Origin of the sequence: Qipengyuania seohaensis, from assembly GCF_002795865.1 — a bacterium.
In the GTDB taxonomy this organism is placed as follows: Bacteria; Pseudomonadota; Alphaproteobacteria; order Sphingomonadales; family Sphingomonadaceae; genus Qipengyuania; species Qipengyuania seohaensis.
The window spans coordinates 1077707-1981127 of record NZ_CP024920.1 but is presented as its reverse complement, the minus strand read 5'-3'; the positions used below and the strand labels follow the sequence as shown (position 1 = coordinate 1981127).

Sequence of the window (903421 nt, the reverse complement as noted above, 5' to 3'; positions counted from 1 at the left end):
TGTCCTCGTCGGTGGTGGTTTCGGTGACGGCGACCAGCAGGCCATCGGCAAGCTCGGCATTGTTCGGGAACAGCCGGCCGAGCGATACGCCGGCGAGGATGTCCCGCTCTGCCAGAGTACGCACAACTGCGCGCGCATCGGTGCCGAGCCGGATCGTGAATTCGTTGAAGAAACTGTCGTTGAGGACGCTCACGCCCGGTACCTTCGAGAGGCGCTCTACCGCGTGGCAGGCGAGGCGGTGGTTCTCCATCGCGAGGCGGCGGAGGCCCTTCTCGCCCAGCAGCGTCATGTGCACGCTGAATGCCAGCGCACAGAGACCTGAGTTGGTGCAGATATTCGACGTCGCCTTCTCGCGGCGGATATGCTGCTCGCGGGTGGAAAGCGTCAGGACGAACCCGCGCTTGCTTTCTGCGTCGACGGTCTCGCCGCACAGACGGCCCGGCATCTGGCGCACGTGCTTCGGGCTGGTGACGGCGAAGAGGCCGAGATACGGGCCGCCGAACTGGAGGCCGACGCCAAGCGACTGCCCTTCACCGACGACAATATCCGCGCCCATTTCGCCGGGCGACTTGATCGCACCCAGAGCCACGGGCTCCGTGTTGACGACGATCAGCAGCGCGCCCTTTTCATGCGCCGCATCGGCGATGGGCTGCAGGTCGGTCACGCGGCCGAGGATGTCGGGATACTGGACGACCACGCAGCTGGTGTCGTCGTCGATCCGCGCGATCAGCCCGTCATTGTCGGGCTGGGCCTGCAAGGCGGGGCTGGCGTGCGCGATCTCGTCTTCGGTGAACTTCGCCATGGTCTTCACGACCTCGGCATAGTGGGGGTGCAATGCGCCCGACAGCACGACCTTGCGCTTCTTGCCGCGGGCGATCCGGCTGGCCATGGCGACCGCTTCCCAGCAGGCCGTCGAGCCGTCGTACATCGAGGCATTGGCCACGTGGCAGCCATAGAGCCGCGCCACCTGCGTCTGGAATTCGAACAGCATCTGCAGCGTGCCCTGCGCGATTTCCGGCTGGTAGGGCGTGTAGGCGGTTAGGAATTCGCCGCGCTGGATAATGTGATCGACGCTGGCCGGGACGTGGTGCTTGTATGCCCCTGCCCCCAAGAAGAACGCCGCATCGGACGCCGCGAGGTTCTTTTTCGAGAGCCGCCGCATGTGCTTCTCGACCGCCATTTCGCTGGCATGCATGGGCAGGCCCTCGATCGGACCGGTCAGCCGCGCCTCCTCGGGCACGTCGGAAAACAGCGCGTCCACATCGGGCGCACCGATCGTCTCAAGCATCGCCGAACGATCGGCTTCGGTAAGCGGCAGATAACGCATTGAATAACCCCTGGCGCCCGGTCGGGCGTTTAGATCAAAGCTCGTCGCAGAAGTTCTTGTAGGCCTTGTCGTCCATCAGCCCTTCGAGCTGGGACTTGTCGGAAACGGTCATGCGGAAGAACCACCCGTCTTCCTCGGGAGAGGTGTTGACGAGCGCCGGATCGTCTTCGAGCGCGGAATTGGCTTCCGTCACTTCGCCGCTGATCGGTGCGTAGACGTCGCTCGCGGCCTTGACGCTTTCGACCACGGCAGCGTCCTTGCCCTTTTCCAGCATGGTGCCGCTTTCAGGCAGTTCGACGAACACGATATCGCCAAGCTGACCCTGCGCGTAATCGGTAATCCCGACCGTGGCAGTGTCGCCTTCCAGGTCGATCCATTCATGTTCTTCGGTGAAATAACGAGCCATCAGTCTCACTTCCCTCTGTGATAGCGGTGGGGGACGAAGGGCATGGTCGTGACCTTCGCGGGCAGTCTCTTGTTACGAACCTCGACCTCGACCTCGGTTCCCGGTTCGATGTGGCTTTTTTCAAGATAGCCCATCGCGATCGGGTGACCGAGCGATGGCGAGAAGCCGCCGCTGGTAATGCGGCCGATCTCCGTATCGCCGTCGAAAACCTTGGCGCCTTCGCGGGCGGGCAAGCGCCCTTCGAAGGTCAGGCCGACGCGCTTGCGTGCGGGGCCGGCGTTGAAGACGTCCATCACTTTTTCATGGCCCATCCAGCCGCCTTCCTCGCGGCGGCGCTTGGTCAGCGCGAAGCCGAGGTCGGCCGACACGGGATCGGTTTCGGTCGTGATGTCGTGGCCATAGAGCGGCAGGCCGGCTTCGAGGCGCAGGCTGTCGCGTGCGCCCAGGCCGCAAGGGCGAACCTCGATTTCGGCGCAGAGGCGATCGCACAGGCTCTCTGCGAATTCGGCAGGGACCGAAATTTCGAAGCCGTCTTCGCCGGTATAGCCCGCGCGCGTGATGCGTAGTGGCCATTCGCCGAAGTCGTGAACGACGCTTTCCATGAAAATCATGTCGTCGATAGTGTTACGCATCACGCGGTTGAGGGCCGTGGCAGCATTCGGACCCTGCAGGGCAACCAAGGCCTGTTCGTCCAGGTGCGTCAGGGTAATTTCGTCGGGCAAATGTTCACGAAGGTGGGCGATATCGTCCCATTTCATCGCGCCGTTGACGACGATGTAATACGCCGGGTCGCCCCAATGCCCTTCGGTGCCCGCCTCTTCGTCGGCCTCGATCCACGGCGTGGCGTTGGTGACCATGAGGTCATCCAGGATGCCGCCGTCTTCGTCGATAAGGAGCGAATAGCGCACCTTGCCGGGCTTCAGTGTGGTGATCGCACCGGGCAGCAGCTTTTCCAGCTCCGCGGCGACGTTTTCGCCGGTCAGCATCAGCTGGCCCATGTGGCTCACATCGAACAGACCCGCCTGGCTGCGCGTCCATTCGTGTTCGGCGACGATGCCGCCACCCGATTCAGCCGAATACTGGATCGGCATTTCATAGCCCGCGAACGGGACCATGCGCGCGCCCTTGCGGCGATGCCATGCATCCAGCGGCAGCTGTTCGATTTCCTGCGGTGTGTCGGTAGTATCGCTCAAGACGCATCCCTTGGTGGCAAGCATGGAAGCGCCGCGAACGGCGCTGAAACAACCCATGCCCCCTCTGTCGGGAAACCTGAGAGACTGGCGCGCAAATGAGCACGCGTACCCCTTCGGTGGTCCGCCGCGGCTGCGACAAACGCTTTCCAGAGTGTCGATGGCAGCGCACGGTCCCTTGGCCTGAGAGTTTCCGGGGCGGTTGCTCCTTCGGCGCCGGGCGGGTGTCCCCCGCACAGGCTCTCCCATGCGCGCCTGCCGCAGAATCGCTCCTGCAGCCGACGGTTCAGCCCTGCGCGATCACGACGCTGCGGTCAATCCAGATTGGGCCTCAACCAGCGCTCTGCGGTGGCAATATCCACACCGCGGCGCGCGGCGTAATCTTCCAGCTGGTCGCGGCCGATGCGGGCGACGCCGAAATACTGGCTTTCCGGGTGTCCGAAATAGAACCCGCTGACCGCTGCCGTGGGATACATGGCGAAGTTTTCCGTCAGGGTCAGGCCGGTGTACTTTTCCGCATCGAGCAGGTCGAAGAGGATGGGTTTGAGGCTGTGGTCGGGGCACGCGGGATAACCCGGTGCAGGGCGAATACCGCGGTACTCCTCCTTGATCAGCGCCGTATTGGTCAGCTGTTCATGCGGCGCGTAGCCCCACAGTTCGGTGCGCGTGAACTGGTGAAGACGCTCGGCAAACGCTTCCGCAAAGCGGTCGGCCAGTGCTTTCAGGAGGATGTCGGAGTAGTCGTCCTTGTCGTCGAGGAAGCGCTTGGAATGCGGCTCGATCCCGTGGATGCCGACGGCGAACCCGCCGATCCAGTCACCTGCCGGGTCGATGAAGTCGGCAAGGCACATATTTGCGCGGTCGCGCGATTTCTTCACCTGCTGGCGCAGGAAAGGCAGGACCACGTGTTCTTCGCGATCGACGCGGTGGATCGTGACATCGTCCCCGTCCCGCGCGCAGGGCCAGAACCCTGCCACGCCCTTCGCGGTCAGCCACTTCTCCTCCACGATGCGGTCGAGCATGGCGTTGGCATCGTCGAACAATTGCTGTGCGGTCTCGCCCACCACCTCGTCCGTCAGGATCGCCGGATAGTTTCCGTGCAATTCCCAGGCCCGGAAGAACGGCGTCCAGTCGATATATTCGCGCAGATCCGCCAGATCCCAGTCCTCGAAGGCGTGGATACCGGGCTTCAACGGCGGCGCTGCTTTGTCGGAAAGGAAGGCGTCGTAATAATTCGCCCGTGCCTCCTCGATCGGCAGCAGGACGCTCTGCCCCTTGCCGGCACGTGCGTCGCGCACCTTCTGGTATTCGGCAGCTGTGGTCTCGACGAACTCGTCCCGCTGGGTGTCGGATAGCAGGCGGCTGGCGACGCCCACCGCTCGGCTGGCGTCGAGTACGTGGATCACCGGCCCGTCATAGGCGGGATCGATCCGCAGGGCGGTGTGGACCTTGCTCGTGGTGGCCCCGCCGATCAGCAGCGGCATGGTGAGCCCGTCGCGCTGCATTTCTTCCGCCACAGTGACCATCTCGTCCAGCGATGGTGTGATAAGACCGGACAGTCCGATCATGTCGGCATTTCGATCCTTGGCGGTCTGGATGATCGTAGACCACGGCACCATGACGCCGAGATCGATCACCTCGTAGCCGTTACACTGCAGCACCACGCCCACGATATTCTTGCCTATATCGTGTACATCGCCCTTTACGGTGGCCATCACGATCTTGCCCTTGGACTGGTCGGCGAGGCCGGATGCCTTCTTCTCCGCCTCGATGAAGGGAATGAGGTGTGCGACCGCCTTCTTCATGACCCGCGCCGACTTGACCACTTGCGGCAGGAACATCTTTCCGCTGCCGAACAGGTCGCCGACCACGTTCATGCCGTCCATCAGCGGGCCTTCGATCACCTCGATCGGGCGGTCGAACTGCTGGCGCGCCTCCTCGGTATCGCCCACGACATAGGCATCGATACCCTTGACGAGCGCGTGTTCGAGACGGCGTGCAACATTCCAGCCGCGCCATTCCTCGGCGGCCTTTTCGTCGGCTGCGGACTTGCCCTTGTAGCTCTCGGCTAGGTCGATCAGTCGCTCTGTCGCGTCTTTGCGGCGCATGAGGATGACGTCCTCGCACGCTTCGCGCAATTCGGGGTCGATCTGGTCGTAGACGTCAAGCTGGCCCGCGTTAACGATGGCCATGTCGAGCCCGGCGGGGATCGCGTGATAGAGAAATACCGAGTGCATCGCGCGGCGCACGGTCTCGTTGCCGCGGAAGCTGAAGGAGAGATTGGAAAGCCCGCCGCTGGTCTTGGCATTCGGGCATCGTTGTTTGATCTCGCGCACAGCCTCAATGAAATCGAGCCCGTAGCGGTCATGCTCCTCGATCCCGGTCGCCACGGCGAAAATGTTCGGATCAAAAATGATGTCTTCGGAAGGAAAACCCATTCCCGTCAGCAGGTTGTATGCGCGCGCGCAAATCTCGACCTTGCGCTCTTTCGTATCGGCCTGACCGGTCTCGTCGAAGGCCATTACGACCACCGCCGCGCCGTAATCCATGCAGATACGTGCGTGTTCGAGGAAAACTCCCTCGCCTTCCTTCATGCTGATCGAATTGACGATCGGCTTGCCCGAAACGCATTTCAGCCCCGCCTCGATCACTTCGAATTTCGAGCTGTCGATCATCACCGGGACCCGAGCGATGTCGGGCTCGGCGGCGATCAGCTTGAGGAAGGTCGTCATCGCCTTCTCGGCGTCGAGCAAGCCTTCGTCCATGTTGACGTCGATTATCTGCGCGCCGTTCTCGACCTGCTGGCGCGCAACCTCGACTGCGGCGTCGTAATCGTCCGCCATGATGAGCTTCTTGAACCGGGCCGATCCCGTCACATTGGTGCGTTCGCCGATATTGACGAAGCGGGCGGTTGTGAGGTCACTCATCAGGCGGCAATCGTGAAGGGTTCGAGACCTGCGAGACGCATTTCCGACTCGCGCGACGGGACTGTGCGCGGTGTCAGCCCTTCGACAGCGCGTGCCATCGCGGCGATATGATCCGGCGTGGACCCGCAGCATCCGCCCAGCGCATTTATGCGGCGATTTTCCGCCCACACGCGGGTCAGCGCGGCGGTCGTATCCGGCACTTCGTCATATTCGCCGAGATCGTTCGGCAGGCCTGCATTGGGGTAGGCCATCAAATAGGTGTCCGCGATATCGGACAGGATCTGGACGTGGGGTCGCAATTGTTCCGCACCGAAGCTGCAATTGAGACCGATGGTCAAAGGCTTGGCATGGCGCACCGTGTACCAGAAGGCTTCCACCGTGTGTCCCGACAGATTACGACCCGAAAGATCGGTCAGCGTCAGCGAGATCATCAGGGGGATGTCCTGCCCGAGCTCACGCTCCAACTGCTTCACCGCCATGATCGCCGCCTTGCAATTCAGCGTATCGAATACGGTTTCGACGAGGATGAAATCGGCCCCGCCTTCGATCAGCGCCGCACATTGTTCACGGTAGACATCGACGATCTCTTCAAAGCTCACCTCGCGGTAGCCCGGATCCTCGACGTCGGGCGAAAGCGACAGGGTCTTGTTCGTCGGCCCCACCGCCCCTGCAACGAATCGCGCGATGCCATCGTCCCGAGCATCCACAGCTTCGCGAATGATACGCGCGGCGGAAACGTTGATGTCGCGCACCAGCTCTTCGGCACCGTAATCTGCCTGGCTGATCCGGTTGGCGTTGAAGGTGTTTGTTGCAAGGATATGCGCACCTGCATCAATGTAGCTGTCGCAAATCTTGCGGATCACCTGCGGCTGGGTGAGATTGACCAGGTCGTTGTTACCCTTCTGGTCCTGCGTCAGGTCTGCGCCCTCCGCATAGTCCTCGGGAGCGAGATTGGCGCGCTGGATTTCGGTGCCATAGGGCCCGTCCTTGATAAGGATGCGCTGCGCGGCAGCGGCGATGAAGTCGTCTCTCTTTGACATGGTCAGGCCTTCGGTCGCAGGCCGAGCATATGGCAAATCGCATAGCTCAGCTCGGCGCGGTTGAGGGTGTAGAAATGAAACTGGCGCACGCCGCCGGCATAGAGGCGGCGGCACATTTCGGCCGCGATGGTGGCTGATACGAGCTGGCGCGCATCGGGTTTCTCGTCGAGACCTGCGAACAGGCCTTCCATCCAGCCCGGAATGCCGGTGCCGCAAAGACCGCTCATGCGCTGGACCGCACCGAAGCTCAGCACCGGCATGATACCGGGCACGATCTCGCCATCGATCCCTGCGGCAACGGCTTTGTCGCGAAAATCGAAGAAGCACTCCGGCTCGAAAAAGAATTGGGTGATTGCGCGCGTAGCGCCCGCATCGAATTTGCGCTTCAGATTGTCGAGATCGGCCTGGCGATCGGGCGAGTCGGGATGAACTTCGGGATATGCGGCGACCGAAATCTCGAAATCGGCCACGCGTTTCAAGCCCGCAATCAGCTCGACTGCATTGGCATAGCCCCCGGGATGCGGGGCGTAGTCTGTTCCGCCCTCGGGGGGATCACCCCTGAGCGCCACGATATGGCGGACGCCCTCTTCCCAGTATTCGCGTGCGACCGCATCGACCTCTTCGCGGGTCGCATTGACGCAGGTCAGGTGGGCCGCGGCCGGCATCGAGGTTTCATTGACGATCCTGCGAACCGCCGCATGGGTGCGTTCGCGTGTGGAGCCACCGGCACCGTAAGTGACCGAGACGAAGCGCGGCGAGAGCGGCGCAAGTGTCTCGACGCTTTCCCAAAGGGTCTGCGCCATCTTGTCGCTCTTGGGCGGAAAGAATTCGAAGCTGACCTCGATGTCACCGGGAAGACCGGAGAACAAAGGCGTCTCGAGGGCGCGCTGCGCTTCTCGCATCTGGTCGAGTGTCGGGCTCACAATACTTTCCTTGCTTGGGCCGCGATGCGGCGTGCGACCCATATTTTTACTGCCAGTTCGCCATCCTCGAGCGATGCCGGCTGGTCCGGCTGATAACCCGCCTCTGCCAGGAGGCCTGCCATGTGATCATCGGTAAAACCAAGGCGGGCATGTGCATGGCGCTCGCGAAGTTCCTCGCGGTGATGGGCGGCAAAATCGACGATCGCTATACGGCCACCTTCCCGGGTGACGCGCGCAGCTTCTGCCAGCACAAGGCTTGGATCGTTGGCAAAATGCAGAACCTGATGGAACATCACGGTATCGAAACTGTCCTCCGGGAATGGAAGCGACGCGAAATCACCCTGCATCAGCTCCACCCTGTCGGCAGGCAGATGCTGGAGTTTGGCTCTCGCCACACGAAGCATGGCCAGGCTCTTGTCCAGTGCGACGATATTGTCGGCTTTCTTGGCAAAGAGTTCCGCCATGCGGCCCGTGCCGGTACCGATATCGAGCAACCGCCCGAGCGGGCCATCGCCAAGCGCCGAGCGGAGGGCGCTTTCCACCTCGTCGTCCGACGAATGCAGGCGGCGCAATTCGTCCCAATCGTGGGCATGATCGGCGAAATATTGTTCTGCCTGCTGCTCTCTCGCGGAACGAATTTCCGACAGCTTGCGGCGATCGGCCCCGCACAGAGCCGCGAACCCCTCGTCGGTCCGCTCCGCCTCGCGAAGCAATTCCAGAATACCGGCGGCCATCGGGGCATCTCCGCGAGCCCTGAGAAATATCCAGCTTCCCTCGCGCCTGCGCTCCGCAAGGCTGGCATCGCACAGGATCCCGATGTGCCGCGATACGCGCGGCTGGCTCTGGCCAAGCACCTGCGCCACTTCGCCTACGGCAAGTTCCATCGAACCCAGCAAACGCAGGATACGCATCCTGGTTGGGTCGGAGAGTGCACGGAAGATTGCTTCGGTCCGCATTGCGGTAACATATAAAGATATTTTTATATGTGTAAATCACCCACGCCGTTTTTGACGAACCGAATGATTGGAGCCGACGAAACGCGTGTTCCGCTAACCGTTAATTTACCACTGATCGCCACAATCCCTCCTGAATTTCCTGCGCCGCCGTCTCTTCGGCAGCCGCACCTTCGGGAGGATCGATGCCCAAGCGTTTTCAGCCCTGGCTGCGGCCGGTGCGACAGCCCCTCGCGGGCTGGACTGAAGGCGCAGCCTCATGATCCATTCAATGCCGGATCCCGATGGCGAACGCGTGGTCTCGGATCTCCTCGCCTACATGACGACGGAGGAAAAGGCCGGGCAACTGGCCATAGTTTCGGCACCTGACCCGCAGGATCGCGCAGAAGTCGAACGCTTCACACACGCATTGCGCAGTGGCCGGGTGACGGCAGTCGAGGGAACGAGTTCCAAGATACAGGCCGAAGCTTTCCAGCAAATCGCGATCGAGGAATCGCGGCTTGGCATCCCGCTGCTTTTCCCCATGGAAACGGGTACGGGCATCGAAACGATTTTCCCCTCCCCGCTGGCGGCGGCCGCAAGCTGGGACATGGATGCGATCTCCGACGCCGAAGCGGTGATCGCGCAGGAAGCCCATGCGCTGGGCTGCAATTGGGCCTTGGCGCCGGACGCGGGATACTTGCCTTCCACCATGCAGGCCGACGAGGCAACAGACGATCAGGTCGATCTTGTCGCGGCCATAGCTGCTGCGCGGGTTCGAGGGCTGCAGGGCCTCGGCGCCCCCTCGCACGAAGGGATCCTGGCCTGCCTCGATCTCGCCTCGATCGTCGGCCGGGCTGCTGCTGGCGGTTCTCACGAAAGGGACATCGCGGAAGCCATGCGCATCGCGGCAAGTGTCGCGGAACAGGGCTATCTCGGCTCGATTTCCGTGGGCGGTGGCAACGTCCAGCAACGCCGCGCAGCACGCAAGGCCTTCTCGTTTCTCCAGGGAGCAGGAGCATTCGAGGGGATTATCCTGTCCGAATGGAAAGCCCTGGCCGCGGCTGCACGCGACAGCGAACCTATCGAGAGTGGCGACTCCATGCCTGTGGATGCGCTGGTTGCGGCAATCGAAAAAGGCAAACTTCCGCTCGCCAGGCTGGATGATGCCGTGTCGCGCGTGCTGCGCGCCAAATATGCGCTGGGCCTGTTCACCCTCCCACTCGGCAAGGAAGCAGTCCGGAGCCGGGGTAGCCTCCCGACACCGATCCAGAACCGGGAAACCGCCCTCACCCTGGCCAAGCATTCGATCGTGTTGCTGCGAAACGAACCGGCCATGCTTCCGCTCGGCTTCGATTCCGGCGACATTCTTGTCATCGGTGCTGCGGCCACCGATCGCAGCGCGCCGCTGGCAGGCCGCGCCGGGCATGCCGCCAGCCTTATCGATGGCCTCGAACAACTCGGTATACCGCACAAGTTCGCGCCCGGCCTCGCGCTGCGCCACGACGCGACCGGCATCGGTCGGATGATCGAAGCGGATAGCATGGCCATCGGCATGGCCTGCGAAGCGGCCAAACGCGCCCGGACGGTCATCGTCACCTTGGGCGGCCGCGAAGGGAACGACCTGGCCGAAGCGGAAAGGCAGCTCATCGCATCGCTGCGCACGGTTACCGAGCGTATCGTGCTCGTGACACTCGGCGCCGCTCCGATCGATCCGGTGATTGGCAACGAACCCCTGGCATGCGTCCTTCACGCCGGACAGCTTGGCACGATGAGCGGCCATGCGATCGCGGAAATCCTGACCGGAGAAGCGACTCCGAGCGGGAAGCTTCCCGTGGCTATCAGGGCCTCCGCAGGAAACCGCGGCCTGCCATTCGGCCACGGCCTGCATTATGCGGATTTCGCATTGACCGACTTCACTCTCGATCTTGCATCCGATCGCCTGATTGCGAGCGTCAGCATCCGCAATCTGGCAGATGTCGCCGGCGTGGAGACGGTCCAGCTGTACTTGCGGCGGTATCGCGGAAACCACTTGCCTAGCCGCCTGAACCTGCGCGGCTTTCAACGGATCTCGCTTGCTCCCGGAGAACGCAGGGCGGTGACTTTCGAGATCGGTCGCGAACAGATCGGACAGCATCGCGAAGACGGGCGGTATTTCACCGAAGGCGGACTTTACGACGTACGGATCGGACTATCGTCCAAGCGCGTGCTCGGCGGTGAAATCGAGGTTCCCGACGCAATCGCCCGGGCCATGAACAGCGCCTACGCCGGCGGCGGTCACGCCGTGCCTATTGGACAGCGCAGGGCTTGAGGCGAGGCACCGCGCGTAACGCCGTGCCTCCCCTGCAAAGCTGACTTTAGACGGCAGCGTCGCGCTTTACCGTGATGACCTGCGGATTGGTGAATTCCTTAAGGCCATCGAGACCGTATTCCGCGCCGATGCCCGATTGCTTGTGTCCGCCAAACGGCGTGAAGGGCGACAGCTGCATGAATTCGTTGACCCAGACCGTACCGGTTTCGAGCTGCTCGGCAATCTCGACACCCTTCTCCGTATCCTTGGTCCAGACCGCGCCGGCGAGACCGTATTCGGAGTTGTTGGCCCTCTCGATCGCTTCCTCCACGGTCGCGAACTTCATCAGGGGCATGACCGGTCCGAACTGTTCCTCTGCCACGATGCGGGCATCTTCCGGCGGATTGTCGAGGATCGTGATCGGCACGTAGTATCCCGTGCCCGAAGGATCGGTGTCGCCGCCCGTCAGGAAATGGTAGCCATTATCCTTGGCGTCCTGGATCAGCTCGCAGACGCGTTCGAATTGCTTCTTGTTCTGGATCGGCCCGACCCCGGTGCCCTGCTGAGAACCGTCGCCGACGACGACGCCCTTCGCATATTCGGCAATCGCCTTGCTGAGATCGTCGTAGATGTCTTCGTGGATGTAGATTCGCTTGGCCGCGATGCAGACCTGGCCGGCGTTGGAGAAGCTCGACCAGAACAGCTGCTCGGCGACCTTTTCGACATCGGCGTCCGGCAGGACGATGGAGGCGTCGTTGCCGCCAAGTTCCAGGGTGATCCGCTTCAGGTCGCGCGATGCGCCTTCCATGATCTTCTTGCCGGTAGCAGTCGAGCCGGTGAAGGTGATCTTGTCGATGCCCGGATGTTCGGTGATCATCGGTCCGAGTTCATCGGGCCCAGTGATGATGTTGACCGTACCGGCAGGGACGACATCCTTGATCAGCTCTGCGATGCGCAGGGTCGTCAGCGGGGTGAAGGGCGACGGCTTGAGAACGATGGTGCAGCCCGCCACCAGCGCAGGCACGATCTTCTGGATCGCCATCATGATGGGAAAGTTCCACGGCACAATGCCGCCGACCACGCCAACCGGGACGCGGCGGGTCCGCGAAAGGCGGGTGTCGTCATCCTGGTTGATCACATCGTCGAGCGTAAGGGTCGATTGCGCTGCCGCGAGACCCGCAGCGCCGTAAATTTCCTGCTGAGCCTGTGCATGGGGCTTGCCCTGCTCGCTGGTTAGCAGGCGGTAGAGTTCTTCAGCATTGTCCTTGATCGCGGCAGCAATGGCCTGGACCACTTTCTGGCGCTCTTCAGAGCTGGTCTTTTTCCAGGTCTTGAAGGCGCGCCGGGCGGCATCGACGGCCCGGTCGAGTTCGTCCTTGGTGCACGACGGGACGACGCCGATGACCTGCTCGTTGGCGGGATTGACGACTTCGATGGTGTCGGCGGTGGTGACCATTTCTCCGTCGATCAGGTTGGCATAGGCTTTGGTCATCGTCTCTCTCCTCAAGCGCAAGAATCGGTTGCTTATCGAGACCCTATAGGTCGCAGGCCCGCCCGACAATCCGACTCAACCGAAGGATACCTGCGCGGTCGGATAGTCGAAGGTGAAAAGGGTGGTTCCGCACGTGCGGCGCCGTATCCCCCTGGGCAGTCGTTCGTGTGGCAGGCCGGCATCGCGCGCCGCCCTTTCAATCACCTGGTCGAACATGCTTCCTTCGGGCCATACGCATGAAAGCCTGACGTTGCGGTGGCGATAACTGCAAACTTCTCCCGACGACGAAACGAACTCGGGTTCAGCCGCGCCTTCGTAGTGATCGAGCCACCCCTTCGCTGTCCATCCGTCTCCGGTGATCTGCAGCCTGTCCGACAAACTTTCGCTGCGGACGATTTTCCCGCCCACCAGATTTGCGAAGCCTGCATCGACGAGGCCGCTGGGTATCGCGAACTCGGCATCGCGTGTGGCCGTTCTCGGTCCGATGACGATCTGGCCCTCAAACCTGCCGAGGGCGTCCGCAAGTCCGTCTGCCATCACCGGTAGGCAGGGGATCACAACCAGATTGTAGCCCTCGAGGTCTGTTCCGGGCGGCAGGATATCCACGTTCAGCCCCAGGCTTCGCAATGACGAATAGGCGGAGAAAGCGGCCCATAGGGCCGACCGACCTTCCCCCTGCGGCTGGATCTGGGTGATCCATTCGCTGTCATAGGAGAAGATCAGCGCAGCGTGTTTCGGCGCATCGGTGCAGGCGCCTATCGCCGCGATCTCCTGTGCTGACAGCGATGCTTCAGCAAATGCTGGCGCAGGGTCTCCATCGGGTCTCAGGAGACCTGCGTGCATCTGTTCCTGCGCCTTGGGAAACTGCCGCCAGCGAAAATAGCTGACCATCTCGGCCCCATGCGCGAAGGCTTCTATTGTCCAGAGCCGGACCATACCGGGCAGAGGCGCAGGATTGTGGCGCGCCCAATTGACCGGACCGGGTTGCTGTTCGAGCACGTTCCAGCGCCCATCTCTTGCGCACCCACGATAAAGATCGTGGTGAAATGCCGCGATGTCGGGATGCCCCTGCCGCGCGAAATCGCGCTTCTCCTCTTCGGTGAAGCGGAACATCTCGAGGAAACCGAGAGGATAGCTGTCCCAGCCCAGAACATCGAGGTCCTGCGCAAGGTCGTGGTGGTCGTATCCGGTATAGAAACCCATCGCGTTGTGCATGATGTCGCGACCTGGCGAAAGCTCGCGCAGGATGTCGACCTGCGCACGATTAAACCGGATGACCTGATCGGAAGAGAAACGACGGAAAGCCAGCCAATGTGCCGGATTGGCTTCCGTGACGGTCAGGTTTGGAAGGTCGACTTGTTCGAAGGAGCGGTACTCCATCGACCAGAACACATTGCCCCATGCCTCGTTGAGGTTCGCGACGGTCCCATAACGATCCGCAAGCCACCCGCGGAAGGCATTGCGCGCCGCAGCAGAGAAGCTCTGCGCCGTGTCATGGCAGCCATATTCGTTGTCGGTCTGCCAGGCGACCACGCCAGGATGCTGCCCGTAACGCTGTGCGACGGCGCGCGTGATGCGCCGCGCTTCTTCGCCGTAGCCTTCATGGCTGAAACAGTAGTGCCGCCGCGAACCGAAGCCTCGCGGCTTTCCGTCGCGGTCTAGGGCGACCATGTCGGGCAATTTGTCGACCAGCCACCTCGGGGGTGTCGCGGTGGGCGTACCGATAATGATGCCAAGCCCGGCCGCGTGAAGCGTCTCGACAGCGCGATCTAACCAGCGCCATTCGAACTGTCCGGGCTCGGGTTCGATGCGGCTCCACGCGAATTCCCCGATCCGGACACGTGTGAGCCCGGCTTCGCGCATCTGTCGCGCATCCTGGGGCCACCTCGTCTCGGGCCAATGTTCGGGATAATAGCAAACGCCCAGGTGCATCAGTGTCTCTCCATGCGCTTGCGTCTATCGCCGAATATGCGATGGATGCCAGCCTATTCGGGAGGGAATGGTGTTCGGCGATACATCGGATTTCGCAAATGCGGGGCAGCTCGCGGTCTTTGCAGGCCTGACAGCGCTCGTGGCAGTGCTGACATGGTGGAAGGTCAGGAGCGCCAAGCACGACGGATCCGAGAAGGATGTCTTCCTCGCTGGCAAGGGCCTGAGCTGGGTATTCGTTGCTGGTGCGATTACGCTGACAAACTTGTCCACCGACCAGCTTGTCGGGATGAACGGCAACCAGATGTTGCTGCTGGCCTGGTGGGAGATAGCAGGCTTCGTCGGCCTCATGACGCTCGCCTTCGTCTTCGTGCCGCTTTACTATCGTTATAACTGCACCACTGTCACCGAACTGCTGGAAAGACGTTATGACGGGCGCTCGATCCGAACGCTTATTTCGGCGATCTTCATCGTCGGAAATCTGCTGATCTATCTGCCGGCCGCGCTCTATTCGGGCGGGCTTTTCCTGCAATCGTTGTTCGGCGCGAATGTGCCGCTGCTGGCGTTCTCCTTCGGCCTGGCGGTGATCGGGGCGGCCTACACGATTTTCGGCGGGCTAAGGGCTGTCGCGGTAATGGACACCTTCTCCGGCATCGGCATCCTGTTTCTGGCCCTCGTCATCGTATTCCTCGCGCTGGCTGCGGTGGATTTCGACATAGTCACGGGCGTTCCGCCGGAAAGGCTGAGCATGGTGGGCAGCGCCGACAGCCCGATCCCGTTCCACACGCTCTTCACCGGCATGGCATTCATCCAGATATTCTACTGGTCGACCAACCAGAACATCACGCAAAAGGCGATGGCAGCCCCCACCGTGAAAGAGGCGCAGAAGGGTGTCTTTGCAGCGGCCGCGGTGCGCATTCTCGTGGTCCCTCCGATCGTAGTGATACCGGGCGTGGTCGCCTACAAACTGTTCGGGGACGTTGGCGATGCCGCCTATGGCCGCCTTGTTGCCGAGGTCCTGCCGAGCTGGCTTTCCGGTGCATTCGCAGCGATGGTCGCGGCCGCAGTCATCACCACTTTCAGCGCCGTCCTCAACTCCACCGTCGCGCTCTATTCGGTCGATTTCCACGAGCGTTTCGTTGGCGAGGTGAAGAACCACTGGAAGCTTGGCGCAGCGATGAGCATGGTCGCGACCGTCCTTGCCATGATCATGGTTCCGCTGTTCCAGAATGCGGAAAGCATCATCAACCTCCTCCAGCAGTTGAATGGCCTCTCTTCCATGCCGATCCTGTCGGCCTTCATTGTCGGGCTGCTGTTCCGCAACGTAGCTGCGCGCTCCGCGATCGCCGGCGTGGTCTGGGGCATTTCGCTGTACGGTCTGTTCACGTTCAACGCCGGCTTTTCCGAGGCGGTTGGTATCCACTACATCGACTTCATGGTGGTCACCCTGTTAACGTCGGTTCTCGCGGCGCTCGGTTTCAACAGGTTCGTTCTGGGACGGAGGGCGGAATGGCTTGGCCTTTCCCTTTTCCGCGGCAAGAGCGAAGTTTCCGCACAGGCATGAACGACGCAGACCTCCTGGACCTTCACGGCGATGAATGGAGCCTGGTGATCGAACGCCTGCCGAAGGGCGGCTTCGCATGGCGTCATTTTGGCGAGCGGCTGGATCCGGGCAGCCTGCCGCCTGCGCGCGACCTTCTTGGCGCAACGACCTTTTCGATGGACGAACCGCTTGCGCTCCCGGTCCTGCCAGTCGGCGGACCCGGATGGTTCGGACCTTCCGCTGTGAGGCTTGTTCGACAGGACTTGCGGGGCGTGGATCTGGCTTTCAGCAAGTTTGAAGCGACAGTCGCAAGCGACCGCATCGAGCTCGCTTGTACCGACGAAGTCGAAGAAGTGACCTGCCTGCTGCGTTTTTCGAAGCTGGCGACCGGCATCACTATAGAAACCGAGGTCGCGAACAACGGAACCAATCCTCTCATCGTCTCCTCGCTGGCCAGTGCAATCCTGCCTCTCCCGCCCAGCGCCGAGCGCATCGTCTCCTGGCGTGGCCGACATGCGGCCGAGTTCGATGAATGCATCGAGCCGATGCCCTCGCATGGCTGTCAGCGGGAGACGCGCGAGGGGCTGACCGGTCACGGGGGACCGCCAGCGTGCCAGATACTTTGCGATGCGTCCGGCTGGCATTCGGGCCTGGCAATTTCTGCGCAACTCGCGTGGTCGGGGGACACCCGCATCGCCATCGAGCGACATGATGACGGCGTGTGGCTGCTATCAGCCGAAGCGATAAATGCGCCGGGCGAAATCACGTTGGCCCCGGGCGACAGCCATCGCACACCCAGGCTGATGGTCGCGATTTCCCGGTCGGGCCGCAATGGAACCGCTGCCCAGCAACACGCGATGGTCCGTTCCATTCTCGAATGGCCAGGCGGCACGATGCGGCCGCGACCGGTTCACCTGAATAGCTGGGAAGCCTGCTATTTCGCGCATGACGAAGCGCGGATGAAGGATTTGGCGCGTGCGGCTGCCAGCATCGGTGTCGAACGCTTCGTCCTCGACGATGGGTGGTTCAAGGGGCGAAACGACGACCGGGCAGGTCTGGGCGACTGGACACCGGATGCGAACAAGTACCCCCGAGGCCTGGCACCCCTGGCCGAATATGTTCGGAATCTCGGCATGGAATTCGGCCTCTGGGTGGAACCGGAAATGGTCAGCCCGAACAGCGACCTGTTCCGCGCCCATCCCGACTGGGCGCTGGGAAGGCGCAAAGATCCGGGTCCGACCGCGCGTCATCAACTCGTGCTGGACATGCGACTGCCAGAGGTTCGCGACTACCTTTTCGAGGCGCTCGACCGGCTTTTGTCATCCACCCCGATTTCCTATCTCAAATGGGATCACAACAGAGCCCACGCGCCAGCAGGTGGCTCCGCACAGACGCTTGGCACTTACGACCTTCTGACGCGGATCAGGAACGCTCATCCCGATGTCGAGATCGAAAGTTGCGCGGCCGGAGGTGGACGGATCGATGCGGACATCGCAGAATTTACCCACCGGTTCTGGACAAGCGACAATATCGACGCCCTGGCGCGCATCCCGATGCAGCGTGCGTTCACTGCCTTCATGCCGCCGGAACTGATGGGCGCGCACATCGGCGCGTCGCCAAGCCATGCGACGGGGCGCTCGCAATCACTCGATTTCCGCGCCGCAATAGCTTTGCAGGGCCATTTCGGCGTCGAACTCGATCCGGATGCCCTCGGTACGTCTGATCGCAAGGAAATTGCTGCCTGGATCGACTTCTACAAACGGTGGCGAGGCATCACCCATGGGGGAGAAACGTTGCTCGGCGAAGGGCCTCACGGCGTTCTGTGGCAAGCGCAGGGCGACGGCCGCGAGTACATCCTCTGGATTGCACGCACGCAGATGTCCCACGAACGGCGCGATGCCCCCCTTGTACTTCCGTTCACTGCGGGGCGCGACTGGCGGGTAAGACTGCTCGAACAGGTTGGGAGAAAACATGTTCTGGCTGCACGAAATGGCAAGGCAATCGATGCGATGAAACAGACCGCGCGCACGTTTAGCGGTTCCTGGCTGGCCGGCGCCGGACTGCCCCTCCCCGCACTGACCGTTGAAAGCGCGGCAATCTTCCACTTGGAGGCGGCATGACCGAGACACAGCCCCATCGGCGGATGAACCTGCTGACCGGCGAGTATGTTCTTGTGTCCCCGCAGCGCATGGCGCGCCCATGGCAGGGAGAGCGCAAGAATGATGGCATCCACAACCGCCCCGCGCATGAGCCCGATTGCTACCTGTGTCCCGGAAACGAGCGAAGCGGTGGCACGGCCAATCCTGACTATGGCGATACATACGTCTTTCCCAACGACTTTCCTGCCCTTCTCGACGAAAGTAGCGAAAGGGCGGGAGATCAGCTTTTCGTGGAAGAGCCGGCGCGCGGCGAAGCACGGGTTATCTGTTATTCGCCCGACCACTCGGCCACGCTTGCCCGCATGACTGGCGAGGGTCGGCGCGCGGTTGTCGATACCTGGTGCGATCTGTCGGACGACCTCGGATCGCGCTGGGCAAACGTCCAGATATTCGAAAACAAGGGCGCCATGATGGGCGCTTCTTCTCCGCATCCGCACGGACAGGTTTGGGCCAGCGATTTCTTGCCCACGATCGTTCAGCGCGAAAACGAACGTCAGCGCAATTATTACGAGAATTGCGGCGATACTCTTCTCGGCGAAGTCGCACGGCGTGAATTGGGTGATGGAAAGCGCCTGATCGCTCACAACGAGCACTGGATCGCAATTGTCCCTCATTGGGCGGCATGGCCCTTCGAGACCTTGCTGGTCGCGCGCGGTGATTTCCGCCGGCTAGAAGATATCCGCGAAGAGGGTCGGTCGGCCCTGGCCGATATTCTCGGCACGCTTCTGCCTGCCTACGACAGGCTTTTCGACACCGATTTCCCCTACTCGATGGGGTGGCACGGCGCACCCCATGGACTGGGTGCCGATTGTGCACACTGGCGTCTGCACGCGCACTTCTATCCGCCACTTCTGCGGTCGGCAGATATTCGCAAGCACATGGTCGGGTTCGAGCTGCTTGGCGAGACACAGCGCGATCTGACGCCGGAAGCTGCAGCCGAGCGGATCAGGGCCGAATTGCGATGAGCGATACCTTGATGCAAGAGACAGCACGGGAGTTCGCGGCAAGCTTCGGCAATGCTGCCGAAGGTACTGTTTTCGTACCGGGCCGGGTGAACCTTATCGGAGAGCACGTCGACTATAACGACGGGCTGGTCCTGCCCATGCCCGTGCGAGAGGGAACAGCTGTTGCATGGGCGCGCGCCGATCACGGCGAGATCGTCATTCGCGCTGCGGACCTTGACGAAAGCGACCGGTTCGCTGCCCCGCGACCACCGAGGCCGCCTGTCCTCGACTGGCGATCCTACGTCCGGGGGATGGCTGCCGAATTATCCCCTCCACCCGGCACCGGGATTGACTTGCTCGTGCACGGCAATCTGCCGCGCGGTTCCGGCCTCTCCTCCTCTGCATCCTTCTGCGTGGCTCTCGGCCGCGCCTTGGGTGATGCGCTTGGCCGCCAATACGATCCCGCCTCGCTCGCCAAGGCAGCCCAGCGGACCGAGCACGAATGGGCAGGCGTTGCTTGCGGCATCATGGACCAGATGGCAGTGGCAGCTGGGGAAACGGGAAAGGCCCTTCTCCTCGATTGCCGCGACCTGGCGTGCCAACAATTCGAACTGCCTTCGCACTGGTCGGTCGCGATAGTCGACAGCGGCGTAACGAGGGGCTTGGTCGACGGAGAATACAACTTACGGCGCGAGCAATGCGAGACGGCCGCACGCAAGCTTGGCATCGCGAGCCTTCGCGATGCCGACCGTGCCTCGCTGGACGGCGCGGCACTGAACGAGATGGAATTCAAGCGCGCCCTTCACGTCGTCGAGGAAATCTCGCGCGTCAGGCGTGCGACACAAGCCATCGCCGAATCAGATCTTGACGCCATGACTTCGATCCTGCGCGAGGGCCATGCGTCCCTGCGAGACCTTTTCGAAGTCAGCGTTCCAGAGGTTGACCGGCTTGTCGATGCTGTCGACGCCATTTTGGACGGACGCGGAGCTGCCAGAATGACCGGCGCGGGTTTCGGTGGTTCGGTAGTTATCGTTCTGGACCGCGCCGCCCTTCCCGATCTTGAAAAGGCATTGGATCGTCCGGTCCGGCCGGTGTTCTAGCTAAGGCTTCGCACCTCTATAGACATCGAGACGGTCCATACCTCACCCGGCATCAGGGCTCGCATCGCAGGCTGCCCGGCCTGCCCATGAATGGCATCGGTCGCATGGCTGACCGGTTCGACACAGAAGAAGTCTTCGCCTGCCGGTACGTATATGGTGGTGCATCCCAGATCGTCATCAGGGGAAATGACTGCCGCAATATCACTCTCGGGCCATTGGATCTGCAAAGGTCCACTACGACCCGCGTAAACGGTATCGACCAAACGCGTGCCGACCGGTTTCCCGGCCCACCAATCACAAGGCTTTTCACGCTTAGACAAGGCGCGCGGAAGGCAAGCGTCGTCTACTTGCCATTCGCCGCTATGGTAACCGCGATAAACAGTCTGCGAAGTGCGTGGGAAATACGGGTGAAAGCCCAATCCCGCAGGCATGGGACTGTCGCCCTCATTCGTGACCGTGAGTGATGCCTTTAGGCCGTTTCCATCGAGCTCGTACGCGGCGTTCGCAGTGAAAGGCCATGGCCAGTCGGCTCCTGGGTAACGGAACCCGATAAGCGCCCGATGCGAGCTAGCTTCGAGGACGCTCCAGCCCGAGGTCCAGCCATAACCGTGCAGTACCGGTTCATGCGGCGCGCTGGGGTGGTTGGGTTCGAGTAGTATGTCCTTCCCGCCAAACTCGAACCGCGATCCTGCGATACGATTTGAAAACGGTACGAGCGGGAAGCAGGAGCTATCGAGGACGCTCGTGCCCTCGGCAGGTCGCATGACATCCAGACCGCGCCACCGGAAAGCAGACAAGCTGCCGCCCACTTCCGGGTTGATCGAGAGCGCATAGTCGCCGAACGCAAGGTCGATCATCACCGCTTTCCCAATCAGCCTGCCAATCCGCCCAGCGCGGATTTCAGCTCGCCCAACCATGGCTCGAATGGTTTCCACGCGTCCTGACCGCTGCGGTTGATCGGCCTACGCACCTGTTCGCTGCTTGCCGTACGCACCGCTCTCTCTGTTTCGTGGAAGGTCAGGCACGTCTCCTCGAACGGCAGTTCGAGATAGTCCAGCATCCGTCGGACCTCACCTTCGAGGTCGTCCAGGACATCCTCGTGCTGTACCCGCAGGACCTTTCCCGGAAGGACTTCGTCCCAATGATCCATCAAGCGAACATAGTCGGCATAATACTGACCGATCTCCTTGAGACCGTACGTAAATTCCTGCCCTTCTGCGAACAGCTGCTTGAAACCGGAAAAGCAGCAATCCATCGGTGCCCGCCGTGCGTCGATGATTTTCGCATTGGGCAGCATCAGATGGATGAGCCCGATATGGCGGAAATTGTTCGGCATCTTGTCGATGAAGAACGGCGCGCCCTGACGGTGCACACGCGTATCCTCGATGAATGCTTCGCCGAAATCGCTCAATTGTTCGGGGGTCAGATCGTGCAGGATAGCCGGATACAGCGACTCTCCGGCTTTGCGGCCCCGCAAGCGGTGAGCGAGCGAGAGGATGTTGGGAAGCTCGAGAGTGCCGTCGACTTGCGAATGGCTTGCCAAAATCTGCTCGAGCAGTGTCGATCCCGCTCGCGGCAGGCCGAGGATGAAGATGGGGTCGGGCGCTGAAAAGCCCTGTCCCTCATTCTTGGCGAAGAGTTCGGCAGTGCAAACCTCGCGTTGCCTGGCGAGCTCCTCGCTCATGGCATCGGCGCTGTAACGGGTCTGCGCGCGCTTCAGGTCGTTGCCCCGCTCATAGTAGACGAAGGCATCGGCATGTTCCTTGCGATCTTCCAACGCCTTCCCAAGGGAAAAGCACAGGTGAACCCGGTCCATGAACGCAAGCCCGCCTTGGTTCAACTGCGCACGCATCGCCTCCACTTCTTCGTCTGCGAAGCGATAGGTCTTGAGATTTGCAAGGGCATACCAGGCGTCGCCATGATCGGGTTTGGCAGCGATAGCCTTGCGATAGCTGGCGACGGCATCATCGCTAGCACCGGTCGTCTTGAGTGCGTGCCCCTTGCTTGTCAGGGTTGCGACATCATTCGGCAGCTTTTCGAGAACCTCGTCGAATAGTTCGAATGCGCGTTCGTAATTGCCGGTCTGCATGCTCTCGATGGCGAGATGCGACTGGAACAGCGGGTTGTCCGGATCCCGGCTGTGCAGGGCCTCTGCTTCCTCGCGCGCGCGGTCGAATTTCTGGCGACGTCGCAGCGCATCGATATGATCCAGCCGCAACTGGATACTCTCCGGATCGAAGGCCACTGCGCTCTCGAGCAGGAACTCGGCATCGTCGAGCACCCCGAGCTTTATCCCGATCTGGGCTAGCAAGCGCATGCCTTCGACATCGCGCGGATTCCTGCGCAGGTAATGACGGCAGATTTCCTCTGCACGCAGCAGCCGACCTTCGTGTAAATGGTGAGTTACGGCAACCAGTTCGCGTGGAAGTTCGGAGATCCTTCGCGCCTGCATCGCTGCAATTCGCGCATCGCTCTCGTTTCCATTGGTCACCAGCAATTCAGCCAGCGCCCGCCAGCTTGCCTCCAGCGCGGGGTTGTACCTTGTAGCCTTGCGATAAGCGGCAATCGCCACAGGCAGGTCGCCCGCTTTACGGGCCAGGTGCCCCTCTTCCTGCCAGGCGCGGCCATACTCCGGCATCGCCTCGTGCAGTCGGGACAGATAGTCCGCCGCATCTGTATCATGGTCGAGATAGCGGGAAGCCACCGCTGCCATGTACAAGGCTTCGCCATCGCCGGCTTGATCGGCAATCGCGGCCTGTGCCAATTCCAGACCACGCCGGAAATCGCCAGCCTGCATAGCCGACTGGGCCAGTGCCAGCTGTTCTTCGCGAGAGCTCATGGTGATTCCCTAACAAAGAAGAACGGCGGAGGCGAACCCAAGCTCGCCCCCGCCGTTCGATCTTTCAGATCAAGGTTCGATCAGTAATCGAAAGAGACCCGCAGCCCGATCGTACGGGGACGATTGGTCGAGATACGCGGACGGTCGTTGACGTAATTACCCGAAATCTGGGCCCTCTCGTCATTGAGGTTGTCGGCGAACACTTCGAAATTCCAGCCGCTCTGCGTACGGATACCCGCAGCAAGATCGACGATGGTATAGCTGTCGAGTTCAAGCTTGTTGATCTCGATCACATCGGTGAACTTGTTCGCCGAATGCGAGACCTGCGGCTGGATATAGGCTTCCAGACTGTCACCGAGATCCCATTCGTAGCGTACGCGCAGATTGCCCTGGAAGGACGGGGCGAACGCAAGATCGGAACCGACAACGACGTCATTGGTCGGGATGAGCACTTCGGTAATCTCGGTGTCGAGGACCGAGAAAGCGCCGGCAACAGTCAGACCCGGCACGCTGTAAGGCGCCACGGTGAAATCGGCTTCGACACCGCGAATCTCTGCGTTGGCCGCATTGGCCGAGAAGAACAGATTGGTGATCGAGGGATCGAAGATCGTGGTCTGCAGATTGCTGATGTCCACGTAGAAGGCGCTGCCGTTGAAGCGCAGCTGACCCTCCAGCAGATCCATCTTCCATCCGAGCTCGTAGTTCGCAACTTCGTCGGTCTGCAGTTCGAATGGCACTGTGAAACCTGCGCCGTTCGTTGCCCCACCGGGACGGTTCAGCAGGCCCGGACGGAAGCCCTCGGAATAGGTGGCGTAGAACAGGAGGTCTTCGGACGGTGTTACATTGACCGTCCCCTTGTAGATCACCCCTTCGGCCTTCGCTTCGTCCGGAGCGCGGACTGCGTTGAAGACCTGCTGGGCCTGCGTCGCGCTCAGCCCTGCAGCCTGGATATCTGCGATACTATCGCTGAGCGTGAAAGTCTGTCGCAGGTCCGCGCTGCACGAACCGATGAAGGTGAAGCTTCCGTCACCGTCGTACAGATCTGAGATGTTCGTGCCGAAGGCGTTCTGGTCTTCCGCGCTGAAACTGTTGCAGAAGGACGCATTGGCGCTGCCTTCGAAGTCCACGCGGACGTTGTAATAGCGAATGCCGCCGGTGACCGAGAGAAGGTCCGGTACGATATCGACCGTGGTTTCGCCGAAGATGCCGAACTGCTTGTCGGTGCGACGAATGTCGTTCCGGAAGATCGTATCGGCCGGGAAAGGTCCCGGATCGGTGTTGAAGCCCGGGAACGGGAAGTTCGGCTTGAAATCACCGAACGGTGCGGCTGCGACATTGCCCGGGTAGGCGAAGTCGTTGCGCTCTTCCAGTTCGAGATCCGAGAAGAACAGGCCCCCAGTGGTACGCACGGGCGCGTCGGCATCCGTGCTGAAGCGGAACTCGTTGGTGAACACCTTGGTGCTGCTGACCGAACTTACATAAAGGTTCGGCGGCTGACACACGCCGCTGGGATCGCTGTCGCCGGGATAGGTGACCGAACCGTCGCAAATGTAATAGGGCAGGTACTGGCCGACGAAGAGATAGTCGGTGTAGTCCACGCGCTGGTCGGTCGAACGGTCAGTATAGGCCCCGGTGTAAACAAGATCGAGCGTCGCGAGGCGGCCTTCGATCGTCCAGCTGGTGTTTGAGAAATCGTCTTCGAGGCGATCTTCCTCGAAACGCTGGATTTCGAGATCGTCCAGGCCGTCGAGGTCGGGATCGGCGAAGAACACGCCGTCGCTGTCGAGGCTCTGGCGCGAATGTGCGAGAGTGAGCTTCCAATCGGGCGTCACTTCCCACAGTGCCGTCGCGCGGAAACCGGAATAGCGCGTGTCGTTGAAGTTTTCTTCGATCAGCGCGGCATTGTCGGCCTTCAGAAAAGTCACATCGTCGAGGTTCGCACCGGCCTGGAAGCCTTCGCGAAGATCGCTGACCGGGACGCCATTTGAACGCACCGTGCCTGCTTCGCGGAACCGAGCGCTTTCGCTCAGGTCGCGAATGCCGATCACATTGTCGATATAGCCGCCTTGGTCGTCGTAGAACGCCACACCACGTACGGCGATCGTGTCGGTCAACGGGACGTTGAGCATCACTTCGGCCTTGTGGCTCATCTCCCCACCCTTGGTGAAGGACACGCCACCCGCTGCACGGGCAGAGAAACCTGCAAGATCGGGCTTCGCCGTAATCAGACGCACCACGCCAGCCTGCGAACTTGCACCGAAGAGCGAACCTTGAGGCCCGGACAAAACCTCGATCCGCTCGAGGTCGGCGGCGTAGACATCGAGGTTACGGCCGGGCTGTGCCAGCGGCTGTTCGTCGAGGTAAAGCGCCACGTTCGGAGCGAGGCCTGCAACGCCGGCAGTGGTCAGGTTCGGCGTGGTCGATGCGAGACCACGAATGTAGATTGTGCTCTGGCCGGGTCCGCTGCCACCTGCCGTCACTGTCGGAAGCTGTTCGAGATAGTCTTCGAACGTGTCGATATTCAGTTCATTGAGCGCCTCAGCGCCTATGGCCGAGACGGACACCGGAACGTCCTGCAGGTCCTCGCTGCGCTTTTGCGCCGTGACGATGATGACATCCACACCGCCTGTACGCGCCTTGGGCGCCGGCTGCGTGTCCTGCGCCATTGCAGGCGCGGCCATGGCAATCGCCATCGCACCGGCAGAAACGCCGCTTGCAAGTTTTTTCATGTCGGAATTGCCCCCTAGTTTCAATGCGAACCGAGACGCGACCAGTCCAAAATCGGGGTCGCGTTGAAATTCCTGCGCATCCGTTGAATGAAACACGCAACAGATTGCGGTTAGCAACCTAATATTGGCCCGGCCACCGTCAAACCTCGGGAATCTCGGAATGAATAAAGGGGTGTTGCAATTACCTCACACCCATCACTCGGAGTCAAATACTACGCAAATGTAGGTCAAGTAAATATCAATCACTCAAGTCATAGCGATATTTTCACTTGAAATGTGGAAAAATTACCAAATTATGGACAAGTATACTTATTTTTCGACTGCGGGTCGGCCCCAAAAGTGCCGTTCGCTTCTTTTCCCTATTCTGCAGACGGCAAGGCCGCGCACCCTTCGCTTGTCGTCGGCACGCCGTGATGTTTGCGGATCAGGTCGAAAATTATCGCCTTCACAATCGCGATCGCCATCAGTGCGACCACGAACGAGAACGGCAATGCCCCGATGATCATCGTGATGCGAATGGCGTCGATACCGCCAAGGATGAGCATGCTGCCGACGACAAATGCCAATGCGGCACCCCAGAAAATAATATGGTGACGCCGCTCGCCGTCGGTTTCGCCAGCGCCATTGATCGTGTTTACGATCAGGATCGCACTGTCCGCCGAAGTCACGAGGTAGGTCATCAGGAGAATGACCACGAGGCCCGATACAATACCTGCGATCGCCGGATCCAGCAGGACCGCCAGCGTCGCGTAAAGCTGGTCCGAAATGCCGGTTTCCAGAATGCGTCCCCCGGCCTCCCCGCTCAGTTCGAGGTCGATCGCCGTGCCGCCGACCAGCGTCATCCAGACGAAACACATGAGCGATGGAACCAGGACGACGCCGAACACATACTCCCGCACCGTCCGTCCCCGCGAGATCCGGGCGATGAACATTCCCACGAAGGGCGCGAATGCGATCCACCATGCCCAGTAGAAGACGGACCAGTCGAGCTGCCACTGCACCAGAGCTTGGCCGACTTCTGTGTCACCGCCTGGGTATAGCGTCAGCGAGGCGGGAATAAGCGTGCGCAGGTAATCGTAGAGTCCCACACCGAGCAATTCGAGACCGAACAGGCCCGATCCCACTACCACGAACAGCGCAAGCAGCATGAAGGATAGCGCCATGTTAAGGTTCGAGAGCCATTTGATCCCGCGCCCCACACCGGACAGGGCGCTTATCGTGGAAGCGCCGACAAGTATCAGCAACGCCACGATGACCGCTAAGGCAGACGACGAACCGTCGGCATCGAGCAACCAGTCACCCATACCGAGCCGCGCCAAGCCGGCGACAAATTGCTCGACCCCCAACCCCATGGTGACGGCAACGCCAAGGATGGTCGCGACAACCGCCACGATATCCACCACATGCCCCGCCGCGCCGGAGAGGACCCGCCCAAACAGCGGGACCAGGGCGGATCGTATCGTGAGCGGCAGTCCGCGGCGATAGGACACATAGGCAATGGCGAGACCCACAAGAGCGTAGCTTCCCCAGGCGGCAAAGCCCCAGTGGAGGAAGGTATAGAGATACGCCGAGCGCACGGCCTCGGCCGTCTGCCCTTGGATGGCTCCGCGAATTATCTCCGGATTGTTGGAAAAATGCGCCAGCGGTTCGCCGGTGGAATAGGTGAGCATGCCGATCCCGATCCCTGCCCCGAACAGCATGGCGAACCAGGAGAACCTGCCGAATTCCGGCTTTTCGTCCGCAGCCCCGATCCGCAAGCGCCCCGATTGGGGAACTACCGCAACTACAAAGCAGACCACGACCAGTGCCGCGACAAGGTAGACATACCAGCCGGCAAACGCCGCGATGATGGTGGAGTTTGCCGCCGTCAGCGTCTCGTTGGCGCTAACCGGAAAGAAAATCGCCCACATGATCAAAAGCGATACGATGATCTTGGAAGGGATCGTTACAGCACGACTGAAACCATCGTAGAATCCCTTTTTTGCAGTCCTGATGGGTAGCTCGACAATAGGGGGCGCGATGGGTGCGTCGCTTGGTTGATCCATGATCCTGGGGGTGGCTCGCTAGATTGGCGCAGTGCGCTTATTTGCAGTCAGTTCGCCCAGCAATAGGGCGCTCTCAGATCCGGCTGCAGCATAGGCAGACAGCGCGACAATGCAAATTCGGCCCCCGAATGGTGGTGTGGCTGGCTCAAATGAAAAGCGGCGGCAGCACAGTGAAGTGCCGCCGCCGCATCACGTTCATTCCGCCAATTATCAGGCCAGCGCGATGTGACGTTTCATGTGGTGATCGACATCGCCAAATTCAGCATTCAGTATCGTCAAACGCTTGAAATAGCTGCCGATAGCCAGTTCATCGGTCATACCCATGCCGCCGTGAATCTGGATGGCTTCCTGCCCGACGAAACGCGCTGCCTGGCCAATGCGCACTTTCGCGGCAGAGGCAGTACGCTTGCGTTCTTTCTCCGGCGCATCGAGCTTGAGCGTCGCCAGATAGGTCATGGAAACCGACTGCTCATACTCGGTGAACATGTCCACCATGCGGTGCTGCAAGACCTGGAACTTGCCGATAGGAACGCCGAACTGCTTGCGCTGGCGCGAATAGTCGACGGTCATGGCATGGGCCACCTTCATCGCGCCGCATGCCTCGGCGCACAGGGCTGCGACAGCTTCGTCCGCTACCCGTTCGACCAAAGGCAGCGCGCCGCCTTCTTCTCCGATCAGTGCGTCGGCGGGAACCGAAACGTTCTCGAAATAGACTTCCGAAGCGCGACGTCCGTCGACGGTCGGGTAATCGCGCCTGACAACGCCCTTTGCATCGTTCGCGACGACGAATACCGAGACACCGTCGCGGTCGCGATGTTCGCCCGAGGTGCGCGCGGTCACCACCAGGTGCGACGCCCAGGGGGCACCGACCACGACCGCCTTGTGACCGTTCAGGACATAGCCGTCGCCGTCCTTTTTCGCCGTGGTCTGCAGATCGGCAAGATCATAGCGACCGCGCGGTTCGGCATAGGCAAAAGCATAGACCCGGCTGCCATCGACAATGCCGCCGATATGCTCTTCCTTCTGCGCATCCGTGCCTGCATGCTTGAGGAAGCCGCCGGCGCAAACGACCGTCGGCAGGAACGGCTCGACAACCAGACCTTTGCCGAACTCTTCCATCACGATCATCGCATCGACGGCGCCGCCACCAAAGCCGCCGTCTTCTTCGGAAAACGGCATCCCCAGAATACCCAGCTCGGCCAGCTGCGCCCAGATCTCGGGACGCCAGCCAGCGTCGCTTTCGACCGCGCCGCGCCGCGTGTCCCAATCGTATTGCTCGCGCACCAGCCTCGACAGCCCGTCGCGCACCATTTCTTGTTCTTCGGTGAAATTGAAGTCCACTGTGTCTCTCCGCGTGACGCCGCCAGCCTTAAAGGCCGAGGATCATTTTCGTGATGATGTTGCGCTGGATTTCGTTCGACCCGCCATAGATCGAGGTCTTGCGCATGTTGAAATAGGTCGCGGCGGAATGCTGCGCGTATTCCGGTCCGATCGGATACTGGTTCGAGCCCGCATCGTCGATCTGGCCGTACATCGGCGCGCCGTAGTTGCCGACGGCTTCCAGCGTCAGTTCGGTAAGGCGCTGCTGGATTTCGGTCCCCTTGATCTTGAGGATCGAGCTTTCCGGCCCCGGACCCTTGCCCGCCTGCTCACCTGCGAGGGTGCGCAGTTCGGTGATTTCTAGCGCGGCGAGGTCGATTTCGAGCTGGCTCACCTTGCGAGCGAAATCGAGGTCTTCGATCAGCGGCTCGCCGTCCAGCAGTTCCTTGCCGGCAATCTCGCGAAGCTTTTCGACAGCACGCTTGGAGCGCGCCACACCGGCAATTCCGCTGCGTTCGTGCGCAAGAAGGAACTTGGCGTAGGTCCAGCCCTTGTTTTCTTCCCCGACCAGGTTTTCGACCGGCACTCGGACGTCCGTCAACCAGGTCTCGTTGACCTCGTATCCGCCGTCGATCAGCTTGATCGGGCGGACTTCGACACCAGGCGTCTTCATGTCGATCAGGATGAAGCTGATGCCTTCCTGAGGCTTCGCCGCGTCGGGATCGGTCCGGCAGAGGAAGAAGCCCCAGTCCGCATATTGCGCCAGCGTGGTCCAGGTCTTCTGCCCGTTGATGACATAATGATCGCCGTCACGCACGGCCGTGGTCTTGAGCGAGGCGAGGTCGGAACCTGCACCCGGTTCGCTGTAACCCTGGCACCACCACACGTCCCCGCTGCGAATGCCGGGCAGGTGGCGTTCCTTCTGTTCCTCGCTGCCGAAAGTGTAGATCACCGGGCCGACCATGGAAACGCCGAAGGGAAGCGGCATGAAAGCATTCACGCGCGCGTTTTCTTCCAGCCAGATATACCGCTGCGTAGGCGTCCAATTGGTGCCTCCGTGTTGTTCAGGCCACGACGGAACCGACCAGCCCTTCTCGCCCAGGATCTTGTGCCACGCGACCATGTCTTCGGGCGACATGTCCTCGCGCATTCCGGCATCGCCCAGATGCTTGGGATAGTTTTCTTCGATGAAGGATCGCACCTCATCTCGAAACGCCAGTTCTTCGGCGGTGAACTCTAGATTCATCGGACCAGTCTCCACGGGGATCATTGCACGCATGGCTACCTGCCACGCGTAGCGCCTGGCCGAAAGCCCCAAGCGCAAAAATCCGCGCGTGCATGACAAAGCTGAACTTGCAGGTAGAAGTGGTGACCGGCGGTGCTGTCAGTCTAATCGCAACTTGTCTTCGATGGGCGCAGCGATCCCCTCCGCATGCTGAGGTCAGGTCGTGAGGGTTTGCCACCCGGCCAGTGCGGACGAACGGCAAGCCTCATAGCTGCCTTGCGGCCTGGCCTTGCCCAATGACTGGAATGGGGCCGTTTGCCGCCGGTCTGGTCTTGGCCGAAAAACCTACGGAAGCTGACAACGCGCAGCGCTGAACCGAGCGCGCTTAGATCGTTCGACCAATTACCACTATATAACCGCAGTAATGCTTTCACGCTGGCCGATCAGCTGACGAAGAAGAGCCGGGCACTGAGCTCTGCTATGATGCCAAACTTTACCTCTGGATAGGTGTTGACGCTTGCCGCTGCGCCATGTCCGATCAGGAAATGCAACAGTCCTTCCGGTCAAGCAGTACCCCGAGCGATAAGCGTGGGCGGCATGACGATGCTTTCGGTTTCTTCGCCTGCAATTCGCCTCAATAGCAGTTGGACGATGGCGTGGGCGCCGCCCGCGATATCCTGCCGTATCGTGGTCAACGGTGGCGCCGTTTGCTGGGCGATCGGCAGATCGTCGAAGCCGACCAGCTTCATGTCGCCCGGAACGTCTCGGCCAAGCTTGCGCAGTTCGCCGAGGCACGCCAGCGCAAGCAGGTCGGTCGCGGCGAAAAGACCATCGAACTTGCCAGCTGCCTCTTCCATCAGAGCGGCGATCTCGCTTGTCATACCCGAAGTCGCAAGATGGGCCGGCAGCTCGGCAAGATCCAGCCCGAAGGATCGCGCCACCTGTCTTGCCCCGGAAAAACGAGCCGCGAATTCCGGCGCGTTGGCGTCGCCGACGAATGCCAGTCGTTTCGCGCCCGCAGCCACCAGCCTTTGCATTGCAAGCTTTCCGCCGAGCAAATTGTCCGATCCGACGACGCAATGGCGCTGTCCTTCGCGGTGCTGGCCCCAGACCACCATCGGCCGGTACCCGTCGGCCACTTCTTCGAGGTGATCGAACTGGTCCGACTGGCCCACCACGATGACTCCGTCGATCATGCCCGATCCGATGAAGGGATCGAGCCAGTCCTCGTCGCTTGCCGGCACCACACGGCGCAGCATGAGGTCGTAGCCCTTTTCGGTCAGCTCGTCGGCGAGATGACCGAGCAGGGTAAGGAAGAAGGTGTCGGAGACCTGCTGCTTCTGCTCGTGGCCGAGCGGAATGATGACGCCGATGACGCCGGTTTTCTGGCGCCGCAAACGGCTGGCCATCTGGTTTGGGCGGAAGCCGTGCTCGCGCGCGATGGCCTCGATCTTCTCGCGCGTCTTCGCGTTGACCAGGCTGTTGCCGGAAAGGGCGCGGGAGACGGTGCCCGGCGACACACCGGCCAGTTTCGCGAGATCGGTGATCGTGCGAACGGGGCGGTCGTCGGGCTTGCGATCTACGGGCATGACTGCCTCCTAGCTCAACCTGCCTTCGGCTGCATCACCTTTGGCACCGGACGTCCCGCATCGACGAACATGGTGGCGATCGCCCCCAGGATCATGAGGCCTCCGCCAAGCAGCAGCACATTGCGCGGATCGCCGCCCAGCAGCGGTCCGTAGAACAGCGGCATGGTCAGTGTCTGGATCAGCATCGGGATCACGATGAACATGTTGAAGATGCCCATGTAAATCCCGTTGCGTTCGGGCGGGATCGCGTCGGCAAGCATGACGTAGGTGTTGCCCATCATGCCGGCCCAACCGATCCCGATGCCGAGCATGAGGACAAACAGCGAGGCCGGAGTCTCGATGCCCGGGATCAGCAGCATGGCTATGCCCGAGGCTGTAAGGCAGAAGGCGTGGGTCAGCCGCGCGCCCAGTTTCCTGACGACCGGAATGAGGAGCAGCGCCCCCAGGAAAGCGATGAAGTTATACAGCGCCCCGGCCTGCTGCGTCGTAAGTGTCGCATCGCGGAACGCCGCGCTGGACGGGTCGGAGGTATCGTAAAGCGAGCGTCCGACGGCGAAGGTGATATACTGCCAATAAGCGAACATGGCGTACCATTGGCACAGCATGGCGAGCGAGAGCTGGCGCATCGCCTTGGGCATTTCGCGGATCGCCGCGGCGATATCGGACAGCGTCGCCGCAGGGGTCAGCGGCTTGTCGGCCAGGCTGGCTTTCTCTTCGTCGGTCATCGGCAGTTCGGGCACGCGCCAGACCGACCACGCAATCGTGCTGATCGACAGGATCGCGCCGATGATGAAGGCGATCTTCACCACCACTGGAATGCCGTTGGCATCCAGCACGTCGCGCGCAACAAAACTCGTGAGCAAGGTGGGGGCGAGATAGGACAGGGTCTGCGCCAGTCCGGTGAAGGCGCTTTGGGTCAGGAAGCCGACCGAACGCTGGCCGGGCACGAGGCGGTCGGCGACGTAGGCGCGGTAAGGCTCCATCGTGATGTTGTTGCCCGCATCGAGGATCCACAGCAGGCTGGCCGCCATCCAGAGCGTGCTGGAATAGGGCATCAGGAACAGGCTGATCGAACAGATGATCGCGCCGATCAGGAAGTAAGGAGTGCGCCTGCCAAAACGCGAGGAAGTGCGGTCGCTCATCGCGCCGATAATTGGCTGCACCAGCAAACCGGTCATCGGTCCCGCCAGCCAGAGCAAGGGCATGGTCGCCTCTTCTGCGCCAAGGAAGCCATAAATTGGTCCCATGTTCGCCTGCTGCAGCCCGAAACTGAACTGCAGGCCGAAAAAGCCGATGTTCATTTCGATGATTCGCAACAGCGAAAGCCGCGGTTTTGCGATGCTTTGCATACCTTCCAATCCTCTTTCCCGGCAAATCTGAAGCCAGCTCCCTTCCATCGACTGACACGAATCCCGGCTTTTTGCAAACGTTTGCAAAAATCTATTGCAAACGTTTGCAGTCGCCTTATGCCTTATAGCGAATCGTGGGCCGACAGAGCTTCACGATCTTGGGATAAGGAGTGGATGCCATGAAGTTTCGTGCAGTTCTGGCCGTGGGCGTTGCCCTTTCGGCCCTATCGACCAACGCCTATGCGCAAGACGCGGCACCTGCCGCGGATGGCGATCCGGTTCTGGAAGATGAAGTAATCATCGTGACCGGGGTGGCGCGCGCGCAAAATCGCCTCGAAAGTTCGGTTTCACTGAGCGTGCTGGACGCCGAATCCATTGCAGATGTGAACCCGCGCTCGGCCGCCGACCTCGTTCGCCAGATTCCTGGCATCCGCTCCGAAGCGTCGGGCGGTGAAGGCAACGCCAATATCGCGGTGCGCGGCATCCCCGTGTCGACCGGCGGTGCGCGATATATCCAGCTGCAGGAGGACGGACTTCCGGTTCTCGAGTTCGGCGACATCATATTCGGCAACTCGGACAACTTCGTTCGTGCCGATCGCAATGTTGGCCGCGTCGAAGCTGTCCGCGGCGGTTCGGCCTCGACCTTCGCTTCCAATTCGCCTGGCGGCATCATCAACTTCGTGTCGAAGACCGGTCAGCAGCAGGGCGGCGCGGTCGTCGGCTCGATCGGGCTCGACCATGAAACCTATCGGCTCGACTTCGATTACGGTGCCCCGCTTGGCGACGACACCTATTTCCATGTAGGCGGGTTCTATCGCACGGGTGAAGGCCCGCGCGACATCGGATACAACGGCAGCAACGGCGGCCAGATCCGGGCGAACCTGACGCAGGAATTCGATGGCGGCTACATCCGCTTCTTCGGCAAATATTTGGACGACAAGACGCCCACGATCCTGCCGCAGCCCGTCTTCGTCGGTGGCAGCAACTCTGATCCCGACTATCAGGCGATCGCCAATTTCGATCCGCGCGACGATGCTCTCTACAGCCGCTACATCAACAATGTGGCGACGCTCGATGGCAGCAACAATCCGGCGGTCTACGACTTCCACGACGGACTTGCGGTGAAGTCGAAAGCCTTCGGGGTCGAGGCGGAAATCGAATTCGCGCCCGGATGGACGGCCACAAACCGCTTCCGTTACTCGGATAATTCCGGTGCTTTCCTCTCGCCGTTCCCGGCCAGTGCAGGCGACGCGCAGGAGGTTGCCGACGCCATCGGCGGGGCAGGCTCGACGATCGTCTTCGCGACGGGTCCCAATGCCGGGGAGACCGCTACGGCGTCCTCCATCGGCGGCAACGGATTGCTGACGAACATCGTCAACTTCAACACTCGCCTGAACGATCTCGGCCTGATCGCAAACGATCTTCGCATTGCCCGCGATTTCGACGTAGGTGGCGGATCTCTGACCTTCACCGGCGGTTTCTATGCCAGCCGTCAGAATGTCGACACCGACTGGTTGTGGACCTCGCACGTGCAGACGGTCGAGGGTGACGGTAATTCGGTGCTGGTGGATATCGTCGATGCAAGCGGCGACACCGTCACGCAGAATGGTGTCGTAGGCTACAGCGCCAGCTTCTTCGGCAATTGCTGCCGCCGCAATTACGATGTTCGTTACGACACCTATGCGCCCTTTGCTTCGCTGTCGTTCGAAAGCGGTGCCCTGACCCTGGATGCCAGCATCCGCTATGATTACGGCAGCGCTGATGGCTCGATCACCGGTTCGGACAGCGGTTACGGCAACGGCATTACCAGCTTCGATTTCGACAATGATGGCACGATCAGCCCGGCAGAAGCTTCGACCGCGGCACTGCCGCTCGGCAATTCGCGCCCGGTCAATTACGACTTCGATTACTTCAGCTTCTCGCTCGGCGCGAACTACCTTGTGACCGATGATCTTTCGGTCTTCGCCCGCTACAGCCAGGGTGGCCGCCACACGGCTGACCGCAGCCTGTTCTCGCCAGCCGTAAGCACGCTGGACGGCAGCCTTCCCGGCGGCGACGACAGCGGCGTGATAGCCGAAGTCGACCAGCTCGAAGGAGGCGTGAAGTATCAGGCCGGCGGCCTCAGGCTCTACGGCACGGCGTTCTTTGCGAAAACTGCTGAAACCAATGTCGAGATCGCGCCGCTTCAGCTGACCGACAACAAGTACGAGGCGATAGGCCTCGAACTGGAAGGCAGCTATTCCTTCGGTCCGTTCTCGGTTTCCGGCGGTGCTACCTACACCGACTCCGAAATCGTGGACGCGCTCAACGCGGCGGTTATCGGGAACACGCCGCGCAGGCAGGCCGACTTCGTTTATCAGGGCACCGCTCAATACGAGAATGATTTCATGACTGCCGGTTTCAACCTGATCGGCACGACCGAGAGCTTTACGCAGGACAGCAACGAGCTTGTTCTTCCAGCCTATACGCAAGTCAACGCTTTCCTGGCATTCCGCCCGCTCGAGCGTCTGGAAGTGTCGCTGAACGCTAACAATCTGTTCGACCAATTCGGCTACACCGAAGCCGAAGAAGGTTCGATCCCTGGCAACGGCATCGTGCGCGCAAGGTCGATTGCGGGCCGGACGCTGACGGCCTCGGTTCGCATCGATTTCTGATCTTCCCTTCGATCAGATAGACTGGCCGGCGAACCGATCCTTCCTGGTTCGCCGGCCAAATGCTTCCGATGCAAGACTTTGGGTGAACTTGTGACAACTGCCTGGACCAGCACACACGTCGAAGCCATCGCCAGCCAGCAGGCGGCGCGCCTGCCGAAGTTTGCCGCGACCGATGTCGTCCGCCCCCGGCCCGAGCTCTATTACTGGGATATGTGGCCAGTGCAGGACCGGGATGGAAACATCGCCGATATTTCGGGCCGCGAGTTCTGGATGATCCTGACCGCGCCCGACGACGGCGATCCAGCGGGACGCCATTTCAAGGCCAAGATCCACCTGCTCGAACGAAAACATGCGAACTGGATCGATCTCGGCCCTCTCCTGCCCGACTTCGGTGGCCCATACGAGCGCGAATGGTCAGGCTCCTCGATCTGGAGCGAGGGAAAATTTACGCTCTGGTTCACCGGCGCCGGACTGTTGGCGTCGCCGGGCGGCTACCAACAGGCCTTGTTCGAAACCACTGCGGATACGGACCAGGACGGATTTCCCGTGGGCTGGAGCGTTCCGCGACCCATCCTGACCGAGCTGACATCGGATTATATTGCCGCCGATGCCCATGAGGGCGAAGCGGGGCGTATCAAGGCCTATCGCGATCCTGCCTATTTCAGGGACCCGGTCGACGGGCGCGAATATCTCGTCTTCTCCGCATCGCGGCCCTCCGGCGAAAGCGAATACACCGGTGCGATCGGACTTGCCGAAAACATCGATCATACGTGGACCCTGTTGCCGCCCATCATCCATTCCGGCGGCGTGAACAACGAGCTGGAACGCGCGCACATCGTCTTTCACGAAGGAAACTATCTGGCCTTCTGGGCGACCCAGTCGAGCACCTTCACGCCCGAATTGCAGCATGCCCCCACCGGGCTCTACGGAATGTCCGCCAAGGCGCTTCGCGGACCGTACGAGCCGCTCAACGGGTCGGGACTGGTGCTTGCCAATCCTGAAGACCGCCCCGCGCAGGCGTACAGCTGGTCGGTGACGCGCGAACTTCTCGTCTCGAGTTTTGTCGAATGCGCTGACGATGATTGCAGCGAATTTGCGGGCGCTCCCGCTCCTCTCGCCAGGCTGGACATTGGCAACGAGGCAAGAGATGCCAGACCGGTTGGTATGGAGACGATGCGATGAGCGAAGGCCTGCTCGGCGGGATCGAAGCTGGCGGGACCAAATTCGTCCTGACAGTCGGCGAAAGCCCCACGCGAGTGCGTGCCACGCACACGATCCCCACACGTGAACCGTCGCAGACCCTCGCGGAGGCACGCGGGTGGTTCGAGGAGCAGGGTCGGTTGAGTGCGATCGGGATCGCCAGCTTCGGGCCTGTCGAACTCGCCCCCGCGTCACCCAAATGGGGCCATATCCTCAAGACGCCGAAGCCGCACTGGTCCGATTGCGACCTGGCGGGATACTTCCAGCAGGCGTTTTCGGTGCCCGTCGGATTTGAAACCGATGTCAACGGAGCCGCCCTTTCCGAGTATCACCTTGGCGCCGGAAAGGGAGCCTCCTCGCTCACCTATGTGACGGTAGGAACGGGAATAGGCGGAGGGACGGTCATAGATGGCCGGCTGGTCCACGGCGCAGGGCATCCCGAACTGGGTCACATCTACCCGCGACGCGTTCCCGGCGATGATGCCTTCCCCGGCTTCTGTCCTTTCCACGGCGACTGCCTCGAAGGCCTGGCGTGCGGCCCGGCGATACACGCTCGCTGGGGAACGACGCTTTCCGACCTGCCTGGCGATCACGAGGCCCATGAGCTGGTAGCCGGCTATCTCGCCCAAATGTGCCACAGCATCTACGCTTCCATGGCAACCGAGATAATCGTGCTGGGCGGAGGGGTCATCAAGACACCGGGCCTTCTGAAGCGTGTCGCAGAGCTGGCGGAGAAACTCGGCGCAGGGTATTTCCCCAGCCGGCAAAACCACAAGATCCTACCTCCCGCGCTTGGAGATAAGGCTGGCTTGACTGGAACTTTGCTCTTGGCGGAAGAAGCGCTCCGTGGAGAACAGGGCTAGCCTCGGCCTCACAACAGGTCCTCCCCTTCAGGTGTTTTTGCAGAATGGCGGCTTTCAGGAAGCTATCGTGATGGAGCGAATGGCTGAATTGGAGACTGAAAGCAGACAGACCGCTAGCGGCCCAAGGTAAGTCGGCAAACTGACTTTGCCGAACGTCCGCTTTCCACCCACTTCGTGACTGAATTGCCGAGTTGGCGATGTGCCAAGAGCGGTCAGTCCCCTAACGACCTGGTTGCGGACATTGCTGCAAGGCGTCAGACAGCGAGGAATGAGGTTGCTCCTTCTATTGTCAATGGCGCTCGCCGCTGCTTGCTCGGACGGGCAGGCAGCAAGTCAGCCCAACTCCAGCGACACACATCGGGTTTCAGCACCAGTCGATTCCGCAGTTCCGCTCGCGGGGCGCGTTACCGATGCCGCCAATATTCTCGATGAAGAGTTCGAACTGGCGCTCTCGGAACGTCTGGATCGTTTTGAAGAAGTGACGAAGCATCAGATGGTCGTCGTGACGGTGAGTTCACTAGAAGGTCGCGATGTCACCGATTTTACTCGCGATTTGGCAAACGGATGGGGGATCGGTCGGAAAGACCATAATGACGGCGTGGTCGTCCTCGTCGCGCCGAACGAGCGCAAAACAAGGATTGCGGTCGGTTCCGGATTGGAAGCGGCGATTCCTGATTCTGCATGCCAAGCGATTATTGAGAATAGGATGTTGCCGCGCTTCCGCAAAGGTGAGTTTGCAGAAGGGATCGAGGCGGGTGTAGATGCTCTGATCGATGAGTTGGGCCGCCACAGCTGAATTTCCGCTTTCCACCCATTTTCAGACTTCGGTGCCTTTGGTGGGCTTCCTATTAGCGGACGTAAGGGGGTGGACGATATTCTCAGCGCATTAGCCGATCTGGCGGTGCTGATCCATCGAAGAGCCGCTGATACAGCTTCTCGCTCGCGCGAAGTTTCTAGAATAGAGAATTATAGAGTGAGCCGCGCGGTGATCATACGCCGAGCGGATACCGACGTCCTTTGAAACGCAATCAAGAATTATCAAGCGCCGCGCGTCTCTATGGGCACGCCACCAGCGCACCCTTCAGCGCATCCAAAACCGAATCGGCTCGCCAGCCCCCCCTATTTTCGGGAAGTAGTGGCGGAGAGGGTGGGATTCGAACCCACGATACGGTTGCCCGTATACCGCATTTCGAGTGCGGCGCATTCGACCTCTCTGCCACCTCTCCGCATGTCGGGTGTGCCTGAAGGGCCCATCGGGCCTCGGTCGAAGCGAGGGGGCCATTAGCCGTGCGCGTTCGGCTTGCCAAGTCCTTTCGCACGAGAAAACCGGGGACGGCACGGCCGCAAGCCTTGTTACGTGAGGCCCGCTTCCCATATCATTCCGTGACATGGACAGGACTTTGTTTTTCTCCGCCCAGGCAGGTCGCACTCTCGAGGCGCCCCGCCGCATCAAGACACGCTTTGCAATAGGCGATGTCGTCAAACACAAGACCTTCGATTTCCGCGGCGTGATCTTCGACATCGACCCCGTCTTCGCCAACAGCGAGGAATGGTATTCGTCGATCCCCGAGGAAATCCGTCCGGACCGCAACCAGCCTTTCTATCACCTGCTGGCAGAGAGCGACGAGAGCGATTACGTCGCCTACGTCAGCCAGCAGAACCTCGTTGGCGACGCGCTCACCGGTCCGGTTTCGCATCCCGATGTGCACCAGTATTTCGAGCAGTTCGAGAACGGGCGCTACCGCATGCGCCGCAAACTCACGCACTGATCGCGCAAAGGGACCAAGGGTGGGCGTTTGCCTGCTTGCGCCCCGCTGCCAAGACCGCTAGAGGCGCGCCTTCTTGACGCGGCTCCCCTCGCCATGCGCGGGTTGGGTTACACGATCGAGAACGCGGAGCAGTGGCCGAGTGGTCGAAGGCGCACGCCTGGAAAGTGTGTATACGGTAACCCCGTATCGAGGGTTCGAATCCCTCCTGCTCCGCCACTTCGCATTTCCCTGAAATAGCGATCGCGACTTCGCTTAAGGATGGGCGGCCGCCGCACTTATTAAGCCGCCGCCGCGTCAATGCGTTTAGAAAGTCCTGAATCACGGCCTCTTCACTTGCGCGACCTGACGCTGTTTGCTGATTAAGGCAGCGCTGCCAATCGCGCGACGCGCTCAGAGTGAGAAGGAATGCACCATGGCCGGCAAGGCAGACACGCTTCCCGTGATTATCGGCGTTGGCCAGGCGGTCGACCATTGGGACGGAAAGGACCCGTCATCGGCTCCGCATCCGGTAGAGATGATGCGCACCGCCATTGGGCGGGCGATAGATGACACGCGCGGCGACGGGATCGCCGATGCCGTTGATCTCGCCCTGTTCATCCGCACCTTCCCCGATTCCCTGCGCGAGCCTGTCACGCCGTTCGGCACGATCGAGAACCTTCCCCGGGCGGTCCTGGACGGCACAGATCTTTCACCCGACAGAGCGATCTATTCCGTCGTCGGCGGTGACCAGCCGCAAGCATTGGTGAACGAACTTTCAGCGAAGCTTGCAGATGGCGAATACGAAGTCGCGCTCATCGCCGGCGGGGAAGTAACCGGCGCAATGAAGGCGGCGATAAAAGCTGGCCATGCCCTCGACTGGAGCGATGACACAGACGGGCCCGTAGAGGACAGGGGCAAGGGAGACCCGCTTCTTTCGCGCTATGAAATTACCAATGGCCTCGGCATGCCGCCTCAGAACTATGCCGCGCAGGAACAGGCATGGCGCGCGCGCATGGGCCTTTCGACACAGGAATGGCGCGAGAATGCGAGCAAGCTTTTCGCGCGGTTCTCCGAGGTTGCCGCAACCAATCCTTACGCGCAATTCCCGCAGGCGTTGGGCGAGGAATTCCTGGCGAGACCCTCGAAAGCCAATTACCCGATGTGCGATCCGTTGCTCAAATGGCATGTCGCACAGGATGCTGTGAACCAGTCGGCCGCATTGGTCCTGACGACCGCAGGAAAGGCACGCGAGCTGGGCGTGCCCGAAGAGAAGTGGGTCTACTTGCACGGCCATGCCGACGTGAAAGACGCGCTGATGTCGCAGCGTCCCGACCTCTCGCATTCGGACGCCATCAGGCTGGCGCTCGATACGGCCCTGCGTGCGTCAGAGATTTCCGCTGCGGAAGTCGCCCATTTCGATCTGTACAGCTGTTTTCCCATCGTGCCGATGCTGGCGGCCGAATACCTCGGCCTCGACCCGTTCTCCGACGATCTGACGGTGACAGGAGGGTTGCCGTTTTTTGGCGGTCCCGGAAACAATTACTCCACGCACGCCATCGCCAGCATGGTCGAACGACTGCGCACAGATCGCGGCAGCTACGGTCTTGTACTCGCCAATGGCGGCTTCATGAGCAAGGAGTCGGTGGGCATCTATTCCACCCGACCGCCCGAGGCCTGGACGCCCGTGTCGAGCGATGCAGACCGCAGTGAAACCGCCAGCAGGCCGGAAATCACCCTGCTAGACGAGGATTGCGAAGCTGAAGTCGAAGCCTTCACCGTCATTCACGGCAAGGATGGACCGACTAGCGCTTTCGTCATCGCCCGAAACGCGGAAGGCCGGGCAATCGCCCGCGTCGAGTTGGGCGAGGTTGCCCGGGAGAAGATTGCAGCGATTTCCGAGGAACTCGTTGGGCGTACGATCTCGATCGCGCACCGCGATGGCAGGAATTTCACGACCCTGTAGGGCGACAACTCGCACCTCTTTTCAGAGGAGCGAGATGGCATCGCTGCCGCGCCGGTGCCGCGGCATATGCCGGGAAACAGCCAGCTCGAATTTTTCGACGAACCGTTGGAACCCGAGCGCAGCAACGTCGTTCCTACAATACCACCCCCCAAGTCGCGATGGTGCGCGGAATTGCATTCCCTGCGACCATCGCTTCAGAGCCCCTTTTCGCCCCTAAAAACGTGCGAAAAGGGGCTTTTTGTTTGCCCGTTTGCGTGGCAGGCTTCCACGCCATGACCAAACCCTTGATTTCGCTCGCCGCAGCGCTCGCTCTTTCGGCTCCTTCGTCCGCCCCCCTCGCAGCGCAAGATGCGCCTGTCGGAGCGCCTTCGCCGAATGAAATTGTCGAAGGCGCGGCGGCCGAAGAGTGGATTGCTATTCCCGCCGAAGATCTGCTTGTGATGACCCTCGCTCCCGCCACCAACGGGTCCGAGCGAAAGGTCGTTATCCAGCTGATGCCTGCGCCCTTCAGCCAGGGCTGGGTCGAGAACATTCGCACCCTCGCCCGCGCGCAATGGTACGATGACATCACCGTGAACCGTGTGCAGGACAATTACGTCGTGCAGTGGGGCGACCTCAATTACGACAATCCCGAAGCCGATGGCGAACCCAAGCTGCTTCCCGAGGGCGTCAAGGTCATGGACGAGAGCGACTATGTCCAAAGAGTGCCGGAAGCCGAGGAAGAACAGGCCGGACGTTACCGGCTCATCGATTCTTACGCAGAAGCGACCGACGTAAAGGGTGGCTTTCCGGTCGCACAGGTTGGCGACTTTTGGTGGCCCGTCCATTGTTACGGCATGATCGGCGTTGGCCGGAACTATTCGCCCGACACGGGATCGGGAGCCGAGCTTTATACGGTGATCGGACACGCCCCCCGCCATCTCGACCGAAATATCGCGCTCGTTGGCCGTATCATCGAAGGCATGGAGCACCTCTCCTCGCTCCCGCGCGGCTCAGGAGCGCTGGGTTTCTACACCGATGAGGAAGCGGACAAGCGCACCCCGATCCTGACCGTGCGCGTTGCCAGCGACCTACCCGCCGCCGAACAGCCGCACTTCGAATTCCTCTCCACCGCAGGCGAGACCTTCCCCCGCTATGCCGACGCGCGAGCCAATCGCCGCGACCCGTTCTTCATCGTGCCGGCGGGGGGCGCGGATATCTGCAACATTCCCGTGCCCATCCGCCGCGCAGGCGAGTGAGCGAGACCCTCATCTGCACCCTCCTCTTGCGGCAATGGCGGGGAGAACGCGGGACGTATCATCTCGTGACGATTGCGGGCGAGAGCGCAGATACACTCGCGATGCACGAGCGGATGACGCGGCTGGAACTTGGCAGCCGGCGCGGCTTCAGCTCGGTCAAGGTCATGGCCAGCATCGGGGGCACGCGCTGGAAGACCTCGGTCTTTCCTCAAAAGGGCAGGACCGAATGGGTGTTGCTGGTTTCAAAAAAAGTGATGAGGGCCGAAGATCTCTCAGAAGGCGATATGCTCACTGCCGAACTGGAATTGCTTTAGAGCTTTTCCATCAACTCGATGCGATTGCCGAAGGGATCGTCCACGTCTCCGCGGCGATAGCCTTCCAATTCCTTGCCCGGCTTGAACTTGATGCCCGCGGCCTGAAGCTTGGCAACGAGTGCGCCCAGATTTTCGACCAGCAATGCGGGATGAGCACGCCGTGCGGGCAAGAATGCATCTTCCACGCCGCAGTGGATCGAGATGCCATCTCCTTCGAACCAGCAGCCGCCATTGACCGCCAGGTGGCCCGGTTTCGCCACTTCTTCCAGCCCCATCAGTTCGCCCCAGAATTTCCGGGCGTGGACTTCGCCCCCGTGCGGCATGGCAAGCTGGACGTGATCGATACCGGTCAGCAGGCTCATGCGCGCTCTGCCTGTGCGACGGAGTCACTGGCGCGCAGTGCGCTCAGTATGCGGGTGAGGTGGGCGAGATCCTGCACCTCCAGATCGACTTCGTAAGTCGTGAACGGATGGTCGAGCTGCACCTGCTCGAGGCTCTTCACGTTGACTACGTTCTTCGCAAATATACCCGCCATCTCTGCCAATGTACCCGGACGGTCGTACAAAGTAACCCTGAGACGACCCACTGCGCCTATCGAGCGCTTGCCCCACGAGAGGTCGAGCCAATCGGTGTCGATCCCGCTGGCTAGCTCGTGACAATCGATGGCGTGAACCTCGACGCCTTCGTTCGGTTTGCGAATTCCGACGATGCGATCGCCGGGAACAGGGTGACAGCATTCGGCAAGCTTGTATCCGACGCCCGGAGTTAGGCCGCGGATGGACAGCGACTTGCCGCTGCGCAGCCACTCGGCATCGTCATCGGCCAGCCCCTCGGTGCAGCCTGGAACAAGCGCTTCCATAACTTCGCGGTCGGCGATCTTGGCCGATCCGATTGCGTAATAGAGGTCGTCCTCCTCCTCCATATCGAGACGCGTGAGCGCCGCGCGCAAGGCTTTCTTCCCGACTTTGGCCGGCACGCGCGAGGCGATCTCGTCGTAGAGTTTCTGGCCGATTTCTGCGACTTCGGCGCGTTCCTTGAGGCGAACGGCACGGCGGATCGCAGCGCGGGCCTTGCCGGTGACCACGAAGCCGAGCCAACTCATCTGCGGCTCTGCGTTCCTGCCCTTGAGGATTTCGACCACGTCGCCATTGTTGAGCTGTGTGCGCAGCGGCATGTGACGGCCGTTTATCTTCGCACCCACCGTCTGCGCGCCCAGATCGGTGTGCACTGCAAAGGCGAAATCGACCGCCGTCGAACCCTTGGGAAGCTGGAACAATGCCCCCTTCGGCGTGAAGGCGAAGATGCGATCCTGGTAGATCGCCATGCGCGTGTGCTCGAGCAGCTCTTCCGGATCGTGGCTGGCATCGACGATCTCGATCAGGTCGCGCAGCCAGCCGACCTGGCCATCGGGCTTGTCACCCTGCTTGTAGGCCCAGTGGGCGGCCAATCCGAACTCATTGGTCTGGTGCATCTCCCTGGTCCGGATCTGCACTTCGACGCGCATCGACTTGCCGTAGATCAGTGAGGTATGGAGACTGCGATAGCCGTTGGTTTTCGGCGTCGAGATATAGTCCTTGAAGCGCCCCGGCAGGAACTGCCAGGTCGTGTGCAGCACTCCCATCGCGCGGTAGCAATCGGTGACGTTGTCCGTGATGATGCGGAACGCCATAATGTCGGTGACCTGTTCGAAGGACACGTGCCGTTCGGCCATCTTTCGCCAGATCGAATAGGGATGTTTCTCGCGGCCCGAAACCTCGACCGTCAGCCCAGCTTCCGCCAGCGCATGCTTCATGTCGAGCGCGATGGCATCGACCTGCCCGCCGTCTTCCTGCCTGATCTGGTCGAGCCGCTGGGTGATGGTTTCGAATGCTTCCGGCTCGAGCTGTTCAAACGCCAGCATCTGCATCTCGCGCATGTATTCGTACATGCCCACCCGCTCTGCCAGCGGGGCGTAGATATCCATCGTTTCGCGCGCGATCCGCTGCCGCTTTTCCGGCTTCTTGATAAAATGCAGCGTGCGCATGTTGTGCAGCCGGTCGCCCAGCTTGACCAGCAGGACGCGAATATCCTCGCTCATGGCGAGCAGGAACTTGCGCAGGTTTTCGGCGGCCCGCTCGTTTTCGGGCATCTGCTCGATCTTGGAAAGCTTGGTCACGCCATCGACCAGCCGCGCGACATCGGTGCCGAAATTGGCCTCGATGTCGTCGATCGTCGCGAGCGTATCCTCGACCGTATCGTGCAGCAGCGCGGTGGCGATGGTTTCCTGGTCGAGCTGCAGGTCGGTCATCAGACCGGCAACTTCGACCGGATGGCTGAAGTACGGGTCCCCGCTCGCGCGCGTCTGTGTACCGTGCTTCTGCACGGTGTAGACATAGGCGCGGTTGAGCATCGCCTCGTCGGCGTCGGGGTCATATTCCTTGACCCGTTCAACAAGTTCGTACTGTCGCAGCATCTCGGCTCGCACGATGTGGCCAAAGCGTGCTGCAATGCAACGCAAAAATCCTACAGACGGGCTTCGAGTGCCTCGATGAAGGGTGCAGGCTGGTCGAGCCGGAAAGCTATCCAGCGCACCTCACGTGGCTTCCCGAAGACGCCGGCATGCCGGATGGGCGTTCTCAGGCGCAGGATAATATTGGGGTGCGAAACCATCGCCGCGTTGAGGACATCTGCACGATCCGCTTCGGCCTTGGTAATCGAAGGCTCCAATTTTTCGATGGCGTCGATCGGAACACTCAGGTCGATCAGCAATCCGGCGCGCACGCTCACACACTTCCCGTCCAGCAGGATCGGATAGAGCCGGAAGCCTTTCATCAGCGCGATCAGGAACAGGGCGCCCCAGATACCAAGCGCCAGCAGGACGAGCGCCGCAAGACGGCTCCAGTGGCTGACAAGAAGATCGACGACGACGATCTCGATCAGTTGGAGCACGAGGAAAGCCGCGATCATCGGGTTGATCACGCGATGATAGGCGAAGCCTTGCGCGCCCTCGGGCACATGCGGCCGCGCGCCCCATTTGAAGAGTGCCAGGCGCATCATGCTGCTTTCGAACACTGCGAAGCGCACAAGATTGGATGGCAACACCTCGCATGCCGCCATCTCGGCGGATCCGGTGCGACGATAGGTGCGCAGCGCATCGGCAGCGCTCCAGCCGAGATAAGCGATAACCGTCAGCGCCATCGCGACCACGACTGCCCGCATGTCGAGCAATGCCACGCGTACGGGCGCTGCAGCAGCCACGGTCGCGACGATGCAGCCGGCTGCGATCGTGCCCAACAGGACCCTAACCCCGGGGCGGTTCCTAGGGGCCTTGGCAATCGCGGCCAGGGTCAGCGCATCGGCAGCAATCCAGAGAAACAACAGTGCTGCGGTGCGCGGATGGCGCGTTGCCAGATCGCTATGGGTAGCAAGGCGCGCAGCGAGAATGGCCAGCAGCGGAGCGAGCAGGATCGCGATCGGGGCAAGACGGGCGGAAAGGCTTGAGGTCATTGCGCTGCTCCCTGTTACCTGCTGCCTAATCCTTGTTCATGGTCCGCTCAATGGCGTTGGCTGCACCGGCGCGTGCGCCGTATGCAATCACTCCGCTGTCATCACCCGGTCCACTCCCGCACGTGTTACCGCGTGGTAGCTGTCACGGGTCTTTGCATAGATGCGCTGCGCAATGGGCCGCCCCCAATCGCCTTGGTCCCAGAGAACACCGAACAGCGGGCGAACGAACTTGGCGCGTCCGACCCGGGCAAGGAATTCCTCGGCCAGGGGCACGGCGGGCGCATAACGATTTTCCAGCGCCATCTCGAGCCAGAGGAACAGGATCTCGTTGTTGCCCGTGCCCGACAGGCCAAGGCTTGCGTCCAGTTGCGCCAGCTGGTCCGCCGAAAGCGTGGCGGGCAAATTGTCGAGAAAACGCATCTGCTCAGCAGCGGTCCATGATGCATAGGCGGCGGGAATGGCCTGGGTGGCAACGTAAGCTGCGACAGCCGCGTCGACCTCGGCAAAGGCGGCCGGATCGGGCTTGGCCACATTCGAGGGCAGGCCCGGCGCAAAAATCCAGTCGCGCAGCATCAGGGCCTGCGCTTCCTGTTCTGAAGCGATGAGGTTCTGCATCATATCGTCGTAGAACATTTCGCTGGTGGCGGGCTGGAAGGCGTGATTATCGAACCACTGCCGCAGCCACGCATCGAAGCGTTCGCGCCCGACGATGCGTTCGACCGTCCGCAGGAAGAAAGCGCCCTTGTCATAGGCGATCGCGCTGCCGAGTTCGTAACCGCCATCGGTGCTGAGAGCCGTGCCAGGAGCGTCATTGCCGACCTCTGCCAGGACTTCCTGGATGTTGGCATACATCAGCGCAGCCTCCTGCTCGGCCCGCTTCTTCCCATACACCGCCTCGACGATGCGGTTCTCGAAATAGGTGGTGACGCCTTCGTTGAGCCAACTGTCGCCCCAGACCGCATTGGTCACGAGATTGCCCGACCAGCTATGCGCCAATTCGTGTGCGACCAGACCGTTGTTCGAGCGGTCGCCGGCAATGAAGGTGGGAGTGAGGAAGGTCATGACAGGATTTTCCATGCCCCCGTACGGGAAAGCGGGTGGCAGCACGATCATGTCGTAGCGGCCCCAGCGATACGCGCCGTAAAGCTCTTCCGCAGCGACGACCATTTCCTCGGTGTCCCCGACTTCTGCATAAGCGCGCGGGAGAACCGAAGGCTCTGCCCAGACGCCTGTGCGCGGACCGATCCCGCGGAAATCGATGTCACCCGCTGCAATCGCGATCAGGTAGGGTGGCACCGGCTTGTCCATCACGAAGCGGAATGCACGGCGGCCATCGCCCAAATCTTCCGGCTCGCCCTGCGCGACGCCGCTCATGACCACGTCGAGCGGCTTGGGCGCGGTGATCCGGGCCTCCCATGTCTGGCGGATGCCGGGGCTGTCCTGCGTCGGGATCCAGGTGCGGTTGAGGATCGCCTGGCCCTGACTGAAAAGGAAAGGATATTCACCGCCGGCTGTTTGTTCGGGCGAAAGCCATTGGAGCGCCTCGGCATCCGCAGAAGCGGCGTACTCGATGCGGACATTGCGCGCGCCATTCAACATGATGGTGAGCGGGGCGCCCTTCCCGCCCTCTTCGACGGCGGTGCCGATTTCGTAAGACAAGGTTGCACCCGAGCCGTCGGTTACCTGAGCGATTTCCAGGCCGTTGCTGTCGAGCACCAGCCGTTCCTTGCCGGGCGCGGCCAGTATGCGCAGATCGGCTGCGCCGCGTACCCGCTTCGCCTCGAAATCGAGATCGAGGTCCAGCGCAACATGTGTCACGCGCGCGATCTGCGGTTCGGCATAGGTGAGAGTATCTAGCGCTTCGGGGCCGGACAGGATCGGCGAGACCATCGGTTCCGGGATCGCGGTCGAAAGCTCCGGTTGGGCGCCAGTTGACGTGCAGGCCGCAGTGGCGAGAAGGACGGCGATGCCGGAAACAAGGCGGTACATGATAGTCTCTCCGAAAAGGATGCGCCCGGTCGGTTTGGACGCATAATTCAAACTCTTGCGCCCTATCCACGATCCCGGCACAGCTTTCCACCCTGCGCGTTGAATTCGTAACCACGGACTCGCAAAAGACGCTCTTTCGCGTATTGTGAACGTTATCAACGATCTTGGAGAGGCATCAATGACCCGCCACTGGACCTTGGCACTCGCAATCGCCCTTGCGCTTGGAACGGCCCCTGCGGCCTATGCGCACAACCATGATGCAGGCGTGGCACTGGCCGATGCGCTGACGCCGGAGCGCGAGCTGATCTTCGCAGACGAGTTCGATGCAGGAACTCTCGACCGCGACAAGTGGATCGTCATCGGCCCCGATTTCTGGGTTAATTACGAACAGCAGGCCTATATCGACGATCCTTCGGTCATCGCCTTCACCGATGATGCAGCAGGTGCCGAAGGCGGCGCGCTGATCCTTCGTCCGGTCTTCAAGCCCGGCGCCGACACCAAGGCGGATCGCAACGCGCCTTTTGTTTCGGGCCGGATCGAGAGCCAGGGCAAGTTCGATTTCATGCACGGTCGCGCCGAAGCGCGGATCAAGCTGCCCGCCAATGTCGGCGTCTGGCCCGCCTTCTGGCTTCTTGGCAACGACAAATGGCCTGACACGGGCGAGATCGACATCATGGAATATGTCGGAGAGAAGGACTGGATCGGCGTCGCTCTCCACGGCCCCGGGTACTCAGGCGAAACGCCCATCGTGAACAAATTTTTCTTCCCCGAAGGCGTCGATGTCACGCAGTGGCACACCTATGCGGTCGAGTGGACCGACACGCAGATCGATTTCCTGATCGACGACCACGTCCTTTACCGCGTGACCAGGCCGATGGTCGAGAATTACGGCGAATGGCGCTTCGATAACGAGAAGTACCTGATCCTGAACTTTGCGATGGGCGGCGCCTATCCGTTCAAGACGAACCGCATCGAAAAGCCCTATCCCGGCATTCCTTCCGAAACGGTAGAAGCCGTGAAGCGCGGCGAAGTGGCAATGCTCGTCGACTGGGTTCGCGTTTACGCGCCTGCAGACTAAAGGCCAATCAGTCCGCGTGTATGGCGGCGAAGGCTTCGATGTTGTCGATCCGTCCGGAGACGACCAGCACATCGCCCGGCATTATCACGGTGTCCGGCACGGCATGAATAAAGTCTTCTCCTTCGCGCTTCACGCCGATGACCGTAACGTCATGCTTCTTTCGACACTCGCTTGTGACGAGCGGGATGCCAATGATCGGCTCCGGTGCGGCGAGCTTGGCGATGGCGAATTCGTCACCGAAGTTGATGAAATCGAGCAGCCGCTCGTTGAGCAGCCGCGCAACGCGTTCGCCCATCTTCTCTTCCGGGAAGACGATGTGATGCGCGCCTGTCCGTTGGAGGATCCGGCCATGCTTCTCATTGGTCGCCTTCGCCCAGATGTTCGGGACACCCAGATCGGATAAGGCCAATACGGCAAGCACACTTGCCTCTATATCACCGCCTATTCCGACTACAGCAGAGGTAAAGCTTCTCGCGCCCAGCTTCTCGAGGCAGGTAAAATCGGTGCAGTCCGCCTCCACGACCTGAGTGAGATCGCGCGCATATTCCTGCACCAGCAGCGGGTCGGTATCGGCACCCAGGACTTCGTGCCCCATGCGTTCAAGTGTTCGCGCGACGGAGCCGCCGAAACGACCGAGGCCAATGACCAGGACAGGATTGCGTGTATCAGCCGACAATCGGGTTCTCCTCGGGGTAGCGATAGGGTCGCGGTTCTCCGCCCAATGCGAGGGCTGTGGCAACGGTGATCGTGCCGACACGGCCAATGAACATCAGGCAAATAATGACAATCTGGCCTGCGGGAGGTAATTCGCCGGTAACTCCCGTTGAAAGGCCCACGGTAGAGAACGCCGATACCGCCTCGAACAACAAATCCTCAAACGCGAGTGGCGTGATGATCGAAAGGTAGGTTGTCGCTCCGAAGATAAGCGTTCCTGCAAGCACGATCACGGTGAGCGCCTGCCGCTCTATCGCGTGACTGAAACGGCGGCCAAAAACGCCGGCATCGCGCCGCCGCATAACTTCCGATAGAACGACAGCCAAGAGCACCGCGAAAGTCGTGATCTTTATCCCGCCGGCGGTCCCTGCGCTTCCTCCGCCGATGAACATCAGGAAGTAATTGGTCATCAGCGTCTCGTCGCGAAAGGCTCCGACATCGAGACTGTTGAACCCCGCAGTACGAGGCATGACCGAATGGAAAGCAGCGTTGAGCAGCTTGCTGCCCAGTCCCATCGGGCCGAGCGTATCGGGATTGTCCCACTCCATGGCCAGGTGTGCAAGAAATCCGGCGCCGAGCAAGAGCACTGTTCCGGCCACGGTTATCTTGGTGTGCAGAGTCCAACTCTTCCAGCGCAGCCCGTGATAGCGCAAGTCCTCCATCACGGGGAATCCTAGCGCGGTCAGCACAACTGCCAGCATGATAGGGACGAGTATCACGCCATCTTTTTGGAAGCCCATGACGCTGTCGGAGTAACTCGAGAACCCGGCATTGTTGAAAGCGCTGACCGCGTGGAACGTGCCATGCCAGAGCGCCTCGCCGAATGCATGATCATAGACCGTCATTAGCCGCAGGGTCAGGATCGCCGCGACAATCGCCTCTACGGTCAAGGTGATTATCAGCACGAGCTTCAGAACCGAACGGGCATCCCCGACATCCAGCCGATTTCTTTCGACCTCTGTCGCCATTCGATCTCGCAACCCGAAACCGCGCCCCGCCATCAGGCCAAAGAGGGTCGCTGCAGTCATTATTCCGAAGCCGCCGATCTGGAACAGGGCCAAGATGACGAACTGTCCGAAGGCTGACCAGTAGGTGGCCGTATCGACGACGATAAGTCCGGTCACCGCCACTGCAGAAGTAGAAGTGAATAGCGCAGTGAGAAGATCGGTCTGAGTGCCGTCCGCTGTGGCGATGGGGAGCCACAGCAGAAGAGTTCCGGCCACAATCGCAGCAAGAAACAGGACCGGGATCAGCCGGATGGGATCGCGCAGGGCAGCCACGCGGCCTATACCCCTCGCGGGCTCGTCAGTTCCACGTCGCCTCTGGCGGCAGGCTCATCAGGATTGCGTCGATGTTGCCGCCGGTCTTGAGGCCGAAGAGCGTCCCACGGTCATAGACGAGGTTGAACTCGGCATATCGCCCGCGCCACTCGAGCTGTTGCTGCTTGTCGGCCTCGTCGAATTCGCTGCCCATGCGGCGGCGAACCAGCTGCGGGAAAATGTCGAGGAAGGCTTCACCGACATCCTTCGTGAAAGCCAGATTGCGCTCGAATGCGGCGTCGTCCTCGCATTCCAGATGGTCGTAGAAGATGCCCCCTACCCCGCGATGCACGCCGCGATGGGGAATGTAGAAATAATCGTCCGCCCACTTCCTGAACCGATCGTAATAGGTGGGGTTGTGCCCTGCGCAGGCGGCGCGGAAGCGAGCGTGGAAGTCCTCGGTGTCCTCTTCGTAAGGCAGCGGCGGATTGAGATCCGCTCCGCCACCGAACCACGCCTTGCTCGTCGTCAGGAAACGCGTGTTCATGTGGACTGCGGGCACGTGGGGATTGGCCATGTGCGCGACGAGACTGATGCCGGTCGCAGAGAAACCAGGATTTTCCGCTGTCGCCCCGTTGATCGAACCGGCGAACTCGGGCGCGAAATTGCCTCGTACGGTAGAGACGTTCACGCCGACTTTCTCGAAGATCTTGCCCTTCATCAGGCCGCGCGTGCCGCCGCCGGGATCGGGATTGCCGTCTTCCTCGCGCTGCCAGCTGTCGTACTGGAATTGCGCATCCGATCCCGCTTCGCGCTCGATGCTTTCGAATTCGGCGCAAATGCGGTCGCGCAGGGTCTCGAACCAGGTTCGTGCGGCTTGGGTATTCTCGGTCCAGTCGGTCATGCGAGAGGCCTTGCCATTCGCAGGCAGCTACGGCAATAGCCGGTCATGGTTCCCCTTTCGTTCGCTGGCGATGAATGGCTCCTCACAGAGGGCCGTGCGCTCTACTGGCCGCGTGAGCGCGCGTTGCTGGTTGCCGACCTGCACCTTGAAAAGGGCAGTTTCTTCGCGGGGCACGGCCAGATGATCCCGCCCTACGACAGCCGCGAAACACTGGAACGCGTGGCGCTGGCCATCCGCGAGACCGGGGCGCGCCGTGTCATTACGCTGGGCGACAACTTCCACGATTCGCAAGGGTCCGCGCGGCTGGAGCCGCACGCCTGCGGAATGTTGGAAGCTCTGACCAAGGCAGTCGACTGGGTCTGGATCACAGGCAACCACGATCCCGACATGGAGGCTCGGTGTGGCGGCACGCTTGCCGAAGAGCTGGAGATTGGCGGCACCATCCTGCGCCACCGCGCCAAGAAGGGCGAAACCCGTCCCGAATTGTCCGGCCATTACCACCCGCGCCTGCAGGTGAGGATCCGCCAACGCATGATCCGCCGCCCTTGCGCAGTGGTCAGCGCCAACGAAGGAGCGGACGGTCGGCCGAGCGGACGGATGATCCTGCCCGCTTTCGGCGCCTATACCGGCGGCATGAATGCCGCAGACCCGGCAATTCTCAAGGCTTTGCAGCCCGCCGAACGCATCGATGCAGTGGTTCCGGCAAAGGGCAAACTTGCCCGTTTCCCGCTTTGGAAAGCCGCTTAGTTATCTTCACTAGCGGTTTGCAGTGTTTCTCCCTACATAGCCACCACAAGAACTGGCAGAATCAGGAGAATGCCCCATAGCCCGTCCACCCCGGCGCAGCATGCAAATGCCCGTAAAAAGCGGCCCGCGCTACGATAACATGATCAATGTCCCCAAGGTCCGCGTGATCGATCACGAAGGAGAGAACCTGGGGGTGATGTACACCCGCGAAGCGACCGAGCAGGCCAACGAACTGGGCCTCAACCTCGTCGAAGTGAGCCCAAATGCGGACCCGCCGGTGTGCAAGTTCCTCGATGTGGGCAAATTTCGGTACGAGGCGCAGAAAAAGGCAAACCTAGCGCGCAAGACGCAGAAGACCCAGGATATCAAAGAGGTCAAGATGCGCCCGAACATCGACACCCACGACTATGAGGTGAAGATGCGCAACGTCGTGAAGTTCATCGAGAACGGCGACAAGGTGAAGTGCACGCTGCGCTTCCGCGGCCGCGAAATGGCTCACCAGCAACTGGGCATGGACCTGTTGAATCGCGTGCGCGACGACGTGGAGGAAATCGCCAAGGTGGAGAGCTTCCCGCGTCTTGAAGGACGCCAGATGCTGATGGTGCTTGCTCCCAAGTAAGCCTGTCTGACTTACCAAATCAACGAGGCGGGGCGTCACTTGGTGATTGCTCCGCCTTTTGCTTGGAAATAGCGCGCCGACCACGAACGCCGCCTCTGCATCGACGAAAGGCATCGGTTCATCGGCAAGCCACATGGCTTTGCTATCGCAGAAGCATGTAATGTCTCAGGCACATTAAGTGCATTGCTACGTATAAATCGCAGCCATTGCTATTTTGACAGGGATTGACCGTGAAAAACCGCCTTATTGCTTCTGCCGCCCTGCTTGCGGCTTGCGCGACTTCCGCCCCGGCACTGGCTCAGGAGGTTGCGGCAAGTGCGGCGTCAAACGCGGCGACCAACGCTGCTGATTTCGACAAATTCGTACCCCGCCCCGCCAAGCAGACAGCGCTCGACTACGCCATCTGGCAGGACGCGCTGCAATACATGGTGCTTCGCATGGGCCTGTCGACCCGTGATGGCGCGACGCGTCCCGACCCGACTATCGGCAGCCGCCGTGTCTGGGGTCACGATTCCCGCGTCAGGCTGGAAGGCAACCGCATTCCCTTCTCATTGATGGATGAAGCAGCGATCGCGACATTCACCGAATACCGCCAAGATCTGGAGCAGATCGGGGCGCAGGTGGATATCGCCAGCCTGCCCCGCTCAGAACAGCTCGCCTACTGGATCAACCTGCACAATGTTGCGGTTATCGAACAGATCGCACTCAACTACCCGGTCAAGGCGCCATCGCGTTTGCTGCTGGGTGAAAATGAAACGCCGCTCGATGTCACCCCGTTCATAACGGTGGGCGGCGTCGCGATGAGCCCCAAGGACATCCGCACACGCATCGTTTACCCGAACTGGAAAGACCCCAAGGTCATCTACGGTTTCTTCCGCGGCGATGTCGGCAGCCCGTCGATCCAGCGAGAAGCTCACACCGCAGATAACGTCGACCGTCTCCTCCTCGAAGGAGCAAACGAGTTCGTGAACTCGCTTCGCGGCGTCGAAGGCTATGGCAAGAACCTGCTCGTTTCCGCCATCTACGAGGAAGCGGCCCCGTTCTACTTCCCGCAGATGGGTGACGATTTGAAGGCGCACCTGTCGCGCTACGCCGAAGAAGAGGTGAAGGAACTCCTCGCCTCCAAACCGGAAGTAAAGGTCAATCAGTACGAAGAGACCGTCGCCGATCTGGCAGGCGGCCAGCGCGAGCCGACATACAACACCGTATACAGCGATGGGCAGGCCAACAGCTTCCGCATTCCGTCATCGGTGGCACGTTACCTGGGCGAGCGTGCCCAGAAGTACGAAAAGCTGCGCAAGGAAGGTCGCACAGGACGCGTCTTCATCATGCCCGGCGACGGCACCGACCTGATCGGCGCAGAGGATGAGGAAACGCAGGAAGACCAACCTGCCATCGAAACCGCCGAGTCACCCTCGGCCGGCTGACACAAGCCGCACATCAAAGTCCTTGGCCCGGTGCCCCGCTCCCGTTAGCACGGAGAGCGGAGGGATAAATTGAACGCAAAACAGATCGGACTGATCGTCGGGGCCTTGGGCCTCCTGACGGGCATTCTTGCGCCGATGCCAACCGGCATGTCGCGCGAGGCCGGTGTCGTCGCGGGGCTGGTCGTGCTGATGGCAGCATGGTGGATGACGGAGGCGATGCCCCTCACCGCCACCGCGCTGATGCCCTTCCTCGTGTTACCCTTTGCCGGGGTGATGGACGCGAAGGCTACCGCCGGTTCCTATTATTCGCCAATCCTGTTCCTGATCCTGGGCGGGGCGTTCATCGCACTGGCGATCGAGCGGACGGGGTTGCATCGCCGCCTTGCCCTCGCTCTCCTGCGTGCGGTCGGGAGCGGCAGCCAGACGGGCGTGCTGCTGGCCTTCATGATAACCGCCGCCATACTTTCCATGTTGATTTCCAACACTTCGACTGCGCTGATCATGATGCCCATGGCAGTAGCGGTGCTTGCGGGCGGCGGACTTGCGGACAGCGAACAGGATGGGCTGGCAGGTGCACTTCCAATGGGCATCGCATTTGCGGCCAGCATCGGCGGATTGGGCACGCTGGTGGGATCGCCCACAAACGCGATTGCTGTCGGTCTGCTGGATAGCTTGACCGGCACACGCATCACCTTTGCGGACTGGGCATTCTATGGCCTTCCCGTGGTCGCCATCGGCATTCCTGTCGCTGCCTGGCTGATTGCCCGCGTGCAGCGCGTGTCCGCCCATCCGTTCGACGCCAAAGCCGCCAGAGCAGCTATCGATACGCAAAGCGCGTGGTCCAACGCGGAGCGACGCCTGGTGCCGCTGATCGCCGTCACCTTCCTGCTCTGGATGGGCCAGCGCTGGATCGCACCCTACCTGCCAGCAGGTTCGCTGACCGACGGGACCATTGCCATCGGCATGAGCCTGCTGCTGTTCCTGCTGCCAGACGGGACCGGTCGTCCGATGCTGAAGTGGGACGAAGCGGACAAGGCGCCATGGGGCGTGATCATGATGTTCGGTGGCGGCCTGGCGCTTGCTGCCGGAATGTCTGCCAGCGGCCTGGCCGACTGGCTCGGCAATGCTTTGCTGCCGCTCGAAAATTGGCCCCTCATCCTGGTCGCGCTGGCAATCGTGGCAATGGTCGTCCTGATTACCGAGTTTGCGAGCAATGTTGCGACCGCGAGCGGGATTATCCCGGTGGTTGCAAGCCTGGTGGTGGCGCTGGGCGCCGATCCCATCCTGCTCGCCATGCCGGCCGCACTCGCAGCCAGCTGGGGCTTCATGCTGCCGGCTGGAACAGGCCCCAATGCAATTGCCTGGGCAACCGGGCGGATCAGGATCGAACGGATGGTGAAGGCCGGCATCCTTCTCGACCTAGTCGGCATAATCGTGATCGTCTTCGTGGTTTGGGGAATGGCCACCCTTGCCGCTTGAAAAGGCGCCTGACGCTCCGTAATCCACGCCGCATTGCTACGGCGTGCGGAGAGGCGTTCCTGCGGAGGTTAGGAGCGGGTGCCGCATGGCCCGAAATCAGCTCCCGCCTTCCTGGGAGCGCCGTTGCAGGAAGGATGCTCACCCATGAGCGACAACGACATCGACCCCACCAGCCCCCGCATGGCGCCCAAGCGCAAGATTCCCGAAGTCGGCGGACGCCCCCTCAAGCCCAGCACTCTGATGATGGGTCATGGATTTGACCCCACTCTTTCGGAAGGCAGCCTCAAGGCTCCCATCTTCCTTACCTCGACCTTCGCGTTCCCGAGTGCAGCAGACGGCAAGAGGCATTTCGAGGGCATCACCGGCAAGCGTCCCGGCGGAGCCGACGGCCTCGTCTATTCGCGCTTCAACGCACCCAACCAGGAAATCCTCGAGGATCGTCTGGCTGTCTGGGACGGCGCTGAAGAAGCGCTGTCCTTCTCCAGCGGCATGACCGCCATCGCCGTTCTTCTCCTGGCTGCCTGCAAGGCAGGCGACGTAATTGTCCACTCAGGTCCTTTGTACGCTGCCTCGGAAGGCTTCATCGCGAAGACGATGGCGAAATACGGCGTGACCTTCATCGACTTCCCTGCTGGCGCCAGCCGCGAACAGCTCGATGATGTCATGACCCGCGCAAAGGCGATGGCGGACGAACAGGGCGGCGAGGTGCCGATGATCTACCTCGAAAGCCCCGGCAACCCGACCAATGCGCTCGTGGATATCGAAGCGGTCAAGGAAGCGCGCGATGCGCATTTCGATCCTGATCGCTGCTCTATCGCGATCGACAACACTTTCCTTGGCCCCTTGTGGCAGCGCCCGCTCGACCATGGCGCAGATCTCGTGGTGTACTCGCTGACCAAATACGTCGGCGGTCATTCGGATCTCGTCGCGGGCAGCGTGGTCGGCAAGAAGCGCTTCATCGACGCTATCCGCATGCTCCGCAACACGATGGGGGGCATTTGCGATCCCAACACCGCGTGGATGCTCTGCCGCAGCCTCGAAACGGTCGAACTGCGGATGCAGCGCGCCGGTGAAAATGCGGAGAAGGTGTGTGAATATCTCGCTAAGCACCCCAAGGTCGAAGGCCTCGGTTATCTCGGCATGATCAAGGACGAGCGCCAGCAGGACATCTACAACCGACACTGCCTCGGTGCAGGCTCGACCTTCTCGCTCCTGCTCAAGGGCGGCGAAGCGGAATGCTTCCGTTTCCTCGACGCGCTGAAGATCGCCAAGCTTGCGGTCAGCCTCGGCGGTACCGAAACACTTGCCAGCCACCCGGCCAGCATGACGCATCTATCGGTCCCCGAAGGGCGCCGCGCGGAATTGGGAATATCGGACAATCTCGTGCGCATCTCCATCGGGATCGAGGACGCGGACGACCTGATTGCCGATTTCGAACAGGCACTGGACGCAGTCTAGAATGACGACACGCATCGGCTTTCTTGCCTGTGCGCAAACGCTGCCTGGCGCGGGAGACCGTCGCGGCGACGCATTCGAGCACGATCTCGTGACCGCTGCACTGCGTCCGGCATTCGAGGAGGCGGGGCTGGAACTCGTCGAAATCGACTGGCGCGCGCCAGTAGACGATTTCGCCGGCATTCCCCTCGTCCTCCTCGGCACCGCCTGGGATTACCAGGATCATCCCGAGGAATTTTTGGCAAAGCTCGATCAGCTGGAGGACGCGGGGATCGCTGTCCACAACCCTGCCAGGATCGTGCGCTGGAATGCCGACAAGGGATATTTGAGAGACCTTTCCGCCAAAGGTGCAGTCACCGTCCCGACGCTGTGGCACGACGATCTCGACGCCGGAGACGTTGAGAATGCGATGGATCACTTCGGGGTCGACCGGGTGGTGGTCAAGCGCCAGGTCGGAGCAGGCGGATTGGGCCAGTTCAGTTTCTCTCGCTCTGCCCTTCCCTCGGCCGATTGGACGATGGGGCGGCCCTGCATGGTGCAGCCGTTCCTTCCGAGCGTTGTAGGGGAGGGAGAATACACCCTGTTCTTCGTCGACGGCGAATTTTCCCATGGCGTGCTCAAGCGTGCCGCTGAAGGCGAATATCGTATCCAGTCGCTCTACGGCGGTTACGAGTGCGATTACGCGCCATCTCCCGAGGATCTGGCAACGGCAAGCAACGTTGTAGCCGCCTTGCCGTTCGAACGTCCGCTCTATTGCCGGGTAGACATGGCGCGGCTTCCCAATGGAATGCTTGCGGTCATGGAAGCGGAGATGATCGAGCCCTATTACTACCCCGAACAGGGGCCGGAGCTCGGAAAGCGCATGTCAGCAGCCATTCTTTCGCGGCTTCGCTGAGAACACGCTTACATTTCCAGGGCGGACATGACTTTCGCCGGGAGCGGCCGGGTAAATTGCACACCGGCTTCGACACCCCTCGTCCAGACGACCTGGCCCGCAAAGGCCAATCTATCGTCGAGCTCGAAAATGATGGTGGCACCGAGTTGCGCAGCCCCGTCGAACAGCTCTAACCGGCACCCGCTCTGCGACAAATCGCACAGGATCGCCCGCTCGCGCTTGCGAAGCACGATGCAGTCGATGACGAGGTTGCTCGCCGCGCGGTCGAAGATGCGTTCCTGCATGGTCATGGCTATTCCCACGACCTTGTATTTAACAAAAAGCAATAAAGGGTAAACGCGGGCTTCACCATCGAAAGCCGCGATTACAAGCGGTTACCGGGATTCAGCCTTTCCACTCACGCCGTTCCTCAGCGGATTTCAGGATTTCATAGGCGAGGGAGTATTTCTGGAACTCCGCCGCGGCATCCTCGTCGCCGGGTTTCACGTCCGGGTGCACTTCCTTTGCCTTGGCCCTGAAGGCCTTCTTCACAGCCGGGAAGTCGGCATCTGCCTCGAGTTCGAGAACATCGAGCGCGCGCATTTCATCAGCCGATCTCGACCCGTCTCCGCTCCCGCTCCAGCCATAATGCTGAGCTTCCGCGTAACCGGCGTTTTCCGATTTCTCGGCTTTAGCTCGAGCCTCTTTCTCGGCCTTGTCGAGACCTTCGAAGTAATCCCATCCGCGGTTGTATTCGGCCGCATGGGCCTGGCAAAACATCCATCGTTCGGGACTGTTAGGTGCCTTGGGCGCGGGGCAATCGCCCACTTCCTCGCAGCCGTGGCGATCGCACAGGCGAACAGTGGCGGTTTCGCGACTGGCTTCGTATCCGCGCCATCGGGGAAATCCCCAGTCATTGGATCGCCTTGCCTTAGGCATCGACAATGGGCGCAAGTGAAGGTGAGCGGGCAATCATGTGGGTCAATCTAGGTGAGATGGCCGGTTTCGCAACGGCTTACGGAAAACCATTTCGCGATGGGTTCTTCCTGCAAGGCGCTGGCGGGCTCGGGAGAGGATGCTCCAAGCCCGCCGCTACCTGCGTATCAGTTGATAGTCACAGTCGCTGCACGGCGGTTCTGTGCCCATGCAGATTCGTTCGAGCCAAGGGCAACGGGGCGCTCCTTGCCATAGCTGACCGTGCGGATGCGGCTGGCGGGAATGCCGACGCTGACGAGATAGTTCTTCGCTGCATTGGCGCGGCGCTCGCCCAGAGCGAGGTTGTAGTCGCGCGTGCCGCGTTCGTCGGTGTGCCCTTCGATGGTGAAGGTAACGCTCGGGTACTGACTGAAATACTGCGCCTGGCGCTGCAGCTTCGCGGAGTCCTCGGCATCGATGTTGTAGCGATCGGTATCGAAGTACACGACCGTGTTCATCTGGCCGACCGCAGCGAGGAAATGTTCCATGCTACCGACGGTAGGACCGGTGGACGCGGTGGGAGTGGGCGTCGTCGTCGTCACATCTTCAGGCGGCGGCGGCAGTTCTTCCGGTGCTTTCTTCTGGCAGGCGGCGAGGGCCAGTGCAGAACTCAACACGGCGGCAGTGGCAATACGTGTATTCATTGGCTGTCCCCTTTTATAAAACAGCTTGTTGCAATCGGTTTGCCCCCGATTGAATGGCGCCCCCACGCTTACTCAAATGCATTTATGGCAGGATCGGTCCCCACGCCGGATCCGAAGCATCGGCGGGAGTGGGAAGCTTGCGCTCGTTTTCGCCCGTCAGGTCCACCTGCCACAGCGAAGTGCGACCGCTGTTGCGTTCGGTGCGGAAGAACTGGACGATCCGTCCGTTCGGAGCCCATGTCGGTGCTTCGTCCTGCCAGCCGCGCGTCAGCTTGCGGAAGCCGCGCCCGCTCGGGTTCATGACCGCCACGTTGAAGTCACCCGCGATGTGCGTGAACGCGATCTGGTCCCCGCGCGGGCTCCATTCCGGGGTCGCGGACCGGCCACCGAAGAAGGACAGGCGTCGCTGGTTCGAACCGTCGGCGTCCATTACGTAAATCTGCTGGCTGCCCGAACGATCACTCTCGAATACGATCTTGCTGCCATCGGGCGAGAACGATCCGCCGATATCGATGCCCGGCGCATCGGTCAGCCGCTCGCTGCGGCCGCCATTAGCCGACACGCGATAGATGTCCGTGTTGCCGCCGACAGCCATGGAATAGAGGATATAGCGTCCATCCGGGCTCCAGCGCGGGGCAAACGTCGGATTGTCGCTTTGCGTGACCAGCGTCTGGCGACCGGTGCCGATGTCGTAAACGTAGATACGCGGGTTACCGTCGATATAGCTGAGATAAACCAGCTGGCGATAATCCGGCGAATAGCGAGGCGTCAGCGCGGTCGAACGGCCGGTCGTGATGAAGCGGTGGTTGGCCCCGTCGCTATCCATGATGGCGAGACGCTTGGTGCGATTATCCTTGGGTCCCGTCTCGGCGATATAGGCGATACGGCTGTCGAAGAACGGGCTCTCGCCGGTCAGGCGCGCATATACGAGGTCGGCGCATTTGTGCGCAGCGCGGCGCCAGTCGGCGGGCGCGACCACCCAACCTTCAGCGACCAGCCGGTCCTGCAGGGCCATGTCATAAAGATAGCAGCCGACGGTCAGGCGATTGTCGCTGCGCGCACGAACGTAGCCGTGTACCAGCATCTCCGCGCCGCGCGTCGACCAGGTCGCCCAGTTCGGAGAAGTGATGTTTGCAAATGCGGGGGTCGGAAGCGAATCCGGACCTGTCGGCTTGAAGAGGCCATTGTTGCGCAGGTTGGAGGTGATGACCCGTGCAAGCTCCACACCGAGTGCCGCCGTACCGTTCGCATTTGCTGGGGTCGCGACGTCCCTATCGGTCGCGAACGCGGGAATCGCGATACCGAGGTCGTCGAGATTGCCTTCGAAACTGACCGATCCGGTGAGCCCACCTTCTTCTGCGATAGTTTCGACAGCCTGGCCTTCCTGCATCGGTTCGCCGAGGTCCTGGTCCTGCGCCGCGAGCGGAGCGGCGAAGAGTGCGAGCGGGATCAGAGCTAGGTATTTCATTGGGCAAGTCTCCAGTCGAAGCCGAAGGGTCCAACCACCTTCCAGGCCTCATAGAATTCTTTCGGCAATTCGAATGGCGCAGCCAGTTGTACGGCGCGAATGGCTTGCTCACCATGGCGACCAGCCTGCGCACGATTGGTGTCGTTGACCCCAGTCTGGCGGACGACGGTGGGCCTGCCGGCAAGGCTACCGTCGGGATTGAGCTGGAACCTCAGGAAGGTCGTAATCTGTTCGACTTCGGGACCGCTGGGAGGCTGCCAGTGAGGCTTGATTTCCCGCGAGATGCGCTGGACTAGCGATGCCTTGGCGCTTGCGCCGATCTGCGATGCGGGAACGCGGGTCTCGTTGGTGGCCGTGCTGTCCCCCGCACCGGCGAGGAAGTTGTCGCCGACGCGTGATCCGCCGGAGCGTTCCGTGCGGCGAGGCTGCGCCTGCTCGCGCGGCTGCTCTCGCCGTGGCTGCAGCCGCGTTTCGCGCGCCGGGGCAGGATTGGGCTGGACACGCGGGGTCGGCCGGTCGACTTGCGGCGTGTCCGGTGCCTCCAGCATTTCGGGCGCAGGGGCGGGGCTGTCCGAAAGTTCCGGCGCGATAGCGGCACGGCTTTCGGCCACGGGCTCGGGTGCCGTAGCCTCGAGGCCGACATCTTCGGCGAGACTTACCGTCATGCGTTGCGTGCGAGGGATTTCGGCGGCGGGCATCAACGCCTGCACGAGCAGCGCGGCCAGCAGGGCAAGGTGCAGCCCGACCGCGATCAGCAGCCCGGTGCGCTCCTCAGTCCTGATACCCGTCCTCTCCATAAGCGCTGGCTATTCCTCGCTCGATGAACCGGGATTGACCGGAGCACTGGCCTGGCCACCATTTGTGATCAGCGAAATGCGATTGAGGCCCGCACGGTTCAATTCTCCCATCACGGCCATGACCCTCCCGTAGTCGAGCGAACGGTCTGCGCGCAGAGTGATATCGGGGCCCTCTCCCTGGCGCGGGATGTTTTCGAGCGCGTCGGGCAAGCCGCCGACGGCGATCTGCGTGTCGTCGATATAGACATAGCCGTCGGAATCTATGCTGATCGAAACTTGCTGCGCTTCCTGTGGCAGAGCGTTTGCGCGGCTGTCGGGCAGTTCGATCGGGACACCTGCGGTGAGCAGCGGCGCGGTGACCATGAAGATGATGAGCAGCACCAGCATGACGTCGACGAAAGGCGTCACGTTGATTTCAGACATGGGGCGCCGCGAACGCCCTCTTCCGCGCCGCGTTCCCTTTGAGGAGGCGAGGCTCATCGCCATGTCAACGCTGCTCCAGCTGGCGGCTGAAAGTGGCGTAGAGGCGGTCGGAGAAGCGATGCAGACCGGCCTCGAAACGCTCGACCGAATGGCTGAAACGGTTGTACGCAATCACGGCAGGAATGGCCGCGAACAGGCCGATAGCCGTGGCGAAAAGCGCTTCGGAGATACCCGGAGCGACCACCGCGAGCGAGGAGCTCTCCTGCGCACCGATCTGGAAGAAGCTGTTCATGATGCCCCAAACCGTGCCGAACAGGCCGACGAAAGGTGCGACGGCCCCGACCGTGGCAAGGAAGTTCAGCCGTTCGGCGATGTCGTCCGCTTCCAGCGCAACCTGGCTTTCCATGGCCGTGGCAATGCGGCTGCGCAGTCCTTCCCGGTCGCGGATCTCGCCCTTGGTAGACTTGCGCCATTCACCGACCGCCGCCTGGGCGACGCGCGCGGACGGGACATCCTTGTTACCGCGATCCGACATGAACCGGTCGAAATTCTCGGCCTGCCAGAAATCGTCCTCGTATTTGCGGGTGCGGCGGCGCAGCGTCTTCATTCGCAGCGAAAACGAAACGATAATCGTCCACACCCAGATGCTGGCCAGGATCAAGCCCAGCATGACAAGCTGCACCACGATGTCGGCATCGAGGAAAAGCTGGATGGGGTCGAGCCGTGTAGGGGCAGCCGCAGCAAGCGTATCGAGTGTGGTCATCGGTCCTCTAATGATCCTGTAAAGCGCGCGAATGCCGCCCGCCATTCTTCGGGCTGGCGTTTCGGCCGCCCTTCCAATGAAATGAAGCCGACGCGCAAATGTGCCTCGGCAAGAAGTTCGTCACCCCGAAAGGCTTTCTGGTGCATTCGGCACGAGGCGGCTTTCAGATCGGTACAGCGCGTCTCAATGAGAACGTCGTCGTCCAGCTTTGCCGGGCGAAGATATTTGAGATTCACCTCGGACAGAGCGTAGGCGCCCTCGCCATTTTCGATCGCGGCACGCTGGTCGATGTCGAGGCGGCGGAGCAAATCGGAACGCGCACGTTCGAACCAGCGCAGGTAATTTGCGTGATATACGATACCCGAGAGGTCCGTATCCTCGTAATAGGCACGCACGGCGTAAAGATGCCGGTCGCCTTGTATTACACCGTCGGGAAAATTGGGCAGTGACATTTAAGACGGCGCTCTAGCGCAGCGAGGATTCGCGGCAAAGCGGCAATTCGTCTGTTTTGCATGAACGGGGGTGAAACGAGATTCACACGCGACGAAATCTATCGCGCGATCATCGGTCCAAGCGGCTGTCCACCGAAGATATGGACGTGGAGATGCGGGACTTCCTGCCCGCCATGCGCGCCGATATTGGCCATCATTCGGTAGCCGGGCTCCACCAGACCCTTGTCACGGGCGACCTTGCCGACTGCGCGAACGAAACCACCGATTTCTTCATCGCTGGCCCGCGCACTAAAGTCGTCCCAGCTCACGTAGCGCCCCTTGGGGATGACGAGCGTGTGCACCTCGGCTTGAGGGTTGATGTCTTCAAAGGCAAATGCCCACTCGTCTTCATAGACCTTGGTCGACGGAATTTCGCCGCGCAGGATCTTCGCGAAGATGTTGTCGTCGTGATAGGGCAGGGTCGGGTCAATCGGCATGTGTCTCTCCGCCTTTCGGACCCCAGAATACAACCCAGGTTTGAAAATCATCCGAAAAATTCACGAAACGGTGGTCCATGCCAGCCGGGACGAAAAGGACGTCTCCCTCGGCCACCTGGACGCTTTCGCCATCGCGCTTAAAACCGCTTGTTCCGGAACGGATGATGTAGAGTTCGTCCTGAGCATGCGGCTGCTGGGTATCGACGCCTACCGGCTTGAACAACTCTACCGTCATCGACCCTTGCGCCATGCCCAGAAAGAACGGTGTGCCCGAACTGCTCAGGCCCTCCTCGAATTCCTGAAAGGGTGTGTGCCAGGCGGTCGGGTTGGTCACGACATGCGGCTCGCTTTTTCGACGAGCCCGGACGTCCCTTCGCGCCGGTCGAGTTCCGCCGTCACATCGGCAAGCGTGATGCCTTTGACCTGCAGCAGCACGATCAGGTGCATCAACAGGTCGGCGCTTTCGCCGATCAGGCCTTCGCGGTCGTCGCTCATTGCGGCAATCACGGCCTCGACAGCCTCCTCACCCACCTTCTGGGCGATCTTCGCGAGGCCCTTCTGGTTGAGCCTGGCGACATAGCTTTCATCCGGCGATGCGTTGAGGCGCTGGGCAATCGTTGCTTCCAGGTGGGTCAGTGTGTCCATGGGTTCAGCCTTGCACCGATCAACCGCGTGCAGGCAAGCCCGCTGCGCGCAAGGCGCGGTGTGCTTCCCCGATCGAATGCTGACCGAAATGGAAGATCGAGGCAGCCAGGACAGCGCTGGCATGACCTTCCGTTACGCCTTCGACGAGGTGGTCGAGCGTACCGACGCCGCCGCTGGCGATCACGGGCACTGACACGCTGTCGGCAATCGTGCGGGTCAGCTCGAGGTCATAGCCCTGTTTGGTGCCATCGCCGTCCATGGAGGTAACGAGCAATTCGCCCGCACCCAATTCAGCAAGTTTCTGCGCGTGTTCGACCGCGTCGATTCCAGTCGGCTTGCGCCCGCCGTGCGTATAGATTTCCCAGCCGCGAAAGCCCTCTCCCTCGGTCTTTGCTCGGGCATCGACCGATGCGACCACGCACTGGCTACCGAACTTCTCGGCAATTTCGCGCACGAGTTCGGGACGGGAGACAGCGGCGGAATTGACAGCCACCTTGTCGGCACCGGCGAGCAGGAGCGCGCGCGCGTCTTCGACACTGCGAACGCCGCCGCCTACGGTCAGCGGCATGAAACACACAGCGGCCGTGCGCCGGACCATGTCGAGAAGCGTTCCGCGCCCTTCATGGCTGGCGGAAATGTCGAGGAAGCACAGTTCGTCCGCACCGGCGCGGTCATAGGCCTGCGCCTGCTCGACCGGATCGCCTGCGTCCTTCAGATCGACGAAGTTGACCCCCTTCACCACGCGGCCATCGCGAACGTCAAGGCAGGGGATGACGCGGACACGAACGGTCATAGGCTAACCAACGCGCTTATTCCAATTGCCAGCATTACCACCGCCATCAATATGCCCCCGAGAGTCGATACGACGCAAAACCAGTAAAGCGTAGGCTGTGCTTCCGCCGAAAAGGGCTTGAGCGCTGGAATCGATATCTGCTTCTCACGAAATGTGCCGAGTAGCTTTGGGATCGAATATACTAAGGTGATAATTGCTATGATGATCGCAAAGATCACAGTTTGTTCACTCATGCCCTGCCCGCCTTCGCAAGCGCCTCGGCCAGATCGAGCCGCCCATCATAGAGCGCGCGGCCGGTGATGACGCCTTCGATGCCTTCGTGAGCGGCCTCGGCAAGCGCCTCGATATCCTCGATCCCCGCGACGCCGCCGCTCGCGATGACGGGGATGTCGACCTGCCGCGCGAGGTCCACGGTCGCCTCGAGGTTCACGCCCTTCAAGAGGCCATCGCGGCCGATGTCGGTGAACAGCAGCGCAGCGACGCCTGCATCCTCGAAGCGGCGGGCGAGATCGACCACGGGCACGTCGGAAACTTCCGCCCAGCCCTCGGTCGCTACCATGCCGTCTTTCGCGTCGACCGCGACCACGATGCCGTTCTCGAATTCGCGCGCCATATCCTTGACGAACTCGGGGTCCTTCAGCGCCGCCGAACCCATCACGATGCGCGAGACCCCGGCGTCGAACCAGCCCTCGACATCCTCGCGCCGCCTGATGCCGCCGCCCAGCTGGACGTGGCCCGGGAAGGCCGCGACGATGCTTTCCACCGCCTCGCGGTTCTGCGCCGAGCCGGCAAAACTGCCGTCGAGGTCGACCACGTGAAGATGTCCAGCGCCAGCTTCGGCGAAGATTGCGGCCTGTGCAGCGGGATCGTCACCATAAATCGTGGCGCGGTCCATGTCGCCTTCGGCAAGGCGCACGACCTTGCCCGCTTTGAGGTCGATGGCGGGAAATACGATCATGGTTTCCACTCGAGAAAACGGGTGAGGAGGCCGAGCCCGAAGCTCTGGCTCTTTTCCGGATGAAATTGCACGCCGAGCAAGTTGTCCCGGCCCACCGCCGCGACCAGCCCGCCGCCGTGGTCAGTCATTGCGAGGACGTCCCGGCCCCGGTCGGCATGGAAGTGGTAGGAATGGAGGAAATAGGCCTCGCCTTCTTCCACGACCGCGTGATCCTCGGCGTGATGGGTCAGCGCAACGTCGTTCCAGCCCATATGCGGTACTTTCACGGTTTCGTCGCGCGGCTGGATCAGGCGGACTTCTCCGGAAATCCAGTCAAGTCCTGGTGTTTCGCCATGCTCCAGCCCGCGCGTCGCCAGCAATTGCATGCCGACACAAATCCCGAGAAAGGGCGCTCCGCCGACGAAAACCCGCTCGTGCATCGCTTCGATAACGCCGCCTTCGGCGCGCAGACCGGCCGCACAGGCGCCGAAACTACCGACGCCCGGCAAGACGATCCGGTCGGCCGCACGCAGTACGTCGGGGTCGGCGGTCACCGTGACCTGCGCGCCCACCTTGCGCAGTGCGTTCTCGACCGAATGCAAGTTACCCGCGCCGTAATCGACGAGGGCGATCACCTCAGCCACCCAACTGCCCCTTCGTGCTCGGGATAGCCCCGCCCTTGCGGGGGTCGATTTCGCAGGCGATCCGCATGGCGCGGGCAAAGCCCTTATAAATGCTCTCGCAGATATGGTGGTTGTTGGTGCCGTAGAGCAGTTCGATATGGAGCGTCAGGCCGCATGTTTGCGCGACCGAGTGGAACCAGTGCTCGATCAGCTCGGTATCCCATTCACCCAGCTTTTCCTGGCTGAAACCGGCTTTCCAAATGAAATAGGGACGCCCCGAAATATCGAGAGCAACGCGCGCCAGCGTTTCGTCCATCGGCGAAAAGGCGCTGCCGTATCGTGCGATCCCACCCTTGTCGCCAAGCGCTTGCGCAAGGGCCTGCCCCAGCGCCAGCGCGCTGTCTTCCGTAGTGTGATGCTGATCGACGTGCAGGTCGCCATCGACCTTCATCGTGACGTCGATGAGCGAGTGTTTGGAAAACTGTTCGACCATATGGTCGAGGAACCCGATCCCGGTCGAGATATCGTAGGAGCCTGTCCCGTCGAGGTCGACCTCGACAAGGATTTTCGTTTCGGCGGTGTTTCGTTCGATACGGCCTGTTCGCATGGCCCGCGCTATAGGCGAGCCAACGCTGCGCGCAAGAAAATGCAGCTACGCGACCGGCAAACTCAGGCTTAAACCGCTTGACCCAAGGCCTTCGGAGTATCACCTAGGGGCGCATGAGCGACGACACGCCAGACAGCCTAATTCCCTACGACACGATCGTGCAGGAAGCCTTGCGCGCCGTGGTTGGCCGTGTTCTCGGTGAAATCGAAGCGGGCGGCAGCGAATTGCCGGGCGCCCATCACTTCTACATCACCTTCAAGACCCACGCGCCGGGCGTGTCGATCCCCGACAGCCTGCGCGAACGCTTCCCGGACGAAATGACCATCGTCCTGCAAAACAAGTTCTGGGACCTGAATGTACGCGAAGACGGCTTCAGCGTCGGCCTGTCCTTCAACCAGATCCCGGCTGCCCTCGACATTCCCTATTCCGCGATCACGCAATTCGTTGATCCCGCGGTCGACTTCGGCCTCCAGTTTCAGGCGACCGTGGCAGACATGGCACCTGCCCCGACCGATCCGGCCGGAAACGATGAGGAACAGGCCGAGGGTGCGCCCGTTGAAGGAGCAGAAGACGGCTCGAACGTCGTTACGGTCGATTTCGGCCGCAAGAAATAGACGCGCGGCCTTAATCCGCGCCACCAAGGGGCAAGGACATGGGCTTTTCCAGCAAGAAAAAACCGAACCACATCACCGATCGAGCGGCAGATGCGCTTGAGAAGGCAACCGATAGCAATCCAGCGAAGGATGACCCGGTACCGGGACCAAGCACCAATCCATCGACCAATCTCATCATCAACGACATCCTGCTTCGCAGCGTCGGACGCCTCTCGCGGCTGACGGTCGAAAAGATGGTTCTCGGGCGTCAGTACGGCAGCCAGTTCGCCAAGGACGCGGTCGAAAACCGGTCCATCGTCCACACGCTCGCAGCCTATGGCGTGACCAAGGTCGCGACAAAGTCCGTGCCCGGCGCGATTGCAGTTTCTTCGGCGCTTGCCCTCAAGATTCTCTTCGACCGCAGCCAGTCGCGCCGCAAGGCACGCAGGTCGGGCCAGAAGGTGCTGCGCAAGCAAGCGGACTCAGACAGCGCCGTGTGATTTCTTGCCCATGGGCTTGATCATTGGCCGTGAGATGCGCCAACAGCGCGCATGGCCGATTCCACACCTGCGCAGGAAGCGCTCGCTCGACGCGGGCTGATGTTCATCCTCTCCTCCCCGAGCGGGGCGGGAAAGACGACGATTTCCCGCATGCTGCTGGAGGCCGACGACGAGATCAAACTGTCGGTCAGTGTCACCACCCGCCCTCCTCGCCCCGGCGAGAAGGATGGCGTGCATTATTACTTCGTGGACGATGCCGAGTTTGACCGCATGGTCGAGGAAGACGATTTCTACGAATGGGCGACCGTCTTCGGCCATCGCTACGGCACGCCGAAGGGCCGCATTCGTGCTGCACTGAAAGACGGGCAGGACTTCCTCTTCGACATCGACTGGCAGGGCACGCAGCAGCTTTACCAGAAAGACCAGCAAGACGTAGTTCGAGTCTTCATCCTGCCGCCCAGTATCGATGAATTGCGCCGCCGCCTCGAAACGCGTGCGCAGGACGAAGAAGAGGTTATCGACGCCCGTATGGAGCGCGCGAGAGCCGAAATAAGCCACTGGGACGCTTACGACTACGTGGTCATCAATGAAGACGTGAACGCGTGCTTTGCGAAAGTTCGCGAGATTCTCGACGCAGAGCGCATGAAGCGCCAGCGCCAGACCGGCCTCATCCCCTTCGTGCGTGAATTGATGAGTTGATCATGGCGAGCGGAGTGGCAAGCCTCACCGATCGCGAACGCGAAGTCCTCCGCTTGCTGCTCGCCGGCCACACGGCCAAGACCATTGCCATCGAGCTCGATCTATCGGTGCATACCGTCAATGACTACCTGCGCGAGGCCCGCAAGAAACTGGGGGTCTCGACGAGCCGTGAGGCCGCCAGAATCTTGGGGGATACGGAAGCGCAGCCCCCCTCCAGACTTGGGGCCGAAGAAATAGGGATGCAACGAAGGTCTGCGGACGTGGATACTTCACCTCCATCGCAACACCGGGGAGAAAGGTCATACCTCCCCTGGATCATCGGAGGTATTCTCATGTTCGCAGCAGCCATCGCAGCCGCACTTTTCCTATCTTCCGCCGGTTCGACCGAGGCCGAGCAACCCGCAACCGAAACGAGTGCTCAGGACGCAGTCATCGAAACAGCTGCGCGCAATTGGGTGCGCCTGATCGACAATGGCGACTATGCGGAAAGCTGGGCGCAGGCCGGACCCACATTCAAGTCGGCGGTGACCGCCGAGACCTGGACAGCGAAAGCCGCACCCGTTCGTGAACCGTTAGGCGCGCTGGTCTCGCGCACGGTCGAGACTGTCTCTGCCCATTCCGCTCTGCCGGGAGCGCCCGACGGCCAACTCATGATCATCACATTCGCTACGGACTTCGCCGAGGCAAGCGGCACAAAAGAGACTGTCGTCTTGAGCCTGGAAGAAGGCAGTTGGGGCGTGGTCGGGTACTTCATCAAGTAAGCCGGCGGCCAGCGGACCAGGAAACCCTGCCAAAAGGATACTGCCAATTCCGACGCTTCTTCCCTCCCCGAGTATTGGCGCGGGGCAGGGAAGAAGCTAAGGTTAAGGCGAATGGATCTCCAAAGATCATACGACGTTTTCGGGCGCCTGACGGACAAGCAGCGCGAGGCGCTGGACCTTGCCGCGCAAGGTTTCACCTCGAAAGAAATTGCGCGCCAGCTCGAAATCTCTCCCCACTCGGTAGACAAGCGTATCGACGCCGTGCGCACGCAGCTCGATGCGATGCCTCGCCAGAGGCTCGTGCGAGAGTTTCGCGAGTGGGACGAAAGGTGTCATTCAATCACCGGTGGGCAGATCACCGTCGAAAACAATCCGGATCCGGGGTCAGAAGAAAGCACGCAGTCGACAGGTGAAACGCTTGTCTTTGGCGATGCTCTGGTCCTCGGGTCGCATGAAACAAGAGAGAGCCAGGCTCGCCGGCTGCGGTCGGGGATCAGACCGTCTGATCTGAGCGTGGGCTGGCGACTTCTGCTGGTCCTGATGGCCGCTTTCCTTGCCGCGGCAGCCTTCGTGCTGGTGGTGGCAGCAGGCAATGTCCTGGGGGACCTGCTCAGCTGACGGTCGTCGATCCCCGGCATTCAAATGCCAAGACGAGGATCGCAATGCTTGACCGTAACTCCGCCACCGCCCGGCTCACACGCCAGATGCAATCCACAGAGAGCGCCGTTTCCGACGCCCTCATTCAGTCGCTATCCCTGATGCACACCGCAGCCATGGCACAGCGCGATATCGATTCAAATGTGCACGATAGCCAGGCCGCCCTCTTGCGTATGGGCAAGCTGATCGACGGACTTCTTTCCGCCCAATCCGCCGCGCTGCGGGTTCATGGCCACCTCGCGGACATCGCCCGCGAGGTGAACGGACCGGACGAGCCGACCTGTCCCGATCGCGAATTCTTTACAACGGGCCTGGCCGCAAATGCCGGCTGATTGCTTTTTGGATCGAGATCGGTCAGCGCGCATGGATGACCCGGTTCCTCCTGCAAGTGGCGCTCGTAATTCTCGTCGTACTTTTCGCCATGCGAAAGGGCGGGAAACCGGAGCGGCAAATCGCGCTGATCCTCTTCGGGATGCTGGCTGCGAACACGCTTTATGGCGTTCTTGTCGGTTGGTGGTCGGACTATGACCAGATACCCTGGTATCGGGTCGTACTCGACTGCATCGGTTTCGGCCTCATCCTCACAGTCGCATTGCGTGCCGACCGTTGGTGGCCGCTATGGGTAAGTGGGGTCCAGCTACTCTCCGTCCTCGCGCATCTGTTGCGCGCGCTGGACGCCGATCTTCATCCCTTGGTGTACGCCGTCATGGAGCGCTGGCCATACTGGATGGCAATCGGCCTGACTGGCCTGGGAACGTACTTGTACGCGAGCCGAGTGAGAACCGCCTCGAACGGCTGACGAATATGCTGGAAGGTCGCCATCCCGATCCGGGAAAGGCGGCGGAACAGCTACTGAGCCAGTTCAGCCCGGTTGTGTCGCTGCACGGGCTGCAAGTCAGTGATCGCGAAGCGGTCGGCCCAGTATGCCCTCAGCGTTGGACGCTCGGAATGGTCCTCGCCCGCTGGTTGGTCCGACTGGGCCTGACACAGGAAGACCCTGTCCCTAGCGAACCGCTGACCGAGACGCGGAGCGAGCTGCGCCAGAAGCTCTTCGATTCAATGAGCCGCCTGGAAACCGAACGCATGGTGGCAATCTTCGCCGATTCCGCGGGGCGGATAATCTCTCAGGAACTGGTTGCAGAAGGCGACAAGGGGCAACTGCGCCTGTCCTTGCGGCAACTCTTCACCAAGGCTCTCAAAAGAGACGCCAAGCGCATGATTATCGCCCACAACCACCCTTCGGGTTGTGCCACGCCCAGCGAAAACGATATTTCGAGCACCAGGCGACTGAACGATTATGCCCGTAGCCTTGGCATTACGCTCGAAGATCATCTCATTATCGGCGCGGCGGATATCACCAGCATGCGTACGCTGGGGCTGCTCACTTGAGGCCCACCGCGGCGTCGAAATAAGTCGGGGGCGATCGAACCGCTTCGATCGCCCCCGATTTCATTCCTACGAAAGGAAAGTTTTCACCGACCGCCCGCCGGATCGGCAAAGTGCGTCGGCAGGTGTGCATTCACGATGCCTCCATCGACTGCAATCGTTTCACCGACCGTGTAATCGCCGGCACGGCTGGCGAGGTAGACGCAGCTGCCGCCCATATCGAACTTGTCGCCCACACGCTTGTTGGGGATGCCCGCAGCGCTCGCCTCGGCATGATCGCGCGCGACCTTGTTCATGTTCGACGGGAATGCACCCGGAGCGATACCGGTCACGTATACATGGTCCTTGACCAACCGCGCGGCCATGCGGCGCGTCAGGTGGATCAGCGCAGCCTTCGATGCCTGATAGGAATAGGTCTCCCAAGGATTTATCCTGAGGCCGTCGATGCTGGCGATATTGATGACCTTGCCAGGCTTGTCCTGGCTGGCCTCTGCAGTCAGCAGTTTATGCAGGCGCTGGGTCAGGAAGAACGGTGTCTTCACATTGAGGTCCATGACCTTGTCCCAGCCTTCTTCGGGGAATTCGAGGTAGTCGGCGCCCCATGCAGCCCCTGCATTATTGACCAGGATGTCGAGTTTGCTTTCCCGACCGGAAATTTCCGCCACCAGTTCGTCAATGCCTTCGAGCGTCGAGATGTCGCCCTGAATGGGAACGACGCGCTCGCCCAGTTCTTCGGCAGTTTCGTGCAGTTCGCCGCCCTTGCGCGCCGTGATGTAGACCCGCTCGCAACCGGCTGCGAGGAAGCCTTCGACGATCATGCGGCCGATGCCGCGGCTGCCGCCGGTGACCAGCGCGTTGCGGCCCTCGAGGCTGAACATATCTTCGAGTGTCATTGTCTCTCTCCCGCTCAATAGCCGCTAAGTTCGGCCACGCGGCCTGCGTGGTAATACATGTCGCCGAGGAATTCCTGCAGCGCGCGATCACGCTTCATGTAGAGGCCGATGTCATATTCGTCGGTCATGCCGATACCGCCATGCATTTGGACGCCTTCCTTCACGGCAAGGCCTGCCGCCTTGGCGACCTTGGCCTTGGCTACCGATATCATCAGGTCGGCTTTTTCACTGCCGCCGTCGAGTAGTTGCGCCGCCTTCATCGTGACTGCTCGGGCGATCTCGACTTCCGAGTAGAGATGCGCTGCACGGTGCTGCAGCGCCTGGAATTCGCCGATCAGCTTGCCGAACTGCTTGCGCTGCTTGAGGTAATCGACGGTCATGTCCATCGCCCCGCTGGCGACACCGACGCCTTCTGCAGCGGCCCCGATACGGCCCGCGGCAAGCATCGCGTTGAGGATCTCGCGCCCGCCGTCAACTTCACCGATCACGGCATCGCCGTCGAGCTCGGTTCCATCGAATTTCGTGTGGGTGGCCATCGAGCTGTCGACGAGGCGCACCGCATCGTGGCTCATGTTGGCCGCGTCCTTCGGAACCGCGAACAGCGTGATCCCGTCCACATCGTCGTCGCTGCCCGAAGTGCGCGCAGCCACGACGAGCATGTCGGAGCTTGCACCATGGAGAACGAAGTCCTTCTGGCCGGTCAGCTTGAAACCGTTGCCCGACTTTTCAGCCTTGGTCCTGATGGTCTCGGGGCGATGCTTCGCACCCTCGTCGATGGCGACCGTGTAGACATGGTCGCCGGAAACAAGGCCGGGAAGCCAACGCTCACGCGCATTGTTGTCAGCGTGCTTGAGCGCAGTCGCCGCCAGCACCGAGCTGGCAAGGAAAGGGGATGGCGTGAGATTGCGGCCGATTTCCTCGAGCACGATCCCAGCTTCGTAGCTGCCCATGCCAAGCCCGCCGTCGTCTTCGCTCACCAGCATGCCGGTGAAGCCCATTTCGGCAAACTGCTTCCACAAGCCGTGGCCGAAGCCGTCCTTGCAGTCGCGGTCGCGCCAGTGGCGCAGCTGTTTGGCGATGGCACCTTCTTCGGCCATGAACTGGCTTGCGGTTTCGGCCAGCATCGCCTGGTCGTCGTCGTGATAAAGCGGCATGGATCAGGCTCCCGGCAGGTCGAGAATGCGTTTGGAAATGACGTTGAGCATGACTTCGCTCGTGCCGCCTTCGATGGAATTGGCCTTGGTACGCAGCCAGTTGCGCGCCGGCTTGCCGCCCCGCGTTTCCTCGCTGTCCCATTCCAGGGCACGACTTCCGCCGGCGGCCATCATCAATTCGTGGCGCGTCTTGTTCAGCTCCGTCCCGACATATTTCATCATGTTGGGCTGTGCGGGATGGCCCTTGCCGGCCTTCATCTCGTCGAGGAATTTCTCGCCCATCGCCGAATAGGCCAGCGCGTCGACGTCGAACATGGCCAGCTCTGCCCGCAGGACCGCGTCGAGTTCACCGCTCATGCGCTTCATCGCCGCACCGATCGCCGCAGTGCGATCGCCGCCGCCGGCACCCGAGATCATCTCGCGTTCGTGACCGAGCAGGTACTTCGCCACATCCCAGCCGCGATTGATCTCACCGACATAGCCGGGGATGTCCTCGCCATAGGATTTGGGAACCTTCACATCGTCCATGAAGGTTTCGCAGAACGGACTGTTGCCGCTGATCAGCTTGATCGGCTTGGTCGAGACACCATCGCTGGTCATGTCGAACAGCATGAAGGTGATGCCCTGGTACTTGTTTTCCTTGTCCGTGCGGACGAGGCAGAAAATCCAGTCGGCTTCGTCGGCATAGGAGGTCCAGATCTTCTGGCCATTAACGATCCAGTGATCCCCCTTGTCCTCGCCGAAGGTCTGCATCGAGACGAGATCCGAACCCGAACCCGGCTCCGAATACCCCTGGCACCAGCGAATTTCGCCGCGAGCGATTTCGTTGAGGAACTTCTGCTTCTGCCCTTCGGTGCCGAATTTCAGCAGCGCCGGGCCGAGCATCCAGATACCGAAGCTCGACAGCGGGGGACGAGCACCGATCCGCGACATTTCCTGGCGCAGGATCTTTCCTTCGGCCGGCGTCAGACCGGCACCGCCATAGGCTTCCGGCCATTCGGCCACGGTGTAGCCCTTGTCGCGGCAGGCCTCGAACCAGGCTTTCTGCGCATCGTTCTTGAATGTGGCATTGCGGCCACCCCAGTAGACGTCGTCTTCGTCCTTCACAGGTTGGCGCATTTCGGGCGGACAATTGGCTTCGAGCCATTCGCGCACTTCGGCGCGGAACGCTTCGTGATCCGACATATCGGGGCTCCTCTCTGGTTCTCTCTCGTCTTGCGACTTGACGTTTACGTTAGGGTGATTCGGCGGCGCGCCGCAAGGGCGATCACGGTGAAGCGCCATGCCGTAGCGTCAGCCGGATTACGTTGACGGCAGGCATGGCTCGCCTAAGCTGAAAGGCGAGGAAAACGAGGAGAGAGAGCATGGCCGAGTCCCGTCGATTCTCGGGTAAGACCGTTGTGATTACCGGCGCCGCATCGGGCATCGGGGCTGACGCTGCGCGCCTGTTCGCCAGCGAAGGTGCGATCGTTTTCGCGTCGGATATCGACGAGGACGGCGGAGCGGAGCTCGTCTCCGGCAGCCCCGACGACATCCGCTTCGTGCGCTGCGATGTGTGCGATCCTTCCGACATAAAGGCTCTGATGGATCACGCCGCAGCCGAGACAGGCGGGATCGATGTCGTTTTCAACAACGCAGGCGCTGGCGGCGCACGCGCACCGATCGACGAGATCGAGCCCGATGAATGGGACCGCACCTTCGATCTCCTGATGCGATCGGTCGCCATGGGCATCCGCTATGCAGTCCCTCACATGAAGGGCCGCAAGGGCGCCAACATCGTCAATGTGTCGAGCGTTGCGGCAGTGGGCCCGGGCTATTCGCCCACTGCCTATGCTGTTGCAAAGGCAGGCGTGCTCCACCTTACGAAGTGCGCGGCCACAGATCTGGCCCAATTCGGCATCAGGGTGAACGCTGTCCAGCCCGGCTTCATCAACACCAATATCTTTACCAGCTCGCTCGAATTTACCGGCGAGGCGGAGCGTATGGCCAAGCAGGTCATCGCCCAGATGTCCTCCAATGCTCAGCCAGTCGCGCGCGGCGGCCAGCCGCGCGATATCGCAGGCACCGTGGCATTCCTGGCGAGCGAGGCGGCAGAGTTCATCACCGGCGCGTCCATCGTCGTGGATGGCGGGATAACGCTCGGCCCGCGGCATAGCTGGGACCCGGAAACGCCGGGCATGTTCGAAGCGCTCGAAGCCATAGAAGCGGAGGGGCGCACGAACTGATGGCGTTCGTCGACGGCCCCCTGCCCCAACGGCTGAAATTCATTCACGGCTTCGGTGCCGTCGCATTCGGCGTGAAGGACAGCGGGTTCAGCTTTTTCCTGCTGATTTTCTACAATCAGGTTCTCGGCATGGACGCCGGCATGGTCAGCCTGGCCCTCGGCGCTGCGCTGCTGTTCGACGCCGTGATCGACCCGATCCTCGGGAACCTGTCCGACCGTACCTATACTCGTTGGGGCAGGAGGCTACCCTGGCTCTATACCGCCGCACTTCCATTGGCGCTGGCGTGGGCTGTGCTGTGGAACCCCGTCATCGACGGCACGCCCAGCTTCTGGGAATTGCTCGGTATCGCGGTCGTCGTGCGCGTGCTCTTGTCGGCCTGCGAGGTCCCCTCGGTCAGTCTCGTGCCGGAGATCACCGCCGATTACGACGAGCGCACCACGCTTTTCCGCTATCGTTACCTTTCGGGATGGATCGGCGGCATTATCATGATGCTACTCGCCTACACGGTCTTCATGCCGGGGCAGGACGGAATGTTGCAGGCAGGCGGATACAGCATGTTCGGCCTGTTCGGGGCCGGGCTGATGTTCGTTTCGGTTGTCGGCTCTGCCCTCGGCCAGCACTATCTCGTCGCCAAGCTGCCGGAAAAGCGCCCCGAGCCATTCAGCATCAAGGGCAGTTTCGACGAGATCCGAGATGCTTTCTCCGAGCGCGCTTTCCTCATCTTCGTCGCCGGAGGTCTGGCCGCCTACGTCAGCCAGGGCATGACCTTTTCGATCACGAACTACGTCAACCTGTTTGTCTGGCAGTTCGACCGGGTCGAGTTGATCATCTACCCCATCGTGTTATTCGTCAGCGTCGTGATGATGTTCTTCGTCGTCGGCCCCATGCACCGCGACTGGGGCAAGCCGAAAAGCGCCGTCATCGGCTCGATCACCTCGATGGTTCTCGGCCTCACGCCTTACACGCTGTTTCTGCTCGGCTTCTGGCCGGAGCCGGGCACGGTCCTGTCGACCACACTGGTCTTCGCCTTCCTGGTCTTCGCGAACCTGTTCGGCATCGTCGTGATGATTTCGGGATCCTCGATGATCGCCGAAATCGTGGAAGCGTACGAAGAGCGGACCGGGCGCCGTGCGGAAGGCAGCTTTTACGCAGGCAACTGGTTCGTCCAGAAATGCGCGACCGGCGTCGGCATCCTGCTTACCGGCCAGATCATCAGCGCCGCGCAAATGCCCGAAAACGCGCGCCCGGGCTCGGTTTCGTTCGAAGTGCTAAGCGAAATGCTGCTGCTCTACGGAGGCGCAATGATCGTGCTGGCGCTCGTCGCCGCCTATTGGCTCGGCCGCTTCCCGATTGACCGTGCCCAGCACGAAGCGCGCATCGCCGCATTGGATGCCGTGGCGCGCGGAGATATCGACGCGGGCACTTCGGTTCCGTGAATTACCCCCTTGGCGCGGCTGGCTCGCTCTGCCAGTTTCGCAACGCAACTTATTTGATGAGAGGACATTACGATGGATTTCGAACCCACTGAGAGGCAAGTTTACTGGCGCGACCGGGTGAGGAACTTCATCGAGGACCATGTCCGCCCGGCTGTCCCCACCTACAAGGCGCAGGACGCGGAAGGCGATCGCTGGAAAGTCATCCAGGTGGTCGAGGACCTGAAAGCCAAGGCCAAGGACCAGGGCATCTGGAACCTGTTCATGCCGCCGCGCAATGACAGCCACCACCATGTCGATGAAACCTTCGATTTCGAAGGCCCTGGCCTCACCAACCTCGAATATGCGCTTTGCGCCGAGGAAATGGGCCGCATCGGTTTCGCTTCGGAAGTGTTCAACTGCTCGGCGCCCGATACTGGCAACATGGAAGTGTTCTTTCGCTATGGCACGCGCGAACAGAAGGAAGAATGGCTTGAGCCGCTGATGAACGGTCGCATCCGTTCGGCCTTCCTCATGACGGAACCGTTCACCGCCAGCTCCGACGCGACGAACATCGAGACCCGCATCGAGCGTGATGGCGACGAATATGTCATCAACGGGCGCAAGTGGTGGTCCTCGGGCGTGGGCGATCCGCGTTGCAAGGTCGCCATCGTAATGGGCAAGACCGATTTCGAAGCAAAGCGCCACGCGCAGCAATCGATGATCCTGATGCCGATGGACGCACCGGGTGTGAAGATCCTGCGCCACCTTCCGGTTTTCGGTTATGACGACGCCCCGCACGGCCACATGGAAGTCGAACTCAAGGATGTGCGCGTACCGGTCACGAACATGCTGCTGGGCGAAGGCCGCGGCTTCGAGATCGCGCAGGGCCGCCTCGGCCCGGGCCGCATCCACCACTGCATGCGCACCATCGGCGTTGCCGAGGAAGCGCTGGCCAAGATGTGCCAGCGCCTTCAGGAGCGTGAGGCTTTCGGCAAGCCGATCTACAAACATTCGGTCTGGGAAGAGCGTGTCGCGCGTGCCCGTATCGACATCGACATGACCCGCCTGCTCTGTCTCAAGGCCGCCGACATGATGGACAAGGTCGGCAACAAGTCAGCCAAGCAGGAAATCGCCATGATCAAGGTGCAGGCTCCGAACATGGCGCTCAAGATCATCGACGATGCGATCCAGGCCCATGGTGGCGGCGGTGTGTCCGACGATTACGGCCTCGCCAACGCTTATGCCCACCAACGCACCCTGCGTCTGGCAGACGGGCCGGACGAGGTTCACGCACGCTCGATCGCGCGCATGGAATTCGCCAAGCACATGCCGAAGGAAGGCCCCACTTCCAACGCGCTTCGTGGCGGCAATGCGCATTCGGCAAGCGCCGGCAGCGCCGCTGCAGGCTTCAGCTCGGGCGACGTAGGAGCGACGCGGTAATGGCAAAGGCGGCAATTCTCGAACAGGTCGGCGGCCTGACGATCGGCGAGGTAGAACTCGCCGATCCGGCCCCGCATGAAGTGCTGATCGACACCAAGGCGTGCGGCCTGTGCCATTCGGACCTGCACTTCATCGAAGGCTCCTACCCGCACCCGCTGCCGGCCATTCCCGGCCACGAGGCAGCCGGCGTGGTGCGCGCGGTCGGAAGCGAAGTGAAGACCGTCAAACCGGGCGATCACGTCGTGTCTTGCCTGTCGGCATTCTGCGGTCACTGCGAGTTCTGCGTGACCGGCCGCATGGCGCTGTGCATGGGCGCCGACACGCGTCGCAGCCAGACCGCAGCGCCGCGCATCATGCGCGCTGACGGCAGTGGGCCAGTGGCGCAGATGCTCAACCTGTCCGCATTCTGCGAACAGATGCTGATCCACGAGAATGCATGCGTCGCGATCGACAAGGACATGCCGCTGGACCGCGCTGCCATTATCGGCTGCGCGGTGACGACGGGTGCCGGTGCGATCTTCAACGCCTGTTCGGTCGTACCCGGCGAAGCGGTCGCTGTCGTTGGCTGCGGCGGGGTCGGCCTGGCGACGATCAATGCTGCGAAAATCGCAGGCGCCGGCAAGGTCATCGCGCTCGATCCCATTCCGGAAAAACGCGAACTGGCCAAGGTGCTCGGCGCGACCCACGCAATCGATGCCATGGCGGACGATGCCGTCGAACAGGTCATGAAACTGACCGGCGGCGGCGTGCATCACGCGATCGAGGCGGTAGGCAGGCAAGCTTCCGCCGACCTCGCGGTAAAGCTGCTGCGCCGCGGCGGTACGGCGACGATTCTTGGCATGATGCCGCTCGATTGCAAAGTCGGGCTCGGGGCCATGGATCTGCTGTCGGGCAAGAAGCTGCAGGGCGCGATCATGGGCATGAACCACTTCCCGGTCGACCTGCCGCGCCTCGTCGATTTTTACATGCGCGGCCTGCTCGATCTCGACACGATCATCGCCGAGCGAATTCCTCTGGAGAAGATTAACGACGGGTTCGAAAAGATGAAGGCCGGACATTCGGCGCGCAGCGTGGTGGTGTTCGACTGATGAGCGAAACCGGCATGCCAGAAATCGATTTCGACAAGGAAATGGTCGGCACTATCGAAGTGCCCGAACGCGACCAGTTGGACATGGACAAGCTGACTGCGTGGTTCGACGCCAATGTCGAAGGCTTCGAGGGGCCGATCTCCTATTCGAAGTTCAAGGGCGGCCAGTCAAACCCGACCTACCGGATCGACACGCCCTCTCGATCCTACGTCCTGCGCCGCCAGCCCTTCGGCAAACTGCTGCCGAGCGCGCATGCCGTGGACCGCGAATACAAGGCCATGCACGCTCTCGGTCCGACCGGATTTCCGGTGCCGAAAACTTATGGCCTTTGCGAAGACCCGGATGTGATCGGATCGAAGTTCTTCGTCATGGGCCTCGCCGACGGTCGGTCCTTGTGGAACGGCGCCCTGCCCGACGTCGATCCTGCCGACAGGCGCGCGATCTACAACGCCATGATCGATACGATGGCGGAAATCCACCTGCGCAAGCCCGATGAAATCGGCCTTGGCGATTACGGCAAGCCGACCGACTATTGCGCGCGCCAGATCGCCCGCTGGTCGAAGCAGTACAAGCTGTCCGAAACCGAACACATGCCCAAGATGGAGCGGCTGATTGAATGGCTGCCGCAGACCATCCCTCCGCAGCACGAGAGCAGCGTGGTCCATGGCGACTACCGGCTCGACAACCTCATTTTCGAGAAAGACGAGAACAAGGTTCTTGCCGTGCTCGACTGGGAGTTGTCGACGCTGGGCGATCCCATCGCGGACTTCAGCTATCTGATGCTCAACTGGCATAACCCCGCAGACGGGCGCGCGGGTGTCCTGGGCCTCGACCTCGAGGAACTCGGCATCCCCACGCAGCAGGAAGCGGTAGATCGCTATGTCGCGCGGACCGGTTATCCTGTCCCGCCGATGGACTGGTATTTCGCCTACAATTTGTTCCGGCTCGCCGGGATCATGCAGGGCATCAAGAAGCGGGTCATCGACGGCACCGCATCCAGTGCCCACGCCAAGGCGATGAGCGAGAGGGTCGGACCGCTGGTCGACCGTGCCTATGACTTCGCCGTGGCCGCAGGGATGGACTAGCGCGGGAACGCTGCTAACGACCTCTCCGAAATCTATACGGAGACCAGCATGAGCGCCGACCTCGAAAGACGCATCGAAGCCGCGTGGGAAGACCGCGCCAACGTCACCCCGCAGAGTGCCGACGTTCGCGAAGCGGTGGAGGCCGGTCTGGCCCTGCTCGACAGCGGTGAAGGCCGCGTGGCCGAACCCGACGGGAAAGGTGGCTGGACGGTCAACCAGTGGCTCAAGAAGGCGGTTCTTTTGTCCTTCCGCCTGAACGACAATGTCGTGATGGAAGGCGGCAGCGCGGGTCATCCGGCGTTCGACAAGGTCCCCAGCAAGTTCGCCGGTTGGGACGAGGCCAGTTTCCGCGAGGCTGGCTTCCGCGTCGTGCCCGGCGCCATCGCCCGTGAAGGCTCCTATATCGCGCCGGGCTGCGTGCTCATGCCCAGCTTCGTCAATATCGGTGCCTATGTCGGAAAAGGCACGATGGTCGACACCTGGGCCAGCATCGGCAGCTGCGCGCAGATCGGCGAGAACTGTCATATCTCGGCAGGTGCAGGCATCGGCGGCGTGCTTGAGCCCATGCAGGCGAACCCCACGATCATCGGCGACAATTGCTTCATCGGCGCGCGTAGCGAAATCGTGGAAGGCGTGATCGTGGGCGAAGGCAGCGTCGTGGCCATGGGCGTTTTCATCACCCAGTCCACCAAGATCGTCTATCGCGACACGGGCGAGGTTATTCGCGGCCACATTCCGCCCTACTCGGTCGTCGTCCCCGGTTCGATGCCCGGCAAGGACGGCGGCCCGGGCCTCGCCTGCGCAGTCATCGTCAAGACGGTGGATGCCCAGACGCGCGAGAAAACGGGGATCAACGACCTCCTGCGCGACTGATCCGGGCGGAACATAAGCCCGCTTTGACCGTAGAAAGCCCTGAAACGCGGGATCGCGCAAAACAGGGAGTATTCGCGTGCACAAAGAAGGTGACGAAGTCCACATCGACGAAGAAGAAGTAAGCGGCGGCTCCAAAGAGGGCGTCGTGCGCTGGGTTTTGGCCGGTGGCCTCATCCTTGCCATCCTCCTGATGTCGATCGTCTGGATTGTCCCGGCGATGACGCAGGGCGACATTGAAGAAGAAGCGACCGTCAGCGGCGAGATTTCCTCGATGGAAGGTGGTGACAGCACCGACAGCATCGTTGGCGTGCCAAGTAAAACCGATCTGGGTGACGATCAGGTCGCCTCGGAACCATACGACGACCAGACGACCAATGATGACGGTATCGAAGTCATTGAAAACTAAGAAGCCGAGGTGACCTCATGAGCAATTCGAACAGTTTCCAGACCGATCAGTACGTCAAGTGGGATTGGGGCAATGGCACCGGCAAGGGCCAGATCAAGGACCGGTTCGAACGTGAGGTCACCCGCACTCTTAAAGGCAGCGAAGTCACGCGCGATGGCAGCGAAGACAATCCCGCCTACCTGATCAAGCAGGAAGACGGCGACGAAGTCCTGAAGCTCGGTTCAGAGCTCGAAGCTCAGGACTGATCCCATGCCCAAGGCCAAATCCAAGGCGCAGCAACAAGCTGCGGGCGCCGCCCTTGCGGCCAAGCGCGGCGAGACCGACAAGTCCGATCTGCAAGGCGCATCGATAGGAATGTATGAAAGCATGTCCGAAAGCGAGCTGGAGGAAATGGCTTCTACCGATCGTTCCGACTTGCCGGAAACCGCCGACGACAATTGATGGCGGAGACAAGCAGGACGATCTGTCCAGCATTATCAATCGCAGCGACTGGCGCTAATCGCCCAAGAACCGTGGCCGCTAGCCCTGCAAATAGCCGTCAGTCTTCCGCCGCCCGCGGCGCACCGGCCGCATACTCGATAGGGGCCGCACCCGAGCGAGTGCCCGCATGGGCTTCTGCTTCGCGCATCACCCGCATCATGTTGCGGCTGGAGATCTTTTCCAGATCCGCCTGCGAATAGCCGCGCCGCGCCAGTTCGGCGAACAGCGCGGGATACCCGGTGACGTCTTCCATTCCGACAGGACCGGTGGGCATTCCGTCATAATCGCCTCCAATGCCGATATGGCCGATCCCGGCGACTTCGCGCACATGATCGATATGGTCGGCCATGTCGGAAATCGTCGAAACGGGCTGCCGGTTGTTGGCTTCCCATCGCGCCAGCTCTGCAGCAACCGTGTCCGGGAGGCCCGGATAGAGCGCTTCTAGCCGGGCACGTTCGGCGGCGCGATTGGCAGCGTACTGGCGCAAGTCCTCGGTAATGAACCAGGGCAGGGCGACGACCATTACGATCCCGCCGTTTTGCGGCAGCCGAGCCAGTACGCTGTCCGGAACATTGCGCAGATGGCCCGTCACCGCGCGTGCGCCAGAATGGCTGAAGATCACCGGCGCCCCGGCTACGTCCAGAGCGTCGTGCATTGCCTCTTCGCTGACGTGGCTGAGGTCGACGAGCATGCCGATCCGGTTCATTTCGCGCACTACGTCCATGCCGAATTCATTCAGCCCGCCATGACGCGGTGCGTCGGTTGCGCTGTCGGCCCAGTCGAGCGTGCGTCCGTGCGTCAGCGTCATGTAGCGCGCGCCCATCGCGTACATCTGACGCAGCACAGCCAGGCTGTTGCCGATCGAATGCCCGCCTTCCATCCCCATCAGAGAAGCGATCTTGCCCTCGGCCATGGCGGCTTCGACATCGTCCGCCGTCAGTGCGAGCGCCATGGCATCGGAATTGGCCGCGATAAGGCGCTTGGTCACGTCAATCTGCTCGATCGTTGCCTGCACTGCTTCGGGTTCGGGCAAGGATGCGCTGACGTAGACGGACCACCACTGCGCACCGACCTTGCCGCGGCGAAGTCGCACAAGGTCGCTATGCATGGCAGCACGCCCATCCGTGGCGGTGTCCAGCGTGTCATTGAAATCGAAATCGTTGATCCGATTACCGAACCGGGCTCGCAGCTGGATCGGCACGTCGTTGTGCCCGTCCCAAACCGGCGCCGCCTCAAGCGCGGCAGCCGCCACTGCATCGGCCTTGTCCTGTGCCATGACCGGACTGGTCGCGAGACACGAAGTCAGAAAGAATGCTGCGGCGATACGGATCATTTAATATCTCTCCTCGGAACGGGGCGTGTCCGGCGGCTGTTGTAGCGATACGACACGCGAATGAAAGGATCTAGGGATGACTGTGACGGCACGCTGGAATGGCGAGGAAATCGCGCGAAGTGACAAGACGCTTATCGTGGAAGGAAATCATTATTTCCCGCCGTCTTCCGTCGCTCGAAGCGCACTCGTGCCAAGCCAAAAGACGACAGTCTGCTCGTGGAAGGGCGTGGCGCAGTATCATTCGGTGAACGCTGGCGGTGACATCAACACCGATGCCGCGTGGTATTATCCCAGCCCCAAGGATGCGGCTGCCGAGATCAAGGACCACATTGCCTTCGGCGGCGGCGTAGAGGTGACCGAAGAGTGATCCGCGCCGCGCTGCGCTGGCTTCTCGCCGCTTTCTATGCCTTGGCAGGATGGGCGCATATTGCTGACCCGGCCCCGTTCCTGGCAATCATGCCGCAAGGCGTCCCTGCCCCCGAGGCGGTGGTTTTCTGGACCGGTATCGCTGAAATTCTGGGTGCGACCGCCCTTCTGCAACCGTGGTCGCAAGACCTCAGGCGATGGGGTGGGATAGGACTGGCGCTTTACGCGCTTTGCGTGTTCCCGGCCAACATCAATCACTTCGTGATGGACATGGCGCGCGAAGATAACGGCCTGGGGCTTGCCTATCATGTGCCCCGCATGGTGGCCCAGCCGATCCTGATCTGGCTGGCCTTGTGGGTTGGCGGCGTCACGGACTGGCCGCGACGCCGCCGAACCGGATAATCAGCTCATGTGCTTGGAAACGGCACCGGTCATCTTGAACATCGAGATCTGTTCCTTGCCGATGACGGCCCCGAGCTTGTCGTCGGGATTGATCATGCGGCGATCCTTCGAGTCCTGCAGGTCGTTCGCCTTGATGTGATCCCACACCTTGGACGTGACCTGCGCGCGGGTCATCGGACCCTTGCCGACTACATTCTCAAGCTCGGGCGAGAGATTCACCGGCTTTTGCAGTGCGTTGTTCTTGCCAGCCATTTCAGGTTCCTTTCAGTTGGCTTTTCTCAGTATTGTCAGATGTCGAGTTCGTCTTCGGCATCCCATTCTTCGACCTCATGGCCTTCGAAACTGGCCGTGAGGATCGCGACCGCGGTGACGTGGTTCGCCATGGTCTTGATCAGGTCTTCGCGCTTTGCGCCGGGCATCAGGGTCAGCGGCAGGTCCAAGGCGAAAAGCTGGAAAGCATAACGGTGCTGGACGCCCAACGGCGGGTCGGGCAGCAGCCATTCGGAATTGCCCTTGGCGTTCTTGCCGGTGCGCGGCGGCACCTCGCCTTCGAACAAAGCACCCTTCTGGGCTTTCAATCCCCAGACGAGCCAATGCGCATCGCCCCGCTCGATATCTTCGACGACGAGCACCAGTTCCTGCGATCCGGGAGGCGGCGCAGTCCATTCAAGAGGCGGCGCCACGGCATCATCCTCGCAAGCCGTGAAGCTCGGGTCGAGTTCGCCGCCATGCTTGAAAGCAGGGCTCGTCAGGGAAAAGCCCGAGCGTCCGAGCGTCTTCTCTTCGGCAACCCTGGCCGCCGTCAGCTCGGCTTTGACCTCGCCTTCTCCGACAGCTCTCTGGATCCATTCTGGGACCACCGTACTCACCACTCAAACTCCGTAATCTCGGGCGCAATGCGCAAATCAATGGCCAAGACTAGGCACAGCACCGGAGGAAAGACCACCACAGCAGGGGGAATTTGCACCATTTTAAGGCGAAAACGGCCCTCTTTTCCACGGAAAGACGATAACTGGCACCGCGCTCTTGCTCACAAGGGGTTAATTGCGCATTCCATACGCAAGCATGCGGCGATGTTCGCCGGGGTCCTGGAGGGAATTTCTATGTCGATGGGTCGCACCATTTTGTCCGCCACTCTTGCCATCTCGCTCGCGGCCTGCGGCGGCGGCGATGGTACCACCAGCCCGATCGGTGGCGGTGGTAGCAGCAGCGGTGGCGGCGGGGGAGGCAGTGCAACCTGCTCCCTTTCTGCCCGACAGGACTGGGCCCGCGATGTACTGAACGAGTGGTATCTCTTCCCCGATCTCCTGAACATCAACGTCAACAAGTCGCAATATACGGATGTCCAAAGCTACATCGATGCACTGGTCGCGCAGGCGGCAGCGCAGAACAAGGACCGGGGTTTCACCTACCTCACGTCTATCCAGGAAGAGAACGAGGCGCTCCAGGGATCGCGCGCAGGCCTCGGCATCCGTTTGACTAGCGACGGTGTCAGCAGGCTTTTCGCAGCAGAAGTCTACGAGACTGGCCCTGCCTTCGACGCCGGTTTCGACCGTGGCACCGAAATTCTTTCCATCAACGGCCAGTCGGTAGAGGCCCTGTTCCAGAGCGGTGGCACCAACGCGGTGCTCAATGCCCTGGGACCGAGCGACCCCGGTGTCAGGCGCGACTTCTCCATCCGCGATACCAGCGGTGTGACGCGCAATGTCAGCGTGACCAAGGCCGACTACACGCTCGACCCGATTTCCGACCGCTACGGCGTCGTTATCCTCAACGACGGTACCGACAACGTCGGCTACATCAACTTGCGCACCTTCTTCTCCCAAGACGCGGACCCGCAATTGCGTGCCGCATTCCAGCAATTGAAAGCGCAGGGTATCACCAAGATCATCCTGGACCTGCGCTACAACGGCGGGGGCCTGGTAGATGTCGCCAACACGCTGGGCGATCTGATGGCCGAAGGGCTTGAGGGGCAGGTCTTCTCGAAAACCGTCCTGCGTCCGTCCAAGAGCGCCGAGAATTCGACCGAGCTATTCCAGAACATCCCGGAGCAGGTCGCTGTCACCAAGCTGGCTGTGATCGGCACGAGAAGCACCGCATCCGCCAGCGAGCTGGTGACCAATTCCTTCATTCCCTATCTTGGTGAAAACCTCGCGCTGGTCGGCTCCAATACCTTCGGCAAGCCCGTGGGCCAGTTCGCGTTCGACAGGTCGGCCTGCGACGATCGCCTGCGCGCCGTTACCTTCAAGACAGTGAACGCCAACGACCAGGGCGAATACTTCGACGGCCTGGCCAGCGTGGTCCGGAAGACCTGTGCAGCATCGGACAATATCTTCGAGCCGCTGGGTGATCCCGCAGAATCGTCGATCAGCGCCGCGCTGGATTTCATGGCGGGACGGTCCTGCACTTCGATCACCGGCGTGCAAAGCGCGCAGTCGAGCACTCCAAAACGCCGGCTTCTCATGAAAGACCGCCCGAGCGAGTTCGAAAGGAACAACCCCGGGGTCTACTGATCGCGGGGGTCTACGCCAGCGCCGTCGCGATTGTAGCCGAGCCGAGCAGGACGGACAGCGGCACACGCAGTCGCATCCACCACGGCGGTGCTAGCTGCCCCAGTCTCGCGTCCACGCCGAGGCTGATCAGCAAGGCAGCGCCCAGCATGACGAGGGTCGCCTCCAGCGGTCCGGTGCCGAAAGCAAGGGGCACGAGGCAAGCCAGCGCGACAAGGCTAGGCGTCACGGCTGCGACCCAGAGCCATCCCAGCGCGCTGCGTCGCTCTGCAGCGGGTGCCCCGGCAGCAATTCCCCACCACATTCCACCAAGGAAACTGAGGATCAAACCAGCATAGATGGCCGCCAGGCGCTGGGAGCCATCATACCATTCCTGCGGTCCGAACCAGACAATCGCCGCGCAGGCCAGTTGAGGCAGCAAGCCGGCAAGGCCGAGCCATCTTGGGAGTTTTGGGATTTCACGCATGCCGCACCATCTTCGGAAAATTGATTGAGGTCGGTCGCGGGCTAGGGTTGGTCCGGGCCGCTAAACGGCTGCCTGTCAGTATGTCCGCACCCGTTCAATTGTTCCGCGCCCAAGGTAATCGTCACCGTGTAGGGATAGGTTCGATCGCTCATCCCGTCGGAGCAATCGCCGGGCGTCACCATCGCATCGAAGCTGGCGCCGTCCATCCGGCCTGAAAAACTGACACCATTGAGACCGGCAAAACGCTCCACCGCGAAGCTGGTGCCCTCAAGGTTTTCCGGACTGCTGAAGACGGCCCGGTTGCCGCTGATCTTGACGTTCCAGAATGGTTCTGTGCCGGAAAGGCTCACGGTCTCGTCATATTCGATCCCGCTGAATTTCTCTGCGCCTTCGGCCTCGTTCGGGCCGGCGCTGCAAGCCGCAAGGAAGGCTAGCGGCAAAGTAAAGGCAATCGATTTCATGTCGCGGTTCCTGCATGGGCGCTCTTGATAAAGGTGGCTGCGTCTCGAAGCGCCGCCTTCCCTTCCGGTATCGGCAATATCATCCACACGTGCTGCATGCGGTCTGCTTCGCGATAGAGTTCAGGTGGGCTCCCGGCTGCCCCCATCCTCTCGCGGAGCCGGCGCGCATCGACAAGCAGTATGTCGCGGGTCCCCACGAAAACCGACGTTGGCGGCAGGTTGGCGAGATCACCGAACAGGGGGCTCAATCGCGTATCCTGCAGCTCTAGCCCTCCGGCATACCGAAGCCCGCAAGCCTCCAACCCTTGTGGCGACAGCATCTTGTCGTAGGGGTCGATATCAGACATTCCCTCGCCCGACGCACTGGCATCGACCCAGGGCGAGAACAAGGTGAGGCTGCCGGGCATGGCAATGCCGTCCCTGGCCAGATCCTGCGCGAGAGCGAGCGCCATCCCGCCGCCGGCGCTGTCACCAGCGATAGCGATATTCTCCGCGCCATGCTGCTGCGCAAGTTCGTCGTAAAGGGCGCGCATGGCCGGTAGCGTGGTTTGGACAGTCACTTCCGGAGCTAGGGGATAGATCGGGACACTGGCCGACATCCCTGCCTGCCGACAAAGCTCGACGATCGCTTCCCAGTGCAAGGCAGCAATGTCCATCACATAGCCGCCGCCATGGAAATACAGCAGGTGGATACCGGACACATCGCCTCTTTCGAGCGGCTCCAGCGTCACGAGCGAGTATCCCCTGCTGCTATCCTCTCTAATGGCGAATTCGCGATGCGCGCTCTTTCCCGGGCGCGGCGACTTTGCCCGGCGCATCTTCGCAATTCTCTGGTCCATCCGGTCGGGCTGGGAGAAGAAGCGTTTTATCCCGAGCAGCGGCAGGACAAATTCGAACATCCGCGCACGCACACTCACCATTTCCCATCTCCCCCGCATTGTCGGGGCAGATGTTAGCGAAGAGCACCGCACGGCGCTACCGGCCTTGCCTATTCGTTCTATCGGGAACTCTCACGGGGCGAACCATGTTGTATTTGCATGAAGATCACACCCCAACTCCTCGCCGCCGTAGCGGTAGTGGCCATTGGCGGCGCGGTCAGCGGCGCGGCGATCGGTGACAGTCCGGTGTTGCCCCGTTCATCGCAGGAGACCTTGCCGCAAGCGCAGGTAGCCTTTGTGCCAAGCTCACCGCGATCGTCCTCCGAGCGTCCACCCAATCATTATCCGCTCAAGACACAAGAAGGCACCGTCCCCGTGGCGGAGCTCGCGCTGCATGGCCGTTATCGCGATACCGCCCATGCCCGCTCGATGATGCGGGCCAGGGAAGCCGAGCTTCGGCCTGCCGAATACGCGGGGAATTACTATGACGAGGCTGAAGTAGAGCGTCTTGCCTATGCTGACGCTTATGCTCAACGCGCTGACCAGGCCCAATCGATGAACTCCCGGTATCCCGATCCGCAACAGGCGGATGCCGCGCGGGTTCAACAGACGCCTGCAGAAGCGGTCGCTACGGCTCCCGCCGATACCGTCGAAATACGCGTCGGAAACGCGAAATCGATCGACGTTGCCGCCGCGCTGGAGAACAGCCGGCGCTGAGCGCTCGACCCAACTGAGAACACAAAAAAAGGCGGCCCCGCGAAGGGCCGCCTTTCTTTTAAATCAGATGCTATCCGATTACTGGGGTATCAGGACCGTATCGATGACGTGGATCACGCCATTCGACGCTGCGACGTCGGTCGCGGTCACGGTCGAGGTGCCGCCTGCGGCATCTGTAAGCACGACGTTGCCATCGACGACATTCGCAGTGAGCGTGCCGCCATTAACGGTGTTGATCGTGTAACCGCCTTCGCCCGCATCGGTGATTGCCTGCGTCAGCGTAGCAGCATCGACGTTACCTTCGACGACGTGGTACGTCAGGATGTTACCAAGCGTTTCGGTGTCATTGGTGGTGAGTTCGGTGAGCGTCGCTTCCGGGATCTTGGCAAACGCGTCATTCGTCGGCGCGAATACCGTGAACGGACCTTCGCCCGAAAGCGTTTCGCCGAGGTTAGCAGCCGTTACGGCGCTCACGAGGGTCGAAAAGGTCTCGTCACCCTGTGCGACTTCGACGATCGAGCCCGGGGCCATGTCGTCGTTGGTCATCTGGTCGGCGGCGGCGTTGTCGTCATAACCGGCATTTTCGGCCGGTTCTTCGGCGCACGCGGCGATCGCGAGCGATGCGGCAGATGCGAGTGCAATTGTCAGCTTTTTCATTTGTGTACCCTTTGAATGTTTTGCAGCGCAAATACAGCCGGCCCACCCGACTGGCGCTTCGCAAACACAACGATAGAGAGAGGGCAAACGTTCCGAATTTGTCGGGAATATGGCAGTCCGGGCCGCTCCAGCGGCGGAGTGTTGCCGGCTCCGTCGTAACGACCGACTGTCAGTGATCGGGGTGCAGTTGGAGTTCGAGCCCTACGGCTTCAGAACAGTCCCGAAAAAGCAGGCTGGGGGATTGCGATCGATTGGGCGATGTACGCAGAGAAATCGCAATTCCAGAGCGGTACGCAATTCTCGTCGCAGAGGCAGGCCACTGTCCGCTATCGCAAAGGAGATGCGAATCCTTTGTGACCGTGCCTCGAGATCAGAGGTCGGTCAGGGTGCTACGAAGCAGCGGCCGCTTCGCGTTCGGCGGCCTTTTCGGATTCGATTTTCTCGCGGCGCTTGGCCACGGCACGCGCTTGTTTGGCCAATCCCAGCCATGTTGCTTCGGAGCGCAGTGCCCGCTCGCGGACATTGTCGAGTGTAGCCTTTTTAGCCTCTGCTGCAGCTTCGCTGGCTCGCGCGGCATAGAATTCGTAAGTCTGGCTCATCCCGTGGCTCCGTCAAAAGGTGCGAGTAAATCGCGCGCCGCGGGGTCCGAAGACACCCGCGACGCGCGAAATGTTTGCTGGCTTAGTCAGCCGACGACAGGTTCACGGCGCTTTCTTTGCCGTTGCGGCCCTGCTCAACGTCGAAGTTAAGACGCTGGTCCTTGTCGAGGCTCTGCATGCCGGCAGCCTGAACGGCCGTGATGTGCACGAAGCTGTCGGGCGAGCCGTCGTCGGGCTGGATGAAACCATAGCCTTTGTCGGCATTGAAGAATTTTACGGTGCCAGTCTTGGCCATGTGGTGTTCCTTTCAAGAACGTAATTGCCCGCGCAGCAGCGTGCCGCATGGGTCGTGCGTCAAATCGTCCGATGAAAGGAAAACGTAGTCTGGTTTACGCCGGGGCCCTTCGGGAAGGGCAGGCGGCGGTCGTCAAAATCCGAAGTCCGTCGCAAATTTCGACGTCAGCGAGGGCGCACTACCACGCCCTCGCCGAAACGCCTAATTTTATTACAAGACCTTGTCGGGACGCGCATCGTGACTGTGACGCTCCGCCTTGCCGAACTGCCGTTCGAGCCGCTGGACGAGCGTTCGCGCAGCCTTGCTGGCCGCATCGTCTACCTTCGCCGCGTGCTCGGTTACACCGATGGGCTTGCCACCGCGCGGCCGCGCTTCGATCATGCAAGCCTTGTCGTCAGCCCCGTGCTTTGGACCGTTTTCGTCGCGCACGTGGATTTCCACCCGGGTCAGCCGGTCCGCGAATCGTGCCAGCTTGTCCCGCACGCTGGCCTCGATGCGTTCTGCGACGTTTTCCGTGCCCATTACCGAACTGTCGGAATTGAACTGGACCTGCATGGGTATGCTCCTTTGTGTTCTCTCTTACCCGTCCCACTTCTCGATATGGGGGTTGGCACAGCGCTTTCCAGCACAATCGCAACCGGTGCGCCAATAGGCTTTCCCCGAGGCGGGTCCCGACAGAGTGGAACGGATGGAACACTGTCCCGGAAGAAAAACCTCCGGAGACGCGCCAAGACCTCGAGCACCGATTCGAGAGGGGGTTCGGGGGCATGCGCATAGCCGGACAAAGAGGCAGATTCCGCCTTCGTAGGAAAGACTTACGCGCGCGTCGCCGGGCACCGATGGACGCCCAGCCCGTTGTCTTCGCACCACCCTCACTCACTTGGAGACGCCCATGCCCGACCGTTCGCTTGCCCAGATCGCCGAAAAGCTCAAATCAATCGATGTCGCCATGCTCGTCACCAAGACCGGCAAGGAAAGTGCGATTGCCGCGCGTCCCATGTCGAACAACCAGGACGTGAGCGAAAGCGACGGCACCACCTACCACTTCGCGACCGATGACGGCCGGATCGACGATGATCTGAAAAGCTCCGGCCAATGCGGCGCCACCTACACCAGCGGCGAATTCTATTGCGCGGTGCAAGGCACAGGCAAACTCCACCGCGATCGCACCACGCTGGAAAAGCACTGGGTCAAGGACCTGGAAAAGTGGTTCGAGAACGGCCTCGATACGGACGGCCTCGTCCTGATTGAAGTCAGCCCGAAACGCATCGCCTGGTGGGAGGGTCGTGAACAGGGCGAACTGACGCCCTGATCCGCCAATGCCCGCCGCGTATCCCGGCGAGCGTCAGCCCTTCTGCTTCGCCTTGTGGGCCGCAATCGCCTCGTCGATGGCGGCGATCCGCTGACGTTCGGGAGTGTCCTTCGCAAGTCCGTGCAGGCGGCACTTCGCCCACAGCTGGCGGCGTTCTGATTCGAGGTTCTTGAGATATAGGTCGGCCATGCGCCCCTATGGCGGCAATCGGGGAACCTGACCAGCTTGGTCGCGGTTTGGCTGACATGAACACCTTTCGCGCCCTCATCCTCGCCCCTGTACTCGCTCTTGCCGCCGCCTGTGTCGGCACGCCCGGCCCGGTCGGCAATGCCAGTGTCCCGCAACCGGCCAAGCCGGTGGAAACGCAGGCCTATCTGGGCAAGTGGTACGAGTACGCACGGTACGAAGCGCCGTTCCAGGAAGGCTGCGAAGGCGTGACGGCGGAATATTCGCTGCGCGACGACGGCAAGATCAAGGTCGTCAATTCCTGCTACAAGGACAGCCTCGACGGCGAATTCGACCAGTCGACCGGCAAGGCCAAGATCGTCGAGGACAGCGCGGGCGCGAAACTCAAGGTCAGCTTCTTCGGCCCCTTCTATGGCGATTACTGGGTGCTCGACCGCGGCGAACAAGGCGCGGACGGCCTCTACCCCTGGTCCATCGTAGGCGAGCCGAGCGGGCGCTATCTCTGGATGCTCACTCGCAAGGCGCAGCCAGATGCGGATACGCGCGTCCTGCTGGAACGGCGGGTGAAAGAGCTGGGCTACGACTGGAGCCTGGTCCGCAAGACCGAGCAACCGGCAAATCTGCCCTAGGGATCAGCCCAATTTCACCAATCGTATCTCGCCTTCGATATCGAGGGCCTCGACATCTCCATCGGGACCGAGCTCGATAGTGAAGTTCAAGCCCGACGGGATGAAGAACTCGGTTCGCGAGGTGGCATAGAAGGGTGAACGCTCGGCGATCTCGCCCTCGATCCACAGCTTGCCGTCATCGACCTCGATCTCGACGATCGGGGAAGCCGCTTCTTGATTGAAGGCATATCCACCCGAAACCGCGTCTTGCCACTTTGCCGGCAGGGCGACCGTTTCCCGTTCCTCGAACGCATCCTGTTTCCAGCCGTAGACGTGGCCGATCGCGCTCGCCACCTCCCGGATCAGGTCTCCTCCGGTATCGGAGTTGGTGAGGATCGCCACGCTCGCCCTGCCATCGGCATAGTTGAACCAGCGGGCGCTGTATCCGGGATTATGCCCGTTGTGGACGAAGACGATCCCGTCGCCGGGTGCGTTGAGCCCGAAGCCGAGGCCCGCATCATCCGCGCTGTCCGGGACCAGCTGCTTGGCCAACTTGCTGGAGACAAGCCCTGCGGAATTGTTGCGCGCATCGGCCACTTTGCTGCCGAGCAGCACCAACTCGCTCGGTGTCGTCCACAGCCCGGCCGCCGCCATTTCGGGATAGGCGTAATAGCCGTGCCCCGCCATTGCCTGTGATGCCTTGCCCCTGTGGCCCAGCGCCAAATTGCTGCCACGCTGGAGGTAAGCGTAATTGCTGAGCAACAATCCGGCGGGTTCAAGGACGTGGGATGTTACGTAATCCGCAAAAGGGGTAGTCGCGACATCCTCGATCAGGAGCTGCACGATCTGGTACCCGCCACCCGAATAGCGGCGGCCCTCCCCCGGGACCTTGTCGACCACGATGGGCTGGGTGTTGGCAGGCGCCTCGCCGGTGAGGACCTGTTCGCTCGACGGATAGACCTCGGCAATATCGTAGCCCCTGAACCCGTGAACGGTCGTCCCTGCGCGATGCGACAGCAGATGGCGCAAGGTGACGGGACGCTGCGCGGTGAAGGCGTTCTGCGGAATTTTCCAGGAGGAGAGGTAGTCGTTCACAGGCGCATCGAGATCGACCCTGCCCTCGTCGACCAGCGTCAGCGCCGCGAGCGCAGCGACCGGTTTCGAGAGGGAAGCGGCTTGGAACAGCGTGTCGGTGTCGACCGCCTCGCTGCCCCCCGCTTGCGCCACCCCGTAAGCCCTCGCCCAGGCCAGTTCGCCGTCGATCGCCACCGCTATGCTGATTGCGGGCACGCGGTGGTGCGCCATCCTTTCCGCAAGCGTCCAGACCGGCCCCGGCTCGCCCTTCGCTCCGAGTGCGGGACGCAGGCCCTGCTCTATCGCCGCGATCTTCTCGTCATGGGCCCCGCCCGCTTCGACCGAGCGGGTAGCAGCGCCAGTTGCCGGCCGGGCCGATGCCGCATCGGGAAGTGCGACCGCGAGCGCTGCGTGTGCCAGCAACGCGCTGGCCAATATTGTTTTCGGCACTTCTCAAACCCCTCGCAAGCAATCGAATCTGCCCACGGGGTAACGGCTCCCATCCGCCATGTCTACAGTTGTAAACGAAAGCCGCGCTTACGCCGAACCCAGCGCCGCGTCCGCCAGGATCGTGTCCATATACTCGCGCACTTCGACGATCTTGCCGCCTGCCATCCGAAAGACGAAGCAATAGTCGTTGTCGTAGCGGCCTCCGTCGACCGTGGCGGCATCCCCCCTGGCGATCACGGCCACGCGGTCGCCGTCGGCTAGGATCAGTTCGGCCTTGGTGAGATAGGGCCCGTCGATCCGCGCGAAGAGCGGGCCGACGAGGTCGCGCTCCACCGCCTCCAGGCCCTTCAAATGTTTCGACCAGGCGGACGATCCCATGACACGCCATTCGATATTCTCGTCGAACAGGGCGGTGAAATGCGTCGGGTCACCCTTCGCAAGTCCGTCGTAAGCCTTGGTGATGAGCGCGCGGTTGGTTTCGGTCTGGGTCATGGCACGAGTTTCCCCCTCCGCCCCCGTCCCGTCAAGCTGCGCGCTGGTGCGCGGCCCGATGGCCCGCTAGGCACGCCGCCATGCCGACCCCTGTCACCATCCTCGTCGACGCCGATGCCTGCCCCGTGAAAGAGGAAATCTACCGCGTGGCCGCGCGCCACAAGGCGCACGTGCGCGTGGTGAGCAACAGCCCCTTCCGCGTGCCCGTGAGTGACCGGGTCAAGCGCGTGGTGGTGGACGACGGCTTCGATGCCGCCGACGACTGGATCGCGGACCACGCCACCCCGCGCAGCGTGGTCGTCACCGCCGACATCCTGCTCGGCGAGCGCTGCCTGAAAACGGGCGCCACCGTGCTGCGCCACGACGGCAAGCCCTTCGACGCCGCCAGCATCGGCAGCGCCATCGCCACCCGAGCCATCATGGAAGACCTGCGCGCCGGGATGGACGGCCCCCTCGGTTCTGCCGGAGGCGGCCCGCCGCCATTCAGCAAGGCGGACCGGTCGAACTTCCTGCAGTCGCTGGACCGGGTGCTGGTGAAGCTGGGGCGCGGCTGAGCCTGACGAGACAGCTGCGCCCGCCGGTTTCGCTATCTATTCCCTGCAATCGGCCCATAGTGGACCCGGGGCATTCCGCCCCGATTGGAAAAGACCATGGCCAAAGGCCAACAAAAGAAGAGCCGCGAAGCGCGCAAGCCCAAGAAGGAAAAGGTCAAGACCAACGCCTCCAACCCCAGCACCAAGCCCGGTGCGATTGCGGGTCTGGAGAATATGCGTAACAGCTAAGGGCTCCGCCCCCCCCGCGTTCGACCGGCGGCAGATTGCCCCGGATCGAGCGCCCTCCCGATCACCCGTCACGAGCACCTGCGAAAGAGGAGACCCCGGATCGTATCGACCCGGGACGTCTTCCGCAGAGGCGACGGGCGAAGTTGACATAGGCGACACCGTGTCACCCGGCATTCTCTGCCGAAAACCCGCATGATCGCGTGGTTCTGGGGCTCTCGCGCGAAGTTGACACTTGGCGCGGGCAAATCGCCCCCGCGGCGAAGGTGGGGAGATTACGGGCAGTGCTTTGCCGAGTGCTCATCCGCAAGGATAAGGCAGGTTTTGGCGAAGTAGGAAAACCGAAAGGCCTCCCGCGTTTTCCGAAGGCACTGGCGGGTTTGGGTCGAGTGGGTTCATCATTGCGGCGTGAAAAGCAGCGCTGGCCGATTTACGCTTTGCAAACCGGCAGCGGGCTAAAGTCCCTGAATGGAAACGGTAAACTTCCTTCTCGATCGTCCGGTTGCACTGCTTCTCGTGCTGCTTGCCGGCGCGCTGATCGGGATTGGCTTCGAGCGGACGATGGCCAAGGCCGATGCGGCCAGGCGCAAGGCCTATTGGCAAGGCCGCAATGCAAGGAAATTCGGCAAGAAGGGCCCCACTCTGAGGACCATCGAAAAAGCGGAGCGCAAGCAGGTTGCCAGCGCCGATTTTGCCGCAGAACAATTGAAGCTGGTGAGCCGCGCCACGTTCAACTCACGTTCGCTACTCAACAAGTCTGAAGCGAAGGTGTTCGACGCGCTCGACAAGGCGGTGATCGGTCGCAATTCCGGCTGGCAGGTGATGGCTCAGGTGAGCCTCGGCGAATTCCTCGCCAGCCCTGACAAGGACGCCTATTTCGCGGTCAATTCAAAGCGCGTCGATTTCGCGCTGATGGACGAACAGTGCCAGGTCGTGCACGCGCTCGAATACCAGGGCAGCGGCCACCACACAGGCTCCAGCGCCGCCGCGCGCGATGCGGTGAAGAAGGAAGCGCTTCGCAAGGCAGGCATCGGCTATCACGAGATCGTCGCCGGCCACACCACGCCGAGCGAACTCAGGGCGCTGGTTGAGAAGCTGGTTCCGGCGTGTTGAGTATACTTTCCCCGGAACTTCTCGGTGCTCATCCTCGAGGATAAGGCAGATTTTGGCGGACTAGGAAAACGGAAAGGCTTCGCCCGAACGCGTTCAGCAGGCGCTCGCGGGGTTGAGCGAGGCATCCACGATGAAAAGGTCAGAATTCAAGTCGATTTCGGATATAACTATTCGCGATCCTATTGCCGAGATTCCACGACTTCTATACGAGAAAGGCAGAAGCAATGGAGGATCGTGGTGTCAGAGTTTTCCGCCATGAGAGAAAGCGCTGGCATCGAAATCTTCGATATCGTTCAGGAATATTCCGCTTCCTATGACGATGTTGTCGCATGGGAGACTGGGCGAAAAACCGCTCCGAAAAAGATCATCGACGAACTTCGTGCGCGTGAACCCGCCATTTTGCGTGAAGATCAATATCTGAATACGCTTTTCGAAGGCGACTGCCTCGATCTTCTTCCCAAACTACCCGAAGATTCAGTCGACCTCATCCTTTGCGACCTCCCATACGGGACCACGCAGAACAAATGGGACTCTGTTATCGATCTCGATCGATTGTGGCACGAATATCGCCGCATTCTGAAACCGAACGGGGCTGTGGTGCTATCTGCCCAAGGGGTTTTTACTGCCAAGCTGATTTTATCGAATGAGTCATGGTTCAAATACAAGATTGTCTGGGAGAAATCTAAGCCGACAAACTTCCTAAACGCGAAGAAGCAGCCACTTCGGAAACACGAAGATATTTGCGTGTTTTACCAGAAACCGCCGACTTACAACCCTCAGATGAAATCTGGTAAGCCCTACGACAAGGGTATTCGCAAAAATCAGCTTTCCGGTTCGTACGGTGATTTTTCTCCAGTGCACGTTAAAAGCACAGGACAGCGATATCCTTCCGACATTATCTATTTCAAAACCGCGGAAAGCGAACCAGGTCGCAACGTTTGGCACCCAACCCAAAAGCCCGTTGATTTGGGACGCTATCTGGTCCGGACCTTCACAAATGAGGGTGATGTGGTGCTCGACAATGCATTTGGCAGCGGCAGCTTCCTTCTAGCTGCCGCTCTGGAGAAGCGGCGCTTCGTCGGAATGGAGAGAAACCAAGAAGCCGTTCAATTCAAGAACGATCCAGCGGATTTCATTGAAATTGCAAATGTTAGACTACAGAAAGCGGATGTCACTCCGCAAGTGGTTCGCTCTCTCTAGAATACGCCGTAGTTCCGACCGCTGTCGCCCTCTTTTGTGCGATCAAAGAGCTTCCCAGCCTTAGAATGTGCGACCAATTTCTTGTACTCCTCACCGTCAAGCTCAACAAAGCTGACTACGAATGTGGCTCTAGCCGTCATATCGTCGGTCAACAGAAGCGCTTTGGTAGAGGGCTGCAGCTTTCCTTGAGCTTTTAAGCGCAGATCATCCGAGCCCGGTATCTCCTTTGGGATGTGAATTCTCCACATCCCATTTTTTTCGCGAAACTTGAATGTCGCACTGACGACATCTCCAGCTTCACCCCGCAAAGTTACGTCGACAGGAGATTTGCCACTAGCAGGCAACCCAAGGGATGCTGTCATCGCCTTGGGAAACTCAATCTCCCTCCCATTGGCCATCGCTGAGCGAATATCTATCCAACGAACGCCTGACTGTGCGATTAGCTCGCCCCTCTTGGACTCGAGTTCGCCATCCGCCAAAATGGCAAGATCGGAATTTTTTGCGACTTTAGTACGCGCTTTCTTGGCTCGCTTATATTCCGTTTCATAATCGGCGAGCCGTTCCAAACTGAGGGTTTCGCCAAATGAGACGAGGGACTTCCAAGCCGTCAGATGCTGTTCCACCTCGCTCTTGTTCTCCGCGATTAGCAATGCTCCGGCCTCGGCGTTTCGCTGAAGTCCGTGGTTAGTGAGGTTTCCACTGCCAATCAGCAGGGTCGATCTCTTCGAGTTTTGACTAGACCAAAACCGGAACACCTTTGGATGAAAACGGCGACCCGGCCCAAGAGAACAAACTTTTAAGACGCTGCCTTTCTTATTTCGCAGATCCTTGAGCACCTTCGGCTGAGTTATCGCGTCATCAAGACCGAACACCCAACGTAGCTGAAAATCACGTCCTTCTACTGCGTCTAGAATAATTTTCACGCCGCCAGTCGTCGCATACGCAACAGCGACGTCTAAACGATCAAAGATCCCCTCTTGAACGATTTCCCTGATTGTATCGGCAAAGTTTGAACCTCCGGGATCACCCTGCACGTAAAGTCGGGTTTGCATCAGTTCTGCTCCTCCGGCAAATACAACTTCTCGCCCTTCTCGCGATACACCTCGCTCATCTCTTCCATGCCCTTCTCCGCTTCCTCGGCCTCTTCGGCTGATGTCTCGCGCTTGATGTTCTCGCTCGCAAGATAGCTGTCCGAGTTCTGCTTCGCGGCGAAATCGCGCACTTCCTGCGTGATCTTCATCGAGCAGAATTTCGGTCCGCACATGGAGCAGAAGTGAGCCGTCTTGGCGCCTTCTGCGGGGAGGGTCTGGTCGTGGTATTGCTCGGCCGTGTCGGGGTCGAGGCTGAGGTTGAACTGGTCGCGCCAGCGGAATTCGAAGCGGGCCTTGGAAAGCGCGTCGTCGCGGACCTTGGCGGCCGGGTGGCCCTTGGCAAGATCGGCGGCGTGGGCGGCGAGCTTGTAGGTCACCACGCCCACTTTCACATCGTCGCGGTCGGGCAGGCCGAGGTGTTCCTTGGGCGTGACGTAGCAGAGCATGGCGGTGCCGTACCAGCCGATCTGCGCCGCGCCGATGCCGCTGGTGATGTGGTCGTAACCCGGCGCGATGTCGGTAACGAGGGGGCCGAGCGTGTAGAAGGGCGCTTCACCGCAGGCTTCCAGCTGCTTGTCCATGTTCTCCTTGATCTTGTGCATCGGCACGTGGCCGGGGCCTTCGATCATCACCTGCACGTCCTGCTGCCAGGCGCGCTTGGTGAGTTCGCCCAGCGTGTAGAGCTCGGCGAACTGGGCTTCGTCGTTCGCGTCGGCGATGCTGCCGGGGCGCAGGCCGTCGCCCAGCGAATAGGCGATGTCGTAGGCCTTCATGATCTCGGTGATCTCGTCGAAGCGCTCGTAGAGGAAGCTCTCCTTGTGATGCGCGAGGCACCATTTCGCCATGATCGAGCCGCCGCGCGACACGATGCCGGTGACGCGCTTTGCGGTCATGGGGACATAGGGCAGGCGCACGCCGGCGTGGATGGTGAAATAGTCGACGCCCTGTTCGGCCTGTTCGATCAGCGTGTCGCGGAATATCTCCCAGGTGAGGTCCTCGGCAATACCGCCGACCTTTTCCAGCGCCTGGTAGATCGGCACGGTGCCGATGGGGACGGGCGAGTTGCGGATAATCCATTCGCGCGTGTCGTGGATGTTGCGGCCCGTGGACAAGTCCATGACCGTGTCCGCACCCCAGCGGATCGACCAGACCATCTTGTCGACCTCTGCCGCCACGTCGGATGCCACGGCGGAGTTGCCGATATTGGCGTTGATCTTGACGAGGAAGTTGCGCCCGATCGCCATCGGCTCGGTTTCGGGGTGGTTGATGTTGTTGGGAATGATCGCGCGGCCGCGTGCCACCTCGTCGCGTACGAATTCGGGAGTGACGTAATCGGGCAGCTCGGCGCCCCAGGGCTGGCCATCGTTGCGCGCGGTGAGGCGCGCGGCTTCCTCGCGCAGCATTTCGCGGCCCAAATTCTCGCGCTCCGCGACATATTCCATCTCGGGCGTGATGATGCCGCGGCGGGCGTAATGCATCTGGCTGACGTTCATGCCGGGCTTGGCGCGCAGGACCTTCTTCGCCACGTTCGGGAAAGCCGGGACGCCGCCCGAACGGTCGGGGCCAAGCTGGCCGTTGTCTTCGGGCTTCACTTCGCGCGCGTCATATTCCTCGACATCGCCGCGCGCGAGAATCCACTCGCGGCGCTTCTGTTCGAGGCCTTGCCGGATGTCGATGGTGGCATCGGGATCGGTGTAAGGGCCGGAGGTGTCGTAGACGCGCACGCTGGGCTCGCCGCCCTCGAGGTCGATCTCGCGCATGGCGACCTGCACGCCGCTGCCGGACTTCGCGCCGACATGGACCTTGCGGCTGCCTCGAATGGGTCCGGTGGTGACGCCGATGTCGAATTTGCTGTTGATGTCGGCCATGCGAATGCTCTCTCCATAAGGCGAAGGAAGAGCGGTATTGTGGCGCCGCTCCACTCCCTCCGCCGATGCTAATCGGTTCAGGTTCGACGGGTCGGGCGGTGCTACGCGCCCCTCTCAGCCAAGCGGCTCCCCGGGGATGACTGCCCGTTTACGACCGAAGCGCTCGCTCCGCAAGGCGGCCTTTCCCCAGCCGCTCCGCCAACCCGGTTTAACTTTTGTTACTAATTCTATTAGTAGGACGAGTGAATAACGGGGGATGTTCATGACCAATACTGCATCAATTCGCCCTTACAAGTTCGCGGGCGCCGAATGTCACAGCACGGCGGAACTGGCGGCCAGCATGGTCGCCAACGAGGACGTGGCAAAGGAGCACATCAACGAAGGATACGTCCAGAAATGGCTCGAGGACGAGGCCAGGGACTATGACGCGAAGCTCATGCTCGACAAGTTACTGGACGAGCATGAAGGAAGCCGCGCCCTGTTCGAATTCGCCATGGCGAACTGTCCGGACTGGACTCCCGAAACCATGGGCGTGCCGCTGAACGAAGAGACGGTGCGCGACTACTTCAAGCAACACCTCCATGACGATTACGTAAACTCTACCGCCTTTTCGGTTCGCCTCGCGGGCCGGCTTTACGAGTGGCATTTGCTGACCGACGAAAGGGTCTTCGGCAAGAGCGCCGAACTGGCGCAAATCGATGCGATATGGCGCGAGGAGCTGCAGCGGGCCCTGACCGCGCGCGGCGATATGCTGCTTTACGAAAGCCTTTATTCGGTGCCAGGCTTCGACCTGGGCAACAGCCTGTTTGCAAACCGCGATCTGGAATTAGATTTTGCCACGCAGGCCCTGTCGGGATCGGACACACCGAGCCGAGAGTTTATCGACGCCACCGAGTATGTTTCCACCTCGGCTCATAGCGAAATCCTTTCCGAACTTTTCGGCACGGATAAATGCGAACGGGATGCCTCCTCCCGCTATCCGGTCGAAAAAGCATTCCGCTACGAGCGTGCGTGCGAGCGCGAGTGGTTCAAGGACCTGATAGCGAGGCAGGGCCGTCGGACGATCGGACCAGAAGCCTTTCTGAGAACCGCCGCCCTTATTGCCGCCGACCAAGCCGACGCCCTCGAGCGCGTGCGCGAGGATGCTGCAGAGAAGGTAGCTGCCGAACCGGACACCCTTGAAGACAAGATCACAGGATTTATCGACAAGCTCGACCGCAAGAAACAGGCAATCCTGTTTGCCGCGCCAGTATTCGTGCTGCTGCTCTTCTACATGAGCTCCGCCCGCTACATCGACGATCTGAGCTTCAGCTGGCTGAACCTGGCCGCATATATCGCGGTCGGATTGACGATCGGCTTGGCACCGCTGCGATTGTTCGATTTCAGCGGGAAGGATTCCGACGCTCGGAGAAAGCTGAAAGTGCCTATACTGGGGGTTCTGGCTGCGGGTATCGGGTTTGTCCTTGTGCTCAGTTTCCAGCGCGAACTGTACAATTCGACAGTCGTGTACGAGGCCCTGTTCGCGATCGCCGCAGGTCTGGCGGGCTATTTCCGCGAGCCTATGCTGGCATTTCGCCGCAAGCGGATGCGCGCAACCGCCAGCAAGACCGCAGAGCGCGGGGACAAGAACAACACCAAGCGGATGAATATCAGGAGGCTCCAGGTCACCTTCTTCCCCGAGCTGGTCATGAAACTGCCGCGTAACGAGTGGACCTGGCGCGATCACCAGGTTGCCGCCGCAATGCGCAACGGGAGCGAACCCAATCCCGTCACGGTCCAGCATGCCGACAGGCGCAGCCCGGTCGCGCCCAACAATCCCGGCGGGCTGTCGGTCAATAGCGGGGGTGCCAATTATGCCGGCGACCGTGCCACATTCGAAGTGATGGACGGGGTTTCCATGGATACGGAAGGAAACTGGAACATGCGCGCCATGGATGGCGTGACCCTGCACAGCGACGGCAAGCACACCGTGAGCATGGGCGGGATCGATGTGCGCAGCGATGGCCAGATGAGCACCGAAATCGCCGGCATCCGGATCTCCTCCAAAGGCAAGGATGAGAAGGCCAAAGACAACTGGCTGGCCCCGAAAGAGGAAACCGACTGGTTCGGCAACAAGAAGAAAAAGGGCTGGTTCGACTAGGCTTACTGCTCCACAACCTTTCGGTCCGGCAACTGCGCCCGGTGGCAGAAGATCAAAGCCAACAGACTATTCAAGCTTGAGGAAGCGAAACCGCTTGTCGAGCGCGACATAGAGCGCCGCAGCCGCCAGGGAGAAACCCACTGCAATTGCCGGATGCAGTCCGGATATCGCGCAGTAAAAAACGATGGGATGATGCACGGCATATAGTGGAAAGGACAATGTCCCGAGTCCGGAAAGGCGCGTGTCCCAGCCAAGACCTCCCGCGATTACGAGGGGTACCACGGCCAACACGAAGGACAGCTGTGCCATGTACCCATCGAAGGGACCGCGGCCGATGAGAGCAAGCGATCCGAGCAGGATTGCCGCCGGCCACAGGATTTTCACCGGCGGCTTGTCCTGCCATACCCGATAAAGAAGCACCCCGAGCCCGTAGGAAAAGGTGACCCTAACAAAGTCCGCAGCAAAAGTATCTGGCGCGGTACCGAAGCTCAGCCCGCCATAGGAATGCCCCATGAAGAGCATTCCGATCGCGCAAGCGATAACCAGCACGACCAGTTTGCGCGTATCGAGCCGCGACAGCAGGAAGGCATGGGCGACATTGGCCACAAATTCATAAAACAATGACCAGTAGGGGCCGTTGAGCGGGAAAATATCCTCGCCCTTGAAGTACGGGATCAGCAGGACGTTGAGCGCAACAATTGCGATTGCATCTATCGGACCATTGGATGCCAGTATCCAGGGCGCACCGATCACACCGCCGAAAAGCACTACGGGCCAGAACCGGAAGAAACGCTTCTTGGAAAATTGCCACAACCCGATCGACTGGCGGAGCCTACCCTCATAAGTCCTTGCCAGGACATATCCCGACAATGCGAAAAAGAAATCGACGGCCAGCCAGCCGTTGGGGAAAATCGGCTCCAATCCGTAGATGAGCCCAATATGGAACGCGAGCACCACCAGTGCCGCCATTCCCCGCAGAGCATCCAATCCGTGAAGCCTTTCCATGCCTCGACTTACCCAAAGGTGGGCGATTCGCTTACCCCAGCGGCCCATTTCATGACCGATGCCCCAACAAGGGACATGAGAGATAGAGCCGACATACGATCGACTGGCGCCGGTGCGTGGGAAGAAAACTGGATGCCCCGTGAGGATTCGAACCTCAATTGACGGAGTCAGAGTCCGTAGTCTTACCATTAGACGACGGGGCATCATCATCACCGGCCAAGCGCGAGAATCGCAAGCGATGCCGGGAGAGGACGCGCACTTAGTTTCGCGCATTCGCAAGGTCAACCCTTGTGCTTGCCCCCAAGGCCTCTCGTCGCTAGCATCATGGCCAAGTCCCCGTGCGCGTTGGTTCGTGCGGGAGGATAGAAAGAAGATACCCCATGGCGGATCAATCTCCGCCGGACAGTAAAAGGGGGCATGGGAAAAACAGGGGCGGCACGTCCGGCAAGGTAGCCGATTTCCGCTACAAGCGCCCTTCCCGGCCCGATGGCAAGAAAGGCCGTAAACCGGCCTCTCGCGCGGCGCATCCGCGCGTCGGCGAAAAGCCGCAAAACCCGTTCGAAAAATCCCAGCAGCAATCGCAGGCTCGCCCACCCCAGCGTCGGCAGGCCTATGCCGCGCTCGACCTCGGCACCAATAACTGCCGCCTGCTGATCGCCCGGCCTTCGGGCGAGAATTTCACTGTTATCGATGCCTTCAGCCGCGTCGTGCGCCTCGGCGAAGGGCTGGCGGCGAGCGGCAAACTGTCCGACGCCTCGATGGAACGCACACTGGCCGCATTACACGTCTGTGCGGAGAAGCTGCGCCGCCGCCACGTCCATCTCGCAAGATCGGTCGCCACCGAGGCCTGCCGCCGCGCGTCGAACGGGGAAGCTTTCATCGAGCGGGTGCGCGAGGAAACCGGCATCGTGCTCGACATAATCTCCGCACAGGAAGAGGCGCGCCTCGCTGTGCTGGGCTGCCATATCCTGCTTGAAGACGGCCCCGGCCCCGCTGTGATTTTCGACATTGGCGGCGGCTCCACCGAGCTCGTCCTGGTCGAGCCGAGCGGCGCGGTCCCCCGCATCATCGACTGGATGAGCGTGCCGTGGGGCGTCGTCTCGCTGACCGACACGGTAACCGGGTCGGATGAAAGCCTCGAGACCCGGCTCGACCGGTATAACCGGATGCGCCGCACGGTCATGGACAGCTTTGCCGACTTTGCGAAGCGTATCGAAGGTCACATAAAGGGTGCCCACCCCATCCGCCTCCTGGGCACGAGCGGCACGGTAACTACCTTGGCGAGCCTCCATCTCGAGCTGCCGCAATACGACCGGCGAGCGGTGGACGGGCTGATCCTGGAATCGGAGGCCATGCGCACAATCTCGACCCGCCTTTCCCGCATGAGCGGGCAGGAACGGCAACAATTGCCGTGCATCGGCGACGATCGCGCCAATCTGGTTGTGGCAGGTTGCGCGATCCTGGAATCGATCCTCGACATCTGGCCGTCCGAAACGCTGGGCGTTGCCGATCGCGGTATTCGCGAAGGCATCCTGCGCAGCCTGATGGCCGCCGATGCCGACGGGGAACGCAGCCGCGTCGCCCTGCAACGCATGAGGGAGCAGGACGTATGAGCCGTTCGGGCAAGGACCGCGACACACGGGTACGCACCGCCAAGAAACGCAGCGAATCGTCGACACGCTGGCTGCAACGCCAGCTCAACGATCCCTATGTAAAGCAGGCCAAGGCCGACGGCTATCGCAGTCGCGCCGCCTACAAGCTGATCGAGATGGACGAGAAATTCGGCATCCTGAGAGGCGCGAAACGGATCGTCGATCTCGGCATCGCTCCGGGCGGGTGGAGCCAGGTCGCGCGCAAGGTCGTGCCCAAGGCCGATATCGTCGGCATCGACCTGCTGGAGGTGGAGCCGATCGAAGGGGTCACTATCTTCCAGATGGATTTCATGGACGACGACGCGCCCCGCGTGCTGGAAGAGGCGATGGGCGGCAAGGCCGATCTAGTGATGAGCGACATGGCTGCCAATACCGTCGGTCACAAGCAAACCGACCACTTGCGCACCATGGGTCTCGTCGAAGCGGGCGCCTGGTTCGCGGTCGAAAACCTGGAAAAAGGCGGCACCTTCCTCGCCAAGGTTCTTGCGGGCGGAACGGACAAGGACCTGCTCGACCTGCTCAAGAAGCATTTCAAGACCGTCAAACACGCCAAGCCCCCTGCGAGCCGCAAGGGCTCGAGCGAGTGGTACGTGATTGCCCAAGGCTTCAAAGGCAACTGACGCAGCGCCTGCGCCAGGTACGAAAAACCCCGCCGGAGCGGGGCTTTCTTTAAAATCGTGGGAGCGAAGGCCTAGTCGACCTTGGTCGCGCCTTCGTTGTCGCCCGCTGCATTGGCTGCGGGGACCGGCTGGTCCGCGCTCATGGCACCTGCAGCTTCGACTGCGCCAGCTTCGGCGCCTTCGACCGGTCCCGGACCTGCGCCGGGAGCGTCTTCACCCTCGGCCGGAGCAGCATCGACCGCAGCCGGTTCTGGCTTGGCCGGTGCGCCGCCATAGGTCGACATGAATTCCATGACGTTCGCGCGGTCTTCCGGCTTGGAAAGGCCGGCGAAGCTCATTTTCGTGCCGGCAGCGAAACCGCGCGGGCTCTTGAGCCATTCGTTCATGTTTTCCCAGGTCCACTGGCCGCCCTTGTCGGCAAGTGCCGAGCTGTAGGCGAAACCGGCGGCGTGCGAACCGATAGCCGTGCCGAAGACACCGTAAAGGTTCGGACCGATGCCGTTTGCGCCTCCCTGGTCGATGGTGTGGCATGCCGTGCACTTGGCGAAAACCTTTTCGCCGGCTGCAGCATCCGCGCTGGCGAGCAGCGTGCCGAGATCGGGTCCGGCTTCTGCCGGACCGGCTTCCTCGCCCTTGACGAAATAGCCGAAGTCTTCCCCTTCGGGATAGCTGTTGTCATCGGCGTGGAAGTACATTCCCGATGCAATCGACGCCCCGAGAGCGACGATACCGGCGAAGAGCACCCAACCGGAAGCGGTATTGAAACGATCGTCCATTGCTTGAAAGCCTGCAAGAATCCGAAAGGTCTATGGTTGGGCGCCGCTCTAGTGCCCTCGCCGCGCTCGCGCAAGTGCAGGCTGCGCAATAGCGCTTGCGATAGGAACAGTCGCGGCTTAGCAGCACGGCCCCATGCGTAATTTCGCCAAGCCCGCACTCGCCATGGTCGATTCCATGCGCCAAGCCGCCGCCGCCGATCCGGAGCGCGCGATCGCTTTCGGCGGTGCGCCGGGATCGAACTCGCACCAGGCCGCCATGCAATTCGCGCCCGAAGCACTGCCCCTGCCTTTCCTCGGCTTCCAGGATGCCCTCGATGCGGTGAAGACCGGCGCTGCGGGCTGCGCGATGATCCCGATCGAAAACAGCCAGCACGGACGGGTTGCCGACATCCATTTCCTGCTTCCCGAAAGCGGGCTGTCCATCGTGGCAGAGCATTTCATGCCGATCACCCATGCGCTGATGGCCATCGGCGACGGACCATTCGAGGCGGCCTACAGCCATCCCCAGGCGCTGGGCCAGTCGAGGATCTACCTGCGCGAACGCGGCATCGTACCCATGAGCCATGCCGATACCGCAGGGGCTGCGGCCTTCGTCGCCGAGGAAAAGGATCCGACCATTGCCGCGCTGGCCCCGCCGATGGCGGCGGAATTGTACGGCCTCAGGATCGTGGAAAGCGCGGTCGAGGATGCTCAGGACAACACCACGCGCTTCGTGGTTCTCGCCAAGGACGCGCGCTCGGCAGACGAGCTGGCCGACGAAGAGGCAATGACCACTTTCATCTTCGAGGTGAAGAACGTGCCCGCCGCGCTGTATAAGGCGCTGGGCTGTTTCGCGACGAATGGCGTGAACATGACCAAGCTGGAAAGCTACCAGAAGGGTGCGAGTTTTGCCGCGACGATGTTCTATTGCGACATTGAGGGCGCGCCGGGAAATCCGCGCGTCGATGCAGCCCTGGAGGAGCTGTCCTTCCAGTGCAATTCGGTTCGCCTGCTCGGCAGTTACCAGCGCGCACGCAAGCGCGGCTGATCCGGTGAAAGGGCGGGCCGCATCAAGGCCGCCCGCCCTCCCGGGGGGATTAGCGCATCAGTCGCGCCACACGAGACGCTTGATCAGCAGGTCGCCCATGACGGTGCGATACTTCGCCCGATCGCCGCTTTCGGCCTGCAATTGCTGGATGTTCCGCTGCATGAAGGAGCGCATCTGGCGATTGCGCGCTTCCCACTCTTCGTTGGACTGGAAATTTTCGAAGCGGGTGATGAGCCACATGTCCGGCTCCCCTTCGCGTGCGTGGCTGTTGGACCATATCTCGTAGCTTTCGATCCAGCCTTGCTCGACAGCGTAATCCATCCGCGTCCGCCATTCGCCGGCCAGCCAGGTGGCGTATTTGAGCCCGCCGCCATCTTCGAGGCTGACGCCCGTCACTTCGACCCATTCCGCACCCTTCAGCGGATATTCGTCTTGCGCATGCGCCGCCTGCGGGACGGCAAAGGCCAGTGTGGTTGCCAATACTGCGGTCTTGATGAGGTGCTTCATACCTGACTCCTTCTCTAACGAGTGCTGCGACCCGTGAGTGGCGTCAGGACCATGCGGCCCTACAGATTTTGGATGTCCCCCAACGCTGGAGGCAAGGTGCGCTTCAACCAGCGACGAGTCAAAAGCGAGTGCTAACTGGCTGATTAGTCGGCCCGTGGCCGCTGGCCCGGTCGTGCCGCTTCCGTCTGCGACTCGGCGCTATTCGTCGCCGTAGATCGCGACTTCGTTCACGCCATCGCTGGTCGCACGGCCGCGATACATGCCTGCAGTGTTGAAACTGAAAAGCGCGTGGCCCTCGGGTGTGACCAAGATGATCCCGCCATCGCCGCCGAGCTTTTCGACGTCGTCCATGACATCGTCGGACACCTTCTGAGCAATTTCCGGCTCCAAATCGAGTTCAGACGCGTGGACGACAGTTTCAGGCCACCCGTTATCATCTTTCGGCACACCCAACTGGGCCGTCAAAGCCTCTAGCCGATGCTGCGTCCTGAGCCGTACGCAAATCTCGTGCGCCACGCCGACACGGATGAAATATTCGCCCCAGCCGGTCGCCGAGACGGCGCAGGAGCGGTTGTCCGCATAAGTGCCTGCACCGATTATCGGCGCATCGCCCACACGGCCCCATCGCTTTCCGGTCATCCCGCCGGTCGACGTGCCCGCCGCCATGTTGCCATTGCGGTCGAGCGCCGCCGCGCCGACCGTGCCGAACTTCAAATCCACATCGAGCGAGGACAATTGGCGCGCTTTCATCCGCTCCAGCGCCTCGCGCCGCCGTTCGGTGTCGAAATAGCTGGGCGGGACGATCTCGATGCCCTGCTCTACCGCGAAGTCCTCAGCCCCCTTGCCCGCGAGCATGACATGCGGGCTGTCGGTCATGACCTTGCGCGCCAGCAGGATCGGATTGCGGATATTGGTGACGCCCGCCACCGCGCCCGCGTCGCGCGTCGCCCCGTCCATGATCGAGGCGTCGAGTTCATGGCTGCCTTCCCAGGTATAGACCGCTCCGCGTCCGGCATTGAAGCGCGGCTCGTCCTCAAGCAGCAGGATCGCGGCCTCGACCGCATCCATCGCCGTGCCGCCTTCCTCCAGCACCTTCGACCCCGCATCGAGTGCGGCCTGCAAGGCGGCGCGATGGGCCGCATCTTCTTGCGGCGTCATGTCTTCGCGCGAAATCGTGCCAGCCCCGCCATGGATAGCGAAGGACCAGCGGGTATCTGCAGGGTCCGCATCCTGGGCGGTCGCAGGCACCTGTCCGGCCAGCGCGACAACCGAGAAAACGAGGGCGAAGCGGGTGAAAAATCCTCTCATGCGAGGGTGATAGCAGGCAAAGTTATCCACTCCAGCCCCAAGACGCTTTTTGTATGAATGCGTCATCGTGTTAGAGCGCGACGTTACGGAAACCATAAGGGGAGAGGTTTCGTGATTTTCGACAGATACAAATTCGACCAACAGGTCGCGATGGAGCTGGGTGAGAAGCTGCTTTACGCGGTCATCGCCCTTGTCATCACATGGCTGGCCGCACGCGCGGCAAAATGGGCTTTCGCCAAGCTCGTCGACAATGTCGCATTCTTCAATCGCGGGACCGGCAATGGTGCCAGCCTCGGCGAATCCCTCGGCAAGATCGTGGGACTGCTGATCTGGCTGTTCGGCCTCCTGATCATTCTCAACATCCTCGAGCTTGGCGGCGTCGCCGGCCCGATCGACAGCCTGCTCGAAAACGTGGTCGACTTTGTGCCGAACCTGCTGTGGGCCGGCCTGATCTTCTTCATCGGCATGATGGTGGCGCGGATCGTTCGCGATCTGGTCGTCACCACCCTGCAGACGGTGGATTTCGACAAATGGGCCAATCGCGGCGGCGTGGACAACGTCACCGGCAATACCGCCATCAGCAAGACCATCGGCACGATCGTCTATGTCCTGATCGCTATCCCTGTCGCCATCGCGGCGCTGGAACAGCTGGAAATCCAGTCGATCAGCGATCCGGCTTCGGACATGCTGCGGATGATATTCGCCGCGATTCCGAACATCATCGCTGCCGCGATTCTTCTCGGCATCGGTTATCTTATCAGCCGGTTCGTGGTCCAGATCGTGAAGGAAGTCCTGCCCGGTCTCGGCGTCGACAGGGCGCTGGCTGAAAGCGGACTGGTGGGCGAAGGCACCACGGCGAGCGGCATTATCGCCCGCGTCGTGCAGGCGGCGATCATCCTGTTCTTCGCTATCGCGGCAACCCGCCTGCTCGGCTTTCCCGAACTGACCCGTATCCTCGATACGGTGCTCGAGACGGGTAGCAAGGTCATAGTAGGCGCCGTCGTGATCGCTGTCGGCTTCCTGATCGCGAATTTGCTGGCCCGCCTGATCGCGGGCGATGACAGCAATTCCACGGCAGCCACTATCGTGCGCTGGGCGACCATCATCCTGTTCGTCTTCATGGGCCTGTCCTTCACCGAACTCGGTGGCGGCATTCCCGAAGACATTGTCACGATCATCGTGGCGGGATTTGCGGTGGCTGGTGCGCTTGCCTTCGGCCTCGGTGGCCGGGAATGGGCGGCGCGCAAGCTCGACCAGATGGACAATGATCTGGGCGGCGGAAGTGCTTCGGCACCAACGCCCAAGCGCCGCAAGGCGGCTGCTCCCAAGAGCGACGATCCGCTGCCTCCGGGCGCATAGGCAAAGCTATAACGAGACCCCAAGGGGACGCAGGATCGGGGCGCGAGGCGAAAGCTCTCGCGCCCCTTTTCGTTTCTGCTACGCTGGCCTTCACCAAGGGAGAAGACAGCGATGAGCGAATTCGGTTTCGAAAGCACGGCGGACGATGTTCTTGAAGGCAAGGACCTGTCGGGCCGCACAGCCCTCGTGACTGGCGGCTATTCCGGCCTGGGCCAGGAAACCGCGCGTGCAATGGCCGCCAAGGGCGCACACATCATCCTGTCCGGCCGCGATGCGACCAAGCTGTCCGCCGCCGCAGATGCCATCGCGGAACAGACCGGCGCGAAGGTGGACACGCTCAAGTGCGACCTCGCCTCGCTCGACAGCATCCGCAAGGCAGCAGCCGAGGCGAACGAGCGCTTCGAGAAGATCGACCTCCTGATCAACAATGCCGGTGTCATGGCCTGCGACCAGGCGAAGACGGCCGACGGTTTCGAAATGCAGTTCGGCACCAATCATGTTGGCCATTTCCTGTTGACCAATCTGCTCGTTCCGCTCCTGGAAAAGGGCGATCGCCCGCGCATCGTCAACCTTTCGAGCCGCGGTCACCACATCGCTCCGGTCGACTTCGACGATCTCCATTTCGAGAAGCGCGAATACGACAAGTGGGTCAGCTACGGCCAGTCGAAGACCGCCAACGTCCTGTTTGCAGTGGGCCTCGAAAAGCGTCTCGGCGACAAGGGCATCCACGCCTATTCTCTGCACCCCGGCGGGATCATGACCAACCTCGGCCGCCATATGAGCGACCAGGACATGGCCGACCTCATGGAACGCATCCGCAAGAACGCCGAACAGAGCGGCGAAACGCCGGAACCGTTCAAGACCATCCCACAAGGCGCCGCGACCACCTGTTGGGCCGCCACGGCGGACGAACTGGAAGGAAACGGCGGTCTCTATTGCGAAAATTGCCATGTCGCCGACCAGGACGACGAGAGCACTGGTGGCGGCGTGCGCAGCTATGCGATCGATCCCGAGAAGGCCGACCGCCTCTGGTCGATGAGCGAAGAAATGGTCGGCGAAAGCTTCGCTTACTAGGCGAGGCCAGCGACGAGGCCTTCGCCGAGCCAGCGGCCCAGCATCGCGCCAGCGGTCTCGACGGCGCGATCCTGGCCGATCGCCGAGACCATCTTCTGACAAGCGTCTCCATAGGGTGCTCCGGCCAGCATGGCCGAGAGCGCGTCACCCTCCACTTCGGGAACGAGGAGGAAAACGGGGCGCTCGCCCTCGCGCCAGACGATGGCGGTCGAAGCTTTTTCGAGCAGGACAATCTCGGCTTGCCCCTCGGTGGCTTCCAGCGAGGACCATAGCGCCTTGAGGTCGTGGCGCACGGTGCGCACGTCGATGCCCGGCACGAAGTGGAAGACCATTCGCTCCCAATCGATGTCGGTGAAATCCGCCGCCGCTTGCGCAAAGTCCGTCATGTCCAGCGCGGTGGAATTGGCCGCGACGAAACTCGTGTGCATTGCCCATTCCAGCCAAGCGAGTTCCGCGACCTCGGGATCGTGCGCGAAGAGATCGGCACAGGTCTCGCAAAATCCCCGGCCGGCCAGGTCGAGTGTCCAGCCCGAAGGCGGCGCGGTGATGAGATGATGCGCCGCTGCGCGCGCGAAGCTGGCTTCACCAACCAGCCGCTCGGTCCGCTCGAAGGTCGACCGCAGCGCCTCCACCAGGGAGGTTCGGTAATTGTTGCGATAGATCTCCAGTCCGGCAGCCTGACTGGACGTCCAGTCGGCGGGAACGGATCGCTCCTCGTCGAGCAGGCAGTCCATCATTTCGGCCTGCCGTTCTGCAAGCGAGATCATGCCACCCTCGCGCGGCCACTCTCGGACGATATCGCCCTCGCCCGATCGAGTTCGGACAATAGATTGCAGAGTGGCGGGATGCCGTCGTCGCGCTCGATCATGGTGGCGACCGGTCCGGTCCTTGCCACCGCGTCTTCATAAAGCGACCAGACTTCGTCGCAGACTTCACGGTCGTGCGTGTCGATCACGATGGGGCGATCCTCGGTTGCCGGGGTGTGACCCGCCAAGTGGATCTGCCTGACACGGTCCAGCGGAAGCCCGGCAATATACTCGGCGGCGGAATAGCCATGGTTCTGCGCGCTGACATAGACGTTGTTGACGTCCAGCAGCAGGTAACAGCCGGTCCGGCGCGTCATCCGGGAAAGGAACTCCCATTCGCTCATCTCGTCCTCGGGGAAGGTGAGATAGCTCGAAGGGTTTTCGAACAGCATCGCCCGACCTAGCTTCTCCTGCGCGCGATCGATGTTCTGGCACACGACGTCCAGCGCCTCGCCTGTCAGGGGCAGCGGCAGGAGATCGTGTGAGTTGTGGGCGCTCGTCCTGGTCCAGCACAGGTGATCGGAGACCCAGAGCGGGTCGATCCTTTTTGCCAGCGCCGCGAGCCGATCCAGATATTCCCCATCAAGCCCATGCGCGGATCCGACCGACATCGAGACGCCGTGCAGAAGCACCGGATAGCGCTCGCGGATGTCCCCAAGGATACGCAGCGGCTTGCCGCCTTCCACCATGTAGTTTTCCGAGATCACCTCGACGAAATCGACCGGCACCTGGGTTTCAAGAAAGTCGGCATAATGCGTGCGCCGCAGGCCCAGGCCGAAACCGTGAAATGGCTCGATATCGCTCATGAGGGAGCCTCCGTGAGGGGGATGGCGGCCCGGCGAGGGACGTGGGCGGAAGAAGGGGCCGGTTTCCGCCGCTGCCGGGCCGCCAAACAGGTTGGACGTCAGCCGATGTCGCCGATAGTGCCGCCCTTGGTCAGGCATTCACCGGCTTTCATTGCCTTGAAGCCGTGGCCCTTGCATTCGTTCTGGCCCTTGCAGGCGTTTTCGCTGGTCGCGCAGTCGGCCTGGCCTTTGCAGCTATGCACGCCATAACAATGGACCACATCGTCCGAATTGATGGCTGCGCCGCTGCTGCCTGCGGGGGCGGGCGCGGCAAATGCGCTCATCGAACTGAGAGCGAAAGCAGCCGCTGCAGCGGCGGTTGCAGTCTTGCGGGTTGCGATTGTCATGGCATCCATTCCTTGTGATCCTGATCGTGCATCGGTGCACACTGGATCGTTCGCGCCGGACATGGCGGCGGTTACAGCCGAAAAAATTTTCGCAATTCCGTAACCGCGCGGCGATCGCTCCCGAATGACAGGCCAGTTCCGGCGACAATCGCCCGGACGCATCATTCGAGAGAGACTTGCCATGAACAGCCAATCGATCGCCCGCCTTGCCGGGCTCGCCCTGACCGCCGGTATAGCCACCACCATGGTCGCCACCCCTGCTGCCGCGCAGAAGCGCCCCGCGATGGAAAAGTGTTACGGCGTCGCCAAGGCTGGCGAAAACGACTGCGCCGCCGGACCAGGCACCAGCTGCGCCGGTACATCGACCCGCGATTACCAGGGCAATGCATGGAAGCTGGTCAAGAAGGGCACCTGCGAAACGATCAAGACCGCCAAGGGCAAGGGTTCGCTGACCGCGATCAAGCGCTGAGCCCTACTTCCCGTCCTTCCCCTACCGGCCAGCCGACAGGTGACGCATGCAGAGAGTGTTGACCCCCTACGACCGCTTGACCGACTGGCTGGCCTCGCGCCTGCCGGAAAGCCTGGCGCTGCTGCTTACCCGAGTCGCGCTGGCCGGGATTTTCTGGAGATCAGGACGGACCAAGGTGGAGGAAGGCAGCGCGCTGTCGATTACTGACAACGCCTATTTCCTGTTCGAGTACGAATACACCGGCCTGCCCATTCCCGCCGATATCGCGGCGCCCATGGCGACCTATGCCGAGCACCTGTTTCCCATCTTGCTGGTGCTCGGCCTGCTCACCCGCTTCGCCGCCTTATCCCTGCTGGTCATGACGCTGGTGATCCAGTTCTTCGTCTATCCCGACGCATGGTGGACGACGCACATCGTGTGGGTCGCCCTGGCAGCCGTCCTGATTTCACGCGGCGCCGGCGCCATCTCGCTCGATGCGCCGCTCGCCTCGCGGCGGGCCAAATGATAGCAGGATCGGGGGAGGACGCGCGATGATCGCCGATGAAGCCACGATGGCGCAGATGATGGCCGCCTCGCAGAACGGCGACCGCGAAATGTACCGCGCGCTGCTGTCCGAAATCCACCTGTGGCTCGAACGCTATTTCAGGAAGCGCGTGGCCCCCGCGCAGCTCGACGATCTGGTGCAGGAAGTCATGATGGCAGTGCATACCAAGCGCGCCACCTGGGACCCGACGCGGGCCTTCTACCCCTGGCTCGCCGCGATCGCGCGGTATCGCTGGATCGATCACTTGCGCAAAGTCTATCGCAGCGCGGAAGACGAGCTTGGCGATCACGACGCGCCAGAGGACAGCGAGGAAGAAGCCGTCATGGCCCGCATGAGCCTCGAGCGGCTGTTCGTCCACCTCCCCGACAAGCAGGCCGAGGTTATCGAGTTGGTCAAGATCGAAGGGCTGACCATCTCCGAAGCTTCCGCCAAGACCGGCCAGAGCGAAAGCCTGGTCAAAGTGAATATCCATCGCGGACTGAAGAAACTGTCCGCGCTCGTAGAAAAGGCCGAATGACAATGAATCGGGTCCCTAATTCCCTGATCGACGATCTGGCGGGCGATCTTGCCCCCGTGACGCCGATCCGGCTTTCGCACGGCATCGCCCTGGTGGCGTTGTCGGCCATCGCCACCGTGATACTCGTCGAATTGGTCGACGGTCTTTGGCGCGGCATCGTTTCCGGCCAAGCGTCGGGGGTTTTCTTCATCGCCAACGGAATGCTCGGCATGGTCGGAGCGGCAGCGGCCCTGGCTGTCTTGCGCATGGCCAGCCCGCGCGTCGGCAACACGCATGAAGGTGCGCGCTGGTCGTCCGCCATGCTGGTTCTCCTGCCGCTGACTGCATTGGCCATGCTGGGCGCTGGCGGTCTGTTTTCCGCACTGTCCAGCGATCCCTACGGGTTCCACTGCTTCTTGGCAGGTGCCGCATCCGGGTTGGTTACGGCAGGGACCCTGACACTGTGGCTGCGCCGCGGCGCACCGGTCTCACTGAACGCAGCGGGTACCTACACCGGCATCGCAGCCGGCGCGATCGGCAGCTTCGCCTATGGTCTCGCGTGCCCTATCGATACGATCGACCACCTCGGCATCTGGCACATCGCCCCCGTCGCACTGATGGCGATGGCCGGACGATTGGCGATACCGCCGCTGGTCCGCTGGTAAGGGTCTTTCGTCTAGCTGCAGCTTGCCAAGCGGCGTGCGCCTCGGCAGTCCTCCTGCCAACAGGAGGGAATACCCATGAAGACATTCGCCGCCGCCATCGCCCTTGCCGCTGCATCGGCCCTGCCCGCAGCCCCGCTGCTAGCGCAAGACGCTGCCGAGACACCCGCCACCCCCGACTGGGTCGAGACCAGCAATGCCTACACCCAGAAGGCAATCGCGCTGCAGGCGAGTTTCTTTCCCACCGGCGCGTCGTCGGCTGGCTACGAACAGTATGACGGACTGGTCAACGACATGTCGCTCGACCGGGACGAACGCTATGTCGCCGCCTCGCGCGCGCTGATCGCGGAATACGAAGCGGCCAAGCAGGTCGAAACCAATCCTTACGTGCTGCAGGACCTCCAGATCCTGATCAACTCGCTCGAAATGGACAATGAGCGCATCGAGCTGAGCAATCGCGAAATGCTCGAGTTTGCCGAGGTCGGGCAGGGTATGTTCGGCAATATCGGCCAGCTATTGTCCGACCAGACCGCAGAGCATCGCCGCGCCAAGGCACTGGAACTCCTGCAGCGCTACACGGGAATTTGGCCCGACACCCAGCCGATGACCGAACTGGCCAAGGCCCGCTTCGAAGCGAGCCGCGGCGATGGCAAGATGGGGCCCTACCGCGTCGAGGTGGAGGAATCGGTCGGCAAGATTCCGACATTCGTCGCCGGTATTCGCGACCTCTTCGCCAAGTACGAGATCGAAGGCGCGGACGAGGCCCTCGATGCGATGGAAGCCCAGCTGACCGATTATGGAACGTGGACCACCAAAACCGTGGTCCCCGCCGCACGCACCGATCCGCGCCTGCCGGAAGAACTCTATGCCCTGCGCCTGCGCGAGGTCGGGATCGACATGGACCCGCGCGAAGCGATGAGCCAGGCCCGCCGGGGCTTCTACGAAGTGCGTGCGCAGATGGAAGCGCTCGCCCCGCAAATCGCTGCGAAATACGGCTGGGAAGATACCGACATGGCCTCGGTCATGGCCGGCCTCAAGGCGATGACCATCCCCAATGACGAGATCGAGGACTTCTACCGCGAAGTGAACGCCAAGCTGGAAGCCCAGATCCGCGCCCACGCCATCGTCTCCCTGCCCGAATACGAGATGAACATGCGCGTGGCGAGCGAGGCGGAAAGCGCTGCGCAGCCCGCCCCGCACATGCGCCCGCCGCGCCTGATCGGGAATACGGGCGAACAGGGCACCTTCGTCCTCACCGTCGGCAATCCGACTGCAAGCGCGGAAGATGCCTATGACGATTTCAACTTCCCCGCCGCCAGCTGGACGCTCAGCGCCCACGAAGCGCGCCCCGGTCACGAAATGCAGTTCGCGGCCCTCGTCGCACAGGGCGTCAGCCTCGCGCGGATGCTCTACGCCTTCAACAGCGTGAACGTGGAAGGCTGGGCGCTTTATGCCGAAGCGGAAATGATGCCGCACGAACCGATCGAAGGGCAGTTCATCGCGCAGCAGTTCCGCCTGTTGCGCGCGGCCCGCGCCTTCCTCGACCCGGCGCTCAACCTTGGCCTGATGTCGCGCGACGAGGCAGAGCGTGTGCTGCGCGAGGAAGCACTGTTCTCGTCCGGAATGACCAAGCAGGAGCTGGACCGCTACCAGTTCCGCATGCCCGGCCAGGCAGGGTCGTATTATTACGGCTATCGCAAGCTGATCGACCTGCGCGTGGAAACCGAGCTGGCGCTGGGTGCGGCCTTCAACGAACGCGCTTTCAACGACTTCCTGCTCAGCCAGGGCATCATCCCGCTCGAACTGATCGCGAAAGCCGTGCGCGAGGAATTCATCCCCTCGCAGAGGGCTGGAGGCTAAGCCTCACAACCAACGCAGGCGCCTGAAGACGACAATCAGCGCGATAAACAGGAAGAGGCACAGCGCGACCACGGCCCAGAATGCGTTGGGATCGTCCATACCGGGCATCCCACCGACATTGATGCCGAGCAGGCCGGTGAGGAACCCCAGCGGCAGGAAGATGCCCGCCACGATGGTGAGCATGTAGGTCGCGTGCTCGCTACTGGCGAGGCTGCGGGCGCGCAATTCGTCCTGCAGGACCAGCGCGCTTTCCTTGCTGATATCGATATCGTCGAGATAACGGCGCAAGCGCGCAATGGATTCGGCAATCTCGCGCCGGTCGTGTTCCTCGAACCAGTAAGGCGCCTCGCGGCTGATCTGCTCCAGTGCCTCGTGCTGCGGGGCCATGTGCCGTTTGAGGCCGAGGCAATTGCGGCGGATAGTGGAAATGCGGCTGAGCATGGCTTCGGCATGTTCTTCCGGATCGTCGTCTTCCAACTCGTCGAGCACGTAATTCATATCGACGATGGACTGGCTCATGCGCGCGATCATGAGTTCCGCCAGCATGGTTATGGTGGCGCCGGCGTCCGGCGGTCCAACTCCGCGATCAAGCATCGCCATGACCTCGCGCGGGGTCTGGAGCGGGTGGCGCCGCAGGGTAATGAGGCGGCGGCCGTCGCACCAGAGCTGCATCGAGATCATGTCCTCCGGCTGCGCTCCGGGATTGAAGTTGATCCCGCGTAGGGTTCCGACAAGCGTTTCGCCCTCGGCAAAGGCGCGGGGACGGTTCTGGTCGCTGGTGAGCAGTTCTGCCGTCGGTTCGGGTACGCCGAGCTGGTCCTGAAGCCACTGCTGAACCCCCGGCCGGTTGCGGCAGATATGGAGCCAGAGGACTTCACCCGGTGCGCGCGGTTGCCAGTCGATCGCTTCCTCCCAGCTGATCGGGCGTGCCCCGCCCTGCCCGTCGAGCACGCGCCCGAAAAGGAGCGCGTTGTCGGTCATTGCGTCATCTGTTGCTTCGCTCATTTGCGTCTCATGCCGCAAGACGCGCTGCCTGTCATTGCTCCTTCATCGAAGGGTCTCTATATCGCCCTCCATGTCTTCCGTACGCCCATGGCGCGATATAGAGCGCCGCAAGTCCCGCCAGATCATGGTCGGTAACGTCGCCGTCGGCGGCGATGCCCCGATTACGGTCCAGACCATGACCAACACCCCGACAGAGGATGTGGCCGCGACCATCGACCAGATCCGCCGCTGCGAGGACGCGGGCGCAGACATTATCCGCGTGTCTTGCCCGACCGAGGAATCGACCGCGAATTTCGACAAGATCACGCGCGCGGCAAACGTGCCGATCGTCGCGGACATCCACTTTCATTACAAACGTGCGCTGGAAGCCGCGGATAAGGGCGCGGCCTGCCTGCGCATCAATCCGGGCAATATCGGCTCTTCCGAACGCGTGGCCGAAGTCGTGCGTGCGGCAAAGGCCAATGGCTGCGCCATCCGCATCGGCGTGAACGCAGGGTCACTCGAAAAGGACTTGCTCGAAAAATACGGCGAGCCTTGCCCCGAAGCGCTGATCGAAAGCGCGCTCGACCACATAAAGCTGCTCCAGGACCATGATTTCCACGAATACAAAGTCGCGGTGAAGGCCAGCGACGTATTCCTCGCGGTCGCGGCCTATCACGGGCTGGCAGAGGCCGTGGACTGCCCGCTCCACCTCGGCATTACCGAGGCAGGCGGCCTGATCGGCGGCACGGTCAAGAGTTCCATCGGTATCGGCAGCCTGCTGTGGGCCGGCATCGGCGACACCATCCGCGTCTCGCTCTCCGCAGAGCCGGAGCAGGAAGTGAAAGTCGGCTTCGAAATGCTCAAGGCATTGGGCCTGCGCACTCGCGGCGTTCGCGTCGTCTCTTGCCCCAGCTGTTCGCGCCAGGGCTTCGATGTGATCCGCACCGTCGAAACGCTCGAAAAGCGTCTCGAACACATCAAGACGCCGATGAGCCTTTCGGTCCTCGGCTGCGTGGTCAATGGCCCCGGCGAAGCGCGCGAAACCGACATCGGCCTCACCGGCGGCGGTTCGGGCAAGCACATGGTCTACCTCTCGGGCGTGAAGAATCACCATATCGAGAGCGAGGACATGCTCGACCACATTGTCCGCCTCGTCGAGGAAAAGGCCGCGAAGATCGAGGCTGGCGAAGCCGAAGCATTCGACCCGCACAAGGTCGCTGCCGAGTGATCCGCACCGGCCTTGCCGTCACGGCGCTGCTCGCCCTTTCGGCTTGCGCGACCGCTTCGGCTGAAACGGCACTGGATCATCCCGAGGCGCGTTCCTTCGCGGTAACGCAGGACCCCGCGGCGCAGGTCGATGCGGCGCTCGCCAGCGCTGCGGCGAATGATACCCACGTCCTAATCGTCATGGGTGCCAACTGGTGCCACGACAGCCGCGCGCTGGCAGGATGGCTGGAAACACCGCGTTTCCGGGAATTGATCGATGCCGAGTACGAACTAGTGTTCGTCAATATCGGAATGCCGCAGACAGGTGACGGGCATAATCTCGAAATCGCGCGGCGCTTCGGGTTGGACGAATTGCCGGGCACTCCCAATGTGCTGGTTATCGATGGGTCCGGCAGGCTGATCAATGCGGAGACCGCGACGGGTTGGCGCAACGCCGCCAGCCGTAGTGAAGACGAAATCTACGACGAGCTAGCCCGCCTCGCCAGCTGACCAAACGCAAAGGAATTCGCCAATGACCCTCGAAACCGACTACCTGGTCATTGGCGCTGGTGCGACCGCACTGTCCTTCGTCGACACGCTGCTGGCGCAGGACGCCGATTGCGATGTCGTCATGGTCGACAAGCATTCAGCGCCCGGCGGTCACTGGAACGACGCCTATTCCTTCGTCGCCCTGCACCAGCCGAGCGCTTTATATGGGGTCGAAGGCGTGCCGCTGGGCACAGACCGGATCGATGAAAGCGGGCCCAACAAGGGCTTTTTCGAGCAGGCGAGCGGTCCCGAAGTCGTCGCCTACTTCCAGTCGGTCATGCGCGATCACCTGCTGCCGACCGGGCGCCTCCGCTATTTTCCCAATTGCGAGTACATTGGCGATCACCGTTTCCGGAATGTGCTTTCGGGGGAAGAGACCGGAGTGACGGTCAACCGCAGGCTGGTCGACACCACCTATTTCGCCACGTCGGTGCCCACCACGCACAAGCGAAAGTTCGAGGTAAAAGAGGGCGTGCGGGTCGAAGTGCCCGGCAAGCTGCCGGACCTATGGCGCGAACCCGAAAGTGTCCCGCATCATTTCGTCATCCTGGGTGCGGGAAAAACCGCGATGGATGCCGGCATCTGGCTGCTCGAAGCGGGCATCGCACCCGATCGTATCACTTGGGTGAAGCCGCGCGAAAGCTGGCTGATCAACCGGACGATCACCCAGCCGGGCGAACAGTTCTTCGAAAGCACTGTGAGCGGCCAGATCAAGCTGATGAAGGCGGCCGCGACAGCCGAAAGCGTGGCTGCGCTCTTCCACCAGCTGGAAAGGGACGGGGCCATGCTGCGCATCGACACCGATGTCGAGCCGGAGATGTTCCACTACGCCACGATATCCGAAGGTGAGGTCGAGCGGCTGCGACTGATCAAGAACGTAGTGCGCAAGGGTCGGGTCCACGAGATCGAACCCGGCAGGATGGTTCTTGCCGAGGGCGAGGAAGCGGTCCCCGAAAATACGCTGTTCATCGACTGCACGGCGTCTGCCGTCAGTCCCAAGCCGGTCCACCCGCAGTGGGAGGAAGGCAAGATCACGCTCCAACTGCTCCATGTCCCGCTGGTGACGCTCAACGCCGCGGTTTCGGCTTTCGTCGAGGCCAATTTCGAAACCGACGAAGAAAAGAACGCGCTGTGCAAGCCGGTCAGCTTCGTCGACAATATCGATGGCTATGCCGGAACGCTGCTCGGCACGGGCATGAATCGCTTCCTCTGGGCGAGCAATCCCAAGGTCTCTGCCTTCCTCGCGCAATCGCGGCTCGATCCGGGCGCGCCGACCGTGCGCTGGCTGAAAGAAAATGCGCCCCAACGGCTCGCAGTCGCTGCCGAGATGCCTGCCGCGACGATGGCCGCCATGCCCAACCTGCGGCGCCTGGCTGCGAGAGGTTAGGCGCGTTCCCTATGACGCTGGGATCGGTCCGGGAGGCTCGTCGGCACGCAACCAACCCGTAATCGAAAAGCGTAGGCCCGGCGCGTAAGGTGTAACGCAACTCACGGAATGGGGCTGGGGGACGGTAAAGATATTCAGCGCGTTGAAACTGGGACGAAAGGCATGCTCGACATCGCCGTTTTCCGCCCAGAACTGCAACAACCCGCCCCAGTCAGTATCCCAGGTCTCGGTGAAATTCAGGACATAGGCTGCCCTGCGTTTCTCGCTGCTTTGTGCATCCGTATGATATTTAAGGAATTGTGTAGGACGGAAAAGGGTAGCCTGTGCATCCGCCCACTTGATGTCCTCACAGCCGGTCAGAGTGCGCGCGAAGTCAAGGAACGCCTGGCTATTTATGAATTCGTACACGGGAAAAAGCGGCATTGGCGGGATCTTGGGAGAAAAGTACGCCGCCAATAGCGGATAATAGTTGTAGATGAACTGATAGCTGGTGCGTGCTCTCTGGTATACACCCTGCTGGATATGGGCGGCCTCTTCCTGCCTAAGCTGGCGTAGCCGCGTCGGGTGCAGCTGGTGAACATCGCCCCCCTCGTTGAACGTCAGCCACCAATCCAGCTCCGCGAGCCGTCGATGAATCTCTTTGGCGGTTGCGTCTGTAAAAATGCGGGGAACATGCAGACGATTGGCTCGCGAATAGTCTGACGCGAGAGCCGATGGATCGTTGTCCGGATTCAACTGGAATTTCATATTGGTAACCCATCGCAGAAAGCTGGCAGTCGGAGCATGTTGTTCGCCAGGCGCCAATCTGGCATCTGTCAGCGTGTAATGCACAATATCGACGATGTCCTCTCCGATCCCCTCTGGCTTCCTCATAATTATGACCCGCAGTCGGATCGCATTCAATTCTTGCTGATCCCGATCGCGGCCCGCGAGAAACTCACGTTCCTCGCAGATTTCAAGCCTGAGAGTGACATGTCAACCTGCTGGATTTCCGGCGAGACATTGCGTGCGGCATCTATCGACAGCGTCCCTGTCCATTTCATTTTTCACAGTGCCTTTTGCCGGTCTACATTGCTCGTAAAGGCACTCGGCGAATTCGAAAACTCGAGCGGATTGAGCGAACCGATGATCGTCAATGCGCTCCAATCTCAGGCGAAAAACGACAAGGCTTTGTCCCTGATTCCGTCAGTCATCGCCTTGCTAGGGCGTCCGGTACACGGCGAGAAGACCGTAATCGTGAAACCATCGAATTTCGCCAACGGGGTCATACCTGCCTTGCTCGAAGCGGACCCAAGCTCCAAGGCGGTGATCATTTACGGATCATTACGCGAGTTCCTTCAATCCGTCGCCAAAAAGGGACTGGAAGGCCGACTGTGGGCGCGAAAACAGTTGGCACACAATCGCAATATCATTCCGGTATCCCTTGGATTGGACGAGCGCGCGTTCTACGAATTGAGTGATTTGCAGGCGGCTGCACTAACCTGGCTGTTTCATATCCGACAATTCCACTCGCTGGTCCAAGCTCAATCGTCACGTTTCCGTACTTTGCCTTCCAGCGAATTCTCCGAGCGCAAGGTTGATAGCCTGAACGCAGCGGCCGATTTCTTCGAGATACCGGACGCGGCTGGTAATGCGATGCGCGTTGCTGGCGGCAGCTTGTTTGCGTCTCACGCCAAGCTTGGCGGAGACTATGAAGCCATCATGGCCAAGCAAGATGCCGAAGCCCGTAGCAAGGTAACCGAGGAGGAAATCGATATTATTGCGGGTTGGATCGATCTCATCCTTGGCCAATTAGGCGTGAGCCTACCGCTTCGAGCCAAGCTAATCTGAAAAGGCCTGGCTGTATTCTCCACGTCGTTCATCACGCAGACTACATGGCACCCGCGCCCACACGCGGGACGTTCCGCTTCGACAAATACATGGCGGTGATGGAAGCCTTGCGGACGAGCGGCTATCCGCTCACCGAACACGCACCCCCGCCGATGCCCCGCCGCTGGCTGGAAGCGATCCACTGTCCCGACTATGTCGAGGAAGTCTTCACCGCTAGCGTGCCGCAAGTGAAGGAACGCCGCATCGGCTTTCCCGTCACGCCGCATATCTCCCAGCGCGTGCAGCATACCAACGGCGGCACATGGCTCGCCGCCCAACTGGCGAAGAAGCACGGATATGCGGCGAACTCGGCTGCGGGGAGCCACCACGCGCTCTACGACACCGGGGCGGGCTATTGCGTGTTCAACGACCTAGCCGTGGCCGCGAACCGGTTGATCGCGGAAGGCGATGCGGAGCGGGTGCTGGTCATTGACCTCGACGTCCACCAGGGCGACGGGACTGCCAGCCTCACCGCACTGCGCGACGACATCTTCACCCTCTCGGTCCATGCGGAAAAGAACTTCCCGGTGCGCAAGGCCCGCTCCAGCCTCGACGTGCCGCTTGCCGACGGGATCGACGATGATGGCTTCCTCGAAGCGCTCGACAGGCATTTGCCCCGGGTTTTCGAGAGTTTTGCGCCCGACATGGTGCTCTACCAGGCAGGCGTGGACGTGCATGACGACGACCGGCTCGGTCGGCTGGCGCTTACCGACACAGGGATCGAAAGGCGCGACCGCTTCGTGGTCGGGGAGGCGCGGCGACGCGGCCTGCCGATCGCCAGCGCACTCGGCGGCGGATACGGCAAGGATCCGCGTGAGGTCGGGCAGCGCCACGCCCGCTCGATGATCACCTGCGCCGACACCAATGCGCGATTCGAACGTTCATTTCCCGTAAGCCTCGGCTGTGATATGGATGGAGCAGGATGAAACGCCGCGATCTTCTCAAGGGCACTCTTGCCGCCGGCGCCGCAGTGGCGCTGCCGACACGCCTGTTTGCCCAGGTCAATCCGACGGCCTCGCGCGACCGGCAGCTGATCGCCATCGCGCGCGACCAGCTGGGCCGTGTCGGTGCAGGCATCTGGAAGAAGGATATCGTCGGCATTGCCGATTTCGGCCTCCATTCTGCCAACCAGCGCTTCCATTTCGTCGATCTCGACAACGAACGCGTCGAAAGCTTTTTCGTGACGCACGGCACAGGGTCGGACGGCGAACACGACGGCTGGCTCAAACGGTATTCGAATATCGAAGGTAGCGAGGCGACCAGTCGCGGCGCCTACATGACGCGCAGCTGGTATCGCGGGCGCTACGGCACCTCGATCAGGCTCGACGGGCTCGATCCGACCAATTCGAACGCACTCCCGCGCGCCATCGTCATGCACCCGGCCGAATACGCTCGTCCGGAGCATATCGCACGCTGGGGCAGGCTCGGCCGCTCGAACGGCTGCTTCGCCCTTGGCCCCGATCAGTTCGCCAAGGTCCTGCTGAGCCTGAGCGGCGGACGCCTGCTCTATGCGGAAAGTCTCGGCATCCAGGCCGACGGCAGTCGCCGCACCCCGCCGATCGCGCAGACCGACCTGATCCGCAGGCCGGGCGGCGGCACTTTCGAACGCGCCAACCCCGGCCTGTTCTGATCCGAATTAGCTGATTTGCATGTCGTCGATGATCTCGACGGCTTCTTCACTCGTCTTGCGCGCACGATCCGACTGGCGCGGGGCGTCCAGCGCTGCCAGCACCGGCGCATCGCGATCGTAGAGGTCCTTGAAGGTCTTGAGATTGCCGTCGACGTCGGTCGCCATCGTGAAATAGGTGATGTAGACCGGCCACTGCTTCTTCATGGCATAGCGCGTGTATTCCCCGCTGCCGGTGATTTCCGAAACTTCCTCGATGATCGCCGGGAATTCGTCCTTCGAACTCGCATTGCCAAGCAGCGACATGGTCATGGCCAGTTCGCGGGCACCCTGCACACGGATGCAGCCATGGCTGAGCGCGCGGTTTTCATTGGCGAACAGGTGACGGCTCGGCGTGTCGTGCAGGAAGATCGCGTGCTCGTTGGGCATGTCGAGCTTCATCAGGCCGAGCGCGTTCTGCGGGCCAGGCTGCTGCACCACGGTGACCCAGCCATTCGAGCCCTTGGTCGCCTTGTAACCTGCGCTGCGGGCCCAGCCGGGATTGTTCAGAACCTTGGCGCCAAGGCCTTCGCCCTTCACAATCGACTGCGGCACGGTCCAGGTCGGATTGTAGATCACCGCCTCTACCATTTCCGCAAGCTGCGGGGTTGCCGTGCGGCCGGGCTTGCCGACCACGGTGCGATAGCTCTTGATGATGCGTCCGTTGACCGTGAGGCGGAGCATGAATTCGGGCACATTGGTGACCAGATACTGCTTGCCGAGGTCCTGCGGCAGCCAGCGCCAGCGATCCATATTCGCCCGGATCAGCTTGATCCGTCCGGCATCCGTTTCCGAAGCCAGTTCGTCACGCAAACGCGCGTAGTCGGGATGCACCGGGTTGAGGCCGTCGAGAGTGCCGGCGATGTCGCCGCTCGCCAGAGCATCTTCGAGGAGCTTCCACGTGGGCATGCGGTCGGCGTCGGGATCGACGACGAACCACTGGCGGCGCGATTCCATCGGCGTGCGGCCATCGCGCAGGTCTTCGACCAGCCAGACAAAGATTTGACTGGCCAGCGCATTCACTTCGGCACCGGGACCATTCGCAGTAAGCAGCGCGCTCAATTCATCGGCGCGATAATCGGCGGGGTTGAGGCCTTCGGCTGCGATGTTCGGGATGTAGGCCAGCAGGGTTTCGACCTGCTCGAGCGTCCATTCGCCTTCGAGCGAGGGTACTTCCTGCACCACTTCGCCACCCTGCATGCGGATATCGCCGAAGGCTTCTTCGACGCTCTGCGCGTTTGCGGGCGCGTCCTGGGCGGCCGGCTGCGTGCGTTCGGCAGGCAGCAGGCTTTCCGGAGCACCGTTCTGCGCCTGTGCAGTGCCGGAAAGAAGAAGCGCACTACTCGCGCCAGTCAGAAGAAGAGTACGAAGTGTCATTAATCCCACCATTTGGCGATTGCAGTCACGCGCTGCATCCGCCGTGTTTCTAGCAAATGTTTGCATCCTTATCCACGCCATCTGCTTGCCTTATGCTGAACCATGATGACGTGCAGGCCGCAGGCGCATATGCGTGGAGCGATGACCCGCCACCATGCCTTCCTGCCCATCCTGGCGGCCATGCTTGCCGTGGCAAGCCTGTCCCTGATGGATGCGTACATGAAGAGCGCCGCGCTTGCTCTGGGAGCGTTAACGGCTGCGTGGCTACGCTCGGCCCTCGGGACGGCGATCGCGCTGCCGTTGTGGCTTGGCCGCGGTGGGAAACGGCCTCGGCCGGAAGTCCTGCGCCTTCATATCCGGCGCGGCGTCATTTCCACCTTCATGGCGCTCACATTCTTCTATTCTCTGACCAAGTTGCCGATTGCCGAGGCCATTGCGATCAGCTTCATCGCGCCTTTGATCGCGCTTTATCTGGCGCGGCTATTGCTCGGCGAGGTCATCCGTAAATCGGCCATCGTCGCTTCGGCGTTCGGCTTCGCAGGGACGCTGGTGATCGTCGGCGGAAAGGTGGGTCGCAACGATTTCGATAGCGATGCGGCGCTTGGGCTGGCGGCGATCCTCGTGTCCGCCCTGCTCTATGCCTACAATTTCATCCTGATCAGGCGGCAATCGCAAATGGCCGGTCCGGCCGAGATCGCGGTCTTCCACTCGGGAGTTTCGGTAGTGCTGCTGGGATTGGCGATGCCTTTCGCCTTCAATCTGCCCGACGCACGGATCTGGTTCGACCTGGCCATGGCAGCACTCCTGACCGTTGCAGGCGCGATGGGAATGGCGTGGGCCTATGCCCGCGAAGAGGCGCAAACGCTCGTACCGCTGGAATATTCGGGGTTTCTGTGGGCCTCGTTATTCGGCTGGCTGTTTTTCCAGGAAGAGGTGACCGCAACGACCCTGCTCGGCACGGCCATCATCGTCGTAGCCTGCCTGATAGCGGCGCGGCGCAAGCCCAAGCAGCCGGCCCAGGCGGCGCTTTAGCGCACGGCGACGACCGGGGTTTCCGCCTGTTCGGTGGCCTGTGCGTCGGTCCCGGCAAACGAGAACGCAGCCGTGAAGCATCCTGCCACGCCGAGCGCGGCGACCATGACCGCTAGCTTGAGAGTACGGCGCGAAGCTGGTTGCGTCTTGTCGAGGGCTTTCATTTCAGACTCCATTTCGGGCTTCGCGCTCCTGCCTTGCTGCCGAGCAGCGACTTTGCCCTAATTTTGCCTTAATAAGCCCCGAAGCGCCGTTTTTGTTCCCGATCAGACGTTTTGACGAGGCTCTGGGCCTTGATTTTTTGCCGTCTTCGGCGCAGGTGCGCGGCACATTGTGCCCGTCCGTCCATTGGTCGGGAAAGGCCCATTTCTAATACAAGGAAGAATGCCCGCATGACTCAGGTCGGCCAGGACACGCTCGGAACTCGCTCAACCCTCACGGTAAACGGCAAGGACTATGCCTATTATTCCTTCGCCAAGGCTGCCGAGAAAATCGGCGATGTCTCGAAGCTCCCGTTCAGCCTCAAAGTCCTGCTGGAGAACATGCTCCGCTTCGAAGACGGCGGCTTCACCGTTTCGACCGACGATGTGCAGGCGATTGCCGACTGGCAGAAGAACCCGGCTACCGGCAAGGAAATCCAGTATCGCCCGGCGCGCGTCCTGCTGCAGGATTTCACCGGCGTTCCATGCGTGGTCGATCTCGCCGCAATGCGCGATGCGATCAGCAAGCTTGGCGGCGACACTGCGAAGATCAATCCGCAGGTCCCGGTGAACCTCGTGATCGACCACTCGGTCATGGTCGACGAGTTCGGCCACCCCAAGGCATTCGAGCAGAACGTCGAACTCGAATACGCTCGCAATGCGGAACGCTACGACTTCCTCAAGTGGGGTTCGAAGAGCTTCAAGAACTTCACCGCAGTGCCTCCCGGCACCGGCATCTGCCACCAGGTGAACCTCGAATACCTCGGCAAGGGCGTATGGAACAGCGAAGGCACTGACGGACAGCTGGTCGCCTATCCCGACACCTGCGTCGGCACCGACAGCCACACCACCATGATCAACGGCCTCGGCGTGCTGGGCTGGGGCGTCGGCGGCATCGAAGCCGAAGCCGCCATGCTCGGCCAGCCGATCTCGATGCTGATCCCCGAAGTCGTCGGCTTCAAGCTGACCGGCGCAATGGCGGAAGGCGTGACCGCAACCGACCTCGTGCTGACCTGCGTCCAGATGCTGCGCGAAGTCGGCGTGGTCGGCCGCTTCGTCGAATTCTACGGCGAAGGCGTTGCCAACCTCACCCTCGCCGACCGCGCGACCATCGCCAACATGGCCCCCGAATATGGCGCGACCTGCGGCTTCTTCGGCATCGACGACAAGACGCTCGAATACATGCGCCTCACCGGCCGCGACGAGGAAACCATCGCGCTGGTGGAAGCCTATTCGAAAGAACAGGGCATGTGGTTCACGCCCGAGAACGAGCCGGTCTTCACCAAGACGCTCGACCTCGACATCTCCAAGGTCGTCCCCAGCCTCGCCGGCCCCAAGCGCCCGCAGGACCGCGTCGCGCTTCCCGATGTGGACGAGCTGTTCAACACCGATCTCAAGACGATCTACAAGAAGGATGCGCCGGTCCGCGTCGCTGTCGATGGCAAGGACCATGACATCGGTGACGGCGACGTGGTCATCGCGGCTATCACCAGCTGCACCAACACCTCCAACCCCGACGTGCTGATTGCCGCCGGTCTCGTCGCCAAGAAGGCGCGCGAGAAGGGCCTCCAGCCCAAGCCGTGGGTGAAGACCAGCCTTGCACCCGGTTCGCAGGTGGTCACCGACTACCTCGTGAAGTCCGGCCTGCAGGACGATCTCGACGCCATGGGCTTCGACCTCGTCGGCTATGGCTGCACGACCTGCATCGGCAACTCGGGCCCGCTCGCGCCGCCGATTTCCAAGGCGATCAACGGCAACGATATCGTCGCCGCATCGGTCCTTTCGGGTAACCGCAACTTCGAAGGCCGCGTATCGCCCGATGTGCGCGCCAACTTCCTCGCTTCGCCGCCGCTGGTGGTCGCCTATTCGATCCTCGGCACGGTCACGACCGACATCACCGAAACCCCGCTGGGCCAAGACCAGGACGGCAACGACGTGATGCTGGCCGATGTCTGGCCGTCGAACGAAGAAGTGCGCGAACACCGTGCCGCCAACATCGACCGTCAGATGTTCCTCACCCGCTATGCCGACGTCTACAAGGGCGACGAGCACTGGCAGGCGATCAAGGTCGATGCTTCGGACACCTACACCTGGAACCCGACCAGCACCTATGTCGCCAGCCCGCCCTATTTCGAAGGCATGGGCATGGAGCCGGCTCCGCTGACTGACATCACCGATGCGAAGCCGCTTGCCATCCTCGGCGATTCGACCACTACCGACCACATTTCGCCGGCCGGTTCGATCAAGGAAGATTCGCCCGCAGGCGAATACCTCAAGAGCCACCAGGTCTCGAAGTCGGACTTCAACTCCTACGGCTCGCGCCGCGGCAACCACGAAGTCATGATGCGCGGCACATTCGCCAACATCCGCATCAAGAACGAAATGGTCCCGGGCGTGGAAGGCGGCATCACCACCTACAAGGGTGAGCAGATGCCGATTTACGACGCGGCGATGAAGCACAAGGCCGACGGCACGCCGCTGGTTGTCATCGCGGGCAAGGAATACGGCACCGGTTCCAGCCGCGACTGGGCGGCCAAGGGTACAATCCTGCTGGGTGTGCGCGCCGTCATCGTCGAAAGCTACGAGCGTATTCACCGCTCGAACCTCATCGGCATGGGCGTGCTGCCGCTGCAGTTCAAGGATGGCGACACCCGCCAGAGCCTTGGCCTCGGCTCGAACGACACCTTCACGATTCTGGGCCTTGCCGACCTCACGCCGGGCCAGGACGTCGAAGTCGAAGTGACGCATGAAGACGGTTCGAAGGCCACCTTCACTGCGCTGTGCCGCATCGATACGGCGAACGAGATGGAGTATTACCGCAACGGCGGCATCCTCCACTACGTGCTGCGCAAGCTCGCCGCATCGTAAGCCGGTTATCGCAGGGGCGCGGATAGGAGATTGCTCGCTCCGTGCCCCTGCTGACCCGCCTCTCCCGGCTTTTCCAGGCCAAGCAACCGGACCCCAAGGCCGATCCCGCGACCCTTGCGGCGATCGGCGACAACGTCCGCCAGCGCCTGTCGCAAGATGCGCGAGCGGTGGCGAGAGGCGGGGACAAGGCGGATCTCTATCTGCTCCCGGGTTTCCTGACGGCGCAGGAATGTGCGCAGCTGATCGCCACGATCGAAAGCCGCATCCAGCCCTCGAAGCTGTTTTCCGATCGCAAGACGATGGGCGCGCGGACGAGCTCGACCCATTTCTTTTCCAACGAAGCGCCGGAGACAATCGCGCTCGGGCGCAAGATCGACGAGGCGCTCGGCATTAATCGCGCCCATGCGGAGACGATCCAGGGCCAGCGCTATCATGTGGGCGAGCAGTATCTGCATCACCGCGACTACTTCCGCGAGGAACGCCCGCACTGGCAGGACGAGCGGCGTCGTGGCGGGCAGCGCAGCTGGACCGCGATGGTCTATCTCAACAGCGTCGAAGCAGGCGGTGAGACCGAATTTCCCGAGCTCGACCTTCTAGTGACACCTGAGCCGGGGCTGCTGATCGCGTGGGACAATATGACCCGCAAGGGGCGCCCCAATCGCAATACCCGCCATGCCGCCCTGCCTGTCGAGGCGGGTGAAAAATACGTGATTACGCAGTGGTACCGGCAGGAAGAGTGGAGCCGCAACTACCGCTGAGTGCGGAGTGGCTCAGGCCTGCGCGCCCTTCGCGCCGCGCCTCACACGGAAACGGCGGCGACCGAATATGGCCGCTGCGGCCATTCCGAACAGGATCATCATCGGCGGTGCCGGAACTTCGGTGCCGCTGCTGGTGCTGCTCGAGGTGCTGGAGCTGGAACTGGTCGAGCTGCTCGAGGAGGTCGAGCTCGAGGTGCTCGAGCTGGTCGACGAGCTGCTCGAACTGCTGGTGCTCGACGACACGTCCCCACTGGAGGAGCTGGACGTGCTGGTGACATCCCCGCTCGAACTGGAGCTGGAGGAGGACGAGGAAGAGCTGGAGCTCGACGAAGAGCTAGAGCTTGAACTGGAAACATCACCCGAAGTCGAAGTCGAGCTGCTGACATCGCCCGAGGAGGAGGAGGTCGACGTCGAACTCACCTGCCCGGTCGAGGTCGATACCTCTCCGGTGCTGGTCGATGTCGAAGTGGACGTGCTGACCTGGCCGGTCGAGGTAGAAACCTCGCCCGTGGAGCTGCTGACTTCACCGGTCGATGTCGTCGAGGTCACCGAGCCGGTTGACGAGCTGGACGAACTGCCGCCGTTGCTGGTGCTGGTGCTGGTCGACACGTCGATGTCGATGTCGGGGATTTCACCGCCGGTTGTCGTGGTGGAATTGACGACGACATTGCCCCCGCTCGACCCGCCGCCGAAGAAACCTCCGAAAAAGCCGCCGCCGAAGCCGCCGCCATATCCACCGCCGTACCCGCCGCTCGGGATCGAGCGCGATCCGCCACCTACGACAGGCGCGGCCTGCGGAAGCGGTGGAACGGGAACAGGGGCCATGACCACCCGCCGGATGGGAGGGCAGACATTTTCCGGATCGGCAACTGCCGCTTCAGGAGAATCGTAGGGCACGCATTCGATAACGCGTTTCGGGATGACCCGTGCTGCCCGAACCGGCGGCTTGGGCTTGGCTCGCTTGATCGGCGTCGCCTTGATCTGCTTGACCGCCTGGCTCTTGTAGCTGGGAGAATCGGTAACGGGACGCTCGGCGACATGAACTGAGCCGCCCGCGACGAGCGCACCGCCCGCGGCGGTGGCCGACAATTTCGCGAGCGCTCCTTTAACCGACATGTTTGCACTTCCTGTTGCGCGGGTTGGTCCCGCATCGACCGGAAACGCGCGTTATGCGAATCCCCCGATCATCGAATTTACACTCTGCTGTTACCTCTACAAAACTAAATTTTCTGCAATCCTGCGAGGGCGGTGAGAGTGGTGTCCCGCTTTGGAACTGTAAATGCGGCATGCGTTACGCCGGGATTCACTCTTTTAGTCAAACATGTCCGACTGGCTGGCAGGCCCGGGAGGCGTCATGCCAAGGTGGGTCCAGCCGCCATCGTTGAGCATCCGCCCGCGTGCAGTGCGCGCGATCAGGCCGAGCTGGATGAGGTAGGGCTCGATCACCTCTTCCACCGTATCGCGCGGTTCGCTGAGGCCTGCCGCCAGCGTCTCCACGCCCACCGGGCCGCCCTTGTAGGTGGTGGCGATCATGGTGAGATAACGGCGGTCCATTGCATCGAGACCTAGCCGATCGACCTCGAGCCGGGTCAGCGCCTCGTCGGCGACCTTGGTCGTAACTACAGGTTCGCCGAGCACGCTGGCGAAGTCGCGCACGCGGCGCATCAGGCGGCCTGCGACACGCGGCGTTCCGCGCGATCGTCGGGCAATCTCGCGCGCGCCGCCTTCGTCGATGCCCATGCCGAGAAGCCCTGCCCCTCGCGTGACGACCTTGAGAAGCTCGTCCTCGGTGTAGAAATTGAGGCGCACCGGTATGCCGAAGCGGTCGCGCAGCGGCGTGGTCAGCAGGCCCTGACGGGTGGTAGCTCCCACCAGCGTGAAAGGTGGCAAGTCGATCCGCACGCTGCGCGCCGAGGGCCCCTCGCCGATGATGATGTCGAGCGCGCGGTCCTCCATCGCGGGATAGAGCACCTCCTCGACCACCGGATTGAGCCGGTGGATCTCGTCGATGAAGAGGACATCGTTGGGTTCCAAATTGGTGAGCAGCGCGGCCAGATCGCCCGCCTTGGCGATCACCGGTCCGCTGGTGGCACGGAAACCGACGCCCAGTTCCTTCGACACGATTTGCGCCAGTGTCGTCTTGCCCAACCCCGGCGGGCCGAAAAACAACACATGGTCCATCGCCTCACCGCGCCCCTTGGCGGCCTCGATGAAGACGCGCAAATTCTCACGCGCCGCCTTTTGCCCGACGAACTCCTCGAGGCTCTTGGGCCGCAGCGCCGCATCCGGGTCTTCCGGCTGCCGGTCCGGCGAATGGAGGGGGACGGGTTCAGTCAAGCCCTACCTACTTCCTTCAGAACTGCGACGACGCCTAAGAATGCCCATTGAATCATTGGCAGGAAAATCAATCCTAGGGCCGTCGTGCTGCTCTTCGATACAAACCCCATCATGTAGATTTCATAGGCACCGAAAAGCAGCGACGGCAAAAGTGCGATCAGCCAAACTCTCGATTGCAGGCCTTTGTGGGCAACGAAAGCAACGGGAGACATAGCTAGAGCGAAAAAAAACAGCGTAGACAAGCTGAACAGCGACGTCCCAGCCGCCATTTTTTCCATGACGTAAAGCAGGAACAGACCGTAAACTCCTGTTGCTACGATCCCGATTTTGCCAATCAGTGTCAAAACGGGTTCACCGTGTACCCGCGCTGTTGCAGCAGGGCGTGGGCGGTCATGGCGGAGAGCGCCATTTCGACGCCCGGCAGCAGCTCATCCTGCGTCACGCCATAGGCCACCGCGCTCTGGCCGCAGACGATGAAGCGCACGCCTTGTCCGAGCATCACCTGCACCATGTCGGCAGAGGTGTTGTCCGGGCTAGCAAGCAAATCGTTCACTGCCTTGCCATGCACGACCACCGCGATACGGATATTGTCTTCGGGCACGCCGTGGGCGACGTGCATGTTGATGAAACGCGCGGCGCTTTCGAACCCGCGATTGCGCGCGCCCTCGTCGGCCGGCTTGGCGACATCGAAGGCAATCGAGAACTCTGTATCCCCGGGCACTTCGCCGATACCTTCGACCGGCGCGTGCGGACCGAATTGCGCGATTACCGGCCCGGTCTTGAACGCGCTCATATCCTGTGCTGCAACGGGCGCGGCGCATGCGAGCGCAGCAAGTGACGCTGCGCGAAACAGTCTAGTTTCCATTTTCTGTCCCTTCCCAATCCCTGCGACGATACTGGCGGGCCACCAGCGTGGTCGGCGAATACTCCCTCGGCACTCCGACGACCAGCGCGCCCTCTTCAGGCAGGTGGACCCGCGAGCAGCTGGTGAAGAGGCCGTAGTCGATCCACGCCGTGTCACGTGGCCACTCCCCCCTCAGAACCTCGGCCACGGAAACCTGAATCCCGTTGTTCGTTGCCGTTACCGATCGCTGCGGCTTCACTCGCAGCACAATGGCATCCGGCGCAATGTCGTCCGGAAGCTGCGGAAGGAACACGTAGGTTTCGGAAAACACGCCGCGACACGCCGCCGCTGGGGAGGCTGCCGCGAAGGAAGCCGCCATGCCGAGACAGAGCCAGGCCGCTTTCACGAGGCCGCCTTCTTCAATGCGACACGGATGAGGTCCCCCTCGCTCGCGCCTTCGCCCAGTTCGCCTTGCGCCGCAGCCACCGCCCGCGCGGCGATCGCGGGCTTGAAGCCGAGGTTTTCCAGCGCGCTTACCGCATCGGCGCTGGCTCCACCCGCCGGGATCGCCGCCATCGCCGCGCCGCCGCCAGAGGAGGGGAGCGCACCCGCCTTGTCCTTAAGCTCGTTGACGATACGCCCGGCAAGCTTCGGTCCAACGCCCTGCGCCCGCGCGATCGTGGCGGCGTCGCCGTTGGCACAGGCCTGCTGCACCTCGCCGGTCGAGAGCGCCGAGAGGATCGCAAGGCCCACCTTGCTCCCCACACCCTGCACCTGCGTCAAGAGGCGGAACCAGTCACGCTCCGCAGCTTCGGCAAAACCGAGCAGGCGCATGTCGTTCTCTGACACCTGGAGATCGGTGTAGACAGTGCAGGCTTCGCCCTTCTCGCCGAGCTGGCTGAGTGTGCGAGCCGAGCAATGGACCAGATATCCGACGCCCGAGACGTCGATTACCGCCCAGTCGGAACCGGTTTCGTCGAGCAGGCCTTTAAGCTTCGCAATCATGGTTTGTTCTTGCGCTACAAGAATGGCTTGGTCCAGCCCTAGTGGACTTGGCCCCACAGTTGAGACAGGAAGGCAGGCATGAGCTGGAACACTTTCGGACGCGTGCTGCGCTTCACAACCTGGGGGGAAAGCCATGGCCCTGCCATCGGCGCAGTCGTCGACGGGTGCCCTCCGGGGCTGGAACTGAGCGAGGCGGATATCCAGCCGTTCCTCGACGCGAGGAAGCCCGGGCAGAACAAGTTCACCACCCAGCGCCAGGAACCGGACGAGGTCCGCATCCTGTCCGGCGTATTCGAAGGGAAGACCACCGGTACCTCGCTCTCGCTGCTGATCGAAAACAAGGACCAGCGGTCCAAGGATTATTCCGAAATCGCGAATACCTACCGCCCGGGCCATGCCGATTTTGCCTATGACGCAAAGTACGGGTTTCGCGACTATCGCGGCGGAGGGCGCAGCAGTGCCCGTGAAACGGCGATGCGGGTTGCGGCAGGCGCGGTGGCGAGGAAGGCCATCCCGGAGGTAGAGATACTCGCTTATGTCGCGGAGATCGGCGGCGACCGGATCGACCCTGTTAATTTCGACCGCGAGGAAATCGCCCGCAACCCTTTCTGGTGCCCGGATGCCGAGGCCGCAAAGCGATGGGAGGCACTGGTCGACGATGCGCGCAAGGCAGGCTCCTCGCTCGGCGCGGTCGTCGAATGCTTGGCTACGGGCGTGCCAGCAGGATGGGGCGCGCCGGTCTATGCCAAGCTCGACAGCGACCTTGCCGCAGGCATGATGAGCATCAACGCGGTCAAGGGCGTGGAGATCGGCGACGGTTTCGATGCCGCGCGCCTTACCGGCGAGCAGAACGCCGACGCCATGTCACCCGGCGAAAACGGGCCGGAGTTTGCGGCCAACCATGCAGGCGGGATCGCTGGAGGGATTTCAACCGGCCAGCCGGTCGTCTGCCGCGTGGCTTTCAAACCGACGAGTTCGATCCTCACCCCCGTTGCCAGTATCGACCGGCAGGGCGAGGCGACCGAGGTGAGAACCAAGGGGCGGCACGACCCCTGTGTCGGTATCCGCGGCACGCCGGTTGTCGAGGCGATGATGGCGCTGGTGCTGGCGGATCATAAGATGCTGCACCGGGCGCAGTGTGGGTAGCGTTTAGACAATCGCTTGCACCTTCGCTATGCCGCCTGCAGAGACGTGGCAGAGCGGCTGATTGCGGGCGCCACCCGGACGTTGTCTCGGGAGCGCTCAGGGGTCTAAAGGCCCCTCGCGGGTTCGAATCCCGTCGTCTCGCAAAACCCTTCAAACCCTAAGTATTGCGCCCAACACTACGAAACTAGGCCGCGCTCGTCCGGAAGCCTTCCCCAAGTGAAAACCCTCGCAAATTCGCGACCTTTGCTGTGGCTCGTGCTTGCCCTGCCCGGGCTCTGGATGAGCTGGCGCTGGATCGCGACGCCCGATGTTTATGGTTACGGCCATGCGATCGCCGATAGCGGAGACTGGGCAGCGTGGCTTTTATTGCTGACGCTGGCAGTGACGCCGATCCGGCTCGCATTCCGCAAGCAGAAGTGGGCCGTCTGGCTGATGCGGCGGAGGCGGGACATTGGCGTGGCGAGCTTTGGCTATGCTGCGTTCCACACCGCGATCTATCTATGGAAGAAGGCCTCGCTTTCCGCGGTGCTGGCGGAAATGGGCGACGCTTACCTGCTCACCGGCTGGCTGGCCTTCGCGCTGTTCGCACCACTCGCCGCGACATCGAACGACATCGCGACGAGGGCACTCAAGCGGTCATGGAAGACGCTGCACCGCCTCGTCTATCCGGCAGCTGTCCTGGTCTTCCTGCACTGGGTCCTGTCCGCCTTCGATCCGACCACCGCGTGGATCCACGTCGGGATCCTGGTGGCGATCGAGGGGATCAGGATCGTGCTGCAAATGCGTCAGAGAGTGACGTAATTGCGGAAACGGGCGACTTCGGCCTCGTCGACATATTTGCCGATTTCGCGGTCGAATTCGCCCATGTCGGCGTAGGGACGATATTCTTCGAATTCGTGGACCATCTTATCGGTCATTCCGGGGATCAGGCGGATCTGCTCTTCGGTGGCATCGTTGAGATTGACCGGGACGAACACGGTTTCGAGCACGGCGGCGGCTTCTTCGGCCGACAGAGTTTCAAGGAGCTTCGCGTTGAACGCCGTCACGTCGGCATAGGGCTGGCCTGCGACGATGGTGGCAGCCAGTTCGTCGGACACGCCGTCAATGGCAGCAAGCTGCTCGGCAGTCGCGGTGCTGGCGTCGAGGACGCCGGCGGTTTCGGCTTCCGCTTCGACAGTGTCGGTGGCCGCAGTCTCATCGGCAGCAGGTGCGCTGTCTTCGGCGCCCGAGCAGGCGGCAAGAGCAAGGGTGCTGGCGGTGAAGGCAGCGGCGATAGCAAACTTACGCATTTCTAATCCTCTTATTGCGAGGAATTCGCATTAGCAGAAAAGACTTGTCAGCGAAGCGATTTCTGCAACTTTTTCAGCAGGCGCCGCAGTGCGGGTGATCCGTTGCGACTGACCGCCGGCCGAAAGGCTTCGGCCTGCTGCGTCGGAACCCAATCTCTGGTTCAGGTTTTCTGACCTCGAAACAACAGTTTGAAAAGGAAGACACTGCATGCCGCATTTCGCCACACGCGACGGGACCAATATTCGTTATAAGGAACTGGGCGAAGGTCGTCCCGTAATCCTGATCCACGGCTGGCCGCTTTCAGGCGACAGCTGGGATCCGGTTATGATGCATCTCGCCGACAAGGGCATGCGCGCCATTGCCTATGACCGGCGCGGCTTCGGACGCTCGGACCACGCGGCGAGCGGTTACGATTACGACACCTTCAGCGACGATCTGGCAGACCTCATCGCTCATCTGGGCCTCACGGAGAATATCGGTCTCGCCGGGTTTTCCATGGGTGGGGGCGAGATCGCCCGTTATATGAGCCGTCATGGCGGCAAGGGTGTCAGCGCAGCGGCCCTGGTGAGCTCGGTCGTTCCCTATATGCTCAAGACCGACGACAATCCCGACGGCGTGCCGGACGAGACCTTTAAGGAAATGACCAAGGGCATGAAGGATGACTTCCGGGCGTTCTTCATCGATTTCTTCAAGGATTTCTATGGCGTCGGCGGCCCGGGAACTCAGGTCAGCGACGAAGAGCGTCACTGGGCCTGGCTGACCACGATGAAGAGCGCGCAATATGCCACGCTCCAATCGGCCGCGGCCTTCGCCTATACCGATTTTCGGCCGGATCTTCCGCACTTCAAGGTGCCGACGCTGGTCATCCACGGCACCGAAGACAAGACCGTGCCAATCGATGCCACCGGCCGTCAGGTGGCCGAGAAGGTCGAGGGCGCGACGCTGATCGAATACGAAGACGAACCCCACGCTGTCTTCGCCACGGTGACCGACCGGTTGGCTAGCGATCTGGGCGAATTCTTCTCCGCCAACTGATAAGGCTGACAGCCGGAAAAAGGGCTGGCCCGCACTTGCGCGCCAGCCCTTTATTGCGTGAAACGCACGCTAATTGCGTTTATGTTGCACTTTAAGAAAGTTCCATCGAATTGATCGATAATTTCGATGCTCGCAATCGCAACATATCGCTTTTGTGCATCGCAGCACTCCCTATCTGACACTCACGAGTTTCAACCCGAATAACGGAGAAAACCATGGGTATCATCGGAAGCGAAATCAAACCGTTCAACGCCACCGCCTTCCAGGCCGGCAAGGACTTTTTCCAGGTCACCGACGAAGATGTGAAGGGCAAGTGGGCCGTCTTCTTCTTCTATCCGGCCGACTTCACCTTCGTCTGCCCGACCGAACTGGAGAACCTCGGCGAGCAGTACGCCATGCTCCAGAAGATGGACGTCGAAGTCTACGCCGTGTCGACCGACACCCACTTCAGCCACAAGGCATGGCACGACACCTCCGACAAGATCGGCAAGCTGCAGTTCCCGTTCCTGGGCGACCAGAACCACGTCCTCGCACGCAACTTCGACGTGCTGCGTGAAGGCGTCGGCCTCGCCGATCGTGCGACCTTTGTTGTCGATCCCGACGGCGTGATCCAGATCATGGAACAGACCTGCGAAGGCGTGGGCCGCAATGCCAACGAACTGGCCCGCAAGATCAAGGCTGCCCAGTACGTTCGCGCCAACCCCGGCCAGGTCTGCCCGGCCGCCTGGGAAGAAGGCAGCGAAACGCTGGCTCCCTCGCTCGACCTCGTCGGCAAGATCTAAGTCAACACTTCAGGCGGCGCACCTTTCCCCGGCGCGCCGCCCAAGAGCCCGAGTGAACCTCGGGTCGCTGGAAGGTCCGGGGCAATTGCCTCCCCCCCCCGCCCCGGACCTTTTCCATTTCCCATCACCACCGGAGACCGTGCATGCTCGACACCGCAATGAAGCAACAGCTTTCGACCTATCTCGCCAATTTGCGCGAGCCGATCGAACTCGTCGCCTCGCTGGCTGACGACGCCAAGAGCACGCAGACCCGCGAACTGCTGGAAGAGATTGCCGCGCTCCACGATCTGGTCACCGCCAGCTTCGATGGCACCGACGACCGCAAGCCCAGCTTCATCATCCGCCGCGCCAGCGATGCGGAAAAGTGGGTGCGTTTCGCAGGCCTTCCGATGGGGCATGAATTTACCTCGCTCGTCCTCGCCCTGCTGTGGGCCGGGGGACACCCGCCCAAGGTCGATGCAGACCTGATCGAACAGGTTCGCGGCATCGAAGGCGATTTCAATTTCGAGATGTATTTCTCCTTGAGCTGCCACAACTGCCCCGACGTGGTGCAGGCGCTGACGCTGATGGCGCTCGAAAACCCGCGCATCACCGCGACGCTGATCGAAGGCGGAACCTACCAGGACGAAGTCGACGCGCGCGACATCATGGCCGTGCCCGCAACGTTCCTGAATGGCGAGCCCTTCTACAATGGCAAGATGGAGCTGGCCGAAATCCTCGCCAAGATCGATACCGGCGCAGATGCCAAGGCAGCGGAAAAGCTCGCCGCCAAGGACCCGTTCGAAGTCCTCGTTATCGGCGGCGGTCCGGCTGGCGCTGCAACGGCCATCTACACCGCGCGCAAGGGTTTCCGCACCGGCATCGCGGCCGAACGCTTCGGCGGGCAGCTGCACGACACGCTGGGTATCGAGAACCTGCCGGGCACGGCCTATACCGAAGGCCCGAAGCTTGCAGGCGAGCTGGAGCGTCATGTCGGCGAATACGACATCGACCTCATGAACCTCGCCAAGGCGGTAAAGCTCGTGCCTGCCAAGCAGGAGGGCGGTCTCCACACGGTCGAACTGGGCAATGGGGCGAGCCTCAAGGCACGCAGCCTGATCCTGGCAACCGGCGCTCGCTGGAGGAACCTGGGCGTTCCGGGCGAGGCGGAATATCGCAACAAGGGCGTGGCCTATTGTCCGCACTGCGACGGTCCGCTGTTCAAGGGCAAGCGCATCGCGGTGATCGGCGGCGGCAATTCGGGCGTCGAAGCGGCAATCGACCTCGCCAAGATCGTCGGCCAAGTCACGCTCGTCGAATATGACGAGAAGCTGCGTGCGGACGAGGTCTTGCAGGCCAAGCTTCGCAGCATGGACAACGTCGAAATCGTCACCAGTGGGCAGACGACCGAGATCACCGGCAGGGACGGCAAGGTCGACGGCCTCGTGCTGAAAGACCGCAAGAGCGGTGACGAGCGCCGCATCGAACTGGAGGGCGTGTTCGTCCAGATCGGTCTCGTGCCCAATACCGAATGGCTGAAAGACAGCGGCCTTGCGCTCACCAGGTTCGGCGAGATCGAAACCGACGAGGAAGGCCGCACGAACCTTCCCGGCATTTTCGGCGCGGGCGACGTGACCGACGTGCCCTACAAGCAGATCGTAGTCGCGATGGGCGAAGGTTCGAAAGCGGGACTTTCGGCTTTCGATTACCTCATCCGGACCGAGGCAGTTGACGAGATCGCGCAAGCCGCCTGATTTTGCTCTATATCAAAACGACAAAGCGCCGCCATTCCAACCGGATGGCGGCGTTTTTCGTATGCACGCCACGTTTCGCCGCTCAATCGCTTGCGACAATCAATTTGAACCGTTTAATCGATTGGACGAATAACCGGACGAGGTTCATCGTCGTGCCTTTCTCGGGCGGGAGACCGAGTCTTTTTTAGAGGAGAGGTAATTCATGGACGCCAAAACCGGAGATATCAGCGGTTGTCCCTTCCACGGCGACGGGGGCGTACGTTCGCTTCTCGGCCGCACCAATCGCGACTGGTGGCCAGATCAGCTCGACCTTGAAATCCTAACCGAGGGCGGCCGCGCTGCCGACCCGATGGGCGAAGATTTCGATTATTGCGAAGCCTTCAACGCGCTGGACTACAATGCGCTGAAGCGGGACCTCACCGACCTGATGACCGACAGCCAGGAATGGTGGCCGGCCGATTATGGCCACTACGGCCCCTTCTTCATCCGCATGGCCTGGCACGCAGCCGGCACCTATCGCACGGGCGACGGTCGCGGCGGCGCCGGTAGCGGCCAGCAGCGGTTTGCCCCGCTCAACAGCTGGCCCGACAACGGCAACCTCGACAAGGCGCGCCGCCTGCTGTGGCCGATCAAGCAGAAGTACGGCAAGCACATCAGCTGGGCCGACCTCTTCATCCTCACCGGCAATGTCGCGATCGAAAGCATGGGTGGTCCCACCTTCGGCTTCGGCGGCGGCCGCAAGGACGTGTACGATCCCGAAACCGTCTATTGGGGCACGGAAGAAAAGTGGGTCGATACCGGTGCCGAAACGCGCATCCAGCCGGATGCGGGCAAGGCGCTGGAAAACCCGCTCGCTGCGATCCAGATGGGCCTCATCTACGTCAATCCCGAAGGTCCGGGCGGCAATCCGCACGATGCCGAAGGCATGGCGCGCGACATGCGTGAAACTTTCGCCCGCATGGCCATGAACGACGAGGAAACCGTCGCGCTGACAGCCGGCGGCCACGCATTCGGCAAGGCGCATGGCGCGAAGCCCTCGGACACTTTCTCGGGCGCTCCGGAAAGCGAAACCCTGCACCGCATGGGCTTCGGCTGGCTGACCGACCCCGAAGAAATCGGCAAGGGTCACATCACCACCTCGGGTATCGAGGGCGCATGGTCGAACAACCCCACCAAGTGGGGCGGCGACTACTTCCGCCTGCTGTTCAAATACGACTACGAGCTCGTCCAGAGCCCGGCAGGCGCCAACCAGTGGCAGCCGATCAATCAGTCCGAAGAGGACATGGCACCCGACGCGCGGGACCCGAACAAGAAGGTCCCGACCATGATGACCACCGCCGACATGGCGCTGAAGCGCGACCCGGAATATCGCAAGATCTCCGAACGCTTCCGCGACGATCAGGCGGCGCTCGACGATGCCTTCGCACGCGCATGGTTCAAGCTGTGCCACCGCGACATGGGCCCCAAGATCCGCTACCTCGGCCCCGAAGTGCCGAGCGAGGACCTGATCTGGCAGGATCCCGTCCCCGCCGGCACGCAGGTGTCCGACAGCGACCTGTCGTCCTTCAAGTCACAGGTGCTGGGCAGCGGCCTTTCCGTTTCGGAACTGGTGAAGGCGGCTTGGGCCTCTGCCTCGACCTACCGCAACTCCGACCATCGCGGCGGCGCCAACGGTGCGCACATCCGCTTCGACGAGATCAAGAACTGGGCGGTCAACGATCCCGAAGAACTGGGCAAGGTCCTTGCCAAGCTCGACGAGATCCGTGGCTCGATCTCGATGGCCGACGCCATCGTCATCGCTGGTTCGGCTGCGGTCGAAAAGGCTGCGAAGGATGCAGGCTTCGATATCTCCGTTCCGGTGACCACCGGCCGCGGCGATGCGAAACGCGAAGACTTCGATGCCGAGAGCTGGGAGCCGCTGGAGCCGTTCGCAGACGGTTTCCGCAACTACCTGAAGACCAAGGCTTCGGTGAAAACCGAGGACATGCTGGTCGACCGCGCCCATCTCTTGGGCCTCTCGATCCCCGAAATGACTGCACTGGTCGGCGGACTTCGCGTGCTGGGCGCTGTCAGCAAGCATGCCAAGCACGGGAACAGCATCGGTGTCCTTACCGAAACCCCCGGCAAGCTCGACAACAGCTGGTTCGTGAACCTGCTGGGCATGGGCGTGATCTGGGAAGAAGTCGACGACAGCGGTGACGAGGAATTCGTCGGCACCTGCCGCAAGACCGGCAAGGAACTTTGGCGCGCAACGCGCACCGACCTCGTTTTCGGTTCCAACTCGCGCCTGCGCGCAGTGGCGGAAGTCTATGCCGAAAACGGAAACGAGCAGAAGTTCGTGAACGACTTCGTCAAGGCCTGGACCAAGGTCATGGACGCGGACCGTTTCGACCTCACCTACGCAAAGTACCACAAGTAAAAAAACAGAACTGAGCCCCTGGGCCGCAGAAGGAGCCCCCGGCAGGATTGTCGGGGGCTTTTTCGTGCTTGCTGCAAGGATCGGCCAAATACCAGGCATGCAGGAACGCTTTCGCGCGCCGGTTCGTATCTCCGGCATCCCCCTGAGAGAAAAGGCGTTCGCCATGGCCGACAGAAAAGTTTCCCCCACCACCACCGATGCCGGTATCCGCGTCCAGAGCGACGAACACTCCCTGACGCTGGGCCGGGATGGCCCGATCGTCCTGAACGATCACTACCTCATCGAGCAGATGGCGAACTTCAACCGCGAGCGGATTCCGGAGCGGCAACCTCATGCAAAGGGCTCCGGCGCGTTCGGCTATTTCGAAACGACCGCCGATGTCTCGCAATACACGAAGGCGATCCTCTTCCAGAAGGGTGCGAAAACCGATGTCGCGATGCGTTTCTCGACCGTGGCTGGCGAACGGGGTAGCCCCGACACCTGGCGCGATCCACGCGGCTTCTCGGTCAAGTTCTATACCGAGGACGGCAATTTCGACATGGTCGGCAACAACACGCCGATCTTCTTCATCCGCGATCCGCTCAAGTTCCAGCATTTCATCCGCAGCCAGAAGCGTCGCGCCGACAACGGCCTGCGCGATCACGACATGATGTGGGACTTCTGGACGCTAAGCCCGGAAAGCGCACATCAGGTGACTTATCTGATGGGCGATCGCGGCGTGCCGAAGAACTGGCGCGAAATGAACGGCTATTCGAGCCACACCTACATGCTGATCAATGAGGACGGCGAGAAGTTCTGGGTGAAGTTCCACTTCCATACCGATGTCGGGGAAATGAGCGGCAATGCCCACCTGACGCAGGAAGAAGCGGTGAAGAAGGCAGGCGAAGACAGCGACTATCACCGCCGCGACCTGTTCGACGCGATCCACAAGGGCAATTTCCCGAGCTGGACGCTGAAATGGCAGATCATGCCGTACGAAGATGCCAAAACCTATCGCATCAACCCGTTCGATCTCACCAAGACCTGGCCGCATAGCGACTATCCGCTGATCGAAGTCGGCAAGCTGGTGCTCAACGAAAATCCGGTCGACTGGGACACCCAGATTGAACAGCTGGCGTTCGAGCCGAACAATATTATCCCGGGTATCGGCCTGTCGCCCGACAAGATGCTGCTCGCCCGCGGCTTCTCCTATGCCGACGCGCATCGTCACCGTCTCGGGGTCAATTACAAGCAGATCCCCGTAAATTCGCCGAAGAACGCCAGCGAAGTGAATTCCTATTCCCGCGCCGGCGCCATGCGGGTAAAGAATGCTCTCGATCCGGTCTACGCTCCCAATTCCTATGGCGGTGCTGCTGCGCAGCCCGAAGTGGGCGGTGAAGCAACTTGGTACGCGGATGGCGACATGGTCCGCCAGGCGTATACCCTGCGCGAAGATGACGACGACTGGAGCCAGGCAAGAGCGCTGGTGAACGACGTTATGGACGACGAACAGCGCGAGCGCTTCGTATCGAACGTCGCCGGTCACCTTGCCGACGGGGTCAGCGAGAAAATTCTCCTGCGGGCCTTCGAATACTGGAAGAATGTAGACCAGGCGATCGGCGAGCGGATCGAGAATGCCGTTCGCGAGAAGCTTGGCGGCAAGTCCTCTGCGCCCGGAATGGGATCTGCCAAGTCAACGACCGACGAGGCGACCCTCGGACCGGTTGCGGTGGATGAAAAATCGCGCGAGGCCGAGCCCGCCGAATAGGCTTTATCGCTCGCGCCTGAGCACGATGTAGAGCGCACCGTCACCGCCATGCCGCTGGTGCGCGCGGCGTACGGCCGCGATGGCCGAATGGTGGCTGGAGGCCGCCAGCCAGTCCAGCACCTTGGCCCGGATGGCCCCGCGCCTGTGCCCGCGATCCGCCGGATCGACGGGACGCGGCTTGCCGGTGATCAGCAGGATCGTGCGCGCGCCCATCGAGCGTGCCTGCGCTACACCGCTGATAAGACGGTTATAAGCTGCGTCCAGACCGTGATCGTGGAGGTCGAGAGTGAAGTCCGGCTGGACCGTGCCGGACTTGAGCCTGCGATCCCAATGCGAATCGAGGGAGTTTGAGGGCTTGGCAGAAGCGGCGGCGGGCAGGGGTGCCGATACGGGCGCAGGCCTTCTGGGCGGCGGCTTTGAAACGGCGATCTTCGGTGCAATCGGCTCGGCTACTTTCCGTGCAGGCGCGCGCGGGCGAAGCGGCTCGACCGTCGCAGCGACCTTTTCCCAGGCTTCCGCTTCCTTTGCGCTGAGGCCGCGCGGCGCGCTCATCGGTTCAGGCGGGCGAGCGTGCCCTTGGGCAGGAAGAGATAGGCCGTTCCGCGGCTGCTCATGCTGCCGGCAATTTCGCGCGCCTGCGCGCCATTTCCCCAGAAAGTGTCGAACCGGTTGGCGCCCTTGATGGCGCCGCCCGTGTCCTGCGCGACCCAGAGGCCGTCCGCCACGTCGCTTTCCATGTCGAGCCAGACGGGCGCGCCGTAGGGCACGAACCTGGGATCGACGGCGACGCTGTCACGCCCGTAGACCGGCACTTCGAGCGAGCCAAGCGGACCGTCGGTGTCCAGTTCGCGGAAGAAGATCCAGCTCTTGTTGAGGTTCATGATCTCGTCCGCCCGATCCGGATTATCGCGCAGCCACGCCATCAGGCCCTGCATCGAGGTCGGGTACTGCGTCCCGTCGCCGATCAGCCCCTGCTCGCGCATGGGCCTGCCGATGGCGACATATTCGCGCCCGTTCTGCCCCGCATAGCCGATGCGCATCACGCTGCCGTCGGGCTGGCGCAGCAGGCCGCTGCCCTGGATCTGGAGGAAGAAGAACTCGACTGGATCGGCGGCCCAGGCGATGGTCGGGACCTTGCCGTCTAGCGCGCCTGCCACGATCTCGGACCGCTCGTAATAGCGGACGAACTCGCCATCTTCGTTGTAGCGGCCAAGCGGCGGGCGCCCCGTGCGCTCGCTCTCGGCTATTTCGGCAGGCCAGCCGCGCTCGAGGTCGGACGGCAGGGCATATACCGGCACTTCATAGCCGGGCGCCTTCTCGCGACTACCGAGTATTTCTGGCTCGAAATATCCCGTGGCAAAAGCTGCGCCCTCGCCGACAATGGCGGTTTCGAACTGGCTGGTGAAAAACAGGGCCGGATCGCTCGACCAATTGCTGGCCGCAAGACATGGGCCCTGCCAGTCCAGCCGGGTGGTCAGCCCGCTGGTATCGTCGCGGAAAAGGATCTTGTCGCAAGAGCGCCGGAATGCATCCAGCGCGCCTTCCGCGTCAGCCTGCAGGAACGGGAATGTTTCGATCGGAGGGCCCGGACGAACCCCTGCCGATGCGGCATTGTCGGCTACTTCGACGGGCGGTTGCTCGACGGCTCCCGTGTCCATCGGCGGTCGCGCTTCGGGCACGATGGCGCAGGCGGAAAGCAGCGAAGCCGCCGCGAGTGTAAGCGCGCTTCGCATGGAGCCTACTCCTGTAAGGATGGGAATTAGTCCTGGTCGGTTTCGTCGAGGACCCAGTTAGGGTCCATGGAATCCAGCGAGCGGCTGAAGGTCCAGATGTCGCGGCTCTCGACGGCGTCGTCGAGCGATCCTGCAACTACGGTTCCGTCCTTGTCGCGGGTCACGGCGGCGATGTCAGCCACGAAGCGCACTGCGATACGCGCAATGCGCCCGTCCAGATCGGCGGAATGGACCGTCGCGTCCTCGATCCTGATAAGACGGTTGTCGAGCGTTTCACCTGATGCCTCGCGGGCATCGATGGCACCAGCAAAACTGGCATAGACGTCATCGTCGGTAAGGTCGCGCAGCGTGTCCTTGTCGCCTGCCCAGAAAGCCTCGAGTATCATTGCGTAAGCCGCCTTCGCGCCTTCGAGGAACGACAGCAGGTCGAAGCGCGAATCGGCATTGGCGATCGAGCGGATCGCGGCTTCGTTGGCATTCGTCGCATTGTCGACGCTACGAAGGGTAACGGCAGGCCGCGCGGCGGCTGGCGCGTCCGGCGATCCGCCGGTTGTTGCGGGCGGAGTCGGATTCTGTTCGCGCGGACCGTAGCTGCGACGGATCGGATCCTCTTCATGCTCGGACCGCTGGCCCAGCACCGAATAAAGGCGCAGACCAAGAAATGCGGCGATGGCAGCAAGGATGACGATCTCGTAGATCACTGGCGGAATTCCGTTCGTTTCAATTCTGGCACTTAGCGGTAGAACCATGCCTTCCGGTACGGTTCCCTTTGTGCCCTAGATAGGGATCAATTACAAACGCACAATGGGCGCATAAGGGTCCTTTCAGCGTGCTTTTCCTTCGAACAACCCGCTCCACTCGCGGATTGCCCCGCGCCTTGGGGGGTGCTAGGCGCGCGCCCTGACCGGTTGGGCCGCAATACGACGAGCCCTGCCCTTTCAAACGGAAATACGAAAGAAAGCTTGCCCGATGGCCGATGAAAACGACGTTCTGACCGATCTCAATGCCGATCCGGCTGCTGGTGCCAACGGTGCCGACAATCGTCCCACTATCGGCGTGTTGAACCAGTATGTGAAAGACCTGTCGGTCGAAAATCCGAACGCACCGGCTTCCTACCAGTGGCAGGAACAGCCGCGCGTCGACGTGCAGCTCAACATCGCCTCGAACAAGGTGACGGACGAGATCAGCGAAGTCGAACTCAAGATCACGGTTCGCGCCGATACCGACCAGGGCGCGCAGTATATCGTCGAACTCGCCTATTGCGGTCTCGTCGGCATTCGCAATGTGCCCGAAGAGCACGCCCACGCTTTCCTCTTCGCGGAAGCTCCGCGTCTGCTCTTCCCCTTTGCGCGCGCCATCATCTCCGATGCCGTTCGTGATCTCGGCTACGCGCCTATGATGCTCGAGCCGATGGATTTCGCCGGCCTTTACCAGCAGCAGCTCCAGGCCCGCGCCGCCCAGCAGGGCGAAGGCGCCCCGGCTCCGACCGGGAACGCCTGAGGCACCGGGACCGGGACGGAGGCTCCGCGATGAGCCTGCTCAAGAACGTCGGCACGATCGGCTCGCTCACCATGGTGAGCCGTATCGCCGGCATGGCCCGCGAAATGATCTTCAGCCGCGTGCTGGGCGCCAATGCGGTCACCGACGCCTGGTTCCAGGCCTTCATCATTCCCAACGTCTTCCGCCGCCTGTTTGCGGAAGGCGCGTTTTCAGCCGCCTTCGTGCCGATGTTCTCCAAGCGGTTGAGCGGCGAAGGCGGGTTAGATGATGCGCGCAGTTTCTCGGCGGACGTGCTGAGCGTTTTCCTGCCGGTTCTCATCGCCCTGTGCATCGTCTTCGAACTGGCAATGCCGGGCGTTATCTGGATCTTGGCGGAAAAGCCGGTCGAACCCGGCCAGTTCGACCTTGCAGTCGACTTCGCCCGGATCATGTTCCCCTACATCTTGCTGGTCAGCCTGGTGACCTTGTTCACCGGCATGCTGAATTCGGTCTCGCGCTTTGCGCCGGGGGCCAGCTTTCCGATCATCCTCAACCTCGTGCTCATCGCCGCGTTGCTGACGGGCGAATATTTCATGAATGCCACGGGAGCGAGCATCGAGCAGGTCGCCTACGGCGTCGCTTGGGCCGTGACAGCTGGCGGCGTGATGCAGCTCGGCTGGCTGTGTTACTGGACAAGAGTCGAGGGTTTTCGGCCAAAGCTCCTCTGGCCGCGCATCACGCCGGAGGTAAAACGCCTGTCGATTATCGCGCTGCCCGCGGCGATCGGCGGCGGCGCTTACCAGATCAACACTCTGGTCCAGCTCTACTTCCTCAACCAGCTGGAAAGCGGGTCGGTCAGCTACATGAATTACGCCGACCGGCTGAACCAGCTGCCGCTGGGCATTATCGGCATTGCCCTGTCGACCGCGATCCTGCCGACGCTGTCGAAGTTCGTCGGTAGCAAGAACAAGGAAGGTGCGGATCGCATCCAATCCGATGCTATCGAACTGTCGATGCTGCTCACTATTCCGGCCGCTGTTGCGCTGGCGATCTGCGCCACGCCATTCATGACCATGATCTTCCAAGGCGGACGTTTCAGTGTGGAAGATGCCGCGATCGCAGGAAACGTTCTTGCGATCCTGGTCCTCGGCCTGCCGGCCTATGTCATGGTGAAGGTGCTGGTGCCCAATTTTTATGCCCGGTCGGACACGAAAACCCCAGTCTATGCGGCCTTCATCTCACTGGCCGTTTTCGTCGCCTTCAATGTTGCCTTCCTGCGGCGCTTCGGGGTGGAAGGCGTAGCGCTGGCCAGCGTGATCGGAGCGTGGATCAACGTGGCATTTCTCTACATCGTCCTGCTGCGTCGAGGTTATTATACTGTCCCGCTCGCTCTTGTCGGTCGCATCGCGCGCCAACTCTTGGCGGCCGCTGCGATGGGCGCTGCCTTGTGGTTCACGCGCGATTTGCTAACCGGCTGGTACTCTGCCGGGATGTTCGCTCGACTGGCGGCTCTCCTGGGGCTCGTCCTGTGCTCGGGGATTGTTTATTTCGGCGTCGCTTTCGCAGTCGGCGCCATTGACCGGCGGCGCATCGCTGCCCTGACCAAGAAGAAAGCACCGTAACTCATCATGCGTGTTGTTTCCGGCATCCAGCCAACCGGCAATCTCCATCTCGGCAATTACCTTGGGGCGATCCGCAACTGGGTGCGGATGCAGGACGCGATGGGTGAAGGAGAACAATGTCTGTTCTTCCTTGCCGATCTCCACGCGATTTCCATGCCGCACCAGCCAAGTGACTTGCACCGCGCGACGCTGGAAATGGCGGCCGCGCTGGTCGCTTGCGGGATCGATCCTGCGCGTTCGGTACTGTTCAACCAGGCGCAAGTGCCCGCGCACCCCGAAATGCAATGGCTTCTGAACGGGACCGCGCGCATGGGATGGCTGAATCGCATGACGCAATTCAAGGACAAGAGCGGCAAGAACCGCGAAGGTGCCAGCGTTGCGCTGTTCACCTATCCCGTGCTGCAGGCCGCCGACGTGCTGCTCTACCAGGCGACCCACGTGCCCGTGGGCGAGGACCAGAAGCAGCACCTGGAGCTGGCGCGCGACATTGCGCAGAAGTTCAATAACGACTTCGCGACCGAGGACGCGCCGGTCTTCACCCTGCCCGAACCGATCAGCCCTCCTCAGGCCGCGCGGATCATGAGCCTGCGTGACGGGTCGAAGAAGATGAGCAAGTCCGACCCGTCGGAAATGAGCCGCATCGAACTGGCCGACGATCCCGACACAGTGATGAAGAAGGTGAAGAAGGCAAAGACCGACCCCGAGCCCCTGCCCAGCGAGGAAAAGGGTCTGGTGGGTCGCCCGGAGGCACTCAATCTGGTGACCATCTACGCCGCGCTCACCGACAAGAGCGCCGACGAGGTTCTTGCGGATTTCGGCGGCGAAGGGTTCGGCAAGTTCAAGCCCGCGTTGGGCGAGGTGCTCGTCGAGACACTGCGTCCGATCTCGGAACGCTTCACCGGCCTTCTCGAAGACCGCGAGGCGCTGGACGCGATCCTCGCCCGCGGTGCCGCCCAGGCGCGCCAGATCGCGGTGCCGACGCTGGATGCGACTTACAAGGCACTGGGCCTTGTCAGGGGCTGACGCCCACCCGGCTGCAACTTCCGGTAACAGCGCCGCCGACACACTGCGGCAGCTGCTGGCCTTCGCAAAGGCACCGACCCCGCCCGGCGGACCGATGCTGCGAGGCCGCGAGAGACGCCGCGTATTTTCGGTCGTGCTGGCCGTGGACATTACCGTGGCCGCGCTCATGGTTGCGGTCGTGGCAATCGCCGAATGGTTCGGAGCCACCTTTCCGCAGGTCGAGGATCTCGATCTCGATCCGGTGCCCTTGGCCATTTTCGCGGTCGCCGTGGCGCCGGTCATGGAAGAGGTCATATTCCGGGGATGGCTACGCGGAAGACGCGCCGATCTCGAATTCGCCGCAACCTTCGTCGCATTGATTTTGGCCACAACCGGGCTCTCCTACCTCGATGCGGTCGGAGAAGTGGCCATCGGCGGCGTGTTCGTCTTGGGGGTGATGGTCGCCTGGCTACGATGGCTTGCCACGCGCAAGGCCCACAGTGCGGTGCCCGCGTGGTTTTCCCGCCACTATGGCAAGATCATCTACGCAAGCTCTCTCGCGTTCGGGCTGATCCACCTGACGAATTACGCGGAACTGCAATTCATCACGGTGTTCCTGGTGCTGCCGCAGACGATCGGCGGCCTCATCCTCGCTTTCACACGCACGCGGCTGGGCCTGGGCGCCGCGATATTGCAGCACGCGCTGTTCAACGCGCTGTTTACGGCATTGGACCCGTGGCTTTAGATCAGATCTTTACGGCGGTGCCGCTGGCGGACACCATCAGCATCGAGCCGGTATCGCCGATCACCTCGTAGTCGAGGTCGACGCCCACTACTGCATTGCCGCCGCGCGTGGCGCATTCGGCCTGCAGTTCCTCGATCGCCTGGTTGCGCGCATCGGCAAGGATGCGCTCGTAGCTGCCCGAACGACCGCCGACGATGTCGCGGATATTGGCGAACAGATCGCGGAACAGGTTCGCGCCGACGATCACCTCGCCGGTCACGATGCCGAGATAATCCTGGATCGGTTTGCCTTCGATTGTCGGCGTCGTCGTTACGGTAATACCGCGCGCATCTTTCCAAGGTCCGGGCATCGCGAAATCCTCCTGTCTCGATAAGTGTGTTACCAAGATAGGACGGTTTCGCGTGCGATCAACCCATGCCGAGCGCGGCCTTGTAGGTGTCGAGGATCGTTTCCTGTTCGCTGCGCTCGTCAGGCTTCATCTTACGCAGGCGGATGACCTGGCGCATGATCTTGGTGTCGTAACCCACGGCCTTGGCCTCTGCGTAAACGTCGCGGATGTCGTCGGCGATGCCCTTCTTCTCTTCTTCAAGGCGCTCGATGCGCTCGATGAGAAGGCGCAGGCGGTCGTCGGTGGCTTCGGCCATTGGGTATCAGCTCCAGTGTCATTGAGAATCGGTTGGCTGCTGCGGATAGCCACCTCCCGCGCCGGGGTGAAGGTGCCGACTCGCTACTCCACGCGATTTTTCGCAACGCTGGCTTCCATGCGCGCCAATTGCTCTTCGGTGGCGGGCGTCTGGTGGGCGGCTTTCCACTCCTCCGTCGGCATGCCGTGAATCAGTTCGCGGGCCGCAGCCTTGTCACCTTCGAAACCGGCATCGCGAATCCAGTCGGCCAAGCAATTGCGACAGAAGCCGGACAGACCCATCAGGTCGATATTCTGCGCATCGTGGCGACGGCGCAGGTGACGGACCAGCCGCCGGAAAGCGGCTGCCGCTACGTCATCGGGAAGTGCGTCGAGCGGGTCGGGTGCATTCGTAACCATGTCATCGTCCTTGAATTGTCGCACCGCCGTGCCATAGCGATGCCTCATGGCAAAGCCCCTCAAAGAGCGCGACGGCGCGCCCAAGCTCGATCCGCGTGGCCGCAAGGTCAAGATTCTTGCGACCGTAGGCCCAGCAAGCCGGTCTCCGGAAATGCTGGCCCGCCTGTTCCGCGCAGGGGTCGACGCCTTTCGCGTCAATATGAGCCATGGCGAGCATGACACCCATGCCGAAACGATCAAGGCGATCCGCGCGATGGAGAAGGAATTCCATCGCCCCATCGCAATCCTCGCCGACCTGCAAGGCCCCAAGCTGCGCGTCGGCAAGTTCAAGAACGGTGAGGCGGTCATTCGCCACTCGGGCCATTTCACGCTCGATCGCAATCCCGAGCCGGGCGATCACACCCGCGTCGAATTGCCGCATCCCGAACTCTTCGGCCTGCTGGAAAAGGGCCAGCGCCTGCTGATCAACGACGGCAAGATCCGCCTCAAGGTAATCCGCGCGGACGAGAACGAGATTCTGTGTTCGGCAGAGGTCGGCGGCGTGATCTCGGATCGCAAGGGCGTCAACGTGCCCGATGCCGAAGTGCCCATTCCCGCACTTACCGAGAAGGACCGCCGCGACCTCGCGTTCGCGGTCCAGCAGGGCGTCGACTGGATCGGCCTCTCCTTCGTCCAGCGCCCCGAAGACCTTGCCGAAGCGCGCAAGCTGATGGGCGGGTATGGTGCGCTGTGCGCCAAGATCGAAAAGCCGATGGCAGTGCGGCGCCTCGACGAGATCATCGAACTGTCCGATGGCATCATGGTCGCCCGCGGCGACCTCGGCGTGGAATTGGAGCCGCAGGAAGTCCCGCCGCTCCAGAAGCAGATCGTCAACAAGACGCGCACCGCGGGCAAGCCGGTGATCGTGGCGACGCAAATGCTCGAGAGTATGATCGAGAGCCCCGCCCCGACCCGGGCCGAAGTGTCAGACGTGGCAAACGCGGTCTATGACGGCGCCGATGCGGTGATGCTCTCGGCGGAAACCGCGGCAGGTGAATGGCCCGAGGAAGCCGTCACCATCATGCACCGCATCGCCCGGCAGGTTGAGAACGACGAAGCGTATCTGCCTCGCGTTCGTTTCCTCGATACCCCGCCCGACCGGACCACGGCCGACGCCTTGGCCCATGCCTGCATGACCGTGGCCGACACTGTGTCGATCTCGGCAATCACGGTCTTTACCGGCTCGGGCAGCACGGCCCGCCGCGTTGCGCGCGAGCGGCCCAGTGTCCCGATGCTGGTCCTTACACCAAGCATGAAGACGGCGCGCCGCCTCGCCTTGCTGTGGGGTGCGCACGCCGTCGCCACAAAGGATATCGGCAGCTTCGAAGAGATGATCGCCAAGGGGAAGCGCATGGCCTTGCGTCATCGTTTCGCTGCAGCCGGTAGCAAGCTGATCGCGCTGGCAGGGGTCCCTTTCGGCACCCCGGGATCGACCAATTTGATGCACGTCGTGTCCGTCGCTGGCGACGAACTGGAAAAGCACGAGCGCTAGTCCAGCGATCCTTCGGGATCGTAGGCCCCCCAACCCTTTCTCAGGCTCACGACCTGATAAGGTTCACCCGGGCATTTCGATAGATCGGGCGGATCACCGACAGGTGCGGAGGGTGGATCGGGCTGCGGCCAGGGACCGCCTTCGCCAAGCACCAGGTCGCCGTCGGTAAGGAATTCACCGTCCGGCGTTGTGATCTCGAACTGGCCCTCGGCGGCTGCGACATCGAAAGTGTCGATAAAGAGCGGGATCGCAGCGTCTTCGATGGAAACCTCTGCCTCCCGGTCGAGCGCAGCGGGTCCGGTCACGAGCACGATGCACCCGTCGATGACGCGCAGCCGCGCCCCGAAGGTAGAGGCGTATCGAAGCTGTGGTTCAGGGGAGCGATACCAAGCCGGATCGCCCTGCGGCCCGTCGCAAGCGAGGAGGCCCGCGCAGGCCCCCGAAGCGAGAAGCAGCCTTATCCCGCGGCCCTGCACAAGCGCGCTCTCGCTTCTTCCTCGCCGATCAGCGGGAGCAGTTCTCCCATGTCGGGTCCGTGGTCCATTCCGGTCAACGCCTGACGCAGCGGCAGGAACAGCGGCTTTCCCTTCCGGCCCGTTGCGTCCTTCAACGCAGTCGTCAGGGATCGCCAGGGATCATCGCCCCAGTCGAGCATTTCGGAAGCCTTGCCGAGGAAGGTTCGATCTTCCTCCGAGAATTTCGGCTGCTCGATCGGCCCGGTCACGAGCTTCCACCAGTTTGCAGCCTCGCTTACGTGCACAAGGTTCGGCCGGACCGCGTGCCAGCCGGCTTCGTCCATGCCTTCGGGCAGACGGTGGCTTACGGCGTCGTAATCCATCTGGTGAACGATCGCTGCATTCAGGCGGTCGAGCTCGGTGTCATCGAACTTCGCCGGAGCGCGACCGAACGTCGAAAGGTCGAAAGTTTCGACAAGCAATGCACGGTCCGCAATCGGTTCTACCGGTTGAGACGTGCCCAGCCGGGCCAGCAAGGCGATGATCGCCTCCGGCTCGATATCGCGTTCGCGAAAACTGTCGCAGCCCAGGGATCCGAGGCGTTTGGACAGTTTCCCTTCCTTGCCGACGAGCAAGGCTTCATGCGCGAAGGCAGGCATTTTTGCTGCAGGAAATTGTGCAGCAATAAGTGCGGTAAACATCTGAATTTGAACAGCTGTATTGCTGACATGGTCTTCGCCGCGCAGCACCTGCGTCACCCCCATGTCGAGATCGTCGACCGCGCTCGGAAGCATATAGAGCCAGCTACCGTCTGCCCTGCGGATCACCGGGTCGGAAAGCTGCGCCGGATCGAATTTCTGCGTTCCGCGCACGCCGTCATCCCACGTGATCGGCTCTTCGTGATCGAGTTTGAAGCGCCAGTGCGGGGCGATGCCCTCAGCCTCTTTCGCGGCGCGTTCGGCATCGCTTAGCCGAAGAGCGCCGCGGTCGTAGATCGGAGGCAAGCCGCGCCCCAGCTGGATCTTCCGCTTGAGTTCGAGTTCCTGCGCGGTTTCATAGGCAGGATAGATACGGCCTGCAGCCGCCAGTGCGTCGAAAGCGGACTGGTAAAGCGCGAGCCGGTCCGATTGCCGCTCTTCGCCGTCCGCTTCCAGGCCGAGCCATGAGAGATCCTCGCGGATCGCCTCGACATATTCCTCGCGGCTGCGCGCCGCATCGGTATCGTCGATCCGCAGGACGAACCGCCCACCCGCTTTGCGGGCAAGCATCCAGTTGTGCAATGCAGTCCGGATATTTCCGACATGCAGGTTCCCGGTCGGCGACGGGGCGAAGCGCGTAATAGTGGTCATGACACGCGCCGATAGCGCAGCCTTTCACCTAATGCGAGAGAACAAGGGCTGACCTGCTGCCCTTTGGCCATCCGCGAGCTAGGCGGCTTGTCCGCCCCGGCGTTTCAGCGCCGCCTTGCGCGCCTGACGGTAGTCGATGACCGCCTTTTCAACCGGTGCTTCGGCCGCCTGCGCCGGTTCGATCGTAACGGAGGAGATCTTCTCTGCCAGCAAGGGCTTGCTGATCAGGAAACCTTGCGCTTCCTTCACCCCAAGCTTGCGAAGCAGGTCCAGTTGCCGGCGGTCTTCGACGCCTTCGGCAGTGGTCTCCATGTCCATCGCTTCGGCCAATCGGGTGATCGTCGACACAATTGCCTGGCTGCTGATATCGGAATTCAGATCACGGACGAAAGCCCGGTCGATCTTGATGCGGTCGAAAGGAAAACGCCGGAGGTAGGCCAGCGAAGAATATCCCGTGCCGAAATCATCCAGCGCGATCTTCAGACCCATTTCGCGAAGGCGCAGCAGCGTATCGCGATTCGCATCGCTCTGGTCCATCAGCACGTGTTCGGTGATTTCGAGTTCGACGCGGTTTGGCGGGAAGTCGGATTCGCGCAGGGCCTGGGCCAGTGTGGCGACGATCTTGGGATCGGCTACCTGCGTGGTCGAAAGGTTGATCGCAACGCGGAATTCACCCGCCCAGTCTGCTGTTTCTGCCAGTGCCGTGCGGATCACCCAATCGCCGATCGGCATGATGAGGCCGGTTTCTTCAGCGATCGAGAGGAATTCGCTCGGACCCAGGACGCCGCGCTGGGGGTGATACCAGCGAAGAAGCGCCTCGTACCCCGTCGCCTGCCCGGTTTCCAATTCGATTATCGGCTGGAAGTGAAGGCGGAGCTGGTCGCGTGCAAGGGCCTCTCCAAGGTCAGCCTCGAGCGAGCGCCGTTCCCGGGCCTGCTCGTCGAGCGAGCGTTCGAAGATCGCGAGATTGTCGCGTCCCTTGTTCTTGGCGGCATACAGCGCCAGGTCGGCGCGCCGCATCAGTTCTTCTGCATCGCAGTCGCCATCGTGGCACCGCGCTACCCCCACACTGGTCGAGACGCGGTAAGTCTGCCCATCGATCTCGTAGGGAGCGCGGACTACCGAAAGGAAGCGGTGGGCACGCTCTATCAATAGGCCATCACCGGCGCGCGTTTCGATGAGCACGGCGAATTCGTCGCCGCCAAGGCGCGCTACGGTGTCTTCGTCGCGCACTTCGCAGGCCAGCCGTTCGGCCACTTCCCGCAGCAACCGATCGCCGACAAGGTGGCCGCGCGTGTCATTGATCGCCTTGAAGTCGTCGAGGTCGAGGTAAAATAGCGCGACATTGGCGCCACTCGACCGATTTTCGCCGAGCAATTCCCGAAGGCGCTCGTTGAAAAGGTAGCGGTTGGCGAGATTGGTCAGATTGTCATAGTGCGCCATCAAGGTGACGCGCTGCTCGATCAGCCGGTCGGCGGTCACGTCCCGGGCAACGCCGCTCAGGCTGCCATCGCTGCGCGGGCGGGCGGACAACTGCCAGTAGCGAGGCTCGCCGCCGATCGGCACGGTCACCTCGATATCGCGGAATGCGCTGTTGCTGGCGATATGCCTCGCCACCAGATCACGTCCTTCGCCCGGGTCGAACAGGTCGAGCAGCGGTGTGCCTTCCAGATCCTCGACCGACCGATCGCACGCCTTGGCGAAGCGATCGCTTACTTCGCCCAGCCTGCCCTCGGGATCGGCACTCCACAGCCAGTCGGTCGAATGCTCTTCGTAATCGTTGAGCAGCATCGCGACCGTATCGCTGGCTTCCTTCCTCTCCACGTCAGCCAGGACAGCAGCCTGGAATGCAGTGTCCATGCGGCCCACTGCGGTCCACAGCGCGAAGGAATAGATCAGGAGTACAAATGCGACCGGCAGGGCGGGCGCACCCACGCTCAGCGAGCCAGCTGCGATGAGCGCCGAAACCAGCAGGGCTATGTGGGCGTATCCCGCGAGCGGAACGGCGCGGTGGATAAGGAGGACACCGACGAGCATGGCGGTGCCGACGACTGCCAGCAAAGCGATCTCCAGCCCCTGCGCAATCGTCGCAAACATCACGAACCCCACGGCCCAGGCCAGGCTCGTCAATATCATCCAGACGATAACCTTGCGGTAATCGCGCGCCAGGATTTGTCCGTCGAGTTCCTCGGGGTCGAGAGTCGCAATGAAGTAAGCCCTGATCGTGAACATCACGGCAGTCACGATTGCCCAGGTCAGCAGCGGCACACGCAGCGGCGCCTCATCGAAACCGACGATCAATACTGCGGTGGAGGCCAGGGCCGATACGGTCGCGAGCGTATTGCCCGCAATGACCGCACGCAGCCTGCGCGCCAGAAGCAGCCGGCGTACCTCTTCGCTATTCGCGGTCGGTCTTCCCATTTGGCCCCCGGTTATCGCGCAATAACGCGCGTATCCCTCTGCATTGTAACCGAAACCGGGATGAAATGTATAGCGGCAACGCGCCAGCGTCTTCCTGACCCATGAAAAAACCCCGCCGGATCGCTCCGGCGGGGTCAATTCGGATCAGGTCCGAAAGAAGGGCTTATTCGCCGTCTTTCGCCTCTTCGTTGAGGTAGTCACCCGCATCGGCATCGGTGCCGTGGGTTTCACCTTCCATGCTCGCCAAGGGATCGTCGCCGATGGCAGCTTCGGGGCCCTGGGCGAGTTCCGCCTCGTGCTCTTCTTCTGCGGTATTGGCGGCGATGATCGCTTCCTGGGCCTTCTTCCACGAGGCGCGCAGGGCGGCATCGCGGCTGGAGGCGGTCACGCGCATCCGGTTCATGCCCGCGCCGGTACCGGCAGGGATGAGACGGCCCACGATGACGTTTTCCTTGAGACCGACCAGCGTGTCCTTCTTGCCCTCGACCGAAGCCTGGGTGAGCACGCGGGTGGTTTCCTGGAACGACGCCGCCGAGATGAACGAACGCGTCTGGAGCGAAGCCTTGGTGATGCCGAGCAGGATCGGATTGCCGGTGGCGTGCTCCTTGTTCCGGCCAAGCTTCGCATTGGTCTCGTTCAGTTCTTCCAGATCGACCTGTTCGCCCGGCAGAAGCACGGTGTCGCCGCCGTTGGTGATCTCGACCTTCTGCAGCATCTGGCGAACGATCACCTCGATGTGCTTGTCGTTGATCTTAACGCCCTGCAGTCGGTAGACTTCCTGGATTTCGGTGCACAGGTATTCCGCCAGCGCTTCGATCCCGAGGACATCGAGGATGTCGTGCGGGTTCGGCGAGCCGGAGATGAGCGTGTCGCCCTTCTTGACGAAGTCGCCTTCCTGCACGTCGATCACCTTGGTCTTGGGGATCAGGTATTCGACTGCATCACCTTCCTCGGGAACGATCGCGATCTTGCGCTTGGCCTTGTATTCGCGGACGAATTCGATCTTGCCCGAAATCTTGGCGATGATCGCATTGTCCTTCGGCACGCGGGCCTCGAACAGTTCGGCAACACGCGGCAGACCACCGGTGATGTCGCGGGTCTTGGCAGCTTCACGCGAAGCACGCGCAAGGATGTCACCTGCTTCGACCTGCTGGCCGTCTTCGACCGACAGCGCAGTACCCGGAGCCAGCATGTAGCGTGCAGCTTCGTTCTCGTCGCCCGCATCGTTGAAGAGAGTCAGGCGCGGACGCAGGTCTTCCTTCTTCGCGCGGCCGCCGGTGCGGATGTCGGTGACGACACGCTGGGCGATACCGGTGGCATCGTCGACGCGTTCTTCCATCGAAGTACCGTCGATCAGGTCCTGGAATTTCACCACGCCCGAGGTCTCGGTGATGATCGGCAGCGAGAACGGATCCCATTCCGCCAGGCGATCGCCTTCCTTCACCTTGCCGCCATCCTTGTGCATCAGCACGGTACCGTAAGGCACCTTGTGGATTTCGCGCTCACGGCCTTCGGCGTCGATGACTGCCAGTTCACCGTTGCGGGCGAGCGACAGGATGCGACCCTTCTTGTCGACGATGGTCGGCATGTCGCGATAAACGACCTTGCCGTCCGAGATCGATTCAAGGTGGCTCGTTTCGTTGAGCTGTGCGGCCCCGCCGATGTGGAAGGTACGCATGGTCAGCTGCGTGCCCGGCTCACCGATCGACTGCGCGGCGATAACGCCGACAGCTTCACCGATGTTGACCGGTGTACCGCGAGCGAGGTCACGGCCGTAGCACGTGGCACAAACGCCCTGCTTGGCTTCGCAGACCAGCGGGCTGCGGATCTTGGCGACCTGCACTTCGGCATCCTCGATGGCCTTGACCATCGGTTCGTCGACGAGCGTGCCGGCCTTGACGATGACTTCGTCGGTGGCGGCGTTGACGATGTCTTCGGCAACCGTACGGCCCAGGATACGCTCGCCGATCGAGGCGATAACGCTACCGCCCTGGACGATGGCGCGCATTTCGAGCGCATTGTCGGTCTTGCAGTCCTCTTCCACGATGACGCAGTCCTGCGACACGTCGACCAGACGGCGGGTCAGGTAACCCGAGTTCGCCGTCTTGAGCGCCGTATCCGCGAGACCCTTACGGGCACCGTGGGTCGAGTTGAAGTACTCGAGGACGTTCAGGCCTTCCTTGAAGTTCGAGATGATCGGGTTCTCGATGATCTCGCCCGAAGGTTTCGCCATCAGGCCGCGCATACCGGCGAGCTGCTTCATCTGCGCGGGGCTACCACGCGCACCGGAGTGGCTCATCATGTAGATCGAGTTGATCTGCGCTTCCTTGCCGTCCTTGTCGATCGGCTGCGACTTGATCTCTTCCATCATGGCGTCGGCTACGCGGTCACCACACTGGCTCCACGCGTCGATGACCTTGTTGTACTTTTCCTGCTGGGTGATCAGGCCGTCCTGGTACTGCTGCTCGTAATCGGCAACCAGCGCCTTGGTCTCTTCGACCATGCCCACCTTGCTTTCCGGAATGATCATGTCGTCCTTGCCGAACGAGATGCCGGCCTTGAACGCGTGGCGGAAGCCCAGCGACATGATCGCGTCGGCGAACAGCACGGTGTCCTTCTGGCCGGTGTGACGATAGACCTCGTCGATCACGTCGGCGATGTCCTTCTTCGTCAGCAGGCGGTTGACGATGTCGAAAGGAACCTTGTGGTTCTTCGGCAGGCATTCGCCAATCAGCATACGACCCGGGGTCGTGACGAAACGCTTCATCTCGACCTTGCCCTTTTCGTCCGCTTGCGGGACGCGGGCCATGATCTTCGAGTGCAGGGTCACGTCCTTGTTTTCCAGGGCATGGTGCACTTCGGCCATGTCGCTGAACAGCGGCAGCTGCTCGTGCTTCTCGCCGTCGTCGCCTTCGATGAATTCAGGCGTCTTTTCCTGACGTTCCATCGACAGGTAATAGAGGCCGAGGACCATGTCCTGCGAAGGCACGATGATCGGCTTGCCGTTGGCGGGCGAGAGGATGTTGTTGGTCGACATCATCAGGACGCGCGCTTCCAGCTGGGCCTCGAGGCTCAGCGGGACGTGCACGGCCATCTGGTCGCCGTCGAAGTCGGCGTTGAAGGCGGCGCAGACCAGCGGGTGAAGCTGGATTGCCTTGCCTTCGATCAGGACCGGCTCGAACGCCTGGATACCAAGACGGTGAAGCGTGGGCGCACGGTTCAGAAGAACCGGGTGCTCGCGGATCACTTCGTCGAGGATGTCCCAGACTTCCTTGCGTTCCTTCTCGACCCACTTCTTCGCCTGCTTGAGGGTCATGGACAGACCCTTGGCGTCGAGGCGGGCGTAGATGAACGGCTTGAACAGTTCGAGCGCCATCTTCTTGGGCAGGCCGCACTGGTGCAGCTTGAGTTCGGGGCCGGTCACGATGACCGAACGGCCCGAATAGTCGACGCGCTTACCGAGCAGGTTCTGGCGGAAGCGGCCCTGCTTGCCCTTCAGCATGTCGGACAGCGATTTCAGCGGACGCTTGTTGGCACCCGTGATTACGCGGCCGCGGCGGCCGTTGTCGAACAGCGCATCGACCGATTCCTGCAGCATGCGCTTTTCGTTGCGCACGATGATGTCGGGCGCACGCAGCTCCATGAGGCGCTTCAGGCGGTTGTTGCGGTTGATGACGCGGCGATAGAGGTCGTTGAGGTCGGACGTTGCGAAACGGCCACCGTCCAGCGGGACGAGCGGGCGCAGTTCCGGCGGAATGACCGGCACGACTTCCAGGATCATCCATTCCGGACGGTTGCCGGATTCGATGAAGCTTTCGACGACCTTGAGGCGCTTGATGATCTTGGCGGGCTTGAGCTTCGACTTGGTGGTCGCGAGCTCTTCCAGCAGATCTTCCTTTTCCTGCTCCAGATCGAGATCCATGAGCATGGTCTTCACGGCTTCGGCGCCGATCGATGCGGAGAAGGCGTCTTCGCCGTACTCGTCCTGCGCTTCGAGCATTTCGTCTTCGGTCAGCAGCTGGAACTTCTCCAGCGGCGTGAGGCCGGGTTCGACGACGATGTAGCTTTCGAAGTAGAGCACGCGCTCAAGCTGCTTGAGCTGCATGTCGAGCAGCAGGCCGATACGCGACGGCAGCGACTTGAGGAACCAGATGTGCGCGACCGGAGCGGCGAGCTCGATGTGGCCCATGCGCTCGCGGCGGACCTTGGTCACGGTGACTTCGACGCCGCACTTTTCGCAGACGACGCCCTTGTACTTCATGCGCTTGTACTTGCCGCACAGGCATTCGTAATCCTTCACCGGACCGAAGATGCGCGCGCAGAACAGGCCGTCACGTTCGGGCTTGAACGTACGGTAGTTGATCGTTTCCGGCTTCTTGATTTCGCCGAAGGACCACGAGCGAATGCGCTCGGGGCTGGCGATGCCGATCTGGATCTCGTCGAAGGTTTCGGGCTTCGCGAGCTGGTTGGTGAATTTGGTCAGTTCGTTCATGACTTAATTTCCCAAGGGGTATTTCTAATGGGCGGAGGAGCGGTGGGGAGCTTTCGCTCCCCTATTCCGCCGCGATCGCGAGGCCGTCGTCGTCTTCGTCGTCGGCAAGCGACTTCAATTCGACGTTGAGACCCAGGCTGCGCATTTCCTTGACGAGCACGTTGAAGCTCTCCGGAATGCCGGCCTCGAAGGTGTCGTCACCCTTGACGATGGCTTCGTAGACCTTGGTACGGCCGATCACGTCGTCCGACTTAACGGTGAGGATTTCCTGCAGCGTGTAAGCTGCACCGTAGGCCTGGAGTGCCCAGACCTCCATCTCACCGAAGCGCTGGCCACCGAACTGCGCCTTACCGCCCAGCGGCTGCTGGGTGACGAGGCTGTAGGGGCCGATCGAACGGGCATGGATCTTGTCGTCGACGAGGTGGTGCAGCTTGAGCATGTAAATGATGCCCACAGTGACCTTGCGGTCGAACGCTTCACCGGTGCGGCCGTCGTAAAGAACCGACTGGCCGTCTGCGTCGAGGCCTGCCTTTTCCAGTTCCACGGTCACATCGCCTTCGCGCGCACCGTCGAAGACCGGCGTACCCATCGGCACACCTGTACGCAGGTTGCCGGCGAGTTCGACGATTTCCTCGGTCGAACGGCTGTCGATCGCTTCGTGATACTGGTCGCCGTAAGTTTCCTTCAGGCGATCGACCACGGCTGCCGGCGGCTTGACCTTGGAATAATCCTCGGCGGCGTTCGGGTTGGCGGCCTTCCACTCTTCGAGCTGACGACCGATCTCCATGCCCATGTTGCGGGCAGCCATGCCGAGGTGCGTTTCGAAGATCTGCCCGACGTTCATGCGCGAAGGCACGCCCAGCGGGTTCAGCACGATATCGACCGGCGTACCGTCTTCGAGGAACGGCATGTCCTCGACCGGCAGGATGCGCGAGATGACACCCTTGTTACCGTGACGTCCGGCCATCTTGTCGCCCGGCTGGAGCTTGCGCTTCACGGCGACGAAGACCTTCACCATCTTGAGCACGCCCGGAGCGAGTTCGTCACCACGCTCGAGCTTTTCCTTACGGTCTTCGAACTTTTCGTCGATGACCTTCACGCTCTCGTCGTACTGGGTCTTCACCGCTTCGAGCTGCTGCTGGCGGTTGTCGTCCGCAACGGCGAACTTGAACCACTCGTGCCTGTCGATGCCTTCGAGGACGTCGAGAGTGATCTCGCTGCCCTTCTTGACGCCCTTCGGCGCTGCCGAAGCGGTCTGGCCTTCGAGCATGTCGCGCAGGCGGTTGTAGGTCGCACGGTTGAGGATCGCACGTTCGTCGGCGGCATCCTTGCGGAGGCGTTCGATTTCCTCGTTCTGGATGGCACGCGTACGGTCGTCGATCTCGATACCGTGGCGGTTGAAGACGCGGACTTCCACGACGGTACCGGCAACGCCCGGCGGCAGGCGGAGCGAGGTGTCGCGCACGTCGCTGGCCTTTTCGCCGAAGATGGCGCGCAGGAGCTTTTCTTCCGGCGTCATCGGGCTTTCGCCCTTGGGCGTGATCTTGCCGCACAGGATATCGCCCGGGTGCACTTCTGCACCGATGTAGACGATGCCCGCTTCGTCGAGGTTGCGCAGGGCTTCCTCGCCGACGTTCGGGATGTCGCGGGTGATGTCTTCCGGCCCGAGCTTGGTGTCGCGCGCCATGACTTCGAATTCCTCGATGTGGATCGAGGTGAAGACGTCGTCCTTCACGATACGCTCGGAGATCAGGATACTGTCTTCGTAGTTGTAGCCGTTCCAGGGCATGAAGGCGACGAGGCTGTTGCGGCCAAGCGCCAGTTCGCCGAGGTCGGTCGAGGGGCCGTCGGCAATGACGTCGCCCGGCGCAACCGTTTCGCCCACCTTCACCAGCGGACGCTGGTTGATGCAGGTGTTCTGGTTCGAACGCTGGAACTTCTGGAGCGTGTAGATGTCGACGCCCGACTGGCCAGGTTCGACATCGCCGATGGCGCGGATGACGATACGCGTCGCGTCGACCTGGTCGACGATGCCGCCGCGCTTGGCGGTGATCGCCGCGCCGGAATCCCGCGCCACGGTTTCTTCCATGCCGGTGCCGACCCAGGGCGCTTCCGCCTTCACGAGCGGCACAGCCTGACGCTGCATGTTGGCGCCCATCAGTGCGCGGTTGGCGTCATCGTTTTCCAGGAACGGAATGAGCGATGCACCGACCGAGACGAGCTGCTTGGGGCTGACGTCCATCAGCGTGATGTTTTCACGCGGAGCCATGAGGTTGTCGCCGGCCTGACGTGCCGAGACCAGCTCTTCCACGAAGCCGCCCTTGGCGTCGAGATCGGCCGAAGCCTGCGCCACGGTGTGCTTCTGTTCTTCCATGGCGGACAGGTAGATCACCTCGTCGGTGACCTTGTTGTCCTTCACCACGCGATACGGCGTTTCGATGAAGCCGTACTTGTTGACGCGTGCGAAGGTCGAGAGCGAGTTGATCAGACCGATGTTCGGGCCTTCCGGCGTTTCGATCGGGCAGATACGGCCATAGTGCGTCGGGTGAACGTCGCGGACTTCGAAGCCTGCGCGCTCACGCGTGAGGCCGCCCGGGCCAAGCGCCGAAACGCGGCGCTTGTGGGTGACTTCCGACAGCGGGTTGGTCTGGTCCATGAACTGCGAGAGCTGGCTGGAGCCGAAGAACTCGCGCACGGCAGCCACGGCGGGCTTCGCGTTGATCAGGTCGTTCGGCATGACCGTCGACACGTCGACGCTGCTCATGCGTTCCTTGACCGCGCGTTCCATGCGCAGCAGGCCGACGCGGTACTGGTTTTCCAGCAGTTCGCCGACCGAGCGGACACGGCGGTTGCCGAGGTTGTCGATGTCGTCGACTTCGCCCTTGCCGTCCTTCAGGTCGACAAGTTCCTTGACCACGGCGAGGATGTCTTCCTTGCGAAGCGTGGTGACGGTGTCTTCGGCATCGAGGTCGAGACGCATGTTGAGCTTGACGCGGCCGACGGCCGACAGGTCGTAACGCTCGGCGTCGAAGAACAGGCCTTCGAACAGCGCTTCTGCGGTTTCCTTGGTCGGCGGTTCGCCGGGACGCATGACCTTGTAGATCGCCTCCAGGCCCTCATCACGGTTTTCGGCCTTGTCGACCTTCATCGTGTTGCGGATCCAGGGACCGGTGGTGATGTGGTCGATGTCAAGCAGGTCGAGGCTGTCGACGCCGGCAGCGTCGAGCACTTCGAGGTTCTCTGCCGAGACTTCGTCGCCCGCTTCGATGTAGATGCGGCCGGTGCTTTCGTCGATCAGGTCTTCGCTGGCGTAACGGCCGAAGACTTCTTCGGTCGGCAGCAGCAGGGTTTCCAGACCGTCCTTGGCAGCCTTGTTGGCGGCACGCGGGCTGATCTTCTGGCCTGCCGGGAAGACTTCTTCACCGGTCTTGGCATCGACCAGCGGGAAAGCCGGCTTCTGGCCGCGCCAGTTTTCAGCCACGAACGGCAGTTCCCAGCCATCCTTGGCGCGCTTCCAGGTGACCTTGTCGTAGAAGTGGTCGAGAATGCCTTCGCTATCGAGGCCGAGGGCATAAAGCAGTGCGGTGACCGGCAGCTTGCGCTTGCGGTCGATACGCACGTTGACCACGTCCTTGGCGTCGAATTCGAAATCGAGCCACGAACCGCGGTACGGAATGATGCGGGCAGCGAACAGCAGCTTGCCCGAGGAGTGGGTCTTGCCGCGGTCATGGTCGAACAGCACACCCGGCGAACGGTGCATCTGCGATACGATAACGCGCTCGGTGCCGTTGATGATGAAGGTACCGTTGTCCGTCATCAGGGGCATGTCGCCCATGTAGACGTCCTGCTCCTTGATATCGAGGACGGAGCGGGTTTCGGTTTCCTGGTCGACTTCGAAGACGATCAGGCGCAGCGTGACCTTCATCGGCGCGGCGTAGGTGATGCCGCGCTGGCGGCATTCGACGATGTCGTATTTCGGCTGTTCGAGCTCGTAATGCACGAAGTCGAGTTCGGCGGTGCCGGCAAAGTCGCGGATCGGGAAAACCGAACGCAGCGTCTTTTCGAGGCCGGAGACGTAATCGATCTCCTTGTTCGAACGCAGGAACTGTTCGTAGCTCTCGCGCTGAACCTCGATCAGGTTCGGCATGTCGACGACTTCGTGGATGTCGCCGAAAATCTTGCGGATACGCCGCTTCGCGGTGCCCGACGATGTGTTGCGGGGTGCCTTCGCCTTGGTAGCCATAAAGGAGCTCGTGCCTCTTTTAGTGTGCCTGCAACCCCGCGCGGACAGGGCTGCCAAATAGATGTCTCATGCGCGTGAGAGCCGTATCGCGAGACGCAGAAAGGCCGCAGGACAAGCACACCCGGTCGGGCGGCGGCTGCAGCTCTTATAGAACGTCGCGATATGGAAACGCCGCTTCCATCCTGGTTCCGATCCCCGCGCATGAATCGGACTCGCTCGAAGCGTGCGGTCGGGGGAGCATGTAGGAAGCGCGCAGGGGAAAGTCAAACGCCTGTTTGAAGGCGGCGGAGGCGCTTCGACGATGAGGCTTTCCTACCGCCCTGTCGGCGCGCCAGACATGGTCGGCACCAACCGTCGACCACCCCTTCCCGGGAGCCTTTATGCCCTACCTTCCAAACGTCGTTCGTCGATGTGTCAACCAGACCAGATCGTCTTAACAACCTGAAACAGAGCCATTTTCTCGGATTGTCCGAAGGCGACAGGGTGTCGCCTTCGTCACTCGCAAGACGTGCCCGGCTGCGCGGCATATCGTTTTTCGATATTATCGATTGACAATAAATGCGTCTCGCCTTATTGATTATCGATATTGAAGATCAAGGAGTTCGATAAATGACCCGTTTCACCAACCACCTCGCCGCGGTGTCCGCCGCCATCGTGATCACGGTGCTTTCCCTGCAGGCAGTCACCGCCGTCCCGCTTGCCGAAACGACCGTACTGGTCGCCCCCGCAATCGCCTGAGCCTTCTTTTCAGGAGACAGACATGACCCAGACGCTTCCCAACGACGGCCTGCTCAAGGCAGCGCGCATCGTCACGCTGATCGCCCAGTTTTTGCTCGGCGTGGCATTCCTGGCCTTACTGGTTGCCATCCCGATCGTCCTGATGAGCCAGGCGCATATCGTCGACGAGATGCTTCCGACCGCCACCGTGGCTGCAGGTACGGTTGCCGCCACTATCGCCGTGGTCCTGTTCATGGGCGCGGTCATGGTCGCCATCGGCTTCTTCTTCCTGCGTATTCTTCGCCGGATCATAGGCTCTGTCGGGGAGGGTGATCCCTTCATTCTCGAAAACGCCGATCGCCTGCGGACCATGGGCTGGCTGGCCGTCTCGATCGAACTGCTCAAGCTGCCCGCCAGCGCGCTGGCCGTCTTCATCGCGCAGCAGGTGAAGGAGGACACCTTCACGGTCGATGTCGAACTTTCGATCACCGGTCTCCTGATTGCGCTGGTGCTCTTCATCCTTGCCCGCGTATTCCGCCACGGCGCCGCGATGCGCGAAGATCTCGAAGGGACCGTGTGATGCCAGCCGAAGACGAAGGAGCCACCATCATGGTCAAACTCGACGACCTCCTGCACGAACGCCGCATGACGCTGACCGAACTGGCCGAACGCGTCGGCCTGACCCTCGCCAACCTGTCGATCCTCAAGACCGGCAAGGCCAAGGCGATCCGGTTTTCGACCCTGGCTGCCATCTGCAGGGAACTGGATTGCCAGCCGGGAGACCTGCTTTCGTACGAGAATGCTTGACTCGTGCACACAAATCCTTAGAGGCCCGCCGCGAAGGCGGGTCTCTTTGTATTCGCCCTCATCCGTCCGAGACAGTTGGTGACCGGGATTTGCCGGTCTTAATTTCCAGCCTAGACGGGGACAGAGAATTTCCGGCGGGACCCCGCAATTCGGGCAGCTCGTCGTTTCGCGCCATTAGGCGCACTCCTTCCCCCTCAACGGACTCGCCCGTGTCGTCTTTTCGGCATGGACAAACGTAGCCGATCCCGGCGGAGCCATCCGGCGGGGTCATAGTGAAGGAGTATGGCATGGATCGTTCGCAGAAAGCCGATGCGGTCGCCCAGCTCAACGAAGTCTTCAACCAGGCTGGCGTGGTCGTCGTGACCCGCAACCTGGGCCTTACGGTCGCCCAGTCGACCGAATTGCGTACGAAGATGCGTGAAGCCGGTGCGTCCTACCAGGTTGCGAAGAACCGTCTCGCCAAGCTCGCTCTCGACGGTACCGATTACACCGGTATCGCCGACCACCTGACCGGCCCGACCGCCCTCGCCTACAGCGAAGACCCGGTTGCAGCTGCCAAGGTGGCAGTGGATTTCGCCAAGACGAACGACAAGCTCGAAATCGTCGGCGGTTCCATGGGAGCGGTTGCGCTCGACGAAGCTGGGGTCAAGGCACTTGCCTCGATGCCGAGCCTCGACGAACTGCGTGGCACGATCGTGGGCCTCCTCAACGCGCCGGCAACCAAGGTTGTCCGCACGATCAAGGAACCCGTTTCGATGCTCGCACGTGTCTTCGGTGCCTATGGCGCCAAGGAAGCGGCGTAAGAGACCTCTCGCAAACGCGATTTATTCATCGGGGCAAACCAATCATCCGCCCCGGCCTATTTATTGGAGTGAAACATCATGGCTGATATCGCCAAGCTTGTTGAAGAACTGTCGAAGCTGACCGTCATGGAAGCCGCTGAGCTTGCCAAGGCACTTGAAGAAGAGTGGGGCGTAAGCGCCGCTGCTGCTGTTGCTGTTGCTGGCCCCGCCGGCGGCGGTGCAGGCGAAGCTGCTGCTGAAGAAAAGGACGAATTCGACGTCGTCCTCACCGGCGACGGTGGCAAGAAGATCCAGGTCATCAAGGAAGTCCGTGCCATCACCGGTCTCGGCCTCACCGAAGCCAAGGCTCTTGTCGAAGGCGCTCCCAAGGCGCTCAAGGAAGGCGTCAACAAGGCTGAAGCCGAAGAAATCAAGGGCAAGATCGAAGCAGCCGGCGGTACCGTCGAGCTCAAGTAAGCTTTTTGCTTACGCTTCGGTCTCTCACCCGAGAGATCACGAGAGGGCGGTACCGCAAGGTGCCGCCCTTTTTGTTGCCATGTCCATTGTCCGCTAACGACGCGATTGCGGACATTCGGGATGGCGTTAAGATGCAGTGATGATTGACGTTCCTCCTGCACCTTTGCCGACACAAGAACAGGTCATCGAGCAGCGATTGCTCGATTGTGGCCTCGAACCGGGTGGGTTCACAGTCCGATACGAAGGGTATCTGCAGAGCATCGAGATTGTCATCGCCTCAAACGCTGGAGCGGATGCAGAAAATTTCGCATGTATCAAAGAGGCAGCTGGCTACGAAATCGTTACGTTCCAGGATGGTGAAATGTCAGCCGCCTATATGGACTACGCTTCGGAGTTGGCCCGGCCTGAAATGATGGTCATGTACGAGAACCGTCTGAAGGAAACTGGATTGTGGAACGGCTTCCCAAGTCGAGAAGACTTTGGTTCGCTAAGAGAGTTTGCTGAAGCGCTTGAAGCGCATGCTGGCATTGAGCCGGCTTCGGCGCTGCGGGTTTCAGGTGACGGCATCCTTTTCGACCCACCGGGAGATTCCTCGGACTTTGTAGATTTTGTCGAGCGATACTCAAACCTTCTAGCGGTAGTTGCCTATGCGACGACCAAAGATCGATTGAACTTTGGCTTCATCGGAAACGAGAAGATCGCAGACTAGCGAAAGATGGCGATTGCCTTGCGTCCGCTCTCCACCCATCTCGTGATGGTTGCACCGAGCTGGCGATGTGCCGGTAGCGGACGGGCAGCGAACGACCCGAAAGCGGAACTGCCCGATCATCTATCATGACACCGTTGATGCACGCATTGGTGGACTTTGGATACAAAGATACCTCTCGGTAGAAGACGCCCATTCAACTCGAAAATGCGCAGTTGGCACCGGTGGTAACCATGCAATCTCCGATGATCGCATCTTGACCCATCGCGGTTTGAGGCATTGACCTCATTGCTCGTCCACGTTGGTCGATCCATTCTGTCACTTCCAATCTGGAATGGAGGTTTGGGAATTCGCAATGGCGTTCTGGGAATTCAGCGAGCCAAGGACATCAGTCTGTTCTTCCGCCGATCAATCCCTCGCGCAGGGCAAAGGCTATCAATTCCGCGGCCGAGTGAGAGCCTGTCTTTCCCATTACACCCGTACGGTGCCGATCAACGGTTTTCGCACTTATGCCGAGCGTGGCGGCAATTTCCTTGTTGGTGCGCCCTGCGACCACAAGGTTCAGCACCTGACGCTCACGGTCGGTCAGCGGCTCCAAACCCGCGGCCTCTTCCAGCAGATTGGTAAAACGTTCACACACGATGCGCGCGCCCTGGAGAATGCGGGGGATGGAGTCGGTCACCACGGAAAGGTCGTCGGATTTGCAAAAGACTCCGTCAGCACCAGTCTCGACCAACTCGGCAATCTTGCCGCCGGATTCGATCCCGGTGAAGATGACTATCTTGCTAGCTGCCGACCAGCGCCGCGCCTCGATAAGAACCTCGGTACCACCCGCGTGCGGCATCGAGACATCCAGCATGACCAGGTCGGGACGATGCTTGCGGATAGCGGCAATAGCGTCGATCCCGTTCTCGACGGTCTCGACAATTTCGATGGTGTGGCCATCCATCATCGCCGGGTCGGTCAGGGCGGCGATCAGAGCGCCGCGCACAATAGCGTGATCGTCGGCGATCACCGCCGAATGTGCGTTGCCGAAAGCCACTACGCCCAATCCCCTTCGTTCTTTGGCGACGCCAATCTATACAAACTCTCATGAGGGGGAAGTGCTGAATGCGGGCAACAGCTGCCATACTCCTAGCATTCTTGTCGGTGTTTGTGGCGCAATCGGCGTTTGCGCGTGAAGTTGTCCTCGAGCCAGGGCAATCGCTCGAGAATGTTGAGCAGTTTGCCAGTTTTCTCGTCACACCCGGGGAACGTGAAATCTCCTATGATGACGCGCTCAGGGCTTACCGTGAGGGGGAATATGCTGATCATCTGCAGACTTCTCGATCGAGCAGCATGCATGACTGGCGAACCTGGATCGCCCTGTCATTTACCGGAGGAGCAGAGTTCGAAGAGGGCTCAGTGCGTCGGGTCATCGGGTTGGGTGGGATCTTTGTCGAGTTGCCGCGTGTCTATCTTGCTTGCGATGGAGCCTCGCCGAGAGAGATTCTCGCAGAGCGGTCGGGTGACGACGGGCCCCTGCGCGCACGATACTTCACATATGTGAGAACGCAGACTTTCGACGTTTCGCCAGGTCAGAACTGCCTTGCGCTGATCAATGTGTCGAGTTCGGACAACCCCAATATCGGGATCTTCCGCGAGGGGGAGCTGGGTTCCAATCAGGTTGTCGCCGTGCTGCTTAAGGGCGGATTCACCGCGACTTTGCTCATTATCGGCGTCATCCTCGCTGTGGTTTCATACCTCACAGATCGCCCTTTGGGCATGATCATCGGCATCACATATTCGATTACTATGCTGCAGAACGAAGCATCGCTCTTTACGACGACATTCGTTCAATCGTCGCTCGATGCGCGGTCGATTTGGGAGGCGCTGACGATATTGGCCACCTTCATGATGACCTACACTTTCATCTTTGGGTTCATGAAGGAACTGCGTCTTACAAACCGAAAAAAGCGCCGGTTGTTCGCGCTTGCGCTTTTCGCCCCGCTGGTCGTGATCGCCTATTTTTCGAACTCGACCACCGACATTATCTGGGCATTCTACCTCAGCCTGTTTCTCTTCGCTGTGACCGCATCGCTGAGGTTCGACATTGCGCGGCGGCTGCGATTGACAGCCGGCGCCATTCTGATCCTAAGCGCCGTTCTGGCTCTTTTCGTGGAGCCCTACTACCTTGGGCGTTACCTGCCCGACCTTGCGATCGAGTTCGTGCGTGACGCGATCAGGCTCGCAGCCGGCGCAGGGATGTTGTTTCTCTTGCTGGTCGATGTCCTCCAGTCGAGGAGGGCGAGGGCTCGGTTGATCGAGGAGCGAATCGCGGCGTTTGAAACGCAAAGCGAAACGGACAGGATTTTGCTCCAAACCGAGCGGAAATATGCAAGGGCTCTTGAATCAGCCTCCCGTAGAAAAGCCCAACTCGCCGCCGCAAGTCACGATATTCGCCAACCCTTGACCGGCTTACGTGCTGCGGTGCGGAGCGAAGAAGATCGACTTTCACCGATGCTGCGAACTCGCCTGACCAAGGCGTTCGATTACCTTGAGAGCCTGACGAACGAGTATTCGACCAAAGAACCCGGCGAAGGTCACAGTTCCAATGACATTGATGAGGCATATTCGCTCAACCTCATCACGAGGGCAGTCGGCGAAATGTTCGGAGGAGAGGCCAAAGAAGCAGGGGTCGAGCTGCAAATCAAAAGTGCCGATTGCCGCACAAATGTGCCTGCGCTTGCCCTAATTCGAGCGGCCAGCAATCTGGTTGCCAATGCCCTGCGCCATGCAGATGCTGACAAGATCGTTGTTGAGGTTAGCTGCGACGAGCAATGTCGCATTGTCGTTCAGGATGATGGCAAGGGCATGGACCCTGCGACCTTGGAAGAAGCACTCAAACTCGGCGGCAAATCCTCAGAGTCCGATGGCGAGGGTCTGGGCTTGGCAATCGTGCGCGATCTTGCGCAACGGCACAGCTTCGATTTCACTTTCGAATCCAATCTCGGCAAGGGAACTCGGGCCATCCTGGAGTTGCCGGTGCGTTAAGTCTGTTACACGCACGATTGGGGTCTCCCCCCCATTCACCGAGATATCTGCCAAGCGTATCCCTTTTATCCAATGAGGACAGGCAGTCATTCCGAGCTGCCAAATTGGAAGGATACCTACAGTGGCAAACATTCGCTCAGGTCTTACTCTCGCGCTCTGCGCCAGCCTCGCGCTTGTTGCGCCTCAAGCCGCATCGGCCCAGGTCCCCGCGGCTCTACCTGACATGGATAGCGTGGCCCCGGGCGAAGCTACTGATGCAGATGGGACGTATGTAGTTTCGACCATCAACAAGCGGATCACGATCGAGAATGGTCGAGCCTACGTCATCGATCCGTGGAATACGGCGCTTATCTTCACGGTAAAAGCCGGAATGGTCACCTTGCAAAACTTTCGGCAAACCGGCCCTGATACTTTTGAAGCCGACGACCTTCCGATGATGGGTAAGGTGGTATTCAACCGCCAACCCAACGGCACGCTCCAGGGTGTTGTCCAGGGTACCATGGGTGAGGCGAAATACGCGCTTGTCCCGACTGATTACGCCACTGTCGGAGATGGCATCATTGATGACGGCAACGAGGTTATCGACCCGACACCTTCCATGCACACCTATCGCTTGCATGTTAGCCGTGGGCATTGCTCGGGCGAGAAGCTCACCCGAAAAAAGTACGACGGCACAGTCAAGGTCTCGATCCTGGACAAGGCAAAAGATCGACTGATCTCGAAGCATCGCAATTTCAGGGTGGAGTGCAAGGATGACGGTGATCGGACACAGAACTACAATTTCTACAACAATGGGCCGGGCGCGCTCACTTTCACCTCTGCCCCCGACCTCGCAAACTTCAGCGCATTGCGTGTCGAGGGCAAGGCCAATGGCGGTATCGGTGGCCTCATCTTCAACAAGGAGAGCCAGCTGCTTCCCAATGCGCGAGCCAAGGGCCGCCCGCTGAATGTCGGCGAGAAGGTCAATGACACCGTTACTGTCCTGTCAAACAAGACCAAGCTGCAGTTCCGGGTCACTCTTGAGAGGATCAAGTAATGCTCAAGAAGGGACTGATCGCGATCGCAGCTGCCACCATGATGGCCGGGACCGCGCTCACTCCCGTCGAGCCGGTCCACGCCCAGATCCCTGCGTTCCTGCCCGACAAAGCCGCCGTGCCAGCAGGAGAACCAATGGAGATCGACGGCGACTGGCGGGTCGATACGATCGGCAAGGTGATCCGGATCGATCGCGGCAGGGCCTACGCGGTGGAAGGCTGGACACACGCCTTCGTCCTCCAAGTCCAGCCGGACATGGTCACGATACGCAATATCCAGCAGACAAATGACGATGAGTATGTCGGAGACGATCTTCCGATGATGGGCAGGGTAACGCTCCGCCACGTTTCGCATGATCGTATCGAGGCTTCAGTTCCGGGCTTGCTAGGCCCCGCGCGTTATACGCTGAGCCGGGTTGCCGACAGCCAATTCAGCACTTCGGAAGGTTTGCCCGCGTTCGCTGAACCCCTTGGTTCCGGCGAAGGTCCAAGCTCTCCGACCAGACGCTATTCGTCGCTCGAAGAGGCTTTTGGTCAGCCGCGCCCGGTTGCCGAAACATTTCGCGGTTGCCCGATACCGAAGCAACCACGCCAACAGCAATTGTCGGCCGAAACCCCGCCTTCCACGCCTCGCGACCGCATAACCGGCCGCCAGTTCGCTCCGGTCGCGAGCGAAGATGATTCCCCAGTTTTAGCGGATGGCGACACAGCCTGCTGGACGAGGCTCGATGGTGTCTGGACCGAGAACCGCGAACCAGTATTCGATACTTCCCAGAATGACGGCACCGAATGGGACGTCCGCGGCCTCGACATAGCTGGCCTGCTGCACGGGAATTACACGACACCCGAAACCCTGTTTGTCGCACCGGGAGACGATCCGGGGAACGAAATCTGGATCATGTCGGGAACGAACGATGTACGGTACTGGCGCTATGTATCCAGCGATGGTTCAAGTATCGCCGATATTATTGCGCAGCCTGGCCTGACCAAGACCTTCGAAGCGGACGGCAACTCCCCTTACGGCTCTCAGATCGCGGTCGATATGACGGCCGGTGACGAGCTGCGCCTTCGGATTGGCCGGCGCCAATTCGTGCGCCCGGACACGGCAGCCAATAGCGAGGTCCCGATCGACGATGTCTTCGCAATCGACAAGCAAACGGACAATTTTGCCGCCAGCCTGAGGGGGTACAATGTTCTCACCCAGAACCCGTTTCTTCTGATCAACAATGACCTGGGCGAAATCTTCGCCAGACGCGGACCCGACGAATATCGTTTCCAAGAGAAGTATTCGGTTCCGTTTGGATTTACCCTCAAAAACGAGGTCATCCAGGGCAGCGTTTATCGCCAGACACTCGCCGCCAGCGAAAGCGAGATGCAGAGCACTTTCTCCACCGGGTTTGGCGTCAATGCCAAGATCAGTGCATCCGGCGCGGTCAATTCTGTGCTCGCATTCGTACCGGGTACTGGCACCGTAGCGGACACCGGTTTCAGCGCAGGGTTCCAGAGCACGAACGAGACCATGACTGCCATGCGGCAAAGCAAAAGTGTCGGCCAGGTGGTCGGATACTCTCGTGCGAAGAGCTACGCCATCGTGCTGGACCATGCCAATGCCAAGCTATCTGGCGACTTCATTACGGCCATTACCGACGCCCAGCGCGAAGGCGATTACCGCTACCTTATCCAGCGTTTTGGCACGCACTACCCCTATGCCGTCACCTATGGCTCATCGGCAAAGATGTGGAAGGATATCTCCCAGGAAGCGTTTTCCTCAGCGCTGGGGACGAGCGAGGGCAATCGCGCCGAGGCGGAGATCCAAGTTGTCGGCAGTGGCATCAGCGGCTTTCAGGAAAGCAAGAGCGAGGTACGCGACAGCACGGGCGGCCAGCTCAGTAATGACAATGGCCGGTTCATTGCTGTCGGGGGCAACGGTTCATTCGACTCAGGAGGGTTCTCCCGCGGTGATCGTGTGGCACCCATTCTTCTTGACCTTCGGCCGCTCGACGAGCTGCTCAACCCGATCAACTTTCCCGACCAGCCGGACATCTACACGCGGGTGCGGTCTGAACTCGGACAGGCGATCAATGGCTACCTCGCCGGGCAAGCACGTCCGCTCAGCAACGAACGCCTGATATCGAACGTAGCCTGGTCGCCGCCGCCTCCCGACGATGAGCCCGAGGCAGTCGAGCCGATTGAAGAATGGCATGTCTATGTCCGCCACATGAAATGCAACAAGACGCACATCGGTACGACGGTCGAGGCAGAAGGCACAATCCGCATCCTCGCGACGGGTCCTCGTTCGAATTTCGCGAAAGAGAAGACGCTCAAGGTTCGCTGCGAGTTAAAGAAAAAGCACAGCGAGACATATGACTACCGCGTTGCGGAGAACGAACCGGGGTTGCTGATCCTGCGCGGCACGCGTGCCGAGATCCAGCAATACCGACTGAAGTTCGACTTCAACTGGAGCTACAATGCCAAGCGGATCGACGGCAAGCCGCGGCTGGAGTCACGGGAACTGAACAACACTCCGATGCAGAGGAGTGGACTGCCGGTCGACGAGTCCCACACCACCAACTGGACATTCCGCAATGGCAAACAGCCTGAAGTGACGCTGTCGCTCAGGGTGAAGCACTATTCCGACACGATACCGAGCGATTAAGATTCGAGGGAGATGGTCAATGATCAAAAGTATAACCGTCGCGTGCGCCGCGCTGACCTTGGCGTTCGCGCCAGTACAGCTTGTCGCGCAAGAATATACGCCCGACATCATCGAACTTGGTGAGACTGGCCCCTTCGCTTTCGAGCCCGCGCCGCAGCTTGACCTGTCTGCTGGTGGCGCAGTCGAGTTCTGGATTGCTCCCGCATGGTCGGCTGACCCGGGCTATGACCCGCCGGTACTTCTCAATATCGGCCCGGAGGGCATCTCCTATCTGGTCTCGGTAATGAGGGATCGCGATGGACTGGTGTTTGCAAATGACGACGATGAAGACGTGTTCCTCGTCGATTTGACCGACGGCAATCTGCACCATGTTGCGATCAATGTGATGGACGACGGACTTGAAGTTTACGTCGATGGAACGGTGGTTGGGACCAGCGATCTGAGGCCTTCATCGCTGCCATCCTCCGGGCTCTATGTTGGCGGGTTGGGGATCGAAAATTCGGGTCGTTTCGAGGGGGCGATCGGCCAGCTGCGTTTCTGGAATGAACCGCTCTACGAAGAAGATATCGTTGCTTACCGCATGCGCGACGTACTCGATGCGCAAGGCGAGGATCATCCTGACGCCGCAAACCTTGCAGCAATGAGCGATCTGACCACAGGACAGATGCTGCTCGTGGACTCGATTGGAGAAGTCGAATGAAAGCTGCCAAACTGATAGCGAGTGCAGCCATTCTTGCTCTTTGCTCCACCGGCATCGCACCAACGGCGCTTTTCACCAGCGAGGTACAGGCCAGCGGACGCAAAGCCCCTGCGAAAGGGCAAAGCGGTAAGAACCGCAAACCACGAGAAAAGAGCAAGCAGGCCGCTTCGGGAAAGGTCGCTCCTTCGAAAAAGCGAGAAAAATCTTCCAAAAAGCAGGCGCGCAAGGCGAGCGGCAAATCGGCAAAGCAGGGCGTGCCTGCGACAGCCGCAGCTCCAGTCGTTGGCCCCGCTCCGCTCAAAGGCATCCTCAAGAACGGCAAGGCTTCACGGGCTAGCATTACTGCAGTGAACGGGGTTCCACTTGCCACGCCGCCGACGTCGACTGCCTCCGGCCCTGCGCGTCGAGCCAGCCTGGACGTCAACACGACCTCGCGCTCGCCACGCTCGAGAAACGTGAAGAACCGTTCTTCGGGCAAGCGAGCCGCCAATGGCCGGAAGAAATCGACCAGAGCGGGTCGCGGTCGCAATGCGAAGACGGCCGTGGCGACAACGAGCAATGCCAATGGAGCGAAGGTGACCTTCAATGGCTATACGCAGGTCGTCGCTTTCGACGGCTCAAAGCCCGCTACACGAGTTGAAGGCGCGCCGCGCCTTGTGCCATTGAATGACACCAGGGGGCGTCCTTCGACAGTGTCCGAGGTGCTGCCTCGCCTGCCCATGGGCGCACGTAGCAAAGGGAAAGTGCGACGGTTCATAGGCAAGGTCGTGAACGCAGTGAGATACGGCGTCCTGATCTAGGTCGTCAGCTGGCAGGAGGCTGCTTCAGCTCGACATTGTGCCCTCGTCTCTTCGACTCCGCTATCGTCGTTTGCCGGCGCCCTCTATCGTTGCTCGCCAGAAAGCAACGGCACTTTCTGCGCCTTGATCGACTAAGACAAGAAGGTAACCCTCCGGCCCGGTTGCGGATGTTACCTTCGCTTGTTCTTCGCATTATGCAAATACAGCCAAGGCGCTGCGGCGATTGAGAGCATAATCGCAGAATGAAGGGGTGAATCAAAACTCAGGACTCCGCTAACGGCGTGCCATCCCAACATCAGAATTGCGGAGCCCCAAATTAAGATCGCACCTAAGGCAAGACACAGGAAGGTAACTCTCATTTCTGAGGCGTTATCATCAGCAGCCATTTCTGTCAGCTTTCCACCCCATTCCAGACATTCTCACTTCCGGTAATTCACCCGCAATCCAATCATGTCGATGCCGGGGTTCTGTTCGGAATTGAACAGGCGCGCATTGCTGATGTGGACCCAGCTGGCCTCGATCGACCAGCGCGGGTTGAGGTCCACACCGATCGCAAGCTCCGGTTCGAACAGGACGCGGCTGCCGAGATCGGTCCTCATCTTGGTTGCAGGATCGACCCGGACATCGGGTGCGTCATGGATCACCAGCCCCACGCCGGGGCGCAGGTAAAGCTTGCCGATCTCCGCCTTCCAGCTGACGCCCACGCCTGCAAAATTTGTATCGCCGTCGGAATTGACCGAGCCGAATACGTAGGGCTGCGGTCCGCCCAGGGCCTCCAGCCCGGCGATCGGATCGAAGCGGTAACCGACCTGCAGGTCCGCGCCGCCCTCACCCGTGTCGAAGGTGAACGGCGTATCGACGCCATGCGCATAGACGCCGCCATACGCCTCGTCGGCATGGGCGGTCGCAGGCAGGCCGAAAGCCAGGGTCGCGGCCAGCAGGGCCGTTGGTCGAAGGCGCATCGCAAATCCTCAATGGTCAGGAATTGCACGACGCTAGTAGTTGAACCCTTTCCGCTGGCTGAAGCGCCCGAAACGTTTGCGCGGCGTTAACCAGACTGCGAAACCTCGTCTTGACGGCAACGCTTTAGCTGGGAGGGCATGGTCAATGCGCCCGCCCTGCCCCGCCGTTCACGATCCGGCATAACTCTCGCTCTTGCTGGCGCAGGGCTGGCGGCAGTGATTGCGGCGCCCGCACAGGCCGCCAGCTCCCAAGTCCTTTTCGCTGCCGCTCCGGGCATCGCCGGCACAACCGATTGCAACGCGGTAGAGCCGGGTGCAGCCGCCCAATCCGGCGCAGCGCTGTCCCGCCAGAGCAAGACGACTGCCATTCTCGGGCAGGCCAGCGCGCTCGATGCCATTCGCGCACAGCAGGAAGGCCAGGACGACCATCCGCTATTTGCCGGATCGCCGGCGAAGCCGCTCGAACCTGCGGCTGCCCCCGTTCCTGCAAGGCAGGCGGGCTGCAGCGTATCGAGCCCCTTTGCCGCGCGCGCCGTTTTCGACCCCGTAAAGCCCCTATCCTTCGTGCCGCGTCTCAAGGCACAGCCGCCCATGGCAGCGGTTCCAGCAGTTCAAGGCGGCGCTGATCGCATACTTGGCAGCAAGCTGGTGGCGGTCGGTTCAACGAGCTTCGACAGTGCCTTCGCCCGCGTCAGCCGCACGCGCACGAACCTGGGGCCGACCCTAGCTGCCATCGGTGCGCCTCGTGTCGACCAGAACGCGCTGGTCGCCTCGGTCAATCGGTGGGTCAATCGCAGCATTACCCATGCCGAAGACCGCGACCTGTACGGCCGCGCCGATTATTGGGCCGATGCCGGCACCACGCTGCGTCTTGGCAAGGGCGATTGCGAGGACTTCGCCCTCCTCAAGATGGAATTGCTGGCTGCTGCCGGAATTTCGCGGGACGACATGATCCTCACACTGGCGCGCGACCTCATTCGTCGCCGCGACCACGCAGTGCTGCTCGTCAAGACCGACGAAGGTTACTTGATGCTCGACAATGTCGGAGACGCGCCGCTCGATGCCCGCGCAGACCACGGCTATCGCCCGGTCATGAGCCTCGGTGCCAAGCAGAGCTGGCTACACGGATACTGAGATCATGGCGGAGCGCGCTCAGCGCTCGGTCATCGCCCTGTCGAAAGCGCGGTTCACCGGCTTGAAGAGATAGGACAATACGCTGCGGCGTGCCGTCAGGATTTCGACGTCGCAGATCATGCCCGGTACGATCGGCAGGCGAACGCCGCCCTTCTCGATAAAGGCACGATCGGTCTCGATCACGACCGCATAATAAGCTTCGCGCTCGACTTCGTCGAAAATGCTGTCTGCGCTCACTTGCGCAACGCGACCCTTGATCCCGCCATAGATCGAGAAATCATACGCCGTGACCTTCACATTCGCATTGTCGCCCACCTTCACGAACGCACGGTCGCTGGGCGAGATTCGCGCTTCGATAAGCAGCCTGTCACCGACCGGTACGATTTGCATGATCTGCTCACCCGCGCCGACGAACCCGCCTTGGGTGCTGATCTGCAGGTCGTTGACAATTCCGTCCGACGGGGCGCGCAATTCATTGCGATCACGGCGCGCGGAAGCTCCGCGAATGCTCTCTTCATTGACGGCCATGCGCGTGGTGATCTCGCTGCGTTCGGCCAGGGCCTGTTGGCGAAAGTCCGCGCGCGCCTGGTTGAGATCGGCCTGCGCCTGGCTGATGGCCGCCGCAGAGCGTCCTGCCGCCTGCCGAGCCGCTGCCAGCCTGCCCTGCAAATCGATCACTTCGCGCTGCGCGGTCAACAAATCCGTCTGCGGAACGATGTTCTGAGCCGCCAGCGGGCGCAGCATCTCGACCTGCTCGCGCGCAAGGCGAAGACTGCTTTCGAGGCTCTGCGCAGTCGCCTGGGCTTCCGACAAATCGCGGCGACGTTGTTCGACTGCCGAGGCGAGCGAACTCTCGCGTGCACGAGCCGTGGCCCGCCGTGCCTGTGCGAGTTGTGCCTCTTCCGCACATGCCATGCCCGGCTCGCATCCGATCTGCCCGCCTGAAGCCTCCGAACTGAGCCGCCTTGCGCGAGCAGCCAAGCGTTCGTTCTCGGTCTGCAGTTCACCAAGGGCAGCAGAAGATTGCGTGTCGTCGAGGCGGACCAGGAGGTCCCCCTTCTTAACGCTCTGACCATTCCGGACCAGAATTTCAGCGACTACGGCAGGCTCTGCCGGCTGGACCAGCTGCGCCTTGCTCGATGGAATGACCTTGCCCGTACCGCGCGTGATCTGATCGACCTGCGCAAATGCCGCCCAGGCGAACAGGAGAGCTATTCCCACGGTGGCGATGACGATCAAACGTTGCGCGGCCGGCATGGTGCGCCAGCTTGTTCCGATCCTCATCACGGTGTCTCGATATTCTCTGCGGAAGTTTGGATTGGCTCACCCTGCTCGGTGAGCGTGGAGCGATATCCCGAACTTGCGGTGACAGGATCGGGAATGGAAAGGCGCCAAGTCTTCGTGGTGTCGATCCGGCCTCCGACATCGGCGGCGGCATGGCGGTCCTTCACGTCGGGTGCGACAGTCAGCCCCGGGGTAAAGGTCTCTTCGATCACGGTCTGCTGTTCAGCCTGGGCTGCAAGCCGGAAGCGGTCGAAATCGACATGCGGGAGGTACTCGCTGCCGCCCCAGCCGCGATAAAAGCTGGCAGCCCGGCCGGGCGAGCCCGGGAAGCGGTAGAAGATGTGGCGTCCGATCTGTGTGATCTTGCCCAGCGTATAGGCCCATTTCGGCACTACATAATCGGCATGGTAGTGGGTCGCTGTGCCGACATCGGCCACGACGTGTCCCGCGATTGCATCGCGGGCAACCGCCTTGGCCTGCTTCCAAAGGTTTGCCTGGGGCGTGCGCGTCAGGGCGCCATCGCAGGTGAAGCTGAATTGGCAGACGGGCCGGTTGTAGCCCTGGTAGACGACGCCGCAGACCGTGTTGGGGTACGCGGGATGCCGCACCCGGTTCAAGACGACCTGAGCAACTGCGCGCTGGCCCTTTTCCGGCTCGAGCGCAGCCTCGTAGTAGACGGCCTGCGCAAGGCACTGGCTGGCCGTTTTGTAGGATCCCGAACTCAGCGGAATGCCGGCGAATCGACCCGCAGTTTCCAGCCGTCCTTTCATCATCGGGATGGCGAGGTTGCGACTTTGGGCATCGACGATCTGCGCGGCGCCCAACTCGTCGATCTCGACCGCTCCGGTGGTCATGTCAGCAATGTCGCGCTGGAGCGAGGGAGCCAGCTTCGCCATTGCCTGGGCCGAATTGGCTGGCGCAAGCAGGGACGAAGTGCCGACGAGAAGGCTGGCCAGGGCGAGGAAGGCGAGAGCACCGAAACGGCGCGCCCGGGTTACGGTTGCCGCAGTCATGACGGTGCGCCCTTCGCTGCGCCAGCCTTTGCCAGGACTTCGGCGACCGGACCATCTGCGGCCACACGCCCGCGATCGAGCACGATCAAGCGGTCGCATATGGAGAACAGCGCCGGGCGGTGGGTGGCGATGATAAGCGTCTGCTTGGCGTCGAGCGAATTGCCGAGACGATCGACGAACATCTTCTCCGTATCGCTATCCATCGCGCCGGTCGGCTCGTCGAGGAACAGGAGTTCGCGCGGCTCGACCATGGCGCGGGTCAGGGCAAGGAAACTGCGCTGGCCGCCCGACAGCTGCCTGCCGTCTTCGCCGACGGCGCGATCGAAACCACCGCTATCGCGGGACAGGAAGAAATCCGCTCCGGTGGCGCGCATTGCAGCCTGCAGGTCTTCCTCGGAAATTCCCATGCGCCCGAGCGTGAGGTTATCGCGGACCGAACCCGAGAAGAGTGCAGCATCCTGGCCGACGAAGCCGAGCGCGTCGCGCAACTGTTGCGGACGGTACTGGTGCACGTCGATACCGTTCACCAGCATGGCGCCACCGGTCGGTCGGTAAAGGCCGCATAGCAGGCGGCCGAGGGTGGATTTGCCCGATGCAACCCGACCGACCAGCGCCACCCGCTCGCCGGGTTCGATGGTCAGGTTGAGCCCTGAAAGCGCGGGCTGCGCGCTCTCGCCATACGCGAATTCGGCATTGACGAACTCGATGCGCGGATTGCGAATGGCTGCTGGGGCGACGCTGGCACCGAGACGGCGCTCGTCCTCGCCCTCGAAGAGGCGCTCGATACTGCCAAGCGTTTCCTGCGCCTGCCGTCCCCGCGTCAGCAGGAAGGCGATTTGCCCGGCGGGCGCGAGTGAACGTGATGCCAGCATCACGATGGCAATAATGGCGCCCATGGTGATCTGCCCGGAGGCGAACAGGTAATACCCGCCGATAATCAGGGAAACGGTCGAAACCTGCTGAAACACCTGGGCGAGCCCCACCGCCAGCGAATTGATCGACCGCAGGCGTAGTTGCGAGTGGCCGCCAATTTCGGCCAACTGGTGCCAGCGCGAGAGCATGCCGCCCTCTCCGCCCATGGCCTTGAGCGTTTCCGCACCGGTCAGGGACTCCACCAGCAACGTCTGCTGCAGTCCGTAATCGGCTTGTGCGTCCTGAGAGGCTTCAACCACCTTCTTCTGAAGGATGTAGCCCGCGATCATCATGGCGAAGATGATCGTCAGCGGCACCAGTGCGAGCCAGCCTGCGATGACTGCGATGACGCCCACGAACACCAGTAGAAACGCGACATCGACGACGAGCACGACCGAAGTCGACGCGAAGAAGTCGCGCACCACCGCATATTCCGCCACACGCGCTGCAAGCGAGCCAGTGTGACCTTTCCGCTCCGACAACGGAACGGCGAGCAGGCGGGAGAATATCTTCTGGCTGAGCTTCAGATCCAGTCGCTGGGCAATTTCATCGACGATCGAGGTGCGCGCGCGGCGCAGGGCGAATTCTAGGACGAAGGCCAAGACCACGCCCGTCCCTAGCACCCACAGCGTTTCCTGCGCCTGGTTCGGGATCACGCGGTCGTAGACGTTCATCGTGAAGATCGGTAGCGCGATCGCAAGAAGATTGATCAGAAGTGAGGCAAGCAGGACCGGCATGAACGACCGGCGTTCGCGGCGCAGTTCGCCCCAGAACCAATGCTGGCGGGCCTTAGCGTACCACGGCGCTTCGTCGGTGCGCATCTTGTCCGGATCGCCGTGGATCGGGATCAGCGCACCTGAGAACGCCTCCGCAATGCTGTCACGCGCTTCCCAGATTTCACTACCGGATTCAGGGCGCCAGACGAGCAATTCGTCGTCCTGCATGTCGAGCAGGAGGACGTATTGCCGCTCGCCAAGCGCGACGATGGCAGGCAGGTCCTTGGAGGTGGAAGGCAGCTTGCGCCGCTTCTCGATTTCGTAGTTCAGCCCTGCAAGTTCGAGCGCGGCAGGAGCCTGGTGGAGGGGAAGCAGACCGTCACGGTTGCGCGGTAGCTGTGCCAACAGGTCGCGTGCGAAGGGAAGCCCGTAACGACGGGACCCTTCTGCAACGCACTCGACGAGCGGATCAAGGATCCGCCCGTCGATCTGTTCTGAAACCGTTTGTTCCATGGCCTCCACGAGCCTTTAGCGTGTCAATCTCCGTCGACGCGCCTTTGCAGCTCGGCCTCTACCGGCGGACCATAATCGAACCGCTGGCGTTCCTGCTCCATCGCACCGGCACCCGGTGCAATGCTCAACGCGTCTAGGAACTGGTTTGTAGCAGCTAACGTCTGGTACTGCGCAAACAATTGCGAGAAGCGTGCCGTTTCGAGACGTACCTGGGTGTTAAACCTAGTATTCTGCGCATCGAGCACATCGAGCAGCGAACGGCGGCCGATGTTGAACTGGCTGCGATACGACAGCAGCAGGTCATCGCTTACCTGACTCTGACGGGCGAGCTGTTCGGTCACGCGCCGCTGCGTGTAGAGCTGCTGCCATGCAAGGCGGACGTCTTCTTCGGCTTCACGCTGGCGGTCATGCAGGGCGTAGCGGGCAAGGCTTGCCTGACGGACGTTTTCCTGCAGCTTGGCACGATTGATCCCGCCATCGAAGACATCCCAGCGCAGCACGACGCGGGCCTGGATGTCGTTCGTTTCGCCGCGGAATCCGTCGATGTCTTCACCGACCCGGCCACGGGCTTCGAGACCGATGGTCGGCCACAAGTCACCCTCTGCCGAATCGACGAGGGCGTTAGCGGCATCCACGTCGGCCTGGGCTTCACGCACAAGCGGATTGTTGATCCGCGCTAGTCCGATCGCACTGGGCAGGTCCGGCGGCATCGCACTGGCGAGGTTCGGCGGCAACGTCGCCGACGAGACATCGAGACCGGTGAGGCGACGCAGCGAGATGTACGCGTTCTCGAGCTCCAGGCTCGCTTCTTCGCTACGGACCAGGGCCGACTGAAGACGCTCTTCAGCCTGCTGCTGGTCGGCAATCGAGATCGAACCTTCGTCTACCCCACGCGACAGGTCGGTCACCAGCGACTGGTGGAACGACGCATTGTCACGCGCCGCAGCAACGACGCGTTGCTGGAGCAAGACGTCGAGATATTGCCGGGCGATCTGCAGGGCGATGAACTCGGAGCGTTCGAGCACGCGCAGCGAAGCACCGTCCACGCGTGCGGCCTGGCGCAGAAGCTCTCCGCGACGGCGTCCGAAGTCGAACACAGTCCATTCGCCGGTGATCCCGGCTTCGAGCGGATAAAGCTCTTCATCGGCAATGCCCAAGGTGCGGCGGGTGTTATTCTCCAGACGGCGGATCCCCGCGCTCGCTTCAATGTTCACACGCGGCAGGAACAGGCCCTGCGCTTGGCGGCGCTCGAACTCGATCGCTTCCTTGTTGTATTGCGCCTGCAGGATCTGCGGGTTCGACTGCATCGCAATCGTGATCGCCTCCTGCATGGTGACGGCTTCGGTCGCAGCATCCTGCGCCATGGCTGCCGGAGCTGCGCCTGCAAGCAGGAGCGCTGCGGTCATTGCTAGGGTTGTCGTACGCATTATTCGTCCCCCCTCTTATTCGCTGACCTGGATTTCGACGCGGCGGTTCTGCAACTCGCGCACGCCATCGGCAGTTGGCACACGCGGCGATTCTTCGCCTTGTGCCTGGGTAGTGATGCTGGAAGCCGGGATACCGCGGCTTGCCATCAGGTTCGCCACCGCTTCGGCGCGGCGCTGCGAAAGACCTTCGTTGTAGGCATTGCTACCGGCGCGATCGGTATGGCCGATCACGGTGAAGCTGTTCCAGTCGCAGGCGGGTGCATTCTCGACGACGTACTGGACGGTCTCGACGGCATCCTGCTGCGGTGTGGCTGAATCGAACTCGAAGAAGATCAGGCCCGGTGCTTCGCGGTTGCAGACATCCGGCGCCGGCTGCGGTGTCGGCAGCGGTGCCGGCTCGACACGCGGACGCGGAGCGCGCTGCATCATGTCGTAAGCGAGAGCGCAGCGCGAAAGGCTGACCTCATCCCGAGTGCTCGATTTGAGATAACCGAGCGCAATGCCGCACTGGGCCTTGGTTTCGCTGGCCCACAAATAGCGCGGGTCATTGGCCGCGATGACCGAAGAGTCATTGGTCATCGCAAGGCCCGCATCGTAGCGCCGCTGCACTTCGGAGCGGAGCTCGTCCATGCCCAACGCCATCAGGTCATCCTGCGCGAAAGCCGCGGAGGGCGTTAGCCCGGCCGCAGCTCCTGCCAGCGTGAATACCGCTGTTATTTTCTTCATTGCAAGTTCCCCTGTTGCAGAGTTTCCTGAGTTATCATGCTGCCGTCCCTGCCAGGGCGGCATCGTCAAGCTGGTCGACGGTCAGGCCGTTTGCCAGCGATTGAGCGAGGCCCGGTTGGACCATCGTGTCGAGCAGGCTTTCGGTCGGTGCGATCGAATGCCATCCGTCGTTTGCAGCACCGTTACCGCCTGCAAAATGCGAGACGAGAGCATCGACGCCCGCTTCGGCGGTAAGGTCGGAAATCGCCTCACCGATGGCGGCCTTGGCGTCGAGTTCGGCAATAGCGCCTTCCGGTAGCGGCGCTTCCATGAGAAGCAGCGCCTCCATCGAAGCTGCGGCACCGCCAGCAGCCATATCCAGACCGTCGAAAGCATCGTTCGAGGCAAAAGCACCAACTTCCGGAGCGTCGAAGGCAGCATAGTCGATGCCCATCTCCGGAGCGTCGAAGCCGAATGCCGGCGTGCTGTCGCCGATTGCGAAGCCGCCTTCGAGAATATTGGCTTCGTAGGGTGCCATCTGTGCGGAGGCGAGGTCGAAATCCGCTTCCTGGACGAATTCCTGCGTGAAGCCGCTTTCAACACCGGACAGCTTGAGCGACCCGTCCATTTCCATGAAGGAATAGGTCGTGGTCGAGCCATCCCCCGGGCTGTCGGGCGAGAACGCGTCGGTTCCACCGGTATCACCCATCATGAAGGCGGATGCGGCCGCTGCGATCATGGTCGTTTCCATGGTGCGAGCGCTGCTGGTCGTCGTGGTGGCAGAAGCGGAGCCAACCGGATCGATGTTTACCTGGATGGCATCGGAAATGACCACCTCGTCCAGGTCTTCGTCGATGACTTTCAGGTCGAAGGAAGTCGAAACCTGATTGCCTTCCTCGGTTTCCGTGATCCGCAGGTCGGACAGCGAGAACTTCCCGTCCGTGCCCGAACCGGCGTTGGTGATCAGGATGTTGTTATAGCCGTCATCGGTAAACGCCACGATGCTGAATTGTGCATTCACATCCTGAACGAGCGCCGTGTTGGTTTCCCACACGATATCGAGGCCGGTCCCGTTGAAGTTGGTTACGTCGCCGTCTGCCCGGTCGAACGAACCGACGAGGTTGCCCGAAGCGTCGTAAACATCGACCCGGGTGATCTCGTCGATCGAGTCCCCGCCGTCATAGGTGGGCTCGGTCTGGTTGGCCCCTCCGTCGGTATCCGCATCATAGGCCGTGAGCCTGATGTCGGCTGTCGTGCCGTTCGAAATCTGGTCCAGCGTGAAGCGGAAACCATTCACATTCGACAGTGAATCCATCGTGTAAGCTTCGGGGGCCGGGCCCCCGCTCAGATCCACGGGGGTAAACTGGCCGAAGTGAATGTTGAGACCCGCATCCGGATTCTGGATATTGATGAACTGGCCATCCACGCCGACGTCATCGGTGTCGCTGTTGACCGATCCTGCGTTGATCGGAGTGAACAGCAGTTCGATGCTGCCGGTCTCGGCACTGTCGATGATCTTGAACGGCGGGTTGCCTGCCTGCCCACCGGAAAGATCGCTGAACTTGGTGCCGGAGCCGTTGTCAACAGGTTCGAGCAAAGTGAACGTATAGTTCGCATCGCCCTGATTGAGATCGACCGTGAACACCAGCGTCCCGCCCGTTCCGTCAGCTGCTGCGCCGGCGCGACCTTCGATCGTGGTCCCGTCGGACGACACGTAGATCAGCACGTCCGTACCCTGGTAATCGACACCGGAGTCGTCGCCATTGCTGTGGTTGAAGACGATGTCGCCCGGCTGGTCCGCACCGATATTGTTGACCACTTCGCCGTCGAGATCGAGGTCGCGCGTCGCGGATTGCGGCGAGTTGGTGAAGCCGGTGAGGATGTCGACAGGATCGATCGCCACTGGCACGTCATCAACGATGGAGATGACGATGGAACCCGGGGTTGCGTCGCTATCGCCGGTGGCGTCGGTGACGCTCATGGTGACTGTGTCGAGGATCGGTGTACCTTCGCCCTGGCCCGTATGGGTCAGCGGCGCCGAGAGCGTGTACTCGTAGCCGTAGGTAAAGGTGCCATTGCCGTCATCGGTGATCGAGGTGATCTCGATCACACCTTTGGTCGTCGTCAGCGTGTCGCCGATGGCCGGATCGGTCAGCGTGTTGCCGTTGTCCGCAGTCAGCGTGAAGGTGACGTCTTCGCCATTGGTCACGACATCGAAGCTGCCTGCAGCCGTCTCGCTGTCGGCGCCATACTGGCTGCCGGCAGCAAGACCGTCTTCAAAGACCGTCAGCGCATCGCCGGTGATGTCGGGAGCGTTGGGATCTTGGTTCAGCGTGATGACCAGCTCCGCCAGGTCCGTATCGCCGTCAGCGTCGGTGATCTGGTAGGTGAACGTATCGCTCGTGACGCCCGAGGGGATCGAGGCGGTCGTCAGCGTATAGGTATAGCTGCCGTCCGGATTGATCGTCAGGTCGCCATAGGCGCTCGAGACCGTCACTGCACCGCCGACTGCCGTCAGCGCGCCTGCATCGCCCTCTTCGCCGGTGCGCACACCGGTTACCTCGACACCCGCAGTGCCATCGGTATCCGCGCCAAGCTCGTCCGGATTGTCGCCCACGCCTGCGCCGTCATAGACGTTGCCGGTCGTGAAGTTGCCGAGACCTTCGACGACGCTGTTCGTGTCGTCTTCTGCAACAGGCACGTCATCGACGATGGAGATGACGATGGAGCCCGGGGTCGCGTCGCTGTCGCCGGTCGCGTCGGTGACGCTCATGGTGACTGTGTCGAGGATCGGTGCTCCTTCGCCCTGGCCCGTATGGGTCAGCGGCGCCGAGAGCGTGTAGGTGTATTCGTAGGTGAAGTTGCCTCCGCCATTGTCGACGATGTTCGTGATCTCGATCACGCCCTTGGTCGTCGTCAGCGTCTCGCCGATGGCCGGATCGGTCAGCGTGTTGCCGTTGTCCGCAGTCAGCGTGAAGGTGACGTCTTCGCCATTGGTGGAGACATCGAAGCTGCCTGCAGCCGTCTCGCTGTCGGCGCCATACTGGACGCCGTCCGCAAGGCCGTCTTCATAGACCGTCAGCGCATCTCCGGTGATGTCGGGAGCGTTGGGATCCTGGTTCAGCGTGATGACCAGCTCTGCCAGGTCCGTATCGCCGTCGGCATCGGTGATCTGGTAGGTGAAGGTCTCGCTCGTGACACTGGGCGGGATCGACGCGGTCGTCAGCGTATAGGTGTAGCTGCCGTCCGGATTGATCGTCAGGTCGCCATAGGTGCCCGAGACAGTCACCGCACCGCCGACAACCGTCAGCGCGCCTGCATCGCCTTCTTCGCCAGTGCGCACGCCGGTAACTTCGACACCCGCAGTGCCATCGGTATCCGCGCCAAGCTCGTCCGGATTGTCGCCCACACCTGCGCCATCATAGACGTTGCCGGTCGTGAAGTTGCCAAGACCTTCGACGACGCTGTTCGTGTCGTCTTCTGCAGTGGGAACATCGTCCGAAACGCTGACATCGACCCTGCCGAACGCCTTGTCACCGTCCGTGTCCGTGGCAACCACGTTCACGAAGCCGAGATCGTCGAGATCGTCGCCTGCAAGATCGTGGCCAAGGTAATTGTCGTTCAGGGTTGCCGTAACCGTAGCGTCATTACCGTTCACCACGAGGGTCAGGGTAACGACCGGGCCATTGCCGTCCGAACCTACGATTTCAAAATCGCCGGTCCGCACCCAATCGAGGTCGCCACCGAGGTCCAAGACATCGCCGAAGACGATCGTCGCGAAGGGATCCGAACCGGGAACGAAGTTGATCGTGCCCTGGTCGAAATCGTCTCCACCCGGAGTGCTGCCGTCGGCAAGATTCTGATCGTCCAGCGCTAGGTCCAGGCCGTCAGGATTGCCCGGAGCCTGACCATCTTCGATGCGGATCGGCTGGGTAGCCGTATCCAGATCGCCGTCGCCGTCAGTCAGCGTATAGGTGAAGTCGGCAACGATCGGTCCGCCGGTCTGGTCCAGACTGTCAGTCGGATTGAACGTCCAGTTGCCGTCCATGTCGATAGTGTAAGTGCCATTCGCATTGCTCAGCGTCGCGTCGCTGCCGTCCTGCGGAACCGCGACGGTATCGGCGCCGACCGTGATCGAGGTGACGGTTGCGCCGTCCGCTCCTTCGGTGTCGGCCACGCCGTCGGTCATGACATTGCCACCAATGTCGGCCGCATCTTCGGCAACCGTGATCAGCGTCTGATCTGTAGCAGTCGGGACATCATCGACGATGCTGACCTGGATTTCGCCAGTGCCGATGACGTTGTTGTCCTGGTCGACCACCTGGTAGGTGAAGGTCTCGAAACCAGTAACAACGGTTGCGTTGATGGTATTATCGTCATTGTCGCCGCCCTGGTCAGGCGACAGCGTGTCGCCGTCTACCGGCGTGGTGAGCGTATAGGTATATTCGCCCGTCACCGGATCAAGAGTCAGCGTGCCGTAACTTCCGGTCGCGCTGGAGGTCAGCGAATAGGTGAGCGTTCCGCTCGCACCAGTAACGGTGATCTGACCGTTCGCATCGATTTCGCTGTCCGAACCCGCATCGCTGCCAATGCCGTCGAGGCCAGCTTCGAAAACCAGCGCATCGTTGTCGGAGACATTACCCGCAACGTTGTTGATCGTGATGACCAGCTGAGCTTCGGAGATATCCCCGTCGGCATCGATGATCTGATAAGTGAAGGTGTCGGTCGTGTTGGCGTTCGTCGAGTTGGCGAAGCTGTCGTACGTGTAGTCCCCGTTGGCCTGCACCGTCAGCGTGCCGAGCGAAGAAGTGACCGTGAAGGGTCCCGTCGCATCGCTGTCGCCACTGTCGTCGCTGGTGACGCCGAGGATACCTGCAAGGCCATCTGCTCCGGCCACGTCGACCCCGAAACCGTCATCGTCGGTCAGGATGTTTCCGGCGGTGCTTGCGCCTTCCGAAACGGTGTTGGTGTTGTCTTCGGCGACCGGAACATCGTCAACGATGGAGATCACGATGGAGCCCGGGGTCGCGTCGCTGTCTCCGGTGGCGTCGGTGACGCTCATGGTGACTGTGTCGAGGATCGGTGTACCTTCGCCCTGGCCCGTATGGGTCAGCGGCGCCGAGAGCGTGTACTCGTAGCCGTAGGTAAAGGTGCCATTGCCGTCATCGGTGATCGAGGTGATCTCGATCACACCTTTGGTCGTCGTCAGCGTGTCGCCGATGGCCGGATCGGTCAGCGTGTTGCCGTTGTCCGCAGTCAGCGTGAAGGTGACGTCTTCGCCATTGGTGGAGACATCGAAGCTGCCTGCAGCCGTCTCGCTGTCGGCGCCATACTGGACGCCGTCCGCAAGGCCGTCTTCATAGACCGTCAGCGCATCTCCGGTGATGTCGGGAGCGTTGGGATCCTGGTTCAGCGTGATGACCAGCTCTGCCAGGTCCGTATCGCCGTCGGCATCGGTGATCTGGTAGGTGAAGGTCTCGCTCGTGACACTGGGCGGGATCAAGGCGGTCGTCAGCGTATAGGTATAGCTGCCGTCGTCTTCGATCGTGAGGTCGCCATAGGTGCCCGAGATCGTGACCTGCGTGCCGACTGTCGTCAGCGCGCCTGCATCGCCCTCTTCGCCGGTGCGCACACCGGTAACCTCGACACCCGCAGTACCATCGGTATCCGCGCCAAGCTCGTCCGGATTGTCGCCCAAGCCTGCGCCGTCATAGACGTTGCCGGTCGTGAAGTTGCCGAGACCTTCGACGACGCTGTTCGTGTCGTCTTCGGCAGTGGGAACATCGTCGATGACCTGGATATCGAGGGATGCACTGTCCTGCGAACCATCGGTATCGGTAGCCACCACTTCGAAACTGTCGGTGACGTCGTCTTCGCCGGCAGCGTCATGCTCAAGAGTGTTGTCGCTCAGCTCGTATTCGTAGGACACGGTCGCCGAGACCACATCGCCATTGGCGTCGGTGGTTACCGTCACATCGGTGATCCGGGCCGTGCCGAAGTCGCCGGTGATCGAGACCGGATAGGTCTCGCCATTGCCCCAGACCGCGGTGCCGCCGACCGTCAGGACGCTCAGCCCGTCGGGGCTGTCGACCGTGAAGCTGCCATCCTGCACGAGCGCATTGGCATCGGGCGAAGAACCTTCCGGCAGGTCGTCTTCATCGACCACCTCTTCGGGCGTCTGGAGATCGAGGCCGTTGATGGTCACGATGTCGTCCGCGCCATTGATCGTGATCGTCAGCGTGGTCGAGCGGGCGTCACCATCGCCGTCGGTGAGCGTGTATTTGAAGACTTCCGTGAGGATGTCGTTGGAGTCGAGGCCCTGAACCAGCGGGTTCGTGTTATCGAGCTCGTAGATGTATTCGCCATCCGCATCGAGCGTCAGCGTGCCGTACATACCGGCAAGTGGTTCGCCGAGAGTGCCGGGGTCGGTACCAAACGAGAAAGCCGACACTTCGGCGCCATCGGCACCCTGGGTGTCTTCGCCGTCATCCCCATTGGCTTCCGCATCGCTGATGACATTGCCGCTCGCGCTGAGCGGACCATCTTCGGTCACGCTGTCGGAATCCGGGCGCGCCGTAGGCACGTCGTCGATGATATCGATGTCGAGATCGCCAGCGACCGTGTCGCCATCCTGGTCGGTGACCGTCACTTCGAAGCTGTCGAACGTGTCGTCGCCATCAGTGTTCGTAGTCAGTTCGTAAGTGTAACCGATCGCGCCATCGGCGATCGAGGTCACCGTAAGCGTGCCGAAGCTACCCGTGAAGGTCTGGCCGACAGCGGTCACTGCCGTGCCGCCGATGGTGATCACCGCCGGGCCATCTGGCGCGGTGTAGGTGAACGTGCCGCTCGTGAACTCGCCGTCGGTCGCCGCAGCGGAACCCGCCGGTAGGCCCGCTTCGTCGACTTCGGTACCGGCTTCGCCGGCAACCGGAAGGTCCAGCGTTACCGGGCTGTCCGCGATCGAAATCACCAACGTAGCCGTTGCTGTGTCGCCATCGCCGTCCGTGATTACGTAGTCGAAGCTGTCCTCGACATCGCCAGGCGTGCCCGGATCGCGGGTATAGCTGTAAGTGCCGTCGGCGCCGATGGTCAGTGTGCCGTAAGCGCCCTGTACCGTCTCTCCTGCAGCACCCGAACCGCCCGATCCCGTGAAGGACGTGACGCTTGCATCGTCTGCACCGACTGTGTCGTTGGCAAGTACGTTGCCGCCAACCGGGCCATATTCGCCCGCAGCAATCGCATTGCTGTCATCCTCGGCACTCGGCGCGTCGTCGATGATCGCGATGACCAGAGTGGTCGAAGCCGTATCGCCGTCGCTGTCGGTAACAGTGAGCGAGAAGGTCTCGCTGTCCGGATCGGAAAGCGTGTTGTCGAGAAGTTCGAAACTGTAGCTGTAAGCGCCATTGCTTTCGGTGATCGTAAGAACGCCGCTGTCGGTCGCAACCTGGCCGCCGCCGGTCACATTGACGCCGTTGATGACGAGCGACGCAACGGTATCGCCGCCGGTCGTGATCGAGATGACACCGGTTGCGATTTCACCGTCGCTTGCCGAGTTCGAACCGGCCGGTTCGCCATCGCGAGCGCCCAAGGCCGCTTCATCGACGTCGTTGTCGCCCTCGACCGAGATTTCAGGAGTAGAATCGGGCGAGAGGGTAAGAGTTACGGTCGCGGTAGAGACGTCACCGTCGCCATCGGTAATTGTGTACTGGAACGTGACAGTTCCGGTCTCACCCGCACCCGGGGTGTAAGTGAAACTTCCGTCGTCATTGTAGGCTAGGCTGCCTGTACCGCTGAGCGAACCGTCTACGGCTTCTACGCCCGTCGCAAGGTCGACGCCATCTGCGCCAACCGTATCGTTGGCCAGGACATCGATCGAAATCGAAGCGTTTTCGCCAGCCTGCGAGGCGGTGTCGTCGACCGCCTCCGGCACGTCATCGACGATCGTGATATCCAGATCGTCTTCGGCCTGGTCGCCATCAAGATCGGTGATGACGATCGGAAAGGTAACGGTCGTGCCGTCGGTATCGCCAGTGTTGTCGGTCAGTTCGTAATCATAGGTGATCGTGCCGACGCCGGTTTCCGGATCGTAAGTGTAGCCCGTGACCGTGAGCGTGCCGGTATCGTCTGAAACGACGACCTGCGGCAGGTTGTTCGGATCGATGACGGTCCCACCGATAGTAACCGTGTCGACGCCATCGGGCGATGTGAAAGTGATCGTACCGGTCGCGGTTTCGTCGTCGCCGTCGAAATTCGAACCTTCGGGTTCGTCGTCACGGGTGTCGGTCGTCGGAGGGAGCTGGCCTTCTTCGACCACTGTCGCATCTTCGCCATCAGGGACATTGGTGATCACGTTCGGCGCATCACCGATATTGATTGTCAGCGTAGCAGTGCTGGTGCTGCCGTCCGTATCCGTAATCGTATAGGTGAATTCCTCGCTGACGCCGCCGGGCGTGTTGACGAAGCGATCATAGGAATAGCTTCCGTCGGCATTGAGGGTGAGTTCACCATAGGTGCCGACCAGGGTGTTGCCCGGCTCAGCCGAACCACCGGAGTTGGCAAACCCCGTCACTGCGCCGGTGTCAGGATAGCTGTCCGCACCGGATTCGTCATTGTCGGTGACGTTTCCGAAGATCGTATCGTGAGATCCGCCCGGGACATCGTTGCTGTCGTCGCGCGCAATCGGTGCGTCGTCCACCACGTTGATCTGCAACGTTGCGGTCGCGCTATCGCCGTCGGTGTCGGTGACCGTCATCGAGAACGAGCCATCGACGGTTTCGCCGACAAGGTTGTCCGTCAGAGTGAAAGAGAACCCGATCTCGCCACCCTCGATATCGATGCTCGTGATCGTAAGGATGCCCTTGTCGCCGACGAAGGTCTGGCCGACCTCGGTGATCGCCACGCCATTGATCGCAACCGATGCAACGCCATCGGGCGAATTGAATACGATCGTACCGGTCGATGTTTCGAGGTTGGTTTCGTCCTGCGTACCTTCGCTCTCGTCGGTCCCGTCGATGGTGCGGGCCGGCAGGCCCGATTCGTCGACAGTCGCAATCGCGTTGATGACACCTGCCGGATTGTCAGGCGTTTCGACCACGATTTCCGGATCCTGGTCGACCAAGTACGGAATGATCTCGCGCTCTTCGGGTTCGGGGAACTGGAGCTGCGTATAAGGAAGCAGGTCGCCGATGTCGTAAGCGGCCTGGATGTTGCCGGGGTCGACTTCGAAATTGCCGCCCGAACTTTGCGGGTCGCCAGCCGCGGGCTGCGGTTCGTTACCGGTCAGAAGTGCTGCAAGGTTGGCGGCAGGTACCGTAACACCGTCGACGACGATCTGCGGCACGATGATTGCGCCTTCGGGAATAAGGATGCGCGTACCGTCGTCGAGAACGATGACGAGATCGCGGCCTGCCGATGTCAGGTTCTCTAGCGACGCACCGTCGGGCAGGATAACCACGCCATCTTCATTGGGAACGAGAATGATGTCCGCATTGGCACGAGTGGCCGCTGCGGAGGACTGGCTGTTGCCGGTGTCCATGTCCTGGCTGTCCTGTGCGTCGGCGAATTCGCCATTCTGCTCGAAACTGTCCATCATCTCGGTCCTCTTCTCAGCCGGAAGGAGGAGCGAAATCTCCTCCGTAACGCGAGAATTGCCGAACATGATGCGAGCCGGAAAAGACCGGGAGACCACCCCCCAAGATCGTTTCGAGCAAGATACGGGCACAAGCCCATCCAGCAATTTTCGCGGCCCGACTTTTCATCTCAAAACGGCGAATCGAATTGCCAGTGAGATGTGTCGTTGCATTATGTGAAACAGTTCCGAGCCAATCTTTCAATGTTGTTAACTACTTGGCCGGCGGGGAAAATCGCTCTTTCCAGAGCGAGTGAGGCCGAAAATCAGCCGTAAGTTTCTGTTTTTCGCAGATACATTGTCACTGTCCGGATTTGGGACGAGAAACGAAGAATTAAATCATCTGCCTGCGGTGACGGACACTCGTTGCCGGAAGGTAACGTTCACACGCTCGGAGAGGAGAAGATAAGGCATCCAGATGGCGATGCTCACCATGACTGTGTTGATGTTTGCGACAAGCAAGGTCGACAGTGGGGTGGCCACTTCCTGCGGCAACCCCACCCCCGCCAGCGACCATGCGATCGCAATCTGGGACAGGATATCGAGGAGCCAGGCGTAGGCCAGCATCTTGGGAAAGAGTGGAACGCGGCGCAACGCGAGGACGAAGCAAACCATATAGAAGAAGTTCATCATCGCCAGCTCGGCAGCCATGGCGAGGTAGAGGATATGACTCCACGCGGGCGCGTGCGCGTAGAGCGCGGGCTGGATCATGAAAAACTCCCCGGTGCGCAGGACGACGCCGAACAACAGGCCGACGATCAGCGAGGTCAGGAAGCCGGTGGTTCCGTAAAGAGGGTGACTCTTCGCCTCGCGTTTGCGCACGCGCCGCCATCGTCCGAACAACGCCAGCCTCAGTCGCGGGTTGCCTTCTACCGATTGAAATGCGTCGCGCGCGATTCGAAAGCCAAGTAGCGGCGCAGCGATAATCGCCAGATAAGGAATTGCGGCAAGGGCAAGCCAGTCGATGCTCGCTCCGATCCAGGCAACCTTGGCCAGTTTTGCACTGGAGAGCAGCGCCGTCACGATGACCCAGCTCAGAGCAAGATGAAATAGATGGGACTCGATCCAGCGGGTTATCGCAATGCTGCGAAGCGCGAGCTTTCCGGAATACGTTCGAAACGCGGCTGACAGTGGTCGCAGGGCTTGAGCCCCTTCCTGAGATACCACCCCCAGGAAGTTCCGAATCATTTCAAACTCCTAGCCGAATCATAATCGTGCGGCGCAGACGGGATTCGGGCAAAAATGCACCACTCTTAGCTTTTGTTAACCTACCATCTTTACTTTTGCTTGAATTAAGTTACTAAAAAGTAGACATAATGCAAAAGCGTTGCACCGAAGTTGACCGTAAGCAGCGTTTGAGTGAACTTAATTGAGCTCCGAGGGAGCCAGCGTGAAACGAGCCGGTGCATCCGGTTACATAACAATAACAGGTCGCGCCGGTTCCAACACGTTACCCCCCTCGGGCGGACCAATCCGGAAATAGATGCCGGAGGTCCTGTATATGAAATGACAGACCGTCTCTCCTGGCGGATGTCTTCAAGACTTGGGGTAATACTATGTTCAAGAACTACATCACTGAAGAAGCCGGTGCATCGGCAGCTGAATACGCTCTGATCCTCGCCATCGTCGGCGCCGTGATCGCTACGGCAACCCTCGCACTTCGCGGCGAAATCGTCACCGCGATCAACAATGCGAAGAACAACGTTGCTACGGCGAACGCGAACAACGCTTCGATCTAAGCAAAAATTAAGGTCCCGCCGGCATTATCGGCGGGACCTTTTCTCGTTTTTCAACTCGGGGGGGTAAATATCATGCGTGGCAGGAATCTGCTCATTGCCGGTATCGCCGTATTTCTCGGTCTCATGGCCGTGTACCTGGCGAATGCCTATTTTACCGGAATGGAAGAGCGGCAGGAAGCGATTGCCGAAGAGCAGCAGCTCGCCCGCATCGTGGTTGCCACCCAGCCCATGGCTTTCGGACAGCCGTTGACCGAAACCACGGTCCGGCTCGCCAACTGGCCTGCGGAATCGGTGCCGGAAGGCGCTTTCACCTCTCTCGAACAAGCCATGATGGGCGGGCGCGTCGCACTTCGCCCGATCGTGCCCGGTGAGCCGATCCTGGCCACAAAGGTCAGTGGCGACAACGGCCGTGCAAGCCTGGCCTCCAACCTTCCCGAAGACATGCGGGCCGTCTCCATCCCGGTAAACGCAGTTGCCGGCGTCGGCGGCTTTGTTCGCCCGGGCGACGTGGTCGACGTGATGTTGACCCGCATGATCCCTGGCCAGAACCAGCAACAGCAAGACAAGATGACAACGGTCGTCCTCGAGAACGTACTGGTGCTCGGCATGGATCAGGTTGCAGACGAAAATGCGACCGAGCCTGTGGTTACTACCACTGCCACCCTGCAGGTCGACATGTTCGGCGCCCAGAAACTGACGCTTGCCCGCGAAGTCGGCAATCTCAGCCTGGCGCTGCGCAATGTCGAAAACCAGGAGGTCGGCACGACAGAAACGGTCGTTGCAAACGATCTCGGTGGCGGCGGTCGATACATCAATCGCGGCACCGGTGCTCCGGCTCCCATGCTGGCGGCTCCGTCCTATTCTCCTCCTCCGCGGGGCGCTAGTTCTGCGCCGAGGCAAGCAAGTGCACCGGCCCGCCCGCGCGGTCCGACCATGAGCGTGGTGCGCGGCACCAATGCTGAAACCTATTCCGTGGAGACGCTCCGTGGCAATTAAGCACACAGCCCTTTCGGCTCTCGCCCTGGCAACCGCGTTGGGAGCGGCAATTGCTCCCCACGCAGCAGCAGCCCAGTCGGGTTATGCCAGCGAATCCATGCATGCGGGCACCGTGGAAATCCCGGTCAACAAGAGCCAGGTCGTAACGGCCGACGTTCCGATCGACCGCGCGATGATCGGAAACGACTCGATCGCAGACATTCTTCCGGTATCCGATCGTTCGGTCTACGTGCTCGGCAAGGAGATCGGCACGACGTCGCTGACGCTCTACGATCGTTCGAACCGCGTCATCGCAGTGATGGACATCGCCGTCGGTCCCGACGTTTTGAGCCTGCGTGAGCAGATGGCCGACCTGATGCCCGGTGAAACCGTCGATGCTCGCATGACCGGCGACTCGATCGTTCTTTCGGGCACCGTCAGCGACGCTGGCGTCGCCGATCGTGCGGTCCAACTGGCCTCGGCCTATGCCGGCGCAGAGAAAGTCGTCAATCTCATGACGCTTGGCGGAAGCCAGCAGGTCATGCTTGAAGTCCGTTTCGCCGAAGTTTCTCGCAGCATCGGCAAGGACCTGGGTGTTCGCACTTTCTTTAATGGGGACAGGGTTTCGGGCGCAACGGGACCCGGCTCCGAACTTACCCCCGGGGTTGGCTCAAGCAATTTCGGGAACGGCGACCTAGGAGTTTCCGATGTAACGAATGCATTTGGCGTCATCACCCGTAGCTTCACGGATATCCTTGGGCTCGATGTCGACATCGCTCTCGACGCTCTTGAAGAGAAAGGCCTTGCCAAGACACTCGCAGAGCCGACGCTGGTCGCGCTTTCCGGGCAGCGAGCCTCCTTTTTGGCAGGTGGCGAATTCCCCGTTCCCATCGTTCAGAGCGGCGGTGTGGGTGGCGGTCAGGCTGGCATCACCGTCGAATTCAAGTCGTTCGGCGTCGGACTGGGCTTCACGCCCACCGTCCTGTCGAACAAGGTTATCAACCTGATCGTCGAGCCGGAAGTCAGCTCGATCGACCAAAGCGCGTCGATCACGCTCAACGGCATTCGGATCCCGGGCCTCCAGACCCGGCGAGCCAGCACTGTTCTCGAACTGCGCGATGGCGAAAGCTTTGCGATTGCCGGGCTTCTGCAACGCGATTTCCAGACCACGGTCAACCAGGTGCCCTTGCTTGGTTCGATCCCGCTTATCGGTTCGCTGTTCCGTTCGACCAGCTTCCAGAAAGGCGAGACCGAGCTGCTGATCATCGTGACGCCGCGTCTCGTTGCGCCGCTCCGGCCCGAGCAGGTCCAGCTTCCGACGGACCGCGTCAGGGACCCGATCCAAGCCGATGTTTTGCTGAACGGCAATTCGCATCGCACGAATGATTTGCCGCCGATTGCCGGTGATACCCCGGCCAACACGCAGCAAGGCACCGAAACCAACGCGCAGGAGGCAGCCGATGGCTACGAATACTAAGGCTCTTCGCACCGTGCTGCTGACCGCAGGCGTTATCGCCACGGCAGGCTGCGCGACGGGGAGCGGTAATGACTTCATGGCGGATACCAGCTGGGGCGAGGCCAATCGCCGCACGATGGCTGCCCAGGTCATCGACCCGAACCCCGTTTACGAAACCGCGATCCCGCCCACGACTGCCCAGAATGCAGTCGCTGCTATCGATCGCTATTACGACGATGCCGTCAAGGAGCCCGACGAGGTCTCCACGACTGAATCGCCGGAATAAACCGGACATGGAACAATGGTTAGCGCAAAAGACCTCATAAACAGGTTCCGTAAGGATGAACGCGGCGCAGTCGCCGCGACCTATGCGCTAGCCATCATTCCGCTCGTCGCCATGGCTGGCCTGGGCTTTGACTATGCCCGCATGGCCGGGATGGATTCCGAACTTCAGAATTCGGCCGACCAGGCGGCCCTGGCGGCGGCCACCCAGCTGGACGGAAAAGCCGGAGCTTGCGCACGCGCAGGAAACGCAGCCATCGGCCTGGTCCAGAACCAGACCATTCTTGCGGACGGCAACAATGCGATCGATGTCGATACGGCCATCGCCGTAGCCAACGACCAATGCAGTGCTTTCGCCAATATCAGGTTCTTCCGGGTCTACAATGACCCGGGCAGCTTCACGCTCGCCACCACCGATAAAGACGCCAACTTTGTCGAAGTCACGATCGATGGGCGCGAGGTCACCTACTCGCTAGTGGCGGCAGCTGGTGCTGACGGTGCAGACGGGCTCGCACTGGCCGTAGCCGGGCTGGGTTCCGCCCTGTGCAAGGTGCCGCCGGTCATGATGTGCAATCCGAACGAGACCAGCGATCCGGATTTCACTATCGCAAATTATGTCGGCAAGGGCATCAGGCTCGTTGCCAATGTCAATGGCCAGAATGGCGCAAGCGAAGTTGCCGACGAAGTCGCCGGTAGTTATGGCCCGGGCGTTTTCGGCTATCTCGAAACCGGAGCCGGGAATGGTGCGATCGCCACAGCACGGACCCTCGGCCGATCGTCGCTGCCGGGCGATTGCGTTTCCATCGACGGTGCAGATGTCAAGCCGGGTCAGCAAGTTAGCGTTCTCGATGCCCTAAACGTGCGCTTCGGTATCTACGCCAACGGCCTCAACAATGTGTGCGATTCGGACAACGGCGCGTGCCCGCCATCGGCCAACAGCCGCATCGACCTGGTTCGGGAGGTTCCCCCAGGTGGAAGCAGCGGCTCGTGCTCCATTGGCCCCGGCGGCTGGGAAGTTGGTCCCCGACCGTACCGCGCGGTCGACGCGGTGAACAATATAGACCCCAGCAACACCCAGCCCATGGGCTATCCGCGCGACAAATGCCACGCGACCAGTCTGGCAGGAAATTGCACGGGGAACGGCAACGCGCGTATCGGGGACGGCAACTGGGATCGGGCTGCCTACTACTTCACCAATGGGCTCGGCAGCATCCCGATGACCTGGTCGTCCTACGGCTATCCCGAGCTTGCGGGACGAACCACCCCCACCCGCTATCAGCAGTTCCGTTATGAGTACGAAAACGCGACGTTGCTAGCTCGGAAGACCTTTCAACACACCACTGCCGGTCCGGGAAAGAGTTCGAAAACGATCGATTACGAACATCAGGGGTCGCCTCTGTGCGAAGGGCCGGGCATCGCTCCGGGTACAACCCCAGACCGGCGCGTGCTAAGCATCGCCGTAATCAATTGCTCGACGGCAGACAATGGTGGGCCGGTTTCGGCCAGCACGACAGACGCGGATATCGGCAAGTTCGTCGACGTCTTCCTCGTCGAACCTGTTGCTCGGCGCGTAGCACCCGATGGAACGCGCTATACGAACAACAGCGATGTCTACGTTGAAGTTATCGGCGCCACGACCGTTGGGGGCGGCGGCACGCAAGGGCAGGAAATCCGCAAGGATGTTCCTTACCTGATCGAATGACGGACTGCCGCGCCTTTTGCCATCGTGAAGAAGGGGCTGCCGCGTCCGAAATGGCGCTGATGCTGCCGCTCTTGCTGGCAATGATGTTCGTGGTCTTCGAGGCAGGCCACTATTTTTACACCGAACAAAAGGTGGTCCAAGCCGTTCGCGAAGGGGCTCGCTATGCCGGACGTCGGCCTTTCGCCGATTTTCCTTGTGGCGGCGCTGCCAGCGCAACTGCAATCAGCGAAATCAAGAACGTCACACGCACTGGTGTGCTCACTGGTGGGACACCGCGCATTTCGAACTGGGACGCGAACCTCATCAACGTCAGCTACACGTGCAACGCAGGTTACGCGACCTCTGGCATTTTCAAGGGTAACAGCGGCGGCGCTCCAATTGTTACGGTCAGTGCCGCTGCAGGGTATCCTTCGCTCTTCGAGAGCCTTGGCCTTATCGACAGCAACACTCAGGTCTTTGCATCGGCTCAAGCAGTGGTGAACGGCATATGATGCGTTTCACTCACCAATTCTCGGCGTTCTTAAAGGACACACGCGGATCCGCAGCGGAATTCGCCCTCGTCCTTCCGATCCTGATCATTTTCCTGCTCGGAATTTTCGATGTCGGCTATTACGCTTGGCAGATAAACCGTGCTGAAAAAGCCGTGCAGATCGGCGCTCGGTGGGCCGTGGCCACGGACATGGTTCCTTCTGGCTTGGCGAGCTACAGTTTTGCGACGAGCGGCGGAATTGAACAGGGCACAATTGTACCGCAATCGGCTTTTCCAGGGCTGGCATGCACCAGCAGCGGTTGCACTTGCAAAGGAAGCTGCAGCTTTCCAACGACCGCTAACTCCTCCGCATTCACGAGTATCGTAGATCGAATGCAGGAGATAAAATCGGAAATTCAGGCCAGCAACGTACGCATCGAGTACGACTGGTCCGGCCTCGGATTTTCGGGAGACCCCAACGGCCCCGATGTCGCACCAATTGTGACGGTGAAGCTGATCAACATGCAGCACACACCGATTTATAGCCTGTTTACGGGTACTATTGCGCTGCCCGAGTTCGCCTATTCGCTGACCGCCGAAGATGGCGCTGGCAGCTATTCAAATTGAGAGCGCCATGACCGATTTTTCCGACACATATGAAACGGACAATGGAATGACCCTTCCGGAAGGCGTGCACGTGTTCGCGCGCAAAGAGGCGCTCGGCAATATCGCCATTCTCGAAGATTCCGTAACCTTGCACCGCCTGGGCACAGCCGAGGACTTCCCCGTTGCAGCGGTGGAACAGGCTGCGATCGCAGTTGTGGAAATCGACTCCGAAGATCCGGACTCGCTTGCTCGTTTGGAACGGCTGCGGGCCAAGCGCCCCGGTCTCCCGGTCATCGCCGGATTGCAGGTTGCACCGGTGAGAACCGTACGCTCGTTGCTGCGCAAAGGCGTCGTGGACGTGCTGGAGCTGCCGTTCTCGAGCGAGGAGCTCATCGCTGCAATCGTCGATGTTGCGCGCGCTGCCAAGCCGGTCCGACCCGAAACGCCGGTCACTCTGGCTCCGGTTATCGCAGTTCTCGGTGCGGCAGGCGGCGTGGGCGCCAGCACTGTCGCCACGCAACTGGCCACGATGATGAGTTCGCGGCTGGGCGAAGGGGCCCGCACCGCTCTCATCGACCTTTCGCTGCAAAGCGGCGATGCCGGCGCTTATCTCGACAAGAGCCCGCGCATGACGATCAGCCACCTGTTCGAAGCGATCGACAGGATCGACGACGAGCTGATGCGCTCGGTGGCCATCGATTGCGGGGATGACCTCGACCTGTTTGCCGCGCCCGACGATATCGAGCCGATCGAAAGCGCATCGGCGGATGAAATCGGCCGGATGCTGCGCGAAACCCGCAAGCGTTACAGTGCAGTCGTGCTCGACATGCCTTCGACGCTGCCCAATTGGGCGATGCCGATCCTGCTATCGGCAGACGAGGTTGTCGTGGTGGGCGTAGGCCGGATTTCCGCGCTGCGTCACGTAAAGCGTAAATTGTCGCTCCTCCAGATGCTGGGCCGCGAACGCCAGAACATTTCGGTCGTGCTCAATCGTTTGTCCGGGGGTCTCTTCAAGCGTTCCGACGTGTCGCAGATGGAAGAACTTCTGGGATACGACGTCGTCCAAACTCTCGAAGAAGATACGCAGCTGGTGGAAGAAGCCCAGTTGCAGGGCGTGAGTGTCGCAGCGCTCCAGAAGCGCGCACGCCTCTCTCGCCAGATCGGCGACCTGGCCACTTCGATCAGTGCGAAGATCGGGAAGGATTACTGACATGTGGAAGACCAAACTCGACGAGACGTCGCACGAGACGCCGGTCACGCAGCATGGCGATGCCGACCTGATTTCGGCAGAGGACGAAGAGCGGATCCTCTTCGGCAAGAAGGACGAGCATACGGAAAAGATGCTCAGGCTGAAGCTGTCGATCCACCACAGCCTGCTCGACCGTCTCAATCTGGCCATGCTGGAGCAGACCCCGACCGAACAGATCAAGGCTCAGATCTCCAGCATTCTTCCTGAGTTGCTCGCCGATTTCGACGAACCGCTCAATCGAGAGGAACGCGAGAAACTGGTTCAGGAGCTGGTTGACGAACTTATGGGCCTCGGTCCGCTCGAACCTCTTCTTGCCGACGAAACGATTACCGATATTCTGGTAAACGGTCCGGACACGGTGTTCGTCGAAAAGCGCGGCATGCTTCAGCCGGTGCCGACCAGGTTCCAGGACGAAAAGCACCTGATGCGCGTGATCCAGAAGATCGTTAGCGCAGTCGGGCGCCGGGTCGATGAAAGCTCGCCCTTCGTCGACGCGCGCCTTGCAGACGGTTCGCGTGTGAACGCCATTGTCGCACCGCTCGCGCTCGACGGATCGCTGGTATCCATTCGTAAGTTCGCCAAGAGCCCGATCAGCATCGCCAAGATGATCGATCTGGGCAGTGTTCCCGAACAGATGGCACCGGTATTCGAGGCGATCGTGAAGTCCCGCCGCAACGTGCTCATCTCGGGGGGTACCGGCTCGGGTAAAACGACGCTGCTCAATGCCATGTCTTCGTACATTGACGAGGCAGAGCGCATCGTTACGATCGAAGACTCGGCCGAACTCCAGCTACAGCAGGCGCACGTCGCCCGGCTCGAGACACGTCCGGCCAATATCGAAGGCAAGGGCGAAGTCACGCAGCGAGATCTCGTCAAGAACGCCCTGCGTATGCGTCCCGATCGCATCATCGTGGGCGAGGTCCGCGCCGGTGAAGCCTTCGACATGTTGCAAGCAATGAATACCGGCCACGACGGCTCGATGACCACAGTCCACGCCAACACGCCTCGCGACGCTTTGAGCCGCGTCGAACAGATGATCGGCATGAGCGGCATCGACATTACGTCGAAGAGTGCCCGGGCCCAGATCGCATCGGCTATCAACGTCGTCGTCCAGGTCGGACGCCTTTCCGACGGTCGTCGCAAGATCAAGAGCCTGTCGGAGATCACCGGCATGGAAGGGGAAACGATCACCATGCAGGAGATTTTCCGCTTCCGTATGACCGGACGTGCCGACGACGGTTCGGTCCTCGGCCACTTCGAGGCCACCGGCATCCGGCCCAAGTTCCTCGACGAGGCTGAAACCCACGGCATGCACCTTTCGCCCGAACTGTTCCGTCCGGACATGAAGCTGGGCTGATGACGACCGAGATCATCCGCATCGTATTCCTGCTTGCGATCTTCGCAGCGGCGTTCCTGTTATTCCAGACGGTCGGCCGTGCGATCGCCGCCCGCCGCGCCCATACGGTGGCAACCAATCGCCGCATGTCGCTCATCCAGAAGGGCACGACGCGCGAGGACCTTTACGGCGAACTGCTGAAGAACCGTCCGCGCGAACACGAAGCGTTGCCACCGCTCTTGCGGCGCATGGCGATCAGTTTCGAGCACATGATCTACACCTCTGGCGTCACTTTCAGCATCTCGCAGGTCATTATCGCGATGGCGATCGGCATTGGCCTGCTTTTCATTATCGCTCTGGGAATTGCTGTCGGTGCAGGTGCCGAAATCGGTTTCGGCGCGGTGCAGTTGTGTCTTCTCTTCGCCGTCGCTGCTGGCGCAGGCATACCATATTTCATCCTGGCGCAAGTTGCGAACAGCCGGCGCAAGACGATGGAAAAACAATTCCCGGTTGCGCTGGATATCTTCGTACGTGCCTTGCGTTCGGGCCACCCGGTTGCTTCGGCCATCGAATTGCTGACACAGGAGATGGAGGATCCGATCGGTTCTGAATTCGGCCTCGTCAGCGATGAAATCACCTACGGTGCAGATCTGACCACCGCGCTCGATTCCATGGCCGACCGCTGGAAACTCGAGGACATGCGCATGTTCGTGGTTTCGCTTTCGGTGCAAAGTGAAACCGGCGGCAACCTGGCGGAAATTCTAGAGAACCTTGCCGGGGTCATCCGTGACCGTGCGTCCATGTACATGAAAGTCCGCGCCTTGAGCTCCGAAGGCCGAATGACGGGCTGGATGCTCAGCATCCTACCTATCTTCGCGTTCGTAACAACGTTCCTCGGCGCCCCGGAATTCTACCTCGACGTTGCGGATGACCCGATCTTCATATTCGGCTCGATTTTCCTGATCGTTCTGTACTTCATCGGTGTCTTCACCATTCGCAAGCTAATCGATCTGAAGGTCTGACATGCTCGAACTCGCTGCCACCAGTCTTGTCGTACGCCTCTTGGTACTTGCGCTGATTTTCGCGCTGGTTACCGGGGTGATCCTGATCGTTGTAAACGGCGTCGAGGCACGCCGCAGGGCCAGCCAACAGATTGCGCGGCTGGATTCCCACGCTGCCGCGAATGAGAAAACCAACCTCGTACGCACAGAATCCGACAGCCGTTGGGCGAAAATCGCCGACAGTATTGAACGAACTGGCCTCAGCCTGACCGACCCGAAGAACCACAAGCTCGAGAAACAGCTGAAGATGGCTGGATATTCCAGCCCCAGCGCGCCGCGCGTGTACACTATGGCGCGGATCGGCATGGTGTTTCTGCTGCCTGGACTTTTCCTGCTGCTGATTTCGTTCAGCACCGAGCCGCCAGGCCTGCTTTCGATCTACCTTTATTGCTCGATCCTAGCAGCCTTGGGTCTCTACATTCCGAACCTTTTCATTCGCGCGAAAGCCGATCGCCGCAGGTCCGAAATAATCAACGGCTTCCCTGACGCGCTCGACCTCGTGCTGGTGTGCGTGGAAGCGGGCCTGGGCCTTGAGTCCGCGCTTGACCGGGTTGGCCGGGAAATGACCCGTTCGCACCCCCTCATCGCGCACTTGCTGATCGAAACCGTCCTCATGACGCGTGCCGGTGCATCGCGCGAAACCGCGCTGCGCCAGCTTGCAGATGCCTCGGGCGTCGATGAAATCCGTTCGTTTGCCACGCTGCTGATCCAGTCGGACAAGCTGGGAACGAGCATCGCCAATACCTTGCGCGTCTACGCGAATGAAATGCGTGAGGCGCGCAGGATGCGAGCCGAGGAAAAAGCCCACCGCATCCCTGTGCTGATTTCCATCCCGCTTGTCGCATGCATGTTGCCGACGATGATCGGTGTGCTGGTCCTGCCGGCTGTCATCATGTTCGTGCGCGACATCGGTCCCGCTATGTCTGGAGGAGGATAATATGAAGAAAGTTCCTGCAACGCTGGCCGCGCTGGCGGTAGTTATGCCGTTGTCCGGCTGCCAAAGCTTCATCAACGCCTTCAACTTCGGCGACCACACCCGTTCCACCCAGCCCCTGTTCGGCGAGGCGGATCTCGAAGAAGGACGGCGCCTGCTTGCGGATGGCCAGTACGGCAATGCGATCCCGGCCCTGCAGCGCGCGGCTTTGAACCGCCAGACCGCTCCTGATGCCGCCAACGCATTGGGCGTTGCCTATGCCCGGATCGGGCGCGGTGATTTGGCGGAACGCTACTTTCGTGCGGCAGTGACACTTTCACCGCAGGACGCGAAGTTCGCTGCGAATCTCGAGCGGTTTTACGCCAGCGACCTTGCGCAGGACATGCGCACGCTTCACGCTCAGCAAGAAGAAGCGCGCAAGGCCTTTACCGAATTTGCGCAATCGGAATCCGGCCTTTCGGAAGAGCCGGTAAACGAAGAGCGTCTCGTCACCAGTGGTGGGGAACAACGCAAGATCACGCTTGAGCGGGGGATGGCAACCGCGCGGATCGCGCTCGACGGGGCCGAGCCGCAAAAAGCGCGCGTGCGGGTCCGCACCGCAGAAGCCGGCGAAGCTCCTGTCACCCAGACACCCTCTGTAAGAATTCGGGTCAGCGGGCAGCCGGTCCGACCGCGTGTGTCGGCGCGTCCGACCGAGGTACGCATCCAGTCCTCCGCGAATTACCCGATGCGCGTGCGGATCGGTGCGAAGAGCGAAACTGAAGGTTCGGTCGCTAGCGGATATCCCATGCGGGTAAGTCTTCGGGCAGCGAAATCCGGCGACAGCAAGGATTAAGCAGCAGTAATGGCCCTCGCGACAATCTCGTTCGGCGTTCTCGCCGCGCTTTCGTCTGTCGGTGCAATTACGGATATCGTGTGGCGTAAGCTGCCGAATATCGTGTCAGTGCTCCTTGCCTTGGCCGGCCTCGGCCTGGCGCTGGCCATGGACGGATGGGCGGCTTTGGGCTGGCATGCCGTTCACGTGGCTGTTGCGTTCTTGATCGGTTATTTGATGTTCGTCTGGAACATCTTCGGTGCGGGCGACGGGAAATTCTACGCAGGGTCCGCCGCGTTTTTCCCGATCATGGACGCGCCTGCCCTGGCACTGGCCATCGTCCTGTCGGGGGGTATTCTCGCACTCTTCTGGTTCACTCTCAAACGCTTCATCAAGGGGATGAAGCGCCGCAAGGATGACTTTGCAAAATTGCCCTACGGTGTCGCAATCGCAGTAGGTACTGTCGGATACGCCGCCCTGACCATGCCAGGTTGAGCATGGTCGGCGGATTGACGATAAATAAGTCCGGGGGGGCACGGCAAAAAGCCACCCTTTTCGGTATCGTCCTGGCACTTGCCCTGATCGGGCTAGCGGGTGTCGGCGCAAATTCGCATGCCGACCGACAGGCAAGAGAGGGCGGCATCTTGCGGGTCGCGCTCCAGCCCAATCAGACGAAGACCAAACTGCCAGCGATCCAACCCCTGGTCCGGGACGCGGATTCCGAAGAGACAGCGTCCAGTGCCCCAACTCCAGAGGCCGCGGCACCTTTGGACGTGGTCCTGCCGCCAGCCGCCAAGGGACCCGAAAGCCTCGATCACGGTGGAGAGGTCCTGAAGCTGTCCTATCGCCTGGAACCCGCCTTCGACGGCGGGCCTGACGGCGTCGAAGTTCGCAAGCGTCTCGTGCGGGACGGAGCAGGCGAAACGAGCCTGCCGATCTTCCTGATGGGAGGCACGCGCATCGAGGTCGAGCGTGATACACTTGCAAGCGCCCTTGCCGACCTCAACCTTGACCGGCAGGTCGCAGACTTGCCAGATCAAAAGCGACTGACGCTCGAGAATGTCCGTAGCTCGGGTGTCGACCTGACCTACGACGCTATTCGGGACCGGCTCGTGCTCAAAGCCGCACCGGATCCAGCACGCCCCTAACTCGACCTAGTCTTCTTCGCCCCAATCGATGCGGACATCGACACGGCTCTCGTCGACCCCTGCTGCATCGGCAATGCGACGTCGGGCATCGCGGACGATGTCCGCTAGCGATCCCGATTCCAGCTCTTCGTTCGTACGGGCCGCAGGCGCGCCGTAGACGAGTTCGAGTTCCGAAATCCCCAGTTCAACGGCAAGACGTTGCATCGTGGTGTGGCGCGGCCGAACCCGATCGCTTTCCCATTTCCACAAGGTCGGCTTGCTGACGCCGGCAAGACCCGCAAGGGCCCGCATGGACAATCCCCGGTTCTTGCGCAGGCGCTTTATCCGGGAGCCGAGCGTTTCATTGTCGACCCCGTGGGTCTCGTCGGTATCGCCGGATACGACATTGGCCGCCTCGACTTCTTCGTCGGTCAGCTGGTTCGCGAAGCTGCATCCATAAAGCTGGTCGTCGAACCAGACCACCTTCGCAATCACCGGTCCCACTTTCGGCAAGACAACTTCGAGCGGATCGTCGAGCGAAAGACTTGCGCTTGTCTTGACCAACATGCCGCTGGGCGAAAGGTTCAGCACTTCCGCATCGAACGCGCGTCCTGCCTGCCCCACTCCGGTGCGGAGGCGCAGCACCAGGCGATTGGATCGACGCCGAGGATCGTCACTCGTCGCTGCTGCTTCTGAAAAGTTTGCTTCCTCGGCCACTCTGTATTCTCGATAATCTCGTTCGTCTCATGGATCCGGTCCATGGTTGGCCCAGCGCCCTACTGTGGCAAAGCGGTGCCAGTTTGTCACCGCGTAATCGCGGAAGGGCGACCGGCATTGGTTCGGACCTGCTCATGTCATAACACGCGGCGATGCAGGATGCGCAGCAAGGTGCGCCCACGTCTTTGGACGTCGATGGTTGGCGCCGCGAATTTCGCGCGACCCTAAGGCTTGGCTGGCCGCTGGCGGCAGCCAACCTGCTCCAGATGCTGACCTATGCTGTCGACGTGATCTTCATCGCGCGGTTGGGTGAGGCGCAACTGGCGGCATCCGCTCTGGCGATCGCGCTGTTCGGTCTCGTCCTGTGGGCGTTTTCCGGCCTGACCGGTGCGGTGGCCCCAGTCGCCGCAGCCGAACTTGGCGCCCGAGCGCCAGCGCTGAGGCCGGTCCGGCGTAGCGTGCGGATGGCCATGTGGCTCGCACTTTTCGCCGGAACGATAGGCATGGGACTGTGCCTGTCGCTTGGTCCGATAATGCGGATCACGGGCCAGGATGCCGCGATCATCGATCTCGCGATCGAATACAACTCGATCCTCGTGCTCTCTCTCATACCCATGCTGTTCAACAACGTCCTGCGCAGTTTCGTGTCGACGCTTGACCGGCCCATTCTCGCGACTGCGATCACGGCTGCCGGCATCTTCGTGAATGCGCTGGCCAATTACGCGTTCATTTTTGGCAATCTGGGCGCACCCGAGCTTGGTCTGCGCGGTGCCGCGGTCGCCACGATCATCACCACGATTACCACTCTTACGGCGTATGTTCTGGTCATCCGCCTCGATCCGCGCCTTCACCGGTATCGCATTTTCGGCCGCTGGTGGTCGCCGGATTGGCCGCGCTTCATGCATATCGTCCGCATCGGAGCGCCCATCGCGCTGACCATCACCGCGGAGGCCGGCATCTTCGGAGCAGCCGCATTCCTCATGGGAAATATCGGCGCAAGCCAGCTCGCTGCCCATACGGTGGCGCTGCAAATTGCCGCCCTCGCCTTCCAGGTGCCTTTCGGCATCGGGCAGGCCGCAACGATCCGGGTCGGCTATTTTTATGGAGCGCGCGATCCGGAAGGTATCAAGCGCGCCGGTTGGATGGCCATCGGGGTCGGCACGGGCTTCATGGCGATCACTGCGCTGGCGATGATCCTGATCCCCAAGCCGCTGATCGCTATCTACGTCGATCCTTGGGATCCGCAGAACGCGGTCCTGGTCGGCTTTGCTCTCAAATATATCGTCATCGCCGCCGCGTTCCAGCTGTTCGACGGTATGCAGGCGGTCGCTGCGGGTGCCTTGCGCGGCCTGCAGGATACGCGCGCGCCCATGTGGATCGCGGCGTTCTCCTATTGGGTTCCCGGCATCGGGACAGCCATCATCCTCGGTTTCTATACGCCACTCGAGGGGATCGGCGTTTGGATTGGCCTCGCGACCGGCCTGACCTTCGCGGCGATCCTGCTGGGTTGGCGCTGGCATCGCCGCGATGGGCTTGGCCTGACACCAACAGCCAATTAGCGCTTTCCTCCAAAGCGTTTGCCGGACAACATCGGGCTACTCCGGTAGGAACTGCTTCCGGGCGATCCTATTTCGAAAAAATTCCGTTGCCGAAGCTGTTGACTCAGCCATGCCTCATCCCCATTTGCGCCTCGCTGGCACTCTCTATGTGGGAGTGCCAATTCAGGTATTCACTCTCAGTAGAAAGGTCATCACTATGGCATTTCGTCCGTTGCACGACCGAGTTCTCGTGCGCCGCATCGAAGCAGAAGAAAAGACCGCCGGCGGGATCATCATTCCCGACAGCGCCAAGGAAAAGCCCAGCGAAGGCGAAGTCGTCGCTGTCGGCCCGGGCACCCGCGAAGATGGCGCTTTCGTCGCTCTCGACGTGAAGCCCGGCGACCGTATCCTGTTCGGCAAGTGGTCCGGCACCGAGATCAAGCTCGACGGCGAAGACCTGCTGATCATGAAGGAAAGCGACATCATGGGGATCATGGGCTGAGCCCTGACCACCTGACGCTTTCAATCTTTCAATAGAATTCCAGGAGAAACACCAATGGCAGCCAAGGACGTAAAGTTCGGCCGCGACGCGCGCGAAGGCATCCTGCGCGGCGTCGACATTCTCGCCAACGCAGTGAAGGTCACGCTCGGCCCCAAGGGCCGCAATGTCGTGATCGACAAGAGCTTCGGCGCACCCCGCATCACCAAGGACGGCGTTTCCGTCGCCAAGGAAATCGAACTGAAGGACAAGTTCGAGAACATGGGCGCGCAGATGATCAAGGAAGTCGCATCGAAGGCGAACGACGCCGCCGGTGACGGCACCACCACTGCAACCGTTCTCGCCCAGTCGATCGTGACCGAAGGCATGAAGTCGGTTGCAGCTGGCATGAACCCCATGGACCTGAAGCGCGGCATCGACCTCGCTGTTACCAAGGTCGTTGCAGACCTCGCCGGTCGTTCGAAGGAAGTGTCGGGCAGCGAAGAAATCGCGCAGGTCGGCATCATCTCGGCCAATGGCGACCGTGAAGTCGGCGAAAAGATCGCCGAAGCCATGGAAAAGGTCGGCAAGGAAGGCGTGATCACCGTCGACGAGAGCAAGGGTCTCGAATTCGAACTCGAAACCGTCGAAGGCATGCAGTTCGACCGCGGCTACCTGTCGCCCTACTTCATCACCAACCCGGAAAAGATGACGGTCGAACTCGAAAACCCGTACATCCTGATCCACGAGAAGAAGCTCTCGAACCTGCAGGCGATGCTTCCGGTTCTCGAAGCTGCTGTCCAGTCGGGCCGTCCGCTCCTGATCATCGCGGAAGACATCGAAGGCGAAGCGCTGGCGACCCTCGTGGTCAACAAGCTGCGCGGCGGCCTCAAGGTTGCTGCGGTCAAGGCTCCGGGCTTCGGCGATCGTCGTAAGGCGATGCTGCAGGACATCTCGATCCTGACCAAGGGCGAAATGATCAGCGAAGATCTCGGCATCAAGCTCGAGAACGTCACGCTCGGTATGCTCGGCGAAGCCAAGCGCGTCACCATCGACAAGGACAACACGACCATCGTCGACGGTGCCGGCAGCGAAGACGACATCAAGGCCCGCGTTTCGGAAATCCGCACGCAGATCGACAACACTTCGTCGGACTACGACCGTGAGAAGCTGCAGGAACGCCTGGCGAAGCTCGCTGGCGGTGTTGCCGTCATCAAGGTCGGCGGTGCTACCGAAGTCGAAGTGAAGGAACGCAAGGACCGCGTCGACGACGCGCTGCATGCAACCCGCGCAGCCGTTGAAGAAGGCATCGTCCCGGGCGGTGGTACCGCTCTCCTTTACGCCACCAAGGCTCTCGACGGCCTCGAAGGCGAAAACGACGACCAGACCCGCGGCATCGACATCATCCGTCGCGCGCTGCAGGCTCCGGTTCGCCAGATCGCGGCCAACGCCGGTCACGACGGCGCGGTTGTCGCCGGCAAGCTGGTCGACGCCAACGACGACAAGCTCGGCTTCAACGCCGCGACCGACGCCTACGAGAACCTCGTGGCAGCGGGCGTCATCGACCCGACCAAGGTTGTCCGCACCGCGCTGCAGGATGCAGCTTCGGTTGCTGGCCTCCTGATCACCACGGAAGCCGCGATCGTCGACCAGCCGGAAGACAAGAGCGGCGCGCCCGCAATGCCCGACATGGGCGGCATGGGAGGGATGGGCGGCATGGGCTTCTAAGCTCAACCGACCAGCCGACAGGCTAAGAAGAGGCCCGGCGGGAGCGATCCTGCCGGGCCTTTTTCTTGGGCTTGCATCCTGAACAACGCGCCTGCGTAAACAGTTAGCCTGCGTCGGTATCAGTCAGGTCCGCACCGTCGATATCGGCATTGGGCGAATTCGGATCCACGCAAACCTTCGCGATCAGTGGCAGGTGGTCAGAACCCACATCCTGGCCGATCTCCAGTTCCTCGACCCTCACGCCGTTCTTGACGAAGATCTGGTCTAGGGGCCAGCCGGCAAAGGAATAGTCGGCCGGGAATGTCGGAAAACTGCCACGTCCGGCGCGCGGGTCGAAATATTCGCCCTCGCGTGCAAAGCGCGACGTCGTTCTTGACCACGGGACGTCGTTGAAATCCCCGATGGCCAGCACATTGTCGAGACTATCCGGGGTTCTTGCGCCAGCCTTCGCGATATTCGCATCGCGCATCGCGGTCGATTCGCCCGGCAGCGGAGGCCTCGGGTGCAGGCCTATTACCTCGAAGCGCGCACCGTCGCCCATGCGAAGCGTCGCATAAAGGGTCGGCGTGTTGGAGCTGGTGTTCGCCACCATTTCGGCCCGGTCGGTGCGGAGTCTCGTCGCGAACGCCATTCCGTACTTATTCTCCAGCGGCATATCCAGGCGATAGGAATAGCGGGAAAGTTGCGGGGCCAGTTGCTCGACCCATTTTGCGTTCGTTTCCATGAGCAGCAGAATGTCGGGGTCGACGCTATCGATCAGTTGCGCCGTGCGGTCATACTGATCGTTCGATTGCAGCACGTTGAAAGCGAGCAAGCGGGCACAGCTCATTCCGTCTACCTCATCCGGCAGAGCGACCTGCGGAGAGGCGAGGAATGTGTAGGGCCACAGACGCCACAGATTGATCCCGATGGTCACGAAAGCCAGCAGCAAGGCCGTAATCCATCGGGGCCGCGCAAGGAATATCGCCGCGATCCCGAAGATCCCGGCGAGGATCATCATCGGCTCGCGCAGAAAGTCGAGCATGCGGACAGCGCCGCGGTTGGTATCGTAAAGCGACACCAGCGAGAGGATCAGTAACAGTGCGAGGATTGCGAAAATCGCTTTCCCGACAAGGCTCAGATTTTTCAAAGATATTCCCCCACAGCCTCAAAAATGGCTCGGGGTCTATACCTCGGCGCTCCGTGATTGTTCCACTTCGGGGGGCGATCAGCCTCCCTTGCGGCTTTCTTCTACGGCTCTGACCACCTCGTCGGGCCAGGTGACCTGCGTCTGCGTTTGCGGATTGAACAGCTCACCCTCGAACTGCGCCGCTTCCGCCGCCGCGATCTCTTCTGCGGTGAGGAAGTCACTCGGCTCGAGCGCGAAGATGTCGAGCCCGCGGGTAATTTCGGTCGCGTAGATACGTCCGTTATACCAATAGGCCGACCAGTAGCCGCCGGTGACCAGCTGGTCTTCATCGATAGGTCCGCGATCGAAATAGGCGATCTCGAACGGGTTTGCCGGGTCTGTGAAGTCGATCACCGATATGCCGCCCTGATACCATGCCTGCACGAAGATATCGCGGCCCGGGACCGGGATGATCGAGCCGTTGTGCGCGACGCAGTTTTCCTTGTCGCTCTGCGGTGCGGGAAGCTTGTAAGTGCCGCGATATTCGAGCTTGCCGCCTTCGAGTGCATAGAAAGCGTTGGCGCCCCAATCCATCGGATCGCCTGCCTGGCAGCGCGGACGGCCGCCCCCGCCCCATTCATCGGTGAAGAGGACCGTGGAGCCGTCATTGCTGAAAGTGGCGGAGTGCCAATAGGCAAACCCCTTGTCGGTGACGTCGGCGATCCGGACCGGTTTGCGCGGATCGGAAATGTCCATGATGATGCCATTGCCCGAGCAGGCACCGGCAGCGAGGTTCTTGGCCGGGAACACCGTGATGTCGTGACACTGGTTGGTCACATTCGTTTCCTGCGTGCCCTCGCCGTGATTGCCGCCGCGCCACAGGCCGGCAATTTGCCCATCGGACGCGAAAACGCGCGGGCTATCGACGATGCGGGCCGCCGAAGGATTGGCGACGGGGATCTCGATCACGTCGATACTGAACAGCGCGGTCTCGTCACCGGCGGTATCGAAACATCCGGCCAATTCCTCGTCGTCACGAACATAGGATGTGCCCGAATTGTAGAGGACGATTGTATCGTCGTCTGCCGATACGATCGAATGGGTATGACTGCCGCGACAGGTCTGGACCAGCCCGACCTGTCGCGGCCGCGTGATGTCCGAAATGTCGAAGATGCGGATACCGCGGAAACGGTCTGCGCTGACCTTGCCGTCTACGCCCTGCAAGCCGCAATCGATGCGGGCGCGGCTGTCCTGCACGCTCATGACCAAGAGATCGCCGACGATGGATACGTCGCCCTGTCCGCCCGGGCAGACCGTGGAACTTACCAGCTGGGGCACGCCGTCATCGCCGAGGCGGTATGCGTTGAAGCCGTGATAGCTGCCTGCCACCAGCAGATCCCCCGAAAAGGCCATGTCGGTATTGGCGAAGTCCAGCAGCGAGCCGCGCTTGCCGAACTGGGGCTCATCCTCTTCTTCGTCGCCGTCCTTCTTGGCCTTCTTCTCGTCCTCGTCCTTTTCGATCAGCGGCTGCAACTGCGCCGGGTTCTTGGGGTCGAAGAAGCCTGCCGGCTTGGGCTGGGCCGCTACCAGGCGCAAGCCGGAAATCGCCTCGCCCGCATCGCGCAGGCCGGCAGTCAGGGTGGCTCTCGGATCGGCCGACAGCTGGGCGAGGATCGCGTTCATGCGGTCGATCTCGGCCTGCTGGTCGCTAACGACATCGTTGGTGAACTCGAACATCACCGGCTCGTACGCGCTGCCCGGCGCCTCGTGGAGCGTCTTGACCATGGCGAGCGCACCCTTGTGGTGCTCGATCATCAAGCGCAGGAACTGGCGGTCGAAATCCGTCCCGCTTGATGCTGTCAGTTCGGCCATCTGGGCAGGGGTCGCCATGCCTTTCATGGTCGAATGATCAGAGTGACCGGCATGCATGGAATGATCCATCGCAACAGCCTCACCGCGCGCTTCAAGCCACTCGGTCATGAAGGCGATTTCGTCTTTCTGCGTGGCGAGGATGCCTGCTGCAATCTTGCTCACCGCATCGTTGCTGGTGCGATCCTGTGCAAGTTCCGACATCTGGACCGCTTGACGGTGGTGGGTGATCATGCCTTGCATGAAGGCGACATCGCCAGGCGAGTAGGAAGTGTCTGCAAGCGCAATCGCTTCTTCACGGTCGATCACGCGCGGAGCTTCGCCCGGCGCTCCGGGCAGAACGATCGGCACTTCCTGTGCCAGCGCTGCGTGCGAAGTCGTGAGCAGCATGCCCGCAACCATGGTGCGAAGTGTCGTTTTCATGTCAGTCCTCTGCGATTCCCAAACCCTTGGCGCGCATAGTCCCGACCGCGCCGGGCGGGTCAAGCGCAAAGGCCGCGGGCACAAGTCGCTGGTCGATCATCGTCGGCAGTCCGGCGAAGTGCGCAAATGATTGGCGCTTGGCGGACCAAATCGGACGCTGGCTCGTTGGTAGGAAGAGACCCTAAAAGCATCCGAGGAGAAACCGATGAAAGTGCCACATAAGGCGCATGTCGCAATCGTAGACGGCGAGAGCTTCACGATCATGAGGAACAACGGAAAGCCGTTCGAACCCAAGCTTGGCGACGCAACCAAACCGGACCTCAGTCCCAGCAACTTCAGCGCCGGAGTGCGTCACCAGGACGATCTGGGTCAGCGCACCGGTGCAACCGACCTCAATGAACTGGCCCATGGTGCCGCTGCTGCCGAATGGCTCAATGCCAAGGCGATCTCGGGGGAGATCACCGACGTGCTGGTGATTGCGGATCCCAAGACGCTCGGCGAGATGCGACGGCACTATCATAGCGAGCTGGAAAAGCGCCTGGTCGGCGAGATCAACAAGACCGTGACCGGCGAAACCACCGAGCAGATCGAGAAGGTTATTGCCGCATCCTGATAGCAGAGACCCCCCGTCAGAAAGCATCGAGCGCCCGGGCGACACATTCTGTCGCTCGGGCGCTTGCCTTTCCGCACCCGGTTTCGTTAAGCAAGGCCTAACCAAGGGCTTGCTAGACATATGGACATGAGGATGAGGAAACTAGGCAAGATACTTGTTGCGGCGGCCTTTGCCGTTGGCGCGTCCACCGGCGCAAATGCGCAGACCGCAAACTACCAGGCGCAGTTCGACAGGGCCCTGGGCACCGAGGAACGCGCGCCCCAGAGCTTCGAGGCTATCTACGAAAACGCTCTCGAACAGACCATCGCCGAACTGGCCGACGGGTCCAACGGGCGCATCGGCGTTGCCGCAGTCGACCTGTCGACCGGCAAGACGGTTTCGGTTCTTGGCGACCAGCTCTTCCCGATGGCCAGTACCAGCAAGATCGCCGTCGCCGCCACCTTCCTTGAGGGTGTGGAAAAGGGCAAGTGGAGCCTGACGAGCGAATTCCCGCTGCTTCTTCCGCGCAGGTCGGCGAAGTTCTCCAGCCCGCGCGCGCCTGTTTACGAGGGCGAGTACATGAAGGCGATCGACCTGATCGAAATCATGATCACCCGGTCGAGCAACCCGGCGACCGATGCGCTGCTGCGCGTTGTCGGCGGGCCGGAAGCGGTAAACGACTGGATGCGCAGGCAGGGCATCGAAGAGTTCAGCATTGATCGCGATATCGCGACCTTGGTCAGAGATGACGGCGAATACGACCCCGCACAGCATATCGATCGGCGCGATGCCGCTACCCCCAATGCAATTCTCGAGCTGCTTTCGGGGCTTTACCAGGGCAAGTACCTGTCGGCGGAAAGCCGCCGCGTACTGCTGGGCGCGATGAGCCGGACAAGGACCGGCAAACGTCGCATTCCAGCTCTCATGCCGGCCAGCGTGAAGGTTAGCCACAAGACCGGATCGCTCAACAACACTTCGAGTGACGTTGGCATTCTGGAAACTTCCGATGGCCGCGCTGTGGCAGTCGCCATCTATGTCACGGGCCAGGGATCGCGCCTGAATCGTGAAGCAAAGATCGCCCAGATCGCCCGCGCGCTTCATGATGGCTATTCGGCGCAGAACGGACAGCGCAAGCGCGTCTGGACCAACGCAGAGCACACCGGCGGCTAATCCCGCCGTCTCCGATCAAGATCAGACGGACACGAAAAAGGGCGGCGCCTTGCGGCACCGCCCTTCTTGTTTCGTCGGTTAACCGGCGAAGCGTGCTGGATTAGTCAGCAGCTGCTTCGGCTTCGGTTTCGCCTTCGACTTCAGCTTCGACTTCAGCAGCAGCTGCGTCAGCTTCAGCAGCAACATCTTCGCCAGCAGCTTCCATGGATTCGCCAGCGGCTTCCATGTTTGCTTCTGCGTCTGCAGCAGCCGAGTCAGCGGTGTCAGCAGCTGCGTCTTCGGTAGCTTCCGAGCAAGCAGCGAGCGAGAGAGCAGCAGCCGAAGCGGCAGCGAAAAGAGCGATCTTACGCATAAAGAAAATTCCTTGAACAGCGAGTTTATGGGCCGGAGAGCCGGAATTCCGTTCTCCGACGCAAGGTCCGAAATCGGGCCTCACGATGTCTAAATAATGGCGGGATTGTGGCGCTGCAAGCAAATTCGCCATATTCATGCCCCATTTGCCATCGAATTGCCGGATTTCCGCCATTTCCCGGCCATATTTTTTCATGGCCTTTGCGCTCCCCAAACCGGCGACTCACTGCTAATCACCCCTACGATGGCTGATAAAAACCACCTCTATCTTGTCGACGGATCCGCCTACATATTCAGGGCGTACCACCGCTTGCCGCCGCTAACCGATCCCGAAGGGACACCGGTCGGCGCGGTCTACGGCTATACGACCATGCTCTGGAAGCTGGCCGAGGATCTCGACAAGGCAGACGGCCCCACCCACCTTGCGGTGGTGCTCGACAAGTCGAGCCATTCTTTTCGCAACGAAATTTACGACCAGTACAAGGCCAACCGGCCCGATCCGCCAGAGGACCTCGTTCCGCAGTTCCCGCTCATTCGTGATGCGACCCGCGCTTTTTCGCTCCCGTGTATCGAAGAGCCCGATGTCGAAGCCGACGACATGATCGCTTCCTATGCCCGCGCCGCGCAGGCCGAGGGCTGGGACGTGACGATCGTTTCTTCCGACAAGGACCTTATGCAGCTGGTCGGCGAAAAGAACGGCGCGCGCATCGACATGCTCGATACGATGAAGAACGCCCGCATCTATATCGAGGAAGTCGAGGAGAAATTCGGCGTTCGCCCCGAGAAGGTCGGCGATGTCCTCGCTCTGATGGGGGACTCGGTCGACAATATTCCTGGCATCTTCGGGGTCGGCCCCAAGACCGCCAGCAAGCTGATCGCCGAACACGGCGACCTGACCTCTGCGCTCGACGCAGCCGAGGACATGAAGAAAAGCAAGCTCAAGGAACGCCTGATCGAGCGCCGCGCGGATGCCGAACTCAGCCGCGTCCTCGTCACTTTGAAGGAAGACTGCGGTCTTCCCGTCGATCTCGACGACATGAAACTGGACGGCGTGCCGAGCGAACCGCTTGCCGCGTTTCTCGAAAGGCACGGCTTCACCAGCCTGTTGCGCCGCCTCGAGGCGGGTAGCGGAAGTCCCGGCAAGTCGAACGATCTCAACCCGGCCAAGCAGGAAAACGCCGGAGCCGCTTCGGCTCCCGAAGGTTCCGTCCAGCCGCTGCCCGAGATGCCCGCAATCGACCGGTCGGCATATGAGTGCGTCCAGACGCTCGACCGGCTCGAGGACTGGATCGCCCGCGCTCAGAAGGCTCGCCTGCTGGCAGTCGATACCGAAACTAGCGCCCTCGACAGCATGGCCGCCGATCTGGTCGGCATCAGCCTCGCGATCGGGCCGAACGACGCGTGCTATATTCCGCTTGCCCATGGCGGAACGGACATGTTCGCCGAGAAGCCGGACCAGATCGGCCTGGACGAAGCTCTGGATGCCCTGCGCCCGCTGCTCGCTTCAGACGCAGTCATCAAGGTCCTGCATAACGGCAAATACGACCTCAACGTCCTGTCGCGATACGGTGTCGCTGTTTCGCCGGTCGAGGACACGATGGTTATCAGCTTCGATCTCGATGCAGGCCGCGGCCTTGACGGGATCGGTGGCGGCCATGGCATGGACGAGCTGGCGGACCGCCACCTTTCCCATACATGCCTCACCTTCAAGGAAGTATGCGGCACGGGCAAGAAGGCGATACCGTTCGGGGAAGTGCCGCTCGACAAGGCGACCGAATATGCGGCCGAGGATGCCGATGTGACATGGCGGCTCTACAGGCACCTCAAGCGCCGCCTGCCCCTGGAGGGCGGAACCGCGATCTACGAGAGGGTCGATCGGCCGCTCGTGCCGGTGGTGGCACGCATGGAACAGCGCGGCATCAAGGTCGACCGCGCCCGGCTCGCCGGACTATCGCAGGAATTCGCGACCGAAACGGGTCGGCTCGAAGCCGAGATCCACAAGCTCGCCGGCAAGGAGTTCACTGTCGGCAGCCCCAAGCAGCTCGGCGACGTGTTGTTCGATACGCTCGGGTACAAGGGCGGCAAGAAGGGCAAGAGCGGACAGTATTCCACCGATCAATCGATCCTGGAGCGCTTGTCAGGCGAAGGCGCCGAAATCGCGGATAAGGTCCTTGAATGGCGCCAGCTCACCAAGCTGAAGTCCACCTATACCGATGCGCTGCAGGAAGCGATCAATCCGAAAACGGGCCGGGTACATACCAGCTACAGCCTCGTAGGGGCGCAGACCGGACGCCTGTCATCGACCGACCCGAACCTGCAGAACATTCCGATTCGCACGGCCATCGGCCGCCAGATCCGCGAGGCCTTCGTGGCCGACGAAGGCAATGTGCTGCTCGCCGCAGACTATTCGCAGATCGAATTGCGTCTTGCCGCGCACATGGCCGATGTCGGCCCGCTCAAGGATGCTTTCGCCAATGGGGAGGACATCCATTCGCGCACGGCGACCGAAATGTTCGGCGAGGTGACGCGCGATACCCGCGCCCGTGCAAAGACGATCAATTTCGCGATCCTATACGGCATTTCCCGCTGGGGACTGGCCGGCCGCCTCGGGGTCGAACCCGACGAGGCACAGGACATGATCGATACCTATTTCCAGCGCTTCCCGGGCATCCAGCGTTACATTCTGGAAACGCTCGAGACGGTGCGGGAGCGCGGCTATTCCGAAACGCTGTTTGGCCGCAAGACGTGGTTCCCGCGCATAGGCTCCAAGAACCAGGCGGAGCGCCAAGGAAGCGAGCGCGCGGCGATCAACGCCCCCATCCAGGGGACCAGCGCCGATATCATCAAGCGCGCCATGGTCCGGATGGAAGATGCCTTGGCCGAGGCCGGGCTGCACGAGGTAAGAATGCTGCTGCAAGTGCATGACGAACTCGTTTTCGAATTGCCCGAAGGCGATGTCGCCAAGGCCTCCGAAGTGATCGAAGAGGTGATGGCTGGAGCAGCGCAGCCGGCGGTCTCGCTCGACGTGCCGCTGGGTGTCGAAATCGGCACCGGCACAAGCTGGGACGCGGCACATTGAACGACCTTGCAGCCCTAGTGCGCCGGGGGCAGCGCTGGCCCAATGCGGTCCTGTCGCTGATCATTTTCGGCGCTATGTTCGCCCTGATTTTCCTCGTCTACCAGACGCTGGAAGGCGAGCGTCTCGAACGCGAGCAATCGCGCCTGACAGCCAGCGTCCTGGCCGAATTGCAGGAAGTCGAGTTTGCTGCGCTCAATGCGGAGACGGGACAGCGTGGATATCTGATCACGCTCGATCGCCGCTACCTGACATCCTACGCTCAGGGTAGCGAACAGATCGAACCCGCCCTCCGGCGTCTGCGCGGCCTGCTCGGCGATGAGACCACGGTCCGCCAGGCCGAATTGCTCGACCAGATCGACGCGCTCGCCCGGGCGAAATTTTCCGAAATGGAACAGTCCGTCATGCTGATCGATGACGGACGCCTGCTCGATGCAAGGCGCGCAGTCCTTTCCGATGAAGGGCAGGAAGCGATGGAGCGCCTGCGCCGGGCCGTCGATGAAATGCGCGTGATCGAGCGGGAGATACTTGGACGCCAGGCCGCCGACACGGCCCGCCTCGAAGCGCGCATTCTGCCGCTGCTCGGGGGACTTATCATCCTCATCCTCGTGGCGATCCTGCTCGGCGTTCGGCTCGTTTCCCGGGCTGCGCGTGCGGAAGTGGAAGCGGCGCAGGCCGCTGCGGTTGGCGAGGCACGCGATCGCGCGGACCTTCTCGCTCGCGAGCTCAATCACCGCGTCAAGAACTTGTTCGCGGTGGTGCTCGCCATCGTGCAGATGAGCGCACGCGACAAACCCGAAGCGAAGCCCGTAACCGACAGCATTGCCGAACGTATTCGCGCACTCCTCACTGCGCACGAGGTAAGCCAAGGAGCGCTGGATACCCAATTGGCTTCGCTGGAGGCGCTGATCGATACTTCGCTCGCGCCTTACAGGTCGTCGACGCAGACGGCGACGATCGATGGGCCCGAAGTCCTGTTGCCTGCCAAGCGGATCACACCGCTCGGCCTGGTCTTCCACGAACTGACGACCAATGCGGTCAAATATGGCGCCTGGGCGCATGGCGGGACGATCGACGTCAGCTGGACCCGCAAGAACGACAGGGTCCGCCTTGTGTGGCGCGAAACGGGTGTGCCCCTCGACGGAGAGCCGGACAGGAAGGGTTTCGGCAGCCTGCTGATGAACAGTGCAGCGCGGCAATTCGGCGGGACGGTCGAGCGCGACTTCACCGAAGACGGACTGATCGTGACGATCGACCTGCCGATCGAGCAGGCTGCGACTTCGCTTGCAAGCGATCCGGAGGCTCCCTAGTTGCAACCCTAGATGTTTGAGCGTTACGATCCGCGAAACTGGCCCGTTTCCTACGAGGGTCTCCTCCATACAGCTATCGTTCTTACGAGTGCGATCGTGCTGGCCGTGTTGCTGCACTATGTCATCTTTGCCGCGCTGCGTAAGTTCACGAAGACTTCGAACAGTCAGATCGACGACGTCATCGTCGAACGGGTTCGCAAACCGTTGCGCTGGGCGATTATCGGTTTTGCGATTTCCATTGCTGCCGAAAACAACCATCTGGTCGGCGATGGCTGGGATGTCTTCAGCTCGTTCCTGACGCCCTTCGTTCTCGGATGGGTGGCCTACTCGCTGGTGAAGGGTTTTGCGGCCGGTTACTCGAAACAGGTCGAACTCGCCGGCGATGAAGTCGCCACGCGGTCCTTGCGCACACGCATATCGATCCTGTCGCGTACTGCGACGTTCGCAATCGTCATCATTACCGTATCGCTTGTCATGCTCAGCATTCCCGGCGTCGCCAAGGTGGGGACCACGCTGCTCGCATCAGCGGGTCTTGCGGCACTTGCTATCGGCGCCGCCGCACAGCCCGCTCTCAAATCGCTGATCTCCGGCCTGCAGATGGCGCTCACCCAACCCCTGCGGATCGGCGATCTGGTGAAGGTCGAAGGCCAGGCCGGCAGGGTAGAGGAAATCCGCATGAGCTTCGTGACCGTGCGGACCTGGGATGAACGGGTGCTGGTGGTACCCACCACCGTGTTCCTGGAGAACGCCTTCGAAAACTGGTCCCGCGTGAGCGAGAAGCTGACCGGACCGGTCATGCTGCACCTCGATCCCGCAACCACGGTCGAGCCGATCCGCGAGGAATTCGAGCGTTTCGTGAAAGCGCATCCGTTGTGGGACGGGCGCAATGTGGCTCTTCTGATGACCGAAGCCTATCCGGAGAGCATCGAGCTGCGCCTTTCGATGAGCGCGGAGACGATCGGCGACCTCTTCAACCTGCGCTGCGCTGTGCGCGAACACATGGTTGAATGGCTCCGCGAGAACCAGCCGGACGCGCTCATCCGCCACCGGCTGGAAGTCGAGGCGGCGAACCTGCGGGCGACGGGCGCCTGATCGACGCCCACCGCCGCGTGGTTTAGTGCTTTTGCTCGCGGGTGCTTTCGACCATGCCTTCGTGAATGAAGCCGATCGGCTGCACTTCGGCTGCACGCTTCTTCAGCTCGCCCCGCATCTTGCGGTACTCCGCTTCCATTTTCGAGGTCACGGTCGCGCGGCTGTCCTTCAGCGCTTCGGTGAAATCCACGCCCGTGACTTCCTGCACGTCGCCGCCCGCACGCTGGAGAGCGTTGAGGCCGGCACGGCGAACCACATCCTCAAGGTCTGCACCGGTGAAGCGTTCCGTCTTGGCGGCCACGTCCGCCAGTGAGACATCCTTGGCAAGCGGCATATTGGCCGTGTGAATGCCGAGGATCTGTTCGCGGCCCGGCTTGTCGGGCGTGCCGACATAGACCAGCTCGTCGAACCGACCCGGCCTGAGCAACGCAGGGTCGACCAGCGTCGGCCGGTTCGTGGCGCCGATGACGACGACCGACTGGAGCTCCTCCAGCCCATCCATCTCCGCGAGGATGGTGTTCACCACGCGGCCTGTGACCTGCGGTTCGCCCTGTCCGCTTCCGCGCGCCGGAACGAGGCTGTCGATCTCGTCGATGAAAATCACGCACGGCGCGACGGATCGGGCGCGCTTGAACATGCGCGCGATCTGTTGCTCACTTTCGCCGTACCATTTCGACAGCAGGTCAGAGCTCTTCATCGAGATGAAGTTGGCCTTGGCTTCCTTGGCCACGGCCTTCGCCAGCAAGGTCTTGCCAGTGCCCGGAGGGCCATAGAGCAGGAAGCCCTTGGCAGGCCTGATCCCGAGCCGATGGAAGGCGTCGGGATTCTTCATCGGCAGTTCGATGCCTTCTTTCAGCTTTTCGATGGCATCGCCGACGCCGCCGATGTCGCTCCAGCCGACATTGGGCATCTGCACCATGACTTCGCGCATGGCCGAGGGCTGGATACGCTTGAGGGCTTCGAGGAAATCCTCGCGCGTCACGCATAATTCGTCGAGCACCTCGGGCGGAATTGTCCGTTCGTCGAGGTCGATCTTGGGCATGATGCGGCGCACGGCATCGATGGCCGCTTCGCGTGCCAGCGCCGCGATGTCCGCACCAACGAAACCGTAGGTAGCCTTCGCCAGTTCCTGCAGGTCGACCCTGTCGCCAAGCGGCATGCCGCGCGTGTGGATGCCGAGGATTTCGCGGCGCCCCTTCTCGTCGGGCACACCGATCACGATCTCGCGATCGAAGCGGCCCGGACGGCGCAGCGCCTCGTCGATGGCGTCCGGACGGTTTGTCGCTGCGATCACCACGAGGTTCGAACGCGCTTCCAGACCGTCCATCAGCGTGAGGAGCTGAGCAACGAGCCGCTTCTCTGCCTCGCCCGGCACCCGGTCGCGCTTCGGGGCAATGGAATCGATCTCGTCGATGAAGATGATGGCGGGCGCCGACTTGGTGGCTTCTTCGAAAACCTGCCGCAGCGCCTTTTCGCTTTCGCCATAGCCCGACCCCATGATTTCGGGTCCGTTGATGGTGAAGAAGTTGGCATCGCTTTCATTGGCGACGGCCTGAGCAAGGCGGGTCTTACCAGTGCCGGGCGGACCATGGAGCAGGACGCCCTTGGGCGGATCGACGCCCAGCCGGGTGAAGAGTTCGGGGTAGCGAAGGGGCAGTTCGACCATCTCGCGCAGTTGCTGGATGGTTTCGCCCATGCCGCCGACATCGTCGTAATTGATGATTGCGCGTGCATCGCGCGGCTCTTCGAATTCGGCGCGCAGTTCGACCTCGGTGTTCTCGTCGATATGGACGATACCCTTGGGGCTGGTCGACACGACCGACAGCCTGATCTGCGTAAGCGCATAGGCGGGCGCGTTGAACATGCGGCGCACTTCTGGCGGCATGTTCTGAACCGGCTGCTGGCCAGTCGTCGCAACGAGATCGCCGGCCATGATCGGCTTCTGGAAGAAATTGCGTTTCAGCGCCTGAGCCGGACCTTGCAGCCGCATCTCGCGGTTGGCCGGAGCGAAGATCACCCGCGTGGCAGGCCGCGATTCGGCCGCCACGACCTTCACATGTTCGCCGGAGCCGACCTCCGCATTGCCACGCTGCAAACCGTCGAGGCGGATGACGTCGAGCGACTGGTCTTCATCGTAGGCGGCCATGGCGATTGCGACAGTGTCGCGCTTGCCGGTAATCTGGACGGTGTCGCCTTCGGTAATGCCCAGTGTCTGGAAAGCGGAGCGCGGCATGCGCGCAATTCCCTGGCCGCTTTCTTCCTGGCGCGCAGCGGCAACCTGAAGTCTTACCGTCTTCTCATCCACCGCAGTCGCTGCATCGGCATCGGCCATCCGGGTACTCTCCCTTGCTTCAATTCGAATTCGTCATGCCAGAAATGGGCACAGGACACGAAGTTGCAATGAGCGAGGCGCCCGAGAGGTCCGAAAACGAGCCTGCGGCGGGCAAGAAAAAACCCGGCTGGTATTCCGAGGAATGACCAACCGGGTCTGAAAGTCTTGGGAGAGGATGCCTGAAAGGCAGATGCACATATGCGGGGGGAACGAAAATTGTGCAAATGCGAAAAGAACAAGGTTTGTTGCGTCAAACGCATCATAGGTGCGTTAAGTCGCTGAAATGCAATCCGGTAACCATTTCGCTACTGCAGCACGGTCATTCGCCGGCAGCCGCAGCGCCAGGATTTGTCCCGACCGGGTACAGGTACGGCGGCGATGCCCGCGATCGCTTTCCCCTGCGATAGTCCTGTGCGATGGACCTGCATGGTCTCCAGAACAGACAGCATCCGGATCAACCTGCTTCGTACGATCCTGATCTTCGGGATCGTGGTCGTGCACATTCCCCCGGCAATGGTCGAAGCGCCGCCGCACTCGGACATCTTCGGAATGGTGAAGTACAGCTTCTCCAGGGCGCTTTTCCGCGCCGCAGTCCCCGTCCTCACCGTCATTTCAGGCTACTTGCTCTTCCTGCAGCCCGAGCGTCTCGATTACCGGTCGGTCGTGATCCAGAAGTCGCAGCGGCTCCTGTGGCCCTTCCTGCTCTGGAACATCCCATTCGTAGCGCTGCTCTATGTGATCCAGTCGCAGGGCATGTTGTCTCACGATTTTCGGTTCCAGCTATACCCGGCGGACCTCTCCGTGATCCTCGATGCAGCCTTCGCCTGGCGGGAAGGCCCGCTGAATTACCCCCTCAACTTCCTGCGCGACCTCTTCCTGCTGATGCTCGCCTACCCGCTTTTCCTGTGGGTGGCGCGCAAGGCCGGGTGGTGGGCGCTGCCCGTAGTATGGCTGTTCTTCGTCTTCGACCTCGATGGGCCGGTGATCAATCGCGCACTCATGCCGGCATGCTTTTACCTCGGTGCCCTGCTCGCGCTGCACAAGGTGGACCTTGGCAGGCTGGACAGGTTCTGGCCCGCTGCCATAGCCCTGCTTGTGATCGCGAGTGTCGCCGTCGCGTGGTTCGACATCCGCAACCTGACCTATTTCAAAACGATTGCCGTGCCGCTGATCTGGGTTGCCGTCGCCCCGCTTGCAGCTACCCGTATCGGCAAAAGGCTGGCGGGCCTTGCCGGCTACAGCTTCTTCGTATTCCTGACCCATGGCTTTGCAGTTCTGGCATTGTGGCTAGTCTGGAGCCGTATCGCCCCGCCAAGCGCCTATGCGATATTCTGGCTGATTGCGCCGTTCCTCGTCTTTGCCGGGGGTGCGATCGGCTTTGCTCTGCTGCGCAAGTTCTTCCCGCATTTCGCCAACGCCCTGATCGGCAAGTTCGGCAAGTCGAAGCCGAGGGCGGCCAGAGAATTGCCCGAGGGGATCGCTGGCGATTGACCCACCCCCGCCCCTGCCGATAGGAGCCACGCGAAACCCACGGAGATTGCGTTGAACAAGCTTTACCCAGATGCCGCTTCCGCCCTCGAGGGCCTGCTCAGGGACGACATGCTGATTGCCAGCGGTGGTTTCGGCCTGTGCGGCATACCCGAGCGCCTACTCGAAGCGATCCGCGAGAGCGGCGTGAAGGGCCTCACTTTTGCCAGCAACAATGCCGGGATCGACAACGAAGGGATCGGGATGCTGCTGCGCACCCAGCAGGTCAAGAAGATGATCTCTTCCTACGTGGGCGAGAACAAGGAATTCGAGCGGCAATTCCTTTCCGGGGAACTTGAAGTGGAATTCTGCCCTCAGGGAACCCTCGCCGAACGCATGCGCGCCGGCGGCGCTGGCATCCCGGGTTTCTACACCAAGACAGGCGTCGGGACGCAGGTGGCCGAGGGCAAGGAAGTGAAGAGTTTCGGCGGGGAAGATTACATCCTCGAACGCGGAATCTTCGCCGATCTCGCCATCGTCAAGGCATGGAAGGCGGACGAAACGGGCAACCTCGTTTTCCGCAAGACTGCGCGCAATTTCAACCAGCCCGCCGCGACCTGCGGCAAGGCCTGCGTGGTCGAGGTGGAAGAGATTGTGCCGACCGGCAGCCTCGACCCCGACTGCATCCACCTGCCGGGCGTCTACGTCCAGCGCATGATCGTGGGAGCACCATACGACAAGAAGATCGAATTCGTGACGACGCGTGAGAGGGCCGAAGCATGATGCGCACAATCATGACCTCGATTGCAGCGCTTGCGCTGGCCGGTTGCGTCACGACCCCTGCTCCCGAAGCGCCGGTCGCTTCCGCCGATGCGCCCGATACGATGCAGTGGCTCTATGGCTCGGGCGAAGCGGCCGGTGCCTCGATCCAGTCCTGGCGCAATATCGCGGATTACGCGATCGCCCGCTCGCGCGAGCGCCGGGTCCCGCAATCGGTTGCCATGGGTGTCGGCGGCGCGATCGCCGAACCGGCAAGCTGTGCGCGAGGAGACAGCTGGAAACCGCTCGCCGTCGTGTTCGATGTCGACGAGACGGTCATCCTCAACCAGGGTTATGAATACTGGACCACGTCCACCGGAAATTCCTTTTCCAAGGAGACGTGGGAAAAATGGGAAAAGACGGGTGCCAGCTACATCCGACCCGTTCCCGGCGCAGTGACCGGCATCCGCCGCCTTCGCGAAGCGGGCATCACCCCGGTCTTCAACACCAATCGTGAATTCAGCCCCGAAGGCGCCGCACGCGCGATCGCGGCCGCAGGCCTTGGCGAGGCGGTCCACCGCGACACGCTGTTCCTGCGCGGCGACGACGGCGTGAACAGCGGCGACAAGGACGGCCGCCGCGCCCTTATCGCGGAGCGTTACTGCGTCGTCGCGCTCGCCGGAGACAACCTTGGAGACTTCGCCGACATCTTCAACGACGATGCGCTCGCTCCGCTCGAACGGCGCGAACTGGCCGCGCGCGGCGATCTCGCCCAGCTCTGGGGCAACGGCTGGTTCGTCCTGCCCAACCCCGTTTACGGATATTCGCTGAAAGGCACGGTGGAGCAGGTTTTTCCTGAAGGCACCCGCTGGTCTCCGGAAACCGCACCCTCCGACGCCCCGGCAATCATGAATGAAGGCAATTGACATGAGCGAGACAGCAGAAAAGATCGGCTGGGACCGCGACCAGATGGCTGCCCGCGCCGCGCAGGAGCTGGAAGACGGCTATTACGTGAACCTCGGCATCGGCATTCCGACGCTGGTGGCAAACCACATCCCCGATGGTATGCACGTCACCCTGCAAAGCGAGAACGGGATGCTCGGCATCGGTCCTTTCCCATATGCGGGCGAGGAAGATGCAGACCTGATCAACGCGGGCAAGCAGACCATCAGCGAACTGCCGCACAGCGCCTATTTCGACAGCGCGGCCAGCTTTGCAATGATCCGCGGCGGACATATCGACCTGACCGTGCTTGGCGCGATGGAAGTGGCCGAGAATGGCGACATCGCCAACTGGATGATCCCGGGCAAGATGATCAAGGGTATGGGCGGCGCGATGGATCTCGTCGCGGGCGTCAAGAAGATCATCGTGGTCATGGACCACAACAGCAAGGCGGGCGACCCCAAGTTCATCCCGGAATGCACCTTACCGCTAACCGGCCAGAACGTGGTCGATATGATCATCACGAACCTCGGCGTCTTCAAGCGATCCGACCATGAGAGCCCGTTCCGGCTGATCGAGCTGGCATCTGGCGTGAGCGAGGAAGATATCGCGGCCAAGACGACTGCCCGTTACGAGGTTGCCTTGGGCTGACGCCGCGATGGCCGACTGGCTCGACAAACCACGCAACGAGAATGCCCCGCTCGCGGGGTTAAAAGTGCTCGAGCTGGCGCGTGTGCTTGCGGGACCGTGGGCTGGACAGATCCTTGCCGACCTCGGGGCAGACGTCGTCAAGGTCGAAAGCCCCGAAGGTGACAACACACGCATCTGGGGCCCGCCCTGGATCGAGCACGGCGGCGAGAAGACCGCCGCCTATTACCACGGCTGCAATCGCGGCAAGCGCGGGATCGAGGCCGATTTCCGCGACGCGGAGGATCTCGCCGCAGTAAAGGCTTTGGCGGCTGGCGCGGATGTCGTGCTCGAGAACTTCAAGCCCGGTGCGCTCGCCAAGTTCGGTCTGGACTATGCTTCGCTCGCCGAGACGAACCCCGCGCTGGTCTATTGCTCCATCACCGGCTTCGGCCAGGATGGTCCGCGCCGTGACGAGCCGGGATATGATTTCGTCATCCAGGCGATGAGCGGGTTCATGTCCCTTACCGGCGAACCGGATGGCGATCCGATGAAACACGGAGTCTCGATCAGCGACCTTGCTTGCGGGCTTTGGTCTGCCAACGCCGTACAATCTGCGCTCTTGATGCGGCATCGTACCGGCAAGGGTCAGTGGATCGACATGAGCTTGCTGGATTGCTCGGTAGGCCTGCTGGCGAACCAGGCGATGAGCTATTTCGCGACCGGCCAGAACCCGCCCCGCATGGGCAATGCCCATGCGCAGGTCAGTGCCTATGGGGTCTTTCCGACGAAGGACGGACCCGTCGTGCTGGCTCCCGCCAATGACGCGCTTTTCCGCAAGCTGCTGGCGCTGCTTGATCGGCCCGACCTGCTGGAGGACTCGCGTTTCGCGACCAATGAAGGACGGGTCGCAAATCGCACGGAAATCGATGGCCTGATCGCGGGCGAGACGGCCAAGTGGTCGCGCACAGACCTGCTTGCCGCTTGTGCCGACAAGGGCGTGCCCGCAGGCCCCATCAATACACTCGACCAAGTGTTCGCAGACCCCCAGGTCGAGGCGCGCGGAATGCGTATTTCGCCCGAAGGCGTACCCGGCCTCCGCAGTCCGTTCTCCTTCTCGGATGCCGAGATGACGCTCGATCGTGCCTCCCCTGCAAAGGGCGAACACAACGCCAGTTGATCGGAAAACACAGCACTCCTTATTGACGTCTCCCGTAATTTCTGTAATTTCAGAAATCACAAAAGGGAGCCGAGTCGTGGCCGAGATCATCGAAATCCCCGAAGCGCGCGCATTCATCCTGCACTGGGGTGAGATGGGCAGCGAATGGGGCGTCAACCGCTCGGTCGCGCAGATCCACGCCCTGCTCTATCTGTCGGATCGCCCGCGCCACGCGGAGGACATCTGTGACAAGCTGGGCCTCGCCCGCTCCAACGTTTCGAACGGTCTGAAGGAGCTCCAGTCCTACCAGATCGTGCGCCGCGTCCATGTCGAGGGCGACCGGCGCGACCACTTCATCGCGGAGAGCGATCTGTGGGACATGCTCATGAAGATCACCGCCGAGCGCAAGCGCCGCGAGATCGATCCGACGATCCAGCTTCTGGGTGAGCTGTCCGAAAGCCTGGCCAAGCGAGACGATGTGCCCGAGCACCTTCGCGAGCGCGTGGGGCGGATGCACGAGTTCATCGGTAATCTTGCGGGCTGGTATGCCGACGTTCGGCGGCTGCCCAAGTCGACCCTCGTGACCTTGATGAAGCTCGGCAGCCGCGTCGCGCGTCTCCTGCCGGGCGGCAAGACGAAGACCTGATCCCAACAGACAGGAAAGGAGCCAGATCGAAGTGTTCTAACTACCTATTTCTCAAATTTCAGAAATTAGAGGAGAAGTCTCATGTACCTCGTTCCAGCATATTTCGCCTATCTCGTGATCAGCATCGGGCTCACGATCTGGGTCGCGCGCACGCTTTCGAAGAACGGGATCGTGTTCCTGAAAGAATGCTTCGGACATGACGACAATCTCGCCCACTCGACGAACCATTTGCTCGTCGTCGGCTTTTACCTCGTCAACCTGGGGTGGATCCTGCTGACGCTGCGGTTCGGCAGCGAGCCCCAAGGCCCTGCCGAGGTGCTCGAGTTCCTCTCGACGAAGATCGGCCTTGTCGTTGTCGCTCTCGGCTTCATGCACTTCTTCAACATGAATGCCGTCGCCAAGTTCGGTCGCAAGGTCGGCCAGTGGCTGCGCGAAGACGATTACGGCAACCAGCGCGAACCCCGGCCGGAAGGCGTGAAGCTCAGGTGATCCGGATCTATTGCAAGAAAAGGGGCGGTCCGGTTCGGGCCGCCCTTTCTCGTATGTGGGTCAGGCCAGCGCCGCCTTCAGGTCGTCGATGAGGTCGGTGCGCTCCCACGGGAATGCCTCGCCATCCGCCTGCCGGCCGAAGTGCCCATAGGCAGCGCTCTGGCGATAGATCGGCTTGTTGAGTCCGAGATGGGTGCGGATACCGCGCGGGGTCAGTCCGCCGAGTTTTGCGATCGAGGCAATCGCGCTTTCCAGCGCCTCGTCGGTAACGCCGTCCGCGCTGGTGCCATGCGTATCGACGTAGAGCGACAGCGGTTTCGAAACACCGATCGCATAGGCGAGCTGGATCGTGCAGCGACGCGCCAAACCGGCAGCGACGATATTCTTGGCAAGATAGCGCGCGATGTAGGCGGCGGACCGGTCGACCTTGGTCGGGTCCTTGCCGCTGAAGGCACCACCGCCATGCGGAGCCGCACCGCCATAGGTGTCGACGATAATCTTGCGACCGGTGAGGCCCGCGTCACCATCGGGGCCGCCGATCTCGAAGGCTCCCGTCGGATTGATGTGCCATTCGGTGCTGTCGGACAGCCAGCCTTCCGGGAGGATGTCGGAAACGACACCGCGGACGTAGGCCTTCAGTTCGGCTTCCTTGTCGCCTTCGTGATAACCCTTTGCATGCTGGGTCGAAACCACGACCGCGGTGCATTCCTTGGGAACGCCGCTTTCGTAGCGGAGCGTAACCTGGCTCTTCGCATCGGGTTCCAGGAACGGTGCCGCCCCGCTCTTGCGGTCTGCCGCCAACCGCTCGAGAATCTTGTGGCTGTAGTCGAGTGTCGCCGGCATCAGGTCCGGCGTCTCGTTGCAGGCGAAGCCGAACATGATGCCCTGGTCGCCCGCACCTTCGTCCTTGTTGCCGCTGGCATCGACGCCTTGCGCGATTTCCGAAGATTGGCCGTGAAGGTGGTTTTCGAAAGTCAGGGTCTTCCAGTGGAAGCCTTCCTGTTCATATCCGATTTCACGGACCGTGCGACGCACGGCCTTTTCGATCTCTTCCTTCGCGCCCGGTGCCCAGCCGCCGTTTTCCGCCCATTCGGGGTTCCCCGCATCGTACATAGGTGCGCAGCGGATTTCGCCGGAAAGGATCACGCGCTGCGTCGTAGTCATGGTTTCACATGCCACGCGCGCCTCGGGATCCTTGGCCAGCATCAGGTCGACGATGGCGTCGGAAATCTGATCGGACACCTTGTCCGGATGACCTTCGGAAACGCTCTCGGACGTGAACAGGAAACTTGCGCGCATCGGGACCCCGGAAATTAGGAGATATAAAGAAATCTTTATGTGTGCTTCGACTCGTAACGGCCTTGCATCCGCATGGCAACAAGTGATCCGGCCAGCAGCAGCACGGTCCAGATGAGTGTCAGCCAGTGACCAAGCAAGGAGAAAAGCGTCGCACCGGCCGGCGGCGGGACGATCGCGTCGATCCGGTCGGCCTCTCCCCTGCCGATATGGCTGCGCACCACACCGCGTGCATCGATGACACCGCTGATGCCGGTCGTGGTGGAACGAAGTACCGGCAGCCCTTCCTCTATCGCCCTCATCCGCGCCTGTGCGAGGTGCTGCGGCGGACCCCAGCTTCCGAACCAGCCATCGTTCGATGGATTGAAGATGTAGTCGGGCCGGTCGCTGCGATCCGCGACTTCACCGGAAAAGACGATCTCGTAGCATATCTGCATGCCCGCCTTGCCGTACTGCTTCAGGTCCACCGTCTGCGGACCGGGTCCCGGGATGAAATCGATCGTGCCCGCCACCAGCCGATTTAGGCCGAGCGGCTCCAGCAGCGCCCGCATCGGGAGATACTCACCATAAGGAACGAGATGCGCCTTGGCGTATCGCGGTCCGATCAGCCCGTCTGCACTAATCGGCGTGATCGCGTTGTAGGCGCCGGTGGCCTTTCGATATCCCTCGACTTCGCCAACCTCCAGATCGACCGCGCCTGTCAAAAGCAGGCCGCCATCGCCGATCGCCTGCCCGATGCGGAAGCGGGCAAATGCCGGATCACCGCCCGCGGTCATGCGGTCGTAGTAACGCTGCGGATAACCTTCGCGAAGATAGTCGGGCACGCCGCTTTCGGGCCACAGGACCAGCCGCCGATTGACCTCGCGCCGTTTCTGGCTGAGGAAAGCGATCTGCTGGAACTGATCTTCGAACTTGGTCGGATCGTCGATCTCTTCCTGCTTCAGGTTGGGCTGCACCAATGTAAGAGCGAGCGTGCCTTCGCGGGCAGTGCCCGCTGGCCACAACATGCCAAGAATGAGCAGCACACCGGCAATGCCAAGCGCGGTACGGCGCTTTCCGGCGACAAACCAGGCAACCACTCCGGCAAGCGCGACCAGCATACCCGAAAGTGCATATGTGCCTGTGACAGGGAGCAGCCGTGCCAGCCCGGGGCGGGTCCAGTCGCCCAGGAAAGCCATCGAAAACGGCCCCCATGCATATCCGGTGAAGACCCAGCTCTTGAACCATTCCGCCGCAATCCACAGCGCCCCGAAAGCGAGCGAGAACACGGACAGGTTGTGCCTGCGCGCAAGCAGCCATGCCCCCCAGCTTGCGAGGGCAGGCCAGACTGCGAGGTAGAGCGACAGGAGCGGGACGGCCAGCCAGCCGAGCCAGGCGGGCATTTCAGCCTGGTAGGTGAAGGCGGTCGCGATCCAATTGTTGGTCAGCGTGAAGTGCGCGACACCGAAAACCCATCCGGCGAAGAACGCGCTCTTGGCGCCTCGCTGTCGATGAATGAGCCAGACGAAGGCGGCCATGCCGACAAGCGCCAGCGGCCACAGGCCAAGCGGCGGATAGCCGAGCGCCGACACGAGACCGAGCGCGAGGGCGCTCCAGTACGGATGCCGATCGAGGAATTCGGAAATGCGATCCATTGCCACGCCTGTTAACAACGGGCGCGGCAATGGCAATCGAAAGCGTCAGCCGCGATGGCCAAGCTCAGCCGACGGCGCTTTCCGCGTCGGTATCTTCGGTCTTGCGACGGCGGCGACGCGGTGCAGGCTTGTCCTCGCCGTCATCATCATTCGAGCCGATTGCAGGCGGCAAGGCCGCAGCGTCGATCTCGCCCTCGACACCCTGCTCGCCCTCGATGCTCTTCGGGGCCTTGCGCGGAGCGCGACGCTTCTTCGGCTTGTCTTCGCCATCGTCGCTGCGGGGGGAAGAGTTGTCGGACCTGTCGTCGTCATCGCCGTAATTGTCGCGTTGCTTGCGCTGGCGGCCACCGGACTGATCCTGCTTGTCGTCGCGGCGCGGGCGCTGGCGGCGGTTCTGGCGGCGGTCGTCGCCGTCATCGTCCTCATCGTCATCGGAAGAATTGCCGCCGCGCTCATCGTTGCGCTTCGACTTGGCTTCTTCCTGGCGTGCCTTGTTATCGGCAATCACGCGGAAATAGTGATCGGCGAACTGCAGGTAGTATTCCGCCTGCACGCGGTCGCCATTGTGCTGGGCGTCCTGAGCAAGCTTCTTATACTTGTCGAGCAGCTGCGGAGCGTTGCCGCGTGCGCGGCTGTCGATCCGGTTAGCCGAATTGGCACCGCCTTGACTGCGATTAGTGCGACCGCGACGGCGGTTATTACGATTATTGTTCAAGGATACTCGTCCTCATCAATGGCGCGGCACAGGCAAAGCCCTCAAATGCCGCGAATCCCCTTGCGCACAAGACGCCTCCTGACGTCGTGCGTGCTCCTTCTCGTGCATGGTATACGGGGCCGATTGCCTCGCACCAAAACTGCAATGTCGGAGCTAGAACCGGTGGGACGAAATGAACCGCGCACCACTGGCCTATGGCCAGATTTAGAGCCTCGAATCGGCTTTGCCAAGCCTTATCTCAGGATCAATGCCCGATCACGGCCTGCAAGGTCCTTGCGAAGCCCAGTTTCGAAGCCCGAGTCGCGTGCGATGGCCGAAACCTGCTCGGCCTGATTCACGCCGATTTCGAGCACTGCGGCCCCACCCTGCAGAATAAGCTTGCCTAGTTGCGGGATGATCGCGCGATAGTCGTCAAGTCCTTCCGCACCGGCAAACAGGGCGCTCCCCGGTTCGAAGTCGCGCACGTCGGGATCGAGTGCTGCATCCTGCTCGACATAAGGCGGGTTGCAAAGGACGAGATCGAATTGTCCCAGCCCGTCGCGCCAATCACTGTCGAGCCAGCTGCGGGTGAGGAACCCCGCGCGCGCGGAGAGGCCGAGACGCTCGCCATTCTCCTGCGCGACAGCCACTGCCGCGTCCGAAGCGTCGATACCGACACCGCTCGCATCAGGCAGCTCGTCGAGGACGGCGAGCAATAGCGCGCCCGTTCCGGTGCCCATATCGAGCACGCGCTGCGCGCCGGGGGCGACTTCCAAGGCCGCTTCGACGATGGTTTCACTATCGCCGCGCGGGATTAGCGTATCCGGCGTGACGCGGAAATCCAGACCGCGGAACTCCTGCACTCCCGTAATGTAGGCCACGGGTTCGTGAGCGGCGCGCCTCGCGACAAGGCCCTCGAAAGCAGGCGGCTCGTCTTCGCGCATCAAGGTCACCAGCATGCGCGAGCGCGAGACGCCGAGCGCATGAGCCATCAGCAACTCGGCATCGAGACGTGCGGTATCGCTGGTCGCGGACAAACGGTCCGCCGCCTGGCGGATCGCATCGGCGACCGTCATCGGAATGGCCTATTCATTGAGGGCGGCGAGCCGCTTGGCTTCGTCTTCCGCGATCAGCGCATCGATCAGTTCGCCAAGGCCCGGCCCGGCGATGATCTGCGGCAGCTTTTGCAAGGTCAGGCCGATGCGGTGGTCGGTCACGCGGCCTTGCGGGAAGTTGTAGGTGCGGATGCGTTCGGACCGGTCGCCGCTGCCGACCATGGCCTTGCGCGCTTCCGCCTCGGCACCCTGCGTCGCCTCGCGCTGTGCGTCGTAGAGACGCGTGCGCAGTACCTGCAGCGCCTTTTCCTTGTTCTTGTGTTGGCTGCGCCCATCCTGGCAGGTGACGACCGTTCCGGTCGGCAAGTGCGTGATGCGGATCGCGCTGTCGGTAGTGTTGACGTGCTGGCCGCCTGCACCGCTGGCGCGGTAGGTGTCGATCTTGAGTTCGGTCGGGTCGATCTGCACGTCGACCTCGTCGGGTTCGGGCAGCACGGCCACGGTGGCAGCGGAGGTATGGATGCGCCCGCCGCTTTCGGTCTCGGGCACGCGCTGGACGCGGTGGACCCCGCTTTCGAATTTCAGTTTCGCGAAGACACCGGTGCCGGTGACATTGGCGACGACTTCCTTGAAACCGCCGACTTCGGACGCGCTGAGGCTGACTGGTTCGACCTTCCAGCCCTGCTCGGCCGCAAAGCGCTCGTACATCCGGTAGAGATCGCCTGCGAACAGCGCCGCCTCGTCGCCGCCCGTCCCGGCCCGGATTTCCAGCATGGCGGGCTTGTTGTCGGCACTGTCGCGCGGCAGCATGGCGATAGCGAGCTGGCGTTCGGCCTCGGGGAGGCGTTCGCGCAGCGCGGCGAGCTCTTCCTCGGCCATGGCCTTCATTTCCGGATCGGAGAGCATTTCCTCCAGCTCGGCGATCTCGGCACGCGCCGCTTTCACTTCCGCCGCGACCTTGGCAACCGGCTCCAGCTCGGCATAGTCGCGGCTCGCCCGGACGAACTCGTCGCCTTCCAGCTGGCCCGACGCCATGCGCGCCTCGAGCTCGGCGAAGCGATTGGCGATCTGGTCAAGACGTTCGGCGGGGACTTTCATTCGTAGTGATCGTCTTCAGGCAATTCCCAACGGGCCGAGAATGCGTTCAGCGCTTTCTGCTCTGGATCGACATCTGGGTAGGTCCCAAGCCAATTCTGAAACGGCTTACCATCTCGAATATCCATAGAAATCAAAATTCCCGGCTCGGCCTTCCGAGCTTTATCGTAACGCTTGCGCGGGCTGCCCGTCGCAAACAGTTCCGCTTGGAATCCTAGCCGTCGGAAGAGAATTACAGCCTCTGCAGCGTCAGCTTCACGCTCTCGACTTTCCGCGGCCACCGCGATTTCAAGCCTATCTTGCTTGGCATCACCAACTAGCATCGCCAGCCGCTCGATCCCTGCAGCCCAGCCTACGGCAGGCGTCGGCGCGCCACCCAGGCTTTCCATCAGCCCGTCATAGCGCCCGCCGCCGAGGATGGTACTCTGGCTACCCAGCTTGCCGGCGGCCTCGCTGCCTTCGTCGGGAATGAATTCGAAGGCGGTGTGGCGGTAATAATCGAGGCCGCGCACGAGGCTTTCGGCGCGCTGCCATTTCACGCCTGCCGCATCTAGGCCGCTGGTGACGGCTTCGAAAAAGGCCTTCGCCTCTTCGGTCAGGAAATCGTCGATCTTGGGCGCATCGGCGACGAAGCGCTGGTCGCGGCGATCCTTGCTGTCGAGGATGCGCAGCGGGTTCTTCTCCAGCCGCTCCTGCGAATCTTCGCTCAATTCGTCCTTCACGGCGCGGAAGTATTCGACGAGCGCGGCACGCCAGGCTTCGCGGCTGTCGCCATCGCCCAGCGTGTTGAGGTGCAGCGTCACACCCTCGATGCCGAGTTCCTTGAGCAGCTGGTCGGCCATCGCCAGCAGTTCCACGTCCGCCTGCGGTTCGGCTGCGCCGATGATTTCCGCGTCGATCTGGTGGAACTGGCGATAGCGCCCCTTCTGCGGCCGTTCGTAACGGAACAAGGGCCCGTGCGTCGCCACCTTGAGCGGGGCGTGCTGCTGCCAGCCGTTGGAGAGGTAAGCGCGCGCGATTCCGGCAGTAAATTCCGGGCGCAATGTCAGCGAATCGCCGCCGCGGTCCTCGAAGGAATACATTTCCTTCGACACCACATCGGTGGTCTCGCCGATGGCCCGGCTGAAAACCTCGGTCTTCTCGTAGACCGGCATTTCCACGCGGCGGAAGCGATAAAGCCTGCGCACGCGTTCGAAAGTCTCGACCACGAAGGCGAAGGCTTCTGCATCGGCGCCGAAAATGTCCTGCGTGCCACGGATAGCTTGGGGTGTTTTTGCCATGGGAGGCGCGATTAGGACTATCGTCCCCCTTCCGCAATGCTTCGCAAGCCGCTATCGGCCCCGCGAAGTCTTTCTGGGGAGAGGGGCGAACAGAAAAATCGGAAGAAGAGTATCCATGCGCATCGACATGATCCCCGTTGGCGACAATCCGCCCGAAAGCCTCAATGTCATCATCGAAGTGCCCACCGGCGGCGAACCGGTGAAGTACGAATTCGACAAGGAAAGCGGCGCGCTATTCGTCGACCGCATCCTGCACACGCCGATGCGCTATCCGGCGAACTACGGCTTCGTGCCGCACACGCTCAGCCCCGATGGCGACCCGCTCGACGCGCTTGTCATCGCGCGTTCGCCCTTCATCGCAGGCTGCGTCGTGCGCGCGCGCCCGATCGGCGTGCTGAACCTCGAAGACGAGCATGGCGGCGATGAGAAGCTGATCTGCGTGCCGGTCGACACCACGTTCCCCTATTATTCGGACGTGGGCGAAACCAAGGACCTGCCGAGCATCATCTTCCAGCAGATCGAGCACTTCTTCACCCACTATAAGGATCTCGAAGCCGAAAAGTGGGTTCGCGTGGGCGCTTGGGGCGATGCCGCCGAAGCGCGCAAGATCGTGGAAGAAGCGATCGAACGCTACGAAGCGAACAAGTAAGTCACTCTACAGGCCGCGCGCGGTCGAGCAGGTCCTTCTGCTGCTCGCCGCCGGTCTGGCGCCGTTCTTCCTCGACCATCTCCACGATCTCGTCGACAGGCCGCACGTCCTCGTCGGCTTCGGTAACGGTGATCTGCGGCGCCTTTTGCGCCACGGCCTCCTGCTCTTTCTCGCGCGTTCCTTCGGCACGGTTCTCGAACGGGAGGGTGGCTGAACGCGGATCGAAGCGCAGGCGATAGATCGGCTCGGGCAGTCCGAAGCCAGCCTCTTCCAGCGCTTCCTTCACCGCCGGGATGGCCTGGCTCTGCGCCTTCCACCAATCGGTCTCGTTCTGGTCGATCCAGCCGAGGAAGCGGATCACTACGTTCGAATCGCCAACCTCGATGATGCGTGCCTCGGGCGCTGGTTCGGGCAGGATGAAATCCAGCCCTTCGAGCACTTCGCGTCCAAGTTTGCGGGCGGCGCGCGCATCGTCATCCGCATCTACGCCCAATTCGAACTGGAAGCGGCGCTGCGGATTGCGCGTAAAATTGGTGATGACCGCCTTGAAAACCTGGCTGTTGGGAATGCGCAGGTGGTTGCCATCGAGCGTCATCAGGATCGTCGCGCGACTGGTCAGGCGGATTACGCGCCCTTCCAGGTCGCCGATCAGGACCCAGTCGTTGGCGCGAAAGGGTTGCCGCAAGCTCAGCATGAGCGAGGCGACGTAATTCTCGATCGTGTCGCGTAGCGCGAAACCGAGAGCGAGACCGATAAGACCTGCACCGCCCAGCACGGCACCGAGAAGGGCCGCCGCGCCGATCATGTCCAGCGCCACGACCAGGCCCCCGACGACGAAGACGAAGCGGATGGCGCTGGCAATAAGTTCGGCAAGGAAGCTGTTCGGCGCGATCCTGTGCCACAGCGCCCCGAGGCCAGCGATCAGGTAGCCGACCAGGGCAATGCCCGCCCAAACGCCGAGCGCCAGCCCGATGAGCGGCAGCATGGCGAGAAATTGCGACCAGCGATCGGCCAGCGCGTTCAGGCCTTCGCCCTGCGCCGCGATCGAGACATCGCGTTCAAGGTCGTTCTCGACGGTGACGACGCCGCTTACGCGCCCGGCAATGGCCTCGGCGCGCGAGATGGCATCCTGGTCGGGCACAACTCCGGAAAGGGTCACCACGCCCGAGCTCACACCTACTTCCACCTGCCGGAAGGCAGGAAGCTCGGCGAAGATTCCCTCGATACGCTCCGCAATGCGTTCATCCGCCCCTTCATCGACGGTGGCGTCGATTTCCTGTGCAGGCGCTTCAGGCGGCGCTTCCTCGGCGACCGGTTCGGGAGCGGACGGAAGGATCGCGAGCGCAGGCGTGGCGAATGCCAGCGAAAGGGCGGCAAGCCAGCGCATCACTCGCCAGCCACCGTCATGCCGTCGACGCGAATGGTCGGAACGTTGATCGATTTGTGCATTTCGAGGTCGTTGGCAGGCGTCATGGCGCGGAACATCTCCAGTAGATTTCCGGCAATGGTGATTTCCGCCACGGGGCTGGTGATCTCGCCATTGCGGATGCGGAAGCCGGTTGCGCCGCGGCTGTAATCGCCGGTGACCATGTTGACTCCCTGACCGAATAGCCCAGTGACATATAGGCCATCGGCAATGTCGGCCATCAGCTCTTCGGGCGTTGCCTCGCCCGCTTCGAGGTGGCCGTTGCTGGCGCTGACGCCTGGCGATCCGCCACCCGAACGAGCCGCATGGCCGGTCAGGCCGAGGTCGAGCTGCCGGGCCGAAGCGACATTGCTCAGCCAGCCGAAAATCCGTCCGTTCTCAACGAGGGCGCGCGGCTTGCTGGCAACGCCTTCGCCATCGAACGGGCGCGAGCGCATCCCGCGAACGCGCAGCGGATCCTCGACAATACGGATACCGCTGTCAAACAGCTCGTTATCCTCATGTCCGAGCAGGAAGCTGGCCTTGCGCGCGATCGCAGGCGCACCCATCGCGCCGATCAGGTGGCCGAGCAGGCCCGCGCCGATACGCGGATCGAAGATGACCGGCATCTTGCCGCTGGGCACGGATCCTGGATTGACCTTGGCCACGGTGCGATCCCCGGCCTTCGTCCCGATTTCCTCGGGCGACGGCAGGTCCGAATAATGACGCGCGCTACGCGAGGCGTAGTCGGTCTGCATGTCGCTGCCCTCGCCCGCTATGACATTGGCTGACAGCGAAAAACCTGTCCCCGAATAGCCGCGTGCGAAGCCTTCCGACGTTACCAGCGCGACCACCGCCTGGCCGGCGCTGGCCGATCCGCCATTGCTGTTGGTGACGCCCTCGACTGCCCGCGCCGCTTCTTCGGTGGCGCGCGCCGCTTCGCGCAAGGCAGCAGGTTCGACCTGCGTATCGTCGAACAGGTCGAGATCGGGCATTTCGCCGCTGAAAAGGTCCTTCGCGTCGGCCAGCCCGGCATAGGGGTCTTCGGGTGCATGACGAGCCATTTCGACCGCGCGCTTGGCGAGCGCCTTCAATCCCTCGGGCGCGAAGTCGCTGGTGTGGATCGAGGCGGAGCGCTTGCCCACGAATACGCGCAGGCCGATCTCTTCGCTTTCGGTACGCTCTACCTCTTCCAGTTCGCCCAGCCGGACGGTCACGCTTTCAGAGGAATCCGCACGCGCCACGGCGTCCGCCGCATCCGCTCCGAGGGAACGGGCCAGCGCCACGAGGTCCTCGCAGCGCGCCAGCGCGGTGTCGGTATCGATCATGTAGAAGTAACTCCGCTGAACCCAGTTGGGGTCCGGCTAGAGGGCCAAGGCTGCGCCTGCAAGCTCAGGCAAAGGCCAGCTTGAATGCCGCGGTGAGCAATACGGGCAAGCCGATGGCCAGGGCCCAGAGCATGACCTGGTCGCGGCGGAAAGCACCCATCATATTCGGATCGGCCGCTTCGGCGTCCGACAGATTGATCCAGCGCTTCTCGAACCAGCGGCAGGCGGGAATGATACCGGCCACGAGCACAACGAGCGCGAGATAAGGAAGGATGGAGGACACGCCCTGCTTCATCGCGTGGACGGTCATGAAAATCTGCAAGGCGGTGTAAACGATCAGCGCGTAGGCGACATTGTCGCTCATCGCCCGTCGCAGGTCGCGGTGGTGTCCCGTGTCGTGCGTTTCGGCTGCGGCTGCGTCGTCGATTGCCTTGCCCATCAGGCGTCTCCCCGTATTTTCTCTCCGACTCGCATTGTTTCAAAATTGCCAAACTCTGGCAAGCGGCTTCCGATATATTACCCACGCGCCTCGCGAGAGGGCTTCCATGACGTCCATGCATAAATCCTGCCAGTTCGTCGATTCCTCACCTGTGCGGGGTTTCCAGAGACGTCACGCGTGCTATGGCCACGCCTATGGCAGATCTCACCATGAGCCCTGAAAACGTTGCGGTGCACGATGCCGCCCCGCCCATCCCGCAAGGTGGTTTGGAAGTCATTTCCATCGCCAAGAGCTATGACAAGCGCGCAGTCCTTACCGACATTTCTCTGTCGGTCGGCAAGGGCGAAGTGCTCGGCCTTCTGGGTCCCAACGGTGCCGGAAAGACGACCTGCTTCTATTCGATCATGGGCCTCGTTCGCCCCGATGCGGGCCGCATCCTGATGGACGGCGAAGACGTTACCAAGCTGCCGATGTATCGCCGGGCGATCCTTGGCCTTGGCTACCTGCCGCAGGAAACCAGCATATTCCGCGGCATGACGGTAGAGCAGAACATCAACTGCGTGCTCGAAATGGTAGAGCCTGACGCCGCGACGCGCGAAGCGGAGCTGGAGCGCCTGCTCGGCGAATTCGGCTTGACCCGCCTGCGCTCCAGCCCCGCGATGGCGCTGTCCGGCGGTGAACGCCGCCGCGCGGAAATCGCGCGCGCGCTGGCGGCCAAGCCGTCGATCATGCTGCTGGACGAACCCTTCGCAGGCATCGACCCGCTCTCGATCAGCGACATCCGCGACCTCGTGAAGGATCTGAAGACCCGCGGCATCGGCGTGCTCATCACCGACCATAACGTGCGCGAAACGCTGGAGATCGTGGACCGCGCCTGCATCATATATGGCGGACAGGTCCTGTTTGCCGGAACGCCGGAGGCGTTGGTGGCGGACGAAAACGTCAAGCGCCTCTACCTCGGCGAAAACTTCACGCTGTGACGACGGCGCGCGTCCGGAGCTGACCTATGGCGCTCGGTCCGAGGCTAGACCTACGGCAGACGCAATCGCTCGTCATGACGCCGCAATTGCAGCAGGCGATCAAGCTGCTGGCGCTATCCAATCTGGAAATCGAAACTTTCGTTGCCGAAGCGTTGGACAGCAATCCGCTGCTCGAAATCGGGGAAACGCGGCGCGAGGCCGGAGAGGACGCGCCCGAGACATCACCCGACGAACATGACAGCGCCCCGGGCCCCGACGGCGAGGCCGCGCTCGACATCGCGCAGCACGCGCTCGATCCCGAAGCCGCCCCCGGCGACATGGGCGACTGGGGGCAGGCAGCGAGTGGTGGCGGTCTTGGCGATGACATGCCCGACCTCGAAAATCGCGGCTCGGACGGGGTCACCTTGGCAGAGCACCTGATGGAGCAGGTCGGCGCGCAGGCGCACGACGGACGCGAAGCCCTGATCGCAACGCGCATCATCCATGAACTCGACGAGGCCGGATACCTCCAGGCGGAACTCCGCCACCTGTCGGACGAGCTTGGCGCACCGCTGGCGGAAATCGAGCGCGCGCTGGAGCTGGTCCAGTCGCTCGATCCCACCGGCGTCGGCGCACGGTCGATCAGCGAATGCCTGGCCCTGCAGGCCAAGGAAGCGGACCGTTACGATCCCTGCATGGCGCGGCTGATCGACAATCTCGACCTCTTGGCCAATGGCGATATCGCCCGGCTGAAGCGCCTGTGCGATGTCGACGACGAAGATTTCGCCGACATGCTGGCCGAATTGAAAGGCTACGATCCCAAGCCCGGCTGCCAGTACGGCGGCGCGAGCGAGGCGGCAGTGGTGCCCGACGTTCTCGTCACTCCCAAAGGCAAGACCGGATGGTCGATCCGGATCAACGAGGCGAGCTTGCCGCGCCTGGTGGTGAACCGCGAGTATTACACGGAACTGGAATCGGGCGCGCGGGACAAGGCGTCACGCAAATGGCTCAACGAACAGCTGGGCGAGGCCGACTGGCTGATCCGCGCGCTCGACCAGCGGCAGAAGACCATCCTCAAGACCGCCAGCGAAATCGTGAAGCGGCAGGAGGGTTTCTTCCGCGAAGGCGTATCGGCCATGCGCCCGCTGACCCTGCGCGAGGTGGCAGAAGAAATCGAAATGCACGAAAGCACGGTCAGCCGCGTGACAAGCAACAAGTACCTCCACTGCCCGCGCGGCACCTTCGAGATGAAGTACTTCTTCTCCAGCGGCGTCGGGGCCGCAGATGGCGAAGGCGCCAGTAGCGAAGCGATCAAGGCACGTATCCGCACGCTGTGCGACGGCGAGGACCCGAAGAAGGTCCTGTCCGACCAGAAACTGGCCGACCTACTCAATGAAGAGGGTTTCGACCTCGCCCGGCGCACCGTGGCAAAGTACCGCGAGGCCATCGGCATCGGCTCTTCCGCGCAGCGTCGGCGCGAGAAGAAGCTGAAATCATTGTGAGTCCCATCTGCAACACTGAAAAATGTTAACCCTTTTTACTCCACGTTAACCTTTTCCGTTCAGACCTGCTGTGGTTAACAACGGGCAACACCTCTTTACAGGGGGTTACCGCAAACAGGGGCAAGGGGGGACCAGACCCATGCGTGTACTGCTGATCGAAGACGAGCCGACAACCGCCAAGGCTATCGAGCTCATGCTGACTACCGAAGGGTTCAACGTCTATTCGACCGATCTGGGCGAAGAGGGTTTGGATCTCGGCAAGCTGTATGATTACGATATCATCCTGCTCGACCTCAACCTGCCGGACATGCACGGCTACGACGTGCTCAAGAAGCTGCGCGTCGCCAAGGTGCAGACCCCGGTCCTGATCCTTTCGGGCATTGCCGAAATGGACAGCAAGATCCGCAGCTTCGGTTTCGGCGCCGACGATTACGTCACCAAGCCGTTCCATCGCGAAGAACTGATCGCCCGCATCCACGCCGTGGTGCGCCGTTCGAAGGGCCACAGCCAGTCGATCATCCGTACCGGCAAGCTGGCCGTGAACCTCGATGCGAAGACCGTCGAAGTCGACGGCGCCCGCGTCCACCTGACCGGCAAGGAATACGCCATGCTGGAGCTGCTTTCGCTCCGCAAGGGTACCACGCTGACGAAGGAAATGTTCCTCAACCACCTCTATGGCGGCATGGACGAACCCGAACTCAAGATCATCGACGTCTTCATCTGCAAGCTGCGCAAGAAATTGAGCCATGCTTGCGGCGGAGAGAACTACATCGAAACCGTCTGGGGCCGCGGCTATGTCCTGCGCGACCCGAACGAAGAGGCGGAAGCCGCCTGATCCGATCAACCGCTTGGACAGCGAGTGAAGGCCCGGCCCCGAGCAAGGGATGCCGGGCCTTTTCGCTATCTGCGGGGCTTGTCCAGCAGGATACGGGCATAGGGCGAAAGACGATGGCCCAACCGGGTGAGCGGCGATGGGCTGTATCTCGCCACGAAGCGCCGCCAGTCCCGCCCGTGGATTGCACCGGCCTCACGCCAGCGCTCGCGCAGTCTCGCGAACTTGGATAGCGCAGGATCGAGCGAAGTGCCCGCTACCGAATTGGCCTCGCAAAAGCCGACCGGCTTGCCCGCAAGTACGCAAGGGATGCCGGCAGCCCCGGCACGCAGGCCATAATCGAGGTCGCCGTAGATATGCTCGAACATCGGATCGAGCGAGCCGAGGCGCTCGAAGGCGGACTTCGACACCAGCATCGCATTGCCGCTGATCGTATCGACCCTTTGCGGCTCGCCATTCGGCAGGGCCAGCCTCATCCTCAGCGGACGGCGTCCAGGGTTCGGCCTGAGATGTCCGCCATAAGTGACCTCACGCTCCGGCCCGCGCGAAATCGTCGCGCCTGCGCAGATCACCGCGCCGTGCTGATCCCGTGATCGGTCGGCATCGCTCAGCATGTTTTCCAGCGCGCCGGGCAAAAGCTCGACATCGTCGTTCAGCCAGAAGAACCAGTCGTATTGCATTTCGGCCGCCCTCGCCTGCTCCCACGCCAGCCGCATGCCGCCGTTCCAGAACAGCGTGCCGTCGCCCTCGATGACATGGGCTTGCGGCATCAGCGCGAGCACAGCCCCATCTGTGCCGTCCTGCGACCCGTCATCGACAAGGTAGAGATCCTCTTCGCGAAACCCCTGCTGGCGGGCCAGCGCGGTCAGGCACTGAAGTGTCGTCGCCCGCCGGTTATGGCAGGTCATCAGCACCGCAATGCGCAAGCCGCGCGTTTGATGAGAGGCAGTGTCGGCCATTTCGTTTCCACGCCTAGCCCTCGTTTCGCGCCAGCCACAAGCGGCAAGCCCTCGCCAGCCTCTGGACAAGTCGGGCGCAATCGGCTTAGCGCCGCGCCCCATGTCAGCATTCAAGGAAGGCGATCCGACTACACTCAACCGGCTGTATGGCCGCAGCCAGGGCAAGCCCTTGCGCGCCGCCCAGCAGGAACTGGTCGAAAAGCTGCTGCCCCAGATCGCAGTGCCCACCGAAGGCCCCGTCACGGCGGAGCGCCTGTTCGGTTTTGACCGCCCGCTGCATTTCGAGATCGGCTTCGGCGCGGGCGAACACCTGGCTTATCGCGCCGACCTGTTGCCCGACCACGGTTTCATCGGGGCCGAGCCCTTCCTCAATGGCGTGGCGCAGGCGCTGACCCATATCCGGGACGGCGGCCTCGCCAATGTGCGCATCCAGCACGGCGATGCCCTGCAGGCGCTCGCGCGGGTGCCCGACGGCGCCCTGACCATGCTCTACCTCCTCCATCCCGACCCCTGGCCCAAGGCCAAGCACGCCAAGCGCCGGATGATGAACGACGGGCCGGTCCGCATGATCGCGGACAAATTGAAGCCCGGCGGCGAGTTCCGCTTCGGCACCGACCACCCGGTTTACCTGCGCCACGCGCTGATGGTCATGCGCCGTTTTAACAATGATTTCGAGTGGCTGGTCGATGGCCGCCAGAGTTGGGAGAACCGCCCCTCTGGCTGGTGCGAGACGCGTTACGAGCACAAGGCGCGCAACACCTATGGCCACGAGGTCTGGTACTTCCGCTTCCGCCGAAAATAAGCGCGGAACGCATGGCAGGGCGCGGCGATTGAACGGGTATACGCCCAAAGGAGCGCCCGCTTGATTACCACGACCAACCCCGCCACTGGCGAAAGCATCGCCACTTACGAAACGCTCGACGACAACGGGATCGACGCGAAGCTTGAGACGGCTACGCGCGCCTATCGCGATTGGCGCACCAGCCCGATCGAGAGAAGGGTGGAATTGCTCTCCGCGCTCGGCGACCTTTACCAAAGCGACAAGGAAGAACTGGCCCGCCTCGCGGTGACCGAAATGGGCAAGCCGATCACGCAGGCGCGCGGCGAGGTCGAGAAGTGCGCCAGCCTCTTCCGCCATTTCGCCGAGGCCGGTCCGCCGATGCTGGAATCGGAATTCTGGGACCTGTCGGACGGCGGCCGCGCCGAGGGGCGCTGGCTGCCGCAAGGCCCTGTGCTCGCGGTGATGCCGTGGAACTTTCCCTTCTGGCAGGTCGTGCGCTTCCTTGCCCCGACCATCCTTGCAGGCAATGTCGGTGTGCTGAAACACGCCAGCATCGTGCAGGGCGTGGCGCACCGCATGGAAGAGCTGGTCCTCGAGGCAGGCGGGCCGGAAGGCCTGTTCCAGAACCTGTGCGTTTCCTCCGATCCCATCGGCGACGTGGTTGCCGACACGCGTATCGTCGCCGCCACGCTCACCGGCAGCGAAGGCGCGGGCAGCGCGGTGGCTCAGCAGGCGGGCAAACACTTGAAGAAGGTCGTACTGGAACTCGGCGGCAGCGATCCCTTCATCGTCATGCCATCCGCCGATCTCGACGAGGCGGTGGAGGACGCGGTCTTCGCGCGCATCCAGAACAACGGCCAGTCCTGTATCTGCGGCAAGCGCACCATCGTCCATGCCGACATCCACGACGCCTTCGCCGAGAAATTCATCGCGGCGCTGAAGGACGTGAATCTCGGCGATCCGATGGATGACGATACCGAGCTCGGCCCGCTGTCGAGCGAAGCGCAGCGCGATACCGTGCTCGACCAGGTCGCCAAGGCGAAGGAAGAAGGCTGCACCCTCCTGTTCGGGGGCGAAAAGCTGGACCGCGACGGTGCGTGGATGACCGCCGGATTGCTGACCGACGTACCCCTCGCCAGCGAGACCGGGACGGACGAAATCTTCGGCCCCGTCGGCCAGATCTACAAAGCGGCAGATATCGAAGAGGCGATCACCATTGCCAATGCCATCCCCTTCGGACTTGGTTCGGCAGTCTGGACCAAGGACGAGGAGGAACGCGAGGCGTTCGCCAACCGCATCGAGGCGGGGATGACGACATTCAATGCCGTCAACGGCTCCAAGATCGAAGCGCCCTTCGGTGGCATCAAGAAATCGGGCTTCGGGCGCGAATTGTCGCACCACGGCCTGCATGAATTCATGAACCTGAAAACGCTGGTCTATCCGGCGAAAGGATAAATCCAATGAGCAAGACAATCCTCATCGTCGGCGCGTCGCGCGGCATCGGCCTTGGCCTCGCCAGGGAATTCAAGAGCCGCGGCTGGGACGTCATCGCGACCGAACGATCCACAAGCGACGAGCTTCACGCGCTCGACGACGTGCGCATCGAGACCATGGACGTGACCAAGTCCGAAACCTTCGAAGGCTTCGATACCAAGGTCGATGCGGTGATCGTGAATGCCGGAATCACCGGGGCCAAGCACCAGTCGGCCGTCGAAGCGACTGCTGACGAGGTGGCCGAGGTGATGATGACCAACGCCTTCGGCCCGGTGCATCTCGCCAAGACCGTGCTGCCGCATATTTCGGACGGCGGCACGCTTGCCTTCATGACCTCGCTCATGGGTTCGATCGAAGACAGCTCTGGCGGGTTCGAACTCTACCGCACCAGCAAGGCGGCGCTCAATATGCTGGCGAAGGGCGTTTCGGAGCAGGACGCGGGCCCGCGCGCCATCGCCACGCTCGCGCTCCATCCGGGGTGGGTCCAGACCGACATGGGCGGGCCCAACGCCAAGATCACCGTCGATGAAAGCGTGAAAGGCCTTGCCGATGTGGTCGAGGGCGCCGCGGGTAAGAGCGGCTTCCGCTATGTCGACTACACCGGCAAGGACCTGCCTTACTAAGGCTTAGAAGCGCACGCCGAGGCCGGCGACGACCTGGTCGGTCGTGGCATCGCCCTGGTCGATATCGGCCAGGTTGTTGTAGTTGGAGCGGCGATATTCGAGGCGTGCCTCGAACGGTCCGGGAAGCTGGACCTGCAGGCCGCCACCGAAGCGGAAACCGTCGGCATTTTCATCGAGATCGGACAGCGATCCGCTCTCGGTGAAGGCGGTAGTGTCGAGCGCGGTGTAGCCGGCCTTGCCGTAAGCGGTGATGCCCGGCGTCACGGCGAAACCGGCGCGCGCGCCGATGTAATACTGGCCGTTCGTTTCCAGACCCTCCCGCGCACCGCCGAAGCTGTCGGGGAAGCTGGTCGTACCGTCGCTGGTCGAGATTTCGCCTTCCACACCGACGAAGGCGCTGCCGAGCGAAAGGTCGTAACCGGCAGTGATGCCGTAGACCGCATTGTCGGCGCTGGCGGTGGCGCTGCCGTCTTCGGCATCGACATCGAGACCTTCGTAACCGCCGATGACGCCGATGTGCAGGCCGCCGGGAGCAGCGTTCTGCGCCTGCGCAACCGACGGGACGGCGATCATGCCTGCGCCAAGCGCAGCCATTGCGAATATCTTCTTCATGGGAATTTCCTTGTTCTGCGAACCCTGTTGCTGCGCCCCCTGTCGCCGCGTGGCTTGCGCGCGCGTGAACCGCGATGTCAGGATTGCAGATCGCTCGACGAACGGTGCTCGCAGCTAGCCGAGGACCTTGCGCAGGGTCGCCAGGAGCGCCTCTTCGTCGGCCTCGGTATTGTAGAGGTGCGGCGTCACACGCAGCGACTGGCCGCGAGCGGAGACGAAGACCTTCGCTTCGCCCAGTTTTTCGGTGAGGCCGTCCGGCAACCCGTCTGGAAACTCCAGCGACAGGAAGTGGGGCGCTCGTTTGCCGACAGGGGCGGAGGTAAGACCCAGTTGCGCTGCCTTTTCGGCAAGGCGTGTGGTCTTGAAAGCCAAAGTCTCCGCAATCTGCCCGACGCCATGATCCAGCAGGAAATCGAGGGCGGCGCCTGCCCCCATCATCGAGGGCGCGTTGGACTTCTCGCCCATATCGAAACGGCGCGCACCCGGCTGGTAATCGTCCCGATAGTCGACGAGCCGGGTGAAATCCTGCGATCCGGCGCGATTGATCCAGTTCTGTTCGATCGGCCGTCCGCCGTGGTGCTTTGGATCGACGTAGAGAATGCCGAGTCCATAGGGGCCCATCAGCCATTTGTAGCAGGCCGCCACCGCGAAATCGGGCTTCACGGCATCGAAATCGATCGGCATTGCGCCAAGCGACTGGGTGAGGTCGAGGACCAGCGCCGCGCCGACACTGCGGCATTTCTCGCCCACCGCGACCAAGTCGACCACGCGCCCGTCGGCCCAGTGGCAATGCGGCAGGGCGACGATAGCGGTATCCGCGTCGATCGCGTCCAGCACGGCTTGGGTCCAGCAGGCATCGGCCTCGCGCCGGACGGCGATCACCTCGCCTCCCTCGCGCTGGGCCAGTTCCTGCCAGGGATAGACATTCGACGGGAATTGCTCGCCCAGCGTCACCACGCGCCGCCCCTGCCGGACCGACAGGTTCGCGGCTGCGACGGCGAGGCCATAGCTGACCGAAGGCACGACGGCGAGGTTGTCGGGCGCTGTGCCCACCAACCGCCCCGCCTTTTCGCGGAACGTCTCGACCAGCGAGAAGAAGTCCTGCGGGTAGAAATTCCACGGCTGCTCTTTCAGCCGGGCACCCTCCACCATCGCCGCGCTGACCGCGTGGGACAACGGCGCCATGTAGGCGCAGTTGAGGTAGTGGACGTCCTCCGGAATCGAGAACAGGTGCCGCTGCGAAGCGATCACCGGATCAGCCCAGCACGCCCGCGCTCGCCAGCACCGCCAGCGTGAGAATGTCCGGCGCGATGGCCGTCATGGGCGCGATCTGGACCGGCTTTTCCATGCCGATCATCATCGGGCCGACGGTCGTTTCCCCGCCCAGCTCGCGCAGCAGCTTGGCCGACAGGTTCGCCGATTGCAGGCCGGGCATGATGAGCACGTTGGCCGGCCCGGACAGGCGGTTGAAGGGATAAAGCTCCATCACCTTGGGGTTGAGCGCGGCATCGGGCGCCATCTCGCCTTCATATTCGAAGTTCACCGTATCGTCGGCATCGAGGATCGCTACCGCATCGCGGATATTGCCGAGCCACTGGCCCGACGGATTGCCGAAGGTGGAATAGGACATGAAGCCGACGCGCGGCTCGTGGCCCATACGGCGTGCGACCGCAGCGGTCTCGCGCGCGATATGCGCAAGCTGTTCTGCCGTGGGGCGTTCATTGATGGTGGTGTCGGCGAGGAAAGTCGTGTGGTTCTTGCCGATCATCATGTGGATGCCGAAGGGCACCGCACCGGGCTTTTCGTCCAGCACCCGTCCCACTTCGCGCGCGGTCTGGGCGAAGGTGCGGGTGAGGCCCGAAATCATTCCGTCACCATGCCCCAACGCCACCAGCAGGGCGGCGAAGACGTTGCGTTCCTGGTTGACCATGCGGGCGACGTCACGCTGGGTATAGCCGCGGCGTTGCAGGCGCTTGTAGAGATAGTCCACCATGGGCGGGACCTTGTCCGACACCTTGGAGTTTTCGATGATCCAGTCGTCGGGATCTTCCACCGCCAGCTCGACCAGCTTTTCGCGGACCTTGTCGGTCCGGCCCACCAGGATCGGCTCTCCGTATCCGAAATCGCGGAACTGGATCGCGGCGCGCAGGGCCACTTCCTCTTCCGCTTCGGCAAAGACCATGCGCTTGGGATTGGCCTTGGCAAGGTCGTAGATATTGGTGAGCGCAGCCGTGGTCGGGTTGAGGCGCGCTTTCAGCTTGTGGCGGTATTCGTCCATGTCCTCGATCGGGGCCTGGGCGACGCCGGAATCCATCGCCGCCTGTGCCACCGCGCTGGAGACGACTTCCATGAGGCGCGGATCGAAGGGGGCGGGAATGATGTATTCCTCGCCGAATTGGTGCGTGACGCCGTAAGCGGCGGCGACTTCTTCGGGCACGCGTTCGCGGGCGAGTTTTGCAATGGCGCGCGCGGCGGCGACCTTCATTTCCTCGTTGATCGCGGTCGCCTGCACGTCGAGCGCGCCGCGGAAGATGAATGGGAAGCCGAGGACATTGTTGACCTGGTTGGGATAATCGCTGCGCCCGGTCGCGATGATGGCATCGGGGCGGACCGCCTTGGCATCCTCCGGCATGATTTCGGGTACCGGGTTGGCCATGGCGAAGATGATCGGCTTGGGGGCCATCTTTTCCACCCATTCCGGCTTCAGCGCACCGGCGGCCGACAGGCCGAGGAAAATATCCGCCCCGTCGAGCGCTTCTTCGAGGCTGGTCGCCGAAGTCGCGACGGCATGCGCACTCTTCCACTGGTCGACGCCTTCGCGACCCGGAGTGATCGGGCCCGAACGGTCGCATACGATCACGTTTTCGTGCGGGATGCCGATCGCCTTGATGAGCGCGGTGCACGCGAGCGCGGAGGCGCCCGCGCCGTTGACCACCATCTTGCAGTCCTTGAGCTCGCGCCCGCTCAGATGGCAGGCGTTGATCAGGCCAGCGGCCGCGATAATCGCGGTGCCGTGCTGGTCGTCATGCATGACCGGAATGTTCATGCGTTCGCGCAGGGCCTGCTCGATGATGAAGCACTCGGGCGCGGCGATGTCTTCGAGGTTGATGCCACCGAACGTCGGTTCCATCAGCGCGACCGCCTCGATGAACTTGTCGGGGTCTTCCGTGTCGAGTTCGATATCGATCGAATCCACGTCGGCAAAGCGTTTGAACAGGACTGCCTTGCCTTCCATCACCGGCTTCGACGCGAGCGCGCCGAGGTTGCCGAGGCCGAGGATCGCAGTGCCGTTGGAAATGACCGCGACGAGGTTGGAACGCGCCGTATACTTCGCCGCATCCTGCGGGTTTGCCGCAATCGCTTCGACCGGCGCAGCCACGCCCGGCGAATAGGCCAGGCTGAGATCGCGCTGGCTGGCCATGGGCTTCGACGCGATGATCTCGATCTTACCGGGACGGATCGTCTCGTGATAGAACAGCGCCTCGCGCGTGGTGAATGCGGTCGGTTTTTCGTCGGCCATGAATGTCCCTGTGTCCTTTATTGCCCTCGCCCTAAGGGCATTTGGTCACAAGTCATAGGGGGAAAGACGCTTTGCGCCGCTTCCCGAATCGCGCGCCGCCCCGCTACGGCGTAGAGGATGTCCGGCAAACCCACCCCGATGATGGAACAATACCTCGCGCTCAAACGCGAAGCGGGCGATGCGCTCTTGTTCTATCGCATGGGCGATTTCTTCGAACTGTTCTTCGACGATGCGCGGGTTGCGGCCGGCGTGCTCGACATCGCGCTGACCAGCCGCGGCGAACACGGCGGAGAGCCGGTGCCGATGTGCGGCGTGCCGGTCCATGCGGCGGAAGGCTATCTTGCGCGCCTGATCAAGGGCGGGTGCCGGGTCGCCATTGCCGAGCAGACGGAAACGCCCGACGAGGCGAAGGAGCGCGCGAGGCGCGAAGGCAAGCCGGTTTCGAAAACGCTGGTAGCGCGCGACATCGTGCGCTTCGTCACGGCCGGGACGCTGACCGAAGAGGCGCTGCTGGAACCGCGCCGCGCGAACCTCCTGGTCGCGATCGCCCCGGTGCGCGACGCGGTCGGGCTCGCCTCCTGCGACATTTCGACCGGCCGTATGGAACTGGAAGAATGCGCGCCCGACCGGCTCGATGCCGCACTGGCGCGTCTTGGAGCGAGCGAAATTGTCGCTCCGGACGATTGGGACGACGGCACTGACGAGGTGATCGCCCGGCCCCGCGCAGACTTCCGCAGCGAAGACGGCGAGGCACGCCTCAAGCAGCTCCACGGCGTCGCGACGCTGGACGGCCTCGGAGACTTTACGCGCCCCATGCTGGCGGCGGCGGGCGGTCTAATCGCCTATCTCGACCATGCGGGGCGCGGCCAGCTGCCGTTCCTCCTGCCGCCGGTCGCGCGCGGATCGGGCGCGCACTTGGCAATGGATGCGGCGACGAGGACCAGCCTCGAAATCCTCGCCGCGCAGAACGGCGGGCGGGAAGGCAGCCTCATCGCCTGCGTCGATCGCTGCGCCACCGGCGCCGGTGCGCGGCAACTGGCCGAGGACCTGTCCGCCCCTCTGGCCGATCTCGGCGCGGTCGAGGAACGGCTCGCCGCCGTCCATCACTTCCACGTCGACCCGCTGCTGCGCGCGGACCTGCGCGCAATCCTGCGGCAGGCACCCGATATCGGGCGCGCCCTGGGCCGCATCGGGGCAGGCCGCGGCAGCCCGCGCGATCTGGGCCAGATCCGCGACGGACTGTCGGAGGCGCGCCGCGTGCGCGACATGCTTTCGCAAAGCGCGGACCTGCCCCCGCTGCTCGACCGAATGGCCGGCGCGCTCGGCGGGCACGGGGCACTGGTCGACCATCTGTCGCGCGCGCTCGTTCCCTCCCCGCCGACCGAACGCAGCCAGGGCGGTTTTATCGCCGAAGGCTACGATCACGCGCTCGACGCGCTGCGCGAAACCAGCGGCAATGCGCGGCGCGCGATTGCGGCGCTGGAGGCGAAGTATCGCGACGAGACCGAAACCGCCTCGCTCAAGATCAAGCACAACAAGGTGCTCGGCTATTTCATCGAAGTGCCCGCCAAGCACGGCGACAAGCTGATGGCGCCCGACAGCGGTTTTGCGCACCGCCAGACGATGGCCGGCGCGGTCCGCTTCAATTCGGTCGGCCTGCACGAAGAAGCCAGCCGCATCGCCGAAGCCGGTGCGCACGCCCTTGCCGCCGAGGAAGAGCATTTCGAACAGCTCGTGGGCGAGGTGTGCACCGACCGCGAAGCCATCGCCGCAACCGCTGCCGCGCTTGCCCGGATCGACGTGTCCGCAGCGCTTGCGGAACGCGCCGTCGAAGGCGACTGGTCGCGACCCGAAATGCTGGATGAGCCCTGCCTCGACGTCACCGGCGGGCGGCATCCGGTGGTGGAGCAGGCGCTGGCGAAGGCGGGCGAACGTTTCGTCGCCAATGACTGCGCGCTGGGACCGGACGACCGGCTGTGGCTGATCGGTGGCCCCAACATGGGCGGCAAGTCGACCTTCCTGCGCCAGAACGCGCTCATCATGCTGCTGGCACAGGCGGGCAGCTTCGTCCCAGCCACCTCCGCGAAGATAGGCCTAGCGGACCGGCTGTTCAGCCGTGTCGGGGCGAGCGACAACCTCGCGCGCGGACGCTCCACTTTTATGGTCGAAATGGTCGAGACGGCGGCGATCCTGAGCCAGGCGACGGACCGCAGCTTCGTCATCCTCGATGAGGTCGGGCGCGGCACGTCGACCTATGACGGCATGGCATTGGCATGGGCGGTGGTTGAGGCGGTGCACGAACAGCTTGCCTGCCGCTGCCTGTTCGCAACGCATTATCACGAGTTGTCGCGCCTTGCCGACACCTGCGAGGCTCTCAGCCTGCACCATGTCCGCGCGCGTGAATGGAAGGGCGATCTCGTTCTCCTACACGAACTGGCCAAGGGCGCGGCGGATCGCAGTTACGGTCTATCCGTGGCGAAGCTGGCGGGTGTTCCTGCCCCTGTCATCAAGCGGGCGAAAGCCGTGCTCGACAAGTTGGAAAAGGGCCGCGCCGAAACCGGCGGGCTTGCTGCCGGGCTTGGCGACCTGCCCCTCTTCGCCGCGAGCGTGGAAGCTGCCGAAGAGCAGGACGATGGCCTCGGCGCGCTGATCGATGCCATCGACGTCGACGCGCTCAGCCCGCGCGAAGCTCTTGAAAAGCTGTACGAGCTGAAGGCGCAAGCGGCGGAAAGAAAGGTTTAACCCAGGCGGCGCTATAGTTGCTGCCCATGGAAACCAGCGTCTTTACCAAACAGCGCAAGAAGCTCATCATGATCGGGCTGTTCCTGCTGTCCGTCGTTTTCATGGTCGGCCGCGAGGAAGACCCCGGAATGCTCCAGCAGATCGCCGAGCAGACGGGCGAACAGACGCAAGGCCCGCCGGTCGCACAGCCCGGCGCGCCCGTGCAGCAGCAGGCCGCCGCTCCGCGTCCGCAGGTCCGCCAGGACCCCGCGCTGGACGAATGGTATTCGCAGGCGGGCACGCTGAATGCGCCGATGGAACCCTCGCCCCAGGACAACAGCTGGTTGATCAACGACACCGAGCCATTGGTATCGACCGAACCGGTCGGGTGACGGCTTGCGGAACCACCGCTTGCCCCATACGCTGAAGGGGCATGGCGCAAGACGATCCCCGAAAAGGTAAAGACAAGAGCACCGAGTGGGCTGAGTTCCGCACGGACCTTGCCGAAGACCGCAACATCATGGCGATGGAGCGGACATTTGCGGGCTGGATGCGCACTGCTTTCGCTGCAATCGGTATCGGGCTGGGTTTCCGCGCCGTGTTCGGGGAATTTCAGCCGCCCTGGCTAGCCAAGGCGATCGCCACCATGTTCATCGTGGGCGGCGCATGGCTCGCCGTCACGGCGGAAAGACGGGCGTGCAAGACGCTCGCGCGGCTCGATCCGCACGAGTTCGAAGCGATCAGCACGCCGAATTTCAAGGTGATGGCTTATGCCGTCGCCACAGGCTCCGCGATCTTGGTCGCGGGCCTGTGGATTCTCAACGACGGCGATCTGGCAGGTTAGGTGCCGTCGCCGCGCAGGCCGTCGGGCTTGTGCCCCTTGCCGTATTTGTCGACATTGTCGTCATGGTTCGGCTCGCCGCGATAGGCGTCCATGTCGATCCGGCCCGAACTTTCCATGTCGCGCATGTGATCGATGGTGTCCTGCGTGGAATCGCCCATCAGGCCCGACTGGTTATCGTCTTTTGTGCTTTCGGTCGGCGAGGTGGTTTCCGTCGTCACCTGCTGCGCCTGTTCGGCCACTTCCTGGGCCTGGCTGCGGTGATCGTCCTGCTCGTCGTTATGCGTTTCGGGCGCGAGGCCCGACTGGCGCATTTCCTGGCTCTCCGGCTTGGTATCGGTCATGCAAAATCTCCTTTGCACAACCAACGGGCGGCGAGGCCGGGAAGTTCCTAGCGCGTGGGGACCGGAGCCTCGCCCGAATAGTCGTAGAAGCCCCGGCCGGTCTTGCGGCCGAGCCAGCCGGCTTCGACATATTTCACCAGCAGCGGGGCGGGACGATACTTGCTGTCGCGCGTGGTGCGATAGAGCACCATCAGGATGTCAAGACAGGTGTCGAGGCCCACGAAATCTGCCAGCTGCAACGGGCCCATCGGGTGGTTGAGGCCGAGACGGCAGCCCTTGTCGATGTCCTCGATGCCTGCAGTCGACTGGCCGAGGACGAAGATCGCCTCGTTGATCATCGGCAAGAGGATGCGGTTGACGACGAAGCCGGGCTCGTCCTGGCTCAGCACCACTTCCTTGCCCAGCGCTTCTGCGAAGCCGCGGGTGCGCGCGGTGGTTTCCTCGCTGGTGGCAAGGCCGGGAATGACCTCGATCAGGCCCATCACGGGGACGGGATTGAAGAAGTGCAGGCCGATGAAACGAGCCGGGTCGGGCGAATAATTCGCCATGCGCGTGATCGGGATCGAGCTGGTGTTCGACGCCATGATCGCGTCGGCGCGCAGTTTCTGGCCCGCCTTTTCGAAGATCGCCTGCTTAATCTCTTCCTTCTCGGTCGCCGCTTCGATGATCATCTCCGCTTCGTCCATGCGCGCATAGTCGCCCACTGGCGTGATCCGGCCCATGGTCGCTTCTGCATCCGCGATCTCGATCTTGCCGCGCCCGACCAGCTTGCCGAGGGCCTTGTCGATCTTGCCGACGGCGGCCTCCGCCACATCCAGGTTCACATCGGCGAGGAGCACCTGCATACCGTGCTGCGCAATGGTTTGCGCAATGCCGGAGCCCATCTGGCCCGCACCGATGATGGCGATCGTCTTGCTCACGTGATTTTCCCTTCGCAGATGCAGCAAAGGCGCTGCACTAGCGAGTAGGAACGCCGCTGGCTAGCGCGGCTTCAGCGATTTGCGCCGGGAACCCACTTCACGTCGTCGGCGCCGTTCGAATTGGCGGCCCGCGCAAGTACGAAGAGATAGTCGGAGAGGCGGTTGATATAGGCCAGCGCCTGCGGATTGACCGGTTCATTGGATGCCAGTTCGACGCAGGCGCGCTCTGCCCGGCGCACCGCCGCACGTGCCACGTGGAGGCGCGCCGCAGCCTCGCTCCCACCCGGCAGGATGAAACTGGTCAGCGGTTCGAGATGCTCGTTCGCCGCGTCGATCGCATCTTCCAGCCACGCCACCTGCGCCGCGACGATCCGCAGCACCATTTCGGAAGGCGCAAAATCGTCACCGTCAGCGGCAGGCGTCGCAAGGTCGGCGCCCAGATCGAACATGTCGTTCTGGATGCGGAACAGCGCCTGTGCGTGCTCGCTATCCGTCAAGGCGACGGCGGCATGGCCGAGCGCGCTGTTCGCCTCGTCCACCACCCCGATCGCATCCATGCGCGGCGCGTGCTTTGCCACGCGGGACCCGTCGACGAGGCCGGTTGAGCCGTCATCGCCGGTGCGCGTATAAATCTTGTTGAGCTTTACCACCCCTTCGCCCGCCAGATCGGATCAGGCGGCAACGGCGAGCATGATCGCCATGATCACGACGGCCACCGCCTGCCATTTGACACGCGCCATCATCGCCTTGTTCTGCTTCAGCTGCATTTCGGTGGCATCCACCTGCTCGCCGCTCTGCAAATCAATCTTGGTCGATTGGAGGAACGCCACCACGCCGCGCACGAGGGACACGACGACCATGACCATGGCCGCGAGGATGAGGATTACGAAGACTGTGTTCATAGGACCTACCTAGGTACTGACGAGCGAAATTCCAGCTGGAAGTTGTTCAGCGCGCAGCGCGTCGGCAAGTTCCCGCCCGTCCTCTCCGCCAAGCCTGCGATCGGCAAGGCTCGGCGATCCGCGCCGCTTGGCCAGCTTCTGCCCGGTCTCGTCGACCAGGATCGGATGATGGTGCCAATCGGGCACCGGCAGATCGAGCAGCGCCTGCAGAACCCGGTGCACATGGGTAGCCGCGAACAGGTCCTGCCCGCGCGTGACCAGCGTGACCCCGTCGGCCGCATCGTCGAGCGTGGCGGCAAGGTGATAGCTGGCGGGCGCGTCCTTGCGCACAAGCACCACGTCGCCGAGCGGGCGCGGGTCCGCCATGATAAGGCCGGCAAGCTCGTCCTCCCAGAATATCTCGCCCACCTCGGCCATGGCGCGGTCCGCATCCAGCCGCAGGGCAGCGGGCTTTTCGGGATCGAGCAGGCGGCCCTTGCAGGTGCCGGGATAGATCGCGCCTTCCGGGCCAAGGCGCGGCTCGGCGGCCTGGATGTCGGCACGCGTGCAGGTGCACGGGTAGAGCAGGCCGCGATGCAGCAGCTCGAGCGCAGTCTCTTCGTAGCGCTCCAGCCGGGTCGATTGCGCGGGCACTTCTTCCCATTCCAGCCCCAGCCACTCGAGGTCGGCGCGGAATTCGTCGGCCAGTTCGGGGCGCGATCGTTCGCCGTCGATATCCTCGATCCGCAGCAGGAAACGTCCGCCCCGCTCGCGCACCAGATCGTGCGCTACGATCGCCGCATAGGCATGGCCGAGATGCAGCGAACCATTGGGGCTGGGGGCGAAGCGGGAAACGATCAAGTGACGGGACTCGCTGGATAAGCTTGTGGATAGCCTGTCTGTAACAGTCTTGACCCTTTTGTTTGCAAGTGCATTCTCAATCTCATCGGGGAGGGACGCGCACGTGTCTACGACTGATGTTCAAGGCTGAGTTACTCGAACGCGCGGCTCGCTTCCGCAGCGCCGACGAGGATCCGACACGAAATCTGGAATCGTGTCCCTCGCTCGTGCTCAACGCGGATTACACGCCGCTGTCCTATTATCCGCTAAGCCTGTGGCCCTGGCAGACCGCGATCAAGGCGATCTTCCTCGACCGGGTGGACGTGATCGAGACCTATGAGCGCGAGGTCCATTCGCCCAATCTCGACATGAAGATCCCCAGCGTGATCGCGCTGAAGCAATATGTGAAACCGTCCGAATTCCCGGCCTTCACGCGCTTCAACCTGTTCCTGCGCGACCGCTTCTCCTGCCAGTTCTGCGGCGACATGAACAATCTCACCTTCGACCATGTCGTGCCGCGCCGCCTGGGCGGCAAGACGACGTGGGAGAACATCGCCACCGCCTGCGCGCCTTGCAACATGAAGAAGGGCGGCCGCACGCCGAAACAGGCCGGGATGACGCTCTACCACGAACCGATCCGCCCGACGCACTGGCAGTTGCAACAGCATGGCAAGATGTTCCCGCCCAACTACCTGCACGAAACCTGGCGGGACTGGCTCTACTGGGACATCGAGCTGGAGGCTTAGGTCGGCGCGGTTACCGCCGCCACGCAGCTGTTGGGTTTCGAATGTCCGCTAACGACCCGATAGCAGTCCTGGCTGCAGCTAGAAAAAGAACGCAGATCGCAGATCAGTGAGTGTTGATCATGGCTGCCAGCGCTTCGACCGCGTGCCAGTGGCCTTCCACCGGTGTCTCTGCGGGATAGACTTCGAGCGGTACTTGGGGGGCTATCCCGCTCTCCTCATAAACCCTGCCGTCGGGCGCCGCGAAGACCTCGTTGGAAAGTTCGAGCAGCCAGCCATTGGGAAGCCGCTTGGCCAGCGGGGTTGAGAAAGAACCGCGTGTCACGCCTCCGGCATGGATTACCCGGGGGTTTTGCCTCAGTGCCAGCGTGGCGAGTTCGCCTCCGCTAACCGTTACATCGCTGGTCAACAGGTAGACCGGACCGGTAAAGCGCGGGCCGGATTCAGGTTCGATCATGTGCGGAAACGGGGAGAGGCCCGATCCGCGGGTAACGGTCGTGAAACCGACATAGGGCTCGTCCGTGAAACGGGCAGGAATTGCCTTGGCAATCTTGTCCCAGCCTCCTCGATTGTTCGAAAGATCAAGGATCACGCTTTCGATTTCGCGCTCTGCGAAGGCGGTCATGGCCTCGTCCATTATGCGATCGAACTCGTTCATTTCGGCTGCGGCCCAAGCTTCGGTGCCAAAGTCCTTCCTGTCCGTGAAGCCGCCCATCTGGAAGATCTGAATATAGCCGATGCGTCCGTCGATCAGGCCCCAGACGACCCGGTCGTTGCCGGTGTGTTGCGCTGTATCGCCCAGCTTTTCCATGGTGGTGTCGATCAAGCCGACGAGCCATGCAGTCTCTCCGCCCTCAGCCGCCCGCATTCGTGGCAGGGTCGTGCCCTGTCCGTCTTGCACCCGACGACGTTCTCCCCCGACATTGCCGATGAGCTTGGTGTGACTGTCCGAAAGGGAGTGCATGTAGCCCGCAAGAGCATCCCATAATTCCGCCTCGCTCATGTCGGGCCTGATTGCTGCGCGGACGCGCGCGGCGCGGGTCGCATGACCAGGTGGGCGACGGTCGAAAAAGGCATAGTGCCGATCGAAGGCATCGAGAAAGGCATCTGCAACCGCCGGCGGCGTGGAAACCGGATCTTCGGTGCATCCTTCGGGAAGCGCCTCGAGCCTGTCGAACACCACATTGGTATCGCCGCTCAGCAACTGGAAGATCGCGCTGTCGCCGCCCGGCAGCGTGCGAAAGTAGCGGTAGGAAACGGAATCCATCGCGCTCAGCGCCTCGCCGGAATATACCGGACTGTAGCAGCTCGCACCGATTTCGAACTGGGTTACCCCCGCCTCGTCGATCCGCAACACTCGGCCATAACCGCGGCTTTGCCAAACACCGCGGATCGCCGGATTGGTTTCACTTTGAGCGGTCTCGATGGGCTGGATCGGTCCGGCGGAGCGCCATGGCTGAGCCATCTCGGAAGGGGTGGAGGTCGACGTACACGCCGCAAGTACGGGGAGCAGGAAAACGGCGATGGGCTTTATCGAACAGGTCATGCTCGGCGGGCTGCATCTTGCGCCGCGCAAAGACAAGGCTGCCACCCCGAACCGTAAACGAAACTCGACCGATGTCGGGAATGGGGTCGGAAGCTGGCGGTCCGCTATTGGCCCCTTCTGTCGAAAAGCTGCCAGTCCGCTAACCACCCAAAAGCAGACCTCAGGTAACTGCCGCGCGCTCTTGAAATTCGGCGCGCTGCCATTCGCCGCTGCCCAGCACTTCCGAAAGGTGTCGTGCCGCTTCGGCCATGTCCTCGAAGCGCAGATAAGCCGGTGCGAAGCCGAAGCGGAGGATGTCGGGATCGCGGAAGTCGCCGATCACACCGCGCGCGATAAGGGCCTGGCAGATGGCGTAGGCCTCTTCGTGCCGGAAGGAGAGCTGGCTGCCCCGCTGTGACGGGTCGAACGGGCTGACGAGTTCCAGCTCCACCCCACTTTCGGCGAGGCACTGGCGGAAGAACTCCGACAGCTTTTGCGACTTTGCGTAAAGCGCCTTGATGCCGATCTCGGCGATGAGGTCCACACCGACTTCCAGCGCTGCGAGGCCGAGGATTCCGGGGGTGCCGCACAGCAGGCTGTCGACTCCGGCGGCAGGAGTGTAGTCGTCGCTGAACGCAAATGGCCTTGCATGCCCCATCCAGCCCGAGAGTGGCTGGCGAAGTGCAATGTCGTCTACGCCATGGGCTACATGGTGTTTAGTTGCGACGAAGGCGTATGCAGGCGCTCCAGGCCCGCCGTTGAGATACTTATATCCGCAGCCGACGGCGAAATCCGCTTTGCAATCAGCAAGATGCACGGGCAGCGCGCCGCCCGAATGCGACAGGTCCCACAGCACAAGCGCGCCCTTCTCATGCGCCGCGCGGGTGAGAGCCTCCATATCGAATAGCTCGCCGGTCTTGTAATGTGCATGGGTAAGCAGCAGCAGGGCTACGTCCTCGTCCAGAGCGTCCAGAAGCTGGCCGCGCTCGACCAGTCGGCGCTCTGCAAGCCCCTGTTTTTCAAGGCCTTCGATCATGTAAACGTCGGTCGGGAAATTGCCCGGCTCGCTCAATACGACTTTGCGTCCGGGCCGCCCATTTACGTTCTGGAGGGCCAGCGCCGCCGAAATCAGTTTGTACAGGTTCACCGAAACGCTGTCGCAGGCGATGACCTCGTGCGGCTGCGCGCCGATCAGCGGTGCTATCTTGCCGCCGACACGCTGCGGGAGATGGATCCAGTCGGCGCTGTTCCAACTGCGGATAAGGTCGCGGCCCCATTCCTCTCGCACCACCTGCTCCAGCCGGGCTGGCGTGGCGCGCGGCAGGCAGCCGAGGGAATTGCCGTCGAGATAGACAACACCCTCGGGTACGTCGAACCGCTCGCGAAACTGCGCCAGCGGATCGGCCGCATCGAGACTGCGTGCACGCTCAAGCATCTGGTATTTCCCGCAGAATTGCGCGGGTCAGGCCGGCATCCCCGCCCCCGATCTTCAGCGGCAGGGCGATGAGTTCGTACCGTCCCTCCTCCACCTCGTCGAGGACGAGTCCTTCGAGAATCCGCATGGCATTTTTCGCCACCGCCTTGTGGGCATCCATCGTCTTGGAATCCTGCGGATCGACGCTCGGCGCGTCGGTGCCGATCAGCTTGACGCCCTGCAGCGCCAGCCACTCGACCGCCTCGGCCGAAATCGGCGTCCAGTCGCTGCGCCAGTCGTCATGCGGGAAGCTGTCCCAGGTACGGAAAAGGACGCGGTCCACGCTGTCGAGGTGCGAAAGGTCGGCGACGTCGATTTCGCCGGAAACGCCGCGGGCATCCACAACAAGGCACTCTCCGATGAAGGGGTCGAGCTCCATGCTCGCGGCATCCATTCCGTTGGCGGAATAGTGCAGCGGGGCATCGGCATGGGTGCCGGAATGCGTGGTCATCGTCATCTTGCCGACATTGACCGGCGAGCCGTCCTCCATCCGCCATGTCCGCTCGAAGCCGAACTCGGTATCGCCCGGCCAGACCGGCAGTCCGGGGCGCAGGACCTGGCTGATATCCCAGATGCGGAGCGATCTGCGCCAAGAGCTCATATTGCCGTCCTTACGCTCAGCAATTCCGGGAAAAACGCCGCTTTCAGCACGCCTGCGAGATAGGGCACGCCCGGGGTCCCGCCGGTGCCGCGCTTGAAGCCGATGATCCGCTCGACCGTCTTGAGATGGCCGAACCGCCAGCGCTGGAAGTGGTACTCCAGGTCGACGAGCTTCTCGGCCAGTTCGTAAAGGTCCCAGTGTTCCTTGGGCGAGCGGTAGATTTCCGCCCATGCCGCCTCGACTTCGGAGGAATGCTCCCATGCGGCTCCGACATCGCGATCGAGCACCGCATCCGGTATGGCGAATCCGCGCCGGGCGAGCAGTGCGACGACTTCGGCATAGATGCTCTTGCGCTCCATCTCGGCGCGCAAATCCGCCGCCACATCCGGGGTGGCTTCGTGCATGGTGATCATATCCGGATTGCGCCCGCCGAGAAGGAATTCCATCATACGGTATTGCGCGCTCTGGAACCCGCTCGACCCGCCCAGATGAGGGCGGATGGTCGAATAATCGTGCGGCGTCATGGTGCTGAGCACGTCCCAGCTCTGGATCAGCTGGCCCTGCGCCCGCGCCACCCGGGCCAGCATCTTGAACGAAGGCCTCAGGCGATCCTCGACGATGCAATCGCGCGCAGCGAACAGCTCGTGCAGGCACAGCTTGAGCCACAATTCGCTGGCCTGGTGGACGATGATGAACAGCATCTCGTCATGGGCATCCGAGGAGGGATGCTGAGCGGCAAGTATCCGATCTAGGTCGAGATAGCTGGAATACGTTACGTCCTGCGTCATGCGCCCTGCCTTATGGCTGGGACGCACAAGGCGCAATGGTCGCAACCGAAACTACTGATCGATGACCCGCGTTTCGGGATGGTGCTTATCGAGGTGCTTGCGGATCGTGCGCAGGTTTTTCGTATTGGACCGGTAAAGCACGTCGAACGCGTCACCCACCAGCGGCACTGCGCCGACAACCGTGTCGAACCCGACCCGGCCGAGCATATGCCACAGCCTCCATTTCGGCAGGCCGAGATTGCGCGCTTCCCACACGATATAGCTACCCATGGCGGCGGTAATGATATCACCCACGACCGGCACCAAGCCGACAATCGTGTCGAGGCCGATGCGGTAATTCGTGCCCGGCAGGACCATACTACGTTCGAGGATCATCTCGAGCGCTTCGACACGGCGGCGGATCGATTGCGGGTCGGTGCCGGTGGGCAATTCGAAGCCGAAGCCCTGCGCATAAGCGCGATTTTCGGTGCGATCCTGGCCGCCCTGATAGGGCTCTATCGGAGTGAGGCGATTGTCTTCCATTGCCCCTAGATGGGCGCGCGGGTGAGCGGGAACAAGGGATGGAAGGCCCACGGGTTTTCCGCAAAGCCTTCCACTTCCGACCTCACCTGGGCCCAGCGGATCGGCGCGCCGAGCGGGATATAGTAATTCAGCGAGGTCAGGCTCTGCTCAGCCTCGGCAAGATAGGACGCTTCTTCACCTGGGTCCTGGGCATCGACGGACAGCGAAACGAGGAAGTCGACATCTTCGGAGCAAACGCGCGGCGATACCCTGCAATTGAACTGGTTCAGGAACCACCGCGCGCCGGCGAAACGCGCGACCCGGTCCCGCAGCACGAGGTCAGCCGAGCGCCTGCTTTCGGCCCGTTGAGCCACAATCCCGACCTGCGAAAGATCTGCGCTCAGGCGCTCGAACAGGATATCCGAGCCCGGCCCCTGTGGCAGGGAAATCGACACGCTTGGAGCGCGGCCATTGGCGCTGTTCCACGCCGCCGCCCGCTGCGCGGCGCGGTTGCGGCGCTGGTCGAGCGATAGCCCATCCCACCGGCCGGGTACCTGGTCCGTCGCTCCGGGCAGGTCGTCTGGCACGATGCGGTCCGCCGCATTCCAGCCCTCGATACTAAGGGCACTGGCGATCGCGCCGCGGTCGATGGCAAGGGCAATCGCCTCGCGGTTTTCGCTCGATGCCAGGAAACCATCGCGGCGCACCACGTCCAGACCAAGCAGGCCTATTGCCGAATCCAGCCGGACGCTGGCCCGAGTGAAGGTGCTGGTGGATGCACGGGGCAGGTCCTGCATGCGTCCGCCGAGCATGAGGTCGTACTTGTTCTGCGCGAAACCTTGTGCGGCCTCTTCGGCTCCGACCGATTGGAAACGGATCGAGCGCAGCCCTTCTTCCCAGTCCTGTTGCGGGGGAAGACCGCGTTGTTCGGGCGGCATCACTTCCAGAGTGACCGCATCATCCGATCTTGCCGCCCGCAACGGTCCGGTACGCGCAAATTCGCCCGCGATGCCGAGTTCCGGCTGGGCGAGCAGCTGCAGTAGTCCCGGCATGGCGCTTTTCAGGCGGATTTCGACCACTCTTCCGGTCATCGCGCGCACGTCGTCGATCTTGGCAAGATCCAGCCCCAGGCTCGTCCCGTCGAGACGAGAAAGGGTGCGCACCAGCGAATCCCGTACGCTGTTCGCGGTGAGGCGCGATCCATCCGGCAGATCGAACTCGGTAATCCGGAAGATATAGCTCCTGCCGTCGTCGGTAACGATCCAGCGCTCGGCAATCGCGGGCACCACCTGCCCGTCGGAATTCAGTGTCACCAATCCCTGGTGCGTAGCGCCGCGGATATGCTGCGCGGCAGGCCCGATCCTCAGACCCTGTTCGAAGGCATCTTGAGGTTCGCCGATGAATGCGACATCGACAATCCCATCATCTGCGCGATTGTCGCAGGCGGCCAATGCCACGATCGCGATGAGGGCTGCAGGAAAACGCATGAGGCTGGGTTAGCAGCGACACGGTTTCACGCAAGCGGATCAGATCTTGCGAAGTCCGGTGCCGTAGTGTGCGAACCGCCCGACAGGCCGGGTGTGGCGCGGCGCTTCAGATTGCGTAGGTGTCGGTGTCGCCCGGGCGGCTTTCGAATCGATATCTTCCTCAAAAGCGATGCCCATGCGGTTGCCCTGAACCCACGCGACGGTTCCGCGCACGGGACGGACATTACGTAATTCCACGACGACACGGTCGCCGCGCGACAGCATTAGCATGCCTTCCGCCATCATGCCGCCATCCGACAGGTTACGCACCTTTACACGCGCAAGTTCATTGGCGCTTTCCAGACGGATTTCAGCCGTCAGGAAAAGGCTATCCCGGTTGAGATGTCGCGTGTCGATCGAAGACAAGGCCAATCGCTCCAAGGCTGCTCGTTACAGGCATGGCGCAATGCCATGCGTGGCAAGATCGCAAGCTAGCGATCGCCCGTGAAGAAATGGTTACCTGAAGCGCAAGATTTGCGCGGCGATCAATTGTCGCGCGAGATCTTTTCGCGTCGCTCGTGCGCGGTCTGCGCTTCGACGGTCATGGTGGCAACCGGCCGGGCAATGAGGCGACGCAACCCGATGGGGTCGCCGGTCTTTTCGCAGTAGCCGTATTCGCCCGCGTCGATGCGGCGCAGCGCCGAATCTATCTTGGAGATAAGCTTGCGCTGACGATCACGTGTGCGCAGCTCGATGCCCCAATCGGTCTCCGACGAAGCGCGGTCGTTGAGATCCGGTTCGCGGATCGGGCCGTCTTGAAGCGATTGCAGCGTCTGTCCTGCCGCGTCGTGGATGGACTTTTTCCAGTCGAGCAAAAGCACGCGAAAGAAATCCAGCTGCCGTTCGCTCATGTACTCTTCGTCATCGGACGGGACATAATCGTCGTCGACGGCGGCTTTCGCCTTTGCAAGTTTTTCGGAGACACTCGAAGCCGAAGTGGCCATTGATCTCGTATTCCTTCTACCCAAGGTACTCGAAGCTGCTCCTACCCGCCGGGCCGAATTTTTCCGGTCCCGTGCTGCTTCCTAGATGGCGCGGCCTATAGGTCGCAGCATTGCGCCGCACAAGGAGCAATCCGGAGACTTCCAGAGCCCTGTGGCAAATTCGACGCATCGAGCGGCCCTGTGCAGGAATCCGCGTTAACCTTTTATTGACCATAAAGGCCGAGGACTGTCCTCACCCGGCGGGGGGCCGGGGCAATGGGGGAAGTTCGAAATGACCGTACTCACGAGCATCGAAGGCGGCGCAGGCCGTATCGACCAGACCAATGAAGGCGCAGCAACGATCGCCGAATGCCTTGCGCAGTATGCCAAGGGCAGCATCGACGCGCTTTACGATCTGGGTGTCGCTTTCTCGACCGGAAGCCACGGTGTCGTCTGCGACATGATCGAAGCGCACAAATGGTTCAACATCGCCGCATCCAAGGGCCACGAAGAGGCCGCCTGGTGCCGTGCGGACGTGTCCGACGAAATGACGGCTCGTGAAATTTCCGAAGCCCAGCGCCGCGCCCGCCAGTGGCTCAGCGAAGGACAGCGCAAGGTCGCCTGAACGCCGGTCAGCCGCGCTTGAACGGAGTGCGGCGTTCGAGGTAATTGCGATCCGCGGCCACACCTTTGCGCTCGCGCTCAAGGAAATCCGCGATGGCTTCGCGAAAGCCGGGGTCCGCGATCCAGTGAGCGGAATTGGTTTCCACCGGCTCATAACCGCGGGCCAGCTTGTGACCGCCCTGCGCACCCGCCTCTACCCGTGACAGGCCAAGCTCGATTGCGGCATCGATCGCCTGGTAATAACAAAGCTCGAAGTGCAGAAAGCGCACGTCCTTCGTGCATCCCCAATACCGGCCGTACAGCGCCTCGCCGCCGATAAAATTGAGCGCACCGGCAATCGGATTGCCGTCTTCCAGCGCCAGAACCAGGATCAATTGTTCGCCCATCCGCTCGCCGAACAGGTCGAAGGCATCGCGGGTGAGATAAGGCCGCCCCCATTTCCGTGCCCCGGTATCCTGGTAAAACACCCAGAAAGCATCCCAATGCTCGGGCCGGATATCGTCCCCCGTCAGGCGGACGATATCGAGACCGGCTTGCGCGGCTGCCCGTTCCTTGCGCAGATCCTTGCGCTTGCGCGAGGTTAGCGAGGCGAGAAAATCGTCGAAACTTGCGTAGTCGCGGTTCATCCAGTGGAACTGGATGTCCTTGCGCAGCAACCATCCGGCAGCTTCGAAGAACCGGATCTGGTCCGGCTCGATAAAAGTCGCATGAGCACCCGAAAAACCGTTCTGCAGGCACAATTGCTCAGCAGCTTTCAGGAGCGGAGCGGCAAGGCTGTCGTCGGACAGCAGGAGCCGCGGACCCGTGGCGGGCGTGAAAGGCGCGGTGATCTGTAGCTTGGGATAATATTCGCCCCCGGCGCGCTCGTATGCATCGGCCCAGGCATGATCGAATACGAATTCGCCTTGGCTATGGCCTTTCAGATAGGCCGGCAGGGCCGCCAGCGGCGGTCCATTGTCGGAGGAAATGATCAGCGGCGCGCTCTGCCAACCGGTCCCGGCGCCCACGCTGCCCGAATCCTCCAGTGCCGTCAGGAATTCGTGCCGCATGAACGGGTTGTCACCCGCCAGCGCATTCCAGGCATCCTTGTCGATCGAGCCGACCGAGCCTGCGACCCTTGCGGCAAGTTCGCCGTCGCTCACGCCAGGCCGTTCCCTTCGGCAATCAGGGCATCTGCATACTGCTGGCCCGTTGCACGCGTCGCGGCGGAGTTTACGGTCCACGTCAGGACCGGGAAGCCCCGCCCCCGTAGCGCGGCGACCATGGAATTCGGGAGCGCCGCCACGTGATAGGCGATGAATTCCGGCTTTGCGACCCACAAAGCCAGATGCCTCCGCCAGACCTGCTGCGTCATGCCGTACTCGTCCTCGCGCATGACGAGACCGCGCACGGTTTGCGGCGAATGTTCGGCGAACCAGCGGCTGACCCGCGGATCGAAACTCATGACGGCGTGGGGCCCATCATAAGTCGCCAGCACGTCGCGCACCGCGCGGCAGCTTTCCTCGATATCGTAGCGGCGGCGGGACTTGATCTCGACCAGGATCGGGACACGTGTGTCGACCAGTTCCAGCAAATCGCCCAGCCGAGCAAGCTTGTGCTCGCTGTCGAGGAAGGCGATCTGCGCCAGCTCGTCGGCACTGTAGTCGGATAGGGGGCCGGAAATGCCGGTTAGCCTGTCCAGCTCCCAATCATGGACCAGCATGGGTGCATTATCGCGGCTGCGCTGGATGTCGCATTCGATGCCCAGCCCTGCTTCGGCCGCGAGCTCGAACGCGGCAAGCGAATTTTCCGGCACGCCGTCTCGGTGCATGCCCCTGTGAGCATAGGTCCAGTCGCGCAGCCAGCCGACCCGCGCCGGGTCCGGCGCCGGAACGATCAGGCGATCAAGCGGGGTGAAGAGCGACAATCGCGTCGACCTCTACTGCTGCATCGAGCGGGAGAACCGGCACGCCGACAGCGCTGCGCGCATGACGACCCGCGTCTCCGAATACTTCGAACATGAGGTCGCTGGTGCCATTCACGACCTTGGGCTGGTCGGTGAAATCGGGAGTACTGGCGACGAAGCCACCAAGCTTTACGATCTGTTCGACCCGCTCAAGCAAGCCTGCAGCCTTGAGCTGTGCCATGATCATCAGGCCGCAGGCGCGGGCCGCTGCCTGACCCTGTTCGAGCGACACATTCGCGCCCAACTTGCCGGTCGCAAGCTTGCCCTCGACGAAGGGCAGCTGTCCGGAGATGTAAGCGGTCTGGCCGGACACAACGAGCGGCTGGTAGCTGGCTACCGGTGCGGCCGCCTGGGGCAAGGTAATGCCCAGTTCGATCAGCCGGGATTCGATGGTCATGCGGTTTCCTTTTCCAGTTCGTCCTTCAGCCACGGAAGGGCGTGTTCCCACGTGTCGATCCGTGCATCGGCATGACCCGAGGTATGGGCGCAATCGATATGAGGCGCCAGCATCGGCTCGCCGCACAGGTGCAGCGTCGTAATCTGTCCGATCGTTTCACGCGCAGAACGGTGATGCTGGGCAAGGTCGTCGATGAAGATCGCCTTGGTCGGATTGTATTCGTCCAGAATGCGCTGGAGCGCCGGCCCCTTGGGGCCCTGGTTTGTGAAGACCCGCGCATTGAGACCGTGGTCGGCCAGCTGTTCGGTGCGCATCTGCTGGCGCTTGTCCACGAGGTTGGTCAGGATGACGACGTCTGCCCGCTCGCCAAGCTCGTTGATGCCCTCGATCGCACCGGGGATCGGCGACTGGCGATGCATCTCGGTGTCGAAGAACTTGCCGAGCATCCGCCAGATTTCGTCGGGCGCAAGGACCTCGCCGCTTTCCTGCCACCGAAGGGCTTGGGCAAAGTCGTTGCCGTTCATGCGAAACTCGACACCCTGCGTCTCGTCCAGCCAGTCGCGGAAGGGCGACACCATGTAGAGCAGGACTTCATCGCAATCGGAGATAATCAGGGGGCGGCTCATGCAGAAAGGCTCCTGTGGGCAGCGACAAGCGCTTCGGGCGTCGTGCCCAGCGCATCGGCTGCCGAGATAAGATCGGGTTCGTGATTTGCGAGGAATTCCAGCACGGCGGCTTGCACGTCCCGCTCGCCGATACCGTGGCGCAGGCGCTCGGGCGTCAGGCCGGTCAGCGACAGCAGGCGTTCCGCGCGCCGTTCGTCGACCAGCGCCCAGCCGAGCGCTTCGAGGGCCAGAACCTCGGGTGCGCGGGTTTCTCCGGATTTGTCGTTGGATTGAATTGTCAGCCCTTTCGCTTGTCCCTATGCCTCGGCGCCTGATCGCAGGAGACCGCAAGCACGTGGCAAAGAGAATACTCGTTGTCGAGGATAACGACCTCAACCGGAAATTGTTCTGTGACGTGCTGAAAGCGAACGGCCACGAGGTCGTGCCTGTCGCCGATGGCAACAACGTCATTGCCACTGCGCGCAAGTTCGCGCCGGATCTCGTCATAATGGATATCCAGTTGCCCGGCGTGAGCGGGGTCGACCTGATCGCCGAGCTCAAGGACAATGGCGATCTGGCCAAGGTCCCCGTCCTTGCCGTCACCGCTTATGCGGGCAAGGGCGACGAAGAGCGCATCCGCGGCGCAGGCGCGGAGGATTACCTCGCCAAACCGGTTTCCATCGGCCCCTTCATGGCCGCCGTGCGGCGCCTTGTCGGCGAGTGAGATAGCGTCCCCACGCTTGACAAGCGGTGCAGGAAACCGCTTTGCCGCCCATTGATTATCTATTGCAAGCGCCGCGGGTCGCCCCTGCCGCTGTAACATTACAAGGACTGGACCCTTCATGGACCGTGCCGAAGTCGACGCCAAGATTCGCGAAATCGCTGAACCCTTCAACAAGAAGGGCGTCACCATCACCGAAGACACCAGTTTCCAGAACGACCTGGAATTCGACAGCCTGACCGTCATGGATTTCGTCGCCGAAATCGAAGACGAATTCGACATTATCATCACCATGAACCAGCAGGCCGAAATCGAAAAATACGGCCAGCTCGTCGACGCCGTGACCAAGATGCAGGCCGACTGATGAGCGAAGGTATCTCCCAGCCGGACCAGCCGCAGACGCTCGAGGGACACAAGGGCGACAAGGATCTCTTCTCCAAGTTCGACGACATCATCGCGATGCGCCAGGGCCTGCTCGACAGCGGCGTCGAGGACCCATTCAACCTCGTCATGGAAAAAGTCCTCTCGCCGACCCGCGCCATCTGCAACGGGCGCGAGACGATCCTGCTCGGCACCTACAATTACATGGGAATGACCTTCGACCCCGACGTGGTCGAGGCGGGCAAGCAGGCGCTGGCCGATTTCGGTTCGGGCACGACCGGCAGCCGCGTGCTCAATGGCACCTACCAGGGTCACAAGGACGTCGAGGAGGCCTTGAAGGACTTCTATGACATGGACCACGCGATGGTCTTCTCCACCGGCTACCAGGCCAATCTGGGGATCATCAGCACCATCGCGGGCAAGGGCGATTACATCATCCTCGATATCGATAGCCATGCCAGCATCTGGGACGGCTGCGCGATGGGCAATGCCGAGGTCGTACCGTTCAAGCACAACGACATAGAAGCCATGGAAAAGCGCCTCAGGCGCATTCCCGAGGATGCCGGCAAGCTGGTCATCCTCGAAGGTGTCTACTCGATGCTGGGCGATGTCGCTCCGCTCAAGGAAATGGTCGCCGTCGCGAAGAAGTACGGCGCGATGGTTCTGGTCGACGAAGCGCACTCCATGGGCTTCATCGGTGAGCACGGACGCGGCGTGGTAGAAAGCGCCGATGTCATCGACGATGTCGATTTCATCATCGGCACCTTCTCCAAGAGCGTCGGCACGGTCGGCGGTTTCTGCGTTTCCAACCATCCGAAGTTCGAAATCATGCGGCTGGTATGCCGTCCTTACGTGTTCACCGCTTCGCTCCCGCCGAGCGTGGTGGCGACCGCCTGCACCTCGATCCGCAAGCTCATGCACGGTTCGAACAAGCGCGCGCATCTCTGGGAAAATTCCAAGAACCTGCACAAGGGCCTGAAGGACCTGGGCTTCCAGCTCGGTACCGACGAACCGCAGAGCGCGATCATCGCGGTAATCATGCCCGACCTCCAGCAGGGTGCGGCCATGTGGGAAGCGCTCATAAAGAACGGCCTTTACGTCAATCTGGCTCGACCCCCGGCAACGCCTGCGAACATGACCTTGCTGCGCTGTTCGCTTTGCGCCGAACACAGCGAAGAGGAAGTGGGCGAAATTCTCGAAATCTTCGAGAAATCGGGCAAGGCCGTCGGGATAATCTGACCCGGCGGGAACGCGCATCCCCGCCTGCTCGTCTCCTTCAATGAAGGAGAACGATCAGATGAAAACGACCAATAGCGGCAGCGCCACCTACGAAGGCCTGGGAAAAGACGGCAAGGGCCATGTCTCGACCGGCTCGGGCGCGCTTGCGGCACAGCCCTATGGCTTCAACACCCGGTTCGAAGATGCGCCCGGCACCAATCCCGAAGAGCTGGTAGCAGCCGCGCACGCAAGCTGCTTCACCATGGCCCTGTCATTCAAGCTGGCCGAAGCCGGCTTCACCGATGGGCAAGTCGTCACGAGCGCAGAAGTGACTTTGGAGAAGCAGGACGGCGGCTTCACCGTCACGAAATCGGCTCTGTCCACCAAGGGCAAGGTCGAGGGAATGGACCAGGCCAAGTTCGAAGAACTGGCCGCCGATGCGAAGGCCAATTGCCCGATTTCCCGCCTGCTAAATTGCGAAATCACGCTCCAAACTGATTTCGAAGGCTGAGTCCAGCGCTTCGCGAGAAAGGCCGGCCGGGGGTTGCGAACCGGCCGGCCTTTCCCGTCAGGCGACCTTGGCGGCCGCCTCCTCTCCATCCGAAGGTTCCATTTCCCGGTTCTCGGGGAAGATCGGCCACATGAGCTGCTGGCCGAGAGTTGCAGGTGCGAGATTTTCCACGCCGTAGCTCGTGGGGAAACTGCGTGTGATCTTAGCGGTGCCGAACAGGACATCCCAGAAGAACAGCAGATTTCCATAATTGCCCTTGTACTGCACCGCCGGATCGTCGGCATGGCGTCCATGGTGGGCATGGTGCGTGGCGGGCGTCGAAATGGTCCGCTCGACCGCCCACATGACGGGAGAGAGCCACTTGATCTTGTAGAGGGGCTTGTCCCAGGCGACGTCGGAATGCGCACCGGTGATGACCAGTAGCTTCACCACGATATAGCCGGCATAGACCCAGCCAAGGCCGAGGTAAATCAGCAGCCCCGACAGCCAGATGCCCGGCATCATGGCGTAGTAGAATATGTTGTTCCGGTACACGAGCCTCACGCTCATGTATTTCGCGTTATGGTGCGCGCGATGAAGGTTGTAGAGCCAGTGGAAACTGTGGCTCGCACGGTGCCACCAATACTGCATCATGTCGTCCAGGATCAGGAAGAGGCCGATCGCGAGAAAGATATTGATGCCTGACAAGGCGCCTTCCCATTGCGGTGCGATGATGCCTGCCAGTGTGGCCGAGGTGAACAGGACGGCGGGCTGGGTCAGGCCGAGCAACATGACCATGCTGACCGCTTCCACGATTCCGTCGTCGCGGGTCTGTTCGGATTTGCGGAACAGGTTGGTCCGCCACAACTCCAGCAGGGCGAAGCCGAGGTAGATGCAGATGATGGCAATGGTCGAAGCAGGCATGGGTCTCTCCCTTGTCGAATCCGGGCCTAATGTTTACCGAAGCGAAATAATGTCAAATGTTTTACATTCTGACCCGACTCGACGCTCGCTGGTGTCGCCCATGCTGTTCTCCACCTTGGATCCGGCGTTGCAGGCCCACCTCCTGCGCGGCGCGGCAGAGCGGCGTTACGAGGACGGGCAGATCATCCAGCAGCGCGGGGAAACGGCCGACGGCTTCTGGTTGATCGAAGCCGGCGAGGTCATGGTCGGCCAGTTCCTGCGCGAAGGAGATTTCCGTGCCGTGGCGCTTCTCGGCAAAGGCGATTCATACGGCGAACTCGCCGTGTTTTCGCGTCGTCCCCGCATCGTCGATGCCGTATCGCGGGGGAAGAGCAGCCTGCGACATATATCGGCCCACCGGTTTCTGGATGCACTGGGAAATTATCCCGCTTCGATGAGAGCTCTGCTCGGTGCCCTTTCGCACCAGTTGCAGGATACGCTCTCGCTGCTCGCCGGAATGCGGCGCGGGACCAATCCGGCGAGAATGGCGGAGCTGCTTGTCAATCTGGCGGGGGAGGTGCGGCGCGAAGCACGGGTCGAGATCACGCAGCAGGAGCTTGCCGAACTGCTCGGGATCACGCGGGCCACTGCCAATGCCGCGCTCCGCATCCTGCAGCAGGCCAGGCTGATCGAACGTGGCTACGGAACGATAATCGTACGCGACCGTGACCGCTTGATGCAATTCGCGCTGGACTAGTTCAGCGCGCCTCGATGGCGGGCGGGTTGCTGCACACGCCGCCTTCTTCGTCGTCGTTTCCGCCAAGCTGCGTGAGGACCAGCACGCCGCCGACCACCAAGACGACGAAGGCCGTGGTGACGAGGCCCAGGTACTTATCGATGACCTGCTTGATCGGCGCGCCGAAGGCACGGAACAGGATACCGACTGTCATGAAGATCAGGGCGCGGGCGAACAGGCTCGACAGCACGAAGGTGACGAGGTTCATGCCGACGAAACCGGCGGTGATCGTCAGCAGCTTGAACGGGACCGGCGTGGCTCCGGCGATCAGGATCGCTTCGAAGTCGTATTCGCGCAGGTGACAAGCTGCGACCGGGAAAGCCTCGGTCAGGCCGAGCGCGCCGATAAGCCAGACGCCGACCGTATCGTAGAGACCCCAGCCGATCGCATAGCCGAGCAAGGCGCCTGCAACCGACGAAAGGGTAGCGACGATCGCGAACTTCACCGCGTTCTTGGGTTCCGCAAGGCACATAAGGCCGAGCAGCGGATGCGGCGGGATCGGGAAGAAGGACGATTCCACGAAGCAAAAGAATGCCAGCCACCAGACCGCATGCGGGTGCGCGGCCTTGTCCATCGTCCAGTTGTAGAGGCTGCGCAGCATGTCCGTGTGACCCTCGAAATCGAAGCCAGCGACCTAAGCCAGACAGACTGCGTAGGCAAGCGCCACAGCATAACCTATTTGGTTCTTTTTTCTTGACATCGTGACGCTATTTGGCTAGACAAATGAAACATCGCGATAGTGTGATTCACTCGAAAGGGGCGGCCGACAGGTCGCCCTTTTGCGTTTCGTGCTTTCGCCGGATCGGGAGGGAGCCATGGGAAAATCACGATCTTCTGCCCGTCACGCATGGGAAGCCGCGTTCCTCAAGGCATTGCGTGAATACGGAAAGGTCAATGCAGCTGCGCACGCCGCCGGGATAACCACCGGGCCGCCCTATAATCGTCGCAAGGTAAGTGCATCGTTCGATGCGCAATGGAAAGAAGCGCTCGCCGCCTACAACAGAGGGAAATGCAAGCGGGTCCGCAACAGCGAGGACCGCCCCGCCCCGCGCCAGTGGAAACGCGTTTTCCTCGATGCGCTTGCGGAAACGTCCAATGTTGCAGGCTCGGCGAGACAGGCGGGCATCGCCCCGCGCGTGGCCTATCGCACCCGTCGCAGCTGCGACGAGTTCGCCGCCGAATGGCGTGTCGCGCTGTTCGAAGGATATACCAACCTGGAAATGGAAGTGCTGGGATACCTTCGCGATCCGGCGCCTGCCCACAAGATGGATGTCACCGCAGCGCTCCGCCTGCTCGCAGCCCACAAGGAGACAATCGCACAGGAACGCGCAACGCGCGCAAATGTCAGTGCCGCAGAGGTCCGCGCCTCTATCGAACGCAAAGTTGATGAACTGCGCAAGAAGGTCGCCGGGCGCGACATCCAGCCGGAGCGCCCGCACCCATGAGCCGCCCACTGTCGCGCCCCGAAGTCTGGGCGAGGCTCGAGGACGAAGAGCTGGCAGAGCATGTGGACGGCATGAGCGAGGGAGAGCTCGGCGAGTTTGCCCATGATTTCCGCAACCACGCGCATGATGGCCAATTGCCCCCACCCGACGACTGGTACATTTGGCTCGTCATGGCGGGCCGCGGTTTCGGCAAGACGCGCGCCGGGTCCGAATGGGTGCGCAGTATTGCCGACCGCGATCCACAGGCGAGGATTGCGCTGGTCGCGGCCAGTCTCGGTGAAGCGCGCGCCGTCATGGTCGAGGGCGAGAGCGGGATCATCGCCTGCTGTGCGCCCGACAAGAGGCCGACCTTCGAACCCTCGCTGCGGCGGATCAGCTGGCCCAACGGAGCTATGGCCACGCTCTATTCGGCTGCGGAACCCGAAGCCTTGCGCGGCCCGCAACATAGCCACGCCTGGTGCGACGAGGTGGCCAAGTGGTCGAACGGTCACGAGCGTGCGACGCGCAGCTGGGACAACCTTCTGCTCGGGCTGAGGCTCGGTCGGGACCAGCGTATCATGGCGACGACCACACCGCGCGCCGTGCCGCTCTTGCGCCGCCTGCTCGATGAAAAGCGCACGCAGGGGCTGGTGCTGACCAGTGGCACCACGAGAGACAATGCGGCCAATCTGCCGACCAAGTTCCTTGCCGCGATGGATGCCGAATTCGGCAATAGCGCGCTGGGCCTGCAGGAGCTCGACGGGATGCTCCTCGATGATATCGAAGGCGCTTTGTGGAGCCGCGCGCTGCTCGAGCGTTGCCGGAACGACGCGCTGGGCGATCCGCCGCTGCGCATCGTGATCGGCGTAGACCCGCCCGCTACTTCGCGCGGCGATGAATGCGGGATCGTGGTTTGCGGGCTTGGGGCTGGCGGGACCGCACAGGTGTTGGCCGACTGCTCGGTCGAGAAGCCCTCACCAGAACGCTGGGCACGGGCCGTCGCACAGGCTGCGCTGGTCTGGAATGCCGACCGCATCGTGGCCGAAGCCAACCAGGGCGGCGACATGGTGGCGAGCGTATTGCGCGCCGCCGACTTGGCGCTGCCGCTGAAGCTCGTTCACGCCAGCCGCGGCAAGTCTGCCCGCGCGGAGCCTGTCGCCGCGCTCTACGAAAGCGGGCGCGTGGTGCACGCCGGGATGTTCGCAAGACTCGAAGACCAGCTGTGCGGGATCATGGCCGGCGGCACCTACGAAGGCCCCGGCAACAGCCCCGACCGCGCCGATGCACTGGTATGGGCGCTCAGCGAACTGATGCTGGGCAAGAATACTCGACCCCGAATTCGAAACATCTGACCCAAGGAAAACCCATGTCCTTCCTCACCAGTCTCGCCTCCGCCTTCAAGGGCGGGGGACAAACCGCCGTGCCGATCGCGCGCAGCATCGTCTCGCCCTGGGCGACAGCCTTCGACGGCGGCGGCGCTACAGCGTTCGATTACCGGCAAGCGGTGGCCGACGCCTATCTGGCCAATCCGGTCGCCCAGCGCGCGGTGCGGATCGTGGCCGAAAGCGTGGGCCACGCGCCGATCGTGTGCGCGGACGAAAGGTTGGCGAAACTCTTCGCCTGCTCCTGCGCATCGCAGCCCTTGTTCGAAGTGCTGGCGGCCCAGCTTGCGCTTCACGGCAATGCCTATGTGCAGGTCCTGAAGGACGGTGCAGGCGTGCCCGTCGAACTGTTCCCGCTACGCCCCGAGCGGGTGCAGGTGGTTGCGGGAGAGGACGGGTGGCCGGCCGCCTATCGCTATATCCTCGCCGACCGCACGATCACGCTGCCGCGCGAGGACGTGAACGGATGGTCCAATGTCATCCACCTCAAGGGCTTTCACCCGACCGACGATCACTATGGTGCGGGATGCCTTGCCGCCGCGGCACCGGCCGTCGCGATCCACAATGCGGCGAGCGAGTGGAATCGCATGCTGCTCGCCAACGCGGCGCGGCCTTCGGGCGCGCTGGTCTACGATGGCGGGGATGCTGCCGGCCTGACTGCGGAGCAATTCGACAGGCTGAAGACGGAATTGCAGGCGGCGTTTCAGGGGCAGGCCAATGCGGGGCGGCCGATGCTGCTCGAGGGCGGGCTCGACTGGAAGGCGATGAGCCTGTCGCCCGCCGACATGGATTTTGCGACGCTCAAGTCGGCGGCTGCGCGCGATATCGCCCTTGCCTTCGGCGTGCCGCCCATGCTGCTCGGCCTGCCGGGAGACAACACCTATTCCAATTACCGCGAGGCCAATCGCGCGCTCTGGCGCCTCACGTTGCTGCCACTCGCGAACATGATCTGCGCCGGATTGCACAGCGGCCTTTCCGACTGGTTCGACGAGGCTGCGCGGGTCGATCTCGACCGCGTGCCCGCACTTTCCGAAGACCGCGAGAAGCTGTGGGCTCAGGTCAGCGGAGCCGATTTCCTCAGCCAGGCCGAAAAGCGCGAAATGCTCGGCCTGCCAGCCATGGAGGGCGAATAATGACCCGTGAAGACATGCTAGCGCGCCTGATCGCGCAGGCCAGCACCGAGGGCAGCGAGCTGGTGACCCTGCGCGCGATCGTCGAGGAATCGAGCGAACTGGGTGCCAAGCGGGTGCTCGACCGCCTCGGTCTCGGCGATCCCGGCGCGCAGGACGACCTCGACGAGCTGCGCGAACTGCTCTCCGCCTGGCGAGATGCCAAGGCGAGCGCGTGGAAGGCGGCAATCGAATGGCTGGTGCGGGGTATCCTCGCACTGTTGCTGGTCGGTATCGCCGTGCGCCTCGGCGCGGGCGAAATGCTGACGTGAGCGCGCTCAAGATCGCAGGCTATGCCGCCCTGTTCGACAAGCCCGACGGAATCAGCGACACGATCCTGCCCGGCGCCTTTCGGGACACGTTGCGCCAGCGCCGCGACCCGCTTCCGCTCTATTGGCAGCACCGCCCCGACCAGCGCATCGGCTGGGTCGAGCAGGCCGGCGAGGACGAGCATGGCCTGCGCATCATCGCCACAATCGACAATCCCGGCAGCCGCGCCGCGAAGATGCTGCGCGAGCGTGCGGTGAGCGGGCTCAGCTTCGGATACCGTGCGAGGGCCTATCGCCGCACGGATCAGGGGCGCGAACTGGCCCTTGTCGATTTGTTCGAAGTGAGTGTCGTGACCCACCCCCTCCAGCCCGAAGCCCGCATCCACCTCACCACCTGACCCCTGCCAGACCAACACCCCCCTCGCCGCCTTCCGGGCGGCTTTTTTGTGCCCCGTGAAGAAAGAGGAATTTCAATGGATACTCCCACCACTCCCACCGACATCGCCAGCGACCAGGCCGAAGCCAGCTTCGACATCGTCGCCCGCCAGGACAAGACCGAGACCGACGTGGCCGCGCTGCGCAGCGATGTCGACGAAGTCAAAGCACGCGTCGACAAGATCGGCCGCGCCGCCGCCCGCCCTGCCCTTGCCGGAAACACCGACCACGCTCCCGAGGTGAAAGGCTTCGTCGATGGCTATCTGCGCCGCGGCTCGACCAGCGAAGTGAAGTCGATCAGCGGCGCAATCGCCAGCGACGGCGGCTATGCCGTTCCGCGCCAGATCGATGCGATGATCGCCCGCGAATTGCAGGAGATCAGCCCGATCCGTGCCATCGCGCAGGTCGTGCAGACCGGAAGCGCGGGTTATCGCAAGCTCGTTTCCACCGGCGGCACCGCGTCCGGCTGGGTCAGCGAAACGACCGCCCGCCCGGAAACCGACACGCCGAGTTTCAGCGAAATCGCCCCGCCGACGGGTGAGCTTTATGCCAATCCGGCAGCCAGCCAGGCGATGCTCGACGATGCAGGCTTCGACCTTGAAAGCTGGCTTGCCAGCGAGATCGCGATGGAATTCGCCCGGGCGGAAGGCGCTGCATTCGTGAACGGTACAGGCTCGGACCAGCCCAAGGGTTTCCTTTCGGCGCCGGTGTCGACGGCCGAAGACGGCGTGCGTGCTTTCGGCTCGCTGCAATATGTCGGTTCGGGCGATGCAGACGGGTTCGACACCAATCCCGACGCGAAGCTCATCGATCTCGTCCACACGATGAAAGCCGGCCATCGCCAGGGCGCAAGCTTCGTGATGAATTCGGCGACGCTCGCAGAAGTCCGCAAGCTCAAGACCGCCGATGGTGCATTCCTGTGGCAGCCGGGCCTGGTCGAAGGCCAGCCCGATCGCCTGCTCGGCTATCCGGTGGTCGAAGCGGAAGACATGCCGGACATCGCCGCCGGCACCTTCCCGATCGCTTTCGGCAACTTCCGCCACGGCTACCTGATCGCCGAACGCAGCGCGACGCAGGTCCTGCGCGATCCGTTCACCAACAAGCCCTTCGTCCACTTCTACGCCACCAAGCGCGTGGGCGGCCAGGTGCTGGATTCGAACGCCATCAAGCTCCTCAAGATCGAGCTTTAACCGGAGCGCGCGGGGCTACCCCTTCCCCGTCACTCCTGCCCGCGCCGCTTCCCCCTGGCGGCGCGGGCACCCCTCGCTTCTTGCACCAGGACACCAATAATGCAGACCGACCTGTCAGGTCAGCCGCTCGACGAGCTCAAGCAGTGGCTGGCGATCAGCACAAATGAAGACGATGCGCTGCTCATCCGCTTGCTGGAGGCTGCATGGCAGGTCTGCCGGCAGTTTACGGGCATGACCGCGACCAGTTGGGACGAGGCGGAAGACGGCCTGCGTCATGGCATCGTGCGTCACGCCGCCCACCAGTATCGCGAGCGCGATGCGGGTCTCGACGGTGGCAGTTATCCACCTGCGGCGGTCGCTGCGCTGTGGCGTCCGTGGCGCACACTGCGCCTGTCGTGACCGGCTTCGAGGCATTCGCAGCGAAGTTGGAGCGTTACGCAAGAACACTCGTCCATCGGCGGCACAGGACAAGCCGCGACGACGCTGGCGCTGACTGGCGCGACCCGCGCGCGCTCTGGCCGAATTTCACTCGGAGTAATCGATAATGGAAAGCGCCCTCAGGATCGCGCTGGTGGAAGCCCTGCGCGCCGATGCGCAACTCGCCCCGTTGATCAACGCTGTAGTCGAGGAAGGGCCCTCTGCAGCACCGCCGCCCACGCTTGCGATCGTCGCCAGCGCAGCCGCCGACTGGTCGAGCAAGACCTCGTCCGGCCGCGAAATCCGCATTGCCATCGAACTGACGACACGGGGCAGTGATCCTGCCCCGGCAGCCACCATCGCAGAGCGGATCGAACAGTGCATCGCCACCCTCGCACCGCAGCAACGCGGCTTCCGGCTCGTGACAACCCGCTTCCTTCACAGCCGGACGGAACGCCGTGCCCGCGCAATCCGCGCCATCCTTCTCGAATACGCTTTCCGCGTAATCGCTGAGTAAACTCTTGTCGGAGACAACCCAATGACTGCCCAGAAAGGCTCCGCCTTCCTCCTCAAGATCGGCGATGGAGGAAATCCCGTCGCCTACGAAACCGTGGCCGGTCTGCGGACTACGCAGATGACCATCAACGGCGACAGCGTCGTTGTTACCCACAAGGACAGCGGTGGCTGGCGCGAATTCCTGTCCGGCGCAGGCGTTCGCTCTGTGTCGGTCAGCGCGTCGGGGATTTTCCTCGGCTCCGGTGCCGAGGCGACCGTCCGAGCGAATGCGCTGGATGGAACACTCGACGACTACGAGCTGTCGTTCGAAGACGGCGAGAGAATGCGTGGTCGCTTCCTTGTCCAGCGCCTCGATTATGCCGGGGATTTCAATGGCGAGCGCACTTACACGCTCCAGCTCGAAAGCTCGGGCGAGGTGGTGAGTGCATGAGCAATCATGCCCGCGGCGAAGCTTCGATCCATGTGAATGGACGCGAAATCGTCCTCAGGCCGACCTTCGATGCCCTGGTGAAGGCGGAAGCGGAAATCGGATCTCTCTTTGCGCTTGTGGAACGGGCCGGCGAAGGACGCCTGACGCTGACCGAAATCGCCGCCCTTTTCTGGTTCTGCAGTGCCCGACCGGGCTCCGTCACGCGTGACGAGGTGGGCGAGGCCGTGGTGGGAATGGGTCTGTCCGGGGCGGCGGTGCCCCTAAAGATTCTGCTCGGCCAGGTGCTGCGCGGTCGCTGACGTGTTTGACAGCTTTGCCGATGGAGCCTTGCTGCTGGCGGGCCACGCGGCGCGTGCCCTCGGCTGGCCCCCCGACATTTTCTGGAATGCCACGCCAGCGGAACTCGCGGCCTGCCTCGCTTCGAACGATGATGCCCGAACACCCCCAAGCCGCGACGAGATCGCGGCGCTGATCGAAAGGGATCGCAATGGATGACGATTTTGAGGACCTGGTGGTGGCTGTCCGCGCCGACACATCGGCTTTTGCCCGGGATGTCGCGCAGATGAAGCGCGATTTCGACAGCACGCTTGTCGACGGGTTCGACAGCGCCGGCAAGGTCCTCGAGCGCGGCCTGATGCGTGCGCTTCGCAGTGGCAAGCTTGGCTTCGAGGATCTCGGCAGGATGGCCTTGCAGGTCATGGACCAGATCGCAAGCAAGGCTCTTGGCGCAGGGATGGACGCCCTGTTTGCAGGCCTCGGGGGCGGCAATGGCACGGGTGGTGGTGCAGGCCTGCTATCCGGCCTGCTGGGCAGTCTCGGCCTGCCAGGACGCGCGACCGGCGGCAGCGTGTCGCCCGCTCGCCCTTATCTGGTCGGCGAACGGGGACCGGAACTGTTCGTGCCGACGAGCGCCGGGAACGTCGAGCCCAATCACCGTCTCGGCAGCGCCCAAACCAATGTGCGCGTTGCAATTAATCTCGCCCAGCCGCGTGGATCCAGCACGCCGGCTGCGCTGCAGCGATCTTCGCGACAGGTCGCCAGCGCCGTTCGGCGTGCTCTGCAGAACTGAAGGAGGCGACAATGGCATTCTGGCTCGCCAAGGAACGAACCGACCAGCACAAAGACTGGATCCAACGGTTCGACCCACGCTTCTGGACCATCAACTTCCCGCGCCCAATGATGGCCAGCGTGGTCAGGACCGCTCCCGATGCATTGCGCGTCGATTGCGAGTTCCTGCATGAAGGTGAACTTGCAGGGCTGATCTGGGAAAGCGAGGATCTGCTCGACCATCCCCTCCTCGCCTACAAGACAGAGCGCGATTACTCCCATTGTGTCCTGCGATTTCGATGGCAGGGCGCAGGCGTACTACCCCTCGATGCGCCTCATGGCCCGACCCTCACCATCGAGGGCCGTGATGCTTCCGGGCAGGCGCGGAGCTGGTACGTGCGCTTGTGGAACTATGCCACCGGGACGCCGCAAGACGCGCGGATCGAGCTGAGGTTCTCCGATTTGCAGGCAGGCTGGTCGCTTCCCGGCGAGATCGTGTGGCCCAAGGACATCGACCTGATGTTCATCTCCCTGGCACCGATCGGTTACGTGCAGGGCAGTAGCCAGCCGCTCGCGGAGAAAATTGCCGGCTCCGTTTCGATCAGCGAGCTGATGGCAGAGGGCGAGCGCGCAGTCATCGAGATCGGCGACATTATCGCCCCTCCGCATGAAGAACAGATCGCGACGGCCTATGACGACAGTTACCACCAGACCCCCTCGCGCATCCTGCGTACTGCCGAGAACCTCGGCTATCGGGGAAGGATCGTTCACTATGTCGGAATGAGCCATTTCATGTCGCTGGTCGCGTCGGGAAATTCCCAGCTGGCGGACCCGGCAGGAGAACTGGCAGTTCCTGCAAGGCGCTGGCACGAATCCTTTTTCGCCGAGGCGATAGCCATGGATTTCGCGCCGATCGTTTCGCTCAGCTTCGAACTATTCGATGCTTATTGCCCGCCGGAATGGAAGCAGCGCGCTCATGACGGAGGCGAGGCCCTGACTGGCTGGGAGCCTCCTTCGACGCTCCTGTCTCCGGCCAATCCGGAGGCCATGCAGTTCCTGCAGGGCGTGGCGACACGCTTCGTTGCCATGCTTAGCTCTGCAGGAGGCGATGCCCTGTTCCAGATCGGCGAACCATGGTGGTGGGTGCGACCCTCCGACAGGGCTCCATGCCTCTACGATCCGCTTGCCCTCGCTTCGCTGCCGTCCGGTGCGGACGCCATCACGGATATGCGCGACCCGATGAATAGCGCCCAGACGAGCTATCTCGATGCGGCAGGTGCCCTGCTTGCGCAAGCTACCACGGACCTTGCCCAGGCAGTCAGGGACGCTGGGCCCTCTTCGGCCGAGATATTGCTGCTTACGTTCACGCCTACCGTCCTAGATCCGGAAATGCCGGAACTGCACCGCGCGTGTCTGCCGACCGGCTGGGCGGCTCCGGCGTTCGACCGGTTGCAGCTCGAAGATTACGACTGGTTGACGAGCGGCCGCGATGCCTTGCGCCGGTCGGCTTACGCATTCGTCGACCAGAAGCTCGCCTACCCCCAAACCGCTACGGATTACCTATCCGGCTTCGTGCTCGACCCGGCCGATGCCGAGCGCGCCTGGCCCGCTATCGATGCCTGCCTCGATGAAGCACGCGAGCGCGGGGTCGAACAGCGTTTCGTGTGGGCGCTGCCACAGATCGCGCGCGACGGTTACGTTCGCCTTCCAAATCACGAGGACACTGACATGCAAGCCTTCGACGATGTCCATTTCCCGCTCGCCCTGGGGCGCGAGACCCGGATCAGCCCGGAATTCTCCACTACGGTTGCGGTCACGTCCTCGGGCCATGAACGCCGCAATGCCCTGTGGTCCGACGCCCGCATGCAATATGATGTCGGCCCGGGCGTTCGCTCGCAGAAGGAGCTCGCCACCCTGATCAATTTCTTCCGCGCGAGATACGGCCCTGCTCGCGGTTTTCGGCTGCGCGATCCCTATGATTTCAGCTCGCGCGACGGCGATGGCGAGCCGACAATGACCGACGAACTCCTGGGCGTCGGCGACGGTATCCAGGCGTCATTCCAATTGAAGCGCAATTATGACGGCCAAGAGCGGCCCATTACCAGGCCGGTAGATGGCTCTATCCTAGTCAGCGTCGACAACAGTCCCGCCAGCGGCTGGAGCCACGTGGGCATGGGCGAAATCCGCTTCGAGACTCCGCCCGCCGATGGTGCCCAAGTGAGGGCCGGGTTTCAGTTCGACGTCCCTGTCCGGTTCGCGGAAGATCGCATCGACATTTCCGGCGCCACATTCGCAGCAGGCGAGGCGCCTTCCGTGCCGCTCATCGAGATACGGGAGGGGGCATGACCCGCGTATTTTTCGATCGCGAGCTCGATACCGTCGCCGCGTACTGGCGCATTTACCGCAAGGACGGCGCTGCCCTGGCTTTCACCACCCACGATCGCGACCTGTATTTCTCGGGAATCCGGCACCGCAGCGCTCCGGCACTGCTACCTTCTTCCGTGCGGCGGACCATCGATCTGTCGGACGACGAAGCAGAAGTCCACGGTGCGTTGAGCCACGATACGATCCGGACCGAAGACATCGCCACGGGCCGCTTCGACGGTGCGCGAATCGAAACCGGAGTGGTTGATTGGGAAACGCTCGAAAATGCGCGTCTCTACATCGGTTCGATAGACGCCCTTGCAAGGGAAGACGGCCAGTTCAAAGCCCAGTTGAGTTCGATCAAACGCCAGCTCGATAAGGACCCGGTCCCCCGCTCCAGCCCCACTTGCAGGGCGCGGTTTTGCGGGCACGGATGCACGTTGCCGTCATCACGCTTCGAGGTTCGACGGGTCGCAACAGCTATCGACTACACATCGGACGCCGTCCGGTTCGATCTGGCCGAACCGTCGAATTACCTGGCGGGAAAACTGCGCTGGCTGGACGGACCTCAAGCCGGAATAGAAGCGACTATCATCGATTACTCGGGGCAAGACCTGGTTCTGGACCGACCGATCGCCGAGGGTCAGCAAGCCGGTCACCGGGCGATCCTGAGAGAAGGCTGCAACGGAACGATCGCTGCGTGTGCGGACAGGTTCGGCAATGCAATCAACTTCCAGGGCGAACCATTCCTGCCCGGAAATGATCACCTGACCCAATATCCGCAGCCGCGATGAACCGCTTGTCTGCACGCTTCGCTTGCGAAGTACAGGCGCTGGTCGGTGTACCTTTCCGCCTTTTCGGTAGGGACCCTGAAACCGGTGTCGACTGCATCGGGCTGGAACTCCCTCACTCGTATCGCCTTAGAAACGCGGACATATCCCCTTTCGTGGCCTTCGCCGACCGGCTGGGGCTCGAGCGGGCGCAAGGGCGCCCAATCGGAGGCGATATCCAGCTTGTCGAAATTGGGCCCACCCAGTTTCACGTAGTTACGCTCAACCCCATGCGACAATTCGTCCACGCCCACGCGGGTTTGCGCCGCGTCGTTTGTCAGAGCGCGGTGCCGCAATGGCCTAGGCGTGCGCATTGGCGCATTCCAGATACCTTGGAGGAAATATGGCCACTCTCGTCCTGACCGCCGCAGGCAGCGTATTCGGTCCTATCGGGGGAGCGATCGGTGCCGTTGTCGGCCGAACCATCGATGGACAGCTTTTCAAGCCAGGATCCAAGGAAGGACCTCGGCTGAAGGAGCTTTCGGTATCGGCATCCAGCTATGGCACACCGATTGCCGGCCAATATGGTGCGACCCGATCGGCAGGAACCATCTTCTGGTCGACCGACCTGCAGGAAAATTCCTCAATCCAAGGCGGAGGCAAGGGGAAACCGGAAAGCACCAGTTACAGCTATTCGGTCAGCCTCGCCATCGCCCTCTCCAGTCTGCCGATCGATGGCGTCGGCCGCATCTGGGCCGACGGCAATTTGCTGAGAGGTTCTGCAGGCGATCTGAAGTCCGGGGGAACGCTGCGCATTCACAAGGGACACGGGGATCAGGACAAAGACCCGCTTCTCGAGGCAGTCCTGGGATCGAAGTGCCCGGCCCATCGCGGCCTCGCTTATGTTGTGTTCGAAGATCTCGACCTGACCGATTTCGGCAACCGCATCCCTGCGCTCAGCTTTGAAGTCTTCGCGGGCGAAGGAGGCCGTTTCCTTTGGCAGTTGCTCCGCGACAGTGCCGCCGAAGTCGATGGCGATACCGAATTTCCCGAGCTTCTCGGTTTCAGCCACGAACAGGGCAGTTATCGCGATATTATCTCGCTGGTCGATCGGTTGAAGCCCATACACCCCGTGATTGGGGACGCTACTTTCGAAATTCGTTCGTCCGCGATTTCCGAGGCTCAGATCCCGAAACTCCCGGCTCCATCGGCGTGGGACGATGCGGAATTCGCACCCCGCTCGGGCAATGCATCAGCGCGGCAAGACACGCGCCAAGCCGGCTTTTCGGCTTTACGATACTATGACGCAAACCGAGACTACCAACCCGGGCTTCAGCAAACCGACGCATCGCAGAGCGACTGGAATGTTTTCGAGTTTCCGGGCGTCATGGCTGCTGAGAAGGCAAAGCAGGTCGCGATTACCGCGAATAGACTGTCGGGGTTCATGGCCGAGACCTTGGCATATCGGATCGCCGAGCTCGACCCGAAGATTGCGCCTGGAACGATCGTCAGTGTGCCTGGGCGTTCCGGACTCTGGCTGGTCACGAGCTGGGAGTGGCGCGAACGGGGCGTGGAGTTGCAGCTGGCACGATATCGAAGCGGTGCGGCAGGAGCGCAGCCAGCAGACTCGGGCGATCCATGGCGCCCGCTCGATCGCCTTGGTGCAGAGACGTCGCTGCGTGTTTTCGAGCTGCCTTGGGACGGGACCGGATCCGCTTCCGAGCGCGTGGCGTTTGCGGCAATCGGGGCATCATCGGGTCGGTGGTCGGGTGCAAGGCTTTTCACCCAGATCGCTGGCGGTCTCGACGACACGGGTCTTTCGGCCACCCGGCGTGCCGCAAATGGCAAGTTGCATACACCGTTGCCGCCTTCATCCGGACTGCGTTTCGAATCCGCTTCGCAGTGCGAGGTGGTGCTCGAAGACGCGGCGCAAAGATTGCGCGATACGGATATCGAGGGGATAGCCTCGGGGGCCAACCGCATCCTGATCGGGACGGAGATAATCCAGTTTCTGTCTTCGGTGTCCCTCGGAGGAGGCCGGTGGAGGCTTACCGGCCTCTTGCGTGGCCGGGGTGGAACCGAACTCGATGCATCAGCAGGTCACCAGCCCGGCTCCGACGTGACCCTCTTGGACGACAAGCTCATCAGGCTGACCTCTGCAGTTCTCTCGGCAGCCGGTTCGACTTTCTACGCTTTTGGGATCACCGACGATCAACCCGCTCGCGCTCAGATCGAGGGCGCCAACGCGTCGCTCAGGCCACTTTCACCTGTTCACGGCATAAGCGGGACTGATGCTTTCGGATCTGTCGAACTCGAATGGACCCGCCGAGCAAGGGGCGGCTGGACCTGGCTCGATGAAGTCGAACAACCACTTGTCGAACAAACCGAAGCATACGAGGTCGGGCTTGGGCCAGAACAGTCCCCCTATGTCATCTGGACTACGGGTCAGCCACGTTACGCAATTCCGGCCGAAGAGGTCGACGACCTTCGCCTCCAGTTCCCCGAAGAGCCGATTTGGGTGCGGCAATGCGGCAGCCATGCCAAGTCGCGCGCCCTCCGGCTGCGGGATGCCCTTTAGTCCGAACCAACAAGGAATGACCCATGAGCCAATCGACCGGCTTTTCGAGCAGTACCCCTCGTCACCAGCTTCCCTTCCTATACTCGGGCCAGGCACAGAGAGAATTTTTCGTCAACGAAGCGCTGTCGCGGATCGACATGCTGCTTAACCCGGTTGTCGAACAAGTTTTGTCGACACCACCTGAAACGCCGGTTTCCGGGTCGTGTTATATTGTTGGTGAGCAGCCGACAGACGACTGGATCGGGCATACCGATTCACTCGCGGGGTGGATCGACAGTCAATGGACCTTCGCGTCGCCTACTGCCGGGCTTGTTGTTCATGAGCGGTCGAGCGCGTCTTCCCTGGTTTACCGGGACGGCTGGCAACGCCTTGAAGCGCCAACTATTCCCGCTGATGGCGACTTTATCGACGTACAGGCGCGAACAGCGATCGAGGATTTGATCGCGCTACTAAGGCAATACGGCTTATTCGCTTGATAGTTTGGAACCGTATTCCAAAGACGTCGTTTGAGTGATGTCCGAGAGTGAGATATCGCTCGGACAGCTTTGTATTTCGACGGGAATCGCGACATTCTTGCAACAGTTCCCGTCCAATGCCTGCTTGCCACGTGTGAGCGGGAAAGTTAGATAACCACCACTCGGTGGCTCCAATTCGCAAAAAGGGGAAATAAATAATGCGGAATTTCGTCCTAGGAATGGCGATGGCCTCTACGGCCCTTGCGTCGCCTGCCCTCGCACGAGATAATTCGTGGTACATCGGCGCCGAATTCGGCCCGATGATCGCTGAAGATCTCGACCTCAATCTCAACGATGAAGACGGCGCAACGCTTGATACGCTCAGCGTCGACCTCGAAACCGGCTATGACGGTGGCGGCTATGTGGGCTACGACTTCGGCGCTTTCCGCCTGGAAGCAGAAGTCAGCTATCGTGACGCCAATCTAGATACTGTCGATGTTGGCACGACCGGCTTGGCAGTCGGTTCGGGTTTGAACGCTACGGCTGGTGAGTCATTCGGCACCGGCAGCGTCAACTCGCTCAGCTTCATGCTGAACGGCCTGTTTGACTTCGGTCCCGACGACGGCCTCCAGCTCTACGCCGGTGGTGGTATCGGTGTTGCTCGTACGAGCGTCGAAACCCGCATCTTCGACACGGGCAGCCCGTCGATTGATGACTCGAGCAGCGATATCGCATGGCAGCTTCTCGCTGGCATCAACGCTCCGCTGACCGACAATGTCGACGTTGGCCTGCGTTATCGCATGTTCACCGCTGAAGACGTACAGGTTGTCGATCTCGGCGGCCGTGAACTCGACGGCAAGCTGCGTACGCACTCGCTGATGGGCACGCTCACCTACAACTTTGGTGCGCCTACCCCTCCGCCGCCGCCGCCGCCCCCGCCGCCGCCGCCTCCTCCGCCCCCGCCGCCTCCGCCGCCTCCGCCTCCGCCGCCGGCTCCGGTCTGCCAGCAGGGCCCGTACATCGTCTTCTTCAACTGGGACGAGTCGGACATCACTCCGGAAGCGGCAACGATCCTCGACAACGCAGTTTCGGCTTACGCCAACTGCGGCATGGCTTCGGTCATGCTGGCGGGTCACACCGACACGTCGGGTTCGGCACAGTACAACATGGGTCTGGCTGAGCGTCGCAACTCGTCGGTCCGTGATTACCTGAGCGCACGCGGCATTCCCGATGGTCGCATCAGCAGCGAAGCCTTCGGCGAATCGCAGCTGCGCGTTCCGACCGCCGACGGCGTTCGCGAACTCCAGAACCGTCGTGTGGAAGTCACCTACGGTCCGGGTTCGGGCATGTAATTTCACTCACCGAGTGAAAACAGGATTAGGGGCCGGAGCAATCCGGCCCCTTTTTCGTTGGTGCCTTGTAATCCAAACCAACAGGGGACCCTAACGATGAAGTACGCAAAAGCACTCGTCGCGATTTCCGCAGCACTCCAGCTTGGGGCGTGCTCAACTTACGGCAACCTCCCTACCGAGCGCGTCGGTAGCGCCACCCTCGCTTTCGCCAACGGGCTGCCTGCCGGAACCGTACAGCTTCTTTCGGACGGTAGCACCGTCACGATGGGAGTAGCAGTTACCGGCTTAGAGCCTGGGCCTCATGGCTTCCATCTGCACACTACCGGCAAGTGCGAAAGCCCCGGCTTCCAAAGCGCAGGAGGCCATCTCAATCCTGCGGGCCGCGAACACGGTAGTGAAAATCCTGCCGGCAAACATCTGGGTGATCTCGCGAACCTAGTCGCCAACGAGTCAGGTCGCGCAACCGCCCAGTACGACCTCTCCGGTTCCGCCGATGACATACTCGGCGATATATTCGACGCAGACGGAACCGCGGTCATGATCCACGCCGGACCGGACGATTATCGCAGCGATCCGGCAGGCGATGCCGGCTCTCGCATCGCCTGCGGCGTACTCAAAGCCGCAAGCTAACCAAGCTTTCAGACTGGCTCGCCAGCTGCACGGGCGCGCTCCAGCACGGATTCGCCCGCAGCTGGTACCAGTTTGAGAGCGGCAAGTAGCAGGACGAAGCCGAAGGGTGCAGCCACAAGGGTTGTCAGCATCCCGGTGCTCAGGCCCCCGGGGCTGACAGCGGAAACATACCCCGCAAGGAACGGTCCGATTCCCAGACCGATCAGGGTGGTCGACAGGAAGAAAATTGCCGTCGCCATTCCGCGCATCCGCGGTAGCACCAGCGCCTGGCTGCTGGCCGCAGCCGCACCAAGCGCCGAAGCTCCGGTCATTTGCGCAATGAAGCTCGCGACATAGAATACCGTAAGGCTGTCGGTCGTGTAGGCGACTACGATTGGCGGAAGCGACGCCAGCAGCCCGAACAAGATGACCATTACGCGACCGTTCTGGAACTTTTCGAGCAAATAATCCGCCATACGACCGCCCAGGATCACCCCGAGGAATCCGGCGACGGCCGAGGGCGCTCCCAGAAACCAGCCGAGGTCTGTCTTGGCCGCTCCAAGGACACGCTCTGCATAGGGCGCCCCCCAATAGGACGCAGCATAGGCCATGAAGGCCACCGTGCCATATCCAAGGACAACACTAAGGAACGCTGGCGAACCCCAGGTCAGTCGGAAAGTTGGCAGGTCACGGGTGTATAGAGCAGTCGCCCAGCTGAAGACGGCGTAATAGCCGACACCCAGGAAAAGCCATTGATCACTGACCGGCACGCCCGCTGCGGTCAGCCCAACAGCTTCGGAAAGATATGCCGAGGCCCCTGGCGTGATCGACGTGAGGAAAATCGCGGTCGCGGCGAAGGCTGCAAGCCCCGCAACATTGATGGCGAAGGCTCCGATGCCGCGCTGAAACGCTCCGATGAGGGTAAAAGGCGGGATGACCTGAAACAGCTCCTGGAAAAAGCCGCGAAATGGACGCGGATTCTCCGGGGTGGGCAGTCCATCGATCTCTCCGCGCACCGGCTCGCGCAGGGTCAGTACCCAAAGCGCAAGCAGCAGGCCGGGAATTCCGACCGACAGGAACGCCGCCTGCCAACCGACCAGGCCGAGCGGTCCACCATCGGGATAGGCCTCGTTCCAGTTCTCGACGACAAGGCCGCCAATCAGCAGCGAGATGCCGCCACCGATGTAGAGGCCGCTCGAATAGATCGCGAGCGCAGTCGCGCGCAGTCGCGCCGGAAACCAATCCGAAATCAAGGAATACGCCGAAGGACTTGCAGTCGCCTCGCCGACGCCCACGCCCACGCGCGCAGCTGTGAGCGCGCCCGCGTTCTTGGCGAAACCCGACAGCGCAGTCATCGTCGACCACAATGCCAGACCGATCGCCATCAGCCGGATGCGCTTCCAGCTATCGGCCAATTTGCCGAGGGGGATGCCGAAGAGCGCGTAAAAGACTGCGAAGGCAGTACCGTAGAGAAAGCCGAGGTAGTCGTCTTCGACCCCGAGATCGGCCTTGATGTCGTTAGCAAGGATCGAGAGGATCTGGCGGTCGATGAAATTGAGGACGTAGACGAGGACGAGGACGCCCAGCGCATACCAGCTATATGGCGGGACTTTGGCATCTGATTGAGGCGACGCTTCGATTGGTGTCTCGCTTGTCACGTCGCTCTGGCTCAAAATCCTACTCCCTCAAATCAGGCGCTCCTGGCGCGTAAACTGTCGTATCGACTAGCCCCGCTTCGTCAAAGCCCTTTCGACGAAGTCGGCAGGAATCGCATGCGCCGCAGGCGGTACCTTCTGCCGTCGGATCGTAACAGGACCAGCTCCATGACGGATCGAGATCAAGGCGGTAGCATTCGCGCGCAATGTCGGCCTTGCTCATGTGCTGGAGCGGCGCGTGAATCGAGAACGGCTCTCCCTCGACGCCCTGTTTGGTCCCCAGCCGCGCGGTTTCGGCAAAGCTGGCGATAAATTCAGGTCGGCAGTCGGGGTAACCGGAATAGTCGAGTGCATTGACGCCGATGAAGATATCCCGCGAGTGCACGCTTTCCGCAAAGGCCGTCGTGAGTGCGAGAAAAACGAGATTTCGCGCAGGAACGTATGTGACCGGGATATCGTCACCTACGCCCTCCTTCGGCACGTCGATATCATCGGTCAACGCCGAGCCACCGAACCTGCGTAGGTCGAGAGGCAGTTCGACATGCCGCGACACATCGAGAAGCCGCGCGATGTTTCTCGCTGACTCAAGCTCGCGGATATGACGCTGGCCGTAATCGATTGTCAGGGCGTGGACCGCATATCCCGCTTCTCGCGCGAGAGCTGCGCTGACCATCGAGTCCAAACCGCCCGACAGCAAGACGACTGCCGGCGGCGAATCCGCTGTATTCACTTTGCTCATGGAATGGCAGCTAGTGCCTTCACCCTTCGCGGGCAATGCTCACCGGCAAGAACCGATGCGGCGCGCCTCGGCAGAGAACTGGAAGGGACGTCCGCCGACAATTCCCTGGCTGTCGATCTGTACCAGCGCAGGGCCTTCTTTCCGCACATTGGTTCGGCCATAGCCGTCGCCAGGGCAGGTATACTGGACGGTCACTTCATTGCGGCCGTCTTCGACCACAAAGCGATTGCATCCGTTGGCCGTGTGGCGCAGCTGGATCAGTTCACGACCGGAACGCACACAGACCTTGCGCGCCGGAGACCCGTCGCGAAAACGAAGCTGCCATTCTCCCTTTTCGAGCGAATCGAGCATGGCGAGAGAAGACTGGGCAAGTGTCGGCGACGCGACGGTTCCCACGCATAGCAGTGCCAATGCGCCTCCGATCACGCCAAGTTTCTGTTTTCCGGTCACTTTTACCAAATACCTCGATCTACGTGCCTGATATCTCGTATCTAGGGCAAGATAATGAATATTCTGCGCTGAACCGCTGCAGAACGACCTAGTTCCCGTTCTCGCCAGACGCCTACAATAACAGGCTAGGCCTCGATCGGGAACTGGCGCGAACAGAACGCGCAATCGACTTTGATTATTCCGTCCTCATCACGCATTTCGGCCCGTTCGGATTCTGCAAACTTCGCAAGCACGCTTTCGTAGTGTTCGATCGAACACCTGCAGCCCTTCTCGATTGTATGGCCGCTGCTAATCCTGATCTCGTCTTCCTCATGAAAAAGGCGCCAGACGATTGCTTCGAGCGACAGGTCCGTGTCGAGCAATTCTTCGTGTCGCAGGGAACCCGCGAGGATCGAGACGTGCTCCCATTCAGGATGGTCGAGCCTCGCGTGAAGACGCTCGCGCCCTTCCTCTCCGTCAGGCAAATGCTGAACCAGCATTCCCGCAGCCAGGCACTTTCCCCCGGTTGCGCGAACTGCGGTACGGATCAGGGTCGGGACCTGTTCGGATTGGAAGAAATACGCTTCGCACGCTTCGGCGAGGGAATCGCCCTCCAGTGGCACGATACCCTGATAACGGCCACGTCCACCGGTCATATCAAAAGTGATGGCGAGGTACCCTTTGCCGAACAGCGCAAAGAGCGACGGGTTAGCGCCAAGTTCGACGAGCCTTTCCTCGTCGAAATCGACATATCCGCGTAGCGCCCCGTCCTTATAATCGCATACGAGCAAATTGATGGCACCGGCTTCGGTCTGAGCCTGCATCGTGACTTGTGAGCCCTCGCCCTTCAGCAGCCCGCCCATTAGAGACGTCAGCACGAGCGCCTCGGCAAGCAAGTGCGTTATCGGCGCGGGGTAATCGTGCGCCGAGAGAATTTCGTCGAGGGCAGTATCCAGCCGCACGATGCGACCGCGAGCATCCCGCGTCGGGATGGCGAATGATAGGGTCTTTCCGGCGAAAGTTTCGTCCAGGGCGGGCTGATTATCGGTCATTCGGCGCAATATGGTGCGGCGCACCCGAATTTACAGACCCCAAGGCCTAACCGAGCAAGCCGTGACACCAGAGCAGAATGGATTTCTGCGCGTGAATGCGGTTTTCGGCCTCGTCGAAGACGACCGACTGGGCACCTTCGAAAACTGCTTCGCTCACTTCTTCGCCGACATGGGCGGGCAGGCAGTGCAGGAATTTCGCATCCGCTTTTGCCAGCGCCATCAAGTCTTCGTCGACCTGGAAAGGCGCCATCGCTGCAAGCTTGGCTTCAGCGTGGTCCTGCCCCATCGAAACCCATGTATCCGTCACGACCACATCCGCGCCGCGCGCCGCTTCGACGGCATCGTTGGTCAGCGTCACTTCGCAACCGGCGGACCGCGCCATATCGACGAATTCGGCGTCCGGCTCATAGCCACCGGGGGTTCCTACGCGAACGTTGAACTTGAACAGCGCGGCTGCCTCCAGAATGGAATGCAGCACATTGTTGCCATCCCCTAGCCACGCAAGCTCAAGGCCGGGCAACGCCTTGCCATGCTCGACCAGTGTCAGAAGATCGGCCACGATCTGACAGGGGTGAGAGCGGTCCGTGAGGCCGTTTATCACCGGCACGCTGGCGTGACGGGCGAGCTCTTGTGCCTTGGCATGGTCGTCTGTGCGGATCATGATCGCATCGACCATCCGGCTGAGTACGCGGGCGGTGTCGGCGATGCTCTCACCGCGGCCAAGCTGGCTGGTGCCAGCATCGAGGATCAGGCTGGTGCCACCGAGTTGGCGCATCGCCATGTCGAAGCTCACGCGGGTACGCGTCGAGTTCTTCTCGAAGATCATTCCAAGGACCAGACCGGCAAGCGGCAGGTCCGCGTCAGGCTTGCCTTTCGGCCAGTCCGTGCGTGCCGCCTTCCGGTCCTGCGCGTCGGCGAGCATGGCGGCGATAGCATCCCCACCCGCATCCGACAGGTCGAGAAAATGCTTCACTGCCGCCCTCCTCAGCTTTCCGGATCGAAGCTTGCCGCGCCGGCGGAAAGCTTGTCGAGGAATTCGTCGAACTCTGCATCGCCTGCCACCAACGGGGGCAGGACGCGCAGCGTCTGATCACCTGCAGCCACGCACAGCAGCTGGTGGTTGTCGCGCAGGTGGACGAAGAACGGCCGGCTTTCCACCTTCATGCGGATACCCAGCATCAGTCCCTTGCCGCGGACGAGATCGAAGAGGTCGGGATAATTCCCGATGAACTGTTCGAGGCGGCTGCGCAGGCGCTCGCCCTTTTCGGTGACTTCCGCGAGGAACTCGTCATTCGCGACAGCGTCCATCACGGCCATGCCTGCGGCCATCGCCAAGGGATTGCCGCCATAGGTGGATCCGTGCGTGCCGAAGCCCATTCCGCGCGCAGCCTTTTCGGTCGCGAGGCAGGCGCCGAGCGGGAAGCCGCCGCCGATGCCCTTGGCGCTGGCCATCACATCGGGTTCGACGCCGTAGTGTTCGTACGCATAGAGCTTGCCGGTTCGGGCGACGCCGCACTGCACTTCGTCGAATACGAGCATGAGATCGTGCTCGTCGCACATGGCCTTGAGACCGTGGATGAATTCATCCGACGCCGGACGGATCCCGCCTTCGCCCTGGATGGGTTCGACGAGGAAGCCCGCCGTCTTGTCGCTGACCAGCGCCTTGGCGCTCTCCAGATTGTCGAACTCGGCATACTGGAAGCCTGCGAGCAAGGGGTGGAAGCCCTTGTGCATCTTTTCCTGATTGGAGGCGCTGATGGTCGCCATCGTGCGGCCATGGAAGGCGTTGGTGAAGGTGATAAGTTCGGTACGGTTGGAATCGCCGTCTTCGTGCTGGTGGTAAGCGCGCGCGGTCTTGATTGCAGTCTCGACCGCCTCAGCGCCGGAGTTCGTGAAGAAGACGGTGTCTGCGAAAGTTTTGTCGACCAGCCGCTGGGCAAGCTCTTCGCCCTGCGGACTGCCGTAAAGGTTCGACACGTGCATCAGCTTTTCGGCTTGGCGCTGGATCGCACCAATCAGGCCCTTGTGGCTGTGGCCGAGCAGGTTGACGGCAATACCGCTGGCGAAGTCGAGATAGCGCGTGCCATCTTCGTCGATCAGGTGGCAGTGGTCACCTTCAACGGGGCGTACGCCGCAACGCGGGTAGACGGGCATCAACGGGGTAATCGACATCGGACCTCCGGTATTCACGAAAAGCGAAACGACAAATGGCGGCCCCGAACGGGAACCGCCATCTGCGTAATGATCGACGATCTATTGCTTCTGTATCGCCGGGTCAAACCGGCGCTACGGAAACCGGCGGAAATTATTCCGCAGGAACGAGATTGACCGCCGAGTACTTGCCGCGGCGATCGACTTCGAGGTCAAACTCGTAGCGTTCTCCCTCGTTGATGGCCGAAAGGCCCGAACGCTCGACGGCACTGATGTGCACGAATGCGTCGGGCTGGCCGTCGTCGCGGGTGAGGAAGCCGAAGCCCTTCATGGAATTGAAGAACTTGACGGTTCCGCTCGCCTTTTCGCCGGTCAGTTCGCGACGCGGAGTTTCAGCGCGCGTTTCGACGGCAATGACATCGCCGACGACCTGCAGGTCCTGCGCCGACACCTTGCCGCCGCGGTCCACGAGGTTGAATTCCAGTTCCTGTCCCTCCGCGAGGCCTTCGAGGCCAGCACGTTCGACAGCACTGATGTGAACGAAGATGTCTTCGCCGCCGGTGTCCTGCTGGATGAACCCGAAGCCCTTTTGCGTATTGAAGAACTTCACCTTGCCCTTGCCGGTGCCGACAACCTGGGCAGGCATGCGGTTACCACCGCCGCCGCCAGCGCCGCCGCCGCGTGGTCCGCCGCCGAAGCCGCCACCGCCGCCGCCGCCGCGATTGCCGCCGCCGAAGCGGTCACCGCCGCCACCGCCGCCGCCACCGCCGAAACGATCGTTGCCGCCGCCAAAGCGGTCACCACCGCCACCGAAGCCGCCGCCCTGCGATTCGAAACCACCGCCCGGACCACCGAACGGATCGTAACTGTCTTCCCCGAAACCGTCCCGCTTGTCCCGACCGCGACGGCGCCCTCTATCGTAACCCATAACCCTGCAAATACCTTGTCGTTCAGCTCGAAACTCACTGCGACGGCGCGGGAGCTGAAACGCGCCGGACGCGGGCAGGCACGAGCGTGAAGCGCGAGACCTACCCCTCAAACCATTACGCATAGCGCGAAACCGCGCGTCAAGCGAATGATTTAGCATTTACACCAAGTGTCGCGAGCAATTGTGACATTTTCGCATGAGATTGCGCAGGTTTCTTCTCTTGCAAGCACCATCGTGTTTCGGCATCGGATCGACATGGAAATTCTGCAGCTTCTCAGCGACCCGGCAGCCTGGCTCGCGCTGCTCACTCTGATTGCCCTCGAGGTCGTCCTTGGGATCGACAATCTCATCTTTATCGCGATCCTTTCCAACAAGCTCCCGGAACACCAGCAACAGCGCGCCCGGCGTATCGGCCTGGCGCTGGCGCTGATCATGAGAATTGGCATGCTGTTGCTGATCGGCTGGCTCGTCACCTTGCAGACTCCACTGTTCGATCTCGGGATCGTGGGCCCTCCTGTCGAGGGAACCAACAAAGCCAGCTTCGAAACGGCCTTCTCCGGGCGCGACCTGATTTTGCTCGCAGGCGGCCTCTTCCTGCTGTGGAAAGCTACGAAGGAAATCCATCACTCGATGGAGCCAGAAGACGATTCGGGCGATCTGCTGGACAAGACGCCGGGAATCGCTTCGGCTGCCACCGCCACTTTCGGTGCGGTGATTGCGCAGATCGTCGCCATCGACCTCGTTTTCTCGGTCGATTCGATCCTCACAGCAGTTGGTATGACGGATGACATACCGATCATGGTGACCGCCGTCGTGATCACCGTCGGCATCATGATGGTCGCGGCGGACCCGCTTGCAAAGTTCATCGAGAAGAACCCGACCCTGGTCATGCTGGCCCTCGCATTCCTCGTCATGATCGGCCTCGTGCTGATCGCTGACGGCTTCGGTTTCCATGTTCCGAAGGGCTACATCTACGCAGCCATGGGCTTTTCCGTCGGGGTCGAAATCCTCAACATCGTCCAGCGCCAACGCCGGGCGAAAATCGCTGCCCTCGCCAAGGAAGATGCCGCATGAGCGAGTTTCGCAAGATCACCGACGATTTCTATGTCAGCCCCCAGATCGATCCGGCGCAAGTGGCCGACGCCAAGGTGCAGGGCTTCTCGCTGATCGTAAACAATCGTCCCGATGGCGAAGAAGCGGACCAGCCGGAAGGCGCGGCGATCGAATCTGCCGCGCGCGAAGCCGGCCTCGACTATGTCGCTATCCCGGTAGGCTCGGCGGGCTTCAGCCAGCCGCAAGTCGAAGCGCTGCGCGATGCGCTGAGCAAGACCGACGGCAAGGTGCTGGGCTTTTGCCGCTCGGGCACACGATCGACCTTCCTGTGGTCGCTGGCACAGGCGGCAAGCGGCGCAGACCCCGACACCATTGCCGCGGCTGCACGCAGCGGCGGCTACGATATCTCGCCCATTCGTCCGGCCATGGATGCGCTCTCCGCTAACGCCCGCGGCTGATTACTGGCGGTAGTCGAGCGGAGGATCGCGGTCTCCCAGCAGCGAGACATATTCGTAGTCTTCGCCCCGGGCAGCGTCGAATTCCGCGCGCGCCGCCTTTCGCATTTCCTGATTGGTGAAAAGCTCGGCTGCCATCAGGGTAAGTGCCTTGGCGGCCAGCTGTGCACCCTTGTGGCCGATCGAATGTCCGCTTGCCGCCACTGCCTGCCAGCTGTGCGCGCTGGTGCCCGGCACCCAGGTCGCCGTCCGAACACCGACGGTCGGGGTCGCCCAGGACACGTCGCCGACGTCGGTAGATCCATAACCCAGCGTCTTGGCATAGGGCTGGACCTTGGCCGCTTCTTCGAGCGGTTCAGCATTCTCCCCGAAGCTCTTCGAGATTTCCTCGGCCCACGCACGCTCTTCCGCAGTGTACTCGATCCCGCCGAGGCTACGCAGCTTGCGATCCATCGCACGAGCGAGCGTTTCGTTGACGAGCAACGGATTGTTGCCATGGATCACTTCCCACTCGACCTCTGTGCCGGTGCCCATGGCAGCGCCTTTTGCCGTCGCTTCCAGGCGCGTCCATAGTGCCTGCACCTCTGCGGCGTCAGAATGGCGCACGTAGTAGAAGACTTCGGCAAAGTCGGGGATCACATTGGGGGCCGATCCACCCTCGGTGATGACGTAGTGGATGCGCGTGTCCATGCTGGTGTGCTCGCGCATCATGTTGACCATCATGTTCATGGCTTCGACCCCGTCCAGCGCACTGCGTCCGCGTTCGGGGGCACCGGCTGCATGGGCTGAGATCCCGCGGAACCTGAACTTGGCGGACCGGTTGGCGAGGCTGGTCCGGGCCGCAGCGCTGTTTTCGTCGGCCGCGTGCCAGTGCAGTGCGACGTCGACATCGTCGAACAGCCCGGCGCGGGTCATGTAGACCTTGCCCGATCCACCCTCTTCGGCCGGCGTGCCATAAAGGCGGATACGCCCCGGCGTTCCTGTCTTTTCGAGCCAGCGCTTCACCGCGATCGCAGCCGTCAGCGAGCCGCCTGCAAACAGGTTGTGCCCACAGGCGTGACCGGCACCGTGTTCCGACTGTTGACGCGTGGGCGCAGCGGTCTGGCTGATACCGGGCAAGGCATCGTATTCGGCGAGGATAGCGATGATCGGCCCGCCCTCGCCCCATTCGGCGAGGAACGCGGTTGGAATGTCCGCAATGCCTGCCTCGACCTTGAATCCCTCGCTTTGCAGTTCGTCCTGCAACAGGCCGCTAGACCGGTTCTCGAGAAAACCGAGTTCCGCCCAGTCCCAGATCTGCTGCGATACGCGCGCAGTCCGATCGCCTTGCGCTTCGACCTCCGCCACCGGATCCGCAGTTTGTGCAGCAAGTGGCATGGAAAGGCAGGCGGCGACCAGAGGTATCAGGGCCAGTTTTTTCATTGTGCATCTCTCCGTTTGGCCAAGCTTGCCGCAAAGCGAAGCGCGTGCCAATCGGTATCGCAATGGACATCCCACCCGCCCTTCTCCAGTTTCTCGGATCGCTGGTCGCCATCCTTGCGCTCGCAGGCCTGGCCTTCGCCTTGCGGCTGGGGCCGCCTCCGCGCCTCCAGAATGAGCAAGCGGCACGCACGGCGGCGGACGAAGCGGTCAGCGGTTTCCAACCAGTCGCGATCGCTCTCGACCGGGACGGTGCTGGCGCACTCATGCGCGATACGGAAGGACGCATCCTCCTGCTCCGGCAGCACGGGAGTCATTTCGCAGGACGTTTGCTGACAAACGCTGCGGTAGTCACCCGCGACGGCGACGCCCTACTGATCGACACGGCAGAGAAACGGTATGGCGCGGCGCGCCTTCAGGTCCCCGATCCTTCAGCTTGGATGCAGGCGATCGAGGCGATACAGTAGCGCAGAGCCATGCCCGATTTTTCACCCACCGAACTCGCCGTCCCCGGCTTTGTCGCCCTCGTCCTGATCGAGATGATCTGGGCCTGGCGCAAGCGACCCGAAAGCTACGAGCCGAAGGATACGCTCACCAGCCTTGCCTTCGGCCTTGGCAGCACGGTCGCAGGACTGCTTTTCGGGGGCCTGTTTTTCGCCCTGTTCCAGTGGGTCTGGCAGTTCCGCCTGTTCGACATCGAATGGAGCTGGTGGGCCTTTGCGCTGTGCTTCGTGCTCGACGACCTCAAATATTACTGGGTTCATCGCTTCGGCCACCGGGTCAGGTGGTTCTGGGCGAGCCATGTGAACCACCATTCGAGCCAGCATTACAACCTCTCCACCGCGCTCCGCCAGACCTGGACCGGATTCCTGACGCTGGGTTTCGCTTTCGCGCTGCCGCTGGTGCTGATCGGCTTCCACCCCGGCATGATCGCGCTCGCGGGAGGGTTCAACCTCATCTACCAGTTCTGGATCCACACCGAGGCGATCGACAAGATGCCCCGCTGGTTCGAGGCGGTGATGAACACGCCCAGCCACCACCGCGTCCACCACGCCACCAACCCGCGCTATCTCGACCGCAACTATGCCGGTGTCTTCATTGTATGGGACAAGATGTTCGGGACCTTCGAGCCGGAGGTGAAGGATGAGAAAATTCGCTACGGGATCGTCAAGCAGCTCGGCAGTTTCAACCTGCTGTGGGCAGTGTTCCATGAATGGATCGGCATAGCGCAGGACATGTGGCGCGCGCCTTGGGGCAGCAAGCTCGGCTATCTGTTGCGCGAGCCCGGCTGGACGCATGACGGCAGCCGCGAGACGAGCGACCAGATCCGCGCCGCATGGCTCGAACGGCAGGGGACGGCACCAAAACAGGTTTCAAGTGAAAACCCGATTGCAGGCGACGCCGAGGCTGCCTAACCTCTCGAATCGAGAGGAGTTATCATGGATGAATTCGATGTAGTCGTTGTCGGTGGCGGCAGCGGGGGCAGTGCAGTTGCGGGGCGGCTGGCAGAAGCGGGCAAGCGCGTCTGCCTGCTCGAGGCAGGCCCGCGCAACAATGGCATGCTGATCCGCACGCCGGGCTTCATGCCCTTCCTGCGCAACGCATCGAACTACCGCTATGACACGGTCCCGCAGAAGGGCCTCAACGGGCGCATCGGATACCAGCCCCGCGGGAGAGGCTTGGGCGGATCATCGGCCATCAACGCGATGGTCTACATCCGCGGCAATTCCTTCGATTACGACCAGTGGGCAAGCCTCGGCTGTACCGGCTGGTCCTATGACGATGTGCTGCCTTATTTCAAACGGGCCGAACACAATGTGCGCGGCGAAAACGAATTCCATGGCGACGACGGCCCTCTTTGGGTGAGCGACCAGAAATGGCCGAACCCGGGCAGCCTCGCCTTTGTGGAAGCCGCTGCGCAGTTGCAGCTGCCGCGCAATGCCGATTTCAACGGCGCGAAGCAGGAAGGCTTCGGCCTCTACCAGGTTACCCAGAAAGATGGTGAGCGCTGGTCAGCGGCCCGCGCCTATGTCGAACCCAAGAGGGGATCGAAAAACCTCGACATCAGGATCGGGGTAACGGTGCAGAAGCTGGAAATCGCGGAAGGCCGCGTGACCGGCGTGACCTATTCGGCAGGCAAGCGCAGCCGCACCGTTACCGCCAGAGGCGGGGTCGTGCTTTGTGCAGGCGCTTTCAATTCGCCGCAGGTCCTGATGCTGTCCGGGATCGGTCCGGGCGAACACCTGAAGGAACACGGCATCGACGTCGTCATCGACAAGCCCGCCGTCGGGTCAGACCTGCAGGATCACATCGACTATGTTTCCAGCTGGGAAACCGAGAGCAAGGACTTCATCGGCAGCAGCCTCGCGGGCACGGCCCGAATGGCCAAGGCCATCATCGAGCATCGGCGCAAGCGGACCGGGATCATGACCACGCCCTATGCCGAGGCAGGCGGCTTCTGGAAGGTCATGGACGATGCCCCCGCCCCCGATATCCAGTGGCACTTCGTGCCGGCAATGCTGGAAGATCACGGCCGCGAGAACGTGAAGGGTCACGGGTTCTCGCTCCATGCCTGTGTGCTGCGGCCCGAAAGCCGCGGGACGGTGAGGCTAGCCAGCCGCGAGGCGAGCGACGCCCCGGTTATCGATCCGAACTTCCTCGACGACGATCGCGACATCGAGGTGCTGCGCAAGGGTGTACGGCTGTCGCACCGCATTGCGGAATCGCCTAGCCTTGCGAAATACGATCCGCAGGACCGCTATCCCATCGATCTCGACGATGACGCCCAGCTCGACGAGCTGATCCGCAGCCGTGCCGACACGGTCTACCATCCGGTCGGAACCTGCCGCATGGGTGCGGACGAGAGCGATGTCGTCGATCCGACGCTCAAGGCGCGCGGGGTCGATGGGCTATGGATCGCCGATGCATCGATCATGCCGCGCCTCGTCAGCGGCAACACCAATGCGCCAAGCATCATGATCGGCGAACGGTGCGCCGATTTCGTGAAGGCGGAACTGGCCGCTTAGCGCGCGAGCCGTTTCGTCATCGTGGCAAGGGGGACGGGCACCGCGCCATTGGTGTCCTCCCACTCGCTTTCCACCCGGTAGCCGCAGCGCTCGTAGAACGGCTTGCCGGCCATGGTGGCCGCCATCTCGATTTCGGTGAAGCCTTCCTTCGCAGCAGCGGCTTCGGCTGTCTTCAGGATGAGGCGCCCTATACCTTTCTTGGTGTGATCGGGGTGGGTGTACATTGCCCTGATACGGGCGCGCTCAGTGGCGGGATCGAGGAGGCGCGGATCGCGTCCCGCCGAATGATTGCCGCCGTATAGCGTAGCCCGGCGTGACCATCCCCCGCACCCGACGACGATGCCGTCCTCGACGACACAGAAATAGGTCCCGTCTTCGATCAGCAAGCGGTCCAGGCCCATTCCGGCCTTCGACGCCTCGATCTGCTCCTCTGTCAGATATCCGACCTGCAATCGCTCGATCGCGAGGTCCATGAGCTTGCGGATGTCCTCTTCGTCTTGATCGGTCGCAATTCTGATTTCGAGCATCATCAGGTCCTCAAACAAAAAGGGGCGACCATCCAGGCCGCCCCTTTCAATCGATGTATCTACCCGTGGCTTACCACTGGAATCGGGCGCGCAGGTAATAGCTGCCGCCGTTGAAGCCGAAGGGCGAACGTTCGCCGTACTTCGCGCCCACGATGCCCGAATAGGGGTTCAGCGTCGGGTAGTTGTCGAACATATTCTGCGCACCGACTGCCAGTTCGAGGCCGTCGATCACTTCGTAGCCAAGTTCCGCATCGAAGGTCAGCTCTGCCGATGCATCGATCGGCAGGGTCGAATCCTCGAGGTGGGCTTCGTAGTAGCTACCGAAGTAGTTGGCGCGCAGGAGCCCGCGGAAACGGCCCTGTTCATGCGTGACGTTCAGGAAGCCCTTCCACTTGGGCAGGCTTTCTTCCAGCTGGCGAACGCGGGTGGCAGAGATGGTCTGGCCAACATCGGTCACTTCCGTTTCGGTGTAGTTGATCGCCAGCGTGGCGCGCGTGGTGCCACCTTCGATCGGGTAGAACCTTGCGTTCGCCACGAAGTCGAGACCCTGCGTGCGGGTGTCGAAGTCGTTGTTGAAGAAGGTGAAGGCCACGAGGTCTTCGAACCCGGTGAAGTTGTTGCGGTCGATCACCCCTGCGGCATCGAGCTGCGTGAGCAATTCTGCCGGAGCCGGCGTGAAGGTCGCGGTGCAATTGTTCGCAACGCCTTCACGATCGGCGAGATAGCAGAGCGCTGCCGGGAAATCGATCGTCGACGAACGCGAGATGCGATCCTTCAGCTTGATGTTGAAGTAATCGAGCGTGACCGAGAAATCGCCCAGGTCGCCAGCGACACCGAGGGTGAAGCTGTCGGCTTTTTCGGGCCCGAGCGTCGGACGGTCGAGGCCGAGGCCGCCGTTGGCGACGCTATCCGCGATGTAGTCCGAAGCGATCAGGCCGGCGGGGCTGAACAGCGGGAAGGTGCCTTCGTCCTGCAGTTCGCCATTGGAGAACTGCGTGGTGACGTTGATCACGTTCGCCTGGCCTGCGGTAGGGACGTGGAAGCCGGTCGAATAGGTACCGCGAAGGCGCCATGCATCCGACAGCTTGAACAGGCCGCCCAATTTCCAGGTCACGGTATCGCCGAAGCTCTTGGTGTCTTCGTAGCGGACCGCACCCTGCAGGGTGAGCGCGTCGATCAGGTCGGCTTCGATATCGATGTAAGCCGCCTTGTTGTCTTCCTTGCTCGTACCGGCCGAATTGGTGGCGAAACCGGGGAAGCCGTTCGAACTGGTCGAGAAACCCTGTCCGGTCGGGTAGGCGGTGCTCGGCTGCGCAAGCGGGCCGAGCTCGAAGGACGCCGGATCACCTGCGGTGATGCCGAATTCCTCGTCGCGATATTCGGCGCCGGCCGCGATGTAAACGCTGCCTTCACCCACGGCGAGATTGTAGCCGAGGTCGAGATTGACCACGTTCTCGGTCTGCGAATAGCCGCCCGGGTTGAAGTCGGTCGGGGTGTTCGGGCCAAGCGACGCGTTGACCGTGTTGCGGATCGAGAAGCTCGATTTGTTGCGACCGTGGCGATAGCTGAGGTCGAAATCGAGCGCGTTGAACAGCTGTCCGCGAATGCCGACGGCTGCCGAGTAATCCTTGATGTCGCCGCCGAAACGCGGGGTGAAGCCGCCCGGGAACAACTCGACGAACGAGAAGCAGTTCGCGTCCGCGCTCACCTGCGCCAGGATGGTCGGATCGGGGATCAGTCCGCCTTGGGTGAGCGGAATACCGGCGGGGCAATCGCCCGCAGTATCGAGCGAAAGGTCGCCCACCAGCACCGAAGCGACACCGCCGTCTGCCTCGGCAAGCGGGGCACCGGTAGCCGGATCGACGAACGGTCCTGCATAGACGCCGCCACGGTTGGTCGGGTTACGGAAGAAGAAGCCGCCATCGACATTGCGCTCGGCGTAGTTGCCGAAAGCGTAGAGCTCGATCGCGGGCGAGAGTTCGAGGCCGAAGTTGGCGAAGAACTTCATGTCGTCGTTGACGTTCGGCTGGCCCCAGATCTGGGCGGGGTCGGCGACGGCGGTGTTGCCTGCAGCGATCAGTGCGGCTGCGTCGTCGCGCTGGACCGAACGGACGGTCGCATCGGATTCGCCATACTCCGCCGACAGGTTGAGGAAGCCAGCTGCCGTTACCGGAATGCCGACATTGGCTGCGATGGTGTACTTGTCGCCGTCGCCTTCATAAGTCTCGCCCCATTGTGCGGACACGGATCCGCCGTCGGGGCTGTCCTTCAGGATGAAGTTGAGAACGCCGGCGATGGCGTCCGATCCGTATTGCGAGGATGCACCGTCGCGCAGCACTTCGAGCTGCTTGATCGCAATGGACGGAATGACTGAAATATCGGGGCCCTGCGAACCGTCGGAAATACCACCGCCGAGAAAGGCGATGACCGCAGCACGGTGCTGGCGCTTGCCGTTGACGAGGACCAGCGTGTTATCGGGCGAAAGCCCGCGCAGGTTGGCGGGGCGCACCAGCGTGGCAGCGTCCGAAATTGGCTGCGTGCCCACGTTGAACGAAGGGACGGAAACGCGAAGAACATTGCCGATATCGCTATCGGCCTGGTTGCTCAGCTCGGCAGCGGAAACGATATCGACCGGTGCGACGGTGTCTGCAGCCGAGCGGTCGGCCTGGCGGGTACCGGTCACGATGATGGCGCGATCGGCCTGTTCGGCTGCGACCGCGTCGGTCTCGATCCGTGTCTGAGAATCCTGCGCCATTGCAGGCGCGGAAGCGACAAGCGCTGCTGCACTGCACAGAAGCGCCGCACGCGTCGCAAGAACACTGTTCTGATTATTAGTCATTACTCTCTCCTCCCGAGAACAAAGCCCAGTGATTGAATCTGACGCTTCGGGAGGCGCTTGCGCAATAGTATTTCGTGAGACGGAGAATGAAGCGAAAAATAGTGTGACAGCTTTGCAACAAAAAAAGGGCCGGCCCCTGGAGGGAACCGGCCCGTTAAAGTCTTATGTTCGCAGGAGGAACATGGGTGGGCGGGGCCGCCCGTGAGGAGAGAGGAGAGAGAGGGCGGCCCCGCCGAGTTGGTGATCAGTTGTAGGCGCGTTCTCCGTGTTCGGAGATGTCGAGGCCTTCGACTTCGGCGTCTTCGGGGACCCGCAGTCCGATCAGAGCCTTGACGACAAGACCCGCGATCAAAGTCCCGATACCGGCCCAGGCGATTGTCACGAGAACGCTGTAGGTCTGGATCCAGAGCTGTGCGCCGAGAGCGGTCGAACCGTCTCCGGGTCCGCCGAGGAACGGCTGGTAGACGACTGCCGTACCGATAGCACCGACGATGCCGCCCACGCCGTGGATGCCGAAAGCATCGAGGCTGTCGTCATAGCCGAACTTCATCTTCACCTTGGCGACGAAGACGTAGCAGACGGCCGAGCTCAGGATGCCGAGCAGGATCGCGCCGAACGGGCCGCTGTTGCCTGCGGCTGGGGTGACGGCGACGAGGCCGGCGATAACGCCAGAGCAGAAGCCCAGCGCGCTGCCCTTATGGCCCGCTGCCCGCTCGATCACCATCCAGGTCAGCGCACCGGCTGCAGTGGCGACGAAGGTGTTGATCATCGCAAGACCGGCCGAACCGTCGGCTTCCAGAGCCGAACCGGCATTGAAGCCGAACCAGCCCACCCACAGGAGGCCCGTGCCGACCATGGTCAGCGTGAGGCTGTGCGGCATCATCGGCTCCTGCGGCCAGCCACGGCGCTTGCCGAGGAGGTACGCAAGGACGAGGCCCGAGATACCGGCGTTGATGTGCACCACGGTGCCGCCAGCGAAGTCGAGCGCGCCGTCTTCGAACAAGAGGCCACCGCCAGCCCACACCATGTGCGCGATGGGGAAATAGACGATCGTCAGCCAGATCGGCACGAACAGCATGACCGCATTGAATTTCATGCGCTCTGCCGTCGCACCCAGGATCAGCGCTGCGGTGATCGCGGCGAAAGTCATCTGGAAGCTGATGAAGACGTATTTGCTGATGACCTCGTCGGTGAACGTCGCGGCAGTGCTGCTCGCGTCGGTACCGGACAGGAAATAGCTGCCACCGCTGATGAAGAGGCCGATAGCGCCCTCATAAGTGGTGTCGCCGAAAGCGAGGCTGTAGCCCCACATTACCCAGATAAGCATGGCCAGCGCCGCGGTGGCGCCGATTTGCGTCATCGTCGACAGCATATTCTTCGAGCGGGCCAGGCCGCCATAGAAGAGGGCGAGGCCCGGAAGGATCATCAGCATCACCAGGACGGTGGCCGTCATCATCCAGGCGTTGTTGCCGGGGTTTGGTACAGCGGCAACCGCTTCGGCCGCCTCCTGTGCGAAAGCTGCCGTGGCAGTGGTGAACGAGGCGGCAAGGACGCCGGCCCCGGTAAGAATCTTACGCATGGTCATGGTGCTCTCCTTGCGGCTCACAGCGCGGTTTCGCCGGTTTCGCCGGTACGGATGCGGGTGGCGTCGGCGAGATCGAAGACGAAGATCTTCCCGTCGCCGATCGCTTCGGTGCTGGCGGTCTGCTGGATCGTCTCGATGACTTGCGGGGCGAGGCCGCTTGCCACGGCGATTTCCAGCTTCACCTTGGGAAGCATATTGGTCGAATATTCGGCACCGCGATAAATCTCGGTCTGCCCCTTTTGGCGTCCGAAGCCTTTGACTTCGGACACGGTCATTCCGGCCACACCAATACTCCCGAGCGCTTCGCGCACTTCGTCGAGCTTGAATGGCTTGATGACAGCGATGATGTATTTCACGCCTTCACCCCTCTGGCTGCGCACCGGCCAAGCACCGGCTTTCGCACCTGCAGCACGAAGCGTGCCAAACACGGATCGGGGGTGTTTTCGGGCTAATCCGAGTGTGATTTCACCAATCGATGCCTAATAATTAGGCCGCTGCCTATTTTTCGATCAACTCAAGCGTTGCGACGACGGGCAAATGATCGGAGGCTATGGCGGAAAGCGCAGTGTGGTGGACGTGTGCAGAATGGCAGGACCAATGCCGGCTCGCCACGATCCGGTCGAGCGTGGCGACCGGCTGGCGGCTCGGATAGCTCTTGCCGGGTGTCACCACGGTCCAGTCGCTGGCAAATTCGCGCATGGCTCCCGTCGCGCGGCCCCATTGGTTGAAATCACCCATGATCACCGTCGGCACCGGCTTGGTGGCTGACGCGACGAAATCCAGCAGCGAGCGGATCTGGTCGCGTCGGCGCAGGCCGGACAGGTCGAGATGCGTGCCGATAACCCGCATCATCTGACCCTCGACCATGAGATCGCCGCAAGCCGCACCGCGCGGTTCGAGAGTGGGCAGGTCCAGCGCCTCCCCGGCGCGCACGTCCATGTCCCGCCGGACCAGGATCGCATTGCCATGCCAGCCGATACTGCGCGGACGCTTGGCCACTTCGACCAGCCGCCAGTGGGTATCGTCGAGTTCCGCGCGCGGAATGGTCGTCGCCCGGTCGCCGATCCTGCGATCGACTTCCTGAAGGGCGATTACGTCGGCATCGATTTCGTGAATGACGGAAAGGATGCGCTCGGGATCGCGCTTGCGGTCCAGCCCGACTGCCTTGTGAATATTGTAGCTGGCGAAAGTGAGCTTCACGCGCTCTCTATTCACCCCCGATATAGCGGTCGGTCGTGCGCACCGGTATGCCATCGATGCTCTTGTCGCGGCCCTGCTGCTTGGCCAGCCATTGCTCGGGATCGGACTGCTTGTGCGCCTTCTGCAGGGTCGCGCGATCGTCGCGATACTCCATAAAAGGCACGCCCCAGCCGCAGCTGGTCTGGACGCTCTCGACGGTAATATCGAAAATCTGCCGCGTCCCGGGCAGCAGGTCGAAATGTGCGCTCAGTTCCGCCCAATCTGCGTCCTGCGGCAGCACCGCGCGCCCGGTCCCGTAAATGCGCAGGATCAACGCCGGCCGGTCGAAATTGCAGAACATCAGCGTGATGCGCCCGTCGCGCGAAAGATGCGCGTGGGTTTCATTGCCCGATCCGGCAAGGTCCAGATAGGCGACCCGGTCCGGCCCGAGAACGCGAAATGCATCATAGCCCTTCGGGCTGAGATTGATGCGGGCATCTTCGGCGGCTGTTGCGACAAAGAAGACCGGCTGCTTGCCGATCATCGCGATATGCTTGTCATCCAGCGCGTCGAAGAATTCTGCCATTAGAGGAAATCCCTGATCGTCTTCATGAACCGGTCGAACTGGTCATGATGGAGCCAGTGTCCGGCCTTTTCGAACTCGACCACCTTGGCATTGTCGAAATGATCTAGCCTGCCGTCTCCTTCGGGATTGGAGGCCCAGCTGTCCGCCCCATAGAGCAGGAGGGTGGGCGCAGTGATCGCAGCCCATGTCTGGTGGAGGAACTCATCGGCGATGTCCTCGACCGCCCAGACGTTGAGGTGCGGATCGAATTTCCAGCTGTAGGTCCCATCCTCGTTGCGATTCACGCCATGGATGGTGAGGTGCCGCGCCTGCTCTTCCGTCAGGTAGCTGTTTTCCTCGATCATGCGCGCAAAGGCGGATTCGATGCTGTCGTACTTGCGCGGCATGCGGCCCGATGCACCGCGCTTCTTCTCGATCCATTCCTTCATGCGGACGGGATAAGGATCCTCGCGCATTTCGGCCTGCCGTTTCGGGCTGGGGCCGAGGCCCTCGATGGCGACGATCTTGCTGACCATCTCGGGGAACGTACCCGCATAGCGCAGCGAAACATTGCCGCCCATCGAATGGCTGACGATGGTGACCGGACCGACGCCCAGCTGGTGGACCAGCTGCGCAAGGTCATAGACCATGTCGTTGACTTGATAATTGCCGTCCGAAACCCAGTCGCTGTCGCCGTGGCCGCGGTGATCCATCGCCACGACATGCCAGTCGTCACGCAATTCTTCGGCCACCCAGTCCCAGCTGCGCGCATGGTCGCGCCCGCCGTGAACCAGTACGAGTGGCGGCTTTCCGCGGTTGCCCCAATCGAGGTAATTGAGGCGCAGGCGTTGGGAAATGAAGGTCTGGGAGGTCGGGCCGGTAAGCGTCATGGCGTTCCCATGCCGCGAAGCAGCGCCGCTCGCAAGCCTACCGCTCCTTGGTGGCCGAGAAGGTCAGGTCGGGGTTCTTTTCCTGCTGGTAAGAAACGTCCCACGGGCTCTTCGCCATGAAGACCATGTCGCCGTCGCGGTCGCGCGCGAGGTTGGCGCGATTGTATTTCTCGAATTCGTCGAGCGCCTTCTCGTCGCCCTTGAGCCAGCGCGCGGTCGCGAAGGGCGAGGCTTCGAGGCCCGCCTCGACCTTGTATTCGGCCGAAAGGCGGCTGATCAGCACCTCGAGCTGGAGCTGGCCGACCACGCCCACGATGTGCTGCGCGCCAAGCTCGGGATAGAAGACCTGGATCACGCCCTCTTCCGACAGATCGTCCAGCGCCTTGCGCAATTGCTTGGTCTTGGTCGGATCCTTCAGCTGGACGCGGCGCAGGATTTCCGGGGCGAAGTTCGGCAGGCCGGTGAACCGGATGTCGTTCTTTTCCGACAGCGTGTCGCCGACGCGCAGCGTGCCGTGGTTGGGGATGCCGATGATGTCGCCCGGCTCGGCGCTGTCGGCCACTTCGCGATCCTGTGCGAAAAACAGGATGGGCGAATGGATAGAGATCGGCTTGCCGAGACCCGACGGCGTCAGCTTCATGCCGCGTTTGAAGGTGCCCGAGACCTGCCGCATGAAGGCGATGCGGTCGCGGTGGTTGGGGTCCATGTTTGCCTGGACCTTGAAGATGAAGCCGGTAACTTCGTCACGATCAGGGCTGATCTGTTCGTCGCCAGCCGGCTGGGGGCGCGGCGGCGGGGCGTATTTCGCGATCGCCTCGATCAGTTCGGTGACGCCGAAATTCTTCAGGGCCGATCCGAAATAGACCGGGGTGAGGTCTCCATTGCGATAGGCCTCCAGATCGAATTCGGGATAGCCGATCTGCGCCAGTTCGATGTCTTCGGCGAACATCTCGGGAAGCTCGGGATTGGCATCCCGCTTGCCCTTGAATTCCTTGGACGGACCTTCGGGTCGCGCGACTTCGCCGGTTTCGAAATCGAGGATGCCTTCGAACTGGCCGCCCATGCCCACCGGATAGGCCTGCGGGCTGACGTCGAGCGCCAGCATGTCGGCGATCTCGTCGAGCAGTTCGAATACCGGCCGGCCTTCGCGGTCGACCTTGTTGACGAAAGTAATGATGGGCACGCTGCGCAGGCGGCAGACTTCGAACAGCTTGCGCGTCTGCGGCTCGATACCCTTCGCGGCGTCGATCACCATGATGGCGGAATCGACGGCGGTCAGCGTGCGATAGGTGTCTTCGGAGAAGTCTTCGTGCCCCGGCGTGTCGAGCAGGTTGAAGGTAATGCCGTCGCGCTCGAAGGTCATGACAGAGCTGGTCACCGAGATCCCGCGCTGCTGTTCGATCTTCATCCAGTCCGAACGCGCACGACGGGCAGCGCCGCGCGCTTTCACTTCGCCTGCAAGGTGGATCGCGCCGCCGGTCAGCAGCAGCTTCTCGGTCAGCGTCGTCTTACCCGCGTCGGGATGCGAAATGATCGCGAAGGTGCGGCGGGACTGGGTGGTATCGGAATTCGCTTGCGCCATGCGCCGCGCGCTAGACCGACAGCGCCCCCACGTCCACCGCTAAGCGTGTTGGACAGGCCCTGTCGCCTTAAGCGAATGGAAACACTCGCTATTTAGGTTGAGGCCACGAATTGGGGGGCATCATGTCTATAGTACGCAGCATAATGACTATATTTGGCGCTATTTTCTTGGCATCGTGCGGGAATTCCGGCGAATATTACGAGAAAACGCCTGAACAGGTGACGCATGCTATCAAGAGTGCGCACCTTCCTACACATGTGCTCGGCAAGCAGATCAAGCGCAGCCGCGTCACCCAGCCGGCACCTGATACGGTCATTACGACCCTTCTTGGAGAAGGTGGCCGCGAGATGATGCACTTCGTCACCACCGTGACGCCCGATGGAACTGGCTCGCGCGTCGCTACCGAGATCGCGATCCCGGAAGGCGTGAAGGAAAGGCTGGACGAAGCCGTGGCTAAGGACCCGATGGCGAATTACGCAATGAACCTGATGCACGTCGTCGCCCGCGAGCACGTGGTCGCGGCGATCGAAGGCCGCCCGTTCGACATGACGCTCGGTAACCCGAATGCGCAGGCAGCAATGGAAATGAACCCGGAAATGCGCGCTCAGTTCGAACAGGCTAACAAGGCCGCGTCGGATATGGCCAAATACGAGCAGCAGCTCGACTTCGAGCAGAATTACGGCAGCGACTGGGGCGACAGCGCGTCCGGCACAGGCGACGGCTGGGGCAACTGAGGGACGGCGTCAGCCCTCGCCGCGGGCGACCCGGAAGCCGCCGAAACTCTGGCTGACCGGCATCAACTCCAGCGTATTGATGTTGAGGTGCGGCGGTAGCTCGGCGACCCAGCGCACGGTCTCGGCGATATCGTCTGCGGTCATCGGATCGGCGCCGCCGTAAAGCGTCTCGTGCGCTTCCTCATTGCCGCCAGTGCGCACGAGAGTGAATTCGGTTTCCACCATGCCCGGCTCGATCGAGCACACGCGCACGCCCGTTCCATGCAGGTCGGCGCGCAAGCCGAGGCTGAACTGGCGCACGAAGGCCTTCGTCCCGCCGTAGGCATTGCCGCCCGGATAGGGATAATGGGCCGCCACGCTGGAGATATTGATGATCGCTCCCTTGCGCTCGATCAGCGCAGGCAAGAGCTTGTGCGTGATCGAAGCCAGAGCCGTGACATTGGTCTCGATCATCGTCTTCCAATGGTCGAGATCGGCCTCCTGCGCAGGTGCCGTGCCAAGCGCGAGGCCGGCGTTGTTCACCAGCAGGTCGATATCCGAAAACGCATCCGGCAAGCTTCCCAGCGCCGCATCGCGCGCCGCTTCGTCGCGGACGTCGAAGCTGGCCGCATGGACCTTATCCGCACCCAGATCCGCGACCAGTGCGTCCAGCCGCTCCTTGCGCCGCCCCGTCGCCACACAGCGCCAGCCGCTCGCGACCAGTGCGCGAACCGTCGCCTCGCCGATCCCCGAAGTTGCGCCAGTGACGAGGGCAGTCTTCATCCGCGCAGCTCCGCACCCTGCTTGGCCGCATTTGCGACGATCCTGTCCGAGATCGCCTTGATCTCTTCGTCGGTGAAAGTCTTCTCGCCGGGGCGCAGCACGACTTCAACCGCGACCGACTTGTGTCCCTCGGGCACTCCCTGGCCGGCGAAGACATCGAAGACGCGAGCGCCGACGATCGACTTCTTGTCGGCTCCGCGCACTGCCTTCACCAGTTCGCCAGCAGGCAGCTCCGCCGGGACGAGGAATGCGAAGTCGCGCGTCACATCCTGCAACGCCGGTGGCGCATAGGTCGCGCGCGCAAATCCGCCTCCGCCTTTCTTCGCCGGGATCGCGTCGAGGAAGATCTCGACTGCAACGACCGGTCCATCGATGTCGAAAGCCTTGAGCGTGTTGGGATGAAGCGCACCGAAACGGGCGAGCACATTCTTCGGGCCGAGACGCAAGGTGGCGGACTGGCCGGGGTGGAACTGCTCGCCAGCCTCGCCCATCACCATGAGATTACCGACCGGGGCACCGGCTGCTTCGAGCAGCGCCATGGCCTCTGCCTTGGCGTCATAGGCATCGAACTTGGCGCCCTTGCCATTGGACCAGCCGCGAGCGGTCTTTTCTCCGGAAAGCACGACGCCGAGCGTCGGCTTTTCGTCACTCGCGCCGTTCTGCCCACGGAAATAGCGGCGGCCGATTTCGAACAGGCGCGCACCGTCCGATCCGCGATCGGCATTGCGCTTGGCTGCCGAAAGCAGGCCCGGAATAAGCGAGGGGCGCATGGCCTTCATGTCCTCGCTGATCGGATTTTCGAGCACCCAGAGCTCAGCCCCGTCGGCGAAATGTTCGGCGTCTGCCGTGGGCAGGAAGGACCAGGTGATTGCCTCGTTCAATCCCCGCGCAGCGGCGGCACGGCGCAGCTTGCGCTCGGCCTGCTGGAGCGGAGTGGCGGTCGGCAGCGCGACGCCGGGGCGGCGCGGAAGGGCCACGCTCTCCACATTGTCGATGCCGTGGATGCGGACAACTTCCTCGACGAGATCGGCGGGGCCTTCGATATCGTGGCGACGCGGGGGTATAGCGACCTCCCGCAGATTGCTATCGATGACCTTGCGATTGCGGAACCCGAGGCGATCAAGGATGCGCGACTGCTCATACTCATCCACATCGACACCGCCGAGACGCCGCGTAAGGGAAGGGTCAAACTCCACCATTCTTGGCTTGGCCGGAGGTTCGCCTGCGCGAACAACGTCGGTCGGTGTGCCGCCGCAGGTCTTGAGGATAAGGTCGGTCAGCAGCGTGAGGCCATCGTCGAGGAAGGCCGGATCGACACCGCGTTCGAAGCGCGTGCGCGCGTCCGAGGCGAGGCCGAGCTTGCGGCCCGTCACGCCGATGCGTTCGGGATCGAAATAGGCGATCTCGAGCAGGACGTCGGTCGTCGCCTCGGTCGCGCCCGAATGTTCGCCGCCCATGATGCCGGCGATATCGTGCACGCCCGCATCGTCGGCGATCACGGTCATCGTGTCGTCGAGCGTGTAGGTCTTCTCGTTCAGCGCCTCCATCGTCTCGCCGTTCGACGCGCGGCGAGCGATTACTGCACCCGAAAGCTTGGCAAGGTCATAGACATGTGCCGGACGACCGCAGGCGAGCATCAAGTAATTGGTGCAATCGACCAGTGCGGAGATCGGGCGCTGACCCGCCGCGATCAGGCGGCGCTGCATCCAGTCGGGCGACGGCTTGCTGTTGTCGACCCCGCGAATGACGCGGCCGTAGAACGCCGGACAGCCTTCGGCATCGTCGGTGCGGATTTCGACCGGGCAGGCGCCCTCGCCTTCGATACTCGGCACTTCAACCGGCTTGAAGGTCCCGAGGCCCGCCGCCGCGAGATCGCGCGCAATGCCCATCACGCCCATGCAATCGGGCCGGTTGGGGGTGATCGCCACGTCAAAGACCGGTGAGGCATCGTGATATTCGGCGAAGTTCTGTCCAACCAGTGCATCCTCGGGCAATTCGATGATGCCGTCATGCTCCTCGCCCAGTTCGAGCTCGCGCACCGAGCACATCATGCCGTTGCTCTCGACGCCGCGGATCGCGCTCTTGCGCAGCTCCATTCCATTGGCCGGAACCACCGCGCCGGGAAGGCCGAGCACGCCCTTCATCCCCGCGCGCGCATTGGGCGCACCGCATACGACCTGCAGCGGATCGCCTTCACCGGTATCGACAGTGAGGACCTGCAGCTTGTCGGCATCGGGGTGCGGGTTCGCCGTGAGCACCTTGGCCACGCGGAAGCCGGTGAGCTTGTCAGCCGGATCCTCGATCCCTTCGACCTCGTGGCCGATGCGATTGAGCGCAGCCGCGATGTCCGCCACCGAGGCATCGGTGTCGAGGAAGTGCTTCAGCCATTCGAGCGAGAACTTCATGCGCCTGCTCCCACACCTGCGGAAAGGGTCGGCTGGTCGAAAGGCGAGAAGCCGTAGTGGTCGAGCCAGCGCTGGTCGCCGTCGAAGAATGCGCGCAAATCATCCATCCCGTATTTGAGCATGGCGAGGCGGTCGACACCCACGCCGAATGCAAAGCCCTGCCATTCCTTGGGGTCGAGCCCGGCGAATTCGATCACGCGGGCATTGACCATGCCGCTGCCGAGCAATTCCATCCAGCCATGGCCCGGCGCATCGCCGTCCCCGCCGAGCACGCGGCGGCCGTTCACGTCCTGCCAGCCCACATCGACCTCGACCGAAGGTTCGGTGAAGGGGAAGTAAGAAGGGCGCAGGCGCAGCACGATGTCGTCGCGCTCGAAGAAAGCTTTTAGGAAAGTCTCGAGCGTCCATTTCAGGTGGCCGAGATTGATGTCCTTGTCGATCACCAGACCTTCGACCTGGTGGAACATCGGTGTGTGCGTCGCGTCGCTGTCGCTGCGATAGACACGGCCCGGCGCAATGATGCGGATCGGCGCGCCCTGCTTCATCATGCTGCGGATCTGCACCGGCGAGGTATGCGTACGCAGCAGCATGCGGTTCCCGTCGGCGTCGTGGTCAGGGAAATAGAAAGTGTCGTGCATGGCGCGCGCGGGGTGCGTTTCGGCCATGTTGAGCGCGGTGAAATTGTGCCAGTCGTCTTCGATTTCGGGACCGGTGGCGACCGAGAATCCGAGGTCGGCGAAAATTTCGGCCAGCTCGTCCATCACCTGGCTGACCGGGTGGACGCTGCCTTTCGGCGCGTGCGGTTCGGGCAGGGTCAGGTCGAGCGTTTCGGATGCGAGGCGACGCTCCAGCTCGGCATTATCCAGTGCCTCTTTCTTGGCGGCGATCGCATCGGCGACATCGCTGCGCAGGCCCTGAATCTTGGGGGCTTCGGTCTGGCGTTCTTCCGGGCTCATCTTGCCCAGCGTTTTCATCAGTCCGGAGATCGAACCCTGCTTGCCGAGCAGTTCGACACGCAAGTTCTCCAGAACGGTGGCATCCTGTGCCTCGTCGATGCGCGTCAGCGCGCTCTCACGCATTGTAGCCAGATCGGTCATCTAATCCTCGGGAATCCTGTAGGGGGACGCCTCTAGCGGCATAGGCGCCAATGCTAAAGCCCAGTTTCAATGCCGATGCACGTTGGGGCCCGAGATACGGGTTTCGGCTTCAGCCTGGAGGCTTGGCAGGTCGATGGAGTACCTGGACCGCTTCGCCTGCCACGGCTTGGCGCGCCTTGGCCGCAGCACCGAGGACCGGGTGAGGCAGTTTCGCATATTCGCGAGGACCCATACCCATGAAACGTTTGAAATCGCGCGTGAACTGCGCCTGGTCGTAATACTGCGGATCGAGCGCCTCGATCCAGTGCATCGACGGGTCCAGCATGAATTGCGCAAGGCTGCGCAAAAAGCGTTGGCGACGGATGAGGAGTTGCGGCGCAAAACCGAAAACATCGAGCGAGAACCGCTCCAGCGTGCGAGTGGTCATCGCGAGTTTCTCTGCCAAGTCGGCAACGGTTGCGCAATTCGGGTCGAGCAAGGCACGCTGCGCCTCGACGATTTCCGCCTCCCTCTTGGCTGGTTTGGCCAGCAATTTCGCCAGAAGCGTGAAAATGGCTTCATTCTGGGCGACGATGCTGTTGCTCCGCGATATTCCAGTGAGCGGCGACAATTGCATCAGGTCCGGGTCGGCTTCCACGTCGCACATCCGGTCCGCGTAATCGGCTGCACTCTTACCGACCAACCGCGCCCAGCCGGCCGGAAGAATGCCCACTCCCCACGTCCGGCACGGCGGAGCGACAAATTCGGCAGCATGGCTGGTGGGGCCAGTCATCACCAGCCGCGGCACCGCCTCCGGTTTGCCCGGTCCGATACTGGCGGACAGGTTCCCTTCCAGCACGATGCGCAGGTTGAACCATTCCGGGTGCAGCCAGTCCCGTATGGGATCGGCGGCCCCACCTAGCTTATTTTCGACCACATCGAAGCGATAGACCGTGGTGATGAACGGCCTCAGCTGTTCAGGCGGCAGGAAGAATTCCAGCTCGACCGCGAGCGCCGCACTCGCAGGTTCCATCAACGCGGCCTTCCGCTGTCGAGATCCTGTCGTGGCTTGTCGAGCGTCTGGACAGGAGAGCCCCAGATACGCTGGCGTTCGGTCATGAAGGCGTCGAGTATGGGATGGTCCATTGTCACATACTCTGTCGGGCTCATGCCCATGAATTCGTGAAACTCGCGCACGAAATGGGGCTGGTCATGGTAGTGCCGATCAATTGTTCGCGACCAGCTTTCGCCTTCCGAAAGCATGAATGCGGCAAGGCTGCGCATCATCCGCTGTCGTCGCAAGAGGAACCGCGGCGAGAAGCCGAAGTGCCGGTTGCAAAGCCGCTCCAGGGTGCGCTTGTGCATTGCTGCCGCATCGGCGAAATCATCGATACTGGTCAGATAGGGATCCACCATCGCTTCATGGATTGCAATGATCCTTGCCTCGTCACGAGTCGGTTTCAACTGCTGGCGCAAGGCCTCTACCAGTTTCGCATATTGGGCCTCATTATCCTCTGACGGCTGGCACAGCAGATCGCACAGGCCAGCCAAATGACGGAAAGTCGGGTGATTCTTTCCGTCGGTGATAATGTTTGCAGACTCGTTGGCCGGACGGGCGATCAGTTGTGCCCAGCCAAGCGGTTTGAGCCCGATACCCCACATCCTCGTTTCGCCCATTTCGAAGTAGACTGGCTTGGAACTGGGGCCGGTCGCCTGGAACAGCGCGCCATCCACATAAGACGGCTCGGACGCTTCGGGGTCCACTACGCGAGCATAGGGAGCGTTGTCGCAGAAGAACCGTAGATTACCCCACTCCGGCTGCAGGTAATCAGTCACTTTCGCACCGCCACCGATCCTTGTTTCGAGAAGATAGATCGTCGTCAGGCAGGGGGCGAGGTCTTCGGGCGGCGGGAAGAAGCGCACCGAAAGATCGAAATCCGTCTCTGGCTGCTGGTCCTGGACCATGGGAGGTAGGATATCGGACGTAGCCGATTTCGCAAATCCGTTGGCACAAAAAGAAAGGGCGCCTCCCAAAAGGAGACGCCCTTGCCTGATTTCGAGCTTGAAGCTTCGAGCCGTTTAGGCCGGAAGAGCCTTCTTCGCCTGGTCGATAATCGCCTTGAAAGCCGCAGCTTCGTTCATGGCGAGATCGGCCATGACCTTCCGGTCGAGCTCGATGCCGGCAAGCTTGGTGCCGTGCATGAACTGCGAATAGGTCAGACCTTCTGCGCGAACCGCAGCATTGATGCGCTGGATCCAGAGAGCGCGGAAGTTGCGCTTCTTAACCTTGCGGTCGCGGTATGCGTACTGGCCGGCCTTTTCGACGGCCTGGCGCGCGACGCGGATGGTGTTCTTGCGGCGACCGCGATAGCCCTTGGCCTGGTCTAGGAGCCGCTTGTGCTTCTGGCGCGTGGTAACGCCGCGTTTAATGCGAGGCATATCAGTTTCTCCTTATTTCGCGATCAGTCGAGGCCGTACGGCGCCCAACTCTTCACTGCTTTCCAGTCCGCTTCGGACAGGACAGACGTGCCGCGGTTCTGGCGGATATACTTCGCATTGTGACTGGACAGACGGTGGCGCTTTCCGGCGACACCATGCTTGACCTTGCCGGTGGCGGTGATCTTGAAGCGTTTCTTCACACCGCTTTTGGTCTTCAGCTTGGGCATTTTCATCTCCTTTGCAGAGACACGTCGAACCAGCCCTGGCAGCCCTTGTCGCCAGGCCGGCACATGAATCACGTGTCGGTGAAGGCGCGCGAGATAGCGATTCTGCCCGCGAATGCAAGTCAGAAGTGGCTGAGGTATCCGCCGTCGACCGCTAACGTCTGCCCGGTGATGTAGCTTGCCTCATCCGATGCAAGGAACGCCACTGCCCCCGCGATTTCGTCTGGTTGCCCCCACCGTCCGAGTGAAGTCCGACGCGCAAGGTGGGCGGCGGTATCGGCGTCGACGACCATGTCGCTGTTCGCTTCGGTGGCAAAATAGCCGGGAGCGACCGAGTTGACCGTGATCCCGGCAGGCCCGAGTTCGGCAGCGAGCGCGCGGGTGAGGGCATCGAGTCCGCCCTTGCTGGCCGTGTAGAGGACGTCCCCCCGGGCGATTTGCGCCGCAATCGAAGTGATATTGACGATGCGGCCATGGCCCTTGCGCGTCATATGCCGTGCCGCTCTGCGCGCAAGATCGAAAGGCGCGACGAGATTGACGTCGAGCATGCGCACCATATCGGATCGGTCTACCTCGTGCAGGTCGCGCCGGTCCCGTTGACCTACATTGTTTACGAGGATGTCGATCCCGCTGACGGCTGCCATGCTGTCGATAGCTGCCTGCGTCGCATCGTCATCGCAGATGTCGAAGGGCAGTATGCGGCAATCGCCGGCAATCCTCGACCGGGCATCTTCGAGCGCCGACGCGTCACGGCCATTTAGCCAGACCTGCGCTCCTCGTCCTGCGAGGCGTTGGGCGATTGCGAAACCAAGCCCTCTCGAAGCGCCGGTTACGAGGGCAGCGCGGCCCTCGAGAGAAACGGCGGTATCCATGTCAGGCGCTCGTTCCCGGAACACACGTCAAAGCGCGAGATCCATCGCTTCCAGCACGTCTTCGAGCCGCGCGGCATCACCGATAGCCAGCACATTCCCGTCGCTACCGGAATGCAGCGGGCCACCGCTCCAGTCGCACATCAAGCCTCCGGCCCCCTCCACGACCGGGGCCAGCGCCGCGAAATCATGGAGCTTGAGGCCCGCTTCGCAAACGATGTCGACATGGCCGCTCGCAACGAGCCCGTAATTGTAGCAATCGCCGCCGTAGATGATCTTGCGCTCCGCTACCGCCTTGGCGAGGCCCATGAAGTGATCGGCCTCGTGATCGTTGAACTGGTGCGGCGTGGTGGTGGCAAGGACCGCATCCGACAACGAACGACACGGCGCGGAACGGACGGGCTTGCCGTTGAAAGTCGTCTCTTTACCGGAGAACCCGGCCCAGCGTTCGCGCCCGATCGGCTGGTCGATAATGCCCAGAACCGGAAAGCCGTCCTGCAACAGCGCGATGAGGGTTCCGAAAATCGGCCTGCCGGCGATGAAACTGGTCGTACCGTCGATCGGATCGAGCACCCACTGCCGCCCCGCCCCTTCGTTGCGCGTGCCGTATTCCTCTCCGACGATGCCGTCGGCTGGATACTCGGCCTCGATCAGGGCGCGCATCGCGGCCTCCGCAGCGCGGTCGGCTTCGGTGACGAAGCTGGAGTCGGATTTCTTCTCCTGTTCCCAGTTGCCGCGAAACAGGGGACGAATGGCCTCGCCAGCCGCATCGGCGAGGCGGTTGGCGAATGTAAGGTCGGAACTTGTTGGCATGCGCCTGCATTTGCTGTCTTGTGGTCCGCGGTCAAGCTTGCTTGATCGCGCCTCCGCCTTCGGGTCGTACTGAAGGGGAAAATCGTGACGGCGTCGAAAGACGATCAGGAGATGCCGGCCACCGGTAAGGCCGATGCGGACGTGCCGTCGATTCAGTCACACACTGGATCCACGCGGCAGGGCATGCCGCTTGCCTTGAATCGCGCACCCGGCGAGGATCTGGGCGACTGGATCATGCGGATCGGTGTTACGTCGGTCGATATGCCTGAGGGCGCGTCGATCGAATGCATGTCGCTGTGCGAGCACCCCGTGATCCGGATGATCTACGGCGCCAAGTGGACGGCATGGACTGGTGACGGGAAGATGGAATACGAACCCGGCGATAAAGGCCTCGCGCTCTATTTCGGACCCGAAACGAAGGCGATGAACCTGAGGGTCGACGGCTCGTTTCGCGTCGTCTCGATCAATTGCACCTCGGCATTCGCGACGAATTTCGGACTGCCGGACCCGCGCGATACTCTCGACCGCATTCTTCCCTTTGACCCTCTCAGCGGCCTCCAGAAAGTTTCCCCTGGGCACCACCCGCAAGACGATCCACATGCCTGGCTCGACGCGAGCGAGGCCGCATTGCGCGATTCCTTGCAAGCAGCAGCTCCGGACAGGCCACATGACCTGCTGGACGAATTCGAGCGGCTGACGCTGACCAACCCCACGGCCAGCCTTTCGGACTTTGCATGCGACCACGAAGTCACACCGCGGACGCTTGAGCGGACCATCTCGCGAAACTGGGGGGTGACCCCGAAATTCGCCCTTCGCCGGGCCCGCGCGCTCGATATGGCTGCAGCGCTGCTCGGAGTTGCCGATGCTACCGAGGAATCGGAGCTACGACTGCGCTACTTCGACCAATCCCACATGACGCGGGAAATGCGCCATTTCTTCGACCATACGCCCGGTGCCATGCTGACGGGCGAATGCCCGCTGCTGCGGATCACGATGGAGATACGCCAGTCGCGCAGGCTTGAAGCCATTGCCAAGCTTGCAGGATCGGAAAGGCCATCGTGGCGCGATCCATCCGCCGAGCCGGGCTCCGACTAGGCGTCAGTCGAACAGCGAGCTGACCGAGCTTTCGTCCGCGATGCGCCGCACCGCTTCGCCGATCAACGGGGCGATGGTCAGGATACGGATGCGTTCGGAATCCGATGCTGCGTCCGTCGGCTTGATGGAATCGGTGATCACCAGTTCCTTCAGCGCCGATCCATCGACGCGCGCGACCGCGCCACCGGAAAGGACGCCGTGCGTGATATAGGCCGCCACCGAAGCGGCCCCTTGGTCGAGCAGCGCCTGGGCTGCGTTGCACAGCGTGCCGCCCGAATCGATGATATCGTCGATCAGGATACAGTGGCGGCCCGACACATCGCCGATGATGTTCATCACTTCGCTTTCGCCAGGACGATCGCGGCGCTTGTCCACGATCGCGAGCGGGGCGTTGTCGAGGCGCTTGGCCAGCGCACGTGCGCGAACGACACCGCCGACGTCGGGCGAAACGACCATGAGATCCTGATCGCCGTACCGCGCCTGGATGTCGGCAGCCATGACCGGCGCCGCATAGAGGTTGTCGGTCGGGATATCGAAGAAGCCCTGAATCTGGCCGGCGTGCAGGTCGACTGAAAGAACGCGGTCGGCACCCGCTTCGGTGATGAGGTTCGCCACCAGCTTGGCCGAGATCGGCGTACGCGGCCCCGGCTTCCGGTCCTGACGAGCATAGCCGAAATAAGGGACTACGGCCGTGATACGCCGCGCCGAGGCACGCTTGAGCGCATCGATGCAGATCAGCAATTCCATGAGATTGTCGTTCGCTGGATAGCTGGTCGACTGGACGACGAAGACATCCTCGCCGCGCACGTTCTCGTGGATTTCCACGAAGATTTCTTCGTCGGCGAAGCGGCGCACCTGCGCATCGACGAGAGGCATTTCGAGATAGCCTGCGATCGCGCGGGCGAGCGGCAGGTTCGAATTGGCGGCCATGATCTTCATGTGAGCGAATCCCGTATCGGCTGGCAGTCACTCCCGCCTAGCGACACGTCATGGGATTGCAACACGACAAGCGGGGCATTCCCCGCTTCGCTGGTTATTTCGTGCGATGTTCGCCCTTGATCCAGCGAACCGTGCCGCTCGACGCACGCATGACGACGCTTTCGGTCGTCATCTTGCCGCCGCGCAGGTACTTCACGCCTTCGAGCAAGCTGCCCGAGGTCACGCCGGTCGCCGCGAAGATGCAGTCGCCCTTCACCAGATCGTCGCGCGTGTAGATGCGGTCGAGGTCGGTAATGCCCCACTTGGCAGCGCGGGCCTTCTCGTCGTCGTTACGGAACACCAGCCGTCCGTTGAACTGGCCGCCGACACAGCGCAGCGCGGCCGCAGCCAGCACGCCCTCTGGCGCGCCGCCCTGCCCCATGTACATGTCGATCGTGGTTTCCTCATCCGTCACCGCGATCACGCCTGCCACATCTCCATCGCCGATCAGGACCACGCCGCAGCCGAGCGAGCGCAGCTCCGCGATCAGGTCGGCATGGCGGGGACGGTCGAGCACGCAGACGATGATGTCGCCCGGCTCCACGCCCTTGGCTTCGGCCACGGCTTTCACATTCTCGGTCGGTGATTTGGCAAGGTCGATGATGCCATCGGGATAGCCCGGGCCGACCGCCAGCTTGTCCATGTAGACATCAGGCGCGTTGAGCAGGCAGCCTTCCTCTGCTGCCGCAAGTACTGCCAGCGAATTGGGCCCTGCCTTCGCGGTAATGGTGGTGCCTTCCAGCGGATCCAGCGCGATGTCGATCTTCGGGCCCTTGCCCGGAGCGCCGCCGACCTTTTCACCGATGAACAGCATCGGTGCCTCGTCGCGCTCGCCCTCGCCGATGACCACGGTGCCATCCATATAAAGGGTGTCGAAAGCCTTGCGCATCGCCTCCACTGCTGCAGCGTCCGCAGCCTTCTCGTCACCGCGCCCGATCAGTTTCGAAGCCGCGACCGCCGCCGCTTCGGTCACGCGAACCATTTCAAGGACGAGAACGCGGTCGAGGGAATTTTCAGCAGGCGAGTTCATGGGGTGTTCAGTCCTTGAAGCGAGTTTGGGCCCTCAGGTGGATGGGCCGCGAAATCGTATGCGCGGGCCGATATACGCAGGAGCATCATCTTGTCGAGACTTGGCGGGGCAGCCCTCTGCATTCTTATTGCCTCGCATTCGCAACCGGCACTGGCGCAGAAGGCGCTGGAGGCCCAGTCGGCCACGCCGCCGGAGCGGATCGACCTGCTCGTGCCGGACGACGTTAGCGTCGACGACGCGCAGCGCCTCGAGGATTGCAGCGAGGAGCAGGATGCGGCGGAAATCTCCCGCGAGATCATCGTCTGCCGCCGTCGCAATACCGAGAATTCGAAATATTACGATAAGGACAAGGTCGAAAGGCGGATTGCTGAGGAAACCGCCTTCAAGAAGGACCCCAAGACGCCGGATTTCATTCTCGATTGCCATGACCAGGGTTGGCCCGTCGGCTGCATCAGGATGGGGAGCGTCCCACCACCGGTCTACATGATCGACTTCGATAGCCTGCCCGATACCCCACCGGGCTCCGATGCCGATCGCGCGGCCCAAGGGCTCGCCCCGCGTGGCAATTCCTACTCATCCGATGGTTCTGTGGTCATCGCGGGCGAAGCCCGGGTCCAGTCGAATGCCGACGAGCTAGGCTTGCCGCCGCCCCTTGAACCCGACGAAGAAATCAGTCCTTCAGGATCGGCATCACCAGGGGCGCAGCCGTCAGGCTAGGCGAGCCCTCCAGGAGTGACATGGCTTCTGTCACGCAGCGTTCTAGCCCTTCGTGCGTTACCATGGCAACCTGCACCTCCCCACCATCGTGATCGCGGCTGCGCTGGATCATGCTTTCAATCGAAACGCCCGCATCGCGCATGGCAGCCGTAATCTCGGCAAGCACACCGGGCCGATCGGCCACCGTAAAGCGCAGGTAATCGCGTCCGTTGCGGTCGCCCGGATCAGCCGCGACACAGCTTTGCAGCGCAGTGACAGGAACCGAGAACGGCGCGCCGCACTGGCCGCGGGCGATCTCGATCAGGTCGGCGACCACGGCACTCGCCGTCGGCTTGTCGCCTGCGCCTGCACCTTGGAAGAGCAGCCTGCCGGAAAAATCGCCTTCTGCGACCACGGCATTGGTCGGACCGGTCACCGCCGCGAGCGGGTGGCGGAACGGCACCAGACATGGACGCACTCGCTGAAGCAGGCGCGGCCCGTCGCCGCCGTCCTCCAAAGTGGCGATGCCGACCAGCCGCACCACGTAACCGAGCGCGTCCGCCTGGGCGATATCGCTCGCCCGGACCTGCGTGATCCCTTCGGTCTGGACGGCATCGAAATCGATCCGCGTCCCGAAACCGATGGCCGCAAGAATCGCCAGCTTGTGCGCGGCATCGACCCCTTCGATATCGAAGGCCGGATCGGCCTCGGCGTAGCCCTTTTCCTGGGCGGCCTGAAGCATCTCGTCGAAGTCGGCGCCCGTGCGCTCCATCTCCGACAACACGTAATTGCAGGTGCCGTTGAGAATGCCGTAAATGCGGTTGAGCGCGTTGGCGGCCGTTCCTTCGCGCAATCCCTTTACGACCGGGATACCGCCCGCCACCGCGGCTTCGAAAGCGAACGGGGCCTTCGCGATTGCGGCCAGTTCGGCGAGTTCCAGCCCGTGATGTGCCACCATGGCCTTGTTTGCGGTGACCAGCCCCTTGCCCGCATCGAGCGCCGAGCGCGCAAGCGTGAGTGCTGGTCCATCGGAGCCCCCGACGAGTTCGACCACCACATCGACGTCGGCACGCGTCGCCATAGCCAGCATGTCGTCGACCCAGGCGTAGGGAGAGAGGTCGACACCCCTGTCCTTTCCCCGCTCCCGAGCGGTCACCGCAACGATCTCGATCGGCCGACCTGCGCGTGCAGCAATCATCTCGCGATTGGTTTCGATCAGGCGGATGACCCCAGTGCCGACAGTGCCGAGCCCGGCCAGCGCGATACGCAGCGAATCAGACATTGGCGCCCTCCCGTGCCGGGAAGCCAAAGGCAGTTCGCACCGTGTCAGGCACAGGCGTCGGTCGGCCCTTAGGGAGGTCGACATGGACATTGTACAAGCGGATTTCAGCGCGAAGATCGCCCTCTTTCGCGCCATGGAGGGTGATGAGAGTCTCCATACTCGAATTGCCGATCCGGACCACCGTGAGGCGGCCCTCGATCAGTTCCTCGAGGCGAATTGGCGCAAGGTAATCCACTTCTGCCCGGCGCACGTGGAATTCGACATCGCTTGGCATGCCGCGCTCTCGCGCTTCGCGGAAAAACTCGCTCACCAAGACATCGGCGTATTCGAGATAGCGTGAATTGAAGACGACGCTCTGCGGGTCGACCTCCGCGTAGCGCACGCGGAATGTATGACGATAGGGATCCATAGAGAACCGCCTAGCGCAGCATGTGCACCCGCGTGAACCAGTTTGTCTTTGCTGGCCCTAAGCGGTCGTTCAGTCGGTTGTGCGCTCGCACGGGCCGAGCTGGTCGATCACGAAGGCATAATCGCGCGCCGCCAGATCGCGGGCCCGCCGGTCCTGCGCGAGGTTTGCCGTACCGGGCAGGTCCTGCGGCAAGGCGCAGGCAAGGCGGTACCACTCCAGCGTTCCGGCCTGAGGTGGGCGCGCGGCCTGATCGACGATCTCCGTCCACGACACGCCCCAGCGCGGAGCCTGTCCCGGGCGGCGAACGATGGTCACGGACACCGGCCCGTCCTTCTCAGTATCGAGGAAAAGCTGGGTTTCCGATTCGCCGACAAGAGTCCCTTCCACGGCCAAGACATCGGACACGCCGGTAATCTTCGGCGGGGCCTCGGAAGAGACGAGATCGGCAAGTATCGGCCGCAGCCGGTTTTCCAACTCGACCGAATAGCTCAGTTGCGCGTCGGCGCCGACCAGCTGGATCTCTCCCGGACGGCCCGTCACCGGCTTTGCAAAGAGAATTACCTCCTGCTTTTTCAGCTTCGGAACCTTGCCCCTCTCATCGAGCGGGACATCGACCAGATATTTCAGCGCCTCGCCCACCGGGACCGTCCCGGCAATCAGCGAGTCGGTGCGCGCTTCGACATAAAGGCGCGCAAATCCGGGCGCGAGTCCCGGCGCGCGTTCGGAGGAAACCTGCGCCTGCTTGCGGATTTCGGCTTTGATGACGAGCGGAGTTCCATCGGAAAGCTGGACCAGATCGGCATAGGTGAGGCGCGGCGCATTTTCCTGTGCCATCGTGGGGACGGCCAGTGTCAACGCCGCCGATATTGCGAAGAAAGTCTTTGAAAACATGAGCGCAATAAGCCTTCTCGTATGCTGCGGCCACCAGGTTACGGCCCCGTCGTAGGTCAACCGTTCTGCTGAAACCATGGTTCCTTTCACCGCAGCCGTGAATTGCCCCTTAACCGGAAAAGGGTTTGCCCCTGTAAAGCATCGCAGCTAAGGGATGGGCCTGAGCCGGGCGAATGATACAATATTGCCTGAAACTCCTGATTTATGGAGTTTTCGGGAACAGCCCTTGGTTCGCAGCGCTCTATCCCTCAAGGGATATTGCTTGCACAGTATGGAATTCGGCGTCGGGACTGCGGTCAGAAAAACCTCCCCCACGGCGCCAAAAACGGCCCGGTGCGAATCGGGCAGACACGATGGAGTGATGCAACCGAATGGCTTATGCTGACCAAGAGATGAGTGGCAATCGCATCGTTGCGATCATCATCGTTGCCCTCATCCACATAGGACTCGGTTACGCCCTGATTACCGGACTTGCCCTCGATGTGGCGAAGTCGGTCGTCGAACGCGTGACCACAATCGACGTGGAAGAGCCACCGCCGCCGGAGCCTGAGGACGAACCTCCGCCCCCGCCGGAGGACATCCCGGAGACGGCACCGCCGCCGCCGGTGGCCCCGCAGCCGCCGATCAGTATCGCGCCGGCCCCGCCGCAATTCCAAACGCAGGTGAATATTCCGCCGCCGGCACCGCCCGCGGTCCGGATCCCGCCGCCTGCTCCGCCCGCCCCGCCGGCACCGCCCCCCGCGCCTTCCAAGGCTCGTGGCGCAAGCCCCAAGGGTCAGAGCAGCTGGGCCAGCCGGATCCAGCGTAACTATCCGCGCCGCGCAGAACGCGACGGTGTCGAGGGTAACGTTGGCGTGAGTGTGACTGTTGGTACCGATGGCCGCGTGGCTGGCTGTACTGTCACCAGTTCCAGTGGTTCGAGCGACCTGGATGCCGCTGCTTGCGATGGCATGACCCGCTATGCGCGGTTCGATCCGGCCCTCAATACGGCAGGCGATCCGATCACGGATACCTACCGGACCACGATTGTTTACCGTCTCAACTAAGCTTTTCCCGCCATTGAGGCGGAACTAATTCTCGAGAGGACTACTCGCTATGACCTTTGAACTTCTTGCTGCTGCCGCCGATGCAGCTCCGCAGACTTCCTTCGGTTTCTGGGAAGCAATGGAACAGGGCGGCTTCGTCGCTTGGTTCATTCTCTCCGTCATGATCATCATGTCGGTCGGCTCCTTCTACATTCTCTTCACCAAGCTGTTCGAACAGCAGAAGGTGATGAACCAGTACAAGGGCGTGAAGACCTCGTTCTGGCGTTCCAACACGCTCGACGAAGGTGCGAAGAAGCTCGACAAGAACAGTGCATGGCGCCAGCTCGTCGACGACGCCGTCAAGGCACGCGACAGCCACCACCAGATGGGTGACAGCCTGGAAGCGCATGACTGGCTGCACGGCTCGCTCGATCGTTCGGAAGCGACGATCAACGCCAAGCTCGCAGGCGGCTTGCCGTTCCTCGCGACCGTCGGTGCAACCGCACCGTTCGTCGGTCTGCTCGGTACGGTTATCGGTATCTACCGCGCACTGATCAACATTGGTGCAGCCGGTTCGGCTTCGATCGACAAGGTCGCTGGCCCGGTCGGTGAAGCACTGATCATGACCGCCATCGGCCTCCTGGTCGCTGTTCCGGCCGTGTTCGCCTACAACTGGCTGCAGAGCCGTAACCGTCGCATCGCCGAACTGATGAGCGGTTTCACCACCGACCTGCTCGCCAACATCAGCTCGGACGGCAAGATCCGCCCGGCTGCGATGACGGCGACGTCGACCCAGCAGGCAGGCAAGGTAGCTGCCAAGCCCGCAACCGGCACTGCGACCGGCGCGGTCAAGAAGTAAGACGGATAGGCGGGGGCCCCTGGCCTCCGCCTCCTCCGACACATTGATTTCTTTTAGCTACGGACAGGACACAAGATGGCGGTTCAGGTAGGCGGCGGCGCAGAAACGCCCATGTCGGACATCAACACCACCCCCCTCGTGGACGTGATGCTGGTGCTTCTGATCATCTTCCTCATCGCGGTCCCGGTCGCGATCCAGACGATCGAGAAGCTCGAGATCCCGATCTTCGAGTCCCTGGAATCCAAGGACAAGGTCGAGAACCTTCTCCTTACGGTCAGCACCACCGACGAATCGGGCCGTGCTGCTGGTGAACCTGGTTTCGAGGGCGCATCGCGCAACGGCGAATGCCGGGTGTATTTCAACAACACCACTCCGGTTTCTTCGGAAGAACTCTATGACCAAGCCTTCGAGCGACTGGACCAGATCGTTCAGCGCTACGGCGGGCCCGAAGCGATCATGGAAGACCCCGAAGCAATTCCGCAGGTCCACATCCGCGGTGACGTGAACGCACCGTGGTCGTGTGTCGCGGGGGCGATCTACAACGTGCAGGCGGCCGGTTATCCGACTGTCGGCTTCATCTCGAACCCGGTCGATCCGAACGGCTGATCGGCTTCGAGCCAGAATTTCTAGGGAGATACCCTCATGGCAATGTCAGGCGGCAAGGATGATGGCGCCCCGATGATGGAAATGAACATGACGCCGTTGATCGACGTCCTGCTCGTCCTCCTCATCATGTTCATCATCACGATCCCGGTAGCGACCCACTCGGTCGATATCGACCTTCCGCAACCTAACCCGAATCCGCCTCCCGTGACGGTGGAGCCGGACAAGAACAAGCTGGTCATCACGCCGCAGGACGAACTGCTGTGGAACGGCGAAGTCATCCAGGAAGGCGATCTCGTCAACCTGCTGGCACAGTCGCTGACGATCAATCCGGAACCCGAACTTCAGTTCGAGCCGGAAGCGACTGCCAGCTACGAAGCTTCGGCCCGCGTGCTCCAGATCATCAAGGCGAGCGGTGTGACCAAGTTCGGCTTTGTGGGCAACGAACGGTACCGCAGTTTCAGCAAGTAAAAGCCGAAACGAAAGTTGAGAAAGGGGCGGAGCGATCCGCCCCTTTTTTTGCGCCCAGCCCGATCGACACACCCGCGGACCAGCCTGTATTGCATAACTCTAGTGTGATGTTATGCTGTTACATTCAAGAGAGGGAGAAAGTCATGCCGTACCCCGCTAGAGCACGTCAGAATGTCGGACGCCCGATGAGCGATCTGAACATCACGCCTTTGATCGATGTGATGCTGGTCCTGCTGATCATGTTCATTCTCGCTATCCCGATCGCCACGCACGCACTGCAAATTCCACTGCCAAACGGAAGTCCGTCCAACCCGATCGAAGAGACGAATGTCGTCCATATCGACGCGTCCGACCGCCTGTTCTGGAATGGCGCCGAGATGGATCGGCAGGGTCTTCTCAACCAGCTGGCAGGCGTGGCGAACATGGAAAGCCAGCCCGTTGTCCGGTTCGACCCGGATGGGAGGGCCAGCTACGCGACCTCCGCCAGAACAATTGCCCTCATCAAGGATGCAGGTGTCGAGAATTTCGCATTCGTCGGCAATGACCGGTACCGCGCCTTCGACCGCGTGCAGTAACGCTCAATCGCTTTCAGGAATCTCGTCGATGCGCATGGCAGCACCGGCGAGGCTTTCCGCCTCGAGCAGCAATTCGTCATCGACCGAGCCTTGCGGCGTCGCTTCCCGGCCGATCATCACCATAACCGGGACGGCAAGCGGACTGACCCGATCGAGTTCGACGTGGACCAGCTCCTCCGCCGCCCGGTCGAGTAGGCTGCCCAATCGCCCCACATCGGTCATCCGCGTCCTTGCATCGGCCCATGCCGCTTCGAGCAAGACGTGGTCGGGTTCGTATTTGCGGAGTACGTCGTAAATAAGGTCGGTCGAAAACGTGACCTGCTTGCCTGTCTTGCGCTTCCCGGGATGCTGCCGCTCTACCAGGCCGCCAATAACCGCCACTTCGCGGAATGCACGCCTCAGGAGGTGCGAGTTCTGCACCCACTCGATGAATTCGTCCTGCAGGATGTCCGGTGACAGGAGCGGAGCGTGATCTTCCACGGGCTTCAGTCCCCAGACCGCCAGGGAATAATCGTTGGCAACGAACCCTCCCGGCATCAGGCCGCGATCCTCCATCCGGCGGGTGATCAGCATGCCCAGGCTCTGGTTCGCGTTCCAGCCTTCGAAGGTATAGTAGACGCTGTAATGGCGCTTCGCGTGGGGGAAGCTTTCGACCAGCAACTGGCCGGGTCCCGGCATTTGCGAGCGCCAATCCTGCACCTCCAGCCATTCGCGCACATCGTCCGGGAACCGCGCCCAGCCCGCCCGGTCGACCAGCATTGCTCGCACACGCTCGGCCAGATGTGTGGTCAGCGGCATTCGCGCCCCGCCATAGCTCGGGATCATCGCGCTCGCCTTGGCGGCCTTGACGAGCACCTCCATGTCCTGCAGCTTGACGACCTCCAGGCTCATCCCCGCAAACGCGAAAGTGTCTCCCGGGCTGAGCGAAGCCGCAAATCGCTCCTCGATCTTGCCAAGGCTGCGGCCACCACGCCCGCGCCCGGAATTGATCCTCACTTCCAGCATCTCGCTGTCGATGATGATTCCGGCATTCATCCGGTGCCGCTGCGCCTGCTCGGGGTGGCTCAAACGCCATACACCGTCGCCGTCGCGTACGATGCGCTTGAACTTGTCATAGGCCTCGAGGGCATACCCTCCGGTCGCGACGAAGGTCAGGACGCGCCGCCAGATCTCTTCGTCTACCCAGGCGTACGAAAGGCTCGACCGGACCTGCGCCAGGAGGTCGGCCTCGTCGAACGGCGCAGCGCACGCACAGGCCATGACGTGTTGTGCAAGAACGTCGAGCCCGCCGGGACGGAAATCCTCCCCATCGCGGCGCCCCTCGTCGACGGCCTCCTTCGCAGCCGTGGCCTCAAGGAACTCGAACCGGTTTCCCGGCACGAGCAGCGCCCTGCTCGACTGGTCAAGCCTGTGGTTCGCGCGCCCGATGCGCTGCAACAGGCGGCTCGATCCCTTCGGAGCGCCCATCTGGACGACAAGATCGATATCGCCCCAGTCGACGCCTAGGTCGAGGCTTGCCGTCGCCACGAGAGCGCGCAGCTCGCCGCGCGCCATCGCGCCTTCAACCTTGCGGCGTGCCTCCCGGCTCAGAGAGCCATGGTGGATGCCGATCGGCAGGTTCTCTTCATTCACGTCCCAAAGGTGCTGGAAGATGTATTCCGCTAGAAAGCGCGTGTTCGTGAATACCAGCGTCGTACGGTTCTTACTGATGCGCTCGTATAATTGCGGAATGGCCCAGGTCGCCGCATGACCACCCCAGGGAACCCTCTCCTCGTCGGGCAGCAGTATCTCGACTTCGGACGGCGCGCCTTGCTCGCCCTCGACCAGTTCCACCGTGTCGAGATCGCCCCACGGGGCGAGCCACTCGCGGAAGGCTTCGGGACTGGCAACCGTCGCCGACAAGGCCGCGCGCTGCATGTCCGGCGCAATCGCCTGCAGGCGCGACAGGGCAAGTGCCAGGAGATCGCCCCGCTTGCCGGTTGCAAAGGCGTGCACCTCGTCGATGACAATGCGCTTTAGCCCGGAAAACAATTCGAGGCTGTCGGGGAATGACAGCAGCAGCGACAGGCTTTCCGGTGTGGTCAGCAGGACATGCGGCGGTTTCTGCCGCTGGCGGCGCTTGCGGTCCGACGGTGTATCGCCGCTGCGCGTCTCGACCGTGATCGGCAGGCCCATCTCCTCGATCGGGGTGAGGAGGTTGCGCTGGACGTCATGCGCCAGCGCCTTCAGCGGCGACACATATAGCGTGTGCAGTCCTTCGGGCGGGGCTTTCCCATCAAGCCGCTCCTGCGTGAAGTCCGCAAGGGTAGGAAGGAAGCCCGCCAGGGTCTTGCCCGCGCCGGTATCGGCCACGAGCAAGGCATGGCGCGAGGCGTCGCTTGCCTCCAGCATCTCGAGCTGGTGCCGGCGGATGCGCCAACCGCGACTGTCGAACCAGTCGCCGATCAGGGATGGTACCGCTTGCTCGCTCACCTCATCAAAGCGCGCCGGGCGGTCCGTCGTTCCCGGCCAGGCCCGGTCAGAAAGGCGCCTCTTCGGCAGCGGATTCCGCCGCGACCTGCATGCCGATTTCGAGCTCTTCCTCGCTCAGCCCGGTGAGTGCAAGCAAGCGCGCCTTCTGGTCTGCGGAAAGCGTCGCGTAGGTGCGGCGTTCCGGCAGGTCGGCCAATGCGGTCTTCATCTTCTCTTCCATGGTGGCGAACTGTTCCATCATCAGCGGCATGCTGCTCATCGCCGCGCTCATGATCCTCGGATCGTTGGCCAGTTCGAATGACTTCGCGGCAAAGGTCGATCCCGAAGGCGTCGTGAAGAACGCATCGAGATCCGTGAGTTCGGTCGCGGTGAATGCGACGGCATAGGCCTCGCTCATGCCCTTGCGCATAGCAGGTTCCATCGCTGCCATGACTTCGCCCATGGCCTCCTGGATGTACGCCATTTCGCGGCGTTTGCGCTCCTGCCAGTTCGGATCGACGAGCGCGGCGATTTCCTTGGCCTGCTCCTCGGTCACCTCCAGCTCGGACTCGTCGTAGCCGATGGTTTGGGACAGGTTGGGCCCCGCTTCGGCAGCGAGGTCCATGAATGGGCCGAGCATCCCGCCGAATGTCGAGTCGATCACTTTCTGCATCGAACCTTCGGGCATCATCTTGTCGATGACCTTCCGCGCAAGCGGGAGGCGCGCTTCCTGCTCAGTCGTGAGCGGCTCCACCGCGAAAGCCTCGGTCAGGGCGGCCATGACCTCGGCCTCCTCGGCAGCGGTATTCGCGTCCGCATCCTGCGCCAGCAAGGGCTGCGCGAACAATACGAGCGGCGCGCCAAGCGCCATGATCCAGTTCTTCATTTTCTTACCCTCCCTCAGGGAAGTCAGTGCCCGACGCTTTCGCCGCGTTTGAGACCGGACAGGCGCAGTTGCTCGTCGATCTGGTCCATGAGCCGAGCGAGCCCCTCCTGGGTATCGCTCTCTGCCCGCGCGACGAGCACGTCCTGCGTGTTCGATGCGCGCAGGAGCCACCAGCCGTCATCCGTATTCACCCGAACACCATCGGTCCCGTTCACTTGTGCATCGCTATTAGCGAGGCGGTCCTTAACTTCTTCGATCGCCGCAAACTTGCGGCTCTCGTCGACCTGGAACCGCATTTCGGGCGTGTTGATCATGTTGGGCATGGCGCTGCGCAATTCGGTCACAGACCTGCCCAGGCGCGCAGATGCGGCCAGCAAACGCACGCCAGCATAAAGCGCGTCGTCGAACCCGTAGTATTCGTCGGCGAAGAAAACGTGTCCGCTCATTTCCCCGGCCAGGGGGGAGCCCGTTTCCTTCATTTTGGACTTTATCAGCGAGTGGCCCGTCTTCCACATCAGCGGTTGGCCGCCGCACTTCTCCACATGGTCGAATAGCGCGGTACTGGCCTTCACATCGGCGATAATCGTGGCGCCAGACATGGTTGCGAGGAGGTCTTCGGCATAGATCATCAGCAGCTGATCGCCCCAGATCACGCGGCCTACGCCGTCGATCGCCCCGATCCGGTCGCCATCACCATCGAAAGCCACTCCGAAATCGAGGGACTTTGCGGAGACGAGCTTTTTCAAATCGGCAAGGTTTTCCTCGACAGTAGGGTCGGGATGATGATTGGGAAATTCGCCGTCCACATCGGTGTAGAGAAGATGATGCTCTCCGGGCAGCCGCGCGACCAGCTTTTCGAGAGCCGGTCCGGCAGAGCCATTGCCGGCGTCCCACCCCACGCGGATTCCCTCGAGCGCCTCGGCGTCGATCCCGTCGAGCGCGGTAATCATGCGCGAAACGTATTCGTCGACGATATCGCGATCTTCGACATTGCCCGCGCCATCGCTCCATTCACCGGCCTCCGAACGCCGACCCAATTCCTGGATGTCCTTCCCGAAAAACGGTCGGCCCTGAAAGACCATCTTGAAGCCGTTGTAATTGGGGGGATTGTGGCTGCCGGTTATCTGAATGCCGCCATCGATATCGTGGTCGCTTGCCTCCGCGTAATATAACATCGGTGTCGGTCCGAGGCCCACGCGCACGGCATCGCATCCGGCGGCGTTGATACCTTCGACCAAGGCGTGTTCCAGCATCGGCGAACTGACCCGGCCGTCATAGCCCACCGCCACACGCTTGCCACCGGACTCACGCAGCATCGAACCGAACGTGCGACCGATCGCCCGCGCATCGTCCGCTCCCAGCGTTTCGCCGATAACCCCGCGGATATCGTATTCGCGAAGGATGGTAGGATCGAAGGTATGGCTCATCGGGGAGGCTCCGGAGATTCGTAAGGTAATTCGTTGATCAACAGGTCGCGCGCGGCGTTCAGTTCCTGCATCTGCGTCTTGTCGCCGCCCTTGTCCGGATGGAGCATGCTGGCCATCCGGCGATGCGCCTCGCGAATTTCGCGATGATCCGCGCGTGCCGAAACATTAAGCAGCCTGCGCGCCCTGAATAACGCTTGCTCGCGCGTCGGTGTGGCTCGCAAGTAATCCCACGGCCACTTCCCCAGTGCCCAGCGACACAGGACGGAGATCAGCGCGGCAATAATGAGGAATCGGATCATTCGGCTGCCTCCTCGACAGGCGGAAACGCGCTTCCCGGCAATCGCAGCGCAGCGACGAGACCGCGCAGCTCCTGCCGGGCGACCAGGTGGCTGGTGCCCAGATCACCCAGATGCCCCTTGTCGAGAAGGGTGAGGCCGGATGGAAAAAGCTCGCGGTAGATCACGCGTTCCGAAAGGCCTTTCGCAGTGCGGAAGCCGACGCGCTTGGACATTTCCGCCAGAGCCTGCTCGATACGGGCCATGTTACGCGCCTCGGTGTGGCCGGTACGGTTGCGCACGACGACCCAGTCCATCTGAGCGCGCTGCTGGTCGATCTGCTGACGACCGCGTTTGATCCGTGCTTCCCAGATGAGTTCTGCATAGAAAGAGAGCTTCTTGACCTTGAACGTCTCCCCCTCGACCTGGCCGATGAGGTCGAAATCGACGAAACTGTCGTTCATTGGCGTCACGAGAGTGTCCGCCTGCGTCGCGGCGAACCGGGCAAGCGGATCGTCGCGCCCGGGAGTGTCCACGATGATGAAATCGGCACCTGCGCTCTGCTCGTCCACGAAGGCGGCGAACTCTTCCGGCCCGAGATCCTCGATCGTGTGGCAGCGTACCGTGGGAAGTTCGATCCCCCGGCGCTGCGCCGTGTCGGCCCGATTCTCGAAATAGCGGCACATGGTGCGCTGGCGATGGTCGAGATCGAAGGCGACCACGTCCGCTCCGCGAAACGCCAGGGCGACTGCGACATGGACAGCCGTGGTCGACTTGCCGGTTCCGCCTTTTTCATTGGCGAAGGTAATCCAGTGGGGAGCGGTCTGGGACACGGTAAGTAAAGATACTCGCAAATTGTTGCTGCAAACCCGCGCTCGGCGCTAGGGCGTCTGAATTGATCCTTATCCAAGGGGATAGACTGGTGCAAACGGCCCGTGAACTGGAAGTGTTGAGGAAGGCGGTCGAAACGCTGCGCGGCGATGGCGCGACCATTGCCCTGGTGCCGACGATGGGTGCGCTGCACGAGGGGCATCTTACCCTCATGCGCGAGGCCAGGAACGCGGCCGATCACGTCGTCGCATCGATTTTCGTCAACCCGCGCCAGTTCGGAGAGGGCGAGGATCTCGACGCTTACCCTCGCCAGCTGGCCCGCGATGCCGAGCTGCTTGAGAAGGAAGGCGTGGCACTGTTGTGGGCGCCGCTGCCGCAAGAGGTTTACCCGCCAGGCTATACCACCAACATCTCTGTTGCAGGCGTCAGCGAAGGATTGTGCGGCGGCGACCGGCCCGGTCATTTCGACGGCGTCGCCACAGTCGTATGCAAGCTCTTCAACCAAGTCCGGCCGGATATCGCCTTCTTCGGCGAGAAGGATTGGCAGCAACTCGCCGTCATCCGCCGCATGGCCCGCGATCTCGATCTGACCCAGCCCCATGTCGATGCGATTCGCGGGGTTGCGATCGTACGCGAGGATGACGGCCTCGCGATGAGCAGCCGGAACGCTTACCTTTCGCCGGACCAGCGCAAACAGGCCGCCGCCCTGCCCCGCGCGATGCGCGATGCGATTGCAGTCCTGTCCGAAGGCGGCGAAGCCGAACGGCCGCTCGGCAATCTTCGCGAAGTGCTCCAGGTAAGCGGGTTCGACAGCGTCGATTATGCCGAAGTGCGCGATGCAGACAGCCTGGAACGCCTGCAAAAGGACAATGGCAATGCACGCCTGTTCGTGGCTGCGCGTATCGGCGGCACGCGGCTGATCGACAATATGGCGGTGGGCTAGCGCTAAATACGCTCGTCAGAGCAGAGGTTGGAGCGGGTAAGGGGAATCGAACCCCTCTAGCCAGCTTGGAAGGCTGGAGCATTACCACTATGCTATACCCGCCCACACCTGCTTGGGCGGGTGCGCAAATGCCACCGGGAGTGGCCCCGCGTCAACAGGTCATTCGCTGTTCGCGCTGCTTTCTTCGGCGCCCGCCTCATCACCCTGCGTGATCGATTCGATCAAGGTGGGTGCGCGGGTTTCTTCGGTGTCGATAATCGCGGTTTCGATCGTCACCTCGACCCTGCGGTTCGCTGCGCGTCCCTCTTCATTGGATGCGCCATCGGGGAGGGCATTAGGCTCGACCGGATTCTGTTCTCCGAAAGCGATGATCTCGATTCGCTCTTCGTCGACACCGTTTTCGATGAGGAAGTCGCGCACGGCTTCTGCGCGTTCGCGAGACGCTGTCTCGTTCGCCTGATCACTGCCATCGCTGTCGGAATGTCCGCCAAGGACGATGCGACCACCCGCACCCATCTGGGCGGACTTGAGGATGGTAGCCAGCTCCGCGCGGGCCGCCTCCGTCAATTCGCTCGTCCCGTCGGGAAAGCCCAGCGTCGTTTCCAGCGGAGGCAGGACGGCTGCGGGAGGCCCGCCGGCGGGGCCTGTCCCTTCCTTCTCGAAGATGGAGCGCGGGCCATCGCTCTCGGTCGGTGCGGGATCAGGAGCTTCTTCGCGCCCGCAGGCCTGCAGCCCCATCGCCGCGATCGTCAGGCAGGCCATTCCCGCCCAGTTTGTCCTCGTCCGGGTCATGCCGGTTCTATCCCCTGCTTACGTCCAGATTTCTTGCGGGCCGCATTTTCCTCGGCCGTGCGGCGTTGGGGCGGCAAGTAACTCAAGATCGTGTCGCCTGCGCGCGGTTCGGGCCGCGATGCGTGCGTGAAGAAGCGAATAATCCCGCCCCTGCGGATCAGCAGCAGCATGTTGGCTGCATCGGGCAAACGCTCTTGAGCATCCTCGAAGTCGAATTCGTCGGACAGCTTCGTTTTGCGGAAGACCCAGCCCTGACGCTGGCGTTCCGAGACGTCCTCCACCCCGAAGCCCGACTCAAACAGCGCACGACCGCGAAGGCTTTCGGGCAAAGAATGCTTGTTGTCCGATTGCGCGGCCTCGCCCAGCTGGAATACCGCGTCGCGTCCGATCTCATGCGCGAATTCATTGCAGACGAGCGCGTTGTAAGCCTCGTTCTCCGTCGCCGCGACGAGGTTCTGGTAGGGCGCCAGTTCCAGATTGTGCTCGGTCGCCTCGTTGAGGATTTCGCCGTGATAGAAAGGTATGCCTTTCTGGCGGGCCAGGGCGAGGCGTTGCCAGCTGGAGTCCACGATGAGGACCGGAGCCTTCATCTCCTGTACCTGTTCCGCCAGGGCGATGGTCCACGGCGTGCTGCCGACGATCAGGATGCCAGGACGGGTCGCGCCCTTCACCTTGAGCAACTTGGCAACCCAGTCGACGGTGAAGCCATGGGCCACGATGGTAACCACGACTACCGCGAAGCTCAGGCCGATCAGCAAATTGCCATCGGTGAACCCGAGGTCCGACAGGCGTAGCGCAAACAAGCCGGAAATTGCGACCAGGACGATACCGCGCGGGGCGATCCAAGCGAGAAACAAGCGCTCGTTCCAGGGGATGTTCGTGCCCAGCAGGCTGATCAGGATCGTCGCGGGGCGGACGAGGAACAGCAGCGCAAGCAGGAACAGGGCAATGGGCCAGTTGATGTAGCGAATGTCCTCGATACTGAGCGATGCCGAGAGCAAAATAAAGATGCCCGAGACCAGCAGGACCGCGATGTTCTCCTTGAACGGATGGATGGAGCGCAGGCTCGACACATTCATGTTCGCCAGGGCTACACCCATGACCGTTACGGCTACAAGACCGGCTTCATGCTCTATCAGGTTCGATAGTACGAACACGCCCACCACGGCGGTCAGCAGGACGGGCACTTTTAGGTATTCAGGAACCGCGCCGCGCGGAAACGCCCAGGCTATTGCCAGCGCGGCGATGTAGCCGATCAGGCCGGCAATGATCGCGGCGATAATCAGGGGCGGCACGACCTCGAAAAGTGTCGCATTGGGCTGCTCGGCGATCTTGCGGAAATATTCGTAGGCGATCACGGCGCACAGCGCGCCGGTGGGATCGTTCACGATCGCCTCCCACTTCAGGATCGAAGCGGGGCGCGACTTGATCGAGCTCTGCCGGAGCAGCGGGATGACCACAGTAGGGCCGGTAACCACGAGGATCCCGCCGAACAGGATCGCCACTTCCGGAGCCAGACCCGCGATGTAGATGCCAGCTAGCGCGCCCAAGAGCCAACCGATCGCGACCCCAACGGTTGCGAGGCGCATGACCGCGCTGCCGGTATGACGCAGCTCGCGGAAATCGAGGCTCAGTCCGCCTTCGAAAAGGATCAGTGCGACCCCGATCGCCACCATCGGTTCAAGCAATTCGCCGAAAGCATGCTCGGGATCGAAGATGCCGAGCACCGGCCCCGCCAGAAAACCGGCAGCAAGCATGAGGACGATGGCGGGCCAACCGGTCCGCCACGCAATCCATTGCGCGCCGATACCCAGAATGCCCACCAAGGCTATGACAAGTGTCTGTTCCATGCCCCTCGCAAAGTCGGTCGGCCTTCATTGAAAGGCCTTCCCGCCCTCAATGCCCGAAAGCCCTACTATTTCCAAATTATGCTGAAATTCGAAGCTAGTCGCCGTCAAATTGCATGAGAGACGACACTGCGACGCTACATTCGCGAAGCTTCTTCGCCCCGCCGAGGTCGGGCAGGTCGATTATGAAGCTCGCCGCCGTGACCTGAGCGCCAGCTTTGCGAAGCAGCTCCGTTGCCGCGCAGGCGGTGCCGCCGGTGGCCAGCAGATCGTCGACGATGGCCACATAGGACCCATTTGCAACCGCTTCAGGATCCATCTCCAGCCGGTCGCTGCCGTATTCCAGCGCGTAGTCGACGCCGATGGTGTCGATGGGCAACTTGCCAGGCTTGCGGATGGGAATGAACGGCTTGCCGAGGGCCGCTGCGACCGCGGCTCCGAATATGAAGCCACGCGCCTCCATGCCCGCGATCGCATCGACGGGCGCCCTGGAAACCTGCGCCGCGAGCCAGTCGACGCTTGCGCGGAAGCCTTCGCCATGTCCGATCAGGGTCGTGATGTCGCGGAACTGGATACCGGACTTCGGGAAATCGGGAATCGTTCGCACAAGCGACTTCAGTTCTTCAGGTGACATGGTGCGCCTTTGCAATGGAGAGGGACACAAATGAAAACGCCCCCGCCATCGTTGTGACGGCGGGGGCGTTCAAAAGGAGCGAGAAGAGCTCGATCAGTCTTTCTTGGGCTTCACTGCCGCCCAGATCTGTTGCTTCGACATGTAAGCGAGGATCGTCGCGAACAGGAGGAAGATGAGCACCGGCCAACCGGTCTGCTTGCGCTTCACGAGGGTCGGCTCGGCCGTCCAAGTGAGGAAAGCGGCGACGTCTTTCGACATCTGCTCGATCGTCGCTTCGGTCCCGTCGTCGTAGGTCACCTGGCCGTCGGTCGTGAGCGGCGGTGCCATCGCGAGGTTGAGGTTCGGGAAGTACGGATTGTGGTGCAGGCCCGGCCCCGGAGCTGCTTCGGGATGTTCTGCAAGGAGCTCTTCCGAAGGCGCCTGGTAGCCCATCAGCAGCGAGGCAACGTAGTTCGTGCCGTCACCGCGTGCCTTCGTGATCAGCGAAAGGTCCGGCGGGATCGCATTGTTGTTGGCAGCGGCAGCGGCCACGGCGTTGGGATAAGGCGACGGGAAGTAATCGGTCGGCAGCCCCGGACGCATCGCAGCTTCACCCGTGTTAGGGTCGATCCCCGGCACCTGCTTGGAGGCTGCGTAGGCTTTCACCTGACCTTCGTCGTAGCCGAGTTCTTCGAGGTTGCGGAAAGCCACGAACTTGAGGCTGTGACATGCCGAGCAGACTTCGTCGTAGACCTTGAGGCCGCGCTGGAGCTGCGCCTTGTCCCACTTGCCGAAAGGCCCGTCGAACGAGAACGCGATGTCCTGCGGCTTTTCGTAAGGCACGTGGCCGGCGGCCTCTTCCGTTGCGGCGTTATAGGCGCCGATGACGAAAGCGAAGAGGGCAACAAATGCGAAGCCGAGGCCAACCAGGATGGCTACGAGGCGGACGCTGAGAAGTTTGGTCATGACCTGAAGATCTTTCTCGTATCGCTTAGACGGCCGGCGTCGTGTTTTCGCCGAGCACGGCCTTCTTGTCCGAACCGAGCACCGCCTCGGTGATCGAATAAGGCAAGGGTTCGGGCTTTTCGACACTGCTGATGATCGGCAGAATCACCAGGAAGTGCAGGAAGTAGTACGCCGTGGCGATCTGGCTGAGCATCACATAAGGCTCCTCGGCCGGAGCGCCGCCGCAGATGAACAGGACGATCATCGTCGGGATCAGGCCGAACCAGAAGAACTTGCGGAACAGCGGACGGTAGTGGCCGCTGCGAACCGGCGACTTGTCCAGCCAGGGCAGGAAGAACCACAGCAGGATCGATGCGAACATCGCGATCACACCCCACAGCTTTGCCGGAAGGATGAAGTCGACAGTGAAGGCACGCAGGATCGCGTAGAACGGCCAGAAATACCATTCCGGAACGATGTGCGCCGGCGTCGAAAGCGGGTTGGCTTCGATGTAGTTGTCCGGGTGACCGAGCGCGTTGGGCAGGAAGAAGACCATCGCGAAGTAAGCCAGCAGCACGACGCCGAGGCCGAAACCATCCTTCGCCGTGTAATACGGGTGGAACGGAACCGTGTCGCTTTCGCTCTTCACCTCGACGCCCGTCGGGTTCGAGGAACCCGGGATGTGCAGCGCCCAGATGTGGAGGATGACCACACCGGCGATGACGAAGGGCAGCAGGAAATGCAGCGAGAAGAAGCGGTTCAGAGCGGCGTTGTCGGGAGCGAAACCGCCGAGTAGCCAGATCTGGATCGGTTCACCGACCAGCGGGATTGCGCCGAACAGACCGGTAATGACCTTGGCACCCCAGAAGCTCATCTGGCCCCAGGGAAGGACGTAACCCATGAAGGCGGTAGCCATCATGAGCAGGAAGATGACGACGCCGAGCAGCCAGATCATCTCGCGCGGAGCCTTGTAGCTCGAATAGAACAGGCCGCGGAAGATGTGCATGTAGACGACGATGAAGAAGAAGCTCGCCCCGTTTGCGTGGGCGTAGCGCATCATCCAGCCCCAATTGACGTTGCGCATGATGTGCTCGGTCGTCGCGAAAGCGACCTGGGCGTTTGCAGCATAGTGCATCGCCAGCACGACGCCGGTGACGATCTGCAGCACGAGGAAGAACCCGGCGAGAACGCCGAAATTCCAGAAATAGGAAAGGTTGCGCGGGACCGGATAACCGGCACCGACGGCATTATAGACGAGGCGCGGAAGCGGCAGCTTCTCGTCGAGGAAGCGGGTGAAGCCGTTGCTCGGCTGATATTCGCGTGCCCAGGGAAAGCTCATGTCTGTGTCTCTCGTCTTCTAGCTCAACCGACCTGGATTACCGTGTCCGAGGTAAACTCGTACTCCGGCACTTCGAGGTTCGTCGGGGCCGGACCCTTCCTGATACGGCCGGCAGTATCGTAGTGCGAACCGTGGCAGGGGCAGAAATAGCCGCCGTATTCACCTTTCACTTCGCCTTCCGCAGCGCCCAACGGCACACAGCCGAGGTGGGTGCAGACGCCCATTGTGACCAGAATGTCGCGGTGACCTTCCTTGGTGCGGTCCTCAAGGCTTTGGGGATCACGAAGCGAACCCGCAGGCGTGGCATTTGCCGCGGCGATTTCCGCATCGGTGAGGCGCTTCACGAACAGCGGCTGCTTGCGGAAGACCGCCTTGATGGCTTGGCCCGGCTCGATGCTGGAAACGTCTACTTCGGTCGAGCTGGCTGCCAGGACATCCTTGGACGGAGCCATTTGGGTAACCAGCGGATAAACCACGGCGAGACCGCCGACGCCGGCAGCGCCGATCGCGGCGATGTCGAGGAAGTCGCGACGACGGATTCCGTCATCGGTCTGTGCTACGGTTTCAGTGGAAGCGGTTGCAGTTGTGTCTGCCATCAGCGCGTTGCCTTGCCTGCCTTGCGGGTCGAGTGCCCGACTTGGCAAACGACGTGAAAGAATTGCGATCCGTTGCCCGGAAACCCGGTGCGGGCAATGCCCGAGGCGAAAAAGCCTGTGCGAAAGCCCCCGGTGTCCCGGTTTGGTCCGGGCCTCTAGCCTTATTGCGCCCCCTTGCCAACCGCCATTTTGGCCAGACGAGTTCGGCTTTGCGCAACTATTCGGTCAGGCAGATTGCGCTGAACTGGCGACCCTCGGTTGGCTCCCTGCGGTGCGTGGCCCGTCGGTAGGAGTAAAACTCCGATTCGTTCGCATAGGTATCGAGCGATAGGCGATCGATATCCTCCACCCCTGCGAGCGACAAACGCCACGCCGCATAGCCCTCCAAATCGAACTGCCAGTGACCTTCACGACCGGCCTCGAAAAAGCGGTGCTCGCCCCTTTCGAACTTCGCCCGGAAAGCGTCGTCTACCTCATAATTGGCCTGTGCGATGCACGGACCGATCACGGCGGCAATGCGAGCTGGCCGGGCGCCGAGTGCCTCCATCGCCGCGACGGTGTTCTCGAGGACACCGCCATGCGCACCGCGCCAGCCGGCGTGGGCCGCACCGATCACCCCCGCGTCGGCATCTTGAAGCAAAACCGGCGCACAGTCGGCGGTAACGATCGCCAGGCGAATCTGCGGCACTTTGGTCACCATCGCATCCGCCTCGGGCCGGCTCTCGAAATCGAAATCGATTCCCACGACTATGCAGTCTGCAGAATGCACCTGCTTGAGCAACGCTGTCGGCGCATCGCCCCCTATCCGGTCCAGCTCTCGCCTGTCCGATTGGGGACCGGTCAGGAACCCATGGGCAATCTCGAGTCGATCCGATTGCACCAAGTCATGTGCTTGCGGCACGCGCATTTCCTCAATCAGCCAAGCTTCTGGAAACCTGCTCATAAGTATCGCGCGACAGCTTCTCGGCCTTTGCGATCCTCTCAAGCTGCTCGCGCATTAGAGCCGCCCGTTGCGGTTCGATCTTGCGCCACCGCCCGAGCGGCGGCACGAAGCGCGCAGCCGTCTGTGCGTTGATCGGATCGAGCTCGAGAATGAGATCGCCGATCATCCGGTAGCCCTCGCCGCTGGCCGCATGGAAGCCTTGCGGGTTGCCAGCAAATGCCATGTAGAGCGACCGCACGCGGTTGGGATTGCGCAGGGTAAAATCGGGATGGTCGGCAAGGGCCTTCACATGCTCGACCACCTTGGGATGGAGCGAGGAGGCCTGCAGCGCGAACCACTTATCGATTACGAGGGCATTGCCCTCGTAGCGGTTGTAGAAGTCGAGCAGCTTGTTCGTACGCTCCACACCTTCAAGTCCTGTGAGCACCATCAGCGCCCCCTGCCGGTCGGTCATGTTGTCGGCCCGGCCGTACTGGTATGCCGCCAATTCGGCGGCCTTCTCGGGATCGCTGGCTGCAGCATAGGCAAGGACCAAAGTTTTCAGCTTGCGAGCGCCCTTGGCTTCAGCGTCGAGCGAGAACGGGACCTTTTCGGCCCTCTCGTAGAGGCGATGCATGTGCTCGGAGAGCTGACTACCCATCAATGCCTTCAGCGCTTCGCGCTCGGCATGGATGAGGCCCGGATCGGCCAGCTCCATCTGTTCGGCAATATAGGTCTGACCCGGCATGCTCATCAGCTCGCCGCGCATGAGGTCGTCGATGTCGGGATCGGCAAGGATGGCGCCCATCGCTTCAGCGATACTTTCGCCTCCATGTCGCCGCTCTTCTTCGGACAGCTTGCCGCCAACGGCCGCCACGAGATGTCGGACCATCAGGTCCTGCATCGCTTCGTAACGCGCGAACGGATCATCGTCTCTCGCCGCAAGAAAGACGAGCTCTTCGCGGTCGATCGAGCGGTCGATGGTAACCGGGGCGGAAAAGCCGCGATTGATCGACAGGAGGGGTTTGCTCTCGAAGCCGCCGAACCGGTGCTCGGCCGACTCGGTATCGAGTACGACCAGCTTTTCGCCCCGGTGCGACGCACCCTCACGGTCGAACAATGCCAGCTTCAAGGGTATCGGCATCGGCTTTTTCTCGGGTTGACCCGGCGTCGGCGGAACTGCCTGGCTAAGTCTCAGGACCGCCTCGTCGCCCTCGTGGGTTAAGTCTACCGAGACTTTCGGCGTGCCGGCTTGCGAGTACCACAGGCGGAATTGCTCAAGGTCGAGACCCGCGCCATCTTCGATAGACCGGACGAAATCCTCGCAGGTAGCCGCTTCGCCATCGTGGCGATCGAAATAGAGATCAGTGCCTTTGCGAAAAGCCTCTTCTCCGGCCATCGTTCGCATCATGCGAATGACCTCGGCGCCCTTGTTGTAGACTGTCGCCGTGTAGAAATTGCTGATTTCGCGATAGCTGTCCGGACGGATCGGATGCGCCAGCGGGCCCGAGTCCTCGGGGAACTGGGCAAGGCGCAGGATGCGGACATCCTCGATCCGCTTCACCGGCTCGCTGCCCATGTCCTGGCTGAAGAGCTGGTCGCGCAGAACAGTAAAGCCTTCCTTCAGCGAGAGCTGGAACCAGTCTCGGCAGGTGATGCGGTTGCCCGACCAGTTGTGGAAGTATTCGTGGCCGATAACGCCCTCGACAGCATCGAAGTCGCCGTCGGTCGCGGTTTCCGTGTCAGCCAGCACGTATTTCGTATTGAAGACGTTGAGGCCCTTGTTCTCCATGGCGCCCATGTTGAAGTCCGAGACCGCGACGATGTTGAACAGGTCGAGATCGTATTCGCGCCCGAAAGCTTCCTCGTCCCATTTCATCGAGCGCTTGAGGCTTTCCATCGCGTGCTCTGTCCGGGGCAGGTCGCCGTCGCGAACCCACACGTTCAATTCGACTTCGCGGCCGTTCATGGTGGTAAAGCTGTCGCTGCGGGCGACGAGGTCGCCAGCCACCAGCGCAAAGAGGTAGGAAGGTTTGGGCCAGGGGTCGTGCCACTCTGCCCAGTGGGTGTCGCCGTCCTCTCCTTCGTCGGTCCGGTTGCCGTTGCACAGCAGGATCGGGAACTGGCTCCTCGCACCGCTCATCCGAACGCTGAAGGTGCTGAGCACATCGGGTCGGTCTGGGAAGAAGGTTATCCGCCGGAACCCTTCCGATTCGCACTGCGTGCAGAGCATCCCGTTCGAGGCATAGAGCCCCATCAGCTGCGTGTTGGAGGAAGGGTCGATTTCTGTTTCGATCGCGATCTCGTGCGCTTCGCCGGGAAGCGTGAGGACGAGATCGTCACCATCCATGGTGTAGGCTTGTGTCGGCTTGCCGTCGATCTTCACACTTGTCGGGACGAGGCCGTCGCCATTCAGCCGGATTGTAGGCGAGGCATCGGCCTTGGCATTGCGCGCGACCGTCAGCCGCGATCTGACGCGCGTGCTCTCTAGGCCGAGGTCAAACTCGAGACGGGTCTCAGGCACCATCCACGGGAAGGGACGATAATCTTCGCGCCTGATCTCGGGCGGATCGTGCGGCTGCAAAGCCGCGTCTGCCATTTCGATATTGCCGTCGGGGCTCGAAGGGGTGCGCGCTATATCCATGTTCATCCTGTGATTTTGAAGCCTTTACGCTAGAACGCGCCGATGGCTCGATTGTTCATCTTCGGTCTCGGCTACACGGCAGGGCGAATTGCGCAAGCGGTGCGCAGTTCAGGCTGGCACGTCGATGCCACCGGAAGCTCAGGAAATATCTCCTTCGAGGACACGGAATCGGTGGTCCGCGCTTTGGGCTCGGCCAGCCATGTGCTGAGTTCCGTGCCTCCCGCCGATGGCACCGATCCGGTCCTGGATCGATATCGCAGCGAGTTGGAGGGCAAGTGGCTCGGCTACCTCTCTTCCACCGGCGTCTATGGAGATGCCAAGGGCGCATGGGTCGACGAAAGCACGCCCACGGGCAGTGGTCGCCGCACGGTGCGCGCAGAATGCGATGCGCGATGGCTGGAATTCGGTGCTCGAGCATTTCGTCTGCCCGGTATCTACGGTCCGGGCCGCAGCGCTTTCGAAAGAGTGCGCGATGGCAAGGCGCACCGCATCGACCTGCCCCAGCAGGTCTTCAGCCGAATCCACGTCGACGACATCGTCTCGGGCGTCGTCGCGGCAATCGAAACGAATGCTCCAGGCGGTGCCTACAATCTCGCAGACGACCTGCCCACCAGCCAGAATGCAGTGATCGAGGAAGCGTGCCGCCTCTTGGGGAAGGAGCCGCCACCGCTGATGTCGGTTGAGGAAGCCGACCTGTCGCCCATGGCTCGCGGTTTCTATGCCGAGAACCGCCGAGTCGCTAACGGCAAGGCCAAGCGGTTGCTCGGCTGGACGCCGCGCTACCCGACCTATCGCGAAGGCCTAGGCAGCCTGCTTTAATGCCGGCGCAGGCGTCTGGCGGGCACGCAGGGCAATGACGAGACCGATCAGCGCCAGCACCGCGCCAATCACGGTCTGTGTGGTCCACCGGTAATCTTCGAAAAGCGTCGACAAGAGCATGGCGACGATGACGGTCACGATACCGTTATAGGCCGCCCTTCCGGCTCCGATTTCACGCACGAGCGTATAATGAAGGGGGAAGGTCACGACGCTTCCTGCCAGTGCCAGCCAGCCGATCCCGATCCAGAAGCTTTGCCGGTCCGGGAGCTGTGGCGGCCCGGCCGTGAACCAGGCCAAGGCAAAGTCGGCGATAGTCCCGTAAAGCATCGCCCACGCCAGCAGCGAGACCATCGGCAGCGAGCGACCGGTTTCATTGGCTTGGACGACATTCGCGATGCTGGCCGCAAGGATGCCGAACGCAGCCCAGAATATCCCGAGTGGAATGCTGCCACCCAAAGGATTGAGTCCTGCCTCGTGGATGAGCAGCAACGCGATGCCAGACAAAGCGACCAAGGTTCCGATAACGAAGCCGCGTGTGATCTTCTGCCCGAGCAGCCACCAACCGAATGCGGCATTGCTGACGATCAGCATCGTAAACATCACTGCCACGATCCCGGAGGTGAGGTGAAGTTCGGCTCGATAGACGAAGTTGAAGTTGGCGCAGAATTGCGCGATCCCGACCGCAATCGCGAGAATGTGCCCCTGGCGACCGATCGCCAGCGAACGCCCCATCACGCGTGCCAGCAGGAACATCGCCGGCGTGGCCACGGCGAAACGGATGGCAACCGACCAGCTCGGGGCGGTTCCGTCGATCTGGTCGGTGATTACCCACCAGGTCGAACCCCAGATCATTCCGGTGAGGAGGAAAGGGATAACGATGCGCCAGCGCAGCAGCGTTGCCTCGCCCGCCGAAGCGCTCATAAGCCGGAGATCGCGGAAGCAAGCGCTCGCGCATCGACGTCGCTCGTGTTCCAGGCGGTTACGAAGCGCGCTGCGTCGTCACCCCAGTCGTAGAAGCCGAACCCTCTGGCCCTCAAAGCCTCGCGCTCTTCGGCGGTGCAGCGCACGAATACCTCGTTGGCCTCGACCGCATGAATCAATCGATCGCCGCAGGCACCGGCAATTTCCTGCGCGGCGGCATTCGCGGAGCGTGCATTGTGAAGCCATACATCGCCATCGAGCATGGCGTGGAGCTGGGCCGCGAGATACCGCCCCTTGCTCTGCAAATGACCCGCCCGCTTGCGCCGATACCGTGCGACATCCGCCAGTCCGCGATCGAAGAACACGATCGCCTCGGCAATCATCCCGCCGTTCTTCACGAAACCGAAGCTTAGCGCATCGACATCGCCAGCCACCTCGCCCGCCGAGACGCCGAGGTGAGCCACGGCATTGGCGAACCGCGCACCATCCATGTGCAGGCCAACCCCGCGTTCCTTCGCGAGAGCAGAGATCGCAGCGACTTCATCGGGCCGGTAGACGCGCCCGTACTCGCTCGCCTGGGTGATCGAGATCGCGTGCGGCTGGACCTGGTGCACATCGTCGCGGATTGGATCCATCACTGCGCGAATGCCATCCGGCGACAGCTTGGCTCCATCGCCTTGGGCCAGCAGCAACTTGGCGCCATGCAGGTAGAAGCCGGGCGCACCGCCTTCGTCCACCTCGATATGCGCCTCCTCGTGACACACGACGCCGCCGTGCGGTTGGACCATCGTAGCCAGGGCGAGACAGTTGGCGGCAGTCCCCGTTGCAACCCACAGGACTTCGCATTCGCGGCCGAACAACGTCGAAAACTTGTCGTCGAGCGCCGCGCTGTGCGCATCGCCATCATAGGGCGCATCGCTCGCATCGGCCGCGCGCAACGCGTCCCACACGGCTGGATGGACGCTGGCTGCATTGTCGGAAAGGAACTGGGCCTGGCTCGTCATAGGGGAACGCCTCTAGCGCGCACGGCGTTGCTTGCACAGAAAGGAAATCTGCGTGAGCGATACGATTGAAATCCAGCACGAAGGCAGCGACACCGAGGGGCGGTATTTCACGCCCGTTGAAGGATCCTCTCGAGAAGCGGAACTGACCTGGCGCGCAAGAGGCGAGGTGCGCCACGCCACGCACACCTTCGTTCCCCCCGAAGCGCGGGGCCAGGGTCTGGCTGCCAGACTGGTCAAGGCGATGATCGAGGACGCCAGGGACCAGGACTTTCGCATCGCACCGGATTGTTCATACGTTGAAGGATATTTCAAAAGGCATCCGGAGCTATCGGACTTGCGCGCCTAGGCCGGTTCGACCCGCGCTTCGAGCAAGTCGGAAAAGTCCGTCTTCCCGATGCTTTCCAGAATGGCGGTGCGCCACTTGTACGCTTCGCTTAACGGCATTCCGTGAACCCGCAGATTGCCTCCTGCCAACCCCAGGAGCAGGCTGGCATAGCCGCGCCGCCTGGCGATCGGTCCCTGCAAGATCTCGACCGATTGCAGCTTCGTGCGCGATCCGATTGCGAGGCTTGGCGCGAACCAGCCGTGCCTCGAATAGAGCTGTGTGGCATCGAGCGCATGGCAGTCGTGTCGCCAGCGCCACCAATGATGAGCGATGATCCATGCGAGCGAGATTGCAGGGATAAGCCACTGCCACGATGGCGTGATGAATATCGCAGCGATCGTTACCGGTAGGAGCACCGCGCTGGCGAGCAGCATCTTGTCGAGACGGTATCTATCCATCGCCCGGTGCCAGGTGATTTCTTTTCCGGGCAGCGCAAACCCGGTTTCCGCAACGATAGGTGCGATTTCATCCATTTGCGCGAAGGGCGCGGCCTCGTGATTGGCTGCCCCGCTATCGCTCGCAAGGCTGATCACCTTCAGGCCATGCCACCCGAACAGCTTGCGCAGGAGGCCCGTCTCCAGCCTCAACGCCTGGACCCGGTGAACTGGCATCACGAGATCGGTGCGCGTCAACAGTCCCCGACGGCGTCGGAGCCCCTTCGGTGTGCGATCCAGCCGGAAATCCCATTCGCGCAGTCCCGTCCGCACGACCCCGGTTGCGAAACCGAGCACCGCGAGAGTTGCCAAGGCAACGAAGAGCCCGATGATTTGTGCAAGCGGCCCAAGGCCTGCGAGCTGCTGCCCAGGCCCTGCCAGCCTTTCCTGCCAGCCGTCGAGATCCCACAGATCGAATGGGAGCAGGAATTCGAACTGCTGCGCCAGGCCGCCGATAACCGCAACGACAGCCAGCGAGAACTCGAACATGCCGAATGTCAGGACGCGCTTGGGCCCCATTTCGAACAGCGGTGCGGTGACCTGTTCCGAATTGTCTTGCACAATCCCGGGTGCTGCTTGCAGCACCTCCTCGTCACGCCGTTCTTTGACGACTTCGCGAAGCCGCTCCCCCTCCGCTTCGGTCAGGAAAGCGAGCGACAGGTCTTCCTTTCCGCCAGCCCCCGTCTCGAACTTGACCTCGACGAGCCCGAACAAGCGGGGAAGCAGCTTTTGTTCGATGCTGACGTCCTGGATACGCTCATAAGGTACCGACCGGGCAGCGCGGGAGAGGAGGCCTTTCTCCACTCTGATGTCGGCATCTCCAGTCGCGTAAGTGAGCCTGGTCCACTGCAAATACTGCACGACGAGATTGCCGACGAACACGAAGCCCAGAAGCGGCATGAGATAGGACAATTGGCCAAGTTCGTCGCGCATGACGACAAAGAGGGCCAGCGCTGCGGGAATGAACCGAATGACGTAACTTACCGACTGCACCAGGAAAGTGCGCGGATCGGTCCGCTTCGGTTCGCGCAGATCGCCCGTCATTGCGTGTCGCGGCGAATGGCAGCGCGGATTTCTTCCCGCATCGCCATGGCGTCCTCGTGGGCCAGCCCAGGCAGCGAGACTGATGAATTATGGCTGCCCGCGGTGTGGACCGTCAGGGTCGCAAGATGGAAAGCCCGTTCGAGCGGTCCCTGATCGACATCAATGTGTTGGACCCGGCCGAAAGGCACGACGGTGTCCGAACGGAATAGTACGCCGCGCACCACGCGCAGCCGCTCCTCCGCCAGGGAATAGCCGCGCGTCGCATACCGGCGCATTGGCAGCCAGACGACGAGATACAGCACGATCAACAGGACCGGCCCCCAGGCCACACCGGTCCAGCCGGGAATGGCGAACTCCGCGATGCTGGCCCCGGCTATCAGGGCGATTGCGAAGATGCCCGCCACGAGGCGCATCATCGTCTTGTAGCGCGGATCGAGTTCGGTCAGCCCGGTCGTGTCTTCCATGCCGTCATACCTAGGCAATACAGCCCTCGCTATCAACGTCTTTGATCGAAGCGCCGACCGACGATGGCTGCAGCAATATTGGTTTTCTGCACGTCTGTCGTGCCGCCAGCTATGCCCCAGGCAAAGCCGTCGCGCACCCGCTGCTCCATCCCGTATTCCTTGTGGTAGCCATAACCGCCCATGACCTGCATCCCGTTGGCAGTGACACTGCGGACGATATCGTTGGCAAAGCACTTCGCGGTCGAGCTTTCGTAGACGCTCGGCAGCCCGTCCGCATTATGCTCGGCATTCGCAGCCGCGCGATAGATCAGCAGGCGCGATGCTTCGACCTGCATTGCCATCTCGGCAAGGCGCATCTGGACCGCCTGGAAATCGACGATGGGCTTCCCGAAGGCCTCACGTTCCTGCACATACTCAGTCGCCTGCTCCAGGGCGGCAGCAGCGAGCCCGAGAGATTGGGTGGCATTGCCGCATCTTTCGAGCCCGAAAGCGCTCATCAGCTTGCCGAAACCACCGGCAGGGACGATCTCGTTTTCCTTCGGAACCTTCACTCTATCGAAAGTGATGTCGCGCGTCTCGATGCCCCGGAACCCCATCAGCTGCTCGCGCTTGCCGAAACTGACGCCATCCATTTCCTTGTCGACCAGTAGGGCGCCGATACCCTTCGCCCCCGGCGCATCGGAAAGCCGTGTGTAAACCACGTAATAGCGCGCATGGCCTGCACCGCTTGTCCAACGCTTGTTGCCGTCGAGGATGTAATGGTCACCCGCGTCCCGGGCGCGGGTGCTCAGATCGGTCAGTGCCGTTCCGGCATCGGGTTCCGACATGGAAACGGCGACAGTCGCCTCGCCCGATACGACTTGAGGAATGACCTTGGCCTTGATCGCATCGGCACCGAATCGCTCCAGCGTGCGAACGGGCCCCACCAGGGCTTCGAACACAGGAAAGGCGACGGCGTTGGATATCATCGCAAACTGTTCGAGAACGAGGAGCGCCTCCAGGTGCCCCAGACCCAGGCCGCCATATTCTTCCGGCAAATTCACGCCCAAGAAGCCCATCTCTCCGTACCGGCGCATCATGTCGGCCGGGACTGAGAAATCTTTCTCCTCCATCTCGCGCGCAAGGTCGGGCAATTCCCTGCGTGCGAAAGTGCGCGCTGCATCCTGAAGCTCGCGCTGTTCTTCTGTGAGGCGGAAATCCATCTATCTCTCCCTTGCCGGGAGGAGTGCCGCGCTAAACGCCCCTACGCAACCCGCCACGCGCATTGAGGCGACGCTGCGCGCCGCGCCAGGCGCTCGAAGTTCCGAAGAAAAGGGAAAATGGTGCTGCTGGGGAGGATTGAACTCCCGGCCTCACCCTTACCAAGGGTGCGCTCTACCACTGAGCTACAGCAGCACGGATCCTCCGCAAGAACGCTTGCGGGGTGGAGGCGCGCGCTATTGGCAGACACGGAGGATAAGTCAACCTTAGCTTGCGACCCGAGCCGAATTTCGCAAAAGGATTGCGCGATGACCCAACCGAACGACAAGATGAGCCGCGAAGAGCGGCTCGCTGCGAAACTTCGCGAGAATTTGCGTCGCCGCAAGGGACAGGCGCGTGAAATCCGCGAATCGGATGCGGACGGGGTTTCCAAGCCCGACACAGACCGCTAACGCGCAGTGCTCCTAGGGAAACAGGGAGCGCCCATGTCCAAGCTGATCCTCGTCCGTCACGGCCAGAGCGAGTGGAACCTCGCCAACCGGTTCACCGGCTGGTGGGATGTCGACCTCACCGAAAAGGGCGAAACCGAAGCGCGCGAAGCCGGTGAGCTGATGAAAGCGAAGGGCGTTCTGCCCACCACCGCGTTCACATCCGTCCAGAAGCGCGCGATCAAGACGCTCAATATCGCGCTCGAAGCGTGCGACCGCCTCTGGATCCCGGTGACGCGCGACTGGCACCTCAACGAGCGTCACTATGGCGGGCTGACAGGCCTCAACAAGCAGGAAACGCGCGACAAGCACGGTGACGAACAGGTTCACATCTGGCGCCGCAGCTTCGACGTTCCGCCTCCCGAACTCGAGCCGGGCAGCAAGTTCGATCTGTCGGACGACCCCCGCTACGCCGGTATCGAAGTGCCGCGCACCGAAAGCCTCAAGCTGACGATCGAGCGTGTGCTCCCTTACTGGGAAAAAGCCATTCTCCCGCAGCTGGGCAAGGGCGAGACGGTCATCATCTCGGCTCACGGCAACAGCTTGCGCGCATTGGTCAAGCACCTGTCCGGTATTTCCGACGACGAGATCACCGGCTTGGAAATTCCGACTGGCCAGCCAATCATCTACGAATTCGACGGGACGCAGGTGTCGGGCGAACGCTATTATCTGAAGGACAGTTGATCATGGGGGCAAAGGTCGCAATCGTCATGGGTAGCCAGTCGGACTGGAAGACCATGACCTGCGCCGCCGAGGTGCTGGATGAACTCGGCGTCGAAACGGATGTGCGGATCGTCTCCGCACATCGCACACCGGATCGGATGTATGATTTTGCCAAGGGCGCTGACGCAGCCGGCTTTCAGGTCATTATCGCGGGGGCGGGAGGCGCTGCCCACTTGCCCGGAATGATTGCGGCACTGACCCACGTCCCCGTACTTGGCGTTCCGGTTCAGTCGAGGGCGCTTTCGGGCGAGGACAGCCTGCTCTCGATCGTCCAGATGCCGGCCGGCATTCCGGTGGGCACCCTTGCCATCGGCGAAGCGGGGGCCACCAACGCCGGCCTGTTCGCAGCAGCAATTCTCGCGAACACGGACGCAGACCTCGGCGAACGGCTCAAGGCCTGGCGGCAGGCGCGCAGCGATGCGGTAACCGAGCGGCCGCACGACTGATGCTGGAGAGGGGCTCCACCATCGGCATCCTGGGAGGGGGGCAGCTCGGCCGGATGATGGCGGTCGCCGCAACCCAGCTTGGATATCGCTGCATCGGCTATTCGCCGGAAGGCGACAATGTGGCCGCCGAAGTGTGCGAGGAATTTTTCACCAACTGCTGGGACGACCAAGCTGCTCTGGCGGCATTCGCCGCACGTTGCGACCTCGTCACTTGGGAATTCGAGAACGTGCCGGTCGAGACTGCCCGCACGTTCGCGCCCGGCACAATCTTTCCCGACCCCAAGGCGCTTGAAACTGCGCAGGACCGGCTCAATGAAAAGCGTTTCGTCGAGGGGCTTGGCGGCAGGCCAGCGGCCTATGCGAAGATCGATTCCCAGAGCGATCTCGAAGCGGCGACCGACCGGCTTGGCGCGCCCGGCATCGTGAAGACCCGTCGCGACGGCTATGACGGCAAGGGCCAGTGGCGTATCATGTCGGGCCGCGATGCCGCCGCGCTCAAGCTTCCCGATGTCCCCGGGATCTACGAGGGCTTCGTCGAATTCGATGCCGAATTTTCGGTCATCCTCGTGCGCGCCCGAGATGGTGAAATTCGCTTCTGGGACAGCTCGCGAAACGTCCACGAAGGCGGTGTCCTTTCCGCCTCCTACCTACCGGCCGGAGACGCGGTCGAACCACAGGTGGACGCAGCGCGGAAGCTGGCCGGTCACGTTGCCGATGCCCTGGGCTATGTCGGCGTGCTGACGCTGGAATTTTTCGCTACTCACGAAGGCCCGATCTTCAACGAAATGGCCCCGCGCGTGCACAATTCTGGTCATTGGACAATCGAGGGCGCGGCCACCAGCCAGTTCGAGAACCATATCAGGGCAGTAGCAGGGCTACCTCTCGGCGACACACGCACCACGGCCGAGGCGGTCGAGATGCGCAACATCCTCGGCAGTGATATCGCGGGTGCGCACGCGTTTCTTGCAGAAGCCGATGCCCACCTGCACGACTATGGCAAATCGGAAATTCGCGAGGGGCGCAAGATGGGTCACCTGACCCGCCTGTCCCGCGCATGAGCCTGTTTTGCATCTATGCGCGCGCCGCCAATGGCGCGATCGGCAAGGACGGCACCTTGCCCTGGCACCTGCCAGCCGATCTTAAGCGGTTCAAGGCGCTCACCATGGGGCGGCCGATGATCATGGGCCGCAAGACGTTCGAAAGCCTACCCGGTCTCTTGCCCGGCCGCCGCCACATCGTTCTGACTCGAAAGGAACGTTGGGATTCTACGGGTGCAGAAGTAGTGCGCTCCGTTGAAGAGGCGATTGCGACCGCGGGCGATGGCGCTGCCGTCATCGGCGGAGCAGCGATTTTCGACGTTTTCCTGCCCCTTTCGCACAGGGTGGAATTGACGCAGATACATCAGGATTTCGATGGCGATGTCTTCATGCCCCCGCTCGGCCCGGAATGGGAGATCGCGGGGCGTGAGGATTTCTCTGCCGAAGAAGAGACGCCTGCCTATTCCTTCCTGACCTACGAGCATTGCGAATGAAGCGGCGCATCCTCATCGGTCTCGTCGTCGTCGTGCTGCTGGCGATCGCAGGGTTCTTCGCATTCGCACCAGCAATGCTCGAGCGGGACATGAACAAGGTCGATGGCCAGCCCTTGATCGCGGTGTCCGACGAAGCGCGAGCGCTTCACGAAAGCCTCACTATTGTCGACCTGCATTCCGACACGCTCTTGTGGGACCGCGATCTGCTGGATCGCAGCGACCGGGGGCATGTCGACCTTCCGCGCCTGCAGCAAGGCAACGTCGCATTGCAGATTTTCTCCAGCGTCACCAAGACACCGCGCGGGCAGAATTACGACGCCAATGGCGCGGATAGCGACAACATCACGCCACTCGTGATCGCGCAGCTCCAGCCGGTGAGGACCTGGGGAAGCTTGCTCGAACGATCCCTGTACCATGCGCAAAAGCTGGACCGGGCGGTCGAAGGTTCCGGCAACCAGCTCGTGTCGATCCGCCGCCGAGATGACGTCGCCGGGCTGCTCGGACGCCGCGCGATCAAGAACAATGGCATCGGCGTCCTGTTCAGTGCCGAAGGCCTGCAAAGCCTCGAGGGCGACATCGGCAATCTTGAAGTATTATACGCCGCAGGAATGCGCATGGCGGGGCTCACGCATTTCTTCGACAATGAACTGGCCGGTTCGATGCATGGTCTCGAAAAAGGCGGCCTGACCGAGATGGGCCGCGAAACCGTGAAGCGGATGGAGGCGATGGGAATGATCGTCGATATTGCGCATTGCAGCCATCAGTGCGTTTCGGAAATTCTTGCCATGGCGACCCGCCCCGTCGTCTCGAGCCATGGCGGCGTGCAGGCAACCTGTGACGTCAACCGCAACCTGACGGACGAGGAAATTCGCGGTGTCGCTGCGACCGGCGGAATAATCGGCGTCGGCTATTGGGAGGGCGCCGTCTGCTACACCTCTCCTCGCGCCGCAGCCAAGGCCATGAAGCATATCCGCGACATCGTCGGCATCGAACACGTGGCGCTGGGCAGCGATTATGATGGCGCAGTCACCGTGCGCTTCGACACGTCTGAGCTGACGCAGGTCACGCAGGCCCTGCTCGATGAAGGTTTTTCCGAAGAGGAAATCCGCGCGGCAATGGGCGGAAACGCGTTGCGCGTCATCGCCGAAGGGTTGGTGCCGCGGTGAGATTTCTCGACCACAGAGACCCGCTGCCCGAGAGCCTTCGCGGCGCAATCATTGCGCTGGGCAATTTCGACGGTTTCCACCTCGGCCACCAGGCTGTCGCTAAGCAAGCGATCGACTGGGCTCGCGCAGAGGGGCGCCCCTCGATCATCGCCACCTTCGACCCGCACCCGGTCCGCCATTTCAAGCCGGACGCCCCGCCCTTTCGCCTGACCACGCTTGAGCAGCGGCAGGAGCTCTATCTCGCCGCAGGTGCCACCGCGATGCTGGTGTTCCATTTCGACGGCGAGCTGGCCGGGACGACTGCAGAAGATTTCGTGACGGTCCTGCTGGCCGATCATCTCGGCGTCGCAGGTGTCGTCACCGGCGAGGATTTCACCTTCGGCAAGGCACGTGGCGGCAATTTCGACAAGCTCGTCTCGCTCGGCAAGGAAGTCGGGATCGAGGCGCGCGCCGCCCAACCCATTCTCGACGGCGGGAAGCCGGTTTCTTCCAGCCGCGTACGCGACGCGCTGCGTGACGGCGACCCGCAGGAGGCCGCGCGCCTGCTCACCCGCCCCTTCGCGATCCGCGGGATCGTGGAGCATGGCGACAAACGCGGACGAACCATCGGTTATCCCACCGCGAACCTGTCGATCGAGCACTACCTGCGCCCGAAATACGGGATTTACGCGGTAACCGGCCGCCTCCTTTCGACCGGGCAGGAGCTTCTCGGCGCAGCAAATATCGGGGTGCGTCCGCAGTTCGAACCGCCCAAGGAATTGCTCGAACCCTATTTCTTCGATTTTTCCGGCGACCTTTATGGCCAGGAAATCGAAGTGGCCTTCCATCACTTTTTGCGCGGCGAGGCGAAGTTCGATTCGATCGAGGCGCTCACCTCACAGATGGAGAAAGATTGCTTGGAAGCGCGCCATCTACTAAGCGCGCGCGGCAATGACTGAACAGCGCGACTATAAAGACACGGTCTTCCTGCCGAAGACCGATTTTCCCATGAAGGCCGGCCTCCCCCAGAAGGAGCCGAAAATCCTTGCGCGCTGGCAGGACGAAAACCTCTACCAGCAGCTGCGCAAAGCCCGCGAAGGCCGCGAGAAGTTCATCCTCCATGACGGCCCGCCCTACGCCAATGGCGACATGCATATCGGCCATGCGCTGAACCGTATCCTCAAGGACATGGTCGTGCGCAGCCAGACGCTGCTCGGCAAGGACGCGCCCTTCGTGCCCGGCTGGGACTGCCATGGCCTGCCGATCGAGTGGAAGGTCGAGGAACAGTTCCGCAAGAAGAAGCGCGACAAGAACGCTATTCCGGCCAGCGAATTCCGCGCCGAATGCCGCGCCTATGCGCAGAAATGGGTCGATGTTCAGCGCGAACAATTGAAGCGCCTCGGCCTGATGGCGGATTTCGACAATCCCTATCTCACCATGCAGTTCGAAAGCGAGGCGACCATTGTTGCCGAGCTGATGAAATTCGCCGAGGCCGGAAACCTCTATCGCGGATCGAAGCCGGTGATGTGGTCGCCGGTTGAGGAAACCGCGCTGGCCGAGGCCGAGGTCGAGTACGAGGACATCACCTCGACCCAGATCGACGTGGCGTTCGAGATCGTGGAATCGCCGATCGAGGAACTGGTCGGCGCGCATGCGGTGATCTGGACCACCACGCCGTGGACCATCCCGGTGAACCAGGCTTTGGCCTATGGGCCGGAGGTCGAGTACGGGATTTTCTCGCTCGCACTCGCCGCATCGTCGATTGGTGATGATGAAACGATCAAGGCCCAGCAAGAGGCGAAGTTCGCCACCCATCCATTTGCTGATCGCATTGGCGACAAATTTTTGATCGCTACTGCTCTGAAAGGGGAATTGGAGAGGCGTTTGGCTAAAGCCTGCGGGGAAGACCGCGAGGTGTATCTTCTTCCTTTGACCACGATCAAAGGCGCAGACCTAGCTGGAATGCTCGCGCGTCACCCGATGCACCACCTTGGCGGGTTCTACGCCAACCCCCGCCCCCTGCTCGCGGGCGATTTCGTCACCACCGACAGCGGTACGGGCCTCGTCCATATGTCGCCCGACCATGGCGAGGACGACTTCCTGCTCTGCCGCGAACACGGCATCGAGCCGGTCTTCGCGGTCATGGGCGACGGGCGCTATCGCGACGACTGGGAATGGCTCGGCGCATCCGACGAGCGCCGCCGCGCGGTCATCAACAAGGCCTTCAACGCGCCTGACGGGCCGATCTGTTCGGACCTGCGCGAAGCAGGCGCGCTGCTTTCGGCGAGCGACGATTACGCGCACTCCTATCCGCATTCGTGGCGTTCGAAGGCCAAGGTCATCTATCGCTGCACGCCGCAATGGTTCGTGCCGATGGACAAGCCGCTCGACACGGGCGACTTCGACGTCGCTGTGCCCGAAGGCTTCGGCGCGGCCATCGCCATGGCCACGAGCAAGGACCACTCCACCTTGCGCGAAATTGCCATGCGCGAAATCGAGCGGGTGAAATTCTACCCCGAGAAAGGCCGTCGCCGGATCGGATCGATGGTCGAGGGCCGTCCCGACTGGGTGCTCTCCCGCCAGCGCGCATGGGGCGTGCCGATCACGCTCTTCGTTAGGGCCGACGGAACCTATCTGCAGGACCCGGCGGTCAACGCCCGCGTGGTCGAGGCGATCAAGCAGCAGGGCGTCGATGCCTGGGACGAAAGCCGCAAGGCGGAATTCCTCGGGGCGGACCACGATCCGAACGAATTCGAGATGGTCACCGACATTCTCGACGTCTGGTTCGATTCGGGCTGCACCCACGCCTTCACGCTGGAAAGCGGTCGCTGGCCCGACTTGCGCTGGCCCGCCGATCTTTATCTGGAAGGCAGCGACCAGCATCGCGGCTGGTTCCAGTCGAGCCTGCTCGAAAGCTCTGCCACCCGCGGCCGCGCGCCCTATGACGCGGTGCTCACCCACGGCTTCACCATGGCGAGCGACGGCAAGAAGATGTCGAAGAGCCTCGGCAACACCATCGACCCACTGAAGGTCATGGAGCAGTACGGCGCGGACATCATCCGCCTCTGGGCGCTTTCGGTCGATTTCACCGAAGACCACCGCATCGGCGATGAGATCCTGAAAGGCGTGGGCGACCAGTACCGCCGCCTGCGGAACACCTTCCGTTACCTCCTCGGCGCGCTCGACGGTTTCGTCGGCGACATGGGCGATGCGGGAGAAATCCCAGAGCTGGAAGTCTACGTCCTTGCGCTGCTGGCCGATCTGGACGGCAAGCTGAAGGCGGCGCTCGAAAGCTACGACTACAATACCTATACGCGCCTGCTGGTCGATTTCTGCAACGAGGACCTGTCGGCGTTCTATTTCGATATCCGCAAGGACGTGCTCTATTGCGACGGGCCGGACAGCACGAAGCGCAATGCCTATCGCACCGTGCTCGACCTCCTGTTCCATTCGCTGGTTCGCTACGCCGCGCCGGTGCTGGTGTTCACGGCGGAAGAGGCCTGGACCACGCGCTACCCCGATGGCGGCAGCATACACCTTCTCGACTGGCCTGCAGTACCCGGCGTAACTGCCGATGGCGCACGCTGGGGCAAACTGCGCGAGCTGCGCGAGCGTGTGACCGAAGCGATCGAACCGCTGCGCCGCGACAAGACGATCCGCTCCAGCCTCGAAGCCGACGTCGTCGTGCCTGCCGGTGCAGTTCCCGAAGGCTTCAGCGACGAAGACCTCGCCGAACTGTTCATCACCGCGTCAGTGACGCGCGGCGATAGCGACACGGTGACTGTCACTCGAACCGGCGAATCCAAATGCGGCCGCTGCTGGCGCCTGCTGCCCTCGGTTTCCGAGGACGGCGCGCTGTGCGATCGCTGTGACGACGTAATCGAACAGATGGACGCCGCAGGGAGTGCGGGCGAATGACCCCGGCTCTGCGCAATCGCCTGATCGGCGTGGCAATCGCCTTTGCGATCTATGCGGCTGACCAGGTCGTGAAGTGGTGGGTCGACGGCCCGCTCGGCCTGAAAAGCCAGCATGACAAGATGGATCTGCTGCCGTTCTTCGACTTTTACCGCATACACAATTATGGTGTGTCTCTCGGCATGTTCGAGGCGACCAGTCCGGAAACGCGTTGGCTCCTCGTTGGCGTGACCGCGCTGATTGCGCTGCTCGTCACGGTCTGGATGTTCCGTGAAAAGCTGCTTGGCGACATCCTTGGCCTGTCGCTGATCCTTGGTGGCGCGCTGGGGAACATCAAGGATCGCTACCAACTCGGTTACGTCCTCGATTATGCCGATTTCCATATCGGGGATTTTCGCCCCTTCCTTATTTTCAACATCGCAGATGCCGCTATCACCATCGGCGTCGTAATCATCCTTGCCCGCGCGTTCTTCATGAGCGACAAGGAAGTCGACGACATGATGGACGGCAAGACGGCAGACGCCGCGGAGAGCAATACATGAATACCTTCACTCGCATCGCCCTGGTGAGCGCCGCCGCAAGCACGCTCGCAGCCTGTGGCAGCGGCGGTTTCCTCAATCGCGAACGTCCCGACGAATTTGCCGTGCAGCGCCAGGCTCCGCTGGTCGTTCCGCCGGACTTCAATCTCGTCCCGCCGGCACCCGGCGCCCCGCGCCCGGCTGAAGGCACCGCTGCAGAGCAAGCTCTCGAAGCCCTGTTCGGTGGTCCGGCTGCACGTAGCTCGGTCGAAACTTCGGTCCTCGACCGTGCCGGTTCTGCGGAGCCGGGCATTCGCAGCCTCGTCGGCAGCGAAGGCACCAATACGGTCGCCAAGGGCAGTGTCACTCGCGATATCGTGGCTGCACCCGAAGGCGACGGCGCGACCGCACAGGCCGTAATCCCGGGCTAATCAGGCTTCCCGGTTAGGGATGCTTCAGCCGTCGTCCTCCTCCGAGGGCTTAGCGGCGCTGAGTGCGCTGACCAGGAGCTTGTCGATCCGGCGTTCGTCGAGGTCGACGACTTCGAAGCGCCAGCCCTGTTCTTCGAACCACTCGCCCTCGGCGGGGAGCTTTTTCAGCACCGCAAGGACATAGCCCGCTACGGTCGCGAATTCCCGACCCTCACCGTATTCGAGGCCCAGCCTGTCAGCGAGCGCATCGGCGCTGAGCGAGCCCGACACCAGAAGCGAGCCATCCGCACGCTCCACGATGCCCGGCGAATCGCCCGGATCCTGGTCGCTGGCAAAATCGCCGACGATGGCCGTCAACAGGTCGACGGGTGTCACTATCCCGTCGAGATGACCATATTCGTCATGGACCATCGCCATGGCGATATCGGCTTGCTGCAACACACGCAGGGCGTCCACCGCGTCGAGCTGATCGGGAACGACCTCCGCTTTACGAAGAAGATCATGCAGGACTACCGGCCCACCTGCCACCTGCGCCGCCAGGATCTCCCGCACCCTCACGAGGCCCAGAACCTTGTCCGGCGAACCGTCGGCGACCGGCAATACCGAATGCGGGCTTTCCGCCAGCAAAGCCGTAATCGCTTCTTCGTCGGCACCAATATCGATCCAGTCGATTTCTGTTCGCGGCGTCATCACCTCGCGGACGGGCCGCTCCGCCAGACGGACCACTCCGGATAGCATCTGGTGCTGCTCATGTTCGATCACGCCGCTACGCGTGGCCTCGGCGAAAAGCATGTGCAGCTCTTCCGCCGTCACCGCGCTTTGGCCCGCAGGGCGCACGCCGAGCAGGCGGATGATGAGGCTGGAAGAGGTATCGAGCAGCCAGACCAGCGGCGCGGCGACCTTTGCGACGAACGCCATTGGCAACGCCATCGCAGTCGCGATCGGCACGGCGGCGCGCAGCGCAATCTGTTTGGGTACCAGTTCGCCGATAACGAGGCTGAAATAGGTCGTGAGCGCAATGACCAGCGCGAACCCGACTTCGGGCGCCCAATCCGCCGGCAGCCCTATCGCTGCGAGACGCTCGCCGACAGGCCCGCCCAGGCTGGCACCGGAATATGCGCCGGCGATGATGCCGACCAGGGTGATGCCGATCTGCACGGTAGAGAGGAACTTGCCGGGATCTGCCGCCAGCGCGATGGCGGACTTTGCGCCGGCGCTGCCTTGCTGAGCTGCGCTCTGCAACCGTCCGGTGCGCGCAGAAACAATGGCGAGTTCGCTCATGGCGAAAACGCCATTGAGCAAAATGAGCCCGGCGATGATGAGCAGGTCTGTCCAGGGAAAGGGTGTCACATTCCTGCGCTAGCACAAATTATCGCGCATGCCAGTGCTTCGCGGAACACTAGGCCGTTTCACTTGTTTGGAACTTTCAGAGGCGCTGGTGGGCGCGTCCCACATGGCGTGTCGGCAACGGCTCGTAAGGAGCCGCTGGCCGTCATAACTCTAGAAGGGGATATTTTTTATGCAAAAATCACGGATTTTCCTCGCAGGTTTCTCGGCAGTCGCCCTCATGGGTACCTCCGCCTGCGTCACAGACCCGAACACGGGTGAGAAGAAGATTTCGCGCACCGTACTCGGCGGTGTCGGCGGCGCAGTTGCCGGCGGCCTGCTCGGCGGCGTTATCGGCGGCAAGACCGGTCGTATCATCGGCGCGGCCGGCGGCGCAGCAGCCGGCGGCTATGTCGGCTACAAGATGGATCAGCAGATCAAGGAGCTCGAAGAGCAGACTGCCGGTTCTGGCGTCGATGTCAGCGAAGTCGACGGCGGCGAGGCTATCCTCGTGAACCTGCCGGACGGTGTCACCTTCGCCACGGGCAGCGCGACGATCAATTCCGCATTCCGCCAGACGCTCGACAGTGTCGCTGCGAATCTCGTGCAATATCCGAACAGCCTGATCGACGTCTACGGCTACACCGACACAGTCGGTGCCTCCGACTTCAACCAGCGCCTTTCGGAACAGCGCGCCCAGGCAGTCGCGAACTACCTGACCAGCCGCGGCGTGAGCTCCTCGCGCATCCGCTGGATGGGCTTCGGCGAAACCAACCTCGCGGTGCAGACAGCGGACGGTGTTGCCGAACCGCTCAACCGCCGTGTGGAAATCAAGATTATCCCGTTCGACCAAGACGATGTCGAAGCAGCCCAGCAGGGCAACTAATCCGAGCCTTTCGGAAAAGTCGCAGGAGAGGGACCGGGCCAACGTCCGGTCCCTTTTTTGTTGGGTAGCTATTTCGAAGCTAGGCTGGACGCGCGGTCGGCCAGGTGTGCCACCGTCGCGGAATGGATGCCGGGTGCGCTCACCACCATCCCGAACTCGCGGGGATCCCTCTTGTTATAGTTGAGCTTCCGGCCGAAAGCGTCCGAAACCGCCGCGCCGGCTTCGCGGGCAATGAGCGCCGCCGCCGCGATGTCCCATTCGAAACCCCAGCGCAATGTCGCGACCAGGTCGGCCTCGTCCGACGCGACCATGGCCATGCGAAGCGCGATCGAGTTGGGTTGGTAGACCTTCTCCAGCATCTGGTCCTGCTTCATCAGGTCCGCTGCCGGCACGCGGGCACCGGAAAATTCCTCGCGTTTGGAAGAGGTGAGTTTCTTGCCGTTCCTCCAGGAGCCCTGACCTGCCGTAGCCTGCCACACTTCATTTCGCGCGGGTGCGCAGAGCGAGCCGATCAGGGGCCTTCCCGCGCTGATCAGGGCTACGGACACCGCCCAGCCGGGTCGACCGCGAATGAAGTCGCGCGTTCCGTCGATAGGATCCACGAGCCAGATAAGGTCGCGATCGAGGCGTGCGGGATCGTCGACTGTCTCTTCCGAAAGCCAGCCCGCAGCCGGCAACAGGGCACCCAGCTCGCGCTTGAGGAAGGCGTCGACGGCAAGATCGGCTTCGCACACCGGACTGCCCGGGGTCTTCTCCCAGGTGCGCACGTCATTGCCCGCGCCGGGCCAGAGGTCCAGCGCGATGCGCCCTGCTTCGGAGACGATCGATTCGAGTCGCTTTGCGTCGATCATGGATGCGAAGCGCCCCTGCACCCGAAAGTCGCACTTTTCAAGCGGGGCCAGACATGCTTATGCGACCCGCGCAACACGATTCCCTCCAGCCGCGCCAAACGCGAAGGACGAAAGCCCGAAATGAACATCCACGAATACCAGGCCAAGGAACTGCTCGCGAAATACGGCATCGCCGTTCCTGCGGGCCATGCAGCACTCACCGTCGAAGAGGCGGTCGCAGGCGCCAAGCAGCTCCCGGGCCCGCTTTACGTGGTGAAGGCGCAGATACACGCTGGTGGCCGCGGCAAGGGCAAGTTCAAGGAACTCGGCCCCGACGCGAAGGGCGGCGTGCGCCTTTCGAAAAGCATCGAGGATGTCGAAGCGAACGCGAAGGAAATGCTCGGCAACACGCTGGTCACGATCCAGACCGGTGACGAAGGCAAGCAGGTCAATCGCCTCTACGTGACCGATGGCGTCGACATTGCGCACGAATACTATCTCTCGATGCTCGTCGACCGCGCCAGCGGCCAGGTCGCCATGATCGCATCGACCGAAGGCGGCATGGACATCGAGGATGTCGCGCATGAGACGCCCGAGAAGATCACCACGATCACCATCGACCCGGCCCAGGGCTTCATGCCCCACCACGGCCGCGCGGTGGCCTTCGCCCTGAAGCTGACGGGCGACACCAACAAGCAGTGCCAGAAGCTCGCCAAGCAGCTCTACACCGCATTCATGGACCTCGACATGGAAATGCTCGAGATCAATCCGCTGGTCGAAGACAAGGACGGCAACCTGCTCGTCCTCGACACCAAGATGAGCTTCGACGGCAACGCCCTCTATCGTCACAAGGACGTTGAGGCCATGCGAGACGAGACCGAGGAAGACCCGGCCGAAGTCGAAGCCAGCGAATACGACCTCGCCTATATCAAGCTCGACGGTAACATCGGCTGCATGGTCAACGGCGCAGGCCTCGCCATGGCAACGATGGATATCATCAAGCTCAACGGCGCCTTCCCGGCGAACTTCCTCGACGTAGGCGGCGGCGCGACGACCGAGAAGGTCACCGCAGCGTTCAAGATCATCCTCAAGGACCCGGCGGTCGAGGGTATCCTCGTCAACATCTTCGGCGGCATCATGCGCTGCGACACCATCGCAGAAGGCATCGTGGTTGCGGCCAAGGAAGTCGAACTGGACGTTCCGCTGGTGGTCCGCCTCGAAGGCACCAATGTCGAGAAGGGCAAGGAAATCCTCGCCAACTCGGGCCTGCCGATCGTTCCGGCAGACGATCTGGGCGATGCCGCCCGCAAGATCGTGGCAGAGGTGAAGAAGGCGGCTTAAATCGCTGCCCTGGGGCTAGGGCACCAACCAGTTTGCGCGAAGCGACCGGTTTCGGTCACGTGTGAGCTGGTACTGACACAGCAGGCTTTCGGCATCTGCCCCCTCGCCGCATTCGGCCAGGAGGTAGGCGTCGAAGGCCTGTTCGCTTTTGTCGAAGGCGCTGGTCGCCGCCCGGCCATCTGCCAATTCGGTGCGATAGGCATCGGCCAGCTCCTGCCGAGTGCCTTGCTCTTGGTCGAGAGCCAGCGCGAAACATGTCGAATAGGACGTGGTCTCGTATTTCGCACAATCGGGAATCGCCGTGTCGCCCGCGCGCCGGAAGCGAAAGACGAGTTCGGAGAGCTTCTCGCCTGCGCTTTTCATGCGCACGGCCGCAAGTAGGCCTTGTTCGCCATCGCAGCGCAAGGTGAGCCCATGGAAATAGGCCGCGCAGTCCTCCACCGCGATCAGGCGGAAGGTCAGCATGCCGTCTTTCTCTTCCCAGCCGGTGAGGTCGGCGTTGAAGTGCTTCAGGCGCAGGACCAGCGTCCCCTCTTCTTCCATCAGGTAGAGATGCTCGGTGAAGCGGATCGCGCCCTCGTCGGTTTCCTGCACGAAGCTGCCGATCATGGTGCCACCGCTCGGGGGCAGCCAGCTCTCCATGGCAGGCGCCCCGCCAATACCTGTGCCAATCCACTGACCGACCAGCCAGTCCATCTTTTCCAGCGTGGCGGGAGGCGGCGCATGATCTTCCGGCGCGACGCGCGTTTCCTGCGCGGCAACAGGTGATGCCAGCAATGCCAGGGCCCCTGCAATCATCGTCCAGCCGCGCATCGCAAACCTCCTGTCTGACACGCGAAACTATTCGCCCCGCCAACCATAGTAAAGAAGACTGCTGCGGCGCGCTTGACCTGCGCATTCCTGCGGGCGAGGGAGCCGGAGAGGCCAGCCAGATTACGGCCTCACCCAACTTGACGTTTACGTAAACGCAAGCTAGGTGGGCGCCACAGTTTCTATCGAGAGGAAGGTAACTCGCATGAAAATCCTCGTCCCCGTCAAGCGGGTGATCGATTACAACGTCAAACCCCGCGTGAAGGCCGATGGCTCGGGCGTGGACCTGGCGAACGTAAAGATGAGCATGAACCCCTTCGACGAAATCGCCGTCGAAGAGGCGATCCGCCTCAAGGAAGCCGGCAAGGCAGAAGAAATCGTCGCCGTTTCGATCGGCCCGGCTAAGGCGCAGGAAACGCTTCGTACTGCGCTCGCCATGGGTGCGGACCGCGCGATCCTCGTCGAAACCGACGATGAAGTCGAACCGCTCGCCGTCGCCAAGATCCTCAAGGCGATTGCCGAGGAAGAAACCCCGGGGATCGTGATGCTTGGCAAGCAGGCGATCGACGACGATTCGAACCAGACCGGCCAGATGCTCGCAGCCCTCATGGGCCGTCCGCAGGGCACCTTCGCCAACACCGTTGAAGTCGATGGCGACAGCGTCGTTGTGAAGCGCGAAGTCGATGGCGGTCTCGAAACCGTGAAGCTCACGCTTCCGGCCATCGTCACAACCGACCTCCGCCTGAACGAGCCGCGTTATGCCTCGCTGCCTAACATCATGAAGGCGAAGAAGAAGCCGCTCGATACCAAGAGCCCGTCCGATTACGGCGTCGACACCGCGCCGCGCCTCAAGACCACCAATGTCTCCGAACCGCCGGTTCGCCAGGCTGGTGAAAAGGTCGAGGACGTCGATGCGCTGGTCGCCAAGATCAAAGCGCTCGGCATCGCGTAAGACCCCGGACTTCGAAAGGAATAGACTTATGAAAACTCTCGTCTGGGTCGAACACGACAATGCCGAGATGAAGGACGCAACGCTGGCTGCGGTCACTGCCGCCAGCAAGCTGGGCGAAGTCCACCTGCTGGTCGCAGGTTCGGGCTGCCGCGCAGTGGCCGAACAGGCTGCAAAGGTCGCTGGTGTGGGCAAGGTCCACCTCGCCGACGATGCGGCTTACGAGCACGCCCTTCCCGAAAACGTCGCCCCGCTGATCGCCGATCAGATGGGCCACCACGACGCTTTCGTCGCGCCCGCCACCACCACCGGCAAGAACATCGCACCGCGCGTCGCAGCCCTGCTCGACGTGATGCAGATTTCGGACATCCTGTCGGTAGAAGGCGACAAGACCTTCACCCGCCCGATCTATGCCGGCAATGCGATTGCGACAGTCGAATCTTCCGATGCGAAGCTCGTCATCACCGTTCGCGGCACCGCCTTCGACAAGGCGGCGACCGAAGGTGGCAGCGGCACGATCGAGGAAATTTCCGGCCCTGCCGATGCTGGCCTGTCCAGCTTTGTGAGCGCCGAGATCGCCGAAAGCGATCGCCCCGAACTGACCAGCGCAAAGGTTATCGTTTCGGGCGGCCGCGCGCTCAAGGATGGCGAGACTTTCGAACAGATCATCACCCCCCTCGCCGACAAGCTCGGCGCGGGCATCGGTGCATCGCGTGCCGCGGTCGACGCGGGCTACGTTCCGAACGACTACCAGGTCGGCCAAACCGGCAAGATCGTCGCTCCGGAAGTCTACATCGCGATTGGCATCTCGGGCGCGATCCAGCACCTAGCGGGTATGAAGGATTCCAAGACCATCATCGCCATCAACAAGGATGAGGACGCACCGATCTTCCAGGTCGCCGACATCGGGCTCGTGGCGGATTTGTTCAAGGCAGTCCCTGAACTGACCGACAAGCTCTAAGTATAGTAGTTACTTGTATTCTTGACCCCTTCGCTACATGATCGTGGCGAAGGGGTTTTCTATGCTTGGTCGCATATCGATATTAGTGCTTGTCGTAATTGCGTCGACAATGGGGCTTCCCAGTCCCGCCATGGCGAAGGAGTCCGAGGCGGAATTGCTCCTGCCACTGGGTCCGTGGCAGCTCGACATGGGCGAACACAAATGCCGCCTAGCCCGCCTGTTCGGCGCTGACGCGGGGAAGACGGTATTCATTCTCGACCAATGGAACCCTTCGGTCTCCGCTCACTGGGCAGTCGCCGGACCTGACGTACGGAAGATCCGGACCAACCAGGAAACATCGTTTGCCTTCGGACCTGATGGCGATGCGGACGAGTTTCGTTTCACCGGCGGGACGCTCGGCGACTATGGGGCTGTCGTCACCGGCAAGAGCACGGTTGCCGCTCACGCCCACCCCCTCCCCGGAGAAGAGGGTTATGACTGGGCAGCCAATCCGCGCGCAATCCACGCGATGGATTCGGCAAAGAGTGCCGAGATCGAAACTCTGACCATTTCGCAGAGGGGATCTCAGACCCTTGCCCTTCGCCTGGGTTCCATGGAAAAGCCCTTGGCGGCTCTGAACTACTGCATGGAAAATCTGGTCGAATCCTGGGGTTTCGATTTGGAAGAGCAGCGGACGATCGCCACTCCACCAACCATTATCAATCTTGCGGAAGTCGCGGCGCGGATCCAGCGGGAGTATCCGCGCGAAGCCCTGCGCAAGGGTGCACAAGCCGACTTTCACATGCGGCTGACCGTTGGCGTGGATGGCGATGTAAAGGAATGCGCCCTCATTGACCAAACGCTGGCGAAAGGCTTCGACATGAGGCGCCACCCCTGCACGATCTTTAAATCGGATGCGGAGATAGAGCCGGCCCGAAAACTCGACGGTACTCCTGTAGAAACCTATTACACGACGCGTGTCATCTATCGCATGCGCGGGAACGCGCCTTGACGGTCAACCGTCCCGGCTTTTCAACACCGATACGGATATAATGATGCGATCATCGATTTACGGAATACTTGCGGTCGCTTTGGCGGCATCGGCTACCAACACTTCAGCGCAAGATAATGCGAAAATCTATCAGCCGTCGACCGAGTGGTCGGTTGAGCGACAAACCGACAGATGCGTAGCGCGAAGACAATTCACGCATGAAGACGATACTGCCAAGCTCGTTTTTGAGCATGGTGGTAGCGACGACGCCTTCAACATGACGATTATCGGCAACGCGGTACGAAACACTCTTGGGCCTTTGGTAAGCATTCAGTTCGGGCCGGAAGAAAAGCCAAGTGGGCGCAATTACATCTCTGCAAAGACACGTGCTGGGGAAGCCGCGCTGGTTCTTTACGGCGTGCGGTTCGCCCCGGCGGAAAGAGCTGCCGATGGCAGCTTCATCGTGGAAACACTGGACGCCGAGCGCTTGGCCGCCATCGAATTTCTACAGATCGAACGCGCCGGTCTGAAACGATTTCGCCTCGAGACGGGTGGGCTTTCTGAGCTGAGCGAAGCTATCGACCAGTGTGCGGAAGCACTGGAAAAGACCTTCCTTTCCACGGAGAAGGGGGGAAGAGTTGCCCAAGGAGCGGTGCCCCTGGATCAGGGCAGCTGGGTACAGTCCAGCGATTACCCCGGCCTGATGCAGAAGTACGGCATGGGCGCCCGGATCGCCGTAAGACTGACAGTGGGCACAGCAGGGCGAGCCACGTTCTGCCAGATCAAGGATTCGACGGTGCCCCAGATGTTCGAGGATGCCCTATGCCTTGCTCTGATGAGACGGGCCAGATTCGAGCCTGCACTCAATGACCAAGGCGATAGAGTGCCCTCATACTGGAACCTGACGGTAGACTTCAAGGCAGGCTGAGGCGCTCACATCCACCTTAGCAGTTGGCTCCCGGCATGGAGGGTAACGCCCACCAATCCGCCCACCAGCGTCCCGTTGATGCGAATAAATTGGAGGTCACGGCCGACTGCGCCTTCCACGCGTTCGGTGAGGGTCGTTGCATCCCAGCGCCGCACCGTTTCGGATACCAATTGCACGATCTGGTCGCCGTAGCGCGTCGCAATGCCGACCGCTGTTCGGCGAGCGAAGCGATTGATCTGCATTTGCAGCCGCTCGTCGTCGCGCAGGGCAGCGCCGAGCTCGCCGAGAGTCTCCCCCAGGTACGACGGTCCGGCCCCACCCGATTCCTTGATCGAACGAATAAGGCGAGCACGAATTCTTTCCCAGACACCCTGCCACCAGTCCGCAATCGCGGGATTGGTGAGGAGCTCGCTCTTCAACCGCTCGACCCGTTCCTGCATTTCCGGATCCTCGCGCAGGCCCTTGGCGAGTTCTTCAAGCCCTTCCTCGATCTTGTCGCGAAGCGGGTGCTCCGGATCGACGAGCACTTCTGCAAGGAGCTTATAAAGGCCATCGATGACCGAATTCGCGAGCCGCTCATCCAGGCCGGTAAAGCGCAGGACGGCGTTGGCGCGCTTGTGCACCATGTCCCGAACAAGCGTCTCGTTGTCTTCGAGGACAAGTCCCGCCCAGCGGATGATCTTGTCGATCAGCGGCTTGTGGCGTCCGTCGGCAATCATCGCATCTAGCATTCCGCCCAACAGCGGCGCGATCTCGAGCTTCTCGATCTGCGCAGCAATCCCGCTTCGCACCTGCGTTCCCAACCGGTCCGGGTCGAGCGACTCAAGGACTTCGACGGCAAGGTCCCCTGCCCCAGCGCGAATGCGCGTGTCCTGGGCGGCCTTCGGGTCCGCCAGATACGATCCGACGGCACCTGCAAGGTTCATGGTGCCCATCCGCCGCGCCACCACCTGCGCGGTAAGGAAGTTGCTGCGCAGGAAGTCCGCCATTGTGTCGGCGATACGATCCTTGTTTTCGGGGATGATTGCGGTGTGCGGGATCGGCAGCCCGAGCGGGCGGCGGAACAGCGCAGTGACGGCGAACCAGTCGGCCAGGCCGCCGACCATTGCCGCTTCGGCAAAGGCGTGGAGATACCCCCATGCCGGATGGGCCGAAAGATAGCGCCCCGACAAGACGAATATCGCAGCCATCAAGACGAGCATGCCGGTTGCCGCACGCCGCATCACACGCGCACGATCGGGCGGAATCTGTCCCGCTCTTGCTCCGGAAAGGGAAGTCAATCCATCCGCCATATTCAGGCGACGATCACTCGGCCGGATCGATCCCGGCTTCTCCGTGTGCACCACCGGAAACCGGCTTGCCATCATCGCCGGGGCGATAGGTCAGGAAACGCCTGCGCATCCAGGGCCCTGCTCGCTTTTCGAAGCCGTCAGCCAGGCTGAATCCCGCCGGAACGATCAGCAGCGTCAGTACGGTCGACAGGATGAGGCCCCCGATGACCATCGTACCCATGGGCGCACGCCATGCTCCGTCGCCAGAGCCTAGCACGCCTGACAGAGCGGTCGGGACCATGCCTGCGGTCATCGCAACTGTTGTCATCACGATGGGCTGTGCGCGCTTGTGACCGGCATCGATGATCGCGTGCAGCTTGCGTGTGCCGCGATCCATCTCCTCGATAGCGAAGTCGATCAACAGGATGGAGTTCTTGGAGACGATACCCAGCAAAAGCAGGATACCGATATAGACCGGCATGGATTGCGGCTGACCGAACATCCAGACAAGCAGGATGCCTCCAAGCGGAGCCAGGGCCAGCGAGGTCATGTTGACCAGCGGGCTCATCAAGCGCTTGTAGAGAAGCACAAGCACGGCGAACACCAGCAATACACCCGACAGGATCGCGATCATGAGGCTTGAGATCAGCTCCTGCTGCCATTCGTCTTCACCAACAACGTCACGGATCACTCCCTGGGGCAGGTTCTGGAGAATCGGCAGCTGGTCGATTTCCTGCTGCGCTTCGCCTTTCACCACACCTTGGGCGAGGTCCGCACCCACCAGGACGCGGCGGTTCTGATTGTAACGCTGGATAGCCGTGGGGCCTGAGCCGAACGAAACATCGGCAACGCGTGACAGGGGCACAGAACCGCCCGAGGCCGTCTGTACGGGAAGGTTCTTGATCGTGTCGAGGTTCTCGCGCGATTGCTCCGGCAGCTTCACCGTAATCGGGATCTGGCGATCGGAGAGCGAGAACTTCGCCGCGTTCTGTTCGATCTCGCCCATCGTGGCGATGCGGATCGTCTGGCTAAGCGCGATTGTGGAAACGCCCAATTCGGCAGCGATGTTGTCACGCGGCGTGATCAGGATTTCAGGGCGGTTGATATCGGCACTGATGCGCGGCGCGACCAGCATGTCGATGCCCTTCATCTGCTCCACGAGGGTAGCCGCGGTCTCGTTCAGAAGTTCCGGGTCCGAGCCAGCGAGCATGACGGTCATATCGCGGCCGGAACCGAAGCCACCGGATTGCGACGCGAACCGTACGCGCGCATCGGGGATCTGTGCGAAGATCGGCGCAATTGCGCGCTCGAACTCGATCGAGGTGCGCTCGCGGTCAGGTCGCAGGGTTATATAGAGCGTCGCCTGTCCTTCACGCACACGCTCAAGAGCAAGTTCGACTTCCTGCTGCTCGTAGAGAATGTCGGCAACCTGGTCGACGACGCGTTCGGTCGTCTCGAGCGTGGTGCCGGGCACCATCTCGATTTCGACGCGGCTGTTTTCATCGTCGATGACTGGCTGGAACTGGGCCGGGGTAATGGAGAAGAGCAGGATGGTCAGAAGAAGGGAGAAATAGCCGACCCCAAGCATCCAGATGCGGTGATCGAGGAAGCGGGCGCGCATATATTGCCAGCCGTCGCGTATATTCTGGCCGCAGAAGCGCACGACCAGGCCGAGCAGAGCAAACAAGGCAAGGATCGCCAGGAAACCAGCGCCGAGCGATGCAATCAACTGCACGAACTCGATCAAGCGCGAAACCAGACCGGCAAAGAAGCCGTCGTCCGCGCCGACAACGGCGTCAACCAGCTCAAGCCCGGAAAGCATGCCCGACACCGTGAAGGTCGCAAAGGCGGAGAATGTCAGGGTAAGCAGAACGACGCACAGGAGGCCGATCGCATAAAGCCACCGGCGCCGGGGGCTCTCAACGCCTTCGCGCGCCGCGTACATCTTGCCCCGGTCAAGCGACCAGCGCAGGACGCCCATGTACCGGTCCATCATCGGGCCTTCGCCATGCGACTGCTGGCCCTTGGCCTTGAGGAAATACGCCGCAAGCATCGGTGTGATCATGCGCGCCACAGCCAGCGACATAAGCACGGCTACAACCACGGTGAAGCCAAAATTCTTGAAGAACTGCCCCGAAATGCCGGGCATCGCGCCGACCGGGAAGAAGACTGCGACGATGCAGAAACTGGTCGCCACAACCGGCAGCCCGATTTCGTCTGCCGCATCGATCGACGCCTGATAGGCACTCTTGCCCATGCGCATATGCCGCACGATATTCTCGATCTCGACGATTGCGTCGTCGACCAGAACCCCTGCCACAAGCGCAAGCGCAAGCAGCGATAATTGGTTCAGGTTGAACCCGAGCAGGTCCATGAACCAGAACGTGGGGATGGCGGAGAGCGGGATCGCAACAGCCGAAATCGCCGTCGCGCGCCAGTCACGCAAGAAGAAGAATACGACCACCACTGCCAGGATCGCGCCTTCGATCATGGCAGCCATAGCGCTGTCGTACTGGTTCTTTGTGTATTTGACGGTGTTGAAGAGAGGAATGAATTTCACGCCCGGGTTGGCGGCTTCGATCTCTTCGATTTTCACCAGGGCTTCTTCGAACACTGTGACGTCGGAAGCACCCTTGGCGCGGGACATCGCGAAGTTGACGACTTCCTTCTCGCGCACCTTGCTGATCGAAGTGCGTTCGGAAAAGCCGTCGCGCACTGTAGCCACATCGGAAAGCTTGACCGTGCGTCCGCCACCGAGCTGGATTTGCCGCTCGCCCAGCTCGAAAGCGCTGGCATTGCTGCCAAGGACACGAACCGACTGACGCGTGCCGCCGACTTCAGCCATCCCGCCAGCCGCATCGAGATTGTTCTGCCTGAGCACGCCGTTGATCTGGCTGGCAGTTACGCCAAGCGCCTGCATGCGTGGAAGGTCGAGTATGACCTCGATCTCGCGATTGACGCCGCCGAAGCGATTGACCTCCGCCATGCCTTCGATGCCGAGCAGCTGCTTCGCGACGGTATCGTCGATGAACCAGCTAAGACCCTCGATCGTCATATCGTCCGCTTCGACAGCGTAGATCGCGAGGAAACCGCCGGAAATTTCTTCCTTGGTGATCCTCGGCTCGAGGATGCCGTCAGGCAGGCTACCGCGGACCTGGTCGACCGCGTTCTTTACTTCCGCGACCGCATCGTTCGGATCAGTTCCGATCTCGAATTCGATGAAGGTATTCGAGCTACCCTCGCGCGCCGTCGAATTGAGCGATGCCACACCATTGATGGAGCGCACTGCGGATTCAACGCGCTGCGTGATCTGGTTCTCGATCTCCGTCGGCGCAGCGCCGGGCTGCGAGATCGTGACGTTGACCGCAGGAAATTCGATATCCGGATTGTTCACGACATCCATGAACCTGAAGCTGATCAGGCCAGCCAGCAGGAGAGCCGTGAATGCAACCAGGGGGATGACCGGGTTACGGATCGACCACGCCGAGATGTTGCGGAAATTCACGCGCTTACTCTCCGCCCTGCTTGACCAGCTCCGGCACGACGGTTTCGCCTTCGGTCAGGAAGCCGCCGGCCCTCAGTACGACTTTCTCGGATCCGGTCAGGCCTTCTGCGATCACGATGCCCTTCGAGGTTACCTCACCGGTCGTCACGCTGCGCCGAACAGCCTTGTTCTCGTTGTCGATGATGTAGACGTAATCACCTTCGCTATCGGAGAGCACCGCGCTTTCCGGAAGGATCGGAGCCACCAGCGTGCCGCTAGAAATAGTTGCAGTAGCGAAGCCGCCTGGTCGCAGTTCGGGCGCATAGGGAAGCGCAATGCGCGCCGTTCCCTGGCGATCCTGCGCGTCGATGGTCGGAGCAAGCTGCCAGATCTGGCCCGAGAACGTCTTGGCGGACCCCGCGGGCGTCACTTCTGCGGACTCGCCCGGTGACAGGCGCGCAAGATCGGTCTCGCTAAGGCGTGCCAGCATTTCCATTTCGCCGCCCTTGGCGATCAGGAAAAGCGGCGGAGAGCCGCCGCTGACGGTCTGGCCTGGCTCAACATTGCGTTCGAGGATCAGGCCGGCACTGGGTGCGACGATGTTGAGGCGCGCATTGCGGGCCTGCAGTTCGCGCAGCGAGGCCTGTGCCACGCGAACCCGGGCCACGGCCGCATCGCGAGTGGCGGTCAGGCGATCGACATCGGCCTTGGAAACAAACCCGCGCTCCACCAGTTGCAATGCGCGGTCCAGATTGGCCTGCGCCAGATTGGCATCGGCTTGGGCGACCTGGATCTGTGCTGCGGCGCTCTGTGCCTGCTGCGTCTGGACCGAGCGATCGATTACCGCCAGCACTTGGCCCTGGCGCACCCAGCTGCCCTGCTCGACAGGTACCGAAACGACACGACCGCCTTCGCCGACAACGCCAACCGGCATGGAACGGCGCGCGGCAAGCGTGCCGGTGGCCGTGATTTCGCCAGTGACAGTCGTACGACCCGGAGCGATGACGCTAATCGACGGCGCCTGCGCATCGCGGTCGTCGTCGGCAGCCGTTTCACCGCCCGACATCAGCATATACCCGCCGATGATTGCCGCTAGTGCGAGAACAACAGCAATGACCCAGCGGGCCTTGCCGGTCGTGAGGCGCGCGAAACCGCCCTGCTCTGCGAACTTTACGTTCGAGGCATCACCAAGGTCGGATTTGATTTCGGTCTCGTAATTCATTCGTTCGCCCCGGTCGGTCACAACCTGTTTACTCGGCCACTGTATTAGTCGAGTAAATCACAATGCGCAAGACTGCGCGTTTCCGCCCTACGAGCGTGCTTCGATGAGAGCAATGGCGCACTCTATGAATAGGCGACCCTGCCTGACGAACGGGCACGAAAAAGGGCGGCAGGTTTCCCCGCCGCCCCGTTTTAAGCTCTTAATGTAGTCGGTTTTACCGGACCCGGCCACGCTGGACGAGGTTGGCAATGCCGAGCAGTACGACTGCGCCGACGACTGCAATGATGAGACCGGTCACCGAAAATTCCTGGACGCTGCCCGAAACGCCGAGCAGCGGGCCGGCGATCAGGTTACCGAGGACCGAACCCACGCAGCCGACTACGATGTTCCAGAAAATGCCCATCGAGGCATCACGGTTCATGACGAGGCTTGCGAGCCAGCCGGCAATACCACCGACGATAAGTGCGATAATCCAACCCATTGTATTTCCTCCTGCTATTTGCCGTCGCCCTCCCCTCGAAAGAGGCAAAATGACGGAAGAACCCCACGCCGCATTGCGGAGCGGGGATAGTCGGAAAGCGAATGGATTCGGGATTGGTTCCCGCAGTCGGAACCGCTCAGTACTTGAACTGGCGCTCGTATAGATCGCGGTAGTGCTGGATCCGCGTGACCCGCAGGCCCTGCATGCCGGACCGATCGACTGCCCGCTGCCAGGAAGCGAACTCTTCCAGCGTGAGCCCATAGCGTTCGAGAACTTCGTCGATGGTCAGCAGCCCGCCATTGACGGCAGCCACCACCTCGGCCTTGCGGCGCACGACCCAGCGCTTCGTCTTGGGCGACGGAAGGTCCTTCAAGGTGAGCGGCTCGCCAAGCGGGCCGATTACCTGTGCAGGGCGGATGTCCTGGTTCTCGATCATCTATTTCTCTTTGTCGCCATGCACCGCACCATTTGCGGCTCGAGCAGGGTTTAGCCCAGCTACTTTGCCATGCACTAAATCAGCGTGGTTAATGGCGCTTTTACCATTTTCGCAATTTTCACGCCGAACTTCGCCGAAGGCTTCGAACCCGCCGACCGAACCCTTGGCGAGTTCGGCCCGCAGTTCGCGAGTCGCCTCTAGGCGCGCGACGAGCTCGGTCCAGCGAAACCGCTGCAAAACCTCGCTTTCGCGTCCGTCGACGAAAGACTTCCTGTTGATGTGCCCCTCAAACATGCCATCCTGAATAGCGCGCTATGGTAAAGAGACTGTGAAGCATCCACTCAGGCGCAAATCCGTAAATGGTGGAGATGCAGCGCAAGGGCGTGTATGGGGCGCGCCATGCCCGAATCCCGCCTCCTCGAACCGGCCGCTGCGGCCGACCTTTTCGACCTGCCTCGTCCGGCAAGCGAATGCCGCATCGTCGTGGCGATGTCGGGTGGCGTGGACTCGTCCGTTGTAGCCGCACTCGCCGCAAAGAGCGGGGCCGAAGTCATTGGTATCACGCTCCAGCTGTATGACTATGGCGCAGCCACAGGCCGCAAGGGCGCCTGCTGCGCGGGCGACGATATCGCCGACGCACGTGCCGTCGCCGACCGGCTGGGCATTGCCCATTATGTCTACGACCACGAAAGCGCCTTTCGCGAAGATGTGGTCGAGGCGTTTGCGGACGAATATCTGGCCGGGCGCACGCCTGTGCCCTGTATCCGCTGCAACATGGGGCCCAAGTTCACCGACCTGTTCGCCATGGCGCGCGAACTTGGCGCTGACTGCCTCGCCACCGGGCACTATGTCCGGCGGGTCATGGGGCCGGCAGGCAGCGAGTTGCACCGCGCGGTGGATCCGGCCCGTGACCAGTCGTACTTCCTGTATGCGACCACACAGGACCAGCTGGACTACCTGCGTTTCCCGCTCGGCGGCTTGCCGAAGGCGGAAGTGCGCGAACTGGCCGAAGCGGCGGGCCTGCGCAATGCCGCCAAGCCCGACAGCCAGGACATCTGCTTCGTGCCGGATGGCGACTATGCCAAGATCGTCAAGAAGATGCGGCCAGAAGGCGCGGCTGCCGGAGAGATCGTGCACGCTGCAACAGGCGAAGTGCTCGGCAAGCATCAGGGCGTCATTCATTACACCGTCGGCCAGCGGCGCGGCCTCGATATCGGCGGCCAGCCGGAGCCGCTCTACGTAGTGGGTATCGATGCCGGAGCGGCTCGCGTCCTCGTCGGGCCGAAGCGAATGCTGGCCGTGTCGAGCGCGACCGTCATCGAGACCAATCGCATCGGCCCGGTGCCGGATGCAGGTCTGACGGCGAAGGTGCGCAGCATGGCCAAGCCGGTTCCGGTGACGATCGAAGGACCTTTCGGAGAAGGGGCGACAACGAGGATCCGCTTCGCGCAACCCGAGTTTGGTGTTGCGCCTGGTCAGGCAGCCGTCATTTATGCCGGCGAGCGGGTCATCGGCGGCGGCTGGATCGACGAAACCGAGCGTCTGACGGCCTGATCAGCGGTCCCATTCCTTGAGGATGCAGCCGTAGCCTTCACGGTACGTCGCCGTATCGGAAGCGATCAAGGGGACGCTGGCGGTCACGGTCATCGAGTCCGTATTTTCGCTCAGCATCACGAATTCCATGCCTTCCAGCTTGTCCTTCGCGCAGTCCGAGAGGCTGCGTCCCGCAACGAACCGGCATGAACACGCCACGCGTGCGCCATAGGCAGTGCCAGCTTCGGCCGTACGCCTCACGCTGTCGCCCCAGGCGAGCCATAGCGCGCCAGCCAGCAGAGCAACGAGGATCAGGAGCCATAGCCAGCGGCTGGATAGAAGTGAGCGATTTTTCGCCATTGCGAGAGTGGTTTCCCCGTGCGAGTGCGTGCGTATGATTCTGCGGTCGCGCTCCCTTATCGCCCTTGTCCTTGCCACTACAAGCCTCGCGTCCTGCGGCGACCCCGGACCTGCAGAAGAGCCGCCGCTAAGCGAGGAAGCGCTTGAGGCCGTGACGGACAACGCAGGTGCGCCGCGCAAGGCGCTGGCCCGTGAAATCGACGATTTGTTCGAAATGGAAGGACTTGGCGATACCCGCGCGCTCATCGTGATGCACGACGGGAAGATCGCGGCGGAACGCTATGGCGAGGACTACGATGCGGATACACGTTTCGTCAGCTGGTCCATGGCGAAGACCGTGACCGCGATGCTGATCGGACAATTGGTCGGTGACGGGCTGCTGCGCCTCGACGCGCCCGCACCGGTGCCACGCTGGCAAAGGAGCGGCGACCCGCGCGCCGACATCACGCTGCGTCACCTGCTCCAGATGCGCTCGGGCCTCGAGCATACAGAGGCCGGCGACCCGCCCTATGAGAGCAGCGAAGTGCGCATGCTATTTCTCGAAGAGCGCGACGACATGGCCGGTTTCGCGACGGCCCAGCCGCCGGAAGCGGAGCCGGGCGAGAGGTTCGAATATTCCTCGAATACCACTGTCATCCTTGCCGACATTGCCGCTCGTGCACTCACGGAGAGTAGCGATCCCGACGAGCGCCGACGCGCAGTGAGCGATTATCTCCACGCCCGCCTGTTCGATCCGCTCGGAATGGATTCCATGGTCCTAGAGTTCGACCGAGCCGGGACGCTCATCGGAGGAAGCCTGATGCATGCCGACGCCCGCGACTGGGCGAAGCTGGGCGAGCTGCTGCGCCGCAAGGGCTCGCATCGCGGCGAGCAACTGGTGCCGCGCAGCTGGGTGGAAGAGATGGTGAAATCCAGCCCCGCGTCACCGCATTACGGACTGCAGACCTGGCTCAACCGGCCCAATGGCGAGGATGAACACCCGCTCTTCCCCAACCGCGCACCGCAAAGCGCCTTCGCAATGATCGGCCATATGGGGCAGTATGTTTTCGTCTCGCCCGAGCAGGGGTTGACGGTGGTGCGTCTTGGCCACTCCAATGCCGCCGAACGCAAGGCCATGCTGCAGCAACTGGCCGATATTATCGAACTCTACCCCTCTGAAGGCAGGTAGAACTCGCCTTTCACCACGGTAACGCAGTCGCCCGACAGCCAGGCCTGGCCGCCTTCGCGTCGACAGGTCGCATGACCACCGCGCTGCGAGGCCTGGAAGGCAGTGAACTGGTCGCGGCCGAGCTTCTCGGTCCAGAACCACGTCAGGGCGGCATGGGCCGAGCCGGTGAAGCTGTCCTCGTCGACGCCGCCGCCAGGAACGAAGACCCGGCTGACCACATCGGTATCGCTTCCGCGCGCCGTGCAGATAAACTGGTCGTTCCCGAGAGCCTTGAGCCCGCGCATATCCGGCTCGATCGCACGCACTGCCGCTTCGCTCTCGTAAAGATAGACGCCGTAGCCTTCGGGATTGAGCCAGACTTCCTGCGGTTCTGCACCGAGTAGAGCCGCCGCTTCATCCCACGACCCACGTTGTGTCGGGATCAGCGGAAGACCTAGTTCATAACCCGCTTGCGCCTTCCTGACCTCCAGTATTCCGGCCTTGCGCGTACGGAAGGTAACGCGGTCTGCGCCACCAGCCGAAAGCAGGACGTGACCGCTCGCCAGCGTCGCGTGGCCGCACAGGCGCACTTCCTCCGTCGGCGTGAACCAGCGTAACTCGTAATCCGCCTGCCCGCTGCCGTCAGGAATTACGAACGCGGTCTCGGCGAAGTTGTTCTCTTCTCCGATGGCCTGGAGGACATCATCGTCCAGCCACACTTCCAGAGGCATTACAGCGGCCTGATTACCTTTGAACGGCGCGTCCGCGAAAGCGTCGACATGCCAGTATTGGAGTACGGTCACTTGTCGCCTCCCAGACGATCGAATTCGTTTTCCTCGACCAGCGGGTTGTCCGGTTCGTCGACATGGCCTTCGGGATCGATGTGGATCAGCAATTCCATGTCGGGGAACTGGCCGCACAGGTCCTCCTCGACGCGCTCGATGATGTCGTGCGCCTCTTCGACCGTCATGGTGCCGGGCAGGTCCACATGGAACTGCACGAAGTCACGGTGCCCGCTGGTACGCGTGCGCAGGTCGTGCAGGTTCGACAGTTCTGGGTGCTTGGCCGCCGCTTCGACGAAAGCGAGGCGCTTATCTTCCGGCCATTCGCGATCCATCAGATCATCCACCGCATCGCGCGCGGCGTTGAAGGCGCCCCAGGCCAGCCATGCTGCGATTGCGAGGCCGAACGCCGGGTCAGCGCCTCTCAGTCCCGCGAACTGGTCGAGGACGAGGGCGGCGATTACGGCGAGATTGAGCAAGAGATCCGACTTGTAATGCAAATGGTCGGTCTTGATCGCCAGACTGCGCGTCCGGTTCATGACGTAGCGCTGCCACCCTAACAGCGCGAAGGTGAGCACGATGGCGACAACCGATACGCCGATCCCCTCCGCCGCGGCCTGTGTCTGCTGACCTTCGGCGAGCTGAAGGATTGCGCGGGTCGCGATGCCGAAAGCCGACAGGGATATGAGCATGACCTGGAAGATCGCAGCCAGCGCCTCTGCCTTGCCATGGCCAAAGCGATGGTCTTCGTCTGCCGGCTGCGAGGCGATCCACACGCCGGTAAGTGTGGCGAGGCTGGCGATGAGATCGAGCGCGGAATCGGCAAGACTGCCGAGCATGGCAGTCGAACCGGTTTTCCAGGTCGCCCAGGTCTTGAGCGAAACGAGGATGACGGCAACGCTGATCGAAGCCAGAGCGGCGGAGCGTGCGAGGCGGGCGCGATCGGTGCTCATGGATAGAGCAACGTGTTCGACCAGCCATCGGTCGCCGCTGTTCGCGTGAAGCGACGGCGGTCATGCAGGCGGTACTGGCGGTCCTGCCAGAATTCGATCGCGGTCGGCGTCAGCAGGAAGCCGGTCCAATGCGGCGGGCGCGGGATGTCACCTTCCGGATAGCGTTCTTCAAGCGCCGCCACACGGTCGAGATAGACCTGCCGGTCCGGCAGCGGGCGTGACTGGTCGGACGCAGCAGAGCCGATTTGCGAGACACGCGGTCGCGAGTGGAAGTAGGCGTCCGCCTGTTCGCTGCTGACTTCCTGCAACGGTCCTTCGATACGGATTTGGCGGCGCAGGCTCTTCCAGTGGAATAGGAGTGACGCCTGCATGTTGGCGCGGATTTCCTCGCCCTTGCGGCTTTGGGCATTGGTGTAGAACACAAAGCCGCCGCCCTCGCCCCAATGCGTGCCACGCCCCTTCAGCAGCACCATGCGTACCGAGGGCAAGCCGCTTTCGCTGGCCGTGGCGAGCGCCATGGCATTGGGATCGTTCGGCTCGCTCGCCTTCGCCTCTCCGAACCATTCTTCGAACAGGGTGAACGGATCGGTGACGGGAATCGCGCTTTCGCTATCGCTCATCGGGCAGTCCTACAGAGTGGAACGGGTGGAACACAGTCCTGGCGCAAAAAACCCTGCCCGTACGATTGCGCGCGGAATGGCGGAACTTCGCGGGCGGCAGGTTGGTTGAGGCAGTGCATGACGCGTTCCCTATATCCCGCTTCGTCCGTAGGAAAGCCTCTCCGCTTGCGCGGACAACGTGTTGCACCTAGCTAACACGCTATGGCCGATCCCTATTCCACCCTTGGCGTCCCGCGCTCTGCATCCGAAAAGGATATCAAGAGCGCATACCGCACGCTCGCCAAGGAGCTTCATCCCGATCGCAACAAGGACAACCCCAAGGCGGCCGAACGCTTCAGCGAAGTGACGAACGCCTACGACCTGTTGTCGGACAAGGACAAGCGCGCCCGGTTCGACCGGGGCGAGATCGATGCCGAGGGCAATCCGACCAATCCGTTCGGCGGCATGGGCGGCGGGTTCGGCGGCGGCGGTCATCCCGGCGGCCAGCGCGGCTTCAGGGCAGAGGATTTCCAGGGCTTCAGCCAGGAGAACGTCGACCTGGGCGACATTTTCGAAGGCTTGTTCGGTGGCGGGCGGACCAGCTCGCGCGGACGCGGCGATCCGTTCGGCGGGCGCCGCGCACCGCCACCCAAGGGCGCGGATATCGCCTATACCCTGCGCGTCCCCTTTACCGATGCGGCGTCGCTAAGGGACCAGCGCATTACGTTGGCGGACGGCAAGACCATCGATCTCAAGCTGCCCAAGGGCCTTGAGGACGGCACGCAGATGCGCCTCAAGGGCAAGGGCGAACAGGGTCCCGGCGGCGCAGGCGACGGGCTCGTTACGATCCGCATCGACCGGCACAAACTCTACAAGCGCGACGGGGACGATGTGCGCTTCGACCTGCCGATCACGCTCGACGAAGCGGTGAACGGCGCGAAGGTCCGCGTGCCCACAGTCGATGGCCCGGTGATGATGACCATCAAGGCCGGCACCAGCGGCGGCTCGGTCCTGCGCCTCAAGGGCAAGGGTTTTTCCAAGAAGGACGGTAACCGCGGCGACCAGCTCGTGACGCTTGAAATCCAGCTCCCCGCCGATCTCGGCGAACTTGCCAAGCGGCTCGATGGGTGGAAGGACGAAAGCGACCCACGGAGCAAACTCGGGGTATAAGGCCTTTGGTACATCATCCGCTTCCGCAGCCTGAAGAGCGCGAGGTCCGGTCGCTCTCTCCGGAAGCGCGGCGGCAGGAGGCGGTCACCTTGCGTGGCCGCGTGGCCAAGCGGGTCGGTCCCGGCACCCAGTTCTTCCAGGTATTGAAGCGAACTGCTGTCGGCACGTTCAACGACGGTTTCATTCATGCCGGCAACCTCGCCTATCTGGCGATGCTGTCGATATTCCCGTTTTTCATCCTTGGCGCGGCGATCTTCTCGCTATTCGGCGAGGAGGCGGAGCGGGCAGCGATGATCAATGCCGTCCTCGTCGCACTCCCCCCGATGGTCGGAAACGTGATCGAACCCGTCGCGCGCGACGTGATCGAGGCACGCAGCGGCTGGCTCTTGTGGGCAGGCGCACTCGTCGCGTTATGGACCGTGGGCAGCCTCGTCGAGACGATCCGCGATATCCTGCGCCGCGCCTACGGGACCAAGATGACCAAGGCGTTCTGGAAATACCGGATATTCTCGTCAGGCGTGATCATCGGGGCGGTGCTGTTGCTTATGCTTTCGCTGCTGGCACAGGTTGTGATCGGCGCGGCGCAGCAAGTCATCGAGGCCTATTTCCCGCAGCTTGTCAGTTACATTTCCGATCTCAGGATCTCACGCATCCTGCCCGCGATCGGCTTGTTCGGCTCGCTCTACATGATCTTCTATTCGCTCACCCCCTCGCATTACCGCCACCGTCGCTATCCGAAATGGCCCGGCGTGCTGTTCACGACGCTGTGGTGGATCCTGGTGACGTCGCTGATGCCCATCGTCCTGCGCAGCTTCTTCACCTACAACCTCACCTACGGCAGCCTTGCCGGGATCATGGTAGCGCTGTTCTTTTTCTGGCTTGTCGGGCTCGGGGTGGTTATCGGCGCGGAATTGAATGCGGCGCTTGCCGAAACGCCCGAGGAAGAGGAATTGGGCCAGAACGGCGAAGCCGGAGCGGTCGCGCAAACGGATTGAAGATCGAAGGAAGGAATGCAGCTATGGGCTCACTGATGCAGGGCAAACGCGGGCTGATCATGGGTCTCGCCAACGACAAGTCACTGGCATGGGGCATCGCCAAGAAGCTGCACGAAGAGGGTGCGGAACTGGCCTTTTCCTACCAGGGCGAGGCGCTGAAGAAACGCGTCGGTCCGCTCGCCGAACAACTCGGCAGCGATTTCACCTTCGAATGCGACGTGTCCGACATGGACGCGCTCGATAGCGCCTTCGACACACTGAAAAAGCGGTGGGACACCATCGATTTCGTCGTCCATGCCATCGGGTTTTCGGACAAGAGCGAGCTTCGCGGCAAATATGTCGACACCAGCCTCGACAACTTCCTGATGACGATGAACATCTCTGCCTATTCGCTGGTCGCCGTGGCGAAGCGCGCGCGCGAGATGATGCCGAACGGCGGCAGCATACTGACGCTGACCTATTACGGCGCGGAAAAGGTCATCCCGCATTACAACGTCATGGGTGTGGCCAAGGCGGCGCTCGAAACCAGCGTGCAGTACCTCGCCAACGACCTCGGACCGGAGAACATCCGCGTCAACGCGATCAGCGCGGGACCGATCAAGACGCTGGCGGCCAGCGGCATCGGCGACTTCCGCTACATCCTGAAGTGGAACGAGTACAATTCGCCCTTGCGTCGCAACGTGACGATCGAGGATGTGGGCGGATCGGGCCTTTATTTCCTGTCCGACCTGTCATCGGGTGTCACCGGCGAGACGCACCATGTGGATGCAGGCTATCACGTCGTTGGAATGAAGCAGGAAGACGCGCCGGACATCGCTCTCGACAAGTAGGTCAGACCACGTCGGGCCAGATACCGCGCGTGTCGTAGACGGCCTTGTTCTGGCGCTCTTCGGGCGGGATCACCTTGAAGACATCGTGATCGACCAGCGTGATAAGGACATCGCTTTCCTCAAGCGCCGTGTCGATGTCGACGAGCTCGGCACCGGTACCGTCGAATTCGCGCGGTAGCTCGCCCGCATAGGGTTCGACTACCTGGACCCGCTCGCCGAATTGCCGCGCTAGGCTGGCCGCGACGTAGCGCGCAGGGCTTTCGCGAAAGTCGTCGATGTTAGCCTTGAATGCGAGGCCAAGGCAGGCAACTTTCGCGCCCGGATTGGCTTCTACCAGTGACTTCGCGCGGGCGAGGACGTGGTGCATTTTGGCATCGTTGGTCTCGCGCGCCTGGCGGATGATCCTCGCTTCTTCGGGCGCGCCGTGGACGATGAACCACGGGTCGACCGCGATGCAGTGCCCGCCCACACCGGGGCCGGGGGTGAGGATGTTCACGCGCGGGTGCCGGTTGGCGAGGCGGATCACCTCCCACACGTCCAGGCCCTGCTTGTCCGCGATCATCGATAGCTCGTTGGCAAAGGCGATATTCACGTCGCGGAAGCTGTTTTCGACCAGCTTGGTCATTTCGGCGCTACGCGCATCGGTAGTGACGCACTCGCCCTTCACGAAGCGTTTGTAGAAGGCCAGCGCCTTGCGGGCACAACGCGGCGTGATGCCGCCGATCGAGCGATCGTTATGCGTGAGCTCTTCGAGGATCTTGCCCGGCAACACTCGCTCCGGACAATAGGCCAGGCTGACGTCGGGTTGTCCGTCCGAAAGGCCGGGCATTGCGAGATCGGGGCGCTCTTGCGCCATTGCATCGCGCATCGCCTCCGTCGTGCCGACCGGCGAGGTGGATTCGAGGATCACAACGTCGCCCTTCTTGAGGACCTTCGCCACGTTCTTCGCAGCAGCCATGACATAGGACGTATCCGGCGTATGGTTGCCGTCCTTGGCGAAGGGAGTGGGAACGGCGATCACGAATACATCGGCCGGGGCTACTTCTGTGGAGGCCTTGAGCAGGCCGCGCTGCACCACCGCCTGGACGAGACCGTCCAGATCGACTTCCTCGATATGGATTTCGCCGCGGTTGATCGTGTCGACCACAGTCTGCGTTACATCCACGCCATGGACGGGGCACCCAGCCCTCGCAATGATCGCTGCCGTGGGCAGGCCGATATAGCCTAGTCCGATGACACAGACTTCGGGTTTGATGTCGCCGCGCATTTTTAATGTGATTCCCGTCCCAAATTCCCCGCCTGCCTAGCCGACGAGGGTAAATTTACCAGTAACGCTAACTCAGGCTTCGGCCAGAAGGTCGCAGATGCGCTGTGAAGACTGGCCATCCCCGAAAGGATTGTGCGCTCTTGCCATGGCCGCATAGGCGACTTCGTCGTCCAGAAGGCGCAAAGTTTCGCGCACAATTGTGTCGGCATCAGTGCCCACGAGCTTTGCCGTGCCCGCCTCCACGCCCTCGGGGCGTTCGGTAGTCTCCCGCATGACCAGCACCGGTTTCCCGAGCGCGGGCGCTTCTTCCTGCACGCCGCCGCTATCGGTGAGCATGAGGTGGCTGATATCGAGCAGCCGCGCGAAATGCGGATAATCCAGCGGCTCGATCAGCGCGACATTGTCGAGCCCTGCGAGCTGCTCGTTCATCACCGCCCGCACATTCGGGTTGAGATGAACGGGGAAAATAACCGCAATATCATCACGTGATGCAATACGCTTAACCGCATTGGCGATATTCTGCATCCCGTCGCCGAAGTTTTCGCGCCGGTGGCTGGTCATCCCGATGATGCGCTTGCCCGCGAAACGTGCCTCGAGATCGGCGAGGCCCGAGGCAAGCGAAGGTTCCTGCTCGATGCGCGCAGTCACCCATTTGAGCGCGTCGATCACCGTATTTCCCGTGACATGGACGCTGGCGGAATCGACGTTCTCCCTCAGCAGCGCAGCCGCGCTGGTTTCGGTCGGCGCGCAGTGGAGCGCGGCGAAAGTGCCCACGACCCTGCGATTGACCTCTTCGGGCCACGGATGATGGATATTCCCGCTCCGGAGGCCCGCCTCGACATGGCAGACAGGGATCTTGCGGTAATAGGCAGCGATCGCCCCGGCCATGACGGTCGTCGTATCGCCTTGTACCACCACCCAGTCGGGCTGTTCTTCGTCGAGCACCTTGCCGATCCCGGTCAGAGCCCGCGCCGTCAGCTCGTCGAGCGTCTGTCCAGGCGTCATAAGGTCGAGATCGTGGTCGGGCGAAACCCCTGCGATATCGAGCACCTGGTCGAGCATCCCGCGGTGCTGCGCAGAGACGCAGACGCGGCTTTCAAAGCGCTCGTCCTCTTGCAGGGCGTGGACAAGGGGGAAAAGCTTGATCGCTTCGGGCCTTGTGCCGAAAACGGTGAGGATCTTGGGTCGCGCAGTCATGGGCGTGCGCTGTACCCGCAATTGGTTAACGGGCCATAGACCTTATTCGGGCTGCGGGTCCGCATCGGCATCGCCTGCAACCACGGTTGGGTCCGGCTGGGGCAGCGCCTCTTCATCGCCCGGCAGCGGCTCGCCGCGTTCGCGGGCCAGGCGCTCCATATATTCGCGCTCGATCATCTCGACATCGCGCTGCTGCAATTCGGCATCTTCATCGATGGTCGAAAGCCGTTCCGCACGCTGGGCCGCAATGATCTCCGAAAAACGGACAGCGGAGCCCTCGCGCTTTTCTTCATAGGCCTTGTCGATGAATTGCTCGGTACAGCCGGTGAAGTTTGCCGGTCCGGTCGGGGTGCACGACATGATGCCCGAGGCACCGACCATTTCGAAGCTTTCTACGCGGTCGGCCCAGCTCTGGTTTGCCGGACTCTTCGAATAGCGCAGCGCTTCAGGGATGCGGTAGCGTTCCGCCTCGGCCTTGCGCGCGCAGACGACGATCACATCGCCTTCGCTCGGCGGACATTCGTCTTCGCCGTAGACGATGACCATGTTGTAGCGGTCGTCGCCCGTATCCACCGGCACCTGCGCGATGGCCGGAGCGCCGAGCGTTGCGCCAGCGATTGCGACAAAGGCGAGAAGCGGCTTGGACATGGTCAACCTCGTGATTTGTGTGCGCGGACGAGTAAGCGCGTCCACGCGTGAACTGTCAATGAAGCGAACGGACGCGCGGCCCGGTTCCCTCTAGATGCGCTCGGAAATGCGGATCGCGGCGCGGCAGCCCAGGCGGATCAGTCCCGACAGCACGGGATAGGCGGGCGCGCGCTCTGCACCTGCGGCCAGCGCGGCATCGCGATGCTCGCGCTCGTCCTCGCGGAACTGCTCGATCATCGCGGCAAGCTCCGGATCCTCTCCCGTTTCTTCCAGCTGGTCGAGTTGGTCGGAATAGTGCTTGTCGATCTCGGTTTCGACCGCAGCTGTGCAAGCCATGGCCGCTTCCGGCCCGATCATCGCCGTGACTGCGCCCAAGGCGAACCCGGCTCGATCCCAGAACGGCTGCAACGCCGTCGGGCGAACGCCCCGGCGCGCCATAAGCGCATCGAACTTGGCCCGGTGGTCGGCTTCCTGCTCGGCCATCCCGGCGATTTCAGCCGAATGCGGTCCGCGATCTCCCATGACGGCAAGCTGTCCGGCGTAAATCCGCGTCGCGCCGAATTCTCCGGCCTGGTCGACGCGGATCATGCGGGCGATGTGGTCGGGGGTCTTGGTCATACTGCCTTGTCCTTTGCCAACAGGCGCAAGATGGTGAGCCCGCCCAGGGTGGACAAGAGGAAGTTGAAGCCCGCCAGGCTGATGCCGAACAGCGTCCAGGGCGCTTCGTCGCAGCGCACAAGCGGAGCGTTCATGATGGCATCGAGCGCGCTCTGCCCGTCATCGGGCAGCGGGGCAGCGGCGCAGGAGGTGATTCCCTCCCACAGTCTATATTCCACGCCTGCGTGGAAGAACCCGATGGCGCCAGATGTGAGGATGCCGCCGGCCGCCAGCGCGACGAGCAGCTTCTTGTTCGGCACAAAGAACGACAGCAGCGCGAAAGCGAGGGCGGCGAAATGGGGCCAGCGTTGCCACCAGCACATTTCGCAGGGGTAGAGGCCGAAGCCGTATTGCGAAATATACGCCCCTGCAAGTAGGGCGGCAGGGAGCGCAAGGGCCAGCCGCTGGGCCAGCTGCATCGAGAGCGTCTCGGTCATAGCGGGCGGGTGCTAGCCCTACTTGCGGCGCGCGGCAACCGAGCTCGGAGACGTGCGGCTGAGCGTTTGCAGTGCATAGTGGAGCTGGAAATCCTCGATGCCCTGCTCCTCCAGCTCTGCTGCCGTCATCTGGAAGCGCGGATCCTGGCGCTTGTCCGCCTCCATGTCCTCGTCCTTGAGGCCAAGCTCGTTGACGAGATGGCCGCGCAGATCGCTCTCGCGCATCAGGAAGCGGTTGCGCTTGGCAAGATCCGGATCGGACAGCTGCGGCACGGTGATGTCGGGCTTGATTCCGCCCTCCTGCACCGAATGGCCCGAAGGCGTGTAATAGCGCGCCGTCGTTAGTTTGAGAGCGGCATCGCGGCCCAGCGGGAGAAGCGACTGGACGCTGCCCTTGCCGAAGCTGCGCTCACCCATGACCACCGCACGGCGATGGTCCTGCAGCGCGCCAGCCACGATCTCGCTGGCCGAAGCAGACCCGGCGTCTATCAGGACGACGATCGGCAGGCCTTCGGCGATATCGCCCCGGAAGACCGTCTCGGCCTCGTAACTGATCGATTCGCCGCGTGCCCGGCCGCGCTGCGACACGATCTGGCCGTCGGTCAGGAAGAGGTCGGACAACGCCACTGCCTCGTCGAGCGATCCGCCAGGGTTGGAACGCAGGTCGAGCACGAGACCGGTCAGGCGGCCCGTTGCCTGCTTCTGCAGGTCCTTCCACGCGGCGAAGACATCGCTGCCGACATCGCGGGAGAATTCGTTGATCATGATATGGCCGATTGAGCCGTTCTCGATCTTCCAGGTAACTGGTTCGAGTTCGATCAGGCCGCGCGTCACATCGAGGTCGAAGGGTTCGTCGCGGCCGGGACGAAACACGGTGAGGCGGATCGAGGTGCCGGCCTTGCCGCGCATGCGGGCGACGGCTTCGTCAAGTTCGAGGCCGTAGATCAATTCGCCATCGAGATGGGTAATGTAGTCGCCCGCCTTGACGCCGGCTTCGTCGGCCGGGCTGCCGCGGAAGGGCGAGATGACCTTAACCGCGCCATCTTCGCCGACCACCGACAGGCCGAGACCGGAATAATTGCCGTCGATCATCGTTTCGAGCCGCTGGAGGTCCGATCCATCGAGATAGCCGGAATGCGGGTCCAGCGCGGCCAGCATACCGTCGATCGCGCCGTTGATCAGGACATCGTCCTCGACCGGCTCGACATAACTTGCCTTGATGCGCTGGTAGACCGCGAACAGCTTGCCGAATTCGGGCCCTGCGCTGCCTTCGACGCGCGCAAGCCCGGCGGTCGTTGCGGGGATCAGCGCAACGGCGGTCACAAGTGCAGCTGAACGGGCCAGTACGGCGAATTTCATCGGCAATATCCTTCGAACGAATGCGCATTGTATAGCGCTCGCGGCGTGAATGAAAGATGAGCCGCATACCGTACGTTAAAGGAACGGTTTTTCGACCGACCGCCTAGCGCAAGTGGTCGAGCGGATTGACCGGTTCGCCATCCCTGCGCAGTTCCAGCGCAATCAGCGATTCCGTCACGCCGCCCTGCCCGAGCGGTGAACCGGCAGTAACCTCCTGACCGACCGCTACCGTCACACGCGAAAGACCGGTGACCAGGCTGGTCCAGCCGTTCTCGTGTTCGATGATCGCGATTGCGCCGAACCCGCGATAAGGCCCTGCAAATACGACGCGTCCCGCACCCGGGGCCACTGCCTGCGCCCGCGAGCGAGACGCCATGACCAGGCCGGAGCTGCGCTCGCCGGTCGCATTCGCATCCCCGAAACCGGTGACGATCCGCCCTGCGACAGGCAGGAGATAGCGATCGGGCGCCGCGGTCGCGCTTGGCTTAGGCCTCGGTAGGGCCGACGGCCCCGCGCTTGCGGCAGGGGCGCTGCCGGGACGTAATACGGGTCCGGGAAGAGCGGCCAGTCGGCTTCGCACCGAGGCATTGGCTTCGAGGCCGCCGACCAAGGCATCGAGATCGCGGGCCTCTTCGGCGAGGAACAGGGCTCGCTCAGCCTCTCGCGAAGCCCCGCCAGCAGCGCGCTGCGCGGCGAGACGTTCCTTTTCCGCCAGCGCGGCCATATTGCGCCTGCGCGTTTCGAGGCTGGCTTCGGCGGAGCGCAAGCTGCCGAGCGTTTCCAGCTGCCGCTTTTCCAGATCGCGCGCGAGATCGAGTTCGGTGCGCAGGCTGGCTGTCCGCTCGCGCACCACCGGCATGGCGGCGGACAGGGCTGCCCTCGTATGGACGACGTCTTCGAGCGAGCCAGGTTGCAGCGCGGCCAGCGCCAGAGGGCGCCGCGCCATCGTCTGGAGCGCGGCGGTCAGGCGCATCAGAGGCTGGCGTTTGCGGGCGAGCTGGCGATCGAGGCCGTCGCTCTGGACCTTTAACAGGGCCAGTTCCGCCTGCGCGGCGGTGATTGCGGCCTCGGATTGCTGGACGCGTGCAGCAAGGGCTGCCGCCTCGCTCTGGGCCTTCCCGGCGCTGACCTGCGACTGGGCGGCCTGCCGCTCCAGCCGCTCGGCACGGGCGCGGGCGTTGCGCTGTTGCTGGCGTGCAGTCTCGAGTGCAACGCGCGCTCCGGCCGCATCGAGGCTTGCTGTGCCAATGGTGCCACCGGGCGCCGCAAGGCCCGGCAAGGCGAGAGCGAGCGGGACCAGCAGGGCAAAGGAGATGGCTGCGACACGGATCATGACGCCATTACTGCCGCATCAACCGCTGCGATGATAGGGGTGACCCGCGATGATCGTCGTTGCGCGGTACAATTGTTCGGCGAGCATGGCGCGCGCCAGCAGGTGCGGCCAGGTTGCCTTGCCAAAGGCGAGCAGCAAGTCAGCGTCACGCCGCTCTTCTTCTGCATGGCCATCTGCTGCGCCGAGAACGAAGCGACACTCGCGCATACCGTCATCGCGCCAGCGCTCGAGGAACGCCGCGAGCTTTTCGGAGGAAAGATCCTTGCCCCGTTCGTCGAGGAGTACGGTCTTGTAAGGAGTTTGCGGATCGGGGATGCGGCCGCCCGTTTCCGGCAGCTCGGTGAATTTGACCGGCCAGGTCATCCGCTTCTCGTAGCGCGCCACGAGCTCCGCCTCCGGGGAACGTGCAATCTTTCCGCGAGCGATGACATGAAGAAGCAAGGCAATACCTCTGGGTTGGCACCCCTTCTTGGCCACGGCAATCAGAGGGCGACTGCCCGCCCGAAGGTGCCCGCAGCGAAGCGGAGGAATGGCACCGAGGACGCTCGCGCGGATGCGCGAGCGCAAGACCGTTACGCCATGCCGGCTACCGGTGGTGCGTCACCGAATGCCCACATACGCTCCAGATTGTAGAAGCTGCGGACTTCGGGGCGGAATAGGTGCACCACGACGTCACCGGCGTCGATCAGGACCCAGTCTGCGGCCGGAAGGCCTTCGAGCTTCACCGGGCCGAAGCCTTCTTTCTTGACCGCCTCGGCAAGCTTTTGAGCCATCGAAGCAACCTGCCGGGTCGAACGGCCCGAAGCGATTACCATGTAATCGGCAATCGAGGTCTTCCCCTCGAGATCGATGGTCACGATCTCCTGGGCTTGGTCGTCGTCGAGGTGCTTGAGCACGAGCGAAAGCAGCGGATCGTCCTTGGCCTCAGCCATGCGAACCACTTTCGCCGTGTCGGTTCCGGAACTGGCCGGGTTGGTATGCGCCTGTGTCATAGGCGTGCATCGTACTCCTGAATGCGGGGGTCGAAGAGACCGTGGGTATCATGGGAAAGACAACGCGCATCATGGCGCAGTTGTTTCCTCCCGTGACGGGATCGGACGATGAGTCACCTGGTCTCGAAGGGTTTTACCGGCGTGGCGCGATGCCCAGTCGGGATCGGCGCGGCGAATAGCCGTGGCCGAACGCGGGTCGGGATCGAAACGTAATGTCACCAGTGCCGGTGAGCTCCATTCGCCCCCATTTGCAAAGCTGGCGAGAGGAACACGAAAGTGCCTCAGCCAGGCCATCGCGGGGCTTGCGATAGCGGCACCATCATAGCCGGGCCGCGCGATGACCGCAATCGGCATCATTCTTGCGATCCCCCGCCAGTCGCGCCAGCGGTGGAACTGGGCGAGATTGTCCGATCCCATGAGCCACAGGAAGTCATGCTTGGGATAACGCCGCTTGATCGCGCCTAGCGTATCGACCGTATATCGCGTCCCCAGCTCGCGCTCGATCGCGGTGGCGCGAATCGGCGCGCGGCGCGCTTGCTCCATCGCCGAGGACAGGCGCGCGGCAAGCGGTGCCATTCCTTCCTTTGGTTTCAGCGGATTACCGGGCGATACAAGCCACCAGATTTCATCGAGCCCCAACGCCTCTCGCGCGAACAGGGAAATGCGCCTGTGACCGCCATGCGCGGGATTGAAGCTCCCGCCCAACAGGCCGATTCGGCGTCCATTCGCGCGGTTCGTCATTCCCATCGCCTAGCAGCCCCGCAAATGCTTGTCAGCGCGCCAGAATCGGACCGAATCGTTCGGCACGTGGTAAACGCCGACTTAATCTTTGGTTCCCTCGTTTGATCGGAAATTTCGCGTCATTGAAACGACTCGTCCCGTCAAATCATCGACTCGTGGATTCGGGTAAGGGATTATTCGATTTTCCCGGGAACCTTTGTTAGCGATCACAAACAAGGGTCAAAGACCAAGGGACGGGTCGTTTTGGATATAGACAACGCAAGCGGCGGGCGCATTGCCCGTATCAAGAGCTGGTTTCCGGATCGCGAATTCTTCATGCGCTCCGAAGGCCAGGTACGCTTCATCACCATCTCATCGCGCGTACAGATCACCGCAGCGGCGATTGCCGTATCGGTCCTTCTGGTGTGGGCGCTGTCGATGGCGGTCGCCGGATGGGCGCAGTATCGCGCCTCCGCAGATCGCGATCTCCTGCTCGATCGCGAAGCCAAGGTCGCCACCCAGGAAGAACGTTTCGCCGCCTATAGCGAAGACCTCGACGCGGTGAGCGACGATCTCGACCGTCGGATGGGGTTTATCGAGGGCGTGACCGAACTGCTTCCGGCAGACCTCAAGGTGGACACGGCCGTATCCGATTCGACTGGTGAAGCCGCTGCTACGGTCGAAAAGGTTTCCGCCGCGTTCCCCGAAGCCGCCAAGCTGGCACGTATCGAGGCACGCCAGCTTGCCGTGGTCGAAGGACTGACCCGCTACGCCGACTGGCGCGCCGAGCGCGCCGCAGAAGCGCTCAAGAAACTCGACCTCAATCCCGCCCAGGTGATCCGCACCAGCCGCAACCAGGCGATGGGTGGTCCGCTCGACGGGCTGGCGACTGCCGCCGACGGCTCGATCGACCCGCGTTTCGAGCGCCTCGGTCTCTCGATGGAGCGCATGGCTGCTCTCGAGCAGGCTCTCGAAGGCGTTCCGCAGTTCGCCCCGGCTCGCAAGGACCTTATCTCGTCGGGCTTCGGATATCGCCGCGATCCCTTCAATGGCCGCGCCGCGATGCACAATGGTCTCGACTTCAGGGGCGCGACCGGAACGCCGATCTATGCCGCCGCCAAGGGCCGCGTCACCTTCGTCGGTCGCAAGGGCGGTTACGGCAACACGGTCGAAATCACTCACGGCAACGGCCTGATGACGCGCTATGCGCACATGTCGCGCTTCAGTGCCAAGGTCGGCCAGCAGGTCGGCGCAGGCGACACCATCGGCGCGATCGGCAGCACGGGTCGCTCCACCGGTCCCCACCTCCACTTCGAGGTCCGGATCAACAATCGAGCGGTCAACCCGCGCACCTTCCTGGAGACAGCCCCCCATGTTCTCGAAGAAATCCGCCGAGCACCCGAGCTCGCCCACGCCCATTAATTCCGGACGCAGCGCACCCATGGCCAGCAAGAGCAATTCCACGTTTTCGGTCCTCGGTTCGGACCTCGCCATCAAGGGCGACATCAAGGCTTCGGCCGACCTTCATATCGACGGCAGCGTCGAGGGCGACATTTCCTGCTCCAGCCTGGTGCAGGGCGAAACCAGCACTGTCACCGGCGCGATCAAGGCGGAAAGTGCGCGGCTGGCCGGTACGGTCAACGGATCGATCACGGCCCGCGAACTGGTCATCCTGAAGACCGCCAAGATCAATGGCGATGTGTTCTACGATGCGCTGACTATCGAACAGGGCGCTCAGGTCGAAGGCCGCTTCGCGCACCGCGATGCAAAGTCGACCGCCGCCGCTCCGCAGCAGCAGGCAAGCAAGCCGGACCTCCAGGTAGCCAGCTGAAGCCAGTTAAAGTTTGGAGGGGATGAAGGCCGCCCTGCGCACGACGCAGGACGGCCTTCTTCTTTTCGGGAACGGCTTTTCTTCAGAAACGGGCGGGATGCCGCTAGTCGAGTACTTCGGCGCGCAGGGCTTTGCGGTCGAGTTTGCCGATCATCGTTTTGGGCAGTTCCTCGCGGACTTCGACCGCGCACACGCGCTCGTGCTTGCCGATGCGGGCGTTGAGCCATTCGCGGAGGGCATCTCCGTCCGTCTCGGCATCGCCGTTCAGCGTCACATAGGCTTTCGGACATTCGCCAAGGTAATCGTCCGGAATACCGATCACGAGTGCTTCCTTCACCGCGTCGTTTTCGAGCAGGACGTCTTCGACCTGGCTCGGGAATACCTTGAACCCGCCCACGGCAATCATGTCCTTGATGCGATCGACGATTTCGAGGAATCCGTCTTCGTCCATCGTCGCGACATCACCCGTGCGAAGATAGCGTTTGCCGTCGCGCTCGACGAAGGTGTCGGCATCGGTATCCGGACGGTTCCAGTAACCGCGCATGATCTGCGGTCCATGGACTGCCAGTTCGCCGGGTTCGCCTTCGGGCGCAAGCATCGTGGGAGCTTCCTTGTCGAGAAAAATCACCTCGGTGCCCATTACCACTTGGCCGATCGTGCCTTTCTTGCGCACTCCCTCATAGGGATTGGCCGACACCACGCCCGAACTTTCCGTAAGTCCGTAGCCTTCGACGATGCGAACTCCGGTCGTCTCCTCGAACTTGGTGTGCACCGGCGCAGGCATGGGCGCGCCCCCGGAAATGCACACCTTGATCGAAGAGACATCGGTCGAAGAGAGCTTGGGGTGGTCGAGAAGTGCCTGGAACATGGTGGGGACGCCTGGAAACCCGGTCGTCTTGTACCTTGCGATGGTATCCAACACCTGCCCCGCCTCGAAGCGCGGAACCATGGCAATCGAAGCACCTGTAACCATGGCGTGGTTCAAGAGCGCGGTATTTGCGAACACGTGGAAGAACGGCAAAGCGCCCATGAAAACTTCGCTCGAAGGATCGCCGTAAGGGTTGAGGCCGGCGACCTGCTGCGCGTTCACCGCAAGCTGAGAATGACCGAGCATGGCGCCCTTGGGCCGCCCCGTGGTGCCCCCGGTATACTGGAGCAAAGCGATATCGTTCTCGATATCGATATTGGGCAGTTGGGGCGGTCGTCCATCCAGCCAGTTGGCCCAGGCGAGGTCGCCCTGGACATCCGACCAGCGCCGAACCGAAGCAGTCAAGTTCCCCTTGGGCAATTTGGCGATCTGGCTGCGCTTGAACAGCTTGTAGGCAACGCCTTTCAGCGACGGGAGCATATCCGCCAGCGATCCGACCACCAGCCTTTCGAGGCTGGATTCCTCAAGAACCTGTTCTGCGGTCCCGTACAGTTCCGGCACATCGACGGTCACGAGGGCGCGGGTGCCGGAATCTTCGACTTGCCAGCTCAGTTCCTCGACCGTGTAGAGCGGCGAGAAGTTTACGACGATCGCACCCGCCATCATCGCACCATAATATGCCGAGGCGTAGATCGGGACATTGGGCAGGAACAGTCCGACCCTGTCGCCCTTGGCGATCCCCATTTCGATCAGTCCCGCAGCGAAGCGCTGCGCATCGGCGAAAATCTCTTCGTAGGTATAGGTCCGTCCCAGAAAATGGAGGAACGGCGCCTGCGGATTCTTCGCGGTCGTCTTGGCCAGCAGATCGGGCAGGCTGGCCACTTCGAACTTCGTGTCCCACGGCGTCGGATGGTGATAGGTATAATTGCTTACATCCATGTCAATAACATGGCCTATCTCGCACTAAACGCAAGCAAAAAGGGCGGGCGAAGCCGTTTGCCCCGCCCGCCCTTTGCGTCTCGTATGTGGCCTGAATTTCAGCCTTCGTCGGCAGGGGCAGCCGGTGCTTCGCCCTCTTCTTCGGCGGCGCGCTTGGCACGCAGCCATTCTTCGGCTTCGGCTTCCTGTGCAGCTTCGGCTGCGGCCTTCTCGTTGGCGTCGCGTTCTGCGCGCAGTTCTTCGATCAGCTTTTCGCGATCGCTGACGCCGCTGGGCGCAGGCGCTGATTCTTCACCCTCTGCGGGGGCAGGCTTGTTCTTGGCTGCCTTGGCAACGACCGCGTCGAGTTCGCGCTGCGAACACAAGCCCAGAGTAACCGGATCCTTCGGCTGGATGTTCTGGATGTTCCAGTGGCTGCGCTCGCGGATCGCGGTGATCGTGTTGCGCGTGGTGCCGATAAGCTTGGAAATCTGCGCGTCCGACACTTCCGGGTGGCTACGCAGCAGCCAGGCGATGCCGTCGGGCTTGTCCTGGCGCTTAGAGACCGGCGTATAGCGCGGACCCTTGGTCCGGCTTACGGCCACGGGCGCACGCTGCATCTTCAGGCGGTATTCCGGATCGGCCTGACCCTTTTCGATTTCGCCCTGCGTCAGCTCGCCCGAGTGGAGCGGGTCGCGACCGGTGTACTTGCTGCTGGCGAGATCGTCGGCCATGGCCTGGACTTCCAGGATGTGGAGGCCGCAGAATTCGGCGATCTGCTCGAACGAAAGACCGGTGTTGTCGACCAGCCAGGTGGCGGTCGCATGCGGCATCAGCGGAGTCGGTTGGTCGGCCATGAATATGCCTTTTCTCAAGTCTGAAAATAGAAGGGCCGCCCCTCGCGGAGCGGCCGTTGCCCTTCGCATGTAGGCGACAGGTGCGGATTCGGCAAGCGCGATCAGCCCGCCGCCCGCTCAGGCGCCGATTGGTTCCCGGTGCGAGAGCGGCGCAAGGCCATCGAGGAATTGCGCGCTGGCCGCTTCCCACGAATACCGCCGCGCAAAACGGGCGCAGGCCTTGCGGTCGCAATAAAGTGCGGCATCGATCGCCCTCTCGAGCTGAAACGAAAGCGCCCCGACCTCGTCGGATACGATGTCGCGCGGTCCTGCAACAGGAAAGGCGGCCACCGGCGTCCCGCAAGCCAATGCCTCTATCATGACGAGGCCGAAAGTGTCGGTGAGGCTGGGAAAGACAAAGACGTCCGCGCCGGCATAACAACCGGCAAGCTCGCTTCCGGTCCTGCGGCCAAGGAAGAGGGCATCGGGATAAGCCCTGCGCAGATGTTCGAGCGCCGGACCGTCGCCGACCACCACCTTGCTGCCGGGACGCGAGGAGTCGAGGAAAGCTTCGAGATTCTTCTCTACCGCAACTCTCCCGACATAAAGCTGGATCGGCCGCTGGAGGGTCTCGAACTCCGGTGGCGGCGCCGCGTCAGGGGTAAAGCAGTCGAGGTCGACGCCCCTGCTCCAGTGATGGAGGCGGTCCAGGCCATGCTCCCTCAGTTCCGTGCGGATGCTCGGCGTTGCCACCAGGATCCGGCTTGCCGGTCGATGGAACCAGCCGATGTAGCGCCAGAACCAGTCGCTTGGCAGGCGGGTGCGCTTGGCCAGATATTCGGGAAACTGGGTGTGGTAGGCGGTGGTGAATTCTATGCCATGCTTCACGCAGTGATGGCGCGCCGCCAGCCCCAGCGGACCTTCGGTCGCTATATGGATGGCATCGGGGGTGAAAGCACGCAGGCGCGCGGAGATCGTCGCCGGGCTCGTCAGTGCGAGCCTGATTTCGGGATATGTCGGGCACGGCACGCTGCGAAAGGCATCGGGCGAGATGACCACCACATCATGGCCCAGCCTGCGCAGATGGTCGCACGTCGTGGTAAGCGTACGGACCACTCCGTTAACCTGCGGCAACCACGCATCAGTGACGATGGCGATCCGCTGGGGGGAGATGGCAGGCCCCTCGAATTCGAGCGCCAATCGCTGCGCGTTCATGCGGCCTGCATGGCCGGTGCCGCCTGCGCGGCCTTCTCGGCCTCGCGCTTGGCGATTTCATCGGGCCAGTGGAGGATTTCCATGGTGCCGTCGAAATGCTCGACCAGCGCGGTGCAGCCTTCGACCCAGTCGCCGTCATTGTAATAGGCGACCTCGCCCTCGCCATGCTTGAAAGCGCGCATTTCCGCGGTGTGGATGTGACCGCAGACCACGCCGTCCACACCGCGTTCGCCCGCGGCCCGCGCGACTACCGATTCGTACTTCGAGATGAACTCGACGGCATTCTTCACCTTGTGCTTGGCCGCTTTCGAAATCGACCAGTACGGCAGCCCCAGCAACTTGCGTACCGAGGCGACCCAGCCGTTCAGCTTCATCATGGCGTGGTAAAGCGCATCGCCTACGAAGGCGAGCCAGCGATGGGCGAGCATGACGGTATCGAACTCGTCGCCGTGCAGCACCATCAGCCGGCGGCCGTCGGCGGTATCGTGGAAAGCCGCGCGAGCGATCTCCACCCCGCCGAAATTCATGCCAGAGAAGGGCCGCACCATCTCGTCGTGATTGCCGGGAATGTAGACGATGCGCGTACCGCGATGTGCGCGCTTGAGGATGCGCCAGACAATGTCGTTGTGTTCGGCTGGCCAGTAGAATTTCTTCTTCAGCCGCCAGCCGTCGATGATGTCGCCAACCAGATACATCGTGTCGCTGTCGGTGTGGTCGAGGAAGTCGATCAGCAGTTCGGCGTTGCAACCCTTGGTGCCGAGATGGATATCGCTGATCCAGATTGTGCGGAAGCGGCGGCGCTCCTCGAGGCTGGTGCGTTCGGGCACCTTTGGCTTGACCGGCAGGAAGCTGGAAACATTGGCGAAAGCGGTAAGGTCGGGCGTGAGATTGGTCATGCACATTCCCCCTGAATCTGGGACGTGCATGGCAGGCAATTGTTACGTCAGCATCGCAGGTGCGTTACACAAGCGCGTCTTTGCTACGGTTCGGAGTCAGTCCTCGCCGGACACCTTGAGCACGATTTTTCCGATGTGATCGCCCGCTTCCATGCGGGCATGGGCGGCGCCGACTTCGGTCAGCGGGAACACTTTGTCCATAACCGGAGCGACCGTGCCATCCTCGAACAGAGGCCACGCGTGGTTGTAGATTTCGTCCGCGAGCAGTGCCTTGAACTCGTCCGAGCGCGGGCGCAGCGTCGAGCCGGTCATCGTCTGGCGCTTGCTCATCAGCTTGGCCATGTTGATTTCCGCCTTCATCCCGCCAAGCACGGCAATGGTCACATGGCGCCCGTCCACAGCGAGACAATCGAGATTGCGCTGCACGTAATCTCCCGAAACCATGTCGAGGATCACGTCCGCACCCTGGCCCGCGGTGAATTCGTTCACCTTCTCGACGAAGTCCTCGGTCTTGTAATTGATTGCGAGGTCTGCCCCGACACCGCGCGCGGCTTCGCACTTTTCGTCGCTTCCGGCCGTGGTCACGACCTTGAGGCCGAATTCCTTGGCAAGCTGGATCGCCATGGTGCCGATCCCGCTCGTGCCGCCGTGAACGAGGAAGGTCTCTCCGTCGCGCGCCCAACCCCTCTCGAAGACATTGTGCCACACGGTGAACAGGGTCTCGGGAATTGCGGCAGCTGTCGCCATGTCCATGTCGCGCGGGACGGCAAGGCAGTGTTCGGCATGGGCGAGGCAGTATTCCGCATAGCCACCGCCCGAAACCAGGGCACAGACCGGGCGATTGAGCATTTCGGGTGCGGCTTCGTCACCGATCGCCACGATCGTGCCCGACACTTCGAGCCCGGGAATGTGCGATGCGCCCGGGGGAGGCGGATAGAAGCCCTGGCGCTGGATCACATCGGGCCGGTTCACGCCGGCGTGATCAACCTTGATGAGGACCTGTTTGCCGGAAGGGACCGGAACGAGCTGGGTCTCGGCACGAAAAACCTCCGGACCGCCCGGGGCATCAAAGCCCATCGCGGTCATCGCTTCCGGCAGATTGCTGGCCAAACCTTCCCCCCTTCTTCCCTATGCAGCCCGGCGGCCACGAAGCGGTGCATTAACGCGCAGCCGTGTTGACAGCAACCGCTCAAAGGCAGAGCATGGCCGCCATGGATGACGACGCCCGTCCACGCCCCAAAGGCGATGCCGCCAGCCTCCTCGCTGGAGAGGATCTGGCACCCTATTCCATAGACGAACTGGCCGACCGTATCCGTCTCCTGGAAGACGAGATCGCGCGGGTTGAAAAACATCGCCTGATGGCCGCCGCGCATCGCGATGCGGCCGATTCCCTGTTCGGGCGAAAGGATTAGGCGATGGTCGGGGGGCTGAAATCTCGCCGCCCGCTTCCCATATGCACGAAACACGCCGCAGCGCGGTCAGCTTTCGTCAAGCTTGATCCCCTAGGCTCTCCCTGTCTCGCCGTTTTGCGAGTCCCTCGAAAGTAGGATCCGAATGCCAAGTTTCGCCGCGAACCTCGAAAAGACCCTTCACGCAGCCCTCACCGATGCGGGCGAGCGTCGTCATGAATATGCGACGCTGGAGCATTTACTGCTCGCGCTTATCGGCGACGAGGATGCCGCCCAGGTCATGACCGCCTGCGGCGTCGATCTCGGCGAACTGACCACTGTCGTGACCCAGTATCTGGAACAGGAATACCAGTCGCTCAAATCCGACGACGGGGCCGATCCGCAGCCTACTGCCGGCTTCCAGCGGGTAATCCAGCGCGCGATCCTGCATGTCCAGTCTTCGGGCAAGGACACGGTGACCGGCGCGAACGTGCTGGTCGCACTGTTCTCCGAGCGAGACAGCTACGCCGTTTATTTCCTGCAACAGCAGGACATGAGCCGTCTCGATGCGGTCAGCTTCATCAGCCACGGGATCGGCAAGGGCGGAAAGCAGGTCGAAGGCCGTTCGCCACAGGGCGCGGAAGAGGCGCCAAACACCGACGCGCCGGAACAGGCGAAAGGCGCCGACAAGAAGGAAACCGCGCTCGACCAGTTCACCGTCAACCTCAACAAGAAGGCGGAAGACGGACGGATCGACCCGCTTATCGGACGCGGACCGGAGGTCGACCGTACGGTGCAGATCTTGTGCCGCCGGTCGAAGAACAACCCGCTCTATGTGGGCGATCCGGGCGTCGGCAAGACCGCCATCGCCGAAGGTCTTGCCCGCAAGATCGTCGAGGGCGACGTGCCCGAAGTACTGCAGGATGCGGTCATATATTCGCTCGACATGGGCGCACTGTTGGCAGGCACCCGCTATCGCGGCGACTTCGAAGAGCGGCTGAAGCAGGTCGTGAACGAGCTCGAGAGCATGCCCGAGGCCGTTCTTTTCATCGACGAAATCCACACGGTGATCGGCGCCGGCGCAACCAGCGGCGGCGCGATGGATGCGTCCAACCTGCTGAAGCCTGCGCTTTCCAGCGGTTCGATCCGCTGCATCGGTTCGACCACCTACAAGGAATTCCGCAATCACTTCGAAAAGGACCGCGCGCTGCTGCGCCGGTTCCAGAAGATCGACGTGAACGAGCCGACGATCGAGGATACGATCAAGATCCTCAAGGGCCTGCGCAGCGCCTTCGAAGAGCATCACAAGGTCAAGTACACGCCCGATGCCCTCAAGACCGCCGTGGAACTGTCGGCGCGCTACATCAACGACCGCAAGCTGCCCGACAAGGCGATCGACGTGATCGACGAAGTGGGGGCGATGCAGATGCTGGTGCCGCCCAGCCGCCGCAAGAAGAAGATCACCGCGCGCGAGATCGAGGCCGTCATCGCGACCATGGCCCGCATCCCGCCGAAATCGGTGTCTAGCGACGACAAGAAGGCTCTCGAGAATCTCGAGCGCGACTTGAAGCACGTCGTCTTCGGGCAGGACCCGGCAGTCGAGAAGCTGTCGACGGCCATGAAGCTGTCGCGTGCAGGCCTGCGCGATCCGGACAAGCCGATCGGCTCGTTCCTGTTCAGCGGCCCCACCGGCGTGGGCAAGACCGAAGTCGCGCGCCAGCTCGCCTCGATCATGGGTATCGAACTCAAGCGCTTCGACATGTCCGAATACATGGAACGCCATTCGATCAGCCGCCTGATCGGTGCGCCTCCGGGCTATGTCGGTTACGATCAGGGTGGCCTCTTAACCGATGCGGTTGATCAAAATCCGCACTGCGTGCTCCTGCTCGACGAAATCGAGAAGGCTCACCCGGACCTATTCAACATCCTGTTGCAGGTGATGGATAACGGTCGCCTGACCGATCATCACGGCAAGACGGTCGATTTCCGCAACGTGGTTCTCATCATGACCACCAATGCGGGCGCATCGGACATGGCCAAGCAGGGTATCGGTTTCGGCGACGTGTCCAAGGAAGACGCGAGCGAAGAGGCGGTGAAGCGGATGTTCACCCCGGAATTCCGCAACCGTCTCGATGCGATCGTGCCGTTCGGTTACCTCAACAAGGCAACCGTCGCACGCGTGGTCGACAAGTTCATCCTCCAGCTCGAACTTCAGCTGGCCGAACAGAACGTCGATATCCAGTTCGATGCTGAATCGCGCGCCTGGATGGCGAATAAGGGCTACGACAAGCTCTATGGTGCGCGGCCGATGAGCCGCCTGATCCAGGAAAAAATCAAGCAGCCGCTCGCCGAAGAGCTGTTGTTCGGCAAGCTGGCCGATGGCGGCGAGGTCGCGGTGACGATGAAGGATGGCAAGCCGTCATTCGAACTCACGCCGGCTCCGCCCAAGACCAAGCCGAAGCGCAAGCCCGCGGCGAAGAAGAAGGCGGCGCCCAAGAAAAAGCCCGACGCAGATGCCAGCGAAGGCGGCAGCAAGGGTGATAAAGGTAAGGACTGACATCCTGCCATAAGCAATCGAAGGGGCGCGGATCGGGAACGGTTCGCGCCCCTTTCGTTTGAGTCGGCGATGGCCGCGCCTTTTTCCTGGATCAAACCCGAACCGCACGGGATCTACATCGAGCCGGCGGATTGCTGGGTCGATCCTTCAAGGGCCGTCGACAAGGCTCTTGTGACGCACGGCCACGCCGACCACGCACGCGGCGGCCATGGCCAGACCGTTGCCACGCCCGAAACGCTAGCGATTATGAAGTTGCGCTACGCAACTTCCGATGGTGCCACGCCTGCCGAATATGGCGAGACCATCCGCCTGCCGGGCGGTGTCGATGCTACCTATATTCCTGCAGGCCATGTGCTCGGCAGCTCGCAGATCCTGCTCGAACATGCGGGGGAACGGGTGATCGTGACTGGCGACTACAAGCGCCGGGCCGACCCCACCTGCCCTCCGTTCAAAGTCACGGCCTGCGATATCTTCATCACCGAAGCGACCTTCGGCCTGCCAGTGTTCTGCCACCCCCCGATCGAAGAAGAGCTGGGAAAGCTTATTGACCGCCTGGCCGCCCACCCGGAGCGTTGCGTGCTCGTAGGCGCTTATGCGCTGGGCAAGGCGCAGCGGGTCATCGCCGAATTGCGCCAAGCGGGACATAAGAATCCGATCTACCTGCATGGCGCGATGGAAAAGATGTGCCGCCTCTACGAGGAGCACGGCGTCGATCTGGGCGAGCTGCGGCTGGTCGCCGACCACACGAAGGAGGACATGCGCGGGGCCATCGTTGTGTGCCCGCCATCTGCGCTGAACGATCGCTGGAGCCGCCGCCTGCCCGATCCGATCACTGCCATGGCAAGCGGCTGGATGCGTGTGCGCCAGCGTGCTCGTCAGCGAAACGTCGAATTGCCGCTGGTGATCTCGGACCACGCGGACTGGGGCGAGCTCACCCGCACGATACGGGAAGTCGATGCGCAGGAAAACTGGATTACCCACGGACGCGAGGATGCGCTGCTGCGATGGTGCCAGCTCCACCAACGCCGCGCGCGGGCGCTCGCCCTCGTCGGTTACGAAGACGAGGACGATTGAGCGTGGAGGAATTTGCCGCCCTCGTCGATGCGCTGGTCTACACGCGTTCGCGCAATGAGAAATTGCGGCTGATCGCGGAATATCTGAGGGCCACACCCGATCCCGACCGTGGCTGGGCCTTGGCTGCGCTGGCCGACGGGCTGGATTTCCCGGCGGTGAAAAGCTCGACGATCCGCAACCTCATGAAGGATCGGGTCGATCCGGTACTGTGGACGCTCAGCCGCGATTTCGTCGGTGATACGGCGGAGACCGCCAGCCTCCTCTGGCCGGCACCGGAAGAACCGCCCTCCCCGCCGACGGTCAGCGAAGCGGTCGAACTCCTTTCCTCTATGAACCGCAAGAGCGTCGTCACCGAGTTGCCGCGCCTGCTCGACAGGCTCGACGCATCGGGCCGCTACGCCTTGTTGAAGCTCGCAACAGGCGGGATGCGCATCGGCGTCTCGAGCCGGCTGGCGAAGACTGCGCTGGCGCAGGCTTTCGACGTGTCGGTCGACGAGGTTGAGGAGTACTGGCACGGCCTCGCTGCGCCCTACCCCGAGCTGTTCGACTGGGCCGCTCATGGCAAGGACCCGCCGGACATCGAGAACCTGCCGACCTTCCGGCCGTTCATGCTCGCCCATCCGCTGGAAGACACGGTCGTCGACCTGGCGGAATATGCCGCGGAGTGGAAATGGGACGGCATCCGCGTCCAATTGGTTCGGGCTGGTGGTGAAACGCGCCTGTATTCGCGTAGTGGCGACGATATTTCGGCTACATTCCCCGAGCTGCTTCATGCGCTTCCCTTCAATGCCGTGCTCGACGGTGAATTGCTGGTGCGCGGAAGTGTTCAGGGCGGCGAAGCGGGCGGCGCGGCCAGTTTCAACGCGCTCCAGCAGCGGCTGGGACGCAAGACCGTAAGCAAGAAAATGCTCACCGAAGCGCCTGCTTTCGTGCGCCTCTATGACGTCCTCATCGCCGAGGGTGACGACCTGCGCGAGAAGGACTGGACCAGTCGCCGCGCGGCGCTGGAAGGACTGATGGTGCGCTTGCCGGAAAGTCATTTCGACCTTTCCAGCCTGGTGGAAGCGCGCGATTTCGAGCATCTGGCAGAAATCCGCGAAGGCAGCCGCGACGATGCGATCGAAGGCCTTATGCTGAAGCGCAAGGACAGCCCCTATATCGCGGGACGACGCGTGGGCTACTGGTACAAGTGGAAACGCGATCCGCTGCTGGTCGACTGCGTATTGATGTATGCCCAGCGCGGCAGCGGCAAGCGATCCAGCTTCTTTTCCGACTACACCTTCGGGTGCTGGGACGGGGATCCCGACAAGGGGGCCGACCTGCTACCCGTCGGGAAGGCATATTCCGGCTTCACCGACGAAGAACTGAAGAAGCTCGACCGGCATGTGCGCAGCAATACCGTCAACCGCTTCGGGCCGGTGCGCGAAACGGATAAGAGCCTGGTCTTCGAGGTGGCGTTCGACAGCGTGCACGAGAGCAAGCGGCACAAGTCCGGCCTCGCCATGCGCTTTCCACGCATCCACCGCATCCGCTGGGACAAGCCGCCGCACGAAGCGGACCGTATAGAGGCGCTGCGCTCGCTCGTGAGGGATTGACGCCGCGGCTGCTCCGGCTAGGCCAAGTGCCTGTCCGGGAGAATTCGATGACACCTCACGACCTGCTGATACCGACCTGGCGCAACATGCTGCGCGCGCTTTCGGGAATGACCGACAAGGCCTCCACCCACGACAAGGGCGATGCGCTGCTCGCTGAAAAGCTGGCAGACGACATGCTTCCGCTATCTACCCAGTATCGGTTCGTGACCAACCTTCCGGGCGAGGGACTGGCCCGCCTTGCCGGGCTCGATTTCACCTCCAGGGACGAGGATCCGGCAACGTTCGCCGAGGCCAAGGCGCGGATCGGCGAATCCCTGGAGATGCTCGAAAAGGTCCAGCCGGATGACTTCCTCGACGCAGGGGCGAAATTCGACATGACGCTCCCCATCGGCATGACGTTCCACCTCTCGGCGCAGGAGTATGCGCGCGACTGGGCGCTACCGAATTTCTATTTCCACACCAGCACGGCCTACGCGATCATGCGCATGAACGGTGTCAATCTCGGCAAGGCGGATCTTGTCCCGCACATGGGCGCCTACGTCAAACCGGCAGGGTAATAGCAAAGAGCTTTTCGCGAGAAGTTGCGCCGCGCAACAAATGCACATGCGAGGGCGCAATCTGCAGGGCCTCGGCCAGAAGCTCGCGCACTGCCTCGGTGGCCGCGCCATCCTGAGGCTTGGCGCGAACTTTGACGGACACCTTGCCGTTCTCGATCAGGATTGCCTGGGTACGCGCTCCCGGTGTGACGCGTACCGGCAGCCGGCCCTTCGGGTCGATCAATGCAAGTAGCGCAGCCGCTTCCGGCAGGTCAGCTCTTGAGCGCTTCATCCACTGCCACTGAATGGTGACGGGCGTTCTCGGCATAATGCGCGGTGCCCATGCGCATGCCCATGACTGCCGCTTCGTCGAGATCGCGCATCTTCCGGGCAGGTCGGCCGCCCCATAGCTCCCGCTCTCCCATGACCTTGCCTTCCGTCAGCATGGCGCCGGCAGCGAGCATGGCATCGCTGCCGATCACGGCCTTGTTCATCGCGATTGCGCCAAGCCCGACGAACCCGCGGTTTTCGATTACGCAGCCGTGGATCATCGCCATGTGGCCGATAAGAACGTCATCGCCGATGATGAGCGGTGAGCCATCGGGATCGCCGGGGCGCGGCGGGTCGCAGTGGAGCACGCTGCCGTCCTGCACATTCGTTCGCTCCCCGATCACGATGCGGCTTACGTCCGCACGCAGCACGCAATTGTACCAGATCGAGCTTTGCGCGCCGATCGTGACATCCCCGATGATCGTGCATCCGGGCGCGATGAATGCGCTGTCGTCGATCTTCGGGGTCTTGCCGTGGATCGGCACGATGTTCACGCCGGGGCGGTCCATTTTTTCTTCTCCCATTCTTCGCGGGTCAGGCTGTACTGGATGACGTGGCGGTCTTCGGGCGGGTAGTCGGGATCGTCGAAGTCCAGGTCCACCCGCCGCGTCATGCCGAGCCTTTCCATCAGTTTCCAGCTTCCCACGTTCGCTTCGCTCGTCAAGGCGACGACGTGGGGCGCATCGACACGGCCGAATGCCCAATCGAGTACCGCCTCCATCGCCTCGCGCGCATAACCCCGCCTCCAGCGGTCTTCGCGGACCAGCCAGCCAACCTCGTGATCACCCTGGTTCGGAGCAAGCGAGCTGTCGACCTGCTTGATGCCGCAATGGCCCACGAGGTCGCCGCTACTTTTCTCGATCATCATCAGGAAGCTGAAACCGTGACGGGCATATAGCGCCTGGGCCTTGGCATGCTTGGCCTCGATTTCGTGCATCTCCTTCACGCCGCCCAGCCTAGCCATCACGGTGGGAGTGTTGAGCACGCGCATCTGCTCCGCCGCATCGCTTTCTTCGATGGTCCGCAGGATCAGGCGATCGGTTTCGGCGATTATGTCAGCCACGCCAGCTGTCCGCATCGATGGAGTAGACGATGATGACCGGGTTTTCCTTGTCGAACTCGTCATTGGCAAAGTCCAGATCTTCGCGCCGCCGCATGCCGAGCCGGTCCATCAGGCCCCAGCTGGGAGAATTGCCCGCGACGGTGAGCGCAATAACCTCTTCGGCCCCGAAGCGGCTGAAAGCCATATCCAGAGAGGCAATGGCAGCCTCTTTCGCGTAACCCTTGCCCCAGGCATCTTCGCGCAGGCGCCAACCGACTTCCATCATGCCAACCGGACCACCCGCCTGATTGCAGCGCTTCAATCCGCAGAAGCCGAGGATTGCGCCGTCGCTCTTGCGCTCGATCACCCAGAAGGTGTGTCCATGTTCCCGTTCGTAGGAAATCAGACGGTTTTGCGCAGCCGCACGCTTGTCTGCATCGCACACACCGCCAAGCCAGCGCATGACCGAGGGAGTGTTGGTCGCCTCCCAGAAGAGGGGCCAGTCTTCGTCATTCCAGTCGCGTAGGACCAGCCGTTCCGTTTCGCACCGGAAGGGCCCGTCGATCATTCGATGATGTCCGCCTTGAGGTGGGGCAAGACCGAAGCATAGTCGTCCGTCCAAAGCCGTTCGGCAGGCTCGCCCAATGGCTCCCAACCTTCTTGCTCGGTTATCTGGTCGACTTTCGAAGAATCGGAGCTGAGCGCGATCCAGCCGGAGGTAAATGTCCGCGCCTCCTTGTTTTCGGGATCGTTGCGGATGGTCGCGGTAAGCCCGGCATCGCGAGCCAGGGCTTCGATCACCGGCTCCAGCTTTATGAAGCGATTGCTGATATGGATGAGCAGCACGCCGTCTGGCTGCATGACCCGCCGATACACCGCGATTGCCTCGCGCGTCAGCAGGTGGAGCGGGATGGAATCGGACGAGAAGGCATCGATGACGAGCACATCGAAAGTGTTGTCGGGCAAGGCCGCCAGTTCGAGGCGGGCATCCCCGATGATGGTCCGCGCCTCGGGCGTGCATTCCGACAGGTAGGTGAACTGGCCGCGTGTCGAATAGTCGAGGACCGCGGGGTCGATTTCAAAATAGGTCCATTCCTGGCCGGGCTGGCGATAACAGGCGAGCGTACCAACTCCGAGGCCGACCACACCGATATGCGCTTCTTCACCGAACAGCCCGGGCGTCTTCGCCAGCACCCTGCCGACACCTGAATTGCGCCCATAATAGGTCGTCGGCTGCGTGCTTCCGTCCAGCTGCATTCCGTGCGTGGTGGTGCCATGGATCAGCCAGCGCGTTCCGTCGTTCGGTTCTGCGACCGTGTAGATACCGAAGTAACTGCGCGTCCTGTCGCCCACGGTGCTTAGAGCGATCTGGGTCGTCAGGCCGGTGATCATCATCACGCCGAAAACCGCCACGACCAGCCCGACCCGAATGAAATTCTCTCGGACCTGGATTCGCGCAAGCAGCGGCTTCCAGTCATCAAGTGGCAGAAGCGCCACCAGCGCGATGATCAGGATGGGATGCTCCCAGGTCCAGTCGAACAGGACTGGCGCGAACAGGGCGGTGAAAGCGCCGCCAATCACCCCGCCGAGCGACATGAAAAGGTAGAAGCGCGTAAGATCGCTCGCGGGTGGGCGCAGCGAATAGAGGCGGGCGTGTAGCGCAACCGCTCCGATGAAGAGCAAGGCAATCGTGGCAATCCCGGCCGTTACGCCCAGGTCCGCTTTCTCGCCGATCGAGAGTGCAGCGCAGATCGGCACCAGGATCGGCGCGGATCGCACGAACAAACTTGCCAGCTTGCGATTTTCAGCAAAGGCGATCGAGAAGGAGAGCAGGTAAAGGCCAAGCGGGATCACCCACAACAGCGGCATCGCCATGATGTCGGTTGTGAGGAACGTGGTGGTCGACAGCATCAAGCCCGATGGCACGGCGGACAAGATCAACCAGAATGCAATCGTGGAGCCCTTGATCTTGGTACGAGCTTCTTCGGCGGCATGTGTAACAGCAACCGCCCTGCGCCGCGCGAAGGCGACGCTTGCGACGAGCAGGACCAAGGCGCCGTAACCGATCGTCCAGAGCTGGCTTTGCTCGCCAAGCGGAAGGATGGGCTCGACCAGCAGCGGATAGGCGAGCAAGCCCCCGAAACTTCCGAGGTTGCTAGCCGCATACAGCGGATAAGGATCGCCTGCCCCTTCTCCGGCGGCATACCAGCTTTGCATGAGCGGCGCCTGTGCGGACACGGCGAAGAAAACCGGGCCGACGGTCAAAAGGAAAAGCCACGGTACCCAGACGACTTCCCAACCGGGGGACGCGGCTCCACCCGCCTTAAGGGCAAGCGGCAAGGTAAGGCCGGCCAGCAGGAGCAGTGCGATATGGATGGTCGCCTGGCGCTTGATCGTGAAGCGGCCGATGAAATGGGCGTAGGTATAACCGCCCAGAAGCAGCGCCTGGTAAACCAGCATGGCGCTGTTCCAGACGTTCGGGGCCCCGCCAAGGCGCGGCAGGGCCATCCGTGCGACCATCGGCTGCACCATGAACAGCAGGAAGCTGCCCACGAAGATTGTGAGAGTGAAAAGCCAGCGGCGCGAAGTTGCGCTGCCCGTGTCAGTCATTGAGCAACCGTGCCGCCACAGGCGCATGATAGGTTAGTACGCCGGAGCAACCAGCGCGCTTGAAGGCGACGAGCTTCTCCATCAGCAGTGCGTCGCGGTCCCCGATGCCGGCTGCCGCGCCCGCCTCTATCAACGCATACTCGCCGCTCACCTGGTAAGCATAGACCGGAATTCCGAATTCCTGTTTCGCGCGCCAGATAACATCGAGATAGGCGAGACCCGGTTTCACCATGACACTGTCGGCGCCCTCGGCGATATCGAGCGCGATTTCGCGCAAGGCCTCATCGCCATTGGCCGGATCCATCTGGTAGCTCTTCTTGTCGCCCTTCAGCAGACCGCCAGACCCCACGGCGTCACGGAATGGCCCGTAGAATGCGGAGGCGTATTTCGCGGCGTAGCTCATGATCTGGACATTGGGGTGCCCGTTCATCTCGAGCGCCATGCGGATCGCTTTGACGCGGCCGTCCATCATATCCGACGGAGCGACGATATCCGCCCCCGCTTCGGCCTGGACCAGCGCCTGGTCCACGAGCACCGCGACTGTATCGTCATTCAGGACATAGCCCGTCCCATCGACGAGACCGTCCTGTCCGTGGCTGGTATAAGGATCTAGGGCGACGTCGGTCAGGATACCGATGTCCGTCCCACAAGCATCGCGGACCGCCTTGATCGCACGACACATCAGATTATCCGGATTGAGCGCTTCCGCACCGTCCTCGCTTCGCTTTTCGGAAGGGGTGTTCGGAAACAGGGCTATGCACGGTATCCCGAGCTCGACAGCCTCCTTGGCGCGCTTCGCGATACCGTCGATAGACCAGCGCGACACACCGGGCAGGCTTGCGACCGGGTCCTCAACACCTTTACCTTCGGTCACGAAGAGCGGCCAGATGAGGTCGGACGCAGTCAGCACGGTTTCGCGCTGCATTCGGCGACTCCAGTCATGGGCTCGCGTGCGGCGCATGCGGGTGGCTGGGTAGGATGCGTTGCTCGTCATGTGACCCCTGTGTCGCAATCGCTAAGGCGGTTCAATCTCAGGATACCTGCTTGGGCATGTTGAGCTTGTCGATTTCGCGCTTTGGCCCCTCGTCCGCTACCTCGTCGGCGGTCGGCGCAAGATCTTCCAGTGCAGCACCTGCCTCGACTGTCCTTATCTTACGCAGTGCGTCGCGGAATTTCTGGAGGTCATCGCCCGAAAGCTGGGCGCGCGTGACGAACTGGACCGAGGCCGGATTCACGGCGCGACCACCGCGATACATTTCGTAGTGGAGGTGCGGGCCGGTAGAAAGGCCGGTCGATCCTACGTAACCAATGACCTGTCCGCGCTTGACCGATTGCCCACCGCGCACCGCAATGCGGCTCATGTGGCAGTAGCGCGTGTCGATGCCGTTGCCATGACGCAGGCGCACCGCATTGCCGCAGCCGCCCATGCGTCCTGCACCGGTAACCCGGCCATCGGTGACAGCGACGATCGGCGTTCCGTGGCGAGCCTTGAAGTCGACCCCCGAGTGCATCCTTCGATACCCAAGGATCGGGTGGCGTCGCATACCGAAACTCGAACTCATCCGGCCCGGCACCGGTGCCACCAGGCCGCCCCGTTCCTCGCCGACGCCCGATGCCTCGTAGAATTGCCCGTCTTTACCCCAGCGCATGAGCTGGATCGGTTGGCGCGAGCCGCGCTCCAGACCCGCGAAAAGGAGCTGTCCCGCCTGACGTTCTCCCGTCGCCGCGCGGCGGTGCGAGATGATCATGTCGAACGTGTCGGTTTCGCGAACCTCACTGTCCAGACTAACCTGTGCGGAAAGAGCCTTGAGATAGGCCTGAATGGCGCTCGCAGGCGCTCCGGCAGCGCGGGCGGAGCGATACAGGCTGTCACCGACGGTCCCGCGGATCCGCAGCGGGGTTTCGTCGACCCGGATGATCTTGCGCGACAACGTAAGATCAGCGCCAGGATCGAGCCGGGTCACGGCCAGTTCCAGATCGAAGCGTGCGCGGAATTTGAGCCCTTCCAGGGGTCGTGAGGCGCCCGGAGCAGGGCGCCGGCCCAGTGTGATGTCGATCTGGGTTCCAGGCTCAAGTTCGCTGGTCGGCATGGCGCGCTCTACGAGCGACAGCACATCCTGCGCTTCAGCGCGGCCGACACCGGCTCTCAGAAGGGTGCGTTCGAAGCTGCCACCCGAACCAAGGGTGGCCAGCATCTGCAATTGAGGGCGTTCGGGCGCCTCTGTCAGCGGGCGGACGAGATTGCTCGGCCCCATGCGTCGGCCCGTATCCGCCCCCAAGGCCAGCGGCAGGATCGCCTGGCTGTGATATTCGTCGAGTATTCCGCTGTCATCGGGCAGCGGCGAAGCGGCTTCGAGCGGCGCGAAATCCGGCCAGAACGCCAGCGCTAAAACAGAGAGCCCCACGAAAGTGCCCAAGCCTCTGAACCAGCGCTTCGATCCGATGTCGGCTCCCAGGTCAGGGGCGATGTCGAAGCTCTCGATATGCGCGAAGACCTGCGATTTCAGGGTGGCGAGCGAAAACTTCCCTGCCTTCGAGGCCTGACCCTGCCCCTCGACTACAGGAGCGGCGGTCTGAGCGCTTTCCCGCGCCGCACCATCCGCCGTTACCTGCTCCGGATCGTCCGATGTGGACACCTGCACCTGAAACCCTCCATCACGACAAGTGGCGCGATCCCGCGCGCCCGCCGTTCAATTCATTCGGATTAGTCTATGCCGGATTCAAGGTAAAGGCGCGCTTAACTTCGCCCCCCTTGCGGCGCAATTAGGGGCGAACTGCGGGTATTGCGAGACAGGCGGTTGCACAGCGTTCGGTGCACTGCCACCTAGGGCGGGTGAAAGACGCCTCGATCAAGGCGGTCCTCGGGCCCACCAATACCGGCAAGACGCACCTCGCCATCGAAAGGATGTGCGCGCATTCGAGCGGTGTGATCGGGTTCCCGCTGCGGTTGCTCGCACGCGAGGTCTACGACCGCCTGGTCGCAATCAAGGGCGAAAAGGCGGTGGCGCTGATTACCGGCGAACAGCGCATCGAACCGGCAGGCGCCCGATTTCTCTGCTGCACGGTGGAAGCCATGCCCCGCTCTCCCGATGCGGCCTTCGTCGCCCTCGACGAAGCACAACTGTCTGCCGACCGCGAACGCGGGCACGTCTTCACCGACCGCATGCTCAATGCGCGCGGACGCGAGGAGACAATGCTGCTCGGTGCGGCAACGCTGGAGCCGATGGTCAAGGCGCTGATCCCCGAAGCCGAAATATCCGACCGGCCGCGATTTTCGACACTTACCCATATCGGGCCGCGAAAATTGTCGCGCCTGCCCCCTCGCAGCGCAATCGTCGCCTTCAGTTCCGAGGCGGTCTATGCCGTGGCCGAGATGCTTCGCCGGTTTCGCGGTGGCGCAGCGGTCGTCATGGGGGCGCTCTCACCGGAAACGCGCAACAAGCAGGTCGAATTGTTCCAGAATGGTGAGGTCGATTACATTGTCGCGACCGATGCCATCGGAATGGGCCTCAATCTCGATGTGAACCATGTGGCCTTCGCGGGCCTGACGAAATTCGACGGCGTGCGAATGCGCAGGCTTCATCCGGCGGAGATGGCGCAAATCGCTGGACGCGCGGGGCGTCACCAGCGTGACGGGACGTTCGGTACGCTTGCAGGCGCGGGAAGCAAAATGGGATCCGCACCCGAGTTTACCGAAGAAGAGGTTTACGCCATCGAGGAGCACCGCTTCGCTCCGATCACGAAGCTATTCTGGAGAGAGGCCGAGCCGCGCTTCGACAGCATCGCAACGCTGATCGGAGACCTGGAGACACCACCGCAGCACGAGGCCCTTCGTCTAGCCCCCGAAGCGATCGACCTCGCAACCCTCAAGCGCCTCGCCGACGAACCGTTCGCTGCAACGATCCAGGGGCACGGGCAAGTTCGAAGGTTCTGGGAGGCCTGCTCGCTTCCCGACTTCCGCCAGCGCGGGCCCGACGTCCACGCCCGGTTCGTGGCGCGGCTGTGGCAGGATCTCCAGCAAGGCTATATCGGTGCGGATTTCGTAGCCGCCCGGATCTCGGAACTCGACAATACGGGTGGCGACATCGATACGCTGCAAGGGCGGATCGCGGCGATTCGCAGTTGGGCATATATCTGCCAACGCCCGGACTGGGTTCTTGCACGTGACGAAATGGCGTCGCGCGCCCGCGCGGTCGAGGCAAAATTATCGGACGCGCTGCATGCGCGACTGACCGAAAGATTCGTAAACCGAAGGACAGCTATCCTGATGAAATCGCTGGGACAGGACGCATCCATGCTCCCCATCACCCTGACTGAAGACGGCATCCTGAAGGTCGAGGACGAACCCCTGGGCCATGTCGAAGGGTTCCGCTTCGTAGTCGATGCGGCCGCCAACCATGCAGACCGCAAGATGTTGCTTGCAGCAGCCGAGAAAGCGCTGCCCCGCCTGCTCGGGGAACGTGCCGATGCCCTGGCGGCGTCCGATTTGCAGGACATCGAGTTGGGTCGGGGAGCACTTCGATGGAAGGGCCATATGCTGGCGAAATTGCGCACCCGCGATGGACAGGTGAAGCCCGATCTCGAACCTGCGCGCGAACTGGCAAGCCTGTCGGACGCATCGCGGGCCAATTTGATGGCCGCTCTGGACAAGTGGCTCGACAAGCAGCTCGAACCGCTCGAACCGCTGCGCAAGATGCATATCGCTGCGACCAATCCGGATGCCGGATCGCAGGCCCGCGCCCTGCTACTCAACCTGATCTCGGGCCACGGCTTCGTCACTCGTGAAAAAGCAGGGATCGAGCATTTGCCCAAGGAGATGCGGCCTTTCCTGCGCAAGATCGGTGTCACGTTCGGCGCGCTGGACATCTATTCGCCGATGCTCCTCAAGCCTGCGCCGCGCCAGCTGCTCCATGCACTCGGCATCGATCGGCGTCCGCTGCAGGAGGCCATGCTGCCGGTCATTCCGGACGCGAAGAAGCTCCCGTCGGGCTATCGCCACGCCGGATCGCAAGCCATCCGGCTCGACCTAGCAGAGAAGATCTTCCGCTCCGCTCACGAAGCGCGCGCCAAGGCGGACAAGACCCGCAAGTTTCGCCTCAATCTCGCCCTGCCGATCTCAATCGGGCTCGAGGAAAAGAATGCCGAGCGCCTGCTCGGACAGGCCGGTTTTCGCGTCCAGCGCGCAAGACCAATGGCAGAGAACGCGTTCGGACCTCAGCGGCCGGACATCTGGGAGTGGCGCCCGTCCCGCCGCAAGCAGCAACGCAGCGCGCCCGCCCCGAGCAAGCCTCGTGAAGGCAGCGCATTCGCCGGGCTGGCGGATCTCATGAAGCAAGGCTGAGCGTGCGGATCGATCGTTTGCTATTTTTGCTGCGTTTCGTTCGAACCCGCAGCGCGGCAAACAAGCTGGTCGGCAAGGGGCACATTCGCCAGAATGGTGAGCGCGTCACCCGCTCCAGCAGGGACATCCAGCCAGGGGACGTACTAACCCTCCCACTCGGGAACACAGTGCGGCTGATCGAAGTTCTGTCACTGCCCGATCGTCGCGGACCCCCAAGAGAAGCGCAGGCTTGCTACCGCGAGCTTGACCCGGGCGGACAAAATGGAAATAGCAGCGGAACGACCACTGCGAGACAGGGAAATATCGCACCATGACCTATGTCGTCACCGACGCCTGTATCAAATGCAAATACACCGATTGCGTCGAGGTCTGCCCCGTCGACTGCTTCTACGAGGGCGAGAACATGCTCGTCATCAACCCGTCGGAATGCATCGATTGCGGCGTGTGCGAACCGGAATGTCCGGCCGAAGCGATCTTGCCCGATACCGAAGATAATCTGGAGAAGTGGCTCGAGCTGAACACGAAGTTCTCCGCCGAATGGCCGAACATCACCGGTCAGAAAGAACCGCCTGCGGACGCCGACGAACACAAGGGCGAAGAAGGCAAGTTCGACAAGTACTTCTCGCCCGAGCCTGGCGAAGGCGACTGATCCAGCCATCGGTTTGCTTGACGACCTGAAAACCGCCTGGGCCAAGGGCGGCGAAGACAACATCGGCATCGTTGCTGCGGGAGTGGCGCATTACGCGCTGCTCGCGCTCGTGCCTGCGCTCGGGGCAATCGTGCTTGGCTACGGCCTTTTCGCCGATCCGGCGACGGTTGCAGGTCATATCTCTTCACTTTCACGGAGCCTGCCGCCCTCGGCCGCTGAACTCATCGGTGACCAGTTGAGGAATGTGAGCGAAGGGGCCGCCGGCGCGAAGGGCTTCGGCCTGCTGTTGTCGCTCGCTATCGCGCTCTTCGGTGCTCGAAACGGTGCGCGCGCCTTGATGACGGGGCTCAATATCGCCTTGGGTGCGGACGAAGAGCGCGGGTTCGTCAAAGCCAATTTGGTCGCGCTCTCGATCACCATTGCAGGGGTTGTGGGACTGGTCGCGGCTGGCGGCGCAGTGACCGCAATTGCCGCCTTGTCGGGCCCGGTAGGAGATATTGCAGGCTTCGCGAGCCTCCTGATCGTGGCGAGCGGGGCTGCAGCATTGCTCTACCGCTTTGCTCCGAACACGCCTTCGCCGGATTGGGAGGCCATTTGGCCCGGTGCAATCCTGTTTGCGATCAGCTGGCTCGCAGCGACCGCAGCCTTCGCTTATTATGCCACCAATTTCGGTAACTATAATGCCACCTACGGCTCGTTGGGTGCGGTCATCGTCTTGATCACGTGGTTCTATGCCAGCGGCTTCTTCCTCCTCCTCGGCGCCGAATTGGTGGCTCAGCGCACGCAGGGTGGGCTGTCCGGATCGACCGAAAGCGTCTCGGACTCGCAATAATCCACTTTCCGTGCTATATAATGCAGCAACTGCGCCGGTGTGCTCCCGGCCAGATGTGAGAATCGAAAGGGCCGGAAGAGCATTCTCTCTGCAATTCGACTGTTTGGCCGCGCTCCTCCGAGGAATGCGGACAGGGTCCTTCGCAGCGCGGAAATCTCGGTCGGCCCGTTGAAAGGATTGATGCATGGCGAGCAAGGCTGATGCCTTCGACGTTGGCGATTACGTCGTTTACCCCAAGCACGGCGTGGGCCGTGTGATCGAACTGCAGAGCGAAGAAATCGCGGGAATGCAACTCGAACTCTATGTTCTGCGTTTCGAAAAAGAACGGATGACCCTCCGCGTTCCGGTCAACAAGGTCGAATCGATCGGCATGCGTAAGCTGTCCTCGGACAAGACCCTCAAGGAAGCGATGGAAACCCTGAAGGGCAAGCCCAAGGTCAAGCGCACCATGTGGTCGCGCCGCGCACAGGAATACGAAGCCAAGATCAACTCGGGCGAAATCGTCCTGATCGCCGAAGTTACGCGCGATCTCTTCCGCCCGGATGACCAGCCGGAACAGAGCTATTCCGAACGTCAGATCTTCGAAGCGGCATCAAGCCGCCTCGCCCGCGAACTTGCGGCGATGGAAGAAACCGACGAAGCGACGGCCCTGGAAAAGATTCTCGACGTCCTGCGCGAACACGCGCCCCAGTATTACGAGAACACCGAAGAAGCCTGATCGGCAAACACCATCGGGAAATCGACGAAAGGGCCGCTCCGCAAGGGGCGGCCCTTTTCGTTTGGCTTGAACTGACGGCCTTGGTGTATTACGTAAGCAATACGGAAACGCGGGCAATAGAGGGAAACCGCCAATGCTGACCAGAATTCTCAAGGGCCTTGCGCCCGTCGCCGCCTTGGCCGCCAGCACTCTTGTCGTGGGGTGCGACGGCGTGAATGTCACCATCGGAGATACGGAGGGCGTGCCGTTGGCAGAAGTCGACATGGCCGATGCAAATCCCTCCGAAATCGTCCTGGCCTCGCCCGACACGATCATCGTCAATCGCGGCGATGCCCTCGATATCGAGGTCTCCGGAGACCAGGCGGCGGTCGATGCCCTGCGCTTCCATCTCGACAATGACTCACTTGCCGTGAGCCGTGAGAAGGACAGCGGCAAGAATTTGGGAACGGCCACCGTCCGCGTCACGATGCCGAGCCTGACAGCAATGGTTCTGGCCGGATCCGGTACTATCGAAGCGGACGAAATGAGCGGCCCCGCCGAAGCCACCATCGCGGGCTCCGGTTCGGCAAAGGTTGGCAAAATCGATGCCGAAAAACTCGAAGTGACTATTGCGGGCTCCGGCGACTTCGAGGCGTCCGGCAACGCGAAGAGCCTGGAAATGACGATCGCGGGCACCGGCAAGGGCGCAATGGCCGATCTTCAGGTCGACACGGCCGAAGTCACCGTAGCCGGTTCCGGCGATGCAGAGTTTTCGTCCGACGGCACCGTCGAAGCGAACATCGTCGGATCGGGCACGGTAACGGTGAACGGCAGCGCGACCTGCGAAGTTTCGTCAATGGGATCGGGCAAGCTCGTCTGCCGCGGCGGCGCCAAACCGGCACAGGATGCAAGAACGGAAGATTCCGAAGCCTAAGTCATCGCCCGGCAAGGGAATATGAGCTAGGTGGCGCAGCGAAAGGAATTTGCATGCGCCGCCTAGCTACTGCTGCCCTACCCTTGGTCTCCCTGACTCTCGGCGGTTGTGTCAGCACGCTCGTCGATGTTGCGACCGCTCCGGTAAAAGTCGTAAGTAAGGGCGTAGACCTCGCGACCACCAGCCAGTCGGAAGCCGACGAGAAACGCGGGCGAGAAATTCGTCGCCGCGAGGAGCGTTTGGCCAAGCTGGAGCGGGAATACGAAAAGCAACTGGACGAATGCGAGGAAGGCAATCGCCGTGCCTGCAGCGAGGCGCGCGATACCTACTCACAGATGCAGCAGATCCTGCCAACCATCCCCGTCGAACCTGACGAGGATTAATCCGGCGGTGTCGCAGCGCGGCGCAACCTGTCATTGATTGCTATGCCGATATCGCGATCCGGAATAGGGGCGACGGCTATGCGCGGTTTCGCGGAGGCCGCGCCAAGGTGCAAGCAAGCGTAGAGACGTGAAGCGGCCTCTTCGAGATTGCCAGCCCCAGACAGTGTGCAATCGCCGGCGATGCCGGCAAATCCGATCATGAATTCGTCTCCTGCATGATCGCTCGCATCGAGACGCAAGGGTTTGCCTGGGGCGTAGTGGCTCGCGAGCTGGCCAGGCGCTTCAATCGCGTCGTACTGCCGAGCGGAGTCGCGCGGCGCAACTTTGATCGGACCCGGCCGTAGCTCTTCCACCGTACCGTCGTCGCGCACTGCGAGGATCGTGGATTCCAGCCCCGCCCGCGAGACCCCTCCATCGATCACGGCATCGATACGGCCATCCAATGATGCCAGAACGTGCTTCGCGCTCGTGGGGCTGATGAAACCGCTCGGATTAGCGGAAGGCGCCGCCAAGGGAAAATCGACCGCGCCCAGCAGCGCAGACATCACGGGGTGATCGGGCACGCGCAGGGCCAGTGTCGGCAATCCGGCTGTGGCCTTTGCTGCCAGTTCCGCTTCTTCGCGCTTCGGCAGGACGAGGGTCAGCGGGCCAGGCCAATAGCCAAGCGCCAGTTCTGTCGCTTCTTCGCCAAACACCGCCAGGCGCTTTGCCCGCTCGATCGAGGGCACGTGAACGATGAGGGGATTGAAGCTCGGTCTTCCCTTCGCTTCGTAAATGCGGGTGACCGCCTCTTCGCTGTCAGCCCTTCCCGCCAGGCCGTATACCGTTTCGGTCGGCACCGCGACCACCCCGCCCGCGCGCAAGATTTCTGCGGCACGCGCTATGCCACTTTCGTTCGCCTGAAGCGTTTCCGTAGCGTATTTGCCGACCATGCCTGCGCGCTATATCTGACGCTCAAGAAAGCCAAGAGGAATGCATTCGTGACCTACACTCCCGCCACCCAGGATCAGTTGCTCGCTATTCGGGTAAATGCCGGAATCGAAGAGCTTGCGGCCAGCGAGAAATTTGCTGCCGCCGAGCCTGACATGGTCGAAGCCATTGTCGAAGGTGTGGGCCAGTTCGCAGCAGGCGAGTTTGCGCCGCTTAATCGGATCGGCGATCTTGAGGGAGCGAAGCTGGAAAATGGTGTAGTCCGCCTGCCGGACGGCTTCGACACCGCCTATCACGCCTATGTCGAGCAGGGTTGGAATGCGATCGCGTCCCCGGCCGAATTCGGTGGCCAGGGACTGCCCTTCACTCTTGCATGCAATGTGCTGGAGAACCTCGGTACCGCAAACATGGCCTTCAACCTGTTGCCGATGCTGAGTGTGGGCGCAATCGAGGCGCTCGAAAACCACGGTTCTGGTGAATTGCAGCAAAAGTATCTTCCCAAATTGGTTAGCGGTGAATGGTCGGGAACGATGAACCTGACCGAGCCGCAAGCCGGGAGCGACGTCGGCGCCCTGCGGGCGACCGCCATACCGATCGAAGATGGCGAGCATGCCGGCAAGTACCGGATCAAGGGCCAGAAAATCTACATCACCTGGGGTGAGCACGAGCTTTCCAGGAATATCATCCATCTCGTTCTCGCGCGCCTTCCGGATGCGCCGGAAGGAAGCCGGGGAATTTCGCTCTTCGTCGTGCCCAAATACCACGTCGAAGCGGATGGCACACTTGGTTCGCGCAACGATGTTCGCTGCGTCAGCCTCGAGCACAAGCTCGGCATCAATGCGTCGCCGACCTGTGTGATGAGTTACGGCGATAACGACGAATGCATCGGGGAACTGGTCGGGGCCCCGCATCGCGGACTGATGGCCATGTTCACGATGATGAACAACGCCCGCATCAATGTCGGCAATCAGGGCGTGCAGATTGGTGAGCGGGCGACCCAGCAAGCACTTGATTATGCCAAGGAGCGGGTACAGTCGGCGCGCGCCGGCTCTCCGGATCGCAATCCTGTTTCGATAATCGAGCATCCCGATGTGCGTCGAATGCTCCTCAGGATGAAGGCGCTCACCGAAGGCGCCCGTGCACTGCTCTACTACACCGCCGGCCAAGTCGATCGCGGGACTCTAGGCAATGAGGACGCGCGGGCGCGCGGCGAAGTCCTGACGCCGCTGATCAAAGCCTGGGGAACCGACATCGGCATCGAAGTCGCGAGCCTGGGCATCCAGGTCCACGGAGGTATGGGGTTCGTCGAGGAAACCGGTGCAGCCCAGCATTGGCGCGATTCGCGTATCGCTCCGATCTACGAGGGCACAAACGGCATTCAGGCAGCCGACCTCGTTACCCGAAAACTGGGCATGGACGACGGCCAGGCGCTGATCTCGCTCACCGAAGATATCGCACGCGACTGCGCCGACGAACCGGCCCTGTTTGCGCTCGCCGGGGATTGCGCAGCAGTCGCCAAATGGATGCGCGAGGAAGCCAGTCTGGACGACCGCCTCTCTGGCAGCGTTCCGTTCACGACGATGCTGTCGGTGGCTGTCGCCGGATGGCAGCTGGTGCGCCAGCTTCGCGCGGTAGAGTCTGGAAGTGCTCCGGTATTGGCCAAGACCAAGCCGGCAAGCGTCCGTTTCTTTCTGGACCGTATCGTCCCGGAAGCTGCGGGCCTGCGCGCCGCAGCGACCGCAGGTTCTAGCGGCCTCTACGCAGTCGATTCCGAAGCGCTTCTCGGCTGATCCCAAGTTGCGCCGCGCAACTTAGTCCACCGTCACTTCCCGGGCGAAATCTTCACCGGAAAAGGTTGCGGCCTGCCCTCTCAGTTCGCGCTGCGGCGGCAGGCTGCGGCCGGTCACCCTTTCGATCGGCCCCTGCGGCGTCGCGCCGGGGGCACTCACGCGCCAGATTATCCCGGCCGTATCATCACTGACGAGAAGTGAGCCGTCGCCAGCCAGTTCTACCCAGGTTGGGCGGCCGCGGGTCTTTCCGTCGCCGGTAAGAAAACCGCCCAGCACCTCGATCGGCTGCCCCATCGGATTGCCGCGTTCGTCGAAAGGAACATAGACAACGTCATAACCCGAGGGCGGCTTACGGTTCCACGAACCATGACGCGCGATGAAGGCGCCGCTCGAGAAGCTTTCGCCCAGAGCGGCCCCCTCCCGGCTGAAGACCAGTCCGAGCGCGGCAACGTGCGGGCCCAGCGCATATTCCGGCGTGCGGATGTAGTTTATATACGAGGGATAGGGATATTTGACGCGGCGGTCGAAATTGTCGCCCCAATATACCCACGGCCAGCCGTATTGCGCGCCGACAGGAACATTGGTGAGGTAGTCCGGCACGAGGTCCGACCCGAGCATGTCGCGCTCGTTCACGGTCGTCCATAGTTCGCCCGACCATGGGCTGAAGTCGAGCCCGTTCGCATTTCGCAGACCGCCTGCGAACATACGCTGAGAGCCCGACTCAAGGTTGACCTCCCAGATCAGGGCGCGGCCCTCTTCGGCTTCCATGCCCTTGTCACCGATATTGGTGTCGGAACCCACTGCAACGTACAGCCTGTCGCCATCGGGATGCAGCGCCAGGTTGCGCATCCAATGGCCGCCTGCAGGGGCGAGATCGATCAACTTCGTTCCGGCCCCCGAAACCGTGTCGGCGCCGAGTTCGTAAGGGAACGCAAGCACTTCGTCGTGATTTGCGACATAGAGCGTCCCGTCGTTCCATGCGAGACCGGAGGGGGAATCCAGATCATCCAGAAGGACCAGGCGCAATTCCGCGGCGCCGTCACCATCCTCGTCGCGAAGCAGGACCACCTGATTGGGGGATTCCCCGCCAGCACCGGCCCGGCTCATCAGCAAGTCGGCAATCCACGCCGTAAGGCCGCCTCCGTCCTTCGCAGGTGCACGCGTCAAGGAAACGAGGATATCGCCATTGGGCAAGGCCTGCAGGGTCCGCGGGTGCTCCAATCCGTCAGCAAAGCGCTGGACCTGCAGTCCCTCGGCAGCCGTCGGGACTTCACCCGCCTGCCACCCAATCGGCTCGGCGATGGCAACGGTCGGGAAGGTTTCTGCATCCGGCTCGTCGAGACGCGGTTCGGTTCCGACGACTTCGTCGAAGGGGATGTCCGCGGTATCGCCGCGCGAGACGAAGTAGAAAACGATCGCCAGGACGGCGATGACGATCAGGAGGGCAATTCCCAGCTTTTTGACAATGCTCATGCGGTGAAGCGTTACGCCAGCAAATCACGGGCCGCAACGCCCCTTGCATCCCGCGCCGCGTGGCCTAGATCGCACCGATGTACGATTTTCGCCCCGCAGATGACTGCCCGAAACCCGAAGCCTATCGTCAATTGCGTGATGCAGCGGACGCATTGACGTCCGGAGAGCCGGATCCGGTCGCCAATATGGCGAATATCGCGGCATTGCTCTGGGACTTCCTGCCCGATTTGAACTGGGCTGGATTTTACCGCGTGATCGAGGACGAACTGGTCCTTGGGCCCTTCATGGGAAGGCCTGCGTGCATTCGCATCCCCATGGGCACGGGCGTATGTGGGGCTGCCGCTGAAACCGGCGAGACGCAGTTGGTCGAAGACGTTCACTCCTTCCCGGGCCACATTGCCTGTGACGCCGTGACGAATTCGGAACTGGTGGTGCCTGTCCATCGCGATGGGCGGGTAATTGCCGTTATCGACCTCGACAGCCCGACCACGGCCCGTTTCGACGGGGAAGATCGCGCAGGTATCGAAGAGTTGGCTTCGGTCCTCGCCGACAGGATCTGAAACTGCCCCGCGATAAGACGGGTCCGCTCCACCGCTTTGCGATACGCGGTCTTAGTTGATAGCTTGATGGGAATCCCTGAGTATCCTGCGGAGCCAACCTCATGAATCGCATCTCCCTAGTCATCGCAAGCGTTGCCACCTGCGCAGCGACGTCCGTCAGTGCGCAAGAATCCGAGACTATGCAGGCCAGCCCGACCGAGAGTCAGGCTGATCGGGAAATACAGGAAGAGGTGGTAGAGACCGTTTTCCCGGCCGAGCGTGTCATCCCCGCGCGGCCAGCCCCGGTAATTATCGAACGTGTGGAGATCGACGAGGTCCCGGCGTACGCAGGAGCGGAATTTGCCCGGCCCGTAACGGGTAATGACCGCATAACGGCGTACCGAATGCAGCGGGCCTATATCCAGCAGGATGACGGCTCACGCACCGAAATAGTCGGACTACCCGCAGGGGCTCGCGTCGTGCGCTTCGACCGCGAGGCCTGGCTGGCGGAATGCCGCAATCGCCTGGCGACGCACGACGAAAGCGATCGCAGCAAGGTAATCGGCGCCATCGCCGGGGCTGCAATCGGGGGTGTCGCTGGAAATCGCATTGCGGGAAGCGGGGATCGTTTGGCCGGGACCGCTGCGGGGGCGGCCATAGGCGCTCTTGCGGGCGGCGCTATCGGTGACTCGATTGACGACGGACAGGCTACTCCCGCCTCTGCATACGGTGAATGCGAGGCGTATCTGGATGACTATATGCAAAGCGCGATGAACGGGGAATTCCGGGATCGGCCAAGCCATTATGGCCAGGAGTATATGCTGGTCCCGGTGACAATTTCCGAACCTCGCAAGGCCGTCTACCGAGAGGTATCCCCGACCGAATAACCCGGTCCCTGCCGGTCAACGCACTGACTAATGAGGCATTTTCGCCTCGCTAAATATCGCCACCTGTGAGACGCTGGCAAATCAGATCGAGCTGGTCGAGCGTGTGGTAACGAATGGTGACCGTACCCGTGCTCGGCGTTTCGTCGGTCCGAATCTTCACCGGCAGCCCCAGGAACTCTTCCAGATGACCTTGGACTGCCGCAATATCGGCATCCGTTTCCGCTTCAGGTACAGTCGGCTTTGTCCCGCGTGTGCGTACCGGGGCCTTGCCCTTGCGCACGAGCTTCTCAACTTCGCGTACCGATAGCCCCTCCTTGGCGGCGCGCGATGCAATCTCTGACGCATCTTCATTGCCAATCAGCGCCCGCGCATGGCCCATGGACAGCTTTGAGGCTGCCAAAAGCTCAAGAACATCGTTCGGCAGGGCAAGCAGGCGCTGCAAATTGGCAATGTGACTGCGGGATTTGTCGACCAGCCCGGCAATCTCGGCCTGCGTCATTCCCTCGTCTTCGGCGAGCTTCTGGTATGCTCTCGCTTCTTCCAGCGGATTGAGGTCTTCCCGCTGTAGGTTCTCGATGAGAGCGAGTGCGAGAACTTCGCGTTCCTCAAGATCGCGAACGATCGCTGGAATCTGATGCAATCTGGCTCGCTGTGCGGCGCGCCAACGGCGTTCGCCGGCCACCAGCCGGTATTTTCCAGCACCCTTCGACGTAACGATAACGGGCTGGATAACCCCGCGCTGCGCAATCGAGGCAGCCAACTCGTCCAACGCTTCATCGTTGAAATGTGTACGCGGCTGGCCAGGAAGTGGCTCGATGTCGGCGACAGAAATCAGAGTAAGGCCCGAAGTCGTCTTGCCTGTCGGCGCCCCCGTCAAGTCGTTGCTTTCGTTACCAGAATTGACCAGCGGCTCTTCGCGCTGCACTTCTCCGAGCAACGCACCAAGCCCACGGCCGAGCTTCTTCTTACGATCGACTGCTTGGCTCACGCGGCTTTCCTCCTCTCGGGTAGTCTTCCGATCAATTCTCGCGCCAGTCCGATGTAGGCGCGGCTTCCTGGACAATTGTGGTCGTAAACGAGCGCCGGCATTCCGTGGCTCGGCGCTTCGGACAACCGGACATTGCGCGGGATTACGTTTTCGAAGACCAGATTACCGAGGCAATCGCGGACATCGTCCGCAACCTGATCCGTCAGGCGGTTGCGGCGGTCGAACATCGTCAGGGCAATGCCCACGATGCCAAGGTCGGGGTTGAAGCGTTGCTGGACGCGCTCCACCGTCTGCAGGAGCTGGCTCAGCCCTTCGAGAGCGAAGAACTCGCATTGAAGAGGCACCAGGAGCGTATCTGCCGCCCCCAACGCATTCAATGTGAGCAGTCCCAGCGACGGCGGACAATCAATGAAACAAATGTCGTAACTTGCGAAACCATTCTGACCCGACTGCGCAAGCGCCTTGGACAGTCGCGACGTGCGATCATCAACCGCCACCAACTCGACCTCTGCCCCGGAGAGATCTTGCGTCGCAGGGACGATGTCGAGCCCGGGTATTTCGGTTGGCTGGGCGCATTGGGCAAGGTCGCCCTGCTCCAGCAGTAGATCATAACTCGAGTTTTCACGGAGGGAACTATCGATGCCCATGCCGGTGGACGCGTTGCCCTGCGGATCGAGATCGATCAGAAGCGTTTTCCAGCCGGTTGCAGCCATCGCAGTGGCAATGTTGATCGCCGTGGTGGTCTTTCCCACCCCGCCCTTCTGATTGGCAATTGCGACGGTAATCAAGTTTTGTCCCTCACCTTGCCTCGGCCGACGATGATCCCCGCCTCCGGATCCGTGACAGAATGTTCCACGTGGAACATTTCCGACTCTCGTTTTGGAAGCTCTCGCACTTCTTGGGCTGCGGACCGCCCTTTCGGCAACACCCAATATGTGTCGCCTGTGGAGAAGCGTGCGGATAAACGCAGCAACTTCGCTAGCGGTGCGAACGCTCGTGCCGAAATTGCGGCCGCACCGAGCGTCTCCACCAGCTCCAATCGGGCGCCCTCGATGCAGCAATTTTCGAGCTGAAGTTCGGCCTTCATTCTCTCCAGCCAGTCGACCCTCAACTTTCGCGATTCGATAAGGGCGAAGTCCATCTCCGGTCGCAGTATCGCCAGCACCAACCCAGGAAAGCCAGCACCACTGCCAAGGTCGAGCCAAGTGCCTTTTGTTTCACGTGGAACAAAGTGGAGCAGCTGCGCCGAATCGGCGAAATGCCGGACCCACATTTCCTCGAGCGATCCGCTGGCGACCAAATTCTGGCGGCCGTTTTCCTCTTTGAGCCGCGCTCCAAGCAATTCAAGCCGATCCAATGACGCTGCCCCACCAATTTCGGCGATATATTCACGGGCCGCTTCTTCACTGGCAATCGTCATGCCTTTGCACCTTGATCGCGCTTCACATGGACCATTAAGGCTGCGAGCGCCGATGGCGTAATACCGGGCACTCGACCGGCTGCCGCCAATGTCGCTGGTTTCGCCCTACCGAGACGCTCCACCATCTCATTCGAAAGCCCGGGCACGCGCTCGAATGCGAAATCATCGGCGATCTTGAGATGCTCGCCAGCGCTTAATTCCCTAAGCTCAGCGTCCTGACGTTCAAGGTAAGGAGCGTAGAAAGCATCCTCTGCGAGCTCGATCGCCAGGGCCTCGTCGCCATCCAATTGTTCCACGTGAAAAGCGAGATCAGCCAAGGAGACGTGCCCGCCTCGGAGCCAGTCCTTGGCGCTGCGAGGCCCTGCATCGACCTTCACGTTGTGCCCCGAAGAATGGAGTGTCTTACCGGATATGGGCTGGGATAAGAGGCTATCGATTACCTCACGGCGCTTTTCCCGAGCCTCAAACCAATCTCTACGCGCTTTTCCGACGATGCCGACTTTCATCCCCAAAGGTGTAAGCCTCGTGTCTGCGTTCGCAGCGCGGAGACGCAATCGATACTCTGCACGCGAGGTCAGCATGCGGTAAGGTTCCGTAACGCCTTGCAGCGTCAAATCGTCCACCATGACAGCCATGTACGAGTTTGCGCGATTTAGCTCTGCAGCCTCCTTGGAATGGCTCTTCGCCGCAGCACTCATTCCCGCAATAAGGCCCTGTGCCGCAGCCTCCTCGTACCCGGTGGTGCCGTTTATCTGTCCTGCGCAATAAAGGCCCGGAAGATCCCGAACTTCCAAGGTCGAGCGCAGAGCCCTCGGGTCGATATGGTCGTACTCGACAGCGTAACCCGGTACTTCCATGGCGACCCTCTCGAGACCGTCCATCGCCCTGAGCATGTCGAGTTGGACGTCTACGGGCAATGAGGTGCTGATCCCGTTCGGATAAACCAGGTGTGTCGACAGACCTTCCGGCTCCAGAAATATCTGATGTCCATCGCGATCACCGAACCGATGAATCTTGTCCTCGATAGAAGGACAGTATCGCGGTCCCGCAGCTCCGATCGCGCCGGAAAACAGCGGCGAGCGATCCAAGTTGGCTCGGATGATATCGTGTGAACGCTCGTTCGTTCGCGTTATTGCGCAATAGACTTGGGGATTTGCCCTGCCCTCGCTCAACGACGACATCGTCCAGCTCTCATCATCCGAGGGCTGTTCTTCCAATCGACCCCAATCGATAGTCCGGCCATCCAGCCGTGGCGGGGTACCGGTCTTGAGGCGAGCCATCGGCAGATTTGCCTCGCGCAACTGCTCCGCGAGGCGATGTGCAGCGTTCTCGCCGACGCGGCCGCCTACAAACTTCTCCTCCCCTCGAAACAGCGTTCCGCCGAGGAACGTCCCCGTACAAAGTATCACTGCACTCGCGCTGACGGGTACGCCATCTGCGAGCTCGATGCCCGAGACCTTCCCGGCTGAAAATCTCAAGCCCGCCGCCTCGCCTTCCACGAGGGTCAGGTTGGGGTAGCTGGCAACGATCTTCTGCACGGCCTGATGGAAAAGCGCACGATCGGCCTGGACACGCGGCCCCCACACCGCACTCCCCTTCGAACGGTTCAGCATGCGATAGTGGATTGCTGCAGCATCCGCGGCACGGCCGAGCACACCATCCAAAGCATCCACCTCGCGGACCAGATGCCCTTTGCCGAGCCCCCCGATCGCCGGGTTGCAGCTCATGGCACCGATCTTCGAAAGGTCGAAACTTACAAGAGCCGTGCGCGCGCCCATGCGAGCAGACGCACATGCCGCCTCCACGCCGGCGTGACCGCCGCCGATAACAATGGTGTCAAAGCTCTGCATATGGACGCCGATAAATGGGTTTCGTTACCGGGTCAAAGCTTGAGGTGTTCCACGTGAAACAATCCTACTTCCCGATGCAAAAGCGCCCAAACAAGGCATCGAGCACTTCTTCGGTGGATTGTCGTCCCAATAGGCGATCGAATGCCCTCCTGGCGAGGCGCAGTCGTTCACCGACAATAAGAAGGTCAACGTCAGGGGTGACCTCTTTCAGCGCATCGAGGGCCTCCGCCAAGGCTTGCGACTGACGAAGGTTGAACGCCGCCTCGCCAGGCTTCGGGATCAATCCCTTCGCCATGTCGACGAGGTCGCCAACCAGCTCTTCGAGCCCTGTGCCGTCAAGCGAGGAAACGGTGTGCTTCGGGTTCAATTTCTCACGCGGTGCCAAATCGGCTTTGGCCGAGACTTCTATCGCGCCTTCAGGCCCTTCGCCTTCGGGGCCAAGCCAAAGAACCATATCGGCTCTCTCCAGTTCCTTGCGAGCGCGGTCTATTCCCATTGCTTCGATCTTGGCAGCACCTTCGTTTCTCAGGCCCGCGGTATCTACAAGCACGAAGGGAACTCCGCCAAAGGCGATCGGGCGTTCGATCACGTCCCGGGTAGTTCCCGCTTCGTCGGCAACGATAGCCGCGCCCTCATCCAGCAACGCATTGAATAGCGATGACTTCCCCGCATTAGGAGGGCCTGCCAGTACAACTCGCAGTCCATCCCGTAGGCGCTCTGCCCGCGGGGCGTTCAACGCATCGCGGATCTCACCGACAACCTTTGCCAGGCCAGCATCGAAAGCTTCAGGCAGGCCGCCAACATCGTCTTCATCGGCGAAATCGAGTGCAGCCTCGACATAGGCAGAAAGTGTCAGCACCTGGGAGCGCCAGCAGTCTACCTTGGCTGACAACACACCCCCTGCCGAGGCCTGCGCTGCGACCCTTTGCAACTCCGTTTCCGCTGCAAGAAGATCCGCCAGACCTTCAGCCTCTGCCAGATCCATCACGCCGTTCGCGAACGCTCGTCTGGTAAATTCACCAGGTTCGGCGCGACGAAGGCCACTCATTGCCTCAAGGGCCTTCTCTATGGCGGCAACGACCGCCCTGCCACCATGACAATGGATTTCAGCCAAATCCTCGCCCGTGGCGGTTCTCGGCCCGTCAAACCACAGCACGAGAGCCCGATCCAGCGCATTGCCTTGTGCGTCCTTGATCGAACGCAATGCCGCTTGCCGGGCATCGGGAAGCCTGCCGGCGAGTGTTTCCAGGGCGCTCTTGGCGCTGTTTCCGCTGATCCTGATGACGCCAATGGCGGCGGGCGGCGATCCGCTCGACAGAGCGAATATCGTATCACTCATGGTAAGTGGGGGACCCTAGTCGTCCGAAGATTTTTCGGGCTTCGATGATCCACGAGCCGCATTCGCGCCCTCCATGAAGCTCTGGAACAGCTTGAAACCGGCCTGGCCCATGGGCGCGAGTTGGCGCGCATATTCCTGCAATTGATCCGGGCTCGAAACACCCTTCATCGCCTTCGACATCATGTCGACATACACGGCATTCGCCTGGCCGACGTCCGGCAACCCCATGAAGGTCCGCGCTTCTTCCGGCGTACAATCAATTTCGACATGGACCTTCATCGCGTTTCCTCCGTTGAACCTCCAGAAGACATCTGGGTCTTTTGTTATCTGGGTTTGCCAGCCCTGCAGCGCAAGCGCTAGGCCTGCAAACGATAAAGGGAGAATACACGCATGAGCGAACTGGTCACCATCTCCACACTCGACGGCAAGAACACCTTCAATGCCTACGTCGCCCGCCCGGCAGGAAAGGCGAAGGCGGCAATCGTGGTGATTCAAGAAATCTTCGGCATCAATACCGGCATCCGTCGCAAATGCGACAAGCTCGCCGAAGAAGGTTACCTGGCAGTCGCTCCGGACCTGTTCTGGCAATTCGAAGACGGAATCGAACTCGATCCGGATATCGAGCCGGAGATGAACAAAGCTTTGGATTTATTCGGAAAGTTTGACCAGGACCAAGGCATCCGGGATATCGAGGCGGCCATCAAATATGCACGCGCGGAAGGATGTGCCAAGGTCGGCGCCGTGGGGTACTGCCTCGGCGGTCGGCTAGCCTACATGACGGCCGCGCGCACCGACAGCGACGCCACTGTTGGCTATTACGCGGTGGGCGTCGACAACCTCCTCAACGAAAAGCACGCGATCGCGAATCCGCTGATGCTGCACATCCCCACAGAAGATGGTTTCGTCGACAAGGATACCCAAGCCGCTATGCACGCTGGACTTGACGACCACCCCAAAGTGACACTTCACGATTATAAAGGCCTCGACCACGGCTTTGCCACCGAGTTTGGAAATCGGCGTAGTGAAGAGGCCGCAAACCTCGCCGATAGCCGCACCAGCGAATTCTTCCAAAAACACCTAGGCTGAAGGCATCGATCTCGATGGAAAAAATTCCCTTCCGGTACATCATCCCGGTCCTCCTCTACCTGTTGGTGGCCATTGCCGGACTTTGGGAACCTGCGAGGTGGTTGCTGTGGATCTTGGTTCCTGCCCTGCTGTTAGCTGTCTGGGATTTTTCGCAAGAAAAACACACACTTAGAAGAAACTACCCGCTCGTCGCCAGAATTCGCTGGATCATGGAGGACCTGAGGCCCTTTGCTCAATCCTATGTCGTCGAAGGGGATCTGGAGGGCCGACCATTCAGTCATCAGGCTCGTGCACTCGTCTACGCCCGGGCCAAAGGCGATCTTGATTCACACCCAATGGGTACCGAACTCGACGTGTATTCCGACGAGTACGAGTGGGTCGGGCATTCAATCGCGCCCTCATCTAATGCGCCAGAGGAGTGGCGCGTCACGGTTGGCGAGAAGACTTGCGCCAAGCCGTATTCGTCATCGCTGCTCAATATTTCGGCTATGAGCTTTGGTTCGCTTTCGGGACGCGCGATCGAGGCGCTAAACGCAGGCGCGAAGGAGGGCAATTTCGCGCACAACACAGGCGAAGGCTCGATCAGCAAATATCATCGCAAGCCTGGCGGAGACCTCATCTGGGAGCTTGGTAGCGGCTACTTCGGAGCCAGGGCCAAGGATGGTCGCTTCGATCCCGAGCAGTTTAAAGAAAATGCCGGCTCCGACCAGGTCAAGATGATCGAACTCAAGTTGAGCCAGGGCGCTAAACCGGGTCACGGCGGCGTCCTGCCGGGCGCTAAGGTGACGAAGGAAATTGCGGAAGCTCGCGGAGTGCCGGTGGGTGAGACTGTGACTTCCCCGGCGGCGCATCCGGAATTCGACACGCCGATCGAATTGCTCGAGTTCGTCACAAGACTGAGGGAGCTGTCGGGGGGCAAACCCGTCGGTATCAAGCTTTGCGTCGGCCTTCCGCACGAAATCTTCGCGATAGGAAAAGCGATGCTCGAGACAGGGATGCACCCGGACTTCATCACCGTGGATGGTGCGGAAGGGGGAACGGGAGCTGCGCCTCTGGAATTGTCGAATTCGGTTGGCATGCCGCTACGCGAGGGGCAGATTTTCGTCCGCAACATGCTTGTGGGTACAGGGCTCCGAGACAAGGTGAAGATCGCGACGTCCGGCAAGATTCATTCTGGCGCGCAGATGGCCAAGAGTTTCGCGCTTGGTGCCGACTGGTGCAATGCGGCGCGTCCTTTCATGTTCTCGCTCGGATGCGTTCAGTCGATGAACTGTCACAAGGGCACCTGCCCGACCGGCATCGCGACTCAGGAAGAGTGGCGCCAGCGCGGCCTCATAGTCGAAGACAAGGCCCCGCGCGTGGCCCGCTTCCAGCGGCAGACCCTTCATTCCTTACGCGAGATTACCATCGCTATGGGCCTCGATAGCCCTTGGGATATGAAACCACTCGACATGCGCGAGAGGATCAACGGGGCGCGATCCGATGCATTCGACAAGATTTATTATTTTGCGGAACCCGGTGTCCTGCTCGACAAGCCTTCATCCACTCCCCTCGCTCGCCATTGGGATGCTGCGAGGTCCGACAGTTTCCGGAGGCATGCATGAGTGCAGAGATCGGTTTGAAGCGGTGGCACGAGGTCATCGACGCAGGTTCCAAGCCTGCCGATCTGGCCGCCATAATCCGTGAAGACGCGGAGTTTCATTCGCCTGTCGTCCACACTCCGCAAAAAGGACGCGATCTGGTGATTGGATATCTCGCTGCAGCAGGCAAAACCCTTGGAAATGACAGTTTTACTTATGTCCGCGAGCTGGTCGACGGCCAGAATGCGATGCTGGAATTTACTACTGAGATGGGCGGCATCCACATCAATGGCATCGACCTCATCCAATTCGATGATGTTGGCATGATCAAGGATTTCAAGGTGATGGTCAGGCCGCTCAAGGCAGTCAACAAGGTCTGGGAAGAGATGGCTGCCATGCTGGACAAGCAGGCAAGTTAAGCCGGCGCCCGGCGCGCTCGATCGGGCTCACTCTCGCAGAAAATCATCCACTATGGCGAATATCTCAGCCCCGCCAGGCTTGGTGGCAAGAGTGTGCCTGAGTTGTTCGAGGGCTGGTTCGGCAGAGAACGAAATGAGCTGCTTCATTTCCCAATCGGGAAACCAGCGCTCGTCTGTCGCACTGCGGTGCAGCACCTCGATAGAGTGGTGCCTCGGATCCGCTTCCAGGTCTTCCAGCAAGGCTTGCAGAGCCAGCGCCGGCCCTTCGATCATCTGCAGGAACCTGTCGGCATCGTACAGCAGGAAACCGGTCACGGAACGCTGCGGATTATTGCGCGCCGAGACATCCACGATCTCGAACACGTCCGGCGTGTTGGTGCCTTTGGAGGCGATGCTGCTGTAGACGATCCGATGCACTCAAGTCCTGCGCGGCGGGGTGCGCCCGCCGCGCACCGTTCCTCTATTGGTTCATATTGGCGAAGAAGTCCTCGTTGGTCTTCGAATCCTTCATCTTGTCGAGAAGGAATTCCATCGCATCGACAGTGCCCATCTGCATGAGGATGCGCCGCAGGACCCACATCTTCGAGAGCTTGTCCTTCTCGACCAGCAGTTCTTCCTTACGCGTACCAGACTTGCCGACATCGAGAGCCGGGAAGATGCGCTTGTCGGCAACCTTGCGGTCGAGGACGATTTCGCTGTTACCGGTGCCCTTGAATTCTTCGAAGATGACTTCGTCCATGCGGCTGCCCGTGTCGATCAGCGCCGTAGCAATAATCGAAAGCGAACCGCCTTCCTCGATGTTACGAGCCGCGCCGAAGAAGCGCTTGGGACGCTGGAGCGCATTGGCGTCGACACCGCCGGTAAGTACCTTGCCCGAGCTCGGGACCACTGTGTTGTAGGCGCGGCCGAGGCGCGTGATCGAATCGAGGAGGATAACGACGTCACGCTTGTGTTCGACAAGGCGTTTGGCCTTCTCGATCACCATTTCGGCGACCTGCACGTGGCGGTTGGCAGGTTCGTCGAAGGTCGAGGAGATCACCTCGCCCTTAACGCTGCGCTGCATGTCGGTGACTTCTTCCGGACGCTCGTCGACGAGCAGGACCAGGAGGAAGACTTCCGGATGATTATCCGTGATCGCCTTCGCAATGTTCTGCAGCAGGACGGTCTTACCCGTGCGCGGCGGCGCGACGATAAGGGCGCGCTGGCCCTTACCCTGAGGCGAGATGATATCGATGACGCGCGCCGACTTGTCCTTGACCGTCGGATCGAGAGTATCGAGCGACAGCTTCTGTTCCGGATAAAGCGGAGTCAAATTGTCGAAATTGGTGCGGTGGCGAACCTGGTCGGGGTCTTCGAAATTGACGCTGGTCAGCTTCGTCAGCGCGAAATACCGCTCCCCTTCCCTGGGTGCGCGAATTTCACCTTCGACGGTGTCGCCGGTACGCAGGCCCCATTTGCGGACCTGGTTCGGCGAAACGTAGATATCGTCGGGGCCGGCGAGATAATTGGCCTCGGGGCTGCGAAGGAAGCCGAAGCCGTCCTGCAACACTTCGATCGTACCGATGCCCATGATCTTTTCGTCGTATTCTTCATCTTCGGCCAGTTCGCGAAGGATGCAGAACATCAGGTCCTGACGGCGCATGGTCGATGCGCCTTCGACGCCCAGCTCCTCGGCCATTGCCACGAGGTCTGCGGGCGCTTTTGCTTTTAAATCTTTGAGATGCATGTGTTTTTACTCAGATATATGGAATGGCCGGCGGGTCGGTATGGGCTTGGAGAAAGCAGACCCGGCACCCGTTGGATCGCGGTGCCACTTGCCGGTTGTTGATGTGCAGATAAATGTCGTCCCGCCTGCCGTCAATCGGCAAACAGGGCACCCGACCTGCCTTAGAACGGTTTTACGATGACCAGAACGACGATCACCGCGAGCAGGATTCCGGGCACTTCGCCAAACAGGCGCAACTGCTTTTCGCTGAGCGGGCGATGACCGGTCGCCATTGCCTTGGACTTGGCGACCATGAATCCGTGAAAACCGGTCAGAAGCAGCACGAACAGCAATTTGGCATGAAACCAGCCTTGGTCGAATGCCCCGATACTCATCGCCAGAGCGAGCCCGAGTATCCATACGACGATCAGGCTCGGCGTGAGGATTATCCTGCGCAGCAGGCCCATGCGCTTGGCCCATGTCGCTTCCTCGTCGGATCCCGCCGCGGCTTCGTGGCAATAGATCATCTGGCGCGGGAGCATGAACAGTCCAGCCATCCAGAACACCATGAAGATGATGTGGCCGGCCTTGAGCCAGAGATAGGTCATCGCAAGTACGTCCTGCATGCAAGCGATGTAGGGATAGCTGCCGGTTTCGTCACCCCTGCCAACCCCTGACAGTGGCGATCAATCGCTCGACATTGGCGATCGGTGTGCGGCGATCGATCCCGTGACCGAGATTGAACACGTGCGGCCGATCGGAAAAAGCCTCGAGGATTGTCTTGATGCGTCCTTCGAGGGCCTCGCTACCTGAAAGTAGCAGAAGCGGGTCCAGATTGCCTTGTACGGCCATCCCAGCGGGTAATTCGCGTGCGACCCACACCGGATCGAGCGTTTCATCTACGCCAACCGCCTTCACGCCTGTTTCGCGAGCATAGGCCGGAAGCTTTTCTCCAGCTCCCTTGGGAAAGCCAATAATCGGAGTTGCAGGATGCCGCTGCGATAAGGCCGCGACGATCTTCGCGTTCGGAGCGATAACCCAGCGTTCGAACTCGTCGGGCGCCAGGCTGCCGGCCCAGCTGTCGAAGAGCTGCACGGCCTCTGCACCGGCCTCGATCTGGCCGGAAAGATACTCGATCGTTTCATGGGCAATCGCATCGATGATCGCCTGCAATTTGCCTGGGTCGCGATAAGCCATGGCCCGCGCATCGTGCTGGTCACGGCTACCCTCGCCAGCGACCATGTAGGTCGCAACTGTCCACGGACTGCCTGCAAAGCCGAGCATCGTCACATCGTCCGAGAGGCGCTGGCGACAAAGGCGTACCGTTTCGTAAATCGGATCGTAGCGGGAGCGCTCCGGACTTAATCCGCCGAGTTCGGCGTCGACCAGCGGAGGAGAAAGCTTGGGGCCCTCGCCCGCCAGAAATTCCAGGTGCTGCCCAAGGGCATGCGGCACGATCAGGATATCCGAAAACAGGATCGCCCCATCGAAACCGAAACGGTCGATAGGCTGCAGCGTAATCTCGCAAGCGGCCTCGCTGTCATAGGCCATAGCGAGAAAACCACCCTTCTCCGCGCGCAATTCGCGATACTCGGGAAGATACCGACCAGCCTGGCGCATGAGCCAGAGCGGCACCTTGTCAGCGCGCTTACCGTTCAGAGTGTCGAGCAGAATGCCGGGCATCGAGAGAGAGTCCAATCCAATAAATAAGAAATATTATAAGAGTTGATGGAGTCTGTTGGCCCTGTGGATATCGGGCATAGCCGTCCCCTGCCCCATTTCTCCCGCAAGGAAAAGGCCGGATGCGGGTTTGCGACTCGTGGTCGGCATTGAGTCGAGTCAAACTTATCCCGCTTCTCCCCAGCCTGCGCACAAGTTCCATTTGCTGTGCGGGAATCAACCCCGAACAGGACTCGTAATGGGGAGCGAATTGATCCCCGAACTTGTCGCCAGACTTGTGCCGTGGTTTATCCGGTGCTTCTCCACAGGCCGAAAGTGACGATCATCGCCGACCGTATCCATCTCCATCTCCTGTCCGATTCCACCGGCGAAACGCTGGAAATGCTGGCGAAGGCCGCGCTCGCGCAGTTCGACGATGCCGACGTGGTGCGGCATTTCTGGCCCATGGTCCGATCGCGCCAGCATCTAGACCGGATCGTGCCGGAGCTGAAGGCCAATCCCGGCCTCGTCCTCTTCACTCTCGTAAACCCCGAGGCGCGGGCGCGCCTGGAGGAGGTTTGCGCCCAGAACGGGCTGCCTGCCGTTCCGATTCTCGATCGCGTGACCGAAGCCCTGGAAAAGGCGCTGGGACAGGAGGCCCATGGCCGACCGGGGCGCCAACACCAGATGGACAAGGCCTATTTCGAGCGCGTCGAGGCGATCCAGTTCACGATCGCTCACGACGATGGAATAGGGTGGGAGAACTGGGAAGAGGCGGACATCATCCTCGCCGGCGTATCGCGAAGCTCGAAGACCCCGACGAGCATCTATCTTGCCAACCGCGGGTACAAGGTCGCGAATATTCCGCTCGTGGTGGAAAGCCCCCCACCGACCAAACTTTTCGAATTGCATAAACCCTTGGTCGTAGGTCTCACCACTGCGCCCGAGCGGTTGGTACAGATTCGGCGCAATCGCCTGCTCACGCTCAACGAACAGTCGCAAACCGCCTATATCGATAACGAGCGCGTGAAATCGGAAGTGGCGTTCGCGCGCCGGATGTTCGCGGACAACGGATGGCCCGTCATCGATGTTACGCGCCGCTCGATCGAAGAGACTGCAGCTGCGATCATCCGGCTATGTAGCGAGCGCAGTCACAAATCGGGTGGCGATTTCGAAGGGGTGAAGGCGATATGACGGGCATTAGCGGCACCGGGATCGTGCTCGCCTCCAATTCCGCTTCGCGCAAGGCGATGCTCGATGCGGCAGGTGTATCCTATGTCGCTTCGCCGGGCGAAGTAGACGAGCGTGCGCTGGAAGCGGAAATGGAGGGCGCGGATCCAGCCGAGATCGCGCAGGCCCTGGCCGCGGCAAAGGCGGCTTCGGTCTCATCGGACAAGCTCGTGCTGGGAAGCGATTCCCTGGTCGAGGTAGATGGGCGCAGGTTCGACAAGCCGACAAGCAGGGACCAGGCCGCCGAACACCTGCGCTTCTTCTCCGGCAAGGTCATGACGCTGCATAGCGCGGCCGCCCTAGCCCGCGATGGCCGGATCGTCTGGATGGGCTCGGACTTCGCGCGCCTCAGGGTGCGTGAATTGTCCGAGGAATTTATCGAGGCCTATCTACAGGCGGAATGGCCGGAAGTGTCCTATTGCGTCGGCGTTTTCAGGATCGAGGGTCCGGGCGTGCAGCTCTTCGAAAGTATCATGGGTGACCAGTTCACCGTGCTGGGCATGCCTTTGCTGCAGGTGCTCGGCGCGCTACGCGATGAAGGCGCGCTCCCTTCGTGATCCCATACGCAGAAGTCATCGGCGATCCGATCGCTCAATCCAAATCGCCTGCGATTCACGGCTTCTGGATCGACAAGCTCGGGATCGAGGCGGAATACCGCGCCCGTCACGTCATTCCAGCCGAATTGGAAAGCTATCTCGCTGAACGGCGGGGGGACACGGATTGGCGCGGTTGCAACGCGACGATGCCGCACAAGCAAGCCATCATACCCTTCCTCGACCGGATGGAGCCCTTGGCGAAGCGCGTTGGTGCGGTGAATACAGTCGTCAGGGCCCGAGATGGCGCGTTGGTGGGACGCAACACCGACGTCGCAGGCTTCCTCGAGCCTTTGCGCGGCGAGCTGTCTGGCACCCATTACTTCCGCATGGCTCGCATCCTTGGCACCGGAGGTGCGGCGCGTGCGATTGTGACAGGTCTATCGAAAGAAGGGTTTACCGTGGTCCTTGCAGGTCGCGATACGGACAAGGCGCGCGCACTCTTGGACGAACTGGCAGAGGGCGATCATCATGTCGCACCGCTTTCGCATTTCGCGGCGGCCACGGATTTCGACTTTGACGATCGCGAAGGGTGCTGCGACCTCGTGATCAATGCCAGCCCCTTGGGTATGCGTGGTCAACCTCCGTTGCCTTTCGACTGGAGCCACGCCCCGCCCGGCTCGATTGCCTATGATATCGTCACCGATCCGGCCGAAACCGACTTCTTGAATGCGGCACGCGATGCGGGACTCAAGACGATCGACGGGCTTTCCATGCTGATCGGGCAGGCCGCCGTCGCTTTCGAATATTTTTTCGGCATCGAAGCTCCGCGCGAATTCGATAGCGAATTGCGTGAAAGGCTGATGACTTGACCCGTCCGATCATTATCGGCCTCACCGGCTCTATTGGGATGGGCAAATCCACGGTGGCAGAGATGTTCCAGCGTGCGGGCGTTCCGGTTTTCGATGCCGACAAGGAAGTGCGCGCGATGCAGGGTCCTTCGGGGAGACTCGTCGCAGCCATTGAGGCGGAATTCCCCGGCAGCACCGATGATAGCGGAGTTCTGCGGGACAAGCTCGGCAAGCAGGTGTTCGGAGACAAGGCCGCCCTCGCCCGCCTCGAATCTATCGTTCACCCTGCGGTTGCCGAAGAGCGGGGAGCCTTCCTGATCGAGCATGCTGGTCAGGACATGGTCGTTTTCGACATTCCCCTGCTGTTCGAAAAAGGCGGCCACGAGGCGGTCGATGTGGTCGTGGTCGTGTCCGCACCAGCCGAAGTGCAGCGCAAACGGGTTCTTGCCCGTCCCGACATGACGCCCGAGAAATTCGCGCATATCCTGTCGCTACAGGTGCCTGACGTCGAGAAGCGCGCCCGAGCCGATCACGTCATCGACACCGGAACGACGCTTTCGCAAACCGAGCAGGCCGTGCGCACCCTCATCGAGCGGTTGCGCAGCCAGTCGCGACTCTAAAATCCTTGTAATCCGGAAGCACGAGTCCGATAGTCCCTGCAATGCGCGAGATCGTTTTCGATACTGAGACCACCGGCCTTGATCCCAAGACAGGCGACCGGATGGTCGAAATCGGTTGCGTGGAAATGGTCAATCTCGTCCCCACGGGCGAAGTATTCCACGCTTACTATAACCCGGAACGCGATATGCCCGCCGGCGCGGAAGCCGTGCACGGCTTGTCTGCGTCGTTCCTGTCCGACAAGCCGCCCTTCCGCGATACGGCCCACGAATTGCTCGATTTCATCGGCGATGCGCCGCTGATTGCGCACAATGCCGGGTTCGACTTCGCCTTCCTCAATGCCGAACTGACCCTGTGCGAGCGCGAGGTCATCTGCATGAGCAGGATGGTGGACACCGTGGCCATGGCCAAAAAACGCCACCCGGGCGCCAAGCTTTCGCTGGATGCATTGTGCTCACGTTACGGGATCGATCGCAGCCACCGGGTGAAGCACGGCGCCCTGCTCGATGCGGAATTGCTTGCGCAGGTCTATGTAGAGCTCAAGGGCGGCCGCCAGATCGGACTGGAACTCGCCGCCGAGCGGGTGCAGGTCATCGAGCGGGAAGTAATCGCCGTGCGCCAGGCGCCGGACCGCCCGCGCCGCGAACCGCGAGCCCATGCTCCCAGCGAAGAAGAGCTTGCGCGCCACAGAAAGTTCATGAGCGGTATCGAAAACCCGCTTTGGGGTTGAATTCGCCCAATGACGCGGCGCAGGCCGCCGGGTCCGGAAACGACATGCTGCAGTAAAGGAGAGAATTATGGATATTCGCGTCTCGGGTCACCAGATCGATACCGGCGCTGCGCTGCAGACCCATGTCGAAGACCGTATGCAGGGCATCGTCGACAAGCATTTCAACCGTGCGATTTCCTCCCACGTCACCTTCGGGAAGGCGGCAGGGGGCGCGTTCTCCTCGGACATCGTTACACACGTAATGCAGGGTCTTATCCTGAAGGGTCATGCGGAAGCCCACGACATCCACCAGGCATTCGACAAGGCGGCTGCAAAAATCGAGAAGCAGCTGCGCCGGTACAAGAGGCGTATCCAGAACCGGCACGAGCAAGCACAGTACGCGATGCGCGAGGAAGAGGCGGCCTACACTATCTTCGCCGCACCCGAGCCCGAGAACGACGATGAAATCACGTCGGACAGTCCGCCGATCGTTGCGGAGACAAGTGCCATGATCCCCGAATGCTCTGTTGCCGACGCGGTCATGATGCTCGACCTGCAGAACACCAACGCGCTGTTGTTCAAGAACGGGGCGACGGAAGCGCACAACATGGTCTATCGCCGGCCAGACGGTTCGATCGGCTGGGTCGAACCGCGCTGACGGAAAGGTTCGATGGCAATGTCTGGCAATAGCGGGGCGGAGGGCCATTGGCGCGCCCTGGAGGGGTTGTACGCCTCTGCCCCGATCAACCACCTGTTCGATTCGAAGCTCGATATCACCGGTGAGGGCCGCGCGCGCATTACGTTCGATGTAACGGAAGCGGCCTATCACGCTGCCGGTGCGGCGCATGGCACCATCTATTTCAAGATGCTCGACGATGCCGCTTTCTACGCTGCGAACACACTCGTCACCGATCGCTTCCTGTTGACGACTTCCTTCAACCTCCACTTCACCAAACCGGTTCGCGAAGGACGGGTTGTCGCAGAAGGCCGCTGGGTCAGCGGCAAGCGCAGGGTCTTCGTGGCCGAATCGCGGCTCGTCGATGCAGAAGGCGATGAAATAGGGCGCGGAACGGGGACGTTCATGAAGTCCCGCATCTCTCTTTCTAGCCTGCCGGGATACGCCGCTTGAGCCACGGCTTCGAAGACGCGCGGCTGCCGACACATATCGAAGTCAGTGGCCTTATCCGCAGTGCGCAAGCCGCCGGAGGATTCGCCATGGTGCTGCAGGCAGGCGAGCGCGATGCGGGAACGCTGGCCATATTAACCACTCACAGTGGCAAAAATACAATGCTTTGGGAGCGTATGCCCCTAATGGACGGCAGGCGTCGTTTTCAGGTCACTAAGTCGCAAGACGCTGAAAAAACAGAAGAATTTGATGATTATATCCGTCGCCGCATGACGCAGGATCCCGATCTTTGGATTCTGGAACTGGATGGCCCCGAAATGGAACGGCTCGTCGATTCCGACCCCCGTTAACTTGACACGGTTTCAATTGTGACTATTTGGCTGCCCAGCTTCGATGCGTAGGCGGCTTTGGACGACAATGGGGTCGGAAAGCTAGCACGCAGACGGGGAACGAGCGGCAGGCTCGAAAAACGGATCTGACCACTTTGGCGCAATTGGCGCGCCTCTGATCCCGGCCTGCGACTGTGAGTTCACCGCTTAGTCACTCGGAATAATGCGAAAGACTTACCTAGCCCTCGCGGCGAGCGCGGTTACGCTCGTTGCAAGTTTTGCCGGTGCAGAAGAAACCGGCTCCATCGCCTTCGCTGCAGAAGCGGAAGGCGAAACGATCGTCTCCGAAGCCGAACTGACCGACGAGGTCGTGCCGGTTTTCGTCGAAGGCGAAGTCGTCCAGGAGCTTCCTGAAGAAACGGAAGCCACCCCCGAAGTTCCCACCGAAGCGCCGAAGGCCGAAAGCCTGCGCGCTCTGGTTTCTGCTATGCCGCCGGTCGGACAGCTGTCGGAAGAAATGCGCTGCCTCGCCGGCGCCGTATATTTCGAATCGCGCGGTGAGCCGCTCGAAGGCCAGCTGGCTGTCGCGCAGGTCGTCATCAATCGTAGCGAATCGCGTCAGTTCCCCTCCAGCTACTGCGGAGTCGTGTACCAGCGAGCCCAGTTCAGCTTTGTCCGCGGCGGAAAGATGCCGCGCATCAAGCAGGGCTCTGCCGCCTGGAAGCGCGCCAAGGCCGTTGCGCGTATTGCGCACCAGGGCCTGTGGGACAGCGAAGCCGACGATTCGCTGTATTTCCATGCGCATTACGTCCGTCCCAGCTGGGCGAAGCGCAAAGTCGCTCGCGCCACCATCAAGACGCACATCTTCTACCGTTAAATTTCCTTGGACGGGAACAAGAGGCCGCTGCGCTCAGGCGTGGCGGCCTTTTGTTTTTTTGGGGTCAGTCGGCGATCTCGACCCAGACAGGCGTGTGATCGCTGGACTTTTCGCGCCCGCGATATTCCTTGTCGACGCCTGCAGCCGTCATGCGGTCGGCAAGTTCGGGCGAGAGAAGCAGGTGGTCGATCCTGAAGCCGTGATCGCGCTGCCACGCACCCGCCTGGTAATCCCAATAGGTCCAAATCCCGCCACGCGGATTGAGCGTGTCGATCGCATCGGTCCAACCGTCACCGAGCAGCCTGAAATAGGCATCGCGTGATTCGGGCTGCATCAGGGCGTCGGAAGCCATCGCCTTCGGTGACCACACGTCCTTGTCTTCCGGAATGACATTGAAGTCGCCCAGCACCACGGCAGGCACTTCTTCCGCCCACACGGATTTCATCCGCGCGCGAAGTTTCTCCATCCACGCCAGCTTGTAATCGAATTTCGGCCCGGGATGCGGATTTCCGTTCGGCAGGTACAGGTTGCAGATGCGAACTCCGTTCACCTCCGCCTCCAGGTAACGAGCCTGCTCGCCCTCCCCGTCCTTTGGCCCGTCGATGCCGAGGCCGCGCTGGATTTCGATCGGCTTCACGCCATCGGCCAGGATTGCGACGCCATTGAAGCTCTTCTGCCCATGCCAGATCGCGTGATAGCCGATGGCTTCGAATTCCTCGGCCGGAAAGCCTTCGTCCATCGTCTTGATTTCCTGCAGGCAGGCGACAGAGGGGCGCGTTTCTTCCAGCCATTCCTTGAGGCGTGGCAGGCGGGCCTTGATCCCGTTGATGTTGAAGGTCGCAATACGCATGGGCGATCTGATGCCCGAAAGCGACGCGCGGGTCTAACCTAAATCCCGAAGCTCGAACCGCAGCCGCATCCCGCCGCCGCCTGGGGGTTTTCAACCTTGAATGCAGCCCCGCCGAGGGATTCGACGAAGTCCACCGTGCTTCCCGCGACCAGGTCGAGGCTGACAGGGTCAACTACGAGGCGAACGCCATCGGTCTCGCTCACGCTGTCGTCCGCATCGGGGCCGTCGGAAAGATCGAACTTGTACTGGAAGCCGGAGCACCCGCCGCCTTCCACGGAAAGGCGCAGGATAGCAGGTTTTGCCTGCTTTTCGGCAATGGCCGCGACTCGCGCAGCCGCCGAAGGGGTAAGGGTGAGCATATCAGCCATGCCGCTTATGTAGGGAGCCGGCGGGCGCCGCTCAAGCGTGCGTTATGTAGTCCCGCAAAGCTTCCGCTTCGTGATGGACCTCATCGAAGCGGGACTTCACGAGATCTCCGATCGAGATGAAGCCGCACATCGCCTCGCTCTCGATGACCGGAAGGTGACGGATTCGACGCCGGGTCATCAAGGCGAGAGCGTCATCGATGAGCGTCACCCGTTCCACGGTAATGGCGGGCGAGGTCATCACATCACCGACACGCTGATCGAGGCAGCTTTGCCCCTCTTCGGCCAAGCGGTGAATTACATCGCGTTCGGAGAAAATCCCCGCGACACGGCCCTGCTCGAGCACGGGGAGGGCGCCGATCCGCTTTTCTGCCAGGATGCGAACGGCATCGCGCACGGTCTGACCCACTTCCACCGAGATAATGTCCGAACTTGCCCGACCCTCGATAAGTGTGCCGATATTCATGCGCGCCTCCGTGTTCTGCCTGACGGAAGAATGCCATTTTTTGCCTGCCTTGGCGAGTCGGGCGCATCACGCTTGTTGAAGAGCCGTGCTGCAATCGCCATGAGAAGGGCCATGACAAGACACTCGCCGCTCGATGATCCGGAACAGGCTGCGTATGCCTGGGCGCGTTTTCGCCGCCTCATGCGGTTCCTGTTCCTGCTGACCGTCGGCATCGTCGCGATCGCCATGGCCCTGCTGTACAAGCAGGGCAGCGCGGCCTCCGTCCATTATTACATCGCGATCGCGCTCGGCATCGGCTTCACGATGTTGCTGACAGGCGCCTTGATGGGCCTGATGTTCCTCTCTTCCGGCACCGGCCACGACGAATCCGTCGAAGATCCGACGCGAGACAGCTGGCAGGACAAGGACCAAGACTAGGGCGGGTGCCTACTCGGGCGCCTGCAATCGGTATTCGTCGACCGGAACGCCGCCGATCAGGTGGCGCTGGATTATCGCTTCGAGCACTTCCTCGTTGCAGGAATGGTACCAGACATTCTCCGGCCACACGACGGCGATGGGGCCTTTCGCGCAAATCTGCAAGCAATCCGCCTTGCTGCGCTGGACCTTGGCCTCGCGCCCCACGAGGCCGAGATCTTTCATCCTCTTCTTGAGGTAGTTCCAGGCCGCCTTGCCGTCCTCGCGTGAGCAGCATTTCTGCTTTTCGCTCACTGCGCACAGGAAAATCTGCCGCTCAACCGTGCCTGCTCCAATCTTGGCAAAGGCGCGCTGGGCCTTCTCCAGCGACTTACTCACCGTCGCTTTCCGGTTTCAGCCAGCGGTCGAGCCATGCGAACACGGTGTTGTGCCATTGCAGCGAATTTTTCGCTCCTAGGACCCAGTGGTTCTCGTTGGGAAATACCAGCAACTGGCTCGGGATCTTGCGTTCCTGCAGGGCCGTAAAGCTCGCGAGCCCCTGTGTGTAGGGGACGCGGAAGTCCTGCTCTCCGGCAATGACGAGCATCGGGGTCTGCCAGTTGTCGACGTAATTCACGGGGTTCCAGCGCTCGTAAGCTGCGCTGTTCTCCGCGTAGGAACCACCGAATTCCCACTTGGGAAACCACAGTTCTTCCGTCGTGTAATAGAAGCTGCGCATGTCGAAGAGCCCGTCGTGCTGGACGAGGCAGTCGAACCGGTCGGGCCATTGTCCGGCGATCCAGTTCATCATGTAACCGCCGTAGCTTGCACCCATTGCGCAAGCGCGGGTGCCGTCGATCTGGCTGTCTTTCTCCAGCGCTGCGGCGAGGCCCAGTTGCAGGTCTTCGAGGGGCTTTCCGCCCCAATCATTGCGGATGCTATCGGTGAAGGCCTGCCCGTAGCCCGTCGATCCATGGAAGTCGACAGAGATGACGGCGTAACCTTGGCTGGCGACCACGCGGGGGTTCCACCGGCTCGACCAGCCGTCGTTGAACGATCCTTGGGGGCCGCCGTGCACATACAGGATGGCGGGCATGGGCCCTTCGTGACCGTCGAGCTTGGTAATCTGGCCCCACACGGTATCGCCACCGGCGCCAGTGAAACTGAAGCGTTCGACCACGACAGGAGCGAGCCGTTCCATCACGTCGGCCGCGACCTGCGTCATCGGCTTGGCCTGACCCCAGTCACGCGACAGGTACATTTCGGACGGCGCACCGATCGAATTGCGCGTGAACACCAGATCACCGCCGTGAAGCGGCGTGATGTCGGAAATCCGGGCCTCGTTTCCGGCCATCAGATCGAGCCGCTCGACCGATCCGTTGCGCGGATCGATGCGGTATGCCGGGGTATCCAGCACGTCCTGTGCGCCAGCCACAAGCCAGCGCGAATCCGGGGTCCAGGCAAGGCTTTGAAAGCTGCGATCGAATGCCTCGGTAAGAGCGGTCGTCACACCGGTCTTTAGGTCGCGCAGCATGACGACCTGGCGGTCGGCTTCATAGGTCGGGCGCGCCATGGCGACATAGGCGAGGTATTGCCCGTCCGGAGAAGGTGTGGGCAGTGCGTCGAGGGCTTCGTTCTCAGCGGTGAGATTGACGGGCGCATTACCCGACAGGTCGGAGAACCAGATGTCGAGATTGGTGGAGTAGGGCTCGCCCGCGCCCGTTTCGCGGGCGGTGAAGAAAACTCCCTCGCCATTGCTCGACCACGCTACGTCTTCTCCGCCACCAAAGGGCATGGTGGGTGTGTCGCCGTTCGGGCCGCCAGCGCCCAAGGGACCGTCGACGGCAATCCCTGTTCCCACGGCCATTCCGTTCTCGAGCGGAAAAGTGAACACACGACTGTGCGTTCCGGGCGTTTCCCAAGTGTCCCAGTGGCGGAAGAAACCGCCGTCGCCTTCGTAAAGACGCCCGTCGCCGGGGCCCGGAAGGTGAGCTTTGGCGCTGTCGTCGCAATCGATCGCAACGCAAGTGCGGGCGATATCTGTCCAGATCGCAATTCGCTCGCCATCGGGTGATATGCTGTAACCGTGAACCGCGCGGGGCAGGGCGGTCACCTGAGCCTTGTCCGAAACCGTTCCGTCTGCAGCGATACGTGCGCGCCAAACCTGGCTCGTCGGGTCCTCACCTTCGCCATCGGCGATGAAATAGAGCCAGTTGTCGTCGCCGAAGGAGGCCGAACCGCCGTCGATATCGAGTTTGACGGGGGCCGTGTTTGGCTCGGAGAGGGAGCGCAGGAAGAGCGCGCTGCTGCGCTTGTAGCTTTCCGGATCGGTCGTTGTAACCGCATAGACGGCATGCGTGCCTTCGGGATTGACCGTAGGGCTTCCAAGCCGGGGCATGGTCACAAGGTCCTGCGCGCTCATCGGTGCGGCAGCGTCCTGCGCAGCAAGAGGCGTGGCGAGGAGCGCAAATGCGCTAGCGAGCGGGAGTGCGGCCCGAATGTTCTTCGTCATGGCGCGCGGTGTAGCGCGCACGAGGGACCAAGGGTAGGGGGATTAGCTCTTCTTGCCGGCGATGCGGGCAATCTCTGCTTTCACGAGTTCTTCGACCATCCCGGGCAGGTTCTTTTCCAGCCAGTCGGCCAGCATCGGGCGTAGCATGTCGCGCGCGAGGCCTTCGAGCGAAGTTTCGCCCTGGCGAACGATCTGCGGTTGCTTTCCGGGCTGGGAGAGCATGGCCAATGCTGCAAAGTTGTCCCGCATCGCCTGACGCGTATCGCCGCGGGTCAGGGCATCTGCATCGTCGTCATCGGCCGCAACGTGGTCGTCGTCATCGACATCGATCTCTTGGACGAGGTCGTTGCCAAGTTCGAGCACGTCTTCCGCTTCCTGTTCATCGACCGGTTCGCTGGCTTCGGCTTGCGGCATGCGGCGGCTTCGACGCTCGGCGATCATCTCGCTGCGCTCTTCGCTGTCGCGCGCAATGACTTTCTTGATCGAGTCGAGGATCTCTTCGACCGAAGGTTCGCCTTGCTGTGCCATACCTATCCCTGCTGCTTCCAACGAATCCCGAATCGGGACGTGCGGTATAGACCAGCCTAGTCGGCCGAGTCAGCAGTTTCAGGAATTTCTGCAGTCGCAGCAGGCACATCCACGGTTCGCGGGGACTTCGCCACGGGGTCGGGATCCCTCGCCCAGTCGAAGACATTGCCGCGCACGCGGTCATAATTGACGACGGGGTCGTAGAGGACGCCCTCGTCCGCCAGGCCGAGATCGCGCGCTTCGGCGCGGCCCATGGCGGCAAGGAGGCTGAAGCCCGCGACATAGGCATTGCGCCGTGCCGTCACCAGCTGGACGCGGCTTTGCAGCAATTCCTGTTCTGCATTGAGTACGTCGAGGATCGTCCGATTGCCGATCGAATTTTCCGCGCGCACGCCTTCGAGGCTCAATTCGGCAGCAGAGACGGCCAATTGCGAGCTTTCGATAATGGCGAGACTGGCCTGCCAGCTCGACCACGATGCCCGCACCTGCGAGATAACGTCGCGCTCTGCGGCGATGACGTTCTCGAGCGCGGCGGAGGCGCGGGCCTGTGCCTGGCGCTGGAGTGCTGCCGTTCGACCGCCCTGGAAAATCGGGAGACGAAGCGAAACGCCCATCGAGGCGCCTGCTGCGGTCTGGTCGCTCGGTACGATGGGGCTATCGGGATCGGTGGGATCGAGGCGCCCATCCGCGACGCTGCCGAGGAAGTTCTGGTAATCGTATCCGGCGAATACGGAAACCCGCGGCAAGCGACCGGAACCAGCGACGTCGATGTCGTAACCTGCAGCAGCCGCGCGTTCACGCGCAGCGATCAGGTCGGGATTGGATTCGAGCGCGATATCGACCGCCGTGGCCACGTCATCCGGGAAGCCCGGAAGCGGGGGAGGCGGCGCAAGGTCGGTGGGTGCATCGCCCACAAGAGCGATATAGGTTTCCCGAGCGGCGATAAGGTTGGCTTGCGCACTGCGCAGATCGCTCTGGGCGACAGCAAGGCGCGCCTCCGACTGGGCGACGTCGGTACGTGTCAGGTCGCCTATCTCGAAGCGGTCGCTTGTGGCGTCGACATTGACCGACAGAACATCGACCTGGTTGGCCGAGAGGGAGACGAGAGCCTGTCCGCGCAGCACATCCATATATGCTGCAACGACCCGGCTGAAGATTGCGCTTTCGGTGGCGCGCAAGTCGGCGCGACCGGCCTCGACGCGCTGTTCGGCCGAACGGACGGCGTTCTTGACCGCGCCGCCAGAATAGATCGGTACGCCCAGATCCACCCCGGCGTTCAGCGACCGGCCAGGGGCGAAGAAGCTGGTCGAGTTCTGTTTGAGAACTTCGGTATATGTCGCAGTGCCATCAAGCGATGGCAGGCCAGCGGCGCGCTCCAAAGGGACGCCGGCGTCGGTCGCCCGCAATTGGGCGCGTGCAGCTTCCAGTGTCGGATTGTTCAGGTAGGCGTCGGTTAGGGCCTCCTGAAGCGTATCAGCTTGTGCAGCGCCCTGCGGAACAGCGAGCGCTCCGGCAGCTGCCGAAAGTGCCAGAATTGTGCGGACCCCTCCCGAAATCATTCAAAAACTCCAGCTTTCCGGTTTGTCGAATGCCCCGAGGCGCGGAACGCCCATTTCGGCGAGCGGCAACAGTGCAAGCGCCTTGCCGGACCTTTGTCCCGTCGCGAGGCGGGTGACGCCGCGCTCGACGAGGCCGGTAACGATGCGCCCCTTTTCGGCCACCAGCTTGGCCACATTGGCGGGCACATGCTCTACGGCGCCGTCGATCAGGACGAGCGTATAGTCGCCCTTCTTTTTCGTCGCCGCAGCCTTGTCAGCGCTCAACACTTCGACCGAGGAGACCAGGGGCTCGACCAGGGCGGGCAGGTATCCGCTGCCGCCGTCGATCACGAGGACCCTGTCTTCGCTCGAGGGGCGTGCTTCGGCCAGCATTGCACCGTGAAAAAGCGGCGCGGGCAGGAAGCCGCCATCGGCAAGCCGGATTGCGCGGTCCATATAGGCCGTGCCCTTGGCATTGTCGGGGACGAAGTCTTCGCGCGGGACGGTTCCCATGCGCTCGATGACGAAAGCCTCGTTGACACCGCTGGTGCGCAATTGGCTGTCGATCATCGCCTTGCGGGCGACGGAGAAATCGGGGCGAGTGGTCGTTGTAGTGTTCATGGCTATCCGCGAGCTGTATTACAGTAATAACACGCTTATGCAAGCTCCCGTTGCCTTAGGCGCAAGACCCGTTGCTTCCAAGCGCTTTGACCGATGGCCTCAATCGCGCCTATCGGGGAGCGCAAATCTGCAACATGGGAACGCGCGGCGATGAGCGACATGACAACCATCAAGGAACAGGACCTGATCGAGAGCGTCGCCGACGCTCTGCAATATATATCCTACTACCATCCGATGGATTATATCCGCGCCCTCGGCGAGGCCTATGAAGCGGAGAAAGGCCCGGCGGCCAAGGATGCGATTGCGCAGATCCTCACGAACAGCCGCATGTGCGCGGAAGGCCATCGACCGATCTGCCAGGACACGGGCATCGTAAATGTCTTCGTGAAATGGGGCATGAGCTGCCGCCTCGATTCGAAACGCTCGCTTCAGGAGGTCGTCGACGAGGGCGTTCGCCAGGCGTACAACCATCCCGACAACAAGTTGCGCGCCTCGATCCTCGCCGACCCCGCATTCACTCGCCGCAATACGCGAGACAATACGCCCAGCGTGCTCTCGGTTGAGATGGTCCCGGGCAACTCTGTCGAAATCGACGTCGCGGCGAAGGGCGGCGGGAGCGAGAACAAATCCAAGTTCAAGATGATGAACCCGTCCGACAATATCGTCGACTGGGTGGTCGAGCAGCTGCCGTCCATGGGCGCCGGCTGGTGCCCTCCCGGAATGCTCGGCATCGGGATTGGCGGCACGGCCGAGCATTGCATGAAGCTGGCCAAGCTTAGCCTCATGGACCCGATCGACATGGGCCAGCTCAAGCAGCGCGGTGCGCAGACGGACCTCGAACAGCTGCGGATTGATATCTTCGACGCGGTCAATGCGCAGGGTATCGGTGCGCAGGGGCTGGGCGGCCTGTCGACCGTGCTCGATGTGAAAATCATGGATGCGCCCTGCCATGCAGCCGGAAAGCCGGTGGCGATGATTCCCAATTGCGCCGCGACGCGTCATGCGCATTTCACGCTCGACGGATCGGGCCCCGCCTATCTCGATCCGCCGAATATCGACGAATATCCGCAGGTCACGTGGAAGCCGGATTCGGCGGCGCGGCGCGTGGACCTCAACTCGCTGACGCAGGAGGAGGTCGCTAGCTGGAAACACGGCGATCGCCTGCTCCTGTCCGGCAAGATGCTTACTGGGCGCGATGCCGCGCACAAGCGTATCAATGACATGCTCGAGGCCGGTGAAGAGCTTCCCGTCGAATTCAAGGGCAGGGCGATCTATTATGTCGGCCCGGTCGATCCGGTCATGGGCGAGGTCGTCGGCCCCGCGGGGCCGACCACTGCCACGCGCATGGACAAGTTCACCGAGATGATGCTCGATCTCGGCCTTCTCGCCATGATCGGCAAAGCCGAGCGCGGCCATGACGCGGTCGAGGTCATCAGCAGGTTCAAGGTGGCCTACCTCATGGCTACGGGCGGCGCAGCCTACCTCGTCAGCCGCGCGATCAAGGGTGCCGAGGTCGTCGCTTTCGAGGATCTCGGCATGGAAGCGATCTACGAGTTCGAAGTTCAGGACATGCCGGTCACTGTCGCCGTCGATAGCGAGGGCAAGAACGTCCACACCCTGGCACCGGCCGAATGGCGCCGACGCATTGCGGAAAACGACCTCGAACCCGCCGAATAGCATTCATCATCGACCAACGGCGTGAGCCGTTCGACCGCCGGACTTTCAATGTCGGTGACAGACGGGCACATAGAGCCTGTTTTGAACGCTGAACGCCAGATGAATTCGGAAGTCGCAAATGTTCCCGTCGGGACGATCCTCGTCTCGATCGCGGGCCTGTGGCTGGCCTACTTCCTCCTGATCACGGCACGCGGTGCCGTGGTCGGGCTCGAGATGCAGGATGCGCTGCTCTGGCGGCGCTTCCTCGTCTGCGTTGCCGGGGCCGGAGTGACCGTGCTCCTGTGGCTCTGTATCCGGCTCTTCATGCGCCACACGCTCGCGGTCAAGATGTGGGTGGCTATCGTCATGGCTGCGCCCGCCTCGCTCCTGATCGCGCAGATCAACACCATGGTGTTTTCTCCGATCGAGGATCAGGTGCGGCAGGAAATCGGGGCGAAGCGCGGGCTCAATATCCGCCGCGACGAATCCGGTAACCTCCTTCTCGACGTTCCCGCCCCCATTCCAGATAGCGGGGCGGCCGGTGACGGGTCCGACGATCCGGAAAGCCAGCCCGTGACCGCCTCAATCGTTATCGAGCCAGCGCCGACGGCGGCGGATACGTGGCGCCGACTGACCGATCTCGCGCTCAGCCGGTACTTCCTGCTGCTCGCGTGGGCCGCGCTCTATCTCGCGATGTTCGCAGGTGTCCAGGCGAGGGCGGCCGAGCGACGGGGTGAGCGGTTCAGGAGCGCAGCGAAGGCTGCCGAACTGCGTAGCCTGCGCTACCAGGTGAACCCGCACTTCCTGTTCAACACGCTCAATTCTCTCTCGGCACTGGTGATGACCGGCAAGGAAGATCGGGCGGAGCAGATGATCCAGTCGATCTCGCGTTTCTACCGCCATTCGCTCGCCGACGATTCGACCGGCGACGTGACACTCGAAGACGAGATCGATTTGCAGGAACACTATCTGGAAATCGAATCGGTGCGTTTTCCCGATCGCTTGAAGGTCGACATCGATCTTCCGCGTGAATTGTCGCAGCTCAAGGTCCCCGGCATGATCCTTCAGCCACTGGTCGAGAATTCCGTCAAATACGGAGTTTCCGCCAGCAACAAGCCCGTGACGATCAGGATCGTTGCGCGCGAGGAATACGGGCGCCTTGTCCTGCGCGTGAGCGACGATGGGCCGGGACAGCCTGCCGGTCACAAGGGCGGCTTCGGGATCGGCCTTGCCAATGTACGCGATCGTATCGAGGCCCGCTTCGGGCAAGAAGCGTCAATCAGCTCGGGCGCGTCACTCGACGGCTACGAAACCGAACTCCGACTACCGATGGTGAAGCATGGCTGAGGAAACAGGCGAGAAACTGAAGACGCTGATCGTCGATGACGAACCGCTCGCAGTAGAGCGTATGCAGGTGATCTGCTCAAAGATGGATGCCCTGTCCGTGGTCGGCACCGCGAGCGACGGCGCACAAGCGCTCAGGTTGATCGATGCCCTCGGGCCGGATCTGATCCTGCTGGACATGACCATGCCTGAAGTGGACGGCCTGTCGGTCGCCCGCGAATTGGCCGGACAGGAAGAGCGCCCGGCCGTTGTCTTCGTCACCGCGCATGACAATTATGCGGTGGAAGCCTTCGATCTCGACGCGGTCGATTACGTTTTGAAGCCGGTGAAGCCGGAACGACTGGAGCGCGCAATCCAGCGCGCCCTTTCCCGCCGCAGCGATGCCGAGCGCAGCGATAGCAAATGGCTCGAGGAGCTTTGGATTCCGCATCGCAGCGAACTGATCAGGATAGAGACCGACGAGGTTAGCCGGATCGATGCCGAGCGCGATTATGTTCGCCTGCACGTTGGCGACCGGTCATATCTACTGCTTCAAACGATTGCCGGCCTGGAAAAGCGGCTGGACCCTGAAAAGTTCATCCGCATCCATCGTTCGACCATCCTCAAGAAAGAACACATCAAGGGTCTTCGCCATGATGGCCTGGGCGTGTGGTCGGTAGAAATGGATGATGGCGAAGCGCTGCGGATCGGCAGGACCTACCTGCCCAAGGTCAAGGCGATGGCGGGCCGCTAGACGGCCTCTCGCCTGTTCGCAAAAAAGGGAGGACCCCGACCGGGGGACTGCATTCCGATCGGGGTCCAGAGGATTAGACGGACTGGGGGTATCAGCCGCCTCTTGCATGCCGTTCTACGACGACAGCAAACTGGGCATCGATTGTTTCCTTCGTTTCGTCATAGCACCGCTGGGCATCGCGACTGCGGATACGCGATCCGAGGCGCGCTTCGTCGAGGCCACACACCTTTCGCGCCGCTGCTTCGATGCGGTATCCGAGGCGTTCCAGGCCTTCGGGCGAGGATAGGTTGAGGTCGCGATATTCGATCGAAATCGTTTCTTCCTGTGCCTTTGCTGCCGACGCGGCGGCGGGCACTGCAATGGCAAGGGCGGTGAGCACAATCAGGGGGGTCTTCATAGCATCTCTCCAGTTTGCGGCAGGCCCGGCGTGTCTAGGGGGACTGTTGGGGTAGGGCCTGCCGCTGCACACCGTATTACTCAGCTACAACTGTAGTCGCACGTCCATATCGACCGGCGGCGAGGCCCATTGGACGATGAGCGTTCAATTCCCGACGAAGCGCGATTCGCAATCTGCGAACGACAGGACTATTCTTTGGCCCCTATGCTTTTGGTTGTTCTTTTCGTTCTCGGGGTTGCAAATTTTGCCGTTCATCGGGCCGTGCTCGACAGTGGACACCCCATGCTCGATGCGCTCCCCGGCTTTTATCGCAGCGCCGGAGGTCGCATGTCGCTCGGCTTCGAGTTTCTTGTGCTGCTGGCCGCGATGCTTCTGGCGGGTAACGGATGGCCCGGCGCTGTCACTGCGTATGGCGTTTATAGCGTGCTGAACCTCGGGACGGCATGGCTGGTTCTATCGGGCCGGATATAGCCGCGGGGAACCGCCACGGAGTTGGCGCGCTAAACCCCTATGCTGACCGAGGAAACCATCTGGCTTCTGTGCAACGCCGAAAGCGGCAGCAATAGCGATGCAGCGCTTGAAGCGCTCGACACCTATTGCTGCGATCACGGCTTCAACATCTCGCGGCGAATCCGCTTCCCGGACGAAGAACTGCCGAACGCCAAAGATCTCGAGGATGCCGGGATCGAACGCCTCGCTATCTTCACGGGGGACGGCACGTTGAATGCGGCCATTACAAATCTCTACGGTTGGTCAGGTGAAATCCTCGTACTGCCGGGAGGCACTATGAATCTCCTGTGCAAGAGGTTGCACGGTGAAGACGCCGATCTCGAAACGATCGTGACGCGTGTAGCCAAGGGCGCGGGACGCAGGGTCCGGCCCAATGTCGCACGCTGCCAGGCGGGCGACGCGCTCGCGGGATTGCTTGTGGGCCCCGCGACGGCATGGGGTGATGTGCGCGAAGCCATGCGCGACGTGGACGTCGCCGCGCTCTCTGAAGGAACCGGCGACGCGGTTGCCCAGACCGCGGGAGGTGACAAGATTCATTGCCTCTCGCCCGCGCTCGGGCGGAAGGACGGTTATCCCTTGGTCGAAATCACCCCATCCCATCGCGGCATGCAGCTCGACGGTTATTACGCCGACACCACGACGGATTATTTGCGTCACGGCTTCTCACTCTTGCGCCGCAGGTTCCGCGATGGCCCGCACGAACGTCTCGGCCTCGTCGACGAGATGGTGTTCGAAAGCCAACAGAAGCAGGATATTCCCGTCTTAGTCGATGGAGAGAAGGGCAAAGTGAGCGCCGGATCCGCATTCACAGTGGCAGCATGCGAGGTCGATCTGCTAGCGACGCACCATGGCTACTGACGCACGGCGCATCTTTCATCTGTCGGACATTCATTTCGGGCTCGAGAACAATCGCGCACTCGACTGGGTGAAGCAGGAAATTTCCGAGAAACGTCCCGATGCCGTGGCGATTACCGGCGACTTGACCATGCGGGCGAGGCACCGTGAATTCTCGGCGGCCACAAGCTGGATCAATTCGCTGGACGCACCGGTGACTGTGGAGGTCGGCAATCACGACATGCCGTACTTCAACCCGATCGAGCGGTTCTTCGCTCCCTATCGCCGCTTTCGCGGCATGAGCGAGAAGGTCGAACGCGAAATCGACCTCGGCTGCCTCGCCATCATTCCCCTAAAGACAGCGGTTCGGGCGCAGCCGCGCCTTAACTGGTCCAAGGGATGGGTCACCGATGCCGCGCTCGAAAAATGCCTGCGGATGATCGACAAGCTGCCAGCGGGCGAGCAGGCTCTTGTCACGGTGCATCACCCCCTTCGCGAGGTTGGCACGCAAGGGACTGCGCTGACCAAGAATGGCGACAAGGCCTTGCGCGAACTGGCCAAGCGGCCCGTTGCAGCCGTCCTGTCGGGTCATGTGCATGACGCCTTCGACATTCTCGAAGACACCGTAGAGGGCCCGGTCCGGATGATCGGCGCCGGTACGCTGTCGAAGAGAACGCGGTCGACGCCGCCAAGCTTCAACGAGATTGCGTGGGACGGCGAGTGGCTCTCTGTCACAGTACGCAATCTGGAGGACGTGCAGACCGACGACATGCAGATCGATGATGTACCCGAAAATGCATTGCCTCCCCGCGGCCCGGGAGAACCGGTGGCGCCTGTCCGGCAAATCCCTCGCGTAGACCCGCCGGTTCACTGACCGTCGCCTAAGCAGATTTTAACCAGTTTCTGCGATGCCGGTTTTCTACAAAGGGAAACTGGCGATGGAATTTGTCAAAGCTGTGCCCCTTGGGGGCATCCTGACCTTCGTGGTCGCACTGATCATCGGATCGCAGGGGTCGCGCGGCGGCTTCCTGTCGATCTTTCGTGCCGACATGATGCAGTACGAATTCTGGTGGAGCTGGCCGCTCTTTTTCGCAGGCACCGGCCTCGCCTGGATGATCATGATGATCCAGCGCTGACAGCCAGGCGACCGGCTCCGCAGCAATCCTCGGAAGTACAAACGAAAAGGGCGGCCCCAACCGGAGCCGCCCTTCCTCGGTGTTCGTGAAGAACCTTTGGAAGCGAATTAACGCTTCGAGAACTGGAAGCTACGACGTGCCTTGGCGCGGCCGTACTTCTTACGCTCGACCACGCGGCTGTCGCGGGTGAGGAAGCCGGCGGCCTTGACCGTCGAACGCAGGGCCGGCTCGTACTTGGCGAGAGCCTGCGAGATACCGTGCTTTACGGCGCCTGCCTGGCCCGAAAGACCGCCGCCCTTGACGGTAGCGATCACATCGTACTGGCCCTGACGCTCGGTGATGGCAAACGGCTGGTCGATCACGAGGCGCAGCGTCGGACGTGCGAAATACACTTCCTGGTCGCGGCCGTTGACGGTGACCTTGCCGCTGCCCGGAACGAGCCAGACGCGTGCGGTGGCGTCCTTACGACGACCGGTTGCATAGGCGCGGCCCTGGGCGTCGAGTTCCTGCTCGCGCAGGGGAACGTCGGCCTTGGCAGCGATCTCTGCCGAATCACCCTCGGGTGCGTCGCCGGCGATGTCCTTCAGATCTGCGAGATCCGAGACGGTTTCGTTCTTGGTTTCGTCAGCCATTATGCAACAGCCTTGTTCTTGCGGTTCATCGAAGCGACGTCGAGCGTCTTGGGCTTCTGGCCCTCATGCGGATGCTCGGTGCCGTTGTAGAGGTGGAGCGCCTTCATCTGCGCACGGCCGAGCGGGCCGCGCGGGATCATGCGCTGCACGGCCTTTTCCAGGACGCGCTCGGGGAAACGGCCTTCCAGCACCTTGGCCGGGGTCGTTTCCTTGATGCCGCCCGGGTGCCCGGTGTGCTTGTAGTAGATCTTGTCGGTCATCTTCTTGCCGGTGAACGTCACCTTGTCGGCATTGATGACAATAACGTGATCGCCGCAGTCGACGTGCGGAGTGTAGCTCGGCTTGTGCTTGCCGCGCAGGATGTTGGCGATGATCGCCGCGAGACGGCCGACGACGAGGTTTTCCCCGTCGATAATGTGCCATTCCTTTTCGACCTCTGCCGGCTTGGCCGACTGGGTCACCTTGGTGAGAGCCTTCATGGCTTGATGTCCGTTTTCTCGAGTTCAACGTGCCGTCAGCCGACACGAAATCACATCGCAGGCCTTGAAACAGACCTGCTGAGCGCGCGCCAATTGGCGCTTGAACCTCGATTCGTCAAGCTTTTCCGCGTGTCTTGAGGGAGGTAAAATAGTACGCAGGGATAAGTCAGGCGATTTCCCACGTCTCGCTGGACAGGCGCGAACTATCCCCGACCTTCGTGGTCACGCGTCGTTCGAATGTGCGTAAAAGGCCGGTAGCCGGGTCGACCTGTGTTGCGATCGCTACCTCGTAAGACCCGACCAGGCCCTCGGCGAGCTCGACCGGGCGCGCCTCGACCTGGCGTCCGGGCGTCGGAAAAAGGAGGTCGCGCGGGATTTGGCTGACCATTTCAGCCGCCGTCTTTCCGACGCTCATGACGAATTCGCTTGAGGTCTGCTTGCCGCCCGTGTCGCCGACCGCGCTTTCCAGCATGGCGATTGCCTGCCTGACAGCGGTGCCTACACCCGGACTTGCTTCGTGCGACCAATCCACGATCAAACCTGTCCGATCCAATTCGAGGGGTAGGAATCCGCTGGCGTTGCGCCCCTGCTCGATGGCGGCCATCGCCTCGAGTTGAGGCGGCGCTTCTACCGAGACGGCAATCTGGTGGCCATGCATCCGCGCACCGGCACCCAGTTTTTCGAACCGGCAGGACCATTCGCGGACCACCTCGATGGTCGCCCCGTCCTTCAGGCTTCTGACGAGCTTGCGCCTCAACCGGAAGGGGACTTGCGGAAAGGAAACCATTACCCTCGGCGCTGCGATGGCTTGCGTCCAGCCCAATGGCAGAAGCGCCAGCGCGCCCATTGCGCGAAGGACTCTGCGCCTATTGCTGTCACTCATTCGCTCCGCTCCCCAATTGCCCCAGCCAATCGGTCGTCGCCGATCCGGCTACGCAGGGCCATCCGAGTATTGCCGGAGTGTCGTATGGGTGCAAGATCTCCAGCCGGGAAATTGCCCGCTGAAGCAATGACTTGTCCGTCTTCAGAAGGGCCGGGGTTTCTTCACTCTCCCCGATCTTGGAATTCCTGACGAAAAGCGAATGGATCGATGGCCCGACATTGATGCAACCTATCAACCCTTCCTCGATCAGGGCGCGACCGATTTCCTTCGCGCTATCCTCGTTGGGGAATGGACAATAGATCAGGGCGGTCACGCGCGGCGGCCAAGTAGGTGGGCCGCCCAGGCGAAGGCTGCGACCAGCAGCGCACCGACAACCTGATGGGAGACGGCAATCCACAAGGACACGCCGGTCATCACGGTAGCGATACCCAAGACGATTTGCGTCCCGAATGCCGAATGAATCGCAACCGAAGCCTTCCTCTCGATTGCGCGCACCTTCCGCGCCATCACGATCAGTGCGGCGACAGCCACCCACGCCCACCAGCGGTGCATCCAGTGGATGAGGTAGGGATCATGCGTCATCGCGTAGAGCAAACCCCGCGAACTATCGTATTCCGGAATGAAGCGCCCTTGCATCAGCGGCCAGCTGTCACTGGCGAGGCCTGCATTGAGCCCCGCCACCCACGCAGCCAGAAGCAGCTGGATAAACAGCACGGCTCCGACCCAGCTCGCCGTAACGGTCCAGTGAGCCATGCGCTTGTTGCCCCGCGCGAATTGCCTGAGATCGAGCGCGACCCACACCAGCGCGCCAAGCGTCAGCATGGCGGTGAGGAAATGCAGCGACAGCATGAAGTGGCTGACGTCGGTCATCGTCTCGTTGAGGCCGCTCTTCACCATGAACCAGCCGAAGACGCCTTGCAGGCCGCCAAGAGCCAGCAGTGCAGCCAGGCGAAGCTTGTAGCCTTCGGGGATTGCCTTGCGAACCCAGAACCACGCGAGGGGCAAGGCGAAGGCAAGACCGATCAGCCGGCCCCAGAGCCGGTGGAACCACTCCCAGAAATAAATGAACTTGAATGCCGCCAGATCCATCCCGGCGGGTCCGGTCACGTTCTTGTATTCGCCGGTGGCCTTGTAGAGGTCGAACTCCGCCTGCCAGGCCGCCTCGCTGAGGGGCGGGATCGCGCCCGTGATCGGCTTCCATTCGGTAATCGAAAGGCCGCTTTCGGTGAGGCGCGTGATGCCGCCCACGGCGACCATCACGATAACCATGGCGGCGACGAAGAAGAGCCAGTTTGCAAGGGCAATCGGGCGAAGCTGCGCAGGATGGGAAATCATGACGCGCCTGTTTGCCGCCGCAGGACGCGAGCGCAAGTGAGAATCGCTCAACGGCAGGTTCGCCGCCTGCAAGTCCGGAAAAAGAAAGGTTTTAACGCGAGACCCTTGTATCACGTGATACTATCACATATCTCGCATGACATGTTGCAACGCGCCATTTCTCCGATTCGTCGGCGTCTCGACCGTGTCGGGATCGGTCTTTCGGGCCTGTGCGCGCTTCATTGCCTTCTTTCGATCGTTCTTGTTTCCGGCCTGGGAATTGGCGGGGAGCTCTTCCTTGCCCCCGAACTCCACCGCTGGGGACTCGTGGTCGCCACGCTGATTGCCGCAGTCGCGATCGGGTGGGGCGCCCTGCGTCACCGTATGGCGGCACCCTTCGTAATCGCCATGACCGGCCTGACATTCATGGGCGGCGCGCTGGCCGTGCCACACGGCGTCAAGGAAGCCGTGCTGACGATCATCGGGGTCGCGCTGGTTTCGCTCGGCCACATACTGAATATGCGCCATTGCCACTCCGCCGCTTGCAAGGAGCGCTGCGGAGACTAAGTCGGGCGCATGATTGCGCTGACCGTAAATGGCGAAACCCGCCGCACCACTGCCTCGACCATCGCTCAACTCGTGCGTGAGCTTGAACTCGATCCGGCCAAGGTCGCCGTCGAGCACAATGGCGTGATCGCGCCTCGCAGCGAACTCGAATCGCATCCCATTGCGGATGGCGACACCCTCGAGATCGTCCATTTCGTGGGCGGCGGACAGGGCGATGACAGCTGGAGCGTTGCGGGCCGTACCTTCAAGAGCCGCCTCATCGTCGGCACGGGCAAGTACAAGGATTTCGAACAGAATGCCGCCGCGCTGGAAGCGAGCGGTGCGGAGATCGTCACCGTGGCGGTGCGCCGGGTCAATGTCAGCGACCCCAAGGCGCCCATGCTGACCGACTATATCGACCCGAAGAAAGTGACCTACCTGCCGAACACGGCGGGATGCTTCACGTCAGAGGATGCGATCCGAACCTTGCGGCTAGCCCGCGAAGCTGGCGGCTGGGATCTCGTCAAGCTGGAGGTGCTGGGCGAGGCACGCACGCTGTATCCGAATATGCGCGAAACCCTGACCGCGACGGAAACGCTGGCCAAGGAAGGCTTCCTGCCCATGGTCTATTGCGTCGACGATCCCATTGCAGCCAGGCAGCTCGAGGACGCAGGCGCCGTCGCGGTCATGCCGCTTGGTGCGCCGATCGGGTCGGGTCTCGGTATCCAGAATCGCGTGACGATCCGGCTGATCAAGGAAGGGGCGAACGTCCCCGTGCTCGTCGACGCAGGTGTCGGAACGGCGAGCGATGCCGCAGTGGCCATGGAACTGGGGTGTGACGGCGTGTTGATGAACACCGCGATCGCCGAAGCGAAGGACCCGATCCGTATGGCCCGCGCGATGAAGCGGGCGGTAGAGGCGGGGCGCGATGCCTATCTCGCTGGGCGTATGGCGACGCGTAAATACGCCGATCCGTCGAGCCCACTCGCAGGGCTGATCTGACGCCGCTCGGGGCGCTTACCGGACGTTAACCATATTCGCGGACACTCTGCCTGTAACAGGGGGGTGCCGATTATGGCCGTTGCAAATACAGCTTCGATGACCATCGCGGAGATGCGCGAGTTCGCCAGCTTTACCGCGGCGGAACAGCGATACATCCGCCGTAGTCTCGATATCGGCCTTGGCCGGTGCGATGCGTTCCGAATCTGGGGGCGCAATGCGGGCGAGAACGCAGCCATCCGCAGCCAGTATGTAACCTACCAAGAGCTCAAGGCCCTGCGCGGCTCCATTCCCGTGGATTCGAGCCTCGATCGGATCGAGGGTTTCGTCGGGAAGCTTACCCGCGTTGCCGCCTTCGACCTTGCGCAGGAGCGGATCGACAGCTTCTCCGCTTTCCGGTTCCTTTACGAACGCCTGCTCGGTGCCGACGCGCGGCCTTGGCTGCCGAGCGCCTTCTGCGCCGCGGCCGCCCTGCCGCAAATCAGGCCCGGCCGGCGCAAGATGCTGCTGCAGTCGCTCAGCGAAGCCGCCGCGACCGCGCCCGGCTGGTCCGACCGCGCGCCCAGCTTCTATCCCGAATTCATCGAGGAAGCGGCTGCCTAGAGTCGGTTAGGCAAGCCGTGATGCTGCGTCGCCCTGAAAAGGATCAGCTTCTATAAAGCCCGTCCAGCCGATCACCGTAGCGCTCTTTGATCTTATGGCGGCGGATTTTCATCGAGGGGGTCATTTCCTCGTTCTCGATGCCGAAGGCCTCGTCCGCGAAGGTGAATTGCCGGACCTTCTCGATGACCGACAGGTCCTTGTTCACGCGGTCGACCGCCTTGCGCAAGGCGCTGCGGAATTCAGGATCATCCTGCAGCGCCTTGAGATCGAACTTCTTGCCGTTGGCCCGCGACCAATCGACAGCCCACTCGGCGTCCGGCACCAGCAGGCCGACGACGTAGGGGCGCTTGTCGCCCGCGACCATGGCTTGGCCGATTTCGGGCTGCAGGGTGAGCATGCCTTCGATTTTCTGGGGTGCGACATTGTCGCCCTTGTCGTTGACGATCATGTCCTTCTTGCGATCGGTGATCACGATCCGGTCTTTTTCATCCAGATGGCCGATGTCGCCCGTGTGCAGCCATCCGTCCTTGATCGTGCGCTCGGTCTCCGATTCGTTCTGCCAATAGCCGTGCATGACAAGTTCGCCGCGGCACAGGATTTCGCCATCCTCGGCGATCTTCACATCGACGCCGCGCATGGCCGGACCGACGGAATGCATTGCGATGCCCGCCTTGGGGCGATTACACGCGATCACAGGGCCCGCCTCTGTCTGGCCATAGCCTTGCAGCATGGTGAGGCCCATCGAATCGAAGAAGATGCCGACTTCGGGATTGAGCGGCGCTCCGCCCGATACCATCGCCTTCATCCGGCCGCCGAAGCGCTGGCGGATCTTCGGCTTCAATAGCCGCCCGACCACGGCATCCTTCACGCCATCGCCGAACTGGCGCTTGCCCTCTGCCCGGCGCGCGCCGACTTCCAGCGCAGTGTTCATCAGCTTTTCGGCAAGGCCGCCCTGCTTCTGGACCTGCTTCATGATCCGCGTGCGCAGCACTTCGAAAAGGCGCGGAACGACGACCATGATGGTGGGCCGCGTTTCCTCGATATTGCTGGCGAGCTTTTCGAGCCCTTCGGAATAGAAGATCTGCGCGCCAACGCTTATCGGCAGGAACTGGCCGCCCGTGTGCTCATAAGCATGGGACAGCGGGAGGAAGGAGAGGAAGCGTTCCTCGTCCCCAAGTCCGAAATCCTCGATCAGGATTTCCGCCGCGCCCGCAGAATTGCACAGGATCGCGCCATGATGCTGCTTCACGCCGCGCGGGGCACCGCCGGTGCCGCTGGTGTAGATGATGCAGGCCGTGTCGCCCCGACCGATATCGGCAATGCGTTTCTCGACAGCAGCGCGAGCGGCAACGGCGTCTCCTTCGATCAGCGCCGACCAGTCGTGGTAGGTGAAGCTGCCCGATTGTTGGCGATGGAGGTCTTCGATCCCGATCACGTGTTCGGCAATGCCCGTCGATTGCAATGCGCCGTGCAGCGGCTTGAGCAGTTTCTCCGTCGAAACGACAACTGCGCGCGAACCCGAATTGTCGAGGATGTGGGCGTGATCACGCTCGGTATTGGTGACGTAAGCCGGGACCGTGATGCATCCTGCGGCCATGATCGCGAGGTCGGCGATGCACCATTCCGGGCGGTTTTCGGAGACGAGGCATACTCGGTCGCCGTCTTTCAGGCCAAGCCCACGCAAGGATTCGGCTAGCAAGCAAACGCGGTTTGCCGCTTCGCCCCATGTCATGGTCTGCCAGCTGCCATCCTCTTTCCAGCCGAGGAACGGCTGGTCCGACTTGGCGTCGGCGCGCTTCAGGAAAAGTTCGACCAGATTGTTCGCGGAATCGATATCCGACAGCACAGGCAGGCTCCTCGACAAACGTATGTTCTGTTCTGTTCTGGTGCGGAAATTCCGCAAGGCAGGGGCTTAGGCTCCCGCCGCTTCTACGGCAAGAGAGGCGCGAACTGCGCTTCACGGCATGTCGACATAGCCTTCGAGACGCGGATCGCGCGCGCTTTGCCAGCCATTCCCCTGGTACAGCAGCGCCCCGGCCTTGATCGGCGCCTGGCGCGCGACCAGATCGTCGTGACCCAGCGCGCGGAACGCGTCGGCACTCGTCTCGAGCCAGGTGCCTTCCTCTATCAGGACGCGTTCGCCGAATGCCATGAGGAACGGCAAGCGCAGAGCATCTTCGACCGACAAGCCGAAATCGATGGCGCCGATGATCGCGCGCGCGGTTGTCACGGGGATCGTACTGCCCCCTGCCGCGCCCACTGCCATGAAAGGGCGTCCTTGCGGATCGTATATCACGGTCGGCGACATGGAGGAGCGCGGACGCTTCCCGCCCTCGACCCGGTTGGCCACGTCGCGGCCGTCCACCACGGGCGAGCGGCTGAAATCGGTCAGCTCGTTATTCAGATAGAAACCGCCGACCATAAGGCCCGATCCAAATGCGCCCTCGATGGTCGAGGTATAGCTGACCATGGTATTGGCGCTGTCGACCACGGCGAAGTGGGAAGTGCCGTGTTCTTCCGGCTCATCGCCGTCGGCCATGGCGGTCGTCACCCCGGGCGGAGTGCCGGGCATGGCCTTTTCCATGGAAGTCTGCGGCGATATCAGTGCGCTTCGCCGCGCGAGGTAAGCACGGTCGAGCAGGCCTTCTACGGGCACGCTCACGAAGTCGGCGTCGGCAAGGTAGAGTTCGCGATCTGCATAGGCGAGCCGCTGCGATTCAAGGAACAGGTGCCAGGTGACCGGATTTTCCGCACCCAGGGCAGCCAGGTCGAACCGCTCAAGCTGAAGAAGCATCTGCTGGACTGCGACACCGCCCGATGTCGGTGGCCCCATCGAACAGATGCGATATTCCCGATAGCTGCTGCAGACGGCATCGCGCTCTTTGGCTTCGTAGCCGGCGATGTCGTTATAGGACATCGCGCCAGGCTTGGGCGTGTCCGCTGCCACGGCGGTTGCGATCGCCAGCGCGCGGGTGCCCGAATAGAAAGCGTCCCGACCACCTTCTGCGAGAGATTCGAAAGTCCTGGCGAGCGCCTCGTTTTGAACCACCGTGCCCACCGGTAGCGGGTCGCCCGATGCATCGTAGAACATGGCGCGCGCTTCGGCGCTGAACGCGGCGCGGTCCTTGGAGCGTCCAAGCGCGTCATGCATGCGCGGATTGATCTGGAAACCTTCGCGGGCGAGCGCGATGGCCGGATCGAACAGCTGCGCCCAGTCGAGCTTGCCATGCGCGGCGTGGGCCTTGGCAGCGAGCGCAATGTTGCCCGGCACGCCTACGCTCAACCCGCTGCGGACCGATTGCATGAACGGCGGGACTTCTCCGTTCGCGTCAAGGAACCAGTCGGGCTTGGCGCCTGCAGGGGCGGTTTCGCGGCCGTCGAATGTCGTGACATCGCCGCCAGGCTCGCCTCGGACGAGAAAGCCGCCGCCACCGATGCCCGAGCTTTGCGGTTCCACCACGGTAAGGGCCAGCATGACGGCAATCGCCGCATCCGTTGCGCTGCCGCCCTTGGCAAGGATTGCTTCGCCGGCTTCTTGCGCACGCGGATCGGCTGCGCTCACCGCTCCCCCTCGGGTATAGTCGACCGGATCGGAGGCGATCGGCGAAGAGTAGGTTGCGCAGCCTGCGAGGGAGAGCGACGCGAGCGATGTGATGAAGAGCTTTTTCATGGACCGCGACGCTATGCGGTTCCGACGGCCTCTGCAATCGAGGAAAAGCCGTCGCGCTTCATCAGTCGTTCCAGCCCGCGGGTGATGGTACGCGGAAGGCCCGGACCTTCGAACACCATCGCGCTGTAGAGCTGGACCAGGCTCGCGCCTGCACGGATGCGCGCCCATGCGTCTTCCGCAGTCGCGATCCCGCCGACCCCGACCAGCGGGATCGCGCCGCCCGTCGCCGCCCTGAAATCGGCAAGGCGCTGCTGGGCAAGCTCGCGCAAGGGTGCGCCGGAGAGGCCTCCCGCTTCGCCTGCATGTCGCGACGCAAGTTCCGGCCGCGTGATCGTGGTGTTGGAAACGATCAGCGCACCCAGCCGCTTGTCGATCGCGATGCGGGCGATTGCATCGATGTCCGCAGGTTGGAGGTCCGGAGCGACCTTGAGAAATACGGGCGGTCCGTTCTTCCCGCGCGCTTCGAGGACAGCATCGAGCAATCCGGTCAGTGCGGCTTCGTCCTGCAACGCCCTGAGGCCGGGTGTGTTGGGACTGGAGATATTGACCGCCAGATAGCTCGCCAGAGGGGCCATCATGCGGGTCATGTCGGCGTAATCGGCGACGCGGTCTTCGCTGTCCTTGTTGGCGCCGATGTTGACCCCGACGATACCGCCGCCATTCGAACGCGCCTCGAGGCGGCGCTTCGCTGCGGCTCCCCCACCATTGTTGAAACCCATGCGATTGATGACAGCGCGGTCTTCGACGAGCCGGAAGAGGCGGGGCTTGGGATTACCGGTTTGCGGGCGCGGGGTGATCGAGCCAACCTCGGTAAATCCGAAGCCGAGCCCGAGCAGTTGGTCGGGAACTTCCGCGTCCTTGTCGAATCCGGCGGCCATGCCGACAGGGTTGGGAAACTCAAGCCCGGCGAGCTTCACTGCAAGTTTTCCGGAGCGCGCCGGATTGCCGCGGGGCACCGCCTTCAATCCGGCGATCGTGAGTCGGTGGGCGCGCTCCGGATCGAGCGCAAAGAGGGCGGGACGAGCGAGATGGAACAGCATTGCGAGGCGCTATGGCGGAGCGGAATTGGGCTGTCGAGCGGATGCCACAAGTCATTGTAAAATTCCGCCAAAGTTGCCTGAATTGAAACGAGTGTCGCATGCATACAATCAAAATTTGGCCGACTCGTTCTATTCAGCACTTGCGACCCGAAGGGCTCGGAGCAGCTTTGCAACGAGTTCTCGACTTTAGAGGGCGGCTCTCAACGGGCCGCCCTTTTTTTGTCCGGCATGAACGCGCCACTTCAACGCCTGGCCACAATCCGGACATAAACATAGGACAATTGCCTGTTCCGCCGCGCATCGCTAGTTACGGCTCACGCTTGAGTGCTCGGGTCGCAGGGGACAGAGCTTGGAAAATCCGAACGGGGCAGAAGGCCTTCCGTACAGCTTTGAATTCATCGAAGCGCCGGCGGACCTGAAACCTTATTGCAATTCGCTTTATGTTTTCCGGGCGCAAGCTCCCGGGTTTCAGGATTGGCTGCCTGCCTACTCCGGCCAGCTAGCCGTGGTTCCGCAGGGCACGGCGGACATATTCTTCGACAAGGGCAAACCCTCGCGCACCGGCGATGTCGTGATGCAGGGCGCTCTGCTGAAAGCGCGCGAATTTCATATCCACGGTCCCATGCTGATGCTGGGCTTTTCGCTCAACTTTCGCGGCTGGGCTGCACTGACGGGCCTGCCCGTAAACGAGTATCACGATTGTTTCGTGCCTCTCGAGAAAGCATTTGCGCCGGATTTGCAGGATAGGCTGAGGGCACTACCGCTTGCTCTGCGCAAGGGCGAGATGGATGAGAGGGCCGGTCTGGACGAACTTGCCGATATCGTGCGCTGCGGCCTCGGCGAACTGTCGGAACGCCATGTCCAGGTCATCGACACGACGCTCCAGTGGCTGTCTTCCTCCTTCAAGCCCGACATCGAGGAACTGCAGGACAGGCTGCCCTATTCGGAGCGGCAGATGCAGCGCCTCGTCACCCGCTTCTTCGGCCAGCCTCCGGTTCGCCTGATCCGCCGGTATCGCGCGGTGCGCGCCGCCACGATCCTGTCGCTGCCCCAGCTTGCTCCCGAACTCGAAGCCGAAATCCGCGACGCGTTTTACGATCAGGCACACATGATCAAGGAAATCCGAGAGTTTACCGGGCGCACTCCGCGCCGTCTCGAGGTAAACAAGGAAACTCCGGTGCGCGACATGCTCGGGCCGGACGGGTATTCCTCGGTCGACCTGTTCGGCGGCAGCCAGGATCGCCAGCTCGGTCGCACTCCGGGCTAGGTGGAAACTGCTAACGACTCGCAACAAGCGGAAATGCGTTGAAACCGCGGGTTTGCGACCATAGGTGGCTAATCGGATCAGATTCGTCCGATTTAAGATTATGCGCCTTTCGAACCTTGCAGATTACGCTGTCGTCACGATGAGCCAGGCAGCCCGCCATTGCGGCGGGGGCAGAGTGAGTGCGTCCGAACTTGCAGCGGAAACGGGCCTGCCGGCACCCACCGTGCAGAAACTGGTCAGCAAGCTGGTGGGCGCAGGACTGCTCCGCTCGGTGCGAGGCGCGGGCGGCGGCTTGCAGCTGGCGCGTCCGGCGGCAGCTATCAGCCTTGCCGATATCGTCGAGGCCGTCGAAGGCCCCATTGCCCTGACCGCCTGTGTCGAGGGAACCGATTGTTCGGTCGATCATGAATGCCGGGTCAGGCCGCACTGGCCGTTGGTGAACGAAACTTTGCGCAAGGCGCTGGCTGACATCAGCCTGGTGCAACTGGCGCAGGAAAAGGAACTCGCGTGAGCGAAGACATGGACATCCAGGACCGCGCGGAAATGGACAAGGATGCGCGTGAAGCTGCCGAAAAGGCGGCCGAGTACGAGCACGGGTGGTCCTCCGACATCGAGACCGAATTTGCCGAAAAGGGTTTGAGCGAAGACACGGTCCGTTTCATTTCGGCCAAGAAGAGCGAGCCTGAGTGGATGCTCGACTGGCGCCTGAAGGCCTTCCGACTGTGGCAGGAAATGGAAGAGCCGAACTGGGCGAAGCTCGGCTATCCGGAAATCGATTACCAGGACGCCTATTATTACGCTGCGCCCAAGAAGAAGGTCGAACTCGACTCGCTCGACGACCTCGATCCCGAGATCAAGCGCGTCTACGACAAGCTCGGCATTCCGCTGGGCGAGCAGGAAGTGCTCGCCGGGGTGAAGGGGGCCAAGAAGGTCGCAGTCGATGCGGTCTTCGACAGCGTCAGCGTGGCGACGAGCTTCCGCGAAGAGCTGAAGCGCGCCGGCGTCATCTTCATGTCCATCAGCGAGGCGATCCGCGAATATCCCGAGATGGTGAAGAAGTGGCTCGGCAAGGTCGTGCCCGTGAAGGACAATTACTTCGCGACACTGAATTGCGCGGTCTTTTCCGACGGCACCTTCGTCTACGTGCCCGAAGGGGTGCGCTGCCCGATGGAGCTCAGCACCTATTTCCGCATCAATGCGGAGAATACCGGCCAGTTCGAACGCACGCTGATCGTTGCCGAAAAGGGCAGCTACGTCAGCTATCTCGAAGGCTGCACCGCGCCGATGCGCGATGAAAACCAGCTTCATGCCGCCGTGGTCGAACTGGTCGCGATGGAAGATGCCGAGATCAAGTACTCGACCGTCCAGAACTGGTATCCGGGCAATTCCGAAGGCGTCGGCGGGATCTACAATTTCGTCACCAAGCGCGGCCTTTGCCAGGGCGCGCGGTCGAAGATCAGCTGGACGCAGGTCGAAACCGGCAGCGCGGTGACGTGGAAGTATCCGTCCTGCGTGCTCAACGGAGAAGACAGCGTGGGCGAGTTCTACTCGGTCGCGGTGACCAACAATTTCCAGCAGGCCGACACCGGCACCAAGATGATCCACAACGGCAAGGGCAGCCGCTCGACGATCATCTCCAAGGGCATTTCGGCGGGCAAGTCGAACAACACCTATCGCGGGCGCGTGGCCGTGGCGGCCAATGCCGACAACGTGCGCAATTTCACCCAGTGCGACAGCCTGCTTTTGGGCGACAAATGCGGCGCGCACACCGTGCCCTATATCGAGGTGAAGAACCCCTCGGCCACGATCGAACACGAAGCGACGACGTCCAAGATTTCGGACGACCAGCTGTTCTACGCCATGCAGCGCGGGCTGGACGAAGAAGAGGCCGTGGCGCTGATCGTCAACGGCTTCGCCAAGGACGTTTTGAAAGAGCTGCCGATGGAATTCGCCGTAGAAGCGCAAAAGCTGCTGGCGATCTCGCTTGAGGGGAGCGTCGGGTGATGCGGCGCGAATGGATTTTAGGTTGTGCCCTATTCGCTGCTGCGTGCGGGCAGAGTGCGGAGAAGAACGCGTCGCTCGAGGATGTCTCCACTGCGACCCTCACCTATGCAAATTGCATCAATGACGAGGCTGCTGGGTCTGCCCGGAACGCAGGCTCGCAGGATGAGGTCGTGGCAGTTATTCTCCAGGCCTGTGATGCTCAGCGATCGACCGCTCTTGAGAGCGGGGCGGTGCCGACCATGGCGGCATCCCAAGCCGAGTTCGATGAAATACACGAAGGGTTGGCGCGTAGCCTACTCATGGACGCGCAAGAAAAGGCTGAAGCCCAGTGACAGACCGCAAGACCCTCCAGCTCCGCGATCCGTCGGAAACCGGTGACGAGGCTCCTTCAATCAAGAAGAAGGGCCGTGGCTGGGAGATTTCCGAGAAGCGCCTCGATGCGCTGCATGAACAGGCGCGCGAGATGCGGCGGCACTCGTCCGAGGCGCACAAGGCGTTGGCCGACAGGTTTGCCAAGGCCAACCTCGGCCCCTTCACCTTCAAGCGCCACGCTGTGGTCGGCAGCGCGATCGTCGATTTCAACTGTCACAAGCTCGGCATGGCCATAGCCATCGACGAGGAAGGACAGAACGACACACTCGCGAAGCGCCGTGACAAGAGCCTCGAGACGGTCGGCATCCGCGTAATGCGTATTGCCGCCAAGGACATCCTCGAAGACATGGATGCCGTCCTAGAACGCATCACGCTCGGCATGCGCAGCCGTATCGCCGACAAGCGCCAGCGCCGCGCCGATCACCAGGGAGCCAACCGATGATCCTTGCTACTGCCGCCTCCCTCCTGCTTGTCAGCTCTCAAGCAGGCGAAGCCGTTACAGCCGAGTATCCGGAAGATACCGAAACCTGGGCGCTCGAATATCCGAGCCTCATCGGCGCTTTCGTCGACGACTATTACAGCTGCCTCAAGAGCGGGAACTACATCGTCGGCGACGGCAGCGGGTTCGCCGACCAGTATCGCGGCGATATCCAGCGCTGCGCCAAGCAGGCAGACAAGCTGGAGAAGGGCGCTAACGACCGCTTGTCCGAGCGCGGGCGTACCGATGAAGCCAGCCCCGAACAGGTCGCCGAGATTTTCGAGACGATCCGCCGGATACATGTCGCGCGCGGCGCCGATCTCGACGGCCTGATCGCGGCCGGTCTTTCCAATCACCGCAGGTATCGAGCGGAACAGGAAACGACGGTCGACACCGCCTGCGTGACGCGCGTCACCGAGCTTCGCAACCAGCGCGAGGACTTCGCAGCCACGGAAGGCCCGAAGCTGGAGCACATCCACGACAAGGACGAATACAGCGACGAAGATCGCCTAGCCCTCATGAATTATTCGACCGAGCTGCTGCGCCTCACGCGCATGATGCAGTTCGAGATGCGCCGCTGTCCCGGATCGGAGATCGCGGACAATGCGGCGCAGGACCAGGTGCCGAGCAGCTAAGCGGCACGAACAGGACATACCGATGCTGAAAATTGAAAACCTAACCGCCGAAATCGACGGCAAAACCATCCTCAACGGCCTCAGCCTGGAAGTGGCGGCGGGTGAAATCCACGCCATTATGGGGCCCAACGGGGCGGGCAAGTCCACGCTGTCATATGTGCTCGGCGGTCGCCCCGGCTACGAAGTCACGGGCGGCTCCGTCACGTTCCGCGGCCAGGACCTTCTCGACATGGAACCGCACGAACGCGCTGCGGCGGGGCTGTTCCTCGGCTTCCAGTATCCGGTCGAGATTCCCGGCGTGTCGAACGTGCAGTTCCTGCGCGAGGCGCTCAACGCACAGCGCAAGGGCCGCGGCGAAGAACCGCTTACGGGTGGCGAATTCCTGAAGCTGGCAAAAGAAAAGGCCGCCTTGCTCAAGCTCGACATGGACATGCTCAAGCGCAACGTGAATGTCGGCTTTTCCGGCGGCGAGAAAAAGCGCGCCGAGATGGTCCAGATGGGCATCCTCGATCCGGCATTCGCCGTGCTCGATGAAACCGACAGCGGCCTCGACATCGATGCGCTGCGCGTCGTGGGCGACGGCATCAATGCGATCATGCGCGACAGCGGCAAGGGTGTCCTGCTGATCACGCATTACCAGCGCCTGCTCGACGTGGTGAAGCCCGACAAGGTCTCGATCCTCAGCAAGGGCCGCATCGTCAAGACCGGCGGGCCGGAGCTTGCGCTGCGCCTCGAGAACGAAGGCTATGACGCGGTCATGGCGGAGGCTGCATGACCCAGGACGTCGCTTTCCCCACACGCAAGGACGAAGCCTGGCGCTATTCCGACACGGATGCGCTGGCTGGCATGGACCTCGGCGAATTCGACCGCTGGCAGGACATCGAAGTCGCTGCCGGAGAAACGGTGCGCGAAACGCTGGTTATCTCCGATGAGAATTCCGATCCCGACGGCGTCGAACTGCGCCGCCTGCGGGTGAAGATCGGCAAGGGCGCGCGCTTCGAACTGTTCGGCGTCATCGCCGGTGCGCAGCTGGGCCGTATAGAGGTCGTCCTGACCCTCGCCGAAGGTGCGCACTTCGAAATGGGCGGCATCACGGTGGGCGGTCGCTCGACCGTGCGCGAATTCGTCAGCCATGTTATCCATTCGGAACCCGAAGCCACGAGCAACCAGATCGTGCGCAGCGTCCACTGGGGCAAAGGCACGGGCAATTTCCTCGGCCGCATCGACGTGGTTCGCGACGCGCAGAAGACCGATGCCGCGCAAAGCTTCAAGGGCTTGCTGCTGGAAAAGGGCGCGAGCGTGAATGCCGTGCCGCAGCTCGAAATCTTTGCCGATGACGTGAAGTGCGAACACGGCGCCAGCGTCGGCCAGATGGACGAGAACGCGCGCTTTTACATGGCTGCGCGCGGCCTTTCCCCCGAAGCATCGCGCCGCCTGCTCGTGCAGGCATTCATCGGCGATGCGCTGGTGGAAGTTGGCGACGAAGACGAACAGGAACGCCTGCTGCGCATCGTGCTCGACAAGCTGGACAAGCACCTGTGAGCGATACGGCCACCCTCATCCGCAAGGCCGATTTCCCGGGCCTCGTGACGCCCGAGGGTGCGCCCTGGCATTACCTCGACACGGCTGCCACGGCGCAGAAGCCGCAGGAGGTGATCGACGCGATGTCGCGCGCGATGGGCAAGGATTATGCGACCGTTCACCGCGGCGTCTATTCGCGCAGCGCGATGATGACGCAGGGCTATGAAGCCGCTCGCAGGCGCGTTGCGGACTTCATCGGCGCCCAATCGGAAAACGAGATCGTGTTCGTGCGCGGTGCGACAGAAGCGATCAACCTCGTCGCCGCAAGCTGGGGCATGACCCGGCTGAGCGACGGCGACCGCATCGTGCTGTCGACCCTCGAACACCACTCCAATATCGTGCCCTGGCAAATGGTGGCCGAACGCACGGGCGCGCAGATCGACGTCTGCCCACTGACCGAAGACGGCTGCATCGATCTCGGCGCGCTGGAGGCAATGATCGGGCCGCGCACAAAGCTGGTGGCGCTGGCCCATGTCTCGAACGTCCTCGGCAGTGTGCTGGACGCGCGCAAGGCCGCCGACCTTGCCCATTCGGTCGGAGCGAAAATTCTCCTCGACGGCTGCCAGGCGGCGCCGCGCATGACGCTCGACATGAAGGCGCTGGATTGCGACTTCTATGCCTTTTCGGGCCACAAGCTTTACGGTCCGACCGGTATCGGCGTGCTGTGGGCGCGTGAGGAAATCCTCGACGCGATGCCCCCTTGGCAGGGTGGTGGCGCGATGATCGACAAGGTCTCCTTCGAAGGCACTACCTACGCCCCGCCGCCGCAGCGTTTCGAAGCAGGAACGCCGATGATTACCGAGGCGATCGCGCTCCATGCAGCGATCGATTACGTGGCCGCGCATGATCCCGCCAAACTCTACGAACACGAGAACGGCCTTGCGCGAAAGCTGCGCGAGGAATTGCGTCGCACCAATGCCGTGACCCTGTTCGGTCCCGAAGACAGCGCGGGAATCGTCTCCTTCGCGCTCGAAGGGGTTCATCCGCACGATCTCGGCACCATATTGGATGAAGAGAACGTGGCGATCCGTGCAGGCCATCACTGCGCACAGCCCCTGATGGAGCATCTCGGCGTGCCCGCAACCGCGCGCGCCAGTTTCGGTCTCTACAGCGATGAAAACGATATTTCCGCCCTCATGCGGGGCATCGAAAGGACCCGGAGGATCTTCGGATGAACAAGCCGTCTGACGACAAGGATTTCATTGCCGCACCATCGCCGGCGGACACGGTGGTCGGAAAGCCTCCGCGTGCCCGCGTTTCGGACGCGATCGACCCCGACGAGACCGCGGGCGAGAAGCTGGAGCGCAAGCGCGATTACCTCGAAGGCTTCCTGCAGAAGAAGCCCGAAGCCGAAAGCGTGACGGGCACCGGCGGCAAGTTGCAGCAGGCCGTGGTCGATGCGCTCAAGGAAATCTACGATCCGGAAATCCCTGTGAACATCTACGACCTCGGCCTGATCTACGGCGTCGAGGTGTCCGACGAGGCCGACGTGATCGTCACCATGACGCTGACGACGCCGCATTGCCCGGTTGCCGAAACCATGCCGGGCGAAGTCGAATTGCGCGCCGCCAGCGTCCCCGGCGTGCGCGATGCCGAGGTGAACCTAGTCTGGGATCCGCCCTGGGGTCCGGACAAGATGACGGACGAGGCACGGCTCGAACTGGGCATGCTCTGATGACTGAAATCACCACCCGGATCGCCGATTATGGCGACGAAAGCGATGCGAACGCGGTGGTCGAATTGCTCGACTGCTATGCGCGCGATCCTATGGGTGGTGGCGAAGCGCTGAGCGACGAGGTTCGTGCAAACCTCATCCCGGGCCTTGCGAAAACGCCCGGCGCCTTCTCGATTCTCGCCTTCGATGGCGATGAGGCGGTCGGCCTGTCCAATTGCCTCACCGGCTATTCGACCTTCGCCGCAAAGCCGTTGGTCAACATCCACGACATGGTGGTTCGCGATGGCCAGCGGGGCAAGGGCGTGGGCAAGGCGATGTTCGATGCCATCCACGAAGAGGCCCGCCGCATCGGCGCCTGCAAGGTGACGCTCGAAGTCCTCAGCGGCAACCACCCCGCCAAGGGGCTCTACACCGCCCAGGGCTATGGCGATTACGAGCTGGACCCGGACAAGGGCCACGCGCTATTCTGGCAGAAGAGACTGTAATGACCGAGACAAGCACCCGCCCCGCACCCAAGGCCGCCGTCAACCTGACGCCGCGTGCCGAGCAGCGCGTTGCCGATCTCATGGCCAAGGCGCCAGACGATGCCATTGGTGTGAAGCTGTCGACCCCGCGTCGCGGCTGTTCGGGCCTCGCCTATTCGGTCGATTACGTGACCGAAGAGGCCAAGTTCGACGAGAAGATCGAAACCCCCGGCGGCGTTTTCTACATCGACGGTGCCAGCGTGCTCTACCTCGTGGGCAGCACGATGGACTGGGTGGAGGATGATTTCTCCGCCGGTTTCGTGTTCGACAACCCCAACGCCAAGGGCGCGTGCGGCTGCGGCGAGAGCTTCATGGTCTGAGCCGGTCCGGACGACCGGACCCGATCACCCCTCCGCGAGGAAATCCAGCAAGGCTTGTTCGTACTCGTCGACTTCGCCGTCGGCGTGGATCTTGCCGTCCAGCCAGGCCTGCTCGGTCGTGGTGACCTTCTCGGCTTCGACGATTCGATCTTCCATTGACGGGGCAGTGCCGCGCTTGCCGAAGACCTGTCCGAAGACATTGGGCGAAGCCTTGGCCATCCGACCGACGAACCGCCCGACACTTCGCGAGGTATCGGCCATGAAAATGTCCAGTTCGGCAGCGCGTTCGCGGCTGATCTGGGCGTTGGGGAGATGGAATCCCTGCAAGTAGCTGGCGATCCCCTGCACGAAGAGGCGCTTCCATTCCGGGTCGTTGTCGGCGTGGAGGGTGGCGTCCTTCAGGCGGAAAAGGAGGTCGGCTTCCGATCGTCCCACCGCGCCCGGTCGCGCGCTGGACGGGGCGAAGATCGCGCGGCGCAGGATCTGCGCTTCGGCGGCGGTGACGTTGCCCTTTTCCATCTGTCCCCCGCGATGGGTCGGCCCGGTGCCGTTGAGCACGGCGTCTTCCATGCGCTCGATCACCCAGTCTTTCAGGCTTTGCGGGACATTCTTCGCTCGCTCGAAAATCTTCACCACGAGTTCGCATTCGGCCATCGAACCGAATTCGCCGTCATGGTCGATCCTGCTTACCAGCCAATCGGCATTTTCCTGGCTGACATAGCCCTTGGGCTCGAGCTGCATGACCGCGAAAACGCTCAGCGCCTCGACGAAGAACTCGGTCCATTCGGGCCCGCGCTCGGTCAGCTTGTCGTTGAGCGCGAATATCGCATCGGCCTCTGCCTTGGTGATAATTCCGTCGGGCCAGCATTCGCGGCGCAGCTGCAGAACTTCTTCTGGCGTGACCTTGCCGTCAGCCGCAGCATGCTCGGCGATTTGGTCGAATTGCGTACTCATTGTTCCAAGTCCCCCTGAATGGACCCGATTTCCCTAGTATTACGCTATTAATTTCATCTTACCGACGCAGCGCCGAGACGCAAGCTGCGCGGTCTACATCGAGGGAATCGCTGGACCTGCGCGCCGATACGTAAGTCGCGCTGGGCTGTGCTCCGGGGGAAAGGGGGTAGAGATAGATATCGAGCACGCAGGCCGATCCTGTGAACTGCAGCTTCAGCGCGTCGCCCTCTTTCACCTCGAGCCGCGGGGGGCCGAATATGTTGGCGAGCGCGGTCGCATTCTTGCCGATCACGCCTTCGAGGCCGGGGACATTCATGACCCGCGGAGCGATGAAACCACCCGAAGACGGGGCGACCTCGACCGGTTGCTGGGGCGGCGGCGCCGTGACCGGCGCGCGCGGTGGCGGTGCCGATGGCGCGGGCGGTGCGCTGACGCAGGCCGATAACCCGGTGGCGAAAAGCAGTAGCGCAGCGAAATTACGCATCGGTTTGTCTCCCGCGATGCACCATGTGGGTTGCGCTCGCCGCGCCGATAACGGGGGCGAGCAAATTGGCGAAGGGCACGAGAAGGATCGCCGCCACCGTACCGCCGAGGAGAAACCTTTGCGCAGGCGTAATCGGCGCGATCTCCTGCGCATGGCCGCGATGACGCAGCCACACCATGTCCTGCAGCTCGCGGCCGAGCAGCCAGCCGTTGACCGCCCAGAACAGGATTGCCGTTCCCACGCCGGTCACGAGCAGGATCAGGGCGAAGGGTAGGGCGGCAAGGTTCACCAGCAGCGCGCGCATTGTCGATCGCAGGCTGCCTGCCAGCTCCTGCCGGAACGGGAGGTTGGCGACAGCGGCCGCATGGGGATAGTGCCGTGCCTCGACCGCGCGAACGATCTCGTCGGCGAAAAACTGCAGGACAAAAAGCGCCACGAAGCGAAACAGCAGCCAGCCGGCAACGACCGTAAGCAGGACTGCGGCAACAGCGCTGATCTCTGCACTCAAGCCTACGCCATAAGCTACGAGTGCTCTGTAAAGCGCCGTCAGTATTACAGAACCTGTTGCGAGAAATATCAGAATCGTGACCGCGATGCTCTTCACCAGCACCTTCACGATCGCAGGATCGCCCAACTGGCCGAGCGACAGGGTAAGGGCGCGGGGAAGCGATATCATCTCCTGCCAGCGATTGCGCACAAGGGCGGCCCAAGTCAACGCTGCCCTTGGCCAATGCCCGACGAAGCGCTAACGGCGCCCGACACACCGTTTATTGATCCTCCCGGAGTAGAAATGTCCCAGCCCCGTTACGACGTCATCGCCATCGGCAACGCCATCGTCGATGTCATGGCCCCCTGCAAAGACGATCTCATCGACGAATTGGGATTGGCCAAGGGCGGAATGACCCTCGTCGATACCTCGCGCGCCAAAGAACTCTACGACGCGATGGGCCGCGCTACCGAGATCTCCGGCGGCTCGGCAGCCAATACGCTGGCGGGCATGTCCTCGCTCGGCGCGCAATGTGCTTTCGTCGGCCAGGTCGCCAACGACCAGCTGGGTGAAATCTTCAGCCACGACATCCGGGCTGTCGGCATCGATTTCGACACCGCGCCCCGCGACGGCGATCCGCCGACTGCGCGCTGCCTCATTTTCGTGACGCCCGATGGCGAGCGCACGATGAACACCTTCCTCGGTGCCAGCCAGTTCCTGCCCCCGACGGCTCTCGACGACGAGCTCATTGCCAGCGCCGGCATCCTTTATCTCGAAGGCTATCTCTGGGATCCGGAAGAGCCGCGCAGCGCCATGCGCCGTGCGATCGACGTTGCCCGCGAGGCTGGCCGCAAGGTCGCTTTCACCGCCAGCGAAAGCTTCGTGATCGAACGCCACGGCGACGATTTCCGCGCCCTGATCGAAGAAGGCAAGATCGACATCCTCTTCGTCAACGAGCACGAACTGGCGACGCTGACCGGCGAAGACGACTTCGATGCCGGCCTCGCCGCGCTGACCGACAAGGTCCCCGTCCTCGTCGCGACCCGCAGCGCCAAGGGCGCCGTCGGCATCGCGAACGGAGAGCGAGTCGCTATCGAAGCCGAACCGATCGAGCAGGTCGTCGATACGACAGGTGCCGGCGATCTATTCGCGGCGGGCTTCCTCACCGGCCATGCACGCGAGGAAAACCTTGAAACCTGCCTCCGCATGGGCGCCATCTGCGCAGCCGAGATCATCAGCCACATCGGTGCGCGCAGCGAGAAGGACCTGAAGGCCCTCGTTGCAGAAAAGCTCGGCTAAGGTCCGGTCAGGACGGGGGCGTGTGGTAGTCCTCGTCCTTCAGGCCGAGAATGTAGTGAGCAAGCTCTGCCGCCTGCTCGGCGTCGAGATCGAAATCCATCACCAGCGGGTAATTGTGCGCGTCGGTGAGGTAGGTCTGAAGGGTCGCTTCGGTGACGCCTTCCCGATTGGCAATTTCGGCGAATGTCGGCGCAGCGGGGTTAGGCGATAGCCACGGTTTCTCGACCGCGTGACATCCGCCGCAGGCGCCCTGTGCGAAGGCGAGCGGATTGTCGTGCGCCATATTCGAGGGCGCAGGGCCGGCACTAGCTTCCTGTTCATCGACATAAGCTGTCTGGCAGCCGCCAAGGGCAAGGGCGCCGATGGCGGGAAAGACGAGACGTGCGAGCGATCCGGTTTTTTCCATGCTCTGAGTTTGCCGCTCCGATTGATGAAAAGGCAAGTGCAAAGCGTCGGGTCGCATTTCAGAGGCAGTCGCCGCGCGCGAGGTAACGCCCTTCGAAACGGATCGGCACCGGGACAAGGCGTCCATCGGTGCTTTCTTCCTGCGCGTGGATATGCAGGTGCGGTTCTTCCGTATTGCCGGAATTGCCGACCAGGCCGAGCACACTTCCCGCTGCGACGGTATCGCCCTCCGAAACCCTCACGGAACCCTGCTTGAAATGGGCCATAAGCACTTCGCGCCCTTCGCACCTCAGCAGGACGAAGTTCGCCCCGTCGCGAGAGCGGGACTTGTGCCCCGCAAGAACATCCGGCTTGTCATTCTCCGTCTCGACAACCTGTCCGGTGCACGGTGCGGTTACCGGGGTTCCGAACACCGCGTAATATTCCGGCGAAAGCGGCTTGGGATGATGGGATAGTCCGGGCTTCGTTCTGAACCCCTGTGCGTTGGTCGCTATCAGGTCGACGGAATGCTTTTCGAAGTCCGCCGCCGTGCTTGCGCTCACGACGTAATGCAGGTTGAGGCCGACGGAGGCTCCTCCCGACAGGACGCAATATCCGGCACCCTCAGGCAGCGGGCTGGCCAGTGACAGATAAGGTTCGTCGGGGGCGATCCGCCCCGTAACCCCTTGCCAGATCATGGCTGCCCCCAAGGTGGCCAAACCTGCTGCCGCAAAGAGGCTCGCGCGACTTGCGGCGTTTTCGGGAGCGGGCTGACGGAGCCATCTAATGCAAGCCGCTACAAACAGGGTGAGATAGATAGCCGCTCCCAGCGGGGGCGGGTATACCCACACACCCAGCAAGAGGACCCCGGCTACGAAAGCGGATGCCCCGCCGATCACCCACAACTTCCGTCCAAATGGCGCAGGTTGCGCGAAAAACAGGCCAAGGATCAGCGCAATCAGCGCCAGGTTCTGGAAGGCCAGCCCGTAAAGCAGCATGGAACTGCCTTAGCCCCGCTCGCGCCTGACCTCTCGCTGGCCGATGTCGCGGCGACAGAAACCTTCTGCGAAGTCGATGGCATCGACTGCCGCATAGGCATTGCGCTGGGCCTCGGTCGCGCTCGCGCCTTTTGCAGTCACGTTGAGCACCCTGCCGCCGTTCGCTACGAGTTGGCCGCTGTCCATCTTCGTGCCTGCATGGAAGACCTTGGCGCCGTCCGCTTCCGCACTGCCGAGATGGATGGCGCCGCCCTTCTTGGGCGTATCGGGATAGCCTTGAGCGGCCATGACCACCGTGAGGGCAAACTTGTCCGCCATGCGCGGCGCCTTGATCTGGCCGAGACGACCCTCGGCGCAGGCGTGCATGATTTCGACGAGATCGCTTTCCAGCCGCATCATCAGCACCTGGCATTCCGGATCGCCGAAGCGCACATTGTATTCGATCAGCTGCGGCCCCGTCTTGGTAAGCATGAGACCCGCGTATAGGACGCCCGAATAGGGGTGCCCCTCTTCGCGCATGGTCCGAACTGTCGGCTCGATGATCTCGCGCATGACCTGCTCTTTGAGAGCATCGGTCAGCACTGGCGCAGGAGAGTAGGCGCCCATGCCGCCGGTATTGGGTCCGGTGTCGCCTTCACCCACGCGCTTGTGGTCCTGGGCGCTGCCGATCGGGACGATGGTTTCACCGTCAGTCAGGGCGAAATAGCTTGCCTCCTCACCCTGCAGGAATTCCTCGATGACGACTTCACTGCCGGCGCTGCCGAACTTGCCGTCGAACATTTCCGAAAGCGCGTGCTGCGCACCTTCGCGGGTTTCGGCGATGACGACACCCTTGCCTGCCGCGAGACCGTCCGCCTTGAGGACGAAGGGCGGGTCGAATTTCTTCAGCGCACCCCAAGCCGCCTCGAGCGAGGTGCAGCGTTCGAACCGGGCGGTCGGGATGCGGGCTCGCTGGCACAGTTCCTTGGTGAAGCTCTTGCTGCCTTCCAGCTGCGCGGCGGCCCTGGAGGGTCCGAAAACTGCAATGCCCGCTGCACGCAGATCGTCTGCCAATCCGTCTACCAAGGGGGCTTCGGGACCGATCACGACCAGTCCGATGGACTTGTCGCGGCAAAACTGCTCCACCGCGCCGTGATCACTCGCATCGAGCTCGATGCATTCCGAGCATTCGGCCATTCCAGGGTTGCCGGGACTAGCCCACAGCTTGTCGCATTGCGGCGATTGCGCCAGTTTCCAGCCAAGCGCATGTTCGCGACCACCGCCGCCCAGCAAAAGGATATTCATGCCCGCCGATTTCCCGTCAGATTCCCAAGATGACAATCTGGTAGCGAAGGGTCGCGCCGGGGACAACGCTGCCCCGCTCTCGATCAGCGAGATTTCGGGCCTGCTCAAGCGAACGGTGGAGGAGAGCTTCGGCTTTGTGCGTCTGCGCGGCGAGCTTTCCGGCGTCAAACGCGCGACCAGCGGGCACATGTATTGCGCGCTCAAGGACGAGAAGGCGGTCATCGACGGGGTGATGTGGCGCGGTAATACCCAGCGCCTGGCATTCCAGCCCGAAGACGGCCTCGAGGTCGTGGCCAGCGGCAAGCTGACGACCTATCCTGGCCGATCGAAATACCAGATCGTGATCGAGCGGATGGAGCTGGCAGGCGAAGGGGCCTTGCTAGCGCTGCTCGAAAAGACGCGCGCGCGCCTTGCTGCGGAGGGATTGTTCGACGAGGGGCGCAAGCGGGCGCTTCCTTTCCTGCCCCGCACCATCGGCGTGGTGACCTCGCCCACCGGGGCGGTCATCCGCGATATTCTCCACCGGCTTGCCGACCGCTTCCCCAGCCGGGTGATCGTGTGGCCCGTCCTCGTTCAGGGGCAGGGTGCAGCGGACCAGGTGGCAGGCGCGGTGCGCGGTTTTTCGGCGTTGCCCGAAGGTCATCCGGACCGCCCGGACCTCGTTATCGTCGCTCGTGGGGGCGGTTCGATCGAGGACTTGTGGAGCTTCAACGAAGAAGTGGTCGTGCGCGCGATCGCCGAAAGCTCCATCCCGACGATAAGCGCGGTCGGCCACGAAACAGACACCACACTGGCGGATCATGCTGCCGACAGGCGCGCCCCGACACCTACCGCTGCTGCCGAGATGGCCGTGCCAGTCCGCCAGGAACTTGCCGCGGCGCTTTCCGATTTCGGTGCGCGCCAACAACGCGCGATACTGCGCCCCGTCCAATTGGGCCGCGAGCGCCTGGAAGCTCGGGTCCAGCGCATTCCCAAGCTCGAGGTCCTGCTCCAGCCACAGGCGCAGCGGTTGGACGATGCAGTGACTCGGCTCGGCAATGGGCTGCGGGATCGCGCGGCCCGGGCAAGGGACCGGCTGCAGTCCGACCGGGCGCGCCTCAATGCGCCGCTACTGAAGAGCCGCGTAGAGCAGGCACAGCAGCGACTGACCGCGGTATCTCGCCTGATGGTCTCGCTTGATCCGGACAATGTTGTGAAGCGTGGTTACGTGCGGGTCATTGGACCGGACGGCAAAACCGTGACCACTCATGCGGCCGCTTCGGAAGAAGCGGCTCTGACACTGAAATTCCGCGATGGAGACCTGGCCGTCACGACTGGCAAAACGCCGCCGGTTTCCAAGCCGCCCAAACCACGCGCAAAGCCGCCCGGGAAGGGAACACCGCCGGCGCAGGATGATTTGTTCGGATAGGCGCGAAGTGCTAGGACGCGGACCATGCTGATGAACAAGAATTCCGGCCCCGCTTCGGGCGAGGCGAAACTGCAATATGGCCCCAACGGCTTTCGCGTGCTGCGCGCAGGCCAGCACGTCTTCTGTGCCGCTTCGGGCGAACCCATTCCGCTCGACGAATTGCGCTATTGGTCGGTCGAATATCAAGAGGCCTATGCGTCGCCCCAACTCGCGACGGAGCGCCTCAAGCCGTGATGCGCGAAAGGGTCGCGCCGCTTCTCCTTATCCTCACTGCTGCTTGTGTCGCTCCTGCGCAGGGCACGCCCGTGCCCGTACCCGAGGAGGTGGTCGTGAGCGAGCCTGCTCCGGCACCCGCGCCGACTGTTGTCGAAGAACCAAAGTCCGAACCCGCAAAACCCGTCGATTTCACCTTCACAGGCGAACTGACGCAAGGCGGATGGATGCGCGGCAATCTTGGCCCAGGCCAATGGACAGCGCAGCTAGGTGAAGAAGAAATCGAAGTCGACGCTGACGGCCGGTTCTTCGCCGCATTCGACCGGGACAGCCCCGGCTCGCTGGTGTTCAAGGCGACCAGCGGCAATCTTGTTTACGCTAAGGAGGTGATCACGGTCGCCCCGCGGGACTGGAATATCGAGTATGTCGACGTCGCTCTACGCCCGCGTTCGTCGTCGGTAAGTTTCATGCAGAGGCGTAAGCCGGAACTCGACGCGATATGGGACGCGCGCCTCCGGAAAACCGGGGCCGAGGGTTGGCAACAGAGCTTCATCTGGCCCGCAACCGGCCGAATATCCGGCCGTTTCGGATCCCAGCGTATCTATCGCGGGGAGCCGGGGAGCTATCATTCGGGCCTCGATATCGCAGGGGGTAGTGGAACGACCTACGTCGCACCGGCCGACGGAACCGTCGTACTGGCAGAACGCGACTTCAGTCTTGAAGGGCAATTGCTGATCATTGACCACGGTAAGGGACTGAACAGCGCATTCCTCCACTCGTCCGAGCTTTTCGTCCGCGAAGGCGACGAAGTTGTACAGGGACAGCCGCTAGGCCGCATTGGTTCTTCCGGCAGGGCGACCGGGCCGCATCTGCACTGGAGTCTCAAATGGCGCAATTTCAGGCTCGACCCTCTGCTTTTTCTGCCGCCCATGCCGTGAAGTGACGTTGCGGCCCACCGCCGCAACGTAAGCGGTATCTCCATTATGCGAACCAGGCGCCTATTTCTGATCGCGATCGTCGCACTTGGGCTTGCCCCCGGACACCTGATTCGCAGCGATGTCCCGCCCCCGGACCTGAGCGCTGCCGTGACGCTTGAGGCTCTCGCATATTCCGAAGCAGCGGATGGCCCGCTGAAGCTCGCGGGACTCTGGCAACTGACGAGCGAGAACGACGGGTTTGGCGGTTACTCGGCCATGGTGACGCTCGACGAGCTGACTTTCCTGGCGGGAAGCGATGCCGGGCGCGTCCTGCTCCTGACGCGGCCCGACAGGGACGGCCCGGATCCGGTAGTGGCCGGCTTCAAGGGGTTCTCCAACGATGACTGGATTCGCATCGACCTAGAGGCCCTCACGCGCGATCCCGAGACCGGCGAATTCTGGGCCGGTATCGAAGGGTCCAACCATCTCGTCCGCTTCAATTCGGATCGCACCTGGGAGGCCGCGATAAAGCAACCGGCCATGAAGGATTGGGCCCACAATTTGGGCGCCGAATCGATCGTGCGCCTGGGCGATGGGCGACTCGTCATTATAGCGGAAGAAGATCGGGGCGGCGGCACTCACGAAGCGCTGGTTTTCAGCGGGGATCCGGTCAGCGGTGCCGAACCGATCCAGTTCACCGTCGCGGGCCAGGCAGGTTACAATCCTTCGGAAGCGACGCTTTTGCCTGATGGAAGAGTGCTGGTCGTGCTGCGCGCATTCGAACTCGGCCTGCCACCCTACTTCACGGCGAAGCTGGCAGTCTTTGAACCGCAGGAAATTGAGTCAGAGGCGACAGTCTCGCTCGACGAAATAGCCGATCTGGCGAGCCCATTTCCTCAAGAGAACTTCGAAGGTGCCGTGGTCACCGAGGAGGCGGGCGGAGATTGGGCCATATGGCTCATTTCAGATGACAACTTCAGCCAGTTCCAGCGTACGCTGATCCTGCGGCTGGACTGGTCGCAGGCGGCCAGGAGCCAGGCCGATGCACGGCAAAAGGCGCGCAGGTAAGAACCCGCGCGCCTTTCAAAATCCTAGAGTCGAAGCGGCGCAGAAGCGCCAGCGCCTTAAGCGGCTTCGGCAGCAGCCTTCTTCAGCTCGCGCTTGACCTTGAGCGCGTTGGCCGAAAGCTTCTCGTCCTTGGTCTTGAGCAACCAGTTATCGAGACCGCCATTGTGTTCGACCGAACGCAGGCCCTGGGTCGAAACGCGGAACTTGAAGCTGCGGTCGAGCTTTTCGCTCAGCAGCGTGACGTTCTGCAGGTTCGGCAGGAAGACGCGCTTGGTCTTGTTGTTGGCGTGGCTCACATTGTTGCCGACCTGGCGGCCCTTGCCGGTGAGTTCGCAAATACGCGACATGGTTCAGTCTCTTCGTTCGAATGGACGGGCGAGTTCCCTTGGCCGCTTTTGCGGGTGAGGGGCTCATAAATCCCGGAAAGCGGCGCGCATAGCGGCGAGGGTGCGAATCGTCAAGCACGTTGCGCCCTGCCACGCCGGGGGCTAGCGAGGTCTTACCTATGACCGGCTGGACCCTTCCGCAACCCATGAAGCGCGCGTTAGAGCTTGCAGAGGCTTCCTCGGCAATGGGCGAGGTGCCGGTAGGCGCGGTGATTACTCACGCTGGCGAGATCATAGCGGAAGCGCACAATATGCCGCGCGAGACCCATGACCCTACCGCCCACGCGGAAATCCTCGCCATTCGCCGTGCAGCCAATGCGCTCGGGCAGGCACGCCTTTCCGACTGCGAATTATGGGTCACGCTGGAACCGTGTGCCATGTGCGCAGGTGCGATCGTGCACGCAAGGCTGGGCAAGGTTTACTACGGCGCGAGCGACCCCAAGGGCGGCGCGGTCGAACACGGAGCGCGCGTCTTCGAGCAAGAGCAATGCCTCCACCGGCCTGAGATTTATGCAGGGATTGGGGAAGCCAAGGCCGCCCAGATGCTGCGCGAATTCTTCAAGGCCCGCCGTTGAGAAGGCACCCGTCCTCTTTAGTCTATGCTCCGCTCCTTTACGGCGCAGCGCTGGTCGGTTGCCTGGATCAATCGCAGGGCGATCCGGCTCCGGTTGTAGAGGAACTGATCCGTCCGGTTCCGTCGGTCGAACTGCTTGGGCCGGTTTCGGACCATGCCGATCTTCTTGCGCCGGCCGCAGAGCAGGCAATCGGTCAGAAACTCGTCGAGCTGGAGCAGGCCACCGGGCACCAGATGGTGGTCGTTACGGTCGGCAGTCTCGAGGGTCGAGAGATTGCAGACTATACGACCGATCTCGGCAATGCCTGGGGTATTGGCCGCGAAGGTATCGATGATGGCGTCATACTTTTGGTCGCTCCAAACGAGCGCAAGGTAAGGATAGCCGTCGGCAACGGTCTTGAAGAGGCGTTGTCGGACGATTTCTGCTCAGCGGTGATCCAGAACGCGATCCTTCCGGATTTCAGGCTAGACGATTACTTTTCGGGAATCGTGGCAGGCACCGATGCGCTGATTGAAAGGCTGAAGGAGCAGGGCTGACCGGGCGCGTTCTGCGTGCTCCTTACAGACCCCGCCAAATCTTTGCAGCCTGCTTGTCCTTGGCGCCGTAACGCCGCTCATCGCAGGCTTCGGGCATGAAGCGCCTGTCGTAACAAAGCCGCAACTCCTCGAGCCATCCCTTGCGATCGAGATGCACTCCCACAGCCTCGGGGAACCAGCCCGCATTGGCATCTGCAAAGCGGGTGCGGATCGTCCCGGCGGTCAAATTGTCTTCGCGGCTTATCCGCACGAAATCTGGCCAGCGCAGGCCATTGTAGAGAATGCGTGTGACCTTGAAATAGGTCGCCGGGCGGCGCGTCATGCAGCTGCCGTGCTTTTGCCACTGGCGCGCGAGCAGGGAGGCGTCCGGGCTCATGCAGAGATTGGGCTTGAACACATCGGTGCTCACCGGCGTTCGCTCGCACCATTGCGGCCAGGTGCGCCCGCTGTTGGGCCACAGGCCGTGAACGGTGAAGCCGAACCGACCCTGCCTGCCCGAACATTGTCGTGAATGGCGCCGATCGTCTTCGCGGAAACGGCAGAATTCCGGACTCCAGCTCAACGCGAGGGTGTAGCCCGTCACGGGAAGATTGCGCGCGCGCCCCTCCGTGCGAAGCTGCGGCGCATCGACATTGGCGGGTATGCGGCACTGGTAGGCCTGCGCCTGGGCGACACTGGATATCGCCAGCGTTCCGATACCCAGCGCGGCCAGAAGAGCGGCCTTAATCGCCCGAACCTCGCTTCTCGGCGAACCAGGCCTTCGCTTCTGGAGTGAACAGGAAATAGACGGCACCGACCGTCAGGATCGTACTGATCCAGCTGATGATCACGCTGACCATTGGCGCCTCGCCCTCGCTTCCCATCGCCGCCGCGTAGATGCCGTAGGCGGCAAAGAGCGCGAGCACGTATTTGACGAATTCGATCCGCAATTTGGACACCAGGAACCACAGTGCCAGAGCGATGAAGTACCAGAACGCCAGGCCGACAATCAGGACCCCTTGTCCCATCGGTGCGATACCCTGGGCGGCCAGCTCGTCGTTGGAAATCTCGACCATGGTGTCGAAGACCAGCAACACCCCGACCAAGGACACGGCCACCGAGCCAAGATAAAGCAAATCGAATTTCTTGATCGCTGCAGGCTTCATTGCATTCCCCTCACATTCCGGAAGGGAATGCACCCGAATTACAGCGGGGTAAAGTCCAGACCGATATCGGCCGCAGGGGCACTCTGGGTAAGCCTGCCGACGGAAACGTAGTCGACACCGGTGGCAGCCTTTGCCTTGATCGTGGCGAGGTTGATGCCGCCGCTCGCTTCCGTCGGGACGCGTCCAGCCACCTGCTCGACGGCTTCGCGCAGGGTTGGCGGCTCCATATTGTCGAGCAGCAGCCTTGTGGCTCCGGCCTCGAGCGCGGGTTCGATCTGGTCGATGCGATCGACTTCGCAGATGATGTCCTTCACGCCCGCCTCGACTGCGCGCCTCACGGCTTCGCCCACGCTGCCCGCGACGAGGACGTGGTTGTCCTTGATCATTGCCGCGTCCCACAGGCCCATGCGGTGGTTGGCCCCGCCGCCCATGCGCACCGCGTATTTTTCGAGATGACGCAGGCCGGGGATGGTCTTGCGGGTGTCGAGCAGGGTGCAGTCGGGATTGTCCATAGCGGCAACGTATTCGGCGACCATGGTCGCGATCCCCGACAGGTGCTGGACCGTATTGAGTGCTGCGCGCTCGCCAGTCAGCATGGCGCGTGCGTTACCTTCCAGGCGCATGAGATCGCTTCCGGCGGGGACCTGCGCACCTTCTTCGACAAGGATCTCGATTCCCATTTCCGGATCGAGTTCGCGGAAGAATGCCTCGGCGACCGGCAATCCGGCGACGTGGATCGCATCGCGCGTATCCATGACACCTGAGAACCGAGCACCGGCGGGGATCACGCTTTCGCTGGTGACATCATGCCCGCCACCGGGAAGCCCTTCACCAAGATCCTCGGCGAGCGTTTCGCGCACGAATGCAGCGAGGTCGAAGCCTTCGAGAGAAAAGCCCATCAGTGGACGAAGCGCGCCACGACATCGCGGTACGAGCGGCTCACCTTCACTTCGGCGCCACTGTCGAGCACGAGGAAGCATTCGCCATTGGTGTGCGGTTTCACCTGGCGGACCTGGTCGAGATTGACGATAGTGGACCGGTGGACGCGCTGGAATTTGCGCGGATCGAGCCGGCGTTCGAGGTCCTTCATGGTCTCGCGCAAGATAAGCGAATTATCGCCCGTGTAGATACACATATAGTCGCCGGCAGCCTCGATATGCTCGATCGTGCCTACTTCGACTCTGAATATCTGTCCGCGATCCTTGACGTTGATCAGCTTCTCGTAACGACCGGCGGCCTCGGCATCATCCTCGCTCGTTTCGACCGCTTCGGGCGCGACTTCGGAAAGGACGCCGCGCAGGCGGTCGGCTTCGTCGGAAGACTTCTTTTCGGCCAGGCGCTGGCGGACGCGTTCGATCGTGTCGGCGAGCTTGTCCTCATCCACCGGCTTCATCAGGTAGTTGACTGCATTCGCCTCGAACGCGCGGATTGCGTGTTCCTGGAATGCGGTGACGAATACGAACAGCGGGGGTTCGATTTCCATGACGCCCTGGACGACGGAAAACCCGTCGAAGCCCGGCATCTGGATGTCGAGGAAAACGAGGTCGGGTTTCAGCGTCTTGATCGCCCGGATGGCTTCGCGGCCGTTCTGGCAGGTCTCGATGATTTCGACATCGTCGAACGGTTCGAGGCGCAGTTGCAGCCCCTGAATGGCGAGCTTCTCATCGTCGACGAGGATCGTGCGAATGGTCATGGCTTGGTACTTACCTTCTGGGGGGCAGACGGGGGATTAACGGTCAAGGCACTGGCTTGTTTCGCAGCCAAAGTCCCCTTCGGTGCGGCAGGCGGCTCCTCATCGTCGGCGAGTTCGTGCGGAATCTCGATCAGCACGGTGAAACCGCCCGTTTCCGGAGAGCGGATTTCGAAGCGGTGGTCGTCGCCATAGGCCTGCGCCAGGCGATCGCGGATATTGGCGAGGCCGACGCCGGTCGAGTCGCGGCGCTTATGGGTTGCCATAACGGCAGGCAGGTCTTCCGCCAGTCCGCCGACATCCACGCCGGGGCCGGTGTCGGAAACGGTGATGCGCAGTCGCGGCCCGACGATCTGGGCAAGGAGCGAAATTTCGGCGCCCTCTTCCTGCGGGCTCACGCCGTACTTGATCGCATTCTCGATCAGCGGCTGCAGCAACATCGAGGGGATTTGCGCCTTGGCCGCGCGATCCTCGATCCGGAAATCGGTGCGGAGGCGGTCCTCGAAACGCATCTTCTCGATGCTGAGATAGAGCTGCAAGGTCTCCGCTTCCTGCGCCACGCTCACCTTGCCGCCCGGCTGGGTGACAAGCGTGTGCCTGAGGAAGCTGGAAAGGCGGGTCAGCATCGCATTCGCCGGTTCGGTCTGTTTCAGCAGCACCAGCGTGCTGATCGAATTAAGCGTGTTGAACAGGAAATGAGGATTGAGCTGGTAACGCAGCATCGCCAGCTGGGCGCTGGTGGCCTGTGCTTCCAGCCGTTCGAGCCGGTCCGATTGCTCTTCCACCTGGAGGAAGAAATTGATCGCGTAGTACAGCGCGGACCACGCCCCCAGCAGGGTAAGATCGAAAAAGTAGATGCCGACGAACAGGCTTACGAAACTGCCGCTCGACGATGTCCCCGCGACCTCCAGGACCCAGCTGTCGATGAAGGCATATATGCCGGTCGCAAATCCGAGGACCACGGCCGTGCTGGACCAGGTCACGATCGGCTTCTGTGCGATGAGGTAGTTGTAGACGACCGAGAGGATCAGGCTGAGCGAGAACCCGGTTATCGTCGCGATCAGGATGATGACGAGCCGTTCGGCCGGCTGGTCGTTCGCCACCGCCGACATGACGCGCAGCATGGTCGCCCCGCCCCAGCCCAGCAGCTGGAGGTTCCAGAACGCCTGATTCTTGTTCGCGAAGAACGGCGTAGGGCGAAAGGGCAGCACGGCCATCGTGAGGCTTCCCTAGCGCAATTGCCGCGCACTGCGCCAGTCGCTAGGATATATGGCAAGAAAGCACTTGGGAGAGATCCGATGAACAAGCCCGAAAACCTGACCCACTCGATGGAAGAGCGCGCCAAGTTCCGTGAAATGAAGGAAGGCACGCAGGAAGACTGGGCGATCATCGGCGCGGAATACATGGCTTTTGCCAAGGACTTGCCGGACCGTGTGCTCGATCACCTCAAGCTGCTCGACGGCGATTTCGGCGGATTTCCAGTATGTCGCCTCGAACATTCGCTGCAAACCGCGACTCGCGCGCACCGCGACGGGCGCGACGAACAATATGTCGTGATGGCGTTGCTGCACGATATCGGAGACACGCTGGGCAGCTATAACCACCCGGAAGTTGCAGCTTCCATCATCAAGCCTTTCGTGACCGAGGAAATCCACTGGATCTGCCAGAATCACGGCGCTTTCCAGGGCTATTACTATTTCCACCACCTTGGCATGGACCGCAACGTGCGGGACAAGTTCCAGGACAGTCCGCATTACCAGGCCTGCGCGGAATTCTGCGAGAAGTACGACCAGGCGGCCTTCGATCCCGATTACGAGAGCGAGCCGCTGGAATTCTTCGAACCGATGGTGCGCCGGGTCATGGCGAAGCCTCTCGCCTCGATGTATGCCAAGGCGCTAGAGGAATAGGGTTTAGCTGCCGATCGCCTTTGCCAGCTGGTCGTAGCCGACCGCGCCTTCGAAAGCCTTGTCGCCGGCCACCCAGCTTGGCGTTCCGGAAAATCCAAGCTGCTGGGCGAGTGCCTGGTTGCGCGCAAGTTCTGCCGTGACTTCTTCGGAACCGCCATATTCCTGCGCAGCCTCGAGATCGAGACCCGCCGCGCGGGCTGCCGCCATCACATTTTCAGGCGCGGTCGATTCCATCGCAAACATCGCGTGATAAAATTCATCGAACTTGCCCTGCTTCGCAGCGGCCAGTGCCATGCGCGCAGGAACGTCGCTGCCCTGGAAGAGCGGAAGCTCGCGGATGACCACGCGTAGCTCCGGATCGTCGGCGACGAGGCGGTCGATATCTCCGGTGCTGATCCTGCAGTAGCCACAGGCATAGTCGGTGAACTTCACCAGCGTGCGCGAACCTTCGGGATTGCCGAGGACTGCGCCGGGGAAGGGCGCGTTCACCTCGCTCGCTATGGATGCGAGCGAATCGCGCGATTGCTGCTCCTGGAAGGCGTTGGCCATCTCGGGCAGGATTTCGGGGTTGGCGACAAGGTAATTGCGGGTCTGCGAATTACCCAATCCGCTGAATGAGAAGAGAGCCGCGCCTGCAAACCCGAACACCAGCGCGATCAGCGCTGTCACAAAATGCCGTGCCATTTTCGTATTCCCCGTTCCTGCTGCCCTATCGCCGCCTGCGGCAGCTGCGGTCCCTGCTCATTTCGCACTGCTGTTCGAGCAGCGCGCGTGCCTGCATCCCGATGTCCTGTGCACGAAGCCAGTCGGGCGATCCGACCGGCAGCCCTGCCTCGGCGGCCTGCGCGCTGCGCATGGCAAGGGCGTATTCGCGCTTCATGACCTGCTGTTCCGCGCTGGCCAGCCGTGCACGCGGCATGTCTCCGCGAGCGGCGTAGACCACGCCCAGCTGGTACCAGGCGAAGGGATTGTAACGGTCGCGCCCGACCGAGGCGCGCAAGACCCGCTCGGCCTCTTCGAAATTGCTTTCGTCCTCGGTGGCGATCAGCGCATGGCCGAAGAGCGATGCGATAAGCGGCTCCGACCGGCTCAGATCGGTTGCCTCGCGCAGGTAGTCCAGCGCCTCTGCCGGGCGGCCCGATTCCAGCAGCACCTGGCCCTTGAGTTCGAGGAAATAAGGGTCGGCGGGTTCACGCTCGATCAGCTTGTCGGCCGTATCGAGCGCAAGGTCCATCTTGGCCTGTTTGTGATAGGCATAGGCGCGCGCGACGAGTGCTGGGGTTGATGCGTCGGTTTCCGGATAATCGCGCAAGGTGTGTACGGGATCGGCGACATACCCTTTGAGCTTTGCCTTGATCCGCTGGAAGCGCGCCTCGATCGCGGGATCGCTCGGCGTGTTCCAGGCGGGGTCCTTCTCATAGGTCCCGCGCAGGGTGGAGATACGATCGCCCGACAGCGGGTGGGTGCGCCAGAAGCCCGCTTCCTCGTCCTGGCTGAAGCCGCGGCGCATTTCCATGTTCAGCAGCTTGCCGAAAAATGTGAGAGAACCGCGCCCGGTGATCCCTGCTCGTGAAAGGTATTCCGCACCGGCAGCATCAGCGCTGGCTTCCTGCGTGCGGGTGAAAGACAGGACGGAGCTGATTGCAGCACTTTGCCCGGCCATCATCAGCCCCATCGCGGCATCGGTCGATCCTGCCAGCGCTGCACCGATGCCGGCGAGCATGGACAGTAGCGAGATGTTGCCTGCCTTTGCATAGCCTTCGCCGATGCGGTTGATGTGGCCACCGGTGATGTGCCCAAGCTCGTGCGCGATCACGCCCTGGACCTCGTTGGCGCTGTCGGCTGCATCGATCAGGCCGCTGTGCAGGTAGATCGCCTGCCCGCCTGCAACAAACGCGTTGAGGCTGGGGTCGTTGATGAGCACCATCTCGACATTGCCCGGCTCCAGACCGGCGGCTTCTACCAGCGGGGCGGAAATTTCATCCAGGAATGCTTCGGTCTCGGCGTCGCGCAGGACCGATTGCGCCGCCAGCGGCTGGGCTGCCAGCACAAGTAGCGCCAGAAGGGCGAAGAGGTGGGATAGCAGGCGCATTGGCCCCCTCTTACGGTGTTTCGGCCTGAACCGGAACTGAAAGCGCTGTGTGCTGGCCAAGGAATCGGGCGACCGCATCGAAGACGCGCGGATCGCGTCGCCAGGGATGGGCGAGAGCGAGGAGCGGGTCGTTATGGGTCATTTCAGGCAGAAACAGGGTCTCGACTTGCGCTCCGCCGTTGTCCAGCGCGGCGGCCAGGGCGCGGGTATTGCGCGGTTTGACGAGTGTATCCTGCTCCCCGTGAACCAGCAGCATGGGCGGCGCATCGCTGCGGACATGGTTCACCGGCTGGCTCTCTGCGCCGGCTCCGACAGAACCGAAAGCAGCGCGGGTCGAATCGCTGTCGTAGGGGTAGAAGTCGTATGGCCCAGCCAGTCCGACCACGCCGCGGATCGCCTGTGCCGGGACGCCCGCTTGCTCGAGCCAGCGCTGTTCCAGCGCGACTTGTGCCACATTGTATGCTCCGGCCGAATGCCCGGCGAGAACGATGCGGTCGGGATCGCCGCCGTAATTGGCTATATTGGCGTGGACCCACGCGGTGACTGTCGCAGTGTCTTCCAGCATCGCGGGGTAGCGGCCATTGTCGCGCAGGCGATATCCACCCAGCACCACGATATAGCCCTCGGGCGCAATATTGCGGCCAATAAAGCCGTAATCGTCCGGGTTGCCGTTGCGCCAGCTTCCGCCGTGAACGAAAATGAATACGGGCAAAGCTTCGCTTGCGGACGGATCGCCATAGACCAGCAGTTTCTGGCGAGGATCGCTGCCGAGGCTCTGCTTGTGCAGAAGCTCGGTGCCGTTCTTGCCGCCTGCAATCCGGTCGACCGTATCCAGGACCGCCGGGCCGTTGCGATTGATCGCGATCAGCACCGCGCCGCCGGCAATCAGGCAAAGGCCGACCGCTACGGCCACTATAAGCATCACTGTTTTCACGCTGCCTCCGTTTCGCCTTTGCCGACCGACTTGACGATATTCTTCGCCTCCTCGTCTTCGAGAAGCCCGATCGAGGCGAGGAATTTGCGCCCTTCCTCGTAGCCTTCGCCGAGCCACAGCGGGATGTTTGCCGCCTTGAGCCCCTGCTTGGCGGCTAGTTCTTCCGGGCTCATCGCTTCGCCGACCTTGCGGATGAAGACGGCCCTCACCCTGCCGGGATTGCTGGCGGCCACATCGGCGAATGCTGTCAGGTCGCCCTGGCTGTCGTCGCCGATCAGCGCGAATTTCATATCGGGATAGGTGGCAAGGATCCCGTCGATAGCCGCGCGCTTGTGAGCGCCATGGCTGGAGGACCCGAAGGTCGCGCGATTGAGGCCCCAGTCGCGCAGCATGATCGGACCCAGCGGCAATCCGCGGACCTTCATATAGGCGACGAGATAGGAGTACAGATTCCACGGGCTTGACGATACGTAGAAGAATGGCCGCCTGGATGCGTGCTGGTGGTCGCCCGCATGGCCTTTCTCGCCATGATGGTCTTGCCCCCCACCCAGCGCATTGTAGAACACGTCCGCGCCGGGAACGAGGATTCGCTCTTCCGGCATCTGCATCAGCACGCGTCGCCAGTTGCGCATGACCGCACGGAAATTCCCGGTAATGCCCGTCTCGATGATCGTGTCGTCGATGTCCGAGATGAAGCCTAGCGATGTGCCCTTGCCGGGTGCCAGCACGTGGCCGTCGAGGCAGTGTTCGCCTTCGCCATTCGACCAGTGAAAGCTGACGGTTTCCCATTCGGGATTATCGGCAAAGGGCCATTCGCCTTCCAGCCTGATGTCGAAATGGACGAAACCTTCCTTGTCGGTCACGCCCTGGTGGCGCTGTGAAGGCTGGCCGGGCGCGGCGATTTCGAGTTCGACCGGCAGGCCCGCCACCTCGTGGCTGGCAAACTGGCCCATCATGGTGCGCATCGCACGCCATTTTCCCGACTTCACGAAAGTGCTGTCACGCGAACGCAGGGCGCGGGCAGTGATGAACAGCCGCTCTTCATTGCGATAGCCGAAATAAGGCTGGATGCGGACAGGAGCGTTGGGGAGAAACGGCATGGGCCGCAGCGCTAGCGCGTGCGGGCCATGCATCTCAAGCACTTATTGGAAAGACGTCACTTGGCGAGCAGTTTGCGCGCCGCCTTTTCGAGCAGCGGCCGGTCTTCTTCCAGCTCGCCCACGACGACCAGTTCGCCTGTCTCGGTACGGCGCACCATCACGAGTGCGAATTCCGGACCGTCTTCTGGAATGTCTTCGACCTGTGAGGGTTCGATAGCGCGCAGTTTCTTCGCCAGTGCTTCGCGAATGCCCTTTCCGTCGTCCTCGACCGGCTTGCCCTGCTCTTCCTTGCGAGCGCGGCGTTCTGCCTGGACGACTCCTTTGAGGCCGCCTTCCGCTTCGCGCAGGAAATCCGCGAGGTGACCGCGTTCGATTCCGACGCGATGTGCGTGGGTCAGCACGGCTGCGTATTCGGTCAGGCGCGTCTTGTCGTAATCGGCGCCGAATACCAGCTTCACGATCGGCGTCATCGGCGCGCGATCCTGGATCGTCAGGCCGTTGTCGGCGATGATCTCGCTAAAGTCGTCGGGGGAATTCTGCGCTTCGAGGCTGAAATCGTAGGCGAGGCCGACGGCTGAATAGAGTGCCTTGCGGCTGCGGTCTTCGGTGTTTTGCGCCGCCTGCGCCAGTTCGCGTGCTGCGGCCAGGCAATCGTAAAGGCCATCGGGTGCGACATCTTTTGCCGCCGCGATTACCGCTGCGTCTTCTGCCGCCTCGGCGACGATCGGATCGTCGGCGGTCGGAACAGGCAATTCCGATATCTCTTCGCCCGCGACTGTCGTCGGCGCAACTTCGGCCTCGTCTTCGAGCTCGAACGGCTCCGCCTCGTCCTCGAACGTATCGACGGCAGCTTCGACCGATTCTGCAACCCCTTCGTCCGCTTCGGCACTTTCCGGAACGCTGACGGCTGCAATCTCGAACGGCTCGGCAGGTTCTTCCGGCTCGTATGCCTGCGGGATGGGCGAGGCATCCGATGTGCGGGATGTGGTAATCCCGGTCAGGTCGACCGTCTTCTTTTCGCGTTCGCCGCGGCTGACCAGCGACATCAGGCTGCTGCCCGCCTCTTCGTCGGCCAACGGATCGACGAGGTCGTCGACGTCGTCTTCCTCTGTATCTTCATCGTCCCATTCGGGCAGGCCATAGTCGGCGGCGGTTTTCATGCCGCTGTCGAAATCCCCTTCGTCCATGTCCGGGTCTTCGCTGCCGGGATCGGGTGCCAGGCTGCCAAGCGGGTTGCCGAGCGCATCCACGCCGCGTTCCTTGCGGGCGGGTGTGTCGTCGTCCCGGTCACCGAAAGTGGGTGCCGGAAGTGAACCTTCGAGAGGTTCATCGACGATCTCGGCGCTGCCGAGGTCGAATACCTCGTCTTCACCCCAATCGCCTTCGTCTTCGGCCGACAGGTTTTCTTCGGGCTGGGTCAGGTCAAGGACATCGTCGAAGTCGCTTTCGTCACCGTCGTCCTGGTCGTCTTCGCCCGCCAGTGCCTGGTCGATCTGCAGCAGCAGCTCGTCCGCGGTCTTGGCGTCGGCCAGTTCTTTCCAGTTGATCACGCCGAAGATGAAATCGATGGTCTCGTCATTGCTGGAATAGGGCAACAGGATGCCGCGATAAAGGATGGTCAGGCCGCGCTGGTTCACGAATTCCGCTTCGAAGCCGATCGGCGCCTCATTGGCGATGATCTGCATATAGTGGTCGGTAATCCGGCTAAGAAGCGAACGCGGCGGAACGTCTTCGAGGTGCGTCAGTTCGCCATCGACGTCGCATTCCTGGCGCAATTCGTCACCGACGAAGCGCACGGCGGGATTCTCGACCCCGCTCGTGAAGTCGAGCAGGACCGAATAGGGTCCGAAATCGTCGAGCAATTCCGGTTCGAGATCTTCGATATCGGGATAGTTGGCGTCACCGAGCAGGCTCGCCCAGTGATTGTACGCGCGCACCTGCATGCGGCGCTCGTCCTGGCCGACGGGAGACGGAGGCGGATCGAGATCGGCAGCGTCCTCCTCGACGAAATCGTCGAGATGGTCCTGCGCGTCCTGCGCGTCAAATGCGCCGCCAAACCTGTCCATCGCTTAAAAGCCCCCGAATGCGAGTTACGGTATTCGAGACAGGCTATGAGGCAGGTGTAGTAAAAATAGGGTTAAGGTTAATGCCGGTTAGGCCGGCGAGCCGTCAGAGCATGTAGCGCATCCTGATGGTCAGTTCGCGATCGCTCGTTCCCATGTCGAAGGCCGCATCGCTGAACTTGGGCGGGCCCATACGGACCGGTGCATCGCGCGAAAATCCGAACCCTTCCTTGGGCATCATGCCCAGCACGCGGTCGGCCTTGCCGTTCGAATTCTCGTCGTGGAGCAGGGCGATCGCGTAACGTCCCGGTTTCACTCCATCGAAAGTGAAGGTCACACCACCCTCTCGCGCGGTGACGCTGGTGGCGTGGATGCTGGCGGTTTTCTTGCAATCGGGAAAGTCGCTCTGCACCGTGGTCATGCAGGCGCGCAGGAGACCCTTGGCGTTACGCAGGTCGGTGACCTTGACGGTGATGCTCACGCCAGCGTCCTTCGCTGGCGGAGGCGCACCCGCAGCCAGCGCCAAAGCGCAAAGCGGCAGCAGGACGAGCCGGGTTTTCATACGCGCTCGCTCAGACCGCGATCGGTCTTGCAAAGCCGGTCCCAGAACCGGAAATAGAGGCCGTAATTGCATCGATACTCTTCATGATGACGCTGATGGTGACTGGCGGTTATCAACCAGCCCCCCAACCGCGAATGAACGAGACGGCGCGGAAACATCTCCCACCCCATGTGATTGGTCACGCCCATGATCGTCATCACGGCCAGAACCAGGCCCAGCATGGCGATATGGATCGGAATGACGAAGACCAGCGCGGGGATGACCACCGCGCCGGTTAGCGCCTCCCACGGATGGAAGCTCATCGCAGCCCAGGCGGTGGGAGGGCGGCTGGCGTGATGCACCGCATGCATGACGCGAAACGGGCGAGGGCGATGCATCCAGCGGTGCGTCCAGTAGAACCAGGTGTCGTGAAGTGCGAGATAGGCCAGAGGTGCGATGGGCAGGTACCACAGAGGCATCGCATCCCACTGCGTATAAATCTGCGTCCACCCGCGCTCCTGCCAGCCCCAGGCAACTATTCCCGCCGGGATGCCATAGATTGCCGCCGAAACCAGCGACCAGGAAATTTCGCGCCTGATCTGGGGGCCGAGACGATCGTGGTAGCCCGGCCGCCTGAATCGCGTGGCGAGCGCGAAGGCTCCGCTCGACGCGAAGTACCGCAGGGCAATAATGGCCGTCATGGCCAATGCCGAAAAGAGAATGGCGTCCAACATGATCCCGCGCGCATTATGCCCCAGGATAGGTTAAAAAGAAGCCGCGAACTTACTCTGCGTTGCCCCAGGGCGCGCAGTGTGGATCGCCGGCAACGGTCATGCGCCGCATTGCGGCCCGGGCCAGGCGCTCGACTTCCACTTTGCGACGAGCGGCTGCGAGCGGATGGAGCGGGGCCGGCCGAACAATTTCACCGTCATAACCGTCGGCCACGATGATGCCGCAGCAATCCGGGCGATAGTCTTCGCCTTCCAGCACGGACCGGTCGAGGGCGGGCGGCAGGCCCCAATAAAACCGGTCGCAATAATCGAGGTAATCGGGCCACTTGCCATCGCCGAGCAAGTCGCCGCGTTGCACCTTAATCTCAACGATGACGATGCGGCCCTTGTTGTCGAGTCCCATGAGATCGGCCCTGCGCCCGTTGCGCAGCGGCACTTCGGGGATCAGCCAGACATCGTTTCGCGCAAACAGGCGGGCAATGCCGCGCGCCACGTCGACTGCGGTTTCTACGTCGGTTACTCGTCCGGCAGGTTCGATGACGGGGGAATCACTCATGCCCACGAAATGGAACAGAATGGGAACGCGGTCAAGCGCTGGTAGGGGTCAGTTTTCAGGTGCCAGCGCTATGATCGCATCGCGCGAGGCATGGAATTCCCGCCACAGGGTGAGCGCCGCGCTGGTCGTGTCCTGACCAGAGGCGCTCAGCGACAGAAGTGCCCTCAGGCCCGGTTGCATGACGGCAGCAAGATCGTCGACGCCGCGCAGCACCATCTCGTACTCATAGCCGCCATTCGCGGCAGCGCGTGCAGGCAGCCCGGTGACGGATTCGCTTTCTTCGGGGCGTCCCAGCTGGGCCAGCACGCCAATGGCGGCGGCAGCTTCGTGAACCGCATCCCATTGAGCCGCGAGATTGGCCTGGTCGCGCGCATTGGGCGCACGCCGATCCAGCGGCGGAAGGATGGTCGCGTTCGACAGGTCGAATTCGTGGCGTAGCGCGTTCATGGAGGGGATGTGTAAGGCGCGGGCAATTGCCAAATCGCTAACGCGCCGCGACTCGCTCGCCGAAATTTCTCTGGCAGGGCGCCAGCGGCCTTGCTAAGCGCCCGCTTCGCCCAGGCGGCAAGGCCAGGCACCCGTAGCTCAGCTGGATAGAGCGCTGCCCTCCGAAGGCAGAGGCCACAGGTTCGAATCCTGTCGGGTGCGCCACTTGCCATGGGCGTTTCTCCCACCCTCGGATTGCAGGCTGGACGGCGCTGCACTATCGAGGGCACTCCTATTTCACGGCGAACCGCGATGGAGCGCACCATTCACAACCAACGGACAGCGCGCGAGGCAGGGACGCAGTTGCCCGGCAGCGAGCCGCCGTTCGTGGCCGCGAGCCCGCGCATCGCGATGATCCACAACCCCCGTTCGCACCGCAACAAAGGCAGGCAAGCGGAACGGGTGGACGGCGTCGATATTACCGTCGTCCAGCCGCGCACCCAGGGCGAGTTGTCCGACGCTCTGACTCAGCTTCGCGACGAGGGTGTCGAGTTCCTCATCATCAACGGCGGCGACGGCACCATTCGAGATGTCCTCACCATGGGGCAGGCCGTTTTCGGGGAGGACTGGCCGGCCCTGGCCGTTCTGCCGCGCGGCAAGACGAATGCGCTCAATGTCGACCTTGGCGCCCCCTCGGACTGGAGCCTGGCGGCGGCAGTCGAAGCGTTCCGTTCGGGAAGGCGATTGCAACGACGCGCGCTGACTATTGCAGACGAGGGCGCTGCCGAGCTTCCGATGCTCGGCTTCATCTTCGGCGCGGGCGCATTCACGCTCGGCATCGAGGCGGGGCAGGATGCCCATAAGATCGGCTTCTTCGATTCGCTCGCAGTGGGGGCAACCACTGCCTGGGGCGTGCTGCAGGTCCTTTTCGGCAGCAATGCCAATCGCTGGCGGCGGGGCACTGCCATGCAGCTTGCCTACCAGCCGTCGGGAGAAGGAATGCCGCATTCGCGACACGGCGAGCCCGGCCGCAGGCATATCGTTCTCGCCTCCACGCTCGAGCGCATGCCGATGGGTATCCAATTGTTCGGCAAGGGACAGGCGCCGATTCGCCTCGCAGTGCTCGATCGGCCCAGGAGGCGGATTTTCCTTTCGCTTCCAGCAATCCTTTCGGGCTGGCACCCTGACTGGCTGGCGTCGGCTGGTTTGCACCAGATCAGCGCAGAAGCATTTTCCATCGAACTGGATGCTCCGTTCATTCTCGATGGCGAACATTTTCCTGCAGGCCGATACCATATCGGCCAGGGCCCAGAACTGACCTTCGTGACGGCGTGAGCGAAACGCTGAAACAGCGCATCAAATCCTCGCTTGAAGCCGAGGTGCGCGCTGAAGTGTCGGCATTCGCCGCCATGCTTGCCGAAGAGGCGGGTGCGCGCGCGGTGCTCTTCTACGGGTCGAACCTGCGCACGGGATCGCTTGAGGGAGTGCTGGATTTTTACGTCCTGCTCCCCGGCCCGCAAGCTGAGCGCATATGGCCGCGCGTAAGCTACCGTGAATGGCAGCACGGAGGCGAAACGTTGCGTGCCAAGATCGCGACCATGTCGCTTCGGCAGTTCGCTTCAGCCGCGACGGGCGAGAGCCGCGACACCACTATCTGGACGCGGTTCGTCCAGCCGAGTGCGCTGGTCTTCGCGCAGGATAACGATGCGCGCGGCAAGGTGCTGGAGGCGACCGGGGCTGCGGCAGAAACCGCTGCACGCTTTGCGGCGGCGCTGGGGCCTAAAGAAGGAAAGGCTGAAGACTTCTGGCGAGCGCTGTTCCAGGCGACCTATCGGGCGGAGTTCCGCGTCGAAAAGCCGGGCCGCGAGGATTCGATCCTGTCGGTGAACGCGGCACATTTCGACGGCTTGCTGCCCTTGGCTTGGTCCGCCCAAGGAATTGGGTTCGAGCGAAGGGGTGAGACGCTTGCGCCGGAGTTGAAGGATCAATTGCGTCGAGAGATCCTGCGAATGTGGCGATCACGCGAGCGGATCGGAAAAGCGCTCAACATCCTCCGCCTCGCCAAGGCAACAACCACCTTCGATGGCGCTGCTCGCTATGGTGCCTGGAAGCTCGAACGCCACACCGGCATCGCGCTTGAAGTCACGCCATTCCGCGAAAAACACCCTCTGTTGGCCATGCCCGGCGCAGCTTGGGAGCTGTGGCGGGCACGACGCGATCAACGATAGCGCATCCTGATCGCAATCGATTCAACGCCCTGGCCGACGGTAAAGCCGACTTTCTTGTAGCTCGGCTTGCCGAGGTTGAAGATATTGAGGCTGGGATTGTTCGACATCGCACCGCCGTCGGCGAAAATGTCCGTCTTGCCATTACCGTTGATGTCGTGGCGAACGGCAATTCCATAGGTCCCGGGCACCGCGATGGGGATGCAGAACCGCATCGTACCGGCCTTTGCCGGGACTTCCATGCGGGTCAGCCAGCGACCCTTTTCGAGCCAATCGGCCTCGGTGGCGCGATATGACTGGATGCGCAGTGTTCCCTTGCTTTCCTTGATGCCGGTGACGCTTACCCAAACGCCCGGCTTGCCGCTCTGGCAGCGGGCCGGATCGTGCGGGATTTCCTGCCCATAGCCACCTTGGGCCACTGCAGCAGGAGCAATCGCAGCCAATGCGATCGCGGCTGAGCCTGCGAGGGCAAATGGTTTGAAGGTCATGAAGGAGCCCCAGTCGTTGCGAATTTGAGTCGAGGATGCTGCGCTTATGCAGCAACCGAAAGTATGGCGCTTGTTTACCATCTGGCTCTGAATTGCGCCTGAATTGCTGCAGGTGACGCCGTTAAGGCACGGCAATACGGCCGCGATCCAGCCAGACCACCTTATCGGCCAGGTCGGGCAAGATGCCGCGATGGGCGATGGCCAGAACCGTCCTGTCGGCAGTCATCCCACGCAGTGCCTCGGCAATAGCGTTCTCGCTCTCCGGGTCGAGCGCACTGGTCGCTTCATCGAGTATGATGAGATCGGGCGATCTAAGGAGGGCACGCGCCAGCGCAATCCTTTGCCTTTCACCGCCCGAAAGCTCTCTTCCCAGTGCGCCGACCGGGCAGTCGAGCCCGCCCGGAAGCCGTGCGACGAAGTTTGCATTGGTCCTTTCCAGCGCGCTCCACAACCGATCGTCTTCGGCTTCGGGTGCGGCGAACAGGAGGTTTTCCCTGACTGTCCGGCCCAAAAGGACGGTTTCTTGCTGGACGTAGGCCGTGCGACTGCGCCAGCTGCGACGGGCGGGCTCGTCAAGTGGCTGCCCGTCCACCGCGATCGTCCCCGTGTCCGGTCCCGTCAGGCCCGAACAGAGATCGGCAAGGGTACTCTTGCCGGATCCCGAAGGCCCGCAAACGGCAGTGAGGGAGTAGGCCGGTATCTCCACATCGATTCCGGTCAGCGCCCCCTCTCTCCCAGCGAAACTGACGCCCACATTGCGCAAAGTCAGCGACGTTCTGAGCTGCGGGGCGGTCGTCTCAGCGGCCGGTTCTGCATGGGCATCGGCCACCTCGATCAATCGTCTCGCATTCTCGAACGCGGGCGCAGCGTGTGCCCAGCCTTGCGCGCTGGCCTGCAATTGTCCGACGAGGGGCAGGGCGCGCACGAAAATCGCTGCCAGGGCAAGTACGGTCGGTAGCGGCATGGAAAGTCGGCTGACCGCTGCCCAGATTGCGATCGCAGCAAGAACTGCACCGGCAATTAGCAGGACCGCCTGCGCCTGCGCGCTCGAGCGGACGTAGGCGCGCTCGGTCGTGCGCAGCGAACTGAAACCCTCTTCGAGCAGCGCGGCCTCTTGAGCCTCCTTTTCGAAACTCTTGATGACGCGAAATCCGCGTGTCGTTCTCGAAAGGCGCGCATGGATAGCGTCGTGACGGATCGAAAGGTCCTCGCCGAGCAAGCGCGCCTTGCGGCGGACGGGGGCGAACAGGAGATAGGCCAGCAGGCCCCCTGCGATTGCAACGAGCGCGGCCGGCAGCGACACCACCAGCGCGGCTGCCATCAAGGCGATCAGCGCCAGCGCCAGCCTGGTCAGACGGGCGAGCATTTCGACGGCATAGGCGCAGCGATCGATATCGGTGGCCAGCAGAGCCTCGGCCTGTCCTTCGCGCATGCCCGAGAGCCACTGCCAGCGGGCGCCTAGGAGACTGCGGACCGCCTTCATGCGCAAACCGTCCACCAGCGCGCGGGCAAGGTCCTGCACACTGATCGCGCGCCAGACTTCCGCTGCGGCGCGTACTGCGATCAGCACAACGAAAAACGCCAGCAGGACCGGAAGCTCGAGGCCAGCTGCGAAAGGCGGCATCGCACCCTGCATAGCTTCCGGCTCGAGCGAAGAAAGGAGCGGGACGAGCAAGACGAAACCGACACCTTCCGATGCGGCGGCGACCAGCGATGCGAGCAGCAGCCTGACGGTGCCCCCGTGCATCTCGGGTTGCGCTAATTCGCCCAGGGCCTGACGCAATGTCATCCTGGAAGCTCTATCCGCCTGCAGGAGCGAAGGTCAAAACCTTCGTTCACAGGTCGTTGCGATTCTCGACATGCCCCACAAAACGCGCCAGCAACATCGCGCGCGGCAAGGCGAGCATTCGGGGCCAATCTTCGTCGACATCATGGCCGGGGCGGTCCGGCCAATCGTCGATGAGGCCCAGCAGCCTGTCGATGTCCAGCATTTCACCGAGTACCGGGTGCCCGCGCGCTGTATCGAGGACGCGGCGCATCTCCTCCCGCTCGCCGGTCATGCGCGCATGCCAGTCGACATTGTGCAGCCCGTGTTTTCGATTGGTGCGGATTGCTTCGGTCAGCCTGCCGATGCCCATGAGGCGCGCCAGTCTGCGTTCCTCGCCGTCCCATGCGAAAGCTTCAGCCGGGAGAGAGAGGCAGAACTCGATCAGCGGGCGATAGGCTGTAACGTCGCGTTTGCGCACGCCGTACAATTGCTCGAAAGCCAGGTCGACATCGAAGCCAAGGCCGTCGGCATCGCGGAATTCACGCTGCACCGCGTCCTTGCGGCTGCGGTCGAAGGTGAGGTCGCTCCATGCCGAGCCTGTGCCGCGCCCTCCGGCCCTGGCCGCTTGCTGCTCGCGCGCGGCCTTCGACAGCGGTGTGAGCAGGGCGACCATGTCCGCGCGGCGCGGATGGACCAAGGATCGAAGCGCGCGCCGAACAGATCGGGGGAGGCGCGGCAAGATGGTGAGCGCGATGAACTTGCGCCACAGGCTACGGCTGTCGCCGGGGCGGTTTTTCAGCAAGCGCATCAGCTGCTTCCATTTTCCGGGCGATGCATATTCGCAATAGGCATAGCGGCCATCGTCGCTGATTGTCGGATTGCCCATGTCTGACGTCAGGAGGCTGTCACATCCCAGCTCGCGCGCCTTGCGGTAAACCCCGTGGTACATCCCGACATTCGCCAATCCAGGAGCAAAAACTTCGGATGCGGCGAACACTTCCCGGGCATGGCGATCGGGCGGGCCGATGTCGTTGTCGGCAAGGTGCCAATCGATTTGCGGGTTTGTCTCGACCAATTCGCGGACCAGCGCGCTTTCGTCGCCCATCGTCCCTTCGGGGGCGTGTCCATTCCAGCGTGCATCCGGCACGAATGTAATGGCTGGCAGGCTTTTGTCGTGCGGTATTTCTGCCAAAAGCGATGTGGCGACGAGGGGCGAATCCAGGCCTCCGGAAAGCGTGATTGCGGGCCTTTCTGCCCACTCGAGCGCCTTTCTCGCTGCTTCGTCGAGCAGTTCCCGCGCTCGCTCGACAGACGCATCTTCGTCGTAGGGCATGTCGAGTGCGGGCGTTGGTGGCGAATACCAGCGGCGGGTGCGATGCTCACTTCCCTCGACACGCACGGCGGCGCCCAGCGGCACCATCCGGATGCCCCGGTACCAAGCATCTTCCTCCCCCGAGCGCCAATCATAGGCGAGCTCGTCGACAATCCTTTCGTAGTCGGGTTCTCGCGGAGCGTCTGCGGCGAACACCGCGCGCAGCAAGGGCGATGCCACGCAACGTTCCGATGTGGCGTGATAATAAAGCGGCGGCGCGCTCCAAGGCGAGCGTCCCAAGTACACAGTGCCATCGGGCAGGCGTGAAATTGCCGCGTAGCACCCGATTATTGCCTCATCGGCCCCTTCGCCCAATTCGGCCAGTGCAGCAGAATATAGCGCGGCGGGATTGGCAGCATTAGCTGCGAACCGAAGCGCCAATTCTGCCGCATTGTCGATCCATCCGGTAAACGCGGTGTCGATGTCATGCGCGCCGCCGATCGAGTCCCGGCTGGACGACGCGAAAAGCAGGCCTTCTGCGCGAAGGGAATTTGTCCTGCCGCTCTCGTAGAGGGAAACCGCATCCAATACGGGACGGGCGTGACGCGGTTGCGCCCCGGACCAATCAACGATTCCCGCGATCATCTCGATCGTCCGGCGTAGCCTTCAGGAACGCTTGTTTCCGGCAGCCTGGGCAATGGGAACGGGAGGACCGGCGATATCGCGGATCGTGCCAAGGCGAATCAATTCAGGTCGGCGCCACTGGGCCTTGCCGGTCTTGTCGTCATTCTTCTGAGTCATGCTGGTAGGCCTTTCGAGATCGAACATACCATCCCATCGCCAAGCGTCAAAAGCCCGTTTTCAATTGAGTTCTTCCACAAACCCTGCCTTGGCCAGGGCCGCTACCAATGCGATCGCATCGCGTTCGATCACCTCTACCGTTTCATCGAATAAGGGCGCGAGGGCCGCTGCAATTGCTGGCACGCCGCGTTTTCCGTCGATCGCGTCCCAGATTGCGCGGGCAGTGCCGCTCAGTGAAAACATTTCGCCGCCGTCGAGATCGATGAGTAGGGTCTCGTCCCCGACTTCTGTAGCGATGAAATTCTCGGTGAGCTTGCGGATCGCTGCCATGCCCTGGACCTAATCGGGAAAGTGCGCCCGTTCCACCCCGCACCGTGGAAAAGCGTCTGGCTGCGGCTTGTGAGAAGGTGGCTCGCGCGCGTAGGCGAGAGGCAGGCTCATCGCGAACCGCCGGAAAGCGCCCATGACTGCCCCGTTGATTTCCCCATCTATCCTGTCCGCCGATTTTGCCCGGCTGGGCGAGGAAGTCCGTGCGGTCGACGAAGCCGGTGCCGACTGGATCCATATCGACGTGATGGACGGACATTATGTCCCGAATATCACTATCGGTCCGGCCGTCGTGAAGGCATTGCGCCCTCATTCCGACAAGCCCTTCGACGTCCATCTGATGATCGCACCGATCGATCCGTACTTGGAGGCATTTGCCGAAGCAGGCGCGGACATCATCACGGTCCATCCCGAAGCGGGTCCGCATATCCACCGCACGCTGCAAGCCATCAAGGGTCTGGGCAAGAAGGCCGGCGTGGTGCTCAACCCGGGCACGAGCGTCGAAGCGCTCGACTACCTGCTCGAAGATGTGGACCTCGTCCTGGTGATGAGCGTCAATCCCGGTTTCGGCGGGCAGAGCTTCATCCATTCCCAGCTGCGCAAGATCGAAGCCATCCGCAAGCGGATCGACGCCTTGGGCAAAGACATCAGACTCGAAGTCGATGGCGGCGTCGATCCCAACACCGCACCGCTCTGCGTCGATGCAGGTGCTGACGTGCTTGTCGCAGGCTCTGCCACCTTCAGGGGCGGTCCGGACAAATACGCATCGAATATCGCGGCCCTGAAAGGGCTTGGATGATGGAAGGGCATGCCGACCTGCTGACCGTCGCGCGCGAGGATGCTTCGGACGAAGAGCAGGTGGCACTGCCTCTGGGCGATACGCCCGAGCCGTTCGTCACTGCAGCTCCTGCCCACGAGCCGGAAACGGAAATCGAACCTTCGCGGGCCCTGGTGCTCGCGGATTTCCAGCCGCCTCGAAGCGGGCCGCTCCATTCCGCGCTTCGACTGGCTTTCAAGCTTGGGGTCCCCGGGCAGATCCTGTCCTCTCCCCTGCGCAAGCCTGCAAAGCCCCGACTTCTCGGGACCGTCGATAGCCCGCTCGCAGGAAACCGGACTGCCGGCGTCGCCCTGCGCGCCGGTCAGTTTTTTGCCGGCGGCCTGAAGCATCCGCTCGCGAAGGTTGATTATCGCTCGCCTTCGAAGATGACGCCGCCATTCGTCCGCGCAGTTCACGGCTTCACTTGGATGCGCGATCTCGCTTCCAGCGCGCCGCGTGCGCAATGTGCTGGCACGGCGGGCGACATGTTTGCTGCTTGGCTCAAGGCGAACCCGCAGCCGGGAAAGGGCCCTGCCTGGACTGTCGAGCTTGCCGGCATGCGACTGCTCAACTGGCTGGTCCATGCGCCCATCGTGCTGACCGGCGAGGGTGAGAAGCTCAAACCCAGGTTCCTCGAAGCGATTGAGGCAACGGCTCGCTGGCTAGATCGCAATGTGACACGCGAAGACGACCGCCTGGCGCAGGCGTCCGGGTGGTCGGGAATGCTCGCTGCAGGCCTGCTCCTGCCCGATGGCAAGGCGCGGAAACTCTACGCGGAAGCGGGCCTCTTGCGCACCCTGGGTGAGATGGTCAGCGACGATGGTGGTGTCTTGTCGCGCTGTCCTTCGGCTCAGGCCGATGCAATCGCCCTGCTTGTCGAAGTCCGCGCCTGCTATGCTGCCGTCGGCGAAGAAGCGCCGGCAGCCCTCGACACGATGCTTGCGCTGCTCGTTCCCGCCTTGCTCGGCGTCCGCATGGGCGATCGCGGCCTCGGCAGTTGGCAGGGCGGGGCGGCCTTGAGCGAGAGTGATCTGGAAGCCCTTGTTGCGGCGAGCGGGGTTCGGACCCGCCCTCTGGCAGAAGCCGGTCAGTGGGGCTTCCAAAGGGTGAAGGCCAAGGAGGCGGTGCTTGTATTGGACGCCGCCCCGCCGCCAAAGCCTCGCCATGCGCGCCATGCCTGCGCGTCGACGCTGGCGTTCGAATTTTCGCACGGGCCGCAGCGGATCATCGTCAATTGCGGCGGGGCGGCGCTTGCGGGCGCCTTGGTCCCGGCGCGGATAGAACAGGGATTGCGCGGCACCTCGGCGCATTCGACCATGGTTCTGGACGATGCGAATTCGACTGCCATTCTATTGCATGGCCAGATCGGCAAAGGAGTCGAAGAGGTCGACTTCACCCGTGAAACCCTTTCGCAGGGGAAGAAGTCTGGCACCAAGCTGGAGGCTGCACACAATGGCTACGCAGCGCGCTTCGGGCTAGTTCATCGCCGCATCCTGATCCTGTCGGACGGAGGCGAGGAGTTGCGCGGCGAAGATGTTCTCGAACCGTCGGGACGCAAGGGCAAGCGCGGCAAGATCGGCTATGCCATGCGCTTCCATCTCGGGCGCGGAATAGAGGCCAAGCCGACAGAGGACGGGCGCGGCGTGCACCTCGTCATGCCCGATGCAAGCTACTGGCAATTCCGCCTCGGTGGCGATAGCGGCGAGGCCGGTTGCAGCGTCGAGGATTCGCTCTGGGTCGATGGCCACGGACGTCCGCATGCAACGAAGCAGATCGTAGTCGAAGGGCTGACCGCCCGCAGCGGGGGACGCTTCCCTTGGCTGCTCAAACGAATGGGGTAATTTACTTGGCTGACGTGGCAATCAAGCGGGCACTGCTGTCGGTGTCCGACAAGAGCGGATTGGTGGAACTGGGCACTGCGCTGGCTGGCAAGGGCGTGGAACTGGTTTCGACCGGCGGCACGGCGCGCGCTCTGCGCGAAGCGGGCCTCGACGTGAGGGACGTCTCCGACCTTACCGGCTTTCCGGAAATGATGGATGGCCGGGTCAAGACTCTGCATCCCATGGTCCATGGCGGCCTGCTCGCCGTGCGGGACAACCCAGAACACGCCGCTGCTATGGAAGAGCACGCTTTCGGCGCGATCGATCTTGTCGTGGTCAATCTCTATCCCTTCGAAGCCACCGTGGCCAAAGGAGCGGAGCGTGACGAGATCATCGAGAACATCGATATCGGTGGTCCGTCGATGGTGCGCAGCGCCGCCAAGAACCACCAGTATGTGACGATCGTCACCGATCCCGCCGACTACGCAACGCTGATCGGCGAGCTTGAACAAGGTGGCAGTACCTCGCTCGAATTCCGCCGGAAATGCGCCGCCAAGGCCTTCGCCGCGACTGCAGCTTACGACAGCATGATCAGCCAGTGGTTCGCCTTCGCCGACCAGGGAGAAACCTTCCCCGGCATGCTGGCCGTCAACGGCAAGGCCCCGGTCGAATTGCGATATGGCGAAAATCCGCACCAGAAGGCGGCGCTGTACACCCCCGTCGGACCGCATGCGAAAGGCATCGCCCAGGCCGAGCAGCTGCAGGGCAAGGAACTCAGCTACAACAACTATAACGACGCCGACGCCGCGCTCGAACTTTGCGCGGAATTCGCTGGCGGCGACCCGGCGGTCGTCATCGTCAAGCACGCCAACCCTTGCGGAGTAGCGCAGGCATCGACCCTGATCGAGGCGTGGCAAGATGCGCTTGCCTGCGACAGTGTGTCGGCCTTCGGCGGCATCGTTGCGGTCAATACCGAGCTCGACGGAGAAACGGCTACGGCAATTTGCGAGATATTCACCGAGGTCGTCATTGCGCCTTCCGTCAGCGACGAGGCGCGCGAGGCTTTTTCGAAGAAGAAGAACCTTCGCCTGCTCGTAACCGGCGATTTGCCCGATCCGCGGCGCGGCGGACTGATGGTCAAGCCGATCACCGGCGGCCTCCTGGTCCAGACCCGCGACAACGGTGCGATCAGCGAAGCCGATCTGAAAGTCGTGACCCAGCGCGCGCCTACGGAGCAGGAATTGAAGGACTGTTTCTTCGCCTGGACCGTCGCGCGGCACGTCAAATCCAATGCCATCGTCTATGCCAAGGACGGCGCCACGGCCGGTATCGGTGCGGGTCAGATGAACCGTCGGGATTCCTCGCGCATTGCCGCGATGAAAGCTGCGGAGGCCGCAGAAAAATACGAATGGGCCCAGCCGCGCACGGTCGGAAGCGCTGTTGCATCGGACGCCTTCTTCCCCTTCGCTGACGGACTGCTGGCCGCGGCGGAAGCGGGCGCCACGGCGATCATCCAGCCCGGTGGGTCGATCCGCGACGACGAGGTCATCGCAGCCGCCGACGAAAAGGGACTTGCAATGGTCTTCACCGGGATGCGCCACTTCCGACACTGAGCCTGGCGCCTGATCGCCTGAACGAATTACAACCATCGCATTAACTGTGTTGAAATCGGTGTGCCTGTAACCAGATGGCCTGGCACACCGAAAGACATCGCATGAACCTGTTTTCTTCAGACCTCTATCGCAATTTCGGCATCGGCTTTATTGCCGGTGCGCTTGTCATCGCCGCTTCGAATGGAGAAGCGCTGCTCGCCGCTATTCCGGCGCTGTTCTGATGCGCAAATTCGGCGCCCTCTTTGCTGCAGCCGCCCTCTTCGGGGCGAGCGCGTGCCAGCAACCGGCCTTCGCTGCCGAACGCGTGGTCGAAGCTCCCGCTGCCTCCCGTGTCGCGAAAGAGGGTGCGGGTTTGAAAACCGCGATCTTCGCAGGCGGATGTTTCTGGGGCGTGGAAGCGGTCTTCAGCCACACCAAGGGCGTGACAAGCGCGGTGTCGGGCTATCACGGCGGCACCAGGCGCCAGGCGGATTACAAGCTGGTATCGTCCGGCGTCACCGATCATGTCGAAGCGGTCAAGGTCACCTACGACCCGCGTGTGGTGCGCTACGACGAGCTGCTGCGGATCTTCTTCTCGGTCATCGCCGACCCGACGCTCAAGGACGGCCAAGGTCCGGATCGCGGCGCGCATTACAATGCGGAACTCGTCCCCCTTTCGGCAGAGCAACGCGCAGTTGCCTCGGCCTATCTCGCCAAGCTGAAGAAAAGCGGTCTCTGGTCGCGGCCGATCGTCACCACGATCGAGCCTGCCAAGACCTTCTATGCCGCAGAAACATATCATCAGGATTTCGCGGCCAAGAACCCGCGCCACCCTTATATCATGCGGTGGGATGCGCCCAAGGTATCCGCGCTGAAGAGGCTCTACCCCTCGCTTTACCGCGCAGAGTTCAGGCGCAACTAGCTTGCACCTTGGCGGGTGGGAGCTTACCTCTTGCCCATGGCCCAGCACGCACATTCTCACAAAGAACATTCCGGCGAAGCCTTGATCGACGCCGCCCGCCACACGCTCACCGATGCGGGCGAGCAGTGGACGGGTATGCGGCAGTCGGTGTTCGAGGAACTCAGCCGCCACGAAAAACCGGCGAGTGCCTATGACATCGCCGATAACCTCTCGGCCGCGCGGGGCAAGCGGGTAGCACCCAACAGCGTGTATCGCATCCTCGACCTGTTCGTGCGTAACAACCTCGCCAACCGGATCGAGAGCGCCAACGCTTACCTCGTGAACACCCATCCGGGTTGCCGGCACGACTGCATTTTCCTGATCTGCGACGATTGCGGCAAGGCCCTCCACATCGACGATGACCGGGTGACCGGGGCGCTTCGCGACGCAGGCAAGGATGCAGGTTTCATCGACGTGCGACCGGTCGTCGAGCTGCGCGGCCTCTGCGACGAGTGCGGGGCCTGAGCGCTACCGCCGCCCAGCCGTGCATGGCTTGCGACAAGCCGTTCATCGACAGTTGTGAAAACGCGGTGTAAGGCACTCGCTATGACGACGCGCCCCGATACGCCGCTGCTGGATATGGTCGATACTCCGGCCGATCTCCGCAAACTTGAAAAGTCCCAGCTTCGCCAGCTTTCAGACGAGCTGCGCGCAGAAATGATCGATGCCGTGGGCACGACAGGGGGACATCTCGGCTCCGGCCTCGGCGTGGTCGAACTCACGGCTGCGATCCATTACGTTTTCGATACCCCGACCGACAAGCTAGTCTGGGACGTGGGTCATCAGTGTTACCCGCACAAGATCCTGACCGGTCGGCGCGACAGGATTCGCACCCTGCGTCAGGGCGGCGGCCTTTCGGGCTTCACCAAGCGCGCGGAAAGCGAATACGACCCGTTCGGCGCGGCGCACTCCTCGACCTCGATCAGTGCGGCACTTGGCTTCGCCATGGCCAACAAGATGCAGGGCCGTGACGGTCGCGGCATCGCGGTAATCGGTGACGGCGCGATGAGCGCCGGCATGGCCTATGAAGCGATGAACAACGCCGAGCAGGCAGGCAACCGCCTGGTGGTTATCCTCAACGACAACGACATGTCGATCGCACCGCCGGTGGGTGGCCTGTCCGCCTATCTCGCACGCATGGTGTCGAGCAGCGAATATCTCGGCCTCCGCTCGATGGCTTCCAAGATCGCCCGCAAGATGGGCCGCCGTGTGTGGGGTGGGCTCGAAAAGGCGGAAGAATATGCTCGCGGCATGGTGACCGGCGGGACGATGTTCGAAGAACTCGGCTTCTATTACGTAGGACCGATCGACGGTCACAATCTCGACCACTTGATCCCGGTGCTCGAGAATGTGCGCGATAGTGAGCAGGGCCCTGTCCTGATCCATGTCGTAACCCAAAAGGGCAAGGGCTACGCGCCTGCCGAGAACAGCGCCGACAAATACCACGGCGTCGCCAAGTTCGATGTCGTGACCGGCGAGCAGAAGAAGTCTTCCGGCGGTCCGCCCGCATACCAGAACGTCTTCGGGGAAACGCTGGCCAAGCTGGCCGATAGCGATCCGCGCATTTGCGCGATCACCGCTGCCATGCCCAGCGGCACGGGTGTCGACAAATTCGCCAAGGCGCATCCCGACAAGGCTTTCGATGTCGGCATTGCTGAACAGCACGGTGTCACTTTTGCGGCAGGTCTCGCGGCGGAAGGCATGCGTCCTTTCGCGGCGATCTACTCTACCTTCCTCCAGCGTGCGTATGACCAGGTCGTGCATGACGTGGCGATCCAGAACCTTCCTGTGCGCTTCGCTATCGACCGCGCCGGACTGGTGGGCGCAGATGGTTGTACCCACGCCGGCTCCTTCGACATTACCTATCTCGCCACGCTGCCCAACATGGTCGTCATGGCCGCCGCCGATGAGGCGGAGCTGGCGCATATGACATACACGGCCGCAGAGTATGACGAGGGCCCGATAGCTTTCCGCTATCCGCGTGGTAGCGGCACCGGCGTCGAAATTCCCGAACAGCTGCAGAAGCTGGAAATCGGCAAGGGGCGCATCGTGCGTGAAGGCACGAAGGTCGCAATCCTTTCGCTCGGCGCGCGTCTTGAAGAGGCCAAGAAGGCTGCCGACCAGCTGGAGGCCAAGGGCCTTTCGACCACGGTTGCCGACATGCGTTTCGCCAAGCCGCTCGACACCGAGCTGATCGAAAAACTGATGCGCAGCCACGAAGTCGTAATAACGGTCGAAGAAGGCGCAATAGGCGGCCTCGGCGCGCATGTGCTGACCTTCGCTTCGGACGAAGGGCTGACGGACACCGGCCTTAAGGTTCGCACAATGCGTCTGCCTGATATTTTCCAGGACCATGACGATCCGGCCAAGCAGTATGACGAGGCTGGCCTCAACGCTCCACAGATTGTCGATACCGTGCTCAGTGCGCTCCGGCACAACTCTGCGGGCGTTGAAGAGGCACGGGCTTAGGTCGTTTCTTTCGATGTCACGATGCCGGTAGGTACGACAGTGGCCTGAGCGATTGCTACCAACACCGGGTCGGCATCGTCGCTTTCCGACCAGACATCGGCGCGAACGACGACTTGGCGTCTTCCGGCCTTGACCACGCTTCCCTTGGAGCGCAGGCGCTGCCCTGTTGCGGCTGCGAGAAAATTGATCGTGTAGTTGCCGGTAACAACGTCGCCAATCGCGGAGCTTGCCGCCCACGCACAGGCGTTGTCGGCCATAAGCCCGACGATAGCACCATGCGCATAACCATGATGCTGGGTCATCTCGGGCCGGATATCCATGAGAATCTCTGCCTCGCCGTCCCAGCAGCGGACCGGTTGGAGCTGGAGGAAATTGGAGAAACCGGACCGGCCGACCGCGATCCGCCTCATGTATTCGAGCACCTGCTCCTCGTTTTCAAATCCCGGACGCGCCATGCAATCCTCCTATAGTCTGATTTCCAGACTTACCGATCAACCTTGCTTCCGGTGAGGTCAAGTCTAAAAAGCAGACTGTGAATGAATTGCATAACCGCTTTCGTCCTTCCCGCTCGCCCTGTCCGATCGGGCGTGCCTCTCGCCTCCTTGGTGATCGTTGGGTCCTGCTAATTCTGCGCGAGTCGTTTCTCGGTGCAACGCGATTCGAAGAGTTCTTGCCGAATACGGGCATCAATCGAGCCGCGCTCACTTCGCGGCTGTCGGCCATGATCGAACACGGTGTCCTCGAGCGAGACCCGCCGACCGGACGCCGGGCCGAATATCGTTTGACCGAGGCAGGTCGGGCTCTCGCGCCTGTGATGGCAGCGATGCGCAATTGGGGAGATGAATGGCTAGTCGACCGCGACGCCCAGTCGTTCTAGCATGCCACTATGACCCTGCTCACCATCGATACCGCCGATCACGTCACCACGCTCACGCTCAACCGGCCGGACAGCATGAACCCGCTTGGGGCTGCTGGTGACGGCGATGCTTTCGCCGCCGCTTGCGAAGCGATCAACTCCGACATGGATGTGCGGTGCGTGATCCTGACCGGAGCGGGGCGGGCGTCCAGCGCGGGCGGCGACATCAAAGCAATGAAGGAGAAGACCGGCAATTTCGGCGGCACCGCTCCCGAGATTGCCGATGGCTATCGCAACAACATCCACAAGATCCTGCGCGCGCTGTACTCCCTACGCCTACCGTTGATAGCAGCCGTCAATGGGCCCGCCATCGGTCTCGGCTGCGATCTCGCCTGCCTCGCCGACATGCGGATCGCGAGCGAGAAGGCGAAGTTCGGCGTGACCTTCCTCAAGCTCGGCATCATTCCCGGAGATGGCGGCACGTGGATCCTGCCGCGTATCATCGGCGAGGCGCGCGCGGCGGAGCTGTTCTACACGGGCGACGTGATCGACGCCGCCACCGCGCAGGACTGGGGGCTGGTCAGCCGAGTGGTCGACCACGACGCGTTCCTGGATGAGACACACGCGCTTGCCGCCAAGGTCGCAGCCATGCCGCCGCATGCACTTCGCCAGGCAAAGAACCTGATGCGGCAGGGGCGATCAACGACGTACGACGCGGCGCTCGAGATGGCGGCGAATGCGCAGGCGCTCATGCATTCGACGCGCGATCACATGGAGGGGGTCGAAGCATTAATCGAAAAGCGTGCGCCGAAGTTCACCGGAGACTAGGTCAACCGGTCCAGCGCCATACCCCGGCTGGAATACCGCCAGCGTGAATGTGGCTCCAGCTGATGAGCAGCCATGCGGCGATCCCTGCAAGCCACAGACCCCCGCCAGCCTTCGACAGTTTGGTCCAGCGCGGCCAGTAGCTCGTTCCTGCTTCCCAGTGCTGCCAGGCCTCGCCCATCAGCATTTCCTTCTTGCGGTCCTGCATCCTCGCGCCGACGAGGGCCAGGACGAAGATGGACAAGGCGACGATATTGGTGCGCCAGCTCCACCACAGGACGATGTGGCTGAGAGCCCAGAGCGCAAACCCCCACATCATCGGATGACGGGTAACGAGATAGACCCCGTTCGGGTCTTTTTCGGCGAGCTTTTCCGCCCCCGGGGCCGGAGCGGCCGGATTGCCTCTGAGGGAACCGAGAAACAAGACCAACGCGGGTAGGGTTAGTGCCGTCGCGATCACCCAGCCGATCTCGCCGCTACCGCCCAAGCCACCGGAAGTAACGCTGGTGAAGGCGAAATACATCCAGGCCATGCACGCCGCAGCGACCAGGCTGTAGAGCGCCATGAAGCCGCCCACACCAAGCAAGCGCACGAGCGTGCCACGCAACGGGTGTGACAATGCGAAATGCGTGCCGACGAAAGCGGTCGATGCGGCGATAAGCGAAACGAGAGCGGTATCCATGGCTATCTCCCCAGCCGGAGCCAGGTAGGTAGCAAATAAAAACCTATGTGACAATCATTGGCTTTCGATGCCTAGCAACTCGACCTTGAAGACGAGTGTCGCGCCGCCGGGGATCGGGCCCTTGCCCTTGGCTCCATAGGCCAGGTCGGCGGGGGCCGCGATCTCGATCGCATCGCCTACGCGCATCTCGGGGATGGCCATTTGCCATGCCTTGATAAGGCGCCCGAGGGGGAAGGTGACAGGCTCTCCCCGGTCATAGCTGGAATCGAAGGTTTCCCCGTCGATGAACATCCCCGCATAGTGGACGGTGACCCGGTCGGCGACGGTCGGCTTGGCGCCGCTGCCCGCAAATTCGAGATAGCGCCAGTAGAGACCACCATCCATGTATCGCCAGCCATCTTCCGGTGCGAGCTTGGCAAGATAGGCCTGCTGCGCATTCATCCAGGCGATGTCCTGCGAACGGTCGGGCGGGCTGTCCTGCGCGACCGCCGTGTATGTTCCGACTGCGGCGAAGGCGGCAGCCACGGCAAAGACCATGCCGCGCATTTCCTTGGGGATGCTCACCAGTCGTAGGCCTCCGGCAGGGTGCTTTCATCGAGTTCGCGATATCGATCGCGCAGGCGGCTCTGATGATTTTCGAGCGGCTGTTCGATCCCGTCGATATAGACCCGCACAGGTGTAGAACCGACCTCCAGCGGGTCGCCGTCCCAGACGACCAGATCGCCGTTGGCACCCGGTGCAAGAACGCCGGCCTTGCCGCCCATTCCGCTGATTTCGGCAGGGACGGAGCTTATGGCGGCAAAAGCCTGGCCCCAGCTAAGTCCATCGGCACCCGGGATACGGGTCAGGGCGACGAGATTGCCCGCGTATTGGTTGAGATTGCGCGGGTTCTCCATCGCGGAAGCGTTTATCGCGACCTTCACGCCCGCCTTCACCATGCGGCCGATATTGGACTGGGTGCTGGCGAGTTGATCGAAGCCTTGCGGCAGATCGTCGAGCCCGTCGGCGATCACCGGAACGCCGGATGCCGCGATCTCAGCCGAGACGAGCCACCCCTCGCTTGCGCCGACCAGCACCATGTCGAGGCGCGGAAATTCCTTCTTCAGGGCCAATGCGCTGCGGATATCGGCGGCGCGTTCGACCATGACGTAAAGCGGTTGTTCGCCGCGCGCGACGGGCACCAGTGCTGCTGCATCGAAACGCGTGAGGAGAACGTCCGAGGCGCGGTCACGCGAGGTGCGCGCCAATCGGCTATCGATCCCGATGTCGTCACCTTGTTGCGACGAACCTCCACCTCCTGTGCTGCGGATCGTGCCGCCGCGTTCGAACTCGTCCGCTTCGAGCAAGGCATTGCGGAACAGGGCTTGTGCCGAGGTCCGGCTTCCCCCCGAGAGGCGTGCGCCTCCTTCTCCGAGCTCGACCACTTGGAATGCGCGCGGCTTTGTAACCGCATTCGCGTCCGAGCCCAGATCGATGATGGCGCCCTGGCCTGCGAAGATCGACCCGCTGGCCGACCCGACGACGGCGGCGCGGGTGATGCCGGCCGCGCGATGGATAAGGATGTGCTGGGACGCAGGGTTGATCACCGGTGCCACGTCGAGTGCGGCGCTGAAGGGCGAGCTGCCAGCGCGAATATCGTTGGATTCGCTAACCGCCCCAACGTCCCACAACCCGAGGTTGGTGACTGTCGCGAAGAGACCCGGTGTAACCCAGCGACCTTCCCCGTCGATAGTCGTCGACTGCGGCGCGGCAGGCATATTCTCGGCGCTCCCAGCGTAAACGACCTTCCCGCCTTGCAGGATCACAGCGCCATTCTCGACCGGCTCGGAGCCGTCACCGGTCGCAACTGTCACGCCGGTGATGGTAAGGTCCTGTGCTCCCACCGGAAGAGCGAAAGCGAGCGTTGCGAAGCTCGCTGCGAATGTCAGCGCGCGCTTCATTTCACGTCTCCTTCACCGGGCTGGCCAAGCTCGAAATCACTCACCGGCCGGCGCTTGCGGTCCATTGCATCGAACAGGAGAGCGCCGTCCACCCAGACCTTTTCCGGCCGCGAATAGACGCTGAGGGGATCCCCGTTCCACAGGACAACATCGGCCATTTTGCCCGGCTCGAGGCTGCCGGTCATTGCGTCGATGCCCATGGCCTTGGCCGGGTTGAGGGTGATCCAGCGGATTACCTGCGCATCGGAGATATCGATGCCCACCCGGGCGCCTGCCGCCTGGGCTTTCGCCGCTTCCTGGTTCAAGCGCTGGATGCCGTTCGCATCATCGGAGTGGATCACAACGCAGGCATCTTCGCGCTGGAGGTAGGCCGCGTTCTCGAGAATGCCGTCATAGGCTTCCATCTTGAAGCCGTACCAGTCGGCCCAAATCGCGCTGCACACGTCGTTTTCGCGAAGGAGATCGCCGATCTTGTACGCTTCGACCGCGTGGTGGAAGGCGCTCACCTTGTAGCCCATCTCCTTGGCCATATCCATGACGAGTGCCATTTCGTCGGCACGATAGCAGTGGTTGTGGACGAGGATTTCACCGTCGAGAACGCCTTTGAGCGTTTCCTTCGCAAGATCGCGTTTCTTGCCGTCATATGCTTTCGCATCGAGCCATGTCTGGCGATTGACCGCGAAATTGCCCATGCGGGTCGAGGGCATCCGGCCACGATTGCCATAGACCCGCTTCGGGTTCTCGCCGCAGGCCATCTTGAAGCCGTAGGGCGCGCCGGGGAACTTCATGCCCTGCACGGTGCGCGATGGCACATTCTTCAGCGTTGCGCTGCGTCCGCCCATGAGATTGGCCGAGCCGGGCAGGACCTGGAGACTGGTGACGCCGCCGTTCGCCAGGGCGCGGGCAAAGCCCGGATCCTGCGGCCATACGGAATGCTCTGCCCAGACTTCGGGGGTGGTCGGGCTGGTCGCTTCGTTCCCGTCGGAATGCGCATCGACGCTGGGCGTCGGATAGTCGCCGAGGTGGGAGTGAATGTCGATAATCCCGGGCGTCACGAACTTGCCCGTTCCGTCGAACACCGCGATGTCGGCCGGGACCGGCGTATCCGGCCCGCCGATCGAGACGACCTTGCCGCCGCTGAAGAACACCGTGCCGTTGTCGATCCGGCCACCCTTGCCGTCGTAGATCGTCGCACCGACCAGCGCCGTCGGTGCGCCAGGGTAGGGGGCGTACGTCGACGGAAATGGTGTGTCGGTGGTGGCCTGCGACGCGCTGGCGCTTTCGGCTTCTGCTGTTCCGGTGGTCGAACAGGCGGCGAGCGCAATGCCAAGCGCGCCTGCGGCGATGGTCTGGAGCTTTGTTTTCATGGGTGCCTTCATGCCGTGAGACTTCGGATTTGCAAATATGGCGCGCAAAGAAAAAGGGCGCGGATTGCGCCGCGCCCTTTTCGTTAGTGTTGCAAGTGGACGATCAAGCGTCGTTGCGGGTCGTCGGGTGGACGCCAGCAGCTTGCGGCTCGGCCGGGAATTCCGACTGGCCTTCCAGATCGTCGCCGATGGCATCGTCCTTGATCGAATCGAGGTGCATCAGCTTCTTGATGAGCGGGCTGACGACCATGACACCGACACCGATCGCGACAGCAACCCAGCCGACGGTCGAGTAGACGTCGAGGACGACCTGCTTGCCGGCTTCTTCGCCCACGCCTTCGCCGCCGGTAGCAGCGGCGATAAGGCCGGCTGCAAAGTTGCCGGTGGCGGAAGCGAAGAACCAGGTGCCCATGATGAGCGAAGCCATATGGGCAGGGCTCAGGCGGTTCATTGCCGAAAGGCCAACCGGCGACAGGCAGAGCTCGCCCGTGGTGTGCAGCAGGTAGATGAGGAAGATGAAGATGACCGGCGTCGGGACATTGATCCCGGCGCTTTCCGCGCCCCAGACGAGGACGAGGAAGCCAAGGCCGACCTGGATCACGGCGAGGCCGAACTTCATCGGTGTGCTGGGTTCCGCGCCCTTGCGAGCGAGACCTTGCCACAACATCGCGAAGAACGGTGCGAGCAGCACGATGTAGATTGCATTGATCGACTGGAACATCGACGCGTTGACGCCCTGCGTATCGACATGGCGATCGGTGAACACGTTGAGCGAGGAACCTGCCTGCTCGAACAGCGCCCAGAATACGATCGAGGTCAGGATGAGGAACATTGCCGCGAAGATGCGATCACGTTCCTCGGGTGCCAGCTTGGTCACTGCGGTAAACAGGACGTAGGCCACCAAGCCGCCGCCGAACACACCGAGCACGGTGCCGACGAGTTCCTGGTACTGGATGGCAGCCCAGCACAGCGCGACCATGGCAAGGCCTGCGCCATAGATGGCGAATTCCTTGCCGCCCTTGATCTTGGCCGGATCCTTGGGTTCGCCTTGGCCAAGCAGGAGCGGCTTGCCGAGCACGAAGAAAACGAGGCCGATAAGCATGCCGATGCCGGCGAGACCGAAGCCATACTGCCAGCCATAGGTCTGGCCGAGATAGCCGCAGATGATCGATGCGGTCGCCGCACCGACGTTAATGCCCATGTAGAAGATGGTGTATGCCGGATCGCGGCGCACGTCGGTGCGCGGATAGAGCTGACCGACAATGACCGAGATGTTTGCCTTGAGGAAGCCCGAGCCAACGATGATGAGGGCCAGAGCCAGCCAGAAGACGTTGATCATCGGATCGGCCTGTCCGCCCGAACCTTCGAAGGCCATGAAGAAGTGGCCGAAGGTGAGCAGGACTGCGCCGAAAAGCACGGCCTTGCGCTGGCCGATATACTGGTCGGCAAGATAGCCGCCGACAACCGGGGCGATGTAGACCAGCGCGGTATAGGCACCGTAAATGACGTAGGCCTTTTCTTCCGCGAACATCCAGTGCTGGATGAGGTAGAAGATCAGCAGGGCGCGCATGCCGTAGTAGGAAAAGCGTTCCCACATCTCGGCCATGAACAGCAGGAACAGACCCTTGGGGTGTCCCAGAACTTCTGCCTGAGGGCGCGTAATCAGCACGCTGCCCCCGATGAGGAACGCGGCCAATGCGATGACGGCGATCCAGAAAGCCCACATTTCGAACATGGAGTCGAAAGTGAAGAAGAGACCTTCGATCATTAGTGTGAAATCCTTATTGTCCCTGAGGGACGCGCAGTTGCGCCGGCCCCTCCCCGAAGAAGCGCGCACACTAGCGCCATCTGCGCTCATGTGAAGCCTTAGTTACAAACGCTACCAGCTTGCCGCGGCATGAACGCGCGAAACCCGGGAACCTTGCGCGCCGCGCTGTATTATGGCACTGAAGCACTATTCGCGAACCGGGGACCGGCCATGAGCAACCAGAGCAAGCCCGTATATCTCAAGCTGCGTGACCAGATCGCGGCTGCCATCATCGATGGGCGTTACCAGGAAGAGCAAATGCTGCCTTCCGTCCGCGCTCTCGCTGCCGAACAGGGCGCGAATCCACTTACGGTCGCAAAGGCGTATCAGCAGTTCCAGGCAGACGGGCTGGTCGAGGTGCAGCGCGGTGTGGGTATGTATGTCGCACGCGGTGCCGCCGAAACGCTGCGCAAGCGCGAGAAAGAGGCCTTCCTTTCGGAAGAGTGGCCCGAAATCACTGCGCGCATCAAACGCCTCGGCCTGAAACCGGACGAGTTATTGGCTGCCGTCTGACGGCCGGATGTCCCGCTAAGCCACGGGCGGGTATTAACAATTGCTATCTTATCAGGGTTCTGGCAGGGTTTCCCGTGTTGTGCAGGGGTCAGGCATGACGCGAGGGCGCACATGACAAATTACATCGCGCGGGGACGCGATTGAGGGAGCCTGAGACATGATTCGATCCGAACTGCTTGCCGCGCTGGCAGACGACAATCCGGACCTGCGCCCAGAAGAGGTCGAACAGGTGGTAGATATCTTCTTCGAAGAGCTGGCGCAGCGCCTTTCCGAAGGCGGGCGTGTCGAGTTGCGGGGCTTCGGTGCTTTTTCGACGCGTGAACGCCAAGCGCGGCAGGGACGCAATCCTCGAACCGGCGAAATGGTCGATGTTCCCGCCAAGCGGGTGCCCTATTTCAAGCCGGGCAAGGACATCCGCGAAAAGCTCAACAAGAACTAACCGGGGCTCGCTGCGCCTTCGCGATTGCGAGGGCCCACGCTTCGTTCTAGGCACCCACGCCAGACGTGCGGGTGTGGCGGAATGGTAGACGCCGGGGACTTAAAATCCCCTGTCCTTTGGACGTGTGGGTTCGAGTCCCACCACCCGCACCAAGCTTTTCCGCCATTTTTGGCGTATCAATAGGTGTGTTCGGTTCCGTCGATAGGGGCAGCGGTGTAATTTCGGGGTAATCCACGTTAGCCCGCCTTTCTCGATCTAAGCGAGCGATCGAGAGCGGAGACTGTCTCATCGACAGTGCGGTCTGCGATATGAGTGTAGCGCATCAGCATGGTTAGGGTCTTGTGCCCCGTCACTCTCTGGACAGCAGGAAGCGACATTCCCGCAGCCACCATCATTGTTGCTGCGGTGTGCCGCATGACATGAGGGGTGATCAAATCCGCGCGCAACCCTGCCGCCTTTACTGCGCGCTTGAAGGGACCGTTGAACTCATTCACGTGTCCTGTTGCCGTTAAAGAGGACGGAAATATCCACCCGTCTGGGTCGGGTCGGCTTTCCCTCTCGGCGCGTAGCATCTCGACAAGCGAGTTTGTAAGCGGCTGGGTCCGGTCCCCGGCCTTCGCTCTCGGAAGGTAAAGGCGACGATTGTCCCAGTCGATATGGTCGAAGCGCGCCGAGACTATCTCTGCTGACCGCATAGCGGTGTTTAATCCGAACTCGACAAAGAGCCAAAGATAGGGGTGACTGTCGCGCTTTGCGGCTTCGATCAGCGCGTCACATTGTTCGTCAGAGAGTACAACGGTTCGACCTTCCGGCTCCACGAGTTTGGGTATGGCACAAGGCGCTCGTCTGAGCTTACGCCTGCGGACCGCTGTACTCCAAACGTGCCGCAAGGTAGCAAGGTCGCGGTTCACGGTTGCGGGAGCTAAGCCGCTTTCAATCAGATCCTGCTTGTACCGTCCGATATGCTCTTCTGTGATCCCGTCCACGATGAGGTCACCGAGATGGGGTACGAGGCGGCGCTCGATCTGCAACTTCTTGCGTCGAAGATTTTTGCCGCCCGATGCTTCCATCTCGGCCAAATACCATGAGGCCAGTTCAGAAAGCTGCATCGGCACTCTGCGGCCCTTCGGCTGGGTGTCTAGTCCCTCCCGGATGTCGGACCTAGCCTGATCTCGCGCCTCGACGGCTTTCGTGCCGTTCCAACCCTCGCTTTTTCGACCGAGCAAAGTCTTTTTGCGCTTGCCCAGGTACATGAACTCTAGCGACCAACGCTCGTCACCGTTTTCGAGCTTGGTAACGATGATGCCGCCCTCTCTAATGCACTCTCCGGGTTTGAGTTCTCTGCGTCGCGACGGGGTGATCTTCTGCAATTTCATTCAGAAGGCCTCACACTTCCAAGCTGCGCTTGTAGGTGCGTCGCTTCGCAGGCTTCTTCGTATCCGGTTTTTCGCCAGTAGCTTGGACCTCGGCGGTCGGCGACATGCCCTCGATGTAAGCGCCGAAATCGTGGATGGCCTGATCAAGGTCGTTCGCCATCCCCTTGAGCAAGGTGCTCGCAGTTCGCGTCCACAACGCAACATCGGCAGTACCGTCATGTGGAGGCATCAGGGGGAGCATCGCGTCCTCGAAGGCGCGCAACTTCGGCGCGAAGTACCGACGAAAATCGTCTTCCAAGTCCAAGCCTCGAATAAGAGCGGCCTCACCCTTCTGGCTGATCGACATCTCCGACGCTTTGGCAGAAGCGGTAAGGCGCTCCAGCGTGCTGTCAGTGATCTTCGTTGTGAAGGTCGTTTTGCTCCCCGAGAAAGGCCCACGCCGCGCCCCTCCCCTCTTTGGTATCGTGCTCTTAGCCATAACAAGCTCCTATGTTTACTTGAATTGCAGTAAAGGTATTGACGGCTCCGTCAACCCCCGTTAGAGGCCCGCCGCCACCCACAGGAGAAGGAGCCAAAACCATGATGCAGCGGCGCGTCAGAGAGCGACAAATGATCATCACCCCAGATGGGCGGCTGACACGTTCCCATGCCGCGCGGTATCTGGGGGTTGCACCACAAACACTTGCGAATTGGCACACGCAGGGGCGTGGTCCGAAGTCATTCAAGATCGGAGGGAGAGCCTTCTATCGGCGCGATGACATCGACGCTTACATTGCCGAGACGATCAGCGGTCAATGATGCAACCCGTTGCAACTCGCGGATCATCTCGCGCTCGCATAATTCAACCGGCTTGCCCGCATTGCTCTGCAAGAGCGCGAGATGGGGAGGAACTCACATTCCACGCCCTTCTCCAAGTGATCGTCAGCAACCCGAACGCGGCAGCGCGCCTATGCAGGGCGTCTGAAAGGGGCCTCCGGCGGTGGTGCCGCTTGCGCACCAGAGCTTCATCTACCGCAATCCAGAAGCTGCACGACGCCAAGCATTACAAGAACGCGCGAAGGGCGCGGGCAGAACACCTCGCCAGACTTGAGGTTCAGGTTGATGCGCTCTTCATGGCAGCGCGGAAGCGATGGCGCACGCGCCAAAGCCAGTCAGAAGTTGAGCGCGAAGTTATACGCCAGAAGCGGCTAAGGGCGGTCTTTGACAAACTGCCAGAGGTAGGCCGATTGACCCGGCCCGCGCGAGCGCGCCAGTTCCTGATCAAGAAGGATAACAACAGAGGCACGCGCCTCATCACCTCGTTTTATTGGGTGGATCGAGCACGCCAAATCATGCTCCGATCCGCTCTCTCACCCTTTGCGGACCTCCATGACGCACAGTACATGCTCGCGCGTGATGCTAACCGTCGTGGACCAGCGGCGGTCCGCGAAGCTCTCCTAACGGCCCTCGAACGTTGCGATGCGAACTGGGAGTTCATCCATCTTGATGTGGTAGACTTCTATGGCTCCATCTCGCAGGGCTGGCTGGAGAGGCACTTGGGCCTGGACCCGGCAATCATACAGCATCAGGTTCATTTGGGCCGAATGATGTTGGATGCTCCAAGGGAAATGGCCACCGTTCTTGCCACGCAAGAAGCAATCAGAGAGGGGGGCCAGCGGGGCATCCCGCAAGGCTCGGCACTATCTAGCCTCATCGCAGAGCAGGTGATGGCGGCAGTGATCCGAAGCGCCGTTGTCTTCGAGGAACTGCCGACATTCATATGGTCTGACAATGTCGGGGTGCTTGCTCCGCGACATAGAGTGAGGGAAGTCGTCGAGCTTGCCCGTACCGCATTCGCGGACCACGGCGCTGGCCCCTTCAAACTGACCGTGACGACCTGGCCTGTCAGCAAGCCATTCAAGTTCCTCGGCGTCTGGTACATTCGACGTGAGGACAAACCGGACGCCCTAGTGCCTTGGGAGGTCTTGAACGCATGGCAGGCATCAATCGCATCGCGCCTCCAGCTTTGCTGGGGCCACGAGATCGACGCCATCGAACATGCAGTGGACAAGAAGTTGGCTCGTTGGCGTTGGTGTCCCGATGCTCGCAGAACAGTTCGGGCCGTTCGTCGCCTAATCGCTTCTCGGCGTTCGCAATTCAGTGAGCGAGAACCGACCTGCATGGCACGGGCGGAGGATGGCGGGATGCCGTTGCTGGCATAACGCCTTTTACCGACCTGCCGAGGTGGCGCAGTACCGATCCACTGTTGCCTTCGATATGGAAAATTGGGCCATCGTTTCGCGGATCGTCGCGCCATTTTCTGCGCGCCAGCGCCGAACCTCAATAGGGTCGGCGGCCAAAGGTCTGCCAAGGCTTGCTTTGCCTCTATGGGTCTTGCCCGTCTCGCGGATCGACTTTCGCGCAGCGGCGCGGCCTGCTTCACACCGTTCCCGGATGCGATCCCGCTCCATGTCTGCGATCTGGGCGAGTACTGCGACAATAAGTTCACCTACGCCTTTGCCGATAGGCCCCAGCCCACGCACGTCGAGCGTGATGCCTTCTTCAAGCAGGCGACGCACAGTTGACTGCACGTCCAGAGCGTCGCGGCCAAGGCGATCAAGGGCGTAAACACACAGCGTATCGCCCTCGCGGATGTACGACAGAAGCTTGGAAAATGCGGGGCGCGATGCTGCCAAGCTGGCACCGCTTACCCCCTCGTCGGCGAACTCGCGATCAAACGGCCCCGCCAACGCTTCGCGCTGGGCTTCGATGCTCTGCCCCCCAGTGGAAACCCGGTAATATGCGATACGGCTCATAGTGTCTCCGATGCCTCAAAAGGTACCATAACATTATGAAATTGCATCAGAATTAGCAATCCGTATCTTTCGACGCAGGCGGGCGTGCCCGATCGCGCTGCATCAAAACCTACAATTTTTGATGCAACGGTCATCACCAACTACCTTGGTCGAATGCTTTCAACATCCGTACGATTAGTCTAGGCTTTCTTGCGCAGATAGCGCACGGGGGAGGCGCATGGAAAAATTCGATGACTTGCCGCTCACGTTCGCAGATGGGAGTGGGATCGAAGATCAGAACGAGGACATGGCTCGTAGCCGAAAGAAAGTAGTGAGTGATCGCAAGGCCAAATACTTTGTTAAAGCCGCCTCGGCCCCTACCGCTGGAAGTGGCTCGATGCTGGCCGGTGCTGAGGAAGATTTGAAGGCCGGCTCAACGCCCAAACCGCGGTCGCGGCGACTTTCTCAGACTTTGGCGTCGCGCGAGGGATTTGGTGACCTAGTTGAAGTAACTCACCCGTCGCGACCCGCGAGCGATATCATCCTTAGTCGTGACAGCGCCTATACACTTCTAGGTGTAGCTAATGAGTTTCGTCGGGGCGATGAGATCAGGCGCCATGGCTTAAACGTGCGATCCAAGATGCTGTTTTGTGGGCCTCCAGGATGTGGAAAGTCGATGTGTGCCGAGGTCGTGGCATCGGAACTGCACATGCCATTGGTCGTCGCACGCCTTGATGCCATCATCGCTTCGCATCTGGGGCAAACTGCCAGCAATCTCCGCAAACTCTTTGAGGCGGCAAAAAGCAGGTCCATGGTCCTGTTTTTGGATGAGTTCGACGCGATCGCACGAGCCAGGAGTGATGCAACTGAGCACAGCGAGATCAGGCGAGTTGTAAATAGTTTGCTTATGATGATTGATCGCTTCGAGGGTCGAAGTCTTCTCATCGCAGCAACGAACTTGGAAGAGCATGTGGACAGAGCGATCTGGCGTCGCTTTGATGAGGTAGTTGTGTTTGAGAAGCCAAGCAAAGCTCAAATACGCAGGCTGCTCAAGATCAAGACGAGAAATTTCCGTGCTGATTTTGATATCTCAAGATTTGCCGAACGGTTTGAAGGAATGTCGTACGCGCAAGTGGAACGCACTTGCTTGAGTGCCATTCGAACCTCTATTCTTGCTCGTGAATCGTCTATTTCAGAACAGGCATTCGTGGCCGCTCTCGAGCACGAGTCCCGACGCTCTAGAATAGAGAATACGATTTTAGATTGATTGAGGGCTTCGGGGGTCGTCGAAAATGGCAGAGCATGCGCATCTCGCGCTTAAACGTCTCGAAGGCGAGATGGAACGGCGCAAGCCCCAAGGGTTCGGCGGCAACCCGCAGCGTGATCGCGGCACGCATGGACCGCGAATAGAAGGGCAAATCGAGCAAGTCCTTGAGGATCACAAGAGCGCGCCGAGCACGGAGGGCGTTGATCCTTCTCTGATCCTGAGAATTGAGCTTGCTGGCTACGTGGACGAAGGCGAGTGGGAGCGCTTGGGCCTCATTGTCCTCTCCGAGGATGCCGATAAGACGCTTTTGCTGTTCGCAACAGATCAGGAGTTGAACGAGTTCCGTAGGCGAGTTGAGGCGTATCAAGGAGATTTACCCCCTGGTCAAAAGAACCCGAGCTATGCTGGCCTTATTGAGGCAATTGAAGCGATCGGCACGGCGAAGGCGGATGACCGTATTGGGAATAGCCTTAAGGCGATGGGCTTACTTCAAGCCGCTGATTTCGCTGATGATCAAACCTACCTAGTTGATGTTGAACTGTTTCATCCAGCGGACGACATGCAGGCCGAAATTTTTGTCATGCGTCTTGAAAAGAGTTTAGGTGCTCATGGAGGAGTAATTCTCAATACATACATGGGGGATCACCTGCTTCTATGCAGGGTGGAAGCGAATGGTGCTGCCATCAAATCCGCCCTCGAAATGCCTGAGGTAGCATCTGTAGAACTTCCGCCACGTCCCGATCTTCAAGTTGGTGATATTGGCGATGTAACCGCCGATGATATTGATGCGGGAGAACCTCCACCCGATAACGCGCTTGCAATCGGCGTGATTGATAGCGGCGTAAACTTCGGCCATCCACTTCTAGCTTATGCCATGAAGGGTACATTCTCCTCCCACGATCAATGGTCGGACGCCGACGAGGCTGGGCATGGGACATCGGTCGCGTCAATGGCCGCATATGGCGATGTTTCTGCACGACAAGAGGCGGGAGATTTTAGCGCGCCTTTTTGGCTAGCGAGTGCGCGAGTAGTGGACGCGAGAGGGGAGTTCCCGAAAGAGATCACTGTTCCAGAAATTATGGAGAAATCCATAAGGCGACTGCATGACGAGCACGGCTGCCGGATTTTTAACGTTTCGCTTGGTGATCCAAAGCTTGAATACGACGGTGGTAAGGCTGGAATATGGGCCGAAACCCTTGATCTTCTTGCGCGAGAGCTGGACATTCTCTTCGTCATTTCTACGGGCAATCGCACCGACCTGACGGTGTCGTTCGGTGAAAAAATAATCGACGAGTATCCGAACTACTTGCTTGAACCCGGCTCTCGCCTCCTTGATCCTGCCACAGCCGCTCTGGCATTAACTGTTGGCTCTGTTGCCCACTGCAATGCGCTCGAAGAGGAGGATGCCGACTTTGTCGGTGTTCTGCCAGTGTGCGGTCTAGATCAACCGAGCCCTTTCACGAGGTCAGGTCCGGGCATAAGGGGCATGGTGAAACCCGATCTAGTGGATTACGGTGGTAGTGCGGTTTGGGACGGCCCTACCAAGTCGTTAGTTAATGGTGGCTCGAAGTCAGCGGCTGGGGTTTGGACGTTTCACCATGAGCCGGTCACGCAGCTTTTTCGCGCTCGATCGGGCACTTCATTCTCAACCCCTGTTGTCGCGCACAAAGCGGCTCTGGTCCTCAGTCAATTCCCTGGCGCATCCGCGAACTTCCTTCGGGCAATGCTCGCGTTAACTGGCGAAATGCCGCCCGCAACTGTCGATCTACTAAGCCCGGCAAGTAAGTCTGCGCCGTTGATGGTCTGCGGTCACGGCATTGCCAATGTCGATCACGCACTGGCATCCGATGACAGCCGTGTAATCTTTCATACGGACGACGAATTGCCGCTTGATCGGTTTGCGGTTTATGAGCTGCCCATTCCGCCAGTCTTCCAGACGACGAAGGGAATGAGAGAGATTAGAGTTTCCTTGGCATTCGATCCGCCTGTGCGTCGAACGAGAGCAGATTACCTCGGGGTAACCATGGGCTGGCGACTATTGCGTGGGACGAATGAGCAGGAAGTTTTCGATAAATTTCGCAGGTGGGAAAAGGCAGAGGGCGATCCACCCGAACTTCCCAAACGCTATGTTTGTGACACGTTCCCAGGCCCGCAACTTCGCGAGAAAGGCGCGCTGCAATGTGCATCCTTTATCGCTCAAAGGGATATGTCGTCGTATGGCAGCAAGTACTACGTGGCTGTTTGGTGTCGTCGTCGTTGGGCACCGAAGGATATAGAAAAGCAGCGGTTCTCGCTCGCTGTCCAGCTGCGTCACAGTGCGGAAATCGAGCTTTATCAAAGCCTCACTTTGCCGCTGGAAATTCAGGTTTAAGGGAGTTCGCCTACAAAAGCGATGTGCTCCATCCGGACATCGTTAAGCTGGACAGTGGGATCGGCCAGTAGTCTGTTTGCTCGACCGACACGCAACGGTATCGTGGATCGTCAATCCGCGCCGAGTGGAGATGTCCATGAACATTTATCGTAGCTCCACGAAGCTGGCTGGCATGCACGGGTATGTGCGTGAGCAATGCACCGGGTAACCACTTGGCGACCGTTACGCTTCGGAACAGGTGAGAAGCGATAAGACCGGCGAGACGGTCACAGTTCCCCGCCACGAGGTGCTTTTCGCCCGAAAGCTCCCGCAGGATCGCGAGGCTGCCAAGATGGCCGACATCGCCTAGCACATAGATTACGTCTTTCGGCTGCACGACAGCATTCCAGCGGTAGGCGATCACCTCTTCCATCTCTCGCAGGGTAGCGAACTGCGTGCGCGCCCTAGCGCAGAGGCGATCATCTCCCAGATGGAGGTCAGCGACGACGAAAACGGTCACTGCGCGCTCGTTGCAACTGGTTGCAATTTGTGGCGAAACGCACCCCCCATTGGCAGGGTAGGCTCGGGGTAATTTTGGGGTAACGAGATGTGGGAATGAGCGAGAAGTGTAGGTAGCAGCCGGTAATAATCCGTCCCTAACTTACCCCATTTCTGCCGCGTTTTCAGGGGCTTTTTCACGCGTTGAGGATTACCCGGTAAAAGCCGGTAATCAGACGCGGAGCGACTTAAAATCCCCTGTCCTCTGGGCGTGTGGGTTCGAGTCCCACCACCCGCACCACCACCAGGCCATCGCGCCGTCCTGCTTACAACTGCTCTCCGGGCAACCGCCCTTATCCAGGTGTTAATACCTAGCTGCTTACTAGAGTGCCTCAAAGGGGCGCTATGCCAAGACTCGTTCCGGCTAACAGGGGACTGCCGGATTCTTGGGAGAATTTGTGAGCATGGATTATTCATCGGGCCTCGGGGCGGAACCCGGAAGCGGCTATGTCGATAGCGAACAGCGTGGTGCGCCGCGTTATACTTCGCTGATCCGATCGGCAAAACTCGTCTGCGGACAGGGGGAGTTCCTGTGTGTGGTCCGGGACGTTTCTTCGACCGGCATATCTATCCGTGCTTTTCACAATCTACCGACAGATCCTACGCTCGCTCTCGAACTTCAGAACGGCGAATCCTTCGAGATCAAGCAGGTGCGTTCAAACGGTCTGGAGGGAAGTTATCGCTTCGACAGGCCAGTTGTCGTGGAGCGCCTGGTTCACGAGACATGGAATTATCCCAAGCGCCAATTGCGTTTGAATATCATGATCCCCCTGACGATCTCCACCCTCACGCAGAAAGCGAACGCGGTTACCCTGAACATCTCGCAGCAGGGCGCCCGCATCGAATGCGACAGCGTCTTCGCACTCGACCAGACCGTCAGGGTAGAGGGACCGGGTTTTCCGGAAACGCAGGCAAAAGTGCGCTGGCGCAGGGATTCGAACTATGGCCTCGTGTTCGAGAACACCTTCTCCCTACGGGAATTCGCTCTGATGGCGGCAGCGGTCCAATGCCCGTCGATGCTGGAGCCACAATAGCCAGCCTCGATCGCGCACTACACCTGCGATCCAGAACGATTTTAACGAATAGCTAACCATTTTCCTTCACTTCCGGCTATAGAGATGCCGGGGGTTTCAATGGATAGTGTCAATTCGCCGCTCAAAGTCGATGTTGCGATCATCGGTGCCGGACCTGCCGGTCTGACGGCTGCCTATTTGCTGACCAAGCAGGGCAAGTCCGTCGCAATCGTCGAGAAAGACCCGACCTACGTCGGCGGCATCAGCCGGACCGTGAAGCATGATGGGTACCGCTTCGACATCGGCGGACACCGGTTCTTCTCGAAGAGTTCGCAAGTCGTCGACATGTGGAACGAGATTCTCGGAGAGGACGATTTCATCCAGCGCCCCCGCATGAGCCGGATCTATTACGAGGGCAAGTTCTACAGCTATCCGCTGCGGGCCTTCGAGGCTCTTTCGAACCTGGGCATCCTGCGATCGACAGCCTGCATGGTCTCTTACCTTCGCTACAAGCTCTTCCCTATCAAGCGGGTTAAAAGCTTCGAGGACTGGACAACCAATCAGTTCGGCAAGCGCCTCTATTCGATCTTTTTCAAAACCTACACCGAGAAGGTCTGGGGGATGCCCTGCGACGAAATGAGCGCGGACTGGGCTGCGCAGCGCATCAAGGGCCTATCGCTATGGAGCGCAGTGATCGATGGCCTCAAACGCAGTCTGGGCCTCAACAAGAGGCCCAATGACGGTATGGCGACCAAGACGCTGCTGGAAACGTTCCGGTACCCGCGCCTCGGTCCCGGGATGATGTGGGAAGCTGCACGCGACAAGGTTCTGGCGAGCGGCCACGGCCACCTTTTCATGGGGCATGAGTTGTCTCAGCTTGCCGCCGACGGCAATGGAGGTTGGCGCATGAGTGCGCGCGGCGAGGGAGGCGATGTCGTCATCGAAGCCGACCATGCAATCAGTTCCGCCCCGATGCGCCAGCTTGCAAAGCGTCTCCATCCCCTGCCGGAAAGCACGATCCAGGCAAACGACCTCAAATACCGCGACTTCCTTACCGTCGCTCTGATGGTGGAAGGTGAAGACCTCTTCCCTGACAACTGGATTTATATCCATGACAGCAAGGTGCAGGTCGGGCGCGTCCAGAACTTCCGCAGCTGGTCTCCGGAGATGATCCCCGATCCCGATATGGCGTGCGTTGGGCTGGAGTATTTCTGCTTCGAAGGCGATGGTCTCTGGTCGATGAATGACGCCGATCTCATTGCTCTTGCTACCGATGAAATGGAAGTTCTCGGGCTCGTCGATCGTCGCAAGGTGAAGAGCGGAGCTGTCGTGCGACAGGAGAAGGCCTATCCTGTCTATGACGAGGATTACGCGGCCAATGTCGACGCAATGCGCGCGGAACTGGAAGCCAGGCATCCGACCCTCCATCTCGTCGGGCGCAACGGGATGCACCGTTACAACAACCAGGACCACGCGATGATGACGGCCATGCTCACGGTCGAGAACATCCTGGCGGGCGAGCGGATTTACGACACCTGGTGTGTGAACGAGGATGCGGAATATCACGAGGCGGGCGACGAGGGCGCTGAAAAATCCCTGCCGAACCGCGCACTAAGCGCCGATCAGGCCGCCGCACTCTCATCGGTCCGCGATGTCCCCGAGCGCGTGAAGAAATCCGCCTGACGACCCGTTGACCGAGTTCCTAAAGCGCATTTTCCGGTGGCGGCTCGCCCGGTACATGGTGGCGAGCTTCGCCGGCACGATAATCGATCTTGGCGGCTTTCTTCTCCTATACAGGCAGGGGATTGCACCGGTGTTTGCCGCCGTATCGAGTTACATCATGGGGGTGGCCGTCCATTGGCTGGTTTCGAGCCGCTTCGTGTTTGCGGACCGTCTCGCGAGCAAGGGCCTGGCGCGGGGCACGCAGCAACTCCTGTTTCTGATGTCGGCCTTCGCCGGGCTTGCAATTACGGCAGGCATTGTCTGGTTCGCCGGCCAAGCCGATGTCGATCCGCGCATCGGCAAGCTGGTGGCAATGGGAGTAAGCTTTCTGGCCGTCTGGACCTTGAGATTGGTGTTCGTATTTCGACCCGGATGAACACGGCGAAAAGGTAAATGGCTGGCGCCCGGGCCGATTTTGCGTTTTATTTACCATGATTTGCGAAAGAGGCGTGCTGCGGACGGCGGGGTGTCGCTCGCGATGGGGGGCCAAAGCTTGATAGGAATGCTGGCAAGGCTGCGGGATGTCCGCTTGGTTCGCTATGGATTGGCGAGCATCGGCGCACTTGCAGTCGACATGGGTTCCTTCCTTGTCCTGCTAGCAATCGGCATGGCATCTCCGCTGGCGGCTGCCGCCGGCTATTCTCTCGGCATCGTCGTCCACTGGATTTTGTCGAGCAGGACCGTCTTCCACGACACCGTCGCGGGTAAAGGTAAGGGACGCGGCCGCCAGAAAGCCCTATTCGTTGGCTCGGCCCTAATCGGGCTTGCCCTGACGACCGTGATGGTCTGGGCAGGGGATCGCGGTGGGATCGATCCGCGAGTAGCCAAGGTCGCGGCGATACTCCTCAGTTTTGCGGTAACCTACCTCCTGCGCAAGACTATCGTGTTCGGGCGGACGACCATCCGATGAAAGATGACCGGCGTCTGCGTTCCGACAGGCATCCGGTAATCGGGGTGCTCATTGTATGGGTTTTCGGTATCGGATTACTCAGCGCCTTGGCATTTCCCTATATCGTCGAGCGCCGGTTCCCCGGTCCCGACGACGTGCTGCGCCTGGTCCAGGTGCGGGATCTTCTTGGGGGCCAAGGCTGGTTCGACCTCCATCAGTACCGGATAAATCCTCCTGACGGTGTCGCGATGCACTGGTCGCGGCTTGTCGACATCCCCCTCGCCTTGTCGATCCTGTTGCTGGAGCCGCTGGTCGGGACCGCAATGGCCGAATGGATCGTCGCGCTCGTGCTGCCCCCTCTGATACTCCTTGCGATCCTGATGATCGTCTCGCGCATCGCGTGGAGGTTATTCGGCCGGACGGAAGCCATCTTCGCTGCGATCATCCTTGTCCTCTGGTCGGCTTTCATGATCCAGATGCAGCCGCTGAGGATCGATCATCACTCCTGGCAAATCCTCAGTGTAGCGACAGCTCTATGGGCTATATCCTGGCGGTCCGCGGTTCGTGGCGGTGCCACTGCAGGTATCGCAATGGCTCTCGGCGTCGTCATATCGCTCGAGGTTCTCCCGATGGTGGCGGGATTCGGCGCGGTATTGGCGCTGCGGTGGGCGAGGGACTATCGCCAACGGATATGGCTGGCGGCTTATATGCAGGCTCTGGCCCTGACCATCGTCATCGCTTTCGCTGCGACGCGGGGCATTCCCGCCGCTTCTTCATTCTGCGACACTATTTCATTGCCGCACATCGGCTTCTTCGTGATCGCGGCGTTGGGGACAGGAGCCATCGCGGCGCTGCCAAAATTGCCGTTGGTCATGCTGGCAATCCTGTTTGCTTTCGTGGGGGCGCTGGGCCTTGGTTTCATCGCCCTCTCGGGACCACAGTGCTTTACTGCCCCATTCGGCGTGCTGGACCCAATGGTGCGCGACTATTGGTACGCCAATGTAATGGAGGGAATGCCGATCTGGCGACAAGCGCCGGGTGAATACCTTGTCGCAATCGCACAAATGGTCATTGCGCTGTTTGCCTGTACGTTGCTTATCCTTCGAAGGCGTGACTGGCAGCGCCGGTGGTGGCAGGAGCACATGCTCCTCTTGGTGGTGGCAGCGCTTTCGACGATTGCGACCTTCCGCTCGCTCTACTTTTTTGCCGTCATTGCTGCCGTTCCCAGCGGGTGGCTTGCCAGTCGGGCGGTGGCGCTTGTTCGTGACGGCCGATGGTTTTTCATGAGGGCAATGGCCCCCCTCTTGGCTTATCTGGTGCTTTTGCCAGGTGGGCCGATAACCTTGGGTTTGGAAGTCTTGCGAAGCCACAGCGCCGCCAACCCCCGCGAAGCGGCATGGGCCGAGATGCAACTACGCGCGTCCACATGCGATCTGGGCCGAAGCACCAGCGGGCTCGCGGCTTTGCCTCGGTCTATAATTTTTTCGCCGCTCGACGTGGGGCCATTCATCCTGCTCAACACGCCGCATGCCGTCGTGGCAACCGGACATCATCGGGCGAACTTGGCCATGCGCGATGTCATAGCGGGGCTGACCTCTTCCCCGGAGGAAGCCCGCGCGATCGTCGAGCGGCGCCAGGCAGACTACGTCGTGGTATGCACCGACATTGCCGAGCCGCACTTGCTGGCGAGCCTGGGGGGTGAAGAAAGTCTCGTTGCGGGCTTGTTGAGCGGAGCCCCGCCGGAGTGGCTGGAGCCTGTCGATCTGGACGGTCCGGAGGCGCTCAAGGTCTGGCGTGTCCGCAAGCAGCCCTGAAAGCTAAGCCGGTCGAAAATCCATCGCCACGCCATTGATGCAGTGGCGCTTGCCGGTAGGACGCGGACCGTCGCTGAAAATATGTCCAAGATGGCCCCCGCAATCGGCGCAGTGCACTTCGGTTCGCGGGTATCCGAGCTTGAAATCGCGGCTTGTGCCGACCGCACCCTTATCGACCGGCGCCCAGAAACTCGGCCAGCCCGTTCCTGAATCATATTTGGTTTTCGAACCGTAGAGCGCGTTGCCACAGCCTGCGCACACGAAGGTGCCAGCGCGCTTTTCCTCATTGAGCGGCGATGAATAGGGCCGCTCCGTACCTTGCTGCCGCAGAACGTAGAATTCGCTCTTCGTCAGCTTGCTGCGCCACTGCGCCTCGCTCAACGAGACAGGGAAGCTCTTTGCCTCGGCCCGGCCGGACCCGCAGGCCGCAAGGGTCGCAAAGCTCGCCGAGGCTCCGATCCATCCCAGAAAGCCGCGGCGCGAAGGTTGATTGTTCATGGCGTCGTTCCGTTTCATGCGCGCATGGTAGGCTTGCGCACCTGAACTTACGCTTGAAACAGCCAAAAGGTTACGCCGCGATACAGCGCCGGGTCGTCAAAACTCGGTGATCTCGACCTCGAGCTTGCGGAAACCATGAACGAAATTCGCCCGTACACGCTCGATATCGCCGGCCACGTGAACGCGCATGCGCCGCTTGTGCAATTCTTCTAGCAAAATGCGCAACTGCAGCTCGGCAAGGCGGGCGCCGACGCAGCGATGGATCCCGTATCCGAAAGCAATGTGGCGACGCGCGTTTTCGCGCTCGATATCCAGCTTATCGGGGTTCTCGAATACCTGCTCATCGCGGTTGGCGCTCAGATACCACAGCACCACCTTGTCACCCTTCTTGATCTGCTTGCCGAAGACCTCGGTGTCTTCGGTGCAGGTGCGGCGCATATGCGCGAGCGGGGTCTGCATGCGCAGGATTTCCTGCACGGCGTTGGGGATGAGGTCGGGATTCTGTTCGAACTTCTTGCGCTGGTCGGGGTTCTTGTCGAGCTGGTAGATGATCCCGCTCATCGAATTGCGGGTCGTGTCGTTACCGCCCACGATCAGCAGCACCAGATTGCCCATGAATTCCTCGGGCCGCATCTGGTTCATCGCTTCGGAGTGGATCATCATCGAGATAAGGTCGTCGCCGGGCTCCTTGTCCATCGTGCGTTCGACCCACAGCGACTGGAAGTAGGCTCCCATCTCATGGAGGAAGCTCCAGCGCATTTCGTCGAGCTCACGCACACTGGCGAGTTCGGTATCGCCCGACCAGTCCGACCAGAAGGTCAGCAGGCGCCGGTCTTCCCAGGGAAACCCGAAGAGAATGGCGAGCATGCCGGTGGTCAGTTCGATCGACACCTTGTCGACCCAATCGAAAACCTCGCCCCGCGGTAGTGAATCGAGCAGCTCGCCAGTCCGCTGGCGGATCTCGCCTTCCATCTCCGCCATGCCGCTCGGCGTGAACTTGGGGGCGACGGTGCGCCGCTGGCCCGTGTGCTGCGGCCGGTCCATGGCAATGAACATCGGCAGTTCGCGCCGGTCGACGCCGGTCTCGGCCAGCTCTTCTTCCGTCAGCCGGTTGAGGATCGTAATGCCGCCATATTCCCAGCTCGAAGAGAAGATCTCGGGCAGGGCTTCGATGTGCTGGATCGCCTTGTGCTGCACGACTGCCCAGTAGGGGCCGAAAGGGCTATCCTCGATGTAGTGTAAAGGCCCTGCTTCGCGCATCTCCTTGAAGATCGGCTGCCAGGTATTCTCGTAATAGATATCGCTCCGGCTGACGTCCCACTTGTGCGTGTGCTGGAGCCGCTGTTCGGGATGCTCCGCGAAGTGCTTGGTCAGCGCTTCGTAGGCGGTGGGGCTCGAACGGACCTCGGGTCGCTGCGGGGCGATGGTAGCCATATCTCTCTCCGTTTTGGCGGACTCTTTCGCGAGTCTCTGCCGTTATCCTCTGCGGTGCATCCTGAACTAACTGACATATGTGTCAATAGTGCGTTGCAAAACGGAACCTAAATCGCTCCCCTTCCGCAAGATTGCATCAATGCGACGCAATTACGGGCGCGCGGCCCTGCGAAGGGAAAAGCGCGACTTCGCCTTGCCGCCACCGGTGCCCGATTTCATGACCAGCTTGCGGAACAAGCCGGAACCCGTCTTCACGAAGATCGCGACCCACAGCAGCTGCCAGGCAAGCGCTGCGGCATGAGTCCAGAGAACGGGCGACTGTGCAGCGCGGGCAACCATCGCATAAGGCGACGATACCGGGAAAAGCACCGCGAATATCTCCGCCGCGGATCCCGGATCGCTGAGCGAATAGGTCGCCAAAAAGAATACGGCGAGTTGCAGGATCGTTGCCGGCATGGACAGCGTCTGCACATCGCGCACCGTCGGCGCCATCGATCCGATAGTGAGAAAAATGGATCCGATCAGCAGGTAGGCCGTGGCGAAATAGGTCACGAAAAGAAGCACGAACAGCGGCCAGCCAACGGCCGGCTCCGGTATCGGGCCGAGCGCGGCGCTGCCGAGGGTCAGGACCAGCAGCGCAATGCCGCCCCAAACCGCGATGCCGACGAAGCTGACCGCAAGCATGGCGAAAAGCTTGCCATAAAAAACCGCTTCCATCGGAATGGCAGCGGCGAGAATTTCGATGATCTTGTTGGCCTTCTCCTCGACGAGGTTGGAAAGGACCATACCGGCCAGAAGCATCGTTAGAAGGAACAGGAGCGTGATCGCGCCAGTGGCGGTCGCCGTCTGGGCGCTACGGATTGTCGCGACGCTGGTTTGCGTTGGCGAGAGGTTCACTTCCGGCAATTCCGCACCGGGACCGCCAAGCGCCTGCGCGGAAAGCAGTGCGACTTCTCCCTGCCACCTTGCAATCCGCTCTTCCGTTCCTGTCAGTTGCGGCTCTTGAAGTGATCCGGTGAGGACGGCACCGAAATTGTCCGATTTGTCGGCAAGCAACGCGGTCGCGTCCCTCTCGTCGCTGTCTCGCAGCGTGACGATCGACGGAAGACCCACGGCCTGTGCGAGATGTTCGTGCGCCCGTGCGAAAGCGGCATTTTCAGTATCGGAAAGGGCTACCGCAAGCTTTGGGGGATCGGAACTCTCCGCCGCCTTTGCACCAAGCGCGCCTGCGGTCGCGCTGATCGCTCCGAAGAAGATCGGGCCGAGGAGGAAGAAGAGAAACGCCTTGGAGAAGAGGATCGCCCTGAAATCCCGCCGCGCCACGACGAAGGCTGCGCGCCAAAGCGGCAGTCTGCTTGCATTATCCTTCATGCCAGGTCTCCTGCCGCGTCTTCATCGAGCGCTCGCGCAGCCGCCTCACCGGCGATCTCCACGAATGCATCGTGAAGTCCGGCACGCTCTATCGAAAGCGAAAGTATGCCAGCGCCTCCTTCGATGAGCCGCTTGAGCAATGCCTCGATTCCGCTTTCCGGCACGGGGAAATACCAGAAGTGACCGCCGTGGGACTTCGCATCGTGGCGGGCATCGGCGGGAAGCGCGGTGCGCCACTCCCCGTCTCCATTGGCTGTTTCGAGGCGGACTTGCGCGGGAATGCGATCGCGTGCCGCGTCGACCGACCCGGCGTAGGGTACCTTGCCGCCTGCGATAATGGCTACGTCGTCGCAGAGCCTTTCCGCATGATGGATGACATGGGTGGAAAAGATAACGGTCGTTCCATCTTCTGCGAGTTCGCGGATCATGCCTTCGAGCTTGCCTTGGTTGATTGCGTCGAGACCGCTAAATGGTTCATCGAGCACTACCAGTTTCGGCTTGTGGACCAGGCTTCCGAGCAATTGGACGGTCTGCGCCATGCCCTTCGACAGCTGGCGAATCTGGCGGTCGATCGCGTGGCCGAGGCCGTGCGCCTCCATCATCTCTCGTCCGCGTCGTTTGCCTTCTTCGACAGGGAGCCCGCGCAAGGCACCGAGAAAGCCGATAGCCTCGTCGCACTTCATGGCCGGGTAAAGGCCTCGCTCTTCCGGTAGATAGCCGATCAGCCGTGCGATCTCGTGAGGCCGCTCATGGCCGAAGATGCGGCGCACACCTTCGTCGGGATCAATGATGCCGAGTAGCATCCTCAGAGTGGTGGTCTTGCCCGCGCCATTGGGGCCGAGAATGCCGTAGATCGCGCCTTCAGGAACGCTGATGTCAACTCCGTCCACCGCAAGCGTATCGTCGAACCGCTTCACCAGTCCTCTCGCTTCGATGGCAAGTGGGGGCGACGTGTCGGTCAGGGGTCGCGGCATGGCGTTTGGCTCGGTAAGCATGCACAAGCGTTAACCGCGCCGAGTGAACGGGAGCAACAGCAAGTTTGGTTAAGGACACCTCTTTGAAGGCTATCCAGGACGCCCTGCGCGCAGAAGCGAGATCGCTCGGCTTCGCCGCCTGCGGCTTTACTTCGGCAGGCGAGAACCCCAAACGAAGCGCCAGGCTCGAGCAGTGGCTGGGCGAGGGCAGGCACGGGTCGATGGAGTGGATGGAGGCGCGAAAGGGCCAGCGGGCCTCTCCGCAAGGCCTGTGGCCCGAAGCGCGCAGCGTTATCGCGCTTGGCATGAGCTATGCCCCGGATGTGGATCCCCTAGCGCTCGAAGGTGATGGCGAGAAAGCGCGAATTTCAGTCTACGCCCAAGGGCGTGACTATCACGATGTGGTGAAGAAGGCGCTCAAGGCGCTCGCACGCTGGCTGATCGCGCGGGCGCCGGAAAGCGAACTCAAGGTCTTCGTCGATACCGCACCAGTGATGGAAAAACCGCTGGGAGAGGCGGCCGGGATCGGCTGGCAGGGCAAGCACACCAATCTGGTAAGCCGTGACAACGGAAGCTGGTTGTTCCTCGGCGCTATCTACTCGACCCTCGCTTTCGAACCGGATGTACCGTCCAAGGATCGATGCGGGTCATGTCGCGCCTGTCAGGATGCCTGCCCCACCGATGCTTTCCCGTCGCCCTATCGGCTCGATGCGCGCCGGTGCATTTCCTACCTGACGATCGAGCACAAGGGGCCCATCGCCGAAGAGTTCCGCGAAGGGTTGGGCAACCGCATCTACGGCTGCGACGATTGCCTCGCTGTGTGCCCCTGGAACAAGTTTGCAGACACGGCGCACCGGCACCTCAAACTGGCGCCGCGCGAGGAATTGCTGGCTCCCGACCTAGCAAATTTCCTCCAGTTCGATGATGCAGGGTTCCGCCAGTTCTTTTCCGGTTCGCCGATCAAGCGGATCGGGCGTGACCGCTTCGTGCGCAATTGCCTTTACGCTGCCGGGAACAGCGGCAATCCGGCACTGATTTCGCTGGTGGAGGGCCTGCGCGCCGATCCGGATCCGGTGGTGAGTGATGCGGCCGACTGGGCGGCCGCGCGGCTCAGCGCATCTCCTTGAGCGGGACTTGCGTGTCGGCCAGCAGGTCGGGGTCGATCTCCGATCGCGCTTCGACAAGTTTGCGGCCTTGCGCATAATCGCGTGTATTGTTGACGCAATCGAGCGCGATGACGCAGCCTTCCTTGAGGTAGATCATCGCGAACTTCCGGTCGGCCGGGTCACCCCGCAAGACGCAGGCATCGTGCCCGGTGGAAATGCCCACCGTCTGCAATCGCAAGTCGTACTGGTTCGACCAGAACCAGGGAACGGCATCGTAATCCTGCTTGTCGCCCATGATCGCCCTTGCCGCGACGGTCGCCATGTCGTTGGCATTCTGCACCGACTCCAGCCTGATCACCGCATTGTCGGCATAGGGGTTGGGATGAGCCGCGCAGTCGCCGATGGCGTAAATGTCGTCGAGCGATGTACGGCAATATGTATCGACGTCGACGCCGTTGCTTCCCGCCGCACCTGCCGCGATCAGCGGGCCGACCGAAGGCACGATCCCGATGCCAGCAATGACGATGTCGCAAGGGAGGGTCTCTCCTGTAGTCAAGGCCACGCCGGTTACTCGCCCGTCAACACCCTCGATGCGCTCGACGCCGGTCTCAAGCCGCAGATCGACGCCATGGGCGCGATGTTCGGCGGCATAAAAGCCAGATAGTTCTGCCCCGGCCACACGAGCGAGCACGCGGTCCTGCATCTCGATGACTGCGACATCGCACCCGAGCTTGCGGAGTACGGCGGCAGCTTCGAGGCCGATGTATCCAGCGCCGACGATTACCGCCCGCTTTGGGCCGCCTTCGAGCTCGGATTTCAGCGCATCGGTGTCACGGCGACCGCGGATGGTGTGCACGCCTGCCAGATCGGCGCCCGGGCATGACAGGCGACGCGCATCGCCCCCGCCAGCCCAGATAAGCTTGCGATAGGTGACCTTTGTATCGTCCGACAAAGAGATGGTGTGCGAACGAGGATCGATCTCGTTCGCATTCGCACCGAGGCGTAATGTCACGTTGCGATCGGCCCAGAACTGTTCCGGCCGGATGAGGATCTTCTCGAACGGCTTTTCCCCGGCGAGATAGTCTTTCGACAGCGGCGGGCGCTCGTAGGGCGGGTTGCGGTCGCGGCTGACCATGAGGATCGTATCCTCATGCCCGGCCTGGCGAAGTGCGATAGCGGCCTGCGCTCCGCCATGGCCCGAACCCACGATGACGACGTCGTAATGCTCCATGACGCGCAGGGCTGGCGCTAAACTCGAACGCGGTCAAGCATTCGTGCGTGCGATCACCGCGCCAGGAGGTTGCGTGCCATGCTGGCAATCTGCGCCAGCATCGCCGGGGCAACCGGGGTTTGCGACTGCGCTCGCTCGATCATGGATCGGAACTGCCGCATCGCCGACTGGTGGTCTGCAGCCCAGGCGTTGACCACACCGCGCATGTCTTCCTTCGCATCCTTGCGACGCGACAGGCGACGCAACAAATCGAGGCGCATCTGCTGGAAATCGCGGGCGATACCGGACACCAGCAGGCGTTCCCATACGTCCGACGGGTTCATGAGCGCAGCAGTGCCCTGAGCCCAGTCGATGCCCAGGTTTGCGCCGATGTCCGTGAAGCCGAGCGTCAGCGGTTCCGGGTCGAGACCGGTATCGGCTGCCAGCTTGGCAAGACCGACCGAACCGTCGAGATTGAAGATGTGCGTGATGCGCGAAGCGATCGCATCGCTGGCACCTGCGTCGGTAAAGGTGTCGTGCAGGTCGCGGGACTGGTTCTTGATCTGCGAACCGAGCAACTGATCGGTCGACTTGACGAGCAGGGCGACATTCTCGCCGAGCTCTTCGACCATCTCTGCCGGGCGTACACGCCCAGCTGCGGTCCGCAAGACGTCCGACATCAGGTTACCGACGGCCGCTGCGAGGCGATCGAACAGGAGCAGTCGAGCGGATTCTTCGATCTTCGCGCTGTCCAGTTCGCTCCAGATGGTCCGCAAGTCGAACAGGTGAGCAACCGCCACGAATGCTCCGGCGACTTCGGAAAGTTCGACGCCTTCCTCTTCGGCCAGTTCGAAGGGATGGATGATCCCGATGCGGTTGACCATCGCATTGGCAAGCTTGGTGGCGATGATCTCGCGGCGCAGGCGATGGTTTTCGATTTGCTTGCGGAATTTGCCGCGCATCGGTTCCGGGAAGCTGCGCATGAGCAGGTCATGCAGGATCGGATCGTCCGGCAAGTCGCTGTTCTGGATGGCGTCCTGGAGGACCAGCTTGGCCGAAGACAGCAGCACTGCCAGTTCGGGGCGGGTGAGCCCCGTTCCATCGGCCGCTCGGCGTTGGAGCGTCTGGTTGTCGGCCAGGCCTTCGGTCCTTCGATCGAGATTGCCGCCATCTTCAAGCGTCTCGATTAGGTGCATCTGGGATGCCATGGCCCGCGCGCCGCCGGTTTCGGCAATCGACAAGGCCAGTGCCTGCAAGCGGTTGTCCTCGAGAACGAGTTCCGAGACCTCGTCGGTCATCGCTTCCAGCAATTCTACGCGCTTGGGCTCGGACAATCGACCTGCGCGCTTTGCAGCAGCGAGGGCGATCTTGATATTCACCTCGTTATCCGAGCAGTCGACGCCAGCCGAGTTGTCGATGAAGTCGGTGTTGCAGCGTCCGCCGCCGAGCGAATATTCGATGCGTCCAGCCTGCGTCGTGCCAAGGTTGGCGCCTTCGCCGATGACCTTTGCGCGCAGTTCCTTCCCGTCGACGCGCAGGGCGTCGTTTGCGGGATCTCCGACCTGGACGTTATTTTCGCTGCTCGCCTTGATGTAGGTACCGATGCCGCCGAACCAGATCAGGTCGACCGGCGCCTTGAGGATCGCCGAGATCAGCGCTTCGGGCTCGATCTCCTCCTGTTCGATGCCGAGCACGCCCTGCATCGTCTTCGACAATTTGATGGTCTTTGCATCGCGCGGATAAACACCGCCGCCACGCGAGATCAGGTCTTCGTCATAATCCGCCCAGCTCGACCGGGTCATTTCAAAGAGGCGCTTCCTCTCCTTCCAGCTCTTGGCCGGATCGGGATTGGGATCGAGGAAGATGTGGCGGTGATCGAAGGCCGCGACCAGCTTTGTGGCCTTGGACAAAAGCATGCCGTTCCCGAAGACGTCGCCGGACATATCGCCGCATCCGACGACCTCGATGGAGTCGGTCTGCACGTCGATGCCCATTTCGAGGAAATGGCGCTGGACGCTGACCCAACCGCCTTTGGCCGTGATGCCCATGGCCTTGTGGTCATACCCCTTGGAGCCGCCGCTTGCGAAAGCATCGTCGAGCCAGAAATCACGGCTTTCCGCGATCGCGTTGGCGACGTCGGAGAAACTGGCCGTGCCTTTGTCGGCGGCAACGACGAAATAGGGATCTTCGCCATCGGTGATCACGACATCCTGTGGATGCACGACCTTGTCGTCGATGATATTGTCGGTGACCGACAAGAGGCTGCGGATGAAGACTTCGTAGCTGGCCTTGCCTTCGGCGGCCCAGGCATCGCGGTCGACGGTCGGGTCGGGCAGCTGCTTGGGATAGAACCCTCCCTTCGCGCCTGCCGGAACGATCACGGCGTTCTTTACCCGCTGCGCCTTCATGAGGCCGAGGATTTCCGTGCGGAAGTCGTCCCGGCGGTCGGACCAGCGCAGGCCGCCGCGCGCGACCGGCCCGGAGCGCAGGTGGATACCCTCGACGCGGCGCGAATAGACGAAGATTTCACGCCATGGCACGGGCTTGGGAAGGCCCGGGACCATCGAACTGTCGATCTTGAATGCCAGAGCCTCGTTTGCTGCCGGCGCGAAGACGTTGGTGCGCAGGATGGCGTCGATCAAGGACTTGTAAAGCCGCAGCAAGCGGTCGTCGTTGATCGCCTTGACCCGGGTCAACGAGCGCCGGATCGTTTCGCTGGCCTCCTTGCTCGCGCTCTCGCGATCGCCGTCGAAGTCCGGGTCGTGCCGGGCACTGAACAGGTCGATAAGGGCGCGCGTGATATCTGCCGATTTCGCAAGCGCATCGACGACTGTGTAGATCGTGAATCCCATCCCGATCTGCCGCAGGTAGCGATAGAAGGCGCGCAGCCATTCGGTCTGGTGGGTGTCCAGCGCGGCTTCGACCACGAGGCGGTTGAAGACGTCGTTTTCGGCCTGCTCATTGAGGACGGCGCCGATCGCATCCTCGATACCTTCAGCCCGCTCGATCAACTCGTCGGCATCGAGACCGGGCGCAAGCTGCAGTGCGAAATCGTGGATCGTTCCGAGGCGTCCTTCTTCGAGGACCGTAGGCATTTCCGAGCGCACATGGAAACCGAAGTTCTCCAATGCGGGGACGGCATCGGATAGCGGCAGGCTGCCCTCTGCCTGGTAGAGTTTCAGGCGCAAGCATCGCTCGTCATCGCGCTCGCACAGATACAGGCGCGCGCCGCGGTGGGGTGCCTCGTCCTCGTCATCGGCGTGATGGCCGAGCGCGCGCAGGCGGGCGATATCCTCTGCCGCTTCGCGGGGGCCGAAGCGCGCGCGATAGGCGGTCGGGAAAGCTTCTGCAAAGCGCAGGGCCAGGGCCGCTGCACGCCCTTTTTCCTCGAAAGCGAGCAATTCGTTCTCGACCGCTTCGCTCCAGCCGCGGAGCAGGGTCTGGAGCTGCTTTTCGAGAGCCGCTTCGTCGGGCTTCTGGGCGCCATCGCGGATATCGAGGACGAAGCGCAGCATCGCGAGGTTGCCGCCTTCGACCTCAAGGCTCCAATCCAGCAGCCGCGCCTTCGCGCCTTCTTCGAGCAGGGCGAGGATTTGCAGGCGTACCTGCGTCGCGAGCATGTCGCGCGGCATCCAGACGAACGCAAAGAGATGACGAGCAAGGGGCGCTTCGACCAGGGCCAGGCGCGGGCGAGGCCGGTCGACCAGGCTCATCACGGTGGTGGCAATTCGCGCTGTATCTTCTTCCGAGAAGCCGATCACCAGATCGTGCGGCAATGCCGTAAGCGCATGAACCAGCGCCTTGCCCGCGTGGCCGGTGTCATCGAAATTCAATTCGCTGCGGATCGCGTCGAGCCGTTCGCGCAGGATCGGGACGCTACGAGGCGGCGATGCGATTGCGGCACTTGTCCAGACGCCGGCGTGGACCGACAATGCCGCGACCTTCTTTCCCTCGCGGATCGGAACGATAAACAGGTCGAGCGGCACCCGGCGGTGGACCCGCGCCATGTGGTTCGCCTTGATGATAAGCGGGGTGCGGGATTTTTCCTTGCTCTCGAACCAGGCGAAAGCGCGTTCGTAACTTGCATCGACCAGCAACTGCCGTGAGGACGTGCGGCAAATGCCCAGCTCGTTTTCCTGGGAGCCATCGCGCTTGCGCACGACATGACCCAGCTGCGTCAGCATTCCGGAATTCAACCATTCCAGCAGGGCCGCGCCTTCGTCGCTCTCGACCCTTTCGACGTCGCCGGCCATCGCTTCCTGCAGTTTGGGCCAGTCGCATACGGCAGACCGCACGTCGGCGAGCGTTTCCAGCAGGGTGTCCTCGATCGACTGCCTGCGCTTGGCGTCGACGCGCGGCGCTTCGAGGTAGATCATCGATTCCCAGAACGCGTCGTCCGGTTCGCCATCGATTACTTTGCCGAGCGCGCCATCGGCACCACGTTCGACAGGTACGACAGGGTGGATAAGGCGGTCGATGGCAATACCCATGGCCGCAATGGCTGCGGCAGTGGAATCGACCAGGAACGGCATGTCGTCGTTGATGATCGCAATGCGCGTGTAGCGGCGGTCGTCGCTGATCGACTGGATCGCTATGGCGGGTTCGCCTGCAGCGCGCTTCTCGGCGGTCTCGGCCAGGAAGGCAGCCGCCTCTGACAGGTGCTCGTCATCGATTGGAGTGTCACCGGGAAGCAGGGATTCGCGCATGTGCTGCGCGATGGCCTTGGCGTGGGGGGACATGCTCTGGCTTGCCTTGGCGGCTTTGGAACCCATGGAAGGCCTCTCGTTTGCGGCGTACGATACTTTCGCGGCCGTGTAATTTCCGAGTCGTCTCAAGCGACGCGCTGGCTCGCGATTAGGCCCGTTGTCGCAGCCTCGCAAGGCTGGCAAAAAGGAAAAGCCGCAATCGTATGCGCATCAAGGTTCCGTAGCGTCGGGACGAGCTTGTCAGGCGAGCGCCGAAAGCGCGCGGGAAAGGGAACTCACGCGTTCCTGCGGATCGAATGTCGGGCCGGCGAAGATTATTTCGTCCGCATCGGTGCGTGCGATGAACTCCCGGACTTTTGCCGCGCATTGGTCGGGCGTTCCGACGGCGCTGGCCTGCCCTATATGGGCCAGCATCGCCTGCGCAGGCGCGGGCAGGCTGTCGCGATAGCCTGCCACCGGCGGCTGCAACTTGGCGGGCGCCCCGGTCCGCAACGCGACGAACGCCTGCAATTGCGAAGTCGAAAGCGTCTCGGCCTTCTCTTCGGTCTCGGCGCAGAACAGGTTCATTGCAGCCATCACGTAGGGTGCGTCGAGCTGGTCCGAAGGCTGAAAATCGCGGCGGTAGATTTCGAGCGCGGAGTCGAGATGGTCCGGCGCGAAATGGCTCGCAAAAGCGTACGGCAGGCCGAGCCTGGCTGCCAGCTGGGCTCCGAACAGGCTCGAGCCGAGCATCCAGAAGTCGGGCCTCGCACCGAGCCCGGGTGTCGGATGGATGGTCGTGTCCCCGCGCATCAACGCCTGCAATTCCACCACATCTTGCGGAAACATCTCTGCTGCGCGGTTCAGGTCCTTGCGCAAGGCGCGCTGAAGTTCCGGGCCAGCCCCCGGCGCGCGTCCAAGCCCCAGGTCGATCCGCCCGGGAAACAACGCGTCGAGCGTGCCGAATTGCTCGGCAATCTGGAATGGCGTGTGGTTGGGAAGCATGATGCCGCCGGAGCCGATCCGGATCGTGCTCGTCGCATTCCCGATGTGGGCTAGTACGACGGATGTGGCACCACCGGCGATGCCTTCCATGGCATGATGCTCGGCCACCCAGTAGCGGGTGCAGCCAAGCCGTTCTGCGGACTGCGCCAGCATGGCCGCCGCTTCGAAGGCTTCCGAAAGGGTTCCGCCCTCACGAACCGGGACGAGATCGAGAACCGAGTAAGCGATCATTCTGCCGGTGCGATCTGCGCCAGATATTCGCGCGCCTGATCGGCCTGCGAGCTATCCGGGGCCACATCGAGCACGGACTGGAAGCTTTTTCGTGCAGATTCTTCGCGACCAGACAGCGCGGCTATGACTCCAGCCTCCAGGCCGACCTGCGGGTCGCGTGGCGAAAGGAGCGCAGCCCGTTCGATCTGCTGCTGCGCTTCACCGAGACGGGAAAGGCGGCGTGAAAGGGTGGCCGAAAGCAGCCAGGCCTGCGCATCGTCCCCATCTGCCTCGCGGGCTTCGGACAGCGCCTCTGCAGCGTCTTCCTGGCGCCCCATTCGCACCAGCACACGGGCGAGGTCGACGCGAAGGTCGGCAGCGAGCGCTCCGTCGGGGGCGGCCAGCGCCTGGCCTCCTGCGCGGTCGAGCAGGACAAGAGCATCTTCCATGTCGCCTGCCGCCAGTGCCGCATTGCCTGCCATCGCGTTCAGCCGGGCGGAATAAGCCAGATTGTCGGCCGGGGCCTCCGCGCTGGCCAGCTCGAAGATCTCGCGAGCTTCGCTCATGCGATCGAGCTGGACGAGCGCGAGACCGAGGCAATGCGCCGATTGCGCCATTTCGAGATCGGTCGAAGCCTCCTCCCGCCAGCCCTGGGCGTAATCGAGAGCTGCATCGGGCGTATTCGCCGCCTGGCGCAAACAGGTCGCAAGGCGAGGCTGAACCTGCGGCTCCGTGTTCTCGACGCGCGGCGGACGATCTGCCAGTTCGTCGGGTATGCCGGGCATCGCGCCCGCTGACGGATTGGGTCCGACCTGCATGAAGAGAAGTGCGAGGGGCGCGAGGGTTAAAGTCATTCGGTATCCAGATCGTCGAGCAGTCCGCCGATCGTGCGAAGCAGCAGGGCGATATCCTGCGGTCGCGAAAGGCGGTGGTCGCCGTCCTTTATATAGGTGACTTGAACCTTGTCCGAACGCAGCGCTTCGGCAAGCCGGCTGCTGATCTGCCACGGCACGTCGGCATCGCGCTGACCGTGAAGCAGGCGTACAGGCGCATCGATCGCGATTGCCGCATCCAGTTGGCGTTGTGCCTGCCCATCCTGCCAGAATCCCGCATGCATCGGTGTCGGTTCGGGGCCGTATGGGTTTTCGTCATAGACGGTTTCGCCGGCGTCGAGCCTTGCTTTCTCGGCAGCGCTCCTGCCCCAGTCGGTGAAATCGGGTGCAGAAGCGATGCCCACCACTCCGGCCAGCCGATCCTTGAGCGCAAGGCCGACAAGAAGCATGAGCCAGCCGCCCATGGATGATCCGATTATTACGAAGCGATCTTGCACATGGGCGTCGATCAGGGCGACCACCTCGTCGCGCCACTTGGACAGCGTCCCGTCGGCGAATTCGCCCTCGCTGCGGCCGCAGCCCGAGTAGTCGAGGAGAAGGCAGCCGCGTCCGTGTGCCTGGGCCCAATCGAAGAGCGCGGTCGCCTTTCCGCCGTCCATGTCCGACATATAACCCGGCAGGAAGACCAGGGTAGGGCCGTTACCCGGCGTATGACGGAACGCGATCTTGCGCCCGTCCGGCATAGCATGGAACTGGATATCGTTCATGGCGTGACGATGTCGCCCCGCGCGCGCGGCATTGCAAGCCTAGAAGAATTCGAACTCCTCGACGTCGGGATCCTGTTCGCACATCGACTTGATGGCTTTGAACTCTGCAGGGGTAAGCACAGGCGCGAATGTCTTGCCCTTCGCTGCCTCGCGATAGGCTCTTGCCCTTTCGCCCGGAGCAGGGTGGCTGGCGATCCATCCGGTAATGCCGTTGGTGTCGCCTTCCTCGCTATCGCCGCCGAGCCGTTCGAAGAATTTCGCCGCGCCGAGCGGGGAGACATTGCTTTCGGCCATGCGTGCCCTCGAATAGGCGTCTGCCTCGCGCTCCGCGTCACGCGAATAGCCCATCTGCGCCACCCCGAAGAGCGTGTCTCCAAAGCCGCTGTCCGCACCCGCAAGGAGGATGGACAGGCCGAACTGCCGCAGCAGCGCGGTCATGACGTGGCGTTCGCGCACGTGCCCGACTTCGTGGCCGAGCACGCCGGCGAGCTCCTCGGGTGTCTCCGCGTCCTGCACCAGTCCATCGAACAGCAGCACCCGCCCCCCGGGCAATGCGACCGCGTTGACCATGTCGATGTTCGCCACATTCGCCCGGACCTGCTCACGTTCCGGATCGACTGCATCGAGCAGTTTCGCCATGGCTGCGTCGCCTTCCCGCGTGCTGCACAGACGTCCGCCGAAGTCGCCGATCATTGCGTCGCCCATCTGCCGCTCCCAGCTTTCGGGAACGCGCGGGCCTAGCCATTCGGGAGCGGTCATGAACAGAGTTACGGCAGCGGCGCTGACGATCGCGAACAGGGCGACCGCCTTGGGCAGGCCGAGATTGTCGACCCACGCCCCGTAGGTCGCCCTTGCAGGCAGTCGCGATGCGAGACCGGGGGGCAAATCCTCCGGCACCATGAGCCGGAAGTCGGGTTGGCTCCGGCGACGGTAGACATTCTCGCCGCCACGGTTTTCGCCCCATTCAAGATCGGCGAAGGGGACTTCCATCGTGCCGGTCGCGCCTGCGAGGAGCAGCGTTTCCTCCTCGCTCCAGATAGCTTCGCCCTCGTGGCGAACGGCGTTGTGGCCGTCATACCATTGTGCCGGAGTGCGAAAGGAGGCGTCGGTCATGTCAGATCGCGCCGATGTCGAATGCGTCTAGCAGGCCCTCACCATGCTTGGCGGTGGACGTGGTAGACTGGGTGAGATCGTCGAGCAGGATTTCCCCGTTGGCCTCGAGGTGGACCATGAAAAACTTCCAGTGGCGATAGCTGAGGAAGATGAAGCCGATGCCCAGGGTGAAGACCACCAGCAGCGCATCCACGATCAGCAGCTTGACCCAGTCCATGGTGGACGCCTCGAAGCTGAAATTGAGGTTGCCCCACGTCGTGCTGCCGACGACTTCGCGATAGAATTTCGCGAAGAATGCCACGGCGATCAGGCCAAGGCCGAGATAGAAGAACAGGACCAGGAATACCACCGCGCCGACCATGCCGATGCCGGCGCCCTCGTCGCCGCCCAGGCTTTGTCCGGCGATCATGCCCATGGCGCCTGCAGCGATCCCGCCGATGAAGAAGATGATCGGGGCAAGATAAAAGAGAAGGTAGCGCGCGAAGACGTTGGAGCTGTCGGCGTGGGCGTCGAACTCGTGCGGGCCGAAGCTCATCTTGCGCATGCGCTCGTTCCACAGGCTGGTCATCGACCAGGGCACGAGCAGGCCGAGGGGGATGTAGCCGACGATCGTCTTCCACATGTAGGACAAGCCGTAACGGAAGCCCTGGTGGTTGCTGCCCCCGCGGATGCCGCGCCAGCGCGTGCGCGACAGGCGATACCGCAGCGCGCGGAATCTCGCGACGCCGGTAAGGTAGAAGAATCCGAAGAAGATCGCGAAGGTCAGTGCCATCGCCACCGCTTCGTAGCCGCGGGCGATCAGGCCCTGCTGGACGAAGCTGAACAGTGAGAGCGGAAGGATGAAAAGCACGAATACGAGCAGAAAGCCGACGAACAGCTCCTTGCCTGTGCCGGTCCACTCGAGCCGTTCGTCGACGAAGCGGCTATGCGCCCACAGGTACTGCCGTTCGCGCGTGGTGGCCCAGAACCGGTAAATCCCGAGCGTAACGATAGTCAGCAACAGGTTCGGGAACGCGATCTTCGCGAAGTCCTGCCAATTGCCGTCGAAACCGAAGGCGCTTTCCGCCTCGATCGGTGCTTGTTCCATATTGTGAGCGACCCCCCGCTTGTAAAAATCGTAATTGGATACCCGTCCGGGCCCGGTTGTTCAAAGCAGGGCGTCGCAAGTCAAGGAAAACGGTCAGTCGCGCTGGAATATATCTTCGATTTGTGTCCCGAATACATCGGCTATCTTGAATGCCAGCGGGAGCGAGGGATCGTATCTGCCCGTTTCGATGGCGTTGACCGACTGGCGGCTCACTTCGAGGCGATCGGCGAGGTCCTGCTGGCTCCAATCGCGCTCGGCGCGCAGCACCTTGAGCCGGTTCTTCATGCGCTTCTTGCCTTCTGCCACAGCTGCGCTCCGGCAAGCCCGATGGCCCATGCGGGCAGGACCCACCAGGCCCAGATATGCGGTACAAGCTCGAACATTTCGAGGAAGCCCCAGAAAATGCCCAAAGCCAGCACGAACGCGAGCGCGGCGAGCGACGCCATCATCGATCTGTGGCGCAGGTATTCGTCGGTCTCTTCGGTCAAGTATCGCGCCATGGCCCAGATCATCCCGAAGGTCGGCAATATCGGCAGCAGGGTGAGTGCGAACACCGTCCAGTCCGCCAGCTCGTAGTTTCGCCATAAGACGATCGCGATCCCGAGGCCCAGGATATAGCCTATACTGCACACCATCATGCGCCGGTTGTAGACGTCCATGGCCGCGCTGTAGGTGCAGGAGCTGTTTTTCATGGCCTTGTTGAACGGAATCATCAGGCCCATCGACAGTGCGAGGAGGATGAAACCCACCGGCTCTTCGATGGCTTCGGTAAGTCGCAGCGCGATGATGACGCCGGCGCTGGCGAAAAACAGGCCGACCCACAGGCCGGGGCGCCCCTTCCTGTGCGTTTCAGCAGTCATCGCGACGCTCCCTTCAAGAGGTTGCAGGATCGATCGCCGCGCAACCAGGCCGGCGAGGAAACGGCGAGTACCAGGAAGGGGAGTGTTTGCGCGATCTCTTTCGCAATCAGCCCTGCACTTCCCAGCAAGGCTGCGCCAAGCATGGCCGAAGCCAGCAAGAGGGGAGCAAGAAGCGATTTCATGACAAGTATCCTTTTCTCAATGTAAAGCAGACTTGCCATCATGCCGGACTTTTGTCAAGCATCCTTTACAAGGCGCGCACCTTCAGTTCCATCGCGTCTTTCTGCTTGTCATCTGCATGCCATTCGGCGCAGTCATGGAAGGTGGAGAGAGAGGACATTCGATGATCAAGACAGAACCGCCCGTGCCCGCGTCGATCCTTCCGCTGGATCGCCGGAAACTGCTGAAGGGCGGCCTACTTGGCGCGGGTCTTGCCGCCGCGCCGCTCTCTGCGTCCGGCGGTCTGCGAGGCTTTACCCATGGTGTGGCGAGCGGCGAGCCCGGCCCGTCCCGCGTATTGTTGTGGACCCGGTATTCTGCCGACCGGGAAACGCGTCTCCTGTGGGAGATCAGCGAGACCGCGTCCTTTGCGGCTCCCTATGCTGCGGGAGAAGTCACTGCGAGCCCGGCTAATGACGGCTGCGTCAAACCGTGGGCAGACAACCTGGAGCCGGGGCGGTGGTACTATTTCAGGTTCATCGCGCCCGATGGCAGCTATTCCGACATCGGCCGCACCCGAACCTTGCCCGAAGGGCCGACCGCGCGCTGGAAGATGGCGGTCTTTTCCTGTTCCAACATCGGCTTCGGCTGGTTCAACGCCTATGCCCACGCCGCAGAAACCAACCAGTTCGACTGCGTCCTGCATCTGGGCGACTATCTCTACGAATACCCGCAGGGCACCTATCCGGGCGAGCGGGAGACGATCCTAGGCCGCGCCCCGCTCGACCCGCAATCCGAGACGATAGCGCTCGCCGATTACCGCGCGCGTTATGCGCAATACCGCAGCGACCCGGACCTTCGCCGCGTCCACCAGCTCTACCCGATGATCGCCGGCTGGGACGACCACGAGAGCAGCAACGACAGCTGGGAAGGCGGCGCGCAAAACCACCAGCCGGAAACCGAAGGCCTCTGGTCGGTGCGCAAGGCCGCGGCGATGAAAGCCTATCGCGAATGGATGCCCGTTTCCGACGAGCCCTGGGCCGAATACCAGGTCGGCGATCTTGCAACATTGTTCCGCCTCGAGACCCGCCTCTCCGCACGCTCGAAACAGTTCGATTACAACACATTGCTGCGCAGCAATTTGCCTCCCGAAGAGGCTATCGCAAGGCTCGAAGCCTTCCGCGACGGCGACTATCTCGACCCGTCGCGCGAAGTGCTGGGCATGCAGCAGCAAGCATGGCTTGCCGATGGCCTCAAGCGCTCGAAAGCCAGTGGCACGAAGTGGCAGGTGCTGGTGCAACAGGTCCTCATGGGCAAGCTCGCCTCGGCCACCTCGATCACCGACACGCTGCCGGACAACACACCAGGCTACATTCGCGAACGCGTCGTTGCAGGCGCGCTGGCGAGTCGGGCGGAATTGCCGCTCAACATGGACGCGTGGGATGGCTATCCCGCCGCCCGTGCGCGACTGTTCGAAGCGGCGCTGGCTGCCGATGCCAACCTCATCAGCCTTGCCGGAGACACGCACAATGCCTGGGCCTTCGACCTTGCGCACGAAGGCGCGAAGGTCGGGGTCGAATTCGGCGGGCACTCGGTCACCTCGCCGGGGCTGGAGGGATATTTGCCGCAGCTCCCGCCCGAAGCCGTCGCAGGTGCGCTCATTGCCCGCAATCCGGAACTGAAATGGATGAACGCTTCCAAGCGCGGCTACATGGCAATCGAGCTTACGCCGGGAGCCGTCCATTGCGACTACCATTTCATGCACGACGTGCGCAGCCGCAATGACGCGATCAATCCCCCGCACCGCGTAACCGCCGTGCTCGACGCGCGCGAACTGACGGAGCCTTGCACTTCGGACTGCGACGTCATATTCGGGTGAGCATGTCGCAAGCGTGCATCATGACGACTACTACCACCACCCCGGCCTTCCGGGGGCGGATGCGCGCGGCTTAAGCGACGCACCGCCACCCGGTTTCGGGTGGCAGGCGTTTCCTCCCGAAATCGAATTTCTCACAAACGCCGCTTCAAGCGCGCGCCTAGCTGTGCCATGGGCCTCGACATACCGAGGCGGGTCACGGAAGGCCGCGCCGGGATAACGGACGGATAGAATGACGGAACTGCTCAAGATCAGCCTGCCCGATGGTTCGGTACGCGAAATGGAACCCGGCAGCACCCCTGCCGATGTCGCCGCCGCGATCGGTCCGGGCCTTGCCAAGGCCGCCATTGCCGCGCGTGTCGACGGAGAGCTGCGCGACATCAACCGCCCCTTCGAAGGCGATGCGGAACTGGCGCTGGTCACGAGCCGCGACGAGGAAGACGCGCTGGAACTGGCGCGCCACGACTTCGCGCACGTCCTTGCAGAGGCGGTGCAGTCGCTCTTCCCGGGCACGCAGATCACCTTCGGTCCGGCGACGGACGATGGCTTCTATTACGATGTGAAAGCGCCCGACACGCGCGAGCCGTTCTCGATGGACGACCTCCCCGCGATCGAGGAGGAGATGCGCCGCATCATCAGGGCCGACAAGCCGCTCCGCCGCGAAGTGTGGAGCCGCCAGCAGCTGATCGACAAGTGGGAAGCGGAAGGCGAAGTCTTCAAGGCCGAATGGGCCAAGGAGCTTCCCGAGAACGAGGAGCTGACGGTTTACTGGTCGGGTGAGGACTGGCTCGACATGTGCCGGGGTCCGCACCTTCCCAGCACGGGCAAGCTCGATCCGCAGGCGTTCAAGCTGACGCGCGTTGCCGGTGCGTATTGGCGCGGCGACCAGAACAATCCGCAACTGACGCGCATCTACGGTACGGGCTGGCTCAACAAGAAGCAGCTCAATGCCCACCTCACGCGGCTGGAAGAAGCGGCCAAGCGCGACCACCGCAAGCTGGGCCGCGAGATGGACCTTTTCCACCTGCAGGAAGAAGCGCATGGCAGCGTCTTCTGGCACCCGAACGGCTACATGATCTGGCGTGAGCTGGAAGCTTACATGCGCCGCAAGATGGATGGTGCCGGCTACCGGGAAATCAAGACGCCGCAGCTGATGGACGTGCGCCAGTGGGAGCAGTCCGGACACTGGGGCAAATATGCGGAGAACATGTTCGCCGTGCACGACATGGTGCCGGAGGTGGACGACAGCGGGGCGGGTGCGCACCCCAGCGTCGCCAAGGACGCCGACTGGATGGCGATCAAGCCGATGAACTGCCCGGCGCACGTGCTGGTCTTCAAGCAGGGCATCACCTCCTATCGCGAACTGCCGATTCGCCTTGGCGAGATGGGTTGCTGCCACCGCAATGAACCGCACGGCGCGCTCCACGGGTTGATGCGCGTGCGCCAGTTCACGCAGGACGATGCGCATATCTTCTGCACCGAAGATCAAGTGGTCGAAGAGGTGCGCGCCTTCTGCAAGCTCGCCGAAAGCGTCTACAAGGACTTCGGCTTCACCTTCTCCATCAAGCTCGCGCTGCGCCCCGAAAAGCGGCTCGGCAGCGATGCGGACTGGGACATTGCCGAACAGGAATTGCGCGACGCCGTCGAAGAGGCGGGCATGATGAGCGAGGAATTCGGCTGGGAGGAACTTCCCGGTGAAGGCGCCTTCTACGCGCCGAAGCTCGAATGGCATTTGACCGATGCCATCGGCCGCACCTGGCAGGTCGGCACGATCCAAGGCGACCGCGTGCTGCCCGAACGGCTCGATGCAAGCTATGTCGGCGAGGATGGCGAGAAGCACCGCCCGGTCATGCTGCACCGCGCGATTTTCGGCAGTTACGAACGCTTTATCGGCATATTGATCGAGCATTATGCTGGCCGCATGCCCGTGTGGCTCGCCCCGACGCAGGCGGTGGTTGCGACCATCGTGTCGGATGCGGACGATTACGCGAAGGAAGCGGTCGCGAAGCTGGAAGCCGCAGGCATTCGCGTGGAAAGCGATCTTCGCAACGAGAAGATCAACTACAAGGTGCGCGAACACAGCCACGCCAAGGTCCCGCACCTGCTGGTGGTCGGCAACCGCGAGGCCGAGGAAGGCACCGTCGCCGTCCGCACATTGGGCCAGCAGCACCAGAAGGTGATGCCGCTGGAGGAAGCGATCGCGATGCTCAAGGCCGAAGCGACGCCGCCGGATTTGCGGGACTAGTCTTTCGTGCTCCGGCGATTGGGACTTGCGGCGCTGGTCGCCGTGCTGGCCGGCCTGCTCGTCCTGGCGCTTGGCTATTCCAACGCGCGCGCAGACCCGATCGTGCGAGAGGCCTACGTGCCGGTGAACGGCTGGCCCGAGGGCGAAGCGCCGCTCAAGGTCCTCGCCCTGTCGGATGTGCACGTGGCCGGTCCCGACATGCCGCCTTCTCGTGTGGAGCGCATTGCGCGGCAGCTGAACGCGCTGTCGCCCGACCTTATCCTTGTCGCAGGTGACCTCATCAGCGAGAAACGCACCGCGACGAAGCTCTATACCGAAGAGGAGGTCGCTGCGCCTTTTGCCGCTTTCGAGGCGCGCTACGGCATGGTGGTTGCCCCAGGCAATCACGACCACTGGGTCGATCTGGATGCGATGATCACCGCGCTCGAAGGGCACGGTATCACGGTTTTGAGAAACGAGGCGGTGAGACGCGGACCGCTGCTCATCGGCGCGGTCGATGACGACTACACCGGCCATGACGATGTGCCAGCGACCTTTGCCGCGCTCGGTGCGCTGGGCGAAGGTCCGGCAGTGGTGGTCAGCCATACACCCGACATCGTGCCCGACCTTCCCCGCGCCGTTTCTGCGGTCTTCGCCGGTCACACACATTGCGGGCAGATCAGCCTGCCGTTCATCGGGCCGGTTTCGACCATGTCGCGCTATGGCGATCGCTTCGCCTGCGGCATGATACGCGACGGCGAGCAGACGGTCTTCGTCGGTGCGGGACTTGGCACCAGCATCTTGCCGCTGCGCTATGGCGCGCCGCCCGATGTGTGCCTGGTCACGCTGGGGCCGCCCCGATGATGGGTCTCGAATACTCGATCCTGCAAGTCGCCGCCGCGCTGCTCGCCGCGTTCGGCTCTGCCTTCGTGCGCGGGTTGACGGGTTTTGGGATGGCGATTCTCATCGTGCCCGTGCTGGCGCTAGCTTTGTCGCCCGTCGATGCGGTGCTGCTAACCAATTTCCTCTCGGTCTTCATCGGCATGTCCGAGATCCGGCGGCTGCTGCGTAGCGCCGAGAAATCGGCTTGGATAATCATTGCGTTGGTCGCGGTGACGACGCCTGTTGGCCTGTACCTGCTGAGCATCACCTCGCCCGCCATAGCGCGCGTTGTGATCGCCTTTATCGCGCTGTCGGCCTTCGTGGCCATCCTGTTGCCGCGTCGCGGTGCGCTCGACCACCATCTCGCGACAACCGGCGGGGTCGGTATTTTGAGCGGGCTGATGACCGGATATGCAGGCATGCCCGGCCCGCCGGTCGTGCCCTATTATGTCGGGCGCGACATTCCGCGAGAGACCGCCAAGGCATCGATGCTGTTGATCTTCACCTGCGCATCGAGCACGGGCCTGATCAGCGGGGCAGCCATCGGCGTGCTCGACTGGTCGCTGCTCCTGTTCGCGGTGCTGCTGTTCCCGGCTGTGCTGGCGGGCAATTGGCTGGGCAACAAGGCGTCCGGCAGGATCGAGGATCGGACCTGGCGCATCTGCGTCGGTCTTGTGCTGGGCGGAGCCGCACTTGCTGCCTTGTGGAAGGCGTTCTCCTAGATGCTCGGCCTGCCACTCGAAGCGATCGGTATTGCGCTGCTGACCGCGCTTGCTGCCGGGTTTGTCCGCGGGCTGGCTGGGTTCGGCCTGTCGGTCGTGATCGTCCCGGTCCTCGCTCTGACTATCGCACCCAGGGAAGCGGTGCTGGTGGGCAATATCTCGCTGTTTCTGATCGGCCTGACCGACATCGGCCGCATCCGGCGCGAAGCCGACCGTTCGGCCATCCCGATCACCGCGCTTGCCCTTGCGTGCATGCCGCTGGGGCTGTGGGCGCTCGTCACGCTGAGCGCGGACTGGGCGCGGCTCCTGATTGCGCTCGTCTCGCTTGGCGCCTTCGTGCTGGTGGTGGTGCCGCTCGGCAAGAGCGCCATGCCGCGCAAGCCTGCCATGGGCCTGTCGGGCTTCTTCACGGGTTTCTTCGGGGGCTTCGCCGGAATGCCGGGACCGGGCATGGCGCCCTTCTACCTGCGCGGCCGATTGCCCCCGCGCGAGGCGCGCGCTTCGATGATGGCGATCTTCCTCGTACTCACCCCTCTTTCCTCGGCGCTGTTCATCGCGCTCGGCGTCGGGGGAATGCGCGAGGTCCTGCTCGCCCTGCTGCTGTTCCCTGCGGTGCTTGTCGGAGACCTGATGGGCCACGCAGCGTTCGGGCGCGTCACATCGCGCCAATGGCAGGTGAGTGTCGCCCTCGTGCTGGGCGGCGCGGCAGCCGGTGCGGTCTGGAAACTGTTAGAAGGGTAGCGCCGGTCCGGCGAGGACCAGGGCAAAGCCGCATCCGCTTACGATAAGCGCGCGCGCAGCCTCTGCCAGCGGGAATGCCGGGGCGTGGGTGCGAGCTAGAGCGATAGCCTTTGCCATGCCGCCATTCTCGCGACCAAACCCTAACGAAGCGTTAAGGCTTCCATCCGGCAGAGGGCATTTGCTGGCTGGCGCAGTGGAACCCGCCGCCGCCCGCAAGCACCGCATCGCCCGGCAGGCCGATGGTCGCGCGATCCGGGAACAGCGCGCCGATCGCAGCCACGCCTTCCTCGTCATAGGGGCTGCCGAAATTCGGCACGACGACCATATGGCTGGTAATAGCGAAGTTGACGTAGCTTGCCGGTTCGACATGGTCGCCGCTGGTCACGAGGCCGGGCGAAGGAATCTCGACCACCGACACGCTCGCCTCTTCTGCACGGCGCCGCGCATCGGCGTAGATTTCCGCGTTGGGATCGGCGCTCCCCGTGGCCCGCGGGATTACGAGCGTGTTGGGCGCCACAAAGCGGGCGAGATTGTCGACATGGCCATCGGTATGATCGTTGATCAACCCGTCGCCTAGCCACAGCACGCGGTTAAAGCCGAGATCGCGTTCGAGCCGCTGTTCGATCTCATCACGTGACAACTGCGGATTGCGATTGGGATTGAGCAAGCATTGCTCTGTCGTCGCAACCAGCCCGGTCCCGTCGCCGTCGACCGCGCCGCCCTCGAGGATCCAGTCTGCGGCTTGCAGTGGCAAGCCTTCGTCTTCGGCCAGCTCAGCGCCGACAGTCTGGTCGCCGTCCATCAGGTACTTCCCGCCCCAGCCGTTGAAGCCGAAGCGGCGGGCAGCCCGCTGGCCTCCGCGGTCGCAAACGACCAGCGGACCGGTGTCGCGCAGCCAGACATCGCCATAGTGACGTCGTTCGAGCGTGACGTTTCCGCCAACCAGTTGCCTTGCACGCGCCTCGTTCGCATCGTCGCGCACCAGTAAGCGGACTTCCTGCCCGCTGTCGGCCACGGCGTTGGCGAAAGCCGCGATCTGCTCCTGCGCCTTTGGCAAGACTTCGGGCCATTCGTCGGCATCGTGCGGAAAGCCGATCCACAGCCAGTCCTGAGGAGCCCACTCGGGCGGCATCATCCATTGGGGCGTAGTCGTCATGAGGGGCGGTTAGGCGCAGGTGATTGCCCCGCGCAATAAAAAAGGGGACTTCGAAGCGCCCCCTTTCCCATTCGATGAAAGAGCGGATCAGGCGTCGGCCTTGGGGCTTTCGCCGCCATCCTTGCTCTTCTCCGCACCCTTGCCATTGGCGGGAAGTGCCTTGGGGGCATCTTCCTTGGCAGGCTTGGGCGCGTCTTCCACTTCAAAGCCGCCGGTCTGCTCGGCCGGGCCCTTGACCAGGCTGTTGAGGCTGGAGCCGTCGAGGCCCAGTTCCTTCATCAGCCCGTCGAGCACCGGAGCCTGAGCGCGGTAGGCCAGCGCTGCGCTGACCGCATCGGTCGCGAGATTACCCGAACCGCCGCCGACACCGGCTGCACCGCCCGACGACTTGCCGCCGCCATTGGTGAGCCCGTCGACCTGCACGATCTTGATGCTCTCGATCGCTTCCATCGGCTTGGCGCTTTCCTTGACCAGTTCCGGCAGGACCTTGAGCAGGGCCATCTTCGTCTGCAGGCTGATCTGGTCGGACGACAGGATATTCGCCGCCTCGTTGATCGCCTTCTGACCGGCTGCCTCGACTTCGAAGCGGACACGCGCAGCTTCTGCACGCAGCTTCTCGGCCTCGGCTTCACCCTGCGCTTCGAGGCGCAGCGCTTCGGCGCGGTTCGATGCAGCGTCCTTTTCGGCCTCTGCTTCGACGCGAACGCTGATAGCTTCGCGCTCGGCCTGCTTCGATGCCTCGATCAGCTCGATCTTCTTCTGCCTTTCGGCGATCTCGCTTTCACGGCTCGTTGCGACCTGCTCTTCGGCAGCGACGGCTTTGGCGCGGGCTTCGTCGGCCTCCGCCTTGGCTTGGCTTTCTTCGCGGCTCTTGTTCTGGACTGCGATCTGCTGCTCCTGGCGCGCGATTTCGAGTGCACGCTGCTGGTCGATCCGCGCCTCTTCGACGAGACGGTCGGCCTCGATCTGCTGCGCGTCGACCTGCTTCTTCGCCTCGATCCGGGCAGCATCGGCCTCGCGTTGCCGCTCTGCCTGTTCGCGGGCGATTTCCGAAGCCTGGGCGGCGCGGCGGATTTCCACCTCGCGTTCCTGCTGCAGCCGGGCATATTCGTTGTCACGGCTGATCTCGAAGCTGCGGGTGTCAGCTTCCAGGTTTTTCGTTTCCATCTGCACGCGCGTGTCCTGCTCGATGTCGTTGCGCAGTTTCTTGCGCGCCTCGATCTGCTCGGTCAGCTTGGTCAGGCCTTCGGCGTCGAAGGCGTTGTTGGCGTTGAAATGCTCGATGCTGGTCTGGTCGAGACCGGTCAACGAGACCGATTCCAGCTCCAGGCCGTTCATCGCGAGGTCGTTCGACGACACTTGCTGCACCTTCTGTACGAAGTCGGCACGCTGTTCGTGCAGCTCGTTCATGGTCATGCCGGCAGCAACACTGCGCAGCGCGTCGACGAACTTGCCTTCGACGAGGTCCTTGAGCATTTCCGGCTGCATCGTGCGCTGGCCCAGCGTTTGCGCGGCCATGGCGATCGCATCGGCATCGGGCTTCACGCGGACGTAGAATTCCGCCTTCACGTCGATCCGCAGCCGGTCGAGCGTAATCAGCGCCTCGCCATCGCGGCGAATGACCGAAAGTACCAGCGTGTTCATGTTGACGGGCATGGTTTCGTGCAAGACCGGCAGCACCAGAGCGCCCCCGTTCATTACGACCTTTTCGCCGCCCACGCCGGTCCGCACGAAGGCAATCTCCTTCGAGGCTCTGCGGTACATCCTCAGCAGGAATGCGAAAAATGAGACCACCACGATGGCGATGACCGCCATGCCGATAATTCCCGTTTCAAGTAGACTGTCCATTGCTCCTCCTTCTTAGTTGACTGTTGGCGACAGGCGACGCTCGGCGAGCGCGGTCGCAAAGAATGTATTGCCCTCGCGGCGGACGAGGAGAGCCTCGTCGCCGGCGTGGATTTCGGATGCTGCCTCATGCGGTTCGACCATGACGTAATGCGCCTGGCCGTGGACATCCTTGACCCGGGCGCGGGCGGGCGAACCTGCCCGGGCCACGCCATCCGTGATTTTCGCACGGCGGCCGACAAGGCTTTCGATGCTTACCGCTGTCGTATGGTCCTGCGGCATCAGGCGGCCCAGCGGGCGGGCAATAAGGCCCGTCACCGGCAGCGCGGCCCCGCCTGCGATCAGCGCGGCGAGCCAGCTGTAGAACGGGCCGCCAATGAGATCATCGGCGAGCGCCTGGACCGAAAGACCGATGATGGCGAACGCGCCCAGGAACAGCATGATCCATATCGTCAGCGGCACGCGCCCGATGCCGAGCAGCGTGAGCAGCCCGTCGAGCATTCCCGCATCCGGCATCCCGTCGGCATCCGCGTCCAGGTCCACATCTGCATCGCCGAAATCGGCAATCCCGATCAACTGGACGACCGCGAGGATCAGCATGATGACGAGCGCGGCCGCAAACGGCATGTTGTGCGGCTCCAGCAATGTCATGATTTCCCCCTTTCCCATGCGCAGAAAGTACCGCCTCCGGCATTAGCCGAAAGTGGATCCCCCTACTGTTGTATCCATGTCATTCACCTAGCAGAAATGTGCGGTGAACCGTAGAAATATGCGATGAACCGAGTTCGATTTTCCCCACAATTGCGGGGGTTTGACTTGGATTCATGGATTTTCGACTTCAGGCCGGTGTAATGCGAAGCGGTAAGGTCTTCAGCCCTCCGACAAAGGTCGATTTCGCGCGCTTCGGTTCTCCGGCCAGTTCCACACTCTCGATCCGGTCGAGCAGCGTTTCGAACAGGATGCGCATTTCCAGCCGTGCGAGGTGGAGGCCGAGGCACTGGTGCGCCCCGGCTCCGAAGGCGAGGTGCCGGTTGGGGCTGCGGCTGGCATCGAACTTGCGAGGATTTTCGAACTGCGCCGGATCGTGATTGGCGGCGACGTAATTGATCATCAGCCAGTCGCCCTTGGCGATTTGTTGGCTGCCAAGCTCGGTGTCCTCGGCCGCCGTGCGCATGAAGTGCTGAACTGGGCTGGTCCAACGGATCGCCTCTTCGACAATGCCGGGAAGGAGCGAGCGGTCGGCCTTCACCTTCGCCCACTGTTCGGGGTCCTGCGCCAGCGCCAGCATCGCGCCTGCCGTGCTGGCGCTGGTGGTGTCGTGGCCGGCGGCGGCGACGATGATGTAATAGCCCATCATGTCCCGGTCGTTCAGCGGTTCCCCGTCGACCGTGGCGTTGGCGATGGCGCTCGCAACGTCGTCTGTCGGATTGGCGCGCTTTTCCGCCGTGAGACCTGCGAAGTAGGTCTCGAAATCCTTCACCGCGCCGGCGACCAGCTGGGTGATCGCTTCGGGCGGTAGATCCTTCATGCCGGACTGGTTGAGGTCCTCGTCCTGCCCGCCGAACATTTGCTGCGTGAGCATCAGCATGCGCGGCTCGTCCTCTTCCGGCACGCCGAGGATCTGCATGACGACGTGAAGCGGATAGGGCTGCGAGACGAGCTTGCAGAAGTCTGCCTGCGGCCCTGCGTCGATCAACCGGTCCACCGTCTTGTGCGCCAGCTCGCGGGTTTCGTCCTCCAGCGTGCGCAGGTTCTTGGGCATGAACCATTCCTGCGTGAGCTTGCGGTACTTCATGTGGATCGGCGCGTCGAAAGTGACGAGGCTGGCGACCATGTGAGGGCTGCCGCCGGTAAGGTTCTTGGCGAACTCGATCCCTTCGGTGAGGCTGAACACGACCGTCTGCGGATTGTTGAGGAAAGTCGCGTTGTCCTTCGAGACGCGCATCACGTCGTCGTAGCGGCTGACCAGCCAGAAAGGCGGGTGACGGCCTTCGGGGTCCTCGACCCAGGCGACCGGGCTTTCTTCCCGCAGCCGGTCGAACGTGTCGAGCAGCGGATCCCATCCGGCGTAGCTTTCCGGAGAGATGACCTCATAGGCAGTCTCCGCATCGAGCCGGGGTTTCGCTGCGCTCGCCATCATGCCTGCTCCGCTTCTATCTCCGCCTTCTTCGTGTATTCGTCACGCAATTCGCGCTTGTACAGCTTGCCATTGGCCTCGCGCGGCAATTGCTCGCGGAAGTCGAACAGCTTGGGCATCTTGATCTTGGCAAGCTGCGGGGCGAGGAAATCGCGCAGTTCCGCTTCCAGCGTTTCGCCCGCCTCGCCCATGTCGATGGGCTGGACGACGGCAACGACCTTTTCGCCGAAATCTGGGCAGGGCGCACCGATCACGGCGGCATCCATGACCTTGTCATGCGTGACGAGCAGGTTCTCGATCTCCTGCGGGTAGATGTTGACGCCGCCCGAAATGATCATGTGGCTCTTGCGGTCGGTCAGGAAGAGGAACCCGTCCTCGTCCACATGACCGATATCGCCCAACGTCATCCAGCCTTTGGGATGCATGGCGTCGGCAGTCTTTTCCGGGTCGTTGTGATAGGTCGGAATGTTCTCGTTTTCGAAATAGAGCAGGCCGTCGGTCCCCGCAGGCACTTCCTCTCCATCGGGTCCGCAGACATGCAGCTGCCCGTGAATCGGCTTGCCGACCGTGCCGGGGTGCGTGAGCCAGTCCTCGCTCTTCACGAGCGTCATGCCGATGCCTTCCGATCCGGCATAATATTCGATGACGATGGGACCCCACCATTCGATCATTTCGCGCTTGACCGGCACGGGGCACGGAGCCGCCGCATGGATCGCGCGGGTGTGGGTGGAGAGATCGTAGCGCGTGCGCACTTCGGGATCGAGCTTCAGCATTCGAACGAAATGGGTCGGCACCCACTGGCTGTCGGTCACGCGGTATTTCTCGATCGCTTCGAGAGCGGTCTCGGGGTCGAATTTCTCCATCACGACAATCGTTGCCCCGAGCCGATGCGCGGTGGTGCACCAGCCGAGTGGTGCCGCGTGATAGAGCGGGGCGGGCGAAAGGTAGATCATGCTGCCATCCGCCGGCCAGCCGACACCCATCACGGCAAGGCCGACGAGCGGGTTCACTGCGAGGATATCATCATCGGCAGGCGGCGCTGGGCGGATACCCTTGGGCCTTCCGGTCGTGCCGCTGGAATAGAGCATGTACTGACCCGGAGCCTGGTCCTCGATCGGTTCGGCGGGATATTTCGCCAGCGCAGTCGCAAGGTTCTCCTCGCCCTCTCCGTCCTTTGCGAGGATTTCGATGTCCGGACAGTCGGCGCGGATGTCGGCCATCACATTGTCGAAATAGCGCGAGGTGATCAGCAGCTTCGCACCTGCGTCCTTGAGGATGTAGCAAATTTCCGGAGCGGTCAGGCGCGTCGAGATCGGCACCATCATCGTGCCCGCACGCTGCGATCCCCAGACCAGTTGCAGGTAATCGATGGTGTTTTCCATCAGTATCGCCACGTGGTCGCCGCGCTTGAGGCCGCGCGCGCGCAGCAGCTGGGCGAAGCGGTTGGCGTAGGCGTCCATCTCCCTGTAGGTCACTGTCTCGCCGCTCCCGGCCATGATGATCGCGGGATGGTCGGGGCGCGCCTGCGCGTGGGTGATGGGGTGCATAGGGTTCTCTCTCTCACTGCCGTCGGTCCTGTTGGCGGACTCGTCCGGTTGCTCAAAGAAACCTACCTACCTGCTGCGTTCGGGCAAGAAAAAAGGCGCCGGATCGCTCCGACGCCTAATTCCGCTGACCCGAAGGGCTCGTGGCCTTTCGAAAAATCTCAGTCCTCGTCGCCACCGCCTTGGCCGCCTTCGCCGATTGCGAGGGCGAAAGCGCGCTGGGCGGAAGATTCGACCATGTAGGGAACCGGGTTGACCGCCTCGCCGTCGATGCGGACTTCATAGTGAAGGTGCGGGCCGGTGGAGCGACCGGTCGAGCCGACATAGCCGATCAGGTCGCCCTTCTTGACGCGGGCGCCGTCGGTCACGGCGATTGCGGACATGTGCGCGTAACGCGTCTGGATGCGGGCGCCGTGCTCGATGCTGACGAACTTGCCGTAGCTGGAGAACCGTTCCGCCTTGGAAACCACGCCGTCTGCCGTCGCGTAGATCGGCGTACCGGTCGGTGCGGCGAGATCGACACCCTTGTGACCCATGCGGCGACGCAGCACCGGGTGGGTGCGCATGCCATAGTCACTCGTCAGTTTGGCGTCTTCGAGCGGCATGCGCGAAGGGATGGCAACCTGCGGGCCGGCCGTGATGAGCGAAAGCTGGTTCGGCGCTTCCCAGCGAGCGAAGAGTTCGGTGAACTGCTCGTCCGCTTCGCCGGCGCTGTCGGAGGTAACCTTCGATACGTCGATGGCACCGACCGCAGCAGCTGCTGCGTTGGTTTCCGCGTGCGCCGGAGCGGCTGCGATGCTCATGCCTGCGGCAAGCATCGTCACGGCAATCGTGCTGCGCTTGGAAATCATTGCTAACCCGTCCTGTCGATACCTGATCGGCATCTTTGCTTGCGATCCTGAGGCGTCCCGTGCCTTTCGGATCGTTTTTTTCAAAACCGCCGGAACCCCCCGGCATCTCGTGAGTATGGGTTATGGCTGCAAAGGTTAATCAAGCAATAGCCGCGTAGAAAGTCGCGCGATAAACCGGCTGCCGCACGCGCCGAGTCGTTAAATGGCGGCTTCAGCCCTCCCGAAAAATGCGTTTGGACTAATTTCTGCCATGTTTCCGGCGGCTTTTCGTCGCGCGTAATGCACAGCTCACGAAAGTGCTTGGCCCCAAAAGCGACATGGCGAATCTCGTCGTCAAGGATTCGTTCGAGGATTCGGGCGCCGTTCTCGTCCCCTTGTGACCGTATCCGCTTCAGCATCGCCGGAGTGACGTCGAGGCCGCGCGCTTCCAGAACCATCGGTACGATCGCCAGTCGGGCCGTGACGTCATGGGCCGTGTCCTGAGCGGCACCCCACAACCCGTCATGCGCCGGCAGAGCGCCGTAGTGCGATCCCATGGTCGCTAGCTTGCGATCGATCAGCGCAAAATGCATCGCTTCGTCGGCTGCGACCGCCAGGAAATCGGATACGAACTGCTCGCCCATCGATTCCCCGAACCGCCCGGCCATGTCGAGGGCGAGGTCGATCGCGACGAACTCTATGTGGGCGAGCGAGTGCCACAAGGCGATTCGACCCTCCAGGGATACTCCGCGCGAACGGCGCGGCATTTTGCCAGGGGCGAGCAGTTCCAGCTCTTCGGGCCAGGCCGGCCGGTCGGGCATGACGCAGTCGAACTCGAACGCCAGTCGCCCCAGCCGCCATTCGCGGGCGACTTCTCGGGCGGCAAAGACCTTGGAGGACTTGCCGGCCGTTAGCAGGGCGTCCCTGATGGCGCCCGATACGCTGCGGCGTCGTGACGTCACGCGGAGCGCGCTGCGTCGAGTACCTCGTCAGCATGGCCCTTGACCCTGACCTTCGGCCAGACCCGCAGGATCTTGCCGTCTTCGCCGATCAGATAGGTCGAACGGATCATGCCCATGTAAGTGCGCCCGTAATTCTTCTTCTCGCCCCAGACGCCGAGCGTGTCAGAAAGACCGCCCTCTTCCGCATCGGTGGCGAGCTCCACCGTCAGATCGTGCTTGGCGATGAAGTTCTGGTGCTTCTTCGCGGAATCCTTGCTGACGCCAAGCAGGCGGACGCCCGCCTTTTCAAACTCCGCCTTCAGCGAGCTGAAATCCTTCGCTTCGGTGGTACAGCCGGGCGTATTGTCCTTGGGGTAGAAGAAGATCACCGCTTTCTTGCCGGAAAGATCATCCCGGCTGATTGTCCCGCCATCGGGTGTTTCCATTTCGAAGTCGGGAAAGGCATCGCCTTCTTCAAAGCTCGTCATAGTTCGATCTCCAGTCGCTCATCCAGCAAGCGGTTCCATTGGTCTGCCACCTGCTCGCGCGCGTCGTCGAGCGCGTTCCTGAGGTGGCGGAATTTCTCGACCCGGCACAGGCGCGACAGGATAGCCTTTTGCGGCCTGTCCGGGATCGCGAGGTCGGGTGCCAGCAGGCGCGTACCCACCAGTAGCCGCGTCATAAAGTCGTGCGCCTCGCCCAGTGAAGCGGGAATGAGATCGCGCGCGACAAGTTGCGCGATCGCATCGTCCAGCCGCGGCGTCAGCGCTTCACCCTCGCGCAATTGCAGGTAATGGACGAGGAATTCGAGATCGACGAGCCCGCCGCGCAGCAGCTTGATATCCAGTGGTCCGCGCGCAGGCTTGTGCGTCGCCATGTCGCTGCGCATCGTCCTGACGTCGTCGCCAAGCGCCTTGCGCGATCGCTTGCGGCACAACACCTCGCGAAGCGAGGCGTCTACCTGGCGCCTTGCATCATGGCTTCCCGTCAGCGCGCGTGCACGGGTCAGGGCCATGTGTTCCCACGTCCATGCATCTTCGGACTGATACCTGAGGAAGCTCTCCAGGCTGACGGCCAGCGGCCCCTGTGCCCCTTGCGGGCGCAGCCGCGTATCCACTTCATAAAGCGCGCCTTCAGCGGTCGGCACGGACAGCGCCGCACTCACCCTCTGTGCGAGCCGGTTATAATAGAGTGTCGCGCCAAGCGGGCGCTCGCCATCGGATTCGCCTTCGTGGCTTCCGGTAAATAGATAAACGACGTCGAGGTCCGAGGCGTGCGTCAGCATCCCCCCGCCAAGCCTGCCGAGGCCGAGAACGACAAGTTCGCTGTCCGCGATCCTGCCATGGCGTTCGGCGAATTCCGCTTCTGCAGCTTCCTGCGCGACCTCGATCGCAGCCTCGGCCACCCGCGAAAGGGCGGCGGCGATATCGAGCGGGTCGTGCGCTGTTTCGATGACCTGCACCCCGAGCGCGAAGCGCGCTTCCCCCGTTACGATGCGGATGCGGTCGAGCTTGTCCTCATAGGTGTCGCCACGTTCGCCGCGACGCATCTCGGCGGCAAGTTCGCCTCGCTCGCCCGGCAGGTCGAGCGCGGTCCGGTCGATCAGCGCATCGACGAGTTCGGGGCGCAGGGCGATGGCGTCGGCAAGCGGCGGCGCAAGCGTCAGGCAATCGGCCAGCAGCTGGAACAGGCCCGGCCTCGCTTCCAGCAGGCGAAAAAGGTTGATCGCGCTCGAAAGCTTGGAAAGCAGGCTTTCCCACCGGGCGACGGCGCGTTCCGGTTCTTTTGCCGATGCAAGGGAATCGAGAAGCGGCGCACGTATCGCTTCGAAGGCCGACAGGGCCGCAGTGCTGCGAAGGGGTGGATAGCGGCCGTCGGTCCAGCCTGCGACCCGCTCAACCAGGGATGCGTCGAGATCCTTGCGGGCAGGTGCGGCCTCCACATGCGGACTGTCGACAGGAACGGAGACCTCGTCTTCGGCGAGCAATGCATCGTAGCGCTGCGCGACGGGAGCGGTTAGCGACGCGATATGGTCCAGCCATGCGGCTCCGTCGGCAAAGCCGTCCAGCCGGGCGACATTGTCGAGCGCTTCGCCTTCGGGGAGCGTGTGCGTCTGGCGGTCGCCGACCATCTGCAGGCGGTGTTCGATCTGCCGCAAACCGTCATAGGCAGCGCCAAGCGACGAGGCGTCCTCTTTGTCGACATGCCCGGCATCGGCCAAGGCATCGAGGGCAGCGCGCGTGCGCTTGTCACGCAGCTCCGGATTGCGCCCGCCATGGATGAGCTGGTGCGTCTGGGCGAAGAACTCGATCTCGCGAATGCCTCCGCGACCGAGCTTCACATTGTATCCGGGGGCGGGTGCGGTTGGGCCGGTCTGCTGTTCCCTGATCCTGCGGGTCAGCTGCCGCACAGCGTCGATCGCACCGAAATCGAGGCTGCGGCGCCAGACGAAGGGACGGATCTGGTCGAGGAATTTCTCGCCGGCCGCGATGTCGCCAGCGCAGGATCGTGCGCGGATGAATGCAGCGCGCTCCCACGCCAGGGCAGAGCTTTCGTAATGCGTGATCGCGGCATCGAGAGGGATCGCCAGCGGGCTCACCTCGGATGCCGGACGCAGGCGCAGGTCCACCCTGAAAACATAGCCTTCGCTAGTTACGTCAGACAGCATGCGAACCATCTCGCGGGCATAGCGTTGCGCCGCCTCGCCCGGTTCGTCCCTGTCGCGGCGTGCCAGCGTTTCGGGATCGTAGAGTAAAATTGGATCGATGTCGGAGCTGTAGTTCAGTTCTCCCGATCCGTGCTTGCCCAATGCCAGCGCAATCATGCCATCGCTGGGCGCGCCTTCGACCCGGCGGTCGATCGCCGCCTCGATGGCGCGGTGCATTGCGCGGTCGGCGAAAAGGGAGAGCTCGCGCATTACCTTGTCGAGATCGAATGCCCCGGCCAGATCTCCGATTGCCAGGGTCGTCGCCAGGGCCCGTTTCTCGCGTCGCAAGGACACCCCGACATCGTCAATTCCGGCGGCAAGCCGCTTCGCGTATGCGAGTGCGGCCTCGCCGTCACCTTGAGCCAGCAGGTCGGCGATCGCTGGATACAATTCCAGCCCGCGCGCCAGATAAGGGGCACAAGCCCGCGCTCTTTCCAGCGCGTTGGTCCAGTCGGCAGTCATTGCGGGCGGTCTGCCTTCCCTGTGCTCCCGGCGCAAGCTTGCCCTCTTTGCCCGGTGCTGCAACAAGCGCGCCACGCAAATCAACGAGAGGGTGCTTTACCATGATCCGCACAAGCCTGACCGCAGCAGGTGCGCTGCTCCTGGCGGCCTGTACCGCCGGTAACGATGAAGGGGCGACCGCAGGGCTCGATATCCCGGACATCGCAGCGACGGACATTTCCGAGCAGACGATGAAGGACATTACCGAGCAATTGTCCTCCGATGAATTCGAAGGCCGGATGCCCGGCACGATCGGCGAGGAAAAGACCGTCGCCTTGCTGACCGAACGGTTCGCAGCGGCAGGCCTCGAACCTGGCAACAACGGCTCTTGGGTCCAGAAAGTCCCGCTGGTGGAGATTACCGGCAAGGATTTTTCGCCGCTGAGCATCTCGGGCAAGGGCACCGATATAGCGCTCGAATACGGTAGCGACTGGGTCGGCGTGACCTATCGCGAAGATGCGCAAACCGCGCTCGAAGACAGCGAGCTGGTTTTCGTCGGTTACGGCGTCAACGCGCCCGAGAAGGGCTGGAACGACTACGAAGGCGTGGACATGACCGGCAAGACCGCGGTCATCCTCGTCAACGATCCCGATTTCGGCAGCGACAGCCTCGATGGTCCCTTCAACGGCAAGGCCATGACCTATTATGGCCGCTGGACCTACAAGTACGAAGAGGCGGCAAGGCAGGGCGCGGCAGGCGCCATCATCATCCACGACACCGAGCCCGCTTCCTATGGCTGGAACGTCGTCGAAAGCAGCTGGTCCGGCCCGCAGGCCTATGCCCAGCGCGGCGAGAATGCCCCGCCGCTGACGCAGATGAACGGCTGGGTCCAGAACGAGGCTGGTCGCCAGATCCTCGAAGCTGCGGGACAGGATGCCGACAAGCTGTTTGCCGCTGCCAAGAAGGAAGGCTTCACGGCGGTGCCGCTGGGCCTCGAGGCATCGACCAGCTTTTCGAACGACATCCGCACCTTCGAATCGCAGAATGTGATCGGCATCCTTCCGGGCACGGAAGCGCCGGATGAATACGTCATCCATACCGCCCACTGGGACCATCTGGGACGCTGCACCGCAGCGCCCGATGGCGACGACATCTGCAATGGCGCAGTCGACAACGCGACGGGCACGGCAGCGCTGGTCGCTCTGGCCGAAGCGCATGCCAAGGTCGGTCCTGCGCGCCGCACGCTGGTTTTCCTCGCCGTGACGGCAGAGGAATCGGGACTTCTCGGAGCCGATTACTACGCGGCCAATCCGGTTTTCCCCCTCGCCCAGACGGTGGGCGGCATCAACATGGATGCCTTTCTCATCGCTGGTCCCAGCAAGGACGTGACGGTCGTCGGGCCGGGCAAGTCGCAGCTCGACCAGTTCCTCGAAGCGGCCCTCGAAGCCGACGGCCGGGTGTCGACGCCCAACCCCAATCCTGAAGCGGGCTATTACTACCGGTCCGATCACTTCGCTTTCGCCAAGCGCGGCGTGCCGATGCTTTATGTCGATGGTGGCGAGGACCTTGTCGAGGGCGGCACGGAAGCGGGTGCGGCAGTGGCGCTCGACTATCGCGAGAACCGCTACCACGGCCCCAAGGACGAATACGATCCGAACTGGGACTGGTCGGGCGTGATGGCCGATCTCCAGCTTTTCTACCGCCTCGGCCGCATGCTCGGCATGAGCACGAGCTGGCCCAACTGGAACGAGGGCGACGAGTTCAAGGCCACGCGGGACGAAACCTGCACGGCTGCTGAAACCGGCTGCTGATCAAGGTTGCTTCAAACGGGAAGGGCCGGTCTGCCACAGCGGCGGACCGGCCCTTTCCTTTTGGATTGTGGGCTTTCTACTTTGCGAGCAGACGCTCGGCGATGGCGCGAACTTCGCTTCCCATGTCTTCGCGTTCTAGCGCGAGAGCCAGCGTCGCTTCGACGAAACCGGTCTTGCTGCCGCAATCGTAACGGTTGCCGGCGAAGGTCACGGCGTGGAACGGCTGGCTGCCGATCATCCGCGCCATGGCATCGGTCAGCTGGATTTCGCCGCCCGCCCCCTTGCCCTGGTTTTCCAGAGTACGCATGACTTCGGGCTGCAGGATATAGCGGCCCGAGATGATCTTGTTCGACGGCGCTTCTGCAACCGGCGGCTTTTCGACCAGTCCGGTCACTTCGGTAAGCGTGTCGGAGATATCCGCCCCCGGAGCGATGACGCCATAGCTCGATACTTCATCCTGCGGGACTTCGAGCACCGAGATCAGGTTGCCGCCCACCTCGTTATAGGCCTCCACCATCTGCTTCATGCAGCCAGGCTTGCCGACCATGAGTTCGTCGGGCAGCAGGATCGCGAAGGGATCGTTGCCGACGATGGCGCGGGCGCACCAGATGGCGTGGCCAAGGCCCAGCGGAACCTGCTGGCGCACAGTGATGATATCACCCGGTACTGCACGGGTGTCGTCGAGCACGCTCATGTCCTTGCCGCGCTCTCTCATGGTGCTTTCGAGCTCGTAAGCCACGTCGAAATGCTCGACGATCGCCGTCTTGCCGCGACCGGTGACGAAGATGATCTGTTCGATTCCGGCTTCGCGCGCCTCGTCCACGGCATACTGGATCAATGGCCGATCGACGATCGGCAGCAGCTCCTTCGGGATCGCCTTGGTGGCGGGGAGGAATCGCGTACCGAGCCCCGCGACGGGGAAGACGGCCTTCTTGATCGGTTTATGCTGGGTCATGCGCCGGAGTTAGGTCGGTGGCCGGAACAGGTCAATCGCTCGGCGGTTGAGCGAGCAGGATCCGGGGGAGGTATCAAGCGCATGACGCTTGCCAGACGCCCGGAGAGGATTAAGGCAGGGGGCCATGGACAAACTAATCATTCGTGGCGGCAATCGCCTTTCGGGGACTATTCCCATCTCGGGCGCCAAAAACGCGGCCCTCACCCTGATACCGTGCGCCCTGCTGACTGAAGAGGCCGTGACGCTGCGCAACTTGCCGCGGCTCGCCGATATCGACGGGTTCCAGCACCTGATGACGCAGTTCGGCGTCAGTCACACCATTCCGGGCAAGCGCCCCGAGGAATTCGGCCGCAATGTCACGCTTGAAGCCATGCGGATCACCAGTTCGGTCGCGCCTTACGATCTCGTTCGCAAGATGCGCGCGTCGATCCTCGTCTTGGGCCCGCTGCTTGCTCGCACAGGCGAAGCGACGGTTTCGCTGCCTGGCGGCTGTGCGATCGGGAACCGGCCAATCGATCTTCACCTGAAGGCTCTCGAGGCTTTCGGCGCGCAGATCGAATTGGCGCAGGGGTATGTGAAGGCAATCGCTCCGGACGGCGGGCTTCCCGGCGGCGAGTTCGACTTTCCCGTCGTGTCCGTCGGTGCGACGGAAAACGCCCTGATGACAGCGGTCCTGTGCAACGGCACGAGCAAGCTGATCAATGCCGCGCGCGAGCCCGAAATCGTCGACCTGTGCAACCTTCTCACGGCCATGGGCGCCGAAATCGAAGGTATCGGCAGTTCGGAGCTGACCATTCATGGCGTAAAGAAGCTGCACGGCGCGACCTACCGCGTAATGCCGGACCGGATCGAGGCGGGCTCCTATGCTTGCGCGGCAGCGATCACCGGCGGCGAGGTCTATCTCGACGGGGCAGATGCCGATGACATGGCTTCGACGATCCACGCCCTGCGCAATATCGGCGTCGAAATCGAAAGCGACAAGAAAGGCGTGAGGGTTTCGGCCAAGCAGCCCCTCAAAGCGCACAACCTCACAACGGCCCCATTCCCCGGCCTCGCCACCGACATGCAGGCCCAGCTGATGAGCCTGTTGTGCAAGGCAGAAGGCACCAGCGTGCTCAAGGAGACGATCTTCGAGAACCGCTTCATGCACGTTCCCGAACTCATCCGCATGGGCGCGGACATCGAGACCACGGGACGCACGGCAATCGTTCGCGGTCCGGTAGATCTGACCGGGGCCGAAGTAATGGCCACGGACTTGCGCGCTTCCATGAGCCTGGTGATCGCCGGTCTGGCTGCCAAGGGCGAGACGACCGTACGCCGTCTTTACCATCTCGACCGTGGATACGAGCGGCTGGAAGAAAAGCTGCAGCTGGTTGGCGCGGATATCGAACGGGTCGGCGACGATTGATCGTCTGATGCCGGACCTTTCGGCCTGCTCATCCGTTGGTCGGGTGAAGTAAGTTTTGAAAGGGAAGCATTATGATCCTCAAGCTCGCAGCACTCGGTGCGCTCGGCTATGCCGGGTACAAGTATTACGAAAAGAACCAGCGCGACAGCAACGGCGTCGCATTCGCGGACGGACAGCCGGACGGCGCGTTCCGCAATGCAGGCTCGGAAGCGACCGCATCCAAGGGCGATACCATGAGTTCGACCGACGAAGCGCTCGACGAAACTTTCCCGGCGAGCGACGCGACCGCGAAATACTGATCAGTCTTGCTGATCGCTATCAAGGGCGGCGGACATCGGTCCGTCGCCCTTTTTCGTGGGCGTCGTCAATTCGTGGGTGGCGAGCCACACCCTGATCGCCCCGGCAAGGCCGGGCGGAGTTTCGCTCCTGATGCGTTCCGCATCGATGCTTGCGACCAGCGTATTCACAGCGAGTCCGCGCCTTGCTGCCGCAGAGCGCAACAGGTCCCAGAATACCGGCTCCAGGCTCACCGACGTGCGATGCCCCTCGATACGGACCGAGTACTTTTTCGGTGGGTGGTAGGGTGTAGCCATGAGGCATGACCTAACGTGCTTCGTGCCGGCGCGCATCATGATTTGATATGTCGAACCCGCACCGGCAAATGGACCACCAATTTTTGGGGGTGGTTAGCCGCCGCATCGCTTTCTAGACCTGCACGATATGAACGAAGGTTTCGATGCGCTCAGCGAAAAAGAGAAGGAAACCCTTCGTCTCATCCTGCGCGGCCACGACGCCAAGTCGATGGCGCGCGAGCTTTCGCTATCCGTCCACACGATAAACGACCGCCTTCGCGCCGCTCGCCGCAAGCTGAGAGTTACCAGCAGCAAGGAAGCGGCGCGAGTGGTTTACGAGAGGGAGGACAGGGCACGCCAATTCCTTGCGGACAAGTATTTGGGGGATGCAACTGGCAACGCTGGTGCCGATCCTTCGCCAATCGCAACAGGGGCCCGGAAATGGACCCCGTGGATTGGAGGAACGATTATCATGCTGACTCTCGCAATTATCGCCGCTCTCGCCCTCGATACGGCCCAGTCGAACCGACCGGTCGGCGATCCGGCTACGCCGATCGAGAACGTCCAGCTCGACACCTTCGAGGCAACTGCGCGGGAGTGGCTCGAGATCGTCGACACCTTCGACTGGGACGCAAGCTTCGCTGCGGCGGGCCGTCCGTTTCGCGATCCCAATACTGCCGAAATCTGGCGTGACGCTTCAGAGCAGGTGCGTGTCCCCCTTGGCGCAGTAATCGAGCGCGAGATCCAGACTATCGGTCTTGTCCAGCGCGACTCCCCTGACGACGACGCACAGGAACAGGTCAGGGTCGAATTCCTGACGCAGTTCGAACACCGCGCCGATGTCCGCGAGCAGGTCACGCTCGAGCAGGAGCATGGCGAGTGGAAGGTGATGGGCTACATCATCGAGTAGCCCCCACCGGTGTCAGTACATGTGCTGACCGCCGTTGATGCTCATGGTCGAGCCGGTGACGAACTCGGCATGTTCGGAGCATAGGAAGCTGACCCCGCGGGCGATTTCGCTCGCCTTTCCGAGGCGGCCGACAGGGATCTTGGCGACGATCTTTTCCAGCACAGGCTCGGGTACGGCGGCGACCATATCGGTGTCGATATAGCCCGGCGCGATGGCGTTGACGGTGATACCGAAGCGCGCGCCCTCCTGTGCCAGCGCTTTGGTGAAGCCGTGAATCCCGCTCTTGGCTGCGGCGTAGTTGACCTGGCCGTATTGTCCGGCCTGGCCGTTGATCGATCCGATATTCACGATTCGGCCCCAGCCGCGCTCTTTCATGCCCGGGAAGGCAGCTTTGGCCATGTTGAAGCATCCGCCCAGATTGGTGCGCATCACGGCATCCCAATCGTCGTAGCTCATCTTCAACAGCGTGCCGTCCCGCGTGATGCCTGCGTTGTTGACCACGATGTCGATGGGGCCGTGCTCTTCGGCGACTTTTTCGCAGGCTTCCTGCACCGCTTCGAAGTCGCCTACGTCAAATTTGGCTGTGGGAATGCCTGTTTCTTCGGTGAACTTGCGGGCCGCATCATCATTGCCGGCATAGGTGGCGATGACCGTGCAACCGCGTTCGTCGCGCAATCTTTCGCAAATGGCCCGACCGATTCCGCGCGTGCCGCCGGTTACGATTGCAACTCGTCCCATAGTGATTCTCCCAAGCATTCCGTAGCGTTCTGCCTATTCCTAGGCATGGAAAGTCTGCGGCGCAAAGGCAATCAGACCTTCGGAGAAGGCCGACAATCGTATTCGCTGGAAATTGGAACGGTGGGTCCGCCTAGAAGCGGATCTGCGTGCCCACGTAAACGGCCTGGTCGTCTTCCACGCCATTGGTAAGCGGGGCGAGGCGATCGCGTTCCTGCTTCAGGCGGACGCCGGCAGTCACGTCGAGGTTGCGGCTCAGGCTGTAAGAACCGCCCAGATCCAGCTGCTGCGACCCGGCCCCCTCGATGGTAAGCGGCGAGGAGCCTGCACGGTCTTTCTGACCGATCTCGATACGCGACTGGAAGCGGCTGCGCTCGTCACGCTCGTCGTCACGATAGGACGACAGGTCGGGCATCGCGATGTCGCGGATGCCTGTGGGTACGGCCGCGGCCGAACGGGTCGGCTGCGCAAAGCTCTGATAACCGCGCGCAACGCCAAGGTTGTAGCGGGTCGGAGTGACCGGAAGCACGCTTTCGATCGGGTTGGCGCTGGCGAGCTTGTCGCCGGGTGCGCGGCCGGAAATCGATGCCGCGATATTGTTGTCCACCCGGACGGCGAAGTTGACGGTGCGCTGGCTCGACAGGCGGGGCTTGCTGGCCGGGGTGAACCGCAGGGCATCTTCACCGATCACAGCGGCGACGCGCGCAGCGAGTTCGGGATCGACGCCTGCAGGCGTGAACGGCAGGAATTCCATCGTTTCCGGAGCGGCTTCGGGCGCGCTCGACACGACGGCGAGGCCGGCGCCGGGAATCGCGAGGGCGCAAGCGGCAGCCGCCAGCACGACCGGCGCGAGCCGATCCTTGCCTTTGGTGTTCCGTTGCGTGCCCATCAGGCCGATTTCCTCTCCGTTGCGGGTGTGTCAGTCATTAAAGACGAACCCCGCTTAACTGTTCCCGAACGCGATATCGCCGATGGGCGACTCGGGCCGGAAGGAAAAGACTAGGCCGACGGGGAGGCCAGCGCCAGCTTTTCCACAAGCCGTGTCCCGACATGACGCCGGAGTGTTGCATAGCCTCCACAAATACCATTCAATTCAGATGGTATTCACGCGTTTGCGGCGTCTATGCCGCCAAGCTGGCGCTTGCCCGAGCGCGAGCAGGCACTATAGAGCCGGACTAACATTTTTGACCCAAGGATCGTTCATGACTCTCTCCCGCTCCATCCGTCGTCCCGCAGCCATTGCCGGCCTTGCGGTCGCCACACTGGCGCTGGGCGCTTGCAGCAAGGGTGAACGACCCCGCGCCGACCTCGCCGCCGCGCAGGTCTCTACCATCGGTGTAAACTCATATCTCTGGCGCGCGTCGCTCGAAGCTGTCAGCTTCGCACCGCTTCTCCAGGCCGACAGCAACGGCGGTGTTATCGTCACCGACTGGTACGCTAACCCGAACAATCCGGGCGAACGCGTCAAGATGACCGTGACCATCCTCGACCGCGACCTGCGCGCCGATGCCCTGCGCGTCGCCGCCAGCCGCCAGGTTGCCCAGTCGGGAAGCTGGGTCGATGCGCCGGTCCAGGCCGCCACGGTCCAGAAGCTGGAAGACATCATCCTCACCAAGGCACGCGAATTGCGCCGCCAGGCAATCGCCAACTGATTCTGACGGGTTCCATTTGCGTCCGAAATGCCTAAGGGCTTCGGGCATGAGCGATACCCGTTTCAATCCTTCGTCCGCCGACCCGCGCTGGCAAGCCGCGTGGGAAGACGCGCAAACATTCCGCGCGGATAGCAGTTCCGAAAAGCCCAAGAGCTACGTGCTCGAGATGTTCCCCTATCCATCGGGGCGCATCCACATCGGCCATGTGCGCAATTACACAATGGGCGACGTGCTGGCGCGCTACAAGAAAGCGACCGGCCACGAGGTCCTGCACCCGATGGGTTGGGACGCATTCGGCATGCCGGCGGAAAACGCTGCGATGGAAAAGGGCGTGCATCCCGGCGGATGGACGCGTGACAATATCGAACACATGAAGGCGCAGCTGAAGCGCCTCGGCTTCGCGCTCGACTGGAGCCGCGAACTGGCGACTTGCGAGCCCGACTATTACGGACACGAGCAGGCGCTCTTCATCGACCTGTATGAGGCGGGCCTCGTTTATCGCAAGGAAAGCGAGGTTAATTGGGACCCGGTCGACATGACCGTGCTCGCCAACGAGCAGGTGATCGACGGCAAGGGCTGGCGCAGTGGCGCGGAAGTCGAGAAGCGCAAGCTCAACCAGTGGTTCCTCAAGATCACCGACTTCGCCGAGGAACTGCTCGAAGGACTCGGAAAGCTCGAAAACTGGCCCGACAAGGTCCGGCTGATGCAGGAAAACTGGATCGGCAAGTCCAAGGGTCTCGAATTCAGCTTCGACCTGTCGAACGGCGAAAAGCTGCCGGTCTACACGACGCGCCCGGACACGATCTTCGGCGCAAGCTTCGTTGCGGTTGCCGCCGACCATCCGGTCGCGCAGGCTATCGACAGTGACGAAGCGCGCGCCTTCATTGCCGAATGCAAGAAGGGCGGCACGACAGCTGCCGAACTCGAGACCGCCGAGAAGCTTGGCTTCGATACCGGCATCACGGCGAAGCACCCGTTCACGGGCGCGGACCTGCCCGTGTACATCGCGAACTTCGTGCTGATGGATTACGGCACCGGCGCCATCATGGCTGTGCCGGGCCACGACCAGCGCGACTTCGAATTCGCGACGAAATACGGCCTCCCAATCCCGCGCGTGGTCGCACCGAGCGTGGACGAGGCGGGCAAGGGCTTCGACGGCGAGGCCGAGGCGGGCGACGGCGTGATCGTCAATTCGGACTTCCTAGACGGTATGGAAGTCGAAGACGCCAAGCGCGAGATTATCCGGCGTATCGAGGAGCAGGGCCGGGGTGAAGGCAAGACCGTCTGGCGCCTGCGCGACTGGGGCGTCTCGCGCCAGCGCTATTGGGGGACGCCGATCCCCTTCATCCATTGCGATGCCTGCGGCGTCGTCCCTGCGCCCAAGGATGGCCTGCCGATCACGCTGCCCGAGGACGTGGATTTCCAGACGCCCGGCAATCCGCTGTTGCGTCATGCGACGTGGAAGCACGTCGACTGCCCCAAGTGCGGCGGCAAGGCGGAGCGGGAAACCGACACGCTCGACACATTCGTGGACTCGAGCTGGTACTTCCTGCGTTTCGCCAGCCAGCCTGCCGACAAGCCCTTCGACGCGGAAGAAGTCGCCAAGTGGCTGCCGGTCGAACAATATATCGGCGGGATCGAACACGCGATCCTGCACTTGCTCTACGCCCGTTTCTGGACTCGCGCGCTCGCGCACATGGGCCAGATCGAGGTGAAGGAACCCTTCGCCTCGCTGTTCACGCAGGGCATGGTCACGCATGAGACGTACAGCCGCAGGGAAGGCGGCAAGACGGTCTATTACGCGCCCGACGAAATCAGCCGCGAGGCCGAACGGGCGCTGCTGAAAGACGATGGCGGCGAGGTCGAAATCGGCCGCGTCATCAAGATGTCGAAGTCGAAGAAGAACGTCGTCGATCCGGACACCATCATCGACACCTATGGCGCGGATGCGGTGCGCTGGTTCATGCTGTCCGACAGCCCGCCCGAACGCGACCTGCCGTGGTCCGAAGCCGGGATCGAAGGCTGCAGCCGCTTCGTTCACCGCCTGTGGCGCTTGTTCTCCGCTTACGACGCAGGTGCCGAAGGCGAGGACAAGGCGCTGGATCGCAAGACCCACCAGACCGTGGCCGCGGTGGCCGAGGATATCGAGGCGCTGGGCTTCAACAAGGCCGTCGCGCGCATCTACGAACTGACCGGCGCGGTCGAGAAAGCCGCGCCGTCGGCCAGCCGCTCCGCCGCGATCCGCAGCTTGGTGCAGATGGTCGCCCCGATGATGCCGCATCTTGCCGAGGAAGGCTGGGCGGGCATGGGCGAGGACGGCCTCGTCGCCGACGCGCCGTGGCCCGCAGTCGATCCGGCCCTGTTGGTGGAAGACGAGGTGACCATCGCCGTCCAGCACAAGGGCAAGCTGCGCGACACGCTCACCGCGCCCAAGGGTGCCTCGAAGGAAGAACTCGAAGCGATGGCGCTCGCGTCGGAGAAGGTCCAGCGCTCGCTCGACGGTGCAGAAGTGCGCAAGGTCATTGTCGTGCCCGACAGATTGGTGAATATCGTAACGTGATGCGTTTCGTCTTCAGCCTTCTCGCCTGCCTCGCGCTTGCGGCCTGCAATCTGTCGCCCATGTATTCCGGCGGTGGCAGCGGGGCGGTCGCGCAGGGACTGGCGGCCGTGGACGTTCCGCCGATCGCAGGGCGAGCCGGATGGCTGGTGCGCGGCGAGTTGAACGATCGCCTCGGTGCGGCGGGCAATGCAGCGCCGCAATATCGTCTCGATGTGCGGCTCGACGACAATCTCGAAGCCCTCGGCATTCTGGCCGACGACACGGTTAGCCGGGAGCGACGGACCCTGCGTGCGCGCTATCAGCTGGTGGATGCGTCGACCGGCGAAATCCTGCTTGATGCCACGGAAGGCGCCGATGCCGGGATCGATGTCGTGTCCAGCGAATACGCCACAATCGCGGCAGAGCAGACGGCGCTTGAAAACTTGGCGCGTGAGATCGCGGACAGGATCGTTACCCGCGTGGCGCTGACGCTGCGCGAGCAGTGAGGGCGACCGAGGCGTGAAGGTCAGGGGCAATGAATTCGCGGCGAAGCTGCAGGGCCTCGCGAAGGATTGCTCCATTTTCTTCTTTTGCGGCCAGGATGAAGCGGGTGCCAGCGCCGCTGCGCGCGAGCTGGTCGCAGCTTTGCCCGACGCAGGCGAGAGGGTGGAGATTCCCGGCGCGGACATGCGTGCCGATCCCGCGAAACTGGGCGACGAGGCGCGCTCTTCCTCCCTCTTCGGCGACAAGCGGCATATCTGGTCCCGGGTCACCGGGGACGAGGCCCATGCCGCGCTCGAAACGCTGATCAAGACGGGCGAGATGGGCGCGGGCGAAGCATGCCCGGTCATCGTCGTCGCGACTTCGGCCACCGACAAATCGCGCACGGCGAAGCTGCTCGAGAAGCGCAAGGATGCGGTCGTTGCGATGTTCTATCCGCCCGATTTGCGCTCGGTAACGCAGTCCGTGCGGGCGATGGGCGATGCTGCGGGCGTGCGCCTCGACCAGGCGGTGGCCGAGAGGATTGCACGCGGGGCCAATCTCGACGTGCGGCTGGCGCAGAGCGAGGTCACCAAGCTGGCGACTTATCTCGATGCCACCGCCCAATCGCCCCGGCCGGGCACGATGGAGCATCTCGATGCCATCGGCGCGGCGAGCGAGGAGGAAGGCTTCGCAAGCCTCGTCAACGCGGTGCTCGGCGGGCAGACAGGCAAGATCGGTGCGGAAATCGCGCGGATGAAGCAGGTCGGGTTAAACCCGGTCGGCACTCTGCTGGCGATCGAACGCCGCGCTGCCCAACTGGCGCGCATTTCGGCAGCACTTGGCAACCGCAGGTACCAGGATCTCGACAAGAGCCAGAAAGCCCGGCTCGGCATCTTCTGGAAGGAAGAGCGCGACATCGCCGACCAGGTCAATCGCTGGCGCGGGCCCAAGCTCGACCGGCTGACCAATGGCCTGACCAAGCTGCACCGGGACCTCCTGTCGAACAGCCAGGCGGCGGAACTGCTGCTGGCTCAGGGTCTTACGAACCTCGCCCGATTGGCCGCGCGCCGTTAGTCTTCGGACAACCAGCGAGCCAGGTCGGCCGTTGCCAACCCGTCGCTGCGGTTCTGCTTCTTCAGCAGCGTGCCCGCCAGTGATGCGCCGCGACCTGCGAGGCGCCCGAGACGGCGGAATCCTGTCGAGCCCTCCGCTTGGTCGAGCGGTGCTTCCTTCAGACGTGTACCTCGTTCTCCGGTCGCCAACCCTGCAATCGCGTTGATGTCCTTCCGCGCTTCGGGATCTTGGACAAGCAGGTCCTGGGTCCGGTCGAGCAGCGCAGCGTCGGCGCGGATCGGACAGCCGGCGTTCTCCTGAAATCCGGGTCGCACCCACCGGTCTGTCAGGGCAACGACCAGCGCTGCCGGGCGCGCGAATCCCTCACTTTGCGCGCGCTGCCAGAACGCATCCCAATCGACTTGCCGCCCAGCGACGAGATAATCGATGTCTATCAGTCCGAGAGGTCCGACATTGAAGAGATGGGACACCGCGCAATGCACCACCAAGTGGACGAGCATGTCCTCGTCTGCGGGCACGAGCATGCCGAGCGTATCGTCCAGAACGGCACGCGCCAGCATACGGTCGTCATCGCACAGCGGCATCGCCACACTGGCCAGCGGCGCGCTGGCCCAAGCGTGGGCGTGCACTTCGCACGTGACCCCGTCTGGAGAGAGCAGCGGTGGCAGGTGCGTTTCCTCGCGAGCCATGCGGTCGAGCAATTCGCCATCCGCTTGCGGTGCCTGCCAGCCCGCATCCCGCAGCGCCCGATAGGCCCCGCTCGCTTGCGGTTGCGGGACCAGCACATCGATATCGCGCATGACCCGCTCTGCAGGCGAGGGCCACACGCTCCACGCCAGCGCCGAACCCTTGAGCGCGACGACTGCGATGCCGCGTTCGCCCAACGTCTCTGCGACCTGCGCCAGCGCCCGCCGCTGGACGAGCTGGTCGATCGCATTGAAGCGGTGTGCCTTCTGCCAGCCTTGCGCGATTACGGCGGGCACCTCCGCCTCGATTTCACTGCGCACCAGCTTGCCGTGCAAATGCGGCTGCAACCGATGGCCCGCCGCGAGCCGGTCGAGAGATTGCCACTGCCCTTCGGTCAGCGTCCCGATCTCGCCTGAGCGATAGCCTGTCAGCGCCAGCAGGGCGCGGCGCATCAGTCTTGCGGGACGGAGAAGGTGCCCGTGACGCGGCCGCCCGATTGCTGGGTGTCGCCCGTCACCGAAGACGACCCGCTCGCTCGGCCATCGACGCTGGAAACGCCGCTCGCGAGGTCGATAACGAGCCGCCCGCCGTTCAGGCGGTCGCTCCCGCGATTGAGGCTGACATTTCCGGCCATCGTGATGATCCGCCGGTTGAAGTCGTACACCGCGGTATCGCCGCTCGCGCGTTCATTGCCGCGCGAAACGGTCACGCCGCCGGTGGCCAGGATGCGCTGGATCTCCAGCGTTCCGGCATCGCTGTAATCGACGACGGTGCGCGCTGCGTTCAGCGTCAGGCCGGCCTGCGTGATGCGTACTGCGCCTGAAAGGACCACGCGGTTCTGCCGATCCTGCAGCTCGATCCGACCGGCATCGAAGGACACCGGCGCGTTCGAATTGTGGCTGGCGATGGCCTGCGCATTCAGCTGCATTCCGCCGAGCGCCGCGCAGGTAAGCGCGAAACCGGCGAGGAGCGATTTGGTCATTGCGGGCAGGTGCTGCTTCATCATGGCATTCTCAGCTTTCCGGGCTCCATGCGCAAGCGCGCATCGCCCGATAGGGTTACAGTCCTTGCCGCAAGATCGGCGTCGAGGCGATTGGCGCTGAATGTGCCGGCCGGCACTGCGCCTTCGACGCCGCCCGCGCCGGTCACTGTCTTTGTGTCGAGTTCGACCGAGACGCCGCTGGCGCGCATACGATAGCCGTCGGCGGCCTCCATGCGCATGGTGCCGGTCACATCGATCCGCTCGGCATCGATGTCGTACTGGCCGCCTTCCGCGCTGATCCGCGCGGGGCCTTCTGCCATCAGCAGGCGGGCGACGATATCGCGCATCCGCACGATCCCTTCCGCGCTCGACCGCTGGACGGCTTCATCCGCGGTCAATGAGAACGGGCGACCCTGCGCGTCGGTGCCGCGATAAAGGGCATTGTCGACGCGAAGGCGTTCCTGGATCACTGCGACTTCGTTGCGATCGAGCAGGAAGCTGATTTCGCCGCGCGGGCTGAGCGGGGTGATGACCATCAGCGCCGCCAGCACCCCGACACCCATCGGCAGGGCGCGCGCGAGGAAGTGGACCAGCTTGTCGTGACTGCCTCCGGGCGCGGCGAAATGCTGGCGGCGCGAGCGGAGTTGCTGCGCTTCTGGCGTTTCGATCCTGCGCTTGCGGCGACGTATCATGGGGTCCTGCTGCCTGCCTTGCCCTTACGCGTGGCTGAAGATGTCGTGGTCGGCCCAGCCGAGAATGTCGAGATGGGCGCGTGCAGGAAGGAAATCGAAACAGGCCTCTGCCAGTTCCATCCGGCCTTCGCGTTCGAGGCGCTTGTTCAGCTCTTCCCGCATCCGGTGAAGGAAGCGCACGTCGCTGGCGGCGTATTCGCGCTGCGCCTGGTTGAGCTCGGGGCCGCCCCAATCGCTGCTCTGCTGAGCCTTGGAGATGTTTTCGCCAAGCAGTTCCTCGACCAGGTTCTTGAGGCCATGGCGATCGGTATAGGTGCGCACCAGCTTGCTGGCGATCTTGGTGCAATAGCAGGGCGCCGCGGTGACCCCGAGATAATACTCGATCGCGGCGAGGTCGAAGCGCGCGAAGTGGAACAGCTTGAGCCGTTCCGGGTCCGCAAGGACAGCCTTGAGGTTTGGCGCGTCATAGGTGCTGTCCGGGCCGAAGCGCACGAGGTGCTCGTCACCCTTGCCGTCGCTGATCTGGACCACGCACAGCCGGTCGCGGATGGTGATGAGCCCCATGGTCTCGGTATCGACGGCCACCGGGCCATCTGCGAGCACGCCTTCGGGGAGGTCTTCTTCGTGAAAGTGAACTGCCATGCCCCGCGCCTTAGGCCGATTGGGGATTGTAGGGAAGGGGCCACTGGTTTGCCAACCGAACCGGGGGCAGAGTGCACTCCATGAGCGAGAACGTGCCTGACAGCTGGAAGCCGGTCCTCGATCCCGTTTTGGGCGGCGGGGAAGCGCGTAAGCTCGGCGGCTGGCTGCGGGCGGAGGAGGAGGCTGGCAAGACCGTCTACCCGCCGCGCGGCAGCCGGTTGAAGGCGCTCGAACTCACTCCGCTGGATGCCGTGAAAGTCGTGATCCTCGGGCAGGATCCCTATCATGGGCCGGGGCAGGCGATGGGCCTCAGCTTCTCCGTTCCCGAAGGCGTGAAGGTCCCGCCCAGCCTTGCCAATATCTACAAGGAGCTGGAGGCCGATTGCAGCATCGCGCCGCCCGGGCATGGCGACCTGACGCCATGGGCGCGGCAGGGCGTGCTACTGCTCAACAATACGCTGACGGTCGAGGCAGGGCAGGCAGGCAGCCATGCCGGACGCGGCTGGGACGCGGTGACCGATGCCTGCGTCGCGGCAGTCGCGGCTCGCGAAGAGCCTTCGGTCTTCATCCTGTGGGGCAGCCATGCGCAGGCCAAGGCCAAGCGTGTCGGCGCCCTGAAAGCGGGCCCCCATCATGTCATCGCCAGCCCGCATCCCAGCCCGCTGTCCGCCTATCGCGGCTTCTTCGGCTCGAAACCCTTCAGCCGCGCGAACGCATTCCTGGAGGAGCATGGGCGCGGGGCAGTGGACTGGCGGCTTGGCGGGTGACGAAGTTGACAGTGTGTCGCCCTGCGATCCGGTGTTTTACCTTCTGAAATTCAACGAGAAACTGACCGAAAGCCCGGTTGACAGTCAGGCGGCATGCTTCCGCCCATATCCACGATTTGAAAGAGCTGGTCCCAACGCTTACGCTGCAAAGAGGGAGTAGGAAATGACCGAGGCCGAGGCCCGCAAGAAGCTGATCGCACGCCGCGAGGCGTTGGACGCGCAGGACGCTGCCAATGCGGATTCGCGCGATACGGTCGAACTGCAACAGGACAGCGTCGGCCGGCTGAGCCGGATGGATGCGATGCAGCAGCAGGCGATGGCGCAAGCGACTGCGCGGCGCCGGGTTGCCGAGCGCGCTCGGATTGAAGCCGCGCTGAACCGGATCGACGAGGGCGAATGGGGCTGGTGCACGGCGTGCGGAAACGAGATCGCAGCGAAGCGGCTTCAACACGACCCTAGTGTCGCGCGCTGCGTCGCGTGTGCCTAAGCCTCCGGTCAGGGCAGTACGCCGACCGGTTCGGCGGTGCCGTCCTTGTCCCGATTGACCTGACCGTCGCTACCGACACTGCCTCCGGTCACCAGCAGGATGCCGCTCAGGTGCGGCGCTGCCATCGAGGTGCCGTCCTTGTTGGTGGTTGCTCCGCCCGGAGCAAGGGAGAGTATCCGAACTCCCGGCTCCGCGTAATCCACCGAAGCTCCGTAATTCGAGAAGGAAGCGAGATTGCTGCGCTTGTCGATGGCGGACACGGTGAAAAGGTTCGCCCCGTTGTTATAGGCTGGCGATACGGAGCCGCTGTCGACGTTCACGCCGCTGTTTCCTGCTGCCATGACGACAAAAACGCCCGCTCCTGCCAGCGCTTGGACGCCTGCATCGAGAATGGTCGATCCCTGGTCTGCCGTGAGGCTGAGATTGACGACATCGCCGGGCGAGGCATGGGCCGCCACGTAATCGAGACCCGCAGCGACATCGCTGTCCGGTGCTACCCCGAGAGAATCGAGCACGCGTACGGAATAGACCGGCGCTCCTGGCGCCACGCCGACCACGCCAATCGTATTGTCGATTGCGGCGATCGTGCCGGCGACGTGGGTGCCATGTCCGTTGAGGTCGTCGACGGAATTGGGGTTTCCACCGAAGGTTTCCGCCGTGAGAAATTCCGCGCTGCCGACGAGGTTGAGATCGGGGTTATCAACGTCCACTCCGGTATCGACGACCCAGGCGACGCTACCGCTGGGCGTGCCGGTACCGACTCGAGCTACACCCCAGGGGACAGTCTGGTCGCTGCCGCCGCTTCCGCCCGGCTTGCCGCCTCCGCCGCCGCCGCCATTGTCGGGTTTTCCGCCCCCGCCATCGGGCTTGGGCGCCCCGCGGGCGGCTGCTCCCGCGTCGGGTAATCCGACATAGACCGCTTGCGTGCAGCCCGAGATCATCGGGTTGCGTTCGACGAGCGTGTCTATTGCCCTGTCAGAGACCCTGAGTGCGAAGCCGTTGAAAATGCGCGAATAGGTATGGAGGACACGCCCGCCAGCCCCGCTGGCCGCGCGGTTCGCTTCGTAAGTCGTGCTAACCGGTCCGTTGACGAGAGTGCAGACGAAAGTGTCGGGCACCGGGTCGCCGACCGATTGGGCCATGGCCGCAGGTGCCAACAGGAAAGTAACGCCCAAAAGGGCTACGCGTGTGCGAGCGGTCATCGAAGATCCCCTTCTCCAAGCGACCCGCGATGCGTGCGTTATTCTGTTCTAGCGAGCGACCAGCCTACTCCATTTCGCTTCATACGTCGAATCGGCTGGAGGCGGCTTCACCTCGGCAGTTCGCTGGCCCCCATCAGCGCCTCGTCCACCGCGCGGGCGCACTGGCGGCCTTCGCGGATGGCCCAGACGACCAGGCTCTGGCCGCGACGCATGTCCCCGCAGGTGAACACGTGCGGCTCGCTGGTGGCGTAGCGGTTGGTGTCGGCCTTCACGTTGCCGCGCGCGTCCAGTTCAACGCCCGCGCGGTCGAGCAGGCCGCGGCGCTTGGGGCCGGTGAAACCCATGGCAAGGAGGATGAGGTCGGCCTTCAGCGTGAACTCGCTGCCTTCGACTTCGACCATGCGGCCGTCTTTCCATTCCACGCGTACGCATTCGAGGCCCGCGACATCGCCGCCTTCCTCGACCACGCGCTTGGTCAGGACAGCCCAGTCACGCTCCGCGCCCTCTTCGTGGCTGGATGATGTGCGCAGCTTCAGCGGCCAGTCGGGCCAGGTCAGCGCCTTGTCTTCCTTTTCCGGGGGCTTGGGCATGATTTCCAGCTGCGTGACACTCGCGGCGCCCTGGCGGTTGGACGTGCCCACGCAATCCGACCCGGTGTCGCCGCCGCCGATCACGATCACGTGCTTGCCGGTCGCCGTCAGGCTGCCGCGCGGTGCGGCGCGCACTTCGTCGTCGCCCGCATTGCGCTTGTTCTGTTGGGTGAGGAATTCCATCGCGAAGCGCACGCCGGACAATTCCGCGCCCGGAATATCGAGCATGCGCGCTTCTTCCGCGCCGCCTGCCAGGACGACCGCGTCGAAATTCTCCTTCAGCGCCTCGAAGCTGACTTCCACGCCCACTTCGCTGGAGGTGCGGAACTGTACGCCCTCGGCCTCCATCTGCACCGCGCGGCGGTTGATGAGGTGCTTTTCCATCTTGAAGTCGGGAATGCCGTAACGAAGGAGGCCGCCGATCCGGTCGGACTTTTCGAAAACAGTCACGGCATGGCCGGCGCGTGCCAATTGCTGCGCGGCGGCGAGGCCGGCGGGTCCGGACCCGATCACCGCGACCGATTTGCCGGTCTGCTTTTCGGGCACCTGCGGCTTGATCCAGCCTTCCTGCCATCCCTTGTCGACGATCGCGCATTCGATCGACTTGATGGTCACCGGGCTGTCGACAATGTTGAGCGTGCAGGCCGCCTCACACGGGGCGGGGCAGATGCGGCCGGTGAACTCCGGGAAGTTGTTGGTCGAGTGCAGCACCTCGAGCGCGTTCTGCCAGTCGTCTTCGTAGACGAGGTGGTTCCAGTCCGGGATGATGTTGTTCACCGGACAGCCGTTGTGACAATAGGGAATGCCGCAGTTCATGCACCGCGCGGCCTGGCGCTTCAGTGCGTCGGCGCTCTGCGGAAGCGTGAATTCCTTGTAGGTCTTCAGCCGTTCTTCGGGTGCGACGTATTCACGCTCTTCGCGATCGTACTCGAGGAAACCTGTTTCCTTGCCCATTATTCTGCAGCCTCCATTGCCGCCTGCTCGCGCTCTTCCTCGAGCGACTTGAGCGCGCGCGCGTAATCGCGCGGCATTACCTTGCGGAAGTTTTTCAGTTCGTTCGACCAGTCGTCGAGCAGCGCCTTGGCGCGTGCCGAACCAGTGTGAAGATGATGCCTCTCGACCAGGATCTTGAGGCGTTCCGCATCGTGATAGAGCGGATCGCCCATGCCTGCATCGTCGACCGTCTGGGCGCGTTGCTGCGGATGGCCCCAGCTCTTCTCCGCGCCCTCTCCGTCGCCCGGCGTCACGTCGAGGATATCGACCTGCGCATGGTTGACCAGCGCGTCGAACGCGCCCTCAGGATCGTAGACATAGGCGATGCCGCCGCTCATCCCGGCTGCGACATTGCGGCCGGTCTTGCCGAGCACGCAGACCACGCCGCCGGTCATGTATTCGAGCGCATGGTCGCCCGTGCCCTCGACTACTGCGACCGCGCCCGAATTGCGAACGGCGAAGCGTTCGCCTGCAACGCCTGCGAAATAGGCTTCACCCGCGATCGCGCCATAGAGGACGGTGTTGCCGACGATGATGTTGTCGGTCGGATCGCGCGAGACGCCTTCGGGCGGCCTGACGACGATGCGCCCGCCGGAGAGGCCCTTGCCGACATAATCGTTGGCATCGCCGGTCAGGCTCATGGTGACACCGTGGGCGAGCCATGCGCCAAAGCTCTGTCCGGCAACGCCCTTCAAATCGATGCGGATCGTGTCCTGCGGCAGTCCTGTATGGCCATATGCTTCCGCTATGCGGCCCGACAGCATGGTGCCGACGGTGCGGTTCACATTGCGGATATCGCGAGACACCTGGACGGCCTGCCCGCTTTCGATGGCAGGCTTGCACGCCTTGATCAGTTCGACGTCCATCGCAGCGCCGAGGCCGTGATCCTGCGTTTCGGTGTGATTCAGCGACTTGCCTTCGTCGAGCGGGACCTCGTGGAGGATGCGCTTCAGGTCGACGCCGTGCGCCTTCCAGTGGCGGCGCACCCGGCGCATGTCGACACGGTCCACGCGGCCGACCATCTCCTCGATCGTGCGGAAGCCCATTTCCGCCATGATCTGGCGCAGTTCTTCGGCCACGAAGAAGAAGTAGTTGATGACGTGTTCCGGCGTGCCGGTGAAGCGCTTGCGAAGCACCGGGTCCTGGGTGGCGACGCCGACGGGGCAGGTGTTGAGGTGGCACTTCCTCATCATGATGCAGCCCGCTGCGATCAGCGGGGCAGTGGCGAAACCGAACTCGTCCGCGCCGAGCAGCGCGCCGATGGCAACGTCGCGGCCCGTGCGCAGGCCGCCGTCGACCTGCACCGCAATACGGCTGCGCAAATCGTTGAGGAGGAGCGTCTGCTGCGTTTCGGCGAGGCCGATTTCCCATGGGCTACCGGCATGGGTGAGGCTGGTCAGCGGGCTTGCGCCCGTGCCGCCTTCATAGCCCGAGATAGTGAGGTGGTCGGCCTTCGACTTGGAAACGCCCGCGGCAACCGTGCCGACGCCGACTTCGGACACCAGCTTCACGGAAATGCGCGCTTCTGGCTGCACGTTCTTGAGGTCGTGGATCAGCTGCGCGAGATCCTCGATCGAATAGATGTCGTGGTGCGGCGGGGGCGAGATGAGGCCCACGCCCGGCGTCGAATGACGTACCTTGCCGATGCGCTTGTCGACCTTGTGGCCGGGCAGCTGGCCGCCTTCGCCCGGCTTTGCGCCCTGCGCCATCTTGATCTGGATGTCGTCGGAATTGACGAGATATTCCGTCGTCACGCCGAAGCGGCCCGAGGCGACCTGCTTGATGCGGCTGCGCATGGAATCGCCATTGGGCAGCGGCTGGAAACGCTCCGGCTCCTCGCCGCCTTCGCCCGTGTTCGAACGCCCGCCGAGGCGGTTCATGGCGATGGCGAGGGTCGAATGCGCTTCATGGCTGATCGAGCCGAAGCTCATCGCGCCGGTGCTGAAGCGCTTGACGATGTCGGCCGCCGGTTCGACTTCGGACAGGTCGAGCGGACGCTCGGCCTTCTTCAGTTCCATCAGTCCGCGAATGGTCAGCAGCCGTTCGGACTGCTCGTTCACGCTCCTGGCGAATTCCTCGTAATTCTTGGGATCGCTGCCGCGCACGGCGTGCTGGAGGTTTGCAATGTTCTGCGGGGTCCAGGCGTGGTCTTCGCCGCGGATGCGGTACTGGTAGATACCGCCCACATCGAGCATGCCCTTGTAGAGCGGGCTGTCGCCGAAAGCCTGCGCGTGACGGCGCACGGTCTCTTCCGCCACTTCGGCAAGGCCGATGCCCTCGATCGTGGTTGCCGTGCCCTTGAAATAAGTTTCGATGAACTCGCTCGACAGGCCGACCGCGTCGAAGATCTGCGCGCCGCAATAGGACTGGTAGGTCGAAATTCCCATCTTGGACATGACCTTCAGGATGCCCTTGCCCACGGCCTTCACGAAATTCTTCTCGACTTCGCCCGCATCCAGTTCGGGCAGTTTGCGCGCGCGCAGGTCCTCGAGCGTTTCGAAAGCGAGGTAGGGATTGATCCCTTCCGCACCATAGCCTGCCAGCGCGCAGAAATGGTGCACTTCGCGTGCTTCGCCGGTTTCGATGACAAGGCCGGTCTGCATACGCAGGCCCTGCCTCACGAGCTGGTGGTGCACGGCCGCAGTTGCCAGCAGCGCCGGCATGGCGATGCGCTCCGGCCCCTGGTTACGATCCGACAGGATGAGGATGTTTGCATCGCCGAGCACGGCCTCGGTCGCGGCCCAGCACATTTCCTTCAGGGCCATGGCAAGGCCATCCGCGCCGGTGGCGGCATCCCAGGTGATGTCGATCGTCGCGGTACGGAAGGCCCCGTCGAGAGCCACGCCGACCGAGCGGATTTTCGCCAGCTCGTCGTTCGTGAGGATCGGCTGCTTCACTTCGAGGCGCTTGTGCGTACCCCCGTCCCGGCCGAGCAGGTTGGGACGCGGGCCGATCATGGACAAGAGGCTCATGACCAGTTCCTCGCGGATCGGGTCGATCGGCGGGTTGGTGACCTGCGCGAAGTTCTGCTTGAAGTAATCGTAAAGCAGGCGGCTCTTCTGGCTCAGCACGGCGATGGGCGTGTCGGTACCCATCGACCCGATCGGGTCTTCGCCATTCGCGGCCATGGGCTCGAGGAAGCGCTGGATGTCTTCCTGCGTGTAGCCGAACGCCTGCTGGCGGTTGAGCAGCGCGATATCGCTCTGCGGGATCTCGGAAAGGTCGGGCTCGATATGGTCGAGGTCTTCGAGCTTGTACTGCGCCTTTTCCAGCCACGCCTCGTAAGGTTCGGCAGCGGCGAGACCGGCTTTCAGTTCCTCGTCCTCGACGATGCGGCCTTCTTCGAGGTCGATCAGCAGCATCTTGCCGGGCTGCAGGCGCCACTTGCGGGTGATGTCCTCTTCCGCGAACGGCAGCACGCCGCTTTCCGAGGCGAGCACGACGAGGTCGTCCTTGGTGGTGCAATAGCGCGCAGGGCGCAGGCCGTTGCGATCGAGGCAGGCGCCGATCTGGCGGCCGTCGGTAAAGCACACCGCTGCGGGGCCGTCCCACGGCTCCATGAGCGCCGCGTGATATTCGTAGAACGCACGGCGCGCGGGATCCATCTGCTCGTTCTTCGCCCAGGCTTCGGGCATGAGCATCATCATCGCGTGCGCGAGGTCGTATCCGCCGGTCAGCAACAGTTCGAGCGCATTGTCGAGGCAGGCCGTGTCGGACTGGCCATGCGGGATCAGCGGCCACATCTTGTCGAGGTCGGCGCCCAGCAGTTCGCTTTCCATCGTGCGGCGGCGCGCTTCCATCCAGTTCACATTGCCGCGGACCGTGTTGATTTCCCCGTTGTGCGCCATGAAGCGATAGGGGTGGGCAAGCCGCCAGCTGGGGAAGGTGTTGGTGCTGAAACGCTGGTGGACGAGGCCGAGCGCCGACACGCAGTCGGGGTCGCGCAAATCGTCGTAGAAGGTGCCGACCTGGTTGGCGAGCAGCAGGCCCTTGTAGACCACCGTGCGGCTGGAAAAGCTCGGGATATAGGCCTTGCTCAGGCCCGGGATGCCGTGCTTGTCTTCCAGCGCCGCGAGCGGGTTCAGCGTCTGCTTGCGGATCACCACCAGCTTGCGCTCGAAGGCGCTGCGATCAAGGCAGTTCTGTCCGCGCGCGATCACGCACTGGCGGATGACCGGCATGGAATCGATGACTGCCTTGCCCAGCCCGTCGAGCGTGACGGGCACATCGCGCCAGCCGACCACGCGCTGGCCTTCCTTTTCGGCAAAGCGTTCGAGCTGCTTCTCGACGAATTCGCGCGCCTCGTCCTGTTGCGGGAGGAAGCACATGGCCACGGCGTAATCGCCTTCTTCGGGCAGGTCGTACCCTTTTGCCTTCGCCCATTTACGGATCAGCGGATCGGGGGTCTGGATGAGGATGCCCGCACCATCGCCCAGCAGCGGGTCCGCGCCCACCGCACCGCGATGGTCGAGATTGGCGAGGATGGTCAGCGCCTGGGTAATGATTTCGTGGCTCTTCTCGCCCTTGATGTGCGCCACCATGCCGACACCGCAGGCGTCGTGCTCATTGGCGGAATCGTACAAGCCCTGGGGGGCGGGAAAAGAAGAATGCGGAACCTGCATGCGCCGAGGCGTCCTCCAACCGAACCCGTCTCCATTGCCGACCGAAGGGAAGGACAGAGGCGAGTCAAAATGTCGCAGCGCCGCATCTGGCGCTGCCAAAATTTCGCGAAGCATCCCTTTGCCGATACGAAACCGCTTTTGCAATGGCTCGGGACGGTAGCAAAATTTCACGCGGGCCAAGTTTTAGGGCGTTTTACCGCATTGCAGCATAGAGGAATTCGTATCCGCGCAGGGCGGACGTAGCGGCAGCGGGGGCGGGGAAGTCAGTCGGCCTTGCCGACGCGGCCCAGCTTGTCGAGCGCGCTGCGCAACGCGGCCTGCGGGTCCTGTGCCGATTCGCCGCCCTCGCGCTCGGCCTCGCGGCGCAGGAAAGAGATAACCTGCTCGGTGTCTTCGTCCTGCGCGGCGGTGGCTGCGGCGGCCTTGTGCGCTTCGAGCGCGGTGGCAAGACGCGCGGTCAGCTGGTCGAGGGAAAGGTTCTCTGCGGCGCGCACGGGGGCAGGCGTGTGCGTGTCTTCTTCGTGGGAGGCGTCGAAATGCGCCTCTTCTTCGAGGAACTCGACCCCGGTCTCGACCGGCTCTTCGATCTCAACGAACTCCGCGGTCTCGGTAATGGCGATGCCGTCCTCGTCGATATCGTCCCGGGCCGAGAGAACGCGGTTTCGCGCCGGTTCCTCTTCCACGACGTCCTCGGGGGCGTCTTCATCGGCCCATTCCTCTTCGAGGTCCGCATCGTCCCGCTTGGCGAGACGCGCCGCAATGATCATCCCGAGCACCATTCCGACAAGCGCGGCCACAGCTGCGACGGCGGCAAATCCCGCCATGCCGACAGGTGCTTCGAAATAGGGGTGCAGCCCGGCCAGCCCGATGCGCGCGAAGTAGTAATCGCGTGTCGCGGGGGCCATCACGTAAAGCACGCCGAGCGTCCCTGCGCCGAGGAGGAGGGCGAACCACAGTCCTACCACGGGGCGGAACCATGCGCGCTGCGTCATGCTGGTTTCTTCGGTGTAGCTCATGCCTGCTCAATTCCCGTTCGCTTCGGCGCAGCCGCTTCTACCAGCGCCTGGTAAATCTCGCGATAACGCGCGACATTGCGTCCCCAGTCGTGATGTGCGGCCACATGATCGCGCCCGGCCTCGCGCATCGTGTCCCATTCTTCGCGGCGGTCGATCAGGCTTGCCAGCGACTTTGCGATTTCCCCGGGATCGTCGGGCGGGAAGAGCTGTCCGGTTACACCATCCTCGATCAGTTCGCGGTGCCCACCTACGTCGCTGGCGGCGACGATCCGGCGCTGCGCCATCGCCTCGAGCGGTTTGAGCGGTGTGACGAGATCGGTGAGGCGCGACTTCTTGCGCGGATAGGAAAGCACGTCGATTACCGAATAATAGCGATCGACCTCGTCATGCGGGACACGGCCGGTGAAGATAATGGCATCTGCCGCAGGTGATGCCTTGGCCTGCGCCCGCAACGCACCTTCGCGCGGCCCGCCGCCGACCAGCAGGAGGCGCGCGTCGGGATGACGGTCGCGCAAGGCGGGCATGGCGTCGATCAGGTCGTCCAGCCCTTCGTAATCGTAGAAGCTGCCGATGAAACCGATCACGGGTCCGCTTCCAAGGCCAAGCCTTGCCGCCAGGCCATTATCGCGTGGCGGCGGCTCACCGAACAGCGACAGGTCGACGCCATTGGGCGAAAGTCCGATCTTGCCCGCGTCGTGACCCCGCATGGCAAGGTCGCTGCGCAAGCCCTCGCATATCGTGAAGACGGCATCGGCCCGTTTGACCACGCGGTTTTCCAGTGCACGGGTCAGGCGGTATTTGGCCGAGCCTTCGCTGCCGGTGCCATTGCCGACGGCGGCATCTTCCCAGAAGGCTCGGATCTCGTAGACCATCGGCACACCCAGGCTGCGTGCGGCTTTCATCGCTGCCATGCCGCAAAGCGCGGGCGAGTGGGCGTGGATGATGTCGGGACGCCATTGCGACGCGACGGTCTCGATCGTTTTCCTCAGCATAGCGACTTCGCGCATCTCGCGCGCAACGGGCGGTCCCGACGGGGTGCCGGGGGTACGATGGAAGATCAATCCGTCGATTTCCTCGATATCGGGCCCGTCTGCCGAGTGACGTTGTCCGGTCACCGCCTGCACATTGCATCCTGCCGCCTGCAGGCTCTTCAGGATGGCGCGCGTGCGGAAGGTATAGCCCGAATGGAGGGGCAGCGAGTGGTCGAGGATGTGAAGGACCCGTGTCATTATCGCCTTCCTGTGACACAACAGGCTTAACGACGCGTCAACCCTGTGCTGTTACCGGGTGACACGCCGTTTGGCGGGCAACGGGCGGACCATAACCTAGCGTGATCGATTATTTCGCCATTTTTCTGACCCATGGGCTGATCATGCTCGTGTGCTGGCGACTGCTTGCGCGCGAGGATCTGGACGATCCGTTCGCCGCGCCTCCGCCGGCGGAGAACAGCTCAGGCGCGCGCAAGCGCCGTACCCGCCAAAAGGGAAGTGGCGGCGATGTTTGACTTCCTTATCCTGGCATTCCTCGCCGTGCTCGTGGTGCTGGGCCTGCGCCGACCCTTCATCTGGGTGCTCGCCTATATGTATGTCGACATCGTCGTCCCGCAGCAGGTGGGATACGTGTTCCTGCCCGACCTCAAGATTTCGCTGATCACCTTCATCCTGGCCTTCGCCGGCTGGTTCATGTTCGACAACAAGAAGGGGACGCAGGTCTCGGCAAGGCAAGGCATCCTGCTGGCCTTCCTTCTCTGGTGCGGCTTCACCACCATGATTGCGCAGTTTCCCGAAAGCGCGGCCTCGAAATGGGCCTGGGTATGGAAATCGATGCTCTTCGCCCTGTTCCTGCCGTTGGTCCTGCGAACGCGGCTGCGGCTGGAGGCGGCCGTCTATGTCGCAGTCCTGTCGCTTGCGACCATCGTCATTTCGGGCGGCATCAAGACCCTGCTGACAGGCGGCGGTTACGGAGTTCTGGTTACGCTTTCGGCAAGCAATTCGGGGATTTACGAGGGCAGTACGCTGTCGACCGTGACCATCGCCTGCATCCCGCTGGTCTGGTGGCTCGCCATGCACGGGACGATCCTTCCGGCACGGACGAAGAGCGCGATCTTCCTGGCTGTCGCGCTTACGGGCGCATCGCTGCTGATCCCTATCGGTACACAGGCGAGGACGGGGCTCCTGTGCATAGCGTTTCTCGGCCTGCTCCTGCTGCGTTCCGTGCCGAACAAGTTCGCTTTCGGTGCAGCCGCAGGCCTCGCGGTGCTGATTTCCATCCCATTCCTGCCGCAGTCGTTCCAGGAACGCATGGGGACCATCACCAATTACCAGGCCGACCAGTCCGCTTCGACGCGCCTCCAGGTCTGGGACTGGACGCTCGACTATGTCGCGGAAAATCCCCTCGGCGGCGGTTTCGACGTCTACCTCGCCAATTCCTTTACCTACGAAACCGTCGAAACAATTCGCGAAGGCAATGTCGAACGCACGGAAAGGAGGGAGGTAACCGAATCCCGGCGCGCCTTCCATTCCAGCTATTTCGAAGTTCTGGGCGAACAGGGCATCTTCGGCTTCTTCCTGTGGATCCTCCTGCACGGCACGGGGCTCATCGCGATGGAGCGGCTGCGCAGGCGCGGCCGGGCTTCGGACGATCCGGAATTGCAGCGATGGGGAACGCTCGCCAATGCGCTCCAGCAGGTGCAACTTGTCTACCTGTTCGGTGCGCTGTTCGTAGGGGTGGCTTACCAGCCCTTCATCATGACCGTGCTTGCCATGCAGATGGCGCTGGCGGGACTGGTGGCGCAGGGCGACCGGCGCGAGAACCAGCGCGATCGCAAGAAACGCCTCGCTGCCCGCCGCGAGCGTGGGCGCGAAGTGGCTTCATCATAGCGGGTCTCTGCGCGACGCTTCACCGTCCGGCCCGTAGTCCCGCGATGCCGTAACGGCAGCTTTCCGGCGGTTGCACAGCCCCTCTCCATGCGCCATGAGTCCGCGCGCAAATGCGATGTGGAGTCGCGTAATTCAGCAAGTTTTCGAGGAGAGCGAGCAATGACCCCCCAGGACGTAGCAGCCAAGGTTGGCGAACAGGTCGGCACCAGCGAATGGGTCGAAATGAGCCAGGAGCGCATCAACCAGTTTGCCGATGCGACCGGTGACCACCAGTTCATCCACGTAAACGAGGAAGCGGCCAAGATGACGCCCTTCGGCGGCACCATTGCCCACGGCTTCCTGACGCTTTCGATGATCCCTTACCTCACCGCGAACAGCGATGTGCCGCGCGTCGACGGGATCAAGATGGCCGTCAATTACGGCGGCAACAAAACCCGCTTCATCAACCCGGTTCGCTCGGGCAAGAAGATCCGCGGCCACTGGAAGCTGCTCGAAATGACCGAGAAGCGCCCCGGCCAGTGGCAGCAGACCATGGAGATCACCATCGAGATCGAAGGCGAGGACAAGCCCGCCCTGATCTGCGAATGGATGACCATGTACTTCGTCTGATTTCTTTCCCCTCCCCGGGAGAAACAGACGTTCAACGACCAGATAGATTTAAGGAATGACCATGCGTGACGCAGTCATCGTTTCCACCGCCCGTACCGGTATGGGCAAAGCCTACAAGGGCGCTTTCAACTCCACGCCGGGCGCTACGCTCGGCTCCTATGCGCTGAAGCCCGCGATCGAGCGCGCTGGCATCGATGCCGGCGAAGTCGACGACGTGCTGTGGGGCGCCGCGCTCCAGCAAGGCGCGCAGGCCGGCAACCTCGCCCGCCAGGTCGCGCTGCGTGCCGGTTGTCCGATCGGCGTGTCGGGCATGACCATCGACCGCCAGTGCTCTTCGGGCCTGATGACCATCGCCACGGCTGCCAAGCAGGTCATCACCGACCGCATGCAGATCGTTGCGGCGGGCGGCCAGGAATCGATCAGCCTCGTGCAGACCAAGGAAATGCGGGTTGCCATGGACCCCGAACTGGTCGCGATGCACGGCGCAATCTACATGCCGATGCTCCAGACGGCGGAAACAGTCGCCCAGCGTTACGGCATCAGCCGCGAAGCGCAGGACGAGTACGCGCTGCAGAGCCAGCAGCGCACTGCTGCCGCACAGGACGCCGGTATATTCGACGACGAGATCGTCTCGGTCAGCACCACGCACAAGGTGATGAACAAGGAAACTGGCGAGGTTTCCGACGAAGACGTGACGATCGCCAAGGACGAAGGCAACCGCCCCTCGACCACGCTCGAAGGCCTCGCCTCGCTGCAGCCGGTCATGGGCCCGGGCACCACGATCACTGCCGGTAACGCCAGCCAGCTGTCCGACGGTTCGGCAGCGGTCGTCGTCATGGAAGCCAAGGAAGCCGAAAAGCGCGGCCTCAACCCGCTCGGCCGTTACATCGGCATGGCGGTTGCGGGCACCGAGCCCGACGAGATGGGCATTGGCCCGATCTTCGCGATCCCCAAGCTGCTCGAACGATTCGACATGAAGGTCGAGGACATCGATCTGTGGGAACTGAACGAAGCCTTCGCCGTGCAGGTCCTCTACTGTCGCGACAAGCTGGGCATCGACAACGACAAGCTCAACGTCAACGGCGGCTCGATCTCGATCGGCCACCCCTACGGTATGACCGGCGCGCGCTGCGTCGGCCACATCCTGCGCGAAGGCCAGCGCCGCAAGGCGAAATACGGCGTCGTCACCATGTGCGTCGGCGGCGGCATGGGCGCAGCGGGCCTGTTCGAGATTTTCTAACCCTTCTCATTACAGACGAAAGAAGGGCGGCGCCGCGCAAACGGTGCCGCCCTTTTTCTTTGCCGTTGACGGGTGGATCAGCGGACGCGGATATCGCCGATGCCATTGACCTCGCGCCTGGAGATGAGGCGCGCGCTGCGATAGCTGATGTCGCCCGTTCCATTCACGTCTGCCGATAGCTCTCCGACATCGCCTGCGCGGATATCGCCCGATCCGTTGATGGACGCGACCAGCCGGTCGACCGACCCGATCGCAACATCGCCGGACCCGTTAATTGCCGCATCGACCCGCGCCACGCGGACGGGGGCAAGGTCGATATCGCCCGAACCGCCGATGCGTGCACGAATATCGTCGACCGATCCGTCGACCTCGATATCTCCGCTGCCGCGGATCGACAGCGAGAGTGCGGGGGCATCCCAGCCTTCGAGGCGCACGTCGCCGCTGGCGTTGATCGTCACTTCCCGCAGGTCGGGTACCGAAAGGTAGGCAAGGATCGGTTTCTTAGCGCGGAAGCTGCCCTCTGTCGTCAGAGACAGCGTGTCCCCGTCCTTCCTCGCTTCGATCAGGCCGATGATGTTGTCTTCCGCGACGAGCCGGAGCGAGGGTGCACCCTGCCGGATCACGACATCCACAGGGCCGTCGATGGCCAGGGCACCGAAGGCCGGAATACGCCTGTTCTCTTCGACCACGACGCCCGATCCCACGATCTGCGTTTCGCCGCTCCGATAGACCGAGACCGAGGTGTTGTGCGAGGTGGTGGTGTGCGTTTGCGGCCCCGCATTCGCGCTGCTGCAAGCGGCGAGCGAAGTGGCCGCAAGGGTGGCGGCGATGGTGAATCTACGTGTCATCCTGTCCTCCCGATAGGTTGCGTTGACATTTGTAAACGATAGCCCCGCATCGCCGTGAGGGTCAATTCCCGCTCGTCGTTTGCACTTGGTCGTTGGACGAATGGGAAATCGAAGGCATACTGGCATTTATGGGAGTGATGGAAATCATCGGGATAGCCGGAAGCGTCAGCCTGCTGGCTGGCTGGCGTCTGTATTTGTCGATCTTCGCAACCGGGCTTGCGATGCGGCTGGATGCGATCCCCTTGCCCGAACATTTGCAGAGCCTCGATGTGCTGGCGAACCCGTGGATCATGGGGATCGCTGCGATTGCCGCCGTGGCCGAATTCTTCGCCGACAAGGTCATGTGGCTCGATAGCGCATGGGACGCGGTCCACACTTTCATCCGGCCTATTGGCGGCGCGCTGCTGGCACTCGCCATCGTCGATCCTTCCGATCCCGCGACGCAGGTCGTCGCTTTCCTCTTGGGCGGCGGGGCGGCGCTGACCGCGCATGCCGGCAAGGCGGGCGCCCGCGGCGTGGTCAATGCCAGCCCCGAGCCGGTGAGCAATGTCGCCGTCTCCACGGTGGAAGACGTGGCAACGGTCGGCCTGCTCTATCTTGCGTACGAATATCCCTACGCGGCAGGCGCAATCGCGCTGGTGCTGCTGGGCCTCACTGTCTGGCTGATCCTGACCGCCCGCAGGCTGATCCGCTCCTTCTTCGGTGCGGGTAAATCCGTCGACCCGCCTAGCGGCTGAGCAGGAACACCGCGAATTCGGCGCGCAGGTTCGCCGCGCCCGAAACCGGTTTCTCATTGGCGAAGAACCATTCATGCTCGATCCGCGCATCCTTCTCGCGTGCCAGTTCGCGGAAGTCTTTCACGGTCACATGGTGGATGTTCTGCGTCTCGTACCAGCTGACCGGGATCGAGCGGGTGACCGGCATGCGTCCGCCGAACATCAGCGCGCCGCGCGTGCGCCAATGGGCGAAATTGGGAAACGAGACGAAGGCCTGCTTGCCCACGCGCAGCAACTGGTCGAGCATGAGGTCGGGCCGCCGCGCGGTCTGCAGCGTCTGGCTTAGGACTGTGTAATCGAAGCCCTTGTCCGGATAATCCGCGAGCGCGCTGTCGGCATCGCCCTGCACCACCGAAAGCCCTTGCGCCACGCAGCGTTCGACGCAGCCGCCGTCGATTTCGATTCCGCGCGCATCGACGCTTTTGGTTGCGCGAAGCTCGGCCAGTAGGGCGCCGTCGCCGCAGCCGATATCGAGCACGCGGGTGCCCGGTTCGATCGCAGAGGCTATGGCGGCAAGGTCGGGGCGAAGGGCGCTCACTCGATAAATCCCTTTACCACGCGGTCGAGTGCGGGGACATCGAGCAGGAAGCTGTCGTGTCCATGAGGGGCTGACAATTCGACGAAGCTCACCGCCGCACCCGCAGCATTCAAAGCATGCACCACGTGGCGGCTTTCGGCTGTCGGGTAAAGCCAGTCGCTGTCGAAACTGACGAGGCAGAAGCGCGCCTCGGTCCCGGCAAATGCATTGGCGAGCTTGCCCCCGTGCTCTTCCGCCAAATCGAAATAGTCCATCGCCCGCGTAATATAGAGATAGGAATTGGCGTCGAACCGCCGCGTGAAACCGCTGCCCTGGTAGCGCAGATAGCTTTCGACCTGGAAATCGGCATCGAAGCCGAAGCTCTTGGTGTCGCGATCCTGCAGATTGCGCCCGAACTTGCCGGTCAGCGCTTCCTCGGAAAGATAGGTGATGTGCGCGGCCATGCGGGCGACGGCAAGGCCGCTGTCGGGCTGGCTCTCCTGCGCGTAATAATCGCCCTGGTGCCAATTGGGATCGGCCATGACGGCTTGTCGGCCGAGTTCGTGGAAGGCGATGTTCTGCGCCGAATGACGGCTGGTCGATGCGATCACGAGCACGCGTTCGGCCCGGTCCGGCCAGTTGGCGGCAAGGCTCAGCGCCTGCATCCCGCCCATCGATCCGCCGACCACCGCGTGCAGCTTTTCGATGCCGAGCCCGTCGAGCAGTGCGACGAGGCCGCGCACCATGTCGCGGATCGTGATAACGGGAAAGCGCATAGCATAAGGCTTGCCGTCGAGCGCTTCGCTCGCCGGGCCGGTCGAGCCCATGCAGCTGCCGACGACGTTGGCGCAGACCACGAAATAGCGATCCGTGTCGATGGGCTTTCCGGGTCCGACCATGCGCTCCCACCAGCCGGGCTTGCCGGTTACCGGATGGGTCGATGCGACATACTGGTCGCCGGTCAGCGCGTGGCAGAGCAGGATCGCGTTCGAACCATCACCGGCCAGCGTCCCATAGGTCTCAAATGCAATCTCGGCACCGTGCAACTCGCCCCCGCCGTCGAGCGGCAGTGGATCGGTCAATTGCAAAACTTGGGACGCCCCGGCCATTCCTTGGCCTCTACAGCCAAGGCAGGTGCTTGTCGAAGGGCCGTTTTTCTTTCATGCGAACAAGCCGCAATGACAGACACAGCCGACAGCGCCGCCCGCCCGACAATAAAGCCCTGGATCGAGGGCATCCATGCCTATGTGCCGGGCAAGTCGAAAGGCAGCGACGGGCGCGAGCTGGTCAAGCTTTCGGCCAATGAGAACCCGCACGGCTGCAGCCCGCTCGCGCTTCAAGCGCTGAGCGATATCGGCAATCCGGCACTTTATCCCGATCCCGACAGCACTGCCCTGCGCGAAGCACTTGGCGCGGCCCACGGAATCGATGCGTCGCGCATCGTGTGCGGGGCAGGATCCGGAGAGCTGCTGCATGGCGCGGTCCAGGCCTATGCGGGCCCGGGCGACGAGGTCGTGTGCGCGCGCTACTCATTTTCGCTCTACCCGCTGCTCGCGGCAAAGGTGGGCGCAGAGATCGTTTACGCAGATGATGATGATCATGCGCCCAGCGTCGATGCCCTGCTGGCCGCGGTAACCGACAAGACCCGCGTGGTCCTCCTCGACAATCCGAACAATCCGGTCGGCACATGGCTTGATCGTGGCGAGGTCGCGCGGCTCCACGATGGCCTGCCGCGCGATGTGCTGCTGGTGATCGACCATGCCTATGTCGAATACCTGGCCTCCGGCCTCGACGATGGCGGGATGGAGCTGGCGGCGCAGCATGACAACGTTCTCGTCACGCGGACTTTTTCCAAGGCTTTCGGCCTTGCGGGGGAGCGCATCGGCTGGGCCACCGGGGCGCCGGAAATCGTCGGCGCGCTCAACCGCCTGCGCGGCGCTTTCAATGTCACGGCGGCTGGGCAACGCGCGGCTCTGGCAGCAGTCGGCGACATGGCTTTCGTCCGCAAGTCCTGCGAAGAAAATCTGGCCGCGCGCGATGCTTTCGAGCGCCAGATAGCGGCGCTCGGCAATCACGGCCTCAGGGCCAAGCCGAGCGAGGCGAATTTCGTGCTCGTCCTGTTCGAAGGCGCGCTGAGCGCAGATGCCGCATTGGAGGCATTGGCCGAAGGGGGATATGCCGTACGGCACTTGCCCTCACAGGGCCTTCCTCATGCGCTGAGGATCACTATCGGCACGCGCGAGCAGATGGGCGAGATCGCCGCCATCCTCGCCAAGGCGTGTGAGGCTGCGGCGTGACTATAGAGCGCGTCGCCATCATCGGTCTTGGCCTCATCGGCGGGTCGATCGGACTGGCTGCGGGCAAGATGGCCCCGCATATCGCCACCACGGGATGGGATGCCGATCCCGATGTCCGAGTGCGTGCCGCTGAGCGGGGGCTGGTGGGTGCGGTATGCGAAACGGCCAGCGATGCGGTTGCGGATGCCGATCTGGTGGTGCTGTGTGTGCCCGTCGGCGCGATGGAAAAAGCCGCGCGCGCGATCTCGGGTGCGCTGAAGGCGGGCGCAATCGTCAGCGACGTGGGCTCCTCCAAGGCGAGCGTTGCGGCGGCCCTTGCCAAAGCTCTCCCGGATGCCACGGTCATTCCTGCGCACCCTGTCGCCGGCACGGAGAAAAGCGGTCCGGAAGCAGGGTTTGCCGAACTGTTCCGGCATCGCTGGTGCATCGTCACGCCGCCAGAAAATGCCCCCGAAGAGGCTGTCGCCGACCTCGCCGTGTTCTGGGAAGCGCTTGGCGCGAAGGTAGAGATCATGGATGCCGCGCACCATGACCTCGTCCTCGCCGTGACGAGCCACATTCCCCACCTCATTGCCTACACCATCGTGGGCACCGCCTCGGACCTGGAGGATGTGACGCGGGGTGAGGTCATCAAATACTCCGCAGGCGGCTTCCGCGATTTCACCCGCATCGCCGCGTCGAACCCCGTCATGTGGCGCGACGTATTCCTGTCGAACCGCGATGCAGTGCTCGAAGTGCTGGGGCGTTTCACCGAAGACCTCACCGCGCTCCAGCGCGCGATCCGCAATGGCGATGGCGATACGCTGCACGACCTGTTCGACCGAACACGCACGATCCGCCGGTCGATCATCGAAGAGGGGCAGGACGACGCACGGCCGGACTTCGGCCGGTCGGATCACTGATCAGTCGTTGAGCGCGTTGATCGCGTCGAGGACCCGTGCTTCCACTTCGTCGCGCGGCAGGCCTGCAGGGATCGTCTCGCCGAACCGATAGGTGATCGTGCCCTTCTTCTTGAGGCCGCGATGATACAGCGGACCGCTGTTCACCGCGACCGGCACGACGGGCAGGCCGATCATCTTGTATATCCCGGCAAAGCCCGATTGCAGCCGCCGCCGCTCACCATGCGGGACGCGTGTCCCTTCCGGGAAGATAACCAGCGGGCGACCGTCGGCAGAGCGCGACTTCGCCGAACGGATCATTGTCATCAGGGCCTTCGCGCCCTGTTCGCGTGCAACGAAAATCAGCCCATAGGCGGCCGCCGCGCGGCCCCATCCGGGAATGCCGTGGAGTTCCTTCTTTGCGAATACGGCCGGGCTGTCGAACAGTGTCGGCGCGTCGATGGCCTCGAAGAAACTCTCGTGCTTGACCGCGTAAAGCGCCGGTTCGCCGACTGGGCTGCCCTCGATGACAAGCTCGATCCCTAGGAAGGTCTGCATGCACCAGCGCTGCCACCCGCTCCAATCCTCCACCCGCCTGCGAAATGCAGGTTTCGAGAAGGGCACGCTGGCGAGCGCTGCGGCAGTGATGAAGATCGAGCCGAAGTAGAACGCCAGGTAGAACGCGATATTGCGCAGGACTATCATCGGATCAGACCGGCAGCCCCTGCGAAATTTCGGACGCCAGGAGCTTGTTGTATTCGAGGAACAGCGTCTGCAGATCCGGGTGGGATGGCACTGCGTCCCTGACTAGCCTGGTTTCGGCAGGCAGCACCCCGGCAACTTCGGAATAGGCGCGGGCCATGTGCCAGTCGGTGGTCACGAGGCGGGCAGAGGTAAATTCCTTCTCCTCCATCCACTGCGCGACTTCACCGGCATTGCTGCGCGTGTCGACGGCGAGGTAGCCCAGCGTCACGCAGCAATCCATCGCCCGGCGCGAGACATCGAATTGCGCCGCGAATTCGGCTTCCTTCACCTCGGGATCGACTCCGGAAACGAACAGTTCGCGGGCCTGCCCCTCGGCCACGACTTCGAGGCCGCGGGCGATACGGCCCGGTCCGCCGGTCAGCACGATGACGGCATCGGTCTCCACTTCCTTCGCAGGCGAGGGCAGGGTCACCGAAAAGGCGACAAAACCGAAGGTGTAGAGCAGCACGAGGGCGGCGACGAAGCGAAGGATCACAGCAATTTCCGCAAGGATGCGAGGACGGTCATGCGTGCCGTGTAGACTGCAATGGCGACGGCGAAAAGCGGCACCATGGCCAATATGACCCAATCCACCGCGGACAGTGACCCGCCTGCAACCATCCCCGAATCGAGCGCCGCGAAACGTCCGGCCAGAATGACGATCGCGCCGGTACCCAGAACGAGCCCAAGCAGCCCCCCGACCAACGCGTCGAGCAGGATCGAGCGCTGGAAAACGCTGGCGATCTGGGCATCGCTTCCGCCGAGAAGGTGGACTATCTCTATCGTGTCCCGGTTGCCGCCCAAGGCATTGCGGGCAGCCAGCCAGACGGCGGCGACGCCGGCAAAGGCAAGTAGCACGATCAGCGCGACCGCCATGACCTGCAGCGTTCTGAGTGCATCGAGCACCGGGGCAAGCCAGGTCTCCTGGCTGTCGATCCGGGCCGAAGGGGCATAGGCCGCTATCCGCGTTTCAAGTTCCTCCAGCGCGGCGTCGTCGACTTCGCGGGCCAGTTGCAGGTCGATGAGCGCGGGCAGGGGGACCGCCTCTACCGCTTCACCGGAACCGAGCCACGGTTCGAGCAACTCGGCCACTTCGCTTTCGGGGACCATGCGCAGGTCGGTCACTGCCGGATCTTCGCGTAGCAAGGCTGCTATCCGCCGTGCCTGCTCGGCACGCAGGCCGTCGTCCGCCTCGATAATCTGGATCGTAGCGCTGCCCGCCAGTTCGCCGCGCGCGCTGGCGGCCAGATTGGACAGGGCCAGTGCGCCCCCCGCCGCGAGGACAGTAAGGGCGACCATGATGGCGATGACCCACGGCACCGGACCGCCGAGCCGGGTGCGCGGCAACAGGCTGGCCGCGCGGCGTCCGCGAAACGGGGCAAGGCCCCTATCCACGGTGCGTCCGATCGTGGGCGGTTTTTTCGTCATGCCTCCACCCCGCTGGGCGATCGTTTGGGAGGATAGCGCAGCGCACCGGTCGGGTCGGACAGCGTGCCCTTGTCGAGCCGCATGATGAGACTTTCGGGCACTTTGCGGATGAGCTGGTAATCGTGAGTCGCGACCACTACGGTTGTGCCGAGGCGGTTGAGCGCCTCGAACAGGCGGATCAGCTTGAGTGCCATTTCGGGATCGACGTTGCCGGTAGGTTCGTCGGCGACCAGGATCTCGGGCCTGGCAATGACGGCGCGCGCGATGGCTACGCGCTGCTGTTCGCCGCCCGATAGCGTTGCAGGCCGTGCATCGGCACGGTGGCCGAGGCCTACCCACTCCAGCATGTCGTTGACCGGGCCGGTCAGATCGTTTTCGCGCACACCCGACACGCGCAGCGGCAAGGCCACGTTGTCGAAAGCGGACAGGTGGTCGACCAGCCGGAAGTCCTGGAACACCACGCCCATCCGGCGGCGCAGCCCGGGCAGATCGCCCCGCGGCATGGTGATCACATCTGTGCCGAACATGCGCATTCCCCCGCGCGAGGGTCGCTGGGCGAGATAGAGCAGTTTCAGGAGCGAAGTCTTGCCGGCCCCGCTGGCGCCGGTGAGGAAATAGAACCGACCCGGAAACAGCGTGAAAGAAATATTCGACAGCACCTCGCGCTCGGTGCCGTAACGCAATCCGACGTTGTCGAACTGCACAATTGCGCTTTCGTTCGCGCTCATCGGCCTGGTTTCGCCGAGAAAAAGAGGTGATTTAGGGCCGACATCGTCCAATTGGGGCCTATAACCGCCCTTCGATGTGGAAAAAAGCCGCTTGGGCCTTTCACGCACAGATGCGCAGCTTGTCGCGATTCACCCCAATGCGTAAGGCTTTCATCCACCATGATTATCGCCTGTCCCGCCTGTAGCACGCGTTATGTCGTTCCGGACAACGCCATCGGTGTGGATGGACGCACCGTCCGCTGCGCCAAATGCAAGCATTCCTGGTTCCAGGACGGCGCCGATGTAGCGGGCGTGCAGGCGAGCGAAGCTGCGGCGGCGCCACCGCCAGCACCGCCACCAGCCGCTTCTGCCCCGCGACCGGCCGGGGAAGCCGGTGCCGAGGCCAAGCCGGGCTTTACCTTCAACGAAGATGAGGCCGATGCGCCTGTCGGAGACGAAGACGAGCAGGACGCGCCCGATTTCGATGAAGCCCCGCCTCCGTCCTACGACCGGCAAGAAACTGCCCCGCCGGTTTATGCCGACGATGATGAAGACGACTTCGTTTCGCGCTTCGATCATTCGCCGCCTTTCCGTCCGCGCCGCAACATGATGAAACTGTGGACCTGGGCTGCGGCGATCTTTGCGGTTCTGGCACTGGGGGCGGTGGTCGCGATCACGCAATTCGGAACGCCGTCCTGGTGGCCGGTCGACAAGCCGACCTTCGGCCAGGCGCAACCGGATCTCGAATTGCGCTTCCCTCCCGAAGCACAAAGCTGGCGCGAACTTGAGAACAAGACCTACCTCTTTTCCGCCCGCATCGAGGTTGAAAACACCTCCCGCGAAAGCCGTGACCTTCCGCCGATCCAGATCGTCATGCTGAATGAGCGCGAAGACCAGGTCTTCACCTGGATAGTCCAGCCGCCGCAGCCGACCCTGGCGCCGGGCGAGACGGTGACGATCGACGAGGCCAGCACGCAGGTGCCGCGCAATGCGGTCTATGCCGACGTGGGTTGGGCGCCGCTTTAGAGTTTGCATGAACAAGGTGCTTGCGGGGGCGCAATCTCGCTGCTAGTGGCGCGCTCCTACCGGCGGTAGCACGCCTCCTGCGCATGCGGGATTCGCTACCGGATTTGACTGTGTGCGGTCGTGGCGGAACTGGTAGACGCGCAACGTTGAGGTCGTTGTGGCCGCAAGGCCGTGGAAGTTCGAGTCTTCTCGACCGCACCATCAGTCCCTGTTTTTCCGACAAGGCACAAAATTCCCGCACCCTCGCGTGGCCGCTTGTTCCTGCACCGCCATGTGCTTAAACGTCTTGGTCTGCACCGGAAGAATCCGGGCGGTCGGAGAGCGTGATCAGTGCAGTGGCTGGATAAAGACGGGGAGCTTCCGAAAGCTCTGGGGACCGTGCTCGACAAGAGCAAGGTTTCGCTCTCGCTCGCCGATCTACGCATGAAAGATGCTCCGCTTGTCGGCGTGAACAAGGCCTTCACCGCCATGACAGGCTATTCGGCCAAGGAAGCGCTCGGCAGGAACTGCCGCTTCCTGCAACCTGCGGGGGGTGCAGGTCCCGTTCGCCAGCGGATGCGCGATTTCATAGCGGATGCAAATTTGAGCGAAGGCAAATTTCTCGTGCCCAACGTGAAGGCCGACGGCGCGTCTTTTCTCAATCTCGTTTATCTGTCAAAGCTCAATTTACGTAGTGAAATCGTGTACATACTGGGCTCTCAATTCGAAGTTGTGCAGCACGGCGGCGTCGCGTTGGAAATGTACGAGACCGCGTTGAAGCAGGACGTTCGAAATCTGCGCGCGGTAGCGGGGGAGCTGGGGATGGTGATGCTGGGCACATACGAACAGCTCGCTTCGAGCCATTCGATTATCGCGGAGATGCGGTTGTCCGATTACAGGGGGTACTTGTGAGCGAGGGTTTGGAAAAGGGCGTGCCCGTCGTGGCCATCGGGGCTTCGGCGGGGGGACTGGAGGCTCTGCGCGAGGTTTTCGGCGCACGAGACGATGAAACCGGCCTCGCCTTCGTGATTATCCAGCATCTCGATCCTACCCATGAATCGCTCATGGCGCAGCTGATCGAGCGATATACCTCGATGAAGGTCACCCAGGCGGAAGGCGGAGAGGTCCTGAAGGCGGACCATATCTATGTGATCCCGCCCGCGCATGGTCTGGCGGTGACAGACGGCGTTCTCGAACTCACCGAATTTTCCGACCCGCGCGGCCAGCGTCGGCCGATCGACGATTTTTTCGACAGCGTGGCGAATGATCGCAATCACCTCGCTGCATGTGTCATTCTTTCCGGTACCGGGGCAGACGGAAGCCGGGGATTGCGGGCCATCAAGGAAATGGGCGGTCTCGCAGTAGCCCAGGATCCGGAAACCGCGCGCTATGACGGCATGCCCGTTTCCGCGATCGCTACCGGGCTGGTGGACGTCATCGCGAAGCCTGCAGACATCATCGACGTCGTCAGCGATTTTTTCGAGCGTGGACCGTCCGAGAAAGTCGAGGATGAGGCTCGCGAGGTTGCCGACCGCATCGACGAATTGTGCGAAGTCCTGCGCGAGACGGTCGGACATGACTTTTCCCGGTACAAGCGTTCGACGCTGGTGCGACGCGTTGCCCGAAGGATGCAGGTGCTCTCGATCGAGGATGCCGGTCGATACGTGAGGCGCATCCGATCGGATGGCGACGAATGCCGGGCTCTGTTCCAGGACCTCCTCATCAACGTCACACAGTTTTTCCGCGATGGGGACGATTTCAGGACACTTCACAAAGAGGTCATCGACTCAATCGTTCGCAACGCCCGTGACAGGCAGGAAGTGCGCGTCTGGGTGCCCGGCTGTTCGAGCGGTGAGGAAGCCTACACGATCGCAATGCTGTTCGCGGAATCGATGCGCCGCGAGGATAAGCGGCCCTACGTCCAGATCTTCGCAACCGACATCGACGACAAGATGCTCGATATCGCGCGCAGTGCGACCTACCCGGTTTCCGCGCTGCCCGACATTCCTGCGGAATTCCAGCATCACTACGTAATTGGCGGGACCGACACGTTCTCGATGGTCCCCCAGATCAGGGACATGGTGCGCTTCAGCCTGCACAACGTGGTGCGCGACCCGCCGTTCTCCAAGATCGACCTCGTTTCATGCAGAAACCTGCTGATCTATTTCGACGAGGATCTGCAGAAGATCGTCCTGCCGCTGTTCCACTTCGCGCTGCGCGACAGCGGGTTCCTTTTCCTCGGCACTTCCGAAGGCATCGGACGGTTCGAAGATCTGTTCGAGACGCTCGACCAGAGTGCGCGCATTTTCAAGCGCCGGAACGTGAAGAGCAATTACAATTTGCAACTCGCCAGAACGAATGCGCCGACTTACGTCCGCAGGCGGGAGCGCAGCGATGCCCCGTCGGACCAGCGATCTTCCGGTTCGACCGAGGTGGCGGCGCTGCGTCGTCTTGCGGAAAAGTACTCGCCCGTCAGCTTCCTGGTGGACCAGGAAGGGGCTCTGCTGCAAAAATGGGGTGCCGCCGGCCGGTACCTGGAATTCCCGGACCGGCTCGAGCGGACGGTACACGTTCCGACATTGGCGCGCCCGGGGCTGCGCGAGGTCATCGGCCCGCTATTGCGCAAGGTGGTCGAGGGACAAGCCCGCCTGATTGTGCGGGATCAGGAAATCACCACCGAATTCGGCCGGATAAACTCCTCGGTACTATGCGAACCGATCGGTCCGGGCGGCTATCTCATCGTCATTCGTGAAACGGGAGCATTACGTCCGTTCGATGAAGACGATTTCGCGGACTTCGAAATCGGCGACGGCCAGCTGCAGTTCCTCGAGGAAGAGCTGCAGAACACGCGTCACCGGCTGCGGTCCACGGTGGAGGAGCTCGAAACGACCAACGAGGAGCTCAAGAGCAGCAACGAAGAAATGATGTCGATGAACGAGGAGCTCCAGTCGACCAACGAGGAGCTCACGACGGTCAATGACGAACTGAAGACCAAGGTCGACCAGGTGACGGTCGCCAATGCCGATCTGAAGAACTTCTTCGCTACGACCGAGCTGATGGTGTTGGTCGTCGATGGCGATCTCAACCTGCGCAGCTTCACCGAGGCGGCCACGCAAATCTTTCCGATCAACGAACGCGATATCGGTCGCCAGCTCGACGTTCTGCCTTCGCAATTGAAAGACCAGAGCTATCTGCGCATGGCCAAGGCGGCTGCGACGCAGGGGCGCTCGGAAGATTACCACACATCGCTCTCGGACGGTTCGCGTGATTATATCGGACGCGTGATCCCCTATCGCCAGATGGACGGCGAGATCGACGGCGCAACGATCGTCTTCACGGACGTGACCGACGCGCTGGCGATGGAGCGCGACCTGCGCGAAGAACGCGAACGGCTACGCCTGGCGCTGGAAGTCGCCAAGATCGGGGTCTGGGAATACGAGCCGGGGACCGATCGCACAGTGCTCGACAAGACGGAGCGGCGCCTGCTTGAATTGGGCGACGACGAAGGCGACACCATGGAACCGATCCTCGCCAAACTACCAGGGCCGGATCGTGACAGCGTCAACACCGCGCTGCGTTTGGCGATGGATGGCGGAAAGGACTTCGACGAGGTCTTCTGCTTGCCGCTCGAGAATGGCGGCACAAGGTGGCTGCACGGTCTCGGCCGTCGTATCATGAGCAGCGAGGGTGCCAAGTTCATCGGGGTTACGTACGACATCACCTCCGAGCGCGAGATGCTTGCCGAGCGCGAGATCATGCTGCGCGAAATGAACCACCGCGTGAAGAACCTGTTCGCGGTAATTGCCGCCATGGTCGCCATTTCGCGGCGCGAGGCCGACAATCTCGACGATTTCGCGGAAGACCTGCGCAATCGCATCCACGCCCTTGGACGATCCCACGCTTTGACCACGCGCCATGCGGATGGCGGTTCGGTTCACTTGCGCGAGTTGCTCGACACGGTGCTGGCCCCGGCGCATGAGAACCAGAAGCTCAAGTTCGATGGGCCGGAGGTGGAAGTGCCGAATGCCAAGCTGACATCGGTGGCGCTAATTCTTCACGAATGGGCCACCAATGCATCGAAGTACGGCGCGCTGGGCGATGAAAATGGATCCGTGACCGTCAATTGGGACTTCGACGGCAACGACCTGCGCCTCGACTGGATCGAAAGCGGAAGTACGGGGGAAGACGGGAACGGAAAGGGTTTCGGAACCCGTCTGCTGGAGGTCACAGCCCGGCAATTGTCCGGCAGGGTGGAGGGCGAGAAGGCAGAAAACGGCTATACTCGCCGCTTGGTCTTCCCGCTCACAGACAATGCGTCGCCTGCTCCTTCAAGCCCAGCTTGAGAGCCTTCAAGAGGTCACTTTCGCAAACCGGCTTGTCGAGCTGGGGTTCATTCCTGAACTCGCCTGCCAATTCCTCGTGACGCAGGTTCGCGCTGACGAAGACGATGTGGGTGCCCGCTTCGCGCAATTTGCGCGCCAAAGGCCATACCGGACGGGCGTTGAGATCGATGTCGAGCACCGCGGCGCGCGGCGTCTCTTCGCTGACCATGGCGAGCGCCTCGTCGAGCGAGGTTGCTGGCCCGAGAACATCGTAGCCGGCATCGACAAGCGTCATCTCGAAATCGAAAGCGATCAACGCCTCGTCATCGACGATAAGGATCCTGCTGGATAGCGACACGAAATTCATTCCCCTTTTGAAGGCTGAAAATACCCCTGGGGCCAAAAGGTTTCGCGAATTGTGTCATTTGTTTCGTCGGGGGACGGTTTCAACGATTGTCGATCGGGCTCATTTCCCACCAGGCGCCGCCTTCGCGCTCGACCTTGTGGCGTCCAAGGTCACGCAGGCAGGCCATGAAACCGGGCTTGAACATCTCATCACCCTTCGAACAATCCGCTTCTGCGCACTGGCAATCGAACGTGTCCCATTGGTCGGCGGTGGTGAGGTGTATATCGCCATAGGGATTGAGCAGGCGCAAACCTGCAATGGCACCCACTTCGCTTTCGTTGACCAACAGGTCGTATCCGCGCTTCCCGTTGAGGATCGGTCCGTCCTTGGTATCGAGGCCCGGATCGGCAATGCGGGTAGTAGGGCCGTTGCGCACCACGAAAAAGGCAGGCGTGACGGCACGCCGCTCGGCCCCGGTCGGATGCTCGTCCTCCGGCAGGCCGGCGTGGCGGCACACGCTCTGGTGCATCCGCTCCATCGACTTCTCGAAAAAGACCGAGCGCCTGACGCCGCCATCATATAGCGCGCGCGATCCCTTGCTCGACCCTGTAACGCGCATTTGCTGGTGGAACACCGGCATTGCGGAAGAGGCCATGGCCGCCGCACACAGGGCATCGACGGCTTTCTCGTTGTCGGGCTCGTCGCGCACGAGGCCGCGCACATCGACATAATGGAACAGGCCGCAGTTCGCCTCGACGAAACCGATATAGCCGGCGATATTCGATTGACGCAGCGCGTCGAGAAGCGTGGCGTCGCCGTTTTCGAAGATGGCGTTGCGAATGCGCTTGCGTAGCGGCGCGGTGCCCGCCTGCGCGCCGCGCAAGGGCAGCATTTCAAGGCCGGTGTTGCGCACCACCTCACGCTCGGTGCGCGGCGAATATCCCCATTCCAGCCGGTCCATCGCATAACGCCGGATCTGCACCGGCTGGGTCTCGTCCAGCGCCACCATGAGCAGCAGGGTCTGCAGCGATCCGGTGGAAATGCCGGTGATGATCTTCACGTCCCGCATCGCCAGGTCGCGGCCACTGGCATCGTGCATGGTGCGGAAAAGGCCTGCGCCATAGGCCCCCCACTGCCCTCCGCCCGAAAGCATCAGCACCTTTGCGCCCGGCGCGTTGTGCGGCTCGTCCGGGTCACGCGCGAACTTCCGGCCATGCTCGTCGTGACCATGCAGGGCGCACTCTTCGACCAGCTTCTCGAGGTCGTCGCCCAAGGGGTCGCTGTTATGGCCGGCATGATGCCCATGCCCGGCCTTGGCGATAACCGACTGGCTGTGCGGCGGAGGGGCATCGCGCTGGATGTCGCGAATGAACCGGTTGGGCGCTGCCTCATGCACATGATCGTGGAAATGGCTGCAGGGAACCTCGTGCGGGCCCCAGTTGAACAGCTTGCGTCCGATAAAGAAGAACAGGAACGGAAGGCAGAAGCCCACCACGAGGTAAAACAGGTTTTCCAGCATCGTCGCTCGCCCCCTCGACAGCCACCAGTCGGATTTTGCCTATAGTGTTTTCGCGTCCAAGCCTATTGGAGAGCGACGACATCGGGGGAACAATTGATGCGCATCGAACGCAAGCGTGGCGGTCCGTGGGTGAACGAACACCGTTCGATCTTCAAATTCATGCGGCGGACGATCGAGGTGCACGAGGACGCGTCCGATGACGTTGCAGGGGTTCTTGCGCAGCGACGGGACGCGATGGGCGGTCTTATCGACTACGAGGCCAAGCGCGACCGCGAGCTGTGTGTGACCGGGTCCGGCTGGTCGCAAAGCAAGCTCTTCCACGGACTATCCAGCCATGTCACGACCGATGCCGACGAAGGCGTCTGGCCGGTCCCCGACGAGGCTTTCCTCGACGGGGTCGAGAACCGCCAACGCTATGTCCTGGTGACCGGAGGGACGAAGATACATCGGTTGATGGACTGGCTCGGCAAACCTGGCCGCGACCTGTCGCTGCGCACTGCCGGATCGCACAAGGGCCAGAGCGTTGCGGGCATGGTTGCCACTGGATCGCACGGCTCGACACTGGATGAAACGGGCTGCGAGACGCATGTCAGGGGCATGGTCGTCTCGACCGGCAAGGGTGAAGCGGTATGGCTCGGCGATCCGGACAAGCCCGTCCTGAAGGATGATTGGGTCGCGAGCTTTGCCACCCCCGGCAATCCGGCTCACTTTGCGGCCGCGCGCGTCCATCTCGGCGGCATGGGTTTCGTTTCGGCCTACCTCATCGAAGCGGTGGAGGAATTCTACCGCGGCCTGGTGAAACGCGCCCGCGTGCTCCCCGCCGACTGGGCCGACCTGGTCGCGCAAGGCCGCTTTTCCGAGGCGATGGGCGATATCACCCAGGGCCGAACCCCGCATTATTACGAGCTGACCTTCGATCCCTTCGCGGCGGATGACGAAGAGGTGCTCGAGACGATCTGGCTCGACATCGAGACGACGACCAAGCCCACCCTCGATGCAGCCCCGGTGAGCCGGACCTCGTTCGAAGCCCTGGGCGAGCAGGCCGCCAAAGGGGTCAAGCAGATCACCGAGAACCCGCTCGCGCCTGAAATGATCGAGGCGCGCCTGCGCGACCTGATCGATGTGCCGGGCATGATCTTCGATGATTTCAAGGAGCACGCCTGCGACGAGCGCGACGTGCCGCGCACGTTGTCTCAGCTGACGGCGCAGTGGGAGCCGCACCGGCTCTTCGGATTGCGGGTCGATGTCTACAATGCGGCCTTCGCAGTGCCGCTGGAGCGATTGCCCGAAGCCTTGCGGATAGCGCGCGAAATGGCTTCGGGGATTGAGGACAACATCCGGACCTTCAGCAAGGATTTCGTCTATACCGTGCGCTTTGCGAAGAAGAGCCCAGCCGCGATGGGCTTCCTGAAATTCGAAGACAACGCCATCATCAATATCGACGGGCTGCCGAAGAATTTTCTGCTCGGCACCGACGCGCATGTGGCTGCGCGGCGGCTGCAATACCTTCTCAAGAAGGCGGGCATCCCTTTCACCATGCACTGGGGCAAGGATGCGCAGATGGATGCGGCAGACATCCGCGACCAGTACGGCTCTGCCGTCGATGCCTACCGCGCGGCGCGCAAGGCCCTGCTGGGCGAGCGGGACGAGGTTTTCATCTCGCCCGCCCTTGAACGCTGGGGTCTTGCCTGACCCTTATCCGTGAGCGCCGAACAGGTTTGCGATCGCGGTCGAGATACGCAGCGATAAATTGTGCGCGTCTTCGATCGGATCGATGTAATTGGCCCTGATCGCGTCATACCCTTCGCCGGTGCCGCGCGGGTATTCGCCGCCTTCGTCCATTGCGAAATCGGTCTTGCGCGGAAAGCTGGTCGGATAGGCGCGGCGCAGCTGTGCCAGCGCCTCGTCGACGCGCAAGGTGAAGACCATTTCCAGCACGTCGGTCCGGCTGATGTCGTTGGCGCGGCTGAAAACCGGGACAGACACGATCTTGAGGAACATGTGCTGCATCAGCGCAAGCCGCACTGCCTGCAGCACGCCGATCATGCGGCGCGTGTGTTCGCGTTCGGGATGCGGTTCTTCGTCCGGGACCAGATCGAACAGGCGATGGAGCTTTAACGCGTCGACCCTGAGGCGGGAAGCAAGCCGCCGGAACACGCCGTTGCGATCGTCCTGGATGAGATATTCAGCCAACGCCTCGCAGGCGCGTGAGAGGTGGTCTTCCGTCCCGCGATAGGGGCGGCTCGCCCAGTAGGCGGAGTTGAAGAGCTCTCCATAGGCCGCCACCGTCTTGATGCTGGCCAGCGCATTGGATGCACGCACGAGGCGCATGATCTGCCGGCCGCGCGGGCTTTGGCGCAGTAGCTCTGCAATATCCTCGTAATTGCTTTCGGCCGCGCTCCCGACACCGGCAATAATATTCACCGGATAGCCCAATTGCTGGAGAATGGCGTTGTGCGGGATCGCGCGAATTTGCCGCAGGCTCATCTCGCGGTCCGCGTTAAGATCGCTCTGCCGGCGCGACACGCGGCTGCCGGTCGAATTGAGCAGGCCCAGGCCGAAGGCAGTGATTGCCCGGCTGTAGGTGCGGCTTTCCAGGTGCTCCTGCTGGTGATCCTTCACTGCCCGGTAGAAGTCGAGGCTGAGGTCGGTCCGGCGATAGAAGGGATCCGTCGGCGCTTCCAGGTCGGCCTTCGCAGGCGCTCGCTCGGCAATTTCGGAGAGCGTCGCCAGTGCCAGTTCGGGCGTCGAGAAGAACAGGTAGCCGTCACCGCCCTGGAAGCTCGCCTCGGGCTCGAGCCGGATGTTCGCGCGCGCAAAGCGGCGACGCGCCCAGGGGCTCATCGGCCATTCGAGGCGGTCCTTGAAGCTGGCCGGATGCGCGCCGCGTCCCATGCCTTCGCCATGGGTGTTGAAGACCAGCGCGGCGACATCGGTCAGGCCATTGGCGGCCATCGCTTCGGCAAGGCGGCCCTGCAGGCGTTCGATCGCGAGGCTGGCTGGGATCTGCCCGACGAAACGGCCAGCATCTGAAAAACCGGTCTGGATCGCGACCCTGCCGCGCAGGCGCGCGTAGTCGCGATAGGCTTCCTCCGCGAGCAGGGCGTCGAGGAAGCGTCCGCCATGTTCCAGTGCGCTTTCGGTCTCGAACAGGGGCGACACATCGACCTTGTTCTCGATGCCGAACAGGCGTGCGAAATAGAGCGCCGAAAGCACGGTCGCGGGCTGTTCGCATTCGGCGACCAGCATGCGGATCGGCGCATCTGCGTCCACGTGCTTGAGGATTTGCGCCATGGCGAGAAACTGGCGCACAGCGGTAGAACTCTCGATCGCGAGGGAGGCGAAATTGGCCGAGAGCGGCTTGGCCTTGGCGAGCAGGTCGCGCAGGGCGCCCAGAGCACCCTGGCTGCCGAGGTCCATCTCTTCGCCGTTTTCGATGCGGGTGCGGATGGCGTTGTGAAGCTGCTTGGCATTCACGCGGAAGTGGATGTGGCCCATTCCCAGTCCATCGGCGCGCATGGCCGCGGCCAGCGTCTTGAAGGCGATCGCTTCCTCGGTCGCTTCGTCCGCAGCTTCGCTTTCGAGCTGTTCGATGATCGGGGTCAGCGACAGGAGCTTGTCGTCATGGTCGGCGGTCAGGCGATTGGCGGCTTCGGACAGGTCTTTCGGGTCGGTCAGGTCGCCTGCGAAGTCTTCGGCACTGCGCAGCGTGTGGGCCTGTGCAGCACGCAGCGTGGCAATCAGCGGATGGTCGGAATCGATCGCAGCGAGCTGGTCGGCATAGCGGCCCAATCGCTCCGCCTTCTCGGACAGGCGAAAGCGGATCGAGGTGTACCACTTGATGTCCGTGCGCCCGTCCATGTCGTAGCCGACCCAGCTGGCGAAGTGGAACGGCAGCGGCTGCAGTTCGCGCCAGCGCTTGGGCCACTTCTTGGCCGCGCAGGCATAGAGCGATGTTACGATCCGGTCGCGGGCTTCCTGGGCGTGAGCCAGTGCGGACATTGCCTCGCCGTGTTCGTAATCGAGTGTGATCTGCGCACGTTGGCCATCGGGGTGGCCCACCTTCACGCCTTCACCGGCGGCCTTGGCGACGGCGGCGGTCTGTCCGGGCGGGAGCAGGAAGGTCGGATGCGCGGTGAAGACGACATGCAGCTGCGGATGGGCCCAGTGCGCTGCGAAAACATCAAAATCGTCGGCATCCTTGCAGAAGGTGTCGAGCCGCTGCGGCGCAGCGTCGGGCGATACCAGGTCGCGCAAATGGTCGGCCCTCACTTCGAGCGCCTGTCCTTCCAGTTCCTCGATCAGTGCCGCCAGGTCCTCGAGCGACAGCTCGCCCGCCTCGAGCTCGCGCGAAAGGTCGTGGGCAAGCTGGAACACCGGATTGAACAGCGGCGTCTCCTGCGTCCTTGCATGCAGTTCGCGCAGCCTTTCGGCCAGAGTATCGAAGGAGAGGGGGGAAAGATCGGTCAAATGCGCGCTCCAGGTGAGGTTCGGTGCATAAATGCCGGGAAAAGGGGGCGGTGAGTCAAGGGCGGGCTCCGCACAGCGGCATGAATAGGTTTGCGCTTCGGGTAACTGCGCATTGCCGAATGGTGTTCCGCCCTTCTCCCTTTACACCTGCGCAATCCTTCGTCACGCAATCGGCAGGTGTTAACAGGTCGCGCACACTCGCACGTTAGGTCCACCAGACCGGCTATTCGGTGAAGGACACGAAACAGGATATGGATACATGAGCGATTGGACCATCGGCATCATCGGCGGGTCGGGCCTCTATGCGATCGACGAGCTGGAAGACGCGCAGTGGATCGAGATCAATTCGCCGTGGGGCGAGCCGTCGGACCAGATCCTGTGCGGCACCATCGGCCATGTGCGGGTCCGTTTCCTGCCGCGCCACGGACGCGGTCATCCGATCATTCCGGGGCGGATCGACGCGCGGGCCAATATCGATGCGCTGAAACGCGCCGGTTGCACCGACATTCTCGCCATCAGCGCGGTCGGATCGCTGTCGGAAGAGCTCGCGCCCGGACGCTTCGTCACGGTCGACCAGTTCATCGACAACACCAAGGGTCGCACCTCGACATTTTTCGACAATGGCTTCGTGGCGCACGTACCGTTTGGCGATCCGACTTGTACCCGCCTGTCGAAACATATCGCCAAGGCGGTCGAGAAATCGGGTGGCGACGTAACCACCGGCGCGACCTACCTCGCGATGGAGGGGCCGCAGTTCTCTACCCGCGCGGAAAGCAAGCTCTATCGGCATTGGGGGGCAGAGGTGATCGGCATGACCGGCATGCCCGAAGCCAAGCTCGCCCGGGAGGCGGAACTGCCATATGCGCTGCTCGCCATGGTGACCGACTGGGATAGCTGGCGCGACAACGAAGCCACCGTCGATGTCGCCGAAATCGTGGCCCAGATGCAGAAGAATTCCGAACTCGCGAAGAAAGCGCTGGTGACGTTCTGCAAAGGCCTGCCGAAAAAGCGCAGCCCTTCGCCGATCGATCGCGCACTGGACGATGCGGTAATTACTTCGCCCGAGCAGCATGACAGGGAATTAATGGCCAAGCTCGACGCCGTAGCCGGACGACTTTTCCGCGCACGATGAACGAACGTTTCGATCTCCTCGTGATCGGCGGCGGCATCAACGGTGCCGGGATCGCACGCGATGCGGCAGGCCGCGGCCTATCGGTTGCTCTGGCCGAGAAGGATGACCTCGCGTCGCATACTTCCTCGGCCAGCACCAAGCTCGTCCACGGCGGCTTGCGTTATCTCGAACACTACGAATTCAGGCTGGTTGCGGAGAGCCTGCGCGAGCGCGAAGTCCTGCTCGCGAATGCACCGCATATCATCTGGCCGCTGCGCTTCGTCTTGCCGCACGAACCGGGAATGCGGCCCAAGTGGATGCTGCGCGCAGGCCTGTTCCTCTATGACCGCCTTGGTGGGCGCAAGTCGCTACCGGGCTCGCACAAAGTGGACCTGCGCGATCCACCGCATCGCGCGATCCTGCAGGACCACCTCACCAGCGGGTTCGAATATTCGGATTGCTGGGTGGAGGATTCCCGCCTCGTAGTCCTTACCGCGATGGATGCGGAGGAGCGGGGCGCGAAGGTCTGGACGCGCACCGAATGCACAGCGCTTGAGCGCCATGCCGATCACTGGCTAGCCACGCTGAATGAACCCGACGGCGAGCGCGTGGTAGAAGCCAAGACGGTGGTCAACGCGGCTGGGCCTTTCGTGGACAGGGTTGCCAAGACCGCTCTCGGCGAAGGAACGCCCGCGCATCTTCGGCTGGTGAAGGGCAGCCACATCATCGTCCCGCGAGCCTATGTCGGCGATCATGCCTACATTTTCCAGCAGGCGGACGAGCGGATCGTGTTCGCCATACCCTACGAGCGCGATTTCACCCTGATCGGGACGACGGACCTTCTCTACGAAGGCGATCTAGACCATGTGGAGATCGCCGCTGAAGAGCGCGAATACCTGCGAAAAGCGGCGACGCATTATCTCAGGAGCGGGATCACCGAAGAGGACATCGTGCACACCTATTCGGGCGTGCGTCCCCTCTACGAAGACAATGCCGCGTCCAATTCCACGGTGACGCGCGATTATGTATTCGAGATCGACGCGGAGGGCGGCGCGCCTATCCTGTCGGTCTACGGCGGCAAGATCACGACCTATCGCAAGCTGGCCGAACACGCCTTGGAAAAGCTCGCGGCCCATGCCGACATTCCGTCGCAGGGCTGGACCGCCGATGCGCCCCTTCCGGGCGGCGATATGGAAAAAGGCGACTTCGCAAGGTTCCTGTGGAAGGCCAGCGACCGTTTCAGCTGGGTACCGCCGGAGATGCTCCTAAGGCTGGTGCGCGCCTACGGAACGCGGATACAGAGCGTGATCGAAGGCGCGCGCAGCCTCGAAGAGCTCGGTAGGCACTTCGGGGGCGATTTCTACGAGGCGGAACTGCGCTATCTCGTGGACTGCGAATACGCCCGCTCTGCAGAAGACGTGTTGTGGAGGCGCAGCAAGCTTGGACTGCATCTGTCCCAGGAAACACAAGATTCCGTAAGGGAATGGTTCTCGTCGCGTTCCTGAGGCGCCCTGCGGTTCACAAAGCTTGAAAGCGTGGGTCCTCGGGTCCAAGTGGCGGGCGTTAAATCCCTTTCTACTTTCGGAGTCGCATGGCCCTGCACGATCCAATCCGCCCCCAGTCCATTTCCCGTCAGTCGCTGCGCGAAGCCTATCGCGCAGAGGAGAACGCCTGTGTCGCCGAGCGCCTGACGCAGGCTGCCCCGGCCAGCGCGAAGCATGACGAGGCTGCGGAACTCGCTGCACGGCTGATCGAGGGCGCCCGTCGCCAGAAGGCGAGCGGGATCGACGCGTTCCTACACCAGTACGGGCTGGCCACCGAAGAGGGCGTGGCGCTGATGTGCCTTGCCGAAGCGCTCCTGCGCGTACCCGACGCGCCGACGGCGGATGCGCTGATCCGCGACAAGATCGGCGACATCGACTGGTCGGAACATCTCGGCGAAAGCTCGTCGACTTTCGTCAACGCAGCGACCTTTTCGTTGATGCTGACCGGCGAAGTGCTGGAACGGCCCGAAGAAGCGCAGAAAGGCATGCGCCGCACGCTCAAGGGGGCGGTCACGCGGCTGGGTGAACCGGTCATCCGCAAGGCGACACTGCAGGCGATGAAGATCCTCGGCGGCCAGTTCGTTTACGGCCGCACGATCGAGGAATCGCTCAAGCGCGCGGCACCCGAACGCGCCAAGGGCCTGACCCACAGCTTCGACATGCTCGGCGAAGCGGCGATGACCTATGCCGATGCGGAACGCTATCGCGCCAGCTACGAGCGCGCAATCGACCGACTGGCCCGCGAGGCGACAGGCGACCTTGCCAATTCGCCCGGAATTTCGGTCAAGCTCTCCGCGCTACATCCGAAATACACCTTCCTGCATGCGGACCTCGCCATCAGCGGCCTGCTGCCGATGCTCCGTGCGCTCATCGTGAAAGCGCGCGATGCCAACATCCATTTTACCATCGATGCCGAAGAGGCGGACCGGCTGGAACTGTCGATGGACATCATCGAGGCGCTGGCGCGCGACGACGACCTGTTCGCACGGCCCGACGGCTCGCGCTACGAAGGTTTTGGCCTGGCCATCCAGGCTTACCAGAAGCGCGGGGTGCCGATGTGCGAATGGGTTGCACGCCTCGCCCGCAAGTACGACCGCCGGTTCTTCGTCCGCCTGGTGAAGGGCGCGTATTGGGACACGGAAATCAAGCTCAGCCACGTCGGCGGGTTTACCGACTTCCCGGTGTTCACCCGCAAGCTGGCAACCGACGTCAGCTACCTCGCCTGTGCCGACAAGCTGCTGGCGGCGGACGATGTCATCTACCCTGCCTTTGCGACGCACAACGCCTACACCATCGGTGCGGTGAAAGCCCTGGCCGGAGCCAAGCGGTTCGAATTCCAGCGCCTCCACGGGATGGGTGAAGACGTCTACGGTGCCCTTGCGCAGGTGGAGGGCAACCGAAAGACCAATGTGCGCATCTATGCACCGACGGGCACGCACAAGGACCTGCTCGCTTATCTGGTGCGCCGCCTGCTTGAAAACGGCGCGAACTCGTCCTTCGTGAACCGCATGGCCGATGCCGAGGTGCCGGTGTCCGAACTGGTGACCGATCCCTGCGCGGACCTGCTCGAGCTCGAGCCGTATCGCAATCCGGCAATCCCCCTTCCGGCCGACATCTTTCCAAACCGCAGGAATTCGGCAGGGATCGACCTGTCCGACCCGCTGGAGCGCGAACCGCTGCTCGACCGGCTGCACGAACTTGATTCGCGCCACTGGCACGCAGAGCCCACTTTCGCGTCCGGCGCAGACGCCGAAATCGCGCCAATCAACAAGCCGCATGACCTTACGGCAGAAGTCGGCACGCGGCGCGACACGCTCGATTTCGAAGTGGAAGAAGCGATTACGCGAGCCGAACGGATCCAGCATGGCTGGAATGCGCTGGGTGGTGAGCGTCGGGCGTTGCTCCTCGAAGAAGCAGCCGACCTGTTCGAAGAGCATACCGACGAATTCCTGTCGTTGTGCCAGCGCGAGGCCGGAAAGACGCTGCAGGATGCCATCCTCGAACTGCGCGAAGCGGTGGATTTCCTGCGCTATTACGCCGGCGAGGCGCGGCGCCTGTTCGAAGGATCGATGCCGCTTCCAGGACCTACCGGCGAAGAGAACCGCCTGACGCTGGCCGGTCGCGGAGTGTTTGCAACGATCAGCCCGTGGAACTTCCCGCTGGCCATCTTCATCGGACCGGCCGCAGCGGCGCTCGCGGCAGGCAATACGGTGGTGGCCAAACCGGCGGAGCAGACCCCGCTGATCGCGGCGCTGGCCGTCAGGCTGTGCCACGAAGCGGGCATTCCCGAGGAAGCCTTCCAGCTCCTGCCGGGCGCGGGCGACGTCGGCGAATTCATCACTTCCGACCCGCGTATCGCGGGTGTCGCCTTCACCGGTTCCACCCAGACCGCGCAGGCCATCAATCGCAGCCTGGCCGCGCGCGACGGACCGATCGCCACCTTCATCGCCGAGACCGGCGGCCAGAACGCGATGATCGTCGATTCCACGGCGCTGCCCGAACAGGTTACCCGCGATGTTGTAGCGTCCGCCTTCCAGAGCGCGGGCCAGCGGTGTTCCGCCCTGCGCGTCCTGCACATCCAGGACGAGGTCTATGACGATATGCTGGGCATGATCCACGGCGCCTTCGAAGCGCTGACGATTGGCAATCCGGAGAACCTGTCGACCGATGTCGGGCCGGTCATCGATCCCGATGCCAAGGCCGCGCTCGAGCGCCATGTCGCGCGCCGCAAGAAGGGCGGAATGCCGGTCTGGCGCCGGCGGCTTCATCGCGGGGCCAATGCGGGATGTTTCGTCGCCCCGACGATCATCGAGATCGATTCGATCCTCGACCTCAAGCGCGAGAACTTCGGTCCGGTGCTCCACGTCGTGCGCTACAGGTCGAGCGACCTCGGCCGCATCGTCGATGAAATCAATGCGACCGGCTATGGCCTCACCCTGGGGCTGCACAGCCGCAATGACGACACCCGCGAGTTCGTCGAAGCGCGCGCGAAGGTCGGTAATTTCTACGTCAATCGCAACCAGATCGGGGCAGTAGTCGAAAGCCAGCCCTTCGGCGGCGAAGGGCTGTCAGGCACAGGCCCCAAGGCAGGTGGCCCGCATTATGTTGCGCGCTTCGCCACGGAGCGCGTCGTATGCATCGACACCACGGCGGCCGGGGGTAACGCGACACTGCTGGCGAGCTGACACGGGGCGCTTGCGAAGCCATGGCGGGCCGCGTTAGAAGCACGTCATGGTTCGCACCCTCCGTAATTTCATCGTCCTCTTCGCACTCGCCTGGTCCTCGATGGCCGCGGCGGCGGTGGAGATCACCTTCCATTCCTTCAACGGTTCGGTTCTTGCCGGTCGGTATCCGCACACTTTCGTGTCGATGACAGGGACGCTGGAGGACGGCACCAGCGTGAAAGAAAACTTCGGCTTTTCCGCCAAGCGCGCGACGCCTGCGGTGCTGCGCGGCCCGGTCGAACACATCGTGATGACGGAAAAAGAGAAATGGCTGACCAAGACGAACCGCCATTTCACCCTGAGCATGACCGATGTGCAATATCGCAAGGTGAAGAAGCTTATTGCCGAATGGCGCGATGCGCCGGGGAAATTCTACGATCTGGACACGCGTAACTGCATCCATTTCGTGGGGGAGATCGGCCGTATCATGGGGCTGAAAGTCGAATATCCCGACGACATGCTGCGCCGTCCCAAGAAGTGGCTCAACCACATTACTGCGCTTAATCCCAAGCTGGGGGCGGTAGCTCTCGACTAAGTGGCAGCAGTGGCAGTGGCGGCGCGCTGCTCGCTCAGAATGCTCCATCCCGCAAGAAAGAGACCGACCACCAGCGGACCGATCACGATGCCCGAAAGGCCGGCCAAGGCGATTCCGCCAAGGGTCGAGACGAGGATCAGCCAGTCGGGGATTCCGGTGTCGCGTCCCACGAGGATGGGGCGCAGGATGTTGTCGATCATGCCGATCAGCGCGACGCCCGATATGACGACCACCACACCTTCCCAGATCGCGCCCGTAGCCAACAGGTAGATCGCCGCAGGGACCCATACGATTGCCGGACCGACCGCCGGGAGGAGCGATGCGATGGCCATGATCACGCCGAAAAGCAGGACCGAGGGCATGCCTACCACCCAGAAGGTGAGCGCGCCGAGCGCACCCTGCACCAGCCCGACGACGATGGACCCCTTGATTGTGGCGCGTACGATGCCGAGGAAACGATCGGCGAGGCGCTGCGAGATCGACTGGTCGAAGGGCAGTGCACGCAGGATAGATGCGCTGATCGTCCTGCCGTCGCGCAGCAGGAAGAAGCTGACGTAGAGACCCACGGCAAAGGCGAGGACATAGCCGAAAACGCTGCCGCCGAACGCGATTGCCTGCTGCGCTATAAGTCCGAGGCTGTCCTGCGCGAATTCCTGCGCGCGCTCCTGCAGTGCCGAGAGATCGCCAAAGCCGGATTCGCTGAGCGAGGCCTGGATATTCGCGGGAAGCGCCCCGAACACCTGTTCGAACCAATCGGCCACATCGATCCGGCCCTGCTGGAAGGCGACTACGAGGCCTGCCGCTTCGTCGACCACTTCGCTGCCGATCCAGAATGCGGGCAAAATGACGGCGACGAAAATCACGATCAGGGTCAGGGACGCGGCCAGGCTATCTCGCCCCGGCAAACGTACGAGGAACCAGCGCAGCAGGGGCTGGAACATGATTGCCGCCAGTGCCGCCCAGAGCATGGGCTGGAGAAACGGCAGGACTACCACCAGCAATGCGAGTGTGATCAGTCCAAGGAACAGCAGGAAACCGCCTTGTTCGATGGCCTTGCCGCGTTCCAGCTCCATCCCCGCCCGCCTCTTGTCGTTATACGTCGAGGTTGGCGACGTTGAGCGCGTTCGCCTGGATAAATTCGCGGCGCGGTTCGACCACGTCGCCCATCAGACGGGTGAATATCTCGTCTGTCACATCAGCATCCTCGACCTTGACCTGCAACAGGGCGCGGTTGTCGGGATCCAGCGTGGTTTCCCACAATTGGTCTGCGTTCATTTCGCCGAGACCCTTGTACCGCTGGATCTTCTGGCCCTTACGACCCGCAGCCATAACGGTGTCGAGTAATTGCGTGGGCAGAGTGATTGCGCTGTCGTCGATGAAGGCCGGCGCGTCGGCGTCGGTTTCATCGTCGCTTTCGGGGTCGATCGGCTCCGCATCATCGCTATCGCCTTTCACCAGTCGCACCGGCGCGCCGTAGACTTCGGCGTGTTCTCCGGCGACGCGATGAAGCTTGCGGGCCTCTGCGCTGTCCATGAAGGCAGGCTCGATTTCGTGGACGTCGGTAACGCCGCGCCAGAGGCGGAAGAAGCGGACCACGCCGTCATCGCCGATTTCGGCCGACCATTTCGCTTCCGGATCGCCCATCTGGAGGTGGGCGGCGGCGCGGTCGAGACCGGCCTGGCGATCGCCTTGCGGATCCAGTGCGCCGGTCAGCGCCATAGCCTCGATGAGGTCGAGCTTGTACTTGCGCGGCACGAAGGCGAGCAGATTGCGCATCCGCAATCCATGTTCGACCAGCTGGGCCATGCCGGTTGCCGGGATGGAGCCTTCCTTCGTGTCGAGGCGATGACCCGACAGGCCCTGGTCTATCAGGTAGCGGTCGTAGGCCGTCTGATCCTTCAGATACACCTCGCTCTTGCCGCGGGTAACCTTGTACAGCGGCGGCTGGGCAATGAAGAGGTGCCCTGCCTTGACGATTTCCGGCATCTGGCGATGGAAGAAGGTGAGCAGCAGGGTTCGGATGTGTGCACCGTCGACGTCGGCGTCGGTCATGATCACGATCTTGTGATAGCGCAGCTTTTCTAGGTTGAATTCATCGCGCAAACCGGTGCCCATCGCCTGGATCAGTGTCCCGACTTCCTTGGACGAGATGATGCGGTCGAAGCGGGCGCGTTCCACGTTGAGGATCTTGCCCTTCAGCGGAAGGATTGCCTGCGTCTTGCGATCGCGGCCCTGCTTGGCCGATCCGCCTGCGGAATCACCCTCGACCAGAAATAGTTCGCAGTTTTCGGGGTTGCGATCCTGGCAGTCGGCCAGCTTGCCGGGCAGCGATGCCACGCTCATCGCGCCCTTGCGGCTCATCTCGCGGGCGCGGCGCGCGGCTTCGCGAGCGGCGGCAGCGTCGATGACCTTCTGGACGATGGCCTTGGCGTCGTTCGGATTCTCTTCCAGCCATTCGCTCATCTTTTCGCCCATCAGGCTTTCGAGCGGTTGGCGCACTTCGGACGAGACCAGCTTGTCCTTGGTCTGCGATCCGAACTTGGGGTCGGGCAGTTTGACAGAGACGATAGCGGTCAGGCCTTCGCGCATGTCCTCGCCCGAAAGGCTGACCTTTTCTTTCTTCATCAGGCCCGAAGACTGCGCGTAATTGTTGAGGGTACGCGTCAGCGCGGCACGGAAAGCGGCAAGGTGGGTGCCGCCGTCACGCTGGGGGATGTTGTTGGTGAAGCACAGGACGTTTTCGTAATAGCTGTCGTTCCATTCCAGCGCGACGTCGATGCCGATGCCGTCCTTCTCTGCGCTGACCGAGATCGGTTCTGCGACGAGTGCCTGCTTGTTGCGGTCGAGCCATTTGACGAAGGCCGCAATGCCGCCTTCGTAGAAGAGGTCGTGCTCCTGCACTTCCTCGCTCCGCTTGTCGCGCAGCAGGATGCGCACACCCGAATTGAGGAAGGCGAGTTCGCGATAGCGATGCTCGAGCTTGTCGAAATCGAATTCGATGACGTTCTTGAAAGTTTCTTCCGACGCCTTGAAGGTGACGCGGGTGCCCTTTTTCAGGCCATCGTCATCGCCATTGTTGGCAACCGGCGGGGCATCGCCCGTAATGCGCAGCGATTCTACGGCATTGCCGTGCTCGAAGCGCATCCAGTGTTCCTTGCCATCGCGCCAGATGACCAGCTCGAGCCATTCGGACAAAGCGTTGACCACCGACACGCCCACGCCGTGGAGGCCGCCCGACACCTTGTAGGCGTTGTCGTCGGACGTGTTCTCGAACTTACCGCCTGCGTGCAGCTGGGTCATGATGACTTCCGCTGCGGAAACGCCTTCTTCCTTGTGCATGCCAACGGGAATGCCGCGGCCATTGTCCTCGACGCTGACCGATCCGTCGGCGTTGAGTTCGATCAGCACGAGGTCGCAATGACCGGCAAGTGCTTCGTCGATGGCGTTGTCCGACACCTCGAATACCATGTGGTGAAGGCCCGATCCGTCATCGGTATCGCCGATGTACATGCCGGGGCGCTTGCGCACCGCGTCGAGGCCCTTGAGGACCTTGATCGAGTCTGCGCCATATTCGTTGGAATTGCGGGCTTTTTCGCCCTTTGCGCCAGCGGCGTCCTGAGTGTTATCGTCCATGCTGATTATATAGGCTTTGGAGGGGCAAAAACCAAAGGATTTGACCCCGATTTACCCACAGGCACGGCAGGCGAAGGTTTCAACTGAAACCGGTTGATTCCGCGATGGTTTAAGCGCATCCATGCCCGATGCTTTCGGTACTCGACATCTTCCGGATCGGGATCGGTCCCTCGTCTTCGCACACCGTCGGACCGATGCGGATCGGCGCCCTGTTTGCGCGGGCGCTGGCCAAGACCGGCAAGCTCGACGACGTGGTGAATGTCCATGTCGAATTGCAGGGTTCCCTGGCGCTTACCGGCATCGGTCACGGCACTGTAGACGCAAGTATTCTGGGTCTTGCCGGGTTCAAGCCCGATAGTACCTGTCCGGACGAAGCGCAGGCAGCGCTGAAAGCCGTGCGCGAGGACAAGCGACTGCGCTTTGCAGGCAGGCGTGACATCGAGTTCCACCAGGAAAAGGATATCGACCTCGCCGGACATATCATTCCGGCGCTGCATCCCAACGGCATGAAGCTGACTGCGCGGGGTCGGGACGGTCAGGTGCTGCTGGAGCGGACCTATTACTCGACCGGTGGCGGGTTCGTCGCCAGCGAGGCGCAACTGAAACGCAAGCCCAAGAACGACCGGATCGGAACCGGCACGCTGGCGCCATTCGATTTCGGTTCGGCCGAAGAATTGCTGGCGAGCTGCAAGGCGACCGGCATGAGCGTTGCCGAACTGGTGCTGGCCAACGAGGATGCCTTCCGACCGCGCGACAAGACACTGGCCGGGATCGACCGGATCGCTCGGGCGATGGATCAGTGCATCGACCGCGGCCTGTCGCAGCGCGGGATCCTGCCGGGCGGCCTGAAGGTCGAACGGCGCGCGCCGGACCTGTGGGACAAGCTGTCCGCCAATCCGCAATCCAACGAGCGCGAGCAGCTGTTCGACTGGCTCAATTGCTACGCCATGGCGGTCAATGAAGAAAACGCCGCCGGTGGCCGCGTGGTCACTGCCCCAACCAACGGGGCGGCGGGAATTATCCCGGCCGTGATCCGCTTCTACTGCCAGACGGCAGACGAGGCTCCGTGCACCGAAAGTCGCCGGACGTTCCTCCTTACGGCAGGGGCAATCGGCCTTCTCTACAAGCAGCGGGCCAGCATTTCCGGTGCGGAAATGGGGTGCCAGGGCGAAGTTGGCGTGGCCTGCTCCATGGCAGCCGGGGGCCTCGCCGCGCTATGGGGGGCAACCCCGCCGCAAGTCGCGAGCGCTGCCGAAATCGGGATGGAGCACAATCTCGGCCTGACCTGTGACCCGGTGGGTGGACTGGTGCAGGTCCCGTGTATCGAACGCAATGCGATCGGGGCGGTGAAGGCCGTCAATGCCGCGCGCCTCGCCCTTCATCGTACCGGTGCCGAAGGCTGCGTCAGCCTCGACCAGGTGATCGAGACGATGCGCCAGACCGGCCTCGACATGTCGAGCAAGTACAAGGAAACCAGCCAGGGCGGGCTGGCGGTCAACGTAATCGAATGCTGACCTAGGCGGCGGCGCCCTGCTTGGCGTGCGCAGCGATTTCGCCGGCTAGTTCATCGACCAGTTCCAATGGCAGATCGTGTCCCCAGCCGGGAATGGTCTTCAGGCGGGCGTTGGGAATGCACTCGGCCGTATGCCTGCCGCCCTCGCACGGGACCAGCGGATCGTCTTCGCCATGCAAGACAAGGGTCGGCACCGTGATGTCGCCAAGCATTGAGCTGCGATCGCCATCCGCGACAATTGCGGACAAGTGGCGGGTCGGCCCTTCAGGGTAGAAACTGCGCCGTACGCTGACGAGAGTGCGTTCGCGCAATCGGTCTTCGGGCGAGGGATAGCCGGGCGAGCCGATGGTCCTGGCCAGCATGATGCCGTGTGAGACAAGCTCCTCTTCCGCGTCGCTCTTGGGACGAGTCACCAGCGCCTGGAGCGCCTCTTTCTTCGCCGGCGGCAGTTTGGGATTGCCGGTCGTCGAGAAGACCTGCGTGAAGGACAGGCAGCGATCGGGATACTTCGCCGCGACGTGCTGCGCGATCATGCCGCCCATGCTCGCCCCCACGATATGGGCGCGCTCGATCCCGAGGGCATCCAGCAGGCCGATCCCGTCGGCAGCCATGTCGGCAAGCGTATAGGGAACGCGGGGTGTAAGGCCGATCTTGCTCATCAGCGTCATCTTGACGAGACCGGGCGCCTTCACCCCGTCGAACTTCTGGCTGAGACCGATGTCGCGATTGTCGTAGCGGATGACGCGGAAGCCATGGCCCACAAGCTCATCGACGAGTTCGTCGGGCCAGAGCGTCAACTGTGCACCGAAACCCATGATGAGAAGCATTGCCGGGTCTTCGGGCTTGCCGCGCTCTTCGTAATGGATTTCGATCCCGTTTGCGGTCGTCTTTGGCATCAGGCGCTCTCCCGGCGTTAGTGCTTGGTTGCGATCATCTGCCTTACTTTCGATGCAGTTGTCCAATGCAACCTATCGAGCCTCCCCCGGTACAAGGAGCCGGGCTGGCGGGCAGTCGTATTCGTACAAGTGTTTTCCTGTATCTTTTGCTACGTTTTCGCTTGTGAAATGGGGGTCCAACTAATGGAGCGGCGTGCCGCGGAACGCTATGAGGCGTCTTCCACGATCCCCTTTCGTGCGCCCGATTTCGACGGCAACGGGCGCATTTCGGACCTCTCGCTGGCCGGTTGCCGGCTGAGGGATATTGAGCCCGAAGCCCTAGAGAGCGGGCAGCCGATAACGCTTTTCCTGATGGACGGAATGGAAGCCAGCGGCAGCGTATGCTGGGCTAAAAAGCGCAGCGCCGGGGTCAGGTTCGATGCCCCGATCGCTATGGCTACGCTAGCTTATTTCCGCTTTGCCGACGGTATAACGATCACCGAGGACACCAATGTCGACGGGTTCGGCAGGGTGCTGCCTCCGCTCGACCCCCGCACGATTTCACTGCCGGAATAAGGGCGGGTTTCAGGGGACGAGGACCGTGTCCCGTGCGATTGGGTCGGTCTCGGGGTAATCCAGCGTGAAATGCAGCCCGCGGCTTTCCTGCCGCTTGAGCGCGCTCGTCACAATGAGGTTCGCGCATTCGAGCAGGTTGCGCAGTTCGATGAGATCGGTGGTCACACGGAAGTGGCCGTAGTAATCTTCGACCTCGCCGCGCAGCAGGCGGATGCGATGGGCGGCACGTTCCAGCCGCTTCGTGGTACGCACGATCCCGACATAGTTCCACATGAACCGGCGGATTTCGGTCCAGTTCTGCTTGATGACGACTTCCTCATCGGAGTCCGTCACGCGGCTTTCGTCCCACGGCAGGATTTCGGGCGGATCGTCCAGCTCGTCCCAGCACGACAGGATATCTTTCGCCGCAGCTTCGCCGAAAACGAAGCACTCGAGCAGGCTGTTGGAGGCGAGGCGATTGGCGCCGTGAAGCCCGCTTTCGGTGCATTCTCCGGCGGCCCATAGTCCGGGGAGGTCCGTGCGCGCATCGAGATCGACCTTCACGCCGCCGCACGTGTAATGCTGAGCGGGGACGACGGGGATCGGATCCTTGGTCATGTCGATGCCAAGGCCAAGCAGCTTCTCGTGGATCGTCGGGAAATGCTCCTTCACGAACTCGGGCGGCTGGTGGCTGATGTCGAGGTGGACGTAGTCCAGGCCATAGCGCTTGATCTGGTCGTCGTTCGCGCGCGCAACGATGTCGCGCGGGGCCAGCTCCATGCGCTCGGCGTCGTATTTTTCCATGTAGCGTTCGCCTGTGACCGGGTTGAACAACCGGCCGCCTTCGCCGCGCACTGCTTCGGTGATGAGGAAGTTCTTCACCTCCAGGTTGTAAAGGCAGGTGGGGTGGAACTGCATCATCTCCATATTGGAGACCCGTGCGCCCGCCCGCCATGCCATGGCGATCCCGTCGCCCGTCGCACCGCGCGGAGAAGTCGAGAACAGGTAGACGCGGCCCGCACCGCCAGCTGCAAGAACGGTAGCCCGCGCGAGATGCGTGACGACCTTTCCGCTTTCCTCGTCGAGCGCATAAGCGCCCCAGACCCGGCCCGATCCTGAAAAATCCTTCTGGTTCCGACCCGTTACGAGGTCGACGCAGCTCTGGTTGGGCAGGAGCGTGATGTTCGGGTTCTCTTCGGCGGCCTTGAGCAGGGCAGCCTGCACGGCCCAGCCGGTTGCGTCGTCCACGTGCACAATACGGCGATGCGAATGGCCACCCTCGCGGGTGAGGTGCAGATCGCCTTCCTCGCGATTGAATGGCACGCCCAGTTCGCACAGGCGGTCGATCGCCTTGGGCGCCCGCTCGATGACGAATTCGACCGTCTCCTGGTCATTCAGGCCGCCGCCCGCAACCATGGTGTCGCGGATGTGGTTGTCGAACGTATCGCCAGCATCCAGCACGGCCGCGATCCCGCCCTGGGCCCAGGCGGTCGACCCGCTGGTCAGCTTGCCCTTGGCCAGGACGAGCACTTTCTTGTGCTGTGCCAGTTCGAGTGCGGCAGTGAGTCCGGCGGCGCCGGACCCGATGACGAGAACGTCGTGTGTCATGCCCCGCGTCATGCCCATGCAATCGCCATGCGGCAAGCAGAGAACGACTCGGCGAAAACGGGGTTAACCATGGCTGACAGCGCGTTATGGCCCGAATCGACAGGGGCAGGACTTTGGAGGGTCGCAATAATGAAAATGGGATTGCTCGCCTGCGCATTCGGGCGACACACGGTCGATTACGCAAATATGCGCAAGGCCGGCGGAATGCATGTCGGCAGGTGCCGCTGCTGCAGCACGCCGATGGAAGAGGTGGAACCGCACGTTTGGGAAAAGCTGCGGGTGAAGGACGCAGGCCTCGGGCCGCGCAACTTCGTCTGAGCGATCAGCCCGCGCCGGTCAGCTGGACGAAGACATCTTCCAGGTCGGCCTCGCGCGTGGTGACGTCCTCGATCGTGTAACCGTGTGACTGGACGAGCGCGAGCACCTGGCCCGCGCTCGCCTTGTCGCGGTCGAAGGTGATGTCGAGGCGGCGCGGCTCGACCACTTCGGACTTGAGGAAAGCGGGCTCCACGATCGGGCCGCCCAGGTCCTTGTCGACGGTGACCGATACGATCTTTTCCCGCGCCATGCCGATCAGTTCCTTCGTCGGCTTGTTGGCGATCAGTTCGCCATGGTTGATGATGGCTATCTGGTCGCAGAGCTCTTCTGCTTCTTCGAGATAGTGGGTGGTGAGCACCACGGTGACACCCTCCGCGTTCATCTCGCCCACCAGTTCCCACAATTGCCGCCTCAGTTCGACGTCCACCCCGGCGGTGGGCTCGTCCAGCACGAGTATCGGCGGCGAATGGACCATCGCCTTGGCGATCAGCAGGCGGCGTTTCATCCCGCCCGAAAGCGAGCGCGCATAGGCATTGCGCTTGTCCGCCAGGTGGACGGCGGCGAGCAGCTCCTCGCTGCGCCGGTCGCTCTTGCCTATCCCGTAGAACCCGCCCTGGTTTTCCAGCACCTCGAACGGCGTGAAGAAGGGATCGAACACGATTTCCTGCGGGACGATACCGATCGAGCGTTTTGCATTGCGCGGGCTTTCGTCGATGTCGAAGCCCCAGATTTCCGCGCTGCCGGATGTCTTTCGGACCAGTCCTGCAAGAATGTTGATGATGGTCGACTTGCCCGCGCCATTGGGGCCCAGCAGGCCGAACACGCCGCCTTGCGGGACATCGAAACTCACGCCTTTAAGGGCCAGCTTCCCCTCTTCACCGGGTCCGCTCGGAGCGTAACGTTTGACAAGGTTATCGATGCGAATTGCAGGGGGAGTTGTCATGGCAGTGCCTCTAGGCGCTTGAGGCGCGCTTAAAAACCCATTATCGGCACCCGCCATGAGCCTGCCTCCTCCCGAAGTGTCCAAGGTCACCACCCGCAGGGTGTGGTGCGACGGTGCAACCGACATCCGCAGCGGCGAGAATTACAAGCCGATCGCGCTGGGCCATCCCAAGGTCTATCTCGAGATTGACGAGCATGGATATGTCGATTGCGGCTATTGCGACCGGCGCTTCGTGCTTGAAGGAGGTCCTGCCGACGGTGTCGACCAGTCGGCCCTGATGGACATTTCCGAAGGCGGCGACCCGGGCCACCGCTAGGCCTTCCCGCCAACCCCTCTCGCCAATCGCGACCCGCGTGCCTACATTGGCGGCATGACCATTGCCTCCGACCCGCACGCCCTCATCTACGGCAACAAGCTCACCCCCGAAGAAGCGCAGTCGCTGACGCGGCGCCTCCTGTCGTCCTGCGACGACGGCGAGCTCTACATGCAGTTTATCGCGTCCGAGGCTTTCAGTTTCGATGACGGACGGCTCAAGACCGCCGATTACAGCCGCGATTCGGGGTTTGGCCTCAGGGGCGTCTCCGGCGAGACCACCGGCTTTGCCCACGCCAACGACATCAGCGCGGCCGCCATCGCGCGGGCTGGCGAGACGCTGCAATTGCTCGACCCGACGAAGAGCCCGCCGGCCGCGGCACCGGAAAGGACCAACCGGCACCTCTACACCGACCTATGCCCGCTGGACCTCGTCCCGTTCGAGGAGAAGGTCGCACTGCTGGAAAAGATCGACGCGGTGGCGAGGGCGAAGGACCCGCGCGTTGCGCAGGTTTCGGCCAGCCTTCTCGCCAATTGGAGCGTGGTCGAAATCGTGCGGCCCGATGGCTACACCGCGCGTGACATACGCCCGCTGGTGCGGCTCAACATCCAGGTGGTGGCAGAGCAGAACGGCCGCCGGGAAACCGGATTCTTCGGCCTTGGAGGCCGCTATCTCTACGACCGCCTGTTCGACGAGGGCGCCTGGATGCGCGCGATCGACGAAGCGGTGCGGCAGGCGCTGGTCAATCTCGACAGCGTGGCGGCTCCTGCGGGTGAGCAAACCGTCCTGCTCGGCGCCGGCTGGCCGGGCGTCCTGTTGCACGAGGCGGTGGGACATGGCCTCGAGGGTGACTTCAACCGCAAGGGCACCAGCGCATTTTCCGGCCGCATTGGCGAACGGGTCGCCGCGCCGGGCGTTACGGTGATCGACGATGGCAGCATGGCAGAACGCCGCGGCTCGCTCAGCATCGATGACGAAGGCACGCCGACGCGCGAGACCGTTCTGATCGAGGACGGCATCCTCAAGGGCTATATGCAGGACCGCCTCAATGCGCGCCTGATGGGCGTGGAAGCGACCGGCAACGGCCGCCGCGAAAGCTATCAGCACGCACCCATGCCGCGCATGACCAACACCTTCATGCAAGGCGGGACCGACGATCCGGAAGAACTGCTCAGCCGCCTCGACGACGGCATTTACGCCACCAGCTTCGGTGGCGGGCAGGTCGACATCACCAGCGGCAAGTTCGTCTTCGCCTGCACCGAGGCCTACAAGGTCGAGAAGGGCAAGATCGTCGCCCCCATCAAGGGTGCAACGCTGATCGGCGATGGTCCCAGCGTCCTTACGCGGGTCAAGGGCATCGGCAACGATATGGCATTGGACGAAGGTATCGGCATCTGCGGCAAGGGCGGGCAGAGCGTGCCTGCCGGCGTGGGCCAGCCGACCCTCCTTATAGACGGGATCACTGTCGGCGGCACCGGCTGACCGCAACTCATGCGCGGTTCAGGAGTATTGTGATACATAGTCCCAAGCATCAGGAGACTCGCCATGATCAAACGCCTTGCACTTGCCACCGCCGCCCTCGGCCTGCTGGCCGCGCCCGCCGTCCAGGCGGATGACCACAAGGAAATGACGAAGGGCGAGGCGAAGCTCGCCAAGATCCTCGAAGGCCGCGTAGCCGGCGAACCTGAAAGCTGCATCACGACCATCGGTTCGCGCTCCATGCAGCGCATCGACGACACCGCGCTGGTCTACAAGTCCGGCAAGACGATCTGGGTCAACTACACCAAGACACCCGAATCGATCGACGACGGCGATTACCTCGTCATCCGCAAGTTCAGCGGCTCGCAGCTCTGCCGCACCGACCAGGTCACCACGCGGGACCGCGCCTCCAACATGTTCAGCGGCGTCATCTTCCTCGACGACTTCATCCCCTATCGCCTGCCCGAAGAAGGGTGAGCGACAAGGCCGATGACTGGGTGCGCGCGATCTTGCGCACCTGGTTCGAGGAGCTGAACAGCTCCGACTGGTACGCATCCTCTCCCAAGGTCGATGCGATGCTGCGCGACCGCTTCAGCGACGATCTGGAGCGCGAAGGCGTTAAGGCCGCTGCCAGCTTCCTCGGCGAGCCCGATACGGCGCGCGCTGCAATCCTCCTGTTCGACCAGATCCCGCGCAACATCCATCGCGACACGGCAAAGGCCTTCGCTTGGGACCCCCTAGCGCGGGAACTGACGCATGGTGTGCTGGAGCGAGGCTGGCTTGCCGGCCTGGAGACTGCACAAAAGCAATTCGTCCTGATGCCGCTGATGCACAGCGAGGACATCTCGGATCAGGATCTTTGCGTTACCCTTTTCGAAAAGCATGTGCCCGGCGCGCTCGAATTCGCGACCTCGCATCGAGAAATGATCGCGCGTTTCGACCGCTTCCCGCACCGTAACGAGGTGCTGGGGAGAGAAACCACGGCAGAGGAAAAAGCGGCGATCGAGGCCGGGTTCAGCTGGTAGCGGAGTAGAATTCGCACAGATGCGAGACGGGGCAGCGCGGGCACTTGGGTGCGCGGGCGGTGCACACACGCTTACCGAACTGGATCAGCCAGAAGTGACCGTCTGCCATGGCCCATCCGGGGCTGCGCTCCTCTAGCTGGGCCGCGGTCTTGTCTGCCGTTTTCGCTTCGGTCAGGCCGATGCGATTGCACACGCGGTGCACATGGGTGTCGACGGCGATCACGTCTTTTCCGAAGGTAAAGCTCAGCACGATGTCCGCGCATTTGCGGCCGATGCCCGGCAGCGTGAGAAGTCCCTCCCGCGTGTCGGGGACTATGCCGCCATGGTCCGCCAAGAGGCTGGTGCAAAAGGCGCGGATGTTGCGCGTCTTCATATTGTAGAGCCCGCACGGCTTGATGGCGGCTGCGATTTGCTCGTCGTCCAGTGCGAGCATCTCCTGCGGCGTTGTCGCGAGCGCGAACAGCTGGCGGGCCGCCTTGGCCGTATTGCGATCGAGCGATTGCGCCGAGAGCATGCAGGATATGCAGGACCGGAAGGCATCGGGCTGGCCCTTGGGGCCTTTCGCGTCGGGCGTGCGACCCGGCATCTCTTCCGAAAGGATGCGGTAGATTTCCTCGACTTGGCGCTCGTCCAGCATGGACGATCAGCGATTGCCGACGCGCTCGGTTCCAGTCTTGCACAGCGATAAGGCCAGGCAGGATGCGCAATCGGGCATGGCGGGCCGGCACCAGGTCTGGCCGAGCTTCTTCATCAGCAAGTGATGTTCGTCGAAAGTCGCGCCGTCCCACTCATCCGGCATGACGGGCATGATTGCTTCGAAAGCGCGATCGGTGGTGGCTTTGGGCGGGACCAATCCCATGCGCTGGAGGATGCGGGTGTGATGGCCGTCGAGGACGATTGCACGCCGGTCCAGCGTGCTCGCGTTCATTACGCCAGCCGCGATCTTGCGTCCGATGCCGGGTAGCTGTTCCAGCCAGCGCATGGCGGGCAGCGTCTCCATGTCCGCGAGGTTGGACAGATCAACCGCGCCGCGCCGCTCGACCAGCGCGGAAAGGCTACCCTTCAAGCGCTCGGCGGCGATATTGGGATAGGTTTGCGTCGCCAGTTCGGCCTGCAGTTCCTCGAGCGGTGCGTCGGCCACTCCCTCCCACGAGCCATAGCGTTTGAGAAGACGATCGGTCGCCGCGTTGGAGACCTCGGACTTGGTCCGTGCCCCGATCACGCCCTGGACGAGAACCCACTCGGGCTGGCGCCATTCCGCTGCCGCCCGCTCGATCCTGCCGAAACGCTGAACCAGCAGGTCCTGCAGGCGGCGCAGGGTTTGCGTACGCGGGTCGGGGCCTAAATCGAGCTCCAACTCACTCCCACTCGATCGTGCCCGGCGGCTTGCTGGTGTAGTCATAGACCACGCGGTTGATGCCTTGCACCTCGTTCACGATGCGCGTGGCGCAGCCCGTCAGGAAAGCCGCATCGAAAGGATACACGTCGGCCGTCATGCCGTCGGTCGATGTTACTGCGCGCAGGCCGCAGACGCTGTCATAGGTTCGATAGTCGCCCATGACGCCTACGGTCTTTACCGGCAGCAGCACGGCGAAAGCCTGCCAGATCGCGTCGTAAAGTCCCGCCTTGCGGATTTCGTCGAGATAGATCGCGTCGGCCTTGCGCAGGATGTCGCAGCGTTCCTTCGTAACCTCGCCCGGGATGCGGATAGCGAGGCCCGGGCCGGGGAAGGGGTGGCGGCCGACGAACATGTCGGGCAGGCCCAGTTCACGGCCCAGTTCGCGCACCTCGTCCTTGAACAGTTCGCGAAGCGGCTCGACCAGCTGCATGTTCATGCGTTCGGGCAGGCCGCCGACATTGTGGTGGCTCTTGATCGTGACCGAAGGACCGCCGGTGAAGCTGACGCTTTCGATCACGTCGGGATAGAGCGTGCCCTGGGCGAGGAAGTCCGCGCCGCCCACGTTCTTCGCTTCGGCTTCGAACACGTCGATGAAGGTCTTGCCGATGAACTTGCGCTTGGCTTCTGGGTCGGTGACCCCGGCGAGGCCATCCATGAACATCTCTTCTGCGTCCACGACGACGAGGGGGATATTGTAATGGTCGCGGAACATGGTCTCGACCTGCTCGCGTTCATTGAGGCGCAGGAGGCCATGGTCGACGAAGACGCAGGTCAGCTGGTCGCCGATCGCCTCGTGGATGAGGATCGCGGCGACCGAGCTGTCGACCCCGCCCGACAGACCACAGATCACCTTGCCGTCGCCCACCTGTTCGCGGATTTCGCGGACCTTGGTTTCGCGATAGGCGGCCATTGTCCAGTCGCCTGCAAGCCCGCAGACGTGGCGCACGAAGTTGGCGATCAGCTTGCCGCCATCGGGAGTGTGGACGACCTCGGGGTGGAACTGGGTGCCGTAGAACTTGCGCTTCTCGTCGGCGATAACCGCGAAGGGCGCGCCGTCGGAAATGGCGACGATTTCGAATCCGGGGGCGAACTTGGTGACCTTGTCGCCGTGGCTCATCCATACCTGGTGCCGCTCACCCTCTTTCCAGAGGCCGTCGAAAAGCGCGCATTCCTTGGTCACGGTCAGGAAGGCGCGGCCGAATTCACCGCCTTCGCCGGTCTCATGGCCGGGGCGCACTTCGCCGCCGAGCTGGTGGCTCATGACCTGCTGGCCATAGCAGATGCCGAGGATCGGAATGCCCGCTTCGAAAAGCATTTCGGGTGCGCGAGGACTGCCCTCTTCAGGCACGCCGGCGGGTGAACCCGACAGGATGATGCCCTTGGGCTTGAGGCGATGGAATGCCTCTTCGGCCTGCGTGAAAGGCGCGATCTCGGAATAGACACCCGCTTCGCGCACGCGGCGTGCGATGAGCTGGGTAACCTGGCTGCCGAAATCGACGATAAGGATGGAATCGGGAAGGTGTGCGTCGTCCATGCGCCAAGCGGTTAGGCAGGACACGCGCGCAAGTCCAGCGCGCGCCTCCTGCCCCTGCCCGAAAGCGGTTTACCGGTCGACAATCTTGGGATCGATATCGAGCTCATCCCCATCGTTGCTCTTCACGTGAACCGTGTAGTCGTGCTTGGGATGCTTCTTCTTGTCATCACCGGAATCGGTGACGGTCAGGACGGTCCCGCCGCCGTCTTCCGGTGTCCAGGTGAAATTCGCATCGTTCTTGATGGTGATCGGCTTGTCCTTGTAGGTCCAGCTCTTGCTGCCGCTGGAGACCAGGGTCATGACAACCTGGTTGTTCTCGTCGGGCGTGACCTCGTCGGCGCTGTAGCTCTTGTTCTTCTTGTCATCGATCGTGATCGTGACTGCTCCTACTGCGGTAGTCGTCATCTTGCTTCTCCTTCAGGAGGCCCGGACTGTCCGGAGCCTTTGTCGCGATCCGAAGGGCTGGAAGAGCTTCGACCTGGGTCCCCTCCTAGCGCCTCAATGCGTTGTCGATCGGAGGGTCGACGCCCAGTTCGGTAAGTCTTCGGCGCAGCGAGAGGGCACCCTGCCGGTCGCCGAGCCGTTCTGCCGCCACCGCCTGAAGGGCGATCTTGCGCGTGTTCACCACTTCGGGCGTAACATCCCCGATCGAAACGGCCTTGCGATAGGCAGTGCGCGCTTCGCTATTCCGGTTCAGCCGATCGAGTGCGAGACCTTCGGCCACATAGCTGCCCACGAGAAGCGCCGGACTGTCGGGATCCTCGCGCTTGAGTGCCTTGCGCCACGACAGCGCCCTCGCTCGCAGGGAATCGGCAGGCTCGGAAAGACGGTCACTGAAGGCCCGATAAAGCGCCAGCCGCACGGGATCCTCGACGTTCCATTCGTAATTGTCCCGGTCTGCCGCTTGCAATGATGCCAGGTGCGTCTCGAGCCGTTCGAAGAGGCGGGTGGCTGTGTCCCTGTCTCCATCCAGCCATGCCAGAAGAGCACGGTCGCGCATGCTGGCCCTGATAAGTTCCTTCGCGAAAGTGTTCTGCGGATCGGCGGCAATCTGCTCCTCTCCGAGCGCGATGGACTTTTCCAGCATTGTACGCGCGCGGGAGAAGTCGCCCTTTTCCATGAGCATGTTTCCCATCGCTGCGGCTGCGTAGGCTTCGCCGTAGATGGCATCGACATTGCCCGGGTCGTTTCGGCGTAAGGGGGCATAGATCCCCAGTTCCCGTTCCCTGACCCCGATTGCATCCTCGATGCGGCCCAAATCCCGGAGCGTCGTCGATACCCATGAGTGGGATTCGCCCAGTTCGATCTGGCGGGCGACCGGGCGCCCCTCTTTTTCGGAGACGGCATCGACCCGATCGAGGCTGCGCTGGAAATAGTCGAGCGCGCTGGCGAGATTGCCGCCCTCGAAATCCATCGTGCCGAGGTTGCTCAGCGAATAGGCTTCTTCCATCTGCCATTCGAGATTCTCGCGATCCAGGGCGGCCAGCTCGTGAGAAATTTCGGAATAGCCCTCCAGCGCCTCTCGCGCTTCGTCCATGCGGCCGTGTTGCCATGCGATGTAGCCGACCCAGAACAGGCTCTGGCCGTGATTATACATGCGCTCGGGATCGTCGGGCTTGCGCAGGAGTAGCGCCTCCGTCGTCCGCGCGGCCTGCTGGAATGCCGGAAGCGCGCCAGCATTGTCCCCGCGCACATTCTGGACCTCTGCCACGAGCATGGTTGCACGGGCGCGGCGGCCCAGTTCGCTGTCGGAGAGGTCTTCCAGCTTCTGGCGGGCATAGTAGTCCATCGCCCGCTTGCCGACGCCGTCGAGCACCTCCAGCCGCCCGACCGGCTCCAGCTGCTTGCGCAAATCGGTCAGCATGTATTCGATCAGCCCGTCCGCCTCGGCGCGCTGTTCCCGCGCTTCGTTGCGCTGGTCGATCGCGTAGAGGGCAAGGCCGGAAGTGCCGACCATGCCCACCAGCGAGGCGGCGGCGACCATGGCGAGCCTCTTCTGGCGACGCGCTGCATCGCGCTGCACGAGGCTGTCGAGATCGAGATGCGCGAGGCCGGCAATCAGCTTCAGCTTGGCCAGTTTCTTCCCGTCGCCTTCGGGCCTGATATCGGCGGCGATCGGCTCTGACTGCGCGTCAGTCGGCTCGCCGTTCTCGTAGTGGACCAGTAAGGGGGCGGGGAAGTTGTCCGGCGGCTCACCCTCGACGATGACCGGGAAGATCCCGCGATCGCCGTTCAACCGTTTGTAGAGATCGATCTCGCGCGCAATCCAGGGAGACTTGGCAGCGCTGGGCGAACACAGGACGATCAGGGCATCGCTGGCGCGGATCGCCTGTTCGATCGCTTCGCCAAGACTGTCTGCGGCGGGGAGTTCGTCGCGATCCTTGAAGATGGGCTGGAGACCCTGGCGGCCCATCGTTACTCGGGCCTGATCCGGCAGACGATAGGTTTCCAAGGCATGATGCAGCCAGTTCGCAACCCGCTTGTCGCGGTGCGAATAGCTGATGAATGCCTTGTAACGACGTTCGGCCAAGTTTGCCCTCCGGACGCGACCCCGGATACGACTCGGCAACCCCCAATTTTTTCAAGAAGTTGCAGCAAAATTGCATGCTTTGCAATGTGATCCGGTCAAGTCGGGCCAATCATGTTGCGCAAAACGCAACATGTCCTGATGTTTTCTCACTTTCGTTCGCGGTGCCGCAATATTATTACAGGCCGCACAGCCGGGAACGGAACAGTCTCCCAAGTCCTTCCGACCGGCACAGAGATGGCGTCAGGCTCTTCCCTAAGGACCCTGTCGTCGCCTTCCTCGCGCGGAACCGCTGGCCTTTTCGGCCCATGCGTCCTCCTAACGCTAAGCCCTTCCGGCGCGAGGTGATATGGCAGCGAGTAGAGACGCGGCCGCCCACACCTCCTCTCCCCCTCCCCCCAAGTGTCGGCGCCGCGTCTCGAACGCGGCGACCGCACATCAGTACGTCGGATCGTCGGCGCCGCGTCTCGAACGCGGCTGCCAGTCTTGACTATCCTATTCGGGAGCGCCGTGCTGCGCGGCGAGGTCGCGAAGTTCTGTCTTGAGCAGCTTGCCGATATGGCTACGCGGCATTTCGTCGATCGCGTGCAGCTGGGCCAGCCGCTGCGTCTTGCCAAGCCGGCCGTTCACCGCTTCGCGGATCGCCCCGGTCTCGCGGGCGTTATCCTCCAGCTTCACGAAGCCGACGGGGCTTTCGCCCCATTTGCGCGATGGCATCCCGATCACCGCCGCTTCGATCACGTCGGCTTCCTTCATGAGCTCGTTCTCGAGATCGACCGGATAGATGTTGAAGCCACCTGAAATGATCATGTCTTTTGCGCGACCCACAAGTTCCACGAAGCCTTCCGCATCGACGCGTCCGATGTCGCCCATGCGCTGCCATGTTTCTCCGGTCTCGGGATCGGTCCAATAGCCTTCGCGGGTCTGGTCGGGCCGATTCTTGTATCCGCTCATCATCGTGCGGCTGCGCCCCACAAGATTGCCCGGCGTGCCGGGCGGGACTTCACGATCCTCGTCATCCAGGACCCTGAGTTCGCTACCCGGAGCAGGCCGACCGACGGTGTGCAGCTTATCCGTGAATTTGTGTGCTTCGAGCAGGCAGACCACGCCGCCCTCGGTCATCGAGTATATCTCGATCAAGGCGCCCGGCATCCGGGCCAGGACCTCGCGCTTCAGCTCGGAAGAAAACGGAGCGGAGGTGCAATATTTCAGCACGAGCGAGGACAGGTCGAACTCGTCGAAACGCGCTTCGTCCATGAGCCGCTGGTACTGGACCGGCACCAGCATCGTGATCGAGGTGCGATCTGCCGCGGCATGAGTCAGCCATCCGATCGTATCGAACTTGCCCATGATCCTGACCGTGCCCCCGGCAAGCAGCGCAGGCAGGAATGCAACCATGGTGGTGTTCGAATAGAGCGGGGTAGAGGCGAGCGTGCGGACCGGAATGCCGGCTTCGAGCCAGCTCGACGCGGTGGCCGCGAACTGACGCCAGCGCATCTGGTGGGAGTGGACGATGCCTTTCGGAGTGCCCGTCGTGCCGGACGAATAGATGATGTTGAAGGGGTCCTCGGGCGCAGGTTCAGGGTCAAGCGCCTGTGTCCCTGCCGGCGCCATCCATCCGTCCAGTGCTTCATCCAGGACGATGATGTCGAGACCGGCGAAGCGCGCTTCGCCCACTTCATCCAGCTTGGCCCGTGTCACGAACAGGTGCCGGGCGCCGCTGTCCCTGGCCATCGCTTCGAGCTGCTCGGCGCTGGCGCTCGTGGTGAGCGGGGCTGCCACACCGCCGGCACGTACGGCAGCAAGAAAGACGAGCGCGTAGGGGATTGACGAGATGCCCAGGATGGCGACCGACTGTCCCCGTTCCAGTCCCTCATCCAACAGGCGCGCAGCGATGCGGTCCGTCCGATCGGCCATGCCCGCCCACGTCAGTGAACCCTTGTCGTCGATAAGCGCTGTGGCTTCGGGTTGTCGCCCGGCCCAGTGTGCCAGGACCTGGGTAAAATTGCCGAAAGGCTCGGATAGTGTGGCAACTGCCGCTTTGTCTCCCATGCGGTTTTGATAGCGCACGCAAGCGATCTGTCCAGCAAGCGGATCCTGCACCGAGTCGCTTTCATGTTCCGGTGCGATCATTTCCGGCGGGCGATGTTTTCGCCCATTCGCCCGACACAGCGATACGGGCGCCCGACTTATTCGATCAATTTGCGGTGTTTCTCGTCAAAAAACTGTCGTGACGTTTTGAATCGGACAGGGCTAGGAGTATCGTGCAGTCGATCCGGGGAGTTCCGCAGACCTTCTCGGATCGGATCGACCATAGACCGTCATCGCAACAACACACGGTCGCACATCGTGTGATACTCTCTGCGGCCGATCATCCCGTCTAATGAAAGGATGATCACCATGACCAAGATAACAGTAGCTTTATTCGCCACCGCGGCAGCGGCAACTATGCTTGCCGTGCCGCTTTCCTCGCAGGAAATCGTCGTTTCCGCGCGCAGCGACCAGGCATTCGTGCAAGAGGTCTCCAAGGACCTGGATACCGAATTGCGCCGGATGCGTATCGATCACCGCTGGACCCCCAGCGGCATCGTGAAAGTTCGTTTCCAGGCCGGCGCCGACGGGCGTCCGGCGGCAATGGAGACTTATGAATCCTCCGGAAGCAAGCGGCTCGACAGGAGGGTTCAGGATGCCGTCGGTCGCATCGACTCGCTCCTGCCGCTGCCCGCAAGCGCAGGACCCGATCCGATAATCCAGGCGAATGTCATCGTCGCCGCCGGCCGTACGTCGCGCGAATCGCTCGAACGCAAGCTGGCCGAATCGGAAGCACGCCGCCTCGCGTCGAAGGATCCCGAGGAACGTGCCGTACTGGCCCTCAACATGGCGCCGTCACCCAGTTCCTGACCCTCCCCCAGGGCAGGAGCCGGCTCGGCGTCGAGGCGGTATCTGTCTGCGGGGTGCCGCCTCGCGTCGGGTCTGCCACACGGAAAGGGCCTCGCATGGAGCGGGGCCCTTTTTCGCATCTCGATTCTAATATTGCGCGCCCGGATTCGGACCGTGCGCAATCCCGTGACGGGAAGTTTGCACGCAAAAATTTTTTCGCATTTTCATTTTGGGGCTTGCGCAGCGACAAAGTCCAGCTTGGTCCACGCGTCGCTGCGTCGCATCATGGTGATACACCTGGCCGCAAGCGCGCGGCTGCGTGTTAATTTCGCCTTTACCCTCTTGCGCGCGAGTCCGCTCTGATTCACTATCTAGTGGTCGGTCACCGGGGGGTACCCACAAGACCTAGAGATTTCGGCATTCGTCCCCATATGGGTTGAGTGCCGTTTTCCGGTCGGGCCTGTGGGGAAAAAGGGGATAAGTTTTCACCCTGAAGGCCGACGAAATTGCTAGGCAGGACACACCGCTTGGCGACTCGAACAAGAGCCGGAAGGCAAGCGGGCACGAACCCGCTGCGCAACAAAACGAGAGTGGGGCACGACATGGATTTCAAGAGCGGGGACGAAGCGGCTATGGGACTGGATCTGGATACTCAGGACAGTGACGAGGACACCGCACCCGCCAAGAAGCCGGCCCCCAAAAAGGACGCGGCGGAAAAGGCAGTGAAAATGGACAAGCAGGACAAGGGCAGCGAAGAACTGGTCGCCGAAGCCGCTGGCGAAGCGATGGCCGGTGCCATGGCCGAAGTCGCCAAGGCCGCCGCGGTGAAGGAGGATTCCAAGAAGGTCCTCGACCGCCGGTTCAACGTGAAGACCGACAGCTCGCGCGACGAATTGCTGACCGTGTTCGGCAAGGAAACGCTCGAAGACCGCTACCTGCTTCCCGGCGAAAGCTACCAGGACCTGTTCGCACGTGTGGCCGATGCCTTCGCCGACGATGCCGAACATGCCCAGCGCCTCTACGACTATATCTCGCGCCTGTGGTTCATGCCCGCGACGCCCGTCCTTTCTAACGGCGGCACGCAGCGCGGCCTGCCGATCTCGTGCTATCTCAACTCGGTGAGCGACAGCCTCGACGGTATCGTGAACACCTGGAACGAGAACGTGTGGCTGGCCTCCAAGGGCGGCGGCATCGGCACCTACTGGGGCAATGTGCGCGGCATTGGCGAGCCGGTCGGCCTCAACGGCAAGACCAGCGGCATCATCCCCTTCGTGCGCGTCATGGACAGCCTTACCCTCGCCATTTCGCAAGGGTCGCTGCGCCGCGGTTCGGCAGCCTGCTACATCGACGTCACCCACCCGGAAATCGAGGAATTCCTCGAAATCCGTAAGCCTTCCGGCGACTTCAACCGCAAGGCGCTGAACCTTCACCACGGCGTGCTGGTTACCGACGCCTTCATGGAAGCGGTGCGCAATGGGGAGGAATTCGACCTCCTCAGCCCGAAGGACGGATCGGTCCGCAAGACCGTGGACGCACGCAGCCTCTTCCAGAAGCTCGTTGAAACCCGCCTCGCTACGGGCGAGCCCTACATCGTCTTCTCCGACACGGTGAACCGCATGATGCCCAAGCATCACCGCGAACTTGGCCTCAAGGTTTCGACCTCGAACCTGTGCGCCGAAATCACCCTGCCGACCGGGATCGACCATCTCGGCAACGATCGTACGGCCGTCTGCTGCCTGTCCTCGCTCAACATCGAGAAGTGGGACGAGTGGAACGAAGACAAGCAGTTCATCGAGGACGTCATGCGCTTCCTCGACAACGTGCTGCAGAACTATATCGACCGTGCCCCCGAAGAGATGGCCCGCGCCAAGTATTCCGCGATGCGCGAACGCTCGGTCGGCCTCGGCGTGATGGGCTTCCACTCCTTCCTCCAGCAGAAGGGCATCGGCTTCGAAAGCCCGATGGCCAAGGTTTGGAACCTGAAGATGTTCAAGCACATCCAGGGCAAGGCTTCGGAAGCTTCAATGCTGCTCGCACAGGAACGCGGTGCATGTCCGGACGCGGAAGAAATGGGCGCGATGGAGCGTTTCAGCTGCAAGATGGCGATCGCACCGACGGCGTCGATCAGCATCATCTGCGGCGGCACCAGCGCCTGCATCGAGCCGATCCCGGCGAACATCTACACCCACAAGACGCTGTCCGGGTCCTTCGTGGTCAAGAACCCGTACCTGGAAAAGCTGCTCAAGAAGAAGAGCAAGGACAGCACTGCAGTCTGGAATTCGATCCTCGAGCAGGGCGGCAGCGTCCAGCATCTCGACTTCCTGACGCCGGAAGAAAAGGCCGCGTTCAAGACCAGCTTCGAAATCGACCAGCGCTGGCTGCTCGAATTTGCTGCCGATCGCGCGCCCTATATCGACCAGGCCCAGTCGCTGAACCTGTTCATCCCGGCGGACGTCGACAAGTGGGACCTCATGATGCTGCACTTCCAGGCTTGGGAGAAGGGCATCAAGTCGCTCTACTACCTCCGCTCGAAGAGCGTGCAGCGCGCCGGTTTCGCCGGCGGTGTCGAAGCGGACAACACAGCCGATGCGGCAAAGTACGAACTGGCTGCCGGCGCCGAGCAGACCGATTACGAGGAATGCCTCGCCTGCCAGTAAGAGAACCCTTGGACGGGTAACAAGATGCGCGCCGGGCCTCATAAGGTGGCCCGGCGCGCTCTTTTTGTGGGCCTTGCCCTTTTCACCCATGCGGGGCACCTATGCCGCGATGGGTCCGCAGCGCATCCTTTTCATTACGCCCAATTTCCCGCCCTATGCACAAGCTGGCGCGGCGCGCACGGGTGCGCTTGCCCTGCATTGGGCGCGACAGGGGCACAAGGTTACCGTAATCGGTGCGCGCATTGGCACGGCGAGCGGTATCCATACAGAGATCGACCATCCCAATCTGACGACCGCGATGCTGCCGATCGACAAGTCGGAACCACAGGTTTCGCAAGGTCGCGGCGAAAGTGGCCGCAAACCCGCCAGCAAGCCGGGTAAGCTCAAGCGCTGGCTATGGCTCGCGCGGCAGATGCCCGACCGTTTCCGCGCATACTGGGTGCCGCGGGCTGTCGAAAAAGCGATCGAACTGGGCGGAGCCGAGGCTTTCGACCTCGTCTATTCTTCAGGCCCACCGCACTCGGTCCACATCGCGGCCGGTCAGATCGCGTCGGCAACCGGCCTCCCCTGGATTTGCGAGCAGCGCGACCTGTGGGTCGACAACCCTTATATCGAGCGACACCCTTTCCTCACCCGCTATTATGAGTGGCAGGGCCGCAGGGTGCAGCGCCATGCGGATGCCTTTGTCGCGGTAACCGCGGGTGCGCGCGATATGCTTAGGAAGCAGACCGGTAAACAGGTAGTCCTCGCGCGGAACGGCTGGGTCGAAAGCGATTTCGAGGGACTGGAAGCGCCGCCCGCCCCCCTGGATCCCGATCGCCTGACGATCATCCATGCCGGACTGATCTATGCCGAGCGCCGCGACCCCAAGGCGCTGTTCGAAGCCATCGACATGCTGGGCGAGGACCGTCACAAGGTGCGCGCGATCTTCTATCACGACGAATACGGTTTCCTCGATCAGCGTATCTCCCAATACGGCGTCGCCGAGAGCGTAGAGGTGCACGAATTCCTTCCGCGCAGCGAAGTCCTGGCGGTGGAACGTGCGGCCGATGTCCTGTTGATGTGCCGCTGGCCCGATCCCGCGGAGGACGACGTCATTCCGGGCAAGCTGTTCGAATATATCGGCGCGCGAAGGCCGATCCTGGCAACCGGGCTGGAATCCGGCGAAGCGGCGAAGATCGTACGGGAAGGCGATTTCGGCATCGCCACCCAGGACGCCGAGAAGATTGCCGCCCAATTGCGCAGCTGGATTGCGAGCAAGGAAGCGGGCGGCGGCCGGATTCCCGATCTTCCGGCGAATGCTGCCATGGCTTTCACGCGCGACGAGGCTTTCGCTGCGGTCGACGACCTTGTCGAGCGGCTCGCTTCGACCTGAAGCTCGCCGTTAAGCGGCAGGCGATACGCGAAAGGCCCCGACTGCACGAAGCAGCCGAGGCCTTTCGAAATGATCTACTCTACCGAACTAAGCGGTCCGGCTTGGGCCGATTTAGGCGTCCTGCATGACTGCCTTGTTGCCCAGACCTTCCGGAATGCGTGCGCTTTCCTTCAGATAGATACGGTTGTCGTCGATCTTCTCGACGTCATCCAGCGAAAGGAAGTGGTGCATGTCATCAGAACTGTCCGACTTCGTAAGCTTGATCGCGTCGTCCTGGACGGCGTCGACCGTGCCCACGTGCATGCCTTCGTAATTGGCGACTTCCATGTGTTCCTTGATGCGGATCTTCTCGAACATAGTGTACTTTCTGCCCGGATAATCGAGCGTTTTGAGTTGGTTATACCCTATTAACGGGCGACAACGAGATACGGTCCACGCTTCGTCGAGGCTGATGCACGGGTCAGGGATTCGAGATTTGGGGCGGCGAACCAGGCCTCAAGCACCGCAGCGATAGGGCACCAAAACACCCTCAAGCAGCGCAGCGATAGGGCGGAAAAACCCGCCCTCAAGCAGCGCAGCGGTAGGGCGAAAAAATTGACGCCCCAACCTCTTGCGAGGTGGGGCGTCGGGGATGCGGAACCGAAGCCCGCAAAAGGGGAAAAACCGGACTAAGGTCCGCCAGTCCCCGAACTGGTGAAGCTTAGCTCTCGCCGAGCGGGCGGTTGGCGTCGGCCTTTGCGCGCTCGTCCGGCTGGCTGGAAATCTCGCCCGGCTGCGCATCGGGATTGCCCTGCGCAAGCGGCTGGTTGCCGAGGTCGGCGGTGGCGACATCCTGTTCCATCGTGCCGTCTTCGTTGCGCGCGTTGCCATAGCCGCGCTGCGCCTGCGCATCGTCGGACTGTTCCTGCTGGCGGGTTTCGCCTTCGCGGGGTCCGGTGCGTTCGAGGCCGAAGGGTTCATGCCCCTGGTTGAGTGTGACGTCGCGGCTGTCGTTGGGTTCGTACTGGCCCATGGGGTCTCTCCAAAAATCTGTATTTGTCTGTCTTCAACCAACCAACCCGCCACGCCCCGCCGTGTTCCGGCGGCTTGTCGCAAACGATGCACAGATTTTGCCGTCTTATCCCCGCGTAATTCTTTCCCCTTGCTATCGAATCGCAGCCATGATTCCTTATATAGGACGTTCAGCTGCCAACCGGAGAAACACAAGATGTCGTTGCTCGAAGCCCGCAAGACCTACAAACCCTTCGAATACCCGTGGGCCTACGACTTCTGGAAACGCCAGCAGCAGATCCACTGGATGCCCGAAGAGGTTCCGCTGGGCGAAGACTGCCGTGACTGGGCGCAGAAGCTGTCCGAGCACGAGCGCAACCTGCTCACGCAGATCTTCCGTTTCTTCACCCAGGCCGATGTCGAGGTGCAGGATTGCTACCACGATAAATACGGCCGCGTGTTCAAGCCGACCGAGATCAAGATGATGCTGACCGCCTTCTCCAATATGGAGACGGTGCACATCGCGGCATACAGCCACCTGCTCGACACGATCGGCATGCCGGAAAGCGAATATTCCGCCTTCCTCGATTACGAGGAAATGGCCGACAAGCACAATTACATGCAGCAGTTCGGCGTCGACAACGATGAAGACATCGCCCGCACGCTGGCCATGTTCGGTGCCTTCACCGAAGGCATGCAGCTGTTCGCCAGCTTCGCCATGCTGATGAACTTCCCGCGCTTCAACAAGATGAAGGGCATGGGCCAGATCGTCAGCTGGTCGATCCGCGACGAGAGCCTGCACTGCGAAGGCATCATCCGCATGTTCCACGAGTTCGTGCGCGAGCGGGACTGCCTGACCAAGGCGGTCAAGGAAGACATCGTCGACATCTGCCAGAAGACCGTGCGGCTGGAAGACAACTTCATCGACCTCGCCTTCGAAATGGGTCCGGTGTCCGGCATGACGCCCAAGGACATCAAGAAGTACATCCGCTACATCGCCGACTGGCGCCTTGGCCAGCTGGGCATGCAGCCGATCTACATGGTCGACGATCACCCGCTGCCCTGGCTCGCCCCGCTGATCAACGGTGTGGAGCACGCCAACTTCTTCGAACAGCGAGCCACCGAATACTCCAAGGGCGCGACCAAGGGCGACTGGAACACCGTCTGGTCAAGCTTCGACAAGCGCCAGAGCGCCAAGGCCGCGAACGAGGAAGAGGCCGCCGACGAAGGCCCGGGCCTGTTCGGCGAGAGCGAAGGGGCTGTGGCGGCGGAGTGAGTTAGCTCACTCCAGGTTTTTGCCGGAACACTCTCGGAAGCCAATTCCACCCGTTCCGCTGACCAATGGCGTTGTTTCGCCAGATTGGTCGGGACCGCCAATCGTTTGGAAAACCCATTGCATTCTGTTGCGCAGTAGTTCGAGACTCGACTAATGCTCTTACTCGCTGTGGAAATGTTGTGTCGGGACTTTGGTGCCGAAGCGTCCGAGCTAGAATGACGAGCACATTATAGATGGAGTTGCGCGGCTGATGCTGGGTGCCGGAGCGGTCAATATCCATGTCATTTCTCATCTGACGTATGTTCGGCGCTCTCTTCACGGTCTTTCGGTTCCACAGCCTACTATGATGCGCACAAATATTGCGGACGTAAGACAGGAGCTGCAGGGTTCCCTCTAAGACTTCCTTATTTGGCAGTCCGAGGTCCTTTGCGAGTTCGTCTTTTATCCGATTGTCGGATGTAGCTTTGACCCAATGAGAGAGCTCGCCCAGCGTCATGAGTTCCGTCACGTGCCATAGCGACGGGACGAATGGATCAGTGTATTTCTTTCGATAGTGCTCGACAAAAACTTCGCTACTTTCTTCAGCGGTTTTGGCGATCTTCGCAAACATTCGCGCATGCTCAAAGCCATTGTGAAAGTTACGCGCATCAGCGTGCGCATGGCTGCCGTGAGCCAGCGAAAGTAAATTAGTCCAGCGAGCTCGAACCGCAATTTCAAAGCGGTCAACCGCTTCCATCACGAGAAGGCGTAACTTTCTATCGAATACGTAGATATCGATAATATCTGAGAAAGCGGTGCCCGGAGGGAATTGCTTCGATCTTGTCTGGCCAGCAATCGGAGGTAATTCGAGTGGCAACCAGTATGCGCTTAGGCGATAATACCCGACGGTGCGCAGCCACCGCTTCATTAAATCTTCATCGCCAACTATCCCGCGAGCTCGCAGAAGCGAAATCTGATCTGTAACGGTCGTAGGTGAGTGATTATATTGCAAAAAGAAAGGCCCCCTCAGTTTCCCGAGGAGGCCTCTCATAAGTAACCCCCCGGTTCTGGGCAAGCTTTCGCTCTAGGCCTGGGGGGTGTTGTTACAGCGCGATGTATGATGTGGAATCCTACAAGTCAACCACGTAGTATGTTTGCTGATAACCTATCATCGACTTTTCGATTTAACGCCACCGCCCCTTCGGCACCGCGTAGCTATCCACCCGCCGCTCGGGCTTTTCGTGCCATTGCACATTGACCGCCCATAGGGTCGGGAAGAAATAGAGCGAGCCGTAGTCGAGGTTCTCGTTGATCAAGCGGGCGAGGATTTGCCAGTCGCTCGAGCCGTGATACGCGCCGACGATGGAACACCCTGAATCTGATAAATGGCTGATGTTGTGGGATCAGTCCCTCACTGATCTTCTGAATGGAGAGGGCGATGAGGAGAAATCCCCTTGGCACGCCATTTCTACACGTTGGCGCGAATTAAATGAGACAGAGCTTTGGAAAATGAGGACTGCTCTTTACGTCCTTACCATCAGCAAACCTTTCACGTTCGATTACCCCAAGCAGCACTCGCATATCTTCTACATCGGTGAAGGTTTCGCTCACGCGCGCTTCAAGGAGCATATCGACAAAAAGATGCTCCCTTGGCTGAAAAGCCTGACGCAGGCGCGCTTCGATTTTCATGTCCTGCCATGCAAATCGAAGGAACAGGCCGAGCAAAGTGAAAAACTGTTGCTGGAAGAGTTTGAGAGCAAGTTTGGCCGCAAACCGTTGCTTAACATTCAGAGCGGAAAAGACAGAGGTTGCGAACCAAACCCCCTTTGGTTTCAACCTCTGGATTTGAGGCGCCATAAGCAACGCGAGTGGGCAATATGGCCCATCGGAAAAAACGAATTGTAGCTCCGAGCACTTACAAGCCCAAAGCTCCTGCCACTTCCCAATCCCCCTCCCACCTGTCATGCTCCCCCTCCCGGGTCGCTTATGGGGAGGAAAGCTATGCTCATGGGTGTAGGGCGACCGGCGCGTAATCTTGAGGAATTCGGGGCCAATATGGGCGCTCTGGCGCAGGCGAATGCGCCGCGCGCGTGCCATGCGATCGATCCGCGCCCGACCGATGTCTATATCACTAGCTGGGCCAAGAGCGGCACCACGCTGACCCAGCAGATGTTCCACCAGCTGCGCATGATCCATGCCACCGGCGCGCTGGACATGGACTTTCCCGACATCAGCGGCGTGGTCCCCTGGGAAGACACCGCAAGCATCCTCGATCTGGACATGACTGCCGACCAGCGCGCCGCCCCGCGCGGCTTCAAGTCGCACCGCGAATACGAGCGGCTGCCTGCCGGCTCGCGCTATGTCGTCACCCTGCGCGATCCGCACGAAACCTATGTCTCCATGCACCGCTTCTTCGATGGCTGGCATATCGAGAAGGGCGCGTTCTCGCTGGAGGATTTCATGCCGCTCTGGATGGGCGGCGGGCCGGGGGGCTGCGACTATGCCACCCACCTGCTGAGCTGGTATGCGCGGCTGGAGGAAGAGGACAGCCTCGTCGTCACCTATCGCTGGGCGGTGAAGAACAAGCCCGCCATGATCCGCGCCATGGGCAGGTTGATCGGGATCGAGCCGGGCGAGGAAACGGTTCAGATGGTCATGGACGCGACCAGCCGCGAATTCATGCACGCGCACAAGGACCGCTTCGATGACGGGCTGATCTGCGCGGTGATGGAGGAAATGCTCGGCATTCCGGCCAACAGCGATTCCACCAAGGTGCAGGCCAAGGGCAGCGATGCTGCCGTGCTGCCCGCATCGGTAAGGGAAGCGATCGACGCCATGTGGGCGGAGCGGGTGGAGCCGGTGACCGGCCATGCCGATTTCGCCTCGCTGGCGGCAGAGGTCGACGCGCGCATCGCCTAAGGCGCGCACCAGTCGCGCCGCACCGCACCCCACCCGCTTCCCTCTGCGAGCCCTGCCGCGATCATGTGGTCAGCCAGCGCCTCTTCGCCGCGCCGCACTTCGCGCAGTTCGCGGCCGTAGCGGTCGCGGGGTGGGTCCTGGCCGCCGGTCCAGCTGAAGCGGCCTTGCGATAGCCATTGGTGGAGGGCCGTGCGGGCCTCGCGCGCCTTGACCCGCTCGGCCTCGCACGCCCCGTCCATCTCCGGCGCGTCGAACCCGGTGAGGCGGATGCGTCGCTCGCCGATCCGCACCGTGTCGCCGTCGACCACGCAGGCCCCCCAGCCCTCGCCGCACAGGCCGAAGCTCGACGCCACTTCGCTCACCTTCGGGCGCGGGCCGATGCGGTCCTCGAACAGGACCCAGGCGCCAACCAGCACCAGCGTCAGGGCCAGCGGCAGCAACCTGCGCCACCCGCCCTTGCGCGACCGTCGCCTCACCGGCTTGCGATGAAAGCGGGGCACGCGCCGGTCCGGCCTGCGCCTGAAGGGAAGGATCTTGCCCATGCCCTTACGATAGCTCGCCCACGAGCGGCATGAAACCCGCCACCGCGGTCGCTTTTCCTTAACTTTGTCCGCAGTACGAACGTTCCATGCTACTGGAATTGCTCACCTATTACTTGATCGCGATCAATTTCGCGACCTTCGCCGCATTCGGGATCGACAAGGCGCGAGCCGAGAACGGCCAGTGGCGCATCAGCGAGGCGACATTGTTGTTGATGGCAACCGTGGGAGGCTGGCCCGGAGCATGGGCTGGACGCTGGGCATTCCGGCACAAGACCCGCAAGCAGAGCTTCAACGAAGGCCTTCGAGTTGCGACCATGGCACCGATGGGCATCGCGGCATTCGGCTACTTCATGGCCCCCACCATCTTCGAGACCGAAGAGGCAAGGGCAGAGCGCTTGGCGGTAGAGGCATCGGTCTATTATGCGGGCTGCAACCAGGTCCGCGCAGCAGGCAAGGCACCGCTTCGCAGGGGTGATCCCGGCTATCGCATCGGCATGGACGGCGATGGCGACGGCGTTGCGTGCGAGCCGTATTATTGAGTTGCGCTCTGGCGAAATTGATCTGCCGCAAAGAAGGGGCGGGCGGGGCGGCCTAAGGTCGGGTCAACGGACACAGCAAAGGATGCCATCATGTCGCAGCACACACCCAATGAACTGACCAAGATCTTCGCCCGCGACCGGGACCTGATCACGCGGTTGAAGCAGGAGGACGCGCATTACGCGCGGCTGGCGGACGAATATCACGAAGTGAACCGCGAAGTGCACCGCATCGAGGCGGAAACCGAAGCCGCCAGTGACGAGCGCACCGAGCAACTCAAGAGGAAACGCCTCGGCCTCCTCGACGAAATCACCGCGATCGTCACCAAGGCCAGAGCCGCCTAGGGCACCTCACTTTTCGCAAGGCCGACCGGCCGCCCGCAGCGACGCGACCGCAAATTCGCACGAGCGAGGATAGCCAAGGCTGCGGACGCAGCCGCCGGCGCTTGAGGCGCAACAAACACTCTGCCTGTGGCCCGACAAATATGTCGTATATCGACAATACCGCACCTGCGAAGACGGGGTATTTCCTTTCGCACAAGCACAAGAGACGGCGTCGCTGGTCCCGAGTTTGAAAGCCCGAGAGCGGAGCGTGTCATGCCTGTCGAATTCACCCTGCTGGAATGGTTTGTCTATTACCTGATCGCGATCAATATGGTCGCCTTCTTCGCGTTCATGACGGACAAGGTGCTGGCCGAGAACGGCAACTGGCGACTGAGCGAGGCGAGCCTTCTCGGCTGGGCCTTCGCTGGCGGTACGCTGGGCGCCTATGCCGCGCGCACGATCCTGCGCCACAAGACGCGCAAGGAGCCGTTCTCCAACCGGCTGCACGCGATCGCCTGCATCCAGGTGATCGCATTCGCCACGCTGATGCTGTGGTTCACGACGCGCTGACTGGGCGCGCTTTCCTACAGCCGGGCCCGCTGCTCTACTGAAGCCATGTCCCAGCGCCCTTTCACGGCCCGTGTCCCTACCGGATGCTGGCCGTTTTGCATGGGTGCAGATTTTACCGTTAGGACCGTGTTCCACCCGTTCCACTCTGTCGGAGCGGGCCGAGGGCCACTCCAACTGAGCGGCACACGGCTACCAACCCCAGGCAGGCGGGGGCGGGGCGATGGGGTCGCTAGCGTCGAACTCCACCCGGAACAGGCGGGTGGGGTCATTGCGGCGGGTCAGCTGGTAGGCGAAGCGCGCGCCTTCGGCCTCGGCATCGTCCACCTCCACGCGCCACACGTTGGTGAGCGATGCGTCCAGCCCCTCGCGTTCGAACAGGGCGATGGAGAAGGCGTCGACGGGGAAGTCCTGGATGCGCGCCGTTCCGCCCGACAGCGTGTCGCCCCCGTACTGGGTCACCGCATCCTCGCTCCCGTCCTCGTGGCGGTGGTCGTGCTTGAGGCGCAGGCCGTCCGCGGTGCGGCTGACGAGCCAGGTGCGCGAGCGGTTCCAGCCGCCCGGAGCCCCGGCATCTTCGACATGGAAGGCGATGGCGACGCGCGTATCGGAGCAATCGACCCAGTGGGCCACCATGCGCTTGCCCGCCCAGTCGGCGTCGCGCTCGTCGCTGCTGGCAAGCCCGCCTTCGTAGGCGTTGCCGCAATGGCTGGAGAGCGCGTCCCAGAAGCGCTCCTGCGACGGGGAGAGGCGGGGCACGTCCGGCGTGCTGGCACAGGCAGCAAGGGCGAAGAGCGGGGCGAGAGCGAGGGGCGTGGCGCGGGTCATGCGCCAGCTGTGCCACTCCCGGCGCTCGCGCTCAAGCGTGGCCGTTTCGGAACGGGAGGCGGGGGCAAGGCATTGGACAGGAAAGCAAAAAGGAGTTCCCGATGACCGACCCCGTCCCCGATAGCAAACCCGGTACCCGCTGGCTGTGGGTGGCCCTGATCGTGCTTATGACGCTGGTGTTCCTGTTCTACATCTTCAACACCGACGGCGGCGAAGAGCCGGTCCCGGTCGGCGAGACCACCGGCGAAGTGCCCGATCCGCTGCCGACGACGACCTCGGTTCCGGTCTCGCCCGAAGGCGAATTCGGCGAAGCACCGGTCAATGGCGAAGATCTCGATCCCGATGTCGAGATCGAACAGATGCCGGCGCAGGAATAACGCGCCCCCTTTCGCCCGCACGCCGGGCACGCTAACGCCTGCGCTCCCCAGTCACGGGGATGCGCGGGCTTTGCGTATGGATGGAGTACGAGTTTGAGCGACGACACCGGCCAGGCGATGCACGAGGCAAGCACCAAGGCGCAGACGCTGATCGAGGCGCTGCCCTACTTCCAGCGTTACGCCGGTCGCAGCTTCGTGGTGAAATACGGCGGCAACGCCATGGGCGACGAAGATGCAGCGCGCGAATTCGCCGAAGATATCGTCCTGCTCAAAGCCGTCGGCATCAACCCCGTGGTCGTGCATGGCGGTGGCCCGCAGATCGGCGCGATGCTCAAGAAGCTGGGCGTGGAAAGCACCTTCGTCGACGGCCTTCGCGTCACGGACAAGGCGACAGCAGAAGTCGCCGAGATGGTCCTGTCGGGTGCGATCAACAAGGCGCTGGTATCCTCGATTGCGCGGGCAGGCGGCAAGGCTGTCGGCATCTCCGGCAAGGATGGTGGCCTCGTGACCGCCCGCAAGGTGGAGCGCACGACCAAGGACCCCGAGAGCAACATCGAACGCGCTCTCGACCTCGGCTTCGTGGGCGAGCCGAGTTCGGTAGATACGACCATCATCGAGACGGCCACGGCGGCGGGCATGATCCCGATCGTCGCGCCCATCGGCTCAGGTGAGGACGGCCATACCTATAACATCAATGCCGACACCATGGCTGGCGCGCTGGCATCCGCGCTCGGCGCTGCCCGGTTGCTACTGCTGACCGACGTTCCGGGCGTGCTCGACAAGCACGGGGACTTGCTGACCGATCTGACGCCGTCCGACATCGCCGCCCTGCGAGAAGACGGCACGATCAGCGGCGGCATGATCCCCAAGTTGGAAACCTGCGTGAGCGCGGTTGAGGCGGGATGCGAAGCTGCTGTCGTCCTCGACGGGCGCGTGCCCCATGCCATGCTGCTCGAATTCTTCACGGCGAGGGGCGCAGGCACCTTGATAAGCGCCCGATAGGGCTTGGCGCGGGGCGTCTTGCGCGTGTAAGACGCGAGGCTACCGGGATTGCACACACACAGGCGGGATACACCCTAGTGCTTATCACACTCTACCAGATCATCGAAATGCTCACGAGCGTGTTCGTGATGCTGATTATCATCCAGTTCATCATCGGGCTGTTGTTCGCCTTCAACGTGGTGGGCCGCAACGAATTCCTGATGAGCTTCTACGAAGGCATCAACCGCCTGCTTGATCCGGTGCTCCGCCCGATCCGCAACCTGCTGCCACAGACCGGGATGATCGATTTCTCACCGCTGGTGCTGATTATCCTGATGAACATCATCCTTATCGTCCTCGGGAACATCATCTACTCGCTATGACCGCTGAACGTATCGACGGAAAAGCCTTCGCCGCCCTCCTGAGGGAGCGTGTCGGCGCGCTTGCCGGGCAGTTTGAGCAGAAGGCGGGCCGCAAGGCCGGTCTCGCAGTCGTCCTGGTGGGCGAGGATCCTGCCAGCCAGGTCTATGTGCGCTCGAAACACAAGGCGACGGTGGCCGCGGGTATGGAAAGTTTCGAGCACCGCCTGCCGGTCGACACGAGCGAGGCGGATCTGCTGGCGCTGGTCGAACAGCTCAACGGCGACGACGCGGTCGACGGCATTCTTGTCCAGTTGCCCCTGCCCGACCATCTCGACGAACAGGCCGTTATCGCATCGATCAGTCCGGACAAGGACGTCGACGGTTTCCACGTGACCAATGCCGGACGGCTCGCTGTCGGGCAGCATGGCTTCGTGCCGTGTACGCCGCTTGGTTGCATGATGCTCCTGACCGACCGGCTCGGCGACCTGTCCGGGCTGGAGGCCGTCGTGATCGGCCGCTCCAACATCGTCGGCAAGCCGATGGCGCAGCTCCTGCTCGACGCAAACGCCACGGTCACGATCGCTCACAGCCGCACGAAGGACCTGCCGTCGGTGGTCAAGCGAGCCGATATCGTCGTGGCCGCTGTCGGCCGCGCTGAAATGGTCAAGGCGGAATGGCTCAAGGAAGGCGCGACGGTGATCGACGTCGGTATCAACCGCCTGCCGCCAGCCGAGGGCGAAGAGAAGGGTCGGCTCGTCGGCGATGTCGATTATGCGGGCGCCGAAGGTATCGCCGGCGCGATTACACCTGTTCCAGGAGGCGTCGGCCCGATGACGATCGCGGTCCTCCTGCGCAACACGCTGGTCGCTGCCCATCGCAATGCCGGGCTGGAAGTGCCGCAAAGCCTGTGAGCATGCGCCTCGCATTTGCCGCCTGCGCGCTGGCAGCCGTTGCAGCCTGTGCCCCGCTGCCGAACCAGCGCGACCCTTACGCGCGTTTGCTGACCCCGCGAGCCGAAGTGAGCAAGGTCATCGCGACCGAGCTCGCCTTTGCCCGCGCCGCACGCGAAGACGGTCAGTGGACCGCCTTCGCAGAGTACGCCGCCGATGGCGCCCTGCTGTTCGGTCGCAATGGTGCGGTGGAAGCCAAGCCGTGGCTCAAGACGCAGGTAAATCCTCCTAAAGCTGTCAGCTGGTCGCCGCATCGCGTCTGGTCAAGCTGCGATGGCTCGCTGGCCGTGACGCAGGGTGCTTTCAGCGATCCGGACGGATCCGTGGGCACGTTCAACACCGTCTGGCAACGACAGCGCAATGGCGATTACCGCTATGTGTTCGATTTCGGCGTCCCGCAGGATGAGGCGCCCCTCGCACCCGACTTGATCTCGAGCTCGGTCGCTGCGTGCGACGGCGAGGTCGGAGCGGGTGAGCCGGACAGCGCCGTTCCGCTGCGAGTGTCGAGGGACGGCACGCTGGCCTGGGGCTTCCAGACCATTGGTCAGGGTGAGCGTCGTTATGTCGTCTGGCTTGCTCGTGAAGAGGGCTGGGAGCAGGTCGTCAATGTTGCTCTCGCTGCGGGATCGGCGCAATGACCCAGCTGTTCGTTTCGGCATTCATCACGCTGTTCGTTGTCATCGACCCACCCGGCTGTGCGCCGATATATGCGGGTCTGACCAAGGGCGCGACCGCGGCGCAGCGGCGCAATATGGCCATTCGCGCGTGCTTCATCGCCGCCATCATCCTGCTTATCTTCGCCCTGTTCGGCGAAGACTTGCTGGGCGCTTTGCACATCGAACTCGACAGCTTCCGAATCGCCGGCGGCTTCATGCTGTTCTGGATCGCGTTTGAGATGGTGTTCGAAAAACGGACCCAGCGCCGCGAAGACCGCGCGCAAAAGGTCGCTGCAACACCTGAGGTCGAAGACGTCTCGGTATTCCCCATGGCCATGCCGATGCTTGCCGGGCCGGGAGCGATCGCTGCGATCATGCTGCTGATGAACGAGGCTACGGGGCTGGAGCAATCGCTCGTGGTGCTAGGAGCACTTGGCGCGGTGCTGTTCATCACCATGCTCGCGCTGGTGGCGGCAGGCCCGCTGATGAAGTTCTTCGGCGACCGCGTCGAAGCGGTTATCACACGGTTGCTCGGCGTGCTTCTGGCAGCGCTCGCGGCGCAATATGTGATCGACGGCTTGAAAGGCAGTTTCGGCCTTTGAGGCCTACTGCAGGGTCACGATCTCGTCATCGTCGTCGCGCAGCGCGAAAAACTGCATCAGCTGGATCATGAGCTCGCAACGCTCCGCAAGGTTAGGCGCTTCGAGCAGGGCCTGCTTGGCCGCGGAATCGAACGGAATGATCTGAGCGACCCCGTTGATCAGGGTTTCGTCATCCAGCCGTTCGACCGAATCCCAGTCCACGGTATATCCCTGCATGACGGCGAAACGCTTGGCCTCGAATTCGAAGGCGGCGCGTTCAACGCTGGACAGCACTTCGTTCTGCGGGTCCTCGATCAATTCGGCCTCGACCTGCCGGAATGCGGTCGTGACGTCGAGCTCGCGAAGCACCCTGAAGCGGGCTTCGCCTTCCAGTACGATATTGTAGCGTCCATCCTCCAGCGCCTCGACATCGCCGATGCGGCCCAGGCACCCTACCTCGTAGAGCGGGGAGTTCTCGCCCGACTTTTGCGGCTGGATCATCGCGATGAGGCGGTCCTTCGCCAACGCGCTGCCGACCAGGTCGCGATACCGCGGCTCGAAGATGTGGAGCGGCAGCTGCAATCCGGGAAACAGGATCGCACCGGGCAGGGGGAAAATGGAGAGTTTGCGGGCCAATAAATTATCCGAACAAGAGACGTGAAAGCTTGCGGCGCGTATCGACCACCCAGGGATCTTCGAGCCCGACCGCGCCGAAAATCTCGACCAGCTTGGCGCGTGCGGCGCCCTCGTTCCACTCCCGGTCCGCTTCGACCATCGCGAGCAATTCATCGGCCGCGGCGTCGCGATGCCCGGCCGCGAAAGCCGCTTCCGCATAGGCGAGGCGTGCATCCATGTCAGCGGGATTGGCTGCGGCCTTGTCTTTCAACCCGGCGAGTTCGCTATCGTCGACCTTGTTCCCGGCAAGCTCGAGGGCGCTTGCGGCGGCTTCGATCGCGGGATGTTCGGCCAGGGCGGGATTGCCTTTCGCCGCATCGAGGACTTTCTGCGCTTCTTCGATCTGGTCGGCTTGGGTCAGCGCGCGGATCAGGCCTGCGTGCGCTTCAGCATTGTCGGGAGCCATCTCGGTCACCTGCGCGAAAATGCCCGCAGCGCGCGGCGCATCGCCTTCGGTCAGGACCTGCTCGCCCATTGCCACGAACTGTTCGACCTGCTGAGCGGCCTGCGCTTGCGGGTCGCCAGCAGCGCCGGCCTGGACCGGCACCTGCGCCAGGATCTGGTCGAGCGTCTGCTTCAGCTGCGATTCGCTGCGCGCATTGGTAAGATCGGCGACCGGCTGACCCTGGAACATGGCATAGACGGTGGGGATCGATTGAACCTGGAATTGCGAGGCAATGAACTGTTCCTTGTCGACGTCGATCTTCTTCAGGACGACGCCCTTGTCGGCATACTCCGCCGCGACCTTTTCGAGCATGGGTGCCAGGGCTTTGCAGGGGCCGCACCAGTCGGCGTAGAAATCCAGGATCACCAGGCTGGTCATCGAAGGTTCGACCACGTCCTTCTTGAAACGCTCGACCGCCTTCTGCTCGTCGATGTTCAACCCCATGCTCGCCACGTGTACCGCCTTTCGATGATATAAACTGTCAGGCCACCCATGTGGGCCTTCGCGCGCAAATGTGAAGTACCGGGAGGCGCTGCACAAGGGCGGCAAGAAAGCTGCATTTTTTCTCTTGCGGGACTCATGCGGCGTTGCTAACTGCGCGCCTCCCCACCGGGCCAAGCGGCTCGGTAGAGCGTCAGTGAGCGGGCGTAGCTCAGGGGTAGAGCACAACCTTGCCAAGGTTGGGGTCGGGCGTTCGAATCGCCTCGCCCGCTCCATTTCTCCGAAAAATCCGATCTTCGACCTGCGAAAGCAGTGTCGTTTGTCGTGCCGTATGCACATTCGGCGGATTACGCTTGAATGCTCGGATTTGGCTGCTATTGGCCGCGATATGTTGTATCAAACCAAAAACGCCAAGCGCGCTCTTTTCGCCTCGCTCTCCACACTGGCGCTGATGGCAGCAGCCCCGGCGGCTGCGCAGGATGCCGATACACCATCGGAGGAATCCGAGGACGTGATCGACGATGTCCATGACCGCCGCATGGATTCGCGCAGCGTAATTATCGTCACGGCGGCGGGTCTGCGTCAGTTCGACCTGCTTGCAGGTACGAGCGTGATCGAAGGTGCGACACTCGATGCTAATCTCGATGGCCAGCTCGGCGAAGTTCTGACCAAGGTGCCGGGTGTGACCGCGACCGGCTTTGCCCCGGGCGCATCGCGGCCGATCCTGCGCGGATTTTCCGGCGAGCGGGTGAAGGTGCTGGTCGACGGGATCGGTGCGATCGACGTCTCCAACACCTCTGCCGACCATGCTGTATCGATCGACCCTCTCACTGCCGAAAGCATCGAGGTGCTGCGGGGGCCGGCTGTGCTTCTGTACGGTAGCCAGGCGATCGGCGGGGCGGTCAACGTGATCGACAAGCGCATTCCGCGGCGGGTTCCTAACGAGGCAGTTCATATTGACGCCATCGTGCGCGCGGACACGGCCAGCGACCTGCGGGAAACCGGTGCATCGATCGACGTTCCGCTGGGTGGCGGCTTCGTAACCCATGTCGATGGGTCCTATCGCACGACGAATGACCTCAGCGTCCCCGGTTTTGTCCTGTCCGACAGCCTCCGGTCCGAGCTTCTCGAAGAGGCCGATGAGGAGCAGGAAGAAGGGGAGTTCGAAGAGGCAGAGGAACTCCGCGAAGCAGCATTGGCCAGCGGCACGCTTTTCAATAGTGCTACCGAAACCTGGACCGCGAACGGCGGTTTTGCGTTCTTTCGCGACGATTCGCACCTAGGCGTATCGGTCGGCATCTACGACACTTTCTATGGTGTCCCGATCCGCCCCGGTGCCGGACACCACCATGGCGAAGAAGAAGAGGGCGGCGAGGCGGAGCTTGAGGAGGAAGGTCCCGAGACCGTCAATATCGGCCTTCGCCAATACCGCGCCGACCTCCGCAGCGAGATCGCACTTGGCGAAGGTGCGTTCGAGCGCCTGCGTATACGTGCGGGCTATTCCGACTACACCCATACCGAGTTCGAGGGTGATGAAGTCGGCACGGTCTTCGACGTGCAGGGGATGGAAGCGCGCGCCGAGCTGATCCAGAACCCGAACGGTCGCTGGCGCGGTTCGCTCGGGCTGCAGTATTATTTCCGCGACTTCTTCGCCGAAGGTGAAGAGGCTTATGTCGCCCCGAACCGCACCGAACAACTCTCGCTGTTCGCGCTGCAGGAATATGGCGACGGCCCGATCCAGCTGGAAGGCGCACTTCGCTACGAAAAGACCAATGTCGATTCGGTGCCGCTAGGAGTGGAACGCGACTTCGACGCATTCTCTGGCGCAGTCGGCCTCGCGTATGATGGTCCGCAGGCTTTCCGTGCCGGAGTGAACTTGTCCCGTGTTGCACGCGCGCCGAGTGCCGAGGAACTCTTTTCGAACGGACCGCACATCGCGACCCAGCAGTTCGAGATCGGCGATGTGGACCTCGGCATGGAGCGTGCCTGGGGTGCGGAAATCTTCGCGCGAGGCAGGCTCGGCGATGTCGAGTTCAGCATCGCCGCATTCAAGAACTGGTTCGACGACTACATCTATCTTTCCGAAACCGGCGAAGAGGAAGACGATCTGCCGGTGTTCGAATACCTTCAGCAGGATGCGACCTACCAAGGTATCGAAGGCGAGGTTATCTGGCGTTTCCTGGATACCGGCAACCTTGCCCTGACAGCCGATCTGCGCGGCGAATTCGTGGATGCCGAATTGTCCGACGGTTCGAACGTGCCGCGCATTCCGCCCCTCAGCCTGATGGGCGCTCTCGAAGCGTCGACCGGTTCACTGGACCTTCGCGGCGAAGTAGAGTGGGCCGATAGCCAGGACGATGTGGCCGCTTTCGAGACCGCGACCGAAGGATTCACTTTCGTGAACGCCATTGCGACGTGGCGGCCGATCGCTGCCAATCCATCCGTCAGCGTCATCGTCAAAGCCGAGAACATCTTTGATGTAACTGGTCGCCGCCACGCCAGCTTCACGAAGGATTTCGTGCCGATGGCGGGCCGCAACTTCAGTGCCAGCCTGAGACTGAGCTACTGATCGCCGGATTACTCCTCTAGGGCAAAGGTGAGGGCGGCATGTTCACGCAGCCGCTCCACCAAATCCTCGCCAAGGAATGATCCCGGCGTACCAACGCCGCCTTCGGCCTTGCTTTCGAGCAAGGCCATCCCGGTCTCCCCGAGCATGCGGCTGGTCGAACCATAGCCCGGATCGTATTTGCCCTTCACACCGTATTTGATGCGCTTGCCATCAGGATATTCTCCGACGAACAGCACGTCGTAAAAGCCGTTCTCACGCTCTTCCGCCGTTGGCCCATCGCCCGGCTTGGGCGGCTTGGCCCCGAACGGGTTCTTGGCAAGTTCGACCATCGCGTTGGCGGCTGCCTTCCCGGCATCGCCCGGGCTGGTGAGCACCATTTCGTCGTAGCGGAAGTCTTCGCCGTACGGATGGCCGCGCAAGAAGTTCGTGCGGTGGACATTCTTGGTGTTGATCGGCGCCATGACGAAAGGCGCCGCCCACTTGCCGATCTCGTCTTCGTAGCGCGGGATCATGCCCGAAGGCTGGTCAGGCCCGTCGAAGCCGGGGGTCAGCGCGAAGGGATCGCGCAGAACGTTGATCACCTTGGGGTTCTTCATTGCGGCCTTCATCGTGGCACCGAGGCTGGCTGCGGTGCCCCCCGAAAAGGTGCCTTGCATCGCGCGGACACGTCCTTTCACGCGCGGTACCGGCGAACCATGAGCGGCCTTGGCTTCCTTCTGCAGCATGAGGACGCCGAGATCGAAAGGGATGGAATCGAAGCCGGACGAGAAACAGATCCGCGCGCCGCTCGCCTTTGCTGCCTCGTGGTGCTTGGCAATCTGTTCGGCCATCCATGCGGGCTCACCGCACAAATCCGCATAATCCGTGCCGGTCTTGACGCAGGCTTCGACCAGGGCGTCGCCATAAAGCTGGTAGGGTCCCACTGTGGTGAGCACGACTTTCGTCCGCTTGCACATGGCTTCCAAGCTGGCGGGGTCCGAGGCGTCTGCCACGATCATCGGAGTGGTTGTCGGTGCGCCGATCTCTTCGCGAACCGCGGTCAGCTTGTCCTCACTGCGGCCCGCCATTGCCCATTTAGGCGCATCGTCGCGATCGCCGTATTCGCGAACGAAATGCTCTGCAACGAGCCGTCCGGTATACCCGGTTGCCCCATAAACGATGATGTCGAATTCGCGATCGGCCATGTCACTCTCCTCTTTGAAGAGGAGATGTGGGCCGAGCGAAGGCCAGAGTCAAAGACGCAGCGTCAGCGCCGCCCGGCTAGAGCCGCGGAAGGGTCACGCCGCGCTGGCCCATGTATTTGCCTGCCCGGTCCCGATAGCTCGTTTCGCAGCGCTCGTTACCCTTAAGGAAGAGGAACTGGCACGCGCCTTCATTGGCATAGATCTTGGCGGGCAAGGGGGTGGTGTTGGAAAACTCCAGCGTCACATGACCTTCCCAGCCCGGTTCGAGAGGAGTGACGTTCACGATGATCCCGCAGCGCGCATAGGTGCTCTTGCCGAGGCAGATCACCAGCACGTCTTCAGGCACGCGAAAATATTCGACCGTACGCGCCAGGGCAAAACTGTTCGGCGGAATGATACAGCAGTCGGTCTTCTTGTCGACGAAGCTGTTGGCAGCAAAATCCTTCGGATCGACGATCGCGCTGTCGATATTCGTGAAGATCTTGAACTCGTCCGCCACTCGTGCGTCGTAGCCATAGGAAGACAGGCCGTAGCTGATTGTGCCGTCGCGCCTCTGGCTTTCGACGAAGGGCTCGATCATGCCTTCCGTGGTTGCCTTGTCGCGGATCCATTTGTCGGAGAGAATCGCCATGCGACTGTGATTCCCCAAGCCGTCCCCACGGGCAAGGACGGAAGGGAATTAATCCCCTTCCGTCTGAAGCTGCACACTCTCAGGCAGCGGAGAAGAACCCGCTCTCTTCCCAGCGTTGAAGCTCGCGGTTGTAGACGAACTCGATCCAGTCGTAGGCGTCGACGAGCATGCGCGTGGCCGGGACAGCGTAGGACGGCGAAGCACCCTTTTCGAAGCGGAACGAGCCCGTCGCCACATCTTTCGTGATGCGTACACGTTGCCCATCTGAGTAACCGTACTCCGCTCCTCCCGAAGGGTTTCGCGAAAGGACCATGTCGGCGATGATGGTGTTTTCGAGACCGATGGACATCAGCGGTGATGTCACCTTGATTTCCCCGGATCCGCCGAAGGTCGGAGGCCTGTACCAGCCGCGTGCCCAATAGCTCGATGAAGCTGTCGCTTTTTCAAAAGTGACTAGGGGCATCGACACCGGATCGTCTCCGCCGTTCGGTACGCGGCCAGTTGCAAATTCGCCCTCGACATGAAGCGCGCACGTGCGGTCGATATAGCCGTTCCAGTGCACTCCCAGCCATTGCCGATCGGCCAGCTGCGCTTCGCGGGTGCGGCGTTGCCTGAGGGTGATCGCAATGTTGGCAGGTGGCAACTGATAGATCCCGGCAGGGGCTCCGGCTACTTGCTCGGTCAAGGATGCGACCCCGTCGATGCTGAGCGCGTGGATCGATTGCTTCTGGTCGAGCACGGCTTCGATCACCAGATCGACATCGCGCAAGGCCTGTCCGGTCCAGCCGGGCAATCCTATCGGCGAGTCCACCGCACGAATGGTGCCGCCAACCCAGCTGAAGAAGCGAAGCCAGCCGATGTTCCGAAACTCGCACTGGTCGAGCCGGGTAAGGGGCGGGGCCTCCCGGATGTCGCGCGTTGGCCAGAGGATGTTGTATGCGATTGCGTCGGTCGCACCGCTACCCAAGGCCATATGATCGCAATCGTGCCATATGCAGTTGCGGTAGATCGCACGCGATTTCCCGACGTCTTCCTGCGCCTGAAAGCAGTCCCCGAAGCTGCAATCGGATGCGATTACCTCTACATTGCATCCCGGGTTGAAAGCGCTGCCATTGGTGGTGGCGAACCGGCATCTTTCGAGGAGGACTTTCTCGGCCATGTCGAGAGCACCGCCGAGGTAGAAAATCTCCCCCTTCCAGCCGACCATGTCCGTGTCGCGGCAGACGATCTCGCCAAGATAGCAGTCCTGCGCCCAAAGTGCCTTGTCGGTGATGTCCCAACCGTCGCCGGAAAGCGGATCGGCCGGCCAGCCATAAGCGCCGGTGTGCTGGCGATTGCCCTGCAAGATCAAGCGATCGAGTTCGACGCGACCAATGGCACGAGCTCCTTGGCCCGGGTCGGATGCATCCCCTTGCAGGAAAATTCCGCCACCGCGCCACACAGCGAGTGCGGGGTCGTCGGAGGCGGTGGGCACCAGTTGCCAATCGGTTTCCGGGTCGGCGCCGTCGACGCCTCGGAAATCGAGGATCGAGCGTTCGGAAGCCTTGCCGATCAGGGCAAGGGATTTGCGAATGACGAGAGGGTGCCCGTCCTCCGCCCGTGTGTCGCCTGCTGGCGCAACGCGCACCGGGCAGTCCACCCGGTATCGTGACGCTTCGAAGGTCACGGCGCGTGCCCCGATCTCTTCGGCATAATCGATTGCGGCCTGGATTGCCGGCTGGTCATTCGTCGCTGTATCTCCGAGTGCGCCGCATTGCTCCACGGCGATCTCGCCGCTCGCCGGCAGGAGCCGGAAGGTGCGACCGTCCGATGCCCGGAAGGTACAGGAAGGGTGCGCGGAGTGTAGGCCGTCCGAACAAAATTCGTCCGACACGTACGTACCGGCGCCTTTGCCGGGACGCAGAAAGCCGCTCGTCTCTAAGCGATCGACACCGCGCGGAAACGACCGTCTTCCAAGATCTACGAACAGGCTTGGGAGACATTGCGCTGCCCGGTGCGCGAGGCCCAGCGTCGCCATGGAGATCGCGTTCATTGCGAAAGCCTGTATTCGAGGGTTCCGGATACCAGCGAGCAATCCAGCCATAGCGCCGCGCTGTCTTCGCATTCCTGCCAGACGACTTCACATGCGGGAGCTGAAAAGACTGCCCATGTCGAACCAGCCGCAGTCAGCGGGTGCAAGGTGACGCCGCCATCTGTCGATCGGACCACCCGGACGGTTCCATCGAAGTCTCCCGACAGCGTGCAATAGACCGGTGCGAAGGGAGCCGGCTCGAACGGCCCCATGAGACTGGATACAAGCGTCGATCCTTCGAGTGCTGCGGGCACCTGGGCCGACGCGGGGCGTGTAGGCAGCGGACGCTCGTTCGAGATGACTGCGCAATGGCCCTCGCCATCTTCGAAGCCGAGCGCGAAAACGGGGGCGAAACCTCCGGGCGACTGGATAGGTGTGGAGCTGCTCATAGGTTTGGTTTCTCCTGAGATTTACAGAAACCAAATTGGTTATTGTTGCGATACGCTGTAGGAAAATGGTTTTTACCTGCGGCTTTGACTGCAAGGGTCCGGCGATGAAGATCGCGGTTTTTCATCCGGGCATGCAGCACAGCAGGCAGACCGCGCTCGCCCTTCAGCAGCTTGACCAGCTGGCTTTTCTCGCCACTGGAATTTTCGATCACGAACGAAGCCGTTGGAGACGCGCATCTGCTTTCGCGCCAGCGTGGGTCCGGCGGCGTGTCGATACGCAATTCGGCCGATTTGCCACGCCCGGGCTGGACCCGGAACTGATACGGGCGTTCCCGCTGTACGAGTTGCCCGAGCGGGTCCTCGCCAAAGCTGGGTTTGCGGTCCTGGCACGGACCTTCGACCGGAAGGCGAACGACCGTTTCGGCGCGAAGGTCGCCAATATGGCGCAAGCCCATGGGGCAGCTGCACTATGGGGCTATGACAATTCCTCGCTTTCTGCCTTCACCGACCCGGACAGCGCCAGCTCGGTAAAGATCCTCGATCGGACCATCGCCGACTGGAGAGAGTGGAACGCGATCGTCGGAAGGATCGAGGATACGCATGGCGAATGGCTGGATCCCTCGATCAGTCGGGCCCCTGAATGGCTGATCCAGCGCGGTGAGGCTGAATTTGAGGCAGCCGACCACATCCTTTGCGCAAGTGATTTCGTGATCGATACGATTGTGAAGCATTCCGCAACCGCAGGGGTGGAGCGCAAGATTCGCCACCTTCCCTATTGCTTCGATCCAACCGCATACGGTTCGCTGCCGCCGCCCGAATTGCGTGCCAGTCACGAGCCGGTGCGCTTCCTCTTTGCCGGCCAGCTTTCCGCACGCAAAGGCATCCAGCATGTAATCGAGGCGGCGAACCTCCTGTCTCCGCAAGTTGCTACTGTCACATGTGCCGGTCCCTCTCAGGTGCCCGAGGCAGTGCTGGGGAAATTTTCGGATCGGGTCCGGCTTCTTGGCAATGTGCCGCGGCAGGAAATGCCTGCCATCATGGCACAACACGACGTCCTGTTACTTCCGAGCTACTTCGAGGGCTCCGCCATCGTTCTCTTGGAAGCCATGGCCGCGGGCATGGCAATTATCTCCACTCCGCAAGCCGGAGCAGGTCCGACCGCGTTGAGTGGGATCAGGATGAAAAGGCCCGACACCGACTTGCTCGTTTCAGCGATGACGGACCTGGCCGAAGACAGGGAAAGGCTGCTGGAAATGCGCCAGGCGGCCCGTCTCGAAGCGCGGGCATATGATCACGAATCGTATTGCAGGAATATCGAGGGCTTGCTGGCCGAAATCGGCCTCTAGGCCAGCAATTCTTCCATCGTTTCCTCGAAGGCGTCGACCACGGTGATCTTGGACCACCTGTTCCGGGCAACTTCGAGCGCCCGCTCGCCCATCAAGGCGCATGCATGGCGATCATTTGCCAATCTTGCGATTGCCCAGGCGAGCGCTTCCGCATCGCCTGGCGGGACGACGGCGCCAGCTCCGTCCAGTTCTTCGGCGAGCCCGGAATCCCGTGCGGTGGTGGCGATGGTCGGGCGGCCCGAAGCCAGCATATTGCCAAGCTTCGACGGCAACATCAGGTCCTTGGTGCCGGTAACCTGGGGGAGAAGGTGCAGGTCCGCAAAGTGCAAGAGGTCACCGACATCTTCACTCGGCTGCAGGGAGTGGAGGGTCACATTGTCCAGGCCTTGCGCCAAATCCGCCAACCTGTTCCGGTTCGGCCCTTCTCCGCAGATCACGAAGTGTATATCGGACCTGTCCGACAAAACTCGTGCAGCCTCTATTACGACATCGAGGCCCTGCTTGTTTGCGATATTTCCCGAATAAAGCGCGACGAAGCGCCCGCCCAGTTTCCATTCTTCGCGAAAATTCCGCCGGCCCCCGGCCTTGTCGTGATTGGCCCAGTTGCGCAGTTCCCGAATGCGATTGGCGGGCACGCCCTTGTCGATCAGCAGTTGCTGCATCGGCTTGCTGATTGTCGACACGACATCGGCTGCAGCGAGTATCCGCTTTTCGAACTTCAGTGCTGCGTCACCGACCGCACCTGCGTTGAGAAGGCCGGTTGCCAATGCAGCGCCCACCTCGAAATCCTGGACATGCAGCCACAACGGAACCTTGGATCGCCTCGCCATCCTTGCCGCGACAGGCGCCGCAATAAGCGATGGGGCGACAGTAAAGACGAGATCCGGCTGAAGCTCCCGGCGCGCATGTCGCGCAGCCGGGTAGCAGCTGCTTGCGAAGCTGAGGTGATGGGCCAGCCTGCGTTTACCGGTCGGATTGCTCGGGATGTAATGAGGGCAACGGGTGACGGTAATGCCATCCTCCGTGGCGGTCTTCCATCGGCCGCGGAAGAAGGAGTGCATCTTCCATTCCGGGTAATAGGGCTGCCCGACAACTGCATGGATCCGGTGCCCGCGCTCGGCAAGAGCAGTCATGAGACCTGTGCTGTATGGACCAATTCCGATCGGCTCGGGCGCGTAGTTCAGCCCGACAAACAAGATCTTCCGTTTGTTCATCCCGGAATTTACACCTGTCGGATCGCTGTCAGGCCTGACGCACCGCCGTCCGTTCCGGTCAGGCCGGCAAAAATCGTGTCGATGATAGCCGCGAGCTTATCTTCTGCCAGCCGTTCGTGGAGGATGATCAGCATGTCGGCCATCGTGTAGGGCATCAGCATCTGGTTGATCAGCGTGAGCGCCCGGTCGATCTGCAAGCCTTCGAAATAGCCTTCGGCCTGCGCTTGCGCGATCAGTTCACAAAGATAATGGTCGGCGAGATCGACGTAGGATCGTACTTGCTCGAACCGTCGCGCGCCGAGGTCGCAAAGCACGGCAAAGGCGGCAGGATCACGTTCGAACTCGGCACGGTTGCGCCGGAATCGCCGGACATAGAATTCATGGAATTTGCGGTTAATCGGCAGGTCGCTCTGAAGGACTGCCTCCATGATCTCCACATGGGGTTCGAACCACAGCTCGGTAACCGCGTCGAACAACTCGGCGTCGGTGGGAAAGATCGCTTCGACCCGCGCCCTGGAAACCCCTGCCTCGGCAGCCAGTTGCGCAATCGAAATTTCCGTACCGCGCCTTGCGGTCATCTCCATCGCCAACAAGGCGAGTTTATTGCGCTCCGAGGCTTTGTCGGACGACGACACGATCAGGACCACTCAACACTGCTCATGAATGCAGAGTAGGGACGTGCGTTGCCCTATTCCAGTGCGGAAATTGTATTTTTCCGTCTTCTCAACTGGCCGATTTGGGCGGCATGGGAATGAAGGCCGACGTGCGGCGCTTGTATTCCTCGTATCCGGGGCGCGAATGCTTCATGCCCTTTTCCAACAAGGCCGCTCCAGACCATTTGACGAGCGTGAACGTCAGGAACAGCGGGCCGACGATCGTCCAAAGTGCGATTTCCCAGCTGGCGCTGGCAGTTACCAGCCAGATGCCCCACCAGGCGCAGGCATCGCCGAAATAATTGGGATGGCGGGTATAGCGCCACAGCCCCCGATCCATGACCTCGCCCTTGTTGGCAGGATCGGATTTGAATTTCGCCAGCTGCCAGTCCCCGACCCACTCGAAGAAGATCCCGACGAGATAGATTGCCAATCCGATCCATGCGAGGCCTGCAATAGGGGCAGGTTCGCTGCTGGTGAGAATACCGAGCTGGGCCGGCGAGCAGACGATGAACAGCAAGATCGCCTGGCCTAGCCAGATCTTCGTGAGCGCGGCGATGGCAAAACGACCTTTCTCCCGGTCCTTGCGCAGCATCCGCTCGTAACGCTTGTCCTGGCCTTCTGCGCGCCATCGCCGGAAGAGGTAGATGCCGAGCCGCAATCCCCATGCCGCGACCATCACGAGAAGCAGGGTCGCAAGATCGCCGGGGTCGGCCAGCTGGAGCCAGCTGGTCAGCGCCATCAGGGCCATGCCAGCACCCCAGAACGCATCGATGAAAGAGACATCGTCGATCTGAACCGAAATGACCCACAGGATCAGTACAACGCCGATCAAAATGGCTGCGTTGGCCAGCAGTGCATCAAGCATTGATCTTCTCCTCCTCGATCAGGCGCAGGGCCTGAGCCTCCAATATCTTGTAGCGCTCGTAGTCGGGTCGCTTCGAACGCATGAAACGCGCGATTTCGAGCAGGGTTTCACCATAGCTCTCTGTCGGCACGATTGGGGGGCCGAAACCCAGCACCATGTCCTCGTTGCAAACCCAGGCTGGCACGATGGGGACGTTGGCGGCGCGCGCGATGTTGTAGAATCCCGATTTCCATTCGCCGTTCGAGCTACGCGTGCCTTCGGCTGCAATCACGAGCGCAAGATGGTCACGCTTTTCGAATTCTGCTGCGACCTGCTCGACGACATTGCTGCGCTTGGTGCGGTCGATGGGAATGCCGCCCATGTCGAACATGAAATTGCGCATCATGCCCTGGAACAGCGTATGCTTGCCCATGAAGTTGGGTTCGACGCCTTCTTCGGCGGTTGCGCCGACGAAGAACACGAAGTCCCAGTTCGACGTGTGCGGCGCCCCTGCGATGACGAACTTCTCGATATCCGGCAGGTGCCCGTCGAGCTTCCAGCCCTTGAAGCGGTATAGCGCCATGATGATCCGGCGCACGATGCGCGACAGGATCGAGCGCTTGCGGCTCGTTTTTTCCGACATGTTCTCTCCTGCGGCTCTGCCTAACAGATGTTTGTCGGATTGCGAGCTTACATCCTGAACACGCCGAACTGCGGCTTCTCGGGGATTGGCGCTTCCAGCGTTGCGGCGAAGGCAAGGCCGAGAACGTCGCGCGTCTGGGCGGGGTCGATCACGCCGTCGTCCCATAGCCGCGCTGTGGCGTAATAGGGATTGCCCTCGTCTTCGTATTTCTGGCGGATCGGGGCCTTGAATTCCTCGGCCTGCTCCTCGGTCCAGCTGTCGGCGTCGCGGTGGACGGTGGCGAGGACACTAGCGGCCTGTTCGCCGCCCATCACCGAAATGCGGGCATTGGGCCAGGTGAAGAGGAAGCGCGGGGAATAGGCGCGGCCGCACATGCCGTAATTGCCTGCACCGAAGCTGCCGCCGATCACGACGGTGACCTTGGGCACGGTCGCGGTGGCGACCGCGGTCACCAGTTTCGCGCCATGCTTGGCGATGCCCTCCGCCTCATACTTCCCGCCAACCATGAAGCCGGAGATGTTCTGCAGGAACAGCAGCGGGATGCGACGTTGCTGGGCAAGCTCGATGAAATGCGCGCCCTTCTGTGCGCTTTCGGAAAACAGCACGCCGTTGTTGGCGAGGATCGCCACCGGCATGCCCCAGATATGCGCGAAACCGCAGACGAGCGTGCTGCCGTAATGCGCCTTGAACTCGTGGAACTCGCTGCCGTCGACGAGGCGGGCGATCACTTCCTTCACATCATAGGGCGCACGCACATCGTCGGGGACGATGGCATAGAGATCCTCCGCATCGAACTTGGGCGCACGCGGTTCTTTGAGCTCGATATTCCTCGCCTCGGCGTAGTTGTCGCCAAGGTGGCTGACGATGTCGCGCACGATGGTGAGCGCGTGCTCGTCGTTCTCGGCAAGGTGGTCGACCACGCCCGATTTCTTCGCATGCAGATCGCCGCCGCCAAGGTCCTCTGCGCTGATTTCCTCGCCAGTCGCGGCCTTCACCAACGGCGGTCCGGCCAAGAAAATCGTACCCTGGTTCCGGACAATTACCGTCTCGTCCGACATCGCGGGCACGTAGGCTCCGCCCGCGGTGCAGCTGCCCATCACGCAGGCGATCTGCGGGATGCCGAGCGCGGACATATTGGCTTGGTTGAAGAAGATGCGCCCGAAATGGTCGCGGTCGGGGAAGACCTCGGCTTGGTGCGGCAGGTTCGCCCCGCCGCTGTCGACCAGATAGATGCAAGGCAGGCGGTTCTCCTGCGCAATCTCCTGCGCGCGCAGGTGCTTCTTCACCGTCATCGGGTAATAGGTGCCGCCCTTCACAGTGGCATCGTTGCACACGATCATGACCTGACGGCCCGACACGCGCCCGATCCCGGCGATCATCCCCGCGCCATTGATTGCGTCCTTACCGTACATGCCGTTGGCGGCGAGCTGGCCGATCTCGAGGAAGGGACTGCCCGGATCGAGAAGCCGCTCGACCCGCTCGCGCGGAAGCAGCTTGCCGCGCCCGACATGCCGCTCGCGGCTGCCTTCCGAGCCGCCGAGAGCCGCAGCTGCAACGGTGGAGCGCAGGTCCGCTGCGAGCGATTTGTTATGCTCGAACCGCGCCTTGGCGTCAGGCGCCTCGCGATCGAGCGTCGAGGTGAGAACGGGTGCGGTCATGTGTCGTGCCCTAGCGTTTCTTCACAAATTCGGCACGCAGGACGAGACCCTTGATGCCGGGATATTTGCAGTCGATTTCCTGGGGGTCGCCGGTCAGCCGGATGGACTTTATGAGTGTGCCTTGTTTCAGGGTCTGGCCGGCGCCCTTGACCTCGAGATCCTTGATCAGCGTGACCTGGTCGCCGTCCTCCAGCAAATTGCCGACCGCATCGCGAACTTCGACGCGATCTGCCGCGGCTTGCTTGGCGGCGAGTTCGGAAGCGGGCATCCATTCACCGCTTTCCTCGTCGTAGACGTAGTCTTCGTCGGCGCTCATCCTGCAGCTCCAATCAGCTCGCGCCCGATCAGCATGCGGCGGATCTCGTTTGTCCCCGCGCCGATGTCGAGCAGCTTGGCGTCGCGCATGTAGCGCTCCACCGGCCAGTCGAGCGTGTAGCCCGCCCCGCCCAGCGCCTGCACGCTTTCGGCGGCCACGCGGAAGGCGTTTTCCGAAGCCAGCAGGATTGCGCCAGCCGCGTCGAAGCGGGTGGTCTTGTTCGCATCGCAGCTCTTGGCCACCGCATAGGTGTAGGCGCGCGCCGATTGCAGCGCGACATACATGTCGGCGACCTTGGCCTGCATCAGTTGGAAGCTGCCGATGGGCTTGCCGAATTGCTTGCGTTCGCGAAGATAGGGGATGACCGTGTCGAGGCAGGCCTGCATCACGCCGAGCTGGAGGCCGGCGAGCACCACGCGCTCGTAATCGAGGCCGCTCATCAGCACGCCGACGCCGCCGTTTTCGGGGCCCATCACGTTTTCGTCCGGAACGAAGCAATCGTCGAACACCAGCTCTGCCGTGGGCGAGCCGCGCATGCCGACTTTCTCGATCTTCTGGCCTATCGAGAAACCTTCGAAGTCCTTTTCGATCAGGAAGGTCGTGATGCCGCGGCTGGCCGCTTCGGGGCTGGTCTTGGCATAGACCACGAGGGTGTCGGCGTAGGGCGCGTTGGTGATCCAGAACTTGGTGCCATTCAGCACATAACCGCCATCGACCCTTTCCGCCTTGGCACGCATCGAAACGACGTCCGAGCCGGCGCTCGCTTCGCTCATCGCAAGGCTGCCGACGTGTTCGCCGCTGATAAGCTTGGGCAGGTATTTCGCCTTCTGCTCTTCATTGCCCCAGCGTGCGATCTGGTTGACGCACAGGTTGGAGTGTGCACCATAGGACAGGCCCACGCTTGCACTGGCGCGGCTGACTTCCTCGACCGCGATCACATGTTCGAGATAGCCGAGGCCAAGGCCGCCATCCGCTTCGGGGACGGTGATCCCGTGAAGGCCGAGTTCGCCCATCGATGGCCACAGTTCCGCCTTGGGGAACCAGTCCTCACGATCCACCTTTTCGGCGAGGGGAGCGATCTGCTCGTCGGCGAAGCGACCCACGCTTTCGCGGATCATGTCAGCGCTCTCGCCAAGCTGGAAATCGAAATCGGGGGTGGCGCGCATGGTGTCTCCTGGTGGCCCCTAAAGGCTGTCTCTCTCTGGCCGGCGCGATAGCGAAGCTTTGTTGTCCGGGCAAACCCAAGTGGGTAAACTGATTGCGAACACGCCAAATTCTTGAAAACCAGACGGATAGCTTTAAACCAGCGACGCATGAAAAGGGACGATGCAATAGATTGGCCTCAGGGGAGGGGCCCGAACCCTGCGTTTTGCAGCGAGGACGAGCGCCTTACAGTCATGGCGTCGTTCGGCCTGGACGAGCTGATGAACGATCAGGAGTTGTCCCAAATCGTTCAATTCGCTGCAAAATTATGCGGCGCTCCAATTTCGCTGGTCAGCTTGGTCGAGGAGCAGCGGCAGCGTTTTCTCGCGCGTGCAGGCCTCACGACGACCGAGACTCCGAGGCCCACCAGTTTCTGCGCCCATGCGATGATGGAGCGCGAACCGATGGTCGTGCCCGACGCCCTGCTCGATCCGCGCTTCGAACGAAATCCACTCGTCACAGGTGAGCCCAAGATTCGCTTCTATGCCGGTGCGCCGCTCTTGTCTGCGGAAGGCGCGCCGCTTGGCTCGCTATGCATTATCGACACCGAACCGCGCCCCGGCGGGCTTACCGACTTGCAGCGCGAAGGCCTGGAAGTGCTCGCCGCATCGGTCATGCGGCGCCTCAATGCGCGGCGTGAATATCTCGCGGTGCAGGAACAGCTCGTTCGGGAAAGCATGCGCCTGCGAAAGATGGCGGAGCACATTCCGGTGCTGGCATGGGCCGCACGGCCCGACGGCTCGCTCGAATTCGGCAATTCCGCGCTCTACGAATATTTCGGCACGGAAGACCTTTCCGAAATCGATCTCAGCGACATGATCCATCCCTCCGACAGCGAAGGGGTGGAGCGGCTGCGCAAGAAATCCCGCGAAGAAGGCGGCCGATGGGATGCAGAAGCGCGTGTCCGCAGGGCGGACGGGGAATACCGCTGGATGGTCCTGAGGGCGTGGCCCATGCGCGACGCCAAGGGCGAGATCGAAACCTGGTTCGGCGCCGGTATCGACATCGACGAAACGCACAAGCTGTCGGAAAGCCGCGATCTGCTTGCGCGCGAGTTGTCGCACAGGATCAAGAATATTTTTGCCGTCGTTTCGGGGCTTATCGCCATGCATTCGCGCGGACAGCCGGAAGTGAAACCCTTCGTGGACAAGGTCGGTGCGGCCATTCGCTCGCTTGCCACCGCGCATGATTATGTGAGGCCGGATGATGGTCGCTCCAGCGACAATCTGGGCGGGCTCCTGAAGGGATTGCTCGAACCTTACGCCTCGCAGGATGGGGAGAGGATTCAGGTCACAGGCGACGAGGTCGGACTGGGTTCGCGCGCAGCTACCCCGCTGGCCCTGATTTTCCACGAGCTGGCTACCAATTCCGCGAAATATGGCGCCTTGGCGAACGGTAGCGGCACGGTGAAGATCGATGTTGTGGACGATTGCGACAGTGTCGAGAATGTGTGCATCAGCTGGCACGAGGACATGGAGGGGTTTACACCTCCTCCGCAGGATGAAGGGGAAGGGTTCGGATCGCGCCTCCTGCGCATGGCGATCGAGGGTCAGCTATCAGGTCAATTCACCCGCGAGTATTCGGCTGATGGACTGCGTGTCGAACTGGTGATCCCCAGAATCTCGATCACCCAATGACATCACCCGAGGGTCGCCAGATCGGACTGACCGCGATATGCCTGTGCGCATGACCCGAAATATAGCTTCGTTCGCCGCCCTGGCGCTCGCCCTGCCTGTTCTCGCCTGCGCTCCGCAGGAGGATGCCCCGGAAGAACCTGCCGCAGTCGCTCAGGAAGATGGCGTCCAAAAGGCTTCGGACGGCGCAGATGCCGCAGCGCCTTCACTTAGCGAATTCTCCGATACTGCTTGGCGCGTAATGGCGGAAGACGGGGCGCGCTACGTCACCTATATCGATGCCGACGGTACCTATCGCGACTTCCGCAATGGAGAGCCTTGGCAGCAGGGGAGCTGGAAGTTCGACCCTGCCGAGGAAAGCGGGGATGGTGTCGATTTGCTGTGCTTCATGCCCGATGCGGAAGACGGCAGCGAGAGGTGCTGGGAGCCGGGGCGGCTCCTTGATGACGAGTTGATCGTAACCTCTGGCGGAGGGCGCCGCGTGTCGCTCGAAAAGGTCACCTATGCCGCGCCCGAAGGGGCCGAAACCGAAGAGTGACGGAACCCGCCGGCTCTTACCTATCCTTCGACAACATTTCCCGGAGGTTCGGCGCGGTTACCGCGGTCGATGGCGTATCGCTCGACATTGCCAGGGGCGAGTTCGTCGCCCTTGTCGGCGCTTCCGGATCGGGCAAGTCGACGCTGCTGAAAATGGTCAATCGGCTGATAGAGCCGAGCGCGGGAAATGTACGCCTCGACGGGCGTGATGTAGACGAGATAGCGCTTCCGGCACTGCGCAGGCGGATCGGTTACGTGTTCCAGTCGATCGGCCTCTTCCCGCACATGGACGTCGGCCAGAATATCGCGATCGGGCCGCGTCTTTCCGGAACGACCCTGTCGCCCGACCGGATCGGCGAGTTGCTTTCGCTGGTCGAGTTGGAACCGGAAATGACAAGCCGGATGCCCGACGCATTGAGCGGCGGGCAGAGGCAGCGGGTCGGGGTTGCGCGGGCGCTGGCGAACGATCCCGAATTGCTGCTGATGGACGAGCCGTTCGGCGCGCTCGACCCGGTGACCCGCGACGCGCTGGGCGAACGCGTGCTGGCGCTCCACCGCGAATTCGGCCTCACCACGGTAATGGTCACGCACGACATGGCGGAGGCGCTGCTGCTGGCCGACCGTGTGCTGGTGATGGACGCCGGCAGGATCGTGGCGGACGAGACGCCGGCGGCACTGGTGGCGGGCGAAGGCGGAGAGGTCGCGCAGGCGCTTGTCGCCGTGCCCCGTCACCAAGCCGAGCGGCTGGCGGAGCTGTCACGATGAGCGGCCTGTGGGATGCAATCGCCGGACTTGGCGACCAATTGGCCGCGCATGTCCTCCTGTCGGCATCGGCGATAGCGCTCGGCATAATCGTGGCGTTGCCGCTGGCGGTATGGGCCAGCCGGTCCCCTGCCGTTTCGCGCGCGAGCCTCGCCTTCGCGAGTCTGGTACAAACCATTCCGGCGCTCGCCCTCCTGGCGCTGTTCTTCCCGATCCTGCTGAGCTTGCGCGCGGTATTCGGCGAAGGGCTGCCGACGCTCGGGTTCCTGCCGGCACTGCTGGCGCTGGCGCTTTATGCGCTGCTGCCGATCCTGCGCAATGCGGTGACGGCGCAGGCGAATCTCGACCCCGGCGTGATCGAGGCGGCTCATGGTGTCGGCATGACCTTTCGCCAGCGCCTGCTGCTGGTGGAGGCGCCGCTGTCCGCTCCCTTCATCATGGCCGGTATCCGCACTGCCGCGGTGTGGACTATCGGCGCTGCCACGCTTGCCACCACCATCGGGCAGAAGAGCCTGGGCGATCCGATCTTCGCCGGATTGCAGACACAGAACTGGGTGCTGGTTCTGGCAGGCTGTATCGCCAGCGCGGGCCTTGCGATCCTTGCCGACAGCCTGCTCGGCACGATCGAGCGCGGGTTTCGCGAACGCAGGCGCGGCCTGTGGCTCGGCGGTCTCGCGGCAGTGCTGCTGGGCGTCGGCGCGGCTTTCTTCGCGCAATTCGGCGGGAACGACGAGGATCGTGTCGTCATCGGCGCCAAGGGTTTTTCCGAGCAGTACATCCTCGCTCGCTTGATCGGGCAGCGGCTGGAAGCGGAAGGCCTCACGGTCGAATACCGCGACGGGCTCGGCTCGGCGGTTGCGCACAGCGCGGCGGCCAGCGGCGAGGTCGACGTCTATGTCGATTACACCGGCACCATCTGGACCAACCAGATGAAGCGTACCGAAAACCCCCCGCGCGATCAGATGTATCGCGAGATTGTCCGATGGGAGGAAGGGAACACCGGCATGGAAGTGCTCGGGCGGCTCGGTTTCGAGAATGCCTACGGTCTTGCCATGCAGCGCGAAGTCGCGATCTCCGGCGAGTTCAATTCGATTGCGGACGTGGCGCAGCGCGGACAGGGAATGGTGATCGGCGGCGATCCCGAATTTTTCGAGCGGCCTGAATGGATCGCGGTGCGCGATGCCTATGGCCTGCGCTTTGCCGGCCAGCGCAATTTTTCGCCCACCTTCATGTACAATGCGCTGAAGTCGGGCGAGGCTGATATTATCGGCGCCTATACTTCCGATGGAAGGATCGTGGCCGACAAGCTTGTCATCCTCGACGATCCGCGCGGCGCGTTTCCGAATTACGACGCGGTCCTGTTGCTCAGCCCGCAAGCCTCGCAGGACGAAGCGCTCAAGGCGGCGCTGCTACCACTGATCGATGCAATCGACGTCAATGCGATGCGCGAGGCGAATTATTCGGTCGATCGGCAGGAGGACAAGCTCAGTTTCGACGAGGCTGCGCGCCTGTTGGCAGAGCGCGCCGGGCTGTAAATCAGCGGGTGCGGGTCCAGACCTGCGTCTGGCAGAACGGCCCGATGCATCCCTTCACCTCAAGCCGGTTCGCGTCCTTGCGGCGCACGACCGAGCGATAGGTCTTGCCGCTTTTCGGATCGTATATCTCGCCGCGCCACAGGTCGCTGTCCTCGGTGAACTTGGTCAGCACGGGCATGCCCAGCAGCTTGCGGCTGCGCAGACGCGGTTCCTTGTTGTTGACGTCCCGCTGGTCGAGGCCCTGCGGCGGCGCGACGAGGAAGCGCGCGATTTTCCCGCATAGCGAACTGCCGCATTTGCCGATCTGGATGACGGCATCCTTCTCCGCCGTGACCCAGCGCCCTTCGATCGGCTGGGCGGCGAATAGCGGTGTGGCCGCTGCAATAGCGGCGATGGCAGCAAGACTCTTAAGCGGCAGGCGTTTCATGGGCAGTCCTTCCAGATTGCTCGACGCGAAAACCCTGCACAGGTTCCGATGAACCTCAGCCGAAGCCTGCGCCTTCGGGCCAATCGGGCGGGGTCATCGCGAAGACCTTGAACAGCTCGCCCATGGCGTCAGGCCCTGTCAGCCGCTCGAATGCTTGCGCGATCTGGGCTGCGCTTTCGGGCGCTTTTTCGACGAGTGCCTGTGCGCGTGCGCCCATGCCGAGCGCCGTGAGCCATGCGCCTTGCGTGGTGGAGCCATGCGTTACGCCCTGCGCCGAAGCGATCTCGGCCAGCACAGCGAAATCGACATGGGCGGTGAGGTCCATGTCGCCCGGCGCGTCGAACACGCCAACCTTGCGATGTGCCTTGATCGCCTGCAGCGTTTCGCCGGTCCTTGCGGCGAGATGCCCGTAGTCGATCAGCAGGGCGGCACCGCCTTGCCGGGTCAGGCGCTCGGCCAGCGCATCCGTCAGTGCGGCGGCAGCAGGGCACGTCTCGATCACCGTGCCGACGGGCTGGTCCTTCATCGCATCGGGCACGGCGTCGTCCATCGGGCTTGGTCCGGCGGCAAAGACGAATGCGTCCTCGTCCAGCGCGACCATGCGTTCGCGCCAGCCTTTCTCGGTCATGACCAACTGCCGGATCGGCAGCGCGTCGAGGAATTCGTTGCCGACCACCAGCAGCGGCAGGTCGTCAGGCAAGGTGTCGATAGTATCGTGGAACCTCGCCTCGCCAAGCGCGCCCACCTGCACCTCGCGCAGTGCTTCGGAGCCTTCGACGAGGTGGACCGCCGGTTTCAATCCCTGGCTCGCCATGGCGCGCAATGCGTCTGCGGCCAGCGTGCCCCGGCCCGGACCAAGCTCGACATAAGCGCATTCGGGCCTGCCCGCGCGCACCCACAGGTCGGTCAGCCACAGGCCGATCATCTCGCCGAACATCTGGCTGATCTCGGGCGCCGTGGTGAAATCGCCGGTCGCGCCCAGCGGATCGCGGCTGGTGTAATAGCGCGCGTTGCTTTCGCCCATGTAGCGCGACACGGGCATCGGCCCGTGCCGCTCAATAAGGCGCCTGAAGCTTTCGGCGAGGTCGGTGTCCTCGCGCTTGGCCGTCATGCCGTTTGCGCGGCGGGCGCCTTGGTCGTGCCGATCGGCTTCCTCGTGAAGGCGTAGATCATCACGGCAAGGCCCACGGCGATCATCGGCAGGCTCAGCCACTGGCCGCGCGACAGGCCGGTTTCGGCCACGACATAGGCAAGGTGCGCATCGGGTTCGCGGAAGAACTCGTTGACGAACCGGCCCACGCCCATACCGACCGTGAACAGGCCGACCAAGAGGCCGGGACGATAGCGCGCGCGGGTCAGCCAGAAGAGTGCGATCAGCACGACGCCGAGCAAGAGGCCTTCAAGACCGGCCTGGTAAAGCTGGCTCGGGTGGCGGGCGACATCGCCGCCGCCCGGGAAGACCATCGCCCAGGCGACGTCGCTTTCGACCGGGCGGCCGTAAAGCTCGCCATTGATGAAGTTGGCAATCCGGCCGAGCATGTAGGCGAGTGGCACGTTGACCGCGATGTAGTCGCACACGCGCAGCCAGTTGAGATTGCCGCGCCGCGCGACCCAGGTGATCGCCACCAGCACGCCGATCACGCCGCCGTGGAAGCTCATCCCGCCGCCCCACAGCTTGAACAGCTCGATGCTGGTCAGGAGGTCGGGTTTGTAGAACGCCGCATAGCCCAGCCTGCCGCCGAGGATCACGCCCAGCGTGCAATAGAAGAACAGGTCGTCGGCGTGGCGCTGCGCCATCGGGCTGCCGTGCGACTTGATCATCTTGGAAAGGTGCCAATAGCCGAGCAGGATGCCGAACAGGTAGGCGAGCGAATAATAGCGCAGCTGGAATCCGCCGATCTCGAACAGGTAGGGGCTCAGGCCCAAGTCCCTCCACTGGATGGCATCGGAAGCTGCCGCAGTGGCGGCCAATAGTGACAGCAAGGTTTTATCCCCTTAGAGACGTGTCGAAAGCCGCATGCGCGACCCGTTGCGGGGCGGCTTTTGGCATAGCAGGGGTTTTGGGGAAAGCCTGCGTCGCATCTCTATCCGCCCTTTGGGGAGGGTAGCGGCGATTCGCCATCGTGCGCGTGCATTTTGAGAGAGGACTAAAACACACCATGCCGACCGAACTCGACAAGGATATCCATCGTTTTACCGCCGCCGTGACCGCCCCGGGTCAGATGTTCGAAACGCATGACATCGAACGGCGCGGCGTGATGTTGCCCGCCTTCAAGAACGCGCCGCCCAGCCTCGCGCACTATTTCGCGCACTTCTGCAACGAGAAGAAGGACGAGCTTTTCCTCGTCGATGGGGATCTGAGGCTGACCTTCGGCGAAGTCTATGCCGCCGCGACTCACGTCGCGCATGGCCTTGCTACCAAGCATGGCGTGAAGAAGGGCGACCGCGTCGGGATCGCCGCGCGCAATTCCGCCAACTGGATGATCGCCTACATGGGCATCCTGATGTCGGGCGGCTGCGCCACGCTGCTCAACGGCTGGTGGACGGGCGAGGAAATGGCGTACGGAATCGACCTGTGCGATTGTTCGCTGGTCCTAGCCGACGCACAGCGTGCCGCGCGCTTCGAAGGCCAGGACATCAAGGCCAAGGTCATCGTCTTCGACCACGGCGTACCCGCCAAAGGGCTCGCCCCGATATGGGAAGCAGGCGACACGGCCATGACAATGCTGGGCGAAATCGGCCCGGAGGATCTTGCCACCATTCTTTATACCTCTGGTTCGACCGGTCATCCCAAGGGCGCCTATTCCGATCACCTCGGCGTGGTGTCGGGCGTGATGAATTACGTCGCGCAGACCGCGATGATCCTGCAGATCCTGACCGAACGGGGCGATGCGCCGACCGTCCAGCCCTCCGCGCTGGTCGCCGTGCCGCTGTTCCATGTCACCGGCGAAGTGCCGCTGTTCCTCCAGAGCTTCGCGCTCGGCCGCAAGCTGGTGCTGATGCCGAAATGGGATGCGCGCGAGGCGCTGCGCCTGCTCGACCAGGAAAAGGTCACCTATTTCGTCGGCGTTCCGCTGATGAGCTATGAAATGGCCACCCACCCGGAACGCGACCAGTTCGACCTGTCGAGCTGCAAGAGCTTCGCCGCCGGCGGCTCCGCACGTCCGCCCGAGCATGTGAAGAAGATCAAGGACGCCTTCCCCGAAGGCTTCCCGCTACTGGGCTACGGCCTCACCGAAACCAATGCGGTCGGCTGCGGCAACCTCAACGAAAACTACATGGAAAAGCCCGGCTCTACCGGCATGCCGTCGAAACCGCTGGTCGACATGGCCATCCTCGACGATGACGGCAACAAGCTGGAACAGGGCGCCGTGGGCGAGGTCTGCATCCGCTCGGTCGCGAACTTCCTCGGCTACTGGAAGAACGAGGATGCGACCGCTTCGGCATACACGGACGACGCCTATTTCCGCACCGGCGACCTCGGCTATCTCGATGCGGACGACTATCTCTTCATCGTCGACCGCAAGAAGGACATCATCATCCGCGGCGGCGAGAACATTTCCTGCATCGAGGTGGAAGAAGCGATCTACGCGCATGACGCGGTGGCAGAATGCAGCGTCTTCGGCGTACCCGACGAGCGCTTCGGCGAAATCCCGGCCGCGGTCTATTTCACGCATCCCGGCAAGGATCTGAGCCCGGAAGAGCTGCAGGGCTTCCTTGCCGAGCATATCGCCAAGTTCAAGGTGCCGCATTACGTCTTCCGTTCGGACGACCACCTGCCGCGCCTCGGCACGCAGAAGGTCGACAAGCGCACCGTCAAGTCGACCTTCGCCAAGGACCTCCTCGCCAGTTGAGCGAATTGCGAATCCCCGACCGGCGCGCGATTATCGATCGTAAGGCGCTCGCCTCTCGGATCGAGGCGCTGGCCGGGGAGCAGGGCGCCAAGGCGCGACCCCAGGTCGTTGGCGCGCTGAAAGAGGCTCTGGAAGCCGGTCGTTCCGAAATGGAGCGGCGGCTGGAATCACGCCCGTCCGACGGCCACGCCATCGCGGGCGGCTATTCCTTCCTCGTCGACCAGCTCGTGCGGATCATCCACGAGTACGTCACCCGCTATGTCTATCCCGCAGCCAACCGGTCCTCGGGCGAGCGGCTCGCGGTCATGGCGGTGGGGGGATACGGCCGCGCGGAAATGGCGCCGCATTCCGACGTCGACATCGCTTTCCTTGTGGGCGAGCGGCGCAATGCCTGGTGCGAGCAGGTGGTCGAAGCCATGCTCTACCTCCTGTGGGATCTCGGCCTGAAGGTGGGCCATTCCACCCGCACGCTGGACGAGGCGATCAGGCTGGCGAAGGACGATCTGACGATTCGCACCGCGCTGCTCGAAGGCCGCTATGTCTGGGGCGACCGTAACCTCTATTCCGAAGGCGAGCGGCGCTATACCGTCGAAGTGGTCAAAGGCAACGAACGCGCCTTCCTTTCGCAGAAGCTGCAGGAGCGCAACGCCCGCCACAAGCGCATGGGTGACAGCCGTTATGTCGTCGAACCCAATGTCAAGGACGGCAAGGGGGGGCTGCGCGATCTCCAGACGCTCTATTGGATCGGCAAGTTCATCCACCGCGTGCGCAGCGCGTCGGAACTGGTGGACAGCGGGCTGCTGACCCGCAACGAATACCGCACCTTCCGCCGCGCCGAGCGCTTCCTTCTTGCCGTGCGCTGCCACATGCACGCGATCACGGGCCGGGCGGAAGATCGCCTGACCTTCGACCTGCAGCGGCGCGTTGCGGAGCGGATGAATTTCGCCGACCGTCCGGGCAAGTCCGCGGTCGAGCGTTTCATGCAGTTCTATTTTCTCCAGGCGAAACACGTCGGCAGCCTGACCGGCGTGTTTTTGGCCCATATCGAGGACGACCTGGCCACCCGCGCAGCGCGCAGCGGATTCTTCGCCACCTTCCGGCAGAAGCCGCGCGAACTGAAGGGCTATCGCGTATTCGGCGGGCGCATCGCCGCGCCTTCGGACGACTATTTCCGCAAGGACCCGGTCCGCCTGATCGAGATTTTCCAGCTGGCCGAAGCCGAAGAGCTGGAAATCCACCCGGAAACCATGCGCCAGGCCGCGCGCGACGCTAAGCTGATCGATCATGTTGTGCGCGAGGACAAACGCGCCAACGCGCTGTTCCTGGACCTTTTGTCCGGACGCAACGATCCCGAGACGGTGCTGCGCTGGATGAACGAGGCCGGCGTCTTCGGCCGCTTCGTGCCCGATTTCGGCAAGGTCAACGCCCAGATGCAGTTCGACATGTATCATCACTATACTGTCGACGAGCACACGATCCGCGCGATCGGCTTGCTCAGCCAGATCGAGAAGGGCGAACTGAAACAGGACCATCCGCGCGCCACCCGCCTGATCCACAAGGTCGCTTCGCGCAGGGTCGCCTATGTCGCCGCGCTTCTCCACGATATCGCCAAGGGACGCGGAGGCGACCATTCGGTTCTCGGTGCGGAGGTGGCCCATGAATTGTGCCCCCGCTTCGGCCTCAGCGAGAGCGAGACCGAGCTGGTGGCCTGGCTGGTCCTGCACCACTTGCTGATGAGCCACACGGCGCAGAAGCGCGACCTGACCGATCCCAAGACGATCGAAGATTACGTCGGCGAGGTGCAGAGCATCGAGCGCCTCCGCCACCTCGCGATCCTGACCGCAGTCGATATCCGTGCGGTCGGTCCGGGGACCTGGAACAGCTGGAAAGGCCAGCTGCTCGGCGAATTGTACGATGCCGCATCCGAGCGTTTGCGGCTCGGTCACATGCGGCACGGACGCAAGGAAAAGGTCGCTGCCAAGAAGGCCGACGCGGCCGAAATGCTGGGCGAGAAGGGTCACCTAGTCGCCGAGCTGGGCGAAACGTTCGACGATTCCTACTGGATCGCCGAACCGCTCGATATCGTGGCGCTCAACCTCGTCCACTATGCGGCAGCGCGCGATCTGGACCACGCATTGTCGGTGCATTGCGAATTCTACGAGGCGCGCGGGGCCACGCTGGTCACGGTCATCGCGGCCGACCACCCCGGCCTGTTCTACCGGATTGCGGGCGGCATCCACCTTGCGGGCGGCAACATTATCGACGCGCGCATCCACACCACGCGCACCGGCTGGGCGCTGGACAACTTCCTGGTGCAGGATCCGCACGGTGCCCCGTTCCGTGAGGAGGGGCAGCTCGAGCGCCTCAAGACCTCCATCGCTGACGCGCTGGCAAACCGGGTCGACCTTGCACCGAAACTGGCGCAGCGCCCGTTGCCGCACAGCCGTTCCAAGGCATTCGATGTCAGCCCGCGCGTGCTGTTCGACAACAAGGCGTCGAACCGGTTCACGGTGATCGAGGTCAATGCGCGCGACCGGCCCGCATTGCTCAACCGGCTGGCCCGCGTGCTGTTCGAAAGCCGGCTCGTCGTCTACTCCGCGCACATCACCCATTACGGGGAGCGTGCCGTCGACACATTTTACGTGACCGACCTCACCGGCGGGAAGCTGGTCGAGGGAGAGCGGCAGAACCGTGTCGAAGCGCGGCTGGTCGAAGCGGCGGGTGATGCCATGCAGGCCCGGCTCGAGGACGCCTGAACAAATCGGGGAAAACTTGCGGTTGCGTCGCGATTCCCAATTCGCCATCGGGGCCGCGAATTTCCCCCGAGAGAGAGTAACCCCCTAAAAATGAAATACAGTTCTGTTTCGCTGCGCGCGCTTTGCGTGCTCGGCGCCGGTTTCGTTCTGACTCCGCAAACTGCAGTCGCCCAGACAAGTGACGAAGCGCCGGAAGCGGCCGCCTCTCCTTCTGCAGACGACAGCGCGGCCGATGCCTTCAACATGATCGTCGTGACCGGCACCAAGACCCAGAACGCGGAGAACGTGCAGGACGTTGCGCTGGCAGTCACCGCGTTCAATGCCGAAAGCCTCGATGCGCTGAACGTGCGCGATCTCCAGTCGCTCAGCCACTCGGCACCCAACGTCAATCTCGACCAGGTCGGCACCAGCCGCGGCCAGGCGAATTTCTCGATCCGCGGGCTTGGCATCAACAGCTCGATCCCGTCGATCGACCCGACTGTCGGCGTGTTCGTCGACGGCGTTTACCTCGGCATCAATGCGGGCGTGGTCTTCGACCTGTTCGACCTTGAATCGGTCGAAATCCTGCGCGGACCGCAGGGGATCCTGTTCGGCCGCAATGTCACCGGCGGCGCGGTGCTGGTGAACACCGGCAACCCTACCGATTATTTCACCGGCAAGGTGCGTGCCTCGGTCGACGGTCCGGCCCTGGATGGCGGCCGCGGCGGAGCGAACTACACCGTATCGGGCGTGGTCTCCGGCCCGCTGGTCGAAGACGCGCTGCTGTTCAAGCTGGGCGGCTATTACAACAAGGACGAAGGCTATTTCCGCAACCTCGCCGATGGTTCGAACCATGGCGCTGCGGAAACCACGATCCTGCGCGGAGCGCTCGAAGGACGGCTCGGCGCGCTGACCCTGACCGGCAAGCTCGACTATTTCGCCAGCGAAGGCGATGGCCCATCGGCTCAGAACCGCGGCCAGTTCGACCGGGAAAGCTTCGACTTCGCGATCGATAATCCGGGCGCTTACGACAACGAGATCTGGACCGCTTCGCTGACCGCCGATGCCGACATCGGCCCAGGCACGCTGACCAACATCTTCGGCTGGCGCAAGTACGATGCATACACCTTTGGCGACATCGATTCCCTGCCGGTCTTCATCTTCCATTCGCCCACCGACACCGCGCAGGAGCAGTTCTCCAACGAGTTGCGCTATGCGGTCTCGACCGACGCGTTCGACCTGACGCTGGGCGGTTTCTGGTTCGAGCAGTCCATCGCCTATACCGAAGAACGCAACATCGTCTCCATCGCGCCGCTCGCTTTCTATGGCGGCGGGACGCAGGACCACGGAGTGCTCGGCGCCTTCGCAGCCGGTGAACTGCATCTCACCGACGCCCTGTCGATCATCGCCGGTATCCGCTGGAGCCGTGAGGAAAAGGACGTGGCGATCACCTATGTCCGTCCGCGCGAAGCCTGTTCGGTCATCGAGGGCACGTGCCCGGTAGGCGGCATCAATCCGTGGAGCGTCGATCCGGCCTTTGCCGCGGTTTATCCGGGCGGCGCGGAAAACAACGGATTTACCGACGCCAACAGCTGGTCGAACTGGTCGCCCAAGCTCGGCCTCCAGTACGAAATGGGGCGCGGGCAGGTCTATGCCCACTGGACCCGCGGCTATCGCAGCGGCGGCTACAATTTCCGCATCACTGCCGCCAACGCCTTCGAAGCGATCGCGGCGGACACCGGCTCGTTCTATTTCGACGAAGAGCAGGTCGACAGCTACGAGATCGGCGGCAAGTTCCAGACCGATAGCGGCGATTTCACGCTGAACCTGGCCGCCTATTACACCGACATTGCGAATATGCAGCGCGAGGTGAATCAGTCGTCGGAAAGTGCCGGCGTCGCCCAGTCGATCTTCAACACGGCCGATGCCTCGATCACCGGTTTCGAGGCTGAAGCGCGCATGCGCGTATCGCGCGACCTGCTGTTCACGGCGAACATCGGCGTGATGGACGATGAATACGATGCGATCCTGTTCGATATCTCGGGCGATGGCGTGATCGACGATGCCGACCTTGCGCTACGCCTGCCGCGCGTGCCCGAGGTGACCTGGGGCGTCGGCGCGATCCACGAACTCGACCTCGGCACGAGCGAGATCGTGAGCCGCGTCAATTTCCAGTACCGTGACGAGTTTGCCTATACCGACAATAATTTCGGCTACATCCAGGATGCCGGAATGCTCGATGCGAACGTCACCTGGAACACGCCCATCGATGGCCTCAGCCTGTCGGTCTACGGCAAGAACCTGCTCGATGAAGTCCAGGCGGGCGGCGATACGCAGTTGCCGTTCGGTGCAGGTGCGTTCTCAGACGGCGTCAATCGTCCGTTCGACCCGCGTCCGGCGGTGGGAACGTTCTCGCCGCTGATGAAGGGCCGCCAGCTCGGCGCCGAAATCAGCTTCGAATTCTGAGCATTTGGGGCGGGGAGGGGTAACTCTCCCCGCTCTTTCCTAACCGCGCGCGCCGAACAGCGCCGTACCGACGCGGATATGCGTTGCCCCCAGCATGATCGCGATTTCGTAGTCGCCGCTCATGCCCATCGAACGGCCTTCCAGCCCGTTATCGCGCGCGAGCTTGTCGAGCAGGGCGAAGAACGGCGTCGGTTCGATATCGGCAGGTGGGATGCACATCAGGCCGGCGAGCGGGATACCCGCCTCGCGCGCCTGGGCGATCAGGCTGGGCAGGTCCGCGATCGCGCAGCCGCCCTTCTGCTCTTCCTCGCCGACATCGACCTGGATGAAGCAATCGGGACAACGACCGGTCTTTTCCTTCGCCTTGGCGAGCGCCTTGACCAGGCTCGGCCGGTCGAGCGAATGGATGACGTCGAAGAGTTCTGCGGCATCTTCCGCCTTGTTCGACTGGAGCTGTCCGACAAGGTGCAGCACCGTGTCGGGATAGGCCTCTTTCAGGGCAGGCCATTTGTCCTGCGCCTCCTGCACCCGGTTCTCGCCGAAATGGCGCTGGCCCTGTTCGAGCAGCGGCTCGATCCGGTCGGCCGGATGCGTCTTGCTGATCGCGATCAGGGTAACCTCGCCTGGCTCGCGCCGCGCGCGCTTGCAAGTTGCCGCGATTTGCGATCGGACGGTCTGAAGAGGAGTGTCTGCCTTTTCCATGAGGGCGCGCTATAACGCCCCTATGAATACGCGCCAGTCCCTGCCCCTGCTTTGGCTGCTTTCAGATGCTCGCAACGATGCCGGGCTGGAGCAGGCCTTGCAGGTGTTGCCCAAGGGCTCGGGCTTCGTATTCAGGCATTATCACTTGCCGTCCGAAGAACGGCGCGCGCGTTTCGACGCCTTGGCGGCGCTGGCCCGGTCGCAAGGCCATCTCGTCATCCTGTCGGGCGAGGAAGAATGGGGCGCGGACGGGCATTACGGAGCGGCTGCCGCGCTCGGCAGTGGCCTGCGCCTTGCGACAGCCCATGATGGCGATGAATTGCAGGAGGCTATCGCCAAGGAGGCGGACGGTATTTTCCTTTCGCCGGTTTTCCCGACCAACTCCCATCCCGGCGCGAAAACGCTCGGCGTATTCGGCTTTCGCGTGCTGGCGCAGCAATCGCCGGTGCCGGTTATCGCGCTGGGCGGCATGAATGCGGCGCGGGCACGCGAGCTCGACTGGCCGCGTTGGGGCGCAATCGACGGACTCGCCTCGACGAAGAGCGCTTGACCTCGGACTCGCCGAGGATTCATAGTGTTTCCCACACGACGGACGGAAGGAATGAGAATGGCCACGCGCGCTGGCGCAAAACCCGACTGGCGGGCGGCGTTTCGCCGTTCCCTGCGCCGTGCGACGCATATGGCGGGCGCGGGACTGCTGCTGGTCCTGCTGGTCTTCCTGACGCTGGCGCTCGCCAGCTACACGCAGACCGATCCGAGCGCGTCGACTGCCGCGGCGGGTAGCTCCATTTCCAACTGGATGGGGGCGAGCGGCGCCTGGGCGGCTGAGCGGGCATACTTCTTTTTCGGCCTGCCGGCGCTGCTATTGCTCCCGCTTATCTGGATTTCCGCACGCCGGTTGTGGACCGGGGTCGAGGATGCGGACGAGGAAGAAACGCCCGGCCGGTGGTGGGGGCCATTCGGCTTGCTGTTGGTCGCAATGCTTCTTCTCGGCACTGTCGTCAGCCTGCTGTTCGAAAGCAGTCCGGGGCCCTTCCCGGCAGGCGGAGGCGGCCTCGCCGGGCTTCTTGGTGCAGGCGGCATCGATGCGGTGGCGACGCGGTTCGGCGGGGGTTTCTCCGGCTGGATCACCGGGGCGCTCGGCCTTGTTGCGCTGGGCGGCGGTCTCGCCCTGGTAACGAAGGTGTTTGCACTCGACTGGGGCCAGTTCTTCACGCTCCCGAAATTCTTCGAACGCAAGGAGGTCGAAAGCGATATCGACCTGCCGCTGGCGCCGAAGAAAACGAAGCGCGCGCGCCGCAAGGCGGATGAGCTGGACGACGAGGAAGACGAGGACGCACCGCGTGCGCCGCGCCGCTCGCCGGAAATCGCGGACCCCAAGCCTGCGCCTGTCCGCTCGCAGCCGGCCAAGGCAAAGCAGCGCGACATGTTCGCGAATTACCAGCTTCCGAGCCACGATTTGCTCGACGATCCGCCCGAACATGCGGTGCAGAAGCTCGACAAGATCGCGCTGGAACGCAACGCCCGCCTGCTCGAGAACGTGCTCGACGATTTCAACGTGAAGGGTGAAATTACCGCCGTTCGCGCGGGTCCCGTCGTGACCATGTACGAGCTTGAGCCTGCACCGGGCATCAAGGCCAGCCGTGTCGTCGGCCTTGCCGAAGACATCGCCCGCAATATGAGCGCGATCAGCGCGCGCGTTTCGCCTATTCCGGGCAAGACCGTCATCGGTATCGAACTGCCCAATGCCGACCGCCAGATGGTCAGCTACAAGGAGCTGTCCACTTCGGCTGCCTTCGTCGATTCCAAGGGCAATCTGCCGATGATCCTGGGCAAGGACATCGGCGGCGAGCCGATCATTGCCGACCTTGCCGCCATGCCGCACCTGCTGGTCGCAGGTACCACGGGTTCGGGTAAGTCGGTCGGCCTCAACGCCATCCTGCTGTCGCTGCTCTATCGTTTCACGCCGGACGAGTGTCGCCTGATCCTGATCGATCCCAAGGTCCTCGAGCTGAAGACCTATGACGATATCCCGCATCTCCTCAGCCCGGTCGTGACCGAGCCTGCCAAGTCCGTCCGTGCATTGAAATGGGCGGTCGAGGAAATGGAGAGGCGCTATCGCATGATGTCCAGCGTGAACTCGCGCAATATCGCCGGCTTCAACGAAAAGGTGAAAGCCGCAGCCGCCAAGGGCAAGCCGCTGGGCCGCCGCGTGCAGACGGGCTTCGATGCGGAGACGGGCGAAGAGCTGTATGAAGAAGAGCAGCTCGACTACGAACCGCTGCCGCTGATCGTCCTGATTGTCGACGAGCTGGCCGACCTTATGGTCACCGTTGGCAAGGAAATCGAAGTGCTGATCCAGCGCCTCAGTCAGAAATCGCGTGCAGCAGGCATTCACCTCATCATGGCGACGCAGCGTCCTTCGGTCGACGTCATCACCGGCGTTATCAAGGCGAACTTGCCGACCCGTATCAGCTTCAAGGTGACAAGCCGCATCGACAGCCGCACCATCCTTGGCGAACAGGGTGCGGAACAGCTGCTGGGCAAGGGCGACATGCTCTACAAGCCCAACACCGGCGCGATGATCCGCGTGCACGGTCCCTTCGTGTCCGACGAGGAGGTCGAAAAGGTCGCCGATCACTGGCGCACGCAGGGCAAGCCCGACTATGTCGATGCCGTCACCGAAGAGCCCGAAGACGGCGGCTTCAATTTCGAGGACGAATTTACCGCCTCCGACAATCCGGATGAGCGCAAGTATCGCCAGGCCTGCCAGATCGTGATCGAGAACCAGAAAGCGAGCGGAAGCTGGCTCCAGCGGCAGATGGGTGTGGGGTACAATACTGCCGCTAAATGGATCGAGCGCATGGAAAGCGAAGGTCTGGTAGGCCCTGCCAACCACGTCGGACGCCGCGAAATTTACCGCGACCAGGACGGCAATCCTCTCTAAGAGCAGTTTGCGATGGCACGAGTTGTGACGCCCAATGACGCTTCCGAGCGCAGGCCCCCGACCCCCGGTTGGGTGCATAGCCCGATCGGGCGCGCATTGGTGCCGATCCGGCGCTGGTGGCTGGACCATGTGGTGGCCGATGTCGATCACACCGCTGTGATCGCCAAGATCGCGGGCGAGAGCGATGCCAGTCCGCGCTATATTTTCATGACGATGATGTCGGCTGGCATTGCGATCCTGGGCATGCTGCTGTCCTCGCCGGCCGTGGTCATCGGGGCCATGCTTTTGTCCCCGCTGATGAGCCCGATCATCGGGGCGGGCTTTGCCCTCGCCTCGGGCAAGCTGAAATGGCTGCGCATCAGCATCAGGGCGTTGGCGATCGGGACTATTGCCGCGGTCCTGTTTACCGCGCTCATCGTGCTGGTCTCTCCCTTGCAGACGGTTACTTCGGAAATCGCCGCGCGTACCCAGCCGAACCTGTTCGACCTCTTGGTCGCGCTGTTTTCCTCACTTGCAGGCTCCTACGCGCTTATCCGCGGACGCGAGGGCACGATCGTCGGCGTCGCTATCGCAACCGCCCTCATGCCGCCGCTGGCCGCCGTGGGATACGGACTCGCGACATTGAACTGGACGGTCTTCGGCGGCGCGCTGGCACTCTACATCACCAACTTCCTGACCATTGCCCTCTCGGCAACGATCATGGCGCGCCTCTATGGTTTCCGCACGGACCTGTCGGCAAGGCAGGGCTGGTTCCAGAACTTCGGCATCTTTGTGGTCTTCGTGGGCCTGGCCATCCCGCTCGGCTTTTCGCTCCGGGACATCGCCTTCGAGGCCAATGCGCAGCGCGTAGTGCAGGATGTCATCGCCGAAAGCTTCCCGGACAAGGCCCGTGTCAATGTCACCGGCATCGACTGGGACGCCGATCCTGTCGTCGTAAGCGGGACGGTCGATACGCCGCAGTTCAACAGCAAGGCCAATGCCGAGATCAAGCGCCGCTTCGAGAAACGCTTCGAGCGTGAGGTTGTGGTGGCAGTCGAACAATATCGCGTGGGTACAAACCCTGGCGATGCAGAAGCCGCCGAACTCGCCCGCGCCAAGGATGAACAGCGCGCGCAGGCGACGGAACGCCAGATTGCGGAAATGGTCGGTGAACTCGCGCTGGTCGCCGGGGTCGAAAAATCCGAAGTGACGGTCGACCGCGACAATCGCCGCGCGATCGTGCAGGCAAGCCACCTCCCCGGTCTGACGGTGGAGGGCTGGCGCGTGCTGGAAGGCCGTGTCGATGCGGGCATGCCCGGCTGGTCGGTCGAACTGCGTCCGCCGCTCCTCACCCTGCCTTCGATCACCCTGGCCGAGGGCGAACCGGACGCTGCGGGACAGCAGGCGCTCGATGTCATTGCCTGGGCTGCCCGGCGGCAGGGACTCGGCATCGCCCTGGCTGGACGCGAGGGTGAAGCGTTCGATGCGGTCGCTGGCCAATTGCGCGAACGCGGCGTGACATTAACGCAAACGAATGGCGGCTCTCCCGATCGTTTCGAAGCGCGCTGGCAGGCTTTGCCGGAATAAAAATACGCTACGGCAAGCGCGCTTGCAGCGAAGGGTTTTCACGAGTAGCGGCGCTTCCCAGAGAAGGAGTCCGCACCCATGCGCATCGGCTGTCCGAAAGAAATCAAGAACCATGAATACCGCGTCGGCCTGACGCCGGAGAGTGCGAACGAACTCGTCGCGCAGGGTCACGAAGTGTGGATCGAGACGCAGGCCGGTTGCGGCATCGATGCGACGGACGAACAATATGTTGCGGCGGGCGCCAAGATCGTCGACGGACCCGATCCGATCTTCGCCGAATGCGAAATGGTCGTGAAGGTGAAGGAACCGCAGGCGGTCGAACGCAAGAAATTGCGCGCGGACCAGATCCTCTACACCTATCTCCACCTCGCGCCCGATCCGGACCAGACGAAAGACCTCGTCGATAGCGGTGTAACCGCAATCGCCTATGAAACCGTGACCGGCCCGCGCGGCCAGTTGCCGCTCTTGAAGCCGATGAGCCAGGTGGCCGGCCGCATGAGCGTGCAGGCAGGTGCGACCGCGCTCGAAAAGGCGCATGGCGGACGCGGTGTGCTGCTCGGCGGCGTACCGGGCGTGATGCCGGGCAAGGTCGTGGTCATCGGCGGCGGCGTGGTCGGTTTCAACGCGGCGCAGATGGCGGCGGGCCTTGGTGCGGACGTCACTATCCTCGATCGCGACCCCGAAGTGCTCGAGAAGGTCGGCACCCATTTCGAAAGCCGCGCCAGCACGCGCTTCTCGAACAAGGCCAACCTCTATGACGCCGTGTGCGGCGCGGACCTCGTTATCGGCGCGGTGCTGATCCCCGGCGCGGCAGCCCCGAAGCTCGTCACCCGCGAAATGCTGGGCGACATGCAGAAGGGCGCGGTCCTTGTCGACGTCGCCATCGACCAGGGCGGCTGCTTCGAGACTTCGAAGCCCACCACCCATGCCGACCCGACCTATGTCGTCGACGACATCGTGCATTACTGCGTTGCGAATATGCCGGGCGCCGTCGCGCGCACCAGCACCTATGCGCTGAACAATGTGACGCTACCCCACGCCCTGCGTATTGCGCGGATGGGCTGGAAGGACGCGATGCGCAACGACCCGCATCTCGCCGAAGGGCTCAACGTGCACGCGGGCGAAGTCACTTATGAAGCGGTGGCAAGCGAGCTTGGCTACAACTATCGACCGGTTGCCGACCTGCTCGGTTAATCCTGCTCTTTAGTGAGGGCTTCGAGCATTTCGGGCCGAACCCTCGCCAGCCTGTTCGATGCGCGTTCCAGCATGGCCCAGGTCGTTGCTGCGGACACGATGACCTTGTCGTTCGCGTCGCGGAACTCGACGCGGCGAACCGATGTCGCCCCGCGCGCGCTGCCTTCGATCCAGGTCGTGCCGGTTACGCTTTCGCCTTCGGCGACATTGCCGCGATAATCGATCTCGTGCCGGGTCACGACCCAGAAATAGGTCGCCCTGTCTTCCGGCCGCGCGGCGGCTTCCCAATGGCTGGTCGACATGTCCTGGATCCACTGGACCCAGATGGCATTGTTGACGTGGCCGAGCTCGTCGATGTGCTCGGGTAGCGCCGTAAAGGTGCGGGTGAAGCGTTGGCTCACGGGCAGGCTCCGAAACCGAAGAGGCAGGGACTGAAAACGAGGATGAAGAGAAGAACCGCCAGCAGGACGCACGCCCCGAGGAGCAGCGCGATTTCCCGCAGGTAGTTCCTCTCTTTCAAGCCGTCATTCCTGCCCGGTCATTCCCATCTGCCACAGGATGAAGGCGTATTCTTCAGCCACTTCGTAGACCGAATTCCAGCGGCCTGACTTGCCGCCGTGCCCTGCGCCCATATTGGTCTTGAGCAGCAGTTCGTTGTCGTCGGTCTTCACCTCGCGCAGCTTGGCAACCCACTTGGCAGGTTCCCAATAGGTGACGCGCGGATCGTTGAGACCGGCGGTCACCAGCATCGGCGGGTAATCCTGAGCCTTCACCTGGTCATAGGGCGAGTAGCTGAGGATATAGGCAAACGCGGCTTTGTCGGTGATGGGATTCCCCCATTCCTGCCATTCGCCGGGCGTCAGTGGGAGGCTCTCGTCAAGCATGGTGTTGAGCACGTCGACGAAGGGGACGTGGGCCACGACAGCGCCGTACTGCTCCGGATCCTGGTTGACGATCGCGCCCATCAGCTCGCCGCCTGCGGACCCGCCGCTGGCGGTGATCTTGCCTTCTGCGGTGTAGCCCTTCTCGATCAGGCCGCGTCCGACATCGACGAAATCGTTGAAGGTGTTGGCCCGCTCGAACATCTTGCCCTGCAAATACCAGCGCCGGCCGAGGTCGTCGCCGCCGCGGATATGCGCGATGGCATAGGCGAAGCCGCGGTCGATCAGGCTGAGGCGCGTGGTTGAGAAGCCGGGCGGCATGGCATAGCCATAGGCGCCGTAAGCATAGAGATGGAGCGGCATGGCGCCGTCCTTGCGATCCTTGCGATAGACCACGCTGACCGGGATCATCGTGCCGTCGCGCGATTGCACGCTCAGACGTTCGGTGGTGTAGAGCGACGCGTCGTAGCCGCTCGGGATTTCCTGCTGCTTGAGCAGTTCGAGCCCGCCGCTGGCGACGTCGTAATCATAGACAGAATCCGGCGTGACCATGCTTTCATAGTCGAGGCGCAGCTTGGTGACGGCATATTCGGGATTGTTCGAAAGGCCCGCATTGTAGCTCGCTTCGGGGAAGCTGATCGCCCGTGCCTGAAGCGGCGCGTCGTAAGTGCGCAGCTGGATCTGGTCGAGCCCGTCGAGGCGACCTTCCGTCACGAAGAAATCCTGGAACAGGTCGAAACCGGTGAGGTAGAATTCGTCCGATCCGGCGATCACGGTTTCCCATTCGCCGGGTGCTTCGATCGAAGCCTTGGCGAGGCGGAAGTTGATGTGATCGTCATTGGTCCACACGAACAGGTTCGTGCCTGTCTCGTCTGTGCGGACATCGACCGAATATTCGACACCCTTCTGGCGCGGCCTGACGAGGATCTGTTCGCCGGTCGGATCGTCTGCGCGCACGAGGCGCACTTCGCTGGTTTCGTTGTCGCCCGTGGCGATGATCAGCCAGTCGTCTTGTGCCGACAAGCCTGCGCCCACGCCGAAGCTCTGGTCTTCCTCTTCATAGAGAGTGACGTCGCTTTCGACCGGCGTGCCCAGCACGTGCAGCTTCGCTTCGAGCGAGCGCCATTCCTCGGTCGAGGGGCCGTAGACCAGCGCCGTATCGTTAGCGACCCAGGTGAGCCCTCCGCGCAGGTTCGTCAGTTCGTCCGGCAGCAATTCTCCGGTCTGCAGGTCCTTGATCCGCGCGGTATAGCGTTCGGACCCGTTGCTGTCGGTCGAATAGGCGAGATAGCGCCCGTTCTTGCTGACCGACGCTGCACCGAGCCGGAAATATTCCAGGCCTTGTGCCAGTTCGTTCTCGTCAAGGATCAGCACCGCATCGCCGCCCGATACCGGCTTGCGGTAATGCTTGCGATATTGCGCGCCCTCTTCGAATTCGGACCAGTAAAGCCAGTCGCCATCCTTTTGCGGAACGGTTGAATCGTCTTCCTTGATCCGCGCCTTCATCTCTTCGAACAGCGTGTCGACGAGTTCCTTCTGCGGCGCCATGCGCGCTTCGTACCAGGCGTTTTCCGCCTTCACGTAGTCGAGGATGTCTTCGTCATCGATCGTCGGATAGCTCTGGTCCTTGAGCCAGTGATACGGATCGGAGATCGTGATTCCGTGATGGGTATAGGAATGGTCGCGCTTCTCGGCTTTGGGCGGAGAGGTAGGTGCAGTCACTGAAGTCCCTTCGGTATCTTGGGCCGCGCCAGGCGCAGCCAGAACGAGCGATACGGCAGATAGGCACGCGGCCAGTCGCATGTAAGCCATGAATGATCTCCCCGATGGCGGCACAAAGCTGGAAAGCGGTGCCGCAAGTGTCTAAGTTGCAGGTGTGACTATGCGGCAAGATGCAAAGCCGCAAGCGCCGTCTCCACCGATGCGGGACGGCAGCCGACGAAAGGATTTATTCGCATGTTGATGCAGACCCACGAAGCGCGCCTCGATGCGCTGCGCACCGAACTCGCAAAGCGGGGCCTTCACGGCTTCGTCGTCCCCATTTCGGACGAGCACATGAGCGAATATGTCGGCTCCTATGCCCAGCGCCTACATTGGCTGACCGGCTTCGGCGGCAGCGCGGGCAGCGCGGTGGTGCTGAAGGACAAGGCGGCCATGTTCACCGACGGCCGCTATACCGTGCAGGTGCGCGAGCAGGTCGACGGCAAGCTCTACGACTACGAGGACGTGCCTGCGACCTCGCCTGCCAAATGGATCGCGGCCAATGCGCCCGAAGGCGCGCGGATCGGATACGACGCCTGGCTGCACGGCATCGGCTGGGCGGAAGAGGCGGAAAAACTCTTCGCCAAGAAGGGAATCGAGCTCGTCCCTGTCGACGGTAATCCGATCGACGCGGTCTGGGCCGACCGGCCAGAGCCGAGCAAGGCTGCCGCCGTGCCGCATGAAGACCGCCTCGCCGGCCGGTCGAGCGCGGACAAGCGCGCCGAAATCGCAGACTGGCTGAAGCAGGAAGGGTACGACGCCACCGTCGTCACCGCGCTCGATTCCGTAGCGTGGGTCCTCAATATGCGCGGCAAGGACGTCGACAATACGCCCGTGGCCCTATCGTATGTCGTCGCCCATGCGGACGGGACCGCCGATCTCTTCATCGCACCCGAGAAGGTCACGCCCGAACTGACCCAGCACCTCGGCAATGCGGTGCGCATCAAAGATCGCGCCGCTTTCGAGCCTGCGCTCGCGAAGTTGCAAGGCAAAACCGTGGCTGTCGATCCGCGCCATGCGGTCGCAGGCATCTTCCACGCGCTCGAAGCGGGCGGGGCGAAGGTCGTTCGCGACGACGACCCGGCCGTGCTGCCCAAGGCAATCAAGAACGAGGCTGAAAGGCAAGGCCACCGCGATGCCCAAGCGCGCGACGGGGCTGCCGTCGTGAAATATCTGCGCTGGATCGAGGAAAACGCTCCCTCGGGCGAGATCGACGAATTGACGGCAGCGGCCAAGCTGCGCGAATTCCGCGGCCTTAGCCCGGACCTCAAGGATACCAGCTTCGACACGATCAGCGCGGCTGCGGGCCATGCTGCCCTGCCGCATTACAAGGTCAACGAGGACAGCAATATCCCGATCCCGCCGTCCAGCATCTACCTGTGCGATTCGGGCGGCCAGTATCCCGACGGCACCACCGACATCACTCGGACGGTCTGGGTCGGCCCGGGCGAACCAACGGCGGAAATGATCGACCGCAACACGCGCGTGCTGAAGGGCCATATCGAACTGGACCTTGCCAAGTTTCCCGATGCGACCAGCGGCGGCGCTCTCGATGCGTTGGCGCGTATGCACCTGTGGCAGGCGGGCGTGGATTACGGCCACGGGACCGGCCACGGCGTCGGCAGCTATCTGTCGGTCCATGAGGGCCCGCAGCGCATTTCGAAGCCCGGCGGCGCCTTCCGCGGGACCGAAACCCCGCTTCGCGAAGGCATGATCCTTTCCAACGAACCGGGCTATTACAAGCCGGGCGAGTACGGGATCCGGATCGAGAACCTCGTTCTCGTGGTGGACGCCGGCATCGATGGATCGGAAGGCAAGTACCTCGGCTTCGAGACGCTGACCCACGTGCCGCTCGACCGCAAGCTGGTCGACAAGAGCCTGCTCAGCGAACGTGAGGTCGCATGGTGGAATGACTACCACGCCAAGACCCGCGCCATCCTCGCGCCGCAGCTGGAGGGCGAGGACCTCGCCTGGCTCGAACGCGAATGCGCACCCTTGTAGGAAAAGTTATGTTCACGTAATGTTCCACCGGTCGCGAGTCGTTTCCAAATAGGAGAGTTTGCATGATCGGTTACGTTACGCTTGGCACCAACGACCTTACGAGGGCGGCCAAATTCTATGATGCCATCGCGGCCGAAATGGGCGTGGGGCGAATGATGGAATTCGAAACCTTCATCGCGTGGGGCAAATGGGATGGCGGCGCGGGCATCGCGGCGACCATGCCGTTCGATGGCGAAAAGGCGACGGTCGGCAATGGCACGATGGTCGCGCTGGAGGCGAAGGACCGCGAGCAGGTGAAAAGGCTGTATGACATCGCGCTCGCCAATGGCGGCAGCGACGAGGGTGAGCCCGGACCGAGGGGCGAGCCGGACGAGAACGGCATGCTCTTCTACGCCGCCTATTTCCGCGATCCCGACGGTAACAAGCTCAACGCCTACCTCATGGACAAGGTCGAGTGACCACGGGCAAGCGCCGCCTTTCGGACAGTTTCCTGCACCTCGGGCTGGGGGCGACAGCCGTCCCCCAGCCTCCCTTCGAGGGCGGGATGGACTGGTACGAAGGCTATGGGCAGCGTCACGGCAGTGACGGGCGCGAAGGCAGGCTGGTCAGCCAGCACAGCTTTTCCGAAGACTGGGATAGCTGGGAAATGCATCCGCATGGCGAGGAAGTCGTTATCTGCACGAAAGGGAGCATGGTGCTGACGCAGGAATTTCCCGACGGTCGCCGCGAGACCCTAACTCTGGAAGTGGGCGAATATGCGATCAACCCGGCAGGCGTGTGGCACATCGCCGACGTGGAATCCCATGCGACTGCGATCTTCATCACTGCCGGCGAGGGCACGCAACATCGACCACGGTGACTTCCTGACAGGTGGGTGAACAGGACGCCGGTCGCGTTACATTCCGTTACAATTCTCCTGCGATCCGGCACATTGCTGCGACAAGGCGGGCCTATAACGGTGAGACGAACTGCGGCGCTGTCCCTCAATCCCTCCCCCCGACCCAGGCGCGCCGCAGTTCTCCAAGTTCAGGAGAACACATGATGAAAAAGATCACTTTGACACTGTCCGCCGCAGCGCTCGCGCTGACTGGAACTGCTGCGATCGCGCACCAGCACATGGGCAAGACCAACCCCGATGCGGATGGCAACGGCGTCGTGACCAGCGCCGAACACACCGCACACTCAAACGAGATGTTTGCCCGAATGGACGCCAATGGCGACGGCGTGATCAATGCCGAAGACCGTATTGAACGGCGCCAGGCGATGTTCGCCAAGGCCGACGCCAATGGCGACGGCGAATTGTCGCAGGCCGAAATGAAGGCAATGCACGAAGCGCGCAAGGAGAAGCGCGAAGCACGCCGCGGCGAGCGTGGCGAACGTCGTGGGGCGCGGATGGAAGAGCGTTTCGCCCAGCTCGACACCGACAATTCGGGCGGTCTTTCGCAGACCGAAATGCAGGTCATGAAGGAAATGCGCGGCGAACGCGGCGGCGAAGGTCGCAAGGCGCGTCGCGGTGGCAAGCGCGGTGGCCCCATGGCCATGCTGAAGCGCGCCGACACCGATGGCGACAAGTCGATCTCGCGCGCTGAATTCCAGGCGGCAGTCGATGCACGCTTCGCCCGGGCCGATACCGACGGCAATGGCGAGATTTCGGCTGCAGAGCGCGAAGCCATGAAGCAGGCACGGCAGGAACGCCGCGCCCAGCGTCGCAGCCAGTAACCGGCTTTCTGTTTCGTTCACCGCCAAGCGAGTGCATAGGTCACGCATGAACGATGCTGCGCCCATCACCCTGCTGCTGGTCGACGATGAAGCCAGCCTACGCGAACCCCTGGCGGAATATCTTTCCGGCCAGGGGTTCGTCGTTACCGAGGCCGAGAGCGCGGCGCAGGCGCGTTCGCGGCTCGAGACCGATCGGCCCGACCTCGTCCTGCTCGATATCATGATGCCGGGCGAAGATGGGCTTTCCCTCTGTCGCCACCTTGTCGAAAGCCGCCAGCTTCCCGTCATCCTGCTGACGGCCAGGGGCGAGGCGATGGACCGGATTATCGGCCTCGAAATCGGGGCTGACGATTATGTCACCAAGCCCTTCGAACCGCGCGAACTCGTTGCGCGCATACGCTCCGTCCTTCGCCGGGCAGACCGCACCGGCGCGGAGCCTGCGGACGATCTAGCTTATGTTTTCGACGGCTGGACGCTCGACCCGCTGAAGCGCCGGCTGACCGATCCTGAAGGTACGCTTGTACCGATCTCGACGGCGGAATTCCGCATGCTGCGCGCATTCTGCGACCACCCGCGACAGGTGCTCGACCGTGACCGGCTGCTGGACATGGTCCAGGGGCGCGAGGCGCAATTGTTCGACCGCGCGGTGGACAACCAGGTCAGCCGCCTGCGCCGCAAGATCGAGGCAGACAGCCGCAATCCGCATTTCATCCAGACGGTCCGCGGCGGTGGCTACCGGTTCGGCGCGGATGTCACACGCAAGGCGGCGGACAAGTCCTGATGCGGTTCCTTCCCAAGAGCCTGCTGGGCCAGACATTGCTGGCAGTCGCCGGAGCGCTCCTGCTGGCGCAATTGGTGACGACCGGACTGCTCTATCGTATTGCCGAAGAGCGGCGCGAGGAGGCTTTGATCAGCGCCGCCCAGCTTTCCTTGTGGGGCGCGCCGGTGTTTCGCCAGGCTCGCGGCGAAGCGGTGCTCGAAGGGGATCGCCGACGTTTCCGGGCAGACCGGCGTGAACTGGGTGGCCGCTGGATGCGGGGCGAGGTGACCGAAGCCTATCCCCTCTTGCCGGGCGAGACGTCGGACGATGCGCTTGCGACAGCCATTGCGGCGCGTCTTACCGGGTTCGTTCGCGAACCGCATGCCGTCCTTGCGACCATTCGCTCCACCGACGACGATCCCGTGGTGATGCAGCGGGTTCGCGACTGGAACCCGGCATCGCGCAGAATGGTCCGAGGGTTCAGGAAAGTCTTCGTCGCCGCCGTCCAATGGGAGGAAGGCGGCGCATGGCACGTCGCCCGGGTACCGTTTCCACGCGACGACCGGAGGGTTTTCCTGGTTACTGCGGCCCAAACGCTGGTGATCTTCATACTGGTCATGACGGTCCTGTTCGTCCTGCTGCGCCGGATCACCCGGCCCTTGGCGAGACTGACGCATCAGACGGAACGGTTTTCGTCCAATCCGGGCAGCATCACTCCGATCGAGGCGAGCGGCCCCGACGATATTCGCAGCCTGATCGCGGCGCATAATGCGATGGAAGCGCGCATCGCTGCCATGCTGGATGAAAAGGACGTCATGCTGGGCGCCATCGGCCACGACCTGAAAACGCCGCTGGCCGCGCTGCGAGTAAGGATCGAAGCGATCGGGAATGAGGGTCTGAGGGCCAAGATGGCGGATTCGATCGAAGAGATCACGCGCACGCTCGACGAGATCCTGCTGCTCGCGCGCATCGGCCGCGCCGAACGCCCTGCCGAACGGACGGACCTCTACGCCCTGCTGGTTTCGGTGGTCGAGGAATTCGAGGACATGAGCCAGCCGGTCGCGCTGCTCGACGGCCAGCGGGTGCCCGCGCCGGTGCACCTCACCTGGCTGAAACGAGGCGTGCGCAACCTCATCTCCAATGCGCTACGTTATGGCGGAACCGCAGAAGTCGCGTTGGTTCGGGAAGGCGACGAGGCGGTGATCCGCGTCGAAGACGACGGGCCCGGCATTCCCGAAGATCGCATCGCCGAAATGCTCGAACCTTTCACCCGCGGCGAGGCAAGCCGCAATCGCGCCACGGGCGGCGCCGGTCTCGGCCTGACCATCACGCGCGCCGTTGCGGAGCAGCATGGTGGTTCGCTGGTACTGGAGAACCGGCAGAAGGGCGGCCTGCGCGCCGAATTGCGCCTTCCGATCTAACGCATCAACCCGCCGACGATATTGCGCACGAAGGCATTGAGGCCCGTGCGTACCGGATCGGCGCGCGATTTCTTGCCGAGTACTGCGGCAACGGCCACCGACGAGAGCGAGCCTGCCGCAGCGGTCGCGGCAGCCTTGCCAGCCTTGCTCCACATGGATGGGCTCTTGCGTTCGCGCTTGCGCACTTCCTCCTCGCCCTTTTCCTCGACCTCCTTGGCGGTTTCGGCGGCGTCGAGCGTCTTTGCCGCTAGCACTTCTTCCGCGCTTTCGCGGTCGATCGCTTCATCGTATTTCCCGTCGAGATCGCTGACAGAGTTCACGATCTTGCGCTCTTTTTCCGTCACCGGGCCGAGGCGCGAGTGGGGCGGCTTGATCAGCGTGCGCTGCACGACCGATGGCGCACCGTCCTCGTCGAGCGTGGAGACCAGCGCCTCGCCCACTTTCAGTTCGGTGATCGCTTCCTCGACATCGAGATCGGGATTGATGCGGAATGTCTCGGCGGCGGCCTTGATGGCGCGCTGGTCGCGCGGAGTGAAGGCGCGCAGCGCGTGCTGGACTCGGTTGCCTAGCTGGCCCGCGATCTTCTCCGGAATGTCGATCGGGTTCTGGGTGACGAAATAGACGCCCACGCCCTTTGACCGAATAAGGCGTACGACCTGCTCGACCTTTTCTTCCAGTGCTTCGGGCGCATCGTCGAAGAGGAGGTGTGCCTCGTCGAAGAAGAACACCAGCTTCGGCTTGTCCGGGTCGCCGACCTCGGGGAGCGTTTCGAACAGTTCGGCCAGCAGCCAGAGCAGGAAGGTCGCGTAGAGTTTGGGACTGCGCATCAGCTTGTCGGCAGCTAGCACGTTGATCACGCCACGACCCTTTTCGTCGGTGGCGAGGAAATCGTCGATCTCCAGCGCAGGCTCGCCGAAGAATTCGTCCGCTCCCTGGCTCTCGAAGCTGAGCAGCTGGCGCTGGATCGCCCCCACGCTGGCCTTGGAGACATTGCCGTATTTGCCGGACAGGTCCTTGGCGTTTTCATAGGCGAAGGTCAGCATGGCCTGCAGGTCGCCAAGGTCGAGCAGCAGCAAATTGTTCTCGTCGGCATAGCGGAAGACGATGTTGAGCACGCCTTCCTGGGTGTCGTTGAGGTCCAGCAGCCGTGCCAGGAGCAGCGGACCCATTTCCGAAATCGTCGTGCGGATCGGGAAACCCTTTTCCCCATAGAGGTCCCAGAACACCGCCGCATTGTCGGCATAGGCATAGTCGTCCATGCCCAGTTCCTTCGCGCGGCCTTCCAGCTTGACCGCATGCTTGAACTGGGGGGAACCGGCCATGGAGATGCCGGACAGGTCGCCTTTGACATCGGCCACGAATACGGGGACGCCGCGAGCGGAGAAGCTTTCTGCAAGGCCCTGCAGAGTGACGGTCTTGCCCGTGCCGGTGGCTCCGGCGATCAATCCGTGGCGATTGGCCTGCGCCAGCCTGAGATACTGGTTCTCTCCATTGCCGCCCAATCCTAGGAAAATATCGCTCATCTGGCCCCGTGTCCTCTTGTCATGTGTTGCCAGCGGTTTGGCGCAGTCGAGGCGGCAGGGTCAAGCTATCCCTCGACATAGCCTGCCGCTGCGGTAAAGGCTGGGCATATGGCGCGGCGCGACCCTTTCGTTCTACTCGACGATGCACGCAGCGATGGTGCGGCGGACGCGTTGCTGTTCGAACGGCCGCGCGCGGTCTTTGTCGCCTCGCGGCCCGAAGATGTGGCAGCGACGCTGGAGGCTGCGGAGCAGGCGCGGCGCGAAGGCGGGGAACTGGCCGGCTTCATCGCTTACGAGGCGGGGCTGGCGCTTGAGAGCAGGCTTGAACATCGCGCAGCTTCGAGGACGGGCGCCTCAGGCCCACTGGTCTGGCTGGGGCTGTTCGATGCGCCGTCGCGGATTGCGGCCGAGGCCGTACCAGCATGGCTCCACGAACGTTCTGCCGGAAACGGAAGCGTCGGACCGCTTGAGCCGCAAGTTTCGCCGGGCGGATACGCCGAGGCGTTCGATCGCCTACAGGAAACGATCAGCGCAGGCGACATCTACCAGGCGAACCTCACCTTCCAGCTGGCTGGAAATTTCACCGGCGATCCGCTGGGGCTTTATGCTGCGCTGAGGCCTGCCGCACAGGCGGGTTACGGCGGGGTGATCTTCGACGGTTCGCACTGGCTGCTCAGCCTCAGCCCCGAGCTTTTCGTCTCGCTCAAGGACCGCGAAGCCAAGGCCAAACCGATGAAAGGCACGCGCCCGCGTGCAGCGGACCCACAGCAGGATGCGGCGCTGGCAGAGGAACTGGCGCAATCGGTCAAGGACAAGGCCGAAAACCTGATGATCGTCGACCTGATGCGCAACGATCTCAGCCGGGTTGCCGAAGCCGGTAGCGTGCGGGTGGACGAACCCTTCGCCATCGAAAGCTATCCCACCGTCCACCAGATGGTGAGCGTCGTTCGCGCGCGGCTCAAGCCGGATGCGGGCGCAATCGACCTCGTGAAGGCGCTTTTCCCGTGCGGGTCGATCACCGGCGTCCCGAAAATCCGCGCGATGGAGTTGATCGACGAGGTCGAACGCGACCCCCGCGGTCCCTATTGCGGGGCCATCGGTCGGATCGGTGCCGATGGCGACGCGGCCTTCAACGTAGCCATCCGCACGCTGCGCCTGACAGAGATCGAGAACGGGCGCGGCAAGGCCGTGCTGGGTGTCGGCGGTGCAATCGTTGCCGACAGCGAAGCCCGCACAGAGTGGCGCGAGGCTATCCTCAAGGGTGCATTCGCCCGCTCTTCGTCGCCCGATCACCGTGCGGCGCAATTCGACCTCATCGAGACGATGCGTTTTTCGCCCGACGAGGGGATTGCGCATCTCGAAGAACACCTAGTGCGCATGAAGGAAAGCGCTGGCGTGCTCGGCTTCTCCTTCGACCGGCACGAGGCGCGCAACCAATTGCACGCGCTATGCTTCGTGGTCGAAAAGCCCAGCCGGATCCGCCTCTTGGCGTCGCGTTCGGGGGCACTCGCCCTTGAAGTGCATGATATGCCAGCACCATGGCCGGAACCGGCGAAGTGCATAGTCATGCCGATGCCGGTCGATCCGGGCGATTGGCGGCTTCGTCACAAGACCACCGACCGCAGTTTCTACGAGGACGCACAAGCAGTCGCCCGGCACCATGGCGCGCAGGAATGCCTGCTGGTGCGCGAGGACGGACTTGTCACCGAAGGCTGCGTCACCAATATCTTCGTTGAGCGTGACGGTGTCCTGCTGACGCCGCCTGCCACACTTGGCCTCCTTCCCGGCGTGCTACGCCAGAGCCTGCTTGCAGAGGGCAGGGCGAAGGAAGCGGAGCTTGCGATTTCCGATCTCGAGGACGGTTTCTTCCTCGGCAATGCGCTGCGCCAGATGGTGCGAGCGGAACTGAAGGACTGAATGACCGATATCCCGATCCTGTTCGAAGACGGCGAAGCGCTCGTCATCAACAAGCCTGCCGGCCTTCCGGTCGACCGGCCGAAGAAGGGCGGGCGGTGCCTGGAGGATCATTTCGAGCAGCTGCGTCTGGGCTTCCAGCGCGATCCCTCACCCGTACACCGGCTCGACACCGATACCAGCGGATGCCTGCTCTTGGCCCGCAACCCGAAATCGCTGAAGCGCTTCTCCAAGGCCTTCGAAGACCGCGTGGTCGAGAAGCGCTATCTTGGCATTCTCACGGGCATTCCGTCGGAAACCGAGGGCACGATCGAGCTGTCGCTCTCGAAGATCAGCAGCGCCGAAAAGGGCTGGCGGATGATCGCGGCGAAGAAGGGCAAGCCGTCCGTCACGCACTGGAAGGTCATAGGCCAAAGCGGTGGCCATGCGCTGGTCGAGTTCCGGCCGGAAACCGGACGCACGCACCAGATTCGCATCCATTGCGAAGCGGGGCTCGGTATGCCGCTGCTCGGCGACCCGGTTTACGGGTCCGGCAAGGGCGCGCCGCGCACCATGCTGCATGCGGCCGGGCTGGTCGTGCCACGCGAAAAGAAATCGATGATCGAGGCGAGGGCGCCGATGCCGCGCGATTTCGCAGCCCTCGGTTTCGCCGACGAAGCGGACTAATGGGCCGCATCGTCGACAAGGCGAATGCGATTGCGGAGGAGAAATTTATCGCCTCCTCCGGACCCGGCGGGCAGAACGTCAACAAGGTCGCGACCGCCGTGCAGTTGCGGGTCGATGTTTTCCAGCTTGGCCTGCCGCCTGATGCGTTCAACCGGCTGAAGGATATCGCGGGCAGCAAGCTGACGCAGGACGGCGAGATCGTCCTCACCGCGAACGAACACCGTACGCAGGAACGCAATCGCGAAGCCGCCCGGGTCCGGCTGGCGGCAATCCTGACCGAAGCGCTAACCCCGCCGAAAAAGCGCAAGAAGAGCCGCGTGAATCGGGTCGGCAAGGTCAAGCGCCTCAAGGCCAAGAAGGTGCGGGGCGAGGTGAAGGCCAATCGGGGGAAGGTCCAGCTCTGATGCAGTGCGCGCCAATGCTTGACTTTTCACCGGGAATCACACAAAGGGCGCGCCGGACGGCGGTGCGACCTGCGCCGCCCTTATTTTTTCGGCCGGTTTCCCTCTCGGGACGGCCCTTGCAACGAGATCTTTAGGAACACGCCATGGCGAAGCCCGCAACCGTCAAGATCAAGCTCGTCTCGACCGCCGACACGGGCTTCTACTACGTGACCAAGAAGAACCCCCGGAATCACACCGAGAAGTTCACCTTCAAGAAGTACGATCCGGTCGTGCGCAAGCACGTCGAGTTCAAGGAAGCCAAGATCAAGTAATTCGATCCGGCAAGCTGAACGGCGGGAACGCACGCAGTTCAGTGACAGTTCAATGCTCCGACGCTAAATCGTGGAGCATGAACACCTTGACCCTTTTCAAGAATCGACCCTTCGCCTCGGCCATCGCGTTTGCGGTGGCCACTGCGATTCCGGCAAGCTTTCTGGCAGCCCCCGCCCCGGTGGAGGCTGCCGCAGGCGATCTCGACCGTGCGGTCGATGCCCTTCGCGGTATCGCTACCATGAAGGCCGACTTCGTCCAGACCGACCGCAACGGCCAGTCCGTCTCCGGCGTCATGACGCTGAAGCGACCCGGCAAGATCCGTTTCGAATACGAAAAGGGCGTTCCCCTGCTCGTCGTCTCGAACGGCAAGTCGATGTACATGGTCGATTACGAGGTGAGCCAGGTCCAGCGTTGGCCGATCAAGAATTCGCCTCTCGGCGCGCTGCTCGACCCGAGCCGTGACGTGAAGCGGTACGGCAAGCTGGTTCCGACCGGACACAGCGATGTCGTCAGCATCGAAGTGCGCGATCCCAAGCGACCCGAATTCGGCGCGATCACCCTCATCTTCGCGCGTGATGCCAGCGCCCCTGGCGGCCTGCGCCTCACCCATTGGGTCGCGCTCGATGCACAGAATCACCGCACCACTGTTCGCCTGCGCAACCACCGCTACGGCGTGTCGGTTGCCGACAGCGCGTTCACCTTCAAGGACCCGCGCAAAACGTCCCGTCGTCCGGGATAAACGGACCGGCGACGAACCGTTCGCCTTATACGACCTCCGGCGGTTCGATGTTCATTGAGCAGCAAGACGATCGGTCCTATTTATAAGTCTACGAAGCGGCGGACGGCAATTTCCCCCCTGTTGATTGCCACCCCTCAAACCGCTTCGTTCCAAGCGTGACGAACGCTCACAAGGAACCCTCGAGCCATTTGCCCCCGGCTCGAGGGTTTTTTGTTGTGTGCGGCAGGGTGGACCGCCGCGCTTCGCCGCCCTATCTCGGCGGCCATGGTTTCTGTTGCATCCTGGAATATCAATTCCGTCCGCCTGCGTATGCCGATTGTCGCCCGCTTCCTGGAGGAGCAGGGGCCCGACATCCTGTGCTTGCAGGAGATCAAGTGCCAGGAACACCAGTTCCCCTTCGAAGCCTTCCGCGAACTCGGGTACGAGCATTTCGCCATCCATGGGCAGAAGGGCTACCATGGCGTGGCGACGGTCGGGAAAATTCCCTTCCGTGATTTTTCGAAGCATGACTGGCAGGACAATGGCGAGGCGCGCCACGTCGGGGTGGAACTGACCGATCCGGCACACCAGGGCATGATCGTAGAAAACGTCTATGTCCCCGCTGGCGGCGACGAGCCCGACCGCGAGAAGAATGTGAAATTCGGCCAGAAGCTCGATTTTCTCGAGCGGATGACGCGCTGGGCGGACAAGGTCGATCGCCCCACGCTTATCGTGGGCGATTTCAATATCGCGCCGCTCGAAAGCGACGTGTGGAACCACAAGCAATTGCTGAAGGTCGTCAGCCACACGCCGGTCGAGGTCGACGCGCTGCAGCGCTTCATGGATGCGCACGGCTGGGCCGATATCGGGCGCGAACACATCCCTTCGCCCGAACGCTATTACAGCTGGTGGAGCTACCGGGCGAAAGACTGGAAGGCCAACGACCGAGGCCGCCGGCTCGATCACATGTGGGCAAGCCCCGAACTCGCGGAACAGGCGACCGGCCACTCGGTCCATGAATACGCCCGCGACTGGGAAAAGCCTTCAGACCACGTGCCGCTGGTGACGGAGTTTTCTCTCTGAACGAGGCATCGCCTTCACGCCGGGCGGCGCAGGCCGTCGATGCGCTGAGGCACGGCTGGCCGCTGGCGATTGCCGGTGCGCCGCTGTTGCAACCGGTCGAGACGGCGTTCGCCGAAGTGACGGCAGGCGAAATGCTGATTTCGGCAACCCGCGCGGTCACATTGAAACTGGCCAACCAGCGCGAAGCGGCGGCACCGCGCCAGCCGGTCCTGCTTCGCGGGGCGGAGACATTCGACCTGCCTGCCGCCTTGGCGATTGCCGATCCGGCGCTGGATTTGACCAAGCCGATGAAGGGTCCGTTCAAGGCGCTGACGCTGGAGTGGGAAGGGCAGGCGGCAGCTGCCCTGGAACTGGCGCGCATCGCCGGGATATTGCCCGCGTTTCTCGTCGCTCCGGAAGGTGCGGGGGAGGCTGTGCACCTCGAAGCGTCGGACTTGGATGCTTTTTCGCAAGCCGACACCTTGCGCATAGCATCGCGGGCCTCCCTGCCGGTGGATGCAGCGCCCGATGCGCGGATCGTGGCTTTCCGCCACCCCGACGATACGCGCGAGCATGTGGCGCTGGTGATCGGCAAGGAACGCTCGGACAAGCCGCCGCTGGTGCGCCTCCATTCCGAATGCCTTACCGGCGACGTTCTCGGCAGCCTCAAATGCGATTGTGGCCCACAGCTCGACGCGGCCCTCCATGCGATGGCGAATGAGGCCGAAGAGGGCGGTTGGGGTGTGCTGCTCTACATGCGGCAGGAGGGACGCGGCATCGGCCTCATCAACAAGCTGCGTGCCTATCGCTTGCAGGACCAGGGTTTCGACACGGTCGATGCGAACACGCGGCTGGGCCTGCCGGACGAAGCACGTGACTTTCCCACTGCGGCAAGGATGCTCGACCTCCTCGGTGTGCGCAGTATCCGCCTGATGACGAACAATCCGGCCAAGGTCGACGCACTGGCCGCGCACGGCGTACAAATCGACGAGCGTGTCCCGCACGCCCTGCCGGACAATCCCCACAACGCCCGTTATCTTGCCACGAAGCGGGATCGTGCGGGGCACCTGCTTCCATGAGCGCCATCATGATCCGGGGCGAAAACCCCCGCGATGTCGCCGCAATCCGGACACTGACCGAGGCGGCGTTTCGCGACATGGCTTTCGCGGATGGCGACGAACACGAGCTGGTCGACCGCTTGCGCGGTGATGGTGATCTGACCCTTTCGCTGGTGGCGGAGGATGCAGAACGGATTGTCGGCCATGTGGCCGTTTCACCGGTCACGATCGATGGGAAGCCGGGCGATTGGTACGGCCTCGGGCCGATTTCCGTACTGCCGTCCCTGCAACGCGGCGGGATCGGTTCGCGCCTGATGCAGCGCACGATAGCGGATATGCGGCAAATGGGCGCTGCGGGTATCGTCCTTCTGGGCGATCCGGCCTATTATTCGCGCTTCGGTTTCGAACATGATCCGCAACTGGAATACCCCGGACCGCCGCCCGAGTATTTCCAGCGGCTGGTCATCACCGGCAGCGCGCCGACGGGTATCGTGAGTTACGCCTCGGCGTTCGGCTGAAGTCGCCGGCCTAGCGCCTCGCCCATCCGGACGCTGTCGCCTGCCTTGAACCGGTCGAGCCATTCGCCACGACCGCGCTCGAACAGCAGTACGACGGTCGATCCCAGGATAAAGCGACCCATTTCATCGCCTGCCGCAAACCGGTGCGCGCCACCGGAAAAATCGGTCCGCTTGAGCTTGGGCGAATGGGTTTCTTCCAGCCCCGACCACACCGTTTCGATCCCCGCCACGATCATCGCGCCGACCATGACGCTGGCAAAGCATCCGTCGGGACCGTCAAACAGGCAGGCGAGGCGTTCGTTGCGCGCGAACAGTCCATCGACGTTCTCGGCCGTGACCTGGTTCACCGAGAACAGGTCTCCCGGGACGTAGGTCGCGCTCGTGAGCCTACCTGCGGCGGGCATATGCACACGATGGTAATCGCGGGGGCTGAGGTAGATCGTGGCGAAGCTGCCGCCTTCGAACAGGCGCGCCGCGTCCTCGTCGCCGCCCAGCAATTGGCTTGCGGTAAAATGTCGTCCCTTTGCCTGGAAGATGCGGCCTTCCTCGATGCGGCCGATCTGGCTGATGGCGCCGTCGGCTGGCGAAAGGATATGCTCGCCGGCATCGGCCAGGGGCCTGGCACCGGGCTTCAGTTCGCGGGTGAAGAAGTCGTTGAAGCTGCGGTACTCGTCGATACCGCGTGCCGCCTCGCTCATGTCGACATCGTAGGCGTCGATGAAGCGGCGGATCAGCAGGTTCTTGACTGCGCCTGTCTCGCTCGATGCGAGGGTGCCCGCCGCGCGCGAAACGGCATGATGCGGCAGCATGTGCTGAAGCCAGATGAAGGGTGATGTCATGCCCGGGCCGTGAACCGAATTGCGCCCTAGCGCAACTGGCTGTCCTTGCTGCCTCGACGATTGATGCCGGACTGGCGGGTGGTGGCATCGCGGGCGGACTGGCAGGCCACGCAGGTGCGCACGCCGGGAAGGGCGTCGCGCCGCTTCTGCGGGATCCGTTCGCCGCATTCGTCGCAATATTCGGCGCTCTCGCCACGCGGCATACGGGCGCGTGCGGCGCTGACCGCATCGTTCACCGTATCGTCTATCTGGTCCTGAACGGCGCCATCTCGCGCCCATCCGCCTGCCATTTCTCGCTCCTTTCCCCATCAACGATGCGGGAGGGGAGGGTGTTCCTCAGCGGCTTTCGAATGGCTTGATATTGGTCCCGAGGGAGTTCTCGCCGATGGCCAGGGCATCGCCGGTCCAGTCGGCGATGAAGGCGGGCTTCCGTGTGATGCCAGGCGCGAGGCGCGCGTCGTTGTCGCGAATGACCAGCCCGTCGGAAGAGTATTTCCCGCCTGCCGCCCCGATTGCGATCAGGGCGGACCAGTTTTCCTTGTCCGTGCCCTGGACGAACCAATTCCCGCTGATCATGCCCGAGCCACCCTCGGGCAGGTCGATCATGTAATTGGTGCCGCGCCCGCCGGTATCGTCGAAACTGTTGTTGGCGATGCGATTGCGGCTGGCGCGCGATTTTACATAGTGCCCGCCGCGGCCCTGTTCGAAACGACTGCGGGTCACTTCCAGTTCGCCGTAGTCGCCGACATAGATGGAATGGGCACACCCGCCGCTTCCTTCACAGGTGCCGAGACGGGTGAAAGTGGACTTGTCGATCGTGATCCGGTTCGATTTGCCATTGACGGTCAGCAAGCCCTGGTCGCTGTCGCGGAACCAGCTCTGGATGATCGAAAGTTCCCCATTCTCGAGGCGAATACCGGCGCCATTGTGCTCGCGCACGTGCATGTTGGCGAAGGTCAGGCCTCGCACCGCAGTAGCATCGCCGCGCAGGACGAGCGCCGCCTTGCCCTCGCAAATTCCGCTGTCGAAGATAGACCGCCCAGGCTCGGCCGCGCGATATTCTATGCGGCCCGCTTTCTGGACAGCGCACTGGTCGTAGACGCCGGGAGCAACCAAGATCGTGCCCGCGCCGCTCCCGATCGCGTCGACCGCATCCTGCAGAAGCGCAAACCCGCGGCCCGTTTCCGCCACGGTAAAGTTGCCGCGGACCGGCTGGGCCATCAGCGCGGCGAGCGGAATGGCCCCGACCGCCAGCGTCGCCACACCGGCCACGATCCAGCGCGGCAGGCGTCCGGCAGCAAAGGCTAGGGGCGAAACCATCGCAATTGCGTAGGATTTAATGGTTAACATCGCGCAAACAGGATGATCGCAGGGATGCGGATGTCAATCCTCTTCGCCATGCCTCCACCGCCAGCCCCCGCGGGTCTTGTGCTTGGCAATGAACACTACGGCGAGCGTGGCAAAGAGCCAGACGACGATGGCAAATCCAAGCCCGATGACGGGATCCCACTCCAGCAAGGGGGCCGGAGCCAACATGACCAGGGTATATACTACCAGCAGGGCCCACCCCTGCCAGGCGATCGGCAGGCCTGCGCCATAGCCATAGCGCTTCGGAGCGAACCACGGATTGTCGTCCTTCATCTCAATCATCCTTCCTCGGTCGTCCGCGCTTGGGCTGTCTGGTAATCGCGACGTCGATACCGCGCTTTTTCAACGCTTCGCGCAACAACATTTCGATCTGCGCATTGGCGCTGCGCAGTTCGTCTGCCGCCAGACGCTCGACCGCGGCGTGGACTGCCGGGTCGAGGCGCAGGGCGAAGGCTTTCTTGGCTGGGGGTTTGGCCATGAGGCCTCTCCACTAATCCTGCGGGATCAGTACAGCGAGCCGGCGTTGACGACCGGATGCACATCCTTCTCGCCGCACAGCACAACCATCAGGTTCGACACCATGGCCGCACGCCGCTCGTCGTCGAGTTCGACGATATTGTCCTCGCTCAGCTTGGTCAGCGCGTCCTCGACCATGCCCACGGCACCAAGAACGATCTTGGTCCGCGCCGCGATGATGGCGTCGGCTTGCTGGCGCTTGAGCATGGCGCTGGCAATTTCGCTGGCATAGGCGAGGTGCGTCAGCCCCGCCTCGTCCACGACGATGCCCGCGACCTTGAGGCGATCGTTCAGCTCTTCCAGCAGTTCGCGGTTGACCACGTCACCGCCGCCGCGAAGCGTGACTTCCTCGCCTTCGAAATCGTCATAGGGATGGCGCGAACCGACTGTGCGCAGCCCCGCCTCGATCTGGATGTTCACGAACTCCTTGTAATCGTCGACATCGAAGCTTGCCTGCGCGGTATCGCGTACGCGCCAGACCACGTTGCAGGCAATCTCGATCGGGTTGCCGCGCAGGTCGTTGATTTTCACCCGTTCCGAATGGATGTTGTGGGCGCGGGCGGAGATCTTGGCCTTTCCCATCCACGGCCAGACCCAGCGCAGCCCCTCGGTACGCTCGCTGCCCTTGTATTCGCCGAAAAGGGTGATGACGGCCGCCTGGTTGGGCTGGATCATGAAGAAGCCCGCGGCGACGATGATTACTGAAAGTACCGACAGAACCAAGGTGCCGACAAAGAGCAGCTTCGTGCCTTTCGCCGCTCCTCCATCGGGCGCCATCCCCGGCAGGATAAAGGCCAGTGTCGCAGCAAGACCCAGCAGCACCAGCAACATGATGTAACCATTGTAGCTCGTCGCCGCGTGTTCGCGGCTGACATTCATTCCGGACATTTCCACCGACATATCCTGCCTCCTGTTATATAAATATGATATCATAAATATATCAGGAGGGGTGATCGGTCAAGAAAATCCGGTCAGTGTCGGGCGATCTCCGCAAGGAACCGCTCGCCATAGGCGTCGAGCTTGCGGGTTCCCACTCCGCCAAGCTTGCCCAGATCCGACAGGGTCGAGGGCCGGATCGAAGCCATTTCGCGCAGGGTGGAATCGTGGAACACGACATAGGGCGGGACACCCGCCTCCTTGGCCAAATTCCGGCGCAAATCGCGCAATGCCTCGAACAGTGGATCGCCGACCGGATTGGCGGTCGATTCTCCGCGCCGCCTGCGGGTACGTTTGGGCGGGACGATGATCTCTACCTTGCGCTCACCCTTGATAATCTCGCGCGCCGCACCGCCGAGCGACAGTCCGCCATGCTCGGTCGGGACCAGATCGCCCCGCGCCTGGAGTGCACGGCCAAGCGGCTGCAGCAGGCGGGCGTCTTCGCCCTCGACGATGCCGAATACGCTGAGACGGTCGTGACCGCGCTGGCGGACGCGCTCGTCCTCTGCGCCGACCAGCACCTTCTGAAGATGGCCCATGCCGAAACTCTGGCCGGTGCGATAGACGGCGGACAGCAGCTTGCGTGCGAGTTCGGTCGTGTCGGTCACCTCGGGCGGATCGAGGCAATTGTCGCAATTGCCGCAGCTCTCGTTCGGGTTTTCCCCGAAGTGGCGCAGTAGGACCGCGCGGCGGCAATGCGGCGTTTCGACCAGTCCGGCCAGCGCATCGAGGCGCGCGCGCTCTGCGCTGCGGCGCGATTCGGGCAATTCCATCAGGCGCTGTCGGGCAGTGGCGAAATCGGCCGCACCCCAGAGCATCGTCGCAAGGCTCGGGTCGCCGTCGCGCCCGGCACGGCCCGTTTCCTGGTAATAGCCTTCGATCGATTTGGGCACGCCGACATGGGCGACGAAGCGCACGTCCGGCTTGTCGATCCCCATGCCGAAAGCGATCGTGGCCACGATGACCATGTCTTCGCTTTCGACGAAAGCGGCCTGGTTTGCGGCGCGTGTCTCGGCCGGGAGGCCGGCGTGATAGGGACGCACTGCGCGGCCGGTTGTTGCGGCGAGCTTGTCGGCAATTTCCTCCACCTTGCGGCGGGTCTGGGCGTAGACGATGCCCGGGCCCGGCTGGAGGGTCATGAGGTCGGTGATCTGCCGCACGGGATTGTCGCGCGTGGTGATCGCATAGCGGATATTGGGCCGGTCGAACCCCGCCAGCACCAGCCCGTCGTCCGGAATGCCCAATTGCGTCATCACGTCGGCGCGGGTCTGCCGGTCTGCTGTTGCTGTCAGCGCCAGGCGCGGCACATCCGGAAAGGCATCCATCAGCGGGCGCAGCTGGCGATAATCGGGGCGGAAATCGTGGCCCCATTCCGAAACGCAATGCGCTTCGTCGACCGCGAACAGCGCAAGCGGCGTTGCGCCCAGCATATCGCGGAATCCTTGCTGGCTGGCACGTTCGGGCGCGACGTAGAGCAGGTCCAGCTCGCCCGCACGAAAGGCATCCTGCGTTTCGCGCCAGTCCGCATCGGCGCTGGTCAGGGTGGCTGCGCGAATCCCGTTCGCCCGGGCGCTGCGCAGCTGGTCGTGCATCAGCGCGATAAGCGGGCTGATGACGATGCATGTGCCGGGCATCATTACCGCCGGGAGCTGGTAGGTGAGCGACTTGCCTGCCCCGGTGGGCATGACCGCGAGGGTGGATCGCCTATTGAGCACACGCTCGACGACATCTTCCTGTCGGCCGCGGAACCCGCCGAACCCGAAGGTCGAACGCAAGGTTTCGCGGGCGCGGTCCAGATTGTCTCCATCGAGAGGGGGCATACCTCCCTGTCGACGCAGCAGGCTGGCGGCGCAAGCGGCGCGAGTGCATTTTCCCCTTGGACCTTGGGGGCAGGGCATATTAACCACCCCTCGACCGCGCCGACCGGCGCGATGATCAGGAGAGACAGATGAAGTTCCGTATTCTTGCCGCTGCAACCGCTTCGCTGGCGCTGGCCGCCTGCGGCAGTGCCGACGACGCCTCGACCGAAGCCGAAGCCGACACCGTCGAAGTTGCTGCCGACGAAGCACTCGAACCGGTGACCGAAGAGCCGGTCGAAGATACCGCCGCAAGCGAACCGGTCGAAGTCGACAATTCGGCTGCCGAAGCTGCCGAAAGTGCTTCGATCGAAGCAGCGGGCGATAATGCCGCCGCTACTGCGGAAGCCGCGCTCGACGCGATGGCCGAAGAAAGCCAGTAACGGTAAACTACGTCGGCAGGGGACAGGCGCGGATGGCGCGTCTGTCCCTTTGCTTGCCGTAGCGGATTTTGCCCCGCCGATGCGCGGGCTTAGTCTGTCACCGATGAGACGACTCGTAACCCTCGCGGTACTCGCCCCGCTCGCGCTCGCCGGATGCAGCGAAGAGCCCCCCGCCGCGCCTGCCGAAGTAAGTGCGGACGAGGCGGAGGCGCTCGAAGATGCGGCCAGCATGCTGGACGAGGCGCGGCTCGAAACCGGACCCGAAGCGGTCACGCAAGCAGATACCGAGGCAGGAGAGGAATAGGACATGTCGACCCCCAATCCCGGAATGGATGCCGAGACTTTCGACCAGTTCCTGGATCAGCTTGAACGCTATGTCCGCGAACGGCTGATCCCGGCGGAAAAGGACGTCATCGAACAGGACAAGGTACCCGACGATATCCTGGCCGAGATGAAGGACATGGGCCTGTTCGGATTGACCGTGCCGGAAGACTTCGGCGGCGCGGGTCTCAACATAACGCAATATGCCAAGGTCGTGCAGACCATGGCCTATGCCGCGCCGGCCTATCGCTCGATCTTCTCGATCAACGTGGGCATGTTCAATTCCGCGATCAAGAACGGCGGCACTGCGGAACAGCAGGCGGAATGGTGGCCGCGCATCGCCGCCGGCGAGATCGCCTGCTTCGGCCTGACCGAGCCGGGAAGCGGCAGCGACAGCGCCGCAATGCAGACGATGGCGAAGCCCGATCCCGACGGCAACGGCTGGATCCTCAACGGGACCAAACGCTACATCACCAATGCGCCGCACGCCGACGTCGCCCTGATCATGGCGCGCACCGAAAAGGACGCGTTGCCCAAGAATGCCCATGTCTCTGCCTTCATCGTGCCGATGGACACGCCGGGCATGTCCACCTCCAGCCCCGACAAGAAGATGGGCCAGGCAGGCAGCCATATCTCCGACGTCATGCTCGACGATGTGCATGTGCCGGGCGATGCCCTGCTCGGCGGGGAGACCGGACAGGGCTTCCGCTTTGCCATGATGAGCCTCGACAACGGCCGGATCTCGGTCGGTGCGGCGAGCGCCGGCTATGCCCGCCGTGCGCTCGACAGCGCGATCAAATATGCGAACGAGCGGCAGGCGTTCGGCGAACCGATCGCCAACTTCCAGCTGATCCAGCAGATGCTGGCCGAAAGCTGGACCGAGATATACGCCGCCGAAGCGATGATGGCGGATGTCACCGCGCGTGTGGACCGCGGCGAGGACACGGTGAAACACGCCGCCGCCTTTAAGGTCTTCGCATCCGAAATGTGCGGCCGTGTGGTCGACCGCGTGGTGCAGATCTACGGCGGCGCGGGCTACCTCGCCGAATATGATGCAGAACGTTTCTTCCGCGATGCGCGCATCTACCGCATCTACGAAGGCACCACGCAGATCCTCCAGCTGCAGATCGCGAAGCGGATGCTGCGCGAATATGCGGCGAGCGTCTGAGGCGTGTACGGCCTCCTCAATGACCTGAGCATAATCGAGGCGTCGAGCTTCGTCGCTTCTCCCACTGCAGGGCTCTATTGCGCGCAGATGGGAGCGGAGGTGATCCGCGTCGATCACAAGGAGGGCGGGCTCGACTACGACCGCTATATGCTCACGAAAGAGGGCCGCTCCCTAAGCTGGGAAAACCTCAACCGGGCGAAGAAATCTGTCGCGCTCGACCTGCGCAGCGGCGAGGGGCGGGAGTTGCTGGTTGAACTGTCGGCGAAAACCGGCAATCTGATCACCAACCTGCCCGAGAAAAGCTTCCTGTCGCACGATGCTGTAGCGGCGAATCGCCCCGACCTTGTCAGCGTGCGCATCATGGGCTGGCATGACGGGCGCCAGGCGATGGACTTCACCGTCAATGCGGCCAGCGGCTATCCGCTGATGTGCGGTCCGGAGGATTGGGACGATGCAACCGCGCCGCCGGTCAACCAGGTTTTGCCCGCGTGGGATTTCATCACCGGCGCCTATTGCGCCTTTGCGCTCATCGCCGCGATCCGCCACCGCGACCACACCTGCGAGGGAAGCCAGTTGCGCGTGCCATTGGGCGATGTCGCCATCGGCACGGTCGCCAACAGCGGTGCGATGGCAGAGATGCTCTATCGCGGGGCCGATCGCGAACGGCTTGGCAACGCGATCTGGGGCGCATTCGGGCGCGATTTCCGCAGTCTCGACAACACGCGTTTCATGGTCGCTGCGCTCACCGCCAAGCAGTGGGCGGGGCTGGTGAAGGCATTCGGCGTGGAAGACGAAATCGCCGCGCTGGAGAAGGAATGCGGCGTTCGCTTCGCCGATGGCGACGACCCGCGTTTCAAGCACCGCCACGCCCTGTTCGACCTCTTCCAGTCGCGGGCCGGAACGATGGACTGGCCGGAGCTGGAGCGGAGGATGGCGGCAGAGGGCTGCACCTTCGAGCGATATCGCACCATGCACGAAGCGGCGAACGATCCGGTGCTGGTCGACGACAATCCGCTCTTCACGCGGACCGGTGCGAACCCCTCCGGCTTCGAATATCCCGCCACTCGCAGCTTTGCGAACATCCCCGGACGCGATCCCGGTCCGCCTGCACCAGCCCCGTACCTGGGCCAGCATACCGAGGAAGTGCTCGCGGAACGCCTCGGCCTGTCTTCGGGCGCGATCGGCGCACTCGTCGACCGCGATATCGCCCGTCTTTCCGATAAGGACTAACCCATGACCCAGCTCCGCCGCGTCGCCATTTGCAAACCCTTGCGTACCCCTGTCGGCAAATTCCTCGGCAGCCTCGCCCCGCTCGAAGCGGGTGCTCTGGGTGCGGTCATCATCAAGGCGCTGGTCGAACGTTCGGGGCTCGACCCGATGCGTGTCGACGACGTGGTATTCAGCCAGGGTTACGGCAGCGGCGAGGCTCCCGCCATCGGGCGCTGGAGCTGGCTGGCGGCGGGCTATCCCATAGAAGTGCCTGGCATGCAGCTCGACCGGCGCTGCGGTTCGGGCCTGCAGGCGGTCGCGACGGCCGCCATGATGGTGCAGACGGGCATGGCCGATTGCGTGCTGGCCGGCGGGGTCGAGAGCATGTCCAATGTCGAACACTATACGACCAAGGCCCGCCACGGCGCGCGGCTGGGTGACATGGTGCTTTGGGACCGCCTTACGCGCGGGCGCCTGATGAGCCAGCCGATCGAGCGGTTCGGTGTCATCACCGGCATGATCGAGACGGCGGAAAATCTCGCCAAGGATTACGACATCAGCCGCGAGGCATCGGACGAATTCGCCGTCCGCAGCCACCAGAACGCGGCAAAGGCGTGGGAAGAAGGCAAGTTCGATGATCAGCTCGTGCCCGTCGAAATTCCTCAGCGCCGCGGCGATCCCGTTGTTTTCGCCAAGGACGAGGGTTTCCGCGCAGATGCCGACATGGAGAGCCTATCGAAGCTGCGCCCGATCGACGGGAAGCGTGATCCGGATGCCATCGTGACGGCAGGCAATGCCAGCCAGCAGAACGATGCGGCGGCGGCGTGCCTCGTCGTCGCCGAAGACAAGGTCGAGGAACTCGGCCTCGAGCCGATCCTGTGGTTCCATTCGTGGAGCGCGGCGGGCTGCGATCCCAGCCGCATGGGCATCGGCCCGGTCCCTGCGGTCGAGCGGCTGTTTGCGCGCAACGGCCTCGGCTGGGACGACATCGGCCTCATCGAACTCAATGAAGCCTTCGCTCCGCAGGCTCTCGCCGTGCTCAAGGGCTGGGGCTTTGCCGAGGACGACAGCCGCCGGGATATCGTCAACGTCAACGGTTCGGGTATCTCGCTCGGCCACCCCATCGGCGCGACCGGCATCCGTATCCTTGCCGACATGGCGCATGAGATGCAGCGCCGCGAGGTGAAGTACGGGCTGGAAACCATGTGCATCGGCGGCGGGCAGGGCATGGCCGCCGTATTCGAGCGCGCCGTGTGATGAGCGAATGGCAGGCATGGGTCGGGCGCGAACAGCGTAGCGCGGACCGGCTCGATCCGGGGCTTGCCGCGCGCTGGTGCGCGACTTTCGATCGGGATGCGCCGACGAATGCGCAGATGCCGCAGGGCATTCACCTGTGCCTATGCACGCCCGAGGCGCGAACTGCGCAACTGGGTGAAGACGGCCATCCGACGCGCGATCAGAGCGACGCCAGCTTCCTACCGCCCATTCCGCTCCCGCGCCGCATGTGGGCCTCGAGCGCGATGCAGTTCCACGCCCCCATTTCCGTTGGCGCCACGGTAGAGCGCGCCAGCCGCATTGCTTCGGTCACACCCAAGTCTGGCAGCAGGGGCGAAATGGTTTTCGTCGAGATCGATCACGAGACCAGCGCCAATGGCAAGCTGGCCGTCATAGAGCGGCAAAGCGTCGTCTACCTTGAAGCACTCGCCAAGGACGCTCCCCTGTCCCCGCCGCCTGCTGGCGAGGGCAGTTTCGACCCCTCGCAATGGGACACGCACCGGGAACTTGTCCCCGACGAGCGCCTGCTGTTCCGGTTCTCGGCGCTGACCTTCAACACCCACCGCATCCACTACGACGCGCCTTATGCGCGCGACACGGAGCGCTATCGCGGGTTGGTCGTCCACGGTCCCCTCAGCGCCAGCCTGCTGCTGCAACTCGCCGCCGAAAAATACGGCGAGAACCGACTTGCCAGCTTCACCTTCCGCGGGACGAGCCCGGCACTAGCGGGCGAGCCGCTGCACCTCGCGCTGCGCGAGGGCGAGGAAGGAACCGAATTGGGGGCCTTCGCCGACGACGGGCGCCAGGTGGTTAAGGCGAGCGCGACTCTCGCTTAATCGACCGGATAATCCGCGATCGGCTTGAGGAAACCGTAGGTCTCTTCCACCGGATCGTGCCCCAGCTCCGGAAAATCGATGGTAGGCGCTTCCACCCGCGTATCGGGCAGCCGATCCAGCAGGTTGCGTACCAGCGTCAATCGCCCCCGCTTCTGATCGTTGAAATCGACCAGTGTCCACGGCGCCCATTCGGTGTGGGTCGCTGCCAGCATGTCCTCGCGGGCTCGCGTGTAGTCGTCGTATTTCCCGCGTGCTGCCAGATCGATCGGCGAGAGTTTCCAGCGCTTCAGCGGGTCTTCCAGCCGTTCGCGCAGGCGCTCTTCCTGTTTTTCCTGATCGGTGCCGAGCCAGTATTTGGAGAGCATTATCCCATCATCGACCAGCAGCTTCTCGAACGCCGGGGCCTGGCGCAGGAAATCCTGCAATTGGCCTTCATCGGCAAAGCCCATGACCCGCTCCACTCCCGCGCGGTTATACCAGCTGCGATCGAACAGGACGATTTCGCCTGCAGAGGGCAGGTGCTTGGCATAGCGCTGGAAATACCACTGGCTGCGCTCTTCCTCGCTGGGCTTCGAGAGGGCGACGATGCGGCACTGGCGCGGATTGAGCCGTTCGCGCACGGCCTTGATCGCACCACCCTTGCCGGCGGTATCGCGCCCCTCGAACAGCACGACGATCCGCTGACCGGTCGCCATCGCCCAGCGCGCCATGCCGACAAGCTCTTCCTGCATGGGTTCGATCGCGTCTTCGTAATCGCTCTTCTTCACGCTCTGCTCCGATCGGTTTGTGTCCTGCTGCGTATGCTAGTATCAACGGCAACGATATGGCTACACTTGCAAAAACCGAACAGGATTTTTCGCGTCTCCCGGACTTGCCGGACGACGTCTTTACGGCCCCGCTGAAAAAGCCGGAGCATGTCGGCGACGACTGGCTGGAGCCGAAGCAGACCGAATACGACAGCGAAGACGATGCCATCTGGAACGACCTTTTTGAGCGCCAGATGGATGTGCTTCCGGGCCGTGCGGCGACTGCGTTCATGGAAGGCACCGAAAAGCTGGACCTCGGGCGCGGCGGCGTTCCGGAATTCGGCAAGCTATCGGAAGAACTCGACAAGCTGACCGGGTGGAGCGTGGTGCCCGTGCCCATGCTGATCCCCGATCACGTCTTCTTCTGGCACCTCGCCAATCGCCGTTTCCCGGCAGGCAATTTCATCCGCACGCGCGAGACGTTCGACTACATCCAGGAGCCCGACGTCTTTCACGACGTGTTCGGCCACGTGCCGATGCTGACCGATCCGGTCTATGCCGATTACATGCAGGAATATGGCCGCGCCGGGTGGAAGGCGATGCGCTACAACCGGTTGAAAGCGCTCGGTTCGCTCTACTGGTACACGGTGGAATTCGGCCTGATCGAGGAGCAACCTGGCGACATCCGCGCCTATGGTGCCGGCATCCTGTCCGGCCCGACGGAAGTCGTTTATTCGGTGGAGGCGGAAAGCCCCAACCGCATCATGCTCAATGTCGACCGGGTCATGCGCACGGATTACGTGATCAGCGACCTGCAGCCGACCTATTTTGTCATTCCCAGCTTCGAGGATCTCTACCGCCAGACGGTGGAGCGGGATTTCGACAAGCTCTACAAGAGCCTCGGCCCGGGCTTCACCTATGCGAACACCGCCGTGATCGACGTCGATTACGTGGTGAACCGCGGCACGCTGGAATACACTTTGCGCGGCGGGCGCGGATCGGGCGCGAAGCCGGTCTGATCGCCAAACGAAAACGGCCCCGGATCGCTCCGGGGCCGCTTCATTTCCTAAGCTTGGAAAGCTTCGAGATTACATCTCGTCGATTTCGTCAGCCTGTTCTTCCATCGACTCTTCCATGGCATCGGTCTGGTCGTCCATGGCATCGGCCTGCTCGTCGGTGATTTCGCCGGCAGCTTCCATTTCATTGACCTGCGCGTCGCGAGCGTCTTCCATCTCTTCGATGTTGGCTTCAGCTTCGTTTTCTGCGGCGCTGTCGCAAGCGGCAAGGCCGAGGCTCATGGCAGCGGCAGAAGCGACGAGAGTTGCTTTGGTGAATTTCATTGTGGTGTTCCCCTTTTATTGGCGGGTGGCATCAGGATTGAGCCATCCGATATTGGTCAAACGATTTTGCCGAATGCGCTAATCAGCGCAGGACGCGTTCTCGAACGACATTGTAGAGTCCGACCACCACTACGGCGCCGAGGGTGGCCCAAAGCAGCGTGCCCGCCCGGATCGCTCCGAGGAAGACACCGCCCGATGTCGCAATTCCCACAACCAGCGAACCGGCAATGCCGGCCAGCACGTTGCGAAGAATGGCGCGGCCATCTTCGATCTTGAGTGCGATCGATCCAAGCCATCCCATGAGGGCGCCGGTAACGATCAGAATGATCAAACCCATTGTCAGTCCTTGCGGTCTACTCGTGCCCAATAAAAAGCCGCTTGCGGCCATTGGTTCCACAAATGTGACAGAATGGTGGCGATTGCCGAGCGCCGATCAGAGGAAAGCAAGCAGGGCTGCGCCCAGCGCGACCCGGTAGATCACGAAGACCATCATCGAAGCTTTCTTGAGGAAATTCATCAGGAAAACCATCGTGGCCAGCGCTGTGAAGAAGGTCAGGATGCCGGCGACGATCGCGTCCTGCTGCATTTGCGCGGTCGCGTCGGCCAGATCAAAGGCGGCAAGCAAACCTGCCCCTGCAACGGCCGGAATGGCCAGCAGGAAGGAAAAGCGCGCCGATTCCACGCGCTGGTAACCGAGTGCGCGTGCTGCGGTCATGGTGGCGCCCGATCGGCTCGTACCGGGAATCAGGGCCATCGCCTGTGCCAGACCGACGAGGATGGCATCGCGCAGGGTCATGTCTTCATAGGCCTTGGTTTCCTTGCCGAAGCGGTCTGCAAGGCCCAGCAATATGCCGAAGACGATAAGGTTGGTGGCGACCAGCTGGGTCGACCGGAAGCCTTCCAGGTATCCCCCCATCTTGAGGAACAGGCCGAGCGCGACGGCAGGGATGGTTCCGATGACGACGAACCAGAACAGGCGGCGCTGGGCATCGTCCTTGGCGAGACCGACGCTTGCAAAGCCACCTCGCGCTAGGCCCATCACGTCCTTGCGGAAATAAAGGATGATCGCGAGCAGCGATCCCACGTGGACGGCGACGTCGATCAGCGGCCCCTGATCGGGAAAATCCGTGAGCTTGGGGATCAGGATCAGGTGGCCCGAGGAGGAAATCGGCAGGAATTCGGTGATTCCCTGGACCAGTGCGATCAGCAATTCTTGGAGGAAGGTCATGGGGCGGTGGAATTGGCACAAGGTTTGGACAAGTCAAACAAAAACCCCGCCGGCGCATGGCCGACGGGGTTCGATCTGTATCGGAGGTAGTCGGGTTACCAGATTTTGATGCGCTCTTCCGGCGGCAGGTAGAGATCGTCTTCCGGCGATACATTGAATGCATCGTACCACGCATCGAGATGGCGCACCGCATTGTTGAGGCGGAATTCACCCGGCGGGTGGTTGGCGGTCATCACGCGATTGCGCAGGCTTTCCTCGCGCTCCATGCCGCGCCAGATCTGCGCGAAGCCGAGGAAGAAGCGCTGGTCGCCGGTCAGCCCGTCGATCATCGGTGCTTCCTCGCCATTGAGCGAAAGGCGGTAGGCGCGGTAGGCCATCTGCAGGCCGACCACGTCGCCCAGCGTTTCGCCCATGGACTGGTTGCCGCGCAGGCAGACGGGTCCTTCCGCGCTATCGACCGGGCAGTAGGCTTCGATGAAGCCGGCCATGCGCTTCGTGTAGTCCTCGAAGCCTTCGCGGTCGGAATCCTGCCACCAGTTGCGCAGGGTTCCGGTAGCATCGAACTGGCTGCCCTGGTCGTCATAGCCGTGGCCGATTTCGTGACCGATTACGGCACCGATCCCGCCATAGTTCACTGCCTCGTCCGCCTGTGCGTTGAAGAACGGCGGCTGAAGGATCGCGGCGGGGAAGACGATGCGATTGGTGAGCGGCGAGTAATAGGCATTCACCGTCTGCGGGAACATGCCCCATTCGGTCGGATCGACCTTGGTGCCGAGCCGCGAGCGAGCGTCCTCGGTTTCCCATACCCGCGCATTCATCAGATTGCCGAGCGGGTCGGTCGGGTCGATCTCGAGACCGTCATAGGTTTCGAACTCGGCGGGGTAGCCGATCATCGGCACGAAGCCTTCCAGCTTGGTGCGCGCTTCGGCGATCGTTTCCGGCGTCATCCACTCGTTCGCATCGAGCGCCAGGCTCATGGAGCGGGACAGGTTCGCGACCAGCTCGTCCATGCGCGCCTTGCTCTCGGGCGGGAAGTACCGCGCGACGTAAAGGGCACCGAGCTGCTCGCCCAAAGCGCCTTCGGCCGCGTTGATGGCGCGCTTCCAACGTTCCTGCTGCTGCTCCTGACCGTTGATGGTCTTGCCGTAAAAAGCGAAGTTCGCATCGTCCAGCTCGCTCGAAAGCACCGATGCGTTACGCTCTAGGAAGCGCGTGGCCATATAGGCCTTGAGCGTTGCGAGGGGCGTTTCGCTCAACAGCTTCATCATCGCAGGCAGGCCGCCGCCGATCATGTCGAGCTGTTCCTGCGTCAGTTCCAGTTCCTCGATTTCCTCCGCAGTCGGCGGAAGCTGGCGTGCAAGATAGCGTTCCTGACCACCGAGCTGCGACGCTTCGAGCAGGGCTGCGATCGGGAAATCCCCGGCCATTGCCGTGAGGTCGTCGGGCGTCAGCTCGTTATAGGTGAGCTTGGGCATTCGCAGTACCTGGCGGGCCCATTCAAGTTCGGCGACCTTGCGCTCGAACGCGTAGACTGCCTTGGCAGCCGATGCTGGATCGGCATAGCCGGCCGCGCCCAGCATGGTCGCGAGATAGTCCATATAGGCCTCGCGGACCTTCAGGTTGCTCTCGGAATCGACGAGGTAATAGTCGCGGTCGGGAAGGCCCATGCCGTCGAACCCGATGCCGACGGCATGGTCGGTCGGATTGCGTGCGTCGATCGTGACGCCGGCGGTGACAAGGCCGGGATAGCGCGGGTCGCCGAACAGCGAGACCAGCGAGGCAAGGTCCTCTGCCGCGAAGATGGTGTCGAGATAGGGACGCGCAGGCGCCAGCCCGCTCGCGTCGATGGCCTCGACATCGAGATAGGCGTTGTAAGCATCGACGATACGGCGGGCCGCAGTGCCGGGCTCCGGGTTGGACGCGACGAGGTCGTTCACCAGCGTCTGCACGTCGTGGATCGCGCCTTCACGCAGCATGTCGAACGCGCCGAAACGCTGGCGATCGGCAGGGATCTCGTTCTCGGCAATCCACTTGCCGTTAACGTAGGCGTTGAAATCGTCGCCCGGATCGACGCTGTCGTCGATCAGGTCGGTGCCGACACCCCAGGTGCCGAAGTCCATAGTCGGGCTGGCCGTTTCTTCAGCCGCTGCAGGCGCGCCGAGAATCAGGGCGATGGCAGATGCCCCTGCGGCAAGGAAGTTCTTGGTCATGTGCGAAGTCTCCGAAGGAAATCTCTTTTGCGCGCCCCCCGCGCGAGGATTCGATGTCGGCTAGCTAGCGAAACCAGGCAAGAAGGTGTCGCCGCTCGTCGGCTCAGTCATCGGTTTGGTCGAAGAATCGCGCCGTTCAGGCGCTTTCGAGGCCGAACTGGAGCGAGGCGAGCCGTGCATAGAGCCCGCCGTTATCGGACAGCTGCGCATGGGTGCCTTGTTCGGCAATGCGCCCGTCCTCCATAACGACGATCCGGTCTGCCGCGCGCACGGTGGCGAGACGGTGCGCGATTACCAGCGTGGTGCGGTTCTCCATCAGGCGTTCGAGCGCATCCTGCACCAGGCGCTCGCTTTCCGCATCGAGCGCACTGGTCGCCTCATCCAGCAAAAGGATTGGTGCATCGCGCAGCAGGGCGCGGGCAATCGCGATACGCTGCCGCTGGCCGCCCGAAAGCTGGGTTCCGTTCTCACCCAGATAGGTATCGAGACCATCGGGGAGCTTTTCGAGGAATTCGGTCGCATTCGCGGCTCGCGCAGCGGCCCAGATATCCTCTTCGCTCGCATCCCAATTGCCATAGCGTAAATTGTCGCGGGCGCTGGCGGAAAACAGGACACCTTCCTGCGGGACGAACGCGATCCGCTTCCGGATTGCGGCGGGATCGGCGCTGGTCAGCGGGATGCCGTCTAGCCTGACCGTGCCTGCCTGCGGGTCGTAGAAACGCTCGGCCAGCTGGAAGATCGTCGACTTGCCGGCACCCGATGGGCCGACGATGGCGACCGTTTCGCCCGGCTCAACCTCAAGGCTGAAGTCGGTGATGGCGGGCGCTTCGAGCCGTGTCGGATAGCGGAAGGTGACGTTGCGGAAGGACAGGCTGCCGCGCGCGGGTTCGGGCAGCGCTTCCGGACGCGCGGGTGCTGCGATGCCCGGCTTTTCGGCCAGCAGTTCGCTGAGGCGCTGGGCGGCACCGGCTGCACGCAGCAGGTCGCCGACCACTTCGGCCAGCGCGCCGACGCTTCCGCCCACGATCATGCCGGCAAAGACGAAGGCCATGATGGTGCCGCCGGTCAGTTCCCCCGCCTCGACCAGCACGGCCCCGCGCCACAGCAGCAGCACGATGGAGCCGAAAATCAGGGTGATGGCGGTGGCGGTCATCAGGGCGCGCAGCAACACGCGCTTGCGGGCCGTCTCGAACGTCCGCTCGACCGCATCGGCGAAACGGCCGCCTTCGCGATCCTGCTGGCCGAATGCCTGCACGACCTTCATCGCGGACAGCACTTCGGTGACCATTGCGCCGACATCGGCAATGCGATCCTGGCTCGACCGGCTGATATTGCGCAGGCGTGCGCCGAAAATCGCGATCGGCAGTATGACCACCGGGATGCCGATGAAGATGTACACGGCAAGCTGCGGTGCCAGCCAGAACAAATAGCCTGCCGCGGCCACAGCCATGATGGCGTTGCGCAGTGCCATGGAAATGGTGGTGCCCACCACCTGTTCGATGACCGCGGTGTCGGAGGTCATCCGGCTGGAGATTTCCTTGGGGCTGTTCTCTTCGAAGAAGGAGGGGGACAGCCGCAGAAGGTTTTCATGTACTTTGCGCCGGATGTCGGCGACCACGCGTTCGCCAAGCCAGCTGACGAAATAGAACCGCAGGGCCGTAAAGATGCCCAGTGTCGCCACGAGGGCAAGCAGGTATCGGAACCAGCGGCCGATATCGCCGGTGCCGTCGCCGCCGAAACCGCGGTCGATAATCAGCTTGAGTGCGCTCGGCAGGGCAAGCGAGGTGATGAGAGCCGTCGCGAGCAGCGCGATCGAGGCCAGCGTCAGCTGGAGCGGATAGGCCTTGGCGGACTGCCAGACCATGGCCAGCGCGCCCAGCGAGCGGGTTTCCCCGTCCTTGCGGCGGCGCCTGAATATGCCGCGTTTCGGCGTGGCCTCAGCTTCTGCAATTTCGCCCGTCTTGTCCATTCGCTCCACCTAGGCAGCGCGCGCGGCAAAATCCACAGGGGAGGCGCGTTTCGGGCACTTTTACCCCATTTGTGCATTGCACAACGACGAATCACTCGTCAGACTGCCGGTTTGAAACAAGGGCCCGCAGCGAGACCATAACAGCGCGGGCAGCAGGGGACGCGAATGCTTTATCACGCCTATGAACTCCAGCGCAGCTGGTTATCCAGCGCCAGCGCATGGGCCTCCATCGGGGCGGAAATGCTGTCCAATCCCGCCCTGCCGCAGAATTACATGGGCGGTTACATGGGGTTGGGCCCGATGGCCGCCAGCGCGCTGGAAGTCTTCGCCCATGCCACCGCGACCTATGGCAAGCCTGCCTGGGGTATCGAAAGCGTCGAGGCGGGCGGCAGGCACTGGCCGGTCGTCGAGTCGACCGTGGTCAACAAGCCGTTCGGGGACCTCAAGCGCTTCCGCCGTGAAGGCCTTGCCGAAGATGCGCCGCGCCTCCTGGTCGTCGCCCCGATGAGCGGGCACTACGCCACGCTGCTGCGCGGAACGGTCGAGCGGATGCTCGAAAACTATACCGTCTTCGTCACCGACTGGGCCGATGCACGCAACGTGCCCTTGCACGAAGGTCATTTCGACCTCGACGATTACATGGACTACGTGATCGAGTTCCTCGAATACATCGGTCCCGGCGCCCATGCCATGGCCGTGTGCCAGCCGTCCGTGCCGGTCTTTGCGGCCACCGCGATCATGAATCGCGATGGACACGAATGCGTTCCGAAAACGCTAACCATGATGGGCGGTCCGATCGACACGCGCTGTTCGCCGACCAGCGTAAACGACCTCGCGATGGAACGCCCGATCGAGTGGTTCCAGCACAATGTCATCGCAACCGTCCCGATGCAGTATCGCGGCGGCGGCCGGCGCGTATATCCCGGCTTCATGCAGCTCGCCGGCTTCATGAGCATGAACCTCGGCAATCACATGATGAGCCACTACGAGATGTTCAAACACCTCACCGTTGGCGATGACGCCAGCGCGCAGGCGACCAAGGATTTCTACGACGAATATCGCAGCGTGTGCGACATGACCGCCGAGTTCTATCTCCAGACGGTGGAAGAGGTCTTCCAGACGCACGCCATCCCGAACGGCACCTTCATGCACCGCGGCAAGCGTATCGACCTCGGCGATATCACCGGGACCGCTCTCCTCGCCATCGAGGGCGAGCGCGACGATATCTCGGGCCTCGGCCAGACCCGCGCCGCGCTGGAGCTGACGCCCAATCTCGATGCCTCGAAAAAGCGCTACTACATGGCCGAAGGCGCGGGCCATTACGGCATCTTCAACGGCAGCAAATGGCGCGGCAAGATCGCGCCAGTGGTCGAGGAATTCATCGCCGCGCATGGGTGAGGCGGGGATGAGCGCCGATCAGGCCATCCCGCAGCCGGTGCGGGACGAAATTGAAACGCGGCTAGCGGATATCGAGACGAAGGAGGGCATCCGCTATCTACTCGCGATCGAATCCGGATCGCGGGCTTGGGGCTTTCCTTCTCCTGACAGCGATTTCGATGTCCGCTTCGTATATGTGCGTCAACGCGATGACTATCTGTCACTCAAGCAACCGCGCGATGTGATCGAACAGCCTATCGTCGACGATATCGACCTCAACGGGTGGGATATCCGCAAGGCTCTCGGCCTCATGCTCAAGCAAAATGCGGTGCTCTCGGAATGGATCGAAAGTTCAATTCGTTACCGACCCCAGGATCCCATGATTGCGGACCTCGCCGCGCTGGGTGACCGGTATTTCGACCCGCAGGGGTATGCCCGCCACTATGCCAGCTTGGGGCGGAGCACCGTGAAGCGCTGGCTGGAGTCCGAGCAAGGCGTCACGGTCAAGAAATACTTCTACGCGCTGCGCCCTGCATTGTCGGTGAGAGCGCTTCGCATGTGCTCGCAGGCGCGCCCCCCGATGCGGTTGCAGGACCTGATGGCAGTCACAGGCCTGCCTCGCACTTTGTCGGAGGAAATCGAGGAGATGGTCGCAATCAAGGCTGAAACGCGAGAGGCAGGAAGCGCGAAGCCCCGACCGGCGATCGATGCTTTCATCGCTGACGAACTCGACCGGGTTGAGGAGGTGGCTTCACGGCCGGCAAGCGAAGAGTTCGCGGACGAGGCGAACGCGTTCTTCCTGAAGCTGGTGGGCGCCGGCACCTGAGCCCAACTGCCGGGATTTTCCGAATCGTGCTAGGATGCCCCCAAGCGAGTGCCAGTGTCGCGGCTGCAAGAGGGGATGACCCATGCTGACCATTACCAAGACTGCTGCCGACCGGATCGATATCGTTCTGGACGGCAAGGTCGATGCGGACATCATGCGCAAGGCGCTCGATGATCTGATCGAGAAGTCCGAAGGCATGACCCGGGGCAAGATGTTCTACCGGATCACCAATTTCGAACTGCCTACTCTGGGCGCGATCGGCGTCGAGTTCAGCCGTCTGCCCAAGCTCTTCAGAATGCTCGGCGCGTTCGCCAAATGCGCGGTGCTGACGGATTCGGACTGGCTGGAGAAAGCTGCGGAACTGGAAGGCGCGCTGATCCCGGGCATGGATATCAAGAGCTTCGACTACGACGCTGTGGACGTCGCGGAGGCGTGGCTGGATCTCTAGGCAAGCCGTTCCGCATGCCACTTCACATGCGCGGCCATAAAGGTCGAGATGAAGTAGTAGGAGTGGTCATACCCCTCCTGCATGCGGATTTCCGGACTCATGCCCGCCTTGGCGCAGGCCATGGTAAGCGCGCCGGTTTTCAGCTGTTCTTCGAGGAACTGGTCGGCAGTGCCCTGGTCGACGAGGATATGGTCGTGGCGTGCGCCGTCCTCGATCAGGGCCACCGCGTCATAGGCGCGCCATGCTTCGCGGTCTTCGCCCAGATAGCGCGACAGCGCTTTTTCACCCCATGGCACGCGCGAAGGCGCGACGATCGGCGAAAAGGCGCTGATCGAACGGAAGCGCTGCGGATCGCGCAGCCCGATGGTCAGCGCGCCGTGCCCCCCCATCGAGTGGCCCGTGATCGACTGGCGCGAGAGGTCGACGGGAAATTCGCCCGCGACGACGGAGGGCAGCTCTATCTCGATATAGCTGCGCATGCGGAAATGCTCGCTCCAGGGATCCTGCGTCGCATCGACATAGAAACCCGCACCCTTGCCGAAGTCGTATTCGTCCGCCGCGTCGGGCACGTTCTCGCCACGCGGGCTGGTGTCCGGGGCGACGAAGATCACGCCATGCTCTGCGCAGGCGCGGCGGTATTCGCCCTTCTCGGTGACATTGGCATGCGTGCAGGTGAGGCCCGACAGATACCACAGGACCGGCAGCTTCGCGCCCGCTTCATGCGGCGGGACATAGATCGAGAACGTCATTTCGGTGCCGGTCGCCTGCGACTGGTGCGAACAGACGAACTGGTCCCCGCCGTAGGCCTTGTTCTGCGAAAGGTAATCGAGCTTCATGCGGTCTCCTGAACCGGGATTTCTGCGACGACGGGCGCATGACCCCAATGTTCCAGCAGCTGCAAGATATGCGCGCCGGAAAGCCCGATTGTCGCGGTATTGCGAAGCGGGTGGACATTTACCCGCTCCGCGCGCGCCAGGCCCGCTTCGAGGACGCAGGTCACGCTGCCCGGCAATGCATGGATCATGGCTAGCGGCGTCACTGACCCGGGCGCAATGCCGATAAGGCGCTGCATATCTTCCGGCTTGCCGAAGCTCACCCGCTTGCAGCCGATGGCTTCGGGCAGGGCCTTCAGGTTCACCCGCGCTTCTGCCGGGACGGTGACCAGCCAGAAGGCGCCCTTGGCATCCTTGAGGAAGAGGTTCTTCGTATGCTCGCCGGGAAGGCTGGCCTTGATGTCGCGGCTTTCCTCGACGGTGAAGACGGCCTCGTGCTCGTGATGCGAAAAAGGGATCGCGAGCGCGTCGATGTCGGCTCGCAATCCCTTTTCATCGATTGGCGTCAAGGCGTCAGCCCATGCGTTTCATGACACAGATCTTGTTGCCGGCCGGATCGCGCAGGTAGGCGAGATACATCGAGCCGATCTCGCTGGTGCGGATACCGGGCGGATCTTCGATGGCGGTGCCGCCATTGGCGACGCCTGCTGCGTGCCAGGCGTTACCCTGTTCCTCGCTTTCGACGGCAAAGCCGATAGTGCCGCCATTGGCGCAGGTGGCCGGCTGGCCGTCGATCGGCTTGGAGACGAGGAAGATGCCGCCATTGTGCATGTAGATAAGCCTGCCTTTGGGATCGACCATCCCTTCGCGTCCGCCGAGCGCCTTGAAGCAAGCGTCGTAGAACTTCTTGGCGGCGTCGATATCGTCGGCCCCCAGCATCACATGGCTAAACATTGGACTCTCTCCTTTAGGTTTCGATTCGCCACCTTAAGCGCGCCTGCGGCCTGCGCAAGCGATCAGATGTCGATGGCAAGCGTGGCGGTCTTCTGGTCGCCGGTGTTCGGCATGTCCTTGGGGTCGATCAGCAGGAGGCGGACCTCGCCATGGCGCGCGCAGGGGCGGTGTTCGACCCCGCGCGGGACGATGATCATTTCGCCTGCTTCCAGCACTTCGGTGCGATCTCGGAACTCCATGTCGAGCGTGCCGTCGAGGATAAGGAAAAGCTCGTCCGTGTCCTCGTGACAATGCCAGATGAACTCGCCCTCGACCTTCACGAGGCGGATCTCGTTCTCGTTGTACCGCCCGACGATGCGCGGCGCCCAGTGATCGGAAAACTGGGCGAACTTCTCGTCCAGGTTGACCTTGGACGGCATCAGTAGACCACGACCGCGCGAATGCTTTCGCCTGCGTGCATCAGGTCGAAGCCCTTGTTGATATCTTCCAGGCTCAGGCGGTGGGTGATCATCGGGTCGATCTCGATCTTGCCGTTCATGTACCAGTCGACGATCTTGGGCACGTCGGTGCGGCCCTTGGCCCCGCCGAATGCCGTACCGCGCCAGTTGCGGCCCGTGACGAGCTGGAAAGGGCGCGTCTCGATCGTCTTGCCCGCTTCGGCCACGCCGATAATGATGCTGGTGCCCCAGCCCTTGTGGCAGCATTCCAGCGCATCGCGCATGACCGCGGTGTTGCCGGTGCAATCGAAGCTGTAATCGGCCCCACCATCGAGCATGTTGACCAGTGTTTCGACGACATTGCCGACGTCCTTCGGATTGACGAAATCGGTCATGCCGAACTTGCGGCCCCACTCTTCCTTGGACGGGTTGATATCGACGCCGACGATACGGTCTGCCCCGGCCAGCTTCGCGCCCTGGATCACGTTGAGGCCGATCCCGCCGAGGCCGAAGACCACGACGTTGTCGCCCGGCTGGACCTTGGCGGTATTGGTCACCGCGCCGACACCGGTGGTCACGCCGCAGCCGACATAGCAGGTGGTGTCGAACGGCGCGTCCTCGCGGATTTTGGCGACCGCGATTTCGGGCAGCACGGTGAAGTTCGAGAAGGTCGAACACCCCATGTAATGGTAGATCGGCTTGCCGTTGTAGGAGAAGCGCGTCGTGCCGTCGGGCATCAGGCCCTTGCCCTGCGTTTCGCGGATGGCGCTGCACAGGTTCGTCTTGCCCGACAGGCACATCTTACACTGGCGGCATTCGGGCGTGTAGAGCGGGATCACGTGATCGCCTGCTGTCACGCTGGTCACACCTGCGCCGACTTCGCGCACCACGCCGCAGCCTTCGTGGCCGAGGACGGAAGGGAAAATACCCTCGCTGTCCAGCCCGTCGAGCGTATAGGCATCGGTGTGGCAGATGCCGGTCGCCATGATTTCGACCAGCACTTCGCCCGCCTTGGGGCCTTCGAGGTCGAGCTCGACGATCTCGAGCGGTTTCTTGGCTTCGAAGGCAACGGCGGCGCGGGTTTTCATGATGCGAATCTCCTCTATGATGCGACGGGTAGGGGCGCAACGCTGGCCTCGCAAGCCAAGTTGCTTGCGGTTCAGGCGCGGCGCGATAGGAGAGCGGCCATGAAGATCATTCTCCCCGTCATCGCCGCTGCGATGCTCACCGCACCCGTAATCGCACAGGACAGCGCGCCGGCGGACACGCCCGCTCCGGTCATCACCATGGAGCTGGTGGACCTGCCGATCGAACAGCAGTCGGCGCTGCGCTGCGGGGTTGCCGTAGCCATCGCGACCGAGGCTCAGCGCGCGGGCAATGCCGATGGCAAGGACTGGCCCGACCTGCTGGAGAACGAACGCGGCCGCGAATTCTTCGTGCGGACCATGGCCAAGCTGATGGACGACACCGGCATCGCGCGCGAAGGCATTGCCCTTCGCGGCAGGAAAGAGGCCGAAGAGCTGGCGCAGGACGGCCAGCTCGATGCAGTCATGCCCGCCTGCCTGCTGATGATGCAGGCTTCCGGCTTCTGAAGCCCGTTCAGCAAGCTTTCAGCGCCGATCCGGCATAGACGGGCTTCTACGGAACTACCGAAGGAAGTCCCATGCGTCGTCACCTGCTTGCCGCAGCCACCCTTGCCGCGTTTGCAGCACCCGTGCCCGCACTGGCGCAGGATGCCGAAGAGGCTGCCTTCGACGAGCGTGACGGCGCCGGGCTGACCGAAATGGCGGACTCTTTGTCCGACCCCGAGCGCCAGCGCGAGCTTGCCATGATGCTGCGCGCGATGAGCGAGGTCCTGCTCGACCTCCCGATTGCGCCTCTGACCGACGCCGTGGCCGAAATTGCGGGCGAGGAAGCGCCGCGTGTGGATCGGGATGCGACGTTGCGCTCCATCGCGCCCGAAGCGAGCCGCGTGCCGGAAGAGATCGAGAAGAACCTGCCGCGCGCCATGGAAGCCGCAGGCGCGCTTGCCGAAACGATGGAAGTCATGCTGCCGCAGCTGCGCGCCATGGCCGAACGCTTTTCGGACACGCTGCCGCAGCGCGACTGACTTCACAGGAAATTTTCGCCAAAATCGCGCCCGCCAGTGGACGCGTGAGCGCGCCTGCCGCATAGGCAGGGGCCATGTGGCAGCTCCACCAATTTCCCCTGTGCCCCTTCAGCCGCAAGCTGCGCCTGCTGATGGGCGAAAAGTCGGTTGCGTACGAACTCGTGCGCGAAAATCCGTGGGAAGGGCGGGACAGCCTGTGGCAGCTCAATCCGGCCGGGCGCACCCCGGTCCTGCATGACCCGGCGCGCAAGGTCACGCTGTGCGACAGCCAGGCGATCTGCGAGTTCTTCGAAGAGACGGTGGACCGCAATCCGATGATTTCGGGCAATGCCATGCAGCGCGCCGAAATCCGCCGCCTGACGCGCCTGTTCGACGAAAGCCTCTATGGCGATGTCACCGCGCCTGCCTTGCACGAAAAGATGAAGAAGCGCCTGATCCTGCGCCAGTCGCCCGACGGGCGGGTGCTGCGCGAGATGGGGCGGCTGCTCCACGGCCACCTCGATTATATCGATTGGCTGGTCGACACGCGCAGCTGGCTTGCCGGGCCCACGCTCAGCCTCGCCGACCTCGCCTGCGCGGCGCAGCTATCGGTGGTCGATTACCTCGGCGGGATCGAATGGAAAGGCCACGACCAGGCGCGCGACTGGTACATGGTCATGAAAAGCCGCCCGAGCTTCCGCCCGCTGCTGAGCGAAAAGATGGAAGGCCTGCCCCCGCCGCGGGAATATGCTGCGCTGGATTTGTGAGGCGATCAGCCTCGTTACAAATGCGACATCATCAGGACTGATGCAAATGCGAGCGGGCCGGCCCCTATCGCGAGCAGTTTTGAAATCGAAGTGTTCCTTGCGCGACGGACGATCGCGGCGATCCAGATTGCTGCGACTGCCACCAAATAGAAGCGACCCTCGAAGCGTTTTTCTTGCTCGCATTCGCGAATTAGCTCTGACGTATCGTAGCTTGCCCAGCAGTCGCCCATCACAATGATCAGAAACGGAAAAATTGCGAAGGTAACGCCGATCGCCATTGATAATTTGAATTGAAAGGCTCGTTCACGACGCTTCTTGTCGTCCATTCCACTCACCTCTGACAAACCGGGCAGAACCACGTGCTGCGACCGCCCTGCACGATGCGGCGGATGGTGCCGCCGTCCTCGTGGTGGCAGGGCTCGCCCTCGCGGCCGTAGACGTGGAAGCGGGTGGCGAAATAGCCGAGGTTTCCGTCGGGCTGGGCGAAATCGCGCAATGTGCTGCCGCCGTCGCGGATCGAACGCTCCAGCACGTCCTTGATCGCGGGGACGAGACGGCGAAGCTGCGGCATGGTCACCTTGCCACCGGCCTTTCGCGGATGGATCCCCGCATGCCACAGCGCCTCGCACACATAGATATTGCCGAGGCCCGCCACGATACTCTGGTCCAGTAGCAACAGCTTGATCGCCTGTTTGCGCCCGCGTGTCGCCTCGCGCAGGTGCTCGGGCGTTAGATCGTCGCCCAGCGGCTCCGGCCCCAGCGCGGCGAAGGGTTTCCACGTTACCAGTTCGCCGCTCGTCATCAGGTCGACCGAACCGAAGCGGCGCGGATCGTTGAGGGCGAAGCGGTGGCTCGCCGTCTCGATGACGAGGTGGTCGTGCTTGTCGTCTTCCTCCGGATCGATCCGCCAGCGCCCGCTCATGCCGAGGTGGAACACCATTGCATGATCGCGGCTGGTATGGACCAGCCCGTACTTCGCCCGGCGCGAGAGATGCGTCACGCTCGCGCCCGTGAGCGCCTGCACCAGATCGGGCGGGAAGGGGCGGCGCATATCCGGGCGATTGACCTGCACAAGCGTTATGGTCTCGCCTTCGAGGAACCGCGCAAGGCCGCGCACCGTTGTTTCGACTTCGGGAAGTTCGGGCATTTTCTTTCCGGCGATTGGAGACGTATCGATGTTTGCAGATGGCAGATCGCCGGATGCGGTGCCAGCCCTCTCCCCCACCCGGCCACCCAAACAGTATCGTGCCGTGGGTGGCCGGGTGGGGGAGAGGGCCGGAGCTGGGCGTAGCGACCGCAGGGAGCGGATAGACGCCATCAAAAACAACCCCTAAGGCACCTCGCCATGAACGACACAGTTTCCTTCGGCTACGAAGACATCGACGCAAACGAGAAAACCGGCCGCGTGGGCGAGGTGTTTTCCAACGTCGCCGCCAAGTACGACATCATGAACGACGCGATGAGCGGCGGGATGCACCGGCTGTGGAAGGACCGCTTCGTGCGCCGGGTCAAACCGCAGCCGGGCGAACAGATCCTCGACATGGCCGGCGGTACGGGCGACATCGCTTTCCGAATGGCCGCCAAGGGTGCCAGCGTCACCGTGTCGGACATCAATCAGGACATGCTCGACGTCGGCATCGAACGTGCGATGGATCGCGGGATCGACGGCCTTGTCTGGAGCCGCCAGAACGCCGAGGAGCTGGCTTTTTCGAGCCGCACTTTCGACGCTTACACGATCGTGTTCGGCATCCGGAACGTCACCTTCATCGACAAGGCCCTTCGCGAGGCGCACCGCGTGCTGAAGTACGGCGGGCGCTTCTATTGCATGGAGTTCAGCCAGACCGACTGGCCGGGCTTCAAGGAAGTCTACGACCTCTATTCGCACCAGCTCATGCCCAAGATCGGCAAGGCTATCGCCAATGACGAGGACAGCTATCGCTACCTCGCCGAATCGATCCGCCGCTTCCCCAAGCCGCCCGAATTCGAGGCGATGATCCGCAATGCGGGCTTCGAGAACACGCGGGTCGAAAAGATCCTCGGCGGCGCGGTCAACATCCATTCGGGGTGGAAGGTATAGGCGTGACACGCCCCGCAACGCATATCTGGCGACTTGGTCGTTGGGCGCGCATCCTGGCGCGGCATGGTGCCCTGCGCGGTATCCAGAACGACCCGAACACTCCGGCCCCCGTCAAGCGGCTTATCGGCCTCTTCAGCATCGGCACGATCAAGTCGCGTGAGCCAGATTACGCCGGAGCCTTTCGCGATATCGGCCCGGCGGCTATCAAGCTGGGACAGACGCTGGCGACACGGCCCGACCTCGTAGGCGAAGACGCAGCGCGCAACCTTCTCAAGCTGCAGGACGATCTGCCCCCAGTCGGTTTCGAGCATATCAGGCAGAGCATCGAGGCCAGTTTCGAACAGCCGCTGGAAGCGCTCTATTCCGAGTTCGATCCGGAACCGATCGGCGCAGCCTCGATCGCGCAGGTCCACCGTGCGGTTGCGACCGAAGGCCGTGAGGTCGCGGTAAAAGTTCTTCGGCCCGGAGTTCGAGAGCAGTTTGCTCGCGATATCGACACCTACGAATGGGCAGCGGCCCATGTCGAGGCGATGGGCGGAGAGGCCGCGCGGCTTCGTCCGCGGCTCGTCATCGCAAACTTCAAGCGCTGGACCGCTCGCGAGCTGGACCTGCGACGCGAAGCGGCCTCGGCATCGGAACTGGCCGAACACATGGTGGGTACGCCGGGGTACGAGATACCGGGCATCGACTGGGACCGCACGAATGGGCGTGTGATGACCATCGACTGGATCGACGGCATCAAGATCAGCAACACCGAAGCCCTGAAGGCTGCGGGCCACGATACCGCAGAATTGGCGAACCGCCTTGTTCTCGCCTTCCTGAAGCAGGCGATTGCCGCCGGTTTCTTCCATGCCGACATGCACCAGGGGAACCTGTTCGTGAAAGCGGACGGGACCATTGCCGCCATCGATTTCGGCATCATGGGTCGGATCGACCGGCAGGCACGCATGTGGCTGGCGGAAATCCTCTACGGCCTGACGACGGGCAATTACAAACGCGTCGCCGAAATCCATTTCGAGGCGCAATACGTGCCGAGCTATCACAATGTCGACGAGTTCGCGACGGCGCTGAGGGCAGTGGGCGAGCCCATGCGCGGGAAACCGGTGAGCGAGCTTTCGGTCGGCCAGATGCTCGACGGGCTCTTCGCCATTACCCGCGATTTCGACATGCAAACGCAGCCGCACCTGCTGCTGCTGCAAAAGACCATGGTCATGGTCGAAGGCATCGCCACTCAGCTCAACCCGCAGATCAACATGTGGGACACGTCCGCGCCCTATGTGCGCAGCTGGATCCGCGACGAACTTGGTCCGGAGGCCGCGATTGCGGACCGTATCCGGACCGATACCGAAACGCTGCTTCGCATACCCGATCTCGTGCGCCGGATCGAAGATCGCTTCCCGCCCAAGGGCGGCGCACCCGAACCGCCACCGCTACCGGATGTGGAACTGGTGTGGGAACGCCGTGCGCGAAAGCAGGAGCGACGCGGCGTGCTCGGCTACCTGCTCGTTGCAGCAGGAGCGGGCCTCGCGGGTTGGGCCGCAGCGACCCAGGGCTGGATCGGCTAGGTCACGCAGTCCGCCCGCGCCAGCGCAGCATGGCGAAGGTCAGCACGAAGACGTGCGCCGCTTCCACCAGCATCGGCATCCACCAGCCTTCGTAGGTCCCGACCGCGAAAAGGTTCACCAGCCGTCCGGTAAAGGCAGTCGCGAACAGCAGCAGTGCAGGCAGCAACACGTCGCCGCGGCGCTTCCACGCGCCCCAGGCCATGAAGAAGGCAGCAACCAGGAAGAAGGCGGTGAAATCGCCCCGCATGGCGGAAAGTCCCATGGCTCCGCTGGCGGTCAGGCCGAAGTCTGCTCCTGCAAGCGCAGGGTCGACGAAAAAGCTCACTCCGAGAACCAGATCGAGCAGAGCACCCAGCGCAATCAGCGCGGCAAGAACGAAATTCATAAGCGAAACCCCTCCGTTTCCTTTTTTTAAACCATAGGGTGGCAAGGGTATTTGGGCAATCGCGCGCGTTTTGCGTGCTGGCAATGACGGACAGGGGGCGCTAGCAAGCGCAACAATGACGCAATGGGAATGCACCAGCCGATCGGCGCGGACAGCGCCAGTGAAGAATTCGAGCGGGACCGCGAAGTGAGCGGCCCCAGGATCCTGCTCGTCATCGGCGGCGGTATCGCTGCCTACAAGTCGTGCGAACTCGTACGCCTCATCCGCAGGGCCGGGGGCGAGGTTACCTGCGTTCTCACCGAAGGCGGACAGCAGTTCGTCACGCCCATGGCGCTGGCGGCCCTCTCGGGCAAGAAAGTCTACACCTCGCTCTTCGACCTCAAGGACGAGGTCGAGATGGGGCATATCCAGCTGAGCCGCGATGCGGATCTGGTGGTCGTGTGCCCGGCGACGGCGGACCTGCTCGCCAAGATGGCGGCCGGTATCGCGGACGACCTGGCGACCACGCTGATCCTCGCCACGGACAAGCCGGTGCTGACGGTTCCGGCAATGAACGTGAAGATGTGGGAGCATTCCGCCACCCAGCGCAATGCCGACTGGCTGCGGCAGGCAGGCGTTAAGGTCATGGATCCCGACGAAGGCCCGATGGCCTGCGGCGAATTCGGCCCCGGGCGCCTTCCCGAGCCGGTAGCGATCCTGTCGAAGATCGCCGAAGAACTCGAAATCGATATCGATCTGCCCGAACTGGCAGCGCCGACCCCGCAGCTCGCAGCGCCGGTTAAAGAGGCGGACGTCGAAGACATCGAAGCCGAAGCGCCCGAAATCGAGGCGCTCGAACCGGAAGACGAGGAAGAGATTGTAAAGAGCGGCGGCGGCCTTGGCGGCTTGCTGTCGATGATCATCCCGCGCTCGACTGCGAAGCGCTCGCACGAAGAGATCGAGGAAGAGTACGAAGAGCTCGAGGACCTGCCCGAGCCGGAAATGCTCGATGCCGAGGCGCTGGTCGAGAACACCGAGATCGATCCCGATCTCGCAGGGCCGCTGCTGGCGAAGAAGGGCGCGGCCGCAGCCGCACCGCCGATCGATCCCGAAGCATTGAACCATACCGTTGCCCGCAAGGACGAACGCGCCAAGCCGCAACCGGTCGAAGAAGACGTGCAGACGCAGGAAGTCGCTTTCGAGGATTCCCCGCTCGCCGGGCAGCCCGAATTCGATCCCGATCCCGAACACCGCCCGCTTTACGGCAAGCACGTGCTGGTCACCGCCGGCCCGACGCGCGAGCCGATCGATCCGGTGCGCTATATCGCCAACCGTTCGAGCGGGAAGCAGGGCTTTGCGATCGCCGCAATGGCCGCTGCCGCCGGTGCCCGCGTGACGCTGATTTCCGGGCCGGTGCACCTGCCGACTCCGCATGGGGTCGACCGGATCGACGTCGAAACCGCCGATGACATGGCCGAGGAAGTGCGCAATGCGCTGCCCGCCGATGCTGCGTTTATGGTTGCTGCGGTGTCCGACTGGAAGAGCAAGCACGTCGCCGCCGACAAGATGAAGAAGCGGGGCAGCGCGCCGCCCGCGCTCATTCTTGCCGAAAACCCTGATATTCTTGCCGCAGTGGCTGCCGGCCGCAAGCGACCGCACCTCCTCATCGGCTTCGCTGCCGAGACGGAAAACGTGGTCGAAAACGCCAAGACCAAGCGCAAGCGCAAGGGCGCAGACTGGATCATCGCCAATGATGTTGCCGGTGCCGTCGGCGAAAGCGTGATGGGCGGCGACATCAACCAGGTCCATATCGTCACCCCCAAGGGTGTCGAAAGCCTGCCGGAAATGCCCAAGGAAGAAGTGGCGCGCGAATTGGTCCGCCGCGCTGCCGAAGCGCTGGTCGAACCGCAGGACGACGACGAACATGACTGATCCGGTCGGTGTGAGGCTGAAACGCCTGCCCCATGGCCACGGCCTCGATCTCCCCCGCTATGCCACCGATGGCGCAGCGGGCATGGATGTCCTTTCAGCCGAGGCCGTGAGCCTCAAGCCCGGGCAGCGCCATGCGGTCGCCACCGGCTTTGCGGTCGCCATTCCCGACGGGTACGAAATACAGGTCCGCCCGCGTTCGGGCCTTGCCTTCAAGCACGGAATCACGGTGCCGAACACGCCGGGCACGATCGACAGCGACTATCGCGGCGAGTTGAAGGTCCTGCTGATCAATCACGGCGAAGAGAGTTTTGCGATCGAACGCGGTGACCGGATCGCCCAGCTCGTGCTGGCGCCCGTCACGCAGGCTGCATGGCAAGAGGTCGACGAGCTCGACGAAACGACACGCGGCGAGGGCGGGTTCGGCTCGACCGGTGGCCACGCGAAACTCGCCTAGTCGAACAGCCCCACGGCCAGTTCGGCCCAGACCAAGAGGAAGAGCGTGATCATCGCGGCAATGGCCAGAAGCCGTGCACGTGCGTCCAGCCTTGCCCGCAAGGCCATTTCGATACCGATCCCGACCATGCCCAGCAATCCGCCCATGAGCGCGAAATCGCCCGGACCCCAGGCAACGTCGGCGGTGACGTTCATCGCGATGGCGGGAAGTACCAAGACCAGAGCCGCCAGGGTCCAGTAGATCGCGCGAATACGGCTCGCTGCCGGTGCGGCAAGTGCCCTCATGGTCTCAACTCCCTCATATCGCGACGTTTTATAGCACGATCACGTGCATCTCGGAAAGCGCAAGAAAAAAGGCGGCCCGTCGCCGAGCCGCCCTTTCCAGTTCATCTATATACCGCTTCAATGCGATCGGGCACTTACCGGTCTTCCGGCTTGACCGAGATGCGTACGGTTTCACCCGAATTGCCTGGGAAGTCCGTGAACATGGCTTCGACCAGGTTCGGCACCAGGTACTGCAGGCGGTTCGAGGTGGACAGGGCCTGCGCCTTGCCTTCGAACAGGCGCTCACCCGTCGCCGCGCGGTCGATCTTCATGTCGATGCCGCTTGTATAGACCGTGTAGCTGCGCACTTCCGGGCTACCGAACCACGGATCGTTGAAGCCGTAGCCCCAGCTGCTGCCGTAATAGCTCGTGCGGAAAATGCGGCCGTCGCGGGTGCGGTAGTAGCGCGGACGGACATAGCCCAGGTGCCCGCGATAGCCGTACCACGGCGAGTAGAACGGGTCGTGGAAGCCGGTCGTGCGGACACGCTCGCGCCCGTTATCGACGCCGTAGTCAAACCGCACCAGCAGACTCGCGTCTTCAGCCGATGCGGCCTGCGCATAGCCCAAGCGCTCCATCTGCGCTTCGACCTGGTCGGCGTACATCGAGAATTCCAGACCGCCGGCGAGTGCCGGATCGTCTGCGACCACGAAATAGCTTTCGCCGGTCGGGGCGGGCATCTTGGTTTCGAAACGGGTCACGTCGGCCTTGAAGGCAGGCGTGGCGCAGGCTGCGAGGCCTGCGAGGATCATCGGTACGGAGGCCAGCTTCAGCTTACGCCCCATTCCCTGTTTACGGGTAGTCATAGCTTGGTCCTTTCACGCGTTGGCAGATCATATACACCAAACGGGAAACATGGGGCAGTCTGCCTTTCCCCAAGACAATCTGCCAGTGAATAGAGCAACTTCTATACCAAAGGCCATGAACCGGCTTTGAATGGCCGGATTCACTTATGTTGCATCCCGCTGGAGGGTTGTCGCAGTGCCCTCAACGCGGCTAAGGGTCGCCGCGATTAATCCCATTTTGCGTAAGGCAGAGACGAGCCATGGCTGGCCATTCCAAATTCAAGAACATCATGCACCGCAAGGGCGCGCAGGACAAGAAGCGCTCCAACCTGTTTTCCAAGCTGAGCCGCGAAATCACCGTGGCGGCAAAGATGGGCATGCCCGATCCGGACATGAACCCGCGCCTGCGCCTGGCGGTGAACGCCGCCAAGAGCCAGTCGATGCCGAAGGACAATATCCAGCGCGCGATCGACAAGGCATCGGCCACCGACGGCGAGAATTACGAAGAAGTGCGCTACGAAGGCTATGGCCCAGGCGGCAGCGCGATCATCGTCGAAGCGCTGACCGACAACCGCAACCGCACCGCCACCGCCGTGCGCACCGCTTTCAGCAAGAACGGCGGCAACCTCGGCACCGAAGGCAGCGTCCAGCACGGCTTCGAACGGCTTGGCCTGATCGAATATCCCGCCAGCGTCGGTGACGAGGACAAGGTCCTCGAAGCCGCGATGGAAGCGGGTGCGGAAGATATCGAAAGCACTGCCGAAGGTCACACAATCTGGACTGCAGCCGACGATCTCCATCAGGTTGCAGGCGACCTCGAAAAGTCGCTGGGCGAGGCGGAAAACGTCAAGCTGGCGTGGAAGCCCAATATCACGGTCGAAATGGACGAGAAGGGTGCATCGACCCTGCTCAAGCTGATCGACACGCTCGACGATGACGACGATGTCCAGACCGTCTGGGGCAATTACGAAATCTCCGACGAGGTCATGGCCAAGCTGGACGCCTGATCGGTTATCCGGTGAAGCTGCGCGAATGGATCCTCGGGATCGTATTGGGCGGCGCATTCCTGCTGGCGATTGCCTGGCGGCTCGGCTGGATGATCGGGTTGTGACGCCGTGCTGATTCTCGGTCTCGACCCCTCGCTGTCCTGCACGGGATGGGGCGTGATCCGCGTCGAAGGCAGCCGGATCATGCATATCGCGAACGGCCAGATTCCGACCGATGCCAAGGCGCCGATGGTACGGCGGCTGTCGCTGCTGCACACCTCGATCCAAGCCGTCATTGCCGAATACGACCCAGATCGGGCGGCGGCGGAAGAGGTTTTCGCGAACAAGAACGCGCAGTCGACCCTCAAGCTCGCGCAAGCGCGCGGCGCTGTGCTGGCGGCTTGCGGCGGCGCAGGGCTGGATGTGAACGAACACGCTGCGCGGCTGGTCAAGAAGGCGGTCGTCGGGACCGGCGGGGCCGACAAGACGCAGGTTCAGGCCATGCTGAAAGTGCTCCTCCCAGGCGCAAAACTGGCCGGCGCCGATGCTGCCGACGCGCTGGCAGTCGCTATTGCCGATGCGCACCTGTCCTACACGCCGCCCTCGCGCTAGGCCTGTGGGATGAGCGCGCCCAATCCCCACCAAACCGCCGGATCACGGCGCTTTGCGGCCTCCGGTGGAATTCCCGCCTGGACCGTGTTCCATGTGTTCCACTCTGTAGGATAAGCCTCGTGACCATCCAGCTCTACGGCATCCCCAATTGCGACACCGTCAAGAAGGCCCGCAAGTGGCTCGACGCGCAGACGATCGATTACGACTTCCACGATTACAAGAAGGAAGGAGCCGATCCGGCGAGGCTCGCCTCATGGTCGGACGCGGTGGGCTGGGAAGTGCTGCTCAACAAGCGCGGCACCACCTTTCGCAAGCTGGACGAAGAAGCCAAGGCCGATATCGACCGGGAAAAGGCGATCGCGCTGATGGCGGAGCACCCGAGCATGATCAAACGGCCCGTTGTCGAACACGCGGGCGGGGTACTGGTCGGATTCAAGGAAGAGGACTGGGCGGCAGCGCTTCAATAGCCGCTGGAATTGCTCCAGCCGCCATTGTCGCCCTGCGTCACAGAGCGTGCATTGTCGTTCGCCGTGCCGGTGATCTGGCGCTTGACCGCGCCGAGGTTGCTACCCGATCCGTAAATCAGGCCAAGCACGATCGCGCCGCCGAGGAGGAGTTTCTTGATCATGATCACGCGAGCCTACCCGCCTATCCTAAAGATCGGGTTAACGGCGGGTCTCAGGCCTTGCGTGCGGTGACGATGTAATTGAGCGCCGTGTCGTCGCTGAGGTGGAGGCCTTTCATCGGGGAAAACCCGATCCCGCGCGGCTCGCCCATGGAAAGACTCGCCTCGGACAATAGGTCGCGCAGCTCATCGGGCGTGATGAAGTCGTCCCAGTGGTGGGTGCCCCTGGGGATCATGCCCAGACCCTCTGCCGCGCCGATCATCAACAGGCGCGATTGGGAGGTGCGGTTGGGAGTGGAGAGGACCATGAGGCCGTCGTCGGAAAGGCGCGCTGCCAGCTCGCGCACGAACGCGGCCTTGTCGGCCACATGCTCGATCACTTCCATTGCGGTGACGAGGTCGAATTTTCCAATATCGAGCGATCCGATCTCGCCCGCCATATACCGTATGTCGAGGCCCACGCCCTCGGCATGAACGCTGGCCGCAGCAACGTTCTCGGGCGCCGCATCTACGCCCGTAACCTGCGCTCCCATGCGCGCCAGCGGTTCGCACAGCAGGCCTGCGCCGCAGCCGACGTCGAGGGCGCTCTTGCCGGCGAGCGGACTCGCATTGCGGATATCGCCGGCCCAGTGGACGTCGATCGCATCGCGCAGGAATTGGAGGCGCACAGGGTTGAGCTTGTGCAGCATGGCCGACGAGCCCTTCGGGTCCCACCAGTCCCGAGCCAGTCTGCCGAAATGTGCGGCCTCTTCGGGCCGGATCGTTTGGGCGCCTGAAGTATTGCTTGGCGTGTCGGTTGTTGCATCACTCATGAGGGGTGGCTAGCAGCCATAGCCCACGCATTCCAGCACGGAGAGACATCCGCTTGGCCCGTATCGTGATGAAATTCGGCGGCACCTCGATGGCGGGGACGGAGCGCATCAGGCGCGTCGCCAACCTCGTGCGCAAACAGGCTGCCGGTGGCAACCAGGTCGCCGTGGTCGTCAGCGCGATGGCGGGCGAGACCGACCGTCTCGTCAACTTCTGCCGTGAAGCGAACCCCCTCTACGACCCTGCCGAATACGACGTCGTCGTTGCCAGCGGCGAACAGGTGACGAGCGGACTGCTCGCTCTCACCCTGCAATCGCTCGGCTGCGACGCCCGCAGCTGGCTCGGCTGGCAGCTTCCGGTCCGCACCATCGAAGCGCATGCGAAGGCGAGGGTTGAAGCGATCGATGGCGAAGCTCTCACTTCGGCGATGGAAGCCGGACAGATTGCCGTCATCCCGGGTTTCCAGGGGGTTTCGGAAGACGGCCGTATCACGACCATGGGCCGCGGCGGATCGGACACCAGCGCAGTCGCGATCGCCGCTGCAGTCCAGGCTGACCGGTGCGATATCTATACCGATGTCGACGGCGTCTACACGACCGATCCGAGGATCGTGGCCAAGGCTCGCAAGCTCAAGGCCGTGACCTATGAAGAAATGCTCGAGCTGGCGAGCGTGGGGGCCAAGGTCCTCCAGACCCGCAGCGTCGGCCTGGCGATGAAGGAGGGCGTGCGCGTGCAGGTCCTCTCCAGCTTCGTGGGCGACGACGCCATCCCGGCAGACGAACTCCCCGGCACGATGATCGTGTCGGAAGAGGAAATGAATATCTTGGTGGAGAAGGGCGAAATGGAACGCCAGCACGTAACCGGCATCGCGCATGACAAGAACGAGGCCAAGATCATCCTCACCCGCGTTCCCGACAAGCCGGGCGCGGTGGCGCATATCTTCGATCCGCTGGCCAAGGCGGCGATCAATGTCGACATGATCATCCAGAACGTGGGCCGCGACAAGGGTGAGACCGACGTGACTTTCACCGTCCCGCAGGCCGACCTTGCAAGGGCTCAGGCGCTGCTGGAAGACAAGCGCGATGACATCGGGTTCAACCGGCTCATCACCGACAGCAAGATCGCCAAGATCAGCGTCGTGGGTGTAGGGATGAAAAGCCACGCCGGCGTCGCCAGCACCATGTTCAAGGCGCTCGCGGATCGCGGGATCAACATCCAGGCGATCACGACTTCGGAGATCAAGGTCAGCGTGCTTATCGATGAAGACGAGACCGAACTGGCCGTGCGCGTGCTGCACACCGCCTATGGTCTGGATGCCAACGACGAGGCTGCGTGAGCAGATTCCGCAAGGTAGCTGACGGTTGGAGCGCCATCGTCCGAAGCACCTGGCGGGCCTATGCGGTGTTTTGCGGAGCGGGAGTGATTGCTGTCCTGCTCCGGTTTCGAGGCGGGGAGTATGCGGAAGCGAGCAATCGGGAGGTGATGGAAGAGATCGGCGTGGCCGCCATTCTCATGTTCGTCGCGGCCTTTGTCACCGCGCTCGTCTTCCATTACCAACTGCGCCGTAATTCGCGCTGGCCCGGTGGGGGAGGGCGCCGCAACAGGTGACTGTGAAATGAGCCATACCGCAAAGATCCTCCTTCTCGGCTCCGGGGAACTGGGCCGTGAATTCGTCATCTCCGCCAAGCGCCTCGGGGCCTATGTCGTGGCCTGCGATGCCTATGACGATGCACCCGCGATGCAACTGGCAGATGCGCGCGAGGTCTTCTCGATGCTCGATGGCGAGAAGCTGCGCGACGCGGCCGAGAGGCACCGGCCGGATTACATCGTCCCCGAGATCGAGGCCATTCGCACTTCGGTCCTTGCCGAACTTGAGGAAGAGGGTTTCAACGTCGTTCCCTCGGCAAGGGCGGCGCAGCTGACCATGAACCGCGATGCGATCCGCGACCTCGCGGCGCACGATCTCGGTCTCGTGACCTCGAAATACCGCTATGCGAAGAACCTCGACGAGGTGCGCGCAGCGGCAAGGCACACGGGCTTTCCCTGTGTCATCAAGCCGGTGATGTCGTCATCCGGCAAGGGCCAGAGCACGGTCCGCGACGACGATGGGCTCGAGCCGGCCTGGGATTACGCCTGCGCCAATATGCGCGGCGACCGCAGCCGCGTTATCGTCGAGCAGTTCGTCGACTTTGATTACGAGATCACTCTCCTGACCATCCGTCACAAGGATGGCGTGAGCTTCTGCCCGCCGATCGGCCACCGGCAAGAGCGCGGGGATTACCAGGAGAGCTGGCAACCCACGCCGATGAGCGACGCGGCAATCGCCAAGGCTCAGGACATGGCGCGCACCGTGGTCGACGAGCTGGGTGGTAACGGCCTGTTCGGGGTGGAGTTCTTCGTTAAGGGCGAGGAAGTGATCTTCTCCGAACTCAGTCCCCGTCCGCATGACACGGGAATGGTGACCCTGGTCAGCCAGAACCTGACAGAGTTCGACCTCCACGCACGGGCCATTATGGGATTGCCGGTGCCCGCTGCCTTGCGCGCTCGCCCGTCGGCCAGCGCGGTAATCCTGGCGGACAAGGATAGCGAGCACCTGTCCTACGAAGGGCTGGCGGACGCCTTGGCCGAAGACGGCACGGACCTGCGCATTTTCGCCAAGCCTACGAGCCGTCCATACCGCCGCATGGGCGTGGCGCTTGCGACCGCGGGCGACACCGAGGAAGCCCGCCGCAAGGCCCGCGACGCTGCCCACAAGGTCCGCATCGTCTACGGCGACTAGCCGAAAATCATTACATTCATCAGACGGTCGGGGATCGCGACAGCGGCGATACCAGGAATCATCAGCGCGCCGAAGAAGAGGCCGATAATCTCCTTGCGATGGCGGACGATGTCGCCCTTGCGCGCCGTGCTGACGATCAACCACGCTGCGCGGTATGTGATCGGCACGAAGATGTGGATCCACGAGAAGCGGAAATCCTCGTAGAGGAAGATCGTGGACGTCGCGGTGATGACCATAAGCGCTACCCACATCTTACCGAGCTGCTTGTGCCGCGCTGTACCCTTGCGCGCCAACAGCAGGTACATTCCGAGCGGAAGGCAAGGAATGACTGTCGTGATATGGATGACCAGTGCGATGTTCTTGAGATGCGGCAGGTCCGGCGTCATCCCCAGCAGAGCACGCCCGATGGCGTAGAGGCAGATCGCGGTCATTGCGCCGCCAATTGCCACCACCATCCGGCGGGTCATCTGGTCGAGGTCGAAGCCAGCTGGTTTGGATTGCGAGTTGGCGAAATGGGCGGTCATCGAAAGTCTCCGTTTGTCACTGCTCGATGCCGAGAATGCCGCGTGCCCATTCGCCCGCAACTGCGCTTGCGCGAAGTGGCAAGGCGTTTCGTGAAATGCGCGGATTTACGGGGCTTTGCCACTTTACGAAACGCGAATGGGCAGTAATCTGGCGCGCAATGGCACACGCTGAACTCACTGAGCGTCAAGCGCGCCTGCGTAAGCTTCTGATCGATCTCGCCGCAATGGGCGCCATTGGCGTCGTTCTTGCCTTGATCGGACCGTTTGGAAGCTTCCGCGAGCCGTTGGCGCTGCGTCTCATTGTCTGGGTCGGCTTCGCTTATGTCGGTTATGCGCTCTATGCCCCCATTGACGGCGTCGCGCAGCGGATCGCACCGGCGCTGGCGCTGCCTGTCTGGGCCTTGCGGATCGCAGGGGTCTTGCTCGCCTCCGCTTTCATGTCGGTACTCGTATGGGTGCTGCCCCAGCTACCCGGTACCATACGCGTGCCTTCACTCTCCGCAGCCATGGCGCATTATTTCTACGTAACCGTCGTAGGAGGAATGATCACCGCCCTCTTTACTCTTGGCCAGCGAGGCACTGGAGGTGCGCCGTCGCCGCCAGTCCCGGTGGCTGCAGCGCCAGCGCCGGAGACTGGACCTTCGCGCTTCTTCGACCGCTTGCCGGTCCACCTGGGGACCGACCTGCTCGCGTTGGAAATGGAGGACCACTACGTCCGCGCGCATACTGGTCTTGGCAGCGAACTGGTCCTCATGCGTCTGGGCGATGCCATAACAGAACTGGACGAGATCGAAGGCCTGCAGACACATCGCAGCTGGTGGGTTGCCCGTGATGCCGTGGAGGAGGTCAAGCGTGATGGGCGCAACCTCCGGCTGGTGCTCAGCAGCGGGCTCGAAGCACCGGTGTCGCGTAACCGCGCAAACGATCTCAAGGCAGCCGGCTGGCTGTAGCCGCTTGCCGTAGCGTTCGCGCGGCCCTAAGCGCGCCATATGACTAGCCATCCCAAGACCGACCGCCTGATGCAGCGCGGCGCCGACTTCCTCGGATCCGAAACCGCCATCCTGTGCGGCGCTATGAGCTGGGTGTCGGAGCGGAACCTCGTTTCCGCCATATCGAACGCCGGTGGCTTCGGCGTTATTGCATGCGGTGCGATGACGCCCGAATTGCTCGAAACCGAGATTGCCGAGACGCAAAAGCTGACCGAGAAGCCGTTCGGCGTGAACCTCATCACCATGCACCCGCAACTCTTCGACCTGATCGAAGTGTGCGACAAGGCGGGGGTCAGCCATGTCGTGCTGGCCGGTGGCATTCCGCCCAAGGGCAGCGTGGAAGCGATCAAGGGCGGCGCCAACCCCGCCAAGGTGATCTGTTTCGCGCCGACGCTGGCGTTGGCGAAGAAGCTCCTGCGCTCGGGCGCGGACGCGCTCGTGATCGAGGGCATGGAAGCGGGTGGCCATATTGGTCCGGTATCGACCAGCGTACTGGCGCAGGAAATGCTGCCGGAACTGGCCGAAGAGCACATCATTTTCGTGGCAGGCGGCATCGGCCGGGGCCAGGCGATTGCGGGATATCTCGAAATGGGTGCGGCCGGCGTCCAGCTCGGCACTCGCTTCGCCTGTGCCAGCGAAAGCATCGCTCATCCCAATTTCAAGAAGGCTTTCTTCCGCGCCAATGCGCGTGACGCCGTGGCGAGTGTCCAGGTCGACGCACGCTTGCCGGTCATCCCGGTGAGAGCGCTGAAGAACAAGGGCACCGAAGAATTTACTGCCAAGCAGCGGGAAGTCGCCGGCACACTTGATCGCGAAGAAATCGCGATGGAAGAAGCACAACTGCAGATCGAACATTACTGGGCCGGTGCGCTGCGCCGTGCGGTCATCGATGGCGACGTGGAGAACGGAAGCCTTATGGCGGGCCAGTCGGTCGGAATGCTGAAGGCGGAAGAGCCTGTCGCGGACATCATCGACAAGCTCATGGCGCAGAGCGAAGAGGCTTTGTCGCGCAGGTGATACCGGCAGAACCGGCGCCCGGTTAATCCAGGGCGTTGATCGATTGAGTGTATTCCTGCGCGATCAGCACTGAACCTCCATCAAGCCGAGTTGTTCGGGGATTTCATTGAGCCGGATCAGGCGCGCCCGTCGGTCGTTCGGGTCGATGTCGGCGGTCACTACACCTTTGGCCTTGAGCCGTTCGATCGCAAGGTAGAATCCGCGATACGAGGAGCCGGAGGCGTGCAACAGTTCCTTGATGCGCGAGCTGCCATTATTGAGAAGATGGATAATAATCCTGCCCTCAATAGTGAAAACCTCGACCCCCGAACGACCGAACTCGTTCGAAAAATTCTCTAAAAATTTCTGCACTTGCCCGCCTGTCGCGATTCGCGACAGTAAAGCCGCCACTCGCCTAGAAACTATTCATGACCCCCAAGCATTCGCAGAACTGCGAGATGCCAACCATTATGTACAACAAGTATTATATGAATAAAACGCCTACAAGTGTATCTTGTATATATAATATAAGACCTCAAAAGCGTTATGAATGCCCCTACAAATCGCGTAGCTCCACGTCAACTGGGTCCTCGGATCGCCTGGTTTGATAAATGTTAAATACCTTTTGAGGGGTTACTTTATGCGTACTATGAATATTGCGGGTCGTGCAGCTGTTGCCGGCCTGATGACCAGCGTCGCAGGGGGCGCGCTTCTTGTTGCTTCGCCCGCGGCGGCACAGGCTTCGGACGAAACTTGCTTCCGTGATGCATCGGGCAATGTTTCCTGCTTCGAGCCGGGCGACCAAGATTATCTCGCAAGTAGCTATGGCTATGCGGGTATCAACGACGGAGCCTACGACAATCTCGATAGCAAGATCGAACAGACCGCTCCGACCGACGCCGAAGTCGAAACTGCGCAGGCAGAACTCGATGCTGCGAACGATGCGGCAGATACGCTTGCAGCAGATCAGACTGCAGTCGAAGCCACGCTGACCGACGACAACCTCGCCGCTTTCGAAGATGTTGCTACGACCGAAGCTGCACTCGAAGCCGCTCAGGCTGCCGAAGCGGAAGCTCTGGCCGCCCAGACCGATGCGCAGACTGCATTCGATGCGGCTGCTGACGACCTGACCGACGCCAACGTCGCTCTCGGCGCTGCGCAGACCGATCTGTCGGACGCGCAGGATGCTGTCGACACCGCGCAGGCAAACTATGACGCCAACCAGACCACTGCGAACCTCGCAGCTCTGAACGACGCTCTGGCCGATCGCGCCGACGCACAGCTCGCTCTGGATGCTGCCGAGGCAGACCGTGCTGACGCGCTGGCGGTTGCCAACGATGCCGCTGCAGACCTGACCGCCGCACAGACCGCGTTCAATGCCGCAGCCGACGCGACTGTAGTTGCAAGCGACGACTTCTCGGATGCCCTCACGGCACTCGACACCTCGCTCGCTTCGAACACTGACTTCGTCGACGCCATCACCGACGCTGGCTACACTGCCGACGCTTCGGGCCTCAACACGCTCAGCAACGACGCGACCGCAGCTGCCGACCAGGCTGTTGTGGAGCAGGCACAGTTCGATGCTCTCGATGATGCGACCAACACCTACGCACGTGCTCAGGACGTTCTCGTCCCGGCTGCCGAAAATCAGAACGCTGCGATCGCTGCTGCTTCGCAGGCTCTTCTCGGCGACCCGCGCGCTGATGAGACGAACAGCGAAGTCGAAGTCATCGCTGCTCTGGTCGATCACGAAGAGCGTATCACGACCAACACCGCCGACATCGCGACCAATGCTGCGAACATCGCCGACAACTCGGCTCGCATCACGGTCGTCGAAGAAACGCTGGTCGAATACGACACGCGCATCACCGCGAACGCCGATGCGATCGTCGCTGAATCGGAAGCGCGTGCCGCTGCCGACGCCCAGTTGCTCGATCAGCTGACTGCAGAAGAAAACGCCCGTATCGCTGGCGACGCCGCTCTGCAGACGCAGATCGACGGTCTTGGTGGTCGCGTCGGTCTCGTCGAAGCACGCATCGACCAGCTTGATGACCGTATCTCCAGCTCGACCGCTACCGCGATCGCGCTGGGCGGCATGGGCTTCCTGCCCGACACGCGTTTCAACCTGTCGGTTGCAGGCGGCTTCTACGAAGGTGCCAATGCAATCGCAGCCAACGCCGGCATCCGTGTCAGCGACAAGGTTGCGATCACTGCCGGTATCGGCGGCGGCCTGAACAAGAACGGCAAGGTCGGTGGCCGTGTCGGCATCATCTTCGGCTGGTAACTCCTGACAGCCCGATTGGCTGTTTACACCGAGACGGCCCGGAGAGCGATCTCCGGGCCGTTTTTCTTTTGCACGAAAGCGTGGCTTTGACACCGCTGAGGAAGTTGAGCTTGTCCTGCGAGAGGGTCGCGGTCATTTAGCGAACCATGTCCGAACCACTCGTCCTGACCCTGTCCTGCGCGGATCGCCCTGGTATTACGGCCCGCGTCGCCTCGTTCCTATTCGAGCGGGGTGGGAATATCCTTGAGGCTCAGCAATTCAACGATCGCGGCTCGGATGCCTTCTTCATGAGGGTGGAGTTCGATCCGGGTGCCACAGAACGCAAGCAGCTTCGCGGAGACTTTGCTTCAGTCGCACACGAGTTCGCGATGGATTGGAAACTCGCCTTGCGCGATCGGCCGCGGCGGGTGCTGCTGATGGTCAGCAAGTTCGACCACTGCCTCGCCGACCTTCTTTACCGCTGGCGCATCGGCGAATTGCCGATGGAGCCGGTGGCGATCATCTCCAACCACCCGCGCGAGGCGATCGGGCATACCGATCTCGGCACGATACCCTTCCATCACTTGCCCATAACCCGCGAAACGAAGGCGGATCAGGAGGCCGAAGTCCGCAGGATCGCGAAGGAATGCGACGCAGAACTAGTCGTGCTTGCGCGGTATATGCAGATCCTTTCGGACGAGCAGGCATCTCATTTCGCCGGGCGCTGCATCAACATACACCATTCGTTTCTTCCCGGGTTCAAGGGCGCGAAGCCCTATCACCAAGCGTACGAGCGCGGGGTCAAAATGATCGGCGCAAGCGCGCACTATGTCACCGCGGATCTCGACGAAGGCCCGATCATTCACCAGTCCGCAGAAGCGATCAGCCATGCCGATGAACCGGACGAACTCGTGCGCAAAGGCCGCGAAATCGAAAGCCGTGTGCTGGCGGAAGCCGTCCGCCTCCACCTTGAAGAGCGCGTGCTGCTCAATGGGAAGCGAACGGTCGTTTTCCGCAGCTGATCAGCGTTTCGCCACTCGCGTTTTCGCGCGCTCGGCTTCCATCGCTTTGTCTTCGTTGGCACGCTTGATGACGTATTGGCGAATGGCTTCGATCTCGTCCTCGGAGAGCGAACCGGCAAAGCTTGCCATGCCGTTATCCTGCAGTGCACCGCCATGGACGATCTGCAGCCAGGTGGCCGGATTTTCGAGCGCACCGGAGCGGCGCAAATCGGGCAATTCGGTCGAACCCACGGCCGCGGGGGCGTGGCAAACGGCGCAGTAGCGCGCGTATTTCGTGCGACCAAGCTCGATGGTCCCGGCGCTCGCCTTGGAGAGCGGCGGGTCGAGCGGTGCAAGCGCAAAATCGGGCTCGGCAGGAAGCTGCTCTTGTCCGCCCAGCTTGAAAACCAGTAGGCGGCTGACGTTTCGCACCGGCTTCATCTGGTCGATAAGTTCACCGTCCACCGACAGTGCGAAAGCGCCGCCCCAGCCTGCTAGCACGGCCACATATTGCTCGCCATTGACGGTATAGGTCATCGGCGGTGCAACCACCCCAGTTTGCGCGGCGAAGCTCCAGAGTTTGTCGCCCGTGGCAGAATTGTATGCGGCAAATTCGCTTCCCGAGTTGCCCTGGAATACCAGTCCGCCGCCGGTCGCCAGAAGCCCGCCGTTCCACGGTCCGGGATGTTCGACTTCCCAGCGCACTTCTTGCGCCACCGGGTCCCAGGCCAGCAGCTTGCCGCTGATCGTGCCCTGAACCTCGCGCCGGATGCCAAGGTCTGGCGGCAGGTCGCCTGCGGCCAAATCGTATCCGACATTGAAGCCGCGTGCCCGGTCGGGTTTCCAGTTCGCTTCGGGCGAATAGAGCATCGCGGCTTCGAAGGCCGGAATATACACGAGGTTTTCGTCGGGGTGATATGCCATCGGGTGCCAGTTATGCCCACCGAGCGGGCCGGGCATGACGAGCGCAGGTTCGCCGGTAATATCGACCCGCGTTTCCGGGTTCATGATGGGACGTCCATCATCGGACATTCCAGTCGACCAGTTCTGCGGGATATAGGGCTGCGCAGAGATGAACTCGCCTGTCGCCCGATCCAGCACGTAGAAATAGCCGTTCTTGGGGGCCTGCATCAGCACCTGCCGCTCGCGCCCGTCGATCTCCATGTCGGCGAGGATGATGTGCTGCGTGGCGGTGTAATCCCAGGTCTCCCCAGGCGTGGTCTGGTAGTGCCACACATACTCGCCCGTGTCGGGCCGGATGGCGACGATACTGGAGAGATAGAGATTGTCTCCCTCGCCTTTTCCGTCGGTGCCGGGACTGCGGTAGGCGCGGTTCCACGGGCTGCCGTTGCCGACCCCGAAATAGAGCAGGTCGAGGTCGGGGTCGTAGGCCATGGAATCCCAAACCGTGCCTCCGCCGCCGATGCCGTCCTCGCTGCCGAGGACATCGCCGCTCCAGGTCGCGGCGGCCTTCTTCAGATATTCCGGCTCCTCGCCGCCTTTGCCGCCGGGCACGGTATAGAACCGCCACAGCTCATCGCCGTCCGCCGCGTCATAGGCCGCTATGTAGCCGCGCACGCCGAACTCCGCACCGCCATTGCCGATGAGGACCTTGCCGTCGATGACGCGGGGGGCGCCGGTAATCGTGTAGCTCTGAGACTGGTCGACCGTGACTTTTTCCCACGCCACGGCGCCGGTGTCCCGGTCGAGCGCGACAAGCCGCCCGTCCAGCGTGCCGAGGTATAGCTTGTCGCCCCAGGCGGCGAGGCCGCGGTTCACGACATCGCAGCATGCTTTGACGCCGGTTTCGCCGGGGACCTGCGGATCGTAGCTCCACAGCGGTTCGCCGGTGGCGGCATCGAAAGCGAAGACCTTGCTCCACGCGGTCGTCACGTAGAGCTTGCCATCCATGACGAGCGGCGTTGCTTCCTGACCGCGCGCCGTATCCATGTCCACATACCAGGCAAGGCCGAGATCGGACACGTTTTCGCGGCTGACCTGGTCCAAGGGGGAGAAGCGCTGTTCGGAATAGGTTCGTCCGTGGCTGATCCAATTTGCACTGTCCTGATCCGCATTGACCAGGCGCATCGCGTCAATGCCGCCTTCGGGCTCCGCCGAATTGCACGACGCAAGCAGGAGCGCGGCCGCAGCCGCCAAACCGTATTTCATCGCTAATCTCTCCCTCATCGGTCTTTTCTGACCGCTCAACCCGATTGCATCCTGCCTTCGATCTTGGGCCTTGTCCATCGGGAGGACTGGTCTAGGTTAGGCTGCGGACGGGGTAGAGGAGAGACTGCAATGTGTGATCAGGAACGCTTGGCCAAATGGGCGCAGAGCGGAATCTCGCGGCGGACGTTCGGTGCCGGGGCGCTCGCCGGCACGGCAGCTGCCTGCACCTCGATGGAGCCGGCAGGCGATGACGCGGCGGAGAACATCATCATGCGCAGCTCGGTCAGTTTCACGACTCCTGACGGGACCATGGACGGGGAATTCTTCCATCCCTCCAGCGGCACTTATCCTTCGGTCATTCTATGGCCCGATATCGCCGGCATCAGGCCGGCCAAGCGCCTCATGGCCATCCGCCTGTCAGAGGCCGGTTACGCAGTTCTCCTTGCCAATCCCTACTATCGCGATGTTTCCGGTCAGCAGTTCGAGGATTTTGCAGACTTTGCCGGGAACGGTGGTTGGGACAAGGTGAAACCTTGGCGGGCCCGTTTCGACCATGAAACAATCTCGCGCGACAATGCTGCTTGCGCCGCATGGCTCCAGGAACAGTCCGCGGTCGAACCCAATCGGGGTGTCGGCGTTCAGGGATATTGCATGACCGGCAACTTCGCCGTGCTGGGCCCATGGTCGGAGGACATGATTTCCGCCGGTGCAAGTTTTCACGGGGGCGGCCTGGTACGAGACAGCGAGTTCAGCCCCCACCGTCTGCTCCAGGATGACGGCCATTATCTCATCGCCATTTCGCAGGACGACGATGCCAAGCAGCCGGAAGCGAAAACAGCGCTGCGCGCCGCCGCTCAGGATGTGAATAACCGGACCGAAATAGAAGTCTATCCGGCCGACCATGGATGGTGCGTGCCGGATTCCCCTGCCTACGACCAGGAACAGGCAGAGCGAGCATGGGCCCGGCTGCTGGTACTTTACGAAGAGGCTCTCTAGCCTACGCGCTCAGGCGTTCGGCAAACCTGCCGTGCTTGCGATAGCGGGTCATCCACTTGTCGAGAAACAGGCCGAGCGGCTTGGGCTCAATCCCGAGTTTCGCGAAGCCGGGAAAATCGCCTGACACCGTGTTGCCCTGCGCCAGCAAGTCCCACTGGTCGCTGCTCATCGGTGTGCCCGGCAGAGCGGCGAAGGTTGCCGAGAGCGGATCGGGCACCGGCAGGAAAGTGCGATTTCGGCGCTGCGCTTCGGCGATACGGCGATTGATTTGCAGCATCGACAGCGTTTCCGGACCGCCCAGCTCGAAAGTCTTGCCGCCGTGCTTTTCCGGGTCTTCGAGGGTCCGCGCGACGGCTTCGGCGACATCGTCGACATAGACCAATTGCAGTTCCGCGTCCGGTCCGAAGACGGGCAAGACCGGGAAGGTGGAAATCAGTTTCCCGAACATATTCAGAAAATTGTCGTCCTTGCCGAACAGGATGGAGGGGCGCAGCACCGTTGCATTTGGAAAGGCTTCGAACACGCGCTTTTCGCCGAGGCATTTCGCCGCTGCATAGTCGTTCGAGGTGTCCTCGTCGGGCTCTGCAGCGATTGCGCTGATATGGACGAATGCGCTCGCGCCTTCCTTGGCTGCGGCCTCGGCCATCCAGCCCGGGGCCTCGCCCATTAGCGTGCGAAGATTGCCTTCGAACGAGCCGACCAGGTTGACCACGGCATCGGCGCCTTCGATGCACTGTTCGACACTGCGCCGGTTGGTCGCATCGCAGCGGGCGAATTGCATCTGTCCGAGGTTGGCGAGAGGCTTGAGCTTGAATGCCTTTTCCGGATTGCGGCTGGCGATCCGTACGCGAGCGCCGCGCTCCAGCAGCGCCTGCGCCACGTAATTGCCGATGAAGCCGCTTCCGCCCATCAGCACTACCAGCTTGCCGTTCAGTGCGCTGTCTTTTGCCATTTCGATGCCTGTCTTTTCCGGTCTGAAATTCGTGTTGCGCCCCTAGCCACAACCTGCGCGTGCCTGCAAGCGTTCCAAGGAACGCGATTGCAGTTGACAAGAATCGCCCCCCTTCGCTAGTGGCCCGCTCCTACCTGCGGACCGGCGAAAGATGACCGGTCATGCAAAGTGTGCCCAGATGGCGGAATTGGTAGACGCACCGTCTTCAGGTGGCGGCGCTCGCAAGGGCGTGGAGGTTCGAGTCCTCTTCTGGGCACCATTTTCTTAAAGTTACGGAATTCGGGGCGATGTGTGACGTGGCATCGTGGTCGCTCTATCAGGATATGGCTGCGATGTGGTTCGCGGTTCAGGATAGTCGTGCAAAATTGGCGACGCCCGGTGCGGCGGAGCGGCGGTCTCGTGGCAGGTCGACTGCCTCTCCATTGTTGCCGCCGATCAGTTCGCCCAACTCGGCGAGTCGAGAGGCATCGAGGCTATAGTAGACCAGCTTTGCTTCCTTGCGCGTCTCGACCAGTCCGGCTTTCCTCAATACGCCGAGTTGCTGCGACAGGGCGGGTTGGCCGATGCCGGAATATTGCTCGATCTCACCGACGTTGAGTTCACCACCTTTCAAGATCTGCAAAATGCGGAAACGCAGCGGGTGGGCTATCGCCTTGAGTTCCTCGATCGGGGCATCTTCGCTCATGCCTTGTCCTCGGTGGGCGCGTCGCGAAGGAACCAGTCCGTCTCGCCCGGAGACTTGAAGACCTCATCGAGATCGTGGGTCGGCGGCCGAAGGAGCGGCTGGCCCGGTGTCCAGTTGGCCGGAGCCAGTCCATCCTGTGCGTCGATCGCCTGCAAGGCATCGAGCATGCGAAGCATTTCGGGGATCGAGCGACCCATGTTCGCCGGGTAGCAGGTCATTGCCCGGATCACGCCCCTGGGGTCGATGAAGAAGGTCGATCGGACCGTGGCGCTGTCATTGTCCTGTGGTGCGACCATCCCGAACGCGCGACCGATGACGAGCGTGGGGTCTTCCACGATTGGAAAGCGCACCTCTATTCCGAAGCGATCGCGGATCATGCGTAGCCATGCGAAGTGCGAGAAAAGGCTGTCGACCGAGAGCGCCATGAGGGCGCAATCACGGTGTTCGAACTCCTGCGCTTTGCGGGACAGTTCTACGAACTCTGTCGTGCATACCGGAGTAAAATCGGCCGGATGTGAAAACAGGACGAGCCAGCGCTTGCGGAATTCCTTCAGCCGCACAGGTCCGGTCGTGCTGCGCGCCTCGAAGTCCGGTGCCAAATCGCCGATGCGGAGCCCTGCGACCGCCTGCGGTACGGATGTGTCTGCACTCATGGGACCCTTCTAGCACTTGACTCTGCAAATGCAATACATATACACAATTTACGTAACCAATGGAGTTTAGCAATGGCTGACGCTGATAAGGCCCGACAGGCCGCGACCGATCAGATCAATCGCGCTCGGGCAGAAAAAGCCCTCCGCCCCTCGATTGCAGGTTTTTTCGACGAGGCTACCTATACGGTAAGCTACGTAGTGCATGATCCGATTAGCTGCGAAGCGGCGATCATCGACTCGGTCCTCGACTACGAGGCTGCCGCCGGGCGAACCTCCTATGGATCTGCAGATCGGATAATCGAATACGTCACTTCTAATAATCTGAAAGTGACGTGGCTCATCGAAACCCACGCTCATGCGGATCACATTTCGGCTGCGCCGTATCTGCAGGAGAAGCTAGGCGGCAAGCTGGCGATCGGTGCGGAGATCGTCCGCGTGCAGGAAGTCTTCGGAAAGCTGTTCAATGCCGGGACCGATTTCGAACGTGACGGATCGCAGTTCGACCATCTCTTCACCGATGGCGAGACTTTCAGGCTGGGCGAGATCGAGGGTATTGCGCTCCACGTTCCGGGCCATACGCCAGCCGACATGGCGTTCATCATCGGCGATGCGGCTTTTGTCGGCGACACCATATTCATGCCTGATTTCGGGACGGCACGGGCTGACTTCCCGGGCGGTGATGCGCGGCAATTGTTCCAGTCGATCCGCCGGCTGCTATCGCTTCCCGACGAGACGCGGCTGTTCCTGTGCCACGACTACAAGGCGCCGGGGCGTGACGAATATGCGTGGGAAACCACGGTCGGCCAGCAGCGCACCGAGAACGTCCATGTGAAGGACGGCGTGAGCGAGGACGAATTCGTCGAGATGCGCACGTCACGTGACAAGACCTTGGCGATGCCCACGCTGATCATGCCTTCCGTGCAGGTCAATATCCGCGGTGGCCGGTTGCCCGAGCCCGAAGAGAATGGCGTCAGCTACATCAAGATCCCGGTGAACGCCGTATGATCGCCGCATTTACACTTTCCGCATTTCCCGACGCCGCTCCGATGAACGGGCTGATCGGTGGAATCCTGATCGGCCTGGCAGCGGCACTGATGCTTCTGGGCGCCGGTCGCATAGCAGGGGTTTCCGGCATCGCGGCGCGCGCTACGGGCATAAGCGATAGCGGCATGTCCAAATCGAGCGCCTGGATGTTCCTGCTGGGCTTGCCAATCGGTGCAGCGATCGTTGCAGCTGCATCCGGCGGAATGGCGCCCAGCTTTGCCAGTCCCGCATTCCTGATCGTGGCCGGTCTCTTGGTAGGGGTCGGCACGCGCCTGGGTAGCGGTTGCACGAGCGGCCATGGCGTCTGCGGTGTGAGCCGCCTTTCGCAGCGGTCCATCGTTGCGACGCTTACCTTCATGGCGGCCGGCATCGCGACCGTGGCGATCATGAATTCTCTCGGACTGGAGGTGCTCCCATGATGCGCCGCCTCCTTCCGCCGCTGGTATCCGGTTCGCTGTTCGGAGCCGGACTCGCACTGGGCGGTATGACCGACCCTGCACGCGTGCGCGGGTTCCTCGACATATTCGGCGACTGGGACCCGACACTGGCCTTCGTCATGGGCGGGGCGGTCATCGTCATGGCTATCGCCTGGCGGTTCCGCGAGCACATGGCTCACCCGCTTTTCGCGGAGAAATTCTCGCTGCCGGATCGCAGCGATCTCACCGCGCGTCTGATCGGCGGGTCTGCGCTGTTCGGCGTGGGCTGGGGCATCGCAGGTCTGTGCCCGGGGCCGGGTATTGCAGCGCTTGTCATCGAACCGGTGAGTGCCGCCATCTTTGTCGTCTCGATGCTTGCGGGAATGTTCGTGGTACGACTCGTCGAAGGAAACGCGTGATGGAAATTTTCGAGGTGACCCCTGATTTCGCGGTCGCAGCGCAAATTCGGCCGGAAGACGTTGCTGCGCTGCACGAGCGGGGTGTCGTCGCGCTGATCTGCAACCGGCCCGACGGCGAGGAAGAAGGCCAGCCCGAAGTGGCGGCCATCAGGCGCGCTGCCGAACAGCAGGGCATGGCCTTCCACCATATCCCCGTTTCCGGCGGCAATTTCCCCGACGGTGCCGTGGCGGCTTTCCGCGCGGTAAGGCGCGGTACCGATGGTCCCATCCTTGCATACTGCAGGACCGGTACTCGCTCGATCACGCTCGATACTCTCGCCGATCCCGATGGCGTGAGCCCTGCAGAACGCATTCGGCGGGCCAACGCCGCCGGCTACGATCTATCCGCGATTGAAGGACAGCTGATATGAAACAATCCCACCGTGTCGTTGTCATAGGCGGGGGTTCTGCGGGGATAGCCACGGCTGCTTCCATGTTGCGGAGGCGATCGGATCTCGACATCGCCATCGTCGAGCCCTCCGACTTCCATGCCTACCAACCCGGTTGGACCATGGTCGGCGGGGGCGTCTTCAAGCCGGAACAGACACGACGTTCGACTGCGAGCGTGCTGCCGAAGGGTGTGAACTGGATCAAGGCGCGCGCCGCGTCCTTCCAGCCCGAAAACAACCTCGTTAAACTCGAGGACGGCACCGAAATCGTCTACGATGTCCTGATCATGGCGCCGGGCATTCGTCTCGCCTGGGAAAAGATCGAAGGCCTTGAGGCTACTCTCGGAAAGAACGGCGTCACGTCCAACTATCGCTACGACCTGGCTCCCTACACGTGGGAACTGGTGCAGCGTATGAAGTCGGGCAGGGCGCTCTTCACGCAGCCGCCCATGCCGATCAAATGCGCAGGCGCGCCGCAAAAGGCGATGTACCTGTCCTGCGACCATTGGAGCCGCAGCGGCAACCTTGGCGATATCGAAGTCGAGTTCTGCAACGCAGGCGGCGTGCTGTTCGGCGTGCAGGACTATGTCCCTGCGCTGATGAGCTATGTCGAGAAATACGACATCGCTCTCAAGCTCGGCAACAATCTGGTCGCCGTGGACGGACCCGGCCAAGTGGCGACCTTTGCCACTGAGGATGGCGAGGTTACCCGCCAATTCGACATGATGCATGTCGTTCCGCCGCAGGTCGCGCCGCAGTTCGTGGCGGACAGTCCGCTGGCGGCAGAAAGCGGGTTTGTAGATGTCGACCAGCACACCCTGCAGCATGTGCGCTATCCCAATGTCTTCGGACTGGGGGACGGTTGTTCTGCCCCCAATGCCAAGACTGCCGCCGCCGCCCGCAAGCAGGCACCCGTGGTGGCTGTGAACGCCCTGCGACAGCTGGACGGCAAGGGTCCGACCGCCGGATATGACGGCTATGGATCGTGCCCGCTTACGGTCGAACGCGGCAAGATCGTGCTGGCCGAATTCGGCTACGGCGGGAAGCTCGCCCCCAGCTTCCCGACATGGCTGATCGACGGCACCAAGCCGCAGCGCCTGTCCTGGATGCTCAAGGCAGACGTCTTGCCGTGGATCTACTGGAACGGCATGCTCAAGGGGCGTGAATGGCTTGCCGGACCCGGCGGGCTGATCGCCCAATAACGAGGGACCTGCTTGATGCTCTCGCGTTACCTGCCGATCCTCGAATGGGGTCGGACATATAACCGGTCGATCCTGACCAATGACCTGATGGCCGCGGTTATCGTGACCATCATGCTTATTCCGCAGAGCCTCGCCTATGCCTTGCTGGCGGGATTGCCGCCGGTGGTCGGGCTTTATGCGTCCATTCTGCCGCTTGTTCTCTATGCCATTTTCGGCACAAGCCGGACCTTGGCGGTGGGGCCGGTCGCAGTCGTCTCGCTTATGACGGCGAGCGCGGCGGGCGCTGTGGCCGCACAAGGCACAGCGGAATATCTCGAGGCGGCGATCACACTGGCGATGCTGTCCGGTGTCATGCTGGCCATTCTCGGTCTGCTGCGCGCAGGTTTCCTGGCGAACCTGCTGTCGCACCCGGTCATCAGCGGCTTTATCACCGCCAGCGGCATCCTGATCGCAACCAGCCAGCTGAAGCACATCCTCGGCATTACCGCCGGCGGCGACAACTGGCCAAGCATGCTCGGTTCGCTGGCGAGTTCGATCACTGAAACCAATCCCTGGACGCTTGCCATCGGCATCCCGGCGACGATCTTCCTGTTCTGGGTCCGCAAGGGCGCCAAACCCGCGCTACAGCGACTTGGCCTTCCTGCGCGCGCCGCCGACATGACGGCCAAGGCCGGGCCGGTCGTCGCGGTGGCGCTGACGATCATGGCCGCGATCGTGCTCGACCTTGGCGACAAGGGTGTAAAGCTCGTGGGCGCGATCCCGCAGGGCCTGCCACCGTTCGCTCTGCCGTCGACCGACCTGTCGCTTATCCAGCAATTGTGGGTCCCGGCGTTGCTCATTTCGATTATCGGCTTCGTGGAGAGCGTGTCCGTGGCCCAGACGCTGGCCGCCAAGCGCCGCCAACGCATCGAGCCGGACCAGGAGCTGATCGGGCTGGGTGCTGCCAACATCGCCAGTGCTTTTTCGGGGGGCTATCCGGTGACCGGCGGCTTTGCCCGCTCGGCAGTGAATTTCGATGCCGGGGCGGAGACGCCTGCTGCCGGAGCCTTCACCGCCGTCGGGATCGCGCTGGCGACGCTGTTCCTTACGCCGCTGCTATTCAGCTTGCCGATTGCCACCTTGGCCGCAACCATCATCGTCGCGGTGCTGAGCCTCGTCGACATGAAGACGCCGGGGCAGCTGTGGCGCTATTCCAAGGCCGATTTTGCCGCGCATGTCGCGACCATCGCCGTCACCTTGATCGCCGGGGTCGAACTTGGCGTCATTACGGGCGTAGCGGTCGGCCTCCTGCTCTATCTCTACCGTGCCAGCCGTCCGCACGCGGCCATTGTCGGGCGCGTGCCGGAGACCGAACACTTCCGCAATGTCGAGCGGCATTCCGTCTTCACCGTCCCGCATGTCCTCTCGATCCGCATCGACGAGGCGTTGACCTATCTCAACGCGCGCTGGCTGGAAGAATATGTGCTTGAGCGTGTCGCGGAGCGGCCCGCGCTCAGACACGTGATCCTGATGTGCAGCGCCGTGAACGAGATCGACGCTTCCGGCCTCGAAAGTCTCGAAGCGATCAACCATCGCCTCGGTGACGGCGGGATCGGCCTGCATCTGTCCGAGGTGAAGGGCCCCGTCATGGACCGGCTGAAGCGCACGCATTTTCTCGATGAATTGAACGGCAAGGTCTTCCTCTCTCAGGACCGAGCCTTCGCCGAAGTCTCGAAAGACAATGGCGAACCGCCGCCTCCGGTGGATCACTATCTCGCCCGCGGAATGATCTGATTGTTGCGCCCAAGGCAAGTTACGTTGTGTTTGTTCGACTGCTCCCGTCGCCCCGAATGATGTAAGGCCGTTTCATGCTCGACTTTCTCGATGCTCTGATGCTTGCGCGCATCCAGTTCGCCTTCACGGTGAGTTTCCATTTCTTCTTCCCGGCGTTTTCGATCGGGCTGGCAAGTTACCTGATGGTGCTCGAAGGCCTGTGGCTGAAAACCGGGCGGCAGATCTATCTCGACCTGTTCAAATACTGGCTCAAGATATTCGCCATCGCCTTTGCGATGGGCGTCGTCTCGGGGATCGTGATGAGTTACCAGTTCGGCACGAACTGGTCGGTCTTCTCCGATGTGGCCGGGCCCGTGATCGGACCGCTCATGGCTTACGAGGTGCTGACGGCATTCTTCCTCGAAGCGGGCTTCCTCGGTGTCATGCTGTTCGGCATGAACAAGGTCGGCAAGAAGCTGCATTTCGCAGCGACCTGCATGGTGGCGCTCGGCACTTTCGTGTCGGCCTTCTGGATCCTGTCGGTGAACAGCTGGATGCAGACGCCGACGGGTTACGAGATCGCTGCCAATGGACAGTTCCTGCCCGGGCCGAGCTGGTGGGACATCGTGTTCAATCCCAGCTTCCCGTACCGCTTGGTGCACACGGTCATGGCCGCTTACCTGACGACGGCCTTCGTCGTGGGCGGGGTCGGCGCATGGCACCTGCTCAAGGACAGCACCAATCTGCACGCGCGAAAGATGTTCTCGATGGCGATGTGGATGGCGGCCATCGTGACCCCGCTGCAGATATTCGCGGGCGACATGCACGGCCTCAACACGCTAGAGCACCAGCCGCAGAAAGTGATGGCGATGGAAGGGCACTTCGAAAGCCATCCTGATGGCGCGCCGCTGATCCTGTTCGGCATTCCCGATAGCGAGGCCAAGACGGTCCGCTACGCGATCCAGATTCCCAAATTGTCCTCGCTGATCCTGAAGCACGATCTCGATGCACCGATGGCAGGGCTGGATACGATCCCGGACAATGAAGAACCGCCGGTGGGCGTGGTGTTCTGGTCCTTCCGCGTAATGGTAGGGATCGGTTTCGCCATGCTGGGGATCGGTATTTGGAGCCTGTTCGCGAGGTGGCGCCGCAAGCTTTATGATTGGACCTGGTTGCACCGGGCAGCGCTCGTCATGGCACCATCCGGCTTCGCGGCCGTGCTGGCAGGGTGGATCACCACCGAGGTCGGGCGGCAGCCTTATGTGATCTACGGATTGCTGCGCACCGCCGATGCCGCAAGCCCGCTGGACGCACCGGCTGTGGCGGCATCGCTGCTGGCCTTCATCCTGGTCTATTTCGCCGTCTTCGGCGTTGGCGTCTGGTATATCCTGCGCCTGATGGGCAAGGTTCCACACGTGGGCGAAGCGGGTGTCAAACGCGGTGATACCGGGCCGATCCGCACCGCCGGTATCACTCCGGGCCCGACCCAGAACCCGGGCCATGCCGACCCGCTTCCTGCCGACAAGGAGGACGTGTGATGGACCTGACCGTCATGTGGGCGTTTATCATCGCCTTCGCCGTCTTCGCCTATGTGGTCATGGACGGGTTCGACCTCGGCATCGGCATCCTGTTCCCGACCCTGAAGGTAGGGCAGGGCCGGGACCGGGCGATGAACTCCATCGCTCCGGTATGGGACGGTAACGAGACATGGCTGGTGCTCGGCGGGGGCGGCCTCTTCGCCGCCTTCCCGCTGGCCTATGCAGTCGTCTTGCCTGCGACCTATCCGCTCATCATTGCTATGCTGCTCGGCCTCGTGTTTCGCGGAGTCGCCTTCGAGTACCGCTGGCGCGATCCGGCACACCGGCCGTTCTGGGATGCAGCGTTCTTCGGCGGATCGCTGGTGGCCGCGATGGCGCAGGGCATGACGCTCGGTGCGCTGTTGCAAGGTGTCGAAGTGGTCGACCGGGCCTATGCCGGGAGCTGGTTCGACTGGCTGACGCCATACACCCTGTTGTGCGGACTGGGCGTGGTCGCAGGCTATGCACTGCTCGGTAGCACGTGGTTGATCTGGAAGCTCGATGGCGGCGCGCAAAAGCATGCCCGCTGGCTCGCGCTTCGTGCCGCAATCGCCACGATCGTTCTGATGGGGGCTGTCAGTCTCTACAACATCTTCCTCAACGCCGAATATGCCGAACGCTGGCTGACCGCGCCGGAAATCTACTTTGTCGCGCCGGTGCCGATCGTCACGGCAATCATCGCGGTTTCGATGCTGCGAGCGATCGGCACGGACCGGAACAGCAAGCCGTTCTGGCTCTCCATCGCGCTATTCCTGTTCGGGATGCTGGGACTGGGCGTGACCATGTGGCCCTATGTCGTGCCGCCGGGCCTCACCATCTGGGACGCCGCGGCGCCAGAGCGGAGCCAGATCTTCATGCTCGTCGGTGTCGCGATCACCATGCCACTGATCATCGCCTATACCGCATGGGCCTATTGGGTCTTCCGTGGCAAGGTATCGGACGAGGGCTACCACTGATGGCGGATCCTACCGATCCGCAGTCGCCGCTGTGGAAACGGCTGGCCTGGATGGCGGCGATCTGGCTGGCCAGCGTCGCGATCCTTGGCGCGGTGGCGATGGTGATCCGCTTCTGGCTGAAGGTCTGAGCTGCCCCGGCTGCGCATGGAGCCGAGGCAGTACTCAATTTCTTTCCGCGCTTATTTGCCGAGGCTGGCCCGCGCCTTCGTGAAAACTTCCACCGCGTGGTCGATGTCGTCGCGCGTAATCGCAGAGGACATCTGCGTGCGGATACGGGCCTTGCCCTTCGGAACGACGGGGAACGAGAAGGCGGTCACGTAGATCCCGTTGGCGCGGGCATGGGCGGCGAAATCGGCCGCATCCTTCGCATCGTAGAGCATGATCGGGATGATCGGGTGCTCGCCCGGCAGGATGTCGAACCCTTCCGCTTCCAGTTTCTCGCGGAAATAGCGGGTGTTCTCCCACAGCTTTGCGCGCTGTTCGCCGCGGCGGGCGAGTTCGAGCGCCTTGATCGAACCTGCAACCACGGGCGGCGCGACCGAGTTCGAGAACAGGTACGGACGCGAACGCTGGCGCAGCATCGATACTATCTCCGGACGGGCGCTGGTGTAGCCGCCGCTCGCTCCGCCCAGCGCCTTGCCGAGCGTGCCGGTGGTGATGTCCACCCGGTCCATGCAATTGCGATATTCATGCGTGCCGCGGCCATTCTCGCCAAGGAAACCGGTGGCGTGACAATCGTCGAAATGGACCAGCGCATCGTACTTCTCGGCAAGATCGCAAATCTCGTCGAGGCGGGCGATGAAGCCGTCCATGGAAAATACGCCGTCGGTCGTGATCAGCTTGAACCTGGCACCGGCGGCATCGGCTTCCTTCAGCCGCTCTTCCAGCTCGCCCATGTCGTTATTGGCATAGCGATAGCGCTGCGTCTTGCACAGGCGCACACCGTCGATGATGCTGGCGTGATTGAGCGCATCGGAAATGACCGCATCCTCGGCCGTAAGCAGCGTTTCGAACAAGCCCGCATTGGCATCGAAGCAGGACGGATAGAGGATCGTCTCGTCGAAGCCGACGAAATCGGAAATGCTCCGTTCCAGCTCCTTGTGGATGTCCTGCGTGCCGCAGATAAAGCGCACCGAGGCCATGCCGAAACCGTGGGTGTCGAGCCCTTCGCGCGATGCCGCGCGGATTTCCTCGTTATCGGCGAGGCCGAGGTAATTGTTCGCGCACAGGTTCACGACCTTGCGCGATCCGAGGTCGACGGTTCCGCTTTGCGGCGAGGTGATTTCCTGTTCGGACTTGAACAGGCCCTGTTCCTCGATGCTCTCCAGTTCCTGGGCGAGATGTTCGTAAAAGCGCTGGCTCATCGTATTTCCTCAGTTATCCCAGTTCAGCACGACCTTGCAGGCCTCGCCCGAGGCCATGGCGGCGAAGCCTTCCTCGAAACGGTCTACCGGCAGCCGGTGGGTGATGATCGGCGAAAGGTCGAGGCCCGACTGGATGAACACCGACATCTTGTACCAGGTCTCGAAAATCTCGCGGCCATAGACGCCCTTGAGCGTCAGCATGTTGAAGATGACCTTGTCCATGTCGACCTTCGGCGCTTCCGAAGGCAGGCCGAGGATCGCGACCTTGCCGCCATGTGCCATGTTGTCGATCAGCGAGGCGAAACCCGCCGGCGATCCCGACATTTCAAGGCCGACGTCGAAGCCCTCCGTCATGCCGAGTTCTTTTTGCACATCCTCGATCGTCCGCTTGGTGGGATTGACGGTGGTGGTCGCGCCCATCTTCAGGGCAAGGGCCAGGCGGTCTTCGTTGAGGTCGCTGACGACTACGTGGCGCGCGCCTGCGTGACGGCAGACGGCGGCGGCCATGATGCCGATGGGGCCGGCTCCGACAACCAGTACGTCTTCACCCAGGACGTCGAACTGCAGCGCGGTGTGCACGGCATTGCCGAAGGGGTCGAAGATCGATGCGACGTCGAGATCGATGCCCTGCTGGTGAACCCACAGGTTCGCTGCGGGAAGGACGAGATATTCGGCAAAGGCACCGGGGCGGTTCACGCCGATCCCCTGGCTGTCGGCACATACGTGACGGCGACCGGCCATGCAGTTGCGGCACCGTCCGCAAACGACGTGCCCTTCGCCTGAAACGATCTGGCCGATCTCGAAACCGGAAACATTGTCGCCGAATTCCACGATCTCGCCGACGAATTCGTGACCGACCGTCATGGGCACGGGGATCGTGCGCTGGGCCCATTCGTCCCAGTTCCAGATGTGCATATCGGTGCCGCAGATAGCCGTCCTGCGAATCTTCACCTTCACGTCGTTCGAGCCGACCTCGGGCTCGGGCACGTCCTGGAGCCAGAGCCCCTTTTCCGCCTTCGCCTTGACCAATGCCTTCACAAACCGTCTCCGTCACTATATCAGAATGGCGCCTCTATACTGGAAAAGCACATCGGCGCAATAAGGGTCCCAGCATGTCGGATAATGCCATCAGCCAGGAATTCGGTCGTCGTGTGGGGGTGATGCGACGCACGCACAAGATCACTCTCGACCAACTGGCCGAACGCTCGGGTGTAAGCCGTTCGATGCTCTCCCAGATCGAGCGCGGGAAGGCCAATCCGACCCTCGCCGTGGCGGCGCGGATCGCGGACGCTTTCGGCCTGTCGATCGTGCATCTGATCGAAGAGGAAATCCGCCCGTCGCTGGTCGAAGTCGTCGACGCGGACGACGAGCAGGCCCTGTTCAGCGAGAAGAACGGTTGCCGCCTGCGCACGCTGACCCCGCTGCACATGGAAAAGAACGTCGAGTTTTACGAACTTACCTTTGCGCCTGGGGGTGAATTGGACAGCGATGCGCATTTCGCCGGAACCCGCGAGATGTTGAGCGTGGCCAAGGGCTCTGTCGAGGTCGCAGTCGGGGTCGAACCGCCCACCGCGCTCGGGCAGGGCGATACCGCGCATTACCCCGCCGATCGCAAGCACAAGATCGCCAATCGGGGCGGCGAAGACGCGGCCTGCTACCTTGTCGTGTCCTACGCCTGATAGGCAGGCGCAGCCTCCGTCACAGGACTGCCGGAACCAGCCAGACCGCGACTATCGAAACCAGGATTATCGCCACGATATTGAGCCATAGCCCTGCGCGCATCATGTCCTTGATCGCGACGTCGCCGCTACTGAAGACGATCGCATTGGGAGGCGTGGCAACGGGCAGCATGTAGGCGCAGCTTGCCGCGATGGTGACCGGGACTACCAGGATCAGGGGGTCGATCCCCAGCTCGATCGCCAGCGCCGCAACTACCGGCAACAGCGTCGCGGTCGTCGCAACATTGCTGGTCAGCTCGGTCAGGAATATCACCAGTGTGGTCAGTGCAATCACGAGCAGGATGTGGTTGATCTCTCCCAATGGGGCGAGCTGTTGGCCCATCCATAGCGTGAGGCCGGTGGAGGACAGCGCCGCCGCAAGAGAGAGGCCCCCGCCAAACAGGATCAGGACGCCCCAGGGCAAACGTTTGGTGTCTTCCCATGTGACGAGCGCGTGGCGATCGACGCCGCTCGGGACCAGGAATGCGAGCAGGGCCACCGTCATCGCAATACCCGCGTCGGTCACCCCCTCTATGCCGAGCAGGGAAGACATCGGCTTGCGCATGATCCAGCCGAAAACCAGCAGCGCGAAAAGGGCGGCCGTGCGTTTTTCGGCAACTGTCATCTTTCCGAGCGCGTCGTGGCGTCGATCCATTTCCGCTATCGTCTCCGCAGAAGACACGAAGTCGACCGGAAACAGGAAGCGAGTAAGCAGCAGCCAGCCGATCGGAAGCAGGATTACCGACACCGGCACGCCGATCATCATCCATTGGGCGAAAGGTATCTCCACCTGGTATTCGCTCTGGAGGAAACCGGCCATGAAGGCATTTGGCGGAGTGCCCACCAGCGTGGCGACACCCCCGATCGAGGCGCCGTAAGCGAGGCCGAGGAGCAGGGCGAGCGTGAAGTCGCGTTTACCCTTTTCGCTCAGGCCCGGCGACGTCTCGCCAACGACCAGCGCCAGCGAGACGGCGATCGGGAACAGCATCAGAGTGGTCGAGGTGTTCGAAATCCACATGCTGAGGAGGGCGGCAGCCAGCATGAAGCCCGCGACGAGCCCTTTCCCGGTACTGCCGAGGTGGCGGAAGATCGCCAGCGCAAGCCGCCTGTGTAGCTGACTACGCTCGACCGCGAGAGCGACGAGAAAGCCCCCCAGAAACAGGTAGATGATCGGATTGGCATAGGGAGCAGCAGCCTCGTCGACCGTTGCAATGCCGGCAAGCGGGAAAGCAATAATCGGGATGAGCGCGGTCACCGGAAGCGGCACTCCTTCGGTGGCCCACCAGATCGCCATCAGCACGCCTATTGCCGCTGCGATTTCTGCGGGACGTTCCAATTCATCCGGACTGAAGCCGAAGAAGAAGACCGCGAAGCCTGCCAGGCCTGCGATAAGACCGATCGGATTGAATCCTCTCGGCTGGTCGCCGCTGCCGGCGGGATTATTCTGTGTCATTCGTGGTCCGTCCGAAGAAGCTGGATACGGTATCCTGCGCAACTTCCTGCAGGAACAGCGCATCTTCCGCGCTCACCGAGCCGAAATAGGTGTAAGTGTTTCCGACCGGAGATTGTCCATAGAGTGTGGCGAACACCGTCGCGGCCGCAAGATAGGTGCCAAGCATGCTCGGGTGCGAGGAATCGAACGGCTTGTGCAGGACGATATCGGGCCGTCGGCGGAGAGCTTCCTCGAACGCCAGTCCGACCGGGATGACCAGGGCGTCGAGGCGGTTGGCAGTGTCGATATAGAGTCGGGCGGTCTGCGCCGTCATCTTCGGCGAGTATCGCCGGTGTTCGGGTGCATAGGCAGGTGTCATGTAGAGGACCGGCTGTGCGCCTGCTGCGCGGATCGTCGCAGCGTGCTTCGTGGCTGCATTCGTAAAACGGGTCCTGCTTGCTTCGCTCAGCGCCGCGGAACTGATCCCCTGCAGGATTACCAGCTCGAAGGGATCATCGACCCTCAAATTGGTGTGGTCGACCAGGTGCGCAACGGCATGGTCCTGCAGTGCAGCGCCGCCGATGGTTGCCGATTTGTACGAAGGCTCGGCGCTGCCAAGGACTCCGGATGCGACAACCATTCTCTGGACGTGATTGTGCAGGCTGTCGTTGTAATAGAAGTAGCTGTTGCCGACGAAGAGAATGGTCTGCGGGGCCGCCTGATCGAGCTGCCGGATTTCGGGCGCCGGCAGAGTTTCCGCGGCGGATTGCGCCGCAAGAGGGCTGCAAGCGCTGGCGACCGGCATCGATACCGCCGCGAACAGCACCAACAAGCCTGCGCGCAATGAAGTCATCCCATCCCCCCTCTGCGGTGCCTTTCAAATCGGCCCGTGACGGGTGATGCAGCTTGCCCGGACAATCTGCAAGCCATGTCGACGTGCGCGATCGAAAACGCGCTTGCCAATCGCTTCGAAGCGTAGCCAATAGATCGCATGCGCCTGCGCCAGATCGAAATCTTCTACCACGTGTATCGCACCGGCTCGATCAGCGCTGCGGCTCGCGACCTGAACGTGTCCCAGCCGTCGGTGAGCAAGGTACTCAGTCACGCGGAAGATCGGCTGGGGTTCGCCTTGTTCATGAGGCGCAAGGGCCGCCTCATCCCCACCGCTGCGGCCGACGAATTGTTCATCGAGGCGGAAGATATCTACGCCCGCTTGTCGACGTTCAATCGTTCGCTGGAGAATATCCGGAGCAGGAAAGGCGGCCACCTGAGGCTGGGTGTCCTGCCATCGCTCAGCCTGTCCGTCGGACCCGAACTGGTCGCGCGGATGCGTGAAGACGATCCCGACCTAAGTTTCGAGCTGACAACCCTGCATTCGGTCGAGATCGAAGCTGCGCTGCGGGAAAAACGCGTCGATATGTGCATCGGCTTCGAACCGGTCGATGATCCGCGTCTCCTCAACCATCGTGTCGGCGATGGACGGATGGTGATCGTTTCCGGCGAGCCTCTCGCGGGATCGCGTTCAGACATAAGCGAGCAGGTCCTGCATGAAGCCGAGATGATCGGTATCAGCGAAAGCGGACCGCTGGGCGTGATGATAAGGCAGCAATTGGAAGACCGGGGGATCATGCCTCGCGAGGTCGCCATGGCGCATACCTATCATGTCGCTTTGTCGCTGGTCCGCAAACAGGTCGGGCTGGCGCTGATCGACCAGTTCACCGCCTATTCCCATCTCGGCGCAGGACTACAGCGTTATCGACTGGACGATTTCCCGGGCTACTCGATCTACGCGATCACGCTGGCAGACCATCCTGACGAGGCCAAAGTCTCTCCGGCAGTCGATGCCCTTCGCGATGTCGTCGCCATAATCGGAGACGGAATAGAAAGCCTGCAGCCCAAAGAGCCATAACCTTTCGCTATACCTGCCCTGTGAGAAATTAACTGAAAGGAATTGCCGTTGCGGCGAAATTCCGTCAGTTCTGCCTCGGGACGCTCAGTGGGGAGAGGTTTTATGAAGTTTGGTGGCAAGATTTCGTCGGCGCTTTTCTGCGGTACGGCTCTGGCGCTGGTGGCGGCGCAGCCTGCTTTGGCGCAGTCGGCGGAAGACGAGGGCGATGGTACCGATGTCGCCGCCGAAGATGCAGACGCAAGCGACGAGAACCTGATCGTCGTGACCGGCACCCAGATCCGCGGTGCGCAGGTCGACGACGTTTTACCTGTCACGGTAGTGGGTGAAGAACTCATCGACGCGATCGACCCTGCTTCCGGCGACGAACTCTTCCGTGCCATCCCCCAGGCAGGCAGTGTCGAATTCAACGAGCAGAACACGACCGGCGGCGTCAACGGCGCCCGCGGCGATATCGCGTCGATCAACCTGCGCGGCCTTGGCACTGGCAATACCCTGTTGCTGATCAACGGTCGCCGGATGGTGCTGAACCCGGGCTTCCAGACCGAGCTGTTCGTACCCGTCGTATCACCCGACACCAACACCATCGTGCCCGGTAGCATTCGCCGGGTAGAGGTGCTGCGTGACGGTGCCTCGGCCGTATATGGTGCCGATGCCGTGGCAGGCGTGGTGAACACCATCCTGCGGGGCAATCGCACCGGCGGCTTCATCCAGGGCAACTGGCGTGCATCGGAAGGCACAAGCCTTTACAGCTATTCGCTGCGTGGCGGCTACGGGTTCGATTTCGCGGATGGCCGCGCCAATCTGACCCTCAACGGATACTACTTCCACGAGAACGGCCTGCGCGCGACGGCACGCGACTATTCGGCGTCGAGCGATCTGCGGCCCTTCCTGGTGGGCACTCCCTTCGAAGGCGATACTCAGTTCGACAATAGCTCGATCAACTCTCCCTTCGGCGCCTTCGACATCCAGGGCTCGCGCGCCACATCGTCCAACACCACCGCCCTGCGCGACGACGACTTCCATATCCAGCCATGCATCAACTTCGGCCCCAATGGCGCCGCTGACAGCGATGGCCGCGTCATCGATCTCGGCAATGGCCTGTGCGCCGACAATGGCGGCACGATCGACCGCAACCTGAGGCACGACCTGGGCGCCAATCGCTTCCTGTTTTCCGAAAAGGACCGTTACGCTGCGCAGGCGCTGTTCAGCTACGAGATCAGCCCCTCGGTAGAAGCTTATCTCGAGGGCTCCTACTACCGCTCGGAATCCTTCCGCGAGCGCGAGCAGAGCACAATGCTGAGCGCTGTCCCGCTTGGTGTCGAGGCGAGCGCCTACTGGAACCCGCTCGGACCTACCCTGCTGGCGGACGGCTCGCCCAATCCCAATCGGGCTGACAATGGCCTTGGATCGGGTGTTACCGACGAAGGGCGAGCGCTCCTGATGGAGGATTATCGCTTCATCGATGCAGGGCCGCGGCGCGGCTATGTCGACAAGGACACCTATCGCATCGTGGTGGGCCTGCGCGGCGATCTGTGGGGCTGGGATTTCGACACCGGCTTCCTCTATTCGCAAGCGAACACGACCGACCTCACCGAAAACCGCATCTCCAGCAGCCTAGCCCAGGCTGCGATCAATCGCACCGATCCGACGGCATACAACCCCTTCAATGGCGGCTGCTTCCCCGGCGAACTCGGTGCGAATGTTGCCGACTGCACACCCAATCCGCAGTCGGTCATAGATTCGATCACGGTCGATGTCTTCCGCAAGGGCGAGACCACGCTCGCGCTGGCCGACTTCAAGGTTTCGAAGGCGAACATCTTCGAACTGCCTGCAGGCGGTGTCGGTATTGCGACCGGCGTGGAATTCCGCCGCGAAACCTTCAAGGACGACCGCGATCCACGCCTCGACGGGACGATTACCTTCACCAACGCCGTGAACGGCGACTTCTTCGGCAGCGACGTCCTCGGCTCAAGTCCGTCGCCCGACACCAGCGGCAGCCGCGAGGTTTATTCGGCATTTGCCGAGGCTTTGATCCCGGTCGTGTCGCCGGACATGAACATTCCGCTGATCAACGAACTGGAAGTCCAGCTGGCAGCCCGCTTCGAGGATTTCTCGGACTCCACAAGCGCCTTCGTGCCGAGAGCCGCGGTGGCATGGCGCCCGTTCTCCGACCTGTTGCTGCGCGGCGCCTATTCGCAAGGCTTCCGCGCGCCGAACCTCATCCAGATCAATGACGAGGGAACGACGCGTTCGAACTCGGTTGTCCGCGCGGTCGAGTGCGTGGCCGAAATCATCAAGGGCGACGAGGACGATGTGCCCGATTGCGGCACCGTCGGCACGATCGACTTCCGCACAGGTGCAGGAACCCTGGAGCCGGAAGAAACAGAGAGCATCAACCTGGGCGCCGTCTTCGAGCCAAGCTTCATTCCGGGGCTGACGCTGACTGCCGACTACTGGCGCGTGAAGCAGGATGGCATCATCGGCATCTTCGGCAACCGCAATGCGCTCTTGCTCGACCTGGTCTTGCGCCTTCAGGGCAGCTTCAACCCGAACGTCGTTCGCGACGACCCGGATGCCGGGCAGATCGCTCTGTACGAGGGGACCGGCATCCTTGCGGCAGGCGATGTCCAGCAGATCCTCAACCCGTATCGCAACCTCGATCAGCGGACATCGGAAGGCCTGGACTTCGGCTTGTTCTACGAGTTCGGGACCGGCTTCGGTGACTTCGACATCCAGGTCAACGCAGCGCGCCTGCTCGGCTTCGAACAGGAAGCGGGGCCAGAAGCAGAGCCGCTGTTCACGCAGCTGACACCGCTGCTCGAGGCTATTCCCGAGCTGTCGATCGCCGACGTTGCGGCGCTCCAGCCGGAAGGCTTCGGCGAGCTGCTGGAAATCGATGGCCGCCCGAAGTGGCGCTATTCCGGATCGATCACCTGGGAAGACGGTCCGGTCAGAGTGAACCTGTTCGGTCGCTATGTCGGGCGGGTTTTCGACTCCAGTGCGCAAAACGACGCGACGGCGGAATTCTTCGAAGTCGACGACTGGTTCACCGTGAACGCGTCGATCAGCTACGAGATCGAGGCCGACAACGCTCTCGACGGGACTCGCCTGCGCTTCGGCATCAACAACATCACCAACGAAGCGCCGCCGATTGCCGACGAAAGCTACGGGTTCTATGGAAGCTTGCACAGCGCGAGGGGACGCCAGTTCTCCATCGATCTGCGTAAGGAATTCTGAAACCGGTCTTTCGGGAGAAATCGATGAAACGCGAATTAGGCGTCTGCGTCGCCGGCGCGGCATGGCTTTCCAGCTGTACCGCGCCGGGACCGGTATCCGGCGACGTCATGCCGGAAGCACTCAATGTCGCCGAAGCGCGCTGTAGCGACGGAGCAGTGGCGATCGACACCGCGTTCGATGCGGGGGCGCTGGCATCTTGCTCCATCGGTGACGAGGGCCGCATCGCGATCACCCTGTCGCCCGAAGATGCCCCGCCGATCAATTGCAGTCCGTGGTATGCGTTTCGCCTGCACAGCAACGCCCCGCGCGTGGTCGCTGTCGATCTCACGTACACGGCCTGCGGCCACCGCTACGAGCCGAAGGTGAGCTACGACGGGGAGGACTGGACCTATCTCGATCCTGCCAGTGTCGAGGTACTGGAGGTCGACGGGACGAAGATGGCGCGCCTGTCGATCCGCACGGATGGACGGCCCTTGTTCGTCGCTGCACAGGAAATCGTTGCGCCTGCGACCTACGACGCCTGGCTCGACGGCCTGGAAGAAGTCGGAGCGGTGGAGCGCGAACGGCTGGGCTCGTCCGCCGAAGGGCGCGCGATCGAGATCGTTCGTATCGGCAATCCGGCAGCGCGGGAGCAGGTCGTGCTGGTCGGACGCCAGCATCCGCCCGAAGTAACCGGCGCGCTGGCGATGTTTCCTTTCATCGAGACCTTGCTGGAGGATACGGACCTGGCACGCAGGTTTCGCCAGCGCTTTCGCGTCTCTGCGGTGCCGCTCCTGAACCCCGACGGCGTTGTAAAAGGGCATTGGCGGCACAATACCGGCAGCGTCGACCTCAATCGCGATTGGGGACCTTTCACCCAGCCGGAAACAAGGCTCATGCGCGATCTCCTGGCCGATATCGCGAACGCCCCTGCCCGGGACCTCCGCCTGTTGCTCGATTTCCATTCTACCGGTCGCGACGTATTCTACACGATCCCCGACGAGCTGGAGACCGATCCGCCGCTGTTTACCCGCAACTGGCTGGCCCGGTACCAGGACCGCATGAACGGTTACGAGGTCTACCGGGATGCGCGCCACGAGGTGGGACGCCCGATCTCCAAGGCCTACGCTTTCGACACCTATGGCGTCCCTGCGGTGACGTTCGAGCTTGGTGACGAGACCGACAGGACATTGATCCGCCGCATCGGGCGCGAAGCGGCCATCGCCATGATGGAAGAGCTTCTCGCGACCGAGCAGCCATGAGGCTTGGCAATGGCGTCCTGCTGGCCGGTGTCGTCGTGCTGGCGGGATGCCAATCCTATCCGGACGAGGGCCGGCTTGTGCCCGCGGACCTGCTCATATCGGGCGGAACGGTATACGATGGATCCGGCAGCCCGGCGACTTCCGATGACCTGGTAATCGCCGATGGCCGGATAGCCTATGTAGGCGCCAATGCCCGGTTGAGGTATATTCCCGCGCGTGAGATCGATGCGACCGGCCTCGTGGTCGCGCCCGGCTTTATCGACCCGCACACGCATGCCGGAGGCGATCTAGCTTCCGGCGATGCCGAGCGTCGCGCGAACCTTCCGTTCGTTTTCCAGGGAGTTACGACGGTCGTCGTGGGTAACGATGGCGGTGGAAGCCCGGACATCGCCGACGAGGCAAGCGCCGCCTCGGCACAAGGCATCGGCACCAATGTGGCCTATCTCGCCGGCTTCGGTCCGATCCGGGAAGAGGTTCTCGGCAAAGAGGATCGCGCCCCCGACGAAGCAGAGCTGGCTGCCATGAAGGCCCGGTTGCGCGGTGCTATGTGCGAAGGGGCGTGGGGCTTTTCGACGGGTCTATATTATGTACCCCAAGCTTATTCCGACACGGCGGAAGTGGCAGCGCTGGCATCTGTGGCAAGCGCGCATGGCGGCTATTACGACACGCACATGCGCGACGAGAGCACCTACAACGTCTCTGTGACGGGCGCTCTCGAAGAAACGCTTAGCATCGCAAATGTAGCCGATATCCCTGTTCATATAGCCCACATCAAGGCGCTTGGACCGGCTGTGTGGGGCCACAGCGCGAAAATGATCGAGGCGATCGAAGAAGCGCAGGCCAACGGCCTCAAGGTGACGGCCGACCAGTATCCGTGGGAAGCATCCGGCACCCGGATCAGCGCAGCGCTAGTTCCGCGCACCGCGCTCGAAGGTGGTCTCGACGCCTTGCGGCAGCGGCTGGCCGATCCCGCCACGCGGGCTGCGATCAGGGACGCAATGGTCGAGGCGATTGCGCGCAGGGGCGGGGCGGAGAAGCTCCTGATTACCGGGCGGCTGGGCGAAGCAAGTGTCGAGCCGGGCCGGACACTGGCAGACCATGCCAATGCTATCGGGATCGATCCGGTGGACGCGGCAATCGCAATCCTTCTCGAAGGCGATGCGCGGCTTGCTTCCTTCAACATGAGCAAGGCTGACATCGCGGCATTTTCAGTGCGTGACTGGGTAGTCACCGGCTCTGACGGGTCGAGCGGACATCCGCGCAAATACGGCAGCTTTCCCAAGGCTTATCGCGACCTCGTGCTGGACGAGCCGAAAATGGACCTCGCCCGGTTTATCGAGCGCAGCAGTGGGCAGACCGCGCGGCTGATCGGGCTGGAGGATCGCGGTTTCATCGCGCTAGGCATGGCCGCCGACATCGTCATTTTCGATCCGGCGCAATTCGCGCCCCGAGCCACCTATCAGGCGCCGCGCGAATTATCGGTCGGTGTGCGCCACCTGCTTGTCAACGGCGAGCCGGTCATCGCCGACGGGAACTACACCGGCAGCCTGCCCGGAAAACCGTTACTCAAGCGCGCCGACTGCGATTAACACCGCTCTTCAGGTGTGCCCCCGGGTGAGCCGATCATCCGGCCGAGCCGCTGCGAAGATCCCATCGCCAAAGTCCAGCCCAGCATCCCGTGCCCGACGTTGACGGCGAGCGAGGGCGAAAGCCTTCCGATGACCGGCAGCGAATTGGGCGTCATCGGCCTGATGCCAGCCCACCCGTCATCGCTGCGCTCGTAATCGAGGGCATCGGGAAAGATCGCCTGGGCGCGGCGCTTCATTGGCTCCAGGCGGATGGGATCGACTTCGCCTGATGCCTCTCCCAGTTCGGCCAGGCCTGCGACCAGCATGCTGTCGCCGAGATTGGTGAAGACCATGCGGTTGGCGTTCTCGGTAATCGAGATTCGCGGCGCGCTGGGTCCGACGGGGGCGGTAAAGGAGTAGCCTTTCATCGGGGCCAGCGGCTGGTGGTAACCGAGCGGAGCAAGGAGGCGGTTCGCCTCGTGTCCCGCCGCCACCACCACCAGTTCTGACGGGATCGCTTCCCCGCTCGCTAGGTATACGACGCTTTCCGAGTGACCGCTATCGATCCGGACGACTTCGCTCTCGCTCCGGAACGAGACGCCATATTCGCGTGTGATCGCGCCAAGCAGTTGCGTGCAGAATTCGGCGCAATCGGCCGTCTGGTCCTCGGGCGAATGGATCGCTCCGGCAAGCGGTCCGGCAAATGCGGCAAGCGCGGGTTCGAGCTCGATCGCCTCGGCGCTCGAAAGAATGCTCTGTCGCTGCCCGGATTGAGAGGTCAGACGCAGAGTGCGCTCTGCATCCCTCCGGGCCTTTTCGTCGGGCAGGAGGACGAGTTTCCCGGCATTGCGAAGGCGGAAGGACAGAGCGTGTTCTTCGAGCAGCCGGTCCATGGCACGGCGCGATTCTCCTGCAAGGAGACTGCAAGCTACCGTGTTGCGTACAAAGGCGGACCGACGGCATTGGGACAGGAACTGGACAAGCCAGCGCGCAAAGGCGGCGTCGGGTCTGAGCGACAGGCGAAACGCAGGGTCCAGACCCAGCGCCAGTCCCGGCAGTTTGGAAAGCAGGCGCGGCGAGGCGAGGGCGGCGGTGTGCGAATAGCTGAGCTGGCGGCCGTTTCCCTTCGATGCGCCGCCGGCAATGCACGGCCCTGCATCGATGATTTCGACCCGCCAGCCGCGCCTTGCCAGTGCATATGCGCTCGTGACGCCGATAACGCCGGCTCCGACAATAATAGCAGTCCCGCTCGAGCCCATGGAGGGTATCCTGCCCCTCCCGCGCTTGCGGCGCCAATACGCGTCGTGATCTTGGACATAGCCTCTATCTATGCCCCTGCCTGCAAGGGGGGCGCGTTAGGGGGCGGCGGATACAGCTTGCTGCCTCGCAACCAATTCAAGTCATGAAAGGGTTCTCCTGAAAGACTTCAGAAAATTCTTCAGCTGACCACACGCGCGCTTCGCACGAATTTGCGGCTGCCGTAGCGTAAGCCTGTCGGAATATGCCTCGAAGGACCCGGTTAGGCGCAGTTTTGTGCGGTATTTGCTGCAATAGACTTTTGACAAAAGTGCCCCGAACGTGGTCAAGTCCGCGCGATTGTTGGGAAGAGAGCTAGCTCCGGCAAGGACCGGACAGTTTGGGAGAGAAACATGAATTATCGAACGAAGATCGTTGCGGCCGCCCTGTGCGGGACCGTCCTGTCCACACCGGCCTTCGCGCAGAACGCCGACCCAATGGATACCAGCGCCTCGACCGATGGTCAGATCGACGGCGAAAGCGAACTGCTCGGCGAAGATATGGACGTCATCATCGTGACGGCAACCAAGCGTGCGCAGGACGTGCAGCAGATCCCGCTGGCAGTGACCGCGGTCAGCCCGGCCCAGCTGGAACAGCAGGGCGTCGTGAACGTCCAGAACATCACCCAGGTTTCGCCGAGCTTCTCGACCTCGCAGGCGCAGAACTCTTCCGGCACTGTCGTGTTGCGTATCCGCGGTGTCGGTACGACATCGAACAACATCGGCTTCGAAAGCGCGGTCGGCATCTTCGTCGATGGCGCGTACCAGTCGCGCCCGGGTATTGCGCTCTCCGAATTCGTCGATGTGGAACGCGTCGAGGTCCTTCGCGGTCCGCAGGGCACGCTGTTCGGACGCAACACTTCTGCAGGTGCGCTCAACATCATCAACAAGCGTCCCGACCTGTTCGAATTCGGCGGTTTCGTGAATGCCACCTATGGCAATTACGACCAGCTGAGCGTGCAGGGCGCGGTCAACATGCCGATCGTACAGGACAAGGTCGCGGTTCGCCTGACCGGCGCCTGGCGCGAACGTGACGGCTTCATCACCGTCAACGACGGGGCCGGCAACTTCCTCGAAGACACCAACAGCGTCGACCAGTTCCTCGTCCGTGGCCAGCTTGGCTGGGAAACCGACAGCGGTTTCCGCGGCCGGATCATCGGCGACTATTCGGAATCGAGCGGCGATTGCTGCGGCGCCGTGGAAGTGTATCGGTCCCCGGTCGAGACTGGCGGTCTCTTCGGTATCGTAGGCCTCGGCCCGCGGGGCGGGATGTCGGCTCCGGTCGTCGCGACCAATCCTTTCGACCAGACGGCTGCCGAAGAAGCGACCGAGAACCAGATCGCATCGGCCGATTTCGAGCATATTGCCGAAACCGAACAATGGGGCATCCTCGGCGAGTTCGAGTATCCGCTGTCCGACAGCATCGACGCGGTCTACATCGGTTCTTATCGCAAGTACGAAAGTGACGAGGCTTACGATTCCGATTTCTCGGGCCTCGACGTCTTCAACATCCTTCCCGGTGGCGGCACCACCATCAAGACCATGACGCACGAGCTTCGCTTCCAGGGCGATGCCGGGCGCCTGCAATGGATGCTGGGCGGCTACTATTCGAACGAGAAGATCGACCAGACGGTCGTTGCCGGCCTCGGCGATGACTATGGCGAGCTTTCGGGCGCGCTGCTGGCCGGCGGCAGCGCGGCGATCACCCCGCCGCTCGGCATCTTCTATGCTGCTGCGGGCAACGGGCTTGCGCTCGATCCCGCCAACCCGCTCTCATTCCTGAGCGGCGGCGTCGATCCGGCCGGCACGACCAGCACCAACCTGTTCGAACAGGACAGCACCAGCTGGTCGATCTTCACGCACAACACGTTCGACGTGACCGACCGGCTCAGCCTGACGCTGGGCGCGCGCTGGTCCGATGAAAGCAAGGACGGCAGCTTCGACCAGCTGGCGGTCAACAACCCCACCTGCGCAGGCTTCCTTAATGGCGGCGTGACTCGTCTTGGCCAGGCAGTAGGCGCGGCCGGTGTTCCGGCGGCGGCGATCCCCGGCACGGTCGGCGCGCTGGCTCCGACAGCCTTTGTCCTGAGCTGCTTCCCCTTCGTGGCACCGGCGATCGGCTCGGACGCGATCCCGCTCCCGCTGCCGCGAGAATTCGCTGGCGAGTTCAAGGATGAAGAGCTGATCTACACGGTCAAGCTGGGCTACGATTTCGGTGCTGTGAATGCCTACGGCAGCTTTACGCACGGCTACAAGGCAGGTGGTTTCAACCTCGATTCCACAGCCGCAGTCGGCGGCGCAGACCCGCGCTTCGATTCCGAAGAAGTCGATGCCTATGAACTGGGCCTCAAGGGACGGTTCCTCGACGGGGACCTGACCACGAACATCGCTATCTTCTACCAGGAGTTCAGCGACTTCCAGGTGCTGGAATTCACCGGCGCTCAGTTCCAGACCTTCAACGTGCCCAAGGCACTGTCGAAGGGTATGGAATTCGAGGCGCAGATCCGCCCCGCGGCCGGGCTGACCGTCAATGCGGGTGTGACCTACACCGATGCGTCCTATCCGGACGATTGCGCAACCGATGCCGATCCGCTTCGTGTTCGCAACCTGTGCGGTGCTCCGCTGACGAATGCCCCGGAATTCGTGTCGATTGTCGGCACGACCTATCGCGGCGATATCGGCAACAGCCTGAGCTTCTTCCTCAACGGCCAGATCCGTGCGGAGAGCGATCGCCGTACTTCGACCCAGCCGAGCGAGGTTCCGACTACGGAAGCCCAGCTGGGTAACACCGCGCTCGCCCCGTTCGATTACCAGGACAGCAACGTCAAGATCAACCTGCGCGCCGGGATCGGCGGAGCTGACGAACGCTGGGGCATCGAGGGCTGGGTAACCAACCTCACCAACGAGGTCACGCGCGGCGTGACCTTCAACACGACCCTGCGCTCGGGTTCGCGGTCTGCATTCACGCAGGAACCGCGGATGTACGGCGTGACGGTCCGCGGCAAGTTCTGATCGCGGCCTAGTTCGAAGAATTGGGGGCGGCCTTCGGGTCGCCCCTTTTTCTTTGCGCGCTTACCCGAGTGCCTATTTGCGACGTCTCGGCCCGAGATAGCCGAACAGGTAGGCGGCTACCTTGCGCATCTGGATTTCCTCCGCGCCTTCGGTGATGCGGTAGCGGCGGTGATGGCGATAGATATGCTCGAACGGCTTGTGCCGTGAATAGCCGATGCCGCCATGCACCTGCATCGCGCGGTCGGCTGCTTCGCAGACCAGGCGGTTCGCCCAGTAATTGCACATGGACACCTTGTCGGAGATCGTCCGCTCGATCTCTTCGTGCGGCATATTGTCCATCTCCCAGGCGGTCTTGTAGATCAGCAGGCGCAGCATTTCGCATTGCGTTGCCAGCTCGACCAAGGGGAACTGGATCGCCTGGTTGCGCGCCAGTTCTTCGCCGAAGGGTTTGCGCTCCCGCGCGTATTTGACGCTCTCTTCGACGCAATAGGTCGCAGCGCCGAGGCTGCTCGCGGCCTGCCGGATGCGGTTCTGGTGGACGAAGCTCTGCGCCAGCGCGAGGCCGCGGCCTTCCGCGCCAAGGATCGCGCTATCGGGCACCCAGACATCGGTGAAGCTTAAGCGCGGATGGTCGGTGGGCATGTTGAAGGTCCACAGCCATTCCTCGATCTCCAGCCCCTCGGTCGGATTGGGGACGAGGAAGCAGGTGATCCCGCGCGCTGCGCCGTCTTCCCCGTCGGTGCGGGCAAAGAGCGCGCAATGGGTCGCCACATGCATGCCGGTGATCCACATCTTTTCGCCGTTGATCCGCCAGCCATCCACCCCGTCGCGCGTTTCGTGCACCGCGCGGGTTTCCATGTGGGTGGCATCCGAACCGTGGTCGGGCTCGGTCAGGCCGAAGGCGACGCGCCGCGTGCCCTCGAACCCGCCGAGAATGAACTCCTGCTTCTGCTCCTCGGTCCCGAAGGTCTCGAACATCGCCACGAACGGAAAATTCCCGACAATGCTGTGTTCGTTCTGAAGGTCGTTGTGCAGGCCGAGCCCGCGCTGCGCGAAACGGTCGCGGATGACTGCCATCCATAGGTTGGAGCCGTCCTTGCCGCCGTATTTCTTCGGCGCGGAGAAACGCCAGTGGCCGGCCTCGTCCGCCACCTTGCGAGCCTGGCGCAGCAGGTCTTCCCAATCGTGGTTCGGCAAGCCGCCGCGCTCCCAGTCGGTGCGCGCATTTTCGCGGCGGTGGTCGAAGAAGCGGATGTTATCCTCCCTTGCGACCAGCGGTTCGATTTCCGCCTCGATGAAGGAAACGAGTTCGGCGTAGTAGTCCTCGAGGTCCTGCGGAATGCTGAAATCCATCAATCGTCTCCGATCCATTGACGCCGCGCCACTGCCAGCGAGGGGTATTTGGGCACATCCGCCGAGACCTTCGCGAAGGCCATTTCGCGCAATTCGGCGAGCAGGCCGGGAGACGCGAGATCGATTTCGCCTTCCAGCAATGCCTGGGCAAGTTCGGCGTCCCCTTCGACCGGCATCAGCGCATCGTCCCGGGCGATCATGCCCAAAGCGTTGCGGGCAACCGCGAGCTGGAAGCGATCGTGTCCTTCCATGCGGTCCTTGATCGTCGCGAGCCATTCCGAGATCGCCGTCGCAATTTCACCGCTGGTCGCCTCTCCCTGCGCCTCGGGTGCTTCGGGCGCAGCGATCGAATGGCTACGCTCTTCCTCCGGCGCATCCTCTTCCAGCAACAGCAGGAGGTCCAGTTCCTGTTCGCTCGTGCGGCGCGAGATGACGACGCGTTCCAGCATGCGGTCTTCTCCGCTGCGCCAGTAACTTGCCATCTTGAGGCAGCCCAGCGCCCACCAGACGGTGCGATAGATTGTCCAGAAGCGGAAGCGTGCGGAGTCTACCGGTCTGCCGCCTGCCTCCTCGTAGGCCGCGAAGTAATCTTCAAGCGAGCCGAGGCCGAGTGCCGGTTTGTCATACCCCCCAAAACGCCACACGGCCATGCAGCCGAAGGCGAGGTCTTCGTGCCAGTCCCCGAAGTGCGCGAGCTCCCAATCGAGCACGCCTGTCAGGTGGCTATCTTCGGCAAGCAGGTTGCCAAGCCGGAAATCGCCATGATTGAGAACCGGTTCGACCGGGTCGGGCAGATTGTCCATCAGCCAGCGAAGACCCAAAGCGATAATCGGCCTGTCGCCGCCTGCCTCCTCGAATTGCTGGCGAAGGTTCGCCACCGCTTCGGCGTAATCCATGATGGGGACATCGGCGGGCAGGTCGTCCGCGCCCAGTGAATGGATGCGGGCGAGGTCCCTTGCCGCTTCGACGAGGATCTGGCGCGAGTTGGCCATCGACTGGATCGCGCGCGGATCGGGCGTTCCGGGCAATGCCTCCATGATGAAGCCGGAGCCGAGGCCGTCGCTTTCTTCCAGAACGCCGGCGATGCGCGGCGCAGTCACGCCCTTGCTTTGCGCCGTCTCGATGATCGCGGCTTCGCTTGCATGGCCGAATGGGCGCTCTGTCATGAACTCCATGCTCGGTGCGCGGCGCAGAACGTAATCGTTGCCACCTGCAGCGAAACGCCAGCTTTCCATCGTGGCTCCGCCGGTCAGCCGCTTTGCATCGCCGGGGCGGCCAAGGCCGATGCGCGCGCACGCTCGTTCAAGTCCAGTCTGCATGCTGCCCGCTTTTCCCCCTTGGTCCATACCGGATGCTTCTGCCTGATGACTGCCTTGCCCTCAAGGACGGTTTCGCGCGGTTGCGCCGCAGCCACCCTTTGGTAGAGGTGCAGCGTTAACGAAGCGGGATGAAGAGAAAGCGAATGACCGATCGCAGGACCATATGCGCTGCTCCAGCCGCGACCGGGCCGACACATTGATCTCTTTCAATGAAGCCAGCGCGATCCTGCGCGATGTGGCAAAGCCGCTGGAAGAGACGCAGGTCCCGATCGGGGATGCAGCCGGGCTTCGCCTTGCGCGTCCGGTCGAAGCAAAGATCGATGCGCCGCGTTTCGATGTTTCCGCGATGGATGGCTATGCGGTGCGCGATGCCGACCTGTCCGGCCCGATAACGGTTGCTGGTAAGTCCTATGCCGGATCGCAAACACTCCTCCGTATATCGGAAGGGCAGGCGGTTCGGATCTTCACTGGCGCGCCGGTACCCCAAGGTGCCGATCGCGTGCTGGTGCAGGAGATCGTCGAGGAGCGGGGCGACCGGCTGGAAATCGTCGGCGATTATGGCGAGGCGCGCCATATGCGCGCGCGTGGTTCGGATTTTCGCGAAGGCGAGACCTTGCTGGAGGCGGGGACTCGGCTTGGACCACGGCAACTGTTAGCGGCGGCCGCAGCCGATTCTGCCATGGTCTGGGCCTGGCGGGCGCCGCGGGTCGCCATTCTTGCCACCGGCGATGAACTGGTCGCGCCCGGCTCCGCGGAAGAGCGCCCCGGTGCCTTGCCCGACAGTATTACGCTGGCGCTGGCCGGGATGGCTCGAGCATACGGTGCGACAATAGTCGGAAGCGAGATCGCGCCCGACGATCCCGGCCAAATCGAGGCGCTGGCCGCGCAATTGCTGGCGCGTTGCGATGTCCTGGTCACGGTCGGTGGAGCGTCGGTGGGCGAACGCGATTTCGCCACCCGGTCGATAGCAGGCCTGGATTTTCGAACCCTCTTCGCAAAGGTTGCCATGCGGCCGGGCAAACCGGTCTGGTGCGCGCAAGGCGAGAATAGTGGCAGCTACGTTCTCGGCCTGCCCGGCAACCCCACCTCGGCGCTCGTAACCGCGCGGCTCTTTCTCGCCCCGCTAATGACCGCGCTTGCGGGGGGACGCTATGACGAGGTGCTGGCGTGGCGAGAACTGGAGCTGACAGGGGATTTGCCCGCCCCCGGCCCACGCGAGCACTTCGGTCGAGGCGCATTGCGGGACGGTAAGGCCCAGCCCTTCGCCAACCAGCAATCGGGGGCGCAGGCCTTGCTTGCCAAGGCCGACCTTTTGCTGCGTCAAACCGGAGGATCCGGTGGTCTTTCGGCAGGACAGTCCATTCAGGCGCTCGACTTCTGACCGGGCGTAGCTAATCTCCTGCCATGCATGATGCAGCGCCCCTGATCGACGGCTTCGGCCGGCGGATCGACTACGTGAGAATGTCGGTCACCGACCGGTGCAATCTGCGCTGCACTTATTGCATGGCAGAGGACATGCAGTTCCTTCCCCGGCGCGACTTGCTGACGCTGGAAGAGCTTGCCGGACTTGCGCGGCATCTCGTCGCCCGCGGCGTGAAGCGCATCCGGCTGACGGGTGGAGAGCCGCTGGTTAGGCGCGGCTTTGTCGACCTTGCAAAAGAGCTCGGCGCCCTTCGCGCGTCGGGCCTCGAAGAGCTCACCCTGACCACCAACGGCGTGCTCCTGTCCCAGATGGCCGAGCAGCTTTTCGGTGCCGGGATCGAGCGGATCAATGTGAGCCTCGATACGCTCGCCCCATCGCGCTTCGCCGCCATCACCCGGGGCGGAGACGTTGCGCGCGTGATCGAAGGGATCGATGCAGCGCGCGCGGCAGGCATCGCGGTGAAGGTCAACATGGTCGCGATGCGCGGTGTGAACGATACCGAATTCGTGTCCATGGCTCGTTGGTGCGGCGAGCGTGGCTGCGACCTGTCACTGATCGAGACCATGCCGCTCGGCGAGGTGGAGGGCGAACGGGCCGATACGTACCTGCCCCTCACGCAGGCGCGCGCGGCTCTGGAACGCGAGCTGACCCTGATGCCGACGACCTATCAGACCGGTGGGCCTTCGCGATATTTCAAGGTTGCCGGGACCGGGCGCCGGATCGGGTTCATCACGCCGCTGAGCGAGAACTTCTGCTCTTCCTGCAATCGCATCAGGATCGCGGCTACCGGCACGGTCTATGGCTGTCTCGGCCACGACCAGAAGGTCGAACTGCGCGACATCATGCGCGATGGCGGCGAAGGGGCGCTCGATGCAGCGATGGATGCCCTGCTGGCGGGCAAGCCCCGGCGGCACGACTTCGATATCGCTGCCGAAGCCCCTGCAACGGTCCGCCATATGAGCGTCACCGGAGGTTAGACGCAAAAAGCGTTGCAATTGCGAACCGTTTCGCCTTGTCTCCCGATCGAGAGAAATCGAGATTGTGGAGAGAGTAGAATGGCCGAACACGCCGCGCATGGACCGCTGACCGGACTGAAGGTTGTGGAGTTCCAAGGAATCGGCCCGGGACCCCACGTGGCGATGATGCTGGCGGATCTCGGCGCGGAAGTCGTGCGGATCGAGCGTCCGGGACACCAGCCGATGAACCCCGTCGTCGAACGGGCCCGCCACCGCGCGGCCGTCGACCTCAAGAGCGAGGAAGGCCAGCGGTTCGTCCATCAGGCTCTGAAGCATGCGGATGTGCTGGTCGAAGGCTTCCGACCCGGCGTGATGGAGCGGCTTGGCCTTGGCCCCGATGTGTTGCTCGAAGCCAATCCGCGTCTCGTCTATGCGCGCATGACCGGCTGGGGGCAGGACGGGCCGCTGGCGCAGGCTGCTGGGCACGACCTGAACTATATCGCCATCACCGGTGCGCTCGATTCCATCGGGGCGAAGGGCGAGCTGCCGATCCCGCCGCAGAACCTTGTGGGCGATTTCGGGGGCGGGTCGATGTATTGCGCCATGGGCATTCTCGCCGCCCTCTACGAACGCGAGCGCAGCGGCAGGGGACAGGTGGTCGATGCGGCAATCGTCGATGGCGTGACCAGCCTGATGAGCTTTTTCTACGGCCAGCCGCACAGCGCCCTGCGGACGACGACCCGCGGCGCGGGCCTGCTTGGCGGGGCGGCGCATTTCTATCGCTGCTATACCTGTGCCGATGGCAAGGAAGTCAGCGTCGGCGCTATCGAACCGCAATTCTATGCGGAACTGCTCCAGCGCGCCGACGCTCCCGAAGAACTGCGCGAAGGCCAGATGAACCCGGCGAACTGGGACGATTACACCGAAAAGCTCGCCGCCCTGTTCAAGACGAAGCCGCAGGCGGAGTGGATCGAACTGCTCGAAGGCACCGATGCCTGTTTCGCGCCGGTCGTTCCCTTGGACGAGGCGAAGGACCATCCGCACATGAAGGCCCGCGGCGCTTTCGTCGAACATGGCGGTCGCTCGCACACGGCGCCCGCTCCGCGCTTCGATCGCACGCCGGGCACGATCCGCGACAGTGCACAGGACGGCGAAGAGGTGGTGGCGCGCTGGTCGCAAGGGAGCTAATGGACCGCGCATAAGGAGAGAAATTCCCATGCGCGATTGCACCAAGTTCTACATCGACGGCCAATGGGTCGACCCGGTCACCGAAAACACGCAGCCGGTCGAGAACCCCGCGACGGAAGAGACCATCGGTCACATCAGTTTCGGCAGTGCTGCCGATGTCGACAAGGCGGTTAAGGCCGCACGCCGTGCGTTCGAGACATTCAGCCAGACTACGAAGGAAGAGCGTCTCACGCTGCTGCGCGCGATCCAGGCCGAAATCGCCAATCGCAAGGACGACCTTGCGCTCGCCGTTTCGGATGAAATGGGCGCGCCGATGAGCCTCGCCAACGGTCCGCACACCGGCCTGCTGGCAGGTCACTGCCAGACCGCGATCGAAGTGCTCGAGAAGTTCGAATTCGAACGCCAGGACGGCCCGACGCTGCACATCTGGGAGCCGATCGGCGTGGTCGGCATGATCACCCCGTGGAACTGGCCGCTAAACCAGATCGCCTGCAAGGTCTTTCCCGCGCTGGCGACCGGCAACACGATGATTTTGAAGCCTTCCGAGATCGCACCGTTCGATGCTTATATCTTTGCCGAGATCATGGATGCGGCAGGCGTGCCTGCCGGCGTGTTCAACCTCGTGAATGGCGATGGGCCGGGCGTGGGCGAAGCAATGAGCGGCCATCCCGACATCGACATGATCAGTTTCACCGGCTCGACCCGCGCGGGCGTCCTCATTGCCAAGAACGCCGCCGATACGGTCAAGCGCGTAGCGCAGGAACTGGGCGGGAAAAGCCCCAACATCATCCTCGACGACAGCGCCTTCACCCAGTCGGTCATGCGCGGCACCACCGCCATGATGGGCAATTCTGGCCAGACCTGCACGGCACCCAGCCGCATGCTCGTTCCGCACAAGCGCATGGAAGAAGCCAAGGCCGCCGCGAAGGAAGCCGCCGAGGGCGTGATCCCGGGTGATCCCAAGGGCAACGCCACCATCGGACCGGTGGTCTCCAAAGCGCAGTGGGACAAGATCCAGGGCCTCATCCAGAAAGGTATCGACGAAGGCGCGACGCTGGTCGCAGGCGGCCCCGGCAAGCCCGAGGGCCTCGAAACCGGACATTACGTCAAGCCCACCGTCTTCGCCGATGTCACCAACGACATGACCATCGCGCGCGAGGAAATCTTCGGGCCGGTCCTCGCGATGATCGGCTATGACGACTACGACGACGCGATCCGCATCTCGAACGACACCGAATACGGCCTCGCCAGCCACATCATGGGCGAGGATATCGAGACTGCGAAGAAGCTCGCCAAGCGCATCCGCGCCGGCCGTGTCGCGATCAACGGCGGCTACGACATGAACGCGGCCTTCGGTGGCTACAAGAAATCGGGCAATGGCCGCGAATGGGGCGAGTGGGGCTTCCACGACTTCCTCGAGGTCAAGGCCGTCATGGGGCACGGCTGATGGCGGGCAGGCACTTCGACGAATGGCAGGTGGGCGACAAGCTGACCCATGAAATCCGGCGCACGGTGACCGAGGCGGACAACCTCTTCTTCACCGTGATGACCCACAATCCGCAGCCGCTCCACCTCGACGTGGAAGCGGCCAGGGAAAGCGAATTCGGGCAGATCCTCGTCAACGGGACCTACACCTTCTCGTTGATGGTGGGCCTGAGTGTGGGCGACACCACGCTCGGCACGCTGGTGGCGAACCTCGGCTACGACAAGCTGGTGATGCCCAAGCCGGTCTTCATCGGCGACACGCTGCACGCCACCAGCGAGGTCATCGCCCTGCGTGAAAGCAAGTCGCGGCCCGACACCGGCATCGTCACCTTCCTGCACGAAGCGGTGAACCAGCGCGGCGAAGTGGTCTGCCGATGCGAGCGGTCTGCGCTGCTCAAAAAGAAACGCTGAAGCGTGCCTGCACCCCTTTTCGCCCTTCGCGCGTTGAGGGGCGAAGGGGAGCGCAATGACCGAAGATAAATCGCAGTCCGAACCCGATGGCGTCGAGAGCGTGCTCGGCGAACTCGACGACCTGACCACCAAGAACGACGAGGTCCGGGTGGGCGATGTGCTGGACGATTTCGGCGGGCGCAGCTTTGGCCCCTTCATCATGATCCCAGCCCTGCTTGAAATAACGCCGGTCGGCGGCATTCCCGGCGTGCCGAGCTTTCTTGCTGCAGTGATCGCGCTGATCGCGGTGCAGCTCCTGTTCGGCAAGGAGCATATCTGGATGCCGCAATGGCTCCAGAATCGCGCTGTCGAAAGCAAGAAGCTGCACAAGGGCATCGCCAAGCTTCGCGGGATCGCCCACTGGCTGGACGAACACAGTCACGGACGCCTCGAAGGCCTCACCGAAGGCGTATGGATCAAGATCGCGGCCGTGGTCATCCTGCTGCTGTGCGCAACGGTCCCCCCGCTGGAGGTGCTGCCTTTCGCCAGCAGCGCGCCCATGTTGGCGATCGCTGCCATTGGCCTGGCGCTGACGGTCCGCGACGGCGTGATCATGCTCGCGGCACTGGCGCTCGCCATCGCGGCGATCGGTGGCGGCACCTATTACTACTACACCTCGGATGACGAGGGTTCGGGCGGCGGCATGGCCATCGTCGAACCCGTTGCATATCGCATACCTGCTTGACGTAAACGCGATTGCTCCTGCACATTCCCTCGCGGATGAGGGGATGAGACATGGACTATCGTATCGGCGTGATTGCGGGCGCCCTGGTTCTGGCAGGTTGCGACCTTTTCGGCGGGGGCGGCGTTAGCGAAGAGCAGCGCGGTGACGGCACCGATACCATCGAACTGGCCGAGTTTCCCGACCGTCCATATTGGGGCGACACCCACCTTCACACCGACGTATCGGTCGACGCATTCGGCTTCGGCGTCCGGCTCGGCCCGGAAGACGCGCTGAAGTTCGCGCGCGGGGAAGAGGTCACTGCGACCACTGGCATGTCCGCACAGCTCGACCGGCCGCTCGATTTCCTCGTCATTGCCGACCACTCCGATGCGATGGGGGCGACCCGCAGGCTCTACGATGCGCCGCGCATGATGGTCCGCGATCCCACCCTGCGCCGCTGGCGCGACATGATGCACGAGAACCCCGACCAGTCGACCCGCGCGGTGGCGGAACTCATCACGGCTGCTGCAAACGACGAGATACCCGAGGCGCTGCGCGATCCGGAGCGTCAGGCCAAGGCGACGCGCGAATTGTGGGACCGACACCTGGGGCTGCTAGACCGCTATAACGAGCCGGGCACGTTCACTGCATTCGCGGGCTTCGAATGGACGCTGATGCCGGGCGGAAACAACCTCCACCGCGTCGTGATGTTTCGCGACGGCAGCGCCAAGACCGGGCAGGTTCTTCCCTATCCCGGGATCGACGGCGAGGTCACCGGCCTGTGGGATTACATGGATTCCTATGAACAGAGCACCGGCGGTAAGGTGCTGGCGATCCCGCACAATTCGAACCTTTCGAACGGGATGATGTTCGAATTTTCCGGACCCGACGGCGGACCGATGGACGCCGATTATGCCCGGCGCCGCGCGCGGCACGAACCGGTGGTCGAGGTGACGCAGATCAAGGGCGACAGCGAAACGCACCCCTTCCTGTCACCCAATGACGAATACGCCAGTTTCGGCGTGGCCGGGTGGGAGCTGGGCAACCTTCCGCTCACCGCCAAAAGCACACCGGACATGTTCGCTGGCAGCTATATACGCTCGGCCCTCTTGCGGGGCCTGACGCTGGAACAGCAGATGGGCGAGAACCCCTATGCCTTCGGCCTCATCGGATCGACCGACAGCCACACCTCGCTGGCCACGGCGGACGACGACCAGTTCTTCGGCAAGCACACCGGCAACGAGCCGCGCGCGGACCGCGCAATGGCGGCACAGAACCTTGGCACAAGGCAGGGCCGTTTCGGCTGGCACTATCTCGCCAGCGGCTATGCGGCAGCCTGGGCGCGCGGCAACACGCGGGCGGAAATCTTCGATGCCTTCATGCGGCGCGAAGTCTATGCGACGACCGGCCCGCGCATGGTCGTGCGCCTCTTCGCAGGCTTCGATTTCGGCGAAAGTGACTGGGAAGGCGACTGGGTGCGCGCAGGCTATTCGCGCGGCGTCCCCATGGGGGGCGACCTGGTGGACGACGGCAGGGCTCCGACCTTCCTTGTCAGCGCGCTGAAAGACCCCGACGGGGCCAATCTCGACCGGGTCCAGATCGTGAAGGGCTGGGTCGATGCGAATGGCGCGGAGCAGGAAAAGGTGTTCGACGTCGCGTGGAGCGCGAGGCCGATGGATGCCGCCTCAAATTCGCCCGTGCCACCGGTTGGCGATACGGTGAACCGGTCCGAGGCGACCTATGAAAATTCGATCGGCGCGGCTCAATTGCGCGCAACCTGGACCGATCCCGAATATCGGCGGGGCCAGCGCGCCTTCTACTATGTGCGCGTCCTCGAAATCCCGACGCCGAGCTGGGTCCTCTACGATGCGAAGCGCTTCGGCCTGACGCTCCCGAAGGAGGTCGTGGAGGCGAACGTTATCCAGCAGCGCGCCTATTCCTCGCCTGTCTGGCTGCGTCCCCGCAGGATCCCGGGCGATGCGCCGCCGATCATGCAATGATGCGCCGCCTGCTGCGCGATCCGCTCGCGCATTTCCTGGTGGCAGGGGCAGCTATATGGGCCGCGCTGTCCCTTGCGGATGAGCCGGTCGATCCGGCCGAACGGACCATCGCGCTCACGAAAGAGGAGCAGGCGAACCTCGCGCTTGGTTTCGAGCGCACAATGGGCCGTCCGCCCACCGATGCGGAACTCGATGCGCAGATCGAAAGCTGGGTGCGCGAAGAGGTGCTCTACCGCGAGGCGCTGCGCTTAGGGCTCGATGCGGGCGATCCGGTCGTGCGGCGGCGACTGTCGACCAAGATGGACGATCTGGCAGGAGCCGAAGTGGAAACCGCCCGTCCGAGCGAGGAGACGCTGGCGGCTTGGCTGCGCGAACATCCCGGCCGGTTCGGGGAAGGCGAGCGCTTTACCTTCTCGCAGACGTATTTTCGCAGCGAAGACGCACTTCGAGACGCGCTCGGCGGAGCGGGAGATGCAAGCGGCGACGCCATTTCGCTGCCCGAGCGGATGTCCGATGCGAGCTATGATGAAATCATGGCAGTCTTCGGATCGCAATTCGCCGCACAGATCGCCGGAATGCAGCAGACCTCCGGTGCGCAGGTGACGTCGGGCTACGGCTACCACCTCGTCGATCTCGAAAAGCGGGTAGAGGGACGGCAACGGCCACTGTCGGAAATCCGCGACAAGGTGGAGGCCGACTGGCGCAGTTCGACTGCTGCCGCGCGGCGCGCAAGGGCATTCGAGCTCCTGCGCGAAGCCTACCGGATCGAGGTCGAATGATCCGCTGGCTGCTGGCGCTCGCCGTCCTGCTCATCGCAAGTCCCGCCTTGGCGGACGAATTGCGGCCTGTCTCGATACAGCTGGAGCAGGTCGACGAGGCGCGCTGGAACCTCGGCTGGAGGCAACCGCTGGCCTCGCCGCAGGCTGACCGCACGGCGCGTCCGGACTTGCCGGAAGTCTGCGAGTTTTCGGGCGAGCCGGTGCTCGACAATTCCGCGCTCGCGGTGGTCGGTCGAGCGGACGTCACCTGCAAGGAGGATATCGCCGGGAGCCGCATTGGCTGGCCCGCCCTTTTCGGACAGGGAGACGCAATCCTGCGCGTTGCCCCTCTGGATCGACCCGTCCAGGTCTACCGCCTGACCGCGCAGGAACCCTATGCCGAGGTCGAGGCGCGGCCTTCGAGCTTGCAGGTGTGGCGCGGGTATTTCGTGATCGGGGTCGAACACATTTTGGCGGGATGGGACCATCTTCTCTTCGTGATCGCGCTAGTCCTCCTCGTCGGCCGGACATGGCCGGTCATAAAGGCGACCACCGCCTTCACCGTGGCGCACTCGATCACACTCGCGGCGACGACGCTGGGGGTCACCGGACTGCCGCAGCGTCCGGTCGAGGCCCTGATCGCACTGTCGATCGTGTTCCTCGCGGTCGAGATCGCGCGCGGCACGAAAGAGACGATCACGCGCCGCCTGCCGTGGGTGGTCGCCTTCGCTTTCGGCCTTCTCCACGGTTTCGGTTTTGCAGGAGCCCTGCGCGAGATAGGCTTGCCCGAGGGCGAGGTGCCGGCAGCGCTCGTAAGCTTCAACCTCGGCGTAGAGGCGGGGCAACTGCTCGTGATTGCGCTAGTCCTGTTGGTGCTGGCCGTGATCCGGCGCGTACGAGCAGGGGCGGAAGCGCCCGCATTGCGTATCGCGTCCTACGCCATCGGCATTACCGGGGCCTACTGGCTGGTGGACCGCGTGATCGGCTGAGTGTCGCCGCCGAGCGCCTGCCACAAAATGACCCGTGCGCGCTCCGCCCGTCCAAGGGCTGCAGCCGCGCGCTCGCCGCTGGCATCGGCCGCACGGCGCGCTTCCAGAACGGTCAGGAAATCGGCGAGGCCAGCGCGTTGCCGCACCTCGGCAAGCGAGGCGGCGCGTTGCAGGCTGGCCGCTTCTTGTGCGGCGGCTGCGGCTTCGCGGTCGGCGGCGGCGACGAGGCCATAGGCCCCTTCCGCATCGCCGAGGGCAGTGTAGACAGCACCCCGATAGGCTTCGAATGCAGCCCGCTTTTCGGCAGCGGCACCGTCGATCTCGGCCTCGATGCGCCCGAAATCGAGCAGCGGTGCGGCGACGGAGGCGGCGAGGCTGCCGATGATGGAATCGCTGTCGAACAGGTCGCCCGGACTGAAAGCGAGCAGGCCGATGGCGGCCGAGAGGTCGAAAACCGGGAAGCGGCGGCGGGCGGCCGCGGCCAGTTCCGCATCTTCCGCGGCGAGGGTTGCTGCGGCTGCTAGGACGTCGGGACGGTTGGCCAGCAGGGCGCTCGGCAAGGTGGCGGGGGCAGCTGGCAGGCCGCTTTCGCGAGGTGCCATGGCCAGGGCCGACCGCACCTGCGCGCCGCCCTGTGCGGTGAGGGTAACGAGGCGGCCGATCAGGCGGGCGCGCTCGCTTTCGAGCGCGGCGAGGCGGCTGCGCGAGGCGTCGGCTGCGCTTTCCGCTCTCACGCGATCGAAGCCGGGCGCGATGCCCGCATCTTCGCGGACCCTGGACAGGCGCGCCAGATCCTCGGCAGCGGCAAGGTCGTTCTCGATGGCGCTGGCCCTCGCATCGAGCGTGCGCCAGTCGATCACGCTGGCGGCGATTTCGGCGAGGAGTGCGTTGCGCACGCCGCGGGCGCTGGACGAGGCCGCGTCGATCCGGGCGAGCGCCGCGCGTTCCTGCGCGCGCAGGCGGCCGAAGATGTCCGGATCCCATCGAGCGGTGACATTGGCCGCATAGGACAGTTGTTCGGTGTCGAACGCTATGGCCGACGGCAGGTCGCCGCCGAATTGCGCGGGATTGCTGCGTCTTCCCTCGACGGTCGCATTCGCGCCCACGGAGGGCAGCCGGTTCGCGCCGCGCAGGTCTGCGCCTGCACGCGCCTGGTCGATCCGCGCCAGCGCTTCGCCCAGCGTGGGCGAACTGGCGAGGGCCTGCGCCGCCAGCGTGTCGTAGGCAGGATCGTCAGCCGGAAGCAGCGCGGCGAGGCCGGTCGCCGACGCGGCATCGGGAGCGAACAGGTATTCCGGCGGCAGGACCGGTGTGGGGGTGGCGATTTCGGGCGGCGGCCCGGCAACGCACCCGGCCAGCGCCAGCGCGCAGGTGGAGGCGAGTATCAGGCGCATCATTCGGCGCCCTTGGCCGGGATATAGGCATCGACCTGCTGACCCACGCGGAACAGCTTTTCGCTCGTCGATGCCGCCTCGGGCAATTCGTAGAGCACTTGCAAGACCCTCACGTCGACGCGCTCTGCGGCGGAATTGGTCAGCGAGCGCTTGGGCACCACCAGCGGTTCGGCGCGCACGAAGGTCGCCTCTACCTGCTGGTCGGATGCTCCGCGCGGGCTGACGGTCGCCACTGCGCCCATGTCGACGCGGGGTGCCTGCTCTTCGTCGATATCGATCCGGACATAGAGCGGCTGCGTCTGGCCCATCTCGATGAAAGGCTGCGATCCGCCGCCGCCCATGGTGCTGACATATTCACCCTTGCGGATGTTTACCGCCAGGATTTCGCCTGCGATGGGCGCGCGTACGGTCAGGCGACCGATTTCGGTCCGCGCGCTGGCGGCCCGTGCCTGGGCGGCCTGCAAGCGTGCCCGGGCAAGCGTCAGGCGCTGGGCAGCGGCGCTCGCTTCACCCTCGGCGCGGATGACTTCGGAACGGCTGACGGCGGCGGGATCATCGACATTGCGATAGAGCGCCAATTGCTGCGATGCCGTGGCGCGCGCATTCTCGGCCTCGGAAATCGCGGCGCGCGCTTCGCCAATGGCGGCTTCCGCTTCGCGCAGGGCAGAGCGGGCGGCGCGGTCGTCCACCGTGAACAGCGTCTGGCCTTCGCTCACGCGGTCGCCGGGCTGGACGAAGAGACCGGTGACGAGGCCCGACAAGGCCGAGCCGATCTGCACCACCTCGCTCGACGGTTCGACCACGCCCGATCCGGCAACGCGCGGCGCATCGGCCAGTTGTTCGGGCGCGCGGGGCGGCTCGTTCTCCGGCTCGGACAATTCGCGATCGGGTAGGCCCGAGACGATGAAGACAATGGCGAGCAGCAGCGCCAGGCCGGCGATGGCGGGCAGCACCTGCCGGGAAAAGCTGAGATTGCGGAGATTGAAAGCCATATCAGTGTTCCTCGGGCATTTCGGTGCCGTCATGGATGATCTTGCCGTCCTCGAGCACGAGGATGCGGTCGGCGAGGTCGAAAATGCGGTTGTCGTGGGTGACGATGATGCAGGCGCGGTCTTCGGCGACGGCCACTTCGCGCAACAGGTCCATCACCCGCCTGCCGGATGATGCGTCGAGCGCGGCGGTGGGTTCGTCGCACACCACAAGTCGCGGTTCGTGGACGAGCGCGCGGGCGATGGCGACGCGCTGCTGCTGCCCGCCGGAAAGCTGGTTCGGCAGCTTGTCGGCCTGGTCCGCGATGTTGAGCTTGGCCATCATCGCGACCGCGCGTTCGCGCGCTTTGTGACGGTCCATGCCCTGCGCAATCAGCGGCACGGCGGCATTGCTGGCCGCATCGATCGCGGGGATCAGATTGTACTGCTGGAAGATGAAGCCGATGTTGTTGAGGCGGAACTCGACCAGTTCGGTGTCGCTCAGCTCGTAAATGTCGGTTCCGAAGACCTTCACCTCGCCCTCGGTCGGCCAGAGGATGCCGCACATGATCGAGATCATGGTCGTTTTGCCCGAACCGCTTTCCCCGACGAGATAAGTCAGCTCGCCCGCGCGGATGTCGAGATCGATGCCGTGCAGGACGGTAATCGTCTGCTGACCGGCCTTGAAATCGCGCGTGACGCCGCGCGTGCAGATGGCGGGGGCCTCGCTCACCGGAACACCGCCGCAGGTTCGGTCTTGAGGACGTTGCGCAGCGCAAGCCAGCCGGTCAGCGCCAGGATCAGCGTTACCGCGACGAGGCTGATGATCGGTATCTGCCAAGGGATGTAGAAGCCCTTGAAGGTCGGGTTCGCGGAGAAGCTCCAGATGAAGGCCAGTGTGCCGAGGACGCCCAGACCATAGCCGACGAAACCGACCAGGGCGGCCTGCGCGGCCACCATTCTGCCAATCTTGCCATTGGTGACGCCGATCGCCTTCAGCGCCCCGAACTGCCTGATGTTGTCGCGGATGAAGAGGCTGAAGGTCAGACCGACGATGGCGACCCCGACGATGAAGCCAAGCGCGACCGTGATCCCGAAATTGAGCGGGATGCCGGTGTTCTCGATGATGAAATCGACCCCGTCGCGGGCGAATTCGTCCCGCGTCTGCGCTTTCAGTCCCGTCTCGCGCTCGATCTTTTCCGATAGCGCCTTGGCCTGCGAGGGGTCTTCCGCGCCGACCAGCACGAAGGACAGGCGGTTGCGCGTGCCGGGGACGTAATTCAGCGCCTGGCTGTATTTGGTATAGAGCACGACGGTGCTGGTGAAGCTGGGCGTCGCATCGGCGATGCCGCGGATCACGGCGCGCTGGTCGTTCAACTCCAGACGCTCCCCGATAGGGGATTGCCCGGGGAACATGCGGGTCATGCCGACGTCGTCGATAATCACGCTGTCGGGCTGGGAGAGAACATCGGGCGAGCCTTCGACCATGTTCTTGGGCAGGCCGATCAGCGTCGCGTCGTCCACGCCGATCACCGCCACGCCTTCGAGATCGCCGCTCTTGGTGCGCACGCTGGCCTGCGCGCGGATATGCGGCACGGCCCATTCGACGCCAGGGACGCCGCGCACCTTGTCGAGCGCGGTGGAGGGAAGGGCGTAGGACACGTCTGTCGTGCGGCTGACCGGGTCCATCACCCAGACATCGGCGCTGGAGACATTGTAGACGCCGCTCGCCCCGCGTTCGAGCAGGTTGACGAAGATCGTCAGCTGCTGGGTGATGAGGAGCGTAGAGAACGCGATGCCGAACACCAGCCCGTAGAACTTCTGGGCATCCCCGGTCAGCATTCTGATTGCGATCCAGATCACGGCGCTCGGTTGCCTTTGCTGTACGACTCGTCCATTAGTGAACGGAGGCGTTCAACTGAACGGGACCGTTCACTTTGTCAACTGCTGCTGAAAAGCGATCGATCGGAAGGCCGGCGGACCAGGCCAAGCGGGAAGCGATTCTCGCTGCGGCGGCCGATTCCTTTTTCCGCGTAGGTTTTGCAGCAACTTCGATCGAGCAGCTGGCCGCTGACGCCAGCGTGTCGAAAGTCACGATCTACAATCACTTCGGCGACAAGCAGGCGCTGTTCGCTGCCGCCGTGGACCGCGAATGTGCGGCAATGCGGTCCAGCCTGGAATTGAAATCGCTTCCGACAGGGACTTTGCGTCAGAGACTCACGGCTATCGCAGAGGCGATGGTCGCCTTCTTGTTGCGTGATGAAATGGTCCAGTTCGACCGGCGCATCGCCGCGGAAACCGAGCGTGATCCGACCATCGGCGAGGCATTCTTGGAGGCCGGCCCCTACCGTATGCGCACCGCCTTTGCGGGCCTGCTCGACACGATGGTCGCAAGCGGTGAACTGGCGATCGACGATACTGCGCTTGCGGTCGAACAGTTCGTTTCCATGTGCAAGGGTATGGGCGATCTGGAGCGCCGTTTCGGCCGTCCGACCGACGCAGAAGTGGAGCGCAGGCGCATCGATGGCGCCGTCGATGTCTTCTGCCGCGCCTATGCAGTCGAAGAGTGTGATCGGAAATAGGACGAATTGGCGAGCCGTCTAAACTTGCCATTCACCTGCGCGATCCTACATTCTGGTGAGATTGAAAGGAATGTCCGCTCATGCGCGATCAGAATCAGGACCAGCAGCCCGATCCCGAGGGCAACGGCCCTAACCCCTGGCTGAAGAGCCTGCTCGTCTGGGGCGGGGTGTTTCTCGGCCTCTTGCTGGTCGTTTCGATGTTCGGCAACTCCTCGGGTGGTGGCGGAACGCCGCTCCTCTATTCCGACTTCAAGGAACGCGTTGCCGCAGGCGATGTGAAGTCGGTCGAGATTTCCGACGAACAGATCACCGGCACGACCAAGGAAGGCGAAGCTTTCAGCACGGTCCCGGTAGGTAACGACACCTCGCTGCCGAAGCTGCTGGAGGACAATGGCGTCCAGTATTCGGGCAAGGAAGCGGGCAGCCAGAACATCCTGCTTTACGCGCTGATCAACATGCTTCCCTTCATCTTGATCCTGGGTATCGCGATCTTCGCGCTGCGCCAGGTGCAGAAGGGCGGCGGCGCTGGCGGCGCTATGGGCTTCGGCAAGTCCAAGGCCAAGATGCTCACCGAAAAGCAGGGCCGCGTGACTTTCGAAGATGTCGCCGGCATCGACGAAGCGCGCGAGGAACTGGAAGAGATCGTCGAGTTTCTTAAGGACCCGAGTCGCTTTTCCAAGCTTGGTGGCCAGATCCCCAAGGGCGCGCTGCTGGTCGGTTCGCCCGGTACCGGTAAGACGCTGCTCGCACGCGCCATCGCTGGCGAGGCGGGCGTGCCCTTTTTCACCATTTCCGGCTCCGATTTCGTCGAAATGTTCGTCGGCGTCGGTGCAAGCCGCGTGCGCGATATGTTCGAGCAGGCAAAAAAGAACGCGCCCTGCATCGTCTTCATCGACGAAATCGACGCGGTCGGCCGCAGCCGTGGCCATGGTCTCGGCAATTCGAACGACGAACGCGAGCAGACGTTGAACCAGCTGCTGGTCGAGATGGATGGCTTCGAAGCCAACGAAGGCATTATCATCATCGCGGCGACGAACCGTCCCGATGTGCTCGACCCTGCGCTGCTGCGTCCGGGCCGTTTCGACCGCCAGGTCGTGGTGCCGGTTCCCGATATCGACGGGCGCGAGAAGATCCTTGCCGTCCACATGCGCAAGCTCCCGCTGGCTCCCGATGTGAACCCGCGCACCATTGCGCGCGGTACTCCGGGCTTCTCCGGTGCCGACCTTGCGAACCTCTGCAACGAAGCAGCGCTGCTGGCCGCTCGCCGCAACAAGCGCCTCGTCGCCATGCAGGAATTCGAGGACGCGAAGGACAAGGTCATGATGGGCGCGGAACGCCGCTCCATGGTCATGACCGAAGACGAGAAGAAGATGACCGCCTATCATGAGGCAGGCCATGCGCTCGTCTCGATCAATGAACCGGCATCCGACCCGATCCACAAGGCAACGATCATCCCGCGCGGCCGTGCGCTGGGCATGGTGATGCGCCTGCCGGAACGCGACAATTACTCGTACCACCGCGACAAGATGCATGCGAACCTTGCCGTCGCGATGGGCGGCCGTGTGGCGGAAGAGATCATCTTCGGTCATGACAAGGTGTCGAGCGGCGCGAGCGGAGACATCCAGTACGCGACCGATCTCGCACGCAACATGGTCACCAAGTGGGGCATGAGCGACAAGCTCGGCCCGCTCCAGTACGAGCAGAGCCAGGAAGGCTATCTCGGCATGGGCCAGACGGCGCGGACCATGGGCGGCGCGGAAACCAACAAGCTGATCGACGCCGAGATCAAGGAACTGGTCGAGGGCGGTCTCAAGCGCGCTACCGAAGTGCTGACGCAGCAGGAGGACAAGCTCCACCTGCTCGCCCAGGCGCTGCTCGAATACGAAACCCTGACCGGTGAAGAGATCGACCAGCTGATGAAGGGCGGCAAGATCGACCGCCCCGACGCTCCGACCGGCGCGATCGCGGTCAAGCCGACCACCGGCAGCGCCGTGCCCAAGTCGGGCAAGAAGTTCGGCGGAGGCACCGCGCCGCAGGCGGGATAAGGACCCCGTTCGGCTGGCGTTCAGCGCCGCTAGGAAAATGCTCCGTTCCCGGACAATGGGAGCGGAGCTTTTTCATGTACAGGCAGATTCTCGGCGGCATTGCCGCACTTACATTCGCAACCTCCGCACAGGCCGGTCCGGCCGACGTGAACGCGCAGGCGTTCTATGTCGATGCGGTGGGATTAGTGGACAAGGGCATGGGCGCCCTGTTCGACAAGCGCACCAAGCCGCGTATGGCGCAGCTGAAGGCGGCAGGGCAATTGGCTCGGGATGAGAACGAGGCGGGAAAAGCCAAGGGCCAGCCGATCTATTGCGTGAGCGAGGCGGAGCGCAAGAAGGGCATCGATGCGAAAAAGGCTGTGAAGATCCTCGGCGCAGTACCCGAAAGCGATCGCCGCAACATGACGCTCGCACAGGCGTGGCGTGCCGGATTGATCCGCAAATATCCCTGCCGCTGAACCCGGCGCGGAAACGCGGAAGGGACATCGGGCGTTGTGATGGAATAGCCATCGAAATCACGAGGATGCCGCACATGAACCGTCTTGCCATTGCCAGCCTGTCCGCCCTTGCCCTTGCGGGCGCTTCTGCCTGTTCCGATCAGACTCAGGAGGATGCTGCGCGCACAGCCGAACTGGCCGGCGACGATATCGAAGCCAACGCCGCAGTCGTGGGTGAAGTGATCGAGGAAGGCGCGAAGCAAGCAGCCGGGGCAGTGAGCGAAGGCGCAGCCGATGTGGAGCGTCACATCGAGCAAGGCGACAAGGAAACGCCGGACACCGCTCCCATCCTGGGCGACGATCTCAACCAGGAGCAGGAAGATCCTGCCAGCTGAGGGGCCTCAGAACGCTCCGAGTACGAGGAGCAGCTGCAGGAACAGCGCCAGGATCACGACGATGAATACCGACATGAGCGCGAGCCGCCAGATCGCCGAGAAGCGCGAGAGGCCGTAAGTGCCTCTCAAGTGCTTGTAGATATGGATCGGCGGGATGAAGATGCTCGCCAACGCCACGATTTCGCTCGAGATGCCGCTTAGCCCCGCAATCGTGAGGCCGAGGGTCAGCAGCGTCATGAAGCTGAGCGAATAGGTGACGAAAATGGCGTGGTCATACGCCTTGAACTGCCGCTTCCACGCGAACATCAGCCACACGAAGGGTATGGACAGCGGGATCAGCAGCCAGCTGAACTTGTAGAAGTTCGTCTGCAATTTGTAGAGCATCAGCCCCGGGTTCTTGCGCCACTTCTTGATCGCACCGTCGATCCAGTCGATGCTGGTGCCGCTGACCCGCATGGTTGTGCCGTCGACCTCTTCGAGCGGGACCACCAATTCGCCATCCCGGATCAACTCGTCATTGGATCCGCCCTTGCGCAAGAACGGGACGTTCTCCTGCGCCTGACGTAGGGCCATCACCTGATCGGCGTATTCCTTCTGGCGTCGCTCGAGAACTTCCCTGCGCCCCGGATCGAGGTCGGGCTCGGCCAGTTCCCCTTCGGTATCCGCCAACAGCTTCTCCCGGCGGTCGAGCTCGGTGGACGTAAATTCGGCCAGCTCTTCGCTGTTGTCGCCGGGAATGTCGGTCGGCGCGCTGATCCCGGCCAGCTGGAACACGGCGAACATCAGGAAGATCGAAAACAGGAACAGCGCCATGGGCGACACGAAGCGCATGCGCTCCCCGTCGATATAGCGGCGGGTGAGTTCGCCCGGCTTGAAGAACAGCTTGGGCAGGGTGCGCCAGGTCTTGCCGTCGAAATGCAGCGCGCCGTGCATCAGGTCGTGGAGAAATGCCCCCATCGTGCGATGGAGATGCGCCTGCTGGCCGCAGGAATGGCAATGCGCCCCGATCAGTTCGGTCCCGCAATTGAGGCAGGCATTCTCCGCGAAATGGCCTTTTTCGAGAGGGGTGTTACCTGCGCGCTTCGCCCCGCCGCTCACGGCCTTGGCGAAGAGTCCCCCTTCGACAGCCGTACCCAAGCCTTCCCCGATATCGCTCAATCGATCCTCCTGTCGCAGGCGAATCTATGCGGGCTTTCCCTGCGCTGCAACGCAAAAGGCCGCCCCTGAGGACGGCCTTTTACCTGTTTTCCGAAACTGGAAAGGCGATCAGCCCTCGTAGTCGGCGCCGATCGAAGTCGAACGGGTCGGGGCCGAAGCGGTGATCCGCAGCGCCTCTGCCGACTGGCTGAGCGAACCGATTTCGTCCATCTCGTCGTCGTCGTCAGGGAGGATTTTCTGCAGGTTGGTAACCGCAGCTTCCTTGAGGTCCTTGGGCTTGACCGTCTGTTCGGCGATTTCGCGCAGGGCGACGACCGGGTTCTTGTCACGGTCGCGTTCAAGAGTGATTTCCGCACCGCCAGAGATTTCACGTGCGCGCTGGGCAGCCAGCAACACGAGATCGAAACGGTTGGGGATCTTGTCTACGCAGTCTTCGACGGTAACGCGCGCCATTGGGCACTCCGATATATTCTAGAGAATCCGGGAAAGAGGGCCAGATAGGTGCACAGGGGCAAAAGGTCAAGAATTTGCGCCTTTCTCGCCAGCCGCTAAGGCAGGGATGATGGGAGCAAGCGAAATGCAGGGCGAGGCCACTCAATTCCGCGATCCGGAGCCGTTCGAAATCGATGCGGCCGGACAGCACCTGGCGTTCTATCCGGCGGGTGCCGATCGCCGCGCCGCGCTGTTCGAGCTGGTCGAAAGCGCAAAAGAGAAGCTCGACGTGTGCTTCTATATCTTTGCCGAGGACACGGTCAGCACCGAATTTCGCGACAAGCTGGTCGCGGCGGCGAAGCGCGGGGTCGAAGTCACGCTAATCGTCGACCGGTTCGGGGCAGATGCTTCCGACCTGTTCCTGCGCCCGCTGATCGATGCCGGGGGCACGTTTCTCGTCTTCTCCGCCAAGAAAACGCGGCGCTATCTCATTCGCAACCACCAGAAGCTCGTCGTCGCCGACGGCAAACGGGCGATGTTCGGCGGCTTCAACATCGCCGACGACTATTTCGCGCCGCCGGAGGAAAACGGCTGGAACGACCTTGGCATCGTTATCGAAGGATCGGCGGTCGAGGGGCTTAACGACTGGTATGCCAAGCTGCGCTCATGGACCGAGCGCGAGGAGCAGCACGCTCGCGAAATCGCGCGCACCGTGCGCGACTGGGAATGGAAGGAGCCGAACGCCACCTGGCTTGTCGGCGGGCCGACGCGCGGACTGTCGAGCTGGGCGCGCTGCGTGTCGGACGACCTGGTGGAAGGCGAGCGGCTGGATATGTTCATGGCCTATTTCAGCCCGCCCAAGAAACTGCTCAAGCACATGGGCCGGATCGCGCAAAAGGGCGAGACGCGGCTGGTAATGGCTGGCAAGTCGGACAATGGCGCAACCATCGGGGCCAGCCGTTCGCTTTATGATTTCCTGCTGTCGAAGCGGGCCAAGATCTGGGAATTCGTGCCGTGCAAGCTGCACACCAAGCTGATCGTTCTTGACGATTCCGTATACATCGGCAGCGCCAATTTCGACATGCGCAGCCTCTACATCAATCTGGAGCTGGTGCTGAAGATCGACGATGCCGCGCTGGCCGACCGGATGCGGCAATTTGTCACCGATCACATCGCGGCATCGCAGCAGGTGACGATCCCGCTGCACAAGAAGCGCGCGACCTTGTGGAACCGTATCCGCTGGAACCTGAGCTGGCTGCTCGTCTCCGTGGTCGATTACACGGTGACGCGCCGCCTCAACCTCGGCATCTGAGCCTTATTCGTAATCGTCGTAGCCGCCGCGCATTTCAGGCGAAGTGAACTTGGTGAACTCGCTCTGGAACAGGAGTGGCACGTTGCCGGTCGAACCGTGACGCTGCTTGGCGACGATCAGCGTGGCGCGATTGACCAGTTCGAGGTGCCGCGCTTCCCAGTCGGCATATTTCTGGCGCACGTCCTCGCTGCTGGTCTCGTCCGGCGTGTCGGGCTTCAGGGCGTTGTGGTAATATTCGCCGCGGAAGATGAACCACACCATGTCGGCGTCCTGCTCGATCGAGCCGGATTCGCGAAGGTCGGACAGCTGCGGGCGCTTGTCCTCGCGCTGCTCCACCGCACGGCTGAGCTGCGACAGGGCGATAACCGGGACATTCAGTTCCTTGGCCAGCGTCTTGAGCCCACGGCTGATTTCCGAGATTTCGTTCACACGGTTGTCGTTCGCGCGGCCCGAACCCTGCAGCAGCTGCAAATAGTCGACGATGACGAGGCCGATATCGTGTCTGCGTTTCAGGCGGCGGGCGCGGGTGCGTAGTGCGCCGATAGTGAGGCCGGGTGTGTCGTCGATATAAAGGGGAAGCTCGTTCAGTTCCTGGCTCGCGAAGGACAGGCGCTGGAATTCCTCGCGGCTCAGCTTGCCCGAACGCAGTTTCTCGCTGGAGATTTCTGCAGTCTCGGCAAGGATACGCGTCGCCAGCTGGTCCGCGCTCATTTCCAGGCTGAAAAAAGCCGTGCCTGCGCCCGGCGATTCGCTGCGGTCGATCCCGATCTTCTCATCGTCCATCAGGCGGCGTGCGGCGTTGAAGGCGATATTGGTCGCCAGCGAGGTCTTGCCCATGCCGGGACGCCCGGCAAGGATGATAAGGTCGGAATTGTGCAGGCCCGATGTCTTGTCGTTGATCGTATCGAGGCCGGTGGTCTTGCCCGAGAACCGCCCGCCCGAATTGATCGCCGCCTCGACCATCTTCAGCGCGCCGAGCGCCGCAGTGCGGAAATCCTGTGCCTCGTTACCCGAAGTCGCCCCTTCGGCGACCTTGTAGAGATCGGCTTCGGCCTGGCTGATGCGGTCCATCGGCGCGACTTCGTCCGAGGTGTCGAGCGCCCCTTCGACGAGGTTGCGGCCCACGTGGACCAGTTCGCGCAGTAGGGCGAGGTCGTAGATCTGCTCGGCCAGCTTGCCGGTCGCGAGCAGGCCCTGTCCGTCCTGTGTCAGCTTGGCGAGATAGGTAATCCCGCCGAGCTGCTTCAGCGCCTCGTCGCTTTCGAAATAGGGCTTCAATGTAACCGGGGTCGCGATCGAATTACGATCGAGCAGCTTGTGGACACGCTCGTAAATGCGCTGGTGCACCGGTTCGTAGAAATGATGCGGCTGGAGCGGAGTGTTGAGCTCCTGCACCACTTGGTTGTCGATCAGCACCGCGCCGAGAAACGCGGCCTCCGCCTCGATATTGCTCGGCAGGGTCTGGCCCTGCTTGGCGGGAGTGGAAATCGAATCATCGGCGGGGAAGAGGAGATCGGTGTCGGCCATGCGCGGCACCATGGTCGAGGCTCTGCTGCTCCACAAGCAAAGCATGTGGCCAAATTGGCCCTGTCGCTTGTGGATAGCGGGGATTATCGCGCAACCCCTTGAATGCATCTGCGCCAGTTGCGAAAGCGTCACTAACGACCATGACCGAATCCGCATCACCCAGACCCGATCACCGCATCGCGCACATCGATCTCGATGAGGAGACGATCATCTGGCGTAATGCGGACATCGAGCAGGAACGCCGGATCGCGATCTTCGACCTGATCGAGGAAAATACGTTCAAGCCGCTACGCGCGGTGGAGCGCGGGGCCGAAGGCCCCTATCACCTGACGCTGGCAGTGCGCGACGGGCGCCTCCTGATGACCATCGCCAATACCGAAGGCGATATGGTGGAGGAGTTGCTGCTTGGCCTCGCGCGCTTCCGCCGGCCGATCCGCGAATATTTCGCCATTTGCGACAGCTATTACCAGGCGATCCGCAAGGCGACCGCCAACGAGATCGAGACCATCGATATGGCCCGCCGCGGAGTTCACAACCAGGCGGCAGAACTCCTCCTGGAACGGCTCGAAGGCAAGATCGAGACGGACTTCGCCACTGCGCGCCGGCTGTTCACGCTGATCTGCGTCCTGCACATCAAGGGCTGAAGGCATGGCGCGTCGCAAGAAGAAAGCCGGATCGGGCTGGCTCCTTAAGCTGGTGCTGCTGGCGGCCGTCATTGCAGGTGTTGCGGCGATCTGGCTGTGGAACGAGAAACGCAACTGGCGCCCGGACGAGGACACCTACCCCGACCAGGGCGCCCTGATCGGCGAAGAGGACGAGAACGTCGATTTCGAAGTGCTTGCAGGGCTGGGCGCAAGCTTCGTCTACCTCGAAGCGAGCAAGGGTGCGCGCGACAAGGATGCAGGCTTTTCGGACAACCTTGCCGCAGCGCGCGAAGCGGGTCTGGAAGTCGGCACAGTGCACGAATTCGACCCTTGCGAACGGGCGGACGGCCAGTCGGCGAATTACGTCACCATCGTGCCGCGCGACGAGCAATTGCTCCCGCCCGCGATCAGGCTGGCGCGAACCGCCGACGAGTGCCCGACGCGGGTGTCCGATGCCGCGGTGCAGAGCGAATTGCTGACGCTGGTCAATCAGATCGAGGCCCATGCCGGCGCGCCGGTGGTGTTGGCACCCAGCCGCGATTTCGAGGAACGCTATCGTCCCGCCGCCCGGCTGGAGCGGGCGCTCTGGCTCGAGGGCGACATGGACGAACCGGGCTATGCGGGGCGGCCGTGGACCGTGTGGACCGCCAATGCGACTCACGCCACGCAGGCTGCCGATACGCCGCTGCGCTGGCTGGTCGTGCGGCCCTGATCCGGCTAGGTGCTGACGAATGACCGATGACGACCTGATCGCCGCCGCCCGAGAGGCTGCCGCCAACTCCTATTCGCCCTACTCCAGTTTCGCGGTCGGGGCTGCGCTGCGATTTGCCGACGGCAGCGTCGTGACCGGCACCAATATCGAGAATGCGAGCTACGGGCTTGCGCTGTGCGCCGAGACCGTGGCCGTATCGAAAGCCATGGCCGACGGGGTGCGCGGCGGGCTGGAAGCGGTCGCGGTTACCGGACCGGGCGACATGCCGATCACGCCTTGCGGGCGCTGCCGCCAGGTGCTCAACGAACTGGCGCAGCTTGGCGGAACCGACCCGCTGGTCCTGTGTGTCGGCCCCGGAGAAGTGCGTCGCACCACGCTGAGCGCGCTCCTCCCCGAAGCTTTCGGCCCGGCGAGCCTCGTTTGATCACGCGGCGCAGCGCGATGGGCGGATTTGCCGCCGCGTACGCTGCGCTGTCCGTCTCTCCGCTTGTCGCTGCGCAGAAGCGTGTCCGGCCCCCGCGCTTGCAGGCAGGGGACAAGGTTGCACTGGTCGCCCCGGCCAGCGCCGTGTCCGCTGCCGAGATCGAGCGGGCGCAGCACTGGGTGTCCAGCATGGGGCTGGTCCCGCAATTCGGGGCGAACGCCGAGGCGAAGTTCGGCTATCTCGCGGGCACGGATGCGCAGCGCGCAGCGGACCTCGATGCAGCCTTCGCCGATCAATCCATCCGCGCGATCTTCGCCATTCGCGGGGGCTATGGCGCGGCGCGCATCCTGCCTTTGCTCGATTGGCCGACCATCCGTGCAAACCCGAAGCTTTTCATCGGGTATAGCGACAACACCGCCCTCCACCTCGCGATCGCGCGCGATGCGGGCTTTGCAACGCTCCACGCGCCCAATGCGGCTAGCCCGTGGAGCGAGGCGGCGAGTTGGGAAAGCCTGTGGCGGCTTGCCTTTACGGGCGAGATGCCGACGCTCGACCTGGCTGCGGACCGCGTCCTCAAACCCGGCAGGGGCGAGGGACGGCTGCTCGGCGGTAACCTCACCATCCTCTCCACCCTGATGGGCACGGGCCGCCTGCCTGAAATGGAGGGCGCGGTGCTGTTCCTGGAGGATGTGAACGAGGAGCCGTACCGGATCGACCGCATGCTCCAGCAACTGAAGCTGGCGGGAGTCCTCGATAAAGCTGCGGGCGTGATATTCGGACGGTGCCGGGCGTGCAGTGTCGACGATCCCGAAGGCGAAAGCTTCACGCTCGACGATGTGCTGGACCAGCATCTCGGCACGTTGGACTGCCCCGTCGTGACCGGCGCGAACATCGGCCATATTCGCGGCCAGCTCTGCCTGCCGCATGGTGCTCAGGTCGCTTTCGATGCCGATGCAGGTACGCTGACGCCGCTGGAGGCGGTCACCGTCTAGCTGCGCAGAATCAGCTTTCCTTGCAGCGGATCCATTGGGTGCGGCCATCGTACTCGACCTGCCCGTCGAAATGATATCCGACCCGCTTGGTGCGCATCACCAACAGCGATTTCATCGCATCGGGCGAAGTGAGCTCGAGCCGCATTTCCTTGTCGTCTAGCCACCATTGCGGCGCATCCGACGCGATAAGCTTGTCGTCCACGCGCAGCCGGTGCCCGACCAGCGGGGCGCCCGGCACGTGGCCGAAGCCGAGCGCGATCTCGATTTGCGGACCGCTGGCCGTCTTGCACAGGAACCCGCCCGTAGCCTGCGCCGGCGCGGCAAGGGTGGAGAGGCCGATCAGGCCGAGAATGGCGAGGGGCAAGCGCATGGGCATTCACTACCCGGCGCTCGCTTAACCCAGCATTTCCGGTCGCTTACGCCTCGCGCGTTTCCAGCCATTCGAGCAGGCTCGCAAGGCAATCGCGCGCCAGCATCTTGCAGCGTTCGGGCGACCAGCCCTGTTCGGGCTCGGGGCTAGCGGGATTGTCCTTGTAGGGCATTTCCAGCGTCATCGCGGTGGCGCCGAAACGCTCCGCGACCTGGTTGGTGCTCATCGACAGGTTCGCCTTGCCGGGAGCGGACTTGGTGTAGCCCTGTTCCGTCTGGAAATCGGGGGTCCGGCGGTCGAGGATCGCCTCATAGCCATAATAGCTGTCGCCCTGTTCGTCGGTCCAGCCCGGGATGCCTTCGAAGCCTGCAAGGAAGCTCACCGGAATAGCTTCGTCGCCGTGGACGTCCATCGCGAAATCGACGCCGGTTTCATCCATGCGATTGCGGATGGCGAGGACTTCGGGGCTCTTTTCCGCGCTGGGATTGTCCCATTCGCGGTTGAGGTTCGTGCCTGCCGCATTGACGCGCAAATTGCCGCGCTTCGATCCGTCCGGGTTGCAGTTGGGCACGATATGGAGGCGGCATTTCTCGCGCAGGAGGCGGCCGACGCTGTCGCTCGGGTCGGTAAGCACTTCGAGCGCGCCTTCCATCCACCATTCGGCCTGCGTTTCGCCGGGATGCTGGCGGGCATAGAGCCAGACCTTGAATTCGCCTTCGCCCATTTCGAGGCAGTCGATCGGCTGGCCGTCGAGTGTGGTGCCAAGGTGCAGGTGATCGACGCCTTCCGATGCCGCGGCTTCGGACACGAGGTCGTGATGACGCTCCATCGAATAGGGCGCGAAATAAGCGAACCAGGCGATGTCGCTGGCAGGGGTATAGCGGATCGTCAGCGTGCCGCCGTCTTCGTTCTTGTCATAGGACGATGCGGCGCGGCCCCAGTAATCGCGGTCTTCCGAAACACAGGCGTCGTAGCCGGGCCAGCCGCCGGGATAGGCGCTGGTTTCCAGGTCGGTGATCTTGAGCACCAGTTCGCGGCCCCGCGCCCCGCTTACGCGGAAGTGGAACCACTGCTTGAATTCGCTGCTGGTATCGAGCGGGATCGCGAGCTTCGCGCTCGCGCCGTCGATGGAAAGGACTTCGATATTGCCGCTGTCGAAAGCCGCATCGATCCGGATATCGCTCACTTAGGGAACCTCGATTTCTATCGTTTCGCCATTGTTGCCGGGAAAATCGCTGAACAGCGCGGCGGCGAGGGTTTGTGCGTTTGCTTGCGCCTGCGCAAGTTCTGAATTGTCGGGAACGCGCAGGTCCGCGCGGCCTTCCCACAGGTTTGCTTCCGAAGCGGCGCTGCGGATCGTGACCGACAGTTCGCTGCCGACCTTGTCGCGCTCTCCGCCGCCCAGATTGATGCCGATGCCGACACCCACGCCCGAGCCATAGGAGCCGGTGCGACCGCCCACGCCGACGCTGACCGGAGAGCGGCGACCCTGCGCGGTCAGGACATAACGCTCGATCCGCACGGTGGCGATCTGGTCTGCCGATGCACGGTCGGTCTCGACATAGCCGAGGCTGCGAAGTTCTTCGGCGACGGCCGATTTGTACGGCATCAGGGCAAGGCTGTTGTCCTCGCCATCTTGTGCGCTGGCGACGAAGATCGTCCCTTGCCCAAGCTGCGATGCGGCCTCCGGCGCGACGAAGCGCGTGACCTCGACAGGGCCGGGCGTGGTGGCGCAGGCGGACAGGGCGAGGGCCGAAAACAGGGCCAGCGTTGGCGTGATGCGACTCATGGGCGGGGTCTTTCCGATATGGGCGTTAAAGAAAGAAGAACGCGCCAGAAGCGGCAAGGCTCCGAGATTGCCCGCTTCGCAATATCTGCTAGGTGCCGCTTCCATGGACAGGGACGCAAAAGTGCCGGTGCTCGTGACGGGCGGTGCAGGATATATCGGAAGCCACGCAGTCCTGGCTTTGCGCGATGCCGGGTGGCCCGTCGCTGTTGTCGACAATCTGTCGACCGGCTTTGCATTCGCAGTGCCGGAAGACGTACCCCTCTACGAAGGCGACATTGCCGACGCAGTCCTGCTGGAGCAGATATTCCTCGAGCAGGGCACGAAGGCGATCATGCACTTCGCGGGCTCGATCGTCGTGCCCGAATCGGTAGAGAATCCGCTCGGCTATTATGAGAACAACACGGTGAAGAGCCGGGCCTTGATTGAGGCTGCCGTCCGCGGCGGGGTGGATCACTTCATCTTCTCGTCGACCGCGGCGACCTATGGCACGCCCGAAACATCGCCGGTCTCCGAAGATACGCCCAAGCAGCCAATCAACCCCTACGGCTGGTCAAAGCTGATGACCGAACAGATGCTGTCCGATGCCAGCGCTGCCCATGGGTTCAACCATTGCGCCCTGCGTTATTTCAACGTTGCAGGCGCCGATCCGCAAGGGCGCACCGGCCAGTCGACGGCCGGTGCCACGCATCTCATCAAGGTTGCTTGCGAAGCGGCCACGGGCAAGCGCGACGGGGTTTCGGTCTTCGGGACGGATTACGATACGCCGGATGGAACGGGCGTGCGCGACTATATCCATGTCAGCGATCTGGCGGCGGCCCACGTGCTTGCGCTGGAGGCGCTGATCGAACAGCCGGACCGATCGCTGACGATGAATTGCGGCTACGGGCGCGGCTTCTCGGTCCTGGAAGTTCTCGATGCTGTCGACCGGGTGACGAACGTTACGATCGAGCGCCGGATGGAACCGCGCCGCGCAGGCGATCCGGGCGAACTGGTGTCCGACCCGTCGCGCATCAGGGCAACCCTGCCATGGAAGCCGCAATATGCGGACCTGGACCAGATTATTACCCACGCGCTGCAATGGGAGCGCAAGCTGGCTGAAATTCGCCGAGAAGCTTGACGGGAATCACCACCGCCGCTAACGGGCGCGCTTGAAATTGGCGCGTCGGGGCACCATCTCCGGCGCGTATTTATTTGTGAAACGAGACCTACCATGAAGATCCGCAACAGCCTCAAGTCGCTCAAGAACCGGCATCGCGACTGCCGCGTGATCCGTCGCCGCGGGCGGACTTACGTCATCAACAAGACCAACCGCCGCTTCAAGGCCCGCCAGGGCTAAGCTGCGATGTGGGGCAATTTGCCCCGCAAGCGTCATGAACCGGCCCGGCTCCCGCAAGGGAGTGCGGGCCGTTCGTGTATGGAAGGTGCATAATGAGCGATAAATCAATCGAGGCAGTCGTATTCGACGTCGGCCGGGTGCTCTACCAGTGGCAACTCAGCGCCCTGTTCGAAAAGATCGTCGACGATCCAGAGCGGTTGGAAAAGGTGCTGGGCGAGGTCGTGACCGAGGAATGGCATTTCCTCCACGATGCCGGACGTCCGCTCTCGCAGATGGTCCCGGAGCGTATCGCGCTTTATCCGGACTATGCCGAGGAAATTCGCGCCTATGCGACCCGATTCAACGAGACCATCCCTGGGCCGGTACCCGGCAGCCATGCGCTGGTCGAACGGCTCGACGAGGCAGGTATGCCGCTGTTCGCCATCACCAACTTCGGTGCCGAATTCTGGGCCGGCTTCCGTCCGCAGGAACGCATCTTCGACCGGTTCCGCGATATCGTGGTTTCGGGCGAGGAGCGTGTTGCCAAGCCCGATCCTGCGATCTTCGCGCTGGCGGAGCGGCGCTTCGGCCTGCCTGCCGCCGCCATGCTTTTCATCGACGACAACCCCGCCAATATCGATGCTGCGCGCACCTGCGGCTGGCACGTCCATCACTTCACCGAGGCAAGCCTGCTCGAGAACGATCTGAGCGAGCGCGGACTGATCTGAACAAAAAAGGCCCCGACACGAATGCCGGGGCCCAAGGTCCACCCTGATGGAGAGGGGGTGGGGGGATAAGGTTGTGCGCGGGATCAGCCGTTGCACTTCGCCAGCTTGTCGGCGTCGAGTTTTTCACCCTTGGCGGTGAAGGCCTTCACTTCGCCGAGATCGCGCTTGAGTTCGCGGCAGATGCGCACCGGCCGCGAGGTGCCCTTGCGAGCGACGCAGCTCGTGTCCGAGCAGATCCAGGCAACGCCGCCAGCAACCGTCGTGCGCTCGGCAGCGGGCTGGGCGAGTTCGGCGGTATAGTAGGGCGCATTGTCGCGGGCTTCGGCCGCGGTCGGGGCGGTAAGGGCGCCGAAAGTGAGAGCGGTGTAGGCGAAAGCCGACACGAATACGCTGATCTTGGCGCTACGATCGAGGGAGAGGGTCATCGTACATTCCTTCAGTGCATTGCATTTTTCTCAACTGGCCGTGCGAAAAATGCAATGTAAGTTTCAATTTGCAACCAGTTGCGAATCGCTACCTAGATAATTAGGTTTCGTGATGCAACCCATTTTTCAAAGAATTTGGCTTTGCCGAGAAAGTCGGTAGATAGGTTGCACCAGAAGGACTGAATTTATGGGCGATATCCGCGAACCACTACGCGAACTGACGGAATGCGGCCTGCCGCAGGCACTCGAGGTCATGGGCGAACGCTGGAGTTTCATGATCCTGCGCGCCAGCTTCAACGGCCTGCATCACTTCGAGGAATTCCTCACCGAGCTGGGCATTGCGCGCAACATCCTGTCGAATCGCCTCGCCAAGCTGGTGGAGCACGGGATTCTCAAACGCGATCCCTGCCCGGACGACCGACGCAAGATCGAATACCGCTTGACCGACAAGGGTTTCGACCTGCTGCCGGCCATGGTGGCGCTGCGCCAGTGGGGCCAGAAATATGGCGGCGAGATCGTCGAGAACCCCGTGCTGGTGGACGAAATCGACCGCCTGCCGATCGGTCCGACCTCGATCCTCAGCCATGACGGACGTATCCTTGGCCCAGCCGATCTTGCCCTCGTCGAGCGCAAGAACCTCGGCGTACGCGCCGACGGCTCGACCGCCAGTCCGGTCATGACGCTCAAGAACGGCTCGGTGGTGGACATCGCCACTGCGCGCAAGGCCAAGGACGCCGCCTGAGCGATTCCGTCGAACGAACGGGCGATGGGCGCTACATCATCGTGCGCGGCAGGCTGTGGCGCGCCTCCAATCCCCATTTGCCGGAAAGCGAGCGAGCGCGTCTCGTCGCGCAGCTGATGGATGCGCGCCGTGCAGTCGGTGCGGCGCTACGCGATAAAGACGCAGCGGCAGAGCGTGCTGCACGCAAGCAGGTGCATGAAGCCAAGGTTGCGTTGGGAGAACGCGGCCCGGTGTGGTGGGACGATGGCGCGCCCGATTACAATCGCCACCTCGTCAAGAACACGCCCTACGCGCAAAAGTGACGTCACTTTCCACGGTGGCTCCGTGACGTCATCGTTAAAACGATCTCAACGCCTTGCTGTCATCGCGGTGGCTGCACACGGGATTCACTCCCCAACAAGCCGGGCCATAATGTGATCGAAATCGAAGTTCAGAACGAGACCCACCAGTCGGTCTTCCGGATCAAGACCGTGGCGGTGCCGCGCATCGGCGAGGGCATCCGGCTGCGCGAACCGGGCGGGTCGTGGGCGTCCTACGACATCCTCGACGTATGGTACCAGCAGGCCGATTTCGGCGAGGTATGGATGCCCTACATCCATGTCCGCATGACGCCGGACGAGCTGAAGGCAGTCGAAATGGCCAAGTCGAACCCCATGGTCGACAAGGCGCAGGCCGTCCCGATCGAGGACTTCCTGAAGAAATTCGAAGGCGACGCAGAGCACAAGCCGACCAGGCTCAACCTCGACATGTCCGACAGCTGAGGATCAGGGTTCTTCGACTTCGGGTTCGAACGGCTGCGGGTCTGCGATCCGGCCGACGAACAGGATCGCATCACGCTCGAGGTCTCGCAGCACGATCATGAACGGCCGGTCGGCGCGGAACCGTCGGGGCTCCTTGGGCAGGATGCGCGCGCTGGTCGTGATGATCGATATCGTCGTCACTGCCGATGCCTTGGTCCCCTCGTCATAGACCTGCAGCTTGGTGAGGTGGCGAACGTCGCTCACCACCACGGGCGGCTGGCCCGGTTCCACCATGGCCGAGAAATCGGCCTCGCCTTTCGTGAAAGGTAATGTGAGGCCAATCGCCTTGAGCGGCGCGACGAGGCTTTGCGAATAATCGGTTTCGAACTGGGGTATTTCGACTTCGACGAGGTCGGGTTTTGCCTTTGCGAGGTCGCCGGCAAAGCTTTCGAGCAATTGCGCCGATGCGGCCCGCTCCATCACCTCGCGATTGCGCGGCATCACGATATCCATGGCGTAGCGTGCGTTGCGATAGGGCAGGCGGATCGCCTCCCAGTCGCCCCTGCTGGCATAGGCCACGTCGAACGTCTGTCCGACGAAAGTGAAAGGTTCTTCCGCGCCATTGCCGAACAGGAAGGGATGCTGTTTGCGATACAGCAGCTTCGTCTTCCACAGCCCCTCGAAATAAAGGGCGTTGGCAAGGACCGCGATCATGGATTCGTCGATCGCCGGAGGAGAGATCACATTGGGGATCAGCCCCCGCGTCGCCTTGTCCGCCCAATCATTGATCGTTTTGGCCGAAGCGACGGCATCGGAATAATCGACTGCAATGGCAGCAGCATCATAGGCCCGGCGCGTGCGGCTGACGTAGCTGTCGCGGAACCGGAAGTCCCGGTCCAGGAACAGGGCGTTGGCCACGCTGACCTCGACGTCTTTCTCGTCGCTCGCATAGCCGAGAGGATCGGCGGGCGGCGGCAGGACGCGAGCAATTTGGGCACGGGTGTCGCCGCCGGACCCCTCGTAAAGCAGCCCGAATGCAAGGTTTATGCTGGCAGGAGAGAAGACCACGTTCTCTTTCGGCCCGGCCTCGGCATCCAGCACCGACAGTAGCGCCATGGCGCCATCGCGTTGTTCGGTGACGGATGCGGGTTCCTCGGCACCCGAATTATCCGCTGGCGCCGTTGTGCAACCTGCCATCAAGGCAACAAGGGCTGTAGAAAGAAGCGTCTTCGATCCGGCAGCAAACATTGCATTTCTCCTTCCGATAGAAGGAGATAACGCATCAGGCGCGCGGAGGTTGCCGCCGATAGCTAAGCGCTTCCGCGACATGGATCCGCCCGACCTGCTCCGCGCCTGCGAGGTCCGCAATCGTGCGCGCCACTCTCAGCATGCGCGTATAGGCGCGCGCGGAGAGGCGCATGGCCGTTGCCGCCTGCAGCAACAGGGCCCGCCCGTCCTCGTCCGGCGCGGCAAAACGGTCGAGCGCGTCGCCCTGCAATTCGGCATTTGTGCGCACGCCGGTCTCGTCCTTTCGCGCAGTCTGCCGCTGGCGTGCTGCGGCTACGCGCGCCGCGACTTCGGCGCTGCCCTCTGCCGGAGGCGGGAGCGCAAGATCGGCCGCGCTGACGGGGTCGGCTTCGACATGCAGGTCGATGCGGTCGAGCATGGGACCCGAAACCTTGCTCTGGTAGTCGGCGGCACATTTCGGCGCGCGCGAACACGCAAGAGCCGGATCGCCCAAATGGCCGCAGCGGCACGGGTTCATCGCCGCGATCAGCTGTACATTGGCGGGGAAGGTGACGTGAGCATTGGCGCGCGCGACATCGACCTTGTTCGTTTCCAGCGGCTGGCGCAGCGAATCGAGCACGGCGCGCTGAAATTCGGGCAATTCGTCGAGGAAGAGCACGCCCAGATGCGCCAGGCTCACCTCGCCCGGCTTCACCCGCAGCCCGCCGCCGGTCAGCGCAGCCATGCTGGCCGAATGGTGGGGAGCGCGGAACGGGCGCGCACGGCTGATCCGGCCTTCCTCCAGGATCCCCGCCACCGATTGCACCATGCTGACTTCCAGCGCTTCTGCGGGGGTGAGCTCGGGCAGGATGCCGGGAAGGCAACTCGCCATCAGCGACTTTCCCGCACCCGGAGGGCCGACCATCAGGAGATTGTGCCCGCCCGCCGCGGCGATCTCCAGCGCGCGCTTGGCGGTTTCCTGACCCTTGACCTGCTTGAGATCGGTGAAGGGGGCGGGTTCTTCGACGAGGCCGCGGTCGGGTTCGGCCAGCTGGGCCGTTCCCTTGAGATGGTTCAGCAGGCTGACGAGGTCAGGTGCGGCGAGGACCGGCACATCGCTCGCCCATTTCGCCTCCGCGCCTTGCGCGGCGGGACAAATAAGGCCCTTTTCCGCCTCGCTCGCATGGAGCGCGGCGAGGAGCACGCCTGGAGAAGGTGCCACGCGCCCGTCGAGGGCCAATTCGCCCACCACGACCCAGTCCTCCAGCTGCTCGGCATCGGTAATGCCCATCGCCGCCAGCACGGCTAGCGCCACGGGCAGATCGTAATGCGAGCCTTCCTTGGGCAGGTCGGCTGGCGAGAGGTTGATAGTGATCCGCTTGGGCGGCAGCGCCAGACCCATCGAGGCCAACGCGGCGCGCACACGCTCCTTGCTTTCGCCGACGGCCTTGTCGGCCAGACCCACGATATTGAAGTTCGGCAGGCCCGGCGCGAGGGAACATTGCACCTCCACGCTGCGCGCCTCCAGCCCGAGATAGGCCACCGTCCGGACCAATGCGACCACGCTTAACCCCCGCTTCAGTATTCGTGCGCAGGCAGTGACAAGAAAGCCTTTGATTGTCGAGGCTTGCACGCGAAAAGGCGTGGGGAAGAGGTGCGGTTAACCCGGTGTTGACCATGACCCTTGGCAGGTCGGAAAGGGAGGCGGGCGCATTGGGTTGCCCATGCTTCGCGCGGCCCTCCTTCTGCTAGCCATGCTTGCCTCTGGATTTGCCTCCCCTGTTGTGGCGCAGTCGTTGGGCCTCGTGAAGCTGCCTGTTGCATTCGTCGGGCAGCCGCCTGTCGATCCGATGCCCGTGAGCGCCATCGCGAAGGTAGCTCCGCACAAGGCTTCGGTCAGCGTGGACACGCTTGTCCTAGCACCGCCGCCGTCCGCCGCCACCACGCGCTTCGTGCCGCGTCCCGTGCCCAAGCCGCAAGCGATCACGGCAAAGCCCTATTCCGCCGTTGCGCATCGCTTGCCGTCGATCGACACCAGCGCGCGCAGCTATTCGGGCGGCATCGCGCAATACGGGCCGTTTCGCGTGATCGACGAAAACCGCGTCGCGCTCATGGGCGAAACCGACCGCGAGAGCCCGCGCTGGTTCCGCGTCATGCTGCGGAACCATCCCGGCCTTTCGCAGATCGACATGGTGGAGTGCCCTGGCACGCGCGACGATATCGCCAACCTGAAGCTTGGACGAATGATCCGATCCGCTGGCCTTTCGACCTACGTTCCGCGGCGCGGTTCGGTCCGCTCGGGCGCAGTCGAACTGTTCCTGGCAGGCGCGGTGCGCGAAATCGCGGAAGGCGCCGAGTTTGCAGTCCATAGCTGGATGGACGAACAGGGCCGCGAAGCACACGAATTTGCCATGGATGCGCCGCAGAACCGCCGCTATCTCAGCTATTACCGCGAGATGGGCATGAGCGAGCGAGACGCCCGCGAATTCTACAGCTTCACCAACTCGGTACCGCATCGCGAAGCGCGCTGGCTGGGGGCGCGCGAAATGCGCCGCTGGATCGGCGGCGCACCGCGTCCGGCGCAGATTGCCTATGCCGCGTTTTGAGCGCCTTGAAGGACTTGACCGACACCAAGCTTTGGCCTAAGCGCCCCTCCACCAATGCGGTCGCCGGAAGCGGCGGCCCTTTTTGTTGGCGCGATTCGCCTCTTCGCGTGTTGCCCGACGAACAACGAATTTTTTGAAGGACCATCCGATGAAGCGGACTTTCCAGCCCTCGAACCTCGTGCGCGCCCGTCGCCACGGTTTCTTTGCGCGCAAGGCTACCCCGGGTGGCCGCAAGGTGCTTCGCGCTCGCCGCAACCGCGGCCGCAAGAACCTCTGCGCTTAATCGCATGTTCTGCCGCACCCCGGTGCGGACAGGATCGCGATAATCAAACGGGCTCCCATCGGGGGCCCGTTTTGCGTATCTGCTACCAATGCCCCACGGTCTTTCCGTCATCCGCAAGCGCAGCGACTTCCTTGCTGCCAACCGCGGGCTGCGCAATGCGAAGCCCGGTTTCGTGCTGCTGACGAGGCCGAACGAGGGGAAGGGCAAGCGCTATGGCATCACCGTTACCAAGAAGGTCGGCAATGCGGTCGTCCGCAATCGCATCAAGCGCCGGTTTCGCGAGCTGCTGTGGGCCGCGCTGCCGGACCATGGTCTTGCCGATCACGACCACATCCTCATCGGGCGCGACGGATCGATCGAACGCGATTTCGCCGCGATGACGCAGGAGCTCGAGGCAGCGCTGGCGCGGGCAGGCGAAGGCAAGGGCGACCGCGCACGCGGCCCCCGCAAACGCCGGAGCCCGCGCGCATGAAGTATCCGCTGATCTGGATTGCGCGCGCCTGGCAACTCGGCCCCAGCCGCATCCTCCCGCCGACCTGCCGCTTCACCCCATCGTGCAGCCAGTACGCGATCGAGGCGCTGCAAAAATATGGGGCGATCAAGGGTGGATGGTTGGCGTTCAAGCGGCTATTGCGCTGCCAGCCATGGGGGGGCTGCGGGCACGACCCAGTACCGTAAGTGCCATCTACTGTCTTGACTAGATAACACACCATTCCCATCTGAACAGAAATCAAACCCGGGATCGACCTTGGAAAACTCGCGCAATATCATCTTCGTAGTCGTGCTCTCGATGGCCCTGCTTTTGGGCTGGGACGCTGCGATGAACTACTTCTACCCGCAACCGGACGAACCCGTGGTGGCGGCAGAGACGGCGACGACTCCGGTCGAGGGCGGAGAAGTCGTGCATTCGCGAACCGGCGGGCTGACCGATCCGGCGGCGATCGCGCAGGAAGTGGCCGATCTCGACACGGCGCTGGCATCGGGCAACCGCGTTGCCATCGATTCGCCCAAGGTCGCAGGGTCGATCAACCTCGTGGGCGCGGTGGTCGATGACCTCGTGCTCAAGGATTACGCCGAGACGACCGACGAGGACAGCGGCCCGGTCCGCCTTTATTCGCCGCGCGGCACCCCCGCACAGCACTTCGCGCAATACGGTTTCCTCGTGAACGGGCAGAAGGTGCCCGACGAAACCGTCTGGACCGCCGATGGCAAGCTGCTGTCGCTCGATACGCCCGTCACGCTGACGCATGATGCGGGCAACGGGCTGGAACTGCAGCTGCGCTATTCGATCGACGAGAACTACATGATCTCGGTCGAGCAGAGCATCGCCAACCGTTCGGGCGTGCCCATCGTGGCGCAGCCCTATGGCCTCGTCAGCCGCACATCTGACACCGCCAGCGCCGACTTCTTCATCGCGCATTCCGGCCCCATCGGCGTGTTCGGCGACAGCGCGAATTACGATTTCGACTACAGCGATCTCGATGATGACGGTCCGGCCAATCCGGAAGGCCGCGCCGAATGGCTTGGTTTCACCGACATCTACTGGCTGTCGGCTCTCGTCCCGCAGGACGGCGCCGCACCCGAGGCGACTTTCCGAGCGCTGGGCAACGATACCTATCGCGCCGACATGATCTACGATCCGGTCACTATTCCGGCCGGGCGCAAGTACACGACGGATTCGCGCCTCTATGCGGGCGCCAAGGATTCCACCATCCTCGATGCCTACGAAGATGCGGGCCTCGAGAAGTTCGGCCTCGCAATCGACTGGGGCTGGTTCCGCTGGTTCGAAAAGCCGCTGCTGTGGCTGCTCAAGAACCTGTACGACCTGGTCGGCAATTTCGGCGTGGCGATCATCTGCCTGACCATCGTGGTGCGCGGCGTAATGTTCCCCATCGCGCAGAAGCAGTTCGCATCGATGGCCGCGATGAAAGCCATCCAGCCGAAAATGAAAGCGCTGCAGGAAAAGTATAAGGAAGACCGCGTCAAGCAGCAGCAGGAAATGCAGAAGCTATTCAAGGAGGAGAAGGTCAACCCGCTGGCCGGCTGCCTGCCTTTGCTGCTGCAAATTCCGATATTCTTCGCGCTCTACAAGGTGCTCTACCTCGCGATCGAGATGCGTCACCGCAATTTCCTGTGGATCGACGACCTTTCCGCGCCCGATCCGGCGACCATCCTCAACCTGTTCGGCCTGCTGCCGTTCACGCCGCCCAGCTTCCTCGCCATCGGCGTGCTGGCCGTGCTGCTCGGTGTTACCATGTGGCTGACGTTCAAACTGAACCCGTCGGCGATGGACCCGATCCAGCAACAGGTGTTCTCGATCATGCCGTGGGTGCTGATGTTCATCATGGCCCCGTTCGCGGCAGGCCTGCTGCTCTACTGGGTAACTTCGAACATCCTGACGCTGGCGCAGCAGAAATACCTCTATTCCAAGCATCCGCAGCTGAAAGCCGCGGCTGAAAAGGAAAAGGCCGAGAAAGCCGCCGCGGCGGCCAAGGCCAAGGGCTGATTGGGTAGACAATGACCGACGAAGAAGCCGCCGAACTGGCCAAGCTGGAACGGCGCGCCAACAAGCTGTTTTCGGGCCGGGTGGAGTTCCTCCTCTCGGCTCCGCAGCTCAAGTTCCTGCCCGAGCCGACCGTGCCCGAAATCGCCTTTGCGGGCCGTTCGAACGTGGGCAAGAGCTCGCTGCTGAATGCGATCACCGGTCGCCGCTCGATCGCGCGTGCTTCCGTGACGCCGGGGCGCACGCAGGAACTCAACTTCTTCGAAGTGGGCGAACCGACCCAGTTCCGGCTCGTCGACATGCCCGGCTACGGCTTTGCCAAGGCGCCGGTGAAGGTCGTCGAGAAATGGAAGAACCTGGTGCGCACCTATTTGCGCGGCCGCCAGGTGCTGGTGCGCAATCTCGTGCTGGTCGATGCCCGCCACGGGCTGAAGGACGTCGACCGCGAGATGATGAAGATGCTCGACGAGGCGGCCGTGGGCTACCGCGTGGTGCTGACCAAGGCCGACAAGATCAAGGCGAGCGAGCTGGCCAAGACCGTCGCCGCAGTCGAGGCAGAGGCGAAGACCCACGTCGCCGCCTATCCGCAGATCCATGTGACCAGCAGCGAAAAGGGCATGGGCATCGGCGAATTGCGCGCCGCCCTGCTTCAGGACGCCGGTATCTAAGTTCCGGCATTGCCGCCGGTCGTTATTCCGCTTCGGAAATGAAGCCGCTTGGCGGCTGGAGCACCTGCATCGGCTTTCCCGCGATCTCGTTCCGTGCCTTGGCGGCGGCCCACAGCACCGGATGCGGCTGGGCAGCATAGGCGCTGGGCGTCGTATCCATGAACCGGCGGAAGTCGCGGATGAAATGCGCCTGGTCGACATACTGGCTGTCGAGCGTTTCGATCCACGCCAGCGACGGGTCCAGCATGAACTGGCCGAGGCTGCGCAGGAAACGCTGGCGGCGCAGCAGCAACCGGGGGCTGAATCCGAAAACGGCAAGCGACAGCCGTTCAAGTGCGCGCACACCGATCCCGGTCTGCTCCGCAAGGGCGCTGACCGAATTGACCTCCGGATCGAGCAGCGCGCGGTGCGCCTTGTAAATAACTTCTTCCCTGCGCGCCGGGCGATCGAGCATCGCAAGCAGGTGTGCGTCGATCCGCGCCGCTACCTTGGACAGGCTCTGATGACGTCGGTCGCATTCGAGTAGCGGGGCAAGGTCGGCGAACGGGCTATCGGGGCCTATTACCTCCCAGCGGTCGGCAAATTCATTGGCCCTTATGTCGAGGAACCTGGCCCAGCCGAGCGGCAGCAGGCTGATCGTCCAGTATCGGCCGGGTGCGAGAGAGAAATGCGTCGCGTGAGTGGTCGGGCCGATTGCGCAAATCGGATTGCAGTCGACCAAGGGTCCGGGGCCAGTGCAGGCGGCCATATCGCCGCCAACCGTCATGCGGATATTGGGCCATTCGGGATAGACCTGGTCGAACACCGTGGGCGAATCGGCATCGACCACCGTCAGGGAATAGGTAGAGACGTAGGGGCGCAGCGCAGCCGCAGGCAGCGCGTAGCTGACAGTCACACCCGTATTAACGTTGGCGACTCGATCGAAAACTGCGAACTCTCCAATGCCGGTTCACTTGGTCGGCATATCTACCGGACAGGACACAACAACTCCAGCGGCCAATCTGAGGCTGCGCTAGCGCCGGAATCGCGGGCTGAAGACCTTCTCCATTGTCTTGGAGAGGCCCGCTCCCAGGGATTGCCACATCTGCACGCGTGACTGCTCGGTATGCGGGCCGAGACCGCCCCTCAGTTGCGGCTCGACATGGTCCATCGGCTCGCCATGCTGCTTGAACACGAAAGTCTCGAACATGGTCTGCCAGGCATTGCGCATGGGCTCGGGCAGGTCGCGCACCGCGAGGATCGAATGCAGCATCGCATCGAGCGGGGTGCCGAGCCCCTCGTGCTCGTTCCACCAGTAATTGACGAGTATGTTGAGATCGCCCTCGGCCTTCACATGGTGCCACCACATATAGGGAATGAAGATGCCGTCGCCCGGCTCCAGTTCGGCGACCAGTGCCTGTGCCTGTGCCTCGCGGAAGCGGGGGAAGCGCTCGAAATCGGGGTCTTCCAGCTGGACCATCGACACAGGTGCATTCGACGGCGAAGCTTCGAACGGGGCCATGTAGAGATTGGGCGTCTGGTCGGGCGGAAACAGTGTGAAGCGCCGCTTGCCGCTAAGCACATAGGCGACGTTCTGCATCACGTCGAAATGGGTGTGCGTGCCGGTATTGTTCCCCATCCAGACGCGCGGCTGGACCTGCGTTGACAGGATCGGCAAGTGCAGCGCGCTCGCCAATCCGGCGCTGAGGTCTGCCAGTTTGGTCGATTCCAGGTACAGCATCTGCTCCCCCCTGTCGGGTGACACGACGCTGTCGATAAAGCGCGAAAACGGCATATTGCCGCGTTGGAAATTGAGGCGCGAGACATCGCCGTCGAAGAAGAAGGTCGGGCCAGCATCGGGATTGGAAGCCAGCACGCTGATCGCCTTTTCGCCGATCGCCTGCTTGAGATAGTCGGCAAGCTCTTGGGTGCCGCGCTTCGCCATCTGCACAGGGGCGAGGTCCGCTGCAACCTGCCGCAGGATCGCGGGCTGCGCTGCAGGATAGATCTCGTCCCTGAAGGTCTGGGCACTTGGGCGGTCGTATTCGCGAAGTTCAGGCATTGCTGCGCGTGCCTAGCCGAGATTTACGTCGAAGGGAAAACCGGCGTTCGCGTGATCACTTCGCAAAGAGCATCGCATCGTCGGCAAAGGCTTTCATCTCCAGCGCATTGCCGCTGGGATCGCGGAAGAACATCGTCGCCTGTTCGCCCGGCTGGCCCTTGAAACGGATGGTCGGCTCGATGGCGAATTCAGTGCCTGCCGCAACCAGCCGGTCGGCCAGCGCCTGCCAGTCCTCCATCGTCAGCACCACGCCGAAATGCGGCACGGGGACGTCGTGCCCGTCGACCGGATTGCTCGTGCGGTCGCCTGCTTCCCCGCCGGTATGGGCCACGATCTGGTGGCCGTAGAAATCGAAGTCGATCCATTCCTCGCTCGAGCGTCCTTCCGCACAGCCCATCAAGCCGCCGTAAAAGGCGCGCGCCTCCGCAAGGTCGCGGACGGGAAAGGCGAGGTGGAAAGGGCGCAGGGTCATGGGCTTAGAATAGTGGACGAGCCGCGTGCGATAAAGGTTTTCCTACGCGGCTATGGCCGTGCATGGCTTGCGCAGGAATTCTCGGACCGGATCGCGGTTCGACGGCAAGAGTGTCACCCTGACGGAAAATTGATAAGGTTCTGAATTGCAGCCACAATCCGACGCTTCAATCGGGTGACAGGGTGTCGCCTTTGTCACCCGGCCCGGCGTCGCTCATTCAGGCTCGACAGCAGGTTGCTGAACGCCTACCCCGCATGACGCAAGGCAATGGTGGAGCCCGCATGAAGATTATCGTCGGTAACAAGAACTACTCCAGCTGGTCGCTGCGCGGCTGGCTCGCCGCAAAGCAATCGGGCCTGTCCTTCGAAGAGATCGTGGTGCCACTCTTCGGCGAAAACTGGGAAGCCACCAAGCAGGGCGGCGAAATCCGCCCCTCCAGCGGCAAGGTTCCGATCCTGTGGGACGACGATGTGGTCGTGTGGGACAGCCTCGCCATCCTGGAATACCTGTCCGATAAGGTAGGGCGCGACCGGTTCTGGCCCAAGGACGACGCGGCGCGCGGCATGGCCCGTTCGATGGTCGCCGAAATGCACTCTTCTTTCGCCGCCCTGCGCAGCGAATGCCCGATGAACGTGCGCAAGCGCTTCGACGGATTCGAGCCGAGCGAGGCCTGCAAGGACGACATCCTGCGCATTCTCGGCCTGTGGGCCGAAGCGCGCAGCCGTTTCGGCAGCGGCGGGCCGTTCCTGTTCGGCACGTTCGGGGCGGCGGACATCTTCTTCGCCCCGGTTGTCAGCCGCTTCATCAGCTACCAGATAGCGGTCCCCGGCTTCGCGGCGTCATATATGCAGGCGCTATGGGAGCACGAGTGGATGCAGGCATGGATTTCGGCATCGGAAAGCGAAGAATGGGCTATCGAGCAATACGACACGGTCTCCTGACCGCACTGGCGGCGCTGGCTGCGCTGCTTCCAACGCAGGCGAGCGCGTGGGGCTTCTATGCCCACCGCACCACCGCCGAGATCGCGAACGAGAACATCCGCCCGGAAACGCGCGCCGGCATTGTGAAGCTGATGCGTGCCGCGCCCGAACTAGGCGTGCCCGACTGCGACCTGGCCACGCTCGAGGATGCGAGCGTCTGGCCCGATTGCCTGCGTAAGGATTACTGGCGCTGGGGCTATACCTTCGCCTGGCACTATCGCACCTCGCCGGTTTGTGAGGCTTACGAGCCGCGCAAGAACTGCTCGGGCCAGAACTGCATTCTCGCCCAGATCGAACGCAACCAGCGCATCCTTGCCGATGAAGGCCTGCCGGCGAACGTCCGCCTGGAAGCGCTCGCCTTTCTCGTCCACTTCATCGGCGATGTGCATATGCCGCTGCATTCGGGCGACCACGATGATCGTGGCGGCAACGACATCGAAACCGCCTACGGCATCGCGCCGGGATTGAACCTGCACTGGATCTGGGACGGCCCGCTGGCGGAACGCGCCATCACCTCTTCGCCGACGCCGCTGGTGCGTCGCTACAGCGCCGAAGAACGTGCGGAACTGGGTGGCGGGACGCCTGCCGACTGGGGCCGTGAAAGTTGGGAGACAAGCCGCGACTTCGTTTATCCCAACGCTTTCGACCGGCCCCCCTGCGAAGGTGCGGACCTGCCCAAAGAGACGGCATTGACGCAGGAAGATATCGAGCGCGCGATCCCGATCTCGCAGCGCCGCGTCGTGCAGGCGGGTATTCGCATGTCCGAGTATCTGGATGCGGCCTTCGCGCCTGGCCCGCTGCCGGAGCCAGAGCGCAACTAGGGAACGCGGCTAGTCGGGTAAGGCGTGCCGTCTTTCCTGAAATAGCCATCGGGTGTGAAGACCATATCGATGTCTGGGTATTGGCCCCGGTCGGTGTCACGGTCGCCGCCGCTGATGGCTATGAAGACGCAGGGTATGTCGCCGCGATTGTGGAGCCGGTGACCGTTCGGCTCTCCTGCGGGCCAGGCGAGAATATCGCCCGGTCCAACGGGAATTTCGCCTGCATCCTCGATCAGGACAGCCTCGCCCTGGAGCATGATGACCAGTTCGTCCTGTCCTTCGTGCCAATGACGCTGGGAGGAATAGGCACCCGGGTCGAGCACTACGTGGCTCGCGCCAAGCTTGGTAAGGCCGGCGACCGGCGCGAGGCGGCGGTAATTACGCCCCTTGACGTCGGCATCGAAGGGCGGCGGATATCCGGTCGCATTGGTCTGGGGAATGGCGTCGAGATCGAGCTTGGGCATTGGCACTCACTCCTGCTAGCGGACACAGCATGACCGAAGTCCTCGAACTCGCCAAGCGGTTGATGGCCGCTGAAAGCGTCACTCCCGCCACGGGCTCCGTCTTCGACCGGCTCGAGGCCATGCTCGACCCGCTTGGTTTTGCCGTGCACCGCTTCACCCGAGGCGATGGGGCGCCGGGCAGTCCGGAAGCACCGGTCGAAAATCTCTTCGCCATCCGCCGCGGGCCCGAGGGTTCGAAGCATTTCGCCTTTGCCGGGCACCTCGACGTGGTCCCGCCGGGCGGCGGCTGGCACTCCGGAGCCTTCGAGCCGGAAGTGCGCGGAGAACTGCTCTATGGCCGCGGCGCGGTCGATATGAAGGGAGCTATCGCCTGCATGGTCGACGCGGTCGCCCATGTTCCGGCCGATGCCGGCACGATCAGCTTCATCATCACCGGTGACGAAGAGGGGCCGGCCCTTCACGGAACCCGCGCGCTGATCGACTACATGGGCGAACACGGACACCAGCCCGACCTGTGCCTCGTCGGAGAGCCGACCAGCGTCAATCGCCTAGGCGACATGATGAAGATCGGACGGCGCGGCTCGGTCAATATCTGGCTCGAGGTGGAGGGCACGCAGGGCCACGTCGCCTATCCGCACCTGGCGGATAACCCGATCCCCAAGCTGGTCGCCATGCTGGCGGAATTGGACGCGCTGGTGCTGGATGAAGGGAATGACTGGTTCCAGGCGTCGAATCTGGAAATAACCGATCTCGAGGTCGGCAACATGGCGCACAACGTCATTCCGGCCAAAGCCGAGGCGCGTATTTCGATCCGCTTCAACGACGAACATTCCGGAGCTTCTCTGCCCGAAATGGTCGGCGCGATTGCGGAAAAGCATGGCGGTGTGGCGAAGCCCATCATTTCGGGCGAACCCTTCCTGACCCCGCCCGGCGAGTTCAGCGCCATGATCGCCCGCGCGGTTAAGGCGGAGACGGGGATCGACCCCGAACCTTCGACGACGGGCGGTACCTCGGATGCCCGCTTCCTGCGCGCGGTTTGCCCGGTGATAGAGTTCGGCCTCGTCAACGCGACCATGCACAAGAGTAATGAGGCTGTGGCCATTGAGGACCTTTCCACGCTAAGCCGCATCTATACGGCGATTGCGAAAGACGCGCTGGGTTAGACACACCGGCACGAAGACCGGGACGAGAGGGGATAAGAATGCTGAAGGTCTGGTTCGAAATTCCGCTTTGGCAGCGCGTGCTGACTGCCCTCATCCTGGGCGTGCTGACCGGCTATAGCTGGGGCCCGGATGCGGAAAGCATCAAGTGGATCGGCGATTTCTTCATCAAGTCGATCAAGATGCTGGTCGTCCCGCTGATCTTCTTCAGCCTCGTGGCAGGCGTCGCGGCAATCGGTGATCTCAGGAAACTGGGCGCGGTCGGCGGCAGGGCCATGCTGCTCTTCGTCGTAACCGGCCAGATCGCGGTCTGGCTCGGCCTTGCGCTGGGTACGCTGGTGAAACCTGGTGCAGGCGTCGACACCAGCGCCATCGCGCGCGGCGAGACGCCGGTGCCGAACGAGACGACCGCGGTCGACATGATCCTGTCCATCGTGCCCGAAAGCCCGGTGCAGGTGATGGCGGACGTAGCGGTGCTGCCTCTGATCGTGTTCTCGCTGCTGATCGGGATCGGCATCCTGATGGCGGGCAAGGACGGCGAGCCGGTCCAGAAGATCTTCGATAGCGGCGCTGTCGTGATGCAGAAGGTCACGATGATCGTCATGGAGCTGACCCCCTTCGGCGTCTTCGCGCTGATGGCATGGGTGGCGGGTACGCTTGGCCTCGACGCGCTGGTCAGCCTCGCCAAGCTGGTGGGCCTCAATTACCTCGGCTGCCTGCTGATCATCGGCATCGTCTACGGCAGCATGATCAAGTTCCTCGCCAAGCTGCCGGTGCGCGACTTCTTCCGCGGCATCGTGGACGCGATGGCGGTGAGCTATTCGACCGCTTCGTCCAACGCCACGCTGCCGGTGACGCTGCGCTGTGCAGAGCGCAACCTCGGTGTCTCGAACTCGGTCGCAGCCTTCGTGATTAGCCTTGGCGCAACGATCAACATGAATGGCACAGCCATGTATCTCGGCCTTGCCACGCTGTTCGGGGCGCAGATCTTCGGGGTCGACCTGTCATGGGGCGATTATTTCCTGATATCGATCCTTGCCACGCTCGGCGCAGTCGGCGCGGCGGGCATTCCGGGTGCGGGCCTCATCATGATGGCGCTGGTCTTCGGCGCGGTCGGCGTACCGCTGGAAACCATCGCCTTCGTCGCCGGCGTGGACAGGATCATGGACATGATGCGCACCACCACCAACGTCAGCGGCGATGCTGCGGTGGCGACGACGGTGGCGGTGATGACCGGCGAGATCGACACGCGCGAGATGACCTCGGCAGACGACGTCTGAGTTCCTATTCAGGCTGCTCGGCTGCTGCGTCGGGCGTCATTTGAGGCTCAGCGGCTTCCGGCTCACAATTCTGCTCGCAGCTGGTCGATTTCGAGGGACGGAAGTTTCCGCTTACCCTGATGCGCGCGCCGCCCTGGACCTGATAGGCCTTGACGTCGGTGTTTTCTAGCGGATCGCCTTCGGGGATCGAGCCTGCGTAACCGGCGCTGTTGCCGCCCGAGCTTTGGCCAGCCCCGCCCGAGCTTGCCGAATTTGCGGCGCGCAAGGCTTGTGCGGCGGAGTTTACGCTCCCGGTAATGGAATCGCTCAAGGCTCTTTGCGCGGAACCCTGGCCGGATGCGCCCGACAGGATCATTGCCTCTTCGGCCGCAACCTGTGCTGCGGCGGGCGTGCTCAGACCTGCACCGAGACATAGAGCGAGAATGGCTGACATGGTCTGCTTATTCATGCGGAAACCTCCCTGTCGAGGCTGCCGATGATGCGCTTCAATCGCGATTATGGCAAATCGCGGAGCGATTAAGCCTTGGCGGAACTGCGCTTCGGCTTCTCCAGCACCTTCTTGCGGTAGCTACACAGATCTACCACCGGACAGCGCCAGCATTCCGGCGTTCGCGCTTTGCAGACATAGCGGCCGTGCAGGATCAGCCAGTGATGCGCGCCGAGGCGGAAGGGCTGGGGCACGCGCTTTTCCAGCTTTGCTTCGACCTGCTCGGGCGTCTTGCCCTTGGCGAGGCCGGTGCGGTTGCCGACGCGCAGGATATGCGTGTCGACCGCAAAAGTCTCCTGCCCGAACCAGCAATTGAGCACCACATTGGCAGTCTTGCGGCCCACGCCGGGCAGCCGGACGAGATCGTCGCGCGTGTCCGGTACCTCACCACCATATTCGTCGACCAGCAGCTGCGAGAGCAGGATGACGTTCTTGGCCTTGGAGTTGAACAGGCCGATGGTCTTGATGTGCTCTTTCAATCCCTCTTCACCCAGCTCCAGCATCTGCTGCGGCGTCTCGACCTCGCGGAAGAGCGCGCGGGTGGCCTTGTTTACGCCCACGTCGGTCGCCTGCGCGGAAAGCGCCACGGCCACCACCAGCTGGTAGCAATTGCCGTATTCCAGTTCGGTCTCGGGCGAGGGATTGTCCTCCGCCAGGCGGCGGAAGAATTCGAAAATCTGGTCCTTGGTCACGTGTCCTCGCGGGTATCTTCATCGTCGAGTTCGCCCTTTTCGCGGGCTCTTTCGAGTGCCTTTTGGATCTCTTCGCGGCGGTGCTGCATCGCATCGCTGAATGCGGCGGCAACGATGCCGGTCGGCAGCGCCACCAGTAGGACGCCGGTGATCGCTACCAGCGATCCGACGACGCGGCCCGCCGAGGTGATAGGATAGGCATCGCCATAGCCCACGGTGGTGAAAGTGATGACCGCCCACCACAGCGCACGAGGGATGCTGCCAAACGCTTCGGGCTGCAATTCGCCCTCGATCCAGTACAGCGCGCTGGCCCCGCACAACAGGAAGATGAAGGCAAAGGCGATGCAGACGAGCAGGTCGTAGCTGCGATCGCGGATGGCCATCGCCATCTCCTTTGTCGCCGCCGTGAAACGCCCGAACTTCATGATCGAAATCACCCTGAGCAGGCGCACGACACGCAGGGCGGCGGCGTTGGCGATGAAGATGGGAGCAAAGGTCACGAGGATGACAACGAGGTCGATGACGCCAAGCGGTGAGAGCATGAAACGCAGCCGCTTCGACAGCGCCGTGCCGGGGCCGGGATGTTCAGGCGCCGCATAGAGACGCGCTGCATATTCGGCGAGGAAGACGAGCCCGAACACCAGCTCCGCCATCAGGATTTCGTCGTGCCATTGGCGGTCGAACTCGACCTCGGTGGACATGATTGCAGTGACGACGGCGGCGATGATGACCCAGACCAGCACGATGTTCAGCAGCGTCAGCCTGCCATCGGTCTTCGAACCGATGTGTAGCTGATGGTAGAGAATCTGGCGCAGGTTCATCGTGTCAAAGGCCGAGGACCTCCTCCATCGTGTACCGCCCCGCCTCGCGCGACAGCAGCCATTCGGCGGCCTTCACCGCGCCGCGCGCGAAGATTTCGCGGTTCTCGGCGCTGTGAGACAGAGTCAGCCGCTCCTGCTCTCCGGCGAGGATGACGCTGTGTTCGCCGGCAACGGTCCCGCCGCGCAGGGCGGCAAAGCCGATGGCACCGCGTGCCCGTGCGCCGGTCTGTCCGTCACGCCCGCTTTCGCGCTTGTCGGCTAGCTCGATCCCGCGCCCCTTGGCTGCAGCTTCGCCAAGCAGCAGGGCAGTGCCGGAAGGAGCATCGACCTTGCGGCGGTGATGCATCTCGACGATTTCGATGTCCCAGTCGTCGCCAAGACGCTGCGCAGCTTCGCGCACCAGGTGCGCCAGCAGGGTGACGCCGAGCGAAGTATTGCCGGTCTGGAGGACGGGTGTCGCCTGGGCGGCCCCGTCGATCGCGTCGTGATGGCTCTGCTCGAGACCGGTGGTCCCGATCACGATGGGCACCCCTGCGCCAACGGCAGCGTGGAGGTTGGCGGCAAGTGCGCCGGGCGCGGAAAAATCGATCAGCGCATCGCACGCATCGGCAAGCGCAGCCGGATCGCCGCCCTTGTCGATTCCACCGGCATAGGTGTGGCCCGATGCCTCGATGACGCGCCTAAGCGCCTCTCCCATCGCGCCTTTGCTGCCGATTACGCCGAAACTTGCCATTGCCCCTCCTTGCGGTTGTGTGGTTCATGGAACCTATGGCCGAGCTACGCAACATTGTCGTCCTGACCGGGGCCGGCATTTCCGCCGAAAGCGGGATCGATACTTTCCGCGATGCAGGCGGTTTGTGGGAGCAGCACCGGGTCGAGGATGTCGCGACACCGCAAGGTTACGAGCGTGATCCGGCCCTGGTTCAGCGGTTCTACGATGCACGGCGCGAGGCAGTGCAGAAGGTGTCGCCCAACCGCGCGCATGAGGCGTTGGCGAGGCTCGACAGGGAATGGGGCGGCGGGCTCCTGATCGTCACGCAGAACGTCGACGATTTGCATGAGCGTGCCGGTGCGAGCCGCGTTGTCCATATGCACGGGGAATTGCTCAGCGCGCTGTGCCCCATGTGCGAGCGTCGCCATCGCTGGACCGGGCCTCTCATCGATCGTCCCGAGTGCCCCAGTTGCGAGGCGCGTTCGCTCAGGCCCGATGTCGTCTGGTTCGGCGAGATGCCCTATCAGATGGACCGCATCTACGCCGCCTTGCGCAGCGCCCACCTGTTCGTGTCGATCGGCACCAGCGGGGCGGTTTACCCGGCGGCGGGCTTCGTCAGCGATGCGAGGGAGCTGGGTGTGAAAACGCTCGAACTTAACCTCGAACGCAGCGAAGGATCGCACTGGTTTCACGAATCGCGCCAGGGACCGGCAGGCAAGCTTGTCCCCGAATGGGTCGACGAATTGCTCGGCGCTGGGTAATTTCTCAAGGTTTCGCGACTAGGGAGGGGACATGTCGCGCAGGGCAACCATCATTTGCGCCCTTCTGGTGCTGCCGTATCTCTACCTCGCCTATTGGTGGTGGTCGGTGCTTTCGTCCGATAACGGCGTCTTTTCGAATGAACTCATTGTCTGGTCGCTCGGGCTGATGTTCCTGAGCCCGGTAGTGCTGGTCCTTTTGGGAGGCACCGCGTTCATTAGCGGCACCCGCAATACCAAGGCGAGCATGGCGCAGCACGATTATGAGGGCGCGGCAACCAGCGGAGGCTGCGCCTATTTCGGATTGCGTGCGCTGATCGCAGGCGCAGTGCTACTGGTTGGAATGGCCTGGTGGATCCTGGATACTCCAGAACCCGGGCGCGACCGGCTTGGGCGGATCTGCGAAGAGAGTCCCCACGGGTCGAGCGTGCGCTGCAGGCCGGATCCGAAACGCAAGAAATCGGCGCTCGATCAGGCCAATGAGAAACGCCGCCAGGAGTGGTGGCGCTAGCTGCAGCCGTTGCAGGCCGGATCCTTGGCGATCGAAAATGCCCGGAGGCCCGGGTTCAGCCCGTCCAGCAAGTAGACCTTACCCCAATCCGACCGTCCGAAGGCGCTCACCCCGACGAGCAGGGTGCGGACCGCCTGCATCGCGGCGAAGGTCGCCACCCAACCGGCCATTGCGCCCAGCATGCCGTCTTCGGCGCAAGTGTCGCAATCTTCGGCATCGAAGGCGTCGCCCACGAAACAGCGGTAGCAAGACTGGTCGGGCAAGTGCCCCGCAAAAGCGCCGACCTGACCCTGGAAGCGGCCTACAGCGGCGGACAGCAAGGGCACGCCTGCCTTCACGCAAGCGTCGGAAACCGACAGCCGCGTCGCGAAATTGTCCGTGCCATCCATGACGAGGTCCGCACCTTCTACCAGCGCATCGACATTGTCCGCATCGATCCGGCGGTCGCTGATCTCCACCTCCAGCACGGGGTCGAACAGCTTGACCCACCGCTTGGCGCAGGTCGCCTTGCCGTAGCCGATATCCCGCTCGTTATAGAGCGTCTGGCGCTGCAGGTTGCTCGCATCGACCTTGTCGTCATCCACCAGGGTGAGCCGCCCGATCCCGGCGGCAGCGAGGTACTGAAGAGCGGGGGAGCCGATGCCGCCAAGTCCGACCAGGACCAAATGCTTTTCTGCCAGCGCGACCTGTCCCGCGCCGCCGATCTCGGGCAGCACAATGTGGCGGGCAAAGCGTTCGAGGCGTCGTTCGTCGAGGCTCACGGTGTCGTGTCCTCATCGCTTTCGGGAAGGCGCTCCTTGCGGAAGCCGTGCATCCCGTTCCACCACTGGAGAGCGATCACCGCGCCTTTCGATGGCTGAAGCATCAGCAACATCATCGCCACTGCGAGGGGAATGATAATGGCCAGCACGGCCCATGCAGACAGGTTCTCGCTCGAGGCAAGGGCGATGATGACCGGCGCAAGGAGGTGTCCGGTGACAAAGATGGCGATGTAAGCCGGAAAATCGTCCGCCCGCTGGCCAGAGATATCCAGCTGGCATGACGGGCAGCTGTCGACCGGCTTCAGCCAGCGGCGGAAAATCTTCCCGTCACCGCATCGCGGGCAGCGACAGCGCGCCCCGCGCAGCAGGGCTTCCCAAATCGAGGCGGGCAGGTTGGGGCGCTTGGCCGATGGATCGTCGAGGGGCATGGGCAGCCTTTGCCGCCTAAGACGCGCGCTGTCGACAACCCTGTGAACAGGGTGTCGACAAGCGGTGGTCTGGTTGTGGAGCGATCCGAAGGGCCGCGGCGGTGTCCCGCCGTCAGCTTTCCAGTTGTCTGAGCAGGCTGCGAACGTCGCCGTCCATGTCGGCATCGCGTTCGCGCAGGTCTTCGATCAGACGCACGGCGTGGATCACCGTCGAGTGATCGCGGCCGCCGAACTTCCGACCGATTTCGGGATAGCTGCGCGGGGTCAGCACCTTGGAAAGGTACATCGCCACCTGGCGCGGGCGCACCACGGCGCGTGCACGGCGCTTGCTGCTCATTTCCGAGCGGTCGATGCGATAGAACTGGCACACGGTGCGCTGGATCTCGTCGATGGTGATCCGGCGGCGGTTGGCCGACAGGATATCGGTCAGCTGTTCTTCGGCCAGCTGCAACGAGACTTCCTGGCCCGTCAGCTGCGCATAGGCGATCAGCTTGTTGAGGCCGCCGACCAGCTCGCGAACGTTGCGCGTAATGGTGCGGGCGAGAAACTCGATAACGTCTTCCGGCACTGCGAGCGGCGCGAACTTGCTCAACTTGGAGTGCAGGATTTTCTTGCGCAGCTCGATATCTGCGGGCTGGATGTCGGCCACAAGGCCCATCGACAGGCGCGAAAGGAGGCGCGGTTCGACGCCGTCGAGCGCTTGCGGCGCGCGGTCGGCAGCAAAGACCAGGCGCTTGCCTTCGTTCAGCAGTGCATCGATCGTGTAGAGCAATTCTTCCTGCGCCGAAGCCTTGCCGATGATGAACTGGATATCGTCCACCAGCAGCAGGTCGAAGCTGCGCAGGCGTGCCTTGAATTCGATCATCCGATTGGCCTTCAGGGCCTGGACGAACTCCACCATGAAACGTTCCGCGCTGCAGTAGAAGATGCGGCTGCGGGTGTGGGTCTTCAGGAAGGTGTGGCCGATGGCATGCAGCAGGTGCGTCTTGCCCTGGCCGGTGGCGGCCTTGAGATAGAGCGGGCTGAACTGCGGCTTTTCGGTCGCGGCCATACGCTGTGCCGCGTTGAAGGCGAGGATGTTCGCCTCACCGGTCACGAAAGCGGCAAAGCTTAGCGAGGCATCGAGGCCGACGCTGGAGGTAAAGCCCTGGTCGCCCAGCGTATCCGCACCGATCGCCATCATCGAGGTGTCGCTGTCGTTTGCCGGGCGGCGGCCGTCGCCGTGGAGGCGCAGGTCAGCAACCTGGCGGCGGCCCGGATGGACCGAGATATTCACCTTGCGCACTTCGCTGCGGGCGATTTTCCAGGCCAGGCTCAGGCGATCGGCGAACCGGTCCTTGACCCAGTTGGCGCTGAATTCGGTCGGAAGGAAAAGGTCGAGGGTACCGGATTCGGCGTCGATCTTTCCGACCTGGATCGGCTTGATCCACTGGCTGTGCAATTGATGTCCGAGATCCTTGCGAAGGCCCTGGCTGATGTCAGCCCAATCGGCTGCCAGGTTTACTGCTTCCAGATCCTCCATCTCGTTTTTCGCTTTCCGCTTACTGGCGAGGTCACCCGATTTGACCATGAAAATTCAACCCCCCGTATCCGCCCCGTCCATGGGCGAAATATTCTGTTTTTGTCGCGGGGGCGGCACGGCTCCGCCGTTGCCCGGAATCGCATGATTCACGGGCATCCCCCCAATCGACCGTCGATGTAAATGGCCCAGGCTGTCCCCCCTGAGCAGAACCAATTGATAGGTCCCAGAAGGGATGAGTCGCAAGGGGGATAACTGCAAAAAATCTGAAATAAACTTGTTGACTCCCGCAAGGCCGCAGGCCGCCGTTCAAACCCCTGTTTTTCCGTCAATGTGGGCATCTCGCAAACGCGAATCGTTGGAAACGCTCGCTTTTGAAAGCGGCTCGATTACAGGCCGCGATGCAAAGCCGTGGATCTACCGCAAATGTGTCAAAGGGGCCGACACCTGTGGCGTCGACCCCTTTGTCAATTTCGTGCCCGGCGTTGCCGCCGAAGCCGCGAATCAGAGCGCAGCGACGCGCTTCGAAAGACGGCTCAGCTTACGCGAGGCCGTGTTCTTATGCATCACGCCGCGAGCGACACCGCGAGCCAGTTCGGGCTGCGCTGCCTGCAGGGCGGTCTTGGCGGCATCCTTGTCGCCGGCTTCGCAGGCCGTTTCGACCTTCTTCACGAAGTTGCGGATGCGGCTGATGCGCGCACCGTTGATTTCGGCGCGGCGATCGTTGCGGCGGATGCGCTTTTTGGCTTGCGGCGTATTGGCCATGTCTGTCCTCGGTCGGGCCGCATCAATGTTGCGGCGGAAATCTGTTTGGTCGTGTCGAAAGAGGCGGATAGACCGCCGGAAAGCGGCGCACTTAGCGGCGGGCGTCCGAATCGTCAAGCGTATCGTCCAGCCTGCGCGTTGCGGACATCGCATGGAAGCGAGGAACCGCGTGCACCGCCTCCTGTTGCCCTTATATGGGTAGGGGTATGCGAAAGGACAATATGTGACCGACAAGCTGATCAAGAGCGACGCCGAATGGCGCGAAGAGCTGACACCCGAGCAATACCACATCCTGCGCGAAAAGGGCACCGAGCGTGCCTTTACGGGAAAGTACGACAAGAACGCGCAAGAAGGTGAGTACCACTGCGCCGCCTGCGGGCAGCTATTGTTCGAGAGCGACGAAAAATACGACAGCGGTTGCGGCTGGCCGGCTTTCACAGCGCCTGCAGACGGCACTGTCGTCGAAGAGCATCGCGATACCAGCCACGGCATGATTCGCACCGAAGTCGTGTGTTCGAAGTGCGAAGGCCACCTCGGCCATGTCTTCCCCGACGGTCCTGGCGAAACGGGACTGCGCTATTGCATCAATTCCGCCGCGCTGGACTTCGAACCGGAAGACTGACCGGCGTTTCTGGAAAGAACCGTGCGTTCAGCCGGGGTTGAGGCTCGCCATGCAAAATTGCGGCATCTATAAGGCACGGCTTGCCGCATGAGGGAATTTTCGACGGATGGATAAACGAGGCAGCCGGCGCACCAAGGCAACGCGCGCAGAGCGGGCGAAACGTGCCGAGGCCGATGGCCGCAATCCGCCGAGCCGTTTCTGGCGCTGGATCAAGCGGCTGTTCCTCTGGGGCGCCGTCGCTGCAGTTTTGGGAGCGATCTTCCTCGCCATCGCAGTCGGTTTCGCAGCGCGTTCGCTGCCGAGTTACTACCAGCTGAAAGCCACGCAGAACGCGCAGACCATCGTTGTGCGCGCGCGCGACGGCACGGAAATCGTGGAGCTTGGGCCCAGCTACGGCAAATGGCTGTCTTCGGAAGAAATCCCGCAGGTGATGAAGGATGCGATGATTTCGGTCGAGGACCGGCGCTTCTATTCCCACCCCGGCGTCGACCCCTATGGCCTTACTCGCGCGGTTTACGTCTGGGCAACCGGACAAAACCGGTTGGGCGCCACGTCCACCATCACGCAGCAGCTGGCGCGAAACGTATTCCTCAATTCGAACCGCACGGTCGACCGCAAGCTGCGCGAGGCCGTGCTGGCCATGGCGCTGGAATGGAAATTCTCGAAAGAGCAGATCCTCGAGCTTTATCTTAACAAGGTCTACTTCGGCGGCGGTGCCTACGGCATCGATTCAGCGAGCCGTAAGTTCTTCAGCCACCCCGCGACCGAAATGTCCGTGGCGGAAGCGGCTATCATCGCCGGCCTGGTGAAGGCGCCGAGCCGCTACTCACCGACCGCAGATGTCGATGCGGCAGTCGGCCGCGCGAGCGTAGTCCTGCGCCTGATGCGCGAACAGGGCCGCATCACTGCGGACCAGGCGCGCGTGGACATCTCCGCCGTCAACCTCAAGGAAGAGGTGGGGCAGAACTCGGTCCGTTACTTTACCGACTGGGCGCTCCCGCAGCTCGACCTCCTGTTGCCGGAGACCTTCGAACCAATCGAAGTCTGGACCACGCTGGATGTCGGAATGCAGCGCGCTGCCACCGCGGCAGTGCAGGCGAACGTCCCCGAGGCAACGCAGGGCGCTCTGGTGAGCCTGGATCGTGACGGTGCCATCCTCGCGCTGGTTGGGGGTACCGATTACGTCGAGACCAATTACAACCGCGCCACCAATGCGCTGCGCCAGCCGGGATCGAGCTGGAAGCTGTTCGTCTATCTTGCCGCCCTCGAAGCGGGCTACACGCCAGATGACCGCGTGGTGGATACCCAGGTCAAGATCGGCGACTGGAGTCCGCGCAATTCCAACGGTCGCAATATCGGCGAAACGGACCTGCGAACCGCCTTTGCCTATTCGGTGAATACCGTGGCGGCACAGCTCGGCAATGAGGTCGGTTTCGGATCGGTCGCGTCGATGGCGCGCCGCTTCGGCATCACCACGCCGATCAACACCTATCCCGCCATGGTGCTCGGCTCGAACGAAGTCCGGCTGATCGACATGACGCGCGCCTTCGCGGCGATTTCGGCCAAAGGCGCGTCGGTGGAACCCTACGGCATCGTCAAGGTGACGACGGCGGATGGCGAAACGCTTTATGAGCACAAGGCGGCCCGCAGCTCGCAGCTCGTCCCCGACCATGTGGCTGCCGGTATTACGGACCTGCTTCAGGCAGCGGTCCAGACCGGTACCGGCCGCGCAGCGCAGATCGGCCGACCCGTGGCGGGCAAGACGGGCACCACCAGTTCCAACAAGGACGGCTATTTCGTCGGCTTCTCCTCCGGCATCACGACCGGCGTATGGATGGGCCGGGACGACAACCGGCGAGTGGGCGGCCTGCAAGGTGGCCGGGCTCCTGCCCAGGCTTTCTCGGCTTACATGCGCTATGCCGTGAAAGATCGCCCGGTCGAAGAGTTCGACACCGACCTCAAGCTGCCCGACTGGCAGATCGAGGAAGACGACGAGTACTTCTTCGGGGATCCGGACGACTATTACTACATCGACGAGCAGGGGAACCTGATCGAACCAGGGCGCCAGCCCACTGGGCCGGAAGGGCAGTTACCCTACCCGGTCGACGGCGAAGGAATGCCGCAGCAGCAACCCCAGATGCAGCCTCAGCCACGTCCGCAACCCACGGACCCAACGCGTCCGCCCTTGCGCGAGCAGCCGGCAACGGGACGCGGTGCGGACGGAGCCCCCCAGGCTATCGGTGACGATTTCCTCGACCGGGCGACCGGCAGGAACCAGCCGCGACCGCAGGGCGACAGGCCGAGGCGGTAGCCGCCAAGCATGCGAGACAAGGAAAAGGCCCTCCCGGCGCGAACCGGGAGGGCCTTTTCTTTGGCTACTACTACTGCAAGCCTCAGCGGCTGAGGCGGACCGCCACGTATTGGGCCGGACGACCGCGCCGCTGCACGCGCAGAAGCACAGCTTCGCGGTTCTCGGCCTGCGCGGCGCGAACCGCACCTTCCAGGTCCTCGACGTTAGCCACGGCGCGATAGTTTGCGCTCAGGATAATGTCGCCGCGCTGAAGGCCTTTGCGGGCTGCATCGGAGTTCTGGTTCACCGCGGCGATGACGAGACCGTCCGTGTCCGCGCTTGCTCCCAGCTGGCGAGCAATCTGCGGCGTGATCTCGAGCACCTGGAGACCAAGGCGATCTTCGATGATCTCACTGTCGGCAGGGCCCATGTCCTCTTCCGGCTCGGCGTCGGGATCGAACATCTGGCTCTGGCGGAGTTCCTCTTCGCTGGGACGCTTGCCGACCGTCACGTTGAGACGGCGTCGTTCGCCCTCGCGGAAGATTTCGAGCGGGATGGTCGTCCCCGGTGCGATATTCGCGACGAGATAGGAGAGCGTCTGGTCCGGCGTCACGGCACGGTTGTTGACCGACAGGACGATATCGCCTGGCTCAAGTCCGGCGTCCTCGGCAGGCTGGCCCGGCTGGACCGACTGCACGAATTCGCCGCGATTGCGCTCGAGGCCGAGCGATGCGGCCACGTCTTCGGTGACCGGCTGGATCTGGATGCCCAGGTAACCGCGCTCGATCTCCACGCCTTCGCGCAGCTTGGCGACGATGGGAGCTGCCGTCTCCGCCGGGATGGCAAAGCCGATCCCCACGCTGCCGCCGGAGGGCGAATAGATGGCGTTGTTGATGCCGATCACATTGCCCTGCATGTCGAACAGCGGACCGCCCGAGTTGCCGCGATTGATGGCGGCGTCGGTCTGGATATAGCGATCGTAAGCGCCCGCACCGGTGTTGCGCAGCACGCTGGAGACGATGCCGCTGGTCACGGTTCCGCCAAGGCCAAAGGGGTTGCCGATGGCGACCACCCAGTCACCCACACGGGCCTGGCTGGAATCGCCGAAGCGGACGAACGGGAAATCTTCTCGGCGGTTCACCTTCAGCACGGCAAGGTCCGACTGCGCATCGGTGCCCACCAGTTCGGCTTCGTACTCGCTGCCGTCGGGCAGGGTCACGGTGATCTCTTCCACGGTGCCGCGTCCCGAGGGGCTGACGACGTGATTGTTGGTGACGACATAACCGTCTGCCGAAATGAAGAAGCCCGAACCCAGCGACTGGCCTTCGCGGTACTGCGGTTCACGCTGCTGGCCACCGTTGCGGCGGTTGAACAGATCTTCGAACGGGGTGCCGGCGAAAGGATTGCCGTTGTTGGTCGGTACCTCGATCCGCTGACGGGTGGAGATGTTGACCACGGCCGGCTGCAATTGCTCGGTCAGGTCGGCAAAGCTGGCGGGCGCACCTGCGCGCGGCACCACATTGGCCATGTGCGTGTCGTCGTTCTGGGCGACCTGGGCACCTGCGGGATAGCCTGCGAGCGAAAGGGCTGCACCTCCGGCAAGCAGGGCGGCGGTTACGGAATAGGCATATCGCACTGGCTTCACGTCCTTCATTTCCTCTTCGATATTATCTGTGCGCGGAACGCACTTCTTCTATGCGGTCCCGCGCAAGCGGTTCCGGACGAAGAGAGTGCAAAGGGGCGCTGAATGCCCCTTGAACGCCCCGTGGGCGGTTCGACGAACGGTCAACGCCGTCCGCGGAACTGCCTCAGATACTCATTGTCCGGCGACAGGATGATGCTGCTTTCCGCATCGCCGTTCTCGGGTGCGAAGGTGGCATCATAGCTCTGCATGGCGCGATAGAAGTCGTAGAACTGCGCATCCTTGCCGAATGCCTCGGCGTAGATCCGCGCGCTTTCGGCGTCCGCTTCCGCGCGGATGATCCGCGCATCGCGGCCACCCTGTGCACGGATGGTGCGCGCTTCACGTTCACGATCCGACTCCATGCGCCGGAATGCCGATTGCAGCGGCGCGTCGGGCAGGTCGGTGCGGGTAATCTTCACGTCCACCACTTCGGCACCGTACTGGCGTGCCTGGCGGTCGAGATTAGCGGTCACATTCGCCAGCGCACTGCCGCGTTCGGCGGTCAGCATGGACTGGAAGGTCCGGCGGCCGAGTTCCTGGCGCAGCACCGAGTTGAGGATCGGTTCGAGCGCGTTTCGCACACCGTCGGTCGATCCTGCACGTTCCACCATCGTAACCGGGTCGATCACGCGGAAGCGTGCATAGGCGTTGACGAGCAGGCGCTGCTGGTCGTTCGAGAGCACTTCCTCGTCGCTCATTTCGAGGTCGAGCAGGCGCTTTTCGATCCGCACGACGCGGTCGATGAAAGGTAGGCGGAAATAAAGGCCTGCGTTCGTGCCACCGTTCGGCGTGTTGACCACGCCCACCGGTTCACCCGTCCTGACGATGACGACCTGTTCTTCCTCGGGCACGACGTAGGCGCTCATCATGAGGCCGACGAGAGCGATGCCGAGAACGACGAGAGTCGCCTTATGATCTTCCCAGATGCGTTGCATATTTACGGCCATGTTACTGGCCCTCCTGCGCGGTTACAGTGGCGGTCGGGTTTGCCTGCTGGGCACGACGCCTAAGCTCGGGCAGCGGCAGGTAGGTCTGTACCCCGCCGGTTTCGACCACGGTCTTGTCGGTCTTCGACAACACGCGCTCCATGGTTTCGTAGTAAAGGCGCTGCCGCGTCACTTCGGGGGCGAGGCGATACTGTTCGTAGACCTTGTCGAAGGCCTCCGCTTCACCTTCCGCCTGTGCCAGCACCTGCTGGGCATAACCGCGCGCCTGGTTGCGTGCGGCGTCGGCGTTCTGTTCGGCAACCTGCACGTCGCGGAAGGCGTCGACCACCTCTGCGGGCGGATCGGCCTTTTCGATTTCGACACCCAGGACGCGAACGCCTGCCTCATATCTGTCGAGTGTCCGCTGCATCCGCTCGCGCACATCGAGCTCAATGGCGGCACGGCCCTGACCGGAGAAAGTCTCGTCCAGTTCCTTTTCGGCGACGGCGGCACGCATCGCGGCTTCGGCCACTTCGTTCACCGTTTCAATCGGGTCGACCAGTTCGAACTTGTAGTCTTCCAGGTTCTTGATGTTCCAGCGCACGATGAAGCTGAGATCGACCAAATTCTGGTCGCCGGTGAGGATCAGCTTCACCTGCTGGCTGCCTTCGGGAATACGAACCACGCGCACGCCCTGCACATCTTCGACATCCACTGTTTCGATCGGGAACGGGGCGGAGAAATTGAGGCCCGGTTCCATCGACCGCGTGTAGTTGCCGAGCGTCTTGACAACGGCTTGCTGTTGCGGGCCGATCAGGTGGACGCTGGTCGCCAAGAGGCCGATGACGAGGATCGCCACCACGGCGACCGGGAACCAGCTCTTGCCGCCGGGGCGCTGGGGAATGCGGAAGTTCGGACCACCGGGGCCACCGGTGCGGCGCGGACCTTCGGGGCCGCGGCTCTTGAAGATGTCTTCTATATTGGGACCGCGCCGATCGCCGTCCCCACCGCCGCTACCTGGCGGAAGCCACGGGTTCTTCGGCCCGTTCGACTTGCCGCCCTTGGGCGCGTCGCCTTCACCGTCTCCGGAAGATCCGCCCTTGGATCCCCAGGGATTCTTGCCACCAGCCATTGCGAGGCCGATCCTTTTTCCAAACCCGTCCATAATTCTCATAAATGTCTTATAGGTAGCCTTTGCGGGAAAAACAGGGGTTGCGGCCTGTAATTCGATGCTACAGCAGCCCCCAGCATGGCGACGAGCGATTTAACCGACAATCTTCCCCCCGAATTTGCCGACCGCGTGAGCGGTGCGACACTGAAGGAAGGGCGCGCGACACTGGTGCTTGATGCCTCAGGGCTGGGCGAGGAAGAGCGCGCCGCGCTGGAGCGCGACATCACCCAGCGCCTGACCGAGCGTGAAGACGTGAACGAGGTGCGCGTCGTCATGACGGCACAGCGCAGCGGTCCGCTCTTGATCGCGGTTGGATCCGGCAAGGGCGGCGTCGGCAAGTCGACGCTGACGGCGAACCTCGCCATTGCGCTGGCCCGCCGCGGCAAGAAAGTCGGGCTGGTCGACGCCGACATCTACGGCCCTTCGCAGCAGGTAATCTTGGGGACCGCCGACGCGAAACCGGAAGCGCGCGACAACAAGCTGGTGCCGGTGGAAAGCCGGTTCGAAATCCCGATGCTTTCCATGGGGCATCTCGTGCAGCCGGGACGAGCAATCGCATGGCGCGGGCCGATGGTCGGCAATGCGCTGTCGCAGATGATCGACGCGCATTGGGGCGACCGTGAAGTCATCCTGATCGACCTGCCGCCTGGCACGGGTGACGTCCAGCTGACCATGCTCCAGAAATACAAGCCTGCAGGCGCTGTGCTGATCTCCACCCCGCAGGATCTCGCCCTGATCGATGCCGCGCGCGCAGGTCAGCTGTTCGAGGCGGCTGGCGTGCCGGTGATCGGGCTGGTGGAAAACATGGCTGGATATGCCTGCCCCCACTGCGGCGAGGTATCCGATCCGTTCGGCGCAGGCGGCGTGGAAGCTGCTGCCGAGCGACTTGAGCTACCGTTCCTCGGGCGCATCCCACTCGACCTTGCGATCAGGCAGGGGAGCGACGCCGGTGACCCTCCTGCAGCCGGCGACACGGAAATGGCAGCGCCCTTCAATGCAATCGCTGACAGGTTGGCCGAATGGATTTCCGCGAGAAGCTGACCCTGGCCACGGACCGGGTGAAATTACCCGATGTCTCTCGCCGCCAGCTGCTGGTCGGAGGCGCGGCGGCGGGCGGCCTGTTGCTTGCCTGGACGCTGTGGCCGCGCGATTATGCGACGACGCTGGTTCCGGGCCCGAATGAGGCCGACTTCGGCGGCTGGCTGACCATCGGGCGCGACGGCGTGGTGACGGTCGCGATCCCGCAGCTGGAAATGGGCCAGGGCATCACGACGCTTCTGGCGCAGGTTGCAGCAGTAGAACTGGGCGCGGACTGGCGTCAGGTCGGAGCGGAGCCGGTCATGCCTTCGGGCCTCTTCCCGAACCTTCCGCTGGCAGCGGACTGGGCACCTTTTTGGGCGAATTTCCCGTCACTGGCCGATAGCCCCGAAGATTGGCTGGTCGATCGCTTCGCTACCGCACAAGCATTCAATGCAACGGTCGCGGGCACCAGCCTCGCCGCATATGAAATGCCGCTGCGGGTCGCTGCCGCCAGCGCGCGGGATATGCTGGTGCGCGCAGCTGCCGAGCGATGGGACGTCGTACCCGAAGAATGCGAGGTCGCGGACGGCTTCGTGCGTCATCCCACCGGGGGCGAGCTACGCTTCGGCGACCTGGTCGACGAGGCGCGCGAACTCGATCCGCCCGATCCTGCGCCGCTGCGCCCGCAAGCAGCGTTCGAGCTGCCGGTGTTCGGGGAAGCGGATGCGCAGACCAGCTTCCCGCGCATCGACCTGCCTTCCAAGGTCGACGGCAGCCATCTTTTTGCAGGAGATATCCGCCTGCCCGGCATGGTCTTCGCCTCCATACGGCACGGTCCGGTCGGCCTGCCCGAGCTCTACCGTTTCGACGCCGATGCGGTTGCCGGGATGCGCGGGCTAGTCGGGGTCGTCAAATCGAAGCGCTGGCTGGCTGCCGTGGCGGAGAGTTGGTGGATCGCGGACCAGGCACTTTCGCGTATGCGCGCGCATTTCACCGGTCCCGGCGCGCTCGAACAGGCGGTGCTCGACACCGACCTCGAACGCGCTTCGGAGCAGCGCGAGGAACTGGCGGAGCGGATCATGGAAGTCGGCGATCCCGACGCGATGCTCGAAAATGCGCCCCTCGTGCGGCGATACGAGATCGCCCCCGCAGTCCATGCCCCGCTCGAAACGGCGAGTGCGACTGCACGCTTTGTCGACGGGCGGCTCGAATTGTGGATGGCATCGCAGGTTCCCTCACTGGCCCGCGAGGCCGCGGCGAAGGCAATCGGGATATCTCCGGAGGATGTCGTGCTGTACCCGGTTGCTGCAGGGGGCAGTTTCGACGCGCGGCTGGAAAAACAGCACGCTATCGAAATCGCCCAGATCGCGGCGGAGATCGGGAGGCCCGTCCAGCTGACTTGGTCGAGGGTGCAAGACTTGCAGGCCGTGCCCCCGCGTGCTCCCGCGACGGCAGACATGGCCGCTATTACCGGCGCCGACGGCCAGCCGCTGGCTTGGCGCGCAAGGATCACGACGCCGCCCTTCATGCGCGAGATGGGGCACCGGCTGTTCGACAACCTCGTGCCCGAGGCGGCTCGTGCGGAAAGTCGGGGTAAGGCGGACGCGCTTGCCGTCGCAGGTGCAATGCCGCCCTACGGCATTTCGGACGTGGCGGTCGACCACGTCCCGGCCAGCATTCGCCTTCCCGTCACGCGTATGCGCGGCGGGGCGGAGGCTATGACGGCGTTCTTCACCGAGTGCTTTATCGACGAACTGGCCGCAGAAGCGGGACGCGATCCCTTCCTGTATCGCATGGCGCTCCTCGGCGGCGCACCGCGCATGGCGGAATGCCTGCGCCGGGCGACGAGGCTGGGCGAATGGGACGGCGCGCGCTCGGGCAGCGGACAGGGTGTTGCGATGGTGCGCATGGGCAACGATCCGCAGACGGCAGGCCATATCGCCTGCGTGGCACAGGCGGGCATGGGGGCCGGCGGTGCGCGGGTGACAAGGCTGTCGGCCACGGTCGACATCGGCAGGATCGTCAATCTCGACATCGCCCGCCAGCAGATCGAGGGCGGGCTGGTGTTCGGTCTGTCACTGGCGCTCGGTTCTTCGGTCAGGTTCGAAAACGGCCACCCGGTGCCGCGCAACATGGGTGCGCTCGGCCTGCCGCGTCTCGCCGACTGCCCGGACATCGTGGTCGATTTCATTTCGAGCGATGCGGAACCCTTCGACCCCGGAGAGCTTGGTGTAGCCGTGGCCGCGCCCGCTATCGCCAACGCACTCTTCGCGGCGACGGGCCTGAGGATGCGGCGCCTACCGCTGTTGTCAGAAGGTTTATGAGAGGTTCGTTTTGACCTGGCAGGATCAGAAACTCCCCAGTGACCATCCACCCGTGAAATCGGGCAAGGTTGGCGTGCTGGTGGTCAATCTCGGCACTCCCGATGCGCCTGAAAAGGGAGCGGTGAAGCGGTATCTCGGCGAATTCCTGTCGGACCGACGGGTGGTGGAAATCCCGGCGATCGCCTGGCAGCCGATCCTGCGCGGTATCATCCTCAACACCCGGCCTAAGAAAAGCGCACACGCCTATTCGCAGGTCTGGACCGAGGAAGGGTCCCCGCTTGCGGTAATCACCCGCAAGCAGGCCGAAGCAATGCAGGTGCGGCTGGGCGAGGGGGTCATCGTCGACTGGGCCATGCGCTACGGCACCCCGTCGATCCCCGAGCGGATGCAGGGGCTGATGGACCAGGGGTGCGAACGCATCCTGCTGGCTCCGCTCTATCCGCAATACAGCGGGGCAACGACCGCGACGGTTGTGGACAAAGCTGCGGACAAGCTGCGGGAAATGCGTTGGCAGGCGAGTCTGCGGACCCTCCCGCCCTATCACGACGACCCGGCCTATATCGATGCGCTCGCAGTGGATCTGACCCGCCAGCTGGACGCGCTCGATTTCGAACCCGAGGTCCTTTTGCTCAGCTTTCACGGCATGCCGCAGCGCACGCTGGAGCAGGGCGATCCCTATCACTGCCATTGCCACAAGACCTCGCGGCTGCTGCAGGAAAAGCTCGCCGGGACGGGCCTACGTTTCCGCACGACCTTCCAGTCGCGATTCGGTCCGGCCAAGTGGCTCGAGCCCGCCACCGACAAGGTTCTGGAAGAAGAAGCAAAGGCCGGGACCAAGCGGCTTGCCATTGCGGCACCCGGATTTTCGGCCGATTGCCTCGAGACGCTGGAAGAGCTTGCGATCCAGGGCAAGGAGCAGTTCACCGAGGCGGGTGGGGAGCAGTTTGCCGCCCTTTCCTGCCTCAATGCGTCGGACGCCGGGCTCGATATGCTCGAACATATATTGCGCAGGGAATTGTCGGGCTGGATTTAGGCTGCGCGATTACTTACAAGGAGGTAAGTAGTCAGGAGCAACCTAATTATGGCCACCCTCGCACCGCACCAACCGGCTGAAATCGCACCCACTCACTGGACCGAAGGCAATCCTTCGCCCGACGAGCTGGCGCATATTCCGGGGGAGGGCGGCTGGCCGGTCGTCGGCAACACTTTCAAGATGCTGGCCGATCCGCACGGCTTCACGCGCCGCGCGGTCGAGAAGTACGGCCGGGTCTACAAGAACAAGGCGTTTGGCGGCTGGAACATCGCCCTGATCGGTGCTGACGCGAACGAACTCGTGCTGTTCGACCGGCAGAAATTGTTCAGCAGCGAACAGGGCTGGGGGCCGATCCTCGACCAGCTCTTCCCGCGCGGGCTCATGCTGATGGATTTCGACCATCACCGCGTCGATCGCCGTGCGCTTTCCATCGCGTTCAAACCCGGACCGATGCGGCATTATTCCGGAAGCCTCAATCGCGGCATCGCTAAGCGCATGGACGAGTGGGGTGCGGGAGATCTGCAGTTCTATCCCGCGATCAAGGAACTGACCCTCGACCTCGCCGCAGACAGCTTCATCGGCATCCCCTGGGGCCCGGAAGCGGACCGCATCAACGAAGCCTTCGTCTACATGGTCCAGGCCAGCGTCGCGCCGGTACGCAAACCGCTACCGTTCACGCTGATGCGCAAGGGCGTGAAGGGCCGGGAATTCCTCGTCGATTACTTTACGAAGGAGACCCATCGCCGCCGCGCAGAGGGCGGGGGGCAGGACATGTTCAGCCAGTTCGCCACGGCGGAATATGAAGACGGCTCGCTCATGCCGGTCGACGAGGTTGTCGATCACATGAATTTCCTGATGATGGCGGCGCACGACACGATCACCTCAAGCGCAACCTCGCTCGTCTGGTTGCTGGCGAAGAACCCCGAATGGCAGGAAAAGCTGCGGCAGGAGATCGAAAGCGTGACCGGCGGGCTGGACGCCTCCGGAAAGGCGCGCGACCTTGCATACGAGGATCTCGGCAAGCTCGAACTGACCGAGATGGCGTTCAAGGAGGCGCTGCGCATGGTTCCGCCTGTGCCCTCTACCCCGCGCCGCGCCCTGCGTTCGTTCGAGTACGGCGGATATCGCATCCCGGCGGGCGCGCATGTCGGGATCAATGCCCATTTCGTCCACCACGAGGAAGAGCATTGGGAAACGCCGCACGAATTCAATCCCATGCACTTCACCCCCGAGGCGGTAAAGGCGCGCCACAAATATGCCTGGGTTCCCTTCGGCGGCGGTGCGCACATGTGTCTGGGCCTGCACTTTGCCTATATGCAGGTGAAGGTGCTGATGGCGCAGATGCTGCCGCTTTATCGGATCGAGCTGGCAGGGGGCGATCCCGATTGGCAGGCCTGGCCCATTCCCAAGCCCAAGGACGGGCTGAAAGTGGTCTTGAAGAAAATTTCATGAAGAAGGCGCAAGTTGCATCCGGGCCGGTCGAGGCCCGGCAAGGGCGACTGCGCGCCCGCAGCGGGCGCAGCTTGCTGCGCGTCTAGCGAGGACGCACCTGCGGAGGCAGGTGCGCAAAAATCAGAAATCTATCGCGATGCCGTCCTTGACCCAGTCGCCATAGCGCGTCGGGCTGAGGTCTTCTTCGACCTCACCTTTCTGGGGCTTGGGCGGCGGTTCGCTGCTCCAGTGTTCGGGCTTCTCGAATTTCTCGGGCCGCTTGGTCGCGCGTTTGGTCATGCATTTGAAATGCGCAGACTGGCGCATGGTTTCAAGAGCGAGTAGGCGCATCGCCAATGGCACAGCCCCCCGGAATTCATGCGCGCAAGGCCGCGCTTCGCCTGCTCGATGCAATCATGCGCCGCGGCGAGACGCTCGACACCGCCTTCGGCGCGGCCACCAAGGAGGTGCGCAAGTTCGAGGACAAGGCGCTTGCCCGCGCCATCGCCAGCGAGGTGCTGCGCTGGATGGTCGATCTCGACGCCGCGATCGACAGCGCGACCAAGACCAATCTGCCGAACGATGCAAAGGCACGCATGGTGCTGCGCATGATGCTGGCCCAGTGGCTGCGACTGGACACGCCGCCGCATGCAGTTCTGGCGACGGGACTGCCGCTGCTCGCAGGCGGTCCGCGCCGGCTTGCTCACGGTGTATTCTCGACGCTGAGCAAACAGGAACTCGCACTGCCCGAAGCGCCGACGCTGCCTGCCGATGTGGCGGAGCGTTGGGGGGAGAGGGCAGGCTCGATCGCCAGCGGTCTGGCCAATCCCCCGCCGCTCGACCTGGCGCTGAAGGATGCAGGCGAGACCGAGGTGTTCAAGGCGAAGCTTGCCGCCGACAGCCTGATGCCGGGCCATTTGCGCCTGCCGCGCGGCGAGAATGTCGAAAAGCTGGCGGGCTTCGGCACGAAAGACGGCGGCGGCGCATGGTGGGTGCAGGACCTTGCCGCCTCCTTGCCTGCGCGCCTGCTGGGTGAGGGCGAGGGCCGCCACGTCCTCGATTTGTGCGCTGCGCCCGGCGGCAAGACCCTGCAACTTGCCGCGCAAGGGTGGAAGGTCACCGCGCTCGATATCTCCAAGCGCCGCCTCGACCTCTTGAAACAGAACCTGAAGCGCACCGAATTGAAGGCCGGAACCGTGCGCGCCGACGCGCTGGCGTGGGAGCCGAAGCACCAGTTCGATGCGATCCTGCTCGACGCGCCCTGCACGGCGACCGGCACCTGCCGCCGCCACCCCGACGTGCTCCACCGCATCGGCCAACGCCAGATCGCGGAGATGGCCGAGCTCCAGTCCGCACTATTGGAGCGCGCCCAAGGCTGGCTGAAGCCCGGCGGCACGCTGATCTACGCCGTCTGCTCGCTGGAGGGTGAGGAGGGCGAAGCGCAGGCCGAACGCGTGAGGCTGCAGCCGCACCCGATAACGCAGGACGAACTGCCCGAGGGCCTGTCACCCACTTCCGAAGGCTGGCTGCGTACCGATCCCGGAATGCTGCCCGACCATGGCGGCCTCGACGGCTTTTTCGTCGCGCGTTGGCAGGCGGAGTAGCTGTGATTGCTGGTCTTCGAGACGGTTGGTCCGGAGGCTGCGAAATCAGGTCCGATTGTCGATGCGAGGCATCATCCTGCGGTTGCTTGGCGGGCCAAGAAACGTCTGCGCTTAGCGACACCATCGAGTAGAGTACCAAGGTAATCCTTCCCCTCGGGAGTCAGGCTAAATTTTGTAAGATCCAATTCCGCTTCGCTCATCTGCGTATACGGCAAATGGGCTGCGAGCCCTAAGCGCTTCATATGTATGCCGACTTTATGTACAGGGCTGCCGAGTGATGTGACGAACACAAATTCATCCTCGTCATGAGTCAATTGCTGTTGTGCGGTAATAAAAACCGAAAGGTCAGCTAAAGACAGAAGAGCCATGGAATCCACTAATTTCTGCAGAGCCCTTATCTCTGGCGTCAATTCTTTGCTTACCCGTGCTTCCTCGCTGCGAAGGAGGAAATAGGCTCGAACGGCGAAGACGCCTGTAACAATCGTGGATATTATGACTATAAATTTCCAGTTCGGCGCACGGCTATGGAAGGACGCGAATCCGACCCCCAGAAACACACAGACCCCGAACACCCCGGCACTGAGTTTTGCCAATAAATGCCACATATACTGCGCTTCGCTTCAAAAGCTTAAGATTTCTAGAACTTCAGATTGCGAAGAAATCTCTCACTGCCTGCCAGCAAAGGTGATCTTGACGACTTCTTCATTGCGCGCTGATGGGTGGGTTGGAAAAAGCGTAAAATAATGGATGCAGACGGGCGGGTAACGTACTTTAACGCTTTGAAGATGATAAGCCTTCAAATGGTCGATGTGACTGTAGTTAGAGTGAGCCCCTTTCATGACGATCAGTGACGTTTTCGAAGGCCGTTGGAAGGGCTTTATAGAGATTTGCACTGCTGAAAACATCGAGCATTTCCTAGCTGAGAATCGCGAGCCTTCGTGGCTTGGTCATTTGAATTGGTTTAACCTTGACGCAGAGCTTGAGTTCATTGAGCGCAACGACCTGAATTCGATGCTTTTGGCAGCGGATTTTGCGTATCCTCTTTGGGCATTGGAATCCTCTGAGCAGCTTGGGCTCATACCGCTGGTAGAGGGGTACAAGGCGCTGTTCGATGACTTTAGCGACCGTCATTTTACTTATGAGGTGCCCGAGAAGCTGGTCCATCTCATGTCGCGTCAAGCTGTCAGAAAGAGGCTAGGCTTGCCTCTGCTAACGCGTGAACAGATCGATGCTTTTTACGCTCAACCGCGACTTTCCTATCTCAATAAAACTCTGTCCCCCTACCCTCGCTCACAAGCAACGAGTTGCGTCACTGATAAGGAGTTGCTGCGAATTTCTGAGTTTCTGAGAACAAATTACCCGGATGTGGTCGCCTACTGGACAACGCTGCTGACGAAAGCGGAAGGCCAAGGGTATGAAGAGAACGGTCTGAGATCCCTTGGCGCGCACTCTACGCCCCTGCGCATCATTGATTCAACGATAGCCTATTTTCATCCTGAGGACTGGACCACAAACTTGGACCTGCGCGCAGCAGTCTTGGACATGCTGACAGACGGTCGCATCAAGAAGTCCGGTTGGCTGAGAAAGTATTAGGCCTTATATATGTGGCGAGGGTGCCACCAGAAGACCGCAAATCAGGCCCCGATCGCTGACAGTGGTCTATTTCCTACATTCCAGCGATCGTGCCAACATCCTAGGCGTGAAAAAGCCGAGCGCCCCTGCAAGAAAACGCGGCAGCCTCGATTGGCACTCCGGGCTTGCGCGCTGCCGACGATTTCTCCCCCAGGACCGTGTTCCACCCGTTCCATTCTGTAGGGCAGGCAGGGGGCAGTCCTACCTGCGTCCTACAGGGGGTGCGAGGTGTTCAGGCCTCGGGCTTGAGGTACTTCTGGAAGCTCTTCCTAAGCTTCATCAGCTTGGGCGGGATGACCGCGAGGCAATAGGGATTGCGCTGGCCTTCGCCGTCCCAGTACTCCTGGTGGTAGTCCTCTGCCGGGTACCAATCGCCCGTCTCGATCGTGGTCACCGCGCTCTGTCCGGCGTGGTCCTTGTTCCAGCGCTGGATGGCGGCTTCGGCCTCGGCGCGCTGGTCGTCGCCCAAGGGGAAGATGGCGCTGCGGTACTGGGTGCCGATGTCGCCGCCCTGGCGGTTGAGCTGGGTCGGGTCGTGCGTGCCGAGGAAGACGTCGTAGAGATCGCCCAGCGCAAGCTGTTCATCGTCAAAGGTGACGCGCACGCCTTCGGCATGGCCGGTCGTGCCGGTGCAGACCTCCTTGTAGGTAGGGTTCGGCTTGTCGCCGCCGATATATCCGCTCTCGACGTCGCTTACGCCGATCACGTCCTTCATCACCGCTTCGGTGCACCAGAAGCATCCGCCTGCGACAATCGCCTGTTGCTGCGCCATGTAGCCATTCTCCTTGTTGGACTGGGAGATAGGAAGCCTCTCCCCGCTTGTCATCCAGTGCGTGTGCAGGCAGGACGCGCGGAACAAGTTCAAGGAGAGACATGATGCGTATACTGCTTGCCGCCGCTGCCGCCGCGACCACTCTGGCGATCGCAGCGCCCGCCATTGCCCATAACCACGGCAAGGCAGGGCACGAAGGCCATCACGGCCAGCACGACATGGCCGAGCATGTGAAGGACACCGCGACCTTCATGAAGCATCATGGAGAGGCATTGTCGGGTGCCATCCAGCACCCCACCCGCGCCGAGGACAGCCAGCGCGACGTATTCCGCCACCCGGCCGAAACGCTCGCCTTCTTCCACGTCGGTCCGCATATGAAGGTGGGCGAATACGCCCCCGGCGGCGGCTGGTATTCGCGCCTGCTCGGCCACTATCTCGGCGGCGAGGGCGAACTGGTCGGCCTCTATGCCAACCCGCTCAACGCCACCAGCGACGCGGAGCGGCAGGACCGCATCCGTGCGGCAGCTGCCGGCTTCGGCGAGGAAGTGGCGGGCTATACCGGGCTCGCCGCAGACAACTTCTCGGGTATGACGCTGGAAACTATCCCTGATGATCAGAAGGGAACTTTCGACCGTATTCTCGTCATTCGCAGCCTGCACGGCATCACCCGCGCCGGCATTGCCGATACCGAGATCCGCGCCATGCGCGAACTGCTCAAGGACGACGGCTATCTCGGCGTGGTCCAGCACCGCGCGAAAGCCGATGCGCCGTGGTCCTATGCCAATGGCACCAAGGGGTACCTCCGCCAGCAGGACGTCGTCGATTTCATGCGCCTCAACGGCTTCGATCTCGTGGCTTCGAGCGAAATCAACGCCAACCCCAACGATACCGCCGACCATGATGGCGGCGTGTGGGAAATGCCCCCGGTCCAGAGCACCAAGCGCGCCGATCTCGCCGACAAGGGCGAGAGCGATCGCATGACGCTCCTGTTCAAGAAGCGTCCCTGAGGCCCGCCATGCGACAGCTGACCGTCGCCGTCATCCAGCTTGCCCTCGCCCGCAAGGCCGAGAGGGAGAACGTGGCCGCCGTGGCCGCGCTCGTGGAGGAGGCGGCAAGCAAGGGCGCGCAGGTGATCCTGCCGCCCGAGCTGTTTGCCGGCGAGTACTTCTGCCGTGAAGAGGACGAAGCGCTGTTCGCCCGCGCGCGCCCGACGGCGGAGCATGCCTCCGTCCTTGCTATGCAGGAGCTGGCGGCGAAGCTGAAGGTGGCGATCCCGACCAGCTATTTCGAGCGTGACGGGCATCACTACTACAACACGCTGGCGATGATCGGGCCCGATGGCGGTATCATGGGGACCTATCGCAAGAGCCATATCCCCGATGGCCCGGGCTATGAGGAAAAGTACTATTTCCGGCCCGGGAACGACGGGTTCAAGGTCTGGGACGTGCCTTGCACTGGCGGCACTGCCCGGATCGGCGTCGGCATTTGCTGGGACCAATGGTACCCGGAATGCGCCCGCGTCATGGCGCTGAAGGGGGCCGAAGTCCTGCTCTATCCCACGGCAATCGGGTCCGAGCCATACGATGCCGATCTCGACACCAGCCGGATGTGGCGGCGGGCGATGATCGGTCATGCGGTCTCGAATTGCATGCCGGTCGCGGCAGCCAATCGGATCGGCCACGAAGGGCCCGACAATCGCCGGCAAAGCTTCTACGGCCACAGCTTCATCAGCGACGAGTGGGGCGACCTCCTCGAGCAGTACGGCCGCGACGAGGACGGGGTACTGGTCGCGACGCTCGATCTCGATCAGGCGGCAACGCACCGCGCCGGAATGGGCTTCTTCCGGGATCGCAGGCCGCAACTCTATTCCCGGATTTGCGAGGACATCTGACCTTGTCCGAAGGGGACATCGACCAAGGACAGCTGGACCGCCTGTTCACCTCCGCGCTCGAAGCGGCGGTGGCCCGGATCGAGAAGGATGGCCATTTCTTCCCGCTGATCTTCGAATTGAGGGCCAGCGGCGTCATCCACAATCTCGCCGTGCTGGATCTGGCCCCCATCAATGGGAAAGAGGAGGTGCAGGATCGCCTTGCCACGCTCCTTCGTCCCCGGGCCGAAAGCGGGAAAATTCACGCGGCCGCCATCATCACCCACCGCCCCGACGAAAAGACCTTCTGCGTGCAGATGCGCGCGTCGAATTACAGCCAGAATATCGAGGTCCCATTCAAAATCGGGATCGAAGGCCTGATAAAACGCCGGCGCCGGGTAACGCTCGGAGATTTCTCTGCCAGCGAAGCGGCCAATGCAATTTTCTGAACCCAAAGATGCGAGCGATGGGGCCGAACACCGCTACCTTATCGCGCTTGGTTCCAACATGCGTGTGCCCGGTATCGGAGGACCGCGGGCTGTTCTGACGCAGGTTCGGTCCGTTTTCGAAGCACGCGGCCTTGGTGTCGAAAGCTTATCGCCGATCATGCGCAGCCGGCCCATAGGCCCCTCCGAGCGCGAATATGCAAATGCCGCAGCCATCATCCTTGCGCAGGCAGCACCGCGGCAGATGCTCCTCCTGCTCCAGGAAATAGAAGCGGATTTCGGTCGCCGACGCACCGGTGCCCCTTGGCGTCGCAGGCAACTGGACCTCGACATCGTTCTGTGGAGCGGCGGTACATGGTCCTCGCCCGATCTCACCATTCCCCATGCGCTGTTTCGCGAGCGCGACTTCGTCCTGCAGCCTTGCGCGGCGATTGCGCCCGGCTGGCGCGACCCGGTTACCGGTCTGACCCTGCGCCAGCTTGCCGCGCGCGCGCCTTGAACGCAGCAGCCGGATTGCCCGAATAGACGGTCCATTCCTCGGTGTCGGCAAACAAAGCGCCCCTGGCTGCGAGCACGGATCCCGCAGCCATGGAGACCTTGGGGCCAACGAACGCTTCGGCGGCGACCCAGCAAGAAGGCCCGATGTCGATAGGAGCCAGGACCAGCTGGAAATGCGGGTCTTCAATATCATGCGTGCTCGCACAAAGATGCGCCCGCTGCGAGATTACCGCCCTATCGCCAATCGTTACTTGCCCCTGATTGTAGATTATCGCCCCAGGGCCGATCAGGACCCCTGAACCGCAACTGAGGTTTCCGGGCCACCAGATATTGGCGCTGGCATGAACACGGCAGTTCGGCCCCAGCTTTGCACCGAAACACTTCAGCACCAATACCCGCCAGCCATGGAAGGGCGGCGGAGTCCAACGCGCAAGCAGCAGCCAGCTTGCCGACCAGAACGCGCGCAGCACGCGCGAGCCGAGAGAGAACGAGGGTCCTCCGTCACGGCTCCGGGCAGATCGCGCGTCGAGGGGTTCCAAGCTTCATTCGCTCCAATTGCTCGCCGGCTTCCGGCTTATTTCGTGCTTGGGTTGATGACAGGTGAAACCATGCTTGACCACCCGCGATAGCATGCCTAGGTGGCCCTCGTGGTCGGGCCGTTAGCTCAGTCGGTAGAGCAACTGACTTTTAATCAGTAGGTCGCTGGTTCGAACCCAGCACGGCTCACCACCTTTTCCCTTAGATAACAGCGACTTGGGTGGTCCCTTGGCAAGGCTCTGGTGCTCGGCCTGCCACTGAACACCGAATAAGCACCGAGTGGCTAGATGAGGCCAGCTTGTATAGATTCTGTTGCGCCTTGATCGTCCTTGGCCAACGCGTCGCCGACCTCTCCGTCGGATTCTCGACCTTCAATGTCGAATGGCAATTCGGTGATGGCTACCTCAAACTCGTCAGCCTCAAGACGGCCAAGTATCTCCTTCAGAACTTCACCCCGCATGATTCTCTGAGCTCGGTCGTTGGTATTCTGCAACGTAGCGCTGAAATACTTTTCAACGAGTGGGTCGGTGGGAGCATTCTCACGAGCTTCATCTACTGCTGCGTAGAGATTTGCCAGAGCTTCCTTTGCGGCCTCAGGGACAGGGCGTTTCTTTTCCTTAAACAAAAGGCGATCTAGTTCTGTCGCCAAGTTGTAGAAATCCACCTTCCTCCAGGCTCGCGATTTACTTGATAAATCAAGCTCCGTTAGGAAGTCGAAGACCGCCTGATACCGGCTATAGACTTCTTGCGCTTGCGAGAACTCCTCGTTGTAGTTCTCAAGAAACTCTTCAACCTCAGAGTCCCGATTAAAATAATTAGACATCATCGTCGCAGTCAGTGAAGCGATGTACGATACGTCCCGCATTCTCCTTACGTCGGTAGAGCTGAAAATCTTGTGGTCCTTAATGAAGTCATCTTCCGCAAGGGCTTCGGAGAACTTCTTGAACTGGCCAAGATAAGCTGCGTTATAGCGCTCCATATCGTTCAGACTGTATGAGGTGCGGTTCATCCGCCGAAAAATGCCGCGAATAGTCTCATCGTCATTGATGCCGAGATTTCTAACCGCAACCTCGTAGGCGAGAAAAGCTTCCTTTTGTTCCTTTGTCAGGTCCTTGAACGCAGTGATGGAGCGGGAGTTTTTGAACGGGGACACCCCCGTGAAGTAGTCAAAAACGGTACGCATTCTCTGCTGCCCATCGACGAGCATTTCTACCACATCGCCAGCATCAACATCGACGCTTTGTGTCGCGATATATATTTCTGGGAATGGGTAGCCCGACAGAATTGTGTCGATGAACGCGACTTTGTCTGGGTTGGTCCAGACTGCTCGGCGTTGAAAATCGGGACGGGGTATCAGCGCACCTTCGCGGATCGCCTTAATGATATTGCCGATGCGACGGCTCTCAGCGGAAGCTTTCATATGGGTGTCTCAATTGCCAGTCTGCAGGAATCGAATGATGAGGCGGCGTAGGTTTCCCAGAACTGTTCATCATAGTACACGCCCCCGGTGATCTTGTACGGGCCATACTCTCCCGACGCGGTCAGTAGCCGAAAAAAGTCAAACCAAGCCTTGGAGCGGGGAAACTCGGCAGTCTTCGGTAATCGGTCAGGGCGGAGCCAGCCTCGCAGTAGGTATTTGCGGAATGAATTTGCGTCAGGCCAACTGCCTTGCCCGTGCTCAACCACGAAAGCCGCGGCATCCTTCCATAAACTCGTGAATAGGTCGGCCGAAATGATCGCGATGTCGATGTCCGACTCATCGGCGAAGGGGGAAAATATCGGCCGCTTCTCCTTAGCCACGATTGTAAAGCCAAGCTTGGCAGAGCCGGTAACAATGACATCGCGCATGGCCACACCGAAGTTCTTAGCAACTGACCTGCGTAATTGGGCCTCCGCATCGCCATCAAGCATGAGCGCTTGACGCGAATAATAGAACCTATCCAGGATTACCTGGTTGTCGAGGTCTGCTAGTGCAGCCTTGAACTCGCCTAGTTGGTCAAGCGCCACAGGAGCGGTAAGTTTCTAACTTCATTCGGTATCTATCAGGAAGTCCGACGCCGAATTCAAGCCATTGGGGACATTTCTGCAGGGGATGTTCCCGAGTTGTTCACAGCGTGATATGAGACTGGCCTAGCAGACAATCGGAGCTCCCAATTGAATTTCGTTGATTTGTTTTCGTGTGGTGGCGGAATGTCGACCGGCTTTGCTGGAACAGGAAAATTTCACTCTATCGGCGCCGTCGATCTTGAGGTCGCAAAGCCTAGTCATCCTGTCGGAGCTACAGCTTGCAACGATACCTACGAAGCCAATCTTGGATTGCGTCCGCTGTCAGCCGATTTGGCGGTCACGACTCCTGATGAAGTCTCTACTCATTTTGGTTTTTCCGCAGAGGACGTCGACGTTCTTATCTCCTGCGCTCCATGCACTGGATTTAGCCAAAAGCAGTCGCGCAATCATATTAAGGACGATGCCCGAAATAAGCTCGTAGAACGCGCGGCCGATTTCGCTGAGGCATGGCAACCTAAGTACGTCGTCATCGAGAACGTAAAAGAGCTTCTTCGAGGGAAGCATAAGCACCATTTCGAAGGTCTGCATCGCCGCCTAACCAAGCTGGGCTATGAGGTTTTCGCAGAGGTGCACGACTTGAAGCATCTTGGCCTTCCTCAGAGCCGCATCCGGTCGCTCATTGTTGCCAAACTTGGCGGGCCCTTTAATTGGCATGTTCCAGAGCGCGAAACCTTCAAGACGGTTCGCGATGCAATTGGTCATTTGCCAGCCGTCGAGGCCGGTGAGCAGCACCCTGATGATGCGATGCATGTAGCACCGCGGATGACCGAACGCTCGATGGAGCGAATGCAGGCAATCCCTAAGGATGGTGGAAGCTGGACTGACATTCCTGAAGATCTTGGTCATCTTCGTATACCGAGTATGAATGTCAAAAAGCCCGGTTCCTTCCCTGACATCTATGGCCGATTGGCGTGGGATCGTCCCGCTCCGACAGTGACCCGCGAATGCAGTCATCCGGGTAATGGCCGCTACTCCCATCCGGATCAGGATAGGCTGCTCACCGTGCGTGAAATGGCATTGCTCCAAGGTTTTCCGAAGGACTACCAGTTCCGTGGGAGCCTTTCCTTCAAATATCGTCAAATTGGTGACGCCGTTCCGCCTATGGTTGCAGAACAAATCGCACGTGCAATTCTCGCTGACGCTGCAGGAGAAGTCACCCCAGCACCGGCAACCGAAAAGCAGCTGGCGCTTTCTGTCTAGCCTGGTCGCCCCAGTTCCCACCATGCATGAAGCGGGCAGAAGTCGACGCTGAGGCTTGAGATCGTGATCTTCTCGACACTGCCGTCCAAGACCAGTCGAAAAGCCTTTCGATTACCTACAAGTACATTTGCGCTTGTCCCCCCAGCTTTCGTGATGGGACCGAAATCTTCTGCTCCCAGGTTTGCTACAGCGGCCAAGACGTCCTTCGGGATTTCCCGCAAATCGTATCTGACAGTCTTATCATCGCCATAACTCCTCAGCATGAAAATCCGCTCGTACTCGTCCAAGTGAGACAAGATCCGTTGCCTCACCTGCTCGGGGGCGTCAGCAGGGCCAGACAAATCCCTAATCCAGCGGGCTTCCATCAACTTAGAAATAGTGATCGATCGAGGATTTAAGCCCTTCGCTGCTTCAGTTTTCAGCGAGTAGAAATTTCCATCTACCTCAAGGTCAGCACCACGATGAACCATGCTTTCCGTGCGCTTCGCCTCTCGACCGGCTCGCTGGAATGACTGTTCGAGAATATGCTCAAAATTCTCCTTCTTGAGAGCAATCCCACTCGAAGCGTGATGAGCAGCCAAGCGAGTTGAAAAATACTCAAACGCGTCCGCATCCAGGAAGTCATCTCTGAGATGTTCTCCGGTCTGCTCCTCAGCGAACTTCTCGATGATACCTGCGAGGACCTCGACCTGGATTGGGGAGAGTGATCGTAAGGCTGCTACGGTTTGCTCAATATCTTCCCGCTTATCGAATTCGCTAGGCATAAGACCCCCAACTTACTGAGTTTGGGGGGTATTGATGAACCGCGCCGGTGGGTCAAGTTAGGGGTTTGCCGGTTCAGTTTTGCGCCGCGGCGTGGCTTTCGTTGCTGACCGATCAGCAATTAAGGTGAAGCCAATGACCCTACCCGTTTCAGCCCCGTCAGACCTTCGCGGCGCGCCGGACTGCCGAACGCGCTATGAAGTCCACCGAGAGCACCAGAAGGGCACACAGATCGGTGTGGCCGGCACCGAGGTCGAAGAGTTCTTCGGTTTGGACCGTGCGAGGATTGCCGCGCTGACCTACGCGCTCGACGGGCCGCAACAAGAACGACGTCTGACCGGCAACGTGTCGATCCGCCGTTTGATGTATATCGGACAGCGAAAGGTGAAAGACGAGCTAGTTGATGTGCTCGACGAACGCGTGGCCCATCGCCTGTTGAACGAACTGACGTTTCCGCGCTCCGACCAGATGGGCCGTTCGGTGGATAGCCTGCAAGGCGATGTGAACGCATTGATTGCAGCCTGAATGAAATTGGCGGAACGCATCGCTGCGTCCCGCCAATCCCCCGTTCAACTCACAGGCAGTTAAAGCCGTCTGAAGGCGGCCATTCCATGCTCGGCCCAAGCCTCCAGGTCACCAGGCCAAGGGTCGCGAACAAAGAGCTGATAGGAGCGCTCTGTCTTGAGGTTCTCCATCCAGACGTGACGGTAGCCGAAAGCCTTCAACACCATCAGGAGGCCCTCCCATCCATCGGGGTTGGCCATGTCTGTGTCATGCCTGCCTTCGAGAAGCTCAAATGCCTTGTGGAAGGCGATGACCTGATAGCCGGTAAGCCGCCTGCACGCCTCAGCCCAAGCATCCTGTGACGTGAGCTCACCCGACATTGGGGCGTGCTCGCATCTTGTTGCCGCCGCGGGTGTGCTGCGGGAAAATGCTTTGGCCCCAGAAGCTGACCGGCCAGCCGCCCTCGACCGTGAAGGCCGGGGTGTCGTCGGTAAGCTCGACAGCCTTGAATGAGGCCACACCCGCTCCGATAAGTTGCGCAGCCTCTTCGCGTGCTGCGGCTTCATCAGCGCCGGTCGCGACCACGGTGTTCATCGTGTCGCTGCGGCGCTTGTTCGGTGTGTCTGCGAAAAATACGAAGGTCTTCATGCATCATCTCCTTGGGCTTCGGACGCACGACGAGCCTTCAGGCCCTTGGCTATCCGATCTTCTGGCTGGCTGTCATCGGTGTCGTCGTCCTGGTCGTCATCGACGCGGGCGTCCGCGCGCTTCTTGAGACCAAGGCTGATGCGACCGCGGCCATCGGCACGGCCGCTCTCGAACTCGCGCTCTTCGAGAAGAACCTCGTCGCTCAGTTGCTCGATTTCCTTGAGGGCGTTCGCGATTGTGAGGAACTTCTTGCCGACCAAGGCTTCGGCAATCTCGTTGCCTGATACCGGCCGGTCGCGGGCGGGAAGCTCAGCGAGCTTCGAGCAGACTGCTGCGCCCATCTCGAGGTCCATCTTGGCTGCCGCGAGCTCAGCAAACGACTGGAGCTCGGCAGGACCCGCATATTTGAGCTGTTCGAGAATAAGCGAACGGCGTTCCGACCCGATCGTATCGCGGGTCAGCATCTGCATCGGACTTCGGTAGTGGGTTTCTACGGACTTCTTCCAGTCCGTATTCTCGCCAGCCTGCTTAACGAAGGCCGTCCGCACGTCGCGGCTGGAGCGGAGCACCTCGCCGCGAAAACCGCTTGTCGCTTGCCCGACGACCTGGGTGCGCTGCACCTGCGACAGGTCTGCAAGCGAACGCTCGACTTCGCCGCGCTTCTTTTCGATTTTGCTGGAAAGAGAGCCGAGCAGTTTCTTTTGCTCGGCCCTATTAGTCTTGGCCTTCGCAAGTCGGCTCTGAACGTCCGTCTCGGACGCCCACCGGCTCGCCAGTGAGGGCTTGGTCTTTGCCATAAGGTTCTTCCTTCATCGGTGTTGCATCACGCGCTGCCGAGAGGTCCTTATGGTGCGGCATCAGCCGCTTTCAGGTTCCCGCCATCGCGGAGGGCCGAAGCAATTATCGGCCGCACAAACAGGTCAGTATGTCGAAGAGACAGAAAGTCGGACCAGCAGTGCGACCGATAAGGCTCGGCTTACGCTGCTGCCTGTTCTTCCAACCTGGCGTCGAGTTTTTCGCGGAGACGGGCAAGTTCATGATGGGACCCCCGTCGGCAGAGTTTCTTCGTAAGCAATCTTTCAATCGCGAAGTCTTCAATATGCCAATCGATCTGGGAGTTGCCTTGGCTTTCGCCATATTCGGCCATCCACCTAAAGTGCTCGAAAAGGCCCATCGGTAGCTGCTTAAACAGCGCCCAGAAGATAGCCAGTTCGCTTTTCAACTCCAGCTCAGGCGGTTCATCCCCTAAGTCTCGCTGATTATCGCACCAAATTCCGTATTCGGGTGAGCCTGTCAGCCACTCCCACAGAAATTTGTCGGACTCCTCAAAACACTCGACCGGGACGCGGAGGTGGAACTCCGCAAATCCCTGCGTCAGTGCTTCAGTCGCCGACTGCGAGGCGGGAAAAATTTCGATTTCTTTGCTTATTGTCATTAGTCGCTCCTATGTTGCGATGCTTGCCCCAAAGTGGGCGACCAACTCCAATAAACATGACAACCCAGAGCACCATCAACACTTTGACTTTCGAACCTTGTCATGGTCAAAAGTGTCCAATGTCAATCGACCCCGAAACTCTCCCAGAAGTGCTCCGTAAGCAGAGGGGGCTGCGCTACCGCCAACCCCTTCCGCCGGGCACAAGGTTTCTCAGCCATGGCAGGATTATCCGAGCCTATGCAGAGCACCTGATCGACAAGGGCGAGCGTCCGACACTCGATAAGGTTCGCTCACTGCTTGAATGGCTGGACAGAGATTACAGCCTCAACGCGGACCGTATATCCTTCGCGCTCCGTCGCTTCTTCAAGAACGGGCGCATGGACCGTTTCACGAACGGGCATCAGGTTCGCATCGGCAAGGAGGTGTTCGCGACCAAACGAGAAGCTGCGCGAGCGCTAGGCATCGCACCGCAGACGGTGAAGAACCGGATCGATTCCACCGACCCCAAATGGGCCGAGTGGAGTGAAACCTAGAAGTCTCGCTGCGACGCCCTCACCGGCTCGTAGATGCAACCGTATCGGATCGCATCGGCAGCGTGGTCGGGCGCGTCACTGTCCAGATCTTCAGGGTCTCGCGGGTCGCGCGGAATGACTGGCAAGGTTTCCCAGGCGTAGGTGCACAGGCGGGAGATATAGAGGCCAGGCAGGTCGGGCTGTCCGGCTTGCGAAAGCAGTGTGCGCATTCGCTCCCAGCCCGCTTTTCGGCTACCCTTGCCAGCCGGATAGAACCGAACGCCTTGCTGACTGAACTCGTCGGCAATCGTCGCAGCATCGAAGCCACGTGCTCGGGCAAAGATCGCATCGTCGGCTGCGCCGTCAGGCTGGATGCCCCACTTGGCGCACATCTCTTTGATCGCGTCCGATAGCCTCGGCACGGTCCAGCCCAATCCCTCGCTAGGGCGGTTGGGTCGGCTGGTGGCAAGCTCGTCGAGGACCACTATGGAGCCACGCGGATAGTAGTGACCATCCGGTCCTGTGGCACCGGGCGAGCGGGCCATGACGTAGGTCGCTGAAGGCGAAGCTGTGCCGAAGTCGTGGGCGATCCACGCCTTCCAGCCCTTCGGTATCTCCTGCCACGGATCGAGGGCGCAGCGGTCAGGCGACAAGCACCCTGCAAAGAAGGCACCGCGGGCAACTGACCAGTCGCCTTCAGTCCATGCGCGGAACAGGTCATCGTCACCCGCACAGGCAGCCTGCAACTGGCGCCGGTAGTCCTCTTCATCGAGGTGCGGGTTGTCCAGGTAGGTGGATGGTGCGTGGACGCACAGGCCGCCAGAGTGACCGGGGAATGGCATCCATGCATCGGCAGGCAGGACGTAGCGCGAGGCCACCCACTGGTGACCTACGCCGCCGGGATTGCCCGCATAGACCGTGCGCAGCGGGATATCCTTGGGACCGCGCAGATTGGAGCGGAGCATGTCGATGACATACGGGTCGGCCCACTGCGTGAGCTCGTCCACCATGATGAGCGTGAAGCTGCGGCCCTGCACCTTGTCGTAAGCGTTAGGCCCATCGACCTGTGCAAGCTCCACATAGCCATACGGCAGCCGAAACACGTGCTCGGTGGCGTTGTAGGACACTTTCTTGCCGTATGCCGCCGAGAAGAGCTGACGCAGCACAATCTCGAAGTCGGAGAGGCCCTTGTAGGTCTTGCGAATGTAGAGGACGCGCGCCTTCTCGCGATACTGCTCGACGTGCCGCAGTATCAGCAGCGCCTTGCAGTAGGACTTGCCGCCGCCGCGACCGCCGCCAAGGAACAGATCGACGTTCTCGGGGACCGACAGGACTTTCTCCTGATATCGGGTGGGCCTGAACTCATCCATCGGTCACGCCTTGCCCTTGATGGTCTTGATGTAGTCATCGACCGTGCCCTGTGCGCCAGGCAGGTTGATCGTAACGTTGACCTTCTGCTCCTTGCCCGTGTCCACCTGACCGTGATCGCGATAACCGTGGCGGCTCTTGAGCGCGAAGAGGATGGCGGTGGTCTCGCCGTTGCGGGCTTTGTCCATCAGCAGATCGACCAGTTCCTTCTCCTCGAAGTTCAGGGTCTCGTCGATCGCAGCAGTGATCCGCTCGTCTTCGTCGCGCACGCGCTGCCAGGTGTGGAAGCTGATACCCAAGGCCTTCGCGATCGAAGCCTGAGTGTTGTTCTTGCGGATCGCATCGAGGACCTGAGGGATGAGGCGCTCGGGGATGACGTATTTAGGCTTGCCGCGCTTGGGCTTGTCGGGCGCGTTCCGGTGCTTGGCACTGTTCTTGTTATCGTCGGCCATCGACAGGCTCCTAGAATGCTTGGGTTTTCTGCTGACCGCCCAACTGATTTCAAATCAGTTGGGCCGAGTTTCTTGGCAGAGGCAGGCAATCGAATGACGGAACGAGAAGGAAAGAAATGCCAGCAATGCCCACAGCCCGCTTAGTCGCGCGTTTTTTTAAGCGCGGGCAATAGGCAGATAAGGGTGCTCTGATGGGGCTGGTCGGTTCCTACAGAGACCAGGCTGGAGGTCCTCTTGGCTCCCTCCATCAGACAGGCCACAGTCCCCTGCTTTGAATCCAGGTAGACAGGTAGACAGGCACCTTTCTTCTTATCTCTATCGATGACCACCGTCATCGCCTTTCCAAGCGATATCGGATCAGTTTTCATCAATCTGACAAGAACTAGAAAAGTGCTTGTCTACCTGTCTACTAAGGTCCGAAAAGCCAAGAAAACCAAGGCTTAGAAGGGTAGACAGGCACTTTCGAAAGTGCCTGTCTACCGCTTGTCTACCCGTAGCCTGCCTGTCTACCTTTCAGGCCACGATTGCCGCTGTCCCAAGCCCGTAGACAGAATGTGCTTGTCTACCGAGCGGTTTATGTCTCCCCTCGCTTTTCCATAAAAGCATCGATGCAACCAGCCGCGCCTTTGGCTTCCCATTCGGCGTGGTTATCGATGGACCAGAGCTGCCAGGACTTGCGACCCGATCCGTCCTGCTTCTTATAGCGCTTCTGTTCTTTTGCCCCGGCCACGTCACGCAGCCAGCTAGGCACTCGGTTCCTCAAGCCTTTGTGGCTTCGCAAACCATAGGGCAGGGCCTCGATCACATCGGCCACGCGCACTAGGTCGAAGTCGAACGGCTCAGCCCGGTCTTCGAGCATCTCGTCAAGCACCTGCTCGACCTCACCGAGCGAGAGGTGCTGCATCTCGGCCTTGCCCTTTGTGCGCGGCGCTACGCCCTTCGGGTTCAGCTTCACCTCGCGGTTCTGCAGGTAATACTTGATTGCTGCGACGTGCTTCTCCTTGAGCAAACCGAAGAGCCGATCGTAGTAAGCCTCATCCTGTGGCTCACTCTCGGAAAACACGACCAACCACCGGCGATCCCCGATCTCGATCGGCAAAGCGTCCTTGTGGTTCGAGATGCAGAGCAGATTGAGGAAGTTCGGCTGGCTGTAGGTATTCGTGTGCATCAGCCGGATGCGCAGATAATCATCCGTGATTACCGGCTTAAGCGTGTTCGAGACTTCCTTCCGACCAAGCGCCATCAGTTCTTCGAGGATCGCGAGCTGAACGCCTTCCTGCCACCCGGTGTATTTCTCCGTCACCTCGCTGCTGAGCGGCGTGGAAACATTGTTCTCACCGATCATCGCCCGCATGAGTTTCGAGAGGAAGCTCTTGCCGGTGCCCGGCTTGCCCTGGATCAACAAGGCAAAGTGCACCTTCACGAATTCGGGTGCGACCAAGAACGAGAGGTAGTCCAGCACGTGCTCCCGCTCCTGCTCGTCGGGAAACAGGTAGGCCATATGTTCGAGGAACACCGAAACGTCGCCAGCCTCGGGTTCCACGCCGCCGGGACGCCACAGGTTATAGCGTCCTTTCCATTCACCTTCGGTGATGATTTCCCGCTGACTGGGAACGTAAGCGAGTGACTCGAACCGGCGCATCGGCAGCTTCTGCTTCCACACTGCATTGCAAATGTCTCCGTCCGGCCACCGATGCTGATACATCGACTTGAACTGCTTCTCGTCGTGCTTCTTCAAGTCCGAGCGGCGCACGAAGCGAACGATGTCTGAAATCCAGACCCATTCGTCCCACCAGGCTTTGGAGCCTTCGACCGGCTTCTCGAAGCGACCTGCATCATCATCGCAATCGATGTCGGCAAAGTCCTCTTTGGCGCTCGGGCGGGGGACCAAGTCCCCACGTCCTGCCTCATTGATGCGCTTGAACAGAAAGCCTTGCGTTACCTTCCCGCCCGGCCCGTCACAGCTCAAGCTGTTCCACCGGTTTCGGATGACTTCGCTATGCTCAGCGTAGTCTGGATCGGACGTAGACCATTCGATAAATTCTAGCAGGCCATCGCCGCCCGTAGCGTGGTGGCAGGCCATCATCAGGTTTAGCCACTCGTTCTGATCGCGGTAATCCTCCACCGTCAACGCGCCGAGCATCTCGGCAAGCCGCTCGGGCTCAACGTCACCAGCTTCTGCCTGCGACTGCTCGCTGACCGGCTTGCGGATCAATTCGATCAATGCGCGCGGTGCCTCTGGTGCGCCGTTGTCTAGCGGAATTGCTAAGACGTCCCACAGATACGGCTTCCCTGTATCGGGGTGGATCGAACCGGCTGCGACTACTTGACGACCATGCGCTTTGAACTCGACGCCCTTGAAATCGGGCAACTCGTTGAGAACCTGAATCGGCTGAGGCAGCGTCATATAGATGTGCAGTCCGCCAGAGCCGGTCATCACGGTCGGATAGTCCTCGAACTCCTCACCGATCATTTCAAACAGGTCGGCTAGCGGGTTCACACCTTCACCGAAATTGCGCGGATCAACGTCAATGACCAAGTCTGTCGGACGAAGTCTCACGCCGATGTTCTTACCGATAGTGCGATGGTCTATCGCTTCGGTTAAGCTCATTGCGGGTTCTTTACGCCACTGGCCGATCGGCGCTTTACCCAACTTCTGACCCTTGCGATTGACCTCATCGGGGCCATGCAAGGGAATAAGCTCCGCATTAGAAGCCTCATACGCCTGAAGCTGATCGACTGCTGGTTGTCTGGGAGTGGAGGCGGAGACATTAATCTCTGCATCGGTCCCTTCCAATCCGATGTTGTGGGTGGTCGCGTTTTGGTCAACGCGGCCACCTTTTTCTTTGTCCGTTCTCATCGCGCTACCTCCCCGCGCACAAAGGCGTCGAGGTCGTCCACGTGATACCGGACTAGCCGGTCCTGAATGAGGTTGTAGTTGGGTCCCTGACCCCGGCACCGCCACGTTTTCAGTGTGCCTGCTGTGCAACCGAGATAGGCTGCTGCCTGCTCGGGATCGAACCAAGGTGTGGGCTTTGCAAACTTCGAGAAAGCTCGCTCGACGGCTCCCTCAATCTTCTTTTCGATAGCGTCTATCATCATGACACTACTCCTTCTTGCCGGGCAGCTAGGCCGCCCGGTGGTTGGGTTTCTGTCTGTGATGACTGTGCCGACCCGAGGGTCAGTTTGAGGGAGCTATCTCAGTCCGCTGGTGAAGGCCGATCCCATTGTGGATCAGACCGCCCTCGCATTCACGCGACTCGGATTAGCCTGCGTCAACGAATAAATCGACCAACGTTTCTCCCGCCGTGTTTTCAGTGACTTAGGATTTTTCGACTTCCCTAGGCCTGATAATCTCCATGCCGAGCATCGCTCCATGGAGGTCCATCGGAAACTTCTCATAGACATGCTTCTCCAAGGCCTGTGCGTGGACGCGCAGATGCTCGACGAGGTGTTCGGCGTGGACATAGCCACCGGATGCACCAGGCAGCTTCTGGCCAAGCAGAAGGGCGCTCTCTGCATACGGTGCACCGGCCTGAATGAAGAGCGTTCGAGCGTGATGCCGATACTCGTGTGGGCTAGGCAGGCCATCCTCTCTCGGTTCCATGATATGCCCGCTGCGGCTTAGCGGAGCAGGCCAAAGCCACTCGCTCCCAATCGGCTCATCATCTGCCATCCGGTTTGCCAACAGGTCGGTCAGACCTTCGCCCATAGGGAAGAGCAACTGGCCGCCCGTCTTCATGTGGCGGAAAGTCAGAATTCGGTTCTCCAAATCCACGTCCTTGCGCTTTACCTGCAAGATTGACGACCGGCGAGCGCCCGTCAGCAACATCGCGATGTGAAGGTCCCTGCGAGCAGGCTTGAGCTTCTGAACGAGCTCCCACCATTCGGTGATATCAAGCGCGTCCACCTTCCTCCTCTTCGTTGCAGGCACGCGCAACGCAGCCACCGGGTTGGCTTCAATCGTCTCGTCGATGCGCATGGCTGTGTTGATGACAGCACGGAGCGTTCTCATCACACTCGCGCCTGTCGTCTCGCCATGCTTCTTCTTCAGCTTGCCGAAAAGCTCACGGACTTCCTGGCGCGAAATATCTGCCACGGCTCGGTTTTTGAAGCGGGTCAGATAGTGATCCACATGGTAGCGATATCCCTCGACTGTGCGCGGGCTATGCTCCTTCTCTTCGAGGTGGGCTTCCAGCGCCTTAGCCAGAGTGATGCCGGTTTCATCCGGTCCTGCGCTCGGGTCGATACCCGACTGTATCTGGCTCATCAGTGCGCGGGCCTTATTGCGGGCCTCACGCAGTCCGATCCGGTCGCACCGATCGATCTTCATTCGCACAGTGCGGACATGTCGCCCATTCTTGCGCACATCACCCTGGACCGCATACGATTTGGTCGTCTTGTGACATAGCACCATCAGCCCTTTCACTTGTGCATCCCTATGGATGCCAGAGCCTAGCGGGAGGTCCCTGATGCGGGCTTCTGTGAGGTTGGTAACGGCCATTCGACATTCTCCTAAAAACACCGCGCCGAGCACCCAACGGTGGCCTCCTTTGGTCACCGTCAGTCGACGCTGATTGGCTTGAATGTCGCGGTTTTACTGGCTTGCGGGCCCTAAACTGACCATGATTAGCTTCATTCAGCTGATTTGGGCGCAATGAGCCGGTGCGGGGGCACGGGCGCGGATCCCGTGCCCCGAATTGTTAGATCGCCGCCTTGACCCGTTGCCGTTCATCAGCGGGAAGCGAACGCGCCACGGCGATAAGCAAGTCGGCGATTTCACGCTGCTTACCCAACTCGTCCCCCGCGTACCAACCTTCCAGAAATTCCTTCTCTACGTTGATGCGCACAGCAGTGCTTGGGGGTTTGTCGTATTTGGCGAGAAATGCGGTCAATTCCTCATTAAGTTCATCGAAGAGGTCTCCGTCTTCAGGAACAATGGTGAACCAATTTTGCAGCTGCTTTTCAGTGCGCCGACCGTCCCGCGGATCGTCATTGACATATTCCTCGGCCGTCATCGTCTCGTAGCCGCAGAATTTCGAGGGGGCGAACATCCATTCGCCGTCGTCATCATAAGTCGCATACCAAGCCCTGGCATATGCAAGGCGCCGTTGGAGCTCCTGACTTTTGTCGAGCTCTTCTTCGAATCGCGCGATGTTCTCGAGAACCTGCTGTTTGTTTGCGACGAGAATGGACATATTCGATCTCCTTTGTTCCTCATTAATTGCTTGGACAAGATGCAGATAGTGCGGCCGCCTGCATATGTCAACAAGTTCGTGAAGTGCATGAAGATAATGTTTTTGATAGGGCGGAAGCTACGCTTTGCGCATGGGGGGGCGGTGGAGGTTGGCCATTCGACATTCTTAAAGAAACACCGCGCCGAGCACCGAACGGTGACCTCCTTTGCTCACCTTCAGTCGACGCTGATTGGCTCGAATGTCTCGGTTTTGCTGGCTTGCGGGACCTAAGCTGACCATGATTGGCCTCGGTCAAAGTTTGTGAGCGCAACTTTTAATCAGTAGGTCGCTGGTTCGAACCCAGCACGGCTCACCACCTTTCCCAAACGCTTAGCTCAAAAAGTGAAGTCGGCCTGTCACGACGGGTCCGTAAGGCGTCCGTTTGTGGAGCGTGCTTCTCTTGACGATTTATCCAGGATCTCTTCCACTTTCCGATAATCCGCTCCATTTTGAGCGCTCGCCCGCTTCGCCGCGAGACGCCTTGCCGCTAGGGTGATTTTGCCGTCGTAGCGCTCCATTGACGATCCGAAAAAGACCGCGCTCGCGGAGGTGGCGTGTCCCTAGGGCAAAGCTAACTGTTGTTCGCAGCGCATCATATAATCGCGCGTCAGCGGCAAGACGCGACGATCGCGGCAATACTGGATCTGGTAATTGCACATGCCGCCGTTCTCGAAGCTCGACGTCGCCCCGGCGAGATAGAAGGTCCACATCCGGAAAAAGCGTTCGTCGTACATCGCGACGATCGCCTCCCGGTGCTTCACGCAGTTCGCGTACCATGCGCGCAGCGTTCTTGCGTAATGCAGGCGCAGCATCTCCGTATCGCTGGCGATCAGCCGGTACTTCTCGCTTGCGGCCACAGTCTCGGAAAGTGACGGGATATAGCCGCCAGGGAAAATGTACTTGCGGGTGAAGGCATCGGTCATGCCCGGCCCACCGATGCGGCCGATGGTGTGGAGCAGCATCACCCCATCGTCCGCTAACAGGTTGGCGCAGGTCTGGAAGAACGTATCGTACTGCGGCCTGCCGACATGCTCGAACATGCCGACCGAAACGATCCGGTCGTACCGGCTTCCCCGGTCCGCCAACTCGCGATAATCCACCAGCTCGAAGGTTATGCGATCGGCCACGCCGGCCTTTGCGGCGCGCTTTCTGGCAAGTTCCAGCTGCTCGCGCGACAAGGTGATCCCGTGAACTTTCAGGTCGAAATGCCTGGCAAGGTAGATCGCCATGCCGCCCCAGCCGCATCCAATGTCGAGCACGCTATGGCCATCGGCGAGCGCGAGCTTGGAGGCGATGTGCGCGAGCTTCGCTTCCTGCGCTTCGCCCAGTGTGTCGAACCCATCTGCCCAGTAGGCGCACGAATACTGCATGTGCTCGGGATCGAGCATCAACTTATAAAGATCATTGCCGATATCGTAGTGGTGCGAGACATTGCGTTGCGAACGGATCCGGTCGTTCACTGCCTCGCGCGCGAAGCCGATGCGGTTGACGATCCGTCGCACCAGCTTTGGCGAGCCGATGGTACCACCTCTGTCCCACGGCTGGTTGGAACGGAGCAGTTCGACGAGCTCCATGATCCCGCCCTGCTCGATGACCAGGCGCCCGTCCATGAAGGCTTCTGCAGCGCCGAGCCGCGGATCGAGCACGATGTCTCGGGGAACCTTCTTGTCAGCGAGACGGATTGAAACGTCCGGGAAGTCTTCTGCCGGAGACCCGAAGCGGGAAACCGAACCATCGGCGAAAGTAACTTCCAGGGTGCCGCGTTCGATGATCGCGTCGAGATATCGGTTCAACAAGGTCGCACTCATGGTCCGATGATATGACTCTGGCAGCAATCACGCCAGACGTAATGCCGAATTTCGGTTACCGCCAAAGCGACGAAATTCGGGCCGCTCCGCTAGAATCCGGTAAAGGTACGCGACACAGGCCAGGCGAAAAAACCTAAAGGCAATGGGTTTCATTCTTCGAAAGTCCCGGCAGTCTTGGGCAATGGCGCACTTTCCTGTTTCTTTTTGAAATGCGGGGGGCTGCGCTTGTACTTGCAAGATGACAAATGAAATCAATGGTTTATAGCCACCTATGGTTGTGGGCTTTGCCTTCTTGCCACGGGCACTTAAAAGGCCCTCATGAAACGGTCGCTGATCTTGCAGGCTGGAGCGGAGGCGCTCGCTGTTGGCGGGATCGCCGATCTCGACCTCAGTGAAATAGCCGCGACGGTCGGGCTCAAAACCTCGAGCCTCAGATATTATTTCAAAAACCGCGAGGCGCTCGCAGAGGCGATTTACCTTGAGCGGCTCGAAGAGGTCGGAGAAGGCCTGGCGAGAGTTCGCAAGACCCAGTCGCTCGAGGAAGCTGTCGAAATCCTGTGCCGGATAGAGATCGAACATTGGGCGCAGGAATCGGAAGGCCAGTCGAGCCGGATACCCCAGTTTGGCGAAGTCCGGACGCTCAGCAAGGAGCGTCGCACTCGTGTTGGAGCGCGGTTCGAGCAGGTGCTTCGCCAAGCGAACGAGTTGTTCGCCTTTCACGATGTCGAAATTCCCGAAGAAATGCCGTTTCTCCCGGCGCAAATATTGCTGGAGAACCTGTTCTGGATTCCCGCATGGATCGAGCATTTCAGCGACTGGGAATTTCCAAGGGCTGCGCGCGATCTGGCACGCGTGCTTTGTGACGGTATCGCGCGAGATGGTACATCGTTTGAATGGCAGGCGATAACCGACGCCGGTTCGGATCTGGCTTCGCAGAACGGCAGGGCCGACGCCTTTCTGCGGACCGCGACGCAGCTTGTCAGCGAGCGTGGATACAGAGGGACCTCCATCGACGATATCGCAGCAAGGCTCGGCCTGACAAAGGGTAGTTTCTACCACCACAACTCCGAGAAAATCTCGCTGGTCCAGCAGTGCTTCGAGGATAGTTACGAGCGGGTCAGCCAGCTGCAATGCGAGGCCAGCGAACGCTTTCACGAACCGCTCGACCGGATAGCAACGGTCGTCGGGTCGATCGTTACCATCCAGATGCGCCAGGAAACGCCCATTATCCGGTCATCGGCGTTGCCCGGCCTACCGCGCGACTTGCGAATGTCGGTCATTGGGGGCGCCGCTGCCTTGGACAGGTGGTTCGTGGCCGAGCTAACGGCATTGCACAGGCGCGGACAGGCAACGGATGTGGATCCGTTTATCGCAGCTCAATATGTCTCGGTCGGCGCCAATTCGGCCTACGATCTTGCGCGCTTGTATCGATATGAGCCGAAAGATCGGAACATTGCACTCGTCATGGATCGGCTGCTCAGAGGTTTCGCAATCTAGGTACGGAGACATTTCCAACGCTCTGCCGTTCCTGCCAGATTATAGGCGACAAATTGTGCTTGTTTTTTGATTTTCACACCCGCAGTATGGCGCTGCCGGGGAGAGGCCATAAAAGACAAATCGGTTCGGCCGGCGAGAGGACGCCTGTCGATCCTTAGCTCTCTCGGGCGTGGTCAAAATATTGCCCGGGGAGAGAATATGAGAAATCGACTGAATGCGACAATCGGCCGCACCGCACTTTGTGTTGGGCTGCTGGCATGTCCTGGCGTCGCCTTAGCACAGGCGGAAGCCGAGCAGGCAGGCGCGGATGAGCCGGACACGAATACGATCGTCGTCACGGGCTCGCTCATTCGGGGCACGCCCGAAGATGCTGCACTACCGGTCGATGTTTTCACTGCCGATGACCTCCGCAAACAGGGTGTCGATAGCCCGCTCGAGTTCATCAAGGACCTCCCGTCGGTAGGCGCCGTTCTTGGCGACTCCAACCAGTTCAGCACCGATGCGCAGGGCTTCCAGGGCGTCGGTTCGATCAACCTGCGCGGGCTGGGTGCAACGCGAACGCTGGTCCTCATGAATGGCAAGCGCACCATCCTGACACCGGGCGCAGGTTTCGTGGACACGCAGCTTATTCCGCTCTTCGCTCTCGAACGCGTTGAAATCCTGAAGGACGGTGCTGGTTCGACCTATGGTTCGGACGCGATTGCCGGGGTAGCCAACTTCATCACTCGCAGCAGGTTCACCGGTTTTGAGGTTCAGGGCGACTACAATTTCGTTGATGGCTCGGACGGCAATTACAGCATGAGCGGCCTGGCCGGATTCGAGTTCGGCGATGCCAACCTCGTTGTCGGTGCTGGCTGGCAGCATCGCTCCGAATTGCCGACGACCGCACGCGATTACATCAACGTCGGATACGCCGCCAACCCGTCGGCCTCTTCGGGGTTACATATTACGATGCCGCAACGGATTCATTCGACACACAAATTAGGCCTGATCGGGGATGTACCGACCTAGGCGGTTTCCAGGACGGAGCGGTGTGCCGCTTCACCTATGTCCCGTTCGACAACCTCGTCGAAGATGAAGATCGCTACCAGGTCTTTGCGCAATTCACGGCACAGCTGAGCGATACGGTCACTTTCCAGACCGATGCCCTGTGGGCGAGAAGCGATCTTGAATCGCTCAACTATTCGCCAGCCTTTCCTCCTACTCAGGGCCCGAACGGCTCGGGGTTCCAGTCGGCGTTCACCACCTCGCCGTCGAACCCCGGAGTTTCGGCGTTTCTCGATCAGGTCGGTCTCCCACAATCCTCTCCGACCAACCCGATCGTGAGGGTGACGAACGTGCTGTTCCGCCCGTTCGGGTACCTGGGTAACCCGATTGACGCCGATCCCGATCGCGGAGCGGGGACCGGCGGTGCCAAGAACGAAGCCTGGCGCATCACGGGCGGATTCGATTTCGAACTGGGCAACGACCTGGTCTTCGAAATCGACGGGACCTTCTGGGAATCCAAGCGCGAGGCATTTGCGCCCGGGATCGTCGGTTCGCGTCTCCAGGCAGCGCTCAATGGGTTCGGCGGGGAGAACTGCACGGGTACTACACCCGGTGCAAACGGATGCTCGTACTTCAATCCCTTCGCAAATGCGGGCCCAAGCAATCCTACTCTTGGCCTCAGCAACCCCTTCTACGTGCCGGGTGCGGAGAACTCCGCAGATCTCGTGCGTTGGCTGCAGGTTCCCAACGGCACGGTCGAAGAGGAAGTACAGGTCGTCTTCGACGCGGTTCTTTCCGGTCCAACGGGCATCGAATTGGGCGGAGGCCCGCTGGCCTTCGCTGTGGGTGCACAATACCGCAAGAATGACTATCGCACCGATCCGATCAACGACGAATCCAATCTCGACATCAACCCGTGTTTCATCGAGGGCGACCAATCGTGTATTGGCACCACGACCGAGGGCGTCGGATCATTCATCTTCCTGGGTGGCACCCGTCCGGCGCGGCTTTCGCAAGACGTCTATGCAATCTTTGCAGAGGTGAATGCACCGGTCACCGATCGCCTGGAACTGGCAGGGGCTATCCGCTTCGAAGACTATGGCAGTCCGATCGGCTCGACCATCAATCCGAAGGGGTCGATCCGTTTCGAAGCGACCGATTGGCTGACGCTGCGCGGCTCGATCGGTACGACCTTCCGCGGCCCGCTGGCCGTCAACGTCGCTCCGAACTCGGTAACCGCGTTGCAGGGCTTCACTGCGGCGGGCGGCAACTACAAATCGCTGGACGTGTTCGGCAACCCGAATGACCTCGGACCCGAAACGGCTCTCACCTACAATGCGGGCGTGATTTTCAACGTACCGCTCGGCGAAGCGAGCATGACGTTCAGCGCCGACTATTGGGCGATCAACCTGAAGGACCGTATCACCACCACTCCCGGTGACGCGATCGCCAGCCTCGTCGCCAACGGTCAGACGACGGGCGCCGCTCCGGTCGATTGCTCAAGTCCGCTGGTTGGCCTGATCACATTCAGCAATAATGTCTGTGTCCAGGGTACGACGACCGGCCTCGATATCAGCCGCGTTCGGACCGACTTCGTGAATGGGCCCGACGTCGATATCACCGGCCTCGATTTCGCATTGAATGTCGATGTACCGTTCGGCGAGGCGGTATTCTCGTTTGGCGGAAACGCAGTCTACAATCTGGGCTACGAATTCGACGATTTCGAAGTCCAGGGTGTTCTGGTCCAGGAAGCTTACGACGCGGTCGGTTTCGGAAACTACTTCCGCGACCCGAACACCGTGCCGGAATGGCGTGCAAACGGCTATGCGAACCTGAACTGGGATATGCTCAACGTTCGCTATTCCGTCACTCACATCGACGGTGTGATCGACGACCGTTGCATCAATCGCGATCCCTGCTTCCAGACCTCGCAGGGACCGACCGATTTCGGCATCGAAAGCGGTTCGTACACGCAGCATGACATTGCGGTGACCCTGCAACTCGACCTGGCCGGTGCCGAGGTCGAACTGCAAGGCGCTATCGAGAACTTCACCGACGCGGAGCCTGCCGAAGCGCAGCTGCCACTCGGTTACAATCCGTTCATCGGTAACGCGATCGGTCGCAACTACAGGATCGGGCTACGCACCCGCTTCTGAGCCGTACTTGAGGGCGGGGCGGGCTCGGGTCCGCCTCGCCCCCTTATTTTCAGGACATTCGATGACCTCAGCACAAGCTCCCGCCCAAGGCGCGGACACGGTTAGCCCGCGCGCGCGGCGGGTCACATTGTTCCTCCTGACCGTGACCTATTTCTTCAGCTATATGGACCGGCAAATTCTCGCCATCCTGCTGGAGGATATCAAGGCGGACTTGCTGCTCAACGACACCCAGCTGGGCCTGCTGTCGGGCCTCGCGTTCGCATTGTTCTATGCGACACTCGGCATCCCGGTCGCGGCGCTTGCGGACAGGATGAACCGGGTCAACATCATCTCCATCGCGCTTGCGTTGTGGAGCGGCATGACCGCCGCCTGCGGGCTGGCACAAAACTTCGTCCACCTTTTGCTCGCGCGCATCGGCGTCGGCGTCGGTGAGGCAGGTTCCTCACCGCCCAGCCATTCGATTATCGCAGACCTCTATCCGGCGGAAAAACGCGCGCTTGCCCTATCCATCTATTCCCTCGGCGTGACGCTGGGGGCGGCTGCAGGCCAGATATTCGGCGGCAACCTGACCTAT

Annotated in this window: 904 protein-coding genes, 12 tRNA genes, 1 pseudogene and 3 riboswitches (2 of these 920 cut by a window edge); of the genes and pseudogenes, 461 read left to right on the top strand and 456 right to left on the bottom strand. The window is 62.2% G+C overall.

Annotated features, from left to right (window positions below; genetic code table 11):
* The 7 genes from gcvPA to CVE41_RS09695 form a co-directional block, all read right to left on the bottom strand.
* Positions 1–1327, bottom strand: partial view of an aminomethyl-transferring glycine dehydrogenase subunit GcvPA gene (gene gcvPA / locus CVE41_RS09725; protein ID WP_100260465.1) — the 5' portion only. Its footprint begins 41 nt before the window's first position; 1327 of the gene's 1368 nt are visible here — the first part of the coding sequence; its start codon is at positions 1325–1327; the stop codon falls past the left edge of the window.
* Positions 1328–1361: 34 nt separating this feature from the next.
* Positions 1362–1733: a glycine cleavage system protein GcvH gene (gene gcvH / locus CVE41_RS09720; RefSeq protein WP_100260464.1), complete on the bottom strand. Its 372-nt coding sequence runs from the start codon at positions 1731–1733 to the stop codon at positions 1362–1364.
* A 5-nt stretch (positions 1734–1738) separates the two neighbouring features.
* Positions 1739–2926, bottom strand: a complete 1188-nt coding sequence (gene gcvT, locus CVE41_RS09715; protein ID WP_100261476.1) for a glycine cleavage system aminomethyltransferase GcvT — start codon at positions 2924–2926, stop codon at positions 1739–1741.
* A gap of 54 nt (positions 2927–2980) precedes the next feature.
* Positions 2981–3084: riboswitch (glycine riboswitch) on the bottom strand.
* A riboswitch (glycine riboswitch) is annotated at positions 3085–3181 on the bottom strand.
* Positions 3182–3237: 56 nt separating this feature from the next.
* Entirely contained in the window at positions 3238–5850 is a 2613-nt protein-coding gene (gene metH, locus CVE41_RS09710) for a methionine synthase (protein ID WP_100260463.1), read from the bottom strand.
* Entirely contained in the window at positions 5850–6890 is a 1041-nt protein-coding gene (locus CVE41_RS09705) for a homocysteine S-methyltransferase family protein (RefSeq protein WP_100260462.1), read from the bottom strand. Before CVE41_RS09705 ends, metH begins: the two co-directional genes overlap by 1 nt.
* Positions 6891–6892: 2 nt before the next feature.
* Positions 6893–7792, bottom strand: a complete 900-nt coding sequence (gene metF, locus CVE41_RS09700) for a methylenetetrahydrofolate reductase [NAD(P)H] (RefSeq protein WP_100261475.1) — start codon at positions 7790–7792, stop codon at positions 6893–6895.
* A 17-nt stretch (positions 7793–7809) separates the two neighbouring features.
* Complete coding sequence (locus tag CVE41_RS09695; RefSeq protein ID WP_100260461.1) at positions 7810–8769, bottom strand: ArsR/SmtB family transcription factor; 960 nt, start codon at positions 8767–8769, stop codon at positions 7810–7812.
* A 256-nt stretch (positions 8770–9025) separates the two neighbouring features.
* On the opposite strand from CVE41_RS09695, the gene CVE41_RS09690 reads away from it, so the two are divergent.
* Positions 9026–11056, top strand: coding sequence for a glycoside hydrolase family 3 C-terminal domain-containing protein (locus CVE41_RS09690; RefSeq protein WP_100260460.1), 2031 nt, complete (start codon positions 9026–9028; stop codon positions 11054–11056).
* 46 nt (positions 11057–11102) lie between these two features.
* Here the strand turns inward: CVE41_RS09690 and CVE41_RS09685 are convergent, their stop codons facing one another.
* The gene (locus CVE41_RS09685) at positions 11103–12527 is read right to left on the bottom strand and encodes an aldehyde dehydrogenase family protein (protein ID WP_100260459.1); all 1425 of its coding nucleotides are present in this window, start codon (positions 12525–12527) and stop codon (positions 11103–11105) included.
* Between the two features lie 75 nt (positions 12528–12602).
* A complete protein-coding gene (locus tag CVE41_RS09680) occupies positions 12603–14459 on the bottom strand; it encodes a beta-galactosidase (protein WP_100260458.1) in 1857 nt (618 codons plus the stop codon).
* Positions 14460–14526: 67 nt separating this feature from the next.
* Here CVE41_RS09680 and CVE41_RS09675 point away from each other — a divergent pair, with 67 nt between their 5' ends.
* Genes CVE41_RS09675 through galK form a run of 4 tightly spaced genes read left to right on the top strand, consistent with a single transcriptional unit; the run spans position 14527 to position 20202 of the window.
* Positions 14527–16020: an SLC5 family protein gene (locus CVE41_RS09675; protein WP_100260457.1), complete on the top strand. Its 1494-nt coding sequence runs from the start codon at positions 14527–14529 to the stop codon at positions 16018–16020.
* Entirely contained in the window at positions 16017–18119 is a 2103-nt protein-coding gene (locus CVE41_RS09670) for an alpha-galactosidase (protein WP_100260456.1), read from the top strand. The genes CVE41_RS09675 and CVE41_RS09670 overlap by 4 nt, the downstream gene beginning before the upstream one ends.
* A complete protein-coding gene (locus CVE41_RS09665) occupies positions 18116–19123 on the top strand; it encodes a UDP-glucose--hexose-1-phosphate uridylyltransferase (RefSeq protein WP_100260455.1) in 1008 nt (335 codons plus the stop codon). Before CVE41_RS09670 ends, CVE41_RS09665 begins: the two co-directional genes overlap by 4 nt.
* 11 nt (positions 19124–19134) lie before the next feature.
* On the top strand, positions 19135–20202 hold the full coding sequence (gene galK, locus CVE41_RS09660) for a galactokinase (protein ID WP_198507644.1): 1068 nt from the start codon (positions 19135–19137) through the stop codon (positions 20200–20202).
* Here the strand turns inward: galK and CVE41_RS09655 are convergent.
* The 8 genes from CVE41_RS09655 to CVE41_RS09620 all read right to left on the bottom strand — a co-directional run bounded on the left by CVE41_RS09655 (position 20199) and on the right by CVE41_RS09620 (position 33298).
* Positions 20199–21059 (bottom strand): aldose 1-epimerase, encoded by an 861-nt coding sequence (locus tag CVE41_RS09655; protein WP_157799471.1) that lies wholly within the window; start codon positions 21057–21059, stop codon positions 20199–20201. The two genes, galK and CVE41_RS09655, sit on opposite strands and share 4 nt — an antisense overlap.
* A gap of 14 nt (positions 21060–21073) precedes the next feature.
* Entirely contained in the window at positions 21074–23041 is a 1968-nt protein-coding gene (locus CVE41_RS09650; protein ID WP_100260452.1) for a tetratricopeptide repeat-containing sulfotransferase family protein, read from the bottom strand.
* Between the two features lie 80 nt (positions 23042–23121).
* Positions 23122–25770 (bottom strand): TonB-dependent receptor, encoded by a 2649-nt coding sequence (locus tag CVE41_RS09645; RefSeq protein WP_100260451.1) that lies wholly within the window; start codon positions 25768–25770, stop codon positions 23122–23124.
* 359 nt (positions 25771–26129) lie between these two features.
* Positions 26130–27815, bottom strand: coding sequence for a BCCT family transporter (locus CVE41_RS09640; RefSeq protein ID WP_100260450.1), 1686 nt, complete (start codon positions 27813–27815; stop codon positions 26130–26132).
* A gap of 210 nt (positions 27816–28025) precedes the next feature.
* A complete protein-coding gene (locus tag CVE41_RS09635) occupies positions 28026–29156 on the bottom strand; it encodes an acyl-CoA dehydrogenase family protein (protein ID WP_100260449.1) in 1131 nt (376 codons plus the stop codon).
* 28 nt (positions 29157–29184) lie between these two features.
* A complete protein-coding gene (locus tag CVE41_RS09630; RefSeq protein WP_100261474.1) occupies positions 29185–30381 on the bottom strand; it encodes an acyl-CoA dehydrogenase family protein in 1197 nt (398 codons plus the stop codon).
* 542 nt (positions 30382–30923) lie between these two features.
* A complete protein-coding gene (locus tag CVE41_RS09625) occupies positions 30924–31949 on the bottom strand; it encodes a LacI family DNA-binding transcriptional regulator (RefSeq protein ID WP_100260448.1) in 1026 nt (341 codons plus the stop codon).
* Positions 31950–31963: 14 nt separating this feature from the next.
* Positions 31964–33298, bottom strand: coding sequence for an MFS transporter (locus tag CVE41_RS09620; protein WP_100260447.1), 1335 nt, complete (start codon positions 33296–33298; stop codon positions 31964–31966).
* Positions 33299–33477: 179 nt separating this feature from the next.
* Between CVE41_RS09620 and CVE41_RS09615 the strand changes: the two genes are divergently transcribed.
* From CVE41_RS09615 to CVE41_RS09600, 4 genes are all read left to right on the top strand, one after another.
* Positions 33478–35952 carry a TonB-dependent receptor gene (locus tag CVE41_RS09615; protein ID WP_100260446.1) on the top strand — a complete coding sequence of 825 codons (2475 nt, stop codon included), beginning with the start codon at positions 33478–33480 and terminating at the stop codon, positions 35950–35952.
* A gap of 90 nt (positions 35953–36042) precedes the next feature.
* On the top strand, positions 36043–37134 hold the full coding sequence (locus CVE41_RS09610; RefSeq protein WP_232725635.1) for a glycoside hydrolase family 68 protein: 1092 nt from the start codon (positions 36043–36045) through the stop codon (positions 37132–37134).
* A complete protein-coding gene (locus tag CVE41_RS09605) occupies positions 37131–38015 on the top strand; it encodes an ROK family protein (protein WP_100260445.1) in 885 nt (294 codons plus the stop codon). Before CVE41_RS09610 ends, CVE41_RS09605 begins: the two co-directional genes overlap by 4 nt.
* A 292-nt stretch (positions 38016–38307) precedes the next feature.
* Complete coding sequence (locus CVE41_RS09600; protein ID WP_198507643.1) at positions 38308–38811, top strand: TPM domain-containing protein; 504 nt, start codon at positions 38308–38310, stop codon at positions 38809–38811.
* 340 nt (positions 38812–39151) lie between these two features.
* On the opposite strand, the gene CVE41_RS09595 is transcribed toward CVE41_RS09600, so the two are convergent.
* Positions 39152–39241: transfer RNA gene (locus tag CVE41_RS09595), tRNA-Ser, on the bottom strand.
* 162 nt (positions 39242–39403) lie between these two features.
* Between CVE41_RS09595 and hspQ the strand changes: the two genes are divergently transcribed.
* The 5 genes from hspQ to CVE41_RS09570 all read left to right on the top strand — a co-directional run bounded on the left by hspQ (position 39404) and on the right by CVE41_RS09570 (position 43278).
* The gene (gene hspQ / locus CVE41_RS09590) at positions 39404–39784 is read left to right on the top strand and encodes a heat shock protein HspQ (protein WP_100260443.1); all 381 of its coding nucleotides are present in this window, start codon (positions 39404–39406) and stop codon (positions 39782–39784) included.
* A gap of 125 nt (positions 39785–39909) precedes the next feature.
* A tRNA-Ser gene (locus CVE41_RS09585) sits at positions 39910–40000 on the top strand.
* Between the two features lie 196 nt (positions 40001–40196).
* Positions 40197–41726: an acetyl-CoA acetyltransferase gene (locus tag CVE41_RS09580; RefSeq protein WP_100260442.1), complete on the top strand. Its 1530-nt coding sequence runs from the start codon at positions 40197–40199 to the stop codon at positions 41724–41726.
* Between the two features lie 272 nt (positions 41727–41998).
* Complete coding sequence (locus CVE41_RS09575; protein ID WP_100260441.1) at positions 41999–42964, top strand: peptidylprolyl isomerase; 966 nt, start codon at positions 41999–42001, stop codon at positions 42962–42964.
* Entirely contained in the window at positions 42961–43278 is a 318-nt protein-coding gene (locus CVE41_RS09570) for a DUF1905 domain-containing protein (protein WP_100260440.1), read from the top strand. Before CVE41_RS09575 ends, CVE41_RS09570 begins: the two co-directional genes overlap by 4 nt.
* Here CVE41_RS09570 and CVE41_RS09565 read toward each other — a convergent pair.
* The 4 genes from CVE41_RS09565 to CVE41_RS09550 all read right to left on the bottom strand — a co-directional run bounded on the left by CVE41_RS09565 (position 43275) and on the right by CVE41_RS09550 (position 48753).
* Positions 43275–43640: a VOC family protein gene (locus CVE41_RS09565; RefSeq protein WP_100260439.1), complete on the bottom strand. Its 366-nt coding sequence runs from the start codon at positions 43638–43640 to the stop codon at positions 43275–43277. The genes CVE41_RS09570 and CVE41_RS09565 overlap by 4 nt on opposite strands.
* Positions 43637–45730, bottom strand: a complete 2094-nt coding sequence (locus CVE41_RS09560; RefSeq protein WP_100260438.1) for a RelA/SpoT family protein — start codon at positions 45728–45730, stop codon at positions 43637–43639. The genes CVE41_RS09565 and CVE41_RS09560 overlap by 4 nt, the downstream gene beginning before the upstream one ends.
* Positions 45731–45780: 50 nt before the next feature.
* Positions 45781–46764 (bottom strand): hypothetical protein, encoded by a 984-nt coding sequence (locus tag CVE41_RS09555; RefSeq protein WP_100260437.1) that lies wholly within the window; start codon positions 46762–46764, stop codon positions 45781–45783.
* Between the two features lie 87 nt (positions 46765–46851).
* Complete coding sequence (locus CVE41_RS09550) at positions 46852–48753, bottom strand: M1 family metallopeptidase (protein ID WP_100261472.1); 1902 nt, start codon at positions 48751–48753, stop codon at positions 46852–46854.
* A 178-nt stretch (positions 48754–48931) separates the two neighbouring features.
* On the opposite strand from CVE41_RS09550, the gene CVE41_RS09545 reads away from it, so the two are divergent.
* Positions 48932–49831, top strand: coding sequence for a glycoside hydrolase family 16 protein (locus CVE41_RS09545; RefSeq protein ID WP_100260436.1), 900 nt, complete (start codon positions 48932–48934; stop codon positions 49829–49831).
* Between the two features lie 7 nt (positions 49832–49838).
* On the opposite strand, the gene CVE41_RS09540 is transcribed toward CVE41_RS09545, so the two are convergent.
* The 3 genes from CVE41_RS09540 to hemF are packed head-to-tail and all read right to left on the bottom strand — an operon-like array spanning position 49839 to position 52708.
* Positions 49839–50507 (bottom strand): potassium channel family protein, encoded by a 669-nt coding sequence (locus CVE41_RS09540; RefSeq protein WP_100260435.1) that lies wholly within the window; start codon positions 50505–50507, stop codon positions 49839–49841.
* The gene (locus CVE41_RS09535; RefSeq protein WP_100260434.1) at positions 50497–51825 is read right to left on the bottom strand and encodes a TrkH family potassium uptake protein; all 1329 of its coding nucleotides are present in this window, start codon (positions 51823–51825) and stop codon (positions 50497–50499) included. Before CVE41_RS09535 ends, CVE41_RS09540 begins: the two co-directional genes overlap by 11 nt.
* 25 nt (positions 51826–51850) lie before the next feature.
* Entirely contained in the window at positions 51851–52708 is an 858-nt protein-coding gene (hemF, locus tag CVE41_RS09530; protein ID WP_100260433.1) for an oxygen-dependent coproporphyrinogen oxidase, read from the bottom strand.
* Between the two features lie 45 nt (positions 52709–52753).
* On the opposite strand from hemF, the gene pdeM reads away from it, so the two are divergent.
* The 6 genes from pdeM (at position 52754) to CVE41_RS09500 (ending at position 59330) form a co-directional block, all read left to right on the top strand.
* Positions 52754–53455, top strand: a complete 702-nt coding sequence (gene pdeM / locus CVE41_RS09525; protein ID WP_100260432.1) for a ligase-associated DNA damage response endonuclease PdeM — start codon at positions 52754–52756, stop codon at positions 53453–53455.
* Positions 53456–53555: 100 nt separating this feature from the next.
* Positions 53556–54074: a translation initiation factor IF-3 gene (gene infC, locus CVE41_RS09520; RefSeq protein WP_100260431.1), complete on the top strand. Its 519-nt coding sequence runs from the start codon at positions 53556–53558 to the stop codon at positions 54072–54074.
* A gap of 230 nt (positions 54075–54304) precedes the next feature.
* Positions 54305–55501 (top strand): DUF547 domain-containing protein, encoded by a 1197-nt coding sequence (locus tag CVE41_RS09515; protein WP_232725634.1) that lies wholly within the window; start codon positions 54305–54307, stop codon positions 55499–55501.
* Between the two features lie 69 nt (positions 55502–55570).
* Positions 55571–56980 carry an SLC13 family permease gene (locus tag CVE41_RS09510; RefSeq protein WP_100260430.1) on the top strand — a complete coding sequence of 470 codons (1410 nt, stop codon included), beginning with the start codon at positions 55571–55573 and terminating at the stop codon, positions 56978–56980.
* 144 nt (positions 56981–57124) lie between these two features.
* Positions 57125–58438 carry a cystathionine gamma-synthase family protein gene (locus CVE41_RS09505; protein ID WP_198507642.1) on the top strand — a complete coding sequence of 438 codons (1314 nt, stop codon included), beginning with the start codon at positions 57125–57127 and terminating at the stop codon, positions 58436–58438.
* Position 58439: 1 nt separating this feature from the next.
* Positions 58440–59330: an ATP-grasp domain-containing protein gene (locus tag CVE41_RS09500; RefSeq protein WP_232725633.1), complete on the top strand. Its 891-nt coding sequence runs from the start codon at positions 58440–58442 to the stop codon at positions 59328–59330.
* An 8-nt stretch (positions 59331–59338) separates the two neighbouring features.
* Here CVE41_RS09500 and CVE41_RS09495 read toward each other — a convergent pair whose 3' ends face one another.
* The 16 genes from CVE41_RS09495 to hisB all read right to left on the bottom strand — a co-directional run bounded on the left by CVE41_RS09495 (position 59339) and on the right by hisB (position 68912).
* Positions 59339–59620, bottom strand: coding sequence for a PilZ domain-containing protein (locus CVE41_RS09495; RefSeq protein ID WP_100260429.1), 282 nt, complete (start codon positions 59618–59620; stop codon positions 59339–59341).
* Between the two features lie 94 nt (positions 59621–59714).
* Positions 59715–60248, bottom strand: a complete 534-nt coding sequence (locus CVE41_RS09490; protein WP_100260428.1) for a J domain-containing protein — start codon at positions 60246–60248, stop codon at positions 59715–59717.
* A gap of 164 nt (positions 60249–60412) precedes the next feature.
* On the bottom strand, positions 60413–60928 hold the full coding sequence (pal, locus tag CVE41_RS09485; RefSeq protein WP_100260427.1) for a peptidoglycan-associated lipoprotein Pal: 516 nt from the start codon (positions 60926–60928) through the stop codon (positions 60413–60415).
* A gap of 82 nt (positions 60929–61010) precedes the next feature.
* Positions 61011–62396: a Tol-Pal system beta propeller repeat protein TolB gene (gene tolB, locus CVE41_RS09480; protein WP_100260426.1), complete on the bottom strand. Its 1386-nt coding sequence runs from the start codon at positions 62394–62396 to the stop codon at positions 61011–61013.
* Positions 62393–63193 (bottom strand): energy transducer TonB, encoded by an 801-nt coding sequence (locus CVE41_RS09475; RefSeq protein WP_100260425.1) that lies wholly within the window; start codon positions 63191–63193, stop codon positions 62393–62395. The genes tolB and CVE41_RS09475 overlap by 4 nt, the downstream gene beginning before the upstream one ends.
* A 9-nt stretch (positions 63194–63202) precedes the next feature.
* Positions 63203–63679 (bottom strand): ExbD/TolR family protein, encoded by a 477-nt coding sequence (locus CVE41_RS09470; protein WP_100260424.1) that lies wholly within the window; start codon positions 63677–63679, stop codon positions 63203–63205.
* 1 nt (position 63680) lies between these two features.
* A complete protein-coding gene (gene tolQ / locus CVE41_RS09465; protein WP_100260423.1) occupies positions 63681–64379 on the bottom strand; it encodes a protein TolQ in 699 nt (232 codons plus the stop codon).
* Positions 64376–64831 carry a YbgC/FadM family acyl-CoA thioesterase gene (locus CVE41_RS09460; RefSeq protein WP_100260422.1) on the bottom strand — a complete coding sequence of 152 codons (456 nt, stop codon included), beginning with the start codon at positions 64829–64831 and terminating at the stop codon, positions 64376–64378. Before CVE41_RS09460 ends, tolQ begins: the two co-directional genes overlap by 4 nt.
* A 98-nt stretch (positions 64832–64929) precedes the next feature.
* Positions 64930–65307 carry a histidine triad nucleotide-binding protein gene (locus CVE41_RS09455; protein ID WP_100260421.1) on the bottom strand — a complete coding sequence of 126 codons (378 nt, stop codon included), beginning with the start codon at positions 65305–65307 and terminating at the stop codon, positions 64930–64932.
* Positions 65297–65641, bottom strand: coding sequence for a cupin domain-containing protein (locus tag CVE41_RS09450; protein ID WP_198507641.1), 345 nt, complete (start codon positions 65639–65641; stop codon positions 65297–65299). Before CVE41_RS09450 ends, CVE41_RS09455 begins: the two co-directional genes overlap by 11 nt.
* Complete coding sequence (locus CVE41_RS09445; protein ID WP_100260420.1) at positions 65638–65952, bottom strand: phosphoribosyl-ATP diphosphatase; 315 nt, start codon at positions 65950–65952, stop codon at positions 65638–65640. Before CVE41_RS09445 ends, CVE41_RS09450 begins: the two co-directional genes overlap by 4 nt.
* Positions 65953–65971: 19 nt before the next feature.
* Positions 65972–66745 (bottom strand): imidazole glycerol phosphate synthase subunit HisF, encoded by a 774-nt coding sequence (gene hisF / locus CVE41_RS09440; protein ID WP_100260419.1) that lies wholly within the window; start codon positions 66743–66745, stop codon positions 65972–65974.
* Positions 66742–66978 (bottom strand): hypothetical protein, encoded by a 237-nt coding sequence (locus CVE41_RS09435; RefSeq protein WP_100260418.1) that lies wholly within the window; start codon positions 66976–66978, stop codon positions 66742–66744. The genes hisF and CVE41_RS09435 overlap by 4 nt, the downstream gene beginning before the upstream one ends.
* Positions 66975–67703, bottom strand: a complete 729-nt coding sequence (gene hisA / locus CVE41_RS09430; protein WP_100260417.1) for a 1-(5-phosphoribosyl)-5-[(5-phosphoribosylamino)methylideneamino]imidazole-4-carboxamide isomerase — start codon at positions 67701–67703, stop codon at positions 66975–66977. Before hisA ends, CVE41_RS09435 begins: the two co-directional genes overlap by 4 nt.
* The gene (gene hisH, locus CVE41_RS09425) at positions 67700–68326 is read right to left on the bottom strand and encodes an imidazole glycerol phosphate synthase subunit HisH (protein WP_100260416.1); all 627 of its coding nucleotides are present in this window, start codon (positions 68324–68326) and stop codon (positions 67700–67702) included. The genes hisA and hisH overlap by 4 nt, the downstream gene beginning before the upstream one ends.
* The gene (hisB, locus tag CVE41_RS09420) at positions 68319–68912 is read right to left on the bottom strand and encodes an imidazoleglycerol-phosphate dehydratase HisB (RefSeq protein ID WP_100260415.1); all 594 of its coding nucleotides are present in this window, start codon (positions 68910–68912) and stop codon (positions 68319–68321) included. The genes hisH and hisB overlap by 8 nt, the downstream gene beginning before the upstream one ends.
* A 113-nt stretch (positions 68913–69025) precedes the next feature.
* Between hisB and CVE41_RS09415 the strand changes: the two genes are divergently transcribed.
* The 8 genes and pseudogenes from CVE41_RS09415 to CVE41_RS09385 all read left to right on the top strand — a co-directional run bounded on the left by CVE41_RS09415 (position 69026) and on the right by CVE41_RS09385 (position 73511).
* A complete protein-coding gene (locus tag CVE41_RS09415; protein ID WP_100260414.1) occupies positions 69026–69526 on the top strand; it encodes an SspB family protein in 501 nt (166 codons plus the stop codon).
* Positions 69527–69564: 38 nt separating this feature from the next.
* Positions 69565–70005, top strand: coding sequence for a hypothetical protein (locus tag CVE41_RS09410; RefSeq protein WP_100260413.1), 441 nt, complete (start codon positions 69565–69567; stop codon positions 70003–70005).
* A gap of 51 nt (positions 70006–70056) precedes the next feature.
* On the top strand, positions 70057–70704 hold the full coding sequence (gene gmk / locus CVE41_RS09405) for a guanylate kinase (RefSeq protein WP_100260412.1): 648 nt from the start codon (positions 70057–70059) through the stop codon (positions 70702–70704).
* A 14-nt stretch (positions 70705–70718) separates the two neighbouring features.
* Complete coding sequence (locus CVE41_RS09400) at positions 70719–71465, top strand: helix-turn-helix domain-containing protein (protein ID WP_198507640.1); 747 nt, start codon at positions 70719–70721, stop codon at positions 71463–71465.
* 15 nt (positions 71466–71480) lie between these two features.
* A pseudogene (locus tag CVE41_RS09395) lies at positions 71481–72083 on the top strand (response regulator transcription factor); the annotation flags it as partial.
* A gap of 44 nt (positions 72084–72127) precedes the next feature.
* Positions 72128–72454, top strand: a complete 327-nt coding sequence (locus CVE41_RS09390; RefSeq protein WP_100260409.1) for a hypothetical protein — start codon at positions 72128–72130, stop codon at positions 72452–72454.
* Between the two features lie 35 nt (positions 72455–72489).
* On the top strand, positions 72490–72921 hold the full coding sequence (locus CVE41_RS14630; RefSeq protein ID WP_157799469.1) for a hypothetical protein: 432 nt from the start codon (positions 72490–72492) through the stop codon (positions 72919–72921).
* A 5-nt stretch (positions 72922–72926) separates the two neighbouring features.
* Positions 72927–73511, top strand: coding sequence for a JAB domain-containing protein (locus CVE41_RS09385; RefSeq protein WP_157799468.1), 585 nt, complete (start codon positions 72927–72929; stop codon positions 73509–73511).
* An 83-nt stretch (positions 73512–73594) separates the two neighbouring features.
* On the opposite strand, the gene CVE41_RS09380 is transcribed toward CVE41_RS09385, so the two are convergent.
* Genes CVE41_RS09380 through CVE41_RS09370 form a run of 3 tightly spaced genes read right to left on the bottom strand, consistent with a single transcriptional unit; the run spans position 73595 to position 76740 of the window.
* Positions 73595–74401, bottom strand: coding sequence for an SDR family oxidoreductase (locus tag CVE41_RS09380; RefSeq protein WP_100260407.1), 807 nt, complete (start codon positions 74399–74401; stop codon positions 73595–73597).
* A 14-nt stretch (positions 74402–74415) separates the two neighbouring features.
* Entirely contained in the window at positions 74416–75555 is a 1140-nt protein-coding gene (locus tag CVE41_RS09375; protein WP_100260406.1) for an acyl-CoA dehydrogenase family protein, read from the bottom strand.
* Positions 75556–75558: 3 nt separating this feature from the next.
* A complete protein-coding gene (locus CVE41_RS09370) occupies positions 75559–76740 on the bottom strand; it encodes an acyl-CoA dehydrogenase family protein (RefSeq protein ID WP_100260405.1) in 1182 nt (393 codons plus the stop codon).
* Positions 76741–76919: 179 nt separating this feature from the next.
* Here CVE41_RS09370 and CVE41_RS09365 point away from each other — a divergent pair, with 179 nt between their 5' ends.
* From CVE41_RS09365 to CVE41_RS09325, 9 genes are all read left to right on the top strand, one after another.
* Positions 76920–77780 carry an SDR family NAD(P)-dependent oxidoreductase gene (locus tag CVE41_RS09365; protein WP_100260404.1) on the top strand — a complete coding sequence of 287 codons (861 nt, stop codon included), beginning with the start codon at positions 76920–76922 and terminating at the stop codon, positions 77778–77780.
* Positions 77780–79216: an MFS transporter gene (locus CVE41_RS09360; protein ID WP_100260403.1), complete on the top strand. Its 1437-nt coding sequence runs from the start codon at positions 77780–77782 to the stop codon at positions 79214–79216. The genes CVE41_RS09365 and CVE41_RS09360 overlap by 1 nt, the downstream gene beginning before the upstream one ends.
* 72 nt (positions 79217–79288) lie before the next feature.
* Positions 79289–80635, top strand: coding sequence for an acyl-CoA dehydrogenase family protein (locus tag CVE41_RS09355; protein ID WP_100260402.1), 1347 nt, complete (start codon positions 79289–79291; stop codon positions 80633–80635).
* On the top strand, positions 80635–81723 hold the full coding sequence (locus CVE41_RS09350) for a Zn-dependent alcohol dehydrogenase (RefSeq protein WP_100260401.1): 1089 nt from the start codon (positions 80635–80637) through the stop codon (positions 81721–81723). The genes CVE41_RS09355 and CVE41_RS09350 overlap by 1 nt, the downstream gene beginning before the upstream one ends.
* Positions 81723–82808, top strand: a complete 1086-nt coding sequence (locus tag CVE41_RS09345) for a phosphotransferase family protein (RefSeq protein WP_232725632.1) — start codon at positions 81723–81725, stop codon at positions 82806–82808. Before CVE41_RS09350 ends, CVE41_RS09345 begins: the two co-directional genes overlap by 1 nt.
* A gap of 48 nt (positions 82809–82856) precedes the next feature.
* Positions 82857–83681, top strand: a complete 825-nt coding sequence (gene dapD, locus CVE41_RS09340; protein WP_100260400.1) for a 2,3,4,5-tetrahydropyridine-2,6-dicarboxylate N-succinyltransferase — start codon at positions 82857–82859, stop codon at positions 83679–83681.
* A 76-nt stretch (positions 83682–83757) separates the two neighbouring features.
* Positions 83758–84087 carry a hypothetical protein gene (locus CVE41_RS09335; RefSeq protein ID WP_100260399.1) on the top strand — a complete coding sequence of 110 codons (330 nt, stop codon included), beginning with the start codon at positions 83758–83760 and terminating at the stop codon, positions 84085–84087.
* A gap of 17 nt (positions 84088–84104) precedes the next feature.
* Positions 84105–84332 carry a hypervirulence associated TUDOR domain-containing protein gene (locus tag CVE41_RS09330; RefSeq protein ID WP_100260398.1) on the top strand — a complete coding sequence of 76 codons (228 nt, stop codon included), beginning with the start codon at positions 84105–84107 and terminating at the stop codon, positions 84330–84332.
* A gap of 4 nt (positions 84333–84336) precedes the next feature.
* Positions 84337–84528: a DUF3008 family protein gene (locus CVE41_RS09325; RefSeq protein WP_100260397.1), complete on the top strand. Its 192-nt coding sequence runs from the start codon at positions 84337–84339 to the stop codon at positions 84526–84528.
* Between the two features lie 97 nt (positions 84529–84625).
* On the opposite strand, the gene CVE41_RS09320 is transcribed toward CVE41_RS09325, so the two are convergent.
* Positions 84626–85900, bottom strand: coding sequence for a dipeptidase (locus CVE41_RS09320; RefSeq protein WP_100260396.1), 1275 nt, complete (start codon positions 85898–85900; stop codon positions 84626–84628).
* Positions 85901–85976: 76 nt separating this feature from the next.
* Here CVE41_RS09320 and CVE41_RS09315 point away from each other — a divergent pair, with 76 nt between their 5' ends.
* Both CVE41_RS09315 and CVE41_RS09310 read left to right on the top strand, forming a co-directional pair.
* Positions 85977–86267 carry a DUF427 domain-containing protein gene (locus CVE41_RS09315; protein WP_100260395.1) on the top strand — a complete coding sequence of 97 codons (291 nt, stop codon included), beginning with the start codon at positions 85977–85979 and terminating at the stop codon, positions 86265–86267.
* Positions 86264–86668: a DoxX family protein gene (locus CVE41_RS09310; RefSeq protein ID WP_100260394.1), complete on the top strand. Its 405-nt coding sequence runs from the start codon at positions 86264–86266 to the stop codon at positions 86666–86668. Before CVE41_RS09315 ends, CVE41_RS09310 begins: the two co-directional genes overlap by 4 nt.
* Here CVE41_RS09310 and CVE41_RS09305 read toward each other — a convergent pair whose 3' ends face one another.
* On the bottom strand, positions 86669–86920 hold the full coding sequence (locus CVE41_RS09305; protein WP_006833160.1) for an SWIB/MDM2 domain-containing protein: 252 nt from the start codon (positions 86918–86920) through the stop codon (positions 86669–86671). It lies immediately after the preceding gene.
* Between the two features lie 35 nt (positions 86921–86955).
* Positions 86956–87537 carry a YbhB/YbcL family Raf kinase inhibitor-like protein gene (locus CVE41_RS09300; protein WP_100260393.1) on the bottom strand — a complete coding sequence of 194 codons (582 nt, stop codon included), beginning with the start codon at positions 87535–87537 and terminating at the stop codon, positions 86956–86958.
* Between the two features lie 240 nt (positions 87538–87777).
* Here CVE41_RS09300 and CVE41_RS09295 point away from each other — a divergent pair, with 240 nt between their 5' ends.
* Entirely contained in the window at positions 87778–89181 is a 1404-nt protein-coding gene (locus tag CVE41_RS09295) for a S41 family peptidase (RefSeq protein WP_232725631.1), read from the top strand.
* 10 nt (positions 89182–89191) lie between these two features.
* On the opposite strand, the gene CVE41_RS09290 is transcribed toward CVE41_RS09295, so the two are convergent.
* Genes CVE41_RS09290 through CVE41_RS09280 form a run of 3 tightly spaced genes read right to left on the bottom strand, consistent with a single transcriptional unit; the run spans position 89192 to position 91025 of the window.
* Positions 89192–89644 (bottom strand): DUF3429 domain-containing protein, encoded by a 453-nt coding sequence (locus CVE41_RS09290; RefSeq protein ID WP_100260392.1) that lies wholly within the window; start codon positions 89642–89644, stop codon positions 89192–89194.
* A gap of 41 nt (positions 89645–89685) precedes the next feature.
* A complete protein-coding gene (locus CVE41_RS09285) occupies positions 89686–90105 on the bottom strand; it encodes a COG3650 family protein (RefSeq protein ID WP_100260391.1) in 420 nt (139 codons plus the stop codon).
* Positions 90102–91025 carry an alpha/beta hydrolase fold domain-containing protein gene (locus CVE41_RS09280; RefSeq protein ID WP_100260390.1) on the bottom strand — a complete coding sequence of 308 codons (924 nt, stop codon included), beginning with the start codon at positions 91023–91025 and terminating at the stop codon, positions 90102–90104. Before CVE41_RS09280 ends, CVE41_RS09285 begins: the two co-directional genes overlap by 4 nt.
* 117 nt (positions 91026–91142) lie before the next feature.
* Between CVE41_RS09280 and CVE41_RS09275 the strand changes: the two genes are divergently transcribed.
* Positions 91143–91700 (top strand): hypothetical protein, encoded by a 558-nt coding sequence (locus tag CVE41_RS09275; protein WP_100260389.1) that lies wholly within the window; start codon positions 91143–91145, stop codon positions 91698–91700.
* A gap of 78 nt (positions 91701–91778) precedes the next feature.
* Here the strand turns inward: CVE41_RS09275 and CVE41_RS09270 are convergent, their stop codons facing one another.
* From CVE41_RS09270 to CVE41_RS09255, 4 genes are all read right to left on the bottom strand, one after another.
* Entirely contained in the window at positions 91779–92357 is a 579-nt protein-coding gene (locus tag CVE41_RS09270) for a fasciclin domain-containing protein (RefSeq protein ID WP_100260388.1), read from the bottom strand.
* Between the two features lie 389 nt (positions 92358–92746).
* Positions 92747–92956, bottom strand: a complete 210-nt coding sequence (locus tag CVE41_RS09265; protein ID WP_100260387.1) for a hypothetical protein — start codon at positions 92954–92956, stop codon at positions 92747–92749.
* Positions 92957–93038: 82 nt separating this feature from the next.
* Entirely contained in the window at positions 93039–93251 is a 213-nt protein-coding gene (locus CVE41_RS09260) for a cold-shock protein (RefSeq protein WP_100260386.1), read from the bottom strand.
* Between the two features lie 210 nt (positions 93252–93461).
* On the bottom strand, positions 93462–93806 hold the full coding sequence (locus tag CVE41_RS09255) for an HPF/RaiA family ribosome-associated protein (protein WP_100260385.1): 345 nt from the start codon (positions 93804–93806) through the stop codon (positions 93462–93464).
* 337 nt (positions 93807–94143) lie between these two features.
* On the opposite strand from CVE41_RS09255, the gene CVE41_RS09250 reads away from it, so the two are divergent.
* Complete coding sequence (locus CVE41_RS09250) at positions 94144–94563, top strand: pyridoxamine 5'-phosphate oxidase family protein (protein WP_100260384.1); 420 nt, start codon at positions 94144–94146, stop codon at positions 94561–94563.
* 33 nt (positions 94564–94596) lie between these two features.
* Here the strand turns inward: CVE41_RS09250 and CVE41_RS14760 are convergent, their stop codons facing one another.
* Positions 94597–94752, bottom strand: coding sequence for a hypothetical protein (locus tag CVE41_RS14760; RefSeq protein WP_198507639.1), 156 nt, complete (start codon positions 94750–94752; stop codon positions 94597–94599).
* Positions 94753–94808: 56 nt separating this feature from the next.
* Between CVE41_RS14760 and CVE41_RS09245 the strand changes: the two genes are divergently transcribed.
* Complete coding sequence (locus CVE41_RS09245) at positions 94809–95378, top strand: lipocalin family protein (RefSeq protein ID WP_100261465.1); 570 nt, start codon at positions 94809–94811, stop codon at positions 95376–95378.
* 3 nt (positions 95379–95381) lie between these two features.
* On the opposite strand, the gene CVE41_RS09240 is transcribed toward CVE41_RS09245, so the two are convergent.
* Together CVE41_RS09240 and CVE41_RS09235 are read right to left on the bottom strand one after the other, a co-directional pair.
* Entirely contained in the window at positions 95382–96881 is a 1500-nt protein-coding gene (locus CVE41_RS09240; RefSeq protein ID WP_157799467.1) for a serine hydrolase domain-containing protein, read from the bottom strand.
* 87 nt (positions 96882–96968) lie between these two features.
* The gene (locus tag CVE41_RS09235; protein WP_100260382.1) at positions 96969–97373 is read right to left on the bottom strand and encodes a nuclear transport factor 2 family protein; all 405 of its coding nucleotides are present in this window, start codon (positions 97371–97373) and stop codon (positions 96969–96971) included.
* A gap of 80 nt (positions 97374–97453) precedes the next feature.
* Here CVE41_RS09235 and CVE41_RS09230 point away from each other — a divergent pair, with 80 nt between their 5' ends.
* The 4 genes from CVE41_RS09230 to CVE41_RS09220 all read left to right on the top strand — a co-directional run bounded on the left by CVE41_RS09230 (position 97454) and on the right by CVE41_RS09220 (position 100465).
* On the top strand, positions 97454–97927 hold the full coding sequence (locus CVE41_RS09230; protein WP_100260381.1) for a YaiI/YqxD family protein: 474 nt from the start codon (positions 97454–97456) through the stop codon (positions 97925–97927).
* A gap of 96 nt (positions 97928–98023) precedes the next feature.
* Entirely contained in the window at positions 98024–98155 is a 132-nt protein-coding gene (locus CVE41_RS14975; RefSeq protein WP_267903957.1) for a hypothetical protein, read from the top strand.
* 465 nt (positions 98156–98620) lie between these two features.
* On the top strand, positions 98621–99265 hold the full coding sequence (locus tag CVE41_RS09225; protein ID WP_100260380.1) for a DUF2726 domain-containing protein: 645 nt from the start codon (positions 98621–98623) through the stop codon (positions 99263–99265).
* A gap of 24 nt (positions 99266–99289) precedes the next feature.
* Positions 99290–100465 (top strand): DNA-methyltransferase, encoded by a 1176-nt coding sequence (locus tag CVE41_RS09220; RefSeq protein ID WP_198507638.1) that lies wholly within the window; start codon positions 99290–99292, stop codon positions 100463–100465.
* On the opposite strand, the gene CVE41_RS09215 is transcribed toward CVE41_RS09220, so the two are convergent.
* Both CVE41_RS09215 and thiC read right to left on the bottom strand, forming a co-directional pair.
* Complete coding sequence (locus CVE41_RS09215) at positions 100462–101517, bottom strand: phospholipase D family protein (RefSeq protein ID WP_100260378.1); 1056 nt, start codon at positions 101515–101517, stop codon at positions 100462–100464. The two genes, CVE41_RS09220 and CVE41_RS09215, sit on opposite strands and share 4 nt — an antisense overlap.
* Entirely contained in the window at positions 101517–103424 is a 1908-nt protein-coding gene (gene thiC, locus CVE41_RS09210) for a phosphomethylpyrimidine synthase ThiC (RefSeq protein WP_100260377.1), read from the bottom strand. Before thiC ends, CVE41_RS09215 begins: the two co-directional genes overlap by 1 nt.
* Before the next feature lie 36 nt (positions 103425–103460).
* A riboswitch (TPP riboswitch) is annotated at positions 103461–103567 on the bottom strand.
* Between the two features lie 119 nt (positions 103568–103686).
* Between thiC and CVE41_RS09205 the strand changes: the two genes are divergently transcribed.
* Positions 103687–105564: a hypothetical protein gene (locus CVE41_RS09205; RefSeq protein ID WP_157799466.1), complete on the top strand. Its 1878-nt coding sequence runs from the start codon at positions 103687–103689 to the stop codon at positions 105562–105564.
* Between the two features lie 66 nt (positions 105565–105630).
* Here the strand turns inward: CVE41_RS09205 and CVE41_RS09200 are convergent, their stop codons facing one another.
* On the bottom strand, positions 105631–106569 hold the full coding sequence (locus CVE41_RS09200; RefSeq protein WP_269800152.1) for an acyltransferase family protein: 939 nt from the start codon (positions 106567–106569) through the stop codon (positions 105631–105633).
* Positions 106570–106698: 129 nt separating this feature from the next.
* A tRNA-Gln gene (locus tag CVE41_RS09195) sits at positions 106699–106772 on the bottom strand.
* A gap of 177 nt (positions 106773–106949) precedes the next feature.
* Between CVE41_RS09195 and CVE41_RS09190 the strand changes: the two genes are divergently transcribed.
* Positions 106950–108182, top strand: coding sequence for a Ppx/GppA phosphatase family protein (locus tag CVE41_RS09190; RefSeq protein ID WP_100260374.1), 1233 nt, complete (start codon positions 106950–106952; stop codon positions 108180–108182).
* The gene (locus tag CVE41_RS09185; protein ID WP_100260373.1) at positions 108179–108841 is read left to right on the top strand and encodes an RlmE family RNA methyltransferase; all 663 of its coding nucleotides are present in this window, start codon (positions 108179–108181) and stop codon (positions 108839–108841) included. Before CVE41_RS09190 ends, CVE41_RS09185 begins: the two co-directional genes overlap by 4 nt.
* Positions 108842–108912: 71 nt before the next feature.
* Here the strand turns inward: CVE41_RS09185 and CVE41_RS09180 are convergent, their stop codons facing one another.
* On the bottom strand, positions 108913–109617 hold the full coding sequence (locus tag CVE41_RS09180; RefSeq protein WP_100260372.1) for a c-type cytochrome: 705 nt from the start codon (positions 109615–109617) through the stop codon (positions 108913–108915).
* A 133-nt stretch (positions 109618–109750) separates the two neighbouring features.
* On the opposite strand from CVE41_RS09180, the gene CVE41_RS09175 reads away from it, so the two are divergent.
* A complete protein-coding gene (locus CVE41_RS09175; protein ID WP_100260371.1) occupies positions 109751–110644 on the top strand; it encodes a prephenate dehydratase in 894 nt (297 codons plus the stop codon).
* Between the two features lie 57 nt (positions 110645–110701).
* Here CVE41_RS09175 and CVE41_RS09170 read toward each other — a convergent pair whose 3' ends face one another.
* The gene (locus CVE41_RS09170) at positions 110702–111151 is read right to left on the bottom strand and encodes a hypothetical protein (protein ID WP_100260370.1); all 450 of its coding nucleotides are present in this window, start codon (positions 111149–111151) and stop codon (positions 110702–110704) included.
* A 198-nt stretch (positions 111152–111349) separates the two neighbouring features.
* Positions 111350–112459, bottom strand: coding sequence for an isoaspartyl peptidase/L-asparaginase family protein (locus CVE41_RS09165; RefSeq protein WP_100260369.1), 1110 nt, complete (start codon positions 112457–112459; stop codon positions 111350–111352).
* 111 nt (positions 112460–112570) lie between these two features.
* Here CVE41_RS09165 and CVE41_RS09160 point away from each other — a divergent pair, with 111 nt between their 5' ends.
* A complete protein-coding gene (locus CVE41_RS09160; RefSeq protein WP_232725630.1) occupies positions 112571–113818 on the top strand; it encodes a mechanosensitive ion channel in 1248 nt (415 codons plus the stop codon).
* A gap of 111 nt (positions 113819–113929) precedes the next feature.
* On the top strand, positions 113930–114892 hold the full coding sequence (locus CVE41_RS09155) for an SDR family NAD(P)-dependent oxidoreductase (RefSeq protein ID WP_100260367.1): 963 nt from the start codon (positions 113930–113932) through the stop codon (positions 114890–114892).
* Here CVE41_RS09155 and CVE41_RS09150 read toward each other — a convergent pair.
* The 3 genes from CVE41_RS09150 to bufA2 form a co-directional block, all read right to left on the bottom strand.
* Positions 114889–115659, bottom strand: coding sequence for an HvfC/BufC N-terminal domain-containing protein (locus tag CVE41_RS09150; protein ID WP_100260366.1), 771 nt, complete (start codon positions 115657–115659; stop codon positions 114889–114891). The two genes, CVE41_RS09155 and CVE41_RS09150, sit on opposite strands and share 4 nt — an antisense overlap.
* Entirely contained in the window at positions 115656–116504 is an 849-nt protein-coding gene (gene bufB / locus CVE41_RS09145) for an MNIO family bufferin maturase (RefSeq protein WP_100260365.1), read from the bottom strand. Before bufB ends, CVE41_RS09150 begins: the two co-directional genes overlap by 4 nt.
* Before the next feature lie 98 nt (positions 116505–116602).
* A complete protein-coding gene (gene bufA2, locus CVE41_RS09140; RefSeq protein WP_198507636.1) occupies positions 116603–116890 on the bottom strand; it encodes a BufA2 family periplasmic bufferin-type metallophore in 288 nt (95 codons plus the stop codon).
* A 181-nt stretch (positions 116891–117071) separates the two neighbouring features.
* Here bufA2 and CVE41_RS09135 point away from each other — a divergent pair, with 181 nt between their 5' ends.
* The 5 genes from CVE41_RS09135 (at position 117072) to CVE41_RS09115 (ending at position 120921) form a co-directional block, all read left to right on the top strand.
* Positions 117072–117359 (top strand): BufA1 family periplasmic bufferin-type metallophore, encoded by a 288-nt coding sequence (locus CVE41_RS09135; RefSeq protein WP_100260364.1) that lies wholly within the window; start codon positions 117072–117074, stop codon positions 117357–117359.
* A gap of 76 nt (positions 117360–117435) precedes the next feature.
* Positions 117436–117864, top strand: a complete 429-nt coding sequence (locus CVE41_RS09130; protein WP_408633946.1) for a DoxX family protein — start codon at positions 117436–117438, stop codon at positions 117862–117864.
* Positions 117865–117889: 25 nt separating this feature from the next.
* The gene (locus CVE41_RS09125; protein ID WP_100260362.1) at positions 117890–118420 is read left to right on the top strand and encodes a sigma-70 family RNA polymerase sigma factor; all 531 of its coding nucleotides are present in this window, start codon (positions 117890–117892) and stop codon (positions 118418–118420) included.
* A gap of 2 nt (positions 118421–118422) precedes the next feature.
* Entirely contained in the window at positions 118423–119064 is a 642-nt protein-coding gene (locus tag CVE41_RS09120) for a DUF1109 domain-containing protein (RefSeq protein WP_100260361.1), read from the top strand.
* Positions 119065–119139: 75 nt separating this feature from the next.
* Positions 119140–120921 carry a DUF885 domain-containing protein gene (locus tag CVE41_RS09115; protein ID WP_100260360.1) on the top strand — a complete coding sequence of 594 codons (1782 nt, stop codon included), beginning with the start codon at positions 119140–119142 and terminating at the stop codon, positions 120919–120921.
* Positions 120922–120924: 3 nt separating this feature from the next.
* On the opposite strand, the gene CVE41_RS09110 is transcribed toward CVE41_RS09115, so the two are convergent.
* Entirely contained in the window at positions 120925–121926 is a 1002-nt protein-coding gene (locus CVE41_RS09110) for a zinc transporter ZntB (RefSeq protein ID WP_100260359.1), read from the bottom strand.
* A 70-nt stretch (positions 121927–121996) separates the two neighbouring features.
* On the opposite strand from CVE41_RS09110, the gene ispG reads away from it, so the two are divergent.
* The 3 genes from ispG to CVE41_RS09095 are packed head-to-tail and all read left to right on the top strand — an operon-like array spanning position 121997 to position 125050.
* The gene (ispG, locus tag CVE41_RS09105; RefSeq protein WP_100260358.1) at positions 121997–123136 is read left to right on the top strand and encodes a flavodoxin-dependent (E)-4-hydroxy-3-methylbut-2-enyl-diphosphate synthase; all 1140 of its coding nucleotides are present in this window, start codon (positions 121997–121999) and stop codon (positions 123134–123136) included.
* The gene (locus CVE41_RS09100; RefSeq protein ID WP_100260357.1) at positions 123133–123624 is read left to right on the top strand and encodes a thioredoxin family protein; all 492 of its coding nucleotides are present in this window, start codon (positions 123133–123135) and stop codon (positions 123622–123624) included. The genes ispG and CVE41_RS09100 overlap by 4 nt, the downstream gene beginning before the upstream one ends.
* Positions 123625–123646: 22 nt before the next feature.
* Complete coding sequence (locus CVE41_RS09095; RefSeq protein ID WP_100260356.1) at positions 123647–125050, top strand: NAD(P)/FAD-dependent oxidoreductase; 1404 nt, start codon at positions 123647–123649, stop codon at positions 125048–125050.
* A 9-nt stretch (positions 125051–125059) separates the two neighbouring features.
* Here the strand turns inward: CVE41_RS09095 and CVE41_RS09090 are convergent, their stop codons facing one another.
* Positions 125060–125797 carry a 2OG-Fe(II) oxygenase gene (locus CVE41_RS09090; RefSeq protein ID WP_157799464.1) on the bottom strand — a complete coding sequence of 246 codons (738 nt, stop codon included), beginning with the start codon at positions 125795–125797 and terminating at the stop codon, positions 125060–125062.
* A 78-nt stretch (positions 125798–125875) separates the two neighbouring features.
* On the opposite strand from CVE41_RS09090, the gene CVE41_RS09085 reads away from it, so the two are divergent.
* From CVE41_RS09085 to CVE41_RS09075, 3 genes are read left to right on the top strand one after another with little or no spacing between them, the layout of a single operon-like run.
* Positions 125876–126880, top strand: a complete 1005-nt coding sequence (locus tag CVE41_RS09085) for a hypothetical protein (RefSeq protein WP_100260354.1) — start codon at positions 125876–125878, stop codon at positions 126878–126880.
* 44 nt (positions 126881–126924) lie between these two features.
* A complete protein-coding gene (locus tag CVE41_RS09080) occupies positions 126925–127845 on the top strand; it encodes a histone deacetylase family protein (RefSeq protein ID WP_198507635.1) in 921 nt (306 codons plus the stop codon).
* Positions 127842–128549: a murein L,D-transpeptidase catalytic domain-containing protein gene (locus tag CVE41_RS09075; RefSeq protein WP_100260353.1), complete on the top strand. Its 708-nt coding sequence runs from the start codon at positions 127842–127844 to the stop codon at positions 128547–128549. The genes CVE41_RS09080 and CVE41_RS09075 overlap by 4 nt, the downstream gene beginning before the upstream one ends.
* A gap of 6 nt (positions 128550–128555) precedes the next feature.
* Here CVE41_RS09075 and CVE41_RS09070 read toward each other — a convergent pair whose 3' ends face one another.
* Complete coding sequence (locus CVE41_RS09070; protein WP_100260352.1) at positions 128556–129962, bottom strand: L,D-transpeptidase family protein; 1407 nt, start codon at positions 129960–129962, stop codon at positions 128556–128558.
* A 102-nt stretch (positions 129963–130064) separates the two neighbouring features.
* Here CVE41_RS09070 and CVE41_RS09065 point away from each other — a divergent pair, with 102 nt between their 5' ends.
* On the top strand, positions 130065–130994 hold the full coding sequence (locus CVE41_RS09065) for a DMT family transporter (protein ID WP_232725629.1): 930 nt from the start codon (positions 130065–130067) through the stop codon (positions 130992–130994).
* On the opposite strand, the gene CVE41_RS14625 is transcribed toward CVE41_RS09065, so the two are convergent.
* A complete protein-coding gene (locus tag CVE41_RS14625) occupies positions 130991–131158 on the bottom strand; it encodes a hypothetical protein (RefSeq protein ID WP_157799462.1) in 168 nt (55 codons plus the stop codon). The two genes, CVE41_RS09065 and CVE41_RS14625, sit on opposite strands and share 4 nt — an antisense overlap.
* Before the next feature lie 228 nt (positions 131159–131386).
* Here CVE41_RS14625 and acnA point away from each other — a divergent pair, with 228 nt between their 5' ends.
* From acnA to CVE41_RS14620, 3 genes are all read left to right on the top strand, one after another.
* Entirely contained in the window at positions 131387–134062 is a 2676-nt protein-coding gene (acnA, locus tag CVE41_RS09060; protein WP_100260350.1) for an aconitate hydratase AcnA, read from the top strand.
* Between the two features lie 41 nt (positions 134063–134103).
* On the top strand, positions 134104–134820 hold the full coding sequence (locus tag CVE41_RS09055; RefSeq protein ID WP_100260349.1) for a prolyl hydroxylase family protein: 717 nt from the start codon (positions 134104–134106) through the stop codon (positions 134818–134820).
* Positions 134821–134887: 67 nt separating this feature from the next.
* Positions 134888–135712 (top strand): hypothetical protein, encoded by an 825-nt coding sequence (locus CVE41_RS14620; RefSeq protein WP_157799461.1) that lies wholly within the window; start codon positions 134888–134890, stop codon positions 135710–135712.
* A 419-nt stretch (positions 135713–136131) separates the two neighbouring features.
* On the opposite strand, the gene ruvB is transcribed toward CVE41_RS14620, so the two are convergent.
* Genes ruvB through ruvA form a run of 5 tightly spaced genes read right to left on the bottom strand, consistent with a single transcriptional unit; the run spans position 136132 to position 139006 of the window.
* Complete coding sequence (ruvB, locus tag CVE41_RS09045) at positions 136132–137157, bottom strand: Holliday junction branch migration DNA helicase RuvB (protein ID WP_100260347.1); 1026 nt, start codon at positions 137155–137157, stop codon at positions 136132–136134.
* A complete protein-coding gene (locus tag CVE41_RS09040; protein WP_157799460.1) occupies positions 137154–137501 on the bottom strand; it encodes a hypothetical protein in 348 nt (115 codons plus the stop codon). The genes ruvB and CVE41_RS09040 overlap by 4 nt, the downstream gene beginning before the upstream one ends.
* Complete coding sequence (locus CVE41_RS09035) at positions 137498–138022, bottom strand: DsrE family protein (protein ID WP_100260345.1); 525 nt, start codon at positions 138020–138022, stop codon at positions 137498–137500. The genes CVE41_RS09040 and CVE41_RS09035 overlap by 4 nt, the downstream gene beginning before the upstream one ends.
* Entirely contained in the window at positions 138012–138407 is a 396-nt protein-coding gene (locus CVE41_RS09030; RefSeq protein ID WP_100260344.1) for a hypothetical protein, read from the bottom strand. The genes CVE41_RS09035 and CVE41_RS09030 overlap by 11 nt, the downstream gene beginning before the upstream one ends.
* On the bottom strand, positions 138404–139006 hold the full coding sequence (ruvA, locus tag CVE41_RS09025) for a Holliday junction branch migration protein RuvA (RefSeq protein ID WP_100260343.1): 603 nt from the start codon (positions 139004–139006) through the stop codon (positions 138404–138406). Before ruvA ends, CVE41_RS09030 begins: the two co-directional genes overlap by 4 nt.
* A 78-nt stretch (positions 139007–139084) precedes the next feature.
* Here ruvA and aroC point away from each other — a divergent pair, with 78 nt between their 5' ends.
* The 3 genes from aroC to CVE41_RS09015 all read left to right on the top strand — a co-directional run bounded on the left by aroC (position 139085) and on the right by CVE41_RS09015 (position 140953).
* Positions 139085–140152 carry a chorismate synthase gene (gene aroC / locus CVE41_RS09020; RefSeq protein WP_100260342.1) on the top strand — a complete coding sequence of 356 codons (1068 nt, stop codon included), beginning with the start codon at positions 139085–139087 and terminating at the stop codon, positions 140150–140152.
* A gap of 39 nt (positions 140153–140191) precedes the next feature.
* A tRNA-OTHER gene (locus CVE41_RS14615) sits at positions 140192–140294 on the top strand.
* 74 nt (positions 140295–140368) lie between these two features.
* Positions 140369–140953 (top strand): ferric reductase-like transmembrane domain-containing protein, encoded by a 585-nt coding sequence (locus CVE41_RS09015; RefSeq protein WP_232725628.1) that lies wholly within the window; start codon positions 140369–140371, stop codon positions 140951–140953.
* On the opposite strand, the gene CVE41_RS09010 is transcribed toward CVE41_RS09015, so the two are convergent.
* Positions 140938–141441 (bottom strand): hypothetical protein, encoded by a 504-nt coding sequence (locus CVE41_RS09010; protein ID WP_100260341.1) that lies wholly within the window; start codon positions 141439–141441, stop codon positions 140938–140940. The genes CVE41_RS09015 and CVE41_RS09010 overlap by 16 nt on opposite strands.
* Before the next feature lie 208 nt (positions 141442–141649).
* Here CVE41_RS09010 and CVE41_RS09005 point away from each other — a divergent pair, with 208 nt between their 5' ends.
* The 5 genes from CVE41_RS09005 to CVE41_RS08985 all read left to right on the top strand — a co-directional run bounded on the left by CVE41_RS09005 (position 141650) and on the right by CVE41_RS08985 (position 149158).
* Complete coding sequence (locus CVE41_RS09005) at positions 141650–142477, top strand: alpha/beta fold hydrolase (RefSeq protein ID WP_100260340.1); 828 nt, start codon at positions 141650–141652, stop codon at positions 142475–142477.
* Positions 142478–142692: 215 nt separating this feature from the next.
* Positions 142693–143259 (top strand): alkyl hydroperoxide reductase subunit C, encoded by a 567-nt coding sequence (gene ahpC, locus CVE41_RS09000; protein WP_100260339.1) that lies wholly within the window; start codon positions 142693–142695, stop codon positions 143257–143259.
* Positions 143260–143402: 143 nt separating this feature from the next.
* On the top strand, positions 143403–144992 hold the full coding sequence (gene ahpF, locus CVE41_RS08995; protein ID WP_100260338.1) for an alkyl hydroperoxide reductase subunit F: 1590 nt from the start codon (positions 143403–143405) through the stop codon (positions 144990–144992).
* Positions 144993–145194: 202 nt separating this feature from the next.
* Complete coding sequence (katG, locus tag CVE41_RS08990; RefSeq protein ID WP_100260337.1) at positions 145195–147411, top strand: catalase/peroxidase HPI; 2217 nt, start codon at positions 145195–145197, stop codon at positions 147409–147411.
* A 163-nt stretch (positions 147412–147574) separates the two neighbouring features.
* The gene (locus CVE41_RS08985; protein ID WP_100261461.1) at positions 147575–149158 is read left to right on the top strand and encodes a catalase; all 1584 of its coding nucleotides are present in this window, start codon (positions 147575–147577) and stop codon (positions 149156–149158) included.
* 3 nt (positions 149159–149161) lie between these two features.
* On the opposite strand, the gene CVE41_RS08980 is transcribed toward CVE41_RS08985, so the two are convergent.
* Genes CVE41_RS08980 through CVE41_RS08970 form a run of 3 tightly spaced genes read right to left on the bottom strand, consistent with a single transcriptional unit; the run spans position 149162 to position 151592 of the window.
* A complete protein-coding gene (locus CVE41_RS08980; RefSeq protein ID WP_100260336.1) occupies positions 149162–149710 on the bottom strand; it encodes a Smr/MutS family protein in 549 nt (182 codons plus the stop codon).
* On the bottom strand, positions 149707–150891 hold the full coding sequence (gene mltA / locus CVE41_RS08975; RefSeq protein WP_100260335.1) for a murein transglycosylase A: 1185 nt from the start codon (positions 150889–150891) through the stop codon (positions 149707–149709). Before mltA ends, CVE41_RS08980 begins: the two co-directional genes overlap by 4 nt.
* A 26-nt stretch (positions 150892–150917) precedes the next feature.
* The gene (locus tag CVE41_RS08970; RefSeq protein ID WP_100260334.1) at positions 150918–151592 is read right to left on the bottom strand and encodes a Tim44/TimA family putative adaptor protein; all 675 of its coding nucleotides are present in this window, start codon (positions 151590–151592) and stop codon (positions 150918–150920) included.
* 268 nt (positions 151593–151860) lie between these two features.
* On the opposite strand from CVE41_RS08970, the gene secB reads away from it, so the two are divergent.
* Genes secB through CVE41_RS08950 form a run of 4 tightly spaced genes read left to right on the top strand, consistent with a single transcriptional unit; the run spans position 151861 to position 155739 of the window.
* The gene (secB, locus tag CVE41_RS08965) at positions 151861–152391 is read left to right on the top strand and encodes a protein-export chaperone SecB (protein ID WP_100260333.1); all 531 of its coding nucleotides are present in this window, start codon (positions 151861–151863) and stop codon (positions 152389–152391) included.
* 29 nt (positions 152392–152420) lie between these two features.
* Positions 152421–153992, top strand: coding sequence for a murein biosynthesis integral membrane protein MurJ (murJ, locus tag CVE41_RS08960; RefSeq protein WP_100260332.1), 1572 nt, complete (start codon positions 152421–152423; stop codon positions 153990–153992).
* A gap of 6 nt (positions 153993–153998) precedes the next feature.
* Entirely contained in the window at positions 153999–155015 is a 1017-nt protein-coding gene (gene trpS, locus CVE41_RS08955; RefSeq protein ID WP_100260331.1) for a tryptophan--tRNA ligase, read from the top strand.
* Positions 155002–155739 (top strand): CPBP family glutamic-type intramembrane protease, encoded by a 738-nt coding sequence (locus CVE41_RS08950; RefSeq protein WP_157799459.1) that lies wholly within the window; start codon positions 155002–155004, stop codon positions 155737–155739. Before trpS ends, CVE41_RS08950 begins: the two co-directional genes overlap by 14 nt.
* Position 155740: 1 nt before the next feature.
* Here CVE41_RS08950 and CVE41_RS08945 read toward each other — a convergent pair whose 3' ends face one another.
* From CVE41_RS08945 to CVE41_RS08935, 3 genes are all read right to left on the bottom strand, one after another.
* Positions 155741–156058 carry a heavy metal-binding domain-containing protein gene (locus tag CVE41_RS08945; protein ID WP_100261460.1) on the bottom strand — a complete coding sequence of 106 codons (318 nt, stop codon included), beginning with the start codon at positions 156056–156058 and terminating at the stop codon, positions 155741–155743.
* Between the two features lie 88 nt (positions 156059–156146).
* A complete protein-coding gene (locus tag CVE41_RS08940; RefSeq protein WP_090477501.1) occupies positions 156147–156383 on the bottom strand; it encodes a DUF2312 domain-containing protein in 237 nt (78 codons plus the stop codon).
* Positions 156384–156466: 83 nt separating this feature from the next.
* Complete coding sequence (locus CVE41_RS08935) at positions 156467–156781, bottom strand: DUF1244 domain-containing protein (RefSeq protein WP_100261459.1); 315 nt, start codon at positions 156779–156781, stop codon at positions 156467–156469.
* Between the two features lie 46 nt (positions 156782–156827).
* On the opposite strand from CVE41_RS08935, the gene pyk reads away from it, so the two are divergent.
* Positions 156828–158312 carry a pyruvate kinase gene (gene pyk, locus CVE41_RS08930; RefSeq protein ID WP_100260329.1) on the top strand — a complete coding sequence of 495 codons (1485 nt, stop codon included), beginning with the start codon at positions 156828–156830 and terminating at the stop codon, positions 158310–158312.
* Here the strand turns inward: pyk and CVE41_RS08925 are convergent.
* The 5 genes from CVE41_RS08925 to rpoB all read right to left on the bottom strand — a co-directional run bounded on the left by CVE41_RS08925 (position 158309) and on the right by rpoB (position 171272).
* The gene (locus tag CVE41_RS08925) at positions 158309–158788 is read right to left on the bottom strand and encodes a hypothetical protein (protein ID WP_100260328.1); all 480 of its coding nucleotides are present in this window, start codon (positions 158786–158788) and stop codon (positions 158309–158311) included. The genes pyk and CVE41_RS08925 overlap by 4 nt on opposite strands.
* On the bottom strand, positions 158770–160116 hold the full coding sequence (gene gltX, locus CVE41_RS08920; RefSeq protein WP_100260327.1) for a glutamate--tRNA ligase: 1347 nt from the start codon (positions 160114–160116) through the stop codon (positions 158770–158772). The genes CVE41_RS08925 and gltX overlap by 19 nt, the downstream gene beginning before the upstream one ends.
* A 78-nt stretch (positions 160117–160194) precedes the next feature.
* On the bottom strand, positions 160195–162537 hold the full coding sequence (locus tag CVE41_RS08915; protein ID WP_100260326.1) for a putative bifunctional diguanylate cyclase/phosphodiesterase: 2343 nt from the start codon (positions 162535–162537) through the stop codon (positions 160195–160197).
* Between the two features lie 163 nt (positions 162538–162700).
* Entirely contained in the window at positions 162701–167029 is a 4329-nt protein-coding gene (gene rpoC, locus CVE41_RS08910; RefSeq protein WP_100260325.1) for a DNA-directed RNA polymerase subunit beta', read from the bottom strand.
* A gap of 61 nt (positions 167030–167090) precedes the next feature.
* Entirely contained in the window at positions 167091–171272 is a 4182-nt protein-coding gene (rpoB, locus tag CVE41_RS08905; protein ID WP_100260324.1) for a DNA-directed RNA polymerase subunit beta, read from the bottom strand.
* A gap of 609 nt (positions 171273–171881) precedes the next feature.
* Here rpoB and CVE41_RS14970 point away from each other — a divergent pair.
* The 6 genes from CVE41_RS14970 to CVE41_RS08880 all read left to right on the top strand — a co-directional run bounded on the left by CVE41_RS14970 (position 171882) and on the right by CVE41_RS08880 (position 174764).
* A complete protein-coding gene (locus tag CVE41_RS14970) occupies positions 171882–172010 on the top strand; it encodes a hypothetical protein (protein WP_269800151.1) in 129 nt (42 codons plus the stop codon).
* A 22-nt stretch (positions 172011–172032) separates the two neighbouring features.
* Positions 172033–172569: a DUF2975 domain-containing protein gene (locus tag CVE41_RS08900; protein ID WP_100260323.1), complete on the top strand. Its 537-nt coding sequence runs from the start codon at positions 172033–172035 to the stop codon at positions 172567–172569.
* Positions 172569–172796, top strand: a complete 228-nt coding sequence (locus tag CVE41_RS08895) for a helix-turn-helix domain-containing protein (protein ID WP_090477482.1) — start codon at positions 172569–172571, stop codon at positions 172794–172796. Before CVE41_RS08900 ends, CVE41_RS08895 begins: the two co-directional genes overlap by 1 nt.
* Before the next feature lie 287 nt (positions 172797–173083).
* Positions 173084–173599: a 50S ribosomal protein L10 gene (gene rplJ, locus CVE41_RS08890; RefSeq protein ID WP_100260322.1), complete on the top strand. Its 516-nt coding sequence runs from the start codon at positions 173084–173086 to the stop codon at positions 173597–173599.
* A 78-nt stretch (positions 173600–173677) separates the two neighbouring features.
* Entirely contained in the window at positions 173678–174055 is a 378-nt protein-coding gene (gene rplL / locus CVE41_RS08885) for a 50S ribosomal protein L7/L12 (protein ID WP_100260321.1), read from the top strand.
* A gap of 136 nt (positions 174056–174191) precedes the next feature.
* The gene (locus CVE41_RS08880; protein WP_232725627.1) at positions 174192–174764 is read left to right on the top strand and encodes a hypothetical protein; all 573 of its coding nucleotides are present in this window, start codon (positions 174192–174194) and stop codon (positions 174762–174764) included.
* Positions 174765–175149: 385 nt separating this feature from the next.
* Here the strand turns inward: CVE41_RS08880 and CVE41_RS08875 are convergent, their stop codons facing one another.
* A complete protein-coding gene (locus CVE41_RS08875; protein ID WP_198507632.1) occupies positions 175150–175803 on the bottom strand; it encodes a LuxR C-terminal-related transcriptional regulator in 654 nt (217 codons plus the stop codon).
* Positions 175804–175871: 68 nt separating this feature from the next.
* On the opposite strand from CVE41_RS08875, the gene CVE41_RS08870 reads away from it, so the two are divergent.
* From CVE41_RS08870 to CVE41_RS08850, 5 genes are all read left to right on the top strand, one after another.
* Positions 175872–177794 carry an MFS domain-containing histidine kinase gene (locus CVE41_RS08870; protein ID WP_100260319.1) on the top strand — a complete coding sequence of 641 codons (1923 nt, stop codon included), beginning with the start codon at positions 175872–175874 and terminating at the stop codon, positions 177792–177794.
* Between the two features lie 121 nt (positions 177795–177915).
* The gene (locus CVE41_RS08865) at positions 177916–178830 is read left to right on the top strand and encodes a hypothetical protein (RefSeq protein WP_157799458.1); all 915 of its coding nucleotides are present in this window, start codon (positions 177916–177918) and stop codon (positions 178828–178830) included.
* Positions 178830–181484 (top strand): MAC/perforin domain-containing protein, encoded by a 2655-nt coding sequence (locus CVE41_RS08860; protein ID WP_100260317.1) that lies wholly within the window; start codon positions 178830–178832, stop codon positions 181482–181484. Before CVE41_RS08865 ends, CVE41_RS08860 begins: the two co-directional genes overlap by 1 nt.
* A 19-nt stretch (positions 181485–181503) precedes the next feature.
* Complete coding sequence (locus tag CVE41_RS08855; RefSeq protein WP_100260316.1) at positions 181504–182184, top strand: LamG-like jellyroll fold domain-containing protein; 681 nt, start codon at positions 181504–181506, stop codon at positions 182182–182184.
* Entirely contained in the window at positions 182181–182984 is an 804-nt protein-coding gene (locus CVE41_RS08850; RefSeq protein ID WP_100260315.1) for a hypothetical protein, read from the top strand. Before CVE41_RS08855 ends, CVE41_RS08850 begins: the two co-directional genes overlap by 4 nt.
* A gap of 419 nt (positions 182985–183403) precedes the next feature.
* Here CVE41_RS08850 and CVE41_RS08845 read toward each other — a convergent pair whose 3' ends face one another.
* On the bottom strand, positions 183404–183946 hold the full coding sequence (locus tag CVE41_RS08845; RefSeq protein ID WP_100260314.1) for an acyloxyacyl hydrolase: 543 nt from the start codon (positions 183944–183946) through the stop codon (positions 183404–183406).
* Between the two features lie 138 nt (positions 183947–184084).
* On the opposite strand from CVE41_RS08845, the gene CVE41_RS08840 reads away from it, so the two are divergent.
* Positions 184085–185080: a transglutaminase-like cysteine peptidase gene (locus CVE41_RS08840; RefSeq protein WP_100260313.1), complete on the top strand. Its 996-nt coding sequence runs from the start codon at positions 184085–184087 to the stop codon at positions 185078–185080.
* A gap of 18 nt (positions 185081–185098) precedes the next feature.
* Here the strand turns inward: CVE41_RS08840 and CVE41_RS08835 are convergent, their stop codons facing one another.
* The 7 genes from CVE41_RS08835 to CVE41_RS08805 form a co-directional block, all read right to left on the bottom strand.
* A complete protein-coding gene (locus CVE41_RS08835; RefSeq protein WP_100260312.1) occupies positions 185099–186364 on the bottom strand; it encodes an HlyD family type I secretion periplasmic adaptor subunit in 1266 nt (421 codons plus the stop codon).
* Complete coding sequence (locus tag CVE41_RS08830; protein ID WP_100260311.1) at positions 186364–187377, bottom strand: cell wall hydrolase; 1014 nt, start codon at positions 187375–187377, stop codon at positions 186364–186366. Before CVE41_RS08830 ends, CVE41_RS08835 begins: the two co-directional genes overlap by 1 nt.
* The gene (locus CVE41_RS08825; RefSeq protein ID WP_100260310.1) at positions 187374–189518 is read right to left on the bottom strand and encodes a type I secretion system permease/ATPase; all 2145 of its coding nucleotides are present in this window, start codon (positions 189516–189518) and stop codon (positions 187374–187376) included. The genes CVE41_RS08830 and CVE41_RS08825 overlap by 4 nt, the downstream gene beginning before the upstream one ends.
* Positions 189519–189541: 23 nt before the next feature.
* A complete protein-coding gene (locus tag CVE41_RS08820; protein ID WP_232725626.1) occupies positions 189542–190945 on the bottom strand; it encodes a TolC family protein in 1404 nt (467 codons plus the stop codon).
* Positions 190946–190960: 15 nt separating this feature from the next.
* Positions 190961–191671, bottom strand: coding sequence for an OmpA family protein (locus CVE41_RS08815; RefSeq protein ID WP_232725625.1), 711 nt, complete (start codon positions 191669–191671; stop codon positions 190961–190963).
* Positions 191672–191705: 34 nt separating this feature from the next.
* Positions 191706–201242 carry an Ig-like domain-containing protein gene (locus tag CVE41_RS08810; protein ID WP_232725624.1) on the bottom strand — a complete coding sequence of 3179 codons (9537 nt, stop codon included), beginning with the start codon at positions 201240–201242 and terminating at the stop codon, positions 191706–191708.
* A gap of 375 nt (positions 201243–201617) precedes the next feature.
* The gene (locus CVE41_RS08805) at positions 201618–202466 is read right to left on the bottom strand and encodes a DUF2569 family protein (protein ID WP_100260306.1); all 849 of its coding nucleotides are present in this window, start codon (positions 202464–202466) and stop codon (positions 201618–201620) included.
* A gap of 368 nt (positions 202467–202834) precedes the next feature.
* Between CVE41_RS08805 and CVE41_RS08800 the strand changes: the two genes are divergently transcribed.
* The 14 genes from CVE41_RS08800 (at position 202835) to CVE41_RS08735 (ending at position 215049) form a co-directional block, all read left to right on the top strand.
* Positions 202835–203017, top strand: coding sequence for a Flp family type IVb pilin (locus CVE41_RS08800; protein ID WP_100260305.1), 183 nt, complete (start codon positions 202835–202837; stop codon positions 203015–203017).
* A gap of 72 nt (positions 203018–203089) precedes the next feature.
* Entirely contained in the window at positions 203090–204013 is a 924-nt protein-coding gene (cpaB, locus tag CVE41_RS08795) for a Flp pilus assembly protein CpaB (RefSeq protein WP_100260304.1), read from the top strand.
* Positions 204003–205469, top strand: a complete 1467-nt coding sequence (locus CVE41_RS08790) for a type II and III secretion system protein family protein (protein WP_232725623.1) — start codon at positions 204003–204005, stop codon at positions 205467–205469. Before cpaB ends, CVE41_RS08790 begins: the two co-directional genes overlap by 11 nt.
* Positions 205453–205734 (top strand): hypothetical protein, encoded by a 282-nt coding sequence (locus CVE41_RS08785; RefSeq protein WP_157799457.1) that lies wholly within the window; start codon positions 205453–205455, stop codon positions 205732–205734. Before CVE41_RS08790 ends, CVE41_RS08785 begins: the two co-directional genes overlap by 17 nt.
* 15 nt (positions 205735–205749) lie before the next feature.
* Positions 205750–207432 carry a TadE/TadG family type IV pilus assembly protein gene (locus CVE41_RS08780; protein WP_100260301.1) on the top strand — a complete coding sequence of 561 codons (1683 nt, stop codon included), beginning with the start codon at positions 205750–205752 and terminating at the stop codon, positions 207430–207432.
* Positions 207429–207923 (top strand): TadE/TadG family type IV pilus assembly protein, encoded by a 495-nt coding sequence (locus CVE41_RS08775; protein ID WP_100260300.1) that lies wholly within the window; start codon positions 207429–207431, stop codon positions 207921–207923. Before CVE41_RS08780 ends, CVE41_RS08775 begins: the two co-directional genes overlap by 4 nt.
* Positions 207920–208528: a TadE/TadG family type IV pilus assembly protein gene (locus CVE41_RS08770; protein ID WP_232725622.1), complete on the top strand. Its 609-nt coding sequence runs from the start codon at positions 207920–207922 to the stop codon at positions 208526–208528. The genes CVE41_RS08775 and CVE41_RS08770 overlap by 4 nt, the downstream gene beginning before the upstream one ends.
* A 7-nt stretch (positions 208529–208535) precedes the next feature.
* Positions 208536–209717, top strand: coding sequence for an AAA family ATPase (locus tag CVE41_RS08765; protein ID WP_157799453.1), 1182 nt, complete (start codon positions 208536–208538; stop codon positions 209715–209717).
* A gap of 1 nt (position 209718) precedes the next feature.
* Positions 209719–211113, top strand: a complete 1395-nt coding sequence (locus CVE41_RS08760) for a CpaF family protein (RefSeq protein WP_100260297.1) — start codon at positions 209719–209721, stop codon at positions 211111–211113.
* Positions 211113–212114: a type II secretion system F family protein gene (locus tag CVE41_RS08755; protein ID WP_100260296.1), complete on the top strand. Its 1002-nt coding sequence runs from the start codon at positions 211113–211115 to the stop codon at positions 212112–212114. Before CVE41_RS08760 ends, CVE41_RS08755 begins: the two co-directional genes overlap by 1 nt.
* 1 nt (position 212115) lies before the next feature.
* The gene (locus CVE41_RS08750; RefSeq protein WP_100260295.1) at positions 212116–213090 is read left to right on the top strand and encodes a type II secretion system F family protein; all 975 of its coding nucleotides are present in this window, start codon (positions 212116–212118) and stop codon (positions 213088–213090) included.
* A gap of 1 nt (position 213091) precedes the next feature.
* Entirely contained in the window at positions 213092–213922 is an 831-nt protein-coding gene (locus CVE41_RS08745) for a tetratricopeptide repeat protein (protein WP_100260294.1), read from the top strand.
* A gap of 9 nt (positions 213923–213931) precedes the next feature.
* Positions 213932–214396, top strand: coding sequence for an A24 family peptidase (locus tag CVE41_RS08740; protein ID WP_100260293.1), 465 nt, complete (start codon positions 213932–213934; stop codon positions 214394–214396).
* Between the two features lie 14 nt (positions 214397–214410).
* Positions 214411–215049: a hypothetical protein gene (locus tag CVE41_RS08735; RefSeq protein ID WP_157799451.1), complete on the top strand. Its 639-nt coding sequence runs from the start codon at positions 214411–214413 to the stop codon at positions 215047–215049.
* Between the two features lie 6 nt (positions 215050–215055).
* Here the strand turns inward: CVE41_RS08735 and CVE41_RS08730 are convergent, their stop codons facing one another.
* Complete coding sequence (locus CVE41_RS08730) at positions 215056–215745, bottom strand: helix-turn-helix domain-containing protein (RefSeq protein WP_100260291.1); 690 nt, start codon at positions 215743–215745, stop codon at positions 215056–215058.
* Between the two features lie 152 nt (positions 215746–215897).
* Between CVE41_RS08730 and CVE41_RS08725 the strand changes: the two genes are divergently transcribed.
* From CVE41_RS08725 to groL, 3 genes are all read left to right on the top strand, one after another.
* Entirely contained in the window at positions 215898–217304 is a 1407-nt protein-coding gene (locus CVE41_RS08725; protein ID WP_100260290.1) for an MATE family efflux transporter, read from the top strand.
* Between the two features lie 196 nt (positions 217305–217500).
* On the top strand, positions 217501–217785 hold the full coding sequence (locus tag CVE41_RS08720; RefSeq protein WP_100260289.1) for a co-chaperone GroES: 285 nt from the start codon (positions 217501–217503) through the stop codon (positions 217783–217785).
* 54 nt (positions 217786–217839) lie between these two features.
* Positions 217840–219489, top strand: a complete 1650-nt coding sequence (groL, locus tag CVE41_RS08715) for a chaperonin GroEL (RefSeq protein ID WP_100260288.1) — start codon at positions 217840–217842, stop codon at positions 219487–219489.
* A 103-nt stretch (positions 219490–219592) separates the two neighbouring features.
* On the opposite strand, the gene CVE41_RS08710 is transcribed toward groL, so the two are convergent.
* Both CVE41_RS08710 and CVE41_RS08705 read right to left on the bottom strand, forming a co-directional pair.
* Positions 219593–220618, bottom strand: a complete 1026-nt coding sequence (locus tag CVE41_RS08710; RefSeq protein ID WP_100260287.1) for an endonuclease/exonuclease/phosphatase family protein — start codon at positions 220616–220618, stop codon at positions 219593–219595.
* A 78-nt stretch (positions 220619–220696) separates the two neighbouring features.
* Positions 220697–222889, bottom strand: a complete 2193-nt coding sequence (locus CVE41_RS08705) for a DUF305 domain-containing protein (RefSeq protein ID WP_100260286.1) — start codon at positions 222887–222889, stop codon at positions 220697–220699.
* 205 nt (positions 222890–223094) lie between these two features.
* On the opposite strand from CVE41_RS08705, the gene CVE41_RS08700 reads away from it, so the two are divergent.
* Complete coding sequence (locus CVE41_RS08700; protein ID WP_100260285.1) at positions 223095–223502, top strand: baeRF12 domain-containing protein; 408 nt, start codon at positions 223095–223097, stop codon at positions 223500–223502.
* A gap of 126 nt (positions 223503–223628) precedes the next feature.
* Positions 223629–224651, top strand: a complete 1023-nt coding sequence (locus tag CVE41_RS08695; protein ID WP_100261458.1) for a serine hydrolase — start codon at positions 223629–223631, stop codon at positions 224649–224651.
* A 100-nt stretch (positions 224652–224751) separates the two neighbouring features.
* On the opposite strand, the gene CVE41_RS14755 is transcribed toward CVE41_RS08695, so the two are convergent.
* Positions 224752–225198: a hypothetical protein gene (locus tag CVE41_RS14755; protein ID WP_198507630.1), complete on the bottom strand. Its 447-nt coding sequence runs from the start codon at positions 225196–225198 to the stop codon at positions 224752–224754.
* Between the two features lie 48 nt (positions 225199–225246).
* Between CVE41_RS14755 and polA the strand changes: the two genes are divergently transcribed.
* The 3 genes from polA to CVE41_RS08675 are packed head-to-tail and all read left to right on the top strand — an operon-like array spanning position 225247 to position 230480.
* Positions 225247–228081 (top strand): DNA polymerase I, encoded by a 2835-nt coding sequence (polA, locus tag CVE41_RS08685; protein WP_100261457.1) that lies wholly within the window; start codon positions 225247–225249, stop codon positions 228079–228081.
* Positions 228078–229388: a sensor histidine kinase gene (locus tag CVE41_RS08680; RefSeq protein WP_100260283.1), complete on the top strand. Its 1311-nt coding sequence runs from the start codon at positions 228078–228080 to the stop codon at positions 229386–229388. Before polA ends, CVE41_RS08680 begins: the two co-directional genes overlap by 4 nt.
* A 12-nt stretch (positions 229389–229400) precedes the next feature.
* On the top strand, positions 229401–230480 hold the full coding sequence (locus CVE41_RS08675; RefSeq protein WP_100260282.1) for a mechanosensitive ion channel family protein: 1080 nt from the start codon (positions 229401–229403) through the stop codon (positions 230478–230480).
* A 22-nt stretch (positions 230481–230502) separates the two neighbouring features.
* On the opposite strand, the gene CVE41_RS08670 is transcribed toward CVE41_RS08675, so the two are convergent.
* The gene (locus tag CVE41_RS08670; RefSeq protein ID WP_100260281.1) at positions 230503–232812 is read right to left on the bottom strand and encodes a CDC48 family AAA ATPase; all 2310 of its coding nucleotides are present in this window, start codon (positions 232810–232812) and stop codon (positions 230503–230505) included.
* Between the two features lie 426 nt (positions 232813–233238).
* On the opposite strand from CVE41_RS08670, the gene CVE41_RS08665 reads away from it, so the two are divergent.
* From CVE41_RS08665 to CVE41_RS08635, 7 genes are all read left to right on the top strand, one after another.
* On the top strand, positions 233239–234303 hold the full coding sequence (locus CVE41_RS08665) for an acyltransferase family protein (protein WP_157799449.1): 1065 nt from the start codon (positions 233239–233241) through the stop codon (positions 234301–234303).
* A gap of 51 nt (positions 234304–234354) precedes the next feature.
* A complete protein-coding gene (locus CVE41_RS08660) occupies positions 234355–235062 on the top strand; it encodes a CoA transferase subunit A (protein ID WP_100260279.1) in 708 nt (235 codons plus the stop codon).
* Positions 235059–235964 carry a 5'-nucleotidase, lipoprotein e(P4) family gene (locus tag CVE41_RS08655; RefSeq protein WP_100260278.1) on the top strand — a complete coding sequence of 302 codons (906 nt, stop codon included), beginning with the start codon at positions 235059–235061 and terminating at the stop codon, positions 235962–235964. The genes CVE41_RS08660 and CVE41_RS08655 overlap by 4 nt, the downstream gene beginning before the upstream one ends.
* Before the next feature lies 1 nt (position 235965).
* The gene (locus CVE41_RS08650; protein WP_232725621.1) at positions 235966–236631 is read left to right on the top strand and encodes a CoA transferase subunit B; all 666 of its coding nucleotides are present in this window, start codon (positions 235966–235968) and stop codon (positions 236629–236631) included.
* A 7-nt stretch (positions 236632–236638) separates the two neighbouring features.
* The gene (locus CVE41_RS08645) at positions 236639–237787 is read left to right on the top strand and encodes a CaiB/BaiF CoA transferase family protein (RefSeq protein WP_100260277.1); all 1149 of its coding nucleotides are present in this window, start codon (positions 236639–236641) and stop codon (positions 237785–237787) included.
* 76 nt (positions 237788–237863) lie between these two features.
* Positions 237864–238412 carry a GbsR/MarR family transcriptional regulator gene (locus tag CVE41_RS08640; RefSeq protein ID WP_232725620.1) on the top strand — a complete coding sequence of 183 codons (549 nt, stop codon included), beginning with the start codon at positions 237864–237866 and terminating at the stop codon, positions 238410–238412.
* Between the two features lie 81 nt (positions 238413–238493).
* On the top strand, positions 238494–238901 hold the full coding sequence (locus tag CVE41_RS08635) for a hypothetical protein (protein ID WP_100260276.1): 408 nt from the start codon (positions 238494–238496) through the stop codon (positions 238899–238901).
* Positions 238902–238961: 60 nt separating this feature from the next.
* Here the strand turns inward: CVE41_RS08635 and metK are convergent, their stop codons facing one another.
* From metK to hisS, 6 genes are all read right to left on the bottom strand, one after another.
* Entirely contained in the window at positions 238962–240200 is a 1239-nt protein-coding gene (metK, locus tag CVE41_RS08630; protein WP_100260275.1) for a methionine adenosyltransferase, read from the bottom strand.
* Positions 240201–240235: 35 nt separating this feature from the next.
* Positions 240236–241831: an apolipoprotein N-acyltransferase gene (gene lnt / locus CVE41_RS08625; RefSeq protein WP_100260274.1), complete on the bottom strand. Its 1596-nt coding sequence runs from the start codon at positions 241829–241831 to the stop codon at positions 240236–240238.
* A gap of 64 nt (positions 241832–241895) precedes the next feature.
* Complete coding sequence (locus CVE41_RS08620; protein WP_100260273.1) at positions 241896–242546, bottom strand: DUF4167 domain-containing protein; 651 nt, start codon at positions 242544–242546, stop codon at positions 241896–241898.
* Between the two features lie 233 nt (positions 242547–242779).
* Positions 242780–243601: a peptide chain release factor N(5)-glutamine methyltransferase gene (gene prmC, locus CVE41_RS08615; RefSeq protein ID WP_100260272.1), complete on the bottom strand. Its 822-nt coding sequence runs from the start codon at positions 243599–243601 to the stop codon at positions 242780–242782.
* Positions 243602–243610: 9 nt separating this feature from the next.
* On the bottom strand, positions 243611–244678 hold the full coding sequence (gene prfA / locus CVE41_RS08610) for a peptide chain release factor 1 (protein WP_100260271.1): 1068 nt from the start codon (positions 244676–244678) through the stop codon (positions 243611–243613).
* Positions 244675–245955, bottom strand: a complete 1281-nt coding sequence (hisS, locus tag CVE41_RS08605) for a histidine--tRNA ligase (protein ID WP_232725619.1) — start codon at positions 245953–245955, stop codon at positions 244675–244677. The genes prfA and hisS overlap by 4 nt, the downstream gene beginning before the upstream one ends.
* A 115-nt stretch (positions 245956–246070) precedes the next feature.
* On the opposite strand from hisS, the gene ppa reads away from it, so the two are divergent.
* Positions 246071–246604: an inorganic diphosphatase gene (gene ppa / locus CVE41_RS08600; protein WP_100260270.1), complete on the top strand. Its 534-nt coding sequence runs from the start codon at positions 246071–246073 to the stop codon at positions 246602–246604.
* A gap of 1 nt (position 246605) precedes the next feature.
* Here the strand turns inward: ppa and CVE41_RS08595 are convergent, their stop codons facing one another.
* The 3 genes from CVE41_RS08595 to CVE41_RS08585 form a co-directional block, all read right to left on the bottom strand.
* Positions 246606–247991 carry a mechanosensitive ion channel domain-containing protein gene (locus CVE41_RS08595; RefSeq protein WP_100260269.1) on the bottom strand — a complete coding sequence of 462 codons (1386 nt, stop codon included), beginning with the start codon at positions 247989–247991 and terminating at the stop codon, positions 246606–246608.
* Positions 247991–249337: a TldD/PmbA family protein gene (locus tag CVE41_RS08590; RefSeq protein ID WP_100260268.1), complete on the bottom strand. Its 1347-nt coding sequence runs from the start codon at positions 249335–249337 to the stop codon at positions 247991–247993. Before CVE41_RS08590 ends, CVE41_RS08595 begins: the two co-directional genes overlap by 1 nt.
* A gap of 64 nt (positions 249338–249401) precedes the next feature.
* Positions 249402–249776 carry a hypothetical protein gene (locus CVE41_RS08585; protein WP_100260267.1) on the bottom strand — a complete coding sequence of 125 codons (375 nt, stop codon included), beginning with the start codon at positions 249774–249776 and terminating at the stop codon, positions 249402–249404.
* Positions 249777–249985: 209 nt separating this feature from the next.
* On the opposite strand from CVE41_RS08585, the gene lptB reads away from it, so the two are divergent.
* From lptB to ctrA, 3 genes are all read left to right on the top strand, one after another.
* On the top strand, positions 249986–250756 hold the full coding sequence (gene lptB / locus CVE41_RS08580; RefSeq protein WP_408633972.1) for an LPS export ABC transporter ATP-binding protein: 771 nt from the start codon (positions 249986–249988) through the stop codon (positions 250754–250756).
* 26 nt (positions 250757–250782) lie between these two features.
* The gene (rpoN, locus tag CVE41_RS08575; RefSeq protein WP_100260265.1) at positions 250783–252237 is read left to right on the top strand and encodes an RNA polymerase factor sigma-54; all 1455 of its coding nucleotides are present in this window, start codon (positions 250783–250785) and stop codon (positions 252235–252237) included.
* A gap of 139 nt (positions 252238–252376) precedes the next feature.
* Complete coding sequence (gene ctrA / locus CVE41_RS08570) at positions 252377–253072, top strand: response regulator transcription factor CtrA (RefSeq protein ID WP_090477376.1); 696 nt, start codon at positions 252377–252379, stop codon at positions 253070–253072.
* Between the two features lie 65 nt (positions 253073–253137).
* Here the strand turns inward: ctrA and CVE41_RS08565 are convergent, their stop codons facing one another.
* Positions 253138–253977 carry a glycosyltransferase family 2 protein gene (locus CVE41_RS08565; RefSeq protein WP_232725617.1) on the bottom strand — a complete coding sequence of 280 codons (840 nt, stop codon included), beginning with the start codon at positions 253975–253977 and terminating at the stop codon, positions 253138–253140.
* Positions 253978–254128: 151 nt separating this feature from the next.
* Between CVE41_RS08565 and trmB the strand changes: the two genes are divergently transcribed.
* From trmB to CVE41_RS08550, 3 genes are read left to right on the top strand one after another with little or no spacing between them, the layout of a single operon-like run.
* Entirely contained in the window at positions 254129–254830 is a 702-nt protein-coding gene (trmB, locus tag CVE41_RS08560) for a tRNA (guanine(46)-N(7))-methyltransferase TrmB (RefSeq protein WP_100260263.1), read from the top strand.
* Between the two features lie 60 nt (positions 254831–254890).
* A complete protein-coding gene (locus tag CVE41_RS08555; protein WP_100260262.1) occupies positions 254891–256264 on the top strand; it encodes an NAD-dependent succinate-semialdehyde dehydrogenase in 1374 nt (457 codons plus the stop codon).
* 5 nt (positions 256265–256269) lie between these two features.
* Entirely contained in the window at positions 256270–256926 is a 657-nt protein-coding gene (locus tag CVE41_RS08550) for an SDR family NAD(P)-dependent oxidoreductase (protein ID WP_100260261.1), read from the top strand.
* Between the two features lie 3 nt (positions 256927–256929).
* Here CVE41_RS08550 and CVE41_RS08545 read toward each other — a convergent pair whose 3' ends face one another.
* From CVE41_RS08545 to CVE41_RS08535, 3 genes are all read right to left on the bottom strand, one after another.
* A complete protein-coding gene (locus tag CVE41_RS08545) occupies positions 256930–257538 on the bottom strand; it encodes an outer membrane protein (protein WP_100260260.1) in 609 nt (202 codons plus the stop codon).
* Between the two features lie 114 nt (positions 257539–257652).
* Positions 257653–258789: an aminotransferase class V-fold PLP-dependent enzyme gene (locus tag CVE41_RS08540; protein WP_232725616.1), complete on the bottom strand. Its 1137-nt coding sequence runs from the start codon at positions 258787–258789 to the stop codon at positions 257653–257655.
* A 4-nt stretch (positions 258790–258793) separates the two neighbouring features.
* Positions 258794–261058, bottom strand: a complete 2265-nt coding sequence (locus CVE41_RS08535) for an NADP-dependent malic enzyme (protein WP_100260259.1) — start codon at positions 261056–261058, stop codon at positions 258794–258796.
* Between the two features lie 117 nt (positions 261059–261175).
* On the opposite strand from CVE41_RS08535, the gene mutS reads away from it, so the two are divergent.
* From mutS to CVE41_RS08520, 3 genes are read left to right on the top strand one after another with little or no spacing between them, the layout of a single operon-like run.
* Entirely contained in the window at positions 261176–263800 is a 2625-nt protein-coding gene (mutS, locus tag CVE41_RS08530; RefSeq protein WP_100260258.1) for a DNA mismatch repair protein MutS, read from the top strand.
* Between the two features lie 26 nt (positions 263801–263826).
* Positions 263827–264171, top strand: a complete 345-nt coding sequence (locus tag CVE41_RS08525; protein WP_100260257.1) for a hypothetical protein — start codon at positions 263827–263829, stop codon at positions 264169–264171.
* 41 nt (positions 264172–264212) lie between these two features.
* A complete protein-coding gene (locus CVE41_RS08520) occupies positions 264213–264623 on the top strand; it encodes a YidH family protein (protein WP_100260256.1) in 411 nt (136 codons plus the stop codon).
* On the opposite strand, the gene CVE41_RS08515 is transcribed toward CVE41_RS08520, so the two are convergent.
* The 5 genes from CVE41_RS08515 to gluQRS all read right to left on the bottom strand — a co-directional run bounded on the left by CVE41_RS08515 (position 264620) and on the right by gluQRS (position 267626).
* The gene (locus CVE41_RS08515) at positions 264620–264964 is read right to left on the bottom strand and encodes a hypothetical protein (RefSeq protein WP_100260255.1); all 345 of its coding nucleotides are present in this window, start codon (positions 264962–264964) and stop codon (positions 264620–264622) included. The genes CVE41_RS08520 and CVE41_RS08515 overlap by 4 nt on opposite strands.
* 47 nt (positions 264965–265011) lie before the next feature.
* Positions 265012–265884, bottom strand: coding sequence for a 3-hydroxyacyl-CoA dehydrogenase NAD-binding domain-containing protein (locus tag CVE41_RS08510; protein ID WP_100260254.1), 873 nt, complete (start codon positions 265882–265884; stop codon positions 265012–265014).
* 71 nt (positions 265885–265955) lie between these two features.
* On the bottom strand, positions 265956–266534 hold the full coding sequence (locus CVE41_RS08505; protein WP_100260253.1) for a cob(I)yrinic acid a,c-diamide adenosyltransferase: 579 nt from the start codon (positions 266532–266534) through the stop codon (positions 265956–265958).
* Between the two features lie 21 nt (positions 266535–266555).
* Positions 266556–266786 (bottom strand): HIG1 domain-containing protein, encoded by a 231-nt coding sequence (locus CVE41_RS08500; RefSeq protein WP_100260252.1) that lies wholly within the window; start codon positions 266784–266786, stop codon positions 266556–266558.
* Positions 266787–266795: 9 nt separating this feature from the next.
* On the bottom strand, positions 266796–267626 hold the full coding sequence (gene gluQRS / locus CVE41_RS08495; protein WP_100260251.1) for a tRNA glutamyl-Q(34) synthetase GluQRS: 831 nt from the start codon (positions 267624–267626) through the stop codon (positions 266796–266798).
* A gap of 116 nt (positions 267627–267742) precedes the next feature.
* Between gluQRS and CVE41_RS08490 the strand changes: the two genes are divergently transcribed.
* Entirely contained in the window at positions 267743–268351 is a 609-nt protein-coding gene (locus CVE41_RS08490; RefSeq protein ID WP_090477349.1) for an HNH endonuclease, read from the top strand.
* Positions 268352–268454: 103 nt separating this feature from the next.
* Here CVE41_RS08490 and CVE41_RS08485 read toward each other — a convergent pair whose 3' ends face one another.
* From CVE41_RS08485 to dksA, 8 genes are all read right to left on the bottom strand, one after another.
* Entirely contained in the window at positions 268455–269894 is a 1440-nt protein-coding gene (locus CVE41_RS08485; protein WP_100260250.1) for a S41 family peptidase, read from the bottom strand.
* 160 nt (positions 269895–270054) lie between these two features.
* Positions 270055–271308: a kynureninase gene (kynU, locus tag CVE41_RS08480; protein ID WP_100260249.1), complete on the bottom strand. Its 1254-nt coding sequence runs from the start codon at positions 271306–271308 to the stop codon at positions 270055–270057.
* Positions 271301–271948, bottom strand: coding sequence for an arylformamidase (gene kynB / locus CVE41_RS08475; RefSeq protein WP_100260248.1), 648 nt, complete (start codon positions 271946–271948; stop codon positions 271301–271303). The genes kynU and kynB overlap by 8 nt, the downstream gene beginning before the upstream one ends.
* Positions 271945–272736: a tryptophan 2,3-dioxygenase gene (locus CVE41_RS08470; RefSeq protein ID WP_100260247.1), complete on the bottom strand. Its 792-nt coding sequence runs from the start codon at positions 272734–272736 to the stop codon at positions 271945–271947. The genes kynB and CVE41_RS08470 overlap by 4 nt, the downstream gene beginning before the upstream one ends.
* 51 nt (positions 272737–272787) lie before the next feature.
* On the bottom strand, positions 272788–273258 hold the full coding sequence (locus CVE41_RS08465; RefSeq protein WP_100260246.1) for a DUF4112 domain-containing protein: 471 nt from the start codon (positions 273256–273258) through the stop codon (positions 272788–272790).
* A 5-nt stretch (positions 273259–273263) separates the two neighbouring features.
* Positions 273264–274724: an ABC transporter substrate-binding protein gene (locus tag CVE41_RS08460; RefSeq protein ID WP_100260245.1), complete on the bottom strand. Its 1461-nt coding sequence runs from the start codon at positions 274722–274724 to the stop codon at positions 273264–273266.
* A gap of 39 nt (positions 274725–274763) precedes the next feature.
* A complete protein-coding gene (locus CVE41_RS08455; protein ID WP_232725615.1) occupies positions 274764–275135 on the bottom strand; it encodes a PilZ domain-containing protein in 372 nt (123 codons plus the stop codon).
* A gap of 113 nt (positions 275136–275248) precedes the next feature.
* Positions 275249–275707, bottom strand: a complete 459-nt coding sequence (dksA, locus tag CVE41_RS08450; protein ID WP_100260244.1) for an RNA polymerase-binding protein DksA — start codon at positions 275705–275707, stop codon at positions 275249–275251.
* Positions 275708–275978: 271 nt separating this feature from the next.
* Here dksA and CVE41_RS08445 point away from each other — a divergent pair, with 271 nt between their 5' ends.
* Complete coding sequence (locus CVE41_RS08445; RefSeq protein WP_100260243.1) at positions 275979–276311, top strand: sel1 repeat family protein; 333 nt, start codon at positions 275979–275981, stop codon at positions 276309–276311.
* Between the two features lie 7 nt (positions 276312–276318).
* Here the strand turns inward: CVE41_RS08445 and CVE41_RS08440 are convergent, their stop codons facing one another.
* From CVE41_RS08440 to CVE41_RS08420, 5 genes are read right to left on the bottom strand one after another with little or no spacing between them, the layout of a single operon-like run.
* A complete protein-coding gene (locus tag CVE41_RS08440; protein ID WP_100260242.1) occupies positions 276319–277452 on the bottom strand; it encodes a GNAT family N-acetyltransferase in 1134 nt (377 codons plus the stop codon).
* Entirely contained in the window at positions 277449–278216 is a 768-nt protein-coding gene (locus CVE41_RS08435) for a glycerophosphodiester phosphodiesterase family protein (RefSeq protein WP_100260241.1), read from the bottom strand. The genes CVE41_RS08440 and CVE41_RS08435 overlap by 4 nt, the downstream gene beginning before the upstream one ends.
* Positions 278194–278652: a RidA family protein gene (locus tag CVE41_RS08430; protein ID WP_100260240.1), complete on the bottom strand. Its 459-nt coding sequence runs from the start codon at positions 278650–278652 to the stop codon at positions 278194–278196. Before CVE41_RS08430 ends, CVE41_RS08435 begins: the two co-directional genes overlap by 23 nt.
* Positions 278649–279278, bottom strand: a complete 630-nt coding sequence (locus tag CVE41_RS08425) for an HAD family hydrolase (protein ID WP_100260239.1) — start codon at positions 279276–279278, stop codon at positions 278649–278651. The genes CVE41_RS08430 and CVE41_RS08425 overlap by 4 nt, the downstream gene beginning before the upstream one ends.
* The gene (locus CVE41_RS08420) at positions 279275–279481 is read right to left on the bottom strand and encodes a DUF3572 family protein (protein ID WP_408633971.1); all 207 of its coding nucleotides are present in this window, start codon (positions 279479–279481) and stop codon (positions 279275–279277) included. Before CVE41_RS08420 ends, CVE41_RS08425 begins: the two co-directional genes overlap by 4 nt.
* Positions 279482–279612: 131 nt before the next feature.
* On the opposite strand from CVE41_RS08420, the gene CVE41_RS08415 reads away from it, so the two are divergent.
* From CVE41_RS08415 to CVE41_RS08400, 4 genes are all read left to right on the top strand, one after another.
* A complete protein-coding gene (locus CVE41_RS08415) occupies positions 279613–279981 on the top strand; it encodes a response regulator (protein ID WP_090478469.1) in 369 nt (122 codons plus the stop codon).
* A gap of 118 nt (positions 279982–280099) precedes the next feature.
* Positions 280100–280342, top strand: coding sequence for an acyl carrier protein (locus CVE41_RS08410; protein WP_100260237.1), 243 nt, complete (start codon positions 280100–280102; stop codon positions 280340–280342).
* Entirely contained in the window at positions 280342–281598 is a 1257-nt protein-coding gene (gene spt / locus CVE41_RS08405) for a serine palmitoyltransferase (protein ID WP_100260236.1), read from the top strand. The genes CVE41_RS08410 and spt overlap by 1 nt, the downstream gene beginning before the upstream one ends.
* 58 nt (positions 281599–281656) lie before the next feature.
* On the top strand, positions 281657–282088 hold the full coding sequence (locus CVE41_RS08400) for an OsmC family protein (protein ID WP_100261452.1): 432 nt from the start codon (positions 281657–281659) through the stop codon (positions 282086–282088).
* Positions 282089–282145: 57 nt separating this feature from the next.
* On the opposite strand, the gene CVE41_RS08395 is transcribed toward CVE41_RS08400, so the two are convergent.
* On the bottom strand, positions 282146–282991 hold the full coding sequence (locus CVE41_RS08395) for a sterol desaturase family protein (RefSeq protein ID WP_100260235.1): 846 nt from the start codon (positions 282989–282991) through the stop codon (positions 282146–282148).
* Between the two features lie 100 nt (positions 282992–283091).
* Here CVE41_RS08395 and CVE41_RS08390 point away from each other — a divergent pair, with 100 nt between their 5' ends.
* Complete coding sequence (locus tag CVE41_RS08390; protein ID WP_198507629.1) at positions 283092–283727, top strand: Crp/Fnr family transcriptional regulator; 636 nt, start codon at positions 283092–283094, stop codon at positions 283725–283727.
* Position 283728: 1 nt separating this feature from the next.
* Here CVE41_RS08390 and CVE41_RS08385 read toward each other — a convergent pair whose 3' ends face one another.
* Positions 283729–284367 carry a YqaA family protein gene (locus CVE41_RS08385; protein WP_100260233.1) on the bottom strand — a complete coding sequence of 213 codons (639 nt, stop codon included), beginning with the start codon at positions 284365–284367 and terminating at the stop codon, positions 283729–283731.
* Positions 284368–284581: 214 nt separating this feature from the next.
* Between CVE41_RS08385 and CVE41_RS14750 the strand changes: the two genes are divergently transcribed.
* The 14 genes from CVE41_RS14750 to CVE41_RS08315 all read left to right on the top strand — a co-directional run bounded on the left by CVE41_RS14750 (position 284582) and on the right by CVE41_RS08315 (position 295203).
* A complete protein-coding gene (locus CVE41_RS14750) occupies positions 284582–285211 on the top strand; it encodes a hypothetical protein (protein ID WP_198507628.1) in 630 nt (209 codons plus the stop codon).
* Positions 285208–286542 carry a DNA-packaging protein gene (locus tag CVE41_RS08375; RefSeq protein ID WP_232725614.1) on the top strand — a complete coding sequence of 445 codons (1335 nt, stop codon included), beginning with the start codon at positions 285208–285210 and terminating at the stop codon, positions 286540–286542. Before CVE41_RS14750 ends, CVE41_RS08375 begins: the two co-directional genes overlap by 4 nt.
* 14 nt (positions 286543–286556) lie before the next feature.
* On the top strand, positions 286557–287705 hold the full coding sequence (locus tag CVE41_RS08370) for a phage portal protein (protein ID WP_100260232.1): 1149 nt from the start codon (positions 286557–286559) through the stop codon (positions 287703–287705).
* Positions 287705–288013: a DUF6127 family protein gene (locus CVE41_RS08365; protein ID WP_100260231.1), complete on the top strand. Its 309-nt coding sequence runs from the start codon at positions 287705–287707 to the stop codon at positions 288011–288013. The genes CVE41_RS08370 and CVE41_RS08365 overlap by 1 nt, the downstream gene beginning before the upstream one ends.
* On the top strand, positions 288010–288408 hold the full coding sequence (locus CVE41_RS08360; RefSeq protein ID WP_232725613.1) for an HK97 family phage prohead protease: 399 nt from the start codon (positions 288010–288012) through the stop codon (positions 288406–288408). Before CVE41_RS08365 ends, CVE41_RS08360 begins: the two co-directional genes overlap by 4 nt.
* A 75-nt stretch (positions 288409–288483) precedes the next feature.
* A complete protein-coding gene (locus tag CVE41_RS08355; protein WP_100260229.1) occupies positions 288484–289635 on the top strand; it encodes a phage major capsid protein in 1152 nt (383 codons plus the stop codon).
* A gap of 99 nt (positions 289636–289734) precedes the next feature.
* Complete coding sequence (locus tag CVE41_RS08350) at positions 289735–290034, top strand: head-tail connector protein (protein ID WP_100260228.1); 300 nt, start codon at positions 289735–289737, stop codon at positions 290032–290034.
* Positions 290035–290179: 145 nt separating this feature from the next.
* Entirely contained in the window at positions 290180–290569 is a 390-nt protein-coding gene (locus CVE41_RS08345; protein ID WP_100260227.1) for a DUF3168 domain-containing protein, read from the top strand.
* 21 nt (positions 290570–290590) lie between these two features.
* Positions 290591–290998, top strand: coding sequence for a phage major tail protein, TP901-1 family (locus tag CVE41_RS08340; RefSeq protein WP_100260226.1), 408 nt, complete (start codon positions 290591–290593; stop codon positions 290996–290998).
* Positions 290995–291297 (top strand): gene transfer agent family protein, encoded by a 303-nt coding sequence (locus CVE41_RS08335; RefSeq protein ID WP_100260225.1) that lies wholly within the window; start codon positions 290995–290997, stop codon positions 291295–291297. Before CVE41_RS08340 ends, CVE41_RS08335 begins: the two co-directional genes overlap by 4 nt.
* 1 nt (position 291298) lies before the next feature.
* On the top strand, positions 291299–291493 hold the full coding sequence (locus CVE41_RS08330; protein WP_100260224.1) for a phage tail assembly chaperone: 195 nt from the start codon (positions 291299–291301) through the stop codon (positions 291491–291493).
* Positions 291486–292067 carry a tail tape measure protein gene (locus CVE41_RS08325; protein ID WP_100260223.1) on the top strand — a complete coding sequence of 194 codons (582 nt, stop codon included), beginning with the start codon at positions 291486–291488 and terminating at the stop codon, positions 292065–292067. The genes CVE41_RS08330 and CVE41_RS08325 overlap by 8 nt, the downstream gene beginning before the upstream one ends.
* 11 nt (positions 292068–292078) lie before the next feature.
* On the top strand, positions 292079–294391 hold the full coding sequence (locus tag CVE41_RS08320) for a DUF2460 domain-containing protein (RefSeq protein WP_100260222.1): 2313 nt from the start codon (positions 292079–292081) through the stop codon (positions 294389–294391).
* Positions 294388–295203 carry a DUF2163 domain-containing protein gene (locus CVE41_RS08315; RefSeq protein WP_100260221.1) on the top strand — a complete coding sequence of 272 codons (816 nt, stop codon included), beginning with the start codon at positions 294388–294390 and terminating at the stop codon, positions 295201–295203. Before CVE41_RS08320 ends, CVE41_RS08315 begins: the two co-directional genes overlap by 4 nt.
* Here CVE41_RS08315 and CVE41_RS14610 read toward each other — a convergent pair.
* A complete protein-coding gene (locus tag CVE41_RS14610) occupies positions 295173–295535 on the bottom strand; it encodes a hypothetical protein (protein WP_232725612.1) in 363 nt (120 codons plus the stop codon). The two genes, CVE41_RS08315 and CVE41_RS14610, sit on opposite strands and share 31 nt — an antisense overlap.
* A gap of 47 nt (positions 295536–295582) precedes the next feature.
* On the opposite strand from CVE41_RS14610, the gene CVE41_RS08305 reads away from it, so the two are divergent.
* From CVE41_RS08305 to CVE41_RS08290, 4 genes are all read left to right on the top strand, one after another.
* Positions 295583–297757: a GTA baseplate fiber-binding domain-containing protein gene (locus CVE41_RS08305; protein WP_100260220.1), complete on the top strand. Its 2175-nt coding sequence runs from the start codon at positions 295583–295585 to the stop codon at positions 297755–297757.
* A 23-nt stretch (positions 297758–297780) separates the two neighbouring features.
* Positions 297781–298233: a DUF2793 domain-containing protein gene (locus CVE41_RS08300; protein ID WP_100260219.1), complete on the top strand. Its 453-nt coding sequence runs from the start codon at positions 297781–297783 to the stop codon at positions 298231–298233.
* Positions 298234–298430: 197 nt separating this feature from the next.
* A complete protein-coding gene (locus CVE41_RS08295; RefSeq protein ID WP_198507627.1) occupies positions 298431–299564 on the top strand; it encodes an OmpA family protein in 1134 nt (377 codons plus the stop codon).
* Between the two features lie 96 nt (positions 299565–299660).
* Positions 299661–300194 (top strand): superoxide dismutase family protein, encoded by a 534-nt coding sequence (locus tag CVE41_RS08290; protein WP_100260217.1) that lies wholly within the window; start codon positions 299661–299663, stop codon positions 300192–300194.
* An 8-nt stretch (positions 300195–300202) separates the two neighbouring features.
* Here the strand turns inward: CVE41_RS08290 and CVE41_RS08285 are convergent, their stop codons facing one another.
* From CVE41_RS08285 to CVE41_RS14965, 7 genes are all read right to left on the bottom strand, one after another.
* Entirely contained in the window at positions 300203–301846 is a 1644-nt protein-coding gene (locus CVE41_RS08285; protein WP_232725611.1) for an MFS transporter, read from the bottom strand.
* A 4-nt stretch (positions 301847–301850) separates the two neighbouring features.
* Positions 301851–302567, bottom strand: coding sequence for a 7-cyano-7-deazaguanine synthase QueC (gene queC / locus CVE41_RS08280; protein ID WP_100260216.1), 717 nt, complete (start codon positions 302565–302567; stop codon positions 301851–301853).
* A 39-nt stretch (positions 302568–302606) separates the two neighbouring features.
* Positions 302607–302918 carry a hypothetical protein gene (locus CVE41_RS08275; protein ID WP_232725610.1) on the bottom strand — a complete coding sequence of 104 codons (312 nt, stop codon included), beginning with the start codon at positions 302916–302918 and terminating at the stop codon, positions 302607–302609.
* A 224-nt stretch (positions 302919–303142) separates the two neighbouring features.
* Positions 303143–304048, bottom strand: a complete 906-nt coding sequence (gene hslO / locus CVE41_RS08270; RefSeq protein WP_100260214.1) for an Hsp33 family molecular chaperone HslO — start codon at positions 304046–304048, stop codon at positions 303143–303145.
* A gap of 46 nt (positions 304049–304094) precedes the next feature.
* A complete protein-coding gene (argF, locus tag CVE41_RS08265) occupies positions 304095–305021 on the bottom strand; it encodes an ornithine carbamoyltransferase (RefSeq protein WP_100260213.1) in 927 nt (308 codons plus the stop codon).
* Positions 305022–305032: 11 nt separating this feature from the next.
* Positions 305033–306220, bottom strand: coding sequence for an aspartate aminotransferase family protein (locus CVE41_RS08260; protein WP_100260212.1), 1188 nt, complete (start codon positions 306218–306220; stop codon positions 305033–305035).
* A 133-nt stretch (positions 306221–306353) separates the two neighbouring features.
* Entirely contained in the window at positions 306354–307127 is a 774-nt protein-coding gene (locus CVE41_RS14965; protein WP_100260211.1) for a cold-shock protein, read from the bottom strand.
* A gap of 255 nt (positions 307128–307382) precedes the next feature.
* On the opposite strand from CVE41_RS14965, the gene CVE41_RS08250 reads away from it, so the two are divergent.
* Positions 307383–308201 (top strand): TerC family protein, encoded by an 819-nt coding sequence (locus CVE41_RS08250; protein WP_100261449.1) that lies wholly within the window; start codon positions 307383–307385, stop codon positions 308199–308201.
* Positions 308198–308638, top strand: a complete 441-nt coding sequence (locus CVE41_RS08245; protein WP_100260210.1) for a TIGR01244 family sulfur transferase — start codon at positions 308198–308200, stop codon at positions 308636–308638. The genes CVE41_RS08250 and CVE41_RS08245 overlap by 4 nt, the downstream gene beginning before the upstream one ends.
* Here CVE41_RS08245 and CVE41_RS08240 read toward each other — a convergent pair whose 3' ends face one another.
* Positions 308639–310057: an amidohydrolase gene (locus CVE41_RS08240; RefSeq protein WP_100260209.1), complete on the bottom strand. Its 1419-nt coding sequence runs from the start codon at positions 310055–310057 to the stop codon at positions 308639–308641. It abuts the gene before it with no gap.
* A gap of 62 nt (positions 310058–310119) precedes the next feature.
* Between CVE41_RS08240 and CVE41_RS08235 the strand changes: the two genes are divergently transcribed.
* From CVE41_RS08235 to CVE41_RS08225, 3 genes are read left to right on the top strand one after another with little or no spacing between them, the layout of a single operon-like run.
* Positions 310120–310521: a hypothetical protein gene (locus CVE41_RS08235; RefSeq protein WP_232725609.1), complete on the top strand. Its 402-nt coding sequence runs from the start codon at positions 310120–310122 to the stop codon at positions 310519–310521.
* A gap of 9 nt (positions 310522–310530) precedes the next feature.
* Positions 310531–311469 (top strand): sterol desaturase family protein, encoded by a 939-nt coding sequence (locus CVE41_RS08230; protein WP_100260208.1) that lies wholly within the window; start codon positions 310531–310533, stop codon positions 311467–311469.
* A 24-nt stretch (positions 311470–311493) separates the two neighbouring features.
* Positions 311494–313080, top strand: a complete 1587-nt coding sequence (locus CVE41_RS08225) for a GMC family oxidoreductase (RefSeq protein ID WP_100260207.1) — start codon at positions 311494–311496, stop codon at positions 313078–313080.
* Here CVE41_RS08225 and CVE41_RS08220 read toward each other — a convergent pair.
* From CVE41_RS08220 to CVE41_RS08185, 8 genes are all read right to left on the bottom strand, one after another.
* Positions 313077–313610: a GNAT family N-acetyltransferase gene (locus tag CVE41_RS08220; RefSeq protein ID WP_100260206.1), complete on the bottom strand. Its 534-nt coding sequence runs from the start codon at positions 313608–313610 to the stop codon at positions 313077–313079. The genes CVE41_RS08225 and CVE41_RS08220 overlap by 4 nt on opposite strands.
* Positions 313611–313677: 67 nt before the next feature.
* A complete protein-coding gene (locus CVE41_RS08215; protein ID WP_100260205.1) occupies positions 313678–316446 on the bottom strand; it encodes a TonB-dependent receptor plug domain-containing protein in 2769 nt (922 codons plus the stop codon).
* 244 nt (positions 316447–316690) lie between these two features.
* Positions 316691–318031 carry an ammonium transporter gene (locus tag CVE41_RS08210; RefSeq protein ID WP_100261447.1) on the bottom strand — a complete coding sequence of 447 codons (1341 nt, stop codon included), beginning with the start codon at positions 318029–318031 and terminating at the stop codon, positions 316691–316693.
* A 17-nt stretch (positions 318032–318048) separates the two neighbouring features.
* The gene (locus CVE41_RS08205) at positions 318049–318387 is read right to left on the bottom strand and encodes a P-II family nitrogen regulator (protein WP_100261446.1); all 339 of its coding nucleotides are present in this window, start codon (positions 318385–318387) and stop codon (positions 318049–318051) included.
* Positions 318388–318529: 142 nt separating this feature from the next.
* Entirely contained in the window at positions 318530–319231 is a 702-nt protein-coding gene (locus CVE41_RS08200; protein WP_100260204.1) for an endonuclease/exonuclease/phosphatase family protein, read from the bottom strand.
* 7 nt (positions 319232–319238) lie between these two features.
* Positions 319239–319796, bottom strand: a complete 558-nt coding sequence (locus CVE41_RS08195; RefSeq protein WP_100260203.1) for a pyridoxamine 5'-phosphate oxidase family protein — start codon at positions 319794–319796, stop codon at positions 319239–319241.
* Positions 319796–320665, bottom strand: coding sequence for an alpha/beta fold hydrolase (locus tag CVE41_RS08190; RefSeq protein ID WP_100260202.1), 870 nt, complete (start codon positions 320663–320665; stop codon positions 319796–319798). The genes CVE41_RS08195 and CVE41_RS08190 overlap by 1 nt, the downstream gene beginning before the upstream one ends.
* Positions 320666–320702: 37 nt before the next feature.
* On the bottom strand, positions 320703–322247 hold the full coding sequence (locus CVE41_RS08185; protein ID WP_100260201.1) for a peptide chain release factor 3: 1545 nt from the start codon (positions 322245–322247) through the stop codon (positions 320703–320705).
* Positions 322248–322390: 143 nt separating this feature from the next.
* Between CVE41_RS08185 and CVE41_RS08180 the strand changes: the two genes are divergently transcribed.
* Entirely contained in the window at positions 322391–322981 is a 591-nt protein-coding gene (locus tag CVE41_RS08180; protein ID WP_100260200.1) for a hypothetical protein, read from the top strand.
* Between the two features lie 9 nt (positions 322982–322990).
* On the opposite strand, the gene CVE41_RS08175 is transcribed toward CVE41_RS08180, so the two are convergent.
* The 9 genes from CVE41_RS08175 to hisN form a co-directional block, all read right to left on the bottom strand.
* The gene (locus CVE41_RS08175) at positions 322991–323743 is read right to left on the bottom strand and encodes an SDR family NAD(P)-dependent oxidoreductase (protein ID WP_100260199.1); all 753 of its coding nucleotides are present in this window, start codon (positions 323741–323743) and stop codon (positions 322991–322993) included.
* The gene (gene pheT / locus CVE41_RS08170) at positions 323740–326148 is read right to left on the bottom strand and encodes a phenylalanine--tRNA ligase subunit beta (RefSeq protein WP_100260198.1); all 2409 of its coding nucleotides are present in this window, start codon (positions 326146–326148) and stop codon (positions 323740–323742) included. The genes CVE41_RS08175 and pheT overlap by 4 nt, the downstream gene beginning before the upstream one ends.
* Positions 326145–327245, bottom strand: coding sequence for a phenylalanine--tRNA ligase subunit alpha (gene pheS, locus CVE41_RS08165; protein ID WP_100260197.1), 1101 nt, complete (start codon positions 327243–327245; stop codon positions 326145–326147). The genes pheT and pheS overlap by 4 nt, the downstream gene beginning before the upstream one ends.
* Positions 327246–327354: 109 nt before the next feature.
* Complete coding sequence (locus CVE41_RS08160) at positions 327355–328257, bottom strand: helix-turn-helix domain-containing protein (protein WP_232725608.1); 903 nt, start codon at positions 328255–328257, stop codon at positions 327355–327357.
* Positions 328257–329189: a helix-turn-helix domain-containing protein gene (locus CVE41_RS08155; RefSeq protein WP_100260196.1), complete on the bottom strand. Its 933-nt coding sequence runs from the start codon at positions 329187–329189 to the stop codon at positions 328257–328259. Before CVE41_RS08155 ends, CVE41_RS08160 begins: the two co-directional genes overlap by 1 nt.
* A gap of 114 nt (positions 329190–329303) precedes the next feature.
* Complete coding sequence (rplT, locus tag CVE41_RS08150) at positions 329304–329663, bottom strand: 50S ribosomal protein L20 (RefSeq protein ID WP_100260195.1); 360 nt, start codon at positions 329661–329663, stop codon at positions 329304–329306.
* A 23-nt stretch (positions 329664–329686) separates the two neighbouring features.
* Positions 329687–329890 (bottom strand): 50S ribosomal protein L35, encoded by a 204-nt coding sequence (gene rpmI / locus CVE41_RS08145; protein WP_100261444.1) that lies wholly within the window; start codon positions 329888–329890, stop codon positions 329687–329689.
* A gap of 119 nt (positions 329891–330009) precedes the next feature.
* On the bottom strand, positions 330010–330759 hold the full coding sequence (locus tag CVE41_RS08140) for an SDR family oxidoreductase (RefSeq protein ID WP_100260194.1): 750 nt from the start codon (positions 330757–330759) through the stop codon (positions 330010–330012).
* Positions 330760–330786: 27 nt separating this feature from the next.
* Complete coding sequence (hisN, locus tag CVE41_RS08135; RefSeq protein ID WP_100260193.1) at positions 330787–331569, bottom strand: histidinol-phosphatase; 783 nt, start codon at positions 331567–331569, stop codon at positions 330787–330789.
* Between the two features lie 84 nt (positions 331570–331653).
* Here hisN and CVE41_RS08130 point away from each other — a divergent pair, with 84 nt between their 5' ends.
* Complete coding sequence (locus CVE41_RS08130) at positions 331654–332664, top strand: helix-turn-helix domain-containing protein (protein ID WP_100260192.1); 1011 nt, start codon at positions 331654–331656, stop codon at positions 332662–332664.
* A gap of 3 nt (positions 332665–332667) precedes the next feature.
* On the opposite strand, the gene CVE41_RS08125 is transcribed toward CVE41_RS08130, so the two are convergent.
* Together CVE41_RS08125 and glpX are read right to left on the bottom strand one after the other, a co-directional pair.
* Positions 332668–333603: a ribose-phosphate pyrophosphokinase gene (locus CVE41_RS08125; protein WP_090477256.1), complete on the bottom strand. Its 936-nt coding sequence runs from the start codon at positions 333601–333603 to the stop codon at positions 332668–332670.
* A gap of 94 nt (positions 333604–333697) precedes the next feature.
* Positions 333698–334672: a class II fructose-bisphosphatase gene (gene glpX, locus CVE41_RS08120; RefSeq protein ID WP_100260191.1), complete on the bottom strand. Its 975-nt coding sequence runs from the start codon at positions 334670–334672 to the stop codon at positions 333698–333700.
* Between the two features lie 90 nt (positions 334673–334762).
* Here glpX and CVE41_RS08115 point away from each other — a divergent pair, with 90 nt between their 5' ends.
* The gene (locus tag CVE41_RS08115; RefSeq protein WP_100260190.1) at positions 334763–335389 is read left to right on the top strand and encodes a hypothetical protein; all 627 of its coding nucleotides are present in this window, start codon (positions 334763–334765) and stop codon (positions 335387–335389) included.
* On the opposite strand, the gene CVE41_RS08110 is transcribed toward CVE41_RS08115, so the two are convergent.
* The 3 genes from CVE41_RS08110 to CVE41_RS08100 all read right to left on the bottom strand — a co-directional run bounded on the left by CVE41_RS08110 (position 335343) and on the right by CVE41_RS08100 (position 337914).
* Positions 335343–336650: a homoserine dehydrogenase gene (locus CVE41_RS08110; RefSeq protein WP_100260189.1), complete on the bottom strand. Its 1308-nt coding sequence runs from the start codon at positions 336648–336650 to the stop codon at positions 335343–335345. The genes CVE41_RS08115 and CVE41_RS08110 overlap by 47 nt on opposite strands.
* Positions 336643–337059, bottom strand: coding sequence for an acyl-CoA thioesterase (locus tag CVE41_RS08105; protein WP_100260188.1), 417 nt, complete (start codon positions 337057–337059; stop codon positions 336643–336645). Before CVE41_RS08105 ends, CVE41_RS08110 begins: the two co-directional genes overlap by 8 nt.
* 69 nt (positions 337060–337128) lie before the next feature.
* A complete protein-coding gene (locus tag CVE41_RS08100) occupies positions 337129–337914 on the bottom strand; it encodes a hypothetical protein (RefSeq protein WP_232725606.1) in 786 nt (261 codons plus the stop codon).
* A 407-nt stretch (positions 337915–338321) separates the two neighbouring features.
* On the opposite strand from CVE41_RS08100, the gene CVE41_RS08095 reads away from it, so the two are divergent.
* The 5 genes from CVE41_RS08095 to CVE41_RS08075 all read left to right on the top strand — a co-directional run bounded on the left by CVE41_RS08095 (position 338322) and on the right by CVE41_RS08075 (position 341483).
* On the top strand, positions 338322–338996 hold the full coding sequence (locus tag CVE41_RS08095; protein ID WP_100260187.1) for an energy transducer TonB: 675 nt from the start codon (positions 338322–338324) through the stop codon (positions 338994–338996).
* A 49-nt stretch (positions 338997–339045) separates the two neighbouring features.
* On the top strand, positions 339046–339834 hold the full coding sequence (locus CVE41_RS08090) for a MotA/TolQ/ExbB proton channel family protein (protein WP_100260186.1): 789 nt from the start codon (positions 339046–339048) through the stop codon (positions 339832–339834).
* Positions 339835–339909: 75 nt separating this feature from the next.
* A complete protein-coding gene (locus tag CVE41_RS08085; RefSeq protein ID WP_198507626.1) occupies positions 339910–340440 on the top strand; it encodes an ExbD/TolR family protein in 531 nt (176 codons plus the stop codon).
* 36 nt (positions 340441–340476) lie between these two features.
* Positions 340477–340908, top strand: coding sequence for an ExbD/TolR family protein (locus CVE41_RS08080; protein ID WP_100260185.1), 432 nt, complete (start codon positions 340477–340479; stop codon positions 340906–340908).
* A 185-nt stretch (positions 340909–341093) separates the two neighbouring features.
* A complete protein-coding gene (locus CVE41_RS08075) occupies positions 341094–341483 on the top strand; it encodes an ExbD/TolR family protein (RefSeq protein ID WP_232725604.1) in 390 nt (129 codons plus the stop codon).
* A 3-nt stretch (positions 341484–341486) separates the two neighbouring features.
* Here CVE41_RS08075 and CVE41_RS08070 read toward each other — a convergent pair whose 3' ends face one another.
* Genes CVE41_RS08070 through CVE41_RS08050 form a run of 5 tightly spaced genes read right to left on the bottom strand, consistent with a single transcriptional unit; the run spans position 341487 to position 347355 of the window.
* On the bottom strand, positions 341487–343955 hold the full coding sequence (locus tag CVE41_RS08070; protein ID WP_100260183.1) for a ligase-associated DNA damage response DEXH box helicase: 2469 nt from the start codon (positions 343953–343955) through the stop codon (positions 341487–341489).
* Between the two features lie 46 nt (positions 343956–344001).
* Positions 344002–344820: a DUF2059 domain-containing protein gene (locus CVE41_RS08065; protein ID WP_100260182.1), complete on the bottom strand. Its 819-nt coding sequence runs from the start codon at positions 344818–344820 to the stop codon at positions 344002–344004.
* A gap of 23 nt (positions 344821–344843) precedes the next feature.
* The gene (pgmG, locus tag CVE41_RS08060; RefSeq protein ID WP_100260181.1) at positions 344844–346247 is read right to left on the bottom strand and encodes a phosphoglucomutase/phosphomannomutase PgmG; all 1404 of its coding nucleotides are present in this window, start codon (positions 346245–346247) and stop codon (positions 344844–344846) included.
* Positions 346244–346546, bottom strand: coding sequence for a J domain-containing protein (locus CVE41_RS08055; RefSeq protein ID WP_100260180.1), 303 nt, complete (start codon positions 346544–346546; stop codon positions 346244–346246). Before CVE41_RS08055 ends, pgmG begins: the two co-directional genes overlap by 4 nt.
* Entirely contained in the window at positions 346543–347355 is an 813-nt protein-coding gene (locus CVE41_RS08050) for a division plane positioning ATPase MipZ (protein ID WP_100260179.1), read from the bottom strand. The genes CVE41_RS08055 and CVE41_RS08050 overlap by 4 nt, the downstream gene beginning before the upstream one ends.
* 89 nt (positions 347356–347444) lie before the next feature.
* Between CVE41_RS08050 and panC the strand changes: the two genes are divergently transcribed.
* Positions 347445–348296 carry a pantoate--beta-alanine ligase gene (panC, locus tag CVE41_RS08045; protein ID WP_100260178.1) on the top strand — a complete coding sequence of 284 codons (852 nt, stop codon included), beginning with the start codon at positions 347445–347447 and terminating at the stop codon, positions 348294–348296.
* Positions 348297–348324: 28 nt separating this feature from the next.
* Here panC and CVE41_RS08040 read toward each other — a convergent pair.
* From CVE41_RS08040 to pepN, 9 genes are all read right to left on the bottom strand, one after another.
* Positions 348325–348398: transfer RNA gene (locus CVE41_RS08040), tRNA-Gly, on the bottom strand.
* A 57-nt stretch (positions 348399–348455) separates the two neighbouring features.
* Positions 348456–349088, bottom strand: a complete 633-nt coding sequence (locus tag CVE41_RS08035) for an OmpA family protein (RefSeq protein ID WP_100260177.1) — start codon at positions 349086–349088, stop codon at positions 348456–348458.
* On the bottom strand, positions 349085–350938 hold the full coding sequence (locus tag CVE41_RS08030) for a cation:proton antiporter (protein ID WP_100260176.1): 1854 nt from the start codon (positions 350936–350938) through the stop codon (positions 349085–349087). Before CVE41_RS08030 ends, CVE41_RS08035 begins: the two co-directional genes overlap by 4 nt.
* A 94-nt stretch (positions 350939–351032) precedes the next feature.
* Entirely contained in the window at positions 351033–351569 is a 537-nt protein-coding gene (locus CVE41_RS08025; protein WP_100260175.1) for an adenine phosphoribosyltransferase, read from the bottom strand.
* 93 nt (positions 351570–351662) lie between these two features.
* Complete coding sequence (locus CVE41_RS08020) at positions 351663–352514, bottom strand: cytochrome c1 (RefSeq protein ID WP_100260174.1); 852 nt, start codon at positions 352512–352514, stop codon at positions 351663–351665.
* A 25-nt stretch (positions 352515–352539) separates the two neighbouring features.
* Positions 352540–353832, bottom strand: coding sequence for a cytochrome b (locus CVE41_RS08015; RefSeq protein ID WP_100260173.1), 1293 nt, complete (start codon positions 353830–353832; stop codon positions 352540–352542).
* A 23-nt stretch (positions 353833–353855) separates the two neighbouring features.
* Entirely contained in the window at positions 353856–354428 is a 573-nt protein-coding gene (petA, locus tag CVE41_RS08010; RefSeq protein ID WP_100260172.1) for a ubiquinol-cytochrome c reductase iron-sulfur subunit, read from the bottom strand.
* A gap of 217 nt (positions 354429–354645) precedes the next feature.
* Positions 354646–355308 (bottom strand): peptidoglycan editing factor PgeF, encoded by a 663-nt coding sequence (pgeF, locus tag CVE41_RS08005; protein ID WP_232725601.1) that lies wholly within the window; start codon positions 355306–355308, stop codon positions 354646–354648.
* A gap of 31 nt (positions 355309–355339) precedes the next feature.
* Positions 355340–357994 (bottom strand): aminopeptidase N, encoded by a 2655-nt coding sequence (pepN, locus tag CVE41_RS08000; RefSeq protein WP_100261441.1) that lies wholly within the window; start codon positions 357992–357994, stop codon positions 355340–355342.
* 42 nt (positions 357995–358036) lie between these two features.
* Between pepN and CVE41_RS07995 the strand changes: the two genes are divergently transcribed.
* Positions 358037–358813, top strand: a complete 777-nt coding sequence (locus CVE41_RS07995) for a Rossmann-fold NAD(P)-binding domain-containing protein (RefSeq protein ID WP_100260170.1) — start codon at positions 358037–358039, stop codon at positions 358811–358813.
* Here the strand turns inward: CVE41_RS07995 and CVE41_RS07990 are convergent.
* Entirely contained in the window at positions 358796–359734 is a 939-nt protein-coding gene (locus CVE41_RS07990) for a DMT family transporter (protein WP_100260169.1), read from the bottom strand. The two genes, CVE41_RS07995 and CVE41_RS07990, sit on opposite strands and share 18 nt — an antisense overlap.
* On the bottom strand, positions 359731–360738 hold the full coding sequence (locus tag CVE41_RS07985) for a threonine aldolase family protein (protein WP_100260168.1): 1008 nt from the start codon (positions 360736–360738) through the stop codon (positions 359731–359733). Before CVE41_RS07985 ends, CVE41_RS07990 begins: the two co-directional genes overlap by 4 nt.
* Before the next feature lie 52 nt (positions 360739–360790).
* On the opposite strand from CVE41_RS07985, the gene CVE41_RS07980 reads away from it, so the two are divergent.
* Positions 360791–361084 carry a GNAT family N-acetyltransferase gene (locus CVE41_RS07980; RefSeq protein WP_100260167.1) on the top strand — a complete coding sequence of 98 codons (294 nt, stop codon included), beginning with the start codon at positions 360791–360793 and terminating at the stop codon, positions 361082–361084.
* Here the strand turns inward: CVE41_RS07980 and CVE41_RS07975 are convergent.
* From CVE41_RS07975 to CVE41_RS07960, 4 genes are all read right to left on the bottom strand, one after another.
* Entirely contained in the window at positions 361081–362601 is a 1521-nt protein-coding gene (locus CVE41_RS07975) for a PH domain-containing protein (RefSeq protein ID WP_100260166.1), read from the bottom strand. The two genes, CVE41_RS07980 and CVE41_RS07975, sit on opposite strands and share 4 nt — an antisense overlap.
* Complete coding sequence (locus CVE41_RS07970; RefSeq protein WP_232725599.1) at positions 362598–363065, bottom strand: PH domain-containing protein; 468 nt, start codon at positions 363063–363065, stop codon at positions 362598–362600. Before CVE41_RS07970 ends, CVE41_RS07975 begins: the two co-directional genes overlap by 4 nt.
* Positions 363066–363097: 32 nt before the next feature.
* On the bottom strand, positions 363098–364267 hold the full coding sequence (locus tag CVE41_RS07965; protein WP_100260165.1) for an acyl-CoA dehydrogenase family protein: 1170 nt from the start codon (positions 364265–364267) through the stop codon (positions 363098–363100).
* A 118-nt stretch (positions 364268–364385) separates the two neighbouring features.
* Positions 364386–364460 (bottom strand) — tRNA-Thr (locus tag CVE41_RS07960).
* Positions 364461–364573: 113 nt separating this feature from the next.
* Here CVE41_RS07960 and CVE41_RS14745 point away from each other — a divergent pair.
* From CVE41_RS14745 to CVE41_RS07915, 10 genes are read left to right on the top strand one after another with little or no spacing between them, the layout of a single operon-like run.
* Positions 364574–364717, top strand: a complete 144-nt coding sequence (locus CVE41_RS14745) for a hypothetical protein (protein WP_198507625.1) — start codon at positions 364574–364576, stop codon at positions 364715–364717.
* Between the two features lie 33 nt (positions 364718–364750).
* Positions 364751–365437 carry a 2,3-diphosphoglycerate-dependent phosphoglycerate mutase gene (gene gpmA / locus CVE41_RS07955; RefSeq protein ID WP_100260164.1) on the top strand — a complete coding sequence of 229 codons (687 nt, stop codon included), beginning with the start codon at positions 364751–364753 and terminating at the stop codon, positions 365435–365437.
* A gap of 2 nt (positions 365438–365439) precedes the next feature.
* Positions 365440–365922, top strand: a complete 483-nt coding sequence (purE, locus tag CVE41_RS07950; protein ID WP_198507624.1) for a 5-(carboxyamino)imidazole ribonucleotide mutase — start codon at positions 365440–365442, stop codon at positions 365920–365922.
* Positions 365922–366980 carry a 5-(carboxyamino)imidazole ribonucleotide synthase gene (locus CVE41_RS07945; RefSeq protein WP_100260163.1) on the top strand — a complete coding sequence of 353 codons (1059 nt, stop codon included), beginning with the start codon at positions 365922–365924 and terminating at the stop codon, positions 366978–366980. The genes purE and CVE41_RS07945 overlap by 1 nt, the downstream gene beginning before the upstream one ends.
* Entirely contained in the window at positions 366977–367453 is a 477-nt protein-coding gene (locus CVE41_RS07940) for a dihydrofolate reductase (protein ID WP_100260162.1), read from the top strand. The genes CVE41_RS07945 and CVE41_RS07940 overlap by 4 nt, the downstream gene beginning before the upstream one ends.
* The gene (locus CVE41_RS07935) at positions 367450–368619 is read left to right on the top strand and encodes a dipeptidase (RefSeq protein ID WP_100260161.1); all 1170 of its coding nucleotides are present in this window, start codon (positions 367450–367452) and stop codon (positions 368617–368619) included. Before CVE41_RS07940 ends, CVE41_RS07935 begins: the two co-directional genes overlap by 4 nt.
* Positions 368616–369557: a bifunctional riboflavin kinase/FAD synthetase gene (locus tag CVE41_RS07930; RefSeq protein ID WP_100260160.1), complete on the top strand. Its 942-nt coding sequence runs from the start codon at positions 368616–368618 to the stop codon at positions 369555–369557. The genes CVE41_RS07935 and CVE41_RS07930 overlap by 4 nt, the downstream gene beginning before the upstream one ends.
* The gene (ileS, locus tag CVE41_RS07925) at positions 369550–372516 is read left to right on the top strand and encodes an isoleucine--tRNA ligase (RefSeq protein WP_100260159.1); all 2967 of its coding nucleotides are present in this window, start codon (positions 369550–369552) and stop codon (positions 372514–372516) included. The genes CVE41_RS07930 and ileS overlap by 8 nt, the downstream gene beginning before the upstream one ends.
* Entirely contained in the window at positions 372513–373055 is a 543-nt protein-coding gene (lspA, locus tag CVE41_RS07920) for a signal peptidase II (RefSeq protein ID WP_198507623.1), read from the top strand. Before ileS ends, lspA begins: the two co-directional genes overlap by 4 nt.
* Positions 373052–373462 carry a DUF3035 domain-containing protein gene (locus CVE41_RS07915; protein ID WP_100260158.1) on the top strand — a complete coding sequence of 137 codons (411 nt, stop codon included), beginning with the start codon at positions 373052–373054 and terminating at the stop codon, positions 373460–373462. Before lspA ends, CVE41_RS07915 begins: the two co-directional genes overlap by 4 nt.
* Before the next feature lie 24 nt (positions 373463–373486).
* Here the strand turns inward: CVE41_RS07915 and CVE41_RS07910 are convergent, their stop codons facing one another.
* Positions 373487–374812 (bottom strand): hemolysin family protein, encoded by a 1326-nt coding sequence (locus tag CVE41_RS07910; RefSeq protein ID WP_100260157.1) that lies wholly within the window; start codon positions 374810–374812, stop codon positions 373487–373489.
* 169 nt (positions 374813–374981) lie between these two features.
* On the opposite strand from CVE41_RS07910, the gene CVE41_RS07905 reads away from it, so the two are divergent.
* Entirely contained in the window at positions 374982–375674 is a 693-nt protein-coding gene (locus tag CVE41_RS07905; RefSeq protein ID WP_100260156.1) for an OmpA family protein, read from the top strand.
* A gap of 68 nt (positions 375675–375742) precedes the next feature.
* On the opposite strand, the gene CVE41_RS07900 is transcribed toward CVE41_RS07905, so the two are convergent.
* A complete protein-coding gene (locus CVE41_RS07900) occupies positions 375743–376525 on the bottom strand; it encodes a 3'(2'),5'-bisphosphate nucleotidase CysQ (RefSeq protein ID WP_100261437.1) in 783 nt (260 codons plus the stop codon).
* Positions 376526–376645: 120 nt separating this feature from the next.
* On the opposite strand from CVE41_RS07900, the gene sucC reads away from it, so the two are divergent.
* Positions 376646–377845: an ADP-forming succinate--CoA ligase subunit beta gene (gene sucC / locus CVE41_RS07895; RefSeq protein ID WP_100260155.1), complete on the top strand. Its 1200-nt coding sequence runs from the start codon at positions 376646–376648 to the stop codon at positions 377843–377845.
* 15 nt (positions 377846–377860) lie between these two features.
* Here the strand turns inward: sucC and CVE41_RS14885 are convergent, their stop codons facing one another.
* Positions 377861–378658, bottom strand: a complete 798-nt coding sequence (locus CVE41_RS14885; protein ID WP_232725596.1) for a DUF6265 family protein — start codon at positions 378656–378658, stop codon at positions 377861–377863.
* Positions 378659–378860: 202 nt separating this feature from the next.
* Between CVE41_RS14885 and CVE41_RS07885 the strand changes: the two genes are divergently transcribed.
* The 4 genes from CVE41_RS07885 (at position 378861) to CVE41_RS07870 (ending at position 382463) form a co-directional block, all read left to right on the top strand.
* Positions 378861–379607: an electron transfer flavoprotein subunit beta/FixA family protein gene (locus tag CVE41_RS07885; RefSeq protein WP_100260154.1), complete on the top strand. Its 747-nt coding sequence runs from the start codon at positions 378861–378863 to the stop codon at positions 379605–379607.
* A 28-nt stretch (positions 379608–379635) separates the two neighbouring features.
* Positions 379636–380565 (top strand): electron transfer flavoprotein subunit alpha/FixB family protein, encoded by a 930-nt coding sequence (locus tag CVE41_RS07880; protein ID WP_100260153.1) that lies wholly within the window; start codon positions 379636–379638, stop codon positions 380563–380565.
* Positions 380566–380695: 130 nt separating this feature from the next.
* Positions 380696–381556 (top strand): hypothetical protein, encoded by an 861-nt coding sequence (locus CVE41_RS07875; RefSeq protein WP_157799443.1) that lies wholly within the window; start codon positions 380696–380698, stop codon positions 381554–381556.
* Positions 381557–381596: 40 nt separating this feature from the next.
* On the top strand, positions 381597–382463 hold the full coding sequence (locus tag CVE41_RS07870; RefSeq protein WP_100260151.1) for a TonB family protein: 867 nt from the start codon (positions 381597–381599) through the stop codon (positions 382461–382463).
* A gap of 5 nt (positions 382464–382468) precedes the next feature.
* Here CVE41_RS07870 and CVE41_RS07865 read toward each other — a convergent pair whose 3' ends face one another.
* The 6 genes from CVE41_RS07865 to CVE41_RS07840 all read right to left on the bottom strand — a co-directional run bounded on the left by CVE41_RS07865 (position 382469) and on the right by CVE41_RS07840 (position 389651).
* Entirely contained in the window at positions 382469–383686 is a 1218-nt protein-coding gene (locus tag CVE41_RS07865; protein WP_100260150.1) for a DUF445 domain-containing protein, read from the bottom strand.
* Between the two features lie 82 nt (positions 383687–383768).
* Entirely contained in the window at positions 383769–387239 is a 3471-nt protein-coding gene (locus CVE41_RS07860) for an efflux RND transporter permease subunit (RefSeq protein WP_100260149.1), read from the bottom strand.
* A 4-nt stretch (positions 387240–387243) separates the two neighbouring features.
* Positions 387244–388440: an efflux RND transporter periplasmic adaptor subunit gene (locus CVE41_RS07855; protein WP_100261436.1), complete on the bottom strand. Its 1197-nt coding sequence runs from the start codon at positions 388438–388440 to the stop codon at positions 387244–387246.
* Positions 388441–388654: 214 nt separating this feature from the next.
* Entirely contained in the window at positions 388655–388921 is a 267-nt protein-coding gene (locus CVE41_RS07850) for a GlsB/YeaQ/YmgE family stress response membrane protein (protein WP_100260148.1), read from the bottom strand.
* Between the two features lie 136 nt (positions 388922–389057).
* On the bottom strand, positions 389058–389357 hold the full coding sequence (sciP, locus tag CVE41_RS07845) for a CtrA inhibitor SciP (RefSeq protein WP_090477161.1): 300 nt from the start codon (positions 389355–389357) through the stop codon (positions 389058–389060).
* Complete coding sequence (locus CVE41_RS07840; protein ID WP_100260147.1) at positions 389358–389651, bottom strand: hypothetical protein; 294 nt, start codon at positions 389649–389651, stop codon at positions 389358–389360. It lies immediately after the preceding gene.
* A gap of 105 nt (positions 389652–389756) precedes the next feature.
* Here CVE41_RS07840 and mnmA point away from each other — a divergent pair, with 105 nt between their 5' ends.
* Positions 389757–390911, top strand: coding sequence for a tRNA 2-thiouridine(34) synthase MnmA (gene mnmA / locus CVE41_RS07835; RefSeq protein WP_100261435.1), 1155 nt, complete (start codon positions 389757–389759; stop codon positions 390909–390911).
* Here mnmA and CVE41_RS07830 read toward each other — a convergent pair whose 3' ends face one another.
* Positions 390912–391250: a hypothetical protein gene (locus CVE41_RS07830; protein WP_100260146.1), complete on the bottom strand. Its 339-nt coding sequence runs from the start codon at positions 391248–391250 to the stop codon at positions 390912–390914. It abuts the gene before it with no gap.
* Positions 391251–391284: 34 nt separating this feature from the next.
* Here CVE41_RS07830 and CVE41_RS07825 point away from each other — a divergent pair, with 34 nt between their 5' ends.
* Positions 391285–392418 carry a serine hydrolase domain-containing protein gene (locus CVE41_RS07825; protein WP_100260145.1) on the top strand — a complete coding sequence of 378 codons (1134 nt, stop codon included), beginning with the start codon at positions 391285–391287 and terminating at the stop codon, positions 392416–392418.
* On the opposite strand, the gene CVE41_RS07820 is transcribed toward CVE41_RS07825, so the two are convergent.
* Genes CVE41_RS07820 through pdxH form a run of 3 tightly spaced genes read right to left on the bottom strand, consistent with a single transcriptional unit; the run spans position 392397 to position 394752 of the window.
* Positions 392397–393200 carry a PhzF family phenazine biosynthesis protein gene (locus tag CVE41_RS07820; RefSeq protein WP_100260144.1) on the bottom strand — a complete coding sequence of 268 codons (804 nt, stop codon included), beginning with the start codon at positions 393198–393200 and terminating at the stop codon, positions 392397–392399. The two genes, CVE41_RS07825 and CVE41_RS07820, sit on opposite strands and share 22 nt — an antisense overlap.
* A complete protein-coding gene (locus tag CVE41_RS07815; RefSeq protein WP_100260143.1) occupies positions 393197–394132 on the bottom strand; it encodes a cation diffusion facilitator family transporter in 936 nt (311 codons plus the stop codon). The genes CVE41_RS07820 and CVE41_RS07815 overlap by 4 nt, the downstream gene beginning before the upstream one ends.
* Positions 394129–394752: a pyridoxamine 5'-phosphate oxidase gene (pdxH, locus tag CVE41_RS07810; protein ID WP_100260142.1), complete on the bottom strand. Its 624-nt coding sequence runs from the start codon at positions 394750–394752 to the stop codon at positions 394129–394131. The genes CVE41_RS07815 and pdxH overlap by 4 nt, the downstream gene beginning before the upstream one ends.
* A 201-nt stretch (positions 394753–394953) precedes the next feature.
* Between pdxH and CVE41_RS07805 the strand changes: the two genes are divergently transcribed.
* From CVE41_RS07805 to fabI, 3 genes are read left to right on the top strand one after another with little or no spacing between them, the layout of a single operon-like run.
* Positions 394954–395901, top strand: coding sequence for a DnaJ C-terminal domain-containing protein (locus CVE41_RS07805; RefSeq protein WP_100260141.1), 948 nt, complete (start codon positions 394954–394956; stop codon positions 395899–395901).
* Between the two features lie 5 nt (positions 395902–395906).
* A complete protein-coding gene (locus CVE41_RS07800; protein WP_100260140.1) occupies positions 395907–396896 on the top strand; it encodes a YihY/virulence factor BrkB family protein in 990 nt (329 codons plus the stop codon).
* A gap of 23 nt (positions 396897–396919) precedes the next feature.
* Positions 396920–397726, top strand: a complete 807-nt coding sequence (gene fabI, locus CVE41_RS07795) for an enoyl-ACP reductase FabI (protein ID WP_100261434.1) — start codon at positions 396920–396922, stop codon at positions 397724–397726.
* Between the two features lies 1 nt (position 397727).
* Here fabI and wecC read toward each other — a convergent pair whose 3' ends face one another.
* From wecC to CVE41_RS07745, 10 genes are all read right to left on the bottom strand, one after another.
* A complete protein-coding gene (gene wecC, locus CVE41_RS07790) occupies positions 397728–398993 on the bottom strand; it encodes a UDP-N-acetyl-D-mannosamine dehydrogenase (RefSeq protein WP_100260139.1) in 1266 nt (421 codons plus the stop codon).
* A 72-nt stretch (positions 398994–399065) separates the two neighbouring features.
* Entirely contained in the window at positions 399066–400190 is a 1125-nt protein-coding gene (gene wecB, locus CVE41_RS07785) for a non-hydrolyzing UDP-N-acetylglucosamine 2-epimerase (RefSeq protein ID WP_100260138.1), read from the bottom strand.
* A 42-nt stretch (positions 400191–400232) separates the two neighbouring features.
* Positions 400233–400838 carry a hypothetical protein gene (locus tag CVE41_RS07780; RefSeq protein ID WP_100260137.1) on the bottom strand — a complete coding sequence of 202 codons (606 nt, stop codon included), beginning with the start codon at positions 400836–400838 and terminating at the stop codon, positions 400233–400235.
* A gap of 90 nt (positions 400839–400928) precedes the next feature.
* On the bottom strand, positions 400929–401456 hold the full coding sequence (locus CVE41_RS07775; protein WP_090477139.1) for a demethoxyubiquinone hydroxylase family protein: 528 nt from the start codon (positions 401454–401456) through the stop codon (positions 400929–400931).
* Positions 401453–401932, bottom strand: coding sequence for a disulfide bond formation protein B (locus tag CVE41_RS07770; protein WP_100260136.1), 480 nt, complete (start codon positions 401930–401932; stop codon positions 401453–401455). Before CVE41_RS07770 ends, CVE41_RS07775 begins: the two co-directional genes overlap by 4 nt.
* 18 nt (positions 401933–401950) lie before the next feature.
* Positions 401951–403291 carry a S41 family peptidase gene (locus CVE41_RS07765; RefSeq protein WP_100260135.1) on the bottom strand — a complete coding sequence of 447 codons (1341 nt, stop codon included), beginning with the start codon at positions 403289–403291 and terminating at the stop codon, positions 401951–401953.
* Positions 403292–403394: 103 nt separating this feature from the next.
* Positions 403395–404624, bottom strand: a complete 1230-nt coding sequence (locus CVE41_RS07760) for a murein hydrolase activator EnvC family protein (protein WP_100260134.1) — start codon at positions 404622–404624, stop codon at positions 403395–403397.
* An 18-nt stretch (positions 404625–404642) separates the two neighbouring features.
* Complete coding sequence (locus tag CVE41_RS07755; protein ID WP_100260133.1) at positions 404643–405065, bottom strand: 23S rRNA (pseudouridine(1915)-N(3))-methyltransferase RlmH; 423 nt, start codon at positions 405063–405065, stop codon at positions 404643–404645.
* A 131-nt stretch (positions 405066–405196) separates the two neighbouring features.
* Entirely contained in the window at positions 405197–405616 is a 420-nt protein-coding gene (gene rsfS, locus CVE41_RS07750) for a ribosome silencing factor (protein ID WP_100260132.1), read from the bottom strand.
* Between the two features lie 69 nt (positions 405617–405685).
* Positions 405686–406363, bottom strand: a complete 678-nt coding sequence (locus CVE41_RS07745; protein WP_408633944.1) for a nicotinate-nucleotide adenylyltransferase — start codon at positions 406361–406363, stop codon at positions 405686–405688.
* Between the two features lie 309 nt (positions 406364–406672).
* On the opposite strand from CVE41_RS07745, the gene CVE41_RS07740 reads away from it, so the two are divergent.
* Both CVE41_RS07740 and CVE41_RS07735 read left to right on the top strand, forming a co-directional pair.
* Complete coding sequence (locus CVE41_RS07740) at positions 406673–407758, top strand: M23 family metallopeptidase (protein ID WP_100261432.1); 1086 nt, start codon at positions 406673–406675, stop codon at positions 407756–407758.
* Positions 407759–407777: 19 nt separating this feature from the next.
* A complete protein-coding gene (locus CVE41_RS07735) occupies positions 407778–408167 on the top strand; it encodes a bactofilin family protein (RefSeq protein WP_100260131.1) in 390 nt (129 codons plus the stop codon).
* 103 nt (positions 408168–408270) lie between these two features.
* Here the strand turns inward: CVE41_RS07735 and CVE41_RS07730 are convergent, their stop codons facing one another.
* From CVE41_RS07730 to CVE41_RS07710, 5 genes are all read right to left on the bottom strand, one after another.
* On the bottom strand, positions 408271–409974 hold the full coding sequence (locus CVE41_RS07730) for a long-chain-fatty-acid--CoA ligase (RefSeq protein WP_100260130.1): 1704 nt from the start codon (positions 409972–409974) through the stop codon (positions 408271–408273).
* A gap of 98 nt (positions 409975–410072) precedes the next feature.
* The gene (locus CVE41_RS07725; RefSeq protein WP_100260129.1) at positions 410073–410810 is read right to left on the bottom strand and encodes a DUF1013 domain-containing protein; all 738 of its coding nucleotides are present in this window, start codon (positions 410808–410810) and stop codon (positions 410073–410075) included.
* Between the two features lie 117 nt (positions 410811–410927).
* A complete protein-coding gene (locus tag CVE41_RS07720) occupies positions 410928–412004 on the bottom strand; it encodes a glycosyltransferase family 4 protein (RefSeq protein WP_100260128.1) in 1077 nt (358 codons plus the stop codon).
* Entirely contained in the window at positions 412001–412906 is a 906-nt protein-coding gene (locus CVE41_RS07715) for a UDP-2,3-diacylglucosamine diphosphatase (RefSeq protein ID WP_408633943.1), read from the bottom strand. Before CVE41_RS07715 ends, CVE41_RS07720 begins: the two co-directional genes overlap by 4 nt.
* Positions 412907–412996: 90 nt before the next feature.
* Positions 412997–413986: an NAD(P)H-quinone oxidoreductase gene (locus tag CVE41_RS07710; protein WP_198507772.1), complete on the bottom strand. Its 990-nt coding sequence runs from the start codon at positions 413984–413986 to the stop codon at positions 412997–412999.
* 125 nt (positions 413987–414111) lie between these two features.
* On the opposite strand from CVE41_RS07710, the gene CVE41_RS07705 reads away from it, so the two are divergent.
* The 5 genes from CVE41_RS07705 (at position 414112) to CVE41_RS07685 (ending at position 420071) form a co-directional block, all read left to right on the top strand.
* Positions 414112–414312, top strand: a complete 201-nt coding sequence (locus CVE41_RS07705; protein ID WP_100260126.1) for a DUF1192 domain-containing protein — start codon at positions 414112–414114, stop codon at positions 414310–414312.
* A 142-nt stretch (positions 414313–414454) separates the two neighbouring features.
* The gene (gene clpA, locus CVE41_RS07700; protein WP_100260125.1) at positions 414455–416845 is read left to right on the top strand and encodes an ATP-dependent Clp protease ATP-binding subunit ClpA; all 2391 of its coding nucleotides are present in this window, start codon (positions 414455–414457) and stop codon (positions 416843–416845) included.
* Between the two features lie 69 nt (positions 416846–416914).
* Positions 416915–417919, top strand: coding sequence for a ligase-associated DNA damage response exonuclease (locus tag CVE41_RS07695; RefSeq protein WP_100260124.1), 1005 nt, complete (start codon positions 416915–416917; stop codon positions 417917–417919).
* Between the two features lie 2 nt (positions 417920–417921).
* Complete coding sequence (locus CVE41_RS07690; RefSeq protein WP_100260123.1) at positions 417922–419514, top strand: cisplatin damage response ATP-dependent DNA ligase; 1593 nt, start codon at positions 417922–417924, stop codon at positions 419512–419514.
* 47 nt (positions 419515–419561) lie between these two features.
* Positions 419562–420071, top strand: coding sequence for a DUF1993 domain-containing protein (locus CVE41_RS07685; protein WP_100260122.1), 510 nt, complete (start codon positions 419562–419564; stop codon positions 420069–420071).
* On the opposite strand, the gene CVE41_RS07680 is transcribed toward CVE41_RS07685, so the two are convergent.
* From CVE41_RS07680 to CVE41_RS07650, 7 genes are read right to left on the bottom strand one after another with little or no spacing between them, the layout of a single operon-like run.
* On the bottom strand, positions 420055–420342 hold the full coding sequence (locus CVE41_RS07680; protein WP_100260121.1) for a DUF167 domain-containing protein: 288 nt from the start codon (positions 420340–420342) through the stop codon (positions 420055–420057). The genes CVE41_RS07685 and CVE41_RS07680 overlap by 17 nt on opposite strands.
* On the bottom strand, positions 420323–420889 hold the full coding sequence (locus CVE41_RS07675) for a gamma carbonic anhydrase family protein (protein WP_100260120.1): 567 nt from the start codon (positions 420887–420889) through the stop codon (positions 420323–420325). Before CVE41_RS07675 ends, CVE41_RS07680 begins: the two co-directional genes overlap by 20 nt.
* Positions 420871–421443 (bottom strand): GNAT family N-acetyltransferase, encoded by a 573-nt coding sequence (locus CVE41_RS07670; protein WP_100261430.1) that lies wholly within the window; start codon positions 421441–421443, stop codon positions 420871–420873. Before CVE41_RS07670 ends, CVE41_RS07675 begins: the two co-directional genes overlap by 19 nt.
* The gene (locus CVE41_RS07665; RefSeq protein ID WP_100260119.1) at positions 421436–421990 is read right to left on the bottom strand and encodes a GNAT family N-acetyltransferase; all 555 of its coding nucleotides are present in this window, start codon (positions 421988–421990) and stop codon (positions 421436–421438) included. Before CVE41_RS07665 ends, CVE41_RS07670 begins: the two co-directional genes overlap by 8 nt.
* On the bottom strand, positions 421987–424032 hold the full coding sequence (locus tag CVE41_RS07660) for a spermidine synthase (RefSeq protein WP_100260118.1): 2046 nt from the start codon (positions 424030–424032) through the stop codon (positions 421987–421989). Before CVE41_RS07660 ends, CVE41_RS07665 begins: the two co-directional genes overlap by 4 nt.
* Positions 424025–425026, bottom strand: a complete 1002-nt coding sequence (hemB, locus tag CVE41_RS07655) for a porphobilinogen synthase (protein WP_100260117.1) — start codon at positions 425024–425026, stop codon at positions 424025–424027. The genes CVE41_RS07660 and hemB overlap by 8 nt, the downstream gene beginning before the upstream one ends.
* Positions 425027–425063: 37 nt before the next feature.
* Positions 425064–426674 carry a M23 family metallopeptidase gene (locus CVE41_RS07650; RefSeq protein ID WP_198507622.1) on the bottom strand — a complete coding sequence of 537 codons (1611 nt, stop codon included), beginning with the start codon at positions 426672–426674 and terminating at the stop codon, positions 425064–425066.
* A 191-nt stretch (positions 426675–426865) separates the two neighbouring features.
* Between CVE41_RS07650 and CVE41_RS07645 the strand changes: the two genes are divergently transcribed.
* The 7 genes from CVE41_RS07645 (at position 426866) to CVE41_RS07615 (ending at position 432868) form a co-directional block, all read left to right on the top strand.
* Positions 426866–429373, top strand: a complete 2508-nt coding sequence (locus CVE41_RS07645) for a helicase-related protein (RefSeq protein ID WP_100260116.1) — start codon at positions 426866–426868, stop codon at positions 429371–429373.
* A gap of 2 nt (positions 429374–429375) precedes the next feature.
* Positions 429376–429687, top strand: a complete 312-nt coding sequence (locus tag CVE41_RS07640) for an RNA-binding S4 domain-containing protein (protein ID WP_100260115.1) — start codon at positions 429376–429378, stop codon at positions 429685–429687.
* Complete coding sequence (gene fdxA, locus CVE41_RS07635) at positions 429684–430022, top strand: ferredoxin FdxA (RefSeq protein WP_100260114.1); 339 nt, start codon at positions 429684–429686, stop codon at positions 430020–430022. The genes CVE41_RS07640 and fdxA overlap by 4 nt, the downstream gene beginning before the upstream one ends.
* Positions 430023–430035: 13 nt before the next feature.
* Positions 430036–430854, top strand: a complete 819-nt coding sequence (locus CVE41_RS07630; protein WP_198507621.1) for a YihY/virulence factor BrkB family protein — start codon at positions 430036–430038, stop codon at positions 430852–430854.
* A 184-nt stretch (positions 430855–431038) separates the two neighbouring features.
* A complete protein-coding gene (locus tag CVE41_RS07625; protein WP_100260113.1) occupies positions 431039–431572 on the top strand; it encodes a CarD family transcriptional regulator in 534 nt (177 codons plus the stop codon).
* A 133-nt stretch (positions 431573–431705) separates the two neighbouring features.
* Positions 431706–432485, top strand: a complete 780-nt coding sequence (locus CVE41_RS07620) for a head GIN domain-containing protein (RefSeq protein ID WP_100260112.1) — start codon at positions 431706–431708, stop codon at positions 432483–432485.
* A 53-nt stretch (positions 432486–432538) separates the two neighbouring features.
* Positions 432539–432868 carry a hypothetical protein gene (locus CVE41_RS07615; protein WP_100260111.1) on the top strand — a complete coding sequence of 110 codons (330 nt, stop codon included), beginning with the start codon at positions 432539–432541 and terminating at the stop codon, positions 432866–432868.
* Here CVE41_RS07615 and CVE41_RS07610 read toward each other — a convergent pair.
* Positions 432865–433800, bottom strand: a complete 936-nt coding sequence (locus CVE41_RS07610) for an L-threonylcarbamoyladenylate synthase (RefSeq protein WP_100260110.1) — start codon at positions 433798–433800, stop codon at positions 432865–432867. The two genes, CVE41_RS07615 and CVE41_RS07610, sit on opposite strands and share 4 nt — an antisense overlap.
* 48 nt (positions 433801–433848) lie before the next feature.
* On the opposite strand from CVE41_RS07610, the gene CVE41_RS07605 reads away from it, so the two are divergent.
* Positions 433849–435588, top strand: a complete 1740-nt coding sequence (locus tag CVE41_RS07605; protein ID WP_100260109.1) for an acyl-CoA dehydrogenase family protein — start codon at positions 433849–433851, stop codon at positions 435586–435588.
* A 21-nt stretch (positions 435589–435609) separates the two neighbouring features.
* Here the strand turns inward: CVE41_RS07605 and CVE41_RS07600 are convergent, their stop codons facing one another.
* On the bottom strand, positions 435610–437061 hold the full coding sequence (locus CVE41_RS07600) for a PQQ-dependent sugar dehydrogenase (RefSeq protein WP_100260108.1): 1452 nt from the start codon (positions 437059–437061) through the stop codon (positions 435610–435612).
* Between the two features lie 77 nt (positions 437062–437138).
* Between CVE41_RS07600 and CVE41_RS07595 the strand changes: the two genes are divergently transcribed.
* Positions 437139–437621 (top strand): GAF domain-containing protein, encoded by a 483-nt coding sequence (locus tag CVE41_RS07595; RefSeq protein ID WP_100260107.1) that lies wholly within the window; start codon positions 437139–437141, stop codon positions 437619–437621.
* Between the two features lie 101 nt (positions 437622–437722).
* Complete coding sequence (locus CVE41_RS07590) at positions 437723–438487, top strand: glycine zipper 2TM domain-containing protein (RefSeq protein ID WP_100260106.1); 765 nt, start codon at positions 437723–437725, stop codon at positions 438485–438487.
* A gap of 49 nt (positions 438488–438536) precedes the next feature.
* Here the strand turns inward: CVE41_RS07590 and CVE41_RS07585 are convergent, their stop codons facing one another.
* The 6 genes from CVE41_RS07585 to CVE41_RS07560 all read right to left on the bottom strand — a co-directional run bounded on the left by CVE41_RS07585 (position 438537) and on the right by CVE41_RS07560 (position 444363).
* A complete protein-coding gene (locus CVE41_RS07585; RefSeq protein WP_100260105.1) occupies positions 438537–439475 on the bottom strand; it encodes a ParB/RepB/Spo0J family partition protein in 939 nt (312 codons plus the stop codon).
* The gene (locus tag CVE41_RS07580) at positions 439472–440263 is read right to left on the bottom strand and encodes a ParA family protein (protein WP_100260104.1); all 792 of its coding nucleotides are present in this window, start codon (positions 440261–440263) and stop codon (positions 439472–439474) included. The genes CVE41_RS07585 and CVE41_RS07580 overlap by 4 nt, the downstream gene beginning before the upstream one ends.
* Positions 440260–440895: a 16S rRNA (guanine(527)-N(7))-methyltransferase RsmG gene (gene rsmG / locus CVE41_RS07575; protein WP_100260103.1), complete on the bottom strand. Its 636-nt coding sequence runs from the start codon at positions 440893–440895 to the stop codon at positions 440260–440262. Before rsmG ends, CVE41_RS07580 begins: the two co-directional genes overlap by 4 nt.
* The gene (mnmG, locus tag CVE41_RS07570) at positions 440892–442745 is read right to left on the bottom strand and encodes a tRNA uridine-5-carboxymethylaminomethyl(34) synthesis enzyme MnmG (RefSeq protein WP_100260102.1); all 1854 of its coding nucleotides are present in this window, start codon (positions 442743–442745) and stop codon (positions 440892–440894) included. Before mnmG ends, rsmG begins: the two co-directional genes overlap by 4 nt.
* A gap of 64 nt (positions 442746–442809) precedes the next feature.
* Positions 442810–444084 (bottom strand): tRNA uridine-5-carboxymethylaminomethyl(34) synthesis GTPase MnmE, encoded by a 1275-nt coding sequence (gene mnmE, locus CVE41_RS07565; protein ID WP_100260101.1) that lies wholly within the window; start codon positions 444082–444084, stop codon positions 442810–442812.
* A gap of 15 nt (positions 444085–444099) precedes the next feature.
* A complete protein-coding gene (locus CVE41_RS07560; protein ID WP_100260100.1) occupies positions 444100–444363 on the bottom strand; it encodes a DUF6489 family protein in 264 nt (87 codons plus the stop codon).
* Between the two features lie 111 nt (positions 444364–444474).
* Between CVE41_RS07560 and CVE41_RS07555 the strand changes: the two genes are divergently transcribed.
* The 3 genes from CVE41_RS07555 to CVE41_RS07545 are packed head-to-tail and all read left to right on the top strand — an operon-like array spanning position 444475 to position 447169.
* Complete coding sequence (locus tag CVE41_RS07555; protein WP_100260099.1) at positions 444475–445170, top strand: dienelactone hydrolase family protein; 696 nt, start codon at positions 444475–444477, stop codon at positions 445168–445170.
* Positions 445171–445184: 14 nt separating this feature from the next.
* Entirely contained in the window at positions 445185–446774 is a 1590-nt protein-coding gene (locus CVE41_RS07550) for an FMN-binding glutamate synthase family protein (RefSeq protein WP_100260098.1), read from the top strand.
* Positions 446771–447169, top strand: a complete 399-nt coding sequence (locus CVE41_RS07545; protein ID WP_100260097.1) for a nuclear transport factor 2 family protein — start codon at positions 446771–446773, stop codon at positions 447167–447169. The genes CVE41_RS07550 and CVE41_RS07545 overlap by 4 nt, the downstream gene beginning before the upstream one ends.
* 27 nt (positions 447170–447196) lie before the next feature.
* On the opposite strand, the gene CVE41_RS07540 is transcribed toward CVE41_RS07545, so the two are convergent.
* From CVE41_RS07540 to hemE, 4 genes are all read right to left on the bottom strand, one after another.
* On the bottom strand, positions 447197–447586 hold the full coding sequence (locus CVE41_RS07540; protein ID WP_100260096.1) for a BLUF domain-containing protein: 390 nt from the start codon (positions 447584–447586) through the stop codon (positions 447197–447199).
* Positions 447587–447629: 43 nt separating this feature from the next.
* Positions 447630–448895, bottom strand: a complete 1266-nt coding sequence (rho, locus tag CVE41_RS07535) for a transcription termination factor Rho (RefSeq protein WP_100260095.1) — start codon at positions 448893–448895, stop codon at positions 447630–447632.
* A gap of 161 nt (positions 448896–449056) precedes the next feature.
* On the bottom strand, positions 449057–449500 hold the full coding sequence (locus CVE41_RS07530; protein ID WP_100260094.1) for a CopD family protein: 444 nt from the start codon (positions 449498–449500) through the stop codon (positions 449057–449059).
* A 31-nt stretch (positions 449501–449531) separates the two neighbouring features.
* Complete coding sequence (gene hemE, locus CVE41_RS07525) at positions 449532–450557, bottom strand: uroporphyrinogen decarboxylase (RefSeq protein WP_100260093.1); 1026 nt, start codon at positions 450555–450557, stop codon at positions 449532–449534.
* 312 nt (positions 450558–450869) lie between these two features.
* Here hemE and CVE41_RS07520 point away from each other — a divergent pair, with 312 nt between their 5' ends.
* The 9 genes from CVE41_RS07520 to CVE41_RS07480 all read left to right on the top strand — a co-directional run bounded on the left by CVE41_RS07520 (position 450870) and on the right by CVE41_RS07480 (position 456806).
* Positions 450870–451727, top strand: a complete 858-nt coding sequence (locus CVE41_RS07520) for a pyruvate, water dikinase regulatory protein (RefSeq protein ID WP_269800150.1) — start codon at positions 450870–450872, stop codon at positions 451725–451727.
* Positions 451724–452320 carry a Maf family protein gene (locus CVE41_RS07515; RefSeq protein ID WP_100260092.1) on the top strand — a complete coding sequence of 199 codons (597 nt, stop codon included), beginning with the start codon at positions 451724–451726 and terminating at the stop codon, positions 452318–452320. The genes CVE41_RS07520 and CVE41_RS07515 overlap by 4 nt, the downstream gene beginning before the upstream one ends.
* A complete protein-coding gene (gene aroE / locus CVE41_RS07510; protein WP_100260091.1) occupies positions 452317–453168 on the top strand; it encodes a shikimate dehydrogenase in 852 nt (283 codons plus the stop codon). Before CVE41_RS07515 ends, aroE begins: the two co-directional genes overlap by 4 nt.
* Positions 453165–453767 (top strand): dephospho-CoA kinase, encoded by a 603-nt coding sequence (gene coaE / locus CVE41_RS07505; RefSeq protein ID WP_100260090.1) that lies wholly within the window; start codon positions 453165–453167, stop codon positions 453765–453767. Before aroE ends, coaE begins: the two co-directional genes overlap by 4 nt.
* A gap of 41 nt (positions 453768–453808) precedes the next feature.
* Positions 453809–454495 carry a DNA polymerase III subunit epsilon gene (gene dnaQ / locus CVE41_RS07500; RefSeq protein ID WP_100260089.1) on the top strand — a complete coding sequence of 229 codons (687 nt, stop codon included), beginning with the start codon at positions 453809–453811 and terminating at the stop codon, positions 454493–454495.
* A gap of 67 nt (positions 454496–454562) precedes the next feature.
* Complete coding sequence (hpf, locus tag CVE41_RS07495; RefSeq protein ID WP_100260088.1) at positions 454563–455132, top strand: ribosome hibernation-promoting factor, HPF/YfiA family; 570 nt, start codon at positions 454563–454565, stop codon at positions 455130–455132.
* A 12-nt stretch (positions 455133–455144) separates the two neighbouring features.
* Entirely contained in the window at positions 455145–455603 is a 459-nt protein-coding gene (locus tag CVE41_RS07490; protein WP_100260087.1) for a PaaI family thioesterase, read from the top strand.
* The gene (locus CVE41_RS07485) at positions 455600–455950 is read left to right on the top strand and encodes a DUF1491 family protein (RefSeq protein ID WP_100260086.1); all 351 of its coding nucleotides are present in this window, start codon (positions 455600–455602) and stop codon (positions 455948–455950) included. The genes CVE41_RS07490 and CVE41_RS07485 overlap by 4 nt, the downstream gene beginning before the upstream one ends.
* Before the next feature lie 202 nt (positions 455951–456152).
* Entirely contained in the window at positions 456153–456806 is a 654-nt protein-coding gene (locus CVE41_RS07480) for a cell wall hydrolase (RefSeq protein ID WP_100260085.1), read from the top strand.
* A 64-nt stretch (positions 456807–456870) separates the two neighbouring features.
* On the opposite strand, the gene xth (CVE41_RS07475) is transcribed toward CVE41_RS07480, so the two are convergent.
* The 3 genes from xth (CVE41_RS07475) to CVE41_RS07465 are packed head-to-tail and all read right to left on the bottom strand — an operon-like array spanning position 456871 to position 458487.
* On the bottom strand, positions 456871–457656 hold the full coding sequence (gene xth / locus CVE41_RS07475) for an exodeoxyribonuclease III (RefSeq protein WP_100260084.1): 786 nt from the start codon (positions 457654–457656) through the stop codon (positions 456871–456873).
* 38 nt (positions 457657–457694) lie between these two features.
* Positions 457695–458024, bottom strand: a complete 330-nt coding sequence (locus CVE41_RS07470; protein ID WP_090478398.1) for a HesB/IscA family protein — start codon at positions 458022–458024, stop codon at positions 457695–457697.
* A 31-nt stretch (positions 458025–458055) separates the two neighbouring features.
* Positions 458056–458487 carry a CBS domain-containing protein gene (locus tag CVE41_RS07465; RefSeq protein ID WP_100260083.1) on the bottom strand — a complete coding sequence of 144 codons (432 nt, stop codon included), beginning with the start codon at positions 458485–458487 and terminating at the stop codon, positions 458056–458058.
* 111 nt (positions 458488–458598) lie between these two features.
* Here CVE41_RS07465 and CVE41_RS07460 point away from each other — a divergent pair, with 111 nt between their 5' ends.
* Positions 458599–458904 carry a hypothetical protein gene (locus tag CVE41_RS07460; RefSeq protein WP_100260082.1) on the top strand — a complete coding sequence of 102 codons (306 nt, stop codon included), beginning with the start codon at positions 458599–458601 and terminating at the stop codon, positions 458902–458904.
* A 9-nt stretch (positions 458905–458913) separates the two neighbouring features.
* On the opposite strand, the gene CVE41_RS07455 is transcribed toward CVE41_RS07460, so the two are convergent.
* The 5 genes from CVE41_RS07455 to CVE41_RS07435 are packed head-to-tail and all read right to left on the bottom strand — an operon-like array spanning position 458914 to position 464079.
* Entirely contained in the window at positions 458914–459279 is a 366-nt protein-coding gene (locus CVE41_RS07455; RefSeq protein WP_100260081.1) for a (2Fe-2S) ferredoxin domain-containing protein, read from the bottom strand.
* A complete protein-coding gene (locus CVE41_RS07450) occupies positions 459272–461392 on the bottom strand; it encodes a dipeptidyl-peptidase 5 (RefSeq protein WP_100260080.1) in 2121 nt (706 codons plus the stop codon). The genes CVE41_RS07455 and CVE41_RS07450 overlap by 8 nt, the downstream gene beginning before the upstream one ends.
* A gap of 42 nt (positions 461393–461434) precedes the next feature.
* Positions 461435–461920 (bottom strand): DUF2497 domain-containing protein, encoded by a 486-nt coding sequence (locus CVE41_RS14960; RefSeq protein WP_100260079.1) that lies wholly within the window; start codon positions 461918–461920, stop codon positions 461435–461437.
* 56 nt (positions 461921–461976) lie between these two features.
* The gene (locus CVE41_RS07440) at positions 461977–463479 is read right to left on the bottom strand and encodes a TolC family outer membrane protein (protein WP_100260078.1); all 1503 of its coding nucleotides are present in this window, start codon (positions 463477–463479) and stop codon (positions 461977–461979) included.
* Positions 463480–464079, bottom strand: coding sequence for a protein-L-isoaspartate O-methyltransferase family protein (locus CVE41_RS07435; protein ID WP_100260077.1), 600 nt, complete (start codon positions 464077–464079; stop codon positions 463480–463482).
* 159 nt (positions 464080–464238) lie between these two features.
* Here CVE41_RS07435 and CVE41_RS07430 point away from each other — a divergent pair, with 159 nt between their 5' ends.
* The 3 genes from CVE41_RS07430 to CVE41_RS07420 all read left to right on the top strand — a co-directional run bounded on the left by CVE41_RS07430 (position 464239) and on the right by CVE41_RS07420 (position 467812).
* Positions 464239–465756 (top strand): fumarate hydratase, encoded by a 1518-nt coding sequence (locus CVE41_RS07430; RefSeq protein ID WP_100261426.1) that lies wholly within the window; start codon positions 464239–464241, stop codon positions 465754–465756.
* Positions 465757–465855: 99 nt separating this feature from the next.
* The gene (locus CVE41_RS07425) at positions 465856–467082 is read left to right on the top strand and encodes a sensor histidine kinase (protein WP_100261425.1); all 1227 of its coding nucleotides are present in this window, start codon (positions 465856–465858) and stop codon (positions 467080–467082) included.
* Positions 467075–467812, top strand: a complete 738-nt coding sequence (locus tag CVE41_RS07420) for a LytR/AlgR family response regulator transcription factor (protein WP_100260076.1) — start codon at positions 467075–467077, stop codon at positions 467810–467812. The genes CVE41_RS07425 and CVE41_RS07420 overlap by 8 nt, the downstream gene beginning before the upstream one ends.
* 91 nt (positions 467813–467903) lie before the next feature.
* Here CVE41_RS07420 and CVE41_RS07415 read toward each other — a convergent pair whose 3' ends face one another.
* Positions 467904–468209 (bottom strand): UrcA family protein, encoded by a 306-nt coding sequence (locus CVE41_RS07415; RefSeq protein ID WP_100260075.1) that lies wholly within the window; start codon positions 468207–468209, stop codon positions 467904–467906.
* A 282-nt stretch (positions 468210–468491) separates the two neighbouring features.
* Between CVE41_RS07415 and CVE41_RS07410 the strand changes: the two genes are divergently transcribed.
* The 4 genes from CVE41_RS07410 to CVE41_RS07395 all read left to right on the top strand — a co-directional run bounded on the left by CVE41_RS07410 (position 468492) and on the right by CVE41_RS07395 (position 470689).
* Positions 468492–468680 carry a hypothetical protein gene (locus CVE41_RS07410; protein ID WP_232725590.1) on the top strand — a complete coding sequence of 63 codons (189 nt, stop codon included), beginning with the start codon at positions 468492–468494 and terminating at the stop codon, positions 468678–468680.
* 39 nt (positions 468681–468719) lie between these two features.
* Entirely contained in the window at positions 468720–469577 is an 858-nt protein-coding gene (locus tag CVE41_RS07405; RefSeq protein ID WP_100260074.1) for a diacylglycerol kinase family protein, read from the top strand.
* Positions 469567–470427 (top strand): metallophosphoesterase family protein, encoded by an 861-nt coding sequence (locus tag CVE41_RS07400; RefSeq protein WP_100260073.1) that lies wholly within the window; start codon positions 469567–469569, stop codon positions 470425–470427. The genes CVE41_RS07405 and CVE41_RS07400 overlap by 11 nt, the downstream gene beginning before the upstream one ends.
* A 64-nt stretch (positions 470428–470491) precedes the next feature.
* Positions 470492–470689, top strand: a complete 198-nt coding sequence (locus CVE41_RS07395; RefSeq protein ID WP_090478394.1) for a hypothetical protein — start codon at positions 470492–470494, stop codon at positions 470687–470689.
* A 107-nt stretch (positions 470690–470796) separates the two neighbouring features.
* On the opposite strand, the gene rpsI is transcribed toward CVE41_RS07395, so the two are convergent.
* From rpsI to CVE41_RS07370, 5 genes are all read right to left on the bottom strand, one after another.
* A complete protein-coding gene (gene rpsI, locus CVE41_RS07390; protein ID WP_100260072.1) occupies positions 470797–471321 on the bottom strand; it encodes a 30S ribosomal protein S9 in 525 nt (174 codons plus the stop codon).
* Positions 471321–471800, bottom strand: coding sequence for a 50S ribosomal protein L13 (gene rplM, locus CVE41_RS07385; protein WP_100260071.1), 480 nt, complete (start codon positions 471798–471800; stop codon positions 471321–471323). The genes rpsI and rplM overlap by 1 nt, the downstream gene beginning before the upstream one ends.
* A 166-nt stretch (positions 471801–471966) precedes the next feature.
* Complete coding sequence (locus CVE41_RS07380) at positions 471967–472683, bottom strand: hypothetical protein (RefSeq protein ID WP_157799442.1); 717 nt, start codon at positions 472681–472683, stop codon at positions 471967–471969.
* The gene (gene cutA / locus CVE41_RS07375; protein WP_100260069.1) at positions 472676–472996 is read right to left on the bottom strand and encodes a divalent-cation tolerance protein CutA; all 321 of its coding nucleotides are present in this window, start codon (positions 472994–472996) and stop codon (positions 472676–472678) included. The genes CVE41_RS07380 and cutA overlap by 8 nt, the downstream gene beginning before the upstream one ends.
* Positions 472993–474018, bottom strand: coding sequence for a COX15/CtaA family protein (locus CVE41_RS07370; RefSeq protein ID WP_100260068.1), 1026 nt, complete (start codon positions 474016–474018; stop codon positions 472993–472995). Before CVE41_RS07370 ends, cutA begins: the two co-directional genes overlap by 4 nt.
* A 141-nt stretch (positions 474019–474159) precedes the next feature.
* Here CVE41_RS07370 and CVE41_RS07365 point away from each other — a divergent pair, with 141 nt between their 5' ends.
* The 3 genes from CVE41_RS07365 (at position 474160) to CVE41_RS07355 (ending at position 476145) form a co-directional block, all read left to right on the top strand.
* The gene (locus tag CVE41_RS07365; protein ID WP_100260067.1) at positions 474160–474564 is read left to right on the top strand and encodes a MerC domain-containing protein; all 405 of its coding nucleotides are present in this window, start codon (positions 474160–474162) and stop codon (positions 474562–474564) included.
* Between the two features lie 9 nt (positions 474565–474573).
* Positions 474574–475545 (top strand): sulfur carrier protein ThiS, encoded by a 972-nt coding sequence (gene thiS / locus CVE41_RS07360; protein WP_100260066.1) that lies wholly within the window; start codon positions 474574–474576, stop codon positions 475543–475545.
* A gap of 72 nt (positions 475546–475617) precedes the next feature.
* Positions 475618–476145 (top strand): hypothetical protein, encoded by a 528-nt coding sequence (locus CVE41_RS07355; protein WP_100260065.1) that lies wholly within the window; start codon positions 475618–475620, stop codon positions 476143–476145.
* Positions 476146–476188: 43 nt separating this feature from the next.
* Here the strand turns inward: CVE41_RS07355 and CVE41_RS07350 are convergent, their stop codons facing one another.
* From CVE41_RS07350 to CVE41_RS07340, 3 genes are all read right to left on the bottom strand, one after another.
* Entirely contained in the window at positions 476189–477991 is a 1803-nt protein-coding gene (locus tag CVE41_RS07350; protein ID WP_408633942.1) for an AMP-dependent synthetase/ligase, read from the bottom strand.
* A gap of 111 nt (positions 477992–478102) precedes the next feature.
* Complete coding sequence (gene ggt / locus CVE41_RS07345) at positions 478103–479815, bottom strand: gamma-glutamyltransferase (protein ID WP_100260064.1); 1713 nt, start codon at positions 479813–479815, stop codon at positions 478103–478105.
* 11 nt (positions 479816–479826) lie between these two features.
* Entirely contained in the window at positions 479827–480855 is a 1029-nt protein-coding gene (locus CVE41_RS07340) for a quinone-dependent dihydroorotate dehydrogenase (RefSeq protein WP_100260063.1), read from the bottom strand.
* Between the two features lie 349 nt (positions 480856–481204).
* Between CVE41_RS07340 and CVE41_RS07335 the strand changes: the two genes are divergently transcribed.
* The 12 genes from CVE41_RS07335 to CVE41_RS07280 all read left to right on the top strand — a co-directional run bounded on the left by CVE41_RS07335 (position 481205) and on the right by CVE41_RS07280 (position 489711).
* Positions 481205–482122, top strand: coding sequence for an AraC family transcriptional regulator (locus CVE41_RS07335; RefSeq protein ID WP_100260062.1), 918 nt, complete (start codon positions 481205–481207; stop codon positions 482120–482122).
* Between the two features lie 100 nt (positions 482123–482222).
* Positions 482223–482633, top strand: a complete 411-nt coding sequence (locus CVE41_RS07330; RefSeq protein ID WP_100260061.1) for an SUF system Fe-S cluster assembly regulator — start codon at positions 482223–482225, stop codon at positions 482631–482633.
* 8 nt (positions 482634–482641) lie between these two features.
* Entirely contained in the window at positions 482642–484126 is a 1485-nt protein-coding gene (sufB, locus tag CVE41_RS07325) for a Fe-S cluster assembly protein SufB (protein WP_408633970.1), read from the top strand.
* Complete coding sequence (locus CVE41_RS07320; RefSeq protein ID WP_100260059.1) at positions 484126–484458, top strand: hypothetical protein; 333 nt, start codon at positions 484126–484128, stop codon at positions 484456–484458. The genes sufB and CVE41_RS07320 overlap by 1 nt, the downstream gene beginning before the upstream one ends.
* Positions 484455–484940 (top strand): endonuclease domain-containing protein, encoded by a 486-nt coding sequence (locus tag CVE41_RS07315; RefSeq protein WP_100260058.1) that lies wholly within the window; start codon positions 484455–484457, stop codon positions 484938–484940. The genes CVE41_RS07320 and CVE41_RS07315 overlap by 4 nt, the downstream gene beginning before the upstream one ends.
* A complete protein-coding gene (locus tag CVE41_RS07310; RefSeq protein ID WP_100260057.1) occupies positions 484937–485611 on the top strand; it encodes a hypothetical protein in 675 nt (224 codons plus the stop codon). Before CVE41_RS07315 ends, CVE41_RS07310 begins: the two co-directional genes overlap by 4 nt.
* A 22-nt stretch (positions 485612–485633) precedes the next feature.
* On the top strand, positions 485634–486386 hold the full coding sequence (gene sufC / locus CVE41_RS07305; protein ID WP_100260056.1) for a Fe-S cluster assembly ATPase SufC: 753 nt from the start codon (positions 485634–485636) through the stop codon (positions 486384–486386).
* Positions 486383–487153, top strand: a complete 771-nt coding sequence (locus CVE41_RS07300) for a SufD family Fe-S cluster assembly protein (RefSeq protein WP_100260055.1) — start codon at positions 486383–486385, stop codon at positions 487151–487153. Before sufC ends, CVE41_RS07300 begins: the two co-directional genes overlap by 4 nt.
* Positions 487150–488367: an aminotransferase class V-fold PLP-dependent enzyme gene (locus tag CVE41_RS07295; protein ID WP_100260054.1), complete on the top strand. Its 1218-nt coding sequence runs from the start codon at positions 487150–487152 to the stop codon at positions 488365–488367. The genes CVE41_RS07300 and CVE41_RS07295 overlap by 4 nt, the downstream gene beginning before the upstream one ends.
* A complete protein-coding gene (locus CVE41_RS07290) occupies positions 488364–488867 on the top strand; it encodes an SUF system Fe-S cluster assembly protein (protein WP_177201781.1) in 504 nt (167 codons plus the stop codon). Before CVE41_RS07295 ends, CVE41_RS07290 begins: the two co-directional genes overlap by 4 nt.
* On the top strand, positions 488867–489352 hold the full coding sequence (locus CVE41_RS07285; protein WP_100260053.1) for a GNAT family N-acetyltransferase: 486 nt from the start codon (positions 488867–488869) through the stop codon (positions 489350–489352). Before CVE41_RS07290 ends, CVE41_RS07285 begins: the two co-directional genes overlap by 1 nt.
* Positions 489352–489711, top strand: a complete 360-nt coding sequence (locus tag CVE41_RS07280; protein ID WP_100260052.1) for a HesB/IscA family protein — start codon at positions 489352–489354, stop codon at positions 489709–489711. The genes CVE41_RS07285 and CVE41_RS07280 overlap by 1 nt, the downstream gene beginning before the upstream one ends.
* Before the next feature lie 24 nt (positions 489712–489735).
* Here the strand turns inward: CVE41_RS07280 and CVE41_RS07275 are convergent, their stop codons facing one another.
* The 3 genes from CVE41_RS07275 to CVE41_RS07265 are packed head-to-tail and all read right to left on the bottom strand — an operon-like array spanning position 489736 to position 491825.
* Positions 489736–490665 carry a hypothetical protein gene (locus tag CVE41_RS07275; protein WP_100260051.1) on the bottom strand — a complete coding sequence of 310 codons (930 nt, stop codon included), beginning with the start codon at positions 490663–490665 and terminating at the stop codon, positions 489736–489738.
* Positions 490666–490723: 58 nt separating this feature from the next.
* Positions 490724–491149 (bottom strand): hypothetical protein, encoded by a 426-nt coding sequence (locus CVE41_RS07270; protein ID WP_100260050.1) that lies wholly within the window; start codon positions 491147–491149, stop codon positions 490724–490726.
* The gene (locus CVE41_RS07265; protein WP_100261423.1) at positions 491142–491825 is read right to left on the bottom strand and encodes an EI24 domain-containing protein; all 684 of its coding nucleotides are present in this window, start codon (positions 491823–491825) and stop codon (positions 491142–491144) included. Before CVE41_RS07265 ends, CVE41_RS07270 begins: the two co-directional genes overlap by 8 nt.
* Positions 491826–491939: 114 nt before the next feature.
* On the opposite strand from CVE41_RS07265, the gene CVE41_RS07260 reads away from it, so the two are divergent.
* The gene (locus CVE41_RS07260) at positions 491940–492935 is read left to right on the top strand and encodes an adenosine kinase (RefSeq protein WP_100260049.1); all 996 of its coding nucleotides are present in this window, start codon (positions 491940–491942) and stop codon (positions 492933–492935) included.
* Positions 492936–492942: 7 nt separating this feature from the next.
* Here CVE41_RS07260 and CVE41_RS07255 read toward each other — a convergent pair whose 3' ends face one another.
* From CVE41_RS07255 to purD, 3 genes are read right to left on the bottom strand one after another with little or no spacing between them, the layout of a single operon-like run.
* On the bottom strand, positions 492943–493341 hold the full coding sequence (locus CVE41_RS07255; protein WP_100260048.1) for a hypothetical protein: 399 nt from the start codon (positions 493339–493341) through the stop codon (positions 492943–492945).
* A gap of 58 nt (positions 493342–493399) precedes the next feature.
* Positions 493400–494317, bottom strand: coding sequence for a M23 family metallopeptidase (locus CVE41_RS07250; RefSeq protein ID WP_100260047.1), 918 nt, complete (start codon positions 494315–494317; stop codon positions 493400–493402).
* A 9-nt stretch (positions 494318–494326) separates the two neighbouring features.
* On the bottom strand, positions 494327–495601 hold the full coding sequence (purD, locus tag CVE41_RS07245; protein ID WP_100260046.1) for a phosphoribosylamine--glycine ligase: 1275 nt from the start codon (positions 495599–495601) through the stop codon (positions 494327–494329).
* On the opposite strand from purD, the gene xseA reads away from it, so the two are divergent.
* From xseA to CVE41_RS07225, 4 genes are read left to right on the top strand one after another with little or no spacing between them, the layout of a single operon-like run.
* Positions 495600–497009: an exodeoxyribonuclease VII large subunit gene (xseA, locus tag CVE41_RS07240; RefSeq protein WP_100260045.1), complete on the top strand. Its 1410-nt coding sequence runs from the start codon at positions 495600–495602 to the stop codon at positions 497007–497009. The genes purD and xseA overlap by 2 nt on opposite strands.
* A 24-nt stretch (positions 497010–497033) precedes the next feature.
* Positions 497034–497243, top strand: coding sequence for a DUF2093 domain-containing protein (locus tag CVE41_RS07235; protein ID WP_100260044.1), 210 nt, complete (start codon positions 497034–497036; stop codon positions 497241–497243).
* The gene (locus CVE41_RS07230) at positions 497243–498160 is read left to right on the top strand and encodes a M23 family metallopeptidase (protein ID WP_100261422.1); all 918 of its coding nucleotides are present in this window, start codon (positions 497243–497245) and stop codon (positions 498158–498160) included. The genes CVE41_RS07235 and CVE41_RS07230 overlap by 1 nt, the downstream gene beginning before the upstream one ends.
* A gap of 45 nt (positions 498161–498205) precedes the next feature.
* Positions 498206–499207 (top strand): esterase-like activity of phytase family protein, encoded by a 1002-nt coding sequence (locus CVE41_RS07225; protein WP_100260043.1) that lies wholly within the window; start codon positions 498206–498208, stop codon positions 499205–499207.
* Positions 499208–499263: 56 nt separating this feature from the next.
* Here CVE41_RS07225 and rpmB read toward each other — a convergent pair whose 3' ends face one another.
* A complete protein-coding gene (rpmB, locus tag CVE41_RS07220; RefSeq protein ID WP_100260042.1) occupies positions 499264–499554 on the bottom strand; it encodes a 50S ribosomal protein L28 in 291 nt (96 codons plus the stop codon).
* A 158-nt stretch (positions 499555–499712) separates the two neighbouring features.
* Here rpmB and CVE41_RS07215 point away from each other — a divergent pair, with 158 nt between their 5' ends.
* Positions 499713–500168, top strand: a complete 456-nt coding sequence (locus CVE41_RS07215) for a nucleoside deaminase (RefSeq protein ID WP_100260041.1) — start codon at positions 499713–499715, stop codon at positions 500166–500168.
* Positions 500165–500704, top strand: a complete 540-nt coding sequence (locus tag CVE41_RS07210) for a TPM domain-containing protein (protein WP_157799440.1) — start codon at positions 500165–500167, stop codon at positions 500702–500704. Before CVE41_RS07215 ends, CVE41_RS07210 begins: the two co-directional genes overlap by 4 nt.
* A gap of 22 nt (positions 500705–500726) precedes the next feature.
* Here the strand turns inward: CVE41_RS07210 and CVE41_RS07205 are convergent, their stop codons facing one another.
* The 5 genes from CVE41_RS07205 to CVE41_RS07185 are packed head-to-tail and all read right to left on the bottom strand — an operon-like array spanning position 500727 to position 504756.
* The gene (locus tag CVE41_RS07205; RefSeq protein ID WP_232725589.1) at positions 500727–501497 is read right to left on the bottom strand and encodes a ribonuclease T2 family protein; all 771 of its coding nucleotides are present in this window, start codon (positions 501495–501497) and stop codon (positions 500727–500729) included.
* Positions 501427–501849 (bottom strand): hypothetical protein, encoded by a 423-nt coding sequence (locus tag CVE41_RS07200; protein WP_100260039.1) that lies wholly within the window; start codon positions 501847–501849, stop codon positions 501427–501429. The genes CVE41_RS07205 and CVE41_RS07200 overlap by 71 nt, the downstream gene beginning before the upstream one ends.
* Positions 501850–501887: 38 nt before the next feature.
* Positions 501888–502748, bottom strand: coding sequence for a carboxylating nicotinate-nucleotide diphosphorylase (nadC, locus tag CVE41_RS07195; protein WP_100260038.1), 861 nt, complete (start codon positions 502746–502748; stop codon positions 501888–501890).
* Positions 502748–503542, bottom strand: a complete 795-nt coding sequence (locus tag CVE41_RS07190; RefSeq protein ID WP_100260037.1) for a LytR/AlgR family response regulator transcription factor — start codon at positions 503540–503542, stop codon at positions 502748–502750. Before CVE41_RS07190 ends, nadC begins: the two co-directional genes overlap by 1 nt.
* On the bottom strand, positions 503539–504756 hold the full coding sequence (locus CVE41_RS07185) for a sensor histidine kinase (protein ID WP_100260036.1): 1218 nt from the start codon (positions 504754–504756) through the stop codon (positions 503539–503541). The genes CVE41_RS07190 and CVE41_RS07185 overlap by 4 nt, the downstream gene beginning before the upstream one ends.
* 81 nt (positions 504757–504837) lie before the next feature.
* Between CVE41_RS07185 and CVE41_RS07180 the strand changes: the two genes are divergently transcribed.
* On the top strand, positions 504838–505446 hold the full coding sequence (locus CVE41_RS07180; protein ID WP_232725588.1) for an HD domain-containing protein: 609 nt from the start codon (positions 504838–504840) through the stop codon (positions 505444–505446).
* Between the two features lie 3 nt (positions 505447–505449).
* Here the strand turns inward: CVE41_RS07180 and CVE41_RS07175 are convergent, their stop codons facing one another.
* The 9 genes from CVE41_RS07175 to CVE41_RS07135 all read right to left on the bottom strand — a co-directional run bounded on the left by CVE41_RS07175 (position 505450) and on the right by CVE41_RS07135 (position 513910).
* Positions 505450–506130, bottom strand: a complete 681-nt coding sequence (locus CVE41_RS07175) for a DsbA family protein (RefSeq protein WP_100260035.1) — start codon at positions 506128–506130, stop codon at positions 505450–505452.
* Between the two features lie 25 nt (positions 506131–506155).
* Positions 506156–507538, bottom strand: coding sequence for a M48 family metalloprotease (locus tag CVE41_RS07170; RefSeq protein ID WP_100260034.1), 1383 nt, complete (start codon positions 507536–507538; stop codon positions 506156–506158).
* 10 nt (positions 507539–507548) lie between these two features.
* The gene (locus CVE41_RS07165) at positions 507549–508472 is read right to left on the bottom strand and encodes an alpha/beta hydrolase (protein WP_157799439.1); all 924 of its coding nucleotides are present in this window, start codon (positions 508470–508472) and stop codon (positions 507549–507551) included.
* Positions 508469–509572, bottom strand: coding sequence for an App1 family protein (locus CVE41_RS07160; protein WP_100260032.1), 1104 nt, complete (start codon positions 509570–509572; stop codon positions 508469–508471). Before CVE41_RS07160 ends, CVE41_RS07165 begins: the two co-directional genes overlap by 4 nt.
* A gap of 56 nt (positions 509573–509628) precedes the next feature.
* Positions 509629–511638 carry a PAS domain-containing protein gene (locus CVE41_RS15035; protein WP_100260031.1) on the bottom strand — a complete coding sequence of 670 codons (2010 nt, stop codon included), beginning with the start codon at positions 511636–511638 and terminating at the stop codon, positions 509629–509631.
* A 103-nt stretch (positions 511639–511741) separates the two neighbouring features.
* Positions 511742–512197 (bottom strand): DUF2141 domain-containing protein, encoded by a 456-nt coding sequence (locus CVE41_RS07150; protein ID WP_100260030.1) that lies wholly within the window; start codon positions 512195–512197, stop codon positions 511742–511744.
* Entirely contained in the window at positions 512194–512910 is a 717-nt protein-coding gene (locus tag CVE41_RS07145; RefSeq protein ID WP_100260029.1) for a sterol desaturase family protein, read from the bottom strand. Before CVE41_RS07145 ends, CVE41_RS07150 begins: the two co-directional genes overlap by 4 nt.
* 49 nt (positions 512911–512959) lie before the next feature.
* Positions 512960–513463: an MmcB family DNA repair protein gene (locus CVE41_RS07140; RefSeq protein ID WP_100260028.1), complete on the bottom strand. Its 504-nt coding sequence runs from the start codon at positions 513461–513463 to the stop codon at positions 512960–512962.
* A gap of 48 nt (positions 513464–513511) precedes the next feature.
* Positions 513512–513910: a hypothetical protein gene (locus tag CVE41_RS07135; protein WP_100260027.1), complete on the bottom strand. Its 399-nt coding sequence runs from the start codon at positions 513908–513910 to the stop codon at positions 513512–513514.
* 127 nt (positions 513911–514037) lie between these two features.
* Between CVE41_RS07135 and CVE41_RS07130 the strand changes: the two genes are divergently transcribed.
* The 3 genes from CVE41_RS07130 to CVE41_RS07120 all read left to right on the top strand — a co-directional run bounded on the left by CVE41_RS07130 (position 514038) and on the right by CVE41_RS07120 (position 516117).
* Positions 514038–514114, top strand: a tRNA-Arg gene (locus tag CVE41_RS07130).
* Between the two features lie 87 nt (positions 514115–514201).
* Complete coding sequence (locus tag CVE41_RS07125; protein ID WP_157799438.1) at positions 514202–515224, top strand: diacylglycerol/lipid kinase family protein; 1023 nt, start codon at positions 514202–514204, stop codon at positions 515222–515224.
* Complete coding sequence (locus CVE41_RS07120) at positions 515221–516117, top strand: hypothetical protein (protein ID WP_100260025.1); 897 nt, start codon at positions 515221–515223, stop codon at positions 516115–516117. Before CVE41_RS07125 ends, CVE41_RS07120 begins: the two co-directional genes overlap by 4 nt.
* Here CVE41_RS07120 and CVE41_RS07115 read toward each other — a convergent pair.
* From CVE41_RS07115 to CVE41_RS07100, 5 genes are all read right to left on the bottom strand, one after another.
* A complete protein-coding gene (locus CVE41_RS07115; RefSeq protein WP_100261419.1) occupies positions 516108–516602 on the bottom strand; it encodes a DUF2141 domain-containing protein in 495 nt (164 codons plus the stop codon). The genes CVE41_RS07120 and CVE41_RS07115 overlap by 10 nt on opposite strands.
* Positions 516603–516723: 121 nt before the next feature.
* Positions 516724–518391 (bottom strand): ABC transporter ATP-binding protein, encoded by a 1668-nt coding sequence (locus CVE41_RS07110; protein WP_100260024.1) that lies wholly within the window; start codon positions 518389–518391, stop codon positions 516724–516726.
* A gap of 46 nt (positions 518392–518437) precedes the next feature.
* Entirely contained in the window at positions 518438–520270 is a 1833-nt protein-coding gene (locus CVE41_RS07105; protein ID WP_198507752.1) for an asparagine synthetase B family protein, read from the bottom strand.
* A gap of 78 nt (positions 520271–520348) precedes the next feature.
* Positions 520349–520510 (bottom strand): hypothetical protein, encoded by a 162-nt coding sequence (locus tag CVE41_RS14740; RefSeq protein ID WP_198507751.1) that lies wholly within the window; start codon positions 520508–520510, stop codon positions 520349–520351.
* Between the two features lie 33 nt (positions 520511–520543).
* The gene (locus CVE41_RS07100) at positions 520544–520813 is read right to left on the bottom strand and encodes a PqqD family protein (protein ID WP_100260022.1); all 270 of its coding nucleotides are present in this window, start codon (positions 520811–520813) and stop codon (positions 520544–520546) included.
* A 133-nt stretch (positions 520814–520946) separates the two neighbouring features.
* Here CVE41_RS07100 and rpe point away from each other — a divergent pair, with 133 nt between their 5' ends.
* The 7 genes from rpe to dxs all read left to right on the top strand — a co-directional run bounded on the left by rpe (position 520947) and on the right by dxs (position 528469).
* Complete coding sequence (gene rpe / locus CVE41_RS07095; RefSeq protein ID WP_100260021.1) at positions 520947–521609, top strand: ribulose-phosphate 3-epimerase; 663 nt, start codon at positions 520947–520949, stop codon at positions 521607–521609.
* On the top strand, positions 521606–523468 hold the full coding sequence (locus CVE41_RS07090; protein WP_100260020.1) for a heparinase II/III family protein: 1863 nt from the start codon (positions 521606–521608) through the stop codon (positions 523466–523468). The genes rpe and CVE41_RS07090 overlap by 4 nt, the downstream gene beginning before the upstream one ends.
* Before the next feature lie 5 nt (positions 523469–523473).
* The gene (purH, locus tag CVE41_RS07085) at positions 523474–525060 is read left to right on the top strand and encodes a bifunctional phosphoribosylaminoimidazolecarboxamide formyltransferase/IMP cyclohydrolase (protein WP_100260019.1); all 1587 of its coding nucleotides are present in this window, start codon (positions 523474–523476) and stop codon (positions 525058–525060) included.
* A 74-nt stretch (positions 525061–525134) separates the two neighbouring features.
* A complete protein-coding gene (locus tag CVE41_RS14735) occupies positions 525135–525281 on the top strand; it encodes a hypothetical protein (protein ID WP_198507750.1) in 147 nt (48 codons plus the stop codon).
* Complete coding sequence (msrA, locus tag CVE41_RS07080) at positions 525281–525961, top strand: peptide-methionine (S)-S-oxide reductase MsrA (RefSeq protein WP_100260018.1); 681 nt, start codon at positions 525281–525283, stop codon at positions 525959–525961. Before CVE41_RS14735 ends, msrA (CVE41_RS07080) begins: the two co-directional genes overlap by 1 nt.
* Before the next feature lie 36 nt (positions 525962–525997).
* A complete protein-coding gene (locus CVE41_RS07075) occupies positions 525998–526465 on the top strand; it encodes a Fur family transcriptional regulator (protein ID WP_100260017.1) in 468 nt (155 codons plus the stop codon).
* Between the two features lie 81 nt (positions 526466–526546).
* A complete protein-coding gene (gene dxs, locus CVE41_RS07070; RefSeq protein ID WP_100260016.1) occupies positions 526547–528469 on the top strand; it encodes a 1-deoxy-D-xylulose-5-phosphate synthase in 1923 nt (640 codons plus the stop codon).
* On the opposite strand, the gene CVE41_RS07065 is transcribed toward dxs, so the two are convergent.
* On the bottom strand, positions 528466–528924 hold the full coding sequence (locus CVE41_RS07065) for a PaaI family thioesterase (protein WP_100260015.1): 459 nt from the start codon (positions 528922–528924) through the stop codon (positions 528466–528468). The genes dxs and CVE41_RS07065 overlap by 4 nt on opposite strands.
* Positions 528925–529001: 77 nt before the next feature.
* Between CVE41_RS07065 and CVE41_RS07060 the strand changes: the two genes are divergently transcribed.
* Positions 529002–529346, top strand: coding sequence for a winged helix-turn-helix transcriptional regulator (locus CVE41_RS07060; RefSeq protein WP_232725831.1), 345 nt, complete (start codon positions 529002–529004; stop codon positions 529344–529346).
* 9 nt (positions 529347–529355) lie between these two features.
* Entirely contained in the window at positions 529356–530153 is a 798-nt protein-coding gene (locus CVE41_RS07055; protein ID WP_100260014.1) for a crotonase/enoyl-CoA hydratase family protein, read from the top strand.
* A 1-nt stretch (position 530154) separates the two neighbouring features.
* Here CVE41_RS07055 and CVE41_RS07050 read toward each other — a convergent pair whose 3' ends face one another.
* From CVE41_RS07050 to CVE41_RS07030, 5 genes are all read right to left on the bottom strand, one after another.
* Complete coding sequence (locus CVE41_RS07050) at positions 530155–530832, bottom strand: NnrU family protein (RefSeq protein ID WP_100260013.1); 678 nt, start codon at positions 530830–530832, stop codon at positions 530155–530157.
* A gap of 54 nt (positions 530833–530886) precedes the next feature.
* Positions 530887–531396, bottom strand: coding sequence for an FKBP-type peptidyl-prolyl cis-trans isomerase (locus tag CVE41_RS07045; RefSeq protein ID WP_332835729.1), 510 nt, complete (start codon positions 531394–531396; stop codon positions 530887–530889).
* Complete coding sequence (locus CVE41_RS07040) at positions 531393–532772, bottom strand: amidohydrolase family protein (protein WP_100260012.1); 1380 nt, start codon at positions 532770–532772, stop codon at positions 531393–531395. Before CVE41_RS07040 ends, CVE41_RS07045 begins: the two co-directional genes overlap by 4 nt.
* Positions 532769–534139 (bottom strand): amidohydrolase, encoded by a 1371-nt coding sequence (locus CVE41_RS07035; RefSeq protein WP_100261416.1) that lies wholly within the window; start codon positions 534137–534139, stop codon positions 532769–532771. The genes CVE41_RS07040 and CVE41_RS07035 overlap by 4 nt, the downstream gene beginning before the upstream one ends.
* Before the next feature lie 103 nt (positions 534140–534242).
* Positions 534243–535907 (bottom strand): peptide MFS transporter, encoded by a 1665-nt coding sequence (locus CVE41_RS07030; RefSeq protein WP_100260011.1) that lies wholly within the window; start codon positions 535905–535907, stop codon positions 534243–534245.
* A gap of 210 nt (positions 535908–536117) precedes the next feature.
* On the opposite strand from CVE41_RS07030, the gene CVE41_RS07025 reads away from it, so the two are divergent.
* The 3 genes from CVE41_RS07025 (at position 536118) to CVE41_RS07015 (ending at position 537050) form a co-directional block, all read left to right on the top strand.
* A complete protein-coding gene (locus tag CVE41_RS07025; protein WP_100261415.1) occupies positions 536118–536459 on the top strand; it encodes a GntR family transcriptional regulator in 342 nt (113 codons plus the stop codon).
* A gap of 157 nt (positions 536460–536616) precedes the next feature.
* A complete protein-coding gene (locus tag CVE41_RS07020) occupies positions 536617–536898 on the top strand; it encodes an integration host factor subunit beta (RefSeq protein ID WP_100260010.1) in 282 nt (93 codons plus the stop codon).
* Between the two features lie 67 nt (positions 536899–536965).
* Positions 536966–537050: transfer RNA gene (locus CVE41_RS07015), tRNA-Leu, on the top strand.
* A gap of 84 nt (positions 537051–537134) precedes the next feature.
* On the opposite strand, the gene CVE41_RS07010 is transcribed toward CVE41_RS07015, so the two are convergent.
* Both CVE41_RS07010 and CVE41_RS07005 read right to left on the bottom strand, forming a co-directional pair.
* The gene (locus CVE41_RS07010; RefSeq protein ID WP_100260009.1) at positions 537135–538274 is read right to left on the bottom strand and encodes a tyrosine-type recombinase/integrase; all 1140 of its coding nucleotides are present in this window, start codon (positions 538272–538274) and stop codon (positions 537135–537137) included.
* A gap of 10 nt (positions 538275–538284) precedes the next feature.
* Positions 538285–538752: a hypothetical protein gene (locus CVE41_RS07005; RefSeq protein ID WP_100260008.1), complete on the bottom strand. Its 468-nt coding sequence runs from the start codon at positions 538750–538752 to the stop codon at positions 538285–538287.
* Between the two features lie 101 nt (positions 538753–538853).
* On the opposite strand from CVE41_RS07005, the gene CVE41_RS07000 reads away from it, so the two are divergent.
* Both CVE41_RS07000 and CVE41_RS06995 read left to right on the top strand, forming a co-directional pair.
* A complete protein-coding gene (locus tag CVE41_RS07000; RefSeq protein WP_232725830.1) occupies positions 538854–539072 on the top strand; it encodes a helix-turn-helix transcriptional regulator in 219 nt (72 codons plus the stop codon).
* 191 nt (positions 539073–539263) lie between these two features.
* The gene (locus CVE41_RS06995; protein ID WP_232725829.1) at positions 539264–540475 is read left to right on the top strand and encodes a reverse transcriptase domain-containing protein; all 1212 of its coding nucleotides are present in this window, start codon (positions 539264–539266) and stop codon (positions 540473–540475) included.
* Between the two features lie 6 nt (positions 540476–540481).
* Here CVE41_RS06995 and CVE41_RS06990 read toward each other — a convergent pair whose 3' ends face one another.
* On the bottom strand, positions 540482–541069 hold the full coding sequence (locus CVE41_RS06990; protein ID WP_100260006.1) for a recombinase family protein: 588 nt from the start codon (positions 541067–541069) through the stop codon (positions 540482–540484).
* A gap of 217 nt (positions 541070–541286) precedes the next feature.
* Here CVE41_RS06990 and CVE41_RS14730 point away from each other — a divergent pair, with 217 nt between their 5' ends.
* Both CVE41_RS14730 and CVE41_RS06980 read left to right on the top strand, forming a co-directional pair.
* Positions 541287–542315 (top strand): AAA family ATPase, encoded by a 1029-nt coding sequence (locus tag CVE41_RS14730; RefSeq protein ID WP_198507748.1) that lies wholly within the window; start codon positions 541287–541289, stop codon positions 542313–542315.
* A gap of 25 nt (positions 542316–542340) precedes the next feature.
* Positions 542341–544686, top strand: coding sequence for a S8 family peptidase (locus tag CVE41_RS06980; RefSeq protein WP_100260005.1), 2346 nt, complete (start codon positions 542341–542343; stop codon positions 544684–544686).
* 10 nt (positions 544687–544696) lie between these two features.
* Here the strand turns inward: CVE41_RS06980 and CVE41_RS06975 are convergent, their stop codons facing one another.
* Positions 544697–545185, bottom strand: coding sequence for a metallophosphoesterase family protein (locus CVE41_RS06975; RefSeq protein WP_100260004.1), 489 nt, complete (start codon positions 545183–545185; stop codon positions 544697–544699).
* A gap of 442 nt (positions 545186–545627) precedes the next feature.
* On the opposite strand from CVE41_RS06975, the gene CVE41_RS06970 reads away from it, so the two are divergent.
* The 5 genes from CVE41_RS06970 to CVE41_RS06950 all read left to right on the top strand — a co-directional run bounded on the left by CVE41_RS06970 (position 545628) and on the right by CVE41_RS06950 (position 550661).
* Positions 545628–546257, top strand: a complete 630-nt coding sequence (locus CVE41_RS06970) for a PilZ domain-containing protein (protein ID WP_100260003.1) — start codon at positions 545628–545630, stop codon at positions 546255–546257.
* A 99-nt stretch (positions 546258–546356) separates the two neighbouring features.
* The gene (locus tag CVE41_RS06965) at positions 546357–547919 is read left to right on the top strand and encodes an NAD(P)/FAD-dependent oxidoreductase (RefSeq protein WP_198507747.1); all 1563 of its coding nucleotides are present in this window, start codon (positions 546357–546359) and stop codon (positions 547917–547919) included.
* A gap of 7 nt (positions 547920–547926) precedes the next feature.
* Positions 547927–548334, top strand: coding sequence for a GtrA family protein (locus CVE41_RS06960; protein WP_157799436.1), 408 nt, complete (start codon positions 547927–547929; stop codon positions 548332–548334).
* A gap of 126 nt (positions 548335–548460) precedes the next feature.
* Positions 548461–548868 (top strand): GtrA family protein, encoded by a 408-nt coding sequence (locus CVE41_RS06955; protein WP_232725828.1) that lies wholly within the window; start codon positions 548461–548463, stop codon positions 548866–548868.
* A 263-nt stretch (positions 548869–549131) separates the two neighbouring features.
* The gene (locus CVE41_RS06950; RefSeq protein WP_198507746.1) at positions 549132–550661 is read left to right on the top strand and encodes a hypothetical protein; all 1530 of its coding nucleotides are present in this window, start codon (positions 549132–549134) and stop codon (positions 550659–550661) included.
* 3 nt (positions 550662–550664) lie between these two features.
* Here CVE41_RS06950 and msrB (CVE41_RS06945) read toward each other — a convergent pair whose 3' ends face one another.
* The 4 genes from msrB (CVE41_RS06945) to CVE41_RS06930 all read right to left on the bottom strand — a co-directional run bounded on the left by msrB (CVE41_RS06945) (position 550665) and on the right by CVE41_RS06930 (position 554959).
* A complete protein-coding gene (gene msrB, locus CVE41_RS06945; protein WP_100261411.1) occupies positions 550665–551159 on the bottom strand; it encodes a peptide-methionine (R)-S-oxide reductase MsrB in 495 nt (164 codons plus the stop codon).
* Positions 551160–551255: 96 nt separating this feature from the next.
* A complete protein-coding gene (locus CVE41_RS06940) occupies positions 551256–552593 on the bottom strand; it encodes a cytochrome P450 (RefSeq protein ID WP_100259999.1) in 1338 nt (445 codons plus the stop codon).
* Positions 552594–552743: 150 nt separating this feature from the next.
* The gene (locus CVE41_RS06935) at positions 552744–553964 is read right to left on the bottom strand and encodes an ABC transporter permease (protein ID WP_100259998.1); all 1221 of its coding nucleotides are present in this window, start codon (positions 553962–553964) and stop codon (positions 552744–552746) included.
* Positions 553961–554959, bottom strand: coding sequence for an ABC transporter ATP-binding protein (locus CVE41_RS06930; protein ID WP_232725827.1), 999 nt, complete (start codon positions 554957–554959; stop codon positions 553961–553963). Before CVE41_RS06930 ends, CVE41_RS06935 begins: the two co-directional genes overlap by 4 nt.
* Before the next feature lie 71 nt (positions 554960–555030).
* Between CVE41_RS06930 and queG the strand changes: the two genes are divergently transcribed.
* Positions 555031–556065: a tRNA epoxyqueuosine(34) reductase QueG gene (gene queG / locus CVE41_RS06925; protein WP_100261409.1), complete on the top strand. Its 1035-nt coding sequence runs from the start codon at positions 555031–555033 to the stop codon at positions 556063–556065.
* Here queG and CVE41_RS06920 read toward each other — a convergent pair.
* The 10 genes from CVE41_RS06920 to CVE41_RS06875 form a co-directional block, all read right to left on the bottom strand.
* Positions 556049–557275, bottom strand: a complete 1227-nt coding sequence (locus CVE41_RS06920) for an NAD(P)/FAD-dependent oxidoreductase (RefSeq protein WP_100259997.1) — start codon at positions 557273–557275, stop codon at positions 556049–556051. The two genes, queG and CVE41_RS06920, sit on opposite strands and share 17 nt — an antisense overlap.
* A gap of 53 nt (positions 557276–557328) precedes the next feature.
* A complete protein-coding gene (locus CVE41_RS06915) occupies positions 557329–562026 on the bottom strand; it encodes an NAD-glutamate dehydrogenase (protein ID WP_100259996.1) in 4698 nt (1565 codons plus the stop codon).
* A 174-nt stretch (positions 562027–562200) separates the two neighbouring features.
* Positions 562201–563175, bottom strand: coding sequence for an LLM class flavin-dependent oxidoreductase (locus CVE41_RS06910; RefSeq protein WP_198507745.1), 975 nt, complete (start codon positions 563173–563175; stop codon positions 562201–562203).
* Positions 563172–564008 carry a tetratricopeptide repeat protein gene (locus CVE41_RS06905; RefSeq protein WP_100259995.1) on the bottom strand — a complete coding sequence of 279 codons (837 nt, stop codon included), beginning with the start codon at positions 564006–564008 and terminating at the stop codon, positions 563172–563174. Before CVE41_RS06905 ends, CVE41_RS06910 begins: the two co-directional genes overlap by 4 nt.
* Positions 564005–564754, bottom strand: a complete 750-nt coding sequence (locus CVE41_RS06900) for an alpha/beta fold hydrolase (RefSeq protein ID WP_100259994.1) — start codon at positions 564752–564754, stop codon at positions 564005–564007. Before CVE41_RS06900 ends, CVE41_RS06905 begins: the two co-directional genes overlap by 4 nt.
* A gap of 39 nt (positions 564755–564793) precedes the next feature.
* Positions 564794–565867: a M48 family metallopeptidase gene (locus tag CVE41_RS06895; protein ID WP_100259993.1), complete on the bottom strand. Its 1074-nt coding sequence runs from the start codon at positions 565865–565867 to the stop codon at positions 564794–564796.
* A gap of 1 nt (position 565868) precedes the next feature.
* Positions 565869–566954 (bottom strand): YjgN family protein, encoded by a 1086-nt coding sequence (locus tag CVE41_RS06890; protein WP_100259992.1) that lies wholly within the window; start codon positions 566952–566954, stop codon positions 565869–565871.
* A 93-nt stretch (positions 566955–567047) separates the two neighbouring features.
* On the bottom strand, positions 567048–567239 hold the full coding sequence (locus CVE41_RS06885; RefSeq protein ID WP_090476869.1) for a helix-turn-helix transcriptional regulator: 192 nt from the start codon (positions 567237–567239) through the stop codon (positions 567048–567050).
* Positions 567236–567814: a hypothetical protein gene (locus CVE41_RS06880; RefSeq protein ID WP_100259991.1), complete on the bottom strand. Its 579-nt coding sequence runs from the start codon at positions 567812–567814 to the stop codon at positions 567236–567238. The genes CVE41_RS06885 and CVE41_RS06880 overlap by 4 nt, the downstream gene beginning before the upstream one ends.
* Complete coding sequence (locus CVE41_RS06875; protein WP_157799434.1) at positions 567811–567996, bottom strand: hypothetical protein; 186 nt, start codon at positions 567994–567996, stop codon at positions 567811–567813. Before CVE41_RS06875 ends, CVE41_RS06880 begins: the two co-directional genes overlap by 4 nt.
* Positions 567997–568157: 161 nt before the next feature.
* Here CVE41_RS06875 and CVE41_RS06870 point away from each other — a divergent pair, with 161 nt between their 5' ends.
* The 5 genes from CVE41_RS06870 to CVE41_RS06850 all read left to right on the top strand — a co-directional run bounded on the left by CVE41_RS06870 (position 568158) and on the right by CVE41_RS06850 (position 574418).
* Positions 568158–569852, top strand: a complete 1695-nt coding sequence (locus CVE41_RS06870; protein ID WP_100259989.1) for an alkaline phosphatase D family protein — start codon at positions 568158–568160, stop codon at positions 569850–569852.
* 229 nt (positions 569853–570081) lie between these two features.
* Positions 570082–572094: a threonine--tRNA ligase gene (gene thrS, locus CVE41_RS06865; RefSeq protein ID WP_100259988.1), complete on the top strand. Its 2013-nt coding sequence runs from the start codon at positions 570082–570084 to the stop codon at positions 572092–572094.
* 6 nt (positions 572095–572100) lie between these two features.
* Positions 572101–572937 carry a metallophosphoesterase gene (locus tag CVE41_RS06860; protein ID WP_232725826.1) on the top strand — a complete coding sequence of 279 codons (837 nt, stop codon included), beginning with the start codon at positions 572101–572103 and terminating at the stop codon, positions 572935–572937.
* The gene (locus CVE41_RS06855) at positions 572934–573677 is read left to right on the top strand and encodes a sulfite exporter TauE/SafE family protein (RefSeq protein ID WP_100259986.1); all 744 of its coding nucleotides are present in this window, start codon (positions 572934–572936) and stop codon (positions 573675–573677) included. The genes CVE41_RS06860 and CVE41_RS06855 overlap by 4 nt, the downstream gene beginning before the upstream one ends.
* Positions 573678–574418: a sulfite exporter TauE/SafE family protein gene (locus CVE41_RS06850; protein WP_100259985.1), complete on the top strand. Its 741-nt coding sequence runs from the start codon at positions 573678–573680 to the stop codon at positions 574416–574418.
* Here the strand turns inward: CVE41_RS06850 and CVE41_RS14955 are convergent.
* The 10 genes from CVE41_RS14955 to CVE41_RS06805 all read right to left on the bottom strand — a co-directional run bounded on the left by CVE41_RS14955 (position 574407) and on the right by CVE41_RS06805 (position 586040).
* On the bottom strand, positions 574407–574535 hold the full coding sequence (locus CVE41_RS14955; RefSeq protein WP_269800176.1) for a hypothetical protein: 129 nt from the start codon (positions 574533–574535) through the stop codon (positions 574407–574409). The genes CVE41_RS06850 and CVE41_RS14955 overlap by 12 nt on opposite strands.
* Positions 574536–574569: 34 nt before the next feature.
* Positions 574570–575574, bottom strand: coding sequence for an agmatine deiminase family protein (locus tag CVE41_RS06845; RefSeq protein WP_100259984.1), 1005 nt, complete (start codon positions 575572–575574; stop codon positions 574570–574572).
* 87 nt (positions 575575–575661) lie between these two features.
* On the bottom strand, positions 575662–577389 hold the full coding sequence (locus CVE41_RS06840; protein ID WP_408633969.1) for a flotillin family protein: 1728 nt from the start codon (positions 577387–577389) through the stop codon (positions 575662–575664).
* A gap of 45 nt (positions 577390–577434) precedes the next feature.
* A complete protein-coding gene (locus tag CVE41_RS06835) occupies positions 577435–578070 on the bottom strand; it encodes a YqiJ family protein (RefSeq protein WP_100261407.1) in 636 nt (211 codons plus the stop codon).
* Positions 578071–578257: 187 nt separating this feature from the next.
* Positions 578258–579556 (bottom strand): cytochrome P450, encoded by a 1299-nt coding sequence (locus CVE41_RS06830; RefSeq protein ID WP_100261406.1) that lies wholly within the window; start codon positions 579554–579556, stop codon positions 578258–578260.
* A complete protein-coding gene (locus CVE41_RS06825) occupies positions 579556–581103 on the bottom strand; it encodes an acyl-CoA synthetase (RefSeq protein WP_100259982.1) in 1548 nt (515 codons plus the stop codon). The genes CVE41_RS06830 and CVE41_RS06825 overlap by 1 nt, the downstream gene beginning before the upstream one ends.
* A 158-nt stretch (positions 581104–581261) precedes the next feature.
* Entirely contained in the window at positions 581262–581951 is a 690-nt protein-coding gene (locus CVE41_RS06820; RefSeq protein WP_232725825.1) for a M23 family metallopeptidase, read from the bottom strand.
* 80 nt (positions 581952–582031) lie between these two features.
* On the bottom strand, positions 582032–582892 hold the full coding sequence (locus CVE41_RS06815) for a ferritin-like domain-containing protein (RefSeq protein WP_100259980.1): 861 nt from the start codon (positions 582890–582892) through the stop codon (positions 582032–582034).
* Entirely contained in the window at positions 582889–583359 is a 471-nt protein-coding gene (locus tag CVE41_RS06810) for a peroxiredoxin (protein WP_100259979.1), read from the bottom strand. The genes CVE41_RS06815 and CVE41_RS06810 overlap by 4 nt, the downstream gene beginning before the upstream one ends.
* Entirely contained in the window at positions 583356–586040 is a 2685-nt protein-coding gene (locus tag CVE41_RS06805) for a bifunctional [glutamine synthetase] adenylyltransferase/[glutamine synthetase]-adenylyl-L-tyrosine phosphorylase (RefSeq protein ID WP_100259978.1), read from the bottom strand. The genes CVE41_RS06810 and CVE41_RS06805 overlap by 4 nt, the downstream gene beginning before the upstream one ends.
* 101 nt (positions 586041–586141) lie before the next feature.
* On the opposite strand from CVE41_RS06805, the gene CVE41_RS06800 reads away from it, so the two are divergent.
* The gene (locus CVE41_RS06800; RefSeq protein ID WP_100259977.1) at positions 586142–587830 is read left to right on the top strand and encodes a M28 family metallopeptidase; all 1689 of its coding nucleotides are present in this window, start codon (positions 586142–586144) and stop codon (positions 587828–587830) included.
* A 76-nt stretch (positions 587831–587906) separates the two neighbouring features.
* Here CVE41_RS06800 and galU read toward each other — a convergent pair whose 3' ends face one another.
* Positions 587907–588785 (bottom strand): UTP--glucose-1-phosphate uridylyltransferase GalU, encoded by an 879-nt coding sequence (galU, locus tag CVE41_RS06795; RefSeq protein WP_100259976.1) that lies wholly within the window; start codon positions 588783–588785, stop codon positions 587907–587909.
* 124 nt (positions 588786–588909) lie between these two features.
* Between galU and murA the strand changes: the two genes are divergently transcribed.
* Together murA and CVE41_RS06785 are read left to right on the top strand one after the other, a co-directional pair.
* Positions 588910–590193 carry a UDP-N-acetylglucosamine 1-carboxyvinyltransferase gene (gene murA, locus CVE41_RS06790; protein WP_100259975.1) on the top strand — a complete coding sequence of 428 codons (1284 nt, stop codon included), beginning with the start codon at positions 588910–588912 and terminating at the stop codon, positions 590191–590193.
* A 71-nt stretch (positions 590194–590264) separates the two neighbouring features.
* Positions 590265–590492, top strand: coding sequence for a hypothetical protein (locus CVE41_RS06785; RefSeq protein WP_198507744.1), 228 nt, complete (start codon positions 590265–590267; stop codon positions 590490–590492).
* Here CVE41_RS06785 and CVE41_RS06780 read toward each other — a convergent pair whose 3' ends face one another.
* Positions 590493–590786, bottom strand: a complete 294-nt coding sequence (locus CVE41_RS06780; protein WP_100261405.1) for a ribbon-helix-helix domain-containing protein — start codon at positions 590784–590786, stop codon at positions 590493–590495. It lies immediately after the preceding gene.
* 127 nt (positions 590787–590913) lie between these two features.
* Here CVE41_RS06780 and CVE41_RS06775 point away from each other — a divergent pair, with 127 nt between their 5' ends.
* Positions 590914–591675, top strand: coding sequence for a DUF4019 domain-containing protein (locus CVE41_RS06775; protein WP_100259973.1), 762 nt, complete (start codon positions 590914–590916; stop codon positions 591673–591675).
* 12 nt (positions 591676–591687) lie between these two features.
* On the opposite strand, the gene phbB is transcribed toward CVE41_RS06775, so the two are convergent.
* Positions 591688–592413, bottom strand: coding sequence for an acetoacetyl-CoA reductase (gene phbB / locus CVE41_RS06770; protein WP_100259972.1), 726 nt, complete (start codon positions 592411–592413; stop codon positions 591688–591690).
* Positions 592414–592543: 130 nt separating this feature from the next.
* Positions 592544–593299: a hypothetical protein gene (locus CVE41_RS06765; protein WP_100259971.1), complete on the bottom strand. Its 756-nt coding sequence runs from the start codon at positions 593297–593299 to the stop codon at positions 592544–592546.
* A 313-nt stretch (positions 593300–593612) separates the two neighbouring features.
* On the opposite strand from CVE41_RS06765, the gene CVE41_RS06760 reads away from it, so the two are divergent.
* Genes CVE41_RS06760 through holA form a run of 4 tightly spaced genes read left to right on the top strand, consistent with a single transcriptional unit; the run spans position 593613 to position 598158 of the window.
* Positions 593613–594062, top strand: a complete 450-nt coding sequence (locus CVE41_RS06760; RefSeq protein WP_100259970.1) for a DUF3576 domain-containing protein — start codon at positions 593613–593615, stop codon at positions 594060–594062.
* Between the two features lie 46 nt (positions 594063–594108).
* Positions 594109–596622, top strand: a complete 2514-nt coding sequence (gene leuS / locus CVE41_RS06755; RefSeq protein ID WP_100259969.1) for a leucine--tRNA ligase — start codon at positions 594109–594111, stop codon at positions 596620–596622.
* Entirely contained in the window at positions 596622–597107 is a 486-nt protein-coding gene (gene lptE / locus CVE41_RS06750; RefSeq protein WP_100259968.1) for an LPS assembly lipoprotein LptE, read from the top strand. Before leuS ends, lptE begins: the two co-directional genes overlap by 1 nt.
* A gap of 13 nt (positions 597108–597120) precedes the next feature.
* Positions 597121–598158 carry a DNA polymerase III subunit delta gene (gene holA, locus CVE41_RS06745; protein WP_100259967.1) on the top strand — a complete coding sequence of 346 codons (1038 nt, stop codon included), beginning with the start codon at positions 597121–597123 and terminating at the stop codon, positions 598156–598158.
* Here the strand turns inward: holA and CVE41_RS06740 are convergent.
* Genes CVE41_RS06740 through CVE41_RS06725 form a run of 4 tightly spaced genes read right to left on the bottom strand, consistent with a single transcriptional unit; the run spans position 598155 to position 601161 of the window.
* A complete protein-coding gene (locus CVE41_RS06740) occupies positions 598155–599297 on the bottom strand; it encodes a nucleotidyltransferase domain-containing protein (RefSeq protein WP_100259966.1) in 1143 nt (380 codons plus the stop codon). The two genes, holA and CVE41_RS06740, sit on opposite strands and share 4 nt — an antisense overlap.
* Positions 599297–599848 carry an LptA/OstA family protein gene (locus tag CVE41_RS06735; protein ID WP_100261404.1) on the bottom strand — a complete coding sequence of 184 codons (552 nt, stop codon included), beginning with the start codon at positions 599846–599848 and terminating at the stop codon, positions 599297–599299. Before CVE41_RS06735 ends, CVE41_RS06740 begins: the two co-directional genes overlap by 1 nt.
* Positions 599848–600519 (bottom strand): LPS export ABC transporter periplasmic protein LptC, encoded by a 672-nt coding sequence (gene lptC / locus CVE41_RS06730; protein WP_100259965.1) that lies wholly within the window; start codon positions 600517–600519, stop codon positions 599848–599850. The genes CVE41_RS06735 and lptC overlap by 1 nt, the downstream gene beginning before the upstream one ends.
* A gap of 24 nt (positions 600520–600543) precedes the next feature.
* Positions 600544–601161: a ribonuclease D gene (locus tag CVE41_RS06725; RefSeq protein WP_100259964.1), complete on the bottom strand. Its 618-nt coding sequence runs from the start codon at positions 601159–601161 to the stop codon at positions 600544–600546.
* Between the two features lie 80 nt (positions 601162–601241).
* Between CVE41_RS06725 and CVE41_RS06720 the strand changes: the two genes are divergently transcribed.
* Together CVE41_RS06720 and CVE41_RS06715 are read left to right on the top strand one after the other, a co-directional pair.
* Positions 601242–601928 carry a uracil-DNA glycosylase gene (locus tag CVE41_RS06720; RefSeq protein ID WP_100259963.1) on the top strand — a complete coding sequence of 229 codons (687 nt, stop codon included), beginning with the start codon at positions 601242–601244 and terminating at the stop codon, positions 601926–601928.
* A 163-nt stretch (positions 601929–602091) separates the two neighbouring features.
* Positions 602092–602415, top strand: a complete 324-nt coding sequence (locus CVE41_RS06715) for a TraR/DksA family transcriptional regulator (protein ID WP_100259962.1) — start codon at positions 602092–602094, stop codon at positions 602413–602415.
* A gap of 8 nt (positions 602416–602423) precedes the next feature.
* On the opposite strand, the gene CVE41_RS06710 is transcribed toward CVE41_RS06715, so the two are convergent.
* From CVE41_RS06710 to CVE41_RS06690, 5 genes are all read right to left on the bottom strand, one after another.
* Positions 602424–603617, bottom strand: coding sequence for a S8 family serine peptidase (locus CVE41_RS06710; protein WP_100259961.1), 1194 nt, complete (start codon positions 603615–603617; stop codon positions 602424–602426).
* Between the two features lie 107 nt (positions 603618–603724).
* Complete coding sequence (locus tag CVE41_RS06705) at positions 603725–605161, bottom strand: glutamate synthase subunit beta (RefSeq protein ID WP_100259960.1); 1437 nt, start codon at positions 605159–605161, stop codon at positions 603725–603727.
* Positions 605161–609822 carry a glutamate synthase large subunit gene (gene gltB / locus CVE41_RS06700; protein WP_100259959.1) on the bottom strand — a complete coding sequence of 1554 codons (4662 nt, stop codon included), beginning with the start codon at positions 609820–609822 and terminating at the stop codon, positions 605161–605163. The genes CVE41_RS06705 and gltB overlap by 1 nt, the downstream gene beginning before the upstream one ends.
* Positions 609823–610085: 263 nt before the next feature.
* Entirely contained in the window at positions 610086–610838 is a 753-nt protein-coding gene (locus tag CVE41_RS06695) for a hypothetical protein (protein ID WP_100259958.1), read from the bottom strand.
* Positions 610835–612067 carry a TIGR04063 family PEP-CTERM/XrtA system glycosyltransferase gene (locus CVE41_RS06690; protein WP_100259957.1) on the bottom strand — a complete coding sequence of 411 codons (1233 nt, stop codon included), beginning with the start codon at positions 612065–612067 and terminating at the stop codon, positions 610835–610837. The genes CVE41_RS06695 and CVE41_RS06690 overlap by 4 nt, the downstream gene beginning before the upstream one ends.
* 101 nt (positions 612068–612168) lie before the next feature.
* Between CVE41_RS06690 and CVE41_RS14605 the strand changes: the two genes are divergently transcribed.
* The 4 genes from CVE41_RS14605 to CVE41_RS06675 all read left to right on the top strand — a co-directional run bounded on the left by CVE41_RS14605 (position 612169) and on the right by CVE41_RS06675 (position 615566).
* Positions 612169–612342 carry a hypothetical protein gene (locus CVE41_RS14605; RefSeq protein WP_157799433.1) on the top strand — a complete coding sequence of 58 codons (174 nt, stop codon included), beginning with the start codon at positions 612169–612171 and terminating at the stop codon, positions 612340–612342.
* Positions 612335–613717, top strand: coding sequence for a putative O-glycosylation ligase, exosortase A system-associated (locus tag CVE41_RS06685; protein WP_100259956.1), 1383 nt, complete (start codon positions 612335–612337; stop codon positions 613715–613717). The genes CVE41_RS14605 and CVE41_RS06685 overlap by 8 nt, the downstream gene beginning before the upstream one ends.
* A 159-nt stretch (positions 613718–613876) precedes the next feature.
* Positions 613877–614326 (top strand): MaoC family dehydratase, encoded by a 450-nt coding sequence (locus tag CVE41_RS06680; protein WP_090476800.1) that lies wholly within the window; start codon positions 613877–613879, stop codon positions 614324–614326.
* A 61-nt stretch (positions 614327–614387) separates the two neighbouring features.
* Positions 614388–615566, top strand: coding sequence for an acetyl-CoA C-acyltransferase (locus CVE41_RS06675; protein WP_100261403.1), 1179 nt, complete (start codon positions 614388–614390; stop codon positions 615564–615566).
* A gap of 77 nt (positions 615567–615643) precedes the next feature.
* Here CVE41_RS06675 and CVE41_RS06670 read toward each other — a convergent pair whose 3' ends face one another.
* The gene (locus CVE41_RS06670; RefSeq protein ID WP_157799432.1) at positions 615644–616414 is read right to left on the bottom strand and encodes a head GIN domain-containing protein; all 771 of its coding nucleotides are present in this window, start codon (positions 616412–616414) and stop codon (positions 615644–615646) included.
* Between the two features lie 128 nt (positions 616415–616542).
* On the opposite strand from CVE41_RS06670, the gene CVE41_RS06665 reads away from it, so the two are divergent.
* Complete coding sequence (locus CVE41_RS06665; protein WP_100259954.1) at positions 616543–617151, top strand: DUF4126 domain-containing protein; 609 nt, start codon at positions 616543–616545, stop codon at positions 617149–617151.
* On the opposite strand, the gene metW is transcribed toward CVE41_RS06665, so the two are convergent.
* The gene (metW, locus tag CVE41_RS06660; RefSeq protein ID WP_100259953.1) at positions 617141–617728 is read right to left on the bottom strand and encodes a methionine biosynthesis protein MetW; all 588 of its coding nucleotides are present in this window, start codon (positions 617726–617728) and stop codon (positions 617141–617143) included. The genes CVE41_RS06665 and metW overlap by 11 nt on opposite strands.
* The gene (gene metX / locus CVE41_RS06655; RefSeq protein ID WP_100259952.1) at positions 617725–618816 is read right to left on the bottom strand and encodes a homoserine O-acetyltransferase MetX; all 1092 of its coding nucleotides are present in this window, start codon (positions 618814–618816) and stop codon (positions 617725–617727) included. The genes metW and metX overlap by 4 nt, the downstream gene beginning before the upstream one ends.
* A gap of 69 nt (positions 618817–618885) precedes the next feature.
* Here metX and CVE41_RS06650 point away from each other — a divergent pair, with 69 nt between their 5' ends.
* Both CVE41_RS06650 and CVE41_RS06645 read left to right on the top strand, forming a co-directional pair.
* Positions 618886–620004, top strand: coding sequence for a pyridoxal phosphate-dependent aminotransferase (locus CVE41_RS06650; RefSeq protein WP_100259951.1), 1119 nt, complete (start codon positions 618886–618888; stop codon positions 620002–620004).
* Positions 620001–620906: a prephenate/arogenate dehydrogenase family protein gene (locus tag CVE41_RS06645; protein WP_100259950.1), complete on the top strand. Its 906-nt coding sequence runs from the start codon at positions 620001–620003 to the stop codon at positions 620904–620906. The genes CVE41_RS06650 and CVE41_RS06645 overlap by 4 nt, the downstream gene beginning before the upstream one ends.
* Here CVE41_RS06645 and CVE41_RS06640 read toward each other — a convergent pair whose 3' ends face one another.
* The 4 genes from CVE41_RS06640 to ftsE are packed head-to-tail and all read right to left on the bottom strand — an operon-like array spanning position 620907 to position 623782.
* Entirely contained in the window at positions 620907–621587 is a 681-nt protein-coding gene (locus CVE41_RS06640) for a lysophospholipid acyltransferase family protein (protein WP_100259949.1), read from the bottom strand.
* A gap of 4 nt (positions 621588–621591) precedes the next feature.
* Positions 621592–622122 carry a YdcF family protein gene (locus CVE41_RS06635; RefSeq protein WP_100259948.1) on the bottom strand — a complete coding sequence of 177 codons (531 nt, stop codon included), beginning with the start codon at positions 622120–622122 and terminating at the stop codon, positions 621592–621594.
* Positions 622119–623054 (bottom strand): cell division protein FtsX, encoded by a 936-nt coding sequence (locus tag CVE41_RS06630; protein WP_100259947.1) that lies wholly within the window; start codon positions 623052–623054, stop codon positions 622119–622121. Before CVE41_RS06630 ends, CVE41_RS06635 begins: the two co-directional genes overlap by 4 nt.
* Complete coding sequence (gene ftsE / locus CVE41_RS06625; RefSeq protein ID WP_100261402.1) at positions 623051–623782, bottom strand: cell division ATP-binding protein FtsE; 732 nt, start codon at positions 623780–623782, stop codon at positions 623051–623053. The genes CVE41_RS06630 and ftsE overlap by 4 nt, the downstream gene beginning before the upstream one ends.
* A gap of 159 nt (positions 623783–623941) precedes the next feature.
* On the opposite strand from ftsE, the gene CVE41_RS06620 reads away from it, so the two are divergent.
* From CVE41_RS06620 to CVE41_RS06605, 4 genes are all read left to right on the top strand, one after another.
* On the top strand, positions 623942–624787 hold the full coding sequence (locus tag CVE41_RS06620; RefSeq protein ID WP_100259946.1) for a zinc-ribbon domain-containing protein: 846 nt from the start codon (positions 623942–623944) through the stop codon (positions 624785–624787).
* 114 nt (positions 624788–624901) lie between these two features.
* Positions 624902–624988: transfer RNA gene (locus CVE41_RS06615), tRNA-Leu, on the top strand.
* Positions 624989–625117: 129 nt separating this feature from the next.
* Complete coding sequence (locus CVE41_RS06610; RefSeq protein ID WP_157799431.1) at positions 625118–625678, top strand: PAS domain-containing protein; 561 nt, start codon at positions 625118–625120, stop codon at positions 625676–625678.
* Positions 625675–629109, top strand: a complete 3435-nt coding sequence (locus CVE41_RS06605) for a chemotaxis protein CheB (RefSeq protein WP_232725824.1) — start codon at positions 625675–625677, stop codon at positions 629107–629109. Before CVE41_RS06610 ends, CVE41_RS06605 begins: the two co-directional genes overlap by 4 nt.
* Here CVE41_RS06605 and CVE41_RS06600 read toward each other — a convergent pair.
* Complete coding sequence (locus CVE41_RS06600; RefSeq protein WP_100259944.1) at positions 629069–629455, bottom strand: response regulator; 387 nt, start codon at positions 629453–629455, stop codon at positions 629069–629071. The two genes, CVE41_RS06605 and CVE41_RS06600, sit on opposite strands and share 41 nt — an antisense overlap.
* 79 nt (positions 629456–629534) lie before the next feature.
* On the bottom strand, positions 629535–630953 hold the full coding sequence (locus CVE41_RS06595) for a patatin-like phospholipase family protein (RefSeq protein WP_100259943.1): 1419 nt from the start codon (positions 630951–630953) through the stop codon (positions 629535–629537).
* 96 nt (positions 630954–631049) lie between these two features.
* Between CVE41_RS06595 and CVE41_RS06590 the strand changes: the two genes are divergently transcribed.
* A complete protein-coding gene (locus tag CVE41_RS06590) occupies positions 631050–632645 on the top strand; it encodes an FAD-binding protein (protein ID WP_100259942.1) in 1596 nt (531 codons plus the stop codon).
* Between the two features lie 3 nt (positions 632646–632648).
* On the opposite strand, the gene CVE41_RS06585 is transcribed toward CVE41_RS06590, so the two are convergent.
* Positions 632649–635423 (bottom strand): phosphoenolpyruvate carboxylase, encoded by a 2775-nt coding sequence (locus CVE41_RS06585; RefSeq protein WP_100259941.1) that lies wholly within the window; start codon positions 635421–635423, stop codon positions 632649–632651.
* A gap of 259 nt (positions 635424–635682) precedes the next feature.
* Between CVE41_RS06585 and mtnP the strand changes: the two genes are divergently transcribed.
* The 4 genes from mtnP (at position 635683) to CVE41_RS06565 (ending at position 641837) form a co-directional block, all read left to right on the top strand.
* Entirely contained in the window at positions 635683–636555 is an 873-nt protein-coding gene (gene mtnP / locus CVE41_RS06580) for an S-methyl-5'-thioadenosine phosphorylase (protein ID WP_100259940.1), read from the top strand.
* Positions 636552–638039 (top strand): glycerol-3-phosphate dehydrogenase, encoded by a 1488-nt coding sequence (gene glpD / locus CVE41_RS06575; protein ID WP_100259939.1) that lies wholly within the window; start codon positions 636552–636554, stop codon positions 638037–638039. Before mtnP ends, glpD begins: the two co-directional genes overlap by 4 nt.
* A gap of 86 nt (positions 638040–638125) precedes the next feature.
* Positions 638126–641263, top strand: a complete 3138-nt coding sequence (putA, locus tag CVE41_RS06570; protein ID WP_100259938.1) for a bifunctional proline dehydrogenase/L-glutamate gamma-semialdehyde dehydrogenase PutA — start codon at positions 638126–638128, stop codon at positions 641261–641263.
* Positions 641264–641309: 46 nt separating this feature from the next.
* Positions 641310–641837, top strand: a complete 528-nt coding sequence (locus CVE41_RS06565) for a hypothetical protein (protein WP_100259937.1) — start codon at positions 641310–641312, stop codon at positions 641835–641837.
* On the opposite strand, the gene CVE41_RS06560 is transcribed toward CVE41_RS06565, so the two are convergent.
* Positions 641834–642910, bottom strand: a complete 1077-nt coding sequence (locus tag CVE41_RS06560; protein WP_100259936.1) for an AI-2E family transporter — start codon at positions 642908–642910, stop codon at positions 641834–641836. The genes CVE41_RS06565 and CVE41_RS06560 overlap by 4 nt on opposite strands.
* 19 nt (positions 642911–642929) lie before the next feature.
* Complete coding sequence (gene gyrB / locus CVE41_RS06555) at positions 642930–645470, bottom strand: DNA topoisomerase (ATP-hydrolyzing) subunit B (protein ID WP_100259935.1); 2541 nt, start codon at positions 645468–645470, stop codon at positions 642930–642932.
* A 128-nt stretch (positions 645471–645598) separates the two neighbouring features.
* On the opposite strand from gyrB, the gene CVE41_RS06550 reads away from it, so the two are divergent.
* Positions 645599–646984: an L-serine ammonia-lyase gene (locus CVE41_RS06550; RefSeq protein WP_100259934.1), complete on the top strand. Its 1386-nt coding sequence runs from the start codon at positions 645599–645601 to the stop codon at positions 646982–646984.
* Position 646985: 1 nt separating this feature from the next.
* Here CVE41_RS06550 and CVE41_RS06545 read toward each other — a convergent pair whose 3' ends face one another.
* Positions 646986–647879, bottom strand: coding sequence for an alpha/beta fold hydrolase (locus CVE41_RS06545; RefSeq protein WP_100261400.1), 894 nt, complete (start codon positions 647877–647879; stop codon positions 646986–646988).
* Between the two features lie 168 nt (positions 647880–648047).
* On the opposite strand from CVE41_RS06545, the gene CVE41_RS06540 reads away from it, so the two are divergent.
* A complete protein-coding gene (locus CVE41_RS06540) occupies positions 648048–648434 on the top strand; it encodes a PilZ domain-containing protein (protein WP_100259933.1) in 387 nt (128 codons plus the stop codon).
* 9 nt (positions 648435–648443) lie between these two features.
* Here the strand turns inward: CVE41_RS06540 and nadB are convergent, their stop codons facing one another.
* Positions 648444–650021, bottom strand: coding sequence for an L-aspartate oxidase (nadB, locus tag CVE41_RS06535; protein WP_232725823.1), 1578 nt, complete (start codon positions 650019–650021; stop codon positions 648444–648446).
* 129 nt (positions 650022–650150) lie between these two features.
* Between nadB and CVE41_RS06530 the strand changes: the two genes are divergently transcribed.
* Positions 650151–650339, top strand: coding sequence for a hypothetical protein (locus CVE41_RS06530; protein ID WP_090476753.1), 189 nt, complete (start codon positions 650151–650153; stop codon positions 650337–650339).
* Between the two features lie 4 nt (positions 650340–650343).
* Here CVE41_RS06530 and CVE41_RS06525 read toward each other — a convergent pair whose 3' ends face one another.
* A complete protein-coding gene (locus CVE41_RS06525; protein ID WP_100259932.1) occupies positions 650344–651282 on the bottom strand; it encodes an ABC transporter ATP-binding protein in 939 nt (312 codons plus the stop codon).
* A 55-nt stretch (positions 651283–651337) separates the two neighbouring features.
* Between CVE41_RS06525 and CVE41_RS06520 the strand changes: the two genes are divergently transcribed.
* The 4 genes from CVE41_RS06520 (at position 651338) to CVE41_RS06505 (ending at position 654099) form a co-directional block, all read left to right on the top strand.
* On the top strand, positions 651338–651598 hold the full coding sequence (locus tag CVE41_RS06520) for a zinc-finger domain-containing protein (RefSeq protein ID WP_100259931.1): 261 nt from the start codon (positions 651338–651340) through the stop codon (positions 651596–651598).
* A gap of 54 nt (positions 651599–651652) precedes the next feature.
* Positions 651653–653077, top strand: coding sequence for a metalloprotease TldD (tldD, locus tag CVE41_RS06515; RefSeq protein WP_100259930.1), 1425 nt, complete (start codon positions 651653–651655; stop codon positions 653075–653077).
* A 63-nt stretch (positions 653078–653140) separates the two neighbouring features.
* A complete protein-coding gene (locus CVE41_RS06510; RefSeq protein WP_198507743.1) occupies positions 653141–653551 on the top strand; it encodes a hypothetical protein in 411 nt (136 codons plus the stop codon).
* Positions 653548–654099, top strand: coding sequence for a DUF924 family protein (locus CVE41_RS06505; RefSeq protein WP_232725822.1), 552 nt, complete (start codon positions 653548–653550; stop codon positions 654097–654099). The genes CVE41_RS06510 and CVE41_RS06505 overlap by 4 nt, the downstream gene beginning before the upstream one ends.
* Here CVE41_RS06505 and CVE41_RS06500 read toward each other — a convergent pair.
* From CVE41_RS06500 to CVE41_RS06475, 6 genes are all read right to left on the bottom strand, one after another.
* The gene (locus CVE41_RS06500; protein WP_100259929.1) at positions 654089–654736 is read right to left on the bottom strand and encodes an endonuclease III domain-containing protein; all 648 of its coding nucleotides are present in this window, start codon (positions 654734–654736) and stop codon (positions 654089–654091) included. The genes CVE41_RS06505 and CVE41_RS06500 overlap by 11 nt on opposite strands.
* 6 nt (positions 654737–654742) lie before the next feature.
* The gene (locus tag CVE41_RS06495) at positions 654743–655456 is read right to left on the bottom strand and encodes an endonuclease III domain-containing protein (RefSeq protein WP_198507742.1); all 714 of its coding nucleotides are present in this window, start codon (positions 655454–655456) and stop codon (positions 654743–654745) included.
* Position 655457: 1 nt separating this feature from the next.
* The gene (gene guaA / locus CVE41_RS06490; protein WP_100259927.1) at positions 655458–657032 is read right to left on the bottom strand and encodes a glutamine-hydrolyzing GMP synthase; all 1575 of its coding nucleotides are present in this window, start codon (positions 657030–657032) and stop codon (positions 655458–655460) included.
* A gap of 69 nt (positions 657033–657101) precedes the next feature.
* Positions 657102–657437 carry a hypothetical protein gene (locus tag CVE41_RS06485; protein ID WP_100259926.1) on the bottom strand — a complete coding sequence of 112 codons (336 nt, stop codon included), beginning with the start codon at positions 657435–657437 and terminating at the stop codon, positions 657102–657104.
* 85 nt (positions 657438–657522) lie between these two features.
* On the bottom strand, positions 657523–659562 hold the full coding sequence (locus tag CVE41_RS06480) for a toll/interleukin-1 receptor domain-containing protein (RefSeq protein WP_198507741.1): 2040 nt from the start codon (positions 659560–659562) through the stop codon (positions 657523–657525).
* Between the two features lie 492 nt (positions 659563–660054).
* Positions 660055–661611, bottom strand: coding sequence for a class I adenylate-forming enzyme family protein (locus CVE41_RS06475; protein ID WP_100261396.1), 1557 nt, complete (start codon positions 661609–661611; stop codon positions 660055–660057).
* A gap of 348 nt (positions 661612–661959) precedes the next feature.
* Between CVE41_RS06475 and CVE41_RS06470 the strand changes: the two genes are divergently transcribed.
* From CVE41_RS06470 to CVE41_RS06460, 3 genes are all read left to right on the top strand, one after another.
* Positions 661960–662460 carry an energy transducer TonB gene (locus tag CVE41_RS06470; RefSeq protein ID WP_157799429.1) on the top strand — a complete coding sequence of 167 codons (501 nt, stop codon included), beginning with the start codon at positions 661960–661962 and terminating at the stop codon, positions 662458–662460.
* 581 nt (positions 662461–663041) lie between these two features.
* Positions 663042–665096 carry a ribonucleoside-diphosphate reductase subunit alpha gene (locus CVE41_RS06465; protein WP_100261395.1) on the top strand — a complete coding sequence of 685 codons (2055 nt, stop codon included), beginning with the start codon at positions 663042–663044 and terminating at the stop codon, positions 665094–665096.
* A gap of 88 nt (positions 665097–665184) precedes the next feature.
* Positions 665185–666471, top strand: coding sequence for a glycosyltransferase (locus tag CVE41_RS06460; RefSeq protein WP_157799428.1), 1287 nt, complete (start codon positions 665185–665187; stop codon positions 666469–666471).
* A 111-nt stretch (positions 666472–666582) separates the two neighbouring features.
* On the opposite strand, the gene CVE41_RS06455 is transcribed toward CVE41_RS06460, so the two are convergent.
* Together CVE41_RS06455 and CVE41_RS06450 are read right to left on the bottom strand one after the other, a co-directional pair.
* On the bottom strand, positions 666583–666828 hold the full coding sequence (locus tag CVE41_RS06455) for a DUF2171 domain-containing protein (RefSeq protein WP_100259922.1): 246 nt from the start codon (positions 666826–666828) through the stop codon (positions 666583–666585).
* A 343-nt stretch (positions 666829–667171) separates the two neighbouring features.
* A complete protein-coding gene (locus tag CVE41_RS06450; protein ID WP_100259921.1) occupies positions 667172–667483 on the bottom strand; it encodes a hypothetical protein in 312 nt (103 codons plus the stop codon).
* A 195-nt stretch (positions 667484–667678) separates the two neighbouring features.
* Here CVE41_RS06450 and CVE41_RS06445 point away from each other — a divergent pair, with 195 nt between their 5' ends.
* Positions 667679–668737, top strand: coding sequence for a ribonucleotide-diphosphate reductase subunit beta (locus tag CVE41_RS06445; protein WP_100259920.1), 1059 nt, complete (start codon positions 667679–667681; stop codon positions 668735–668737).
* A 1-nt stretch (position 668738) separates the two neighbouring features.
* Here CVE41_RS06445 and CVE41_RS06440 read toward each other — a convergent pair whose 3' ends face one another.
* On the bottom strand, positions 668739–669644 hold the full coding sequence (locus CVE41_RS06440) for an Abi family protein (protein ID WP_232725821.1): 906 nt from the start codon (positions 669642–669644) through the stop codon (positions 668739–668741).
* A 256-nt stretch (positions 669645–669900) separates the two neighbouring features.
* The gene (locus tag CVE41_RS14950; protein WP_269800175.1) at positions 669901–670032 is read right to left on the bottom strand and encodes a hypothetical protein; all 132 of its coding nucleotides are present in this window, start codon (positions 670030–670032) and stop codon (positions 669901–669903) included.
* Positions 670033–670078: 46 nt separating this feature from the next.
* Between CVE41_RS14950 and CVE41_RS06435 the strand changes: the two genes are divergently transcribed.
* Positions 670079–670621 (top strand): hypothetical protein, encoded by a 543-nt coding sequence (locus CVE41_RS06435; RefSeq protein WP_100259918.1) that lies wholly within the window; start codon positions 670079–670081, stop codon positions 670619–670621.
* A 102-nt stretch (positions 670622–670723) separates the two neighbouring features.
* Positions 670724–671635 carry a sulfotransferase domain-containing protein gene (locus CVE41_RS06430; protein WP_232725820.1) on the top strand — a complete coding sequence of 304 codons (912 nt, stop codon included), beginning with the start codon at positions 670724–670726 and terminating at the stop codon, positions 671633–671635.
* Here CVE41_RS06430 and CVE41_RS06425 read toward each other — a convergent pair.
* A complete protein-coding gene (locus tag CVE41_RS06425) occupies positions 671632–672135 on the bottom strand; it encodes a thermonuclease family protein (RefSeq protein ID WP_157799427.1) in 504 nt (167 codons plus the stop codon). The genes CVE41_RS06430 and CVE41_RS06425 overlap by 4 nt on opposite strands.
* A gap of 128 nt (positions 672136–672263) precedes the next feature.
* Here CVE41_RS06425 and CVE41_RS14865 point away from each other — a divergent pair, with 128 nt between their 5' ends.
* The 3 genes from CVE41_RS14865 to CVE41_RS06405 all read left to right on the top strand — a co-directional run bounded on the left by CVE41_RS14865 (position 672264) and on the right by CVE41_RS06405 (position 673607).
* Positions 672264–672716: a DUF1294 domain-containing protein gene (locus CVE41_RS14865; protein WP_232725819.1), complete on the top strand. Its 453-nt coding sequence runs from the start codon at positions 672264–672266 to the stop codon at positions 672714–672716.
* A 90-nt stretch (positions 672717–672806) separates the two neighbouring features.
* A complete protein-coding gene (locus CVE41_RS06410; RefSeq protein WP_100259915.1) occupies positions 672807–673058 on the top strand; it encodes a YdcH family protein in 252 nt (83 codons plus the stop codon).
* A gap of 252 nt (positions 673059–673310) precedes the next feature.
* Positions 673311–673607: a DUF1294 domain-containing protein gene (locus tag CVE41_RS06405; RefSeq protein ID WP_100259914.1), complete on the top strand. Its 297-nt coding sequence runs from the start codon at positions 673311–673313 to the stop codon at positions 673605–673607.
* Positions 673608–673796: 189 nt separating this feature from the next.
* Here CVE41_RS06405 and CVE41_RS06400 read toward each other — a convergent pair whose 3' ends face one another.
* The gene (locus tag CVE41_RS06400; RefSeq protein ID WP_100259913.1) at positions 673797–674432 is read right to left on the bottom strand and encodes a hypothetical protein; all 636 of its coding nucleotides are present in this window, start codon (positions 674430–674432) and stop codon (positions 673797–673799) included.
* A gap of 101 nt (positions 674433–674533) precedes the next feature.
* Here CVE41_RS06400 and CVE41_RS06395 point away from each other — a divergent pair, with 101 nt between their 5' ends.
* From CVE41_RS06395 to CVE41_RS06370, 6 genes are all read left to right on the top strand, one after another.
* Entirely contained in the window at positions 674534–674809 is a 276-nt protein-coding gene (locus tag CVE41_RS06395) for a hypothetical protein (RefSeq protein WP_090476710.1), read from the top strand.
* A 117-nt stretch (positions 674810–674926) separates the two neighbouring features.
* Entirely contained in the window at positions 674927–675811 is an 885-nt protein-coding gene (gene argB / locus CVE41_RS06390; RefSeq protein WP_100261393.1) for an acetylglutamate kinase, read from the top strand.
* A 77-nt stretch (positions 675812–675888) separates the two neighbouring features.
* Positions 675889–676173, top strand: coding sequence for a YggT family protein (locus tag CVE41_RS06385; protein ID WP_232725818.1), 285 nt, complete (start codon positions 675889–675891; stop codon positions 676171–676173).
* Positions 676170–677063 (top strand): bifunctional methylenetetrahydrofolate dehydrogenase/methenyltetrahydrofolate cyclohydrolase FolD, encoded by an 894-nt coding sequence (gene folD, locus CVE41_RS06380; protein WP_100259912.1) that lies wholly within the window; start codon positions 676170–676172, stop codon positions 677061–677063. Before CVE41_RS06385 ends, folD begins: the two co-directional genes overlap by 4 nt.
* Positions 677060–677740: a hypothetical protein gene (locus tag CVE41_RS06375; protein ID WP_157799426.1), complete on the top strand. Its 681-nt coding sequence runs from the start codon at positions 677060–677062 to the stop codon at positions 677738–677740. The genes folD and CVE41_RS06375 overlap by 4 nt, the downstream gene beginning before the upstream one ends.
* The gene (locus CVE41_RS06370) at positions 677737–678360 is read left to right on the top strand and encodes a MarC family protein (protein WP_100259910.1); all 624 of its coding nucleotides are present in this window, start codon (positions 677737–677739) and stop codon (positions 678358–678360) included. The genes CVE41_RS06375 and CVE41_RS06370 overlap by 4 nt, the downstream gene beginning before the upstream one ends.
* A gap of 3 nt (positions 678361–678363) precedes the next feature.
* Here CVE41_RS06370 and CVE41_RS06365 read toward each other — a convergent pair whose 3' ends face one another.
* A complete protein-coding gene (locus tag CVE41_RS06365) occupies positions 678364–678975 on the bottom strand; it encodes an LON peptidase substrate-binding domain-containing protein (RefSeq protein WP_100259909.1) in 612 nt (203 codons plus the stop codon).
* A 4-nt stretch (positions 678976–678979) separates the two neighbouring features.
* Complete coding sequence (locus CVE41_RS06360; RefSeq protein ID WP_100259908.1) at positions 678980–679903, bottom strand: tetratricopeptide repeat protein; 924 nt, start codon at positions 679901–679903, stop codon at positions 678980–678982.
* A 197-nt stretch (positions 679904–680100) separates the two neighbouring features.
* Here CVE41_RS06360 and CVE41_RS06355 point away from each other — a divergent pair.
* Together CVE41_RS06355 and CVE41_RS06350 are read left to right on the top strand one after the other, a co-directional pair.
* A tRNA-Gly gene (locus CVE41_RS06355) sits at positions 680101–680175 on the top strand.
* Positions 680176–680288: 113 nt separating this feature from the next.
* Positions 680289–682469 (top strand): TonB-dependent receptor, encoded by a 2181-nt coding sequence (locus tag CVE41_RS06350; protein ID WP_100259907.1) that lies wholly within the window; start codon positions 680289–680291, stop codon positions 682467–682469.
* An 8-nt stretch (positions 682470–682477) separates the two neighbouring features.
* On the opposite strand, the gene CVE41_RS06345 is transcribed toward CVE41_RS06350, so the two are convergent.
* From CVE41_RS06345 to CVE41_RS14725, 5 genes are all read right to left on the bottom strand, one after another.
* Positions 682478–683653, bottom strand: coding sequence for a saccharopine dehydrogenase family protein (locus CVE41_RS06345; protein ID WP_100259906.1), 1176 nt, complete (start codon positions 683651–683653; stop codon positions 682478–682480).
* Between the two features lie 76 nt (positions 683654–683729).
* On the bottom strand, positions 683730–684284 hold the full coding sequence (gene dcd, locus CVE41_RS06340) for a dCTP deaminase (protein WP_100259905.1): 555 nt from the start codon (positions 684282–684284) through the stop codon (positions 683730–683732).
* Between the two features lie 79 nt (positions 684285–684363).
* Entirely contained in the window at positions 684364–686316 is a 1953-nt protein-coding gene (locus tag CVE41_RS06335) for a hypothetical protein (RefSeq protein WP_100259904.1), read from the bottom strand.
* Positions 686313–686744 (bottom strand): hypothetical protein, encoded by a 432-nt coding sequence (locus tag CVE41_RS06330; protein WP_100259903.1) that lies wholly within the window; start codon positions 686742–686744, stop codon positions 686313–686315. The genes CVE41_RS06335 and CVE41_RS06330 overlap by 4 nt, the downstream gene beginning before the upstream one ends.
* Positions 686741–687199 (bottom strand): hypothetical protein, encoded by a 459-nt coding sequence (locus tag CVE41_RS14725; protein WP_232725817.1) that lies wholly within the window; start codon positions 687197–687199, stop codon positions 686741–686743. Before CVE41_RS14725 ends, CVE41_RS06330 begins: the two co-directional genes overlap by 4 nt.
* On the opposite strand from CVE41_RS14725, the gene CVE41_RS06325 reads away from it, so the two are divergent.
* Positions 687185–688090, top strand: coding sequence for a glycosyltransferase family 4 protein (locus tag CVE41_RS06325; protein WP_198507739.1), 906 nt, complete (start codon positions 687185–687187; stop codon positions 688088–688090). The two genes, CVE41_RS14725 and CVE41_RS06325, sit on opposite strands and share 15 nt — an antisense overlap.
* Here CVE41_RS06325 and CVE41_RS06320 read toward each other — a convergent pair.
* From CVE41_RS06320 to CVE41_RS06290, 7 genes are all read right to left on the bottom strand, one after another.
* On the bottom strand, positions 688087–689304 hold the full coding sequence (locus CVE41_RS06320; RefSeq protein WP_100259901.1) for a WcaI family glycosyltransferase: 1218 nt from the start codon (positions 689302–689304) through the stop codon (positions 688087–688089). The genes CVE41_RS06325 and CVE41_RS06320 overlap by 4 nt on opposite strands.
* Before the next feature lie 8 nt (positions 689305–689312).
* On the bottom strand, positions 689313–689882 hold the full coding sequence (locus tag CVE41_RS06315; protein WP_232725816.1) for a hypothetical protein: 570 nt from the start codon (positions 689880–689882) through the stop codon (positions 689313–689315).
* Positions 689883–690027: 145 nt separating this feature from the next.
* A complete protein-coding gene (locus CVE41_RS06310; RefSeq protein WP_100259900.1) occupies positions 690028–690825 on the bottom strand; it encodes a DUF1295 domain-containing protein in 798 nt (265 codons plus the stop codon).
* On the bottom strand, positions 690818–691447 hold the full coding sequence (locus CVE41_RS06305) for a 1-acyl-sn-glycerol-3-phosphate acyltransferase (protein ID WP_100259899.1): 630 nt from the start codon (positions 691445–691447) through the stop codon (positions 690818–690820). Before CVE41_RS06305 ends, CVE41_RS06310 begins: the two co-directional genes overlap by 8 nt.
* Before the next feature lie 47 nt (positions 691448–691494).
* Positions 691495–693105, bottom strand: a complete 1611-nt coding sequence (locus CVE41_RS06300; RefSeq protein WP_100259898.1) for a carboxyl transferase domain-containing protein — start codon at positions 693103–693105, stop codon at positions 691495–691497.
* A gap of 10 nt (positions 693106–693115) precedes the next feature.
* Entirely contained in the window at positions 693116–693421 is a 306-nt protein-coding gene (locus CVE41_RS06295) for an alkylphosphonate utilization protein (RefSeq protein ID WP_100259897.1), read from the bottom strand.
* Entirely contained in the window at positions 693418–694587 is a 1170-nt protein-coding gene (locus CVE41_RS06290) for an isovaleryl-CoA dehydrogenase (protein ID WP_100259896.1), read from the bottom strand. The genes CVE41_RS06295 and CVE41_RS06290 overlap by 4 nt, the downstream gene beginning before the upstream one ends.
* Positions 694588–694818: 231 nt before the next feature.
* On the opposite strand from CVE41_RS06290, the gene CVE41_RS06285 reads away from it, so the two are divergent.
* Genes CVE41_RS06285 through CVE41_RS06270 form a run of 4 tightly spaced genes read left to right on the top strand, consistent with a single transcriptional unit; the run spans position 694819 to position 699092 of the window.
* Positions 694819–696261 (top strand): GAF domain-containing protein, encoded by a 1443-nt coding sequence (locus CVE41_RS06285; protein WP_232725815.1) that lies wholly within the window; start codon positions 694819–694821, stop codon positions 696259–696261.
* Positions 696262–696310: 49 nt separating this feature from the next.
* Positions 696311–696796 (top strand): hypothetical protein, encoded by a 486-nt coding sequence (locus CVE41_RS06280; RefSeq protein WP_157799424.1) that lies wholly within the window; start codon positions 696311–696313, stop codon positions 696794–696796.
* A complete protein-coding gene (locus CVE41_RS06275) occupies positions 696793–697560 on the top strand; it encodes an ATP-binding cassette domain-containing protein (RefSeq protein WP_100259893.1) in 768 nt (255 codons plus the stop codon). The genes CVE41_RS06280 and CVE41_RS06275 overlap by 4 nt, the downstream gene beginning before the upstream one ends.
* On the top strand, positions 697557–699092 hold the full coding sequence (locus CVE41_RS06270) for an ABC transporter permease/substrate-binding protein (protein ID WP_100259892.1): 1536 nt from the start codon (positions 697557–697559) through the stop codon (positions 699090–699092). Before CVE41_RS06275 ends, CVE41_RS06270 begins: the two co-directional genes overlap by 4 nt.
* Before the next feature lies 1 nt (position 699093).
* On the opposite strand, the gene CVE41_RS06265 is transcribed toward CVE41_RS06270, so the two are convergent.
* The 3 genes from CVE41_RS06265 to lgt are packed head-to-tail and all read right to left on the bottom strand — an operon-like array spanning position 699094 to position 701502.
* Complete coding sequence (locus CVE41_RS06265; RefSeq protein WP_100259891.1) at positions 699094–699519, bottom strand: DUF2147 domain-containing protein; 426 nt, start codon at positions 699517–699519, stop codon at positions 699094–699096.
* A gap of 55 nt (positions 699520–699574) precedes the next feature.
* A complete protein-coding gene (locus CVE41_RS06260; protein ID WP_232725814.1) occupies positions 699575–700630 on the bottom strand; it encodes a class I SAM-dependent methyltransferase in 1056 nt (351 codons plus the stop codon).
* Positions 700627–701502, bottom strand: coding sequence for a prolipoprotein diacylglyceryl transferase (lgt, locus tag CVE41_RS06255; protein ID WP_100259890.1), 876 nt, complete (start codon positions 701500–701502; stop codon positions 700627–700629). Before lgt ends, CVE41_RS06260 begins: the two co-directional genes overlap by 4 nt.
* A gap of 176 nt (positions 701503–701678) precedes the next feature.
* On the opposite strand from lgt, the gene CVE41_RS06250 reads away from it, so the two are divergent.
* The 3 genes from CVE41_RS06250 (at position 701679) to CVE41_RS06240 (ending at position 708574) form a co-directional block, all read left to right on the top strand.
* Positions 701679–703373, top strand: coding sequence for a class I adenylate-forming enzyme family protein (locus tag CVE41_RS06250; protein ID WP_100259889.1), 1695 nt, complete (start codon positions 701679–701681; stop codon positions 703371–703373).
* Positions 703370–706129 (top strand): [protein-PII] uridylyltransferase, encoded by a 2760-nt coding sequence (locus CVE41_RS06245; RefSeq protein ID WP_100259888.1) that lies wholly within the window; start codon positions 703370–703372, stop codon positions 706127–706129. The genes CVE41_RS06250 and CVE41_RS06245 overlap by 4 nt, the downstream gene beginning before the upstream one ends.
* Positions 706130–706219: 90 nt before the next feature.
* Positions 706220–708574 (top strand): TonB-dependent receptor, encoded by a 2355-nt coding sequence (locus tag CVE41_RS06240; protein WP_100259887.1) that lies wholly within the window; start codon positions 706220–706222, stop codon positions 708572–708574.
* A 39-nt stretch (positions 708575–708613) separates the two neighbouring features.
* On the opposite strand, the gene CVE41_RS06235 is transcribed toward CVE41_RS06240, so the two are convergent.
* A complete protein-coding gene (locus CVE41_RS06235; RefSeq protein ID WP_100259886.1) occupies positions 708614–709276 on the bottom strand; it encodes a YggS family pyridoxal phosphate-dependent enzyme in 663 nt (220 codons plus the stop codon).
* 22 nt (positions 709277–709298) lie between these two features.
* Between CVE41_RS06235 and CVE41_RS06230 the strand changes: the two genes are divergently transcribed.
* The 4 genes from CVE41_RS06230 (at position 709299) to ald (ending at position 714983) form a co-directional block, all read left to right on the top strand.
* Entirely contained in the window at positions 709299–709826 is a 528-nt protein-coding gene (locus CVE41_RS06230; protein ID WP_232725813.1) for a thiamine phosphate synthase, read from the top strand.
* Positions 709827–709883: 57 nt separating this feature from the next.
* Positions 709884–712223: a DNA translocase FtsK gene (locus tag CVE41_RS06225; RefSeq protein WP_100259884.1), complete on the top strand. Its 2340-nt coding sequence runs from the start codon at positions 709884–709886 to the stop codon at positions 712221–712223.
* Between the two features lie 72 nt (positions 712224–712295).
* Positions 712296–713789 (top strand): DUF389 domain-containing protein, encoded by a 1494-nt coding sequence (locus CVE41_RS06220; protein ID WP_232725812.1) that lies wholly within the window; start codon positions 712296–712298, stop codon positions 713787–713789.
* 78 nt (positions 713790–713867) lie between these two features.
* Entirely contained in the window at positions 713868–714983 is a 1116-nt protein-coding gene (gene ald / locus CVE41_RS06215) for an alanine dehydrogenase (RefSeq protein WP_100259882.1), read from the top strand.
* On the opposite strand, the gene CVE41_RS06210 is transcribed toward ald, so the two are convergent.
* From CVE41_RS06210 to CVE41_RS06205, 3 genes are read right to left on the bottom strand one after another with little or no spacing between them, the layout of a single operon-like run.
* Entirely contained in the window at positions 714980–715384 is a 405-nt protein-coding gene (locus CVE41_RS06210; protein WP_100259881.1) for an acyl-CoA thioesterase, read from the bottom strand. The two genes, ald and CVE41_RS06210, sit on opposite strands and share 4 nt — an antisense overlap.
* Positions 715381–715503 carry a hypothetical protein gene (locus CVE41_RS14945; RefSeq protein WP_269800174.1) on the bottom strand — a complete coding sequence of 41 codons (123 nt, stop codon included), beginning with the start codon at positions 715501–715503 and terminating at the stop codon, positions 715381–715383. The genes CVE41_RS06210 and CVE41_RS14945 overlap by 4 nt, the downstream gene beginning before the upstream one ends.
* 4 nt (positions 715504–715507) lie before the next feature.
* Entirely contained in the window at positions 715508–717667 is a 2160-nt protein-coding gene (locus CVE41_RS06205) for a S9 family peptidase (RefSeq protein ID WP_100261390.1), read from the bottom strand.
* Positions 717668–717820: 153 nt separating this feature from the next.
* Between CVE41_RS06205 and CVE41_RS06200 the strand changes: the two genes are divergently transcribed.
* The 6 genes from CVE41_RS06200 to CVE41_RS06175 all read left to right on the top strand — a co-directional run bounded on the left by CVE41_RS06200 (position 717821) and on the right by CVE41_RS06175 (position 723526).
* A complete protein-coding gene (locus tag CVE41_RS06200) occupies positions 717821–719626 on the top strand; it encodes an aminopeptidase P family protein (protein ID WP_100259880.1) in 1806 nt (601 codons plus the stop codon).
* A 62-nt stretch (positions 719627–719688) separates the two neighbouring features.
* Complete coding sequence (locus CVE41_RS06195; protein WP_100259879.1) at positions 719689–720084, top strand: VOC family protein; 396 nt, start codon at positions 719689–719691, stop codon at positions 720082–720084.
* Positions 720081–720485 carry a cupin domain-containing protein gene (locus tag CVE41_RS06190; protein ID WP_100259878.1) on the top strand — a complete coding sequence of 135 codons (405 nt, stop codon included), beginning with the start codon at positions 720081–720083 and terminating at the stop codon, positions 720483–720485. Before CVE41_RS06195 ends, CVE41_RS06190 begins: the two co-directional genes overlap by 4 nt.
* Positions 720486–720664: 179 nt before the next feature.
* A complete protein-coding gene (locus CVE41_RS06185; protein WP_100259877.1) occupies positions 720665–721345 on the top strand; it encodes an EF-hand domain-containing protein in 681 nt (226 codons plus the stop codon).
* Between the two features lie 46 nt (positions 721346–721391).
* Positions 721392–722126, top strand: a complete 735-nt coding sequence (locus tag CVE41_RS06180) for a response regulator (RefSeq protein ID WP_100259876.1) — start codon at positions 721392–721394, stop codon at positions 722124–722126.
* Complete coding sequence (locus CVE41_RS06175) at positions 722126–723526, top strand: sensor histidine kinase (RefSeq protein ID WP_100259875.1); 1401 nt, start codon at positions 722126–722128, stop codon at positions 723524–723526. Before CVE41_RS06180 ends, CVE41_RS06175 begins: the two co-directional genes overlap by 1 nt.
* Here the strand turns inward: CVE41_RS06175 and CVE41_RS06170 are convergent.
* Complete coding sequence (locus CVE41_RS06170; RefSeq protein WP_100259874.1) at positions 723523–725049, bottom strand: helicase HerA-like domain-containing protein; 1527 nt, start codon at positions 725047–725049, stop codon at positions 723523–723525. The genes CVE41_RS06175 and CVE41_RS06170 overlap by 4 nt on opposite strands.
* Before the next feature lie 108 nt (positions 725050–725157).
* Between CVE41_RS06170 and pabB the strand changes: the two genes are divergently transcribed.
* The 8 genes from pabB (at position 725158) to CVE41_RS06130 (ending at position 731701) form a co-directional block, all read left to right on the top strand.
* Positions 725158–726966: an aminodeoxychorismate synthase component I gene (gene pabB, locus CVE41_RS06165; protein ID WP_100259873.1), complete on the top strand. Its 1809-nt coding sequence runs from the start codon at positions 725158–725160 to the stop codon at positions 726964–726966.
* Complete coding sequence (locus CVE41_RS06160) at positions 726967–727629, top strand: RluA family pseudouridine synthase (protein WP_100259872.1); 663 nt, start codon at positions 726967–726969, stop codon at positions 727627–727629.
* Positions 727629–728033 carry an alternative ribosome rescue aminoacyl-tRNA hydrolase ArfB gene (arfB, locus tag CVE41_RS06155; protein ID WP_100259871.1) on the top strand — a complete coding sequence of 135 codons (405 nt, stop codon included), beginning with the start codon at positions 727629–727631 and terminating at the stop codon, positions 728031–728033. Before CVE41_RS06160 ends, arfB begins: the two co-directional genes overlap by 1 nt.
* A 143-nt stretch (positions 728034–728176) precedes the next feature.
* Positions 728177–728344: a 50S ribosomal protein L33 gene (rpmG, locus tag CVE41_RS06150; RefSeq protein WP_100259870.1), complete on the top strand. Its 168-nt coding sequence runs from the start codon at positions 728177–728179 to the stop codon at positions 728342–728344.
* A gap of 77 nt (positions 728345–728421) precedes the next feature.
* Positions 728422–729084: a LolA family protein gene (locus CVE41_RS06145; RefSeq protein ID WP_100259869.1), complete on the top strand. Its 663-nt coding sequence runs from the start codon at positions 728422–728424 to the stop codon at positions 729082–729084.
* 264 nt (positions 729085–729348) lie between these two features.
* Positions 729349–730146 (top strand): exodeoxyribonuclease III, encoded by a 798-nt coding sequence (xth, locus tag CVE41_RS06140; protein ID WP_100259868.1) that lies wholly within the window; start codon positions 729349–729351, stop codon positions 730144–730146.
* Positions 730095–731204 (top strand): GTP cyclohydrolase II, encoded by a 1110-nt coding sequence (ribA, locus tag CVE41_RS06135; RefSeq protein ID WP_100259867.1) that lies wholly within the window; start codon positions 730095–730097, stop codon positions 731202–731204. The genes xth (CVE41_RS06140) and ribA overlap by 52 nt, the downstream gene beginning before the upstream one ends.
* Entirely contained in the window at positions 731201–731701 is a 501-nt protein-coding gene (locus CVE41_RS06130) for a GNAT family N-acetyltransferase (protein ID WP_100259866.1), read from the top strand. Before ribA ends, CVE41_RS06130 begins: the two co-directional genes overlap by 4 nt.
* Here the strand turns inward: CVE41_RS06130 and asd are convergent.
* The 7 genes from asd to recQ form a co-directional block, all read right to left on the bottom strand.
* Entirely contained in the window at positions 731680–732540 is an 861-nt protein-coding gene (gene asd, locus CVE41_RS06125; RefSeq protein ID WP_100259865.1) for an archaetidylserine decarboxylase, read from the bottom strand. The two genes, CVE41_RS06130 and asd, sit on opposite strands and share 22 nt — an antisense overlap.
* A gap of 26 nt (positions 732541–732566) precedes the next feature.
* Positions 732567–732830 carry a DksA/TraR family C4-type zinc finger protein gene (locus CVE41_RS06120; RefSeq protein WP_100259864.1) on the bottom strand — a complete coding sequence of 88 codons (264 nt, stop codon included), beginning with the start codon at positions 732828–732830 and terminating at the stop codon, positions 732567–732569.
* 46 nt (positions 732831–732876) lie between these two features.
* Positions 732877–733890 carry a right-handed parallel beta-helix repeat-containing protein gene (locus CVE41_RS06115; protein ID WP_332835728.1) on the bottom strand — a complete coding sequence of 338 codons (1014 nt, stop codon included), beginning with the start codon at positions 733888–733890 and terminating at the stop codon, positions 732877–732879.
* 33 nt (positions 733891–733923) lie between these two features.
* Positions 733924–734181, bottom strand: a complete 258-nt coding sequence (locus CVE41_RS06110) for a hypothetical protein (protein ID WP_232725810.1) — start codon at positions 734179–734181, stop codon at positions 733924–733926.
* Position 734182: 1 nt separating this feature from the next.
* Positions 734183–734386: a toxin-antitoxin system HicB family antitoxin gene (locus tag CVE41_RS06105; RefSeq protein WP_100259862.1), complete on the bottom strand. Its 204-nt coding sequence runs from the start codon at positions 734384–734386 to the stop codon at positions 734183–734185.
* A gap of 26 nt (positions 734387–734412) precedes the next feature.
* Entirely contained in the window at positions 734413–735324 is a 912-nt protein-coding gene (locus CVE41_RS06100; protein WP_232725809.1) for an SPFH domain-containing protein, read from the bottom strand.
* A gap of 71 nt (positions 735325–735395) precedes the next feature.
* Complete coding sequence (gene recQ, locus CVE41_RS06095; RefSeq protein WP_100259861.1) at positions 735396–737180, bottom strand: DNA helicase RecQ; 1785 nt, start codon at positions 737178–737180, stop codon at positions 735396–735398.
* A gap of 128 nt (positions 737181–737308) precedes the next feature.
* Here recQ and CVE41_RS06090 point away from each other — a divergent pair, with 128 nt between their 5' ends.
* The 6 genes from CVE41_RS06090 to CVE41_RS06065 all read left to right on the top strand — a co-directional run bounded on the left by CVE41_RS06090 (position 737309) and on the right by CVE41_RS06065 (position 742408).
* Positions 737309–737599, top strand: coding sequence for a hypothetical protein (locus CVE41_RS06090; RefSeq protein WP_100259860.1), 291 nt, complete (start codon positions 737309–737311; stop codon positions 737597–737599).
* A 103-nt stretch (positions 737600–737702) separates the two neighbouring features.
* The gene (locus tag CVE41_RS06085) at positions 737703–737903 is read left to right on the top strand and encodes a hypothetical protein (protein WP_100259859.1); all 201 of its coding nucleotides are present in this window, start codon (positions 737703–737705) and stop codon (positions 737901–737903) included.
* Between the two features lie 3 nt (positions 737904–737906).
* On the top strand, positions 737907–739088 hold the full coding sequence (locus tag CVE41_RS06080; RefSeq protein WP_232725808.1) for an acyl-CoA dehydrogenase family protein: 1182 nt from the start codon (positions 737907–737909) through the stop codon (positions 739086–739088).
* 3 nt (positions 739089–739091) lie between these two features.
* Positions 739092–740318, top strand: a complete 1227-nt coding sequence (locus tag CVE41_RS06075; protein ID WP_100259858.1) for a CoA transferase — start codon at positions 739092–739094, stop codon at positions 740316–740318.
* Between the two features lie 3 nt (positions 740319–740321).
* On the top strand, positions 740322–741554 hold the full coding sequence (locus CVE41_RS06070) for an acetyl-CoA C-acetyltransferase (protein ID WP_100259857.1): 1233 nt from the start codon (positions 740322–740324) through the stop codon (positions 741552–741554).
* Complete coding sequence (locus tag CVE41_RS06065) at positions 741554–742408, top strand: FAS1-like dehydratase domain-containing protein (RefSeq protein WP_100259856.1); 855 nt, start codon at positions 741554–741556, stop codon at positions 742406–742408. Before CVE41_RS06070 ends, CVE41_RS06065 begins: the two co-directional genes overlap by 1 nt.
* On the opposite strand, the gene ppk2 is transcribed toward CVE41_RS06065, so the two are convergent.
* Entirely contained in the window at positions 742405–743175 is a 771-nt protein-coding gene (ppk2, locus tag CVE41_RS06060) for a polyphosphate kinase 2 (RefSeq protein WP_269800173.1), read from the bottom strand. The two genes, CVE41_RS06065 and ppk2, sit on opposite strands and share 4 nt — an antisense overlap.
* 56 nt (positions 743176–743231) lie before the next feature.
* On the opposite strand from ppk2, the gene phhA reads away from it, so the two are divergent.
* Entirely contained in the window at positions 743232–744173 is a 942-nt protein-coding gene (phhA, locus tag CVE41_RS06055) for a phenylalanine 4-monooxygenase (RefSeq protein WP_100259855.1), read from the top strand.
* Positions 744174–744242: 69 nt separating this feature from the next.
* Here phhA and CVE41_RS06050 read toward each other — a convergent pair whose 3' ends face one another.
* From CVE41_RS06050 to CVE41_RS06030, 5 genes are all read right to left on the bottom strand, one after another.
* A complete protein-coding gene (locus CVE41_RS06050; RefSeq protein WP_090476589.1) occupies positions 744243–744494 on the bottom strand; it encodes a hypothetical protein in 252 nt (83 codons plus the stop codon).
* A gap of 82 nt (positions 744495–744576) precedes the next feature.
* Positions 744577–744831: a hypothetical protein gene (locus tag CVE41_RS06045; protein ID WP_100259854.1), complete on the bottom strand. Its 255-nt coding sequence runs from the start codon at positions 744829–744831 to the stop codon at positions 744577–744579.
* Between the two features lie 96 nt (positions 744832–744927).
* Positions 744928–745722 (bottom strand): undecaprenyl-diphosphate phosphatase, encoded by a 795-nt coding sequence (locus tag CVE41_RS06040; RefSeq protein WP_100259853.1) that lies wholly within the window; start codon positions 745720–745722, stop codon positions 744928–744930.
* Positions 745723–745817: 95 nt separating this feature from the next.
* Positions 745818–747932: a M13 family metallopeptidase gene (locus CVE41_RS06035; protein ID WP_100259852.1), complete on the bottom strand. Its 2115-nt coding sequence runs from the start codon at positions 747930–747932 to the stop codon at positions 745818–745820.
* 136 nt (positions 747933–748068) lie between these two features.
* Positions 748069–749901 carry an ABC transporter transmembrane domain-containing protein gene (locus CVE41_RS06030; RefSeq protein ID WP_100259851.1) on the bottom strand — a complete coding sequence of 611 codons (1833 nt, stop codon included), beginning with the start codon at positions 749899–749901 and terminating at the stop codon, positions 748069–748071.
* Between the two features lie 165 nt (positions 749902–750066).
* Here CVE41_RS06030 and CVE41_RS06025 point away from each other — a divergent pair, with 165 nt between their 5' ends.
* From CVE41_RS06025 to CVE41_RS06015, 3 genes are all read left to right on the top strand, one after another.
* On the top strand, positions 750067–751299 hold the full coding sequence (locus CVE41_RS06025; RefSeq protein WP_100259850.1) for a polyhydroxyalkanoate depolymerase: 1233 nt from the start codon (positions 750067–750069) through the stop codon (positions 751297–751299).
* Positions 751300–751306: 7 nt separating this feature from the next.
* Positions 751307–752104 (top strand): nucleotidyltransferase domain-containing protein, encoded by a 798-nt coding sequence (locus CVE41_RS06020; protein WP_157799423.1) that lies wholly within the window; start codon positions 751307–751309, stop codon positions 752102–752104.
* Positions 752105–752186: 82 nt separating this feature from the next.
* Positions 752187–752552: a SpoIIAA family protein gene (locus CVE41_RS06015; protein ID WP_100259848.1), complete on the top strand. Its 366-nt coding sequence runs from the start codon at positions 752187–752189 to the stop codon at positions 752550–752552.
* Here the strand turns inward: CVE41_RS06015 and fghA are convergent.
* The 5 genes from fghA to CVE41_RS05990 form a co-directional block, all read right to left on the bottom strand.
* Positions 752549–753388: an S-formylglutathione hydrolase gene (fghA, locus tag CVE41_RS06010; RefSeq protein WP_100259847.1), complete on the bottom strand. Its 840-nt coding sequence runs from the start codon at positions 753386–753388 to the stop codon at positions 752549–752551. The genes CVE41_RS06015 and fghA overlap by 4 nt on opposite strands.
* Positions 753385–753894: a prolyl-tRNA synthetase associated domain-containing protein gene (locus CVE41_RS06005; RefSeq protein WP_100259846.1), complete on the bottom strand. Its 510-nt coding sequence runs from the start codon at positions 753892–753894 to the stop codon at positions 753385–753387. Before CVE41_RS06005 ends, fghA begins: the two co-directional genes overlap by 4 nt.
* 4 nt (positions 753895–753898) lie before the next feature.
* Positions 753899–754279 (bottom strand): VOC family protein, encoded by a 381-nt coding sequence (locus CVE41_RS06000; protein ID WP_100259845.1) that lies wholly within the window; start codon positions 754277–754279, stop codon positions 753899–753901.
* A gap of 62 nt (positions 754280–754341) precedes the next feature.
* On the bottom strand, positions 754342–754698 hold the full coding sequence (locus CVE41_RS05995) for a cupin domain-containing protein (RefSeq protein WP_100259844.1): 357 nt from the start codon (positions 754696–754698) through the stop codon (positions 754342–754344).
* Complete coding sequence (locus tag CVE41_RS05990) at positions 754698–755804, bottom strand: S-(hydroxymethyl)glutathione dehydrogenase/class III alcohol dehydrogenase (RefSeq protein ID WP_100259843.1); 1107 nt, start codon at positions 755802–755804, stop codon at positions 754698–754700. Before CVE41_RS05990 ends, CVE41_RS05995 begins: the two co-directional genes overlap by 1 nt.
* Positions 755805–755903: 99 nt before the next feature.
* Between CVE41_RS05990 and CVE41_RS05985 the strand changes: the two genes are divergently transcribed.
* From CVE41_RS05985 to CVE41_RS05975, 3 genes are all read left to right on the top strand, one after another.
* Positions 755904–756308: a hypothetical protein gene (locus CVE41_RS05985; protein WP_100259842.1), complete on the top strand. Its 405-nt coding sequence runs from the start codon at positions 755904–755906 to the stop codon at positions 756306–756308.
* Between the two features lie 71 nt (positions 756309–756379).
* Complete coding sequence (locus CVE41_RS05980) at positions 756380–756826, top strand: hypothetical protein (protein WP_100259841.1); 447 nt, start codon at positions 756380–756382, stop codon at positions 756824–756826.
* A gap of 74 nt (positions 756827–756900) precedes the next feature.
* Complete coding sequence (locus tag CVE41_RS05975; RefSeq protein ID WP_090476564.1) at positions 756901–757572, top strand: glutathione S-transferase family protein; 672 nt, start codon at positions 756901–756903, stop codon at positions 757570–757572.
* 14 nt (positions 757573–757586) lie between these two features.
* Here the strand turns inward: CVE41_RS05975 and CVE41_RS05970 are convergent, their stop codons facing one another.
* Together CVE41_RS05970 and mutM are read right to left on the bottom strand one after the other, a co-directional pair.
* Positions 757587–757898, bottom strand: a complete 312-nt coding sequence (locus CVE41_RS05970; protein WP_157799422.1) for a hypothetical protein — start codon at positions 757896–757898, stop codon at positions 757587–757589.
* Positions 757899–757903: 5 nt separating this feature from the next.
* The gene (gene mutM, locus CVE41_RS05965) at positions 757904–758719 is read right to left on the bottom strand and encodes a bifunctional DNA-formamidopyrimidine glycosylase/DNA-(apurinic or apyrimidinic site) lyase (protein ID WP_100259839.1); all 816 of its coding nucleotides are present in this window, start codon (positions 758717–758719) and stop codon (positions 757904–757906) included.
* A gap of 198 nt (positions 758720–758917) precedes the next feature.
* Here mutM and CVE41_RS05960 point away from each other — a divergent pair, with 198 nt between their 5' ends.
* The gene (locus tag CVE41_RS05960) at positions 758918–759649 is read left to right on the top strand and encodes a class I SAM-dependent methyltransferase (RefSeq protein WP_100259838.1); all 732 of its coding nucleotides are present in this window, start codon (positions 758918–758920) and stop codon (positions 759647–759649) included.
* 2 nt (positions 759650–759651) lie between these two features.
* The gene (gene ubiB / locus CVE41_RS05955; RefSeq protein ID WP_100259837.1) at positions 759652–761214 is read left to right on the top strand and encodes a 2-polyprenylphenol 6-hydroxylase; all 1563 of its coding nucleotides are present in this window, start codon (positions 759652–759654) and stop codon (positions 761212–761214) included.
* 1 nt (position 761215) lies between these two features.
* Here ubiB and CVE41_RS05950 read toward each other — a convergent pair whose 3' ends face one another.
* Positions 761216–761599, bottom strand: a complete 384-nt coding sequence (locus CVE41_RS05950; protein ID WP_100259836.1) for a hypothetical protein — start codon at positions 761597–761599, stop codon at positions 761216–761218.
* Between the two features lie 129 nt (positions 761600–761728).
* Between CVE41_RS05950 and CVE41_RS05945 the strand changes: the two genes are divergently transcribed.
* Both CVE41_RS05945 and dut read left to right on the top strand, forming a co-directional pair.
* Positions 761729–763510 carry a bifunctional phosphopantothenoylcysteine decarboxylase/phosphopantothenate synthase gene (locus CVE41_RS05945; RefSeq protein WP_232725845.1) on the top strand — a complete coding sequence of 594 codons (1782 nt, stop codon included), beginning with the start codon at positions 761729–761731 and terminating at the stop codon, positions 763508–763510.
* Positions 763503–763964 carry a dUTP diphosphatase gene (gene dut / locus CVE41_RS05940; RefSeq protein ID WP_100259834.1) on the top strand — a complete coding sequence of 154 codons (462 nt, stop codon included), beginning with the start codon at positions 763503–763505 and terminating at the stop codon, positions 763962–763964. The genes CVE41_RS05945 and dut overlap by 8 nt, the downstream gene beginning before the upstream one ends.
* Here dut and CVE41_RS05935 read toward each other — a convergent pair.
* Complete coding sequence (locus tag CVE41_RS05935) at positions 763961–764248, bottom strand: hypothetical protein (RefSeq protein WP_100259833.1); 288 nt, start codon at positions 764246–764248, stop codon at positions 763961–763963. The two genes, dut and CVE41_RS05935, sit on opposite strands and share 4 nt — an antisense overlap.
* A 134-nt stretch (positions 764249–764382) precedes the next feature.
* Positions 764383–765093 carry a DUF4136 domain-containing protein gene (locus CVE41_RS05930; protein ID WP_232725807.1) on the bottom strand — a complete coding sequence of 237 codons (711 nt, stop codon included), beginning with the start codon at positions 765091–765093 and terminating at the stop codon, positions 764383–764385.
* 239 nt (positions 765094–765332) lie between these two features.
* On the opposite strand from CVE41_RS05930, the gene CVE41_RS05925 reads away from it, so the two are divergent.
* The 3 genes from CVE41_RS05925 to CVE41_RS05915 all read left to right on the top strand — a co-directional run bounded on the left by CVE41_RS05925 (position 765333) and on the right by CVE41_RS05915 (position 767137).
* Entirely contained in the window at positions 765333–766079 is a 747-nt protein-coding gene (locus CVE41_RS05925) for a YebC/PmpR family DNA-binding transcriptional regulator (protein ID WP_100259832.1), read from the top strand.
* A 108-nt stretch (positions 766080–766187) separates the two neighbouring features.
* The gene (gene ruvC, locus CVE41_RS05920; protein ID WP_100259831.1) at positions 766188–766670 is read left to right on the top strand and encodes a crossover junction endodeoxyribonuclease RuvC; all 483 of its coding nucleotides are present in this window, start codon (positions 766188–766190) and stop codon (positions 766668–766670) included.
* Between the two features lie 119 nt (positions 766671–766789).
* Positions 766790–767137, top strand: coding sequence for an ArsC family reductase (locus tag CVE41_RS05915; RefSeq protein WP_100259830.1), 348 nt, complete (start codon positions 766790–766792; stop codon positions 767135–767137).
* Here the strand turns inward: CVE41_RS05915 and CVE41_RS14600 are convergent.
* Entirely contained in the window at positions 767131–767298 is a 168-nt protein-coding gene (locus tag CVE41_RS14600) for a hypothetical protein (protein WP_157799421.1), read from the bottom strand. The genes CVE41_RS05915 and CVE41_RS14600 overlap by 7 nt on opposite strands.
* Before the next feature lie 50 nt (positions 767299–767348).
* Positions 767349–768107 carry a bifunctional 2-polyprenyl-6-hydroxyphenol methylase/3-demethylubiquinol 3-O-methyltransferase UbiG gene (gene ubiG / locus CVE41_RS05910; protein ID WP_100259829.1) on the bottom strand — a complete coding sequence of 253 codons (759 nt, stop codon included), beginning with the start codon at positions 768105–768107 and terminating at the stop codon, positions 767349–767351.
* Positions 768108–768160: 53 nt separating this feature from the next.
* On the opposite strand from ubiG, the gene CVE41_RS05905 reads away from it, so the two are divergent.
* From CVE41_RS05905 to purT, 3 genes are read left to right on the top strand one after another with little or no spacing between them, the layout of a single operon-like run.
* Complete coding sequence (locus CVE41_RS05905) at positions 768161–769441, top strand: aspartate kinase (RefSeq protein ID WP_100259828.1); 1281 nt, start codon at positions 768161–768163, stop codon at positions 769439–769441.
* Complete coding sequence (locus tag CVE41_RS14595) at positions 769438–769713, top strand: hypothetical protein (RefSeq protein ID WP_157799420.1); 276 nt, start codon at positions 769438–769440, stop codon at positions 769711–769713. Before CVE41_RS05905 ends, CVE41_RS14595 begins: the two co-directional genes overlap by 4 nt.
* Positions 769714–769720: 7 nt before the next feature.
* Complete coding sequence (gene purT / locus CVE41_RS05900) at positions 769721–770884, top strand: formate-dependent phosphoribosylglycinamide formyltransferase (protein WP_100259827.1); 1164 nt, start codon at positions 769721–769723, stop codon at positions 770882–770884.
* Here the strand turns inward: purT and CVE41_RS05895 are convergent.
* Positions 770881–771408: a DUF2306 domain-containing protein gene (locus CVE41_RS05895; RefSeq protein WP_100259826.1), complete on the bottom strand. Its 528-nt coding sequence runs from the start codon at positions 771406–771408 to the stop codon at positions 770881–770883. The two genes, purT and CVE41_RS05895, sit on opposite strands and share 4 nt — an antisense overlap.
* 158 nt (positions 771409–771566) lie before the next feature.
* Here CVE41_RS05895 and CVE41_RS05890 point away from each other — a divergent pair, with 158 nt between their 5' ends.
* Positions 771567–772358 carry a LytTR family DNA-binding domain-containing protein gene (locus CVE41_RS05890; RefSeq protein ID WP_100261384.1) on the top strand — a complete coding sequence of 264 codons (792 nt, stop codon included), beginning with the start codon at positions 771567–771569 and terminating at the stop codon, positions 772356–772358.
* A 39-nt stretch (positions 772359–772397) separates the two neighbouring features.
* Positions 772398–773414 carry an NAD(P)H-dependent flavin oxidoreductase gene (locus tag CVE41_RS05885; RefSeq protein ID WP_100259825.1) on the top strand — a complete coding sequence of 339 codons (1017 nt, stop codon included), beginning with the start codon at positions 772398–772400 and terminating at the stop codon, positions 773412–773414.
* A gap of 63 nt (positions 773415–773477) precedes the next feature.
* Here CVE41_RS05885 and CVE41_RS05880 read toward each other — a convergent pair whose 3' ends face one another.
* Positions 773478–773804, bottom strand: a complete 327-nt coding sequence (locus CVE41_RS05880) for a MarR family winged helix-turn-helix transcriptional regulator (protein WP_198507736.1) — start codon at positions 773802–773804, stop codon at positions 773478–773480.
* Positions 773805–774033: 229 nt separating this feature from the next.
* Between CVE41_RS05880 and CVE41_RS05875 the strand changes: the two genes are divergently transcribed.
* Both CVE41_RS05875 and purU read left to right on the top strand, forming a co-directional pair.
* A complete protein-coding gene (locus tag CVE41_RS05875) occupies positions 774034–775677 on the top strand; it encodes a YadA-like family protein (protein ID WP_100259823.1) in 1644 nt (547 codons plus the stop codon).
* A gap of 146 nt (positions 775678–775823) precedes the next feature.
* Positions 775824–776678: a formyltetrahydrofolate deformylase gene (gene purU / locus CVE41_RS05870; protein WP_100259822.1), complete on the top strand. Its 855-nt coding sequence runs from the start codon at positions 775824–775826 to the stop codon at positions 776676–776678.
* Here purU and CVE41_RS05865 read toward each other — a convergent pair whose 3' ends face one another.
* Positions 776679–778826: a PQQ-dependent dehydrogenase, methanol/ethanol family gene (locus CVE41_RS05865; protein ID WP_232725806.1), complete on the bottom strand. Its 2148-nt coding sequence runs from the start codon at positions 778824–778826 to the stop codon at positions 776679–776681.
* 129 nt (positions 778827–778955) lie between these two features.
* Between CVE41_RS05865 and CVE41_RS05860 the strand changes: the two genes are divergently transcribed.
* Entirely contained in the window at positions 778956–779822 is an 867-nt protein-coding gene (locus CVE41_RS05860) for a dienelactone hydrolase family protein (protein ID WP_100259820.1), read from the top strand.
* Position 779823: 1 nt separating this feature from the next.
* Here the strand turns inward: CVE41_RS05860 and CVE41_RS05855 are convergent, their stop codons facing one another.
* Positions 779824–780774: a complex I NDUFA9 subunit family protein gene (locus CVE41_RS05855; RefSeq protein ID WP_100259819.1), complete on the bottom strand. Its 951-nt coding sequence runs from the start codon at positions 780772–780774 to the stop codon at positions 779824–779826.
* Positions 780775–780946: 172 nt separating this feature from the next.
* Between CVE41_RS05855 and CVE41_RS05850 the strand changes: the two genes are divergently transcribed.
* Positions 780947–781033 (top strand) — tRNA-Leu (locus tag CVE41_RS05850).
* Positions 781034–781120: 87 nt separating this feature from the next.
* On the opposite strand, the gene CVE41_RS05845 is transcribed toward CVE41_RS05850, so the two are convergent.
* A complete protein-coding gene (locus tag CVE41_RS05845) occupies positions 781121–781459 on the bottom strand; it encodes an ArsR/SmtB family transcription factor (protein ID WP_100259818.1) in 339 nt (112 codons plus the stop codon).
* A complete protein-coding gene (locus CVE41_RS05840) occupies positions 781456–782112 on the bottom strand; it encodes a peroxiredoxin (RefSeq protein WP_100259817.1) in 657 nt (218 codons plus the stop codon). Before CVE41_RS05840 ends, CVE41_RS05845 begins: the two co-directional genes overlap by 4 nt.
* 72 nt (positions 782113–782184) lie before the next feature.
* Here CVE41_RS05840 and CVE41_RS05835 point away from each other — a divergent pair, with 72 nt between their 5' ends.
* From CVE41_RS05835 to CVE41_RS05795, 9 genes are all read left to right on the top strand, one after another.
* Positions 782185–783117, top strand: coding sequence for an MBL fold metallo-hydrolase (locus tag CVE41_RS05835; RefSeq protein WP_100259816.1), 933 nt, complete (start codon positions 782185–782187; stop codon positions 783115–783117).
* On the top strand, positions 783114–783575 hold the full coding sequence (locus tag CVE41_RS05830; RefSeq protein ID WP_100259815.1) for a YeeE/YedE family protein: 462 nt from the start codon (positions 783114–783116) through the stop codon (positions 783573–783575). The genes CVE41_RS05835 and CVE41_RS05830 overlap by 4 nt, the downstream gene beginning before the upstream one ends.
* The gene (locus tag CVE41_RS05825; protein WP_100259814.1) at positions 783572–783991 is read left to right on the top strand and encodes a DUF6691 family protein; all 420 of its coding nucleotides are present in this window, start codon (positions 783572–783574) and stop codon (positions 783989–783991) included. The genes CVE41_RS05830 and CVE41_RS05825 overlap by 4 nt, the downstream gene beginning before the upstream one ends.
* Positions 783991–784401: a TIGR01244 family sulfur transferase gene (locus CVE41_RS05820; protein ID WP_100259813.1), complete on the top strand. Its 411-nt coding sequence runs from the start codon at positions 783991–783993 to the stop codon at positions 784399–784401. The genes CVE41_RS05825 and CVE41_RS05820 overlap by 1 nt, the downstream gene beginning before the upstream one ends.
* 62 nt (positions 784402–784463) lie before the next feature.
* On the top strand, positions 784464–785621 hold the full coding sequence (locus CVE41_RS05815) for an NAD(P)/FAD-dependent oxidoreductase (RefSeq protein WP_232725805.1): 1158 nt from the start codon (positions 784464–784466) through the stop codon (positions 785619–785621).
* A gap of 15 nt (positions 785622–785636) precedes the next feature.
* Complete coding sequence (locus tag CVE41_RS05810) at positions 785637–787394, top strand: SulP family inorganic anion transporter (protein WP_198507735.1); 1758 nt, start codon at positions 785637–785639, stop codon at positions 787392–787394.
* A gap of 74 nt (positions 787395–787468) precedes the next feature.
* The gene (locus CVE41_RS05805; protein WP_100259810.1) at positions 787469–788911 is read left to right on the top strand and encodes a cytochrome ubiquinol oxidase subunit I; all 1443 of its coding nucleotides are present in this window, start codon (positions 787469–787471) and stop codon (positions 788909–788911) included.
* A complete protein-coding gene (gene cydB / locus CVE41_RS05800; protein ID WP_100259809.1) occupies positions 788911–789906 on the top strand; it encodes a cytochrome d ubiquinol oxidase subunit II in 996 nt (331 codons plus the stop codon). Before CVE41_RS05805 ends, cydB begins: the two co-directional genes overlap by 1 nt.
* Positions 789906–790034: a DUF2474 domain-containing protein gene (locus tag CVE41_RS05795; protein ID WP_100259808.1), complete on the top strand. Its 129-nt coding sequence runs from the start codon at positions 789906–789908 to the stop codon at positions 790032–790034. The genes cydB and CVE41_RS05795 overlap by 1 nt, the downstream gene beginning before the upstream one ends.
* Positions 790035–790085: 51 nt before the next feature.
* On the opposite strand, the gene CVE41_RS05790 is transcribed toward CVE41_RS05795, so the two are convergent.
* Together CVE41_RS05790 and tdh are read right to left on the bottom strand one after the other, a co-directional pair.
* Positions 790086–791270 (bottom strand): glycine C-acetyltransferase, encoded by a 1185-nt coding sequence (locus CVE41_RS05790; RefSeq protein WP_100259807.1) that lies wholly within the window; start codon positions 791268–791270, stop codon positions 790086–790088.
* Between the two features lie 9 nt (positions 791271–791279).
* Positions 791280–792308 (bottom strand): L-threonine 3-dehydrogenase, encoded by a 1029-nt coding sequence (gene tdh, locus CVE41_RS05785; protein WP_100259806.1) that lies wholly within the window; start codon positions 792306–792308, stop codon positions 791280–791282.
* A gap of 74 nt (positions 792309–792382) precedes the next feature.
* Between tdh and CVE41_RS05780 the strand changes: the two genes are divergently transcribed.
* Positions 792383–792949: a helix-turn-helix domain-containing protein gene (locus tag CVE41_RS05780; protein WP_100259805.1), complete on the top strand. Its 567-nt coding sequence runs from the start codon at positions 792383–792385 to the stop codon at positions 792947–792949.
* Between the two features lie 19 nt (positions 792950–792968).
* On the opposite strand, the gene CVE41_RS05775 is transcribed toward CVE41_RS05780, so the two are convergent.
* Together CVE41_RS05775 and CVE41_RS05770 are read right to left on the bottom strand one after the other, a co-directional pair.
* Positions 792969–794441: an SLC13 family permease gene (locus CVE41_RS05775; RefSeq protein WP_100259804.1), complete on the bottom strand. Its 1473-nt coding sequence runs from the start codon at positions 794439–794441 to the stop codon at positions 792969–792971.
* Positions 794428–795273 carry a DUF4886 domain-containing protein gene (locus CVE41_RS05770; protein ID WP_100259803.1) on the bottom strand — a complete coding sequence of 282 codons (846 nt, stop codon included), beginning with the start codon at positions 795271–795273 and terminating at the stop codon, positions 794428–794430. The genes CVE41_RS05775 and CVE41_RS05770 overlap by 14 nt, the downstream gene beginning before the upstream one ends.
* A gap of 138 nt (positions 795274–795411) precedes the next feature.
* Here CVE41_RS05770 and CVE41_RS05765 point away from each other — a divergent pair, with 138 nt between their 5' ends.
* The 4 genes from CVE41_RS05765 (at position 795412) to CVE41_RS05750 (ending at position 802396) form a co-directional block, all read left to right on the top strand.
* Positions 795412–796329, top strand: a complete 918-nt coding sequence (locus CVE41_RS05765; RefSeq protein ID WP_100259802.1) for a LysR family transcriptional regulator — start codon at positions 795412–795414, stop codon at positions 796327–796329.
* Between the two features lie 102 nt (positions 796330–796431).
* Positions 796432–799566, top strand: coding sequence for a TonB-dependent receptor domain-containing protein (locus CVE41_RS05760; RefSeq protein WP_100259801.1), 3135 nt, complete (start codon positions 796432–796434; stop codon positions 799564–799566).
* 23 nt (positions 799567–799589) lie between these two features.
* Entirely contained in the window at positions 799590–800807 is a 1218-nt protein-coding gene (locus tag CVE41_RS05755; RefSeq protein ID WP_100259800.1) for a M14 family metallopeptidase, read from the top strand.
* A complete protein-coding gene (locus CVE41_RS05750; protein ID WP_100259799.1) occupies positions 800804–802396 on the top strand; it encodes an N-acyl-D-amino-acid deacylase family protein in 1593 nt (530 codons plus the stop codon). Before CVE41_RS05755 ends, CVE41_RS05750 begins: the two co-directional genes overlap by 4 nt.
* Here CVE41_RS05750 and CVE41_RS05745 read toward each other — a convergent pair.
* The gene (locus CVE41_RS05745) at positions 802393–803634 is read right to left on the bottom strand and encodes an FAD-dependent oxidoreductase (protein ID WP_100259798.1); all 1242 of its coding nucleotides are present in this window, start codon (positions 803632–803634) and stop codon (positions 802393–802395) included. The two genes, CVE41_RS05750 and CVE41_RS05745, sit on opposite strands and share 4 nt — an antisense overlap.
* A gap of 390 nt (positions 803635–804024) precedes the next feature.
* On the opposite strand from CVE41_RS05745, the gene CVE41_RS05740 reads away from it, so the two are divergent.
* Positions 804025–806682, top strand: a complete 2658-nt coding sequence (locus CVE41_RS05740; protein WP_232725804.1) for a TonB-dependent receptor — start codon at positions 804025–804027, stop codon at positions 806680–806682.
* Positions 806683–806754: 72 nt separating this feature from the next.
* Here the strand turns inward: CVE41_RS05740 and CVE41_RS05735 are convergent, their stop codons facing one another.
* Together CVE41_RS05735 and CVE41_RS05730 are read right to left on the bottom strand one after the other, a co-directional pair.
* Positions 806755–808035, bottom strand: a complete 1281-nt coding sequence (locus tag CVE41_RS05735) for an acyl-CoA dehydrogenase family protein (protein ID WP_100259797.1) — start codon at positions 808033–808035, stop codon at positions 806755–806757.
* Positions 808035–809354 carry a phosphotransferase family protein gene (locus tag CVE41_RS05730; RefSeq protein ID WP_232725803.1) on the bottom strand — a complete coding sequence of 440 codons (1320 nt, stop codon included), beginning with the start codon at positions 809352–809354 and terminating at the stop codon, positions 808035–808037. The genes CVE41_RS05735 and CVE41_RS05730 overlap by 1 nt, the downstream gene beginning before the upstream one ends.
* A gap of 163 nt (positions 809355–809517) precedes the next feature.
* Here CVE41_RS05730 and CVE41_RS05725 point away from each other — a divergent pair, with 163 nt between their 5' ends.
* The 9 genes from CVE41_RS05725 (at position 809518) to CVE41_RS05685 (ending at position 819267) form a co-directional block, all read left to right on the top strand.
* The gene (locus tag CVE41_RS05725) at positions 809518–810735 is read left to right on the top strand and encodes a molybdopterin molybdotransferase MoeA (protein WP_100259795.1); all 1218 of its coding nucleotides are present in this window, start codon (positions 809518–809520) and stop codon (positions 810733–810735) included.
* Positions 810736–810758: 23 nt separating this feature from the next.
* Entirely contained in the window at positions 810759–811754 is a 996-nt protein-coding gene (gene moaA, locus CVE41_RS05720; protein ID WP_100259794.1) for a GTP 3',8-cyclase MoaA, read from the top strand.
* A 78-nt stretch (positions 811755–811832) separates the two neighbouring features.
* Positions 811833–812921 carry a CaiB/BaiF CoA transferase family protein gene (locus tag CVE41_RS05715; RefSeq protein ID WP_100259793.1) on the top strand — a complete coding sequence of 363 codons (1089 nt, stop codon included), beginning with the start codon at positions 811833–811835 and terminating at the stop codon, positions 812919–812921.
* Between the two features lie 28 nt (positions 812922–812949).
* Positions 812950–814368 carry an aldehyde dehydrogenase family protein gene (locus CVE41_RS05710; protein WP_100259792.1) on the top strand — a complete coding sequence of 473 codons (1419 nt, stop codon included), beginning with the start codon at positions 812950–812952 and terminating at the stop codon, positions 814366–814368.
* Positions 814368–814817, top strand: coding sequence for a MaoC family dehydratase (locus tag CVE41_RS05705; protein WP_100259791.1), 450 nt, complete (start codon positions 814368–814370; stop codon positions 814815–814817). The genes CVE41_RS05710 and CVE41_RS05705 overlap by 1 nt, the downstream gene beginning before the upstream one ends.
* A gap of 55 nt (positions 814818–814872) precedes the next feature.
* Positions 814873–815541, top strand: a complete 669-nt coding sequence (locus tag CVE41_RS05700) for an exopolysaccharide biosynthesis protein (protein WP_100259790.1) — start codon at positions 814873–814875, stop codon at positions 815539–815541.
* A 50-nt stretch (positions 815542–815591) separates the two neighbouring features.
* Positions 815592–817520, top strand: a complete 1929-nt coding sequence (locus tag CVE41_RS05695) for a DUF3604 domain-containing protein (protein WP_100259789.1) — start codon at positions 815592–815594, stop codon at positions 817518–817520.
* On the top strand, positions 817517–818299 hold the full coding sequence (locus CVE41_RS05690; protein ID WP_157799419.1) for a peptidyl-prolyl cis-trans isomerase: 783 nt from the start codon (positions 817517–817519) through the stop codon (positions 818297–818299). The genes CVE41_RS05695 and CVE41_RS05690 overlap by 4 nt, the downstream gene beginning before the upstream one ends.
* Positions 818296–819267 (top strand): HupE/UreJ family protein, encoded by a 972-nt coding sequence (locus CVE41_RS05685; protein ID WP_100259787.1) that lies wholly within the window; start codon positions 818296–818298, stop codon positions 819265–819267. Before CVE41_RS05690 ends, CVE41_RS05685 begins: the two co-directional genes overlap by 4 nt.
* Here the strand turns inward: CVE41_RS05685 and CVE41_RS05680 are convergent.
* The 4 genes from CVE41_RS05680 to CVE41_RS05665 are packed head-to-tail and all read right to left on the bottom strand — an operon-like array spanning position 819237 to position 823492.
* A complete protein-coding gene (locus CVE41_RS05680) occupies positions 819237–820664 on the bottom strand; it encodes an efflux transporter outer membrane subunit (protein WP_100259786.1) in 1428 nt (475 codons plus the stop codon). The genes CVE41_RS05685 and CVE41_RS05680 overlap by 31 nt on opposite strands.
* Positions 820661–821653, bottom strand: a complete 993-nt coding sequence (locus tag CVE41_RS05675; protein ID WP_100259785.1) for an efflux RND transporter periplasmic adaptor subunit — start codon at positions 821651–821653, stop codon at positions 820661–820663. Before CVE41_RS05675 ends, CVE41_RS05680 begins: the two co-directional genes overlap by 4 nt.
* A gap of 1 nt (position 821654) precedes the next feature.
* The gene (locus tag CVE41_RS05670; protein WP_100259784.1) at positions 821655–822362 is read right to left on the bottom strand and encodes an ABC transporter ATP-binding protein; all 708 of its coding nucleotides are present in this window, start codon (positions 822360–822362) and stop codon (positions 821655–821657) included.
* Positions 822359–823492, bottom strand: coding sequence for an ABC transporter permease (locus CVE41_RS05665; RefSeq protein WP_100259783.1), 1134 nt, complete (start codon positions 823490–823492; stop codon positions 822359–822361). The genes CVE41_RS05670 and CVE41_RS05665 overlap by 4 nt, the downstream gene beginning before the upstream one ends.
* A 74-nt stretch (positions 823493–823566) precedes the next feature.
* Here CVE41_RS05665 and CVE41_RS05660 point away from each other — a divergent pair, with 74 nt between their 5' ends.
* From CVE41_RS05660 to CVE41_RS05645, 4 genes are all read left to right on the top strand, one after another.
* Positions 823567–824211 (top strand): TetR/AcrR family transcriptional regulator, encoded by a 645-nt coding sequence (locus CVE41_RS05660; RefSeq protein WP_100259782.1) that lies wholly within the window; start codon positions 823567–823569, stop codon positions 824209–824211.
* An 80-nt stretch (positions 824212–824291) separates the two neighbouring features.
* Positions 824292–826256 (top strand): ATP-dependent zinc metalloprotease FtsH, encoded by a 1965-nt coding sequence (gene ftsH, locus CVE41_RS05655; protein ID WP_100259781.1) that lies wholly within the window; start codon positions 824292–824294, stop codon positions 826254–826256.
* Positions 826257–826330: 74 nt separating this feature from the next.
* Entirely contained in the window at positions 826331–826714 is a 384-nt protein-coding gene (locus CVE41_RS05650; protein WP_100259780.1) for a hypothetical protein, read from the top strand.
* Positions 826715–826788: 74 nt separating this feature from the next.
* Positions 826789–827088, top strand: coding sequence for a hypothetical protein (locus CVE41_RS05645; protein WP_157799418.1), 300 nt, complete (start codon positions 826789–826791; stop codon positions 827086–827088).
* Positions 827089–827094: 6 nt separating this feature from the next.
* Here CVE41_RS05645 and CVE41_RS05640 read toward each other — a convergent pair whose 3' ends face one another.
* Positions 827095–828246 carry a DUF3667 domain-containing protein gene (locus tag CVE41_RS05640; protein WP_100259778.1) on the bottom strand — a complete coding sequence of 384 codons (1152 nt, stop codon included), beginning with the start codon at positions 828244–828246 and terminating at the stop codon, positions 827095–827097.
* A 108-nt stretch (positions 828247–828354) separates the two neighbouring features.
* Positions 828355–828699, bottom strand: coding sequence for a DNA-directed RNA polymerase subunit omega (gene rpoZ / locus CVE41_RS05635; protein ID WP_100259777.1), 345 nt, complete (start codon positions 828697–828699; stop codon positions 828355–828357).
* A gap of 106 nt (positions 828700–828805) precedes the next feature.
* On the opposite strand from rpoZ, the gene CVE41_RS05630 reads away from it, so the two are divergent.
* Positions 828806–829990, top strand: a complete 1185-nt coding sequence (locus tag CVE41_RS05630; RefSeq protein ID WP_100259776.1) for a phospholipase D-like domain-containing protein — start codon at positions 828806–828808, stop codon at positions 829988–829990.
* Positions 829991–829993: 3 nt separating this feature from the next.
* Here the strand turns inward: CVE41_RS05630 and CVE41_RS05625 are convergent, their stop codons facing one another.
* Complete coding sequence (locus tag CVE41_RS05625; protein WP_198507733.1) at positions 829994–831517, bottom strand: replicative DNA helicase; 1524 nt, start codon at positions 831515–831517, stop codon at positions 829994–829996.
* A gap of 140 nt (positions 831518–831657) precedes the next feature.
* Between CVE41_RS05625 and CVE41_RS05620 the strand changes: the two genes are divergently transcribed.
* Genes CVE41_RS05620 through CVE41_RS05605 form a run of 4 tightly spaced genes read left to right on the top strand, consistent with a single transcriptional unit; the run spans position 831658 to position 834289 of the window.
* On the top strand, positions 831658–832161 hold the full coding sequence (locus CVE41_RS05620; RefSeq protein WP_100259774.1) for a UPF0262 family protein: 504 nt from the start codon (positions 831658–831660) through the stop codon (positions 832159–832161).
* A 4-nt stretch (positions 832162–832165) separates the two neighbouring features.
* A complete protein-coding gene (locus CVE41_RS05615) occupies positions 832166–832873 on the top strand; it encodes a glycoside hydrolase family 25 protein (protein WP_100259773.1) in 708 nt (235 codons plus the stop codon).
* 19 nt (positions 832874–832892) lie between these two features.
* Positions 832893–833297: a cytidine deaminase gene (locus CVE41_RS05610; RefSeq protein ID WP_100259772.1), complete on the top strand. Its 405-nt coding sequence runs from the start codon at positions 832893–832895 to the stop codon at positions 833295–833297.
* On the top strand, positions 833294–834289 hold the full coding sequence (locus tag CVE41_RS05605; RefSeq protein WP_100259771.1) for a S66 peptidase family protein: 996 nt from the start codon (positions 833294–833296) through the stop codon (positions 834287–834289). Before CVE41_RS05610 ends, CVE41_RS05605 begins: the two co-directional genes overlap by 4 nt.
* A 10-nt stretch (positions 834290–834299) precedes the next feature.
* Here the strand turns inward: CVE41_RS05605 and CVE41_RS05600 are convergent, their stop codons facing one another.
* Genes CVE41_RS05600 through CVE41_RS05590 form a run of 3 tightly spaced genes read right to left on the bottom strand, consistent with a single transcriptional unit; the run spans position 834300 to position 836448 of the window.
* Positions 834300–834659 (bottom strand): hypothetical protein, encoded by a 360-nt coding sequence (locus CVE41_RS05600; protein WP_100259770.1) that lies wholly within the window; start codon positions 834657–834659, stop codon positions 834300–834302.
* A 46-nt stretch (positions 834660–834705) separates the two neighbouring features.
* Positions 834706–835845: a M14 family metallopeptidase gene (locus tag CVE41_RS05595; RefSeq protein ID WP_100259769.1), complete on the bottom strand. Its 1140-nt coding sequence runs from the start codon at positions 835843–835845 to the stop codon at positions 834706–834708.
* Positions 835846–836448 carry a DUF4136 domain-containing protein gene (locus CVE41_RS05590; protein WP_100261382.1) on the bottom strand — a complete coding sequence of 201 codons (603 nt, stop codon included), beginning with the start codon at positions 836446–836448 and terminating at the stop codon, positions 835846–835848.
* A gap of 103 nt (positions 836449–836551) precedes the next feature.
* On the opposite strand from CVE41_RS05590, the gene galE reads away from it, so the two are divergent.
* The 3 genes from galE (at position 836552) to CVE41_RS05575 (ending at position 838491) form a co-directional block, all read left to right on the top strand.
* The gene (gene galE, locus CVE41_RS05585; RefSeq protein WP_100259768.1) at positions 836552–837565 is read left to right on the top strand and encodes a UDP-glucose 4-epimerase GalE; all 1014 of its coding nucleotides are present in this window, start codon (positions 836552–836554) and stop codon (positions 837563–837565) included.
* A gap of 93 nt (positions 837566–837658) precedes the next feature.
* Positions 837659–837784 (top strand): type B 50S ribosomal protein L36, encoded by a 126-nt coding sequence (gene ykgO, locus CVE41_RS05580; protein ID WP_007165381.1) that lies wholly within the window; start codon positions 837659–837661, stop codon positions 837782–837784.
* 92 nt (positions 837785–837876) lie between these two features.
* Complete coding sequence (locus CVE41_RS05575; protein WP_100259767.1) at positions 837877–838491, top strand: HAD family hydrolase; 615 nt, start codon at positions 837877–837879, stop codon at positions 838489–838491.
* 83 nt (positions 838492–838574) lie between these two features.
* Here CVE41_RS05575 and CVE41_RS05570 read toward each other — a convergent pair whose 3' ends face one another.
* Positions 838575–838916 carry a CC_3452 family protein gene (locus CVE41_RS05570; protein WP_100259766.1) on the bottom strand — a complete coding sequence of 114 codons (342 nt, stop codon included), beginning with the start codon at positions 838914–838916 and terminating at the stop codon, positions 838575–838577.
* A gap of 187 nt (positions 838917–839103) precedes the next feature.
* Between CVE41_RS05570 and CVE41_RS05565 the strand changes: the two genes are divergently transcribed.
* The 3 genes from CVE41_RS05565 (at position 839104) to CVE41_RS14860 (ending at position 840419) form a co-directional block, all read left to right on the top strand.
* Positions 839104–839658, top strand: coding sequence for a winged helix-turn-helix transcriptional regulator (locus tag CVE41_RS05565; RefSeq protein WP_100259765.1), 555 nt, complete (start codon positions 839104–839106; stop codon positions 839656–839658).
* Positions 839659–839699: 41 nt separating this feature from the next.
* Positions 839700–839960, top strand: a complete 261-nt coding sequence (locus CVE41_RS05560; RefSeq protein ID WP_232725802.1) for a hypothetical protein — start codon at positions 839700–839702, stop codon at positions 839958–839960.
* A 111-nt stretch (positions 839961–840071) separates the two neighbouring features.
* The gene (locus tag CVE41_RS14860) at positions 840072–840419 is read left to right on the top strand and encodes a hypothetical protein (RefSeq protein WP_232725801.1); all 348 of its coding nucleotides are present in this window, start codon (positions 840072–840074) and stop codon (positions 840417–840419) included.
* A 3-nt stretch (positions 840420–840422) separates the two neighbouring features.
* Here CVE41_RS14860 and CVE41_RS05550 read toward each other — a convergent pair whose 3' ends face one another.
* Positions 840423–841646 carry a serpin family protein gene (locus tag CVE41_RS05550; RefSeq protein WP_157799417.1) on the bottom strand — a complete coding sequence of 408 codons (1224 nt, stop codon included), beginning with the start codon at positions 841644–841646 and terminating at the stop codon, positions 840423–840425.
* A gap of 34 nt (positions 841647–841680) precedes the next feature.
* A complete protein-coding gene (locus CVE41_RS05545; RefSeq protein WP_100261381.1) occupies positions 841681–843189 on the bottom strand; it encodes a YifB family Mg chelatase-like AAA ATPase in 1509 nt (502 codons plus the stop codon).
* A gap of 241 nt (positions 843190–843430) precedes the next feature.
* Between CVE41_RS05545 and CVE41_RS05540 the strand changes: the two genes are divergently transcribed.
* The 6 genes from CVE41_RS05540 to yihA all read left to right on the top strand — a co-directional run bounded on the left by CVE41_RS05540 (position 843431) and on the right by yihA (position 847685).
* The gene (locus CVE41_RS05540) at positions 843431–844231 is read left to right on the top strand and encodes an alpha/beta hydrolase (protein ID WP_198507730.1); all 801 of its coding nucleotides are present in this window, start codon (positions 843431–843433) and stop codon (positions 844229–844231) included.
* Positions 844232–844379: 148 nt separating this feature from the next.
* Positions 844380–844514, top strand: a complete 135-nt coding sequence (gene rpmH / locus CVE41_RS05535; protein ID WP_090478272.1) for a 50S ribosomal protein L34 — start codon at positions 844380–844382, stop codon at positions 844512–844514.
* 88 nt (positions 844515–844602) lie between these two features.
* A complete protein-coding gene (rnpA, locus tag CVE41_RS05530) occupies positions 844603–844986 on the top strand; it encodes a ribonuclease P protein component (protein WP_100259761.1) in 384 nt (127 codons plus the stop codon).
* Complete coding sequence (yidD, locus tag CVE41_RS05525) at positions 844983–845192, top strand: membrane protein insertion efficiency factor YidD (RefSeq protein WP_100259760.1); 210 nt, start codon at positions 844983–844985, stop codon at positions 845190–845192. Before rnpA ends, yidD begins: the two co-directional genes overlap by 4 nt.
* A gap of 70 nt (positions 845193–845262) precedes the next feature.
* Positions 845263–847020 carry a membrane protein insertase YidC gene (gene yidC / locus CVE41_RS05520; protein ID WP_100259759.1) on the top strand — a complete coding sequence of 586 codons (1758 nt, stop codon included), beginning with the start codon at positions 845263–845265 and terminating at the stop codon, positions 847018–847020.
* An 11-nt stretch (positions 847021–847031) separates the two neighbouring features.
* Positions 847032–847685: a ribosome biogenesis GTP-binding protein YihA/YsxC gene (yihA, locus tag CVE41_RS05515; RefSeq protein WP_100259758.1), complete on the top strand. Its 654-nt coding sequence runs from the start codon at positions 847032–847034 to the stop codon at positions 847683–847685.
* Between the two features lie 22 nt (positions 847686–847707).
* Here yihA and CVE41_RS05510 read toward each other — a convergent pair whose 3' ends face one another.
* The 3 genes from CVE41_RS05510 to CVE41_RS05500 all read right to left on the bottom strand — a co-directional run bounded on the left by CVE41_RS05510 (position 847708) and on the right by CVE41_RS05500 (position 850198).
* On the bottom strand, positions 847708–848580 hold the full coding sequence (locus CVE41_RS05510) for a helix-turn-helix domain-containing protein (protein ID WP_100259757.1): 873 nt from the start codon (positions 848578–848580) through the stop codon (positions 847708–847710).
* Positions 848581–848697: 117 nt separating this feature from the next.
* Positions 848698–849726 (bottom strand): cupin-like domain-containing protein, encoded by a 1029-nt coding sequence (locus tag CVE41_RS05505; RefSeq protein ID WP_100259756.1) that lies wholly within the window; start codon positions 849724–849726, stop codon positions 848698–848700.
* Between the two features lie 55 nt (positions 849727–849781).
* Complete coding sequence (locus CVE41_RS05500) at positions 849782–850198, bottom strand: VOC family protein (RefSeq protein WP_100259755.1); 417 nt, start codon at positions 850196–850198, stop codon at positions 849782–849784.
* Positions 850199–850479: 281 nt separating this feature from the next.
* On the opposite strand from CVE41_RS05500, the gene CVE41_RS05495 reads away from it, so the two are divergent.
* A complete protein-coding gene (locus CVE41_RS05495) occupies positions 850480–851139 on the top strand; it encodes a glutathione S-transferase family protein (protein WP_100259754.1) in 660 nt (219 codons plus the stop codon).
* Positions 851106–851999: a S1/P1 nuclease gene (locus CVE41_RS05490; protein WP_100259753.1), complete on the top strand. Its 894-nt coding sequence runs from the start codon at positions 851106–851108 to the stop codon at positions 851997–851999. The genes CVE41_RS05495 and CVE41_RS05490 overlap by 34 nt, the downstream gene beginning before the upstream one ends.
* On the opposite strand, the gene CVE41_RS05485 is transcribed toward CVE41_RS05490, so the two are convergent.
* On the bottom strand, positions 851996–852463 hold the full coding sequence (locus tag CVE41_RS05485) for a cupin domain-containing protein (protein WP_100259752.1): 468 nt from the start codon (positions 852461–852463) through the stop codon (positions 851996–851998). The two genes, CVE41_RS05490 and CVE41_RS05485, sit on opposite strands and share 4 nt — an antisense overlap.
* 29 nt (positions 852464–852492) lie before the next feature.
* Here CVE41_RS05485 and dapE point away from each other — a divergent pair, with 29 nt between their 5' ends.
* Both dapE and CVE41_RS05475 read left to right on the top strand, forming a co-directional pair.
* Positions 852493–853626 (top strand): succinyl-diaminopimelate desuccinylase, encoded by a 1134-nt coding sequence (gene dapE / locus CVE41_RS05480; RefSeq protein WP_100259751.1) that lies wholly within the window; start codon positions 852493–852495, stop codon positions 853624–853626.
* A gap of 38 nt (positions 853627–853664) precedes the next feature.
* A complete protein-coding gene (locus CVE41_RS05475) occupies positions 853665–854903 on the top strand; it encodes a dicarboxylate/amino acid:cation symporter (RefSeq protein ID WP_100259750.1) in 1239 nt (412 codons plus the stop codon).
* 4 nt (positions 854904–854907) lie between these two features.
* On the opposite strand, the gene CVE41_RS05470 is transcribed toward CVE41_RS05475, so the two are convergent.
* From CVE41_RS05470 to dapB, 4 genes are all read right to left on the bottom strand, one after another.
* Positions 854908–855351, bottom strand: a complete 444-nt coding sequence (locus CVE41_RS05470; RefSeq protein ID WP_100259749.1) for a hypothetical protein — start codon at positions 855349–855351, stop codon at positions 854908–854910.
* 68 nt (positions 855352–855419) lie between these two features.
* On the bottom strand, positions 855420–856082 hold the full coding sequence (gene nth / locus CVE41_RS05465; RefSeq protein WP_100259748.1) for an endonuclease III: 663 nt from the start codon (positions 856080–856082) through the stop codon (positions 855420–855422).
* The gene (locus CVE41_RS05460; RefSeq protein ID WP_100259747.1) at positions 856079–856903 is read right to left on the bottom strand and encodes an ion transporter; all 825 of its coding nucleotides are present in this window, start codon (positions 856901–856903) and stop codon (positions 856079–856081) included. The genes nth and CVE41_RS05460 overlap by 4 nt, the downstream gene beginning before the upstream one ends.
* 4 nt (positions 856904–856907) lie before the next feature.
* Positions 856908–857636, bottom strand: a complete 729-nt coding sequence (gene dapB / locus CVE41_RS05455) for a 4-hydroxy-tetrahydrodipicolinate reductase (RefSeq protein WP_100259746.1) — start codon at positions 857634–857636, stop codon at positions 856908–856910.
* A 35-nt stretch (positions 857637–857671) separates the two neighbouring features.
* On the opposite strand from dapB, the gene CVE41_RS05450 reads away from it, so the two are divergent.
* Positions 857672–858376 (top strand): NAD-dependent deacylase, encoded by a 705-nt coding sequence (locus tag CVE41_RS05450; protein WP_100259745.1) that lies wholly within the window; start codon positions 857672–857674, stop codon positions 858374–858376.
* Positions 858377–858407: 31 nt separating this feature from the next.
* The gene (locus CVE41_RS05445; RefSeq protein WP_100259744.1) at positions 858408–858884 is read left to right on the top strand and encodes a hypothetical protein; all 477 of its coding nucleotides are present in this window, start codon (positions 858408–858410) and stop codon (positions 858882–858884) included.
* Here CVE41_RS05445 and CVE41_RS05440 read toward each other — a convergent pair.
* From CVE41_RS05440 to rpsT, 4 genes are all read right to left on the bottom strand, one after another.
* Entirely contained in the window at positions 858881–859645 is a 765-nt protein-coding gene (locus CVE41_RS05440; RefSeq protein ID WP_100259743.1) for a HesA/MoeB/ThiF family protein, read from the bottom strand. The genes CVE41_RS05445 and CVE41_RS05440 overlap by 4 nt on opposite strands.
* Positions 859642–860073 carry a DUF983 domain-containing protein gene (locus CVE41_RS05435; protein WP_100259742.1) on the bottom strand — a complete coding sequence of 144 codons (432 nt, stop codon included), beginning with the start codon at positions 860071–860073 and terminating at the stop codon, positions 859642–859644. The genes CVE41_RS05440 and CVE41_RS05435 overlap by 4 nt, the downstream gene beginning before the upstream one ends.
* Before the next feature lie 112 nt (positions 860074–860185).
* Complete coding sequence (dnaA, locus tag CVE41_RS05430; protein WP_100259741.1) at positions 860186–861643, bottom strand: chromosomal replication initiator protein DnaA; 1458 nt, start codon at positions 861641–861643, stop codon at positions 860186–860188.
* 453 nt (positions 861644–862096) lie between these two features.
* Positions 862097–862357, bottom strand: a complete 261-nt coding sequence (gene rpsT, locus CVE41_RS05425) for a 30S ribosomal protein S20 (protein WP_100259740.1) — start codon at positions 862355–862357, stop codon at positions 862097–862099.
* A 223-nt stretch (positions 862358–862580) separates the two neighbouring features.
* Here rpsT and msrB (CVE41_RS05420) point away from each other — a divergent pair, with 223 nt between their 5' ends.
* Together msrB (CVE41_RS05420) and CVE41_RS05415 are read left to right on the top strand one after the other, a co-directional pair.
* Positions 862581–862979, top strand: coding sequence for a peptide-methionine (R)-S-oxide reductase MsrB (gene msrB, locus CVE41_RS05420; RefSeq protein WP_100259739.1), 399 nt, complete (start codon positions 862581–862583; stop codon positions 862977–862979).
* A gap of 106 nt (positions 862980–863085) precedes the next feature.
* Positions 863086–865290 (top strand): transglycosylase domain-containing protein, encoded by a 2205-nt coding sequence (locus tag CVE41_RS05415; RefSeq protein ID WP_100259738.1) that lies wholly within the window; start codon positions 863086–863088, stop codon positions 865288–865290.
* Positions 865291–865372: 82 nt separating this feature from the next.
* Here the strand turns inward: CVE41_RS05415 and CVE41_RS05410 are convergent, their stop codons facing one another.
* From CVE41_RS05410 to hflK, 3 genes are all read right to left on the bottom strand, one after another.
* Positions 865373–866923, bottom strand: a complete 1551-nt coding sequence (locus CVE41_RS05410; RefSeq protein ID WP_100259737.1) for a Do family serine endopeptidase — start codon at positions 866921–866923, stop codon at positions 865373–865375.
* A gap of 131 nt (positions 866924–867054) precedes the next feature.
* Complete coding sequence (gene hflC, locus CVE41_RS05405) at positions 867055–867888, bottom strand: protease modulator HflC (RefSeq protein ID WP_100261380.1); 834 nt, start codon at positions 867886–867888, stop codon at positions 867055–867057.
* Between the two features lie 13 nt (positions 867889–867901).
* On the bottom strand, positions 867902–869011 hold the full coding sequence (gene hflK, locus CVE41_RS05400) for a protease modulator HflK (RefSeq protein WP_232725800.1): 1110 nt from the start codon (positions 869009–869011) through the stop codon (positions 867902–867904).
* Between the two features lie 117 nt (positions 869012–869128).
* Here hflK and CVE41_RS05395 point away from each other — a divergent pair, with 117 nt between their 5' ends.
* From CVE41_RS05395 to CVE41_RS05380, 4 genes are read left to right on the top strand one after another with little or no spacing between them, the layout of a single operon-like run.
* Complete coding sequence (locus tag CVE41_RS05395) at positions 869129–870091, top strand: Mrp/NBP35 family ATP-binding protein (RefSeq protein ID WP_100259735.1); 963 nt, start codon at positions 869129–869131, stop codon at positions 870089–870091.
* Complete coding sequence (locus CVE41_RS05390; protein WP_100259734.1) at positions 870070–872394, top strand: xanthine dehydrogenase family protein molybdopterin-binding subunit; 2325 nt, start codon at positions 870070–870072, stop codon at positions 872392–872394. The genes CVE41_RS05395 and CVE41_RS05390 overlap by 22 nt, the downstream gene beginning before the upstream one ends.
* A 10-nt stretch (positions 872395–872404) precedes the next feature.
* Positions 872405–873427, top strand: a complete 1023-nt coding sequence (hemH, locus tag CVE41_RS05385; protein WP_100259733.1) for a ferrochelatase — start codon at positions 872405–872407, stop codon at positions 873425–873427.
* Positions 873428–873475: 48 nt separating this feature from the next.
* Positions 873476–874879 carry a cytochrome P450 gene (locus CVE41_RS05380; RefSeq protein WP_100259732.1) on the top strand — a complete coding sequence of 468 codons (1404 nt, stop codon included), beginning with the start codon at positions 873476–873478 and terminating at the stop codon, positions 874877–874879.
* A 120-nt stretch (positions 874880–874999) separates the two neighbouring features.
* On the opposite strand, the gene CVE41_RS05375 is transcribed toward CVE41_RS05380, so the two are convergent.
* Entirely contained in the window at positions 875000–875158 is a 159-nt protein-coding gene (locus tag CVE41_RS05375; RefSeq protein ID WP_198507729.1) for a DUF1674 domain-containing protein, read from the bottom strand.
* Positions 875159–875214: 56 nt separating this feature from the next.
* On the opposite strand from CVE41_RS05375, the gene CVE41_RS05370 reads away from it, so the two are divergent.
* Complete coding sequence (locus CVE41_RS05370; protein WP_100259730.1) at positions 875215–876462, top strand: RsmB/NOP family class I SAM-dependent RNA methyltransferase; 1248 nt, start codon at positions 875215–875217, stop codon at positions 876460–876462.
* A 71-nt stretch (positions 876463–876533) separates the two neighbouring features.
* Here CVE41_RS05370 and CVE41_RS05365 read toward each other — a convergent pair whose 3' ends face one another.
* Positions 876534–877055: a hypothetical protein gene (locus CVE41_RS05365; protein ID WP_157799416.1), complete on the bottom strand. Its 522-nt coding sequence runs from the start codon at positions 877053–877055 to the stop codon at positions 876534–876536.
* 244 nt (positions 877056–877299) lie between these two features.
* Here CVE41_RS05365 and CVE41_RS05360 point away from each other — a divergent pair, with 244 nt between their 5' ends.
* Positions 877300–878055, top strand: a complete 756-nt coding sequence (locus CVE41_RS05360) for a hypothetical protein (protein WP_100259728.1) — start codon at positions 877300–877302, stop codon at positions 878053–878055.
* Between the two features lie 271 nt (positions 878056–878326).
* Here CVE41_RS05360 and msrA (CVE41_RS05355) read toward each other — a convergent pair whose 3' ends face one another.
* Positions 878327–878866, bottom strand: a complete 540-nt coding sequence (gene msrA / locus CVE41_RS05355) for a peptide-methionine (S)-S-oxide reductase MsrA (protein WP_100259727.1) — start codon at positions 878864–878866, stop codon at positions 878327–878329.
* Between the two features lie 101 nt (positions 878867–878967).
* On the opposite strand from msrA (CVE41_RS05355), the gene CVE41_RS05350 reads away from it, so the two are divergent.
* From CVE41_RS05350 to folK, 4 genes are read left to right on the top strand one after another with little or no spacing between them, the layout of a single operon-like run.
* The gene (locus CVE41_RS05350) at positions 878968–879873 is read left to right on the top strand and encodes a class I SAM-dependent methyltransferase (RefSeq protein ID WP_232725799.1); all 906 of its coding nucleotides are present in this window, start codon (positions 878968–878970) and stop codon (positions 879871–879873) included.
* A gap of 8 nt (positions 879874–879881) precedes the next feature.
* A complete protein-coding gene (gene aguB, locus CVE41_RS05345; protein ID WP_100259725.1) occupies positions 879882–880757 on the top strand; it encodes an N-carbamoylputrescine amidase in 876 nt (291 codons plus the stop codon).
* A gap of 2 nt (positions 880758–880759) precedes the next feature.
* Positions 880760–881182, top strand: coding sequence for a hypothetical protein (locus CVE41_RS05340; protein WP_100259724.1), 423 nt, complete (start codon positions 880760–880762; stop codon positions 881180–881182).
* Positions 881169–881678: a 2-amino-4-hydroxy-6-hydroxymethyldihydropteridine diphosphokinase gene (folK, locus tag CVE41_RS05335; protein ID WP_100259723.1), complete on the top strand. Its 510-nt coding sequence runs from the start codon at positions 881169–881171 to the stop codon at positions 881676–881678. Before CVE41_RS05340 ends, folK begins: the two co-directional genes overlap by 14 nt.
* Here folK and CVE41_RS05330 read toward each other — a convergent pair.
* Positions 881635–882216 (bottom strand): LbetaH domain-containing protein, encoded by a 582-nt coding sequence (locus tag CVE41_RS05330; protein ID WP_100259722.1) that lies wholly within the window; start codon positions 882214–882216, stop codon positions 881635–881637. The genes folK and CVE41_RS05330 overlap by 44 nt on opposite strands.
* Before the next feature lie 114 nt (positions 882217–882330).
* On the opposite strand from CVE41_RS05330, the gene CVE41_RS05325 reads away from it, so the two are divergent.
* Positions 882331–882406 (top strand) — tRNA-Lys (locus CVE41_RS05325).
* A gap of 91 nt (positions 882407–882497) precedes the next feature.
* On the opposite strand, the gene CVE41_RS05320 is transcribed toward CVE41_RS05325, so the two are convergent.
* Both CVE41_RS05320 and CVE41_RS05315 read right to left on the bottom strand, forming a co-directional pair.
* Positions 882498–883634 carry a DUF262 domain-containing protein gene (locus CVE41_RS05320; protein WP_100259721.1) on the bottom strand — a complete coding sequence of 379 codons (1137 nt, stop codon included), beginning with the start codon at positions 883632–883634 and terminating at the stop codon, positions 882498–882500.
* Positions 883631–884221 carry a hypothetical protein gene (locus tag CVE41_RS05315; protein WP_100259720.1) on the bottom strand — a complete coding sequence of 197 codons (591 nt, stop codon included), beginning with the start codon at positions 884219–884221 and terminating at the stop codon, positions 883631–883633. The genes CVE41_RS05320 and CVE41_RS05315 overlap by 4 nt, the downstream gene beginning before the upstream one ends.
* A 147-nt stretch (positions 884222–884368) precedes the next feature.
* Between CVE41_RS05315 and CVE41_RS05310 the strand changes: the two genes are divergently transcribed.
* A complete protein-coding gene (locus CVE41_RS05310) occupies positions 884369–885481 on the top strand; it encodes a DNA cytosine methyltransferase (RefSeq protein ID WP_198507728.1) in 1113 nt (370 codons plus the stop codon).
* Here CVE41_RS05310 and CVE41_RS05305 read toward each other — a convergent pair.
* Entirely contained in the window at positions 885478–886245 is a 768-nt protein-coding gene (locus CVE41_RS05305) for a hypothetical protein (protein ID WP_100259718.1), read from the bottom strand. The two genes, CVE41_RS05310 and CVE41_RS05305, sit on opposite strands and share 4 nt — an antisense overlap.
* 133 nt (positions 886246–886378) lie before the next feature.
* Here CVE41_RS05305 and CVE41_RS05300 point away from each other — a divergent pair, with 133 nt between their 5' ends.
* Positions 886379–886768, top strand: coding sequence for a hypothetical protein (locus CVE41_RS05300; protein WP_100259717.1), 390 nt, complete (start codon positions 886379–886381; stop codon positions 886766–886768).
* A 59-nt stretch (positions 886769–886827) separates the two neighbouring features.
* Here CVE41_RS05300 and CVE41_RS05295 read toward each other — a convergent pair whose 3' ends face one another.
* The 4 genes from CVE41_RS05295 to CVE41_RS05280 form a co-directional block, all read right to left on the bottom strand.
* Positions 886828–887127: a hypothetical protein gene (locus tag CVE41_RS05295; protein WP_100259716.1), complete on the bottom strand. Its 300-nt coding sequence runs from the start codon at positions 887125–887127 to the stop codon at positions 886828–886830.
* Positions 887117–887395 carry a hypothetical protein gene (locus tag CVE41_RS05290; RefSeq protein ID WP_100259715.1) on the bottom strand — a complete coding sequence of 93 codons (279 nt, stop codon included), beginning with the start codon at positions 887393–887395 and terminating at the stop codon, positions 887117–887119. Before CVE41_RS05290 ends, CVE41_RS05295 begins: the two co-directional genes overlap by 11 nt.
* The gene (locus CVE41_RS05285) at positions 887392–888192 is read right to left on the bottom strand and encodes a hypothetical protein (RefSeq protein ID WP_100259714.1); all 801 of its coding nucleotides are present in this window, start codon (positions 888190–888192) and stop codon (positions 887392–887394) included. The genes CVE41_RS05290 and CVE41_RS05285 overlap by 4 nt, the downstream gene beginning before the upstream one ends.
* 179 nt (positions 888193–888371) lie before the next feature.
* Entirely contained in the window at positions 888372–888830 is a 459-nt protein-coding gene (locus tag CVE41_RS05280; protein WP_100259713.1) for a hypothetical protein, read from the bottom strand.
* A gap of 119 nt (positions 888831–888949) precedes the next feature.
* Between CVE41_RS05280 and CVE41_RS05275 the strand changes: the two genes are divergently transcribed.
* Positions 888950–889363, top strand: coding sequence for a hypothetical protein (locus CVE41_RS05275; protein ID WP_100259712.1), 414 nt, complete (start codon positions 888950–888952; stop codon positions 889361–889363).
* Here CVE41_RS05275 and CVE41_RS05270 read toward each other — a convergent pair.
* The 7 genes from CVE41_RS05270 to CVE41_RS05230 form a co-directional block, all read right to left on the bottom strand.
* Positions 889360–890712, bottom strand: a complete 1353-nt coding sequence (locus tag CVE41_RS05270; RefSeq protein WP_100259711.1) for a phage terminase large subunit — start codon at positions 890710–890712, stop codon at positions 889360–889362. The genes CVE41_RS05275 and CVE41_RS05270 overlap by 4 nt on opposite strands.
* A gap of 3 nt (positions 890713–890715) precedes the next feature.
* On the bottom strand, positions 890716–891162 hold the full coding sequence (locus CVE41_RS05265) for a hypothetical protein (protein WP_100259710.1): 447 nt from the start codon (positions 891160–891162) through the stop codon (positions 890716–890718).
* 574 nt (positions 891163–891736) lie between these two features.
* Positions 891737–894022, bottom strand: a complete 2286-nt coding sequence (locus tag CVE41_RS05255) for a DUF5906 domain-containing protein (RefSeq protein ID WP_100259708.1) — start codon at positions 894020–894022, stop codon at positions 891737–891739.
* On the bottom strand, positions 894019–894264 hold the full coding sequence (locus CVE41_RS05250; protein ID WP_100259707.1) for a helix-turn-helix domain-containing protein: 246 nt from the start codon (positions 894262–894264) through the stop codon (positions 894019–894021). Before CVE41_RS05250 ends, CVE41_RS05255 begins: the two co-directional genes overlap by 4 nt.
* Before the next feature lie 220 nt (positions 894265–894484).
* The gene (locus CVE41_RS05245; protein ID WP_100259706.1) at positions 894485–895666 is read right to left on the bottom strand and encodes a tyrosine-type recombinase/integrase; all 1182 of its coding nucleotides are present in this window, start codon (positions 895664–895666) and stop codon (positions 894485–894487) included.
* Positions 895667–895865: 199 nt separating this feature from the next.
* Positions 895866–896360 (bottom strand): hypothetical protein, encoded by a 495-nt coding sequence (locus tag CVE41_RS05240; protein WP_100259705.1) that lies wholly within the window; start codon positions 896358–896360, stop codon positions 895866–895868.
* Positions 896361–896959: 599 nt separating this feature from the next.
* Positions 896960–898207: a class I SAM-dependent methyltransferase gene (locus CVE41_RS05230; RefSeq protein ID WP_100259703.1), complete on the bottom strand. Its 1248-nt coding sequence runs from the start codon at positions 898205–898207 to the stop codon at positions 896960–896962.
* A gap of 318 nt (positions 898208–898525) precedes the next feature.
* Here CVE41_RS05230 and CVE41_RS05225 point away from each other — a divergent pair, with 318 nt between their 5' ends.
* The 4 genes from CVE41_RS05225 to CVE41_RS05210 all read left to right on the top strand — a co-directional run.
* Complete coding sequence (locus tag CVE41_RS05225; RefSeq protein WP_100259702.1) at positions 898526–899704, top strand: TetR/AcrR family transcriptional regulator; 1179 nt, start codon at positions 898526–898528, stop codon at positions 899702–899704.
* Between the two features lie 198 nt (positions 899705–899902).
* Positions 899903–900715, top strand: coding sequence for a TonB-dependent receptor plug domain-containing protein (locus CVE41_RS05220; protein WP_100259701.1), 813 nt, complete (start codon positions 899903–899905; stop codon positions 900713–900715).
* Positions 900716–900735: 20 nt separating this feature from the next.
* Positions 900736–902847, top strand: coding sequence for a TonB-dependent receptor domain-containing protein (locus tag CVE41_RS05215; protein ID WP_100259700.1), 2112 nt, complete (start codon positions 900736–900738; stop codon positions 902845–902847).
* A gap of 61 nt (positions 902848–902908) precedes the next feature.
* Positions 902909–903421 carry the beginning of a spinster family MFS transporter gene (locus CVE41_RS05210; RefSeq protein ID WP_100259699.1) on the top strand. The gene runs 810 nt beyond the window's last position, so the window shows 513 of its 1323 coding nt (coding positions 1–513); it begins with the start codon at positions 902909–902911; the stop codon falls past the right edge of the window.

What these genes read in the sequence shown, in the direction of transcription:
- CVE41_RS09320 (WP_100260396.1), bottom strand. Translation starts at nt 85,900, where the DNA reads ATGATCCGTATCGCCGCAGCATTCTTTCTGACTTCGTGTCTCGCGACC.
- CVE41_RS08065 (WP_100260182.1), bottom strand. Translation starts at nt 344,820, where the DNA reads ATGAAGAACTGGATCATGGCGCTTGGCGCGCCGCTCGTATTGTTCGCG.
- rpoZ (WP_100259777.1), bottom strand. Translation starts at nt 828,699, where the DNA reads ATGGCGCGCGTTACCGTCGAAGACTGCGTAGACAAGATCCCCAACCGT.
- CVE41_RS07745 (WP_408633944.1), bottom strand. Translation starts at nt 406,363, where the DNA reads ATGGGAATGACGAACCGCGCGAATGGACGCCGAATCGGCCTGTTGGGC.
- CVE41_RS08325 (WP_100260223.1), top strand. Translation starts at nt 291,486, where the DNA reads ATGGATGACGATTTTGAGGACCTGGTGGTGGCTGTCCGCGCCGACACA.
- CVE41_RS08245 (WP_100260210.1), top strand. Translation starts at nt 308,198, where the DNA reads ATGAGCGAGTTTCGCAAGATCACCGACGATTTCTATGTCAGCCCCCAG.
- CVE41_RS07840 (WP_100260147.1), bottom strand. Translation starts at nt 389,651, where the DNA reads ATGTTTGAGGGGCACATCAACAGGAAGTCTTTCGTCGACGGACGCGAA.
- dut (WP_100259834.1), top strand. Translation starts at nt 763,503, where the DNA reads ATGACTGATCCGGTCGGTGTGAGGCTGAAACGCCTGCCCCATGGCCAC.
- CVE41_RS14865 (WP_232725819.1), top strand. Translation starts at nt 672,264, where the DNA reads ATGCTACTGGAATTGCTCACCTATTACTTGATCGCGATCAATTTCGCG.
- ahpF (WP_100260338.1), top strand. Translation starts at nt 143,403, where the DNA reads ATGCTCGACACCGCAATGAAGCAACAGCTTTCGACCTATCTCGCCAAT.
- CVE41_RS05390 (WP_100259734.1), top strand. Translation starts at nt 870,070, where the DNA reads ATGGATTTCCGCGAGAAGCTGACCCTGGCCACGGACCGGGTGAAATTA.
- CVE41_RS08105 (WP_100260188.1), bottom strand. Translation starts at nt 337,059, where the DNA reads ATGGATCCCTATCGTCATACATTCCGCGTGCGCTACGCGGAGGTCGAC.
- CVE41_RS09110 (WP_100260359.1), bottom strand. Translation starts at nt 121,926, where the DNA reads ATGAGCGAAGCAACAGATGACGCAATGACCGACAACGCGCTCCTTTTC.
- CVE41_RS06720 (WP_100259963.1), top strand. Translation starts at nt 601,242, where the DNA reads ATGAGCGAGAACGTGCCTGACAGCTGGAAGCCGGTCCTCGATCCCGTT.
- CVE41_RS08670 (WP_100260281.1), bottom strand. Translation starts at nt 232,812, where the DNA reads ATGGCCGATGCCGATGCAGCGACTGCGGTGGATGAGAAGACGGTAAGA.
- CVE41_RS06715 (WP_100259962.1), top strand. Translation starts at nt 602,092, where the DNA reads ATGACCGAGGCCGAGGCCCGCAAGAAGCTGATCGCACGCCGCGAGGCG.
- CVE41_RS08980 (WP_100260336.1), bottom strand. Translation starts at nt 149,710, where the DNA reads ATGAGCGCGCCGCGCGGCCTCAGCGCAAAGGAAGCGGAAGCCTGGGAA.
- CVE41_RS06835 (WP_100261407.1), bottom strand. Translation starts at nt 578,070, where the DNA reads ATGACATTGCTGGAGCCGCACAACATGCCGTTTGCGGCCGCGCTCGTC.
- CVE41_RS08350 (WP_100260228.1), top strand. Translation starts at nt 289,735, where the DNA reads ATGCAGACCGACCTGTCAGGTCAGCCGCTCGACGAGCTCAAGCAGTGG.
- CVE41_RS15035 (WP_100260031.1), bottom strand. Translation starts at nt 511,638, where the DNA reads ATGGACAGGTTTGGCGGCGCATTTGACGCGCAGGACGCGCAGGACCAT.
- CVE41_RS07610 (WP_100260110.1), bottom strand. Translation starts at nt 433,800, where the DNA reads ATGGTCGGCAAATACGCTACGGAAACGCTTCAGGCGAACGAAAGTGGC.
- CVE41_RS08700 (WP_100260285.1), top strand. Translation starts at nt 223,095, where the DNA reads ATGAAAGTGCCACATAAGGCGCATGTCGCAATCGTAGACGGCGAGAGC.
- CVE41_RS07975 (WP_100260166.1), bottom strand. Translation starts at nt 362,601, where the DNA reads ATGACGGGCGATCTGCGCGAACCGAAGCGGACCGATCCGCGCACTTTC.
- CVE41_RS08095 (WP_100260187.1), top strand. Translation starts at nt 338,322, where the DNA reads ATGGCTTATGCTGACCAAGAGATGAGTGGCAATCGCATCGTTGCGATC.
- CVE41_RS08370 (WP_100260232.1), top strand. Translation starts at nt 286,557, where the DNA reads ATGTCCTTCCTCACCAGTCTCGCCTCCGCCTTCAAGGGCGGGGGACAA.
- queC (WP_100260216.1), bottom strand. Translation starts at nt 302,567, where the DNA reads ATGAGCAAAGTGAATACAGCGGATTCGCCGCCGGCAGTCGTCTTGCTG.
- CVE41_RS09390 (WP_100260409.1), top strand. Translation starts at nt 72,128, where the DNA reads ATGCTTGACCGTAACTCCGCCACCGCCCGGCTCACACGCCAGATGCAA.
- CVE41_RS07005 (WP_100260008.1), bottom strand. Translation starts at nt 538,752, where the DNA reads ATGGCTAAGAGCACGATACCAAAGAGGGGAGGGGCGCGGCGTGGGCCT.
- pdeM (WP_100260432.1), top strand. Translation starts at nt 52,754, where the DNA reads ATGGTTCCCCTTTCGTTCGCTGGCGATGAATGGCTCCTCACAGAGGGC.
- CVE41_RS08275 (WP_232725610.1), bottom strand. Translation starts at nt 302,918, where the DNA reads ATGCTCGATTCGCTCGAAAAGGGAGAATGGCAGCTTCGTTTTCGCGAC.
- infC (WP_100260431.1), top strand. Translation starts at nt 53,556, where the DNA reads ATGCAAATGCCCGTAAAAAGCGGCCCGCGCTACGATAACATGATCAAT.
- CVE41_RS09575 (WP_100260441.1), top strand. Translation starts at nt 41,999, where the DNA reads ATGACCAAACCCTTGATTTCGCTCGCCGCAGCGCTCGCTCTTTCGGCT.
- CVE41_RS08160 (WP_232725608.1), bottom strand. Translation starts at nt 328,257, where the DNA reads ATGGAACCTGCGAGTGCGGCGCTCGCGGTCGAGCTGGAATTCTTCCTG.
- CVE41_RS07480 (WP_100260085.1), top strand. Translation starts at nt 456,153, where the DNA reads ATGCGAAAGACTTACCTAGCCCTCGCGGCGAGCGCGGTTACGCTCGTT.
- rnpA (WP_100259761.1), top strand. Translation starts at nt 844,603, where the DNA reads ATGCCCCACGGTCTTTCCGTCATCCGCAAGCGCAGCGACTTCCTTGCT.
- CVE41_RS06180 (WP_100259876.1), top strand. Translation starts at nt 721,392, where the DNA reads ATGAACGATGCTGCGCCCATCACCCTGCTGCTGGTCGACGATGAAGCC.
- CVE41_RS07900 (WP_100261437.1), bottom strand. Translation starts at nt 376,525, where the DNA reads ATGATCGACGCAAAGCGACTCGAATCGATCGTCTCCGAAGCAGGGCGC.
- CVE41_RS06620 (WP_100259946.1), top strand. Translation starts at nt 623,942, where the DNA reads ATGATTATCGCCTGTCCCGCCTGTAGCACGCGTTATGTCGTTCCGGAC.
- CVE41_RS05755 (WP_100259800.1), top strand. Translation starts at nt 799,590, where the DNA reads ATGAAACGCGAATTAGGCGTCTGCGTCGCCGGCGCGGCATGGCTTTCC.
- recQ (WP_100259861.1), bottom strand. Translation starts at nt 737,180, where the DNA reads ATGCCCCCTCTCGATGGAGACAATCTGGACCGCGCCCGCGAAACCTTG.
- CVE41_RS08295 (WP_198507627.1), top strand. Translation starts at nt 298,431, where the DNA reads ATGCGGAATTTCGTCCTAGGAATGGCGATGGCCTCTACGGCCCTTGCG.
- CVE41_RS09685 (WP_100260459.1), bottom strand. Translation starts at nt 12,527, where the DNA reads ATGACCAAAGCCTATGCCAACCTGATCGACGGAGAAATGGTCACCACC.
- CVE41_RS08725 (WP_100260290.1), top strand. Translation starts at nt 215,898, where the DNA reads ATGCAGGATGCGCAGCAAGGTGCGCCCACGTCTTTGGACGTCGATGGT.
- glpX (WP_100260191.1), bottom strand. Translation starts at nt 334,672, where the DNA reads ATGAACTCGCCTGCTGAAAATTCCCTCGACCGCGTTCTCGTCCTTGAA.
- cpaB (WP_100260304.1), top strand. Translation starts at nt 203,090, where the DNA reads ATGCGTGGCAGGAATCTGCTCATTGCCGGTATCGCCGTATTTCTCGGT.
- CVE41_RS09085 (WP_100260354.1), top strand. Translation starts at nt 125,876, where the DNA reads ATGCACAATATCGACGATGTCCTCTCCGATCCCCTCTGGCTTCCTCAT.
- CVE41_RS07355 (WP_100260065.1), top strand. Translation starts at nt 475,618, where the DNA reads ATGGCCGTTGCAAATACAGCTTCGATGACCATCGCGGAGATGCGCGAG.
- CVE41_RS06560 (WP_100259936.1), bottom strand. Translation starts at nt 642,910, where the DNA reads ATGGAGCTGGAACGCGGCAAGGCCATCGAACAAGGCGGTTTCCTGCTG.
- CVE41_RS06115 (WP_332835728.1), bottom strand. Translation starts at nt 733,890, where the DNA reads ATGTTAACCATTAAATCCTACGCAATTGCGATGGTTTCGCCCCTAGCC.
- CVE41_RS06335 (WP_100259904.1), bottom strand. Translation starts at nt 686,316, where the DNA reads ATGAACGCGATCTCCATGGCGACGCTGGGCCTCGCGCACCGGGCAGCG.
- CVE41_RS08655 (WP_100260278.1), top strand. Translation starts at nt 235,059, where the DNA reads ATGATGCGCACAATCATGACCTCGATTGCAGCGCTTGCGCTGGCCGGT.
- mnmG (WP_100260102.1), bottom strand. Translation starts at nt 442,745, where the DNA reads ATGCAGAGCTTTGACACCATTGTTATCGGCGGCGGTCACGCCGGCGTG.
- CVE41_RS07730 (WP_100260130.1), bottom strand. Translation starts at nt 409,974, where the DNA reads ATGGATGTAAGCAATTATACCTATCACCATCCGACGCCGTGGGACACG.
- CVE41_RS07625 (WP_100260113.1), top strand. Translation starts at nt 431,039, where the DNA reads ATGGCGAGCAAGGCTGATGCCTTCGACGTTGGCGATTACGTCGTTTAC.
- CVE41_RS07265 (WP_100261423.1), bottom strand. Translation starts at nt 491,825, where the DNA reads ATGATATCGCTTCCCCGCGCCCTTACCCTGTCGCTCGGCCAGTTGGGC.
- thiS (WP_100260066.1), top strand. Translation starts at nt 474,574, where the DNA reads ATGATTGCGCTGACCGTAAATGGCGAAACCCGCCGCACCACTGCCTCG.
- CVE41_RS08300 (WP_100260219.1), top strand. Translation starts at nt 297,781, where the DNA reads ATGAGCCAATCGACCGGCTTTTCGAGCAGTACCCCTCGTCACCAGCTT.
- mltA (WP_100260335.1), bottom strand. Translation starts at nt 150,891, where the DNA reads ATGCGAAGCGCGCTTACACTCGCGGCGGCTTCGCTGCTTTCCGCCTGC.
- CVE41_RS07395 (WP_090478394.1), top strand. Translation starts at nt 470,492, where the DNA reads ATGGAATTTGTCAAAGCTGTGCCCCTTGGGGGCATCCTGACCTTCGTG.
- CVE41_RS06455 (WP_100259922.1), bottom strand. Translation starts at nt 666,828, where the DNA reads ATGTTCGAGAAGATCCGCATCAAGGAACACATGGAAGTCGCCAATTAC.
- CVE41_RS07935 (WP_100260161.1), top strand. Translation starts at nt 367,450, where the DNA reads ATGAAGCGGCGCATCCTCATCGGTCTCGTCGTCGTCGTGCTGCTGGCG.
- sciP (WP_090477161.1), bottom strand. Translation starts at nt 389,357, where the DNA reads ATGATCGAGAACCAGGACATCCGCCCTGCACAGGTAATCGGCCCGCTT.
- CVE41_RS05925 (WP_100259832.1), top strand. Translation starts at nt 765,333, where the DNA reads ATGGCTGGCCATTCCAAATTCAAGAACATCATGCACCGCAAGGGCGCG.
- CVE41_RS08175 (WP_100260199.1), bottom strand. Translation starts at nt 323,743, where the DNA reads ATGAAGACTGCCCTCGTCACTGGCGCAACTTCGGGGATCGGCGAGGCG.
- CVE41_RS09230 (WP_100260381.1), top strand. Translation starts at nt 97,454, where the DNA reads ATGCCGACCCCTGTCACCATCCTCGTCGACGCCGATGCCTGCCCCGTG.
- rpsI (WP_100260072.1), bottom strand. Translation starts at nt 471,321, where the DNA reads ATGGCTGACGAAACCAAGAACGAAACCGTCTCGGATCTCGCAGATCTG.
- ykgO (WP_007165381.1), top strand. Translation starts at nt 837,659, where the DNA reads ATGAAGATCCGCAACAGCCTCAAGTCGCTCAAGAACCGGCATCGCGAC.
- CVE41_RS07145 (WP_100260029.1), bottom strand. Translation starts at nt 512,910, where the DNA reads ATGTTGGACGCCATTCTCTTTTCGGCATTGGCCATGACGGCCATTATT.
- aguB (WP_100259725.1), top strand. Translation starts at nt 879,882, where the DNA reads ATGCGACAGCTGACCGTCGCCGTCATCCAGCTTGCCCTCGCCCGCAAG.
- CVE41_RS08030 (WP_100260176.1), bottom strand. Translation starts at nt 350,938, where the DNA reads ATGGAACAGACACTTGTCATAGCCTTGGTGGGCATTCTGGGTATCGGC.
- CVE41_RS05630 (WP_100259776.1), top strand. Translation starts at nt 828,806, where the DNA reads ATGATGGGAGCAAGCGAAATGCAGGGCGAGGCCACTCAATTCCGCGAT.
- CVE41_RS08550 (WP_100260261.1), top strand. Translation starts at nt 256,270, where the DNA reads ATGAGCAAGACAATCCTCATCGTCGGCGCGTCGCGCGGCATCGGCCTT.
- CVE41_RS14750 (WP_198507628.1), top strand. Translation starts at nt 284,582, where the DNA reads ATGGGAAAATCACGATCTTCTGCCCGTCACGCATGGGAAGCCGCGTTC.
- CVE41_RS09175 (WP_100260371.1), top strand. Translation starts at nt 109,751, where the DNA reads ATGCGTAATTTCGCCAAGCCCGCACTCGCCATGGTCGATTCCATGCGC.
- metK (WP_100260275.1), bottom strand. Translation starts at nt 240,200, where the DNA reads ATGCGCGCAAGTTTCCTGTTCACGTCCGAGAGCGTTTCCGAAGGTCAT.
- CVE41_RS05370 (WP_100259730.1), top strand. Translation starts at nt 875,215, where the DNA reads ATGGCACAGCCCCCCGGAATTCATGCGCGCAAGGCCGCGCTTCGCCTG.
- gltX (WP_100260327.1), bottom strand. Translation starts at nt 160,116, where the DNA reads ATGACCACTATTACGCGCTTCGCCCCGTCGCCGACCGGGAACCTGCAT.
- CVE41_RS08230 (WP_100260208.1), top strand. Translation starts at nt 310,531, where the DNA reads ATGCCCGATTTTTCACCCACCGAACTCGCCGTCCCCGGCTTTGTCGCC.
- CVE41_RS14730 (WP_198507748.1), top strand. Translation starts at nt 541,287, where the DNA reads ATGGAAAAATTCGATGACTTGCCGCTCACGTTCGCAGATGGGAGTGGG.
- CVE41_RS06830 (WP_100261406.1), bottom strand. Translation starts at nt 579,556, where the DNA reads ATGGCGAGCGCAGCGAAACCCCGGCTCGATGCGGAGACTGCCTATGAG.
- CVE41_RS06260 (WP_232725814.1), bottom strand. Translation starts at nt 700,630, where the DNA reads ATGACGGCCAAGCGCGAGGACACCGACCTCGCCGAAAGCTTCAGGCGC.
- CVE41_RS07440 (WP_100260078.1), bottom strand. Translation starts at nt 463,479, where the DNA reads ATGATTTCGGGAGGGGTCCGCACAATTCTGGCACTTTCGGCAGCTGCC.
- CVE41_RS07040 (WP_100260012.1), bottom strand. Translation starts at nt 532,772, where the DNA reads ATGAAGCGCGCGCTGACATTCGCAGCGAGCTTCGCAACGCTCGCTTTC.
- CVE41_RS09115 (WP_100260360.1), top strand. Translation starts at nt 119,140, where the DNA reads ATGAAGACATTCGCCGCCGCCATCGCCCTTGCCGCTGCATCGGCCCTG.
- CVE41_RS06725 (WP_100259964.1), bottom strand. Translation starts at nt 601,161, where the DNA reads ATGGCAGTTCACTTTCACGAAGAAGACCTCCCCGAAGGCGTGCTCGCA.
- CVE41_RS07530 (WP_100260094.1), bottom strand. Translation starts at nt 449,500, where the DNA reads ATGCAGGACGTACTTGCGATGACCTATCTCTGGCTCAAGGCCGGCCAC.
- CVE41_RS08895 (WP_090477482.1), top strand. Translation starts at nt 172,569, where the DNA reads ATGCCAGCCGAAGACGAAGGAGCCACCATCATGGTCAAACTCGACGAC.
- hpf (WP_100260088.1), top strand. Translation starts at nt 454,563, where the DNA reads ATGGATATTCGCGTCTCGGGTCACCAGATCGATACCGGCGCTGCGCTG.
- CVE41_RS08445 (WP_100260243.1), top strand. Translation starts at nt 275,979, where the DNA reads ATGACCGTACTCACGAGCATCGAAGGCGGCGCAGGCCGTATCGACCAG.
- polA (WP_100261457.1), top strand. Translation starts at nt 225,247, where the DNA reads ATGGCTGATAAAAACCACCTCTATCTTGTCGACGGATCCGCCTACATA.
- spt (WP_100260236.1), top strand. Translation starts at nt 280,342, where the DNA reads ATGAGCGAAGGTATCTCCCAGCCGGACCAGCCGCAGACGCTCGAGGGA.
- CVE41_RS06590 (WP_100259942.1), top strand. Translation starts at nt 631,050, where the DNA reads ATGCGCATCGAACGCAAGCGTGGCGGTCCGTGGGTGAACGAACACCGT.
- metX (WP_100259952.1), bottom strand. Translation starts at nt 618,816, where the DNA reads ATGGCCGGGGCGTCCCAAGTTTTGCAATTGACCGATCCACTGCCGCTC.
- metF (WP_100261475.1), bottom strand. Translation starts at nt 7,792, where the DNA reads ATGCGAGAAGCGCAGCGCGCCCTCGAGACGCCTTTGTTCTCCGGTCTT.
- CVE41_RS14960 (WP_100260079.1), bottom strand. Translation starts at nt 461,920, where the DNA reads ATGGCACAGCAAGGCGAACCTTCGGTCGAAGAGATCCTCGACTCGATC.
- ald (WP_100259882.1), top strand. Translation starts at nt 713,868, where the DNA reads ATGCGCATCGGCTGTCCGAAAGAAATCAAGAACCATGAATACCGCGTC.
- CVE41_RS08915 (WP_100260326.1), bottom strand. Translation starts at nt 162,537, where the DNA reads ATGGGAAGACCGACCGCGAATAGCGAAGAGGTACGCCGGCTGCTTCTG.
- CVE41_RS06200 (WP_100259880.1), top strand. Translation starts at nt 717,821, where the DNA reads ATGTTGATGCAGACCCACGAAGCGCGCCTCGATGCGCTGCGCACCGAA.
- gmk (WP_100260412.1), top strand. Translation starts at nt 70,057, where the DNA reads ATGGCCGATTCCACACCTGCGCAGGAAGCGCTCGCTCGACGCGGGCTG.
- rsmG (WP_100260103.1), bottom strand. Translation starts at nt 440,895, where the DNA reads ATGACGATTGCCAGTGAAGAAGCGGCCCGTGAATATATCGCCGAAATT.
- pdxH (WP_100260142.1), bottom strand. Translation starts at nt 394,752, where the DNA reads ATGAGCGATAGCGAAAGCGCGATTCCCGTCACCGATCCGTTCACCCTG.
- CVE41_RS09165 (WP_100260369.1), bottom strand. Translation starts at nt 112,459, where the DNA reads ATGAGAGGATTTTTCACCCGCTTCGCCCTCGTTTTCTCGGTTGTCGCG.
- CVE41_RS07175 (WP_100260035.1), bottom strand. Translation starts at nt 506,130, where the DNA reads ATGGCACGGCATTTTGTGACAGCGCTGATCGCGCTGGTGTTCGGGTTT.
- CVE41_RS14725 (WP_232725817.1), bottom strand. Translation starts at nt 687,199, where the DNA reads ATGGGCTTGCGCCATATTGGCGACCTTCGCGCCGAAACGGTCGTTCGC.
- CVE41_RS08820 (WP_232725626.1), bottom strand. Translation starts at nt 190,945, where the DNA reads ATGCGTACGACAACCCTAGCAATGACCGCAGCGCTCCTGCTTGCAGGC.
- CVE41_RS09460 (WP_100260422.1), bottom strand. Translation starts at nt 64,831, where the DNA reads ATGTCACTGCCCAATTTTCCCGACGGTGTAATACAAGGCGACCGGCAT.
- sucC (WP_100260155.1), top strand. Translation starts at nt 376,646, where the DNA reads ATGAACATCCACGAATACCAGGCCAAGGAACTGCTCGCGAAATACGGC.
- CVE41_RS07665 (WP_100260119.1), bottom strand. Translation starts at nt 421,990, where the DNA reads ATGATCGACGGGCCCTTCCGGTGCGAAACGGAACGGCTGGTCCTACGC.
- CVE41_RS05270 (WP_100259711.1), bottom strand. Translation starts at nt 890,712, where the DNA reads ATGGATGAGTTCAGGCCCACCCGATATCAGGAGAAAGTCCTGTCGGTC.
- CVE41_RS05990 (WP_100259843.1), bottom strand. Translation starts at nt 755,804, where the DNA reads ATGAAAACCCGCGCCGCCGTTGCCTTCGAAGCCAAGAAACCGCTCGAG.
- dxs (WP_100260016.1), top strand. Translation starts at nt 526,547, where the DNA reads ATGACGACGCGCCCCGATACGCCGCTGCTGGATATGGTCGATACTCCG.
- CVE41_RS07855 (WP_100261436.1), bottom strand. Translation starts at nt 388,440, where the DNA reads ATGAATTACGAGACCGAAATCAAATCCGACCTTGGTGATGCCTCGAAC.
- CVE41_RS08740 (WP_100260293.1), top strand. Translation starts at nt 213,932, where the DNA reads ATGGCCCTCGCGACAATCTCGTTCGGCGTTCTCGCCGCGCTTTCGTCT.
- CVE41_RS05470 (WP_100259749.1), bottom strand. Translation starts at nt 855,351, where the DNA reads ATGAATAAGCAGACCATGTCAGCCATTCTCGCTCTATGTCTCGGTGCA.
- kynU (WP_100260249.1), bottom strand. Translation starts at nt 271,308, where the DNA reads ATGCTTGAGCGTGCACGCAGTCTCGATGCGGCCGATCCGCTGGCGCAG.
- CVE41_RS06130 (WP_100259866.1), top strand. Translation starts at nt 731,201, where the DNA reads ATGAGCGCCATCATGATCCGGGGCGAAAACCCCCGCGATGTCGCCGCA.
- CVE41_RS09630 (WP_100261474.1), bottom strand. Translation starts at nt 30,381, where the DNA reads ATGAATCTAGAGTTCACCGCCGAAGAACTGGCGTTTCGAGATGAGGTG.
- CVE41_RS09155 (WP_100260367.1), top strand. Translation starts at nt 113,930, where the DNA reads ATGAGCGAATTCGGTTTCGAAAGCACGGCGGACGATGTTCTTGAAGGC.
- CVE41_RS05930 (WP_232725807.1), bottom strand. Translation starts at nt 765,093, where the DNA reads ATGACTACCCGTAAACAGGGAATGGGGCGTAAGCTGAAGCTGGCCTCC.
- CVE41_RS05650 (WP_100259780.1), top strand. Translation starts at nt 826,331, where the DNA reads ATGTACAGGCAGATTCTCGGCGGCATTGCCGCACTTACATTCGCAACC.
- CVE41_RS06905 (WP_100259995.1), bottom strand. Translation starts at nt 564,008, where the DNA reads ATGACTTTAACCCTCGCGCCCCTCGCACTTCTCTTCATGCAGGTCGGA.
- CVE41_RS08830 (WP_100260311.1), bottom strand. Translation starts at nt 187,377, where the DNA reads ATGACTGCGGCAACCGTAACCCGGGCGCGCCGTTTCGGTGCTCTCGCC.
- CVE41_RS06915 (WP_100259996.1), bottom strand. Translation starts at nt 562,026, where the DNA reads ATGGGTTCCAAAGCCGCCAAGGCAAGCCAGAGCATGTCCCCCCACGCC.
- CVE41_RS09290 (WP_100260392.1), bottom strand. Translation starts at nt 89,644, where the DNA reads ATGCGTGAAATCCCAAAACTCCCAAGATGGCTCGGCCTTGCCGGCTTG.
- CVE41_RS08825 (WP_100260310.1), bottom strand. Translation starts at nt 189,518, where the DNA reads ATGGAACAAACGGTTTCAGAACAGATCGACGGGCGGATCCTTGATCCG.
- CVE41_RS09600 (WP_198507643.1), top strand. Translation starts at nt 38,308, where the DNA reads ATGGCGCTCGCCGCTGCTTGCTCGGACGGGCAGGCAGCAAGTCAGCCC.
- CVE41_RS06890 (WP_100259992.1), bottom strand. Translation starts at nt 566,954, where the DNA reads ATGGAACAAGCACCGATCGAGGCGGAAAGCGCCTTCGGTTTCGACGGC.
- kynB (WP_100260248.1), bottom strand. Translation starts at nt 271,948, where the DNA reads ATGAGCTCTTGGCGCAGATCGCTCCGCATCTGGGATATCAGCCAGGTC.
- CVE41_RS07735 (WP_100260131.1), top strand. Translation starts at nt 407,778, where the DNA reads ATGGCCAGCAAGAGCAATTCCACGTTTTCGGTCCTCGGTTCGGACCTC.
- CVE41_RS05770 (WP_100259803.1), bottom strand. Translation starts at nt 795,273, where the DNA reads ATGACTTCATTGCGCGCAGGCTTGTTGGTGCTGTTCGCGGCGGTATCG.
- CVE41_RS07065 (WP_100260015.1), bottom strand. Translation starts at nt 528,924, where the DNA reads ATGGCGCGTCCGGGATTTGAAAACGAGGAGCAGGTGCTCGAATACATG.
- CVE41_RS06540 (WP_100259933.1), top strand. Translation starts at nt 648,048, where the DNA reads ATGGGGGTCCAACTAATGGAGCGGCGTGCCGCGGAACGCTATGAGGCG.
- CVE41_RS06665 (WP_100259954.1), top strand. Translation starts at nt 616,543, where the DNA reads ATGGGAGTGATGGAAATCATCGGGATAGCCGGAAGCGTCAGCCTGCTG.
- CVE41_RS07830 (WP_100260146.1), bottom strand. Translation starts at nt 391,250, where the DNA reads ATGGCGAAAAATCGCTCACTTCTATCCAGCCGCTGGCTATGGCTCCTG.
- CVE41_RS07885 (WP_100260154.1), top strand. Translation starts at nt 378,861, where the DNA reads ATGAAAATCCTCGTCCCCGTCAAGCGGGTGATCGATTACAACGTCAAA.
- thrS (WP_100259988.1), top strand. Translation starts at nt 570,082, where the DNA reads ATGACGGAACTGCTCAAGATCAGCCTGCCCGATGGTTCGGTACGCGAA.
- CVE41_RS07970 (WP_232725599.1), bottom strand. Translation starts at nt 363,065, where the DNA reads ATGGAAGACACGACCGGGCTGACCGAACTCGATCCGCGCTACAAGACG.
- CVE41_RS14965 (WP_100260211.1), bottom strand. Translation starts at nt 307,127, where the DNA reads ATGGGTTACGATAGAGGGCGCCGTCGCGGTCGGGACAAGCGGGACGGT.
- ubiG (WP_100259829.1), bottom strand. Translation starts at nt 768,107, where the DNA reads ATGAGTGATGCAACAACCGACACGCCAAGCAATACTTCAGGCGCCCAA.
- CVE41_RS08665 (WP_157799449.1), top strand. Translation starts at nt 233,239, where the DNA reads ATGGTCTCCAGAACAGACAGCATCCGGATCAACCTGCTTCGTACGATC.
- CVE41_RS09250 (WP_100260384.1), top strand. Translation starts at nt 94,144, where the DNA reads ATGCCCGACCGTTCGCTTGCCCAGATCGCCGAAAAGCTCAAATCAATC.
- CVE41_RS06445 (WP_100259920.1), top strand. Translation starts at nt 667,679, where the DNA reads ATGTCGTTGCTCGAAGCCCGCAAGACCTACAAACCCTTCGAATACCCG.
- CVE41_RS06820 (WP_232725825.1), bottom strand. Translation starts at nt 581,951, where the DNA reads ATGATTTCCAAGCGCAGCACGATTGCCGTGACGATGCTTGCCGCAGGC.
- CVE41_RS06025 (WP_100259850.1), top strand. Translation starts at nt 750,067, where the DNA reads ATGCTTTATCACGCCTATGAACTCCAGCGCAGCTGGTTATCCAGCGCC.
- CVE41_RS08210 (WP_100261447.1), bottom strand. Translation starts at nt 318,031, where the DNA reads ATGACCATGCGTAAGATTCTTACCGGGGCCGGCGTCCTTGCCGCCTCG.
- CVE41_RS07660 (WP_100260118.1), bottom strand. Translation starts at nt 424,032, where the DNA reads ATGACTGACACGGGCAGCGCAACTTCGCGCCGCTGGCTTTTCACTCTC.
- CVE41_RS06765 (WP_100259971.1), bottom strand. Translation starts at nt 593,299, where the DNA reads ATGGGCACGCAACGGAACACCAAAGGCAAGGATCGGCTCGCGCCGGTC.
- CVE41_RS07225 (WP_100260043.1), top strand. Translation starts at nt 498,206, where the DNA reads ATGCGAACCAGGCGCCTATTTCTGATCGCGATCGTCGCACTTGGGCTT.
- yidD (WP_100259760.1), top strand. Translation starts at nt 844,983, where the DNA reads ATGAAGTATCCGCTGATCTGGATTGCGCGCGCCTGGCAACTCGGCCCC.
- CVE41_RS08635 (WP_100260276.1), top strand. Translation starts at nt 238,494, where the DNA reads ATGTACCTCGTTCCAGCATATTTCGCCTATCTCGTGATCAGCATCGGG.
- CVE41_RS05265 (WP_100259710.1), bottom strand. Translation starts at nt 891,162, where the DNA reads ATGGCCGACGATAACAAGAACAGTGCCAAGCACCGGAACGCGCCCGAC.
- CVE41_RS09280 (WP_100260390.1), bottom strand. Translation starts at nt 91,025, where the DNA reads ATGGTGAGTGTGCGTGCGCGGATGTTCGAATTTGTCCTGCCGCTGCTC.
- CVE41_RS08180 (WP_100260200.1), top strand. Translation starts at nt 322,391, where the DNA reads ATGACTATATTTGGCGCTATTTTCTTGGCATCGTGCGGGAATTCCGGC.
- CVE41_RS06935 (WP_100259998.1), bottom strand. Translation starts at nt 553,964, where the DNA reads ATGAAGGATAATGCAAGCAGACTGCCGCTTTGGCGCGCAGCCTTCGTC.
- CVE41_RS06460 (WP_157799428.1), top strand. Translation starts at nt 665,185, where the DNA reads ATGCGGGGCACCTATGCCGCGATGGGTCCGCAGCGCATCCTTTTCATT.
- CVE41_RS07250 (WP_100260047.1), bottom strand. Translation starts at nt 494,317, where the DNA reads ATGCTGCTTTACGGGCTGGCCTTCCAGAACCTGGCGCTGATTGCGCTG.
- CVE41_RS05290 (WP_100259715.1), bottom strand. Translation starts at nt 887,395, where the DNA reads ATGAAGACCTTCGTATTTTTCGCAGACACACCGAACAAGCGCCGCAGC.
- CVE41_RS09360 (WP_100260403.1), top strand. Translation starts at nt 77,780, where the DNA reads ATGGCGTTCGTCGACGGCCCCCTGCCCCAACGGCTGAAATTCATTCAC.
- CVE41_RS06280 (WP_157799424.1), top strand. Translation starts at nt 696,311, where the DNA reads ATGACCCGAAATATAGCTTCGTTCGCCGCCCTGGCGCTCGCCCTGCCT.
- CVE41_RS07805 (WP_100260141.1), top strand. Translation starts at nt 394,954, where the DNA reads ATGGCCGATCCCTATTCCACCCTTGGCGTCCCGCGCTCTGCATCCGAA.
- pyk (WP_100260329.1), top strand. Translation starts at nt 156,828, where the DNA reads ATGGCAAAGCCCCTCAAAGAGCGCGACGGCGCGCCCAAGCTCGATCCG.
- CVE41_RS08780 (WP_100260301.1), top strand. Translation starts at nt 205,750, where the DNA reads ATGGTTAGCGCAAAAGACCTCATAAACAGGTTCCGTAAGGATGAACGC.
- CVE41_RS08760 (WP_100260297.1), top strand. Translation starts at nt 209,719, where the DNA reads ATGTGGAAGACCAAACTCGACGAGACGTCGCACGAGACGCCGGTCACG.
- CVE41_RS05600 (WP_100259770.1), bottom strand. Translation starts at nt 834,659, where the DNA reads ATGCGCTTGCCCCTCGCCATTCTCGGCCTGATCGGCCTCTCCACCCTT.
- CVE41_RS08390 (WP_198507629.1), top strand. Translation starts at nt 283,092, where the DNA reads ATGCTGTTCTCCACCTTGGATCCGGCGTTGCAGGCCCACCTCCTGCGC.
- lspA (WP_198507623.1), top strand. Translation starts at nt 372,513, where the DNA reads ATGACCCCGGCTCTGCGCAATCGCCTGATCGGCGTGGCAATCGCCTTT.
- CVE41_RS05305 (WP_100259718.1), bottom strand. Translation starts at nt 886,245, where the DNA reads ATGCCTAGCGAATTCGATAAGCGGGAAGATATTGAGCAAACCGTAGCA.
- CVE41_RS05865 (WP_232725806.1), bottom strand. Translation starts at nt 778,826, where the DNA reads ATGAAATACGGTTTGGCGGCTGCGGCCGCGCTCCTGCTTGCGTCGTGC.
- CVE41_RS07470 (WP_090478398.1), bottom strand. Translation starts at nt 458,024, where the DNA reads ATGGCTGATATGCTCACCCTTACCCCTTCGGCGGCTGCGCGAGTCGCG.
- CVE41_RS08185 (WP_100260201.1), bottom strand. Translation starts at nt 322,247, where the DNA reads ATGGCGCAAGCGAATTCCGATACCACCCAGTCCCGCCGCACCTTCGCG.
- CVE41_RS07310 (WP_100260057.1), top strand. Translation starts at nt 484,937, where the DNA reads ATGATCCTTGCTACTGCCGCCTCCCTCCTGCTTGTCAGCTCTCAAGCA.
- CVE41_RS07365 (WP_100260067.1), top strand. Translation starts at nt 474,160, where the DNA reads ATGTTGCAACGCGCCATTTCTCCGATTCGTCGGCGTCTCGACCGTGTC.
- CVE41_RS06595 (WP_100259943.1), bottom strand. Translation starts at nt 630,953, where the DNA reads ATGCTGGAAAACCTGTTTTACCTCGTGGTGGGCTTCTGCCTTCCGTTC.
- CVE41_RS08080 (WP_100260185.1), top strand. Translation starts at nt 340,477, where the DNA reads ATGGCAATGTCAGGCGGCAAGGATGATGGCGCCCCGATGATGGAAATG.
- hslO (WP_100260214.1), bottom strand. Translation starts at nt 304,048, where the DNA reads ATGACCGATAATCAGCCCGCCCTGGACGAAACTTTCGCCGGAAAGACC.
- ggt (WP_100260064.1), bottom strand. Translation starts at nt 479,815, where the DNA reads ATGAAAAAGCTCTTCATCACATCGCTCGCGTCGCTCTCCCTCGCAGGC.
- CVE41_RS06805 (WP_100259978.1), bottom strand. Translation starts at nt 586,040, where the DNA reads ATGACTGCCGACTGGACCAACGCGCTGGAAAGAGCGCGGGCTTGTGCC.
- CVE41_RS08650 (WP_232725621.1), top strand. Translation starts at nt 235,966, where the DNA reads ATGAGCGAGACAGCAGAAAAGATCGGCTGGGACCGCGACCAGATGGCT.
- CVE41_RS07050 (WP_100260013.1), bottom strand. Translation starts at nt 530,832, where the DNA reads ATGGATACCGCTCTCGTTTCGCTTATCGCCGCATCGACCGCTTTCGTC.
- CVE41_RS07615 (WP_100260111.1), top strand. Translation starts at nt 432,539, where the DNA reads ATGCGCCGCCTAGCTACTGCTGCCCTACCCTTGGTCTCCCTGACTCTC.
- CVE41_RS05450 (WP_100259745.1), top strand. Translation starts at nt 857,672, where the DNA reads ATGGCCGAGCTACGCAACATTGTCGTCCTGACCGGGGCCGGCATTTCC.
- CVE41_RS07020 (WP_100260010.1), top strand. Translation starts at nt 536,617, where the DNA reads ATGATTCGATCCGAACTGCTTGCCGCGCTGGCAGACGACAATCCGGAC.
- CVE41_RS09180 (WP_100260372.1), bottom strand. Translation starts at nt 109,617, where the DNA reads ATGGACGATCGTTTCAATACCGCTTCCGGTTGGGTGCTCTTCGCCGGT.
- CVE41_RS05945 (WP_232725845.1), top strand. Translation starts at nt 761,729, where the DNA reads ATGCACCAGCCGATCGGCGCGGACAGCGCCAGTGAAGAATTCGAGCGG.
- CVE41_RS08355 (WP_100260229.1), top strand. Translation starts at nt 288,484, where the DNA reads ATGGATACTCCCACCACTCCCACCGACATCGCCAGCGACCAGGCCGAA.
- purD (WP_100260046.1), bottom strand. Translation starts at nt 495,601, where the DNA reads ATGAATATCCTTTTGCTGGGCGGCGGTGGTCGCGAACATGCGCTTGGC.
- CVE41_RS05250 (WP_100259707.1), bottom strand. Translation starts at nt 894,264, where the DNA reads ATGATGATAGACGCTATCGAAAAGAAGATTGAGGGAGCCGTCGAGCGA.
- CVE41_RS07110 (WP_100260024.1), bottom strand. Translation starts at nt 518,391, where the DNA reads ATGACATTGCGTCAGGCCCTGGGCGAATTAGCGCAACCCGAGATGCAC.
- CVE41_RS09625 (WP_100260448.1), bottom strand. Translation starts at nt 31,949, where the DNA reads ATGCCCGTAGATCGCAAGCCCGACGACCGCCCCGTTCGCACGATCACC.
- arfB (WP_100259871.1), top strand. Translation starts at nt 727,629, where the DNA reads ATGGGCCGCATCGTCGACAAGGCGAATGCGATTGCGGAGGAGAAATTT.
- CVE41_RS08485 (WP_100260250.1), bottom strand. Translation starts at nt 269,894, where the DNA reads ATGACCTGTTCGATAAAGCCCATCGCCGTTTTCCTGCTCCCCGTACTT.
- CVE41_RS07055 (WP_100260014.1), top strand. Translation starts at nt 529,356, where the DNA reads ATGACCCTGCTCACCATCGATACCGCCGATCACGTCACCACGCTCACG.
- CVE41_RS07720 (WP_100260128.1), bottom strand. Translation starts at nt 412,004, where the DNA reads ATGAACGCGCAGCGATTGGCGCTCGAATTCGAGGGGCCTGCCATCTCC.
- CVE41_RS07590 (WP_100260106.1), top strand. Translation starts at nt 437,723, where the DNA reads ATGAATCGCATCTCCCTAGTCATCGCAAGCGTTGCCACCTGCGCAGCG.
- CVE41_RS08220 (WP_100260206.1), bottom strand. Translation starts at nt 313,610, where the DNA reads ATGATGCTCGAAATCAGAATTGCGACCGATCAAGACGAAGAGGACATC.
- CVE41_RS06370 (WP_100259910.1), top strand. Translation starts at nt 677,737, where the DNA reads ATGACCCAGCTGTTCGTTTCGGCATTCATCACGCTGTTCGTTGTCATC.
- CVE41_RS07770 (WP_100260136.1), bottom strand. Translation starts at nt 401,932, where the DNA reads ATGACCGAGACGCTCTCGATGCAGCTGGCCCAGCGGCTGGCCCTTGCG.
- ppa (WP_100260270.1), top strand. Translation starts at nt 246,071, where the DNA reads ATGCGCATCGACATGATCCCCGTTGGCGACAATCCGCCCGAAAGCCTC.
- CVE41_RS09615 (WP_100260446.1), top strand. Translation starts at nt 33,478, where the DNA reads ATGAAGTTTCGTGCAGTTCTGGCCGTGGGCGTTGCCCTTTCGGCCCTA.
- CVE41_RS05875 (WP_100259823.1), top strand. Translation starts at nt 774,034, where the DNA reads ATGCGTACTATGAATATTGCGGGTCGTGCAGCTGTTGCCGGCCTGATG.
- CVE41_RS05970 (WP_157799422.1), bottom strand. Translation starts at nt 757,898, where the DNA reads ATGGACGACAAGAAGCGTCGTGAACGAGCCTTTCAATTCAAATTATCA.
- rpmB (WP_100260042.1), bottom strand. Translation starts at nt 499,554, where the DNA reads ATGTCGCGTATTTGCGAACTCACCGGCAAGGGCCGCCAGGTCGGCAAC.
- CVE41_RS06440 (WP_232725821.1), bottom strand. Translation starts at nt 669,644, where the DNA reads ATGAAGCGGTGGCTGCGCACCGTCGGGTATTATCGCCTAAGCGCATAC.
- CVE41_RS06110 (WP_232725810.1), bottom strand. Translation starts at nt 734,181, where the DNA reads ATGAAGGACGACAATCCGTGGTTCGCTCCGAAGCGCTATGGCTATGGC.
- katG (WP_100260337.1), top strand. Translation starts at nt 145,195, where the DNA reads ATGGACGCCAAAACCGGAGATATCAGCGGTTGTCCCTTCCACGGCGAC.
- rpoB (WP_100260324.1), bottom strand. Translation starts at nt 171,272, where the DNA reads ATGGCTACCAAGGCGAAGGCACCCCGCAACACATCGTCGGGCACCGCG.
- dcd (WP_100259905.1), bottom strand. Translation starts at nt 684,284, where the DNA reads ATGGCGATTCTCTCCGACAAATGGATCCGCGACAAGGCAACCACGGAA.
- CVE41_RS09255 (WP_100260385.1), bottom strand. Translation starts at nt 93,806, where the DNA reads ATGCAGGTCCAGTTCAATTCCGACAGTTCGGTAATGGGCACGGAAAAC.
- CVE41_RS09650 (WP_100260452.1), bottom strand. Translation starts at nt 23,041, where the DNA reads ATGAGCTCTCGCGAAGAACAGCTGGCACTGGCCCAGTCGGCTATGCAG.
- CVE41_RS09505 (WP_198507642.1), top strand. Translation starts at nt 57,125, where the DNA reads ATGAGCGACAACGACATCGACCCCACCAGCCCCCGCATGGCGCCCAAG.
- CVE41_RS05495 (WP_100259754.1), top strand. Translation starts at nt 850,480, where the DNA reads ATGAAGATTATCGTCGGTAACAAGAACTACTCCAGCTGGTCGCTGCGC.
- CVE41_RS06630 (WP_100259947.1), bottom strand. Translation starts at nt 623,054, where the DNA reads ATGACGAAAAAACCGCCCACGATCGGACGCACCGTGGATAGGGGCCTT.
- CVE41_RS09215 (WP_100260378.1), bottom strand. Translation starts at nt 101,517, where the DNA reads ATGCAAACCCGACTTTACGTGCAGGGTGATCCCGGAGGTTCAAACTTT.
- CVE41_RS08675 (WP_100260282.1), top strand. Translation starts at nt 229,401, where the DNA reads ATGTTTGAGCGTTACGATCCGCGAAACTGGCCCGTTTCCTACGAGGGT.
- CVE41_RS06315 (WP_232725816.1), bottom strand. Translation starts at nt 689,882, where the DNA reads ATGACCGCAAGGCGCGGTACGGAAATTTCGATTGCGCAACTGGCTGCC.
- CVE41_RS06250 (WP_100259889.1), top strand. Translation starts at nt 701,679, where the DNA reads ATGCCGACCGAACTCGACAAGGATATCCATCGTTTTACCGCCGCCGTG.
- galU (WP_100259976.1), bottom strand. Translation starts at nt 588,785, where the DNA reads ATGACCCAGCATAAACCGATCAAGAAGGCCGTCTTCCCCGTCGCGGGG.
- CVE41_RS09665 (WP_100260455.1), top strand. Translation starts at nt 18,116, where the DNA reads ATGACCGAGACACAGCCCCATCGGCGGATGAACCTGCTGACCGGCGAG.
- CVE41_RS05950 (WP_100259836.1), bottom strand. Translation starts at nt 761,599, where the DNA reads ATGAATTTCGTTCTTGCCGCGCTGATTGCGCTGGGTGCTCTGCTCGAT.
- leuS (WP_100259969.1), top strand. Translation starts at nt 594,109, where the DNA reads ATGAGCGATACCCGTTTCAATCCTTCGTCCGCCGACCCGCGCTGGCAA.
- CVE41_RS05625 (WP_198507733.1), bottom strand. Translation starts at nt 831,517, where the DNA reads ATGGCCGACACCGATCTCCTCTTCCCCGCCGATGATTCGATTTCCACT.
- CVE41_RS09645 (WP_100260451.1), bottom strand. Translation starts at nt 25,770, where the DNA reads ATGAAAAAACTTGCAAGCGGCGTTTCTGCCGGTGCGATGGCGATTGCC.
- hisB (WP_100260415.1), bottom strand. Translation starts at nt 68,912, where the DNA reads ATGCGAACAGGCCGTATCGAACGAAACACCGCCGAAACGAAAATCCTT.
- CVE41_RS05485 (WP_100259752.1), bottom strand. Translation starts at nt 852,463, where the DNA reads ATGCCCAAGCTCGATCTCGACGCCATTCCCCAGACCAATGCGACCGGA.
- CVE41_RS05395 (WP_100259735.1), top strand. Translation starts at nt 869,129, where the DNA reads ATGGCGACGAGCGATTTAACCGACAATCTTCCCCCCGAATTTGCCGAC.
- CVE41_RS06800 (WP_100259977.1), top strand. Translation starts at nt 586,142, where the DNA reads ATGATCCGCACAAGCCTGACCGCAGCAGGTGCGCTGCTCCTGGCGGCC.
- CVE41_RS09690 (WP_100260460.1), top strand. Translation starts at nt 9,026, where the DNA reads ATGATCCATTCAATGCCGGATCCCGATGGCGAACGCGTGGTCTCGGAT.
- CVE41_RS06405 (WP_100259914.1), top strand. Translation starts at nt 673,311, where the DNA reads ATGCCTGTCGAATTCACCCTGCTGGAATGGTTTGTCTATTACCTGATC.
- lptE (WP_100259968.1), top strand. Translation starts at nt 596,622, where the DNA reads ATGCGTTTCGTCTTCAGCCTTCTCGCCTGCCTCGCGCTTGCGGCCTGC.
- CVE41_RS09120 (WP_100260361.1), top strand. Translation starts at nt 118,423, where the DNA reads ATGAATCGGGTCCCTAATTCCCTGATCGACGATCTGGCGGGCGATCTT.
- CVE41_RS07555 (WP_100260099.1), top strand. Translation starts at nt 444,475, where the DNA reads ATGAGCGAACTGGTCACCATCTCCACACTCGACGGCAAGAACACCTTC.
- pgmG (WP_100260181.1), bottom strand. Translation starts at nt 346,247, where the DNA reads ATGAGCCATACCTTCGATCCTACCATCCTTCGCGAATACGATATCCGC.
- pabB (WP_100259873.1), top strand. Translation starts at nt 725,158, where the DNA reads ATGGCGCGGCGCGACCCTTTCGTTCTACTCGACGATGCACGCAGCGAT.
- CVE41_RS06500 (WP_100259929.1), bottom strand. Translation starts at nt 654,736, where the DNA reads ATGCTGGACGAGCGCCAAGTCGAGGAAATCTACCGCATCCTTTCGGAA.
- CVE41_RS08410 (WP_100260237.1), top strand. Translation starts at nt 280,100, where the DNA reads ATGGACCGTGCCGAAGTCGACGCCAAGATTCGCGAAATCGCTGAACCC.
- tolB (WP_100260426.1), bottom strand. Translation starts at nt 62,396, where the DNA reads ATGAAATACCTAGCTCTGATCCCGCTCGCACTCTTCGCCGCTCCGCTC.
- CVE41_RS06235 (WP_100259886.1), bottom strand. Translation starts at nt 709,276, where the DNA reads ATGGAAAAGGCAGACACTCCTCTTCAGACCGTCCGATCGCAAATCGCG.
- CVE41_RS06045 (WP_100259854.1), bottom strand. Translation starts at nt 744,831, where the DNA reads ATGGGTTTGATCATTCTGATCGTTACCGGCGCCCTCATGGGATGGCTT.
- CVE41_RS05445 (WP_100259744.1), top strand. Translation starts at nt 858,408, where the DNA reads ATGTCGCGCAGGGCAACCATCATTTGCGCCCTTCTGGTGCTGCCGTAT.
- CVE41_RS05380 (WP_100259732.1), top strand. Translation starts at nt 873,476, where the DNA reads ATGGCCACCCTCGCACCGCACCAACCGGCTGAAATCGCACCCACTCAC.
- CVE41_RS05475 (WP_100259750.1), top strand. Translation starts at nt 853,665, where the DNA reads ATGCTGAAGGTCTGGTTCGAAATTCCGCTTTGGCAGCGCGTGCTGACT.
- gpmA (WP_100260164.1), top strand. Translation starts at nt 364,751, where the DNA reads ATGTCCAAGCTGATCCTCGTCCGTCACGGCCAGAGCGAGTGGAACCTC.
- CVE41_RS07675 (WP_100260120.1), bottom strand. Translation starts at nt 420,889, where the DNA reads ATGGACCGCCCCGGCGTGAACATCGTGCCGATCCACGGCAAGACCCCG.
- CVE41_RS08345 (WP_100260227.1), top strand. Translation starts at nt 290,180, where the DNA reads ATGGAAAGCGCCCTCAGGATCGCGCTGGTGGAAGCCCTGCGCGCCGAT.
- CVE41_RS06470 (WP_157799429.1), top strand. Translation starts at nt 661,960, where the DNA reads ATGACCAAGATAACAGTAGCTTTATTCGCCACCGCGGCAGCGGCAACT.
- CVE41_RS06430 (WP_232725820.1), top strand. Translation starts at nt 670,724, where the DNA reads ATGGGTGTAGGGCGACCGGCGCGTAATCTTGAGGAATTCGGGGCCAAT.
- CVE41_RS08085 (WP_198507626.1), top strand. Translation starts at nt 339,910, where the DNA reads ATGGCGGTTCAGGTAGGCGGCGGCGCAGAAACGCCCATGTCGGACATC.
- CVE41_RS08525 (WP_100260257.1), top strand. Translation starts at nt 263,827, where the DNA reads ATGGAAACCAGCGTCTTTACCAAACAGCGCAAGAAGCTCATCATGATC.
- CVE41_RS06510 (WP_198507743.1), top strand. Translation starts at nt 653,141, where the DNA reads ATGATCAAACGCCTTGCACTTGCCACCGCCGCCCTCGGCCTGCTGGCC.
- CVE41_RS05225 (WP_100259702.1), top strand. Translation starts at nt 898,526, where the DNA reads ATGAAACGGTCGCTGATCTTGCAGGCTGGAGCGGAGGCGCTCGCTGTT.
- CVE41_RS06295 (WP_100259897.1), bottom strand. Translation starts at nt 693,421, where the DNA reads ATGAGCGCCGACGAAGACTACGTCTACGACGAGGAAAGCGGTGAATGG.
- murA (WP_100259975.1), top strand. Translation starts at nt 588,910, where the DNA reads ATGGACAAACTAATCATTCGTGGCGGCAATCGCCTTTCGGGGACTATT.
- CVE41_RS06675 (WP_100261403.1), top strand. Translation starts at nt 614,388, where the DNA reads ATGCGTGACGCAGTCATCGTTTCCACCGCCCGTACCGGTATGGGCAAA.
- CVE41_RS06780 (WP_100261405.1), bottom strand. Translation starts at nt 590,786, where the DNA reads ATGGCTACACCCTACCACCCACCGAAAAAGTACTCGGTCCGTATCGAG.
- CVE41_RS06035 (WP_100259852.1), bottom strand. Translation starts at nt 747,932, where the DNA reads ATGACCAAGAACTTCCTTGCCGCAGGGGCATCTGCCATCGCCCTGATT.
- CVE41_RS07985 (WP_100260168.1), bottom strand. Translation starts at nt 360,738, where the DNA reads ATGACGAGCCAGGCCCAGTTCCTTTCCGACAATGCAGCCAGCGTCCAT.
- ftsH (WP_100259781.1), top strand. Translation starts at nt 824,292, where the DNA reads ATGCGCGATCAGAATCAGGACCAGCAGCCCGATCCCGAGGGCAACGGC.
- CVE41_RS08465 (WP_100260246.1), bottom strand. Translation starts at nt 273,258, where the DNA reads ATGGAAGACAATCGCCTCACTCCGATAGAGCCCTATCAGGGCGGCCAG.
- CVE41_RS08850 (WP_100260315.1), top strand. Translation starts at nt 182,181, where the DNA reads ATGAAAGCTGCCAAACTGATAGCGAGTGCAGCCATTCTTGCTCTTTGC.
- trpS (WP_100260331.1), top strand. Translation starts at nt 153,999, where the DNA reads ATGCGTGTTGTTTCCGGCATCCAGCCAACCGGCAATCTCCATCTCGGC.
- CVE41_RS09235 (WP_100260382.1), bottom strand. Translation starts at nt 97,373, where the DNA reads ATGACCCAGACCGAAACCAACCGCGCGCTCATCACCAAGGCTTACGAC.
- dksA (WP_100260244.1), bottom strand. Translation starts at nt 275,707, where the DNA reads ATGGCCACTTCGGCTTCGAGTGTCTCCGAAAAACTTGCAAAGGCGAAA.
- CVE41_RS09170 (WP_100260370.1), bottom strand. Translation starts at nt 111,151, where the DNA reads ATGAAGCACCTCATCAAGACCGCAGTATTGGCAACCACACTGGCCTTT.
- CVE41_RS07185 (WP_100260036.1), bottom strand. Translation starts at nt 504,756, where the DNA reads ATGGCCGTGCTGCCCTTTCGCCCTACGCCGTTCTTCGCGAACAAGAAT.
- yihA (WP_100259758.1), top strand. Translation starts at nt 847,032, where the DNA reads ATGACCGACGAAGAAGCCGCCGAACTGGCCAAGCTGGAACGGCGCGCC.
- CVE41_RS06090 (WP_100259860.1), top strand. Translation starts at nt 737,309, where the DNA reads ATGAAGTTCCGTATTCTTGCCGCTGCAACCGCTTCGCTGGCGCTGGCC.
- CVE41_RS05890 (WP_100261384.1), top strand. Translation starts at nt 771,567, where the DNA reads ATGGCACACGCTGAACTCACTGAGCGTCAAGCGCGCCTGCGTAAGCTT.
- CVE41_RS07550 (WP_100260098.1), top strand. Translation starts at nt 445,185, where the DNA reads ATGGAAAAAATTCCCTTCCGGTACATCATCCCGGTCCTCCTCTACCTG.
- CVE41_RS05750 (WP_100259799.1), top strand. Translation starts at nt 800,804, where the DNA reads ATGAGGCTTGGCAATGGCGTCCTGCTGGCCGGTGTCGTCGTGCTGGCG.
- CVE41_RS05695 (WP_100259789.1), top strand. Translation starts at nt 815,592, where the DNA reads ATGGACTATCGTATCGGCGTGATTGCGGGCGCCCTGGTTCTGGCAGGT.
- CVE41_RS05295 (WP_100259716.1), bottom strand. Translation starts at nt 887,127, where the DNA reads ATGTCGGGTGAGCTCACGTCACAGGATGCTTGGGCTGAGGCGTGCAGG.
- CVE41_RS09080 (WP_198507635.1), top strand. Translation starts at nt 126,925, where the DNA reads ATGGCACCCGCGCCCACACGCGGGACGTTCCGCTTCGACAAATACATG.
- CVE41_RS09225 (WP_100260380.1), top strand. Translation starts at nt 98,621, where the DNA reads ATGGAAACGGTAAACTTCCTTCTCGATCGTCCGGTTGCACTGCTTCTC.
- fabI (WP_100261434.1), top strand. Translation starts at nt 396,920, where the DNA reads ATGGGCTCACTGATGCAGGGCAAACGCGGGCTGATCATGGGTCTCGCC.
- CVE41_RS08235 (WP_232725609.1), top strand. Translation starts at nt 310,120, where the DNA reads ATGGACATCCCACCCGCCCTTCTCCAGTTTCTCGGATCGCTGGTCGCC.
- CVE41_RS06360 (WP_100259908.1), bottom strand. Translation starts at nt 679,903, where the DNA reads ATGGGGTTGAACATCGACGAGCAGAAGGCGGTCGAGCGTTTCAAGAAG.
- CVE41_RS09555 (WP_100260437.1), bottom strand. Translation starts at nt 46,764, where the DNA reads ATGACCTCAAGCCTTTCCGCCCGTCTTGCCCCGATCGCGATCCTGCTC.
- CVE41_RS06640 (WP_100259949.1), bottom strand. Translation starts at nt 621,587, where the DNA reads ATGATAGTCCTGCGCAATATCGCGTTCTACCTGGCGTTCTACTTCGGC.
- dapD (WP_100260400.1), top strand. Translation starts at nt 82,857, where the DNA reads ATGAGCGCCGACCTCGAAAGACGCATCGAAGCCGCGTGGGAAGACCGC.
- CVE41_RS09350 (WP_100260401.1), top strand. Translation starts at nt 80,635, where the DNA reads ATGGCAAAGGCGGCAATTCTCGAACAGGTCGGCGGCCTGACGATCGGC.
- aroC (WP_100260342.1), top strand. Translation starts at nt 139,085, where the DNA reads ATGAGCTGGAACACTTTCGGACGCGTGCTGCGCTTCACAACCTGGGGG.
- CVE41_RS05245 (WP_100259706.1), bottom strand. Translation starts at nt 895,666, where the DNA reads ATGGCCGTTACCAACCTCACAGAAGCCCGCATCAGGGACCTCCCGCTA.
- CVE41_RS06855 (WP_100259986.1), top strand. Translation starts at nt 572,934, where the DNA reads ATGATGGGTCTCGAATACTCGATCCTGCAAGTCGCCGCCGCGCTGCTC.
- ftsE (WP_100261402.1), bottom strand. Translation starts at nt 623,782, where the DNA reads ATGAGCGCGAACGAAAGCGCAATTGTGCAGTTCGACAACGTCGGATTG.
- CVE41_RS08385 (WP_100260233.1), bottom strand. Translation starts at nt 284,367, where the DNA reads ATGCTGCGCAGCCTCTACAACTGGACGATGGACAAGGCCGCGCACCCG.
- wecB (WP_100260138.1), bottom strand. Translation starts at nt 400,190, where the DNA reads ATGACTGCGCGACCCAAGATCCTCACCGTTTTCGGCACAAGGCCCGAA.
- CVE41_RS08195 (WP_100260203.1), bottom strand. Translation starts at nt 319,796, where the DNA reads ATGGCAGAATTCTTCGACGCGCTGGATGACAAGCATATCGCGATGATC.
- CVE41_RS06325 (WP_198507739.1), top strand. Translation starts at nt 687,185, where the DNA reads ATGGCGCAAGCCCATGGGGCAGCTGCACTATGGGGCTATGACAATTCC.
- CVE41_RS06160 (WP_100259872.1), top strand. Translation starts at nt 726,967, where the DNA reads ATGACCGATATCCCGATCCTGTTCGAAGACGGCGAAGCGCTCGTCATC.
- galK (WP_198507644.1), top strand. Translation starts at nt 19,135, where the DNA reads ATGCAAGAGACAGCACGGGAGTTCGCGGCAAGCTTCGGCAATGCTGCC.
- CVE41_RS08815 (WP_232725625.1), bottom strand. Translation starts at nt 191,671, where the DNA reads ATGAAGAAAATAACAGCGGTATTCACGCTGGCAGGAGCTGCGGCCGGG.
- CVE41_RS05690 (WP_157799419.1), top strand. Translation starts at nt 817,517, where the DNA reads ATGATGCGCCGCCTGCTGCGCGATCCGCTCGCGCATTTCCTGGTGGCA.
- CVE41_RS07415 (WP_100260075.1), bottom strand. Translation starts at nt 468,209, where the DNA reads ATGAAGACCCCCCTGATTGTGCTCACCGCCCTTGCCATTGCAGTGCCC.
- CVE41_RS09695 (WP_100260461.1), bottom strand. Translation starts at nt 8,769, where the DNA reads ATGCGGACCGAAGCAATCTTCCGTGCACTCTCCGACCCAACCAGGATG.
- CVE41_RS09490 (WP_100260428.1), bottom strand. Translation starts at nt 60,248, where the DNA reads ATGCCTAAGGCAAGGCGATCCAATGACTGGGGATTTCCCCGATGGCGC.
- fdxA (WP_100260114.1), top strand. Translation starts at nt 429,684, where the DNA reads ATGACCTATGTCGTCACCGACGCCTGTATCAAATGCAAATACACCGAT.
- CVE41_RS14760 (WP_198507639.1), bottom strand. Translation starts at nt 94,752, where the DNA reads ATGGCCGACCTATATCTCAAGAACCTCGAATCAGAACGCCGCCAGCTG.
- guaA (WP_100259927.1), bottom strand. Translation starts at nt 657,032, where the DNA reads ATGGACGACGCACACCTTCCCGATTCCATCCTTATCGTCGATTTCGGC.
- CVE41_RS06345 (WP_100259906.1), bottom strand. Translation starts at nt 683,653, where the DNA reads ATGGCCGATCGCGAATTCGACATCATCGTTTATGGGGCAACCGGGTAT.
- CVE41_RS07100 (WP_100260022.1), bottom strand. Translation starts at nt 520,813, where the DNA reads ATGGCAGCGATCCGCAAGCTCACCGAGAATTTCATCGCTACAGAAGTC.
- CVE41_RS05675 (WP_100259785.1), bottom strand. Translation starts at nt 821,653, where the DNA reads ATGGCTTTCAATCTCCGCAATCTCAGCTTTTCCCGGCAGGTGCTGCCC.
- CVE41_RS09035 (WP_100260345.1), bottom strand. Translation starts at nt 138,022, where the DNA reads ATGGAAACTAGACTGTTTCGCGCAGCGTCACTTGCTGCGCTCGCATGC.
- gyrB (WP_100259935.1), bottom strand. Translation starts at nt 645,470, where the DNA reads ATGGACGATAACACTCAGGACGCCGCTGGCGCAAAGGGCGAAAAAGCC.
- CVE41_RS05855 (WP_100259819.1), bottom strand. Translation starts at nt 780,774, where the DNA reads ATGGCAAAAGACAGCGCACTGAACGGCAAGCTGGTAGTGCTGATGGGC.
- msrB (WP_100261411.1), bottom strand. Translation starts at nt 551,159, where the DNA reads ATGAACAATCAACCTTCGCGCCGCGGCTTTCTGGGATGGATCGGAGCC.
- CVE41_RS14970 (WP_269800151.1), top strand. Translation starts at nt 171,882, where the DNA reads ATGACCCGTTTCACCAACCACCTCGCCGCGGTGTCCGCCGCCATCGTG.
- CVE41_RS05220 (WP_100259701.1), top strand. Translation starts at nt 899,903, where the DNA reads ATGAGAAATCGACTGAATGCGACAATCGGCCGCACCGCACTTTGTGTT.
- hemF (WP_100260433.1), bottom strand. Translation starts at nt 52,708, where the DNA reads ATGACCGACTGGACCGAGAATACCCAAGCCGCACGAACCTGGTTCGAG.
- CVE41_RS06105 (WP_100259862.1), bottom strand. Translation starts at nt 734,386, where the DNA reads ATGGCCAAACCCCCAGCCAAGAAAGCCTTCGCCCTGCGCCTCGACCCG.
- CVE41_RS06320 (WP_100259901.1), bottom strand. Translation starts at nt 689,304, where the DNA reads ATGAACAAACGGAAGATCTTGTTTGTCGGGCTGAACTACGCGCCCGAG.
- CVE41_RS07715 (WP_408633943.1), bottom strand. Translation starts at nt 412,906, where the DNA reads ATGTGCATGACCAATCTCACGCCCGACCTTACCGCTTTCGCCAATGTT.
- groL (WP_100260288.1), top strand. Translation starts at nt 217,840, where the DNA reads ATGGCAGCCAAGGACGTAAAGTTCGGCCGCGACGCGCGCGAAGGCATC.
- CVE41_RS09285 (WP_100260391.1), bottom strand. Translation starts at nt 90,105, where the DNA reads ATGAAATCGATTGCCTTTACTTTGCCGCTAGCCTTCCTTGCGGCTTGC.
- CVE41_RS14755 (WP_198507630.1), bottom strand. Translation starts at nt 225,198, where the DNA reads ATGAAAAAATATGGCCGGGAAATGGCGGAAATCCGGCAATTCGATGGC.
- CVE41_RS08935 (WP_100261459.1), bottom strand. Translation starts at nt 156,781, where the DNA reads ATGGTTACGAATGCACCCGACCCGCTCGACGCACTTCCCGATGACGTA.
- CVE41_RS08395 (WP_100260235.1), bottom strand. Translation starts at nt 282,991, where the DNA reads ATGCCTGCTTCGACCATTGCCATCATCTGCATCTACCTCGGCTTCGCC.
- CVE41_RS06265 (WP_100259891.1), bottom strand. Translation starts at nt 699,519, where the DNA reads ATGAAACGCCTGCCGCTTAAGAGTCTTGCTGCCATCGCCGCTATTGCA.
- CVE41_RS07765 (WP_100260135.1), bottom strand. Translation starts at nt 403,291, where the DNA reads ATGAAATTCGCCGTACTGGCCCGTTCAGCTGCACTTGTGACCGCCGTT.
- CVE41_RS09005 (WP_100260340.1), top strand. Translation starts at nt 141,650, where the DNA reads ATGCCGCATTTCGCCACACGCGACGGGACCAATATTCGTTATAAGGAA.
- CVE41_RS05230 (WP_100259703.1), bottom strand. Translation starts at nt 898,207, where the DNA reads ATGAGTGCGACCTTGTTGAACCGATATCTCGACGCGATCATCGAACGC.
- CVE41_RS06930 (WP_232725827.1), bottom strand. Translation starts at nt 554,959, where the DNA reads ATGCTTACCGAGCCAAACGCCATGCCGCGACCCCTGACCGACACGTCG.
- CVE41_RS14600 (WP_157799421.1), bottom strand. Translation starts at nt 767,298, where the DNA reads ATGATCAAGAAACTCCTCCTCGGCGGCGCGATCGTGCTTGGCCTGATT.
- CVE41_RS09470 (WP_100260424.1), bottom strand. Translation starts at nt 63,679, where the DNA reads ATGGCGATGAGCCTCGCCTCCTCAAAGGGAACGCGGCGCGGAAGAGGG.
- CVE41_RS08585 (WP_100260267.1), bottom strand. Translation starts at nt 249,776, where the DNA reads ATGGGCAAGGCAATCGACGACGCAGCCGCAGCCGAAACGCACGACACG.
- CVE41_RS08855 (WP_100260316.1), top strand. Translation starts at nt 181,504, where the DNA reads ATGATCAAAAGTATAACCGTCGCGTGCGCCGCGCTGACCTTGGCGTTC.
- CVE41_RS05885 (WP_100259825.1), top strand. Translation starts at nt 772,398, where the DNA reads ATGACTAGCCATCCCAAGACCGACCGCCTGATGCAGCGCGGCGCCGAC.
- CVE41_RS08335 (WP_100260225.1), top strand. Translation starts at nt 290,995, where the DNA reads ATGAGCAATCATGCCCGCGGCGAAGCTTCGATCCATGTGAATGGACGC.
- CVE41_RS06875 (WP_157799434.1), bottom strand. Translation starts at nt 567,996, where the DNA reads ATGAAATCGCTTCTTGCTCCCCTCTTGCTGGCTTCGGCCATGCTTGGC.
- CVE41_RS07410 (WP_232725590.1), top strand. Translation starts at nt 468,492, where the DNA reads ATGCTCGATGCGCTCCCCGGCTTTTATCGCAGCGCCGGAGGTCGCATG.
- CVE41_RS07940 (WP_100260162.1), top strand. Translation starts at nt 366,977, where the DNA reads ATGAGCCTGTTTTGCATCTATGCGCGCGCCGCCAATGGCGCGATCGGC.
- CVE41_RS06465 (WP_100261395.1), top strand. Translation starts at nt 663,042, where the DNA reads ATGGATTTCAAGAGCGGGGACGAAGCGGCTATGGGACTGGATCTGGAT.
- prfA (WP_100260271.1), bottom strand. Translation starts at nt 244,678, where the DNA reads ATGAAAGTCCCCGCCGAACGTCTTGACCAGATCGCCAATCGCTTCGCC.
- CVE41_RS08315 (WP_100260221.1), top strand. Translation starts at nt 294,388, where the DNA reads ATGACCCGCGTATTTTTCGATCGCGAGCTCGATACCGTCGCCGCGTAC.
- CVE41_RS09200 (WP_269800152.1), bottom strand. Translation starts at nt 106,569, where the DNA reads ATGGAAAGGCTTCACGGATTGGATGCTCTGCGGGGAATGGCGGCACTG.
- CVE41_RS09565 (WP_100260439.1), bottom strand. Translation starts at nt 43,640, where the DNA reads ATGAGCCTGCTGACCGGTATCGATCACGTCCAGCTTGCCATGCCGCAC.
- CVE41_RS06195 (WP_100259879.1), top strand. Translation starts at nt 719,689, where the DNA reads ATGATCGGTTACGTTACGCTTGGCACCAACGACCTTACGAGGGCGGCC.
- CVE41_RS07705 (WP_100260126.1), top strand. Translation starts at nt 414,112, where the DNA reads ATGGATGACGACGCCCGTCCACGCCCCAAAGGCGATGCCGCCAGCCTC.
- CVE41_RS07600 (WP_100260108.1), bottom strand. Translation starts at nt 437,061, where the DNA reads ATGAGCATTGTCAAAAAGCTGGGAATTGCCCTCCTGATCGTCATCGCC.
- CVE41_RS05565 (WP_100259765.1), top strand. Translation starts at nt 839,104, where the DNA reads ATGGGCGATATCCGCGAACCACTACGCGAACTGACGGAATGCGGCCTG.
- CVE41_RS06170 (WP_100259874.1), bottom strand. Translation starts at nt 725,049, where the DNA reads ATGAGCGATATTTTCCTAGGATTGGGCGGCAATGGAGAGAACCAGTAT.
- CVE41_RS06735 (WP_100261404.1), bottom strand. Translation starts at nt 599,848, where the DNA reads ATGAAGCAGCACCTGCCCGCAATGACCAAATCGCTCCTCGCCGGTTTC.
- CVE41_RS07780 (WP_100260137.1), bottom strand. Translation starts at nt 400,838, where the DNA reads ATGTCCAAGCCGCTTCTCGCCTTTGTCGCAATCGCTGGCGCAACGCTC.
- CVE41_RS07255 (WP_100260048.1), bottom strand. Translation starts at nt 493,341, where the DNA reads ATGGAAAAAACCGGATCGCTCGCACGTCTCGTCTTTCCCGCCATCGGC.
- CVE41_RS05780 (WP_100259805.1), top strand. Translation starts at nt 792,383, where the DNA reads ATGTCGGATAATGCCATCAGCCAGGAATTCGGTCGTCGTGTGGGGGTG.
- CVE41_RS05505 (WP_100259756.1), bottom strand. Translation starts at nt 849,726, where the DNA reads ATGCCTGAACTTCGCGAATACGACCGCCCAAGTGCCCAGACCTTCAGG.
- CVE41_RS07025 (WP_100261415.1), top strand. Translation starts at nt 536,118, where the DNA reads ATGAGCAACCAGAGCAAGCCCGTATATCTCAAGCTGCGTGACCAGATC.
- CVE41_RS07290 (WP_177201781.1), top strand. Translation starts at nt 488,364, where the DNA reads ATGAACAAGCCGTCTGACGACAAGGATTTCATTGCCGCACCATCGCCG.
- CVE41_RS07115 (WP_100261419.1), bottom strand. Translation starts at nt 516,602, where the DNA reads ATGACCTTCAAACCATTTGCCCTCGCAGGCTCAGCCGCGATCGCATTG.
- CVE41_RS05730 (WP_232725803.1), bottom strand. Translation starts at nt 809,354, where the DNA reads ATGCAGACTGGACTTGAACGAGCGTGCGCGCGCATCGGCCTTGGCCGC.
- CVE41_RS09070 (WP_100260352.1), bottom strand. Translation starts at nt 129,962, where the DNA reads ATGACACTTCGTACTCTTCTTCTGACTGGCGCGAGTAGTGCGCTTCTT.
- CVE41_RS08745 (WP_100260294.1), top strand. Translation starts at nt 213,092, where the DNA reads ATGAAGAAAGTTCCTGCAACGCTGGCCGCGCTGGCGGTAGTTATGCCG.
- CVE41_RS09150 (WP_100260366.1), bottom strand. Translation starts at nt 115,659, where the DNA reads ATGATCTCGCTTGCAGAACGGCAGGCCGAAATGATGGACTGCCTGCTC.
- rplT (WP_100260195.1), bottom strand. Translation starts at nt 329,663, where the DNA reads ATGCCTCGCATTAAACGCGGCGTTACCACGCGCCAGAAGCACAAGCGG.
- CVE41_RS06885 (WP_090476869.1), bottom strand. Translation starts at nt 567,239, where the DNA reads ATGAAGAACCGGCTCAAGGTGCTGCGCGCCGAGCGCGATTGGAGCCAG.
- CVE41_RS05460 (WP_100259747.1), bottom strand. Translation starts at nt 856,903, where the DNA reads ATGAACCTGCGCCAGATTCTCTACCATCAGCTACACATCGGTTCGAAG.
- pheS (WP_100260197.1), bottom strand. Translation starts at nt 327,245, where the DNA reads ATGACCGATCTGGCTACAATGCGTGAGAGCGCGCTGACGCGCATCGAC.
- CVE41_RS08840 (WP_100260313.1), top strand. Translation starts at nt 184,085, where the DNA reads ATGGTCAATGCGCCCGCCCTGCCCCGCCGTTCACGATCCGGCATAACT.
- CVE41_RS05810 (WP_198507735.1), top strand. Translation starts at nt 785,637, where the DNA reads ATGCTCTCGCGTTACCTGCCGATCCTCGAATGGGGTCGGACATATAAC.
- pepN (WP_100261441.1), bottom strand. Translation starts at nt 357,994, where the DNA reads ATGGATATAGCGCGCACCCCTTCGAGCCCCGACGGCAATATCGAAATG.
- CVE41_RS09260 (WP_100260386.1), bottom strand. Translation starts at nt 93,251, where the DNA reads ATGGCCAAGACTGGCACCGTAAAATTCTTCAATGCCGACAAAGGCTAT.
- putA (WP_100259938.1), top strand. Translation starts at nt 638,126, where the DNA reads ATGGCCCTGCACGATCCAATCCGCCCCCAGTCCATTTCCCGTCAGTCG.
- CVE41_RS08020 (WP_100260174.1), bottom strand. Translation starts at nt 352,514, where the DNA reads ATGACCAAACTTCTCAGCGTCCGCCTCGTAGCCATCCTGGTTGGCCTC.
- lnt (WP_100260274.1), bottom strand. Translation starts at nt 241,831, where the DNA reads ATGGATCGCATTTCCGAATTCCTCGATCGGCATCCGTACTGGAGCGCC.
- CVE41_RS05745 (WP_100259798.1), bottom strand. Translation starts at nt 803,634, where the DNA reads ATGGGCTCGAGCGGGACTGCTATTATTGTCGGAGCCGGCGTTATCGGC.
- gltB (WP_100259959.1), bottom strand. Translation starts at nt 609,822, where the DNA reads ATGCAGGTTCCGCATTCTTCTTTTCCCGCCCCCCAGGGCTTGTACGAT.
- CVE41_RS07330 (WP_100260061.1), top strand. Translation starts at nt 482,223, where the DNA reads ATGCGCCTTTCGAACCTTGCAGATTACGCTGTCGTCACGATGAGCCAG.
- mutS (WP_100260258.1), top strand. Translation starts at nt 261,176, where the DNA reads ATGTCCGGCAAACCCACCCCGATGATGGAACAATACCTCGCGCTCAAA.
- CVE41_RS06435 (WP_100259918.1), top strand. Translation starts at nt 670,079, where the DNA reads ATGGAACACCCTGAATCTGATAAATGGCTGATGTTGTGGGATCAGTCC.
- CVE41_RS05860 (WP_100259820.1), top strand. Translation starts at nt 778,956, where the DNA reads ATGTGTGATCAGGAACGCTTGGCCAAATGGGCGCAGAGCGGAATCTCG.
- CVE41_RS05840 (WP_100259817.1), bottom strand. Translation starts at nt 782,112, where the DNA reads ATGAGTGCAGACACATCCGTACCGCAGGCGGTCGCAGGGCTCCGCATC.
- lptB (WP_408633972.1), top strand. Translation starts at nt 249,986, where the DNA reads ATGAGCCCTGAAAACGTTGCGGTGCACGATGCCGCCCCGCCCATCCCG.
- CVE41_RS05725 (WP_100259795.1), top strand. Translation starts at nt 809,518, where the DNA reads ATGCGCTGCTCCAGCCGCGACCGGGCCGACACATTGATCTCTTTCAAT.
- CVE41_RS06300 (WP_100259898.1), bottom strand. Translation starts at nt 693,105, where the DNA reads ATGACCGCACCCGTTCTCACCTCGACGCTCGATCGCGAGGCGCCTGAC.
- CVE41_RS05975 (WP_090476564.1), top strand. Translation starts at nt 756,901, where the DNA reads ATGTGGCAGCTCCACCAATTTCCCCTGTGCCCCTTCAGCCGCAAGCTG.
- CVE41_RS05825 (WP_100259814.1), top strand. Translation starts at nt 783,572, where the DNA reads ATGATGCGCCGCCTCCTTCCGCCGCTGGTATCCGGTTCGCTGTTCGGA.
- CVE41_RS06270 (WP_100259892.1), top strand. Translation starts at nt 697,557, where the DNA reads ATGAGCGGCCTGTGGGATGCAATCGCCGGACTTGGCGACCAATTGGCC.
- CVE41_RS08365 (WP_100260231.1), top strand. Translation starts at nt 287,705, where the DNA reads ATGACCCGTGAAGACATGCTAGCGCGCCTGATCGCGCAGGCCAGCACC.
- CVE41_RS08075 (WP_232725604.1), top strand. Translation starts at nt 341,094, where the DNA reads ATGAGCGATCTGAACATCACGCCTTTGATCGATGTGATGCTGGTCCTG.
- rplJ (WP_100260322.1), top strand. Translation starts at nt 173,084, where the DNA reads ATGGATCGTTCGCAGAAAGCCGATGCGGTCGCCCAGCTCAACGAAGTC.
- CVE41_RS14735 (WP_198507750.1), top strand. Translation starts at nt 525,135, where the DNA reads ATGGCCTGGCACACCGAAAGACATCGCATGAACCTGTTTTCTTCAGAC.
- rpsT (WP_100259740.1), bottom strand. Translation starts at nt 862,357, where the DNA reads ATGGCCAATACGCCGCAAGCCAAAAAGCGCATCCGCCGCAACGATCGC.
- CVE41_RS05285 (WP_100259714.1), bottom strand. Translation starts at nt 888,192, where the DNA reads ATGGCAAAGACCAAGCCCTCACTGGCGAGCCGGTGGGCGTCCGAGACG.
- CVE41_RS07710 (WP_198507772.1), bottom strand. Translation starts at nt 413,986, where the DNA reads ATGACCGCGATGGGCTTTGATGCCCCGGGCGGTCCGGAGGTTTTTCGT.
- rplL (WP_100260321.1), top strand. Translation starts at nt 173,678, where the DNA reads ATGGCTGATATCGCCAAGCTTGTTGAAGAACTGTCGAAGCTGACCGTC.
- fghA (WP_100259847.1), bottom strand. Translation starts at nt 753,388, where the DNA reads ATGAAGCTCGATTACCTTTCGCAGAACAAGGCCTACGGCGGGGACCAG.
- CVE41_RS08015 (WP_100260173.1), bottom strand. Translation starts at nt 353,832, where the DNA reads ATGAGCTTTCCCTGGGCACGCGAATATCAGCCGAGCAACGGCTTCACC.
- CVE41_RS06880 (WP_100259991.1), bottom strand. Translation starts at nt 567,814, where the DNA reads ATGACTGCTGAAACGCACAGGAAGGGGCGCCCCGGCCTGTGGGTCGGC.
- CVE41_RS07965 (WP_100260165.1), bottom strand. Translation starts at nt 364,267, where the DNA reads ATGGATTTCCGCCTCACAGAAGAACAGCGCGAGCTTCAGGATGCAGCG.
- ruvA (WP_100260343.1), bottom strand. Translation starts at nt 139,006, where the DNA reads ATGATTGCGAAGCTTAAAGGCCTGCTCGACGAAACCGGTTCCGACTGG.
- CVE41_RS08400 (WP_100261452.1), top strand. Translation starts at nt 281,657, where the DNA reads ATGAAAACGACCAATAGCGGCAGCGCCACCTACGAAGGCCTGGGAAAA.
- CVE41_RS08155 (WP_100260196.1), bottom strand. Translation starts at nt 329,189, where the DNA reads ATGGTCCAGGACCAGCAGCCAGAGACGGATTTCGATCTTTCGGTGCGC.
- CVE41_RS07875 (WP_157799443.1), top strand. Translation starts at nt 380,696, where the DNA reads ATGGCGAAGGAGTCCGAGGCGGAATTGCTCCTGCCACTGGGTCCGTGG.
- CVE41_RS07915 (WP_100260158.1), top strand. Translation starts at nt 373,052, where the DNA reads ATGAATACCTTCACTCGCATCGCCCTGGTGAGCGCCGCCGCAAGCACG.
- CVE41_RS07030 (WP_100260011.1), bottom strand. Translation starts at nt 535,907, where the DNA reads ATGATCGAAGGTCTCTTCTTCACTTTCGACTCCATGTTCGAAATGTGG.
- CVE41_RS06760 (WP_100259970.1), top strand. Translation starts at nt 593,613, where the DNA reads ATGACTCTCTCCCGCTCCATCCGTCGTCCCGCAGCCATTGCCGGCCTT.
- CVE41_RS05680 (WP_100259786.1), bottom strand. Translation starts at nt 820,664, where the DNA reads ATGATGCGCCTGATACTCGCCTCCACCTGCGCGCTGGCGCTGGCCGGG.
- CVE41_RS08750 (WP_100260295.1), top strand. Translation starts at nt 212,116, where the DNA reads ATGCTCGAACTCGCTGCCACCAGTCTTGTCGTACGCCTCTTGGTACTT.
- nadC (WP_100260038.1), bottom strand. Translation starts at nt 502,748, where the DNA reads ATGGGCTTTTCTCTCGAAGGCTTCGACCTCGCTGCATTCGTGCGCGAA.
- ispG (WP_100260358.1), top strand. Translation starts at nt 121,997, where the DNA reads ATGTCTTCCGTACGCCCATGGCGCGATATAGAGCGCCGCAAGTCCCGC.
- CVE41_RS09550 (WP_100261472.1), bottom strand. Translation starts at nt 48,753, where the DNA reads ATGTACCGCCTTGTTTCCGGCATCGCCGTCCTTCTCGCCACTGCGGCC.
- CVE41_RS05820 (WP_100259813.1), top strand. Translation starts at nt 783,991, where the DNA reads ATGGAAATTTTCGAGGTGACCCCTGATTTCGCGGTCGCAGCGCAAATT.
- mtnP (WP_100259940.1), top strand. Translation starts at nt 635,683, where the DNA reads ATGAGCGATTGGACCATCGGCATCATCGGCGGGTCGGGCCTCTATGCG.
- CVE41_RS07190 (WP_100260037.1), bottom strand. Translation starts at nt 503,542, where the DNA reads ATGACCATTCGCACGATCCTCGTCGACGATGAGAAGCTCGCCATTCAG.
- CVE41_RS07435 (WP_100260077.1), bottom strand. Translation starts at nt 464,079, where the DNA reads ATGAACACTACAACGACCACTCGCCCCGATTTCTCCGTCGCCCGCAAG.
- murJ (WP_100260332.1), top strand. Translation starts at nt 152,421, where the DNA reads ATGAGCCTGCTCAAGAACGTCGGCACGATCGGCTCGCTCACCATGGTG.
- CVE41_RS08900 (WP_100260323.1), top strand. Translation starts at nt 172,033, where the DNA reads ATGACCCAGACGCTTCCCAACGACGGCCTGCTCAAGGCAGCGCGCATC.
- ctrA (WP_090477376.1), top strand. Translation starts at nt 252,377, where the DNA reads ATGCGTGTACTGCTGATCGAAGACGAGCCGACAACCGCCAAGGCTATC.
- CVE41_RS09545 (WP_100260436.1), top strand. Translation starts at nt 48,932, where the DNA reads ATGACCCGCCACTGGACCTTGGCACTCGCAATCGCCCTTGCGCTTGGA.
- CVE41_RS07870 (WP_100260151.1), top strand. Translation starts at nt 381,597, where the DNA reads ATGATGCGATCATCGATTTACGGAATACTTGCGGTCGCTTTGGCGGCA.
- CVE41_RS08260 (WP_100260212.1), bottom strand. Translation starts at nt 306,220, where the DNA reads ATGTCGATTACCCCGTTGATGCCCGTCTACCCGCGTTGCGGCGTACGC.
- CVE41_RS06240 (WP_100259887.1), top strand. Translation starts at nt 706,220, where the DNA reads ATGAAATACAGTTCTGTTTCGCTGCGCGCGCTTTGCGTGCTCGGCGCC.
- CVE41_RS08240 (WP_100260209.1), bottom strand. Translation starts at nt 310,057, where the DNA reads ATGAAAAAACTGGCCCTGATACCTCTGGTCGCCGCCTGCCTTTCCATG.
- CVE41_RS14955 (WP_269800176.1), bottom strand. Translation starts at nt 574,535, where the DNA reads ATGGCAAAGGCTATCGCTCTAGCTCGCACCCACGCCCCGGCATTCCCG.
- hflC (WP_100261380.1), bottom strand. Translation starts at nt 867,888, where the DNA reads ATGCAACGCATCTGGGAAGATCATAAGGCGACTCTCGTCGTTCTCGGC.
- CVE41_RS08785 (WP_157799457.1), top strand. Translation starts at nt 205,453, where the DNA reads ATGGCTACGAATACTAAGGCTCTTCGCACCGTGCTGCTGACCGCAGGC.
- CVE41_RS08775 (WP_100260300.1), top strand. Translation starts at nt 207,429, where the DNA reads ATGACGGACTGCCGCGCCTTTTGCCATCGTGAAGAAGGGGCTGCCGCG.
- CVE41_RS09705 (WP_100260462.1), bottom strand. Translation starts at nt 6,890, where the DNA reads ATGTCAAAGAGAGACGACTTCATCGCCGCTGCCGCGCAGCGCATCCTT.
- CVE41_RS05710 (WP_100259792.1), top strand. Translation starts at nt 812,950, where the DNA reads ATGCGCGATTGCACCAAGTTCTACATCGACGGCCAATGGGTCGACCCG.
- CVE41_RS08805 (WP_100260306.1), bottom strand. Translation starts at nt 202,466, where the DNA reads ATGATTCGGAACTTCCTGGGGGTGGTATCTCAGGAAGGGGCTCAAGCC.
- glpD (WP_100259939.1), top strand. Translation starts at nt 636,552, where the DNA reads ATGAACGAACGTTTCGATCTCCTCGTGATCGGCGGCGGCATCAACGGT.
- CVE41_RS05765 (WP_100259802.1), top strand. Translation starts at nt 795,412, where the DNA reads ATGCGCCTGCGCCAGATCGAAATCTTCTACCACGTGTATCGCACCGGC.
- mnmE (WP_100260101.1), bottom strand. Translation starts at nt 444,084, where the DNA reads ATGAGTGATACGATATTCGCTCTGTCGAGCGGATCGCCGCCCGCCGCC.
- CVE41_RS06030 (WP_100259851.1), bottom strand. Translation starts at nt 749,901, where the DNA reads ATGGACAAGACGGGCGAAATTGCAGAAGCTGAGGCCACGCCGAAACGC.
- CVE41_RS07685 (WP_100260122.1), top strand. Translation starts at nt 419,562, where the DNA reads ATGACACCTCACGACCTGCTGATACCGACCTGGCGCAACATGCTGCGC.
- CVE41_RS08810 (WP_232725624.1), bottom strand. Translation starts at nt 201,242, where the DNA reads ATGATGGACAGTTTCGAGCAGAATGGCGAATTCGCCGACGCACAGGAC.
- CVE41_RS05815 (WP_232725805.1), top strand. Translation starts at nt 784,464, where the DNA reads ATGTTGCGGAGGCGATCGGATCTCGACATCGCCATCGTCGAGCCCTCC.
- CVE41_RS07945 (WP_100260163.1), top strand. Translation starts at nt 365,922, where the DNA reads ATGCTGGAGAGGGGCTCCACCATCGGCATCCTGGGAGGGGGGCAGCTC.
- CVE41_RS06810 (WP_100259979.1), bottom strand. Translation starts at nt 583,359, where the DNA reads ATGACGAGCTTTGAAGAAGGCGATGCCTTTCCCGACTTCGAAATGGAA.
- xth (WP_100259868.1), top strand. Translation starts at nt 729,349, where the DNA reads ATGGTTTCTGTTGCATCCTGGAATATCAATTCCGTCCGCCTGCGTATG.
- CVE41_RS06685 (WP_100259956.1), top strand. Translation starts at nt 612,335, where the DNA reads ATGTTTGACTTCCTTATCCTGGCATTCCTCGCCGTGCTCGTGGTGCTG.
- rpe (WP_100260021.1), top strand. Translation starts at nt 520,947, where the DNA reads ATGACTGCCCCGTTGATTTCCCCATCTATCCTGTCCGCCGATTTTGCC.
- CVE41_RS06065 (WP_100259856.1), top strand. Translation starts at nt 741,554, where the DNA reads ATGAGCGAATGGCAGGCATGGGTCGGGCGCGAACAGCGTAGCGCGGAC.
- CVE41_RS07420 (WP_100260076.1), top strand. Translation starts at nt 467,075, where the DNA reads ATGGCTGAGGAAACAGGCGAGAAACTGAAGACGCTGATCGTCGATGAC.
- CVE41_RS06710 (WP_100259961.1), bottom strand. Translation starts at nt 603,617, where the DNA reads ATGACCGCTCGCACACGCGTAGCCCTTTTGGGCGTTACTTTCCTGTTG.
- CVE41_RS08110 (WP_100260189.1), bottom strand. Translation starts at nt 336,650, where the DNA reads ATGTCTGATTCGCTGCGTATCGCGCTGGCCGGGCTCGGCACTGTCGGC.
- CVE41_RS08695 (WP_100261458.1), top strand. Translation starts at nt 223,629, where the DNA reads ATGAGGATGAGGAAACTAGGCAAGATACTTGTTGCGGCGGCCTTTGCC.
- asd (WP_100259865.1), bottom strand. Translation starts at nt 732,540, where the DNA reads ATGACATCACCCTTCATCTGGCTTCAGCACATGCTGCCGCATCATGCC.
- CVE41_RS06940 (WP_100259999.1), bottom strand. Translation starts at nt 552,593, where the DNA reads ATGGCTACCATCGCCCCGCAGCGACCCGAGGTCCGTTCGAGCCCCACC.
- CVE41_RS08500 (WP_100260252.1), bottom strand. Translation starts at nt 266,786, where the DNA reads ATGAACACAGTCTTCGTAATCCTCATCCTCGCGGCCATGGTCATGGTC.
- CVE41_RS08215 (WP_100260205.1), bottom strand. Translation starts at nt 316,446, where the DNA reads ATGACTAATAATCAGAACAGTGTTCTTGCGACGCGTGCGGCGCTTCTG.
- CVE41_RS06690 (WP_100259957.1), bottom strand. Translation starts at nt 612,067, where the DNA reads ATGACACGGGTCCTTCACATCCTCGACCACTCGCTGCCCCTCCATTCG.
- CVE41_RS08425 (WP_100260239.1), bottom strand. Translation starts at nt 279,278, where the DNA reads ATGAGCCGCCCCCTGATTATCTCCGATTGCGATGAAGTCCTGCTCTAC.
- galE (WP_100259768.1), top strand. Translation starts at nt 836,552, where the DNA reads ATGGACAGGGACGCAAAAGTGCCGGTGCTCGTGACGGGCGGTGCAGGA.
- CVE41_RS08430 (WP_100260240.1), bottom strand. Translation starts at nt 278,652, where the DNA reads ATGACCATCGAATCCCGGCTGATCGAACTGGGCATTACCTTGCCCCAG.
- CVE41_RS06290 (WP_100259896.1), bottom strand. Translation starts at nt 694,587, where the DNA reads ATGCGCGCCACCCCCGATTTCGATTTCCAGCTTGGCGAGAGCGCTGAC.
- CVE41_RS06285 (WP_232725815.1), top strand. Translation starts at nt 694,819, where the DNA reads ATGGCGTCGTTCGGCCTGGACGAGCTGATGAACGATCAGGAGTTGTCC.
- CVE41_RS06040 (WP_100259853.1), bottom strand. Translation starts at nt 745,722, where the DNA reads ATGACCTTCCTCCAAGAATTGCTGATCGCACTGGTCCAGGGAATCACC.
- CVE41_RS09330 (WP_100260398.1), top strand. Translation starts at nt 84,105, where the DNA reads ATGAGCAATTCGAACAGTTTCCAGACCGATCAGTACGTCAAGTGGGAT.
- CVE41_RS07180 (WP_232725588.1), top strand. Translation starts at nt 504,838, where the DNA reads ATGAACAAGCCCGAAAACCTGACCCACTCGATGGAAGAGCGCGCCAAG.
- CVE41_RS08720 (WP_100260289.1), top strand. Translation starts at nt 217,501, where the DNA reads ATGGCATTTCGTCCGTTGCACGACCGAGTTCTCGTGCGCCGCATCGAA.
- pheT (WP_100260198.1), bottom strand. Translation starts at nt 326,148, where the DNA reads ATGAAGTTCTCGCTCGAATGGCTGAAGCACTTCCTCGACACCGATGCC.
- CVE41_RS05790 (WP_100259807.1), bottom strand. Translation starts at nt 791,270, where the DNA reads ATGAGCCAGCGCTTTTACGAACATCTCGCCCAGGAACTGGAGAGCATC.
- rpmG (WP_100259870.1), top strand. Translation starts at nt 728,177, where the DNA reads ATGGCGAAGCCCGCAACCGTCAAGATCAAGCTCGTCTCGACCGCCGAC.
- CVE41_RS05275 (WP_100259712.1), top strand. Translation starts at nt 888,950, where the DNA reads ATGTCAATCGACCCCGAAACTCTCCCAGAAGTGCTCCGTAAGCAGAGG.
- rsfS (WP_100260132.1), bottom strand. Translation starts at nt 405,616, where the DNA reads ATGACACAGGCGCATACCAACCCGGCCAGTTCCGGAACCGACACGGCG.
- CVE41_RS05575 (WP_100259767.1), top strand. Translation starts at nt 837,877, where the DNA reads ATGAGCGATAAATCAATCGAGGCAGTCGTATTCGACGTCGGCCGGGTG.
- trmB (WP_100260263.1), top strand. Translation starts at nt 254,129, where the DNA reads ATGTCAGCATTCAAGGAAGGCGATCCGACTACACTCAACCGGCTGTAT.
- CVE41_RS07380 (WP_157799442.1), bottom strand. Translation starts at nt 472,683, where the DNA reads ATGAGTGACAGCAATAGGCGCAGAGTCCTTCGCGCAATGGGCGCGCTG.
- CVE41_RS07740 (WP_100261432.1), top strand. Translation starts at nt 406,673, where the DNA reads ATGCGCTCCGAAGGCCAGGTACGCTTCATCACCATCTCATCGCGCGTA.
- CVE41_RS06530 (WP_090476753.1), top strand. Translation starts at nt 650,151, where the DNA reads ATGAAAATGGGATTGCTCGCCTGCGCATTCGGGCGACACACGGTCGAT.
- CVE41_RS07995 (WP_100260170.1), top strand. Translation starts at nt 358,037, where the DNA reads ATGGCTCGATTGTTCATCTTCGGTCTCGGCTACACGGCAGGGCGAATT.
- CVE41_RS09670 (WP_100260456.1), top strand. Translation starts at nt 16,017, where the DNA reads ATGAACGACGCAGACCTCCTGGACCTTCACGGCGATGAATGGAGCCTG.
- CVE41_RS06850 (WP_100259985.1), top strand. Translation starts at nt 573,678, where the DNA reads ATGCTCGGCCTGCCACTCGAAGCGATCGGTATTGCGCTGCTGACCGCG.
- CVE41_RS07075 (WP_100260017.1), top strand. Translation starts at nt 525,998, where the DNA reads ATGGCCCAGCACGCACATTCTCACAAAGAACATTCCGGCGAAGCCTTG.
- CVE41_RS05995 (WP_100259844.1), bottom strand. Translation starts at nt 754,698, where the DNA reads ATGCCGTCCAAGGTCAACCTGGACGAGAAGTTCGCCCAGTTTTCCGAT.
- ahpC (WP_100260339.1), top strand. Translation starts at nt 142,693, where the DNA reads ATGGGTATCATCGGAAGCGAAATCAAACCGTTCAACGCCACCGCCTTC.
- hisN (WP_100260193.1), bottom strand. Translation starts at nt 331,569, where the DNA reads ATGCCAACAAGTTCCGACCTTACATTCGCCAACCGCCTCGCCGATGCG.
- folD (WP_100259912.1), top strand. Translation starts at nt 676,170, where the DNA reads ATGACCGCTGAACGTATCGACGGAAAAGCCTTCGCCGCCCTCCTGAGG.
- CVE41_RS07880 (WP_100260153.1), top strand. Translation starts at nt 379,636, where the DNA reads ATGAAAACTCTCGTCTGGGTCGAACACGACAATGCCGAGATGAAGGAC.
- hisF (WP_100260419.1), bottom strand. Translation starts at nt 66,745, where the DNA reads ATGACCGTTCGTGTCCGCGTCATCCCCTGCCTTGACGTTCGCGATGGC.
- rho (WP_100260095.1), bottom strand. Translation starts at nt 448,895, where the DNA reads ATGCATCTCAAAGATTTAAAAGCAAAAGCGCCCGCAGACCTCGTGGCA.
- CVE41_RS05645 (WP_157799418.1), top strand. Translation starts at nt 826,789, where the DNA reads ATGAACCGTCTTGCCATTGCCAGCCTGTCCGCCCTTGCCCTTGCGGGC.
- CVE41_RS06920 (WP_100259997.1), bottom strand. Translation starts at nt 557,275, where the DNA reads ATGGAGCATTACGACGTCGTCATCGTGGGTTCGGGCCATGGCGGAGCG.
- CVE41_RS06000 (WP_100259845.1), bottom strand. Translation starts at nt 754,279, where the DNA reads ATGTTTAGCCATGTGATGCTGGGGGCCGACGATATCGACGCCGCCAAG.
- CVE41_RS07230 (WP_100261422.1), top strand. Translation starts at nt 497,243, where the DNA reads ATGCGCGAAAGGGTCGCGCCGCTTCTCCTTATCCTCACTGCTGCTTGT.
- CVE41_RS06980 (WP_100260005.1), top strand. Translation starts at nt 542,341, where the DNA reads ATGGCAGAGCATGCGCATCTCGCGCTTAAACGTCTCGAAGGCGAGATG.
- CVE41_RS05715 (WP_100259793.1), top strand. Translation starts at nt 811,833, where the DNA reads ATGGCCGAACACGCCGCGCATGGACCGCTGACCGGACTGAAGGTTGTG.
- CVE41_RS07200 (WP_100260039.1), bottom strand. Translation starts at nt 501,849, where the DNA reads ATGAAGCCTGCAGCGATCAAGAAATTCGATTTGCTTTATCTTGGCTCG.
- CVE41_RS05300 (WP_100259717.1), top strand. Translation starts at nt 886,379, where the DNA reads ATGACCCTACCCGTTTCAGCCCCGTCAGACCTTCGCGGCGCGCCGGAC.
- CVE41_RS06910 (WP_198507745.1), bottom strand. Translation starts at nt 563,175, where the DNA reads ATGATCGCTTACTCGGTTCTCGATCTCGTCCCGGTTCGTGAGGGCGGA.
- CVE41_RS07850 (WP_100260148.1), bottom strand. Translation starts at nt 388,921, where the DNA reads ATGGGTTGGATTATCGCACTTATCGTCGGTGGTATTGCCGGCTGGCTC.
- CVE41_RS07775 (WP_090477139.1), bottom strand. Translation starts at nt 401,456, where the DNA reads ATGACCAAGACCCCCGACCACATCGCCCGCATGATCCGCGTCGACCAG.
- CVE41_RS06680 (WP_090476800.1), top strand. Translation starts at nt 613,877, where the DNA reads ATGACCCCCCAGGACGTAGCAGCCAAGGTTGGCGAACAGGTCGGCACC.
- CVE41_RS09125 (WP_100260362.1), top strand. Translation starts at nt 117,890, where the DNA reads ATGATCGCCGATGAAGCCACGATGGCGCAGATGATGGCCGCCTCGCAG.
- CVE41_RS06695 (WP_100259958.1), bottom strand. Translation starts at nt 610,838, where the DNA reads ATGAGCTACACCGAAGAAACCAGCATGACGCAGCGCGCATGGTTCCGC.
- CVE41_RS07000 (WP_232725830.1), top strand. Translation starts at nt 538,854, where the DNA reads ATGATGCAGCGGCGCGTCAGAGAGCGACAAATGATCATCACCCCAGAT.
- CVE41_RS07815 (WP_100260143.1), bottom strand. Translation starts at nt 394,132, where the DNA reads ATGAGCACCGATCGCGCCCGCCTCGCACGCTCCGCCGCTCTGGCTTCG.
- CVE41_RS07035 (WP_100261416.1), bottom strand. Translation starts at nt 534,139, where the DNA reads ATGAAAACAAAGCTCCAGACCATCGCCGCAGGCGCGCTTGGCATTGCG.
- CVE41_RS09560 (WP_100260438.1), bottom strand. Translation starts at nt 45,730, where the DNA reads ATGCTGCGACAGTACGAACTTGTTGAACGGGTCAAGGAATATGACCCC.
- argB (WP_100261393.1), top strand. Translation starts at nt 674,927, where the DNA reads ATGCACGAGGCAAGCACCAAGGCGCAGACGCTGATCGAGGCGCTGCCC.
- CVE41_RS07135 (WP_100260027.1), bottom strand. Translation starts at nt 513,910, where the DNA reads ATGAACGCGCTACGCCACGAATTCGACCTGTCGAACGCGACCATCCTT.
- CVE41_RS08305 (WP_100260220.1), top strand. Translation starts at nt 295,583, where the DNA reads ATGGCCACTCTCGTCCTGACCGCCGCAGGCAGCGTATTCGGTCCTATC.
- CVE41_RS08845 (WP_100260314.1), bottom strand. Translation starts at nt 183,946, where the DNA reads ATGCGCCTTCGACCAACGGCCCTGCTGGCCGCGACCCTGGCTTTCGGC.
- CVE41_RS05805 (WP_100259810.1), top strand. Translation starts at nt 787,469, where the DNA reads ATGCTCGACTTTCTCGATGCTCTGATGCTTGCGCGCATCCAGTTCGCC.
- CVE41_RS09370 (WP_100260405.1), bottom strand. Translation starts at nt 76,740, where the DNA reads ATGTCGGATCACGAAGCGTTCCGCGCCGAAGTGCGCGAATGGCTCGAA.
- CVE41_RS06520 (WP_100259931.1), top strand. Translation starts at nt 651,338, where the DNA reads ATGAGCCTGCCTCCTCCCGAAGTGTCCAAGGTCACCACCCGCAGGGTG.
- gcvH (WP_100260464.1), bottom strand. Translation starts at nt 1,733, where the DNA reads ATGGCTCGTTATTTCACCGAAGAACATGAATGGATCGACCTGGAAGGC.
- CVE41_RS08705 (WP_100260286.1), bottom strand. Translation starts at nt 222,889, where the DNA reads ATGAAAACGACACTTCGCACCATGGTTGCGGGCATGCTGCTCACGACT.
- dapB (WP_100259746.1), bottom strand. Translation starts at nt 857,636, where the DNA reads ATGGCAAGTTTCGGCGTAATCGGCAGCAAAGGCGCGATGGGAGAGGCG.
- CVE41_RS09185 (WP_100260373.1), top strand. Translation starts at nt 108,179, where the DNA reads ATGAGCCGTTCGGGCAAGGACCGCGACACACGGGTACGCACCGCCAAG.
- CVE41_RS05845 (WP_100259818.1), bottom strand. Translation starts at nt 781,459, where the DNA reads ATGAGCGAAGATGCCCCGATCGAGGAACTCAAGGCGATAGCCCACCCG.
- CVE41_RS08545 (WP_100260260.1), bottom strand. Translation starts at nt 257,538, where the DNA reads ATGAAGAAGATATTCGCAATGGCTGCGCTTGGCGCAGGCATGATCGCC.
- CVE41_RS05620 (WP_100259774.1), top strand. Translation starts at nt 831,658, where the DNA reads ATGACCGAATCCGCATCACCCAGACCCGATCACCGCATCGCGCACATC.
- CVE41_RS06970 (WP_100260003.1), top strand. Translation starts at nt 545,628, where the DNA reads ATGGATTATTCATCGGGCCTCGGGGCGGAACCCGGAAGCGGCTATGTC.
- CVE41_RS09295 (WP_232725631.1), top strand. Translation starts at nt 87,778, where the DNA reads ATGGGTCGCACCATTTTGTCCGCCACTCTTGCCATCTCGCTCGCGGCC.
- CVE41_RS05830 (WP_100259815.1), top strand. Translation starts at nt 783,114, where the DNA reads ATGATCGCCGCATTTACACTTTCCGCATTTCCCGACGCCGCTCCGATG.
- CVE41_RS06845 (WP_100259984.1), bottom strand. Translation starts at nt 575,574, where the DNA reads ATGACGACTACGCCCCAATGGATGATGCCGCCCGAGTGGGCTCCTCAG.
- CVE41_RS06145 (WP_100259869.1), top strand. Translation starts at nt 728,422, where the DNA reads ATGAACACCTTGACCCTTTTCAAGAATCGACCCTTCGCCTCGGCCATC.
- CVE41_RS07150 (WP_100260030.1), bottom strand. Translation starts at nt 512,197, where the DNA reads ATGAAAACCCGGCTCGTCCTGCTGCCGCTTTGCGCTTTGGCGCTGGCT.
- CVE41_RS07260 (WP_100260049.1), top strand. Translation starts at nt 491,940, where the DNA reads ATGTCCCAGCCCCGTTACGACGTCATCGCCATCGGCAACGCCATCGTC.
- CVE41_RS09075 (WP_100260353.1), top strand. Translation starts at nt 127,842, where the DNA reads ATGAAACGCCGCGATCTTCTCAAGGGCACTCTTGCCGCCGGCGCCGCA.
- CVE41_RS09375 (WP_100260406.1), bottom strand. Translation starts at nt 75,555, where the DNA reads ATGCCGCTTTATCACGACGACGACCAGGCGATGCTGGCCGAAACCGCA.
- ileS (WP_100260159.1), top strand. Translation starts at nt 369,550, where the DNA reads ATGACTGAACAGCGCGACTATAAAGACACGGTCTTCCTGCCGAAGACC.
- CVE41_RS06965 (WP_198507747.1), top strand. Translation starts at nt 546,357, where the DNA reads ATGGATAGTGTCAATTCGCCGCTCAAAGTCGATGTTGCGATCATCGGT.
- mutM (WP_100259839.1), bottom strand. Translation starts at nt 758,719, where the DNA reads ATGCCCGAACTTCCCGAAGTCGAAACAACGGTGCGCGGCCTTGCGCGG.
- CVE41_RS06450 (WP_100259921.1), bottom strand. Translation starts at nt 667,483, where the DNA reads ATGGGCCAGTACGAACCCAACGACAGCCGCGACGTCACACTCAACCAG.
- CVE41_RS05280 (WP_100259713.1), bottom strand. Translation starts at nt 888,830, where the DNA reads ATGACAATAAGCAAAGAAATCGAAATTTTTCCCGCCTCGCAGTCGGCG.
- CVE41_RS07595 (WP_100260107.1), top strand. Translation starts at nt 437,139, where the DNA reads ATGTACGATTTTCGCCCCGCAGATGACTGCCCGAAACCCGAAGCCTAT.
- CVE41_RS05775 (WP_100259804.1), bottom strand. Translation starts at nt 794,441, where the DNA reads ATGACACAGAATAATCCCGCCGGCAGCGGCGACCAGCCGAGAGGATTC.
- CVE41_RS07320 (WP_100260059.1), top strand. Translation starts at nt 484,126, where the DNA reads ATGCGGCGCGAATGGATTTTAGGTTGTGCCCTATTCGCTGCTGCGTGC.
- bufA2 (WP_198507636.1), bottom strand. Translation starts at nt 116,890, where the DNA reads ATGACAATCGCAACCCGCAAGACTGCAACCGCCGCTGCAGCGGCTGCT.
- CVE41_RS06310 (WP_100259900.1), bottom strand. Translation starts at nt 690,825, where the DNA reads ATGCTTGATGCACTGCTGGCCAACGCAGCCATTTTGATCGGCGTTGTA.
- CVE41_RS07090 (WP_100260020.1), top strand. Translation starts at nt 521,606, where the DNA reads ATGATGGAAGGGCATGCCGACCTGCTGACCGTCGCGCGCGAGGATGCT.
- CVE41_RS05700 (WP_100259790.1), top strand. Translation starts at nt 814,873, where the DNA reads ATGACCGAAGATAAATCGCAGTCCGAACCCGATGGCGTCGAGAGCGTG.
- dnaQ (WP_100260089.1), top strand. Translation starts at nt 453,809, where the DNA reads ATGCGCGAGATCGTTTTCGATACTGAGACCACCGGCCTTGATCCCAAG.
- purU (WP_100259822.1), top strand. Translation starts at nt 775,824, where the DNA reads ATGTCCGAACCACTCGTCCTGACCCTGTCCTGCGCGGATCGCCCTGGT.
- CVE41_RS14630 (WP_157799469.1), top strand. Translation starts at nt 72,490, where the DNA reads ATGACCCGGTTCCTCCTGCAAGTGGCGCTCGTAATTCTCGTCGTACTT.
- CVE41_RS08125 (WP_090477256.1), bottom strand. Translation starts at nt 333,603, where the DNA reads ATGAAGATCATGGCCGCCAATTCGAACCTGCCGCTCGCCCGCGCGATC.
- purE (WP_198507624.1), top strand. Translation starts at nt 365,440, where the DNA reads ATGGGGGCAAAGGTCGCAATCGTCATGGGTAGCCAGTCGGACTGGAAG.
- CVE41_RS07865 (WP_100260150.1), bottom strand. Translation starts at nt 383,686, where the DNA reads ATGCGGCGTGCGGCAACCGGCATGCTCGTCTTGATGGCTGCGATATTC.
- sufB (WP_408633970.1), top strand. Translation starts at nt 482,642, where the DNA reads ATGGACATCCAGGACCGCGCGGAAATGGACAAGGATGCGCGTGAAGCT.
- CVE41_RS08375 (WP_232725614.1), top strand. Translation starts at nt 285,208, where the DNA reads ATGAGCCGCCCACTGTCGCGCCCCGAAGTCTGGGCGAGGCTCGAGGAC.
- CVE41_RS09345 (WP_232725632.1), top strand. Translation starts at nt 81,723, where the DNA reads ATGAGCGAAACCGGCATGCCAGAAATCGATTTCGACAAGGAAATGGTC.
- CVE41_RS09365 (WP_100260404.1), top strand. Translation starts at nt 76,920, where the DNA reads ATGGCCGAGTCCCGTCGATTCTCGGGTAAGACCGTTGTGATTACCGGC.
- CVE41_RS06740 (WP_100259966.1), bottom strand. Translation starts at nt 599,297, where the DNA reads ATGCGCCGCGCCCTGCTGGCGCTGACAGGCTATCGCTCAGGCGAGATC.
- CVE41_RS09640 (WP_100260450.1), bottom strand. Translation starts at nt 27,815, where the DNA reads ATGGATCAACCAAGCGACGCACCCATCGCGCCCCCTATTGTCGAGCTA.
- CVE41_RS14620 (WP_157799461.1), top strand. Translation starts at nt 134,888, where the DNA reads ATGGCCGCTGCGGCCATTCCGAACAGGATCATCATCGGCGGTGCCGGA.
- phbB (WP_100259972.1), bottom strand. Translation starts at nt 592,413, where the DNA reads ATGGGACGAGTTGCAATCGTAACCGGCGGCACGCGCGGAATCGGTCGG.
- CVE41_RS07275 (WP_100260051.1), bottom strand. Translation starts at nt 490,665, where the DNA reads ATGAGTACGCAATTCGACCAAATCGCCGAGCATGCTGCGGCTGACGGC.
- CVE41_RS05415 (WP_100259738.1), top strand. Translation starts at nt 863,086, where the DNA reads ATGGATAAACGAGGCAGCCGGCGCACCAAGGCAACGCGCGCAGAGCGG.
- CVE41_RS05705 (WP_100259791.1), top strand. Translation starts at nt 814,368, where the DNA reads ATGGCGGGCAGGCACTTCGACGAATGGCAGGTGGGCGACAAGCTGACC.
- CVE41_RS07620 (WP_100260112.1), top strand. Translation starts at nt 431,706, where the DNA reads ATGCTGACCAGAATTCTCAAGGGCCTTGCGCCCGTCGCCGCCTTGGCC.
- CVE41_RS08055 (WP_100260180.1), bottom strand. Translation starts at nt 346,546, where the DNA reads ATGATCCGATTCCTCATTATTGCCGCGCTGATCTCCGTCCTGTGTCGC.
- CVE41_RS06185 (WP_100259877.1), top strand. Translation starts at nt 720,665, where the DNA reads ATGATGAAAAAGATCACTTTGACACTGTCCGCCGCAGCGCTCGCGCTG.
- folK (WP_100259723.1), top strand. Translation starts at nt 881,169, where the DNA reads ATGCAATTTTCTGAACCCAAAGATGCGAGCGATGGGGCCGAACACCGC.
- CVE41_RS05570 (WP_100259766.1), bottom strand. Translation starts at nt 838,916, where the DNA reads ATGACCCTCTCCCTCGATCGTAGCGCCAAGATCAGCGTATTCGTGTCG.
- CVE41_RS08320 (WP_100260222.1), top strand. Translation starts at nt 292,079, where the DNA reads ATGGCATTCTGGCTCGCCAAGGAACGAACCGACCAGCACAAAGACTGG.
- CVE41_RS08940 (WP_090477501.1), bottom strand. Translation starts at nt 156,383, where the DNA reads ATGGCCGAAGCCACCGACGACCGCCTGCGCCTTCTCATCGAGCGCATC.
- CVE41_RS05935 (WP_100259833.1), bottom strand. Translation starts at nt 764,248, where the DNA reads ATGAGGGCACTTGCCGCACCGGCAGCGAGCCGTATTCGCGCGATCTAC.
- CVE41_RS06100 (WP_232725809.1), bottom strand. Translation starts at nt 735,324, where the DNA reads ATGTCGGTGGAAATGTCCGGAATGAATGTCAGCCGCGAACACGCGGCG.
- cydB (WP_100259809.1), top strand. Translation starts at nt 788,911, where the DNA reads ATGGACCTGACCGTCATGTGGGCGTTTATCATCGCCTTCGCCGTCTTC.
- CVE41_RS05320 (WP_100259721.1), bottom strand. Translation starts at nt 883,634, where the DNA reads ATGAAAGCTTCCGCTGAGAGCCGTCGCATCGGCAATATCATTAAGGCG.
- CVE41_RS08225 (WP_100260207.1), top strand. Translation starts at nt 311,494, where the DNA reads ATGGATGAATTCGATGTAGTCGTTGTCGGTGGCGGCAGCGGGGGCAGT.
- CVE41_RS09580 (WP_100260442.1), top strand. Translation starts at nt 40,197, where the DNA reads ATGGCCGGCAAGGCAGACACGCTTCCCGTGATTATCGGCGTTGGCCAG.
- CVE41_RS05350 (WP_232725799.1), top strand. Translation starts at nt 878,968, where the DNA reads ATGATGCGTATACTGCTTGCCGCCGCTGCCGCCGCGACCACTCTGGCG.
- CVE41_RS07695 (WP_100260124.1), top strand. Translation starts at nt 416,915, where the DNA reads ATGGCCGCGCCTTTTTCCTGGATCAAACCCGAACCGCACGGGATCTAC.
- CVE41_RS05500 (WP_100259755.1), bottom strand. Translation starts at nt 850,198, where the DNA reads ATGACCCTGCGCCCTTTCCACCTCGCCTTTCCCGTCCGCGACCTTGCG.
- CVE41_RS09680 (WP_100260458.1), bottom strand. Translation starts at nt 14,459, where the DNA reads ATGCACCTGGGCGTTTGCTATTATCCCGAACATTGGCCCGAGACGAGG.
- CVE41_RS08765 (WP_157799453.1), top strand. Translation starts at nt 208,536, where the DNA reads ATGACCGATTTTTCCGACACATATGAAACGGACAATGGAATGACCCTT.
- nadB (WP_232725823.1), bottom strand. Translation starts at nt 650,021, where the DNA reads ATGACACACGACGTTCTCGTCATCGGGTCCGGCGCCGCCGGACTCACT.
- CVE41_RS09275 (WP_100260389.1), top strand. Translation starts at nt 91,143, where the DNA reads ATGAAGATCACACCCCAACTCCTCGCCGCCGTAGCGGTAGTGGCCATT.
- CVE41_RS05685 (WP_100259787.1), top strand. Translation starts at nt 818,296, where the DNA reads ATGATCCGCTGGCTGCTGGCGCTCGCCGTCCTGCTCATCGCAAGTCCC.
- CVE41_RS08190 (WP_100260202.1), bottom strand. Translation starts at nt 320,665, where the DNA reads ATGACGCTTACCGGCCCGACCTCCCAGACCTTCATTTCCCAACGCCTG.
- CVE41_RS08835 (WP_100260312.1), bottom strand. Translation starts at nt 186,364, where the DNA reads ATGAGGATCGGAACAAGCTGGCGCACCATGCCGGCCGCGCAACGTTTG.
- CVE41_RS08515 (WP_100260255.1), bottom strand. Translation starts at nt 264,964, where the DNA reads ATGACCGATACCAAGCCGGAGAGCCAGGAAATGCGCCAGTCGGGCCTC.
- CVE41_RS07170 (WP_100260034.1), bottom strand. Translation starts at nt 507,538, where the DNA reads ATGCGCCTGCTATCCCACCTCTTCGCCCTTCTGGCGCTACTTGTGCTG.
- CVE41_RS07430 (WP_100261426.1), top strand. Translation starts at nt 464,239, where the DNA reads ATGACAACCATCAAGGAACAGGACCTGATCGAGAGCGTCGCCGACGCT.
- CVE41_RS05360 (WP_100259728.1), top strand. Translation starts at nt 877,300, where the DNA reads ATGACGATCAGTGACGTTTTCGAAGGCCGTTGGAAGGGCTTTATAGAG.
- rpoC (WP_100260325.1), bottom strand. Translation starts at nt 167,029, where the DNA reads ATGAACGAACTGACCAAATTCACCAACCAGCTCGCGAAGCCCGAAACC.
- CVE41_RS06230 (WP_232725813.1), top strand. Translation starts at nt 709,299, where the DNA reads ATGAATACGCGCCAGTCCCTGCCCCTGCTTTGGCTGCTTTCAGATGCT.
- CVE41_RS09315 (WP_100260395.1), top strand. Translation starts at nt 85,977, where the DNA reads ATGACTGTGACGGCACGCTGGAATGGCGAGGAAATCGCGCGAAGTGAC.
- CVE41_RS09675 (WP_100260457.1), top strand. Translation starts at nt 14,527, where the DNA reads ATGGTGTTCGGCGATACATCGGATTTCGCAAATGCGGGGCAGCTCGCG.
- CVE41_RS05735 (WP_100259797.1), bottom strand. Translation starts at nt 808,035, where the DNA reads ATGGATTTCAGCATTCCGCAGGACCTCGAGGACTACTACGCCGAACTC.
- lptC (WP_100259965.1), bottom strand. Translation starts at nt 600,519, where the DNA reads ATGATACGTCGCCGCAAGCGCAGGATCGAAACGCCAGAAGCGCAGCAA.
- CVE41_RS05490 (WP_100259753.1), top strand. Translation starts at nt 851,106, where the DNA reads ATGGGCTATCGAGCAATACGACACGGTCTCCTGACCGCACTGGCGGCG.
- CVE41_RS08290 (WP_100260217.1), top strand. Translation starts at nt 299,661, where the DNA reads ATGAAGTACGCAAAAGCACTCGTCGCGATTTCCGCAGCACTCCAGCTT.
- CVE41_RS07405 (WP_100260074.1), top strand. Translation starts at nt 468,720, where the DNA reads ATGCTGACCGAGGAAACCATCTGGCTTCTGTGCAACGCCGAAAGCGGC.
- CVE41_RS08870 (WP_100260319.1), top strand. Translation starts at nt 175,872, where the DNA reads ATGCGGGCAACAGCTGCCATACTCCTAGCATTCTTGTCGGTGTTTGTG.
- purT (WP_100259827.1), top strand. Translation starts at nt 769,721, where the DNA reads ATGAGCCATACCGCAAAGATCCTCCTTCTCGGCTCCGGGGAACTGGGC.
- CVE41_RS09435 (WP_100260418.1), bottom strand. Translation starts at nt 66,978, where the DNA reads ATGAGTGAACAAACTGTGATCTTTGCGATCATCATAGCAATTATCACC.
- secB (WP_100260333.1), top strand. Translation starts at nt 151,861, where the DNA reads ATGGCCGATGAAAACGACGTTCTGACCGATCTCAATGCCGATCCGGCT.
- CVE41_RS07825 (WP_100260145.1), top strand. Translation starts at nt 391,285, where the DNA reads ATGATTCTGCGGTCGCGCTCCCTTATCGCCCTTGTCCTTGCCACTACA.
- CVE41_RS06330 (WP_100259903.1), bottom strand. Translation starts at nt 686,744, where the DNA reads ATGAGCAGCTCCACACCTATCCAGTCGCCCGGAGGTTTCGCCCCCGTT.
- CVE41_RS06550 (WP_100259934.1), top strand. Translation starts at nt 645,599, where the DNA reads ATGCTTTCGGTACTCGACATCTTCCGGATCGGGATCGGTCCCTCGTCT.
- CVE41_RS07140 (WP_100260028.1), bottom strand. Translation starts at nt 513,463, where the DNA reads ATGAGTGATTCCCCCGTCATCGAACCTGCCGGACGAGTAACCGACGTA.
- CVE41_RS06485 (WP_100259926.1), bottom strand. Translation starts at nt 657,437, where the DNA reads ATGACGACTACCGCAGTAGGAGCAGTCACGATCACGATCGATGACAAG.
- CVE41_RS09245 (WP_100261465.1), top strand. Translation starts at nt 94,809, where the DNA reads ATGAACACCTTTCGCGCCCTCATCCTCGCCCCTGTACTCGCTCTTGCC.
- CVE41_RS07010 (WP_100260009.1), bottom strand. Translation starts at nt 538,274, where the DNA reads ATGAAATTGCAGAAGATCACCCCGTCGCGACGCAGAGAACTCAAACCC.
- CVE41_RS09620 (WP_100260447.1), bottom strand. Translation starts at nt 33,298, where the DNA reads ATGCAAAGCATCGCAAAACCGCGGCTTTCGCTGTTGCGAATCATCGAA.
- CVE41_RS08860 (WP_100260317.1), top strand. Translation starts at nt 178,830, where the DNA reads ATGCTCAAGAAGGGACTGATCGCGATCGCAGCTGCCACCATGATGGCC.
- hflK (WP_232725800.1), bottom strand. Translation starts at nt 869,011, where the DNA reads ATGGCTGGTGGCAAGAATCCCTGGGGATCCAAGGGCGGATCTTCCGGA.
- CVE41_RS07490 (WP_100260087.1), top strand. Translation starts at nt 455,145, where the DNA reads ATGGCAATGTCTGGCAATAGCGGGGCGGAGGGCCATTGGCGCGCCCTG.
- CVE41_RS05895 (WP_100259826.1), bottom strand. Translation starts at nt 771,408, where the DNA reads ATGACCGCCCATTTCGCCAACTCGCAATCCAAACCAGCTGGCTTCGAC.
- CVE41_RS09415 (WP_100260414.1), top strand. Translation starts at nt 69,026, where the DNA reads ATGAGCGACGACACGCCAGACAGCCTAATTCCCTACGACACGATCGTG.
- CVE41_RS05795 (WP_100259808.1), top strand. Translation starts at nt 789,906, where the DNA reads ATGGCGGATCCTACCGATCCGCAGTCGCCGCTGTGGAAACGGCTGGCC.
- CVE41_RS09135 (WP_100260364.1), top strand. Translation starts at nt 117,072, where the DNA reads ATGAACAGCCAATCGATCGCCCGCCTTGCCGGGCTCGCCCTGACCGCC.
- CVE41_RS09265 (WP_100260387.1), bottom strand. Translation starts at nt 92,956, where the DNA reads ATGAGCCAGACTTACGAATTCTATGCCGCGCGAGCCAGCGAAGCTGCA.
- CVE41_RS07560 (WP_100260100.1), bottom strand. Translation starts at nt 444,363, where the DNA reads ATGAAGGTCCATGTCGAAATTGATTGTACGCCGGAAGAAGCGCGGACC.
- CVE41_RS06525 (WP_100259932.1), bottom strand. Translation starts at nt 651,282, where the DNA reads ATGACAACTCCCCCTGCAATTCGCATCGATAACCTTGTCAAACGTTAC.
- CVE41_RS09270 (WP_100260388.1), bottom strand. Translation starts at nt 92,357, where the DNA reads ATGAAAAAGCTGACAATTGCACTCGCATCTGCCGCATCGCTCGCGATC.
- CVE41_RS08140 (WP_100260194.1), bottom strand. Translation starts at nt 330,759, where the DNA reads ATGGATACCGCCGTTTCTCTCGAGGGCCGCGCTGCCCTCGTAACCGGC.
- msrA (WP_100259727.1), bottom strand. Translation starts at nt 878,866, where the DNA reads ATGGCGCAGCAACAGGCGATTGTCGCAGGCGGATGCTTCTGGTGCACC.
- CVE41_RS05760 (WP_100259801.1), top strand. Translation starts at nt 796,432, where the DNA reads ATGAAGTTTGGTGGCAAGATTTCGTCGGCGCTTTTCTGCGGTACGGCT.
- CVE41_RS06395 (WP_090476710.1), top strand. Translation starts at nt 674,534, where the DNA reads ATGACCGACCCCGTCCCCGATAGCAAACCCGGTACCCGCTGGCTGTGG.
- CVE41_RS06840 (WP_408633969.1), bottom strand. Translation starts at nt 577,389, where the DNA reads ATGGCGGTCATCGCCATCGTGGTGGTCTCATTTTTCGCATTCCTGCTG.
- CVE41_RS06015 (WP_100259848.1), top strand. Translation starts at nt 752,187, where the DNA reads ATGCTGACCATTACCAAGACTGCTGCCGACCGGATCGATATCGTTCTG.
- CVE41_RS08590 (WP_100260268.1), bottom strand. Translation starts at nt 249,337, where the DNA reads ATGATCGATACCGACACCGCGCTGGCGCGCTGCGAGGACCTCGTGGCG.
- CVE41_RS09380 (WP_100260407.1), bottom strand. Translation starts at nt 74,401, where the DNA reads ATGACACTCGAAGATATGTTCAGCCTCGAGGGCCGCAACGCGCTGGTC.
- CVE41_RS05980 (WP_100259841.1), top strand. Translation starts at nt 756,380, where the DNA reads ATGCGTCGTCACCTGCTTGCCGCAGCCACCCTTGCCGCGTTTGCAGCA.
- CVE41_RS09655 (WP_157799471.1), bottom strand. Translation starts at nt 21,059, where the DNA reads ATGATCGACCTTGCGTTCGGCGACTATGCGCTCTCGATCAACCCGGAA.
- CVE41_RS08535 (WP_100260259.1), bottom strand. Translation starts at nt 261,058, where the DNA reads ATGGCCGACGAAAAACCGACCGCATTCACCACGCGCGAGGCGCTGTTC.
- CVE41_RS06120 (WP_100259864.1), bottom strand. Translation starts at nt 732,830, where the DNA reads ATGGCAGGCGGATGGGCGCGAGATGGCGCCGTTCAGGACCAGATAGAC.
- mnmA (WP_100261435.1), top strand. Translation starts at nt 389,757, where the DNA reads ATGCCCGAATCCCGCCTCCTCGAACCGGCCGCTGCGGCCGACCTTTTC.
- sufC (WP_100260056.1), top strand. Translation starts at nt 485,634, where the DNA reads ATGCTGAAAATTGAAAACCTAACCGCCGAAATCGACGGCAAAACCATC.
- CVE41_RS07905 (WP_100260156.1), top strand. Translation starts at nt 374,982, where the DNA reads ATGCAAAAATCACGGATTTTCCTCGCAGGTTTCTCGGCAGTCGCCCTC.
- CVE41_RS09495 (WP_100260429.1), bottom strand. Translation starts at nt 59,620, where the DNA reads ATGACCATGCAGGAACGCATCTTCGACCGCGCGGCGAGCAACCTCGTC.
- CVE41_RS09090 (WP_157799464.1), bottom strand. Translation starts at nt 125,797, where the DNA reads ATGAAATTCCAGTTGAATCCGGACAACGATCCATCGGCTCTCGCGTCA.
- CVE41_RS06080 (WP_232725808.1), top strand. Translation starts at nt 737,907, where the DNA reads ATGTCGACCCCCAATCCCGGAATGGATGCCGAGACTTTCGACCAGTTC.
- CVE41_RS09455 (WP_100260421.1), bottom strand. Translation starts at nt 65,307, where the DNA reads ATGCCGATTGACCCGACCCTGCCCTATCACGACGACAACATCTTCGCG.
- CVE41_RS07215 (WP_100260041.1), top strand. Translation starts at nt 499,713, where the DNA reads ATGACCGGCTGGACCCTTCCGCAACCCATGAAGCGCGCGTTAGAGCTT.
- rpmI (WP_100261444.1), bottom strand. Translation starts at nt 329,890, where the DNA reads ATGCCCAAGCTGAAGACCAAAAGCGGTGTGAAGAAACGCTTCAAGATC.
- CVE41_RS05740 (WP_232725804.1), top strand. Translation starts at nt 804,025, where the DNA reads ATGAATTATCGAACGAAGATCGTTGCGGCCGCCCTGTGCGGGACCGTC.
- CVE41_RS05590 (WP_100261382.1), bottom strand. Translation starts at nt 836,448, where the DNA reads ATGAGTCGCATCACGCCAACGCTGGCCCTGTTTTCGGCCCTCGCCCTG.
- CVE41_RS07515 (WP_100260092.1), top strand. Translation starts at nt 451,724, where the DNA reads ATGACGGGCATTAGCGGCACCGGGATCGTGCTCGCCTCCAATTCCGCT.
- CVE41_RS14740 (WP_198507751.1), bottom strand. Translation starts at nt 520,510, where the DNA reads ATGTTCGATCTCGAAAGGCCTACCAGCATGACTCAGAAGAATGACGAC.
- CVE41_RS07465 (WP_100260083.1), bottom strand. Translation starts at nt 458,487, where the DNA reads ATGAATATCGGCACACTTATCGAGGGTCGGGCAAGTTCGGACATTATC.
- CVE41_RS05435 (WP_100259742.1), bottom strand. Translation starts at nt 860,073, where the DNA reads ATGCCCCTCGACGATCCATCGGCCAAGCGCCCCAACCTGCCCGCCTCG.
- CVE41_RS09065 (WP_232725629.1), top strand. Translation starts at nt 130,065, where the DNA reads ATGATGACGTGCAGGCCGCAGGCGCATATGCGTGGAGCGATGACCCGC.
- CVE41_RS07160 (WP_100260032.1), bottom strand. Translation starts at nt 509,572, where the DNA reads ATGCCGTTTCTCCCCAACGCTCCTGTCCGCATCCAGCCTTATTTCGGC.
- CVE41_RS07270 (WP_100260050.1), bottom strand. Translation starts at nt 491,149, where the DNA reads ATGCGTAATTTCGCTGCGCTACTGCTTTTCGCCACCGGGTTATCGGCC.
- CVE41_RS09355 (WP_100260402.1), top strand. Translation starts at nt 79,289, where the DNA reads ATGGATTTCGAACCCACTGAGAGGCAAGTTTACTGGCGCGACCGGGTG.
- CVE41_RS06070 (WP_100259857.1), top strand. Translation starts at nt 740,322, where the DNA reads ATGACCCAGCTCCGCCGCGTCGCCATTTGCAAACCCTTGCGTACCCCT.
- xth (WP_100260084.1), bottom strand. Translation starts at nt 457,656, where the DNA reads ATGCGTATTGCGACCTTCAACATCAACGGGATCAAGGCCCGCCTGCCA.
- CVE41_RS05410 (WP_100259737.1), bottom strand. Translation starts at nt 866,923, where the DNA reads ATGAAGGACGTGAAGCCAGTGCGATATGCCTATTCCGTAACCGCCGCC.
- CVE41_RS14885 (WP_232725596.1), bottom strand. Translation starts at nt 378,658, where the DNA reads ATGCGCGGCTGGACGATGATTGCAGGGGCCCTGGCATTGCTGGCATCA.
- msrA (WP_100260018.1), top strand. Translation starts at nt 525,281, where the DNA reads ATGCGCAAATTCGGCGCCCTCTTTGCTGCAGCCGCCCTCTTCGGGGCG.
- CVE41_RS08770 (WP_232725622.1), top strand. Translation starts at nt 207,920, where the DNA reads ATGATGCGTTTCACTCACCAATTCTCGGCGTTCTTAAAGGACACACGC.
- CVE41_RS14625 (WP_157799462.1), bottom strand. Translation starts at nt 131,158, where the DNA reads ATGAAAGCCCTCGACAAGACGCAACCAGCTTCGCGCCGTACTCTCAAG.
- CVE41_RS05835 (WP_100259816.1), top strand. Translation starts at nt 782,185, where the DNA reads ATGGCTGACGCTGATAAGGCCCGACAGGCCGCGACCGATCAGATCAAT.
- CVE41_RS09500 (WP_232725633.1), top strand. Translation starts at nt 58,440, where the DNA reads ATGACGACACGCATCGGCTTTCTTGCCTGTGCGCAAACGCTGCCTGGC.
- CVE41_RS06205 (WP_100261390.1), bottom strand. Translation starts at nt 717,667, where the DNA reads ATGCGACTGGCCGCGTGCCTATCTGCCGTATCGCTCGTTCTGGCTGCG.
- hemE (WP_100260093.1), bottom strand. Translation starts at nt 450,557, where the DNA reads ATGCCCGGCATTCTGCTCGACACTCTGAACGGTAAGCGCGCTGACAAG.
- rpmH (WP_090478272.1), top strand. Translation starts at nt 844,380, where the DNA reads ATGAAGCGGACTTTCCAGCCCTCGAACCTCGTGCGCGCCCGTCGCCAC.
- CVE41_RS08755 (WP_100260296.1), top strand. Translation starts at nt 211,113, where the DNA reads ATGACGACCGAGATCATCCGCATCGTATTCCTGCTTGCGATCTTCGCA.
- CVE41_RS07400 (WP_100260073.1), top strand. Translation starts at nt 469,567, where the DNA reads ATGGCTACTGACGCACGGCGCATCTTTCATCTGTCGGACATTCATTTC.
- CVE41_RS08250 (WP_100261449.1), top strand. Translation starts at nt 307,383, where the DNA reads ATGGAAATTCTGCAGCTTCTCAGCGACCCGGCAGCCTGGCTCGCGCTG.
- CVE41_RS06990 (WP_100260006.1), bottom strand. Translation starts at nt 541,069, where the DNA reads ATGAGCCGTATCGCATATTACCGGGTTTCCACTGGGGGGCAGAGCATC.
- CVE41_RS07450 (WP_100260080.1), bottom strand. Translation starts at nt 461,392, where the DNA reads ATGACGAAGAACATTCGGGCCGCACTCCCGCTCGCTAGCGCATTTGCG.
- CVE41_RS07680 (WP_100260121.1), bottom strand. Translation starts at nt 420,342, where the DNA reads ATGAAGCGCTCAAGAGCTGACCTGCCGGAAGCGGCTGCGCTACTTGCA.
- CVE41_RS05615 (WP_100259773.1), top strand. Translation starts at nt 832,166, where the DNA reads ATGGCGCGTCGCAAGAAGAAAGCCGGATCGGGCTGGCTCCTTAAGCTG.
- CVE41_RS08490 (WP_090477349.1), top strand. Translation starts at nt 267,743, where the DNA reads ATGTTCAAGGCTGAGTTACTCGAACGCGCGGCTCGCTTCCGCAGCGCC.
- CVE41_RS09095 (WP_100260356.1), top strand. Translation starts at nt 123,647, where the DNA reads ATGACCCTCGAAACCGACTACCTGGTCATTGGCGCTGGTGCGACCGCA.
- CVE41_RS08985 (WP_100261461.1), top strand. Translation starts at nt 147,575, where the DNA reads ATGGCCGACAGAAAAGTTTCCCCCACCACCACCGATGCCGGTATCCGC.
- CVE41_RS06475 (WP_100261396.1), bottom strand. Translation starts at nt 661,611, where the DNA reads ATGGGAGACAAAGCGGCAGTTGCCACACTATCCGAGCCTTTCGGCAAT.
- CVE41_RS06670 (WP_157799432.1), bottom strand. Translation starts at nt 616,414, where the DNA reads ATGACACGTAGATTCACCATCGCCGCCACCCTTGCGGCCACTTCGCTC.
- CVE41_RS05550 (WP_157799417.1), bottom strand. Translation starts at nt 841,646, where the DNA reads ATGTTTGCTGCCGGATCGAAGACGCTTCTTTCTACAGCCCTTGTTGCC.
- hisS (WP_232725619.1), bottom strand. Translation starts at nt 245,955, where the DNA reads ATGGCAAAAACACCCCAAGCTATCCGTGGCACGCAGGACATTTTCGGC.
- petA (WP_100260172.1), bottom strand. Translation starts at nt 354,428, where the DNA reads ATGGCAGACACAACTGCAACCGCTTCCACTGAAACCGTAGCACAGACC.
- CVE41_RS09305 (WP_006833160.1), bottom strand. Translation starts at nt 86,920, where the DNA reads ATGGCTGGCAAGAACAACGCACTGCAAAAGCCGGTGAATCTCTCGCCC.
- CVE41_RS06600 (WP_100259944.1), bottom strand. Translation starts at nt 629,455, where the DNA reads ATGAATTTCGTGTCGCTATCCAGCAGGATCCTTATCGTCGATGACGAG.
- CVE41_RS08025 (WP_100260175.1), bottom strand. Translation starts at nt 351,569, where the DNA reads ATGTCACCTGAAGAACTGAAGTCGCTTGTGCGAACGATTCCCGATTTC.
- CVE41_RS08520 (WP_100260256.1), top strand. Translation starts at nt 264,213, where the DNA reads ATGGCGCAAGACGATCCCCGAAAAGGTAAAGACAAGAGCACCGAGTGG.
- CVE41_RS07545 (WP_100260097.1), top strand. Translation starts at nt 446,771, where the DNA reads ATGAGTGCAGAGATCGGTTTGAAGCGGTGGCACGAGGTCATCGACGCA.
- CVE41_RS06705 (WP_100259960.1), bottom strand. Translation starts at nt 605,161, where the DNA reads ATGGGCAAGGAAACAGGTTTCCTCGAGTACGATCGCGAAGAGCGTGAA.
- CVE41_RS06785 (WP_198507744.1), top strand. Translation starts at nt 590,265, where the DNA reads ATGATCCTCAAGCTCGCAGCACTCGGTGCGCTCGGCTATGCCGGGTAC.
- CVE41_RS06410 (WP_100259915.1), top strand. Translation starts at nt 672,807, where the DNA reads ATGTCGCAGCACACACCCAATGAACTGACCAAGATCTTCGCCCGCGAC.
- CVE41_RS14745 (WP_198507625.1), top strand. Translation starts at nt 364,574, where the DNA reads ATGACCCAACCGAACGACAAGATGAGCCGCGAAGAGCGGCTCGCTGCG.
- dnaA (WP_100259741.1), bottom strand. Translation starts at nt 861,643, where the DNA reads ATGGTCAAATCGGGTGACCTCGCCAGTAAGCGGAAAGCGAAAAACGAG.
- pal (WP_100260427.1), bottom strand. Translation starts at nt 60,928, where the DNA reads ATGAATACACGTATTGCCACTGCCGCCGTGTTGAGTTCTGCACTGGCC.
- moaA (WP_100259794.1), top strand. Translation starts at nt 810,759, where the DNA reads ATGCATGATGCAGCGCCCCTGATCGACGGCTTCGGCCGGCGGATCGAC.
- CVE41_RS07340 (WP_100260063.1), bottom strand. Translation starts at nt 480,855, where the DNA reads ATGCTGTTCCATCTCGCTCGTCCCGCCCTCTTTGCGCTCGATCCGGAG.
- CVE41_RS06545 (WP_100261400.1), bottom strand. Translation starts at nt 647,879, where the DNA reads ATGCCAAAGACGACCGCAAACGGGATCGAAATCCATTACGAAGAGCGC.
- CVE41_RS08340 (WP_100260226.1), top strand. Translation starts at nt 290,591, where the DNA reads ATGACTGCCCAGAAAGGCTCCGCCTTCCTCCTCAAGATCGGCGATGGA.
- CVE41_RS06400 (WP_100259913.1), bottom strand. Translation starts at nt 674,432, where the DNA reads ATGACCCGCGCCACGCCCCTCGCTCTCGCCCCGCTCTTCGCCCTTGCT.
- CVE41_RS07725 (WP_100260129.1), bottom strand. Translation starts at nt 410,810, where the DNA reads ATGGCCGACCAACCGACTCCGCTGATGCCGCATGCGACCGCCACCTGG.
- CVE41_RS09205 (WP_157799466.1), top strand. Translation starts at nt 103,687, where the DNA reads ATGACCAATACTGCATCAATTCGCCCTTACAAGTTCGCGGGCGCCGAA.
- rplM (WP_100260071.1), bottom strand. Translation starts at nt 471,800, where the DNA reads ATGAAGGCTCTCACCAAGGTGACCCAGTCGGCCAAGCCGGCAGAGGTC.
- xseA (WP_100260045.1), top strand. Translation starts at nt 495,600, where the DNA reads ATGCCCGCCGATTTCCCGTCAGATTCCCAAGATGACAATCTGGTAGCG.
- CVE41_RS06825 (WP_100259982.1), bottom strand. Translation starts at nt 581,103, where the DNA reads ATGCACCCCATCACCCACGCGCAGGCGCGCCCCGACCATCCCGCGATC.
- bufB (WP_100260365.1), bottom strand. Translation starts at nt 116,504, where the DNA reads ATGAGCGATATCGAGCCATTTCACGGTTTCGGCCTGGGCCTGCGGCGC.
- CVE41_RS08470 (WP_100260247.1), bottom strand. Translation starts at nt 272,736, where the DNA reads ATGACGCAGGACGTAACGTATTCCAGCTATCTCGACCTAGATCGGATA.
- CVE41_RS06175 (WP_100259875.1), top strand. Translation starts at nt 722,126, where the DNA reads ATGCGGTTCCTTCCCAAGAGCCTGCTGGGCCAGACATTGCTGGCAGTC.
- hisA (WP_100260417.1), bottom strand. Translation starts at nt 67,703, where the DNA reads ATGATCGTATTTCCCGCCATCGACCTCAAAGCGGGCAAGGTCGTGCGC.
- CVE41_RS05610 (WP_100259772.1), top strand. Translation starts at nt 832,893, where the DNA reads ATGACCGATGACGACCTGATCGCCGCCGCCCGAGAGGCTGCCGCCAAC.
- CVE41_RS06565 (WP_100259937.1), top strand. Translation starts at nt 641,310, where the DNA reads ATGGTTCGCACCCTCCGTAATTTCATCGTCCTCTTCGCACTCGCCTGG.
- clpA (WP_100260125.1), top strand. Translation starts at nt 414,455, where the DNA reads ATGCCAAGTTTCGCCGCGAACCTCGAAAAGACCCTTCACGCAGCCCTC.
- CVE41_RS07370 (WP_100260068.1), bottom strand. Translation starts at nt 474,018, where the DNA reads ATGATTTCCCATCCTGCGCAGCTTCGCCCGATTGCCCTTGCAAACTGG.
- CVE41_RS07460 (WP_100260082.1), top strand. Translation starts at nt 458,599, where the DNA reads ATGACAAGACACTCGCCGCTCGATGATCCGGAACAGGCTGCGTATGCC.
- CVE41_RS09325 (WP_100260397.1), top strand. Translation starts at nt 84,337, where the DNA reads ATGCCCAAGGCCAAATCCAAGGCGCAGCAACAAGCTGCGGGCGCCGCC.
- CVE41_RS06085 (WP_100259859.1), top strand. Translation starts at nt 737,703, where the DNA reads ATGAGACGACTCGTAACCCTCGCGGTACTCGCCCCGCTCGCGCTCGCC.
- CVE41_RS08595 (WP_100260269.1), bottom strand. Translation starts at nt 247,991, where the DNA reads ATGCGCTGGCTTGCCGCCCTTTCGCTGGCATTCGCCACGCCTGCGCTC.
- CVE41_RS05240 (WP_100259705.1), bottom strand. Translation starts at nt 896,360, where the DNA reads ATGTCCATTCTCGTCGCAAACAAACAGCAGGTTCTCGAGAACATCGCG.
- CVE41_RS07425 (WP_100261425.1), top strand. Translation starts at nt 465,856, where the DNA reads ATGAATTCGGAAGTCGCAAATGTTCCCGTCGGGACGATCCTCGTCTCG.
- metH (WP_100260463.1), bottom strand. Translation starts at nt 5,850, where the DNA reads ATGAGTGACCTCACAACCGCCCGCTTCGTCAATATCGGCGAACGCACC.
- CVE41_RS09190 (WP_100260374.1), top strand. Translation starts at nt 106,950, where the DNA reads ATGGCGGATCAATCTCCGCCGGACAGTAAAAGGGGGCATGGGAAAAAC.
- phhA (WP_100259855.1), top strand. Translation starts at nt 743,232, where the DNA reads ATGGCTACACTTGCAAAAACCGAACAGGATTTTTCGCGTCTCCCGGAC.
- CVE41_RS05375 (WP_198507729.1), bottom strand. Translation starts at nt 875,158, where the DNA reads ATGACCAAACGCGCGACCAAGCGGCCCGAGAAATTCGAGAAGCCCGAA.
- CVE41_RS06900 (WP_100259994.1), bottom strand. Translation starts at nt 564,754, where the DNA reads ATGAACGATATCCAGTTCCATGCTATGCCGGACGGGCGCAAGATCGCG.
- CVE41_RS07125 (WP_157799438.1), top strand. Translation starts at nt 514,202, where the DNA reads ATGGAGCGCACCATTCACAACCAACGGACAGCGCGCGAGGCAGGGACG.
- CVE41_RS09010 (WP_100260341.1), bottom strand. Translation starts at nt 141,441, where the DNA reads ATGCGTAAGTTTGCTATCGCCGCTGCCTTCACCGCCAGCACCCTTGCT.
- CVE41_RS06895 (WP_100259993.1), bottom strand. Translation starts at nt 565,867, where the DNA reads ATGACCGACGCCTCCTTTCGCACTCCGGCACAATGGTATGACGGCCAC.
- CVE41_RS07760 (WP_100260134.1), bottom strand. Translation starts at nt 404,624, where the DNA reads ATGATCCGTGTCGCAGCCATCTCCTTTGCCCTGCTGGTCCCGCTCGCT.
- CVE41_RS07280 (WP_100260052.1), top strand. Translation starts at nt 489,352, where the DNA reads ATGACCGAGACAAGCACCCGCCCCGCACCCAAGGCCGCCGTCAACCTG.
- CVE41_RS07990 (WP_100260169.1), bottom strand. Translation starts at nt 359,734, where the DNA reads ATGAGCGCTTCGGCGGGCGAGGCAACGCTGCTGCGCTGGCGCATCGTT.
- CVE41_RS07285 (WP_100260053.1), top strand. Translation starts at nt 488,867, where the DNA reads ATGACTGAAATCACCACCCGGATCGCCGATTATGGCGACGAAAGCGAT.
- CVE41_RS08035 (WP_100260177.1), bottom strand. Translation starts at nt 349,088, where the DNA reads ATGACCCGGACGAGGACAAACTGGGCGGGAATGGCCTGCCTGACGATC.
- CVE41_RS09445 (WP_100260420.1), bottom strand. Translation starts at nt 65,952, where the DNA reads ATGGACACACTGACCCACCTGGAAGCAACGATTGCCCAGCGCCTCAAC.
- CVE41_RS08460 (WP_100260245.1), bottom strand. Translation starts at nt 274,724, where the DNA reads ATGCGTTTTCCTGCAGCCCTCATCGCGATCGTGGCATTGGCCGCCTGC.
- CVE41_RS07300 (WP_100260055.1), top strand. Translation starts at nt 486,383, where the DNA reads ATGACCCAGGACGTCGCTTTCCCCACACGCAAGGACGAAGCCTGGCGC.
- CVE41_RS08645 (WP_100260277.1), top strand. Translation starts at nt 236,639, where the DNA reads ATGGCCGACTGGCTCGACAAACCACGCAACGAGAATGCCCCGCTCGCG.
- CVE41_RS09410 (WP_100260413.1), top strand. Translation starts at nt 69,565, where the DNA reads ATGGGCTTTTCCAGCAAGAAAAAACCGAACCACATCACCGATCGAGCG.
- CVE41_RS06305 (WP_100259899.1), bottom strand. Translation starts at nt 691,447, where the DNA reads ATGTCGGAAAAAACGAGCCGCAAGCGCTCGATCCTGTCGCGCATCGTG.
- CVE41_RS08090 (WP_100260186.1), top strand. Translation starts at nt 339,046, where the DNA reads ATGACCTTTGAACTTCTTGCTGCTGCCGCCGATGCAGCTCCGCAGACT.
- CVE41_RS06020 (WP_157799423.1), top strand. Translation starts at nt 751,307, where the DNA reads ATGAGCGCCGATCAGGCCATCCCGCAGCCGGTGCGGGACGAAATTGAA.
- CVE41_RS08565 (WP_232725617.1), bottom strand. Translation starts at nt 253,977, where the DNA reads ATGACCTGCCATAACCGGCGGGCGACGACACTTCAGTGCCTGACCGCG.
- CVE41_RS07235 (WP_100260044.1), top strand. Translation starts at nt 497,034, where the DNA reads ATGCTGATGAACAAGAATTCCGGCCCCGCTTCGGGCGAGGCGAAACTG.
- wecC (WP_100260139.1), bottom strand. Translation starts at nt 398,993, where the DNA reads ATGCGCGGCGACATCAAACCCGAAGTCTGTGTCATCGGACTAGGCTAT.
- CVE41_RS09475 (WP_100260425.1), bottom strand. Translation starts at nt 63,193, where the DNA reads ATGGAGAGGACGGGTATCAGGACTGAGGAGCGCACCGGGCTGCTGATC.
- CVE41_RS06650 (WP_100259951.1), top strand. Translation starts at nt 618,886, where the DNA reads ATGACAGACACAGCCGACAGCGCCGCCCGCCCGACAATAAAGCCCTGG.
- CVE41_RS05960 (WP_100259838.1), top strand. Translation starts at nt 758,918, where the DNA reads ATGAACGACACAGTTTCCTTCGGCTACGAAGACATCGACGCAAACGAG.
- CVE41_RS06225 (WP_100259884.1), top strand. Translation starts at nt 709,884, where the DNA reads ATGGCCACGCGCGCTGGCGCAAAACCCGACTGGCGGGCGGCGTTTCGC.
- rpoN (WP_100260265.1), top strand. Translation starts at nt 250,783, where the DNA reads ATGGCGCTCGGTCCGAGGCTAGACCTACGGCAGACGCAATCGCTCGTC.
- thiC (WP_100260377.1), bottom strand. Translation starts at nt 103,424, where the DNA reads ATGGCCGACATCAACAGCAAATTCGACATCGGCGTCACCACCGGACCC.
- prmC (WP_100260272.1), bottom strand. Translation starts at nt 243,601, where the DNA reads ATGACGGTCGCCGATGCGATCCGCCAGGCGGCGGACCGTTTGTCCGCG.
- CVE41_RS09605 (WP_100260445.1), top strand. Translation starts at nt 37,131, where the DNA reads ATGAGCGAAGGCCTGCTCGGCGGGATCGAAGCTGGCGGGACCAAATTC.
- CVE41_RS06050 (WP_090476589.1), bottom strand. Translation starts at nt 744,494, where the DNA reads ATGAAATTCACCAAAGCAACTCTCGTCGCTTCTGCCGCTGCCATGAGC.
- tolQ (WP_100260423.1), bottom strand. Translation starts at nt 64,379, where the DNA reads ATGACCACACTCGATACGCTTGCTGCGGCTGCCCCTACACGGCTCGAC.
- CVE41_RS06775 (WP_100259973.1), top strand. Translation starts at nt 590,914, where the DNA reads ATGAACGAAGGTTTCGATGCGCTCAGCGAAAAAGAGAAGGAAACCCTT.
- CVE41_RS06870 (WP_100259989.1), top strand. Translation starts at nt 568,158, where the DNA reads ATGATCAAGACAGAACCGCCCGTGCCCGCGTCGATCCTTCCGCTGGAT.
- CVE41_RS06955 (WP_232725828.1), top strand. Translation starts at nt 548,461, where the DNA reads ATGCTGGCAAGGCTGCGGGATGTCCGCTTGGTTCGCTATGGATTGGCG.
- acnA (WP_100260350.1), top strand. Translation starts at nt 131,387, where the DNA reads ATGACTCAGGTCGGCCAGGACACGCTCGGAACTCGCTCAACCCTCACG.
- CVE41_RS06350 (WP_100259907.1), top strand. Translation starts at nt 680,289, where the DNA reads ATGTTGTATCAAACCAAAAACGCCAAGCGCGCTCTTTTCGCCTCGCTC.
- CVE41_RS05255 (WP_100259708.1), bottom strand. Translation starts at nt 894,022, where the DNA reads ATGAGAACGGACAAAGAAAAAGGTGGCCGCGTTGACCAAAACGCGACC.
- CVE41_RS08800 (WP_100260305.1), top strand. Translation starts at nt 202,835, where the DNA reads ATGTTCAAGAACTACATCACTGAAGAAGCCGGTGCATCGGCAGCTGAA.
- CVE41_RS05985 (WP_100259842.1), top strand. Translation starts at nt 755,904, where the DNA reads ATGAAGATCATTCTCCCCGTCATCGCCGCTGCGATGCTCACCGCACCC.
- hspQ (WP_100260443.1), top strand. Translation starts at nt 39,404, where the DNA reads ATGGACAGGACTTTGTTTTTCTCCGCCCAGGCAGGTCGCACTCTCGAG.
- CVE41_RS09385 (WP_157799468.1), top strand. Translation starts at nt 72,927, where the DNA reads ATGCTGGAAGGTCGCCATCCCGATCCGGGAAAGGCGGCGGAACAGCTA.
- CVE41_RS14975 (WP_267903957.1), top strand. Translation starts at nt 98,024, where the DNA reads ATGGCCAAAGGCCAACAAAAGAAGAGCCGCGAAGCGCGCAAGCCCAAG.
- tldD (WP_100259930.1), top strand. Translation starts at nt 651,653, where the DNA reads ATGACCATTGCCTCCGACCCGCACGCCCTCATCTACGGCAACAAGCTC.
- dapE (WP_100259751.1), top strand. Translation starts at nt 852,493, where the DNA reads ATGACCGAAGTCCTCGAACTCGCCAAGCGGTTGATGGCCGCTGAAAGC.
- hemB (WP_100260117.1), bottom strand. Translation starts at nt 425,026, where the DNA reads ATGACGAGCAACGCATCCTACCCAGCCACCCGCATGCGCCGCACGCGA.